This window comes from Paenibacillus pasadenensis, assembly GCF_023715725.1.
GTDB classification, from domain to species: domain Bacteria; phylum Bacillota; class Bacilli; order Paenibacillales; family Paenibacillaceae; genus Paenibacillus_O; species Paenibacillus_O pasadenensis_A.
Map to the genome: position 1 here is coordinate 288,357 of NZ_JAMBOT010000001.1, position 885,482 is coordinate 1,173,838.

General features: G+C 53.8%; 805 protein-coding genes, 5 tRNA genes, 1 other RNA gene, 7 pseudogenes, 2 riboswitches and 2 other annotated features (1 of these 822 only partly in view). Of the genes and pseudogenes, 132 read left to right on the plus strand and 686 right to left on the minus strand.

The genetic code is table 11. The annotated features are described in order from the left end of the window. The 35 genes from M3223_RS01335 to sucC form a co-directional block, all read right to left on the minus strand. Positions 1 to 1,599: the 5' portion of a chemotaxis protein CheA gene (locus M3223_RS01335; protein WP_251558182.1), read on the minus strand. The gene continues 453 nt to the left of window position 1, outside the view; 1,599 of the gene's 2,052 nt are visible here — the first part of the coding sequence; the start codon lies at positions 1,597 to 1,599; its stop codon lies off the left edge, out of view. A 28-nt stretch (positions 1,600 to 1,627) separates the two neighbouring features. Next, complete coding sequence (gene cheB / locus M3223_RS01340) at positions 1,628 to 3,049, minus strand: chemotaxis-specific protein-glutamate methyltransferase CheB (protein WP_251558184.1); 1,422 nt, start codon at positions 3,047 to 3,049, stop codon at positions 1,628 to 1,630. 25 nt (positions 3,050 to 3,074) lie between these two features. Further along, a complete protein-coding gene (locus M3223_RS01345) occupies positions 3,075 to 3,959 on the minus strand; it encodes a MinD/ParA family protein (RefSeq protein ID WP_251558186.1) in 885 nt (294 codons plus the stop codon). Next, positions 3,952 to 5,277 carry a flagellar biosynthesis protein FlhF gene (gene flhF, locus M3223_RS01350; RefSeq protein ID WP_251558188.1) on the minus strand — a complete coding sequence of 442 codons (1,326 nt, stop codon included), beginning with the start codon at positions 5,275 to 5,277 and terminating at the stop codon, positions 3,952 to 3,954. Before flhF ends, M3223_RS01345 begins: the two co-directional genes overlap by 8 nt. Next, positions 5,274 to 7,307, minus strand: coding sequence for a flagellar biosynthesis protein FlhA (gene flhA, locus M3223_RS01355; RefSeq protein ID WP_251558190.1), 2,034 nt, complete (start codon positions 7,305 to 7,307; stop codon positions 5,274 to 5,276). Before flhA ends, flhF begins: the two co-directional genes overlap by 4 nt. 35 nt (positions 7,308 to 7,342) lie before the next feature. Next, positions 7,343 to 8,464 carry a flagellar biosynthesis protein FlhB gene (gene flhB / locus M3223_RS01360; protein WP_251558191.1) on the minus strand — a complete coding sequence of 374 codons (1,122 nt, stop codon included), beginning with the start codon at positions 8,462 to 8,464 and terminating at the stop codon, positions 7,343 to 7,345. Next, a complete protein-coding gene (fliR, locus tag M3223_RS01365; RefSeq protein ID WP_251558193.1) occupies positions 8,461 to 9,249 on the minus strand; it encodes a flagellar biosynthetic protein FliR in 789 nt (262 codons plus the stop codon). The genes flhB and fliR overlap by 4 nt, the downstream gene beginning before the upstream one ends. 9 nt (positions 9,250 to 9,258) lie before the next feature. Continuing rightward, positions 9,259 to 9,528, minus strand: a complete 270-nt coding sequence (gene fliQ / locus M3223_RS01370) for a flagellar biosynthesis protein FliQ (RefSeq protein WP_251558195.1) — start codon at positions 9,526 to 9,528, stop codon at positions 9,259 to 9,261. Between the two features lie 22 nt (positions 9,529 to 9,550). Further along, positions 9,551 to 10,288, minus strand: coding sequence for a flagellar type III secretion system pore protein FliP (gene fliP, locus M3223_RS01375; protein ID WP_435367990.1), 738 nt, complete (start codon positions 10,286 to 10,288; stop codon positions 9,551 to 9,553). 11 nt (positions 10,289 to 10,299) lie between these two features. Next, the gene (locus M3223_RS01380) at positions 10,300 to 10,947 is read right to left on the minus strand and encodes a flagellar biosynthetic protein FliO (protein WP_251558197.1); all 648 of its coding nucleotides are present in this window, start codon (positions 10,945 to 10,947) and stop codon (positions 10,300 to 10,302) included. A gap of 3 nt (positions 10,948 to 10,950) precedes the next feature. Then, positions 10,951 to 11,313, minus strand: a complete 363-nt coding sequence (locus M3223_RS01385; protein ID WP_251558199.1) for a response regulator — start codon at positions 11,311 to 11,313, stop codon at positions 10,951 to 10,953. Between the two features lie 24 nt (positions 11,314 to 11,337). Continuing rightward, on the minus strand, positions 11,338 to 12,555 hold the full coding sequence (fliY, locus tag M3223_RS01390) for a flagellar motor switch phosphatase FliY (RefSeq protein ID WP_251558201.1): 1,218 nt from the start codon (positions 12,553 to 12,555) through the stop codon (positions 11,338 to 11,340). Next, complete coding sequence (gene fliM / locus M3223_RS01395; protein ID WP_251558203.1) at positions 12,545 to 13,546, minus strand: flagellar motor switch protein FliM; 1,002 nt, start codon at positions 13,544 to 13,546, stop codon at positions 12,545 to 12,547. The genes fliY and fliM overlap by 11 nt, the downstream gene beginning before the upstream one ends. Before the next feature lie 32 nt (positions 13,547 to 13,578). Continuing rightward, the gene (locus M3223_RS01400; RefSeq protein ID WP_251558206.1) at positions 13,579 to 14,049 is read right to left on the minus strand and encodes a flagellar basal body-associated FliL family protein; all 471 of its coding nucleotides are present in this window, start codon (positions 14,047 to 14,049) and stop codon (positions 13,579 to 13,581) included. A 4-nt stretch (positions 14,050 to 14,053) separates the two neighbouring features. After that, positions 14,054 to 14,272 (minus strand): flagellar FlbD family protein, encoded by a 219-nt coding sequence (locus M3223_RS01405; RefSeq protein ID WP_251558207.1) that lies wholly within the window; start codon positions 14,270 to 14,272, stop codon positions 14,054 to 14,056. A gap of 79 nt (positions 14,273 to 14,351) precedes the next feature. After that, positions 14,352 to 15,167 (minus strand): flagellar basal body rod protein FlgG, encoded by an 816-nt coding sequence (gene flgG / locus M3223_RS01410; RefSeq protein WP_251558209.1) that lies wholly within the window; start codon positions 15,165 to 15,167, stop codon positions 14,352 to 14,354. A 32-nt stretch (positions 15,168 to 15,199) separates the two neighbouring features. Continuing rightward, complete coding sequence (locus tag M3223_RS01415; RefSeq protein WP_251558211.1) at positions 15,200 to 15,706, minus strand: flagellar hook capping FlgD N-terminal domain-containing protein; 507 nt, start codon at positions 15,704 to 15,706, stop codon at positions 15,200 to 15,202. A gap of 21 nt (positions 15,707 to 15,727) precedes the next feature. Next, positions 15,728 to 17,239 (minus strand): flagellar hook-length control protein FliK, encoded by a 1,512-nt coding sequence (locus M3223_RS01420; RefSeq protein ID WP_251558213.1) that lies wholly within the window; start codon positions 17,237 to 17,239, stop codon positions 15,728 to 15,730. 14 nt (positions 17,240 to 17,253) lie between these two features. Next, positions 17,254 to 18,150: a MotE family protein gene (locus tag M3223_RS01425; RefSeq protein ID WP_251558214.1), complete on the minus strand. Its 897-nt coding sequence runs from the start codon at positions 18,148 to 18,150 to the stop codon at positions 17,254 to 17,256. A 72-nt stretch (positions 18,151 to 18,222) separates the two neighbouring features. Continuing rightward, entirely contained in the window at positions 18,223 to 18,672 is a 450-nt protein-coding gene (fliJ, locus tag M3223_RS01430; RefSeq protein WP_251558216.1) for a flagellar export protein FliJ, read from the minus strand. An 8-nt stretch (positions 18,673 to 18,680) separates the two neighbouring features. Beyond that, positions 18,681 to 20,000 carry a flagellar protein export ATPase FliI gene (gene fliI / locus M3223_RS01435; RefSeq protein ID WP_251558218.1) on the minus strand — a complete coding sequence of 440 codons (1,320 nt, stop codon included), beginning with the start codon at positions 19,998 to 20,000 and terminating at the stop codon, positions 18,681 to 18,683. Further along, positions 19,997 to 20,839 carry a FliH/SctL family protein gene (locus M3223_RS01440; RefSeq protein WP_251558220.1) on the minus strand — a complete coding sequence of 281 codons (843 nt, stop codon included), beginning with the start codon at positions 20,837 to 20,839 and terminating at the stop codon, positions 19,997 to 19,999. The genes fliI and M3223_RS01440 overlap by 4 nt, the downstream gene beginning before the upstream one ends. Beyond that, complete coding sequence (gene fliG, locus M3223_RS01445) at positions 20,832 to 21,833, minus strand: flagellar motor switch protein FliG (RefSeq protein WP_285891117.1); 1,002 nt, start codon at positions 21,831 to 21,833, stop codon at positions 20,832 to 20,834. Before fliG ends, M3223_RS01440 begins: the two co-directional genes overlap by 8 nt. A gap of 22 nt (positions 21,834 to 21,855) precedes the next feature. Continuing rightward, positions 21,856 to 23,421, minus strand: coding sequence for a flagellar basal-body MS-ring/collar protein FliF (gene fliF / locus M3223_RS01450; RefSeq protein ID WP_251558224.1), 1,566 nt, complete (start codon positions 23,419 to 23,421; stop codon positions 21,856 to 21,858). Positions 23,422 to 23,460: 39 nt separating this feature from the next. Next, complete coding sequence (gene fliE / locus M3223_RS01455) at positions 23,461 to 23,769, minus strand: flagellar hook-basal body complex protein FliE (protein WP_251558226.1); 309 nt, start codon at positions 23,767 to 23,769, stop codon at positions 23,461 to 23,463. Between the two features lie 16 nt (positions 23,770 to 23,785). Next, positions 23,786 to 24,232 carry a flagellar basal body rod protein FlgC gene (gene flgC / locus M3223_RS01460; RefSeq protein ID WP_251558229.1) on the minus strand — a complete coding sequence of 149 codons (447 nt, stop codon included), beginning with the start codon at positions 24,230 to 24,232 and terminating at the stop codon, positions 23,786 to 23,788. Between the two features lie 3 nt (positions 24,233 to 24,235). Next, entirely contained in the window at positions 24,236 to 24,649 is a 414-nt protein-coding gene (gene flgB / locus M3223_RS01465) for a flagellar basal body rod protein FlgB (RefSeq protein WP_251558231.1), read from the minus strand. A 217-nt stretch (positions 24,650 to 24,866) separates the two neighbouring features. Beyond that, the gene (codY, locus tag M3223_RS01470) at positions 24,867 to 25,637 is read right to left on the minus strand and encodes a GTP-sensing pleiotropic transcriptional regulator CodY (RefSeq protein WP_251558233.1); all 771 of its coding nucleotides are present in this window, start codon (positions 25,635 to 25,637) and stop codon (positions 24,867 to 24,869) included. Between the two features lie 34 nt (positions 25,638 to 25,671). Then, the gene (gene hslU, locus M3223_RS01475; RefSeq protein ID WP_251558236.1) at positions 25,672 to 27,066 is read right to left on the minus strand and encodes an ATP-dependent protease ATPase subunit HslU; all 1,395 of its coding nucleotides are present in this window, start codon (positions 27,064 to 27,066) and stop codon (positions 25,672 to 25,674) included. Between the two features lie 45 nt (positions 27,067 to 27,111). Beyond that, on the minus strand, positions 27,112 to 27,654 hold the full coding sequence (gene hslV / locus M3223_RS01480) for an ATP-dependent protease subunit HslV (protein WP_353057659.1): 543 nt from the start codon (positions 27,652 to 27,654) through the stop codon (positions 27,112 to 27,114). Between the two features lie 33 nt (positions 27,655 to 27,687). Further along, complete coding sequence (trmFO, locus tag M3223_RS01485; protein ID WP_251558238.1) at positions 27,688 to 29,013, minus strand: FADH(2)-oxidizing methylenetetrahydrofolate--tRNA-(uracil(54)-C(5))-methyltransferase TrmFO; 1,326 nt, start codon at positions 29,011 to 29,013, stop codon at positions 27,688 to 27,690. A gap of 97 nt (positions 29,014 to 29,110) precedes the next feature. After that, positions 29,111 to 31,204, minus strand: coding sequence for a type I DNA topoisomerase (gene topA / locus M3223_RS01490; RefSeq protein ID WP_251558240.1), 2,094 nt, complete (start codon positions 31,202 to 31,204; stop codon positions 29,111 to 29,113). A 24-nt stretch (positions 31,205 to 31,228) separates the two neighbouring features. After that, positions 31,229 to 32,356, minus strand: coding sequence for a DNA-processing protein DprA (gene dprA / locus M3223_RS01495; RefSeq protein ID WP_251558242.1), 1,128 nt, complete (start codon positions 32,354 to 32,356; stop codon positions 31,229 to 31,231). A 181-nt stretch (positions 32,357 to 32,537) separates the two neighbouring features. Beyond that, on the minus strand, positions 32,538 to 33,467 hold the full coding sequence (gene sucD / locus M3223_RS01500; protein ID WP_251558244.1) for a succinate--CoA ligase subunit alpha: 930 nt from the start codon (positions 33,465 to 33,467) through the stop codon (positions 32,538 to 32,540). A 49-nt stretch (positions 33,468 to 33,516) separates the two neighbouring features. Beyond that, complete coding sequence (gene sucC, locus M3223_RS01505) at positions 33,517 to 34,677, minus strand: ADP-forming succinate--CoA ligase subunit beta (protein ID WP_251558246.1); 1,161 nt, start codon at positions 34,675 to 34,677, stop codon at positions 33,517 to 33,519. A 298-nt stretch (positions 34,678 to 34,975) separates the two neighbouring features. Between sucC and M3223_RS01510 the strand changes: the two genes are divergently transcribed. After that, entirely contained in the window at positions 34,976 to 36,568 is a 1,593-nt protein-coding gene (locus M3223_RS01510) for a YifB family Mg chelatase-like AAA ATPase (protein WP_251558248.1), read from the plus strand. Between the two features lie 106 nt (positions 36,569 to 36,674). On the opposite strand, the gene M3223_RS01515 is transcribed toward M3223_RS01510, so the two are convergent. From M3223_RS01515 to M3223_RS01630, 24 genes are all read right to left on the minus strand, one after another. After that, positions 36,675 to 37,127 (minus strand): YraN family protein, encoded by a 453-nt coding sequence (locus M3223_RS01515; protein ID WP_251558250.1) that lies wholly within the window; start codon positions 37,125 to 37,127, stop codon positions 36,675 to 36,677. After that, positions 37,124 to 37,501 carry an EscU/YscU/HrcU family type III secretion system export apparatus switch protein gene (locus M3223_RS01520; protein ID WP_251558251.1) on the minus strand — a complete coding sequence of 126 codons (378 nt, stop codon included), beginning with the start codon at positions 37,499 to 37,501 and terminating at the stop codon, positions 37,124 to 37,126. The genes M3223_RS01515 and M3223_RS01520 overlap by 4 nt, the downstream gene beginning before the upstream one ends. Continuing rightward, the gene (locus M3223_RS01525; RefSeq protein WP_251558252.1) at positions 37,498 to 39,648 is read right to left on the minus strand and encodes a flagellar hook-length control protein FliK; all 2,151 of its coding nucleotides are present in this window, start codon (positions 39,646 to 39,648) and stop codon (positions 37,498 to 37,500) included. The genes M3223_RS01520 and M3223_RS01525 overlap by 4 nt, the downstream gene beginning before the upstream one ends. Positions 39,649 to 39,803: 155 nt before the next feature. Continuing rightward, on the minus strand, positions 39,804 to 40,538 hold the full coding sequence (locus M3223_RS01530; RefSeq protein WP_251558253.1) for a ribonuclease HII: 735 nt from the start codon (positions 40,536 to 40,538) through the stop codon (positions 39,804 to 39,806). Then, positions 40,535 to 41,413, minus strand: a complete 879-nt coding sequence (gene ylqF / locus M3223_RS01535; protein ID WP_251558255.1) for a ribosome biogenesis GTPase YlqF — start codon at positions 41,411 to 41,413, stop codon at positions 40,535 to 40,537. Before ylqF ends, M3223_RS01530 begins: the two co-directional genes overlap by 4 nt. Positions 41,414 to 41,453: 40 nt before the next feature. Continuing rightward, complete coding sequence (gene lepB / locus M3223_RS01540; protein WP_251558258.1) at positions 41,454 to 42,071, minus strand: signal peptidase I; 618 nt, start codon at positions 42,069 to 42,071, stop codon at positions 41,454 to 41,456. Positions 42,072 to 42,243: 172 nt separating this feature from the next. Beyond that, a complete protein-coding gene (gene rplS / locus M3223_RS01545) occupies positions 42,244 to 42,588 on the minus strand; it encodes a 50S ribosomal protein L19 (protein WP_028597453.1) in 345 nt (114 codons plus the stop codon). Positions 42,589 to 42,833: 245 nt separating this feature from the next. Next, positions 42,834 to 43,766: a tRNA (guanosine(37)-N1)-methyltransferase TrmD gene (trmD, locus tag M3223_RS01550; protein WP_251558260.1), complete on the minus strand. Its 933-nt coding sequence runs from the start codon at positions 43,764 to 43,766 to the stop codon at positions 42,834 to 42,836. A gap of 3 nt (positions 43,767 to 43,769) precedes the next feature. Further along, positions 43,770 to 44,288 (minus strand): ribosome maturation factor RimM, encoded by a 519-nt coding sequence (gene rimM, locus M3223_RS01555; protein ID WP_251558262.1) that lies wholly within the window; start codon positions 44,286 to 44,288, stop codon positions 43,770 to 43,772. Between the two features lie 95 nt (positions 44,289 to 44,383). Next, positions 44,384 to 44,656 carry a 30S ribosomal protein S16 gene (gene rpsP / locus M3223_RS01560; RefSeq protein WP_251558264.1) on the minus strand — a complete coding sequence of 91 codons (273 nt, stop codon included), beginning with the start codon at positions 44,654 to 44,656 and terminating at the stop codon, positions 44,384 to 44,386. 65 nt (positions 44,657 to 44,721) lie between these two features. Next, positions 44,722 to 46,125 (minus strand): signal recognition particle protein, encoded by a 1,404-nt coding sequence (gene ffh / locus M3223_RS01565; protein ID WP_251558265.1) that lies wholly within the window; start codon positions 46,123 to 46,125, stop codon positions 44,722 to 44,724. Positions 46,126 to 46,229: 104 nt separating this feature from the next. After that, a complete protein-coding gene (gene ylxM / locus M3223_RS01570; RefSeq protein ID WP_251558267.1) occupies positions 46,230 to 46,604 on the minus strand; it encodes a YlxM family DNA-binding protein in 375 nt (124 codons plus the stop codon). Between the two features lie 98 nt (positions 46,605 to 46,702). Next, positions 46,703 to 47,692 carry a signal recognition particle-docking protein FtsY gene (gene ftsY, locus M3223_RS01575; protein ID WP_251558269.1) on the minus strand — a complete coding sequence of 330 codons (990 nt, stop codon included), beginning with the start codon at positions 47,690 to 47,692 and terminating at the stop codon, positions 46,703 to 46,705. Positions 47,693 to 47,750: 58 nt separating this feature from the next. Then, positions 47,751 to 51,341 (minus strand): chromosome segregation protein SMC, encoded by a 3,591-nt coding sequence (smc, locus tag M3223_RS01580; RefSeq protein ID WP_251558271.1) that lies wholly within the window; start codon positions 51,339 to 51,341, stop codon positions 47,751 to 47,753. Between the two features lie 172 nt (positions 51,342 to 51,513). Next, the gene (rnc, locus tag M3223_RS01585; protein WP_251558273.1) at positions 51,514 to 52,212 is read right to left on the minus strand and encodes a ribonuclease III; all 699 of its coding nucleotides are present in this window, start codon (positions 52,210 to 52,212) and stop codon (positions 51,514 to 51,516) included. Continuing rightward, complete coding sequence (gene fabF / locus M3223_RS01590; protein ID WP_251558275.1) at positions 52,202 to 53,443, minus strand: beta-ketoacyl-ACP synthase II; 1,242 nt, start codon at positions 53,441 to 53,443, stop codon at positions 52,202 to 52,204. The genes rnc and fabF overlap by 11 nt, the downstream gene beginning before the upstream one ends. A 254-nt stretch (positions 53,444 to 53,697) precedes the next feature. Then, positions 53,698 to 53,931: an acyl carrier protein gene (acpP, locus tag M3223_RS01595; protein ID WP_021880976.1), complete on the minus strand. Its 234-nt coding sequence runs from the start codon at positions 53,929 to 53,931 to the stop codon at positions 53,698 to 53,700. A 116-nt stretch (positions 53,932 to 54,047) separates the two neighbouring features. Next, positions 54,048 to 54,797 (minus strand): 3-oxoacyl-[acyl-carrier-protein] reductase, encoded by a 750-nt coding sequence (gene fabG / locus M3223_RS01600; protein ID WP_251558277.1) that lies wholly within the window; start codon positions 54,795 to 54,797, stop codon positions 54,048 to 54,050. Positions 54,798 to 54,811: 14 nt separating this feature from the next. Continuing rightward, positions 54,812 to 55,756, minus strand: a complete 945-nt coding sequence (gene fabD, locus M3223_RS01605) for an ACP S-malonyltransferase (RefSeq protein WP_251558279.1) — start codon at positions 55,754 to 55,756, stop codon at positions 54,812 to 54,814. Between the two features lie 50 nt (positions 55,757 to 55,806). Then, positions 55,807 to 56,793, minus strand: a complete 987-nt coding sequence (locus M3223_RS01610; protein ID WP_285891086.1) for a beta-ketoacyl-ACP synthase III — start codon at positions 56,791 to 56,793, stop codon at positions 55,807 to 55,809. Beyond that, complete coding sequence (gene plsX / locus M3223_RS01615) at positions 56,790 to 57,791, minus strand: phosphate acyltransferase PlsX (RefSeq protein WP_251558281.1); 1,002 nt, start codon at positions 57,789 to 57,791, stop codon at positions 56,790 to 56,792. Before plsX ends, M3223_RS01610 begins: the two co-directional genes overlap by 4 nt. Then, complete coding sequence (gene fapR, locus M3223_RS01620; RefSeq protein ID WP_251559777.1) at positions 57,788 to 58,390, minus strand: transcription factor FapR; 603 nt, start codon at positions 58,388 to 58,390, stop codon at positions 57,788 to 57,790. Before fapR ends, plsX begins: the two co-directional genes overlap by 4 nt. Before the next feature lie 242 nt (positions 58,391 to 58,632). Continuing rightward, a complete protein-coding gene (gene rpmF, locus M3223_RS01625; RefSeq protein WP_028597468.1) occupies positions 58,633 to 58,806 on the minus strand; it encodes a 50S ribosomal protein L32 in 174 nt (57 codons plus the stop codon). Between the two features lie 52 nt (positions 58,807 to 58,858). Beyond that, complete coding sequence (locus M3223_RS01630) at positions 58,859 to 59,362, minus strand: YceD family protein (RefSeq protein ID WP_251558283.1); 504 nt, start codon at positions 59,360 to 59,362, stop codon at positions 58,859 to 58,861. 138 nt (positions 59,363 to 59,500) lie between these two features. Here M3223_RS01630 and M3223_RS01635 point away from each other — a divergent pair, with 138 nt between their 5' ends. Further along, positions 59,501 to 60,793 carry a nucleotidyltransferase gene (locus M3223_RS01635; RefSeq protein WP_251558285.1) on the plus strand — a complete coding sequence of 431 codons (1,293 nt, stop codon included), beginning with the start codon at positions 59,501 to 59,503 and terminating at the stop codon, positions 60,791 to 60,793. Between the two features lie 34 nt (positions 60,794 to 60,827). Here the strand turns inward: M3223_RS01635 and M3223_RS01640 are convergent, their stop codons facing one another. Continuing rightward, on the minus strand, positions 60,828 to 62,000 hold the full coding sequence (locus M3223_RS01640) for a S16 family serine protease (RefSeq protein WP_251558287.1): 1,173 nt from the start codon (positions 61,998 to 62,000) through the stop codon (positions 60,828 to 60,830). Between the two features lie 233 nt (positions 62,001 to 62,233). Here M3223_RS01640 and M3223_RS01645 point away from each other — a divergent pair, with 233 nt between their 5' ends. Beyond that, positions 62,234 to 63,586, plus strand: coding sequence for a nucleoside recognition domain-containing protein (locus M3223_RS01645; RefSeq protein WP_251558289.1), 1,353 nt, complete (start codon positions 62,234 to 62,236; stop codon positions 63,584 to 63,586). Positions 63,587 to 64,038: 452 nt separating this feature from the next. Here the strand turns inward: M3223_RS01645 and coaD are convergent, their stop codons facing one another. The 10 genes from coaD to nikR all read right to left on the minus strand — a co-directional run bounded on the left by coaD (position 64,039) and on the right by nikR (position 72,734). Then, the gene (coaD, locus tag M3223_RS01650; RefSeq protein WP_251558291.1) at positions 64,039 to 64,614 is read right to left on the minus strand and encodes a pantetheine-phosphate adenylyltransferase; all 576 of its coding nucleotides are present in this window, start codon (positions 64,612 to 64,614) and stop codon (positions 64,039 to 64,041) included. Next, complete coding sequence (gene rsmD, locus M3223_RS01655) at positions 64,598 to 65,194, minus strand: 16S rRNA (guanine(966)-N(2))-methyltransferase RsmD (protein ID WP_251558293.1); 597 nt, start codon at positions 65,192 to 65,194, stop codon at positions 64,598 to 64,600. Before rsmD ends, coaD begins: the two co-directional genes overlap by 17 nt. 634 nt (positions 65,195 to 65,828) lie before the next feature. Next, on the minus strand, positions 65,829 to 66,458 hold the full coding sequence (locus M3223_RS01660; RefSeq protein ID WP_251558295.1) for an ABC transporter ATP-binding protein: 630 nt from the start codon (positions 66,456 to 66,458) through the stop codon (positions 65,829 to 65,831). Between the two features lie 36 nt (positions 66,459 to 66,494). Continuing rightward, positions 66,495 to 67,451: an ABC transporter ATP-binding protein gene (locus M3223_RS01665; RefSeq protein ID WP_251558297.1), complete on the minus strand. Its 957-nt coding sequence runs from the start codon at positions 67,449 to 67,451 to the stop codon at positions 66,495 to 66,497. Between the two features lie 73 nt (positions 67,452 to 67,524). Next, entirely contained in the window at positions 67,525 to 68,358 is an 834-nt protein-coding gene (locus M3223_RS01670; protein WP_435367991.1) for an ABC transporter permease, read from the minus strand. Positions 68,359 to 68,396: 38 nt separating this feature from the next. Further along, positions 68,397 to 69,401 carry an ABC transporter permease gene (locus M3223_RS01675; RefSeq protein ID WP_251558299.1) on the minus strand — a complete coding sequence of 335 codons (1,005 nt, stop codon included), beginning with the start codon at positions 69,399 to 69,401 and terminating at the stop codon, positions 68,397 to 68,399. Next, positions 69,389 to 71,023, minus strand: coding sequence for an ABC transporter substrate-binding protein (locus M3223_RS01680; RefSeq protein ID WP_435367992.1), 1,635 nt, complete (start codon positions 71,021 to 71,023; stop codon positions 69,389 to 69,391). The genes M3223_RS01675 and M3223_RS01680 overlap by 13 nt, the downstream gene beginning before the upstream one ends. Before the next feature lie 212 nt (positions 71,024 to 71,235). Continuing rightward, on the minus strand, positions 71,236 to 71,679 hold the full coding sequence (locus M3223_RS01685; protein WP_251558303.1) for a hypothetical protein: 444 nt from the start codon (positions 71,677 to 71,679) through the stop codon (positions 71,236 to 71,238). Positions 71,680 to 71,762: 83 nt separating this feature from the next. Further along, positions 71,763 to 72,140: a hypothetical protein gene (locus M3223_RS01690; RefSeq protein WP_251558305.1), complete on the minus strand. Its 378-nt coding sequence runs from the start codon at positions 72,138 to 72,140 to the stop codon at positions 71,763 to 71,765. Positions 72,141 to 72,308: 168 nt separating this feature from the next. Then, the gene (nikR, locus tag M3223_RS01695) at positions 72,309 to 72,734 is read right to left on the minus strand and encodes a nickel-responsive transcriptional regulator NikR (RefSeq protein WP_251558307.1); all 426 of its coding nucleotides are present in this window, start codon (positions 72,732 to 72,734) and stop codon (positions 72,309 to 72,311) included. 541 nt (positions 72,735 to 73,275) lie between these two features. Here nikR and M3223_RS01700 point away from each other — a divergent pair. From M3223_RS01700 to M3223_RS01720, 5 genes are all read left to right on the plus strand, one after another. Then, positions 73,276 to 73,722, plus strand: coding sequence for a hypothetical protein (locus M3223_RS01700; RefSeq protein ID WP_251558309.1), 447 nt, complete (start codon positions 73,276 to 73,278; stop codon positions 73,720 to 73,722). A gap of 316 nt (positions 73,723 to 74,038) precedes the next feature. Next, the gene (locus M3223_RS01705) at positions 74,039 to 74,470 is read left to right on the plus strand and encodes a hypothetical protein (RefSeq protein ID WP_251558311.1); all 432 of its coding nucleotides are present in this window, start codon (positions 74,039 to 74,041) and stop codon (positions 74,468 to 74,470) included. A 153-nt stretch (positions 74,471 to 74,623) separates the two neighbouring features. Further along, a complete protein-coding gene (locus M3223_RS01710; RefSeq protein WP_251558312.1) occupies positions 74,624 to 75,055 on the plus strand; it encodes a hypothetical protein in 432 nt (143 codons plus the stop codon). A 152-nt stretch (positions 75,056 to 75,207) separates the two neighbouring features. Beyond that, positions 75,208 to 75,642 (plus strand): hypothetical protein, encoded by a 435-nt coding sequence (locus M3223_RS01715; RefSeq protein WP_251558314.1) that lies wholly within the window; start codon positions 75,208 to 75,210, stop codon positions 75,640 to 75,642. Between the two features lie 108 nt (positions 75,643 to 75,750). After that, entirely contained in the window at positions 75,751 to 76,176 is a 426-nt protein-coding gene (locus M3223_RS01720) for a hypothetical protein (RefSeq protein WP_251558316.1), read from the plus strand. A 236-nt stretch (positions 76,177 to 76,412) separates the two neighbouring features. Here the strand turns inward: M3223_RS01720 and M3223_RS01725 are convergent, their stop codons facing one another. Together M3223_RS01725 and M3223_RS01730 are read right to left on the minus strand one after the other, a co-directional pair. Further along, complete coding sequence (locus M3223_RS01725; protein ID WP_251558318.1) at positions 76,413 to 76,835, minus strand: hypothetical protein; 423 nt, start codon at positions 76,833 to 76,835, stop codon at positions 76,413 to 76,415. Between the two features lie 339 nt (positions 76,836 to 77,174). Continuing rightward, positions 77,175 to 77,930 (minus strand): hypothetical protein, encoded by a 756-nt coding sequence (locus tag M3223_RS01730; RefSeq protein ID WP_251558320.1) that lies wholly within the window; start codon positions 77,928 to 77,930, stop codon positions 77,175 to 77,177. A 113-nt stretch (positions 77,931 to 78,043) separates the two neighbouring features. Here M3223_RS01730 and M3223_RS24175 point away from each other — a divergent pair, with 113 nt between their 5' ends. Both M3223_RS24175 and M3223_RS01735 read left to right on the plus strand, forming a co-directional pair. Then, positions 78,044 to 78,172, plus strand: coding sequence for a hypothetical protein (locus M3223_RS24175; RefSeq protein ID WP_285891087.1), 129 nt, complete (start codon positions 78,044 to 78,046; stop codon positions 78,170 to 78,172). 109 nt (positions 78,173 to 78,281) lie between these two features. Beyond that, complete coding sequence (locus tag M3223_RS01735; RefSeq protein ID WP_251558322.1) at positions 78,282 to 78,734, plus strand: NucA/NucB deoxyribonuclease domain-containing protein; 453 nt, start codon at positions 78,282 to 78,284, stop codon at positions 78,732 to 78,734. 127 nt (positions 78,735 to 78,861) lie between these two features. On the opposite strand, the gene M3223_RS01740 is transcribed toward M3223_RS01735, so the two are convergent. The 17 genes from M3223_RS01740 to M3223_RS01820 form a co-directional block, all read right to left on the minus strand. Then, positions 78,862 to 79,590, minus strand: coding sequence for an amino acid ABC transporter ATP-binding protein (locus M3223_RS01740; protein WP_251558324.1), 729 nt, complete (start codon positions 79,588 to 79,590; stop codon positions 78,862 to 78,864). Then, complete coding sequence (locus M3223_RS01745; RefSeq protein WP_251558326.1) at positions 79,583 to 81,031, minus strand: amino acid ABC transporter substrate-binding protein/permease; 1,449 nt, start codon at positions 81,029 to 81,031, stop codon at positions 79,583 to 79,585. The genes M3223_RS01740 and M3223_RS01745 overlap by 8 nt, the downstream gene beginning before the upstream one ends. A 279-nt stretch (positions 81,032 to 81,310) precedes the next feature. Then, complete coding sequence (locus M3223_RS01750) at positions 81,311 to 82,474, minus strand: phosphodiester glycosidase family protein (RefSeq protein WP_251558328.1); 1,164 nt, start codon at positions 82,472 to 82,474, stop codon at positions 81,311 to 81,313. Between the two features lie 199 nt (positions 82,475 to 82,673). Next, a complete protein-coding gene (miaB, locus tag M3223_RS01755) occupies positions 82,674 to 84,257 on the minus strand; it encodes a tRNA (N6-isopentenyl adenosine(37)-C2)-methylthiotransferase MiaB (protein ID WP_251558330.1) in 1,584 nt (527 codons plus the stop codon). A 140-nt stretch (positions 84,258 to 84,397) separates the two neighbouring features. Next, positions 84,398 to 84,913 carry a peptide deformylase gene (gene def, locus M3223_RS01760; protein ID WP_251558332.1) on the minus strand — a complete coding sequence of 172 codons (516 nt, stop codon included), beginning with the start codon at positions 84,911 to 84,913 and terminating at the stop codon, positions 84,398 to 84,400. A 199-nt stretch (positions 84,914 to 85,112) separates the two neighbouring features. Continuing rightward, positions 85,113 to 86,636 (minus strand): gluconokinase, encoded by a 1,524-nt coding sequence (gene gntK / locus M3223_RS01765; RefSeq protein ID WP_251559781.1) that lies wholly within the window; start codon positions 86,634 to 86,636, stop codon positions 85,113 to 85,115. Positions 86,637 to 86,828: 192 nt separating this feature from the next. Further along, positions 86,829 to 87,635, minus strand: a complete 807-nt coding sequence (locus M3223_RS01770; RefSeq protein ID WP_251558334.1) for a TatD family hydrolase — start codon at positions 87,633 to 87,635, stop codon at positions 86,829 to 86,831. A gap of 87 nt (positions 87,636 to 87,722) precedes the next feature. Then, complete coding sequence (locus M3223_RS01775) at positions 87,723 to 88,490, minus strand: ABC transporter ATP-binding protein (RefSeq protein ID WP_251558336.1); 768 nt, start codon at positions 88,488 to 88,490, stop codon at positions 87,723 to 87,725. Beyond that, positions 88,487 to 89,296, minus strand: a complete 810-nt coding sequence (locus M3223_RS01780; protein WP_251558339.1) for an ABC transporter permease — start codon at positions 89,294 to 89,296, stop codon at positions 88,487 to 88,489. The genes M3223_RS01775 and M3223_RS01780 overlap by 4 nt, the downstream gene beginning before the upstream one ends. Continuing rightward, a complete protein-coding gene (locus tag M3223_RS01785; RefSeq protein ID WP_251558341.1) occupies positions 89,286 to 89,588 on the minus strand; it encodes a thiamine-binding protein in 303 nt (100 codons plus the stop codon). Before M3223_RS01785 ends, M3223_RS01780 begins: the two co-directional genes overlap by 11 nt. Positions 89,589 to 89,615: 27 nt before the next feature. Further along, a complete protein-coding gene (locus M3223_RS01790) occupies positions 89,616 to 90,668 on the minus strand; it encodes an ABC transporter substrate-binding protein (protein ID WP_251558343.1) in 1,053 nt (350 codons plus the stop codon). A 146-nt stretch (positions 90,669 to 90,814) separates the two neighbouring features. Beyond that, a riboswitch (TPP riboswitch) is annotated at positions 90,815 to 90,922 on the minus strand. Between the two features lie 80 nt (positions 90,923 to 91,002). Further along, positions 91,003 to 92,229: a GerAB/ArcD/ProY family transporter gene (locus M3223_RS01795; RefSeq protein ID WP_251558346.1), complete on the minus strand. Its 1,227-nt coding sequence runs from the start codon at positions 92,227 to 92,229 to the stop codon at positions 91,003 to 91,005. Between the two features lie 6 nt (positions 92,230 to 92,235). Next, a complete protein-coding gene (locus tag M3223_RS01800) occupies positions 92,236 to 93,501 on the minus strand; it encodes a Ger(x)C family spore germination protein (RefSeq protein WP_251558348.1) in 1,266 nt (421 codons plus the stop codon). After that, the gene (locus tag M3223_RS01805; RefSeq protein ID WP_251558350.1) at positions 93,498 to 95,441 is read right to left on the minus strand and encodes a spore germination protein; all 1,944 of its coding nucleotides are present in this window, start codon (positions 95,439 to 95,441) and stop codon (positions 93,498 to 93,500) included. Before M3223_RS01805 ends, M3223_RS01800 begins: the two co-directional genes overlap by 4 nt. Positions 95,442 to 95,623: 182 nt before the next feature. Further along, positions 95,624 to 96,496 carry a phosphotransferase family protein gene (locus M3223_RS01810; RefSeq protein ID WP_251558353.1) on the minus strand — a complete coding sequence of 291 codons (873 nt, stop codon included), beginning with the start codon at positions 96,494 to 96,496 and terminating at the stop codon, positions 95,624 to 95,626. Beyond that, the gene (locus M3223_RS01815; protein ID WP_251558355.1) at positions 96,493 to 96,972 is read right to left on the minus strand and encodes a GNAT family N-acetyltransferase; all 480 of its coding nucleotides are present in this window, start codon (positions 96,970 to 96,972) and stop codon (positions 96,493 to 96,495) included. The genes M3223_RS01810 and M3223_RS01815 overlap by 4 nt, the downstream gene beginning before the upstream one ends. Beyond that, positions 96,969 to 97,955: a phosphotransferase enzyme family protein gene (locus M3223_RS01820; protein WP_251558357.1), complete on the minus strand. Its 987-nt coding sequence runs from the start codon at positions 97,953 to 97,955 to the stop codon at positions 96,969 to 96,971. The genes M3223_RS01815 and M3223_RS01820 overlap by 4 nt, the downstream gene beginning before the upstream one ends. A gap of 288 nt (positions 97,956 to 98,243) precedes the next feature. On the opposite strand from M3223_RS01820, the gene M3223_RS01825 reads away from it, so the two are divergent. Continuing rightward, the gene (locus tag M3223_RS01825) at positions 98,244 to 99,182 is read left to right on the plus strand and encodes a serine hydrolase domain-containing protein (RefSeq protein ID WP_251558359.1); all 939 of its coding nucleotides are present in this window, start codon (positions 98,244 to 98,246) and stop codon (positions 99,180 to 99,182) included. 140 nt (positions 99,183 to 99,322) lie between these two features. On the opposite strand, the gene M3223_RS01830 is transcribed toward M3223_RS01825, so the two are convergent. Together M3223_RS01830 and M3223_RS01835 are read right to left on the minus strand one after the other, a co-directional pair. Next, positions 99,323 to 101,137, minus strand: coding sequence for a right-handed parallel beta-helix repeat-containing protein (locus tag M3223_RS01830; protein ID WP_251558361.1), 1,815 nt, complete (start codon positions 101,135 to 101,137; stop codon positions 99,323 to 99,325). A 165-nt stretch (positions 101,138 to 101,302) separates the two neighbouring features. Then, complete coding sequence (locus tag M3223_RS01835) at positions 101,303 to 102,886, minus strand: extracellular solute-binding protein (RefSeq protein ID WP_251558363.1); 1,584 nt, start codon at positions 102,884 to 102,886, stop codon at positions 101,303 to 101,305. A gap of 278 nt (positions 102,887 to 103,164) precedes the next feature. Here M3223_RS01835 and M3223_RS01840 point away from each other — a divergent pair, with 278 nt between their 5' ends. From M3223_RS01840 to M3223_RS01855, 4 genes are all read left to right on the plus strand, one after another. After that, positions 103,165 to 104,265 carry a GerAB/ArcD/ProY family transporter gene (locus tag M3223_RS01840; RefSeq protein WP_251558365.1) on the plus strand — a complete coding sequence of 367 codons (1,101 nt, stop codon included), beginning with the start codon at positions 103,165 to 103,167 and terminating at the stop codon, positions 104,263 to 104,265. Then, positions 104,252 to 105,703 (plus strand): spore germination protein, encoded by a 1,452-nt coding sequence (locus M3223_RS01845; protein WP_251558367.1) that lies wholly within the window; start codon positions 104,252 to 104,254, stop codon positions 105,701 to 105,703. The genes M3223_RS01840 and M3223_RS01845 overlap by 14 nt, the downstream gene beginning before the upstream one ends. Further along, a complete protein-coding gene (locus M3223_RS01850; RefSeq protein ID WP_251558369.1) occupies positions 105,700 to 106,851 on the plus strand; it encodes a Ger(x)C family spore germination protein in 1,152 nt (383 codons plus the stop codon). Before M3223_RS01845 ends, M3223_RS01850 begins: the two co-directional genes overlap by 4 nt. Before the next feature lie 157 nt (positions 106,852 to 107,008). Next, positions 107,009 to 107,245, plus strand: coding sequence for a translation initiation factor 2 (locus M3223_RS01855; RefSeq protein WP_251558371.1), 237 nt, complete (start codon positions 107,009 to 107,011; stop codon positions 107,243 to 107,245). Positions 107,246 to 107,259: 14 nt separating this feature from the next. Here the strand turns inward: M3223_RS01855 and M3223_RS01860 are convergent, their stop codons facing one another. After that, on the minus strand, positions 107,260 to 107,847 hold the full coding sequence (locus M3223_RS01860; protein WP_251558373.1) for a TetR/AcrR family transcriptional regulator: 588 nt from the start codon (positions 107,845 to 107,847) through the stop codon (positions 107,260 to 107,262). Between the two features lie 121 nt (positions 107,848 to 107,968). On the opposite strand from M3223_RS01860, the gene M3223_RS01865 reads away from it, so the two are divergent. Then, complete coding sequence (locus M3223_RS01865; protein ID WP_251558375.1) at positions 107,969 to 108,541, plus strand: HXXEE domain-containing protein; 573 nt, start codon at positions 107,969 to 107,971, stop codon at positions 108,539 to 108,541. Between the two features lie 159 nt (positions 108,542 to 108,700). Here M3223_RS01865 and M3223_RS01870 read toward each other — a convergent pair whose 3' ends face one another. Together M3223_RS01870 and M3223_RS01875 are read right to left on the minus strand one after the other, a co-directional pair. Continuing rightward, complete coding sequence (locus M3223_RS01870) at positions 108,701 to 109,225, minus strand: hypothetical protein (protein WP_251558378.1); 525 nt, start codon at positions 109,223 to 109,225, stop codon at positions 108,701 to 108,703. Next, positions 109,222 to 110,475, minus strand: a complete 1,254-nt coding sequence (locus M3223_RS01875) for a DNA polymerase IV (RefSeq protein WP_251558380.1) — start codon at positions 110,473 to 110,475, stop codon at positions 109,222 to 109,224. The genes M3223_RS01870 and M3223_RS01875 overlap by 4 nt, the downstream gene beginning before the upstream one ends. A 331-nt stretch (positions 110,476 to 110,806) precedes the next feature. Between M3223_RS01875 and M3223_RS01880 the strand changes: the two genes are divergently transcribed. Together M3223_RS01880 and M3223_RS01885 are read left to right on the plus strand one after the other, a co-directional pair. Continuing rightward, entirely contained in the window at positions 110,807 to 111,361 is a 555-nt protein-coding gene (locus M3223_RS01880; RefSeq protein WP_251558382.1) for a hypothetical protein, read from the plus strand. Positions 111,362 to 111,950: 589 nt separating this feature from the next. Next, complete coding sequence (locus tag M3223_RS01885; protein WP_251558384.1) at positions 111,951 to 114,074, plus strand: RICIN domain-containing protein; 2,124 nt, start codon at positions 111,951 to 111,953, stop codon at positions 114,072 to 114,074. Here the strand turns inward: M3223_RS01885 and M3223_RS01890 are convergent. Continuing rightward, the gene (locus tag M3223_RS01890; protein ID WP_251558386.1) at positions 114,071 to 115,354 is read right to left on the minus strand and encodes an adenylosuccinate synthase; all 1,284 of its coding nucleotides are present in this window, start codon (positions 115,352 to 115,354) and stop codon (positions 114,071 to 114,073) included. The two genes, M3223_RS01885 and M3223_RS01890, sit on opposite strands and share 4 nt — an antisense overlap. Before the next feature lie 585 nt (positions 115,355 to 115,939). Beyond that, positions 115,940 to 116,959: a DUF2332 domain-containing protein gene (locus tag M3223_RS01895; protein WP_251558388.1), complete on the minus strand. Its 1,020-nt coding sequence runs from the start codon at positions 116,957 to 116,959 to the stop codon at positions 115,940 to 115,942. Between the two features lie 140 nt (positions 116,960 to 117,099). Here M3223_RS01895 and M3223_RS01900 point away from each other — a divergent pair, with 140 nt between their 5' ends. Beyond that, positions 117,100 to 117,978 carry a LysR family transcriptional regulator gene (locus M3223_RS01900; RefSeq protein WP_251558390.1) on the plus strand — a complete coding sequence of 293 codons (879 nt, stop codon included), beginning with the start codon at positions 117,100 to 117,102 and terminating at the stop codon, positions 117,976 to 117,978. Between the two features lie 186 nt (positions 117,979 to 118,164). On the opposite strand, the gene M3223_RS01905 is transcribed toward M3223_RS01900, so the two are convergent. Next, on the minus strand, positions 118,165 to 119,544 hold the full coding sequence (locus tag M3223_RS01905) for an FAD-binding oxidoreductase (RefSeq protein ID WP_251558392.1): 1,380 nt from the start codon (positions 119,542 to 119,544) through the stop codon (positions 118,165 to 118,167). Positions 119,545 to 119,823: 279 nt separating this feature from the next. Between M3223_RS01905 and M3223_RS01910 the strand changes: the two genes are divergently transcribed. After that, positions 119,824 to 120,675 carry an AraC family transcriptional regulator gene (locus M3223_RS01910; RefSeq protein ID WP_251558394.1) on the plus strand — a complete coding sequence of 284 codons (852 nt, stop codon included), beginning with the start codon at positions 119,824 to 119,826 and terminating at the stop codon, positions 120,673 to 120,675. A gap of 207 nt (positions 120,676 to 120,882) precedes the next feature. Here the strand turns inward: M3223_RS01910 and M3223_RS01915 are convergent, their stop codons facing one another. The 6 genes from M3223_RS01915 to M3223_RS01940 form a co-directional block, all read right to left on the minus strand. Next, positions 120,883 to 121,728 carry a sugar ABC transporter permease gene (locus tag M3223_RS01915; RefSeq protein ID WP_251558396.1) on the minus strand — a complete coding sequence of 282 codons (846 nt, stop codon included), beginning with the start codon at positions 121,726 to 121,728 and terminating at the stop codon, positions 120,883 to 120,885. Further along, positions 121,725 to 123,035, minus strand: coding sequence for a carbohydrate ABC transporter permease (locus tag M3223_RS01920; RefSeq protein ID WP_251558397.1), 1,311 nt, complete (start codon positions 123,033 to 123,035; stop codon positions 121,725 to 121,727). The genes M3223_RS01915 and M3223_RS01920 overlap by 4 nt, the downstream gene beginning before the upstream one ends. A gap of 103 nt (positions 123,036 to 123,138) precedes the next feature. Further along, positions 123,139 to 124,452 carry a sugar ABC transporter substrate-binding protein gene (locus tag M3223_RS01925; protein WP_251558400.1) on the minus strand — a complete coding sequence of 438 codons (1,314 nt, stop codon included), beginning with the start codon at positions 124,450 to 124,452 and terminating at the stop codon, positions 123,139 to 123,141. Between the two features lie 338 nt (positions 124,453 to 124,790). Beyond that, positions 124,791 to 127,067 (minus strand): alpha-amylase family glycosyl hydrolase, encoded by a 2,277-nt coding sequence (locus M3223_RS01930; protein WP_251559783.1) that lies wholly within the window; start codon positions 127,065 to 127,067, stop codon positions 124,791 to 124,793. A 619-nt stretch (positions 127,068 to 127,686) separates the two neighbouring features. Next, entirely contained in the window at positions 127,687 to 128,709 is a 1,023-nt protein-coding gene (locus tag M3223_RS01935; protein WP_251558402.1) for a LacI family DNA-binding transcriptional regulator, read from the minus strand. A 344-nt stretch (positions 128,710 to 129,053) separates the two neighbouring features. Continuing rightward, entirely contained in the window at positions 129,054 to 130,355 is a 1,302-nt protein-coding gene (locus tag M3223_RS01940) for a serpin family protein (protein ID WP_251558404.1), read from the minus strand. Between the two features lie 245 nt (positions 130,356 to 130,600). Between M3223_RS01940 and M3223_RS01945 the strand changes: the two genes are divergently transcribed. Then, entirely contained in the window at positions 130,601 to 131,107 is a 507-nt protein-coding gene (locus M3223_RS01945) for a hypothetical protein (RefSeq protein WP_251558406.1), read from the plus strand. Positions 131,108 to 131,126: 19 nt separating this feature from the next. Here M3223_RS01945 and M3223_RS01950 read toward each other — a convergent pair whose 3' ends face one another. The 6 genes from M3223_RS01950 to M3223_RS01975 form a co-directional block, all read right to left on the minus strand. Further along, positions 131,127 to 132,146: a DUF2515 family protein gene (locus M3223_RS01950; protein WP_251558409.1), complete on the minus strand. Its 1,020-nt coding sequence runs from the start codon at positions 132,144 to 132,146 to the stop codon at positions 131,127 to 131,129. Continuing rightward, a complete protein-coding gene (locus tag M3223_RS01955) occupies positions 132,113 to 132,829 on the minus strand; it encodes a hypothetical protein (RefSeq protein WP_251558411.1) in 717 nt (238 codons plus the stop codon). Before M3223_RS01955 ends, M3223_RS01950 begins: the two co-directional genes overlap by 34 nt. 390 nt (positions 132,830 to 133,219) lie before the next feature. Beyond that, complete coding sequence (gene rhaS, locus M3223_RS01960) at positions 133,220 to 134,302, minus strand: rhamnose ABC transporter substrate-binding protein (RefSeq protein ID WP_251558413.1); 1,083 nt, start codon at positions 134,300 to 134,302, stop codon at positions 133,220 to 133,222. Between the two features lie 69 nt (positions 134,303 to 134,371). Next, on the minus strand, positions 134,372 to 135,361 hold the full coding sequence (locus M3223_RS01965; RefSeq protein ID WP_251558415.1) for an ABC transporter permease: 990 nt from the start codon (positions 135,359 to 135,361) through the stop codon (positions 134,372 to 134,374). Positions 135,362 to 135,365: 4 nt separating this feature from the next. Further along, a complete protein-coding gene (locus M3223_RS01970) occupies positions 135,366 to 136,415 on the minus strand; it encodes an ABC transporter permease (protein ID WP_251558417.1) in 1,050 nt (349 codons plus the stop codon). A gap of 15 nt (positions 136,416 to 136,430) precedes the next feature. Further along, positions 136,431 to 137,936 carry a sugar ABC transporter ATP-binding protein gene (locus tag M3223_RS01975; RefSeq protein WP_251558419.1) on the minus strand — a complete coding sequence of 502 codons (1,506 nt, stop codon included), beginning with the start codon at positions 137,934 to 137,936 and terminating at the stop codon, positions 136,431 to 136,433. A gap of 476 nt (positions 137,937 to 138,412) precedes the next feature. Between M3223_RS01975 and M3223_RS01980 the strand changes: the two genes are divergently transcribed. Beyond that, positions 138,413 to 138,850 carry a hypothetical protein gene (locus M3223_RS01980; RefSeq protein WP_251558421.1) on the plus strand — a complete coding sequence of 146 codons (438 nt, stop codon included), beginning with the start codon at positions 138,413 to 138,415 and terminating at the stop codon, positions 138,848 to 138,850. An 85-nt stretch (positions 138,851 to 138,935) separates the two neighbouring features. Next, a pseudogene (locus M3223_RS01985) lies at positions 138,936 to 139,100 on the plus strand (NUDIX hydrolase); the annotation flags it as partial. Positions 139,101 to 139,211: 111 nt separating this feature from the next. On the opposite strand, the gene lepB (M3223_RS01990) reads toward M3223_RS01985, so the two are convergent. The 6 genes from lepB (M3223_RS01990) to M3223_RS02015 all read right to left on the minus strand — a co-directional run bounded on the left by lepB (M3223_RS01990) (position 139,212) and on the right by M3223_RS02015 (position 145,774). Then, entirely contained in the window at positions 139,212 to 139,853 is a 642-nt protein-coding gene (gene lepB, locus M3223_RS01990) for a signal peptidase I (protein ID WP_251558423.1), read from the minus strand. Between the two features lie 55 nt (positions 139,854 to 139,908). Beyond that, positions 139,909 to 140,547 carry a hypothetical protein gene (locus M3223_RS01995; RefSeq protein ID WP_251558425.1) on the minus strand — a complete coding sequence of 213 codons (639 nt, stop codon included), beginning with the start codon at positions 140,545 to 140,547 and terminating at the stop codon, positions 139,909 to 139,911. Positions 140,548 to 140,565: 18 nt separating this feature from the next. Continuing rightward, on the minus strand, positions 140,566 to 141,114 hold the full coding sequence (locus M3223_RS02000; protein WP_251558427.1) for a hypothetical protein: 549 nt from the start codon (positions 141,112 to 141,114) through the stop codon (positions 140,566 to 140,568). A 188-nt stretch (positions 141,115 to 141,302) separates the two neighbouring features. Further along, complete coding sequence (locus M3223_RS02005; protein ID WP_251558430.1) at positions 141,303 to 142,934, minus strand: helix-turn-helix domain-containing protein; 1,632 nt, start codon at positions 142,932 to 142,934, stop codon at positions 141,303 to 141,305. Next, entirely contained in the window at positions 142,921 to 144,732 is a 1,812-nt protein-coding gene (locus M3223_RS02010; protein ID WP_251558432.1) for a cache domain-containing sensor histidine kinase, read from the minus strand. The genes M3223_RS02005 and M3223_RS02010 overlap by 14 nt, the downstream gene beginning before the upstream one ends. After that, the gene (locus M3223_RS02015; protein WP_251558434.1) at positions 144,722 to 145,774 is read right to left on the minus strand and encodes an autoinducer 2 ABC transporter substrate-binding protein; all 1,053 of its coding nucleotides are present in this window, start codon (positions 145,772 to 145,774) and stop codon (positions 144,722 to 144,724) included. The genes M3223_RS02010 and M3223_RS02015 overlap by 11 nt, the downstream gene beginning before the upstream one ends. 247 nt (positions 145,775 to 146,021) lie before the next feature. Between M3223_RS02015 and M3223_RS02020 the strand changes: the two genes are divergently transcribed. Further along, positions 146,022 to 146,714, plus strand: coding sequence for an SOS response-associated peptidase (locus M3223_RS02020; protein ID WP_251558436.1), 693 nt, complete (start codon positions 146,022 to 146,024; stop codon positions 146,712 to 146,714). Positions 146,715 to 146,941: 227 nt separating this feature from the next. Here the strand turns inward: M3223_RS02020 and M3223_RS02025 are convergent, their stop codons facing one another. The 9 genes from M3223_RS02025 to M3223_RS02065 form a co-directional block, all read right to left on the minus strand. Further along, positions 146,942 to 147,883 carry a TauD/TfdA dioxygenase family protein gene (locus tag M3223_RS02025; protein WP_251558438.1) on the minus strand — a complete coding sequence of 314 codons (942 nt, stop codon included), beginning with the start codon at positions 147,881 to 147,883 and terminating at the stop codon, positions 146,942 to 146,944. A gap of 234 nt (positions 147,884 to 148,117) precedes the next feature. Next, complete coding sequence (locus tag M3223_RS02030) at positions 148,118 to 148,927, minus strand: class I SAM-dependent methyltransferase (RefSeq protein WP_251558441.1); 810 nt, start codon at positions 148,925 to 148,927, stop codon at positions 148,118 to 148,120. Positions 148,928 to 148,990: 63 nt separating this feature from the next. Beyond that, on the minus strand, positions 148,991 to 149,947 hold the full coding sequence (locus M3223_RS02035; protein WP_251558442.1) for a GNAT family N-acetyltransferase: 957 nt from the start codon (positions 149,945 to 149,947) through the stop codon (positions 148,991 to 148,993). Between the two features lie 142 nt (positions 149,948 to 150,089). Beyond that, on the minus strand, positions 150,090 to 151,163 hold the full coding sequence (locus tag M3223_RS02040; protein ID WP_251559785.1) for a YeiH family protein: 1,074 nt from the start codon (positions 151,161 to 151,163) through the stop codon (positions 150,090 to 150,092). A 410-nt stretch (positions 151,164 to 151,573) separates the two neighbouring features. Next, complete coding sequence (locus M3223_RS02045) at positions 151,574 to 151,861, minus strand: stage VI sporulation protein F (RefSeq protein WP_251558444.1); 288 nt, start codon at positions 151,859 to 151,861, stop codon at positions 151,574 to 151,576. Positions 151,862 to 152,079: 218 nt separating this feature from the next. Further along, on the minus strand, positions 152,080 to 154,143 hold the full coding sequence (gene recG, locus M3223_RS02050) for an ATP-dependent DNA helicase RecG (protein WP_251558446.1): 2,064 nt from the start codon (positions 154,141 to 154,143) through the stop codon (positions 152,080 to 152,082). Further along, complete coding sequence (locus M3223_RS02055; RefSeq protein WP_251558448.1) at positions 154,140 to 154,997, minus strand: DegV family protein; 858 nt, start codon at positions 154,995 to 154,997, stop codon at positions 154,140 to 154,142. The genes recG and M3223_RS02055 overlap by 4 nt, the downstream gene beginning before the upstream one ends. 80 nt (positions 154,998 to 155,077) lie before the next feature. Then, positions 155,078 to 156,880 carry a DAK2 domain-containing protein gene (locus M3223_RS02060; RefSeq protein WP_251558449.1) on the minus strand — a complete coding sequence of 601 codons (1,803 nt, stop codon included), beginning with the start codon at positions 156,878 to 156,880 and terminating at the stop codon, positions 155,078 to 155,080. 18 nt (positions 156,881 to 156,898) lie between these two features. Beyond that, positions 156,899 to 157,258: an Asp23/Gls24 family envelope stress response protein gene (locus tag M3223_RS02065; protein WP_251558451.1), complete on the minus strand. Its 360-nt coding sequence runs from the start codon at positions 157,256 to 157,258 to the stop codon at positions 156,899 to 156,901. A gap of 296 nt (positions 157,259 to 157,554) precedes the next feature. Between M3223_RS02065 and rpmB the strand changes: the two genes are divergently transcribed. Next, complete coding sequence (gene rpmB / locus M3223_RS02070; RefSeq protein ID WP_048748286.1) at positions 157,555 to 157,743, plus strand: 50S ribosomal protein L28; 189 nt, start codon at positions 157,555 to 157,557, stop codon at positions 157,741 to 157,743. Positions 157,744 to 157,878: 135 nt separating this feature from the next. Here rpmB and spoVM read toward each other — a convergent pair whose 3' ends face one another. From spoVM to M3223_RS02160, 18 genes are all read right to left on the minus strand, one after another. Next, complete coding sequence (spoVM, locus tag M3223_RS02075) at positions 157,879 to 157,959, minus strand: stage V sporulation protein SpoVM (protein ID WP_040711006.1); 81 nt, start codon at positions 157,957 to 157,959, stop codon at positions 157,879 to 157,881. A 204-nt stretch (positions 157,960 to 158,163) separates the two neighbouring features. After that, complete coding sequence (locus tag M3223_RS02080) at positions 158,164 to 158,433, minus strand: hypothetical protein (RefSeq protein WP_251558453.1); 270 nt, start codon at positions 158,431 to 158,433, stop codon at positions 158,164 to 158,166. Between the two features lie 6 nt (positions 158,434 to 158,439). Next, entirely contained in the window at positions 158,440 to 159,084 is a 645-nt protein-coding gene (gene rpe / locus M3223_RS02085; protein WP_251558455.1) for a ribulose-phosphate 3-epimerase, read from the minus strand. Positions 159,085 to 159,086: 2 nt separating this feature from the next. Then, positions 159,087 to 160,028, minus strand: coding sequence for a ribosome small subunit-dependent GTPase A (rsgA, locus tag M3223_RS02090; protein WP_251558458.1), 942 nt, complete (start codon positions 160,026 to 160,028; stop codon positions 159,087 to 159,089). Further along, positions 160,021 to 162,192, minus strand: coding sequence for a Stk1 family PASTA domain-containing Ser/Thr kinase (gene pknB / locus M3223_RS02095; RefSeq protein WP_251558460.1), 2,172 nt, complete (start codon positions 162,190 to 162,192; stop codon positions 160,021 to 160,023). Before pknB ends, rsgA begins: the two co-directional genes overlap by 8 nt. 10 nt (positions 162,193 to 162,202) lie before the next feature. Continuing rightward, positions 162,203 to 162,961, minus strand: coding sequence for a Stp1/IreP family PP2C-type Ser/Thr phosphatase (locus M3223_RS02100; protein ID WP_251558461.1), 759 nt, complete (start codon positions 162,959 to 162,961; stop codon positions 162,203 to 162,205). A 12-nt stretch (positions 162,962 to 162,973) separates the two neighbouring features. Then, entirely contained in the window at positions 162,974 to 164,044 is a 1,071-nt protein-coding gene (gene rlmN / locus M3223_RS02105; protein WP_251558463.1) for a 23S rRNA (adenine(2503)-C(2))-methyltransferase RlmN, read from the minus strand. 196 nt (positions 164,045 to 164,240) lie between these two features. Next, the gene (locus M3223_RS02110) at positions 164,241 to 164,786 is read right to left on the minus strand and encodes a hypothetical protein (protein ID WP_251558465.1); all 546 of its coding nucleotides are present in this window, start codon (positions 164,784 to 164,786) and stop codon (positions 164,241 to 164,243) included. A 136-nt stretch (positions 164,787 to 164,922) separates the two neighbouring features. After that, positions 164,923 to 166,752 carry an LTA synthase family protein gene (locus M3223_RS02115; protein ID WP_251558467.1) on the minus strand — a complete coding sequence of 610 codons (1,830 nt, stop codon included), beginning with the start codon at positions 166,750 to 166,752 and terminating at the stop codon, positions 164,923 to 164,925. A gap of 179 nt (positions 166,753 to 166,931) precedes the next feature. Then, complete coding sequence (gene rsmB, locus M3223_RS02120; protein ID WP_251558468.1) at positions 166,932 to 168,476, minus strand: 16S rRNA (cytosine(967)-C(5))-methyltransferase RsmB; 1,545 nt, start codon at positions 168,474 to 168,476, stop codon at positions 166,932 to 166,934. Continuing rightward, positions 168,473 to 169,480: a methionyl-tRNA formyltransferase gene (gene fmt / locus M3223_RS02125; protein WP_251558470.1), complete on the minus strand. Its 1,008-nt coding sequence runs from the start codon at positions 169,478 to 169,480 to the stop codon at positions 168,473 to 168,475. Before fmt ends, rsmB begins: the two co-directional genes overlap by 4 nt. A 5-nt stretch (positions 169,481 to 169,485) precedes the next feature. Next, positions 169,486 to 169,977, minus strand: a complete 492-nt coding sequence (gene def / locus M3223_RS02130; protein WP_251558472.1) for a peptide deformylase — start codon at positions 169,975 to 169,977, stop codon at positions 169,486 to 169,488. A 125-nt stretch (positions 169,978 to 170,102) separates the two neighbouring features. Continuing rightward, positions 170,103 to 172,634 (minus strand): primosomal protein N', encoded by a 2,532-nt coding sequence (gene priA, locus M3223_RS02135; protein ID WP_251558474.1) that lies wholly within the window; start codon positions 172,632 to 172,634, stop codon positions 170,103 to 170,105. After that, positions 172,631 to 173,851, minus strand: a complete 1,221-nt coding sequence (gene coaBC, locus M3223_RS02140) for a bifunctional phosphopantothenoylcysteine decarboxylase/phosphopantothenate--cysteine ligase CoaBC (RefSeq protein ID WP_251558477.1) — start codon at positions 173,849 to 173,851, stop codon at positions 172,631 to 172,633. The genes priA and coaBC overlap by 4 nt, the downstream gene beginning before the upstream one ends. Before the next feature lie 159 nt (positions 173,852 to 174,010). Further along, a complete protein-coding gene (gene rpoZ, locus M3223_RS02145; RefSeq protein ID WP_251558479.1) occupies positions 174,011 to 174,214 on the minus strand; it encodes a DNA-directed RNA polymerase subunit omega in 204 nt (67 codons plus the stop codon). A gap of 16 nt (positions 174,215 to 174,230) precedes the next feature. Further along, positions 174,231 to 174,851, minus strand: coding sequence for a guanylate kinase (gene gmk / locus M3223_RS02150; protein ID WP_251558481.1), 621 nt, complete (start codon positions 174,849 to 174,851; stop codon positions 174,231 to 174,233). A gap of 14 nt (positions 174,852 to 174,865) precedes the next feature. Further along, entirely contained in the window at positions 174,866 to 175,126 is a 261-nt protein-coding gene (remA, locus tag M3223_RS02155) for an extracellular matrix/biofilm regulator RemA (RefSeq protein WP_006036475.1), read from the minus strand. A gap of 1,120 nt (positions 175,127 to 176,246) precedes the next feature. Then, entirely contained in the window at positions 176,247 to 177,317 is a 1,071-nt protein-coding gene (locus M3223_RS02160) for an ABC transporter substrate-binding protein (protein WP_251558483.1), read from the minus strand. A gap of 336 nt (positions 177,318 to 177,653) precedes the next feature. Between M3223_RS02160 and M3223_RS02165 the strand changes: the two genes are divergently transcribed. Continuing rightward, positions 177,654 to 178,763 carry a FecCD family ABC transporter permease gene (locus tag M3223_RS02165; protein WP_251558485.1) on the plus strand — a complete coding sequence of 370 codons (1,110 nt, stop codon included), beginning with the start codon at positions 177,654 to 177,656 and terminating at the stop codon, positions 178,761 to 178,763. Positions 178,764 to 178,765: 2 nt separating this feature from the next. Continuing rightward, the gene (locus tag M3223_RS02170; protein WP_251558487.1) at positions 178,766 to 179,548 is read left to right on the plus strand and encodes an ABC transporter ATP-binding protein; all 783 of its coding nucleotides are present in this window, start codon (positions 178,766 to 178,768) and stop codon (positions 179,546 to 179,548) included. Between the two features lie 79 nt (positions 179,549 to 179,627). On the opposite strand, the gene dapF is transcribed toward M3223_RS02170, so the two are convergent. Together dapF and M3223_RS02180 are read right to left on the minus strand one after the other, a co-directional pair. Further along, complete coding sequence (gene dapF, locus M3223_RS02175; protein WP_251558489.1) at positions 179,628 to 180,461, minus strand: diaminopimelate epimerase; 834 nt, start codon at positions 180,459 to 180,461, stop codon at positions 179,628 to 179,630. Positions 180,462 to 180,649: 188 nt separating this feature from the next. Beyond that, positions 180,650 to 183,454, minus strand: a complete 2,805-nt coding sequence (locus M3223_RS02180) for a calcium-translocating P-type ATPase, SERCA-type (protein WP_251558492.1) — start codon at positions 183,452 to 183,454, stop codon at positions 180,650 to 180,652. 253 nt (positions 183,455 to 183,707) lie between these two features. Here M3223_RS02180 and M3223_RS02185 point away from each other — a divergent pair, with 253 nt between their 5' ends. Further along, positions 183,708 to 185,546, plus strand: coding sequence for an Rqc2 family fibronectin-binding protein (locus tag M3223_RS02185; protein ID WP_251558493.1), 1,839 nt, complete (start codon positions 183,708 to 183,710; stop codon positions 185,544 to 185,546). Between the two features lie 78 nt (positions 185,547 to 185,624). Here the strand turns inward: M3223_RS02185 and M3223_RS02190 are convergent, their stop codons facing one another. The 9 genes from M3223_RS02190 to M3223_RS02230 all read right to left on the minus strand — a co-directional run bounded on the left by M3223_RS02190 (position 185,625) and on the right by M3223_RS02230 (position 194,704). Then, positions 185,625 to 186,485, minus strand: a complete 861-nt coding sequence (locus M3223_RS02190; protein ID WP_251558494.1) for a PHP domain-containing protein — start codon at positions 186,483 to 186,485, stop codon at positions 185,625 to 185,627. Further along, complete coding sequence (locus tag M3223_RS02195) at positions 186,476 to 187,387, minus strand: selenium metabolism-associated LysR family transcriptional regulator (RefSeq protein ID WP_251559787.1); 912 nt, start codon at positions 187,385 to 187,387, stop codon at positions 186,476 to 186,478. Before M3223_RS02195 ends, M3223_RS02190 begins: the two co-directional genes overlap by 10 nt. A 255-nt stretch (positions 187,388 to 187,642) precedes the next feature. Then, entirely contained in the window at positions 187,643 to 188,080 is a 438-nt protein-coding gene (locus tag M3223_RS02200; RefSeq protein ID WP_251558495.1) for a hypothetical protein, read from the minus strand. A 199-nt stretch (positions 188,081 to 188,279) separates the two neighbouring features. Further along, complete coding sequence (locus M3223_RS02205; RefSeq protein ID WP_251558496.1) at positions 188,280 to 188,546, minus strand: YlbG family protein; 267 nt, start codon at positions 188,544 to 188,546, stop codon at positions 188,280 to 188,282. Positions 188,547 to 188,601: 55 nt separating this feature from the next. Next, positions 188,602 to 189,066 carry a YlbF family regulator gene (locus tag M3223_RS02210; RefSeq protein ID WP_251558498.1) on the minus strand — a complete coding sequence of 155 codons (465 nt, stop codon included), beginning with the start codon at positions 189,064 to 189,066 and terminating at the stop codon, positions 188,602 to 188,604. A 114-nt stretch (positions 189,067 to 189,180) separates the two neighbouring features. After that, the gene (locus tag M3223_RS02215; protein ID WP_251558500.1) at positions 189,181 to 191,121 is read right to left on the minus strand and encodes a hypothetical protein; all 1,941 of its coding nucleotides are present in this window, start codon (positions 191,119 to 191,121) and stop codon (positions 189,181 to 189,183) included. After that, on the minus strand, positions 191,118 to 192,818 hold the full coding sequence (locus M3223_RS02220) for a DNA repair helicase XPB (RefSeq protein ID WP_251558502.1): 1,701 nt from the start codon (positions 192,816 to 192,818) through the stop codon (positions 191,118 to 191,120). The genes M3223_RS02215 and M3223_RS02220 overlap by 4 nt, the downstream gene beginning before the upstream one ends. Positions 192,819 to 192,964: 146 nt before the next feature. After that, positions 192,965 to 193,411 (minus strand): CBS domain-containing protein, encoded by a 447-nt coding sequence (locus M3223_RS02225; protein WP_251558504.1) that lies wholly within the window; start codon positions 193,409 to 193,411, stop codon positions 192,965 to 192,967. Between the two features lie 93 nt (positions 193,412 to 193,504). Beyond that, complete coding sequence (locus tag M3223_RS02230; protein WP_251558507.1) at positions 193,505 to 194,704, minus strand: amidohydrolase; 1,200 nt, start codon at positions 194,702 to 194,704, stop codon at positions 193,505 to 193,507. Between the two features lie 214 nt (positions 194,705 to 194,918). Here M3223_RS02230 and M3223_RS02235 point away from each other — a divergent pair, with 214 nt between their 5' ends. Next, positions 194,919 to 195,266, plus strand: a complete 348-nt coding sequence (locus tag M3223_RS02235; protein ID WP_251558508.1) for a YugN family protein — start codon at positions 194,919 to 194,921, stop codon at positions 195,264 to 195,266. Positions 195,267 to 195,281: 15 nt separating this feature from the next. Beyond that, on the plus strand, positions 195,282 to 196,484 hold the full coding sequence (ftsW, locus tag M3223_RS02240; RefSeq protein WP_251558511.1) for a putative lipid II flippase FtsW: 1,203 nt from the start codon (positions 195,282 to 195,284) through the stop codon (positions 196,482 to 196,484). Positions 196,485 to 196,584: 100 nt separating this feature from the next. On the opposite strand, the gene M3223_RS02245 is transcribed toward ftsW, so the two are convergent. Further along, positions 196,585 to 196,977, minus strand: coding sequence for an Asp23/Gls24 family envelope stress response protein (locus M3223_RS02245; protein WP_251558513.1), 393 nt, complete (start codon positions 196,975 to 196,977; stop codon positions 196,585 to 196,587). Positions 196,978 to 197,168: 191 nt separating this feature from the next. Between M3223_RS02245 and cax the strand changes: the two genes are divergently transcribed. Beyond that, positions 197,169 to 198,245, plus strand: a complete 1,077-nt coding sequence (cax, locus tag M3223_RS02250; RefSeq protein WP_251558515.1) for a calcium/proton exchanger — start codon at positions 197,169 to 197,171, stop codon at positions 198,243 to 198,245. A gap of 64 nt (positions 198,246 to 198,309) precedes the next feature. Here cax and M3223_RS02255 read toward each other — a convergent pair whose 3' ends face one another. The 4 genes from M3223_RS02255 to M3223_RS02270 all read right to left on the minus strand — a co-directional run bounded on the left by M3223_RS02255 (position 198,310) and on the right by M3223_RS02270 (position 201,041). Then, the gene (locus M3223_RS02255; protein ID WP_251558517.1) at positions 198,310 to 198,606 is read right to left on the minus strand and encodes a YlaN family protein; all 297 of its coding nucleotides are present in this window, start codon (positions 198,604 to 198,606) and stop codon (positions 198,310 to 198,312) included. A 162-nt stretch (positions 198,607 to 198,768) separates the two neighbouring features. After that, positions 198,769 to 199,011 carry an HPr family phosphocarrier protein gene (locus M3223_RS02260; protein WP_251558519.1) on the minus strand — a complete coding sequence of 81 codons (243 nt, stop codon included), beginning with the start codon at positions 199,009 to 199,011 and terminating at the stop codon, positions 198,769 to 198,771. Between the two features lie 131 nt (positions 199,012 to 199,142). Further along, positions 199,143 to 200,258, minus strand: coding sequence for an aminopeptidase (locus M3223_RS02265; protein ID WP_251558521.1), 1,116 nt, complete (start codon positions 200,256 to 200,258; stop codon positions 199,143 to 199,145). A 99-nt stretch (positions 200,259 to 200,357) separates the two neighbouring features. Continuing rightward, positions 200,358 to 201,041, minus strand: a complete 684-nt coding sequence (locus M3223_RS02270) for a hypothetical protein (protein ID WP_251558522.1) — start codon at positions 201,039 to 201,041, stop codon at positions 200,358 to 200,360. A 287-nt stretch (positions 201,042 to 201,328) separates the two neighbouring features. Between M3223_RS02270 and rpsD the strand changes: the two genes are divergently transcribed. From rpsD to M3223_RS02295, 5 genes and pseudogenes are all read left to right on the plus strand, one after another. Then, positions 201,329 to 201,934, plus strand: a complete 606-nt coding sequence (gene rpsD, locus M3223_RS02275) for a 30S ribosomal protein S4 (RefSeq protein WP_251558524.1) — start codon at positions 201,329 to 201,331, stop codon at positions 201,932 to 201,934. Positions 201,935 to 202,203: 269 nt separating this feature from the next. Then, a complete protein-coding gene (locus tag M3223_RS02280; protein WP_251558526.1) occupies positions 202,204 to 202,431 on the plus strand; it encodes a type II toxin-antitoxin system HicA family toxin in 228 nt (75 codons plus the stop codon). Positions 202,432 to 202,498: 67 nt separating this feature from the next. Next, on the plus strand, positions 202,499 to 202,843 hold the full coding sequence (locus M3223_RS02285; RefSeq protein ID WP_353057660.1) for a type II toxin-antitoxin system HicB family antitoxin: 345 nt from the start codon (positions 202,499 to 202,501) through the stop codon (positions 202,841 to 202,843). Between the two features lie 210 nt (positions 202,844 to 203,053). Beyond that, positions 203,054 to 203,302, plus strand: coding sequence for a hypothetical protein (locus tag M3223_RS02290; RefSeq protein ID WP_251558530.1), 249 nt, complete (start codon positions 203,054 to 203,056; stop codon positions 203,300 to 203,302). Beyond that, positions 203,302 to 204,249: pseudogene (locus M3223_RS02295) on the plus strand (Ger(x)C family spore germination protein); the annotation flags it as partial. The gene M3223_RS02290 and the pseudogene M3223_RS02295, both read left to right, overlap by 1 nt. A gap of 50 nt (positions 204,250 to 204,299) precedes the next feature. Here M3223_RS02295 and M3223_RS02300 read toward each other — a convergent pair. Further along, complete coding sequence (locus tag M3223_RS02300; RefSeq protein WP_251558531.1) at positions 204,300 to 204,548, minus strand: helix-turn-helix domain-containing protein; 249 nt, start codon at positions 204,546 to 204,548, stop codon at positions 204,300 to 204,302. 163 nt (positions 204,549 to 204,711) lie between these two features. Between M3223_RS02300 and M3223_RS02305 the strand changes: the two genes are divergently transcribed. After that, complete coding sequence (locus tag M3223_RS02305; RefSeq protein ID WP_251558533.1) at positions 204,712 to 205,200, plus strand: hypothetical protein; 489 nt, start codon at positions 204,712 to 204,714, stop codon at positions 205,198 to 205,200. A 152-nt stretch (positions 205,201 to 205,352) separates the two neighbouring features. Here the strand turns inward: M3223_RS02305 and M3223_RS02310 are convergent, their stop codons facing one another. The 3 genes from M3223_RS02310 to tyrS all read right to left on the minus strand — a co-directional run bounded on the left by M3223_RS02310 (position 205,353) and on the right by tyrS (position 208,829). Continuing rightward, positions 205,353 to 206,915, minus strand: a complete 1,563-nt coding sequence (locus M3223_RS02310) for a flotillin family protein (protein ID WP_251558535.1) — start codon at positions 206,913 to 206,915, stop codon at positions 205,353 to 205,355. Continuing rightward, positions 206,915 to 207,454, minus strand: coding sequence for an NfeD family protein (locus M3223_RS02315; RefSeq protein WP_251558537.1), 540 nt, complete (start codon positions 207,452 to 207,454; stop codon positions 206,915 to 206,917). Before M3223_RS02315 ends, M3223_RS02310 begins: the two co-directional genes overlap by 1 nt. 106 nt (positions 207,455 to 207,560) lie before the next feature. Next, on the minus strand, positions 207,561 to 208,829 hold the full coding sequence (gene tyrS, locus M3223_RS02320; RefSeq protein WP_251558539.1) for a tyrosine--tRNA ligase: 1,269 nt from the start codon (positions 208,827 to 208,829) through the stop codon (positions 207,561 to 207,563). Between the two features lie 47 nt (positions 208,830 to 208,876). Continuing rightward, positions 208,877 to 209,136, minus strand: a binding site (T-box leader). A 202-nt stretch (positions 209,137 to 209,338) separates the two neighbouring features. Between tyrS and M3223_RS02325 the strand changes: the two genes are divergently transcribed. Then, positions 209,339 to 212,386: a penicillin-binding protein 1A gene (locus M3223_RS02325; RefSeq protein WP_251558540.1), complete on the plus strand. Its 3,048-nt coding sequence runs from the start codon at positions 209,339 to 209,341 to the stop codon at positions 212,384 to 212,386. A gap of 81 nt (positions 212,387 to 212,467) precedes the next feature. Here M3223_RS02325 and acsA read toward each other — a convergent pair whose 3' ends face one another. After that, a complete protein-coding gene (gene acsA / locus M3223_RS02330) occupies positions 212,468 to 214,189 on the minus strand; it encodes an acetate--CoA ligase (protein WP_251558542.1) in 1,722 nt (573 codons plus the stop codon). Between the two features lie 286 nt (positions 214,190 to 214,475). On the opposite strand from acsA, the gene M3223_RS02335 reads away from it, so the two are divergent. Both M3223_RS02335 and M3223_RS02340 read left to right on the plus strand, forming a co-directional pair. Continuing rightward, positions 214,476 to 215,108 (plus strand): GNAT family N-acetyltransferase, encoded by a 633-nt coding sequence (locus M3223_RS02335; RefSeq protein WP_251558544.1) that lies wholly within the window; start codon positions 214,476 to 214,478, stop codon positions 215,106 to 215,108. 23 nt (positions 215,109 to 215,131) lie between these two features. Next, on the plus strand, positions 215,132 to 216,319 hold the full coding sequence (locus M3223_RS02340) for an acetoin utilization protein AcuC (RefSeq protein WP_251558546.1): 1,188 nt from the start codon (positions 215,132 to 215,134) through the stop codon (positions 216,317 to 216,319). Positions 216,320 to 216,429: 110 nt separating this feature from the next. Here M3223_RS02340 and M3223_RS02345 read toward each other — a convergent pair whose 3' ends face one another. From M3223_RS02345 to M3223_RS02360, 4 genes are all read right to left on the minus strand, one after another. Beyond that, positions 216,430 to 217,134: a 5'-methylthioadenosine/adenosylhomocysteine nucleosidase gene (locus M3223_RS02345; RefSeq protein ID WP_251558548.1), complete on the minus strand. Its 705-nt coding sequence runs from the start codon at positions 217,132 to 217,134 to the stop codon at positions 216,430 to 216,432. Then, positions 217,131 to 218,141, minus strand: coding sequence for a catabolite control protein A (ccpA, locus tag M3223_RS02350; RefSeq protein WP_251558550.1), 1,011 nt, complete (start codon positions 218,139 to 218,141; stop codon positions 217,131 to 217,133). Before ccpA ends, M3223_RS02345 begins: the two co-directional genes overlap by 4 nt. Before the next feature lie 93 nt (positions 218,142 to 218,234). Further along, a complete protein-coding gene (ytxJ, locus tag M3223_RS02355) occupies positions 218,235 to 218,573 on the minus strand; it encodes a bacillithiol system redox-active protein YtxJ (RefSeq protein ID WP_251558552.1) in 339 nt (112 codons plus the stop codon). Positions 218,574 to 218,628: 55 nt separating this feature from the next. Beyond that, the gene (locus M3223_RS02360; RefSeq protein ID WP_251558554.1) at positions 218,629 to 219,042 is read right to left on the minus strand and encodes a hypothetical protein; all 414 of its coding nucleotides are present in this window, start codon (positions 219,040 to 219,042) and stop codon (positions 218,629 to 218,631) included. Between the two features lie 243 nt (positions 219,043 to 219,285). On the opposite strand from M3223_RS02360, the gene M3223_RS02365 reads away from it, so the two are divergent. Further along, positions 219,286 to 219,807 (plus strand): type 1 glutamine amidotransferase domain-containing protein, encoded by a 522-nt coding sequence (locus M3223_RS02365; RefSeq protein ID WP_251558556.1) that lies wholly within the window; start codon positions 219,286 to 219,288, stop codon positions 219,805 to 219,807. An 80-nt stretch (positions 219,808 to 219,887) separates the two neighbouring features. Here M3223_RS02365 and ptsP read toward each other — a convergent pair whose 3' ends face one another. The 5 genes from ptsP to M3223_RS02390 all read right to left on the minus strand — a co-directional run bounded on the left by ptsP (position 219,888) and on the right by M3223_RS02390 (position 226,121). After that, on the minus strand, positions 219,888 to 221,681 hold the full coding sequence (gene ptsP / locus M3223_RS02370) for a phosphoenolpyruvate--protein phosphotransferase (protein ID WP_251558558.1): 1,794 nt from the start codon (positions 221,679 to 221,681) through the stop codon (positions 219,888 to 219,890). After that, positions 221,678 to 223,573: a glucose PTS transporter subunit IIA gene (locus M3223_RS02375; RefSeq protein WP_251558560.1), complete on the minus strand. Its 1,896-nt coding sequence runs from the start codon at positions 223,571 to 223,573 to the stop codon at positions 221,678 to 221,680. Before M3223_RS02375 ends, ptsP begins: the two co-directional genes overlap by 4 nt. 150 nt (positions 223,574 to 223,723) lie before the next feature. Next, positions 223,724 to 224,158, minus strand: coding sequence for a CoA-binding protein (locus M3223_RS02380; protein WP_251558562.1), 435 nt, complete (start codon positions 224,156 to 224,158; stop codon positions 223,724 to 223,726). Positions 224,159 to 224,225: 67 nt separating this feature from the next. Then, positions 224,226 to 225,518 carry a 3-phosphoshikimate 1-carboxyvinyltransferase gene (aroA, locus tag M3223_RS02385; protein WP_251559789.1) on the minus strand — a complete coding sequence of 431 codons (1,293 nt, stop codon included), beginning with the start codon at positions 225,516 to 225,518 and terminating at the stop codon, positions 224,226 to 224,228. Positions 225,519 to 225,578: 60 nt separating this feature from the next. Beyond that, positions 225,579 to 226,121, minus strand: a complete 543-nt coding sequence (locus M3223_RS02390) for a shikimate kinase (RefSeq protein ID WP_251558565.1) — start codon at positions 226,119 to 226,121, stop codon at positions 225,579 to 225,581. Positions 226,122 to 226,295: 174 nt separating this feature from the next. Here M3223_RS02390 and M3223_RS02395 point away from each other — a divergent pair, with 174 nt between their 5' ends. After that, entirely contained in the window at positions 226,296 to 226,598 is a 303-nt protein-coding gene (locus M3223_RS02395; RefSeq protein ID WP_251558567.1) for a hypothetical protein, read from the plus strand. On the opposite strand, the gene gndA is transcribed toward M3223_RS02395, so the two are convergent. After that, on the minus strand, positions 226,595 to 228,016 hold the full coding sequence (gene gndA / locus M3223_RS02400; RefSeq protein WP_251558569.1) for an NADP-dependent phosphogluconate dehydrogenase: 1,422 nt from the start codon (positions 228,014 to 228,016) through the stop codon (positions 226,595 to 226,597). The two genes, M3223_RS02395 and gndA, sit on opposite strands and share 4 nt — an antisense overlap. Positions 228,017 to 228,377: 361 nt before the next feature. Next, positions 228,378 to 228,974, minus strand: coding sequence for a hypothetical protein (locus M3223_RS02405; protein WP_251558571.1), 597 nt, complete (start codon positions 228,972 to 228,974; stop codon positions 228,378 to 228,380). 329 nt (positions 228,975 to 229,303) lie between these two features. On the opposite strand from M3223_RS02405, the gene M3223_RS02410 reads away from it, so the two are divergent. From M3223_RS02410 to M3223_RS02420, 3 genes are all read left to right on the plus strand, one after another. Continuing rightward, complete coding sequence (locus M3223_RS02410; protein ID WP_251558573.1) at positions 229,304 to 229,978, plus strand: YktB family protein; 675 nt, start codon at positions 229,304 to 229,306, stop codon at positions 229,976 to 229,978. Between the two features lie 221 nt (positions 229,979 to 230,199). Continuing rightward, positions 230,200 to 231,669, plus strand: coding sequence for an aminotransferase class I/II-fold pyridoxal phosphate-dependent enzyme (locus tag M3223_RS02415; protein WP_353057661.1), 1,470 nt, complete (start codon positions 230,200 to 230,202; stop codon positions 231,667 to 231,669). A gap of 177 nt (positions 231,670 to 231,846) precedes the next feature. Beyond that, positions 231,847 to 232,329, plus strand: a complete 483-nt coding sequence (locus M3223_RS02420; protein WP_251558578.1) for a hypothetical protein — start codon at positions 231,847 to 231,849, stop codon at positions 232,327 to 232,329. Between the two features lie 67 nt (positions 232,330 to 232,396). Here the strand turns inward: M3223_RS02420 and M3223_RS02425 are convergent, their stop codons facing one another. Next, on the minus strand, positions 232,397 to 233,932 hold the full coding sequence (locus M3223_RS02425) for a sulfatase family protein (protein ID WP_251558580.1): 1,536 nt from the start codon (positions 233,930 to 233,932) through the stop codon (positions 232,397 to 232,399). A 115-nt stretch (positions 233,933 to 234,047) separates the two neighbouring features. On the opposite strand from M3223_RS02425, the gene M3223_RS02430 reads away from it, so the two are divergent. The 5 genes from M3223_RS02430 (at position 234,048) to M3223_RS02450 (ending at position 238,510) form a co-directional block, all read left to right on the plus strand. Beyond that, positions 234,048 to 234,920 carry an AraC family transcriptional regulator gene (locus M3223_RS02430; RefSeq protein ID WP_251558582.1) on the plus strand — a complete coding sequence of 291 codons (873 nt, stop codon included), beginning with the start codon at positions 234,048 to 234,050 and terminating at the stop codon, positions 234,918 to 234,920. Positions 234,921 to 235,102: 182 nt separating this feature from the next. After that, a complete protein-coding gene (locus tag M3223_RS02435; RefSeq protein WP_251558583.1) occupies positions 235,103 to 235,714 on the plus strand; it encodes a chromate transporter in 612 nt (203 codons plus the stop codon). A gap of 24 nt (positions 235,715 to 235,738) precedes the next feature. After that, complete coding sequence (locus tag M3223_RS02440) at positions 235,739 to 236,275, plus strand: chromate transporter (protein ID WP_251558585.1); 537 nt, start codon at positions 235,739 to 235,741, stop codon at positions 236,273 to 236,275. Then, the gene (locus tag M3223_RS02445; protein WP_251558587.1) at positions 236,268 to 237,494 is read left to right on the plus strand and encodes an ROK family protein; all 1,227 of its coding nucleotides are present in this window, start codon (positions 236,268 to 236,270) and stop codon (positions 237,492 to 237,494) included. The genes M3223_RS02440 and M3223_RS02445 overlap by 8 nt, the downstream gene beginning before the upstream one ends. 14 nt (positions 237,495 to 237,508) lie before the next feature. Further along, complete coding sequence (locus M3223_RS02450) at positions 237,509 to 238,510, plus strand: formylglycine-generating enzyme family protein (protein ID WP_251558589.1); 1,002 nt, start codon at positions 237,509 to 237,511, stop codon at positions 238,508 to 238,510. Between the two features lie 148 nt (positions 238,511 to 238,658). Here the strand turns inward: M3223_RS02450 and M3223_RS02455 are convergent, their stop codons facing one another. From M3223_RS02455 to M3223_RS02495, 8 genes are all read right to left on the minus strand, one after another. After that, a complete protein-coding gene (locus M3223_RS02455) occupies positions 238,659 to 238,955 on the minus strand; it encodes a hypothetical protein (RefSeq protein WP_251558591.1) in 297 nt (98 codons plus the stop codon). A 119-nt stretch (positions 238,956 to 239,074) separates the two neighbouring features. After that, positions 239,075 to 239,386, minus strand: coding sequence for a DUF1292 domain-containing protein (locus M3223_RS02460; protein WP_251558593.1), 312 nt, complete (start codon positions 239,384 to 239,386; stop codon positions 239,075 to 239,077). A gap of 74 nt (positions 239,387 to 239,460) precedes the next feature. Next, the gene (locus tag M3223_RS02465; protein ID WP_251558595.1) at positions 239,461 to 240,027 is read right to left on the minus strand and encodes a stalk domain-containing protein; all 567 of its coding nucleotides are present in this window, start codon (positions 240,025 to 240,027) and stop codon (positions 239,461 to 239,463) included. Positions 240,028 to 240,672: 645 nt separating this feature from the next. Beyond that, positions 240,673 to 240,924: a DUF3892 domain-containing protein gene (locus M3223_RS02475; protein ID WP_251558599.1), complete on the minus strand. Its 252-nt coding sequence runs from the start codon at positions 240,922 to 240,924 to the stop codon at positions 240,673 to 240,675. A gap of 396 nt (positions 240,925 to 241,320) precedes the next feature. Further along, entirely contained in the window at positions 241,321 to 241,563 is a 243-nt protein-coding gene (locus tag M3223_RS02480) for a hypothetical protein (RefSeq protein WP_251558600.1), read from the minus strand. Between the two features lie 68 nt (positions 241,564 to 241,631). Then, complete coding sequence (locus tag M3223_RS02485) at positions 241,632 to 241,811, minus strand: hypothetical protein (protein ID WP_251558602.1); 180 nt, start codon at positions 241,809 to 241,811, stop codon at positions 241,632 to 241,634. Beyond that, entirely contained in the window at positions 241,812 to 242,099 is a 288-nt protein-coding gene (locus M3223_RS02490) for a phage holin family protein (protein WP_251558604.1), read from the minus strand. A 179-nt stretch (positions 242,100 to 242,278) separates the two neighbouring features. Next, positions 242,279 to 242,539: a hypothetical protein gene (locus tag M3223_RS02495; protein ID WP_251558606.1), complete on the minus strand. Its 261-nt coding sequence runs from the start codon at positions 242,537 to 242,539 to the stop codon at positions 242,279 to 242,281. A gap of 158 nt (positions 242,540 to 242,697) precedes the next feature. On the opposite strand from M3223_RS02495, the gene M3223_RS02500 reads away from it, so the two are divergent. Then, positions 242,698 to 243,162, plus strand: a complete 465-nt coding sequence (locus M3223_RS02500; protein ID WP_251558608.1) for a hypothetical protein — start codon at positions 242,698 to 242,700, stop codon at positions 243,160 to 243,162. 613 nt (positions 243,163 to 243,775) lie between these two features. Here the strand turns inward: M3223_RS02500 and M3223_RS02505 are convergent. After that, complete coding sequence (locus tag M3223_RS02505; RefSeq protein WP_251559792.1) at positions 243,776 to 245,479, minus strand: methyl-accepting chemotaxis protein; 1,704 nt, start codon at positions 245,477 to 245,479, stop codon at positions 243,776 to 243,778. Between the two features lie 967 nt (positions 245,480 to 246,446). Between M3223_RS02505 and M3223_RS02510 the strand changes: the two genes are divergently transcribed. Continuing rightward, positions 246,447 to 246,890: a hypothetical protein gene (locus M3223_RS02510; protein WP_251558610.1), complete on the plus strand. Its 444-nt coding sequence runs from the start codon at positions 246,447 to 246,449 to the stop codon at positions 246,888 to 246,890. 355 nt (positions 246,891 to 247,245) lie between these two features. Here M3223_RS02510 and M3223_RS02515 read toward each other — a convergent pair whose 3' ends face one another. After that, entirely contained in the window at positions 247,246 to 247,797 is a 552-nt protein-coding gene (locus M3223_RS02515; RefSeq protein ID WP_251558612.1) for a GNAT family N-acetyltransferase, read from the minus strand. Positions 247,798 to 248,150: 353 nt separating this feature from the next. On the opposite strand from M3223_RS02515, the gene M3223_RS02520 reads away from it, so the two are divergent. The 3 genes from M3223_RS02520 to M3223_RS02530 all read left to right on the plus strand — a co-directional run bounded on the left by M3223_RS02520 (position 248,151) and on the right by M3223_RS02530 (position 251,953). Beyond that, a complete protein-coding gene (locus tag M3223_RS02520) occupies positions 248,151 to 248,399 on the plus strand; it encodes a hypothetical protein (protein WP_251558615.1) in 249 nt (82 codons plus the stop codon). A 1,475-nt stretch (positions 248,400 to 249,874) separates the two neighbouring features. Beyond that, positions 249,875 to 250,324 carry a hypothetical protein gene (locus M3223_RS02525; RefSeq protein ID WP_251558617.1) on the plus strand — a complete coding sequence of 150 codons (450 nt, stop codon included), beginning with the start codon at positions 249,875 to 249,877 and terminating at the stop codon, positions 250,322 to 250,324. A 1,188-nt stretch (positions 250,325 to 251,512) separates the two neighbouring features. Beyond that, a complete protein-coding gene (locus M3223_RS02530) occupies positions 251,513 to 251,953 on the plus strand; it encodes a hypothetical protein (RefSeq protein ID WP_251558619.1) in 441 nt (146 codons plus the stop codon). A gap of 139 nt (positions 251,954 to 252,092) precedes the next feature. On the opposite strand, the gene M3223_RS02535 is transcribed toward M3223_RS02530, so the two are convergent. Together M3223_RS02535 and M3223_RS02540 are read right to left on the minus strand one after the other, a co-directional pair. Further along, positions 252,093 to 252,266 (minus strand): hypothetical protein, encoded by a 174-nt coding sequence (locus M3223_RS02535; RefSeq protein WP_251558621.1) that lies wholly within the window; start codon positions 252,264 to 252,266, stop codon positions 252,093 to 252,095. A 546-nt stretch (positions 252,267 to 252,812) separates the two neighbouring features. Beyond that, positions 252,813 to 252,885: transfer RNA gene (locus M3223_RS02540), tRNA-Val, on the minus strand. A 265-nt stretch (positions 252,886 to 253,150) separates the two neighbouring features. Here M3223_RS02540 and M3223_RS02545 point away from each other — a divergent pair. The 8 genes from M3223_RS02545 (at position 253,151) to M3223_RS02580 (ending at position 257,962) form a co-directional block, all read left to right on the plus strand. Beyond that, on the plus strand, positions 253,151 to 253,294 hold the full coding sequence (locus tag M3223_RS02545) for an aspartyl-phosphate phosphatase Spo0E family protein (protein WP_251558623.1): 144 nt from the start codon (positions 253,151 to 253,153) through the stop codon (positions 253,292 to 253,294). An 84-nt stretch (positions 253,295 to 253,378) separates the two neighbouring features. Continuing rightward, a complete protein-coding gene (locus tag M3223_RS02550) occupies positions 253,379 to 253,651 on the plus strand; it encodes a hypothetical protein (RefSeq protein ID WP_251558625.1) in 273 nt (90 codons plus the stop codon). A gap of 203 nt (positions 253,652 to 253,854) precedes the next feature. Continuing rightward, entirely contained in the window at positions 253,855 to 254,349 is a 495-nt protein-coding gene (locus tag M3223_RS02555; RefSeq protein WP_251558628.1) for a hypothetical protein, read from the plus strand. Between the two features lie 690 nt (positions 254,350 to 255,039). Then, positions 255,040 to 255,546, plus strand: a complete 507-nt coding sequence (locus M3223_RS02560) for a hypothetical protein (protein ID WP_251558630.1) — start codon at positions 255,040 to 255,042, stop codon at positions 255,544 to 255,546. Between the two features lie 185 nt (positions 255,547 to 255,731). Further along, positions 255,732 to 256,250, plus strand: a complete 519-nt coding sequence (locus tag M3223_RS02565) for a hypothetical protein (RefSeq protein WP_251558632.1) — start codon at positions 255,732 to 255,734, stop codon at positions 256,248 to 256,250. Then, positions 256,247 to 256,735 carry a hypothetical protein gene (locus tag M3223_RS02570; protein ID WP_251558634.1) on the plus strand — a complete coding sequence of 163 codons (489 nt, stop codon included), beginning with the start codon at positions 256,247 to 256,249 and terminating at the stop codon, positions 256,733 to 256,735. Before M3223_RS02565 ends, M3223_RS02570 begins: the two co-directional genes overlap by 4 nt. A 236-nt stretch (positions 256,736 to 256,971) precedes the next feature. Next, entirely contained in the window at positions 256,972 to 257,493 is a 522-nt protein-coding gene (locus tag M3223_RS02575; protein ID WP_251558636.1) for a hypothetical protein, read from the plus strand. Next, entirely contained in the window at positions 257,474 to 257,962 is a 489-nt protein-coding gene (locus M3223_RS02580; protein WP_251558638.1) for a hypothetical protein, read from the plus strand. Before M3223_RS02575 ends, M3223_RS02580 begins: the two co-directional genes overlap by 20 nt. Positions 257,963 to 258,091: 129 nt before the next feature. Here M3223_RS02580 and pstA read toward each other — a convergent pair whose 3' ends face one another. From pstA to M3223_RS02595, 3 genes and pseudogenes are all read right to left on the minus strand, one after another. After that, on the minus strand, positions 258,092 to 258,988 hold the full coding sequence (gene pstA / locus M3223_RS02585; RefSeq protein WP_251558640.1) for a phosphate ABC transporter permease PstA: 897 nt from the start codon (positions 258,986 to 258,988) through the stop codon (positions 258,092 to 258,094). Further along, positions 258,985 to 259,920, minus strand: a complete 936-nt coding sequence (gene pstC, locus M3223_RS02590) for a phosphate ABC transporter permease subunit PstC (RefSeq protein ID WP_435367987.1) — start codon at positions 259,918 to 259,920, stop codon at positions 258,985 to 258,987. The genes pstA and pstC overlap by 4 nt, the downstream gene beginning before the upstream one ends. A gap of 74 nt (positions 259,921 to 259,994) precedes the next feature. Further along, positions 259,995 to 260,730: pseudogene (locus M3223_RS02595) on the minus strand (phosphate ABC transporter substrate-binding protein); the annotation flags it as partial. Between the two features lie 66 nt (positions 260,731 to 260,796). Here M3223_RS02595 and M3223_RS02600 point away from each other — a divergent pair. Continuing rightward, positions 260,797 to 261,135 carry a L,D-transpeptidase gene (locus tag M3223_RS02600; protein WP_251558642.1) on the plus strand — a complete coding sequence of 113 codons (339 nt, stop codon included), beginning with the start codon at positions 260,797 to 260,799 and terminating at the stop codon, positions 261,133 to 261,135. A 101-nt stretch (positions 261,136 to 261,236) separates the two neighbouring features. Beyond that, positions 261,237 to 262,214, plus strand: coding sequence for an S-layer homology domain-containing protein (locus M3223_RS02605; RefSeq protein ID WP_251558644.1), 978 nt, complete (start codon positions 261,237 to 261,239; stop codon positions 262,212 to 262,214). Here M3223_RS02605 and M3223_RS02610 read toward each other — a convergent pair. Both M3223_RS02610 and M3223_RS02615 read right to left on the minus strand, forming a co-directional pair. Then, the gene (locus M3223_RS02610; RefSeq protein WP_251558646.1) at positions 262,177 to 262,983 is read right to left on the minus strand and encodes an SPL family radical SAM protein; all 807 of its coding nucleotides are present in this window, start codon (positions 262,981 to 262,983) and stop codon (positions 262,177 to 262,179) included. The two genes, M3223_RS02605 and M3223_RS02610, sit on opposite strands and share 38 nt — an antisense overlap. A gap of 20 nt (positions 262,984 to 263,003) precedes the next feature. Then, a complete protein-coding gene (locus M3223_RS02615) occupies positions 263,004 to 263,753 on the minus strand; it encodes a uracil-DNA glycosylase (protein WP_251558648.1) in 750 nt (249 codons plus the stop codon). 139 nt (positions 263,754 to 263,892) lie between these two features. Between M3223_RS02615 and M3223_RS02620 the strand changes: the two genes are divergently transcribed. Together M3223_RS02620 and M3223_RS02625 are read left to right on the plus strand one after the other, a co-directional pair. Next, positions 263,893 to 264,162, plus strand: coding sequence for a hypothetical protein (locus tag M3223_RS02620; RefSeq protein WP_251558650.1), 270 nt, complete (start codon positions 263,893 to 263,895; stop codon positions 264,160 to 264,162). 171 nt (positions 264,163 to 264,333) lie between these two features. After that, positions 264,334 to 264,579, plus strand: a complete 246-nt coding sequence (locus M3223_RS02625) for a hypothetical protein (RefSeq protein ID WP_251558651.1) — start codon at positions 264,334 to 264,336, stop codon at positions 264,577 to 264,579. Between the two features lie 73 nt (positions 264,580 to 264,652). On the opposite strand, the gene M3223_RS02630 is transcribed toward M3223_RS02625, so the two are convergent. From M3223_RS02630 to M3223_RS02640, 3 genes are all read right to left on the minus strand, one after another. Continuing rightward, positions 264,653 to 264,737: transfer RNA gene (locus tag M3223_RS02630), tRNA-Leu, on the minus strand. A 152-nt stretch (positions 264,738 to 264,889) separates the two neighbouring features. Continuing rightward, positions 264,890 to 264,966 (minus strand) — tRNA-Ile (locus M3223_RS02635). Between the two features lie 41 nt (positions 264,967 to 265,007). Then, positions 265,008 to 265,081, minus strand: a tRNA-Met gene (locus tag M3223_RS02640). A 442-nt stretch (positions 265,082 to 265,523) separates the two neighbouring features. Here M3223_RS02640 and M3223_RS02645 point away from each other — a divergent pair. Beyond that, complete coding sequence (locus M3223_RS02645; protein ID WP_251558653.1) at positions 265,524 to 266,267, plus strand: sulfite exporter TauE/SafE family protein; 744 nt, start codon at positions 265,524 to 265,526, stop codon at positions 266,265 to 266,267. A 59-nt stretch (positions 266,268 to 266,326) separates the two neighbouring features. Here the strand turns inward: M3223_RS02645 and M3223_RS02650 are convergent, their stop codons facing one another. From M3223_RS02650 to M3223_RS02690, 9 genes are all read right to left on the minus strand, one after another. Further along, the gene (locus tag M3223_RS02650; RefSeq protein WP_251558655.1) at positions 266,327 to 267,859 is read right to left on the minus strand and encodes an extracellular solute-binding protein; all 1,533 of its coding nucleotides are present in this window, start codon (positions 267,857 to 267,859) and stop codon (positions 266,327 to 266,329) included. Further along, a complete protein-coding gene (locus tag M3223_RS02655) occupies positions 267,856 to 268,740 on the minus strand; it encodes an ATP-binding cassette domain-containing protein (protein WP_251558658.1) in 885 nt (294 codons plus the stop codon). Before M3223_RS02655 ends, M3223_RS02650 begins: the two co-directional genes overlap by 4 nt. Before the next feature lie 6 nt (positions 268,741 to 268,746). Then, complete coding sequence (locus M3223_RS02660; RefSeq protein ID WP_251559796.1) at positions 268,747 to 271,644, minus strand: ABC transporter permease; 2,898 nt, start codon at positions 271,642 to 271,644, stop codon at positions 268,747 to 268,749. 31 nt (positions 271,645 to 271,675) lie between these two features. Then, positions 271,676 to 272,749, minus strand: a complete 1,074-nt coding sequence (locus tag M3223_RS02665; RefSeq protein ID WP_251558661.1) for an efflux RND transporter periplasmic adaptor subunit — start codon at positions 272,747 to 272,749, stop codon at positions 271,676 to 271,678. After that, the gene (locus tag M3223_RS02670) at positions 272,715 to 273,548 is read right to left on the minus strand and encodes an ABC transporter ATP-binding protein (protein ID WP_251558663.1); all 834 of its coding nucleotides are present in this window, start codon (positions 273,546 to 273,548) and stop codon (positions 272,715 to 272,717) included. Before M3223_RS02670 ends, M3223_RS02665 begins: the two co-directional genes overlap by 35 nt. 350 nt (positions 273,549 to 273,898) lie before the next feature. Further along, a complete protein-coding gene (locus M3223_RS02675; RefSeq protein ID WP_251558665.1) occupies positions 273,899 to 274,888 on the minus strand; it encodes a Gfo/Idh/MocA family protein in 990 nt (329 codons plus the stop codon). Between the two features lie 106 nt (positions 274,889 to 274,994). Beyond that, positions 274,995 to 275,480, minus strand: a complete 486-nt coding sequence (locus M3223_RS02680) for a glutathione peroxidase (RefSeq protein ID WP_251558667.1) — start codon at positions 275,478 to 275,480, stop codon at positions 274,995 to 274,997. A 24-nt stretch (positions 275,481 to 275,504) separates the two neighbouring features. Further along, positions 275,505 to 276,317, minus strand: a complete 813-nt coding sequence (locus tag M3223_RS02685) for an alpha/beta hydrolase (protein WP_251558669.1) — start codon at positions 276,315 to 276,317, stop codon at positions 275,505 to 275,507. A 675-nt stretch (positions 276,318 to 276,992) separates the two neighbouring features. Then, positions 276,993 to 277,820, minus strand: coding sequence for a phytanoyl-CoA dioxygenase family protein (locus tag M3223_RS02690; protein ID WP_251558671.1), 828 nt, complete (start codon positions 277,818 to 277,820; stop codon positions 276,993 to 276,995). 132 nt (positions 277,821 to 277,952) lie between these two features. Here M3223_RS02690 and M3223_RS02695 point away from each other — a divergent pair, with 132 nt between their 5' ends. Then, a complete protein-coding gene (locus tag M3223_RS02695; RefSeq protein WP_251558673.1) occupies positions 277,953 to 278,840 on the plus strand; it encodes an AraC family transcriptional regulator in 888 nt (295 codons plus the stop codon). 111 nt (positions 278,841 to 278,951) lie between these two features. Here the strand turns inward: M3223_RS02695 and M3223_RS02700 are convergent, their stop codons facing one another. The 7 genes from M3223_RS02700 to M3223_RS02730 form a co-directional block, all read right to left on the minus strand. Further along, positions 278,952 to 279,392: an alpha/beta fold hydrolase gene (locus M3223_RS02700; RefSeq protein WP_251558675.1), complete on the minus strand. Its 441-nt coding sequence runs from the start codon at positions 279,390 to 279,392 to the stop codon at positions 278,952 to 278,954. Between the two features lie 290 nt (positions 279,393 to 279,682). Next, positions 279,683 to 280,495 (minus strand): imm11 family protein, encoded by an 813-nt coding sequence (locus tag M3223_RS02705; protein ID WP_251558677.1) that lies wholly within the window; start codon positions 280,493 to 280,495, stop codon positions 279,683 to 279,685. A 173-nt stretch (positions 280,496 to 280,668) separates the two neighbouring features. After that, positions 280,669 to 280,854, minus strand: coding sequence for a hypothetical protein (locus M3223_RS02710; RefSeq protein ID WP_251558679.1), 186 nt, complete (start codon positions 280,852 to 280,854; stop codon positions 280,669 to 280,671). An 80-nt stretch (positions 280,855 to 280,934) separates the two neighbouring features. Continuing rightward, the gene (locus tag M3223_RS02715; RefSeq protein ID WP_251558681.1) at positions 280,935 to 281,756 is read right to left on the minus strand and encodes an ABC-2 family transporter protein; all 822 of its coding nucleotides are present in this window, start codon (positions 281,754 to 281,756) and stop codon (positions 280,935 to 280,937) included. Further along, entirely contained in the window at positions 281,746 to 282,570 is an 825-nt protein-coding gene (locus M3223_RS02720; protein WP_251558683.1) for an ABC transporter permease, read from the minus strand. Before M3223_RS02720 ends, M3223_RS02715 begins: the two co-directional genes overlap by 11 nt. Then, the gene (locus M3223_RS02725; protein WP_251558685.1) at positions 282,567 to 283,628 is read right to left on the minus strand and encodes an ABC transporter ATP-binding protein; all 1,062 of its coding nucleotides are present in this window, start codon (positions 283,626 to 283,628) and stop codon (positions 282,567 to 282,569) included. Before M3223_RS02725 ends, M3223_RS02720 begins: the two co-directional genes overlap by 4 nt. 328 nt (positions 283,629 to 283,956) lie before the next feature. Beyond that, entirely contained in the window at positions 283,957 to 285,084 is a 1,128-nt protein-coding gene (locus M3223_RS02730) for an NADH:flavin oxidoreductase (protein WP_251558687.1), read from the minus strand. Between the two features lie 161 nt (positions 285,085 to 285,245). Between M3223_RS02730 and M3223_RS02735 the strand changes: the two genes are divergently transcribed. Then, positions 285,246 to 286,103, plus strand: coding sequence for a LysR family transcriptional regulator (locus M3223_RS02735; RefSeq protein ID WP_251558688.1), 858 nt, complete (start codon positions 285,246 to 285,248; stop codon positions 286,101 to 286,103). Between the two features lie 116 nt (positions 286,104 to 286,219). Here the strand turns inward: M3223_RS02735 and M3223_RS02740 are convergent, their stop codons facing one another. The 14 genes from M3223_RS02740 to lspA all read right to left on the minus strand — a co-directional run bounded on the left by M3223_RS02740 (position 286,220) and on the right by lspA (position 301,736). Next, a complete protein-coding gene (locus tag M3223_RS02740; protein WP_251558690.1) occupies positions 286,220 to 287,554 on the minus strand; it encodes a stalk domain-containing protein in 1,335 nt (444 codons plus the stop codon). A gap of 127 nt (positions 287,555 to 287,681) precedes the next feature. Then, positions 287,682 to 288,164: a GNAT family N-acetyltransferase gene (locus M3223_RS02745; protein ID WP_251558692.1), complete on the minus strand. Its 483-nt coding sequence runs from the start codon at positions 288,162 to 288,164 to the stop codon at positions 287,682 to 287,684. Next, positions 288,151 to 288,744 (minus strand): hypothetical protein, encoded by a 594-nt coding sequence (locus tag M3223_RS02750; protein ID WP_251558694.1) that lies wholly within the window; start codon positions 288,742 to 288,744, stop codon positions 288,151 to 288,153. The genes M3223_RS02745 and M3223_RS02750 overlap by 14 nt, the downstream gene beginning before the upstream one ends. Beyond that, positions 288,741 to 289,556, minus strand: coding sequence for a hypothetical protein (locus M3223_RS02755; protein WP_251558696.1), 816 nt, complete (start codon positions 289,554 to 289,556; stop codon positions 288,741 to 288,743). The genes M3223_RS02750 and M3223_RS02755 overlap by 4 nt, the downstream gene beginning before the upstream one ends. Before the next feature lie 119 nt (positions 289,557 to 289,675). Continuing rightward, on the minus strand, positions 289,676 to 290,323 hold the full coding sequence (pyrE, locus tag M3223_RS02760) for an orotate phosphoribosyltransferase (RefSeq protein WP_251558697.1): 648 nt from the start codon (positions 290,321 to 290,323) through the stop codon (positions 289,676 to 289,678). Beyond that, positions 290,320 to 291,066 (minus strand): orotidine-5'-phosphate decarboxylase, encoded by a 747-nt coding sequence (gene pyrF, locus M3223_RS02765; protein ID WP_251558699.1) that lies wholly within the window; start codon positions 291,064 to 291,066, stop codon positions 290,320 to 290,322. The genes pyrE and pyrF overlap by 4 nt, the downstream gene beginning before the upstream one ends. Before the next feature lie 141 nt (positions 291,067 to 291,207). Continuing rightward, a complete protein-coding gene (carB, locus tag M3223_RS02770; protein WP_251558701.1) occupies positions 291,208 to 294,420 on the minus strand; it encodes a carbamoyl-phosphate synthase large subunit in 3,213 nt (1,070 codons plus the stop codon). Then, complete coding sequence (locus M3223_RS02775) at positions 294,407 to 295,552, minus strand: carbamoyl phosphate synthase small subunit (protein ID WP_251558703.1); 1,146 nt, start codon at positions 295,550 to 295,552, stop codon at positions 294,407 to 294,409. Before M3223_RS02775 ends, carB begins: the two co-directional genes overlap by 14 nt. 18 nt (positions 295,553 to 295,570) lie before the next feature. After that, positions 295,571 to 296,860, minus strand: coding sequence for a dihydroorotase (locus tag M3223_RS02780; protein WP_251558705.1), 1,290 nt, complete (start codon positions 296,858 to 296,860; stop codon positions 295,571 to 295,573). Between the two features lie 48 nt (positions 296,861 to 296,908). After that, positions 296,909 to 297,814 carry an aspartate carbamoyltransferase catalytic subunit gene (locus M3223_RS02785; protein ID WP_251558707.1) on the minus strand — a complete coding sequence of 302 codons (906 nt, stop codon included), beginning with the start codon at positions 297,812 to 297,814 and terminating at the stop codon, positions 296,909 to 296,911. Positions 297,815 to 297,819: 5 nt separating this feature from the next. After that, complete coding sequence (pyrR, locus tag M3223_RS02790) at positions 297,820 to 298,380, minus strand: bifunctional pyr operon transcriptional regulator/uracil phosphoribosyltransferase PyrR (RefSeq protein ID WP_251558709.1); 561 nt, start codon at positions 298,378 to 298,380, stop codon at positions 297,820 to 297,822. Between the two features lie 452 nt (positions 298,381 to 298,832). Continuing rightward, entirely contained in the window at positions 298,833 to 300,068 is a 1,236-nt protein-coding gene (locus tag M3223_RS02795) for an LL-diaminopimelate aminotransferase (protein ID WP_251558711.1), read from the minus strand. A 171-nt stretch (positions 300,069 to 300,239) separates the two neighbouring features. Further along, positions 300,240 to 301,214: an RluA family pseudouridine synthase gene (locus tag M3223_RS02800; protein ID WP_251558712.1), complete on the minus strand. Its 975-nt coding sequence runs from the start codon at positions 301,212 to 301,214 to the stop codon at positions 300,240 to 300,242. A gap of 3 nt (positions 301,215 to 301,217) precedes the next feature. After that, positions 301,218 to 301,736, minus strand: coding sequence for a signal peptidase II (gene lspA / locus M3223_RS02805; protein WP_251559798.1), 519 nt, complete (start codon positions 301,734 to 301,736; stop codon positions 301,218 to 301,220). A 301-nt stretch (positions 301,737 to 302,037) separates the two neighbouring features. On the opposite strand from lspA, the gene M3223_RS02810 reads away from it, so the two are divergent. Further along, on the plus strand, positions 302,038 to 302,739 hold the full coding sequence (locus M3223_RS02810; RefSeq protein ID WP_251558714.1) for a TraR/DksA C4-type zinc finger protein: 702 nt from the start codon (positions 302,038 to 302,040) through the stop codon (positions 302,737 to 302,739). A gap of 14 nt (positions 302,740 to 302,753) precedes the next feature. On the opposite strand, the gene M3223_RS02815 is transcribed toward M3223_RS02810, so the two are convergent. The 18 genes from M3223_RS02815 to M3223_RS02900 all read right to left on the minus strand — a co-directional run bounded on the left by M3223_RS02815 (position 302,754) and on the right by M3223_RS02900 (position 321,625). Further along, on the minus strand, positions 302,754 to 303,083 hold the full coding sequence (locus tag M3223_RS02815; RefSeq protein ID WP_251558716.1) for a DUF5665 domain-containing protein: 330 nt from the start codon (positions 303,081 to 303,083) through the stop codon (positions 302,754 to 302,756). Between the two features lie 159 nt (positions 303,084 to 303,242). Beyond that, entirely contained in the window at positions 303,243 to 303,713 is a 471-nt protein-coding gene (locus M3223_RS02820; protein WP_251558718.1) for a hypothetical protein, read from the minus strand. Positions 303,714 to 303,954: 241 nt separating this feature from the next. Then, on the minus strand, positions 303,955 to 307,056 hold the full coding sequence (gene ileS / locus M3223_RS02825; protein ID WP_251558719.1) for an isoleucine--tRNA ligase: 3,102 nt from the start codon (positions 307,054 to 307,056) through the stop codon (positions 303,955 to 303,957). Between the two features lie 423 nt (positions 307,057 to 307,479). Further along, the gene (locus M3223_RS02830; protein WP_251558722.1) at positions 307,480 to 310,215 is read right to left on the minus strand and encodes an FG-GAP-like repeat-containing protein; all 2,736 of its coding nucleotides are present in this window, start codon (positions 310,213 to 310,215) and stop codon (positions 307,480 to 307,482) included. A 75-nt stretch (positions 310,216 to 310,290) separates the two neighbouring features. Then, a complete protein-coding gene (locus M3223_RS02835) occupies positions 310,291 to 310,788 on the minus strand; it encodes a DivIVA domain-containing protein (protein WP_251558724.1) in 498 nt (165 codons plus the stop codon). A gap of 207 nt (positions 310,789 to 310,995) precedes the next feature. Then, on the minus strand, positions 310,996 to 311,775 hold the full coding sequence (locus M3223_RS02840) for an RNA-binding protein (RefSeq protein WP_251558726.1): 780 nt from the start codon (positions 311,773 to 311,775) through the stop codon (positions 310,996 to 310,998). 4 nt (positions 311,776 to 311,779) lie between these two features. Continuing rightward, complete coding sequence (locus tag M3223_RS02845; RefSeq protein ID WP_251558728.1) at positions 311,780 to 312,052, minus strand: YggT family protein; 273 nt, start codon at positions 312,050 to 312,052, stop codon at positions 311,780 to 311,782. Positions 312,053 to 312,065: 13 nt separating this feature from the next. Further along, positions 312,066 to 312,512, minus strand: coding sequence for a cell division protein SepF (locus M3223_RS02850; protein WP_251558730.1), 447 nt, complete (start codon positions 312,510 to 312,512; stop codon positions 312,066 to 312,068). After that, a complete protein-coding gene (locus M3223_RS02855) occupies positions 312,509 to 313,231 on the minus strand; it encodes a YggS family pyridoxal phosphate-dependent enzyme (RefSeq protein WP_251559800.1) in 723 nt (240 codons plus the stop codon). The genes M3223_RS02850 and M3223_RS02855 overlap by 4 nt, the downstream gene beginning before the upstream one ends. A gap of 5 nt (positions 313,232 to 313,236) precedes the next feature. Then, the gene (pgeF, locus tag M3223_RS02860; protein ID WP_251558732.1) at positions 313,237 to 314,100 is read right to left on the minus strand and encodes a peptidoglycan editing factor PgeF; all 864 of its coding nucleotides are present in this window, start codon (positions 314,098 to 314,100) and stop codon (positions 313,237 to 313,239) included. A 75-nt stretch (positions 314,101 to 314,175) separates the two neighbouring features. Beyond that, positions 314,176 to 314,472: a YlmC/YmxH family sporulation protein gene (locus M3223_RS02865; protein WP_251559802.1), complete on the minus strand. Its 297-nt coding sequence runs from the start codon at positions 314,470 to 314,472 to the stop codon at positions 314,176 to 314,178. Positions 314,473 to 314,636: 164 nt separating this feature from the next. Beyond that, positions 314,637 to 315,419: an RNA polymerase sporulation sigma factor SigG gene (sigG, locus tag M3223_RS02870; protein WP_251558734.1), complete on the minus strand. Its 783-nt coding sequence runs from the start codon at positions 315,417 to 315,419 to the stop codon at positions 314,637 to 314,639. 225 nt (positions 315,420 to 315,644) lie between these two features. Beyond that, the gene (locus M3223_RS02875; RefSeq protein ID WP_251558736.1) at positions 315,645 to 316,868 is read right to left on the minus strand and encodes a hypothetical protein; all 1,224 of its coding nucleotides are present in this window, start codon (positions 316,866 to 316,868) and stop codon (positions 315,645 to 315,647) included. A 9-nt stretch (positions 316,869 to 316,877) separates the two neighbouring features. Beyond that, a complete protein-coding gene (locus tag M3223_RS02880) occupies positions 316,878 to 317,711 on the minus strand; it encodes a hypothetical protein (protein WP_251558738.1) in 834 nt (277 codons plus the stop codon). Beyond that, entirely contained in the window at positions 317,708 to 318,397 is a 690-nt protein-coding gene (locus M3223_RS02885; protein ID WP_251558739.1) for an ABC transporter ATP-binding protein, read from the minus strand. Before M3223_RS02885 ends, M3223_RS02880 begins: the two co-directional genes overlap by 4 nt. Next, complete coding sequence (locus M3223_RS02890) at positions 318,394 to 318,810, minus strand: GntR family transcriptional regulator (RefSeq protein ID WP_251558741.1); 417 nt, start codon at positions 318,808 to 318,810, stop codon at positions 318,394 to 318,396. Before M3223_RS02890 ends, M3223_RS02885 begins: the two co-directional genes overlap by 4 nt. 221 nt (positions 318,811 to 319,031) lie before the next feature. Continuing rightward, positions 319,032 to 320,750, minus strand: a complete 1,719-nt coding sequence (locus M3223_RS02895) for an ABC transporter ATP-binding protein (protein WP_251559804.1) — start codon at positions 320,748 to 320,750, stop codon at positions 319,032 to 319,034. A gap of 167 nt (positions 320,751 to 320,917) precedes the next feature. Continuing rightward, positions 320,918 to 321,625, minus strand: a complete 708-nt coding sequence (locus tag M3223_RS02900) for an ankyrin repeat domain-containing protein (protein WP_251558743.1) — start codon at positions 321,623 to 321,625, stop codon at positions 320,918 to 320,920. 156 nt (positions 321,626 to 321,781) lie between these two features. On the opposite strand from M3223_RS02900, the gene M3223_RS02905 reads away from it, so the two are divergent. Further along, positions 321,782 to 323,131 (plus strand): NAD(P)/FAD-dependent oxidoreductase, encoded by a 1,350-nt coding sequence (locus M3223_RS02905; protein ID WP_251558745.1) that lies wholly within the window; start codon positions 321,782 to 321,784, stop codon positions 323,129 to 323,131. A 94-nt stretch (positions 323,132 to 323,225) separates the two neighbouring features. Here the strand turns inward: M3223_RS02905 and sigE are convergent, their stop codons facing one another. The 19 genes from sigE to M3223_RS03000 all read right to left on the minus strand — a co-directional run bounded on the left by sigE (position 323,226) and on the right by M3223_RS03000 (position 347,535). Further along, the gene (gene sigE / locus M3223_RS02910; protein WP_251558748.1) at positions 323,226 to 323,948 is read right to left on the minus strand and encodes an RNA polymerase sporulation sigma factor SigE; all 723 of its coding nucleotides are present in this window, start codon (positions 323,946 to 323,948) and stop codon (positions 323,226 to 323,228) included. 28 nt (positions 323,949 to 323,976) lie between these two features. After that, on the minus strand, positions 323,977 to 324,903 hold the full coding sequence (gene spoIIGA / locus M3223_RS02915; RefSeq protein WP_285891132.1) for a sigma-E processing peptidase SpoIIGA: 927 nt from the start codon (positions 324,901 to 324,903) through the stop codon (positions 323,977 to 323,979). A gap of 281 nt (positions 324,904 to 325,184) precedes the next feature. Next, positions 325,185 to 326,300, minus strand: coding sequence for a cell division protein FtsZ (ftsZ, locus tag M3223_RS02920; protein WP_251558750.1), 1,116 nt, complete (start codon positions 326,298 to 326,300; stop codon positions 325,185 to 325,187). Positions 326,301 to 326,314: 14 nt separating this feature from the next. Continuing rightward, complete coding sequence (gene ftsA / locus M3223_RS02925; RefSeq protein ID WP_251558752.1) at positions 326,315 to 327,556, minus strand: cell division protein FtsA; 1,242 nt, start codon at positions 327,554 to 327,556, stop codon at positions 326,315 to 326,317. A gap of 295 nt (positions 327,557 to 327,851) precedes the next feature. Next, a complete protein-coding gene (locus M3223_RS02930; RefSeq protein ID WP_251558754.1) occupies positions 327,852 to 328,610 on the minus strand; it encodes a cell division protein FtsQ/DivIB in 759 nt (252 codons plus the stop codon). Between the two features lie 96 nt (positions 328,611 to 328,706). Further along, positions 328,707 to 329,990 carry a UDP-N-acetylglucosamine 1-carboxyvinyltransferase gene (murA, locus tag M3223_RS02935; protein ID WP_251558756.1) on the minus strand — a complete coding sequence of 428 codons (1,284 nt, stop codon included), beginning with the start codon at positions 329,988 to 329,990 and terminating at the stop codon, positions 328,707 to 328,709. Between the two features lie 15 nt (positions 329,991 to 330,005). Then, a complete protein-coding gene (gene murB / locus M3223_RS02940; RefSeq protein ID WP_251558758.1) occupies positions 330,006 to 330,917 on the minus strand; it encodes a UDP-N-acetylmuramate dehydrogenase in 912 nt (303 codons plus the stop codon). A gap of 200 nt (positions 330,918 to 331,117) precedes the next feature. Beyond that, positions 331,118 to 332,224, minus strand: coding sequence for an undecaprenyldiphospho-muramoylpentapeptide beta-N-acetylglucosaminyltransferase (gene murG, locus M3223_RS02945; protein WP_251558760.1), 1,107 nt, complete (start codon positions 332,222 to 332,224; stop codon positions 331,118 to 331,120). Between the two features lie 5 nt (positions 332,225 to 332,229). Further along, positions 332,230 to 333,327, minus strand: a complete 1,098-nt coding sequence (gene spoVE / locus M3223_RS02950) for a stage V sporulation protein E (RefSeq protein ID WP_251558763.1) — start codon at positions 333,325 to 333,327, stop codon at positions 332,230 to 332,232. A gap of 43 nt (positions 333,328 to 333,370) precedes the next feature. Continuing rightward, positions 333,371 to 334,819 carry a UDP-N-acetylmuramoyl-L-alanine--D-glutamate ligase gene (murD, locus tag M3223_RS02955; RefSeq protein ID WP_251558765.1) on the minus strand — a complete coding sequence of 483 codons (1,449 nt, stop codon included), beginning with the start codon at positions 334,817 to 334,819 and terminating at the stop codon, positions 333,371 to 333,373. 76 nt (positions 334,820 to 334,895) lie between these two features. After that, positions 334,896 to 335,864 carry a phospho-N-acetylmuramoyl-pentapeptide-transferase gene (mraY, locus tag M3223_RS02960; protein ID WP_251558767.1) on the minus strand — a complete coding sequence of 323 codons (969 nt, stop codon included), beginning with the start codon at positions 335,862 to 335,864 and terminating at the stop codon, positions 334,896 to 334,898. Between the two features lie 19 nt (positions 335,865 to 335,883). Beyond that, positions 335,884 to 337,428 carry a UDP-N-acetylmuramoyl-tripeptide--D-alanyl-D-alanine ligase gene (locus M3223_RS02965; RefSeq protein ID WP_251558771.1) on the minus strand — a complete coding sequence of 515 codons (1,545 nt, stop codon included), beginning with the start codon at positions 337,426 to 337,428 and terminating at the stop codon, positions 335,884 to 335,886. Further along, entirely contained in the window at positions 337,425 to 338,903 is a 1,479-nt protein-coding gene (locus M3223_RS02970; RefSeq protein ID WP_251558773.1) for a UDP-N-acetylmuramoyl-L-alanyl-D-glutamate--2,6-diaminopimelate ligase, read from the minus strand. The genes M3223_RS02965 and M3223_RS02970 overlap by 4 nt, the downstream gene beginning before the upstream one ends. Positions 338,904 to 338,982: 79 nt before the next feature. Continuing rightward, a complete protein-coding gene (locus tag M3223_RS02975) occupies positions 338,983 to 340,938 on the minus strand; it encodes a stage V sporulation protein D (RefSeq protein ID WP_251558775.1) in 1,956 nt (651 codons plus the stop codon). A gap of 643 nt (positions 340,939 to 341,581) precedes the next feature. Further along, on the minus strand, positions 341,582 to 343,879 hold the full coding sequence (locus M3223_RS02980; RefSeq protein WP_251558777.1) for a penicillin-binding transpeptidase domain-containing protein: 2,298 nt from the start codon (positions 343,877 to 343,879) through the stop codon (positions 341,582 to 341,584). Between the two features lie 3 nt (positions 343,880 to 343,882). Then, positions 343,883 to 344,269, minus strand: a complete 387-nt coding sequence (locus M3223_RS02985) for a septum formation initiator family protein (protein WP_251558780.1) — start codon at positions 344,267 to 344,269, stop codon at positions 343,883 to 343,885. A gap of 39 nt (positions 344,270 to 344,308) precedes the next feature. Next, complete coding sequence (gene rsmH, locus M3223_RS02990; RefSeq protein WP_251558782.1) at positions 344,309 to 345,271, minus strand: 16S rRNA (cytosine(1402)-N(4))-methyltransferase RsmH; 963 nt, start codon at positions 345,269 to 345,271, stop codon at positions 344,309 to 344,311. A 113-nt stretch (positions 345,272 to 345,384) separates the two neighbouring features. After that, complete coding sequence (gene mraZ / locus M3223_RS02995) at positions 345,385 to 345,822, minus strand: division/cell wall cluster transcriptional repressor MraZ (protein ID WP_251558785.1); 438 nt, start codon at positions 345,820 to 345,822, stop codon at positions 345,385 to 345,387. Between the two features lie 324 nt (positions 345,823 to 346,146). Beyond that, positions 346,147 to 347,535, minus strand: coding sequence for a hypothetical protein (locus tag M3223_RS03000; RefSeq protein WP_251558787.1), 1,389 nt, complete (start codon positions 347,533 to 347,535; stop codon positions 346,147 to 346,149). Between the two features lie 112 nt (positions 347,536 to 347,647). On the opposite strand from M3223_RS03000, the gene M3223_RS03005 reads away from it, so the two are divergent. Next, positions 347,648 to 348,448, plus strand: a complete 801-nt coding sequence (locus M3223_RS03005) for an AraC family transcriptional regulator (RefSeq protein ID WP_251558789.1) — start codon at positions 347,648 to 347,650, stop codon at positions 348,446 to 348,448. Here the strand turns inward: M3223_RS03005 and M3223_RS03010 are convergent. The 12 genes from M3223_RS03010 to M3223_RS03065 all read right to left on the minus strand — a co-directional run bounded on the left by M3223_RS03010 (position 348,445) and on the right by M3223_RS03065 (position 363,327). After that, the gene (locus M3223_RS03010; protein ID WP_251558791.1) at positions 348,445 to 348,873 is read right to left on the minus strand and encodes an SRPBCC family protein; all 429 of its coding nucleotides are present in this window, start codon (positions 348,871 to 348,873) and stop codon (positions 348,445 to 348,447) included. The genes M3223_RS03005 and M3223_RS03010 overlap by 4 nt on opposite strands. A gap of 177 nt (positions 348,874 to 349,050) precedes the next feature. Beyond that, positions 349,051 to 350,694 (minus strand): right-handed parallel beta-helix repeat-containing protein, encoded by a 1,644-nt coding sequence (locus M3223_RS03015; RefSeq protein ID WP_251558793.1) that lies wholly within the window; start codon positions 350,692 to 350,694, stop codon positions 349,051 to 349,053. An 84-nt stretch (positions 350,695 to 350,778) separates the two neighbouring features. After that, positions 350,779 to 352,368, minus strand: a complete 1,590-nt coding sequence (locus tag M3223_RS03020) for a DUF3502 domain-containing protein (protein WP_251558795.1) — start codon at positions 352,366 to 352,368, stop codon at positions 350,779 to 350,781. Between the two features lie 66 nt (positions 352,369 to 352,434). Next, entirely contained in the window at positions 352,435 to 353,337 is a 903-nt protein-coding gene (locus M3223_RS03025) for a carbohydrate ABC transporter permease (protein WP_251558797.1), read from the minus strand. 18 nt (positions 353,338 to 353,355) lie between these two features. After that, positions 353,356 to 354,282 (minus strand): ABC transporter permease, encoded by a 927-nt coding sequence (locus tag M3223_RS03030; protein ID WP_251558799.1) that lies wholly within the window; start codon positions 354,280 to 354,282, stop codon positions 353,356 to 353,358. Between the two features lie 100 nt (positions 354,283 to 354,382). Next, positions 354,383 to 355,963 carry a response regulator gene (locus M3223_RS03035; RefSeq protein ID WP_251558801.1) on the minus strand — a complete coding sequence of 527 codons (1,581 nt, stop codon included), beginning with the start codon at positions 355,961 to 355,963 and terminating at the stop codon, positions 354,383 to 354,385. A gap of 13 nt (positions 355,964 to 355,976) precedes the next feature. Beyond that, entirely contained in the window at positions 355,977 to 357,728 is a 1,752-nt protein-coding gene (locus tag M3223_RS03040; RefSeq protein WP_251558803.1) for a sensor histidine kinase, read from the minus strand. A gap of 288 nt (positions 357,729 to 358,016) precedes the next feature. Continuing rightward, complete coding sequence (locus tag M3223_RS03045) at positions 358,017 to 359,282, minus strand: adenosylhomocysteinase (protein ID WP_251558806.1); 1,266 nt, start codon at positions 359,280 to 359,282, stop codon at positions 358,017 to 358,019. An 87-nt stretch (positions 359,283 to 359,369) separates the two neighbouring features. Beyond that, positions 359,370 to 361,049, minus strand: coding sequence for a bacillithiol biosynthesis cysteine-adding enzyme BshC (gene bshC / locus M3223_RS03050; RefSeq protein ID WP_353057662.1), 1,680 nt, complete (start codon positions 361,047 to 361,049; stop codon positions 359,370 to 359,372). A 120-nt stretch (positions 361,050 to 361,169) separates the two neighbouring features. Then, complete coding sequence (locus M3223_RS03055; protein ID WP_251558807.1) at positions 361,170 to 361,562, minus strand: DUF3397 domain-containing protein; 393 nt, start codon at positions 361,560 to 361,562, stop codon at positions 361,170 to 361,172. 17 nt (positions 361,563 to 361,579) lie between these two features. Then, on the minus strand, positions 361,580 to 362,572 hold the full coding sequence (locus tag M3223_RS03060; protein WP_251558809.1) for a ketopantoate reductase family protein: 993 nt from the start codon (positions 362,570 to 362,572) through the stop codon (positions 361,580 to 361,582). Positions 362,573 to 362,682: 110 nt separating this feature from the next. Beyond that, complete coding sequence (locus M3223_RS03065) at positions 362,683 to 363,327, minus strand: RsfA family transcriptional regulator (protein WP_251558811.1); 645 nt, start codon at positions 363,325 to 363,327, stop codon at positions 362,683 to 362,685. Between the two features lie 324 nt (positions 363,328 to 363,651). On the opposite strand from M3223_RS03065, the gene M3223_RS03070 reads away from it, so the two are divergent. Together M3223_RS03070 and M3223_RS03075 are read left to right on the plus strand one after the other, a co-directional pair. Continuing rightward, positions 363,652 to 363,888 (plus strand): DUF2626 family protein, encoded by a 237-nt coding sequence (locus M3223_RS03070; protein WP_251558812.1) that lies wholly within the window; start codon positions 363,652 to 363,654, stop codon positions 363,886 to 363,888. Between the two features lie 138 nt (positions 363,889 to 364,026). Further along, positions 364,027 to 365,157: a coiled-coil domain-containing protein gene (locus M3223_RS03075; protein WP_251558814.1), complete on the plus strand. Its 1,131-nt coding sequence runs from the start codon at positions 364,027 to 364,029 to the stop codon at positions 365,155 to 365,157. A 279-nt stretch (positions 365,158 to 365,436) separates the two neighbouring features. On the opposite strand, the gene M3223_RS03080 is transcribed toward M3223_RS03075, so the two are convergent. After that, the gene (locus tag M3223_RS03080) at positions 365,437 to 366,654 is read right to left on the minus strand and encodes an extracellular solute-binding protein (RefSeq protein ID WP_251558816.1); all 1,218 of its coding nucleotides are present in this window, start codon (positions 366,652 to 366,654) and stop codon (positions 365,437 to 365,439) included. A 193-nt stretch (positions 366,655 to 366,847) separates the two neighbouring features. Further along, entirely contained in the window at positions 366,848 to 368,179 is a 1,332-nt protein-coding gene (locus M3223_RS03085) for a PhoH family protein (RefSeq protein WP_251558819.1), read from the minus strand. Positions 368,180 to 368,297: 118 nt separating this feature from the next. Between M3223_RS03085 and M3223_RS03090 the strand changes: the two genes are divergently transcribed. Beyond that, complete coding sequence (locus M3223_RS03090; protein WP_251558823.1) at positions 368,298 to 368,717, plus strand: YhcN/YlaJ family sporulation lipoprotein; 420 nt, start codon at positions 368,298 to 368,300, stop codon at positions 368,715 to 368,717. A gap of 299 nt (positions 368,718 to 369,016) precedes the next feature. On the opposite strand, the gene M3223_RS03095 is transcribed toward M3223_RS03090, so the two are convergent. The 5 genes from M3223_RS03095 to M3223_RS03115 form a co-directional block, all read right to left on the minus strand. Continuing rightward, the gene (locus M3223_RS03095; protein ID WP_251558825.1) at positions 369,017 to 370,099 is read right to left on the minus strand and encodes an LCP family protein; all 1,083 of its coding nucleotides are present in this window, start codon (positions 370,097 to 370,099) and stop codon (positions 369,017 to 369,019) included. Between the two features lie 74 nt (positions 370,100 to 370,173). Beyond that, positions 370,174 to 370,473, minus strand: a complete 300-nt coding sequence (locus M3223_RS03100; RefSeq protein ID WP_251558827.1) for a YlaH-like family protein — start codon at positions 370,471 to 370,473, stop codon at positions 370,174 to 370,176. Between the two features lie 133 nt (positions 370,474 to 370,606). Beyond that, positions 370,607 to 372,448 carry a translational GTPase TypA gene (gene typA, locus M3223_RS03105; RefSeq protein WP_251558828.1) on the minus strand — a complete coding sequence of 614 codons (1,842 nt, stop codon included), beginning with the start codon at positions 372,446 to 372,448 and terminating at the stop codon, positions 370,607 to 370,609. A gap of 64 nt (positions 372,449 to 372,512) precedes the next feature. After that, positions 372,513 to 372,995, minus strand: a complete 483-nt coding sequence (locus M3223_RS03110; RefSeq protein ID WP_251558829.1) for a hypothetical protein — start codon at positions 372,993 to 372,995, stop codon at positions 372,513 to 372,515. A 212-nt stretch (positions 372,996 to 373,207) separates the two neighbouring features. Further along, entirely contained in the window at positions 373,208 to 373,894 is a 687-nt protein-coding gene (locus tag M3223_RS03115) for a TerC family protein (protein ID WP_251558832.1), read from the minus strand. 159 nt (positions 373,895 to 374,053) lie between these two features. Between M3223_RS03115 and M3223_RS03120 the strand changes: the two genes are divergently transcribed. Then, entirely contained in the window at positions 374,054 to 374,746 is a 693-nt protein-coding gene (locus M3223_RS03120; RefSeq protein WP_251558835.1) for a TerC family protein, read from the plus strand. 98 nt (positions 374,747 to 374,844) lie between these two features. On the opposite strand, the gene thiI is transcribed toward M3223_RS03120, so the two are convergent. From thiI to M3223_RS03145, 5 genes are all read right to left on the minus strand, one after another. Further along, positions 374,845 to 376,083, minus strand: coding sequence for a tRNA uracil 4-sulfurtransferase ThiI (gene thiI, locus M3223_RS03125; RefSeq protein ID WP_251558837.1), 1,239 nt, complete (start codon positions 376,081 to 376,083; stop codon positions 374,845 to 374,847). Then, the gene (locus M3223_RS03130) at positions 376,080 to 377,270 is read right to left on the minus strand and encodes a cysteine desulfurase family protein (protein WP_251558839.1); all 1,191 of its coding nucleotides are present in this window, start codon (positions 377,268 to 377,270) and stop codon (positions 376,080 to 376,082) included. Before M3223_RS03130 ends, thiI begins: the two co-directional genes overlap by 4 nt. 146 nt (positions 377,271 to 377,416) lie before the next feature. After that, positions 377,417 to 378,166: a lytic transglycosylase domain-containing protein gene (locus tag M3223_RS03135; protein WP_251558842.1), complete on the minus strand. Its 750-nt coding sequence runs from the start codon at positions 378,164 to 378,166 to the stop codon at positions 377,417 to 377,419. 131 nt (positions 378,167 to 378,297) lie between these two features. Next, on the minus strand, positions 378,298 to 378,510 hold the full coding sequence (locus M3223_RS03140) for a DUF1540 domain-containing protein (protein WP_251558844.1): 213 nt from the start codon (positions 378,508 to 378,510) through the stop codon (positions 378,298 to 378,300). A 54-nt stretch (positions 378,511 to 378,564) separates the two neighbouring features. Then, positions 378,565 to 379,065 (minus strand): YpuI family protein, encoded by a 501-nt coding sequence (locus M3223_RS03145; protein ID WP_251558847.1) that lies wholly within the window; start codon positions 379,063 to 379,065, stop codon positions 378,565 to 378,567. Between the two features lie 208 nt (positions 379,066 to 379,273). Here M3223_RS03145 and M3223_RS03150 point away from each other — a divergent pair, with 208 nt between their 5' ends. After that, positions 379,274 to 381,244: a S8 family peptidase gene (locus tag M3223_RS03150; RefSeq protein WP_251558849.1), complete on the plus strand. Its 1,971-nt coding sequence runs from the start codon at positions 379,274 to 379,276 to the stop codon at positions 381,242 to 381,244. An 81-nt stretch (positions 381,245 to 381,325) separates the two neighbouring features. Here the strand turns inward: M3223_RS03150 and rnpB are convergent. From rnpB to M3223_RS03285, 27 genes are all read right to left on the minus strand, one after another. After that, positions 381,326 to 381,736: RNase P RNA component class A (gene rnpB, locus M3223_RS03155), an RNA gene on the minus strand. 35 nt (positions 381,737 to 381,771) lie between these two features. Next, positions 381,772 to 382,893: a Nif3-like dinuclear metal center hexameric protein gene (locus M3223_RS03160; protein ID WP_251558852.1), complete on the minus strand. Its 1,122-nt coding sequence runs from the start codon at positions 382,891 to 382,893 to the stop codon at positions 381,772 to 381,774. Next, positions 382,869 to 383,639 carry a tRNA (adenine(22)-N(1))-methyltransferase gene (locus tag M3223_RS03165; RefSeq protein ID WP_251558854.1) on the minus strand — a complete coding sequence of 257 codons (771 nt, stop codon included), beginning with the start codon at positions 383,637 to 383,639 and terminating at the stop codon, positions 382,869 to 382,871. Before M3223_RS03165 ends, M3223_RS03160 begins: the two co-directional genes overlap by 25 nt. 1 nt (position 383,640) lies before the next feature. Next, positions 383,641 to 384,486 (minus strand): hypothetical protein, encoded by an 846-nt coding sequence (locus M3223_RS03170; RefSeq protein WP_251558857.1) that lies wholly within the window; start codon positions 384,484 to 384,486, stop codon positions 383,641 to 383,643. Positions 384,487 to 384,666: 180 nt separating this feature from the next. Beyond that, positions 384,667 to 385,791, minus strand: a complete 1,125-nt coding sequence (gene rpoD, locus M3223_RS03175) for an RNA polymerase sigma factor RpoD (RefSeq protein ID WP_251558859.1) — start codon at positions 385,789 to 385,791, stop codon at positions 384,667 to 384,669. A 19-nt stretch (positions 385,792 to 385,810) separates the two neighbouring features. Next, positions 385,811 to 387,658, minus strand: coding sequence for a DNA primase (dnaG, locus tag M3223_RS03180; protein ID WP_251558861.1), 1,848 nt, complete (start codon positions 387,656 to 387,658; stop codon positions 385,811 to 385,813). Positions 387,659 to 387,705: 47 nt separating this feature from the next. Continuing rightward, positions 387,706 to 388,164, minus strand: coding sequence for a YaiI/YqxD family protein (locus M3223_RS03185; protein ID WP_251558862.1), 459 nt, complete (start codon positions 388,162 to 388,164; stop codon positions 387,706 to 387,708). 58 nt (positions 388,165 to 388,222) lie between these two features. Beyond that, complete coding sequence (locus M3223_RS03190) at positions 388,223 to 389,044, minus strand: pyruvate, water dikinase regulatory protein (RefSeq protein WP_251558864.1); 822 nt, start codon at positions 389,042 to 389,044, stop codon at positions 388,223 to 388,225. Between the two features lie 18 nt (positions 389,045 to 389,062). After that, positions 389,063 to 391,150, minus strand: a complete 2,088-nt coding sequence (glyS, locus tag M3223_RS03195) for a glycine--tRNA ligase subunit beta (RefSeq protein ID WP_251558866.1) — start codon at positions 391,148 to 391,150, stop codon at positions 389,063 to 389,065. Further along, positions 391,143 to 392,030 (minus strand): glycine--tRNA ligase subunit alpha, encoded by an 888-nt coding sequence (gene glyQ, locus M3223_RS03200; RefSeq protein WP_251558868.1) that lies wholly within the window; start codon positions 392,028 to 392,030, stop codon positions 391,143 to 391,145. The genes glyS and glyQ overlap by 8 nt, the downstream gene beginning before the upstream one ends. 403 nt (positions 392,031 to 392,433) lie before the next feature. Next, a complete protein-coding gene (gene recO, locus M3223_RS03205; RefSeq protein ID WP_251558870.1) occupies positions 392,434 to 393,273 on the minus strand; it encodes a DNA repair protein RecO in 840 nt (279 codons plus the stop codon). 159 nt (positions 393,274 to 393,432) lie between these two features. After that, positions 393,433 to 393,603, minus strand: a complete 171-nt coding sequence (locus M3223_RS03210; RefSeq protein ID WP_251558873.1) for a YqzL family protein — start codon at positions 393,601 to 393,603, stop codon at positions 393,433 to 393,435. 150 nt (positions 393,604 to 393,753) lie between these two features. Next, the gene (era, locus tag M3223_RS03215; protein ID WP_251558875.1) at positions 393,754 to 394,686 is read right to left on the minus strand and encodes a GTPase Era; all 933 of its coding nucleotides are present in this window, start codon (positions 394,684 to 394,686) and stop codon (positions 393,754 to 393,756) included. Beyond that, positions 394,686 to 395,126, minus strand: a complete 441-nt coding sequence (cdd, locus tag M3223_RS03220; protein WP_251558877.1) for a cytidine deaminase — start codon at positions 395,124 to 395,126, stop codon at positions 394,686 to 394,688. The genes era and cdd overlap by 1 nt, the downstream gene beginning before the upstream one ends. A 25-nt stretch (positions 395,127 to 395,151) precedes the next feature. Further along, complete coding sequence (locus M3223_RS03225) at positions 395,152 to 395,514, minus strand: diacylglycerol kinase family protein (RefSeq protein WP_251558879.1); 363 nt, start codon at positions 395,512 to 395,514, stop codon at positions 395,152 to 395,154. Between the two features lie 7 nt (positions 395,515 to 395,521). Next, on the minus strand, positions 395,522 to 396,019 hold the full coding sequence (gene ybeY, locus M3223_RS03230; protein WP_251558881.1) for an rRNA maturation RNase YbeY: 498 nt from the start codon (positions 396,017 to 396,019) through the stop codon (positions 395,522 to 395,524). After that, positions 396,016 to 398,265 carry an HD family phosphohydrolase gene (locus M3223_RS03235; protein WP_251558883.1) on the minus strand — a complete coding sequence of 750 codons (2,250 nt, stop codon included), beginning with the start codon at positions 398,263 to 398,265 and terminating at the stop codon, positions 396,016 to 396,018. The genes ybeY and M3223_RS03235 overlap by 4 nt, the downstream gene beginning before the upstream one ends. A gap of 17 nt (positions 398,266 to 398,282) precedes the next feature. After that, a complete protein-coding gene (locus M3223_RS03240) occupies positions 398,283 to 399,254 on the minus strand; it encodes a PhoH family protein (RefSeq protein ID WP_251558885.1) in 972 nt (323 codons plus the stop codon). 7 nt (positions 399,255 to 399,261) lie between these two features. Then, positions 399,262 to 400,455: a sporulation protein YqfD gene (yqfD, locus tag M3223_RS03245; protein ID WP_251558887.1), complete on the minus strand. Its 1,194-nt coding sequence runs from the start codon at positions 400,453 to 400,455 to the stop codon at positions 399,262 to 399,264. Next, complete coding sequence (gene yqfC / locus M3223_RS03250) at positions 400,452 to 400,745, minus strand: sporulation protein YqfC (protein ID WP_251558889.1); 294 nt, start codon at positions 400,743 to 400,745, stop codon at positions 400,452 to 400,454. Before yqfC ends, yqfD begins: the two co-directional genes overlap by 4 nt. Positions 400,746 to 400,949: 204 nt before the next feature. Continuing rightward, positions 400,950 to 401,672 carry a hypothetical protein gene (locus M3223_RS03255; RefSeq protein ID WP_251558891.1) on the minus strand — a complete coding sequence of 241 codons (723 nt, stop codon included), beginning with the start codon at positions 401,670 to 401,672 and terminating at the stop codon, positions 400,950 to 400,952. A 57-nt stretch (positions 401,673 to 401,729) separates the two neighbouring features. After that, positions 401,730 to 402,725 (minus strand): flotillin-like protein FloA, encoded by a 996-nt coding sequence (gene floA / locus M3223_RS03260; protein WP_251558893.1) that lies wholly within the window; start codon positions 402,723 to 402,725, stop codon positions 401,730 to 401,732. A 45-nt stretch (positions 402,726 to 402,770) separates the two neighbouring features. Further along, positions 402,771 to 403,502 carry an NfeD family protein gene (locus M3223_RS03265; protein ID WP_251558895.1) on the minus strand — a complete coding sequence of 244 codons (732 nt, stop codon included), beginning with the start codon at positions 403,500 to 403,502 and terminating at the stop codon, positions 402,771 to 402,773. Between the two features lie 226 nt (positions 403,503 to 403,728). Further along, positions 403,729 to 404,172 (minus strand): GatB/YqeY domain-containing protein, encoded by a 444-nt coding sequence (locus M3223_RS03270; protein WP_251558898.1) that lies wholly within the window; start codon positions 404,170 to 404,172, stop codon positions 403,729 to 403,731. A 15-nt stretch (positions 404,173 to 404,187) separates the two neighbouring features. Beyond that, on the minus strand, positions 404,188 to 404,361 hold the full coding sequence (gene rpsU, locus M3223_RS03275; RefSeq protein WP_005547957.1) for a 30S ribosomal protein S21: 174 nt from the start codon (positions 404,359 to 404,361) through the stop codon (positions 404,188 to 404,190). A gap of 85 nt (positions 404,362 to 404,446) precedes the next feature. Next, the gene (locus tag M3223_RS03280; protein ID WP_251558900.1) at positions 404,447 to 404,803 is read right to left on the minus strand and encodes a histidine triad nucleotide-binding protein; all 357 of its coding nucleotides are present in this window, start codon (positions 404,801 to 404,803) and stop codon (positions 404,447 to 404,449) included. A 205-nt stretch (positions 404,804 to 405,008) separates the two neighbouring features. Beyond that, the gene (locus M3223_RS03285) at positions 405,009 to 405,320 is read right to left on the minus strand and encodes a hypothetical protein (protein WP_251558902.1); all 312 of its coding nucleotides are present in this window, start codon (positions 405,318 to 405,320) and stop codon (positions 405,009 to 405,011) included. 13 nt (positions 405,321 to 405,333) lie between these two features. On the opposite strand from M3223_RS03285, the gene M3223_RS03290 reads away from it, so the two are divergent. Continuing rightward, positions 405,334 to 405,711 carry a hypothetical protein gene (locus tag M3223_RS03290; RefSeq protein WP_251558904.1) on the plus strand — a complete coding sequence of 126 codons (378 nt, stop codon included), beginning with the start codon at positions 405,334 to 405,336 and terminating at the stop codon, positions 405,709 to 405,711. A 1-nt stretch (position 405,712) separates the two neighbouring features. Here M3223_RS03290 and M3223_RS03295 read toward each other — a convergent pair whose 3' ends face one another. From M3223_RS03295 to M3223_RS03325, 7 genes are all read right to left on the minus strand, one after another. Then, a complete protein-coding gene (locus tag M3223_RS03295) occupies positions 405,713 to 406,351 on the minus strand; it encodes a hypothetical protein (RefSeq protein WP_251558906.1) in 639 nt (212 codons plus the stop codon). Between the two features lie 15 nt (positions 406,352 to 406,366). Further along, positions 406,367 to 410,401: a helicase-exonuclease AddAB subunit AddA gene (addA, locus tag M3223_RS03300; protein WP_251558908.1), complete on the minus strand. Its 4,035-nt coding sequence runs from the start codon at positions 410,399 to 410,401 to the stop codon at positions 406,367 to 406,369. Beyond that, complete coding sequence (addB, locus tag M3223_RS03305) at positions 410,382 to 413,990, minus strand: helicase-exonuclease AddAB subunit AddB (protein WP_251558910.1); 3,609 nt, start codon at positions 413,988 to 413,990, stop codon at positions 410,382 to 410,384. Before addB ends, addA begins: the two co-directional genes overlap by 20 nt. A 228-nt stretch (positions 413,991 to 414,218) precedes the next feature. Then, complete coding sequence (locus tag M3223_RS03310; RefSeq protein ID WP_251558911.1) at positions 414,219 to 417,311, minus strand: AAA family ATPase; 3,093 nt, start codon at positions 417,309 to 417,311, stop codon at positions 414,219 to 414,221. Next, positions 417,308 to 418,486: an exonuclease SbcCD subunit D gene (locus tag M3223_RS03315; RefSeq protein WP_251558913.1), complete on the minus strand. Its 1,179-nt coding sequence runs from the start codon at positions 418,484 to 418,486 to the stop codon at positions 417,308 to 417,310. Before M3223_RS03315 ends, M3223_RS03310 begins: the two co-directional genes overlap by 4 nt. Positions 418,487 to 418,847: 361 nt before the next feature. Beyond that, on the minus strand, positions 418,848 to 419,360 hold the full coding sequence (locus tag M3223_RS03320; protein WP_251558915.1) for a GNAT family N-acetyltransferase: 513 nt from the start codon (positions 419,358 to 419,360) through the stop codon (positions 418,848 to 418,850). Positions 419,361 to 419,441: 81 nt separating this feature from the next. Then, the gene (locus M3223_RS03325; protein WP_251558917.1) at positions 419,442 to 420,920 is read right to left on the minus strand and encodes a class I SAM-dependent rRNA methyltransferase; all 1,479 of its coding nucleotides are present in this window, start codon (positions 420,918 to 420,920) and stop codon (positions 419,442 to 419,444) included. 128 nt (positions 420,921 to 421,048) lie between these two features. Here M3223_RS03325 and M3223_RS03330 point away from each other — a divergent pair, with 128 nt between their 5' ends. After that, positions 421,049 to 422,044, plus strand: a complete 996-nt coding sequence (locus M3223_RS03330) for a Na/Pi cotransporter family protein (RefSeq protein ID WP_251558919.1) — start codon at positions 421,049 to 421,051, stop codon at positions 422,042 to 422,044. A 29-nt stretch (positions 422,045 to 422,073) separates the two neighbouring features. On the opposite strand, the gene M3223_RS03335 is transcribed toward M3223_RS03330, so the two are convergent. The 5 genes from M3223_RS03335 to prmA all read right to left on the minus strand — a co-directional run bounded on the left by M3223_RS03335 (position 422,074) and on the right by prmA (position 426,911). Beyond that, a complete protein-coding gene (locus tag M3223_RS03335) occupies positions 422,074 to 422,511 on the minus strand; it encodes an NUDIX hydrolase (RefSeq protein ID WP_251558921.1) in 438 nt (145 codons plus the stop codon). Between the two features lie 119 nt (positions 422,512 to 422,630). Continuing rightward, positions 422,631 to 423,989 (minus strand): tRNA (N(6)-L-threonylcarbamoyladenosine(37)-C(2))-methylthiotransferase MtaB, encoded by a 1,359-nt coding sequence (gene mtaB / locus M3223_RS03340; RefSeq protein ID WP_251558924.1) that lies wholly within the window; start codon positions 423,987 to 423,989, stop codon positions 422,631 to 422,633. 5 nt (positions 423,990 to 423,994) lie between these two features. Further along, positions 423,995 to 424,780 carry a 16S rRNA (uracil(1498)-N(3))-methyltransferase gene (locus M3223_RS03345; RefSeq protein WP_251559810.1) on the minus strand — a complete coding sequence of 262 codons (786 nt, stop codon included), beginning with the start codon at positions 424,778 to 424,780 and terminating at the stop codon, positions 423,995 to 423,997. Positions 424,781 to 425,170: 390 nt separating this feature from the next. Continuing rightward, the gene (locus tag M3223_RS03350) at positions 425,171 to 425,845 is read right to left on the minus strand and encodes a site-2 protease family protein (protein WP_251558926.1); all 675 of its coding nucleotides are present in this window, start codon (positions 425,843 to 425,845) and stop codon (positions 425,171 to 425,173) included. Positions 425,846 to 425,855: 10 nt separating this feature from the next. After that, on the minus strand, positions 425,856 to 426,911 hold the full coding sequence (gene prmA, locus M3223_RS03355; protein WP_251558928.1) for a 50S ribosomal protein L11 methyltransferase: 1,056 nt from the start codon (positions 426,909 to 426,911) through the stop codon (positions 425,856 to 425,858). 191 nt (positions 426,912 to 427,102) lie between these two features. On the opposite strand from prmA, the gene M3223_RS03360 reads away from it, so the two are divergent. After that, the gene (locus M3223_RS03360) at positions 427,103 to 428,272 is read left to right on the plus strand and encodes a cytochrome P450 (RefSeq protein ID WP_251558930.1); all 1,170 of its coding nucleotides are present in this window, start codon (positions 427,103 to 427,105) and stop codon (positions 428,270 to 428,272) included. 111 nt (positions 428,273 to 428,383) lie between these two features. Here the strand turns inward: M3223_RS03360 and M3223_RS03365 are convergent, their stop codons facing one another. The 54 genes from M3223_RS03365 to gpr form a co-directional block, all read right to left on the minus strand. After that, complete coding sequence (locus tag M3223_RS03365; protein ID WP_251558932.1) at positions 428,384 to 428,665, minus strand: hypothetical protein; 282 nt, start codon at positions 428,663 to 428,665, stop codon at positions 428,384 to 428,386. Positions 428,666 to 429,132: 467 nt separating this feature from the next. Continuing rightward, a complete protein-coding gene (locus M3223_RS03370) occupies positions 429,133 to 429,456 on the minus strand; it encodes a YxiJ family protein (protein ID WP_285891090.1) in 324 nt (107 codons plus the stop codon). 73 nt (positions 429,457 to 429,529) lie between these two features. After that, on the minus strand, positions 429,530 to 431,344 hold the full coding sequence (locus M3223_RS24415) for a polymorphic toxin-type HINT domain-containing protein (RefSeq protein WP_353057663.1): 1,815 nt from the start codon (positions 431,342 to 431,344) through the stop codon (positions 429,530 to 429,532). Further along, on the minus strand, positions 431,272 to 432,249 hold the full coding sequence (locus M3223_RS03385; RefSeq protein WP_251558935.1) for an RHS repeat domain-containing protein: 978 nt from the start codon (positions 432,247 to 432,249) through the stop codon (positions 431,272 to 431,274). Before M3223_RS03385 ends, M3223_RS24415 begins: the two co-directional genes overlap by 73 nt. A 101-nt stretch (positions 432,250 to 432,350) precedes the next feature. Further along, positions 432,351 to 433,112 carry an enoyl-ACP reductase FabI gene (locus tag M3223_RS03390; RefSeq protein ID WP_285891091.1) on the minus strand — a complete coding sequence of 254 codons (762 nt, stop codon included), beginning with the start codon at positions 433,110 to 433,112 and terminating at the stop codon, positions 432,351 to 432,353. A gap of 36 nt (positions 433,113 to 433,148) precedes the next feature. Continuing rightward, the gene (locus tag M3223_RS03395; protein ID WP_251558937.1) at positions 433,149 to 433,868 is read right to left on the minus strand and encodes a 4'-phosphopantetheinyl transferase family protein; all 720 of its coding nucleotides are present in this window, start codon (positions 433,866 to 433,868) and stop codon (positions 433,149 to 433,151) included. Next, complete coding sequence (gene fabD / locus M3223_RS03400; RefSeq protein ID WP_251558939.1) at positions 433,865 to 435,148, minus strand: ACP S-malonyltransferase; 1,284 nt, start codon at positions 435,146 to 435,148, stop codon at positions 433,865 to 433,867. Before fabD (M3223_RS03400) ends, M3223_RS03395 begins: the two co-directional genes overlap by 4 nt. A 34-nt stretch (positions 435,149 to 435,182) precedes the next feature. Continuing rightward, positions 435,183 to 436,244: an HAD-IIIC family phosphatase gene (locus M3223_RS03405; protein ID WP_251558941.1), complete on the minus strand. Its 1,062-nt coding sequence runs from the start codon at positions 436,242 to 436,244 to the stop codon at positions 435,183 to 435,185. A 13-nt stretch (positions 436,245 to 436,257) separates the two neighbouring features. Next, positions 436,258 to 437,430 (minus strand): acyl-CoA dehydrogenase family protein, encoded by a 1,173-nt coding sequence (locus M3223_RS03410; protein WP_251558943.1) that lies wholly within the window; start codon positions 437,428 to 437,430, stop codon positions 436,258 to 436,260. 22 nt (positions 437,431 to 437,452) lie between these two features. Continuing rightward, a complete protein-coding gene (locus tag M3223_RS03415) occupies positions 437,453 to 437,701 on the minus strand; it encodes an acyl carrier protein (RefSeq protein WP_251558946.1) in 249 nt (82 codons plus the stop codon). Positions 437,702 to 437,916: 215 nt separating this feature from the next. Next, on the minus strand, positions 437,917 to 438,759 hold the full coding sequence (locus M3223_RS03420) for a 3-hydroxyacyl-CoA dehydrogenase family protein (protein WP_353057664.1): 843 nt from the start codon (positions 438,757 to 438,759) through the stop codon (positions 437,917 to 437,919). Between the two features lie 50 nt (positions 438,760 to 438,809). Continuing rightward, complete coding sequence (locus M3223_RS03425; protein ID WP_251558947.1) at positions 438,810 to 442,430, minus strand: non-ribosomal peptide synthetase; 3,621 nt, start codon at positions 442,428 to 442,430, stop codon at positions 438,810 to 438,812. A gap of 41 nt (positions 442,431 to 442,471) precedes the next feature. After that, positions 442,472 to 447,706, minus strand: a complete 5,235-nt coding sequence (locus M3223_RS03430; RefSeq protein ID WP_251558949.1) for an SDR family NAD(P)-dependent oxidoreductase — start codon at positions 447,704 to 447,706, stop codon at positions 442,472 to 442,474. A gap of 56 nt (positions 447,707 to 447,762) precedes the next feature. Beyond that, positions 447,763 to 455,556 (minus strand): SDR family NAD(P)-dependent oxidoreductase, encoded by a 7,794-nt coding sequence (locus tag M3223_RS03435; protein WP_251558951.1) that lies wholly within the window; start codon positions 455,554 to 455,556, stop codon positions 447,763 to 447,765. A gap of 17 nt (positions 455,557 to 455,573) precedes the next feature. Beyond that, a complete protein-coding gene (locus M3223_RS03440; protein WP_251558953.1) occupies positions 455,574 to 459,560 on the minus strand; it encodes an SDR family NAD(P)-dependent oxidoreductase in 3,987 nt (1,328 codons plus the stop codon). Between the two features lie 4 nt (positions 459,561 to 459,564). Then, entirely contained in the window at positions 459,565 to 467,241 is a 7,677-nt protein-coding gene (locus tag M3223_RS03445) for an SDR family NAD(P)-dependent oxidoreductase (RefSeq protein ID WP_251558955.1), read from the minus strand. Positions 467,242 to 467,269: 28 nt separating this feature from the next. Continuing rightward, positions 467,270 to 469,828, minus strand: coding sequence for a non-ribosomal peptide synthetase (locus M3223_RS03450; RefSeq protein WP_251559816.1), 2,559 nt, complete (start codon positions 469,826 to 469,828; stop codon positions 467,270 to 467,272). A gap of 68 nt (positions 469,829 to 469,896) precedes the next feature. Next, a complete protein-coding gene (locus M3223_RS03455) occupies positions 469,897 to 470,610 on the minus strand; it encodes a thioesterase II family protein (RefSeq protein ID WP_251558957.1) in 714 nt (237 codons plus the stop codon). Positions 470,611 to 470,619: 9 nt separating this feature from the next. Beyond that, a complete protein-coding gene (locus M3223_RS03460) occupies positions 470,620 to 472,644 on the minus strand; it encodes a carbamoyltransferase family protein (protein WP_251558959.1) in 2,025 nt (674 codons plus the stop codon). A gap of 55 nt (positions 472,645 to 472,699) precedes the next feature. Continuing rightward, complete coding sequence (locus tag M3223_RS03465; RefSeq protein ID WP_251558960.1) at positions 472,700 to 474,724, minus strand: carbamoyltransferase family protein; 2,025 nt, start codon at positions 474,722 to 474,724, stop codon at positions 472,700 to 472,702. Positions 474,725 to 474,819: 95 nt separating this feature from the next. Further along, positions 474,820 to 476,559, minus strand: coding sequence for an ABC transporter ATP-binding protein (locus M3223_RS03470; protein ID WP_251558961.1), 1,740 nt, complete (start codon positions 476,557 to 476,559; stop codon positions 474,820 to 474,822). A 3-nt stretch (positions 476,560 to 476,562) separates the two neighbouring features. Continuing rightward, positions 476,563 to 478,347 carry an ABC transporter ATP-binding protein gene (locus M3223_RS03475; protein WP_251558962.1) on the minus strand — a complete coding sequence of 595 codons (1,785 nt, stop codon included), beginning with the start codon at positions 478,345 to 478,347 and terminating at the stop codon, positions 476,563 to 476,565. Between the two features lie 56 nt (positions 478,348 to 478,403). Continuing rightward, positions 478,404 to 478,670 carry an acyl carrier protein gene (locus M3223_RS03480; RefSeq protein ID WP_251558964.1) on the minus strand — a complete coding sequence of 89 codons (267 nt, stop codon included), beginning with the start codon at positions 478,668 to 478,670 and terminating at the stop codon, positions 478,404 to 478,406. A gap of 28 nt (positions 478,671 to 478,698) precedes the next feature. Continuing rightward, complete coding sequence (gene fabG / locus M3223_RS03485) at positions 478,699 to 479,439, minus strand: 3-oxoacyl-[acyl-carrier-protein] reductase (protein ID WP_251558966.1); 741 nt, start codon at positions 479,437 to 479,439, stop codon at positions 478,699 to 478,701. Then, on the minus strand, positions 479,436 to 480,623 hold the full coding sequence (locus tag M3223_RS03490; RefSeq protein WP_251558968.1) for a beta-ketoacyl-[acyl-carrier-protein] synthase family protein: 1,188 nt from the start codon (positions 480,621 to 480,623) through the stop codon (positions 479,436 to 479,438). The genes fabG (M3223_RS03485) and M3223_RS03490 overlap by 4 nt, the downstream gene beginning before the upstream one ends. Positions 480,624 to 480,689: 66 nt before the next feature. Then, positions 480,690 to 481,115 carry a 3-hydroxyacyl-ACP dehydratase FabZ gene (gene fabZ / locus M3223_RS03495; protein ID WP_251558971.1) on the minus strand — a complete coding sequence of 142 codons (426 nt, stop codon included), beginning with the start codon at positions 481,113 to 481,115 and terminating at the stop codon, positions 480,690 to 480,692. 38 nt (positions 481,116 to 481,153) lie between these two features. Continuing rightward, the gene (locus M3223_RS03500; protein WP_251558973.1) at positions 481,154 to 482,353 is read right to left on the minus strand and encodes a beta-ketoacyl-[acyl-carrier-protein] synthase family protein; all 1,200 of its coding nucleotides are present in this window, start codon (positions 482,351 to 482,353) and stop codon (positions 481,154 to 481,156) included. Positions 482,354 to 482,356: 3 nt separating this feature from the next. Beyond that, positions 482,357 to 482,632 carry an acyl carrier protein gene (locus tag M3223_RS03505; protein ID WP_251558975.1) on the minus strand — a complete coding sequence of 92 codons (276 nt, stop codon included), beginning with the start codon at positions 482,630 to 482,632 and terminating at the stop codon, positions 482,357 to 482,359. Positions 482,633 to 483,395: 763 nt separating this feature from the next. Continuing rightward, positions 483,396 to 484,445 carry a peptidylprolyl isomerase gene (locus M3223_RS03510; protein ID WP_251558977.1) on the minus strand — a complete coding sequence of 350 codons (1,050 nt, stop codon included), beginning with the start codon at positions 484,443 to 484,445 and terminating at the stop codon, positions 483,396 to 483,398. An 83-nt stretch (positions 484,446 to 484,528) separates the two neighbouring features. Continuing rightward, positions 484,529 to 487,858, minus strand: a complete 3,330-nt coding sequence (locus tag M3223_RS03515) for a carbohydrate binding domain-containing protein (RefSeq protein WP_251558979.1) — start codon at positions 487,856 to 487,858, stop codon at positions 484,529 to 484,531. A gap of 60 nt (positions 487,859 to 487,918) precedes the next feature. Further along, a complete protein-coding gene (locus M3223_RS03520) occupies positions 487,919 to 489,580 on the minus strand; it encodes a hypothetical protein (RefSeq protein WP_251558981.1) in 1,662 nt (553 codons plus the stop codon). 53 nt (positions 489,581 to 489,633) lie between these two features. Further along, complete coding sequence (locus M3223_RS03525; RefSeq protein ID WP_251558983.1) at positions 489,634 to 490,527, minus strand: carbohydrate ABC transporter permease; 894 nt, start codon at positions 490,525 to 490,527, stop codon at positions 489,634 to 489,636. A gap of 17 nt (positions 490,528 to 490,544) precedes the next feature. Next, on the minus strand, positions 490,545 to 491,495 hold the full coding sequence (locus M3223_RS03530; protein WP_251558985.1) for an ABC transporter permease: 951 nt from the start codon (positions 491,493 to 491,495) through the stop codon (positions 490,545 to 490,547). Positions 491,496 to 491,585: 90 nt separating this feature from the next. After that, positions 491,586 to 493,136, minus strand: coding sequence for a response regulator transcription factor (locus M3223_RS03535; protein WP_251558987.1), 1,551 nt, complete (start codon positions 493,134 to 493,136; stop codon positions 491,586 to 491,588). Positions 493,137 to 493,140: 4 nt separating this feature from the next. After that, the gene (locus M3223_RS03540) at positions 493,141 to 494,877 is read right to left on the minus strand and encodes a sensor histidine kinase (RefSeq protein WP_251558990.1); all 1,737 of its coding nucleotides are present in this window, start codon (positions 494,875 to 494,877) and stop codon (positions 493,141 to 493,143) included. Positions 494,878 to 495,198: 321 nt separating this feature from the next. Then, positions 495,199 to 495,987, minus strand: a complete 789-nt coding sequence (locus tag M3223_RS03545) for an IucA/IucC family C-terminal-domain containing protein (protein WP_251558992.1) — start codon at positions 495,985 to 495,987, stop codon at positions 495,199 to 495,201. Positions 495,988 to 496,149: 162 nt separating this feature from the next. After that, positions 496,150 to 496,749: a nitroreductase family protein gene (locus M3223_RS03550; RefSeq protein ID WP_251558994.1), complete on the minus strand. Its 600-nt coding sequence runs from the start codon at positions 496,747 to 496,749 to the stop codon at positions 496,150 to 496,152. A gap of 226 nt (positions 496,750 to 496,975) precedes the next feature. Further along, positions 496,976 to 497,635 carry a DUF998 domain-containing protein gene (locus M3223_RS03555; RefSeq protein ID WP_251558996.1) on the minus strand — a complete coding sequence of 220 codons (660 nt, stop codon included), beginning with the start codon at positions 497,633 to 497,635 and terminating at the stop codon, positions 496,976 to 496,978. Between the two features lie 13 nt (positions 497,636 to 497,648). After that, positions 497,649 to 498,464: an alpha/beta fold hydrolase gene (locus tag M3223_RS03560; RefSeq protein WP_251558998.1), complete on the minus strand. Its 816-nt coding sequence runs from the start codon at positions 498,462 to 498,464 to the stop codon at positions 497,649 to 497,651. Between the two features lie 158 nt (positions 498,465 to 498,622). Beyond that, a complete protein-coding gene (locus M3223_RS03565) occupies positions 498,623 to 499,879 on the minus strand; it encodes an RNA polymerase sigma factor (protein ID WP_251559000.1) in 1,257 nt (418 codons plus the stop codon). Further along, entirely contained in the window at positions 499,876 to 500,310 is a 435-nt protein-coding gene (locus M3223_RS03570) for a YciI family protein (RefSeq protein ID WP_251559002.1), read from the minus strand. The genes M3223_RS03565 and M3223_RS03570 overlap by 4 nt, the downstream gene beginning before the upstream one ends. A gap of 167 nt (positions 500,311 to 500,477) precedes the next feature. Beyond that, a complete protein-coding gene (locus M3223_RS03575; protein ID WP_251559004.1) occupies positions 500,478 to 500,927 on the minus strand; it encodes a MarR family winged helix-turn-helix transcriptional regulator in 450 nt (149 codons plus the stop codon). 206 nt (positions 500,928 to 501,133) lie between these two features. Then, on the minus strand, positions 501,134 to 502,264 hold the full coding sequence (gene dnaJ, locus M3223_RS03580) for a molecular chaperone DnaJ (protein WP_251559007.1): 1,131 nt from the start codon (positions 502,262 to 502,264) through the stop codon (positions 501,134 to 501,136). A 138-nt stretch (positions 502,265 to 502,402) separates the two neighbouring features. After that, on the minus strand, positions 502,403 to 504,244 hold the full coding sequence (dnaK, locus tag M3223_RS03585) for a molecular chaperone DnaK (protein WP_251559009.1): 1,842 nt from the start codon (positions 504,242 to 504,244) through the stop codon (positions 502,403 to 502,405). A 75-nt stretch (positions 504,245 to 504,319) separates the two neighbouring features. Beyond that, positions 504,320 to 504,931 (minus strand): nucleotide exchange factor GrpE, encoded by a 612-nt coding sequence (gene grpE / locus M3223_RS03590; RefSeq protein WP_251559010.1) that lies wholly within the window; start codon positions 504,929 to 504,931, stop codon positions 504,320 to 504,322. 108 nt (positions 504,932 to 505,039) lie between these two features. Beyond that, positions 505,040 to 506,059 (minus strand): heat-inducible transcriptional repressor HrcA, encoded by a 1,020-nt coding sequence (gene hrcA / locus M3223_RS03595; protein WP_251559012.1) that lies wholly within the window; start codon positions 506,057 to 506,059, stop codon positions 505,040 to 505,042. A gap of 178 nt (positions 506,060 to 506,237) precedes the next feature. Then, entirely contained in the window at positions 506,238 to 506,705 is a 468-nt protein-coding gene (locus M3223_RS03600; protein WP_251559015.1) for an N-acetyltransferase, read from the minus strand. Positions 506,706 to 507,220: 515 nt separating this feature from the next. Then, positions 507,221 to 507,835, minus strand: coding sequence for a DUF4352 domain-containing protein (locus M3223_RS03605; RefSeq protein WP_251559017.1), 615 nt, complete (start codon positions 507,833 to 507,835; stop codon positions 507,221 to 507,223). A 210-nt stretch (positions 507,836 to 508,045) separates the two neighbouring features. Further along, positions 508,046 to 508,501, minus strand: coding sequence for a HEAT repeat domain-containing protein (locus M3223_RS03610; RefSeq protein ID WP_285891092.1), 456 nt, complete (start codon positions 508,499 to 508,501; stop codon positions 508,046 to 508,048). 31 nt (positions 508,502 to 508,532) lie between these two features. Further along, entirely contained in the window at positions 508,533 to 509,759 is a 1,227-nt protein-coding gene (gene hemW, locus M3223_RS03615; RefSeq protein ID WP_251559019.1) for a radical SAM family heme chaperone HemW, read from the minus strand. A 129-nt stretch (positions 509,760 to 509,888) separates the two neighbouring features. Continuing rightward, on the minus strand, positions 509,889 to 511,706 hold the full coding sequence (lepA, locus tag M3223_RS03620) for a translation elongation factor 4 (RefSeq protein ID WP_251559021.1): 1,818 nt from the start codon (positions 511,704 to 511,706) through the stop codon (positions 509,889 to 509,891). An 82-nt stretch (positions 511,707 to 511,788) separates the two neighbouring features. Further along, positions 511,789 to 512,289: a hypothetical protein gene (locus M3223_RS03625; protein ID WP_251559024.1), complete on the minus strand. Its 501-nt coding sequence runs from the start codon at positions 512,287 to 512,289 to the stop codon at positions 511,789 to 511,791. A 15-nt stretch (positions 512,290 to 512,304) separates the two neighbouring features. After that, complete coding sequence (locus M3223_RS03630) at positions 512,305 to 513,531, minus strand: stage II sporulation protein P (protein WP_251559026.1); 1,227 nt, start codon at positions 513,529 to 513,531, stop codon at positions 512,305 to 512,307. A gap of 187 nt (positions 513,532 to 513,718) precedes the next feature. Beyond that, positions 513,719 to 514,726: a GPR endopeptidase gene (gene gpr / locus M3223_RS03635; RefSeq protein ID WP_251559028.1), complete on the minus strand. Its 1,008-nt coding sequence runs from the start codon at positions 514,724 to 514,726 to the stop codon at positions 513,719 to 513,721. 172 nt (positions 514,727 to 514,898) lie between these two features. On the opposite strand from gpr, the gene rpsT reads away from it, so the two are divergent. Both rpsT and M3223_RS03645 read left to right on the plus strand, forming a co-directional pair. Continuing rightward, a complete protein-coding gene (rpsT, locus tag M3223_RS03640) occupies positions 514,899 to 515,171 on the plus strand; it encodes a 30S ribosomal protein S20 (protein ID WP_251559030.1) in 273 nt (90 codons plus the stop codon). A gap of 183 nt (positions 515,172 to 515,354) precedes the next feature. Continuing rightward, positions 515,355 to 516,923 carry an S-layer protein gene (locus M3223_RS03645; RefSeq protein ID WP_251559032.1) on the plus strand — a complete coding sequence of 523 codons (1,569 nt, stop codon included), beginning with the start codon at positions 515,355 to 515,357 and terminating at the stop codon, positions 516,921 to 516,923. Positions 516,924 to 517,025: 102 nt separating this feature from the next. On the opposite strand, the gene holA is transcribed toward M3223_RS03645, so the two are convergent. The 3 genes from holA to M3223_RS03660 form a co-directional block, all read right to left on the minus strand. Further along, positions 517,026 to 518,069: a DNA polymerase III subunit delta gene (gene holA, locus M3223_RS03650; RefSeq protein WP_251559034.1), complete on the minus strand. Its 1,044-nt coding sequence runs from the start codon at positions 518,067 to 518,069 to the stop codon at positions 517,026 to 517,028. Positions 518,070 to 518,324: 255 nt separating this feature from the next. Next, the gene (locus M3223_RS03655; RefSeq protein WP_285891093.1) at positions 518,325 to 519,368 is read right to left on the minus strand and encodes an anti-sigma factor family protein; all 1,044 of its coding nucleotides are present in this window, start codon (positions 519,366 to 519,368) and stop codon (positions 518,325 to 518,327) included. Beyond that, a complete protein-coding gene (locus M3223_RS03660) occupies positions 519,365 to 519,913 on the minus strand; it encodes an RNA polymerase sigma factor (protein ID WP_251559038.1) in 549 nt (182 codons plus the stop codon). The genes M3223_RS03655 and M3223_RS03660 overlap by 4 nt, the downstream gene beginning before the upstream one ends. 454 nt (positions 519,914 to 520,367) lie before the next feature. Here M3223_RS03660 and M3223_RS03665 point away from each other — a divergent pair. After that, positions 520,368 to 521,269, plus strand: a pseudogene (locus tag M3223_RS03665) (Rpn family recombination-promoting nuclease/putative transposase). Positions 521,270 to 521,315: 46 nt separating this feature from the next. Here M3223_RS03665 and M3223_RS03670 read toward each other — a convergent pair. From M3223_RS03670 to M3223_RS03720, 11 genes are all read right to left on the minus strand, one after another. After that, positions 521,316 to 521,939 carry a VanZ family protein gene (locus M3223_RS03670; RefSeq protein WP_251559040.1) on the minus strand — a complete coding sequence of 208 codons (624 nt, stop codon included), beginning with the start codon at positions 521,937 to 521,939 and terminating at the stop codon, positions 521,316 to 521,318. Next, complete coding sequence (locus M3223_RS03675; protein WP_251559043.1) at positions 521,936 to 522,799, minus strand: M15 family metallopeptidase; 864 nt, start codon at positions 522,797 to 522,799, stop codon at positions 521,936 to 521,938. The genes M3223_RS03670 and M3223_RS03675 overlap by 4 nt, the downstream gene beginning before the upstream one ends. Before the next feature lie 76 nt (positions 522,800 to 522,875). Continuing rightward, positions 522,876 to 524,024 (minus strand): sensor histidine kinase, encoded by a 1,149-nt coding sequence (locus tag M3223_RS03680; RefSeq protein WP_353057665.1) that lies wholly within the window; start codon positions 524,022 to 524,024, stop codon positions 522,876 to 522,878. After that, positions 524,017 to 524,706 carry a response regulator transcription factor gene (locus M3223_RS03685; protein ID WP_251559820.1) on the minus strand — a complete coding sequence of 230 codons (690 nt, stop codon included), beginning with the start codon at positions 524,704 to 524,706 and terminating at the stop codon, positions 524,017 to 524,019. Before M3223_RS03685 ends, M3223_RS03680 begins: the two co-directional genes overlap by 8 nt. Before the next feature lie 292 nt (positions 524,707 to 524,998). Further along, positions 524,999 to 525,325 (minus strand): L-rhamnose mutarotase, encoded by a 327-nt coding sequence (locus tag M3223_RS03690; RefSeq protein ID WP_251559047.1) that lies wholly within the window; start codon positions 525,323 to 525,325, stop codon positions 524,999 to 525,001. Positions 525,326 to 525,531: 206 nt separating this feature from the next. Further along, entirely contained in the window at positions 525,532 to 526,689 is a 1,158-nt protein-coding gene (locus M3223_RS03695; protein ID WP_251559049.1) for a hypothetical protein, read from the minus strand. Positions 526,690 to 526,706: 17 nt separating this feature from the next. Next, positions 526,707 to 527,297 carry a hypothetical protein gene (locus M3223_RS03700; protein ID WP_251559051.1) on the minus strand — a complete coding sequence of 197 codons (591 nt, stop codon included), beginning with the start codon at positions 527,295 to 527,297 and terminating at the stop codon, positions 526,707 to 526,709. Further along, entirely contained in the window at positions 527,294 to 527,848 is a 555-nt protein-coding gene (locus M3223_RS03705; RefSeq protein ID WP_251559053.1) for an RNA polymerase sigma factor, read from the minus strand. Before M3223_RS03705 ends, M3223_RS03700 begins: the two co-directional genes overlap by 4 nt. Positions 527,849 to 528,075: 227 nt before the next feature. Next, on the minus strand, positions 528,076 to 528,456 hold the full coding sequence (locus M3223_RS03710) for a VOC family protein (protein ID WP_251559055.1): 381 nt from the start codon (positions 528,454 to 528,456) through the stop codon (positions 528,076 to 528,078). A 231-nt stretch (positions 528,457 to 528,687) separates the two neighbouring features. Then, positions 528,688 to 529,005, minus strand: coding sequence for a nuclear transport factor 2 family protein (locus M3223_RS03715; RefSeq protein ID WP_251559057.1), 318 nt, complete (start codon positions 529,003 to 529,005; stop codon positions 528,688 to 528,690). Between the two features lie 21 nt (positions 529,006 to 529,026). Beyond that, positions 529,027 to 529,500, minus strand: coding sequence for a DinB family protein (locus M3223_RS03720; RefSeq protein ID WP_251559059.1), 474 nt, complete (start codon positions 529,498 to 529,500; stop codon positions 529,027 to 529,029). Between the two features lie 204 nt (positions 529,501 to 529,704). Between M3223_RS03720 and M3223_RS03725 the strand changes: the two genes are divergently transcribed. Next, positions 529,705 to 530,616 carry a LysR family transcriptional regulator gene (locus M3223_RS03725; protein ID WP_251559061.1) on the plus strand — a complete coding sequence of 304 codons (912 nt, stop codon included), beginning with the start codon at positions 529,705 to 529,707 and terminating at the stop codon, positions 530,614 to 530,616. Positions 530,617 to 530,812: 196 nt separating this feature from the next. Here M3223_RS03725 and M3223_RS03730 read toward each other — a convergent pair whose 3' ends face one another. From M3223_RS03730 to M3223_RS03765, 8 genes are all read right to left on the minus strand, one after another. Beyond that, positions 530,813 to 533,065 carry an ABC transporter permease gene (locus tag M3223_RS03730; RefSeq protein WP_251559063.1) on the minus strand — a complete coding sequence of 751 codons (2,253 nt, stop codon included), beginning with the start codon at positions 533,063 to 533,065 and terminating at the stop codon, positions 530,813 to 530,815. Beyond that, positions 533,065 to 533,763, minus strand: a complete 699-nt coding sequence (locus M3223_RS03735; protein WP_251559064.1) for an ABC transporter ATP-binding protein — start codon at positions 533,761 to 533,763, stop codon at positions 533,065 to 533,067. The genes M3223_RS03730 and M3223_RS03735 overlap by 1 nt, the downstream gene beginning before the upstream one ends. Further along, positions 533,764 to 534,408 (minus strand): TetR/AcrR family transcriptional regulator, encoded by a 645-nt coding sequence (locus tag M3223_RS03740; protein WP_251559066.1) that lies wholly within the window; start codon positions 534,406 to 534,408, stop codon positions 533,764 to 533,766. It lies immediately after the preceding gene. A 234-nt stretch (positions 534,409 to 534,642) separates the two neighbouring features. Beyond that, a complete protein-coding gene (locus M3223_RS03745) occupies positions 534,643 to 537,372 on the minus strand; it encodes a ComEC/Rec2 family competence protein (RefSeq protein ID WP_251559069.1) in 2,730 nt (909 codons plus the stop codon). Positions 537,373 to 537,423: 51 nt separating this feature from the next. After that, positions 537,424 to 537,582, minus strand: a complete 159-nt coding sequence (locus tag M3223_RS03750; RefSeq protein WP_251559071.1) for a hypothetical protein — start codon at positions 537,580 to 537,582, stop codon at positions 537,424 to 537,426. Positions 537,583 to 538,277: 695 nt separating this feature from the next. Then, positions 538,278 to 538,817 (minus strand): deoxycytidylate deaminase, encoded by a 540-nt coding sequence (locus M3223_RS03755; RefSeq protein WP_251559073.1) that lies wholly within the window; start codon positions 538,815 to 538,817, stop codon positions 538,278 to 538,280. A gap of 219 nt (positions 538,818 to 539,036) precedes the next feature. After that, entirely contained in the window at positions 539,037 to 540,332 is a 1,296-nt protein-coding gene (locus M3223_RS03760; protein WP_251559075.1) for a homocysteine synthase, read from the minus strand. A 63-nt stretch (positions 540,333 to 540,395) separates the two neighbouring features. Then, positions 540,396 to 541,136, minus strand: coding sequence for a ComEA family DNA-binding protein (locus tag M3223_RS03765; protein WP_251559076.1), 741 nt, complete (start codon positions 541,134 to 541,136; stop codon positions 540,396 to 540,398). Positions 541,137 to 541,459: 323 nt separating this feature from the next. Between M3223_RS03765 and comER the strand changes: the two genes are divergently transcribed. After that, positions 541,460 to 542,299, plus strand: coding sequence for a late competence protein ComER (comER, locus tag M3223_RS03770; RefSeq protein ID WP_251559078.1), 840 nt, complete (start codon positions 541,460 to 541,462; stop codon positions 542,297 to 542,299). A 117-nt stretch (positions 542,300 to 542,416) separates the two neighbouring features. Here comER and leuS read toward each other — a convergent pair whose 3' ends face one another. Next, positions 542,417 to 544,858, minus strand: coding sequence for a leucine--tRNA ligase (gene leuS / locus M3223_RS03775; RefSeq protein WP_251559081.1), 2,442 nt, complete (start codon positions 544,856 to 544,858; stop codon positions 542,417 to 542,419). Between the two features lie 70 nt (positions 544,859 to 544,928). Then, positions 544,929 to 545,166: a binding site (T-box leader), on the minus strand. A gap of 57 nt (positions 545,167 to 545,223) precedes the next feature. Further along, on the minus strand, positions 545,224 to 545,931 hold the full coding sequence (locus M3223_RS03780; protein ID WP_251559083.1) for an NAD(P)H-dependent oxidoreductase: 708 nt from the start codon (positions 545,929 to 545,931) through the stop codon (positions 545,224 to 545,226). Between the two features lie 136 nt (positions 545,932 to 546,067). On the opposite strand from M3223_RS03780, the gene M3223_RS03785 reads away from it, so the two are divergent. Then, the gene (locus M3223_RS03785; protein ID WP_251559085.1) at positions 546,068 to 546,454 is read left to right on the plus strand and encodes a winged helix-turn-helix transcriptional regulator; all 387 of its coding nucleotides are present in this window, start codon (positions 546,068 to 546,070) and stop codon (positions 546,452 to 546,454) included. A 92-nt stretch (positions 546,455 to 546,546) separates the two neighbouring features. Here M3223_RS03785 and M3223_RS03790 read toward each other — a convergent pair whose 3' ends face one another. The 16 genes from M3223_RS03790 to spoVAC form a co-directional block, all read right to left on the minus strand. Next, positions 546,547 to 548,304, minus strand: coding sequence for a glycoside hydrolase family 55 protein (locus M3223_RS03790; RefSeq protein ID WP_251559086.1), 1,758 nt, complete (start codon positions 548,302 to 548,304; stop codon positions 546,547 to 546,549). A gap of 182 nt (positions 548,305 to 548,486) precedes the next feature. Further along, positions 548,487 to 549,260: a class I SAM-dependent DNA methyltransferase gene (locus M3223_RS03795; protein ID WP_251559089.1), complete on the minus strand. Its 774-nt coding sequence runs from the start codon at positions 549,258 to 549,260 to the stop codon at positions 548,487 to 548,489. 20 nt (positions 549,261 to 549,280) lie between these two features. Next, positions 549,281 to 550,210: a CvfB family protein gene (locus M3223_RS03800; RefSeq protein ID WP_251559091.1), complete on the minus strand. Its 930-nt coding sequence runs from the start codon at positions 550,208 to 550,210 to the stop codon at positions 549,281 to 549,283. After that, entirely contained in the window at positions 550,207 to 550,554 is a 348-nt protein-coding gene (rsfS, locus tag M3223_RS03805) for a ribosome silencing factor (RefSeq protein ID WP_251559093.1), read from the minus strand. The genes M3223_RS03800 and rsfS overlap by 4 nt, the downstream gene beginning before the upstream one ends. Positions 550,555 to 550,590: 36 nt before the next feature. After that, positions 550,591 to 551,157, minus strand: coding sequence for a bis(5'-nucleosyl)-tetraphosphatase (symmetrical) YqeK (gene yqeK / locus M3223_RS03810; protein WP_251559822.1), 567 nt, complete (start codon positions 551,155 to 551,157; stop codon positions 550,591 to 550,593). Beyond that, positions 551,150 to 551,764: a nicotinate-nucleotide adenylyltransferase gene (nadD, locus tag M3223_RS03815; protein ID WP_251559095.1), complete on the minus strand. Its 615-nt coding sequence runs from the start codon at positions 551,762 to 551,764 to the stop codon at positions 551,150 to 551,152. Before nadD ends, yqeK begins: the two co-directional genes overlap by 8 nt. Positions 551,765 to 552,007: 243 nt before the next feature. Further along, positions 552,008 to 552,304, minus strand: coding sequence for a ribosome assembly RNA-binding protein YhbY (gene yhbY, locus M3223_RS03820; protein WP_251559097.1), 297 nt, complete (start codon positions 552,302 to 552,304; stop codon positions 552,008 to 552,010). Positions 552,305 to 552,350: 46 nt separating this feature from the next. Continuing rightward, positions 552,351 to 553,247 carry a shikimate dehydrogenase gene (gene aroE, locus M3223_RS03825; RefSeq protein WP_251559099.1) on the minus strand — a complete coding sequence of 299 codons (897 nt, stop codon included), beginning with the start codon at positions 553,245 to 553,247 and terminating at the stop codon, positions 552,351 to 552,353. A 40-nt stretch (positions 553,248 to 553,287) separates the two neighbouring features. Continuing rightward, complete coding sequence (gene yqeH / locus M3223_RS03830; protein ID WP_251559823.1) at positions 553,288 to 554,406, minus strand: ribosome biogenesis GTPase YqeH; 1,119 nt, start codon at positions 554,404 to 554,406, stop codon at positions 553,288 to 553,290. A gap of 14 nt (positions 554,407 to 554,420) precedes the next feature. Continuing rightward, positions 554,421 to 554,948, minus strand: coding sequence for a YqeG family HAD IIIA-type phosphatase (locus M3223_RS03835; protein WP_251559101.1), 528 nt, complete (start codon positions 554,946 to 554,948; stop codon positions 554,421 to 554,423). A gap of 187 nt (positions 554,949 to 555,135) precedes the next feature. Next, positions 555,136 to 557,409, minus strand: a complete 2,274-nt coding sequence (locus M3223_RS03840) for a transglutaminase TgpA family protein (RefSeq protein ID WP_251559103.1) — start codon at positions 557,407 to 557,409, stop codon at positions 555,136 to 555,138. Continuing rightward, complete coding sequence (locus M3223_RS03845) at positions 557,396 to 558,676, minus strand: DUF58 domain-containing protein (protein ID WP_251559106.1); 1,281 nt, start codon at positions 558,674 to 558,676, stop codon at positions 557,396 to 557,398. The genes M3223_RS03840 and M3223_RS03845 overlap by 14 nt, the downstream gene beginning before the upstream one ends. A 1-nt stretch (position 558,677) precedes the next feature. After that, positions 558,678 to 559,634 carry an AAA family ATPase gene (locus M3223_RS03850; RefSeq protein ID WP_251559108.1) on the minus strand — a complete coding sequence of 319 codons (957 nt, stop codon included), beginning with the start codon at positions 559,632 to 559,634 and terminating at the stop codon, positions 558,678 to 558,680. Between the two features lie 251 nt (positions 559,635 to 559,885). Next, positions 559,886 to 560,236, minus strand: coding sequence for a stage V sporulation protein AE (spoVAE, locus tag M3223_RS03855; RefSeq protein WP_251559109.1), 351 nt, complete (start codon positions 560,234 to 560,236; stop codon positions 559,886 to 559,888). Continuing rightward, positions 560,233 to 561,252 carry a stage V sporulation protein AD gene (spoVAD, locus tag M3223_RS03860; protein WP_251559111.1) on the minus strand — a complete coding sequence of 340 codons (1,020 nt, stop codon included), beginning with the start codon at positions 561,250 to 561,252 and terminating at the stop codon, positions 560,233 to 560,235. Before spoVAD ends, spoVAE begins: the two co-directional genes overlap by 4 nt. Before the next feature lies 1 nt (position 561,253). Further along, a complete protein-coding gene (gene spoVAC / locus M3223_RS03865) occupies positions 561,254 to 561,745 on the minus strand; it encodes a stage V sporulation protein AC (RefSeq protein ID WP_251559113.1) in 492 nt (163 codons plus the stop codon). A 310-nt stretch (positions 561,746 to 562,055) separates the two neighbouring features. Between spoVAC and M3223_RS03870 the strand changes: the two genes are divergently transcribed. Then, positions 562,056 to 563,291, plus strand: coding sequence for a CynX/NimT family MFS transporter (locus M3223_RS03870; protein WP_251559115.1), 1,236 nt, complete (start codon positions 562,056 to 562,058; stop codon positions 563,289 to 563,291). Positions 563,292 to 563,502: 211 nt separating this feature from the next. Here the strand turns inward: M3223_RS03870 and M3223_RS03875 are convergent, their stop codons facing one another. The 3 genes from M3223_RS03875 to M3223_RS03885 all read right to left on the minus strand — a co-directional run bounded on the left by M3223_RS03875 (position 563,503) and on the right by M3223_RS03885 (position 566,123). Next, a complete protein-coding gene (locus M3223_RS03875) occupies positions 563,503 to 564,351 on the minus strand; it encodes a MetQ/NlpA family ABC transporter substrate-binding protein (RefSeq protein ID WP_251559117.1) in 849 nt (282 codons plus the stop codon). 57 nt (positions 564,352 to 564,408) lie between these two features. Then, positions 564,409 to 565,008, minus strand: a complete 600-nt coding sequence (locus tag M3223_RS03880; RefSeq protein ID WP_251559825.1) for a methionine ABC transporter permease — start codon at positions 565,006 to 565,008, stop codon at positions 564,409 to 564,411. 110 nt (positions 565,009 to 565,118) lie between these two features. Next, positions 565,119 to 566,123 (minus strand): methionine ABC transporter ATP-binding protein, encoded by a 1,005-nt coding sequence (locus M3223_RS03885; protein WP_251559827.1) that lies wholly within the window; start codon positions 566,121 to 566,123, stop codon positions 565,119 to 565,121. Positions 566,124 to 566,411: 288 nt separating this feature from the next. Between M3223_RS03885 and M3223_RS03890 the strand changes: the two genes are divergently transcribed. The 3 genes from M3223_RS03890 (at position 566,412) to M3223_RS03900 (ending at position 570,007) form a co-directional block, all read left to right on the plus strand. Then, positions 566,412 to 567,170 carry a YdcF family protein gene (locus M3223_RS03890; protein WP_251559119.1) on the plus strand — a complete coding sequence of 253 codons (759 nt, stop codon included), beginning with the start codon at positions 566,412 to 566,414 and terminating at the stop codon, positions 567,168 to 567,170. Positions 567,171 to 567,286: 116 nt separating this feature from the next. Next, positions 567,287 to 569,242, plus strand: a complete 1,956-nt coding sequence (locus M3223_RS03895) for a stalk domain-containing protein (RefSeq protein WP_251559121.1) — start codon at positions 567,287 to 567,289, stop codon at positions 569,240 to 569,242. A 30-nt stretch (positions 569,243 to 569,272) separates the two neighbouring features. Next, a complete protein-coding gene (locus M3223_RS03900; RefSeq protein ID WP_251559123.1) occupies positions 569,273 to 570,007 on the plus strand; it encodes a hypothetical protein in 735 nt (244 codons plus the stop codon). A 56-nt stretch (positions 570,008 to 570,063) separates the two neighbouring features. Here M3223_RS03900 and M3223_RS03905 read toward each other — a convergent pair whose 3' ends face one another. The 3 genes from M3223_RS03905 to M3223_RS03915 all read right to left on the minus strand — a co-directional run bounded on the left by M3223_RS03905 (position 570,064) and on the right by M3223_RS03915 (position 572,929). Next, positions 570,064 to 571,155, minus strand: a complete 1,092-nt coding sequence (locus tag M3223_RS03905) for a Gfo/Idh/MocA family protein (RefSeq protein WP_251559125.1) — start codon at positions 571,153 to 571,155, stop codon at positions 570,064 to 570,066. 118 nt (positions 571,156 to 571,273) lie between these two features. After that, positions 571,274 to 572,563, minus strand: coding sequence for a cell wall-binding repeat-containing protein (locus M3223_RS03910; protein WP_251559127.1), 1,290 nt, complete (start codon positions 572,561 to 572,563; stop codon positions 571,274 to 571,276). Positions 572,564 to 572,728: 165 nt separating this feature from the next. Next, positions 572,729 to 572,929 (minus strand): copper ion binding protein, encoded by a 201-nt coding sequence (locus M3223_RS03915; protein WP_251559129.1) that lies wholly within the window; start codon positions 572,927 to 572,929, stop codon positions 572,729 to 572,731. A 198-nt stretch (positions 572,930 to 573,127) separates the two neighbouring features. Between M3223_RS03915 and M3223_RS03920 the strand changes: the two genes are divergently transcribed. Continuing rightward, on the plus strand, positions 573,128 to 573,595 hold the full coding sequence (locus M3223_RS03920; protein ID WP_251559131.1) for a hypothetical protein: 468 nt from the start codon (positions 573,128 to 573,130) through the stop codon (positions 573,593 to 573,595). Here the strand turns inward: M3223_RS03920 and tnpB are convergent. Then, entirely contained in the window at positions 573,567 to 574,814 is a 1,248-nt protein-coding gene (gene tnpB / locus M3223_RS03925) for an IS200/IS605 family element RNA-guided endonuclease TnpB (protein ID WP_251559132.1), read from the minus strand. The genes M3223_RS03920 and tnpB overlap by 29 nt on opposite strands. A 194-nt stretch (positions 574,815 to 575,008) precedes the next feature. Here tnpB and M3223_RS03930 point away from each other — a divergent pair, with 194 nt between their 5' ends. Both M3223_RS03930 and M3223_RS03935 read left to right on the plus strand, forming a co-directional pair. Next, on the plus strand, positions 575,009 to 575,488 hold the full coding sequence (locus tag M3223_RS03930; RefSeq protein ID WP_251559134.1) for a hypothetical protein: 480 nt from the start codon (positions 575,009 to 575,011) through the stop codon (positions 575,486 to 575,488). Between the two features lie 56 nt (positions 575,489 to 575,544). Further along, positions 575,545 to 576,024, plus strand: coding sequence for a hypothetical protein (locus tag M3223_RS03935; protein ID WP_251559136.1), 480 nt, complete (start codon positions 575,545 to 575,547; stop codon positions 576,022 to 576,024). A 93-nt stretch (positions 576,025 to 576,117) separates the two neighbouring features. Here M3223_RS03935 and M3223_RS03940 read toward each other — a convergent pair whose 3' ends face one another. The 6 genes from M3223_RS03940 to M3223_RS03965 are packed head-to-tail and all read right to left on the minus strand — an operon-like array spanning position 576,118 to position 580,954. Beyond that, a complete protein-coding gene (locus M3223_RS03940) occupies positions 576,118 to 577,044 on the minus strand; it encodes a fumarylacetoacetate hydrolase family protein (RefSeq protein WP_251559138.1) in 927 nt (308 codons plus the stop codon). Between the two features lie 29 nt (positions 577,045 to 577,073). Next, positions 577,074 to 577,847 carry an SDR family NAD(P)-dependent oxidoreductase gene (locus tag M3223_RS03945; RefSeq protein ID WP_251559141.1) on the minus strand — a complete coding sequence of 258 codons (774 nt, stop codon included), beginning with the start codon at positions 577,845 to 577,847 and terminating at the stop codon, positions 577,074 to 577,076. A gap of 24 nt (positions 577,848 to 577,871) precedes the next feature. Beyond that, entirely contained in the window at positions 577,872 to 578,309 is a 438-nt protein-coding gene (locus tag M3223_RS03950; RefSeq protein ID WP_251559143.1) for an RbsD/FucU family protein, read from the minus strand. Then, complete coding sequence (locus M3223_RS03955) at positions 578,303 to 579,424, minus strand: Gfo/Idh/MocA family protein (protein ID WP_251559145.1); 1,122 nt, start codon at positions 579,422 to 579,424, stop codon at positions 578,303 to 578,305. The genes M3223_RS03950 and M3223_RS03955 overlap by 7 nt, the downstream gene beginning before the upstream one ends. A gap of 19 nt (positions 579,425 to 579,443) precedes the next feature. Further along, positions 579,444 to 580,622, minus strand: a complete 1,179-nt coding sequence (locus M3223_RS03960) for a UxaA family hydrolase (protein ID WP_251559147.1) — start codon at positions 580,620 to 580,622, stop codon at positions 579,444 to 579,446. After that, positions 580,619 to 580,954 (minus strand): UxaA family hydrolase, encoded by a 336-nt coding sequence (locus M3223_RS03965; protein ID WP_251559149.1) that lies wholly within the window; start codon positions 580,952 to 580,954, stop codon positions 580,619 to 580,621. The genes M3223_RS03960 and M3223_RS03965 overlap by 4 nt, the downstream gene beginning before the upstream one ends. Positions 580,955 to 581,088: 134 nt before the next feature. On the opposite strand from M3223_RS03965, the gene M3223_RS03970 reads away from it, so the two are divergent. Continuing rightward, a complete protein-coding gene (locus M3223_RS03970; protein ID WP_251559151.1) occupies positions 581,089 to 582,099 on the plus strand; it encodes a LacI family DNA-binding transcriptional regulator in 1,011 nt (336 codons plus the stop codon). Positions 582,100 to 582,222: 123 nt separating this feature from the next. Here M3223_RS03970 and M3223_RS24420 read toward each other — a convergent pair whose 3' ends face one another. From M3223_RS24420 to M3223_RS03985, 3 genes are all read right to left on the minus strand, one after another. Continuing rightward, positions 582,223 to 582,900, minus strand: a complete 678-nt coding sequence (locus M3223_RS24420) for a carbonate dehydratase (protein WP_251559154.1) — start codon at positions 582,898 to 582,900, stop codon at positions 582,223 to 582,225. A gap of 127 nt (positions 582,901 to 583,027) precedes the next feature. Further along, the gene (locus M3223_RS03980; protein WP_251559156.1) at positions 583,028 to 583,171 is read right to left on the minus strand and encodes a hypothetical protein; all 144 of its coding nucleotides are present in this window, start codon (positions 583,169 to 583,171) and stop codon (positions 583,028 to 583,030) included. 160 nt (positions 583,172 to 583,331) lie between these two features. Further along, positions 583,332 to 583,823, minus strand: a complete 492-nt coding sequence (locus M3223_RS03985; RefSeq protein WP_251559158.1) for a C40 family peptidase — start codon at positions 583,821 to 583,823, stop codon at positions 583,332 to 583,334. A gap of 5 nt (positions 583,824 to 583,828) precedes the next feature. After that, positions 583,829 to 583,962, minus strand: a riboswitch (cyclic di-AMP (ydaO/yuaA leader). Between the two features lie 94 nt (positions 583,963 to 584,056). On the opposite strand from M3223_RS03985, the gene M3223_RS03990 reads away from it, so the two are divergent. Further along, positions 584,057 to 584,275 carry a hypothetical protein gene (locus tag M3223_RS03990; RefSeq protein ID WP_251559159.1) on the plus strand — a complete coding sequence of 73 codons (219 nt, stop codon included), beginning with the start codon at positions 584,057 to 584,059 and terminating at the stop codon, positions 584,273 to 584,275. A 21-nt stretch (positions 584,276 to 584,296) separates the two neighbouring features. Here the strand turns inward: M3223_RS03990 and M3223_RS03995 are convergent, their stop codons facing one another. The 58 genes from M3223_RS03995 to M3223_RS04280 form a co-directional block, all read right to left on the minus strand. Beyond that, a complete protein-coding gene (locus tag M3223_RS03995; protein ID WP_251559161.1) occupies positions 584,297 to 584,965 on the minus strand; it encodes an N-acetylmuramoyl-L-alanine amidase in 669 nt (222 codons plus the stop codon). Continuing rightward, entirely contained in the window at positions 584,962 to 585,246 is a 285-nt protein-coding gene (locus M3223_RS04000) for a phage holin family protein (protein WP_353057666.1), read from the minus strand. The genes M3223_RS03995 and M3223_RS04000 overlap by 4 nt, the downstream gene beginning before the upstream one ends. A 15-nt stretch (positions 585,247 to 585,261) precedes the next feature. After that, complete coding sequence (locus M3223_RS04005) at positions 585,262 to 585,603, minus strand: hypothetical protein (RefSeq protein ID WP_251559162.1); 342 nt, start codon at positions 585,601 to 585,603, stop codon at positions 585,262 to 585,264. Positions 585,604 to 585,620: 17 nt separating this feature from the next. Next, complete coding sequence (locus tag M3223_RS04010) at positions 585,621 to 589,202, minus strand: hypothetical protein (RefSeq protein WP_251559164.1); 3,582 nt, start codon at positions 589,200 to 589,202, stop codon at positions 585,621 to 585,623. Between the two features lie 15 nt (positions 589,203 to 589,217). Continuing rightward, positions 589,218 to 589,475, minus strand: coding sequence for a transglycosylase SLT domain-containing protein (locus tag M3223_RS04015; protein ID WP_251559165.1), 258 nt, complete (start codon positions 589,473 to 589,475; stop codon positions 589,218 to 589,220). 125 nt (positions 589,476 to 589,600) lie between these two features. After that, positions 589,601 to 591,112, minus strand: coding sequence for a hypothetical protein (locus M3223_RS04020; RefSeq protein ID WP_251559168.1), 1,512 nt, complete (start codon positions 591,110 to 591,112; stop codon positions 589,601 to 589,603). 56 nt (positions 591,113 to 591,168) lie between these two features. Then, positions 591,169 to 591,777, minus strand: coding sequence for a hypothetical protein (locus M3223_RS04025; protein ID WP_251559170.1), 609 nt, complete (start codon positions 591,775 to 591,777; stop codon positions 591,169 to 591,171). Positions 591,778 to 591,811: 34 nt separating this feature from the next. Further along, positions 591,812 to 592,588 (minus strand): hypothetical protein, encoded by a 777-nt coding sequence (locus M3223_RS04030; protein WP_251559171.1) that lies wholly within the window; start codon positions 592,586 to 592,588, stop codon positions 591,812 to 591,814. Beyond that, positions 592,575 to 592,793, minus strand: a complete 219-nt coding sequence (locus tag M3223_RS04035) for a hypothetical protein (protein WP_251559172.1) — start codon at positions 592,791 to 592,793, stop codon at positions 592,575 to 592,577. Before M3223_RS04035 ends, M3223_RS04030 begins: the two co-directional genes overlap by 14 nt. Positions 592,794 to 592,805: 12 nt before the next feature. Further along, the gene (locus M3223_RS04040) at positions 592,806 to 594,197 is read right to left on the minus strand and encodes a hypothetical protein (protein ID WP_251559174.1); all 1,392 of its coding nucleotides are present in this window, start codon (positions 594,195 to 594,197) and stop codon (positions 592,806 to 592,808) included. A gap of 13 nt (positions 594,198 to 594,210) precedes the next feature. Then, positions 594,211 to 594,924 (minus strand): hypothetical protein, encoded by a 714-nt coding sequence (locus M3223_RS04045; RefSeq protein WP_251559176.1) that lies wholly within the window; start codon positions 594,922 to 594,924, stop codon positions 594,211 to 594,213. A gap of 31 nt (positions 594,925 to 594,955) precedes the next feature. Beyond that, positions 594,956 to 595,132 carry a hypothetical protein gene (locus M3223_RS04050; RefSeq protein ID WP_251559178.1) on the minus strand — a complete coding sequence of 59 codons (177 nt, stop codon included), beginning with the start codon at positions 595,130 to 595,132 and terminating at the stop codon, positions 594,956 to 594,958. Continuing rightward, a complete protein-coding gene (locus tag M3223_RS24425) occupies positions 595,129 to 596,586 on the minus strand; it encodes an O-antigen ligase family protein (RefSeq protein WP_251559180.1) in 1,458 nt (485 codons plus the stop codon). The genes M3223_RS04050 and M3223_RS24425 overlap by 4 nt, the downstream gene beginning before the upstream one ends. Then, positions 596,564 to 596,740: a hypothetical protein gene (locus M3223_RS04060; RefSeq protein WP_251559181.1), complete on the minus strand. Its 177-nt coding sequence runs from the start codon at positions 596,738 to 596,740 to the stop codon at positions 596,564 to 596,566. The genes M3223_RS24425 and M3223_RS04060 overlap by 23 nt, the downstream gene beginning before the upstream one ends. 72 nt (positions 596,741 to 596,812) lie before the next feature. After that, positions 596,813 to 598,231, minus strand: coding sequence for a glycoside hydrolase family 55 protein (locus M3223_RS04065; protein WP_251559183.1), 1,419 nt, complete (start codon positions 598,229 to 598,231; stop codon positions 596,813 to 596,815). Between the two features lie 19 nt (positions 598,232 to 598,250). After that, a complete protein-coding gene (locus M3223_RS04070; protein WP_251559185.1) occupies positions 598,251 to 598,778 on the minus strand; it encodes a hypothetical protein in 528 nt (175 codons plus the stop codon). A gap of 56 nt (positions 598,779 to 598,834) precedes the next feature. Continuing rightward, a complete protein-coding gene (locus tag M3223_RS04075; protein ID WP_251559187.1) occupies positions 598,835 to 599,230 on the minus strand; it encodes a hypothetical protein in 396 nt (131 codons plus the stop codon). Between the two features lie 51 nt (positions 599,231 to 599,281). After that, entirely contained in the window at positions 599,282 to 600,172 is an 891-nt protein-coding gene (locus M3223_RS04080; RefSeq protein ID WP_251559189.1) for a Mu-like prophage major head subunit gpT family protein, read from the minus strand. A gap of 25 nt (positions 600,173 to 600,197) precedes the next feature. Continuing rightward, the gene (locus M3223_RS04085) at positions 600,198 to 600,668 is read right to left on the minus strand and encodes a hypothetical protein (RefSeq protein WP_251559191.1); all 471 of its coding nucleotides are present in this window, start codon (positions 600,666 to 600,668) and stop codon (positions 600,198 to 600,200) included. A 12-nt stretch (positions 600,669 to 600,680) separates the two neighbouring features. Next, positions 600,681 to 601,568, minus strand: a complete 888-nt coding sequence (locus M3223_RS04090) for a hypothetical protein (RefSeq protein WP_251559193.1) — start codon at positions 601,566 to 601,568, stop codon at positions 600,681 to 600,683. A gap of 112 nt (positions 601,569 to 601,680) precedes the next feature. Then, a complete protein-coding gene (locus M3223_RS04095) occupies positions 601,681 to 602,025 on the minus strand; it encodes a hypothetical protein (protein WP_251559195.1) in 345 nt (114 codons plus the stop codon). A gap of 13 nt (positions 602,026 to 602,038) precedes the next feature. Further along, positions 602,039 to 602,290 carry a hypothetical protein gene (locus M3223_RS04100; protein WP_251559197.1) on the minus strand — a complete coding sequence of 84 codons (252 nt, stop codon included), beginning with the start codon at positions 602,288 to 602,290 and terminating at the stop codon, positions 602,039 to 602,041. Positions 602,291 to 602,535: 245 nt separating this feature from the next. Beyond that, a complete protein-coding gene (locus M3223_RS04105) occupies positions 602,536 to 604,515 on the minus strand; it encodes a hypothetical protein (RefSeq protein WP_251559199.1) in 1,980 nt (659 codons plus the stop codon). 53 nt (positions 604,516 to 604,568) lie between these two features. Beyond that, positions 604,569 to 604,943 (minus strand): hypothetical protein, encoded by a 375-nt coding sequence (locus M3223_RS04110; protein WP_251559201.1) that lies wholly within the window; start codon positions 604,941 to 604,943, stop codon positions 604,569 to 604,571. Between the two features lie 431 nt (positions 604,944 to 605,374). Then, positions 605,375 to 605,656, minus strand: a complete 282-nt coding sequence (locus tag M3223_RS04115; RefSeq protein WP_251559203.1) for a hypothetical protein — start codon at positions 605,654 to 605,656, stop codon at positions 605,375 to 605,377. A gap of 200 nt (positions 605,657 to 605,856) precedes the next feature. After that, on the minus strand, positions 605,857 to 606,075 hold the full coding sequence (locus M3223_RS04120) for a hypothetical protein (RefSeq protein WP_251559205.1): 219 nt from the start codon (positions 606,073 to 606,075) through the stop codon (positions 605,857 to 605,859). Continuing rightward, positions 606,075 to 607,571 (minus strand): phage terminase large subunit, encoded by a 1,497-nt coding sequence (gene terL, locus M3223_RS04125; RefSeq protein ID WP_251559207.1) that lies wholly within the window; start codon positions 607,569 to 607,571, stop codon positions 606,075 to 606,077. Before terL ends, M3223_RS04120 begins: the two co-directional genes overlap by 1 nt. Further along, positions 607,519 to 607,965 (minus strand): hypothetical protein, encoded by a 447-nt coding sequence (locus M3223_RS04130; RefSeq protein WP_251559209.1) that lies wholly within the window; start codon positions 607,963 to 607,965, stop codon positions 607,519 to 607,521. Before M3223_RS04130 ends, terL begins: the two co-directional genes overlap by 53 nt. A gap of 210 nt (positions 607,966 to 608,175) precedes the next feature. After that, positions 608,176 to 608,565 (minus strand): hypothetical protein, encoded by a 390-nt coding sequence (locus M3223_RS04135; RefSeq protein WP_251559211.1) that lies wholly within the window; start codon positions 608,563 to 608,565, stop codon positions 608,176 to 608,178. 12 nt (positions 608,566 to 608,577) lie between these two features. Next, complete coding sequence (locus M3223_RS04140) at positions 608,578 to 608,865, minus strand: hypothetical protein (protein WP_251559213.1); 288 nt, start codon at positions 608,863 to 608,865, stop codon at positions 608,578 to 608,580. Positions 608,866 to 608,880: 15 nt separating this feature from the next. Beyond that, on the minus strand, positions 608,881 to 609,108 hold the full coding sequence (locus M3223_RS04145; protein WP_251559215.1) for a hypothetical protein: 228 nt from the start codon (positions 609,106 to 609,108) through the stop codon (positions 608,881 to 608,883). Further along, positions 609,101 to 609,475, minus strand: coding sequence for a hypothetical protein (locus M3223_RS04150; protein WP_251559217.1), 375 nt, complete (start codon positions 609,473 to 609,475; stop codon positions 609,101 to 609,103). The genes M3223_RS04145 and M3223_RS04150 overlap by 8 nt, the downstream gene beginning before the upstream one ends. 10 nt (positions 609,476 to 609,485) lie before the next feature. Continuing rightward, positions 609,486 to 609,785 (minus strand): hypothetical protein, encoded by a 300-nt coding sequence (locus M3223_RS04155; protein ID WP_251559219.1) that lies wholly within the window; start codon positions 609,783 to 609,785, stop codon positions 609,486 to 609,488. Further along, a complete protein-coding gene (locus M3223_RS04160; RefSeq protein ID WP_251559221.1) occupies positions 609,773 to 610,165 on the minus strand; it encodes a YopX family protein in 393 nt (130 codons plus the stop codon). The genes M3223_RS04155 and M3223_RS04160 overlap by 13 nt, the downstream gene beginning before the upstream one ends. Beyond that, complete coding sequence (locus M3223_RS04165; RefSeq protein WP_251559223.1) at positions 610,158 to 610,427, minus strand: hypothetical protein; 270 nt, start codon at positions 610,425 to 610,427, stop codon at positions 610,158 to 610,160. Before M3223_RS04165 ends, M3223_RS04160 begins: the two co-directional genes overlap by 8 nt. Next, on the minus strand, positions 610,420 to 611,259 hold the full coding sequence (locus M3223_RS04170; protein ID WP_251559226.1) for a hypothetical protein: 840 nt from the start codon (positions 611,257 to 611,259) through the stop codon (positions 610,420 to 610,422). The genes M3223_RS04165 and M3223_RS04170 overlap by 8 nt, the downstream gene beginning before the upstream one ends. Next, the gene (locus M3223_RS04175; protein WP_251559228.1) at positions 611,256 to 611,474 is read right to left on the minus strand and encodes a hypothetical protein; all 219 of its coding nucleotides are present in this window, start codon (positions 611,472 to 611,474) and stop codon (positions 611,256 to 611,258) included. Before M3223_RS04175 ends, M3223_RS04170 begins: the two co-directional genes overlap by 4 nt. Next, a complete protein-coding gene (locus tag M3223_RS04180; protein WP_251559230.1) occupies positions 611,467 to 611,739 on the minus strand; it encodes a hypothetical protein in 273 nt (90 codons plus the stop codon). The genes M3223_RS04175 and M3223_RS04180 overlap by 8 nt, the downstream gene beginning before the upstream one ends. Positions 611,740 to 611,765: 26 nt before the next feature. Beyond that, positions 611,766 to 612,041, minus strand: a complete 276-nt coding sequence (locus M3223_RS04185) for a hypothetical protein (RefSeq protein ID WP_251559232.1) — start codon at positions 612,039 to 612,041, stop codon at positions 611,766 to 611,768. A 352-nt stretch (positions 612,042 to 612,393) separates the two neighbouring features. Further along, positions 612,394 to 612,690, minus strand: coding sequence for a hypothetical protein (locus M3223_RS04190; protein ID WP_251559234.1), 297 nt, complete (start codon positions 612,688 to 612,690; stop codon positions 612,394 to 612,396). Between the two features lie 121 nt (positions 612,691 to 612,811). Next, positions 612,812 to 614,494, minus strand: a complete 1,683-nt coding sequence (locus tag M3223_RS04195; protein WP_251559236.1) for a DNA cytosine methyltransferase — start codon at positions 614,492 to 614,494, stop codon at positions 612,812 to 612,814. A gap of 88 nt (positions 614,495 to 614,582) precedes the next feature. Continuing rightward, a complete protein-coding gene (locus tag M3223_RS04200) occupies positions 614,583 to 614,747 on the minus strand; it encodes a hypothetical protein (protein ID WP_251559238.1) in 165 nt (54 codons plus the stop codon). Positions 614,748 to 614,860: 113 nt separating this feature from the next. Further along, entirely contained in the window at positions 614,861 to 615,451 is a 591-nt protein-coding gene (locus M3223_RS04205) for a hypothetical protein (RefSeq protein WP_251559241.1), read from the minus strand. Positions 615,452 to 615,492: 41 nt separating this feature from the next. Beyond that, positions 615,493 to 616,047: a DUF3310 domain-containing protein gene (locus tag M3223_RS04210; RefSeq protein WP_251559243.1), complete on the minus strand. Its 555-nt coding sequence runs from the start codon at positions 616,045 to 616,047 to the stop codon at positions 615,493 to 615,495. Beyond that, complete coding sequence (locus tag M3223_RS04215) at positions 616,044 to 616,196, minus strand: DUF6906 family protein (protein WP_251559245.1); 153 nt, start codon at positions 616,194 to 616,196, stop codon at positions 616,044 to 616,046. The genes M3223_RS04210 and M3223_RS04215 overlap by 4 nt, the downstream gene beginning before the upstream one ends. Next, positions 616,183 to 616,983 (minus strand): hypothetical protein, encoded by an 801-nt coding sequence (locus M3223_RS04220; protein ID WP_251559247.1) that lies wholly within the window; start codon positions 616,981 to 616,983, stop codon positions 616,183 to 616,185. The genes M3223_RS04215 and M3223_RS04220 overlap by 14 nt, the downstream gene beginning before the upstream one ends. After that, positions 616,970 to 617,290 carry a VRR-NUC domain-containing protein gene (locus M3223_RS04225; RefSeq protein WP_251559249.1) on the minus strand — a complete coding sequence of 107 codons (321 nt, stop codon included), beginning with the start codon at positions 617,288 to 617,290 and terminating at the stop codon, positions 616,970 to 616,972. Before M3223_RS04225 ends, M3223_RS04220 begins: the two co-directional genes overlap by 14 nt. After that, positions 617,277 to 617,477, minus strand: a complete 201-nt coding sequence (locus M3223_RS04230; RefSeq protein WP_251559251.1) for a helix-turn-helix transcriptional regulator — start codon at positions 617,475 to 617,477, stop codon at positions 617,277 to 617,279. The genes M3223_RS04225 and M3223_RS04230 overlap by 14 nt, the downstream gene beginning before the upstream one ends. Positions 617,478 to 617,536: 59 nt before the next feature. Next, on the minus strand, positions 617,537 to 617,977 hold the full coding sequence (locus M3223_RS04235; protein ID WP_251559253.1) for a hypothetical protein: 441 nt from the start codon (positions 617,975 to 617,977) through the stop codon (positions 617,537 to 617,539). A gap of 368 nt (positions 617,978 to 618,345) precedes the next feature. Continuing rightward, positions 618,346 to 621,255, minus strand: coding sequence for a DUF927 domain-containing protein (locus tag M3223_RS04240; RefSeq protein WP_251559256.1), 2,910 nt, complete (start codon positions 621,253 to 621,255; stop codon positions 618,346 to 618,348). A gap of 69 nt (positions 621,256 to 621,324) precedes the next feature. After that, the gene (locus M3223_RS04245; RefSeq protein WP_251559258.1) at positions 621,325 to 621,882 is read right to left on the minus strand and encodes a bifunctional DNA primase/polymerase; all 558 of its coding nucleotides are present in this window, start codon (positions 621,880 to 621,882) and stop codon (positions 621,325 to 621,327) included. 18 nt (positions 621,883 to 621,900) lie between these two features. Next, a complete protein-coding gene (locus M3223_RS04250; protein WP_251559260.1) occupies positions 621,901 to 622,698 on the minus strand; it encodes a hypothetical protein in 798 nt (265 codons plus the stop codon). Then, on the minus strand, positions 622,695 to 622,883 hold the full coding sequence (locus tag M3223_RS04255) for a hypothetical protein (protein WP_251559262.1): 189 nt from the start codon (positions 622,881 to 622,883) through the stop codon (positions 622,695 to 622,697). The genes M3223_RS04250 and M3223_RS04255 overlap by 4 nt, the downstream gene beginning before the upstream one ends. Continuing rightward, on the minus strand, positions 622,880 to 623,296 hold the full coding sequence (locus tag M3223_RS04260; RefSeq protein WP_251559264.1) for a gp33 family protein: 417 nt from the start codon (positions 623,294 to 623,296) through the stop codon (positions 622,880 to 622,882). Before M3223_RS04260 ends, M3223_RS04255 begins: the two co-directional genes overlap by 4 nt. Continuing rightward, a complete protein-coding gene (locus M3223_RS04265; protein ID WP_251559266.1) occupies positions 623,293 to 624,999 on the minus strand; it encodes an SNF2-related protein in 1,707 nt (568 codons plus the stop codon). Before M3223_RS04265 ends, M3223_RS04260 begins: the two co-directional genes overlap by 4 nt. Positions 625,000 to 625,123: 124 nt before the next feature. Beyond that, positions 625,124 to 625,423 carry a hypothetical protein gene (locus M3223_RS04270; protein ID WP_251559268.1) on the minus strand — a complete coding sequence of 100 codons (300 nt, stop codon included), beginning with the start codon at positions 625,421 to 625,423 and terminating at the stop codon, positions 625,124 to 625,126. A 1-nt stretch (position 625,424) separates the two neighbouring features. After that, complete coding sequence (locus tag M3223_RS04275) at positions 625,425 to 625,934, minus strand: helix-turn-helix domain-containing protein (RefSeq protein WP_353057667.1); 510 nt, start codon at positions 625,932 to 625,934, stop codon at positions 625,425 to 625,427. A 117-nt stretch (positions 625,935 to 626,051) separates the two neighbouring features. After that, positions 626,052 to 626,255: a helix-turn-helix domain-containing protein gene (locus M3223_RS04280; RefSeq protein ID WP_251559273.1), complete on the minus strand. Its 204-nt coding sequence runs from the start codon at positions 626,253 to 626,255 to the stop codon at positions 626,052 to 626,054. 496 nt (positions 626,256 to 626,751) lie between these two features. Here M3223_RS04280 and M3223_RS04285 point away from each other — a divergent pair, with 496 nt between their 5' ends. Together M3223_RS04285 and M3223_RS04290 are read left to right on the plus strand one after the other, a co-directional pair. Beyond that, the gene (locus tag M3223_RS04285) at positions 626,752 to 627,249 is read left to right on the plus strand and encodes a helix-turn-helix transcriptional regulator (RefSeq protein WP_251559275.1); all 498 of its coding nucleotides are present in this window, start codon (positions 626,752 to 626,754) and stop codon (positions 627,247 to 627,249) included. A gap of 417 nt (positions 627,250 to 627,666) precedes the next feature. Further along, positions 627,667 to 628,845: a site-specific integrase gene (locus tag M3223_RS04290; RefSeq protein WP_251559277.1), complete on the plus strand. Its 1,179-nt coding sequence runs from the start codon at positions 627,667 to 627,669 to the stop codon at positions 628,843 to 628,845. Here M3223_RS04290 and M3223_RS04295 read toward each other — a convergent pair. The 3 genes from M3223_RS04295 to M3223_RS04305 all read right to left on the minus strand — a co-directional run bounded on the left by M3223_RS04295 (position 628,842) and on the right by M3223_RS04305 (position 630,089). Next, positions 628,842 to 629,102: a DUF7667 family protein gene (locus tag M3223_RS04295; RefSeq protein ID WP_251559279.1), complete on the minus strand. Its 261-nt coding sequence runs from the start codon at positions 629,100 to 629,102 to the stop codon at positions 628,842 to 628,844. The two genes, M3223_RS04290 and M3223_RS04295, sit on opposite strands and share 4 nt — an antisense overlap. Next, complete coding sequence (locus M3223_RS04300) at positions 629,099 to 629,257, minus strand: hypothetical protein (protein WP_251559282.1); 159 nt, start codon at positions 629,255 to 629,257, stop codon at positions 629,099 to 629,101. The genes M3223_RS04295 and M3223_RS04300 overlap by 4 nt, the downstream gene beginning before the upstream one ends. Positions 629,258 to 629,630: 373 nt before the next feature. After that, on the minus strand, positions 629,631 to 630,089 hold the full coding sequence (locus tag M3223_RS04305) for a CBS domain-containing protein (protein WP_251559284.1): 459 nt from the start codon (positions 630,087 to 630,089) through the stop codon (positions 629,631 to 629,633). A gap of 171 nt (positions 630,090 to 630,260) precedes the next feature. Between M3223_RS04305 and M3223_RS04310 the strand changes: the two genes are divergently transcribed. Further along, complete coding sequence (locus tag M3223_RS04310; protein ID WP_251559286.1) at positions 630,261 to 630,692, plus strand: MarR family winged helix-turn-helix transcriptional regulator; 432 nt, start codon at positions 630,261 to 630,263, stop codon at positions 630,690 to 630,692. Positions 630,693 to 630,826: 134 nt separating this feature from the next. Here the strand turns inward: M3223_RS04310 and M3223_RS04315 are convergent, their stop codons facing one another. Continuing rightward, a complete protein-coding gene (locus tag M3223_RS04315; protein ID WP_251559289.1) occupies positions 630,827 to 633,292 on the minus strand; it encodes a heavy metal translocating P-type ATPase in 2,466 nt (821 codons plus the stop codon). A gap of 143 nt (positions 633,293 to 633,435) precedes the next feature. Between M3223_RS04315 and M3223_RS04320 the strand changes: the two genes are divergently transcribed. The 6 genes and pseudogenes from M3223_RS04320 to M3223_RS04340 all read left to right on the plus strand — a co-directional run bounded on the left by M3223_RS04320 (position 633,436) and on the right by M3223_RS04340 (position 638,098). After that, positions 633,436 to 633,825, plus strand: a complete 390-nt coding sequence (locus M3223_RS04320) for an SET domain-containing protein (RefSeq protein ID WP_251559291.1) — start codon at positions 633,436 to 633,438, stop codon at positions 633,823 to 633,825. Between the two features lie 146 nt (positions 633,826 to 633,971). After that, positions 633,972 to 634,262: an ArsR/SmtB family transcription factor gene (locus M3223_RS04325; protein ID WP_251559831.1), complete on the plus strand. Its 291-nt coding sequence runs from the start codon at positions 633,972 to 633,974 to the stop codon at positions 634,260 to 634,262. Further along, complete coding sequence (locus M3223_RS04330) at positions 634,262 to 636,886, plus strand: DsrE/DsrF/DrsH-like family protein (RefSeq protein ID WP_251559293.1); 2,625 nt, start codon at positions 634,262 to 634,264, stop codon at positions 636,884 to 636,886. Before M3223_RS04325 ends, M3223_RS04330 begins: the two co-directional genes overlap by 1 nt. A 71-nt stretch (positions 636,887 to 636,957) precedes the next feature. After that, positions 636,958 to 637,149, plus strand: a pseudogene (locus tag M3223_RS24430) (Ada metal-binding domain-containing protein); the annotation flags it as partial. A gap of 47 nt (positions 637,150 to 637,196) precedes the next feature. Then, the gene (locus M3223_RS04335) at positions 637,197 to 637,574 is read left to right on the plus strand and encodes a helix-turn-helix domain-containing protein (RefSeq protein WP_251559296.1); all 378 of its coding nucleotides are present in this window, start codon (positions 637,197 to 637,199) and stop codon (positions 637,572 to 637,574) included. A gap of 5 nt (positions 637,575 to 637,579) precedes the next feature. Beyond that, positions 637,580 to 638,098 carry a methylated-DNA--[protein]-cysteine S-methyltransferase gene (locus M3223_RS04340; protein ID WP_251559298.1) on the plus strand — a complete coding sequence of 173 codons (519 nt, stop codon included), beginning with the start codon at positions 637,580 to 637,582 and terminating at the stop codon, positions 638,096 to 638,098. Positions 638,099 to 638,612: 514 nt separating this feature from the next. Here the strand turns inward: M3223_RS04340 and M3223_RS04345 are convergent. The 21 genes from M3223_RS04345 to M3223_RS04445 all read right to left on the minus strand — a co-directional run bounded on the left by M3223_RS04345 (position 638,613) and on the right by M3223_RS04445 (position 672,023). Beyond that, on the minus strand, positions 638,613 to 640,430 hold the full coding sequence (locus tag M3223_RS04345; RefSeq protein WP_251559300.1) for a DUF2339 domain-containing protein: 1,818 nt from the start codon (positions 640,428 to 640,430) through the stop codon (positions 638,613 to 638,615). A gap of 62 nt (positions 640,431 to 640,492) precedes the next feature. After that, complete coding sequence (gene mscL / locus M3223_RS04350) at positions 640,493 to 640,894, minus strand: large conductance mechanosensitive channel protein MscL (protein ID WP_251559302.1); 402 nt, start codon at positions 640,892 to 640,894, stop codon at positions 640,493 to 640,495. Positions 640,895 to 640,956: 62 nt separating this feature from the next. Continuing rightward, entirely contained in the window at positions 640,957 to 642,201 is a 1,245-nt protein-coding gene (locus M3223_RS04355; RefSeq protein ID WP_251559304.1) for an MFS transporter, read from the minus strand. A 327-nt stretch (positions 642,202 to 642,528) separates the two neighbouring features. Then, complete coding sequence (locus M3223_RS04360) at positions 642,529 to 644,400, minus strand: beta/gamma crystallin-related protein (RefSeq protein ID WP_251559306.1); 1,872 nt, start codon at positions 644,398 to 644,400, stop codon at positions 642,529 to 642,531. 159 nt (positions 644,401 to 644,559) lie between these two features. After that, positions 644,560 to 645,447 carry a CehA/McbA family metallohydrolase gene (locus M3223_RS04365; protein ID WP_251559308.1) on the minus strand — a complete coding sequence of 296 codons (888 nt, stop codon included), beginning with the start codon at positions 645,445 to 645,447 and terminating at the stop codon, positions 644,560 to 644,562. A 26-nt stretch (positions 645,448 to 645,473) separates the two neighbouring features. After that, entirely contained in the window at positions 645,474 to 646,382 is a 909-nt protein-coding gene (locus tag M3223_RS04370) for a carbohydrate ABC transporter permease (RefSeq protein ID WP_251559310.1), read from the minus strand. 71 nt (positions 646,383 to 646,453) lie between these two features. After that, positions 646,454 to 648,178 (minus strand): extracellular solute-binding protein, encoded by a 1,725-nt coding sequence (locus tag M3223_RS04375; protein ID WP_251559312.1) that lies wholly within the window; start codon positions 648,176 to 648,178, stop codon positions 646,454 to 646,456. Positions 648,179 to 648,322: 144 nt separating this feature from the next. Next, on the minus strand, positions 648,323 to 649,273 hold the full coding sequence (locus M3223_RS04380; protein WP_251559313.1) for an ABC transporter permease: 951 nt from the start codon (positions 649,271 to 649,273) through the stop codon (positions 648,323 to 648,325). A gap of 169 nt (positions 649,274 to 649,442) precedes the next feature. Then, on the minus strand, positions 649,443 to 650,156 hold the full coding sequence (locus tag M3223_RS04385; RefSeq protein WP_251559314.1) for a glycerophosphodiester phosphodiesterase: 714 nt from the start codon (positions 650,154 to 650,156) through the stop codon (positions 649,443 to 649,445). 128 nt (positions 650,157 to 650,284) lie between these two features. Continuing rightward, positions 650,285 to 653,311, minus strand: coding sequence for a glycoside hydrolase family 2 TIM barrel-domain containing protein (locus M3223_RS04390; protein ID WP_353057668.1), 3,027 nt, complete (start codon positions 653,309 to 653,311; stop codon positions 650,285 to 650,287). Positions 653,312 to 653,321: 10 nt separating this feature from the next. Next, entirely contained in the window at positions 653,322 to 654,287 is a 966-nt protein-coding gene (locus M3223_RS04395; RefSeq protein WP_251559318.1) for a carbohydrate kinase family protein, read from the minus strand. A gap of 286 nt (positions 654,288 to 654,573) precedes the next feature. Then, on the minus strand, positions 654,574 to 655,332 hold the full coding sequence (locus tag M3223_RS04400; protein WP_251559320.1) for an alpha/beta hydrolase: 759 nt from the start codon (positions 655,330 to 655,332) through the stop codon (positions 654,574 to 654,576). Positions 655,333 to 655,344: 12 nt separating this feature from the next. Then, positions 655,345 to 657,312, minus strand: coding sequence for an AraC family transcriptional regulator (locus M3223_RS04405; protein WP_251559322.1), 1,968 nt, complete (start codon positions 657,310 to 657,312; stop codon positions 655,345 to 655,347). Between the two features lie 396 nt (positions 657,313 to 657,708). Further along, complete coding sequence (locus tag M3223_RS04410) at positions 657,709 to 658,515, minus strand: polysaccharide deacetylase family protein (RefSeq protein WP_251559324.1); 807 nt, start codon at positions 658,513 to 658,515, stop codon at positions 657,709 to 657,711. A gap of 136 nt (positions 658,516 to 658,651) precedes the next feature. Next, the gene (locus M3223_RS04415; protein WP_251559327.1) at positions 658,652 to 663,580 is read right to left on the minus strand and encodes a sugar-binding protein; all 4,929 of its coding nucleotides are present in this window, start codon (positions 663,578 to 663,580) and stop codon (positions 658,652 to 658,654) included. Positions 663,581 to 663,674: 94 nt separating this feature from the next. Continuing rightward, on the minus strand, positions 663,675 to 665,312 hold the full coding sequence (locus M3223_RS04420) for a response regulator (protein WP_251559329.1): 1,638 nt from the start codon (positions 665,310 to 665,312) through the stop codon (positions 663,675 to 663,677). A 39-nt stretch (positions 665,313 to 665,351) separates the two neighbouring features. Next, complete coding sequence (locus M3223_RS04425) at positions 665,352 to 667,067, minus strand: histidine kinase (RefSeq protein ID WP_251559331.1); 1,716 nt, start codon at positions 667,065 to 667,067, stop codon at positions 665,352 to 665,354. A 39-nt stretch (positions 667,068 to 667,106) separates the two neighbouring features. Beyond that, positions 667,107 to 667,985: a carbohydrate ABC transporter permease gene (locus M3223_RS04430; RefSeq protein ID WP_251559334.1), complete on the minus strand. Its 879-nt coding sequence runs from the start codon at positions 667,983 to 667,985 to the stop codon at positions 667,107 to 667,109. A 14-nt stretch (positions 667,986 to 667,999) separates the two neighbouring features. Further along, positions 668,000 to 668,914: an ABC transporter permease gene (locus tag M3223_RS04435; RefSeq protein WP_251559336.1), complete on the minus strand. Its 915-nt coding sequence runs from the start codon at positions 668,912 to 668,914 to the stop codon at positions 668,000 to 668,002. Positions 668,915 to 668,991: 77 nt separating this feature from the next. Then, positions 668,992 to 670,764 (minus strand): extracellular solute-binding protein, encoded by a 1,773-nt coding sequence (locus M3223_RS04440; protein WP_251559338.1) that lies wholly within the window; start codon positions 670,762 to 670,764, stop codon positions 668,992 to 668,994. Between the two features lie 221 nt (positions 670,765 to 670,985). Then, positions 670,986 to 672,023, minus strand: coding sequence for a LacI family DNA-binding transcriptional regulator (locus M3223_RS04445; RefSeq protein ID WP_251559339.1), 1,038 nt, complete (start codon positions 672,021 to 672,023; stop codon positions 670,986 to 670,988). 145 nt (positions 672,024 to 672,168) lie between these two features. On the opposite strand from M3223_RS04445, the gene M3223_RS04450 reads away from it, so the two are divergent. Next, positions 672,169 to 673,578 (plus strand): FAD-dependent oxidoreductase, encoded by a 1,410-nt coding sequence (locus M3223_RS04450; protein ID WP_251559342.1) that lies wholly within the window; start codon positions 672,169 to 672,171, stop codon positions 673,576 to 673,578. After that, the gene (locus M3223_RS04455) at positions 673,562 to 674,635 is read left to right on the plus strand and encodes an SGNH/GDSL hydrolase family protein (RefSeq protein ID WP_251559344.1); all 1,074 of its coding nucleotides are present in this window, start codon (positions 673,562 to 673,564) and stop codon (positions 674,633 to 674,635) included. Before M3223_RS04450 ends, M3223_RS04455 begins: the two co-directional genes overlap by 17 nt. Before the next feature lie 9 nt (positions 674,636 to 674,644). On the opposite strand, the pseudogene M3223_RS04460 reads toward M3223_RS04455, so the two are convergent. From M3223_RS04460 to sigK, 4 genes and pseudogenes are all read right to left on the minus strand, one after another. Continuing rightward, positions 674,645 to 675,137 (minus strand): annotated as a pseudogene (locus M3223_RS04460) (sigma factor); the annotation flags it as partial. A 45-nt stretch (positions 675,138 to 675,182) separates the two neighbouring features. Next, positions 675,183 to 675,627: pseudogene (locus M3223_RS04465) on the minus strand (hypothetical protein). Continuing rightward, positions 675,620 to 675,796 carry a hypothetical protein gene (locus tag M3223_RS04470; RefSeq protein WP_251559346.1) on the minus strand — a complete coding sequence of 59 codons (177 nt, stop codon included), beginning with the start codon at positions 675,794 to 675,796 and terminating at the stop codon, positions 675,620 to 675,622. The pseudogene M3223_RS04465 and the gene M3223_RS04470 overlap by 8 nt, the downstream one beginning before the upstream one ends. A 142-nt stretch (positions 675,797 to 675,938) precedes the next feature. Then, positions 675,939 to 676,640, minus strand: coding sequence for an RNA polymerase sporulation sigma factor SigK (gene sigK, locus M3223_RS04475; protein ID WP_251559348.1), 702 nt, complete (start codon positions 676,638 to 676,640; stop codon positions 675,939 to 675,941). A gap of 271 nt (positions 676,641 to 676,911) precedes the next feature. Here sigK and M3223_RS04480 point away from each other — a divergent pair, with 271 nt between their 5' ends. From M3223_RS04480 to M3223_RS04490, 3 genes are all read left to right on the plus strand, one after another. Next, positions 676,912 to 677,214 (plus strand): hypothetical protein, encoded by a 303-nt coding sequence (locus tag M3223_RS04480; protein WP_251559350.1) that lies wholly within the window; start codon positions 676,912 to 676,914, stop codon positions 677,212 to 677,214. A gap of 16 nt (positions 677,215 to 677,230) precedes the next feature. Beyond that, positions 677,231 to 677,518: a hypothetical protein gene (locus M3223_RS04485; RefSeq protein ID WP_251559352.1), complete on the plus strand. Its 288-nt coding sequence runs from the start codon at positions 677,231 to 677,233 to the stop codon at positions 677,516 to 677,518. Positions 677,519 to 677,667: 149 nt separating this feature from the next. Next, positions 677,668 to 679,308 (plus strand): helix-turn-helix domain-containing protein, encoded by a 1,641-nt coding sequence (locus tag M3223_RS04490; RefSeq protein WP_251559354.1) that lies wholly within the window; start codon positions 677,668 to 677,670, stop codon positions 679,306 to 679,308. A gap of 144 nt (positions 679,309 to 679,452) precedes the next feature. Here M3223_RS04490 and M3223_RS04495 read toward each other — a convergent pair whose 3' ends face one another. The 5 genes from M3223_RS04495 to M3223_RS04515 all read right to left on the minus strand — a co-directional run bounded on the left by M3223_RS04495 (position 679,453) and on the right by M3223_RS04515 (position 685,023). Then, positions 679,453 to 680,010, minus strand: coding sequence for a nitroreductase family protein (locus M3223_RS04495; protein ID WP_251559356.1), 558 nt, complete (start codon positions 680,008 to 680,010; stop codon positions 679,453 to 679,455). Between the two features lie 110 nt (positions 680,011 to 680,120). Beyond that, positions 680,121 to 681,701 carry a hypothetical protein gene (locus M3223_RS04500; RefSeq protein ID WP_251559357.1) on the minus strand — a complete coding sequence of 527 codons (1,581 nt, stop codon included), beginning with the start codon at positions 681,699 to 681,701 and terminating at the stop codon, positions 680,121 to 680,123. A gap of 22 nt (positions 681,702 to 681,723) precedes the next feature. After that, on the minus strand, positions 681,724 to 683,097 hold the full coding sequence (locus M3223_RS04505) for an extracellular solute-binding protein (protein WP_251559359.1): 1,374 nt from the start codon (positions 683,095 to 683,097) through the stop codon (positions 681,724 to 681,726). A gap of 221 nt (positions 683,098 to 683,318) precedes the next feature. After that, complete coding sequence (locus M3223_RS04510) at positions 683,319 to 684,041, minus strand: NAD-dependent protein deacylase (RefSeq protein ID WP_251559361.1); 723 nt, start codon at positions 684,039 to 684,041, stop codon at positions 683,319 to 683,321. A 25-nt stretch (positions 684,042 to 684,066) separates the two neighbouring features. Further along, positions 684,067 to 685,023 carry a 3'-5' exoribonuclease YhaM family protein gene (locus M3223_RS04515; RefSeq protein WP_251559363.1) on the minus strand — a complete coding sequence of 319 codons (957 nt, stop codon included), beginning with the start codon at positions 685,021 to 685,023 and terminating at the stop codon, positions 684,067 to 684,069. Between the two features lie 187 nt (positions 685,024 to 685,210). On the opposite strand from M3223_RS04515, the gene M3223_RS04520 reads away from it, so the two are divergent. After that, positions 685,211 to 685,669: a hypothetical protein gene (locus M3223_RS04520; protein WP_251559364.1), complete on the plus strand. Its 459-nt coding sequence runs from the start codon at positions 685,211 to 685,213 to the stop codon at positions 685,667 to 685,669. 132 nt (positions 685,670 to 685,801) lie between these two features. On the opposite strand, the gene nfsA is transcribed toward M3223_RS04520, so the two are convergent. From nfsA to M3223_RS04585, 13 genes are all read right to left on the minus strand, one after another. Further along, the gene (gene nfsA, locus M3223_RS04525; protein WP_251559365.1) at positions 685,802 to 686,572 is read right to left on the minus strand and encodes an oxygen-insensitive NADPH nitroreductase; all 771 of its coding nucleotides are present in this window, start codon (positions 686,570 to 686,572) and stop codon (positions 685,802 to 685,804) included. Positions 686,573 to 686,746: 174 nt separating this feature from the next. Then, complete coding sequence (locus M3223_RS04530; RefSeq protein ID WP_251559367.1) at positions 686,747 to 687,355, minus strand: hypothetical protein; 609 nt, start codon at positions 687,353 to 687,355, stop codon at positions 686,747 to 686,749. Positions 687,356 to 687,420: 65 nt separating this feature from the next. Then, positions 687,421 to 687,864 carry a MarR family winged helix-turn-helix transcriptional regulator gene (locus tag M3223_RS04535; protein WP_251559370.1) on the minus strand — a complete coding sequence of 148 codons (444 nt, stop codon included), beginning with the start codon at positions 687,862 to 687,864 and terminating at the stop codon, positions 687,421 to 687,423. Between the two features lie 254 nt (positions 687,865 to 688,118). After that, complete coding sequence (locus tag M3223_RS04540) at positions 688,119 to 688,964, minus strand: urease accessory protein UreD (protein WP_251559372.1); 846 nt, start codon at positions 688,962 to 688,964, stop codon at positions 688,119 to 688,121. Next, entirely contained in the window at positions 688,961 to 689,743 is a 783-nt protein-coding gene (ureG, locus tag M3223_RS04545) for an urease accessory protein UreG (protein WP_251559374.1), read from the minus strand. Before ureG ends, M3223_RS04540 begins: the two co-directional genes overlap by 4 nt. A gap of 36 nt (positions 689,744 to 689,779) precedes the next feature. Beyond that, a complete protein-coding gene (locus M3223_RS04550) occupies positions 689,780 to 690,487 on the minus strand; it encodes an urease accessory protein UreF (protein ID WP_251559376.1) in 708 nt (235 codons plus the stop codon). Next, the gene (gene ureC, locus M3223_RS04555) at positions 690,484 to 692,199 is read right to left on the minus strand and encodes an urease subunit alpha (protein ID WP_251559377.1); all 1,716 of its coding nucleotides are present in this window, start codon (positions 692,197 to 692,199) and stop codon (positions 690,484 to 690,486) included. Before ureC ends, M3223_RS04550 begins: the two co-directional genes overlap by 4 nt. Beyond that, positions 692,196 to 692,564: an urease subunit beta gene (gene ureB / locus M3223_RS04560; protein ID WP_251559379.1), complete on the minus strand. Its 369-nt coding sequence runs from the start codon at positions 692,562 to 692,564 to the stop codon at positions 692,196 to 692,198. The genes ureC and ureB overlap by 4 nt, the downstream gene beginning before the upstream one ends. A gap of 20 nt (positions 692,565 to 692,584) precedes the next feature. Continuing rightward, a complete protein-coding gene (locus M3223_RS04565) occupies positions 692,585 to 692,890 on the minus strand; it encodes an urease subunit gamma (protein ID WP_251559381.1) in 306 nt (101 codons plus the stop codon). Positions 692,891 to 693,342: 452 nt separating this feature from the next. Further along, complete coding sequence (locus M3223_RS04570; RefSeq protein WP_251559383.1) at positions 693,343 to 694,476, minus strand: sensor histidine kinase; 1,134 nt, start codon at positions 694,474 to 694,476, stop codon at positions 693,343 to 693,345. Continuing rightward, positions 694,466 to 695,173, minus strand: a complete 708-nt coding sequence (locus M3223_RS04575; RefSeq protein WP_251559385.1) for a response regulator transcription factor — start codon at positions 695,171 to 695,173, stop codon at positions 694,466 to 694,468. The genes M3223_RS04570 and M3223_RS04575 overlap by 11 nt, the downstream gene beginning before the upstream one ends. 168 nt (positions 695,174 to 695,341) lie before the next feature. Then, entirely contained in the window at positions 695,342 to 695,821 is a 480-nt protein-coding gene (locus M3223_RS04580) for a stalk domain-containing protein (RefSeq protein WP_251559387.1), read from the minus strand. A 109-nt stretch (positions 695,822 to 695,930) separates the two neighbouring features. Then, on the minus strand, positions 695,931 to 696,404 hold the full coding sequence (locus M3223_RS04585; RefSeq protein ID WP_251559389.1) for a copper amine oxidase N-terminal domain-containing protein: 474 nt from the start codon (positions 696,402 to 696,404) through the stop codon (positions 695,931 to 695,933). Between the two features lie 186 nt (positions 696,405 to 696,590). Between M3223_RS04585 and ilvD the strand changes: the two genes are divergently transcribed. Beyond that, positions 696,591 to 698,276, plus strand: a complete 1,686-nt coding sequence (gene ilvD, locus M3223_RS04590) for a dihydroxy-acid dehydratase (protein WP_251559391.1) — start codon at positions 696,591 to 696,593, stop codon at positions 698,274 to 698,276. A 102-nt stretch (positions 698,277 to 698,378) separates the two neighbouring features. On the opposite strand, the gene M3223_RS04595 is transcribed toward ilvD, so the two are convergent. From M3223_RS04595 to M3223_RS04605, 3 genes are all read right to left on the minus strand, one after another. Beyond that, positions 698,379 to 699,389: an anti-sigma factor gene (locus M3223_RS04595; RefSeq protein WP_251559393.1), complete on the minus strand. Its 1,011-nt coding sequence runs from the start codon at positions 699,387 to 699,389 to the stop codon at positions 698,379 to 698,381. After that, positions 699,386 to 699,961, minus strand: coding sequence for an RNA polymerase sigma factor (locus tag M3223_RS04600; protein WP_251559395.1), 576 nt, complete (start codon positions 699,959 to 699,961; stop codon positions 699,386 to 699,388). Before M3223_RS04600 ends, M3223_RS04595 begins: the two co-directional genes overlap by 4 nt. 120 nt (positions 699,962 to 700,081) lie before the next feature. Continuing rightward, positions 700,082 to 701,494, minus strand: coding sequence for a polysaccharide deacetylase family protein (locus tag M3223_RS04605; RefSeq protein ID WP_251559398.1), 1,413 nt, complete (start codon positions 701,492 to 701,494; stop codon positions 700,082 to 700,084). Positions 701,495 to 701,643: 149 nt separating this feature from the next. On the opposite strand from M3223_RS04605, the gene M3223_RS04610 reads away from it, so the two are divergent. Further along, positions 701,644 to 702,750, plus strand: a complete 1,107-nt coding sequence (locus M3223_RS04610; protein WP_251559401.1) for an AI-2E family transporter — start codon at positions 701,644 to 701,646, stop codon at positions 702,748 to 702,750. A 328-nt stretch (positions 702,751 to 703,078) separates the two neighbouring features. Here the strand turns inward: M3223_RS04610 and M3223_RS04615 are convergent, their stop codons facing one another. From M3223_RS04615 to M3223_RS04675, 13 genes are all read right to left on the minus strand, one after another. Then, positions 703,079 to 704,914: a peptidoglycan D,D-transpeptidase FtsI family protein gene (locus tag M3223_RS04615; RefSeq protein WP_251559403.1), complete on the minus strand. Its 1,836-nt coding sequence runs from the start codon at positions 704,912 to 704,914 to the stop codon at positions 703,079 to 703,081. Positions 704,915 to 705,059: 145 nt separating this feature from the next. Next, positions 705,060 to 707,195 carry a methyl-accepting chemotaxis protein gene (locus M3223_RS04620; protein WP_251559405.1) on the minus strand — a complete coding sequence of 712 codons (2,136 nt, stop codon included), beginning with the start codon at positions 707,193 to 707,195 and terminating at the stop codon, positions 705,060 to 705,062. Between the two features lie 233 nt (positions 707,196 to 707,428). Further along, positions 707,429 to 709,513: a methyl-accepting chemotaxis protein gene (locus M3223_RS04625; protein WP_251559408.1), complete on the minus strand. Its 2,085-nt coding sequence runs from the start codon at positions 709,511 to 709,513 to the stop codon at positions 707,429 to 707,431. Between the two features lie 305 nt (positions 709,514 to 709,818). Further along, complete coding sequence (locus M3223_RS04630) at positions 709,819 to 711,072, minus strand: peptidase U32 family protein (protein WP_251559409.1); 1,254 nt, start codon at positions 711,070 to 711,072, stop codon at positions 709,819 to 709,821. Positions 711,073 to 711,101: 29 nt separating this feature from the next. Beyond that, positions 711,102 to 712,040, minus strand: a complete 939-nt coding sequence (locus M3223_RS04635) for a peptidase U32 family protein (protein WP_251559411.1) — start codon at positions 712,038 to 712,040, stop codon at positions 711,102 to 711,104. 16 nt (positions 712,041 to 712,056) lie between these two features. Continuing rightward, positions 712,057 to 713,154, minus strand: a complete 1,098-nt coding sequence (gene mltG, locus M3223_RS04640; RefSeq protein WP_251559413.1) for an endolytic transglycosylase MltG — start codon at positions 713,152 to 713,154, stop codon at positions 712,057 to 712,059. A gap of 106 nt (positions 713,155 to 713,260) precedes the next feature. Continuing rightward, the gene (locus M3223_RS04645; protein WP_251559415.1) at positions 713,261 to 713,566 is read right to left on the minus strand and encodes a DUF1292 domain-containing protein; all 306 of its coding nucleotides are present in this window, start codon (positions 713,564 to 713,566) and stop codon (positions 713,261 to 713,263) included. Continuing rightward, a complete protein-coding gene (locus M3223_RS04650) occupies positions 713,566 to 713,871 on the minus strand; it encodes a DUF1292 domain-containing protein (RefSeq protein ID WP_251559417.1) in 306 nt (101 codons plus the stop codon). The genes M3223_RS04645 and M3223_RS04650 overlap by 1 nt, the downstream gene beginning before the upstream one ends. 9 nt (positions 713,872 to 713,880) lie before the next feature. Further along, entirely contained in the window at positions 713,881 to 714,285 is a 405-nt protein-coding gene (ruvX, locus tag M3223_RS04655) for a Holliday junction resolvase RuvX (protein ID WP_251559419.1), read from the minus strand. A gap of 37 nt (positions 714,286 to 714,322) precedes the next feature. After that, complete coding sequence (locus M3223_RS04660) at positions 714,323 to 714,583, minus strand: IreB family regulatory phosphoprotein (protein ID WP_251559421.1); 261 nt, start codon at positions 714,581 to 714,583, stop codon at positions 714,323 to 714,325. Between the two features lie 60 nt (positions 714,584 to 714,643). Next, on the minus strand, positions 714,644 to 717,280 hold the full coding sequence (gene alaS, locus M3223_RS04665) for an alanine--tRNA ligase (RefSeq protein ID WP_251559423.1): 2,637 nt from the start codon (positions 717,278 to 717,280) through the stop codon (positions 714,644 to 714,646). A gap of 365 nt (positions 717,281 to 717,645) precedes the next feature. Beyond that, positions 717,646 to 719,343 (minus strand): AraC family transcriptional regulator, encoded by a 1,698-nt coding sequence (locus M3223_RS04670; RefSeq protein ID WP_251559425.1) that lies wholly within the window; start codon positions 719,341 to 719,343, stop codon positions 717,646 to 717,648. A gap of 13 nt (positions 719,344 to 719,356) precedes the next feature. After that, entirely contained in the window at positions 719,357 to 720,343 is a 987-nt protein-coding gene (locus tag M3223_RS04675; protein ID WP_251559427.1) for an ABC transporter substrate-binding protein, read from the minus strand. A gap of 237 nt (positions 720,344 to 720,580) precedes the next feature. Between M3223_RS04675 and M3223_RS04680 the strand changes: the two genes are divergently transcribed. Then, complete coding sequence (locus tag M3223_RS04680; protein ID WP_251559429.1) at positions 720,581 to 721,333, plus strand: DeoR/GlpR family DNA-binding transcription regulator; 753 nt, start codon at positions 720,581 to 720,583, stop codon at positions 721,331 to 721,333. A gap of 59 nt (positions 721,334 to 721,392) precedes the next feature. Here the strand turns inward: M3223_RS04680 and iolD are convergent, their stop codons facing one another. The 4 genes from iolD to M3223_RS04700 all read right to left on the minus strand — a co-directional run bounded on the left by iolD (position 721,393) and on the right by M3223_RS04700 (position 726,743). After that, entirely contained in the window at positions 721,393 to 723,306 is a 1,914-nt protein-coding gene (gene iolD, locus M3223_RS04685) for a 3D-(3,5/4)-trihydroxycyclohexane-1,2-dione acylhydrolase (decyclizing) (protein ID WP_251559431.1), read from the minus strand. A 3-nt stretch (positions 723,307 to 723,309) separates the two neighbouring features. Continuing rightward, a complete protein-coding gene (iolC, locus tag M3223_RS04690) occupies positions 723,310 to 724,302 on the minus strand; it encodes a 5-dehydro-2-deoxygluconokinase (RefSeq protein ID WP_251559433.1) in 993 nt (330 codons plus the stop codon). Positions 724,303 to 724,437: 135 nt separating this feature from the next. Next, positions 724,438 to 725,259: a 5-deoxy-glucuronate isomerase gene (gene iolB, locus M3223_RS04695; RefSeq protein ID WP_251559436.1), complete on the minus strand. Its 822-nt coding sequence runs from the start codon at positions 725,257 to 725,259 to the stop codon at positions 724,438 to 724,440. Continuing rightward, positions 725,259 to 726,743, minus strand: coding sequence for a CoA-acylating methylmalonate-semialdehyde dehydrogenase (locus tag M3223_RS04700; protein ID WP_251559438.1), 1,485 nt, complete (start codon positions 726,741 to 726,743; stop codon positions 725,259 to 725,261). Before M3223_RS04700 ends, iolB begins: the two co-directional genes overlap by 1 nt. A gap of 198 nt (positions 726,744 to 726,941) precedes the next feature. On the opposite strand from M3223_RS04700, the gene M3223_RS04705 reads away from it, so the two are divergent. Continuing rightward, entirely contained in the window at positions 726,942 to 727,727 is a 786-nt protein-coding gene (locus tag M3223_RS04705) for a DeoR/GlpR family DNA-binding transcription regulator (RefSeq protein WP_251559440.1), read from the plus strand. A gap of 279 nt (positions 727,728 to 728,006) precedes the next feature. Here the strand turns inward: M3223_RS04705 and M3223_RS04710 are convergent, their stop codons facing one another. The 7 genes from M3223_RS04710 to cymR form a co-directional block, all read right to left on the minus strand. Beyond that, positions 728,007 to 729,047 (minus strand): Gfo/Idh/MocA family protein, encoded by a 1,041-nt coding sequence (locus M3223_RS04710; protein ID WP_251559442.1) that lies wholly within the window; start codon positions 729,045 to 729,047, stop codon positions 728,007 to 728,009. Positions 729,048 to 729,116: 69 nt separating this feature from the next. Further along, the gene (gene iolE / locus M3223_RS04715; protein WP_251559444.1) at positions 729,117 to 730,028 is read right to left on the minus strand and encodes a myo-inosose-2 dehydratase; all 912 of its coding nucleotides are present in this window, start codon (positions 730,026 to 730,028) and stop codon (positions 729,117 to 729,119) included. 218 nt (positions 730,029 to 730,246) lie between these two features. Further along, positions 730,247 to 731,317 carry an AI-2E family transporter gene (locus tag M3223_RS04720; protein WP_251559446.1) on the minus strand — a complete coding sequence of 357 codons (1,071 nt, stop codon included), beginning with the start codon at positions 731,315 to 731,317 and terminating at the stop codon, positions 730,247 to 730,249. Positions 731,318 to 731,516: 199 nt separating this feature from the next. Further along, positions 731,517 to 731,720: a hypothetical protein gene (locus M3223_RS04725; protein ID WP_251559448.1), complete on the minus strand. Its 204-nt coding sequence runs from the start codon at positions 731,718 to 731,720 to the stop codon at positions 731,517 to 731,519. Between the two features lie 18 nt (positions 731,721 to 731,738). Continuing rightward, entirely contained in the window at positions 731,739 to 732,290 is a 552-nt protein-coding gene (locus tag M3223_RS04730) for a PRC-barrel domain-containing protein (RefSeq protein ID WP_251559450.1), read from the minus strand. Positions 732,291 to 732,303: 13 nt separating this feature from the next. Continuing rightward, positions 732,304 to 733,476, minus strand: coding sequence for a cysteine desulfurase family protein (locus tag M3223_RS04735; protein WP_251559452.1), 1,173 nt, complete (start codon positions 733,474 to 733,476; stop codon positions 732,304 to 732,306). 20 nt (positions 733,477 to 733,496) lie between these two features. Continuing rightward, complete coding sequence (gene cymR, locus M3223_RS04740; RefSeq protein WP_251559454.1) at positions 733,497 to 733,916, minus strand: cysteine metabolism transcriptional regulator CymR; 420 nt, start codon at positions 733,914 to 733,916, stop codon at positions 733,497 to 733,499. 330 nt (positions 733,917 to 734,246) lie between these two features. Between cymR and mnmA the strand changes: the two genes are divergently transcribed. Next, complete coding sequence (gene mnmA / locus M3223_RS04745; protein ID WP_251559455.1) at positions 734,247 to 735,389, plus strand: tRNA 2-thiouridine(34) synthase MnmA; 1,143 nt, start codon at positions 734,247 to 734,249, stop codon at positions 735,387 to 735,389. A 106-nt stretch (positions 735,390 to 735,495) separates the two neighbouring features. On the opposite strand, the gene M3223_RS04750 is transcribed toward mnmA, so the two are convergent. From M3223_RS04750 to M3223_RS04775, 6 genes are all read right to left on the minus strand, one after another. Then, entirely contained in the window at positions 735,496 to 736,311 is an 816-nt protein-coding gene (locus M3223_RS04750; protein WP_251559457.1) for an ABC transporter permease, read from the minus strand. Beyond that, positions 736,308 to 737,288 (minus strand): ATP-binding cassette domain-containing protein, encoded by a 981-nt coding sequence (locus M3223_RS04755; RefSeq protein WP_251559459.1) that lies wholly within the window; start codon positions 737,286 to 737,288, stop codon positions 736,308 to 736,310. The genes M3223_RS04750 and M3223_RS04755 overlap by 4 nt, the downstream gene beginning before the upstream one ends. Positions 737,289 to 737,569: 281 nt before the next feature. Further along, positions 737,570 to 738,961, minus strand: coding sequence for a hemolysin family protein (locus M3223_RS04760; RefSeq protein WP_251559461.1), 1,392 nt, complete (start codon positions 738,959 to 738,961; stop codon positions 737,570 to 737,572). Between the two features lie 34 nt (positions 738,962 to 738,995). Next, positions 738,996 to 740,387: an Nramp family divalent metal transporter gene (locus tag M3223_RS04765; RefSeq protein ID WP_251559462.1), complete on the minus strand. Its 1,392-nt coding sequence runs from the start codon at positions 740,385 to 740,387 to the stop codon at positions 738,996 to 738,998. A 219-nt stretch (positions 740,388 to 740,606) separates the two neighbouring features. Next, a complete protein-coding gene (locus M3223_RS04770) occupies positions 740,607 to 741,032 on the minus strand; it encodes a hypothetical protein (protein WP_251559463.1) in 426 nt (141 codons plus the stop codon). Positions 741,033 to 741,139: 107 nt separating this feature from the next. Next, positions 741,140 to 742,480, minus strand: a complete 1,341-nt coding sequence (locus M3223_RS04775; RefSeq protein ID WP_251559465.1) for a replication-associated recombination protein A — start codon at positions 742,478 to 742,480, stop codon at positions 741,140 to 741,142. 233 nt (positions 742,481 to 742,713) lie between these two features. On the opposite strand from M3223_RS04775, the gene M3223_RS04780 reads away from it, so the two are divergent. Further along, positions 742,714 to 743,337 carry an acetate uptake transporter gene (locus M3223_RS04780; protein ID WP_251559467.1) on the plus strand — a complete coding sequence of 208 codons (624 nt, stop codon included), beginning with the start codon at positions 742,714 to 742,716 and terminating at the stop codon, positions 743,335 to 743,337. A 493-nt stretch (positions 743,338 to 743,830) separates the two neighbouring features. On the opposite strand, the gene add is transcribed toward M3223_RS04780, so the two are convergent. The 13 genes from add to M3223_RS04845 form a co-directional block, all read right to left on the minus strand. Further along, positions 743,831 to 744,889, minus strand: coding sequence for an adenosine deaminase (gene add, locus M3223_RS04785; protein ID WP_251559469.1), 1,059 nt, complete (start codon positions 744,887 to 744,889; stop codon positions 743,831 to 743,833). 186 nt (positions 744,890 to 745,075) lie between these two features. After that, entirely contained in the window at positions 745,076 to 745,831 is a 756-nt protein-coding gene (locus tag M3223_RS04790; RefSeq protein WP_251559471.1) for a tRNA threonylcarbamoyladenosine dehydratase, read from the minus strand. A 153-nt stretch (positions 745,832 to 745,984) separates the two neighbouring features. Beyond that, positions 745,985 to 747,817: an aspartate--tRNA ligase gene (gene aspS / locus M3223_RS04795; protein WP_251559473.1), complete on the minus strand. Its 1,833-nt coding sequence runs from the start codon at positions 747,815 to 747,817 to the stop codon at positions 745,985 to 745,987. A 28-nt stretch (positions 747,818 to 747,845) separates the two neighbouring features. Next, positions 747,846 to 749,099, minus strand: coding sequence for a histidine--tRNA ligase (gene hisS, locus M3223_RS04800; RefSeq protein ID WP_251559475.1), 1,254 nt, complete (start codon positions 749,097 to 749,099; stop codon positions 747,846 to 747,848). Between the two features lie 533 nt (positions 749,100 to 749,632). Continuing rightward, complete coding sequence (locus tag M3223_RS04805; protein WP_251559477.1) at positions 749,633 to 749,815, minus strand: hypothetical protein; 183 nt, start codon at positions 749,813 to 749,815, stop codon at positions 749,633 to 749,635. 85 nt (positions 749,816 to 749,900) lie between these two features. Continuing rightward, the gene (gene dtd, locus M3223_RS04810) at positions 749,901 to 750,344 is read right to left on the minus strand and encodes a D-aminoacyl-tRNA deacylase (RefSeq protein WP_251559479.1); all 444 of its coding nucleotides are present in this window, start codon (positions 750,342 to 750,344) and stop codon (positions 749,901 to 749,903) included. Positions 750,345 to 750,360: 16 nt separating this feature from the next. Next, on the minus strand, positions 750,361 to 752,547 hold the full coding sequence (locus M3223_RS04815) for a RelA/SpoT family protein (RefSeq protein WP_251559481.1): 2,187 nt from the start codon (positions 752,545 to 752,547) through the stop codon (positions 750,361 to 750,363). A gap of 416 nt (positions 752,548 to 752,963) precedes the next feature. Further along, complete coding sequence (locus tag M3223_RS04820) at positions 752,964 to 753,476, minus strand: adenine phosphoribosyltransferase (RefSeq protein ID WP_251559484.1); 513 nt, start codon at positions 753,474 to 753,476, stop codon at positions 752,964 to 752,966. Positions 753,477 to 753,568: 92 nt separating this feature from the next. Beyond that, the gene (gene recJ, locus M3223_RS04825) at positions 753,569 to 755,989 is read right to left on the minus strand and encodes a single-stranded-DNA-specific exonuclease RecJ (RefSeq protein ID WP_353057669.1); all 2,421 of its coding nucleotides are present in this window, start codon (positions 755,987 to 755,989) and stop codon (positions 753,569 to 753,571) included. 61 nt (positions 755,990 to 756,050) lie between these two features. Beyond that, entirely contained in the window at positions 756,051 to 756,938 is an 888-nt protein-coding gene (locus M3223_RS04830) for a cation transporter (protein ID WP_251559488.1), read from the minus strand. A gap of 15 nt (positions 756,939 to 756,953) precedes the next feature. Next, entirely contained in the window at positions 756,954 to 757,874 is a 921-nt protein-coding gene (secF, locus tag M3223_RS04835; protein ID WP_251559490.1) for a protein translocase subunit SecF, read from the minus strand. Beyond that, positions 757,864 to 759,135, minus strand: a complete 1,272-nt coding sequence (gene secD, locus M3223_RS04840) for a protein translocase subunit SecD (RefSeq protein WP_251559493.1) — start codon at positions 759,133 to 759,135, stop codon at positions 757,864 to 757,866. The genes secF and secD overlap by 11 nt, the downstream gene beginning before the upstream one ends. 84 nt (positions 759,136 to 759,219) lie before the next feature. Further along, positions 759,220 to 759,492, minus strand: a complete 273-nt coding sequence (locus tag M3223_RS04845) for a post-transcriptional regulator (RefSeq protein ID WP_251559495.1) — start codon at positions 759,490 to 759,492, stop codon at positions 759,220 to 759,222. Positions 759,493 to 759,726: 234 nt separating this feature from the next. Between M3223_RS04845 and M3223_RS04850 the strand changes: the two genes are divergently transcribed. After that, complete coding sequence (locus M3223_RS04850; protein WP_251559498.1) at positions 759,727 to 761,394, plus strand: putative polysaccharide biosynthesis protein; 1,668 nt, start codon at positions 759,727 to 759,729, stop codon at positions 761,392 to 761,394. A 35-nt stretch (positions 761,395 to 761,429) separates the two neighbouring features. Here M3223_RS04850 and M3223_RS04855 read toward each other — a convergent pair whose 3' ends face one another. After that, entirely contained in the window at positions 761,430 to 762,167 is a 738-nt protein-coding gene (locus tag M3223_RS04855; RefSeq protein WP_251559500.1) for a DUF421 domain-containing protein, read from the minus strand. A gap of 171 nt (positions 762,168 to 762,338) precedes the next feature. On the opposite strand from M3223_RS04855, the gene M3223_RS04860 reads away from it, so the two are divergent. Then, positions 762,339 to 762,731 carry a TIGR04086 family membrane protein gene (locus M3223_RS04860; protein ID WP_251559502.1) on the plus strand — a complete coding sequence of 131 codons (393 nt, stop codon included), beginning with the start codon at positions 762,339 to 762,341 and terminating at the stop codon, positions 762,729 to 762,731. Positions 762,732 to 762,842: 111 nt separating this feature from the next. After that, positions 762,843 to 763,664 (plus strand): phosphatase PAP2 family protein, encoded by an 822-nt coding sequence (locus M3223_RS04865; RefSeq protein WP_251559505.1) that lies wholly within the window; start codon positions 762,843 to 762,845, stop codon positions 763,662 to 763,664. Between the two features lie 52 nt (positions 763,665 to 763,716). Here M3223_RS04865 and M3223_RS04870 read toward each other — a convergent pair whose 3' ends face one another. Beyond that, positions 763,717 to 764,598: an SDR family oxidoreductase gene (locus M3223_RS04870; protein WP_251559507.1), complete on the minus strand. Its 882-nt coding sequence runs from the start codon at positions 764,596 to 764,598 to the stop codon at positions 763,717 to 763,719. 123 nt (positions 764,599 to 764,721) lie between these two features. Between M3223_RS04870 and M3223_RS04875 the strand changes: the two genes are divergently transcribed. After that, positions 764,722 to 765,849 carry a helix-turn-helix transcriptional regulator gene (locus M3223_RS04875; protein WP_251559509.1) on the plus strand — a complete coding sequence of 376 codons (1,128 nt, stop codon included), beginning with the start codon at positions 764,722 to 764,724 and terminating at the stop codon, positions 765,847 to 765,849. A gap of 116 nt (positions 765,850 to 765,965) precedes the next feature. On the opposite strand, the gene yajC is transcribed toward M3223_RS04875, so the two are convergent. The 60 genes from yajC to M3223_RS05175 form a co-directional block, all read right to left on the minus strand. Continuing rightward, positions 765,966 to 766,334, minus strand: coding sequence for a preprotein translocase subunit YajC (gene yajC, locus M3223_RS04880; protein WP_251559511.1), 369 nt, complete (start codon positions 766,332 to 766,334; stop codon positions 765,966 to 765,968). 39 nt (positions 766,335 to 766,373) lie between these two features. Continuing rightward, positions 766,374 to 767,507, minus strand: a complete 1,134-nt coding sequence (gene tgt / locus M3223_RS04885; RefSeq protein WP_251559514.1) for a tRNA guanosine(34) transglycosylase Tgt — start codon at positions 767,505 to 767,507, stop codon at positions 766,374 to 766,376. A 30-nt stretch (positions 767,508 to 767,537) separates the two neighbouring features. Next, entirely contained in the window at positions 767,538 to 768,581 is a 1,044-nt protein-coding gene (gene queA / locus M3223_RS04890) for a tRNA preQ1(34) S-adenosylmethionine ribosyltransferase-isomerase QueA (RefSeq protein WP_251559516.1), read from the minus strand. A 4-nt stretch (positions 768,582 to 768,585) separates the two neighbouring features. Continuing rightward, positions 768,586 to 770,694 carry a SpoIID/LytB domain-containing protein gene (locus tag M3223_RS04895; RefSeq protein WP_251559518.1) on the minus strand — a complete coding sequence of 703 codons (2,109 nt, stop codon included), beginning with the start codon at positions 770,692 to 770,694 and terminating at the stop codon, positions 768,586 to 768,588. Positions 770,695 to 770,916: 222 nt separating this feature from the next. Next, positions 770,917 to 771,918: a Holliday junction branch migration DNA helicase RuvB gene (ruvB, locus tag M3223_RS04900; RefSeq protein ID WP_251559520.1), complete on the minus strand. Its 1,002-nt coding sequence runs from the start codon at positions 771,916 to 771,918 to the stop codon at positions 770,917 to 770,919. A gap of 21 nt (positions 771,919 to 771,939) precedes the next feature. Continuing rightward, on the minus strand, positions 771,940 to 772,563 hold the full coding sequence (gene ruvA, locus M3223_RS04905; protein WP_251559522.1) for a Holliday junction branch migration protein RuvA: 624 nt from the start codon (positions 772,561 to 772,563) through the stop codon (positions 771,940 to 771,942). Beyond that, the gene (gene ruvC, locus M3223_RS04910; protein WP_251559524.1) at positions 772,560 to 773,063 is read right to left on the minus strand and encodes a crossover junction endodeoxyribonuclease RuvC; all 504 of its coding nucleotides are present in this window, start codon (positions 773,061 to 773,063) and stop codon (positions 772,560 to 772,562) included. Before ruvC ends, ruvA begins: the two co-directional genes overlap by 4 nt. A 330-nt stretch (positions 773,064 to 773,393) precedes the next feature. Beyond that, on the minus strand, positions 773,394 to 774,044 hold the full coding sequence (locus M3223_RS04915; RefSeq protein ID WP_251559526.1) for a BofC C-terminal domain-containing protein: 651 nt from the start codon (positions 774,042 to 774,044) through the stop codon (positions 773,394 to 773,396). A 146-nt stretch (positions 774,045 to 774,190) separates the two neighbouring features. After that, a complete protein-coding gene (locus M3223_RS04920; protein ID WP_251559528.1) occupies positions 774,191 to 776,002 on the minus strand; it encodes a LysM peptidoglycan-binding domain-containing protein in 1,812 nt (603 codons plus the stop codon). Positions 776,003 to 776,263: 261 nt separating this feature from the next. Continuing rightward, the gene (locus M3223_RS04925; protein ID WP_251559530.1) at positions 776,264 to 776,557 is read right to left on the minus strand and encodes a hypothetical protein; all 294 of its coding nucleotides are present in this window, start codon (positions 776,555 to 776,557) and stop codon (positions 776,264 to 776,266) included. A gap of 92 nt (positions 776,558 to 776,649) precedes the next feature. Continuing rightward, entirely contained in the window at positions 776,650 to 777,537 is an 888-nt protein-coding gene (gene pheA / locus M3223_RS04930) for a prephenate dehydratase (RefSeq protein ID WP_251559532.1), read from the minus strand. Next, on the minus strand, positions 777,534 to 778,505 hold the full coding sequence (gene thrB, locus M3223_RS04935; RefSeq protein ID WP_251559534.1) for a homoserine kinase: 972 nt from the start codon (positions 778,503 to 778,505) through the stop codon (positions 777,534 to 777,536). Before thrB ends, pheA begins: the two co-directional genes overlap by 4 nt. Continuing rightward, complete coding sequence (locus tag M3223_RS04940; protein WP_251559537.1) at positions 778,505 to 779,791, minus strand: homoserine dehydrogenase; 1,287 nt, start codon at positions 779,789 to 779,791, stop codon at positions 778,505 to 778,507. The genes thrB and M3223_RS04940 overlap by 1 nt, the downstream gene beginning before the upstream one ends. 34 nt (positions 779,792 to 779,825) lie before the next feature. Next, on the minus strand, positions 779,826 to 780,263 hold the full coding sequence (locus M3223_RS04945; protein WP_251559539.1) for an ACT domain-containing protein: 438 nt from the start codon (positions 780,261 to 780,263) through the stop codon (positions 779,826 to 779,828). Between the two features lie 193 nt (positions 780,264 to 780,456). Further along, positions 780,457 to 781,128: a class I SAM-dependent methyltransferase gene (locus tag M3223_RS04950; protein WP_251559541.1), complete on the minus strand. Its 672-nt coding sequence runs from the start codon at positions 781,126 to 781,128 to the stop codon at positions 780,457 to 780,459. 193 nt (positions 781,129 to 781,321) lie between these two features. Continuing rightward, positions 781,322 to 782,644 carry a GTPase ObgE gene (gene obgE, locus M3223_RS04955; protein ID WP_251559543.1) on the minus strand — a complete coding sequence of 441 codons (1,323 nt, stop codon included), beginning with the start codon at positions 782,642 to 782,644 and terminating at the stop codon, positions 781,322 to 781,324. Between the two features lie 16 nt (positions 782,645 to 782,660). Further along, the gene (locus tag M3223_RS04960) at positions 782,661 to 783,395 is read right to left on the minus strand and encodes a Spo0B domain-containing protein (protein WP_251559545.1); all 735 of its coding nucleotides are present in this window, start codon (positions 783,393 to 783,395) and stop codon (positions 782,661 to 782,663) included. A gap of 146 nt (positions 783,396 to 783,541) precedes the next feature. Next, positions 783,542 to 783,853, minus strand: a complete 312-nt coding sequence (rpmA, locus tag M3223_RS04965) for a 50S ribosomal protein L27 (RefSeq protein WP_251559547.1) — start codon at positions 783,851 to 783,853, stop codon at positions 783,542 to 783,544. A gap of 17 nt (positions 783,854 to 783,870) precedes the next feature. Next, on the minus strand, positions 783,871 to 784,206 hold the full coding sequence (locus tag M3223_RS04970) for a ribosomal-processing cysteine protease Prp (RefSeq protein WP_251559549.1): 336 nt from the start codon (positions 784,204 to 784,206) through the stop codon (positions 783,871 to 783,873). Positions 784,207 to 784,220: 14 nt separating this feature from the next. Continuing rightward, positions 784,221 to 784,532 carry a 50S ribosomal protein L21 gene (gene rplU / locus M3223_RS04975; RefSeq protein ID WP_251559551.1) on the minus strand — a complete coding sequence of 104 codons (312 nt, stop codon included), beginning with the start codon at positions 784,530 to 784,532 and terminating at the stop codon, positions 784,221 to 784,223. Between the two features lie 163 nt (positions 784,533 to 784,695). After that, entirely contained in the window at positions 784,696 to 785,967 is a 1,272-nt protein-coding gene (locus M3223_RS04980; protein ID WP_251559553.1) for an Rne/Rng family ribonuclease, read from the minus strand. A gap of 236 nt (positions 785,968 to 786,203) precedes the next feature. Next, the gene (locus tag M3223_RS04985; protein WP_251559555.1) at positions 786,204 to 787,073 is read right to left on the minus strand and encodes a M50 family metallopeptidase; all 870 of its coding nucleotides are present in this window, start codon (positions 787,071 to 787,073) and stop codon (positions 786,204 to 786,206) included. Beyond that, complete coding sequence (locus tag M3223_RS04990; protein WP_251559557.1) at positions 787,066 to 788,268, minus strand: M23 family metallopeptidase; 1,203 nt, start codon at positions 788,266 to 788,268, stop codon at positions 787,066 to 787,068. The genes M3223_RS04985 and M3223_RS04990 overlap by 8 nt, the downstream gene beginning before the upstream one ends. Positions 788,269 to 788,620: 352 nt before the next feature. Beyond that, positions 788,621 to 789,769: an FtsW/RodA/SpoVE family cell cycle protein gene (locus M3223_RS04995; RefSeq protein ID WP_251559560.1), complete on the minus strand. Its 1,149-nt coding sequence runs from the start codon at positions 789,767 to 789,769 to the stop codon at positions 788,621 to 788,623. Between the two features lie 10 nt (positions 789,770 to 789,779). Beyond that, entirely contained in the window at positions 789,780 to 790,571 is a 792-nt protein-coding gene (minD, locus tag M3223_RS05000; protein ID WP_251559562.1) for a septum site-determining protein MinD, read from the minus strand. 3 nt (positions 790,572 to 790,574) lie between these two features. Further along, positions 790,575 to 791,237 carry a septum site-determining protein MinC gene (locus M3223_RS05005; protein WP_251559565.1) on the minus strand — a complete coding sequence of 221 codons (663 nt, stop codon included), beginning with the start codon at positions 791,235 to 791,237 and terminating at the stop codon, positions 790,575 to 790,577. A 58-nt stretch (positions 791,238 to 791,295) separates the two neighbouring features. Further along, positions 791,296 to 791,820 (minus strand): rod shape-determining protein MreD, encoded by a 525-nt coding sequence (mreD, locus tag M3223_RS05010; protein ID WP_251559567.1) that lies wholly within the window; start codon positions 791,818 to 791,820, stop codon positions 791,296 to 791,298. Beyond that, entirely contained in the window at positions 791,817 to 792,632 is an 816-nt protein-coding gene (gene mreC / locus M3223_RS05015; RefSeq protein WP_251559569.1) for a rod shape-determining protein MreC, read from the minus strand. Before mreC ends, mreD begins: the two co-directional genes overlap by 4 nt. A 76-nt stretch (positions 792,633 to 792,708) precedes the next feature. Continuing rightward, positions 792,709 to 793,734, minus strand: a complete 1,026-nt coding sequence (locus M3223_RS05020; protein WP_251559571.1) for a rod shape-determining protein — start codon at positions 793,732 to 793,734, stop codon at positions 792,709 to 792,711. Positions 793,735 to 793,776: 42 nt separating this feature from the next. Next, entirely contained in the window at positions 793,777 to 794,463 is a 687-nt protein-coding gene (radC, locus tag M3223_RS05025; RefSeq protein ID WP_251559574.1) for a RadC family protein, read from the minus strand. A gap of 159 nt (positions 794,464 to 794,622) precedes the next feature. Continuing rightward, a complete protein-coding gene (locus tag M3223_RS05030) occupies positions 794,623 to 795,441 on the minus strand; it encodes a Maf family protein (RefSeq protein WP_251559576.1) in 819 nt (272 codons plus the stop codon). 129 nt (positions 795,442 to 795,570) lie between these two features. Then, complete coding sequence (locus tag M3223_RS05035) at positions 795,571 to 795,813, minus strand: DUF4321 domain-containing protein (protein WP_251559578.1); 243 nt, start codon at positions 795,811 to 795,813, stop codon at positions 795,571 to 795,573. A gap of 175 nt (positions 795,814 to 795,988) precedes the next feature. Further along, positions 795,989 to 797,584, minus strand: coding sequence for an SPOR domain-containing protein (locus M3223_RS05040; protein ID WP_251559580.1), 1,596 nt, complete (start codon positions 797,582 to 797,584; stop codon positions 795,989 to 795,991). Positions 797,585 to 797,725: 141 nt separating this feature from the next. Further along, complete coding sequence (gene murC, locus M3223_RS05045; protein WP_251559582.1) at positions 797,726 to 799,141, minus strand: UDP-N-acetylmuramate--L-alanine ligase; 1,416 nt, start codon at positions 799,139 to 799,141, stop codon at positions 797,726 to 797,728. A 5-nt stretch (positions 799,142 to 799,146) separates the two neighbouring features. Beyond that, positions 799,147 to 800,532, minus strand: a complete 1,386-nt coding sequence (locus M3223_RS05050) for a bifunctional folylpolyglutamate synthase/dihydrofolate synthase (protein ID WP_251559584.1) — start codon at positions 800,530 to 800,532, stop codon at positions 799,147 to 799,149. Further along, positions 800,532 to 803,192 (minus strand): valine--tRNA ligase, encoded by a 2,661-nt coding sequence (locus M3223_RS05055; protein WP_251559586.1) that lies wholly within the window; start codon positions 803,190 to 803,192, stop codon positions 800,532 to 800,534. The genes M3223_RS05050 and M3223_RS05055 overlap by 1 nt, the downstream gene beginning before the upstream one ends. Before the next feature lie 474 nt (positions 803,193 to 803,666). Continuing rightward, positions 803,667 to 803,984 (minus strand): hypothetical protein, encoded by a 318-nt coding sequence (locus M3223_RS05060; protein WP_251559589.1) that lies wholly within the window; start codon positions 803,982 to 803,984, stop codon positions 803,667 to 803,669. Beyond that, a complete protein-coding gene (locus M3223_RS05065) occupies positions 803,981 to 804,994 on the minus strand; it encodes a TIR domain-containing protein (protein WP_251559591.1) in 1,014 nt (337 codons plus the stop codon). Before M3223_RS05065 ends, M3223_RS05060 begins: the two co-directional genes overlap by 4 nt. A gap of 240 nt (positions 804,995 to 805,234) precedes the next feature. Further along, the gene (locus tag M3223_RS24435) at positions 805,235 to 806,965 is read right to left on the minus strand and encodes a LysM peptidoglycan-binding domain-containing protein (protein ID WP_251559593.1); all 1,731 of its coding nucleotides are present in this window, start codon (positions 806,963 to 806,965) and stop codon (positions 805,235 to 805,237) included. A gap of 230 nt (positions 806,966 to 807,195) precedes the next feature. Then, positions 807,196 to 808,314, minus strand: a complete 1,119-nt coding sequence (locus M3223_RS05075) for an RluA family pseudouridine synthase (protein WP_251559595.1) — start codon at positions 808,312 to 808,314, stop codon at positions 807,196 to 807,198. A 14-nt stretch (positions 808,315 to 808,328) separates the two neighbouring features. Further along, the gene (hemL, locus tag M3223_RS05080; RefSeq protein ID WP_251559597.1) at positions 808,329 to 809,654 is read right to left on the minus strand and encodes a glutamate-1-semialdehyde 2,1-aminomutase; all 1,326 of its coding nucleotides are present in this window, start codon (positions 809,652 to 809,654) and stop codon (positions 808,329 to 808,331) included. Positions 809,655 to 809,659: 5 nt separating this feature from the next. Further along, positions 809,660 to 810,655 (minus strand): porphobilinogen synthase, encoded by a 996-nt coding sequence (hemB, locus tag M3223_RS05085; protein ID WP_251559599.1) that lies wholly within the window; start codon positions 810,653 to 810,655, stop codon positions 809,660 to 809,662. Positions 810,656 to 810,806: 151 nt separating this feature from the next. Continuing rightward, positions 810,807 to 812,369 carry a uroporphyrinogen-III C-methyltransferase gene (gene cobA, locus M3223_RS05090; RefSeq protein WP_251559600.1) on the minus strand — a complete coding sequence of 521 codons (1,563 nt, stop codon included), beginning with the start codon at positions 812,367 to 812,369 and terminating at the stop codon, positions 810,807 to 810,809. A gap of 1 nt (position 812,370) precedes the next feature. Beyond that, positions 812,371 to 813,333, minus strand: coding sequence for a hydroxymethylbilane synthase (gene hemC, locus M3223_RS05095; RefSeq protein ID WP_251559602.1), 963 nt, complete (start codon positions 813,331 to 813,333; stop codon positions 812,371 to 812,373). Between the two features lie 122 nt (positions 813,334 to 813,455). Further along, positions 813,456 to 814,076 (minus strand): precorrin-2 dehydrogenase/sirohydrochlorin ferrochelatase family protein, encoded by a 621-nt coding sequence (locus M3223_RS05100; protein WP_251559604.1) that lies wholly within the window; start codon positions 814,074 to 814,076, stop codon positions 813,456 to 813,458. A gap of 26 nt (positions 814,077 to 814,102) precedes the next feature. Further along, positions 814,103 to 814,924 carry a cytochrome C assembly family protein gene (locus M3223_RS05105; protein WP_251559606.1) on the minus strand — a complete coding sequence of 274 codons (822 nt, stop codon included), beginning with the start codon at positions 814,922 to 814,924 and terminating at the stop codon, positions 814,103 to 814,105. Positions 814,925 to 814,981: 57 nt separating this feature from the next. Then, on the minus strand, positions 814,982 to 816,334 hold the full coding sequence (hemA, locus tag M3223_RS05110) for a glutamyl-tRNA reductase (protein ID WP_251559608.1): 1,353 nt from the start codon (positions 816,332 to 816,334) through the stop codon (positions 814,982 to 814,984). Between the two features lie 294 nt (positions 816,335 to 816,628). Continuing rightward, positions 816,629 to 817,027, minus strand: coding sequence for an adenosylmethionine decarboxylase (gene speD / locus M3223_RS05115; RefSeq protein ID WP_251559610.1), 399 nt, complete (start codon positions 817,025 to 817,027; stop codon positions 816,629 to 816,631). Between the two features lie 302 nt (positions 817,028 to 817,329). Beyond that, complete coding sequence (locus tag M3223_RS05120; RefSeq protein WP_251559612.1) at positions 817,330 to 817,920, minus strand: non-ribosomal peptide synthetase module; 591 nt, start codon at positions 817,918 to 817,920, stop codon at positions 817,330 to 817,332. 184 nt (positions 817,921 to 818,104) lie between these two features. Then, positions 818,105 to 818,725: a ribosome biogenesis GTP-binding protein YihA/YsxC gene (gene yihA, locus M3223_RS05125; protein WP_251559615.1), complete on the minus strand. Its 621-nt coding sequence runs from the start codon at positions 818,723 to 818,725 to the stop codon at positions 818,105 to 818,107. Then, positions 818,722 to 821,112: an endopeptidase La gene (lon, locus tag M3223_RS05130; RefSeq protein WP_251559617.1), complete on the minus strand. Its 2,391-nt coding sequence runs from the start codon at positions 821,110 to 821,112 to the stop codon at positions 818,722 to 818,724. The genes yihA and lon overlap by 4 nt, the downstream gene beginning before the upstream one ends. A 38-nt stretch (positions 821,113 to 821,150) precedes the next feature. After that, positions 821,151 to 822,854, minus strand: coding sequence for an ATP-dependent protease LonB (gene lonB, locus M3223_RS05135; RefSeq protein ID WP_251559619.1), 1,704 nt, complete (start codon positions 822,852 to 822,854; stop codon positions 821,151 to 821,153). 113 nt (positions 822,855 to 822,967) lie between these two features. After that, positions 822,968 to 823,540 carry a beta-lactamase family protein gene (locus tag M3223_RS05140; protein ID WP_251559621.1) on the minus strand — a complete coding sequence of 191 codons (573 nt, stop codon included), beginning with the start codon at positions 823,538 to 823,540 and terminating at the stop codon, positions 822,968 to 822,970. A 22-nt stretch (positions 823,541 to 823,562) separates the two neighbouring features. Further along, complete coding sequence (locus tag M3223_RS05145; protein WP_251559623.1) at positions 823,563 to 823,709, minus strand: hypothetical protein; 147 nt, start codon at positions 823,707 to 823,709, stop codon at positions 823,563 to 823,565. Positions 823,710 to 823,842: 133 nt separating this feature from the next. After that, positions 823,843 to 824,952: a flavodoxin-dependent (E)-4-hydroxy-3-methylbut-2-enyl-diphosphate synthase gene (gene ispG, locus M3223_RS05150; RefSeq protein WP_251559625.1), complete on the minus strand. Its 1,110-nt coding sequence runs from the start codon at positions 824,950 to 824,952 to the stop codon at positions 823,843 to 823,845. 125 nt (positions 824,953 to 825,077) lie between these two features. Beyond that, entirely contained in the window at positions 825,078 to 826,334 is a 1,257-nt protein-coding gene (gene clpX / locus M3223_RS05155) for an ATP-dependent protease ATP-binding subunit ClpX (protein ID WP_251559627.1), read from the minus strand. 24 nt (positions 826,335 to 826,358) lie between these two features. After that, positions 826,359 to 826,955, minus strand: coding sequence for an ATP-dependent Clp endopeptidase proteolytic subunit ClpP (clpP, locus tag M3223_RS05160; protein ID WP_251559629.1), 597 nt, complete (start codon positions 826,953 to 826,955; stop codon positions 826,359 to 826,361). 229 nt (positions 826,956 to 827,184) lie between these two features. Then, on the minus strand, positions 827,185 to 828,486 hold the full coding sequence (gene tig, locus M3223_RS05165) for a trigger factor (RefSeq protein WP_251559631.1): 1,302 nt from the start codon (positions 828,484 to 828,486) through the stop codon (positions 827,185 to 827,187). 99 nt (positions 828,487 to 828,585) lie between these two features. Then, entirely contained in the window at positions 828,586 to 829,416 is an 831-nt protein-coding gene (locus M3223_RS05170) for a hypothetical protein (RefSeq protein WP_251559633.1), read from the minus strand. An 884-nt stretch (positions 829,417 to 830,300) separates the two neighbouring features. Continuing rightward, positions 830,301 to 830,377 (minus strand) — tRNA-Arg (locus M3223_RS05175). Between the two features lie 221 nt (positions 830,378 to 830,598). On the opposite strand from M3223_RS05175, the gene M3223_RS05180 reads away from it, so the two are divergent. Further along, complete coding sequence (locus M3223_RS05180) at positions 830,599 to 831,021, plus strand: EamA family transporter (RefSeq protein WP_251559635.1); 423 nt, start codon at positions 830,599 to 830,601, stop codon at positions 831,019 to 831,021. A gap of 455 nt (positions 831,022 to 831,476) precedes the next feature. Here M3223_RS05180 and M3223_RS05185 read toward each other — a convergent pair whose 3' ends face one another. The 3 genes from M3223_RS05185 to M3223_RS05195 all read right to left on the minus strand — a co-directional run bounded on the left by M3223_RS05185 (position 831,477) and on the right by M3223_RS05195 (position 834,705). Then, positions 831,477 to 832,511, minus strand: coding sequence for a FecCD family ABC transporter permease (locus M3223_RS05185; RefSeq protein ID WP_251559637.1), 1,035 nt, complete (start codon positions 832,509 to 832,511; stop codon positions 831,477 to 831,479). Beyond that, positions 832,511 to 833,572: a FecCD family ABC transporter permease gene (locus tag M3223_RS05190; protein ID WP_251559639.1), complete on the minus strand. Its 1,062-nt coding sequence runs from the start codon at positions 833,570 to 833,572 to the stop codon at positions 832,511 to 832,513. Before M3223_RS05190 ends, M3223_RS05185 begins: the two co-directional genes overlap by 1 nt. A 176-nt stretch (positions 833,573 to 833,748) precedes the next feature. Next, positions 833,749 to 834,705 (minus strand): sugar-binding transcriptional regulator, encoded by a 957-nt coding sequence (locus M3223_RS05195; protein ID WP_251559833.1) that lies wholly within the window; start codon positions 834,703 to 834,705, stop codon positions 833,749 to 833,751. A 174-nt stretch (positions 834,706 to 834,879) separates the two neighbouring features. Between M3223_RS05195 and M3223_RS05200 the strand changes: the two genes are divergently transcribed. Then, the gene (locus M3223_RS05200) at positions 834,880 to 835,812 is read left to right on the plus strand and encodes a YihY/virulence factor BrkB family protein (protein ID WP_251559641.1); all 933 of its coding nucleotides are present in this window, start codon (positions 834,880 to 834,882) and stop codon (positions 835,810 to 835,812) included. Positions 835,813 to 835,946: 134 nt separating this feature from the next. Here M3223_RS05200 and M3223_RS05205 read toward each other — a convergent pair whose 3' ends face one another. Both M3223_RS05205 and M3223_RS05210 read right to left on the minus strand, forming a co-directional pair. Further along, entirely contained in the window at positions 835,947 to 836,288 is a 342-nt protein-coding gene (locus M3223_RS05205; protein ID WP_251559643.1) for a hypothetical protein, read from the minus strand. After that, positions 836,285 to 836,632 (minus strand): hypothetical protein, encoded by a 348-nt coding sequence (locus tag M3223_RS05210; protein ID WP_251559645.1) that lies wholly within the window; start codon positions 836,630 to 836,632, stop codon positions 836,285 to 836,287. Before M3223_RS05210 ends, M3223_RS05205 begins: the two co-directional genes overlap by 4 nt. A gap of 156 nt (positions 836,633 to 836,788) precedes the next feature. On the opposite strand from M3223_RS05210, the gene asnB reads away from it, so the two are divergent. Continuing rightward, entirely contained in the window at positions 836,789 to 838,633 is a 1,845-nt protein-coding gene (gene asnB, locus M3223_RS05215; RefSeq protein WP_251559647.1) for an asparagine synthase (glutamine-hydrolyzing), read from the plus strand. 203 nt (positions 838,634 to 838,836) lie between these two features. Here asnB and rdgB read toward each other — a convergent pair whose 3' ends face one another. The 3 genes from rdgB to M3223_RS05230 all read right to left on the minus strand — a co-directional run bounded on the left by rdgB (position 838,837) and on the right by M3223_RS05230 (position 841,502). Beyond that, positions 838,837 to 839,490, minus strand: coding sequence for an RdgB/HAM1 family non-canonical purine NTP pyrophosphatase (gene rdgB / locus M3223_RS05220; RefSeq protein ID WP_251559649.1), 654 nt, complete (start codon positions 839,488 to 839,490; stop codon positions 838,837 to 838,839). Next, positions 839,487 to 840,233 carry a ribonuclease PH gene (gene rph / locus M3223_RS05225; RefSeq protein WP_251559651.1) on the minus strand — a complete coding sequence of 249 codons (747 nt, stop codon included), beginning with the start codon at positions 840,231 to 840,233 and terminating at the stop codon, positions 839,487 to 839,489. Before rph ends, rdgB begins: the two co-directional genes overlap by 4 nt. A 192-nt stretch (positions 840,234 to 840,425) precedes the next feature. After that, a complete protein-coding gene (locus M3223_RS05230; protein WP_251559653.1) occupies positions 840,426 to 841,502 on the minus strand; it encodes a GerMN domain-containing protein in 1,077 nt (358 codons plus the stop codon). A gap of 137 nt (positions 841,503 to 841,639) precedes the next feature. Here M3223_RS05230 and M3223_RS05235 point away from each other — a divergent pair, with 137 nt between their 5' ends. Beyond that, positions 841,640 to 842,194, plus strand: a complete 555-nt coding sequence (locus M3223_RS05235; RefSeq protein WP_251559655.1) for a phosphatidylglycerophosphatase A family protein — start codon at positions 841,640 to 841,642, stop codon at positions 842,192 to 842,194. Between the two features lie 318 nt (positions 842,195 to 842,512). Here the strand turns inward: M3223_RS05235 and M3223_RS05240 are convergent, their stop codons facing one another. The 3 genes from M3223_RS05240 to M3223_RS05250 form a co-directional block, all read right to left on the minus strand. Further along, entirely contained in the window at positions 842,513 to 842,869 is a 357-nt protein-coding gene (locus M3223_RS05240; RefSeq protein ID WP_251559657.1) for a cupin domain-containing protein, read from the minus strand. A 472-nt stretch (positions 842,870 to 843,341) separates the two neighbouring features. Further along, positions 843,342 to 844,484 (minus strand): MBL fold metallo-hydrolase, encoded by a 1,143-nt coding sequence (locus M3223_RS05245; RefSeq protein ID WP_251559659.1) that lies wholly within the window; start codon positions 844,482 to 844,484, stop codon positions 843,342 to 843,344. Continuing rightward, entirely contained in the window at positions 844,481 to 845,224 is a 744-nt protein-coding gene (locus M3223_RS05250) for a class I SAM-dependent methyltransferase (protein WP_251559661.1), read from the minus strand. Before M3223_RS05250 ends, M3223_RS05245 begins: the two co-directional genes overlap by 4 nt. A gap of 162 nt (positions 845,225 to 845,386) precedes the next feature. On the opposite strand from M3223_RS05250, the gene M3223_RS05255 reads away from it, so the two are divergent. The 3 genes from M3223_RS05255 to M3223_RS05265 are packed head-to-tail and all read left to right on the plus strand — an operon-like array spanning position 845,387 to position 848,930. Next, on the plus strand, positions 845,387 to 846,718 hold the full coding sequence (locus tag M3223_RS05255) for a spore germination protein (RefSeq protein ID WP_251559662.1): 1,332 nt from the start codon (positions 845,387 to 845,389) through the stop codon (positions 846,716 to 846,718). Then, on the plus strand, positions 846,715 to 847,833 hold the full coding sequence (locus M3223_RS05260) for a hypothetical protein (RefSeq protein WP_251559665.1): 1,119 nt from the start codon (positions 846,715 to 846,717) through the stop codon (positions 847,831 to 847,833). Before M3223_RS05255 ends, M3223_RS05260 begins: the two co-directional genes overlap by 4 nt. Continuing rightward, positions 847,830 to 848,930, plus strand: coding sequence for a Ger(x)C family spore germination protein (locus M3223_RS05265; RefSeq protein ID WP_251559667.1), 1,101 nt, complete (start codon positions 847,830 to 847,832; stop codon positions 848,928 to 848,930). Before M3223_RS05260 ends, M3223_RS05265 begins: the two co-directional genes overlap by 4 nt. A gap of 17 nt (positions 848,931 to 848,947) precedes the next feature. Here M3223_RS05265 and fni read toward each other — a convergent pair whose 3' ends face one another. Continuing rightward, positions 848,948 to 850,021, minus strand: a complete 1,074-nt coding sequence (gene fni / locus M3223_RS05270; protein WP_251559669.1) for a type 2 isopentenyl-diphosphate Delta-isomerase — start codon at positions 850,019 to 850,021, stop codon at positions 848,948 to 848,950. Between the two features lie 229 nt (positions 850,022 to 850,250). Here fni and nagB point away from each other — a divergent pair, with 229 nt between their 5' ends. Beyond that, on the plus strand, positions 850,251 to 851,018 hold the full coding sequence (gene nagB, locus M3223_RS05275) for a glucosamine-6-phosphate deaminase (protein WP_251559671.1): 768 nt from the start codon (positions 850,251 to 850,253) through the stop codon (positions 851,016 to 851,018). Next, positions 850,991 to 852,148, plus strand: a complete 1,158-nt coding sequence (nagA, locus tag M3223_RS05280; protein ID WP_251559672.1) for an N-acetylglucosamine-6-phosphate deacetylase — start codon at positions 850,991 to 850,993, stop codon at positions 852,146 to 852,148. Before nagB ends, nagA begins: the two co-directional genes overlap by 28 nt. 64 nt (positions 852,149 to 852,212) lie before the next feature. On the opposite strand, the gene M3223_RS05285 is transcribed toward nagA, so the two are convergent. From M3223_RS05285 to M3223_RS05350, 14 genes are all read right to left on the minus strand, one after another. Further along, entirely contained in the window at positions 852,213 to 852,980 is a 768-nt protein-coding gene (locus M3223_RS05285) for an ArsR/SmtB family transcription factor (protein WP_251559674.1), read from the minus strand. A 131-nt stretch (positions 852,981 to 853,111) separates the two neighbouring features. After that, entirely contained in the window at positions 853,112 to 853,516 is a 405-nt protein-coding gene (locus M3223_RS05290; protein ID WP_251559676.1) for an ester cyclase, read from the minus strand. 41 nt (positions 853,517 to 853,557) lie between these two features. Further along, entirely contained in the window at positions 853,558 to 853,908 is a 351-nt protein-coding gene (locus M3223_RS05295; protein WP_251559678.1) for an ester cyclase, read from the minus strand. Between the two features lie 50 nt (positions 853,909 to 853,958). Further along, on the minus strand, positions 853,959 to 854,510 hold the full coding sequence (locus tag M3223_RS05300) for an NADPH-dependent FMN reductase (protein WP_251559681.1): 552 nt from the start codon (positions 854,508 to 854,510) through the stop codon (positions 853,959 to 853,961). 146 nt (positions 854,511 to 854,656) lie between these two features. Next, entirely contained in the window at positions 854,657 to 855,901 is a 1,245-nt protein-coding gene (locus M3223_RS05305; RefSeq protein ID WP_251559682.1) for a VWA domain-containing protein, read from the minus strand. A gap of 3 nt (positions 855,902 to 855,904) precedes the next feature. Beyond that, complete coding sequence (locus M3223_RS05310; RefSeq protein ID WP_251559684.1) at positions 855,905 to 858,346, minus strand: DUF5682 family protein; 2,442 nt, start codon at positions 858,344 to 858,346, stop codon at positions 855,905 to 855,907. After that, positions 858,343 to 859,422, minus strand: a complete 1,080-nt coding sequence (locus M3223_RS05315; RefSeq protein WP_251559700.1) for an ATP-binding protein — start codon at positions 859,420 to 859,422, stop codon at positions 858,343 to 858,345. The genes M3223_RS05310 and M3223_RS05315 overlap by 4 nt, the downstream gene beginning before the upstream one ends. Positions 859,423 to 859,506: 84 nt before the next feature. After that, complete coding sequence (locus tag M3223_RS05320) at positions 859,507 to 860,955, minus strand: SWIM zinc finger family protein (protein ID WP_251559702.1); 1,449 nt, start codon at positions 860,953 to 860,955, stop codon at positions 859,507 to 859,509. A gap of 82 nt (positions 860,956 to 861,037) precedes the next feature. Next, entirely contained in the window at positions 861,038 to 862,801 is a 1,764-nt protein-coding gene (locus tag M3223_RS05325; RefSeq protein WP_251559704.1) for a HEAT repeat domain-containing protein, read from the minus strand. Positions 862,802 to 863,225: 424 nt separating this feature from the next. Continuing rightward, positions 863,226 to 864,038, minus strand: coding sequence for a DeoR/GlpR family DNA-binding transcription regulator (locus M3223_RS05330; protein ID WP_251559705.1), 813 nt, complete (start codon positions 864,036 to 864,038; stop codon positions 863,226 to 863,228). A gap of 4 nt (positions 864,039 to 864,042) precedes the next feature. After that, a complete protein-coding gene (locus M3223_RS05335) occupies positions 864,043 to 864,999 on the minus strand; it encodes a sugar kinase (protein ID WP_251559708.1) in 957 nt (318 codons plus the stop codon). A 105-nt stretch (positions 865,000 to 865,104) separates the two neighbouring features. After that, positions 865,105 to 865,530 (minus strand): hypothetical protein, encoded by a 426-nt coding sequence (locus tag M3223_RS05340; RefSeq protein ID WP_251559710.1) that lies wholly within the window; start codon positions 865,528 to 865,530, stop codon positions 865,105 to 865,107. A gap of 847 nt (positions 865,531 to 866,377) precedes the next feature. Beyond that, the gene (gene recQ, locus M3223_RS05345; RefSeq protein WP_251559712.1) at positions 866,378 to 868,555 is read right to left on the minus strand and encodes a DNA helicase RecQ; all 2,178 of its coding nucleotides are present in this window, start codon (positions 868,553 to 868,555) and stop codon (positions 866,378 to 866,380) included. Between the two features lie 43 nt (positions 868,556 to 868,598). Further along, the gene (locus M3223_RS05350) at positions 868,599 to 869,144 is read right to left on the minus strand and encodes a hypothetical protein (protein WP_251559713.1); all 546 of its coding nucleotides are present in this window, start codon (positions 869,142 to 869,144) and stop codon (positions 868,599 to 868,601) included. A gap of 99 nt (positions 869,145 to 869,243) precedes the next feature. Between M3223_RS05350 and M3223_RS05355 the strand changes: the two genes are divergently transcribed. Further along, positions 869,244 to 869,996, plus strand: a complete 753-nt coding sequence (locus M3223_RS05355; RefSeq protein WP_251559715.1) for an AAA family ATPase — start codon at positions 869,244 to 869,246, stop codon at positions 869,994 to 869,996. A gap of 427 nt (positions 869,997 to 870,423) precedes the next feature. On the opposite strand, the gene mdh is transcribed toward M3223_RS05355, so the two are convergent. The 3 genes from mdh to citZ form a co-directional block, all read right to left on the minus strand. Beyond that, complete coding sequence (gene mdh, locus M3223_RS05360; RefSeq protein WP_251559717.1) at positions 870,424 to 871,374, minus strand: malate dehydrogenase; 951 nt, start codon at positions 871,372 to 871,374, stop codon at positions 870,424 to 870,426. Between the two features lie 114 nt (positions 871,375 to 871,488). Continuing rightward, positions 871,489 to 872,784 (minus strand): NADP-dependent isocitrate dehydrogenase, encoded by a 1,296-nt coding sequence (gene icd / locus M3223_RS05365; RefSeq protein ID WP_251559719.1) that lies wholly within the window; start codon positions 872,782 to 872,784, stop codon positions 871,489 to 871,491. Between the two features lie 143 nt (positions 872,785 to 872,927). Continuing rightward, complete coding sequence (gene citZ, locus M3223_RS05370; RefSeq protein ID WP_251559721.1) at positions 872,928 to 874,040, minus strand: citrate synthase; 1,113 nt, start codon at positions 874,038 to 874,040, stop codon at positions 872,928 to 872,930. A 563-nt stretch (positions 874,041 to 874,603) separates the two neighbouring features. On the opposite strand from citZ, the gene M3223_RS05375 reads away from it, so the two are divergent. Further along, on the plus strand, positions 874,604 to 876,148 hold the full coding sequence (locus tag M3223_RS05375; RefSeq protein ID WP_251559723.1) for a Ppx/GppA phosphatase family protein: 1,545 nt from the start codon (positions 874,604 to 874,606) through the stop codon (positions 876,146 to 876,148). Positions 876,149 to 876,312: 164 nt separating this feature from the next. Here M3223_RS05375 and ppk1 read toward each other — a convergent pair whose 3' ends face one another. The 9 genes from ppk1 to M3223_RS05420 all read right to left on the minus strand — a co-directional run bounded on the left by ppk1 (position 876,313) and on the right by M3223_RS05420 (position 885,338). Beyond that, positions 876,313 to 878,406, minus strand: coding sequence for a polyphosphate kinase 1 (ppk1, locus tag M3223_RS05380; protein ID WP_251559725.1), 2,094 nt, complete (start codon positions 878,404 to 878,406; stop codon positions 876,313 to 876,315). Positions 878,407 to 878,495: 89 nt separating this feature from the next. After that, positions 878,496 to 878,942, minus strand: a complete 447-nt coding sequence (locus M3223_RS05385; protein WP_251559727.1) for an FxsA family protein — start codon at positions 878,940 to 878,942, stop codon at positions 878,496 to 878,498. Beyond that, positions 878,939 to 879,451 carry an acyl-CoA thioesterase gene (locus tag M3223_RS05390; RefSeq protein WP_251559729.1) on the minus strand — a complete coding sequence of 171 codons (513 nt, stop codon included), beginning with the start codon at positions 879,449 to 879,451 and terminating at the stop codon, positions 878,939 to 878,941. The genes M3223_RS05385 and M3223_RS05390 overlap by 4 nt, the downstream gene beginning before the upstream one ends. Before the next feature lie 152 nt (positions 879,452 to 879,603). Then, on the minus strand, positions 879,604 to 881,358 hold the full coding sequence (pyk, locus tag M3223_RS05395; RefSeq protein ID WP_251559732.1) for a pyruvate kinase: 1,755 nt from the start codon (positions 881,356 to 881,358) through the stop codon (positions 879,604 to 879,606). Positions 881,359 to 881,643: 285 nt separating this feature from the next. Continuing rightward, positions 881,644 to 882,747: an acetyl-CoA carboxylase carboxyltransferase subunit alpha gene (locus M3223_RS05400; RefSeq protein WP_251559735.1), complete on the minus strand. Its 1,104-nt coding sequence runs from the start codon at positions 882,745 to 882,747 to the stop codon at positions 881,644 to 881,646. Further along, on the minus strand, positions 882,737 to 883,627 hold the full coding sequence (gene accD / locus M3223_RS05405; protein ID WP_251559737.1) for an acetyl-CoA carboxylase, carboxyltransferase subunit beta: 891 nt from the start codon (positions 883,625 to 883,627) through the stop codon (positions 882,737 to 882,739). Before accD ends, M3223_RS05400 begins: the two co-directional genes overlap by 11 nt. Positions 883,628 to 883,669: 42 nt before the next feature. Beyond that, positions 883,670 to 883,858 carry a glutamate decarboxylase gene (locus tag M3223_RS05410; protein WP_251559739.1) on the minus strand — a complete coding sequence of 63 codons (189 nt, stop codon included), beginning with the start codon at positions 883,856 to 883,858 and terminating at the stop codon, positions 883,670 to 883,672. Between the two features lie 186 nt (positions 883,859 to 884,044). Next, positions 884,045 to 884,545, minus strand: a complete 501-nt coding sequence (locus M3223_RS05415) for a phosphatidylglycerophosphatase A family protein (RefSeq protein WP_251559741.1) — start codon at positions 884,543 to 884,545, stop codon at positions 884,045 to 884,047. Between the two features lie 574 nt (positions 884,546 to 885,119). Further along, positions 885,120 to 885,338 carry a hypothetical protein gene (locus M3223_RS05420; protein WP_251559743.1) on the minus strand — a complete coding sequence of 73 codons (219 nt, stop codon included), beginning with the start codon at positions 885,336 to 885,338 and terminating at the stop codon, positions 885,120 to 885,122. Positions 885,339 to 885,482 lie beyond the last annotated feature (144 nt).

The window sequence follows — 885,482 nt, forward strand, 5'->3', positions numbered from 1 at the left end:
TTCAACCGATACGTTGCCGCCAAGCGATACGATTTTGGTCCGAACGACGTCCAGCCCGACGCCGCGCCCGGAAAGATCGGAAATTTGATCTGCGGTGCTGAAGCCCGGGGCGAAGATCAGATTGCTGATTTCATCCGGAGTCAGCTTGGCTGCCTCTTGCTCGGAAAGCACGCCTTTCTCAATCGCCTTCGCTTTTACCTTCTCGCCGTTGATGCCCCTGCCATCCTCTTCCACTTCGATGAAAACATGGTTGCCGCTGTGGTAAGCCCGGAGCCAAATCGTGCCCGTCTCCGGTTTGCCGGCTTCAAGCCTGCCTTCCGTCGTCTCCAGCCCATGATCGAGCGAGTTGCGCAGCAGATGGACAAGCGGATCGCCGATTTCGTCGATGACGGTGCGGTCAAGCTCCGTATCCGCGCCAGTAATGACCAGCTCGACTTTTTTGTCCAGCGATTTGGCGATGTCGCGAATCATGCGCGGGAAACGGTTAAACACCGAATCGACCGGCACCATGCGCAGCTTCAGTACGATATCCTGCAGATCGGCGCTAATGCGCGACAGATGTTCAACCGTCTCGGTCAGCTCCGTTCGGCCGATTTCGCTGGACAGCTGCTCCAGGCGGGAACGGTCGATCAGCAGCTCGCTGAACAGATTGATAAGGGCGTCTAGCCTGTCAATATCAACGCGAATAGTGCGGTTCGCCACCGGCGCTGCCGGTTGTTTCCCTTCGGTGCGGGCCGGCTTGGCGGAGCGTGCCTGCTGCGCCTCAGCACCTGCTGATGCAGCCGTTCCAGCGCTTGCTGCAGCCGCCGGCTCAGGGCGGGCAAGCCGTTCCAGCGTCGCGGCGTCGAGCAGCTCGGCTCTTGCGGCTTCAACTTCCGATATGCCGCTAATCGCAGCCGTCAGCTGTTCTTCGCTGCCCGAAGTAACAAATATTACGGTGAAGGAGCGGTCAAATTTCTCCTGTTCCAAATCCGTGACGGAAGGAATAGATTTAACGACCTCTCCCTGTTCCTCCAGCACATTGAATACCATGTAGGCGCGAGCCGCTTTCAGCACACAGGACTCGACGAGCGATACGTCAATGCGCAGCGCCTTTAAACCGCTGTCCATCGATTGTTTGAGCACAGACAGCTGGAATTCGTCGATAGCCGCTTCTCCGGACGGCATGGACGCTACGGCGACAGCCGAAGCCGCGGCCGTTTCCGCACGGCTTTTGTAGCTGCCGTCAACGATGGATTTGAGCGAAGCGACGATGGAGCGGACATCCGCTTTGCCTTCGCCGCCGCCCTTGATATCCTCCACCATCGTCTCCAGCGCATCCAGCCCTTTGAACAGAACGTCAAAGATAAACTCGTCCATTGACAGCTTGCTGTTGCGCACCAGATCCAGCACATTTTCCATCTCATGGGTCAACGATGCCATATCTTCAAAGCCCATTGTCGCCGACATGCCCTTAAGCGTATGTGCAGAACGGAAGATGACTTGCACAAAGCTCAAATCGGCGGGATCGCCTTCCAGCTTCAGCAAATTCTCGTTGAGCGCCTGTAGGTGATCCTGCGATTCATCAATAAACATGGAGAGATATGCGTTCATATCCATAACGTGATCCACCTCCTGTAAAATGAAATCAGCGTGCGGAGCCGCCCGAGCAGCGGCTGTAAAGCTCACCGGCAATTAGCGGCAGCGGCAGCACGGTCTGGCAGCTGCCGTTCTCCACCGCGCTGCGCGGCATGCCGTAGACGACGCAGCTGTCCTCCGCCTCGGCAATCGTACTGGCAGCGCCGCTTTCCTTCAGCTCCAGCATGCCTCTGGAGCCGTCGCTGCCCATACCGGTCAAAATGACTGCATGCCGCTTCAGCTCCGTGAAAGGAACCAGCGAGCGGAAAAGCACGTCGACCGACGGCCTGTGACCGCTAACCGGATCGTTTTGCGTCAGGCGTATGAAGTAGCCGAGCTCGTCCCGCGCAAGCTCCATATGTCTGCCGCCCGGCGCCAAGTACGCCTCGCCGCTTCGTACCCGCTGCCCGTCTGCAGCCTCAAACACTCGCAACGGACCTGCTGCATCCAGCCGCTTCGCCAGCGACGCCGTGAAACGGGGCGGCATATGCTGCACCATCAGCACCGGCTCTTGTAGCTCCGCCGGAATTCCGGCCAGCAGCTCATGCAAAGCTCTTGGTCCGCCAGTGGAGGTGCCTACCGCAATCAGATGATTAAAAGCTGTCGTGCCGGCAGCCGGCTTAACCGCCGGAGTCTGCGCAAAAGCGGCATCATGCCGCTCCAGCCCATCCTTTCGGCCGGGCTGCCGGGCTGCAGCCGTTTCCCGACGCGCCTGCTCTGCGGCGCCGGCTGCTTCTTTGCCGGCTTGAGCCAGGCGTTCAGGACGGCTTCCCGTTTGATCCGCGCTAACCTTGGCGCCTCCGGCCGCCGGTTTCTTCCGGGGATCCGCTTCCTCTGTAATCTTAGAGGCATGCGCAGCAGCGTTGTCCGGCTGCGCCGCTTTGCTGCCAGCTTTGCCTGCCGTTCGAGCAGAGCCGGGAGCCGGGCCTGCATCCGGCTTTGCTTTGGATAAGGCGCTCTTCGGTAATAGTGCATCCGCCCCGCCAGGCGGCTGCCGAAGCGCCGAATGCTGGCGCTGCAGCCGCTCCCGGATCAGTACGGCAGTATGCAGCTTTTCGCGCAATAACCTTCCGATCGTCCCGATTTCACCGGGCGGCGACGATGCGGCCGGCTTGCGGATGAAGTCAAAAGCTCCTTGCTGCAGCGCTGCGATCGTTTGGGACGTATGCTCTTCGCTAATGCCGGAGAACATGATGACCGGCAGCGGATAAGCTGCCATAATTGGCCCCAGCGCTTCCAGTCCGTTCATTTCCGGCATTTCCAGATCGAGCGTCATCACATCCGGCTTTAGCCTTAAGACCGCCTCAATCGCTTCCTTGCCCGTACTGGCCATCCCCGCGATTTCAAAAGCAGGGTCCGCCTCAATCAGATCCTTGATGACGGCTCGCATAAAAGCCGAATCGTCCACAATCAGCACTCGAAATTGGGGCATGGCCAATCTCTCCTTCTATTGAAAGTCAAAGGCTGCGCTTGCGACCCAGCCATTGTTGAAAAAAGCCTTTGACCGTACGTGTGGAATCGCCGGTATGCGGAAGCTCCATATATGCTCTTGCTGCGGTCAGAATGTCACGGGACGCCTGGCATTCGGGAAACACGATTGAAAATGGCGACTGCCGCCTCACTGCCTTGCCGACATGAGGATCATCTGCGATCGCTCCGGCAAAGGGCAGGCTGACATTGAGAAACCGCTGCGCCGCCAGGTCCATCTTTTCAGCGGTCTGACGCCCTTCGCGCGAATCCGACGTCCGGTTGACGATCAGCTTGAACTTTGCTGCAGGATTGGAATGAGACACCATTTTAACCAGCGCATAAGCATCCGTAACGGAGGTTGGCTCCGGCGTTGTAACGATGATGCACTCGTGTGAAGCGTGGATAAATCGTTCCGCCTCCCGGCTCAGCCCTGCTCCCGTATCGAACAATATAAGATCGTACTCGCCCTGCAGCCGTCCGATCTCGCGGTCGGCTTGCTGCAGCTGCTCCTCCGTCAGGTGAAGCAGCTCCCGAAATCCTGATCCTCCGGCAATAAAATGCAGGCCGCCCGGTCCAAGCTGGATAATATCCCGAATGGAACGCTCCCCCTGGAAAAGATGGTAGAGAGAGTATGGCGCGGGAACGCCCATAAGCACATCCAGGTTCGCCATGCCTATGTCAGCGTCAAATACCAGCACTTTTTGTCCCAGCTTTTGCAGCGCCAAGGCAAAATTCAAGCTAAAATTCGACTTGCCCACCCCGCCCTTGCCGCTCGCCACCGTGATGATCCGGGTTTGTTTGGGAGCTTGATCCGGCTTGGCCCCGTTTCTTTGCAAAATCAAATTGCGCAGCGCCTGAGCCTGATCAGCCATGATCGTATTCCCCGAGCAATAGAGCGCTGTACTTGCGGCTGCCAAACGGCTCGATATCATCCGGCACCGTCTGGCCAAACGCCAGATACAGCGGCTGCAGCCGGTGCTCCAGCACCAGATTGAGCAGCGAGCCGTAGATCCGGGTTTCATCCAGCTTCGTGAAAATCGCCTTGTTTACTCCATGACGGATAAAGGGCAGAGCAACCGCCTCCATATCCGACGTTCTCGCCGTCAGACTTAACACCAGACAGGTTTCGGTGTCTTCGCCAGACTTGAGCAAGCTGTTCACCTCGTTGATTTGCAGCTCGCTCCGGTAGTTTCTGCCGGCCGTATCCATCAGGATCAGTTCCTTCTCCTCCAGCTGCTGGAAGGCGCGAGCCGACTCAGCCGGGGAAAATACAACCTCCAGCGGCACGCCGAGAATGTCGGCGTACGTGCGCAGCTGATCCACCGCCGCGATCCGGTACGTGTCGGCTGTTATCAGCCCGACGGAGCGTTTGTTTTTGAGCGTCTCCATTGCGGCCAGCTTGGCGATCGTTGTCGTTTTGCCAACTCCAGTCGGCCCGACAAAATGAACGGCCCGGAGGTTCGCCGCATCCGCAGCTCCCTCGAAAGGCTGCAGCCAATTCGTTATAAGCTCCTTGGCTTTTGTCCATAACGCCTCTCCGTTGTCGGCCAGCTGCTCGTAATCCGCTGCCTCTTGAAGCTCTTGAAGAAGTTTTTCACGCCAAACGGAAGCCACTTCCTGCTGCTCCATTCTTTCCAGCAGCTTTTTCACGGGAGCGGTTAATGCGTCCTGCGCCTGCTGGGCGGACAGCTGGCGCATCCAGGTTTTGATCCCGCGCATCTCCTGCAGCAGCTCCTCCTGCAAAACGCCGTTTACCTGCGGAGGAGCGGGAACGGAAGCCTGTACGGCAGGAGCTGCGGAATAGGCAGCCGCAGCTTGAGGCTGAGGCACAGCCGCTTGCGGCGGCGGCTCGGCAGCCGCTAAGCGCTCCTGCACCGCTGCAGCGGCCAGTCTTTGCGCAGTGAATGCTTCCTCGCGCGCCGCAACGGCGTCAGCCGCCGTCTCGGCTGGCCTAGCTGGTTGAGCCGGCGGCATCGGCTTGCTCCTGCCCGCAGCCGGTGTGCGGACAGCTCCCGCGCCGTCAGACTCCGCGGCCGCAATAACCTCGATGCGTTTTTTGCCGAACATGCCCAGAAACCCGCCTGTTCTGATTTCTTTTGTGCTGAGAATGACGGCATTGCTGCCTAAGTCTCCCCGGATCAGCGGAAGAGCCTCTGGGACAGCGCCGACTACGTATCGTTTTACCTTCACAAGTTCACCGTCCCTACGCTTTGGACTTCAACGGAGGGCTCCAGCTCGCTGTAGGAAAGCACCGGCACATCCCCCATCACCCGCTCAATAATTTGGCGGAGATACATGCGAATTGTTGGTGAAGCCAGTACGACCGGCGGATGCCCGGATTGAATCTGGCGGGACACTTGCTCGCTGATCCGGCTGCAAATCTGCTGTGAAGCGACCGGATCAATCGCCAGATAACTGCCCTGATCCGTCTGCTGTACGGACTCGGCAATCTTTTTCTCCAGTGCCGGACTGACGGTGATGACCTTCATCGAGCTGCCGTTGCCGCTAAACTGCTGCGTAATCTGCCTGGATAGCGCTTGACGCGCATACTCGGTCAGAATATCGGGGTCTTTCGTATAAAGGCCGTGATCCGCAAGCGTTTCGAAAATCGTGACGAGATCCCGGATCGAAATTTTTTCCTTGAGCAGCTTGGCAAGCACTTTCTGCACATCGCCGATGGTCATAACGGATGGGATAAGATCGTCCACTAGCGCCGGATAGGCTTCTCTGACGTTGTCCACAAGCGCCTTCGTTTCTTGGCGGCCAAGCAGCTCATGGGCATGACGTTTAATAATTTCGGTCAAATGTGTTGCAACGACGGACGGAGGATCCACAACGGTGTAACCCGACATTTCTGCGCGTTCCTTCGTTGCTTCATCGATCCAGAGCGCCGGCAGTCCAAAAGCCGGCTCTGTCGTTTCAATGCCGACGATCGATTCATCCTCAAACCCGGGACTCATCGCCAAGTAATGGTTGAGCAGCAAATCTCCCCTGGCGACTTGATTGCCCTTGAGCTTAATGACGTATTCGTTCGGCCGCAGCTGGATGTTGTCTCGAATCCGGATAACCGGAACGACCAGCCCGAGCTCAAGCGCGCACTGCCGCCGGATCATAATGATCCGGTCCAGCAAGTCCCCGCCCTGCTGCGTATCAGCGAGCGGTATAAGCCCATAGCCAAATTCGAATTCGATCGGATCGACCTGCAGCAGGCTGACGACGCTTTCCGGGCTGCGGACCTCCTCGATCTGCTGCTCCTCCACAAGCTGTTCCTGCTCCTGCTGCTGCCGGCTCTGCGCCCCCTGCATCTTCCAGCCGAGATAAGCCAGCAATCCGGCAATTGGGAACGTGCGGATAATGCCGATTGGCGTAAACAGTCCCAGCAGTGCAATCGTGCCCGCTACGACATAAAGCAGCTGCGGATAACGCATGATTTGCGAGCTGAGATCATGCGCCAGATTTCCTTCCGATGCGGCACGGGTTACGATAAGGCCTGCTGCAGTGGAAATGAGCAGCGCCGGAATCTGGCTGACCAGACCGTCGCCGATCGTCAGAATAGAATAGGTTTGAAGCGCTTCGCCAAAACCCATGCCCTTGACGGTCATGCCGATAATAAAACCGCCCAGCAGGTTGATAATCAGAATGATGATGGATGCGATCGCATCGCCCTTAACGAATTTGCTGGCGCCGTCCATCGAACCGTAAAAGTCGGCCTCACGCTCGATTTTGGAGCGGCGCGACCGCGCCTGCTGCTCGTTAATCAGGCCGGCGTTGAGGTCGGCGTCGATGCTCATTTGTTTGCCCGGCATAGCGTCCAGCGTAAACCTTGCGGCGACCTCAGCGACACGTTCCGAACCTTTCGTAATGACGATGAACTGAACGACGACCAGAATGAGGAACACGACAAAGCCGATGGCGACCTGGCCCCCGGCAACCCAGTTGCCGAAGGTCATAACCACCTCACCCGCATGCGCATGAACGAGAATGTTGCGCGTGGTCGATACGTTGAGGGCGAGCCTGAACAGCGTCGTAATCAGCAGCAGCGCCGGGAAGATGGAAAAATCCAGCGCTTCTTTCGTATTCATCGCTATTAAGAGAATGATAAGCGCGACCGATATGTTGATTACGAGCAGGACGTCCATCAGGAAAGTAGGAACAGGGATAACCATCATCATAACGATGCCGATAATCCCCACCAAAATTGCCAGGTCCCTCAGTTTCATGACGAATGCCTCCGCTTAACTCGTTTATTTACTCGTTATCTTGCTTTGCTGCGGCCCTTCAGCTTGTACACATAGGCCAGAACTTCCGCGACGGCCTGGAACAGATCGGCCGGAATCGTATCGCCGATATCCGCACGATCGTAAAGCGCTCTTGCGAGCGGCCGGTTTTCCATCGTCGTAACGCCGTTTTCCTTGGCGATTTCCCGAATCCGCAGCGCAACGTAATCAACGCCTTTAGCCAGAATTACGGGAGCTTCCATTTTGGAGCCGTCATACTTGATAGCAATGGCGTAGTGAGTCGGGTTGGTGATGACAACATCTGCTTTCGGAACTTCCTGCATCATGCGCTGCAAGGCCATTTTGCGCTGGCGTTCCTTGATTTTGCCTTTAATGAGCGGGTTGCCCTCGGTTTTCACGTATTCGTCCTTGATATCCTGCTTGGACATGCGCAGACCTTTTTCGTGTTCGTAGCGTTGATAGAAATAGTCCAGCACAGCGATGACGACTAACAGCATGGCGAACTGCATGCCCAGCTTAAGCGTCAAGCCCGAGGTGAAGGCGAATATCGACTCGATCGGCACATGTCCGAGCAGGAGAATCCGGTCCCACTCTCCCCAAATCGCCATAAACACAACAATTCCGACGACGACCAGCTTCAGAATGCTTTTTAGAAACTCCACGACCGACCGCATCGAGAAAATGTTTTTGAAGCCTTTAATCGGATCAAGCTTTTTGAAATCCGGCTTCAGCGGTTCGCCTGTAAGCAGAAATCCGACCTGCGCGTAGTTGACGAGCAGCGCCGCTATAAAAGCCAGCAGCAGGATCGGCGACAGCAGAATAAGGATTTGAACCATAATGTTGTAAAAAAGAGACATCACATTGCCGTCGGTCAGCTCCAGCGTAAGCCAGTCGTTGAACAGGCTGCCGAACAGACGATAAACTCTTTCTTTGTAAAAGCCGCCAAGCATATAGAAGCTGCCGAAAACAAACAGGATGATAAAAGCGCCGGGAAGCTCATGGGTTTTGGCGACCTGGCCTTTGTCTCTGGCCTCTTGTTTTTTCTTCGGCGTTGCATCCTCGGTCTTTTCTCCGTTAAACAGTTGAAGGTTAACCCGGTAGCGCAGCTTGGACATCCCGATCGCCTCCTTCCCGTTCATTCGGCCGCTCCTTGCAGCGCACCGAAAAACTTGCCCATAAAATCGAACATGAAGGAAAATAAATGTTCGAACAAGGTGCCAAGCGATGGCATCAGCAGCACGAGCAGCAGGAAGCCGATCAAAATTTTAAGCGGAACGCCGATAACAAATACATTGTATTGAGGAGCCGTCCGGGCCAAAAAGCCAAGTCCGACATCCGTCAGGAACATCGCCACGATGATCGGAGCGCCGATCTGCAGCGCCAGCAGGAACGACTGGGAGAACGCCTGAACGAGAAATTCGGTTACGGTTCCGTTGGCGATATAACCAAACAGATTGGGTTCCAGCGGGATCCACCGATAGCTGTTCATCAATGCCTGCAGCAGATAGAGATGGCCGTTCATCGTCAGAAACAGCAGCGTCAGCACCATGTATTTGAAATTGCCTGTTATCGGGGCCGATACGCCGGTCATCGGATCAACAACGTTGGCCATTGCAAAACCGACCTGAAGGTCGATAAAAGCTCCAGCCGTCTGCACGGTCGTAAAAAAGAGATATACGATAAAACCTAACAGCAGGCCAACCATTATCTCTTGCACTAGCGTCAGCATATAAAGCGCATTTGGTGTAATCTGTTTTGTTGTCCCGTAGGTTAGATAGACTAAAAAAGAGACAAAAAAGCCGATTCCGACTTTGAACTTTGCCGGAACGGTCCGGGCTGCAAAAACAGGCGCTACGACAAAAAAGGAAGTAATTCGACAAAAAATCAGCAGAAAAACAGGAAAACCTTGTACAAATAGCTCCATAACGCCCGCCTACCCGATGTAATTGTGCAGGTTGTTCAGCAGGTTGTACGTAAAGTCGACCAAGGTGCTTAATATCCAAGGCCCGAATATGAGCACCGCAGCGAACACCGCTACAATTTTGGGCACAAAGGCCAGAGTCTGCTCCTGAATCTGCGTAGTTGCCTGAAAAATACTGATGATCAATCCAACGACAAGTCCCAGAATGAGCATGGGAGCGCTGGCTTTAAGGACAACCATAATCGCCTGCCCGGCCAGCCCGATAACAAAATCCGAATTCATGCCGTATTTCCTCCCGCTTGAATCACGAAGAACTGAAGCTGAGCAGCAGCGATTTGACGATCAAGTACCAGCCGTCAACGAGTACGAACAGCAAAATCTTGAACGGCAGCGATATCATGACCGGCGGAAGCATCATCATCCCCATCGCCATCAGCGTACTGGATACGACCATATCGATGATGAGGAATGGGATAAAGATCATGAAGCCCATCTGAAACGCCGTTTTCAGCTCGCTGATCGCATAAGCCGGCACAAGCACCGTGAGGGAAATATCCTCGTACGTTTTCGGCTTTTCCGCTTTGGAGTAGTTTAGAAAGAGCAGCAAATCCTTCTCCCGCGTATGCTGAAACATAAACTTTTTCATCGGCTTGGCCGCTTCTTCCAACGCTTGCGTCTGCGTCAGCTCGCCTTTGAGATAGGGCTGGACCGCGACCTGGTTCACCTGTGACAACGTAGGCGACATGATGAACAGCGTTAGAAACAGCGCGAGTCCGATCAGCACCTGATTCGGCGGCATCTGCTGTGTTCCGAGCGAAGTCCGCACAAACCCCAGCACAATGACTATGCGTGTAAAGCTGGTCATTAAGATCAGAATCGACGGCGCAAGGGTAAGGACCGTTATGAGCAAAACGAGCGATATCGCACTCGTGCCGCCCGACTCTTCCCCGCCAATGCTGATGTCGATTCCCGGAAGCGGCTCCGCGAAGGCGGTATGCTGCAATGCAAGCGATAGCGCGCCGGCAGCCAGCAGCGACATCATCCATTTCCTTTTCATTCTTCTCTCAACCGTTCCCTGTCTCTGGTTTCCTGCAACAGCTGCTCCAGCTCCTCTTGCTGCCGGGACTGCTGCTCCAGCTTTTGTTGAAGCATCGTTTCAAACCGTTTGGCATCAGTTCCTTCACCGCTGCTCGCTTCGGGCGCTTTGCTGCCGGTAAGCTTGTCTTGCAGCAGCTTCATCCATTCGGCTGCCGGCCTTGCGGCTGCTGCAGCTTCCTGTGCGGCGAGCTGTTTGCGAACCGCCTCAACTGCTTCCGGGTCCGAAATGACGTCCAGTGCGGCTACGTCGTCCCCGACGCCGAGTACATAAATTCTGCCCGCAGCCTCTACCAGCTGGATCGATTTCCCCTGCGCAAGCGTAAGTCCGCCGAGCGATTTCATTGCTCTGGGTCCACTCCACAGCTGGCTGCGCTTTGACATAAAGCGAATCAGCAGTACAATCAGCCCGACGACAAGCGCCAGAGCCGCGATCATCCAGATCATGCTTCCCATCATGCTGCCTGAGCTGAACTGCGGTGCTTCCTCCAGGCCCGGCACCGGGGAAGAGAACAAGGACGTTCCTTCCCCTGGCGCGGAGCTTGCAGCTGGAGTATTGGCCGCAGACCCGCTTAATGCGAGTGCTTGGATGTTGATAATGCTCACAGATTAACCCAGCGTTTTCTTGATGGCCTCGATAACACGGTCCGCTTGGAACGGCTTGACGATAAAGTCTTTGGCGCCTGCCTGAATGGCGTCAATAACCATCGCCTGCTGTCCCATTGCGGAGCACATAATCACCTTAACGTTGCTGTCCATTTTTTTAATTTCCTTAAGCGCGGCGATTCCGTCCATCTCAGGCATCGTGATGTCCATTGTAATCAGATCCGGCTTAAGTTCCTTGTATTTTTCAATGGCCTGAGAGCCGTCCTGTGCTTCGCCTACGACCTCATAGCCGTTTTTAGTGAGAATATCGCGAATCATCATTCGCATAAAGGCAGCATCATCAACGATAAGAATACGGTTTGCCATTGTCATTTCCTCCCAGGATGTAAGTTACTGAATTTTTGCGATGCGGTCCCATTGGCTGACAATATCGGTCACCCGGACACCAAAATTCTCGTCTATGACGACAACTTCGCCTTTTGCAATTAACTTGTTGTTAACTAAAATATCAACCGGCTCGCCTGCAAGTTTATCCAGCTCGATAATCGAGCCTTGGGATAACTCCAAAATGTCTTTGATCTGCTTTTGCGTTCTGCCCAGCTCAACAGTTACTTTAAGCGGAATATCAAGCAGCAGTCCGAGATTTGTCTCGTCCGGACGGTCAAATCCGGTGTTTTGGAAGCCTCCAAATTGAACCGGCTGTACGCTGACGTTGCGGCCGACAGGCGTTCCAAACGTTTGCGGGCCTGCCGCTGCGGCTGGCGCCATTGGATCTGGATACGGCTGCTGATACTGAGGGGCCATTTGCGTCGGTGCCGGCTCATGGGCTGCAGGCGCCGTATAGGCCGGTTCGGCAGCAGGTGCTGCCGGTGCTGCTGGTGCCGGTGCGGAAGGAGCTGCCGCTGCCGCCTCTTCGGAACCGGAGCCTCCCATAAGCGAATCTACCATCTGTTTTGCAAATGCAACCGGAAGCAGCTGCATAATCGTGGAATCGATCAAATCGCCAATCATGAGACGGAAGCTGATTTTGATAAACACATCTTCCGGCGGAAGCTGCTGAAGGCCGCCCCCTTGCTCAACATCGAGAATGTCGATTCCCGGCGGCGAAATGTTCACCATCCGGTTGAAAATCGTTGACATGGACGTCGCGGACGAGCCCATCATCTGGTTCATCGCTTCCTGAACCGCGCTGATATGAATATCCGTCAGCTCCGGATTATTAGCGATTCCTTCTCCGCCAAGCATCAGGTCCGCAATGACTCCGGCATCTCTCGTTTTGATTACGAGCGAGTTGATGCCTTCGAATCCTTCCACATAACTGACCGATACAGCTACATGCGGTTTAGGAAACTCGTCACCGAGCTCCGAGCGGCGAATCAGCGACACCTGAGGAGTCGTGATATCCACTTTGCGGCCCAGCAGCGTCGAAAGCGCCGTAGCTGCGCTGCCAAACGTAATGTTGCCGATCTCGCCAAGCGCATCCTGCTCAATGCCGGTTAAAAAATGTTCAATTTTGTCCTCGCCCGCCGACGGCGGTTCGGATTCGCCCGAGCTCTGCCGAAGCAGCGCATCGATTTCCTCCTGGGACAAATAATCCTTACTCGTCATAGTCTTCATCCGCTCCTTCACTTACGATCTCGTCGACCTGGACCGCAAGCCGGTCACGGACCGACCCCGGGCTGCCGATAAACTTCAGCTTTTCTCCAACCTTGATGTGGAGTCCCTCGCCCACGGGCTTTTTCAGGGAAATGACATCGCCTGCCGCAAGACTCATAAACTCGCGGACAGTGATGGAAGATTCGCCAAGCTCAGCGATAATGGGAAGCTTCGCCTTATGTACCCGCTGCTCCAGCATTTCCACTTCTTCGGGAACTCTGGATTTTTTCTGGGACACGAACCAGTGATGCACGGAAAGCCTCGGCATGATCGGCTCGATGACGACATGCGGGATACATAAGTTGATCATGCCCGTCGTGTCGCCGATTTTAGTGCTTAGCGAGATGAGAGCGATTGTTTCGTTTGGCGATACAATTTGCATGAACTGCGGATTCGTTTCCAGCGAATCCATCCTTGGAGAAATGTCGATGACCGTTTTCCAGGCTTCCTGCAAACTCTCAAACGCGCGGCTGAAAATTTTCTCCATAATCATCGTTTCGATTTCCGTCAGAGCGCCGATTTTGGACGGGGCCGTTCCAGAACCTCCCAACACGCGGTCCACCATCGCATACGCAACGTTAGGGTGAACCTCCAGCACCATTCGGCCTTCCAGCGGCTCGGCTTCAAAAATGTTCAAAATCGTCATTTTTGGGATGGAACGAATAAATTCGTCATATGGAAGCTGCTCTACCTGTACGACGCTTATTTGCACGAACGTCCGCAGCTGAGCGGAAAAATAAGTGGTCAGGAAGCGGGCAAAATTCTCGTGTATACGGGTCAAGCTGCGAATATGATCCTTGGAGAACCGTACAGCGCGCTTAAAATCGTAGGAACGGATTTTTTTCTGGCTTTCTTCCTTTTTCAGCTCTTCTGCATCCATCTCGCCCGAAGAAAGCGCGGCCAGCAGCGCGTCAATTTCATTTTGGGACAGTACATCTACCACTCTCTCTCACCTCCTTGCCTGATGCCGTGGGATTAAATGTCGGTCAGAAGATAGTCGGTTATCGACACTTTGACCAGTTTACCTTCCGGCAAAATCTTGTTGACCTCGTTGAGCAGCTTTGCTTCTAGCGCGTCCTGTCCTTTTGAGCCTTGCAGCTCCTCGGCGGTCGTGTCCGCAAGAATGCGGTTAATAATCGGTTTGACGGCGATATCCTTGATCTGGTCAAGCTCTTCCTTCGCCTTTTTCTTGTCCAGCTGAAAAGCGAAATTAATCATGACGAGCTTTTCATCGCCCTTTAAGTTGCGTTTGATGTCCTTAAGCTCCAGCGTTACGGCCAGCCGTTCCTCGGCGCTCATCTGTTTAACCGAAGCTGCGGCTGTTTTGCCCTCTGCCGTTTTTTCCTCCGGGCTTCCTAGAATGGAGTTGTATAGAAAAACAGCCACTACGGCAATCAAAGATATTGCCAGCAAGGTCGTAATCAACCAGGGAAGCATTTTTTTCATGCGGTTATTCCTCCGTCGCTGCGCCCTTCACGAAAGCGGCCGTTAGTCCAATGGCGCGCTGATAGTCGACGATGCGGCCTACCAGCACCTCGGCTGATTCCTGAATGACCATTTTTTTGCCGGTGGTCATCGTAATGAGCGTATCCGGCGTCTCTTCGATCAGCTCGATCAGCAAAGCGTTGATAACAAGCTTGCTGCCGTTCAATCGTGTAACTTGGATCATCGTTATCCCTCCTGACCGTTAACCGCCGCGCAACCGCCAAACGGCAATTACGCGGGGACCGGAGCGTTAGCCGCTATGATTAACGCTTCAGGTTGACAAGCTCCTGCAAAATTTCGTCGGAAGTAGTGATAATGCGGGAATTCGATTGGAAACCGCGCTGAGCGACAATCATTTCCGTGAATTCGCTCGTCAGATCGACATTGGACATTTCCAGCTGGCCGGCAACAATTGTGCCGCTTCCCGTCTCCGGATCTCCCGGAATTCCGATTGCCAGTTCCTCCAGACCGGAGTTGACCGTTGCACGGTACAGATTTGAGCCCATTTTTTCCAGACCGTTCGGGTTCTGCACCTGAACAACGCCGATTGTAGCAATCGCATCTCCGGTAGTACCGTCAGCATTGATGCCCGTTATGACGCCATCTTTACCGATGGAGTAGGCGCTGACTTCAGCCAGCGAGATCGGCTCGCCGTCGGAGCTGAGCACCAGTCCTCCGTCTGCGGTAACGAGCTGGCCAGCGGCGTCAACGGTGAAGTTGCCGGCGCGGGTCAGATAAAACCCGTCTTCCATCCCTGCAGGACGAACCGCGAAAAATCCATCGCCGTCGATGCGCAGATCGGTTGGAACGTTTGTTGTCATTGCGCTGCCCGCCGTATGAACCGCATCCACCGAAGAGACGGTAACGCCAAGACCAACTTGCTGAGCATTTTTGCCGCCGCGCACACCTTCCTCCGCTTGGCTTGCTCCCGCTACGGTCTGGCTGAGGATGTCTTGGAACATGACACGGCCGGACTTGAAGCCTACCGTATTCACGTTGGCGATATTGTTGCCGATTACGTCCAGTTTCGTTTGGAAACCGCGCATGCCGGATACTCCCGAATACATCGATCTAAGCATTGTTGTTTGCCTCCATTAGATAGATTTAGTAGTTAAACCAGCGCTTCATCGGGTGCCGGCGCTTCTTCTTCCCCGCCGGACTCGTTTCCATTCCCGGTTTCGTCACCGACCTGCTTCAGCGCGTCGATCGGTACGTTTTTGCCGCCAGACACGATGTATTGCCGTCCGTCTTTCAAAATAATCGATTCTACAATTCCGCTTTCCGACGTGAGCTTGCCGGCCGCATCGTATACATCCCATTGGACCGTCTTGCCGATCAGATCGGAAGTAAGTCCCAGATTCTGGCCTTGCACGTTCAACTGGCCGGAAATGTTCGTCAGCTGCTCAACAGAGGAGAATTGCGCCAGCTGGGCGATGTAAGTTGTATTGTCGGCCGGTTTGAGCGGGTCCTGATATTTAAGCTGGGCCACAAGCAGCTGCAGAAACGCGTCTTTGCCCAGCGTGGAGTTGTCCATCGTGGTTGATCCCGCGCTGGCGTTTTTTTGACTGATGTAAGGGTAAATGGAGTTGTTGTTGTTGTTTACTCCGCCAGAAGCCATAAGCTCATCTCCCGTTTTCGATTAGGCCGTAGCGTTAACCGCCCGTCCAAAGCCAAGCTCGCGGATCGCCGTTTGCACAGCAGCGTCGGCCTCTCTGACAGCCGATTCCTCCGATGCCGCTCTATCTCCGGCAGAGCCCTGGCGCTGCTGGCCTCCGCTCTGTCCCTGCTGTCCGAAGGACAGGCTCGCCTGAAGCTGGCTGCTAACCTCCATCCGCTCTACCTGAATGCCCTGCAGCTGCAGCGTTTGCCTTAACTGAGCCAGCTGGTTTTCAATCGCTTCTCTTGCTGCAGGCGTATCGGCGAGGAATGTTGCCGTTAGATGTCCATTCTGCATATAAAGCTTAATGTCAACCTGACCCAGATGCTCCGGGTTAAGCACGATTCTAGCTTCAGCCGCCTGATCTGACGATGTAATGCTCAGCTTTTGCAGCATGAGCCCGCCCATTTCCTCGGCAAACTTGTGCACATTCACTACTGGAACAGCTGCCGCAGGAGCCGCCGCGTTAGAAACGGTTCCCGGCGCTGAGCTGCCGTTTACGGCAACAAAGCTCTGAATCTGCTCTTGCGGCGCAGCCGCCGGTGCATTTGCGCCAGCGGCTGCTCCAGCTTCAACGCCTCCTGCTGCTGGTGCAGATGGAGTGCTTTGCTGAGCTTCAACCGCTGCCCGGACATGCACCGAGGATGCGTTCATCCGAGCAAGAAGAGCTGCTGCCGCAGGTGCGTTAGCCGCAGTGCCTTTGCCTAGAGCGCCCTGCCCTTCAATTGGCGAAAGTTTATCGCCGTCAACGGCATTTGGACCGCCTTTTAGCAGCGATTCCAGCTTGCCAAGCTGCTGCTGAATGGTGCCTGCTGCAGCCTGATTGCCGATTTTGAGCTCCTTGCCGGCCTCAAGCGCCTGGCTCAGCATGAGCAGCGACTCTACAACGGCCCCTTTGGCCCCGCTGCCTGCGGCGCCGGCTCCGCTGATGTCCAGCCCATCGGCTGACTCTCCGCCTTGTGCAACAAGCAGCTGTTGGACTGGAAGCCCAAGCAGTGCGAGCAAAGCGCTCAGCTCGGACGCTGCGGACTGCCACTCTTGCTGCGACAGCTCCAGCTGCTCTTCGCCATCTGCAAACAGCTGGTCCAGAAGCTCTCCAAGCTGTTGGAGCAAATCATCCGAATCAATAACCGGTGCCTGCTCCGCCGCAGCGGCTTCACCTGTTGCGGCCGGAGCATTTACTACGGCTTCACCTGCTGCGGGAGCGGTTGCACCGTTTTCCTGCACGCCGGCTAACAGACTTTGCGCCGCTTGGAGCAGCGCCGCCGCTGCAGCCTGTGCAGAGCCGTCGCCGGCTGCTGCTGAATTTTGCGCCGCCGCAGCGTCCAGGCCTTGCGCCCCCCCGGCAGTTGAAGTCTGAACGCTGCCCATCACCTGCTGAAACGATTGCCCAGATGCGCCTGTGGTTGCACCTGCCTGTCTTGCGGCAGCCGATCCGGAGACGGCCCCTGAGCTTGCCGGTTGTGCAACCGGCTGTGATACTGCCATATCCATGCGCTGAGCCCCCTTTATTTGCCTGCCATCAGCTTGGCAACAAGCTGAGAGGTCGTATCCTCGTCCAGGTTCGACATCTCGCCTACAATAGTAGAGCGAGCCCCGTCGCTAACCGCACCAAGAATGCGCAGAACCTTGCTCGGGCTGACATCCGCCATTTTGAGCAGCAGCGGAGCCGCCTGGGCAGCGCTCATGCTTTCAAACGTTTTGGTCAGCTGCTCCTGGCTCAAAATGGTCGATGTGTTTGTGGATGAGGTGCCTTCCAGCTGAAGCCTCGATTGCAGTGCAGCGAGCTGCTGGTCTTTAACAGGCTCGTCGTCTTTCATGCGTGCTGCCGTTTCAGCCGCTCGCTTCGGATCCATTTTGGCCAAAATTGCGCCTTGCGCTCTAGAGTCCATCGAACCCAGAATCAGGACCGATTCCTCAAGCGTCATGTTCTGAAGAATCGGCGCGGCTTTGCTCGCGGTCATGGAAGCGAACATCCCCGCCAGCTCTTCGATTTTGCTCTGATACTGCTCTGCGCTCAGCTTTTCTTCCTCGCCGCTCTTAATAAGAGTGTCAATCTGGTCTTGCAGCGATTTTATCTGTGCTTCCAGCTGAGTTTTTTCATCCGTCGCCGTCGTCAGCTTGCCTTTGGCATCCTGCAGCTCTGCCTGCAGGCTCGCCAACTGTTTGCGGTCAAGCTCTCTCGTATTGGCCGGAGGCGTATTCTCGCTGCCCTTTGCCTGCGGCAGCAATGCTCCTACCACGGGAATATCGCGTCCTGCATCGATCATCCGCTCCCTTAAAGATGGATTGAATACGATAAACAGAACCATGACGAGAACGATTGTGAACAGCAGCGGAGTCACAAAAAAGAGAAATTTCTCCATGCCGCTGTAGCCTTGCTTTTCCAAATCATCTTTTGCCACTTGTCATCCCTCCCGGGGGCACCGCACTTGCGCGCTTTCCCGTATGCCTGCTTCCGAATTCCGATGCCCTGACTACAGCTGAGCCGCTCGCGCATGCCGCTGGACAGCAATCTCATCCAATTCGGCTTGCTCCACCGCCAGCATGGCGGATCTGAACTTATGCCAAGCCTTGTCCTTGGATTTCAGCCAAATGTTTTCCTGCACTTTACGTTCAGAAAGCTTATGGCGCGAGTTAAGCACCTCATGCTCGGCCGCACGCACCATTTTCTCTTTGGCGCCGATGCACTTATCCAGATGCCGGATAAAATACTGAATTTGCTGCAGCTCCACAAGCGTGCTGCCCTGTTCGCCAAGGCCGATCAGCCTTTCCTCCCATTGCTTGCGCTGGCTGCGGAGCTCTTCAAGCGACATTTCCTCCGCTTTGAGCTGGCTGACCGCTGCGGTCAGCACCCACTCCGCTTGCGTCGTCTCGCTTTTTTTGAGATTGACGATGCTCTGGTAGGTGTATCGGAATGCCATCATCTGCTCTGTCAGCCCCCGTTAAATTGATTCATAAGCAGCTCCAGCGTCTCCTTGTAATCGGCCTTTTCGTTCGTCTTTTGCCTTGTAAAGGCGTGAATAACGCCGATTTGCGAGATCGCTTCGTCAATTTCCGGATTTGATCCGCTCTGGTACGCCCCTATATTGATCAGGTCTTCCGAATCTCTATATACAGCAAGCAGCTTTTTGAGCTCCGATGCTGCGCTGCGGTGTTCTTCGTCCACAATCTCGTTCATGACACGGCTGACGGAGCTAAGGACGTCGATCGCCGGAAAATGTCCCTTATGGGCAAGATCGCGGCTGAGCACGATATGTCCGTCCAGAATGCCGCGCACGGCGTCTGCTACCGGCTCGTTCATATCGTCGCCGTCAACGAGAACGGTGTAAAATGCCGTAATGGAACCCGTCGGCCCCGTGCCTGCTCTCTCGAGCAGCTTCGGCAGCCCGGCGAACACCGATGGGGTATATCCCCTCGTTGCCGGCGGTTCCCCGACGGCAAGCCCAACTTCGCGCTGCGCCATCGCGTACCGTGTGACTGAGTCCATCATTAGCATGACATTCAGGCCCCGGTCCCGGAAATACTCTGCGATCGTCGTAGCGATGACGGCTCCTTTAATGCGGATAAGCGCCGGCTGGTCCGAGGTAGCAACGATAACGACCGAACGGGCCAAGCCTTCGGGTCCGAGATCCTTCTCAATGAATTCGAGAACCTCTCTGCCCCGCTCGCCGATAAGCGCGATGACGTTAACATCAGCCGCCGTATTTCGGGCGATCATGCCGAGAAGAGTGCTCTTGCCAACTCCTGAGCCGGCAAAAATGCCGACGCGCTGTCCCTGTCCGACAGTCAGAAGGCCGTCAATGGCCCGCACTCCGATGCCTAGCGGCTCTTTGACACGCGGACGGAACAGCGGATTGCTCGGAGGCGCTGTCGTTGGATATCTCACCATCCGGCTCGGAATGAAACTGCCGTCCAGCGGCCTTCCCAGGCCGTCCAGCACTTTGCCAAGCAGCTCGGAGCCAACCTGCACGGTGAGCGGTTTGCCCGTTCCGACGACATCACAGCCCGGACCGATCGCATCCAGATCGCCAAGCGGCATGAGCACGAGCCGATTGTCACGGAAGCCGACTACTTCGGCCATGAGCGGCGGAGCGCCTTTACCGGGATAGATGTGGCAAATATCGCCGATTCCGGCATCCGGGCCTTCGCTTTCCACGGTTAAGCCGATGACCTGCGTCACCTTTCCGTTCACGCGGACCGGATCGATGCCGGCAAGATGCTCGATGTATTTGGCGGCGGACAGCCCGTTCATGATTGAGCCTCCTGCACGTCGCGCTGCTGGGCCAGCTGGACAAGCTCCCGTTTAATTTCAGCGAGCTGAGTATCGATGCGGGCATCGATGCTGCCGAAGGCGGAGCGGATGACGCAGCCGTGATCTTTAACCGATGCGTCAGGCAATATCTGAAGCTCGGCCTGCGAGTCAATCGACAGCTCCAGCTCATCTCTGGCAGCCTGCACCGCTGCCAGCTGTGAAGGAGCTACGCAGAGCACGATAACGCCATGTTCCTTGCGCCGGGATAACGCTCGTCTTACAAGGTCGGCTGCCATCGAAGGCTCAAGCGTAAGCTGAGCTCCGACAAGCTTTTCGGCAATGCTGCAGCTCAATTCAATAAGGAAAGGCTCCGCTTCCTGGATTATCTGCTCCCTCATCCGATAGGCGGATTCCAGCATTGCAGCTGATTCCTGAATGCGCTGCTCCCATTGCCGTTTCAGCTCATCCTCCGCTTCCTGGCGGCCAAGCTGAAACCCTTCGTCGTAACCTGTGCTGCGGAGCTCCTGAATCAGATGTTCATCGTCCGCGCGGCGCGCATGCCACCATTGGTCCGCTTCTTCCCGGGACTGCTCCAGCAGCTCCTCCGACCGTTTCGCCGCATCGGCGATCGTTTCGTCGGCGACGCTTTGGGCATCAGCCAGAATCTGCTTGCGCAGCGCTTCCGCGGCTGCATCGATGCGAGGCTGGAAAAACTCCGGATCCAGCTCGGAATGTGCAACCCGTTCCTGCTGGCCCGCCGCCGGGCGGCTGTAGAACCGCTCCAGTCGCTGATGCTCTTGGTTGGGGACAACATAGGAGGACTTGATCAGATTAGACAATAATGTCATCTCCTCCGCCGCGGGCGATGATGATGTCTCCGGATTCCTCCAGCCTGCGAATCGTCGCTACGATGCGGGTTTGAGCCTCTTCGACATCACGCAGCCGCACTGGGCCCATGAACTCCATCTCTTCCTTGAAGGTTTCGGCCATACGCTTGGACATGTTGCGGAATATCGCTTCCCGCACTTCCTCGCTTGCCACCTTGAGGGCGAGCTGCAAATCTGAGTTTTCGATATCGCGGATAATTCGTTGAATCGAACGGTTGTCGATGTTGACGATATCCTCGAAGACGAACATGCGTTTTTTGATTTCTTCGGCCAGCTCGGGATCCTGAATTTCCAGCGAGTCCAAAATCGTACGCTCCGTGCCGCGGTCGACGCCGTTGAGGATCTGAACGATGGAATCGATTCCCCCCGCATTGGTGTAATCCTGGGTAACGGTTGCCGACAGCTTTTGCTCCAGCACCCGCTCCACCTGCGAGATAACCTCGGGTGAGGTGCTGTCCATCAGCGCAACACGGCGGGCAACTTCTGCCTGTTTGTCCTGTGGCAGCGAAGACAGAATGTGAGAGGCTTGCTCCGGCTGCAAGTACGAAAGAACGAGAGCGATCGTTTGCGGATTTTCGTTCTGAATGAAGTTAAGAATTTGGGTCGGCTCCGCCTTACGGGCGAAATCAAACGGCCTGACCTGAAGCGTTGCGGTGAGCCGTCCGAGCACCTCTTGGGCTTTTTGCGCGCCGAGCGCTTTTTCAAGAATATCTTTCGCATAAGCGATACCGCCCTGCGAGATATACTCCTGCGCGAGACAGATTTGATAGAACTCGCTCATGATGGAATCTCTCTCAGAGCTGTCCACCTTGCGGACATTGGCGATTTCGAGCGTCAACTGCTCGATTTCTTCCTCCCGCAGGTTTTTGAATATTTGTGCAGAAACTTCCGGCCCCAGCGTAATGAGCAGTATGGCGGCCTTTTGTCGGCCAGTTAAAGTTTGCATCGCTTTAGCCACGAAAGCCCTCCTATTCTTCTACCAGCCAGGTGCGAAGAAGGTTGACGAACTCATCCGGCTTGCGCTTGGCGAGAGTTTCAAGATTTTTGCGGACCTGACTGTCGTTGTTCATGCTGTCCAGGTTAATCGATGGATACTCGACCCTTGGCGGGAGCTCTTCTACGAACTCTTCCTCCGCGTTGCGGCGGCGCCTGCGGATAGCGAGGATAATTCCGCCAATCAAAGCTGCGGCTGCAACTGCGATTGCGGCAATCCATCCGGCGGACAAACCTGCAGCCCCAAGGCTTCCGCCCGATCCGGCAAAGTTTTGTCCAATTACCGAAACTTTTTTGGAGATCAGCGCGTCATTACTTACGTCTTGTCCGGAATCAATTAATTGCGAACGTACAAAGGAAGTTAAATATTGAGTGATTTGATTTTGAGTTTCCGGGTTTAATAGATTAGTAGGCAAGCCTACGCTAATGCTCAAATCTTTGACGGAGTATGGACCTCCGACAACGGTGTTTTTGATCCGGTTTACATCGTAGTTAGTCGTGCGGGAATTTTTCTCGGTTGTGCTGTTAGCTCCGTCCGTGGAAGAATAACCTGGAACATCGGTTTCTCCCGTTCCGGCTACACCGCCGACGCTGCCGTTTGAGCCTTCCGAGCTTTCGCTTTCTTCCTGCTGGCTGACCACGATGCCGTTGTTGTTATTGTCATCGAGAGGCTTGACAAGATCTTCAACTCGGTTCGTCTGATCAAAGTTGAGGCTGCTCGTAACACTTACAACGAGATTTTCGCTTCCAAGCATTGGACCGAGGAACTGTTCAATGTTGCGTTTTAGCTCCGCCTCGTACTTCTTTTTAATCTGGAACTGGGAATCTGCGCTGCCCGTACCGGCCAAAGCGCCGCCAGCCTTAGAGGAAGGCGTTAATTCTCCTTGAGGACTTGTAATGGTAATATCTTCAACCTTGAGGTTAGGGACAGAGGTTTTCACCAGATTAAAATATCCGTCGATTTCATCTTGGCTCGGTCTGAAGCCGGGCTTAAATTTCATGACTACGGATACCGAGGCGCCTGAGCCCTCATCCGGCTGGGCAAATACGCTTTCCTTCGGAAGATTGACAACAACCTTGCTAGAGGAGACGCCCTGCATCGCATTTAACAGCTGTTGAATTTCGCCGTTTAATGCATTTTTGTACCGGACGTTGAATTCATTGTCGGTCATACCGAATTGCGATGAGCTTGCGCTGAATGCTTCAAAGCCCATAGAACCGTTTTGCACTAAACCTTGCGAACCCGCCCCGACTCTTACCCGGTCAGCGTCGCTGCTTGGAACCGCTATGGAAGAACCGGCATTTTCAAGCTTGTAGGCAATATTGCTGCTGTCCAGATAAGTCATAATGGCTTGGGCATCCGTTGTGTCCAGCTCGTTAAATACGGTTTCGTATTGTGTTTTGGAAAGGATTGCTGTTAGCAGGATGATCGTCAGCAGCAGCACTCCAAGCGTGGCTCCGAGCCAAATCTTCTGTTTTTTCCCCATCGCGCCCCAGTAATTTTTCATCGAGGCACGGTAACGGGCTACTGTTTCGTTCACTATTCCACCCCGCAGATTGCTGTTGCTTGATGCTCAGCCCTAGAATTGCATGCGCATGATTTCCTGATAAGCTTCCACAGCTTTGTTCCGGACCTGCGTCACGAGCTGGAGATTTAATTGCGCCTGCTGCGCGGCTATCATCACTTCCGAGATATCCGCATTGCCTATCAGAAACTGATTATTGACCTTATGTACGTTCTGCTCCTGTGCGCTTACGCTGTCCAGCGCGCTCTTCAGCATGCTCGAAAAGCTTTCCGTAAGCTCACTTGGTGTCGCTTGCATCGGCTTAGGTGCATTCGTGAGCGGAAGCGACTGTCCGACTTGAGTTAGCGATAACGGTTGAATCATTTAAGGCCGCTCCTCTCTATTTGCCGATTTCGAGCGCTTTAACGAACATGGCCTTCGTCGCATTTAACGCGGTGACGTTTGCCTCATACGAACGCGACGCCGAGATCATGTCGACCATTTCTTTTGTTACATCGACGTTCGGCATCCGCACATATCCGCTCGCATCCGCGTCAGGATGGGTTGGATTGTAGACGAGCTTTTCTGGCGTCTTGTCCTCGATAATTCCTGCAACCTTGACTCCCTGGTTTTTGCCGCCCATTTCGTCCTGAAGCATCGATGCAAAGCTGCCCTGTTTCATCGGCTCCATCACAACCATCTTGCGTTTGTAAGGCTGAAATTCTCCATTTACAAATGATCCGCGCGTTGTTTCGGCGTTTGCGATATTCGATGAAATTACATCCATGCGCAATCTTTGCGCTGTCAGCGCGGACGCGCTAATGTCGAAGCCGTTTGTCAGTTTCATCGATTATCCTCTCCCGTCCATCGCCATGCGCAGCATCGAGATTTCATGATTGATCTGCTGAATGTAAGAATTGTAGCGGAGCTGATTTTTGGCCTGCAGCGCCATTTCACGATCAATATCAACGTTGCTGCCGTTGTTGTTTATGACCGAGGTCTCATCCGTTACTAGTCTCGCTTGAGGTAATTGGTTCGAAAGTCCTATTTGGAAATGCCTTTCATTTGTCCTTTTACCCACCAAAGACCTACTACCAGACTCATCCATCTGCTCGGCAAGCAGCTCCTCGAATACGAGCTCGGAACGCTTAAAATTCGGAGTATCCGAATTGGAAATATTATCCGATATAATTTGCTGCCTCGATTCGGCAGCCTTCATCGCCCCGACAAGCCTGTTAAAATCCGCGCCTCCCAAGACATTCAACCCAATTTCACCACTTTCCGACGAATTTCTCGTATCTCTTATTCAACAAACCTTTCTCCATTCCTGCTTTCTTCGACAGAGAAAATTAAAAAAATGAGAAACTAATGTCGAGATTTGCCGACACGCTTATCTTCCTAAATTTCCATATTTATTACAATGAGAAAAAAGCCCTATCTTTATATAAAGATAGGGCTAATATGGGACTATTGTCCCCCAATCAACTCTTTAATTTTCTTAATTCTTCCAAAAGTTGTGGATTTAGGATACGGATGTAGGTCCCTTTCATCCCAAGTGATCGCGTTTCGATGACTCCAGCACTTTCAAGTTTGCGTAGCGCGTTAACTATCACGGATCTAGTAATTCCGACCCGGTCTGCAATTTTGGAGGCGACCAGAAGACCCTCTTTGCCCTCCAGCTCTTCAAAAATATGCTCCACCGCCTCCATCTCGCTGAACGAAAGCGAGCCCATGGCAACAGCGACTACCGCGCGGCTTCTTGCCTCCAGAGCGATTTCCTCTGCACGCTCGCGCAAAATCTCCATCCCTACAATCGTCGATCCATATTCGGCGAGAATCAGATCGTCGTCGTCAAAAGCTCCGTTAGGACGGGATAGCACAACCGTTCCGAGCCGGTCCCCTCCGCCTGTCACAGGAACGACACACATGATCTCCTGCGTTCCCATAAACGGAAATACAGACGCGATGCCCGGATCGGGCTCTACATTGGTAGCCGGTTCGTTCGTTGCCAGAAACCGGTCGTTGCTGTCATTCGGAAAACGCAGCTCCTCCGACGCGAGATTTCGGAACTGATCATGGTCGAAACGGTCCACCGCCGCGCAGCCGAGAATTTTGCCTCTGCGGCTGACAACAAATATGTTCGCCTGTATAACCGAGCTGAGCACCTCGGCCATTTCCCTGAAGCTCAAGGCTTTGCCTGCGGCCCTTTGCAGCAGTCTGTTCATCGTTCTTGTTTTCGTCAATAAAGTCATGATTAATAGTTGCCCCCCGAAACCTCTTGCGTTGCTATAAAATGTACTGGCTCAGATCGCGGTTCTGAGCGATTGAACCAAGCTTCTCCCTAACATACTCCGGTGTAATAAGCAGGCTCTCCAGCGTCAAATCTGGCGCCTCAAACGAAAGATCTTCCAGCAGCTTTTCCAAAATCGTATGCAGCCTGCGCGCCCCGATGTTTTCCGTATTGCGGTTTACCTCCGCAGCAATGGACGCAAGCTCTGCAATCGCTTCATCCGAAAACGATATATCGATTCCCTCGGTTGCAAGCAGCGCGGTATATTGCTTGGTTAAAGCGTTTTTAGGCTCCTTCAAAATCTGGATGAAATCATCCAGACTAAGCGAGGTAAGCTCCACCCGGATTGGAAAACGCCCCTGCAGCTCGGGTATCAGATCCGCCGGTTTGGATACATGGAATGCGCCTGCCGCGATAAACAGCATATAATCCGTTTTGACTGCGCCGTATTTGGTCATAATCGTCGAGCCCTCGACGATGGGCAAAATGTCCCGCTGTACGCCTTCGCGGGATACATCCGGCCCGGAGCCTTTGGACGGGCTGGCGATTTTATCGATTTCATCAAGGAATATGATGCCGGACTGCTCGGCACGGTTAACCGACTCCGCAATGACATCATCCATATCGATCAGCTTTCCGGCTTCCTCCTGCGTCAGCACCTTGCGGGCTTCCTTCACGCTGAGCTTGCGGCGCTTGGTCCGCTTCGGCATGAACTGCCCCATCAGCTCCTGCATATTCATGCCCATCATCTCGTTGCCTTGGCCGCCGAGCATATCCATCATCGTCGGCGAAGTATCCTCAACATCGAGCTCCAGCATATCTTTCTCCAGCTCTCCGGCTAACAGCTTGGCGCGGACTGCCTGGCGTTTGGCTGCAAGCTCCGGCTCCGACGATTTATCTTCGGCTTCCTCTTCCCGCCCGCCGCCGCCAAACAGCATTTCGAGCGGGTTTTTGCCGCTTTTTGCTTTTACAGGCGAAGGAACGAGCAGCTCAACGAGACGTTCGTTGGCAAGCTCCTCCGCTTTATCCTTCACCTTTTCCATACGCTCGGATTTAACCATGCGAATAGCGACTTCCACCAAATCGCGGACCATTGCTTCCACATCGCGGCCGACATAACCGACCTCGGTAAATTTGGTTGCCTCCACCTTGACAAAAGGAGCGCCGACCAGCTTGGCCAGCCTGCGGGCAATTTCGGTTTTGCCGACTCCCGTAGGGCCGATCATCAAAATATTTTTGGGCACGATCTCATCGCGCAGGCTTTCTTCAAGACGGCTGCGGCGGTAGCGGTTGCGCAGCGCAACGGCTACCGATCGTTTGGCCTGCTTTTGTCCGACGATATATTTGTCCAATTCAGCGACGATTTGACGCGGAGTCATAGCTTCCTTCATCAGGCTCACTCCTTCTCATTCGTGATTTCACCCTCGCCGGGACGGCTAGACTTCTTCCACAATGATGCTGTGATTCGTAAATACGCAAATTTCGGCAGCCGTTTCCAGCGCCGCCTGAGCCATATCTCTAGCGCTCATGTCTGGAGCGTGTTTTTTGAGCGCTCTTGCCGCCGCCAGCGCAAAGCTGCCGCCGGAGCCAATAGCCAGAATCCCGTCATCCGGCTCAATGACCTCGCCATTGCCGGAAATGAGCAGAAGACCGGAGCTGTCCATGACGAGCAGCATCGCCTCCAGCCTTCGCAGCACACGGTCGGAGCGCCATTCCTTCGCCAGCTCCACCGCCGCCCGCTGCAAATTGCCGTGATGCTCCTCCAGCTTGCTTTCGAACTTTTCGAACAGCGTAATAGCGTCCGCAACCGAGCCCGCAAAGCCTGCGGCTACCTGACCGCGGTAAAGACGCCTTACTTTTTTGGCGGAACCTTTCATGATCATGCTGTTGCCGAACGTAACCTGTCCATCCCCCGCAATCGCGCCTTTTCCGTTATGGCGGACGGCGCAGATCGTCGTTGCGTGAAACTGCATTTCCACGGAATTCTCCTCCTTCTCGGCGCTGGCCGCCAACTATTCGGCTCCGAGGCGCTCCCGTTTAAACTGCTCCAGCGCGGCAAGCGCGCGGTTAGCGATCGACTCGTTCTTTTCTTTTTTGTTGCGGATACGCTTCTCAAGCGGCGGAAAAAGACCAAAGTTGGCGTTCATCGGCTGGAAATGGCGGAAATCGGCCGTTGTAATATACTGAGCCATGCTGCCAAGAGCGGTTTCCTGCGGCAGCACAAGCGGCTCCAAACCTTTTGCCAATCGGCCTGCGTTCAAGCCGGCCAGCAGACCGGATGCCGCCGACTCCACATAACCTTCCACACCTGTCATCTGGCCCGCAAAAAATAGATTGTCGCGCCCCTTGAACTGATACGTAGCCTCAAGCAGCTTTGGCGAATTGATGAACGTATTCCGGTGCATGACGCCATAACGAACAAACTCGGCGTTTTCCAGGCCGGGAATGAGTGAAAAGACGCGCTTTTGCTCTCCCCATTTGAGATGAGTCTGAAATCCGACCAGGTTGTACAGCGTGCCGGCTGCATTGTCCTGACGCAGCTGAATGACCGCATGCGGCAGCTTGCCGGTTCGCGGGTCAATCAGACCAACCGGCTTCATCGGACCAAACAGCACCGTCTGTTTGCCGCGCTGGGCGAGAACTTCGATCGGCATGCAGCCTTCGAAGTATACTTCCTTCTCAAATTCCTTCAGCGCCGCCGTCTCCGCCGTTATAAGCGCTTCGTGGAATCGCTCGAATTCCTCCTCGCTCATCGGACAGTTCAGGTAAGCCGCCTCACCTTTATCGTAGCGGGAAGCCAAATACACCTTATCCATATCTATGGAATCTTTTTCAACAATAGGAGCGGCTGCATCATAAAAATAAAAATACTCTTCGCCCATGAGCTCTTTGATAGCGCCGGACAGCGACGGAGCTGTGAGCGGACCGGTAGCGATGATCGTAATGCCGTCTGCAGGGATGTCTGTAATCTCTTCGTTATGAACAGTAATAAGCGGATGATTGCGCAGTGTGCCGGTTACCTCTCCCGAAAATCCGTCGCGGTCCACGGCAAGCGCACCGCCTGCAGGGACGGCGTTGCGGTCGGCGGCGCCAAGAATGAGCGAATTGAGCTGCCGCATCTCTTCTTTAAGTACGCCTACGGCATTAGTTAAGCCGTTGGCTCTCAAGCTGTTGCTGCAAACAAGCTCGGCAAACTTTTCCGTATGGTGGGCAGGGGTCTGCTTGACGGGGCGCATTTCATATAGCTTAACGGGAACGCCTTGCGAAGCAATTTGCCAAGCCGCCTCGCTTCCGGCCAAGCCGGCTCCGATTACGGTTACATGGGGAGTAGAAGACAATGATGATTCCTCTCTTTCTCTAGTTCCAATTCGGGAACAACGGAACGAAAGCGGAAAGCCATGGGCTTACCCGCTCTCCGCTCCCGACCGACCGCTGTTATCCTAATTCATGATCTTCCGGCAGCTCTTCGTTAAAGTCACAGGAAGGGCATTGATACCGCGCACCGGTTTTGTTGCGCTTGATGACGAGCATTGCGTTGCATTCCGGACATGGCTTGCCGGCTGGACGGTCCCAGGATACGTAATCGCAGCCCGGATACTGATCGCAGCCATAAAAGATGCGGCCTTTTTTGCTGCGCCGCTCGATAATTTGGCCTTCCGCGCATTTCGGGCAAGGTACGCCGATATTTTTGACGATCGGCTTTGTATTGCGGCAGTCAGGGAAACCGGAGCAGGCGAGGAACTTGCCGAAACGGCCCATTTTGTAGACCATCGGCATTCCGCATTTCTCGCATACTTCATCGGAAACCTCGTCCTGCAGCTCAACTTCCTTCATCTCTTCTTCAGCAACTTCAAGCCGCTTTTCAAAGGATTCGTAAAATTGGGCTAACACCTTCACCCAATCTTCCTTGCCCTCTTCAACATGGTCGAGGTCGCCTTCCATATGCGCGGTAAACTCGGCGTCGAGAATTTCGGGGAAAAACTCTTCCATAAGCTGGATAACAAGCTCACCAAGCTCGGTCGGAATGAACTTTTTCTCCTCAATGGCGACATAACCGCGCTTCTGAATCGTTTCCAGCGTTGGCGCATACGTACTCGGACGCCCGATGCCAAGCTCCTCCAGCGTACGAACAAGACGCGCTTCCGTATAACGCGGCGGCGGCTGGGTGAAATGCTGCTTCGGCTCGATGGATTCCGCCTTGATAGTATCTCCCGGCTCCATCGCCGGAAGGAATTTATCCTCTTCGGTCGTGCCGTCGTCATTGCCCTCAACGTACACTTTCATGAACCCCGGGAACTTCACTTTGGAACCGGATGCGCGGAAAACAGCTTCTCCAACCTTCATGTCGACCGTCATCGTATCCAGTACAGCGGAGCTCATTTGGCTCGCGACATAACGTTCCCATACAAGCTTGTAAAGACGGTATTGGTCGCGGCTGAGGAACTCCTTGACCGCATCCGGCTCCCAAGCCATCGAGGTCGGGCGGATCGCTTCATGGGCGTCCTGGGCGTTGGAGTTCTTTTTTAAATAAACGCGCGGCTGCTCGGGATAATAATCCGGACCGTATTTGCCGACGATGAACTCTTTTGTTTCCTCTTGGGCGACCGGAGAAATCCTCGTGGAGTCCGTTCTCATATAGGTAATCAGACCGGCGGTTCCTTCTTTGCCCAAATCTACGCCCTCGTACAGCTGCTGAGCAACCGACATCGTTTTGGAAGCGCGGAAACCGAGCTTGCGTGCCGCTTCCTGTTGCAGGGAGCTTGTAATGAAAGGAGGCGCCGGATTACGCAGACGCTCTTTCTCCTTCACTTCCGCAATGGTAAAGCTTTCGCCTTTAATCGCATCCAGCACAATCGTTACTTCCGCTTCGCTGCGCAGCTCCGACTTATCTCCCCGGAAGGAATGGAACTTGGCTTCAAAAGCCGATTTGCCCTTTTGCAGCCCGGCCGTAATTGACCAGTACTCCTCTGGAATGAACGCCTCGATCTCGTTTTCCCGGTCGCTGATCAGCTTTACCGCTACCGATTGAACGCGTCCGGCGGACAGGCCCTTTTTGACCTTTTTCCAGAGCAGCGGACTGATTTTGTAACCGACGAGACGGTCCAGAATACGGCGTGCCTGTTGGGCGTTGACGAGATCCATGTCAATTTTACGCGGTGTTTTGAAGGCATCCTTAACGGCTTGTTTCGTAATTTCATTAAATACGACCCGGCAGCTATCCGTTTCGTTCAGATCCAGATAGTGCGCCAAATGCCAGGCAATAGCTTCCCCTTCGCGATCCGGGTCAGCCGCGAGATAAACTTTTTTAACTTTTTTGCTGGCTTCCTTCAATTCTTTCAGTACGGAGCCTTTGCCCCGAATTGTAATGTATTTGGGATTAAAATCGTTCTCGACTTCGACGCCGATTTGGCTTTTCGGCAAATCGCGGATATGGCCCATGGAGGCTTTAACGATAAATTTGCTTCCCAAATATTTGCCAATCGTCTTCGCTTTTGCCGGTGATTCGACAATGACAAGTGAATCGGCCATTTTGGCGTCCTCCTTCAAAGCTGCCTACAATGCCATATATATGGAACCGTTATGCAGTTCAATCTTACGTTTTAAACATAAATTTATCAGAACTGTCTGCAAAAGTCCAAAAGCCATGTCGGAAGCCTCATACAATCTGTCGGCGGAACGCGGTTCCTCTTGAATAAATGAGAAAATCCGCTGTTCGTCCGCTGTCAGTTCCGGCTCGACTTCCAGCTTGCTGGACTGAGCTTGCAGCGGCTTGGCAAGATGCCGGAAATCTTCGGCTATTTGCTCTCCTCCAGTAACAAGCTGCGCTCTTCCTTCACGGATCAAACCGTTGCAGCCTGCGCTTTTGGGCGAATTGACAGGACCGGGAACCGCATAAACCTCACGATTCATCTCCAGCGCCTGATCAGCCGTAATTAGCGAGCCGCTGCCTGCTGCGGCTTCAATAACAAGGGTGCCAAGCGACAATCCCGCAATGATGCGGTTACGCTGCGGGAACATGCCGGGCTTGACCGGGGTTCCAATCGGGAACTCCGACAGCAGCAGACCATCGTTTGCAATCCGGCGGTAGAGCGCCCGATGATCAGGAGGATAAACGGTATCAATCGGCGTTCCCAAAACGGCAATCGTGCCTCCGCCGGAATCCATTGCAGCGAGATGGGAAATTCCGTCGATGCCTTTGGCCATCCCGCTAACGATGACGTAGCCGATACTGGCCAGCTCCGCCGAAAATTTCGAAGCCGACTGTTTTCCATATGCGGTCGGGCCTCGCGTCCCGACAATGGACAAACAGGGTCCGCTCAGCAGCTCCAGCCTTCCGATCGCATACAACACCCAGGGCGGCTGAGGAATTTGCTTCAGCAGCTCGGGGTATTCCGCATCTAGCACGGTTATTCTCGTTCCGCCGCGCGCTTTGAACTCCGCTTCCCAACCGGGTGTATAGGAATCTGCAATGCGTTTGGCAGCTTCTCCAGCATACTGATTCCGAATCCCCGCACGCTCCAATTGCTCCGTCGTCACTTGATTCCTGAACCAGCAGCCGGCCTGTACGGCGCGGTTAACGGACTGCCAGCCGATGCCGGGCGTTTCATGCATGCGAATAAGAAACGCGCGCGCCCGCTCGCGTTGCTCGCCATTCATTTCCAATTCGGATAATTCAATCATGGGCTTCCCGTCCTTTATCTACTATTAAAAAGTACGGTACTTGCGCCCTACCCTATTGTGGGGCACAGGGAAACAGATTGCAAGCGCCGCCGTTTTGGAACAACCGGACAACAAAAAAGCAGCCTTCCTCTCCCGTAAGGGAGAAGAAGGCTGCTTGCCTTCTTCGGGTATACGCTGCGGTTTAGTGCGTTTTGCACTTCTCCAGCAGTCCTTTTTCCTCCAGAACGCCAACAAGTGTGGAGCCCATGTCGGACGGAGTCGGAGCAACCTTGATGCCGCACGCTTCGAGCGTTGCGATTTTTTCGGATGCCGTTCCTTTGCCGCCGGAAATGATTGCGCCAGCATGTCCCATGCGTTTGCCCGGAGGGGCCGTAGCGCCGCCGATGAAGCCGACAACCGGCTTAGTCATGTTCGCTTTGATCCACTCGGCTGCTTCTTCCTCAGCCGTGCCGCCGATCTCGCCGATCATGATAACCGCATAGGTGTCCGGATCTTCATTGAACAGGCTCAGAATGTCGATGAACTCGGAGCCTTTAACCGGGTCGCCGCCGATACCGACTGCGGTCGATTGGCCGATGCCGCGAGTCGTCAGCTGATGAACCGCCTCATAAGTGAGCGTTCCCGAGCGGGAAACGACGCCTACATGGCCTTTTCTGTGGATATATCCCGGCATGATGCCGATTTTGATCTCGTCCGGCGTAATAACGCCTGGGCAGTTCGGCCCGATCAGGCGGGTTTTTTTGCCTTCCATGTAACGCTTCACGCGTACCATGTCCAGCACCGGAATGCCTTCCGTAATACAGATGACAAGATCAAGCTCAGCCTCTACCGCTTCCATGATGGAGTCGGCCGCAAACGCTGGCGGAACGTAAATAACGGATACGGTAGCGCCCGTAGCGTCAACTGCCTCGCGCACCGTATTGAAAACCGGCAGGGATTTCGTATCGCCGTTTTCCAGCGTGATGTCTACGTTTGTGCCGCCTTTGCCCGGGGTCACGCCGCCGACCATTTGGGTGCCGTAGTCAAGAGCGCCCTTCGTATGGAACAAACCGGTTTGGCCGGTAATGCCCTGGGTGATCACTTTGGTATCTTTGTTGATCAAAATGCTCATCGCAAATTCACATCCCCTAACAGAATTCGTATCTGCAGCCCCAAGGGCATTATTTCACGAGCGCAACGATTTTTTGGGCGCCGTCGGACATGCTGTCCGCCGCAACCAGGTTCAGGCCGGATTCGTTCAGAATCTGTTTGCCGAGCTCCACGTTTGTGCCTTCCAGACGTACAACGAGCGGACGCTGCAGGCCAAGCTCGCGGGCAGCCGCGACAACGCCTTCCGCAATGACGTCGCAGCGCATAATTCCGCCAAAGATATTGACGAAAATGCCTTTTACGTTGTCATCGGAAAGCAGAATTTTGAACGCCTCGGTTACTTTCTCCTTCGTCGCACCGCCCCCTACGTCCAGGAAGTTAGCCGGTTCGCCGCCGAAGTGCTTGATGATGTCCATCGTAGCCATGGCCAGGCCTGCGCCGTTAACCATACAGCCGATGTTGCCGTCAAGCGCGATGTAGCTGAGATCGTACTTGGAAGCTTCGATTTCTTTTGCATCCTCTTCGTCGAGGTCGCGCAGCGCCTGAATGTCCTTGTGGCGGTACAGCGCGTTGGAATCGAAGTTCAGTTTGGCGTCAAGCGCCATGACATTGCCGTCACCCGTCACAACAAGCGGGTTGATCTCGGCAATGGAGCAATCCTTCTCTACAAACGCCGTGTAAAGAGCCGTCATGAACTGAACCGTTTTGCGGATGAGCTCTTTCGGAATATTGATAGCGTATGCAAGACGCTGAGCCTGGAACGGCAGCAGTCCTACAGCCGGATCAACCACTTCTTTAATGATTTTCTCCGGGGAATGCTCGGCCACTTCCTCGATGTCCATGCCGCCTTCTTCCGACGCCATCATAACGACGCAGCCGGTTGCGCGGTCGACAACTACGCCGACATAATATTCCTTCTTGATGTCGCAGCCCTGCTCGATCAGCAGGCGCTTCACTTCCTTGCCTTCCGGACCCGTCTGGTGAGTGACAAGCACTTTGCCCAGAATCTCGGATGCGTATGCGCGCACCTCATCCAGATTCTTTGCAACCTTGACGCCGCCTGCTTTACCGCGGCCGCCAGCGTGGATCTGCGCCTTGACCACAACTACGGAGGTTCCCAGTTCCTTGGCTGCTTCGACAGCCTCGTCCACTGTGAAGGCAACTTTGCCCTCAGGGACTACAACCCCGTATTGTTTCAAGACTTCTTTGCCTTGATACTCATGAATATTCATTCACGACATCCTCCAATCCTCTGACTCAGGTGGAACAGCTAGGAAACAAACAAACATCTGTCATTATAGCACACACTTCGACGTGATTCCTCCAAATCATATATTAAATTATTTTTTCATTTTGACAAAACGATTCAATCAGGTCCGTATTGACAAGGAGTTCCATCTGCCCTATCCTTTAGCTGACCTTAGGTTTTACCCAGGGAACTACTAGTAATAAGGCTTATTCATAACGCTTTGCGAGTTGGGAAGTGAGGAAGCACCTTCGCCCGTTTATTTGGGGAGGGTGTTTTTTGTCATGTCCACTATGTCCTACAGCAAATTGACAAGCGCCAGCGTGCAAGGCGTTGACGGCTGCGCGATCGCCGTAGAGGTTGATCTGGCCAGCGGCTTGCCGCAAATTAACGTTGTCGGACTGCCCGATCCTTCCGTCCGCGAGTCGGTGGAGCGGGTTCGGGCGGCGCTGCGCAACAGCGGCTTCCAGTTTCCGATGCAGCGCATTACGGTCAATCTAGCTCCGGCGGATATCCGCAAGGAAGGCACCGCGTACGATTTAGCGATTGCAGCGGCGATTTTAATCGCAAGCGCCCAGCTGCAGGAGCGCCACTTCAAAGATACACTCGTCATCGGCGAGCTTGCGCTAAGCGGCGAGCTTTGCCGCGTGCCAGGCGTGCTGCCAATGGCGGAAGCCGCCCGTCGTATCGGCATGAAGCGGATTTTGCTGCCTGCCGGAAATGCGGCCGAGGCAGCGCTTATTAGCGGCATGGAAGTTTACGCAGCGAGCAGTCTCAAACAGCTGGCTGAATGCTGCCGCGAGGCGGAAGGCTGGGACAGTTTATTATGGCGCGGTGATGAAAGGCCGAAGAGCAGCAGCGCAGAGTCCGTCAACGCTTCTGCAACAGATTCGGTTTGGGCAGAAAACCGCCTCGATTATTCCGATGTGTTAGGACAGCATGCAGCCAAACGGGCTCTCGCCATCGCCGCAGCCGGCCGCCACAATATATTACTGTCCGGTCCGCCTGGCACTGGAAAAACGATGCTGATCCGCAGGCTGCCCGGCATTCTTCCGCCGATGTCCGACGAGGAATCACTGGAGGTGACCAAAATATACAGCGTCGCCGGCAAGCTTGCCCGGCTGGACACGCTCATTACCGAGCGGCCGTTCCGTTCGCCGCATCATACTATTTCTGCCGGAGGCCTTGTCGGCGGCGGCTCCATCCCCCGCCCCGGCGAAGTTACGCTGGCGCATCGCGGCGTGCTGTTTCTCGACGAGCTGCCGGAATTCCCGCGCGCGGCGCTGGAGTCGCTCCGTCAGCCGCTGGAGGACCGGGAGGTCACGCTGGCGCGGGCCCGCGCCGTATATCGCTTTCCCGCTTCCTTTCAGCTTGCGGCTTCCATGAATCCTTGCCCGTGCGGCTTTCTTGGCGCTACCGCCGGCGGCGCTCAAGGCCAGCCGGAATGCAGCTGCTCGCAAACCGCCATCGACCGGTACCGTTCGCGCATTTCCGGCCCCATGCTGGATCGAATCGACCTGCTCGTTGAGGTGCAGCGCCCGGAATCGATAGACAGCGCTCAGTCCGGGATGAGCACCGCCGATATGCGTGCGCTCGTACAGCGCGCCATTCAGGCGCAGCAAAAACGCCGGCCCGGGTTCGACGTGCTGTGGAACGGCGAATTGTCTGGCGTTGCACTGCGCCGGGCGGCTTCTCTGCAGCCGGAAGCGTCGAATCTGCTGCAGCAAGCATTTGACAGGCTCGGCATCAGCCTGCGCGCCCGCGACCGGATTTTGAAGCTGTCCCGCACCATTGCCGATATGGAAGGCTGTGAAGTGATTGAGGCCTCTCATGTGGCGGAGGCGATTCAATACCGGAGGCTGCCCGGCTGGAGTTGAATGCTAGCTTCAGAGATAAGTTATACCCAATCAGTTAAATATTAAAAAAGCATCCACTTCCGCGTACGATGCGGCTTGGATGCTTTTTTAGTCTTAATGGACTGGATTAAAAAGCTTGGCGGACATAAACGATGTCCTCCACCCTCTGTCCGCTGTAATCAAGCGTTACCGCCGCTGCGTCAAAGCGAATGTTTCCGCTCCAGCCCTTTTGCTGCACATACACAGATGCGACAAGGCGCACCTTCTGCTGCTTACGGCTGTGCAGCGCCTCCAACGCCGTTCCGAAACGGCTTCCGGCACGTGCGGAGCGAACCTCAACAACGACAAGCCGCCCATTGTCCCAGGCGATCAGATCAAGCTCTCCTTGACGGCAGCGCCAATTGCGCTCGGCGATTTTATAACCTTGCTCCAGCATCCATTCCGCAACGGCGTTTTCGGCAATTTCGCCGGAACGTTTTCTCTGGTCCGGCCGTTTGCCGACCGGCTGTGAGTCAGTGATGTATTTACTAGAACTAGCGTAACTCTCTTTGCCGCTATCTCTATCCCCTGCCCTATTCATAAACGTCCTTGTTGGTGAGCATTCGTTCCCGCCTCATCCTGAAACGACCGCGCCTCACGATCCGTTCTGTAGATAAAACTCAGTACTTCCGCTACCAGCTCGTACAGCTCGGGCGGTATTTGCTGGTCGAGATCAAGCTTGGACAATACCTCCACCAAAGAGCGGTCTTCCTGCACCGGCACGCCATTTTCCCTTGCTCGCTGTACAATTTCTTCCGCCAAGTTCCCTTTGCCCTTTGCGGTAACAGTCGGAGCACCGTCAACAGGATTGTATTTGAGAGCGACCGCTTTACGCGGCGGTTCAGCCTTTTCTCCGGCTGGCTTCAAATCGCGCTGTCCCTCGATTTTGCCGTAAGTCTGCTCATTTCCGCTCATACTTTGAGATCCACCCCACGGTAAACATCCTGACTCCACTGCGACGGGACGCTGCTCTTTCCAGACTCTCCTGCTTGATTGCCTTCCATCTGCACCGCTGGTTTCGGTTCCACAGCGCGAAGGCCCAGCAGACGGTAGCCGGATTCCTGAAGCCGATTATTCAACTCAGGCCTGCCAGCCTCCAGCAGCTGAGGGATGACTGGATTAGCCCCATATACCGTCAATGACACCACTTTATCGACAACATGCACGTCAATTGCAGTTGTGCCAAGCGAGCTGAGCTCAAGCTGGAACAGCAGCCTGCAGTTAGCTGCGTCTACGGCTCCTTTGCCGCCGCGGCGCGTCTGAACTTGGATTGTAGCCGTGGACTCACCGTCCGGCGTCTTGATCGGAAGCTGCAAGCTTAACTGAGAAAAGAAAATCCCGCTTCGCTCCGGCGAAAGCAGCAGCTGCTGGCCGGTAATTTGCTGCATCAGTTGATTGCCCGCTTCTTTCACCGCTGCAGGGACGTCAGGCTGCTCAAGCAGCTGAAGCAGAGCCGCCTTCAATGTCACTTCGCTCTGCCCTTCCGCCAAAGCGCCAGCTGGCAATGCAAAGGCAGCAGCTGCTCTTGCTTCAGATGAAGTGATCCTTTCGTTTAAGGCGGGTGCGGATTTGCCCGCAGCAGCCTCTGATTCACCGTCCGTTAAGTTATCGCCGGTTCTGACGCTGCCTGGAGCGTCTGCTTTCATGGCCTGCTGCGTTCCTGTTTGGGGGGCAGAGGCGGCAGCACCAGCCGATTTACCGGCGGCAGCTGAATCAGCGGCGTTCCCAGAATATGAACCCCCGGCAGCAGCCCGCTGTGCAGTCTCTGCGGCTGGCTCAGTTGGCGACCCCACCGGTAATCGGGCTGCCGTTCGAATGATCTGGCCATCAACCGTCCTGCTGCCAGCATTGGCTGCAGTCTCATCTCCAACAGGTTGCGCAGCATGACCGTGGTTGGCAGGCTGAGAGGTCCCTGTACGCGGCTCGCCTGCTCCTTTTGGCTGCTGAGCAGGAAGCTCTAATAAAGCATGTTCATGAGAAGTACCCATCCATTGCAAAAATGCTTTAACCGATGCGGCTGTCCCTTGCGCCCCGCCGCCAGCAGGGCTGGCAGCAGCAGACAATGCCGGTTTATCTCCGCCTCGCATCAACTCTGTCCGGGGTTCGGCTGGAGCGGCTTCATTTGCAGCAGCTTCTGATGCGGTCAAACCAGAAGGCGGCAAGCTGCTAGCACTTATCTGCTTTGCACCAACAGCTTCATTTGGATCTGCTTTACCAGCAATCCCAGCTTGGTTTCCTCGCTCTGTATGAGGCGCAATCCACCCCCCGCCCTCTTTCAACAGAGTCAACAGCCTCGCGGCGACTTCTCCCCCGCTTGAAGCGGACGCCACTCCGTTTGCCGCCGGTACGTTTCCTTCAAGCTGTGAAGAACGCAGTGTCAGCTCACCCGCTCCTGCCGGCCCTCCAGCAGTGCCTGGCGCCGCAGCTGAGGCAGGTTGAGCCACGACTCCCGCCTGCCGGCTGCCTGCCCAAGCTTCCAGCTCCTGCTGGAGCTTGCCGAGCAATTCGTGAACCGGAGGTCCCGACATCGCTTGTCGCAGTGCAAGCAATGTCTCTTGAGTCACCGGCAAACCCCGCTGAATTGCAGAAGCTGCTGCCCGCAGCCATTCGGCTGCATCCGCCCCTTCCGGCTTCAGCGCTGCTGCCGTGGCGACTGCGGCAGCCGTCTCGCGAGTTAGCGGCAGCCCAGCCGCACGCAGCTCCTTAAGCAGTGCAGCAGCGCCGCTATCCTTGCCCGGCAACCCAAGCTTGGCAGCTAGCTCCTTCCACTGCTCCAATTCCGGCTCACCTGTTCCTTTAGCCGTTTTATCTGCCAGCTTCAGCAGCAGCAATCCTTCCGGCGTCTCTCCTTGCACTTGAAGCGAAGCCGTCTGGCCTGCTTTTAACGGCGTTTCCAGCTTGGCAACAAGCTGGTTGTCCCCAATTTGCAGCAAAGCCTCGTTAGCTCCAGGCCCTGCCTCAACAACCGTTGCCCGCACCGTCTGTCCCGGCCTCAGCTCCAATACCCGGTTGGCGGCAGGCTGAATGTCCCCGACCAGCTTCATAAACGATCCGATATTCATCCCGCAGCCTCCTTTTGACGCGTAATCGGATCTGCCCTCACTCCGATAACGCAGCCTATCTATGCCGTTATATCGACCAAAATCCGCCTAGTTATGAGCCGTTTTGCATGAAAAAAAACCTTGTGAACGTACGCTTCCGCGTCCCCTTCACAAGGTTAGAATAAGGTCTGCTGCTCCTGCGGTAAAATTTTGCCCAGGAAGGAACGGCGATGCAGCGGCGTCGCCCCGAACTGTGCCAGCGCCTCGCGGTGCATGGCTGTTGCATAACCTTTATGTACGGCAATGCCGTAAGCCGGATAGTGCAGATCCCAAACTTCCTTGCACAGCCGGTCGCGTGTCACTTTTGCGATGATAGACGCGGCGCCGATCGACTGGCTCAGCGCGTCGCCATGAATAATCCGGGTCTGCGGCAGCTCCAAATCCACTGTCTCGGCATCAATGAGCAGATGCTCCGGCTGCGGATTCAATGCCAACACCGCTTGTTTCATGGCGAGACGCGAAGCTTGACGAATATTAATGCGGTCGATTTCCGCCGAATCCACGCGCGCTACTGCCCAAGCAACCGCCGCATCAATGATAACGTTGTAAAGCTGCTCCCGCTTTTTCTCGGACAGTTTTTTTGAATCATGAACGCCTTCCAAAACAAGGCCAGCCGGCAAAATAACCGCAGCCGCTACAACATCGCCGAATAAACAGCCGCGTCCAACCTCATCAACGCCGCATACGAACTCCTGTCCATCCGCCCAATGCCGTTTCTCGAACGCAAGCAGATCAACGACGTCCTCATCAGAGGGCCCGCCCGCTTCCACAGTCTCATCCGATTCAAGCGGCAACAGGTTCTGCTCGTCCTTGACTTGCGCCGAATGCGGCGCCCCTTTGCGGCGGCTCATGACTTTGCTGCCGGAGGGGCCGCCTCCAGTGTCAGTCGTCCAAGCTTGCCGGCGCGCATTTCGCGCAAAATTATGCCGGATACCTTCTCCAGATCAACCCGTCCGCCGCTGATCAAGCAGCCGCGGTTGCGGCCGATTTGCTCCATGACGGCAACAATTTGCATGTTATCATCCAGATCAGTCGGCTGCTCATCCAGGCCAAAACGCTCCTGCATCTCCGGCCAGTACCGCTCAACCAGCACGCGGACCGCAAAATACGCCACGTCCTCAATGTTGAGCACCTGCTCCTTAATTGCTCCGGTCATCGCCAGCTTGTAACCAACCAACTGATCCTCAAACTTCGGCCACAAAATACCCGGCGTATCCAGCAGCTCCATCTCACTGCCAACCTTAATCCACTGCTGGCCCTTCGTCACGCCAGGACGGTCGCCGGTAGCTGCGATATGACGGCCAGCCAGCCGGTTGGTCAGCGTCGACTTGCCGACGTTCGGAATACCGACAATTAACGCCCGCATCGCACGCGGATTCATGCCCCGGTCCAGCATACGCTGGATTTTGTCGTTCAAAATTTCGCGGACCTTAACGGGAATCTCGTTTACCCGGGAACCGGTGGATGAATCGACCGCAATGCTGGGATATCCTTTGGAAGCAAAATAAGCCATCCAGCGGTCAGTTTCCCGGGAGTCAGCGAGATCCGCTTTGTTCAGCAGAATGAGTCGTGGTTTGCCCCTCAGAATGTCGTCCACCATCGGGTTGCGGCTGGACATAGGAACGCGCGCATCCAGCAGCTCGATGGCAATATCAATCAGCTTGAGCTTGTCCTCGATTTGCCTGCGAGCGCGTGTCATATGTCCGGGGAACCACTGAATCGTCATGCGAACACCTCTTTTTAAAAATTGAGGGCAGGCTCAGCGCCTACCCATGTTTTATAATTTGAATGTCGTTGAGCGGCCAGAAAATCAGATCGGCACGCCCAATCAGCTGATCGTAAGGGATAAAACCGATTCTCCGGCTGTCCTCGCTGTTGCTGCGATTGTCGCCCATAGCAAGGAATGTACCCTCTGGCACTTTTCCTTCAGGAACGAATTCGTTCGGGAAATTCGGCCCGTTTTGATTCCACAGCTCGCCTCTCGCTTGCGCGTCGGCAATGGCTTGTTTCAAATACGGCTCGTCCTGCTTTTTGTCATTCACATATACATCGTCGCCTTCTACACGAACGGTGTCGCCCGGTACGGCAATGACACGTTTAATGAAATCCCGGCCTTCTTGCGGAACATGGAATACAACAACCTCGCCCGGCTTCGGCTTGCGGAATTCGTATAAAATTTTATTGACGATCAGCCGTTCGCCAGTATGGAAGTTCGGCTGCATGGACGGTCCATCCACCGCAAATGGGGCAAAGAGGAACCAGCGGATCACCCAGACCAGTATCGCCGCAATTGCCAGCGCTTTGATCCATTCAAAAATCTCTTTCCGGGCCTTGCTTCCGCCTGACGCCGGTTGCTGCTGCTCCTGGAGCTGCTCGTCCACCATCTGTGCTCAGCCTTCTTTCCGTCTCCCGAAAGGGTGTTCTCTATGGCCATTTCCCGGTCTGCTTCCATTTATAAAAAGGAGCATGGGAACAGCTTCCATTCATACACGAAAAGGGGCTTGTTTGCGGCAAGCCCCTCTAAGCATTCCATCTTTACGGCACTTCAATCGTTGCCTAGCGGCGGATTTCTTTAATCCGCGCTGCTTTACCGCGCAGTTCACGCAGGTAGTACAGTTTCGCGCGGCGCACTTTACCGCGGCGGGTAACCTCGATGCGATCGATCTTAGGCGAGTTGATCGGGAACGTACGCTCCACGCCAACACCGTAAGAAATTTTGCGGACGGTAAACGTCTCGCTAATTCCGCCGCCGCGACGTTTAATTACAACGCCTTCGAACAGCTGAACGCGCTCGCGGGATCCCTCGATAACTTTTACGTACACTTTCAGCGTGTCGCCAGGACGGAAGCTAGGGATGTCCTTACGAAGCTGCTCTTGGGTAATCGCTTGTACAATGTTCATGAGTAGTGCCTCCTTCCACCATAGACGTTCATATAAGCTAGCCGACTCTCCAAATGAGCCGGATCGTTGCCGATAGAGGACCGCCCGAGTTTGCAAACAACATTGCCAATCATACCATAGCCCGGACGAAAATACAATGCCCGGCACGGACAAAGGTTAATTTTCTCCTTGCTGAACGTCCATTAGAAATGAGGAACATGGTTCCCTTCTATGTAAGCATTTCAACAAGTCTCACGATCCGGATTTTATTGGTTATCGCTCTGCTGCTTGGCGCGGATCCAGTCCCGCTCCTTGTCCGACAGCGGCGCGGCCTCCAGCAAATCCGGCCTGCGCTGCAAAGTCCGCTGCAGCGATTGTTCCCGCCGCCATTGCTCAATGCGACTGTGGTGCCCCGACAGCAGCACCTCCGGGACATCCCAGCCTCGAAAGCTCGCAGGACGGGTGTAGTGAGGGTACTCCAGCAATCCGGTGCTGTAGGAATCTGTAACGGCCGACGACTCGTTGCCAAGTACGCCGGGAAGCAGCCGCACAACACTATCAATCATGACCATCGCCGGCAGCTCGCCGCCGGTCAGCACATAGTCGCCTATGGACAGCTCGTCCGTGACAAGATGTTCGCGAATCCGCTCGTCATAACCTTCGTAATGTCCGCAAATAAAAATAAGCCGTTCCTCCGCCGCCAGCTCCTCCGCTTTGCGCTGGGTGAACGGTTCTCCTTGCGGGCACATTAAAATAATTCGCGGCGGGCGGCTGCCTTTAGCTGACTCACCCGGAACGCCCGCTTCAGCACTCTCGGTACCAGAGGGAGCAGAATGTGACAGGTAATCCGCTCCCTTTGAAACCGGCAGTCCAACGCTCTCCGATGCGGGTTGGGCTTCCCCGTCCTGTTCCAACACAGCGTCAAAACCTGGCGTTCCGAACGTAGAATCGGCGCCAGACTTAGGCTTCAATCCGAGCAGATCCTCTACAGCCGAAAATACAGGTTCAGCCTTGAGCACCATGCCGCCTCCGCCGCCATACGGATAGTCGTCAACCGTATTATGCTTGTTATTCGCATATAGACGGAAATTAACCGCATTCAGCGAGACGATGCCCTTATCCCGGGCTTTGCCGAGTATGCTGGCCCCGAAAACGCCGTCGAACATTTCCGGGAACAGCGTCAGCACATCAATTCTCATCGGCTACATCAACCCTTCCAGCAGCCGGACCGTAATCTTTTTGCTGTGAACATTGACCTTCAGCACGACGTCATCGATATAGGGAAGCAGCAGCTCTTTGCCATTCTCCAGCTCTACGACCCATACGTCATTGGCGCCGGGACGGAGAATCTCGGTGACGACACCAAGCCGCTCCTCTTCCTCTGTAATCACTTCGCAGCCAATAATATCTGTGTAGTAAAATTCGCCTTCATCCAGCTTCTCACGGTGTTCCCCCGTAATTTTAAGCAGGCTGCCCTTGAACTTTTCCACCTCGTTAATATTGTCAAAGCCTTTCAGCTTAACGATATAGGTGTTTTTGTGGTTACGCGAGCTAAGCACTTCCACCTGGACTGCGCCAGGCTCATCTGCCCTATGAATCCACAGCTTGCTGCCGCGCGCAAAACGCTGTTCCGCAAAATCCGTATGCGGCACGATTTTGACCTCTCCGCGAATTCCGTGCGTATTGGCGATTTCGCCGACTGTGTACCATTGTTCCGCCATCAGTATCACCTCGCATTGTATGCAAAAGGGGCTAGGATATACATCCTAACCCTCTTGCCAAGCTCTTATTCCGAAATCATCCCGAGGGCGATTTCTTATTTTTGGTGCTTCAGCTCGTGGAATTTCGTAAGCACGCCTGCTTTGGAAAGCAGGTTGCGGACGGTGTCAGAAGCTTGCGCTCCCGTTTGCAGCCACTTGAGGGCTTTCTCTTCGTCGATATTCACTTGAGCCGGTTGTGCAACCGGGTTATAAGTGCCGATTTCTTCGATGAAACGACCGTCGCGCGGGGAACGGGAATCAGATACCACGACGCGGTAGAAAGGTGCTTTGTGAGCGCCAATGCGTTTCAGACGGATACGTACTGCCATTTTACTTCACCTCCTTGAAAGAATCAGGCGCCAATGGACGCCGTTTAAAGCTCCTCCGTCGGCAATCAGCCGAACGGAAACTTTTTGTTTTTGCCGAACATGCCCTTGAGGCTGTTCATATTCATACCGCCCTTGGCTCCCTTAGGCATCTTCATGCCGCCTCCGGGTCCCATCATAGAGCTGAACTGTTTCATCATTTTGCGCATATCGTCGAACTGCTTAATCAGGCGATTGACCTCGGCAATTGAGGTGCCGCTGCCTGCGGCAATCCGTCTACGGCGGCTATGATTCAGAATCTCGGGCTTGCGCTTCTCATCGGTCGTCATCGACTTCACGATTGCTTCGATACGTCCGACCTGTTTGTCGTCCACCTTGAGATCCTTCATGCCCTTCATCTTGTTCATGCCCGGCAGCATGTCCATGATCTGATCCAGCGGCCCCATATTGCGGACCTGCTCCATCTGCTCCAGGAAATCCTCGAAGGTGAACTCGGCGTTGCGCATCTTGCGCTCCATCTCGGCCGCTTTATCTGCATCAATGCCCGCCTGAGCTTTCTCAATCAGGGAAAGCATGTCGCCCATACCGAGAATCCGGGATGCCATTCGCTCAGGATGGAAAGGCTCAAGCGGTTCGATTTTTTCGCCGCTTGCGGCAAACTTGATCGGACAGCCCGTGACAGCCTTGACCGACAGCGCCGCGCCGCCGCGGGTATCGCCGTCCAGCTTCGTCAGCACAACGCCAGTCAGCTCAAGCTGATCGTGGAAGCTTTGCGCCACGTTAACCGCTTCTTGGCCTGTCATGGCATCAACAACAAGCAGCACCTCATCGGGTTTTGTTACCTCATGAATTTGCTTCAGCTCTTCCATAAGCGCTTCATCGATGTGCAGCCGGCCGGCCGTATCGATGATGACATAATCAAGCCCGTTGTCCTTGGCATGCTGCAGACCTTGACGAGCAATCTCCACTGGAGATGTCTGGTCGCCGAGCGTGAATACCGGAACGCCGATTCCGCTGCCGACCACTTGCAGCTGCTTGATTGCGGCAGGACGGTAAATATCGCCCGCCACAAGCAGCGGCTTGTGGTTCGATTTTTTGAGCATGAGCGCAAGCTTGCCCGACGTCGTCGTTTTACCGGCGCCCTGCAGGCCCGCCATCATAATAACGGTCGGCGGCTTGTTGGCCTTCGCCAGCTTGCTCTGCGTACCGCCCATCAGCTCGGTCAGTTCCTTGTTCACGATGTCAATGATGACCATGCCCGGCGTAAAGCTCTTCTGCAGCTCTTGGCCGAGTGCCTTCTCCTTGACCTTCGCGATAAACTCCTTGACCACCTTAAAGTTAACGTCAGCTTCCAGCAGGGCAAGTCTGACCTCGCGCATGGCGTCGTTCAGGTCTTCCTCCGTTACCTTGCCCTTGCCGCGCAACTTGCCGAACACACTCTGCAGCCGGCTTGACAGTCCTTCAAAAGCCATTGTCGCCACCTCCTGTCCGCTTCTTCCTTGATTTTCATTGCGCATTTACTACTGTACATCTATAAAATCCGGCGTTATGCCCGCCGTTCATAATTGATTCAATCTCATTGCATCGTACCGGGAAGCAGCGCTTCCCGCAGCCCGTGGGCCAAACTGCTGATCCGTTTGCCCTCATCGGCCTCTAAACCAAGCGCGGCGCGCTCCAGCTCGTCCAGCAGCTGCGCCGCAGCCGCCGAGCGTTCCAGCAGCCCGATCTTTGCTTCGTATTCCTCCAGCAGCAAACCGCCACGCTTCACATGCTCGTACACGGCTTGTCTGCTAATGCCCAGCTCTGCGGCAATCTCGCCAAGCGAGAAGTCTTCCCGAAAATAAGAAGTCAGGATATCGACCTGCTTCTCGGTGAGCAGCGTACCGTATAGATCAAACAGCATGTTGATCCGGTTTGTCTTCTCCAGAGCATCGCGGCTATCCGCTCCCATCACAGCAGCTCCTTCCGCCGGATGTTTCTTCGCGAGACCTATCATAACGCAGCGGACATCAGGTGTCAAGCTTAAGACCTTGTCACCTTGTTACAATGCTATTCGTCCTGCTCCTGCTCGCGAATAATTCCGGCGAACAAGGCGTGAACAAACTGCTCGCTGTCGAATGTCTGCAGGTCGCCCATTTTTTCGCCGAGGCCGACCAGTTTGACCGGCAAGCTAAGCTCGTTGCGGATAGCGATGACGATACCGCCTTTTGCCGTGCTGTCCAGTTTTGTCAGCACGAGGCCGGTTACGCCGCTTTTCTCCCCGAACAGCTTGGCTTGGCTGAGCGCGTTCTGGCCGGTGTTGGCGTCCAGCACGAGCAGCACTTCATGCGGAGCGCCGGGAATTTCACGCTGGATGACGCGGAAAATTTTGTTCAGCTCTTCCATCAGATTGTTTTTGTTTTGCAGCCGGCCCGCCGTGTCGCAGAGCAGTACGTCGACTTTACGCTGCTTGGCGGCATGAACCGCATCGTACATAACCGCCGCCGGGTCGGAGCCCGCCTGCTGGCGGATGACGTCAACGCCGACGCGCTGTCCCCATACTTCCAGCTGCTCAATCGCACCGGCGCGGAATGTGTCTCCTGCAGCGAGCAACACGGATTTGCCTTCGCTTTTGAAACGATGCGCCAGCTTGCCGATCGTAGTCGTTTTGCCAACGCCGTTAACGCCGACGAACAGAATAACCGTAATGCCGTCTTCCGCAATACGCAAACTGTTGTCCTGATCTCCGCCAAGCAGTCCAATCAGCTTTTCAGACAGCACCGGCTGCAGCTGGGACGCTTCCTCGATCTTGCGCTTTTTAACCTCTGCGCGCAGATCTTCAATCAGCTCCATGACCGTATTGACGCCTACGTCGGCGCCGATCAAAATCTCTTCGAGCTCCTCGTAGAACTCTTCGTCGATCTTTTTGCGGCGCGTAATAAGCTCTTCAACCCTCTCAACGAGAGCGGTGCGTGTTTTGGCCAAACCTTCCTTAAACACATTTGTTACGGACTCAGCCTTGCTTGCGATGCTATCCTTCAGCTTTTTGAAAAAGCCCATTGCAATCCCTCCGGTACTAACTTGTCATAGTTAAAATTATCGGCGAACCGATCATGCATCATGCCGAGGCCGACTCGTCCCCATCCTCAAAATCGTCCTCCAGACGGACGGACACAAGCTTGGATACGCCGCCCTCTTCCATCGTGACGCCGTACAGCACATCGGCCTCTTCCATCGTGCCTTTGCGATGAGTGACGACGATGAACTGGGTCAGCTCCGAGAACTCCCGCAAATACTGGGCAAAACGGGATACATTCGCCTCGTCCAAAGCCGCTTCGACCTCGTCGAGCACGCAGAACGGCACCGGCTTCACCTGCAAAATTGCAAACAGCAGCGCAATTGCCGTCAGCGCGCGCTCTCCGCCGGAGAGCAGCTGAAGGTTTTGAAGCTTCTTACCCGGCGGCTGGGCGAGAATATCAATGCCCGTATCCAAAATCCGCTCGGGATCGGCTAGCGTCAGGTCAGCACGTCCGCCGCCGAACAGCTTGGCAAATACGACGACGAAATGCCGGCGGATCTCCTCAAATGTAAGGCGGAAACGGCGCGACATTTCATCCTCCATCTCGCGGATGACCTCATACAGCGTTGCCTTTGCCTCCATCAAATCCTGGCGCTGGCTGTCTAGAAACTCGAACCGTTCGCGAACGCGCTGATATTCTTCAATCGCTCCGAGATTGACGTCCCCGAGCGCCCCGATACGGCGCTTCAGATCGCGCACAGCGGTTTGCGCCTCGGCGGCGTCACCTTCCAGCTGGTAACGCGCTTTTGCCAGCTCGTAGCTTAAGCCATATTCCTCGCTCAGCTTGCGCAGCAGGTTGTCCAGCTCAACATCTAGACGGTTGACGGCAATTTCGGTCTGCCGCAGCTGTTCCTCGACACGTTTGAGCCCGTTGCGCTGCTCGCGCGTTTCATTTTCCATCAGCTCCAGCTCACGGCCCTTATCAGCTCTCGCCGAACGTTTGAGGTCAGTTTGCTCACTGCAATCCTGTTTGCGCAGGCGCAACCGGTTAAGCTCTTCGATCTGGCGCACAGAGTCTTCCTCAAGCTTCTCCAGCTCAGCGGTACGCTGGCGAAGCTGCGCATCCACGGCAGCGGCTTCGTTAGCCGCACGGCTTACGTCGGAGCGGACCCGGTTCAACGTATCCTGCACCGCCAGCCGCTCTTGATCGGCCTTCGCCATCTGAATTTTCAGGTCGGTGAGCTGAACCTGCAGCTCCTCCTTCTCCGATTCGCTCGCTTTGCGCCGCTCCTCGGCGATGCGAATCGCCTCCTGCAAACCGGCTTCGCGAATGCCCAGCTCGTCAAGCCTCGCCGCCGCCTCGGCAGAGGAGTTGCGAAGCGACTGCTCTTCCTCCTCGTAGCCGGAACGGTCTGAGCTGAACACAGCGCCTTGTTCCGCCAATGCCGACAGCTCGCTCTCGGCATGCTGCAGCTCAGCACGCTGCTGCTGCTCCTGCAGCTTCAGACGCTCCGCAGTCTCACGCAGCTCGTCTCGGTTCTGAGCCGCAATAGAAGCCTCCTTGCGAATATCAGACAGCTCCGCGCGCACGCGATCCAGCTGCCGCTGCAGCTCGCTGGATTCCTCGTCCAGCTGCTCGATTTGGCGCTGCCGGCCAAGCAGGCTGGCTCCTTTTTTCTGCAGGCTGCCGCCGGTCATGGAGCCGCCCGCGTTCACGATGTCTCCCTCTAACGTCACGACGCGGAAGCGATATCCGCAGCGGGCCGCAATCCGGTTCGCCGCCTCCAAATTCTCGGCAAGCAGCACGTTGCCGAGCAAATTGCCGACGATGGACTCGTACTTCGAATCGCAGGATACAAGCTCCGCGGCGATACCGATGAATCCCTCCATCGTCGAAAGCTGCCTGCGGTCCTGTTCCGGCACGGAACGCGCCTTGATAACATCTAGCGGCAGGAACGTCGCCCGTCCTAGCTGGCGCTGCTTCAGAAAAGCAATTGCCGCCCGCGCTGTACGCTCGTCCTGCATGACAACATGCTGCATCGCGCCGCCAAGCGCGGTTTCTACCGCCGTTTCAATGCGATGCGGCACGCGCACCAGCTCGGCTACCGCACCGTGCACACCTTCCAAACCACCGGAAGACCGGCGGGACGCTTTCAGCACTTCCCGCACGCCGTGCATGAAGCCGTCGAGCGCATCCTGCATTTCCTTCATCGTGTCGCGGCGGGATACCAGGGCTTCCTTGCGCTGTTCCCAGCTGCGGACAGCAGCCGACGCTTCCTCTTGACGCTTCTGAAGCTGCTGAACGCGCTGGGACTCCTCTATGTACTTGCTTCGAACGTTTTCCAGCTCCGCAGACGTGGCGGCAAGCGCCGCGCCAAGCTCCGCCTGTTTTCCTTGCAGCCGGCCGGATTGCTCCTGCCATTTGCCTTCTTCGCCGCCCAACCGTTCCTTGCGGCGCTGCAGCGTTTCCAGCTGCTGTTCCGCATAACGAATCTCGTTGCGCAGCTGAGCCATCGTGCTCAGCACCTCAAGCAGCTCGCCCTTCAGCGATTCCCCCGCTACCAGCGATGTGCCGCCGGCAACACCCTGCAGCCGGTTCTCTTCGCTGCCCGCACGGCTGCGAAGGTCGATCAGCTGCGCCTCAAGCGCTGATGCTTTGGCGCGAACCTGCTCCTCTTCGGCGGCCAGCTCTTGCTTGCGGATCGCCAATGTCTCCTGCGTCTGCTGCAGCTGCTCAAGACTGTCGCCGAGATAACGACGGCGCTCCTTGAGCACCTCGCCATGGCCTTCGCATTTCTCGAATTCCTCGCTGTACTCCAGCATGCTGGCATGCAGCTCTTCCAGCTGCTCCTCCAGACGGCGCAGCTCCTGGCGGTCCTTCTCGAGCGAAGCATCATGTTTGCTGACGACCGAAGCGAGCTCCAGCTCTTCCTTTTTGAGCGATTCCAGGCGGCTGTTGTTCTCGTTCCAGCTTTGATGCACGCCGTCAATCTGATGAACGTACAGAGCAATCTCGCTGTTTTTCAGCTCTTCCTTCAGCTCTTTATAAAGCACGGCGCGTTCGGATTGCTCGCGCAGCGGCTCCACCTGATCCTCTAGTTCAGATACGAGATCATGAATGCGGAGCAGATTGTTTTCGGTGTCGTCCAGCTTGCGCTGCGCTTCCTTTTTGCGCGCCTTGTACTTCACGATGCCTGACGCTTCCTCAAAAATACCGCGCCGGTCCTCCGAACGGGTGCTGAGAATTTCCTCAATCCGGCCTTGGCCGATAATGGAGTAGGCTTCTTTGCCAATGCCGGTATCCATGAACAGCTCGGTAATATCCTTCAAACGGCAAGGCTGGCGGTTAATCATATATTCGCTGTCACCGCTGCGGTGAACGCGCCGCGTCACCGTTACCTCGGAATTTTCCACAGCAAGAGTGCCGTCGGAGTTGTCCAGCGTCAGCGACACCTCCCCGTAATTCACCGCTTTTCGAGCATCGCTGCCGGCAAAAATAATATCTTCCATTTTACCGCCGCGCAGGCTTTTGGCGCTTTGCTCGCCTAGCACCCAGCGGATGCCGTCAGAAATATTGCTTTTGCCGCTTCCGTTCGGGCCTACTACAGCGGTAATACCGCGCACAAACTCCATTTCGGTCTTATCGGCAAACGATTTAAAGCCGGATAATTCAATTCGCTTCAACAACATAGATCGGTGTTCACCTCTTGCGGCTATTGTATCATAGGTTAGCGGCCTACAGCACGGCTTGCCGCCCTATTGGAGCATCCGTCCAGGGACTTACCGATAAAAAAATCCCGGCAACCTGATCGATCAGGTTGCCGGGATTTTTCGGGAAAACCCGCATCATGTAGACGGTTGTTTATTCCTTGTCCCGAGTCTGCTCCCAGGCTTCCTCGGCCGCTCTTTGCTCGGCCTCTTTTTTGGTACGGCCGAGGCCGGTGCCGAGTACCTGCTCGCCGACGAGCACTTCGACAACAAACTCGCGGTCGTGAGCAGGCCCGCGCTCCTCCGCTACGCGGTACTCTACCGCGCCGAGCGAAAGGTTCTGAGCTCTTTCCTGAAGCTTGGATTTGTAATCCTTGCCGGAAAGCCCTGGTGTATCCTCCAGCTTCGGAAACATTTCCCTGCGGAGAAATTCTCGGACGGCGTCTACGCCGGCGTCCAAATACAAAGCGCCGACAAAGGCTTCAAACAAATCCGCCAGCAGCGCCGGACGCTGACGGCCGCCAAGCTGCTCTTCCCCTTTGCCTAACCGGACATAGGAGCCAAAATCGAGCAGCTCGGCAAAACGAGCCAGCGACGGCTCGCAAACAATAGCTGCCCGCATCCGCGTCAGCTCGCCTTCCGGACGCTGCGGATGCGTTTCAAACAGATGCTCCGAAACGAGCAGCTGGAGAACCGCATCGCCGAGAAACTCCAGCCGCTCATTGTCCTCCGGCACGCTGCTGCGGTGTTCATTAACGTAAGATGTATGCGTGAACGCCAGCCTCAGCAGCTGGGGTTTGGTGAACGGAAGGCCCAGCTGGCGCTGGAGCTCCTGAAATCTGTCACGCTTCATGCTTCTTCATAATAATCGTAGCGTTATGCCCGCCGAAGCCGAAGGAATTCGATAGCGCAACCCGCACGTCCGCCTTGCGGGGCTCGTTCGGCACGTAATCAAGATCGCATTCCGGATCTTGATTCACGAGGTTGATCGTCGGAGCGATGATGCCATTTTCAAGCGTCATGGCTAGAATAACCGCCTCTACTCCGCCAGCAGCGCCGAGCAAATGGCCCGTCATCGACTTGGTGGAGCTTACGGCAAGCTTATAGGCATGGTCGCCAAACGTATTTTTGATCGCGGTCGTCTCGGATTTGTCGCCAACCGGCGTCGACGTTCCGTGCGCATTAATATAATCAATATCTTCCGGCTTGAGGCCGGCGTCGCGAAGCGCTATCTTCATGCAGCGGGCAGCCCCGTCCGGGTCAGGCTCGGTCATATGATGAGCGTCGCCGCTCATGCCGTAACCGATTACCTCGGCGTAGATGTGAGCTCCGCGCGCTTGCGCATGCTCCAGCGATTCCAGAATAAGCACTCCCGCTCCCTCGCCCATGACAAAACCGTCACGGTCGATGTCAAACGGGCGGCTCGCCGTTTCCGGGTCGTCGTTGCGCACAGACATAGCGCGCATGCTGCAAAAGCCAGCCATCGCCATTGGGCGAATCGTGGACTCGGCTCCGCCGCAGATCATAACGTCGGCATCGCCGCGCTGAATCATTTTGTAGGAGTCGCCAATCGTGTGGGTTCCCGTTGCGCAGGCCGTAACAACGGTCGTATTGGGACCTTTGGCGCCTGTTGCCATGGATACCTGGCCGGAGGCCATGTTTGCGATCATCATCGGGATGAAAAACGGGCTGACGCGTTTCGGCCCTTTCTCAAGCAGCACGCTGTGCTGATCTTCCCAAGTGCCCAAACCGCCAATGCCGGAGCCGACCATGACACCCGTACGCTCGGCGTCGCTATTCTCGCCGATGCGAAGCCCGGAGTCTTCAACCGCCTTAAGGCTGGCTACTACGGCAAGCTGCACAAAGCGGTCCATACGGCGCGCTTCTTTTTTGTCCAATCCGTAAGCTTCCGGACTGAAACCTTTGATCTCGGCTGCGATTTGCGTTGTATAATCCGTCGCATCAAACGACTCGATTTGGGATACGCCTGACTTTCCTTCCATCAGGTTCCCCCAAAATTGCTCTTTGTTATCTCCCAGGCTTGTCAGAACGCCAAGGCCGGTAACTACGACTCTATTATTCATCAGTTAGATTCACCTCAACGAACGGCAAGATGGACAGCGCTGCGCGCACTGTCGTAAAGCTTGTCCTTCTCTATGGAAATCCCGTAACACCGGGATAACTTGCAATTTGATTCGGATGAAGCTGGATGATTCCGGCACCTGATCGTACAGGCGCGGGCAGCGGATAGGCTGAAGCGACAGTCCTTATGATGACTTGTTACATCCCCTATATGATGAGAGAAGTCCCGTCGCAAAACGGGACTCTTGTTGGACAATTACGTATGAGATTGTATGTAATTGACTACTTCTCCCACCGTCGTGATCTTCTCTGCATCTTCATCAGAGATCTCCAGGTCGAATTCATCCTCAAGCTCCATGACCAGCTCGACAACGTCTAACGAGTCAGCGCCGAGGTCATCCTTGAAGGAAGCTTCGAGGGTCACTTCCGCTTCGTCAACGCCAAGGCGATCGACTACGATGCGTTTGACGCGATCCACTACTTCGGACATCCGGTTCACCTCCTCCATGGTATTATACGAGAATCTGTTTCAAAATGCCATACGTTAAACAGCTGTGGTGCCAGAGCCGCATGCCGCACGGCATTAGGATGGCCTGCTGCCCCGACTTACATGTACATGCCTCCGTCAACATGGACGGTTTGGCCGGTCATATAAGCAGCTGCATCGGAAGCAAGGAAACGGACGGCCGCTGCGATATCCTCCGGCTTGCCGAGGCGGGCCAGCGGAATGCCGCCAAGCAGAGACTGGCGCGATTCCTCCGGCAGCTTGTCCGTCATATCCGTCTCAATGAAGCCCGGAGCAATACAATTCACCGTGATGCCGCGCGAGCTGAGCTCGCGGGCCGAAGACTTCGTCAAGCCGATTACGCCGGCTTTGGCTGCAACGTAGTTGGCCTGACCCGGATTGCCGAGAGCGCCAACGACCGACGAAATATTGATGATGCGGCCGGAGCGCTGCTTCATCATCGGGCGGGATACAGCCTTGATGCCGTTGAATACGCCCTTGAGGTTCGTCTCGATTACCTGATCAAACTCTTCTTCTTTCATGCGCATGATCAGGTTGTCGCGTGTAATACCCGCGTTGTTGACGAGAATATCAAGCTTGCCCCACGCGTCAAGAACGCTTTTAACAAGACCCTCAAATTCGGCGGACTTGCCGACATCGCCTTTCAGGATCAGCGCTTTGCGCCCCAGCGCCTCGACGGCTGCCGCCGTTTCCGCCGCTGCCGCTTCGCTGCCGGAATAATTAACGGCGACATCCGCGCCGGCTTCGGCAAGCGCCACCGCAATCGCCCGGCCAATGCCGCGCGATGCTCCGGTTACGAGCGCTGTTTTGCCAGTCAAATCTGCAAACATATGCGCGTACCTCCTTAAGATTGCGACTGAAGCTCTGCCGCTGCCGCCTGCAGCGAATCTACGCTGTTGACGGACAGAACGCGGACGCCCCGGTCGGTTTTTTTGATCAAGCCCGCCAGAACGGCGCCTGATCCCAGCTCAACGAATGTATCCACGCCTTCCTGAATCAGCCGCTGAACGGTATCCTCCCACAGCACCGGAGAGTAAACCTGCTCTACGAGCAGCCTGCGGATATCGGCAGCCGCCGTAACCGGCTCCGCCGTCACATTGGCGATGACCGGCACGGAAGCGTCCGTGATGGCGACCCCGTCCAATACGCCGGACAGACGCTCCGCCGCCGGTTTCATCAGCGAAGAATGGAACGGCCCGCTGACTTCAAGCGAGATGGCGCGTTTGGCGCCGGCTTCCTTGATGCGTTCGCCGGCGCGGGCAACGCCTTCCGCACTGCCGGAGATGACGATCTGGCCCGGACAGTTGACGTTGGCGAGCTCAACAGGATGGCCCTCCGCCGTAATAGACGCGCAGAGCGCCGACAAAGCTTCACGTTCTGCGCCAAGCACCGCGCTCATCGCGCCCTGCCCGCCCGGAACAGCCTGCTCCATGAACTCGCCGCGGGCGCGGACCGTCCGCACCGCATCGGCAAAGCCAAGCGCTCCAGCCGCCGTAAGCGCGCTGTATTCGCCCAAGCTATGTCCGGCTACAAAATCCGGCTTGACGCCGGATTCGCGAAACGCCTCCAAAAAAGCGACGCTAACCGTCAGCAGCGCGGGCTGCGTATTGGCCGTTTGTTTCAGTGACTCGTCCGGCCCGTTGAATATCAGGTCAGAAAGCGGGAATCCTAGCGCTGTATCCGCTTCCCCGAACACTGCGCGGGCGCTCGGACTGAAATCGTACAAGTCCTTGCCCATTCCGACCGCCTGGGCACCCTGTCCCGGAAATACAAATGCGATTTTGCTCAAGACAATGTCCTCCCGCTTATGCGTTATAGATAATGATGACAGGAATTAGATTACCAAACGAGTACGCAAGCGCCCCAGGTCAGACCGCCTCCGAAGCCGACAAGCAGCAGCTTGTCGTTGTCATGAACGCGCCCCTGCTCCACAGCCTCGGCAAGCGCCAGCGGAATTGAAGCCGCGGAAACGTTGCCGTAGCGGTCCAGGTTGACCATCGCTTTTTCCTCCGGGAGTTCGAGCCGGTTTAGCGCCGACTGGATGATCCGGATGTTTGCCTGATGCGGCACAAGCAGATCGATGTCGGCTTTGGTCAAGCCCGCTTTAGCCAGCGCGTTCTCCGCCGAGGAGCCCATAACGCGGACAGCGAACTTGAATACGTCGTTGCCGGCCATTTTGAGATAATGCTGCTTCTCCTCAACGCTGCCTGCGGTGGAAGGAAGACGCGAGCCGCCTCCAGGGATTTTGAGCAGCTGGCCGCCTGAGCCGTCGGAGCCGAGCTCGAACGACTGGAAGCCGCGTCCCGCCTCAACCTCGCCAAGCACAACAGCTCCGGCGCCGTCGCCGAACAGAATGCAGGTGTTGCGGTCGTTGTAATCGGTAATGCGGGAGAGGCATTCCGCGCCGACGAGCAGCACTTTTTTGTACATGCCTGTCGCAATCATGTTCACTCCCGTTGCCAATCCGTAAATAAATCCGGAGCAGGCTGCGGACAGGTCAAACGCCGCAGCCCGGGATGCGCCAAGACGATCCTGCAGCAAGCTTGCGGTGGAAGGGAAAAACATATCCGGCGTAATCGTCGCCACGATGATCAGATCCAGATCCTCCGCCGTAATGCCGGCGCTCTCCAGCGCCTTGACGCTGGCTTCATACGCGAGATCGGATGTCGCCTCATGCTCCGCCGCGATTCTGCGCTCGCGAATGCCGGTGCGGGTAACGATCCATTCGTCGTTGGTCTCCACCATTTTCTCCAGGTCCTGATTGGTCAGGACGCGCTCCGGAACATACTTGCCCGTGCCGATGATGCCTACCGGGATTAATGTCATAAGGAGACCTCTTTTCCTTTAATTTCAGCGGCTACCGTCGGGATGAGCCGCGACTGCAGAGCAACCCGCGCCTGACGGACCGCATTTTTGACCGCCTCGGCGTCCGAGGAGCCATGGCACTTCACGACGAGGCCGTTCAGGCCGAGCAGCGGCGCGCCGCCGTACTGGGCGTAGTCCATCTTGTTTTTGAGGCCTTTGAGGCCCGGCATCATGATGGCTGCCGCCAGCTTGGTGAGCAGGCTGCTTTTGAAGGCGTCTTTAAGTTCTTTCATCACGGCGCCCGCCGTTCCTTCCATCGCCTTCAGCAAAATATTGCCGGAAAAGCCGTCGCAAACGAGCACGTCGCAATTGCGCTGCATAACATCCCTCGCTTCAACGTTGCCGACAAAATGGATCGGCGCCTGCTCCAACAGGTCGAACGCGGCTTTGGTCAGCTCGCTGCCCTTGCCGGCTTCCGTTCCGACGTTGAGCAGTCCTACCCGAGGACGCTGGATGCCGTGCACCTTTTCGCGGTAAATGCTGCCCATGACAGCGTACTGAACCAGATGCTCGGGCTTCGCGTCCATGTTGGCTCCAAGATCGAGCGCCAGCACGCCGACGTTGTCCAGCGTCGGCAGAACCGGCGCAAGCGCAGGGCGCTCAATGCCTTCCATCCGGCCGACAACGAGCAATCCTGTCGTCATCAGCGCCCCCGTGTTGCCGGCCGACAGCATCGCGTCGGCGCCGCCTTCCTTGACGAGCCTTCCGGCCACGACCATCGACGCGTCTTTTTTGCGGCGCACGGCGCGGACCGGCTCGTCATCCGCCTCAATGATGTCCATGGCGGGATGGATGGTCAGATTCGCAGGCAGCGCGCCCTCGGCATGGGCTTTAATCGCGTCCGGACTGCCCACCAGAATAAGCTCGGTATCCGGCCATTCCCGCGCCGCCGCCAACGCTCCCTTGACGATCTGGCCCGGGGCATGGTCGCCGCCCATCGCGTCAATCGCGATTTTCAATGCTCGTCTCCTCCTTCTATGCTAGCCTCGCTGCCGGAGCGGTGAATCATGAACTGGCCTTCCAGCACCAGCTCGTCCCCCACGTAGGAAAATACTTCAACCTTGGCTTTGCTGCGCTGGCCCGCGCGGCGGACGTAAGCCTTGGCGATGCATTTCTCTCCCAGCCGTACCGGACGCAAAAACCGGATATCGGCGGTTGCGGTCAGCGCGACTTCGTCGTTAATAACAGCAACCGCGAGGGAGTTCGCCTGCGCGAACAGATGATGCCCCCGGGCGATGCCGCTGCGGGAGAAGGCATGTTCTTCACCGATTTCAAAAATCGAGATGCCGCTCTTGTCGAGCTGCAAATCGACGATTTCGCCGATAACTTCATCGGCCTGCAGCGATCGGACCGGATCGTAGGAGCGCTCCGCCATCAGCTTGAGACGCTCTCTCAGCTCGGGGATGCCGAGCTCCATCCGGTCCAGGCGGATCGTTTGGATGCTTACTTTAAGCAGGCGGGTCAGCTCGCGGTCCGTCATGAAGGGATTGTCCTCCACATGCTTCAGTAGCTGTTGATGACGCTGCTTTTTCGGAAGGCGTTCGATGACCTGCACCACCTTTGACAAATACGTATGCACAATTCCGAAGTTTAACACCTGGTACCAATTCAGTATATAGAAATTATTCCCCGCCCGCAAACGGTAAAACGCCGCTTTCCGCTAAGGTTTTCGATTCCACAAACAAGCGGCGTAGTCCTGCTCGTCTCAGCGAATTCGCACGAGTGGCGTCTTTGACAAAATAAAAAAAGCGCCCGCCACGGATGGCGAACGCTTCGGGAGTCCCTGCGGGACAAACGAGATTATTGGGAAATAACCTCTTTGGTTTTGTAGTATCCGCATACTTTACACACGTGATGAGCCAGCTTCAGCTCTCCGCATTGCTCACACTTAACCATGCCCGGCACAGTCAGCTTGAAGTGCGTGCGGCGTTTGTCGCGGCGGGTTTTGGACGTTCTGCGTTGTGGTACTGCCATTGTCTAACACCTCCTTCAAAGATCGGCGTTGCATTCAATCATGCCTCTGGTTCTACTCCAGCAGCTTCTTAAGCGCCTCGAACCGGGGATCGATACGGTCCCTGGAACAGCCGCATGATTGCTCGTTCAGGTTGGTTCCGCAGTCGGGGCATAGCCCTTTGCAGTCGTCGCTGCAGAGCGGAGCCATCGGCAGGTAAATAAGTAGAGTTCCCTCGACGTAGGGTTGAAGGTCTACCTTGTCCTCTTTCACGACAATAAGATCTTCGTCAGCTTCGGGATCCTTGACCATGGACGCAAGCGCAAAACGCTCTTCGATCGAAATGGCCAGATGCTCCTCCACCGGCTCCAGACAACGCGAGCAGACCATCGTCAAATCCGCTTTCAGCTCGCCCTTCACCTGCGCCGTCTCTTCATAAGGACGAACGTCAAGCGCTACGGCCAGCGGTTTTGCGGAAATGATGTCTTTGCGCTCCTGAAGCAGCTCACTCACGTCCAGCTCCTCGCGGAAGCTGGCCTCCTGTCCTTTGGACACGACTTCCATGACACGAAATTCCATAAGATCACTCCAAACAAACAAAATTTATTATATCGAGACGCCGAACCTTTTGTCAACCGAATCCCGGAGCATTTCACCGCTCTGCCTCGCCATGATATAGTTGGAGCAATACGATTTATACATAAGCAGAGGTGCTCTATGCGCAGCGTCGGCCTTATCGTCGAGTATAACCCTTTTCATAACGGACATGCTTATCATCTCCAAAAATCAAAAGAGGCCGCCGGAGCGGACGCGGCCGTCGCCGTCATGAGCGGGCATTTCCTGCAGCGCGGCGAGCCGGCGCTCATGGACAAATGGGCGCGCGCCCGCACCGCCCTGGAGGGCGGCTGCGATCTCGTGCTGGAGCTGCCGCTCGCCTACTCCGTTCAGCCTGCGGAATGGTTCGCCTACGGCGCTGTCTCCGTGCTGGAATCAACAGGCGTCGTCGACGCCTTCTGCTTCGGTAGCGAGAGCGGAGAGCTGGACCCGCTGCGCCGGGCGGCTCGGTTGCTTGCCAATGAGCCGGATGATTTTCGCGCCTTGCTGGCGGAAAAGCTTTCGGAAGGCCTCCCGTATCCGACTGCGTATTCCTGCGCGGTCGCGGAGTATTTAAGCAGGGATAAAGCTGCCGCTCAGTCATCCGAGAATAGCTCATTTGCTCAATCAGATGATCACAGAAATGAAGCTTCGCTGACCGAGCGGCAGCTGGCGCAGCCTAACATGACGCTTGGACTGCATTATTTAATTGCGCTGGAGCGAACCGGCGGCCTCATGGAGCCGCTGACGATCCGGCGGGAAGGAGCCGGTTACCACGACGCAGCAGGGAGCGGCTCCATTGCCAGCGCAACGGCGCTGCGGCGTTTTCTGGAGGAGTCGGGCAGCTCTGAGCTGCTGGAGCCTTTCGTGCCGTCCAGTACGCTGCGCGTGCTGGACGAGCAGCTTGCAGCCGGTCTGGCGCCAAGGCGCTGGGAAGATTACTTCCAGGCCCTGCTTCACCGCCTGCTGACTGAACCGGCGGACGTTTTGGCCGGAACACTCGGGTTTTCCGAGGGGCTGGAGCACCGCATCAGCGCCAAGCTGCCTCAGCTGCCAGCGTTAAGCTTCAATAATTTGCTGAACGCGCTCAAAACAAAACGTTACACCCGCACTCGCCTGCAAAGAGCTCTGCTCGGCGTTTTGCTCAATCTCCGCCAGAATGATCTTTCGCGTGAAATTCTGGCCGCAGGTCCGGGTTATATCCGGGTGCTCGGCTTTACCGGACGCGGTCGCGAGCTGCTCGCCCGCATGCGCAAAACCGCCACCGTGCCCGTGCTTATGAGCGCAGCAAGGGCGCCAAAGCTGCCCTTGCTCGACCTGGATGTGCGGGGCACGGCGGCGTATGCCGCAGCCTGCGGCCAGCAGGACCCGCGACGGCTGCTGCGGGACTACTACGAACCTCCGGTACAGATATAACATGTCAGGAGGCAGTCCTGGCAGTTAGCTGCCATTATCCGCCCAGTTTCTGAATCGCATCCGCGAGATTTTTGACGCCGATTACTATCATCGGCTCTGCGGGTGCGTTTTTGTGTTGGTTCGCTGCAGCCTTGGCGGCCCGTTCCGCCTCGTCCGCTTCCTGCGACGGAACGAGAAACCACCCGGCGCCTGCCGCAGCGGCGGCGTTCACTTTGTCCACGACGCCGCCAACGGCTCCGACACGCCCTTGAGCGTCAATGGTGCCCGTGCCCGCAATTGTCCGGCCATCGAGCAAATCACCCGGTACAACCCGGTCATAGAGAGCCAGCGCCGCCATTAGACCTGCGGAGGGTCCTCCCGCCTCGGCTCCGCTCCATGTTAACGGTTTCGCTGCTTTTGGCAAGAATAGCTGTTTTACCTCCTGAAATTCCGGAGGATTTACAGCCTGGAATTTCCCGCTGTTTTCCAAGCTTAATTGCAATTGCTCTACTGCGGCCGTCCTGACTCCGCCTTCCAGAAGCACCTTCTGCCCGTCTCGCAGTATCTCCAGCCGAAGAGCAGAATCGTTGCGAACTGAGACTTTCATTTGGTCTAAAAGCTCCTGTAAGCTGCGGACAGTCTCCCCGCCCGCCCTCAAGATCATGTCAGCTGTCTCCAATGTAAGCCCGTCGCCAACGCTGCCCGATGAGCGTACAGCTACACCGTCTGGCACCGTTTTGTCCAGCACGTCCGCTTGCCCCAAGGAAGCCTCCGCTGCTTGCTGCAGCGACAGCTGCATGACCGTTTTCATTCGCTCCATATAAACGGGTTCCTCTAATTGTCCAAGCACCGCCCGTACAGTCGATACCTCACCGGATTTTATCCGATGCAGCACTGCTTGCAGCGCATTCACCCGATCAAGGCGAACGGCCGTATAATACCAGCCTGAATTAACCGTCTGCAGATCCCCGCTCTCTCCATCGTTGAACTCAGTGGACTTTGGGGGATTTGAGGCTTCCGCTTTGTCTGCCGGTTTGTCGGAGGTTGAATTCTGGAACCCCTCAAGGCTTGTACCAGACGGCAGACGAATCAGAGCTTCAGCGCTGCGGGCAAATCCGGGCTGCGAGATGTAATACAGCTTAGGCACCGTCACAAAATAAATCAACGCGGCCAATATGCCAAGCGCTAGTCCGATTCGAATCCGAGCAGGCCGTCCCTGGCCATTCATATCGCCTCAGCCGGCTGCATGGGCAGTATATGGAATTGATTTTTTCTGACCGAAACCATCGCTGCCTCCATTATTTTCTCCATCTGCACCCCTCCTCTCCGTCTGCTTCTAAGCCCTATTTCCGCTGCGTATAAATAAGTTGTCCTGTCTTTGGCCCGCCCGGCGTTGCGGAAGGACTAGCCGTCCCCGGGCAATTGGCGACGGCGCGGCAATTCCTATAAGGAGGACTTTAAATGCTCCGCTCTCTCTTTACCGCTTGCGCTGCCATATTGATCGTTGTAGCTATTGTCAGCGGCACTTCGGAAGCGTTCCAAGCTTCGCTGGCCGGCCTTTCATTGTGGTGGAACTTCGTTTTCCCCGCCGTGCTTCCTTTTCTCGTCCTCGCTGAGCTGACGCTCGCCTTTGGACTTGCGGACGGTATCGGCGTTTTGCTGTCGCCGCTTATGCGCCTGCTTCGCCTGCCAGGCACTGCCGGCTGGGCGCTCGTACAAGGCTGGACAAGCGGTTATCCGGCTGGAGCTGCAGCTGCGGGCAAGCTTGTGGCGAGCGGCAGGCTGAGCCGCAGCGAAGGGCAAAGACTGCTCGCCCTGTGCCATTCGCCGAATCCGCTCTTTGTAATCGTTGTGCTGGGAGCTGGTTTTCTGCATCAGCCGATGTTCGGCCTGCTGCTGCTCCCTATCATCTGGTTGGGCTCCATACTTGCCGGCCTGCTTATCTCCCGGCTTTCGGAACGTTTTGGCAAGCCGGTGCACATCCATCCCATCACGAACACTTCAACAACGCAGGAGAACGCCAATTCAGAAAAAAAAGCAGCTGTCTCCTCCGTGTCCGACCTCCCAGTCAACGTGAATCCCGGCGAAGATCAAGTGGAAAAGAATATCTGCGGCAATGACAGTAAGGCATCCTTGCTGTCCCGTACGCTTCAAGCTATAGAGGATGGACGAAACCGGGACGGACGCGCATTCGGCAAAGCGTTGGGGGATGGCGTTGCATCAGCCGTCCAGCAGCTGATGGCCGTTGGCGGGCTCATCATCCTGGCTTCCGTTCTGCTCCGCCTGTGCCAGCCGCTTCTGCCTGCCATGCTGCGCGGTCCGGGGCTGACCGCGCTTACCGAGGCGCATCTCGGCGCAGCCGCGCTGGCCAGCTGGCATGCGCCTGATCCATCTAATCTGCTGCAAGCAGCCGCACTTGCCGCCGCTCTTGGCTGGGGCGGGCTCTGCGCGCTTTTGCAGGCTGGCGGCGCCGCAAGCGGCACCGGCTTGAAGCTGCTGCCGCTTGCCTGCTCGCGGCTGCTTGCCGGAGCTCTCGCAGGCTGCTTGGCGCTGCTGCTGTGGCAGCCGCTTCAAGCGCTGAGTGCCGCTGCGGCGCCAGCTTTCACCGTGGATGGCGCAGCGCTTGAGCCGCCTTGGAGGGCAGCCGCAGCTGCATTGCTGCAGGAGCCGGGAGCATGGGCAGCCGTGCTGCACGGTTCGCTGCTGCTGCAGATTCCGCTGATGGCGGCGCTGCTGGCAGCTCTGCTGCTGCTGTCGGCTGCCGCAGCTATCGTAATCCGGATCAGGAGCCGGCGGCTAATCGCTCGGCGCTGAATCGTCGACATATGTGCTCCGCTGGAGTAGCCGCGCCGGTCGCAGGTTCAGCTGCTGATACGCCCTTTGGTTCAGCTGCACGGAGTTGATCCGTGTTCGTTTACCTGCCGCCGTATCCTTTTGCCAAAAGTCCTACTACCATCTGCCATCTAACCCCAACCAACGCTACTTTTTCACCACTCGCTGATTCTAACGCAACTCAGAAGCGTTATCCCGCCATTTTTAGCCCAATTCAAAATCTAGCGCAACTCTGAGGCGTTATTCGCAAAAAATGATGGCAGATAGCCGTAATTTCACTTAAATAAGACGGCTCAGTTGCGTTACAGCAAAAAAAGTGCAAATTACAGCTGAATAAGCCGCCTCAGTTGCGTTAGCAACACCAGAGTCCCAAAAACCTAAACCAAAACCAAACAGCCCCAGCTTAACCTGCGCCATCAACAAAAAACCGGCCCTCAAGAAGGCCGGCCGGGGAATTTTGTCGTCAGCGCCGATTGTACGACAGGCGGCACCAGATCCTTCACACTGCCCTGAAATTTGGCAATTTCCTTCACGATGCTGGAGCTGAGATAGGAATACTTCGGATTCGTCATCATAAAAATCGTCTCGATCTCCCCGTCCAGCTGATGGTTGGTGGACGCCATTTGCAGCTCGTACTCAAAGTCCGTCACAGACCGAATCCCACGCACAATCGTGCGCGCTCCTTGGGAACGCATAAAGCGGACTAGCAGATCGCGGAAGCTGTCAATGCGAACATTCGGAATATCCTTGGTTACTTCTGCGAGCAGCTCCCTTCTTTCCTCTACGGAAAAAAGGGGGTTTTTACTTGTGTTGTTGAGCACCGCAACGATAACGGTATCGAACTGGCGCGATGCGCGCTGGATAATATCCAGATGCCCGCAAGTGACCGGGTCGAAGCTGCCGGGGTAAACGGCAATTCGCCCTTGCCCGCCTGCAAATTCCAGACGCTCCGATTCCAATGTCCCAGCCCCTCGTTCGGTATGGGTTCGCTCGTTATTCCTTGTTTCCATCTCCAGCCTCCGTAATCCCGTCTTCGTCTTCACGGCAGCGATACAGCGTTACCGCCGTCTCCCCGTATACCGATCGTTTCCATTGCTCCCATCTGCCGATGAAATCGGGATAAGAGTGAGCGCTGTCATGTTCAACAACGATGACGGCTCCATCATCCAGCAAGCCTCTGTCATCCATGTCTAAAATGAGCTCGTCCATATGGGTAAGCCGATAAGGCGGATCTAGAAATATAGCTGAAAAGCATAACCCTCGCTTCTCCAGCGCCTTCACAGCCCTGCCGGCATCGTTGGTGTAGATTTCGGATCTTGCAGCCATGCCTGCCGTCGTTACGTTGGCCCGGATAACCGAAATGCTGGAACGGTCCATGTCGACGAATACCGCTTTTTCCATGCCCCGGCTCAACGCTTCAATGCCGAGTCCGCCGGTGCCGGCAAACAAGTCAAGCGCCCAGCCCCCGTCAAAATAAGGGCCGATCATGCTAAAAATGGCTTCTTTAACCTTATCGGTCGTCGGCCTTGTGTTCATTCCGGGTACGGCTTTGAGCGCGCGCCCTCTCGCTTCACCCGCAATCACTCTCATGCTAGGTCAGGTCCTCCTGTTGATGCGGCAAAACGCCGCCAAAATGGCCTTCCTATCGTAACACAACCCGTGCCTGCGATGAAAGCGCTGGCCAATCCCCGCTGTTGTTTCGCTCAAGTATATTTAAACGCTCTATTCATGTTAAATCCGGCAAATGTTGTTCTGTTCGCCGCAGCCCTGCCGCCAACTTCATTAAATATCCGAAACAGCCATCTTGGCAACATACTCCGGAGTCGGACCATAATAAGTTCGGGTGGAGATCGGAGCGGTCGTAGAAATATTTTTGAACCAATGGAAATATGCCCGTGAATTTTCAAGCGTCGCGTCTAGCACTCCCACATTCTCCAACGTTTCATCACTCACTACAGTGTACTTAACAGTCGCAGAGGTAACTCTATATGGAATATTCGGCAGTTGATAACTGGCGACTCCGCCTCCCGAGGAATAAATATGACAGTCGGCAACTCCGTCCCCGGCGTAAGATCAGTCAAAATTAACGTGAAGTTGGTCGTGTTATTAATAATATCAAATTGCTGATATTCCTCTAATAGGAACAAAAAAATGGACCTGTGCGGTCCATCCTTCAAATTACTATTTTTGAAATTGTCTATGGCCCCAATCAAGCACTTGCTCCCTATTGCGCTCTAGCACATCTAACCAGCTCATCCCACTTCAGCCTGCGCGTGCATATACGCCGCAGCAGCTGCTCGTCGTGGCTGATGACAAGCAAGCCCATCCGTCTGTGCTCGGCGTATCGGAGCACCGTCCTCCATAATCCACTCTGCGTGATGGCATCCAGCATCGCGGTCATTTCGTCCGCAATCAACACTTTGACTGCTGCAGGGCTAAGCGCTCTGGCTATACAGATGCGCTGCAGCTCGCCGCCAGACAGCTCGGACGGCCAGCGTCCCAGCCAATCCTCCGTTATGCCAAGCGCTTCAATTAAAGCCGCATCGGGCGTTCCGCCCTCCATTAGAATTCGCCGGATGCGCCAACGCGGATTGACCGCACGCTCAGGATGCTGGAGCACCAGCTGCACAGGATGAGCCCCGCGCTCCGGAATAGGCAGCCCATCCAGCTTCACTTCTCCAACAATCGGCTTATCATATCCGGCCAAAACTTTTGCCAAAGTCGATTTGCCGCTGCCGCTCGGGCCGCTGAGGCCAACAACCTCTCCCTCCTCCACTGAGAGCGAAAGTTCCCGAAACAGCCAGTCCTGACCGCCATAACAAAATCCAAGTCCCGCCGCTTCCATTAAAGCCATGTCGAATCCTCCAAAAAGTATTGATTGCGGCCTCTATTACTCCGCCACCCAGCAGCGAACCGCTCCGCCCCTTAGCTTCCGCAGCGGCGGTTTCCCCGCAGCGCACTCTTGTGCTGCAATAGGACAGCGTGCGGCGAAGCTGCAGCAGCTTGCGGTTTCCGCTGGCGATGGCTGGACGCCAGGCAGCGCACGGAATCCATTTGCCGGAAGCGCCTGCCAAAGTGCGCGGCTGTAGGGGTGGCGCAGCACTTTCCCCGTTCCCTCAAATTCCCCAGCAGCAGCGGTCTCAACAACCTCACCCGCATACAGAACGGCAACTCTGTCCGCCACCTTTAATGCTGCTTCAATATCATGGGTAATAAGCAGCACGCCGCAGCCTCCATCCGCCAGTTCACGCAAGGCTTGCAGCGCCTCCGCCGCTGATTCCGGCTCCATGCCCGGCGTAGGCTCGTCCGCAATAACAAACCTCGCTCCTCCCAAAGCCGCCGTTGACACTAATACTTTACGCGCCATACCGCCGGAAAGCTGATGCGGATACATCTCCTCCGCCTGTTCCGCTAATCCGAACCGCCGAAATACGCTGCGAACTCTTTTTTTCGCCGCCAGGCCTCGCTGTCTGCCCAGCGCCTGCTTCCCAGCCCGAAGCAGCGGATCAAGATAAGACACTCCTTGCGGCACTAAAGCCAGCTCCCGGCCGCGCAGCTTCCGGAGCAAGCTCTCGTCAAGCGTCCGGCCACCATAGCTGATCCGACCCCGCACCACCGCATTTTCCGGCAGCAAGCCCATTACGGCATGGGCCAGCAAGCTTTTGCCAGAGCCGCTGGAGCCAACGACGGCAAGCAATTCCCCTGCGTCAACGTCAAGATCGACATCGTTCAGCACCGGTATGTCCCGCCGGCGGAACCCTCCAACGTACTGGCCGAATGAAACCGACAATCCGGCAATTTCCAGCATTGCTCCACCCTCTCTTTTTCTAAGCACATCACCGTTCATTGGATAAAAGCAGCCCCTATGTCAAAGCCAAAGGCGCCAGGCCGATGGATTCACCCGTTTCTAATCGGCCCCGTCAATGGTGAGAACGCCGCGGACTCCAGACTGCCCGTGCCGCCTCGCCAAGCCGGTCGAAGCTGCGGACGAGCAGCAGCAGCGCCAGTCCCGGGAACAGCGCCAGCCACCACATGCCCGCATTCAGGTACCGCATCGACTCCGAAAGAATGATGCCGATCGCCGGCTGATCCGGCGGCAATCCGAGACCGATGAACGTAATTGCCGCCTCATGCAAAATCGCATGGGGAAACATCAGCAAGAAGCCAGTCATGAGCTGAGGCAATAAATGCGGCAGCAAATGCCGCGAAAGAATCCACCACCGGGAGCGGCCAAGCCGACGGGACGCATGAACAAAATCCGCCGAACGAAGCTGCAGAGCCTCGGCCCGGATCAGCCGCGCCAGCGAAGGCCAGTGCGTAAGCGCAACGCCGATCATAATGCCTTGCAAGCCGCCGCCGCACACAAATGCAATCAGAATCAGCGTCACCAAATGAGGCAGGCTGAGAAACAGATCCGCAAGCCAGCCGATGATCCGGTCTGCAGTGCGGCCATACAGGGCGGCCGACAATCCCGCTGCAGCCGCAATTGCCGTTCCGGCCAGCGATGCCGCCAGTCCGATGCGCAGACTGAGCCATAACCCTTCCAGCGTTCGTGCCAGCATGTCCCGCCCAAGCCAATCCGTCCCGAACGGATGCTGCCAGGAAGGCGGCAAGTGACGAGCCGGCAAATTCGTTCGCAGAGCCTCGTCGCCTATAGCCAGTGAGGCCAACCCAAGCGCTCCCAGCGCCGCCGCCAGCATAATTGCGCCAACGACCATCCGTCGCCGCCCCTGCGAATAACGTCCTGCGGCCATTCCTATTCCAAGCCCGCCAACGGCAACTGTTTCCGCCTTCATTTCGGCATTCCCCTTTCACGGACTCTGGGATCGATGAGCCGGGTCATGATATCCGCCAGCAGATTGCCGGTAAATACAAATAGCGCACTGAACAGCACTATCCCCATGAGCAGCGGCACGTCGCCGCGAACGCCCGCTTCAACGGCGGCTCGGCCCAAACCGGGATAAGAGAATACCTGCTCCGCCAGCACCGCGCCGCCGAACAGCTCGCTGAAGCCTGCAAACTGAAGCGTCAATGCGGGCAGAAGAGCAGCCTTCAGCCCGTGCCGCCGCACAAGCCTGATGCCGCTTTCCCCTCTGGAGCGAGCGAATAAAATGTAGTCGCTGTCCAAAACGTCAAGCAGTTTTTCTCTTGTATGAAGCGCGACCGGAGCGATGCCAACCGCACTTAATGTTAGTGCAGGAAGCGCCAAATGGCGGAGACGATCCAGCCAGTCCACCTCAGCCGCCAACGCCCCGGCAGGCACGGCCAAGCCGACCGGAAACCAGCCAAGCCAAACGCCGAATACCATAAGAAACAGCATAGCAAGCCAAAACGAAGGCGTTGAAGCAAGCGTGCAGCAGTACCAGCGCACGATTCGATCCACGAGGCGTCCGCGATTCATCGCCGCGACGATGCCGGCCGTAAAACCGATCACTCCCGACAACAGCCATGCCGCCGCCATTAACAACAGGGACCCCCAGAACCGCTCGCCGATGACATCCGCTACCGGCTGGCGGTAAATCAGCGAAGTGCCCATATCGCCCCCAGCGAGAGCGGACGCCCAGCGGAAAAATCTTGCCAGCGGAGGCTCGTCCAGCCCCCAATAAGCTGCAATGGCCGCTCTTTGCTCCGCTCCTACGCGCATGACATCCGCCCCGATATACGCCTGAACCGGATCAATCGGCGAATAGCTGACGAGCGCAAACGCCGCAGCGCTGACTGCGGCAAGCAGCAGACCCAACCTTGCGAGCTTGAGCAGAACAAAGCGCAGCAATGCTGAAAAACTCAGCTTTTCCATGCCCAATCCTCAATATTGTCGGTTACCGGCCAGCCGTGGCCATGCGGCTGAATGCGTTGTTTTCCGATATTCAGCTTGTCGTTGACAAGATACAGATGGTCCAGGTTGACCAGCCATGCCCAAGGCGCATCGCCAAGCGCGCTCATGCCTGTACGGCCGTCCCACTGCGCTTTTTTCCAGTAGTCAAGCGCCTCTTCCTCATTCGCAGCATCAAGCGCCTTTTCCATCCATTCGTCCACGGTCCTGTTGCTGTAATATCCGGCATTATAGTAGTCCACTCCGCGAAAAGAGCTGCTGAACAAATGATACATTTCAAGCGGATCGTGGCTGCCCCAGCCAAAAAGCACCGCATCCGCATGCATGCGCCGCTCAATCTCCTCCCAGCTTTTACCTTCCGGACGAATCACAATTCCCGCTTCTTTCACCATATCCGCCGCAGCCAGCGCCAGCGACTGCCTCGTTGCGTCACCTGCAGGATACAACAAATTAAACTCGGCTTTCAGCTTTCCTTTGTTCATCACTCCGTCTCCGTCAGAATCGCTCCACCCGGCTTGCTCCAGCATTGACTTAGCGGCTTTCGGGTCGCCGTCCGGGATAACGGTGTCCTCGTTCCACCAGGGAAGGCCGTCGCTAGGCGAGTACGCGGGAGAGCCATATCCGTATAAAATGCCGTCCACCAGCGCGGTGCGATCAATCGCTGCATTGACAGCTTTGCGGATTGCCGGGTCCGATGTCACCTCGTTGCCAACGGGATATCCTGCCGAAGTCGGTTCTCCAGACGTTATGTAAGGAAACAATATGCCGCGATTATCTACCGACCGGACCTTCTCCAGCCTCATGCCGGGCACCTGCTGCACGCCGAAAGCGGCGGGAACGTAAGCAACATCGGCCTGACCGGCCTTGGCAGCGGCAAATGCGGCATCCTCTTCCAGAAACAGAAACGTTAATCGCTGAAAATACGGCTTCGGGCCGTAATAATCCGGATTCGCCTCTACGATTGCCTGCTGGCCTTTATCCCATTGAATAAGCCGGTATGGACCTGAGCCGACAGGGTTCTCTGCATAATCGGCGCTATAAGCGTGCTCGGGAACGATGCCGGTGCTGATCAGATGGCTGACAAAAGTGGACTGGGGCTTCTTTAGGCGGAAAATAACCTTGTCCTTTCCTTCGGCATTAACTTCATCCAGATTGGTCAAATCTATGGCCGAACCGCTGTCCGCCGCTTTGCGGAATGTAAAAACAACATCCTCCGCCGTCAATGGCTGCCCGTCAGAAAAACGTGCGTCTCCGCGCAAGCTTACCGTCCAGCTAAGCCGATCTTCACTTATCTCGTATCCCGTCGCCAGGTCATTGATGATCTCAAGATTGTCGTCCCGTTTCAGCAGCGTGCTTTGAAAAAGAGGAGAGCCGTACCTCCCCCAGCCGCTAATGGGATCAAACCCCGTTTCAGGTTCGGAGCTGACGGCTAGAATCAAGCTGTCGCTTAATTCTCCGCTCTGTTTGGCCGATAACGGCTGCGTTTGACCGCTGCCGCTTGCGGCCTGCGGCTTTTCCGGTGCGCCCGCACATCCGGACATTAATAAAGAAGCTACGCTTATCGCAACCCCGTTCTTCCACAACATTGGTTTTTTAGTTAACCCTCTACCGCTCCATATCAACGTCATGTTTTCTCCCCCACTCAACCTTATTAGTCCGTTATTAAGTGTTACGAATATAGGTAATTGTAGCACAAATGACGATTCGCGGCACTAAAATTCATTTTTCATGTAATAAAACGTGACATAATATAGAGTCTTCAACAAAAAAAGGCCATCCTATGGATTGACCTCATTCTTTACGACCGGCGAACCGTCAGTATGGGCAGTTCCCCCGAGAAGCTCTGAGAGACCGTTATTGGTCCTGTTTTCGGAATGACGCTGCTGAAGAATGCATCTCCGTTATCGGTAACGATCATCGTACATGAAAAATTTGCTCCCAGGTTAACCACACTAAACGAAGCCTGAGCCCGCGTTTCTTTAAAAAGTGTTCGGTTCACACGCAGAATTGATCTTGTATATGGCTGAACGGTCTGACCCGGAACTGGAGAGCCCGTACTGCCAGTAAATGAGGTGCGATAAAGGCTATAAGTGCCCGTATCATTGTAAATCTCAAATCTTAATGCCTCAGCGATTTCAAACGATCCGTCGGCAGGAGAATCATTTTCCTCATTAACTAAAATGACGGTTAATACGATAACGAGCAATATAAACAAAATCAGAACGGTAAATGTACTAGGCATCGTTTATTTTCCTTTCAGTGACTGAAGTAATGCGTTTAATTCTTACTGCTAGATACGGAATTGACTCCGGCGGATGTCCGTAACTATCTAGGGATGGCATTTTGAAATGACATCATGACGAACGAGAGCTTGCCAATTTCTTCTCCGGTGCTGTTGTTTACAACGATGTAATCCGCACTTCGGGAAGTAGGTTTAACGGAGTTGACGATAGGAACGTTTAAGCTCGCTCTTCCTCCTTGGGCATGCACAAATACACGGTCTGGAATAGCTGCAGTTCCTCCCGCATAAATAAGCGTGTACTCTGGAGTATTGTTAACCAGGTCAAATCGCTGCTCGTGTTCTCCTTGGGAACGATATTTCGCTAGAGAACTGTCATCATATTTCAACGAAACGACTATGACCAGCAAAATAAATAATACAAACACCGCGCTTGCCGTTGAACAAACCGATTTTCTTTTCATTATTTGCTGCCCTCCCTTCCATCCGCGATTTATCGAACCTTCTCATCTAGTTCAACTTATGCCGAGACACAGCTCTTAAACGCGGCTGCTATCTTCGTATCTCGAAAAAAATCCCGCTGATACCTTTTGGAGGCATCAACGGGATTGAACGATATAATGAAATTAGCATTATTCAGTTTTCTCCAGATACGTAACCGAAAGATTAGCGTATTGCACGCCTTTTTGCGTTTGGATGGTTTCATGCAGCCGGCGAAGCGATTCGATTTTGCCGCGGACAACGATAATCTCCATGCACTGGTGATGCGTCAAATGCACATGCATCGTCGAAATAATGTCATGCTGAAAATCATGTTGAATCTCCGTCAGCAGCATGGGAAGCTCGCGCACGTGGTGGTCGTACACCATGGAGATTGTGCCCGCGACAGCTGTGTCGCTCTGCATCTCCGCCGCTTCAAGCAGCGCTTCCCGCGCCATATCCCGAATAGCTTCAGAGCGGTTGGAATAGCCTTTATTTTCAATGAAACGGTCGAATTGAGCGATCAACGGCGCCGGAAACGCCACTCCAAAACGAACTAACTCCTCCTTGTCCCCCATAACCAGCCTCCTTGTGGCAAATTGTATCAGATCATGCGGGACAGAACGAGTGTTGAAGTATTCAGCCTTGAGGAAGTGAAACGTCAAATCTGATACCATGTATAAATTAATCTGAATTGGGTCATCCTGTAACTACCGGCGTCGAGAGATGCCGTAGACACCGCGGAGAAGGCTTACGTTTCCCCATAAGCTCTTCGTCCGGTTTCTCCTCTCCCATGAAAGAGGCCCCTGCAAAGGGGCCTCGATTTTTTTGTATGGACCCCTTATAAATCAAGGGTTTTTCCAATTTATCAAAACGGTTCATCGTGACAATTTGAAGGATTGGGGACCAAATTATCAGCAGTTTGGATATGAGTGTGACGATTTAACGCTCGTCGCTTGCGCCATCGTGCCGGCCTTACCTTTTGCAGCCACAGGCTCGGAGATTAGGAATGAGCCGACAGAAGATTGTTCTAAGGACTTCACAAGATTTGCTTGATAACCCGTACCTTTCTTTGAATTTCTCATATGTTATTGATATATCACATAGGAGGAATAGAATATGAATTTAGGTGTGATTTTGATCTTATTTATTTTACTTGTGATTTTAATACCAATATTCTGCCCGTTTGAGAACAACTTAATTGCTAATCAGGCAAGGTCGATCGGGTTCAACGTTAACAACGAAATCGGAAGCTACGATTTGGCAGCTCGATCTCTTGGAGGAGACTTCGAGCCTCCTGCTCCGATATTGCATACCATACCTTCGCGTAAGAGTTATAACTTTCAGGTTCTCGCTGATGGTAACACCCCTACTTCAGCCTTCGTGAATTACAACATCGATTTTCGCGGACAGATTGCAGGAACCGTTACAATTATGATGACGGTGATTTATGTGAGCTACTGGGGGATCAGAATACCCGTTGGTAAAGCTTTTACCTCCATAAATTCTGATTTTGTAACCGCTACTGTTAACGGGACAGATATTTTGATTCACCGCATTTTGTGATCAATATATTGTTATAAAAGCCGATCTCTAGGGCGGCTGTCAGGTCAGGCGTTTTTTATTATTTTCGTGTTTATTAATGGTATAAGAAGCCGATCCCTCTCCAGTTTGCTTGTTTTCATACCAAACAATAAAGTTGTTCAACTAACACAACTTCTTATAGTAATTGTACACGCGGTCCGCCAATCCAATAGTATTTTATGCCTGAAAAAGCCCGCCGACCTAAGTGGTTGACGGGCTTTAATTCTATTATAAGAGTCCACGCTCCCCCTTCCCTTTCTTAGTATAATGCTGTAACAAACACCGAGGAGGACTCAGTATGAAATTAGGAATGCTTTGGGTTCTGTTTATTTTGCTTGTCGTTGTTGCTCAAATTTTTTGCAGTTCGTTGGGAGATAGTAATGGTTCATCACTTATACAAGGTTCTATTGGATTCAATATTTACAATGCTACATCAGCCCTAAGATTAGATGCGTATCTTTTGCTAGGGGACTTCGAATCTCCCGCTCCGTTCACACACTCCATCCAGCCCGGGGGAAGTTATAATTTTCAGGTTCATCGTCCTGTGTTAGGATCAAGCATCGCTCAAGTATATTACAGAGTAATTACTCCACCAAGTAGATTGGTTGGAGAAGCCGTCATACAAATGGAAGTAAAATCGATCTATGGTTATGCTTCACCATCAACTATAGTTTTCGCAAGTGATGCAATTACCGCACAAAACGGCAATACGTGGGTCACGATTCGATAACTCATGCCAATACCGATTACAACACAAACAGTAGCTTCTATAAAGTCAACAGCCCGCCGACCACAAAGGTTAGAGGGCTATTTTTTTGCCAACCCTCACAATTCTCCCATTTCTGAATAGGATGCTGATAGACACACTTAGGAGGAATTCGGAATGAAATTAGGAATGATCTTGGTTTTGTTTATTTTACTCGTTATTATTGCTCAAATTTTTTGTAGTTCGGCAAGGGAAAACTATGAATCGTCTAGTATTCAAGGTTCCAAGGGATTTAATGTTTACAATCGAACAACAGACCTTAGACTAGAATCGACTGAGTTGACAGGGGACTTCGAATCTCCCGTTCCTCCTCCTCACATCATTCCACCCGGAGGAAGTTATAATTTTCAGGTTGTTGGTCCTGTGTATGGAAATAGAAGCGCTGAAGCGAAGTACAATGTAATTTCGCCATCAAACCTAATAGTTGGATCTGTCACGATTACCATGAAAGTAATATCAATATACCTTCCCAGCCCAACATCAACGACAGTTACTACAGAAGGTCCAGTTAGCTCACAAAACGGCAGTACGTGGGTCACGATTCGATAAGTCATACCAACCCCAATCATAGCAAAACATCTGCTCCTTTAAAGTCAACAGCCCGCCGACCACAAAGGTTAGAGGGCTATTTTTTTGCCAACCCTCACAATTCTTCCATTTCTGAATAGGATGCTAATAGATTCGCTTAGGAGGAATTCGGAATGAAGTTAGGAATGATTTTGGTTTTGTTTATTTTACTCGTCCTTATTGCGCAAGTCTTTTGTAGTTCGGCAACAATCAACGATGAATCGTTAAGCATTCAAGATTCCGTTGGATTTAATGTTTATAATCAAACAACAAACCTTAGATTAGAAACGGTTAAGATAGCAGGGGACTTCGAATCTCCCGCTCCTCCTCCACACATCATTCAACCCGGAGGAAGTTATAATTATCAGGTTGTTAAGACTTGGCGAGCAACTAATGAAGCTAATTTGGCTTACAGAGTACTTTCTCCATCAGGCCTAACTGTTGGAAATATATTTATAAACATGTTTGTATATACAAACTTCTTTAATATTACCGAAATATATAATAACTCCACTTTCCAAGGTCCATTTACCGTAAAAAACGGAAGTACATGGGTTACTATTCGATAACTCATGCCTGAATCAATCATGGCACAAACCTTCGTTCTCATAAATCAAAAAGCCCTCTCGCCAACAAAGGCCAGCGGACTGATAGACATACTCAGGAGGGATTTTAAAATGGAGTTAGGAATTATTTTGGTTTTGTTTATTTTACTCGTCATTATTGCTCAAATTTTTTGCAGTTCGGAAAGGGATAACTATGAATCGTCAAACGCTCGAGATTTTATTGTTTTCAATCAAACAAACTTTAATTTAACAACGACTAAGTTAGATGGCGAATTCGAATCTCCCGTCCCTCGTCCACATACCATTTATCCCGGACATGGTTATAGTTTTACTGTTGTTACTAAGTATTTGCAACATAGCAACGCTTCAGCGTATTACAATATAATTTCTCTACCGGACGTATTAATAGTTGGAGCCATCCACATAACATTTAAAGAATATACAGATCCCGTGGGTCGTTCCAATCCATCAACTTCAGTTAATTTTTATGGTCCAATTAACCCGGAAAACGGAGACACGTGGGTCACTATTCGATAACTCTAGCCAACACCGGTTCTATCACATAGGAATAGCCCGCCGACCAACAAAGGTCAGCGGGCTATTCCTATGATCGATAGTAGATTGGCGGTTGCTTCACCAAGACAGGTTAATTACATTTGCATAAATGTCAGAACCGTCACCGGATTTTATTAGCTACGCTCTTACAATAAAAAACGCGGGCCCGCTTGGACCCGCGCTGACCGACAAAGATTCGCCTTAAATTCAATCAAAGCCTAGATATCAACGGAAATAAAATCTCGATCCAATACTATATTGCCTAGTTGCGGTACGTTGTCCGCAATGCCGAAATGGTTGACAATTACATTCGCAGCAGAAGATAAAATAGCAACTACCTCATAGTGTTCGAATACATCAATGAGCGAGGTGCTGAATGAACGAAGCGATCCAACGGGCACGATAACAGAAGTCTCTCCAATCATGACCGGAGAATCAGAATCCCATGAAAAAACTAATATTGTCGCCGTTATGTCCGCATCGCTGCGGTTCATTACCTCAACATGGGCCGTCTCTGTGCTAGGATTTTTTTTGAGCACGCCCGTGCTTCGCATCAAGCGGCTTGCCGCCGACTTGCTTCCCGCCAACTTTTGTTTCAATTTGACTTGTTTTTTAACTATGCTGCTCTGTTTGACTTTCATTGCGGCGCTTTTTGTTTTTCTTTTTACAGGAGCTTTAGGAGACCTACTCTTCAATACTATCCCGCTTTAATGGAATAGTATAGGATACTTAGTTTGGCTTAACTTAGGATTGTGTGTTTTAATCAGAAAATAGCCCTTTTTAGAACGCATATATTTTCAAGTATAGTATTGTTGCGGCACCGTTGGATTGGAGTACTATATTGAATTACGCTCACTTTAATTCCTTCAAACTCTATTAAATTATCCGGATAGCAACCTCTTCAAGCCGGTCCTTTTGCCCGAACCTCCTCTACCACTTCCTCATATGATGCCAATAGATTTGCCGTCAAAAGGCTTTGTTCATGATGCAGGCTGAGGCTCTTCCGTTTCCACTGCTTCCTCCCGGAAACCATCTTCGTGCAGCAGACGTTTCGCCAGTCCCAAATAGACCACAAACAATACCAGGGAAAAAACTACAACGGCAGCCGGGAAATCCGAAATGGCCATAATACCGAGCATTGGGCCCATAAGCCCGCCCATAAGTCCGGCAAAAAAACCTTCCATAGCAGGTACGGCACCATGCCGGTTACCGGCGTAATATCCCGCTGCAGCCGCTGCGGCCGCACAAGCAATGGCAGGCAATGTAAAGCTTTTAAGCAAGATGGATAATATCGCACCGCCTGACAGGCCGGCCGCCATTGCCACTCCCATGCACGCCATCATGAGCGGCATTTGCAGCGGCTCCCGCCAAAACCGGATTCGGAACATTACAATCGCTGAAGCAATTACAATCCCCGTCAGACCAACTACCGAAATGACATCTTGGACGGTTTTCCATATACCAGAGGACGCAGAACCCGGGAGCGAGGAAATATGATCATGCAGGCTGGACGGGGGTTGTTCATCCTGAAGTGCAGCGCTCATTTCGGTTGATGTTATATCGGCAGCATGACTTATTTCCATTCCGCCACCGTTAAACAGTTCGAATGCAGCCTGACTCGCCACAGCCGCTGAGCTCCGTCCAAGTGCGGCAAAGCAGAAGCTGCCAAACAGAATAAAAAATAACAGACCTATTTTGAACATGATTTCTGTCGCTGATTTCCTGCTTCGGTACATCTCCAAGCCTCCCAAGCTCCGCCTAACGGAGTCGTTGATTAAGCTTATTCACCAGGGACAGCAGGCTAGACTAGCCCTTTTGGGCCAAACCGATTCGAACAGGAGCAATCGAAATGGATCAAAAACAGGCATACCGCGATTTTAAAGGTTTCGGAATTGTTTTCGTTTTGATTTCCAGGCCATTCAGAGAAAGAGCCAACAAAGGAGTGCTTGAAATCATGGTAGACTCCCGGCAATATTGAAGGATGGTATCGCTATTCTGGGAAAAATTCGCTTTTCAACCCGAACGGCCCCGCTTATACTGTTGGCTAGACGCGAATTGACGTACTTTATTGCATCCTGGAGGACAACATGACTTGCATAACAGCTGTTCGCGCGTTTCTGGCAAGGGGACTGGCCCCTCTTCTGCTGGGCTCGGTGCTGCTCAGCGGCTGTACCGCTATTTGGGAGCTGCCCCAGCCGTCCGCCGCTCCGAAAACGCATGATGTGACGATTTATTTTCCGTCCGAGCGTTATCCCGGCACAGCCGAGCATATTAAACAGGCGATCGCCGCTGGTGAATCCAACATCTGTACGATTGACCGCGACGGTGCGGAGGATAATCGCCGCGACTCGCTGCAGGGCATCCCTACGCGCAAAAAATACGACCGCGACGAATGGCCGATGGCCATGTGCCGCGAGGGCGGAGCCGGCGCTCACGTCGATTACGTTAAATCGTCGGACAACCGGGGAGCCGGTTCCTGGGTCGGCAACCAGCTGGAGGAATATCCCGACGGCACCAAGGTGAAGTTTGTCATCCCTTAATTATACGGTCCCATGCTTACGAAAGAACTTATACCGTCGTCCAGCACATCACATGCAAAAAGGTCCCGCAGAGCAGCATGAGCTGCCTTTGCGGGACCTTTTTTTGCCGGAGTTCATCCGTCTTCTCTTAGAGCACCTTTTCCAAAAAGCTGATTGTCCGCTCATGCTTCGGACGGCCGAACAACTCCTCCGGCGGTCCTTCCTCTACGATGTAGCCGCCGTCCATGAACACAACCCGGTCCGCCACCTCGCGGGCAAAGCCCATCTCGTGAGTGACAACCATCATCATCATTCCCTCGCGAGCGAGATCCTTCATGACGCCAAGCACCTCGCCGACCATTTCCGGGTCAAGGGCAGAGGTTGGCTCATCAAACAGCATAATATCGGGATTCATCGCCAGCGCACGGGCGATCGCAACGCGCTGCTTTTGGCCGCCGGACAGCTGATGCGGGTAAGCCTCGGCTTTATCCGACAGACCAACTCTCTCCAGCAGACGCAAAGCGGTGGAGCGCGCCTGCTCTTCGTTTTGTTTGCCGAGCTCCACTGGCGTAAACATAATATTTTTTAACACGTTGAAATGAGGGAACAGATTAAAATGCTGGAACACCATGCCGATGTTTTCCCGAACCTTGTTAATATCGACACTGCGGTCGTTAATATCCTTGTCGTCAACGATGACGCGGCCCTCGGTAATGTCCTCCAGCCGGTTCATACAGCGCAGCAGCGTGCTTTTGCCGGAGCCGGACGGCCCGATGACACAGACAACCTCGCCTTGGCGCACCTGCATATCGATGCCCTTCAGAACATGATTGGAGCCGTAGCTCTTTTTCAAGCCTTCAACGCGAATTTTACCCATGGCGCACCTTCCTTTCCATACGCTCGGCCAGCTTCGTAAGCGCGATGATGACGATCAGGTACATGACCATGACAACCGACCAGATCGTGAACGATTCAAACGTGCGCGCAATGATGATTTTGCCCGATTGCGTCAGCTCGACAAGTCCGATAACCGACAGAATCGACGTATCTTTGAGCGTGATGACCATCTGATTAATAAAGGACGGAATCATGACGCGAATCGCCTGCGGCAAAATAATTTTGATCATCGCTCTGCGATACGGCAAACCTAGCGAACGCGCCGCTTCCATCTGGCCCCGGTCGATCGACTGGATGCCGCCGCGGATAATTTCCGTCACGTAAGCTCCGGCGTTAAGGCTTAGCGTCAAAATTGCCGCCAGGAACAGCGGCATCGTGAAGCCGAATGCCTGCGGAATACCAAAGTAGATGAAAAACGCCAGCACGATCAGCGGAATGCCGCGGAACAGATCCACATACACCGTTGCAATGCCGCGCATCAAGCGGCTGCGTCCAACCTTCATAAAGGCGAACAGCAGGCCGAGCAGAAACGCGAAGAACAGCGACATGATCGTGTACAGAAGCGTGTTGCCAAGACCTTTCAGCAGCGGAGGCAGCGACTCTTGAATAAGCGCCCAAGTGCCCTGGGATGCTGCGTTTTGAGCGCCTTCGCCAAGGTACTTCTCCAGAATTCGGTCGTATTCTCCGCTGTTGCGCAGATTGGTCAAACCGTCGTTAAACATTTGGAGCAGCTCTTGATTTTGCCCTTTGCTGACGGCAAAGCCGTATGTGCCGCCTTTGACCATCTCGATCTCGTCCACGACCTCAAGCCCGTTGCCTTGGGTGGCCCCGTAGGCGAGCACCGGATGATCGTCGAAGGTTGCAACGGAGTTGCCGCCCTTAACGTCGTCGTACATTTGCGCCGAGTCGTCAAAAGGCACGATAGTGAACCCGTATTTGGACGCAACGGATTCCGCGAAGCTGTATCCTTGAGTGCCGGTTTTAACCGCTACCTTTTTGCCCCGCAGATCCTCATAGGACTTGATGTCATCATTGCCGGCGCGAACCGCCATGCTGACGCCTGAATCATAATAAGCCTGCGAAAAGTCGAACTTCTGCTTGCGCTCGTCCGTAATGCTCATTCCGGCAATGACGCCGTCCACCTGATTGGACTCTAGCGCCTGCACGGCTGCATTAAAGCCGAGCGGTTTGACTTCGTACTTAAAATTCTGATCTTTGGCAATTGCGTCGAGCAAATCCATGTCGATTCCGACATATTTGCCGCTTGCGTCCTGATACTCAAATGGCGCAAACGTAATGTCTGTGCCGATCTGATACACTTTACCGGACTCAGCCGCTGCCGCTCCATTCCACCCGGCGGCGCCGGTTGCCGTCATGATCAGGAGGGCCAATGTTAACCAGACAGATCGTAAAACCTTCATATGTGTCCTCCTTGGATGTTCTTTAGCCGTTGTCTGTTTACCCGGAACGATGGTTTTTGTAACGGATTCCTTCCGGCTTCAATCCAGCAATCTATTGTATCAAAAAAAGGGACACAACTCCATTCCGCCCACGGTAACCTTTCCCCTTTCATGTAAAAAGCCCTACCCGCAGCTGCAGGCAAGGCTTTAGAACTATGGATATAGTTTGCGAAAAATGAATCTTTTTACTCGCTAAAATATTTGCATAAGCCTCCAAAGCGGCCTTCTTGCATTCTTCCCTCAGTCCACACGCACGAGCAAAGCGTTGCTGAGGAGACGGCCCGGGCGGGTTAAATAACCCCCGTTGTAGTACAAACCGCTGGAGGCTCCGCCGTCCAGATTCATCGCCTGCCAAGCACCGGCAGCTTTCATAATGCCCGCAAGCTGCGGAATGGTCGCGCCTCCAACGGTAGCGATCAGCAGCTTGTGATCGCGAGTAACGCCAAGCGCGCTGCGTGCGCCTCCGCCGGTAAGTATTTTCGGATCGCGAAATCCTTCGCCCTTAGGGTCCAGCTTAACTGCGCCATCCACAAGCAGACGCGGACCGGCCTGCAGCGCTCCGTCTATCGTTCCTTCCGGAATCCGTTCTTCAAAGGATGCGCCGCCCATCAGCTCGGTGAGCATGTTGGAATCAAAAGTGACCACCGTTTTTTTGTCGCCCGAGCTTTTGTACAGCATTTTGCCGCCGTTGAACAGATAGCCGTACGGGTTTTTCGTGGCGGATTCGGTATACGCATCAAAAAAAGTCCCGTTCACCGCAAGCAGAGCTCCGCCCCGCCTTGCAATGGAAGCAAGCTCCTCGGTACGGCCGGCTTTATCCTTTGCAGCCGCGACCTCCAGATCTACCCGCGGGTCAAGCAGCGACACCGTTGCCACCTGAATAGAGAAGCTCCGCCCGCCCGTTTGGATCGTTTTGCTTACCACCGAAACCGGCTTACGTGCGAGACTGATCGAACCGCGGGGCAGCTCCGGCACTTTTAGTTGCTCACCTGCTTTTTCCAGTACAATAGCTCCGGCAGACGGCTTCCATTTTACCGTGACTCCGAACTGGTCAAGGATAAACCTGAGCGGCACAAATACCGTTCCATTTTCAGTGAAAGGCGCTTGAGATAATGTGCGGGATTTGCCGCTTATGGAGACCGTTTTTTGACCGATGGAAAGAGTTGCTTTGACGCCGCCTTCGGTGATAACGGCCTGTTTGCTCGCGGAATTCCATTCCACGCTGAATCCGGGAAGCTGCTTCAGCGCCCGCAGCGGCACAAAGGACGAGCCTTTGTCTGTATACGCAAAGGTCTTTTCGGCAGCCTCCGCCGTTCCGGCGTCCACTGCTGCGAGCCCGGAGAATAAAGCAGCGCCAGCAGCAACAGCAGCGAGGTTTAATGCGAATCGAGATCGAAAACTCATCGTTATTGTAACCCTCTCTTTTATGTCATGAATGCGAACGAGCGGAACAAAAAAACGTGTCCGCAGAGCTGACACGCTCGCTCAGAATTTCGCCAGTTTCTACTATGTCGACAGAATCGCCTCGTGAATGAAGCCAGAATAACAAAAACAGACAGCCCAACGGGCTGCCTGCCTGTACAAAACCTGGCCAATCTGAAACCTATACGGCTTTGCTCTCGTCGCTCACGAGCTCGCCTTTGATATACCAGGTTTGAGCGTCCGTCACCTTAACCTGCACGAATTGCCCGATCAGCGACTTCGGCCCTTCCACATGGACGAGCTTGTTCGTTCTCGTCCGTCCCGAAAGCACCTCGGAGCGGTTTTTGCTCTCGCCCTCAACGAGCACCTCAACGACCTGTCCCTTCAGCGCCTCATGCGCCTCGCGGGCGATCTCGGCCAGCAGCGCATTCAGCCGGTACAAACGCTGTTTTTTGACTTCCTCCGGCACGTTGTCCTCCATATCGGCTGCAGGCGTGCCTGCACGCGGAGAGTAGAGGAACGTATACGCAAAATCGAATCGCACCTCGCGCACAAGCGACATCGTGTCCTCGAACTGCTCCTCCGTCTCACCCGGAAAACCGACGATAATATCGCTGGTCAGCACCGCGTCCGGGATGGCCGTTTTAATTTTGCGCACAAGCTCAAGGTACGTCTCGCGCGAATATTTCCGGCTCATCCGCTTGAGCACCTCTGTGCTGCCCGATTGCACCGGCAAATGGATATGCTCCACCAGATTGCCGCGCTGCGCTAGAACCTGGATCAGATGATCGTCGAAGTCGCGCGGATGGGACGTAGTGAAACGGATGCGCGGCACGTCAATCTTCGAGATATCTTGCATCAAATCGCCGAAGCGGTATTCCATATCCTCAAAATCCTTGCCATAGGCGTTAACGTTCTGCCCCAGCAGCGTAACTTCCTTGAAGCCCTTGCGCGCCAAATCACGCACCTCCGCCAGCACGTCCTCCGGCCGGCGGCTCCGCTCCTTGCCGCGGGTATAAGGCACGATGCAGTACGTGCAGAACTTGTCGCAGCCATACATGATATTGACCCAGGCGCGCATCCCTTCGCGCTTTTTGGGCATATTTTCGATAATGTCGCCTTCCTTGGACCATACCTCGATGACCAGCTCGCGGCTGAAGCTTGCCTCCTGAAGCAACTCCGGCAGACGATGGATATTATGCGTTCCGAAGATCAAATCAACAAAACCATGCTTTTGCATAATGCGGCTGACGACTGATTCCTCCTGCGACATGCAGCCGCAAACGCCGAGCATGAGGCCCGGCCGCTCCGTTTTGAGCGTTTTCAGATGGCCGAGCTCGCCGAACACTTTGTCCTCCGCATTCTCGCGGATGGCGCATGTGTTGAGCAGAATAATATCGGATTGGTTGTAATCGTCCGTCGGCGAGTAACCCATCGCTTCGAACATGCCCCGCATAACCTCTGTGTCATGCTCGTTCATCTGGCAGCCGTACGTGCGGATCGTATAAAACTTGCCGCGCCCGAACTCCGCCATATTTTCCGGGATGCCGAAGTCTCTAAGAACCTCAATTTCGGCTTTGCCGCGCTTTTTCTCGTCCCGGTAGGAAGGGGCGCTGTTCACCTGAATGTTTCGCCCGTTGATGCGGTATGTGGTCTTTCCTTCTTCTTCGCGGATAACTTTTGCATTTGAAAAATCAAAATACTTGGAGTAGTCCTTCGCCGCCGTTTCGGCCTTGCCCGGCACATTGGCGTTGTCCTTGCCCATGCTGCTGTCCCCCTTCTGCAAACTGAACCTGTCCTTTCCATTATAACCCGGGCGAAATAAAGTTTCATCCTGCAAGGAGCTCCGCCGTTGAAGCACCCGCCTGCGTCTACTCTCCGGCAATCCCGGCCAATCCGATTCCTCTATCGCAAGCCGCGGCTCATGGACAGAAACGGCGTCAGCGGCACCTTGCGTCCGCTCCGCTCTTCATACAGCCAGCCGTCCCGCACATGGTCCACATAAAGCACGCCGTCCAGATGATCCATCTCATGCTGAATACAGCGGGCCAAATACCCTTGAGCCACCAGCTCCACCGTTTCACCCGCCCGGTTCAGCGTGCGGACGCGCAGCTCGGCAGCCCGTTTTACATGTCCGAAGTAACCTGGCAGGCTGAGACAGCCCTCGCGGCCCTCTTGCTGACCGGAAGCATGCAGCAATTGGGGATTGATCAGCTCAATGAGCCCTTCGCCGCAGTCCATCACAATGAGCCGACGCAGCAGCCCGATCTGCGGTGCCGCCAGCCCCGCGCGCCCTTCTTTGGCATAAAGCGTATCCTTCAAATCATCTAAGTATTTATGCGTTCTCGGGTCGGCCGGATCAGCGTCCCGGCACCGGCTTCTGAGCGAACTGTCGCCAAACGGCAAAATTTCGCGTATCATCGCTTCACGCTCCCTCTGCTTGTTTGCCCGGCTTATGCCGCCATAGCTCTCCAGGTATGCTTCTGCTGCTTCAGCAGCGCGCTAATTTAGAAAATACTAACATATACCCGGCTTGGCTGAACATACAAAAAGACGATACAGAGCCAATGCTCCATACCGTCCCGATTACCTGACCGCTTCAGACAGCGGTTAAGCTCAACTACACCCACTTGTTTTGAAAATCAGCGATGCTCTTGTACTCCGGCTCCAGCAGCCGGGAAATCCGGATATAGATTCGGGTGATTTCTGCGTAAATTTCCGTATTTTCCGCTATTGGCTCATGGCGGTACGTACTGCCGATCATCCCGGCGGCTACGTCGAGAGAGTCGGCCTCGCCGATCGCGTTCAGGCCAAGTATTGCTGCTCCAAGGCAAGAGCTTTCCACACTTTCCGGCACATGGACCTCCTGGCTGAAAATATCCGCCATCATTTGGCGCCACAGCTCGGAACGGGCGAAGCCGCCCGTCGCCTGGATTTTGCCGGGTTGGCCGATCAGCTCCTGCAGCGCTAAAAATACCGTGTACAAATTAAGAATAACGCCTTCCATCGCGGAGCGGATCAGATGCTCCTTTTTATGATGCAGTCCCAGCCCAAAGTAAGAGCCGCGGGCATTGGAATCCCACAGCGGCGCTCTCTCACCTGCCATGTACGGATGAAAAATAAGGCCGTCCGAGCCGGGCCGCACCTGCGCCGCAATTTCCGTCAGCACATCATACGGATCGCGGCCTTCGCTGAGCGCCGTTTCCTTTTCCAGCGTGGCAATCTGATCCCGCACCCAGCGGAAAATCATGCCGCCGTTGTTAACCGGTCCGCCGATAACCCATTTGTCCTCAGTCAGCACATAACAGAAAATGCGGCCCTTCGGATCAACGCGCGGCCGGTCCGTCACGGTGCGAATCGCCCCGCTCGTCCCGATTGTCACTGCTACAACGCCCGGCTCAATGGCATTAACGCCGAGATTGGACAGGACGCCGTCGTTCGCTCCAACGACAAAAGGAACATCGTCCGGCAAGCCCAAACGCTCCGCCTGCTCCTTGTCTAGTCCGGTCATGACGTGGCGTGTAGAAACGAGCCGCGACAGCCTGTCCGCCGTAATGCCCGCTACCTGCAGGGCGCCCTCGTCCCACTCCAGCTCATGAATGTTGAACAGTCCGGTCGCCGAAGCGATGGAATGGTCCACAACATACTCCCTGAAGAGCTTATGGAACACATATTCCTTAATCGAGATAAACTTGGATGCCTGGCGGAAAATATCGTTTTGCTCCTGGCGCAGCCAGAGCAGCTTGCAAAGCGGCGACATCGGATGGATCGGCGTGCCGGTCCGCATATAAATCTCATGGCCGTTATGCTCGCGCTTGATGATTTCAGCCCAGCGGGCGCTGCGGCTGTCCGCCCAGGTGATACACGGCGTCAGCGGATGGCCGCTGCCGTCAACCGCAATCAGGCTGTGCATTGCGGCGCTAAATGAGACAAGTTTGATATCCGCTCCGTCCGCCTCACTAGCCCGAATCACTTCCCGGATCGTTTCGGTTACAGCTGCGAAAATCTCCTCCGGATTCTGTTCCGCCGTGTCCGGGGTAGGCGAGTGCAGCGGATATTCCACATGATGCATCGCCTTCACTTTGCCGTCCAGCGTAAACAGGACGGACTTGGTGCTTGTCGTTCCGATATCGGTACCGATCATGTAGCCTTGACTCACAGGCAAGCCCCCTCTTCCAAAAAACGCAGGGCAGTCGACTCCGCCCCGCCTCTATTTCATTTAAACAGATTCGGGGTCAGATTGAAACCGGCTTCGATACCGGCCACTTGCGGATTCCAACGCCAAAAAAGCGGCCCCAAGCTTGAAAGCTTGAGAGCCGCCTTTTCCGCCTAACTCCTATTCCAGCCCGTAAAACTGGCGCGCATTGTCTGCCAGCGCAGCTGCCGTCTCCTGCTCGCCAAGCCCGCGCAGCCGGGCAATTTCCTGTATCGAGCTCCGCATCATAAGCGGATGTGTAGCCTGACCGGCAAAAGGGCCTTCAAACGGCCATGGGCCGTCCGTTTCGGTCATCAGCTGCTCTAGCGGATAATGAGCCGCAAGCTCCTGAATTTCCGGCTCGTACAGCACATCCGGCGTCAACGAAATCATGTATCCCGCTTCCGCCAGCAGCCGCGTCGTTTCCGCATCGCCTTTATACCAATGGAAATGCGCCCGCTTCACTCCGAACTCCCGCAGCACGGCCGCTGCCTTCGACGCGTCCTCATATACGGCATGCAAAATGAGCGGGCGATCCAGCTCGGCGGCCAGCGATGCGAATTGGCGCAAAATCTGCACATATCCGCTCTCGTCAAAGGTTTCTCCCGCCGCCTCCAGCTCGGTCCTCGTATAGTAGGGCAGGCCGACCTCTCCGACCGCAAAAGCCTCGCCCGCCGCATGGCGCTCCCGAATCCAGCCGATCAGCGCCTCCAGCTCGTCCGGCTCAGCTAGCGGCTGCTCCGGATGCCAGCCGTAGGCGGGCAGCACAAATCCGGGGTATTCCAGCGCAAGCTCCCGCGTCCGCTCGCAGGAGGCCATATCCATCGAAACGGCTACGATAGCTTCAACGCCGCCTTGCCGCGCTTCCTCCAGCATGGCGTCTCTTTCCGACTTCGGGTATTTTTCCAGATGAATATGCGTCTCGATGAGCCCGTTATCCATGTTCATTCCCGCTTCCTGTCCAATGTTGGTTTAATGCGTTCCAGCTCCAGTCCCGGCTCCAGCCGTTGCGCCCAGGCTCGTCCATCCAGACTGCTATACCGATTTCTCCAAGCTGCGCAGCGCCGCATACAGCTCCGCCTTTAGCTCGCCAAAACGCGGCTCGCTCCACAGCTTCTCGCTGCGGGGACGCGGAAACGTCACTTGCAGCTCCCGGACGACAACCGCCGGGGAGGCCGACAGCACGACAATCCGGTCAGAGAGCATCAGCGCCTCCTCTATCGAGTGCGTAACAAACAGCACCGAGCGGCGGTCCTGCTCCCATAGCGACAGCAGCCACTGCTGCATTTCCTGACGCGTCAATGCGTCTAACGCGCCGAACGGCTCGTCCAGCAGCATAAGAGGCTGCGGTGAAAGCAGCGCCCGCAAAAATGAGATGCGCTGCTGCATGCCGCCCGACAGCACATGCGGATAGGCGCGCGCATAACGCTCCAGACCGAGCCGCTGCAGCCCTTCAACGGCAAGCTCCCGCGCCTCCGGTTTGCTCCGGCCCGAGATGCGCAAAGCCAGCTCAATGTTGCCCTGCACGGTGCGCCAAGGGAGCAGCGCCGCCTGCTGCGGCATGTAGGCAGCCGGTCCGGGCTTGCTGCCCGCCGGCTCACCGCCAATGCGGATTTCACCCGCATCCGGCTGCTCCAGACCGCCAACCAAGCCTAGCAGCGTCGATTTGCCGCTGCCGGACGGGCCAAGCAGCGAGACGAATTCGCCCTGGCCGACCGACAGATTAACGCCGCCAAGCACTTCTATGACGCCTGATCCCTGCGGGAACGACTTGCGCAAACCCGTTATTTCCAGTACGCTCATGCCGCTCCCTCCTTCCTTGGCCGCCAGCGCAGCGCCAGCCGTTCCGTGCCGCTTACTGCCGCAAACAGCAGCAGGCTGAGCAGCACAACGATTACGACGCCGGCGAATACAAGCGAGGTTTTAAACCCTTTGGACGACAGCAGGATAAAAATTCCGATGCCTTTATCCGAGCCGATCCATTCCGCCACGACAGCGCTCGTAACGCTGTACGAAGCCGCGAGCTTCAGGCCGGAAAACAGATGTGTAACTGAGCCGGGCAGCTCCAGGCTCACGAACCTCCTCCAGCGTCCCGCGCCGATCATCCGCAAATACCGGTCCAGAGCGGGATCGCTGCCGCCCAAGCCTCCCAGCATAGCGATACACACCGGAAAAAAACAGACAAGCATAACGAGCAGCAGCTTGGGCAGCAGTCCGAAGCCGAGCATGACAACAAGCAGCGGCCCCAGCGCGATGAGCGGCACATTTTGCGACAGCAGCAGCAGCGGATACACGCCGGAGCGAAGCACCGGCAGCAGATGCAGCAAAGCGGCGAGCGCAAAGCCCGCCGCCGTTCCTCCCGCAAAGCCGAGCAGCGTCAGCCGCAGCGTCGCCAGTGTATGCCCGGCCAAGCGCTCCCGCGCCTCCCAGGCGTCCAGCATGATTCGGCTTGGAGCCGGCAGCAGCCAAGGCTCCACGTTCCACAGCCTCACCGCCGCCTCCCAAATGAGCAACAGCAACGCCAAGACAAGCAGAGGGGGCCAGACGGCCCGCATGCTCGCCAACCCGGCTCCTTGGCGGAACGCCGGATTTATGCGTTTACTTTCCATCCGGGTATTTTTCCAGCAGGCGATCCATCGAAGCGCCGTGAACCGGATTGTAATAAATCTTCACTTGGGAAATAACCGAGGCGCAGCCCATTTCCGCCATGGCCTCGCTCATACGCGCCACAACAGCAAGCAGCCCTTGCAGCTCGCCCTCCATCGTCGTTTCCAGCGGCGCCACCCGATAAGGGAAGCCCGACTCTTTAATAATCTCGATTGCACGGTCCACGTACGGCAGGACGCTTTCTCCTCCCGGCGTGCTCGGCAATATTTGAATGCTTACTAGCGCGTTTGCCATAACGGTTTCTCCTCTCTCGTCCCGGTGTTACTTCTGCGGCAGATAATCGTTCGTAAACGCCTTCGCCAAATCCGGCTTGGACTCAAGCAGCTTGTGCTCGAACATCCAGTCGGCGTAATTGTTCCACACTTCCGCCTTCTGCTCGCCCCAGCGCGGCGCATCATCCTGGTATTTTGGGCTCAGCCACTTTTGGCTGGCTCTCACGAGCTCGGGGTCCAGATCCGGAACGGCCTTGATCAGCACTTCAGCTGCATCTTCGGGGTTATCAATCGCATACTGGTACCCTTCCGCAGCTCCGGCTACAAATGCCTTCACCAGCTCCGGCTTCTCCGCAATCATCGTTTCGTTCGTCTGCAGGAGCGGCGTGTAATAGTCCAGCTTGTCGCTAAAATCGGTCAAATACACCATATTCAGCTTTTCGCCGCGCAGCTCGGCTTCAACGCCTGTCCACGCGTAATAGATCCAGGCAAAATCAATATCGCGTTTCACCGCCGTGAAAAAGTCCGAGTTCCCCAAGTTAACGATTTTCACTTTGTTTACATCCGCACCCTGCTCCTGCATGAGCGAGCTGATTACTTCCTGCTCCACCGGTGCTCCCCAGCCGCCGTATGTTTTTCCCTCAAAATCCTTCGGAGATTTGATTCCCTTTGCCTCCGGCGACGCAAAACCCGACGTATTGTGCTGGATGATTGCCGCCAGCGAAACGAGCGGCAGCCCCTGCGTGCGCGCCGTCGTCAGGCTTTCCTGATAACCGACGCCGAATTCAATTTCTCCCTTAGCCACGAGCGTATCTGCGGCCGTCCCCTCCGGCGGCTGCACGATTTCTACGTCAAGGCCGTGATTTTTGAAATACCCTTTATCCCGCGCCACGTACAGACCCGTATGGTTCGTGTTTGGCGTCCAGTCCAGCACAACCTTGATTTTCTGGAGCGGAGCTTCGCTTGCGGCAGGCTGCTCATTCGCCGCATTGCCGGCTCCTCCCGTGTTGCCTGCCTCGTTGCCGCCGCAGCCCGCCAATCCAAGCGTCAGCGCCAGTGTCAGCAAACCTCCCGCTTTCATCCAGTTGTTTCTTTTCCCCATGTCTTTCCCCTGCTTTCTTCTATGTACCGCTATAGTCTGAGAAACTAGCTCACGCACGATCCCACGCAAAAAAGACGTCTCCTCGAGGAAGACGTCTTGATGAGATCACAGGTCGCTCTGCGGCCAACCCGGTACGGGCGGCGGCATGATACGGCTGCATACGGTTCCTACGCTGGCATTATCCAGATCAGGTTTACGGGTCGGGATGCTTCTCCCCTCTCAGCCGGCGTTCGCCAGCTCCCCAGCTATGCGGTTGTCAATAGTGCCATTATAACAGAGGAGGCGCTATTTGCAACGGGTTGCTGTCGATCTTTGGCGAAAGCGGCTGGTTTTGTTAGGACTGCGGCTGCGGTTGAGCCTGTGATTGCGGTTGTGATTGCGACTGGGACTGCGGCTGGGTTTGCGGCTGGAACTGTGTTTGAGTTGAAGCTTGGGGCTGAGTCGGCGCCTGCGGCCCGCTCGGCTTTTGCCGCTCCGCCTTTCGCTTAACCCATTTAAACCCGATCAGAAGCATTATTAATGGAATTGCAATGTGGTAGATAGGCGTAAACTTCACCGAGACTTCAAGTCCGGCCCATAGATGGAAGGTGTTAGTCGGCTCCATAAAGCTCATGGCATATATAATGGGCCCGTAAATCAAAGCCGCAACCTGCACGGGCACTCCGCAGGCGGAACGCAGCAGCAGCACAGCCGAGAAATACATGCCGGCGATTTTGATATACAAGCCGATGTATAACAGCAGCGTAACGAGAATATCCAGACGTTCAATAAAATTGAACAGCCGGATCAGCTCCACCGCCTCCAGCGTAGGGAACGCCTTAATCGATGCCACAGCCGGACCGAGCACCATCATAATGACCGCGTTTACAGCCACCAGAAAGATGGATACAGCGATATAGGAGCTGTAAGTTGCCACGCCGGCCTTGTTATTACCTGCCGTATACTTCCAGTACACAAGCAGCACGACGACCTGGCTGAACGGAAAAGACAGCAGGTCGGGGAAAGCGGTTTTCAGCACCGGCTCATAACCGTTTTCCAGCACGGGACGAAGCTGTTTGTAATCAATCAGCCCTGATACAAGCAGCAGAAACATCATCAGCGTGTAGCTTCCCAGCAGCATCGGAAACAAAATTTGCGTAATCCGAAAAAAAGTGAATACCCCTTTGGATACGGTGTAATAAGCGATTGCGGTAATTAAGAGCATGACGCACCACATCGGCGTTTGCGGCAGCAGCGTACTGCTTGTCAGCTCTCCAAAATCACGCACGTTCCGCATCGATTCATAGGCAAGCAGTATGCTGAGACCGAGACCAAGCACCGTGCCTGCAATTTTGCCAAAATGCAGCTTGTACAGGCCTGCGATGTCCTCTTCCGGGGCTCTGTTTTGCAAGGTCCGGTACACCCATAACATGCCGAATCCGGCAACAGCGGCGAGGCATAGCGCTATCCAGGAATCCTGGCCTGCTTTGATGCCGAGCTGGAACATAGGCGTGCTTCCGATGCTGAACATGAAGAGAAAAATGGCGAGCTGTCCCGCGCTTATATTCCCTGTTTCCTTCAAACCGGATCACTCCTTGTCATGCATTTCTTTGATCGTGTTGTTGTAGGAATTGACGCTCCGTCCCGTTTTGTTTATTTTAACTTTTACGATAACCTCGCTCTCAATCTTAGGAAACCCTTGTTCATTCCAGTTTTTATGAATTTTTTTCCATTCCCGGGTATGCTGCTTAAGCAGCAGATTGCCAAATCCGAAAATATCCGCATGAAGACTTTGGGCTCCTCTAATGCTGTCTTCAATATCGTCTTTCAGCTCCTGCTCGATCCGTTCGGCAATTGGGCGCAAATTTCCAGGTTTGCTCATATCCCCCGGACAATTGTATTCCATGAGCGCGCCTTCTCCGCTTACCTCAACTCGCATCAGCCAGCTTGAGCCTTGTTTAATAGGCGTAATTTTACCCTTCTTCTGGCGAATACGAATGCTGTTTCTTTTCAGGCGCTCCCCTTCGCATGCAAAAGACACGCTTGTTTCTTTGACCCAGCCTTTGGCCCACAGGATGCCCCGGCTCTCGTGCGACGTCATCCAGCCGATCATGCGGTTCTCCTTGAATATGGCCACCTTTTGCAGACGCACTTTAGTGCCGGTATGCGTGGCTTTGGCGGCGTCAACGCTGTCTACCGGGTCACCGTTTCCTCGCAGCCCAATGCCGGCTACGCCCCCCACGTGAACCGGTCCGAGCATGGACTGGCCAAGCTCGAACATGGTCATGGCCCTGAAATTTCCGCCGTATTTTTCTTCAAGCCCAATGAGCCGGTTAATGCCCGCGCCCGAAATTTTTTCCAGCGGAAGCAGCTGTTCTAAAACCTTTCTGGCGGTGCCCTCGGTAACAAAAATGGCAACCGTTTCCCTAGAATCCCCATTGCGCATGTAGGCCTCGATGAGCGGCGCAATGCCTTTGCGGGCGGCTTTTTCCCCGACGATGACGATCTGGTTATGGCTAAAATAGAGACGGCGGGACATCTCCTGGGTCGCTTTGTTCACTGCGCCTCGGAAGCTGTCTCCTTCCGTTGTAAAAACATTGACCGGCGAAGCGGATGAGCCGACATACGCGCCTTGCGATGAAATCGCGTTTGGTATGACGAGCTGGTAGCTGAGCTTCCACCTGCCGCTGTCCGTAATGTCAATGCCCGTGGCCGAAATAATGCCCAGCTCGTTAAGCTCCTGCCGGTCCCAACAGCCCGCAACGCCAAGCAGCAGGAGCAGCAGAAGCGCAGCCAAGCTGCGGCGGAGCAAACTCCATTCGGACATTGTACCTTTTGCATAGGACCGCTTCATTGCTGCTCACCCCGCTGCTCGTTTGGTTGGCGCTTATGATCCACAGGAGCAACTTGGGGCAGTTGGCCCTGGCCGCTTCCCGGCTGCTGGCTTTGGCCGCCTCCCGTCTGCTGGCCTTGGCCGCTGCCCGGCTGTTGGCCTTGGCCGCTTCCCGGCTGCTGGCCTTGGCCGCCTCCCGGCTGCTGGCCTTGGCCGCTTCCCGGCTGCTGGCTCTGGCCGCTTCCCGGCTGCTGGCCTTGGCCGCTTCCCGGCTGCTGGCCCTGGCCGCTGCCTTGCATACTGCTCGGCTGCTGCTGGCCCGGAAGCTCCGGCGGCAGGCTTTGCGGCGCTTCCTGCTGCTGGCTTTTTGGCTTGCCGCCCGCAACGCGCTTACGGGCTCCCCGATGCGTCATCGCAGGCCGGAGCGGCATTGCCCAGCGCGGCATCCGGAATATGGTATCTCTCCAGCTGCCCTTGACCCATGGCGCCATCGGCGCTAAATACGGAATGCCAAATGAATGCAGTCCCGCCAGATGGATGATAAAGATCAGGTCAAGCGAAATAATGCCGACAAAACCGAGCATGCCGGCGCTAATCATGAACAAGAAGCGCATCAGCCTGGCTGAGTTGGCGATATTGAGCTGGGGAGCGACAAAGCTCGACATCGCCGTGAGCGCCACGATGATAACCATTGCCGCCGACACAAGTCCAGCCTGTACCGACGCCGTGCCGATTACGAGCGCGCCTACAACGGATATCGCCGCACCGATCGCCCGCGGCATCCGCACGCCCGCTTCCCGCAGCACCTCGAATATTAGCTCCATCAGCAGCGCTTCGGCCAGCGCCGGCAGAGGGATGCCCTCTCTTTGCGCAGACAGAGTAATCAGCAAGTTGGTCGGCATCATTTCCTGATGAAACGTTGTAATGGCAATATAAAGCGCCGGCAGATGAATCGTCAGCAGGAATGCGCTCATCCGAAGCATTCTCAAAAAGCTCGCGATGTCAAAACGCTGGTAATAGTCCTCCGGCGATTGAAAAAAGCGGAAAAACGTAACCGGGGCAATCAGTCCAAACGGGCTTCCGTCCGAAATAATGGCGATATGGCCCTCCAGCAAATAAGCCGACACCTGATCAGGGCGTTCCGAGTGAATGACCGTCGGAAAAAGAGTAAAGGTTTTATCCTGAATAAACTCCTCAATATAACCGCTGTCGATGATCCCGTCGATATCGATAGCCGCCAGTCTGCTGCGCGCTTCCTCTACAAACTCCATGCGGACCGTGTTTTTCATATAGATCAGCGCAACCTGCGTGCAGGTCTGTCTGCCGATCCGCTGCGTTTCCACAATCATTTGCTCCGAGCGGATAATGCGCCGGATCTGGCCGATATTCGTTTCCAGCGACTCCGTAAAGCCTTGCTGCGGACCGCGAATAACGGTCTGCGAGGTCGGCTCGGTAACGGCCCGTACCGCACCGCCAGCCGCATCAGTCGCAAATGCTTCGCTGCTCCCATCCACGAGCACAAGACAGCAGCCGAGCAACAGCGCATCCAGCGCGCGCTCCAGCGTCGTCACCGGCTCGGTGAGAGGCGCCGTAATAATTTCCGTGCGGAGCCGGTGGACGAGAGTTTGCATTTGCCGTTCCTTTGAGCCTCGTCCATGCGTCTCTTCGTCGGCGTGGGCGAACTGCAGCTTGTCGAGAATATCCTCACGGATGCTCGTTTCGTCGACGATGCCTTGCAAATACAGGATAGCAAGCTTAATTCCCGGCGCCGCCGGAGATGCCGTAATACGCAGTCGCAGGTCGGATGACTCGCCGAACTGGGTCCGGATTGCATGGGCATTGGCCGCCAGCGACACGCTAAGCGGGGTTGACGTCACTCTTCTGCCCAAGGGAGGGGGCTTTGGCCCGCCGCTGCCCTTGTTTCCCGCCGATTTTCCTTTGCTCTGTTTAAAAGCAAACAAGAAAGACCCCTCCCTTATCCAGAATGACCTTATTCTGGGCAACAAGGAGGGGTTTTATCCAAGTTATGGGGTGCGGATGATTTGTGTCCCGTGACGTAGTGTGTTTTAACAGGCATGCCTTTTTAAACGATTCTCAAAACGATACGTTATCTCCTCGGAAGCATACCGAATTTACACCTTTCTCACCCTCTACTCAGCAAGTCTATATTTTCTTGGAGGAATGACTGGTTTTTTTCGACGCCCCGGTTTTTGCACCAGACAATAGCACTGAACGCATCATAAATATCAAAAAAGGGCAGCACCGTTTCCAGGTCCAGCATAGGGCGAACCGTTTGATATCCTGCCGTATAAGCTTCTTTTGTCCCCGGGTTCACTTGCCAAATATACCGGTTCACTTTCGTAAAATCGACCTCGGAAGATCCAGCGCGGGCGCTCTCAAAATCGATTATTCCCGCAACCTCGCTTCCATTTACTAAGATATTGCCTGGTCTAAAATCCATATGTACAACGCATGGCCCGTCGGGTTCCGGCAATGCAGCAAACAGAACTTCAAAACGGCTCAAGCATGCTTCGTACAATTCTGGTTCAAGAATCTCTTTGCAGGGCTCTTCCCACATTTCAAAATTTCTTTTGATATGCAGCCTCCAATCGTTGTGCTCCAGCAGCCTGACTCCGTCTTTTCCATAATTCCCGTAGCCCGGGGCTTTCACCTCATGCAGCATCGCATGATACATTCCGATTTTAAAAGCAAGCTGCTCATCGATTTGCTTCGGGCACGGAACACCTCGGATTTCGGCTAACAGCATAGCCCCGCTGATGTTTTCATCCCCATCCCAAACATCCAGCACCTCGGGAACAGGTAAAACTCCCTTCAATATTTCCAGCACCTTAAGCTCACGGAATAATTTATCCTTATTAAATGGAATCTTCACATACACGTTTTCCCGGTTAAAAAGCGTAAGCTTATAGACTTCGGAGCTGAACGAGTCCGGAACATCTTCAATGTTCAAGACGTCCAGCTTTAACTTTTTAATTACGGTCTGAACGGAGCTCATTCCTTCGCCTCCCTGGAATTCCACTCTTCCCGCAAAATAGCGTAATAATACTCATCCCACCACTCATCGCCATGGGGAATGCATTTCTGAAAATGGCCTTCACGTCTCATGCCGATTTTCTCCATCAACCGATGGGACGGCACGTTTTCCGGCTGGATGGCTAATGCCGCCTCCGATGCGTACCCTCGATGATAGAACCGGGGATTGAACACCCACCCGATTTCAAACGTATGCTCGCCAAAATAACGGTGAAACACAATATGGCCGATAAGTGTTCCGTCATCTTTTAAAACAACAGGGAAGTTCCCGGCTTCATCGCCGATGTTCTTCTCTACAAACCGCTTAACCGCCGCTTCATCTTGAATTCCTTCCGGAATATAGTTCATGACGGTCTGATTGGATGTGTACTCCAGCACCGCAGGCCAATCCTCGTAATTGAACCTGCGAATGATTAATCTCTCGGTCGTGACGTTCATCCGTTCACTTTCGCGTTGCCAAAATAACTTGCCTTCTTTTCCATCGACTTCGTCAGTTTTGCTCTCAGATTCACCAGCCATTCCGGTTCATGCTCCCACCTTTCGGCCATGGATCGAAGACAGCGGACGTATCCGTACAAAGCAGCGAACCTTCTGCATGCCGGAATAAGGGCTGAATAATCCTCTGAAATCGCAAACTCAGTCCGATATCCGTTTAAGAAGCACGTTCGTTTATCGTTATAATTTTCAGCAGGTACATACTCTGCCAAGCTATCCAGCGCCTGATCAATGTCCATCGCGTACCAGTGATACATGGAGTCATCAAAATCAATCACATTGCAAGAGCCCGTTTCTTCATCATAAAAAACATTGTCGTATTCAAAATCATAATGAATGAGTCCGAAGTTTTCTTTTGTCATCGGGATCGAAGAAAAATAATTCTTCAGCCGCTCCGCCTCCATTAACGCTGCCGTTTCATGGGGAAAATCGGTTAAAACCTCTTGAATCCAGGCCAGCACATCACGATAGGTCCATCTCTGACAGCCGTCCGGTGTATACTCGCTCGATAATTGATGCAGCTTCCCCAATGCTTTTCCGTAGCTAAATACGATGTCATCGCCAACCTCATTCATCTGCACGCCAGACACACGTTTAAAGACGGAAGCATAATAACGCCCCCACGGCGTTTCAGCCTCCATAAAATATTCCCCGTTTTCAGATGCAACCGCCTCTAAAGCCCCATAACCTCTTGCCCTCAAATAAGTAATAAAATCGAGCTCCGCTAAACTATTTTCTCTGCTTTTTTCCGGCGCAGGAGCGAATCTCAGAAACTGGGTATCTCCTTCAAATTTAAAAGGATAAACGGCATTAGAGGAGATTCGATAGGATCGAAACAGCTCGATTGATTCCTTGTCGTACTCCCAGTTTTCTATAAGCATTTTGGCCAAATCCTCATTGTTAAACAAATAGTTCAGCTTCAGCATCGGCATTCTCCTCATGCGCAGTAATCATCCATTATTTAACATACATTACTTTATCCCATTTGGTCTGGTAAAGGTTTAATTTAACTAAAGTTACCTAAATGTACGAATTTCCAAGAACAACCGAGGTTAAACAAGTTCTTTGTTTTGGAAAAGGAGGCGAAAGCGCGTTTAACCTGCAATCTCTCTAGCTCAAAAAAATACGAACGTCTGTTTTTGGACTTCGCCAATTATTCCATCGAGGTGATACGATTAGACTTGGTCCGTTACCATTTAATAGGAGATGAGATCATGGATATACTCAAAGCCAATCCATCCGCGACGTTCAATCCTCTGTTAGCTCTCACGCAAAAAACAAAACACGAATTGCGCTCATCCGCCGCTTCATTAGTTGTTATCCAGGGCGACAACATTGTGCTGGAATGGTACAACGGCTTTCATCATTTCAAAAAAGGAGCCCGCCCGGTTACGGCAGACTCCATGTTCAACCTCTACTCCACAAGAAAAACCTACATAGGCTTAGCGACGGCAATTGCCGTAACGGAAGGCCGCATTCCATTGGAGACGCCTGTTCACCAGGTTGTGCGGGATATTCCGAGGAGCGAGCTCGGAGAAGTAACAATCCGCGACCTAGCGACCAAATCAGGCGCAAAATATTTCGGGAAAGACAGAATGGAAAGAGAAGAACTCGCGGGTAAAGTTATCCGGGCCATTACGGGCAAAACCATTGCGCAGCTGTTAACCGAGCGTCTGTTCACCCCTCTTGAATTAAATCTAACTGAATGGGCTTCATCTCCTAAAAAAGAGCTTGTCTGCGATTTTCAAGCGGACGGGCATTATTCCTCTGTACGGATCGAGTCCGATGAAGGCCATGATCGAAATCTATATACGAGTGCGCTGGATCTCGCCTTGTGGGGATATCTGCATCTCAAAAAGGGGCTGATTCGCGGCGAGCGAATTTTGCCGGATGAGGTGTTTGCTTTATATGCCGCTCTTCAATCGTCGGAGGATGCGGGCAAACGCCTCTTTGGGTGGTATTTTCAGGAGGATTGGTACTATGCGACCGGAGCAGCCGGCTGCCATTGCGTCGTTTACCCGGAATACAACGCAGTCGGCGTGCGGATGCTCAATCGATACACGGACAATTACGCCGCAGATCAGCTGACATTTAATCGCACCCTGCTGGACTGCCTGAAGCGCAGCTCGGCTGCTGGTGGCGCAAGAGGTTAGTGCTAATCCGTTTGTGCAACGTGTTTAAGCTCATTTGCACATAAACGGGTTCAAACGCAACGACCCGCAAACGGAGCCTTTTTCAAAAAAGGTTCCGTTTACGGGTCATCTCTCAATCATAATGAACAGGCTGGCCTTACTTAAGGAATTAAGCCTGTAGTCGCCGTGTGGGCAGCGGATGCCGCGCCGTTGTTGCCGTTCCGATCTTCCGCCTCTACCTTATAGTAGTAGGTCGTGTTCGACTTAGGACGAGCGTTGTCCAGGAAAGTCGTTCCTGTCGATTCCCCTACCATGTTCACATAGGCAGGAGTGAATCCCGGCGTAGTTCCACGGTAGATGTTATAGTGCGCGATGCCGCCGGTTCCTGAATCCGTTGCCGCCGACCAGCTCAATTGCACGTAGCCGCCGCTGAGGGAGGAAGCTACGCCCGAAACGGAACCCGGCGCAGATGTGTCGAGTCCGTATACAAACGATCCCGAGTCGAAGCCGGTAGCGGCCTGCCAAGTCCAAAGGCCGTTATATGTCGTACCGTCTTTTTTGGCGGTGAACGTCGAGCCGCTGCTGTAAATCTTATTTTCCCATATTTGGTCAATTGTAGTATTGATGCCGATGTCAAAAACAGATGTGTTTGCGACGCCGGATTTCAGCACAATGTTGTTCCGGTAAATACTGTTGCCTGTCCAATGACTCGGGTCCGGCGCTGCGCCGCCGCTCCAATAACCGCTGTTAATGCCCGTAGTTCCCGCCACATCCACGATAATGGTGTTGTTTGCTACAACCATGTTATGAGTCCCCGTCGAAATACTAGGCATACCTGTGAAATTGCCAAGCGCGATTTGGCCTTTGCCGTTGCCCGTCTCTCCCTTGTTGCCCTTGGCCTTGTTGTTGAGGATTTTGCCGCCGATGTTGCTCATCGTTGTAAACCCGTTGCCTTTGTTGTCATGCGAGTAGTTATACTGGACCGTAATATTTTTGCAGTACCAATCGATGTTGATGCCCGCCCCGTCATATCCGGACATGGAGTCTCCCATCTCCGACACCTCATTGAAGCGGATGACAGAGTCGCGGGAGGAGATGTACCATAGTCCGCCAGGACCGTAACCGTTCGAATTAGCTTGGCCGGCGGCGCGAACGATGTTGCGCTCAATGGCGGAATTGAACGCATTGCCGACAACGATGCCCTGGTTGCCGATATTCGTTACTTGATTGCCGACCACATACATATTACCGTATGTTTCTTGGGACAAAAAATTTGTTGCGCCGGCTGTATTCCAGCCTCCTGTTGTAATTGCATAGTATCCCACATCATGAATGTTGTTGTTCGAAATGACGATATCGTTTGCCACGGCCCCATAGGATGATCCCGGAACGTAAGCAACAATTTGAATGCCGTACGTATTGGAGTCCGGAGTCGTGCTATAGATTTCATTGCTATCAATCTGAAGTCCGGCGTGCAGCGCTGTTGTATCGTAATCAACCAAGATGCCTGTCGTTCTATCTGTGTAAACCATGTTTAAGGAAGGCACGGCCTTCACAGCCAGTCCTTTAATCAGCCAGTGGCTCAGGTTTTTGCCATAAATGACCCCGCTCCACGGAACATTGGCTGAAATAATCGGCTTGTTCCCTGTTCCATAAGAGGTAATCGTAATCGGACTTGCCTTTGTACCGGAGCCCTTCAGCGTCAGCTTCTCGTTCCAGGTGTCTCCGGATTTAAGCAAAATGCGGTCCCCCGGCTGAAACGTAATGCCGCTCACCTTGGCCATCGTTTTCCAAGCAGTCGATTGACTCGTGCCATTATTGCTGTCATTGCCTGTGCTGTTGCTGACATAATAGGTGGTATTTGCTGCAAAAGCTGTCTGTGCGTCTAATGCCGAAATACCTGGAATTGCACTTGCCAGGAGCAGCATAAATGCTGTCATGAGTTTAAAAACCCGTACCTGCAGTGCGCTTCTCATCCTTCATATTCCTCCATTCAAAATTGAATTTGGGCGATTGCCCTCTAAGAATTTAGCATATTTGTTAATAGGACCAACATGTGGTAAGCGCTTTAATTTACATGTATTTTTTGACTAAAAACGGCCAGACTCCGCTTGCGCAGTGTCCGGCCGATTCTAGTTGTGTTAACGGCCTTCCGCCGCCGCTTGTTTGTTCGTTTCTTCAACCAGCTTTGTGCCGCCTTTTTTCAGCCATTCTTCTTTAAACTTCGCGAAGTCGGCCGGCACATCTTTGGATTTGACGATCATGTCGACAACTTGTTGGTTCACATAGTCGCCTAGTTCGCCGACCATGCCAGGATCCAGCGCGTCTTCGGGAATCGCCATGAACTCCAGCGGGTCCGGGACGGCGAAATCGCCGGTCGATTTTGCCGCAGCAATAATATCTTCGCGGTTTGCCAGGCTATCCGGCAGGAAGTCCGTATTCCAGGATACGAGCGATTTCAAGAGAAAGCCCTTATCCTTGTCTACCGCATCCTTATCTGGAACTTTTTTACCGTCCACGACTTTATAGTGCACGCCCTCAATTCCGTTCAGCATCAAATCCTGGCCCTCTTCGGACAACAGGTAGTTCATCAGCTCTAACACCTTTTGCTTCTTCTCGTCGGAAATGCCGGCATTAATCGACGTTTGCAGCCAGAAGCTGCTGGAGCCGTCCATCCGCTGCTGGCCGTTTACTCCCTTCAGCGTACCTACCCAAGTGAAGATTGACTTTGGATCCTTGTCAGGAAACGCTTTTTTGAATTTATTGGTAATATCTGTATAAAAAGTAGAGTTCAAATTATTAACAATAATGCCGACTTTTCCGGTAATGAACTTTTCGAGCTTCTGCTCATCGGTGTTCAGCATAAAGTCCGGATCAAGAATTTTCTCTTTGTACATTTTGTTCAGGAGTCCAATGCCCTGCTCCATTCCCGGCGAAATAACTTCCGGCTCAAACTTGCCGTCAGCCGTCTTTTGGAAGCGGCCTGTGCTGGCGTCGAACGCGTTAAATATCGGATATTGCCACCATACGCCGCCGGAGCTGGACGTGTAGCCATACGTATCCTTTTTGCCGTTGCCGTCCGGATCGTTTTCCGTAAACGCTTTAGCTACCTCATAGAACTCGTCGATCGTCGTCGGCACCTTCAGATTCAACTTATCCAGCCAGTCCTTGCGGATGAGGATGTTATGCCCGTTTTCGGAGTTTTTGCTGCTGCCCGGGTTGCCGATCGGAAGTCCATAGTGCTTGCCGTCGGTCGACTTGGCTAACACCTCGAAGTTGGCTAACACCTTGCCAATGTTCGGATATTGCGATGTGTAGTCGGACAGATTCAGAATAAGTCCTTCCTTGATCCATTGATGGTACTGAATCGGTTTGCCGATTCCATTGGAGATGAACACATCCGGCATTTCCCCGGAGGCAATCATGACGTTGAGCTTTTCCTCCCAATCGTTCCAGGAAGCGTTGATTGGCTTGACCTTGATGTTCAGTTTCTCCTGCAATCGTTTGTAAATAGCGGATTCAGGCGAATCTACTCCTTCAAAATCCCATCTGAATACCGACAGCTCAACCGGAGCAGCCGGTTTGTCCGACCCTCCTCCGTTGTTCTCAGCCGAAGTATTCGCCGGTCCTTCTCCGTTATTGCCGCCGGAGCAGCCGGCGATTACGCCAGCGAGCAGCGGCACAACGGCCATAGAAGCGATCCATTTCTTTTTTGTTCGATTCATATCTGTTCAGCTCTCCTTATGATTAATTTCCCGAATTAAGCCTGTTCCGTGGCGGCGCTCCCTGTTGTAGGTCTACTGTGCCACAGGTCTGAACAGGGTTATATGTAGTGAGTCCAGAAGCTTGGTTGTGGTTTTTTACGATTTTTTGAATGTAAGGAAATGGACTGTATTCGGATTGGAATTCCGGTCGAACCCTCTCATGATTCAATATCCAATCTCTGCATATTGAGGGGCGAAATCACAAATACTGAATGGACGATTGGAGGTGGACTTATCCGGTGTTTTCAAAAAAATTGACCTTTCTGCAAGTCTCGCTGCTCATCCTCTGCGTGACGGCGACCTCAGACGACTCCATCATCATTCCTCTGGTGCTTAAGACGGCTGAGAGAGATGCCTGGATCAGCGTTCTGCTGGCTACTGTTCCGGGAGCAATCGTGCTGTTTGCCTGTATGCACATTATGAAGACGACTCGCAACGAGCCGCTGCTGTCATGGACGAAGCGCCATTTCGGGAGCTTGGCCGCATTCTTAATTGCCGTTACGTTTATCGCGTATTTGGGTGCAACCTCGTTTATTGTTCTCAAGGATACAACTCATTGGGTTGATGCGACGTTTCTCCCTGAAACGCCGCCAAGCGTAATTGCCGCCGCATTGATTTTATTATGCGGATTTGCAGGTTACGCGGGCATATGGTCGATCGCGGTATGTGCGGGCATGTTGTATCCCTTCATCATCCTGCTTGACATTTTTGCCACGGCCGCCAACAGCCAATTCAAACACTATCAATATATACTCCCGGTGCTGCAGCATGGTTTTGGACCGGCCACCCATGGACTCATATACACAGCGGCAGGAATTGCGGAGCTGTTTCTCTTGCTGCTGCTCCGGCAGCATATGAGCGGAAACGGGCGTATTCTCCCGTGGATGGCGCTGCTATTCGTCTCTATTGTGACTTTGCTGAATCCGGTGCTTGACTCGATTGCCGTATTTAGCCCTATCGAAGCAGAGGAGCTTCGTTACCCTGCCTTCGAGCTCTGGGGTCTCCTAACGCTTGGCAAAGATATCGCCCATTTGGATTTCCTATCCATCTTCCAATGGCTCGGCGGCTCATTCATTCGCATTTCCGTCAGTTTTTACTTGATCGTCGAGCTTCTTCAGATCAAAAAGAATAACGTCCGAAAATACGCCTTCGCCGGGCTTACCGTTCTAATCTGGGCAATCGTATTGTGGCCGATTACCGATTCTTCGTTCGAATGGTTTCTCCGCAGGTTCTATTACCCCATATCATTGGCGTGGATTGCCGCCATCCTTGCGACGTTATGGGTATTCTCTGTGATCATCCGCGCAAAAGAAAGGAGACAAACAAATGCCTCCCGCTAACGATACATCGTCGATTGAACAGGAGTTGCGCGCGATATTTGAAGGCAGCTCCGACGTAATCTTCGACCGTACCCGCCTGCTTGACGGAGAAGACGCCTGGGGAGTGCTGTTGATTCATTGCGAAGGATTAACCGATGCCAAACAAATCGATCAGGGGATTATGCCTCAGCTAAGCCGAATGACGGCTAAACAAGTTCAAGCCGGCGAGATCGGCAACCTCTCCTTTCAGACGCTGGCGTACGATAAAGACGCCATCGTCGAGGGCGTATTTTCGGGGAGGCTGGTCCTGCTGTTTGACGGCTTCCAAGAGTTGTATGCCATCAATATTTCAAATCCGCCACAGCGGAATACGGAGGAATCTAATACCGAAGTATCCGTCAAGGGCCCGCGGGACGGCTTTACCGAATCATTAATTACCAACGTGGCGCTCGTTCGCAAACGTCTCAAAACGGCGGACTTGCGCTGCGAACCCTTCGTCATCGGGCGCAAAAGCCGGACAAAAGTTGCTCTGCTGTATTTAAACGATGTCATTAATCCTTCCATTCTTGATATTGCCCGAAAAAGAATGAGTGGAATCGACATCGACGCGCTGGTCAGCAGCGAGGAGCTCATTGAATATATCGCTGATTCTCCGTTCCGATTATTTCCGCTTGTCGATTACATCGGCCGCCCCGACTTTGCGGTGGCAGCGTTGTTGTTGGGGCGGTTCATCGTCATCGTGGACGGGACGCCGATGGTGCTGATTGCCCCCGCCACGCTGTCCTCCCTGCTTAAGACGCCCGAGGACGTTCATGCGTCTTTTGTGCTGGTCATGACTGAATCATTTCTTCGGTACGTCGGATTGATGGTCAGCATCTTCCTGCCCGGTTTTTTTATCGCGCTTACCTGCTTTCAGCTGGACCAAATTCCGTTCTCCGCACTTGCAACGGTTATCAACGAGCGAAGAGGCATCCCGCTTTCTTCCCCGCTCGAAGGCTTTTTAATGCAAGTTTTATTCGAGCTGTTCAGGGAGGCTGGCATCCGGCTGCCTAAAGGCGTAGGCCAAACCGTGACGGTCGTCGGCGGCTTGTTTATCGGCCAGGCGGCGATTGAAGCCGGCTTGACCTCGCCCGCCATGCTTGTCGTAACGGCCTTATCGATGGTGGCCTCTTACACGCTGGTCAACCAATCATTAAGCGGGCTTGTAACGGTGCTTCGCATGTTCGTGCTTCTTTGCTCGTCCTTTCTGGGCATGTACGGCTTTTTCCTCGGCATGTTCGCCATTCTGCTCTATTTGTCCACGATGGAATCCTTCGGCGTGCCGTATTTGGCCCCGCTGTCTCCTCCCGTGTTCCAGGACATGCTGCGGGCGCTGTTCACAAAGCCGCGGGTACTGACGAAAACGAGGCCCGTCACTTACGGCTCGCCAAACCGCGTGCGAAAGGGGAGCCGAAAATGAACGTTTTCGCCCGGATAGCCTGCTTTCTTCTATGCTGCTCGGTGTTGTTGACGGGCTGCTGGGACATCAAGTCGGTGTCCGACTATAATTTCGTGACCGCTCTCGGTATTGATTACAAAAAAGGCCAATACATCGTGTATACGGAGTTGGTGGATTACGAGGTTGCCGGCAAGCATAATCTAGGCTCTGAGCAGCTCCGTCCGAATGTATGGGTAGGTAAAAGCGAAGGAAAGACGGTATATGAAGCGATGACCCGGCTGTACGACAGCGTGCAGCAATATATGTACTGGGACCATATTATGGCCATTGTCCTAAGCGACAGCGTAATGAAGCAGGATATCCATCGCGTGACGGACGCGATTGGCCGCTTCTCGCAAATCCGGTTCAACTCGTGGGTGTTTGGAACCCGGGAACCGATCGACAAGCTGTTCAAACAATCCACTTTTTTTAACGTTTCTCCTATTGCAACATTGCTCCATAATCCTGATGGGACTAACAACCAGCGGACCATTATACCTCCAATTCGGCTCTTGGACGTATACTCCAATCGGATGGAGCCGGGACAATCCAATTTGATTCCCAAAGTAAACATCACTAAGAATACATGGGAGGACACAGAAAAACCGCAGCCCACCCTTATTATGAGCGGCGCCTATGCTCTGAGAAAAGGGAGGATGGCGGTACGTTTTGAACAGAATCAGCTCGGCGGCATCCGGTGGTCCGATTCCGGAATGAAAAAATCGTTTTTGCGCCTGCATCAGGGCGATCAGCAGATTGGAATGATATCGCTGTTTAATTTGAAAAAAAAGATCAGCGTTGCCTCGGAAGGCAGTAATCCTACATTTACGATGTCTTTATCGTACAAGGGAATTGTTGAGGAAGTGTTGACGGATACGACGCTTCATGAAATTTTGGAGGAAACCGTGAAGACCGTCCGAAAGGAAATCCTGCAGACCTACCAAAACGGAGCTGCGGCCGGTACGGATCTGTACGGGCTGGAACAAGTGATGTACCGCAAGCATCCGAAGCTGTGGAAGCAGGCCACGAACGGAGGCCAAGTTCCCATGCAGCTCACCGACAAGACGCTTTCAAAAGTCGACGTTCACATCGACTTTATGCATGCCGGGGCTTCGGATTTGAAGCCGTAACGATATTTTGCTGCACGGACAATTGGCCATCCTTTGTCGAACAGAGACCGAGGATGGCCGTTTGTTTAAGCGCAACCTCCGTGTTGTCCCATCCATACTCACCTTAGTAGGCCAATGCACATATAATGGCACACACTGATTTGAAGGAGTGCGCCATATGAGTGATGAGAATCTTTTACGCGATATTGAAATTGCCAGGCTGGCTTTTATCGGGGCCTCCGTTGTCACTTTAGGTGACGGAATTTCTGTATTAGCCGCTTGGCTGGCATTAAACGCATTAGAACATGATTATACAAACAGCGATAATCGCCATAATGCAGATACAGAATCAGCGAAGGTACAACTTGAACATTATATAAACGAGTTAATTCAGATTCAAAAAATACTTAAATAATGCTCGGTTTCAGCTTACACTTGCAGCTTTAGATTAAGGGAAGCCTGCCATTGGGCCGTAACAAGATCTGCCAGTTCATCAGACGGCAGATCTTTTCCGTTTTTTATCCAATGCAGGAGCACATGCAGCGCCTCTCCGCTTCGCGCGGCAATGAAATAGTCATAACGTCCCCACAGCTCATCATCCGCGTAGGCCCGCAACATCACGATACTCTCTATAGTTCGAGACAAAGCTTCATGGATAAAGTCCGTTCGTTTTGCCTGAATCAGCCGTTGGATAACTATCGAATGGGTATCCCAAAACCGCAAGAACGGTTTGATGAATACCGTTTTATTCATAACGGTTTCGTCGCCATCGTTTTGCTCATAGTATTGAATCATAAACTTTTTTAATTGCTCAAACGTTTCATCGCAGTGAAGCCGCAGAATATCTTCAAGAGTATCGAAGTTGCGATAAAATGTAGCACGTCCCACCTGGGCCTTACTAACTAATTCAATTACAGAAATATCAATAAAATCTTTATGCAGCATTAAATCCCACAAAGCTGATTTCAGCCACTCAATGGATTGAATTGATCTCTTATCCTGCTTGATACGATACATAATGCCCCTCCCTGTCCCGAATATGGCTCAGGCATTTACGCACACTAAATTGATCCTGTACAATCTAGTTATACGAGACAATTGTCTCATATAATTTTGCGAACATCAAGGAGGGTATACGATGATATCCATTTTAGCCAGAAACCAGAATTGGGCCAAAGCTGCGCCGTGGTTGGGTCTTATAACAACTGTCCTGTTATTCACTTTTTTCCAGCCGTCGCAAGCTTTATTTTGGGCACTAATTAATATTCCGTTGTATTTGTTTCACCAGACAGAGGAGCACTATTGGCCCGGCGGCTTCAAAGATTACATGAATCGAGTGATGTATAAGCTTCCTCCGGGAGAAGAAAAGCTTACAGACGAAAAGGTTTTTTGGATTAACATTCTGTTCGTATGGGTTGCTTTTTCAATCTTTGGTTTGCTCAACATCGTTAGCCTTGGATTCGGACTGCTAATTATTATTTTTAGCATGATGAATTGTGCTAGCCATATTATGGATGCCATTCGACGGAAATGCTGGAATCCGGGTTTAGTAATGGCCAGCCTGCAAATTCTCATTTCTTTTTACGCTGCCTACTTTGTTACTTCCCATGGGCTCTCGCATCCCGTCGCATGGTGGATCGGTACAATACTGTTCTCGATTCTTATCCATGCTGTATTGTTCCGTTTTGTTATGGGAGTGAAGGCGAAATGAAGCCGTTCGAGAGGGCACAGCTGTGGACAAGCGTTAAGGGGTCGTGAAGTTCTCGTTGATTTCATTGCTAAAAGCGATTTATCGCTTCGTAAGTGAAAGGGTACAAGGTGATGAGGGATAAGAATCAAAATCTGGATCTTATCCTTCATCTGCTTATCCTCAGCGCTTCCGCAGCTCTGTGCTCCCCGCTTCACCGTCCCCCTTCGCCTTCCCCAAGGGATTGCTCTTGAGATAATCGTTCAGCTCCTCCATATAACGTGTCAGCCGCCAGCTGATCTCCGAGCGCATAACCTCCCGCGTCATGCCAAAATGCTCCTCGTACCCCCGGCAGTAATAACGATGATAGACGATTGAATTTGACTGCTCCTCCGCCACGATGCGGATATTGCGGTGTTTCAGCTCCCTGCGCAGATCGAACTGCTCGCTCACGACCCGGTCGAGCACCCGCTGGCCCGCCAGCAGGTAAATCCGCCTCAGCACATTGCCGGAATTCCGGAGCTCCGACAGGCTTTTCTCAACCACCTTCTCGATATGCGGCAGCAAAATATAATCCCGGATCATGACCCGCTCCTCCGCCGTCGTTACATTGGCTCCCCGGGCCGAATGCTTCTGGTCGTACTGCTCCACATGCTCGGTCAGCAGCATTTTGGACTTCCAGCGCTCGTTGCCGTCCAGCTTGCTCATTTGTAATGCCCCCCAATTTGTTCAGCCCGCTCGCGCGCCACGCCGGCGTCCAACAGCGAGGAAGCCCGCATAATAGCGTCCGAGCCGAACCGTTCCTTGATCCGGTCGATTGTTTTTTCCTTCTCGTAGGCGCGCGCCCGGTCCTCGAACAACGTCAGCTGCATCACGCTGTCATCTGTCAGGCCCGAAAGCGTCACGCTCAGGCGGCCGACCGGCAGGCCGCTCCAATGCCGGATGAACAGCTCCCGCACCGCTGCGGCGACTTCATGCGTCAGCGAGGTCGGCTGGGACAGCGTCAGCTGGCGGTTGAATCCCGACGCGCGCTCGCCGTCGGTTTCCATCGCAGCAACCGTAACGACGGAGCCCATAAAACCATGCCTGCGCATACGCTGGCATACTTCAATGACAAGCTCCAGCAGCACAACCTCGATATCGGACAGGCACCGGTACAGCCGCCAGCGCAGCGCCTTGCCATGACCGACCGATTTCAGCTGATGGCGGATGCCGGCGACGACCGGGCTGGGATCGATGCCGCGCGCCGTCTGCCAGTAATAACCGGCCTGGATGTCGCTTTGTTTGCCCATTTCCAGACGCATGCGCCGCTTAAAATCCGCAAAGTCCAGACGGGCGATATCGCCGATCGTATTCAGCCCCATCCGGTTGAAGTGCCGGGTCATGCGCGAGGCGACCATGAACATCTGATGGACGGGCAGCGTCCACAGCGTCGATTCCAGCTTGTCGGGACTCAGCTCGTAGATGCCCTCAGCGTTCTTTTTCGCGTAATTGTCGGTCGCCATCTTGGCCAAAATCTTCGTCGGACCGATGCCGATCCGCGACCATACGCCGGTAGACATCAAAATGTGATTCTGAATATCCTCGGCGATAGACAGCGTCGATCCGTAGAAGCGGGCCGAGCGGGTCACATCAAGAAACTGCTCGTCGATGCTGTAGGGCTCCACCTGATCCGTATAACGCTCAAAAATTTGAGTAATGAATAGAGAAAGCTCGATGTATCTGCCCATCCGGGGCCGAATGACTACCAGCTCCGGGCACTTGGCCAGCGCCTCGCCGACCCGCGATGCGGTCGTGACGCCCTTTGCCTTCGCCAGCGGGCAGGCCGCAAGCACGATGCCGCTCATCCGCGACGGATCACCCACCGCAACCGGCTTGTCATGATACTCGGGATGCGCCGACTTTTCCACCGAAGCGTAGAACGACTGACAGTCCGCCAGCATAATGACTCTCTCCACCGGGCACCTCCTTTGTACGCGATCAGGATTGGCTCACAACCGGAATCCGAATGTATGTTCGCTCTTCTTCTAAGCGTATTATATACCGAATGTATGTTCCCTATGCAAGGGGAAAAATAATACAGTTGTCCCGGAACGGGAACGCCAAATAAGCCTGCCGAGATGATTCGACAAGCTTGCGCAAATTTCCCTATGAAACGCAATCTATGATCCTGTAAGGACATCTGCCAGGTTCAAGAATCTACCTTCCGCAATAATATGTTCATAGAAATAGTATTCCGGATAGCGATGACTCAACTCTCGTCGCATCCTTAATTTGGAGGAATGGACAATGAACCCGATTAAACCCGCTTCAATCAGTAATGTTAAAGGATCAAGCTTAGGCATTATTCTCGTTTTGTTTATTTTGCTGGTCATCGTTACGCGTGTTTTTGCCCCTGCTTATCCGTACTACGCAAACGGCAATGTCGGCGGGAGCATCAACGGAAACGGAAACGGCAATGGCGACGGTTCCTCCGGTGTTCAGGGCACAAAAGGTTTCACCCTTGAAAACCGGATGGCACTAGGTTATTCGCTCGTGTTTATTGAAAAATTTTATAACGCTTATGACCCTACGCCGACTTATCCGATTGGAGTCAACAGCAACGCTCGCATTGAGGTGAGCAACACAATTTTAGGCACATCCTCCGGCGGAGCGTGGTACGATATTCATTTATGGGGCGAAAAAGTAGCCGAGCTTGGATTCACCATGGTTAATCGAGCCGGGACAGCTTTAGGGAAGAGCGAATTCAGTGGCATTACGATAGATGCCGATCCCGGTTACAGTTTTAATTACCAGACATCCACCCCTTCAAGAAACGACCAGTGGCTTCGCATAACTCTTTAGATTAGTGTAAGTAGATATTAAACTAAAAACCGATCGATACGCCGCTTCCAAAGGGCTTATCAATCGGTTTTTATGTTCCTATTCCAACATATCAAGAGCGGCTGGGCGCCGTCCAAATTGTCTCGGTCAAAATAGGCAAGTCCAAAGCTTGCCCGGAACGAATCAGCACGCGGAGCTAACGCAACTGAGCGTGCTTATTTGCCTTAAAATCCAACCTTTAGAAACGTAACGAAACTGAGACGCCTTATTAGGCCCCAAAACCCCAATTTCCTCGAAAAAAAGACCAAATAACGCCTCCCAGTTGCGTTAAAATCCCGCCGCCGCTCGCCCCCCGTCAAATGAACTGCATATTGGCTTTTTCGGTCCAGCTTCGCTGTTCATTTAATGCTTCGATGGCTGTGAACAGGCTCACGCTCAAGCGGCGGCCCAGCACCACCTCTATACGCTCAAGGTTATGGTGTTGCACCCTTTTTGCACCCGGCCCGATACAAGCCCTCACTCTTCCATGCTCATTGAATATACAGGATGTATAAGTCGTTTTTTTCTGCCTTCTGCCGATTCTCTTATTCCACATTAAAGGAGACTTGTGATGGCTTCCATCGTTCAGACCCTGATTAACAATGCGCTTGCCGCTCACCAAAGCGAGGTTATCATTCCGCCCGCAGTCTATCATCTCACGGACACAACCGTCATCAACGGGGCCCATAACTTTACCGTCATAGCCGATGGCTGCCATTTTATTATGACTAATTTCAACCGTGTGTTTAATATTAACAATTGCGTGAACCTGACGATTCAAGGAGTGACCATGAACTATGATCCGCTCCCCTTCACGCAAGGCGTAGTTATATTCAGCGATCCGGTGGCGCTTACAATTAAAGTCCAAATCGACCAGGGTTATCCTGTGCATGCGTACAGCGCCAGAATTATTATTTTCGACCCGTTTGTAATGAAGCAAAAAGAAGGGGTGAATTTATTTTCCGGGCATGTGTCCTTCGATCCGGTCCTTCCGAATACGCTGGTCATTACCGATGTCAGCACAGGAATCAGCGTCGGGGATTGGGCAACGCTGTCGACCAGCCCCGCCGTTCCGCACAGCATAGCCGTGACGGGCTGCACTTCTACCACTTGGCGGAACTGCACCCTTCATACGTCCACCGGATTCGGCTATATCGAAGGCTCCGGCAAATGCGGAACGGTTATGGATAACTTTCGGATTGTGCCGGGCCCCAAGCCGGCCGGCGCCATTGTCCCGCCTCTGCTTACCACCATTATTGACGCCATTCAATTTAATAATATAGAAGTAGGACCAACATTGGAAAACTGCGTGATTCAAAGCGCATCAGATGACTCCTTCAGCATTCAGACCCCGGCTTACATGGCCGTCCTGAACGCTTCAGGCACTTCAGAGTACATCGCCTTCAGATCAGATCCTCTTCCGCTTCCGGCCGGGGACACGCTTTGTCAGTTTTTCGCAGAGCCGTCCACAATCGTCAGCGCTACGCATGTGGCATACGGGAGCTTTCCGATAGATCCTGAAATTGAGGCGAAAATTGCCAGCGCCCAACAAGGGGACCCTTATGACATTAATAAAAACGCCATTTACCTGATTGAATTCTCCGCTGTTCCTGCTTTCGGCGTAGGAGATTTTGTCTTCAACCCCCGTTACTCCGGCAGCGGATTTATTTTCCGAAATAATACGATATACAGTCAGGGCCGGGGTATGCTGCTAAAAGCCAGTAACGGTCTAATCGAGAACAATATGTTTACGGCCGCCACCCAATCGATTGTGGTTACGCCGGAGGGGAATGCCAACACCCAATCGGGATGCTCTCAAAACCTGACGATCAGAGGGAATTACTTTCTTCGATCGGGCTACCATCATGTTAATTTTGACTCCAATCAAGCCGCGACGGTCTGTTTCGTAGCAGCCAACGTAACCGGTACAAAAGCGTTCAACAACATGTTAATTGAGGACAATATTTTTGATAGCATCAACGGGCTGAACCTGCAAATTCTGAACTGCGAGGACGTGCAAGTAAACAACAACAGCTTTCTCAACACACATCCCAACGTAAACAGCTTCCAGGGCGGAAGCAGCAACATCGATCAAACAACTAACGTATTTATCCGAAATTCCGACAGCGTATCTTTTCAAGGCAACGTGACCCGTCTTATGAATTCATACGGTTCCATTCCGAGCGTCATTTCGACCTTCGCGACCAATATTACCGGACTCCCCGGCGGGCTCACCCTTTTAAACAAAATCAATATCCCCATTGATCCAGCCAAAACGTACGCTATCATTAACCGCAACTCCAACAAGGCTCTGCAAACCGTCTCGAACGGTACGGCCGATGGAACAAAAGTAGATCAAAATACGTTTAACTCGGCTGCTGCGTCCCAGCATTGGAAGTTTATTCCGAATGGCTTTAACTTCAACATCCTGCATGTTGCCAGCGGCAAATTTCTGGACATTAACGGAGCTTCAATCTCATCCGGGGCGGATGCCGTAATCTTCACGGGTAATGGGAGCTTGAGCCAGCAGTGGGCGTTCGCTAACCAGGGAGGCGGTTTTTTCAAAATTAAAAACGTCAACAGCGGCCTCAATCTGAATATGCAAGGTAATGGCACAGCCAACGGAGTACTCGTCGTTCAGCTGCCGGACGGAGTATCGTTAGTTCAAAGCTTTCGCCTTATTGAGATACCTTAACGATGGCAAAAAATCGTCTGTCCGCGCTCCGGCCCGACCGAAACATACTGCACCGGCACGCCCAGCGCTTGTTCTACCAGCTCGACATAGGAACGCGCCTCGCGGGGCAGATCGGCCAGCGTCCGCGCGCGGGATATGTCGCATCGCCATCCGGGCAGATTGGTTAAGACCGGCTTGGCGCGCTGAAGCCGCCCGGTTACAGGGAATTCGTCTGTCCGCTCTCCATCAATCTCATACTGTACGCATACTGGAATCTCGTCCAAATATCCGAGCACATCCAAATTCGTAAGCGCGATGCCGGTCGCACCCTGCACCTGACAGCCGTAACGCGCCGCGGTCACATCAAACCAGCCCATGCGCCGCGGACGTCCCGTCGTCGCACCGTATTCTCCCCCGCTGCCTCCGCGCCTGCGCAGCTCCTCTGCTTCCGCATCATGCAGCTCACTCACAAACGGACCTGCGCCAACACAGCTGGAATACACCTTCACTACGGCCAGCACCTCCGTTATTTCGCGCGCAGGCACGCCAGCACCAACAGGAGCATAACCGGCCAGCGTAGACGAGGAGGTGGAAAAAGGATAGATGCCATGATCGGGGTCGCGCAGCGCGCCGAGCTGCCCCTCCGCCAAAATCCGTTCCCCGCGCCGCAGCGCATGCTGCAGCAGCGCTGTTGTATCCGCAAGAAACGGTGCGAGCCGCCGTCCCGTTTCCAGCAATTCCGCCGCCATACCGGAAAGATCCGGTGCAGGCTGGCCGTAAAGATGCTCCAGCAGCACCCGTTTCGGCTCCATGAGCCGCTCCAGACGCTCCGCAAGCCGTGTTTCATCCAGCAGCTCCGACACTTGAAGGCCGAGTTTGGCGTATTTATCCGCATAAAACGGCGCGATGCCCTTGCGCGTCGAACCAAAGCTTCGCCCGCCTAGACGTTCCTCCTCCAGCCGGTCCAGCAGCCGATGCACTGGCAGCACGAGCTGAGCGCGGTCCGAGATATACAGCTTCGGCTTCGGCACACCTCGCCGCTCCAGCTCATCCAGCTCCGCCAGCAGGCTGTCCGCGTCCAATGCCGCCCCCGGCCCGATCACGTTGCTTTTGCCCGGATGAAATACCCCGGAAGGCAGCATGTGCAGGGCAAATTTTCCGTATTCGTTCATGATGGTATGTCCAGCATTGCTGCCGCCCTGATATCGGACGATCCAATCCGCGTTTTCCGCGAGCAGATCGGTCATTTTCCCTTTCCCCTCGTCGCCCCACTGGGCTCCTACAATCGCCTGCACTCCCATATCCATTCTCCTTCTGGTTTATAGCTGGCTGCTGCAGCCGCCGCCAGTTCAGTTTAAAGGTGGAAAAGGAATACATAAAATTGATATTATTCATATGTGATATAAACAGAAATAATAGTTTGAGCATGAGCCCAAGGAAGAGGACTTATCATACAAGTATGTCATAGAATAGGGTCTGAATTCAGGTTTCGTTTCGTGGGCAACGCGGCGACTTTGTACCATTTATCGTACAAAATCGGTTTGGATCCGCCTCTTTTCAACACTTTGTGTGATAAAACATACAAAACTAGGCTTTCGTCGTTGATGTCCAGCCAATTTGAGTGATTTATCATACAAAATACCAAAAGTTTGCACGGCCCGAATACATTTTGAGTGAAAATTCATACAAATTATGCGTGAGCACATCAAACGAGACTTACTTGGTTACGACTTGAGTCGATCTAAGCCGCAGCTCCTTGACAAAGCTGGGACAAGAGAAGGGAGCAGCTCCAGCTACTGCTTCATGATCGTCGAAACTACACGGAGTATTCGAGCGAATTGACGACCGCCTTCCGTCGTTCGAAAACTTCCGGAAAACCTTCTGTTTTATGATTCAAGCCATCTGAACCACCGGCCATGGCCTTCCGTTTCTGCAAGTGCATGCCGGAACAGTTGACCGTCTTTCCAATAGTCCAAGTGAAGCAAAACATCCTGCATGTTATTGCAGAGATGATAAACATCTCTTGTTTGCCCTAACGTGCAAATGTAGTGGATCAGCTTTTGTTTTGTGTCGGCAGAAAACTGATTGGCAACATGCGTATGAAAAACAACCAGCGCCGCTCCCTTTGGCATCGCCGCCGCAACAGTTGGCAGCAATTCAACAGCATCGCCTTCCAGGAGCTTAGGAGGCTGCTCCAGAAGCACCTTTGCCGCTTGCTCCAATTGTATCCGCCGATCCGTATGCTCCGGCCAAATTAACGCCTTCAGCCATAATAAATGATTCGCGGAGCAAAGATCGTTGACATGTAAATCGATTCCAACGGCTGCCGCTACCGGAGGACTGGCGGAATGGATCGGCGGTGCAATAACGCCTTTGGGAACAGCATGCAGGATCAGCTCGGATTGAGGATTGCCGACAATGGCTCGATCGCCGTAATCATAACCATACTTATGCCACATCAGCTGCAGCCCTGCGCTTGTGCCAAGCTCAATCAGAGCTAACGGTTTCTGCGCAATGGAATAGATGGTGCAAAATGCAGGATACAGATAGGCGCATCTTCCCGCCTCGTTTGTTTGTACAAGCCGATTTTGGAGCCGGAATTCGATCTGTGCGCGATGCTCCAAACAAAAGCTCTTGAAGGATGGAAAGGCATCCCCGGCAGGCAACGGAGCCCCTCGGCATGTACTGGCATAATAGTCCGCGAGTGTATGCTTAGAGCCGCTTAACAGCAGTTCATGCACCGCAGCAAACAAAAGATTCGGAACTGGCTGACCCTTGCGTGCAGAAGCCGCCAAAAGCAGCAGTTCCGAGTCTTTGGAGATGCTTTCGGCGAGATGTTCATACAGCGGACTGCTTTCTCGACATTCTTCAGCAAAACGGCGAAATTGAAGCGATAACTGTTCCATACCCAACCTCCATTGTTAGATTTGGGAATAAGATATCACGGACGCCATATAAAAGATATTTTACATTTTCTTTATACTTGATAAAAAATAGTAATAAATCACCAAATACTTTGACGGCGGAAGGGAGAACGAAAAATCACATGAATCCTAATTTGGAATGGTACCGGGTATTTTACTGGATCGCACGATCCGGCAGTCTGACCCGGGCGGCGGAGCGCCTGCATATTACTCAGCCTGCTGTAAGCCACTCGCTTAAGCAGCTGGAGCAGTCACTAGGCGGCCCTTTGTTCGTGCGCAATGCCCGGGGAGTGTCTCTGACGGCGGAAGGCGAGGTGCTGCTACGGCATGTCGAGGAGGCATTTCGTTTTCTGGAAAAAGGGGAAAAACAGGTCGGGGATATGAACGGGCTTTCGGCGGGCGAGATTCGCATCGGAGCGGGAGACACGTTATGCCGTCACTTTCTGCTGGGACATCTGGAGAGGTTCCGCAGGCTGTACCCTGCAGTCGGGATTCGCGTAATGAACCGCACAACACCCGAAACCGCCGCTCTGCTCAAAGAAGGTCTGATTGATCTCGGCCTGATCAGCTTGCCCCATGCCGATTCCGCGCTTGAACTTCGCCCCGGTCCGCTGCTTCATGACTGCCTCGTAGCGGGTGAAGCTTTTCGCCATTTGGCCAAACGTCCGCTGCCGCTGCAGGAGCTGGGCTCATACCCGTTGCTCATGCTGGAAAGCGGCAGCACGAGACGCCATCTGGATCAATATGCGGTGGACAACGGGGCTTTGCTGCAGCCAGAGCTTGAGCTTGGCAGTCTGGATCTGCTGTCTCAATTCGCGCAGCGCGGCTTTGGCATTGCCTTTCAAGTCCGCGAGTACATTTCCGATGAGCTTACCTCCGGTGCGCTGACCGAGCTTCCGCTCGACCCGCCGGTTCCGCCAAGACGCATCGCCATCGCGACTCGCAAGGAAGGCGCACTTTCTGCAGCTTGCAAGGCGTTTTTGGAGCTGCTGCCATTGTGAGAAAAAGCCGCGTTTCTAACCTATAGCTGCCCTCTTCATCATAAAACCCGAGCATACCAGCCGTTATGCAGGCGTGGTCATGCTCAGGTTTGGAGTTGCCCTATCTGAGGCCTCTGCTAAAAAGAGGTTCGCCTGGAGTCGCTCAAGCTCGAATAGATGGCTTCTTTGGGCTTTGGTTACCTGGCATTATTTTCTGGCCTTTTTGCCCACTGGAATACTCTGAGCAAAACGAAACACGTTATGCGGATCGTACTTCCGCTTCACCTGCTTCAATCTGCCAAAGTTCGCCCCATAATACGCTTTGGGCCAATTTTTAATCTGCAAATCGGGAAAGTTCACATAATCCCCCTTAACAAAGGGACGCATCGCTTTGCGGAACTTTTCTACCCACTGAATATTCCGCTGCTGCTCCCCGTCGTTCCTCCAGCGGGCCGAAAACTCGTAGATAATCTCTGCCTTCCGGTGAGGATAGGCCGTTGCAGTAGGCGATACCCGGCTCACCGCGCTTCCTGCGCCTCCCAAGCTTTGACTCCACACGCTGGAATGCCTGTTGGGCGCTTTGGATAAAAAGTCGCGTATGATTCGTACTCCTTCACGAGGCAGAGGCCGAAATCCGTAAGCCCCGGTTATTTTAAACTTCGGTTCCAGATTCAGATCCGATTCGGCGAAAAATTGGGTTGCTTCAATAAAAGGCACCCTTTTTACCATCACCTTCACCGGAGTGCCGGCCCGCAAGAGCGGTCCGATCAACCGACGCAGCTCCTTTGCGCCGCCAAGCAATTGTCCGGTAGACACAATCGTTCCCACCTGCTTGGCAGCCACCTCAATCGTTGAGGTTAAACGATTCGTGACAGACGGGGCCCAGCGCTGCCACACTGGCAATACCTTCTCCAAGTCCTTCCATTTCCATGTAACGCTGTATATAGAAACGGTTGATATGGGTCTGACCCGAAACGTATAGGCTGTAGCAACGCCAAAATTTCCTCCCCCGCCGCCACGCGATGCCCACAACAGATCGGAATGTTTTTTCTTGTTTGCCACAAGCGTTTTTGCCCCAAACCGCCCTGACGCTACGACCATCTTCACTTGGTTCAAATTATCGCACGTAAGCCCATATTTGCGGGACAGAAGTCCAATGCCGCCTCCCAGGGTAAGCCCCGCTACGCCTACATCAGGCGCGGTCCCAGCTGGCAGCGCCACACGTTTATCCCACAGCTTTTGGTATACGCGGGCAAGCGGATTTCCCGTCTGCACAACGGCCACCCTATTTTTACGATCAACCTTAACCTTATTCATCTCGCTCACATCGATAATAATTCCGCCGTTTACAGCCGAAAAGCCTTCATAGCTGTGCCTCCCGCTGCGCGCCCGCAGCCGTACGCCCCGCTCGCGGGCCCATTTGACTGCGTTAATCACATCCTGAGTTCGCCTGCAAAAAACAATGACCCTTGGAAATTTGGAAAAGCGCCTGTTAAACTCCATTCTGGCCGTATTATAGGAAGGATTGTCCGGAAATACGATTCTTCCGGTTAATCGTGTACCTGTTTTCTTCCGGTTTTGTGCCATTCACTTTACACCGTCCCTGTTCATGGTTGATCCCCATATTTCTATGTAGGGACACATGACCCAGCAACGGCAAACGCCTTGATTGGTGCCGTGAAAGATGAAGCTTTTTTGTGCTCTTGCAGTTAGCTTCTATACGGATGTTCTGTGAGAAATATAGTATCATTATGGGATGAAATGGAAACTTAAATGGCCATGAATGATACCTGCAAACTTAGGAAAAAATTGCAGGGTTTTCAAAAACGTTTCATCTATAATGATTGGTGAAAGGCAGGTGTGTATATGGATTGGTTGAACCGATTTAACTTCGCAATAGATTATTTAGAAAATAATCTTGACAGCGAAATCGACTATTCTTATGCTGCAAAAATTGCTTGTTGCTCTGAGTTCCATTTTTCGAGAATGTTCTCCTCTTTAGCCAATGTTTCTCTCGCTGAATATGTCCGTCGTAGAAGGCTGACTAAGGCGGCTTTTGAAGTACAGAAAACCAATACAAAGATTACGGATATTTCTATGAAATACGGATATAGTTCCCCTGATGCTTTTACTAGAGCTTTTCGCCAATTGCATGGTGTTACGCCTGTATCCGTTCGTGAAAGCGGCGTTCAATTAAAAGCATATCCACGCATGTCCTTTCAAATTACAATAAAAGGAGCTTCTGAGATGGATTATCGAATTGAAAACATCGATAGCAACCTCCGTTTTGCAGTCAAAAGGGAAAGCGTGAAAACTGTGGATGCTTTTAAGACTGTCCCACAATTGTGGGCCACCGCACAATCAAACGGATTTCTTCAACAGCTAATCGACATGTCTTGGGAAAATCCAAAGTGTAAACTTGAAGGTTTGCTTGGTATTTTTGGTAAAGAAGCAGCAATTAAAGACGAGACCTTTGATTTACTTATGGGGTGTAGATATGACGGTGAAATACCAAGCGGCATGGAAGAACTGATTCTTCCTTCATGTGTATATGCCGTTTTCCCCAACGATATTACCAATGCTTGGCAGCGCTTGTATACAGAATGGCTTCCTACATCCGGCTACGAACTTGAAAATCATCCTTGTATAGAGAATTATTTGGCGCCTGGAGCCGCAATCGAACAGGAATTATGGGTGCCTATCATTGCCAAGCAGTAAACATCTAATCTTAGTATCAAACCCACAGCCAGTTCTACCACCTTTGACAACACTATGCACTATGTCCGATACTATTAACCTCCTCTCGGGAGGTTTCTAAGACGGCACGGGAAGTCACTTATTAAACCCTCAAATAACCCAAAAACCTCCATCTCCGCCCAAAGGCGAATATAGAGGCTTTTCATGTTTGTTCTGAAAATTCGGCAATCAGCCCTTCGAGGCTCCGGACATCATGCCCTGCACGAGGAAGCGCTGCAGGAAGAAGAACAGCAGCGTGATCGGCACGGCGATCAGCACGGCGCCTGCGGCGAACAGCGTAAAGTTGCTGTTCTGGAAAGAGTTGACGAGGTCCCACATGCCAACGGCCAGCGTCCAATTTTCCTTTGAACGCAGCACGAGGCGGGCAAAGATGAAGTCGACCCATGCGCCGGTAAAACTCGTCAGCGCGACATAAGTGAGCATCGGCTTCGACAGCGGCAGCATGATTTTCACGAACACCTGCAGATGCGTCGCGCCGTCGATGCGGGCCGCCTCGTCGAGGCTGCGCGGAATGGTGTCGTAGAAACCTTTGACGACAAAACCGCCCATGACCGAACCGGCCGAGTACACAAGCACCAGCGCCGCATGAGTGTCCAGCAGGTTAAGCTGAAGCAGGAAAATAAAGATGGCGATCATGCTCATAAAACCCGGGAACATGCCGAGCACAAGCATCGACGTCAAAATGCCCTGGCGGCCGCGGAAGCGGAAGCGGGAAAGGGCGTACATGCTGAGTGTAATCAGAATCGTCGAGAAAATCATCGTCAGCGTGGCGATTTTCAGCGTGTTAATATACCACTGGCCGTACATAAAGCTTTTGTTGTTGAACAGCTCCCTGTAATGCGCCAGCGTAAACGTGTCGGGAATAAGCCGCTCGCTGAACAGCGAGGACCCTGGACGAAGGGAAGACAATACGATCCACAGCGCCGGGTAGATAGCTGAAACAGCCAAGGCGATCAACACAAAGTATTTAAGCGTAAGCCCGATAACCGAGCGTGTTTTGCTGCCAGTACTCATTGGATCATGTCCTCCTCTTTAAACGACCGCGAGCGTCTGTAGTTCCAGATGGAGAAGGACGCTACGATCAGGAAGATGATAATGCCGATCGCGGAAGCCATGTTGAACTGGCTGTTGTTGAGCGTAAGCTTATACAGCCACGTTACGAGCAGGTCCGTGCTGCCCGCATACTGGTAATCACCGTTGACCGGGTCGCCGTTGGTCATCAGGAAGATAACGTTAAAGTTGTTGATGTTGCCGGCGAACTGCGTAATCAGAATCGGCATCGTTGAGAACAGAATAAACGGCATCGTAATGATGCGGAACTTCTGAATTCCCGTCGCCCCGTCCACGTCCGCCGCCTCGTACAGATCCTTCGGAATTGCCGTCAAAATGCCGAGAATGAGCACCATAGACACCGGAATACCGATCCACATGTTAACGAGAATGACCGTTACTTTAGCCCAAAACGGATCGGTCAGCCAAGGCAGCTTTTCCAGACCGAAGTAGCCGAGATACTGGTTAATTGGGCCGAATTGTCCGTTGAACAGATTGCGCATGACGAGCAGCGAGATAAGCTGCGGGATGGCATACGGCAAAATGAAGATGGTGCGCCACATTTTTTTGAACCGAACGCCCTTGGATTCAATCAGCAGCGCCACCAGAATACCGCCGAAATAAGTTGTAACCGTGGCAATAACCGCCCATATAATCGTCCATGTGAATACGCCAATGAACGTTCCGCTCCAGGTTTTGAGCGTCAGCAGGTTGGCAAAGGTCTGAAAGCCGACCCAGTCAACGAGCGATTTGGGCGGAATATGATTTGGTGACGCATAGTTCGTGAACGCAAGCATGATCATGAACACAAGCGGCATGACGGTAAGGAACAGCACGCCGAGGGCCGGCACCGACAGCATCAGCACCGGGAATTGTTTATCCGTAATGTAAGCGATCGTCTCCCGAAAAGCCGGTGCGGCCTCTCCTTGCTCGCGGTTCCTTCCGGTCCGGTACGCATCGCGGATGTTCATAATGTAGATAACGATAAAAATCGCAAGAATAAACAAGGTAATCAACCCGCCGATGAGCAGGTAAATGGAATGATCCCCTTCTACGCGGACCGTCAGCTTGCCTACTTTCTGGAAGCCTTGCGTTTTCTCTCCGAGCGTCGTTACGCCCCACCATGCCTTGCCGATCTGCGGCATCAGCCACACCAGCGCGCACACCTCGACCGCTGCAAGCAGCAGGCCTTTTATATATTGCCGATTGTACAGCTGCCCAAGCCCCATGAAGAGCGTGGACAACACAGCTGCGATACTCCTATGACGCATACTGCGGGCTCCTCCCTATATCTGTCTATCCTGCTCCACCCCGTCAACAGAGCACCCGCCGAAAAGCCAAAGCCGTTCCGGCGGGCTGTCTCACGCTCCGGTTTTATTCCTTGGGAGCCGCTCCGTTGTTGGCGTCTTTGATTTGTTGAACTGCGTTGTCAAGCGATGCTTTTGGATCTTTGCCTTCGTTCCATACGTCGGACAGCGCAGCGCCGATCGGGCTCCATACGTTGCCCATTTCCGGAATGGACGGCATCGGCGTGGATTGGTTGAACTGCTCCAGGAAGCCTTTGACGATTTCGTTGCTTTGCACAGAAGGATCGTTGGCCGCTTCTTTGTTGGCCGGCAGAGCGCCCGTCATTTCAAAGTTTTTGAGCTGAGCTTCCTTCGTGGACGTGAAGTGAGCGAACAGACGAGCCGCGTTTGGATAGTTCGAGAACGAGTTGACATACCAGCCTTTAACGCCGGAGAAGGAAGAAGCCGGTTGTCCGTTGATGCTAGGCAGCGGCGCTACGCCGAAATCGATGCCGGCTTTGCGGTAGTCCGCAATCGTCCAAGGTCCGTTGATGTCCATCGCCAGCGTGCCGCCGGTGAACAGACCTTTTTTGATGTCGTACGTGATATCGCCGGAGTTAAGCGGCAGCAGGTCTTTTTTCAAGGAAGCAAAATAAGTCATGCCCTGTACGGCGCCTTCGTTGTTCAGGCCGATATCTTCTTTGTTCTGGCCGTTCTCGCCGTATACGTAACCGCCGGTGGACAGGAACGGGTAGTTGAAGTAAAGGTTGCCGACTTCCCACATCAGCGCAAATTTGTTCTTTTTCACATCGTTGTAGCCTTTGGCGAACTCTACAACCTCTTCAAACGTTTTTGGAGCCGTTGGAACGAGCTTTTTGTTGTAAAACAGCGCGTACGTTTCAACGGAACGCGGATAGCCGTACAAGATTCCGTCGTAGGTTACAGCGTTCAGCGCGATTTCCGAGCTTGCCGCTTTTGTTTCTTCCTCGTAGTAGTCGTTCGGCAGCACGAGGCCCGCGGATACTGCTTTGCCCAGGTTGTCGTGCGGGAACAGGACTACATCCGCGCCGAGGCCGGCAGGACCGTCGTTAACGAGCTTGTTGACCTGATCGCCTGCGCCGATTTCTTCGAACTTGATTTCTACGCCGTATTTGGCCGTGAACTCTTTCGCGATCTCCTCGACGAACGGACGCTCCTCTTTGCTCTCCCAAACGAGCAGCGACGCGCCTTCCTCCGGCTGGAGCTCTTCGGCCGTTTGGCCGCCCTCACCGGTGTTGGCTGCCGGGCTTGCTGAAGGAGGAGTGGATGCAGCCGTATTCTCGGCATTGCCGCCTCCGTTGCTGCCGCATGCGGATACAAGCGCCATCGCTGCGACCATCGTCCATACATAAGCTTTTTTCATTTGTCTGATCCCCTTCCGTGTTCTTGAGCCATGAATGAAGTGACGCCGGGACGAATTCGCCAGGATGCGCAAACGTTTGCAAGTTTTGAGAGCAATCCGTCGATTCATTTCGCTGAAACGTCCCGGCATCGTTTTTTTCTCCCGTTAGGTAAAATTTACCTAACTAAATGAAAGCGGTTTAATTTGAGCCTCAATCATCATACATCAGCGAATATCGTTTGTTAAATCGTTTGCACAGACGATTATATCGGGTTAATCGGATGTTTACTCCAAATTAAGCGGTATATCTCTTTAATCCGCAGCTATTCTCTTTTTTTAATCATTTTTAACTAAACCTTTTACTGCCAGTTAAATACCGCCGTGTCCAATGAACCTGAAGCCGGAGCAGTGAACGTGCGGTTGCTTCCGCCCTCCCAAACGACGTTGCCGTTGGCATCCTTTTTAAAGAACTTAAAGGTGAAGGTTGCGCCTTTAGGAACGCTTACGGGCAGGAACCACGTAGGATAATTCGGATTCAGCATCGATTCGGATGATTTCGCGGCATCCCAGTTGCCAAGCTCAGCCAAGCTGCCGGAAACATGGAGCGTTTGGCCCGGAGTTGTCGTTGCATTCACTTTAAAAATAACCTGCACCTGATCGTTAGTCAGAACATCGTAGGTAAACGAATTGCTGACGCTGCTGCCCTTGGTCACCGTAATCGGCTGTTGTCCTGCCGCAACGGTCGGAACGGTCGCTTCAATGAATGTATCGCTACTGCTCACTACAGTTGCAGTCGCTGTTCCGAACTTCACGACCGGCGAGCTGCCAAGTCCCGTGCCGTAAATGTACACCGTGTTGCCCGGACGGCCGGAGGTCGAAACGACGTCACCGATGCGCGGCACGGTTGTGCCGAGAGAAGGATTATGCGACCATACGCTTACTTGACCGCCGGCCAGCGTGAAGCTGCCGATTTTGTTTTGACCGGATACGTTCGTTACGCTTGCCGATCCGCCGGAGAGCAGGCCGCCCAGCACGTCGGTATATGTACCGGCAGGAAGCGTCGTATTGATTGCAGGTACGGTGAAGCTTGCATTAGGCTGGCGGTTAACCGCCACGATAACCTGTTTATCATAGAACTGGCGCTGATACACAAGCACATCGTTTGTGCTGTACAAAACGTTCGTCGTGCCAAAAGCGATCGCTTCATTGGACTGGCGCAGCGCCGACAGGCTCTTAATGACTTTGTACGCTGTCGTGTTCTGATCAAAAGAAGCGGCCTTTTCCATAAAAACGCGGCCGGCGATGTCACTGCTGTCCGCCGAGGACAAGTACTGCTCTGTGCCGTAGTAAATGTTCGGCGTTCCGCGGGACGTCATGAGCGTGGCGAGCGCAGCATGATACGGCTTGTTGTTCGGTTGAATATAACGGAAGCGGGTCACGTCATGATTGTCCAGGAAGGTGACCGCCTGATTTTCATAGCTGTAGTCGGCACTCGTCTGAAGCAGCATGTTGCCAAAGGTGCTCATCGATTCCGAGAAGTTGCCAAAAGCGTTTGTAGATGCCCGGAAATATTCAAAATCCAGGTTGTTAACGCCGGTGCGGTCCGGGAACGTCCGGTACTCATCGTACTTCGGATCGGGACGGGCAATGAAAAATTCGCCGAAGTGAGTCATCGGGCCGCCTGGAGCCGAGTCGATCGCGTCCTTCAGCCCCTTGGTGAACGCAGGGTTCATATGAAGGGTCGCATCGTGGCGGAAGCCGTCCACGCCTTTCGCCTTCCAGAACGTTGCCGCTTTTTCGAGATAGTTGATAACCGTGCTGTTCTCCTGCGAGAAGTCGGCGAGCGAGCCAAGCTCCCTGTTGCGGAAGCCGAATTTCGAGCTGTCGCTGCCGCGATCGCCGAGGCCGTGGAACCAGCCGTTGACGTCGTTATTCGGATCGGCGACCAGATTCTCCAGCTTGCCGTCTCCGTTGGAATCAATCGGCTCACCGTTCGCGTTGAACGTGTACGCACCGGAAGCGTTTTTGTCCGGCTCATACAGCTTGCCGTCCTCCGGGCTGAAATTGCTCGTCGGATTTTGCCAGCGGCTCGTATGGTTCGTCACAAAGTCGATGACAAGCTTCATGCCTTGAGCGTGGAGCGCGTCCCGCAGCTGTTCAAATTCCTTCATCATGCCAAAATGTTTGTTCGTCGCAAAATAATTGCGCACATGATAGCCGTGGAAGCTGGTCCAGCGGTTGAGGCTGCCGTTCGGCTGGTAGTCGTTAATCGCCGTATCCCGGTTCTCATACGGAGCGGAAACCCATACTGCCGTTACGCCCATGTTTTTGAGGTAAGGAATTTTGTCGATAATACCTTTCCAGTCGCCGCCCTGATACAGCTTAAGATCGTTGCCGTCCCCGCGGCCGTCGCCATTTGCATCATCGAACAGCGTCGGATCAAAACCGGCCGGTTTGTTGTTGGCCGTGCTGCCGTCGGCAAAACGGTCCGTAATGATCTGGTATACCGTATCTTTAGGCGTTACCGGACCTAACGCCGAAGACGCCGTAAGCGCTTCCACTTTAGGCGGTTGAACCGCACCTGCCGGCAATGCGAGCCCCCCTGCTATTGCCGCAATCGTAATTCGTTTCCACATTTTCACTGCTCCAACACTCCTCGCTCAAGGTGAATTCCATCTTGGGTCGGAACGGGCCTACGCCTGATCCGCGACTTCGCTTTGTCCCGAACCACCTCCCTAATGTAGTCAAATACCGGTGTGTCTGCTTGCGCAAACGATTGCATATTTGATAGTGAATCGGTACAATATGCGCCGATTTGCATGGGCTTACCGATTTTTTGAAGCAATCGTTCGCATCTAACCGGCACAGTAACGCAGCCGGGCCTTCCTGCAGGCATCCAGCTTGCCGGTTGGAAGTTTAACGACAGCCCAACAAGCTAAGCTCTTCAAACCTCTAACGCAACTGAGCCGTCTTATTTGACATCCAAATGGCAAATTTGAAATGTAACGCAACTGAGAAGCCTTATTAGGCCCTGTTCGTGCCAAATTGCCCTCATTGTTCGCGAATAACGTCTCTCAGTTGCGTTAAAACTCAAAAACTAGCATTTATTGCAAAATAGAGCGTCTCAGTTGCGTTAGCCGGATTACTCCATTACCGAATGCCTAACTTCTAGTATGTCCCCGTTCAGCTTGCCGGTGACTGCTCTAAACAAGAGACTCAGCGAGCGTAGCCGCCGCCGACAGTTCCGGCCATTCATCAGCGTGAAGGAGGAGACGTGCTTTGACGCGGCACCAGCTCGACGCCTAGCGTCACCTGCCGCTCAATGCTATCGTCCCGCTCGATCTGGGCTGTGAGCAGCCGCACCGCTTCGCGTCCCTTTTGCACGATATCTTGGCGGACTGTCGTTAGAGCCGGGATGCAGTAACGCGCTCGTTCGTCATCATCGAAGCCGACGACCGACATATCCCGGGGAACTCCGATGCCTAAATCATGCAGCCCTTTAATGAGCCCGATCGCCGCCATATCCGACAAGGCGAATACGGCTGTAATTCCGCCGGATTTGGCTCCTATTCTTGAAGCCGCCCTGTAACCGCCGAGCGAAGAAGTCGGCTCCTCGTACACAAGCTCCTCCCGGTAAGGAACGCCCGCCTCCTCCAGCGCACGGCAGTACCCCTGCCAGCGCCGGTAATTGACTCCGTCCTTGAGCAAAACGCCGGTCAGCAGCGCAATCCGCTCATGTCCGAGCGAAAGCAAATGTTTCGTGCCAATGTAGCCGCCCAGCTCGTCGTCCAGCGCAACTTGATAAAATTCAGAGCCATCGACCATGCTGTCCATGAACACGCTGGGCACATTCAGGCGCAGCACGCTCTCGACCACTTCCGTGTCCTGGAAAGCGCCCACAAAAATGAGGCCGTCCAGATGCTGCTCTCGCACGAATGAGAACGTTTCGTCCGGGCCGATGCCAATTAGAATGACATGCAGCTTCTCGTCTCTCGCGCTCTCCTCAATACCGCGCACAAGATGCCAATAAAAAGGATTATCCTGCAGGCGGCCTTTTTCCAGCAGCGGAACAACAACGGCAATTAACGAGGATTTTTTGTCCTTTAAATTTCTGGCGGAAGCGCTGGGCGCGAAATCGAGCTGCCCGATCGCCTGCTCCACCTTGCGCTGCGTATCCAGCGATACCCGTCCCGTGCCATTGATCACATTGGAAACGGTAGCAATGGATACTCCGCAAAGCTTGGCGACATCTTTGATCGTGACTCGGCTTCGGCTCATGCATAAACTCCCTTAGACTTAAAAGATTAAACGTTTCATCATATTCCATAAAATAAGATCGACTTTACAGACTGGCCGATCTTTATTTTCCACCGTTAAACCCTTAAAGCGATTCCATTTCACCGTTTGAATGAGCAAAGAGGATTATTTAGGGATTAAAAATTGATTAAACGTTTCATGTAATGACTATAGAACGGCGGATGCGGTTTGTCAATACCGATTCGCCATCTTCTTTTTTCTTTCTTGTGCAGGTTGGAGGGATCAGTTCGGTGCAAATCTGCTTTCCGTTACTGGCCGGGTATGACATCCTTAACAGTTCTATTCGGCAGGCAGACAGGAGTGCTCTATTCCAGCGCCTCGGGTTTGACAATGCTGCCGAGAAACAGCCAGCCTCCGCTAATCGTTTCTTCAATGGCCAGGAAAAACGGGCGGTCCGCGATAAACTCATGGGGTTCAGCTTGGGCGGAGCTTGGGATGCCGATTGAAGTTGCCGCCGCAGCCTCCGCCCCTTTTTCATCGACCTCCAGCACGACCTCGTGGATGACGTTGTTGATTGCCGTTCCAGAGGAGCCCAGCATACCGCTGAAATCCGCGGCCCCGGGCTGAAATGCCGCTTTAATCCCGAGCTTCTGCAAGGACTTGCTGAGCTCTCCCTTCCATCTGGCCTTGAATTTCGGCAGCTCCACCGATCCAGTGCTGAGAGCCAGTTCATCCTTCCATTCCTCATAACTCTGAAGATCGGGAAGAAGCTCTGTCAGCGTCAGACCTTCCTTCGGAAGCACAATCAGCATTGAATATCCGCCAGACTGGCCGTAAGGAAGGCGAATGGCTTCATAACGTTCCGTTATTAAGTAAAGGTAACTCCCGCTCTGGCTCATCATCGGCACATCCTGCGTTTTTCCGTCTGAGAGATGAAACGGCTTGATTTTTGTCTGCATGAGATCGAATTCGTTCATCCAACCGCCTTTGAAATAAACGGTGTTAAGCACAAGCGCGGTTAGCCCCCGAATCCTCTCGGGTTCTACCACATTTGGAAGCATGCCCTTTGTTTCCAGCTCGGCCCACTCGTTAATTTGTTTTGCAGTATCAAAAATTCCATTTTGTGTAAAATCCACCTGCTCCATTCTGCCGTTGTAGCTACTTTCCAGCAGCTTCTGGTAGGATGGCAGTGGCTTAATTCCCTCCTTAAGCCATAACGAGTTGGAAATACCGACAAAAGTCCCATCCGAAGGAAGCTCAAAAAAGGAACGCCAGCCTTTAGCAGCTTCCGCCCCCTCGATTTGATTAAGCCCGTTCCATCCTGCTCCGCCAGCAATCTCTTCGGAGGTAGCTCCTTTGCTGCCTTGCCAGACCATGCCAAGGGCTTCACGAATACTCCAAGGCGAGATAAGGAGATTATCCGCCTCGCCGGTTTGTTGGAGGATGCGATAAAGTTGTAGGCCAAAAGTATTGGAGGAATGCACATAGGTGCGATCCAGCTTGTCCGCTGCCGCTTTGCGCGCTTGCTCCTGCTGCTGTACTTTTTCCCAGGAAAGCTTCTTGCCGGGATTCGCAGTTTCCTCCGTGCCCAATCCGCAGCTTGCCGCAAACGGCAGCGCCGCAGCGAGCAATGAGACGTAAACCGCTCGTATGTTTGGCTTCAACATATGCCTCCCCCTTCTGATTGCGCATGAGAGTTGATTTGCTTACAAGGCCATCTCAAGACGCAGCTCCAATGGGAAATGTTGCAAATGCAGCCGTAGCCAACGAAAACCGCAGACGAGTTGGCGTTGCCCAGACGGATTGGAAACCGACCTATTTCGCCTTTGACCGTTATAACTGCCTGTATCAAAGTGCATTTTTTGAAAAATACTATAATTTTAAGAGATTACGAAAAAAGAGGAGGAACGATATGAGCAATCAACGCAACCTTACCGCGATCAGCAGTGTTAAAGCTTTAACTATGGGAGTCATCCTCGTTTTGTTTATACTGCTTCTTATTGTGATTCGTACGTTTGGAGGAAACTGGAATGAGGTTGGCAGCAATCTCGGCCTGAATGCAGACCTGACAGATAGACCCTACACCGTCTTTAATAATTCACTCTACTTATTGGTATTGGAGAGTTACCAGGATGAAACCGAATGGCGGCCGCTTGGCCCGCCCCCTCTGCAAACGATTCGGTCCGATTCCTCTGCCCGCATTGGCTATGTAATCCTCCCCGGCTTCCCAGCAAGAAATGTCCAATATGCAGCGTTGGATACGTTCGGGCGAGTTGTTGGCCGGATCAGTTTACGGTTTCAGTATGAGTTTAGTTACAATGTCAGCTTTGTTACAGAAGGAGTAATCAACGCAGCAACAGTCCTGTCTACCATTAATTATTCTCCCGTTCATAATCCTGTTGTTGTGAACCGGTATTAATCCTTCTGCGCTCAAGGTTCTATTTTATGCCCGCCCCTTGCGCCGCCATCACCGCAAGCTCCAGCTTGCCAAGCGCGCTCCGGTAATCGGCGGTCAGCTCAAATTTTTCCGGCTTGTCGAGAGAGAGAAAATAGGGCATGGCGCTGTCGGGACCTTTGAACCAGTCCCCCGGCTCCGGCTCGTCAACCGGACGATCCGACCACACCGCCGACAGCGGCGGGCTGAACAGTGGCTCAGCTCCGGGCCGCAGCCGCCCGCCTATTAAGCGCTCCTTATAAGAAGCGGTTGGAGCGCCGTGGCGAACCTGGGTAAACAGATCCGGCGCATAATCCGAGCGGGAGCCGGTGTGACGGGTCGCTTTTACAAATGCGAGTACGCCCTTGGATACGCCCGGCATGCCGAAAAGCAGCAGGTACAGCTGTTTGCCGAACTCGATCCGCTCGCGGATATCGGAGAAATTCTCCAAAATCAGCCCCGCTACAAGCGGGTCGCCGCCCTCGTCCTTCCCGTACGGAAACACGACCTGATTCAGCTGCAGCACCGACTGCATGCCGAAAAAGAACGTGTTCAGCACTTTACGCCGATAATATGGATTTTGGACAACTCTCTCTTCGATAAAATGCTGCTCGTTGACGATAAGGCAGACTGTGAGCGGGACGGCGTCGCCGCTGCGCAAAAATTGCTGCCAAATCGGTTTCATGAATGCGGACACGCCGAAGCGCGGCAGCAGATGCAGCAGATTGCGGCCGCTGCGGCGGCATTCCTCGTAGAGCAGCAGCTGCGGGTAGGCATCGTGAAAAATAAGCGCGTTTGCCCGTTCCAGCATGCCAAACGTGCAGCGCCGCTTCGGCATGTCGAGCAGCCGGGGCAGCCATTCGCCTTGCAGATCCGTCATATTCCAGCCGCCGTTGCGGGATACCATATGGGCGAGCAGCGCCCAATGCACCTCCGGGCGGCGCAAATAAAACGCACGGTACGCCTCCGTCCGCGTCACATTGTTGCGGTTCATCCGCGCCGTTTCCGCGCGGATGCGCTGCACAAGCAGCGCGTCGCCGGCCGCTCCCCCCGGCGACGGCTGCGGCGCTGCGCCGAAGGCGGCCGCGGCCTCCGCGCTCCATGCCGGGCTTGCCTTCGGCAGCCCGGCCCACGCGGCGGCCTTGCCCGCCGGCGGCGCGCCGACGCCCGGCTTCGCCCCGGGCGTCCCGCCAGGCGCGGCCGCTGCGCAGCGCCACCAGCTCCTGCGGCCGCCGCCTTAGCTGCGGCCCGCTCCAGTTTGCGCCACGCGGCGCGAAGCTCCGCGACGGCGGGAGCCGCCAGCCGCAGCGGCGGCGAGCCTGCCGCCAGCTTGGCGGCGGCATGGCGGCTGCGCCGTTTGCCTGCGGCGTATGCAACAATCGCTGCAGGCAGCGCAACGGGCAGCAGCAGCAGCTCCAGCAGCGGATGCCTGGAGCGGGCATCCTGCGCTGATGAATGTGCTGCTGCTGTTTTTCCAGCTTCCGCTGCAGCTTTTGCTTCGTCCCCGGCAATGTCGCTTATGCTATGCGTTTCGCGCCCCGACTCCGCATCGCTGCTGCCGGAAAAAGCGCCGCCGGACGCCCGGTTCCCGCTCGTTTCTGATCTGGAAGTTTCTTTCCCGTCTGGTGCTTTCCCGTCTGGTGCTTTTCCGGCTGGTGCTTTTCCATCTCGTCCGTCCGTTCCGCCATGCCCTTCTCCTGCCCGCATCCGCCATTTCCTCCCCAGCCGTCCAAACGCGGTAATCCGCCGCCGGCTATTCTAGTAGAAGTATAGTCGGGAACGCTCCGCCTTAACCCCATTAGCCGTTCGTTTGCTTCATACTAAGGAACGCAGCGCAAAAAAGGCCCGTTGCAGCTTCCGAACGCTGCAGCGGACCTTCTCCTGAAAAAATTTGTCATTTATGCAACACATAGCCGGATACACAGGCCGGACTCAGCTGAAGCTTAACCATCCGTCAAACTTTCTCGCCTCGTACTGCCGAGCGCCGCAGACAGAACCCCGGACGACGCTTTCGCTTCGGCCGGGGTTCTAAATTTTGGCTTTTACAGGCTGATATCCGGTTCGCAAGCTAACGACTTTGGTTTATGAAAAGTCGGTTTAATAAACATCCTTCCATTCCGCAATGTTAGAGGCATCGAATTTGAACGGATCGCCCAGCATAATTTGCGTGCCTTCCCCGTCCTGCACCACTTCTTTTTCTCCCAGCTTGCCGGCAGTCAGCTTATCTCCAACCTTGCCGCTGATCGTGCCTTTCACGAGCGCGTCGGCCGCATAGCCGGACAAGTATCCAACGTCAATCGGATTCCATAGGTACATCCACTGACAAACGCCGCTTTGAATGTATTCCGCCATTTCGCTTGGCAAGCCAAGGCCGGTCAACTGCACTTTGCCTTTCAGTCCTTTATCCGTCAGCACTTTGCCCGCTGCCGCGATGCCAACCGTTGTTGGCGCAATAATGCCTTTCAGGTTGGGATAAGATTTCAAGAGAGCTTCCGTCTCGGACACGCTTTTATCGCGCAGATCATCGCCGTAGGCCACTTTAACCAGCTTGATTTTGCTATACTTGGAGTCTTCCAGCTCCTTCTTCATCCATTCAATCCATGTGTTCTGGTTCGTCGCTTGCGAGGTCGCGCTTAAAATGGCGATTTCGCCTTCTTCGCCGATCATTTCGGATACGCCTTGGATTAAGGTGCGGCCGATTCGTTCCGGATCCGCCTGATTGACATGCACCATGCGGCTGGCGGCGTTCACTGCGGAATCCAGCGACAGCACTTTAATGCCTTGATTCATCGCTTTTTTAAGTGCCGGTTGCAGCGCGTCGGGATCATTTGCCGCAATGGCGATTACGTCTACCTTTTGCGAAATAAGCTCTTCAATCATTGCAATTTGCGCTTCGGCAGTCGGCTGGTCCGGCGCTTTCAAAATCGCCTCATAACCGAGCTCCTCCACCGCGTTTTTGAACCCTTCCATCTGTTTCTCGCCGTATGGATTGCCTGTATTTTTAAAGATGATGGCATATTTCTTCTTTGCATTCGCGGCGTCGCCGCCTTTGTTGTTTGCTTGGGACTCGCCCTGGCCGTTATTCGTGTTGGTTCCGGCGTTATTGCTCCCGCAGGCGGCCAGCATGGTAAACGCCAATATAACAGTTAAACAGACAGCTAACATTCTAAATCTTTTCATCGTTCTACCTCCCTTTGTATGTGCGCAGCATGTATATACAAAACAGTCGCTTGACTGCATTGCATCCAATCAGGTTTTCCTCGCGCCGTTCCGGCCTAGCTTGAGCCTCGGGACCGCAACCGCAAAGATAAGGAGCAAGCCTACAATAATGAGCATGATTTGCGCCTGCACATTAACAAGGCCTAATCCGTAACGCAGGAAGCCGATCAGAAAAACCGCCAGTATCGCTCCAATCATGCGCCCTTTGCCGCCAGCGGTGCTGATGCCTCCGAGAACGACCATTGCAATGACGTCCAGCTCGTACCCCATGGCAATATTGGGTCTGGTGCTTCCCATCCTTGAAGTCAGAAACAGGGCCGTCACCGCCGACATCACACCCGCCAGCGTAAAAACGATCACTTTTGCCCGATCGACCCGAATGCCGGAAAACCGGGCGGCGGTTGGATTATTGCCGATTGCGTACAAGTGCCGGCCGAACACCGTTTTGTGCAGCAGAAAGCTGAATAACAGAGCAAATATTGCAAATACGATCAAAATGAACGGAATCGGGCCTACATATCCCCATCCCAAATAGCTGAACCAATCGGGAAACGATCCCGCCGCCTGATCCTCCAAAATGATGTAAGCGATGCCGCGGTAAATAATCATCGTGGCAAGCGTGATAATGACCGAGGAAAGCTCCTTGTATTTCACGATCAACATACCGTTGATCCAGCCGCAAATTGCGCCTACCGCCAAACAAATGATCATAGCCGGAATGATAGGAACTCCCCGGTTGAACAAATCCGCCATAATGACCGAAGAAAGCGCCACTATGGATGCGACGGAAATGTCGATATCCGCCATGAGAATGACAAATACCATCGGGAGCACAATAAACGCTTTGTCAAGAAATCCCATCGTCGCGTCGCGCAAGTTCTCGTAATCCCAGTAAAACTCCGATAAATTCATATTCATCACGGTAATCGCCAGAAACAGCAGCACTAACATCCATTCCCATTGAAGGAAAAACCGCTTATAGGAAAAGGGCTGTTTATTCGTTAACAATCTCGGCTCCATAGCGCTAGATTTTCCTCCTCATCAGATGGTTGCGGTCAACGCCCCGTTTAACAATGGCATTGATCAGCACGGCGGCCAAAATAATGCTTCCTTGAATGCCGCTCTGCCAAAACGGGGAAACGTTAATGAGCGGAAGGGCGTTGTTCAAAATGCCGAGCAAAACGGAACCGAGAATAATGCCGGATATTTTGCCCGATCCGCCCGCAATGCTGACGCCGCCCAGCACGCAAGCCGCAATGACGCTCAGCTCATACCCGGATGCCGTATCGCCTTGAGCGGAGGCAAATTTTGATACCCACAGCACCCCAGCGAGGCCGGAAAGACCGCCCATCACGGAATAAACGAGCCAAATGATTTTGTCCGTATTGATGCCGCTAATAACCGCTGAATCCGGATTGCTGCCTACCGCGTAAATCTGCCTGCCGGTGCGGGTGTGATTGACGAAATACGCTGCGATCAAATAAATAACAACGGCGATTACGATCAAATTGTTGATTCCGAGCATTTTTCCAGTTGCGATCGCTTTAAAAGCCTCCGGCATCTGATGCGCGCTGACCCATTTGCCGCCGCTGGCCCAAAAGGTTAATCCCCGAAAAATGTTCATCATGCCAAGCGTAGCGATAATCGGCAAAATGCCGACTTTGGACACGAGAAGCCCAATGATCATGCCGCTCACCAGCCCCGTTGCAATGCCTAGCAATAAGACAAGAAGGGGCGATAGTCCGGGAAATGCGCTTGCTGTCTGCGCCGCAATCATGCCGGATAGCGCGAGCGTCGCTCCAATGGACAGGTCAATGCCGCGCGTCACAATAACAAGCATCATCCCGACCGCCAAAATGCTCAGAATCGCGGTGTTGGTCGCCAGATCGTTTATATTTTCCAGCGTCAAAAAGCTGGGGTTGCGAAGCTGTACGCCGATGGACAGCAAAAGGATAAATCCCAGTAAACCAAGCTCTCTGAATTTAGCGATTTTTGCGCTGAGCGTTCGCTGCGGCCTGCGGGCTGCAGCAGCTGCCCCCGCCGGATCAAAGGCGCTGATTCCTCTTTCCTGCATTCGTCATGCCCACCTTTAACGTTGTTGATTGATATCAGCCATCGACGCCTCAAGAATCGCTTCCTGCGATATGGAACGCCGGTCCATAACAGCGGTGATCCGGCCCTCCCGCATAACCGCGACACGGTCGCACATCCCGATGATTTCCGGCATTTCCGACGAGACCATCAGAATCCCGTACCCTTGGCAGGCCAAATCGCTAATCATCTCGTAAATGGCGGACTTGGCGCCGACATCTACGCCTTTGGTCGGTTCATCCAAAATAATGACGTCCACATCGGACGTAAGCAGCTTGGCAAACACAACCTTTTGCTGGTTGCCTCCCGACAAGGAGCCCGCCAGATCGAAAATGCTTTTTGCCTTCACGTTGACCTTCTCCGCCAAGCTTTTGGCCATGTCCGCTTCCTTGCCGGTGTTGAGCACGCCTTTGCTGGAAACATTGCGCAAGGACGACAACGATATGTTTCTGCCGATGCTCCACTGCAGCACAAGCCCTTGCTTTTGCCTGTCCTCCGGCAAATAACCGATGCCCCTGCGCATCGCTTCATCCGGCTTGCGAATATGTGCTTCCTTTCCTTTGAGGAACACCTTCCCTTTGTCGGCGGGTTCAATTCCGAACAGGCTTTGGCATACCTCCGTGCGTCCTGCCCCTACAAGCCCTGTCAGCCCTAGTATTTCTCCTCTATGCAGCGTAAAAGATACGTCCGCGAAGTACCCCGTTCTGCCGAGACCTTCCGCACGCAGCAGCTCTTCCCCGATCAACGCCTCCTTTTTCGGAAACAGCTGCGTTATTTCACGTCCAACCATCGCGATAATCAGGTCTTGATTCGTAATTTCATCCACATTCCAGGTGCCGATGTATCGCGAATCCCGGAACACCGTGACCTTGCTCGCCAGGCGGTACATATCCTCGAAACGGTGAGAGATGAAAATAATCGCGGTTCCTTTGTCCCGCAAACGTTCGGCGATCCGGTACAGCTCCTCGCTCTCCCGATTGGTAAGGGCGGCTGTCGGTTCGTCCATAATAATCACTTTGGCGTCAACCGAAAGCGCTTTGGCAATTTCCACGATTTGCTGCTCGGCGACGCTCAGCGACCCCATCAGCGTTCGGGGGCTGAAGCCTGCTCCAAGCTCTTGGAGCAGTTCGCCGGCTGCCGCGTGCATGTTGTTCCAAAGAATTCGTTTTGTCCCTTTTTGCACTTTTTCATGGCCCATAAATATGTTTTCCGTGACGCTCAGATCGGGATAACAGGTGACATGCTGATAAATGGCCGCTATCCCCAAACGTTTGGCGTCTGTCGGATTTTTCAGTTCAACCCGTTGTCCGTCAAAATAAAGCTCGCCTTCATCGGCGGAATGAACGCCCGTGATCACTTTGATAAAGGTTGATTTTCCGGCTCCGTTTTCGCCCATCAGGGCATGGATTTCACCGGGTTTTAATTTGAAGTAGACATTGTCCAGCGCTTTGACGCCGGGAAATGTTTTCGTGATGCCCTTCAGCTCCAATATGTATTCGGCCATGGCCGGGTCCCCTCCGTCCTGACTTCGCTATGCGGTAAAGCGAGCGATTGAAGAAAGATGGTGAACACATACCCGCTGCGCCAAAGCTCGGCCCTCCGATCGCTGTTAACCTCGGATTCCTTTGAATTTTCTCCTCTATAGAGGTAGAAATCCGACGTTAAAGGCGAACGCTGACGCTTCTCCGGGCTCGATCTTTGGCTCCGCTTTCTGCTTCACCGTCTTTAAAACGCTTTCTAAAGCAACCTTACCGAAATCGAAGGTCGCGAAGTAGGAGACATTTCTTACTTTGGGGGAAATTTATTCGCTTTATTGGGCTTTAAATGCCGTGGAAAACAAAATAAGCGATGGGATTAGCCCCATCGCTTCGTACTATTTGGATAAATTTACATGTATTAGAGCGATCGCCCCAATGATAAAGTTACAAATGAAATTAACTAAGCTTTTGCGATAGCTTGATTACAAAGGGGTTTTACAGGTTGAAAAAATGGACTATTTTCTTTATCTCGATTCTGATTCTCGGCATTATCATGATGAGTTACAAGTATGATAAAGCAAATACCGAGGCACAAAACTTGCAAAACACGATTGACGAAAAATTCAAGATAGTACTAAGCATTGTTTATTCCAGCTTTAACACGAAGATAGATGAAATGGCGTATCGTTCCGCACTATCAAGTGTATCTACTGCGGCCTCTATTTCTGAAATAACTTCATATGAGGATCAGAATGACAACCTGGATGTTTCTTTGTATAACTTCTATCACGCTTTAAGAAATGATGAGTCCAAAGTAAAGATTTTAGCTCGAGCAGATGAAGTAAGAGATATCTTTACAATGCTGTTCCTTGATCCTGCCAGCAAAAAAGCCACGGACAAACTAATGGAAATCAATGATGAAACCTTTTTTAAAGATTGAGTTGTTATTCCATATATTTGAAAAAAAATTTGGATCTGTTCCGTTCTTTTACCGTACGGATTATGCGGGGGAGGACGACAAAGTGGTTCCAATTCGAGAAACAAAGGAAGAGAACGGCATCGATATCGAGGTGACCAAGTTTTGCGGTGTTTTTCAAAATGTAGGCAGCAGCATTTGCAAAACTTTGTTTTTAGGAAAAGCGGTCGGAGGAAAATTAACAACAACTCCGGAATCTTTAGAAGTCGGATTTTCCCTAAACCTATGGTTCAACTGTTCTTCTTACCATATGAATAAACAAAAAAACACCCCTTACTACCTGTGTCGAACACAGATTGCAAGGGGTGTGTATTCTCATTCCAAATTATTTTTCTTTTTTGTATCCTACTACTTTCCCTATCACCTGATCCACAGATAACGGGCCGAGTGTTAAACTGTCATAACCACTGATCGAATTGTCAGATATAACAAATATGAATCCATTGGGAACAGTCAATTCCTTTATCGACGTATTGAAAAAATCTCTGTATGTTTTCTGACATGCTTCATCGCATGAGGGGAGATCCTTTTCAAAAAATTCTTTTCCAGTCATTCCTTCCGCTTTAAGCTGACTATAAAACGAGTCTAATTCCATATCGTTAATATAAATTCTCCCCTTTTTTACGGTCAGTTTTTCCCCCTCTAAAGCTATTACTCTAGAAATTTGTTTTTTTGTATCTTCAGTTACTTTAAAACCTGTAGGGACATTAAAATACACAATATCCCCACGATTATATAAGTTATTTTTATAATAATTCGGATCAATAAGAACATTTTTTATATAGTATTCGGTTTCTTCATTAACCATATTAGAAATTGGATAAAATACTTCTTGTAGATCTCCCTTTTGGTCAATCACATCTATTTCTTGTCTTGTTTTGGAGTCACTTATTTTTTCATTATTCGTACAACCCACTACGACTAACAGCGTCAACATAGTTGTAAGAATTAATAAACAGTTCTTCATTTATTCCTCCCAAAATAAAATATAGTGGGGATCTAAAACTGACCCCCACAAACAATTATTTTAAATAGGTTACATTAGGTGTATTGCTCAAATCGACGATGAGCTTACTGTCATCGAATGAACTAATATTTTCTACTAATTCTAGTTTTAGCTGATGAAGTGAACGTCCATTACTCTCTAAGGACGATTCAAGAGGAATTCCATCTTCCGTAAAGGAATAGGAGATTTTTCCGTTCTCTTGTTCCTGTTTAAACTCCTGTCTTGTACCTTTTGCATCCCTTTTTTCTTGTTTTATAAGTTTTCCTCTTCTTTGTTTGTCTAATGCCTTCTCATAACTGTCACCAAAGTAAGCATGCGGAATTACTGCTCCTTTTTGCTCGGATCCAGATAAATCACGTATAGTCATATCTCCAATAATTTGTGTATACTGATACAGTTTTTTACCATCCCAAACTTCAAAGTCGCCAGCAAACTTCCCTGAGGTAACTTCATAACGATAGTGCCCTTTATCGTTGAACCATACCTCATAGGTCCCCCCTTGCTCAATACCATCTTCAGATAGACCCTTTTCTGAGATTACAAAATGTTTTGAAAAATAAAATGGAGTATTTTTCTCTGCGTTAGAAACAAATACTGCACACAAACTTAAAGCAAGTATCATCATAAATGCTATATATCGTTTTTTGTTTCTCAAGTAATTACCACCCCTTTTTTAGAAATCAATATCGAAAACCGCTCTTTTAGGATATAGGCTATTCCTTGGAGATCCATTAGAAGTATACGTATTAATCTCATAATAGACTATAACACTGTTGTTCTGATCTTTAACAATTGAACTAGTTGAGTATTTAACCCAATGGCTTGAAAAAGATTCTCTTCTACGATCTTCGTCATATTGTGTGGAATTGTAAACTTGAGTATACTGACCTCCTAGTTGTGGGGGTTTGTTTGTACCTACATATACCCGCTCGACTTCCCAAGTATCGAAATTGCCTGTAGACATTGTATAAGTACCTAATATATCACCTATCCGTTTATCATTTGCCAAAGGAGGAGCGTCCGCCCAGTATACTTGAGCATTAAAGTGTGTTTCTGCATAATAATACTCACAGGTAACTTCATTACCCGGTACACAGCCTGACGTACCATAAGGATACGCCGTTGTTCCTACTGGATTTGGTGCAGCATAAGAAGTGAGAATCGATGATTGAAAAATCAGACAGGCTGCAAGCAATACAAGTAACGGTTTAAAACCCTTCATCTTAGCCCTCCTTTTTATTTGAGTATAACTTACAATTTTTCCATATTAAATCCAATACGACAAAACTCCTATCTTTAAGACAGTGAATGTCGAAATGTGTCTTTATGGGAAATAATAGAAATGCGATCCCGCAGCATACAGCAACGAGAAAACCGATCTTTGGCACATTTAACCATCCAAATGCAATCTTACTTCAAAAGCGCAAACTCCCTATACTTGCTCGGCGTCTCGCCGACCCATAACTTGAATAATTTGCTGAAATACTTCACGTCCTGATACCCGACCTGAGCGCTGATGTCGTACAGCTTTAAATGCGGGTTCGCCAGCAGCTCTTTGGCTTTGGCCATGCGCAGGCCCGTGATGTAATCCAGAATCGTTTCGCCAGTCTGCGTTTTAAAATGCCGGCAAAAATACGAGGGATTCATATGAACCTGCTCCGCGATTCGCTTTATTGCCAGATCATGCTGCAAGTTTGCCGCTATCCATGCTTTCGCTTGTTCAATCGGCTTCATGCTGCCGCTTTCCCGAATTTGCCGAATCTGGCCAATAAGCTCGCTAACTTGGTGATCCAGCTCCGATCTTAACTCCCACAGATTAATAGCCCGTTTAATAAGCCCAATGCGCTGCTCCAGCGTGTCGATTCCATACCGGTTGACCTTCAGCTCAAAACCTATTGAATGAATGAGCATAAATGCGTTCATTAAGCATCGTTGAATGAGCAGCGGCGAATCCGTTCGCTCCAGCTTTTCGAACAGCTCCCGGTTGAGCTGAACGGCCATATCGGCGTTTAACTGCTCAATCGCCTGTTTCATTCGCTGCATAATAGCCGTCAGCCCTGCATCAGTCTGACCTGTGCCGGCATCAGCCCCCCATTGCATGCCGTCCCGGCTGAATAGCTGATTTCCGCCGTACAACAACCGGTTGTACATGAGCGTTAAAGCCTGGTCCTTCGCTTCAGGAAGCAAATACAAATCCTCGATCGGGCCGCCGCAAGCTAGAGACACCGTAAACGGCGTATAAGATTGAACGGCGGACCGGATGCGCCCGGAAAGCTCATTTGCGACCTGCTCCAGGTTCTCGTCTTCGGAAGCGCATAGCAGAATCCAAAAATTCGAATTATCCCCTCGCCAGCACCAGCCTGCCGAATCCGTTTCCAACCCCCATTTTCCAACGACTTCGGTCATTATATTTTCTAAAACGTACCCGTACGCTTCCCAGTCTTTATCCGTGTAACTTCTTGTTTTGACAGGCAAAGCATCGAGACTGGCATAAAGCAAAATATATTGGCCTTTCGGGAAATCGTCTACCCAATAACCCAATCGTGAAATATCCAATCCGGCTGAGGTCACATAACTTAACAGCTGAATTTGCTCCGTCGTTTTCAGCTTTTCCGATTTGCGCTCCAGCTCGGCCAGCTTCAGATGCTGAAACCGCCCGTTTTCAATTTTTGTTTTAATTTCAGCCATGCGTTTTCGGAACTGCTCCCGGTCAATCGGCTTTAAAAAATAGTCAATTGCGCCTTCCCTAAGCGCCGATTGAATGTATTGAAACTCATCGTAACCGCTAATGACAAGCGGAAAAAACGAGTAGCGCCGCTTCCCTTCGCTAATGAGCGTCAGCCCGTCCATCACCGGCATTTTCACATCCGTAATCAGCAAATCGATCGCTCCAAACGATTGATCCAAATAATCCATCGCTTCCTGGCCGTCAGAAAGCGCAGCGACGATTTCCCATTCCTCGCCGCAAGAGCGGACAAGCCTGGCAATGCCGTTGCGAATCATTTCTTCATCATCCACAATCAGCGTTTTAATCGTTTGCAAGAGCTGTTCCCCCTCCAATGACCGGAATGCGAATCATAACCTCCGTTCCTTTCCCGTAAATGCTGTGCAGCTGCAAACCGTACTGCTCGCCTGCCATAATCCCTATTCTTGCATTTACATTGCCTAGACCAAACCCCGAATCCTTGTCGGCCAGCGTATCCGATCGAAGCGCCTTTTCCAGCTCCTCCAGCCGGTCAGGCTCAATGCCCGGCCCATTGTCCCGAATGCGAAATACGATATCTTCTTCACCTGAACGCGCGCCGAACTCCCGGCTGATGCTTAATTGAACATCCAGCGTTTTGCGTGTCTCCAATCCGTATTTAATCGCGTTTTCAATGACAGGCTGCAAAATAAACTTCGGCGTATAACAGGAATCGATATCTGTTTTTGTATCGATCTCAAATGACAGACGGTCGGTAAAACGATACTTTTGAATGGTCAAATAGTTGCTGATATGCTGCACCTCATCCGCAATCGTGACGTATTTGCTCTTGTTGCTGACCGAGAAACGAAGCATTCGTCCCAGTAAAGTTACCATGTCAACAACCATATCCGGTTTGCCGTCTTCCACCGCCATGTTGATCGTTTCCAGCGTATTGTACATAAAATGCGGATTGATTTGAGATTGCAGAGCATACAGCTCAGCTTCCTTTTGACGGATTTTAATATCAAAATTCGTTTGAATCAGCTCGTGGATCGTCGCAACCATGGAATTGAAGCTGCGTGCAAGCATGCCAACCTCATCGCTGCCGTTAACCTGAAGGTCCACCTGGAATTTGCCCATCTCTACTTCTTTCATTAAACGGGACAGCTTTTTGATCGGCCTTGTTACTTTCATGGCAAAAGCAATAAAAATGACGGAAGTAATCAGTACGAAGCAAATAAATACAAAGATGGTCACGTTCATGATAAAATCCGTGCGCTCGGTTAAATTTTTTAATGGAATGCTGTGCGCCAGAACCCAATCGTAATCCTTGGACTCGCTTAGGCTGACAATATCGCCGGAGCCCTTTCGGAAGCTGCCGTTCAGTATCGGATAACGGTTGATTTCAGCATCAAACCCGCCAATTTTTTCTTCATCGGTATGAAAAATAATTTCGCCCTTGCGATTCATCAGCCACAGATCCGCCGCGTTGTTTTGCCCGAAATCACGCAGGATGTTATCGATAAAAGCGAGCCTGACCGCAATCAGCATCGTAGCCAGGTTTTTGCGGTTATCCACATCAATGATTTGTTTCATGATCAAAATATAAGGCTCGTTATGCTCAAAGGCGAGATTGATTTGACTGGGAAGAATGATTTTGGCCTTACCCTTTAAATCCAGATCCTGCCCGTAAGGATTTAAGGCATGATCTGCGTTCAGGCCGGTAAATGAGGTGCGCGCGCTGTAAAAAAAGCGGTTTTTGGAGAACAAAAACACGCCTAAAACATCCGGATTTCCTGTGTTTAGATAGGTTCGCGCCAAATAGCTGCTTACCTCATACTGATCTTGATTCAGCTTTGACCTGCTTTCGTAAGAATCCCGCCGCAAAATAGCCATCATATTGTCGGAGTTAAACATTAATGTATCCAGCTCCGCAAAATCCTCCATATGTCTCGTAATGTTGGTATTGGCTTGCATTAAAAAACGCGGCATATATTCGCCGATCTGCTCCTCGATAGACTTGGCGTACTGCCAATAAGAAAAGATGCCGAGCAGCGACATGGGCACGACGCTGAGCAGCACATAGACTAGAATCAGCTTGGAGCTGAGCCGGTAATTTCGGAAGCGCAGCAGCTTGGAACGTTTAAAAATCATATTGATCCACATTCTCTGCGGTAAAATCGATCGGTTCTCCCATGATGACTCTGTCCCCGTTTACTCTGACATTTCCCACATTGTAGATGTTTTCGCCATCGGTCGGCCGCCTGCCTTCCAGCAGATTTTTGGCCAGCACAACCGTTAAATAGCCTAATTTTTTGGGACTCCAAAGGGTCGCCATCTGGGCCGAGCCGTCCTTTAAATAATCGCGCATTAAGTTCGGCGTCGAGAGTCCGACAACTTTGACCTCCCTCCCGGCTTCTTTTACGGCTTGCGCGGCAGCTGGAGGGCCAACGGAAGAATTCCCGATAATGCCGGAAAGATTGGGATGTTTGTCTAACAGCCCCTTGGCTGTTTCGTATGCCTTTTGCGGATCGTCATCGGTTGCAACGATATCCACCAGCTTCATTTTCGGGTAATATTCTTTCTGCTGCTGTTTCATCCATTTCATCCACTCGTTCTGATTGGAAGCGGACAAAGCGCCGGTCATGATGGCGTATTCGCCGGTTTCATCTGTATTCCAGGCAAGCGTATCGAGCAAATGGCGCCCCAGCGTCTCGGCCTCGACCATGTTGACAAAAAACTCCCTGCCTTCCGGCAGTGTATCGGCATCCCAAGTGATAACCTGGATGCCTTTGTTCCTCGCCTCCTGCATAACCGGCAGCAGTTTTTTCGGGTCGTTTGCGGAAATCGCAAGGGCATCTACCGGCATGTCAATCAGTTGTTGAATCACTTTAATCTGTTTATCCGCATCGGCGATTGGAGGCCCATCGTAAATCACCTTGACGTTCAAATCCTTCGCCGCTTCCATCGCGCCTTCTTCGGCGACGTTGAAATAGGAAATTCCCATTACTTTCGGAACAATTCCAATCGTAAATTGCTGCGAATCGGCTTGTTCTTCCGAGGTTGAACCGGCTTCAATCGTATGTATGACTTTATAGGAATTGTTGGCTGCGCCGCTTTGGCAAGCGGTTGAGATAAGCAATAAAAACAAGCCTGCAGCGAACATACCGCCGCTCTTTTTCAATGACCGTTTCACCCATGACACCCCTTTGCAAAACGAAGAGAATGGTTGAATATTAAATGAAAGCGTTTCCCAAAAATAACTTAGCCGATGTTGAGTTCCTCCGTTTCCTGATATACGTTAACTATTCCACATTTTGTTTATCGATCCTCCCAGAATATCAATCGCCTATTCCCGTTGTTATTGCCTCATCCGCTTCGCCAAAGGCCGGCTTGCCGCTATAATGGAAAAAGCAGCTTTGCAAAGGAGGAGGCGAACCGCTATGTGCGGACGATATACGTTAGTCATCTCGCTCGAGGAGCTTATGCTTCGTTTTTTCATAGGCGAAACGGCGCTTCCGTTTCACGGCCCGCAGTACAATATCGCTCCGGGGCAAATGGTTCTTGCCGTCATTTCCGATGGCAAGCAGAACCGGCTTGGCGAGCTGAAGTGGGGGCTGGTGCCGCCTTGGGCTGACGATCCCAAAATCGGCAGCCGCATGCTGAATGCACGCGCCGAAACCGCTTCGTCCAAACCCGCTTTTCGCGAGGCGCTGCGCCGCAAACGATGCCTTATTCCAGCAGACGGCTTCTACGAATGGCAAGCATCTGAGGACGGCAAACAACCGATGCGCATTACGCTGAACAACGGGGAGCCTTTTGCCATGGCCGGACTTTATGAAACCTGGATTTCTCCCACGGGAGAAAAGCTGTCCACCTGTACCGTGCTGACGACGGAACCAAACGAGCTGATGCGCTCGATCCACAACCGGATGCCGGTCATTCTCCGCCGCGAGGACGAGCCGTTATGGCTAGATCGCAGCATTCAGGACCCCGTCAAGCTGGAGCAGATGCTGATTCCTTTTCCAGCGGAGGAGATGACTGCGTACCGGGTAGGACGCGAGGTCGGCAGCGTGCGCCACGATTCTCCGGCCTGCATCGAGCCGCTTGTTCTCCCTGACTCGCTTATCGAGTAGGGCTTACTCGCAAGCCTATGCACAGCGGATCTTAGACGGACCTACTCCGGTAATGTCTAACAGCGGAGGAGCCCAAGCAGCGGCAAACTGGCCCTTTCTCGAATTGCCCGCATGCCTGCATGCGCCGGCTTATTTTTTTATGACTCAAGCCGCTCGGCCTAACGGCAAAAAGCTTCCGGTTTCGTCTGTCCACGAAATCGGAAGCTTTTTGATTTAGCCCAATCGGCTCAAGCGCTGGCAGAATCTGGCTGCGTCTGCAGCCGAGGCGCAGAAGCGCTGCGGACGCGGCTCCGCTCGCCCTGCGCGCTGACAGGAATATCTCCGGCGAGCGTCACCCGGCGCACGATGCGATGCTGGCGGCCGTAGTCGTTCACCGCCACATGCTGCGTCGCACGGTTATCCCAGATTACGACGTCGCCTTCCTCCCAGCGCCAGCGGACCGTATGGTTTAGCCGGGTAATATGCTCTTGGAAAAGCTGCAGCAGATGGTCGGACGCTGACGCCGAAACGTTCAGAATGCGCTTGGCAAAATTGCCGAGCAGCAGCGATTTTTCCCCGGAATCCGGCAGCACCCGAACAAGCGGATGCTCCGTTTCGTATACCGTCGATGCAAATACATTCCGGTAATTCCGTTCCTCCGTCACGGCAATTCCTTTGCGCTCAGCCGATACCGCATAGTCAAAATCATTACTGTGCAGCGCCCACAAACTCTCCGCCAGCACTTTTAATTCCTGAGGCAGGCTATTGTAAGCGGCCACTGTGTTGGCCCAAATTGTATCTCCGCCCGCTCCCGGCGCCACAACCGAGCGCAGAATAGAGGCTGACGGGTACTCATCCACAAACGTGACGTCCGTATGCCACTGATCCGCTCGGCCGCCATGATGCGAATCCAGCTCCAAAATATAACCTGAGCCAGCCTTTACAGGGACCGTAGGATGCGCGAACGGCTGTCCAAGCAGCGCGGCGAACGCCTCCTGCCCTTCATCGTCCAGATGGTTCTGTCCGCGAAAAAACAGCACCTTGTGCCGGGCCAAAGTCTCCCGCAGCAGACGGATTTGCTCTTCGTTCAACTTCCCGGACAGCTCTGCTCCAACGATCTCCGCCCCCGTCTCCGGTGTAATGGGATGAATTTCCCACTCTGCTTCTTTGCATGTCTTCTGCTCGCTCATCCTTTTCATCCTCCTTGGCCTGCCCGGAAGGGATTAAAACGCCAAAAGGCCCACCGCAGCTCCTGTACGCTGCAATGGACCTCCAGTTGGACCGGCGGGTCTATCCCCTGTATTCCAGGCGGAATATCTATATTTACTTTTTCAGCTTATCATAAGTGTGCTGCGTCGGCAACAGGTGATGATGGAGAACTATACTTCGGAAGGCCCTGTTTGGCCCTAAAAGTATCGTACTCTTCAACGATTCGGCTTACGCGCAGCCAGCACAAATCGATGGCAGGTTACGTCCAGCCAGCCCTCTGCCGCAAAACGGCGATGCAGCTCCGACAGCTGCGGCTTATACGTATTCACGCTGAAATTCTCAATCTGCCATTCAACAATGCTCAAATAGAAGATCATTGCCCCGAGATCATGGAACCGGGTATGCACAAATGCCTCGTCTCCCCACAGCAGCTCCAGCCCGGCCTCGCTTAATCCTTTTTGCGCCGACTCCAGCGACCAGTTATAATAAGGCGGCATCGGCGCGCCAAGCCAGTGATTAAAGTCCTCGTCGTTGCGCCCTCCAGCCTGCTGGGTAATGAATACGCCTCCTGGCTTTAACAGCCTTGCCACCTCATCCGGGCTAAACGATTCATGACGGTTAATGATCAGCTCCAGCGAGCTGTCCGGCAGCGGCAGATTTTCATCATCGTGTACCCCGATTACGGTCACACCTTCGGGCTTCAGATTTGTTTGCGCAACGGGTATATTCGGAACATACCCCTCGGTAGCCCAGGTTTGAGCCGGCAAAGGCTTTAATCGCAGCAGAAATTCCCCGCCTCCCGTCCCCATGTCCAACATGGATGACGCTTTTTTCAAATAGGGATGAAGCAAATTGCGGTAACACCATGGGAGCGGTGCTTCCGACATCCTTCCGCTCCCCGTAAGATAGTCAAAATCCCAGCCCGTAAATCCGTCCGCAATCTCGGCAAGGAACTCCTCTAAATCCGGCTGCACCCGTGGAAGCTGCCGATCCCGAGCCGGGCTGCTGTTGTTTCCGCTCTCCATAATGGACCATTCCTCCTGTAAAATAAGCTGGACATCCTCTTCATTTCCATCACACCCTGCAAGTTAAACCTTTATGAAATGACCTCTCGCTTTCAGCTCTTTTCGCATCTTGATTCCTGCCAGCGGCACTCCGTCCGGACCGTTCATCCGCTTTAAGCCGCAGGGCTCCCAGCCTAAACCGTTATACAGCAGCAGTGCGCGCGTATTGGGATTATGGCAAATTAGATACAGCTCATGAGCGCCTAGCTGTTCTTCGGCTAGCCTGCATAGCTCGAGCAAAAGACCCTGAGCCGCGCCTTTTCCGCGAAAAATGGGATTAACGATGACGTTTCCAATCCACAGCTGGCCCTCGAACTCAAATATATTGGCGTAAGCGGCTCGCAAACCTGCTGCATCTAAAAGCACCGTAGGGAACTGGCGAATTGCCGCCCGCTCCCGGAGCTCATCCGCATCCAGCGGCCAAGAACCGGACGGAAACAAATAATACGCTTCTTCTCGGCTCTGAGGCCAGAGCGCAATGGCTTCAAAATCCAAGTCCTCTGCCGTACGGCTGGCATAAGGGCGAAGCTCGCAGCGAAAACGCTCCTTGCCGGGATATTTTTCTCCAAGGTTAATGATGGTGCAGCCCGTACGGCGGTAAAAGGCAACTGCTTCTGCATCGGTTTCTGCAACCAGCACGGCTGCTCCCGACTTCTGCAAAACCTGGTGCAGCAGCACGGTACCAATACCCTGCCGCTCGAATTCCGGAGCTACCGCCAGATGCAGCAGCTCAACTTTCCCGGGCGCGGTTATCGTTTCATCGGGTTCTGCTTCTTGCATCATGCGCCAACCGGCCAGCCCGGCCAGCTTGTCTCCAAAGCAAAGCGCATCCAGCGTTAGTCCGCTCTCCGTACGGTACCGGTCAAGCAGCGCAGCAGCACGGCTCGCATCAAAAAGACAGCGCGCAAGTAAAAGCTCCAGCTCCGCCTTCCAACTTGCCTCGCTCAAAGGACGCTTCCAGCTCCAGTGCTCTATGCGCATGCACAATCCCCCGTTCCTATTATTTATTCAATAACAAATATTAACATAAAATCCTTTAATACACTTGGGTGAAAACAAGTATAAAAACAGCCCCAGTCTCTGTTGTAGAGACTTGAGGCTCCTCATGTTTTAAACCGATTTTTCAACCCGCCAGTCCAAAAGCCTTCACCAGGAACAGCCCCAGCACAGCCAACACGATCGAGCCGGCCAGTCCCGCAAGAAATACTTTGCCGCCAAGCCGGCGGAATACGCGAAAATCTACGCCTAAGCCAAGACCTGCCATAGCCATCGCAATCAGCAGGTAAGCAGCGGCCACCATGCCGTCGGCAACCGATTGCGGCACTACGCCAAGCGTATTTACGCCGCTCATCGCCAAAAATCCGAAAATAAACCAAGGTACCGGGATCGGCTCACGCTTCAAATTTCCTTGCACCGCTTCGCCATTTTCACCAGCAGCCATACGACGTCCGCGAGCCGCGCGCTGCGCCCATACGCCAAGCAGCAGCGCAACCGGCACGAGCATCGCCACTCTCGCCAGCTTGACGAGAATTGCCATATCTAGAGCCTCCCGGCCCATCGGGGCAGCCGCAGCCAGCACATGAGCTACCTCATGCAGCGTCGAGCCCGCCCATGCCCCGTAGCCAAGCGTACCCAACTGCAATACCGGATAAAGCAGCGTATATGCCACGGTGAAAATGGTGCCCAGGATCGCCACCACAGCCGCCGCCACTGCCGTTTCCTCATGCCGCGCCTTCAATTGCGGCGATATAGCCGCTACCGCAGCAGCGCCGCAAATGGCCGTGCCGCAGGCGGTGAGCATGCCGAGATTACGCCCGGCGCCAAGCTTGGTCGCGATCCAGAACACAACCGGAATCGTAACCGCGATATGAATTGCATCGATGAGCAGAACCTGCGGTCCCGCTTTGGCAATATCCATTAGGTTCAGCCGCATGCCGAGTAAAATAATGCCTAGCCGCAGCAGCTGGCGGGAGGAAAAAGCGATGCCTGCCGACGCAGCCTGCGGCACTCCGCCTCGCAGCTCGCGGTAGGCCATGCCAAGCAGAATGGCCAGTACAAGCGGGCCGAGCACGCCAAGTCCGGGCACACCGGCGAGCAGACGCGCGGTGAATGCAAGCAGCGCCGTGAGAAGGAGTCCGGGCAGCAAACCCGGCTTGCGCAGAAAGCTGGCTGCGTTTTGAAAAAGCCTCTGTCCCATGGAGCCTGCAAGATTCTTGTCTGCTTCAGGGCTGGCCGCACCGGCTGCTCTAGCCGCCGCAGCACCGTTCACCGGGCTTATTTCTGCTGCTTTGCCGCTCCGGTCCATCCATCCTTGACCTGCTGTTTTGCTGCTCCATTTGCCCGCCAGGTTAACAACCGATTTTGCCATCCGCTCTCCTCCTCCCGCCGCTTGTTTTGTTGCCTTAACTATAGAGCAGCAGCGGGAATATGTGAAATCCGGATCTTGTATGCGATTCATTAGAAAATCTTATGCGTAGTTCAAACTTCCCCACAGAAAAAAAACCGTCCCATTAAAGGGACGGCAGAAGTAAAATAAGCGCCATATTTCAAGCTAGCAGCGCTGCAGGCGGCAGCAGTCTAAGTAAGATTCCTCTCAGAAGGACAAAACTAGCGGAACATCCCCCAAAGCTTGATCAAATGGAAGGTGTTGTTTGGATCAATTTTTTGGGAAAGGACGAACTGAATAAGCTGTTCCTCCTGCGCTGGCGTGAGCTTCTCCTGCAAAATAACGGCTGCGCTTTTCACCAGCTTCTGTACCTTGCCGCGGTCTGCCAGATCGTACTTGGTCAGCCCGTTTACCAGCATCGAGATCCGTTCCTTGATGGCGGGATTTTTCATTTTCAGCTTGACGCGTTCCACGAATTCGGGCCGAATCCCATATTTGACGTAGCTCATGCAGTAAAGGCACCTCCATCGGTTTGGTCGGGCGAGCGCCCATAACCATCGATGTACTATATGCCTCAATCCGGCAAGAGTTGCCTAACGTCCGGCATCCTGGCAATCCTGTATATAGCCGCTGAACAGCACCTGTTGCATTCAAAGTGGAATTCAACGTCCGCGAGTGTGGCTGCAACAAAGGCTGATGGATCGCTTGCGGTCTCTCCAGATGAAGACTAGTCCAGCTGTTCGCCCTGAAAAATCTGATCCTTAGCCAGCATCGCCCGCAAAGAGGCGTATTCATCCGCGCTCCAGAAGTCGCCTTCAGCCGCCAGCTCCGCTGCATCCTCGCGCGCCGCCTCCAGCACGGCAAAGTCGGAGGCCATGTCAGCCAGCTTAAAATCCGGCATGCCGCTTTGTTTGGTGCCAAAAAAGTCGCCTGGGCCGCGCAGCTCCAGATCGCGCCTGGCAACCTCGAAGCCGTCGTCTGTCTCCTGCATGACGGCCATTCGCTCCTTACCCGTTTCGGTTTTGGGATCGGCGACAAGAATGCAAAAAGAAGCATGCGCGCCGCGCCCTACGCGCCCGCGCAGCTGATGCAGCTGGGACAATCCAAACCGCTCGGCGTCCATTATGATCATAAGCGTCGCATTCGGAACGTCGACACCAACCTCAACGACGGTCGTGGACACTAACACCTGGATGTCGTTTGTGCTGAACGCGCCCATCACCTCGTCCTTTTCGGACGTCGTCATACGGCCGTGAAGAAGGCCGATTTTCAAATCGGGAAAAGCCTGCTGCAGCTGCACAAACTGATCGATCGCATTTTGCACATCCAGCTTTTCCGACTCCTCAATGAGCGGGCAAATGACATAGGCCTGGCGTCCGGCTTCCGTCTCACGGCGAATAAAGCCGTACACACGTTCCATCATCGCGTGTTTGACCCAATAGGTTTGAATCGGAATCCGTCCCTTCGGGCGTTCCTTAATCGTAGAAACATCCATGTCGCCAAACGCCGTAATAGCCAGCGTACGCGGAATTGGGGTTGCGGTCATCGTCAGCACGTCAGGGCTTGGCCCTTTGCGCCGCAGCACGCTCCGCTGATTGACGCCGAAACGATGCTGCTCATCGGTGACGACAAGGCCGAGCGAGCGGAAAATGACATCGTCCTGAATAAGCGCATGCGTACCGATCAGCACGTCGATCAAGCCCATTTGCAGCCCGGCCAGCAGATCGCGGCGTTTGCGCTCGCCGACACTGCCGGTCAGCAGCCCCGTTTGTACTCCAGCCCCCTCAAATAACCGGGTCAGGGAGCGCATATGCTGCTCGGCAAGAATTTCCGTCGGCACCATAAGCGCCCCTTGATGGCCCGCCTTAACGGCAGCCAGCAGCCCGATGGCGGCTACGACCGTTTTGCCCGCGCCGACATCTCCCTGCAGCAGCCGGTTCATCGCAAAAGGCTGGCGCATATCCGCCAATATTTCGTTCACGACTTTTTTCTGTGCATCCGTCAGCTCAAATGGCAGCGAAGCGGCAAACTGCCGGATAATATCCGGGTCGACGCGATGGATAATGCCGTCCGCCTTACGGCGGTTGAGCATCCGGTAAGCCTGCAGCTTGAGCTGAAACAGAAACAGCTCTTCGTAAACGAGTCTTCTGCGCGCTCCCTGCCCATCCTTGGGATCTTCAGGGTGATGGATGTGAAACACGGCTTCCTGGCGCTCCATGAGCCGGTACTTTCGGACAAGCCTTTCCGGCAGGTTCTCACTCAGCATAGGCCCGTACTGCTGAAGCGCCTGGCGAATCGTTTTGCGCATCCAGGCTTGAGTAATTCCGCCGCCGACCGAATATACCGGCTGCAAGGTGCCGGTTTTGGCTGTTCCTTTATCCGGGAATTCGGAATCCGTCACCGTAATATGCATGCGGCGGGCATCCCATTTGCCGGTGAGCGTAATGTCGCGGCCAAGCTGCAGCTGGTCCTTGATAAACATCCGGTTGAACCACACTGCCGTTATAAGCTGGCCGTCGACTTCTGTTTTAACTGTTATTCTCGCTTTGCCTTTGCCAAACCGCGCAACCATCGGCAAACCGCGGATTACACCCTGGACCGTAATTTTTTCTCCATCCTTCACTTCCGCCAGTGAGCGCAGCCGGTAATCCTCATAACGGAACGGGAAATAATTAAGCAAATCCAGAACGGTATAGATGCCAAAGGCGTGAAGCTCCTGCTCCTTCGGAGCGCTCACGCCTTTGATCTGCCTCAGCGGGATGGCGTCCAGCGAGGCGGAGGGAATATTCATATTTTTTGCATAAAGACAGCTGCGGTTCCAGGTCCAACATGGGCGCCAACTACCGGACCGAGCGTCGTTGTAGATATTTGGGCTACGTTGAAGCTCGCCTTAACCGCTTCATACAGCTCCAGAGCGGAGCCTCTCTGGCTGGTCCAGGCAAAATGCACCGATACGGGCACATCCCCCGGAAATTTTTCTTTCAGCAGGTCAATGATGCGCTGAATCGCTTTTTTGGAGCCGCGCACCTTGTCAACCGGAACGATAACGCCTGTTTGGTCAATGGAAAGGATCGGCTTGATATTCAGAATCGAACCGATAAGAGCGGAGGCTTTGCCGATCCTTCCGCCTTTCTGCAAATACTCCAGCGTTTCCACGAGAAAATAAAGCTCAGTCGCATTGCGCATCCGTTCGATTTCGGCCACAATCTCCGCTTTGGAGCTGCCCGCCTGAGCCATCTCGGCCGCACGAACGACAAGCATGCCGATTCCGCAAGAGGCGGAGCGAGAATCAAATACGGTGACGTCAGCCTCGCGCTCCAGCATGGAATTCGCAATGACGGCGGATTGATATGTACCGCTGAATTGCGATGACAGATGGATTGAAAGGATGGCCGCATCCGGCGTTTCATCCAGAATCCGCTCATACACGCTCATGAATTCCGCGGGGGAAGGCTGTGAGGTTGTGGGCAGACCGCCAAACGCAACGAGCTTGTCGTAAAATTGCTCCGCCTTAAGCGTGATGGAATCTAGAAAGGATTCGCTGCCGAACAATACCTGCAGCGGAACCATTTCGATGCCAAGACGCTCGCGGACCTCCTCGGGCAAATCCGCGGTGCTGTCCGTTACGATACGAACCTGGGTCATAATCGTTCCCTCCACAAGCTTCGTTCCGCCGCCGCATAACACGGCGGAGCGAAGTCCAGTAATAAGCGCCTCAGCGCCGGTTATTCCAGAGCGAACAAATAAGGGTACAGCGGCTGTCCGCCTTCATGCACCTCTAGCTCCACTTCCGGATAGGTTTCAGATACCCAGGCGGCCAGCGCTTCCGTGCCTTCGGCTCCAGAGCCTTCGCCGGTCAGAATGGTGAGCAAATCTCCCCCATTCTCCAGCAGCTCCGAGATCAAGCCGCGGCAGGCCAGCTGCAAATCCGCTTCCGATACGACAATCTTTTTCTCAACGATGCCGATAAAGTCGCCTTCCTGAACTTCCACTCCGTCAATCTCGGTGTTGCGCACGGCTTGCGTCACGCTGCCGGAACGTACTGCTTCTGCGGCTCCGGCCATCAGCGCCGCGTTGCGCTCAGGCGTTTCGCCGTCTTTGAAAGCAAGCACAGACGCGAGGCCCTGCGGCACGGTTCGGGTTGGAATAACCGATACCGAACGCTCCGACAGCTCGGCTGCCTGCTCGGCGGCGAGAATAATATTGCTGTTGTTAGGCAGCAGGAAAATATGCTCGGCCGGGAGAGACTCGATGGCCTTCAGGAAATCCTCCGTGCTGGGGTTCATTGTCTGGCCGCCGGAAAGAACGACGTCAACGTTATTATCCAGGAAAATTCCCGAAATGCCCTCCCCGATCGCAACAGCAACGATGCCGTAAGGAGCCCATTCATGGGCTGCCTCCGCCCCTTCCTGGGGCATGGAGCCCGCCAGCACCTCCGCAACAGCAAGCGCATCGTCAGGCGCCAGATCGGCGGAGGCGGCGTTAAAATCAAAATCCTCGTCTCCAACCAGCTCGCGGTGCTGATCGCGCATATTGAGAATATGCAGCTCAGCCAGCTCGCCGTAAGGGAGCGCCAGGTTAAGCACGTCGCCCGGGCGGCGGGAATGAACATGGACTTTGACAATCTCCTCGTCCGCGATCACGATAATGGAATCTCCGTCCTTGGCAAGCGCTCTGCGGAACGAATCCTCATCAAACGATGGCGCGCCCGGAGGAGCCAGCTTTCGTTTAATGAAAAATTCCATATCGTAGAAAAACTCGATCTCGTTCGTGGAAAGCTGCGCCTGAGCCTTGCCGCCGGTTGAAGCTGCTGCGCGAACCGGCTCGGCTGTGCGCGCCGACATGCCAGCCAGATGCTGGAACGATTCTACCGGAGCGGCTTCCGATACGAGCTCTGCCGTGTCGGAGCTTCTGCCGGTCAGGTAATCCAGAAAACCCTCGTAAATGAGCACAAGGCCCTGGCCGCCGGAGTCGACAACGCCGACCTGCTTCAGCACCGGGAGCATATCCGGCGTGCGCTGCAAAGTCTCATTGGCCTTGTCGTACACTTCCTGCATCAGCGTCTCCATATCGCTCGTGCGGCGCGCGGCCTGCTGGGCATGCCGCGCAGCCTCGCGGGCCACCGTTAGAATCGTGCCTTCCACCGGCTTGACGACAGCCTTATAGGCCATGTCTACACCCTGCTGCAAGGCGGCTGCGAACTGGGCGGGGCCGGCCTCGTCCAAGCCGGAAAGAGCCTTGGCTGTTCCGCGGAACAGCTGGGATAGGATAACGCCGGAGTTGCCGCGCGCGCCCATCAGCAGACCTTTGGACAGCGCCTCCGCCGTACGGCCGACGGATTCCGAGCGCTTGTTTTGCAGCTCCCGGACGCCAGAGGCCATCGTTAAGTTCATGTTCGTTCCCGTATCGCCGTCCGGCACGGGAAATACATTCAGAGCGTTGACGCGTTCCGCGCCCCGCTGCAAATTCTCCGCACCGAGCAATGCCATATCGGCGAAGTCTGAACCGTTAATAAAGCGCTTTCCCAAGAAAATTCCCCTTCCTGACTAACTGATGACCCGCACGCCCTGGACAAAAATATGGACATGGTCGACCTTTAAGCCGATCACTTCATTCAGTACGTATTTGACCTTGGTCTGGATGTTATGGGCAACCTCGGAAATCCGGGTGCCGTAGCCTACAATGATGTGCAGGTCGATGTGTGTCTCCTCGTTCTCGCGTCTAACCTCGACGCCCCGTGAGAGGTTGTCCCGCTTTAAAAGTTCGGCGATGCCGTCCTTAAGCTGCTTGCGGGAAGCCATGCCGACAAGGCCGTAGCATTCTAACGCTGCCGATCCTGCGATAACGGCGATGACATCGTCTGTTACATTAATTTTACCTAGTTCGGTCGTAAGCTGCATGGGCATGGCTGGGTAACACGCTCCTTCTTATCGGGCTGCTCGTCTAAAGCCGCCTAAGCCCTAAGGCCCCAAATTAGACGGGACTACCATACATTGTACTATAAATCCGGGCAATTATGAAGTCTGGAACGGCATTCCCTTCCGTTTTCTCGTATTTGCTTCCATTTAACCGTAAGGCCATTCTGCCAAACGATGGTTGAAGAAGTGCATGTTCTATGATAAGATATCCAAGTATGTTTGCCTACGGAATGAGCTTTAGGTTTCGTACTTGCAACCTGCAAGCTGCAAAGGAGGTGTACCGCATGTCTCGCAAATGCTTCGTAACGGGTAAAGCACCCGGCACAGGAAACCACGTTTCCCACGCGAATAACCGCAACCGCCGCACTTGGGGCGTCAACGTTCAGAAGGTCCGCATTCTGGTCGACGGCAAGCCAAAACGTGTATGGGTGAGCACCCGCGCACTGAAATCCGGCAAAGTAACTCGTGTATAATCCAAACAGCGTCTCGCCGTCCATCCGGACTGCAGACGCTGTTTTGCTTTTAGCAAGAGAAAGAGCGCTCCCGCTGCTGCGGCCGGGCGCTCTTTTGTCCTTTTCTTGGGCGGCCGGCAGCTGACGACGCTTTTCTCAGCTTTTTTGGAAGGTGTTCAAGATGGCCTTTACGAAACCGCCCAGGAATTTCGGCAGCTTAATCGTATAAAATTTCATAATTTATCCCTCCTCAGAATCGCTGATCGTCGACCGAAAGCACACTGCCAGGCCTGTATGTTCGTCCCTGCTTCAGGCCGTCCCGGGCGACTCCGCCTGGAAAACAAAAAAGGCTACAAGAACCTGAAGTTCATGTAACCATCCTATGCGGGTCCCGTACGTCCTATTCCGGCCGAAGAGCCCAAATCGCGAGATGCCTCTCCATTATGGAGCGGTAGCCATCCCGTCTCTGAAAAACAAAATCATCGTTACGACCAGCACGTTCAAGCAGAAAAAAACAAGCGCGAGAACGACAAATCCAATCCGCCTGGCTATCGAGTCGTTGGCGCGGAAAAAACGTATGCCGAGCCATAGCGCAAGCAAGGAAAATACAAACCGGATTGGACCCGGCACAAGCACAAACAGCGACAACAGAGCGCCGCCGAGAAATCCGTAACCGGTCAGCAGCGCCGTACTTCTAAGCTTCTCTCCCATAACCGGCTACCTTAACGAAGCGATTGCCGCAGCGGGAGATTCGTGACCAAACACGTAACTGCCCGCTACGAGCACATCGGCTCCTGCATCGCGCACTAGCGAGGCTGTAGAGGCGTTTACGCCGCCGTCTACCTGAACATGCACTCCGTTCCGTCCCCGGGCATGCAGCCGCTGCCTGAGCTCGCGCAGCTTCTCCAGCGAATACGGAATAAATGACTGGCCGCCGAAGCCTGGGTTAACCGTCATGATCAATACCAGATCCACATCATCCAGCACCGGCTCCAGCAGGCTTACCGGAGTAGCGGGATTGATGGCAACGCCGGCTGGAAGGCCGAGATCCTTAATCTGATGCAGCGTACGGTGCAAATGCGCGCATGCCTCCAAATGAACGGTAATCCGGTCCGCTCCCGCTGCAGCGTAATCCGCAATGTAGCGCTCCGGCTGCTCAATCATCAGATGGACGTCGAACGGCAGTGCGGTCGCTCCGCGAACGGCGGAGATGACCGGAGGACCGAAGGTCAGGTTAGGCACAAAATGGCCGTCCATCACGTCGACATGAATCCAGTCAGCGCCTGCAATTTCGATATCGGCGATCTCTTGTCCGAGCTTGGCAAAGTCAGCGGAAAGAATCGAGGGTGCAATGATCGTCATGTTCAGTACCTCCGCTTTTTTTCTTTCATTTCGTTCAAAAATTGCACGTAGCTGTCGTAACGGCTCTGCGCCGCTTCGCCCGCTTCAAGCGCAGCCGTTACCGCACAGCCCGGCTCGTGTGTGTGCGTGCAGCCGCGGAATTTGCAATTCGGCGAAAGCTCGCGGAATTCGCGAAAGCCAAAGCTCAGATCCTCTATGCCGAGCTCCTGAAAATCAAGCTGGCTGAAGCCCGGCGTATCGGCTACAAAGCCGCCGTCCCCCGCGTCGCCAACGTTTACGAGCTCCACATGACGCGTTGTATGTTTGCCCCGTCCAAGCCTGGAGCTGATTTCGTTTGTCTCCAGCGACAGGCCGGGAATGAGCGCGTTCAGCAGCGAGGACTTGCCAACGCCGGATTGTCCGGCGAACAAAGCCAGCCTGCCCTTCAGTACCTGACGCAGCTCCTCCAGCCCGGAAGCGCGGCGGGAGCTCGTGCCAAGAACCTGGTATCCGATGCGTCCGTAAATCCGCTCTACCGTTTCTGCAGCTTGTCTCGCCTCTTTCGTCGCTTCTCCTTCTAACGAAAGATCCTGCTTGCTCAGGCAAAGCACCGGCTCCAGCCCTGCATGCTCGATATGGACGAGGAACTTGTCCAGCAGCGTGAGGCTGAGCGACGGCTCCGTTACGGAGAACACAAGCACGGCCAGATCGGCGTTGGCGACAGGAGGGCGGATTAGCTCCGTATTGCGCGGCAAAATTTCTTCCACCGTGCCTTCTCCCGTTCCGCTTACGCTGTAAACGACGCGGTCACCGACGAGCGGAGACTCGCCGCGTTTTTTGAAAATGCCTCTGGCGCGGCACTGGACGGGAGGCGTCTGCCTTCCGTCCTCCGACACGTAGTAATAGCCGCTCAGCGCTTTGACGATCAAACCTTGCCCCTCACGTGCTTCTGCTGGATTAGTCATTATTACCGCCCTCGTTGCCTCTTCCTTGTTCATTCTCGCCGTTCAAGCGATTATTCAAAGCCGACTCCAGCTCATTCAGAATATCTGTATCGTTATTCTGCCCTTCTGTTTCATTCGGCGGCGGGCTTGCATCCGCTCCCGGCACCGTCATCGGGCCGCTGTCGCTGCCGTTTTTGACATCATCGTAGGTGCGCGAGAACGTGTCGGCCAATTGCCCGTCGCGGTATACGCTGACGAATGCTTCCGTATTCGGCGCAAGCACAACTTTGACCGGGAAGCTGCGCGTTTCTTTAATCGCACGTTTGTGCGCTTGAATTTCTTTGCCTGTCGCGTCGGTGTAAACGATGCGAATCTCGCTTGCCTTGCCTGCCTGTGCCGGCGAGATCAGCAGATCGAAGGTGTACTCAAGCGCGTCCTTCGGCAAGCCGGAGCTTACCGTAATGGATACTTGCGCTCCTTTGGTCACCTTGCTGCCTGCATCGTAAGGGAATTGCGACAGCACTTCGCCGACCGGCTTGTAGCTGCCTTCTTTCACGATATTCTCGTTCGTAATTTGCAATCCAGCCTGCAAAATCAGCTTGCGCGCCTCTTCGGTCGTTTTGCCGACAAGATCCGGCATCTCCACTGATTCGGCTCCCTTGCTTACCGTAAGCGTAACCTTGGCCGTCAGCGGGTCCAGCTCGCTTTGCGGCGCAGGATTCTGGCTCAGAACCGTTCCGGGCTCAGCCTTATCGTCAAACACCTCGGTCTGGGAGATGGATTCGGCCGGAATGCCGAGCTCCTGCAGAGCAGCAAGCACATCCTCCGCTTTTTGACCGGTGTAATCGCCCATCGCTTTCAATTCAGGGCCGTTGCTGACCGACAGCTTGACTCTTGACCCTTCCTTAACCCGCATATTGGCCTTCGATTGGGCAAATACCTGATCTTTCGGAATATCCGGCTTGAACTGGCGAATTGTAGGCTCTTCCAGAAACAGTCCTGCTTGCTCCAGCGCGGCCTTGGCTTCCGTTTCTGTCATACCGACCACGTAAGGAACGTCAACCTCATCCACATCTAGAGAACCGGATACGAGCCGGAAGCCGACATAGACGAGAGCCAGCAGCAGCAGCGTGGACAGCACGATAATAAGCGGCTTTTTCCACGCCTTGCGCCCCCGGACCTCATCTTCCTCTTCCCGGGCTGTCTGCTGGCGTCCCGTTGAATAAACATCCTCATCCTGAGCATCGTTTGCAGCCGCCGCTACAGTATCCTGCGGCTTCAGATCGCGCCCCGGTCGGATGGCAGGCATAACGCGCGTCTCGTCGAAGTCGCCGGCGCCGAACTGCAGCTTGGGTTCATTCTTCCTTTGCGGCGACAGCGCCGTTTCGAGATCCTCCAGCATTTCACCCGCTGTGCGGTAACGCTCGGAAGGATTTTTACGCATGGCTTTGATAATAATATTCTCGACGCTCTGAGGGACGAGCGGATTGACCGTACGCGGGTCCTCCAGCGGTTCCTGCAGATGCTTCAACGCTACGCTGATCGGACTTTCGCCCAGAAACGGCAGCTTGCCCGTCACCATCTGGTACAGCACAATGCCGAGCGAGTAAATATCCGACTTCTCTCCTGTGCTGACGCCCTTTGCATGCTCGGGTGAGAAATAATGCACCGATCCGATGACAGAGCCGGTTTGTGTAATCGTTGAAGACGTTACCGCCCGGGCAATGCCGAAGTCGGTCACTTTTACCCGTCCGTTTCGGCCAATCAGTATGTTATGCGGTTTAATATCCCGATGAATAATATGATTCTGATGGGCGTGGTCAAGCGCGTCCGCGATTTGCGCAGCGACGCGCACGGCTTCATCCGCCTGCAGCGGCGCGCGCTCCTGGATAACTTCATTGAGATTATAACCTTCGATATATTCCATGACGATGTAATGGATATCTTCTTCTTGCCCCACGTCATAAATGCTGACAACGTTCGGATGTGACAAAGCAGCAGCCGATTGAGCCTCGCGGCGGAAACGGCGGATGAATTCCTCATCATGCACATATTGCTGACGGAGTACTTTGACGGCCACATTGCGGCTGAGCAGCAGATCATGCGCCTTGTAAACAAGCGCCATTCCGCCGCCGCCTATGCGGGTCAGTATTTCGTAGCGTCCTCCAAGTTCTCTTCCGATCATAGTTCCGTCCTCACTCCTCCCCGCCCGTACCGGCACCGGATTGCAGCAGAACTACCGTAATGTTGTCGTCTCCTCCGGCGGCGAGAGCCATCGAAATCAGGCGGTCGGCTTTTTCGTCAAGCGAAGCTTGCGCGCTTACCGCTTGCAGAATGTCCTCGTCGCTGATCATGCCGCTCAAGCCGTCGCTGCAGAGCAGCAAAATATCGTCTCCGCTCCAGTCGAACGTCTGGACGTCCAGCTCTACTTCGTCATCGGTACCCAGTGCGCGTGTCAGCACGTTACGGCGCGGGTGGTGTGCGGCTTCCTCGGCGCTGATTTGGCCGGAGCGCACCAGCTCGTTAACGAGCGTATGATCTTCCGTGAGCTGAGTAATGGCGGAGCCGGAGGAAATCCGGTAGGCGCGGCTGTCTCCAATATGGCCGATAACTAGCAGCGACTCCTCAATAAACAGAGCCGCGACAACCGTCGTGCCCATGTTATGATACTGCTCGTTGCGGGATGCCATATCATAAACCACTTCGTTGGCCCTCGCGATCGCCTCGCGCAGGCAGCGCTGCGCTTCTTCGGCGGAAGTGCCCGCCTGCAGCGGCTCCATCGCCTCGCGGAAAGCATCCACAGCCAGCTGGCTGGCAACATCGCCAGCCTGATGGCCGCCCATGCCGTCGGCGACAATCGCCATCGTCAAGCCGCCGGAAGTAACGCCGGCCCAAGACCGGTCCTCATTGGCCATGCGGATGCGTCCGATATCACTTCGGTTTACTGTTAACATCCCGTCACCTCGTTACGTTAGTTCCATATGTTTAGCGCGAAGCTGTCCGCAGGCGGCCGCAATATCGTGGCCCTGCTCGCGGCGGATCGTCGCGTTGATGCCGTTCTTTTCAAGAATACGCTGGAACTCGAAAATATCCTCCCGGGGCGTCCGCACGTACTTCCGCTCCGGAACGTGGTTAACGGGGATCAAATTCACATGGCATAACATTCCCTGCAGCACCTCGGCCAGCTCTTGAGCGTGCTCGGGGCGGTCGTTCGTTCCGCCGATAAGGGCATACTCAAACGTGATGCGGCGGCCTGTTTTGGCAATGTAGTTGCGGCAGGCGTCGATCACTTCCTGGAACGGGTAACGGCGGTTGACCGGCATAAGCTTGGAGCGCAGCTCGTCGTTCGGAGCATGGATCGAAATCGCCAAATTGATCTGCGTGTTCTCGTCCGTAAATTTGTACATGCTCGGAACGATGCCGCTCGTCGACACCGTAATATGGCGCTGCCCGATGTTCAGTCCTTTTGGATGAATCATCATGCGCAGAAACGCCATCGTCGCTTCATAATTTTCAAACGGCTCGCCGGAGCCCATAATCACGATGCTGGACACGCGTTCGCCCGCTGGATCCAGCATCTGCTGGGCTTTGACGACCTGCGCAATGATCTCGCCGGAGGTCAAATTGCGCTTCAGCCCGCCCAGCGTTGAGGCGCAGAACGTGCAGCCGATCCGGCAGCCGACCTGCGTCGTAACACAGACGCTGTTGCCGTAGTTATGGCGCATAATAACCGTCTCAATGGCATGGTTGTCATGCAGGCCGAACAGGAACTTAACCGTTCCGTCTTTCGACTCAAAACGGGTTATCTCCGACAAGGTGATGAACTGAAACGAACCCGTCAGCTTGTCCCGCAGCGGCTTCGGCAAATTGCTCATCTCTTCGAAAGACGAAACACGCTTGACGTACAGCCAATCGAACAATTGTCCGGCGCGGAACGCCGGTTCTCCCTGCTCCTTCATCCACTCTTGGAGCTGTTCCAGAGAATAATCATATATAAAAGGTGTCTCCACAATATAAGGCTGATTAAATGCTTTCATGCTTGTCGCTTCATCTCATTTCATTAAAATCAACGGCTGCATACGGAATAATCCGGACGCCGGCCGCTCGTCGCTTTAGTTTACCACAAACGCCCATTGAAAGACACATATCAGGAGGCGTGCTGAAAAAGCGCCGCTCCATTAATCCCTTCTAACGCCGCAGCTTGAAGGCAACGGGCTGGGAATGTTCCTCCGCTCATTCCTCATCACGATCGAAAGGGCTGATAAGCTTCACCTTGCTCACATTCGGGGATTGTTTGGCGAATATGGGATCCTGATCGCGGAACACGGATTGAACGTCCAGAACGTCCAGGAAGTCCAGGAAGTCCAGATCCGACCGGGAAAGAGTGACGTCCGCCATAACGCGGTTCCCTTTAACAAAAACGAGCTTATGAAGCGAATCATCACAGACGGCACAGCTGTCACTCACTGCCTTATTAACCCGGTAACCGGCGTAGCTTTTTGCGGTTGTCCATTTGGCTCCAGCCAGCTCCTCCATTAATTTTTGGGACATATACGGTTCCATAATAATCATCCGGTCCCATTGAAATGAAGTCAGCTCGGCGAGACGCATCGGCTCGTTCCGCTTTGCTTTTTCAAGCAGCCGTTCCTCAAACTTGGCCGCGTCGCCCGTACTCACACGAATGGTATAGTAATGATAAATGTCCGGTATAAGAATTACTGTAATTACGATAGCTGTAAAAACTAACACTCGGTACAGCCGCATCAGCTTATTGATCAAGGTCCTATCTCCCTTCGAGCTTACAGAGATAGACGGGAGATTATGGAAATATGTATCATCAGCAAGACTATTTAGAAAGCAAAATAAAAAGCCGGAAGCGAACTTCCGGCCCATTCTGCAAAAAAAAGCTAATTCTCTATTTGGTAAAAAGCAGCTCCTTGGAGTAACCCTCGCCCTCCATGAGATCGTATTGAATCATCCGGTAATCGTTGAGCAGCTGCTTCTGGGCGTCCGTCAAGGAAGCCTCGTCGGTCGTACCGCTCTGATTCAGCATCACCTTTTTGCTAACGCCGGGCAGCTGATTCCTCACTGCTTCCAGCATTTTATAAAAAGGAGGCAGTGACAGCCCTGCATAATTCAGCGCGGTCGGACCGAGGAAGGAGGGGCTGATCGTGCCGAGCGGCTTGCTGCCAATGTCGTAATTGGCGAGCAGCAGCAGCGGCGTTTCATGGCGGAGCCGTTCGTCCGTCCAGCCCGCTTCAGCATAGATTTTGTTCGGCAGGCCCGGCAGATGGTCGCCCCACAGCAAAACGAGCGTCGGCCGCTCCAGCTGCTGAATCGCATCGTTCAAATAGGAGAGCGCATCATCCGTGTATTTGATTCCTTGGGCATATGTTTCCACCTGATCCTTGAATTCAGGATTGACGCCCTCCGCCGAAATGTTGTTTCCTCCGTGTATCTCTTTGTTCGTGTACGGAAAATGATTCTGCATCGTCACCAGATGCATGAATACGGGCTTGCCGGTTTCCGCTTCCTTCACCTGCTCGACCGCTTCCTTCATGGCCGACATATCGGAAAGATAACTGCGGGAGCCGAGCCAATCCCGGTTTTTCATCTCGTCTTGCCCGGTGAAATTCTCAAAACCAAGCATCGGATATACCTTATTGCGGCTGTAAAAGCTTTTATCATACGGATGCACCGCCAGCGCCTCATACCCTCTATCCTTCAAAATGCTGACGATCGACGGCATATCGGTCTGTTTGGTCAAATTCTGCTGAAAAGGAACCGAACCGTCGAATAAGAGCGACATCGACAAGCCCGTGAGCGCCTCAAATTCCACATTGGCGGTGCTGCCGCCAAATTCCGGTGAAAGCACATAACCCGAGGGCCGCTGTTTCTGGGATTCGTGCACAAACGGAAGCGGATCCTCGCTGAGCTTATAGTCCGTCAGCCGCGTCACATCAAAGAATGCCTCATTCATTACATAAATGATATTCGGCGTCTCTTCCGGCGAAGCGGCCGCTGGTCCATCCGGCAGGGAACCGTAACGTTCGGCAATTTCCTGCACCGCTTTTTTGCCGTAGCCCTCCGGCTCCTCAATCAGCTGTTTGTTCAGATTGGAGGCAAAGGCGAGCACAAAGCCGTTGTACTTATAGTTGGCCTTCTGGTCCCAAAAAATATTTTGATAGCTCAGCTTTTCCAAAAGCGCGGGATATTTGCCTTCCGCAACCTGAGCGAACAGCGCCACGGCGGAAATGGAGCATACAGCCAGAACGATGCGCAGCACCAGCGGAAAACGCAGCTTCGGCAGCTTAAACATGAGATAGCCGAGGCCTGACAGGACCAGCAGCGTCAAAATGATGACAAGCGGCGAGAACATCCCCTGCGTCATGGACAGCATTTCCGAGGCGTTTTTGAGCTGCAGCAAATCCCAAGGGAACAGAGGCAGTCCGGTCGCCTTCATCTTTTGAAACACGGCGACGCCGGTAAGCGCCGTTACAATTGATATGATAAGAGCTGCTGCGTAAATATTGCGGAATAAAGCTACCGCTCCGCAAAGCATGAAAAAAAAGAAGGTGCTTCCCCAGAAAAACATCGGCGGCTGATTAATCACCCAGCCCCAGGCAGACTGGACTTTAAAGCCGAGAGCCGACGCTTGAATATAAAAATGCAGAAGCATGCCTAACAGGTACAGGCCCAGCAACGCCGATCCATGTTTAACGCCCGGGCGCAGCTTATTGGACAAATTGCATCCACTCCTAGTTGCAAGTCGTTTTCAATAGTTTAATATATTCTGCGCGCTATCGCCAATAAAGAGAGGTTATTTCCATAAGTTTGAAGGGATGCATGGAGAAAAAGCCGCAGGCGCTGGGCCTGCGGCTTTAACGATTGTTGCGGTCAGGAGAAGGAGCAGCCACGGGACCGTTAGCGGCGCTTCAGACGCGCGATGTAAAAGCCGTCGCTGCCAAAATGATGCGGCAGCAGCTGCAGCGTGCCGCCGAAATGCCCGCTGCCGTCCGCGGCAGCTCCCGCCGCTTGCAGCGGCGCCAGCACCTCGGCAGGCCATCCTTCCGGATCCGGCGCGAACTCCGGATTGCGGGACAGGAAAGCATCAATCTGACCGGCGTTTTCTTCACCGGCTATGGTGCAGGTGCTGTACAACAGCGTACCGCCCGGCTTGACCAGCAAAGCTGCGGCGTCCAGCAGCTTTTCCTGAATAGCCGCAATCGCGACAATATCGTCCGGCGTTTTGGTCCACTTGATTTCCGGCTTGCGGCGGATAACGCCAAGTCCAGAGCAGGGAGCGTCCAGCAGCACAAGGTCAAAGGACGCATGGGCAAAATGCTCCGGCAGCTCCGCGGCGTCGCCGGAAACTGCTTTTATGACGTCAAGCCCAAGCCGGGCCGCCTGGCTCTCGATGAGCGCGCGTTTATGCGGATGCAGGTCGTTGGCGATAATTTCGCCATGTCCGTCCATAAGCTCCGCCATATGGGCCGATTTGCCGCCCGGAGCTGCGCAGCAGTCCAGCACGCGGAAGCCCGGGCGGGGATTCGCGGCCGCCGCAACGATCATCGAGCTTTCATCCTGAATCGACCACAGCCCTTCGGTGTAACCGTCGGTAGCGGTCAGATTGCCGCCGCGAGCGACAACTACGCCCGCCCAAGGCGCGGCTTCGGACAGACTGGCATGGAATCCGGCCTGCTCCAGCTGCAGAAGCGCCTGCTCAGGGCTTATCCGCAGCCGGTTGACGCGCAGGCTGCTGCGAGGCGGCTCATTGCCGGCAGCCATCATCAACTCCGCCGTCTCGACGCCATAATCAGCGACCCACCGCTCGGTGATCCACTCCGGATACGAATGGCGGAGCGACAGGCGGCGGACGTCGTTTTTCTCGCCGCCGAACGTTTCCGCTTTGAGCTGCGGCAGCTGCCGCACGGCATTGCGCAGCACGCCGTTCAGCATGCCCGAAATTCCGGCATGCCCGCGCCGCCGGCCAATCGTTACCGCTTCGTTTACCGCGGCATGCGGAGGCACGCGGTCGAGGTAAACGAGCTGGTACAGGCTCATGCGCAGCAGCGACAGCACCCATGGCTCCAGCTTGGCAAAGCCTTTGGCGATAAACTGCTGCAGCCAGTAATCCAACGTCAGCCGCCGCTGCAGCGTGCCGTATACAAGCTCGGTCGCGAGCCCGGCATCAGCGCGCGACAGGCCCGATTCCTGCAGCGCTGCGTTCAGCTGCAGGTTGCTGTAGGCGCCGTCGCGGTCAACGCGGACGAGCGCATCCAGCGCGAGCTCGCGCGCGCTGCGCGGCTGCCGCGCCTTCGGCGCGCCCGCTCCGGCGGTGCGCCCGCGCGCGGCGTCTTTGCCGCCGGCTGCGCCGCCCCGGCGGCTTTGCGTGCCGCCGGCCATGCCCGGCCGGCCGGCAGCGCCTTTGCCGGCGCCGGCTGCGCCCGGCTCGCGGCGGCCGCTCATCGGCCGCCGCCTTGCCCGGCGGCCGGGCCTTCCGCGCCGGCCTCAGCCGCCGGCGCGCCAAACACGGTGCCCGCTTGCAGCCGGGCACCCTTCAGCCATTCGGCAGCGGGCATCGCCCGCTTGCCGGCCGGCTGAATGTCCAGCAGCCGCAATACGCCGCTGCCGGTAGCCACGCGGATGCCGTCAGCTCCGGCATCCAGCACCTGCCCCGGCGCCGCGCCCGCTGGCGCTTGCCCGTCCTCGGCTGCGCACACGCGCACCTTGAACGGCTCGCCGCCGAGCAGTGTGAACCCGCCGCTCATCGGCGACAAGCCCCTCACCTGATTGAACAGCTCCCGCGCGCTGCGGGACCAGTCCAGCCGCTCGTCCTCGCGAGTCAGATTCGGCGCATAAGTCGCCTCCTCTTCCTGCTGCGGCACGCGCCGCGCGCGTCCTTCAAGCAGCTCGGGCAGCGTCTCCGCCAGCAGCTTCGCTCCGGCTTCGCTTAACTTATCGAACATCGTGCCGGAATCATCGGCATCGGTAATCGGAACCTCGACGCGGCTAATCATATCGCCGGTATCGAGACCTTCCGCCATGTACATAATCGTCACGCCGGTTACCGGCTCGCCGTTCATAATCGAGCGCTGGATCGGCGCTCCGCCCCGGTATTTCGGCAGCAGCGAGCCATGCACGTTAATGCAGCCCAGCTTCGGAATTTCCAGCACGTCGCGCGGCAAAATCTGACCGTAAGCTGCCGTAACGATCAGCTCAGGCCCGAGCAGCTTCAGCTCCTCGACCGCTTCCGGACGGCGCATCCGCTCCGGCTGCAGCACCGGCAGCCCGTATTCCAGCGCTGCCGCTTTTACCGGCGTCGGCGCCAGCTCTTTTTTGCGGCCTTTTGGACGGTCGGGCTGCGACACAACGCCGACTACTTCACAACCAAGGCTGCGCGCTTCCTCGCTCATCAGCCAATGCAGCGAAGGAACCGCAAACTCGGGCGTTCCCATAAAAACAATACGCATTACCTTCACTCCCCGTCGTCGTTCCGGCGGTCGCGGGCGGAGCCGTCGTAAAGCTCCTCGGCCAAATCGATAAACAGAATGCCGTTCAGATGATCCACCTCATGCTGAAACGCGCGGGCCAGGAACCCTTCCGCCTCAACCTCGAAAAACTCGCCGTCGCGGTTTTGGCCGCGGACACGAACTTTTTCCGCACGGCGCACGTCGCCGTTCAGATTCTGAATGCTGAGACAGCCCTCCGGCCCAAACTGCTCGCCGTCGCGCTCGATAATTTCCGGGTTGACCATTTCAATCAATCCGCGCTCATCCCCGATATCCACCACGATGACCCGTTTGGAGATGCCAACCTGCGGTGCTGCGAGACCAACGCCCTCCGCATCGTACATCGTTTCCGCCATATCCTTGAGCAGCTTGTGAAGATTAGAGTTAAACTTGGTTACTTCCTTTGCGACCTCGCGAAGCACGGGATCGGGATTTTGTACGATGATACGGATTGCCATTAAAAAAGCACCTTCCTTGAATGTAGTCGCAATCGCCGAACTCCATCGGACGGCGAATGAATAACAGAATCGTAAACGGATAAGGCCGAATCGCAATAAACGTAATTCCCCAGCCTGCAAAATTATTATAAAATCATTTGCGGATCAACGTCCACGCTGAACAGTACGCCCGATCGAGGGGCTTCGCCTTCCGTCAGCCGGATCGCCTCCGATACGAGCGCGGAAGCCGGAACCGCTCCGCGATATTTAACCATGCACTGGAAGCGGTAACGGTCCTTGATGCGCGAGATTGGCGAAGCTACCGGTCCAAGCAGCTCCAGCGCCCGCTCGCTGCTGCCGTGCAGCGGCTGCAGGACGCCTCTCTGGGAGGCCAGCTCGCGCAGCTTGCGGGCAAAACGGTCGCTTGTCGCAGACAGGCTCGCCAGCTGCTCATGAGACATCGTTACAAGAATGAGCCGGCAAAACGGGGGATAACCCATAATTCGCCGGTGCTTCATTTCTTCCTGTACAAACCCTTCATAATCATGCTGCTGCGAGGCGGTTACCGCATAGTGGTCCGGATTATAGGTCTGAATGACAACCTCGCCGGGCAAATGATGCCTTCCCGCGCGTCCGGCTACCTGCGTCAGCAATTGAAACGTGCGTTCGCCCGCCCGGAAATCCGGCAGGTTGAGCGAGGTATCCGCCGCAATGACGCCAACTAGCGTCACATAGGGAAAATCGAGCCCTTTAGCGACCATCTGCGTGCCGAGCAGCACGTCCGCCTTGCGCTCTCCGAACAGCTTCAGCCACTTTTCATGCGCGTTTTTTTCGCTCGTCGTATCCACATCCATGCGGATGACCCGAATGCCTGGAAATAGCTTCGCCAGCTCCTCCTCGACCTTCTGCGTGCCCGCTCCGAAATAACGGATCTGCTCGCTGGAGCAGGAAGGACACGTTTGCGGCGCGATTTCCGCATGCCCGCAGTAATGGCAGCGCATCGCTCTGGTCTTCTGGTGGTAGGTGAGCGAGATGTCGCAATGCGGACATTGAGCGGTATAACCGCAAGAGCGGCAAATGACAAACGTGGAGTATCCGCGGCGGTTCAGCAGCAGCACGGACTGCTCGCCGCGCTCCAGCCGTGCTTGCAGCGCTTCATGCAAAGCCCGGCTGAACATAGACCGGTTGCCGCTTTTCAGCTCGTCGCGCATGTCGGTAATCGTAACTGGCGGCAGCGCCTTCGCTCCGACCCGTTCCGCCAGCGAAAGCAGCGCTCCGCTGCCGGAGCCGCCGCGGGATGCCGCCGCGTAGGTTTCAAGGGAAGGCGTCGCCGAGCCGAGCACAACGACCGCTCCATGCTGGCGGGCCCTCTGCACCGCAACCTCACGGGCGTGGTACTTCGGCGTCTCCTCTTGCTTGTAGCTCGACTCGTGCTCCTCATCGATAATAATGAGGCCAAGCTGGGCAAAAGGGGCAAACACCGCTGATCGCGCGCCAATTGCCACCTTGGCCCCGCCGCGCCGGATGCGGCGCCATTCATCATAACGCTCGCCATTGGACAAGCGGCTGTGCAGCACGGCGACCTCATCGCCGAAACGGCCTTTAAACCGCTCTACCATCTGCGGCGTCAGCGATATTTCTGGCACGAGCACAACCGCCTCACGGCCAAGCTCAAGCGCTCGTTGAATCGATTGCATGTAAATTTCCGTTTTCCCGCTTCCGGTAACGCCATGCAGCAGAAAAGTCGCCGGAGCCCCGGCCTCCACCGCATCCCGAATGCGAACAAAAACATCCCGCTGGGCCGCCGTCAGCGGCAGCGGCTCTGACCGCTGGAAGTCACGGCCCGCATAGGGGTCGCGCTGCTGTTCGGCTTCCTCGATGAGGATATATCCCTTTTCCGCCAGAGCTTTTGCAGCGGAGGCGCTGGCTCCCGTGTCGGCCAACAGCGCCTGCAGCGTGATCGGCTCCGCCAGCTGCAGCACATACTGCAGCAGCTCCCGCTGCCTTGCAGCGCGCGCAGGCAGCGCATTCAGCGCGGCTTCAGCCGCTTGCCTGTCCTGCGGCGGGTAAACGGTAAGCAGCGTCCGAACCGACAAACGGTCGCGGATCGACGTCTCTTCAATCAGCAGTCCCGATGCGAGAGCTCGCTTGATCGCCGCCCCAGCCTCCGGATACCGCTGCTGCAGCAATTCCAGCCTCAGCGCTTCCGACCGAGCAAGCTCCTTAATCAGCCCCTCGGGAAGCTCTAAATTTTCCGCTCCCGCGTCGTCCGTTAGCCTTAACGCCGCTTGCTCCAGTCCCGTGCTTTGACCAGGTTCGTCCGCCAAACGAATATAACGCTCCGCTTTGCCTTTTATCGCGGCCGGCACCATTGCCTGCAGCGCAGCCGTCCAGGTACAGCAATACTTTTCACTAATCCACCTTGCCAGCTCCACCAAATCAGGCAGCAGCGGCGGCAGCGGGTCCAGCAGCTCTTGAATCGGCTTCAGCTTGGTCGGCCCTTCCAAGGGAGGTTCAGCTGAAAGGCTGACAACAAAGCCCTGCAGCGTTCTTCCGCCAAACGGCACGCCGACTCTGCTGCCGGGTTCGATCCACGCCTGCATATCGCGGGGAACTAAGTAGCTGAATGGACGATCTGTGCTGCGGCTCGGAACATCAACAATGACGCTCGCAATCACAGCGAAGCCTCAGTTCCGGTTCGCCGCGGAAGACGATCCGCAATCAGCCGCATGAGCCGTTCGGCCGTTTCTCGTTTGCTCAGGACGGGAAGCGCCTCGACCAGCCCGTTACGGTCGAAGATACGAACCGAGTTCGTATCGACGTTAAAGCCCGCACCTTCCATCGTAACGTCATTGGCGACAATCAAATCGCTGTTTTTACGCTGCAGCTTACCCATCGCATGCTCGTCCACGCGGTCCGTCTCCGCAGCAAAGCCGACCAGAAACTGTCCCTTTTTACGGCGGCCAAGCTCGGCTAAAATGTCCGTTGTTTTCTCCAGCTCCATCACGAGCGTGTCGCCGGTTTTTTTTAGCTTGGTCTCATGGCGCACGATCGGCCTGTAATCCGCTACGGCGGCTGCTTTCACGACAATGTCCGCCCCCTCGTACCGGGACAGCGCCTCGTCCAGCATCTGCTCCCCCGACTCCACGCGCACCAGCTCCATTCCTCCGGGAGCAGGCGCGGACGTGCGGGCAGCAATTAGCGTTACCGAAGCTCCCATGTCTCGGGCGGCTTCCGCTATGGCAAAGCCCATTTTGCCGGAGCTGTCGTTTGTCAAATAACGGACTGGATCAAAACGCTCCATCGTGCCTCCCGCCGTAACAACAACCCGTTTGCCCTGCAGCAGCGTCTGCGAAGCAAAAAAACGTCCAACCGCCTCCACGATCTCTTCCGGCTCGGCCAACCGCCCCTTAGCAACATAACCGCATGCAAGCTGCCCCGTTCCGGGATCGATGAAACGGACGCCTCTTCGTCCGAGCAGCTCCATGTTCGCCACGGTCGCAGGATGCTCGTACATATGCACATTCATAGCTGGCGCAGCAATAATCGGCGCAGTCGCAGCAAGCAGCGTTGTGCTCAGCATATCGTCCGCCAGCCCGTGTGCAAGCTTAGCAAGCGTGTTTGCCGTCGCGGGTGCAAGCAGCACAAGATCGGCACGGTCAGCCAAATTGATATGCGTGACAACGGCCGGATCTTTTTCGTCAAACGTATCCAAATGCACATGATGACGCGAAAGCGTCTGCATCGTTAGAGGTGTAATGAAGCGGGCGGCGGATTCCGTCATAATGACATGAACCTCAGCCCCTTGCTGTACCAGCTTGCTGCATAAGGACGCCGCTTTAAAAGCCGCAATGCCTCCGGTGACTCCGAGCAGAATCGTTTTGCCATGTAGCATGACCGTTTCTCCTCTCTATCTGAATACCTTAGCAGTTGAATAATAAAAAAATAACAACCGCAAGGGTTGTTACATCCAATTTGTATGAGGCTGCCCCAATCAGCCGGTTTAAAAGCCGGTCTTGCCCCGCAAGCCGGCTGAAGGTCATATGGGCAACATCTAGTCTTCGTTACGCTGCTCCACCTGCAACAGATCGTGATAAATTTCTTCCAGTGCAACCCCGACCTGCTTATGGGATTTTGCGCCGCGCAGCTCGCTTTTTTCTCCGTCGCGCAGCGAACGCGCCCGGCGGCTTGCTGCTACTACCAGAGAATACTTGCTGTCGACCTTGGTCATCATTTCATCAATAGAAGGGTACAACATAGGTCAATCACTCCGTTCAGGCTTTTTCGGATGCGGTCTGCATACTTTCTGCGAGGCTTGCCAGATATCGTTCCTTGCGACAGTGCTCCGCTGTTACAATACTTTGAATACGATGACAGGCCGCATCGATCTCATCGTTGACAACCGCATAGTCGTAGTAGCGGATCAGATTAATCTCTTCCGCTGCGACCGTCATGCGGGAATCGATAATGTCTTGGCTCTCGGTACCGCGTCCCGTTATGCGCTGTTTGAGCACATCAAGCGACGGCGGCATGAGAAAAATGAATACGCCTTGCGGAAAAGTCTCCTTGACCTTCAGTGCGCCCTGGACTTCAATCTCAAGAATGATGTCCTTGCCGCTGTTGATCGTCTGCTCGACAAAATCCCTTGGAGTGCCGTAGTAGTTGCCTACGTACTCGGCGTGTTCCAGCATCGCACCCCGCGCAATCATGTCCTGGAACTGCTCGCGGGATTTGAAGAAGTAGTTGATGCCGTCTGTCTCGCCCTGTCTGGGCAGGCGTGTCGTTGCCGATACGGAATAAACCAGCTCGGGCATTTTATGCCGAAGCATGGAACAAACCGTGCCTTTGCCGACACCCGACGGGCCGGATAAAACAATCAATAATCCCTTATTCATAATACTCCCCGCTATTATTCGTCGTGATCGTCATCTTTTGCGGACAGCCGGTGTGCTACCGTCTCCGGTTGAACAGCCGACAGGATGACATGATCGCTGTCCGTAATGATAACGGCGCGCGTGCGTCTTCCGTAAGTCGCATCAATCAGCATGTGGCGATCCCGCGCTTCCTGGATAATCCTTTTGATCGGAGCCGATTCGGGGCTTACGATCGAAATGATCCGGTTCGCCGATACGATGTTCCCGAAGCCAATATTGATAAGCTTGATAGCCATGTCAGGTTCTCCCTCCGGACGATATGGAACAGAATCGGACTCCTCTGGCCGGGTCCATCATCTGGCAATGGGCAGAACCATTGCAACTATTGTTGACACATTTCACGCGGCCCAAACGCTTGGCCGCCGCTTCGGGCTGTTGACAAGCGACTTGTTTAAGCTCGCCTCTACAACCGGTGGGCGGGCATTCGTGTACTTATTCTAATCGATAATCGTCAAACGAACAAGTAACAATGCGAAATCTCGAGCAATACGGCTTCGCCGTCGACCAGACGGTGTACGTATGCGAAGGAAATTCGAGAGCTGCATCAGCTTGCTTGCTGCTCTAGAATGAAGAGCAATACGGCTTCGCCGTCGACTAGACTGTGCACGTATGCGTAGGAAATTCGAGAGCTGCATCAGCTTGCTGCTTTTCAATGAAAAGCAATTTAACCGATTGCTTCTTTTAAATGAAGTGCTCTACAGTTCTTCGGCATCTAACGCAACTGAGACGCGCTATTCGGTCGAAAATGGCTTGTACTGACTTTTAACGCAACTGAGACGCGCTATTTACGGATAATGAAGGCTTTTTAGCACTAAAAGTGCCTAATAAGATGTCTCAGTTGCGTTACATTTTAAAAACGCGGTTTTTACATCAATTAAGCCTTCTCAGTTGCGTTAAAACTTGCAGCAGACATTTCCAAGTAACAGCTTCCACCAGCAACAGAGAAATCCAGCAGCAAAAAAACCAAATTAAGCAGCTACCGACAGCAGTGAAACTAACGCCACAAACATAAAATCAGCAACCACCAACAGTTGATAAGATCAACATTAGCAATAAAGCCAACATTAGTGGATAAACCACCATCAGGCACCGCCGCCATCTAGTACAACCAACTATTGCTACCAAACAGTTTCAGTCAAAACCAACTACAGCAACTACCTGCATCGGCCCGAGACGCCTTCTCTTCAGGCGACGGCCCTTTAGCCTAAACTGGTAAATTGTAGTGCAATACGGGCTCGCTTCAAAAGCGTTTCAAAATTCTTGACCGCACGCTACCATCTACCATATCCAGAAAACAAAAAGCCCCCGCCCATAACAGGCGGGAGCTCGCAGAGCATCCTTACTGAACACAGCAGACTAGGCGTTCAATTCTTTGCCAAGCTTCTCGATAGCATTGAAAATTTGGTCGCCATAACCCCAATACGCGTTAAAATCAATAACATACACTTTTTTGTTTTTTACGGCATTGATATCTTTCAGCGCCGGATCGGCATAGATAGCATCAATCGTTTTTTGCGGATCTGGTGCGCCTGTATAGTAGGACATCAGGAGAACATCTGGATTACGGGAAACGACTTCCTCCGTGCTTACATTAGAGCCCTCGATATCGCTGAAGCCGTTTTTCAGGCCAATCCAGCCAAGAGCCTCGTTTTGGAACGTATCATTGATGCCGCTGTAGAATTTAATGCCGCCGTCCTCGGATACAAAAGCAAACGTCTGCTCCTTGCCTTTGCCGACAAATTCGCTTTTCAGCGTCTCAACTTGGCCTTTCAGCTTTTCAATATGCGCAGCAGCTTTATCCTGCACATCGAAAATTTGTCCGATTTGCTCAATATCTTTATACAGGCTTTCCACTGTAGCCCCTTTAAGGCTTGTGCTGTTAATGAAGGTACGGATGCCGAGCTCGTTCAAGCCTTCTACGGTACCTACTCCCCAATCCGCGTCAGCAAACAGATCCGAGCGTCCCATAACCAAATCCGGATTGGCGCCTACAACCGGCTCCTTGCTCACATATTCCTTGGACAAAACAGGAATTTTTGCAAACTCGTCCTTAACTTCAGGGTCCAGCTCACCGTACAGTGCAGCTACGCCTACCATTTTGTCCGTAAGGCCCAGCTTAATGAGCATTTCAGCGATAGGCTGGGTGTTGACGACAACACGCTCCGGAGCTTTTTCGAACACCTGCTCTTTGGCCGCAAATGCTCCTTCTTCTCCATTCATCGTATAGTTTTCAATGGTAAGAGGGTAAGTCGTCGCCCCGGACGCTCCCTCAGATGGCGGAGCAGTTGCCGCTGGCGAAGCCTCCGGCTGGGAAGAATTCGTATTTCCATTGCCGTTTCCGCTGCCGGAACAGGCGGACAGCACGGCCGTCAAAAGCAAAAGAACAAAACATAAAAGTGCGGAGAAACGGATTTTTTTCGGATGCATGATTGTAAAAGACCCCTCTTTCGATAGTTTGCAACCCGATCGGCTAACCTGCCAACACTGGAATGCAGCATTCTAGTTGTTTGAGAACGATTCTCATTATCGTCGTAACTAATCAGCTTGTCAATAATTATTTCACTGCCCTATCAAATCAAATTTTTCATGTTAATCAGATAAGGAACGCCTTCCTTTATGTGTAAACTAGCGATTTATAACCTTAGATTATGAATAACAATTGAACATATTTTTGTTGACGATGAGAATCAATCTCATTTATTCTAGAGGCTGATCTTATTTTCCAACACCATGCCGCTACCAACAAAAGAAAGGTCTGATCTCATGTCTCGTCCCCAATCGTCCGGCTTAACGCCTGGCTCCGCCCTGCGTCCAAAGCTCGGAACATCGGGTTTTATCGGACTGCAGCTAGGTTTGCTTGCGATAACCATTCTTTCGATCGGAATCGCGGTTTCGCTCGGACAGGTGGAAATCCCCCTGAGCCAATCCCTCCGTATTCTGCTCTACCAGCTGACAGGAATAACGCTGGACGGGAATACCGACTTCATGCAAGGCCCTGGCGCCAATATTATTTGGACCATCCGCTTCCCGCGCGTCCTGCTCGCTCTGCTTGTCGGAGCTGGACTTACTCTCTGCGGAACCGTGATGCAGGCCGCTGTACAGAACCCGCTTGCCGATCCTTACATCCTTGGGATTTCGTCCGGCGCAACGCTCGGTGCAACCTTTTCAATATTAATCGGCTTTAGCTTCGCCGGCATTTTTGGACAGCTCGGCCTTGCTTTTTGGGCTTTTGCCGGCGCTTTTGGAGCCTCGCTGCTTGTGCTTGCCCTCGCCGGGTTAGGCGGCAAAATGTCATCCGCCAAGCTTGTGCTCGCCGGCATGGTCATTAACGCCCTGTGCAGCGCCTTCTCGAATTTTCTGATCTATTTTGCTGACAATGCGCAGGGCATCCGTTCCATTACGTTCTGGACGATGGGCAGCCTGGCTGCAGCGAGATGGGATATGCTCCCTCTTGTCATCGCGGCCGTAATTCCAGCCAGCCTGCTGTTCCTTTTTCAAGCCCGGATTTTGAACACGATGCTGCTCGGGGAAGAAACGGCCGTCACGCTTGGCGTCAACCTGAATCTGTATCGCAGAGGATATCTCATTCTGACTGCGCTGCTCACAGGCGTTCTTGTGTCCGCGTGCGGAATGATCGGGTTTGTCGGACTGATTATTCCCCATATCGTACGGGCGCTCGTCGGCTCGGACCATCGCAGACTGCTGCCGATTTCCCTTTGGGCAGGCGGACTGTTCCTCATTTGGACCGATGTGCTGGCCAGGACGATTATTCCCAAAACAGAGCTGCCAATCGGTATTTTGACTGCCTTAATTGGCGCGCCGCTGTTCATGTACATGCTGATTAAAAAAGGATACGATTTCGGAGGGAAATAACCATGGAATTGGATGTAAAAGGACTTTCCGTTTCCATCGGCCGCAGCCAGATCGTGAACCGGATTTCATTGCAGGTAAAAGAAGGGCAGTTTGTCGGTTTACTCGGCCCGAACGGCTGCGGCAAGTCCACGCTGCTTAAAAGCATTTACAAAGCGATTAGCCCCAGCGAGGGCGCGGTGACGCTCGGCGGAACCGACGTGCTGGGCTCCAGTCCCAAAAAAATCGCCAAATCAATGGCCGTAGTCGGCCAATTCAATGAGTTGAGCTTTGATTTTACGGTGCGGGAAATGGTCATGATGGGCCGGACGCCGCATAAAAAACTGCTGGATACCGACAACGACGCGGATCGCAGCATCGCGGAAGAAGCAATGAGAAAGGTCGACATGCTTTCGTATGCAGACCGCAGCTACCTTTCTCTGTCCGGGGGCGAAAAGCAGCGTGTCATTTTAGCCCGCGCACTGGCTCAAGAGCCGCGCTTTCTTGTGCTGGACGAGCCGACCAACCATTTGGACATTAAATATCAGCTGCAAATATTAAGCATTGTCCGCTCGCTCGGCATCGGAGTGTTGGCCGCTTTGCACGACTTGTCGCTTGCCGCCCAGTATTGCACTCATCTGTATGTGCTCAAAAAAGGCGAGGTTATGGCCGAAGGCCCTCCCCGCCAGGTATTAAGCAAATCGCTCATTGCCAGCGTGTATGAAGTCGATTGCGAGTTGTACGACAACCCCATCACCGGGGAACTGAGCATCGCCTATCGGACGGGGCAGGTTGCAAGTCTGTTTTAGCGTTTATCGAATCATTAGTGCGAAATGAAAAAAGGCGGCGCGAGGGATTTTCTCCCAAGCGCCGCCTTTTTTCTACATTCTAGATCAGCTTGCCCCGGAAAACTTCCGCAGCCGGTCCCGTCATGTACACATGATTGTCCTCTTCGTTCCACTCGATATGCAGATCGCCGCCTTTAAGCGAAACGGTCGCTTTGCGATCGGTGAGCCCGTTCAGCACGGAGGAAACGACCGTTGCGCAGGCTCCGGTGCCGCAGGCCAGCGTCGGGCCTGCGCCGCGCTCCCATACGCGCATATCCGCTTGCGAGCGGCTGTTCACAGTTACAAACTCTACGTTTGTTTTGCGCGGGAACATCGGATGGGTTTCCAGCTTCGGCCCCCATGCAGCCAGATCAAAGCCTGCGGCGTCATCGACATAGATGACGGCATGCGGATTGCCCATGGATACCGCCGTAAAAAGGAATTCACGGCCGTCCACCTCAATAGGGTGGGCGATGACGCGCTCAGCGTCAACGGTCGTCGGCACCTGCAGCCCTTGCAAAATCGGCTCGCCCATATCGACGCGAATGAACGCCGCCTTGCCGCCCTCAACCGTCAGCTCCACCTGCTGCACGCCTGCGCCAAGCGTTTCAATCGTCAACGATTGTTTATCCGTATGTCCGTTGTCGAACACGTACTTGGCTACGCAGCGGATTGCGTTCCCGCATTGCTCCGCCTCGGAGCCGTCGGAATTGATAATGCGCATGCGGAAATCCGCGCGCTCCGAAGGCAAAATATAAACCAGTCCGTCGGCTCCGATGCCGAAATAACGGTTGCACAAGTCTACCGCTAGCTTGTCCACGCCAGCCGGCAAGTCCTTTTCCCCGTACACGACGATAAAGTCGTTGCCAAGCCCATTCATTTTTGTAAATTCCATCTCTATGTGCACTCCTTGCTTTCATAAAATGTTCTGTCTTTCTCGCGCTACCTGATTAGCATAGCCGATGCGTTTGCCAAAGGCTATTCCCAAATCGGATGAAGATTTGCACTTATCGTCATGATTGGTTCTCTACAGCAAAAAGCCTTCCGGCGGCGGACCGGAAGGCTTGAAACAGGGATTTGATTTTAACGCAGAGTAGGCTGGCTTCCTCCGCTTGTGTAGCTGATGCGGGATTTTGTCCCGCGCTTTTTGGAAGAACCGAACACACTTCCGATGCCCATAATGAACGTTGGGATTCCAGCCGCCACAAGGACGAGGCACCATTCGCGCAGGCCGATCGACACCGTTTTGAAGATTGGCTGTAGCGCAGGCACGTACAGCACCGCAAGCATGAGAACGAGCGAAGAGAGAACGGCCAGCACTAAATATTTGTTCTGCAAAATATTTCGGTGAAAAATGGAGCGCGAGCTGCGGCAGTCGAACACATGAATCAGCTGCGCCATAACAAGGGTGACAAATGCAACCGTTTGGGCAAGCGCGAGTCCCTGCGCGCCTGCCGGGGCGCTTTTCAGCGTAATCCAGAACGCGCCGAGCGTACAGACGCCGATCAGCACGCCGCGGCTAATGATTTTCCAGCCAAGCCTCCGGGCAAAAATGCTCTCCCGAGCCGGCCGCGGCTTCTGGGTCATCAGATCATTCTCGGCCTGGTCAACGCCGAGCGCCATCGCCGGCAATCCGTCCGTGACGAGATTGACCCACAAAATCTGGATCGGCAGCAGCGGCAGCGGCAGACCGGCCATCATGGCCAGGAACATGGTCAAAATTTCACCGACGTTGGAGGCCAGCAAGTAACGGATAAACTTGCGGATATTTTCGTAAATGTTGCGTCCTTCCTCAATTGCGGACACAATGCTGGAGAAATTATCGTCGCTCAGCACGAGCGAGGACGCCTCTTTGGACACGTCGGTGCCGGTGATTCCCATGGCAATGCCGATATCGGCCGCTTTGATCGCCGGAGCGTCGTTGACGCCGTCGCCGGTCATTGCCACCACATGTCCTTGGCGCTGCAGCGATTTGACGATCCGCAGCTTGTGCTCCGGGGAAACACGTGCGTAAACATAGATGTTGTCCACAACTTTATCCAGCTCGTCATCCGACATGGCAGCAAGCTCCCGCCCGCTGATCGACAATCCGCCGCGCGGCATAATGCCGAGCTGGCCTGCGATCGCTTCCGCCGTCAGCTGATGGTCGCCCGTAATCATAACCGTTTTGATGCCCGCGCGGCGGCAGGTCATAATCGCTCCCTGCACTTCACGGCGCGGCGGATCAATCATGCCGGTTAACCCGGCGAAAACAAGCTGGCATTCCGCCTCGTCCGCCGTCGCACAGCTATCGTGCGCCTTCAAGTCGCGGTAGGCAAGCCCCAGCACACGCAGCGCCGAATGGGCCATGCCCTCCTGAGCCTGCTGTACTTTTGCGCGCAGAGTAGCCGTGAACGGGACCACTTTCCCTTCCCATAAAATATAGGCGCAGCGCTCGAGCAGCATATCCGGCGCGCCCTTCACACAGACAATCCTGCCGCCTTGATGGGAGACGACGACCGACATGCGCTTGCGCTCGGAGTCAAACGGGAACTCCTGTTCACGGCGGTACAGCCCTTCCAGCGAACCGGCAGTCAATCCCATTTTGGCGGCCAATACAACGAGCGCGCCTTCCGTCGGATCGCCTTTGAGCTGCCATGCCTCCTGCGGCTCCGCAGCGGCGCTTGGCTGCGCTCCCCCCTCGTTCCGGCCGTCAGCTGCCCGGACAAGCGCAGCGTTATTGCAAAGCGCGGCAACTTGCAGCAATCGGCGCAGCGAGGAATCGTCTTTCGCCTCAACCGCCTTACTGCCGTCGAAACAGCCGCCTTGCGGCGAATATCCTTCGCCGGTCACCTCAAGCTGGCGGCTGCCCGTCCATACTCGCGTCACGGTCATTTTATTTTGCGTCAGCGTACCGGTTTTGTCGGAGCAGATGACGGACGCGCAGCCAAGCGTCTCAACGGACGGCAGCTTGCGAATGATCGCTTTCCGCTTGATCATGCGCTGCACGCCGAGTGCCAAAGCGACCGTAACGATTGCCGGCAAGCCTTCAGGTATGGCTGCAACAGCCAAGCTCACTCCCGCCAGGAACATGCCGTAAGTCGGCTGTCCATGCAGGATGCCCGCAACGACGACCATAACCGTCAGGAACAGAGCAACGACGATTAATATTTTGCCGAGCTGCTCCAGCCGGCGCTGCAGCGGCGTTTCCATTTCCTCCGTCTGCTGGATGAGATCAGCGATTTTGCCCATTTCCGTGCCCATGCCCGTTCGTACGACAACGCCTTTGCCGGTGCCGCCGGTCAGCATCGTGCCCATAAAACCCATGTTTTTCCGGTCGCCAAGCGGAATATCCTCTTCTTCAATCACGTTTGCATGTTTGGATACCGGCACGGACTCACCGGTTAACGCCGACTCCTCCGCCTGACAGCTGTTCGCCGCCAAAAAACGGATGTCTGCCGGAATGCGGTCCCCGCTCTGCAGCTGAATAATATCTCCCGGGACAAGGTCGCTTGCCGGAACGGCCTCTGCCGTCCCGCCCCTTAACACATTGGCGAGCGGCGCGGACAGCTCCTTGAGCGCCCGCAGCGAACGCTCCGCCCGGAACTCCTGAATAAAGCCGAGCACGGCGTTGATGATAATAATGGCAATAATCGTAATCGCATCCAGAAACTCGCCGAGCAGACCGGAAATGAGCGTTGCGCCGATCAGCACCAGCACCATAAAGTCCTTGAACTGATTCAGGAAAAGCTTAACCGGCGAGAGCTTCTCGCCCTCAGTCAGCTCGTTGCGGCCATGCTCCGCCAGGCGCCTTTCCGCCTCCTCCGGAGCCAGACCGCTTTCCGGCGAGCTGCCAAGCTGCGACAGCAGCTCTTCCTCCGACAGCCGATGCCAATTCGTGTTTTCCATTCGACTCTTCTCCCTCCCGCGTCGCACGAATGCTGCCGCCAGCATCCGCCAGGCTCTAGGACACTATATGAGGACAATCCTCGAATTATCCCTTGTCCCTGGCGAGTATTATGACCGTCAGCCGAGATGCCTCCGCCCGTTCCGGTGTGGTACACTTGGAACGCAGGCCATCATTTGTCAGCTGCGGGGCTTCCGGCCTCTTGCGGCGGCCCCGCGGATTTTCGCACGCTTGCAGAAGGAGATTATTAGACCTATGGCATTGGACGGATTCGTAACGCGCGCTGTCGTCCACGAGCTTCAACAGCTCGTCGGCAACCGCATTCATAAAATTCATCAGCCTTCACCGCATGATTTAGTGCTTCAAACCCGGGGTTCTGGAGGAGGCAGACGGCTGCTGCTGTCGGCAAATCCGACCTACCCGCGCGTGCATTTTACCGAGCTGAGCTACCAGAACCCGATGGAGCCGCCGATGTTCTGCATGCTGCTCCGCAAATATTGCGAGGGCGGCCAGATCGAATCCATCCGCCAGATCGGCATGGAACGGATTATTCATATCGAGATCCGCCAGCGGGATGAGCTCGGCGACCTGTCGCTCAAAACGATTATCGTCGAGCTGATGGGACGGCATAGCAACATTATTTTGGCCGATACGGCGAACGGCACCATCCATGACGGCATTCATCATGTGACGCCGTCGATCAGCAGCTACCGGATCGTCATGCCCGGATCGCGGTATACCTCGCCCCCTGAGCAGGGCAAGAGCAACCCGCTGGAGACGGCAACCGAGGCTGATTTTTTGACAGTTATGCAGCCAAAAAGCAAACAGCAGCCTGCTGGCGACGGCTCTGACGATACACTTAATTTGGAAGAAGCCGAGACAGCAGCTGCAGCTCCGCCGGATAAACAGCTTGTCGCCGGATTCAGCGGCTTTAGCCCGCTGCTTGCTAAGGAGCTGCTTTTCCGTTCTAATAACGGCTCGGGACAGCCGGACGCTCATGCGGCTTTGCTCGAGAACGAAGCTGCTTTAGAGCGGTTATGGCCGGTATTTGATTCCTTTATAAACGCTGCCAGAGATCATGACTACGAACCGAACATCGTGGAAAAGCCGGATGGAAAAGCATTGTTTTCCGTTACTCCGCTGACACATGCTCCTGGAGAGACTCGTGTTTACAGCACGATCAGCGAATGCCTGGAGGCATTCTACGGGGATAAGGCGAGCCGCGACACCGTTAAACAGCGCGTCTCCGACATGCTGCAGTTCCTGAACAACGAGCGCGCCAAAAACGCCAAAAAGCTGGACAAACAAGCAGCCACGCTGGAGGAAGCGAAGGAAGCGGAGAAGTATCGCATTTTAGGCGAGCTGCTGACGACCTATATGCACTCTTTCCAAAAAGGGGACCGGTCCGTCGAGGTCGTCAACTATTATGATGAAAACGGGACAACCGTTGCGATTGAGCTTGACCCGCAGCTTAGCCCGTCCGAAAACGCGCAGCGTTATTTCCGCCGTTATACAAAAGCCCGCAACAGCACCGGAGCGGTGCTGGAGCAGATGGAGCTTGCCCGCGAGGAAATCCGCTATCTCGACTCCTTGCTGCAGCAGCTCGGCTCCGCCTCCATCCAGGACGTGGAGGAGATTCGCGACGAGCTTGTCGCAGGCGGATATCTGAGAGCGCGCGTGAAACGCGGAGCGAAGCGCAAAAAGCCGACTAAACCGGCGCTTCTCTGTTATACCTCCTCGGAGGGGATCCCGATCTATGTTGGCAAAAACAATACGCAAAACGAGTACCTGACCAACAGGCTCGCCGCGTCCGGCGATACTTGGCTGCATACAAAGGATATTCCGGGCTCGCATGTCGTCATCCGCTCCCAGCAGTTCGGGGATGCTACGCTGGAGGAAGCGGCGATGCTTGCCGCCCATTACAGCCAGGCCAGCGGCTCCAGCATGGTGCCTGTGGATCATACGCTGATTCGCCATGTGCATAAACCGAGCGGGGCCAAGCCGGGGTTTGTCATTTACGACCGCCAGAAGACGGTGTTTATTACGCCGGACGAGGATCGGATCAAAAGTTTGCCTTCTGAGATTAAGAGCTGATCTAGAGTCGGAGCAAAACAAAGAGGCTGTATCGCAAGGTCATCGAGGACCTTGCGATACAGCCTCTTCTTTTACAACTTATCGCACTTCCCGGCCGCTTGCAGCCAGCCGTTCCAGCAATGGAGCAGCGTCAGCCGTTCTGGCGCCGACATCGCCGTGATGCAGCTCGCTTCCCCGGCGGCCGTGATAGTCCGAGCCTCCGGTAACGAGCAGTCCATACCGCTCCGCAAGCTCAGCATAGCCGCGCTCCTGCTCTACGGTATGATCGGAATGCCGAGCTTCAATCCCTTGCAGCCTCCCGCCCGCAGCCAAACGTTCCGCGAGCTCGTCCCATCCGTACAGCCCGGGATGCGCAAGCACCGGCACTCCTCCAGCCTCGATAATCCATTCGATGCCTTCCTCCGGCGTAATTCGCGGCTGGCTTACATAAGCCGGTGCCCCTTCGCCCAAATAACGGTCGAAGGCGTCGCGAATGCTCGCAGCGGCTCCCCTTGCAACAAGCGCTGCCGCCACATGCGGCCGGCCAAGACTGGACGGCGAGCCCCCTGCCGCAAGCGCAGCAGCCTCGACCTCTTCCAGCTGAAGCGGGATGCCGAGCGACGCGAGCCGTTCCAGCATCGCCGCATTACGGCGCTCGCGGACGCTCCCCTGCAGGCGAAGCCGCTCCTGCCAGCGGTTGTCCGCTGCATCCATGCCATAACCAAGCACATGAATGTCCTTCCCGCCGCTTGCCGTGCTCAGCTCAATGCCGGGAATGACCAGCAGGCTGAGCTTTTTGCCTTCCAGCACCGCTTCCGCTACCCCGTCCATCGTATCGTGATCGGTAATCGCAATAACTGAAAGCCCTTTGGCTGCCGCGAGCCGAACGACCTCGGAGGGAGAATCCACTCCGTCGGAGGCGGTTGTATGCAGATGAAGATCAGCCGGAATTACAGCCATTGGTTCAAGTCTCTCCCCCGCAAAAAATTCAGAAACGACACGGCAGGCAGCGGCAGCAGCGCAGACTTCAAGTAGATGGAATAAAACGAACGGCTGAAATCCGCATCCGTTATGCGAACTGTCTCCAGCAGGCCGAGCGACAGCTCATGCTTGATGGAAGAAGCGGAAACAAAGGACATCCCTACTCCCGCTTCTACAGCGGATTTGACGGCGCCAGTGCTGCCCAGTTCCATCACGATGTCGAGATCGGACGGATTGATTGATTTTAATACCAGCTGATCCTCCATCACTTGACGGGTGCCGGAACCTTCCTCGCGAAGCACGAGCGGATAGCCGATCGCCTCCTCCAGCTGTACTTCTCCTCTGCCCGCCAAAGGATGTTTTCTTCCGACAATAAGCTGGAGCTCATCGCTAAGCACCGACTCCGTCTGCAGCTCCGGATGGGTGACGGGAGCCTCCACCAGTCCAAAATCAATCTGATGATTCTGGATATGGTCAATAATTTGCGTCGTGTTCATGACTTTCATCCGTATCGAAATGTCAGGATGCTCTTTGTTAAACGGTCCGAGCAATCTCGGCAAAATATATTCGCCAATCGTCAAGCTTGCCCCGAGCTGCAGCCGCCCTTTCAAACCGCTTGCATAGCGGCTCATGGCCGCATCCGCATCCTTGATCAAATCTATGCTTCGCTTCGCATATGGAATAAGAACGCTCCCGGCATCCGTCAGCTCGATACGCTTCGTGGAACGAAGCAGCAGCTTGGTGCCCAAATAATCCTCCAGCGACTGCACCTGCATCGTAACAGCCGGCTGTGTCATATGCAGCGCCTGAGCTGCAGCCGAGAAGCTGCCTTTTTCGGCAACGGTGTAAAAAATATGAAGCTGATGAAAATTAAGCGCCACCGCATTCTCCCCCTCTACCTTCTGCCAATCATTATAGCGCATCAGACAAGCGATTGGGATGCTGCCGGGCAATTCCATCCATTTCATCCGTTATAAGCGATTTGGAAACAGCACCTCAAAATACCTCACAAGGAATGATTTCCAACATTGAAAAATGTCGTTCAAAAAACAACTAAACAAGCCTTGCGACGGGGGATCGCAGACTTGTTTTCCTAATTCAACCATTAATTTTTAATCGATTTCAATACCCTGGAATTATTTTCGCTTACGGCTGTTTTTTATCAGCGTCATGCGCCTCGAATGGCGGAGCCACGAATAGTAGGACTTTAAGTCCCTGAGCTCAATCGTTTCCGACATGCGCCCTAGAAATGTAACTACGATCATTTTGTGAAGCGGCATTCCGGCCAGATCAAAATCCTTCTCTGAATCCGTAAACTCCGCAACAAATACAAGATCGTCGTCAATGAGGTAAACATCCTCTTCATTTCTGTAATAGGACTCGATTCGTCCTTGCTTCAGGCACTGCCAAACATAGTCGGCGATATCCTCGTATCCGGTTTTTTGGCTTTCCACCCGGGCCGTCCAACGCTCCTTGGCGTGGTTAGTGATAATAATATCCGCAACCCTCTTATCACCCAGTTGCACATGAAACGTCTCGTAGGTACTCCAGCGTTCTGTTGTTCGATCTTTCACCTTTTCCACTCCTCCTGGGGAAAGCAGGCCTTTATATCTATATATGAATTAGGTTTATTCTACCATGACTCTTCCTAATTTCAAATATCAAAATAATGACTCTCCATTATTGTAACAATATGGGTTATATAACAAAAACAAAAGCCCTTAGCCTCCCGAATTCGGAAAGCCAAAGGCTTGTACAAGACGACATTTCTTCTTACATACTGTAGAAGCGGGTTTTGTCTTGGGATTCCTTGGAATATTCCGTCTTGATCTCGCTGCGAAGCGATCTCTCGATTTTCTTGACGTAAGGAAGCCGCTGAATGTTTCGAAGTGTTTCTTCCTCGCGGTCCGCATCCAAATAAATAACCGCATAATGAAGGCGGCGGGATATAAAATGTACGTTCCCGTATTTCTCCAGGTTGCGTGCGGCCTTCGCATCATTCACCCATACGATATGTCCTTTTCGCTGTTCCGTAAGCATGATTCAACGTCACCGCCTGATTCGTTTAAAATAAGTCTGGAGTTCCGGCCTGCGTTTAGCCGCAGCCGCCGCTTCCGCAGCTGCAGGACCCTCCCGAGCCGCAGCTGCCGCCCTTCGGCAGTGGATCATTGCTTGGAACCTTAATCGTCTCGGATACGGATTCCGCAATCATCAGGGAGACATCGTACAGCAGCGCATCAAGCTCCGCTTCCGTCTCCTTATAACGCCGGATACTCTCCACCTCGGACATTTCGGCTTCCACCTTTTTGACCGCGTCCTTGGCTGCGTTGTAGTCGGGATGAAACCGTCCGAACCGCTCGCATTCGGCAAACAGCTCCTTCGCTTTGGCAAAGGCGGCCTTCAGCCGGAGCACCTCCGTATCCTTTTCTACGACGTCTTTCCAATATAAGTATTCGGCCACAAGCGCCGATTGATTGATCGAGTCGCCAAGCTCATAGGCGCAAAGCAGAAGCGGCGCCATATCCAGCGGGGCGGGCTCCAACGTTTGAAGCTCCTGCATTCCGCATGCTCTCCTTTCCGCGGCAGCAGCCGCTTAACGCCTATCATAGCATATCAACGGTTCGGACGATATATGGCTGTCCTGTTTTTCCCGCCTGCTGCTCTTAATGTCCGCTCAATGAGGCAGCAGCAGCCGAATCGGCTCGTCGGAGGTGGAATTTAATTGTCCGGATATTCTATTTTTTGTCTCCTCGCAGCGGTAAAATCCTGTCGCCGACCAGTCCGCTCCTTGTTCGCGGCGCAGCTCGGAAGGAACGAACTTTCGGCGCGAAGCTCCCGTTCCGAGCTCCACTGCCAGCCCCAGCTCAATTGCGGATTCAATCAGTTGCCGGGAGGTTGAGGCATGATAACTCCTTGCGGCAACCGTCCATGCAGCAGGAATTCTTCCCAGCTCGGGGGCATACTCCTCCAGCGGAGAAATGGGATTAGCGGCTGCCAAAGACTCCAATCCAAACGGATCTGCCGCTTGGCTGACCGCCAATCGGAGCGTCCCCCTTCCTGCTGGCGCACCTGCATTTTCTACCGCAAGCGGCAACAGCTTCATGCAGCCATCCCAAAAATCAATGCTGCCGTCTGCCGGTTGTGGAGCAGGCACAGCTGGGTTTGAATCATTGCTGCTAGCGGCTGCCGGAAGCCACTCTTCCAAAGCGGCGCGCACCGACGGCGGCAGCGCGCATTCGCAACCATGTTCAAGAAGCTCGGAAATAAGCTTCCCGCCATCCCCTCCCAACTGGAGTTTGCCAAGCGATTTTGGAGTCAGCTTGTAGGAGGTAAGCTCGCGAAGCTCGCCGCGGTCGGCGATCAGCTCCAGCAGCCACAGGGAACGATATGCCGTCCACGGGCCAGCCCATAATTCTCCGTCCTGTTGGATTAGCAGCGGTTCCGCTGCTTCTTCATTAACCTGCTGCGCATCGTTTTCATCAGCGCCATAGATAGTCTGCAGCTCTTGAGGCTTCAACAGCATGCGGAAATAATCTTTTCCCGAGCGATCTTCTCCTAATTCTCCCCATCCGCAGCTCACCATCAGCTCCAGCCAAGGCCGCAGCTTGGAATCCGCTCCGCTGCGCTTATCGGCTGCCGCTTGCAGGTCATCCAGACTGTACCAATAATCCGGCTCCAGCAGTGCGGTCACGGAAGCTGCCGCAGCCTCTGCCGTCCCTTTGCCTAAAGCTCGGTCGCAAACCCAGCGAAGCAGCTGCCCCTCCCTTTTTAACAGCGGCAGCTCCAGCCAGCTCTTGAGCGTGTCAAAGTCCAGCCGCCAGCCGCCGAGCGATTCGGACAATAAGCCTTCGCTCGTCATCCAGTCCAAGCCAAAAGCCGCCTGAAGCGTGTAATCAATCGTCCAGGCCGGGGTTAGACGAAGCAGCTGCATCCCTTCGACGGACAGCCCGATTGCCTCGGCAAGCTCCTGAACCGTTTTGCGGCGCAGCTGCCCTTTAACTGTCAGCTGCAGTCCGCTGCGGGACAGCAGAGCGAGAGCCCCTAACAGCACGCGCGACAGCAGTCTTGTGCTGCTGCCTCCCGGAATCGGCCGAATATCGTTCGTTTCGGGCGTCAAGCCATGCAGCGAGACGGAGAATACAGCATTTGTCCATGACTCAAAAAGTCGCGGTTCAACCCGGACGATTCTTTCTCCCCAAAAGCGCTGTCGCAGCTCCACCGCCCCAACCTCTGCCAGCTCCGGCAGCGCAAGCGCAGTTTCAAGCCTGGACCAGGAGCCCGTGTCCGCGGCCTGTTCCAGCAGCCTTCCTTCCTCCGCGCCGCATAAACCGAAATCGCGCAGCAGCGTTTGCAGCACGTGAAGCGATTGGGGAGATAAGCCGGCTTTGACTTTCTCCGACTTCAAATTTTGCCTATTTATACGGACAAACTCCGCTTCTTTCTGCCGTCCATAATCCGAATCAAGCAGGCCGGGAAGCTCCTCATTAGACGCATTATGGCTGGAGTTTGACAAGCATGTAATTGAGCTTGATGAACCTTTCGCGCTTGCCGTAATCGCAGAGCTGGCCGCGGGCTGCGCCGGACGACTGCGATCCCAGGGACGTCCTCCGCTCATGCCCCTTCCTCCTTCTTCTTTTCGTCCCAGACGGACTCAGCCCGTTCATAGCGGTAGCCCTGTTCAAGCATAAACAGCTGGCGTTTCAGAGCAAACTCCGTTTCCTTTGTGCCTGAGGTGACCACCGTATAAAAATAGGCGCTGTTATCGCCCGCTTTCGGCCGCAGCAGACGGCCGATCCGCTGAGCCTCCTCCTGCCGCGACCCGAAGGTGCCGGATACTTGCACAGCAAGCGAAGCCTCCGGCAGATCTACCGCAAAATTGGCAACCCGCGAAACGACAAGCAGAGTCAGCTCGCCGCTGTTGAAACGGCGGAACAGCTCCTCGCGCTCCGCTGCCGGCGTACTGCCGCATAACACAGGAGCATCCAGCTCCGTGCCCAGAACACGCAATTGGTCGAGATAATGCCCAATGACAAGCGTACGCCGGCCGGGATGCCGCTCCAGCACCTCTCTAACCGCCGCCGCCTTGGCCGGATTTTCGCCTGCGAGCCGAAGCTTCGTTTTTAAGTCGGCCTGTTCATACTTTTCCCCAATCGACTCGCATATAGGCACCCGGATCTCACGGCAGCTGACGCTCGCAATCCAGCCTTGGCGCTCCAGCTCTCTCCAGGGCAGCTCATACAGCTTGGGACCGATAAGGGAAAACACGTCCTCAGCGCGGCCGTCCTCCCTCACAAGCGTTGCCGTAAGCCCAAGGCGGCGCGTCGCCTGAAGCTCCGCTGTTAGACGGAATACAGGGGCCGGCAGCAGATGCACCTCGTCATAAATAATCAAGCCCCAATCGCGGCTGCCAAACAAGTTCATATGGTCGGTGGAGCCGTTTTTTCGGGCCTCGCCGCGTCCTTGAGCCAAAATCTGATACGATGCGATCGTAACCGGTCGAATCTGCTTTAGCTCTCCCGTGTATTCCCCGATTTCGCTCTCCTGGATCGTCGTTTTGTCCAGCAGCTCGCGCTTCCATTGACGGATCGAGGTCGAGCCTGACGTAAGTACAAGCGCGGCACAGCCGAGCCGGGCAAGCGCAGCTGCGCCTACGAGCGTTTTGCCCGCTCCGCAGGGCAGCACGATGACGCCGCTGCCTCCTTGGCCTCCTTGCCGGCAAAAGCGTTCCAGCGCTTCCTGCTGATAATCGCGAAGCCGGAAGGCACGTCCGCCGGACAGCTCATCCCGCAGCTTCACGTTCAGCGTTTCGCCTTCGCGATAACCGGCCTTATCCAGCACGGGCATTCCAAGCCGCACAAGCTCCCGCTTCAGCTCGCCGCGCCGGTCAGCCGGAATCTGCCAGCCGCCTTCAACCGGCTCCGCTCCCAAGGATTCGAGCCATTCCTTCGGCAGCTCCAGCAGTCTTTTGCTCTCTCCGGCAAGCAATAGCATTCCGTCTGTACCCGGCAGCAGCTCCAGACCTCCGCAGCGGTCCATCCATTGCCTCAGCCGTTCGGCCGCCTCCGCAGGCAATGAATAACGTCCGTACCGGCTTAATACTTGAAGCATATCGTCCGCCGACATTCCGAGCGCAGCCGCATTCCAGACGGACAGCGGACTGATCCGGTATTGATGCATCGTTCCCGGCCGCTTTACCAGCTCGGCGAACCGGCTCAGCTCCGCTCTGGCTTCCTCGGCCGCCGGATGCGCGTCATCCAGCAGCACAGTGCCGTCCGCCTGGGCAATCAGCGGTCCGTTTTTTCGTTTAAGCATAGGCTGCCTCCTTGCCGATGGGATTTTTTTCAGTATGGGGCAGCCCGCACCTGTTTTATCCCTAACCGCCACAATCCTGCAGCCTCCCCGCTTACATTCGTGCAAAAAAGCCCTTTTCCGCTCCATCGGAAAAGGGCTTAAACAAATTAGTGAATCATTGAGCCTTGATCTGCGGCTGCATCTGAAATTTCGCTGAGCGCGCTGCCGGCTTCCCGTCGGAAGCCGTCGGTTACAGCCAAATCGCCGATTGCGATGACGCCGGCAAGTTTACCGCTGTCGTCTACGACAGCCAAACGGCGGATTTGACGGGAAGCCATCATCTCAGCCGCCTCTTCAGCGCTTGCTTCCGGACGGATTGTAACGGGATTCGGGGTCATGACATCCTCGACTGCCGTGGAGCCGGGATGTTTAGCTGCATATCCCCTTAACACCAGATCGCGGTCGGTTACAACTCCAATCAGCTTCTCGCCTTCAACAATCGGGACAAATCCGATCCCATGCTTTTTCATCAATACCGCAAGCTCGTACACATTATCCAACAGCGTCGCGGTGTGGCAGCGGCTGGTCATAAGCTCTTTAACCGTTTTGGACAATTGCTTCGCATCCTCTCTTCATTCAGCCTCATCCTTCCCGCCGCGCAAAGCAGCATGAAGGCATCAGCTATAGAATGCGCGGATTCCAGCTTCTCATGCGGTCCAATCGGCGGCAAAGCGCTCTGCGCATCCGATCAGCAGCAGCGCCGACTGGCGCATGGAGCTTTCATCCAAATCGAATTTTGGATGATGGTGGGGATAAACGGCGTCCAGCTCCTCGTTGCCTGCGCCCACAAAGAGAAAACAGCCCGGCACCCGCTCCAGATAATAAGCAAAATCCTCGCCTGCTGTAATCAGCTCCGACTCGCTTACCGCATCTGCGCCAAAAAGCTCGATTGCTGCTGCCCGGCAGCGTTCGGCCTCTGTCGCATTGTTAATGACAGGCGGATAACCTCCCCGGTAATCGAGCCTGCCCTCCGTTCCGTAACCGGCGCAAACGCTCCGCACCAGCTCCGCAATACGGCTCTTAACACGCTCCCTGACGCGAGGGTCAAACGTCCGCACCGTTCCTTTAAGCCGGCAATGTCCGGCAATGATGTTGCTCGCTTCGCCTGCCTGGAAGGAGCCGATCGTCAGGACAGCCGTATCAAGCGGGCTGACGTTGCGGCTGACGACAGTCTGCAGCGCCTGCACCAGAGCCGAACCCGCAACAATTGCGTCTGCGGTATCCTGCGGCATTCCGCCGTGCCCGCCCTTGCCGATAATATCAATGGTGAACTCATCCACGCCTGCCATAAAGGCGCCTCCGCGCACCTTGATCTGCCCCGCTGGAACTGGCGTCCACAGATGCACGCCGTATACGGCATCCGCCCCGTCCAGCGCTCCATCCTGAATCATGGGAAGCGCTCCTCCCGGCGTCAGCTCCTCCGCAGGCTGGAACAGCAATCTGCGAGTGCCTTTAAACTTCCCTTGAAGCGACTCGTAATAAGCGGCAATGCCCAATAAAGCAGAGGTGTGGGCATCGTGGCCGCAGGCATGCATAACCCCAGGAACGGCGGATCGGTACTCCGATTCCTTCTCCTCCTGGATCGGCAGAGCATCGATATCCGCACGCAGGACAACAACAGGACCGGGCTCCATGCCATTTATCTCCGCTATAATGCCATGTCCGCCCACTCCCGTTCGGATATGTGAGCAGCCGAGCTCAGCCAGCCGGGCAGCGATCCAGCCCGCTGTTTCTTTTTCCTGAAAGCTAAGCTCGGGATGACGGTGCAGATGACGCCGGTCCGCGATCATGCGCGGCAGCAGGCGATCTATTTTTTGTTCGGTATCCAGACGGGTTTGTTTGTCCATTGCGATCTCCTCCTTGCCTCTTATGGTGTAGTGTACCAGATGTGCTAGGAAGCTAGATAGGAGCCGATCCAAAAAACGCCGTTTCTTTTTGATCCTCCCTTGACCCCTGCGCCCGGCAGCCCCTCCCGACACGGGCCAGCCCTTGCGCTGGCCTTGGAAACATACTAATATGAAAGTGTATACAGTCTTTGCCAAGCTGCTGAGGAGGATATTCATGATTATTGAAAACACCGGCCTTGACGGAATGAAGAGCGATCTGGCTCACCTGGATGAGAGCGCGGAAAGTCTCGGATTTGTCCGTTGGCAGTGGGAATATTACCGCGCTACATACGATCTGAAATTTGTTGACCGCAATACGGACCAGGAATACTTCCTGCGCTTCAACACCCGCGCTGTCGAAGGCAAGCTGGAAAACCCCGCTGCCGTGCTGGCAATCGAGCATGTGTACCTCGGCCGGGCAACGTTTCCGCATGGTTTGGATTACGAGTCTCCTGTTCCGCAACCGATCCTGAGCGCAGCTCAGCAAAAGCTCGTCGAGCTCAAACAAAAGCTCGCCGAATAAGGTGATGGTTATGAAATGAATGAACAACCGGAACGCCGCCGCGGCAGGCCGGACTTTCCGCTTCTCATTCTGACGCTGGTGCTGGTCGGCTTTGGACTTGTAATGGTCTTTAGCGCCAGCTCCAGCATCGCGGAAGTGTCCACCCGCTACGACAATGATCCGCTTTATTTTTTCAAGAAACAACTTATTTTTGCAATTATCGGCACCGGGCTGATGCTCTTTTTGATGAACTTTCGCTATCAGTTCTTCAAGAAAGGCTTCATCCTTTTTTTCATTCCTACGATATTGCTGCTGCTGCTTGTACCGTTTGTCGGAGACGAAGTGAACGGCGCCCGCAGCTGGTTCTATATCGGCCCGTTCGGCATCCAGCCAACCGAGTTTGCCAAAATCGCCCTAATTCTCTATTTGGGATCATTGATTGTCAAAAAGGGCGAGAAGTTCCGCAGCTTTAAAAAAGGCCTAATACCGGTCATCGTTATCGTGGCGGTCGTCTGCGGAATGATTATGCTTCAGCCCGATCTCGGCTCCTGTCTCGTCATTAGCGCCTGCGCCATGATGATGATTTTTGCCGGCGGCGCTAACCTGCGCCAGCTTCTAGCAACAGGTTTTTTCGGGGGAATAGCCCTGACCGTTGTAGGGGCGATAGGCTTTTTGGTGGACACGGAAGGCTGGGAGTACCGTCTGAACCGTTTTACAAGCTTTCAGGACCCTCTTGCTGACGCGCTCGGAGACGGTATGCAGGTCAGCCGTTCCTTGATGGCGCTTGGCCACGGCGGGTTTAGCGGAGCAGGGCTTGGACACAGCATTCAAAAGGTGCAGTATTTGCCGTTTGCCTACAATGATTTTATCTTTGCCATCATCGGCGAGGAGCTTGGGTTTATCGGCAGCACGCTGTTCCTGCTCGTTTTCCTGCTGTTTTTATGGCGCGGCATCATCGTTGCGCTGCGTTGTCCGGATGTATACGGAACTGTAGTCGGGGCGGGCATCATTTCCCTGTTTGCCGTGCAGACCTTTGTCAACATTGGAGGTGTCACGGGCACAATTCCGCTTACCGGCGTAACGCTTCCGTTCATCAGTTACGGCGGATCGTCGATTCTCTCCTCCATGATTGCCATGGGCGTGCTGCTCAGCATTTCCCGCGAGGCCAATCGTGAGGCTTCTGTTCAAGAGGGCCGAACGTCAAAGTCATCCTCTCAGCCCCGACGGCTGCTTTCCTGACGGCCTGTCACCCCGTAGTCTTCATAGCGAAGACTGCGGGGTTTTTTTGACTTCACACAAAAAAAGCCTGCGCAGCAAGCGCAGGCGAGGGACAATTCATTTATTTGACGTTACGGGTGCCATTAGGAGCCGGCTCTTCGACCGCTTCCTCGCGGAAAATGACGCCGTCCACTTTGACGTTAACTTCTACGACATTCAGTCCGGTCATATTTTCGACCGCTTCACGCACGTTCAGCTGCAACTGGCGGCATACTTCCTGGATCGGAATGCCATATTGAACGATGACGCGCAAATCAATCGCCGCCTCCAGCTGGCCAACCTCCACCGTTACGCCCTTCTGGGCGTTTTTGCCGCTGAGCCGCTTGGCCAGACCTTCGGAGATACCGCCCGACATGGCGGCGATTCCCGATGTTTCCAGCGCTGCAAGCCCCGCAATCGTTGCGACTACGTCGTCCGAAATCCGAATCATGCCTGTCTCAAGATCTTCCGCCACAACGCTCCACCCCTTCAACGATATACACTTTTAACCATTGTAATGGATGCGATCTCGTAATTGCAACAGAGCTTATAGGCTTCTTAAAATGATAGCCGGATTAAGGCTTCTTCGTTTACTTTAGTTATTAAATTGGTTATAGTAAGATACATATTTTACCTGAAAAATTTCAAAAAAGAGGTGCACCTGCTGTGAACCGGAGACAACTGTTTTTCGCGGGGCTCATTGCTTCGTTTGTACTGAGCGCTCTCGCGCACTACCTGCACTGGAATGAGATGTTCCAGTTCGCCATCTCGGCGGTTTCGGTTATTTTTGTAGCCGGTTTTCTCGGGCAGGCGACCGAGTCCGTTGCCCACTATGCCGGACAACGGCTGGGAGGATTCCTTAACGCCACCTTCGGCAACGCCGCTGAGCTTATTATTGCGATTTTTCTCGTAAAAGCAGGCTCGTTCGAAACGGTCAAGGCAAGCTTAACCGGCTCAATCATCGGCAATTTGCTGTTAGTGCTTGGACTCAGCATTTTGCTAGGCGGCCTTAAGTACAAAGAGCAGCGCTACAATGTGCAGCTGGCTACACATAACTCGACGCTGATGATTCTTGCCGTTGTTGCCTTATTCATCCCGGCAACCTTTGTATCCGCCGAGCATTTTACGTTCCGGAAGGATCAGATTCTGAGCATCACTGTCGCTATCATTCTGATCGTGAGTTATTTGCTCTGGCTCGTATTCTCGATGATCACGCATAAGGATATGCTGTCGGATATGGAGGATCAAGCGGGGGCGCAGGCCGACGAGCATCATGAAGAACCGCTCTGGAGTCTCAAGCGCTCGGTACTGTACCTCGTTGTCGCAACTTTAATGGTCGCATTTGTGAGCGAGTGGCTTGTTGATACGCTTCACGGGGTGTCGGAGCGGTTCGGGTTGTCGGAGCTGTTTGTCGGTGCGTTCGTCGTAGCTATTGTCGGCAATGCCGCCGAACACAGCGCCGCTATTATGCTGGCGATGAAGAACAAAATGGGCGCAGCCGTCGAAATCGCCGTCGGCTCCAGCCTGCAGATCGCGCTGTTCGTCGCGCCGGTGCTTGTGCTTATTAGCGGCTTTTTCGGGCCTACGATGGACATCGTGTTTACCCCGATTGAGCTGGCCGCAATTGCGGTGTCTGTATTCATTGCGAAGGCGGTATCGAGCGACGGGCGAACCAACTGGTATGAGGGCTTCCTGCTTATTATGGTTTATATTATTTTGGGTTTTGCGTTTTTCCTTGTTTAGAAAAATGCGACACAAAGAGGAGGCGCCGTCTGACGGCGCCTCCTCTTTGTTGTAGGCCGGCTTGCTATAGGAGCTGGGATTTTTGATCCAGCGCTTCATACAATTGAGCCAGATTGCGCTCCAGGCGGCTAATAATGGCCTTGCCCGCCGATTCCTCAATCAGTCCCGCCCGAACGGCAAAATCAACCTCTCGGGACAAGCCATACATCTGGGTATCGAGAACCTCTTCATAGAGAGGGCACTTGCGGGTTGCAAGATTTTCCATCTGCACTTCAATCAGCTTCTCAATCTTGTTCGCGTCATCCTGCAGCAGTTGAACAGCCTTCTGATGCAGATGGACCAGAACTTCCGGTGAAGACATAGTTTCCCCCCCTGTGCGGATGTCTCGCCGTATGTCATCGTATGCCGTAATATCTTTAATATTAGACGATTCGAGTCCAATACACAAGGACGAACAACCAAGTGGAGCAATAACAAAGAAGGCGCCTCCCCCCGTCCAGCAGGGAGAGACGCCCTTTGCGGCTTATTCGCCGACAATAGTAATGTTCAGGTTGTGCTTTGCGAACACTTCGGCAAGAGCCTGTTTCGCCTCATCTGCATCCGGTCCGTGGACGTGGAGCTCATAAGAATGGCCGCCGACCAACGTGGTGAACAGGCCCAGAATACTTTTGACGTCGATGTACTTGTTGTCTGCCTGAAGCACGATTGACGAACGGAACCTGCCGGCAACTTGAGAAATTTCTACGATAGCCGCATTGTTGGACATGGGTATTCCTCCCTGTTAAAAAAACATAAGAAAACGTTTCCTTTACTATACTCTGAAACATTCTCCTGTTCAAGACAAACACACGTAAATTATAACCTTTCATGGCAGATTAGAACCATGATCCGTTTATCTTATTTCAAACGATCCGGATTTAGCCCTTCCAGCTCTGGAAGGACAAAAATGCCATCCTTGCGAATCAGCACGTCGTCAAAATAAATCTCCCCGCCTCCGTATTCCGGACGCTGAATAAGCACGAGATCCCAATGCACGGCGGAACGGTTGCCGTTATCCGCTTCTTCATAAGCTTGGCCTGGCGTAAAATGCAGCGAGCCGGCGATCTTTTCGTCAAATAACGTGTCGTTCATCGGATGCAAAATGTAGGGATTAAAGCCAAGGCTGAATTCGCCGATGTAACGCGCGCCCTCATCCGTATCCAGAATTTCATTGATGCGCTTCTCGTCGCTGCTCGTCGCCTTGACGATGCGGCCGTTTTCGAACGTGAACGAAATGTTGTCAAACGTAACGCCCGAGTTCACGCTGGAGGTATTGTACGTAATCGTCCCTTGTACCGAATCCTTCACCGGAGCCGTGTAAAGCTCCCCGTCCGGGATGTTGCGCTCGCCGGCGCATTTGACGGAACCGATGCCTTTAATGGAGAAGCTGAGATCCGTTCCGGGACCGACGATGCGGACTTTGTCCGTCCGGTCCATCAGCCCCTTGAGCGGAGTCATCGCCTCCTCCATGCGGCTGTAATCGAGATTGCATACATCGAAATAGAAATCCTCGAACGCTTCGGTGCTCATTTTGGCAAGCTGGGCCATCGAGTTGCTCGGATAGCGCAGCACGACCCATTTGGTCTGTTTGACGCGAATTTCGGAATGAACCGGATGGGAATACAGCTGCTGGTACAGCTTCATTTTATCCTCGGGAACATCCGACAGCTCGTTGACGTTTTCGCCGGAGCGGATGGCTATGTATCCTTGCATTTGTTTCATGCGCGCTTGATCGAGGCTGGACCAGAGCTCAATCTGTTCTTCGCTGGCGTTAAGGAGCAGGGAGCGAAGCACGGAGCGGTCGCTCGTCTCGACGAAAGGCCGTCCGCCTGCGCGGGCCACCTCTTCCACCAGACATTTGGCAAGCTCCCGTTCAGGGCCTATCATATCAATTAAAATATTTTCACCGGGCTGGACGCGCACGGAATGGCGGACCAGATTAGCGGCTAAAATTTGCAGGCGCGGATCTCGCATGGCTGCAGCTCCTCTCGGAATGGATTTACTGGAATTTCACGTACATCCTAACACGAGCGTTCCTGCTTCTGCACGGCTTTACGTTTTTGCGTCAGCGTACTAATGAAAGCCATGGAATTGAAAGGCGATTCGCCGCTTTTCTTCTTTTGCTGAGCCTTTGGTATTGTAGGTCAGTGTGGAGTTCTCGGTTAAAGAAATGGGAACAAGCCGATGCCGGTCGACAAGCAGCACATATTCCGTCCGTGCCTGCAATGTGCTCATTCGAGCGCTCCAATCTTGTTCTCCCAAGCTTTTCAAACCGGAATTATCAGAGGCGCGAAGCGTCCGGACTCCCTTCCGTTGTTTGTCAAGCCGTTCCCTCCATAGCCGCTGCGACTGTTCTTTGCGGGGAGTCACAATGAGGCATGCCGTTCCCGAGTCGGATCGCGCTTCATCTAATTTTACCGCCGCTTTATGCCGCAGCAGTCCTTCGAGCAACGCAGAAGGGTTATAACCGTCATCGCCAAGCCGGTCGCTCCCCGAAGAAAGCAGCGTCACGCCGCCGATTTGCTTTAATTTTAAGCCGTCATGCCTTTGCACGGTTCCGCTGAATACCGTCTTTTCCTCCCCTGCCTGCAGAGTGCCGACCGATTCCCCGTTGAAGGTATATTGTTCTCGCGCGGAAAGCCCCGATACCGTCAACCGCAGCAGATCCGCAGGCGAACGCTGCCCGTCGCTTCCGCAGCCTGAAAGCAAAGATTGCAAGCCAATCAACATGATTAGGATTCGAATGAGTCCGGCCATATTCCCAGCTCCTTTCATTTAGGTATAGATTGTCCTGTTTCGCCGGACAATTATGCGGCATTATCGGCGGCGATGCCGATAGCGCCTTGACACTCCATGCTCCAATCCTTTAATATTAGTTGTTGAATATAGGCCAAAGGTTTTGTGACACCCTCATGGGTGCCGCAGCTGCGGGGACAGCGGCTGAACTCTCCCTTCAGGTCATGGCTTGTCCATGTTCATGCGGTACTCGGCGAAACGTTGGACCCTTTTCAAACATTCCATTTGAAGAAGGAGTTACACCCAATATGTCACGTTATACAGGTCCCAAGTTTAAACTTAGCCGCCGTCTCGGCATTTCCCTGAGCGGTACGGGCAAAGAGCTCGCAAAACGTCCTTTCCCTCCAGGTCAGCACGGCCAAGCGAGCCAACGTAAAAAAGTAAGCGGCTACGGCCTGCAGCTGGCTGAGAAGCAAAAGCTCCGCCACATGTACGGTGTAAACGAGAAGCAATTCCGCAACCTGTTCGACAAAGCTTCCAAGCTGAAAGGTATCTCCGGCGAGAACTTCATGTTCCTGCTTGAGAGCCGTCTGGACAACCTCGTTTACCGCCTTGGCTTCGCGAACTCCCGTGCGGGCGCTCGTCAGCTTGTTGCTCACGGCCACATTACGGTCAACGGCAAAAAAGTCGACATCGCTTCCTACCAAGTTCAAACTGGCGACGTAATCGGCCTGCGCGAGCGCAGCCGTTCCCTGAAGTCGGTTAAAGAAGCAATGGAAGGCCGTCACCACCTGCCAACCTACCTGGAGTTCAACGACCAGGCTGTTGAAGGCAAGTATATCCGTCTTCCAGAGCGCAGCGAGCTGAGCTCCGACATCGACGAAAAACAAATCGTCGAGTTCTACAGCCGTTAAGAGAGCTGGAACGCAAGTTGCTACGAAAAAAAGCCCAAAACCCCTGTACGCAGGCGGTTTCGGGCTTTTTTTATTAAATCAACAATACGCAGGATAATGGTCATGGTCATTAATGTACCAATCTGGGGCTAGGTTTGGAGCTAAAATATAACGTCGGGTAGACGCTCTATATATCTCAATTTCGTATCAAACGGATCATAAGCCGATGAGAAGTCGACCTCCTCGCGTTATAGTACCGTATACGGTACTATAACTGCGGGAGGTGAGACATGGCAAAGGTCGCGAAGATCATCGAAAAGATGAAAGCCGCCCCAAACGGAATTGATTTCAGAGAAGCTGTGAAAGTGCTCGAAGCCCATGGCTATAAACACTTAAAGCCAAACGGCGGCTGTCATCACAACTTTCGTAATGACGCTGGAGACGTCATCACGATAAAAAAATCAAATCCACTCAAGGCGGCTTACGTAAAGGATGTGCTTAGCAGAATCGGGGTTTAGCCCTCGGTTTTGTGCATATCCTCATTATAACATACGACCTTTGCTAAAAATTATGAGCGATAAAGACTTGGCGTATTACATGGCTTTGCCGTACACCTTGGTCATTAAAGAGATAACCGACGAAACCGGGCATTACTATTTCGGCTCGTACCTTGAGTTAGACGGCTGCCAATCACACGGGGATACCATGGCCGAGCTAGTGGAGAGCATCAAGGAGGCCAAAGAGGACTGGCTCTCCGTAAAACTTGAATTTGGAGATCCAATCCCTGAGCCGGTATCGGGTCCCGACGAAAGGTATAGCGGCAAGTTTAACCTTCGGCTGCCTAAAAGCCTGCATCGCCAGCTATCCGAAACGGCCGACTTGGAGGGCGTTAGCCTGAATCAGTACATCCTCTTCCGGCTTAGTCAGTAATCAAAACGCCTGCCCGCCGATTCCTAATCCTGGCGGGCTTTAAGTTTGCTCAACGTGCTATTCATGTCTATTTCCCTAAGGCACCAGGACACACAATACCGCCCAATACCTTCTCCCCCCTATCCCTTCACTAGCTGGATAAAGCCACCAATAATCGGGAACAATGTTTTTGGATACATGCATAATTATCACAAGTCAGGAGGGCGTCTTATGTTGCGCCGAGTCACACTTGTGCTGCTTTGCCTAGCAATTCTAAGCGGCTGTTGGAGCCGTCGTGAATTAAACGATCTGCTGATTGTACTTGGCATAGCTGTGGACTGGCAGGACGGGAAGTACCTTGTCTCTTATCAGGTCGTTAATCCGAATGAAATCTCCACTAAAAGAGCGGCACTTATCGAACACCTGTCGTACTTTATCAAGAGAAGGGAAATACGTTATTTGAAGCATCACGAGCCCTAACAACAAGAGCTCCGAGAATGCTTTATTACGGGCATCTACAGCTTTTTATCGTTAGTGAAGAAGTTGCTCGTAGAGGGCTTAGCGGAGTGGTTGACAGTACCTTGCGAAATAATGAAGCTCGAATGGACTATAACGTGGTTATTGCACGCGGGATAAACGCTGAGGACGTTTTAAAACTGTACACTCCATTAGAAAAGATTCCGACATACAGCATGCAGCAAGCTCTTCAACGCTCAGAAAAGGATTGGGCTCCAACTGCAGCCATTAATATGGATAAGATGCTGCATCTTATTAAAAGTGATGGGCAGCAACTAGTCCTGACCGGTATTGAGATTAAAGGGAATCGTAAAAAAGCAGATGAGAAAAAGAATCTGGAAGGATTTAAGCCTGCAGCCTTTTTCCAATATGATGGCCTCGCTGCATTTAAAGGAGACCGACTTGTCGGCTGGTTAAATGAAAAGGAAAGTAAGGGCTACTCCGATACAACCGGTCTTTTAATAAGCACTTCGCTGGAACTTCCATGCGGCAACAGTCAATATACAGGCCTGGAAATTAATGCGACAAAAACAAAGATTGTCCCAAAGAAAAAGAATGGTGAACTATCCTATACGATTCAGTTGTATTACACTGGCGATGTGGTTGAAAACTCTTGTGAATCTATAAATCTGACTGATCCATCTGTCTTTCCGGTATTGGAGAAAAAAGCTGAAGAAATTCTTTTAGGAAACGCGGAAACCGCGATGAAATGGGCTAAAACACATCGTACAGACCTGATTGGTTTAGGGCTTGCAACAAAGCGTAAATACCCTAAGTATTGGAAGACTGTAACCGAAGAATGGGACGATGTTACCTTTCCTAAAACTGAGGTGAAATATGATGTTCAGGTTAAAATCAACACAACGGGTACAATAGGAAATTCCATTTCGCCGAATCAAAAAGCGGGTTAGATTTAAATTCGCTCTCAAAAAAACCCACCGGCTCCTAATCCCGGCGGGCTTCAAAGTTTGCTCAACGTACTATTCATGTCAATTTCCCGCGGCACTAAGACACGACTAGCGCCGCGAATTTCCGGATCGAACTGGATATACCCTTCCTGCTCTAGCCCGCGCAGAGCCGCCTGCACCTTTGCCTCTGGACGGCCGCTGAACTTGGACAGCACCGCGACACTCGGGAAATACTTATATCTGCTAATGTAATTGCTTGCGATCCGCAGCAGCTTGCGCTCTGTGTCGGTTAACTGCCTCACGAGTCATCACACTCCTGTGCCGATCTTAACACAAACATTTGTTCTCATAAAGCCAAAAAGCCCGCCGACCCTCAAAGGTCCGCAGTCTCTTTTTTTATTTCGAGTCTAAACCAATCCTTCTATATTCTCATATGTTGATAGAAATGTTATAGGAGGTATAACTATGAAGCTAGGTATGATTTTGGTTTTGTTTATTTTGTTGGTAATTATAGTACAAACTTTCGGCTCTTACCATAGACGGTTTAGCGGCGACCGTAATGAAAATGGGAATGAGAATGGAAATGGCGCTTTGAATCGGGAAAGCTTTCGGATCATTAATGAGACCAGTTCAATTACTTTTACCTACATTAGCACGCCTGGGTCTATTGAGCCTTCCCCATCGAATATCTTGGCTCCTAATGGGGGCGAAAATTTCTTTGAATTACCGTTTGTATTAGGAAGTTGGATAAGTAGAACAGTATTTTATATCGGGACTTTCCCTGACGGCTCTAATGCTGGAACACTACAGTTTACACTAGATGAAAGAAATCTATTTGTCAGCGGCCGGTATTTCAGGTCAACCTCCATTACGGCGGTTAGTGTTCCAGTTGGAACAATTGAAAATACAAGTTCGTTACGTTTAATAATCCGTGATAACACAGCCCTATTTTGAGCTAAACAAAAAGGAGCTCGCCGACCACAGGGTCAGTGGGCTGGTGTGGCACAGCCAAAAAGGCAGTCCTCCCTACCGGGAAGGCTGCCTTTTTGTTTGGCCTTTTAAGAAAGAATATAAAAGAATTTAAGTATTGTTTAACGTATGCTCTTCTAAGATGCATCCGGGTCCCGCTTAACCGGTTCCTCCGCCGCCGCAGCTGCGAGCGCAGCCGGAAGGCCGATCCCTGCGGCGGCAGCCGTCACCGCTGCTGCTGGAGAGGACTCTGCCGTGCGGGAAGTTAAATTCCGCATCAGCTGATTGACATCGATGCCGGCGACGCTTTTCAGCATCTCCGGTGCGGTTGCCATCAGATCGGTTACATAGTTGGACAAACGAGCCGCTCCTGAGCCGTTGCCTGTATCCACAACGGTAAGCTTATCGATGGACTGGATTGGCTCGGCGATTTTACCCGCCAACTCAGGCAGCATTTTGACGATGATGTCGAGTACAGCCGCTTCTCCGAATTTTTCGAACGCCTGGGCGAGCTTTTCCTTCGCTTCTGCTTCGGCCAAACCGCGCAGCCGGATAACCTCCGCTTCGGCCGTACCTTTGGCACGCTCGGCATCGGCAAGCGCTTGACCTTCAAGGCGCTTCTGCTCCGCCATGGCGTGAGCTTCCGCCTCAATGCGGTATTTCAACGCATCCGCCGCGCGGTACTGCTTCTCTTTTTCTGCTTCGGCCGCCTGTACGACCGCATAACGGTCGGCGTCGGCTTTCTTTTTCACTTCGGAATCGTACTGTTTCTCGCGGCGCAAAATTTCCTTCGTCTCCAGATCAATTTCCCGTTCCTTGCGCACGAGCTCAACCTGCATCTGCTCCTCGACGACCTGCTGCTTAATTCTTGCTTCCTGAATCGTGTAGGCCTGGTCAGCCTCGGCTTTAGCCGTATCCTGTTCCTTTTTGAACGCTGCGACCTTCAGCTGATTCGCCTTGGAAGCTTCCGCGATGTTTGTATCCCGCAGCAGCTCGGCCTTCTGGCCTTCCTCTTCCGCCATCGCCTTCTGAATCCGCGAATCTCTTACCGCCTGTGCCTCAGCAATTTCAGCATCGCGCTTGACGGCTGCGATACGCGGTTTGCCAAGCGCGTCGAGATAACCGTGTTTGTCGCGCAGGTCCTTAATCGTAAAGGAAACAATCTGCAGCCCCATCTTTTTGAGATCCTTGGCTGCGACCGATTGCACCTCCTGTGCAAAACGATCCCGGTTGCGGTAAACCTCCTCCACCGTCATGGAGCCGAGAATCGCGCGCAGATGTCCCTCGAGCACCTCTTGCGCCTCGCTTTTGAGCGCCTCGACCGGCTTGCCCATGAACTGCTCGGCAGCTGTCGCCACGTCTTCAATCGAGCCGCCGATCTTAATAATGGCAACACCGTCTGCCATAACAGGAACGCCTTGTTCGGTATAAACTTCCGGGGTCGAAACGTCCAGCTTCATGGACAGCAGCGAAAGAAACTCCGCACGCTGGAAAATCGGCAAAATGAACGCGCCGCCGCCGCGCACGATTTTGATCCGGCGTCCGGTATCGTCCGCAGCGACATTACTGGACCCGAGGAACGAGCCCGTTACGATCATAGCCTCATCCGGACTGACCGTTTTGTAGCGGGCCCAAAAGGCGAGCCCCAATACGATAAAAACACCAACAACAATGGACGGAATTACGAGATACTCCGGCATTACATTTCCCCTCTCTGATCCATAGTGGCGACCGCGAGCGCATCCGGCCTGACCTCGACGACAACAACGCGGCTGCCCTCGGGAATATCCATTCCCTCATAGCTTTCTGCCGTGTGGTTCGTGACGCCGGCTCCGATTCGGATTAACACTTCGCCGCAGCCCTTCGCGGGAATGGAAGTGATGACCTCGCCAATAGCTCCTCCAAGCTCACTCATCGAATAACCGGAGGATACCTCGCTGTTTCGCATCGGCTTCACATACAAGAAAAACATCAGTACCGAAGCGGCTGCAGCGATCAGCAGAGCCAAAATAACGGTGATGTTTGCCGGGAATCCAGCGTATCTCACCAGCATAAGCCCCGCTCCGCCAAAAACCGTAATGCCTGCAGCCAGGGCGGCAGGCTGGAAAATTCCAGGTCCGTCAACCGACAGGAAATCAAGCGCCCCATCAAAGAACGAACCTAAAATATCCCCTAACACGATGCTGACGAATGCGAACAGGATGCCAAAGGCGAGACAGGATAGAAATAGCGTCTCCATTTTCACACTCCCCCAAATTTGGAAGCGATTGTAATCGCTCGCTAAGTCTATACGCAGTCAGCCGGAAAATGTTTCAGCTCAATGAAAATTTGACAACTAAGCTTTTTTACGACTGCTCCAGCCGGATTCGCATAATGCGCCTGCGGCCTACCTGAAGCACATCGCCGTCGGCAACAGTCAGCTCGGCGGACGGATCATCCAGCCTCTCTCCGCCGAGCCGGACCGCTCCTTGCTGAACGCTGCGGCGAGCCTCGCTGCCGGAGCCAGCCAGCCCAAGCACCGTCAACAGACGGACAAGCCTGATGGTTCCGTTAACGAGCTCGCTGGCCGGGAGCACCGCTTCATCGATCTGCTCCGGCAGAACCCGCTCCTGAAACACCTCGCGGAATCTTGCCTGTGCGGCATCTGCAGCTTCCGGGCCATGGTATTGGCGGACGAGCGTGCGCGCCAGCAGCTGCTTCGCTTCCATTGGATGGAGCGAGCCGTCCTCAAGCCCGCTCAGCACCGCTTTTAGCTCATCGTCCGAAAAATCGGTCGCCAGTGTAAAGTACTTAGGCATCAGCTCATCAGGAATGCTCATCGATTTCCCGAACATCTCTCCCGCTTCTTCGTCAATGCCGATGTAGTTGCCCAAGCTTTTGCTCATCTTTTGAACGCCGTCAAGCCCTTCAATAATCGGCATCGTCATCGCAATTTGCTGCTGCTTGCCGTATTCCTTCTGCAAATGGCGGCCCATTAGAACGTTAAAGGTCTGGTCCGTTCCGCCAAGCTCGATATCCGTTTCCAGAGCGACGGAATCGTAGCCCTGCATGAGCGGGTAGAAAAATTCATGAATGCTGATCGGCTGCCCCGAACGGTACCGTTTCGTAAAGTCGTCTCTTTCCATCATGCGGGCTACCGTAAGCTTTGCCGCAAGGGAAAGAATATCGTTGAACTGAAGCGGCGACAGCCACTCAGAATTGTAGTAGAGCGTTGTCCGTTCAGGATCCAGCACCTTAAAAATCTGCTCTTGGTACGTACGCGCATTGCGCTGGACGTCCTCCTCGGACAAGGGCTTTCTCGTCTCCGACTTCCCGGTTGGATCGCCAATCCGCCCCGTAAAATCACCGATAATCAGCTGCACATGGTGGCCGCAGCTTTGAAACTGCCGCAGCTTCTGCAGCACAACGGTATGGCCGATGTGAATGTCAGGCGCCGAGGGATCAAGCCCCAGCTTAACCTTCAGCGGACGGCCGCTGGCAATCGACTGCTCCAGCTTCTCGCGCAGGCCGTCGGCCGGCACAATCTCCGCCGTTCCTCGGGTCAGCAGCGCGAGCTGGCGCTGCACTTCGGCTTTTTGCTCCTCCGTAAGCTTACGGTTGATGTCATTCGTCATAATACACAGCTCCCTTTGAAAAAATAAAAAAAAAGACCCTTCTCGTCCGAAGGGACGAGAAGGATCAGCTCGCGGTACCACCCTTGTTGGAGCGCCGCTTCTCCCCTGCCGGGAAAAGCGGGACGCCCCCACTTCGTTGCAGATAACGGAAGACTTCTTCCGGGACCGGACTACATACTGCGCTGCAGCTTCATCCGGCCGGCTCAAGGCGGTAATTCACCAGACGCTGCGCGCCGGTTCGCACCACCCACCGGCTCTCTGAATCGCTCCTTGCGTCCGGCTACTGGATGCCTATCCATGCCGTTCAAGATATGCGCTCAACGCTCATTTTCATGAGGGAGCATTTTGTTGAAGCAAGTTATATCATGACGTACCATGGCGTGTCAACTGCACACTTAGGGCATAATCAGACAAATAACCTGCAATAAAGATTAGAATCCCCTAATTCGTGCCGAATATAGGCGCTTGTGGTATAATAACTCTGTTTAATTAGAGGAGGATACGTAGATATGGCTCAAGAGCAGGAACAGCCCCGCAAGCCGCGAAGCGGCTGGAGGACTTTCGGCCTTGTCGTCTGGATTACGACCAAATGGCTTTTTATTTTCGGCATTACGGGGGTTCTGCTTGCAGGCGGCGTTGCTACTGGATATGTAGCGGCTCTTGTCAAAGATGATCCCGTTCGTCCAGGCAACGAGCTGGAAACTAAAGTGAACGAAAATGCTCTTACTGGATTTGTCTATTTTAATGACGGGAAAACTCAGGTTGGCCAGTTAAGAACAAATGAAGACCGAAGGCTGGCCCAGCTAAAAGATATTCCCCAATCTGTCATCGACGCCTTGCTGGCGACGGAGGACAACAATTTTTACACGCATATCGGCGTTGATTACAATGGCCTCGGACGAGCCATTAAGCAAAAGCTCCTCAACGAGGATACTCAAACGGGCGGAAGCACGCTCACCCAGCAGGTTGCGCGTCGCGTATTCCTGAATTTGGACCGTTCAGACAGCCGTAAATTCAAAGAAATTTTGCTTGCTGTGCGCATGGAGCGTTATTTAACGAAGGATCAGATTCTTGCCGCATATTTGAACAAAATGCCGTTTGGCAACGGTTCGACCGGCTACAATTTGTTCGGCATCAAATCGGCGGCTATCGGTATCTTTAACATTTCTGATCTTAAGCAGCTCAATCTCGCGCAATCCGCCTACTTGGCGGGCTTGCCGCAGCTCCCTTCCGCCTATTCGGCCTTCAACGGCAAAGGGGAATTTAATCCAAAAGGCTTTGAACGAGCGATGGCCCGGCAAAAGAGGGTTCTGAGCTACATGCTTGAGACCGGCCGGATTACTCAGGCTGAACATGATGAAGCCGTTGCTTTTAATATTAAAAGCACGCTGGCGCCAAAAAAGGAAAAGGCATACAACACCTATCCTTACTTAATGCTGGAAACAGAACGGCAAGCGGCAGAAATTATTGCGCTTATGCAAAATCCGAAGCTCAAAAAGGCTGATTTGTACAAAAGCGAAAACTCCGAAATTCTGGAGAACGCCCGCGAGCAGCTGCTCCGCTCCGGCTACCGGATTCATACCACAATTGATAAAGTGATTTACGATGACATGCGGGAAATCGCCAGCAATCCCGACAACTTCGGACCAACGAGCAAGTCCAAAGGTCCCGAGCAAGCGGCGGCAATTATGATTAATCACCGCACAGGCGCCATTCTAGGCATGATGGAAGGCCGCGATTTCAACATTGAGCAAATGAACTATGCGACGCAGATGACCCGCCAGCCTGGCTCTGCAATGAAACCGATCGCCGCCTATTTGCCTGCGCTTGAGGCGGGGCTGGTGCAGCCGGCCAGCGTTATCGACGATTCGCCGATTATTCTTAAAGACGGCGGCAAAGGTTACCATATTCCGAAAAACTCCACGAATAAATACTACGGACTGGTAACGGCACGCGACGCTCTTAACCGCTCGCTTAACATTCCCGCGCTTAAGCTGTTTCTGGATGAAGTGACGATTAAAAAAGCATGGGATTTCACTCGCTCACTCGGCATAACCACGCTGCAGCCAAGCGACGAATCGGCGCAAACAGGCGTCATCGGCGGTTTGAGCAAAGGCGTGAGCGTTGAGGAATTGACCAATGCTTATGCTTCAATTCCGAACGGCGGCAAATACAATGATCCATTCATGATTAGCAAAATTGTTGATGCCAACGGAAGAATGGTGTATGAGCATAAAGTATCGCCGAAACAGGTATACTCCGAGCAAACAGCCTTCCTTATGGGAGACATGCTGCGTACGGTTATATCCGACGGCCGAGGTACGGCAAGGGGCATTAAAAGCAGCTTCAAATCGTATGGCGACATTTCAATTGCCGGCAAAACCGGCACAACCCAAAATTACGGCGACGTCTGGTTTGTCGGGTTTTCTCCGGATGTAACTCTTGGAGTATGGGTTGGCTACAAGGAACAGAAAAACACGCTTGTTGGCGATTCGCGCAAGCGGCCGCAGGCACTCTGGTCCAAAATTATGAACGCTTCGGTCAAAGATCGCCCAGAGCTGTTCAAAACGAAGGACTTCCCAAAACCGGACGGCTTGACAAGAGCAACCGTATCAAGCGTCAGCGGCTTGCTGCCAAGCAGTCTTAACCGCGCCCACGGCATGCTTACGACCGACTGGTTCAACAAGAAATACGTGCCGGTTAAAGTTGATGACGTGCTTGGAGCGATGAGCTTCATCAAGTACAACGGTGTTAACTACATTGCACAGGAAGGAACACCTTCCGATTTTGTTTACACGGAAACGACGATTCGCCGCGAGAAGCCGTTAGGCGAGCTGATGAAAGAGATTGAAAGGGCTCAAGCAGCGATGCCGGCTCAGTTCCGTAAACCTCTCTCCTACTTTGTTCCTCTGGATGCGGACAAAGAAGCTCCATCGCTCATCGACCCGAGAAAAGATGACGGCAACGCTCCTTCAGCACCGTCAAACGTTGCCCTTGAGGCACTTAGCGGAGCATATCGGATTTCCTTCTCCGCAAGTCCGGAGAAAGATGTTGTCGGTTATCGTCTCTATCGCTCCAGCGGCGGTGATTTCAGCAAATTCGGCGGCTCTATTCTTACCGGCGATGCGCTAAGCTTTACGGATAACTCAGGGATCAACGGGGCGTCGTATTATGTGACAGCTGTAGATGTAGCCGGTCGTGAATCGGGCCGCAGCCAGCTGGTCAGCGTCGGCGGAACATTGGATCCGGGCTTGCCCGGCGGCGACAACGGCCAAGATCAAACTCAGCCGCCTTCCAGCCCGACCGGCTTAAGCGTGACAGGCACCGGCTCCGGAGTTCAGCTTCAATGGAATGGGAATAGCGCTGCCGAAGGCGTTACACATTATCAGATCTACTTCAGCGCCGCCAACGACGGGAACTACCAGAGTCTCGGATCAATAGCAGCTACAAGCTTTGAATATGTCGCTCCGATCACAACAGGTACGTTCATTATTACCGCCGTTAATGCCGCAGGAGAATCGGGATACTCTCCCGCTGTCACCTGGAACGCCAACTAATACGAACGGCAACAAATGCAACAAAAACAGGCGCCTCCCATTGCGGGAGGGCGCCTGTTTTTGTTATTGGGATATAAATGATTAGTCCTCGATCGTAGAAAGATCACCGGTAGGCAAATTCAGCTCCCATGCTTTCAGCACGCGGCGCATGATTTTGCCGCTGCGCGTTTTGGGAAGCTTGTCCTTGAATTCAATCTCACGCGGCGATGCATGAGCGGACAGCCCTTCTTTAACAAACTTGGAAATCTCTGCTTTCAGCTCATCCGAAGGCTCGAAGCCTTCACGAAGCGAAATGAACGCTTTAATAATCTCGCCGCGCATCGGGTCCGGCTTGCCGATTACGCCGGCTTCGGCAACGGCAGGATGCTCCACGAGTTTGCTTTCAACCTCGAAAGGTCCAACCCGCTCGCCGGATGTATTAATTACATCATCGATCCGGCCTTGGAACCAGAAGTAGCCGTCTTCGTCCTGATAAGCGGAGTCCCCGGAAATGTACCAGCCTGGAATACGGAAATACTCCTCGTATTTAGCCGGGTTGTTCCAGATTTTGCGCATCATGGAAGGCCAAGGCGTACGTACGGCAAGGTTGCCCATCCGGTAAGGAGGCAGCTCGTTGCCGGCATCGTCAATGATGGCTGCTTGCACGCCCGGGATCGGACGGCCCATGGAGCCCGGCTTGATTTCCATCGCCGGATAGTTGCAGATCAGCTGGGCGCCGGTTTCCGTCATCCACCATGTATCGTGAATTCGTTGACCGTATACCTTCAACCCCCAGCGCACAACCTCCGGGTTGAGCGGCTCGCCGACGCTGAGCACATGGCGCAGACTGGACAGATCAAATTGGGATACAACATCGTCTCCGGCCCCCATCAGCATGCGGAATGCCGTTGGAGCGCTGTACCACACTGTAACGCCAAAGCGCTGCAGCGTGCGGTACCAATCCTGGGGACTGAAACGCCCGCCGCGTACAACGTTGGTTGCGCCATTGAGCCACGGAGCGAAAATTCCGTAGGACGTTCCCGTTACCCAGCCCGGATCTGCGGTGCACCAGTATACGTCGTCTTCCTTCAAATCCAGAACGACACGGCCTGTATGATAATGCTGCAGCATCGCATTTTGGACATGGAAAACGCCCTTAGGCTTGCCTGTGGAACCGGAAGTATAGTGAATGAGCAAACCGTCCTCACGGTCAAGCCATTCGATCTCCGCTTCCTCCGATGCCTCTGCCATTTCGTCTCTATAAGAAATAGTTCCCTCAGGAGCATCCTCGGTTGAAACGACAATGATATGCTTAAGCTCCGGCAGCTCGTCGCGCTTAATTCGCGGCAGCAGAGCAGGAGTCGTGACGATAGCGGAAGCGCCGCTGTCAAGCAGCCGGTCCTTCACTGCCGTCTCCATAAATGCTTCAAACAACGGACCTACAACAAGGCCCATTTTGAGAGAGCCAAGCAATGCGGCGTACAGCTCCGGCGTACGAGGCATGAAAATAAACAGGCGCTCGCCTTTGCTCAAGCCATGCTTGCGCAGTACATTGGAAAATCGATTCGACAGAAGGCTGAGCTGTTCATACGTATAGGACTCGTCCCGCTGCGGATCGCTGTAATGAAGAGCAATCTTCTGGCCTCTTCCTTCCGCGATATGGCGGTCGATCGCTTCATACGCCATGTTCACTTTGCCTGTCTCATGCCACGTAAAATGTTTCTCTACCTCGCTCCAATCAAAGGAGGCGTAGGTTTCTTCATAATTGTTCATGTTCGGAGAAGCAGCAGTTACGTTTACTCTTTCCTGGTGGTCAATCGACATGCTAATCACCTTCCATCGTCGTCATCGTGTGATTCTTCCAATCGAATACGCTTTCAAACAATAGGTGAAACGTCAGTCCATCACTTTAGTAGTATATCATATGGAAATGTATGCGCCTACTTTTCATCTATATTTACCCTATTATCCCAAACGCCTGCGTTAAGCGCCTTTCCCTGGCATACTCCTCTTATTCTTTTCATCGAGCATTTTTTCTGCTATAAGTGTAAGGAGGCTACCTGACTCCTGACTTACAAGGAAGCTATTACGCATTAAAGGAGCGATAACGTTGGAGCATATCAAGCGTTACCATTCCCTTATCGTCCCTTTTAGAGAGCATGAGCTCGTACTGGAAGGGCCGATTGAGCCCTCCCGGCTTGCCGGTTATACGATGCATCCCGGGCTTGACGCCTTCCGCAGGCCGAAGGATCAGCTGGAGGCTCTTGTTGAGATTGCCGGCCTCGAAGAAGGCCGTATTATAGCGACTCGCCATGGCGATACCATCGTCGGATATGTCACCTTCCATTATCCGGATGAGATGGAGCGCTGGTCCGAGGGCGGAATGACGGATCTTATCGAGCTGGGCGCCGTGGAGGTTGCCGCCGAATATCGTTCGATTGGACTTGGAAAACAAATGATTCAGCATGCTTTTGCGCAGGAACAGCTGGAGAACTATATCGTGTATACAACGGAATATTATTGGCACTGGGATCTTGAAGGCACCGGTCTTGGCATCTGGGAATACCGGAGCATGATGGAGAAGCTAATGAAATCGGTCGGCATGGTGTGGTTTGCAACGGACGATCCCGAAATATGTTCCCATCCTGCCAACTGCTTGATGGTGCGAATCGGGAAAAACGTTCCTCTCAGCTCGGTAGAGCAGTTTGATCGGGTGCGCTTCAGGCAAAGGTTCATGTACTGATTGATTGATTCAGGAGGGCATGCATGAAGGATAAAGCCGTTTATATGCGTTCATCTGGCGCAAACCTTTATAAATTCAACGAAGAGCATCCATTTAATCCGCTTAGGCTGGAGATGACGGAGAGTTTGCTGCAAACAGCCGGGGCTCTCCCCTCCGACGCCATCATGGAAGCGCATCCCGCCTCGGACGAGGAAATTGAGCGCATACACCGGGCTGATTATGTTAACGCCGTCAAACGGCTGAGCGAACCTGCACCGGAGCCCGAAGCGTTACGCCAGGCCGGCCGTTACGGCTTGACGACGGAGGATACTCCTTTTTTTGCTGGCATGCATGATGCCGGAGCCGCAATTGCAGGCGGCTCCGTCGCAGCCGCCGAAGCGGTCATGTCCGGCCGCGCCTTGCATGCTTACCATATGGGCGGCGGACTGCATCATGCTTTTCCCGGCCATGGCTCGGGCTTTTGCGTGTACAACGACGCTGCAATCGCTATTGCCGCCGTTCGGAAGAAGTACAATGCCCGCGTTCTCTACATCGACACGGATGTCCACCATGGGGACGGAGTTCAATACGCCTTTTATGAAGACCCCGACGTATTCACTTACTCCATTCATGAAACCGGCAAATTCCTCTTTCCCGGCACGGGTTTCACGCATGAGAAAGGACTGGACAAAGGTTTTGGCGCTTGCTGCAACATTCCTCTGCAGCCTTACACAGAGGATGAATCTTGGCTGGAATGTTTCAGGGAATCCGTCACTCGTATCGCACGCGCCTTCAAGCCGGATCTGATTGTGAGCCAGCACGGCTGCGACGCGCACGCCTTTGACCCGCTATCCCATATTCATTGCAGCATGCGAATTTATTTGGAGATGCCAAAGCTTATCCATGAGCTAGCCCACGAATTATGCGGCGGCCGCTGGGTTGCCCTCGGCGGCGGCGGCTACGACCTCTGGCGCGTCGTTCCGCGAGCCTGGTCGCTCGTTTGGCTTGTGATGTCGGAGCATCCGCTTGCTGCCCGGCTGGCTGCGGCAGAAGCAGCCGGAGGGCCTGTTGAGCTGCCTGCGGACTGGCTGGAGCGCTGGCAGGCTGAATCATCCGTGCAGCTGCCTGCGGACTGGCTGGACGATACGAACAGCTGGGACCCGATGCCGAGGCGCGAGGAGATTACCCGGCAAAATCGGCTTGTGTGGGAGACATCGGCTCAGGATTTCTAACCTGACTCGTTAGGGCGCAGCCTAAGGCTGCAGCCCACTGCCATGGGCCAGCCCATAAATAAAGCCGCCGCTCCCATAAATGGGAACGGCGGCTATTTGCATTCAATAAATTAGTTCTTCAAGCTCCGAATCATATCATCAATTACGGCAAAAGACTGATTCGCAGCAAGCACAGTGAATTCGGCAAAATTCATATGCGCGATGCCGTCAGCCTGGTCGGACATGGACCGGATGACGACGTAAGGAATCGCGTTCATATGGCATACTTGCGCCAGCGACGCGCCTTCCATTTCAGCGCAGGCTCCCTGGAATACTTCCCTCAAGCTCTGCACCTTCTCACGGCTAGCAATGAACTGGTCGCCTGAAAGCACAATGCCGCGGACCGCTTTGCCCTTCGCTGCGCGCGAGCCTGCTGCTGCAGCCAGCTCCACCAGTTCCGGATCCGCCGGGAACGTCGAAATCTCCTGGTACGGAATGACGCCAGGCTGGAAGCCTAGAGGCGTCACATCCATATCGTGTTGGACGCAAGCGGTGGATACGACGATATCGCCGATATTAAGCTCCGGGTCCACTGCTCCGGCAACGCCGGTAAACAGCACGCAATCCGCGCCGAGATCAATCAGCGCCTGCGTGCATACCGCAGCGTTAACCTTGCCCACTCCCGATTGAACAGCGATAATAGGCTGGCCGTGAAGAGTGCCGCGGCGGAAAGTCATCCCCGCCTTAACCGTTTCGGATTCCATCTGAGCGTTGCTGTACAGCAGCTCAAGCTCTTCCTTCATCGCTCCTATAATACCGATCGTGCCGTACTTCATGCTTTCGGCGCTCCTACGGATTGACGGCTTACGACTTCATGCGGAAGCACAACTTTCGCTTGCTCCACCGGCTCTTTTTTCATGAGCTTGGTCAGCAGACGCATCGATACGGCGCCGATGTCGTACATCGGCTGCGCAACTGCGCTCAGCTGCGGACGCACCATTGAAGCCATGCGGCTGTTGTCTACGCTGATAACCGAAATATCCTCAGGCACACGCAGCCCTTTGTCCTGAATGGCATGAATCGCACCAATCGCCATCTCGTCCGTGGCGGAAAAAACAGCCGTAGGATGCTTGTCCAAGCTAAGGAAATGGTTCATCGCTTCAACGCCGGATTCGTAACGGTAATTGCCAACGCGAACAAAATCTTCGCTCTCCGGAATTCCCGCTTCCTCCAAAGCCCGCTTGTATCCTTGGTAACGGGCATAACCGTTGGACGGGTCTTGAAGGGTGCCGCTAATCATAGCGATGTCCGTGTGGCCTTGAGCAAGCAGCGTTTTTACGGCATCGTAAGCCGCTTCCTCATGGTTGATATCGACCGAAGGAATTTTGTTATCCTCATCGGTCGTTGCACACAGAACAACCGGCACATTCGCCGTCTTGAACGCCTGGATATGCTCCTCGGTCACGGCTCCGCCCATGAACAGCAGACCGTCGACCTGTTTCTCCAGAAGCGTGTTGATGACGCGAATTTCTTTGTCCTTGCGCTTGTCCGCATTACAGAGAATGATATTGTAGTGGTACATGTTAGCGATATCTTCAATGCCGCGGGCAACCTCTGCAAAGTTAGAGTTGGAAATATCGGGAATAACGACGCCTACGGTCGTCGTTTTTTTGCTAGCGAGACCGCGCGCTACGGCGTTCGGGCGATAGCCGAGCCGTTCAATGGCTTCATAAACCTTTTTACGGGTTTGCGGTTTAACGTTGGGATTGTTGTTAACAACGCGGGAGACTGTAGCCATCGACACTCCCGCTTCTCTTGCAACATCGTAAATGGTTACAGTCACGGTTCCTTCTCTCCAATTTTGATGAATTTAACGGCGGGAAAATACCCCTTTATGTTACGGTAATCATACGATAAATACGGGTCTGATGCAATGTCAGCGCACATTCTCGGCCAGCGAGGCCTCAGTGATATGCCAGTGGGACGTATGCCACTCGGCCTTGCCGTTCTTAATTAGAATCGCCTGCGGAGAAGCATGCTTCACGCCAAGCTGCTCTTCAATCGCATTGGATACCGGGCGCTCTTCAACAACGCGCACCAGCGCTGTATCGACCGATTCCCCTTTGGCGCTTTCCATCCACCGCTCCCAAGCCGCATGCGCGTCCGCGCTAATATTGCAGCGCGTGCTGTGCTTGAACACAAGCACCGGCTTCTGATGGGAACGCTCAACAACCTCGTTCCAATCCTCTATATTTTGAAGGGAAGTATAACTCATCGCTTCTCACTCTCCTCTTGTGTAATTCAGTCTCGCTGTCAGAGTGTCGGCCGTCCTATGTATGCATCGTGAAGCGGCTGAGCTGGGACAGCCTTTTCTCGATTTCGCTTCTCCAAGCCTCGTCTCCTACCGAACCGGCCAGCAGCAGCAGCTCAAGCAGCGAATCGATACGTTCGTCGATAATTTGCTGGACAGCGGTCAAATCCGGCGTTCTGCGGTTCGAACAAGCCTCTACTAATAAATCTGCCCATTCATTGAGCTCATTAAACAGTAGAGTCTGTTTGGCCGGCTCCTCGCCCAACTGTCCAATCAGGCCTGTCAGGTCCGGCTTCACTTCCGGCAGCACCTCGCTGCGGCTGCAAGAGGAACAAGAATAGATCGGAACATTGTCGATTTCGACCTTGCCCGAGTAAATTACCGTGCGCAGCTTCATATTCATTGTGTGGCCGCAATTACAGATTTTATGCATGTTGGTCCACTCCTTCATCATCAGCAGGGCATCGCAGTCTTTCATCCATTATCTGCGATTCCGGGACGGCCGTACAGGTTTTTATCTACAGCCTCCTCCTTACTTCGACCTATTTCGAGAAAATTCCTGCTGACATTTTGCAAGCATTTTATGTAAACGGAACCAATTTCTCAGCGGCTTGACAAGGTTTGATTTTGTCCTCGTTCCTCCCTTACAATAGCCGAAAGAGGAGGAATGATCAGAATGACTCTGCAAGGCAAACGTGTCATCTGCCTGCTGGATGACGAATTCGAGGACTTGGAGCTCTGGTACCCTGTGTACCGGGTGCGCGAGGAAGGCGCAACCGTTGAATTCGCCGGACCGCAAAAGGGCAAAACCCATATTGGCAAATACGGCGTTCCGGCAACAGCCGATCTTTCCTATGAAGAAATCGACGCGGCGTCCGTAGACGGATTGCTCGTTCCGGGCGGCTGGGCTCCCGACAAAATTCGACGTTACCCCGAGGTGCTCCGTCTCGTCCAGGAAATGGACCGCAGCGGCAAGCCGATCGGACAGATTTGCCATGCCGGCTGGGTGCTCGTCTCGGCTAAAATTTTGCAGGGGCGTAAAGTAACTTCCACTCCCGGCATTCGCGACGATATGGAAAATGCAGGCGCTGTCTGGTACGACGAAGCGGTTGTTGTTGACGGCAACTTAATTTCCGCCCGCCGTCCGCCGGATCTTCCTCCATACGCAAAAGCTTTTGTAGACGCATTAAAAGGGTAATCGCTTCATTGCAAAATAAGAGAGCCTTGCCGCATTGGCAAGGCTCTTGTTTCTGTTCAGAAAGCAGCTTGCTTAATCCCCTAGTTGCAAATAGAATCCGAAACGCTGGCGATCCGCGCTTGCTCCTCTTGTTCCTCCTGCTCATCCCGCAGATCAATTTCAGTCCGGAATTCCCGCAGATGACGCTTGATTTCAGAGGCCGTGCTGCTTGCCATAATATGCTCCAGCACCGCCCTGCACTCCTCCTGGCCCGTGCGGAGCAATCTTTCCTTCACCTGAAGAATGGAATGGGACGACATGCTAAGTCCGTCCACGTTAAGACCGAGCCAGACCGGAAGCGCGGCGGGATCACCCGCCATTTCCCCGCATACGCCTACCGTAATCCCTTGCCGGCGCGCCGCTTCCACGGTTGTGCGAAGCATGCGCAGCACAGCGGGATGATACGGCTCGTACAGATGGGAAATCTTATCGTTCATGCGGTCAACGGCAAGCGTGAACTGGACCAGATCGTTCGTGCCGATGCTGAAAAAATCCACCTCGCGGGCAAGCAGCTCCGCTATCATCACCGCCGCAGGCAGCTCAATCATAACGCCGGTTTCCATGCTCGGATTAAACGGCTTGCCTTCCTGCCTAAGCTCCTCCATCGCTTCTTGAAGCACGCGGTTCGCTTCCCGCACCTCTTCCACCGACGAAATAAGCGGGTACATCACCTTCACATTACCGTAGTGTGACGCCCGAAGTATCGCCCGCAGCTGCGTCCGGAACAAATCCTTGCGGTCCAGGCTGATGCGAATCGCCCGATAGCCCAGAAACGGATTCTCTTCTTCCGGCAGCTCAAAATAATCCAGATGTTTGTCGCCGCCGATATCAAGCGTTCGAATGACAAGCGAGCCGCCCTCCAGCTTTTCGGCTACGCTGCGGTAAACCTCAAACTGCTCCTCTTCCTTCGGGAAGCGCGTCCGGTCCATGTACAGGAATTCCGTCCGGAACAGCCCTACGCCATGGGCTCCGCTGGACAGCGCCAATTCAAGCTCCTTCAGAGAGCTGATATTGGCCGATAGACGCAGCGTTTTGCCATCCGGCGTGGACGGATCGACATGCGCAAGGCCGCGCAGGCGGTTGCGCTCCTCTTCCTGCTCCTGCTTAAGCTTGGTGTAGGCGCGAATCTGCTCCAGGGACGGGCTTAACACAATTTCGCCAGTGGTCCCGTCCATAATAAGCATATCGCCTGTAACAACGGTTTCCTCCAGCTTGCCCTCGGCTGCGACGACAAGCGGAATGCCAAGCGCACGAGCCATAATGGCGGAATGGGAAGTCATGCTTCCCCCAAAGGTAGTTATGCCAAGCACGTTGCTTGGATTCAGATGCGCCAGCTGGGAAGGCGACAATTCCTTAGCGATTAAAATATAGGGCTGAGTATCCGACGGCAGCGTAATTTCCGGCGCGCCAAGCAGATGTTTGAGCAGCCGGTTGCCGACATCGCGGATGTCCAGCGCCCGTTCTTTCATATATTCGTCGTCCAGCAGGTCAAACATCGTAACAAAGTGGTCAATTGCTTCTTTGACCGCCACTTCTGCAGCTTTGTATTGACGCTCGATCATCCCCTGAATCTCGTTCATGAACACCGGATCGTCGAGAATCGCCAGATGGGCGTCGAAAATGCTTCTTTCCGCCGGGCCGACGACCTCGCTCAGCTCATCCTTCATCTGCTCGATTTCCACTTTAGAGGTTCGAATGCCTTCGTAAAGGCGCTCGAATTCTCTAGCGAGATCGGCGACGTCGATTTTTTGCTCGGGCAAATCCCATTCCCAGTTCGGGAGCACAAAACATTTGCCGATTGCAATCCCTGAAGAAGCTCCAATACCCTGAATCATGAGCGTTTCCCTCCAACCTGACTATCCTCTCTCTCGCGAAGCCTGACCGACATAATAGCGGATTGACCGCGCTTCACCGTCTTGAACGGCCCGTAACCCCATGAACGGACCAGCTGAGGATTTGTTATAATCATCGGCGTCGCCAGCGATTTGCCGGCCGTCCGCAGACGCTGCACATCAAACGAAATGAGCAGCTGCCCAGCGGCTACCTCGTCTCCTTCTTTAACCGCCGCGCTGAAAATTCCCTCATCCTTAAGCGCAGAAGTGTCGATGCCGATATGCATCAGCACCTCAAGCCCTTCCTCCGTGCGAAGACCAATCGCATGCATCGTAGGATAAAGCACGATTACGGTTCCTTTAACAGGAGCCACAAGCTCTCCCCGATCCGGTATAAAAGCGACTCCGTCGCCAACAAGCTTTCCGGCAAAAATTGGATCCGGCACCTCGTCAAGCGGAATCATCCGTCCCTGAACCGGCGAGCTGAAATGAACCTGGGTCTGGTCGCGCTGCATCGTTTTGATCATTTCCTCGCGGATCAGCTCGGAGAAGGTGCCGAACACTACCTGCACATTGCCTCCGCCAAGCCGGATGACGCCTGCTGCGCCAAGATCGCGCAATGCGGCATTGTCGAGCAGCCGTTCGTTACGCACCTTGATGCGCAGCCTCGTAATACAGGCTTCCAGCGTCTCCAAATTGTCTTTGCCGCCGATCGCCTGCAAAATTAACGGAGCCCGATACGGAATGTCGCCCGCCCAGTCGTCCAGCGCGGAGCCTTCTTCCCGGCCCGGCGTCGGAATCCGGAAGCGGCGGATCGCCCATCGGAAAAGTCCATAATACAGCATAAAAACGACGATGCCCAGTGGTATTAGCAGCCAGCCTTTTGTTGCCAGATGCATGTTCAGGATATAATCGATGGCTCCGGACGAGAACGAGAAGCCGTGCAAAATGCCCAGCTCGTAGGTAACCCACATAATAATGCCCGAGATAAAGGCGTGGACAACAAACAGGTACGGAGCGACAAACAGAAATGCGAACTCCACCGGCTCCGACACTCCAGTCAAAAAGGAAGCCAGCGCCGCCGACAGAAACGTCCGTTTAATCTTCGGTTTAAGATCCTCCCGCGCCTCCTGGATGATCGCCAGCGCGATGGCCGGAAGCGCAAACATCATCGTTGGATATAAGCCTGCCATAAACACGCCTGCAGTAGGGTCGCCGGCAAAAAAACGCGGCAAATCGCCGTATACCATGCTGCCGTTATCCATGCGGAACCCGCCAACCTGGAACCAAAACACATGGTTGAGCAGATGGTGTAGGCCAAATACGACCAGAATCCGGTGCAAAAATCCGTACAGAAACACGCCGAAGCCCCCAGCCGATGCGACCACGTCGCCCAGCCATACAAGCGCTTTGCTTAATGAGGGAGCGATGCCGACCATCAGCATGGAGAACAGGACGCATACAAAGCTTACAAACAGCGGGACAAAACGAGGCCCTCCAAAAAATTGTATGTATTCAGGCAGCCGAATAGATTTAAAACGTTCATAGCTGTATCCGGCCAGCATTCCGATCAGTGCGCCGATCAGCACCGTCGGCTGAATATTAAAGTGGCTGAACTGTACAATGCCCGTATAGATGAACATGCCTGCCAGCGCAGATAATGCTGCGGCCCCGCCGTTGCTAGAGGTGCCCCATGCGACCCCGGCAGCGAACAGATACGGCAAAAACACAAAAAGCGAGTTGCCCGCGACGGACAGATAATCCGCCATTGCAGGCAGACCGAGCGCATCCCAAGGCAGATTGCTTAAGCTTAAACAGATCGCCGCTGCGGGCAAAATAATCATCGGCAGCATGACGGCACGGCCGAGCTGCTGCAATTTGCCCATGAAGTTCATGCTGCTCCTCCTCTTCCGCCATTTCGGTCGGGAAATTAAAACGGGTTATGGCTACCGGAAATATCGTACGCGCTTTCCCCTTCCGTTGTCAAAAGAAAGAAGGCAGGCCGCGGAGGGCCTGCCTGACCGAATGGTAGACGTTTACGGAGCTTATGCCCGTTGGATATCGGGACGAAGGATAGAGTCCTCCACCTTGATGCAGCGGTCCATAATAACCGTCAGTCCGCCTTCTTGAGCGATTTGCGCCGCTTCCTCGTTATATACGCCAAGCTGGAGCCATAATACCTTCGCTCCTGCCGCTACGGCTTCGCGGGCAATATCCGGCGTAAATTCACTGCGCCGGAACACATTGACGATACCGATTGGCTCCGCGATATCAGCCAAGTTCGCATATACCTTTTCGCCCAAAATGTCTCCTTGAGCCGAAGGATTAACCGGGATGATCCGGTAGCCTCTCTGCTGCATCGCCTCTGATACGGAGTAGGAGGTGCGGTCTGGTTTGTCGGACAGGCCGACAACGGCAACCGTCGTGTTGGCTTCCAGCAGCCATTTGATATCATCCCGTTCAGGATTGGTAAATGCCATAGCTGTGTCCTCCTTATAAGCGTAATCGCACTACCTGCTACTTTACCCTGTTCGCCTCCGCTTTACGCTATTCCTGCCACTGAACATTGGCCCCAAGCGCCTGCAGATGATCAAAATAAATCGGGTACGATTTGGCAACATGATGAGCGTCGCGGATCAACAGCGGCTTGCGGCAGCGCAGGCCGACCACAGTCAGAGCCATAATAACGCGGTGATCGTAATGAGCGTTAATTTCCACGCCGCCCTCAAGGCCTTCCGGCTTGCCATGCACGATGATCTCGTCGCGCTTTTCTTCTACTTCAGCGCCTGCCTTGCGCAGCTCGTTGAGATAATCGGTGATGCGGTCGCATTCCTTGTAACGGAGGTTCTCGACGTTGTAAAAGCGAGACGTGCCCTCTGCAAATACCGCTGCGGCGACCATCGCCAGCACGGCGTCCGTTGCGGCGTCGCCGTCGAACTCAACCGCTTTAAGCTTGCCGTTGCCTTTAACGGTTACGTTGTCGCCATCAAATTGGAGCGGCGTTTCCATCATGCGCAGCACGTCAACGACAGCGCGTTCGCCTTGACGGCTCTGTTCCGGCAGGCCGTGAATCGTAATGTCCGACTTCGTAACAGCTGCCGCCGCCAGTACGGCTGCGGAGCCAGGATAATCTCCCTGAACACGGTACGTGCGCGCCGCATAACGCTGGCCGCCCGGCACACGGTAAGACATCAGATCTTCGGAGGCTTCGATAACGATGCCTGCCTGCTCCAGCACCTCAAGCGTCTGGCCGACGACCACTTTGGACTTCAAATCGTCGAGCACCTGAATCTCGCTGTCCTCGGGAAGCAGCGGAGTCAGGAACAGCAGTGCGCTGAGAAACTGCGAGCTCACGTTGCCCGATACGGTAATTTTGCCGCCCTTCGGCGCTCCGCCGCGGATCGTAATCGGCAGCTTGCCGCCGTTATCGTCCACCTCAACCCCAAGCTGGCGCAGCGAAACGATCAGATCGTCATGCGGCCGTTTGCCAAGGGAATCAGGATACGTATTCACAAAGGTTACATCCGGGCAAAGCGCCGTTACCGCCATCAGAAAACGCAGCACCGCGCCGGCGTTGCCGACGTTCAGCTCGCGGACATCGCGCGGATTGCTGCCAAAGCCTTTAATGATGATTTTCTCTTCGTCTTCCGTCAGCTCCGCCCCAAGATCGCGGATGCAGCGGCGCATTGCGTCGCTGTCTTCGCTGTGAGCCGGATAGTAAATCGTGCTTGTGCCCTCCGCAAGCGCGGCCACAAGCAGATAACGCGTTGTATAGTTTTTGGAGGAGAGCGCCTGAATGCTGCCCTTAAGCTCCGGTGTTGGCGTTACGAGTACGTCCATGTTCATCGATCCCCTTCTATATGTCGAATTGTTCATTGCCTTTGACATGGTCTGCAAGCCTTAAGCGCGGTAAAGCCTTGAAGCAAGACGATAGCCCTCTGCGACCGCTTCCGCCGCCTCGTCGGGGGTCAAGCTGTCGGTCATTACCTGCAATGGAGCGAAATCATACGCCCCCTGCCGCTTTAGCATCAGCTCACGCACCTTGCCTGCCGGATCGTCCGCCAGCAGAGGCCTGCCCTTGTCGTAACGAACGCGCTCCACAATTACCGCCTCGGACGCCTGCAGCGCAGCCACGTAGGAGCGCTCCAGCATGAATCGGCGATTAACCTCGCGCAGCACTGCGCCGCCTCCTGTCGCAATGACCAAAGGCTCGCCGGACTGCAGCAGCCGGGTCAAAACTCTCGTTTCCGCATCGCGGAAATACTCTTCTCCGCGGGTTTCAAAGAGCTTTGCAATCGTGCAGCCTTCTTCCGCCACAACTTCCGAATCGCTATCCGTGCACTTCCAGCCGAGCCTGTCAGCAACTTTTGCCGCCACGGTCGATTTGCCGGTGCCCATAAAACCGACCAACACAATTTTACGATGGATTTCTTCCGATATCATGCGGCCGTCACACCTCTCCTAAGTTTTGCCCGATTTGCAGCTTAAGCCTTCGGATATCATATCATTTTTTGCTAGACAGAGGGTATAAAAATCTCATTTTATCATAAGGATAGAATGAAAGATTCCGTACTTGGCTCAGGACCTTCAACAACCATCCGAAAGGAGGCAGGAGCCGTGGATAAGAGCAGCTCCGCCAGCTCTCAAGCCGAAAAGAGACTCCGGCTTATTCTGGATTCAAATGTTGGGTTATGCCGTGAAGATGCGATCTGGGCGCTTGACTACATACGAAAAAAAGTGGCTGACGGAGCCCCTGTTTTGCAGGAGCTTCCGCAGCCACGTCTTATGAAAAATTACCAGAGCTTCGCCGAAGCCGCAATGAGTCTGCTGCTGTCGCCGCGCAGCGGTCCGCTGGAGGCGGAGCGGCTTCGCAGCAGACTGCGCGAGGCTCTGCACGGATTAATTCCCGACCGGGATTAACCTTTGTTGGAATCCATCCACTCGAAGTGGAAGACGCCTTCTTTGTCCGTGCGCTCGAACGTATGCGCGCCGAAGTAGTCGCGCTGCGCCTGGAGCAGGTTCGCAGGCAGACGCTCTGTACGGTAGCTGTCGAAGTAAGCCAGTGCGCTGGAGAAGCCCGGCACCGGAATTCCGCTTGCAACAGCAGCGGTAACGACTTCGCGCCATGCGCCTTGGTACGACTCAACGACATTTTTAAAGTAGTCGTCAAGCAGCAGGTTTTTCAGTTCGGAATCGCGATCGTATGCGTCCTTGATGTTCTGCAGGAAGCGGGCGCGGATAATGCAGCCGCCGCGGAAAATCATCGCGATATCGCCGTAGCGCAGGTTCCAGCCGAACTCGTCGGATGCCGCGCGCATTTGAGCAAAGCCTTGCGCGTAGGAGCAGATTTTGCTCGCGAACAGCGCTTTGCGTACCGCTTCAACAAATGCCGCTTTGTCGCCGGTGTAAGGAGCTGGCTTAGGACCGTTCAGCACTTTGCTTGCGGCAACGCGCTCTTCCTTCATTGCGGAAAGGAAACGGGAGAAGACGGATTGAGTAATAATAGACAGCGGTACGCCGAGGTCAAGCGCGCTTTGGCTTGTCCATTTTCCGGTGCCTTTTTGGCCTGCGGAGTCAAGAATAACATCAACCATCGCTTTGCCGGTTTCCGGATCCTTTTTGGAGAAAATGTCAGCCGTAATCTCGATCAGGTAGCTGTCAAGCTCCCCTTTGTTCCATTCGGTGAAAATCTCGTGCAGCTCGTCCGTGTTCAGGCCAAGCACGGAGCTCAGCAGGTGGTAAGCTTCCGTAATGAGCTGCATGTCGCCGTACTCGATGCCGTTGTGAACCATCTTCACGTAGTGGCCTGCGCCGCCCGGTCCGATGTACGTGCAGCAAGGGTCGCCGTTAACTTTTGCGGAGATGCCCGTCAAAATCGGCTCAACGAGTTTATAAGCGGATTCAGGGCCGCCTGGCATAATAGCCGGGCCTTTCAGCGCGCCTTCCTCGCCGCCGGAAACGCCAGCGCCGACGAAACGGAAGCCTTTGGCTTCGAGGTCTTTGCTGCGGCGCTCCGTGTCAGGGAAGTAGGCGTTGCCGCCGTCGATGATGATGTCGCCCTGCTCCAGATGCGGAACGAGCTCGTCAATGACAGCGTCCGTAGGACGGCCGGCTTTGACCATGATCAGAATTTTGCGCGGCACTTCAAGGGAAGCGACGAATTCTTCGATCGTGTAGGCCGGGAACAGATTTTTGCCGGGCGACTCCGCAAGGAGCTCGTCCGTTTTTTCGCGGGAGCGGTTGTACACCGACACCGTGAAGCCTTTGCTCTCAATGTTAAGCGCCAGGTTTTTGCCCATAACGGCAAGACCGACAACGCCGATTTGTTGTTTCGACATGGTTACCATTCCTTTGCTGAGAAATATACCGATACACACTTTTCTTAGTGTACCCTTTTTGACCGGATATGCAAATAATTGTACCATGAACGATTCCAATAGCGGAATGTCGCTTACATGAATATTGCATGAACCGCTGGCGGGGACGATAAAAAGCCTCCAAGGCGCCCGAAACGGGACGAGCCTTGGAGGCTGCGAATGATAATGGCGGCAAAGCAGCACCTGAGAGCAGGTAACGGCATAAGATGGGCATAAGTCCAGGAACGCTACAGCTCTTCTACGCGTAGCTCTCTTACGTTACACCGGAAGAACGCTACGCTCTCTTACGCGTAGCTCTCGACCGATGTATCTCGGTCGAATGCTACAGCTCTAATTGAAGCATTTCCCCCCGCATAACAGCTAAACGCTCGCGGCTTTCATCCGCCGTTTTGCTGTCATTTGCCTGAAGGGCGTCGTACAAAACGCATAACTCATAATCCAGCTCGTAACGGAGGACGGCGGCGCGCTCTTCGGCACGGGTCGATTGGAAAGCCTTCGTAATTTCCTCCAGGGTGACAACCGGCTTCTTTTGATAAATAATGCGGTGTTCCATCCCCGACACCTCCACGAGTCTGATAATTTCGCCGAACATAATATTTTCAATGACGATTTGACGGTCTTTCATCCGTTTCACGACCGCATGGCCGCGCGTGTCACCGATCAGCTTCTCAATCAGCTCGGACAGCTTCTCGTCTTTAATGATATAATCGCCTACAATTTTGTAGCGGTTCTTCATTTTTTGGAATCGAAGCTTCACAAGCTTCCTGCCCGTACGGATTGAAATCAGAAATTGCGCTTCTGTCTCGCTCCAGTAGAGGGAATAGCCTTCATGGATCAAATCGCGGATGAGATTCTGGATTTGCCGGCGGTCAAATCGCAGTTCCAAATTGCAATATTCCACTTCGTAGCTCTTGTTCACGGCAATCCCTCCCCTGCTTGTTTATTGTAGACTAAATGTTCTGACAATTTGATCTTACTTGTAGTTTATACTCCATCTTATGTGATGGCAACTTGGTTTATTGACTAATTTTGAAGAAAAGGGCAGCTGCCCCTCTGAAAATAAACCGCTTTCATTAAAACAGGCCTTTGCGATGTCAATCCCTCCTATGACGGTGCTCGCATCCGCCCTTCCCGCTTGTCCAGTCGGCTTCGCTCCTGTGTTATACTATATGGACAAGTTTGGCTGCTCATGACCTTTAGCAGCGCTGCGAAGGGTTAATTTTATGGCCCGGAAAGGACGGTACATACATGACATATATAGACACGGCGGCCGCTCCGGCCGCGAATTTCCTCGCCTTCCCAGGCTTTGGACCGTCGGATTTCGACGTATTTGGCATCCCGGGGCTGGAACCTCGCATGGAGGCGCTCATTGCCGGCATCAGGCCGAAGCTGGAGCTGCTTGGCGAGCGGCTGTCTCCAGAGCTTGCCGCGCTTTCGGGAACGGAGTTTTTCCCGCATGTAGCCAAGCATGCCCGCCGCACCGTAAACCCGCCCAAGGATACTTGGGTTGCCTTCGCCGCGAACAAACGCGGCTACAAAGCGCATCCTCATTTTCAGATCGGCCTTTGGGGCACTCATGCCTTCATCCAGTTCGCCGTCATTTATGAAGCGCCAGGCAAAGCCGACTTTGCCGCACGCGCGATTGCCCGGCTTGAAGAGATTCGCTCGCTCGTGCCTTCAGGCGCAGGCTATCGCTGGTCCGGCGACCATATGCAGCCTGGAGCTGAGCTTCACGACAGCATGAGCGGCGAGCAGCTTCACGGCCTATTCGAGCGCCTGCGCTCCGTCAAATCGGCCGAGTTGCTGTGCGGTATCCATCTTGACCGCAACGACCCGCTGCTGCAGAACGGCGAAGCCTTCGTAGCCAAAGCCGAGTCCATTTTTCAAACGCTCATGCCTCTTTACCAGCTGGCCGCCCAGTAATTCCGTACCGGTGCCATTAGCCCCGTTCTACCGCGCAGATGCCTTTGCACGGAAGCGGGGCTTTCTTCCATTGCCTGTGCTGACTCAGCACGCCGCTTCAATGCCAGCGCCGCTTTTTGGAGATTGGGAAATGGACGCATTGCAGGCTTGCAATCCCCCCGGTACATGCTATACTCAACCTTGTTTGTATACCTGAAACTGAAAGGCTGTGGATGAATACGGTGGACCATAACCGCACCCCTCTCTTCAGCGCGCTCCGCCGCCACGCGGAGAATAACCCGCTGCAGTTCCATATTCCGGGACACAAAAAAGGCGTTGGCACGGATGCTGAATTCCGAAATTTTATCGGTGACAACGCGTTGTCGATCGATTTGATCAATATAGCCCCGCTGGATGATCTTCATCAGCCGACAGGCGTCATTGAGGAATCCCAGAAGCTGGCCGCCGATGCATTCGGGGCCGACTACACCTTCTTTTCCGTTCAAGGCACAAGCGGCGCCATTATGACGATGATTCTTTCCGTCTGCTCTCCCGGAGACAAAATTATCGTGCCGCGCAATATTCACAAGTCCGTCATGTCCGCCATTATATTCGCTGGGGCTCGTCCGGTGTTTATTTCTCCTGCACGGGACTCCAATCTCGGCATCGATCACGGCATTACGACACGTTCGGTGCGGCGCGCGCTGGAGCGCCATCCTGACGCAAAGGCTGTACTTGTCATTAACCCGACCTACTTCGGTATTTGCGCCAATTTAAAAGAAATTGTTGAGCTTGTGCACAGCTACGACATTCCTGTCCTGGTGGACGAAGCGCATGGCGTGCTCATTCACTTCAGCGGCGATCTGCCTATGAGCGCGATGCAGGCTGGCGCCGACATGGCTGCAACGAGCGTCCATAAGCTGGGCGGCTCCATGACGCAAAGCTCGGTGCTTAATATGAAAGCGGGACGAATCAATCCGCAGCGTGTGCAAACGATTATAAGCATGCTGACGACGACATCCACTTCCTACATTTTGCTGGCCTCGCTCGATACGTCCCGGCGCAATCTTGCTGTCAACGGACAAGCCATGGCCGACAAAGCAATCGAATTGGCCCAAAGAGCGCGGGAAGCGATCAACGCCATCCCTGGCCTGTACTGCTTCGGCAAGGAAATTCTCGGAGGCGAAGCGACTTTTGATCTTGATCCGACCAAGGTGTCAATTCATGTCCGACATCTCGGAATTACCGGATACGATGCGGAGAATTGGCTGCGCGACAATTACAACCTTGAGGTTGAGCTGTCGGATATGTACAACATTCTCTGTCTGATTACCCCGGGGGATACGGAGGATACGGTCAGCCAGCTGCTGGACGCTCTGCGCGCCATGGTGCAGCGCTATCCTCAGGTTGACGAGGTGCAGGAGCTGGTTGTCAAAATTCCAGACATCCCGCAGCTCTCGCTTACGCCGCGCGAGGCCTTTTATGGTGAGACGGAAGTTGTGCCGTTTAAAGAATCCGCCGGCCGGATTATTGCGGAATTCATCTATGTCTATCCGCCGGGCATTCCGATCCTGCTTCCTGGCGAGGTTATCTCCCAGTCCAACATCGATTACATCGTGGATCACGTTGAGGTTGGACTGCCGGTTAAAGGTCCCGAGGACCGCAGCATCCAGTTTGTTAAAGTTATCGTGGAAGAAAATGCGATTATCTAGCACATTCTTATGAAAATAAAAAGTACGGCAGTCCGTTTTCATACCGGCTGCCGTACTTTTTTTTGCATTCTTAATTCCAGCTCATATATTAAATGGTCAATGACGTTTGCCAGAATCAACTGCACGAAACTATGAATATCATACAGATATATTAAAAACTTTAAGGGAGAAATCAAGATGCCAAATACATCCGAAAAACCCCGCGGCAAATGGAGCAGCGCTGCTCAAATTCTGATTTTATTTATTCTGCTCGTCATTGTGCTTCAAACATTCGGATATTCGCCAGCCGGCCTAAGCAGCGACCCGCCTTCAGCCTTAAGAACGTACGGCTTTGAAATTAAAAATCAAACGGGCGGCCTTTACTTGTATCGGCCTGCTCCGCCGACAGGAGACATCGAACTGCCGGCTCCTTCGGATTCTATATCGCCCGGCGGAACAAGCCGCTACGAAGTCATAGCTAAATGGTTCAAAGATACTAGCGTTTCAGTCGTTTATAACGTCACAGATGCTCAAATGAGCAACTTGGGTATTCTTTCGTTTAAAATGTCCGTCTACGGCGGCATAAACACCAAATTCGATTCGGTTGAGACCGATGCCCCAATAAAATACTCCGAATCTTACGGCAATAGCGCTCACCAGCTCATTATCCGGAATAATTGATTCGGAATGCCGCAATATAAAACGCCGCAGCCTACGCTGCGGCGTTTTATATTGGATTAAGGCTTTTCTATGCCCCGCTAATACGCGGCATCGGCATCGATTCCTTGCCAAGCTCAGCCCAGGCATATTTAAGCAGCAGCTCGGACTTGAGCGCAGCCGCGGCCGGTTCGTCCCACAGATTGTTGTACTCGCCCGGATCCTCCAGCAAATCGAATATTTCACCGTAGGTCTGATTGTAATAAACGGTGATTTTGTATCGCGCATCAACGTAAGTCTTCTGATGAATGGTCGTCGGCTCATGCCGGAATTCGCAAATGGCATGGTCTCTCGCTTCCGAGGCCTCGCCGAGCCATACCTTTTTCTGATCGACGCCAGTCATCGCATACGGAACCCGAATATCGCAGAAAGACAGGAACGTCGGAGCAAGGTCAACGAGCGATTGGATCGCTTCGCTTGATTTGCCTGCCGGAATATGTCCCGGGTAACGAGCGATGAACGGAAGCTTGATCAAGTCCTCGTAGTGGAATCCGCCCTTAGCCTGCAGCCCGTGCTGACCGAAGAAATGGCCGTGATCTGTCGTAAACACAACAATCGTGTTATCCGCAATGCCCAGCTCATCCAGTTTGTCCAAAATCTTGCCGATGTATTTATCCATTAAGCTGATCATGCCGTAATAAACGGCTACCTGCTTTTTCTTGTCGTAATCGGTCAAACGCGGCCAGTTCCCGTATTCATAGTAAAGATGAGAACGATATCCGTGAATGCCTTTGCCCGTTTCCGCCAAATCGGAGAAATCCGGATTTTCCTCCTGAGTTTTAGCAAAATGAGGCGGGTTTTTGTCATGCTCGCCCGGCACCAGCTCTGGAATCGTAAGCTTGTCGGGATCGTACATCGTATCCCATGGCTCCGGAGCAAGATATTCGGGATGCGGATCAAAAAAGCTCGACCAGAGGAAAAAGCTTTCGCCATCCTCTTGATACTGCTCCATCAACGCGTTGGTCCGCTCAGCGATCCACGTGTTGTAATGGAATTCCTCCGGAATCGGCCAGCTGTACTTCTGATTCCGGTCCATCGTACCGGTGCCCGGCAAGAAATAATCCCGCCAGTTATGGCAGCCCTTCTCCTCCATCCAAATCGCATAATGCTGTCCGACATGCGCTTCGTTCACATGGTTTCTGGCGAGTTCGACATGGTCGAAGCCGTAAAACGTCTCGCTGTACTTTTTCCAGTAGTCCAGGTCCTGAAGAATCGGATAGGACTCCAGCGAAGGGAATTCCTCCGTTGAACCGAGCGGCTGGAAATGAGCCTTGCCTACCAGCGCGGTTTTGTAGCCGGCTGCATTAAAGTCTTCGCCTACCGTATGGCGGTCTTCCATTAGCTTGGTGCCGAGCGTCCAGGCTCCATGCTGGCTAGGATACATGCCGGTTATAATTGATGCGCGGGTCGGCGTACAGGTAGGGTTTGGACAATACGCTCTCGTAAAAGTTGTCCCTTCGCGCACAAGCCGATCCAGGTTCGGCGTATGGACTTCATCATTAAAGGCGCCAATCGTATTCCAGTGCTGCTGATCGCTCGTTATCAAGAGAACATTCGGTTTTTTCATCGGTCAGCCTCCTCCATTCGATTATAAAAAAAGGGGTACCCTTGGGGAATAGCTAAATGTATGATGAGTTTATCATTATGTTGGATTTTTGGAACGACGAAACGGAGTGGAACGGATGCAAATGCAGGAATATGATGTGGAATATGCGGAGTATTTGTTTTACTCTCCGACTGAACTCGACATTGAGAGCCCTTTTTGGCTGCTTCGGGCGGGAAGCAACGTTGCGAAGCCTCATTACCGGGTAGGCCCGAGAAGAATTGAGTGCTACAGTATACATTTTGTCAGGGAAGGAACTCTTATTGTTGAGAGCGGAGGCAAACAGTCCGTTCTGTCGGCTGGGGATGTATTTTGCATGTATCCGAACCGCACTTACGTGTACTATAAACCAAACGACCCTGATACGCTGCGCCTCTCCTGGTTTAGAATCGACGGTCCCGGCATGGAAAAGCTGATTGGACTTGCCGGATTTAAGCCGGAATCGCCATATCTGAAAGGAAAATGGAGCCCGGAGCTTCAAGAGCTGATCGAGCAGGTGCTGCATCGCTTAAGAGAGCCCGGGACGGACAAGCTGACCGCATGTCTGGAGCTAAAAAGCCTGATGTACCATTTTTTTGCCAAATTCATTCCTGCCGGAGATACGCAGCGCAGCGGGCCTTCCGCCAAACAAAGCTGGATTGAGCCATGCATGTCCTACATTCGGCTCCATGCAGCCGAGGGAATTACCGTGGAGCAGGTTGCGCGGTTTGCCGGGCTAAACCGGAGCTATTTCTCTACCCTATTTACGAAAACAGCCGGCATTTCGCCTGCAGAATACATCGCCAGCGTGAAGATGAGCAAAGCAAAGGAGCTGCTGCTCGGAACACCTGCCTCCGTGACGGAAATCGCCAACTCGCTCGGCTATTCCACTCTATTTGCGTTCACGCGGGCTTTCAAAACCTATCATTCCTTATCCCCGTCCGCTTACCGGAATCAGAATAATACCAAGTAAGATGGTCACATAACTTCCATTTTGATTTTAAGTTCTCTACTTTTCCGATATATCCGATTAATATGGTTAAGATTAATGGGATTAAAAATATTCTTTTCACAAACTTTATTCCAAAACGAAAAAAAGTGGAGTATACTAGGAGTATAAGAAACCCTAGTCAGGAACAGGAAGAAGGAATCTCCATGAAAACTTCACTGGCCAGCGAGCAATTCTCTCTTTGCATGCAGCTGCTAACCTCCTTCTTCAAGGTCGGCCCCACTACATTCGGCGGAGGTTATGCGATTCTGCCCGCGATTGAACGGGAAATTACGGAGCGCCGCAAGTGGCTGGACACGCCGGAAATGAGCGAAATCACAGCCATCGCCGGTGCGGCGCCGGGCGGAATCGGCGTTAATGTAGCCGCCTTTGTCGGCTACCGGATTGCCGGCGTCCCCGGCTTGGTGAGCGCTGTTATCGGCATTTGCCTCCCTACGGTGCTGTTTATGCTTTTCCTGTGCGCGGCCGCCGCAGGCTTCGGGGATAACTCCATCGTGCAAGCCGCGCTGAGCGGCATTAAGCCAACCATCGTCGCTCTTATCGTCTACGCCGCGCTGCGCATGGGCAAACAGGCGCTAACCCGCCCGCTGGCATGGAGCATTGTCACGATTTGTCTGCTGCTGCTGCTGTTCATGCCGATTCATCCTATTCTCGTATTGGCGATAGGCACCTTAATCTGGCTCGCACACGAAGTAATCTTCCCTTCCCCGCGCCGCCAGCTGCAACCCGTCATTCCTGGCGATGATTACTCTATATAAGCTAAGAAAGAAGGCTGACCGCTGATGTTAATGAATCTATTCTGGACTTTCTTCAAAATTGGATTCATGTCCTTCGGCGGCGGCTACGCGATGCTTCCCGTGGTCGGGCAAGCCGTTATGGACAACAACTGGATGAGCCCGCAGCAGTATACCGAAGCGATCGCCCTGGCCGGCATGGCTCCGGGACCGGTAGCGATGAACGCCGCCGTTTATGTCGGATACTCCACCGCAGGCTTGCCGGGAAGCCTCGTCGCTTCGCTTGGCATGGTTCTCCCATCCGCTATTATCATATTCCTGGTTGCCACCGTTTTTTATCGTATGTATGATAATCATTGGGTACAGGCTACGCTTAACGGCATGAAACCCGCTGTTATCGCCTTAATCGCTTATGCAGCCTACACCATGACGATTAATTCCAACATTAAAGCGGCTGCCACTGTAAGCACCTTTGCCAGCGTGGCCATCTTTATCGCAGCGCTCGCAGCCATGATAAAGTTCCGCGTCCATCCGCTGGCGATTATTCTGGGATCAGGAATAGTGGGGATATGGATCTATGCATGATTCAAGCGAAGAAATAGTTTCGGCAAAAGAACGAATTGCCTCGGCCAAAGCCAAAGAGATATTCGACCATATTAGACGCAAACAAGAAATATCCAAAAACGATCTGCTCGCCGTCAGCGGGTTAACGACCAGTACGCTTACCCGCGTACTGGATGAACTCGTCTCCATCGGTGTCATTGTGGAGAGCGGACTCGGCGCCTCCACCGGCGGAAGACGGCCGATTTTATATCAAGTTCGAGGCGAGTACGGTTACGCCTTTGGACTGGATATATCCCGGGTATCGTCGAGGCTAGTCCTGCTCGATCTGACCGGACGAATTGTAGAAACAGCGGAATGGGCGATGGGCGCAGACTCAACGCCTGAACGAATAATCGAACAAGTGGCAAGCCAGGCAAACGCCTGGCTTTTGGCGCATCAACTGCCGCTCTCTTCGATCATTGGCATGGGAATCGGAGCTGTCGGACCACTTGACCGGGAGACGGGCATTATTGAAGAACCCGAGTGGTTTCCCGCGCCGGGCTGGCAGCATGTCGAGATCGTTCGGCGGCTGCAAGAAAAAATGACTATTTCCATTCAGCTCGACAACGGCGCCAATACCGCCATTATTGCGGAAGCCTGGGCCAGCAGAGCGAAGGATTTCCGTCATCTTCTCTACGTTCACGGCGGTACAGGCCTGCGCTTGTCCATGATGTCGGACAGCAAACTGATTTACGGCGCAGCCGATATGGAAGGCTCGTTCGGACAGATGGTTATTCAAGCAGACGGAATCTCCTATCGTACGGCAAAAGGAAATTACGGCTGTCTGGACTCCTACGCCTCCGTTTATGCCATTGAACGGGAAGTCAACGCCCGGCTTCGGACAGGGCGAAGCAGTTATTTGCATGAGCTGCTGCAGCATGGAGAGCAAGCAAGATACAGTCATATCATGCAGGCTCTCAAGCGGCTCGATCCTATGGTTACCGAGGTTGTTACCCAAGCCGCGACTTATTTCGGAATCGGCTTAGCCAATCTGTTGAACATTTTGTATCCGGAGAAGGTGGTGCTTGGCGGACCGCTAATGACGGATTCAAACCTGTTTTTTTATACCGCCACCCAAACTGCAATCCGCAAAACATATCATTATCCAAAATATCAGGTTATTTTCAGCAAAGGCAGCTACGGAGAAGAAGCCATTGCCGTCGGCGCGGCGCTGCTGATGCTGGATCAGATGACCGGTTAGGAGCTCATACAACGATGACTAATGATATAAATGCAACACCAGCCAAACCGGCCTGCTGCTCGGCGGGCCGAACGTCTATCCCCCAGCTGAATCCCGAAGGGGCTGCCCCTCCGGCAGATGCTTCACGAAAACAAACGGCTGAATCAGCTCGCAGCTTGGATGTTTCTGCTTGGCCCGTCGTTCCAGAGGGCACGTATATACTGGGCACGGACGGCAATGAGGGATTCCCTGCCGATGCGGAAGGACCGGCCCGCCCGGTATTTATTAAGGCGTTCCGGATTTCTCCTTATGCCGTCACGAATGCGGACTTTGCCGCATTTGTAGATGCTACCGGCTATGTAAGCGAAGCGGAGCGCTTTGGGTGGTCCTACGTGTTCCACCTGCTGCTGCCGGATCCGTCCAAGGTTACAATTGCCGGCTCTCCTCCGCAAACGCCTTGGTGGCTTGGCGTTGAAGGCGCATACTGGCGGCATCCCGAAGGCCCTGGAAGCTCGATCGAGGACCGGCTCAACCACCCCGTTATCCATGTTTCATGGAATGACGCTGCTGCCTATTGCCAGTGGGCGGGCGTGCGTCTGCCAACCGAAATTGAGTGGGAAGCCGCTGCGCGGGGCGGGCTCGACCGCAAGCGTTATCCTTGGGGGGACGTGCTTCGCCCCGACGGCGAGCATTATTGCAACATTTGGCAGGGCGTTTTCCCGACCAAAAACCACGCCAGCGACGGTTATCTCGGCACCGCTCCGGTTGACGCCTTCCGTCCGAACGGATACGGCCTTTATAATGTATCGGGCAACGTATGGGAATGGTGCGCGGATTGGTTCACCGCTAATCCGGCACTTAGAGGTTCTGCCGAACAGCCGCAAGGGCCTTCGCAAGGAGCGGCTCGCGTGATGAAGGGCGGCTCGTATTTATGCCATCAATCTTACTGCAACCGCTATCGGGTCGCCGCCCGCAGCAGCAATACCCCGGATAGCTCAACCGGAAATACGGGCTTCAGAGTTGCGGCGGATGTGTAACTACGCAAAGCAAAAGCAGCCTTGACCCAGGGTCGAGGCTGCTTTTGCTTTGTTCAACGCAGGTCTTTCTTTAAACGAGGCAAACTGCGCCTTCACTTTTCGCAGGTCTTTCTTTAAACGAGGCAAACTGCGCCTCGTTTAAAGAAAGTTAATCACTCGATTTAAACTTATAATCCTTTGAGACTTTATCCAGCGGCTGCATTCTGGAAGTGCCGAGCGGCGGTTTAGCCGGACTGTGCCGAAGCTCTGCTCGCACACTGTTGTCAGCCACAATTTCGAGAAGTTCAATGATTCTGGATAGAGCGAGGAAAACAACGCAAATAATCAGCGCTCCTCCAATGCAAATAAAAAATAAAAAGGTATTATCTACAGGACCAAACATAATCCCCAAAAATAGTCCTACAGCCAATGCCGAAAAACCCAGTATTTTCAAAAGATCCGCCAAGCCCATCACCCCACCCGCTCGTTTTAAATGCGAGAAAACAAAAAACACCCTTAGAGCAGCCGATCAATCCCGAAGGTTGAATGCAGTCTGCTCTAAAGGATGTCTTTTCGAAGCTGAATTTAGCCTCTTTTTTCGTTTTCCAGACGGGCAAACTCTTCGTAGATCGCAGTAACGCGCTCCCACTCTGCATCGTCTTCGATTCCAACCAGAAATGCTTCGTCGTTCTCTTCCTCAACGCGCAGGATCAGACCGTCTTCTTCCGGGTTGTTGCGGTCCAGAAGTACGGCATACGCTTGATTCTCCGATTCGAACTGGTAAACCATAACCATTTCGCGCTCTACGCCTTCCTCGTCCGATACGAGAAAGACCGGCTCCTCGTGTTCGTGGTCATGTCCGCAGCCGCAGTTTTCGTCGTGTTGGTGCTCGCTCATCTATACCCCTACTTTCATTCGCTCTGAATTAACTCTGGTATCTTATCATGAGCCGCTTCGCGGGTCAAATCCGATTAATTCGCAATCAGATTTTTCTCGGACACGACAACCCAGTCATCCCCGGCGGACAACCGAATCGAGAAGCGAATCGAGTACGTGCCAGCGGAGTCAAAGCTGTATTTTAGGTCTTCAGATAGCAACCAGAAATTGTCTTTTTTTGATTTCATCACGTCCTGATGAATAAGCGTGTCTCTGCCCGAAGGATCCGTTATCGTGATTTTAAAGGAATGGATTTCCGTCGTGAGAGAATCCACCTGCGCAAACACCGAAAACGTCACTTTTTTGCCGGCATCAACACCGCCAAAAGTCGATTTGTCCGGTTTGAACAGGAACATATGTACATTCGGCTTTGTAATGGAAGCTTTTTTTGTATTTTCGTCCCATACAAGCACCGCCTGCAGCTGGTTCGCCAGCTGGCGTAACGGAATATAGCCCTTGCCGTCACTCATAATGCCGCCATCGGACAATTCGCTGCCATTAACCACAACCCGGATTGCTTGCGTAGCCGAGTCAGCGAATATTAATGTACCGCCCCAGAGCGTCAATGCCAGCGTGAGCAGCAAAACCTTTTTTCCTTTCATGAATTATCCCCTCTTCCAGAACCAATTGTAAGATTATACTCCTGGTCCGCGTCAAAGTTGCGCCGTTTCAAACATGGCTTCGAAAGCCTCAACTTTCTTGGCTGACAGTCGCGCTTCTTCGAATCGCAAGGCATACTCATGTCCCCTTAAAGCGCCAAGGAAATCTCTCTGCACTTCCCGGCAGGCTTTAAGGGGGCTGTTCCGGCTTGCGGGCCTGAAGATCACTGAATTTGTCGAGTTATGCAAAATTTTGCGCTTACCCGGGAAATGAATGCCCCGCTATTACCCGAAGGTTCGCGTTAAAACACATGGAACGCCCTTGCCGACCGCTCCCGGCTGACGCATGCGGTCCAAGTACTTTAAGCCGCGGCTGCAAGGCGTCTTGCAAACGGCGCAAGTATGCGATAAAACGAGCTTCATATGAACTTGCCGCCGATCGGAAACCGGCGCTTTTTTCTTGGCTGTTTTCGACTTGGATGAGCCGCCTTTGCTCATGAATGCCATTCCCCTTCCGGGCGCCCCTGCTGCGGACGCTTCCGTGTTATCCTATGCAGTAGCCCGGACGATGGCGATGAATTACAGTTAGCTTCAACAAAAAAAGATCAGAACCGTCATTCCGGCTCTGATCCCTGTTGCAGCTTGTGCTTAGAATATTGGGAGCTGATCAAGGTTGTTGGTCGGATCTCCATCCGCATCTCCGCGTAAATAATGGCCCCCGTCCTTACCTTTGAACACATTAACTCCAGCAAGCATGCCTTGCCCCGCTTCGTTAATCGCCTGATCGTAGGCTAATACACGCCCGCTTTCCGTTTTGAACGCCGTCAGATCTCCATCGCCGTTTTTTTGCACGGCAACAATACGCTCTCGCGATTGGGACTGCTGATTATTGATATCCATATTAAACTTCCCTTCAAATTAGAGTAGCGGCAGACCCGCCTCTCCCCAGTCTCCCCTTTTGCCGTTCTATTTAAAAGCTCGTGCATTGCTAGCCGCACCAGAGCCGACCTTCACCGCGCAGCAAAACAGCCTGGCTTCACTTAGCAGGATGAGTTATGATGGAGGCAGCGCTGCATGAGTGGTCCGATTCCTACGGAATGCAAGAGACAAACTTGAGGTGAAGCTCGTGGTTATGGTTTACATTTTGTCCGCTTTGATGGTCGCTCTGATGATCTGGATTTTGCTTGCCGTCACGAAAAAAGCCTATTCAAAAAAATGGGACGAGGAATCTTGATTCCTCGTCCCATTTCTTTTCCTTTCTGGCGTTTACCTTAAGCGTTCCGCTGCAACTGCCCGTTAATACGGAAGTTTCCGATCACGGCCGTGCTCATGGTTATGCTGCGGCTGCAGCACACTGCTTTCCGACGGCACACCGTAGAGGGCTGATCTAACTGATTGCTGCGGATAAAGAGCGCTTCGCACCGATTCAGCGGAATCCGCTCCTGCTTGTACTGGCGTAGCCGGTCCGATTAAAGTCGGAGCGCCTTTGCAGCCGCAAAGGAGCAGAAGTGCAGCTGCAGGCAAATAACGTATTTTCATTCGACTCTCCCTTCCTGCGCCGATGCTCATCTCGAGTTCAGTATGAGCCGGTGGAAGGGATTTTATTCCTATTTTTTATCGTTACTTTGCTCATCGGGCTCCAAGGAATACCCGACCCAGACATAGTTGCGGTCATACTCTAGCGAGTCGAATTGGAGCAATCTCGATAATGGAAATACGGCCAAAGCGATCAACCCCGAGAGACCGATCAGCCACACAAACAACTCCGCCGCCCATGCCCCTGTCATTCAGGAATCCCCCTTTTTTGCGTTTGAGCGCACCGCTTCTCTTGTCTGTTTCATAATCTGATGCCCGTAGACCGATACCGCCCCGCAAAGCAATCCCTGCAACGCCACCCTGACTGTAAAGCCAAGAAGTGCCATAGCAAGCACAATAGCGACAAAAGACACGATATACACAATCGTCCAGTTAGGAATTTGCGGCGTTCCTTTTAAAATCATACCGATAACCCAGCAAGCGGCCACAACAATGCTGAGATCGGGATTGATCAATTCCGATAACGCCTCGACCGACATTATCCGCACCCCCTTCATTGTCCGGCACACTACTATATGAACAACAGCTTGAATCTATGACATGCATACAGGGAAACAAACGGCTCCAGCAGTCATCAGGCCAGGAATAACAGAAAAGCCCCTTCGCAGCATTTTCTGCGAAAGAGGCTCTTAGGATACTGTTATTAATAGAGGCCAGGCTAATTCGGCTTGTTATCGTTCAATCGCCTTAACGCAGCCGCTAAATTGTCCCATAAGCCGACAGCGTTATGGCCAAATTCCTTAACAAACCACTCCGGCGTCGCAAGCAGCGCGGATAACTCATTCAGCTTATTCCTCTGCTCTTGGATAATCACATCCTGCTCCAAAACAATTTGGCGAAGAGCGTCGCGGCTGTATTCCAGCTCAACCACCTTCATTTGAAGCTGCTTGAACAGCTGCTTTTCTTCAAAGGTCGTCATCTCTCTCTACCTCCCGTTGAGGATTAATAACCGCGAAAGAGAGAGTAGAAGCACATGATTCGATTTGAAAATAGCGACTATCAGGATACTTGCCTGAGACATGATTAAATGCAATTTCATATCTTATATTCTAAGACAGTATCGGGGAGGAAATTACTATGGCAAAAAAGACCGATGTCATGTCGATTCACGGCATTCAAGGCTCCAGCATCGGATTCGTTTTAGTTCTGTTTATTTTGCTAGTTATCGTTACGAGCATGTTCAGCTTAAATCCATATTCATATCCAGATGAAGATGATTCATCCGGGATTCAAACAGTTCAGTCCTTCCGCGTATTTAATCAGACGACCGCCTACAAGCTTAATGTGGTCTCCCATACAAATATTCAAAATCCCGGAACAACAGTAAGATCGGGAGAATCCCAAGCTTTAGTACTCGTTTCATCACCAGGTTTCATTTATTATTCCGTACTAAATAATAGTAATAGCGCTTATGTAGGTGCTTTATCGGTAAATCTCTCCTCCACCGCCGGGTTTTCCATTAATTCATATTCCGGCCCGATCGCTCCTGTTGTCCTTCGGGAAGACCCGTACCGTCTCGTTGTGCGTTACTCGATTCCCTGAATTCAATTTAAATTGTCAATTCCTATAGAAAAAACAAAAACCCTTGCCTCGACAAGGGTTGAAAACTAAATTAGAACAAGCATAAAGGAGAAAATTACAATGAGAAATGATGCCGCGACTATTCATGGCGCCGGGAGCTCCAGCATTAGAATCGTTCTAGTTCTGTTTATTCTGCTGGTTATCGTCACAGGTATGTTTAGCTGGAACCAATACCGGAATGAATTAGATGAGGGAGGCTCATCCGGCATTGAATCCGCTCAAGGCTTTACCATTTATAACCAGACGAGTGACTACACGTTATATCTGTCTTCATTCGCGAATATTCAAAATCCAGGAATTCGAATTGTGAACTCAGGCGCTTCACAATCATTAGTTCTCCTGGGCTCGTATGGAAGCGTTAGTTACCTTGTAAGAAACAGCAGCACTAATGCACAGATAGGGTCGTTTTCAGCAGTCTTGAACTCTACCAGCGGGTTTACCGTAAATGCTTATTCCGGCCGAATTTCCGCTGACATTCCACCTTTGAATCGGTTCCAGCTAATCATTAGATCCGTACAATGATTTAAATCGACTTGCTTAAATAACGGCATGTCACTAAGAAGCGACTAGAGCGCTACTCCGTTTTAAAGCGGCCGAGGAGACCATGTAAACCCTCCGAAGTTTGTGCAAGATCGTCAATCATTCCGCTGATTTTATTTATTTCCTGACGCTGCCCGGATGCTGACAGATCGACCGATTCGGAGTAACTGTAGTCCCCTTCGATTCGCTTGGCCATACTTTCCAGGGTTGCCGAAATCTCTTCAATACTAGCCGTCATTTCCTCCGTGGATGCGGATATCTCCTGAGTCTGCTCTGCCACAGACTGGGCGTCTTGTTCAATCCGCCGGAAGGACTGTATAAGCGCAGCAATAGCCTCAACGCCTTTGCCCGCTTCCTCCACATCACGCCCAATCAGCACATACGCTTCATCCGTCCGGCTTTCAATTTCCTGAATAATGCCGGTAATAGAAGAGGCGTGAAGTCTGGACTGCTCGGCCAGCTTGCGGATCTCGTCCGACACAACGGCAAAACCTTTGCCGTGCTCGCCCGCTCTTGCCGCCTCAATGGCCGCGTTCAGAGAAAGAATATTGGTCTGCGAAGCAATATTTTGCATAATGTCCGCAATTCCCGTAATCTCTCCTGTACGTTCTTTCAACTGGCTCATAATTTGCAGCTTTTTGTCCGCAAATTCGCGGATATACTCGATTTGAGCCGATGCCGCTTGAACGGCTCCTGCTCCTTGCTCCGCTGCCTGAAGCGCCATTGCGGCGCTTGCGGCCGCTTCCTGCGTAGCATCAGCGATCCGTTCAGCACCGATAGCTGCCTCCTGTGACGCTTTGGCGGCCTCGTCGCTGGCAATGCTGTTTCGTTTCGCATTGGCCCGGACGTTGCCAATCATCTCGGATACGCTGGCTGCCGATGCGCTGACAGTGTTGCCGCTTGTCCCGATTTCCTGGGCTTTATCTGCTGTATAAGCCGCCGTCTCTTTGGAGGAAACGATAAGCGCCCGCAAATTCTCCATCATGGCATTGAAGGATCTGGCCAGCTCTTTTACCTCATGGATGCCCCGCGTCTCCATCCGAGCCGTCAAATCTCCCTCGCTGCTGGCCAATTCAGACATCCGGGCCGCCATAGTCCGGATGGGCGCAATATTGTTGCGGATAATGAAAAGGCTGATGCCAAACCAAATGATTAAAAGGACAATAAAGACATAAGCCATCACCAGGCTCGAGTTGAACGTGGCGTCTGCCGATGCTGTAGAAGCTGCAGACAATTCAGCCGTTTCCGATTGAAATTGCTCAAGAAGGGCCGTAATTCCATCCTTCTGCTTTTCGTATTCGGCACCGAACATAAGCAGTCTCGCTTTATCCATTTCACCGGCAGCAACTGCCTTCATAGAGGCTTCTTCTGTCGCGATTAAGGTATCGGAACGATCCTTTGACTGTTGAATTAACGCCAGCTCTTCCGGCGGCGCTCCCAATTCTTTAAGTCGGGTTACAACCTTGTCCCTAGTTCGGGTCTCTTTAACTTCTTTCCAGTAGCTGTCGTAATGTTCTTTCTCCCCGTCAATCGTATAATGCCGGGCCTGCTCGGTTAAAAAATCGGAAGTCTCCAACAGCTCGAGGCTAAGCTGCTTATATTCGGCTTCTTGCTCCGTAGCGGTTTTCACCTGTTCAAAGCTTGTGTGCAGCTTATTCAGACCATACCCCGTCAAAGCTGCACAAATGATCGTTCCATAAATAACAATCCGGATTAATCTCCCAATATCCAATTTCATCTTCAAGCGTACCCTCTCCCCATCTCTTATGCTGTTAAGATGCTCCTATAGCCACGCTATTTATAGCCCGTCATTTCCCGGCTTTATCTATTAAGCCCCTGATCTCCCCCCAATCTATTCCTTCTTATATCGGCTAAAACTTACCAACTTATCACTGAGTAATTTTACCAGTAAAGGTTTGCAGGTAACTTCTGAAATTAACTGGAAGTAAATTGAGATGCGCTTTGAATCTTTTTTGTAGTAGGACTATTTTTAGCATTCTAAAGATAGGAGAGCCCGCACCAGTATGTTAGTAAATCATATTATAAAACTATATCAAATTGAGGTGCTTATAAGCCGTAGGAGGAAACAGATATGCAGATAGGCATGATTTTGGTTTTGTTTATTTTATTGCTAATTACAGTGAGCGTCTGCATACCAATCCAGAAGTTACAGCATTGTTAACCCAAGGCTTTGATATTATCAATAACAGCAGCTATACTTTCTGGTTGACTGTGGTTTCTGGAGAATCTGGATTACCGCCCCCATGCTGTAACCTATTGTCTAAAGGCGGTAAACATCACTAAGAGCTAAATGTACACCTTTTCTCCGATAGCTCCGCAGATGCCGGGTATAAATCAGGTAGTGAGCGAGATTTTGGTTTACTATGAGAAATAATCCAACATTTTGGACTACGCGTATTCCCTCAATTGTCAATATTACTACTATTGGCAGCATTACTACGAAGGTGACATCTACAACGTTAACGATCCTTGATGCGTAATCAAAATATCTCCATTAAATCTCCAGCGGTACCCGTCTTTTAACTTATCCAAGTTCATAGCCCCTCTTCTGATTATCCATAATGAAAAGAGGGAATTCGACGGTAAAATATGAAGATGAATGATGACAGCGTGGCTACGGGATTGTCAGCATCTGATCTATTAATTTCCCATATGATGCTACAACCAAACATAGGAGGAGTAATATGAACATAGGTGTCGTCTTGGTTTTATTTATTATGCTGCTTATTGTGACGAGTCTTTTTTCTAATCCATCAACAGGAAGCAACAACGATCCAGCCTTCTCTGTTACAGATTCAAGAAGATTTACGCTGAATAATGAATCCTACTCAACCCTTTTACTAACTTCAAAAAGTGGAGATTTTGAGTCCCCGGGACCGCCGCGTCATTTAATAATTTTTCCAAATCGCTCCTATTCCTTTGAAGTTCGATGGGCTCCACTTACTACCTTTAAAGCTTTCGCGACATTCGAGGTTCGGCGCTTCCCCTTTAACGATATTCTGGATACAGAAATGTTCAATGGATTAGGAACCATTTCGGACCCCCAAGAATGGAGGGTGTTCAAAAGTCCTCCGCATATATCCTATGTAATAAATAACAGAACGCTTACCGTTACCAATCCAATGTGAGTCCGGAGGAGCCCTAATCTCACAATCTGCCAGTTCCCAGCCTCAATCTAAGCCACTCATTCCCAGCTATTACTTCCCAATATATAGAAAAATACGACTGTCATATATAATGGTTTTAAACTGATATTCTTCCATAGTGGAACAAAGCATGAACAAGAACGCGGTTGTAGCCTCCGGCAGAAGCGCAGCCAGCATCTGCAAGATGTCGATATACTGGATTTTGATGGCAGCAGACCGCTTGTTCACAGGTCTTGTTGATCCTTGCTGGCATGTTGTACATCTGCCCAACGTCTGCAAATTCCGGATACGTTAAGAGCCCGTGGGATCACCTCCCCGGGCTCTTTGTCATACGCTGTTAGCTTAGCTCATCGAACATTTTGTACCAGTAAAGCGCTGTATCAATGACCGATCCCGTATGCTTGAGCAAGTCCGCTCCGCCGAGAACGAAGCCGTGCTTCGCATAGAATCGGCACGCCACGAGATTGTCATCCTGGGCTTCCAAGGATAGGCCCACCAGTTGCTTGTCCTTAGCCCAAGCTTCCGCTCGTTCCAACAGCAGCTTGCTGACTCCGGTTCTTCGATACTCTCGAATTGTCGCAATGTTTTCAATATAACCGAAACGGGTCCAATCACGAACGACCCGGATTTGTCCGATACATATTGATCCGATGTAAGCCAAAAACAAAGCCTTGTTCTCCTGGTCGATATAGTCTTCCCAATCCAACTGATCGTCGGGAAAGCGAATCTCCTTCGGTTCATCAAACATTTGTTCTTCATAGGACCATTTGCCGTTCTGCAGTTGAGGCACGATCCGCCCTATGAGTGTAAACGGCTCGTTTGTTACGCGGATATCTTCAATCAACTCGGAACTTAGCGGTTTCAATACGATCGTCGGTTTAAGGCTCAAGGCTTCACCCTCTTTTGCTGTTTAGTATTATGACGCATGAAAGTATTCACGCTGAAGAATCGATTTGCAATTAATGATACGAACTTTACATTCGTAACGTCAACATTTAAAATTGTTAACTTATATTAAAAATACTTCCAAAACCGGCGAAGCAATTTAAAGACCTTAGCTTGCCACCGAAAAAGAACTCGATATAATCCTATAGGAAGGAACGATTATCAAGGTAATAAGCTACTTGCGCAAAAGGGAATTCGATGTCGGATAGAAGATTTTTGGTTCGGAATGAGCCATAGGGAGAATTTGGTCGTATATGCTATAATCGAACCAAATTTTGTAATCGGGGAGAGAATAGCATGCAAACGGAATGGGAAAAGAAAAGCGCGGAAGAAATTGCAGCTGATAATAAAAAGTCATCCTTAAATATCCTGTCGTTAATCTCAATTTGCTTGCCGATACTTGGGTTCCTGCTTATGTTTGCGGGTAACAGTTTTATTTACCTGCTCATTGGAATTGGATTTGGTGGAGTCGTATATGGACTTGAGAAGGTCGTTAAAACCATAAATGATTATCAGCATATTATAAATCGAAACAGTGAAGAATAAGGACCATCATATAACATAAAAATCCCCCACCAGCCGGTTGAACTGTGACCTGTAAGATGGACACTTTGAAAAAAGTGACCTTCTTACGGGTCATTTGTGTTTTAATCAAGATAATATAGACATAAGGGATACGAGACAAACTTTCTTAAAATTGAGGTGCTTTTTTGGAAATTATCTTTTTAGGATTAGGTCTTTACGGTAGTCCAATTCTGTCTTTCTTCTTTATGTACCTGTTCATTCATTTATTAGCTAAAGAAAATCATAGTGGCGGACTAAAGTTTTTAGCTTCGATATTATTTGCAATCATAGTTTGGACAATATCTGTACTCCTGATCCTTCAAGGTACATAAAGCTTGTTTGGGAACAGAAAAAAGCCCGCCGACCATCAAAGGTCAGCGGGCATTTGTTGTGTATGAGCGGCATAGCCCAAGCTATGCATAATATTGGTTTTATTTATCTTGTTGGTAATTACGATGAGCGCGAGTATTCCAAATCAAGAAGTTTCAACTTTATTAACCCAAGGCTTTGATCTTATCAATAATAGCAGCTATAGTTTCTGGTTGACTGTGGTTTCAGGGGAATCCGGGTTACCGTCCCCATGCTGCACCATTTCGCCTAACGGCGGTAAACATCACTACGAGCTGACTGTGCACCTTTACTCAAATAGCTCCGCAGATGCTGGATATCAATCAATTAGTGGACCGAGATTTGGATTTACAATGAGAAATAATCCAACATTCTGGACTACGCGTATTCCATCAATTGTCGATATAACTACTATTGGTCCCATTACTACAACGGTGACACCTACAACATTAACTATCCTTAATGCGTAATTGCTGATACAAGAATGATCGACAACTACGTGCATATCCTTCCCGATATCCAAGAGGACACGCCGGATACTTTCGGTAAAACATTCTATAAAGCGTGATTGTCGTATCAGGACCCTTTTCGTATCAAATTCGTATCACGTGCCAATTCGCATTGTTTTCAGAACCCTATTTTTCCTTAGAAAAAGCAAAAACCCTCGATTTCTTTAGGGTTACCCTGTCAAGATGCTAATGGCTCCAACCGGATTATCAGCAGCGGAGCCTAGATATCCGGCTAATATAACTAAGCCGAATATTAGTTCTGCATTCCTATTTTTTTCCACGATTTCTTCGACGCGCCAAACCAAATCCCCCTTTTGAAACACCTTGTTCCAAGTATAGGGGGATATTGTTGAGATTATAAGGGCTTCGCAATTAAAAACGACGTTCAGCCGATCTGCTCAGCGGCTTGGGTAAGAGTGCGACGATTTAACGCTCGTCGCTTGAGCCTGCGAGCCGTCCATACCTGTTGTAGCCACAGGCTGGAGGTAGGAATGAGGCGACAGAATGCTGCTCTGAGGACTCTACAGGATGGGTGTGATAGCCCGTACCTTTCTTTCAGTTCCGCATACTGTGTTGATATACAACTTCGGAGGGATTGTTATGAACTTAGGTATGGTTCTGGTTTTGTTTATTTTGTTAGTTATTGTAACAAGTGTTTTTTGTATGGTAAGTAATCCTGATGACACTGATCCACCTATAGGAATTACAGGCACGCAAACATTTTATATTGAAAATCAATCACAATTCAGAATACGTTTTATTTCGCGTACCGGACCATCTGATTTGCCTGAAAAAAGAAATCTTCCTCCTGGCACTAGCACAGAATACATCGTTAGAACTTCTTCATCAATTGAGCCGGTGCAAGTCCGAACTCTTTATTATATTTATGATAGTTCTGATTACAAACAGGGTGAATTCATAGTGACGATGGAGGCAACCGATTTGATTGCTATCGCTTACGTTAAAGGTGAAGAAGCCAAATATCCTGATAATTTGAATTTTGCACTATGGGCTTTGGGCAGAACAGTTAGAGCCGAGGACCGTTACTAACCCACAGCATCCAATATCCGGCATGCTCTATCCTGGTTTTAGGTTCTGCCACCCTGACTAAAGAAACATCTCGACCACGGATTTATCCCTCACATTCGCTCACGAGGCGCTGAAAAGAGAGAAACAAGAAGGCAAAAGCCTGCGTCGCTGGGTCGTGAAAGTGTTATTTTCATGGCTCAATCGCTTTCGTAAGATACTGGTTTTGAAAAGAAGGCGTTTAGCTATTTAGAGCTGCTTCACTTCGCCTGCGCTCTCATTGTCTGGAGAAAATAATCCCAGTTCATGCTCACTGATTTTATTTTGGGATAGGTTCTTATTGTAGTTATTGTAGTGTTTCCATGCGGATTGTCTGGGAGCTGCCCAGCGCTTTAATAACGTTCTATTCATCATCGCTTAAAAAATAAATTCCAAAAAACGAAACTATAGGCTCTCAGAGAGGGGTTCATGGCTCCTCCCTCTCATCCTTCCCACAGTTCGCATTCAGCCCCAGTCAAACATCCCGTTTTCAAGTGCATCTGCCACAAGCCGTTACTCTCACCGGGTAAGGCTGATACCCAGCTCCCTCGCCTTCACGGCGCTTGCTTCTTCGATTAGCACCTTGGGGGCTCCTCATAACCTTTCCATTGACCAAATCCATTTGCCCATTCAACAGGCTGGCCAGCCTTACCATGACTGCAGCAACACCCAAGTGTAACTACGCCCAAGTCATTAATCTTTTGAATTTCTTCAGCAATGCAGCTATCTAAGGAACTTCAGTTCTTCCCGATTCTCTTGGATTGTTCAACTTAACCGTTGTTAAAGTGTTATGCTTACACATCCTCTTTCGCCTCCGTTCTGCTCGCTATAGCGGCTATTTTCTTCCTAAGTGACTATGCGGTTTTCGTTCAGTCTCTCGCTTTACATATATGCCGGACAGGCCGAATTCCGTACGTACTGTCGTCTTTAAAAACAATCTCGAAAGGCAGCTTACATAGGTGACTCTTCTTGAAGCGATGCTTTATGCTTTCCTTTTAACGCTAGTCGCTTGCCCCTGCTAGCCGATCTTTACCTGTTGCAGCCACAGGCCCGGAGAGTAGGAATAAGCCGACAGCAAGCTGCTCTGAGGACTCTACAGAATCGGCGTGAATGCCCGTACCTTTCTTTCAAACCCTCATACTATGTTGGTATAAAAACATAGGAGGAATTGATATGAACTTAGGCATGATTTTAGTGTTATTTATTTTGTTGGTGATTGTCGCTCAAACGTTTTTAGGAAGTAGTATCTCCTCAGAAAATGATCAACCCATCTCCGCTTTATACACCGAAGGTTTCGATGTCGTTAATGAGACAACCAATTATAGGTTTATACTTTCATCAAAAAGCGGATCAATTGAGTACCCAGCCTCTTCCATTATTAATCCAAGAGGAGGTTCTAATCATTTCGAGTTGCAGTTAAGCCGTCCTTCAAATGAAGCCTCCGTTACTTATACTGCATACAATCTTGGGAACCAAGTAATCGGAGAAGTAAAATTCGGGTTCAAATGCGTCTATCTTTTAGGTGTTCGATTTTCTTCGACTTCGACAGTTACAAATACTGCTCCTGTAAATATTTCAAACGGAAACACTCGTATTGCAATAATAAATCAATGACAAGTGTAATTTAAACCCACCCCAACTAAACCACGTGGCACGTGACCGTTATAGCGCTGGGGCAGGCGATGTGAATAGCGAATCGGGTTTAGCGAATGAGCGTAGCGTGCTTATATGTGATGCAGGACTAGCCTGCTTGTCACCGGAGATGTGCAAGAGAGTATCGACGAATGGAGTTGTCCCGGAACTGGACCTCAATCATGTGCAGGCCGTCCAGCGTTACCTTATCGGCTTTAATGACCTTGCCAGTTTCGGTTTGAACTCGGTAATCCTGACCCCTGTAGCTGAACTGTCCTTCACTTCCAAGCTCCATTGCCATCGCTCCTTAACAAAAATCCAGACGGCCTCCTATAAGCGCGTTTAAGTGTCTGTGCTCTGACCCACTGAATGTGTCGGCAGTCTGCCCAAACGCCAAATCAGCCCTATAGCGACCGTCTGGTAAAGGTTAAACGCCCCATGCGCCTCTACATAAGGTGCAAGAGTCGAGAGGAGCTTTCACCGTAATAGAAAAGCCGACCACATTGGCCGGCTGAATGTTAAGGCGTTCACGCCTCGTCGGTGTCTCTCTCGATTCCTTTCACTAACAATTTACCATGGATATGAGCAAATCCGTTGCTCAATATTTATCCGTTTTTTTCTTCTTTTTTTCAACAGTATTTCTCCGAAATTTATACATGTCTACTTTTATCCCTTTTGATGAAACTGGGCACCAATTCGGGCACCAATATGAATCGGAATTTAGCAGGTGTGCGCTTTAGTCGACTACAGGGCACCAAATGGGCACCAGGTGAGCTTTGAGCGCTATGATAAAGGACCGTAAAAAAGGAAAAAACCCTTGATATACAAGGGTTTTTGGCTATGATCTGTAGTGGGCTCGAACCACTGACCCCTACCCTGTCAAGATAGTGCTCTCCCAGCTGAGCTAACAGATCAAATATTAAGTTTCAGTGAAGTTCTTGCTGCGAACAATTAATACTATATCAGACGTGAAAAGCAGAGTCAACTTTTTTTGAAAACATTTTTAAGTGCCCTTTTTTCTCCAAAAAGACCTGAATATTTGACTAAAAATCCTTTTAAAAGCTTGTTTCAAAATCGGAATGGGGCTGTAATAATGATCAATACAACATTCCATTTTTTATAAAATAATACAACATATTCCGACAAAATCATCAAAATTTCTAAAGGATGTGAGTTTTTATGTCGAACAAAAAAGAAATTCTGCAACGTATTGAAATGCTGCGCGAGGCGTTGAATAAAGCGCCGCTCGGTCCATCCGGATACAATTTGGAGCTTAGCCAAAAGCTGGATGAACTCATTGTTTCCTACTACAAAGCCGGATAATAAAGTGCTTCTTCAACTGTTCAATTTTAATTGAATCTTCCCGCTCACCACCTCTTCCATTTCATCTAGGATTTATGATACAATTTGTATCATAAAGAAAATGGCTTAGGGGTTGCTGTCATGTTGTTATTGAAGCTTTTGTGCGAACCGGCTCATTTCCAACAAGCTTATGAAGAAAAATGGCTTGTCGCTGTTTATAAGGACTCAAAATTAGTCGAAAACGGTTCACCAATCGATATGTTCAATAGCAACACCGTCAAAATTAACGGGGTTTATTATTTTGTCGAGGAATGCAAATTCGAAGGCCGCCGGCTTGTTCGCCGAAACGAGGCCGATGCTCAAAGAAGCTTTGGCTAAATCAACTATATTTCTCCCCCTCTGGCAATGACCTCCGGCTCATCTGGCCTCTGTCCAAATTCAAACCCAGTACAAAGTATTCGTAATCCCTATTGTAAATGAGACTCTCCGTACAACGGCAGCAGAGATTCATTATACATAGCCCGAACTATTTTTTGATTCTCTCATACGATGTTGATATACATTGCTGGGAGGAACAAGAAATGAATACGGAAAGAAACAGGATTAGTTCCGTTAACGGAAAAAGCCTGGGCATTATTTTGATCTTGTTTATTTTGCTGGTCATCGTCACACGTGTCTGCACCTCAAAAAACTTGCCTGATAACGAACAAAGCATAATAGATAACGATTCATTTGATATTGCCGGTTCGCAAGACTTTGTTATCGTTAATTACAGCAGCTATTTGTTTTACGTAAACGTGTACTCGGGAGATGTTAAAAATATTTCTAATTCAATCAATCTTGCGCCATACGGCGGTGAAAACACTTTCAGATTAACGACTAAATTTAATAGCTCTACTTCTGGAAACGTCGCTTATGCAAGTTTAAGTTCTGCAAGGCTCTTCTTTACTGTTTCACAAACACCAGGAAGCGGATCCGGCAGTTTTAGTAATATATCAATTCAAGGACCTATAACCGCATATATTTCGAGTGTGTCTAATTTTAGGTTAGTTGTTCACGACGAGGATAATCAATAAAAAGCAAACGGACAGAAACAGGATTAGTTCAGTTCCATATTAATAATCAGACCTCAAACTATTGGTTAAAAGCTATCTCGTTTACAGGCGATGGATTTGAAAACGGAGTCCCGGTTATGACAACAATTCCTCCTGAAGACAGATATCGCTTTGAAATATTAGTGAGTGCTAGAAAGGCTTACTATGCTTACGTAATCTACGAGACATTGGCCGGGACAGAAGTAATGCAGGCAGTCTTCAAGCAACCATGTATACAAACGGCCCGTTTAATGTGAGATTTCAGGATGTTACTATTACAGGACCGTTCACGCAAAATAGCTCCTATACGACTTTAAATGTGAGACTCGCATAACACTAAGGTCCGACCACCGAAACGCAGCTTTCTCTTTCGTCAATAACAACTAACAAAAAGCAAACAAACCAGCCTGTTTAAATCGGCTGGTTTGTTTTAAGCTGCAGTTCTTCTCAGAGAAGCCTTGGCTAATATATATCGTTCCACTTACATCTCTATATAACGATTCTTCATATCGCCGTCAATTCCGAGCCCGAACTATTCTAAAAATCTCTCATATGATGTTGATAAAGAAACTCTTGAGGAGAGGCAGTCCTATTATAAGTCTCTTTTCAAGAAATTCAAGAGAAACAACAAGGTTAATTAGATGAACAAAACAGCAAAAGGAGAAAGATCCTATGAACACAGGAAATACCGATAACAGTAAAAGAAAAAACGCAGGAACTATTTTGATTTTGTTCGTACTGCTCGTTATTGTATCAAGCATTTACTGCGCTTCTTTAATACAAACTCCTTCTTTCAGTCAGTCAGCGGACGGGTCGTCCTCCTCCATGGCGTCTTCGCAAACATTCACTATTAACAACCAGACTACAACTTACTATTTAAAACCAACCCAATTCGAAGGCGATGGATTTGAAAACGGACCTCCGATAATGAAAACAATTCTTCCTGAGGGCAGGGCCTCTTTTCAAATATTAAGGAGCATTAACAGAACATACGAGGCTACTGTCAGATACCAGATTAATACTCGTGACGGGAATAATGTGGGTGGGCTTGAGACAACCATGTATACGAATACCCAACTTGGTGTCCCTTACTTTAAGAATACTATTATTTCAGGGCCGTTCACAACAAGCGTCGGTACTAATGGCAGTGCTCTTGTTTTAAATGTAAAAGCTCGATAACCCGTTAGTACGTACAAAAAGTTACTACGCAACTTAACTTACTCCCACTGCAAACACATTCTCCCTTTTAAAAGCTGTGTTTGAATTGAGGACATCCGCACCGCAAATTGTCCCTATAGAAGCCCGAACTATTCTCTGATTCTTTCATAAGATGTTGGTATAAACATTGCTGGGAGGAACACAGAATGAATATGGAAAGAACCGGGATTAGTTCCGTTAACGGAAAAAACCTAGGCATTATTTTGGTGTTGTTTATTTTGCTAATAACCGTCACAAGCGTTTTCGCTCCAAAGTACTTGCTTAACAATAACTCTACCGGACAAGGCTCACCTGAAGGTTCAGTTGGTATTGCTGGAACACAAACCTTTACTATTGCCAATTACAGCAGTGTTCTCTTGGGCTTAACAGCTATCAGTGGAGATGCAAATCCGCCAGAGCCATCCGGTACGCTTTTGCCTTACACAGGAATCAACGAAATTAATCTTACTACGTATCAATTTGGATCCTCTTCTGCACATATCATTTATAGATCCAGAGAATTCAGAAGTACGGAAAGCGTATCTTTTACTCTTGAAAAAATAGTCGGACAGGGACCCGCAAGAATTGTAAACATCATTACAACAGGTGAAGTTCAAGCGTATGTTTCAAGTCTGTCGCCATTCAAATTAATCATTAATGATGTGTTAGGGGGGTCGATAATATGAACACAGAAAGTTCCGTAATTAGCAAAAGAAAAAGCGTAGGCATTATTTTAGTGTTGTTCATCCTGCTTGTAATTGTTACCCGTGTATTTTATACGCCTTTATTAAAATCTCCCCTCTCCGGACAGCCGGACGACGGTTCCTTATCCATCACCGCTTCGCAAATGTTCCTCCTTAATAATCAGACCTCAAACTATTGGTTAAAACCTATCTCGTTTACAGGCGATGGATTTGAAAACGGAGTACCGGTTATGACAACAATTCCTCCTGAAGACAGATATCGCTTTGAAATATTAGTTAGTGCTAGAAGGGCTTACTATGCTTACGTAAACTACGAGATCATTGATCGGAGCGGAAGTAATGCAGGCAGTCTTCAAGCAACCATGTATACCAACGGCCCGTTTAATGTGAAATTTCAGGATGTTACTATTACAGGACCGTTCACGCAAAATAGCTCCTATACGACTTTAAATGTGAGACCCGCATAACACTAAGGTCCGACCACCGGGACGCAGCTTTCTCTTTCGTCAATAACAACTAATAAAAAGCAAACAAACCAGCCTGTTTAAATCGGCTGGTTTGTTTTAAGCTGCAGTTCTCCTAATCGATTATGATCAAGCTCTGATATTGTGAATCTTTGGTCTCCAATTCCGAGCCCGAACGATTTACTATTCCTGTCATACATTGTTGATATAAACATCGCAGGGAGGAACACAGAAAGGATATGGAAATACCTAGAATTAGTTCCGTTAACGGAAAAAGCCTGGGCATAATTTTGGTATTGTTTATTTTGCTAGTAATCGTCACCAGCGTTTTCTCTACGAAGTACTGGATTCATAACAATTCTTCCGTACAAAGCCCCGATGACGATTCGGTTGATATTGCTGCAACACAAACCTTTGCGATCGTGAATTATAGCAGATTTCGCTTGGGCTTAGACAACATCAGTGGGGATGCTAGTCCGCCCACACCTTCCATTACGCTTTTGCCTTATGAAGGAATAAACGAGATTAATCTTACGATTTATCGACTTAGGTCAAGCAGTTCAAATGCCATTTATAGGAGCAGAGAATTTAGAAGCGAAAGCTTATCTTTTACTCTCGAAAGAATTATTGGATTTGGTCTCCCAAGAATCACAAATATCGTTACCACTGGTGAAATTGAAGCCAATGTTTCCAGTGTCTCCTCATTCAGATTGATCATTAATGACATTCAGGGGGGAATATATGAACCTAGAAAGTTCTGAAAACAATAAAAGAAATAACACAGGAATTATTTTAGCGCTGTTCATCTTGCTTGTACTTGTTACCCGCGTTTTCTATGCGCCGTCGCCGCAAGCTCCCTCCTCCGGTCAGCCGGGCGACGGCTCCTCATCCATCACAGCTTCACAAAGGTTTACCATTAATAATCAGACTTCAAACTACTGGATTAAACCCATTTGGTTTGCAGGCGAAGGATTTAAAAACGGACTGCCGGTAATGAGAACGATTTCTCCTGAGGGCAGCTACGGCTTTGAAATATTATGGAGTTTTAGCCGTGTTTACACCGCTACTGTCGCATACGAGATTAATAGACGCGATGGAAGTAACGCGGGCAGTCTGCAAACAACCATGTATACAAACAGTCCATTTGATGTAGTATTTCAGAATACTGCTATTTCAGGGCCGTTCACTCAAACCAGCTCTGGTACTACTTTAAATGTGAGTGCCGTGTAGCCAAGCCGTATCATTACACGTACAACGCAACAGTTCCAACATGCATGTTAGCCCTTCTTTTCCTAACAGGAAATCAGAAGGGCCTTAGTTAAAACACCTATGCGGTTAGCAGCACGCTGCCTGCAGCTTCTACGCCTTTCCCTTCCTTCCGTTCAAACACACCGGAATCCGCAGCGCCAAATTAATTACCAGTACGGCAATAAGCATTACAGCCGCCGCATGCGAGGCGATATCCGCCGCGTCGGGCACAATCGCTTCCGACTGCACGTACCACAGATGCACGGCCAGCGTCGCGCCGGGCGACAGCGGGTCGAAGTCCCACATAACGCCGGAGGTTGATACGCCTGATACGAGCACGATAACGGCGCTCTCGCCAAACGCCCTGCCCGCCGTCAGGCTAATCCCCGTCATGATGCCGTTCAGCGCAACCGGGAGGCAAACTTTAAAAATCGTCTGCGTATGCGTAGCGCCGAGCGCCAAGGACCATTGTTTGTATTCAGGAGGCACGGAGCGCATCGCCTCCTCCGTCACCCGGGTAAGCAGCGGCAGGTTGAGCAGCGCCAAGGTGACCGCTCCGCCAATTATGGTCAAGCCGATGCCGAACCCTTCCACAAACAACGCAATGCCGAACAAGCCGAACAACAGCGACGGCACGGATGCCAGTCCTTCGACACAGATCCGGATAAGCCCGATCAGCCGGTTATCCGGCGCAAATTCAGCCAAATAAATACCGGACGCAAGTCCAAGCGGAATCGAGATGAGGAGCGACAGCGCAAGAATATAGACCGAATTAAACAGCGCTGGTCCAACCCCGCCGCCAGCATCAATTTCGCTCGGCAAGCCAAACACAAAATTCCAGCTGAGGCCGGGCAGCCCTTGCGCAACAATCATCCCGATAAAGGAAAGCGTGAACAGCACGCAGCCAAGCCCAACCGCCCATACAAAAGCGCTGAACAGCCGGTCGTTGCGGCGGTTGCGGCGAATCGACTTTTTGCCCCGGACCATTTCATCTAATGGCAGGCTCATCCTTGCTTCTCTCCTTTTTGCTGAAGCATTCTCACGACAGCAATCATCAACAGCGAGATGGCGAGCAGCAGGAAGCCCATCATATAAAGCGCATTGTTCCAGGTGGAATCGAACGGAACATTGGGCAGCTGCATGACAATATTGCTCGTCAGCACCGAGGTAGGCGTCAGCAGGCTGTCCGCCAGCTGCGGCGTATTGCCGATAACCATCACGACAGCCATCGTTTCGCCGATGGCGCGGGCCATACCGAGAATAACCGCCTGCATGATTCCCCGTCCCGCCGCCGGAAAAAGAACACCGCTTACGGTCTGAAAGCGTGTTGCTCCAAGCGCATAGGAGCCCTGCACGTACTTGCGGGGAACGGCGCGGATCGCGTCGTCGCTTATGCGCGTAATGGTCGGCAGCACCATTACCGCGAGAACGATGGAAGCGGCAAGAATGCCGTCGCCAAGGCCGCTGCCCGTTATGGTCCGCAGCGCGGGAATAAGCAGCGTTAAGCCGATATAACCGTAAACGACGGATGGAATCCCTACGAGCAGATCAAGAATCGGACGCATGATACGGCTGAGCCGCTGTGGAGCAAGCTCCGCCAAGAACAACGCAGCGAGCACGGATACGGGCACAGCAAAAAGCAGCGTCAGCCCCGTAACAGCAAAGGTCCCGGCAATAAATACGAGAGCGCCGTATTTTTCATTTTCAGGCTCCCACTCCGCCGAAAAAAAGAACTCCTGCCACGAAACGTCGCGAAAAGTCAGCACCCCGGTACGGAACATGAAAAAAAGCATTGCCAGCAGCACCCCGCATACAAGTATGGCGGAGGCGGCGCATAACAAGCGGAAGGAGCGGTGCTCCATGCGGAGACGCAGCTTGCGTAAGGTCAGACGGCGCGGCGCGCTCGCCGAAGATGGTAAGGTAGTGATCATTTTGCTCATGCCGAACGTTCCTCTCCATGGAATCAAAAGCAATCCCGGAGCCAGAGCGTCGCTCTCGGTCTCCGGGACTTGAATTAAGCGTTTTTCATCGCGGTAATCGGAATAAACTTCAGCTTTTTAAGCGAGCCGTTTTGGAATTTCGCGCTTTGAATATACTCGATGAAAGCTTTGGTCGCTCCGGTTGGCTGCCCTTTTGTCATGTAATAGCCGTAGCTCCACACTTTATAACTGCCTTTAATGACGTTGTCCGTCGTAGGCGCGATATTGTCGATTTTAAGCGTTCATTTTGTCTGTAACGTAGACAAGGTCGATATAACCGATTGAATTCGGAGTCGTCTCTACAGCCATTTTCATATCGCCGCTGGACTTAACCTCTTTGTAGTTATCTCCCTTTGTCATAAAATCGGCGCCCTTGAGCGCCTTCATCTGGAAGTTGACCCGGGTGCCGGAGCCGAATGCGCGGTTCACCACGACGATATCGGCATCCTTACCGCCTACATCCTTCCAGTTCTTCACCTTGCCGGAGAAAATGTCCTGGAGCTGCTTCGTCGTCAAGCCGGTCACGCCGGTATTTTTGTTCACGATGGCCGCAAAAGGAATGACCGCGACTTTATTCGCTACTTGGCCGTCAAATTTTTTGAAACCCGGCACATCGACCGAGGCGTCCCAGTCGCACGCGCCGATATCGGCGATGCCTTTGCGCACCGATTGCGGACCCGTGACGGAACCGGCTGCGGAGGCGGAAATGCGCACCTTCGGGTTCAGCTTTTTGAATTCGCTGGCCGCTTGCAGCGTCAGAGGCAGCAGCGCCACGCCGAAGACCCATACGGGCAGCTGCCTGAGGTGCATATGCTGATCAAAAAGGAGCTGACGATCATGCCTCATTACCGCATTATCGTTGATATATCGGACCGCGCGCTTTATCTGCTGGACGGGAACCGGGTTGTCCGCCAGTTCCCGATTGCCGTCGGAAAAATGCTTACGCAAACACCTACAGGCGAGTTTAAAATTATCAATAAACAGGAAAATCCGGGCGGGCCGTTCGGCGTGCTTTGGATGGGTCTTTCCAAGCCGCATTACGGCATCCACGGGACGAACGATCCCGCTTCCATCGGGAGAGCGGTTTCACATGGCTGTATCCGGATGTACAATGATGATGTGCTTGACCTATCCTCGCTTGTTCCTATCGGAACCAGAGTAACGATTCGCAATTAGCTCTGCCGCAAATGCAACAATGAGCCGCCATGCTGCGTCATAATGGTAAAGGAAGATCTTTCCGACTAGATCCCCTATACCAAGAAAGGAGCTGACTGCAGATGCGTCTGAAAGGAAAAGCAATGTTAGCAGGAGGATTGGCTGGCCTGATGCTCGCTGTCTCTGCCCCGGGAGCAGTGTTCGCTTTTACGGACATAACCCAAGATCCAAACGCCGCCTCTATTCGAAGCCTGGAGAGTGCCGGCATTATTGGCGGCACAGGCAATAGCCAGTTTAAGCCGCAGGAAGCGATGACCTACGCTCAGGCCGTAACACTGCTGGTGAAAGCGTTCGATCTTAACCTGAATGCCATCAAATTTGTTCAAAAGCCCGAGGCGAGCCATTATTTCCCCGGAATGAACGACAATGCCTGGTATTCGGAAGCGTTTATCATTGCAGCCATTCACAATCTTGATCTCGATCCGAAGGTGAAACCCGCCGCTGCAATCAGCCGGGAGCAGTTTGCCCATCTGCTGCTGCAAGCAATCGGGACAACCGGAGACTATGCATTTACGGAAATTTTCATCGAGCTATCCGACGGAGACCAGGTGGACGACAAGTACGAGGTGAACGTGCAGAGACTGCTGATTAGCGGTATCGCCAAGCTTGGAGAAGACGGTTTATTCAAGCCTAAAGAGGCCGTCACGCGCAGCAGCGCGGCAGCCTGGGTAGACGGGGGGATCAGCTTCGTGGAACAGATGAAAAAAACCGAAGAACCGGAAGGCTCTTCGGCAAGTCCGCTCCAGTCTGTTGCGCTGGAAGCTTCGCCTCATGGCGAGGGAGTCAGTAAAATTACGGTGACGGCTCAGGCGCCGCATCCCGGTTATGGCATTCGGATCGCCGGCATCCGGTTCAACGGCGACAAAGCCTACATTACCGTAGAGGCGGTCAAACCAAAACCCGGTCAAATGTACCCGCAGGTTATTACGGATGTAAGCGCCACGACTTATATTGATGCAGCGTATACGGCGGTGCTTGAGAATACGGGCGGGAGCGACAGCTCTACGGGAGGAATCCTGAACGGGAAAAATGCACGTTAGTACCGGAATAGCTCCGTAACTGTTCATAAAACCGGTCCGCGGCGGCCGGCGCATAATCAGCCTCCATATCGAGCGCGCGGTATTCCTCCCGTATGCCGAGCTGGGCTGTGCGCCGGCCGCCGCTGCCGTCTCCACGGTGAAAATCGTCTACGACGATTCGCGGTGCCTCGCTGGCTAGCTTTGCGGCAAAACCGGGAGTGTGGGGCAGCAGCGGCGATACGGCGGCTTGAACCGGAATCCCGGCCTCACGAAGCTCGCGCAAAGCCCGCCAACGGGCCGCCAGCGGCGGAGCCGAGGGCGTAAAATGGCGGCGCATCGCCTCGTCATCCGTTTCCAGCGTGATGCTCGCCCGTACCTTGCCGCCAAAAGCGCGAAGCAGCTCCGTATCGCGCAAAATCAGAGCGCTGCGCGTCTGCAGCAGCAAAAACGCCGGCGGCCGTTCCAGCATAAGCTCAAGCAGCCGGCGCGTCGTTTCATGCTCTGCCTCCGCTGGCTGATAGGGATCAGTAGCAGAGCCGAAAAACAGGCTCAGCAGCCCTTTATCCGACTCGCGGGCCCATTCCTTGCGGAACGCGGCGCTGTCAAGCGGTTTAACATCGACCCAGCTCCCCCAAGGCTCGGAGCGGAACAGGCCGACCGGCATCCGCCGTACATAACAGTAGCTGCAGCCGAAGCTGCAGCCCGTATAAGGATTAAGCGTATGCGTGTATCCTTCCAGGTAACCGCCTGCCGGATTAAGCCAGCGGACAGCTTTGCGCTTGGGCGGCAAGGACAGTCCTTCCCCGCTGCTCATACGGACGGAAAGCTTTCGTCTTCTGAGCGCCCCCGCTCCCTGCCCGCCGCTACTTCGTCCGCAGCAGCGGGCTCCGCCGTACGACACCAGTCGATCGGCTGCATGCCGTGTTTTTTCAAAAAGGCATTCGCTTTCGAAAACGGCTTGCTGCCGAGAAAACCGCGGTGAGCCGAGAACGGGCTTGGATGCGGCGTAGACAGCAGCAGATGGCGGCTGCCATCCAAAAAGGAGGCTTTTTCCTGAGCGTGTTTGCCCCACAGCAAAAACACAGCGGGCTGTTCGCGCTCCCCAATCAGCCGAACGATGCTGTCGGTAAACCTTTCCCAGCCGAGCCCCTGGTGAGAGGCCGCCTGCCCTTTGCGCACCGTAAGCACATTGTTGAGCAGCAGCACGCCTTGACGGGCCCACCCGCGCAAATCGCCATTTGCCGGAACCGGGCAGCCGATATCATTGTTCAGCTCTTTGTAGATGTTCTGCAAAGAGGGCGGGATGCGGACGCCAGGCTGCACGGAGAAGCTGAGCCCATGCGCTTGGCCGGGTCCATGGTAAGGATCTTGACCGAGAATAACAACCTTTGTGCCGGCGAGTGAAGTCAGATGCAATGCGTTGAAAATATCATGCATATCCGGATATACAGCGCCGCCGAGATACTCCTCGGCCAGCCTGGATCGCAGCTCCCTGTAATACGGCTGCTCCATTTCCTTCATTAAATGCTCGTTCCAGTCATTGTGAAATTGCACGGCCATTTCAGCCAGCCTCCTTTACGATGCGGTTATCCATAGGCCTGTCCGGAAACTCCTTGCGGACAGCCGATTATTTGACATTGAACGCTGTAGAAAGTAAGATAGATCAAGCCCATATCGAAGAAAGTTGCAGGTGATTGCAATGAGTTACCGCCCGCTCGTAACGAATGGCAGACTCGCGGAACGCAACGACGCCACCCAGCTTTTCCAGGTTGTCGTGAAGCTCAAGGACGGCGGAGAATGCCGCTTGTTCTACGGTCCGGATGGCATTAAGATTAATCGTCTGCAGACGACGCCTTGCCCGGTTTGCCGCAGAGACTACTATTGCAGCTGCATGGATAAGTTCATCGAAGAAATCAGCAGCCAGGTTGACCTGGAAGAGCTGAAGGCTGCCCAAGCGGCAGCAAAGTAAGAGGCCTACCCAGGCTTCTTTTTTTTATCTTCAACTGCTTCACGCTGATTTTCATAGTGTAACGGATTCCGCATGAGCTGACAAATAGCGTAACTTTTAAGTAAATGAGATTAAGCTCATCGAAATACCTGCCGATAAATAAGGTATTATACGGGAGGAGCGTGGTACAAAATGCGTCTGACAATGGTATTTGGGTGGGCCATCGCTCCATTTGTCATGCTCCCGGTCTCATGGAAACAGCTGTCCGCACCTGCCAAAACATGGGGCGCCGTCTGGACCTTCGCCATGCTGCTCGCACTGGCGTATCTGTTTGTTCCGCTAAGTCAGGGCAATCCTGCCCAGAAGGTTCAAGCCAAAATCGTTCCCGCCGTTTCAAGTCCCTCTCCTCAAGCTTCGCCCGGCAAAAGCCGTACTTAAATTCAACAAAACAAAAAGCTCCCTGTCCGATCGGTGAGATCGTCCACAGGGAGCTTTTGTTAAACCTACGTGATGCCGAGGACCGGGCTCGAACCGGTACGGGAGTAACTCCCGACAGATTTTAAGTCTGTTGCGTCTGCCTATTCCGCCACCCCGGCATGAAGCCATACGATAAACACAACGGAGTTCATCATAACATATATCCCCAGCAAGCGTCAACGAAAAAGTTTAAGTATTCATAAGTTCCGCATGAAATAAAAAAACCTTATGAAATAAAAAAACCTTGCAGCCGCAAGGATTCGAAAGCTTATGGTGGGCCCTGCAGGACTCGAACCTGCGACCAATCGGTTATGAGCCGACCGCTCTAACCAACTGAGCTAAGGGCCCTTTTGTAGGGAATGTTGAGACCGCATAAGGGCGGAAATAAGTTGCGGGGGCAGGATTTGAACCTGCGGCCTTCGGGTTATGAGCCCGACGAGCTACCGGGCTGCTCCACCCCGCGTCATTCTAAAAGGTCCCGTTTGGAACACAAGGATAAATATACTATATTTAACACAGCAAAGTCAACCAGCTCCTCCAGCCCTTTTTAAGGCATATAGCGAACCCCGTATTTTCCCCGTTTGGACTGGAAAACCTCAATCTCCCGCGGGCACTCATATCCGTAAATCCACCAGTCGTTTTCCATTCGCTTTACCAAGCACCCAGCCTGAAACTTGCTGTCATACAACCTTCCCCAATAAATCCAGTTGGACATCGTTGTCATCCTTCACTTTCCTTTCTGCGAATGGCTTCCTGCAATAATGAGGCTTTATCGTCATCGTTCCCAGGCTGATCAAATTTATTCCATCATTGCCGGACAAGCCCAATCTACTTTACACTGGATAGGCTGCGCTACCGCAGCATTCCCATCCAAACGCCTATTTTCCGCTGATAAAGGAGATTTTATGGATATCACTCCGCTCCAGCTTTCCATTCTCACTCTTTGCGCCCTGCTGACCGGGTTTTCCAAAACGGGGATGCCTACGCTGGGTTTATTCGTCGCCGCCATAATGGCCGGCTTTTTCCCCGTTCGGGAGTCCGTCGGCCTCATTACGCCTATACTGATTACCGGCGATATTATAGCGATTATGTACTACCGCAAAGCTGTCGTGTGGAAACATCTGCTCTCGCTGCTGCCGTGGGTGCTCGTTGGACTGGTGCTGGGTTTCCTCGTGTTAGGACGCATTCATGACCGCCCCCTTTCCATTCTGCTCGGCGCGATCGTACTGTCCCTGCTGCTGCTGCATTCGTTTAAGGAACGCGTCGAAAAAGCCGCCTCCGTCTCTCTGAGCTCGTCTCCGCTGTTCAATAACGGGCTTGGCGTGCTCGCGGGATTCACAACGATGGTTGGCAACGCCGCTGGCAGCATCATGTCGATCTATCTGCTCTCCAAAGGAATGAATAAAACGTTATTTGTCGGCACAAATGCGTTTTTCTTCTTCATCGTTAATGTCGCCAAAGTGCCGTTCACCGCTTCCATCGGACTGATCACCGCCGACTCTCTGCTCCTCAATGCGTGGATGATTCCCGCTGTCGCCGCAGGCGCCTACATCGGCATTAAGCTGCTCCCGCACATTCCGCAAAAGACATTCCAGGCCCTCGTACTTATCCTTGCGGGAATCGGCGGATTAAAGCTGCTTTTGTTTTGAACGCAAAAGAGCCCCTTTTTTTTCAAAGGGGCTCTTTGTCTGACTTAAATAGGTGTTGATTAACCGCCAGAAACGGCTCCGCCTTCCATTCCGCCGCCCATGCTGCCTTTTGGATTCGTCTTCAGCTTTTGCAGCAGCGCGTTGCCCTTGACCGCCCATTCCTTGATTCCTTCATCAACGGTCTTTTTACCGCTCAGCACTTCCTGGAAGATTTGAGACCCGATGCCCTGCATCTCATAAATGCCAGGCTTTTCGCGCGCAATGCGCTCAAACGCATCCGTCTGGGCCGGAATCGGCTTTAACGTGGTGAATGCTTTCATGTTGTACTGCATGCCGTCAATCGGCTTGATGAACTCTTGACGCGCCGGAATCTCATAGGTGCTGCGGGATTTCAGCTTCGCCCAGTCGCGCCCGTTCAGGAATTTGATCAGATCCCAGGCTCCGTCCGGATTTTGCGCTTTGGCGTTAATGCCCATCGCTTGGCTAAGATTAATATTGCCGCCGACTCCCGGCTTCTCTTCAAATACGGGAACGGTCACAACATCCCAGTCGATCAGTTTAATCGACTTGTTCGTTTCGGAGGCGTTTTTGGCGTTTCTCAGTTCATTGACAAAATAGTAGTCGCCAATAACCATGCCCAATTTCCCTGAATTGAACAAATCATTCATGTAAGGATTATAACCGGCCGAGGATTTCTCCGCTGCCTTGCGCATCTCATCCATAATTTTCTGGGAGTCCTCTGGACTCGGAACGACTTTATCCTTATACAGCTTAATCATCGTTTCCCAAGCGTCTTTCCAGGCCGTTCCGCTGTCAACGAGCATTTTTTCACCTTTGTCGTCGAACACCTTCAGCCCTAGTGGAGCAATGTAGCTTTGAATATCGTTATACGCATCTCCGCCCCAGCGGTTGAATTGGAGACCAAACGTCTGATCCTTTCCGCTGCCTTTGGATATTTTGCGCGCCAAATCGAACGCTTGGTTCCAGGTCATCCCGTCTGCAGGCGGCTGGACTCCCGCGTCAGCGAATATCTTTTTGTTATAAAACAGAGCGGAGCTTGTAAACGTTGGCGTCAAAGCGTATATTTTAGAATCGCCGGCATCCTTGATTCCATCAATGACGGAAGGCACATAATCGCTAATGTCGAACTTATCCTTGGCGATAAGCGGATCGAGCTGCTGCAGCATTCCGTCCTGCGTCAGCCGCGACAGCTGCGGGTAATCGATGACAACTACGTCAACCGGATTTTTACCGGTGAGCATGTCTTTCATTTTTTCGTACGGATCGGGCTGTTTCTCGTTCGGCTGTCCGGAATAGTTCATCGCGTTATAGTCGTTGGCGTACACAATTTCAAACGTGACGTTTTTGTTCATCAATTCATACGTATCCGTGAACTGCTGACGGAACCAGGTCTCGTTGTCCGCCGAGCCGTACATCATGCCGATGCGCACAACGCTCGGCTCTTTCTGCTCCGAAGATTCTCCGCTGCATCCTGCGATAACGCCGGAAGCCATAACGAGCGACAGACCAAGCGCCGCCCCCCGGCGTGCCTTTTTACCTTTAATTGAACTCACTGCTGTTCCCCAATTCATGCTTGCTCCCCCTCCAAAAGCTTTGGTTTCGTAATAATGATGCGTTCTCCATCAAACTCCATCGATGCTTTGCCCGTAATGCCCAGCGCGGTTAAATATTCCTTTGGCACCTGCAGCCGGCCTGCACGGTCCACGACGGCGTAAGCCTCATGGACATCCTGCAGCCCTTCTTTGGCAAATCCGGCCGCATCGTCGAGATGCGTGTTCCGCCGGAGAAACTCGGTGCTCGTCAGGCCGTCGCGAATCGCCACAACCCGGTCCACCTTGCCGGCCAGCGACAAGTCATGGGTAACGATGACAATCGTCAGGCCAAGCTCGCGGTTCAGCGTGCGGAAAATACCCATAATCATGTCGCTGGTGCGGCTGTCTACAGAGCCGGTCGGCTCGTCGGCCAGCAGCATTTGCGGGCGGTTGGACAGTGAGATCGCAATGGCAACCCGCTGCTGCTCGCCCCCGGACAGCTGATGAAGCTTGTTGTGCATCCGCTCCTTCAGGCCGACCCATTCCAGCAGCTGACGGGAATAAGCGCGGTCTACTTTGCCGCGAAGCATCATGGGCATTTCGACATTTTCCAGAGCGGACAGATAAGGCAGCAGGTTGCGGGCATTGTTCTGCCAGATGAAACCGACCGTCTCGCGTTTGTATTTAACGAGCTGTTCATCGGTAATCTTGAGCAGATCCCATGGCCCGACATGTACGCTGCCGGCGGAAGGGCGGTCTAGGCCGCCCAGGATGTTAAGCAGCGTTGATTTGCCGCTGCCGCTGTTGCCGATAATCGCCATCAGCTCGCCGTCTTTGACGCTCAGGTTGAGCCCCTGCAGAGCGACGACCTCGAGATCGTCGGTTTTGTAAATTTTGACGAGACCCTCGCATTCAATCACGGCACATCACCGCTCCTCTCCCATCTTGACCGCCTGATGCACTCTCAGCCTGCGGATATGCAGCATGAGCAGCAGCGCTCCGATCAGCATCATGACGCCGACAACAGCGTACAGCTGCATCGTGTCCTGATTGTTGAACACAACGCGGAACGGCGGAACGTTGCCGGACATGTTGTCGGTCGTTTGCAGGAACGGCAGGAACAGCAGGCTGGCGATTTTGCCGATGAGCACGCCAAGCCCGATGCTGAGCCCCGCTGTGAACAGCTGCTCAAGCAGCAGCATGCCGGTCAGCTGGCGCTTCGAGAGACCCATCGCCCGCAGTACGCCAAACTGCACAACGCGGCCGGACAGGTTGAAGAACCAATACAAAATGTAGCCGGTGAGCGTAACGATAACCGATACGAGGAACCCAAGGCTCAGAATGCCGAATACTCCGCCGCGCGTCGGCAGTTTACTCTGCGTAATAAGCGCGGTTCTCACATCTTTGACGCTTGCCAGCTCGATGCCTTCTTGCTGCAGCTTTTCCATGAGCGGAGCGACCTTTGCCCCCGGCTTCATTTTGAGCCAGACATCGTACGGAATGATTGGCACCTGATCGTAAATGTAATCGAGATTGGCGATGATGAACGGTGATTTGTCCGGATACTGCGCCGGCCAGTAAGGCAGGATGCCGACAATCGCAAAATCAATCATGCCATCGCTAAGTCCAACGGAAATGGTGTCCCCCGGTTTAAGCTGGTACTTTTTCGCCATTCCGGATGGAATAAGCGCTCCAGCACCTTCGGCATAAATGCCGAGATTGTTCAGATACACGTTCGGGTGAACGGGATAGAGATCTCTGCGGAACCAGCCCACATCATCAAAATCAGTATTGTCGATGCCCATTAATGTGCCCTGGCCAATGGATCGGCCGGATACGACAATGTTGCCTTTTGTCTGCAGCACGCGGGCAGCAGCCTCTACGCCGTCCAGAGAGCGGAACAGCTGGAACGGAGGCTCGGAATAGCGAATTTTGGTCGGGACGGGATTGTTGCCGCCGCCACCGCCTCCATTTCCGCCATTACCTCCGCCGCCGTTGCCGCCACCATTGTTGCCGCCATTTCCGCCATTTCCGCCATTTCCGCCATTGCCCCCATTGCCGTTGCCGTTATTGCCTTGGTTAGGAGGTAACTCGGCTGTGCCGGGCCAGACTGTCTGCAATACTACGTCTGTGCCGTACTGATAGAGCGTGCGCTCCGTGGAGTTCAAGTCAATCGTACGCGCAGCGGAAGCGTTGTACACCCCAAGACCGAGCGTAAGAATCAGCAAAATCATCAACGGATAATAACCTTGGGAAGAGCGGGACAGCTGGGTCAGCGTTAAATACAGCGGAACCGGCAGCAGCTTGCGGCCCAGCCAGTTAAACAGCCGGAGCAGCCATGGGAACAGCCTTAGGAAAAACAGTCCCAACGAAAAGATGGCGAGCGCCGGCACAAAAAATAGAAACGGCTGCACGTTCAGCTGATCCGTTGTCATGCCCGTTTTGATCGTCAGCATCTGACGTTCGTTGAACATGTACCAGCCATAACCGCTTACCCCGAGCAGCACGATGTCCAAAAACCAGCGCTGCCAGAATGGAGCTCGGTCGGAGCGCGCCAGCTTCTGTTTGTAGCCTACAATAGAAGCTCTTGCATAGATGACCGCCGGGATAACGGTTGCCAGCACGGCGAGCAGCACGGCTGCGCTTCCGGCAATAATAGCGTCCGTCGTAAATCCGATCGGAATAGATTTGCGGTCGACAAACTCCAGAAACCCGTTTGCCGACCCGATGCTTCTGGCCATGAACCAGCCAAGCAGCGGCCCAAGCACAAATGCAGCGCCGCCAAGCAGCAGGCTTTCCACTAAATACAGCCCGATAATCTGCCTCGTTCCGGCTCCGCGGCTGCGAAGAACGGCGATGTCGCTGCGCTGTTTATCGAGCGCTTGACGGGCGTTCATCGCGATAAAATAGAACACCATCGCAATCATCGGTGCTGCCAGCGTGAACAGCATCGTTTGCAGCTGCAGGCTTGTCGTGCGGAACTCTTGCAGCATTTCAGCAAAGCTGATTTCTACCCGCGTATCAGGGAGCTTCTGAAACAGCTCGATATTGAGCCGCTCCAGCTCCCGGGTCAGCGGGGCCAGCTCGCTAGTGCGGATTTCCCGTAAATCAAACACGTAGTACCAGCTGGCGCTGTGCAGCGGAATTTTTTTGTCAGTTAGAATGCTCTCGGACAACGCGGACTCGCTCGTAAAGAAAGAGCTCATCATCCCTTCCAGCCCTTGGTACCAATACGGATCGGTATCCTTCAGCGGCTTGAAGGTGCCGACGATTTTGACGCGCAGCAGCTGTTCGGAGCCGTTGCCGTAGGCCGGATAGAGGAATACGTCACCGATATGCATATCGGCCCGGTACAGCGCCTCCTCCAGCACAACCGCCTCGATGATGTCGCCGTCACCTTTGCCGGGCACGAACCAGCGGCCTTGCGTCAGCTCGCCCTTATCCTCCAGCCCGGACAGAGACTGAAGCGCGAACTTGCGGCTGACGCTGGCGCTGACCTTGGACGGGTCCTCCGGCATAATATCCGCGCTGCGGATGGAATAACTTTTTGTCCGCGTATCAGCGGGAAACCCGATTATTGAAGGCACTTCTTTTCCTATAAAATCATTCACATTGCCAAGCGCCGCCAAATCGGTCGGCCCGGGACTGGCATTGTAGCGCATGAGCAAAGAGCCGGCTGGCAACCCTTCGCTTTTTTCTTGCAGCGATTGAGTAACCACCCGCTTCAGCGAGCCGTCCGCATACATCGGAATGCTCACCGCAAATGCCACCGCCAAAATCAGACCCGCCAGGGAGCTAAGCGTCAGCCAGCGCGTGTTCCACATTTTGCGGAACAGGAATCGGAGGAGCAACACGTTACCTGCCCACCACTTTCATTCCGGGCTCAAGACCCTTTAAAATTTCCACGACGGTGGCTGTCTGCTCCCCGACTTCCACATCCACCTCCCGCTTGGTCTCGCCCTCGACAACCTGCACATAGGTGCGGGAGCCGATGCTGCGAAGCGCGGACGGCGGAATAACGATCGCGTTAGGCTTGCTTTTAACGATAATGCTCACCGAAAGCATCGTCCCGCGCGCAACGTTGGCAGGCATTTTGTCCAGCTTAACGAGCAGGAAGTCATCGGGAGTCTCCGGTTTGTTGGCCCCGTTTCCGCCGCCGATGCCTCCATTGTCCTCTTCTTCATCGGGCTTAGGCACCGGGAGAGCCTGGACTTTGCCGTTTGCAGTGCCAGCGCCGTTAATCTCTACGGTCGCTTTCATGCCAACCGTCACCTGCTCCAGCTCATCCGCCTCCAGCTTGATCGCTGGCGTCAACTGAGAGGTATCGGCAATGACGCAAATCGGATCATACGCCTTGACGGCATCACCTTTCTGGACCGGCAGCTGTACGACCGTGCCGGAGAATGGCGCGGTAAGCGTCGCTTGGCTGATTTCCTTTTCCAGATCGGCAATCGCCTGGCGTTTCTCTTCAAACGCAATGACGGCAGCCTCAAAATCAACTGGCGGCATCTCATCCTTTTTGCGCAGCGTTTCTTTCATCGCCACCTCCTCCTTGCGGAATTGGAGCTTCTGGTCGCGCACCTGCTTCTGCAAATCCTCGACATCCAGAGAAGCGATCGGATCCCCCGCTTTCACCTTCTGCCCTCGTTCTATGTACAGCTCCTTGAGTCTTTTGCCGTCGATTGTATAATACAGCGTCTCCTCGCGCATCGAGATGAGCTTGCCCGTCGCTTCCACGCGAGTTTCAAGCGTCTGGGTCGTTACCTCGTACTCCGGCTTTTTGGAGATTTGCGGCGGAGCGATAGTCGGCAGCTGCTCCTCCACCTGCTCGGCCGGCAGCAGCGAACAGCCGGACACCGCCAGCGCGCAGCCCAGCAGCAGCGCTGCGGCTCTTTTAGATGAACGTGCCGTCCACCATTTCGTAAACATGATCAGCAACCTCCAAAATCGTGGGATCGTGAGTCGTCATGCAAATTGTGACTCCCTCGGATTGAATCATCGTGCGAAAAACATTCATAATCTGAGCGGACATTTGACTGTCCAGCTCCGCCGTCGGCTCATCCGCCAGCAGTAGCCTTGGCCGGTGGGCAATCGCTTTTGCGATGGCGACACGCTGCTGCTCGCCGCCGGACATCTCGAACGGGCGGTGTTTCATCCGGCGTTCAAGACCGACCAGCTCCAAACATTGCTCCACGCGCGTCTTCCACTCATTGCGCGGCGTTCCAGCCATACGCAAGGACAATTCAACGTTCTCGTAAGCAGAGAGCAGCGGCATTAGAGCGAACGCCTGAAAAATAAAGCCCATGCGCTCCCGCCTAATTACGGTGCGCCGTTCGTCGCCAAGCTGATGGATTGGCATGCCGTCAAACCAGATCTCACCCTCACTCGGCGTATCCAATCCGCCGATCAGGTTAAGCAGCGTCGTTTTGCCGGAGCCTGAGCGGCCCTTCAGCATAACGAGCTGATGTGGAGACACAGTCATTGTGATGCCCTTAAGCACATGAACCGGGGCACCCGAAGCGGGAAAGCTGCGATGCACCTTGTTTACGCTCAGCAGCGGCTCTGCGGCAAACGAGCCTTGCGGCTGTATGCTATGCGCCGATTCAAAAGAATCAGCAGCCGTTTCGCTGCGAATCGCATCTGAAGCTGCATGACTGCCAGTCTCCTTCGATTGCGGTTCAGGTAGAGGCTCAGCCGATAACAACGTTTGTTTCTTTTTCCAGATCATGCTGCAGCTCGACCCTCACTTTTCTCATCTTTCTCATTTTCCATTATGACGGATGAATGATCGCAAAAGTTACACTGAAATACAGCAATATGTAAATAATTCCGCAAATAAGTTCAAAGGTCCTAATTTTCATAGGGATGAGCTTTCATTCATGCATCTTTAGGCCTTGATTGAATTGCATCTATGATTTGTTCATTCGTTCAGATAGACTTATGCGCTCATAATCTGCAGAAGCAGAATGTGAGAATACGTTCATTTTCAACTGGAAATAATCGGATTGAAAAAGAGCACTCTCAGCGCTTTTGCGCTGCAGGTGCTCTTCTATCAATCCGGCGGGTTTACGTTTGCTATTAACCGCGGTCAGCCGGAAACTCCAGTCCAATTTGGCGGCGAGCCTCATCCAAAATTTCCATGACGGACAATGAAAGCTCAAACGTGTTGATGTCGGACTCCGTTTTGCCTTCCGAAACAAGCCGGACGAACTCCTGAATTTCATAGATCATCGTGTTTTCTTCCTGCGGCTGGGTCAGCTCCTCTTCGGGGCGCCCGTCGCGGTACTGCACACGAACAGCGTTAGGCTGGCTGATCCGCTCAATCAGCATTATGCCGCTCTCCCCTTGAATTTCGGAGGGCAGATAGGAGTCGGACAATTTGGAATGGGTGACCACGGCGTCCATTCCTTTGTAGCTAAGCAGCAGTCCGCCCCGCCCGTCTACGCCGGATTCCATCATAACCGCGCTGGCCTGAACTTTCTCCGGCTTGCCAAATAGCGCTACAAGCGGGTAAATGCAATAAATGCCGATGTCGACCAGAGAGCCGTTGGACAGCTCCGGCTTAAAGGCGTTTAGAATCTCTCCTTCTTTATAACGGTCGTAGCGCGAGGAATACTGGCAGTAGGACGCAAAATACTGGCGGATGTCGCCAAGTTTATGAAGATTGTCGCGTACTGCGGCAAAGTTCGGCAGAAAGGTTGATTTCATTGCTTCCATCAACAGGACGCCGTGCTCGCGCGAAGCGGCGATCATTTCCTTAAGCTCGCGGGTATTGGAAGCAATAGGCTTTTCACACAGCACATGTTTGCCATGCTGCATAAATAGAATTGCTTGCGGCGCATGGAAGGAATTCGGGCTGGCGACATACACGGCGTCGATTGCATCGCTGGCCGCCATCTCTTCAAGATTGGTAAAGCGCACCGGAATTCCGAAGCGGTCCGCAAATTCAGCGCCGCGCTCGGCGGAGCGCGAGTAATGAGCTGCAAGCTGCAGGCCGGCCACTTTGCGCGCCGCGTCGACGAACGTTTCTGTAATGAAGTTGGAGCCGATGATGCCGATTCTAAGCAAGGTATAACTCCTCCAGTCTTAATGTGTGTCCTATTAGTCTATCACAGGCTGTACCGGTTGAAGCAAACTCAGCGTGGAGCATAGCCCGCGCTCTCTCAGCTGCAAATTAATTTTCATTTAAAAGACGGGCAATCTCTCCTTCGATTTGTTCCGGCTTGTCCGTAGGCGCGAAACGTTTTACGACCCGGCCTTCCCGGTCGACTAGAAACTTTGTGAAATTCCACTTGATCGCCTTTGTGCCCAAAGCACCTTTCGCCCGGTCCTTTAAATGCCGGTACAGAGGATGGGCTTCGCCGCCGTTAACATTGACCTTTCCGTACAGCGGGAACGTAACGCCGAAATTCAGCTTGCAGGCTTGCTGAATTTGACTATTGTCTCCTGGCTCTTGATTAAGAAATTGCCCGCATGGAAACCCGAGCACGGCAAGTCCTTTGTCCTTGTAATCCTGATGCAGCTTCTCCAGTCCGTCGAACTGAGGCGCGAGACCGCATTTGGTCGCTGTATTGACGATGAGCATCACTTTTCCCTTATAAGGCGTCAGCGTTTCTTGCTCCCCTTTTGCCGTTTCAATACCAATATCATAAATAGACATGGCTTATCACCCTTCTCCATCAATCTATATCTGCTTCCCGAGCCAGCCCCGATCCTCCAGCCAGCTGACCGAAAGCTCGGCCCAGCCGACGGCCCGGCGATCATCAGGCGCGAGTCCGATGCCGTGGGGACCTTTTTCGTACACATGCAAATCAAACGGAATTCCATGCTGCGCCAGCGCCGCTGCAAAACGCAGGCTGTTGCTGACCGGAACAGCGGCGTCTTCGGCCGTATGCCAAATAAACACGGGAGGCGTATCCGGGTTCACCGCCTCGTCAGCGCTGAGCAGCGCCTCCAGCTCCTCGTCCGGACTGTCGCCAAGCAGCAGCCGGCGGGAACCGGCATGTCCAATGCCGTCCCTCATGCTTATGACCGGATAACAGAGGATAAGCGCATCCGGCCTGCAGCCGTTTCGGCTTACCGGATTGTCCGCCAGCGGATCTCCGTCGTGGAAAAGCGTCCCGGCGCTTGCAGCCAGATGTCCCCCGGCAGAAAAACCGAGCAGCGCTATTCGTTCCGGATCTACGCCCCATTCTTCCGCATGATGCCGCACGAGACGAATCGCCTGCTGCGCGTCATGCAGAGCGCTCGGATACGCATATGGCGCCACCCGGTAATGCAGAACAAACGCATGAAATCCTTTGGAGCGGTACAGCTCTGCAACAGGTTCCGCCTCATGCGCGGCCCGCATCCCGTACCCGCCTCCCGGACAAACGATAACGGCGCCGCGTTTGCCGCCGCCCTCCGCCGCCGGAAAGCGCAGCAGATGCGGACGATCCTCTTCTGTCTCGCCCAAAGCTCCCGGCGCTCCCTCCGGCCATAGCTCAATTCGCTCCATGAATTCCACTCCTTTACGCTATGAATTCACCTTGATCCTCTCATTATAAACCGGAGGCGGCACTTGTGCCTCCCTTCTGCTATTTCCTTGGAGAGTTCAGACCGCTGTATGGACACTAAATAAATACAGTTCAAGCGGCTTCGTCATCGGGAGCTGCGAGTTAATCCATATGAATCTCATATAAATAATTAAAAGTGACGATAATATCTCTTTCAACTAAATTCCATTAGGGGCGTATGCTTTTGAAAAAACTTCTTAAATTATTATCCACTTTCATCCTGATGGTCTTCTACCTGTTTGTCATTTGGATTGTAATCTACATCGCCCTGGACAAACTAAGCTCTGCACTAACATCTAACGATATCCGTTTCGCTTCAGTTGACGCCGTCTACAATATGTTCCTGCTAAGTATAGTTGTAGGTTTCTTTATTTCTGAAGTTATCGTTGGATTAAACCTATGGGTTTGGTACAAACGAATCAGAGGTTACAAATGGATTTTTGTCCTTCAAATTGTCATGGTGCCAATTTGGTTTTATGTAATTAAAAAAAGCGAATCAGTGATTCCCTTTGTTAAGAATTGGAATACATCCATTTTTTAGTGAGACTTACTTCTTCTACATTAAACAAAAAAAGCGCAAGCCCCTATTAAGGAGCTTGCGCATCATCCTTCCGCTTTTATCCTACGTTGTACACAACAGGGAAATGCTCCCCGGCCATAATCTCGCCTTCTTTAACTTCAACATACGGGATCATCGGATGGGCGCTCGTAGGCGCGTACACGGTGTGGCCCGGCATATAGTGAACCGCGAAACCTCTGCGTTTCATCTCTGAACGGTTATGCGGGCTGCCGTGCCAAGTCAGGCTGTGATGATAACCGACCTGACCTTTTTTAATCTCGAACGGCACAGCCTTCACCTCGGCGCCTTCTGGCAGAAACCCGGGCTGGCGGTGATACGGCATGAATTTATCGTCGCTGGCCATATATTTCTGCTGGTCGCCCCACTTGTGGCTGCCCGGAACCATCCACATACAGCCGTTCTCGATAACCGCATCGTCAAGGGCAATCCACGCACTGACGAGATCGGCCGGCTGGATAACAGGCCAAAGCGGATGATCCTGATGCCAAGGCGTCGGTCCGCCCGTAATAGGCGGCTTATATTGAATCTGGTCATGCCAAATGCGAAGCGTATCCGTTTTGCACAGCTGCGCAACCTCCTGGCAAATGACCGGATGCGCGCACTGCTGCATATAGGCATCACTTGCCATCCACGTATTCACGATTTGAATAACCTTTTCGGTGACGCTCATCTTCATTCCTTTGTAAAGGGCATCTGCTTCCTCTGGACGCATATTATGCTGAAGAACCGGCTTTTTGACCGTTTTGCCTTCCAAAATAAGATCCAGCTCTTCACGCAGATGATCCACCTCGGAAGCGCTCAAAATGACGTCGCCCTTTAAAAATCCATTTTGCTCAAATTCGGCCAGCTGTGCAGCGTTTAACATACTCTTGCACCTCTCCTCGGGTTTGATTATGATTTACTGATACCATCATAATGGAAGCGCATACCGATGTATTTCCTGAAACTTAAGCTGTTATTTGCGCTTTTTTAATATCGCGGGAGAGGGGCGAAGCTTATGGCCTCCATGATTCTTTTGGATAAAATCGCGCCTGCCGTTAACTTTGCCATGAGACAAATTGTGGAAGCAGATGAGAACTGGGGCGTTCGAATTATACCCGACTGTCAAATTCTGAATGTCGTTGCAGGCTGTGCCGAATTAAACATTGACGGAAAAACCTATGCGATAAAGCCGGGACAATGCGTTTACTACGGGCCGGAATGCCAAACCTTCTTAAAAACGACGGAACGAACCGAGTTTTACAGCATTCACTTTGACTGGAACCGCGAATCTCCAGAGCCTGTTCACCCTGGATTCGGCATTAAATTTTACGACAATTGGCCGCCAAGCGGAGCGCCGGACTTGCCCGTGCTGACCGCCGGAACTGCGAATCAATTGTCTATTCCAACGTTATTTGAAGTAGCGGGAATTGAAGCAATTTGGGCCAGAATCGTTAAGGAGTACAACGAGGAGCAACCCGGATACTCCACTGCTATGCGCGCTCTCATGCTGCAGGCGCTCACCGTCATTTTCCGGAATTTATATAAAGGAAGCCGCGCGGACCGCCCTAACAGCAACATTGAGCCTGCCATTCAAGCGATGCAGCTGCAGCCCGACCGCAACTGGTCCGTGGCGGAGCTGGCCGCTTTGTGCGGCTATCATCCCATTCATTTCTCCAAACTATTCAAGCAGGAAACAGGCATGACGCCAAAACCGTTTATTATTCGGGAGCGGATCAAGAGCGCCAAGCAAGCGCTGCTGCGGGGAGAAAAAATGGAGCCGCTTGCGCTGCGGCTCGGGTTCAAAAGCGTTCATTATTTTAGCCATCAATTCAAGGATGTGACGGGCCTAACCCCTTCCCAATTCCGAATGATCGGCAGCAAAGGGCCGGAGTCGGAGGGGTAGCTCCGATAGATCAGCTTAACCTCTCCGGCAGCCGCGCTTCATTTTCCGATGGGTTGGACCGGCCGGTTGTGCAGCAGCATACGTTCAAGCTCACTCACGATCAGGTCAGGCTCAGTGAACAAAATGTTGTGGCCGGGAACGCGGCGCTTCCACCAACCGACGATTCGGGAGCGCTGCTGCGGATTCCCTGTGCGCGGCGGAGATTGCGGGGCGGATACGGCGTTCTGCTGCGGTTACGACGGTTCCTGTGAGGATGCTTACATCCAATTCGCCGAGCTGCGGCGGTTCAGCGCGAAGCTTGGCCAGCTCTTCCAGAAACGCCGTGTGCTCCGCTAGCATCGCTCGTGCCGCTTTCCTTGTAAAATTTTCAGAAGCAAAATCGGCCTTTGAATCGCATCGCTCATCTGACGGATCGACCAGCACCAATCCCCTAATGCGAGAAAGGTCAGCCGCCGCGGCAGCGCGCACAATCGGGCCGCCCCAACCATGACCGACGAGCAGAAACGGACCCTGTCCGAGCTCCGTCAACAGCTCGCCCATATCGCCAGCCAAACGCTCCATCGTGGGCGAGGTCTGGGATCAGCATCGCTGCTCCCAATGCCAGCGCGGTCGTACACGACGGTTCAGGCCAGCCGAGCCGCATCTGGAACAACCTGCCCCCACACCGATCCGGACAACCCCAATCCGGATTCGAATACAACCGTCAGCTCTCCGCTATCCTTTACCCTATAATGCAGCTTCCTACCTTCTGCCGTTTGGAAGTAAAAGCTTTGTCCGAGCGAGTGCGACTGTTCAGCGTGTATGAGTCTGAAGCCTCCGTGAAAGTGTTGTTGGCATGTCAATTAACCGGATGAAGGCTGCGTGACATGCCACGGGCAACAAAGAAGTATAGGAGGGATAAAAGTAGGTTTAATCCACTGATAAGATAAATCTTTTAACAGCTCTCCGAGCAAAAATTGGCCTTTGGCATCTAGCTGCATCCTCCATTTACCGCTTTGCACAGTAAACCCCTCATTAACCATAGAGACAGCTTGATCATAGGAAAATTCAGGTCCTTTATTCTGCTCAATACTGACCAATTTCTCCTCAAATATTCGCTGCTGTTGCAGCTCCCTTTCTTCCGTCCATTCCGAATCAAATACATTGGAGAAATCTAGCCCTTTCAACTTGAACTTTTCAACGAGCTCTTTGAATAGTTCGGTTACGTATACGTAGGTAGTCGCCCTTTCTTTATATTTGAAGATGTAGGTATTCGGCGGGATTTTAGTGAAGTCAAACACAAGTTTATTAAAACCAGCAAAAGACCCATCGTTAAACTTTTGTATATCTGAGCGGTCCCAATCCACGCAATCCAATACATTTGTCACATTTATCGCATACAATTTTAGGTGTTTATGTCCTAGTGGCAGAAATTCAACTTCATTGTTTAAATATGGCTCCAAAACAAGCTTTACTTTTTCCGAGAATATTGGAACACCGCAAAGGTAGTGAGGAAAACAGTCATACTTCTTTTTGTATAATGTTTCGATCTCAATAAAAGTCCAATTTTGAAGCTTAGATTCCCCATCAAAACTAGACACAAAGGGATGGGTTCGATCTTTGACTGCCGCTAAAATCATGCATTTTTCACTAGTCACGTATTGATAAGCTTTCAAGATTCATCCTCCATTTTGAATTGCTCGGCTACGCTACCAGGTTTAGCGCAACTGAGAAGCGCTATTCCATCATTTTGACGAGTTCAAAATTTCTAACGCAACTGAGAAGCGTTATGACCCCATATTTTGAGCCTTTTGAGCCTTTCATTGGCTAATAAGGCCTCTCAGTTGCGTTACGTTTTAAAAATGTGAAATTTTGCCCGAATAAGCGTTCTCAGTTGCGTTAGCCGCGGCTCGTGCTCAAACTGCACCAGATAAGCCCGCTCCGGCTCGGACCCGGACTGCACCAAATCGGCACGCTTCGGCTCGGACCCCAGCTGCGCCAGATCCGCCTGCTCCGGCTCATCCCCGAACTGCATTCGGACAGCGTCCGACTGGTACGCTCCGGTCCCGACTGGCCCCCTCTAACCAGCGCCCCAGGCTCTCCCGCCGCCAACTGCTAGCTTCTCATCACCATCCGGTTGCCGGAGCTGTACCTCCGCAGTCCGCCATAGAACAGCAGCAGCGCCACGGAAACAAGCAGCAGAAGCGCAGCGGCGGTCGTTACCATGAAGCCGGTATCCCAGCTGCGCAGCAGTCCAATTGGCATAAAGCTGATAAAACCCGCCGGAAATACGGTGAACAGCAGCGTTTTGGCAAACCCTTTAAATATATCGGAAGGATAGGTCGTGAACATCACGTAACTGTTGAACAGCTGATAGGCAAGCCCTTCCGCATTGCCGATGAAAAAAGCGAGAGAACCGGCAGCCAACGTAAAAAAGAGAAAAAACAGCCCCGAAAGAAACAGAGCCAGCAAAAACCGGAGCAGTCCCCCCAGCGTATGTTCGCCAATATAAACATACATCGCTAACCCGAACAGGAAATCCCCAATTGCCATGAGCGACATGCGGCTTGCCAAAACATTCAGCAGCAGCGGCTTTGGCTGCGTCAAATAAACATCCAGCTCGCCTTGCGCAACTAAATAAGCAATGCGGTTAAAATTGCCGAACAGCATGCTTGCCCAGCCGTAGCCTCCGGCGCTTATAGCCCACAACATCATAATATCGCTCAGCTCCCAACCGGCAACAGAAGGAAAACGGCTGAAAAATATGCTCCAAAACAGAATCCAGATCGTATTGTTCAAAAACATCATTCCCGCCGTCAGCAGGAAGCTGAGCCGGAACTCCATGGCTCCGGCCAAATTCAGCTTCCAGCAGGTCAGCAGAAAAGGCAGCGTTCCTCGCAGCAAGGAGCTTCTCCGAGCCCTTTTTTCAACCGCCATTAACGTTCAGCCTCCTCACTCCCCGGGCATAAATCCAAGCGGCCAGTCCTCCCAGCAGCACGATCCATAGGAGCTGAAGCAGCAAATACCCTCCAAGTCCGGCTCCTCCGCTCACGGCCGCTTTTGCCGGAAAATACAGCACCGCTTGAAACGGAAGCCAGACGCAAATCTGCTGCAGCCAGTGGGGCATCAAATCAAGCGGAATCAGCATGCCCCCAGCGGTAAATTGCAGCTTTTGCAGCACGAACTCCAGCCCTCTCGTCTCCTCCACCCAGAAAGCGCAAAGGGCTACGCACAGATTAAGCAGGAAAGCGAGCGTAAAGTTGCCAAGTCCAAGCGCTGCAAATGCCGCCCAGCCTCCGCCGAACTCCGGCGGTCCGACAAACAACAGGCCAATTGCCGAACCGCAGGCAAGCAGGATCAGAAATCGCAGCAAGCCTTCACCCATATAGACGAAATACTGATAGCCGTTATAGGAGATCGGCGTCAACAATCGCACAGCAACACCGCCGTTTTTAACCTCCTCTTCTATTTGTGTGCACAGCCGGGGAAAAGCAAGCGAGAATGCCTCCGTCAAAACCAGATACCAGATAATATCCTTTAGCGAAAAACCACCCATTGTTGCCTGCAATCCGCCGCCCTGGGCGCTGTAGGCAGCCGTCCACAGCTGCATAAACACATACAGAATAAGGAGCATGAACATGGAGCGCATCAAAAAATCCATCCGGTAAGCCAGCTGCTGCTTTAATGTGATTCGGCCAACTGCGATATACTTAGCCGTCTTTTTGCCCAATCTGTTGAGAACTTGGCTCATGGCGGAGTACCCTCCTCAAAAACAGGGATTTCCTGGTTTCGTTCATAAAGCGTTTTAATTACCTCTTCCATGGGAGGGTCCTCGATGGTCACATCCAGAATGATGAGGCGGCTCATCAGCTCGGCCAACACTACGCCTACCTCTGTTACCGTCAAATCAACGGACAGTTTGAGCAGGGCCGGCTCAGACGGCAGCCTTTGCGTCCCGAATGGAAGCGATAATAAAGCTGCTGGATGCTCTTTGCCGGTTGAGTCGAACGTCAGCTCTGGCCCGGCGGCGTCAGGCGTTCGGATAGTCACCGTTTTATATCGTAAAATGTCCCGTTTCAGCCGCTCCACTGGCCCGTCAACCATGATGCCCCCATGGTGAATTACAACAGCCCTTCGGCAAAGGCGTTCAATGTCTCCGGCATCATGCGAGGTCAGAAATACCGTTGTGCCTTCCTCGCGGTTGAGCTCCGCAATCAGCTCACGGATGCGCTCCTTGATGATGGCGTCCAGTCCAATCGTCGGTTCGTCGAGAAATAGCAGTGCGGGACGGTGCAGAAACGAACAGGCGATTTCACAGCGCATCCGCTCGCCAAGCGACAGCCTCCGCACCGGAGTGCTCAGGTAAGGAGCCAGCTCAAACCGTTCGATCAAACTGTCGCGGCGCTGGCGGAACTCCGTCCGGTCCAGCTCATAAATTCGGCTCATCAGCTCAAACGTATCGATTGGCGGCAAATGGTACCAAAGCTGAGACTTTTGTCCGAATACCGTGCCGATCCGGTAGGCAAGCCGTTTCCGATCCCTCCAGGGCACGTAACCAAGCACGTTCGCTTCCCCGGAATCCGGATGCAGAATTCCTGTCAGCATCTTAATCGTTGTCGACTTTCCTGCTCCGTTGGGCCCCAGAAAAGCAACCGTTTCACCTTCTGCCACAGTCAGATCGATCCCGCCCACCGCCTGCTTGTCGATCCACTGCGGAGCCCATAACGAGCGGATGCTCGCGCCAAGTCCAGCCTCCTTGCGCTTGATGCGAAACGTTTTTGCTAAACCCTTCGTCTCCAGCACGTTCATCTTTCTGCTCCTCCCGTCTCTGTAATAGCGGTTCAGCTCGAATCTGGCTTTCCGAGGTGCGCTCTACGCTCCATATCCGTCAACGCCAAAAAGACCCCCGGAAAGCAGCCTGCATACTGCAGGCGGAACTTTCCGAAGGTCTTTTATCCCTTACGGTGTACGCGGCCTATCGCGCCGCGCCGGCCTCGCTCGGTTCGGCAAAGCCGGACGGCATTCAAAGCCGACCGCTTCCCGGATCCCTAGAAGCCCTTCCGTTTGATGTAACATATTACACTCCAAAAAACGGAAGGTAAAGCATTTTTTTCATACAGCTTGTTTAACTCCAACTTTAATTTAGATCTGTATCCATGATCTCAAATTCTTTAATTTTTGCATCCGGCTTCAAAATCTGTTCGGGATCAAATGGAGTTTGCGGAACTCCATTTTTGATTTTATTGACCCAATCATGATTTGCGAGAGCCCCTTTGCCTATCGTGACTAGATCCGCATCGCCGTTTGCAAGCATTTCATTCGCCATGGACGGCTCCTCTAAATGACCGTTTGCAAACACAGGAAGCTCAGCGTACTTTTTGGCTAGAGCCGCAAGCGATTTTCCGCTGCTGTCACCCTCATGTTCCGGAAAAGCAGGCTGCCAGGCTTGGTACTCCGTTACGTGAATATAGTTAAGGCCAGCCTGTCCTAATCGGCCAAATATGATTTTTGCATCTTCCTCTTTCCCTGCCCATTTATGAACAAAATCGTTAACTTTTCCTTGGGAAATGCGAATGCCGACCGTGAAGTCTTGTCCCACCGCCTGGCGGACCGCATGTGATACTTCCATCAAAAAACGTACCCGATTTACCGTAGAACCACCATATTCATCTGTACGCTGATTGCTATAATCCGTAAGAAACTGATCGAGCAAATACCCGTTTGCACCATGAATTTCCACTCCGTCAAATCCAATTGTTTTAGCCCGTACTGCCGAGTCGACAAAGCCTTTAATAACGTTTTGGAGATCTTCCTTTGTCGCTTCGCCTGGTGTCGGATAAGGGCCTTCACCTTTATAAAACGATAGCTGTTCGCCTTTTGGCTGTACGGAAGAAGGGGCCAGCGTTTGCGCGGCAAAGCGGTTTCCTTGAGAAATACCGCCCGCATGCATCAACTGGGCTATAATTTTTGCACCCGCATGATGAACGGCTCCGACAACCTTTTTCCAAGATTGTGCTTGCGCATCATTAGCCAGCCCGGGCTGATCAAAATAACCCTGGCTAAATAATTCATCCGTATAAACTCCCTCGGTAATAATAAGTCCAAACCCGCCCCGCGCAAATGAAGCATAGTAGGAAGCCATTTGATCGGTTGCCAGCCCTTCCGGAGTTGCGCTTATGCGTGTCATAGGAGCAACGGCTGCCCGATTTTTCAAGGTTGTAGAACCTAAGTTCAAGCTGTCGGTTAAAACATCTATATGAGTCATTATGAATCCTCCCGTTTATTAGACTTGAATCATCCTCCGTGGATAGGTACATTATAAACATGGCGTTTGTTTCAGTAAAATTGATAAATTAGATCATTTAATTCAATAATATTGAACTGAATCTGAATTCTAAAGTCTATCTTTTTGAAAGGCGTGAAGTAATGGAGCTCCGTCATCTCATCACCTTAAAAACGATTGTGGAAAAAGGCGGCTTTAAAAAAGCTGCCGAGCACTTAGGCTACGCCCAATCGTCCGTCACAACCCATATTAAAGATTTGGAAGCAGAAATCGGAAAGCCTATTTTTGACCGCTTGGGCAAAAAAGTCGTCCTTACCCATTACGGGCAGCAGTTTCTTCCCTATGCTTTAAAGATTATCGAATTATACAATCAAGCCTTAACAACGGATGACGAGCCGGCTGGTGAGCTCAGAATCGGGATATCGGAGTCGCTTATGATCTGCCGCGTTCCCGCTCTTCTTGTCGAGTACAGGAGGCTTTACCCTAAGGTCAATTTATCTATTAAATCGCTCGATTACCAAGATATTAGTTCAAGCTTTCAAACGGGAGATATTGATCTTGCATTAATACTGGAAAAGGATTCATGGGAAGCGGCCGACCTTAATTCGGAACAGCTTTTAAGAGAAAAAATGGTCATCATTAGTCCGCCTATTCATCAGAAGCTGGAACAGGGAGCGGTTCTTTATTCGGAACGGAACTGCAGCTACAAGGCCGTATTTAAGGATTACATTAATTTCAAACAAATGGAGGTTAAGGACAGTTTAGAATTTCAAAGTATGGAAGCAATTAAACAATGCGTCAGAAACGGCCTTGGAATTTCAATGGTCCCGTATTTTTCGGTAAAAGAAGAATTAGAAACCCACAAGCTGCGGGCTCAAGAGGTTGGACCAGAACGCCCTGCAATTTCAACTTACTTGGCCTACCATAAAGATAAGTGGCTTTCACCCGCAATGACTCGTATGATCTCTTTAATAAAAAGCCATGCAAGAAACTGGGCATAAGCCAGTTACGATTGCGGCACCGGCGCCCCTCCCAGGCAAAAAAACCCTCGGAAACAGCCCGCCTTTACAGGCGCAGCTTTCCGAAGGTTTTTAGTGCTTAAAGCGGAAAAAGTGACCTACGCCGTTTTGCCTTCCAGCAGCGCAATCAGCTCTTTGTTATCGATCTGACGGGCAAGACCTAGCGGAGTCTGGTCTGCAATCGGGTAATGTTTGTTCGGGTCAGCGCCTTTTTCAAGCAGCAGCTTGACGATATCCAACGATTCGGCAGCGACAGCCTCGAACAAGGAATGGTCGAGCTTAGGATCGGCGCCATATTGCAGCAGAAGCTGAACGGCACGGATATCGGGCTGGAACTCAGCGCTGTCATCCTCAGAAGCGTAAATTACGCTGCTTGCGTACTCCAGCGGCGTATACTCCTCCGACGTATCGCAGTTGCAATCGTTGGCATCCGCTCCGTTTTTGAGCAGCAGCTCCATCATGGGGATGGCGCGATTGCCGTTTTCGTCCACATAACCAGCCGCGCCGACAAGCGGAGCCTTGAACTTCTTCTGGCCATCCGACTTCACGGTTGCGCCGGCCTTAATCAGCTCTTCGGCAAGCAGCAGCCGGTTGGAGGTTACGGCCGTCCACAGCAGGCTGCCGTTTTGCTGCTCCAGCAAGGCTAGGTTAGGCTTGGCCGCCAACAAAAGGCCCAGCAGCTCCAGATCCGCCTGCTCCGTTGTATCATAATAATCGCCTTCGGCTGTCTCACGATACGGCAGCGTTGCAACCTCAAGCAGAGCTAACGAGCTTTCGTTTTCCATTTCTACCAAGAGATTGACGTTCGCCCCGTTGTCCAGGAACAGCTTCACCATCTCTTTATTTTTCGTAAATACGCTGTTCATCCAGGCCTGCTCGCTCAGCGCCGGCTTCCAGCCTAGCTTCAGCATTTGCTGGAGCTTATCCAGCTTGCCCGCCCATACAAACGCATCCGCCTTATCGGCCCAGCGGGTCTGCAGCTCAGCGCCGGTAAGAGCCGCGACGGTTACCTGCTTTTTCGCCGAATTCCAGCTTACTTTACTGTCGAGCGCCTCACCGATAAAACGCAGCGGCACGAGTGTACGGCCTTTCAAAACAAGCGAAGATTGGGAAAGCGGGACTGTTTCGCCGTCAACAACCGCCCAGTTCTGGCCGATCGTATGCTGGATCGTCGTAAAGCCTTTTGTAGCCGTAATCGTTTTGCCGTTTAATGAAATTTTGGCGCCAAGACCTTCAAATATTCCACGCAGTGGCACAAGCGTTGATCCGTTCACAATTACCGGAGGCTGGTCATAAGCCTGCTTTTTGCCGTTCAAATACACGCTGATTGCGGTTTCCTTCGCCGGAGCTGCACTCGCCGCCGCTCCGCCGATGCCTGTTGCAATAAAAGCGGCGGCGCTAATCGCCACGGCCATTTTTTTAAATCCCTGCATTTCTTCATCCCCTGCCCTTGATTATGTAATCTCTCCATCAACTGGAAACTACTATCCTATTATCAGGGGCGCGGTTAAACTTGTCTATCGGAATTTCTAAAGTGCTGCTTCGTATCTCGGCAGCCGTCTATCTGGCTTCTTCTCGATGCAAATCCATAGATAAGCGAATCATATCGACGCATGGAATGCCGTTTTCAACGATTGGCTCGTCATAATGCCGTACAAAAAAGTCCCGGTCCACGCCGGTAATGCGGAAACCGCATTTCTGATAAAGAGCAAGCTGGCCCATGCCGGAATTTCCCGTGCCGATTTCCAGCGTCAGCACCCCCAACTCGCGAGCCCGGTTGACCGCATGCTGCACGAGCCGTTTACCCAATCCTTGTCCTTGATGCCTCTCGACAACGGCGACATTGACCAGCTCCATTGTCCCGGGACGCGTCGGAATAAGCACGTACACCCCGACGGTACCCTCATGCCCTTCCGATAATGTCCAGCATTCGCCGCGTCCGATATAGGAAGCGACCATCTTCTCTGAAGGATCGGCAAGCAGCAGCAGATCCATCGGCGGCAAATCGCTAGGACTCAACCGGTAAAACTCAACCGTAGACATCCAGATTCCCTCCTTTTTTCAGCGGTTTGATACGGGACAAACGGAATGGAATTCTCAGCACGAGAAATTCCAGCAGCACGATGAGCCCCGCACCCGCTACTTTAGTTAAAAACCAGTCACTATAATCCATATTAAAAACAAAAGGATAAAACAGAAGCATAACAAAGGTAACAAAAGCATAGAAGGACCGCCTGGTACGGATAGCTTGAAGCAGCTCTAAAGCCCGCCATTTCAGGGCCAGCCCTTCAAATCCATAACATAAAAGCAAGACAAACACGGCATGCAGGGCAAAATAGATCTGGCCTACCGCGTGAATATAAGGCGGACGCATTTCTTCGGCATTGGCAAAAGTAAAGGCAAAAAACGGATCGGCAAGCGACAGCAGAACGAGCAGCCAGCTTAACCTGCCCGCCCATAAAAATGAAGGAATCCCTGGAGAAATTGCTCGCAGCCCCGAAGCAGCCAAAATATACCCGATCGCATCCGGCAGCACATCAACAGATCCGAGCCGCACATCAAACAGAATGAGGGTGAGCCCCCAGCCGATGCGGCGAAGAGGCCTAATCCAGCTTGGAGTCATTTTGTCTCCCCTCTCTCTTTGCGGACGAGCTCCGCAAGCTGCTGATTGGATAAGGTTTCATAGGAATAAAGCGGCAGCCGTTCAACGACCGCTTGACCGTCAGGCAGACGGAAGCTTAGCTTCAGCTCAGCCAGATCCATGACACGCGGATCGATTCCTTGCCCCAGGCTGTCCGACCATTGAAGCCGAATTGTCTCCCCTTTTTGATAACCATGCGGAAGCTTTGTTTCGTCAAGCGTTTTTCCATCCACCGTCAGCTCTAAACTGCTTTTCAGCTGCGGCGGCGAAACATCCACGTTTTCCAAGACGGCATCACGGGCCAAGGTGTCTGCATACATTTGTTGACCTCCGCCGCCACCTCCGGACTGACGCATTTCCAGGAGCTGGTTTTCCCCGCTCATCATCTCCAACGTCCCAAGAGTAACTTTTTCCGTACGGCCGTCATCATAAAAGAGAAGCAGATTGAGCGGCCCCGACTTCAACTCCTTAAACCAAGGCTCCTGCGGGTTTATTTCCGTCCAAGCTCTCATTTGCTGCTGATACACATTTTCATTATTTTTCATAAGATCAAACCGGATTTGCGGATGTCCCTCCAGCTGAATAGCGCCTACTTTGCTGCTGGCATAATTGTCTTCTATGAAATTAACGTTCAGCATCTGACTAACTTCTGAATTAATTCGCACGTTTTGTTCAAATACATAAGTTTTTCTCAGCTGCATGCTGTTCCAATAAAGGAGATTGCCGATCCAGCTTGCTCCAACGAGCAAAGCTGCTGCTGCAGATGCCGCTTTCCAATTAAGCTTCGCTTTCAAATTGCCCCGCCTCTTTTCCTTTAACCTAACAATAATAGCAGATGTGTGGAAAAAATAGATGTAAAAAAAACGCCAAGGCAGCTGCGCCTTGGCGGTTGTTCAACTTCATTCAACTTCGTTTACTTGCCGTAGCTGGCCGGATCTTCGCGCCATGCCTTCAGCGAAGCGAGCTGGCCGCTCGCCACGATGCCGCGTTCTGCGGCAACGTCAATCAGCGCCGAATAGCTGGACAGCGTCTGCAATGGAACGCCTGCTTCTGCGAATGCCGCTTCCGCGCTGGCAAACTGATACGTGAAAATCGCTACCACCGCCAACACTTCCGCTCCTGCCTCGCGTACAGCTTGAGCCGCTTTAATGGAGCTTCCGCCCGTGGAGATCAGATCTTCGATAACGACGACCTTTTGGCCTTCGGCGATACGTCCTTCAATCTGATTTTGCTTGCCGTGGCCCTTTGCTTTGTCGCGAATGTACGCCATCGGCAGGTTCAGCTTTTGCGCAACCCATGCCGCATGCGGAATGCCGGCCGTCGCCGTGCCCGCGATTACCTCAGCATCCGGGAATTGCTCGCGGATAACTGCTGCGAAGCCCTCTGCTACCAGCTCGCGAATGTCCGGGTAGGACATCGTCAAGCGGTTATCGCAATAAATAGGGGATTTTAAACCGGACGTCCATGTAAAAGGCTCATCCGGGCTCAGCGCAACCGCTCCGATGTCCAAAAGCTTGCCGGCGATCTCGCGCGGCAGTTGATTCAGGCTTACCGTTGTCATGCTTGGATCAGCTCCTCAATAATGGATTCCAGCGCGGCTCGCGGGTCAGCCGCCCGGGTAATCGGTCTTCCGATGACCATGAAGTCAGTACCTGCCTGCAGCGCCGCTTGCGGCGTCATAATGCGGGACTGATCTCCGATATCTGCTCCTGCAGGGCGGATTCCCGGCGTTACGGTCTGGAAAGCAGGTCCGCAGGTGTCCTTCACCAGCCCGACCTCATGCGGTGAAGCAACAACGCCGTCCAGACCGGAAGCAATGGCAAGCAGCGCGTAACGCGCCACAGATTCCGCAACCGTGCCCGGAATGCCGATTTCGTCGTTCAGCACTTCTTCGCTTGTGCTTGTAAGCTGGGTAACGGCGATTACAGTCGGCTTCGTTAGGCTGGCATCAGCGGCAAGCGCCTCTTCCACGCCTTCCATTGCCGCCTCCATCATGTCACGGCCGCCTGCTGCATGCACATTGAACATATCCACGCCAAGCCTGGTTACGCTCCCTGCGCCGCCTTTTACCGTATTGGGGATATCATGCATTTTTACATCGAGAAACACACGGTAGCCGCGCGCCTTGAGCATCCGGACAAATTCCGGGCCGGCCGCATAATACAGCTGCATGCCTACCTTCATGTAACAAGGTATGCCCTCCAGCTGTTTCAAAAGCGTCTCGGCGGAAGCTGCATCCGGGTAATCCAGAGCCACCATCACTTTTCCGGCTGCCTGCTCGCGGCTTATCGTTGTTGCGCTCATCGCTTGTTCCTCCTTTACGTTCACTTCTGTCAATCATTCGGGCATAGAGAAAGGCCATCCGCCGAGAGAAGCGGTCCGCCGTCCCGTTCATCGGGTCCGTCAGACCGCGCCCTCGGCGCTGGCCGTACTAGTAGTTGCAGATTACTGCAGAACCGGCATCGGGTTCGAGCTGAAATTAATCGTCTGCAGCATATTGAGCAGCGCGCGCACCGTATCAAGCGACGTCATGCAGACAACGCCGTTCTCAACAGCCTCGCGGCGAATGCGGAAACCGTCGCGCTCCGGCGTTTTGCCCTTCGTCAGCGTATTGAAGACGAATTGCGCTTGACCGCTGCGGATCAGATCCAGAATGTTCGGGCTGCCTTCGCTCAGCTTGTTAACGCGCTGCACGTTGATGCCCGCTGCTTCCAGCGCGGATGCCGTGCCGCCGGTAGCGATAATTTTGTAGCCGATTGCGTAGAAGCCTTTAAGCAGCTCAATTGCTTCTTCCTTATCCTTGTCGGATACGGTAGCAATAATGGAGCCCTGAAGCGGAATCTTCATGCCAGCGCCAATCAAGCCTTTGTACAGCGCCTTTGCGTATTGCTCATCGCGGCCCATAACCTCGCCGGTCGATTTCATTTCCGGCGTCAGCGTCGGGTCAACACGGCGCAGCTTGGCAAAGCTGAATACCGGAACTTTGACGGAAACGAAGCTGTCCTCCGGCCACAGGCCGTCGACATGACCCAGATCGGCCAGCTTCGTTCCCAGGATGGCGCGGGTTGCCAGGTTTGCCATCGGCAGGTTTGTTACTTTGCTGAGGAACGGAACCGTACGCGAGGAGCGCGGGTTAACCTCGATGACATAAGCTTTATCGTTGTGGATAACGAACTGGATGTTAACCAGGCCGACCACGTTGAGCGCTTTGGAAATCTTGATGGTAATATCGATAATTTGATCTTTGATATCTTGGGACAGCGATTGCGGCGGGTACACGGCGATGGAATCGCCGGAGTGTACGCCTGCGCGCTCAACATGCTCCATGATGCCCGGGATAACAACGGTCTCGCCGTCGCAGATCGCGTCGACCTCTGCTTCCTTGCCAAGCATGTAACGGTCGATCAGAACCGGATGCTCCGGATTGATTTTGACCGCTTCCTTCATGTAGCCAACCAGCTCTTCATCGGAGTAGACGATTTCCATCGCGCGTCCGCCAAGGACGTAGGACGGGCGTACCAGCACCGGATAGCTGAGCTTGTTAGCCGTAACAAGCGCTTCTTCCAGGTTCGTCACCGTGCTGCCTTCCGGCTGCGCGATGTTCAGGCTGCGAAGCAGCGCTTCGAACTTTTTGCGGTCTTCAGCCATATCGATGCTTTCCAGGCTGGAGCCCAGAATGCGGACGCCGGCTTTGGCAAGCGGGGCTGCCAGGTTAATTGCCGTTTGGCCGCCGAACTGCACGATAACGCCGATTGGCTTCTCCTGCTCGATGACGTTCAGCACATCCTCCAGGAACAGTGGCTCAAAATACAGCCGGTCCGAGGTGCTGAAGTCGGTTGATACCGTCTCCGGGTTGTTGTTGATAATAACCGCCTCGTAGCCGGCGTTTTGAATCGCCCATACCGCGTGAACGGTGGAATAGTCGAATTCGATACCTTGGCCGATACGGATCGGGCCGGAGCCGAGCACGAGCACCTTCTGCTTGTCGGACTCGATGACCTCGTTCTCAACCTCGTAAGTCGAGTAGTAGTATGGCGTGCTGGCTTCAAATTCAGCCGCGCAGGTGTCAACCATTTTGTAAACAGGACGCAGTCCTTGCTCCAGACGATAGGTGCGCACACTGTGCTCGTCCGTCAGCGTGGACTGTCCGCCCTCACGGCGCAGCTCGGCGATGGAGCGGTCAGAGAAGCCTTTGCGCTTCGCCTGGTACAGCAGCTCGCTCGTCAGGCCCGGCGCGCGGCGCAGCTCGTCCTCGAAAGCGACGATGCTTTCGATTTTGTCGAGGAACCACCAGTCAACCTTGGTCAGATCCTGAATGTCCGCCAGTGCCCAGCCGCGGCGGAACGCTTCAGCGATCAGGAACATGCGCTCGTCGTCCGGCTTGTTCAGGCGGGTGCGGAGCGTATCGTCGGACAGCTCGTTCGCTTCCTTCAGATGGAAACGGTGCGTACCGATCTCAAGCGAGCGGATCGCCTTGTGCATCGATTCTTCGAAGGTGCGGCCAATCGCCATAACCTCGCCCGTAGCTTTCATTTGCGTACCGAGCTTGCGGTTAGCGCCGGTGAACTTGTCAAACGGCCAGCGCGGGATTTTGCTCACGATATAGTCAAGCGTAGGCTCAAAGCAAGCATACGTCTGGCCCGTTACCGGGTTAACGATCTCGTCGAGCGTGTAGCCGATGGCGATTTTAGCGGCCATTTTGGCGATTGGGTAACCGGTCGCTTTGGAAGCGAGCGCCGAGGAACGGCTGACACGCGGGTTAACCTCGATCACATAATATTGGAAGCTGAACGGATCCAGCGCAAATTGCACGTTACAGCCGCCCTCAATATTCAAAGCGCGGATGATTTTGAGCGAGGCGGAGCGGAGCATCTGATACTCGCGGTCCGACAGCGTCTGGCTCGGCGCAACGACGATGGAATCGCCGGTATGTACGCCAACCGGGTCAAAGTTTTCCATGTTACAAACAACAATACAGTTGTCGTTGGCATCGCGCATAACTTCGTACTCGACTTCCTTCATGCCAGCGATCGATTTCTCGATCAGACATTGGCCGATCGGGCTGTAACGGATGCCGGAAGAAACAGTCTCGAGCAGCTCTTCTTCCGTCGCGCAGATGCCGCCGCCTGTGCCGCCGAGCGTGTAGGCCGGACGAACGATGATCGGATAGCCGATTTCATTTGCAAAATCAACCGCTTCCTGCACCGACGTTACGATTACGCTCTCCGGTACCGGCTGCTCCAGCTCGCGCATCAAATCACGGAACAGATCGCGGTCTTCGGCTTTTTCAATCGCCGACAGCTGCGTACCGAGCAGCTGTACGTTCTCGCGCTCCAGCACGCCTGCACGCGCCAGCTCGACAGCCATGTTAAGGCCGGTCTGGCCGCCCAGGGTCGGCAGCAAGCCGTCAGGACGCTCTTGGCGAATAATTTGGGAGACAAAGTCAAGCGTAATCGGCTCGATATACACTTTGTCCGCCATGTTTGTATCCGTCATGATGGTAGCCGGATTGCTGTTGATGAGCACAACCTCGTAGCCTTCTTCTTTCAGCGCTTGGCAGGCTTGCGTGCCGGCATAGTCAAACTCGGCGGCTTGACCGATCACGATTGGGCCGGAGCCGATTACGAGAATTTTTTTGAGCAGATTATTTCTGGGCATACTGCAGCTCTCCTTTGGACGCTTCCGACAGCTGTGCTTGGCGCGGCTTGGAAGGATTATTGCGGCGATTGGTGCGGATCAGCTCCAGGAATTCGTCGAACAGGTAGCTGGAATCGAACGGCCCCGGCGCAGCTTCTGGATGATATTGAACGGTAAAGGCCGGGAATTCGGTATGTTTAAGGCCTTCAACGGTTTTGTCGTTGTTGTTAATATGCGTGACCTGCAGCTTTGTGCCGGCGATGCTGGACTCTGGCACGGTGTAACCGTGGTTTTGGCTGGTGATGTAGCAGCGTCCGGTTGCAAGCTCTTTAACCGGATGGTTGCCGCCGCGGTGGCCGAATTTAAGCTTTTCGGTATCGGCTCCGCAAGCAAGAGCAAACAGCTGATGGCCAAGGCAAATGCCGAAAATCGGATACTCGCCGAGCAGCTCGCGAATCGTCGCCACAGCATGCGGCACGTCCTGCGGGTCGCCAGGGCCGTTGGACAGCTGAATGCCGTCCGGGTTCAGGCGGCGGATCGTATCGGCCGAAGTGTCATGAGGCACGACAACAACGTCGCAGCCGCGCTTTGTCAGCTCGCGCAGAATGCCGGATTTGGCGCCGTAGTCGATGAGCACGATGCGCTCGCCGAAGCCAGGGCTCGTAAATACTTGTTTCGTCGACGTGCGGGCAACTTGGTCGCGCATCAGAGCGGTTGCTTTCAGCTGCTCGACAATTCCTTCCACGCGCTCGTTGCCCGTTGTAATGATGCCTCTCATCGTACCGAAATGACGCAGCTTGCGCGTCAGCATCCGGGTGTCAATCTCGCTGATGCCAGGGATGCCATGCTCCTTCAGCAGCCAGTCGAGCGATACCTGCGCGCGCCAGTTGCTCGGAATCGGCTCGTGACGGCGTACCGCAAAGCCGTGGATGAACGGAGCGACCGTTTCAAAATCGTCGCGGGTAATGCCGTAGTTGCCTACGAGCGGATACGTCATCGTGACGATTTGTCCGCAATAAGATGGATCGGAGATAACCTCTTGATATCCTGTAATGCCTGTATTAAAAACAACTTCGCCGGATTTGGAAGTTTCCGCGCCGAATGACTGGCCCGCAAATACGGTTCCGTCTTCAAGGATCAATCTTGCTTGCATCCGTATCACTCCTTATGTCTATTGGTGGGACCAGACGACGCGGCCGCCTACGAGTGTGGCCTCAGGCCAGCCGTAGAGCTTCCATCCGCCGAAAGGCGTATTGTTGCTTCGGGATTTGAATTGGGAAGGATCGACCTCGCGCTCTTGGTGAAGCTCGATCAGGGTCAGGTCAGCCGGTGCGCCAAGCGCAAGCTTTCCGGAATCAAGGCCGAACACCTCTGCCGGCTTCTGTGTCATGCGGCTCAGCAGGAAACCGAGCGACCATTGGCCCGTACGGACAAATTTTGTGTACATGAGCGGGAAGGCCGTTTCGAAGCCGACGATGCCAAACGGCGCAAGCTGCATGCCGCGGGCTTTTTCCTCCGCGCTATGCGGCGCGTGGTCGGTTACGATCATATCAATCGTGCCATCCTCGATGCCTTCAATGACCGCCTGCACGTCGCGCGGCGTGCGCAGCGGCGGGTTCATTTTCCAGTTGGAATCCATACCCGGGATATCCTCGTCGCTCAGCACCAGATGGTGGGGACATACTTCTGCGGTGATCTTTACCCCGATGGACTTCGCCAAGCGGATCAGCCGAACCGATTGCTCCGTGCTGACGTGGCATACATGATAGTGAACGCCAGTCGCTTCCGCCAGCAGCGCGTCGCGTCCAACATGGATGGCTTCGGACTCGTTCGGAATGCCCTTAATGCCGTTGTCGCGGGCAAACTTGCCTTCGGAGACATACAACCCTTCCACCAGGCTGTCGTCCTCGCAGTGCGCAATGATCGGCATTTCAAGCGATTTCGCGAGCGCCATCGCATCTTTCATCATCTGAGCGCGCTGCACGCCGACACCGTCGTCCGTGAAGCCGATCGCTCCAGCTTCCTTCAAAGCAGCAAAATCAGTCAGCTCCCGTCCGAGCTGGTTTTTGGAGATGGCGGCGTAAGGGAGAACCTTCACTCCGTTGCCCTGCTCGCGCGCTTTGTCCAGCACATACTTCACCGTCTCCGGCGTGTCGATGGAAGGGCGCGTGTTCGGCATGCAGGCTATCGTCGTAAATCCGCCCGCCGCTGCAGAAGCAGTGCCGGTAACAATGTCTTCCTTATGCTCAAAGCCCGGGTCCCGCAGATGCACGTGCATATCGATGAATCCGGCCGACACAAGCTTGCCGCCAGCGTCGAGCGTCTCTTCTCCTGCTGCCGGTGCGTCGCCTCCGATCATTTCGGCGATAACACCGTTTTCGATGCGAATATGCCGGGTTTCCAGCTCGCCGCTCTCCTCATTCCAGACCCGTCCGTTGACAATCCATTTTACAGCTGACATTGCTTTTGCCCGTCCCCTTTCCGATCCCTGAACCTATAAAAACTGAATTTATCCTCTAAGCGCCCGTTCGATGACAGCCATGCGCACAGGCACGCCGTTTTGCATTTGCGGGAAAATCCGCGACTGCGGATGCTCCACCAGGTCTCCGTCAATCTCGACGTCCCGGTTTACCGGGGCCGGATGCATAATAATCGCATGCGGAGCGAGCTTGGCCGCACGTTCAACCGTCAAGCCGTACTGAGTGCGGTAATCTTCGGCCGAGCGTATCATACCGCTCTCATGGCGCTCTAGCTGAACGCGGAGCATCATGATTACATCTGCCTTAAGCGCCTCGTCGATGCCGATGTAAGGCGCGTCCAGCTCATCTGCGCGCATATTATCCGGGGCGCAGAAGTGAACCTTGGCTCCCATCGCTTTAAGCCCCCACAGATTGGACCGGGCCACGCGGCTGTGCTTGATGTCGCCGACGATGGCTACGTTCAAGCCGCTCAGGCTACCAAATTGCTGGCGCATCGTGTACATGTCGAGCAGCGCCTGGGTTGGATGTTCATTGTTGCCGTCACCCGCATTAATGAGCGGGACGCGGATGCGCTCCGCCAGCTCCTGCAGCACGCCGGAGGGCTTAAGCCGGATAATGCCGGCGTCAATGCCCATCGATTCCAGCGTTTTGACTGTATCGTAAATGGATTCGCCCTTTTGTACGCTGGAAACCGCTGCGCTAAAGTTAAGCACCTCGGCGCCCAGACGCTTCTCGGCCACTTCAAAGCTGAAGCGCGTACGCGTGCTGTTTTCAAAAAACATATTGGCGACAAACTTGCCCGGAAGCACCGGCTGAACCTTTTCCGTTTGCGCTTCCCAGTAAGCAGCGCGGGACAGGATGGCCTCGATCTCCTCGCGGTCCAGCTCTTTTAATCCGAGCAGGCTTTTGCGCTGCAGCTGCTGAATGGTTGACATGTGATTCATCCTCCCTGTTGCTCTGTGATGGTCACGTTGTCTTCCCCATCCACTTCCTGAAGAGAAACGCGGATGTTCTCCTGCTTGGAGGTCGGCACATTTTTACCCACATAGTCGGGACGGATCGGCAGCTCGCGATGGCCTCGGTCAAGCAGCACAGCCAGCTGAATCGATTGCGGCCTGCCCTGATCCATCAGAGCGTCCATTGCCGCGCGAATCGTTCTTCCGGTATACAGCACATCGTCGATCAAAATAATGCGTTTGTCGTGGATGGACTGCTGCTGACCGGAGGCGTCCGCCAGCGTAACGCTCGCGCTGACTCCTTCGCCCCGGCGGTCATCGCGGTAGCCGGTAATGTCCAGCTCGCCGCAAGGCACCGGAGCTCCCTCAATCTCACGGATCTGCTCCGCCAGCCGGCGGGCAAGGTACACGCCGCGCGTCCGGATTCCGATGAGCACGCAGCCGTCGATTCCTTTATTCTTTTCGACGATTTCATGGGCAATTCGAGTTAATCCTCGGCGGATCGCCGTATCGTCCATGATGATGCGTTTTTCTCCTGCAAGCATTGAGTCACTAGCTCCTTCTCCGTCCGCAAAGCGGACACATGGGTTGTATGGCTTTATCCTCCCTCAGCTGGGCAAAAAAAATCTCCCTGCTGAGTAGCTCAGCAAGGAGATAGGGGAAGGTACAAGCCGCGCGAAAACCAGGCCAGCTGGAAACGGATGCGCCAAGAGTGTTCCAGAGCGCAGTAATGCGACTTTGGAGAAAATCTTGGACCGCACTCCGTGCTGGTCAAAAAAGTTTTCGGACGACGGCTTGTCATCACGCTACCTTGCCAGCCTCTCTGGACTGAGTTAAAGGTACTGCCGTTATCGGTACTGATTATCCCATGTGAGGTTAGTGAAGTCAACCCTATCTCGCAAGAAGTCATGTTGTATATTTATTCATTATAATGAATGTTTATTTCGATGTAAAGAAAAAAAACCAGCCTTTAATAAGGCTGGTCCGTCCAATCAAGTTACAGGCTGAGCTTGCGGATGCGCTCAACTGCTTTTTCGGTATTTTCAAGGCTGCCAAACGCCGTCAGGCGGAAGTAGCCTTGGCCGCTGCGGCCGAAGCCGACGCCAGGCGTGCCGACAATGTTCGCTTCAGAAAGCAGCTTGTCGAAGAATGCCCAGGAATCAAGGCCGTTCGGCGTTTTGAGCCAAATGTAAGGCGCATTCACACCGCCGAAAACTTCGAGGCCAAGCGAGCGCAGACCGTCGCGGATAATGCCGGCGTTAGTCATGTAGTAGTCCACCAGGCTGCGAATTTGCGCTTTGCCTTCAGCAGAGTAGATCGCTTCCGCACCGCGCTGGGTTACGTAGGAAACGCCATTGAATTTCGTCGTGTGGCGGCGGTTCCACAGATCATTAATGATGACGGAGCTGCCGTCCTTGTCCAGCCCTTTCAGCTCGCGCGGCACGACCGTATACGCGCAGCGGATGCCGGTGAAGCCGGCCGTTTTGGAAAAGCTGCGGAATTCAATGGCAACTTCGCGCGCGCCTTCAACTTCATAAATGCTGTGAGGAACATCCTCTTCCGTAATAAACGCTTCATAAGCGGAGTCGAACAGGATCAGGCAGTTATTGTCACGCGCATAATCGACCCACACTTTAAGCTCGTCCTTCGTCAGCGTCATGCCGGTCGGGTTGTTCGGGTAACAAAGGTAAATCAGGTCTACCTTGCGGTCAGGCAGGGACGGCTTGAAGTTGTTCTCCGCCGTGCAGTCAAGATAAACGATATTTTCGTAACGTCCGATTTCGCTGTTGAACAGCCCGGATCTGCCGGCCATAACGTTGGTGTCAACATAAACCGGGTAAACCGGATCTTGAACGGCAACGATTGCATCCTGGCTGAAAATCTCCTGAATATTGCCAACGTCGCATTTGGAGCCGTCGCTGACAAACACTTCATTCGATTGAATATCGACGCCACGGGCCCTGTAGTCGTTTTCGATGATTGCATTCACCAGGAAGTCATAACCTTGCTCCGGGCCGTAACCGCGGAAAGTGCCCGGCACTGCCAGCTCGTCAACAGCAGCATGCATCGCTTTTGTTACTGCATCCGGCAGGCCGCGCGTTACGTCGCCAATGCCAAGGCTGATGATCTCGGCTTGCGGATTGTCTTGGATAAACTTGGTGCGGCGTTTAGCAATTTCGGAGAACAGGTAGCTTCCCTGAAGATTAAGGTAATTGGAATTAATGGAAGTCATGGGTCGATTCACCTTTCTATGTCGAAGATAAACCCGGGCGCGAAACACGCCCGGGTCATGTTACATCAAGCATAGCGCAGGCAAGCCCGCATGCTAATAGAGCATTGCGCGAAAAATTTGCATTCAGATGCAGCTTGCCCTTTCAAGCGACCCTTCCATACAATCCAGACTCTACCGGTTGCGCAGACTGGTTAGCACATGCTGCATATCCTCTGGAATAGGAGCCTCGAACTCAAGCCGCTCTCCTGTACGGGGATGCGTAAAGCCTAACAAGGCGGCATGCAGCGCCTGCCCGTTCAGCGCCACTGTTTTGTTGCGCCCGTATACCGGATCTCCGGCCAGCGGATGGCCGATGTATTTGAGATGAACGCGAATCTGATGCGTGCGTCCTGTCTCAAGCTGCAGCTCCACCAGCGTGTAATCGCCGATTCGCTCGATGACTTGAAAATGCGTTACAGCATGTTTGCTGCCCTTGGTCGTGACAGTGAACATTTTACGGTCCTTATCGTCCCGTCCGATCGGAGCATCAATCGTGCCGATATCGTGATGGAGATTATCATGCACAAGCGCGATGTACTTGCGCGTTACGCTGTGCTCTTTAAGCTGCTCCGCCAGCGAAAGATGCGCCAGGTCATTTTTGGCCGCCATTAACAGGCCGGAGGTGTCCTTATCAATCCGGTGCACAATACCCGGACGCAGCACGCCGTTAATGCCCGACAAATCCTTGCAATGATGCATCAGAGCATTCACAACGGTGCCGCTGGAATGGCCCGGCGCAGGATGAACGACCATACCGCGCGGTTTATTGATCACGATTACGTCGCTGTCCTCATAAACGATATCCAGCGGGATTGGCTCCGGCACAATTTCGGCCGCTTCCGGCTCCGGAACCGCGACAGTCAGCTTGTCTCCTGCGGACAACTTGTAGTTGGCCTTGACGGTCCTTCCGCTTACTGTTGCCGCTCCCGAAACGATCCATTCCTGCACTTGAGTGCGAGAAATCGACGGATCAGCCAGTTTATCTGTAATAAATTTGTCAAGACGCTGGCCAGCTTCTACGCTGTCAATCGCCCATTCCAACGTATTGTCGTTCTCGGATTGTTCCGTTTCTATTGCATGGTCAACCTTTTTATCGTGAATAGTCATAATTCAGTCCTCTGTATGAAGTATTTCTTTGGAGCCGCTCTGCTCTTCGCGCGCCGCTGCTTTGGCCCGGCGGTCTTCAATCAGCGTGTCCAAAATAATAAGCGCAACGCCAATTGTAATCGCCGTATCCGCCAAATTAAAAATAGCGAAGGAATACGAGCCAAAATTGAAGGAAAGGAAATCAACCACATGACCGTACATCATCCGGTCGATAAAATTGCCCAGCGCTCCTCCCAGCACAAGTCCAAGCCCTGTTAAAAGCCTTACGTTGCCGGATTTGCGCTGCTGATGGATGTACCAGATAATACCGGCAGCCACCAAAGGCGTAATGATCAGGAAAAACGTCTGTTTACCCTCCAGCATGCTGAAAGCCGCGCCTGTATTGCGGATTGATGTAATAACGAAAAAATTACCGATTACTTTAATTTGCTCAAACAGCTCCAGCTTGTTAATAATAACCAGCTTGGCCAACTGGTCGATTAAGATGGCTGCAAAGGCCACCCAATAGGAATACCCCTTGATTCTCAAGCCCTTTCCCTCCTCGTCCGTCTCATTGTAGCATAACCGTTCCGGGCTCAGCCAGCTTGCTCCGCAACGTGTTTACGGCTGAATCAGACATGGGGTTCCAGCTTTAAATTCAGCATTTTGCTGGAATAACTGCTTCGTCTAGCCGCATTTTTCCGATTGAACGCTCCAACCGTATTCTCCGCCATTTCTTCCATAGAAGTCCATCTGTAAAGGAAGCGTAATTCGTGAACACTACTTTCAGCAAAATAGAAATCTCCAGCCGCAGCAGCGGCTGCTGAAAGGTGAGTGCGACACGATGCCTCTTTCCCAATCTTTTGTCGGACGGATGAAACAGCGCCTGCTGCATGAACGGGAGGAATTAGCCCTGCTTAAGCTGCAGTCCGAGCATGACGGCCTTCAATTTTCACTTCGCGACGAAACAGGCGAGCTTAGCACCATTGACAACCACCCTGCCGATGTTGCCACCGAAATGTTTGAGCGAGGAAAAGACTTGGCGCTCCAGGAGCAGATGGATCTCCATCGAGATCGGGTCGACGCTGCACTACAAGCCATTGAACATGGAAGCTACGGCTTATGCCTGGCTTGCGGTCAGGAAATTCCCGAACAGCGGCTCGAAGCACTGCCTGATACGCTTTACTGCGTGGATCATTCTCCCCGCCAGCATACGTCCCATCGCCGTCCGGCGGAGGAAGCGGTGCTTCTGCCGCCGTTTGGAGATTCCGACCGTGACGGCAAGGATGATCCCGGCTTTGACGGCGAGGATGCTTGGCAAGTTGTGGAGAGCTGGGGAAATTCGGATTCTCCGGCGTTCCAGGAGCATCCCGGCGACAATTACGGCCGGCTTGGCATCGAAGCGGATGAAAACGACGGATATGTTGAGGATATCGAAAGCTTCCTGGCTACCGATATTACCGGCCGGCATGTAAGCGTGGTGCGCAACCGCGAATATAAGAGCTATATGGAGCGCGGGGACGGCGAGGAGCTCGGCGAAGAGTAGACGGGACGCCGACTCTAATACTGCTTGCCATCCAGCTGAATCTGCACGATTCGGACGAGATCAGCAATGTAATCGCCGATTATCGGCAAGTTTAGCTGTCCAAGCGATTGTAAAACATATAAAATTGCTGTCGCAAAAAAAGCAAATCCGATTACTGAGCCGATGCCTCTGGCAACGCCGACCATCAGATTACGCCAAATTAGCTTGAACGGACGGTTCAGCAGCTCCACATACTCCGCCATTTGCGACTTCTCCAAATCGGCAGCGATCTTCTCCAGCCGATCCTGGAGCAGGCTCATTTGCTCACGTTCGCTGACAGCCTCTCTTCGTCTGTCTTCGCCCATCCCTGCACCTCCATTCACGTTCCCCGTCAAAAAAGCCCCCCGGCCTCCGCTTCATTTAGCGGATGGCCGACGAGGCTTTTTTGCTATCTGCTCCAGCCTAATGGCTAGTATGTCCGCAAAGTTCTGGATAATTCTTGCTAATAACAGGAGGAATAGCTGTTATAGGTTTCGAATTTCCACGTATCTTTTACTCGTAACGGCTGCAACTGGTCCGCTTACGTCCGCTGTCATTTTTGCGTCAACCGAATACCAGATCGTTTCCGTGTATTCCATGGTGATAATAACGGTTCCTTCAGAAACATTTTGAGAATTTAAAATACTGAAAGTAGCAATTGCTTTGCCGACACAGCTATACAAATTAGGACAAGTAGACGTCTCAACTTGGAAGCCGGTTTCTCCTCCAGGAGAAATGATATGTTGTTCTTCACGGGGAAAGGGCGACTCGAAATCTCCAGTCAATGATGTTGCCGCCAATGTAAAATTTCTAGTCTCGTTATATATGTTGAAACCAACTGAATTTAGCCTCGAGTAATTACTGCCCGCATGACTATTCTTTTTGACCGGCTTGTAAAACAGACGCGCCACAATGATCAGCAATATAAACAAAATTAAAACCAATTCTGGTTTCATATGAATCCTCCCTATGCCTTTCTATTAACAGCATATGAGAGAATCTGTGAATGGTACGGGCATTACATTCTTTGTTACCTCCATAACCGAACCGAGATCTGTTAATGTTTTTCGTTTAGTCTTCCGGCAATAAAAAGACGCCCTCGTCCCCTCTACAAACAGAGGAGCTGAGGACGCCTTATGTCTAGCTGCTAAAAGAAGGCGAAGCAAGAGCTGTGCAGCAGCATTTTCCCCGCTATTCTCAGCGGATCAGCAGCCCGAATTCACGCTCTCCCAGAGCCACGCGCTCCATGCCAGGCTCGCTGCCGAAGCTGACGCTGCTCAGCAAAACGCTCTCCTGCAGCAGCGCATCATGCGTCTTAAGCGCTTCGGTAAGGCCGCTGTCCGTGTCCAGCACAAGATCAACGCGCTTCTCAATCGGCAGATCGAGCTTTTTGCGCGTATCCTGCACGGCGCGAATTACTTCGCGAACCCAGCCCTCCTGCTCCAGCTCCGGCGTAATATCCGTATTCAACGCTACGGTAAGACCGCCGCCGGATGCGGAAGCAAATCCGGCTTTAGCTTGTTTCTCGACGAGCAGCTCATCGAGCGCAACCGGCAGGTCTTCTCCGTCCGGCGTCGTGAATACAAAGCTGCCGGCCGTTACGATTGTACGCGCGCCTTCCGCATCGAGACCTTTCAGATAAGCTTGCACAGGTCCGACGTTTTTGCCGAATTTTTTGCCTGCAACCTTAAGATTGAGCTTCAGTGCAAAGTCGACAAATCCGCTGTCGGAATGCTCAACTACGATTGCCTTTACGTTGATCTCATCCTTGATGATCTCTTCGTAGTCGTCCAGCTTAAATTCTCCGCTGAGCGATACGATCAGCTCGGACAGGGGCTGGCGTGTCTTGATGCCCGTTTCGTTGCGCACGTTGCGTGCAAGCTCAACAATCGTGCGAGCCGTCTCCATATCGCGCTCCAGCTCGGCATCAATTGCGGATTCGTCGGCAACAGGATAATCGGCGAGATGCACGCTGCCTGCCCCGCCCAGGTTGCCGTACACGTCCTCTGCGAGCAGCGGCGCATATGGCGCAATGAGGCGGGAAAGCGTCAGCAGCACGTCGCGCAGCGTGCAGTAAGCGTCCAGCTTGTCGTCCGTCAGGCCGCTTCCCCAGAAGCGGTCGCGGGAGCGGCGGATGTACCAATTGCTGAGCTCATCGACGAACGCCTCGATCGCTTTAGCGGAGTTAAGGAAATCCCAGCTCTCCAGGCCGCCGACAACCGTGCGCACAAGCGAATTCAGGCGGGATACGATCCAGCGGTCCAGCTTGACGGAAGAGACACGGCCTTCATGAGCCGCAGGATCGAAGCCGTCAATCGTTGCATACAGCGCAAAGAAAGCATGGGTGTTGACAATGGTGTCAATCACTTTGGATTTTGCTTCACCAACGATGCCGCGCGAGAACTTTTTGCTGTTCCAAGGAGCGCTGTCAGCCAGCAACGCCCAACGGAAGGCGTCGGTGCCGTATTCGTTGATGATTTCCCACGGGTCGATAACATTACCCTTGGATTTACTCATCTTCTGGCCGCTCTCATCCAGGACGTGACCGGTAGAGATGACCGCTTTGTAAGGAGCTTTGCCGTTAAACAGCGTTGAAACCGCCAGCAGGCTGAAGAACCAGCCGCGCGTCTGGTCAATGCCCTCACAGATAATGTCGGCCGGATACTGCTCCGCAAAACGGCCTTCATTTTCAAAAGGATAATGCTGCTGGGCAAAAGGCATCGAGCCGCTGTCAAACCAGACGTCAATAACCTCCGGCGTACGCGTCATCTCCGCGCCTTCCGCAAACGGGCTGCGCAGCTTCACTTCATCCACATACGGCTTGTGCAGCTCGAAGTCCTCTGGAAGCTCCGTTACAGAGCGCTCGCGCAGATCGGCCAGGCTCGATGGAGCATATTCCTTGCCGGTCGCCTCGCACACCCATACGTTGAGCGGAGTTCCCCAGTAGCGGTTGCGGCTGATGTTCCAATCAACAAGATCCTCAAGGAATTTTCCGAAGCGGCCTTCGCGGATGTGGCCCGGATACCAGTCAACGCCGTTGTTGTTCGCAATTAGCTGATCCTTAACTGCCGTCGTTTCGATGAACCAGCTTTCGGTCGCGTAATAGATGAGCGGCGATTTGCAGCGCCAGCAGAACGGGTAGCTGTGCTCGTATTTCTCTTTGGAGAAAAGCAGCCCTTTTTCGCTCAGCATTTTCACAATTTCAACGTCCACTTCGCCGTCCTTGACGAAACGTCCCGCCAAATCCGTTACTTCATCCACGTAACGCCCTTGGTTGTTAACGACGGCCAGCAGGCTGATGCCGTTTTTGCGGGCGGTTTTGTAGTCGTCGTCGCCGTGCGCCGGAGCGATGTGAACCATTCCCGTACCGCTCGTGTCGCTGACGAAGTCCGCGCCGATAACGACATGGCCCCGCTCGACCGGCACATAATTAAACGGCGCTTTATAGGCCAGGCCAACAAGCTCCGCGCCAAGCACGGTGCCGATGATTTCCGGCTTCTCCTCGCCTTTAAATACGCTCTCGACAAGCGCTTCGGCAACAAAATACACCTCGCCGTCCCGTTTCACCTTGGCGTAAGTCAGCCCCGGATTGACTGCAATTGCTGTGTTTGCCGGGAGCGTCCAAGGAGTCGTCGTCCAAGCCAGCAGATTGCCTTCGCCGTTTTCAAGCGGAAACTTGGCTGTTGCGCTCAGATCCTTCACGTCCTCGTAGCCTTGAGCAACCTCATGGGAGCTGAGCGTTGTTTGGCAGCAAGGGCAGTAAGGGCTGACGCGGTGGCCGCGGTACAGCAAACCTTTGGAATGGATCGTGGACAGAATATGCCATACGCTCTCGATATAGCTGTTTTTGAGCGTGATGTAAGGATCATTCATGTCGGTCCAGTAGCCGATCGCTTCCGTCAGCTCACGCCATTGGCGCTCATACTCAAACACGCTGTCCTTACATTTTTTTATGAAGGCTTCCACGCCGTAATTCTCGATTTCCTGTTTGCCGGAAATGCCTAGCTGTTTTTCGACGCCAAGCTCGACCGGCAGGCCATGCGTATCCCAGCCGGCTTTGCGCACGACGCGGTAACCTGACATTGTTTTGTAACGGCCGATAAAGTCCTTAATGACGCGGCCCAAAACATGCCCGATATGCGGCGCTCCGTTTGCGGTAGGCGGACCCTCGTAAAAAACAAAATTCGGCTTACCTGCACGGTTGTCAATGGAAGCCTTGAACGTATTGTCCTCTCTCCACTTATCCAGAACACGCATCTCGCGGCTGCGCGCCTTCTCTTTCACATCGACTCTTTGCATCCTCAACAACTCCCTTGGCAAAATAAAAAGCCCGCCCCTATGGAAAGGGGCGAGCGTAAACTCGCGATACCACCCTAATCGAACGCGAATCAGCTCGTTGCACAGTCATCCATGGATGCTGCAGCATACGAAAGGAGGCGTTCCTCGGCAGCGGATCTGCAAAATCGGATCCGCGTTCCCTGTAACGGAGGACATCCGGCGCGGCTTATTATGGCTGCTTCCCGAAGGAATAAGGCCATTTCGGCGGCGCTTCTCGGAGAGGATGCATGGCTGGGTTCCGAACGCCGGCTTGCAGCACAATGGCCGGCTCTCTGGGGATCTTTCCCTCAGCTTGCTTGTTCTCGTCAATGAAGTTGCTGTTCCCATTGTTGGTCAATCGATACCATTTCTATACTTGGTTATACCCTAATCCGGCAAAAGGTGTCAACCATCCTCCGTGTTTGCCTCTTCGGCGGCTTCGTTCATGATCTCGTGAAACCTTAGCAGAACAACAGCCGCTTCGGCTCGAGTGGTCTTGGATACGGGTTCGAAACGGCCGTTCCAGCCCATCATCAATCCGCGTTCGGAGAGCGCAGCGATATAAGGTTTGGCCCAAGACGGTATAGAAGACGCGTCGCTGTAGGCAAGAGACTCCCCGTTTCCAGCCGGCCATTGCATGAGCCTAACCACAGCAGCAGCCAGCTCCGCCCGGGTCATTGCGGACCCAGGCCGGAATGTTCCGTCTTCATATCCTTCCAGCAATCCCGCTTCCCTGCTTCGGCCGACGGCGTCAGCAGCCCAATCCGGTATCGAGGACTCGTCTTTATATGCCTTGGCTGAGGCCGTGACGTTTCCGCCCCTTGTCTCGGTGCGCTTATGGAGCTCGGACAACCGGTTCAGCATAACGGCCCACTCCGCGCGTGTAACAGGCTTTTCAGGCTGGAACCGCCCTTGTTCATTTCCTTGGATAATCCCAAGCTTTTCTGCTGCAAGAAGATCCGTCTCTGCCCAATGTCCCCGAATGTCCTTCAAGCTTGACGTCCCGTTCTCCTTCGCTTCCGTCTTGCGCATGAGATTCAGCTCGTACGTTCTAGCGACTCCGTTTTCAGCGGTTACTTGAATCCGCACCGTGTTAAAGCCCGGCAGGAGTGGAAGCTTAGGCTCGAACTCAGTCTTTTGACCGTTTATCGTTATAAAAGCTTCCTTGCTCTGGGGCTCAAGCTTGAGAACAACCTCTTCCCCTTCCACATCAGACTCATAACGCAGCGTTTCAGTGTTGAATGCAGGCAGCAGCTCAATGGCCGAGTCTCCATCGATCAGCTGGAGCTGCTTCAGGCGGTTCTCACCCGATAGAGGAGGCTGGTATGCTGATCCTCCTTGCTGTGGAGGAGGCGTTCCCTCTGGCAACGGAGTCGGAGTCGTCTCCGGCTGAGGCAGCGGATTTGTCAGCCCTTCAGCTTTCAGCTCAGGACTAGTCCCATTTGCTGCATCAACAGCAACGACAGCAAGCTTATACTTCGTATCAGGAGCAAGGCCGTCCAATCGATAGCGGTGTACATCGCCCGCTACTGTAGCCGCCAGACCGCCGTCCTTGAAAATCCGGTATTCGCTGATTCCCCTGTTATCATTAGCTTCGGGCCAGCTTAATTGAAACGCCTCATGAGTAGCTTCGCTTACAGACAGCATAGATCCGCCGGGCCATGAAGGATTTTCCGTATCCGGTATGGGATCGTTTTCCACGATGGTTACCTCTGACTCCACAATTGCTCCAAGTGATGCGCCATTAGTCGGTCCGCTAATCCGGACGATAAAGGTTTTGTCGCCTTCATATCGGGCATTATCCGTAATTGGGATGTGAACCGTTTGGCTCGTTTCACCTTCCTGAAATAATATCTGCCGATCCACAGTTCCATAATCCAATCCGGCAACCGCCGAGCCGTCGTAGGACTGCAATCGAACAGCCGTCTGCCCGTACGTGCCGCCCGTTCTGTATACCGTCAATGCTACCGTCCCTGCTGCTTCGTCCACTGTTTCCTCAGGGGACGCGAGCTCCAGTACGCCGTCAGCCTTGCTGAGCAGCACGTTTATGAAATTGTACTTACTAAGTGCCAGATCCGCTTTTCCATCACGGTTAAAGTCTGCGGCACCCAGCGAATTGCCGTTCACCCCATCGTAGCGGACCGCCGCGTCAAACGTGCCGTCACCTTTGCCCGATAGCAGGTAAAATGCGTTTTCGGATTGGGATTGCGAGGCGAGATCCATATTGCCGTCACCGTCAAAGTCTCCAACAGCGACATCAAGCGAAGAGATCCCTCCCGGATAAAATACAGCAGGCGCAAAGGTGCCGTCCGAATGGCCGAGCAGGATGTCCACGCCGCTGTTCCCGTTGCTGGCGACCGCAAGATCCGGTATGCCGTCTTTATTAAAGTCGGCTGTTTCGGGGCTGACCGGACTATTACTTACCGCAAAAGCTGTTTTCTGAAAGCTTCCTCCGTTTCCATCTCCGTACAAAACCGTCACGCTGGCCGAAGCGTTGTCCGCAAGCGCCAAATCCAGGTTCCCGTCTCCATTAAAATCTTCGGCGGCAATACCTCTGTTGCTGCTTCCGGCAGCAACGGGCGCCTGAATGTCAAAGGTTCCAGAAGCATTTCCCAAAAGTACATACACGTTATTGGTTGATATTGTTGCCGAGACAAGGTCCGTTAGGCCGTCTCCATTGAGGTCTTCAGCAACAACGTCGTAAGTATCCGGTCCCCCCGGTCCAGAGGATTCGAGCGTATATACCTCACTGGCCGTAAATGCACCGGTACCGTCGCCGTGCAGGATATGCAGCTCCGCATTCTGCAAAACTACAGCAATGTCAGCGTTGCCGTCCCGGTCAAAGTCTGCGGAAACAGCCGCTCTCGGAATTCCAGGAAACGAATACTCCATCCCCTTTACAAATGTCCCGTCTCCTTTACCGTTCAAGACGCTCAGTTTATTTGTTGCAGCATGGAGCAGCAAAAGATCCGTAACTCCATCCTGCTGTACATCTGCCGTTTCAAGTTTGCTTACGAGCTCAGCTTCCTGATAAACAGCAACGTTTTGAAACTTTGGCTGCGCGGCATAAACGCCTGCTGGAGCCACGAGAAGCGCCGCGCTTGTGCCGGCCAACAGCCATTTTTTGAATAATAATTTCATGATAATCCCTTCCCTAACGAAATATGGATAATACTATAAAAAAACAAAAATCCCCCGGTGTCGGGGGACCAAACTTTAGCGGCTGGATTGTTCAAGCGTCAAGCTGCTCGCCGCATTCTCCAGCTTGTCCCATCCGTCCTGGGACAATAGCTCAAGCTGCGCCTCTACAAGCGTGCGGAAGCGGGTGCGGTAAATGGAAGCCTGCTTCTTGAGCTCCTCCACCTCCAAAGATACTTTGCGGGATTTCATCAAGGAGTCGTTCACGATCCGTTCGGCATTTTTCTCCGCTTCCTTGATGATGAGCTGCGCCTCTTTTTTGGCGTTGTGCTTCACCTCGTCGGCAGCTTCCTGAGCGACGATGATCGTTTTGCTGAGCGTCTCTTCGATATTGGAAAAATGATTCAGCTTCTCCTGCAGATTAAGAATCTGATTTTGCAGATCCTTGTTCTCACGAATCAACGACTCGTAATCCTTAATCACCTGGTCCAGGAATTCGTTAACTTCGTCCTCGTCGTAACCGCGAAGTCTTCTCCCGAACTCCTTATTATGTATGTCCAATGGCGTCAGCGGCATTGGGGCACCTCCTGCTTGAATGGATTCCTGATGTCTGGGCCGTCCATGGTGTGGCTTATTCATTTCGACAGGTACAGGCAATTTCCTGCAAAATTCACACGCCGCGAATAAAAAAGACGTCTCCCTCTTTATCGGCAGCAAAGGGGGATTCGTTCAGTGCATGAAACCTGTAAAAATAAGGATGGCCCGTGACCCGGCCATCCATGATTACACATATTTACCCGCTTTGACGCGAATCCGGCCTTTTTTGGTCACGCCATCCACCTCAAGCAGCTTAAATCTTCCCAGCCCCTTGATCGATATGACGTCTCCCTCGCGAAGCGGCTTTGAGGGGTCCTCTTCCGCCTTCCAATTGACGCGGCAGCGCCCGGCGCGGATCGGATCGACAATTTTGGCTCGGCTAATGCGGTACACATCGCTGGCGATACCGTCAAGCCGCAGCGAAGCGACAGTGAATGACATCTCTTCCATGCTCGACTGCACAGGGCGAAGCTCGGCAAGCGGCTGAATCTCAGTCAGCACGTTAACCCGATGCACCTGACGAAGATGGACATTGAGGAATTCCGCAATTTCCTCCGCCGCAAGCAGCTGGGCTCCCGCCTCTCCGACATGAATGTCGCCAATCCGGTCGCGCTTGATGCCAAGCCCGAGAATCGCACCCAAGTAATCGCCGTGATCCAGCTCCAGATGCCCGCCTGAAGGCGCCTCGATGTTCAGCACAACGATTCCGATCTCTTCCGCTTCTAAGTACCGGTACTCTGGAGCAATGAGCGCCCGTTTGCGCTCCGCTCCATCGTAGCCTCCGTCCAGCCGCAACGTAATAGCTGGTTCCCGGTTCGCGAGCGACTGCAAAATGCCCTGCTGGCGTGGATCTAAAAAATCGGTCCGCTTAAGCTCATGGAGCCCAGCGGACCTCTCGACCCATTCCAGCACACGGTCCACAAACGACCGTTCCTCCGGAAGGAAGTGATCATAAAATCCCGACATTAGGTTAAGCTCCTACCAAAAAGTCAATGACGCCGACTATGCCGTAAGCGACAAAACGGAGCGCGAGCAGAGCTACGATCGGGCTTAAATCCAGCATTCCGCCGATCGGCGGAATAAAACGGCGGAAAATACTGAGATAAGGCTCAACCAGCTTGCCAATGAACTCTCCAATAAAGCTGTCACGAGCATTGGGGAGCCAGGATAGCAAAATATAACCGATGATCAAAAATCTGTAGATCGTCTCGATGTTGTATATCAGGCCTTCGTAGTCGAACAACGGTTATGTCACCTCATCTTTTTCTATATTCTTCGTCTGCGAGCATTTCCGTTATGGTGCCCTGAACATCGACCGAATCCGGCGTACATAAGAAAATATTTGGACCCAGCTTGGAGATATGGCCATTCAGCGCATATACCGTGCCGCTCAAAAAATCTACGATGCGGACAGCAAGATCGGTGCGAACCCGCTGCAAATTCACGATAACGGAGCGGCGGTTGCGCAAATGATCCGCGATATCCTGCGCCTCGTCATAAGAACGCGGCTCGCTCAGCACGACACGCATATTTTTTTGGGAATGAATGCTGACGATGTTACTGCCTTTGGAGTGTTTACGCATATCCGCAGGCGAGGTTTCAACTTCCTGCTGCTCCTCTTGCTGCTGCACCGCCTCGCGCTCGATAATCTCTTCCTCATCCTGCAAGCCAAGGAAATTCATGAATCGGTTCATCACCTTCACATCAGCTCCTCCTCTTTGCCCACCAAGATAGTTCCGAGCCGAACCCGGGTGGCGCCTTCTTCAACGGCCACTTCAAAATCATTAGACATTCCCATCGACAGCTCGGTCAGCGGTTCCGGGAACCAGCCCTGCCGATTCGCTTCGTCACGCAGCTCCCGCAGCCTGCGGAACACCGGACGAGTGAGCTCCGGATCTCCCTCATGCGGCGCCATCGTCATCAAGCCGACCGGACGAATAGCCGGATACTGCCGCAGCCCTTCCGCCAGCTCCTGCAGCCCTTCCGGGCTCAGACCATGCTTGGACTGTTCTCCCGATACGTTGACCTGAATGAAACAAGGCACCGTAATGCCGAGGCTGGCCGCCTTGCGGTCAATTGCTTCCGCGAGAGACAGCCTGTCCAAGGAATGGATGTATGTAAACTTGCCTACGACGTCTTTGGCCTTGTTGCTCTGCAGGGAGCCGATAAAATGCCAGACCGGCTTCTCCCGCTCGTCCGCTTCAGAAGATTCCCGCTCCAAAGCTTCCCACTTGTCCCGGGCATCCTGCCAGCGGTTTTCGCCTAAGTTCAAGCAGCCTGCAGCCAAAGCTTCTCTCGCCCGCTCAAGCGAAACATACTTCGTGACGGCAATTACGCTGACCTCGGACGGATCGCGCCCCGCCCGGCGGCATGCTTCTTCGATTCTTCTGTCTACCTCCGCCTTGCGCTCTGCGAGCGTCATCAGCGTCACCTGCCCTCCATGCCGATCCAGCTGGCCATCCGTCCCGTTGCTCCCCCCTCCATCCGGTGGGAGAAGAACAGATCCCGGCGGCAGCCGGTGCACCACTCCGATAATTCGATATGCGTCGGCAAAATTCCTGCTTTTATCATAATCTGTCGGTTCAGCTCTTTCAAGTTAATGAATCCATGTCCCGGTTCAGACGGGCGGATTACCTCCGCTTCGGCTGCAACGCCGGCTGTCTGAATCTCTTGCAGCAGCGGCCTGACCCGCGAGAGAACATTGTCGTCAACCTCGTAGCAGCAGTCGCCGATGGAAGGACCGATAGCCGCGCGGATATGCTCCGGCTTGCAGCCGTAACGCTCCCCCATCGCTTCGACGGTCAAACGGGCAATTTCCAGCACCGTGCCTTTCCAGCCGGCATGTGCAAGCGCAACAGCCCGGCGGAGCGGGTCCCAGAAATATAGGGGCACGCAATCGGCATAAAACGATACGAGCAAAACACCGGGCTCATCCGTCATGAGCGCATCCGTATCCGGCACCGCCGTTGTCCGGCTGTCCCTGCCGCGCCCCGCATCGGCCGCTCCGATTGCCTGCACCGCGCAGCCGTGCACCTGCTCGCCGCAGGTGAGCGCTTCGAAGCCCCAGTCAAGCGCCTTGGCAAGCCGGCGGCGGTTTTCCACCACGGCCGCATTATCGTCTCCTACATGAAGCCCCATGTTAAGCGATGACCATGGAGCGGCGCTGACGCCGCCGGCACGTCCGGTAAAACCTGCCGTCAGCGTCTCATCCTCTTTTACCCACGGATTCAACAAAAAAAGCGAAGCCTCGTTCGCTTCGTCCCGACTCCGTCTATGAACAAACGGTTCCATCCGGTCCTCACCTCGCCTTTCAGTGTACCATGAGCCGATAAATGCTGGAAAGCCGACTGCCTTCGCCTCGACCGGTTAATCCCGGCGCTGGAGCGGTTTAACCTGAATATCGTCATCCTCCAGATACGCTTTAGGGCTGGCGTTCTCCATTCTTACGAGCACAACGTCCGCACCGATTTTGACGATATTCCGCCACGGGATAACAAGCTCGGTCCCATTTCCGAACATGCCAAAAAACTTCGTAAAATGCGGCACAACGATAGAATCGATTCTACCCTGCCGCAGATCGATTTCCATATCGCTGATCTGACCCAGCTTTTTGCCGTCTACGATATTAATGACGTCCTTCGTCTGAAAGTCGGATATTTTCATAATCATAAGCCGCACTTCCCGTCCTTAGAAGTCTGATGAAAAACCGATGCAGGCTGCTTGATTCATTATATGAGCCAAGAAGTCGAATCAGCCCAGCGGACAGGAAAAAAGGCGCCGGACGGCGCCTTTTAAGTGCTAATGCGATAGTATACGGCTGAGATTGCTCAGGTTTTCACATGTTTTTGCAGCTGCTGAATGGCCGATTTCTCCAGACGGGACACCTGCGCTTGGCTAATGCCAATTTCGTCGGCGACCTCCATTTGTGTCTTGCCCTCGAAGAAACGCATCGACAAAATCATTTTTTCGCGTTGATTCAGCTTATGCATCGCCTCGCGCAGTGCAATCTCCTCAATCCAGCCGACATCCTTGTTGCGGTCGTCGCTGATCTGGTCCATGACATAAATCGGATCGCCGCCGTCATGATAAATCGGCTCAAACAGAGAAACCGGGTCTTGAATGGCATCCAGTGCAAATACGACATCCTCTTTTGGCACGCCGAGTGCTTCGGAAATTTCAAATATCGTCGGCTCGCGCGAATTCTGGTTCGTCAACGCATCCCTCACCTGCAGCGCTTTGTAGGCGATGTCGCGCAGCGAGCGCGAAACGCGGATCGGGTTGTTGTCGCGTAAATAACGGCGGATTTCGCCGATGATCATCGGCACCGCGTACGTGGAAAACTTGACGTTCTGGCTAAGATCAAAATTATCTATGGCCTTCATAAGTCCAATGCAGCCAACCTGGAACAGATCGTCCACGAACTCCCCGCGGTTGTTAAACCGCTGGATGACGCTCAGGACCAGCCTCAGGTTGCCATTGACCAGTTTCTCTCTGGCGGACCACTCGTTTTTCGTTTGGAGAGCGGTGAACAGCTCCCGCATTTCAACATTGGTAAGTACAGGGAGTTTGGCGGTATCCACTCCACAGATCTCGACTTTATTTCGGGTCAACGTGACTACCTCCCAAGGAGAAACATTAATAAGCATTATCTCCTCGGGCTTCATTTTTATTCCTCCTCAGGAAGTGAAGATCAGGTCCTATTTCCATCCCCGGAAGCGCCTTCAACCAAGCTCCTGTAAGGGATTCACTGCATAATTTCGGCTGTAAAAAAATATGCGGCAATCCGTTGCAAAAGAAAAAAATGCCGCAGGCTCGGCCTGCGGCGGGAATGAGATTTATTTGCCGTTGTTGGTGAAGATCAATTTCCATAGACGGTCTAAATCTGCTCTAGAATCCGTCCCTTCTATTTCCCCGCGATACAAAATTGCTTGCGTCGCTGCATCGTACACCGCTACCTTAGGAACGCGCCGATCTCGCCAGCTTACGTAAATAAGTCCATCCGCCAGCATAATATTCCTCGATCCCCGGTATTCAGTTGGCTCAAGCACTAAACGGTTAGCGGTTTGTTTTCCTGATAATGGGTCGATAAAATAAACGGCAGCTTGAGGGTTCTCCGCATAGTAAGCATACAGCTTGCCGCCATGCAGCTTGGGTTCAAGCCCGGTGCCGATGAGCTCTATCCCCTGACGAGGAAGCTCCCAGGTCGATCCGGTTGCGTAATCATATCCCATTATGCGCCGTTCCTTAAGCTTCGCAACACTGTTCTCTGTTTGCGCCAGTCCTTCTTCCGAGTCCTTCTGGTCTTGACGGTAAATGGTTTTAATATGGAACATGACTAGAGAGGACGCTTTAAATTCGCTTTCTTCGCTAATGAGAGAAACAGACGTTTCTGTGTAGGGCTCCACTTGTTCGGGACTGCGGTAAACTTCTATTCTTTCGATAAGCTTACCGCTGTTGTAGTCGACAATATAATCATAATAGATTGCCTTCCTGCCTTTGTTGCCCGAATACGGCGTATGAATCTCCGATACTAAAAAATGAAGGTTGCCAGCTGCACTTTGTACATCCTCCACTCTAACTCCCGGGCCATTGGGACCGGTAACTGTAGAATCTTCAGTTTCATACGGTATTTCGATCTCTCGCACGTTTCCATTCGTCTGTTCCAAAATCCTAATTTGAATAACAAACGGTTTGGAATTTACGCTCGCAGAGATAACGTTCTTATTGTCTTTATAGAAGGAATCACTGTATAGATGTCCTCGTATAAATGAACGATGCTGAACAATGAGCTCGTTACGTTCTAAGTAATGATCGTTATTCGCAACTAAGTCCGAGTATTGATTGAATAAAGCTCCCTTGTCCTGCCACTCAGCCTGACCATCATTTGATATACGGACGATTCCTGCTTCAAGAGCAAACCCCTTTAATACTTCGGCACTGCCCTTTTTGGTAACCAACTCGTATGGCGGAACGCGGTCTGCAAAAGCAGCGATGACAAAAGCGGCCATTATAACTGCTGTGCATGTCACAAGCCCAATGCTGAACGCATATCTTTTCATAGTTCCTCCTTACACCGTAACTTTTTTGCGCAGCAGCCATCTTCCAAGCCACAGCGACAGGGCGGCATTGAAGAGCATAAAAACAATCGATGCGATAAGAAACTCGGAAGGGTAAAAAAAGTAGCCGCCTCTTTCAGCCATCATCATGATCCAGACAATTAAAATCACTGTCCCCACCGTATAGGTCAAACCCGCAATAAGTCCCTTGAACCGGTAACAGCGCTCCAACAGCACTGTTGTGAACAGCATCAATACAAATACGGTTCCTATTCCGTAAACCAGAAAAAACTCCTGCAGCCGAACGGGAACGAAAATAACAGCTTTCCACATTCCAATCGTTTGAATTAATGTGTTGTACTCTCTTAGCTCAATCGGGATACGAATACGATACATGGCCATTTGTAATGCAATCAACACGACTTGCAATGCAACCAAGCTGAAAACAAAAATCATAATGGCAGTAAATTTGGATAAATACAGAGTAAAACGCGGATGCGGTAACATCAGTAAGCGGTATACAAAACTGGATTTTCCAAACCATTCCCGATACCAGATGAAAAAAATATATAGACTGAGAACCACAATGCAGGTCATTATCGGAAAAGTCATCAGGTTCTCATTAAAAGAATGAATCGAACCAAAACTCAATTTTGAATAACTTGCAGCATATTCGCTGAGCGAAATACCTTCAGCCGACATTCTCCGGTAAACATCGTTTAAGGATTTGGTTAATGACATCTGCATCCCAAGCAGCTGAACGACAGCCGTAAGCGCCATCAAGCCGAGCAGAATGAACCTGAACCGGTAAATCTCCATATGAACGAGCTTCAAATAAGTTTTCAAGGCCGGTATACCTCCCTCATCACATCGATAACCGACTTGCCTTCCGCTTCCCGCATCTCCTCGCAGTTGAAATCTTTGATAACATGGCCTTCCATCAAAAGCACCGCGCGGTCGATCAAATGCTCAACATCACGAATCTCATGGGTGGTAATTAACACTCCCCGATCCTCGACGAGCTGGCTCGTGAACACTTCAGCGATTAATTCGCGGCTGAACATATCGATGCCCGAGAACGGCTCATCCATCAGCACGTAGTCCACATCCTGAGCCATGCCGAGCACCAGATTGAATTTTGCCGCCGTGCCTTTGGACAGCCTGCCGATCCGCTCGCTGCGCTCCAGCCTGAAAAAGCTCATCAGATCCTCGGCACGCTCCGGGTTCCAGCGCGGATAAAAATCAGCCATAAACTGCAGGCCGTCGCGCAGCTTCATCGAGCCCGGCATCGTCAGCCGGTCCGGAATAAACGCAACCGTATGATAAATGTCATGTGTTATCGGCTGCCCGGCAATGCGGATGCTGCCGCCGTCCACCGGCGTCAAACCCATGATCGCCTTGAGAATGGTCGACTTGCCTGCACCGTTCAGTCCGATCAGACTTGTAATCTGTCCTTTTTCCACTTTAAAAGAAACGCCGTTCAAAACATGTTTGCGGCGGAATTTTTTGCGGATGTCGCTTATCTCAATCATGCCCCTCCTGCCTTTCCATCCGGCTGCCCGGCTGCCCCGGTATATTTCTCACGCACCAGCTCAACCAGTTCGTCTACAGGGGCGTCGAGACGGCGCACGGACTGAACAAACGCTTCCACCGCCTCGCCGAGCAGCTCGGAGCGAATCGCTTTTAAGGTTGCGGTATCGCTAGTAATGCGGCTTGGGGAATTGCCCTCGGTCAAGATCAATTTCTGTTCCTCCATTTCCTTGTAGGCCTTCTGCGCCGTGTTCGGGTTAATCTTCACGCGGGTGGCCAGCTCGCGCCGGGAAGGGACTGTCTGTCCAGCAGTCAGTCGTCCGGTAACGATCAGCTCCTTGAAATGGCGGACCACCTGCAGGTATACCGGATCCCGGCTGTTGAACACCGCCTCCGGCCATTCTTCGTTGTTCATCTCGCACCTCGCCTTAAAGTGTGTGTACTATGTAGTTCATACACTTGATAAGTGTATTATGCGTGCCATACACCAAAATTGTCAACATCTGTTTATCAATAATTTGGAAAATAAAAAGATGGAGCAAATCGCTTTAACACGATTTGCTCCATCTTGAAGGTTATTCCGACAAAAGCCGTGCAGAACTTTCTCATGCACAACTCAGTCCTTGCACTCTGCCATTAAGCCTGGCTCGCTTGAGCGACATGCAGACGGCTGTAAATGCCCCCCGCAGCGATCAGCTCCTGATGACGCCCTTCTTCGGCGATGCCGTTGCTGTTGACGACGAGAATGCGGTCCGCATTCCGGACCGTGCTCAGCCGGTGCGCGATAACTAGCGTTGTGCGACCAACGGAAAGCTCGGCGAGCGAAGCCTGAATCGCCGCTTCCGTCTCCGTATCCAGCGCAGATGTCGCTTCGTCTAAAATAAGAATCGGCGGATTTTTGAGGAACATGCGCGCAATCGACATACGCTGTTTCTGTCCGCCGGACAGCTTCACGCCACGCTCGCCGATGACGGTGTCCATACCCGCCGGCAGCGAACGAATCAGCTCGTCAAGCGAAGCTCTGCGCGCCGCATCCCAAATCTGCTCTTCCGTCGCGTTCAGGTCGCCGTAGGCGATATTTTCGCGGATTGTGCCCGAGAACAGGAACACATCCTGCTGAACGATACCGATGTTGCGGCGCAGCGACTCCACCGTCACGTCGCGGATATCGCGGCCGTCCACCTTGATTGATCCTCCATCCACCTCGTAGAAGCGCGGAAGCAGGCTGCAGATGGTCGTTTTGCCCGCGCCGGAAGGACCGACAAAAGCAACTGTTTCACCGGGCTTGATGCTGAAGCTGATGTTTTGCAAAATCGGACGCTCCGATTCGTAGCTGAAGCTGACGCTGTTGAATTCAATCTCCCCCCGAACCGTATCCAGCTCCGTTGCATTCGGCGAATCCTTAATATCGGGATCGGTATCCAAAATCTCGCAATAACGGCCAAACCCGGCGATGCCTCTTGGGTATGTCTCGATGATCGCGTTGATTTTCTCAATCGGACGGAAAAAGACGTTCGAGAGCAGCAGAAACGCCAGAAACTCGCCGATCTCAAGACTGCCTTTAATGTAGAACCAGGCGCCAAACAGCAAAATCATAACCGAGATGAGACGCATCATCATGTAGTTAATCGTCATGCTTGCCGAAAGCGTTTTGTAGGCCATCAGCTTCGTCTTGCGGTAGTTTGCGTTTTCTACGGAAAACAGCTTGTTCTCATGCTCTTCGTTAGCGAACGATTGCACAACACGCATGCCGCCAACGTTATCTTCGATGCGGGCGTTGAAATTGCCGACATTGCCGAACATTTCGCCATACGTGCGGCCCATGCGCTGGCCGAAGAAAATAATCATCCATGCCAGTACCGGAATAATGATAAAGCTGATAATAGCCAGCTCCAGATTAATGTAAGCCATCAGGCCGAATGCGCCGATCAGCGTCATGACAGCGATAAAAGCATCCTCCGGACCGTGATGGGCCAGCTCCCCGATGTCGTTCAGATCGTTTGTCATACGCCCGATCAGATGACCTGTTTTGTTGTTGTCAAAAAAACGGAAGCTGAGCTTCTGAACATGGCCAAACAGATTGCGGCGCATATCTGTCTCGATGTTGATGCCGAGCATATGCCCCCAGTAGGTAACAATGTAGTTCAAAAGCGCTGTTAAGGCGTAAACGGCCAGCAAGCCGATTGAAGCCCAAACGATAATGGCCCAATTGCCCGAAGGCAGCAGGTCATCCACGAAACGATTCACCGCAAGCGGGAAGGCCAGCTCCAGCAGGCCGGCGATGACCGCACAGGTGAAGTCCAGAATAAACAAGCCTTTGTAAGGCCGGTAATGCGCAAAAAATCGGCGGAGCATGTCTTCACTCATTTCTGCATTTCTGCCTGAATTATTCAATAAAAACCTATACAAACCATTGTAATGATAATCCTTCTCAACGTCAAAGCTTTTTTACCTGTTCTTGGATGCATCAGCCTAAATAATTTTTCCCATCACAAAAAAGAGGCGCCGCAGCGCCCCTCCCATTATTTTGCCCCTGCTTGGAGCAAAATTTGTTCCATTTCCTTTAAGCCTTTGCCCCGCGCATGCTGCAGCGGTGTAACACCTTCAGAATCCGCAAGGTTCACGTCGGCTCCATGTTCGATCAGCAGCCGCAGCGTATCCTGCTGCTTCGTATTGCCGTTGTTCAGAATAATCGACTCCAGCAGAGCGGTCCAGCCCAGATTATTCACGTGATCCACATCAATCTCCGTTTTCGTAAGCAGCTCCTTTACAACTTCCGTATATCCGTGCTCGGAAGCCGGGATCAGCGCTGTTCCGCCATAACGATTGGTGATGGCAGGATCGGCTCCTGCTTGAATCGTAAGCCGCAAAATATCCAAATACCCTTCCGCTCCCGCATAAAGAAACGGCGTATTTCTCATGTCGTCTCTCATATTAACGTCCGCTCCAGCCTCTACCAGCACCCGGACCGATTGGACATCGTTGTTATAGGTAGCGATCATTGCAGCCGTTCTGCCTTTGGCGTCCTGCACATTGAGATCCGCACCCTCCTCAATGAGCCTTTTCAGAGCTGCAGAGTCCTTCTGCTGTGCCGCTTGCAGCAATTGCTCGTTCATGGTATCCGTTTCGCCTCCTTGATTGTTCGCGCTTCCTTCATTTCCGCCGCCCGCAGAGGAGCAGCCTTGAAGAATAAACATGCAGCCTATAACGATGATTAGCCATTTCTTCATGGAATCCCTCCTAGTTTAAGATGAAATGTGGAAAAGCGTATCCTTCCTGCATGTCTTAGTGTAGAGGATGATGCAAAACTCGCTCTAAAGAAAAGATAAACAAATCCTAAATAATGCCGGTGCATGGTAAAATGATGCGGTAAAGGAGGGGTGGCCTTGTACGACATAACAATTATCGGCGCAGGCGTGAGCGGAATTTTTGCGGCTCATACGTTAATGGAGCACAGCTCCGGCCGAGTGCTGCTGCTGGACAAGGGCAAACCTCTTGAGGAGAGGAGCTGTCCTCAGGAACGCGGCTTAAGCTGCGATTGCCGCGACTGCTCCGCCTATTGCGGCTTCGGAGGATTGGGGCGCTCGGAGGGCAAATATAATTTTACCGGCGATTTCGGCGGAGAGCTGGAAGAGATGTTTGGCCCTGAAGCGCTGGCGGAGCTTATGAACGAAGTGGATCGTGTTTTATGTCTCTATGGCGCGTCTGCTGCCGAGCCCTACCGGACCCATAGCGATAAGCTGGCTGACCGGGCTTCTGCGAGCGGGCTCAAGCTGCTGACGTCAACCGTCCGGCATTTGGGCACAAAGCTGAGCTCTCAAATGCTGGAAGGCTTCCAAACTGCTCTTCAGTCGGGAATCGATATGAGATTTGAAACAACCGTGAGTTCAATCGAGCAGCTCAAACGAGGAGAAGGCTACCGGCTTCATTTTCCCGGAGGAGATACGGTAGATACTAAGAACCTGCTGCTTGCGACGGGGCGAAGCGGCAGCGGCTGGCTGCCCGGAATTCTGCGGCCGCTCGGTCTGGAGCCCCGCGTCACTCGGCTGGATTTGGGGCTGCGGCTAGAAATGCCGGGAGGGCAACTGGATTCTATTTTGCAGGAGACGTTTGAAACGAAGCTTCGCTACACAGAGACAGAGTTTTCCGCAACAACCTACTGTATGAATCCAAACGGAGGCATCGTCCGCAAGAGGCAGGAAGGGCTTGTGATGGCAGACGGCCAAAATTTTCGTGAACGGGACAGCGGCAGCAGAAATCTTAACTTCAGCCTGTTCATTCCCCGTCATTTTGCCACGCTGGAGCTGGCCAACCAGTACGCCGCCAAAATAATCGGTGCGGTGAACCGTGGCGGCGAGCGGATTGCCGTACAGCGTCTAGCCGATCTGCTAGCCGGGCGCCGCACAACAGCTGCAGCGCTAGCAGCCAATTCAGTGCAGCCTTCTCTGGAGGCTGACCCGGCGCAGTTAACGGAAGAATTGCCAGTGCTATACATCCAGGCCACGCTGAAGTTCCTGGAGGCTTTGGAGAGGCTGCTCGGCTGTTCCATAAACGGCGATACGCTGCTGTACGCTCTCGACGGAAAATTTTATGCGCCAAAAATGGAGACAGATACTGACTTTCAGACGGCGCTGCCAGGATTATATGCAATCGGAGATTGTTCCGGACGGACGCATTCGCTGTCCCAGGCCGCTGCCAGCGGCATTCATGCGGCCCGGCGTTTACTAAGAGAGTGAGTCTAGTCCTTATTATTCAGTACGATATAAATGGCTCTTAAATCAAAAAAAGACTGCCTGTGTCACTCTCGACACGAGGCAGTCTTTTATGACGTCAAACCATTTTGTTGAATTCTTTGCGCAGCCGCTTGATAATGCGTTTTTCCAGACGAGAGATATAGGATTGCGAAATGCCGAGCTGATCGGCTACGTCCTTCTGGGTTTTTTCCTCCCCGTCGGCAAGCCCGAAGCGCAGCTCCATAATGATGCGTTCCCGCTCGGTAAGCTTGTCAAGCGCTTTATGCAGCAGCTTGCGGTCAACCTGCTCTTCGATATTGCGGTAAATCGTATCGTTTTCCGTACCGAGAACATCGGACAAGAGCAGCTCATTCCCGTCCCAATCAATGTTCAGCGGCTCGTCAAACGATACTTCGGTGCGCGTTTTGCTGTTGCGGCGCAGAAACATCAGAATTTCATTTTCGATACAGCGAGAGGCGTACGTGGCGAGCTTGATCTTTTTCTCAGGATCGAAGGTGTTGACCGCCTTGATCAGTCCAATTGCTCCGATCGATACAAGATCCTCGATATGAATGCCGGTATTCTCAAACTTGCGGGCAATGTACACAACAAGACGAAGATTACGTTCAATCAGCATGGCGCGGATGGCGCTGTCGCCTGTGGAAAGGCGCTCCAGAAGATATTCCTCTTCCTCGCGTGTCAGCGGCGGAGGCAGCGCTTCACTGCCGCCAATATAATAGATCTCCTGGCTTTTGAGCCCGAGCAGAAACAACAAGCGATAATAGTACAATTGCAGGTTCAGACGCAGCTTAACCATCATAGAATCCATCTCCTCGTATCATTGTTGTTCAGCCCGCCCGGTTCTCAACCAGAGAGGGATGTATAATGGCGCGGTAGGAACCGTCTGCCACCAGCTTTCCGCCGTCAAGTCCAATCAGCACCTTGCTGGACTCGCTCCGTATTCCGTCTCGTTCAATTACAACACCGTCCGGTTTCACCGCCAGCATGAATTGAGTGCCTTTGTTAATTCCCCGGTAAGGGACAAGGCGAATACGATCCTGCCACTTAAACTCGTCCTCTCCCAGCTCTGCCACAAGCCGGTCGACCTGGCAATCTCTAATGCCTTTCATCCATCCGGGCGGAATGTCTTCCTCCCATAACGAGGCTTCCATGACCATAACAGGCGTACGGGACAACGGATCATAGAGCTGGTTGCCCGTATCGACCAATCCCGTGCACCGATGCTCGGTGCCTCCGATAATGACCGTCACCTCCGCCAGATGCGTCAGCACAAGCTCCTTTTGCCTGCGCCCCGCTACGACGGATTTCAACAAGTAAAGCCCCATACAGACGATGCAAATGACGAACCAAGCTCCCATTTCCAACTGCGCGGATATTCCATTTTGCAAAAAACGCATCGTGCTCCATACCTCGTCCGATCCCGACAGAAGCAAATAGTGGATACCGAGCACAGCTCCCGCGGCAACAAAGTTGACGGCGTAAAAGGCTCCAATATAGCGGAGAAAGCTGCGTGTATCCTGATAGCCGAATGCGACGGCCAGCATGAGAAGCGAAATTGCCACCTTGACGATTACCGTGAACAGAAACGATAACGGCGGAAACAGCATCAGCACAACGTAAGCGGCTCCAATTGCAGCCGCAGCCAGCACGCGCAGCGGTCTGGCCCTCACTCCCCGAATCCAGGCTGTCAGCAGCAGCATGGAACCGTCTACGAGCATCTCTCTCAAAAACAGCACGTCGATATATACGGCCAGCGAGACTCACCTTCCTCTATCTGCTGCCGAAGCAGGATCGGGAGAACGAATGAACTCAGTATAGAGCAGGGTGCGATCAATGTCTGTCTAAACTTGCCGTACGAAGCCATCTATTTTTGTCGACTGCAGGCGGCTTGGAATAGATGAACTAGCTGTCGGCGTCCCTTCGGCATGGGACATTCCGGAGGAGAAGTAGAAGCATTTAAATAAAAAAACCGCCTCTTCCCGAAGGAAGAAGCGGTCGAAAAGACGGTTATAATTGCCTAGTGTCAAGCGTTGTATTAACGGTCTCCGCGCGGACGGTTGCGCAGGAAAGCCGGAATTTCCAGCTGATCGCTGGAGGCGTTATTGAACGGCTTCGGCGTTGCGGCCGGCTGGCGCTGTTGCTCCACCGCTTCCGGCGCTGACGCCGTTTGCGGACGGCGAACAGGCGTTACAACCGCCTTATGCTCAAAGCCCGTCGCAATAACGGTGACTTTGATTTCGTCTTTTAAATTCTCGTCGATCATGGCGCCGAAAATCATGTTCACTTCCGGATCGGAAGCTTCGATGACAATTTCCGCCGCTTCGTTAACTTCATAGAGCGAGAGATTCGTGCCGCCCGTAATGTTCATGATGACGCCGCGGGCGCCGTCGATGGACGTTTCCAGAAGCGGGCTTTGAATCGCCTTGCGGGCAGCCTCTGCGGCGCGGCTTTCGCCCGTTGCGATGCCAATGCCCATCAGCGCGGAGCCGCGCTCGGTCATAATCGTTTTGACGTCGGCAAAGTCAAGGTTAATCAGACCCGGAACAGCAATCAGGTCGGAAATGCCTTGAACGGCTTGACGCAGCACGTTGTCGGCTTCGCGGAACGCTTCCAGCATCGGCGTCTTTTTGTCAACAATCTCAAGCAGGCGGTCGTTCGGGATAATAATCAGCGTATCGACTTTTTCTTTCAGCGCCTCGATGCCAAGCTCCGCTTGCGTGGAGCGCTTACGTCCTTCAAAGGTGAACGGACGGGTAACGACGCCGACCGTCAGCGCTCCGCACTCGCGCGCAGTCTCGGCGATGACTGGAGCGGCTCCTGTGCCCGTACCGCCGCCCATGCCGGCTGTAACAAACACCATATCGGCGCCTTTAAGCGTGCTGGCTACAAGATCGCGGGATTCCTCTGCAGCTTTTTTGCCCACCTCAGGATTAGCTCCCGCGCCAAGACCGCGCGTCAGCTTGTCGCCAATCTGGAGCTTATGCTCCGACTTGGCAAGATGAAGCGCCTGGGCATCCGTGTTCACCGTAATGAACTCAACGCCTTTGACGCCATTGTCGATCATCCGGTTCACCGCATTGCTGCCGCCGCCCCCGACACCGATGACTTTAATTTGTGCAAGTTGTTCCAGGTCAATATCGAATTCCAACATTCTATTTCCCCCGATCAGATGAATTCACTGAACATATTCTTGATTCGTTCAATCATGCCGGGTTTAGCGGGGGCTGCGGTTCCCGTCTTGCGGCTTGCCTGCTTCTTAACCGCTCCCGAGTTGCGAATCGTCATGTGCTTGCTTACGTATTGAATCATGCCGACACCGCTGCCGAATGCCGGATCACGCACGCCGATGAAGTCAGGTACGGCAATCCGCACCGGTGACTCCAGCTCCTGCTGAGCAACGGTGAGAGTCCCCGGCAAATTCACGGAACCGCCCGTCAGCACGTAGCCTTGAACCTTGCCGCCGTATCCCAGCCTGCGCACTTCTTGACGAATGAGATAAAAAATCTCAGACATGCGCGGCTCAATAATGTTGGCCAGATCCACCTGAGAGAATTCCTTCTCTACATTAGAGCCCATTCTTGTAATTTTGAAGCGCTGATCCTCGGCGGAATCCACAACGGATGCACAACCGTATTTCAGCTTGATTTTCTCGGCTTGATCCGTCTGGGTGCGAAGCCCGTAGGATATATCGTTCGTAACGAATTCTCCGCCTACCGGCAGCGTTGAGGTAGCTGCCAGCCCGCCCTGCTCAAAAATAGCCAGAGTCGTTGAGCCTGCGCCGATGTCGATCAGTACCGTACCCATCGTCTTTTCGTCCTTGCTAAGACTCATAACGCCGGATGCCAGCGACATCAGCACGATGCCGGAAATCTGAAGTCCTGCCTTCTCCACGCAGCGGATCAGATTATGTATAGCGGTTTTTGCTCCCGTGACGATGGTCGCTTCAACTTCCAGCCGCACGCCAATCATACCGCGCGGGTCGGAGATTCCCTCCAATCCGTCTACGAGAAATTGCTTTGGAACAAGATTAATAATCTCGCGCTCCGGCGGCAGCGCAACTACCTTGGCCGCCTGCAAAACGCGTTCAATGTCCTCGTCTCCGATTTCCCGGTCCTCATTGGACACCGCGACGACGCCGTGATTGCTCTGCAGTGCGATATGATTGCCCTGCACACCTACGTAAACTTCAGAAATCTCAATGTCCACCATGCGCTCCGCATGCTCAACTGCGCTGCGGATCGACTTGACCGTCTGGTCAATATCAACGATGGCTCCCTTGCGAATTCCTTCCGAGTCGGCAGATCCAACTCCAATTATATTAATGGCTCCGTCGTTAACCTCGCCAATAATAACTCGAACTTTGGATGTACCGATGTCCAAACTGACAATGATGTCATTGCTGCTCAATTCCGCGGCACCTCCATTCCGGATCGCTAAATTCTATCGGCCTACGCGAATTAATCTGTCCTACATATTCCACACTTCTGATATATTCCCTCTTTTTTCAACATTTTTTTCACTAGGTAATTCATCCCAGCATGCTGAGAGGGACTAGTCGCCGCAGCCGCCATTCCTGCAAAAAGCATCCCTGCCGGTTAGGCACCAAAATCTGTGCGGCTAAAAAAAGCCTATCTAAAATTCTACCATTCTTTGAGAGGAAATAAAAGAGCGAAGGGTCACCAGCCTCCTTTTGTCAAGAGGCTTAGTTCTCCGTCTTTTTATCCTCTCCCTCCTCCGTCTCGGATTGAAACGGCGAATACGTATCCGCAAGCAAAAGCGTCATGCGTCCAGGGGCGCGTTCTTCAACAACGGAGTTCAGCGTCGTCATCTTATCCTTCAGCAGGGAAGCCGCTGTAATGACCTCGAAGCCGGAGCGGGTGTAGATGCGAATCCGATCCGGGTAAGCATCCGTCGGCGACGGGCTGATCTCCGACAGATGGCTCAGGTCCTCCGGCGGAATTTCCGCCAGCGCCAGGCAAAGCTTTTTTTTGACCGGATCATCCTTGCGCCAGCCCGACAGCACCGGCTTGTCCACAACAGCGCTGCCCGTATCCGCCTCAATGATCGCGCCGCTTGCCAGGATGGCGCTGAGCAGTCCCGCATCGTCCATCTCAAAAGCCACCGCCGGATACTCCTCCACAATAATTTTCACCTTGCCGGGGAAGGTTTTTTCCACCGTGGCCTGCTTAACCGAACCAAGCGCTGCAATCCGCTTTTCCACCGTCCCGGCAATCGTACCGAAAAAGGCATCTCCCGGCCGCACGCTCGCCGCATTTCGAATATCCTCTTCCTTGGTGAATTGCCCGCCTTCAACGGTGACGACGGAAACTTTGCTGATAGTGGAATTGAAAAACAAGATGGATAATAGAATAAGAAATAGAAGCAGTAAAATAAAAATCAGCTTGCGGCTGCCGCGCTTCCTGGGCGGCGGCTCCTTCAGCAGCGGAATCAGTTCGGCCAAGCTTGTCCCCCCTCATGCTGTAAAGCAGACTCACCCCGGCGCTGCTAAAACGGCGGGATGAGCCGTCGGAACTATAGATGAGTCCAGCTCTCGTATTCAGCCCGGCACGGCTCCGTTATCGGGAACCGGCGCGCTGCGCGCGATGCGCGCTCCGAGCCTGCCGAACATCGACTCGATATTGTCGTAGCCGCGGTCAATGTGATGCACCTGCTCCACAACCGTGCGCCCCTGCGCGGCCAGCCCGGCGATGACAAGCGCGGCTCCCGCTCTAAGATCGGTTGCTTCCACAGTCGCGCCGTAAAGACGCGGAACACCTTTGATAATCGCGGCATTCAAATCAACGCGAATATCGGCCCCCATACGGCAAAGCTCGTCGACATGTTTAAAGCGGCCTTCAAAAATCGTCTCCTTCATGACGCTGGCTCCTTCGGCCAATGTAAGCAGCACCATGACCTGGGACTGCATATCGGTCGGAAAGGCGGGATACGGCGACGTCACGATTCGTTCAACCGCTTTAGGGCGGGCGGAAGCCGAAATCGTCATCGTGTCACCTTCGAAGCCAACCCCGACACCGGCTCGGCGAAGCACATGAATCAGCGAGGACAGATGCGCAGGACGCGTATTGGTAAGCGTCACTTTGCCTCTGGTCGCAGCTGCCGCAATCATAATCGTACCGGCTACGATCCGGTCCGGAATGACCCGGTATTCGCACGGATGAAGCGATTCAACTCCGTCGATTGTAATCGTGTCCGTTCCCGCCCCCATAATACGAGCGCCCATCGCGTTCAAAAAGTTCTGCAGATCCTGAATTTCCGGCTCACGCGCCGCCCCGACAATCGTGGTGCGCCCTTCCGCAAGCGCTGCGGCCATCATAATATTCTCCGTCGCGCCTACACTTGGAAAGCTCAGATGGATATCGGCCCCGATCAGCTTGTCGGCCCGGCAGGAAATCCGGTCTCCGTACTCCTCCAATTCGGCGCCGAGAGCGCGAAGCCCTTCTAAATGAAGATCGATTTTGCGCTCGCCGATGGCACAGCCTCCCGGCTGATAAATATGAACCTCGCCAAAACGCGCCAGAAGCGGCCCCATAAGGAAAATCGATGAGCGCATTTGGCGCATCAGCCTTTCCGGAATGTGGGACTGATAAGCGGTCGCGGTATTAAGCGTTACCGTTTCGCCAACATGCTCCGCACGACAGCCGAGCTCCCGCAAAATCTGCAGCATAACTTCTATATCGAGCAGCTGCGGCACCGATTCAAGGGTTACTGTGCCGCAGGCGAGCACGCTCGCCGCCAAAATCGGCAGAGCTGCGTTTTTCGCCCCTTGGATAGCAATGGTTCCTGAGAGAGGTTGCCCGCCTTCAATCACCAATTTGTCCAAACCTACACCTCCAAGTTACCGCTCACCCACCACCAATACTTCTGGCATCAGTTCAATTCCCGTACGGTCCTTGACTTTGCTGCGGATATGGGCGATCAGGGTGAGGACGTCTTCAGCCGTCGCCTGTCCGGTGTTAACAATAAAATTGGCGTGTAGAGTGGAAACCTGCGCTCCGCCGATGGAAAAGCCCTTAAGCCCGCTTTCCTCCACCAGCTTGGCGGCATAATGGCCTGGAGGATTGCGGAACACACTGCCGCAGCTAGGCTGCTGCAGCGGCTGCGTCAGCCTGCGGCGCTCCTTGTGCTCGGCCAGCTCTGCCTGAATTTCCTTGCGGTCGCCAGGCTGCAGCGAGAACACTGCCTCCAGAACAACGCCCCGGCTTTCGGGCTCCTGCAGCCGGGAATGACGATAGCTGAACGCCATCTCCTCCGGCCCCCACGTCACCAATTCTCCTGTCTCCAGCACAATTTCGGCTGATTTAAAAATACGCGACACGTCAGATCCGTGGGCACCTGCATTCATATAAACGGCTCCTCCGACCGTTCCTGGAATTCCCCCGGCGAATTCCAGTCCGGCCAGTCCTTGCTTGCCCGCCATAACCGTCAGCTTGATAATCGAGTATGCGGCTCCGGCACGCACAAACGCCCCGTCGAATTCCGCATAATCCAACGCTTCGCCGGCCTTGATGACAACTCCGCGGATTCCTTTGTCCCTCACCAGCATGTTGGAGCCTTTACCGATGATTGTCCAAGGAATACCGCTTCGATGCAGAATTTCCATCGTCCGGATTAGCTCCTGCTTGCCTGTCGGAGTGACCAGCACATCCGCCGGTCCGCCGATTCTCCATGTGGTGTGCTTATGAAGAGGCACATTTTGCTGGATCTCTCCAACCGCTGCCTCTTCCAGCTCTTCCATCCATGAATTCATGGTTGTTCCTCCTTCAATTACGCGGTGCGGCAGGCAGGCATTGTCAAGCTGCGGCCCGGAGCCGAATGGCTCCGATGAATGCCGCACTCCCTTGCGGGAAACGTAACCGGCCGCCCCTTTTCTGACGGACACGATTATGCTGTATCCTATGCCTACCGGGACGCTGTGGTGACAGCTGCCCATTCCTGAACCGCCCGCTTCTACCCCCGTGCCAAACGGCGCAGCTCTGCAGCGATAATGCCCGCCGAGCCAGGCATGCCAAGCTTGCGTGAAGCTTCCTTCATCCGCAGCAGTCTGCTGCTGTCCTGCAATATGGCATCGATGCGCTCCAGCAGGAGCGCACCGCTCAATTCATGTTCCAGCACCATCTCGGCTGCGCCAGCATCAACAAGGCTGCGGGCGTTCGCTTCCTGGTGATTATTCGTTACATTGGGAGATGGAATAAGAATGGACGGCAATCCCAAAGCCGTCAGCTCCGCCAGCGACGACGCGCCGGCGCGCCCTACTACGAGAGCGGAGGCTGCGAGCACCTCCGGCATGTTGTGCACATAAGGCAGCACATGGAGATGATTGCTTACTCCAGGCACCTGATCCTTAATCAGAGCGCTGGTCCGTTCAAAGTAGCTTTCGCCGGTTACAAAAACGAAATGGATTGTTTTGGAGCGCAGTGCAAGCGGCGCCAGTTCAACCATGGCGTCATTGATTGCCTTGGCTCCCCGGCTGCCGCCTACAACCAGCACGATCCGGCTGCCTTCGGGCACTCCGAGCGAGGCATAACCTTTACCTCGATTCGCCTTTACAACTGGTGAGGCACATGGATTGCCCGCATAAATCGTCCGTTTGGCCTTGCCAAAATGCGGCATAGAAGACTCAAAGCTGACTGCAACGCAATCCGCATACCTCGCCAAAAACTTGTTCGTCAAACCCGGCACGACATTCTGCTCATGCACAAGCGTCGGAATGCCAAGCTTGGCAGCAGCGTATACAACCGGTCCGCATACATAGCCGCCGGTGCCGACGACAACATCCGGCTTAAACTCGCGAAGCAGCTCCTTGGAGCGGCGCACGCCCTGAAAAAAACGCAGCACGGTGCGCACATTATCCATGGACAGCTTGCGGCGGAAGCCGCTTATTTCTACAGCTTCAAAACGCAGGCCGGCCTCGGGCACAATGCGGCTCTCCAGCCCCTTCGAGGTTCCAATATAGAGCAGCTCCGTCCGGCTGTCTTCCTGCTGCAGCTGCCTGCCAACGGCCAGGGCAGGGTAGATGTGGCCCCCCGTCCCTCCGCCGGTAAGTACGATTCGCACGGGATTCACCTCGAATAACGGGATAGGTTAAGCAAAATGCCAAGCGCCGTCAAAAGCAGCGTCAATGAAGAGCCGCCGTAGCTGACTAGAGGCAGTGTAATTCCGGTAACCGGCATCAGCCCGATTACAACGCCGATGTTGATCAGCACCTGCACCGCTACAATGCCGGTAATGCCGGCGGCGAGCAGACTGCCAAAGGAATCCGGCGCATAAATCGCCGCCCGCATCCCCCGCCACACAAGAATGAGGAACAGCACGATTAACAGCGAACCGCCGATAAAACCCATTTCCTCGGCCAGAATGGAAAAAATAAAATCCGTCTGCGGCTCCGGCAAGTAGCTGTACTTCTGGCGGCTCATCCCAAGGCCGAGCCCGACCAGGCCGCCAGGGGCAATCGCATAAAGCGACTGGATAATCTGGTAGCCGGAGCCGAGCGGGTCTGACCACGGGTCCATAAAGGAGGTAATCCGAGCAAGCCGGTAAGGCGCCGCCAAAATCAGGCCGACAAGCCCGAGAGCTCCGATGGCAGCCAGCCCGCCGAGATGTTTGAGCTGAGCCCCGGCTACGAACAGCACGATCAGCGAAGCTCCCATCATGACCGAGCCCGTGCCGAGATCAGGCTGAAGCATGATCAGGCCAAAAGCCGTGCCCATCAGCGCCAGCGGGGGCAAAAGTCCTTTTGTAAACTGCGTAACACGCTGCTGGTTATCGGACAAAAGCTTGGACAGAAACAAGATCATGCCAAGCTTCATGAACTCCGAGGGCTGAATGCCGAAGGAGCTGATGCCGAGCCAGCTGCGCGCGCCGCCCCGCACAGCGCCGATGCCCGGAATCAATACAAGCACGAGCAGCGCAAAACAAATCAGCAGCAGCGGCTTGGCGTATTTTTTCCAAACGTGATAATCCATGTTGGCCGTGAACACCATGGCGCCGATGCCGAGCGCGGCAAACAGCGTCTGACGCTTCACATAGTAAAATTTGTCGCCAAAATCTTGAAAGGCCCGCACTGCGCTCGCACTATAAACCATGATCAGCCCGATGGTTAAAATGAGCGCGATGGAAACGATGAGCCACACGTCGGGAGCGGACCGGGCTTTGGGCATGACGCAACACCTCTAGCGTGGAAAGTAGGGACGAGCCCCCTACTTACAAGGTATGCGCCGAATCCTTAAACATGCGCCCGCGAACTTCATAGGAAGGGTACATATCCCAGCTTGCGCAGGCGGGCGACAGCAGCACGGCGTCGCCCGGCTCGGCCAGAACCGCCGCCGCGCGCACCGCTCGAGAAATTGCGGATTCGGCGTCATCTCCAGCATCGACCACGAGGCTGGCGCTCATACCCGCCAGCTCCGCAACATGCGCGAGCTTATGCCGCGTCTGTCCGACCAGCACGAGCCCCTTAATGCCACTTCTGAACAGCGGCAGCAGCTCCATATAATCGGAGCCCCGGTCCAGGCCGCCGGCGATCAGCACAATCGGCTGTTTCAAAGAGCCCACGGCCATCGCCGTTGCCGTCGGGTTCGTCGCTTTGGAGTCGTTGTAGTACCGCACTCCGTTAACCTCACGAACGAACTCCAGACGATGCTCCACTGCGTTGAATTCCCGTAGCGGCGCGGCGAGAGCAGCCGGCTCCGCGCCGACGGCCAGGCAGGCTGCAGCAGCGGCAAGCGCATTGGCTGTGTTATGGCGGCCCGGAATACCCAGCTCTGCTACAGAAAGCAGCACTGTTGCCGCCCCGGAGCCGTCCCGATACACAATGCGGCGTTCCGGCTCTTGGCCAAACGATTCCGGACGGCTTTGCTGCGCGCCAATGCGCTCATATGGCGGATCAACGAATACTCCCGTCTCCAGCCGCTGCGTCAGCGAAAATGGAAGCTTGCGGGAAAGCAGCCGCGCTGCGATTTCTGAACAAACCGGATCATCGGCGTTAAGTATCGCCGTATCCTCTTCCGTCTGATTGGCAAACAGCTTTGCCTTGGATGCCACATAGTCTTCCATGGAGCCGTGATAATCCAGATGCGTCTCCGCAACGTTCAGCAGCAGCGCAACGCGCGGCCGGAAGGACGAAGTGCCTTTAAGCTGGAAGCTGCTAAGCTCCGCTACGAGCACATTGTCCGCAGCCGCCTCCTCTGCCGCTTCGCACAGCGGCCGTCCGATGTTTCCGGCAACGATCGGCTTCAGGCCAGCAGCCTGCAGCATTTCGCCAATCCAGGTCGTCGTCGTCGTTTTACCGTTTGAGCCGGTAATACCGATAATCGGAGCGGCCGACAACTGTCCGGCCACCTCCACCTCCGTCACAATTTCAACCCCGAGCGAAAGCGCGGCTGCGACAGGCGGAGCGCTGTACGGAATCCCAGGGTTTTTCACCAATAACGCGGTCGTTGAAACAACCAAATCCTGGGGATGCCCGCCGCAAATAACTTCGATGCCGAGCTGTTCCAGCTCCGCCGCTTCCGGGCTCTCTTCTCTCGTTTTGCGGTCATTGACAACTACGTCCGCACCGAGCTTATGAAACAGCTTCGCAACTGCAACTCCGCTGCGCGCAAGTCCGAGCACAACAACTTTTCGACCGCGATATAAAGATGGATGATCCATCCAAATCCTCTCCTTATGCAGCAAAACGGCTTGGCCGTCCCGGAGGACGGCTGGCCGTTTGCGTAAAAAATGAAATTCAGCCTCCGCTAATGCGGTAAAGCGCCAGACCGGCTGCTGCAAACACAAGTCCGACAGCCCAAAACACGGTAACGACCTTCCATTCCGACCATCCCGACAGCTCAAAATGATGATGAATCGGACTCATACGGAAAATTCGCTTGCCGCGCAGCTTGAACGATCCGACCTGCAGAATAACGGAAATCATTTCGATGACAAAAACGCCGCCGATCAGAATGAGCAAAATTTCCGTTTTGGTCAGAATCGCCGCTGCCGCCAGTCCGCCGCCGATGCCGAGCGAGCCCGAATCTCCCATGAACACCTTGGCGGGATGCGCATTAAAAATAAGAAAGCCAAGTACCGCGCCGACCAGGGCGGCTGTAAAAATGGCGCTCTCATGCTCCGTCGCCTGCATGGCGATAATCGTAAATGCGCCCGCAGCGATAGCGCTCGTACCGGCCAAAAGGCCGTCCACCCCGTCGGTGAAGTTCACCGCATTGGTCGTGCCAAAAAAGATAATGATGACAAACGGATAATAGAACCATCCAAAATCCAGGCTGAAATGTGTTCCTGGAATGCCGATTGCCGTACTGTGATCCATCTGGTATAGCAGCACGCACACGATAATGCTGAACAGCAGCTGCCCGAATAGCTTCTGTTTCGCTGTCAGGCCAAGCGAGCGCTTCATCACAATTTTAATGTAATCGTCCATAAAACCGACAAGCCCGAAGCCGAGCGCGCCGATGAGGAGCACCCAGAACTCCGTCGTTTTTTCGGAAAAGCGTAAAAAAGCGACAGTCACCGCCAGCAAAATAATGATGCCGCCCATCGTCGGGGTTCCCGACTTTTTGAGATGAGTCTGCGGCCCGTCCGTGCGTACCTGCTGTCCGAATTTCAAACGGCGCAGCAGCGGGATGCAGAGCGGTCCCAGTATGACTGAGAGCAGGAATGAAACCCCGATTGTCATTAAGATGACCAACATGTCCATTGCCTTCCACCTTGCCGCATCAGCGCTGGAGCGCTTCTACGACCCTTTCCATATGCATCGAGCGGGAGCCTTTGACAAGCACCAGATCGCTGGCGTCCAGCTCCGCTTTTAACGCTTCAATTAATTGCTCCTGCGAGTCAAAATGGCGCACTGCCTGCGCGGCAAGCGGCCCAAACGACTCGGCGGCTCCCTGCGATGTAAACACCGACAGATCCCCGCAAGTATACACGGCATCCGCTTTGTCAGGCGTTATATAAGCGCCTGTGCTGCGGTGCAGCTCTTCCTCCGTATCGCCAAGCTCCCGCATATCGGAGAGCACGATCCATTTGCGGCGGTAGCCGTCCAGTCCGGCGACCAGGTCCACGGCCGCACGCACCGCCGTCGGATTGGCGTTGTAGGCGTCATTCAGAATCATTGCTCCGCCCGCAGCGGCGACCGGCTGAATTCTCATGCCGGTCAGCTTCATCGTGCGCAGCCCTGCAGCAATGGCTTCGGCGGGAACGCCGCAGGCCGTCGCGGCAGCAATCGCAGCCAGCGCATTATGCACGTTGTGGCCGCCCGGAACCGGAATATCGATGCGAACCTGAGGGAAACACTCGCCTCCTGCTTCGCAGCTCTCCGTCAGCGCCGCCGCCTGAGCCGGAGCGGAGCTCAGACGGAATCCTGCCGCAGGGCCGACCTTGATGGTGAAGCTGCTGGACAGCGCGCCGATCTCGATGCCGGCTCCGCGCCAGTCGCTGCGCGGCGAAGCGCCGAAGGTGCGCACCTGCGCGCCCTCCGGCAGCGTGGCGCGCGACAGCTCCGCCGCAATGAGCGGCTCGTCGGCGCTCACCAGCAGCAATCCGCCGGGTTGCAGCCCTTCGGCAATTTCCATTTTGGCGCGGGCGATCATCTCCCGCGAACCCAGCTGCAGCAAATGAGCGTCGCCGATATTCGTAATAATCGCAATATCCGGCTTGGCAATCTGCGTCAGCAGCGCGATTTCACGCAGGCCGCTCATGCCCATCTCCAGGACTGCGGCTTCCGTATTCTCCGAAAGCGCCAGAACGGTGAGCGGCAGGCCGATATGATTGTTAAGGTTGCCGGCCGTTTTATGCACGCGCATGACAGAGCCAAGCGCGGCTGCCGTCATGTCCTTTGTCGTCGTTTTGCCGTTGCTGCCCGTAATGCCAATAATAATGGCGCTTAGCTCGCTGCGGTAGGCGGACGCCAGATTTTGCAGCGCCTCCAGCGGATCCTCCACCAGCACGAGCGGTTTGCCCGCCAGCGAGACCGGCAGCTCATGGTCCAGGCTCCAGAATGCGGCTGCCGCACCTTGGCGGAACGCTGCCTCCACATAGTCGTGTCCGTCAAACGAATCCCCGCACAGCGGGACGAACAGAGCTCCCGCGCAATCGCTGCGCGAATCGGTCGTAACTCCCTTTATAAGCGGATCGCGCCAGCCGCCGGGAGGCAGGCCTCCGGCATGCTCTCCTTCGGCCGCTTCCTCCGGCGTATTTATGTAACCGGGCCCCATGCGGCCCGAACTCATCTCGGCGATTTCACTAAGCTTGCGTGTTATCAATTGCGGATTCCCCTTATAGCGTCTTGGGCGGCCAGCCTGTCATCAAAATCATGCGTCACCTTGCCGATAATCTGATAGGTTTCATGGCCCTTCCCCGCAATCAATACTACATCTCCGGGGCTTGCCATTTCAACCGCTTTTTCAATGGCTGCACGGCGGTCTACCTGAAGCTCATAGCGCTCCTGCGGCACATTCGCCTTCTGCAGTCCAACTTCGATATCGAGCAAAATCGTCTCCGGATTTTCCGTGCGCGGATTGTCGGAGGTAACAATGGTGTAATCGGAATACCGCGATGCGATTTCGCCCATAATCGGACGTTTTGTCCGGTCGCGGTCCCCGCCGCAGCCAAATACGGTAATGACGCGATGCTCGGCGAATTCGCGCACGGCCTTCAGCACATTTTCCAGACCGTCCGGCGTATGCGCATAATCGACGATGACGGCAAAATCCTGCCCGGCATTAACCGATTCCACCCTTCCCGGCACTCCGGGTACGGACTCCAGACTCGCTTTTACAGCCTCCAGCGAAACGCCTTCCAGCAGCCCGGCGCTAATGGCGGCGAGAGCGTTATACACATTGAACTTGCCGACCATCTGCAGCGTGATATCCGTCTCCCCGGCAAAACTGCTTACGTGGAAAGAGGTGCCGCCCGCTGTAATGCGAATATTGGATGCCTGCACATCGGCAGGCGAGTCCACGCCATAGGTGACAACTTCCGCAGCCGTCAGCTGCTTGTAACGCTCCGCTGCCGGATCGTCGGCATTCAGCACAGCAAAAGAGCTTTCGTTGCCGTAACTGTTGCCAAGACGCGAGAAGAGCAGGCCCTTGGCTTCGCGGTAAACGTCCATCGTCCCGTGATAGTCCAGGTGATCCTGCGTCAAATTCGTAAATATGGCGGTCCGGTAATGAACCCCTTTAACCCGGCCCTGCTCCAGCGCATGGGAGGATACCTCCATCGCAACATGGGTCGTGCCGGCATCCCGCATCGCTGCCAGATCCCGCTGCAAATCCAGCGCTTCCGGCGTCGTGCCGCTCATCGGATAAGACTGTCCCGCATAGCGCATCTCGATTGTTCCGATAACGCCAGGGCGGGAGCCGTTGTCGGCAAGAATGCGTTCAATGAGATAGGTTGTCGTCGTTTTGCCGTTTGTTCCCGTCACGCCGATTACGCTTAAGGAGCGGCTCGGATGTCCGTAAAAATAATCCGCCAGCACCGCCATCGCATGGCGGCTGCTGCCTGTAACAAGCTGCGGCACGTCCAGCTGCAGCGGGCGCTCCACCACAAGCGCGGACGCTCCGGCAGCGACCGCCTGAGCCGCAAAATCATGCCCGTCGACCGTATGGCCCGGCAGGCAAAGGAACAGGTCCCCGGGCTTTACCGCCCGGGAATCCCTCTCTACTCTAGTAATTTCCGTCGCTCCGTCTCCGATGAGACGGGCGGTTCTTAGCTGTGATGCCAACTGTTCCAAACGCATCTCTGCTCTCTCCTCTCTGAATGCGTTAAAAGCTCAATGAAAATACCCGCTCCGCAAAGGCTTTGTATTCACCAGCCTTTTAATGGCCGTGTCCATCTCCGGCAGACGGAGGCAGGTCGGCGTCGCTTCCCAAATAAATCCGGATGGTCGAGCCTTTGTCCACTCGCGCGCCCGCTTCCGGCGCTTGACGGATAACCGTGTTCCCGCTGCCTGCGGAAGCGAGATTAAAGTTCATATTCATATCCTCGTAAATATCCGATACCGATTTGCCGACGAGATTAGGCACGGTGACCATTGCCGTCTCGCCGTACTTGTATTTTTTGCCGATCTGCTTCGAGCTCTTGGGAACGCCCATATATTGAAGCGAATCCTCCATAATGCCCTTTACGATCGGAGCGGCTACAACGCCGCCGAACTGGATGCCCTGCGGATTGTCGACGGCCACATACACGACGATGCGCGGATTGTCAGCCGGAGCGACGCCGATGAACGAGACGATATGCTCGCTCGATGAGTAGCGGCCGTTAATAACCTTTTGCGCCGTGCCCGTTTTGCCGCCTACCCGGTAGCCGTCCAGAAAAGCGTTGCCGCCCGTACCGAGCGCCACGACGCTTTCAAGCGCTTCGCGTACCTGGGCGCTAGTCTTTTCGGAGATGACCTTGCGCACCGCTTCAGGCTTGACTTGCTCCACAACCTCGCCGGTTTCGGGATTAACCCAGGCTTTGGCTAACTGCGGCTTGTAAAGCGTGCCGCCGTTTACCGCTGCTGAAACCGCCGCAATCTGTTGAATCGGCGTTACCGATACGCCCTGACCAAAAGCGGTCGTTGCCAGCTCCACCGGGCCTACCTGGTTAAGCTTAAACAGAATTCCGTTCTCTTCGCCGCCGATGTCGATACCCGTCTTTTTCCCAAAGCCGAAGTCCTTAATATACTTGAATAGCGTCTCCTTGCCAAGCCGATTGCCAAGAGCAACAAAGCCCGGATTACAGGAATTCTGCACAACTTCAAGGAACGTCTGGCTTCCGTGCCCGCCTTTTTTCCAGCAGCGAAGCCGGGCTCCGCCGATCTCTACCGCCCCTGGGTCAAAAAAGCGCTCATTTTTCAGGTTAACCTTGCCTTCCTCAAGCGCTGCAGCCAGCGTAATGATCTTAAACGTAGATCCGGGCTCGTACGTCATCCAGATCGGCAAAATGCGGTTGTACACCTCAGCAGGGTATTCATTGTACTTGCCGGGCTCAAACGTCGGGCGGCTTGCCATGCCAAGCACCTCGCCGGTGTTCGGGTCCATCGCAATCGCGATAGCATTATTCGGCTTATACTTTGTCATCGCCTGGTCCAGCTCGCGTTCGATGATGCTCTGGATTTGCCGGTCAATCGTCAGCTGCAGGTTCAAACCGTCCGTCGGCTCCGAAAGCTTGTCGGTCGAGCCGGGCATCAGATGGCCGCTCGCATCGGAAAGATAGGAAACGCTGCCTTTAACGCCTTTTAAATAACTGTCGTATTTTTTCTCCACGCCGGTCAGACCGCCGTCAACTCCAGTAATGCCCAAAATGCTGGAGGCCAGCTCGCCGAATGGATAATAACGTTTGTTGTCCTCTGCAATGACGATGCCCGGGAGCTCAAGCTTGCGGACCTCCATCGCTTTTTCCAGCGATATTTTGCGGCCTTCCGGCTTGATGAACACGCTGCTCGCTCTTTTCTTCAGCAGGCCGAGCAGCTTCTCCTCGGAAACGCCGAGCACCGGAGCCAGCTTGCGGGCAGTGCCTTCCTTGTCTTTAATCTGGACAGGAATCGCCACGATCGTCGGCGAGCTGATGTTGTAGGCCAGCTTTTCGCCGTTACGATCCGTAATATCGCCTCTCCGGGATGCAAAATCAACCTGGCGTCGCCAGTTATCTTCCGCCTTGGCGGAAAGCTCCCCTCCCCGCACCAGCTGAACGTAGCCCAGCCGCACAATTAGCGCGCCGAACCCGATCAAAACGATTACCAGCGCCAAGAACAGGCGGCGGCGCAAGGTGACATTGGAAACTTTCATCCGCTCGTTCCCCTCTCACGTTTCTTCTAGGGTGGACAGGTACAGTCTGTCCGTACATGTTACCCTATTCGGAAACGCTCATCGGTAGAACGAGCTAGCCTAGTTCAAGAGGCGGATGCTAAAACCAACCACTGACAGTGAAAAGAAACCGCTGCGCCAAAGGCCGGCCCTCCGATCGCTGTTGAACTCAGATTTCCTTGAATGAATTGCTCCAGAACGGTGGAAATCCGACTTCAAAGGCGAACGCTGCCGCTTCTTGTTTCACTGAAGGGTCCCGCTTGATCGCAGAGCGCGCCGTTCCCAGGCGCTCTAGGCCGTACTGATTCATTCAGCCGCTTACAGCTGCGGCAACGATTTCGCCCTTAGCGCAGCGCCAAAGATGAAGCTGGCGCTGAGCTCCCCCTTTATTAATAAAGGGGGAGCAGGCGGGCCTTGGCGGGACGTCAGCGGAGCGGACGATGCCCTTCTGGAGAAGCGGCAGCGGTTCCCTTGGAGGCGCGGATTCCTTCCCCTAAGGGGAAGTGGAATCAAGGAATCCGGGGCTCCAGAGGAATCGGAAGAAGGGCTCGTCCGTGCAGCGGGCTTGTCCCGCAAACTCTTTTATCCTGCAATCCGTTTATCACTCTTCCAGCCGCGAGCCAAGTCACCCCGGCGGGTCCGCATCTTCTTTTTTGTCCTTATCGTTCGTCTGGTTTTGCTTATTGCCCTTCGACTCTTCTTTTTCGCCGTCTTTCCCGTCACTTTTTACCGTGTCGTCCGAAGCATTCTCTTCGCCTGGCGACTGCAGCGTCAGCTTAACGACCGGCTCGCCGTTCAGCTTGGCGTCGGTTTGTTTGACCACATAACCTTCACCCTCGGTCACGCAGCGCTTGCCGGTTGAGGAGCATATCTGCAGCGCATCGCGAAGCGATAAACCCGTGAGCGAAGGCAGCGTTATTTTGCTTTCTTCCTCCGTTATCAAATAGACCCTCTGCTTCTGGGCAAGCACCGCGCCAGCCGCCGGAATTTGCAGCAGCACCTTGCTTCCTTTGCCGACTACCTTGGATTCCATGCCGCGCGACTTGAGCTCTGTCTGCGCTTGTTTAGCTCCGAATCCTTTCAGGTTAGGCACAGTGACCGGATCTTGTTTGCCGTCAGCCTCTTCCGCTGTCGCATCAGGCTTAACGCCCATATAACGCAGGCTGTTGCTGACAATTTTTTTGAATACCGGCGCCGCTGCCCTGCCGCCGCTTACCAGCGAGTCGTTCGGCGAGTCAATGATGACGTAAACGACAATTTTGGGATTATCGACAGGAGCATAACCGATAAAAGACACGACATAATCCTCTGTTGAATACCCGTTGCCCTCAGCTTTTTGCGCCGTACCCGTTTTCCCCGCTACGCGGTAACCCGGAATATAGGCATTTTTGCCGCTGCCTATTTCCTGGTCGGAAACGACCTGCTCCAGATAACCGCCCACCTTGCGGGATGTTTCGGCGCTGATTACCTGACGGACCATCTCCGGCTTTGTTTCCGTTACTTTGCCCGTTGCGGGATCCGTAACCGACTTGACGATATGCGGCTTCATCAGCTTGCCGCCGTTGGCGACTGCAGCAACTGCAGCAACCTGCTGAATTGGCGTGACGGAGACGCCTTGTCCAAATGTCGCCGCAGCAACCTCAAGCGGATAAACGATGTCCAATCTGCCTTTTGCTTCATTTTTAATCTCAATGCCAGTTTGTTTGCCAAAACCGAAGTCTTGAAAATATTTGACCAGCTTTTCCTTGCCCAGCTGTTCATAGCCAAGCTTGACAAATGAAACGTTACTGGAACGTTTCAATCCTTCCAAATAAGTAATCGTGCCCCAGCCCTCGCGCTTGATATCCCGAATCCGTTTGCCAGGCACTTGGATCGACCCGGACTGATAAGTCGCATTGGGATTAAATATGCCCTCCTGCACTGCGCTGGCCAAAGTTAAAATTTTAAACGTTGAACCCGGCTCGTACAGAGAGCTAATCGCATGGTTGAACTGGCTGGCTACGTTGTACTTGGAATATTGATTCGGATTGTACGTAGGCAGATTGCCCATGCCGAGAATCTCCATCGTATTGGGGTCAGCGGCAATAGCGGTTATACTGTCCGGCTGATATTTGTCGTAAGCTTCCTTGATTGCCGCCTCCAAAAAGTTCTGAATCTCCGTGTCAATCGTCAGCTCCATATCCTTACCGTTCACAGCTGGCACAAATTCAGCATTCCCATTGTCAACCTGGACGCGGTTGCCGTCCTTCTCGTAGACAATTTTGCCGTCCGTCCCTTGGAGAAGCTCATTATAGTTCGCTTCCATGCCAGTGACCGGATTGCCCTCTTTATTGACATAACCTAATACATGGGCGGCAAGAGACCCGCTGGGATAGAAACGCTTGGAGCCTTCGATAAGCGAGATACCCGTATCGCGAATTTTTTTATCGGCTTGTTTCTCGTAGCTTTCCTTCAGGCTCGTCCGAAAGGCGATGACCTCGTCGGCTTTTGCCTTGTCGATATTCCAGCCCTCGGGCCGCAGCTCTCGGTATTGCAAAAGCACGCCTTTGCTGTTTTTAGCGGTAGTCTGCGCCAGAACCTCCTGCTCCGGCTTGCCGATAATTTTGGACAAACCTTTGGCTGCCTCTTCGGCCAAGCCTAGCTCATCCAGCAGCTTCGGGTTCACCACGACCGTATAGGCTGGAACGTTCATCGCCAGCATGTTGCCCTTACGGTCGCTGATCGTTCCCCGCTCCGCCGGTATGGTGTCCTGCGCCGCCCATATTTTTTTGGCTTCACCCAGCCAGAAATCCGCATTCACGACCTGCACCCAGAAGATGCGGCTGATCAAAATAAGAAAAAGGAGGGTTATGATCCCTCCGACAAAAACGGTCCGCAATCTGATCCGCTTAACGGTATTTGCTTGCATCATGTTATTCGCCATATGTTACCGCCCGGACTCTTGTCCGTTTTCCTCGCCCTTATCGTTGTTATCTCCCGATGGAGCCATTCCGAGCTCCTTGGCTTTCTTGGAAATAACGGCCGGGTCGGACAGCTTGGCCACTTCGCCCTGCAGCACCTTTACTTCTACAGTCGCTTGTTTGTAGCTGGCGTTGAGCTCCTTAATCTGAAGCTCCATCCGGTAATCCGAAGCGTAACGGGAAATGATGAGCACAAGCACGCCAACGACTACCAGCACGGATGCCATGTATCGAAGCATCTCCGAAGGAGGAATCATCCTCCGGACCTTCACGACTCGTTTTGTTTCTTTTACCGGCTGCTGTTCCGGTTTACGTTTGGGCTGCAAAGCCAAGTTACCATTCGTGTACGCCAATGCGGGTTCCCCTCCTGCGGTTTGAATTAGTAGGATTGTTTATTGATCGAAAAGTTTTTCCGCCACTCTCAGCTTCGCGGATCGCGAACGTGGATTGGCTTCCAGCTCTGCCTCTGACGGCAGAAGAGGCTTGCGCGTGACGAGCTTCAGCGTGCCTTTGCCGCCGCATACGCACTGCGGAAAGTCCGGCGGACAGGTGCATTTGGCCAAATATCCGGCAAACAGCTGTTTGCAAATCCGGTCTTCCAGCGAGTGGAAGGTAATGACCGATATGCGGCCGCCCGGAGCTGCGCAAGCAACCGCCTGCTCCAGCGCTTCCTCCTCCGCTCTCAGCTCGTCGTTGACGGCAATCCTCAGCGCCTGGAAGCTGCGCTTGGCGGGATGCCCTCCCGTACGGCGGGCTGCAGCGGGAATACCCGACTTGACCAGCTCCGCAAGCTCTCCGGTTGTCATAATCTCCGCGGCGGCGCGCTGTCTGACGATAGCCTTGGCGATCTGGCGGGAGAACTTTTCCTCTCCGTACACGAACAAAATTTTTGCGATTTCCTTCTCGTCCCATGTATTGATAATCTCATGGGCGGTAAGTTCCGATTCGCGGTCCATCCGCATATCAAGCGGCGCGTCGTGATTATAGCTAAACCCCCGCTCCGCCTCGTCAAGCTGCGGACTGGAAACGCCGAGATCGAACAGAATGCCGTCTACCTGCGGCACGCCTTCCGTCTTGGGCACTTCGGGAAGCAGCATAAGCTGCTCTTGAAGATAACGAAAATTGCTGCGGACAAGCGTTACGCGATCCAAATAGGGAGCCAGCCGGATGCGGGCATTGTCATGAGCCCAGTCGTCCTGGTCGAAAGCGATAAGCCTTCCGTTAGGACCGAGACGGGATGCGATAAGCTCGCTGTGTCCGGCTCCTCCAAGGGTGCAGTCGACATAAATGCCGTCCGGCTTAATATTGAGGCCATCCACAGCCTCTTCCAATAACACCGTAATGTGATGAAACAATGGGATTTCCTCCTGATTTCTTGGTGACTGACCATAGCTGCTTAAACAAAGTCCCGGGAATTGTGATCCGGGCGGCGTAAGTTGACAATGACGGCAAAATGGCAACCGGGCAATTAGAATTGAATGTCGAAATCAACCAGCTTTTCGGCAATGTCGTTGAATGCTTCTTCCGATTGCTCGTAGTAGCCTTCCCATACCGGTTTGCTCCAGATTTCTACCCGGCTGGAGACGCCGAGAACCATGCAATCTTTCTCCAGCTTCGCGTACTCCATTAAATGACTGGGTAAATTTACCCTTCCCTGTTTGTCGAGCTCCAATTCTACCGCTCCCGAAAAGAAAAAACGGCTGAACGCCCGAGCGTCCGCCTTCATCAAAGGCAGCTGGCGGATTTTTTGCTCCAACAGTTTCCACTCTTCCATCGGATAAACAAACAGGCAGTTGTCGAGTCCGCGGGTTACAATGAAGGCGGAGCCCAGATTGTCGCGGAATTTGGATGGGATCGTAAGCCGGCCTTTGTCGTCCATGCTGTGCTGGTGCTCTCCAAGAAACATCGGCCTTCCCCACCTCTCTCCCCCAAATCTCCACTTTGCCCCACTTTCCCCCACTTGGGAATTGGTATTCGCCGTTTCGCACACTTCTCCTGCTGAATGAGAGAGTTTTTAATAAACTTTTTAGCCTATTTTTTTTGCTTTAGATAAATCTTTTTCCCTATTGAACTCGTATATCGGGTTCGCGATATGCGTCTATTTGTAACATGCAGTCTCAGCCCTTAACGCTTGCAAGCAGCATCTAAACAAAAGCGGCTGCTGACAGCAAAAAAAATCCACCCCGCTCGGAGAGCGAAGGTGGATTTTTGCAGCAGCTGAAGGCGGCTTTTACGAGTAAATAAAGTGCGCGCTTGCTTTGCAGTCCGCTTTTGGCACAATACGCACCCAATGTGCGCTGAAGCCGTCAGGGAATACATGGAAGGCATAGCCGTTCGCTACGTCAATTGTGGTGTACTTTTTCCACGTTCCGTTGCCAAGGAAGTCGATCTCGATGTCAAAAGCGATCGTCTCCGAAGATTCGTGGGAAAGATGCAGCACTTTGTTGTCAAAGCCGGTCATCAGGTACGGATCGGATGCCACGCCTGCTTTAACTTCCGTCTCCCACCAAGGACCGCCCCAGCCGGCCGGTTTGCCGAACGACCACAGATCGTCGGTTTTACCGAACCACAGATTGGATTGCGGCTCGCCGGCCAGCGCATTGGAGTCCATAATCGGCGTGACCTGGTTGCCTGCCAGCACGAGCATGCCTCTCCAGGAGCAGAAGTCCGGAATCATGCGCAGATGGGTGCTGATGGGACGCACGCCCCAAATTTTGCCGCCAAAAGCGTTATGCGACATTTCGTAGAACATGCCGTGGAAATCCATCAGCAGGCGCTCGGTTTCCACCTCGCGGATGCGCGGCCACTCCGTAAACCACATATGGTCCATCGCCTGAGTCGCTTTTGGCAGGCGGTACGTCGACCACTCCCCGTTAATGAACGTTTTAAGGATCGCCGATGCTTTATCAAATCCGGTCGCAAACAGCGGCGCTTCGCCGGAGGAGGTTACTTCGCAAAACGGCTGTTCTTCCAGAACGGTCCAAGTTTGGCCGTCCCACTCGGCGAGCCGACCATCGCTCTTTTGTCCAAGGTACTCTTGCTCATCGTAGGTGTTGTTCGCGATGACAACACGACCGTCCTTTGTCCAGCCGCCCTTAAAGTGCGGGTAACATTTTTCGGATACGTTCAACTCTTTGAGCAGATCGAACAGTTGAGTTGCCTTAAGCGAATTTACATCAACCTCAAACAGCAGGCCTTCCATCGTCAGCACGTACAGCTTGTTTTTCTCATCGGTCAGATGGGGCATACAAGCGGTCAACCGATGTCCAACCAGTTCCGTAACGGTGCTTACATTACCGTGGATATCGATAAAATGCGGTCCCATCATCAGCTGGTTGGACCCTTTGTGAATCATCCGGTTTGCATAAGTTCCGACAACGCTTTCAGGACGCTTCGTCAGTTCCATACGCTCGTTTACTTCAAACAGTCCCGTGCCGCCGCCCGTGCCGTCGGTATGGGCTACATAAGTGATGAACCAGAGGCGGTTCGCCCAAGGCATAAGGGCGCCTATGCCCGTTTCGGACTTCGGTCCGTCGATCGTAGCGGAAACGCTCAGATGCGGCATAACGCCGGAAATTGCCAGTGGAGCAGCGGAATCGGTTTTGGTGAGGGTTGTCATTGAGATAAAACCTCCTTGTCATTTGTTATCATTGTATATCTGAGGTTATACTTTGATAATGTAAGGAGTAATCATAATTCTTGTATATTATTTCACTGCGGAGGTTTACTCGATGAATCCGAATTGGGAGCCCGACCTAATGTTTTACACCTTTATCGAAGAAACGCCCCAATTTGAGAAACCACATGACACATACTTCCATTGGGCTGGATTTATCGTGGATGAGGGGGGCTTTGAATACCAGCTCGGCGAAGGGGCCCCTTGGTTAAAAGCGGAGCGGAACGACTGGATCATCGTGCCCCCGGAGAAGATTTTCCGACGCGTCACGAGCGGGCTTAGCTTTCACTTTTTCGGCTTCAACTGGAACGAGGGCGGACCGCTTCGGCTGGAGGAGGTTACAGGACCCGACGGCAAGGTCAGGACCGAGCATACGCGGCGCTTTCGCTCGACCATTGCGCTGATGCGAGAGTCGATGTCCGATCACAGCCTGACCGCGCAACAATACCGCAAACATTTGCTGCGCGATCTGTGGCTGCTCCATGTTATGGAGGCCCATCAACAATCGCTTACCATCCCGGCAAGCGACAATCCGCTAGCCCGGCGGGCGCTGAAGCTGCTGAGGGAGCATCTGGACGCCGGACCGGCGGTAAATGCGGCCGCCTACGAGCTGGGCCTAAGCCCCGTGCAGCTCAACCGGCTTTTTCGCAAGGAATTCCAAATGACGCCCAGCCACTATGTGCTTCGCGTTCGGATGGACAAGGTGAAACAGCTGCTGGAAAAAACGCCGCTCCCTCTATCCGCCATTGCCGAGCGATGCGGCTTTGCCGACGAGCATCATTTGAGCAAAAGCTTCAAAAAATCGTTCGGGATGAACCCGTCCGTTTACCGTAAAACACATACGATTCATGTTTAAAACTTACGTTTATGATATGGGATGCCATCGCCATCTTCACAATAAGATTTGAGACTGTAGAGGAAAATAGCCCAGTTGTAGTTACAGGAACGGTAAAATGGCGTTACTTCTTTCCAGTTCGAATGACGCAAAGTTATATACGACTTCCCGTTCTTCTCCTGAATATCAAAGGAAATAATCGTACCAATCCATTCCGGATCCGAATCTATACACTGCCAAACGACTTTTTGATTCGTAATTAATTCATCTATTCTCATCTTCGTTATGTCATTGCTGCCGAAGCGAAATTCATTAACAAAACCAATCTGGTTATGAATAATAAGTTCATTGGTCCATATTTCTGATAGTCCTTCAGCGGTGGTTAAAGCTTCATACACCTTCGACGCAGGAACATGTACGGTTTGCAAGTGCTCGATATTTGCCATGGCTTACTCCTTTCTGCCTGCACTAATCTACGACTGCTACTGATACTGATGATAACATAGGATGAATACGATAATTTCTTTTGAATTACTATCCTGCCGGTTCGTTAAAAAAACCTGGATTCCTTGGTCAGCAAGGAGTCCAGGTTTTTTAGCATTCTTTCCCTCTTTAAATCGCTATTAAGTCCGGAGAAGCGGCATAATCCGATGGTTTCGCTCGATTACGTTTCCGTTTACGACGGGATCAACCAGCACGGGAACAGCGACGTTGTCAAAGCGGTTGTCCGCGATAACTACGTCGTCTCCGTCAATGACATGGACGCCAATTGCTGAATTCCGCATGACGTTGCCTTCAATCAGAATGTCGCGGTTATGCTTGCCCTGAAAACCTGCGGAACGGATGCCGATGCAGCCTTCCGCATCGTATCTTGGATAGAAGCCGCAGTTATCAAATTCGCAGTTTTTAATGACAATATCAGTCGCATGACCGCCTTCCGAATGAACGGGCAGCTCCGCGCCAAGCAAAATGCCGGGGTTCATCGTATTTTTGTATAAACAATTCATAATCGTCACATGGTCGTACCGCACCAAATGTCCGGCTCCGGCTATGTTGACAAACGTGGAGTCCTGGCAAAGGTACCGGTCCGGCTCCCAGCACGCCGCTGAAGCCAGCATCCCCGTAACTGCCGCTGCAGGCAGGTCACGCTCGAATTCAATACGGTAGTAATTGCCGTGGTCGCCTTTGCCAGCATGACTCCAGCCGTTGATGACGTTCCGCTCAACAAGCTCTCCGATTTGAAACTCCACTTCACTTCCCGTTTGCAGCGGAGCAAACGTATATTTACAGAAAAATACCGCCTCGCGCGGGCTCAGCAGCTCGTTCAGCACAAGCCAATTGCTGTGCATGTTCTGGCCGTCCATCCGTACGCCTTCAATGTCCATTCGGCGGATGTCGATTTCGCCGCTGCATTTGAACAGCTTCCAGGCGTCACGCGGCGCCGTAAACAGCCGGTTGCCGTCCGGGCGGAAAACGACCCTATCGGCTGTTATGCCCCGGCAGCTCTCCGCCAGCATCGCAAAACCGTTCGCATTCCGCGTACGGATATTGTCTAAAACAAGGCTGTTGCAGCGGCCGAAATAGGTCTGAAAATCCGTACGCGCTCCTTGATGCCAGGAAAGATGCTCTCCAACCCCAACTTTTGCCGCAACATCCGCGCTGTCGAGGGTGAGCTCCCGCTGGCCCGTAAGCACAAAGGGCTGGTCGGTTCCGCCGCCGTACGTGACGCTCTCGCCGATCAGACTGCCGGTAAGCGGGTCGAACCGGTTCATGCAGTAGGCTCCCATCGTGTCGAAGCACGGGTTGCCCTCAAACACTTTCACCACAATTGTGCTATCGTCCTTGCGGACTACAACGCCGGCCGAAGCGAATTCCGGCTCGCGGGTGAACGCGAGATTGCGGAGCGTAAGGCTCTCGTTATCCTCGCACCACAGAATGGAAGGCAAATAACCGTGAATTTCCCCGTCATTGAAGCCAACCAGCGTTGTAGCCGGCTCCCCACGTTCATCCACGGCTCCCTCCAGCGTCAGCTTATTAGCTCGGACTACGGTCAAATGGCAATCCTTGACGCCAACATCAGGGCTGCCGGCATCATGGGCGAACCCCTCCGTCTCAATCGTCACCGTGCTTTGCAGCAAATACCGGCGCGGCTCAAATACAACGCGTTCAGCGCCCGTTTCAATAGCTCGCCGGATCGCCGCCCGAATCCGCTCGGCATCATCACTTCCGTCAAAATCCTTTACATACACGTTTTCGCCTGTTTGCATCCGCATTTCACTCCTTTTTTCCGCAGCTAGATAAACAAAGATGCAAAGCGCCGAGGCGCTTTGCATCCTGTTCTTCTAATACAATTACTTTTGTTGAGCAAGGAAAGCGTCGATTTGAGCTTGCAGCTCGGCTTGGATTTTATCCGAGCCTGCCGCTTTCATTTGTTTGATCAGATCGGCTTTGCCTTTGTCCAGATCTTTGATGAGACCGTACTCAAGCGGCACCAGGTAACGCATCATTACGTTGCCTACGTTTGCTACTTCATTTACAACTTTAGTTTTGTCGAATACAAACGACTCCAGCTTGTAGTTGTACACTTTGCCAGCCCACAGCTTCTCAACATCTTGCGCTACTTGCGGGTAGTTGCTGTCTACGCGGTCGAGCGTAGAAGTCCATGCCCAGTTGGAGAAGCTGTTGTAGTTGCCGTATTTGTCCGTTTTCGTGAACTTGTCATCGCCTTCAGGCGTGAAGTTCACACCTGCAACGCCGTACATAGCAAGGTCATGCAGTTGTTTGTCGTTTTGGAACAGGTCAAGCGCCATCAGAGCACGCTCAGCGTTTTTCGATGTTGCGTGAACAGCCATACCGTTTTGCGTGGAAATTGCGGCAGATTTATTGCTTTCCGGAGACAGGTCGACGAGAGCGAGCTTCCAATCCGGATGTGCTTTTTGAGCGTCCGCCAAAACTCCGCCAAGCGCCGTTACGTTATGCGTCATCGAGGCAACCTTGCCAACTTTGAAGTCATCCGTTGTGCTGCCCTTCGTTGTAAGAGCGTTTCTCGACCAGCCGCCGTTGTCCGCAAGATCTTTGTAGTACGTCAGCAGCTGATCGAACTCAGGCGTTTCGTACATATTGAATACTTGCGCTTTTTCATCCGTCGTTTTAACGGAGAACGGAAGACCGGAGAACTCTTTCCAGTTGTTCTTCTGAATGAGCAGAAGCTTGTCAAGGTTATGATTGGTCGTCTCAGCAGACTCCAGGCCGTAAGGAGTCATCGCTTTTTCGTTCTTTGCCACCGCTTTCAAATAAGCTGCATACGTTTCCGGGCTGTTAACCGGCTCCAGGCCGTATTTCTCGCGCAGATCGTCGCGGATCAGAACGAGCTTGTCCGTGAACTCATTCGCTTTGTTGGAAGGAATCATGTAAACTTTGCCTTCAATGCGTGCTTGATCCCATTTCACTTTTGGCATTGCCGCCCATGTTTGCGGTGCATATTTCGAAAGCAGGTCATCCGTCAGCTCCAGGAAGCCGCCTTTTGTTGCTTGATCCGAATATTGCGCCCAGTTGGACGTGTAAATGATGTCAAAATCTTCGTTAGCCGCGAATTTCAGCGGATATTTTTGGCCCCAGTCGGACCAAGCCAGGAATTCAGCCTCAATCGTTGCATTGATTTTCTCTTTAAGAATTTTATTCATTTCGCCAAACACTTGATCATAATCAGCTGGCTTGGCTCCCAAAAGCACCATTTTCAGCTTCACTTCCTGGGAAGTGTCAACGCCGGATTGGCCTTCGCTGCCCGTATTCGCCGAATTGCTCGCCGTGTTGTTGGCTGCCGGAGTGTTTCCTCCGGTATTGTTGCCGGCGTTGTTGCCGCCGCATGCACTAAGCACCAACGCTGTTGCAAGCACGCTTGTCAGGGTAATTCCGAGTTTGCGTTTACTCCGTTGAGACATGTTGTTTCCCCCTAATGATGAATTTATATTGTGATGCTTATATTGATAAACCGGGTTTCCCCGTGGTTACCCTTTGACTGCGCCAATCGTAAGGCCCTGCACAAAATACTTTTGAATGAAGGGATAAGCGAACAGGATCGGTCCGCAGGCAACAACCGTCATGGCCATTTTTAAGCTTTCACCAGGAATATCGATCGCTACGCCGCCGCCGGAACCAAGCATCGCCCTGCGCAGCCCTTCCATATTGCCAAGCATTTTGTACAGGTAGTACTGGAGCGGCGCCAGACGGTCATCCGAGATGAACAACAGAGCCATATACCAGTCGTTCCAATACCGTAGTGCGGTAAACAGGCCAATCGTCGCCAGCGCCGGTTTGGAAAGCGGAATAATGAGCTGGAGGAAAATCCGGAAATCTCCCGCACCGTCGATTTTGGCCGATTCCGTAATGGCCTCCGGAATGCTGCTCATGAACGTCCGCATAACGAGGAGGAAAAATACGCTCATCAGCGAAGGCACGATCAGTACCGTCAGCGTGTCCTTCCATTGCAGATAGTTCGTGATCAGCAGATACCACGGCACAAGGCCGCCGCTGAACAGCGTGGTGAAGAAGAAGTAGAACGTAAAGCCGTTGCGCCATTTAAAATCTTTACGGCAAAGAACGTAAGCAGTCATTGCCGTAAGGAACAAGCCGACAAACGTTCCGATGGCGGTTACCGAGATCGTAACCGCATACGATCTCAGCATGTCCTCCGGATGCTCAAACAATAGCTTGTATGCTTCCAGGGAGAACACCGACGGAATGAATTTGTATCCGTTAACCAGAATCGCGTTTTCGTCCGTAAGCGACGAGGAAAGAATAAGGACGAATGGAATGACGCACAGAATTGCCAGTATGATCAATGTCGTGTATCCAATTATCGACAGCAGAATTTTATCTTTGCCCTGCCGTTTTATCGTTGCTACGCTCATGCAGTAGTCCCTCCTAAATCAGAATAGCGCGCGTTCTTTGTCATAGCGGCGTACAGCATAGTTAGCCAGCAAAATCGTAATGAATCCAAGCACCGACTGATATACCCCTGCTGCGGCGGACATTCCAATTTCGTTGGAGCCCATAAGCAAGCGGAATACGAAGGTGTCGATAACGTCGGTGGACGAGAACAGCAGTCCGTTGTTGCCAACCATGTTGTAGAACATGCCGAAGTCGCCTTGGAAGATGTTGCCGATGGCCAGAAGCACCAGGATGATGACCGTAGGATACAGATTCGGAATCGTTACGCTCCGGATACGCTGGAACACGTTCGCTCCGTCCATATCTGCCGCCTCATACATTTCCCTGTCGATGCTCGTAATTGCCGCCAGATACATAACCGTGCCATATCCGAGGGATTTCCAGGTGTGAACAAGCAGCAGGATAACCGGCCAATAAGATGGCGTATTGTAAATGTCGATCGGTTCCATGCCGACCCATTTCAAAATTCCGTTGATTGTACCGACATCAAAAGCGAAGAAGCTATACGCAATGGAGCCTACGACAACCCAAGAGATAAAGTAAGGCAGGAACAAAAGCGATTGCGTAATTTTCCGAAACCATTTGCCCCCTACTTCAAAAAGCAATATAGCCGTAAGCATCGGAATCAGGTTGCTCAGAACGATAAATCCGAGGTTGTAAAGCACCGTATTGCGGGTTACCCGCCAAGCATCGCCGGATTCAAAGAAAAATTTAAAGTTGTCCAAACCGGCCCATGGACTGCCGAATACTCCGCCTACATAATCGAATCTTTTGAACGCGATTACAATTCCGCTCATCGGAATGTAGCTGAACAAGAAGAAAAGCAGTACGGCGGGAGCCAGCATCAGAAGCAATGTTCTGTTTTTCACCACATCATGCCAAAACTGGTGTTTTCTTTCTCTCATGCTGATCTCTCCTCTCTCTAGGTTTCATTATAGAGAGCGAGACGATTCAACATAATTCAGCGGAGCAACGAAAACTAAACCAAATTCTACGATGGCAAGTTTATATTTTATGTTTTTTCCGGTATTCACCCGGGGTCATGCCCATAATTTGCTTAAATTGGCGATTAAAATAGATGATATTTTTGTATCCGATCCGTTCAGCAATCTCGTACACCTTCATGAGCGGATCGTCGAGCAGCGCGCAGGCCCGCTTCATCCGCATATCGTTCAGAAAGTCGCTAAACGCAACGCCGGTCTCAGCTTTAAATAATTGCCCCAAGTAATTCGGCGTAAAATCAAACTTGGCCGCCACCTCGCGCAGCGTCACCTTATGCTCCAGCCTTTCTTCCACATAGCGGGTAATATCGCCGATCAGCTTGCGCTCCTGCCTCCGCCGCTTCATGAACAGCAGCTCGGATACCTCGAAAAACCGGCGGCGCAGCCAGGATACCAAATCCTGAATCGTCTCAAATTCGAATAGTTCAAGCGGCATATGGGATTCCCAGTTAAGCAGCTCGTACAGATTTTCTCCCATGTTCTTCAGGTCGGCATGAAGCTTGGAGGTGACGCGAAAAATAAGATCATAGGATGCCGTTTTGGGCAGCGCCGCCGTATCGCTCTGGCCGAATAGCCGAATTAAACAGTCGTCTATGGTGACAAGATCATATTCCAGCATGGCGGGAACCATCTCGTCCACGATGGCATCCGCTTGTGCCGAAAGTCCCGTATTGAAGCTAAGGTCGGATCCGTGATGCAGAATCAGCTTGTTTTTGCCCAACACCCACTTCATATTCAGTGCCGATTCCGCCTCGGCAAACGAATCATGGAGCACCTCCGGCTCCGTGGCAAACCGCCCGATTCCAATCGTCATCGTGAAATCAAATTGTTCGCGAAAAGAACGGATCATATCCTCCAATGCCGTTCGATACAGCTCCTCTCCGCAGGTTGCCAGCAGTACGGCGCGATTATCCAATCCGTTCATAGCGATGCCAAGCTGTTCTGTTTCCACGTATCCGGCAATGAATTGTTCCACGTCAAAAGCAAGCTTCCGCTGCTGCTCCGGCGTATAGGACTGGGTTTTGCGCTCCAAATCGTCCACCTCAATAAGCGCCGCCGCTGCTCCGCCCTGCAGGAGAGGCTCAAGAAACCGCAGCCGCCGCTCATCGGTCTGCCACGGGGAGGGACTGCGGAACCAGCGCAGCAGCACCTCGCGCTGCATGAGCGACGTCGCTTCCGTTACCGACGTGCTGGCTTCCCGGTCCGCCAATACTTTAGCGCATAGCTTGGCAATCGTATCCTGCAGCTCGCTGTCCTCTACCGGCTTCAGCAAATAGCCGGATGCGTTCAGCTTGATCGCTTCCTTGGCATAGCTAAAATCCTCATGCCCGCTAATAAACACAATTTGCACAGACGGGTTGATTTCCTTGGCTTTATGCGCAAACTCGGTTCCGGTCATGATCGGCATGCGGATATCGGACAAAATAATATCGATCCGCTCCTGCTCCATGATTTTGAGCGCGGCGAATCCGCTCCTTGCCGTTCCCGCTATCCGAAGCGAGCTTTGGCCGCTGCCGGCAACCCTGACCTTCAGCCATTCCAGATCGATCGCTTCGTCGTCCACAAGCAGTATTGTAATTTCCATTTTTTCCGCTCCTTTACTTGCGATTGCTATAGCTAGACTCATCGTTGTTAAAGTTCTGTTCCGGTTGCAGAGGAAGCAGAATTTGCACGGTCGTTCCACCGCCGTACACGCTGCCGATCTGCACGCCGTATTCCTGCCCGTATCTCAGCTTGATACGGTCCTCAACGTTTTTCAGCCCGTAATGATTGGATTGAATTGAACTGCGCAGCACCTCATTAACGGTTTCCTTGCGCATACCGACTCCATTATCAATAACCTTCAGCTCCAGACGCCCGTCAACCCGTTTTGCCGTAATGCGGATTGCGATGGTTTCTCCGAACCATGCATGTTTAAACACATTTTCCACAAAAGGCTGCAGAAGCAGCTTAATAATTTTTAACTCGCCGATCTCCGGCTCCATCTCCACATAGACGTTAAATGCATCGGCATGTTTGACTTTTTGAATAGCCAGATAGGCTTGAACCTGCTCCAGTTCCTTCTCCATAGGAATTAGAACTTGGCCTTCATTCAGAGTCAGCCTGTAAAAGCGGGCCAGCCCCTTAACCATTTCCGTTACTTTCTGCGGCTCGCCCAGGTTAGATAAGCTGCTGATCGTAGAGAGGGCATTGTACAAAAAATGGGGATTGATCTGCGCTTGCAGCGCCTCTAGCTCCGCCTGTTTTTTCTGTAAACCCTGCTCATATACGTTTCCAATAAGCTCTTGTATGCTTGCAGCCATGCTGTTGAACGATTGAGCGATCAGCACAAACTCGTCGTTGCCGGTAAAATCGATGCGCTGCTCCAGGTCTCCCTGCCGAAAAGAGCGCACATGCGTGACGATCCGCTTCATTTTTTTGCCGGAAAAGCTCGCGACCAACAGTCCGATCATCGCCATAAGCAAAAAGCTCGCTGCGCAGATTAAAATAATGACGGTTTGCAGCTGATTGGCGTCCTTGCTCAAATAATCGCGCGAAACGAGTACCTCGATGACATAGGACGTGCCTGGAATCGGCTCCCGCAGGCTAAGATTTTGGCCCTTTGCGTTACCCGCCAGATCGGCCCCTCGTTTATAAAGCACATTGCCGGTGTTTGTGTCCAGCACCTGCAGGCCCATCTGTTCATCCTCATTTAAAATCAGATTACCCAGCAGGCTTTCCAGGTTGATCGTGATCTGGATATATCCAATCACCGTTTGATAATCGGCGTAGGAGACCATTTTGCGGAAATGGGACAGGTTGCCGAGACGGGCATCTCCTTCGATCTGCATCCACAGATTGTCCTTATTTTCTGCCTGAAGCGTCTTAAACCACTCGCTCTTCTCCAGCCGGTTCAACGGTAAAATAAAATAACTGCTTCTTGTGATCGGTTTATCCATCGGTTCGCCGAGCACTTCCCCAATCGCTTCATTGCTCGTATAAAGCGTCAGACGAGTCGGGCTGCCGATAAGCCGCAGCGGAGCCTGCAGTTGAGGGACAATGTTGTCCATCATGGTGTAATACAAAGCGAGCCGGTCCCCTTTTGTTAACAAGGCGCGCTGGAAGGTGAGACTCCCGAACAGCAGGTCAGACATCCGCATGACCTCCTCCATCCGGTAATCCACATTGTTTCTCGTCTGCTGCAGCGTAGCACGGACACCAGCCTCGGCAACCTCCGTGCGGGACTTCACCAGCATGGAATACGATATGAGTCCAATGGCAGCATCTGTTATGAGCACAAGGATTAGGTACGGAATCATCATTTTATAGGTGAATGGGATATAACCTTTAATCGTAAAAAATCGCTTCATCCTTCATCCCGCCGCTTCGTATATAGTCTGGCAGGCCGTCAATGACGGATTTGCCCATTTTAACCCGACATTTTTCGACATCAAATCAACTAGTTTAAGTTTATGGGATCGTTTTCCGACTCGAACATGCAGCGAATCAACGATTCCTAATATGTTTTCAATGATTTTACTATTTCAATCATCAGTATTTGCAGTAATGCCCCATATTTGCAAAAAACGCAAAAAAAGACAAGACGCAGCTGCGCCTTGTCTTTTTAACTAAACAAGCCTATCGGTAGCGTTTTGAGCTTACGAAGACCAGCTGTCCAGATAAACTTTCTGCTCTTCGGTCAGCGAATCGATGCCGATGCCAAGCGATTCCAGCTTCGTGCGGGCAACAGCCTCATCCAGTTCATAAGGAACGTTGATGACTCCGGCTCCCAGCTCTTTGTAATTATCGTTGACGTACTTGAGGCCAACCGCCTGCAGGGCAAACGTCATATCCATAATTTCCGCCGGATGTCCGTCACCAGCGGCCAAGTTAACAAGGCGGCCTTCCGCCAGCACGTAGATGCTGCGGCCGTCATGCAGACGATACTCCTGAATATTTTTACGTACCGTACGGATTTCTTTAGTGAGCTCTTCCAGATCCGGCTTGCTGAATTCAACGTCGAAATGTCCGGCGTTCGCCAAAATCGCGCCATTTTTCATCACTGCATAATGCTCGCCATTAATGACGTATTTGTTGCCTGTAACCGTCACGAACATTTCGCCTACCTTGGCTGCCTCAACCATCGGCATAACCTGGAAGCCGTCCATATAGGCCTCAACAGCTTTGATTGCATCCACTTCGGTTACGATTACGTTGGCTCCAAGTCCTTTTGCCCGCATCGCCACGCCTTTGCCGCACCAGCCGTAGCCGACAACAACGACCGTTTTGCCGGATACGACAAGGTTGGTCGTGCGGATCAGACCGTCCCAAGCGGACTGACCCGTTCCGTAGCGATTGTCGAACAGATGTTTGCAGTATGCGTCGTTAACGGCAACCATCGGGAACTTCAGCGTGCCTTCTTTGTGCAGCGCCTTCAGCTTGATAATTCCCGTTGTTGTTTCCTCCGCTCCGCCGCGCAGGTTCTCCATCAGATCGGGACGCTCGGAGTGCAAGATCGTGGCAAAGTCGCCGCCGTCGTCGATGATCAAATCCGGCTTGCTTTCCAGCGCGCGCACCATCAGCTCCTTGAACTCTTTTGGATCCGGGTTGTACTTCGCGAATACGGTAATTCCGTCTTCGACGAGCGCCGCGCAAACGTCGTCTTGAGTGGACAGCGGATTGCTGCCGGTAATGGTCACTTCGGCTCCTCCAGCTTGCACCACTTTGGCCAAATAAGCCGTTTTCGCCTCCAGATGAAGGCAAATGGATACTTTCAGCCCTTTGAACGGCTGCTCTTTCTCAAATTGCTCGCGGATCTGGTTCAGTACCGGCATATGCGCCTGTACCCACTCAATTTTCAAACGTCCTTCCGCAGCCAGGCTAAGATCGGCTACGATACTTTTTTCTTTTGCGTGTATGCTCATTGTTCTGCCTCTTTCTGTTATTGTTTGAAGTTCGGAAAAATACCCGCTGCGCCAAAAACCGGCCCTCCAATCGCTGTTGGACTCGGCTTACAGCCGGAGGACTCTATGTCCAGAGCAAGGTTCATAGGGCTCGTTCAGCAGAGCGTCCAGCCAGTCTCTTCCATAACGGTTAAGGAAATACACCGATGCCAGCACCCGTTCCTGCGGCTTGCGTCCCGGGGCGGCTGAAAGCTCCAGCGCCGCAATCCGGTCCAGCAATATCCGCTCCCGCGCCTCCAGCGATTGCAGCGCTTTACTTTCCATATAAGAAGCTTCACGGGCGATCCGCTCCCAGTTGGTCCGGCCAAGCTCCTCCAGCCCCCGTTCAACGCTGGCTGCAAGCTCCAGAGCCGGCCGGTAAACGTCTCTCATCGCGTCAAGCGACTTCTCAAACACTCTCCTGATTTCAGCGGCGCCCCGTTCATCCAGCAGCTCCCGCTTCAAATCATCCAATCCGCCCAGCACCTGCTGTAAGGAGAGGGAGAATTCCCGCAGCGACTTATCCGCATGGGGTTCCAGCAGCGTCGCGCTGAGACGAGGCGTTATAATCGGCATCTGCATGCCGAGAGCTGCAAATGCCGCGCCGGTCTGAGCCCAATAGGCGATTTCGCCCGGCCCCAGCACCGTCGAAAGCACCGGAAACAGAAAGTCCTGCATCAGCGGCCGCGTCAGCACGTTGTTGCTGAGACGCTCCGGGTTAGCTTCGGCGAGTGTTAACAGCTCTTCCCGGCTAAGCGATATAAGCCCTCTGCGGTCACGGAACCGGCTTCCGCTGCGCTGCAGCAGCAGCCGTTCTCCCGCTTTTGGACCGTCTGTGAACAGGAACAGATTCGCCGCATCTTCAGCGGCTTCGGCCTGCGCTTTGTAGCCAAGCTCCCCGACCTTGCGGGTAGACTCCGCATAAGCTTGCGCCAGCTGCTCCGACGATTCCACGAGTCGGCGGAACATCGGCCCTTCAGTCGCCCGCAGCCTCGAGTCATCAGCGTCTGCCAGCAGCAGGCCCGACTCGCCGAACAGTACGTTCAGCATCGCGGCGAACAGCTCCGTCAGCGTGCAGCAGCTGCCAGCCGCGGCGCGCAGCTCGCGCAGCTGCGCCGGCTTGCGCGGGCTATCCGCCAGCGCGGCCTCCAGCCCGTCAAGCGCTTGCTGCAGCTCAGTCGGCTCCAGCCGGACACGGCTTACCGACGTCGCCGGACCGGCCGGCCGCCGCAGACTCAGCGTCTTCAGCTCGGGATCGGGGCCGGCCGACGGCAGTTGTGCCATGCTTGCCTCATCCCAATCATGATCCTCGCCAGCGATCCAGAATACCGGCACGACCGGCACGCCAAGCTCGCGGGAGGCGGCGGACGCGGCCTGAATAATCGTGACCGCTTTATACAAAATCATAAGCGGCCCCGTCCACAGCACCGCCTGCTGTCCGCCCACAATAACGGGCGCGCCATTCGCCAGCAGCTCCAGATTCCGCGCTGACGCGTCTGAGAGGCCGAACGGCTCCTGAAAAGCGCGCAGCGCCGCCGCCGTTTGCTGGCTGTCAGCGCGGGAAGCAACGGAGCCGTGCAAATAGTCCAGCCGCCCGCGCCAATGCTGCGGCTCTAGGGGATGGTACCCGAATAGCTTTTCCAATTCAGGGTCTTTTCGCTCTATGTATGCATCAGCTAGAGGCTGGCCAAAAGGCAGTTTCATTTTATCCATTAACATAAGTGCAGACGGCAACCTCCCCGCATCCATTCCATCTAACGCTACGATTGTACACAATGACGGATATACCGTCAAAACCGTAACTAAAATTATAACAGATATGGGCAAAAAGTTCCGTAAAAAAAACAGGCATCCGGCAGCCCGTCCCGCTTACAGCCGGAACATATGCTGCGTAATGCCTGCCGTCATCAGCAAGATATACATGACACCCATGACAAAAAATCCGGTCCGCCATACGGCGCGGAACAGCTTGCCCGACTCGATCCTGCCGCGTTTGCGGTACTGCATATTGCCAAGCAGTCCCCCGCCAAGCAGCATCAGCAGCAATATGCCGTACAAACCAAAGGAATTCGAAAAAATCCGGTTAAACAGAACAGCCACGCATCCAATCAGCAGCACGGTTGTCACATCCATCGCCTGCCGGAACGCTTTTTTGGAATCGCCGGTTAACCATCGGCTAATTCCGTATACAAGCGCAAATGGAACAAACGGCACAACCGCCAGCAGCGCATATAACGTTTTTAAGCTCTCCAACAGGTTCAATGCTACATCCGCCCTCCCTAACCGTTCAAGGGTTCAAGCGCATTCACCATCGCCGCTGCAGCCTCGTTTAAAGGAGCGGTCATGCCGAGCCGCTTGGCTAACCGAGCCACCTCTCCATTAATGCTGCCAACTTCGGTTCTGCGGCCGGCTTTTAGATCCGCCAGCATGGACGAAGTGTTAAGCGCAGTTTTGCGGCATACATCGAGCAGCCTATCCCATTCGGTCCCAGTTGTTTGCATGCCGGCCCGCAGAAGCACCGCTTCGCTTTCGCGATGGAGGGCTTGCATAAGCAGCTTCCCTTTAGGATGGGCGGGAAGCTCGCCGTTCCGAATGCCGAATAGAGCCGTCAGCGGGTTTATGACTGCATTTAAAAGCAATTTATGGTAAATGCGATTACCCATCTCATTCGACGGCTGCGCCGGAATTCCTGCACGCTCCGCGCATTGCTTCCATTGCTCCAGCAGCGCCTGCTGACCGCTCCCGGCTGGGTCGGCGATACGCAGCACTTTTTCTTGAACATGCGAGAGCGGCGCCGGTCCGTAAAACAGCTCTCCCGAACCGGTGTGCCGAACAGCGGCAGCGCCTTCCCGCAGCGCGCCTTCGCTCGTCACCCCGGCATAAAGTCCGGCTCCCGGCAAAATGGCGGCAAGCCGCTCCAGATGGCCGATGCCGTTTTGCAGGCAAAGCAGCCCGTCTCCTGGACTCAGCAGCAGCTTTAACTGCGCAAGCAGCGGCTCGTCCAATGCGGTTTGCTTGACGGTTAGTATGTACCAGTGCGGCTCATCGCTGCGGAGCTCCATCCCATCCGCATGCGCTGCTTCTGCAAGCGTGGACGCTGCGACAAAAGCGGTTTTCTCCTGTTCCTCCATCAACAGCCTTATGCCGCCACTCGCGAGCTCTTCGGCTTGCTGCCGCGTACGGGTTAACATTCGCACTGGAGCTCCGCCAAGCGACAGCCTTGCCCCGTACAGCATGCCGATCGCGCCTCCGCCGATAACGGTAATATTCATGACCAGCACCTCCCTGTATGCAGGCATTGTATCAGAAGCTGCCCGCTTCCGCACGAGGTCAAATAAAAACAGCATGCGTCCTTGTTAAGGGCCGCATGCTGTCTGTAAAATTACTCAATTCGCTCTAGATTGCCGTTTGCATCCATCTTAAAACGCGGGCGAAGCTCTTCATCCTCATTCAGCACCGTCAGTCTGCGGGCGCGATCCATAATCTGAATCAGCATTTTGTAATCGTCGTTCACGGACTGATAATCCAGCTGAGCGTGATTTGCATCGCGGGACAGCTTTTCATTTTGCTCTCTTAACCCGGCCAGTTCATCCTCGCGCAGCCGCAGCTCTTTTTCCAAGCGGCTGATTTGACGCTGAAGCTCGCCGTAAGTGGACTTCCATTGCTTGAGATAACGGATTACACCTTCAATGGCGATTGCATCATCCCCAAAGCTCTGCTCCTGGCTGCGGAGCGAATCCGTTTCCTGCTCCGCTACAGCTGATACATGCGAAGCGACTGCTGTTTGTTTTTTCAAATAATTTCGTTTCTGCCGTTGCTGCTTTGCCAATTGAATGGCTTCTTCATACCGTTTGCGCACACAACTGTTCCAACGGAAGCCGCAAGCCGCGGGGGTGCGGGAGATTCGTTCGCCTACTTCCTCGAACGCTCCGAGCTGGGTTCCCCCTTCACGAATATGTCTTAGTGTCACCTCGGCGAGAATCAGATCGTCGTCCGGGCTCCATGCATCTTGCCTGACTGCTGTCATGCTCGCTACAACCTCCTAACGTAAACGCGCTTTCTTTCACTCTATGCCCTCCCAGGAGTTCATAGAATCTATTGATACTAAAATGTATATCCATTATTTGCTTGGCTCATACATATTACTGCCTTCAAAGGGAAAGGATATGACCGTGTTAACGGACAAGCTGCCTGAACGGCCTATTTTTAATCCAGCGGACGGGCTATTCTGTGGCGAATCCATGGACAAATTATGACAGCTTCCACCGGGAAAGCGGTTTACAGTATTTGACCAAAACGCTATAATGTTCTTTAGCATACATCTGGTCAGAGTGAGAGGGGGATTTCTTCCATGGCGCGCATGTTCCGCGTACTCGGTTTCTGGTGTCTTGTAATCGCCCTCATGGCATTTGCAGGGCATATGACCGAGTTTTCGCTTTTGTTTTTCTTCCAGGCTATCGCCTTCTTCTTCTTGGGCTACCTGAACTTTACCGAACGTACGTACATACTGATGTTCTGGGCGTATATGATCTTGTCTTTCCTGGGCTTCAGTTACTGGACCATTTTCAAAATGGACCTGCCGTTCTAAGCGACGCTTTTTCCGAGCGCCGAATAAGGACAAACCCGACAACCGTCAGGCATTCGCCCGGCGGTTGTTTGCATTCCAAGGGTCGCGGCGGCATAGGGTAAAAGACAACCGGACAAGAGGAGGGAGCCTGCACATCCGATGCAAATACGTTTATACGCCCGGCTGCTTGTCTCGCTAACTCTCCTTGCCCTGCTGACCTCATCCGTCGACGGGACCGGGCTGCTGCTCGGACCAGATGCCCGGCTGGCTTGGGCTGAGCCGGCGAATCAATCCGGAGCGGACGATACGGACCGGGAGCTTTTGGAGAAAAGCCTGACTATCGTTGAAATCAATCGGGAGCTGCAGCGGACTCAGAGCCGCCGAGCCGTAGTTCAGCAGCAGATGGACTCCAACCGCAGCCAGCTGGCAGCGGAGGAGCTTCGGCTCCAATCACGCAAAAAAAAGGCGGGCGACGCTTTAGCTGATTATTATATGGGCAAGCAAGAGCGGCTTTTAGGCGCTCTGCTGCATGTAAAAAGCCTGGCCGAGCTGCTTCGCGCGCTAGATTACATGGATGTGATGGCCCGGAGCGACAGGCGGGCTATAGACGAATACCGCAGCCGTGCGCAGAAGCTTCGCAACGGTTATGCCGAGCTGGAGAAGCGGCAATCGGAGCTGGATGAGCTGGAGCGCACCCTTCTTGCCCGCCGTCAGCGCCAGCAAACTTTGCAAAGGCAGCTTGAAGACGGAATCGACGGAAGCAGTAACCCAGACGAGCTGCGCGGGCAGATTGGAGAGCTGCAGCAGCTTTGGGAATCGGAAGGACGCGACAAGCTGAGGACTTACTTCCGGGCGCTGGCCAAGGCGATGAACAAACTGCCGGACTGGCTCCAAGATAACCCGGATTATTTAAAGCTGGATAAGTCAGGCTACACGCTTAAGCTGCCGGACAAAGCGCTTAACCAATTTATTCAGGAGCAGGACCCCACCTTAAGCTCATTCAGCTTCCGCTTTGAAAACGGAGAGGTTATCGCTTCGGGCAGCAAAGGCAATCTGCGGCTGGAAGCATCCGGCCGTTACGAGGTCGTGGAGGAGCCGAAAAACGGCATCCGCTTCCGCATTACCGAGCTGAGCTTCAACGGCTTGAAGCTGCCGCAGGAGACGGTTGACGAATTGGAGAAGTCGTTTAACCTGGGCTTTTATCCTGGCAAGTTTGTTTCCTTTTTACGGATCGATTCTGTGGCGATCGAGGAGTCGTCGCTTGTGCTTCGATTTAAGTTTTCATTTTAAGTGAAAATGAAAAGACGGGTGAAACAAGCAGGCGCTGCGCCAAAGCTCGGCCCTCCGATCGCTGTTGACCTCGGAATTCCTTGAATTCAACCTCTCATCGAGGTAGAATTCCGACGTCAAAGGCGAACGCTGACGCTTCTCCGGGCTCGAGCCTTTGGCTCCGCTGCGCGTTTCACCGTTTATAATCGCGCACCAAAAAGGCGTCCCTCCATCGGAACGCCTTTTTGGTGTTTATTTATGTAACCAGCGTAATCTCGCCGGTTACGCAACAGGCCGCCGTCATGCCTTTAAGAAGCGGCCCCAGTCCTCAGCAAGCTGATCGGCGCTGCCGGAGCCTCCCGGGGCCCAATAAGCCAGCCAAAGCGATTGGAAGACCGCAAGCTGCTCCGGGTTAAGCCGCTTCCCCTCTGCGTCAGATTCGTTCTGAAACATCAGTTTGCGCCAAGCAGCCGGCGGATAACGGCTGTCTTTCGTTAACGTGGCAGCCGTGTACAAGGCCGGGTTCGAAGGCAGCCTGCCCCCTTCCAGAAACAGCTGCTCCTGCGCCTGCTGCGACGTCATTGCCGTCACCCAGGAAGCGGCGGCGGCCGTGTATTCCGTGTCCGAGAAAAGGACAAAGCTGAAACCGTTACGGGCGTATGCTCCTCCGCCGCTGCCAATTGCGAGCTGCGTCTCAACCTGCTCCGCCAGCCCTTGCTGCTTTCGAAAATACGACCACGGTACAACTGCCGACAGGCTTCGCCCTTGCTGAAGCTGTTTCACAGCGTCTTCGGGAGTCGCCGCCGGAGCGAGCATAGCCGCACCGCCTTGTGCCGAGGAGCTCAGCGCAGCCTGAGACAGCTCCGGTTTCATCGCTGCCCCTTCGCCATGCCAATAGTCGAGCCATGCCAGTGCGCCCCTCCCATCCTTGCTGCTGACCGAGGCTGCAGCCAGATTGGGATGGAGATTTTTGAAGTGAGTCAACTCCTGCCAGTTGGCGGGCGGATGTTTTAACCCGGATTGCTGTAGAAGCTGCTTGCTCCACAGCAGCACCAGCGGGTCTTCTCCAGCCGGAACTCCCCACCAGTAGCTCCGCCACCTCAATTCGTAAGCAAAGGGATCATGCCCGGAGTCTCCCGGGGACATCTCACCGCCTGACGGAGAGACGAACCCGTCCACTGGCAGCAGCTTTCCAGCCGAGGCCAGAGAAATGACTTCATCGTTCGGAACAAGCTTAATATCTTGCCGATCGTTTTCAGGACCATTTATCGTAACCCGCCAGTTCGGATGTTTGTTCATCCACTCGTCGCTTAGACGTTGGATCAGTTCCACATAGGCTTCATCCGCGTTAACGCTTACATATAAATGGGCTGGCAGCTTGTCCTGCTCCGTGTCAGTCGCTTGCGCCGATCCATCGGGACTATTCTCAGCCGCTTGAGGCAAAAAAGCCGTAGGTGCCGGCCCTTCCTGTATAAGCAGCAGAAGCGCCCAGACAACAACCGCTCCAGGAAGAATCAACCATTTTTTGCGACCCAGGATTGCTCCCTCCTTGAGTGTCCTCCCCTTCTATATTCTTTTATCCTAACAAAAATATCGTGGCTTGTCTTGTCCAAATAGCGAAAAAGCGATTCATTTGCAGTATGGAAGTGATGAAAAACAGGCCGAAAGCTTCATTTGTCATGAAGCCTTCGGCCTAACTGTGCTTAAAGGCTTACAGCAAATCCGCTGCGAGCTGCGCCAGCCTGGAGCGTTCTCCCTTTTCCAGGTTAATATGGCCGCTTAGCCCCTCTTGTTTGAAGCTCTCCACGATATGCGAAAGTCCGTTGCTCATGGAGTCCAAATACGGATGATCGATCTGTTCAGGGTCGCCCATCAGGACGATTTTGCTCCCTTCCCCGACGCGAGAGACGATCGTTTTGACCTCATGACGGCTCAAATTCTGCGCCTCGTCAATAATGATGAACTGGCCTGGAATAGAACGGCCGCGTATATACGTGAGCGCTTCAACTTGAATGCTGCCCAAGCCCATTAGGATTTTATCAATATCCCCGGATTTTTTCGTATCGAACAAATACTCCAGGTTATCATAGATCGGCTGCATCCAAGGCCGCAGCTTTTCGTCCTTTTCGCCCGGCAAATATCCGATATCCTTGCCCATCGGCACAACCGGACGTGCAATCAGCAGTTTTTTGTATTTATGCTCATCCTCCGTTTTAAGCAGCCCTGCCGCCAGCGCGAGCAGCGTTTTACCGGTGCCGGCCTTCCCTGTCAGCGTCACGAGCGGGATATCGTCGTTCAGCAGAAGCTCCAGCGCCATTCTCTGTTGAGCGTTGCGGGCTGTAATGCCCCATACGGGATCATTGCTCAAGTAAAGAGGCTCTAACCGCGAGCCGTCCTGGCTCACCTTTAGCAGGGCGCTTTTGGAAGTTCCTAACTCGTCGCGCAAAATAATGAATTCGTTTGGATGCAGACGGGACGACATCTGCAGGCTTTTGACGTTGAGAAAACGGTAGGAGTAAAATTCATCAATTATAGACGGATGCACAAACAGCGTCGCCGTTCCGGTGTAAACATCGGAAGGCTCGACAACTCGATCCGACAGGTAATCCTCCGCTTGCAAACCAAGCACATCGGCCTTGATTCGTACGAGCACATCTTTGCTGACGAGCACTACGTCGCGAAGGGAGCCCTTCTCTGCTTCTTCGATATGATAATTCAGGGCGACGGCCAAGATGCGGTTATCGTTGGACATTTCCCCGAACATTTCTTGAACGCGGACAAAACTTCGGTGGTTCAGCTCCACGCGGAGCACACCGCCGCCGGGTGTCGGTATACCTTCGTGCAGACGGCCGTTTTCCCTCATTCCGTCTAACAGACGGGATATATGCCGGGCGTTGCGGCCGAGCTCGTCGGCAAGCCTCTTTTTGGAGTCGATTTCCTCCAGAACAACAGCAGGGATTATGACCTCGTTGTCGGTAAAGGCGAAAATCGCATGCGGATCATGAAGCAGCACATTCGTATCCAATACGAAGATTTTGGTCATGAAGTTACCCCTCCTGGCGCCGGATAATTCCGGATATCCCAAACTAACCCTTCCGGAACAGGGACAAACTACGACGGTTGTACAATCCAGAGAGCGATGGAAAGGACAATGTCCCGCAATGAAAAAACGACTTCTAGCAGCGGTATGGCTGCTTTGTTACTGTACGACAGGCTGCGGTATGGACGCAGTTCGAGAGCCTTCACCTTCCCCTGCTAAAAGTGAACGTATTCAAGCTAAAGCAGCCAAGTACGAAGCCGTTCTTCCTCAGAATCCGTCCGAGTCGGTGAAGCAAATGGAAGAGCTTGCATCCCGAGTAAAAGGAGTCAAGCAAGCTCGCGCCGTTGTGAGCGGCGATGCGGCGTTGATTGCCATTGAGCTGAGCGAAAAGCTTGATTCCAGCCGCCCCAGCGACGTTGAAAAAGCCGTCATGCTTGAGCTGCAAAAACACTTCCAGCATTTATACGCTGTCGTGGATTCCAGCACAAGCTTTATCCGTCAGCTGGATGAGATGAAAAAAAGCATTGTCCGCAGGATGTGATGAACGGATGCCCGGCAAGCGCACAAGAAGCCTGACGACCTATGGTCGCCAGGCTTCTATAACGTCAACATCACAATAAACAGAGCTAGATACAAACGCGCCTTGCCAAGCTCGCTTGGACAGGCCGGTGCCAGAGCAGAACTCCGCAGCAGCGGAAGGCTTAACATACGCGAAAATGCAATTGGCGAAGTCAATCCAACCATGCCCTCTCATCCGCTCTACCTCCCGGGAGTCAGAATCCATTCATGAAGTCGGCTTCGTAGCTGTAGTATAACATACGTATGCCAGACCCACTACGGTCATTCGTCCAGTTTGGCTTGTAAAGCTTGTTTCGCTTTTTCCAGCGCTGCATCGTCCACATATACGTACGGGCTGCGCCAGTCCCCCGTCAGCGGAATAAATTCAATATCACTGGCTCCGATACCAAAATAAGCCATCAGCATGGAGCGAAGTTCGGATTCCGGCATATCGGTTTTCATATTATTTCCGACCGCGCCGAATACTTTGCCAAGCCGGAGAACTCCTTGAACCGAGGTCAGCTTGTCCGTCATAGCCTGCAGGACAGCCTTCTGACGTTCGTTGCGCTCAAAATCGCTGCTCATATTTTTGCCGTCATTTGATTTCCGGTAGCGGACAAAGCCAAGCGCATCCTCACCAAAGAGCGTCTGAACTCCTTTGGTGAGATTTATGTCCGTGCCGCCAGGCTGTCCGGCATGATCTTGGTATTTCATATCCATATCAACGTTAACCTCAACGCCGCCTAGCGCGTCTACAACATCCGCGAAGCCGCTGAAGTTAATCGTCGCTGCATAATCAATCGGAATATCCAAATAACTACCAATTGCTTCCTTCATGCCAAGCTTGCCCTGCCGCTCCGCTTCTTCCTTGCTCATATTGCTATCCTTGGATTTGGCGTTGCGGATAAAAGCGGCGTAATAGCCGTTCACCTTGCGCTGTTTGTATCCCTCAACCGGCACTCTTGCATCCCGCGGGATGGAAACGACTACTGCGCTCTTCGTACGCGGATTGAAGGCGGCAGCCATAATTACGTCCGTGTTCAGCATTCCGCCGCTTTCCCGGGTATCGAGCCCCATAAGCAGCATTGCGGTCGGCTTGTTGCGAACCGATTGGGAGGATGGGACGCCAGGCTCTCCGCTGCTCATCTCGCCGAGCGCTTTATTGGCGTCATAGAGCAAATAAGCGCCAAAACCAACCCCGGCTACAATGACGAGAACGAGCAGCGTCATCGCGCGCCGGAACCAATAGACCGGTTTGGCCTTTCTCTTTTTGCCCTTTGGCTGAACTCCTCTTGCGTTATTGTCTCCAGAACGCATACGATCGCTACGGTTTCCGCGAGGCGGATAATCGTTTCCTCTGTTCATGCTTTCTCCTCAAATCCATAGCCTTATTTCGGACCGCGGGTCACCCGTCTAACAGCAGCTTGCAGCCGTTAAAATTAGCTCTCGGTGGCATCCCCCTGCTGCTGCCGTTTAGCCATGCGTCTGTCATTAAACTGACGAATGCGCAGCATAAGCATCATTGCAATGGCAACCGCCATACACTGTATTATCGGCAGCTTGTCAATCTGCAGCACAAGCAGTACGACCGAGCCAACCGCCATGACGATATACACCATAACCTCTTTCAGCAGCGGCAGCCGCTGCCCAGGCCGGAATACTTTGTTGAAAATGTAAATAACGCTGGCCAGAATCAGGATGTACGATACGAGCGGATGGTTGCTGAGCCAATCCTGCATCCCTATTCTCCTCCTCTAAATGTGAGCTAATTGCGCAGTCCGATATAGCTAAAACGAGCAAGCGGCGGATTTGGCTGTCGGCCGGAGGCCGCGCCAAACCGCCGCTATGAAATCTTAATATAAAACGATGTTATTAAACACCGGCTTGCGCTGTTTTACGCTGCTTCTCCGCACGCTCGCGCTCACTCTTATTGAGCAGCTTTTTACGCATACGAATCGATTTTGGCGTAATTTCGCAATATTCGTCGTCGTTGAGGTATTCCAGAGCCGCCTCCAGCGAATAGCTGCGCGGAGTTTTCAAGCGGACGGTGTCGTCCTTTGTTGCGGAACGGATGTTGGTCAGCTGTTTCTCTTTACAGATGTTGACCACGATGTCCTGATCGCGGTTATGCTCGCCGACGATCATGCCCTCGTAAATCTCGGTTCCCGGCTCCAGGAACAGAATGCCGCGGTCTTCAACGCCCATCATGCCGTAGAAGGTGGATACGCCGTTCTCCGTTGCTACAAGCACGCCTTGATGGCGGCCGCCTACGCCAGCTCCGGCAATCGGGCCGTAGCTGTCAAAGGCATGGTTCATGATGCCGTATCCGCGCGTCAGCGTCAGGAACTGGGTCCGATAGCCGATCAGGCCGCGTGCCGGAATGATGAACTCCAGACGGACTTGGCCGGTGCCGTTGTTGATCATGTTAACCATTTCGGCTTTGCGCGTTCCGAGGCTTTCCATAACTGCGCCCATGCTCTCCTCCGGCACGTCAATCAGCAGGCGCTCGTACGGCTCGCTCTTCTGGCCGTCGATTTCCTTAATGATTACTTCCGGTTTGGATACTTGCAGCTCATAGCCTTCACGGCGCATATTCTCGATCAGAATGCCGAGGTGAAGCTCGCCGCGTCCGGATACGATGAACACATCCGGGCTGTCCGTATCTTCAACGCGCAGCGCTACGTCCGTTTCCAGCTCTTTGTACAGGCGCTCGCGCAGCTTGCGGGACGTTACCCATTTGCCTTCGCGGCCCGCAAACGGGCTGTTGTTGACGAGGAACGTCATTTGCAGCGTAGGCTCGTCGATTTCGAGGACGGGCAGCGCCTCCGGCTTGGCCGGATCGGCAATCGTTTCACCGATATTGATGTCCTTGATGCCGGCGATAGCGACGATGTCGCCCGCAGCGGCCTCTTCGATCTCAATACGCTTCAGGCCTTGGAAGCCAAACAGCTTCTCGATGCGAGCCTGCTTAATTGCGCCTTCGCGGGTCATAACGGCAACCGGCTGGCCTTGGCGGATTACGCCGCGGTTAACGCGGCCGATTGCGATGCGGCCCATATATTCGTTGTAATCAAGCAGCGTAACGAGAAATTGCAGCGGCTCGTCGACGGTTTCGGTCGGATAAGGAATACGCTCCACGATCGTTTCGTAAAGTGCTTCCATGTTCTCGTCTTGTTTTTCCACATTGCGGCTGGACGTGCCCATAAGCGCAGATGCGTAAACAACCGGGAATTCAAGCTGCTGATCGTTCGCGCCAAGCTCGATGAACAGATCCAGCACCTCGTCTACGACACCTTCCGGATTCGCGTTCGGACGGTCGATTTTGTTCAAAACGACGATTGGCGTCAGATTATGCTCCAGCGCCTTGCGCAGAACGAACTTCGTTTGCGGCATGCAGCCTTCGAATGCGTCTACGACAAGAAGAACGCCGTCTACCATTTTCATGATGCGCTCCACTTCGCCGCCGAAGTCGGCGTGTCCTGGAGTATCTACGATATTAATGAGGTAGTTCTTGTAGTTGATCGCGGTGTTTTTCGCCAAGATCGTAATGCCGCGCTCCCGCTCCAGATCGTTGGAGTCCATTGCTCTCTCATGCACAACTTCGTTGTCGCGGAACGTTCCGGACTGCTGCAGCAGCTTGTCGACCAGCGTTGTTTTGCCGTGGTCAACGTGCGCGATAATGGCGATATTACGAATGTTCTCTCTTGCTTGCATAACTTCTTATCCACTCCATTTGTATAGGATCAAGCGTAATTCCAAAACCAATTGCAACCCCCCGCTACCAGCGGGCTTTTTTGCTGACCATCATCCAACCGCCCAGCGCTACAAGCGCAATAGCAATCAGATAGATGCCCCAGCTCCACAGCAGCACAAAAATCATGCAGAGCGCCCAAATGCCGGCCAAAACGGCGGCAACGGTCAGCGCGCTGCGCGGATGCGTGGAATCAAACGTGTAGTACTCGTAAAGTCCAACGGCAAGGCCGAAGATGAAAAACGGCCATAGGTATTTCATATAGCCCCAGCCAAACCAATTGCAGAACAGGAAAACCAGTGCATATACGGACAAAATACCGCCCGGAACCAGCGCTGCCGCAGGGAGAAGCCGGCCGAAATACAGCACATGCAGCAGTATGCCCGGCACGAGAATGAAAAGCGGCCAAAACACGGAGCCGATAAAGCTGAAAACACCCATGCGACCCAGCAAAATGGCGATTCCTGCAAGCAAAATGACGATCCCGGCGGAATATTGATTGCGTATCAATCCTATCCCCCGTTTCCCATAGACGACTGCCTGCGGACAAGCAGATGACGACCAGTCAGATGATCTTTCTTATTCTAAAGGAAGCGGACTGAAAATGCCAGTGATAAACCTTGTTAACAAAAAAATTAAGACCTCCGCTTAGCGGCAGGTCCCAGTATTCCTTGAAAAAATTTTATGCTTCCCAAAATGTCCCCCAATCCGCTTTCATTGGTTCAATGAGCGTTCTTTCGAGCCCGGCTCAGCAAAATTCCCGTGACGATGACAAGCGGCACCAGCAGCAAGGGCAGCGCGTCATGCAGCAGCGGCGCCCGATGCAGCCATGGCTGCACGGCGACGTCCGATACGAGCATCTCTCCCGCCGCGTATCCAAGCAAGCCGGAGCCGGCATATATGAGCGACGGAAAGCGGGTAAGAACTCGTCCGAGCATATGACTGCCCCACAAAATCATGGGTATGCTAAGGGCGATGCCAAGCAGCATCAATACCGGCTCTCCGCCCGCAACAGCAGCTACGGCGAGCACATTGTCCAAGCTCATGATAAAATCGGCGGCGACAATCGTGCCAACCGCTCCCGCCAGCGTAGCTTTGGCTCGTGTTCCGGCGCCGCGCGACAGCGGCTTCTCCGCCCCCGGGCGCTCGGCGTCAAGCAGTAATTGCACGGCGATCACAAGCAGCAAAAGAGAGCCGCTTGCCTGCAGGTAAGGCAGCTGCAGCAACGATATCGCGGCAAGCGTGAGCACGCATCTCAGGCCGATTGCGGCAAATGTTCCCCAGGCTATGGCCCGCTTGCGCTGTTTAGGAGGCAGGTTTTGGCTGGCCATCGCAATGACAAGCGCATTGTCGCCGCTGAGCAGCACATTTATCATTACAATTTGCAGAAAAATCAACAGATTGTCCAATCGACAGGCTCCCCTTTCGCATGAACCGCTTCGTTAAGGGGTATGTACAAGCCCGCCAAATTATGTTACAAAAAAAACGAATCTTTTGTCAGGCTCATCCGTATACGGGTAAGTGGAGAATATGACAGAACTGGTTTAGAAGATGGAGGAGGAGCTAGGATGGAGTGGATTGGCCCGCTGTTAACCATTATTTTCATCGACCTTATGCTGGCGGGCGACAACGCGATCGTCATCGCGCTTGCCGCGCGCAATTTGCCTAAGGAACAGCAGAGAAAGGCGGTAATTTGGGGGACGTTCGGCGCAATTGCGATTCGGATGGTCGCCACCTTGCTGGTCGTGTACTTGCTGGACGTACCTTGGCTTCACCTTGCCGGCGGCTTGCTGCTTGTCTGGATTGCTTACAAACTGCTTGTGCAGGAAGACAACAGTCACGATAACATTAAGGCCGGCAGCACACTGGGATCGGCGATTTGGACAATTGTCATCGCTGATGCAGCTATGGGCATTGATAATGTGCTTGCCGTTGCCGGTGCTTCCCACGGCAATATCTGGCTCGTCATTATCGGTCTGATCATCAGTATTCCAATTGTCGTTTGGGGCAGCACGCTGTTCATCAAGCTGATCGAGAAATTCCCTTGGATTCTTTACATCGGCGCAGGCGTGCTTGCTTTCACCGCAGGCAAAATGATTGTCGGCGAGAAAAAGATCGAGCATTTGTTCGGAACCGGCGGCATGCCGGGATGGCTGTTTGAAATCCTTCTCATTGTTCTCGTTATCGGTGCAGGCATTCTGCAAAGAACGATGCACAAGAACAAAATGGAGCAGAAACACCGCGAACGGGAATCCCATTAATCGATACTTTAATATGCACAAAAAGGACCTCGTCTTCCACGACAACGTGGAGGACAAGGTCCTTTTTTGACCTATTAGACGCAAGCAATGAGCCCGGGTTAGAACCAATCCCGCTCTTCAGCCTCGCGAAGCACCGTTTTTTCTTTTCTGCGGAATACTTTGCCCCAGTCGAGCATGACCGTCTCAACGCCGTCGGCAGCTTTTACAATGAGCTCGTCCAGCTCTGGAATGCCGTTTTCCGTCCGCTCCACCACATTAAGGTTAGGATTGGTGCTTGGGGATTTAGGGACAAACAGCGTGCAGCAGTCCTCAAACGGCAAAATTGAGGTTGTATACGTGCCGATTTTGACGGCGCGGTCGATAATTTCCTGTTTGTCCATCATAATAAGCGGCCGAAGCAGAGGAATATCGAGCGTCCGCCCGATCACGTTCATGCTTCCAAGCGTCTGGCTTGCAACCTGGCCAAGGCTGTCGCCGGATACAATTGCGCCTGCGCCACTGCGCTCCGCCAGCAGCCCTGCAATGCGAAGCATCGATCTCCGCATCAGCGTAATGGTCAGATGCTCCTGGCCCGTCTGCGTAAAGCGGGTCTGCACATCGGTGAACGGCACGAGATGCAGCTTCAGCGGCTTGCCCGAATAGAGAGAAAGCTGACGGGCAAGCTCAATGACTTTGTCCGTTGCCTGCTCGCTTGTAAACGGGTAGCTGTGATAATGAATCAGCTCCAGCTCCAACCCTTTGCGCAGGGCCGACCAGCCCGCCACAGGGCTGTCAATGCCGCCGGACAGCAGCAGCATCGCTTTGCCGTTGGAACCATGCGGAAATCCGCCGGCTCCCGGCTCGTTGCGGTTATAAATATAAGCGCCTTCCGGTTGAATATCGACATGCAGCGTCATTTCCGGATTACGCACATCAACTTTCAGCTCCGGGGCTGCGCGCAGAATATGAGAACCGACTAAGTGATTTAGCTCAAGCGTATCGTAGGTAAAACCTTTCCAGCCCCGTTTTGTCGTTACTTTAAATGTAGCCGGCTTTGTCTCCAGCGACTCCCACAGGGATAACGCCGCTGCCCGGATCGCGTCCAGATCGTTGTCAGCGCGGATAACCGGACTGAACGAATGAATGCCGAATACGCGCCGTAAACTTTCTGCCGCCTGATCATAATCCGCGCCATTCAGCTTGATATAAGCGCGCGCGTACGTTTTTTCGAATTCCAGCCCATCCAGATGCCGCAGGCTGTTTTTGATCTGGCGGAACATCTGCGCCTCAAAGCGCCCTCTGTTACGCCCTTTTAGCGTCAGCTCGCCGTAGCGAACCGTAATATAATCAACCTTCATTGACCTGTGTAACTCCTCTCAAGCGGCTTTAAGCGCCGTACAACTGCTTCTAGTGCGTCAGCAAGCCGATCGGCGGCTGATTCGTCATGCTCGTCTCCGAAGCTCACTCTAATGCCCCCCGCTGCGCGAGGCACGGCGTACCCCATCGCCAGCAGCACGTCACTTGGCCGATCGTCCTTTGAGGAGCAAGCGGACTTCGTCGACACCAGCATTCCGTGCTCCTCCAGCGCATGTACGATAACTTCAGGTTTCATGCCGGGATAAGAAAGATGCAAAATATGCGCCGCTTGGATGCCGCTCTGAGGATCAGCATCCCCGTTGACGACCAGTTCAGGCAGCTTTTGCAGCCGCGACATTAGCCTTGTTCTGATCGCTCGCATGCGCACTTCACGCATCTCCCTGGACTCAAGCGCAATCCGCAGCGCTTTGACAGAAGCCACAATGCCGGGCACGTTTGGCGTGCCTCCGCGAATGCCGCTCTCCTGCCCTCCGCCGGCCAGCAGGGGCACCAGCCGTGTTCCGCTTCGAACATACAAAAAGCCGGTGCCCTTCGGACCGCGCAGCTTATGCGCGGAACCGCTGAACAGATCGACTCCCCATTCGCGCAGCTTCACAGGCAGCTTCCCCATGCTTTGAACTCCATCTACATGAAAACAGATGCCGGGATGCTGAGCGAGCAGCCGCCCTGCTTCCGCAATCGGCTGAATCGTTCCGACCTCATTATTGACATGCATGAGGCTAACCAAAATCGTATCGGGACGGATTGCTTCTTCCAAGTGCCGGATGGAGATCCGCCCGCAGTTATCGACCGGCAGGTAGGTAGCCTGAAAGCCTTCCTCCTCCAATCGGGCAAAAGCCTCTCTGACCGAGGAATGCTCAGTCGCCGACGTGATGATATGCCGTCCTCTATGTTTCGCTGCGTAGGCAGCCCCCTTGATGGCGAGCCCATTGCTCTCCGTCCCCCCGGATGTGAACACCCACTCCTCCGGCTTCGTCTCGAACATTGCCCCCATTCGTTCCCTTGCGCCAGTTAACAATCTTCCTGCATCCAGACCGGCCCGGTGCATGGAGGACGGATTCGCATAGTGGCGCTCCATCACTTCGGCAAGCGTACGAACGACCTCGGGATGCGGCGGCGTTGAGGCGCAATGGTCAAAATACAGCAGCGTTTCTTCCTGAGTCATCATTCCAATCCTCTCATTCCAGCATGACAAAAGGACCGGCGGCTGCCTCCCTGAACGGGGCGGCAGCCGGCTGCGGTCCTTTCCTGCGCGCTTACGGCTCTCAGCCATAAGCCAAGCCATAAGAATATCCTATTATAAAACGCGGTCCGTTACAAGGACGCTCCAAGCTTGTTCATGATTTTTATGACGTACTGCTGCGTTTCGCGCGGAAGCGATTCATAGTTCGCCTTCAGCGTCGCTTCGTCGCTAATGCCCAGGCGGTCCAGCCTTCCCGGTCCCGCATTGTAGCCGGCAAGCGCCGCCGGAATGCTTCCGTCAAATTTGCGCAGCAAATAGGCGAGATACTTGGAGCCCGCGTCGATATTCTGAGCGGGATCGAACGAATCCGTTACGCCGAGCCCGCGCGCCGTCCCGTCCATGAGCTGCATCAAGCCCTTAGCTCCCGCATGTGATTCAGCAAGCGGATTAAAGGAGGATTCCGCATCAATTACGCTCCGGATCAGCGAAGGCGACAAGCCGTACTTGGCCGCAGCCGCTCCAATCAGCCCCTCAAAAGGCGAACCTCCTGTCTGGCTGCCGCTTGCTTCTGTATTCATTCCCGCCGCGATTAATGCAGCTTGCAGGTTGGCGGGGCCGATACCGGAGCCAGCACTTGTATCCAGGCTTACGCTGCCGAATACATTTGTAACGTCGCCGGTTGATAGTTCAGGCTGCAGCTGGTCCAGTGCGGTCTCATTCAGACCTCCGGTGGCCGACGCAAGCTGGTTGAGAATTTGGTCAAAGGATGAACCGGTTTCTGATACGGCGCCGCTCCCGGAGCTGCCGCCCAAAAGCGTATCGAGGCTCGGCTTTAGCTGAAGCTTCATAAGCGCAGTTAACGTTCGAGGGTCAATCGACATCTTGAACTTTCACTCCCCATTTTGCCTTGATGGAGGGATATATCGGTTTGTTGGTAGCTGAAATGAAGAGAAGCGCCAAAAAAGCCGCCCGAATATGGACGGCTTAGCCCAAAAACTCCTAAAAATTAAAATCAGTTCTTCGGCTTAAACGTGTGGCAGCAAGTTGCGGAGGATTCCTCTGCCTGATCCTGATGCTCCGCCCCAAGCTCGCCGTCTGCGAATTCAGAGGACAGATCCATGTGAGCGTGCTTGTCGATCTCAATGTTGATTGCTTCCGCTGCGCAGCGGTTGCCTTCGCCCCAGAATGCGCAGTTCGATACGCTGCATGCTACGCCTTTTGGCATAAAAAATCACCCCCGCTAAGTAGGCTGGCCTCAGCGGGGGCGGGTTATGCTTTCCTATTTTTGACCCTGCATGCGGCGCTGGGTCATGTAGTCATTTTCGTAATAGGACAGGTCATCGCGAAGCTCTTCGTAAATTTTGGATACGCCAAGCACGATATCGCGAGCCGAGCGAACCGGCTTATGGCGGAAACGAATTGCATCCTGGCCGGTATAAGCGTAACGGCCGTCTTCGGAATAACCTTCATTTTTTGGATAGAAGAACGCATTAACGCAATGATGATAAACTTCATACAGCTGACGCTCGGCCTGCTCGGTGTCAAAGTTTGGACGGCGCAGCGTGACGCCGAGCTTTTCGTAAGCAACCTCCGAATATACAAGCAGATGGCGCAGATCGGACAGAAGCCCTTTGTAGAAGGTGGACTCTTCGTCATTAGCGTCCTGGGCTGCAAGCTGCGGAAGAGCGTTCTCGTTCAGAAACGGTTCCAGCTGAGAGATCGCATCCTTGAGCTTGGAGCGTGTAGATTCGCTGAGCGGCTTAACATTGGCAGATGGCATGGTGAATAAGTTCCCCTTTCATCAATCCCGTAAGAAGTTAAAGATTACGTATATCCTATCATAGAATCGGCCTGATTTGAACTTTTTTGGAACAAGCCGCCTTCACAATTCCCGATTGGGCGTTTTCGTATAATTTCGGCCCGTCTGCCTGAATCTAAAGCGGAGCGCGTACGAATGACGTTCCATACTACCGGGAGGTTTATGCCGCATGCGAAAAAAATGGATCGGCGCTTTTACCGCGCTGGCTTTGCTTGCCTTGTTAATCCCCATTAGCCCGTCCTTTATTCCGGGAAGGCATCCGCAGGAACAGAGGACAAAAACGAGGGCTCTGTCCGTCAAACAGGAAAAACAGCTGAAAGCGGCCGACATCCGCCACGATATGGAAGCAACCGCTCAGCTATGCGCCAGCCAGTGCTCCAAGGATATTGGAGCGTTGTTCCAGCTTGCCGGCCAACCGGCGGCTAACCGAAGCGAACGGATGAAACATCTGATTGCCCATCACCCGCAAATGATGTATTTGCGCTGGACAGACGCAGCCAAGTCTCCGTTGAGCGCTGGCAAAATTCCCGCTGACGTTAAACAGCTCGCGGACAAACATGCCGCTCTGGCGCTGACGTCGATCCAATCCGGCACCCGCTATCAGGCGCAGCTTATGTCCTCTGCAGGCAAACGTTTTTTAATGCTCGGACTTCCTTCCCCTGAAGGCAACGGCGGCATCATCGGCCTGATTAACCAGGCTATCGTCGGCGACGTGCAGCAGCATCAGCTGCGCAACCTGAGACAGGTTCCTTATCCAGCAGAGGGGAATTACCGGATTGAATCGGTGAGGGCCGGCACGATTCGTGAATTCACGGTCCGGACTGGCGAAGACAATGGCGGCGCAAGCCATTACCATATTAACGAGGTTGTCATCCGCTTCCGCAGCGAGCCTAATCTTCGTCAGCTTGAGGAAATCAACCGCGACATCCAGGGCACTTCCGAAAATCATATGCGCGGCGTCTACGTATTCCGCTCCCGTTCCATGGAAACGCCAAAAATGATGGCCTATTTCCGTAAAAAATGGAATCCTGTCTATGCAGAGCCTCATTATCTGTACTTGACGAATGATGCGCCGGACAAAGGGACAACGAAAAACGAAAAGCCGATTGTGCCCAATGACCGCTTATATTCAGATTACCAATGGAATTTGCCCTCCATTGAAGCAGAGCTTGGCTGGAATTTGTCCAAGGGCAGCGATAACGTGAAAATTGCCGTGCTTGATACCGGCGTGCAAGAGGATCATCCCGATCTGGTCGGCAAGCTTGCTGAAGGCTACAATGTTGTTACACCGGATGATACGCCGAATGACGACGTGGGACACGGGACGCATGTCGCCGGCATCATTGCCGCTTCGGTTAACAACAGCGAAGGAGTTGCCGGCCTGACCTGGTATAACAAAATCATGCCGGTTAAAGTGCTCGACGGAAGCGGCGCAGGCTCGACTTACTCCGTCGCCCAAGGCCTGATTTGGGCCGTGGACAATGGCGCAAAAGTAATTAATATGAGCCTTGGCAACTATGCTCAAGCCGAATTCCTGCATGAAGCCATTAAGTATGCTTTTGACCGGGACGTTGTTTTGATCGCCGCAAGCGGCAACGACAACTCGGAGCAGCCGGGTTACCCCGCTGCCTATCCGGAAGTTTTTGCAGTTGGATCAACGGATTCACGCGGCGAAAAATCATCCTTCTCCAATTATGGCGACTACATCGACGTGGCTGCCCCAGGCGACAGCATTGCCAGCACCTATACCGGCGGCCAGTATGCAGCATTATCCGGAACTTCGATGGCCAGCCCGCATGTGGCTGCGCTTGCTGCCTTGATTCGTTCCAGGAATCCCGACCTGTCCAATGTTGAAGTGTATGACATTATGCGGAAGACGGCGAGAGATCTCGGCGCAAAAGGCAAGGATCAATACTTCGGCTACGGTCAGATCGATATCGACAAAGCGCTTCAAGCTGCAGGCAGCACTAAGGCCAAACATTCCGCCTCCGGCGGCGCAGCCGTGCCGCAGCAGCCCGCTAAAGCCGAAGAGGCTGCCGTAACCGACGCAGGTTCAGGAGAAGCCGAGTCACTGCTCTCCTTCTCCGAGCGGCTGCGCAGACGGCTTGAGGAGCTCGTCCGCAGCTTTGAGGGCCGCTGAGCGATAATGATGAAAAAAGCTTCCTTTCTGCGGCAATCGCGGAAAGGAAGCTTTTGTGTTTAGAAGCGAATTAAGGCCGTTGCGGAAAGTCTGCCGTAAGCCGGGTTCTGTACTCTTTGTGGTCCAAACGGGAACGACCCTCCCACTGTTCGAGCGACAATCATCTATCTAGGCCTGACATTGCTGTCAGGCTCAAGCGACCAACCCGAACGCGCCCCGGGCAAGGACTGCAGCCGGCAAAGGCTGCCGCGTTCTCTTAGGTCTTGCTCCAGATGGGGTTTACCAGCCGCGTTGTCACCAACGCCGCTCGTGGTCTCTTACACCACGGTTCCACCCTTGCCTGATCCGGCGCCAAGCGCCGGCCATCGGCGGTCCATTTCTGTGGCACTATCCTTCGGCTCGCGCCGACTGGACATTATCCAGCATCCTGCCCTATGGAGCCCGGACTTTCCTCTCGCGGCTCTCGCCACCAGCGATTGTCTGTCAGACTTTCCGATACCTTAGCTAGTATAGCGGCATCGGGTCCGTTAAGCAAGTCGGAACGGGTCGGTATTTATTGCCGAGACGATCGTTTCCGTCGTGTATTTGCCGGAGGAGAGCTGCTCCCCAAGCCACTGAGCTACCTTTTGCTTCATGATTTTCTCGGCATAATGTCCGGTATCAATCAGCAGCATGCCTGCAGCCAGCGCGTCTTGCGCGGAATGAAAGTCGATGTCCCCGGTAATGAGCACCTGCGCTCCGGTGAACTGCGCCGGTTTCCAATATCTCGATCCCGATCCGCCCAGCACCGCGGCTTTGCGCACCATTGACGAAGGATCGCCACTTAAACGAACAAACGGCACGTCAAACGCCGCTTTCACCCGCTCCGCCAGCTCTCCCAGCGTCACGGGCTGCTCCAGCCGGCCGCTGCGGCCGAGACCGAGCGTTTTGCCTTCACGCTCAAGCCGGGTTACATCATAGGCGGTTTCCTCATAAGGATGAGCGCCAAGCATCGCTTTCACCGTTTTGCGCAGCAAGCTTTCCGTCACTGCCATCTCGACGCGGACCTCATCCACCGTCTCCAGTCTGCCCGCAGTGCCGACAAAAGGATTTGTTTCGGCTCCGGGACGAAACGTTCCGGTTCCCGCTACGTTGAAGCTGCACTGATCATAAGCGCCGATTGTCCCGGCTCCGGCGGCCCACATGGCTTGCCGCACCTCTTCGGCTTGCGCTTCCGGCACATATACCGCCAGCTTGTACAGCTGCTCCTCGTATACCTTCTCCAGACTGGCGCGGCCATCCCGCTCCATGCCAATCGCATCCGCCAGCCAATCGTTGATGCCGCCTTCGGCAACGTCCAGATTTGTATGGGAGATATACACCGCAATATCGTTTTTAATCAGCTTCTCATAAAGCGAGCCTGCGGGCGTTGATGTATCCAGCTTAGCCAGCGGCCTGAAAATAATGGCATGATGCGCGATAATTAAGTCCGCACCCGCCGCAATTGCCTCATCAACAACCTCATGCGTCACATCAAGCGTGACCAGCACTTTGCGCACCGGCTTTTGCAGTGTTCCGAGCTGCAAGCCGATCCGGTCATTTTCCACCGCGTATTTTTTAGGAGCGAGCTGCTCCATCAATCCCGTTACGATATGTCCGTTGGCGTACATGCCAGCACCTCCTCGATGGTTGCAATTTCACGGCTGAACGCTTCCCGGCGTTCCTTCGCTTCATCCAATTCCGATTGTGCCATCTGAGCCTCGATGCGCCTCAGCTTACGGATTTCCGAGCGCCATTTGGCAGCAAACACTTCGCCTCTGCTTTGCAAAAGCCAAGGCCCCATGCTCAGCTTCAGTTTGCGGCTCGCTTCCCCGCCGAGTCCAATTAGCGGCGGCTCGCCTCCATAAAGGATCTTGTTATCCGCATCTCCACTCGGCTGCCGAATCGCATTCATAACCTCGTAATACTTCCCGTCTTCCTCCAAAATAGCTTCTTCAGCCAAGTACCAGCCATGCTCCAGCAGCCACTCGCGTACAAGCTCTTCGCCAACATTCGGCTGCAGCACCAGCTGAGATACGCCCTCCAGCTTGCCAGCGAGCCTGCCTGCCTCCAGGATAGTTACGATCAGCGCACCGCCCATACCGGCGATCGTCACCGTATCGACTTCCCCGGGCTGCAGCACTTCCAGCCCATTGCCTTTACGGGCTTCGATAACATCGTTAAAACCCGCTGCGGCAATGCCCTTCCGGGCAGCCTCCAGCGGGCCGTCGTTGACTTCACCTGCAACAGCGGACGGACTTGTCCCGCGCCTTACCAGCTCTACCGGAAGCAGGGCATGGTCTGAGCCGATATCGGCCACTCTGGCCCCCTGCGACACATAGTCCGCTATAACAGTCAATCGTTTAGAATTCAACATATCAGGCAACCCACTCTATCCAATATTTTCGCAAAAGGAACAGCAGTCCTCCGCCTGCTACCAGTTTACCAACAAACAGCCCTTGGAGCCAAACCGATCCTCCAGATTCCAGCATTATAGTCGCTTCCGGCATCAGCACAAACAAAGCGGCTACAGCAAGCAGCACCGTGCACACCCGTTTGCTCCAGCGCCTCACAAACCAGCCGCTCCAGCCAAACAGCACCGCGAGCGGCAGCCAGTACAGCTGTTTGTCCCACATAGAGCCGACGTCGCCAAGCTTGCGAAGCAAAATGCTGTATACAAGCGCAAGACAGATCCAGCCGCATAAATGCAGTAACGGAACGCGCTGCCAAATTCCATACACGATCCAAATCAAAGCGCAAAGGCTCCATGCAAATGCGTTCCAAGTCCAGCTCTCAACCTCATTCAGCTTTAATAAATAGAGCGTTGAACCCGCTAAAATTAGCATTCCTGCGGCGGTCCAAGCCATTCCAGCCGTCTCGCTGCGCGGCCTCAGCACGATGCCCGTAGTCAGAAAAGCTCCCGTTACAAGCAGGCAAACGGCTATTTGCATTGCCGGATGAAAAGCGTTAAAATGAAAAACAATCAAGAAAAACAGGGAAAATAAGGCAATGAAAAGCAGCCATTTCCAGCCGTTAGCCGAAGCTGCCGCGCGGGCTGCTCTGGCGGTCCGGTTGCGCGGCTGAGCCTTTTTCTCTTCTGTTGAAGCTTCTTCCCGATCTGCATATAAGTTAAGCAGGAAATCACAGTACTGATCCGGGAGGAGCTTGCTTTTTCTCCACTGCTGAATTTCCTGTACAATGACGCTTCTTTTGTCCGCTTCCATCTGCCGGCTCCTCGTTCACGCCGCTCCATTTTCTGGAGCATACGTTTATTGCGGAGATCACTCCTCTCTACATCATCGACAAGAGAGGGCGGCGCTTTAAGGGACTTACGCCTTGAGGGACATAAGACCTATAGAACAGCAAAGACTCTCTGCCTATAACAGAGAGCCTCCACCTCGAACCTATTCCAAGAAATCCTTCAGCCGTTTGCTGCGGCTAGGATGGCGAAGCTTGCGAAGCGCCTTTGCTTCAATCTGGCGAATCCGCTCGCGTGTTACGCCGAATACTTTGCCCACTTCCTCGAGCGTACGAGTACGCCCGTCATCCAATCCGAACCGAAGTCTAAGCACATTCTCTTCGCGCTCAGTCAACGTATCCAGCACGTCTTCCAGCTGTTCCTTAAGCAGCTCGTAAGCTGCGGCATCAGCCGGCGCCAGAGCCTCCTGGTCCTCAATGAAATCACCCAAATGCGAATCGTCTTCCTCGCCGATTGGCGTCTCTAGCGATACCGGCTCTTGAGCAATCTTCATGATTTCCCGCACTTTGTCCGTGCTAAGATCCATTTCGGCTGCAATTTCTTCCGGCGTAGGTTCGCGTCCCAGCTCTTGCAGCAGCTGACGGGAAACCCGGATAAGCTTGTTGATCGTCTCAACCATATGAACCGGAATCCGGATCGTCCGGGCTTGGTCAGCGATAGCGCGTGTAATCGCTTGACGAATCCACCACGTCGCATACGTACTGAATTTAAAGCCTTTTTGATGGTCGAACTTTTCAACGGCTTTAATCAGACCCATATTGCCTTCCTGAATAAGATCCAAGAAAAGCATGCCGCGGCCGACGTAACGTTTCGCGATGCTGACAACCAGACGAAGATTGGCTTCCGCAAGACGGCGCTTCGCTTCCTCGTCGCCCTTCTCAATCCGTTTGGCAAGCTCGATTTCGTCATCGGCCAACAGCAGCGGAACCCGTCCAATTTCCTTCAGATACATGCGGACCGGGTCGTTGATCTTAATGCCCGGCGGCAGACTCAGGTCGTCGTCGAAGTTAAAATCGTCGCTCTCGCGTTCCTGTTCTTCACCAAGTGGAGCAGGGCCTTCATCGCGCTCATTGGTTACTTCAATACCGAGGTCGTCGAGCTGTTCAAAAAATTCATCGATTTGTTCTGGCTCTTGGTCAAAAGGAGCCAATTTATCCATGATTTCTTTATAAGACAGGGAAGACCGCTTTTTCCCCTGTTCAATAAGCTGTTCCTTGACGAGCTCCATTTTTTGTTCGTTGTCCAGCTCTGTGTGTTGGTCATTCGCCATATTCCCGACTCCCTCCTCCCTAGAAAGGATCATCCTGCCGTTCCTTGAGCTGTCTTTCTAGGGCGATAATCTCAACTTGGATCTTTGCCGCTTTCAGCACATCGCCGGCTTTCTCCGCTCGCAGCGCTTCTTCCCTGCGAATCTCGATTTCCTTAAGACGAGGCACTTTTTGAATTTCATGAATGTATGCCGCAAGCAATTGCTCGTCGAAAGGAGATGCGTCCTCGTTCATCAAAATGGAAGCAGCTGCTCTTTCCAGGCGTTCATCCTGCAAGGAAGCGCAATACCGACTGGCATCCGGTTCGTGTCCCTGTGCGTAGTAAGCGTATAGATAAGCGGCAAGCGCCGCATGATCCTCTACATTAAATGCATCTCCGAGCCGGTCATATACGCTCCGCGCTATTTCCGCATCCCGCATCATCACACTAAGCAGTCGACGCTCCGCACGCTGGTAGGCGGGCAGCAGGGCTGGCGCCTTCGACGCACGCCTTGTTTCATTCCTACCATTATTCCACGAATTGTCGTTCTTATCCCTGTCCGGTTTTGATTTCTGCCGCTCGCTCCAGATGCTGTGGCAGTCCTGCTTAAGCGACTCCAGGGAAATTTCAAACTCGCGCGAAAGTTCCTTCAGATAAACTTCCTGCTCCGTGCGGGAATCCAGTTCCGCCACTATGCCGACTGCTTCCATGACATAGTTTTTGCGGCCCTCTTCTCCTATGAGTGTATGATTCCTGCGGGAATATAATAGCTTAAATTTAGTTACGGATACGGGATGCTCGATAACCTCTCTTATGAAGGTTTCCGCACCAAAACGCGTAATATGCTCGTCCGGGTCCATGCCCTTCGGAAGGATGGCAACAAGCGCCCTCAATCCCGACTTTTCGAGAATCGGAATAGATTTCATAACGGCGGCTTGTCCAGCGTCATCCCCGTCATAACAAAGGATGACTTCGTCCACCTCTCGATTAAGCAGCACGGCGTGTTCGTCAGTCAAAGCGGTTCCCATTGTGGCAACTCCATTTTTGACTCCGGCCGACCAAGCCTTAATCACATCCATATATCCTTCGAACAGGACAGCGGAACGCTTTTTACGGAAAACGGGCCGGGCCGCATGCAGCTGATACAGCAGCTTGCTCTTGGCAAACAGCTTCGTTTCCGGCGTATTTAAATACTTGGGCTTTGAGTCATCCATGACACGGCCGGCAAAACCGCATATTTTGCCGTCCTTGGCCCGGATCGGGAACATGATGCGGGCGCGAAATCGATCCACATACCCGCTTCCGTCGTTTTTGGCCGAAAGCAGACCCGCTTTTTCCAGCAGCTCGGGCTCGTAGCCCCTCGATTGCAGAAATCTGGTTAGCGTGTCCCACCCGTCGGGCGCAAATCCGATGGAAAATTCGTCGATCAGCCTGCCGCTCAATCCCCGCTTCAGCAAGTAAGCTCTGGCTTCCTGACCTTGCGCGGAATTGTTAAGCAAGTAATGATAAAACTTGGCGGCAAGCTCATGCGCCTCATAAGCGGCGTCGAGCTCAGGATCACGCGGTGAAGAGCCCTCCGAGGACGATTCCCAAGTAATGGGCATCCCTGCCTGCTCCGCCAAGTAGCGGACGGCTTCCGGGAAGCTGTATCCCTCAATCTCTTCCATAAACCGAATGACATTGCCGCCCTTGCCGCAGCCGTAACAATGAAAAATTTGCAGCTCGGGCGTCACCGTAAAGGATGGTGTACGCTCCGAGTGGAACGGGCACAATCCCTTCATATATTTGCCGTTCTTGGTCAGATGAACGTACTTTCCGACGGTGTCAACAATTTCATGATGCCGGCGCACTTCTTCAATTACGCTTTCCGGAATCTTGGCATAGGCCACTCGTTCATCACCTTCGTCTAAATAACACGTATTACTATTCGCTGGTCCTAAACGTTTTCCTGCCTTGCAAGTAAAAGTTTTGTCAGCTTTTGTTGAAAGGCTGTCTTATCCTCGGCTGTCATCGGTTTAGGCCCTTTTGTCCTGCCGCCGCTGCGCCGGATGACGCTATGCTCATGGCGCTGGGCCATAAGGGCATCCATCGTTTCGTCCCGGTACACTTTTCCGCGAAAGCCGATAGCCTGGGCGCCCTTGGCGAGCGCCACAGCCGCCAGGCCGTAATCGCCCGTAACGACAATATCCCCGCGGCCGACCCGGTTCAAAATGTACAGGTCCGCCGATTGGCTGCTCCGGTCCACATGGGCAATTTCCATTCCAGGCTCCGGCTGCAGATGATGGTCATAAGAAGCAACCATCAGCACCGGCACCGACATGGGAAAAGCGACGTCCATGATTTCCCGTTTAACCGGACAAGCGTCCGCATCCACGACTATGCGCAAATCACCCAAATGCAACGCCTCCCTTGCATAAACGGCAGAGCAGGCGCGGTATATGCCGTTTAGCTGACTAGCTGCCGCGAATCCGCTCCATAATGATGCTTGCCGTCTCTTCCACTGCACGATGGGATACATCCATCGTGAAACATCCGATTCGGTCCGTAATTTCCTTGGCGTAGGCCAGCTCCCGTTCAATGCGCTCAGCCGTTGCATAGGAGGCGCTGTCGGGAAGACCTAGCGCCTTCAAACGTTCCTTGCGGATGACGTTCAAATAATGAACGCCGATCGTCAGCCCGATTACCCGTTCCTTCGGAATGGTGAACAGCTCCTCGGGCGGCTTCAGCTCCGGTACAAGCGGCACGTTGGCCACTTTGTATTTTTTGTGCGCAAGATACATGGAAAGCGGTGTTTTGGAAGTTCGCGAAACGCCTACAAGTACAATATCGGCTTTTTTGATTCCAGTTGTATCTCTGGCGTCATCATATTTTACCGCGAATTCCACCGCTTCAACCTTGCGGAAATAATCTTCGTCAAGCACATGGTTAAGTCCTGGTTCCTGCCTGGATGGCATACCGGTCTTTAATTCAAGGCTGTGAATGAGCGGTCCCAGCAAATCGATCGTTTCAACCGAGCTGTCTTCGCCGAGTCTGACCATCGCTTCCCGCAGATGCGGAAGCACGAGCGTATAAAGAATGATGGCTCCATTGCTTTTCGCCAGCTCCACCACTTTGGCGAGCGCCGCTTCGTCCGTGACGAAGGGCACCCGGCGGATTTGAGGAACGATGGGATGAAACTGTGCGGCTGCTGCGCGAACAACCAAATCCCCGGTATCGCCTGCGGAATCCGACACGACATAAACAATGACATCCCGATTGTACGCGTTTAGGCTCAATGAACCGCCCTCCTTTTATTAGGACCAGACCAGCTTGGAAAAATCCGCGTAAGCGGCGGCATCGCGTGCAATGCCCGATAGCAGCGCCAGACGGTTGCGGCGTACCGCCTCATCCTCGGCCATAACCATAACGGAATCAAAAAACGCCGTAATTGGCTCGCGCAGCTCCGTAAGACGGTTTAATGCCGCAGCTGCGTCGCCTGCAGCGAGCGAACGGTGGAACTGCACGCTAACTTCGGCAGCCGCTGCATATAGGCGTTTTTCGGCGTCAGCTTCCAGAAGATCAGCGTTCACAGCCGCATCCGGCTCTGCCTTAGCGGCCAAGTTCGCCGTACGCGTAAGCGCGTCTACAACAGACTTAAATTCCTCGCGTTCCTGACCGGCCGCTCGAGCAAGAAGAACAGCTGCCCGTCTTACCGCCAGGTTAAGGTCATCAAAACCGGCTGCAAGAGCCGCGTCGATTACATCGTAGCGGTTGCCTTGTTCAGTCAGCACATTTTTGAGACGAAGAGCGAAGAAATCGTAAAGATCTTTACGGATATCGCTCCGGTCGCGTTTCAAGCCGCGCTCTTCATGAGAAGCAAGCGCCAGATCGAACAGCTCCGTCAGCGTAACGGGAAGCTGATGGGCCATCAGCGTCTGCACAATGCCCGCTGCCTGCCGTCTGAGCGCATAAGGGTCCTGAGAACCGGTCGGGATTATGCCTATCGAGAAACAGCCGACAATGGTGTCCAGTTTATCCGCAAGGCTAACCAAAGCGCCCGGCAGGGAAGCCGGAGCGGTATCGCCCGAGAAGCGAGGCTGGTAATGCTCGTTAATAGCCTCAGCGACTGATTCGCGTTCGCCGGCTTTGCGCGCGTAGTCTTCGCCCATAATGCCTTGCAGCTCAGGGAATTCGTACACCATCTGCGTCACGAGGTCGAACTTGCAAATTTCGGCGGTGCGAACCGCGTCGCTTGCCGTCTGCTCCTCTGCGCCCGCAGCGGCGGCAATGCCTGCCGTAAGCTTCACAATGCGGCGCACCTTGTCCGCCACCGTGCCAAGCTCTTCATGGTAAACGATCGTTTCCAGCTTTTGCAAAGCAGTGCCGATCGCCAGCTTCTGATCTTCCGCATAAAAGAACTTAGCGTCCGACAGACGAGCGCGAAGCACCTTTTCGTTGCCCTTGGCGACGTTCTCCAGCGATACGGCGTTGCCGTTGCGGACCGTCACAAAATAAGGCAGCAGCTTGCCGGAATCGTCAAGCACCGGGAAGTAGCGCTGATGCTCGCGCATCGACGTAATCAGCACCTCTTGCGGAATTTCCAGGAAGGCTGGATCAAAAGAACCGAACAGCACGGTAGGCGTTTCGACAAGGAAAAGCACCTCTTCCAGCAAATCGTCCTTAATCGTAATCGTCCATCCGCGCTGCTGAGCCAGCTCTTTGATCCCGTCGACGATCAGCTCCTCACGCTCGGCGATGTCGGCAATGACATGCTGCGAACGGAGCGCTTCAACATACTCGGAAGGCTGGCTGATAACGGCATCTCCGCCAAGGAAGCGATGGCCGCGCGTAACGTTGCCGCTGCTGACGCCGGCGATTTCCATAGGGACAATATCCGAGCCGTACAGGGCAATAAGCCATTTAATTGGACGCACAAATTTCAGCTCGTATGCGCCCCAGCGCATGTTTTTCGGGAATGTCATCGACGTTACGATTCCCGTCAGTCCTTCAGCCAGCACCGAAGCCGTATCTACGCCGAGACTGGATTTGTTGGCGTACACGTACTCCACGCCCGCAAGCTCTTTAAAAAACAATGCCTCGGGCTCTACGCCTTGGCTGCGTGCGAAGCCAAGCGCCGCTTTGCTCCAGTTGCCTTCGGCATCCTGGGCGATTTTGCGGGAAGGGCCTTTAACCTCTTCGTTTACATCCGATTGTTTCTCCTCAACCGACTCGGCCAAAATGGCAAGCCTGCGCGGAGTTGCATAAGCCCGCACTTCTCCATGGCCAATGCGCGACTCGTCGAGCCACTTGACGATGCGCTCCTGCAGCTGGTTCACGGCCGCGCGCACAAAGCGGGCTGGCACTTCTTCCAATCCGATTTCGAACAGCAGATCCTTAGCCATTCTGCTCCACCTCTTTCTTCAGCAGCGGGAAGCCGAGGCGCTCCCTCTCCTCCAGATAAGTCGCCGCGCATGCGCGGGCCAGATTCCGAACGCGCTGAATGTAGCCTGTACGCTCCGTTACGCTGATGGAGCCGCGCGCATCCAGCAAATTAAACGTGTGCGAGCATTTAAGCACATAGTCGTAAGCAGGAAAAACAAGGTTTTGCTCCATCGCGCGGCGCGCTTCCTCTTCGTACATGGAGAAGAGCTGGAACAGCATTGCGGAGTCGCTCGTTTCAAATGTGTATTTGGAATGTTCATATTCGGGCTGCAGGAATACGTCGCCGTAAGTGACGCCGTCTACCCACTCCAAGTCGAACACGTTCTCTTTTTCTTGTATATAGGAGGCAAGACGCTCCATTCCATACGTAATCTCAACCGCTACCGGGCTAGCATCGATTCCGCCAACCTGCTGGAAATAGGTAAACTGCGTAATTTCCATTCCATCCAGCCATACTTCCCAGCCAAGACCCCAAGCGCCAAGCGTCGGAGATTCCCAGTTATCTTCTACAAAACGAATATCGTGATGCAGCGGATCGATTCCGAGGCGCTGTAAACTTTCCAGGTACAGCTCCTGAATGTTGTCCGGCGACGGTTTCAGAATAACCTGAAACTGATGATGCTGATAAAGACGGTTCGGATTTTCCCCGTACCGGCCGTCAGCCGGGCGGCGGGATGGTTCAACGTAAGCAACGTTCCACGGCTCAGGCCCGATGGAGCGCAGGAAGGTCATCGGATTCATCGTACCGGCGCCCTTCTCCGTATCGTACGGCTGGACCAGAATGCAATTCTGCTCGGCCCAGAATTGCTGGAGCGTCAGAATCATGCCTTGAAAATTCATAGTTGGCCACTCTCCTTTTCGGATCTAACTGACTTGCCGGAGTTTACCGGCTGTTTGGGGATCAGATCATAGGAAGGGCCCCCAGAGACGCCAAAAAAACCCCCGTCCCTACGTCTGCGCCACAGACGTAGGGACGAGAGCTTACATCTCCCGCGGTTCCACCCTACTTGGCCTCCAAAACCACGCCAAACCGGCGCGGTCAGCAAGCCCGCTTTCCTGAAATCACGTACTCCGGAGTGCCTCTCGTCTGTTTATTCCGACCAGGCTTCCACCGTCCCTGGCTCGCTGATTCTATCTTGCGGAATGGGTAAACAGACTTTCTTCTCCATCATCGTCCGTCTAAGCATATTTTCTCATTGTAGTAGAATCTAATCTCTGTGTCAAGACAACAATTCGGAGGCAATTACTCTCCATCTTGGACTTCCTTTTCATCCGGTATAGCCTGATCCGGTTCGGACTCTTTGTGCTGCCGCCTGCGCTCTGCCGCCTGGGCCGCCGGAGCCGAGAAACGATCCAGCTGATCCAGAAACCCCCTCGTTTTGAGGCGCAAATCAAGATGAGTGTCCATCAGAGAGCGCAAAGCCGTCTTAAGCTGCTGTCTCGTATTGGGCCTGACCTGTATCGAACCAAGACGGCGAAGATCAATGGCCGAGAAGAGTCTCAGCAGCTTGTAGGTGCCTTCTTCCAGCAACATGGCTGCGGGATCACGGCTTATGCAGCGTCTGCAAAGGATGCCTCCGCTCTGGGGACTGAGGCGATAGGGTCCTTGATCCGAGCCGCAGCCGACGCATGTTTCAAGCTGAGGGGCATAGCCGGCCGCTTCGAGAATTTTCATTTCGAATAAATGAATGACAATGGCGGCATCTTTACCTTCTCGAAGAGCGTCGTAACAAGCCTTCAGCTGATGAAACAAATACGCGCCCGCTTCCTCGTCCTGAAAAGCACGGTCGCAAAGCTCCGCCGCATAAGCCGCGTAAGCCGACAGCTCGATATCTTCCCGCAAACGATGGTTGGATTCCATAATCTCGCCTGCGTTCAGCTGGCCGAGCCCGGCATTGCGGAAATAAACGAATTCTCCATAGGTAAATGGCTGTACCAGCGATGTATGACGGCTGCGGACTTTTTTTGCGCCGCGCGCCATAATGCCTACTTTACCCGCAGAATCAGTCAGCAGCGTGACAATTTTGTTGCCTTCCCCGTAGTCCGTGCTGCGGATGACGATGCCCTCCACACGGTAAATCATACGCCTCACTCTCCTCTATCGGACAGGAAGCCTCGCCCTGCGTTAAGCTCATGCGCAAGCATGTTAACAGGTGAACATGCGGACATGCCAAAACGTCCGGAGCATGCGGCTCCGGACGGGCACAGAAACATGGCAGGATCGCCGGGGCAAGCCTTGCGGCTAAACCGTCATTGCCTCCCGGCTTCCATCCGCAAGCTCCGCGGTTCCCGCGTCGACTGCAGCGGCCGCATCCCCGCTTCCCGCCTCGCGAAGCTGATCCACTTCCTTGTAAAGCAAAAACGATTCAACATCACCGGTCATCGCAAAATACGTCCACGAAAAATCCCGCATGCCTTATCTTCCTTTCGCTTTCAAAGTGGCTGGCTTAGCGCTCTGGCCTCTTTAGAATGCGATAAAAGAAGGGTAAGTATGCTGTCAAAAAAAGGGGGTTAAATGGATCGAGCGGCCGCGGCTCGTTTCACCGGCTTTCAAAACCCGCGATTACTCGTTACGGTACCCAAGATCCTTGAGCACGCGCTCGTGGTTGCGCCAATCTTTTTTCACCTTCACCCACAGCTCAAGGAACGTCTTTGAGCCAAGCAGCGATTCAATATCCCGTCTCGCTTCTTTGCCGACTTCTTTAAGCAGCGCGCCTTGTTTACCGATAATGATGCCCTTTTGGGAATCCCTCTCGACATATATAACCGCACCGATATAAACAACGCCGTTCTCCTGAACCTTCATGTCCTCGATCGTAACCGCGATTGAATGCGGAATTTCCTCGCGCGTCTTCTGCAAAATCTTCTCGCGGATCATTTCCGCGCAGACGAACTGCTCCGGGTGATCCGTCACCTGATCGGCCGGATAGTACTGAGGTCCCTCCGGCAAATAACGGTCCAGCTGATTCAGCAGCGTGTCGATGTTATTGCCCTGCAGCGCCGAGATCGGAATGATCTCCGCAAAATCGTACATGTCCTTGTACTGGATAATAGTCTGCATCAGCTTCTCGTCATCAATCTTGTCGATTTTGTTGAGAATGAGGAAAACCGGCGTTTTGACGGACTTCAGACGTTCGATGATAAAACGGTCGCCGCCGCCGAAACCTTCCGACACGTCGATGAGGAACAGTACGGCCTCAACCTCGGACAGCGCGCCCTCGGCGGCCTTAATCATATAATCGCCAAGCTTGGAATTCGGTTTATGAATGCCCGGCGTATCCAGAAAGACGATTTGTGAATTGTCGCGGGTCAGCACACCGTGAATTTTGTTGCGCGTCGTCTGCGGCTTGTCCGACATGATTGCGATCTTCTGGCCGATCATCTTGTTCATGAGCGTCGACTTGCCCACATTTGGACGTCCTACAATGCCGACAAATCCGGAGCGAAACTTAGGCTCAGCTGTGCTGGAGCCTTTTTTACCTTGGGGACCTGCCATTAAAGCGTCGCCTTCCCTTCATCCGGACGGCTCTCAAGCGAAAAGGCACCGGGCAGCAGCTCCGAAACCGTCATGACGCTGCGCGCTCCTGTCAGATTTGTCATAATAACCGGCATGTCCGGGCTGCACAGCTCGGACAGCACTTGCCGGCAAACGCCGCAAGGTGAAATAGGTCCAGCCGTATCGCCTACGACGAGAATCGCCTGGAATGAACGGGGAGCGCAGCCGTCGGCAATGGCGCGGAAAAGCGCCGTGCGCTCCGCGCAGTTGCACGGGCTGTAAGCGCCGTTTTCGACGTTGCAGCCTTGATGGATATGTCCGTGCTCATCCAGCAGCGCGGCGCCTACCCGGAAGTTGGAATAAGGCACATAAGCCTTTTTCATCGCTTCACGCGCTTGCTCTGATAGCTGCTGCGTCAATTGTTCCGTTATGTTCGTCATGCTTTATGTCTCTCCCTCAGCCATTTTAAATTGCCAGAAGCCGCCATAACGGCGGCCCCAAAACGAATAACCCGATAAAAACGGAAGCGCCTGCGCAAACAAGCACTGCTCCCGATGCAGCATCCTTAGCCAGCTTGGCCAATGGATGAAATTCTCCACCGCAAGCCAGATCCGTAACTCTTTCAACTGCTGTATTAACGAGCTCTGCCATTATGACTAGCGCAATCGCCAGAATGAGAATAGCCCAATCCAGCGATTCGAGCCGGAGTACCGCTGCCAGCGTCAGCACACCCAATCCTGCTGTTATATGAATTTTCATATGTTTTTCGGAACGGATCGCATACACGATGCCCGACCAGGCGTAAGATAAGCTCCGCATGAATCCCATCGGCGTCTCAGCCCCTCGTTAAACCTGCTTGCTGAAGGACCGCTTCTTGTTTGGCGGTCATCACAGCCTCGGACGCGTCATCCTGATGATCGTAGCCGATTAAATGCAGGAAACCGTGCACAAACAGAAACCCGATTTCCCTTTCCAGGGAATGCCCGTATTCTTCCGCCTGCCGCGCCGCCGTTTCAACCGAGATGATAATATCACCAAGCGGCTCCGCAAAAGGCAGCTCTTCATCTTCCTCCACTTCGTACACGATGTCAAGCTCCTCGTCGGATTCCTCCTGCATCGCAAAGCTCAGCACATCCGTAGGACGGTCGATGCCGCGGTACTCGCGGTTCAGCTCATGAATACGATTATCGTCAACAAAGGTGACCGCAACTTCACCTTCCGTAATTCCTTCCGCTTGTCCAGCCAGCACCAGCAGCTGCTCCAGCCTTGTTCCCCATTGTGCGGGGATGTCCATGATTTCCTGCTCGCTGCTCCAATCCATTGTCAAACTCATGCCAGCTTCTCCTTTGTTTTAACCTCTTCCGGATATTCAATCCGGGAATGGAAGATGCCGATTACAGCTTCCTTCAGCGTCTGGCCGATTTTGTCCAGTTCCTTGAGCGTTAAGTCGCACTCATTGAACTGGCCGTCGTCCAGACGGCTTTTAATAATTTTCTGAATCATCGACTCCACGTTTTCCATCGTCGGGTTCCGCAAGCTTCGCACGGCCGCTTCCACGCAGTCCGCAATGCCGACAATCGCCGCTTCCTTAGATTGCGCTTTAGGGCCGGGATAACGGAAATCATCCTCCGTGAAATCCGGCTCGATTCCGTCCTCCTCCGCTTGTTTAACCGCCTTGAAATAGAAAAACTTGAGCGAGGTGGTGCCATGATGCTGTTCGGCAATGTCGCGCAGCGGCTTCGGAATATTGTGCTGCTTAAGCATCTCCACTCCGTCCCTGGCATGGGCCACGATGATGGATTTGCTCAGCTTAGGGTCCATGCTGTCATGCGGATTTTCCATGTTGGACTGGTTCTCGATGAAATAATTCGGGCGCTTCGTTTTTCCGATATCGTGATAAAACGACCCGACGCGGCATAACAGCCCGTCCGCCCCGATCGCCTCAGCCGCCGCTTCCGACAGGTTGCCAACCATGACGCTGTGGTGATACGTTCCCGGCGTCTCCGTCAGCAGCTTGCGCAGCAGCGGATGGTTGGGACTGGACAGCTCAACAAGCTTGAGCGCGGACAGAATGCCGAAGCTGAGCTCAAAAAACGGCATCAGGCCGATAACGAGCACCGCCGTAATCAGACCGCTGGCAAACGCAAAACCAAGAGAATATAGAATTTCCGACCGGTCCGGCAGCGTGCCAAGCAGCAGTACAGCAAGCACCGTAACCGTGCCAAACAGACTCGCCATAATGCCCGCTTTGAGAATCGCGGAGCGCTGGCTGGCCCGGTGCACCGTAAAGATCGCGCTAAACGACACGACGCTGATGACAAACCCGTACTTGAAATCAAAAATCAGGCTTGCATCGTGATTAAAGATAATGCTGCCCATGATCGCAAAAATAAACGAGCTGACAATCGCTAAATGCTTGTCCAGCAGCAGCGTAATCAGCATCGTGCCGACTGCTGCAGGCGCCAGATAGCCGACATAGGGCATCGAGCTGGATTGCGCCAGCGCTGTCGCCTGCATCATGACAAAGTTAAGCACCAGGATGAGCCATAACATGAACAGATGCATGTTGTTGTACCGCGGCTTTACGCCGCCGATCCGCCCCGTCTGGTAAAGATACACGACAATAACGCTCAAAAACAGCAGGCTGGTCAGCAGCAGGCCGATCTGCGGCAAATAATTGCGCTGTCCGCCCAGCAGTCCCGCTCCTTCAAGCATGTCGTATTTCTCCTGCGTAATCAGCTCGCCCTTTTTGACGACGACTCCGCCTTCCTTGATGATAACCGGCGTTGTATTCTCGCGCGCCAGCTGACGTGCTTCCTCCGTCGCCGCCGTATCCAGGAACTTGTTCGGCATGAGCGTCATTCGCGCAAGCTCCTGTACGATTTCACGGGTCGAGCGCTGCGTCAGCGAGCTTGCGTTGACGAGCTCGGCTACTTTGGAGCGCGCAGCCTCCGCCTCGCGAATCGGCTCCGCGGACAGCTTGCGGGCGACGTTGATCGCCACCTGGCGCATCTCCGTCAGCTGTGCGGCTGTCAGCGAGGGCAGCTTGTAAAACACCTCTGCCGGAACCGAGTAGCTTTGTGCTTTGGCAACGCGGGACATTTCCGCCAGCAGCTCGTCGCTCATATCCGCCTTGCCGGTATTCGTCCGTACAAACTCGTCGATATACTCCAGGTAATACGACGGGATTTCGTTTTGATAAATCTCAATTTTATCGCTTGCGCTGACGCCCTCATCCTGGTTCAACAGCTCGACCCGGTTGAAAATCCGGTTCAGAATCGATTCCGGTTTCAGCGGCAGTGAGCTGGAGATCGGTTCCACCGATTCGGCTGCCTGCTCCTGTGCTTTAGCGGTTGCGATTCTATCCTCTACGCTTTTGGAAGCGACGATATCCCGATTGCTCTCTTCGTTCAGCGTGATGTTGTACGTCTGAGGAACCAGATGCGGCGAGAGATTGAAATAGAACAGCAGCACGAACAAAACGCAGAGCGCCAGGCGGATGCCCGTGCTCTGCTTCCAGCTGGCTGCCCATGAAGGCTGTTCGGCCGCACTCCGGCTGTCTTCCTTATTCCGGCTCATGCAGGCAACAATCCTCTCTATGCTTGATTTTCGGCATCCTCATTGTAAGCCAGAATGATTTTTTGAACGAGCGAATGGCGGACGACGTCTGCTTCCGTGAATATAATGAATCCGATTTCGGGAATGTTCGCAAGAATGCGCTGCGCTTCCATTAAGCCAGACCTTTTGCCACGCGGCAAATCGATCTGCGTAACGTCGCCGGTAATGATCATTTTGGATCCGAAGCCAAGACGGGTCAGAAACATCTTCATCTGCTCCGGCGTTGTATTCTGCGCTTCGTCAAGAATAATATAAGAATCATCCAGCGTTCTTCCCCGCATGTAGGCCAGCGGCGCGATCTCGATAATTCCTCGTTCAAAAGCTTTAGCCGTCGCCTCCGGCCCCAGCACGTCGTGCAGCGCATCGTAAAGCGGTCTCAAATAAGGATCGACCTTCTCCTGCAGATCGCCCGGCAGAAAGCCCAGATTCTCGCCGGCTTCAACGGCCGGACGGGTCAGCAGAATCTTTTTTACCGCGCCTTCTTTAAGCGCTGCGACCGCCATTACAACAGCCAAATAGGTTTTGCCCGTACCGGCCGGCCCGATGCCAAATACGATATCCTTGGCCTTGACCGTCTTTACGTAGTGGCGCTGTCCAATCGTTTTAACACGAATCGGCTTGCCGCGGAACGTCGTTGTCAGTTCCATTTTGAACAGGTCGAGCAGCTGATCCGCCTCAAGCGTGCGCGACAGCTCAAGCGCATAATGCATGTCCCGTTCGGAAGGCGTATAGCCGCCTCGAATCAGCTGGAGTAAAACATTGTAAAGCTGCTCCAGAGATTCGACTTCCTGCTGGGGTCCGGAAATGACAATCTCTGCTTCGCGGGAGCGGATCGTTGATTCCGTCTGCGCCTCGATAAGTCTCAGGTAGTGGTCGCGGGGGCCGAATAGCGCAAGCCCTTCCGCCGCGTTGTCCAGTGCAATTTTTACGGTTTTCGTCTCAGTCAGCAAACGTTCCTCATTCTCCTTGCATCTGAACTAGTGGCATTTCCTTCACGATAGACTGGTCCACTTCCAACAGAACTTTCATATAAACTTTACCATTGTCCGACTTCTCATGCAAAATTTTTTGCTCTTTGACGACAGCATCCGTACCCGCTTTCGACAGCACATCCGCCCTTGCCTGCAGCAGCCCCAGCGCCGCCGCTTCCTCCTGGGTCAATGTTCTGCTATCCGTTCTCATTTCCATAACCGTTTCTTTAAGCCTGCCGATAGGCAGCTTTTTGTCCCGCCAGCCCAGCTGCTGCAGCTGTTCGCGCGTCTGGGACGCCTGAAACGGATTTTTTCCGAAGCCGCTCACCTGCAGGGCCCGTCCGAACAAGACGAGCGACCATTTGGTCTTCGTTTCACCCGTATATACATTCGTCTTTTGCACAAGCGGCGATACGATATTGTATTCGTACCAGACAAGCCCGCGCACCTCCGCATCCGCCACGACTGTCGCTGTGTTGGCGCCTTCGCCGATGATGCCGGAAACGAGCACCTGCCCCTTTTTGACGCGCGTGTTGACGTGAACGACGGGTTTTCCTTTATCCGCGATAATCCGGGTTATGACCGCATCGGACGTAGAAACAAGATGGCGCGGATTTTGCAGGCTGGGATCGGCCGGTTTTTTGGTTTCAACAACCTGCACAATGAGCCTTGTCCCTCTTTTTTCGACACCGATCCATGCCGCATCCGGCAGCCGCTGGGCTAAACGTTTTGAGAGATCCGCCGGTTCCGGCAGCTTCCACTGCCACTGAAACGGGTATACCCCCTCCGCCTTGGCCGCAGTAAGCAGATCCTCCGTCTTAATCCTATCATTCCCTCGCACCTCAACGTTCCAAACGAGGGACGAAAGCAAATACATGCTGACAAAAAAGATCACGATGCCTACGGCAAAAAACTTGCGTTTGCCCGCCTTTTCCAGCCAAAACGGCAGGCCGCTGCGTCCGGTCACATGAATCCGGCAGCCTGTCCGCTTCAAATAAGGACGGAGCCGGAAAAAATCCGGCACAGTCAAGGAAAACTCCATTCGGTCCGGGCTTGTCCGGCGGATGGACCAGAGCGCCAGACCGTCCGCCAGGGCAGCATTGACGAGCGCTTCCTGCTCGCCCCCTCTGATCTGGACCGTTGCGATCCCCTGCACCTTTTGCAGCCATCCCTCTTTCATCGCTGCCCCCCCCCTTCCATCAGCTGAATGGATTGAATTTTGCCTTCTATAAATACTTCCTCCGTCCAAATCGTGCGAATAATCAGGTCCGTTCCGGTTACCTCCAGCACACCTTGGCTAAGCTGCAGACGCAGCTGCTCGGAGGAAAAATGCAGTACGCCACGATGGTTCTCGATATAAAGCTGCCGGTCGCCGATCATCGTCATCCGCGGCAGATCGAAAGCGACATCCTGGGGCAGGTCAAGAATATCGGCGGTTAATTTGCGCAGCTTGCGGTTCAGCTTGCCCATAGGGGTGTCCCGTCTCCCTCCATGTCGCATTCATCTTTCAATACCTATGCCGCAAAGCCGATGTTTATGAAAAAACAGCTGCTCTCTGCCGGTCGAATCTCAATGATCTTCCTCATCCCGGCATCATAAAAAACGCCTTCTTTCCGTCAAAGCGGAAAAAAGGCGTTTCTAAATTAAACCTGCATGTAATTGCGCTGACAACAGTTAGCGACGTCCGTGCTTTCGCGAGCGCGGCGGGCCTAAAATTTCCGCCCACAGCACCGCCTGCCGCAAATCTTCGCCTGTTAAACGGCGAGCTGCACCCAACCCGTTTTCGTCCGGGTGAGACATACTTGCGCCAAGCTTATCCATCGTTGATCTGCTGCCGACTGTACTCGCCGCAGCCACTGCCGGGCGAGCCGCCTCGGAATGCACGTGACCAAAGGGACTGGTGCGGCTGTCGCGGGGCTGGGAATGCCATTGGCCTTCTGCATCTTCCCCAGGCGCATTACGGCCCCCAAATCCCCTATTATCCGGCGCAGAGTCAGACCATTCGCTGCTCCGCCCTTCGGATGACGAATTCTGCTCATATCTTTCGCTGTCATCCGTATACTCCTGCCATTCGCTGGAACGTCCTTCATCTCCGCCTGTGCCTTCGGCCTCCGCATCTGAATGCATCGGCCGGACTGCAGGACGCCCAATCGGTCCCGTCTGTCCTTGCCTGGACGCCGGCTGCCGCTCAAGCGGCGAAGCAGATGGACGGCTTGGAAAAACAGGCATGCCGCCCCCGCCAAAATCCGGCATTCGCCCCGGCGGCTTCGGCTTCTGCCCTTGGCCCTGGTTTTGAAAAAGCTTGCCAATCAGCGATCCGACCGCTCCTAAAATGACAAATACAACAACAATATTGCTCAACACAAAATTAAGCAATGTTTGCAGGAGATTATCCAAAACCGATGTTCACCTCCCATGCAGCGCAGCTTGCGCTGACCGTATTGACCCATTCGGTCATTCGTTCGGTTTATTGTCGTCAGCCGATCCTTCCGGCTTGGCGATGCTGCTGCGCATTTGGGTGTCGGCTTCGAGGTTTTTCAGATTCATATAATCCATCACGCCCAGCTTGCCGGATTTCAACGCTTCCGCCATTGCCAGCGGCACTTGCGACTCGGATTCAACGACGAGCGCTCTCATTTCAACGACCCGCGCTCTCATCTCCTGCTCCTGAGCGACAGCCATTGCACGGCGTTCCTCCGCTTTTGCTTGCGCAATCCGCTTGTCGGCTTCCGCCTGCTCGGTTTGCAGGTTGGCGCCGATATTTTTGCCTACGTCCACATCCGCAATATCAATGGACAAAATCTCGAAAGCTGTTCCGGCGTCAAGACCTTTGCCGAGCACAGTGCGGGAAATCATATCCGGGTTTTCAAGCACGTCCTTATGGGAAGAGGAGGAGCCGACAGTTGTAACGATACCTTCGCCAACACGGGCAATAATCGTTTCTTCACCTGCGCCGCCGACGAGCCTTTCAATATTCGCACGAACCGTTACGCGGGCTTTTACTTTAACCTCAATTCCGTCTTTGGCCACTGCGGCCACAACCGGCGTTTCAATTACTTTCGGGTTAACGCTCATCTGAACGGCCAGCAGCACGTCGCGGCCAGCCAGATCGATCGCTGCGGCGCGGGCGAATTCAAGCTCGATGTTCGCACGCTGGGCGGCAATTAGAGCATTGACGACACGGTCGACGTTACCGCCGGCCAAATAGTGGCTTTCCAGCTGATTGATCGACAAACCAAGGCCGGCCTTGGTCGCCTTGATCATCGGATTGACGATCCGGCTTGGCGTAACCCGGCGAAGACGCATCGCAACTAGCGTAATAATGCCGATTCTGACTCCGGAAGCAAGCGCGGATATCCACAGCATAATCGGGAAAAAGCTGAGAAATACTGCGATTACAATCAGCGCCACAATTCCCGCGATTACATAACCGATTGAATTAAGTTCCATATCTTTGATTCGACTCCTTTAAAATAGATGGTAGGTTACATTTGCTTAAACTTGCCTTACGATAACTCGGGTCCCGTCAACCTTATACACCTTGACCATCGCATTTTGAGCGATAAATTCTCCCGACGTCACAACGTCGATGCGCTCTCCGCCGATGTCAACGATTCCCGCAGGCCGCAAAGGAGTTATCGTAACTCCCTCTTGATGAAGAAGAGCCGCTCTGGATTCAGCAGATACAAACCCTTCTTCCGATGTGAGCTGTTCCTTCAGCACGAAGCGGTTCCAAATTCCCCGTTCCTTGAATCGGCGCGCAATAAGCGTAACGACGATAAGCGCAGCTGCAAATGCGGACAGCATGCTAATAAGCGCCGTATCGCTGTCCTCGAAGCTGAACAGAATTGCCCGGACGAGCGCAGCCACCCCCAGTATGCCCAGTATTCCAAAACTTGGAACAAACAGCTCCAGAACGAGCAGCACGATTCCAATGACGAAAAAAAACACATCAAGCCCTTCGCTGTAACCCGCCTGATGCCCGCCGAGAAAAAATAAGCCGAAGCCGATAATGCCCGCCAGACCCGGAAGTGCAAAGCCGGACAACAGAAGCGCAAGCATCGTGCCCGTAAAACCGACAAACAGCAGCAGCGCGGCGACATATGGATTCGCCAAGGCAATCTCTGTTGGTTCACTCACTCCTGAAGCGAATGCTGGAGCCGCTTGGATCATCAGCAGCATGACTGCTGCAGCGAGGCTTGAGACCGTCTGTCTTAGCCTTTTCAATCAAACACCCCCGTTTCCATTGCTTTGTAATCGCTCCTTGAACCTTCCCGCCGCCAGTCAGGACAAGCCTGGCACCCGTTGATTCCCAGGTTGCAGCGCTCAATAATTCAGCTCTTAAGCAAATCTTACTCCTTGTTACGGTAAAATACACCTTTCGTTCCGATAAATTTCAGGCGATCACACCAAAAAACACTCCCTCGGGAGGGAGTGTTGTTGTGGTCCGAGATTATGGCAGAAATTGCTGTACCGCTTGATTTACTAGCTTACCGTCAGCGCGTCCCTTTACTTTAGGCATAAGGGCACTCATGACTTTGCCCATATCGGCCTTGGAAGAAGCACCGGTTTCCTGGATCGTCTGCTCTACAATTGCTTTGATTTCTTCTTCGGTCAGCTGTGCGGGAAGGTAGACACTAATAATATCAATTTCTGCTGCGACATCTTTTACAAGATCGTCACGGCCGGCTTTTTGAAATTCTTGGAGGGAATCTTTACGCTGTTTGATTTCGCGACTAACGATGTCAAGAATCTCACCATCCTCAAGCGGACGCTTAAGGTCGATTTCCTGATTCTTAACAGCTGCACGCACCATGCGGATAGTGGTCAAGCGGAACTTGTCCTTGTCCCTCATGGCTTGTTTCATGTCGTCGTCCAATCTTAGGCTAAGGCTCATTTCGGAAGGATCCTCCTAAAACTTTCTCTTGCGCGCAGCCTCGGATTTCTTCTTGCGCTTAACGCTCGGCTTTTCGTAATGCTTGCGTTTCTTCACCTCAGCCAGGACGCCGTCCTTAGCAATGGAGCGCTTGAAGCGGCGGAGTGCAGCATCGATGGTTTCATTTTTGCGAACTTTCGTTTCAGACACTTGTTATCCCTCCCTCCGAAACAGACGGTCCAGAAGATGAACACGGCTAATCAAATTTCATTATAGTTGATGGAAAGAGCAAGTGTCAACTCGAATGCCCTTCCAACAATGCGCCAAGCGGACGACCGCCTAAAAGATGGAAATGAAGGTGGTATGCGGTCTGTCCTCCGTCGGAATTGCAATTGTTGATCAGGCGATAGCCAGACTCCGCAATTCCTTCTTCCTTGGCAATTTTTTGCGCAGTCAGCAGCACTTCTGCCAGCAGCGCGGCATCCTCCGGAGCAACATCGTTCATTGTCGGAATATGACGCTTCGGAATAACGAGAATATGTACAGGCGCCGCCGGAACGATATCGCGGAAAGCCAGCACATGGTCGTTTTCAAACACTTTGGTCGACGGGATCGATCCTTCAACGATTTTGCAGAAAATACAGTCGCTCATCCGACAGCTCCTTTCGAATTCTCCCCTTATTGTAGCTCATTCTCCGCTTATCGTCTAACGTTTAACACAGCCGGGGGCTTGTCCTTACCTTTCTCACAATATCCGTAATACCTGACCTGCTGGTTCGTCCAAAAAACCAAGCGGCGCAGCAGCATAACGGGCCGGGGAGTCCGCTGAGCTGGTGCACCGCTGTCGGATGTTTTTGTTACAGGAAAGGAAGCAGAGTCAGTCCGGCCAAAGCCGCGAGCGGGAATACGGCACGGGCGAAACGGCGGCGCGGATAATAAGGGTAAGGATAGAGCGGCGGATAAAAACCAGGGCCAAAGCCGGGACCGAAGCCGGGACCGAAGCCAGGGCCGCCGATGAAAGCGCGCGGATCGATTTCATTCATCCCGCAAGGAACAGCCAGACAAACGTACTCATCGTCATGATGCTCGATGAAGCCATCGACGCACCAGCCGTCCTTCGTATGGGCCAGAACGTAGCGATGTTTGTGGCTGTCGCAGAAATGCTTCATTTCGGGCTTCTCCATGACGACTACAATGGTGTTGTTGATCGTCGTGGATGGCGCGGGCGCAACTGGCATCGGCATTGGCATCGGCATCGGAGTCGGCTGCGGAATTACCGCTGTCGGCGCTTTTGTCGGCATTGCTGCTGTAGGGGCTTTTGTCGTCGGCATTGCCGCCGTAGGCGCCTTTACCGGTGCCGGTGCAGCTGGTTTAGCTGCCGTCGGCGCTTTAAGCGTAGCTGTCGGGGCTTGCGTCACCGGAACAGTAGTAGCCGCCGGGCTTGCTACAGGATTGACAGGTTCCATTGAGAATATCATCTCCTCAATCATCGTTCTGCCTTATCCTATGCAGCCCATGGGCGGCTGGTTATTTGTCCCGATAAAAATATATTATGCCTGAATTATGATGCAGGCGGCGTATAGGCCGAAACGATGCGGGCCATCTCAAGCGCCGCCTCCTTCCAGGTTTTTTCGGCAAGAAGCGTTAAATAGCGTTCGCGGGACTCGATCGACGTATCAACCTTTGCGGCCTGCTCAACCAGCTTGTTTAACACATCTTGCAATTTCTGCTGTTCCTCCGGCGTTCCTTCCATCGCTGTTTTCAGCACGGACACCTGCAGCGCAAACACAGAGTTTTTATATTCCTTAGGCCAATCCGCAGAACTATCGCTCAGCTCTTGCCCTGCTTGAAGCAGCTCTGCCAGAGGCATTTCGGTCAATCCCGACTCATTAAAGCTATAAAGGGGCTCAAGCACCGTTTCGGGCTTAAGCATGCCATAATAGACCTTGAGCTGATTGTCGCGGTCAGCCGGACCGTCCTCCCGCACTTCCTTCCAGGCGGCAGCCGCTTTTGTCAGGCTGTCCTGGGTTTCCTTCCATTGCAGAAAAATCAGCTCGCCTTTCTTTGCGCGCTCCTGCTGCCCGTTCTGCAAATAATGAGCATACAAAAATACATTGCCGATCAGGCTTGCCGTCAACAGCACGAACAAAACGGCCGTCGTCATGCTGCGCCCTGATTTTGGCTGAGGCTCTTGCGTCACGCTTATCGTTCCTTTCTACGCAGGTTCCAGTCGGACCGCGATACGGCCGCTGAGAAAATAAAGGTGAATTTCGTCAACCGGGCGGCCCATAGCCTCTTCTACTGCCCGGGCATACAATCCGAGCTGGAAGCGGTGCTTTTCAGCAGCCGCCTCATAATCGCCGCCCGGCACACGGTCCGTTTTGTAATCGCAAAGCACGAGCCGTCCGTTTTCTTCAAAAAGGCAGTCGATAACGCCCTGAAGCAGCACGGGCTCGCTTGCCTCATCCGAGGCGATGGACGGAAACGCCTGCTCCGCAGGCAGCACACAGCTGAACGGAAGCTCGCGCCATACTTTGTTTGCGGCCGACATCCGCTGTCCGACTGGGCTCTCAAAAAAAGCCAGCGCCGCCTCCGCATCTGCTGCCTCGGCCTGCTCCTCCGATAAAATCCGTTTCAACACAAGCTCAGATAACGTTTGATTCACCAGATCCAGCGTCAACGGCTGCTGCAGCGGAAGATGCTGCAGCAGCGTATGGGCTGCTGTGCCCTTTTCGGCTGCCGTCATGCCGCTTTGCTCCAGAAATTTGGGGCGGCGCAGACGGAAGGACGCAGCAGCCGAACCGAGGCCAGGCCGTTCTTTGGGTCCCGCCCAGCGAGCTGCGAACTCATCTCCAGACGGATTGCCGCCCTGCTCCCGGCTCCTTGCAAATGCTGCCCCGTCAATCGGTTCAACAAACGGACCGTTTCCAAACGGCGCCGCATCCTCTCCAGCCGCCGCTTCGGCGCGCAGCCGTTTAAGCTCGGTAACGGAAGTTTTAGCGGCAATTCTAGGAGCTTCCGGATACGGATACCTCCAGGAAAGACGAATATCAACCTCGTCCTTGCAGCCTCCGTCAGGCAGCGGAACGGTATGCATCACAGCCTGGCGTTCTTCGGTCCGGTCGATTGGTTCCGCCTCAACGGCTGCTGCGGCCTCGCCGCCCAGCGTAAAAAAGGGCACAACGCCGGAACGCCAGCTGGCGAAGCCGTAACGAAGACGCTCCAGCGACGGATGGGTTTGCAATCCGGACGAGGCGTCTGCCAGCAGAGTGACGGTCAAGTCGGTAAAGACATCGGCTGCACCGCTGCCGGAAACAGCCCCTTCTCTATCACCGGGAATACCTTCATCGACATCGGATTCGGATTCGGACAAACCCGCAAGCGGGCCGAGCCAATCCAAATAACGCCTTGCTGACGCAATCCGGTAATCAGAGAGCGAGCCCTCCGCTCCGCGGGCCGAGCTCCAGCGGGCAATGTGACGCTGAGCGTCGTCGACCGTACCGACGAGAATCATTTTCTCCTTCGGCCTGGTCAGCGCTACGTAAAGCACCCTCAGCTCCTCCGCCTGCATCTCCATCCCCATTCTGCGGCGAATGGCAAGGCAGGGCAGCGACGGATAGCTGAGCCTTAGCTCGGGGTCAATGAATTTCGGCCCGAAGCCGAGCTGTTTGTGCATCAGAAAGGTTGAGCTGACGTCCTGCTGATTGAACTTTTTGCCCAGTCCAGCGACAAAAACAACCGGGAACTCCAGCCCTTTGCTTTTGTGAATAGACATGATGCGGACGACATCCTCGCCCTCGCCGAGCGCTCCAGCAGCCCCCAAATCTCCGCCGTTCTCTCTCATCCGGTCCATGAAACGAAGGAAGCGGAACAGCCCCCGCGCCGAACCCGCCTCAAACTGCCGCGCCCGGTCATGCAGCGCTCTCAGATTCGCCTGGCGCTGGCTTCCGGCGGCCAAACCGCCGACCCAATCATAATAACCCGTTTCACTATAGATGCGCCAGATGAGGTCCGCCAGACTGCCCTGACGGGCCGCCTCCCTCCAGACGTCCATTTTTCCAAGGAAATAATTCAGCTTATGCCGGAGATCAGGCGGAGCAAGCAGGCTGTCCGCGGATTGGCCCAGCGCGTCATAAAAGCTGTTCTGGCCGCCGATGATGCGAACCATAGCCAGCTCCTCCGCCGTCAGCCCGAACATCGGCGAACGGAGCACGCCAGCCAGCGGAATGTCCTGATAAGGGTTATCCGTCACCCGAAGCGCAGACAGCATCGTATCAACCTCGACCGCATCAAAATATCCGCTGCCGAGCTCGGCATAAGCCGGTATTCCCGCTGTTTGCAGCTCCTCCATAAGCACCGGCGCCCAAGACTTCGTAGCGCGAAGCAGCACGACGATGTCCCTCCAGGCCAAATGGCGGCTGCCGCCTTTGCCGTCTTGAACATGGAAAGCCTCCTCGCGCAGCTTCAAAATACGCCGGGCGATGAATCTGGCCTCCAGTTGGGCCGTCTGCAGATCGGCAGCCTCCTCACGCAGCTCCGCCTCGCGGCTGTCGGCCGCTTCCGCAGCAGCGGCAGCCCGCTCTGCGCCTCCCCGCCCGCCGCTGCCCTGGCGGTCGATGAGCGCCAGCTCGACCCGATTTGCCTCCGGCTGCTCCGCATCCGGATAAGAGGCCCCAAGCACCAGCTCCGCCGACCGGTCATAGTCCATCTCCGCGACAGACTCCCGCATCAGCGCCCGGAAGACAGCGTTAACGCCGTCTACAACTTCCTGCCGGCTGCGGAAGTTGCGGGCAAGATCGATTCTGCGGCCTTCGCCTTTTGCATCAGGGCCATACCTGCGGTACTTGTCCAGAAAAAGATCCGGCTCGGCGAGGCGGAACCGGTAGATGCTTTGTTTAACGTCTCCGACCATAAAACGCCGGCCGCCCTTTCGTTCGGAAGGCTCGGAGGCCGAGCCCGTAAGCAGCTCCACGATGGACTCCTGAACCCGGTTGGTGTCCTGGTACTCATCCAGCAGCACCTCGCGGAACTGCCGCCGGTAATCCAGCGCAGCCGTCGAAGGAAACGCCGCCTCCGGCGTGGATGTCTCAGAGCGTAGAATCGCCAGACAATAATGCTCCAGATCCCCGAAATCAAGCAGACCCTTGCGCTGTTTTTCCTTACGGTAGGACTCGTCAAATTCAATGACCAGCTCGGCAAGCGTCTCCATAAGCGGCGCGAGCTGCCTCAGCTCCTCCGTGTAGGCGCGGGCCGGCCGGCTGAAAATCTCTTTGCCAAGCTCATCGATGATGCTCTTCGCCTCGTCGCGCAGCTCCTTGGCCCGCTCCTGCAGCAGCGGATCGGCGTCACCGCCGGAGCGAACGGACTTCAGGCGGCCGAACCCGCCCGCGAGCTGCCAGGCATCCCGCCATTCATCCCAAGGCCGCGTCAGCACGGCCTCCTCGATGGAATGGACCAGCCGCAGGTCGTCCCCGAGCGTATCCGCATAGGGCAGCGGGCCTCCTGGTGACAGCGCAAGCTCCAGCGCTTCGCGCAGCGCAGCGGCCGCTCCCTGCAGGCTAAGCCGCACATCCGCTCCAAGCGCCGCCAGCCACGGGCTGTCCGCCACATCCTCAGGATCTTCCACATTAAATGCCGCCGCCATGCCGCGCAGCCATTCATCCGGCCAAGGCTGCGAACGGGAAAATTCGTACAGCTGCTGAACGAGGCGATAGAGCGGCTCATCGCTCTTTTCGCCGCCATACCGGTCGGCAAGCTCCAGAAAGCGAACGTTGCTGGCGGAAGCTTCGCTGTATTTGCGCTCGAACAGCTCGTCCAGCACCTCCAGCCGCAGCAGCTCGCTTTCGGTTTCGTTGGCAACCCGGAAGCCCGGATCAAGGCCGATCAACGGATAATAACGGCGGATGACATCGAGGCAAAACGAGTGCAGCGTCGTGATGGAGGCTCTGCCAAGCAGCGCAAGCTGGCGCTGCAGATGCTCCGAATCGGGCTGAAGCTCCAGCGCCGCCTCCAAAGCGGCGCGGATCCGCTCCTTCATTTCGGCGGCAGCGGCTTTGGTGAACGTTGCGACGAGCAGCTGATCCACATCGATGTCCTCGGAGATCATGCGGATGATCCGCTCGACAAGCACGGCTGTTTTGCCTGAACCGGCGGCGGCGGCCACAAGCACATCTCCGCCGCGGGCCGTAATGGCGGCCCACTGTTCGTCCGTCCAGCGCGAGCCCTCCGGCTTAAGAATCGGCTCGGTCATCTTCATCTCTCCTTCCGTTGATATCGGCTAATTTACTCAGCCCCGGGGAAAGCAGGCTGACGGCATCCTCTTCCCCTGCCGCCGGCTCCGACTGCGCATCCGCCAGCCCCTCCAGGGAAGTCCAAAATTCCTCCCTGCCGGGAGCGGCCAGCTTCAAATAATCATTGCCTTCATTCAGCGGGTCGAACTGGCACACCGGTTTATAGGAGCAAAATTGACAGGGCGTTTTGGAGCCCAGCCGGTAAGGGCGGATGGCGATCTCGCCCTCTTTTACCGACTGCCCGATCGTCCCGATCGTGCGGCGCACGGAACGGCGCAGCAGCTCCCACTGCCGCCCCGAGGCAACAGCGGAATCGCCAAGGAAGGTCCCGTCTTTTTTGAAGCCGGCCGGGAGCAGATCGGAACGGCCCTCCAGCCCTGCATCCATCATCCGCACCGTCTCGGCGTCGTCAAGCAGCAGGCCGCGCATTTTGAACCGCTTGAGCAGCATTGCCGCAGCTTCATCCTGGGGAAGTCCCGCAGGAACGCTCATTACCGGATTTTGCACATGAAAATATAACACGCCAGCCGGCTGAGCCGGCTCGCCAAGCCAGCCTTCGGCATGAGTAAGCAGCACGTCCAGATAGGTCAGCATTTGCAGCGAAAGCCCGCTTGCCACCTCTTCCAGCCGCAGCTGCGTAGCGCTGGACTTGTAATCCAGCACGCGCAGCAGCAGGCCTTTGTCGGAGCGCGCGGCATCAACCCGGTCGATCCGGCCGATCAGCCGGATCATGCCGCTGCCGTCCGGGAACTCGACGTCAAGCGGAGGCAGCTCTCCGCCAGGGCCGAACTGAACCTCCAGTCCGACCGGCTGAAATTCAGCCCGGCGGGCATGCTCGCCGAGAACGACGGCAGCTCTGGCCACGATGGACTTCAGCTTGCCCGCGATATAGCGGTAACGTCCGCTGCTGAGCAAAATGTGCGACTGCAGGCGCGGCGCCAGCTCGTCGACCGCTTTGCCCGCAGCCTCCTGAATGATCGCAGGGCCGGAGCGTCCCCAGCCTTCCCCAAGCTCGGAGGCAACCTTGGTCAGCGCGGCATGGAACAGCTGCCCCATGTCGGGAGCGCCCAGCCGGTACAGCCTGCGTTCCTTCAGCTTCAAGCCATGCACGGCAAAATGCTGGAACGGACAGGAAACGAAACGTTCCATACGCGTTACGCTTGCCGTCAGCTGGCCGCCGTAAAGACGGTCTGCCATGCCGCGCCCGAGCCGGACGACTTGATTTTCATAATCGATGGATTGCAGCATGGCAAGCAGCCTTGGCTGCCATTCCGGCCTTTCAGCAAACCAATTGTACACATCCTGCCAAAGCGGCTCCATCTCCCCTCCGTCCAGCCAATCGCGGAGACGCGGAATGAGGTAGGATAGAGCGCGCTCCGGCAGCTCCAAATAGTCTAACAGCCGACTGGACGCCAAATTCACTTCCGGCACGCCAGCAGCGGACGATAGAATCAACTGGGGAAACAGCTGGCGGATATGGCGGACGTATTCCGACGGATGCAGGCTTTTGCCCTCTTCGTCGGCCAGCGGCCAGCTGATCCATAACCTGTCAGAAGGGGTCAAAAAAGCGCGGTAAACGATAAATCGCTCATCCAACAGCCTGCGGCGTACGCCCGGCCCCATTTCCAGACCTGAATCGCCAAGCTGCTCGCGCTCGCGGTCCGTAAGCAGTCCGTCTTCTTGAATGCGCAGCGGCAATACGCCGTCACTCGCCCCTAAAATATAGGCAGCGCGAACTTGTCCGGTGCGCAGCCGGTCCATCGCGCCAACGACGACCTGGTCGAGCGAAGGCGGTACGGCGGACAGCTTGAGCGTCTCAAGGCCCGTCTCAATCAAACCTGCAAACAGATCAGCCGGTATGCTCTCAGCTCCCGCCATCTCCACAAGCTGGTCCAACAGGGCGATCACTCCATCCCACACCTGCCGTTGAATACGCGCCGCTCCCGGCCGTCCCGCCGCCAGCTCCTGCTCGGCCCGCTGCTCCATACGGTCCGCTGCCCCGGTGCGGTCCAGAAAATCGAACAGCGCCTCGCATTGCTCCCGCACCGAAGCTGCTTTTGCCAGACGCCGCTGCAAGCGGGAAAGCGGACGGACAAGCTCGGCTCGGGCCTTTAGCAGATCGTCCAGCTCCGCACGCTCGCGGGCGCTTGCCTCGGAAGGCTCGTCCTCGACGCCTCCCGTATGCAGAGGCCGCCAGCTTTTGGGACTGCCCCACAGGCGGCCCTCAATACCTGCTGCCAGCACGTAGTTTTCGAGCCGGTCAAAACGCTCGCGCTGCTCCCGGCTGTTTTTCGGGAAGAGCATCTCGGTTTTGACGCACCGGAATATCGCTTCATGCTTCCAGCCGTACAGCACTGTTTCCAGCGCAGAGCGGATGAATTCCACCAGCGGATGATGCAGCACATCTTTACGGCCGTCAAAGAAAAACGGGATGCCATAGTCGGCAAACACGTTCAAAATCGTATCGCTGTAATCCGCCGGCTGCCGCATAGTGACTGTCATATCCCGCCAGCGCATGCCGTGGTCGCGGACTTGACGCACCATATCACGCGCAGCGGCTTCCACCTCGGCTCGGCGGCTGGCGGCGGCCGTAAGCGCAATTTCATCATTTAGAGCGGCCCTCATCGGAATCCGCCCTCCGAAATTCCGGCCCAGGTGCTGCAGCATGCCGTCCTGCCGGTACCGGGGAGCAAGTGCTGCGGAAAGCACGCGCGGCTCTTCCACTTCTGCGCCAACTTCATCCGCAAGCGCAAGCAGCCGGGTAAATGTATCCGCCGCAGGATAAAACAAATCCAGCTCATGCGGCTTCTCGCCAATTGCGTAGGATCGGTCTAGACAGAGCGTTATCGTCACGGAGTCCGCATGGCGAAGCAGCGCTCCGACAGCGGTTAACTCGCGGGCCGTAAACCCGCTAAAGCCGTCCAGCCAGAAGCGGGCTCCCTGCATGGAGCGGCAATCGCCGAAGCCGTCCGCCAAATAGCTCAGATGGTCCTCGTCGTCCATGTAATGCCCCGCCAGCTCGCGTTCAAGCTCTCCATAAACCAGCTCCAGATCGTGGAGCTTTCGGCCCAACAAGCTGCCGGAGCCCGGAGCGTCCTCCGAATCAATGGTCAGTCCGAACCGCTCTCTCAGCGCAGTGGAGTCAATCCCGTACCGCTTCCATTCCGTAAGCAGCTCGCCCATTTTGGCGATGAAGCCCTGCTGCTCGGCTCCGCCGCGAAACAGCTTCAATTGAGGCGACAACCGGTGCATGATTTTGTGCAGAAGCATGTTTTTGCCGTTCTCGCCTACAGGAACAAGGGCGGCTCCTCCCGTTTCCTGCATGACGCGCAGCGCCAGCCGGCGAAAGCTGAGCACCTGGGCTCTAAGGCTGGAGCGGACATCTCCCGTACCGAGCAGCGCGTACTCCGTCTGGAACGTCGCTTGTTCCGGCGTCAGCAAAATAAGCGGCGGGCCTGCCGGGTCGGCGGCCAGCTCGCGGCGAATTTCCTCCATGCAAGCGGAGGTTTTGCCCGTGCCCGCTCTTCCCAATATGAACTGAAGTCCCATCGTTTCCGCGCTCCCTTCCGGCGGCGACGCCGCTCTTGTTAAGATGATTCCTCCCGGGCCAGGTTGCGCGGGAGGTTTATGTTTGTAAGTGCCATCCATTAAAAATAGCGGTATGTTCATTTATTAGTTGCGCTTCGGCGCTATGAAGACGTGTTTGCTCCTGATACCAAATCCAAGCTTCTGCGCACCGTCAAGCCGGAACAGCAGGCCAGTTGGTCCTAAGCACCCTTACTTCAACACAAGCCGGGTGCTGCTGTGGCCCTCTTTTGTTTTCCTCACTTCAAGCACGGCCGGGAAAGCATCCTTCAGCTCCTGCACATGCGAAATGACGCCAATCAACCGTCCGGCCTTTTGCAGGTCGGCGAGAGCCGATATGGCTCTGCCGAGAGACTCCTCGTCGAGCGAGCCGAAGCCTTCATCGATGAACATCATGTCGATCGACACGCCTCCCCGGCTGGATTGGATGACATCTGTCATGCCAAGCGCCAGCGCCAGGGAGGCATTAAACTTCTCGCCGCCGGAAAGGGATTTCACATCCCGGTTCTGGCCGGTATAGCTGTCGTACACATCGAGTCCCAGTCCGCTCTGCCGCCCGCGAGCTTCCAGACGGCCGCTGCGCTCAAGCACGAACTGGCCGCTTGAAAGCTCTCTCAGCCGCTCGTTGGCCGCGTGCAAAATCTGTTCCAGAAACTCGATCAAAATATATCGTTCAAAGGAAATTTTCAGCGCATTGTCGCCTTTGAGCATCTCATGCAGATCGGCGACCTCTTCAAGCTCGCGCTCGGAATCGCCATAACGGCGGGCGGCTTCCCCTACGGCAGCCGCTAGCGCGCCTGCCTGAGCGCGGCAGCGGTCGGCCTCGCGCCAGCGCGCATCGGCGCTCTCGCGCTCTGCGCCAAGGCGCTCCGCTTCCGCGGCAAGCCCGTCCAGCTCGCTGCGCTCAGAGCCTGCGAGCTCGCGCTCCAGCTCCTCGGCAAGCCGCCGCTGGGCGGCAAGTCCGCTGCGGTACGCCTCCAGCTCGCGGCGGCCTTGGCCGCGAGCCGCTTCCGCCATCCGCGCGGCAAGCCATGCCTCCGCCGAGGCAAACCCGGCGGCGGCCAGCTCCGCCGTTAAGCGCCGGCGAGCCGTCTCGGCGGCCTCCGCCGCGCCGCGAGCCTGCTCCGCCAGCTGCTCCAGCCGCGCAGCCGCTTCCGCCGCGCCGGTCCGCGCTGCGGAGAGCAGCTCCTGCGCCCGCCGCAGCGCGGCGCCAAGCTCCGCCGCCTGCCTCTCCGCGGCGGCCAGGCGGCGCTCCAGCTCCGCCGCATCCCGCAGCGGCTCAGGCACCGTCGCAAGCTCCGCTTCCAGGCGCGAGCTGCGCGCCGCTATATCAAGCGCAAGCGGCTGACGCTCCGCCTGCAGCCGCTCGCGCTCCGCCTCCAACGCCTCTATGCGGCGCTCTACGCCGCCCAGAGCTTCGCGCATCGGGCCGCGCTCCGCCTGGAGCGCCTTCAGCCGCTGGCATTCAACGCGCAGCTGGCGGCCCTCCTCCAGCGTGCGCTCAAGCTGCAGCTCCATCGGCTCGCCGCCGATCTCCAGCTCGCCGCGCCGCGCTTCCGCCTCAGCCGAGCGCTCCATCGCGGCTGCCGCTTGAGCGAATACAGCCGCCAGCTCGCGCTCCAGATGCAGCAGCCGCTCTTTAGCGGCCTGCAATTCCTCGCGGCTGACCGTCTCCCCGCCCTCAAGAGCCTTGGCGGGATGGGACTCGCTGCCGCATACCGGGCACGGCTTGCCGTCATGCAGATGCGCGGCGAGCCTGCCCGCCTGCCCTTCAATCCAGCGCTGCTCCAGCCGCTCCGTCTCCTCACGGAGCGCTGCCGCCGCCCGTTCGCGCTCAACACGGGAGCGCTCCAGCTCCGCTGCCTGCGCCGCAGCAGCCTGCAGCAGCTTGAGCAGCTCATGGCGGCGCAGCAGGAAGTCCAGCCGCCGCTCTCGGTCCGGCAGCGCCTCAAGTTCCCGCTCCAGCGCCTCCAGCCGCCCGCCCAGCTCGCGGCGCTCCGCGCGGCTGCGCTCCAGCTCCGCTCCGGCGCGCTCCTGCTCCGCCGCCAGCCGCCGCTCGCCTGCGCGCAGCCGCTCCAGCTCCGCCCGGCGCTCGCCGAGCGTGCGGACCGACGGCAGCAGCTCGCCAAGCCGCTGCTGCTCCCGCTCCGCCTCGCGGCGCTCCGGCTCGCGGGCTTCCTCGGCCGCCGCCGCTGCTCCGGCGGCCTCCAGCCGCAGCGCGGCGCGCTCCGCAGCAGCGGCGGCTTCGCCACGCCGCTGCTCCACTGCCGCCGCTTCCGCCGCCGCGCGCTGCGCCTGCTCCTCATACGGAGCAAGGCGCTCCGCCTGCTCGGCGGCAGCCAGCCGCTTCTCCAGCGCGCTCATCTCAATGCCGCGCGCTTCCAGCTGCTCCGCCGCCCGCCGGGCCGCATCAAGCTCGTCCAAACGGCCGTTCACACGCGCCGCTTCAGCAAGCTTCGCCCGCTGCATTTCCCACGCCGTCTCCGCCTCGCTTCGCACCTTAAGCAGCTGCACGGCCAGCTCCGCATAATGCCGCTCCTCCTCCGCCAGCCCGTCCAGCAGCTGGACGGCTCCGGCATGCTCCTGCGCCAGCACGGCGGACAGGGAGCCCTCCTGGCGGGGCGGCAGGCTGCTCTTGACCTGCTCGCCGATATAAAGCAGCCGCTGGCGGTTATCCTTAACCGCCTCGCGCAGCTCGCGCGCCCGCCCGGCAAAGCTTTCCTCCAGCCGCCGGTACAGCTCAGTTCCAAACAGGCGGCGCAGTATTTCTTCTTTATTTTCCGTATCGGAGGTCAGCAGCTTGCGGAACTCCCCCTGCGGCAGCATGACGATCTGGCTGAACTGATCCTTCGTCAGGCCGACAAGCTCCTCCAGGCGGGCGTCCACTTCCTTGATATGAAAACGGTCCGTCACCGGCAGCTCGCCGCTCTCCGTCAGCTCGTACAGCTCCGCCTTGCCGCCGGTTTCGCTTTTGTTGCCCGCACGGCGGTGCGGCAGCTGCCGGAACACCCGGTACGTACGGCCGCGCGCCATAAACTGAAAATCGACCGAGGTCGGCTGGCCGTCGCCCGCAAAATGGCTGCGCAGCATGCGCGTCTCCGCCCGGTCCTCTCCGCTTGCCGCCCCGTACAGCGCGTAACAAAGCGCGTCAAACACCGTTGTTTTGCCGGCACCGGTCTGTCCCGAAATAACAAACAGCCCTCTGCCGTGCAGCGGCTCGAAATCAATGGTCTCCTCGTCCCGGTACGGCCCGAAGGCGCACATCGTCAACCGGATCGGTCTCATCGCGCCGCCCCCTCTCCCTGAAGCACGTTCCGGCAAACGTCCTGGAACAGCTGTTTTTTGCTCTCGCTAAGCTCGATTTCCTTCACTTCGCGGTAAAATGCCGCAAATAGCGAAAGCGGATCGCTGTCCCGGCGGCTGCGCCCGGAACCGGCCGATTCATCTGAGGAACTCTCCGTGCGGGGAAGCGCCGCCGCAGGACGCCGCTCCACATGAAGGGCGTTCGGATAGACCGTGCGCACCTTTTCCATCGGGAAAAGCACCGGATTTTCATCCAGCAGCGTTACAAACACATAATCCTCGCTTCTATCACGGCTAGCTTCGATATCCTTTATGTATCCGCTGACGCGGCGCATATCCCGCTTCGGCGCCAAAAGCCGATGCTCCACACTGACTTTACCCTCGCCGTCCAGCTCAACCACCAGGTAACCTTTGCGGTGATGCTCCTCGGATACGGAATATTTGAGCGGCGAGCCGGAATAACGGATGTTTTCGCTGCCTACCCAGTGCGCCTGGTGCAGATGGCCCATCGCTGTATACTGGAACGCCTTAAAATAATCCGGCTTCACATATTCCGCCCCGCCAATGGACAAAGGACGCTCGGAATCGCTCGTATTGTCCTGCGGCTCCCCGCTTGGAGTTACAAAAGCATGTCCGACAAACACATGGCGCGCATTCGCATCAAGTCTTGCCGCCAAACGTTCCGTGACAGCCTTCATGGCCGCATCATGCGTACGAATGCTCTCATCCTGCAGCGCCAGCCTGACCATCGAAGGATCGCAGTACGGGACAAGATGAAAATGGACCTCGCCGAAATCATCCCGCAGCTTTACCGGTTCCGCGTCCAGCTTGAACTGGCCCGCCAAATGCAGCCCTCTGTCCGCCATCAGGCGTGTGCCGAAGCTGATCCGGTCCGGACTGTCGTGATTGCCGGATACCGCGATAACGGGCGTTTGCAGCCCGATAACAATGCGGGACAACGTCTCGTCCAGCAGCTCTACCGCCTCGGTCGGCGGGACGGCCCGGTCGTACAGATCGCCTGCGATGACAACGGCGTCGGGGCGCTCCTTTTCGATAACATCCAGAAGCTGCTCCAGCACATGCCGCTGATCCTCCGTCATATATACGCCCTGAACCAGCTTGCCGAGATGCCAGTCTGCCGTATGGATGAATTTCATGGCCGCTTTCCCCTCTCCCGATTCATTTAAATCCATTCATTGGCTTTCTCTGTTCGCTCTGAAAATTGATAAAAAAACGAGCTGCCGCTCCAAAAGCCTGCCTCCATCACGGTTAACCTCGGATTTCAGCCGGTCTAGGCTCAATTTCAGCCCATTCCTTTTTTCACCAGTTCTACTAGCTTCTATGAACATATGTTCTTATACAGTAGCATTACAAGGCGTGCCATGACAACCCCTGCCGAACGTGCAAATCGTGGCAAACGGACTAAACCGCAAAAAATCCCAAGCCCCGGCCGCGCCGAAACTTGGGATAAATTCAACTTAAAAGGTCTGCGCCGCTACTCTCGACTCCCGGCTCTTACTATACTAGCTCTTTATAATAATATACCGTCCCATGGAGCTCTCCGTTCGCGGAACGCGCATAACCCGGAATCCGTCCCGCTTCCGTATAGCCGAGCGAGCGATAGAGAAGATTGCTTGGGTCGCCCTCGCGAGTGTCCAGAACGAGCAGGCTCAACCCTTCGCTCTGAGCCAGAAGCTCCGCCGCATTCATCAGCGCTTTTGCCGCGCCAGCCCGCCTCCTATCCGGGGATACCATCAGCTTGGCGATTTCCGCACGATGCGAGCCGTTTGCCTTAAGCGCACGCTGCAGCTGCACCGTCCCCGCCAGCCTGCCGCAGATTCTGGCGGTAAACAGCGTGACGCCGTCCTCAAGAGCCCCGAGCCAGTAACGCTCCGCCGCCTCCGCTGACAAGGGAGGGAGAAAGCCGACGGAAGCTCCGTCCTCCACAACCTGCACAAGAAGATCCGCCAGCTCCCGCGCGAGGTCAAGCGTCATTTCCCGTTCCTGTACAACTTGCAGCTCCGTACCCATCGCGGGCCCACCTCCCAGCTAAAACATTCCCTTAAAGGCTGAACCCCGGTTCCAAACTTTCAGCCGACCAACCTTCCATTGTTATGCCAGGCTTCGCACCTCAAACACCGCAAATTTCAAATAATGCCCTTCAGCTACCCCAAGCAGCTGCGGATGGTCTTTGCCCGCCGCGCGCCACTCAATGAGGCGAAGCGACTTGCCTGCGTCCGCTGCCGCTTCTTGGATCGTCTCCAGGAACAGCTCCGGCTTCATATGGTAGGAGCAGCTCGCCGTGACAAGATAACCGCCCTCGTTGACCAGCTTCATACCGTGCAGATTGATGTCCTTGTAGCCGCGGCATGCGCCTTCGACAGCCCCTTTTGTTTTGGCAAATGCGGGCGGATCGAGAATGACGACATCCCAGGTGCGGCCGCTGCTCATCGGCTTGGATGTATCAATCGGTTTTCCGCCGGCCGCTCCGCTGGCACGGACTGCGCGCTCTTCAAGCCCCTTGGCCTGCTGGCGCAAATACTGGAAGGCGTCGTCAACGACAAATTCAACCCGGTCGCTGAAGCCGTTCCGCTCTACGTTGCGGCGCGCCGTCTCAATGGCATGGTCGGATACGTCGAGGCAGGTGACTTTTTTGGCGCCGTATTTACAGGCATGAAGCGTAAAACTCCCGGTATGCGCAAAACATTCCAGCACCGTCGCGCCGTCCCACAGCGGATACGTGACCACCTTGCCGCTGCGGTTAACCGGAACAAGCGCGGTTTCGCCGCTGACTGATGCATCTTTGATAGAACCCTCAGCACTTGCAGCTTGCGCCGTAACCGACTCAACGCTCCGCAAGCCTGCTGCCGCTTCCCAGCCTTCCGGCAGCTCGTCCAATGGGCGCCGCTGCAGTGCAATGCCGCTGCGCGCACCCCAGCCCTTCATGAGCGGCGCGATGGAAGCACGATTTTCCCGCTGGTCGTAGAAGTAACCGGTCTTCTGGCCCTCGACGAGGTCAACCTCCATGACGATGCCGTTTTCCACAATTTCCACGATGCGCGGGCAATCTCCGTAAAGAACGCCTGTCCGCTCCTCCAGCCCTTCCAGCTTGCGCACGCCGACGTCGCTGCGCTCATAGATGCCCTTTGGCTGAAATACGCTTACTAAGCTCCGAACCAGCTCGTCGCGGCGCAAATCCATGCCGAGCGTCAAAATCTGTACAACAAGCACGTCGGCAAAACGGTCCACGACCAGACCCGGCAAATAATCCGCTTCGCCGTACACCAGACGGCAGTCCGGCTCGTTCAGAAAACGCTCGCGGTGAGCTTTGCAATCCAGCAGACGGGCCGTCAGCAGCGCCTCGTCCAGCTCGGCTTCAGGCTGGCGCGAAATAACGCGCACCCGGATTTGCGACGCGGGATTCCAGTATCCCGAAACGAGATAACGGCCGTTTGCAGCGAGCACGTCAACCATTGCCCCCGGCTCGGCCTCTCCTTCCATCCGCTCGATTTCGCCCGCGTAAACCCAAGGCTGGCCCTGTTCCAGACGTTTCGTTTTTTTCTTATGCAAATAAAGCTTTGCTCTGCTCATATTCCCTCATCCTTCCGCTTATCGTCCGCTTGCTTGTCGTCAAGGCTCGTCATGACGTCCCGCCTGTCCTCATACATTAGGAACGAACGTATTATCCGGCCCCTCCGGTTCAAAAAGGAGTCCTTCTCATGCTTAGCAGCATCGTTATTCCCGCCGTGCTCGGCTTCGCCATCTTCATGCTCGGCATGAAGCTCATGGAAGCCGCGCTGCACCGTTCCGCCGGACACCATCTCACCGCTGCCGTTGAGCGGTTTACCCGAACTCCGCTGCACGGGCTTGCTACGGGAGCCGTCATCAGCGCCGTGCTGCAGAGCAGCACCGCCGTTACCGTCATTGCCATCGGCATGGTCAACGCGGGCGTCATGAGCTTTGCCCGGACGCTCGGCATCGTCCTTGGCACCAATATCGGCACCTGCCTGACAACGGAGCTGATCGGGCTGGAGCTGGAGCGGCTCGCAGGCCCGCTGCTGCTCGCCTCCTTCGCAGGCTGGCTGCTCACCGCCGTACTCGGCGAAATGAGCCCAACGGAGGGGCGCAATCACCAGCGCTGGCTGCGTCCGCTGCGCAGCGTTTCCTTAATTGTGTTCGGCTTTGCGCTCATACTAGCGGGTATCGCCGTCATGAAATCAATCGGAGCCGCCGTACAGAGCAGTCCGTTTTTCAGCTGGTTCATGGAGCGCTCCGGCGACAGCTTGCTCTGGGGACTGCTGGCGGGAGCGGTTCTGACTGCCGCTGTGCACAGCAGCGCTGCCGTCATCGGCATGGCGATGAGCCTTGCCGCCACTGGCTCCCTGCCGCCTGAGCTTGGCATCGCCATCATCATCGGCGCCAATGTCGGCACCTGCGTCACCGCTGTGCTCGCCTCCATTGGCGGCTCCCGCGCTGGGGCAGGCGTCGCCTGGTTCCATGTCGCGCTAAATGTCGGAGGAGCGGCGCTCTTCCTGCCGCTTACGCCGCAGCTCGCCCAGGCGGCGGCGTGGTTCGGCGGCGGAGCAGCCGCGCAGCTCGCTCACGCGCAAACGCTGTTCAACATCATTTGCTCGCTGATCGTCCTGCCGCTCTGTTATTTGCCTGGACTTACTTCACGCAAAGGCGCAAGCGAAAACCCCGTCCCCAAAGGGTAGGGACGGGGCCAAAAGCGCGCATAGTGCCGCTAAATTCCGTTTATATTCAGCCCGAGCAGCCTAAGCGCTCCAGCAAGAATACGATCGTTGTTGTCGTAGCCAGACTGCTTCTGCTTACGCCAAGCCTCTTCCGGCTCGAACCATTCCACGCCGCGAATCTCTTCGACCTGCGCCTGCAGCGTGCCTCCCGTTGCCTCGACGAGATAATAATGGACTTCTTTGTCCACCAGTCCCTTCGTCTCGTGGCGGTACTGGTACTTGATCTGGTCAATCGGCTCGATGATCCGGCCCTGCATGCCGGTTTCCTCCACGATTTCCCGGAGCGCGGTCTCTTCCACCGTCTCGCCCGGCTCCATTTTGCCCTTTGGCAAGGAAACCTTGCCGTATCGGTCTTGAATGAGCTGGATTTGCAGCCCAAGCTCTGGCGTCCGCCGGTAAACGACCCCGCCTGCTGAGATTTCCTTCATGCGCTCCTGATCCTCCCGGTCTGAATAATTCCATGACGCACCGCCATCCGCAGCCTGTATACCGAACTGCTCCTCGCATTCGGGCAGGCTGCAAGCATGCTTGCTGCTGCTTTTTTTCGTTATGCTCCAGCCCGTTCCAGCTTCGCCGGCTTTTCCTCACATACCTCAATCAGACGGCCGCGGCATTCGTTCACACCCGCTTCAACAACTTCCACGCGGCACAGCTTACCGATTAAGGACTCGTCTCCCTCAAATACAACTTGAATGTAGTTATCCGAGTAGCCCATCACGAGGCCGGAACCCGGCGCGGAGCCTTTGTGCTCCCGCTCCGGAATAACCGACAGCGTATGACCGACATACTTTTGGCCGTAGGCAAGCTGCATTTGCTCCGACAGGTCGATCAGCTTGTGGACACGCTCGTTTTTGACCGCTTCGTCCACCTGATCCTCCATACGCGCCGCCGGCGTTCCGGTCCGCTTGGAGTACGGAAATACATGCATTTCAGAAAAACCGAGTTCCTTCATATAGGCATAACCGGCATCGAATTGCTCCTCCGATTCGCCCGGGAAACCGACGATGACGTCGGTCGTAATCGCCACACCAGGCATTGCCTCGTGCAGCCGCCGGATCGTCGTTGCAAATTCTTCCGTTGTATATTTCCGTCGCATACGCTTCAGCACCGTATCGTCTCCCGCTTGGAGCGGAACATGCAGATGACGGCACATTTTTGGCGACTTGTTCAGCACCTCGATCATATCCTCGTCAATCTGGCTCGCTTCAATGGAGCTGATGCGGATGCGCTCCAATCCGTCCACCTTGTCGAGAGCCCACAGCAGATCGGATAGCTTGTAGTTGTCCAGATCGTCGCCGTAACCGCCGGTATGGATACCCGTGAGCACAATCTCCTTAAAGCCCGCTTCAACCAGCTTGCGCGCCTGGGCGACAACCGTTTGAGGATCGCGGCTGCGGGACAGTCCGCGCGACCAAGGAATGATGCAGAACGTGCAGAAGTTGTTGCAGCCTTCCTGGATTTTCAGAAAAGCACGCGTGCGGTCTGCAAAATCCGGAACGTCCAGCTCCTCGAACTCGCGTGTTTTCATAATATTCCGAACCGCGTTGACCGGTGTGCGCTCCTGCTGGACCTGCTGCACATAATGCATGAGCTTGTCGCGGTCCTGCGTGCCAATGACCAAATCAACGCCGGGAATATCCAAAATCTCCGCTGGGGACGTCTGCGCGTAACAGCCCGTTACGGCAATAACGGCATCCGGATTACGGCGAATCGCTCTGCGGATAATCTGGCGGCTTTTTTTGTCGCCCGTATTTGTCACATGACAGGTATTAATTAAGTAAACATCTGCTTTATCTGAATCGAAGTCAACCTGTTCATAGCCTTCATTTTTGAAAAGCTGCCAGATGGCTTCGGTATCGTAAAAATTGACTTTACAGCCCAAGGTGTGAAGTGCTACCGATGGCATCTCGTTCATCTTCCTCCCATTTCGCCGGACTCGTACATGAGCGCTGCCAACCCGGCCAGCCCTGCTGTTTCCGCCCGCAATATTCTCCGACCAAGCCCCGCCGCCATTGCGCCGGCCCCTTGAATCTCTTCCGCCTCACGGGCGCTGAAGCCGCCCTCCGGTCCCACAACGAGCAGCACCGAATGAGGTTCGCCTTCCTTTAATACGCCGCTTTCGCGCGCTTGGCGGATGCGGTCTCCCAAACCGGAAGCGCCTGAAGGGCCATGCCCCTCCGCCTCGTAACAAAACAATGCCAAATCATAATCCGCCACAGCAGCAATAAGCTGTTTCCAGCTATGCACCTCGTGAACGGCAGGCAAACGGCTGCGATGCGACTGCTCCGCCGCCTCTTTGACGATGCGGCTCCAGCGCTCCAGCCGTTTCGCTTCTTTGCGGGCGTCGTACTGAACGACCATCCGCTCCGATTGGAAAGGCAAAAAAGCCGCCGCGCCAAGCTCGGTCCCTTTTTGGATGACAAGCTCCATCTTGTCCCCCTTGGGCAAGCCCTGCGCCACTGTCACCTGCCAGAGCGGCTCGCGGTCCATAGGCAGCTCTTCAACTACCTCGGCCGTTACCTCCGAGGGAGTCAGCTCCTTCAGCGCAACGCGCGCTTCTCGCGACACGCCGTCCGTAACGATGACCTCGTCGCCCGATTTCATGCGCATAACCTTCACCATATGATGGGCGTCCTCGCCCCGGAGAACGACCGTTAATTCGCCGAACTGTTCCGGCGTTACAAAGTATCGCTGCATATTAAACCCCTGTACGTTAAAAGTCATCCTCCATCATACACCTTTTGGACGCTAAAATCCATGCACAGGCGCAGGGCATCGCTGGCAGGCCGATAGAGCATCAGTATGAGCTGTTTGGTGGTGTCAACGCACTCCCCTGCTTTGACCCAAAAAGGTAGCTTAATAGCGGATAGCTGGGGCTTCCGCTGTTGTTTTTCGGCTACCGCACCCGTATTTCCGTTTCTCCGTTTCTCCGTTTCTCCGTTTCTCCGTTTCTTAAGGGCATTTGACGGCCTTATTTCTGCTCTAGCACCCATTTTGGCGAATCCATTCCGCACTTAATCTAGAAAATGAATATATTTCAAACAAAAAAGCCCGGCCTGCTGCAGACCGGGAACAAAACTAAGTATTTTAGAAAAAAATCGAAAAAAACCTTAAAAGCATCAAATGCAGGTCTCCAACCAAACTTAAATACGGCTGAATCGTAGCTCTGCTCAGCGGCGGAATAAACACAAGCAGCAAGAAAATAAACATTCCCCACTGAGAGTATTGGTCCAACCGAATCCGCGTCCGTCTTGGCAGCAGCTCATACACAATCCGGTAGCCGTCAAGCGGCGGCAGCGGAATCAGGTTAAACAGAAACAGCATTCCGTTCATGTAAATGAAGTATTTAAAGAAAATATTCAACGCATCGATAACACGCTCCGGTGCTCCGTGCAAAAGCTCAGTCGAATTGAGAACAAGCACTAACAACACGCCAATCGCCATCAGCAACAGGTTGCTAAGCGGACCCACCAGCGCCACGACGATGTTCATCAATCGCGGACGTTTAAAATTCAGCGGATTGACCGGAACGGGCTTCGCCCAGCCAAATCCGGCAATCAAAATCAGCAGCGTGCCGAACAAATCCAAATGAACGGCTGGATTTAACGTAACCCTTCCTTGCTTGTAGGCCGTATCGTCGCCGAATTTGTAAGCCGCGTAAGCATGGGCGAACTCGTGCAGTGTAAAGGCAATGATAAGCACCAGAGCCAGAAATGGCAGTTCCTCCAGCGGATAACGCAGGAAGCTTTGAAGTCCATCCATCGAAGATTTCCTACCCTTCCTCTTTCGGTTTAGCCGCTACAAAGGCAATCCATTTGTCCTCGCGCACGCGGTCAACGATTTCAAAACCGGAAGCAAGCAGCGCCGAGGCGACTGTTTCTTCCTTATTCTCGTAAATGCCGCTAGCAATGTAAGTTCCGCCCGGCTTCAGCGCAGCGTACACATCGTCCAGGAACAACAGAATGATTTCCGCCAAAATATTTGCCACGATGACATCGCAAGGCACACTCACAAGCAGAGGTTCGTTGATCGCCCTTTCCGCAAGCTCCGCTCTCACTTTTGCCTCGACAGGATTGGCGTTGTCGCTCCAGCTTGAAGCTTCCCCGCTGCTTATTTTCAGCACGCCGAGCAGGTCGCTTTGCAGCACCTGGATACGGTCTTCCAGCCCGTTAAGACTGGCGTTTTCAATCGCGCTGGAGACAGCAACGGGATCAAGATCGACGGCAAGCACACGGCCTGCGCCGACCTTTACGGCCCCGATTGCGAGAATGCCGGAGCCAGTTCCAACGTCGATAACCTCGTCGCCCTCGCGGATGGTCGATTCCAGCGCCCGCAAGCATAGCGAGGTAGTCGGATGTGTGCCGGTGCCAAAAGCCATGCCCGGATCAATCTCCAAAACAACCTCACCCTCCGAAGCTTCATATTCTTCCCAGGTAGGCTTAATCGTCAGGCGTTCCGTAACACGAATCGGTTTAAAATATTGCTTCCAAGCGGTCGCCCAATCATTTTCGTCCACTGTAAATACCGAAATCTCGTATTGGCCCGGATCAATCTCGTACTCCCGCAGCTCCTCGATGCGCGGACGGACCGCCGCCACATGCGCGTCCATATCCTCTTCTTCACTGAAGTAACCTTTAATAAGAACGTTTCCTTCCGGAATATCGTTTAGCGGCAGCTCGTACCACTGGCCAAAGCTCAGATCGCGCCTGCGTTCAAGCGAGCCCGACTCCTCGATGGATACGCCGCCCGCTCCCTGCTCATGCAGGAAGTTAGAGATCATCTCCACCGCTTCTTCCGTTGTATAAATAGTAAGCTCATGATATTTCATATGTAATCTCCTTTGCCGTTCCCTATCCTTTCTATTTTACAACAGATCGGAGGCGGGACACAAAAACCTTCCCTTCAAAAAATTTAGGAATCGATTCCCATTCAAAAGCAGGATATTCCAGTTGGTTAGAGAATATAATAGTTCGAACACCAAACCATTATCATGGTAACCTTTTTAAGGAGGGGCTTAAAATGGATTGGAATGCCGCAGGCATTATTCCGCTTGATACCTATCGTGAAAAAAGGCAGCACATACCGGTGGAGCCGGTTTATTACGAGGAACATGAAGGAGTGACGGGCTGGAGGCTCTACCGTTACGAGGAGGTCAAGCTTGCGTTTACGCGCCACGACCTGTTCTCGTCGCAGGACACGCAGCCTTCCGACGATCCGATAGAATCGAGCATTCTGCGGACAGACCCGCCTAAACACCGTCAGCTGCGCATGTTAGTATCCAAAGCTTTTTCGCCTAGAGTCATTGAAGCGATGGAGAGCTCTATTCGCTCCCTTGCGGAGGAGCTGTTCGACCGCGCCGAGGCGGCGGGCCAATTTGAGTTGATGGCCGATCTGGCCAGTCCGCTGCCGGTTTCCGTCATTGCCCGTATGCTCGGAGTGCCAAACGAGGATTTTGAGCGGTTCAAGCAATGGTCGGAGGATCTTGTTGGCAATAACGGCGAGCGTTTTCAACAATGCCAGCAGGAAATGACCGTATACTTTAAGGAAATTGCCGACGAACGGCGCCGCAACCCGCAGGACGACCTGATTACGAAGCTGGCAGAAGCACAGGTTGAAGGCGAAAAGCTCTCGGAAATAGAGCTTATTGGCTTCTGTATTCTGCTGCTCGTTGCGGGCAACGAAACGACCACCAACCTGATTGCTTCCGCCTTCCTCTGCATTGACGGCTTGCCTGAAGTGCGCGCGGAGCTGCTGGCTAATCGCTCCCTTATCCCGGCAGCGCTGGAGGAAGTGTTTCGCTACTGCTCTCCCGTGCAGCTCACCTACCGGACGATAAAAGAGGACATGGAGTTATGCGGGCATCAGCTGCGCGCGGGCGATCCGGCGTTTCTCTATATCGGCTCCGCCAATCATGACGAAACCGTATTTGAACAGCCGGAGCTGTTCAATCTCCATCGGAATCCCAACCCGCATGTCGGGCTTGGCAGCGGCATTCATTATTGTCTCGGCGCACAGCTTGCCCGCCTGGAGGCGAGAGTTGTGCTGGAAACGCTGCTGGAGCGTTTCCCGAACTTCCGCGTGGACCACACTGTTCCGCTGGAACGGATCGAGAGCAATATGATGTTTGGACCGAAACGGCTCCCGGTGGTTCTGGCGGGGGATGGAGCGGGGGTAAGTCGGTACGCTTAAAGGTTATGAAAAACACCCAGACGAGTTGTTTTCGCCTGGGTGTTCTTTATTTAGAGTTTTTCAGGAGCAAACTTTAAATGAAACAATGCTCAATAAACTTAAACATTATATTCACCGTGTGTCAAAGCCTCTTTTTTTAGCAAATTCATTAATTAAAAGAATTAAATTTTGACTAAAAACAGAAGTGCAATTAGGAATCTCTCTGTGTAAATCAGGAAAAATATTTTCAGGGAAAATGATGAAATTATCTCTATCCATTTTCTTTATGACATAATAATTCCCCTCAAATTCACCATTTCGAATATGAAAGGAAGTAACGAAATCATAAATTGAGTTATAAAACTCCTGAGATGATATCTCATCATTTAAAAACTTCTCGATTAAATTTGGCAACTTATTTCTCCTTTATGTTAATAGGATATTTTGAAGGCATTGCAAAATCATCAGAAAAAACAACTTTTATGGAGCTCTCTCTCCTATTGTTGTTTTTGAATCCCCGCCAAGTTTACCCAACCTACTATGCATTGTCGTATTATCTAAACAAGAATAGGCGACTTCTCACGCTCTCTACATGTACAATATTTTGTCCCGTTAGGTTACGGCTCAAATTAAAAGACGCAAAAAAGCAAGATATCAAAAAACACGTCAACATGGGGTATCTTACCATAATGAACCTGTTGACGTATCATCAAAGCATTATTTAGGTTATAAAATTCAAGCATTTCATATGCGTACAGGAATGTTACGAGGAATATCATACAGAGGTAATGATTGTTAAGTTTTTTTGAACATTCGGAACTGGGACAGTTATATAAATTAAAACCACAAGCGAAAGATACTCGCTTGTGGTCGAATGAAATTTATTGATTTTTCAAATAATCCAATATCAAATTTCTTGCCTTCTCATGTGAAAGGTATTCGTTAAATAGAAATGGGTAGTGAATTAATTTTTCCTGAAGGAAGCTATAATGTTCAAATCGTTCAAAGAATCCTCTGTGTATTAAATTTACTTGCCTTTCAGGTATGCCCCCTGCATTATTGTTCATAATATAGTTAATCGTTCCTGCAATAACCGAACAATAATCATTAAAATCTGCACTAAAACTATCATCGGCTTGAGAGAAATCCTCTTTGAAATCCTCCCTCATCTGAGCAATATCTTCATATGGAAATGGATTACTCATTTGTGTCTTAAATAGTTCTGTGAGTATCCCCTTGTGATTCAGTAGGAACGCCTCCTTCCAAAGCTTAAATTATTTAGGTTTTGCCGAACGAAACAATTGTACCATCAGGTGCAATATCTACATATTTCCCATTCTTTTTGTAACGAATAGTTCCCTCTACTGCTCCTGAAACTGAGCTTTTAGTCGAACCTTTTTTCGCAGTTCTAGCAAACTCTTCAGCTTTTCTTACGTACTGTTCTAACGTTTCCGCTCCTACAGATGCGCCGTGTTTTTTGAAATGATATTCAGCAGAATCTTCTACTTTGTCGAAGCTTCCCTTGTTCCATTTAGTTAAATCACAATTATGAACCCAAATTCCAAGATTTGATACAAAGTAAGAATGAAAATCGGCTACCTCAAAATTATAAACCGTTGCTTCACGAGGCTCTTTCTTAATCTTATCTATCGCAAGTGTAGCCCCACCACTGGTGACAAGTAAATCGCCAACTTTTAAATCTTTTACTTCTGTCCATCCCTTGCCATCAAGCCAGAAAGGATGTTCAGCCGTAGCCTCAATGACTTCATCACCAATGTAAACCTTATAAATTTCATCAGTCTGTTTCTGGAACAACCCCACGACTTCCTTGTAAGCCACTTCTCCAGTCTCATCAGACTTGGCGAGTACCTTATCCCCTACCTCAATTTCCTCGATAGGTTTCTCCCCTTCGTCTGTCAACACTTTAGTCCCTGCTGTAAAGCAGTTACATGCTTTTAGAAGTTTGCCAGCTTTTAAGCGACCTAAAGTGGCTAATTCTGCACCCCATAACACACCATCAACGAAGTCTGGAAAACCCGCTGCAATCTGTCCACTCACATAATCTTTTTTAGCACGAGTTTTCAATATTTCTTGGGTCTCGTTACTCAAACTGTAGAAATAGTCATTATCCCCAGCAAGCCAACGAACGTAGGAATAATCCTCCTTATACCTAGTCCAGTAGTTTGAAAAACATTTTTTACCATATAATGTAACTCCATCTTCTGACTTAGACAAATACCCAATTGCCTGTTCTTTCCAAATAACTTGCCTTCCCATAAAATTAGAATCTTTGCCTAAATAGATACTGTCAGGCGAACTGCATTCTCCAGGCTGAGAATATCTCCCATCTATTGACACACAAAAATTCCCTGTAGGATCTGTTAAATTTACAGGATTATTATTTACATAGGAATATAAATTGAGTGTTAAAGGCGACTGGGCACTCCCCTCATAAGTATCCGCACTCGTAAATCTTCCCGCGTTACTATCGTACCAGCGAGCTTTGTAATCCATCAGGCCCGTTTTAGGGTCAACGGTTTGGCCGGTATATCCAATGGTGTTGTACTCCGCCGTCATCGGTGTCATCAGACCGCCGAAGGCGTCATACCGGTATTGCTCCAGCGTTTCGCCGTTGCGGTCCGTCAGATGAGTCACGCTGCCGAGATGATCGTTCAAATAATACGTAAAGTCTCCGCGCAGCATTCCCCTTACCGGAGCTTCGCTTTGTTTAATCGGCGACTCCTCGTCAAGCACGTTCCATCCGTTGTTGCGGTACGATTTGCGGGACAAAACCTGACCGTTCGCCTCGTAATATTGAGCAATCGGCTCCAAATCCGCGCCGTATTCCTTCATGATCGTTAAGCCGTCATTCAGGTAATACATCTGATCCTCAAGCAAAACCGGATCTTCCGTTAAAGCTTCTTCGGGAGAAACCGGATCTCCGTAAGTGATATCCGTTACTCTCTCCGCCTCAAGCAGCGCCGGCTGCTGACGCGGATCGGGGTAGCTTTCCTTACGGCCTATTTTTTGCTGGAAAGCGTCATACTCGTAGTCGACCTTGGAACCGTCCTCGTATAACACTTGCTCCAACATGCGTTACTGTTATATGAATATTGAATTAGCCCTTGCTTGCCTCTCTCTTGAATCAGGTTGCCGTTTGCATCATAGGTAAACGACTCTTCTCCAGCGCTGAGCATACGTCCGGCCGCATCATAGTCGTAGGCTATCGTTTTGCCGTCTGTAGACATTGTACTGCGATTGCCGTCCGCATCGTACGTATAGCTGACCTCGCTAGCCGGAGCAACCATGGAGTCACGGTAAGAGAATTCAGAACCGTTGCGGTACTGCTGCTTAAACGGCAGATCATACGTGTCCAAAATATCCGTATCTTTGGCCTTCGGATATTGAACCTGCTCAATCCGGTTCAACACGTCGTAGGCATACGTGGTAATGGCTCCGTCTTCTTCCTTTTTCTCTACGATATTGCCTGCCGCATCGTACTTGTAGTCCAATCGGCTTTGCGTCCGTTCGCCCGCATGGTCGATACGGACGAGCTGCAGATTTTCGTTGTACGCATATTCAGACTGAATTCCATTAGGACGGTCAACTTTAGTCATCAGTCCGCGCGAATCATATTCAAACGTCGTTTTAAAGCCATCCGGATCCGTAAATTCTTTAATCTGATTGAGCAGATCGTAGACGTACTCCTGCGTATTCCCCTCGGGATCGGTTACTTTGGTCCGGTTGCCCCGCTCGTCGTATTGAAATTGAACCGTTTTGTCCCAGGTCGCGTTCTGCATACTGAAGATGCGGCCCATGGAATCATAGTCAAAGATTTGTTTGTTTTTTGTTGTCGTTGCCTCTATCAACTGACCAAGCGAATCGTAACGGTAGGTGAACACCTCGCCGTCCGGCATTCTTTTTTCAGTCATGAGTCCGCGCAAATCATAGTCGTAGGTCGTGCGTTTGCCAAGGGCGTCCATATAAATAAATACCAACTCGTTAACCTGGAATTTCTTATAAAAACAAAATCACCTCCCCCAAAGGGAAGGTGATTTTCCGCTCATTCTCATAATCGCTGGACATGCCATGCCGCAACTCAACCCAAAACATTAAACCCCGCATCCACATGCAGCACTTCGCCTGTAATCCCTCTCGCCAAGCGGCTTAACAGAAACATCGTTGCGTCGCCGACTTCGTCTTGGCTGACGTTGCGGCGCAGAGGCGCCCGGCGTTCGACGTCAGCCTGCAGCTCGTGAAAGTCCGCAATAGCGGACGATGCGGAGGTCAGCACCGGCCCGCTGGAGACGGCATTTACGCGGATGCCGCGCCGTCCCAAATCCTCCGCCAAATACCGCACGTTCGCTTCCAACGCCGCCTTGGCGACACCCATGACATGATAGTTTTTGACGACGCGGGTGGAGCCCAGGTAGGTTTGGGTAACGATGCTCCCGCCCTCTGTCATTAATTCGCAAGCTTGCTTCGCCAGAGCAACGAGCGAGTAGGCGCTGGCATTTTGAGCTAGAAGATATCCATCCCGCGTCGTATCTATGAACTCCCCTTCCAGACGATCCGCAAAAGCTATCGAATGGACAAGACCATGAACCGTTCCAGCGTGCTCTTTAATCTCCCGAAACGCAGTCTCGATGCTTCTGTCATCCAAAATATCACAATGAACGACAGCTGCTGCATCCATATCGGATTCCTTGAGCAGCTTCGTTATTTTTCTTAGTGATTTGTCTCTATTATATGTAAGAACTAGCTTGGCGCCTTCTCTGTGCAGGGCTTTCACCACGCCCCAAGCTATACTTTTTTCGTTGCAGACGCCTGTGACTACGATCGTTTGATCTTTCAGCAGCATGATGGATACCTCCATACCAAATACAAAAATAATGAATTACGGCAGCAGCAGCACCTGATCCAACAAGGGAAGCATTCCTTCCAGCTCTTCCATACTCAGCTCCCTGAATACCGGCATGGTCTCGTTAAACGCACACACCGCCATAGGATGAAAGTCGTCTGCAAAGAGCTGCTGAACGTACACCTCCGGCACGTCGGCTCCCTTTACATCAACGCTCACTTTTCCATCCGCAGCGATGGTAAAAGAAAATGAATCAAGCGGAATGGACAAACCTTTGCCTACCGCCTTGATATAACTCTCTTTTAGCGTCCATAGCTGATAAAAGAATCTAAGCTGTTCCTGTTCGGGCAGGCTCGTTAACGCAGCATACTCCTCAGGCGCAAAAAAACGCTCTGCGATGGATATATCAATCGGTTTGATACGCTCGACATCGACGCCAACCGGACTGTCGCCAAAAGCGCAGACGACCCAGCTTCCGGCATGCGATACGTTAAAATGGCAGTCCGCAGCAGGAGGGCTTAGCATTGGCTTGCCATAAGCATTTTTAACAAAAACAAGCTCATCGTTCGGGATACGCAGTTGCTGGCGCACAGCAAGCCTCGCCAATATTTCGCCAGTTAAGGAACGATAGGCGTCAATCGGCTTACGGTACCGGCCGGCAGCCTCCCTTCTCTCTGCCGACACATAGTTCAGCAGAACAGGGTAAAGCGCTGCAGCCTTTCTCTCGTCCAGCTGCAGCATGTAAACCTCAATCACGAGATTTTTTCAGCTGTGCGCGAAGGCGACAGGTAGTCGCTTAACTCATAATACGTGCCTGTCTCGTCTATGATCTGATGGAACCAGCGCGACTGCTCTTCCTCGGTAACCTGTTTTGTATCAAGGATAACTTTCAGCAGATCGAGAGACTGTCTCATTTCAGCCAGACTCGGCTTGGAGCCTGTCTCTTCCAGACGGTCTTGAATCTCCTGAATCGCGCGGTACGACTTCACTACCTTCTCCTGGTACACCTCGTTGTCCCAATTGCGGTTCGGCGTTGCTACCGCTGCTGCCATCGAGCGCGTGACGATTGTCGGGATATGTTTGCGCAGACCCGGATAAGCGGAAAGGATTTGCTCGATTTTTTTGCGGTCCTCTTTGGCGCCATAGCAGAGAGCCTCGATTCCGTCCACATTCGCCTTCACCATATTGGTAAGGACGTTTTTCGGCCCCATCTCGATCGCCAGCGTAACGCCTTTATGCTTAAAATAGTTCATCGTCCGCTCCCACTGGACAGGCTGCGTCAGATGAAGCCCGAGGTTATGAGCGACTTTGTCCGGGTGTGCCGTCGGCTCGGCGTTCCGGTTGGTGATGACCGGGTATTTGAAAAAGCCGTACGGAAGCCGGTTCAGCTTATCCAGCAGCTTGTCCGCCATCGGCTGCATGTAGCTGCAATGAAACGGAGCGCTGGCAAGCAGCGGCGTCGCCAAACCGCCATGATTAGCCAGGCGGTCCTCCAGCTCCATAACGGCATCGCTGTCGCCGGATATTGCGGTCTGGTTCGGCGAGTTGTAACACGACACCCACACCTGTCTGCCGTCCTGCATCATCGCTTGGCATTCCTGCTCAACCAGCTTGCGGTCGACGCCGTCGACGATGGACATAGCGCCGACACCGCTTGCCGCAACCTCGTCAGTCAGCTGGCCCCGCTCATGGAGCAGCTGCACCGCGTCGGCAAAACGAATCGCTCCCGCGCATGTAAAAGCGGCATATTCCCCGAGGCTGTGGCCCGCGAGAAATTGCGGCACAATGCCAAGCTCCTGCATGTAAACGCGGAAGCTGGCAACGCTTGATACAAGAATGGCGGGCTGAGAGTTTTTTGCTTTGGACAGCTCGGAGAGCGGCCCGTCAAAACAAAGCTTCGCCAAATCGTACCCGAGCACGTCGCTCGCTTCCTGGAACGTTTGTTTTACGATCTCATATTGGTCGTACAGACCTTTGGACATACCTACGAAATGGGAGCCTTGACCCGGGAACAAAAACGCCATTTTCTCCATCATGAATTCCTCCTATATCGTATTAAGCCCTTTATCGTTAAACGCGGCTGATTAAAGTCAAATAATCCGGAACGTTTTGAACATAAGCGGCATCATGCTCCAAAATAATAAGTCCGTCGTTCTGCTCTATTTCCTTGAATCCGGCAAACTTGTAGGTCAGCATCATCATCCGGTTGCGGTCGGTCGGCACAAACTCGGCACAGAGCACAGCCCCCGCATCACGCGCCTTGGCGGCGACATAGTTCAGCATGATGCTGCCGACTCCTCTGGACATTACGCGGCACGACATTAACAACAGCTTCAGCGTCCAAACCTTTTCATTACAGGCGATAAGCGTTAAGCCGATTTTGCCGTAGGTGCCGTATTTGTCCTCCAATTCGGAGATAAGCAGCAGATGATCCGGCGAATGGCGGAATGCATCCAGCTCCTCGTAGGAGTAGGTGTAGCCCGTCGCATTCAGCTGATGGGTTCTCACCGTGAGCTCCTCCGCCCGTTTCAAATCATCCTCGTCCACGCGGGAAACGCTGAACACCATGTTCAGCGAGGCAAGGAATTCCTCCTGCGAGCCGTCAAAGCTTGTTTCCACCTCGTTCCGCACAATATCGCTCATGTACAGCTGTCTGCGGTTGCGGGAGTCTTCTGTTATAAAAGTCGGGTTTAAAGCCGGCATATCGAGCAGCTCATCCGTCAGCACCGCATCAATGCAGAGCACATCGGGATGATTGAAGGTGACCTCCTCCCGCTCGAAAGGCTGATCGTCGATAAAAGCGATCGTGTCCATGCCGATGTTGATGGATTCCATAATGGTCTGGATCGACGCCGATTTGCGGCTCCAGTTAATTTGCGGATAAATGAAATAATCGCGAATGCCAAGCTCCTGCAGCTTCGCCATGGCGACATCATGCTCGTTGCGGCTGGCGATGGATTGCAAAATGCCGCGCTCATCCAGCGTCTGAATGACATGTACGATATTGTCCCGCAGATGAACCGACGTATCTTCCATTAAAATGCCGTTCCATATCGTATGGTCCAAGTCCCACACGACGCATTTAATTTTGCGGCTGGAAATATCTTTTTTCTCCTCGACCTGGTACGACACGGGCTTCATCTCCTTAGGAATGGACTGTTTCTGACGTCGGGCGGACAGGCCGGCGGCTCGTCGCAAACGTCTGCTCGGCTATGAGCATCTCATGCATCTGTGTCGTTCCCTCGATAATTTCATTGATTTTGGCATCCCGGAAGTAACGCTCGACGGGATAACCGTTATGGCAGCCGTTTGCGCCATGGATTTGCACGGTGTCATTCACAATTTTAGGCAGCATCGTCGAGGCAAAATATTTGGCCGTCCAGGTTTCCATAATGCTGTCCGGATCGCCAATATCCCGCAAATAACCGGCTTTGTAACAGAGCAGCCGCGCCGCATTCACCTGCACCGTCATTTCCGTAACCATCTTCTGAACGAGCTGGTTGTCCCGCAGCGGACGGCCGAACTGAATTCTGGAGCTGCCATAGTCCGCTGCCGCTTCCAGGCATGCCTGCGCAAGACCAACGCAGCCGCATGCGATTGTATAGCGGCCGTAATCGAGACACGGCAGCGCAATATGCGTCAGTCCCATCCCGATCTGTCCCAGCAGATTGCCCTTTGGAATGCGGCAGTCGCTCATGACAACTTCCGCGATCATGGAGCCACGCGCGCCGAGCAGGCCCGACATCGGCAGCACCGTTAGCCCCGCCCGTTCGCGCTCCACAAGGAAAGCCGCAGCCTTTCCGTCGCATTTTGCAAAAATAAGAAACAGATCCGCAATTTGAGCGACAGTGATCCATTTTTTGCTGCCATTTAATATAAAGTCGTCCCCGTCAAGAACGGCCGTTGACTCAATGCTCTTGGCGTCGCTTCCCGCTCCAGGCTCCGTTAAGCCAAACGCAGCCAGCACGCTGCCGGTGGCGAGCTGGGGCAGCCAATAATTCCGCTGCAGCTCCGTTCCCCAGCGCAATATCGCCAGGGATACCATGCCGTGCACAGTCAGCAGGCTTCTGGCCGAGGAGCAGCCGCGCCCGATCTCCTCGTTCAGAATGCCGCAGGTCACATTGTCCAGTCCCATGCCGCCGTACTTTTCGGGAAGCATGGATCCAACGTAACCGGCTTTGATTATGCTTTCGAGCATATCCGGATGGATGCGCTCCTCGCGGTCATTGGCGTCAGCAAGCGGAATAATTTCGGTATCGGTAAACGCTCTGAATTGCTCCTGCCATTCCAGCTGCTCCGGCGTCAGCTCCAGCCTCATCGTCATTCCCCCGTTTCGTGGACTAAGGTTGATCGACCGCGGTTTTGCCTTCAATAAGAGCAATCATCCGGTTAATCGTGCGAAAGTTGTCCAGATCCATATCCTTGCTGTCGATGGTGAGCGCAAATTCCTTCTCCAGAAACATGACCAGCTGCATCGCAAACAGCGAATTCACAAAGCCAAGCGCGAAAATATCCTCATCATCCGCCAGCTCATGCTTGCGGAAAAACCGCGACAGAAACTTTTTGATTTTCACTTTGTTTTCTTCCATTGTTGACACGCTCCTTGTTGAGATGGGATGAGTTAAATTGTGAGTTCAAAAAGGTCGGCATTCAGCACCGAGAAGGTTGTGAGAACCTGAAGAAGGAGGAGCGGAATGTAGTCAAACCTACATGAGCACCGCATTTCGAAGGTGAACACAAGATTCGATGTCGAGTACGCATCCTGAGTTACTTCGTGATCAATGTCGGGCTTTTTGAACAACCTCTAATAAGAATAAAAACCTTGGCCGCTCTTGCGGCCATGCAGCCCCGCATCCACCATCTTTTGCAGCAGCGGGCAGCAGCGGAATTTCGGATCCTGATAGCTGTCATAGAGCACCTTCAGCGAGTGGACGACCGTATCCAGGCCGATCAGGTCAGCCGTTTCCAGCGGGCCCATTGCATGTCCGTAGCATTTTTTGAAAATATCGTCCACTTCCTCCGCCGACGCAACGCCATCCTGCACGACAAATGCCGCTTCATTCATAAACAGATGGGAAATCCGGTTGGATACAAAACCCGGATAATCATTAACGACGATCATTTCCTTGCCCATCTCGCCCATCAGCTCTCCCACTGCGCTAACACACGCGTCGGACGTATGGAAGCCGCGAATGACCTCCACTGTTTTTTTGGCAGGAACCGGATTCATGAAATGGGTCCCGATCACTTGAGCCGGACGGCCAGTAACCGCAGCCAGCTTAGTAATCGAGATGCAGGAGGTGTTAATCATAAAAATGCAATCCTCCCGGCAGATGCCATCGATCAGCTCGTAAATATCCCGCTTAACCTCCCAGCTCTCCGTCGCATTTTCAATGACAAAGCTGACGTCGCTAAGTTGTTGATGCTCGGTCGTAAATTGAATGCGCTCCATAACGGCATCCGCCGCCTCCAGCTTCTCGGAGGAGCCGAACAGCGCGCGGAAGCGCAGCGCGTTAGCAATTTCCCCCCTCGCTTGCTCAAGCTTGGCTTGATCGATATCAACCACAACGACGGACAGACCTGATTGAGCCAGCGCTTGGGCAACCCCGCTTCCCATAACTCCCGCGCCAATTACTCCGATTTGCACTACGCTCCCACTTCTTTCCGAGTGAATTTTGACCGTTCTTCCGCTTCTGCTTAATAAAGCGATGCGATGCGCTCCATTGCCCCGTTAGTCCCGGCGAGCTCAGCCAGCTTGAGCGCGTATTCACGCTCCAGGGACACGGCCTCGTCAAGCTGGGCGGACAGCTTCGCTGCCGTCTCCGGGCTTAACTTGGCGGTGAACAGCGCCTTGGCCACCTTCGCCCGGATCGGCTTCCATACTTTCAGCAGCTCGTCCACGTCGCTTTGCAGCTGGAGGTACGGACCTTGCAGCTGCACATAGCGGTACTGGTCGAGCAGCTTCGCGTTCACGATCCCGTTCAGCGCGTCGAGCAGACGCTCGCCATCCTTTTCAATAAAATGCTCCTCCCGCAGCGCCTGATGAACGATTCCGGCAAAGCTTTTCAACGCGGAGACGCTGTCGTTAAACATGTCCCGGAGACCGCTGGCTGCAGCAGCGGAATTCCCCGGACGGTCAGCCTCCGCCGAACCGGCAGCCGGAACTGCGGCAGACAGCTCGTAATACACCGGCGTTTCGCTGCCAAATGCTTCTCTATAGCCAAGATGACCGTTTAAGGTATCCTCGTAGCTGACCCACCGCTTCCGGTACGTTAAATTTTCAATGTGATCATGCTCAATTACGCCAAATGCTTGCCGGTTGTCATCATAACCGAACACGAGCCAGGAATGAGGCCAATGCTTCTTGCGGTACGTTTCCTCACGGCCGGAGGCATAGTAACAGTCGATTCGCACAATAACGAGCCGATTGCCGCGGATAGACGATTGGATCGCTTCAATTATTTTTGAGCCCACGATGCGGGTCTCCACGGCAATTCCCATGTTTGCCAGCAATCCGTGCAGCGGCGATTTCGTCTCGTAATCCACCTGAAAATGAACCGTCTCCTCGTTGTACCGGTAAACGACGGTATCGTTGGCCAGAAGCGGCAGCAGGCTTTGCCCGAAATAACGGACAGCCGGAAATAACGAGTGATAGAAACATTCTTTATAAAAAACATCGTTGAACGGAGTTATCCGTTCAGCCCGCTCAACCGCGACCCATGCGTCGCTTATTCCGGAGAACGCCCCGTCTTCGGCTGCGGGAACTGCCGTTTGAACCGTATCGTTATCCGCCGGCTGGCGTGTCATCCGGTTCAAAAAGCTGCGGATCGTTGGATAATGGTATAAATCCTCGCTCTCAACGGCGAACCCTGCCTTCTCCAGCTCTACCTCTAGCCGCAGCGCCTTTAGCGAGTGGCCTCCCGCATTAAAAAAGTCATCGGTTACGCCGATTCCTTCCACCCCGAGGACCGCTCTCCACATGTCTAACAGCTGCTCCTCCTGCTCGCTGGCAGGCGGTTCCCCGATAAATTCAGCCGCCACATACGGATCGGGCAGCTGTTTCCGGTCGATTTTGCCGTTCGGCGTATACGGAAGCTGTTCCAAAGGAATGTAAAATGAAGGCAGCATATAATCCGGCAGTTTTGCGGAAATCGCGCTCCTCAATTCATCCGCCGACAAGGAAGCTTGGGAAACGTAATAAGCGCACAGGATCAGATTCCCTTGACTATCGTCCCTGGCATGGCAGACAGCCGCCTTTATATTGGGCACGCCGAGCAGCGCCGACTCGATCTCGCCAAGCTCCACCCGATACCCTCGCATTTTCATTTGATGATCGATGCGTCCGAGAAATTCGAGCTCGCCGCCCGGCAGCCTTCTGGCCAAATCACCCGTGCGGTACATCCGTCCGCCGTTAAACGGACAAGGAACGAACCGCTCATCGGTCAGCTGCTCCCGCTGCCAGTAGCCGATTGCCACACCGTCACCGGCAATGCAGAGCTCGCCTGCGACGCCCTCCGGCATAAGCCGCATAAGCGAATCGACGATATAAATCTGCGTGTTGGCAATCGGGGCTCCGAGCGTAACGGAGGACGCGCCGGTAACATTTTTCACAGCGGACCAGACTGTCGTCTCCGTCGGACCGTACATATTGTAGATGGCCGCAGCTGCGCATTGTTCCTGAACGCTGCGCAGCAGCTTGTCCGGGAACGCCTCCCCTCCGATCATCCAAGCCGTCACATCTCTTAGGCCAACTTTTGCCTCCGAATCCTGAAGCAGCAGCTGCGCCCGCGACGGCGTCGTCTGCAGCAGCTCGATGCGATGCTCCGCCAGCCAGCGGTTCAGCAAAGCGGAGCTCTGCTGCTCGGCTTCGCCGGCGATAACAACCGTAAGGCCCTGCGTTAACGGCAGCAGCGTCTCCAGCACAAAAATATCAAAGGAGAGCGTAGTAACGGCGGCGATTCGTCTGCCCTCCGTGAAGGCAGGGACAGCTCCGGTAATGCCGGTGATGAAATTGACGACCGCCCGATGCGGAACTAACACGCCTTTAGGCAATCCGGTGGAGCCGGAAGTGTAGATTAGATAAGCCCCATCCTCAGTGTCGTTGACGTTGATTGGCGGAGGGCCTGTCCCCTCGTACAGAGAAGGGTCCTCCATGTCCAGCACCTCGCCTTGAAAAGCCAGCGAATCCGCGAGTCCTCTCCGGGTCAACAGAACGCCCGATCCGCTGTTGTCCAGCATATGTTTGATGCGGTCGAGCGGGTAGGACGGATCGACGGGAACATACGTCCCGCCCGCCTTTAATACCGCCAAAATCGCAACCAGCATCTCCGGCGAGCGCTTCGTCATTACAGCGGCGATCTTCCGGCGGCTAATTCCTTTGCTGCGGAGCAGGCCGGCTAGACGATCCGAACGTGCCTTCAGCTGCTCATAGGTGAGCATTTGCTCCGCGAAGCGCAAAGCCGGCAAGTCCGGCGTCCGCAGCGCCTGCGCATCAAATAGCTCATGAATCGTTTGATCCTTCGGATACGGGACCGCCGTGGCGTTAAACGCATTAAGCTCGGCAATTTCATCCAGAGAGAGCATCCTGATCCCGCTCAGCGGCATACTGCTGTTGAGCAGCGCCTCATCCAGAAAAGCGATCAGATGGCGGCTCAAGCGCTCTATCATTTGCCGCGAGAACATCGAACGTTGATACAGCAGCTCCAGCTGAAGCTTGTTCTCTGCCAGCAGGAAGCAGAACGTAACCGTCGCCTGTGAATCCTGAACATAGACGGGGGCATGCAGCGTGTTCAGCGCGACGACCGTTTTGAAGGCAGGCGCAATCGCCGCTGCTTCCTGCTTCATCAGCCGGACGATGGCCGAATACGGAATGTGTTTATATTTCCTCGCCTCTTGAACCGTTTGGCCGACCTGCTGCATGTAAGCTTTAAACGAATCTGTTTCGTCGACGTCAACCTGCAGCGCGGTCAGCTGATCCGGAATGCCGCTCTCTTCCGGCCGTCGTCCGCTCGGCATGCCGACGGTCAACGTCCGTTCGCCGGTATAACGGTGGAGCACATAAAACACGCTGGAGAGCAGCAGCGCATACAATCCTTGTTGCGAGCCTCTGCTTGCCGACAGCAGCCTGGCGCTCAGCTCAGCAGGAAGCTGTCCGCTGAACGTCTCCGCCGCCGCTGCGCGTCCTCCGTGTTCCTTAAGGTCTCCCTCGAATCCCGAAGGCAAGGCGTCAGCATTCAGCTTGTGAAGCCAATATTCCCGCTCCTCCTCCCACTTGCCGCTCGTCAGGAGAAGATTATCGGAATAAGAATCTATTTTCACGCACGAATCCCTCCCTTCGTTTCTACTCGTACCGCCAAGAGCTACAAATTAAAGGAAATTTCTTCATCCGCTTCATATTCCGGCGCCAGCCGGTCCAAGCTGGCCAGCTCGATATGCTGCAGCCGTGTTTGGGGCGAATCGGCTATGGCCTTCAGAATACCCGCATAATCTTCCAAAAGCCGCTCAGCGGTTTGAGGCCGGAACAGGAAGGTGTTATATTCCAGCCGGAGCTGAAGAGCGCCGTTTTTCTCCATGGCCTCCATGGTCAGGTCGTAGTCCGTCAAATTGTAAATCCCGTCTAGCGAACGTCCCATCTCCCTCTCCTCTGCGGCAGCGCTCTGGTAAATAAACACCGTATCAAACATTGGATGGCGGCTCGCGTCTCTTTTCATGTCCAGCTGATAGATGAGCTCATCAAGCGGGTAATCCTGATGATCAAATGCCTGGACCGCACCTGCCCTCACTTCATCCAAACAGTCCAGAAAGGTCATCTCCTTGCGCGGGTTCACCCGCATCGCAAGCATGTTAATAAACATGCCGACGATCCGGTCCATCTCGCGTTTGGGCCGTCCGGCTACAGGTGAGCCGATAACTAGCTCCTCCTGGGCGGCATACTTGGAAAGCAATACGGCGTAAGCGGCGAGCAGCAGCATGTACATCGTCGTCCCGGCGCTTCCCGCCAGCGTTTTCAGCCTGTTTGCCAGCTCCTGATCCGTAAGCCGCAGCATCAAGCCGCTTTCAAAGGCCAGTTTGCCTGATCGCTCAAAATCCGTCGGAAGACGCAGCAGCGGAATTCCGTCCGCGAACGTATCCAGCCAATAACGCCGCTGGCGGTCCATAGCCTCCGATTGCATGAAGGAGAGCTGCCACTCCACGGCATCCTTATATTGATAGGCTGGAGCAGGCAGCGTCTCGCCCTTGTAAAGCTGCACGAGCTCCCGCATGAAAATCTCCATCGATACGCCGTCCGTAATGATATGGTGGGCGTCATAGAGCAAATAGTATTTTTGCTCCTCCACCTTCACCAAGCCAAGCCTGAACAGCGGCGGCGCATTTAAATCAAACGGCTGCTTGAAGCTGCCGATTATCGCCTGTGCCTCTGCTTCGCCGGCTTCCCAGTAAGCGAGCTTAAAGTCCGCCCGCTCCTGAATGACCTGCACGATTTCGCCGTCCCGTGCCATTACGGCGGTGCGCAGCACCTCATGCCGGTCGATCAGGCGGCGCGCGGCCAGCTCCATTCTTTCGGGCTCGATTCGGATGTGCAGCACCGAGACGCGGAACTGGTTGCTGCTCGTCGTCTGCGGCTCCCGTTTAAAAGCGAGAAACATCCGCTGCTGAGCGTGAGAGGCCGGATAAAACGGCTTCTCCTCCGCCTTCTGCATCGGCGGATACGTATGAGTGCTCACAGCTCCCCGGCCGCTGGCCCGCCGAGCTAAATACTCAGCCAGCTGAGCAACCGTCGTGTGCTGGAACAATTCACTGACCGGAACCGCTTCAAACGTATGGGTTTCAATTTCACCCTGCAGCTTCATCAGCACGAGCGAATCTGCTCCCATTTCGAAAAAATTATCGTAGATGTCAATCTCTTCGTAGCCAAAAACCTGTTTGCAGCAGAGAGCAAGCTTCTGCTCCAGTTCGGAATAACCGCCATCCCCGCGTCCGAGCAAGGTTACGCCGTCCGCGCTGCGCACGCTTTTCTCCGCTGCTCCGCCTGTTTTGGGCTTTTTGTCCCGTTTGGCGGCAATCCGCTGGCGGATGAGATCCGAGTAAGCGACGCCGGAACGCTCAAGCAGCATCGCGCCTGCTCCATCGTAGTGAATATGTCCGACAAGCGCCCGGTCGGCTTCCTGCCGCAGCAGCAGGGACAGCCCGTCCAGCCCAAGCTCTGTAGGCAGCGTTTTGAAAATGGTGTCAAACACGTGACCGCCGTCAAAGGCCATCCCGGTTTCCTTCCATGTTGTCCAATTCACGGAAACCGTCCGCCCGCGACCGTCCCTGCGGTACGAGGCGTAAGCATCCAGGTATGCGTTTGCGGCAGCATAATCGCCTTGTCCCCGCGCCGTAAAAATAGTTGCTACCGAGGAGAACAGGATGAAAAAATCAAGCTCCTCCTCACGGGTCAAGTGATCGAGCACCCATGTGCCGTAAACCTTCGGAGCATAGATCGCTTCAAACATGCCTTCGCTTCTGTCCGCGAGCGGACCATCGCTGGAAACGCCCGCGCCATGGACAATGCCGCGAATCGAGCCGTAGCTGCTCTTTAGCCCCGCCATCACCTTTGCCATCGCCGCGTAATCGGCAATATCGACGCTGAAGCAGTCCACGTTTGCGCCGAGCGACTCCAGCTCCAGCAGCGAGCGCAGCCGCTTTTTCAGCTTGTCCGCCGAGCCGCCGTCGCCGTTGCCGAGAATAGCCTGCCACTGCGCGCGAGGCGGAAGCGGCGTTCTGTTCAGCAGCGCCAAATTCACCTTTCCCGCCGCGGCGAACCGCTTGGCGACTTCCAGTCCGATCCCGCCTAGACCGCCGGTAATCAAGTAGACGCCTTGTTTCTGCAGCGTCACCGGGCTGGCGTCTTCCGTCACGTTGGACAGCTCGGCGAACACCTCGGTGTAACGGTCGCCGCCGCGAAGCGCAACGGCATAGGTGCCGTCCGCTGCCTGCAGCTCGTTCATCAGCCCGGAAACCGGAACGTTTCCGTCCAGATCAATTATTTTGACAGAAACGCCCGGAAGCTCCTTCGGAATCGCCTTGCCCATTCCATGGAGAGGCGCATAGTCGGGAATGAGCTGTTTCTCCTCCCCGGAAGCCCGGACCGTAGTGCGGGTAACAATGTGCAGAGCAAGCTGCTCGCGATTATCCGCTGCCGCTGCCGCCAGCGCCCGCGTTAAGTACCAGAGACTGTATGCGCCGCTGCGCTGCTGCCGCTCCTTCAGCGTTTCGAGCGAGCCGCTGGCGTCCTGCGCATCCAGTGCAAACAGATGAATGATCTGGCTAACCGATACGTCCTTCAGCTGCTGCAGCAGAAGCAGATAACCTTCCTTGGAGCCGTTGATCCGGTAACGTTGGCCCAGAGCCGTACAAGCTGGAGACGCCTCATCCGCAAGCTCGATCTCAATTACCGGCCTGCCGCCAGCCCGGAATGACTCGGCAATACGCTGGCCGGTACCAGAGGAATCCATAAAGATTACGGCGGCGCCCTTCAGCGCTGACGGCTCAGGAATGCGGCTGCACTTGCGCCACTCCATCGCATACAGCAGCGGCTCCTTCACCTCACGCTTCGATACGGCCTGAGGCTGCTCCAGCCAGCAGTGCTTTTTCTCAAAGGCATACACCGGCGCATCCGTAATTTTGCACTCCTGCCCCCGGTACAACTCCTCCCAGCTCACCTCCGCGCCGCCGGTATAAAGGCAGCCGATTTCGCGAAGCAGCTCTTTGTCCGTCCCTCCCGAATCGGCAAGCTGCGCGAGCTTTCCGGCAGCCTGCCGCGTCAGCTCTCCGCGTTTGCTCTCCTTGATTTCGCCTTCACCCAGCTCCTGTTTGTTGCCGGAAACAACTTTGTGTCTGCCGTACAGGATATCGGAATGCACAAGTTCCTCCAGCGGCTGGCTCTCCAGCAGCGCTATTTTGCGCTTCAGATCAGCGGAATCCTCGCAAATAATGGCGATCCGGTGCGCATAATGGCCCCTGCCCGTATTCGCCGTGTAGCATAAATCCCGAAGCGGAAATTCCGCTTCACGGTTCAACAGCTGTCCATAACGGCTGATAATGCCATGCAGCGAGTCCAGCGACCGGGCCGATATCGTAAGCAGCTGGGGTTGAGCCGGGACATTTTTATCCGAATCGCCGTCCGTTTGCCCGGCTGGCGCAGGCGTGTACTCCTCAAGCACGATATGGCAGTTCGTTCCGCTCAAGCCGAACGCGCTGATTCCGCATCTGCGCGGATGCTCCTGAGCCTCCCAGTCCCGCGTATGCGTGTTCACATAAACCGGCGAGTCGCTGAAGTCTATGGCGGCATTGGGCCGGTTAAAGTTCAGGGAGGCTGGCAGCTTGCGGTTTTTTAACGACAGGGCGGCCTTGATTACCCCGGCGATTCCAGCGCATTCGTACAGATGGCCTACATTCGTTTTGAGCGTGCTGACCGCGCAGAACTGCTTTTTGCGCGTATGCTTTTTGAACGCTTTGTACAGCCCTTCTATTTCCAGCGGGTCGCCGAGCCTCGTCGCCGTTCCGTGCACTTCAATATAAGAGAGCGTATCCGGCTGGATGCCCGCTTCGTGCCAAGCTTTCTGCAGCACATCCGCCTGCGCATTGGAGTTCGGGGCGGTAATCCCGATTGAAGCGCCGTCCTGATTCAAGGCAGTGCCTTTAATGACGGCGTAGATCCGGTCGCCATCGGCAACCGCCTTATGGAGCGGCTTGAGCAGCACGGCAGCGCTGCCCTCTCCCCAGCCAGCTCCCTCGGCATCGGCGTCAAATGTCCGCGTCCGTCCATCGGCCGCTTCCACTCCCAGCTTCAGTCCCGAGTTGTCGACGGGCAGCAAATTGATGCGAATGCCTCCGGCGAGCGCCATGTGGCAGTCTCCGTTATGGATCGCTTTGCAGGCAAGATGAATGGCCACCGATGATGAAGAGCACGCCGTATCTAAAATGAGCGTGGGCCCTTTTAAATCAAGCATGTATGAAATTCGGGTCGGCAGCATGGCGGCTATATTGCCGGTCAGCGCCGCAGCCGCCGCTTCCGGCTCCGTATCCAAAATCATATTGTGATAGAGCGAGCTGCTGGAATAACCGACATACACGCCTGTCCGGCTGCCGGCCAGCTTTTTGCCGCCATAACCGGCATCCTCGACGGCTTCCCACGCTGTCTGCAAAAATACCCGCTGGGAAGGGTCCATCAGGTTCGCCTCATTAGGCGTAATGCGAAAAAAGCTGTAGTCGAAGGAAGCGATATCATGCAAATATGCGCCCGGCGAATATTTCACTTCCCAGCCCATATCATCCAGCATCGCGGTCAGATAGCTTTCAATATCTGCGCTGCGCTCCTTGGGGAACGCTCCCGTCAGATCAATCCCCGCTTCGATGCTCTTCCAGAATTCCGCCGGGGAGTCGGTACCTGCAATGTGGGAGGACATCCCGATAATTGCGATGTCCTCCTTGCCGTTTTCCTGAAGCTCCGCCTGCGTCTGGCGCAGCATCGTAACCATGCGCACAGCGTCTTCCTTCTCAATCTTTCCTTCGGTAGCCCGCTTGAGAATATAGTGATAGAGCTTGTCCATAGCCGTTAACCCTCCGGGCGGCCAAAGCTTGCCAAAGTTCCCTTTGCGCTCGCCGATTACTTTTTCCTAGTGCTGCTCTCCTGCGACGGTTTCATCAGCTGCTCCAGCGCGTCCTCCAGAGACAGGCTGCCGCTGTCCAGCTCTTCCATCAGACGCAGCGTATCTTCCTCCAGATCAACGCTTGCGCTTACCTGCTGCAGTACCTCCGACATTTCGCGGTCATAACCGAAGTCATCCGGCTCGTCGTCCTCCTCGGCCCGCAAGTAATCGGACAGCTTGCTGACGGAGGTGTATTCGAACAGATCCAACAGCCGGACTTTGCCCGGATAATACTTCTCTAGCGATGCATGCACCCTTCCCAGCAAAATGGAGTCGCCGCCAAGCTCGAAGAAATTATCGTCGACGTCAATTTCGTTAAAGCCGAGCACCTCGCAATAAATTTCCGCCAGTTTCGTCTCCAGGTCGGTAATTTCGCCGTCCCCGCCCGTCAGCTTGATTTCGCCCTCAACGCGCCGCTGCGACGCCTGCAGTCTCGCCTCCCAGCGCTTGCGCGATTGGGTAATGGCCGCATCGATCGGCCCGTCCGACAGCTGCGGGACAAGCCCAAGCTCCCAAAGCAGTTCCGAGCCGTAGTTAAGCTCGCCGATGAGCACATTGGAAACCTTTCTGTTTAAAGCTTCGTCGATGCCGCGCACCGCCACCGCCGTTGGCAAGGCTTTGAACGCCCCGTCGGCATTGACGCCGAATTCGACTGCCATGCCGGTTTCCTTCCAAGCGACCCAGTTAATCGCAAGCGACTTATGCTGCTTCATCATTTTGTATTTGGCGTAAACATCAAGAAACGCATTGGCTGCGCAATAATCCCCCTGCCCCGGCACGGCAAACCGCGAGCTCATGGAAGAGAACATCAGGAAGAAATCCGGCTTGTCCTGCTCGGTCAGCTTGTCGAGAATCCAGGTTCCGAACACCTTTGGATGGACGACTCCGTTGAACACCGAGTCCTCCTTCACATACAGGAAGCCGTCGCCGCCGACTCCGGCGCCGTGCACAATGCCGTTAATCCGGCCGTATTGCGACCGCAGCCGGTCTACCAGCGACTCCATCTCCTCCAAGTTGGAAACATCAATACCGTAACATTCAACGTTCGCTCCAAGCGCCTCAACCTCGCGCACCGCCTTCATCCGCTGGATCGATTTGCGGTCCATCCGGCTGTTGCGCTCCATGATGCCGTCCCAGGTCGATTTGTCCGGCAAAGGGCTGCGGTTAAGCAGCGCGATATTCACTTTGCTGCGGGCCGCCAAGTATTTGGCGGTCTCAATGCCCATGCCGCCCGTACCGCCGGTAATCAGATAAATTCCTTCCGGCTTGACCTCAATCGGCTGCGGCTCCGCCTCTTGCACCCGGTACTCCTTGAAAATCTCGGCGTACCGCTCGTTGTCGCGGAATGCGATCGCATAAAGCGACGGAACGGACGTAAGCTCCCGCATCAGCGTGTCCAGGCTGGTCGTTTCATCGATGTCAATGGCGCGGCACACAAGGCTCGAAAGCTCTTGACGGACCGATTTGCCAAGCGTCAGCAGCGGTGCGTTCCACGGATTAATCCGCGGCTCGCGGCCGCTCACCGCATCGGCATAATCGGAGATCAGCACCGTATCGGCTGCCGCGCTTAAGCCTACCTGCGCAACCGCTTTGCTCAGATAGTACAGGCTGTATACGCCGCGCCGCTGGGTTTCATTAAAGCCGTCCCAATCTGCGGCCATTCCTGCCTTCACCATGCTGAACATATGAATGATTTTGCTCCACTTTTTACCCTTGTTGTCCTTCAGCAGCCGGATATAATCGTCAACCGTACCGCTCACGTGATAGATGCCGCCTGCCTGCTTGGCGTACTGCGGGCGCAAATATACTTTGACGGTCTCTGCTCCCTGCCGCTGAAACCGTTCGGCTAGTTTTTCGCCAAGACCCAGCTCGTCCATAAACATCAGCACCGGTCCGTTCTGGCTGATATCCATAGCGGCCATCTGTTCCTGGCGCACCCATTGTCCGCCGTAATACAGCCCGCCGGATGCGGTCTCAACCGCCTCCTGCTCATACTCAGGAATCTCGATCCAGCACCGTTCCGGCTCAAACGGATAGGTCGGCAGCGGCATCCGGTACAGCTCTTCCCCTTCGTACAGCTGCTCCCAATTGACATCCGCTCCCTGCACGTAAAGCTCGCTAAGCTGCCGCAGCCTGCTGTCGTCGGCCCTGCCGCCGTTTACATAACTGCCGACCAGCTCCGATGCCTGCTTGGACAAGCCTGTGCGCTGGCCCTCGGAAATCTCGCCGTCCGCTTTTTTCGCTTTTGTCTCCGATACGATTTTGTGATAGCCGGAAAACAGCCACGGCTGCTCCAGCCCGCTAGTGCCGCTTGTTTCATTCCATTCCGCCAGCTTTCGCTGCAGGTCTTCCATATCGCTTGCCATAACGGCCAGCCTGTACGCATAATGGCCGCGTCCCGTGTTGGCAGTATAACAGGCGTTGCGGAAGTCCGAGGCCGATCCGCTGCCGAGCTTCTGCGATGCATAAGCCTTAACGAGCCGACGCAGCGCCGTTTCGGTTAAAGCGGAGAGCGTAAACAGCTGCGGATGCCCCTCCGGCGATGCCGCCGTTTGCGCTTCTCCGGCGCCTGTGTATTCTTCCATGACAACGTGGCAGTTCGTGCCGCTCATGCCAAAACCGCTGACGCCGCAGCGGCGTGGATGCCCGTCCGTCTCCCACGGTTTTCCGGTGGCATTGATATACACCGGCGAATTCACAAAATCGATTTTCCGGTTTGGACGGTTGAAATAAAGATTAGGCGGCAGCTCCTTATGCTTCAAAGCGAGCACCGCTTTAACAACCCCTGCAATGCCGGCCGCTTCTGACAGATGCGTCAGATTCGTCTTTGACGAGCCGACTGCGCAGAACTGCTTCTTGCGGGTGTAACGCCGGAAAGCGCTCTGGATGCCTTGAATCTCAACAGGGTCGCCGAGCTGCGTGCCCGTTCCATGCGTTTCGATGTACGTCACGGATTCCGGGTCGATGCCCGCATCCTCCCACGCCTGAATAATAACCTCTTCCTGCGCAGCCGGGTTCGGAGCGGTTAATCCCGCCGAGCTGCCGTCCTGATTGGACGCGCTTCCTTTAACGACCGCATAGATATGATCCCGGTCTTCAATCGCCTTTTTCAGAGGCTTCAACAAAATGGCTGCAACGCCTTCGCCGGTGCCGGTGCCTTCCGACAGCTCATCAAACGCCCGCGTTCTGCCGTCGCCCGATTCCATACCAATGCCCCTTGGCGAGCCTTTTTTGAAAATCGGCATCATGTTCAGCCTGACCCCGCCGGCGATCGCCATGTCGCAGTCGCCCATCCGAATGGATTTGCAGGCCAGATGGACCGCCGTCAAGGAGGACGAACAGGCTGTATCCACGACAACGCTTGGCCCCTTCAAATCGAACAGGTAGGATACTCGGCCCGTTGACACGGAAGCCGTGTTGCCGACAAGCGCAGCCCCTTCCGACTGCGGCTCAACCTCACTGATAAAGCGGTGGAAGTAGACCATGTTGGAGGCATAACCGAGATAAACGCCGGTGTTGGTGCCATGAATTTTTTTGCCGCCGTAACCGGCGTCTTCAATCGCATGCCACGCTGTCTGCAGGAACAAACGGTGGTTCGGATCGGCCATGCTCGCTTCCTTCGGCGACATGCGGAAAAAGCGGTAATCAAATTTGTCGATTTCATCCAGATAGCTGCCCATCTCGTAATCAACTGCGTTCAGCGGCCAGCCCTTAAATTTGACGTATTTCTCCATGTCGCTTTTTCTGCTGTCCGGGTACCCGCTGCCGAGATCTACGCCCGCCTGCAGCGCGCTCCAGAACTCCTCCGTCGTCTCGGCCTTTGGAAAGCGGAACGAGACTCCGATGATGGCAATCTCGCTATCCGCATTCAGCGTCTCTCTGGCTGCGATCGTCTCGGTAGGCGCGGCGCTCTCCGCATCCTGCTCAACGATGTATTCCGCTAGTTTGGCGATGGTTGAATACTCAAACATGTCCGCCACCGAGAGCACGCCCGGAAACCGCTTCTCCAAGTCCATATGGATGCGCATAAGCAAAATCGAGTCCGCGCCAAGCTCGAAGAAGTTATCGTAAACGTCAATCTCGCTGTATCCGAGCACATCCCGGCATACCGCAGCGATTGCCTTCTCGGTTTCGTTGTATACCGCCCCGTCCTTACCGGAAAGCTGCACATCGCCGCCTTTTTGAGATTCCTTCGGCTTCGCGGCTTTGCTCGTGCTGGCAAGCTGCTGTTTATGCCAGTCCAATCTGCGCTGCAGCGGCCCGGACAGCTTGACGGTTGCTTTTTCCAGCAGCATAATGCCGAACTTCTCATAGTTGAATGCACCGATCAGCACTCTTGGAATCCGTTTATTCAACGCCGCCATAAGTCCAGCTATGCCGTCAGCCGTAGGCAGCGTACGGAAAATTGTGTCCACGGCAACCCCGGAATTTTTGGCCATCCCGGTTTCCTTCCACGTTGTCCAGTTGACCGTCAGCGTCTTTCTGCCCTGTCGGCTCCGGGCTTGGGCGAACGAATCCATATAGGCGTTTGCCGCCACATAATCGCTTTGCGTTGAGCCAAAATAAATGGTCGCCACCGACGAAAACAGGACGAAGAAATCGAGATCGTCTTCAGCGGTCAACCGGTCCAGCAGCCAAGTGCCGTTCACCTTAGGCAGCAGCACTTCGCGTATGACGCTCTCTTGTTTATCCTTCAGCAGCTGGTCAATCGCCACGCCCGCACCGTGAATGACGCCGTCGATCCGGCCGAATTCGCCGCGAACCTCTGCCAATACCTTGGTCATATCCCCTTCGTCAGAGATGTTGGCCGCGATCAGCTTTACACAGGCTCCAGCTGCCTCAAGGCCACGGATGGACTGAATTTTGTGCAGAGCACGCTCATCCAATCCAGCAGCTGCGATCTCATCCCAGCGCTCGCGTTCGGGCAGCGCCGTCCGGTTGATCAGGATCAGATTGACGGCGGTTGCGCGGGCGGCAAGCGCTTTGGCTGTTTCCAGGCCAATTCCGCCCGTTCCGCCGGTTATGATATAAACGCCGCGATCCTTGATGAGAACGGGCTCATCTTCGGCGCGCTCCAGTGCCAGCTGCGCGAATTGCTCCGTATAACGGCCGTCTCCCCGGAAGGCAACGCCGTATGCGGCTGTCCCGTGGCCCTGCCGAATTTCGTCCACGATCCGTGCCACATCCGCTGCCGAATCGATATCAATGCTCCGGCATTCGAATTGCGCATGCTCCTTCGCCAGCACCTTGCCAAAGCCAACCGCTGTCGCTTGCTCGGGATGAAGGCCGGCCTCATTCCCGTTTACCTCTTGCGCGCGGTCCGTAACAAGGACCAGGTCTACCTTTTGCAGCCCGTTTACGTGCATCCATGCCTGATACAAATAGAAGAGACTATAGAGTCCGCGGTTTTGGCTCTCTTCCAGCATCGCCAGACTGCCAATCGGCTCCGCGCCCTCCAGATTGAGCATATGTACGATCTGCGTCAGCCCGCCGCCGATTTCGTTCAACAGCCGGATGTAGTCCTCCGGCGTGTTGCGGATCGTATAGGAACCGGCATGATGCCGGACAAATTGCCCGCCGACGGATGCGGTTACGGTATGCCGGTCCGCGCTTGCATTCGCGTCCGCGATAGAAGCGCCAAGCTGCGTGTCCAGGCCCCCAAGGAGCAGCGAAATTCCAGTCGGCGGCTCTCCTGCGGCCAGGCCGCGTTCCTCTGCCGTCCATATTGGCGCAAAATAACAACCGTCCTCTTCTTCCGCTTCCGGTGCGGCCGATTGCGGGAACTCCAGCCAGCTTCTGACGTTTTGCAGCGGATAGGTTGGCAAGCTGACACGCCGTCTCCGTTCACCGGCATAAAGCAAGCTCCAGTCTGCGTCGCCGCCGCACGCATAAGCGGAGCAAAGCGCCTGCAGGGCTCCTTGATCCGTTTTTCCCGATCCGATCCAATCGTTCAGCCGCTGCCCGGCCTCAAGGCTAAGGCGATGCTTCTCCTGCTCGTCCAATTCGCCTTCCTTGGCGGGAACATTCGTGCGGGCCGCCCGATGGAAGCCGTAAAACGACCAGGAATGCCGAAGCGATTCCAGCTCCGAGTCCAGACAGATGCGAATTTTGTCCCGCAGATCGTCCGCATCCTGCACAATCAAGGCCAGCCGGTGCGCATAAGCGCTGCGGCCTGTGTTCGCGGTGTAGCTGATATCGGCTAACGCTGGCAGCGGTCCTTCCTGCCCTAAATAGCCGTCATACAGCTGCAGCAGCTCCCTCAGCGCCTGGCTGTTTCGTGCCGACAGCGTGAACACCTCCGGCTGTGCAGCATCCGTTTCATTCCCGCTCCCGGCGGGCTCCGGCGCTTCTTCCAGCACGAGATGGCAATTCGTGCCGCTCATGCCGAAACCGCTTATGCCTCCGCGTCTTGGATGGCCATCGGTGTCCCAGTCGCGCAGCTGAGTGTTGACGTACAGCGGCGAGTCGGCAAATGTGATGGCGGAATGCGGTTTTTGAAAATAAATGGATGGCGGCAGCTTTTTATACTTAAGCGAAAGCGCCATTTTGACCAAACTGGCAATGCCCGCCGCCTCGCTGAGATGCCCGATATTCGTCTTTACCGAGCTGATTGCGCAGAACTGCTTTTTGGTGGTGTATTTTTTGAAGGCGCCTTCAATGCCCTTGATTTCGATCGGGTCGCCGAGCTTTGTGCCCGTGCCGTGCGTTTCGATATAATCCAGCGTCTCCGGATCAATGCCGGCTTCCTCCCAGGCTTGCTGGAGCACCATCGTTTGCGAGGCTGGGTTCGGCACCGTAATGCCCGCAGTCTGCCCGTCGTGGGTGACGGAATTTCCTTTGATGACCGCGTAGATGTTGTCTCCATCCTTAAGCGCCTTTTTCAGCGGCTTAAGCAGCACCGCGCCTGCGCCCTCGCCTACGCCGGAGCCGTCAGCCGCATCGTCGAACGCCCGGGTTCTCCAGTCGGTTGACTCGATGCCGATCCGAATGTTTTTATCGTCGATCGGGATGATGTTCAGCTTGATGCCCCCGGCAATCGCCTGCTCGCACTGCCCCTGCTTGATTGCCTGGCATGCGAGCTCAATGGCCACTAGCGCCGAGGAACAGGCCGTATCCACGACAAGCGCAGGCCCCTTCAGATTGAGCAAATAGGAGATGCGGGTCGCCGCCATCGCCTGCATGTTGCCGACGGTCGCAATCGGAATTAAGGACGGGTCCGTTTCAAAAATCATTTTGACGTACATGTCCTTCGGACTTTGCGTATATCCCAGATAAACGCCGGTGCGGCTGCCGACCAGCCTGTCGCCTCCATAACCGGCATCCTCGATCGCTTTCCATGCCTGCTCAAGGAAAATCCGCTGATGCGGGTCCGTCAAGCTCGCTTCCCTGGGCGACATTCGGAAAAATTCGTAGTCAAAACCGTCGATTTGCTCCAAATACCCGTACTCCGGATATATGACTTCTTCCTTGTCCATTTGTTTGAAGCTGGTGTACTGGTCGGTGTCGTCCCGCCGCTGCTTCGGAATTTGCTTCACGCTGTCGATGCCGCTCTCGATATTGCGCCAGTACTCATGGATGTCCTCGGCTCCCGGCAGTCTGGCGGACATCCCGATAATCGCGATGTCATCCTGAACCTTAGGCCCGCCCTGCTTCAGCATCCCGATCATCTCAACAGCCGTTTCCTTATCAATCTTTCCGCTTGTCGTCTGATTGACGATAAACGAGTAAATGTTATTCGGATTGTTCTGCACGATTCTCCCCCTTTCTGTTACAGGTCCTCCAGGACGTGAATGGCGTCCTCCAAACTCATCGTTCCATCCGCAAGCTTGCCGAAAATGTTCCTCGCTTCCAGACGGACGTCCATTTCCTCAACTGCCGACTCCTGCTCTTCCTTGTTAATGTGCTGGGCCAGCCTCTGCACGGAAGGAAACTCGAACATGTCGGTAATCGTGACCTTGCCCGGATATTTGGCATCGATTAATTTATGAATCCGCATGAGCAGCAGCGAATCGCCGCCAAGCTCAAACAATGTGTCGTGGATGTCGATTTCAGGATAGCCAAGGATCGTGCTGAAAATATTCGCGACCTCTTGTTCAACCGCGTTATAATCCGCTCCGCCCTTGCCCCGCAGCGCCGCTATGACAGGCTCGCCGCTCCGGCGGGCCGGCGCGCTGCCCTTCGGCAAAATAATGAGCCTGCCGTTATCCAGCATGGCGGCATCGTAATCGCCGTTAGAGACGACGCTCCCGCCCTCAAGCCCGGTGCTGCCGTTTAGAATCCGGTGAATGCGCTCATTCAAGCGAGCCGCCAAATGAAAGGGGAACGCCAGATGAAGCGATAAATACGCCGGGCTTTCGTTCATCTCGCCAACGAGCACCCGGGTCAAATTCCGTCCGAGCGCGCTATTAAGGCCCTCTATTGCTTTTGCCGTCGGCAGCGCCTTATAAATGGAATCAATATTAATTCCAAAGCGGACCGACATGCCCGCTTCCTTCCAGGACACCCAGTTGACCGTCAACGCGTGGCGTCCCTGTTTTCTTCGATAGGCGGAAAATGCGTCCAAATATGCGTTAGCTGCCACATAATCGCCCTGCCCGGCTTCGCCGACCATCGAGACGCCGGAAGATTGCATAATGAAGAAATCCAGCTGATCCTCCCTCGTGAGCGTGTCCAGAATCCAGGTTCCGGCCAGCTTTGGCCGAAGCACGCGGTCGAACATGTCCATATCCTTCTTGAACAGGTAACCTGCGCCCGCAACACCGGCTCCATGCGCAATTCCGTTAATCCGGCCGTACTGATTCCGCAGCTTCGCAATAACGGAGGTCATCACAGCGAAGTCAGCTACGTCTGCAGCATGAACCGTAACCGCAGCTCCCATCGCCTCCAGCTCTTGAAGCTTGCGCAGCTTGTCCGGCAGCTCGCCGTTGCCGCTTGCGATAAGATCCGCCCATTCCTCTTTTGGAGGAAGCGGCGAACGGCTGATGAGCGCCACATTAACGGCCGCTTTGGAAGCAAGATACTTGGCCGTTTCAAGCCCGATGCCTCCCGTGCCGCCGGTGATAAGATATACGCCGCTTGTGCGAATTTCGACCTCAGCGGGCTGCTGTTCTTCCGGATTGACAGGACCGTACTCCTCCGTATACCGGATGCCGTCCCGGTAACACGCCTGGAACTGCTTTGTATACCGCTCAAGCTCCGGCGCAACGGCCGCAGCCGGCGTCGATTCGTCTACATCAATCGCTTTGCATGCAATTCCGTCAAACTCCTGGGGAATCACCTTTCCAAGGCCGGTCAGCGTCGCCCATTCCGGCCGGAGCTGCGTTTCCACACCGGTAGCGGCGTGCAGCCCCTTCGTGAAGAGCACCATATGCAGCTTCGTTTTGGAATCATGCCGCATGACAGCACGGGTTAAACGAACCAGGCTGTACACGCCAAACTGCTGGCTGTTCTCCAGCTCCTCCAGTGACCGCGAGCCAAGCCGGTCCGATAAGCCGCACATATGCAGAATATGCGATATTTTCCGTCCATTAAGCTCGGCCATCAATTGATCGTAATCGTCTTCGCCGACGCCAATCGTGTAGCGGTCACGCTCATGACAGATGAAGCCGCCGCCAAGCTCCGCCACTATGACGGTTACGCCTCTTTCCTGCAGCATGCCAATCATCGCTTGCACAAACGGCGAACCGGATCCGTCCTTCACCATGAGCACCTCGCCTAGCGGCGCGGGGGCTGCGCTCTCCGGCAGCGGCTCTGCAACCCACTTAAAGCCGTAGAGGAAATCCGCCTCCCGCTTTTGTTGAGCTGCCTCCGGCTGCGCCAGCGGCGCATCAATCCAGCATCGGCTGCGCTCGAACGGATACGCCGGCAGCGGCACTTTATGCGGCGCATTTTCACCCGCCAGCTGATCCCAATTCACATCGGCTCCCGCAAGATACAGCTGTGCGAGCTCCTCGATCCAGCCGCCGGACGCCTCCGGCGCCTCCCAATAGGCGGCTGCCGCCTCGGCAGCTTTGGCGCTTAACCGCTCCTGCTCCTTTGCCGTCACCTCATGCGCTGCCTGCGCTTGTTTCGCCGAATCGATCACCCGATGAACCTGATAACCGGCAGTTTCGGACAGATCGCGACGAGCGCTTGCAAGCTTGCTGTGCAGATCCTCCATCGTAGCCGGAAGCAGCGCCAGACGATGCGCATAATGGCCTCGGCCGGCGTTGGCGGAATGACAAACCTCTTCAAGCTGCAGCTTGCTGTTATCCGCCAGGAATTGCTCATAAAGGCCGATTAATTCCAGCAGCGCCGGTTTTGATTTGGCGGACAGCGTGAACAAACCCGGGTATTGCTTGGCAGATGCCGCCCTCTGAGGCGCTTCCTCCAGCACGATATGACAGTTGGTGCCGCTGATCCCAAACGCGCTGACGCCGCATCGGCGCGGCTCCGCGCCGGATTCCCAAGGCCGCAGCCTCGTGTTCACGTACACCGGCGAATCCTCGAACGGAATCGACCGGTTCGGCTCGTTAAAATGAATCGTCGGCGGCAGCTGTTTCGTCTGCAGCGCCATTACGGCCTTGATGACGCTAACGATCCCCGCCGCTTCGCTTAAATGGCCGATATTCGTCTTAACCGAGCTAACCGCGCAAAACCCCTTATTGACCGAGTGTTTGCGGAATGCGCCGTGGATGCCCTGAATTTCGATGGGATCGCCCAGGTTCGTGCCGGTACCGTGAGTTTCAATATAGCGGATCGACTCCGGGTCGATGCCCGCGTTTTCCCATGCCTGCAAAATGACATCCGTCTGCGCTTGCGGGTTGGGCGCGGTCAAGCCGGCTGATCTGCCGTCTTGATTCGTCGCGCTTCCTTTAATGACCGCATAAACGTGGTCCTTGTCCCGCAGCGCGTCCTTCAGCGGCTTCAGAATGATCGCGCCGATGCCTTCGCCAACACCGGAGCCGTCGGCGTAATTGTCAAATGCGCGGGAGACGCCGTCGGTCGATTCGATTCCGGTTTGCATATAGTCCTTGTTGACCGGCACCGTATTGACGTTAATGCCGCCGGCGACGGCCACCTCGCAGGAACCGCTGCGCAGCGCCTGGCAGGCCGCATCAATCGCCACAAGAGAGGAGGAGCAGGCCGTGTCGATGACCATGCTCGTTCCCTTCAAATCCAGCAAATACGATAATCTGCCCGATATAACTGCGGTGAGGTTGCCAACTAAACCAATCGACAGCGCGGACGGATCGATATCCTCGATAATTTTGGCGTACATGTCGCGGAAATTGCTTGCGTAACCGACGAACACGCCTGTTTTGGAGCCTTCCAGCCTGCTGCCGCCGTACCCGGCATCCTCAATGGCCTGCCAGCTCGTCTCTAAGAACAGGCGCTGGCATGGGTCCATCAAGCTCGCTTCGCGGGGAGACAGCTTAAAAAACTGATAATCAAACTTATCAATTTCCGGCAAATAAGCGCTTTTGCTGTAGCGGATCTCCTCCTCCGGTATCCCCTTGAAGGCCAGATAACGCGAGATATCCCGGCTGCGGGTCTCGGGAAAGTCCGCAATGCAATTGACTCCGTTCTCCACATTGCTCCAGAACTCCCGGATCGTGTCTGCAGACGGAAGTTTAGCCGCCATGCCGATAATGGCAATTTCGCCCGCATCCGTTTTGGCTTCGGATTCCAGCAGCTTAATCAAGTCGATTGCAACTTGCCGGTCGATCGTTTTGTCCTGAACGCTCTGAACCAAATACTGGTACGTTTTCTCCATATGTTCACCTCTTTTTGGAACCGAGCTTTGAAAGCATCTGCCCGATATCCATCGCCCCGCTGTCAAGCTCGTCAAACATCCGGTTTAAATCGTCTTCCTGCAGCGCCTCGCGTTTAACAGCAGGAGCAGTATCCTGCAAGCCCGCTCCCCGCTTGTCGAGATGCCGCGCCAGCTTGTAAACGGTCGGGTATTCAAACAGATCGGTAATATACGCTTCCTCGGGATACAGCTTGGCGAGCTTCTGGTAGATTTGGCGGATCATCAGAGAGTCTGCGCCCATTTCGAAAAAATTCTCGTGGATGTCGATCTCGGCGAAACCCAGCACCTCTTTGCACGCTTGCGCCACCTGCTGCTCGGTTTCGCTGAATGCGTCCTGCTCGTTGCCAAGCAGCTTCACAGCTGCGTAGCCGGCATCCTTATCCGCTGGCGCCGGGCCAGACGTTTTTGCTAAACGCGCCCGCAGCGTTTCCAGAGCCGCCTTGACCGGTTCCGCCAGCTCGATGGCGTAATTATTCAGCCATAGGGCCATTCTGCTTTCCAGGTTCAGCTCTCCGATCAGCGCCCTATGCTGCGTCGTCGACCAAACTTTATCCAGCATCGCCATTGCGTCGGCGGCCTGGATCGTCTTGAACATCGTATCAACCTGGAATTTGTTGTCGGCTGCCATTCCTTTATCCCGCCAGGTCGACCAGTTAATCGTTATCCTTCTTCTCCCGTCGTTTGAAGGCATCGCGCTATAAGCATCGAGATAGGCGTTGGCGGCCAAATAATCGCTCTGGTCGCCTGTCTCAAACAACGTTGCCACCGAGGAGTACATGACGAAGAAATCGAGCTCATCCTGCTGTGTCAGACGATCCAGCAGCCAAGTGCCGTATATTTTGGCGCTGACGACTTGCTGGAACGTATGGAGGCTCTTCGCGGCAAGCGGTTCAGTCCGCACAATGCCCGCGCCGTGTACAATGCCTCTGATCTCGCCGAATCGCAACCGGATGTCCGCCAGCATAGAGGCGGTCTCGGCTTCGTCGGCTACATTGCATTGGTACAAAATCACGACTGATCCGCCCGCTTCAATTTCCCGGATTGCGACAATTCTCTCGCACAGCAGCCGGTCTTCTCCGCTTTCCAGCAGCTTGTCCCAATACATCCGCTCCGGCATTGCCGAGCGATTGGCAAGCACAAGATTAATCCGGCCTTTGCCGCTAAGCCAGCGAGCCGTCTCTAGTCCGATTCCGCCGGTCCCGCCGGTAATCAAATAAATGCCGCCTGTACGAACGGTCAGCTCATCCGCTGTCATTTCCTCGTTGTTAACCGGCTGGAACAGCTCCACGTAACGTCTGCCGTTCCGGTAGGCGGCCAGTCGGGCCCCGGAGCCCTCCGTAACTTCGGACAGCAGCTCCTCGATTCCGAGCGTACCGTCGATATCGATGCAGCGGCAGGTTATATGGGGATGCTCTTTCGGAAGCGCTTTGGCCAGCCCGTGCAGCGGCGCGTGCTCCGGCCGCAGCTGTTTTTCCTGTCCCGTAATGCGGTAAGCGCATTCGGTCAGCACGACTAGTTCCAGATCGTTCTCAAATTCGCATGCCGCCCACGCCTTCATGAGAAGGAACAGGCTGAACGTCCCGCGAAGCTGGCTTCGCTTCAGCTCGTCCAGTCCCGCAACCGACGTTCGGCTCTCCAGGCTGGTGCAATGAATAATCCGCGTAATAAACCGCCCCGCGCTAGCCTGCTGCAGCTGCTGCTTATAGTAATTCAGCATGTCCGCCTCTGCCGCCGGCGCTTTCTCCAACGATAGCTCAACCGCCGAGCCGGCAGACGGCGTTTCGAGCAGGAACACCCCTCTGCCCTGAGCTTCCAGCGCGCTGGCTAACCGGTCCGCGTATCCCCCCTTGTCCTTAACGATAACCGTCACGCCTGCCGCAAGAAATTGCACGGGTGCGGCAATCCGTCTCTGCGGCTTCCAGCCCATGGTGAAGGCTGCCGGGAGTTCGGCGGCACTAGCCGCAGCCTTTGTTGGCTGCTTGGCTCGTTTCGGAAATTCCACCCAGCATTTGGTTCTCTCAAACGGATATACCGGCAGCTGCACCCTGGTATGCGATTGTCCGGCATAGAGCTGCTCCCAGGACACATCCGCCCCCTCCGCATACAGCTGGCACAGCTGCTCCAAACGCCCGCGGCTTACTCCCGAATCCGCTATTTCCTGGAGCAGGCGCTCGCTGTTCTGCCTGAGCTCACTTTTCTCCGCTTCGGTAATGTCGCCGGGATTACGAATGCTGCGGCGGTCGCTAACCGTCCGGTGAACGCCGTAATAAACGCCCTCCGCCGCATGCGGCTCAAGCTGCTCCGCCGCATACTGCAGCTTGCCGAAGAGGTCTTCCGCGTCCGCCGAGATAAGCGCGAGACGATGCGTATAATGGCCCCTGCCGGTATTAGCCGTGAAGCAGATATCCGCCAGCGCTGCAGCCGCGCCGTTTTTGAATTGGCTGGCATATCGCTTCACCAGCCGCGCAAGCGAGCTTTCGCTGGCAGCGGAAAGGGTCAGCACATACGGCGGCGTGAGCGCCGGGTGCTCTTGTTCCATTTCCGGCACAGCCGCTTCCGGCCTGTATTCCTCAATAATAAGGTGGCCGTTCGTGCCGCTCAGTCCGAAGGAGCTGATGGCGCAGCGCATCGGCCCGCTGTCGTCCGCCCATTTTTGGGTTTGAGTGTTGATGTACAGCGGCGAGTCATGCAGATCGATGTTTGAATTGGGCTCCTGGAAGTACAGCGTTGGCGGAATCTCCCGGTTTTTCAACGCCATGACCGCTTTAATAATGGAAGCCATTCCGGCCCCTTCGTTCAGATGGCCGATGTTGGATTTAACCGATCCGATCGGAATGAACTGTTTCTTGTCGGTGTAGGTTTCAATGGCTTGTTTCAGTCCGCTGATCTCAATCGGATCGCCAAGCTCAGTCCCCGTGCCATGCGCTTCAAAAAATGCGATCGATTCCGGATGAATGCCGGCCTTCTCCCATGCCCGCAAAATCACATCCGTCTGAGCGGCCGGATTCGGCGCGGTAATGCCCATCGACGTACCGTCCTGATTAATGGCGCTGCCCTTAATGACCGCATGGATATGGTCGCCGTCCGCCTGTGCTTTGCGAAGCGGCTTAATGACGATGGACGCAATTCCTTCCCCGTTGCCGGAACCGTCTGCATGAGCGTCGAAAGCTCGCGTTTTGCCATCATGGGATTCAATGCCAATTTTATTGTGATCGTGGTTGAGCGGGATGAGAAACAGCTTGATTCCGCCAACCAGCGCCATATCGCAGTCGCCGCTGCGGATGGCATTGCTGGCCATATGCACCGCCACAAGGGAGGAGGAGCAGGCGGTGTCCACCACCATGGTCGGCCCCTTCAAATCTAGCAAATGCGAAATCCGTGTCGGAATCATCGCGGAGACGTTGCCAACAATCGCCTCGGACATTAAAACTGGGTCAACATCGGTCAGCATCCTCTGGTAGGAGTCGCGAATCACGTTGGCATATCCAACATAGATGCCCGTTCTGCTGCCGCGCAGCTTGTCTCCGCCATAACCGGCATCCTCCATCGCCTGCCAGGCGGTCTGCATGAACAGCCGTTGTCCCGGATCGGTCAGACTGGCTTCCTTCGGCGAAATCCGGAAAAACCGGTAATCAAATTCGTCGACGCCGTCCAAATAATTCAGCTCCATATAACCCGGGTGTTCGCTGGAATACTGCCCGGCAGCAGCGAGATAATCATCCACATAGGCGCGCCGCTCCGGCGGAATCGGGCCCGTGCAGTCAACGGCATTGCTGACGTTTTTCCAGTATTGCTCGACCGAGCCCGCTCCCGGGAACAGCGCCGCCATGCCGATAATCGCCATATCCTCGTCATGCCCGGGTTGGGCTGCAGGTTTAGAGACCGCGGCCGGACGTTTGGCTTTTTCTTCCCGGGTCAGGAAGGAAGCCAGCCTGGAGATAGAAGCATAGGCAAACAAATCGGCAATCGAAGTGCGCCCCGGGTAGTGCCGCTCTACGAGCTTATGCAGCCCATGCAGCTGCACGGAATCGCCGCCAAGCTCAAAAAAAGTGTCGTGAATGCTGAGCTCCTCGTAGCCGAGCACCTCCCGGTACAGGCTTGCCAGCCGCTCTTCAACGTCGGTGTAGGCGCCAAGATCGCTGCCCAGCAGCTTCACCTTTGGCGCTTCAGCAGATGGTGAAACCGCCATTGCCGGTTGAGCAGCTCCATGACTTCCGCCGTTGAAAACAGCGCGCAGCTTTGCGGGAAGATGGAACACATCCTTGCTGAACAGCTCCAGCCCGCTCGGATTAGCCGTATTCACTTCGCCAACCAGGACGCGGACAACGTTTTTGTTCAGCACTTGATCTAAAGCATGCAGAGCCACCGACGGGGACAGCGCTTTAAAAATGCCGTCAATCGTCTCGCTTTTCCCTTCCCCCATGCGCGCTCCGTCCCAAACGACCCAGTTGATGGCGTGCACGGGCTTGCCCAGACTGCGTCTGTAATCCGCGAAGGCGTCCAGATAGCTGTTCGCCGCCGTATAATCGCCCTGTCCCATCTCGCCAACTAGCGAAACGCCGGATGAGAACAGCACGAAGAAATCCAGCTCATCCTGCTCTGTCGCTTGATCTAACGCCCAAGTGCCAAAAACCTTCGGACTCAGCACCTCTTGAAAAACCGCTGTGTCCTTACGAATCAGAAATCCGCGTCCAGCCACGCCGGCAGCATGTATAACGCCGTTTATTTTCCCGTATGTCTGTCGCAGCCGCTCCATCGTTCCGCGCAATTCCTCCACGGAAGCGACGTCAACCGCAATGCAATCCACTTTTGCGCCAGCCGCTGTAAGCTCCAGCAGCTTCTCAACGGTCTTATGCAGACGTGAGCCGTCGTGCTGCTGCATCATTGCCGCCCATTCCGCTTGCTCCGGCAGCGGAGTCCGGTTCAGCAGCGCCAGATTAACTCTGCCTTTAGAGGCCAAATACTTTGCCGTATGCAGACCCAGATTGCCTGCGCCGCCCGTGATGACGTAAACCCCGTCTTCCTTCACATTAACGGGGAGATCAGGCGCCTGCTCAACATCGGTCTCAACCATCATCTCCGCATACCGTTTCCCGTTTCGGTAGGCAATTTGATAGGTGGTTCGATCCGTGCGCAGCTCCTCAACGACTACCCGGGCAGACGCTGTCGCATCCACATCGATTGCTCTGCAGGTGAGATGCGGATACTCGATGCCGATCACTTTGCCGAGGCCGACCAATGGCGCGTTTTCCGGCTTTAATACCGCTTCCTCCCCGGTAACCCGGCTCGCATAATCGGAAACGATCATCAATTCCTGTTTATGTCCGACCCCTTTGCGCAAGAGCTCCCTCACCAAAAAGAATAAGCTGTATACGCCTAACGACTGGCTTTCATTCAGCTTTTCCGGCGAAGTAATCGCAGCAGGCCGGTTATAGGAGAGCAGATGCACAATTTTAGTAAATCCCGCATGTTTAATCGCTTCCGCCAGCTGAACGTAATCGTCTTCATTTCCGCTCACGGTAAAGGACCTTGGGCTTAACGCCTGATAACGTTCTCCCCATTTCACATGAAGGCAAGTAACACCTTCCTGCTCAAGCTGATGAGTAAGCTCATCCCATTCTCCCACTATGAGAACGGTTTCACCTTGCAGGCTTTGCAGCCGTTGATCTCTCGCTTCCTCTATCCATGTCATGGAGTAAAAAAGCGAGCTTGGGGCTGCAGCAGGCGCGAGCTCGGGAATTTGCAGCCAGCTCCGCTTTGTCTCAAACGGATACACGGGAAGGGAAATCTTCCGGGCGTTGCTCCCTTGGAAAATCAGCTCCCATTTTAGCGATGCCCCCGAGGTGTATAACTCAGCGATCAGCTGCAGCAGTTCAGCCCCTTGTTGTTCTCCGGCTGTTTTCAATTGCCGCAGCAAAGCAGTTGATTGCTGAGTCATCGCCGCAGCGTCATTGCCGGACGGCTCCGCTCCGTAAGACCACCAAGGGGCGCTAAAACCGCTCAAGTCTAACCCGTGACGGATGGCCTGCTGCAGCTTATTTTTCAAGTCCCGCATATCCCCCGCTCTTATCGCAACGCGATGCGGATGATGGTCGCGCCCCGTCGAGAGCGTATAAGCGACATCTTGAATAACAGCTGTGTTTTCCCCTGCCGCATAATCCCTCATCCGGCTCAGCAATGCGTTTAGCGATGTTTCGCTTTTGGCCGACAAAGGAATGACAAATTGCTGGTTCAGCCCGGCCGTATTGCGCTCAGACCGGACAGGCTGCGGGATATATTCCTCCAGCACGACATGACAGTTCGTACCGGAAAGACCGAACGAGCTGACACCGCAGCGCCGCGGCGTATCCCCTGACGGCCACGGCTGCTGGGATGTATTTACATATACCGGCGAATCAATAAACGGAATCCGTTTATTCGGTGTATGAAAATGAATGCTTGGAGGAATGAGCTGATGCTTCAGCGATAAAGCCGCCTTAATCAGTCCTGCTATTCCCGCGCAATCATAGAGATGGCCAATATTGGTCTTCACGGATCCGATGGCGCAAAACTGCTTTTTATCCGTAAATTTGGCGAACGCCTTGCTGATTCCCTCAATTTCAATCGGGTCGCCAAGCTTAGTTCCTGTTCCATGGGTTTCGATATAACCGAGCGTTGCCGGGTCAATGCCTGCGTTCTGCCAAGCTTTGGTCAATACCGCTGTCTGAGCTGCGGGGTTGGGTGCCGTAATACCCATCGACGCGCCGTCCTGATTCGAAGCGCTGCCCTTGATGACGCAATAAATAGGATCGCCGTCCCGTCTGGCCTTGCTCAGCGGCTTCAACAGCACAGCCGCGCTTCCTTCCCCCATGCCCGAACCGTCAGCCCCGTCGTCGAAAGCGCGCGTCTCGTCATCCGTCGATTCAATGCCAAGCTTTGCATGATCCTTGTTCTGCGGCAGCAGATTGAGCCGCACCGCGCCGGCCATCGCCATGTCGCAATCGCCCCGGCGCAGCGCATGGCAGGCCAAATCAACTGCAATCAGCGAGGAGGAGCAAGCCGTATCCACCGTCAGGCTCGGCCCTTTCAGGTTCAGCAAATAAGAGATTCGGCTCGGAATAATAGAAGACAGGTTGCCTGGCATCGCCGCGGACAACAACGCGGGATCAACGGTTTCAACCATCTCTTTGTACACATAGCTCTCTACATCTCCAATATTGCCGACATAAATGCCGACGCTGCTGCCTGCCAGCTGCTGCGGCCCGTAGCCCGCATCCTCCAGCACATTCCATGCCGTCTCCAGAAACAGGCGCTGGCGGGGATTCATCAGCTGCGCTTCTTTAGGAGGAATGTTAAAAAAGGAATAATCAAATGCGTCAATATCCTCAAGATAAGCGCCGTCGGCATAGGGCATATCCGGTTTGTCCGCGAACTTGATGAACCGGTCCGCATCTTCCTCGCGCTGCTTCGGAAGCTTGGACACGCAGCTTACGCCATTTTTGATGTTTTGCCAGAATGCGTCCGTATTTCGGGCCATCGGGAAACGGGTAAACACGCCGATTACGGCGATATCTTGATGGTCGACCTCCCTGATTGCGGCCGTCGATGGTTCGTCCACACTTCTAAGACGCAATTGAGCCAAATCCGGCAAATTCGTCTTCAACTTCATCCCCCTGTTCTTCCGCGCATCATTAAACCGACACCTTATCGCTGCTCCCCACAATGTCAGCCAGCAGCAGCATATATTGCATAAGCAGCTCCTTGGCTTTGACCTCCCTCAGCCTATGGCCGTTAAAGCCGCACAGCACCTCGATTTGACCGCTATATGCTACCGGCTCAATAACAAAATCGAATACGTCATGCCACTGCATATGGGCAGGCTTTGCCTCCGCCGCCATAACAAAGAGCGGTACAACCTGCTGCTCTTCCGGCTGCTGAATGCGGTCCAGCTCCTCCGCCGAATAAACGCCAACACCGCGTTTAGCCACCGCAGCAGCAAGCCCGTCACCAACAAGCTCAAGCAGCGTGTCCATCGTCTCCACCGCATTAAAATCGATGGTCAGCGTCACGAATTCGAGCTCCTCCGCAACGACCTGAACATGAATCATCCGCTCGCCTGAAGCGAGCTTCAGCAGATAGAAAAATCCGGCCAGCAGCACAAGCTTGACATCAGCCTCCGCACCGCCTGCAATCACGCGGAGCCCTTCGCATGTTTCCTGCTCCAGCGTCGCCTCCAGCTCAGACATATACCCGGCGCCGTCCCCATTAAAATAAGACGGTTCCAATGGAACACCGGGCAGGCTGAGACTGCCTCCCCGGTCAATAAACGCGGTCAGCTTTGCAATCGTTGGATATTTATATAAATCCGGCACGGATACCGATATGCCATGCCATTTGGCCAGCTGATCCGACAATTGGGTCAAAATGAGCGAGCTGCCTCCGCTTTCCTGGAAAGGCTCATCGGCGCCCAGCTCACGCCCAAGCAGATCCCGGCAAAGCCGGTGCAGCAGCTGCTCTGTCGGTTCACCGGCTGACTGCTGGTTTCTGATGCGCTCCAAATTCTGCATTATTCCGTCAAACAGTCCGCCTGAATACTGCTCGCTCAGCTTAAACCGCTGAATTTTGCCGCTCGTCGTTTTAGGAATCGATCTTACCGGGATGACATGAGTGATAAAAAGCCCCATCTTCCGGTGAATATGCTGCTTGACCCGCTCGGCGATTTCAGAGAACGACTCCAAATCTCTGCTTCTGTATAAGAGAAAGAGCAGAATTTCTTCCGCGGCCTCAGATGATGCCGCCGAGGCTGCAGCTCCGCAGGCCGCGACATTCCACAATTCAACCCCGTCCACTTCCTCAGCGACACGCTCGATGTCATGAGCAAATACGTTTTGCCCGTTCACGAACAAGATGTCCTTCGCCCGGCCGACAACGGACAAACGGCCGTTCTGGACAAAACCGATATCCGCCGTATTGAGCCAGCCGTCCGCTGTCCGCATGCCGGCGTTTGGATCGTTATAATACCCTTGTGTGACGCTGGGTCCCTTAATTTGTATGTATCCGACGGTACTCTCCGGGAAAGATTGGCCCGCTTCATCCGCAATTCGAATCTCGCAGCTGTCGATAGGCGGGCCTACATCTATGTACAATAGGCTGTTCGCTTCTCCGCGCTGCAGCAGGCGGACGGGTTGTCCCGCCTGCATAAACCGTCTGTCTGCGGCAGCATACTTCAACGGCTCGCCAATGGGAGTAAAACATACCCCGACGGTCCCCTCCGCTAATCCGTATGCCGGCCTCATCGCCGTGCGCGGCAGTCCGTATTTGGCCAGCTGCTCGACGAAACGCTCGCTGATCTCCGTTGAGATGGGCTCCGCGCCGTTGCACAGGCAGGTCAGACGGGATAAATCCCAGCCGTAGTCATGCTCCTGATCATAAAAAGCCAAAAAATAGTTGTAGCCGAAATTCGGGCTGTACAGCCGGTTGATCCGGTGCTGATGCGTCTTTTCAATCCACAGCAGCGGGTTCAAAATAAACAGCTTCGTCCGCATAATATACTGCGAGGACTGAGTGAAGGCATGCAGCAAATGCATCGCAATCAATCCCATATCATGCGTCAGCGGCATCCAGCTTAAAACATGCTCGCTGGCTTCAATCCCCCATATTTTCTGCATAGCGGCCACGTTGGACATGACGTTTTGATGGGTTAAAATGACGCCTTTGGGATCGCCGGTTGACCCCGAGGAAAATTGGATGAACGCAATATCGTCCGGCTGCGCCGGTTTCACTTCCCCGGCATGCAAACCTTTCAAAGAAGCGGCATCGATAAAACTTTCCTTCATCACCTTCACACGCGGCTGCCATACCGGCTGCTCCGCTGCAAATTCCTCAAGGCCGGAAACGATTGAATCAGGGCCGATGAGATGCGGACGGTTCAGCTTGCCCCATACTTTGCACACCTTCAGCCTCGTTTCCTCATTCGTGCCGACAGTGACAGGAACCGCGATAATCCGTCCTAACACGCAAGCCCAAAATACTTCCAGAAACAGCCGATTGTCCTGAATCTGGATCAACAGCTCGTGACCTGCTTCCACTCCGCAAGCCTGCAAATCATGCAGCAAACCTCGTGAGCGCTCATAGAGCTGCCGGTAGGACACAAGCTCCTCCTGATCCGCTTCGTCGATAAACGTAATTCCCCGCTCCGTAATCCCGCGGTTTGCCTCGGCAATATCGTGCATGAGCAGGTATTTGTTCATCACCGATTACTCAACCCCAAATCGTAAAATGATTCCTGCGCGTTATTATGAAGCATTCCCCCTTACTCTTACTGCACCGTGCTGAGCAAGGAACGGTTAATATGCTGAATGACCGCCTCAAAGCTGTCATTGATATAAAAATGTCCGCCTTTAAACTTGTGGAGCGAGAATGGTCCTGTCGTATGCTGTCCCCACTCCGCAAGATCCCGTTTGTTCACGTCCCAATCCTGAACGCCGGTCATCACGTTAAAGGCTGCTGTCAGAAGCTCTCGGCCGCCTTGATAAACATAGGATTCCATCGCATAAAAATCGGCTTTCAAAATTGGGATAAACGTATTCGCCAGCGCCGGATTCTCAAACAGCTCCGGCGGCGTTCCGCCAAGCTCCATGAGCCGCTCGATCAGCTGTTCATGCGGTGTGCTGGGGTTCACCAAATCCGGACGCAAGATATGGGGAGCCCAGCGGCCGGACAAAAACATAACACTGGGCTCAGGGCGGCCATGAGCTCTCAGCATGTAGGCCAATTCAAAGGACAGCTGACTGCCCATACTGTGGCCGAAGAAGGCATAAGGCCCGTCGTCGATCAGACCTTCCACTTGCTCATAAACGTCATGCACCGCTTCATCAAAGGTCCGGTACAGGGAATCCCGTGAACGGAATCCCCTTCCGGCAAGCTCAATCGGCTTAAAATCGATTTCATCCGACAGATGCTTCTTCCACTTGTAATAGGCGGTGGCGGAGGCGCCAGCATACGGGAAAGCGAACAGTTTCAGCTTGTTCATCCGCTTCCGTCAAGCCTCGCCCGTTAACACGGCCACACGTTGGGCAGGCCGCAAATTAACGAGCCGGAGCGACCACAGCTCAATAAAGCTGTCGGCAATATCGGCTTTAATTGCCTCGGAGAAGCCCAGCTCATCGGCAAGCTCGCCAAGCGACTTTTCGCCGTCCGCATGCTCCAGCACAAGGAATACCTCCTCTGAAACCGCCTTTTTGTACTTGTCGCCAAAATGCAGCCGGACCTCATGGACCGTGCGTTTTGTCCCGTCGGCCGAATAGCCGATCGACTTTTTCAGCTCGGCGTTCATCAGCCGGGTCGGCGCCAGATTCAGGTAATCGTCCGTATCAACCTGCTTCTTCTCGACCAAATAGTCCCCGATTGCCAAATAATGAATGTTCGTCGTCAGAAAGCTTACGATGCCGTCCTCTTCCGAATCGACAATCGGTTCAACGTTATTGTTGAACGACGTATTCAGCAGAATCGGCACCCCGGTCAGCTTCCGGAATTCATCAATTAACCTCCAGTATTTTTCATTTGTTGCTTTTGAAACGGTTTGAATGCGTGCGGTTCCGTCTACATGCGTAACGGCGCCGAGCAGCGGTTGTTTGTCCTCCTTCGTTTTCAGTACAAAATTCATGTAGGAGTACGGCGCTTTTGTAACCGGCATCTCGTAATACTCGCCAACGTATTCCTCCAGCACCGACGGCGCAAACGGCCGGTACCCTTCGCGTTTTTTCACCATGCTGTTAATGACGCTTTTGTTCTCCGCAGGCCGCGGGTCGGCCAGAATGCTGCGGTTGCCGAGCGCGCGCGGGCCGAATTCCGCCCGGCCCTGCACCCAGCCGAATACCGAGCCCTCGGCGATCCGCTTGGCGGTTTCCTCGGCGATGTTATCCGTTTTGCGGAAGCCTACAAACCGCTCCCAACGCTTCAATATGTCCTCTAAGCCGTCATTGTGCTGAATATCGCTGCCCCAATACAGATGCTCCAGCTGCTGCGGCGCAGCGTCCGGATTAAATTTATTGGAAACGAACAACGCCCCGCCGAGCGCGTTGCCCGCATCATGTGCCGCCGGCTGCACAAATACTTCATCGAATAAACCGGAGTAGAGCACTTTGCCGTTCATGGAGCAGTTATGCGCCACTCCGCCGGCCATCGCCAGCTTTGTATGCCCCGTAACCTGCCGGTAGTGGGTCAGCATATGCAATACAATCGTCTCCAGCGCTTCCTGCAGTGATGCAGCCAAGTCTTTATGCTCCTGCGTAATCGGACCGCCCTTTTTGCGCGGCGTCATAAAATCGAACAGAGCCGTCGACCAGGCCATATTCAGCTTAAATTTCCCCTCCGGAAGAAGCATGTACGCCTTTTTGAGCATACGTCTAAATTTGCTTGGATCTCCGTACGGAGCCAGCCCCATCACTTTATACTCATCATGCTGCTGGTAGCCAAGCATGCGAATTACGGAGATATAAAAGGAGCCAAGGCTGTTTTCGTTGTCAATGCGGTCCAGCACCTGGAAGTCCGTTCCTTCGGCGCTAATTACGTAACCGGCATAACCTTCCTGCGACTGCCCGTCGATCGTAACGGTGAGGCTTCGGTCAAAGCCGGACATCATATGCGCGCTGGCCGCATGGCAAATGTGATGGTCGACGAACACGATATTGTCCGGGTCGAAGCTCGTTCCGTCCACCTTGTAGAAGAAGTCGACGAGCATCTCCCGCGCGTTTTTACAAAGCGATTCCCGGTAGTAAAAATCATCCCGCACGTACAGGTCGGACTCTTGTTCTCTCGTCGTTATGACAACCTTATCGATATCCGCAAGCGTCAGATTCCTCTTTCTCAAACAGAGTAAAATCGCCTGTATCGGAGCTTTGCCGGTATGTTTGACCCGGTTCAATCTTTCTTCCTCCGCACCCGCAATGACGACGCCGTCCTGAACGAGCACAGCAGCCGAGTCATGCAAAATTCTGCCGTAATCAAACACCTTCAAATCCTCATGCGGCAAGTCAAAACCGCCCGTAAGACCTAGCACTAGCATAGTCTTCCTCCCGCCGACCCGTATTTGATTATGCCTTGTCCGCCCTGGGGCGCTGTTAAATCGCAGCCAATGGAACCGATTCCAAAGGCCTCAAGCTGACTAGACGCAGCGACCATAAATCGATCATTTCATCTACAATTTCCTCTGTTTTCCTGCCGCCGCCCGTTGCCGTCAGCAGCTCCGCAATCGTTTGCCGACCGTCGGATTGCTCTAAAATCCGGAATACCTCTTCGGAGAGGCCCGTTTTGTATTTATCTCTAAAATGAAGCCGAATCTCGTAATTCGTCTGTTTTTCCCCTGCGGCTGAATAACCGACCGACATTTTCAGCTCGGAATTGTCCGGCCTTCTCGGCACAAAGGTTAAAAATAGCTCTTTAGCGACCGGCTGTTTGTCGATAATGTAGTCCCCGATAATCAATGTATTGATATTGGTAGTCAGGAAGCTGACAATTGCATCTTCGATAGAATCGACAATCGGTTCGGCATTGTTGTTAAAGGATGTATTGAGCAGCACCGGGACCCCCGTCAGCTTGCGGAAAGCCTCGATTAAAAGCCAATATTTCTCGTTCGTTTCCCGCGAAACGGTCTGAATGCGCGCAGTGCCGTCAACATGAGTGACCGCGCCAAGCAGAGCCTGTTTGTCCTCCTGCGTCTTCAACACAAAGTTCATATAAGAATAAGGCGCCTTCGTTTGCGGCATGACGTAATAGTCGGCGACATGCTCCTCTTGAATCGAGGGAGCAAACGGGCGGTAGCCCTCCCGCTTTTTCACCATTGCATTAATAATGCGTTTGTTCTCCTCTGGACGGGGATCCGCCAAAATGCTCCGGTTGCCAAGCGCACGCGGACCGAATTCCGACCGGCCCTGCACCCATCCGATAACTGCGCCGTCCGCAAGCAGCTGGGCCGTCTCTTCAACGAGATGTTCGGTTTTACGGAAGGAAACAAAAGCTTCCCACTGCTTCAAAGCTTGATAAACACCGTCGTTAGGCTCAATCCCAGATCCCCAATACAGATGGCGCAGCGTCTCGGTCCCCTTATGCGGCTCAAGCTTGCGCGACGCCAGCAACGCGCCTCCCAGCGCATTGCCCGCATCATGGGCAGCAGGCTGAATAAATACCTCATCAAAAAGACCGGAATACAATATTTTGCCGTTCATGGTGCAGTTGTGAGCAACGCCGCCGGCCATGCAGAGCCTTTTATGCCCGGTCACCTGCTGATAATGCTGGAGCATATGCATAACGACGAGCTCAAGCGTTTCCTGCAGCGCGGCCGCAATGTCCATATGCTCCTGAGTGAATTCTCCGCCCTTCAGCCTTGGTTCAAAGGAATCCATCAGTACGTAGTACCAGCTTCGGTTGAGACGGTACTTCCCTTCCGGGAGCAGAGTAAACGCTTTTTTGAACAGCCTCCGGAAAGTGGCGGGATTTCCATACGGCGCGAGGCCCATTACCTTGTACTCGTCATGTACGGTATACCCTAAAAACTCGATGACGACATTGTAGAAGGAGCCAAGGCTGTCGTCGTTTAAAATAGTGCCCAGCAGCTTAAGCGAATCCCCTTCCGCGCTGAGGATGACGCCCGCATTTCCTTCCGGCGAAGCGCCGTCAATGGTGACGACAAGGGCATCGTCAAAACCGGACATATAATAAGCGCTTGCCGCATGGCAGTAATGATGGTTTTCCAGCATTACTTTTTCCATGTTTACCTTCACTTTGAAGTGGCGGCCAAGCAGCTCGGCCAGCCATGCCTTGGGATCGGCGTACGGATAGTCACGGTACCGCTGACGATGGCCGATCGTTTCGAATTTAAGGTGGCTTTCCGCGCAGTAATACACAATTCGATCCACTTCATCCAGCTGGATTCCGCCGATCTCCAGGCATTTTTGTATTGCCTGCACCGGCAGCTTGCCCGAATGTTTGACCCGATTGAGCCGCTCTTCCTCATAGGCTGCGACTACCTGTCCGTCCACAATTAATACTGCTGCCGAATCGTGAATTGTATCAGTTTTCAGGTTGATAGAGCTGAAGCCTTCCTCATGCGGCAAATCCGCGCCTCCGCTGATTCCAAGAATCTTCATCGTTACACCCGTCCCTTTGTAGTTTAATCGTCCTATTACGTTGAATCTGGCATCGTTACCAGACTACCTGCAATGAGCTCAAGCAGTTCCTTGAATTAGCTCGTCAACTGGGTTTGGTGCAAATGGTTATAGATTCCGCCGGATGCCAGCAGCTCTTCATGACTGCCCTGCTCCGCCACCGTTCCTCCTTCAATCACAACGATGGAGTCCGCCTTCTCGATTGTGGAAAGCCGATGCGCGATTGCAATCGTCGTTTTCCCTTCCATCAGACGCTCGATTCCGCGCTGAACGGCCAGCTCCGAATCCGTATCCAGCGCTGACGTTGCCTCATCGAGCAGTAAAATCGGCGCATTTTTCAATATTGCCCGGGCAATTGCGATGCGCTGTTTCTGTCCGCCTGACAATCTCGCCCCCCGCTCACCGACGAGTGTGTTATAACCTTCAGGCTGTTCCATAATAAAGTCATGGGCAAAAGCCGCACGCGCCGCGTCCATCACTTCATCATCCGTTGCGTCCATTTTTCCATAGCGGATATTGCTCGCAATCGTCCCTTCGAACAAATAGGGCTCCTGCTGCACATAAGCCATTTTGTCGCGAAGCTCCTGCAGCGTATAGTCCGCAAAGCTTCTGCCGTCCACCGTAATCTCTCCGGAATCAGACCGATAGAAACCTAACAGTATTTTCATAATCGTGCTTTTCCCGCCTCCGCTTGGACCGACAAGCGCAACCATCTGCCCGCGTTCCACACGAAGATTCAGCCGGTCAAGCGTTTTTTTGGCTTGAAGATAGGCAAATGACACGTCATTAAACTCGATCATGCCTCCGCTGTTTGCGCTTTCGCTGCGCTTTTCTGGTAAGGGCACATCATATCTGTCCGGCTCCGCATCCGCGTCGAGCAGTTCAAAAACGCGGTCGGCGCCCGCCAGCGAAGTTTGCAAATCCGACCAAAACATCCCCAGGTTGCGGAATAAGCTCGTGACGTTCTCAAGCAGCAAAATAACCCCAAGCAGATTACCGATAGAGATTTGTCCATTAAGCATCATAAAGGCTCCGATAATAAAAGCGCCGCCGTTGTTGATCCACAGCAGTAAAAAGTTCGTGCCTGACAAATAGGCGCTCTTTTTTGACCGCAGCATGGATAGCAGGGCAAGCTTGCCTGTCGTCTCCTTATACTTGCCGTTCACTCCCTCTACCATCTGGAACGTTCGGCTAACCTGCGTGCCAGCGACAAGATTGGACAGCTGCTCCAGCTGCACGCTGGTTTGCTCCTGAATATCAGCGCTAATTTTGCGAAGCGGCTTGGCGTATCGGGTATTTACATAAGTGGATACAAATCCAAGCGCGATCATCGCGATTGCGAATCTCCAGTCCATGTAGAACATAACGGCAGCCGAAATGCCTCCGCTCGCGATTAAGGAGACTAGCATCAGCGCTTGTCCGGAAAAAGCTTTCTCCATCGTTTGCAGATCGTTCGTAATCCGGGACAAGCTGTCTCCGCTATGGTTGTTTTCATGGTAGCTGACGGGTAGCAGCTCCATATGGCGGAACACGCGCAGCCGCATGCTGTTCATCGCCGTTTTCACCGATTTGCCGAACCAATACTGCGCAAGCGGCGTCAGCGTACATAGAGCAACGATGACGAGCAGGAACTGCAGGCAAAGCACAACCACCGCATTCATGTCCTTTTCGTTCAATGCGTCGAGAATGGTAGAGACCAAAAGAGACGTAACGATGGATACGCTGGAGCTCAGAACGCCGAAGATTACGAGGCTGAAAAAGTACGATTTTTTATTCCGCTCCAGCATGCGGGCAAGCTTGGCAATTTGTTGGATCACCGGTTACGCCCCCTCTTGAGCCATCTGATCGGAATGTCCGGTTTGTGAATCTGCCTGATTGTGATACAGACGCTGATAGATTCCGTTCTGCGCAAGCAGCTCCGCATGGGTGCCGCTCTCCGCAATGCGGCCCTCATGCAAGACTAGTATGCAATCCGCATTCATGACCGTTGATAGCCTGTGCGCGACGACAAGCACCGTTCTGTTGCGCATCATGCGGTTAATCGCTTCCTGCACGAACTTTTCCGATTCCGTATCCAGCGCCGAGGTGGCCTCATCCAACAGCAAAATAGGAGCGTCCTTCATAATCGCCCGGGCAATGGCAATCCGCTGCCGCTGGCCTCCTGACAACTTTACGCCGCGCTCGCCGACAAGCGTCCGGTACCCTTCCGGCAGCGCACGGATGAACTCGTGGATGTTCGCCTGTTTTGCTGCCCGTTCCACATCTTCCAGCTTGTAGCCGTCATCCGTGCAGGCAATATTTTCGGCGATAGAGCCCGGAAACAGGAAGGTATCCTGCGACACCTGCGAAATTAACGTTCGCGCAGCCGAAAGCTGCAAATCCGTCAACGGTTCGCCACATAGCCTGATACAGCCGCCCTGATAATCATAAAAACCGGTGATGAGCTTAAAAACGGTCGATTTGCCCGAGCCGCTTGCTCCAACCAAGGCGATTGTTTTCCCCTGCTCCAGCTTGAAGCTGATTCCATCCAGAACCTTTGATTTACCGTCGTAGGAGAAGCTGACATCCTGAAATTCAATTGCGGCAGCTTCAGGCACAAGCTTTTGCGGCTGTTTGCCCTCCATTCGCTCCGTCTTTTGATCCAGCAATTCATAGAGATGATCCGCAACGCCTGCGGTCATTTTGAACCGGCCGATCTGGCTCGGAATGTCCCCCATGCCCTGCACGAGGTAATTAATGAACTGGACAAACGCCAGCAATGCGCCAATCGTCAACAGATCTTGTTTGACCAGGTAGCCGCCGAACAGGAAAAAGCCTACCAGAGGAGCCGTCTGAACAAATATGCTCACGGAGCCAATTGCCGCGATCCGTTTCTCTATCCGCAGGAAGCTGCCCATCAGCTTATCGAGCAGCTGCCGGCATTTCTTGTACATGACCTCGGTCAGATTATAGGCTTTGATCATATGAATGCCGCCGATCGTATCCTGAACGACCGTATTCATCCGCGCCATTTCCTGCTGCACCTCTGCCGAATATTTGCCCAGCGGTCTGCTGATCGTTCCGCTCAAAAAAGCCATGAGCAGCACCATGCCAAAGCAGAACAGGGTAAGCTGCCAGTTCATGTAGAACATAATTGCAATACAGATCGTTACACGGAAAACATGGAAAACGAGAGAGGCAAGATCGGTGTTAATAAACCGTTCAATATCGTTCATTCCGCTGGTCATTCTGGAGCTGAAATCACCGGAATGGCGAGAATCGATATAGGAGATGGGAAGCCTGTTAATATGCTCGCCGACCGTATTTTTGAGATCCCGGGCTACAGCGGCGCTGTACCGTCCCGATGCGTAGACGTTAAAAAAATTGACGACGGCGCCGATCAGAATGAACGCGATGAGCCAATAAACCGACTCTACCAAACCCGATTTATCCTCGGACAACGTGGATGAAAATAACAGGTTAATAATATAGACAAGCAGGATATCGTTAGCCGCCATAATGATTGTGCTCAGCAGCTTAACCGCAAGCCAGAACCGGTAGGGTCTAAGAAATGCAAACAGTCTGCGGATCGGAGAGTACGTAGACTGACGGTTTGCGATCTGCATAGATGTCCCCCATTTTTTATAAGTTAGCCTTATGAATCGGGTATGAGTTGGGAGCCTTAGCTGCGCTCCTCAACAAATTGCTGAACGCTCGCTCTGAATTCTTCTACGGTGGAGAAATTGTCGGGGATTAGAACTGCATCCTCCAGCTCGAGGTCAAATTCATTTTCCAGCGCTACAATCAATTTTACAAAGGCAATCGAGTGCAGCCCTACAGATACAAAATCCAATTTCAGCACATTTTCGTCGACGGCTTGACCGATGTTTTTTTCCAGCACGCTGTTAAATCTTCCGTTAAAGCTTACCGTTTGCACTTGCTCGCTCATCATTAAACCTCCCTAAATGGATTGTCCTCTAAATCATGCCGCCATCCACAACAATCGTCTGGCCATAAATGTAGCTGGCCTCGCTGGAAGCGAGGAAGAGCGCTACCTTGGCCACTTCATCCGCTTCACCAAAACGTCCGCATGAAATTTTCTCTATAAACTGACGCCGGATTCGCTCCGGCACCTTCTCCAGCATGTCCGTCGCAATATAACCAGGGGCGATCGCGTTTACACGAATTCCTTTGCCGCCCACTTCTTTGGAAAGCGCACGGGTCAAGCCAATAAGTCCCGCCTTGGAGGCGCTGTAATTCGTTTGGCTCGCGGCGCCGGCCATACCAATTACCGAGGCGATATTCACGATAACGCCGCTTCGCTTGCCGATCATTGCAGGCAGCACCGCCTTGCAGCAGTTATAGGCGCCTTTTAAATTCGTGTCGATGACGTTGTCCCAAGAGGACTCCTCCATCAGCATCAAAAAGCCGTCTTCCGTTACGCCGGCATTGTTGACCAGCACGTTGATTGGTCCCCGTTCCTGAACCGCCGCTTCTACGACTGCAAGCGCTGCATCATGGCTGGATACATCCAGCGCAACCGCTTTTGCCTGCTTCCCTTGGGCTGTCAGATCGGCTTCCAGCTGTAAAGCTGCGGACTCACTGCTCCGGTAGGTAAAAATAACGCTGGCCCCTTCGTCCGCAAACCGTTTTACAATTGCCTGCCCGATTCCTCGTGCTCCTCCGGTCACAAAAACAAGCTGGCCGTCAAACCTCAAGGACTCACCTCCGTGAACCTGGAGAGCACGACGCAGTGCAAGCCTCCATTGACATCGTATCCGTTTACCAGAATAGAACGGTAACGTCCAGGGCGCGGCTGCTGATGCACGATCCCAAGCTCCAGCGATGGATCCGGTGTCACGCAGCCCGCTGTTAAAGGCATGCAGCCTTTGGCAATAGCTAACGCCCCGGCGACCGTATTCATGGAGAACGATGCGCCCAGCGTTTCCCCTACCGCTCCTTTAATGGAGGCTGCGGGAATGGAAGCTGACCGCTCACCGAACAGCTCGCGAATCGCTTCCGCTTCTGCCCTGTCGGCAGCAGGCCTTCCGCCGGCCGCCATTAAAATTCCGTCCATATCGTCCGGGCCGAGAGCGGCGTTCGCAAGCGCCAGCTCCATTACCTGACGTATCGCTGCTGAACCAACAAACCCCTCCAGCTTCTGGTCAGGACGGCTTGCACCGGCTAAGCTGGCACATCCGGCTACCTCGCATAAAATGCGTTCCGGGCTGCTCCTGGTTACACTCTCCGGCTCGAGCAGCAATGCAGCAGCCCCCTCGGTAAGCCGCGTACCGCTTCGATTTTCATCCAGCGGTCTGCAGAGGTAATGCTCATCCTCGGTGACGTGATGATGCAGCTTGAATGCATTGAACAGCTCGGGACAATATTCTTCCACCCCGCCGCACAGGACGGCATCCGCCTTGCCGCTTTGGAGCAGATCAGCGGCATACGCAACGGCGTTGCTGCCCATCAGGACGGTGCTCGCCCCTTGCAGCTTCAAATTCATGCAGGTATGCCCGATGCCGGAGTTATAGAGCGTGCTGGCAAAAACCGTCGGACTGACCGCATCAACGCCGCCGGACACAATTTGCTGGCTCAAAGCAAGATTGGAAACGACCGGTCCGTAACCTGTCGTAAACACGGTTCCGATTCGCGTGCGGTCCATCCCTTCTCTCTCCAGCCATTCCTCGTCCAGCACCTGTTTTGAAGCGCTCAAGGTCAGCCGCGAGAAGCGGTCCATCCGTCTGGCAGCCTTATTATCGATGCGCTGCGGAAAATCAAGCGGCAGATCAAGTTGGGCGGGATCGAGGCCTGCTGAATTGTTGATCCCATTCCAATATTCATCCGCACCGGACCCTGCACAGCTGATCGCTCCTACGGCCGTAACAAATATTTTCTGCATATGCCACTCCCGAAGTCAGTGTAAAATAACTGGCCGTGCTAGTTCAGCGCCGCATTATATACGCAATTAAATGGACTGGCACAGCGTCAGCATGCCGGTTGCGACAGTCAGACCGCCAACTGCAGCCTTACATTTAATCTGATGGAACTTATGAAAGGATTCGATTAATTCCGCCTCTACCATGAACGTATCGCCTGGCACAACGGGATGAAGAAACTTGATGTTGTTGACGGCGCTCAAATAAAATTTAGTTGCCGGTTGACTGTCCGCCTTGCAAAACATCAAACCGCCCACCTGAGCCATCGTTTCAATCATCAGCACCCCCGGAAACAGCGGTTCATCAGGAAAATGTCCTGCGGTCCAATGTTCGTTCATGCTGATGTGTTTGTAGCCTTTAGAACGTTTCATATATTCAACTTCTACCATGCGGTCCACCATGAGGAACGGATACCGGTGCGGCAAAGCTTTTGTTATTTCAATAACGGACTCCATGCCAGGCAACTCCCACTCCTGAGTATTCATGACGCTTCCTATTCAACACGCCCAACAACAATAGTTGCCGAGTTGCCGAAAAACGCGTACGAGTTGGAAAGCGCGTAGTTAATTGGCCGGTTGACTGCCCGGTCTTTCAAAATTTGAAAATCTTGAAATTGTTCCTGTGTTTCCTTCAATGAGGCGGTTGGAGGCACAATTCCACGGTCAACGGCGAGCAGCGTTGCCGCCAATTCGACGCTCCCTGCAGCTCCCAAGCAATGTCCTGTGACCGCCTTTGTGGAGGAGACCATCACGCTGGACCGTTCCTCCTCTGTATGAAACACTTTGGAAATGGCCCGCATTTCCATAATGTCGTTCAATATGGTAGCGGTTCCATGTGCATTGATGTAGTCAATATCGCATGGCTGCAAGCCGGAATCCTCCAGCGCCATCCGCATCGTCCTGGCCGCCCCTTCTCCTTCGGGATCCGGACTTGTAATATGGTGCGCGTCATTGCCCAGCCCGTAACCCAGCAGCTCTCCATAGATGTGAGCCCCGCGCTGCTTCGCTCTATCCAAGGTCTCTACGATAAAAACAGCAATTCCCTCGCCAAGCGACAAACCGTCACGATCTTTATCAAACGGCACGCAGCCGTTTAAGCTCATCGATTGCAGACTGTGAAAACCCGCAATATAGTTGTCCGATAATGCCTCCGCCCCAACAACGATCATGACATCCGCTCTTCCGTACCGAATTGAATCGAGTGCAATGCCCGCACCGGCCGTTCCCGCTGCACAGGCCGACATCGTGGTGAACGTCTGGCCCCTAATACCTATGTAAGACACAATACTGGAAAGCAAAGATGGAATTTCAATTAATCGGTTCGAATCCAGCTTACCGTTCTGGAGTTGCTTCATATACGCCAGCGTTCTGATATGGCCTGGAGCAGACTCCGATAAAGACAAACCGGCCCGTACGCCGAGCTCTTCAATATCCGTTTTGGTTAGGCCGCTGTCTTGCAACGCTTCTTCCAGCGCAGCGTAAGCCAATTGTACGACCCGCTGCTCCTCTTCCAGCTCAGGAAACGGTTCACTGATACAGCCTGCCACATCGCTTTTTACGCCAAGCTGCCTTAGCTTCTCCTGAGGCCGCAGCCCGCTTTTTCCGTTCATAATGGACTGGAAAAACGTTTCCCGATCCGAACTTCCTGACGTAAGAATGCCGATTCCGGTAACTACGGCTTGACGTTTTACCATCGGTTATTCGCCGTTAATACTGCGGATCGTGTCCGCTATGGAACGAACATTTTTGAACACCGACATATCGCTGCTTTGAGGCTTGACGCCGAACAGCTCCTTCAAACCAACCGCCAGCTCCAATGCGTCAACGGAATCAAGATCCAAGCCTTCTCCGTTTTCATTTACATCAAAAAGCGGTGCGGTATCGTTAATGTCTTCCGGTAAAATATCAAGTCCCAGCTTTTCAACGATCATGCTCTTAATCTGACTTTCAATCGATACTTGCACTTGTCCCATAAATGTCAGCCCCTTTTCACCTAAAAATAGAATTTATTACATTGGAAGCACTTACATTTAAGGTTTGATAATTTTTCGGCAATAGCGAGAGCGAACTACAAGCGCATCAGCCCCCCTCCTAATGGCGTTTTCAATTGATGAGGGAATTCAAATCTATTAAACGCTGGATTATGCTTAATTAGAATTGAGAGCAGTTCATAGAGGTTTAAGATGAATCAAGAGCAGATCACATGGGGTCATCGTCGATGGAGTAGAGACAGCCACTTACAACATTACCGTTCATCTCAACCGCCATCCGAAATGTGGTGGAAAGGAAGCTGGAGTCTCAACTAGGAGGGAAAATTTCAAATCGTTGCCTGTTCTTCAGTATATTTGCAGTATATATTCGTTCAGACGCTAAATCAACAATATATTCCAAGTTTCCTCCTAAAGCGTGAGCCAGGAAAAATACTGTTATATTTTGTCTTAATCGTTCGGAGTGGATTTCAACCGAACATAAATATTAATATAAAATAACCTTACCTATTCTGAATCAATTTAGATCTCCTCGGAATAGTTATATTAGATCTTTTCTAATCAATTCGAATCATTTTGATTCATAAGCGATTTCAGTAAGGGAAATATTTCAATTCTATCACTCTACTTAAAAATCTGAAATCGATTCCCTATTTGGAGAAAAAATCCCTGGTGAGCCTCGCCGGACGACCCCCTTGACCGCATTTCGCCCGGCGCTGTCCTTATTAATGAATCAAAATTTCTCCCGCTATGCAAACATGCGCCGGTACACACTTTCATTCAGTTGCACCTCCGCGCTTTTTACCTGTTCATCCAGCCGCTTTTTCAGCTGCTCCTCGACATAAGCTGACTTTAGGCTGTCCTGTACCTCCGTCAACGGTTTGTACCGGTTCGTCTCTCTTTCCGAGCAGCGCAAAATAACATAGGAACCTACGGTCTCAATAACCTCGCTCATCTGCCCCTGTTGAAGCTGCTCCGCGATCGCTTTCATCCCGGAATAAATGACATCGTCGTTGCGCTGTGTCGTTTCGTCGAACAGCTGAACGAGCATTTGACCATTTTTGTTGTACTTCTTTTGCACGCTCTCAAAGCTGGCGCCGCCCGTCAACTGCAGTTGAGCCTCGCCGATGATCCGTTTGGCCGCTTCGCGCCCGGCGCTGCTCTCAGGATCAAAGCGAATTTCAATTTTGTCCAGCTTAATGGAATCCGGCAGCCGGAACTGGGGCTTGGCCGCTTTATATCTGGCGCGCAGTTCCTCCTCCGTAAGCTTGAATTCGCCCTGCTCCAGCCTGTCCTTCAATGCTACCTCGTCATTCGTCAGAACGTAACGGAAATATTCGCTTTCCGAATATTCGACCGGCCCGTATATCGGCTCGCCTTTAGCGACCGCCGCTTTTCTTCGTGCGTTTTCCTTCTGCCAGCCAGCAATAAATGTGCGGTAGCTCAAATCCGGCTTCACTCCGTTTTGCTTCATCAATAATTGATTCAGTTTAATCCGCACGAGCGCCTCCACCGTTTTGCCGCGTGCGTAATCGATCGGGATCTCTCCTCCGAAATTGGATTCCCAGAAATTTTTGCCGGGCGCAGCCCCATGCTTCTTCTGAAAATAAGCGTAAGTCTCGGCAACCGGCCCGGAATTCATAATCATTCTGAACTCCCTGGCCGTCACTGGCTCATTATTGACGGTCAGAACCTCCGCGCTGTCTGCCAGATCGCCAAATCCTCGTGCTGACGCCAGTAATACAGCAGCAATGAACACCAGTGCGACACCCGTCCAGATAAAGTGCACTTTTCTCATCGTCTCCCACCTCAAGGGGAAAAGAGACGCGAAGGCTTCCGCCCTGCAAACGTCTCTTTCCGATTCAAATATACAACTGACTATTATTGCTTGAGCAGGCTAATATCGTCGCCCCAGGCCGCGCTTGCTCCGGATGGCTTATAAAAAAAGATCGTCGCCGTTGTGCTGGAGGCTCCCGTCGTAAACATAAATTCGCCCTTGGTGTAGTTCACGGATGCAATTTCCGTCGTTTTTTGATTGCCGCCGTAATGTTTAACGCCGAGCTGCACCGGCTCGCTCGCGCTGGCCGTTTTGCCGTATCCGCTTAATACATAAGTCGTGTTCGGTTCAACGGCAACAACCTGCTCCGCTGAGCCCGGTCCTCCGTTCAGCTTCAGCGCATAACTTCCGCTTCTCGCTCCGCTGCTCGCAACGCTTGCCGTCTGCCAGTTCGTCCACGGACTCAGAACGCCGCTCTCAAATCCGCCGTTTACGGCCATCTGCCGGGGCTTGACGACAAAGTCATCGCCCCAGGCCGCGCTTGCTCCGGATGGCTTATAAAAGAAGATCGTCGCCGTTGTGCTGGAGGCTCCCGTCGTAAACGACAGCTCTCCCTTTGTGTACGTTGTAGAAGAAAACTGCACGAGCGTTTGATTGCCCCCGTAGTTTTTGACGCCCATCTGGACCGGCTCGTTGGCAGAGCCTGTTTTGCCGTATCCGCTCAATACATAAGCGGTATTGGGCTCAACCGTTATAACCTGCTCCGCTGAGCCCGGTCCTCCGTCCAGCTTCAGCGCGTAACTGCCGCTTCTCGCCCCGCTGTTGACTACGCCGGCCGTTTGCCAGCTGGTCCACGGGCTTAAGCTGCCCGTCTCAAAGTCCTCGTTAACGACGAGCTGCTTCAGGTTAACGCTGAAATCATCCCCGAACGCGGCGCTTGCGCCTGCTGGTTTATAAAAGAAAATGGTCGCGGCCGTGTTGGAAGGCCCTGTCGTAAACTCAACCTCGCCCTTCACATAGGAGGCGGATGTTATCTGCACGCTCTGCTGGCTGCCGCCGTAATTTTTGACGCCGATCTGCACCGGCTCGCTGGCGGAGCCGGTTTTTCCGTACCCTTTTAATACATAGGTGGTGTTCGGCTGAACGGTTACGACCTGCTCCGCTGAGCCCGGACCTCCGTTCAGCTTCAGCGCATAACTCCCGCTCCTCGCCCCGCTGTTCACGACACTGGCTGTCTGCCAGTTCGTCCACGGACTCAGGCCGCCGCTTTCCAGACCGCCATTGCCCACTACGGGAAGCTCAGCCGGTGGTGTCGGAGTCGGTGAAGGAGTAGGCGTCGGGGTTGGCGTTGGAACCGGACTGCTCGGCGCCGTCACGCCGGAGCCCCCGTAAGCGCCGATATTAAAGCTGCTTTGAGCGCTGCCGCCAACCGGATTGCCCCAGTAATCCTTACCGCCGTTGTTCGCAATGAACAGGCCGGAGCCGATGGCAGGCGAGCCGTTAACCAGCTTGTAGCCATCCACCGTGTTGATGCCCAGTCCGCCTGTGCCAGGCGAAGCCAGCTGCGGATCCGCCGTTGCGACGGCACCTCTTGCCTTATCCGCTTCAAGCGCAACCTGATTCGGCTCTGGATTTGTGTCGCCGGGCGTACGGTAAGCGATCCGATAATTGCCGTAATAAATGTTATTTTCAAAAACAGTGTTAATTGGATTTCCCGCAATCTGCGAATCGTTAAACTTGTAACCGCCGGAGCCCAGATTGTAAAAGATATTGTTCGTAAACGTCGTGTTTGTAGGCCAGCCGTTGTTCCACGGCCAGGAAGCAATGATATTTGAGTTCAGGCCTTCCCGGACATAAATGGTATTGTTGTAAATATGCGTGTTGTTTGGATTGCCGTTCAGCTGAATGACGCTGTTGCGGTCGTTCTGGCTGATGTTGTAACGAATGATCGTGTTGTTCGTGAATTTGCCGGACTGAGACGGCGCGCAAATCAGCACAAATCCGCCTTCGTTGTCATGGCTGTAGTTGTACTGGATAATAGTGCCGTTGCTCTGGTAATCGCTGTCGAAGCCTTGACCGTCCCACGTCGTGCGAGTCAGATAAGCCTCGTTGTACTGAATGACCGTGTTGTCCGCTGCCCAAGGCCAAATGGCAACGTTGGCCGATCCAGCCCTTGCGTTTGTGTTGGAAGCGGTATTGTATTCCACCAGCGCGCCGTCCGTCCCCTTTGGCACGATGCCGTCGCCGCCAATATCGTCAACCGTGTTGTTGCGGATGACTACGCCCTGATGCGGATACCACTGGTCCCCGCTTTTCCGGTCGGGATGGGTCCACCAGCTTACGCCTGTGCTGATGGCTGTCCGGTCCACATGCCGGATCACGTTGTTTTCAATTCTGGCATCGGAAAAACGGGTGGGAACCATATTGCCGCTTACGTCAAAATGGATGCCTCCCGTATCCTTGCTCGTCAAGCTTCCGGCAATGTCCCGGACGTAGGTGTTACGGATGTAGACATGCTTCAGCTCCCCGATATCCTGCGCGTTAACCGCAATGCCTCTGGACACGCTCGGGTTGTTCATGCCGGTTATTTCAAGATTGTTGACCTCGATATACGCATTGTTATGAAAAAGCACAAACTGGCGTGACAGGTACAGATCATCCGCAAACGCCTTGCCTGTTCCGCTGTTCGTCTTTTCCAAATAGATTACGGCTGTCGTGGAATTGCCTGTCGTAAAGGGAATGCTATGATATTCGTAGCCGCCCCAGAGTCCGGTTGATAACTTATTCGCCGTGTACACATCGTCGCCCACTGAATTGAACTGTTTTGCGCCCAGCCGAACCTCTTCGCCGTAATTTTCCAGCCGGTAGGCAACGCCGATTTTATACGTCGTGTACGGCTGCAGATCGGTAATTGTCTGCTCCAGACGGGTTCCGTTGGTCAGGAAAGCGCGTTTTCCTCCGTTGACGGACTCAATTCCCGCATTGGCCGCTCCGCTGCTGCCGTCGGATTTTTTGGCTGTCCACGCCGTATTGACGGCATCGTCAAACTTAAAGTTGGCATAATACGGTTCAGCAATCGTGTCGTTGTAAGCGATGATCGGCTTTGCGCCTTCGCCGTACTTGTCGATTACGATGGGATTGCCTTCGGCGCCGGAGCCTTTCGGCGTCAGCTGCCCGGTGAAGTAACTTCCCGCCTTCAGCAGCACCTTGTCGCCTGGCCCTAATGTAACCGCATTCAATTTTTCAAGCGACTTCCAAGGCGCCCCGATTGCCGTGCCGCTGTTGCTGTCGCTGCCCGCCGCGGAATCGAAATAATACGTTATGCCCCCGCTGGAGCTGGCATTTGCGACGCTCTTCTGGCCCGGGCTCGGCGGATTGCCGAATACAAGCGTTAGGGCCATCGCCAGGCTCAACCATTTTACCGTTTTTTTCATTAATAATCCCTCCTTATGTGAGATGCCGGGAGCGCTTGGCTGCGCCCCCGGCGTAAGGTTTTAAGATTGCAGCGGCGGGTAGGCAAATTTTAACCCGAGCTTCTCCTTGTTCGCTTTGAATTTGGCATTCATAATGTCATACCACTTCTGCCAGTCATGCTGGTCCATGTACTGGATCGCTTCTTTATACAGCGACTCCAGCTCGGCGTCGTCCTTGGCCAACACCATTTTCGACTCCATCTTCTTCCAGTATTCATCCAGCTTAACGCCGGTTGCGACCTCAGGCGTTCCCGCATCCGGAATCAGCCCGTCAAATGTCCGGTCATCCATTACGCGAGGGCCGTACACTTTGCTCTCGTACTCGCCGTTGGAGCGCTGCAGCTCGTTCGCAGGCAGCGGGAAGCTGCGCTGTACCGGCACCCAGTTGGTGAACCATTCCATGCCGTTCAAATATTTCTGGCTCGCGGCGGCCCAGTCTTTATCCAGCTCCGCTTGAACTTCCGGCTTTTTCACTACATGTCCGTCCACCATGTCCCATGTGACGCCTTCAATGCCGTGCACATTGTTCAGCACTATTTCCGGCTGCGTCATATATTCAAAAAAGCGCACAAGCCGGTCGGGATGTTTGGAGTCTTTTGTAATCATTGTCATCGTCCAGCCGTTGAGCCCGGAGCTGGACAGATAAGCTTCCTTCGCGGAATCGCCTTTAACCGGTCCGGCAATCCAGTAGCCGATCTTCTCGCTGGCGCCTTCCATTTTTGACGCGTACTGGTCCATTTTTTGTCCCTGATAGGCAAATACCGTTCCGTTGGCTACCTTGCTTCCGAGCTGTTCCTCCTTGAGGAGCATGGAATCCAGCGGCATCAGATTTTCGCGGTACAGCTGATTCATGAACTTGACCGCCTCCAGCGCCTCCGGCTGTTTTCTCCAGTCAAGCCAGTTGCCCTGCGGGTCTTCCCACGCCATTCCGAACTGCTGCGCAAAGTATTGAGCGCCTTTTTCCTCCAGAGGATAAAACGGGATAACCTTTTGCCCGTTGTACTCCAGCTTGGCGTCGCGAACTTTGCGCAGCGCGTCCAGCATGCCTGCTTTTGTATCCAATCCCTCGCGCGGAATTCCGAGCTGCTCCGCAAGATCCTTTCTCATCGAAAGTTTGTTATGGGTGACATAATAGTTCTCTTCCGTCATTTCTTCCGGAGCATAGAAGTAGTTCACGTACCCGTAGAAATTGCCGTCCTTGTTGCGGAACCAATCCTGCATGCTTTGCGGAACTTTAAAATCAGGCGCGTATTTCTCGATCAGCTCGTTCAGCGGCAGCACCCGTTTTCCTTTTTCAAGCAGCTCTCTCTGCGGCGAGCCATGATAGGTCGTCACTAGATCGGGAAGCTGGCCGCTGGCGATCAGCGCGTTGAATTTATCCGAGTTGCCGGTAATGAACTCAACTGAAATGCCCGTTTCTTCGGTTATCTTTTTGTCCAGCGTGTTAATACCGGTGTCCCAATTCTTTTTATACCAATCCGCATCGACGAACCATTTGATTTTGAGCGGTGTTTTATCCCAGGTCCAGCTCGGCCCTTCCTGTTTAACCGGCGCAGCCGAAGGAGCCGTCGAAGCGGCCGGCGTATTTTCCTGTGCGCTGCTGGAGCAGCCTGCCAGCGCCGTGGCCAGCAGAACCGAAATGGATAATAGAGAGAATGTGCCTTTTCTGCGCAATTTGTTCATTCATTGTTCCCCCTGCGTTTGTTTTATAGGAAAACACCGGTGAAGGTGCTCTGCTAACCTTTGACGGAGCCAATCATGACGCCTTTGACAAAATACTTTTGAAGAAACGGATAGCTGATTAGAATCGGGAACGTGGTAACCATCATTGTCGCCATCTTAATCGTTTCCGGGTTGACCTTTCTCGCTCCGACCGGCACCGCATCCGCGGCTGCCTTGGCCATGCCTGCCGCTTCGGAGGAATTGCTGATGATCCGGTAAAGGAACAGCTGAATGGTCTCCAGCGACTGGGACGAGGTAAAAATCATCGAGTCGTAAAAGGCGTTCCAGTGTCCCACGACGCTGAACAAAGCGATTGCAGCCAGCACCGGCTTCGACAGAGGCAAAATGAGCTGGAAAAAAATGCGGTACTCCCCTGCCCCGTCAATGCGGGCGGACTCAATGACTACCGAAGGAATTTCTCTGAAATAGGATTGGAAAATTAGCATATTCCAGACGCTGAACAAGGCAGGGATGATATACACGAAAAAGCTGTCGATCAGCCCCAGCTGCTTAAGAACGAGATAATACGGAATCAAGCCGCCGCTAAAAAACATCGAGATCAGCAGAAACACGGAGTAGATGTTCCGGCCCTTTAGATTGCTGCGAGAGAGGCCGTAGGACACAAGAGCTGTGAACAACACGCTCAAAGCCGTGCCGATCAGCGTTCGCATAATCGTAACGAGGAACGCGCTGTAGATCGTTTTGTCCATAAACACAACCTTGTAATTATAAAAGTTGAACCCTTCCGGCCAGAGCGAGATAGCGCCCCGCAAATATTCGTTGCCGTCGCTGAAGGAGCCGACCAGACACATCCAGAACGGAAGCAGAGTCACCACAATGAGACCAATCATAAAGAGACTGTTCGCAAATTCGAACACGCGGTCTCCGATCGTTTTGCCAATTACCATCTTGAAGCACCCTCTCTCTACATAATTCCTTTGCCGCTGATTCGCTTCGCCAAGTAGTTGGCCAGGAATACGAGAATCAAGGCAATGACGGATTTGGCAAGGCCGACCGCGGCCGAGTACGAATATCTCATCTGTCCGACCCCAAGCTTGTACACATAGGTGTCGATCGTTTCGCTCATCTCTACGTTTAGCGAATTTTGCAGCACGATAATTTGATCAAAGCCGGTATCCAGTATGCCGCTCACCGAGAAAATGAGCATAATGACGACTGTGCCCATGATGGAAGGCAGCGTTACGTCAATAATTTTCCGGAATCTGCCGCAGCCGTCGATCGAAGCAGCTTCATAAAGGTCCTGGTCTACTCCCGCTATGGCCGCAATATACAGCACGGCTCCAAAGCCGAAGCTTTTAATAATGCCCGAAACGACGGCTACCGTCCAAAAGTAATCCGGATTCGCCATAAACTCCACCGGTGAATCGAATAGTCCGAGTCCGACCAGAATCGCATTAACGACGCCTCTGTCAGCCGACAGGCTCGTCAGCACCATCCCGCCAAAGATGACCCAGGAAACAAAGTGCGGCAGATAGGATACCGTCTGCACCGTTTTTTTGAATTTGGCCGAGGTGATCTCGTTTAACAGGAGGGCAAAAATAATCGGAATCGGAAAGCCGAAGATAAGGCCCAAAATGTTGATTCCCAGCGTATTCCGCAGCACCGGCCAGAAGCTGTCGTCATGGATGAATTCCTTGAAATTTTGCAGCCCGACAAATTCAGAGGATGCGAAAATTTTAAAAATGTTAGCGTTCGCATTTTCAATCAAGGTGAAAAAATCGAACTGCTGGAAGGCAATCATGACCCCGTACATCGGCAGATAGGCAAAGATGAATACGAAGAGAAGCCCCGGCCAAACCATGGACTGGAGCTCAAATTGAGCTTTGAAGCGGTAGCTGATTTTGAATGGCTTCATGCGAGACATCTCCCTCTTTGGAATGCGCTTACATTAGGGAGTATAAAAGATTCGAGCCGGCGATCGAATCTCTTTATTTTGGTTTATGTATCATGTTTTGCGGTACTCGCTCGGAGAAACGCCAAAGTAATTTTTGAACGCCCGCGAAAAGTTATGGATGTTATCGTAACAAAGGCTGACGGATACCTCTTGAATTCTCACGGAAGGATCGGTCAGCATTTTGCGCGCCTCCTCCATCCGCAGCTTCGTTATATAGGCGGTAAAGGTCATGCCGGTGCCTTCCTTGAACAGCTTGCTGAGATAGGAATAGTTGACACACACATGAGCCGATACGTCCGCCAGCGTAATCGGCTCGCGCATTCTGGCATTGATGTAACCAAGCGCCTTGTCGATAATCGTGCGTTCTATTCCGCCATTCACCGGCAGGCTTTGAACGATCAGATCGCCTACATACTGCTTCAATTCGGACAGGCTGGCAAAGCTGCTGAAGGCACGGAACGGCTGTCCGCCCAGCGCAAGCCGCTCCGCGTCGGACAAACAGCTTGCGGCAATTCCAGTGGCGAGCGTATACCGCTGGCGGACATGCTCGATGGTGCGGTGTTTAAGCGCCGATACGCTGAACCACTCGTCAAGCGCGGCCCGGATACGCTGCGGCGATTGGGATTTCAACTGCTGCTCCAGCTCAAGCAGCTCCGCCTTCGTGGCGGCAGGCTGATCGGGATCGGCATGCAGCAGCAGGCTTCGCGACGACAGCAGCTGTATTTGACTCAGCAGCCGATAGGACAGCAAATGCTCCGCCTGCTGGAATTTTTCGGGAAGCTCCCCCATTTGTGCAAACCAGTCGCTCTGCGAGGCTGTCATTCCGGCTGCGTGCTCATCCGTCATGGCCAATGCCTTCAGCTCCTGCTTGAGAGCCGAATGAATCTCATCCCACTGCTGCAGCTCCGCATAATTGCATACAAGCACAATCCGGTTTGCTATATTCCGCGCTTCCCGGACGACAATTTCGCTGATCTGCCTGGACAATGCCCCGCTGACACGCTCACGGACCGATTTTGCCCAACCGTCCGTGAAGCTCTTAGCCGATGCAGGCTCAATCAGCAAGACACAGCAAAAAGAGAACGGAAAATAAACGGACCATTCATTGTCCGGCTCCTGGAGCTCTGACCCTCGCTCGAAAAGCAGCTGTTGAAGGGAGGACTCAAAGCGCAGACGGTCGTAGTCCTGTTTCACGGAGAACAGCGTTTGCCGGGCAGCGCTGTCGTCCATCAGCTTCTGAATCGCGGATTGGAGCCGCGTTTGCAGCTCATCCATGCTGACCGGCTTTAGGAGATAATCGATTGCTCCATGTTTAAACGCGTTTCTGACGTAGCTGTAATCGTCGAAGCCGCTGAGCGCAATTCTTTTAACGTCGCTATGCTCCTCCTCCATGCAGCGAAACAATTCAATTCCTCCCATCTCCGGCATCATCATGTCGCTAATGACGATATGCGGCTGCTCCCGCCGGATGATCTCAAGCGCTTCAAGCCCGTTGGAGCCGACCAAAATCTCTCCGACATGCTCAAGCTGCAGCGCCTTGATCCGATGCCTCAAGCCCTCACGAATAACCTGCTCATCGTCAACGACCAAAATTTTATACATGATGTCACCCCTGGTAGGCAATATTCGGCAGGACCATGACCGTTCTCGTAAACTCGTTCTCCACGCTCTCCATATACAAACAATAGCTGCTGCCATAAAACAGCTTGATGCGGAAATTGATATTTTGCAGGCCGATTCCGCTTCCGTCGCTGAAATCCGTCTCCTCGTTCGTCTGTTCGCGGAATTGCCGGTTCATCCGCTCAAGCTTGCCGCTAGGCAGCCCTTTTCCGTTATCCTCCATTTCGATGTAGATTAAGCCGTTCTCCTCGCGGACGCCGATTCGCAGCTGAAGATCTCCGCTGTTGGAGCTAAAGCCGTGCATGATGCTGTTTTCAATGATCGGCTGCATAATAAATCGGATGATTTTGATCTCGCGCAGCTCATCCGGCAAATCCACCTGGAGCCTCAAGCGGTCTAGCCGCAGGTTTTGCAGCCCGATATAACTTTTCATATGTAAAATTTCCGTCTCAACCGTCGTGTACATGGAATTATCGTCAATGACATATCGAATCATTTTGCCAAAATGAGCGATGGCGTCCGCTACTTCAAAGTCCCCTGCCAAGGCGCAGCGGTTGACGAAAATATCCAGCGTGTTGTAGAAAAAATGCGGCTTAATTTGCAGCTGCAGCGCTTTGAGCTGGGTGTCCTTATGGGCGGTTTCCCGCTTGATTCCTTCCTCTATCAACACCTGAATTTTGTCCAGCAGCTGGTTGTAACGCAGCGCGATCTGGCCGATCTCATCCTTTCGTTCAATCGGGATTCGGGTGCTGAAATTATTTTCAATGATCCTGTCCATCATGCGGACGTTTTTAATCATCTTCATCAGCATTGTGCGCAGCAAAATATAAAAAGCGACGATCATCGCAATCATGAGGAAAATCGGTATTCCGACCGTCAAGCTTAAAAATCCCATCCGCGGCAGAGCTGTAACGACTCCAACCGTTGATTTTAGATCCGGTATAGGCTCGGTCAAAATTAACTTCCCGCCCCGTTCGATGTCCGCGCGTTCCTTAACCGTTCCTTGCAGCAGATCCCCGTCCGCCTTATCCATATGTCCGTTCAAATATAAAATCGGCCCTTGAGGCGGAACTGCGAAGATGACATCTGAGTTATCGGGAAGCTCCGCCTGCCTGCCGAACAGCTCCTCTTTGGAAATGCTGATCGCAGATAAGCCGACATAGGTGCCGGCTTCGGTATAAATTTTATGAACATAAGCGTATTCGTCCGGATTGCTTCCAAACAAATCGTCCATGCCGGGCACAAGCCAGAGGGAAACAGCATCGGATAACATGAAGTCGCGGTACCAAGCCTTGTCCTTCACCCGGTCGATATGAAAAAAGTCGCCAAAACCTTCTGGAATCTCCGTGTTAACCATATAAATCGAAATATCTTTGATCGTAATTTTATGGTAAAACACCGCATAGGAAACGAGCGGCGTAATTTTGTCGCGGTAATATTCAATGTCTTCGGAGGTTGGGGCGAGCGGGGTCGCCAAAAATTCAGTTAATCTTGTGTTAAAGCTTATGTTCATGCTCACACTTTCTACCAGCTCTTTTTTCTGGCTGATGCTGCCTGCGATTTGCTGAAGAGTCATCCTCCAATTTTGGCGGAGATCGTCATGATATCTCTGTTTAATCTGGTCGTAGCTGATCAAGCAAAGAATAAGTGAAGGGATCATAATAAAGAGAAGAAAGGAATACGTGAATTTATGCATCAGCCTTAAATCTTTGAAATAGTTCATCCGAGCCTTTCCTCCTTCTGCCGGCAAGTGGTGCATGAAACGGGTTTCTCAAAGCCAGCGCTGTACATGATGGCGGCGCATGAAAGCCCTACCACCAATTCTCTGTATACACTGTTTCTCCTCCCTCTTAAGTCGGTAAAAGAAAAAAAATAGCGAGCATCCGCCAGGATGCCCGCTATTTGCCCTGCCTGCTATCGTTGCCGCAGCAGCTGAAACGGGGTTAGCTCCCGCTCCCGAGCCCAGCGACTGCACATAAAAAATCAATTTTGCAGCATCTCTCGTTGTACAAGCAAAACGCTCTTCAGGCTGCGAGATATTGGATCAGCTTGTACTGACCGGGAGAAGCTCATGTTTAATTTTGGGACAAGAAGAACAGTAATCTTCCGGCTCATCAGAGGCTTGATAGTAGTAACAGCAGGTTTTGCGAATACGAATCGGCTGTTCGCAAGCGACTGTTTCCACCTTAGGACCATAGTATCGGGCCAGCGGATTCTTTTTCTCTCCGAACAGATGCGCGGGGGCTTGAATCAAATAGGCAAAATCCTCGCGGACCCGCGCCTGCATTTCTTCCCCGATTCCTTGCAGCATCCGGCTTTCATAGAGCCAGAACACATAAATGGAAGTATTTTCCCAAAGTACGGCCTTAGAGACAGGGGCATTGCGGGAAATGGCGTCCCACGCCCGGCTGAGATTCTCGGCAAATAAATTAGAGATGACCCGGTCGCGCCATTCCGCCCTTCCGCCAGCTTCCGGCCGGCTAACCTGCCAGTCATTTAGCCTGATTTTAGGCAGCCAGAGGTCTTCCTTCCATATGGATTCGATATGGGCGTTCTCAATCGAATAGTCGAGTCCCTTATCGAACACACTCATCGCGTAAAGACAGGAGGCTGCAGCGAGAAAGCTGTATCTTTTCCCGAACAAAGAAGCATTGGCCATGAGCGTTTCCGCCTTGAAAACTTCTGCTGTCCGCGTAAAATATGCTAGGCTTTTGTCGCGGTCTAATAAGTCAATTGCCGGCACCGAAAGTCCTCTATCCTCCGACGGTTGTATAGCTAGACGAAATTCTTCGACCAACAGGTCGATTTCATGCTGTTCGTAAACGAAGGCCATTGGCGCCCTCCACCCCAACTCCTATATTTACCATACACTTTAAGCCAGCGCCTCCCGATTTGTCAATGATAATGAGAATTGTTATCAAAAAATGCCGAAATACGACTGTGCTGATGCAAAAAATCGCCTCTTCCAAAACAGAAGGGGCGATTTTATTTCCCGTTAACCGAAGAACTTTACACGAACGTCTAACGGCTGGTAGGTTTTTTCGAACGGCTCCATGCTCGGTTTGCCAAACGGCATTTGCGCAAGCAGCTTCCATGCGGCCGGAACCACCCATGTATCAGCCACTTCGGCGTCGATGAGCGGATTATAATGCTGCAGAGAAGCGCCAAGCCCTTCTTGCGACAGCGCCGTCCACACGACATGCTGCAGCATGCCTGAGGACTGGTTGGACCACACCGGGAAATTGTCCGCATAGGACGGGAATTGCTGCTGCAGGCCTTCCACAACGGCTTGATCCTCGAAGAACAGAATCGTGCCGTAGCCGCTGGAGAAGCCGTCCAGCTTCTGCTCGGTTGCGGCGAAGCTGTCCGCTGGCACGAGCTTTTTCAGCGTCTCCTTGGCAATGCTCCACAGCTTGTCGGATTGCTCGTGAAACAGCACAACTACTCGTGCGCTTTGGGAGTTGAATGCAGATGGCGTATGGGACACCGCTTCCAGCACGATTTCCTGAACGCGCTCCGGGGATACAACCTGCTCTTTGCTCAAGCCATATATGGTACGGCGTTCTTTAACTGCTTCCATATAAGTTTTGTTCATGTTAGAACCCTCGCTTTAGGTTTAATTTCCTTTAAACATTAGAGCTGGAACATCCATCGATAAATGTCCTCTCCGTTCAGCCAGCTCATCTCTTTATTTCATAACTCTTGATATTAAGATATATTATATAAAGATATGTGTCAATACCATTTATTAAAAAGAGGCAACCACCGGCCCAAACTGCTAGGGCCAGATGATTGCCGCTGTTCTGATTGTTTTGCATCATTTAGTTCGACAGTTTGGGCATCAACCGCAGGGATAACGCCGATACCCAGCCGAATGCGAGCATTCCGGCAATCGCCATGACAACACCGATCCCATTCGACATGCTCGCACCCGCTGCAATCAAAGCAGGGGATAGAGTCCCCGTAGCTATGCAATAACTCATCCAGGCGCGATTTCTCCGTACCGCAAAACTCCGGGCGTACATCAAACATGCCGCTACCAAACAGATAAATGACGTGAAGAAGGCAGCAGAATGGATTAAGGCTGTGCTGCTCATCCTTGCCGGCATTTCCACTGAAGCGCCAGGGGGAAAGCTCAAACCCGCATCTGGAGGGTAAATGCCGGCAACAATCATTCCTACTCCATATAATCCGATGAGAATCGCTCCCCATACGCCCATCCGATCTCCTCGCAGCTGCCTGCTGATTCCAATGGCCGCCACGATTCCTAGACATCCTGTGAGCATGAAATTAGCACTCTGAATCCAGCCGGCATCCCCTAGCGACAACATGCTGATAGCGTGCCGCCGAATATCAAAGCCACTGCGCATCATTACCTGAACTATGGACACTACGAAAAATAATGGCGCGGAAATAGCTCCGCCAATCAAAAGCATCCTGTTTACATCTGCACGGTCCGTTTTCATCATTGTTTGTTGCATCGAGCTCATCCTCTCATTTTATGCTGGCTGAAAAAAAGCGGATCAGCTCTGCCGAAATTGCCCCCGCATCCAGCTGTTTGGTATGTCCTAGCCTTTTTTTGCTCACCAGCTTTGAACCAGGAAGGGAATCCGCCAGCGCTTGCGCCGCACGGCGCAGCGAGACCGGGCTTTCCGGACCTGCCAGCACAAGCACCGGCATGCTGACTCTGTTCCATGAATCCGCGGGAAGCGGTTTGCCAGCCATGTATCCATCCAGCAAAATGGCATCATAGGGCAGAGTGTGCGCTACAGCCATCAGATTGGACCAAACGCCTGGCATTAAACGCATCATGCCCACTACAAACGATGGCGCGCCCATGCCTTTGGTCATGAAGTATTTAATCGCTTCGGCGCGGCGGTTATCCGCAATCAGCTCCAGCAATTGGTCTGAGAAATCAAGAGGCGGCTTGGAATCTGCCTCACTTACGACAAACGGCGGCTCATGCAGTGCTAGCTTTGTTATATTCAGCCCTTTCGCCGCCGATTGGAGAGCAAGCGCAGCGCCGGACGACAGTCCCCAGACATAAGCTTCTCCCCCTGCTGCATCAATCAGCGCTTCAAGATCCTCCATCTCACGCTCCACGGAGTATACCTTCTGATCTCCGCTTTCGCCGCGGCCGCGCCGGTCATAATTAAGGACAGTGAAATTTGCGGATAGTAATGCAGCTAGTTTCACCATTTGCGGAAATTTCCGATAACTGAACGCTCCGCCCACAAGTATAAGCGGCGGGCCTTGGCCTGTTTGGTCATAAGCGATCTTGGTGCCGTCTTTAGAGGTTACGGTGTACATATAAAATCTCCTTTACGGTTGAGTTATCGATGCCTTTACTAAGACGACGAACGGTTGAACGGATAATCGACACATCTTTCAAAATAAATTTGTTTGAGATAAAAAAGCACCGCCTCATTCGAGGCGATGCCTGGTTCTTCATCATCAAGGGGAATGGTTTAATCCGCAGCGCAATCGGCAGCACGTTTCAAAAGCAATTCACGTTCCTTCTCATTACCTGCCAGAGCAGCCGCTCGTTTGAACTCTTCGCATGCTTCTTCCTTGCGTCCCAGCTTCATCAAAAAATCCCCCCGCACACTCGGCAGCAGATGGTAGTTTTTCAATGTAGGCTCTAACAGCAAAGGCTGCAGCACTTCCAGAGCTACCTCCGGCCCAAAAGCCATCGACAGCGCGACGGCCCGGTTTAATTCAACAACCGGAGACGGCGCAATTTGAGAAAGCGCGTCATATAACGCCGATATTCGGACCCAGTCTGTTTCTGTGGCTGTATGGGCCAGGCCGTGACATGCCGCAATGGAAGCTTGAATGAGATAAGGACCAAATGCTTTTCCGAGCCGCTCCGCCCGCTCAATTGCTGCCAATCCCCGGCGGATAAGCAGATGGTCCCATAAAGCGCGGTTCTGATCCATCAGAAGCAGCGGCTCCCCGCTTTTGCTGACACGAGCCTTGAAGCGGGAGGATTGTATTTCCATCAGTGCGACAAGTCCATACACCTCCGGTTCGCCAGGCGCTATTTCAGCCAATATTCTTCCAAGCCGCAGCGCCTCTTGACAGAGCATGGGACGAATCCAGCTCGCCCCGGACGATGCAGCATAACCTTCATTAAACATGAGGTAAATGACCTCCAGAACCGAAGACAGCCGCCCTTCCAGCTCAGATTTTGATGGAAGCTCAAATGGAATTCGAGCAGCGGCTAGCGTGCGTTTTGCCCGGACAATCCGCTGGGCGATGGTCGGCTCCGGAACGAGAAAAGCGCTGGCGATTTCTCCTGTTGTCAAGCCTCCTAACAGCCGCAGCGTGAGCGCTACCCGCGCCTCAGTGGACAGGACAGGATGACAGGTCGTAAAAATAAGCCGGAGCATATCGTCACCAACGGAATCATCAATTGCCTCATCCCAATCCGGCTCCTGCTGCCGGGTCAGCTCCCTCCCCAGCTCTTCATATTTGCGGTCCTGCAGCTTATTCCTGCGAAGATAGTCCAGCGCGCGGCGCTTCGCCGTTGTTGTCAGCCAAGCTCCCGGTTTATCAGGTATACCTGTGTCCGGCCACCTTTCCAGCGCAGCGATAAACGCTTCTTGCGCCAAATCTTCAGCAAGCCCCACGTCTCGAACGATCCGGGTTAAACATGCAATAATTTTCGCCGATTCAATTCTCCATATCCCATCAAGCGAGCGGTGGACATCCGACTCGTTCACGATCTGGGTTTCCTCGTGACCTGTTCTCTCATTTCCTCTAATTTAGTCCGCTCCTCTGCATCCTCCGTCAGCTCCGGCGCCTCGAATACTTGACGCAGCTCAATCTCGCCCTCCCCGAAGCCATGCGGATCCGGCATCCTCATCGCCCACTGAACGGCTTCTTCCCTTGATTTTACTTCGATTAAAGTGAAACCTGCTATCAATTCCTTTGCTTCCGTAAAGGGTCCGTCGATTACTTTCGGCTTTCCGCCCGGCTCAGGGTACGAAATGCGAATTGAGCTGCTGCTAGGGTGAAGCCCTTCCGCTGCAACCAATACTCCGGCCCTTGCAAGCTCTTCATTATATCTGGCCATAGCTTCAAACAGCTCCGGATTCGGCATAGTGCCAGCCTCGGAATCTGTAGTTGCTTTTACGATCATCATGAACCTCATTGAAATCTCCTCCGTTTAATGGTTTATTTGCCTCTATACATACAACGAATGAAATAATCCGGAATCGACATTCAACCTATTTATTTTAAATTGTAAAAAACGGCTGCCAAATCAGTAGATTCCCGAAATGCAGCCGCCGGCTTGTACCTCGGCCGTATGATTTTAGGTTATTTACACTTAGCCTGAGCTGCATGGCCCAGCTTTTTCAACAGCATCGCAGCCTGTTTCTTTTCCTCTTCATTCAGACCGTCTACCGAGCTGCGGATAACATCTCTATGCTTTGGGAAATTCTCATCCAGAAGCCGCTCGCCCTCCTCGGTGAGCTCCGCATAAATAACACGGCGGTCCGTCGAAGAGGATTTGCGCACGAGCAGCCCCTTCTTTTCCAGCTTATCGACGATATAGGTCAGATTGCCGCTCGACACGAGCACTTTTTCTCCGATCTGCTGCAGCGGCATGGACCCTTTATGATAAAGCGCCTCCAAAATTCCGAACTCGGTCGGGATCAGACCATAGTTTTTAATGTTGTCGTTAACGATTTTTGTGACCCAATTGTAGGAGCGCATCAGAGCAATGAGCAGATCCGTCGATTCGTCTGGGACATGTTCTTTAGGCATTTTGTTCAACATCCTTTTATTTGTATCATCTTGATATAGAAATATAAGGATTAAAAAGAAAATTGTCAATGCCGGAAAAGGCGGTGGCTTACGGGTCTATGCAGATTGGCATACAAAAAAACGCGTTCTTCAACGAGGAAGAACGCGTTTAGGAATTCTGTTAAAGTCAGATCAAGCAAGCTTCCAAAGTGCTGACAGCTGACCCGTCAGTCGCCCCGGAAAGCCTTTTTCATCCGGTCGAAAATGCTTTCGTGATGCTCGGATTCTCCGCCTCCGCCGCTGCCGCCCAATCCGCCGAGCTGACGCAGAAGCTCCTTTTGCTCGTCAGTCAGAGCAGTAGGCGTGACAACGGTCACTTTAACATGCTGATCGCCGGTACCGTAACCGCGCAGCTTGGGAACACCTTTTCCTTTAAGGCGGAAATAAGTACCCGTTTGCGTGCCAGCTGGAATTTTGAGCTTAACCTTCTCCGTCAGCGTCGGAATTTCGATCTCGTCTCCGAGTGCTGCCTGTGCAAACGTAAGCGGCACCTCACAGTAAATATCGTCATTCTCACGATCGAAGAAATCATGCGGCTTAACACGAATGACGATGTACAGATCGCCATTCGCACCTCCGCGCGTGCCGCCTTCGCCTTCGCCGTTCAGGCGGATTTGCGCGCCTTCATCAACGCCGGCCGGAATGCGCACCGAAATCCGGCGCTGCTTTTTAACTTTGCCCGCGCCGTGACAAGTGCCGCATTTATCCTTGATGATTTTGCCTGTTCCGCTGCAGTTCGTACAAGCGCGGCGGTTGACCATTCGGCCAAACGGCGTATTCTGTACCACTTCCTGCTGTCCGCTTCCCCGGCAGACGGAGCAGGTTTCCGGTTTGGTGCCTGCTTTAGCGCCAGACCCGTGGCAAGTATCGCAGCCTTCGGTACGCGGAATCGTAATTTCCGTTTCCTTACCGAATACTGCTTCCTTGAACTCAATCGTCATCGTATACTGCAGATCGTTGCCGCGCTGCGGCGCGTTCGGATCACGACGGCCTCCGCCGCCCCCGAAGAACATATCAAAGATATCGCCAAAGCCGCCTCCGCCAAAGTCCTGGCCCATTCCGCCGCCGAACTGATTCGGGTCAACATGGCCGTACTGGTCGTACACGCCGCGTTTTTGATCATCGCTTAAGGTGTCGTAGGCTTCCTTGACCTCCTTGAACTTGCTCTCCGCATCGGCTCCCTTGTTCACGTCGGGATGATATTGGCGGGCAAGCTTGCGGTATGCCTTCTTAATATCTTCTGCTGAAGCGCCCTTGTCTACTCCAAGCACCTCATAAAAATCGCGTTTATCTGCCAACCACTCTCACCCCCATGAAAATACCGGTCTACATGCAACAACCGCCCTCTCCCTCCTGACGCCCCGGCGTAAAGCCGGAGCGCTGCTCGGAAAAAGGCGGAGCCGCTAAAGTAACGTTATATAGCTATCGTACCTTTTTTATTTCTTATCGTCTACGACTTCATAATCAGCGTCAACAACGTTGTCGCGTCCGCCGGCATTGCCTCCGGCTTCGCCAGCGCCGCCAGCAGCACCTTGCTCTGCTTGAGCCGCTTGCTCATACAGCTTGACGGACAGCTGCTGTACGATTTCAGTCAGCTCTTCAGTCGCTTTTTGGATGGCTTCCAAATCTTCGCCCGCTACTGCAGCTTGCAGAGCTTCCTTGGCCGTGTTCGCTTTTTCGATTTCGCCGGCGTCAACTTTGTCGCCCAGATCCTTCACCGTTTTATCAACGGAGTAGATCAGCTGGTCGGCATTGTTTTTCGCTTCAACGAGCTCTTTGCGCTTGCGGTCATCCTCGGCATGCAGCTCGGCGTCCTTCATCATGCGCTCAACTTCGTCGTCGCTCAGGCCGCTGGACGAGGTGATCGTGATTTTTTGGCTTTTGCCGGTGCCTTTGTCGAGCGCGCTAACATTAACGATACCGTTAGCATCGATGTCAAACGTAACTTCGATTTGCGGAATTCCGCGCGGAGCCGGCGGAATGTCTCCCAGCATAAAGCGTCCCAGCGTTTTGTTGCCGGAAGCCATGGAGCGCTCGCCCTGCAGAACGTGGATCTCAACGCTTGTTTGGTTGTCCGCGTACGTGGAGTAAACCTGCGATTTGCTCGTCGGAATCGTCGTGTTGCGGTCAATCATTTTTGTAAATACGCCGCCAGCGGTCTCAATGCCGAGGGACAGCGGAGTTACGTCAAGCAGAACGACGTCTTTTACGTCGCCCGTCAGAACGCCGGCTTGCACGGCTGCGCCGAGAGCAACAACTTCGTCCGGGTTAACGCCTTTATGAGGCTCTTTGCCAGTCAGCTTTTTGATTGCTTCCTGTACGGCAGGAATACGGGTGGAACCGCCGACAAGGACAACCTTCGTGATTTCGCTAGTGGACAATCCGGAATCGCTAAGCGCCTGGCGCGTTGGTCCCAGCGTACGCTCTACGAGCGGAGCGGCCAGCTCTTCGAACTTGGCGCGGGTCAGGTTGAGCTCCAAGTGCTGTGGAACTCCGTCTACCATCGTAATGAACGGCAGGCTGATCGTCGTTGTCAGAACGCCGGAAAGCTCTTTTTTCGCTTTTTCCGCAGCGTCTTTCAGACGTTGAACAGCTGCTTTGTCTTTGGACAGGTCGCTGCCATGCTCTTTTTTGAATTCAGCTACGATGTGGTCAATGATCACTTGGTCGAAGTCATCGCCGCCCAGGCTGTTGTCGCCGCTTGTTGCTTTAACTTCGAAGAAGCCGTCGCCGAGTTCCAGAATGGAAACGTCGAACGTGCCGCCGCCAAGGTCGTATACGAGAATTGTTTGGTCCTCGGACTTCTCCAGGCCGTATGCAAGCGCAGCAGCCGTAGGCTCGTTGACGATACGCAGCACTTCCAGGCCGGCGATTTTGCCTGCGTCCTTCGTCGCTTGGCGCTGGGAGTCGTTGAAATAAGCAGGAACGGTAATAACCGCTTGAGTTACCGTTTGGCCAAGATAAGCCTCGGCGTCGGATTTAAGTTTTTGCAGGATGATAGCGGAAATCTCTTGTGGTGTGTAGTCTTTGCCATCAATCGTTTCCTTGTGGTTCGTGCCCATATGGCGCTTGATCGACATGATCGTGCGGTCCGGGTTCGTGATAGCTTGGCGCTTCGCCGTTTCGCCGACGATACGCTCTCCGTCCTTTTTGAAGCCTACAACGGAAGGAGTGGTGCGGTTGCCCTCCGGATTCGGAATAACGACAGCCTCGCCGCCTTCCATAACTGCTACGCAGGAGTTGGTTGTTCCAAGGTCAATCCCAATTACTTTACTCATCGTATAGTCCTCCTCAATAAATATCCTTCTCGTTTAAATAAGTATAACCTGTTTATCTTAAAGGCAGCTTAAGCCTCAACCGCTCACCTTTACCATGGCTGGACGAAGCACCTTGTCCTTAAGCGTGTAGCCTTTTTGCAGCTCCTCAACGACGGTGCCTTCCTCATGCTCATCGGACTCCACCTGCATTACCGCCTGATGGAATTCCGGATTGAACGGCTGGCCGACAGTATCCATCGACTTGAGGCCTTCCTGCTCCAACACGCCTTGCAGCTGGCGGAAAATCATATCAACGCCTTTGGCGAGCGACTCGGAATCTCCGCTGCCTGAAGCGGCTGTCAAGGCGCGCTCAAAGTTATCGACAATCGGAAGCAGCTGGGTCAGCAGCTTCGAGGAAGCGTATTGAGCCAGCTCTTCCTTTTCCTTTTGCGTACGGCGGCGGAAGTTGTCAAAGTCGGCTTGTGCGCGCAAAAAGCGCTGCTGAGAATCTTCCGCTTGGCGGGCAAGCTCGGCATAACGAGGGTCATCTCCGTTTGCTTCAGCTGCCTCGCCTTCTGCTCCAGCGGATTGTGCAGGCTCGCCTCCCGCTGCTGCCGCAGCCTGATCGGCCGTTTCCGGATCGGGCGACAAAATATCTTCCGCATCCGTATGGTTCTGCTCATCTATCGTATTCTTCTTGGAATTCAAGCATGCTCACCTCCCATAAATGGTTGCCTGACACATGAGATCGTATGGAGGAACGCGAGGCTTCAAGCATGCCCCTGCGTCCGCAATTTGCCCATGCCGGGTCCTTGGTTACTGTCCGGGACGAAGCAGCTGCAAGCTGCTGCCGAACACGCCAAGCAGGCTGATGACCCGTCCGTAATCCATCCTAGTCGGTCCTAAAATGCCAATCGTGCCAAGCGGTTGTCCGTCAATCGCATACGTTGCCGTAATCAGACTGCAATTGGCAATCGCCTCATGGTCGTTTTCCGTACCAATTCGCACCTGCAGCCCTTGAGGCAGCGAACTGAACAAGCGCAGCAGCGCTGGCGTTTCCTCCAGCAAACTGAACAATGTTTTTACCTTATCGACATCTTTGAACTCCGGTTGAGTCAGGATGTTCGTCGTGCCCGATAAAAACAGCCTGCCGTCATGCTCAGGTGTCAGCGCCTGATCAAGCAGCCTCAGCAAACCTTCGCACTGATCCGCATAACGTCCCATCTCCTCGCCGGCTTCGGAGAATAGACGCGACTTTAGACGTGTCAGCGGTACGCCGCTCAGCTTGTCGTTAAAGAAACGGACAGCCTGCTCAATCTCGTTCATCTCCAGATCCGGCGGAATCGTCACGGTGCGATTTTCGACATGACCGGTATTGGTCACGACGATTGCAACCGCCTTGTCGCCGCCAAGCGGCACAAGCTGAAAATGCTTCAGCGCCTGATTTACAGAGTCCGGCCCCAGCACAATAGACGTATAATTGGTCATATTGGACATAATCATTGCCGCATGCTGAATGACCTGTTCCATTTCCATCATCCGTCCGGTAAAAAAGGAGCGAATAGCATTCAGCTCGTTATCCGTTACCGCCTCACGCTTCATGAGATGATCGACATAATAACGATAACCTCTAATGGAAGGAATACGTCCAGCAGACGTATGCGGCTGCTCCAGGAAGCCGAGCTCCTCCAGATCAGCCATCTCGTTACGGATCGTGGCGGGACTAAAGGAAACATCTCCCCGCTTCGAAATGCTCCGGGAACCTACAGGCTCAGCAGAACGGATATAATCATCTATGATTGAGCTAAGAATCAGCTGCTGTCTTTCTGTCAACATCCGTGCCCATCCTCCTCTGTCAGCCGCCGGCGCCGTTCCGAGCCGGGTTGCCATAGTCATTAGCACTCCACTCCAACGAGTGCTAACATTCAATACAAAAATACCAAACCTGCTCGACGATTGTCAAGTCAGGTTTGGCTATTTGGGCGCTTATATAGACGTTTGCACGATGAGCGTATTAGATGTAGCGAAGAACAGCAATTTCATCGCAGGCATGCTGCTTCGGGCAGTTGACGCAGTCGGTCCAGACCTTTTCCGGAAAGATCTCTTTGTCCACAACCGAGAAGCCGTTCCGTTCAAAAAACCGCACCTCGTAAGTAAGAGCCATAATCTTCGGAATGCGCTGCGCTTTCGCCTGAATGATTAGCTGATCAACAATTTTACTGCCGATGCCGTAGCCCTTGTAGCCCTCGCTGATGCCCAGCGAGCGGACCTCCACGAGATCCTGGCCGAGGCGGGTTAACGAACCGCAGCCAACCACCTCGCCGTCAATTTCGGCGATGACAAACGTTTCGATCTGCCGGTGGAGAACCTCCTTGGACCTGGGCAGCATAATTCCTTTCTCCGCATAACCTTTGATCAGCTCATATAGCTTCTCGACGTCACCGCTATGCGCCTGTCGGCACAACGCTTCTTTAACCAGCATCCGCTTCTCCTCCTCCCGGCAGCCTTAAGCAATATGAATAAATATACATCAAAGCGAATTAATGCTCAAGAGCAATTATGGATAATTTTTTAACGGCTCGGACATTTTCCATAATATAATATTGGAAAGATCAGCAAGGGAGATGACGCTCATCAAACGCAAGCGCCAAACTGCAATTGTGGCTCATCTGGTCATCAGTCTAGTAGCGCTAGTCCTTTTTATTATATCAATGTTAGACTTTTGGTGGGGGCGTCTTACGCCGCAAACTGGCCCCATCGGGAACGGCCCTCGCCCAGTCCCTACACTTGCTTGGATAATAATGATTCTGTTTGGAGTTTCTTTTCTCGGAAACGTCGCTGTCGGAATTTTTCGATATGTGAAGCTGCAGAAGATGGGGAAGGAAGACGAGCAAAGCGAGCCGCCAGCAAATCATTGAAAGGGTCAACTTATACTAAATTATGAATAAAAGAGATGCCCTATTGATTTGGGCATCTCTTTTATTCCGGGCAAGAATATTACTTCAGATTAATTTGACCTTGTTCTGTTCCCCAGAAGCCAGTTTGAACATTCAGCACGTAATCTTTAAGCGTTTCTGGAATCTCAAATGCTACATTACCAGATTGAGCAAGACCCGGATTAATGGCTTCAAACAAGAAAAAGCCATCTGCCCCAATTAAAGTGGAAGGAGAGTATTCAATGTCATCCTTAATCAGCTTAAAAAATGAAGAGTCGGTATTTATCGTATCTTTACCTTTGTTCGTTACAGTTACGTTCACAATAAGAAACACCGCGCCTTCGGAATCAGGACTGAATGAAAAATAATCGCTGGAAACTTCTTTTGTCGTTTTGACTTTATTCACTTTAAATACGACATCTCCAACCTGTAGCTCTTCCCCTATTTTGGCAAGTTTCGGCTCTTCACTCGGAGCTTCCTCTTTAGCGTCTTTCGCCGTTTCGGAATCCGTAGTTGCCTTATCTTTTTGAGGCGATGGAGAAGCAGATGATTTATTTGCCTCCGAGCTTTCATTAGCAGCGGTAGGCTGCTCGTCCTCGGACATTGAGCCAATAATAAACAGAACAACCAGCAATCCCACTAACCCAAAGAAAAACATTTTCAAACCTTTCTTCATTTCCAGTTCCCCTCTCTAATTCGAAAAATAGGCTTATCGGCACAGGACTATAGAACCTATTCCCATCTTTTTTACTATCGGTAACTGAATATGAAAATTTTAGATAATTCCATCTTAATTTTTAAAAATCTTCCATACACTTGCACTCTAAACGAAAATAAAAAAACCAGCCCTTAAATTTCCAAAGGGCTGGTCATTAACATTTTCCAATTAAAACGAAGCTTTCCACTGCTCTTCCAGCCAAGCGTCAAATTGCTCGCCTTTATCGCCTTCAAGCACGTCATATACGTCAAGCCTCATTTTTTTCAGCTTTTCTTTAAAGTCGGAGAAGCTGTGCCCGTTCGGCAGGCTTTTACGGATACGGACGACAATTTTGTCCAGGCCTTTAACCGGGACGGACGCCTTGCGTACCGGAGCTTGCGCCTGCTCGCCGAGCGCGACGAGACCGCGGTAAGCTTCCTCGCGCACCGGAAGTACCGGATCTTCGGCTAACAGCCGGCGCAGGATGGCAGCTGACTGAGGCGCTTTAAGCGCTGCAAGCTCTTTGGCTGCTCCAAGGCGCGCGCGCCAGTCTGACATACGGCTTGCCGCGCGTTTTAGCTCGGTTACCGGATCGATTGCAGCAGGCTCTGCCGCTTCAGGAGTAGAATTCGGATTTTTTTTCAAGGACATGATCTCCCTTACCTTCAATTAACATCTATAGTTGGATCTGTTCGGCAGGCTCATCCAGCACACCGATGAACGCGCCGAACACTTCATTGCCTAGCAGTACACCTTGCGGCGTTAACCGGTAACCCCGGCCAGGACGAAGCGGTGTTCCTCCAGGCAGCAGCCCGTGTTCGCCGTCTTCCAGCTGCAGCAGCAGCCCTTCGCGCAGCAGCTTCTTCAGCTGCGGGCCGAACACATTCTCGACGGTTCGTCCCGGGAACTGGCGTTCAAAATCCGCGCAGCGCACCCCATCCAGCAAACGCAGGCCGACCATCATAAAATCTTCCATCGCTTCGGCTTCGCTGATTGTCTCGCCCGACAAACGCGGCAGCCGCTGCAGCGCAGCGTCAATATAAGCCTGCACGCCTTTGATATTCACATGGCGATGGCGATCCAAGTAGCCGTGCGCACCGGCGCCGAGCCCATAATAAGGCTCGTTTCGCCAATAAGTCGAATTATGCTTGCTCTCATAACCCGGCTTGGCAAAATTGCTGATTTCATAATGCTCGTATCCCGCTCCCTGCAGGCGGCCAATCAGATGGAGATACATCTCCAAATCTTCTTCCTCCGTAGGAAGAGGCAGCTCATTCCGCTCATACAGATGGTGGAACAGCGTGTTCTCCTCCACCTTAAGGCTGTAGAGAGAGTAATGCGGCAGGTTCAGCGCCAGCGCTTTGTCCACACTGTCGGACAGATGCGCGATTGTCTGTTTAGGCAACCCGAACATCAAATCGATGGACAGATTGCTGAAGCCCGCCGCGCGGGCATTCTCCAGGCTCCGGTAAACGTCATCGACGTTATGGATACGGCCGATCCGCTCCAGCAGGCCGTTGTCGAACGACTGAACGCCGAAGCTGAGGCGGTTCACCCCACCGGCAAACATGACCGCAAGTTTGTCGGGATCGGTCGTGCCGGGATTGGCCTCCATCGTAAACTCCGTTCCCTCATGAAGCGGCCAGAGCTTCCGGACTGACGCCAGGAAACGTTCCATCTGCGGCGGCGTCAGCACAGTCGGCGTTCCGCCGCCAACAAATACGGTATCGATTCGTTCTGCAGGAGTTTGCGCCAGTGTCAGTTCCATCTCCTTCTCTAGAGCGGTCAAATATTCATCAACCGGCTGCCCTTTGAGAATGTAGGAATTGAAATCACAGTAATGGCACTTGTTCGTGCAAAACGGGATATGAATGTAAAGCGCTCTAGGCGCATGCTGCACCATGAGGCAGTCCTCCTCGCAAGAAGCTGCGGGCCGGGTTCAGATACGCGCAATAACCGCGCCGAGTTTCCGGCCGGAAGCTCCTCAAATGCCGCTGGAGGAGAGCCGCAGCCCTCCCCCAGCATCGTAACTTTAGTCCTCGTCGATTTTCAGGACGGCCATAAACGCCTCCTGCGGCACCTCAACGTTGCCGACTTGTTTCATCCGCTTTTTGCCTTCCTTCTGCTTTTCAAGCAGCTTGCGCTTCCGGCTGATATCGCCGCCGTAACATTTGGCAAGGACGTTTTTGCGCATTGCCTTAACCGTTTCGCGGGCGATAACCTTTTGGCCGATGGACGCCTGGACCGGCACCTCGAACATCTGGCGCGGGATAAGCTCCTTAAGCTTTTCGCAAATGATCCGTCCCCGCTGGTACGCGCGATCACGATGCACGATAACGGACAAGGCGTCGACCGTCTCGCCGTTCAGCATGATGTCCATCTTAACAAGCTTGGATTGGCGGTAGCCGCTCAGCTCATAGTCGAAGGAAGCATACCCTTTTGTGCTGGACTTTAGCTGATCGAAGAAATCATAAACGATCTCGGACAGCGGAATATGGTACGTAATCGTGACACGATTCGTATCCAAATATTCCATGTTGACGAATTCGCCGCGTTTGTTCTGGCAAAGCTCCATTACGGTACCGACATAATCGTTTGGAACGATAACGCCAGCCTTCACATACGGCTCCTCAACATGCTCGATTTTGCCGACCTCCGGGTAGTTGGACGGGTTGTCGATGTTCAGCATCTCGCCGTTTGTAAGCGTGACCTTATAGATAACGCTTGGGGCCGTCGTAATAAGCGGGATATTGAATTCGCGCTCAATACGTTCCTGGATGACATCCATATGAAGCAGGCCCAGGAATCCGCAGCGGAAGCCAAAACCAAGCGCCGTGGACGACTCCGGCTCAAACGTCAAGGAAGCATCGTTCAGCTGCAGCTTCTCCAGCGCCTCGCGAAGATCGTTGTAATCGGTGTTCTCGATCGGATACAGGCCGCAGTACACCATCGGGTTGATTTTGCGGTAGCCCGGCAGCGGTTCCGGCGCCTGGCGCTTCGCCTCGGTGACAGTATCGCCGACACGCGTATCCTTTACGTTTTTGATGCCTGCTACGACGAAGCCGACATCGCCGACCTGCAGCTCGTCCACAATCGTCATGCGCGGCTTGAACGCGCCGACCTCGATGACCTCGAACTCGGCCCCGGTTGCCATAAAATGAATTTTTTTGCCGGCTTTGATGCTGCCGTCAACAACGCGAACGTATACGATAACCCCTTTGTAAGGATCGTAGTGCGAGTCGAAAATAAGCGCCTTAAGCGGCTCGTCCGGATCTCCGGTCGGAGCGGGGACCTTTTGGACAACCTGCTCCAAAATTTCCTTGATGCCGATGCCTGCCTTGGCGGATGCGAGCACCGCTTCGCTGGCGTCAAGCCCGATGACATCTTCTACCTCCTGCTTCACGCGCTCCGGCTCCGCGCTCGGCAGGTCGATCTTGTTAATAACGGGTAAAATCTCCAGATTGTTATCCAGAGCCAAATAAACGTTGGCCAATGTCTGAGCCTCAATGCCCTGCGCCGCGTCAACGACTAACAATGCGCCTTCACAGGCGGCAAGACTGCGGGATACCTCGTACGTAAAGTCGACGTGTCCCGGCGTATCAATCAGGTTCAGAATATATTCTTCTCCATCATCGGCCTTGTAGCCCAGGCGTACAGCCTGCAGCTTGATCGTAATGCCGCGCTCCCGTTCCAGATCCATCTGATCGAGAACCTGGGACTGCATTTCACGGGAAGTAAGCGCGCCGGTATACTCCAGAATCCGGTCAGCCAGCGTGGACTTTCCGTGGTCGATATGCGCGATAATGGAAAAATTCCGTATCTTCTTTTGGCGGTCGCGTACGTCTGCCATGCTTTGTGATCCACACCCCTCAATATGACTAACCTTCATTATACCTTTTTGCCGGGAGGGGGGCAACGACTACCGGAGACGATTACTGCGTCATGGAGTCAAACAGAGTCACAAGGAAGCGAATGCCGGAGCTGGATACGGTTTGCAGCATGCCGGCCGTTCCGTCGGCCAGACGATTAACGCCTGTTTCCCCGTCAACGTCCTCAATACCGGGAAGCCTTGATTCGGCAGACGGCCGCTCCTGTTTCGGGTCCAAATCGCCGTCAGAGCCGCTAGCAGCGGCGCTGACATAAGCCGCTTCCTCATCACCTGCAAAATCGCCCCCGCCGCCAGTCGTTTTCTCGCCGGCAACGCCGTATTTTTTCTGCAGCTGCTCCAGCTCCTTCTCGTACTTCAGCTGCTGCAGCCGCTCTTGCTCCTGTGCTCTGGCGGCCTCCGCGTACCGTCCGATTTCCTCCGGGGCCGTATTGCCCAGCGGTCCATAAACCCGGTTGATGCCGCCCGCCGTCATTTCCATGCCGAACAGCAGCACCGCCGCCAGCGCGGCCCCGATTATAGTCCATTTCAGCGGGCTTCTTCTCATTTCAATCGTTCCTCCTTATGCCTTCTGGTCTTTAAAATAAATATCCGCGATCACTTCCGCCAGCGCTTGCGCCGTCCGGTAGCATTCCTCCAGCGTGTTGTCTACGCCGCCAACCTCAATCAAAATGCTGTTAGCCGATAAGGACTGGTTGTATTCGCCGTTATTGCGGCCGCCATTGGAGGACTTGCCAAGAATGCCGCGCGACAGGCCGGGATAGCTTTTTTCCAGCCCATCGTGGATTGCTTGCGCAAACGCCTCGTTCTGCTTCCAGTTGGGATTGCCCTTTCCGATTACAAAAAACACCTTTGCGTACACGACGCCGTTAATGGTTTTGGTGGTCAGCTTGCGTTTTTGCGAGTCCCGGTGAATATCGATAAAATATTTCAGCCCTTGGTCCGTGCTCATCGCTTCCTGAACGGTTTTTCTGGAGTATTTATAGCTTAAAGGCCATGAGTAGCCTTTCACCTCGGTCGGATAGTCGGCGTCGGAATGAATCGTTCCAACCCCTTTTTTCTCCAGCTGCTCCGCAAGCCGCGCTCCTACCTGGCCGACATTCAGCTTATCGGACTGGGGATCGTCTTTGCCGTCGTTAAGCTCTGGCGCAAATGATTCTCTGGAGTGCGTTTGATAAATAAATACTGCTTTTTCCCCCTGTGAAGGCTTGTCCGGCGAGTTCTCTCCCGCATTATTGCCCGCTGGCTCCTCCGGCAGCTCCCCGACCGGTCCAACGCCGGTACCCTCGCCGCTTCCGTCATCGGCTCCGGCATCATGTCCATCCGGCTGATCATCTGGACCGGGCTCCTCCACATTGGATGTCCCGCCTTGTGCCGGATCGGAGTTTTGTCCGTCGTTACCGCCAGCCTGACTATCCGTACCTGCCGCGCCCGGCATGCCGGGAATTCCTGCAGCCAGCAGACTGCGCGGACTGGACGGGTTGACCTCCGTCAGCTTTTCCATCATATAACCTCCGAGCTGGCGATTAGAGAAGCTGCTGTCGGCCGGATTGCGGAATGAAGGAAGCTCCATTCCAAGCATATCCGCAAAAAACGCGGTTGAAACCGCGGAGGCTAGTCCTTTTAACGAGCTGGCTCCCTGATGCTCCCGAATCATTGAAAAAGCGCCCGCCAGCAAAAACAACAGTGTCGAGCAGAGGCTTATGACAACAAACGTTTTTCCCGCCGTTAAAAAACGCCGGATGCGAAGGCTGCCGCCTCCTGTTGAAATGATAGAGGTCCGTTTCATTCGTTATCCTCCTGAAGCCGCACGGATTTTCGCCGATGACGATTCACGGTCTGCTACTAAACTATGAAGGGAGGATAATTGATAGAACAAAACTCATAGAATTTGATTTGATTCATAGAAAAACAGGCCGGCAATCCGGCCTGTTAGAAATTTGTATGAGCGGTCAAACGGCATTTTCACCGAAGCCTCAGTGGGTATAAGCGGCTACATTGCTGGAGTCTACGGCATCATGCAGCGCCGCATTCAAACCGCTGGCGATAACATTAGCGATGTCCTCGATAAACTGGTCAATTTCCTTTGGAGTGACCAGCAGATCATGCTTAAGCGGCGATAAAACCTCTTTTACTAGAGCGAGCCTCTCCTGCTCCGCCAGCTGATCGACCAGCCCCATAATTTGACTGGTGTCCCCCTGCTCCTTGCGGAAATGCTCCTTCATCATATCAATGACGCTGTTTACTAGAGTGGAGGCATAAACAACGGTCGGAACTCCGATTGCAATTACCGGCACGCCGAGAATCTCCTTGGTCAGCCCCTTGCGTTTATTGCCGATGCCGGAGCCGGGATGGATGCCGGTGTCAGCAATCTGGATCGTTGTGTTTACTCGTTCCAAGTTGCGCGAGGCTAGGGCGTCGATGGCAATGACCAGCTCGGGCTTGGTTTTTTCAATTATCCCCTGTACGATTTCGCTGGATTCAATGCCGGTAATGCCGAGTACGCCTGGCGCGACGGCACTTACGGCACGATAACCGGGCGCAACTTGATCTGGCATCAGTTCAAAAAACTGCCGGGTCACCATCGTATTCTCCACAACGAGCGGACCGAGCGCATCCGGCGTGACGTTCCAATTGCCCAAGCCAACGATTAATACCCCGGCATTCACCGGAACGCCAAGCTGCTGCAGAAAACGTTCAAATTCCTGAGCAAACCGGGTGGCCACCTTATCGCCCAGCTCGGAATCATGCGTCCTCAGCTCCGGCACCTCAAACGTAACGTAATTGCCGATAATTTTGCCGATTGCCCGCGAGCCGGCCTCGTTCTGGACTTGAAGCCGGGTCACAGTAATACCGTCCGCTTCCTCCGTTTCGGAGACGACGCCAGGAATGGGCCCGCCGGCATTTTGCTCCGCCATTTCCTTCGCTTCCAGCGCCAGGTCGGTATGTACGGCGTACTGGCTTAAATCTACATCATGGGTCATGCGCACAGCTCCTCTGCCCGGTTTTTTCTTAGTGTGCGAAAAGGGGCGTTTTCTTATTCGGCAAAGGTTCCTCATCCTTCCTGAATGGTTGCATTTTGGGCAGGCGCATGATAAGATACTTTAAGTTGTGTTGCAGTTAGGGGGTTGCCCCTTTGTAGGAGGTGAATCACAAGTGCCAAACATCAAATCCGCTATTAAACGCGTGAAAACGAGCGAGAAACGTCGCGCTCTGAACGCTTCCCAAAAATCCGCACTCCGCACGGCTGTTAAGTCTGCTGATGTTGCTATCGCCGGTACCGATGCAGAAGCAGCTAAAGCTGCCCTGATCGTGGCTACGAAGAAGCTGGATAAAGCCGTTACTAAAGGCCTGATCCATAAAAACGCAGCAGCCCGTAAAAAATCCCGCCTGGCCAAAAAGCTGAACGCTCTGGCGTCCCAAGCTTAATAACCTTTAACGGTGGACAACCCCTCTCCCCTGGAGCGGGGTTTTTTGATGTCTCTAGTTTCTCTTTTCTATTTTTACAATAGCTTAAATTGTAATTGTCTCCTTTGGAATTTACACTTGGGTGGACACCAAGACGAAGAAATATGGTATCGATACCATATCCATAGGAGGTTCGATTCAATCATGAAAAAGAAACATCTTGCTCTTTTGCTCAGCCTGCCGTTGTCCGCTATCAGTTTTATGAATGGAGCTTCGGCTGCCCCGCTCGCCAAACATCAACCCGGCAAATGGATGACCGGTGAATATCATGTCCACACCTTCCAATCCGACGACGCCCAGTATTCCCTCAGCGGCGTGATGGATCTCGGTTTTAACAAGTACGGTCTGGACTGGATGGCAACCTCCGATCATCTGCGGATGGAGAAACGCGATGACGAAGGAAGAGATATTTCTGGCGGCCCGGTTCCGCTTTCCAAAGGCATGGCCGATTATCAGGTGCCCAAAATCAACTCCCTGATGAAAGCCGGACAATTTCCAGGGAAAATCATGTTCACCAGCTTCGAATGGGATATCCCCAACTATGAGCATGCAGGCGTTGGACTGGTTACGAATAAACCAAACTCTTCTGAGCTGTTGAAGGCCGTCAGCCAATTCGAATATTTATTTACCAATCGGGAAGCAAAATACTTCGATTCGGCCGACATCGCCCGCTGGGAAAGCAATACGAGCCGGGCCTATTCTACGGCAGAGGATGCGCGCATAGCGTTCCAATGGCTGGAGCAAAACATGCGCAAAAACAGCTTCCTTATTTTTAACCATCCTTCGCGTAAAACAGTTTACACCATTGCCGATTTCCGCGACTTCAACAACCTCGCTCCAACCGTCGCTTTTGGCTTTGAAGGCATGGTCGGCAACCAGATGGAGCCAGACCGCGGCGGCCTCAATTTGGAGACACCGGCAAACCGCACCTACGGAGGCGCGGACTATATGCTGGCCAAGCTTGGCGGAGCCTGGGACGCTTTGCTCGGAGAAGGACGGCACTTCTGGAACTTCTCCAATTCGGACGCTCACTTCCATATTAGCGAAAACAGGCTGTATTCCAGCGGTTACGCTCCGGGCGAGTATTCAAAAAATTACACCTATGTCAAAGGCAACGATATGCAGGCCGTTCTGGAAGGCATGCGCTCCGGCAAATCGTATTCCGTATTCGGCGATTTAATCAACGCGCTTGACTTTAAAGCAGGCAAAGGCAGTCGCAAAGCTGAAATGGGCGAAACGCTGACCGCCAAAAAAGGCGATGTCATTACGCTGAAAATCCGCTTTAAAAGCCCTCAAAAGAACAACAACGGAGATCCTGTTAAAGTTGATCATATCGACCTCATCTCCGGCGTAGTAAGCGGAAAAGCGAAGCCTGGCACAGATGCTTACGACAAAGAAACGAACACTTCAACTAAGGTGTTAAAGCGGTTTACAAGCAAGGACTGGAAGATGAGCAAGGACGGTTATTATGAAATGAGCTATCCGGTTAAAGTAACGGACAAAGATATGTACTTCCGGCTGCGCGGAACGAACCTTGGCGTTAATGTATCAGGCGAAACGCTGAACGGCGAGCCGCTTGTTGATGCCAAATCGACGACAGAGGACAACGAAGCCCGCTTCAAGGAAATCAATGAGCGCAACTATAACGATCTCTGGTTTTATTCCAACCCGATTTTTGTTGATTCCGTCTCCAAAACCAACCGCAAGTGGTAGTACGACAAAAAATTAACCAGCTAATCTGCCCACAAAAATTTAATTGGGCATAAAAAAAGCAGCTTCGGCCCCGCCGAAGCTGCTTTTTGTTATTGGCCTGAATTATACTTTGCCTGCGGCTGCATCGGCGCCCATGGACAGAAAAAACAGCTGCAAACCAAGCTCCTTGTCCACCCGTCCGGTTTTCATCCGGTAGTCCAGATCGGCAAGTGCCGCCAAATGTTTGCCGAGCACCGCCGTATCAAAGCGGCGGGCCTTCTCGGCAGCCAGCTTGACCGCATAGGGATGCAATCCTAGCTGCCCGGCCATCTGCTGGGGAGAATAACGGTGCCGCTCCAGCTCTTTGATCTGGAGCATTATGCGCAGCTGCCGGGCGACAAGCGCCGCGATGCGGATCGGCTCTTCTTTGCGCAGCAGCAGCTCCCGATACATAGCTAACGTACGGTCCATGCGCAGCTCGGCAATTGCATCGATCAGCCCGAATACATCCTCCTCCACCGTGGCCGCTGTCAGGCGGGATACATCTTCTCTGCCGATTACGCCGCCTTCTCCTGCAAAAAGGCAGAGCTTATCTACTTCCTGGGCCAGCGCCTGCATGCCTGTTCCTAGCCGGGCGACGAGCAGCTCCGCCGCTTCCTGATTCAGCGTACGCTTTTGGTCAAGCGCTCTTTTAACCGCCCATGTTGCAAGCTCGCTCTCGGTCAGCTCCGGAAAAGCCACGATCAGGTTCCGGTCTTTAAGCATTTTTACGATTTTGCGGCGCTCATCCAGCTTCTCGGCTTGGACTAGAAATAAAATGACGCTCGTTTCGGAAGGCTGCTCCATGTACGCCAGAAATTTTTCCGCTTTATGCTCCAGCTTGCCATTTTCTTTGGCTGCGGCGCATAATACGGCGCTGTCACGCACAACGATCAGCTTGCGAGGCACAAAAAAAGGCAGCGTCTCCGCTTCCGCCACAATTTCCTCCAATGCCGTCTCCGATGTATCAAAGCGCACCATGCCCAGCTCCCGCTCATCCGGAGCGAGCAGCTTGTCAGCCAGCATGCTGGAAAACTGTCCCATACGATAACGATCTTTACCGAAGGCCGCATACACGGGCGCAATCCGGCCGGCTCGTATTTCCTTCATGGCATCTCTAGCCTGCAACTTGCACCAACCTCCTGCCTGTTGTCCCATCATAGGACAGAATTCTCCGCCGGGCAAGCTTGGAGCAAAACAAAGGATGCCTCCGTCCATTGGACGAAGACACCCTTTGCCGCGAAGATGGGAACATCTATATAAACATCGCCCTGAAGGGCTCCTAGGCACCCTCCACCGATGGTCATACGATGCCTGGGGCCGCGCGTCCGCCCCGGTGCATAACGCTTAACTCATCATACGCAATTGCCCGCTAATCTGTGCTTATCGAGTCTTACTTTGTTCAAAGGATCCTTTGGCTGCATCAATTTTATAATGGATCTCGCTGCCGTCGCCTGCCAGAACCGTTACCGTCAGCTCACGGCTGTCGCTGCTCCAGACAGGATTGGATACGGATCCTTCAAACGTATGGTCAAACTGTTTGCTGCCGTCTTTTTTCTGAATGACAACCCAGGCATTGTTAATCGAGTAGCTGTATTCGTCATTCGGAGAAGAAGCGATCAAAGGCAAGAGCCCGCTGCTCTCTCCCCTTTGGTCTGATTTGTCCGGGGACGGTCCGGAGAAACCAGGCATTACGCCGTTCTTCTGAATGGGATTGCCATCTGGATCAGGGTACGTAGTGGACCCTTCCCCTCCCCCAGTAGGATAAGAGGACGGGTTCCTTCTCATTTCAATGTCAGATTCGTCGTTGGTTTCATCCGATTCAGTAGAAGTTTGAATTTTATTTCCATCGAGCGCGTCAAAATTATCATTCATCGAGTTGAGCTCCTGCTGGTTTTCCATCATTTCAGATGTAGCAGCACCTCTGTTTTGCGCTGTTTTGGTGCTCGCCCCGCCATCCAGCGCCAGCTGTTGGTTAATGTTCGTCCCCCACGGCGCCAGCACCAAAATAACGGCAGCGGCTGCGACTGCAGCAAGGGAGCCCGTCCAGATGCGGAAACGCTTATTAAAGCGTGTATTGGGCACAGTACCGCTTCCGCGGGATCGGGCCGGAAGCTCCTGATCTTCAAGATCTGCAGCGGCCGCCTCTTCTTCGTCAATCGCTTCAAGCGATGCGAGGGCAGCGGCTTTAGCTTCCCGGTGTTCGTCGATCTCAGCAAGCTGCGGCAAAATAGAATCCACCAGACTGAAAGGAGGACTTATTTTGGGAAGCTCCTCCAATTCACCTGACAGTTGTTTCAGCCGTTCAAACAGTTCCTGGTCATCCGGGCATTGTTTGAGATGCTCCATGAGCAACATGCGCTCATGCTCGTCAAGATCGCCGTCGAGATATCGGTTCATATAATCTACCACCTCTTGACAAGTCATCCTCGGACACCACCTTTCTGATAATCATGGAGCAGAGTCTGCAGCTGCTGTCTAGCCCGAAATAAGTAGGATTTTACAGTATTCAGCGGAAGATCGAGCGAATCCGCAATTTCGTTGTATGAAAAATCCTGCAGGTATCGGAGCACAACAACGGCTCTGTGATGATCCGGCAGCTTGTCGATTGCTTCACGAATATCCTTGGCGGCATAGGCGGACAACACTTCTTCCTCCACGTCCTGCTTTTCCCGAAAGACCATGTCATGCTCTTCAATGGAAACAGCCGGTTTCGTGCGACGGAATTTATCAATGCAAATATTCGTGACAATCCGCTGGATCCAGGTTTTGAACTGCGCTTTTTCTTCGTAGGAGTTGATTTTGGTATAAATTCGAATAAGTGCTTCCTGCGAAGCGTCCAACGCGTCCTGCTCATTGCCCAGAATGTAATAGGCGGTCCGGTAAACGTGATTCTCAATGTCTCGCAATAGGGACACGAGAGCGTCGCGATCGCCCTGTTGAGCGGCTCTTATGAGACCAGGCTCTACCACGAAGGTTCCCCCTCTCTTGCACCGTCACTGACGCAGCTTGGCTGCGGAAGGTTGCAGGCGCTTTTAAATAAATATAAAAAAGTTAGTAAATAGAATATTTTACCGAAAGGCGGAACAGTAGTGGCAGAATTCTTCGTTATTACACTCCAGCCATCCACTTACATTAACAAAAAAAGCTTTCGGCGTATAGACGCAGGGAGCGGAGGTTGTTGGAAGGTTCTTATATTACATTCAAGTTCAACGCAACAATGCCGCATGGTACAATAAAAAGAAAAGGCTGGCGCGCTGATTGTCGGATGGCGGATTTGCTCGACCCGAAAAACGACTTTTGAACTAACGCAATTTTTTGTATGAAATATCGTACAAAAATCGGTTTGGAGTCGGCTTTTCTTAACACTCTGTGTGATAAATCATACAAAACTCAGTGTTCACCGTATACACCTAGCCAATTTGTATGATTTATCGTACAAAACCTAAAAAACCGGCACTACCCAAACATATTTTGAGTGAAAAATCATACAAATTGCACAACAACACATCTATACTAAGTCTAACTTGTTTGAATCGAACGTTTGCAGAATCGGGTGAGGCACCGTTAACAGAAATTGTGCTCCTGAACCCTTACACTGACAAAGATGCCCCGCTGGATAAACAGTCTATTTTTGACATCTGGGCCAAAACAACCGAAGGAAAGCTCATTAATATTGAAATGCAGCTATTCAATAAATATGATATTGAAAAACGGACATTGTATTACTGGAGCAAGCGGTATTCGAGTCAGCTTCAAGAAGGACAGCCTTACACGGAGCTTAAAAAATGCGTCACAATTAATATCTTGAACTATTCCTTCCTTGCAAACGATCGTTATCATAATACATTCCATCTTCGTGAAGATCATTCCGGCATTGAACTGACCGACGATATTGAAGTTCACTTTATGGAGCTGACCAAGCTGAATAATCAATCAATCTCGCTGGAGGGTGGACTGATTAACTGGCTGCTGTTTTTAAAAAGCTCCGACAAAGCCAATTGGGAGGTGCTGAAAATGAATGAGCCCGGTTTGAAAAAAGCGATGGATACACTGGAATTTCTCAGTCAAGACCGCGAGGCGCGTCAACGGTATGAAGACCGGCAAAAGTTTTTACATGATGAAGCGTCTATGATTGAATGGGCTACGACAAAAGGCATGCAAAAAGGCATGGAACAGGGCATCGAGCTAGGAATAGCCGAAGGGGAAAAAAGAAGGCACTTCAAATTGCTTCAACGATGCTTTCAATGGGATTAGAACTATCCATAATTGCGGCCGCCAGCGGCTTAACGGAAGACGAGATTATCCAGCTGCGCAGCAAGCATTAAAAAAGGCTGCTCCGAACCGCTTGCGCGGATGCCGGAGCAGCCTTTTTCACACTTTTTTCGTCGAGGTAACGAACCAGCGAATCGTCAGCAGCATAATAAGCCCCGCCAATCCGCCTGAAGTATTCAAAATCATATCGTCCACATCAAATTGTCCGATCGAGAATATGAGCTGAGCGCTCTCCAGAGCAAAGCTGGTCAAAAAGCAGAGCAGCGCCCCCGCAAGCAGAGGAAGATTGCGCTTAAACGTCAGCATTCCCATCAAAAAACCGAACGGAATAAAAATCAGGATATTACCGAACAGATTGGCGTAACCCAATGAAGTTCCGTCTCTGAGGTCACTTTTCATCTGACGGAACGGCTCCAGATTGCCTGAAAACATGCGGTCCTGGACGAGCCCGGGGTGACTGAGGCTGTATTGAAGCTGATTCCAAAGAAAACCGGCATCGCCTGAGCCAAATTTGAACAAAATAACTTTTATCAGAAAGTAACCGTACAGGAGGAAGATGCATCTCGCCGCATAAGCTGTCCACCGGCTGCGTACGAAGCTGGAGCCGCTTATTTTCCCGGAATTTTGCGCGTTCCTGTAACGTTCCGCACGGCTTAATTCCTCATGAGCCAATAAACCGGACGATTGCGCTGGATGCATGGTTACATAGCTTTTGGACTTCATTGAGCTCCTCCTCCTTTCATGATACTGGTTACGATTACTCCGTCCGTATTGTTGCCTGACACTTCATAGACGGCATTTGCCGGAAGCGTAATTTCGGTGTTTTCCGACACCGGGTAATACTCCACCATGTACACCTTTCCATCAACTGTAGTCTGGTATGACTTTACTTCCTTGAGGTAATCCAGATATTCCTCCAGCACCATATTCTGCTTTTGCATAACGACGCTGTGGGGAAGCCCTACATAGCGGAAATGCCATGGCTCATGCTTGATGCCGGTAATGTCTGTTTTATTCGGCGGATAACGGAGAACAAACCCGTACTTCCAGGCGTTTTCCTCCATCCAGCGCCCTTCCTCAGTTATGTCCATTTTTCCTTGAACGGAACCAATGTCGACGGACAAACCAAGGTTATGCTCGCTGTATCCGGGCGGAAGGGCACTTTCAGCTCCCTCTTCTTCATACAGCCGCTCTTGCTGGGCCAATGTCCGGTAACCGCTGTTGATGACAAGCCCGTCAATGCCATCCTTGCGTGCGGCAGCCGCGAGTTCAGCCAGCCTTTCCGCCACTTGGCCGGACAAACGGATCTGATTGTTAGCGAGCGCAATATCGGTCATCCCCGGCTGGGAAGCCAGTTCCACAATATCAGACAGCACCCCGATGTCCGGAACAGCAGTAGCTGCGTTGACCAAAAGCAGGTTTCCCGTATGCACCTGTTTCAGCTGCAGCTTTACGGTTTTTGTTTCAGAAGCCGCTCCCATCGCATGAGACAGTGGCTGGCCGTTCGTTTCCCACGGTTTGCCCATCAGAATTCCATATGTCAACAGTGCGGCGAGAGAAATCCATATCAGGCGCTTTTCCATCGCGTTCATCCTCCTGCATCTCTTCATCGATAATGCAAGGATAGAGGATAAAGCTAAAAACAATATAGGGCTAAACTTAAAGTTTTTTTAAAGTTTGGGGGGGCAGAACCTCCACAGTTTCCGATTTCGCGAGCACACGCGGCAGCCGCACCTCGAAACAGGTTCGAATTACATCGCTATAGGCCGTAATCGTGCCCTGATGCCGCTCAACGATGTTTTTAGCGATAAAGAGGCCGATTCCCGTGCCCCCGGTCTCGCTCTGCCGCGCTTTATCCCCCGTATAAAACATTTCGAAAAGATGCGGCAAATCCTCCGGCGGAATGCTGCTGCCGTAATTGATAAACTGCACAACAGCCTCGGTCTCTTCCTGCAAACAGCGGATTTCCACGTATCGGCCATCCTTGCCATAACGGGCGGCATTTGTCGCCAGATTTTCGAATACCCGCGCGAGCAGCTCTCCGTCAGCCTTCACGAAGAGCGGCTGGAACAGGTCGAGCCTCGCCTTCAGTCCGCTTTTTTCAAATACCGGGTACATTTCCTCGCTAAGCTGGGCCAGCAGCTCCGCCAAATCCAGCACCTCCGCCTGAACCGGCAGCAGTCCGTAGTTCAGCTGCGTCACTTCAAACAGCTCGTCAATTAACTTTTCGAGCCGGTTCGCTTTGGAATAAGCAATTGAAGTATAATGCCTGGACTGCTCGGGAGAGAGCTCTTTATCATTCAGCACAAAACCTAAATACCCGATAACCGAGGTGAGCGGCGTCCGCAAATCATGGGCCAGATTGAGCACCAGCTGATCCTTGCTGCTTTCAGCAAAGTCGCCCCGCTCCACGGCCTGCTGCAGCTTTTCGCCAGCCAGATTGATGTCCTCGGCTACGGATTGGAACTCGTCCCTGGATTGGATATCAACACGCCCGGAAAAATCGCCTTCAGCAAGCCTGCGGATGGAGGCGGATATCTTTTTGAAATAGGATACATACGGAGCCATAAGCCAGTAATAACAACCAATCGTTAAAGGCACATAGATGATCAGAAAAAAATTCAAGTCGCCGATATTTCTGATGAATCTCCGCATATTGGCAAGCGGATCGTCTTGCATGCGAATTTCCGACAAATAAAAAATCTGCAGCGCCTTGTACAAAATAAACGTGACGACACCGGCGAGCAGCATGCTGAGCACAAGCAGCATAATCATGCGGGAGCGGAAGCTCCTCGTTCCACTAAGCATTAAAGCGATACCCCACTCCCCATACGGTTTTGATCCATTTGTCCTTGTCGTCCCCCAGCTTTCGGCGCAGCGTCCGAATATGCACCATCACCGTGTTGCCGCCTTCATAGTAGTCTTCCTTCCATACCTGCTGGAACAAGTTTTCCGCGCTGAATACCTTTTTGGGATTGCTCGCCAGCAAATAAAGAATATCGAACTCCTTTGGGGTCAAATCAAGCGGATTGCCGTAAAGCGCAGCCGTATGCTGCTCGGGATCAAGCGCCAGTCCCGCCGTCTCCAATGCAGCTCCTTCCGGCTTGGGAGGCTGCGACAGCAGCAAGGACCTGCGGAGCTGGGCGTTAACCCTTGCTACGAGCTCCATGGGATTGAACGGTTTGGTCATGTAATCGTCGGCGCCGATGACAAGGCCGGAGATTTTGTCAAAATCGGAAGTTTTGGCGCTCAGCATAATAATCGGAATCGGATACTCGCTGCGAATGCGCCGGGTGACCTCCATGCCGTCCAATCCAGGCATCATAATATCAAGAATGGCTAAATCGATGGAATGGCGCTGCACCGCGCGCATTGCTTCTTCACCGTTAGCCGCCTTCACGACCTGAAAGCCCTCTTTATTCAGATGCAGCTCAATCAAGTCTGCAATTTCGGTCTCGTCGTCCGCAACGAGAATGGTCGTTGTTTTCATCAAGAGTTCACCACCTAGTTCTGTTCTACCAGAATTACCGGCAAAAAGAAAATCAGGAAGGTAACAAACGCAAAAAAGCCTCCTGCACCTAAGTACAGGAGGAGAAGAAAAGGTTATGGTTGCAGCCCGTTTCCTGTTCCGCGCCCACTCTCACATAAGCGCTCTGGGAAAAGGGCGACGGACTGCAACGCCGCGGACTTACGCCCTTGGTAGCGATTAGTATACCTCACAATTCGCCCCAGCGCTTTATGAAGTTGCAGGCAGGGAAGGTAAATGTTTCTGGTGGTTTACACTATTTCAAATAAAAAACTTCCCGCATCGGAACTATCGGCTGGGGTTCATTAAAATCGAATGAACCCTCAACCATCGTCGAGGTAATTGCGTTCCAGCGCTGGCAAGGCTCACTCTCGGCAATGATGCGAAATGCCTGTTCGACATCGTCGCATTCAAAACAATAAAAAAACTGGTTGCCCTGCTGAAAAATCGAATAGTTGCGAATTCCCGCACGTGAATGCTCTTCCATAATTTCCGGCCAAGGATTCAAATGCATTTCTACATACTGCTCCAGCCTTTCCGGCTTTACGCTCCAGGTCCAGGCATACTTGTTGCTCATCGACATCGTTAGTCTCCTCTCGCTTTCCGCTTTATGGAATCGCTTACGAAGGTAGCATGTTCCTCTTAAAGTGTGAAGAGGCAATCGGGACAATGGGACGTAATCGGTTGGATTGGGTCAGAAAAAGCGCCTTTAAACACAAAAAACCGCCTGTAAAAACAGGCGGCAGCAATCAGCTGGTGAAAATGATACATTCAAAACGTTAGCTTACCCTATTCGCCGTGGCGGCGCTCAAACTCAGGCCCTTCGTGCAGAGGCTGCGGATGCGGAGCGCTCGACCTGCCCAAGAACAGCCGCAATCCGGCGGCAATGAGCAGAAATGCAGTCAAAGCTGCGGGAAGATTGTAGCGTATATCCGAATAGGCCCGGTACATCAGCGGAAAATGCTCCGCTGCAAACTGGACAAAAAAGCGGTCCGTCAAATAGAAGGCGCCAAGCGCAATCAGTCCCATTCCGATCCAGCGGTGATACCGGGCTAGCTCGCTTAACACCGGCGTATCCGCCATTTCGCCGCGCAAGTAGCGGCCATGCTGCTGTAGTGCATCAAAAAACGAGTAACACCAGATTAGCGGCAGCAGGAACAGGAAAAGCGTCATGCGCATACTGTCCATCAGGTAAATGGAGACGAAGAATACAGCCATAAGCTGGAGGCCGCGCTTCTGCATCCCAAGGTACATATGTCCGGCTCCCGGCAGGAAGGACAGCGCTGCGGCAGCCGTTTTATTTTTGCGGCCGGAGGCAAAATGGCCCTCAATCTCTTCAAAAAGCGAACGGTCGGTCAGCTGCTCTCCGAGTTGCTTGCGCTGGACCAGAGTGACGGCGTCAAACATCGAATAGATCCAGAGCACCGGGAGAATCAGCAGAAAAATAAGAAATACCGGCGTTTCCAGCACAATGCAAACGAAGAAAATAAAGGTGCCGAGACCAGCAAACGTGACCAAAAAAGCGATGCCCCGCTGCAGCAGCCCCAGGTGCATATGCCCCAGCCCCGGGATGAAGGACAGCAGAATCGTAATTGACTTCTCCCGCTGATGCTCCGCCGATTGGCTCGGCACAAGACGAGCGGTTGGAATGCCGCTTCTGTCCATTGGGCCAGGCTCGTAATCATGTACCGGGGCCGGCCGCCGGAGCAGCGTAACTAATAAATCAATCATGCTTACGCCCCAGACAAACATAGGAAACAATATAAGCGGAGCTACTTCATCACCCAGCCCCTCTGATACTACGAACAGAAACATAACGGCGAGCGGAAGCCAGATCAAGCCTCCATAAATAACCATGCGGACATATCTTCTTAAATAAGCGTGTCCAGCCCCTGGAATGAATCCAAGCAGCAAAGCCACGATCGGGTTCGACGGGTTATACATCATTCTCTTCCTCTCTCCTATTATTTAAAACGGGCGGACTGCCACTCGTTCAGCCAGTCGGACGTACGATTTACAACATGGCTGGACCAGCTTTCCCTCGCAGGGTGATTCTCCGATTGCTCTTGAGAAGGAGACGCCACGTTTGGGGAACGGCTGCCCTCCAGCTCACGGGTCAATTCCCCGAGCGTTCCGCTGAGCAAAAGCAGCAGCGTGAGCGCAGCCGCAAGGCCATAATGAAACGCCGGATGCCGGGTCCATGTCCGGCGGCGCGGCCGCGCGGCGAGCTGTTGAAGGACAGCTTGCCGCACTCGTTCCAGGCTGTCACCGGGGGCAAAGCCGGCAGAGGAAGATGGGGCGTTTAGACTGGGACGATGAACGACCGGCTCTGCCGATGGGGATAATTCTCCGGATTTTTCTACACAATGGCCTATATTCGTCGATGGGATGGCGCTTTGCGGAGCTGGCACCAACTCAATCGATTCCATAAACAGCTCTAAGCATAGCCCGCAGCCAGCCAAGTGCTGCTCCATCGCCGTACGTTCCGGCTCAAAAACAGCGCCTGCCGCGTAAGCGCTCCATTCCTCCCTGGAAGGATGGTGAATAAGCTTCATTCAAAGTCCTCCTTTTGCCAATGCCGCTTCATCCAGCTTCGCGCCCGGTACAGCTTGGACTCGACGCTTTTGGGCTGCATTCCTCTCTCGCGTGATATTTCTTCCTGCGTTCGGCGGCGAAAATAAAAATCCCGTACCACTTCCCCATAATCCGAAGGAAGCTCAGCAAGCTTCTCCCGAATCGTCCGCCGCCGTTCCTTGGCGATAAGCTGCTCCACAATCGGCGTCTGCTCCTGGCGTTCCGGCTCTCGGCCGAGTTCCGCGCTGTCATCCAGCGGCTCCGCGCACATCTCCTCCCGGCGGCGCTTCATGCGCTTCCAGTCGATGGCGCGGTTGACGGCAATGCGGGTAATCCAGGTTTTAAACCCTTCCAGCCGGCAATCGGGCAGGGAGCGGCAGATCGCCAGCAGCACCTCTTGAAGCACATCCTCCGTATCATGGGGAGAGCGCAGGACGGCATAAATTGTGCGGTATAAATAATCTCCATACTCATCGATAATTTCTCCAAACCGGTCCGTACCGCTGTCGCGAACCGCCCGAAGCCACTCCACATCGTTCCTGATCTCCTGCGCCTCCCTTCCCCATGCCTTAATAGACGGATGAGCCGCCCCCAACCCCTGCACTTGCCAAAAAAAAAGAAGAGCTCGCGCTCTTCAAAAAATGAGACAGATATGAAGCCGATTGTGAGCCAGTAAACATCAGCTCGGCTTATTCTCCTCTACGCTTTCTTCATCGTAACCCGAATGAGACTTAGCGGCTAGTAGGTTAGCTTTGGAAATCAGTGTTCCGTCCACACCAAAAACTCCAGCCGGTTCCCGAAGGGATCGGCGGCGTAAAAACGTCTGGCTCCCTCTTCCGCCCGAGCCCCATCTTCAATGACGTCAACATCGTGCGAGCGCAGCCGGTCGCAAAGTTCATCCAGCCCCTTCACTTCAAACGCCGGATGGGCTTTGGCAGCCGGCACAAAATCCTGTTGAACTCCGATATGTACTTGGTGAGATCCGCACTGAAACCACACGCCCCCGCGCTTACGCAAAGCTTTGGGTTTCGGAATCTCCGGCCATCCGAGCAGGTCATGAAAAAATTCTCTCGCCTGCTTCTCGCAGCCATCCGGTGCGGCCAGTTGAATATGGTCGAGACCGAGGAATGAAATCGACATCTGCATCGCCCCTCAAGTTTCATTTAATGAAACTAAGTTTTAATATAACCAAGAAAAGTGTACCCCACTTTTTACTAAATTGGAATACAAAAGGTCATCTGCGTTACCGTTTTTATACAGAAAGGGCTGCCCTGCGGCAGCCCTGAATGATCAATCTTTTTTAAATGCGGCTTCCAAGGCTCCCGTATCTTCAAAACCGCGAAAATACTTTATTTTTCCATCTTCTACTTCTCATACGACCGCCCAATAGCTTTCAAAGCTTTTTCCGGTCGGCCGAACCCGGTGCCGGAACATTCCCCAAGCAAAAACCGTCGTTTCATCGGCCAGCATTTTATGCATTTCGAACTCTTGAGGCTCCAGATCCCGCTGGAACTTTGCCAATAACGTTCGGACGCCATCAATCCCGTTATAGGTCCCGTAAAAATGATGACGGTCCGATTCCGTTTCGGACGCTGCGATAAAAGTCGCCGCCGGATGAACATACTCCAGCGCTTTCTCCGGGTCAGCCATGTTTTGAAAATATTGCTGCAGCACCTGTTCTGCTTTCATAGACAAACCGCCTCCTTGATTTCAATTGGATAACAAAGCTTTAAGCTGGCTCATTACGATACCGAGGTGAAGGCCCTCGTGAATAAGGGCAAAGTTGAACAGCTCTCCAGCGGTATCAAATTGAAACGGCCCTATGGTGAACGGAGAGTCTAATCTCGCTTCAAGCATCTCTGGCGTCAGCTCTGATAACCGGGCCAGCTGTTCGCTCAAACATTGCAGCAGTTCGTCCTTGCTTGGAGGGACTATCGTCCATTGGGACGGTCTCGTTCCCGTGTTGAACAACGTCTCATAACCTTTGGGAATTGCAGAAGGGACGTTAAAGGACAGCATGGAATACCGGTCGGTCCAATAAATCATATGCCCGGCGTTCCAACGAATCGTGTTGTTATAGCCTCTCGGCTGCTGATCGAAATGTTCTTCTGGAATGGCCTGAATTTGACCTATCACGATCTGGTGAAGCACCTTTGCATTATGAATAATTGCCTGATAGCACATCGGGGATTCCTCCTTGGGTTTGGGGCTGCTTTCCATATTCCCAGTTTAGACCTCCCCTGAAATAGCAGCAATCACATGATTCCGATGCAATCGATCGGTCTTACTAATGAATCATTATTAGTGAAAATTAGCCGTTTGTTCGTTATACTGGTTGCTGACCTGACTCCGCCATTGTACAAAAAACCAACAAAGGAGCATCCTGATATGGAACTTAGACAGCTCCAGTATTTCGCTGCCATTTGTAAGGAAATGCATTTTTCCAAAGCGGCAGAAAACCTTTGTACGACCCAATCGAATCTCAGTCAGCAGATTAAATTTTTGGAAAATGAGCTGGGAGTCCCATTGTTCGACAGAATCGGAAGACGGATTGCCCTAACAGATGCTGGACGAATCCTTTTAGAGCAGAGTCAGCTTATTTTTGAGCGCGTCGACTATATTCAGTCGGCACTAGCGGACCTCAAAGAGGTAGAGGGAGGGAAGCTGGACATTGGCATCCTTCCCGGCGACGGGGATCTTTTATTCGATGCGCTGCTGATCGATTTTCACCGGACCTACCCGAGGCTGTCCATTAAAGTAACCGAAACAACAGCTGTGTACGAACAGGTATTAGAAGGCGTCAGAGATATCGGCGTGACAACAACGCCCGAAGAGCCGGATGAACGTATCGCGGTTATACCGCTATTTCATGAAGAATTTGTGTTGGCGGTCAGGTCGGATCATCCCGCCGCGAGGCTTAAGGCGATTCCTTTTGAACAGATGCAGCAGCTGAAGCTGGTCATGTTCGGGCCGGAGCACCAAATTTCGAAGTACATTAACGACTGCTGCCGGAAAAAGGGCATCTCTATCGATAGCCCTATCGTCACTTCTACCCTGTCGACATTGCTTTCCTTAGTTGAGCAAGGCATTGGAGCCTGCATCCTCCCTCGACTATTGGTGGATAATCTTAATCGGGATAACATTAGGCCCGTCACTCTTCTGAACCCCACGCCAAGCCAAGACATCTGCGTCATCTATCGCAAAGACCGTTTCATGGGTAAAGCAGCCAAAATATTCATCGAGGAATTGCAGTCCTACATTAAAAATGCAATTGATCACAGCAGCAGGGCATCGGGATAACGAAAATTGGAAACTTAAAAAATCGGCATCCCTTATCAGCAAAATGCTGCATAGAGATGCCGAAAACCGTTACTGAAAGATATGCGCCCGAGAAGCCTTTAACGCGGCGGCGTCCATTTTTACTAAAACCTGTTTCCAAGCTGGTGAACGAATGAAAGACTCCTGTGATGACGGATCGACGGATTGCATTTGCCTCCTACTCCGCGCGCGACTTTAGCGCCTCGGCCATCGGAATGGCAGCGATTTTCTTTTTGCTCATCGCTTTGGAAAGCTCAAAAATTAAATAAATGATGACGAATCCGACTCCAACGTAGACAACGCTCATTTTGACCGGCATGACGATGCCGGCGGAGTCGGCCAAGGAACGGTACATCGCTTTCAGCGAGAAAACAAGCAGCGGCACGCCCAGTAGAAAGCCCAGTACGACGGTAACCGCAGAGCTGTTCAATATAAGTGAGTACACTTCTTTTTTCCGGTAACCAAGCACTTTCATTAGCGAAATATTGTCCTTGTTTTCTTCAATGATGAGCGAGGTAACCACATAAATGACTATCAGCCCAATCATAAAAGAAAGCAGCGAGATTACGCCAAGCATCGCCTGCATCGGCTGCGTCAAGGAATCAAACGCCTGGCGCATTTCCGCAGCGGTCGAGGAACTCAGCAGCTCATGATCGGGGATGTTTAAAGGCTGCTGGCTCCATACGCCCAGATAGCTCTCAGCCGGAAAACCGAGCAGCTCATTAAACGATTCCAACGGCATGAACAGCAGCTCCCCGACGTAACTGTCGGCAACTTCATCCACCTTAATGCTGTATAGGCGGGAGTCCAGCTTGCTCACCATTTTAATCGTATCATCCGGCTTGACGTTTAAACGCTCCGCCAGCGGTTTTGTGATGACAACCCGGTCAAAGGCGATAGGTTTCCCGTTCCTATTATTAAGGCTAATTGAATGCGTATCCGAGATCACGCCATAAGCGGTAAAGTTAATTGGGCTGCCTGGACCGGAGGCAAACGGCGCTGCGGAGAATGTCTCCCCGCCATTGGGCGGCGCGCCCTGCCGCATGGAATTAAACATATATTCATACCGGTACTTATACGTACTCTCGTAGCTGTCCTTCAGCATATAGTCGATCGAGCTTTTCATTGTAAATCCGAGCAGCAGAAGCATCGTTGCGAGCGCAACGCCAAGCAGCAGGAACAAACTTCGCGGCACACTTCTCAGCTGCTCGCGAATTTTAAATTTGGCGGCAAATTTGAGCCGGTCCAGCTTCGCGCGCCGCTCCAAAAAACCGGTTTTTCGCTGCTCCCCTCCCCCTCGCAGCAGCTCGATCGGAGTGTGGACAAGCTTCCTGCGAATGGCGGCATAAACGCTAACCAGCAGCAACCCAAGCGGCAGCAGCAGGCTGACGGCAAGATGAGTGATGCTGAGCGACACCGAAGCAATCGGGATATTAAAATAACCGGTCATATAGTCCAGCATGGGCCTAAGAGCTGCCAAGCCGAGCACGGTTCCCGCAACGGCACCGCCAAGAGCGACGAACAGAGGATAACAAAGATAATGCCGCGTAATTTCGCCGCGCCGATATCCCTGGGCGTATAGCGTTCCAATAATAACGGATTCCCGCGCCAGCATCCTCTGCATGACAACGGCCGTTAAAACACAGGTGAGCAGCAGAATCGCAACCGGCATGATGGAGCCAATCGTTTTCATACTATCCATTTTGGACGTAGACAGCGTCACCCGGGGATTTTCATCCGTATTCATCCATTTTAAAATGACGGTCCCCTGTTGTTTGAGATGCTTTTTCAGCTCCTCCAGCTTGGCATCCGCATTCGTTCCGGCATTTCCCATAACCTTTACGCTGTAAAAATGGCTTTCCGTCTCGAAGCTTTTGTACTTATCTTTGCCGATAACCGCGATGCCGAAGGAGCCGGGAGCGTTCAGCAGATCGGATTCTTTTTTCAAAGGGTAGATGTAGTGGGGAAGCGACATGAATCCTGCAACGGTGAAGGAGGAGCCGCGGATTGTTATCGTGTCGCCGATAGAAATGCCGTTTGTTTTGGCGTATGCCGGATCAAGCAGCAGATCGTTCTCGGCAGACAAAGGCCGCCCCTTAATAACCGCATACTTGTTCACTTTGCTCATCTCGGCAAAAACACGCAGCGTACGGCCTTCCGAAACGGTGTCGTCGAACGACTCGCCCTGCTCGATTAAAAGGCCGAACCGGGCTTCCAACCCGGAAATTCCGCTAAGCGGAGCGGCCGTGACAAAGCTGGCATCCTCCTGCGCGTAGTCTGTTACAAACGCGGCTGTGCCCGCATCAGTGTTGAAGCTGAGCTGATTGAACAGCGTATACAGCAGGCAGCTTAGAGCGATAAGCGCCGCCGTGCCGAAATACTGGGCTTTGCGCTCGAGAATTGTCCTTCTCGTTTTGCGGCCGAGTCCCATCACCACTCCATCCTTTCCGCCGGCAAAATACTCGCGTTCGCAAGCGTCTCCACAATCTCTCCGTCCCGTACTTTGTATACCCGATGAGCCATTGCGCTGATCGCCGTGTTGTGTGTAATCATCAAAATCGTCGTGCCGTAATCGCCGTTTATACTCTGCAGCAGCTTCAAAATATCCCGCGAGGTGTTGAAGTCGAGCGCGCCGGTCGGTTCATCGCAAAGCAGCAGCTGCGGATTTTTCACCACCGCTCTGGCAATTGCCACTCTCTGCTGTTCCCCGCCGCTAAGCTCCCTCGGAAAACGCGACTTTTTATCCAGCATGCCGACCGCTTCCAATACCTGGTCAATCGGCAGGGGAGCTTTGCTTATATGGGACACAACCTCCACGTTTTCCCCAACCGTCAGATTCGGAATAAGATTGTAAAATTGAAAAATAAATCCGACATGCTCGCGCCGGTATTCGACCAGCCCGTTATCGTTTAATCCCGTTACGTCCGAGCCGCCTACCGTCACGGTTCCGGAATCCGCATGGTCAATACCGCCAATCAAGTTAAGCAGAGTAGACTTGCCGGAGCCGGATGGGCCCAGAATAACGCCGACCTCTCCCTTGCCAAGTTCAAGATCCACTCCTTTGAGCACGACCGCAGCCGTTTCGCCGGTTCCGTAGCTTTTTTTGACCCGATGCAGATGAACAAACATTTACCTCGCCCCCATGCCGTTCAGGATCAGTTCGTACAGCTGGCCCGCTTCGCGTTTGTACTCCTCAGCAAGAACATCCGAAAGCTCGCTGCCGCTTGCCTTCACCTTCTGGAGAAATTTTTCTTTAAAGCGCATCGAGGCTCCCGTCAAAAATTGCACCAATAGCTCTTCGTCAAGATCCGTGCGAAACTGCCCGCTTTCCTGCCCCTCTTGGATGAGCGCATGAATGAAGCTGTCCGAAGCTTTAAGCATCGCTTCCCGCGATTCTGCGGCCACAGGATTAAACGTTCCGAGCAGCACCTCCTGCAGAAACAGCGTTATTTCCTTCTCTTCTTTCAGCTGTATCCACGCATGGTCAAGTGAATGGAGGAACACCTCGACAAACGACGCCTTTTTGAGGGTGCCGGATGCGGCAGCACTGTACTTCAGCAGCAAATATTCCGACGACCAATGCACCGAGTGGAGAAACAGCTCTTTTTTATCCTCGAAATATTGATAAAGGCTCCCTTTGGCAATACCGGCAAGGCTGGCGATGTCGCCGATTTTACCGTTCTCAAACCCCCGGGCCAAAAACTCCGTAATCGCCGCCCGCATCACCTTCTCCTGTTTATCGCTGCTCAGGTTGTAAAATGTGTCTTTTGGCATGTAAATGTAAAACCTCCTCTCCACAAAACTTGATTCGTTAAGCCGCAAGTTTTGTGGACTAACCATGACTCACTGGTCATATGACTTTATGGTCATAGTATAGGAGCGGATGCTTTACCTGTCAAACTTTATTTTTCCATGAGTTGGAAATATGGAAGGGCCCAGATTCAATCCAACAGCAAATCTTTGATAGGCTTTCAGAGAAACCTTAGTCAATTTTATTTGCGTCAACATCTACTGCTGCTCGCGATTGGTCGGCTCTCGAAGAAGCCTCATCTCCAAGCGTTTCCGGGTAACTCGAAACTCGATTTCCCCATTCCAGTCTGTACGGACCGCACGCGAGCCGGATTGCCGGAGCCTCAGCAGCGTATCGTTCGAAGGATGGCCGTAACGATTGTTAATGCCTGCGGATAACACGCTAATAGACGGCTTCCAGTAGGCAAGCCACGCGTTCGAGGTGGAATAGCGGCTCCCGTGATGGCCGGCCTTCAAAACATCGATTGGACGCCCGTGTACAGGCAGGCCGCGCTGCGCTGCCGCAGTCAAAACAGCTGGCTCTGAAACGCTGCCCAAATCGCCCGGAAACAGAAAAGTCCGGTTAAACAGCGTAAGCAACAGAACGACGCTTTGTTCGTTTTGCTCCTCCTCAACCCCCAGCTGCAGCGAATCATGCGGCCAAAGCAGATCAAGCCGGGTAAAACGGTCCGGCTGCAAGCTCATCCCGCTGTTTGCCCCATATAAAGGAATCCCTTTGGACAGTGCTTTCTGGATGAAAACCGGCGTTTTGCCTGACTCCTTGAGACTGCCGTTCCATAACAGCTTTTTGACCGGAATTGAATCGACGACCGCCTCCAGCCCGCCAATATGATCCTGGTCCAAATGTGTCGCTATGAGCAGATCAATGCGGTTGACGCCCCTTTTCATGAGCAGGGGAGCGAGCATTTTGCGGCCAATTTCATAGGGATCGCGGCGCACTCTCCAAGGCTCGCGTTTGAACTCCACCGTGCCTCCACCGTCGATTAAAATGTTTTGCCCGGACGGGGTTCGAATCAAAACGGCGTCGCCCTGGCCGACATTCAAAACCTGTACGATAGCAGCGGAGCGGTTATACCAGCCCGGATGGGCGGCGTGCAAAATTAGCAGCGATAACGCCAAGGCCGCAAAAATGGCTCCTGCAAGCGGATGGTTTGGTTTGAATAACAAAATCCATGTGCTGTTTTGAAAAATCCCGGTTAGCTTTGGCCGAAGGGGCCATTTGTTATAGATGGATGGAGTTCTATTACCAGGCACTTTTAATTCGGGAGCAGGCTTGAAAAAGGACCGTGACGGTACGAGCGGCTGCGTATCCTCATCTCCTGCTTCACGGGCTTCATCCGCTGCCGCCCTCCTGCGGCTGCTCCAGCTGCCCAGTCGGTGAAGTAAACCGAATAACAGCGCATAATACGCTCCGATCCACCACAAAGCGGGTGTTGCCCAAATAGTCGCCCCCTCGTCCCACTCGCCCATCCATTGAATCAGCCGAAATGTCCAATCATTGCCGTAAGCCGATCCGTCTGCAATGAATCGCGCCGCGCCGGGCCATATCGGCTCCAGCAGCATAACCGCCGCTCCCGCAGGCATGATGATGAAACTGATCAAGGGGACGAGAAACAGATTTGCCGGCAGCGAAAGCAGATGGAGCTGGTTAAAATAAAAAATCGTAACGGGAAATGACACCGCCTGGGCAATGACGGTGACGACGAGAGCGTCCCGCGCAAAACGAAACCGGCTGCGCGAGCGCGGCAAAATCCGGCTCACAGCCGGAACCCCTAGCATAAGACCGGCCGTAACGATATAACTCAGCTGGAATCCAACGCTTTCAATTAAGCGCGGATTCCATATTAGAAGAAGGACGACTGATGCCGCTATAAGATGCAAACCGTCCTTTAGTTTGCCCGTGCGGGCGGCGGCAAGGCCAAGCAGCGCCATTAGCCCGGCGCGCAAAATGGATGGCGAAGCTCCGGTGAGCAGCACATAGGGCGGCACCGCCAGCATGAGCAGGAGCAAAATCCGCTCCCGGGTCAGCCGCAGCAGGCGCAGCGAGAATCCGAGCAAGCCGAGCACGATGGCCACATGCATGCCGGATACGGCCATAATGTGGGTCAGTCCCAGCCGGGCGAAGCGGCGGTACAGCTCGGGATCTGTCTCGTCCTGGCTGCCGAGGACGAGAGCCTGCATGTACCCGGCCTGCTCCGCCGGGTACATGCGGGTTAAAGCGGAGCCGAGCTGCGAGCGGGCCGCGTCCATGCGGCCCAGCAGCGCGGCTGCGCTGCGGGGGCTGCCGGGCGCGGCTTGCAGCGCGTCCGCGCCCTGAACCTGCAGCAGCCAGGTGATACCCTGGCTGCGCAGGTAGCGGCGGTAGTCGAAGCCGCCGCGGTTGGCCGGCGGAGCCGGCAGCTCCAGCGTGCCGCGTATGCGCACGCTGTCCCCCCGCCGCCAGCCTTTGGCGGCGGCGAGCTCTTGCTCGTGCGCAAGCTTGACGCGCACGAGCAGCTCCTCGCGCAGCGGCTTCGCCGGCTGCGCGGTTCCCGCTTGGAGGCGCATAGCCTCCAAGCGCAGCTGGACCAGGTCGCCGTCGATTTCGACCGGCGACACAATGGTCCCCGCCGCCTCAGCGCGCAGCTCCGGCGGCTCCAGCTGCGCCGCAGCGGCGGCGTACTGCGCGCTCAGCGCGGTCTCCGACCGCGCATCCGCCCACAGCCGCTCGCCAGCGGCGAGGGCATAGGCCGCCAAACACGCGGCGGCCAGCCCAGGCCGGGCCTGCCCGGCGAGCGCAAGCGCCGCCAGGAGCAGGCCGAGCCCCAGCCCGGCGGCGAATACTCCGCCGGGACTCCAATACGCGGCCGCCGAGCTGCCCGCGACAAAACATACGGCCGCCCATACTAGCGGCCGCGAATCCATCCAGCCTATATGAGCCAGCTTCACCTCGGCGCCTCCCTTCTCCGCATTTTCCATTCCCCCTTCTCGACCTCTCGCTTACAGTCCCGGCTTTCGCTCGCTTCCTCTTCCGCCCTCTTTTGCTCTTTCCCCCGCTGCCTCTTTTACCGCCTCTTTATTGAGCTCTTTCTTTTGCTCTTTCTTTTGCTCTTTCTTGAGCTCTTTCTTTTGCTCTTTATCCTCCTCCACCGCTTTCACCGCCTTCACTCCCTGCTTCACTTCCGCCTTTCTTTGCTTTTTCCGCCGCTTACTCCCCCGCTTACTCCCGCCAAACCTCCTGTCTTTCCTCTCCCTTCCGCCTCACCCTCCAGCTAACGCAACTGAGAAAGCTTATTCCACCAAAAAATAGGCTTTTCAAATTCTAACGCAACTCACACGGCTTATTTGGAACATTTCCCTGCCTAAACGGCCTATAACTGCCAAATAACGCGTCTCAGTTGCGCTAGAATTCCTAAACCCGCTTTTAAGTGCCAATAACACATCTCAGTTTCGTTAGAATTCGAATCCCCCTATCGCCCCTCTTCCGCAGTCCTCCTTTTCGCCAGCAAACAAAAAAGCACCGCCCGAAATCCCGCTTCATGCGGGATAATCGGGAGGTGCTTCCTCCTTGCCAATAGCAAGCTCTTGGCTATTCTTCTATTTACTGAAACAATTTGGGTAAGACGCTACGGACTCGCCAATGCACGTTGGCATGCCAGACCAGCTCATGTCCCTCGGCACCTTCAACCGCTCCGCTTGATCGCGCCTTTAAGCTCCTTCGCACATCGCTCAGTCCGTCACCGTCAAATCTCGCCTGAGGCGGCGCTCGTAGCCTTTCAGCCTACAGAGGCGATGCCCTCCCGCCTCTTCAAGCGCTCCGCTTGATCGCGCCTTCAAGCTCCTTCGCACATCGCTCAGTCCGTCACCGCTAGTCCCGCCTGAGGAGGCGGTTCATAGCCATCCAGCCTGCGGAAAACGATGCCCTTTTGCTCCATTAGACGTCCAACCTTGTCAGAGTCCTTGGGATAGCCGCGGTGGAACACGATCTCGGCGACGCCGCTGTTAGCAAGCATATTGGCGCAGGTCCAGCAGGGCTGGTCGGTCACGTAGACGGTCGAGCCTTCGCGGTCATTCCGGTCCGTGAACAGAAGCAAATTCTGCTCGGCATGGATCGTGCGGATGCAGCGCTGCTTTTTCACCATTTCGGGTCCGCCCTCGGCGGCGCGCTGCTCCCATTCCTCCACGATCATGCAGCCTTCCTCGGAGCAGTCGGCAACGCCCATCGGCGCGCCGTTGTAGGCGGTGCCCAGCAGCTTTTTGCCCTGGACGAGCAGCGCGCCCACATGGCGGCGCGGACAGCGCGAACGGGTCGAAACCATATAAGCGATGTCCATAAAATACGTATCCCAGTCTTTGCGGGCCGCTTCCTGCTGCGCAGGAGTTGCGTTAGGCATGATGCCGCCTCCTTCTATGTCGAACCTTGTCTAGTCCTATTATAACGGAAGAACAAGGAAAGCAACACGGGATTGAAAGCGGCCCCCCTGAAGTTATCGTAAAACGCAGCGATTCGCATTCAGCTGCCAGCCTCGCTCACAGCCCACAAAAAAGGCTTTGAATGTGCACGCCTGCCTTACCGCAGCGGCTCTATTCCTCTGGCCCTGCCTATTCGCTGCTTAGCCGTTCTGGCTGGCGGCGATTGCCTGCTCCAGATCGTAAATGATGTCGCCGATATTTTCCGTTCCGATCGACAGACGGATCAGGCCCGGCGTTACGCCGGAGCTAAGCTGCTCATCCGGGGACAGCTGCTGATGGGTCGTGCTTGCCGGATGGATGATTAGCGACTTCGAGTCGCCCACGTTGGCAAGATGGGAGAACAGCTGCACGGCGTTGATTACTTTTTTGCCGGCCTCTACGCCGCCTTTGATCTCGAATGTAAGAATAGCGCCTTGACCGCGCGACAAATACTTTTTCGCCAGTTCATGGGAAGGATGGCTCTCCAGGCCGGAGTAGCTGACCGAAGCCACGGCGTCATTCGTTTCCAGCCAGCGCGCAACAGCAAGCGCGTTGGAGCTATGGCGCTCCATGCGCAAATGCAGCGTCTCCAAGCCTTGCAGCAGCATGAACGAGTTGAACGGGGAGATAGCCGCCCCGAGATCGCGCAGAAGCTGTACGCGGGCTTTAATAATATAAGCGAGCGGGCCAACCGCGTCCGTGTAAACGAGTCCGTGGTAGCTTGGATCCGGCTCCGTCAGACCCGGGAAGCGGCCGCTGGCTTTCCAGTCGAACTTGCCGCCGTCCACAATAATACCGCCGATCGATGTGCCATGGCCGCCGATGAACTTGGTTGCGGAATGGACAACGATATCAGCGCCAAAATCGATCGGGCGAAGCAGGTATGGGCTCGGGAAGGTGTTGTCGACGATAAGCGGCAGGCCGTTCTCATGAGCAATTGCCGCCACTGACTCGATATCCAGCACATCGCCGCGCGGATTGCCGATTGTTTCGGCGAAAATCGCCTTTGTTTTGTCCGTAATGGCAGCGCGGAAGTTGTCCGGGTTGGTAGAATCGACGAACTTCACCTTAATGCCAAGCTTAGGCAGCGTATGAGCAAACAGATTGTAGGTTCCGCCGTAAAGGCTGGAGGAGCTGACGATTTCATCTCCAGCGGAAGCGATATTCAAGATCGCAAAGGAAATTGCGGACATTCCCGAAGCGACGGAGAGCGCTGCTGCGCCGCCTTCCATAGCGGCAACTCGCTTTTCAAACACATCGCTCGTCGGGTTCATAATACGCGTGTAGATGTTGCCAAACTGCTTCAGACCAAACAGATCAGCCGCATGCTCCGTGTTTTCAAAGCCATAGGACGTTGTTTGGTAAATCGGCACCGCGCGCGAAAAGGTAGTCGGATCAATTTCTTGGCCTCCGTGAACGGCCAACGTTTCAGGTGCAGGCTTGCGTGGTTCTGTCATGATATTTTTCCTCCTATGTCGATAAGAATGATATGATTTTCATTAATCTTCTCACATTCCATGTCAGATCACAACAAGATTTTTCCATTTGGCGATTAGTTTGGGGCCGATGCCTTTTACCCGCTCCACCGCATCTACACTGGGAAAAAGACCGTTTCGCTCCCTGTCCTCCACTATCGCCTTTGCCTTGGCGGGGCCGATCCCAGGCAAATCCTCCAGCTGGGCCGCTGTCGCCCGGTTTAAGTCCAGTTTTCCTTCCGCCGTATAACCTCCGCTCGTTGAGCCGCCAACCCCATCTATACTGCCGCCGCCTGTTCGCTCATCGACTGCAGCCCCTTGCACCGTAAGGCCTTCCGCCGCGTTTCCTGCCTGCTCCTCCGCAGCTGCGCCGTTTGAGCTATCGCCGTCCGCTCCTGAACTCTCATCTCCGTCCGGCTGCCCGCCGTCTGCATCTGCCCCAGAGGTTCCGGTTTTATCCTTTCCTACTGCATCGGCTTGCTGAGTGCCATCCGTAACAGCGCTGGTTCCTTTTTCTTCGAGTCCGCTCTTATGAAGTCCTGCTTTCCCTGTTTCACCATTGGCCGATGCACCGTCTGTTTCCGGCTGCCTTTTCCCTTCTCCAGAAACGCCGCTCCCCAGCGCCTCCGCAAGCGCCCCATCCAGCCTGATCCAACCGGCAGGCTCTGCATCGCGCGGCTGCTGAAACCCAAACACAATGAACAAACAACCTGCCGCCGCCAGCAAAGCTGCCGTCATTTTCCCATTGCCAATCCGCCGTCCATTCGCCTGCCGTCTCTTATCCATGCTTCAATCCCCTTCTTTTTCATTTTTTCGCCATCTGGCTTGCTGACTCGACATGTTAGCCGAGCCTAGCCGCATACAGTAGTACCAATCCGCTATCCGTCTATCGTTTGCAAGCCTGATTATGATTGGCCGCTTTGCGATACAGGCTCTTGCAATGGCTATGCCTCCGGTTATTCCGGGCATGTTCCGGCGGAATTCGGATAGCCTGAGGAAAAAGCGGAATTCTGTCCGCTGCGCGGAACAAGAGCTCTTTTTCCATGCGGGGCGCCCTGTCGAAACAGCCGGTACAGAGAGCGCCTCAGCCCGCTAGGAGGGATTTATTCATGAAGGTGGGTTTTATCGGTACCGGCAGCATGGGAAGCCTGCTCGTCGACGCCTTTGTCCGATCCGGCGCCATCGATGCGGCGGATATCGTTGTTGCCAACAGAACGTTTCACAAAGCGGAGCGGCTTGCCGCACGGCATCCGGGCGTCACTGCCGTATCCAGCAACAGAGAGCTGCTTCAGCGGTGCGACTGCTTCTTTTTGTGCATCAAGCCGTCCGAGTTCAAAAACGTGCTTAAAGAGCTTCAGCCCTATGCGCGGGAAGATCAGATCGCCGTTTCCATTACAAGCCCTATTCTGATCAGCCATCTGGAGGACCAGCTGCCCTGCCGGATCGCCAAAGTCATTCCCAGCATTACAAACGGCGTGCTGAGCGGCGTGTCGCTCTGCATGTTCGGCAGCCGCATGAGCGTGCCGGACTGCTGTTTACTGGAGGGTCTTCTGTCGCGCATCAGCGAGCCGCTGCTTATCGATGAGCAATACACCCGCGTTGTTTCCGACCTGTCCAGCTGCGGACCAGCCTTTATGGCGTTCCTTGCCCAAAAGCTGATTGACGCCGCTGTTGAAGTAACCGGCATCGATCCTGACGAGGCTGTTGCTATTACAAGCGCTATGCTGCTCGGAACCGGAAAGCTGCTCACCGAGGGCGGCATGACGCCCACTGATCTGATCCGGCGCGTATCGGTTCCCGGCGGAATTACCCAGCAGGGACTGCAGGTGCTGCAAAAGGAAACGGACGGCATGTTCCAAAAGCTGATTCGCACTACGCATGAGAAATACCGCGAGGATGTGGAGAAGGTGCAGGCCGACCTATACGGCGAAGAGGTGAACGGTCCCTGACCGCTTGCGAACAAGCGGACTCTCAGGGTCCATTCACCTCTTCCGGGATTCTTTCCTCAGAAAGAGCTTATAAACGCCGGAAGTCCATCCCCGCAGGATTGGATTTCCGGCTTCATTTTAGTTGGCTACGATGTTGACCAGCTTGCCTTTAACGGCAATCACCTTACGGACCGTCTTGCCTGCCGTAAGCTCCTGCACACGCGGCAGCTCCTTGGCGATGCGCTCCATTTCGTCCGTTTCCGTATCGGCGGCAATAGAAACGCGGTCGGCAATTTTGCCGTTTACCTGCACAACGATCTCAACCTCTTGATCGACCGTCCAGGCTTCCACAAACTCCGGCCATGGCACATAGCTGATGGAGCCGCTGTGTCCCAGCTTCTCCCACAGCTCTTCCGCCAAATGCGGCGCAAGCGGCGACAGCAGCTGCACGAAGTTTTCCATCGACTGCTTCGGCAAAGATTCCGTTTTGTACGCTTCGTTAACCCAGATCATCAGCTGGCTGATCGCCGTGTTGAAGCGCAGGTTTTCCAAGTCGTCGGATACTTTTTTGATGGAACGGTGCCAAATGCGGTTGTAAGCGTCGCTGCCTTCCTCGCCGGCAATTTTCGGATTCAGCTCGCCATTTTCGCCGATAAACAAGCGCCAAATACGGCTCAGGAAGCGGTGCATTCCTTCTACGCCGCTAGCGTTCCACGGTTTGGTCGCTTCCAGCGGCCCCATAAACATTTCGTACAGACGCAGCGTGTCCGCGCCGAAATCGCCCACGATATCGTCCGGATTGATGACGTTGCCGCGGGATTTGGACATTTTTTCGTTGTTTGTGCCCAGTATCATCCCTTGGTTGACCAGCTTCTGGAACGGCTCCTTCGTGTTTACAACGCCAAGATCGTACAGCACCTTATGCCAGAAGCGCGCATACAGCAGGTGAAGCACCGCATGCTCCGCTCCGCCGATGTACAGATCAACCGGCAGCCATTGCTGCAGCTTCTCCTGCGAGCACAGCTCCTTGTCGTTGCGCGGATCAATGAAGCGCAGGTAGTACCAGCAGCTGCCCGCCCATTGCGGCATCGTGTTCGTTTCGCGGCGCGCAGGCAGGCCTGTTTCCGGATCGGTTGTGTTCACCCATTCGGTGACGTTGGCCAGCGGCGATTCGCCCGTGCCGGAAGGTTTGATGGCATCAACATCCGGCAGCAGCAGCGGCAGCTGATCCTCCGGCACCGGCTTCATTGAACCGTCCTCCAGATGGAGAATCGGAATCGGCTCGCCCCAGTAGCGCTGGCGGCTGAACAGCCAGTCGCGCAGACGGTAGGTCGTTTTGCCGCGTCCTTTGCCCGTCTCTTCCAGGCGGCTGATCATCGCTGCAATCGCTTCTGCGTTGGACAGGCCGTTCAGGAAGTCGGAGTTCACATGCGCACCGTCGCCGACAAAAGCTTCCTTCTCCACATCTCCGCCCTGAACCACTTCCACAATCGCGAGGCCAAACTGCTTGGCAAATTCCCAGTCGCGCGGATCATGCCCAGGGACGGCCATAATAGCGCCTGTGCCGTAACCGGCAAGCACGTAATCGGCGATCCATACCGGAACCTTTGCTCCGTTAACCGGATTGATGGCATACGCGCCAGTGAATACGCCGGACTTCTCCTTGGCCAGATCAGTACGCTCCAGATCGCTTTTGCGGGCAGCCGCTTCACGATACTCGCTTACTGCCGCCTGCTGCTCCGCCGAAGTAATGCGGTCGACCAGCTCATGCTCGGGAGCCAGCACGCAGTACGTTGCGCCAAACAGCGTGTCGGGACGCGTCGTAAATACTTGAATCTCGGCATCCGTGCCTTCTACGGCAAACGCCACCTCAGCGCCGACGGATTTGCCGATCCAGTTGCGCTGCATATCCTTAATGCTCTCCGACCAGTCCAGCTCCTCCAGGTCTTCCAGCAGGCGCTCGGCGTATTCCGTAATTCTCAAAATCCACTGGCGCATCGGCTTGCGAATGACCGGATGGTTGCCGCGCTCGCTGAGGCCGTTGATCACTTCCTCGTTCGCCAGAACCGTGCCGAGCGCCGGACACCAGTTAACGGGAACCTCGGCTACGTAAGCGAGGCCTTTTTTGTACAGCTGAATAAAAATCCACTGCGTCCATTTGTAATATTCCGGGTCCGTCGTGCTGATTTCCCGGTCCCAATCGTAGGAGAAACCGAGCGATTTAATTTGGCGGCGGAAGTTATTGATGTTTTTGACCGTAATGTCGCGCGGATGCTCGCCCGTATCGAGAGCATGCTGCTCCGCAGGCAGGCCGAATGCGTCCCAGCCCATCGGGTGCAGCACGTTGTACCCCTTCATCCGTTTATAGCGGGATACGATATCCGTTGCCGTGTAGCCTTCGGGATGGCCGACATGCAGACCCGCTCCCGACGGATACGGGAACATATCCAACGCGTAAAATTTCGGTTTGTCCGCGTCCTCGGTCGTGCGGAACGTTTTATTTTCATCCCAGAACTGCTGCCATTTCGGCTCCAGCTGCTGGTGATTATAACTTTGAAAATCGGTTTTCTCTTGACTCATGGCTTGTGCCTCCTGTTCAAAGTGAGGGGGACGGGCAGACGCAAAAAACCTCCCGCCCCCAGCGATAATCGCTAGGGACGAGAGGTTTGAATTCCCGTGGTACCACCCTAGTTGATGTCTGGCTTCAGCAAGCCTGAGACACCCACTCATAAACCCTTAACGCGGGCCGATACGGCAAAGCTCCCCCGATCCGGGCTGACTTTGCGGCTCCGAGGCGAGATTCGGCGCGCTGCGGGTCCGGCTTGCACCAAAGTGCCGGCTCTCTACATCCTCGCATGCGGCTTACTGCTCCTCTTCAACGCCAATATGGCTAATTTAACAACGATTATAGCCATTTTCGACCGTTAAGTCAAGGAACTAGCCGATTATACCCACTTTACAACCTCATCCGCGCAGCGTCTGATTTTTTCGCGTGGCTCTTGAACGCGGTAACCGAAGGCGGCCATAACGGACAGGCTGAATTCGTCTCCTAGAATGCCATGCTCGCGCAGCAGCGCTTCCGCCTTTTCCTTATGGAAGCCCTCGATCGGACAGGAGTCGATGCCGATTTGAGCCGCTGACGTCATCATGTTGCCCAGCGCAATATAGGTTTGTTTAGCAGCCCAATCCTCCAGCTGGCGCGGATGCTCCATCAATCCGAAGTCTCTTACCTGGAAGTCGCGGAACATCGCTTTGCGTCCCTCTTCCGCTTTCTCTGGAAGCTTCAGCACCTCACGATTCATATAATCCAAATAGGCGGAGCCGTGACGCACCTGCTCCGAGCTTCTCGCCAGAATGAGCAGAAAATGGCTTGCCGTCGGCAGCGTGCCTTGCGCGCCCCAGGTTACGGCTTTCAGCTCCTCGCGGATGGCGGGATTTTGCAGCACAACAAATTTCCAAGGCTCATAACCGAAGGAGCTAGGGGAAAGGCGGCCCGTTTCCAAAATAAAGTCAAAATCCTCCGCCGGAATTTTGCGGTCCGCATCAAAAACCTTTGTGGCGTGCCGGAAGCGGAAAGCCTCCAAAATCTGCTCCTTGCGTGTATGTTTCTCCTGCTCGTTTAACGCTATTGTTGTCATTCCATGATTTGTCATAATTCTTCGCTCCTTTTCCCGATTTATTTCGGGGAATAATTTATACTTCACATCTTAGCGGTTTTACTATATTTTTAATAGTAGGCACATTTTTGTTGTATAGGATCATTTTTGAACCTATTGGAGGTAACGATGGATGGACAAACAACTCTGCTCTTACCCCGCGCTGGAAAAGCACGGTTTTACTTGCCCGGTGGAAATGACCATGGACGTCATCGGCGGCAAATGGAAATGCATCGTCATTCACCATCTGCTGGACGGCTCCAAACGCTACAACGAGCTTCGGCGGCTGATGCCCAAGGTTACGCAGCGCATGCTGACGCTTCAGCTGAGAGAGCTGGAGCGCGACGGCCTTGTCGTGCGGCGTGTTTATAACGAGGTCCCTCCCAAGGTGGAATATTCGTTGACCGAGTTCGGACGGGAGCTTGCGCCGCTCGTGCGCTCCATGATGAACTGGGCGCTTAAACATGCGGATACAGTAATGGAAAACCGCGCAAAATTATTGGTGGAGACGGAAGTCTAAGCTTTGGCGCCGCCGCGTCAACCATAATTAGGGCCGTCTCAAGGTCATCTCAGGATGACGGTTGAAACGGCCCTTTTGCTCACGCGGCGAAATCACTTAGGTCCATGAGCTTTATGATTAACTACGATTGAATCGACGCAAGCTTTCAAGCTAACAAAATCTTCGATTGACGGCTCTGTGAGACTGTCGCCGCTATCTCTGTTCTGAGCGACGCTTGGAGGAAGCTGAAGCTCGTTGCCCCGGAAAATGAGCGAGCCGATGCTGAGCGCGTGAAGCGCCAGCCCTTCACTCAGCTCAAAGAAATTGCTCTCGATCACGATCCCGCTGTGTACCGGCCGCTGTTCATTAACCTCCTCGATCTCGGGTAAAAGTAAAATAACGGGCTGATCTGCTGCCCCGCACGCTTCAAAGCGGTTGCCACGGATCGTTAGGTCGTTAACCCGGCCGGATTCGTACCAGCTCCCGGCGTCGCAGCTGACGAGAACCGCGCTCGCTACCGTCCCCTCGAAAACATTGTTTTCGATCAGCGTCCTGCGCCGTGTCGTCGTCAAAATGCCCCGTGTCGGGATACGCGCAAAAATGTTTCCCGCAATGGTAACCTCCGGCGTCCAGGTCACATTTTCCACGGCCATTCCTGCCTCGATGCGGTCAGGCACGTCCTCACGCAGCGTAAGCAGCATTTCGCGAGGACTTACAAGCTCAGCCCGCTCGACGATGCCAGTGCCGCAAGCGGCCAGTGAACGGCTTTGCACAAATTCCAGCTCGTCGCCGGCAGCAAATGCTTCAAAGCCGTATGTCTGGGGATGCATGAAACGTACGAGCAGCTCGCGGGAACCAGGCTGCTCGACGACCTGCAAATACGTGCCGTGCACGTTGATGCCATCGTCATGGAGCCCCTCCAGCCTGCTGTTCGTAATGCGGATGATTCCCCGGCAGCCGGAAAGATGAATGCCGTCTGCAAATGCTGCGGCAGTCCGTCCTGTCCCGGGACGAGGGGAAATTGCCACCTCGTCGAAGCTCAGGTGCTCGCAGAATTGCCCCGTCACGCCAAGGCCGTGCATGAAGTGCAGGTTGACACGCTCGAACGACACATTACGGCTCCGGTTCAGGAACACGCCAACCTGATCGCGAATGCCGTCCCGCGTCTGCAGCACCCAGCCCTCCTGCAGCTCCAGCTCGGGGCTGCCCTCGTAGCGCAGCCGCACCAGAGACGCCTCCAGCTCTTCGGCGAAAGCTGCTTCCTCCACCCAATTGGTTTCGATCCGCCAGGTCCGGTTTCTTGACGGATCGTAAGCCTGCATCGGCCCGCTGCGGAATCGCCAGCCCGGACCCATCCATGTTAATCGTCCGGCAGCGATTTCATAACGGCTGGATGGATGTGTCCTTATATCCATGAAACCATCCCCGATACGCTCGATCGTCATCTCAGCGACCGTCGGCCGCTCGTAATCGAAGCTGATATCGCGAATTGTGATGCCGTCGCAGTGATCAACGGCCAGCATCGTCATTTTGCTATGGAAAACAAATAACGCTCCGCAACCGTCCAGCGTCACATTCGACAACCCGCGTAGATGGATGCCAATCTTCTTCGTAATGTCCGAATTTTCCTGCTCGCTTGTCGTGTTCGTAATCCAATAGCGTTTCCGGACGGCATGCTCCTCATAAAACTCGTAACGTCCCGGCTCGCAGACCAGCCGCACAGGGCCTTCAACACGTGCTGCGGCATCAATCGCCCGGCTTAGCGCTGGTGTGGAATCGTTACCAGAATCCGGCACAGCACCAAAATCCGCAAGGCGCAGCACGGATAGGTCCGCCGCAGGCGTGTTTTCCTGCCTCATCGTATCATCCATCTTTGCCAGTTATCCTCCTGTCATCCATAGAATTACCCTTTTGCGGCGATTCAGCGACTGCTGACTTGCCAAAATAAAACAAATCGTGGCTTAAATATATCATGTTGAGCCGTTATTGAAATCAGAAAAAAAAGACCGCTCCCGATTCATCGTTTGATGATTTCGAGAACAGTCCTGCTCATTTATTTGATCGCTGCAAAAAACAGCCGTTCCGACTGCTCCGTAGGCTCCTTCAGCGTAAAATCGGCATACCGGTCCACCCGGCTGAAGCCGGCGGCGCGAAGCTCGGATACAATCCAGTCAGGATCGTAAGCCCGCTGATGATGGACCTCTTCAAATCGGACAAAACGCCCCTCGCGATCGGAATCGTCCTGAGCAAAAATCGTAAGATGATGGCGGATTTCGATGCGTTCCTCATCCAGCTCGGAAGTCCAGATGTAACCGACGTCCCGTTCATCCAGAGTGAACGGCTGCTCTTCGGCATACCGGCGCAGCGTCAGCGGCGCATGTACGTCAAACAGAAACACGCCGCCGGACTTAAGGCCGCCGTAAGCGGCGCGGAATGCGGCCGTCACATCCTCTTCCTCCGTTAAATAATTCAAACAGTCGCAAAAGCTGATCGCCGCGTCAACCGGGCCCGGCAGCTCCCAATCCCGCATATCCTGCTGCAGCCAGCGGACTGAGCCGGACCTTGGACGGACTGCCTGCTGCGGCGTCTCGTCCCATTTGCTGCGGGCGATGGACAGCATGTCCGCCGACAGGTCTATTCCGTACACAGTAAAACCCGACTTGGCTAGCGGAATGGCCAGGCTGCCAGTGCCGCAGCCCAGATCGGCGACCGACTCCGGCACGCCGTAGCGTTCCCAGCATTCTCTCATGAACCGGATCCAATCCGGATACGGCATCTCTTCCATCAACCGGTCATATACGCCGGCGAACTGGCGGTAAGCCCGCATGGGCAGTCCCTCCTTGCCTGCTACTTGGCGTCGTCTCCCTCTGAGACGGCTTCCTCTGCCGGCTGCTGGATCAATCTTGTCCAGTTGCCGTCCTGTTTCACAATTCCCTCGCGCATCAGCTTGCCAACCGCACGTTTAAACGCGGATTTGCTGATGCCAAACTTGTTTTTGATGATGTCGGCAGGCGTTTCGTCGGAATAAGGCATCGCCTGGCCTGGACGCTCCTTAATAAAAGCGAGAATCCGGTCCGCATCCTCGACACGGCCAACCTCTTTGCGCAGGTTCATGGACAGGTTTGCCCGGCCGTCCTCGCGGATATACGTCACGCGCGCTTTGACGCGCTGTCCAAGCCGCAGCGGCTCCGGACGCTCCGTTGACGGAATAAGGCCGTACGCGCCAAAGCCGACAACTCCGCCGTCAAGGACAACAAACGAGCCCATCTGCAGCGTGCGGCTAACCCAGCCTTCCTTCCATTCGTTGCGCCACGATGCGGGAGCCGGAAAAACAAGACTGGCCAGGTCTTCCTCGCGGGCCAGCTTGGCGAGCAGCCGTCCGCTTTTGTCATGCGACAGCTTGACGAACACCTCATCACCCGGCAGCGGACGAAGATCAATAAGCTCCGGCAGCTCCGAGAGCGGCAGCAGCAGCTGACGGCCAAGGCCGATTTCCAGGAAACAGCCAAGGCGCGGATGAATGTCCGCAACGACGAGCCTTTTCAGCTCGCCAAGCTGAATGAGCGGCTTTTTCATCGTTGCCGACAGGCGGTCGTCCGTGTCGTGGAACACAAACACTTCAACCTCCTGGCCTTCCTTTACTTTCGCTCCGGCCGTTTCGGAATAGTGCAGCAGCACCTCCGTGTCATCCTCGTCTCCCAGAGACAAAAAATAGCCGAAGGGCGACACTTCGCGCGCCACCCTCAGCTTTAACGTCAAACCGGCGTAAGTCGTCATGCGAACTCCACAACTTTAGCGTCGGACCAGAGCCTCTCCAGGCTGTAGTAGTCGCGCTCGTCACGGTGGAAGACATGGATAACGACGTCGCCAAGATCAATGAGCACCCAGCGTGCCGTATCCATGCCCTCGATGCCGCGCACTGTGACGCCGCCTTCTTGAGCGCGCTTGCGGATTTCGGTGGCGATTGCCTGGACTTGGGTGTCGGAATTACCGTGGCAGATGACAAAATAGTCTGCGACGAGAGAGATATCCTTCAGGTTAAGAGCGACGACGTTGTTTGCTTTTTTATCATCAGCCGCCTCTACGACGGCTTGCAGCAATTGTTCTGGATTAAGGGCCATTCAGTTGCCTCCTTGGGCATGTTAGTTTAGTAAGATTTATGCGGTATTGCTTCGAAGCAAATCGTTGCGGGCCGCAACGGTAAGCGGATAAATACGTTTGCCCTTTTCCAGCAAAAAGCGGATCGTAGAGTCAAATCCGGCGGCCAGCGCCGCATCGAGATCGCTTAAGGCCAGCTCTCGAATCCGGTCCACGCCGGGAAAATCCCGGCTTGGCTCCATATAATCCGCCAGGCATACAACGCGGTCAAGCAGCGTCATGCCTTCCCTTCCGGACGTATGATAACGGACCGCTGCCAAAATCTCCGGATCATCGATTCCGTAATCCTTCACCGCCGACCAGGCGCCTGCTGCGGCATGCCAGAGCTCTTTGTCGTAGTCCAGCACGGCCAGATCAACGCCTTCCTCGCGGATGTAGGCTTCCATCCGGTCCACGGGCCAAAACTTAGCCAGATCATGCAGGATGGCAGCCAGCTCCGCCTTGCGCGAATCGGCTCCGAATCGTTCAGCAAGCACGATGGAGGTGTCGATCACTCCTTGCACATGCAGCCATCTCCGTTCCGGCATGCCGGAACGGACCGATTCAATGAGCGCCTGTTTATCCATCATGGCGGTACAGCTCCTTTTCCGTCAGATAATCTCTTACGGCATCAGGAACGAGATAACGGACTGATAATCCGGTCGCGAGGCGGGTGCGGATTGCCGTAGATGAGATGTCAAGCTGCGGCATCGGAACCCGAATGACCCGTTCTCTTAACTCCTCCGGCAAATCAGGCATTGAACCAGGCTCGGCTGGACGCCCCGCCTCATCCGGCCGGTCAACTCCGATAAAACGGATCTGCGCCGCCAGCTCGCCAATCCGATGCCAGAGCGGCAGGTCGCGCACACGGTCCGTGCCGATAATCAGATGAAATTCCGCCTCCGGCTCAAGAGACCGCAGCTCCTGTACCGTATCGTACGTGTAGCTGATTCCGCCGCGTCTCAATTCCGTATCCAGCACGCGGAATCCCGGATGCTCTCCTGCGGCAAGCTCCGTCATGCGCAGCCTGTCACTGGCCGGAGCGCCAGGCGCCCTGTCCTTGAGCGGAGGGCCGGCGTTCGGGATAAACCAAACTTCCTCCAGACCGCATGCTTCCATGGAACGCTCTGCGGCGACAAGATGCCCGATATGGATCGGGTCGAACGTTCCGCCCATCAGTCCTATTTTGCGCATCTTGTCTCCTCCTAATTAAGAAGCTTGGTGAAAAGTAACCGCTGCGCCAAATGCCCGGCCCTCCGATCGCTGTTGATCTCGGATTTTTTTGAATTATACCGCCATAGCGGTTAAAATCCGACATCAAAGGCGAACGCTGACGCTTCTACCGGCTCGAGCTTTGGCTCCGCTTTGTTCAATGACCGATTAGAAGTTCGGTAAATTCGGTAAAAAAGCTGTAAGAACTTGGGCTCCACTTAATGTTTAACGAGGAAGCTCAATCGTTTTATGGTCCTTGGACTCTTTGTAGAGCACAATCGTTTTGCCGATAACCTGAACCAGATGAGAGCCTGAGCCCTCTGCCAGCTGAGCGCCCACTTCGCGCGGGTCTTCATCGCAGTTGTTGAGCAGGTTCACCTTGAGCAGCTCGCGCTTCTCAATCGCCTCTTCAATATGTTTCACCAGATTCTCGTTCATGCCGCCTTTGCCGATTTGAAAAATCGGGGTCAGGTGATGAGCGAGCGCGCGCAGATGGCGCTTTTGCTTCCCGGTCAATGTCATGTCAATCACAATTCCTCTCTGTGCAGCCCGTCCTGCGGACGGGCGGTTAGGTCGCAGACGGCGCTTGCAGCGCCTGCAGCACGGTTTCCCGCATCGCCTGCACCGGCGCGGGCAAGCCCGTCCAATATTCAAAGGCGTAAGCGCCTTGATAAATAAACATGCCAAGCCCGCCGTGCGTACGGCAGCCGAGCTCGCGGGCGCGTGCCAGCCATGCCGTTTCCAGCGGATTATAGATCAGATCGCTCGCAACCGCATCCGGCCGCAGCAGCGATACATCCAGCGGCATATCATCCACATACGGGTACATTCCGATGGAGGTCGTATTAACGACGAGATCGGCGGAGCGGATGACGGCGTCAGCCGCATCGCCTGCAGAAGACAGCGCCTGCACGTTGCCGCAGCCGGAAAAAGCTTCCGCAAGCTCCTGCGCCCGCTCCTCCGTGCGGTTGAGCACCGTGACGAGCTCGGGCTCCTCGCCAAGCAGCGCATAGAGGATGCCGCGCGCCGCGCCGCCTGCGCCAATGACCGCAATGCGTTTGCCCTTCAGCACCGGCATAACCTCTTCCTTCAAAGAGCGCACATAACCGATGCCGTCCGTATTGTAGCCCGTCAGCATGCCGCCGTTGTTAACGACAGTATTAACCGCACCGATCAGGCGCGCCGCATCGTCCACATAGTCCAGATGTTTCATGACATCCAGCTTATGCGGGATCGTTACGTTGACACCGCGAATGCCCATCGCCCGCACGCCGAGCCAAAAATCTCCCAGCCGTTCCGGGCTCACATGGAAAGCGGCATAAACGCCGTTTACCCCCGTCTCGCGGAAAGCCCGATTCATCATAATCGGGGACTTGGATTGGCGGATAGGATCGCCGATTACGCCAAATACCGTCGTCGAGCTGTCGAGCGCCAGCCTTGGAATTGCTTTTTGACTCGTCTCCATAAGCCGTATCTCCTGTCCGAATGTTCTCGATGCCGATCGCTTAAATCAGCGCTTCGCGGACAAGCACTTTAACGCCTTTAGGCGCGTACACCTCAACCTGCGCCCCGCTCGTGCCGTTGACGCGAATCCAGCCAAGTCCGGAAATGAACACATCCGATTCGCTGCCCCGCGGAATGCGCAGAGAGTGGCGTGTCCATGCCGGAATGGTTTCCAGCTCTTCCAAGGACGGAGGAGCAAGCATTACGCCCTTATGCTGCGCATACAGCTCGTCCGCGCGCTCCAGCTTCGTGCGGTGCACCTTCAAGGCATTGGCCGTATAAAGCGTAAAGCTCAAATTAGAACCATGCGTGTAGTCAAAACGCACCAGACTGCCGAAAAACAGCGACTGTCCCGCGTCCAGCTGATATACGAGCGACTTGATCGGCTTGTCCGGCAGCAGCGCGCCAAGCACGCCGCGCGGCACCAGCTCCGTCAGCCTGGACGTATATACGATGCCTGGCGTATCGATGATAAAATGGCCGTCGTCAAGCGGAATACGAATCTCGTCCAGCGTTGTGCCCGGGAAGCGGGATACAGTCAGCTCGCGCTCCAGATCGCTGTAATCGGAGATGAGCCGGTTGATTAGCGTAGACTTGCCCACGTTGGTCGCGCCGACGACATAAACGTCGCGGCGGCCTCTCAGCATCTCTACCGCTTCAACAACGCGGTCAAAGCCCATGCCTTTTTTGGCGCTGCAGAGCACTACGTCTACGGTACGCAGACCTTGAGCTTTGGCTTGGCGCTGCACCCAATTGCGAATCCGGTTGTAGTTGGTGCCCTTCGGCAGCAGATCGATTTTGTTGACGACGAGCAGCACCGGATTGTTCCCGACAAAACGCTGCAGGCCGGAAATCATGCTCCCCTCAAAATCAAACAGGTCCACGATATGCACGACCAGGCTGTCTGTGGACGCGATTCCGCCCAGCAGCCTGAGAAACTCGTCGTGATCCATGGACACCTGAACCGCGTCGTTATAGTTGCGGATGCGGAAGCACCGCTGGCAAATCGCGCCTTCCGTGTTTAAAGAGGATGCGGGCACAAATCCCGGCAGCTCTTTATTAACCGACTGCAGCGCGGCGCCGCAGCCTCCGCAGCCTTTGGCGCTTTGTTGTTCCTTCATCTCGTTGTTATTGCTCACTTCCTAGCTTCCTCCTCCTGCCACAGGCCCTTCCGGCGAAGACGGGACAAGGCGATCCGCTCCAGCACCCGGTTGATCCGGGTGCCGAATCCCTCGTCTAACGGCGCAATCGGAGCGACCAAAATCGTATACAGCCCCATCCGTTTGCCCCCCAGCACGTCGGTCATCATCTGGTCGCCAATAACGACCGTCTGCTCGGCTCGAAGGTCCAGCACCTGGAGCGCCTTGCGAAAGGCGCGCGTGGACGGCTTGCGGGCCGCATGAATGAACGGAATAGCTAGAGGTTCGGCGAAGCGGGATACCCGCGTCTGGTGGTTGTTGGATACAACGACCACCTGAAACCCGAGCTCCCGGAGCCTGTCCAGCCAAACGATGAGCTCTGGAGTCGCGAGTGCGATTTTGGAGCCGACAAGGGTATTGTCCAGATCGGTAATAATACCCTTGACGCCTTTCTCCGCCAGCAGATTCAGATCGATATCATATATAGATTTCACGCGCATGTGCGGCACTAGCCGTTCGAACATCGCTAAGTCTCCCTTGCTAAAAAGCCTGCTTTCTTACGAAACTATACCATATTACAGGATATTGGCGCAAAAAGGAACCGCTCCTATTCCTGGATGTTAACAGAAAAAAGAACCGCCCCTTTCAAACGGGACGGCTCCAATCATGGATTATTAGGCTTTGCCGGATTAATCCGCCTATTGTGCAGCTTCAGCGAGGAGGCTTTAACCTACCGCGCAGCTCGCGGACCTTTACGGAGTAGGCCTCAGCCTCTTCCGCCGTAACCGGCCGGCCGCCGTACTTCGTTCGCTCAAAAAAGCCTAACAGCTCGGCGAATTCCTGCTTCAGGAAGCGGCGTTCGCCAGACCAGCGGACGACCGCCTCCCGGAACGTTTCATGCTCTTCTTTTGGCAAGCCGTTCTTGCGGGCGGAACGGATGAGACGCTCCGTTTCCCAGACGACCTGCTGCTCGGCAGTGAGCGAACGGGTACGGAACGAATGCCATAACCCTGCAAGCTGTCTCCGGCGCATAAAGGCTGTACATGCAGCCGCAGCAGCGATAATCGCGGCTCCGGTCCAGCCTGCCCATGCCGGCATGGAGAAGCCCTGCCCTTCCGTAACGCTTTCCTGAGCTGGCTCCGGCGCTGCGGACGGCGTTGGCTCCGCGCTTGGCTCAGGAGCGGCCGTGCTTTCACCCGTTGCATAGGGGAAAGTGAACCCAGGCGTAGGCTCAAACGGAATCCAGCCGTAACCTTCAAAATAAATTTCAACCCAAGAGTGGGCGTCGGAGTTTTTGACCGTATACGTTTCCGTGCCGGTCGTGCCAAGCTGCTCCATTGCTTCCGCGCCGCGTCTCATAACATCTTCTTCGGGAATCGAGCCGCTTCCCGGCGCGTAACCTTTCACCCAGCGCGACGGCAAGCCGATATGCCGGGCCATAACCGCCATGGCGGTGGAGAAGTAATCGCAATAGCCCTCTTGAATTTCAAATAGAAAGGAATCAACAAAGTCCTTGCTCTTTTTTCTGGAAAGGTCAGGCTGGTTCGTGTACCTGAAATTTGAGCGCAAATAATTCTGGATCGCTAATGCTTTATCAAAATCTTTCTCCGAATCCGCCGTAATCTGCTGCGCCAGCTCCGCCACACGGCTTTGGGAGTTCTCCGGAAGCTGCCCAAAGTTAACAAGCGGTGCACTGTTTACATTGCCGGCCGGAACATGCTGAACCGCTTCATTCAGCACAACCTGCTCCGATACAATCTTGTATTGGGCGGGATACGGAGCTCTATCTCCAATATCCAGGCTCATTTTGTCCGTGCCCACATCGTACTCGACCTCTTTGTACGAAGTCCGGCCGTTGTCCGGAATTTCAATTGAACGCGGATCAGGCGCTCCGAATATAACCGGAAACTTGTCCTTGCGCAGCATTTTGAACGACTGCTCAATTTTCACCGTCTGGACTGTTCCGTTCAATGCAATATCTCCAACATCAGTGCCGTCCGCAGGTACCGTCACGATATCCTCAAGCTCCTCGCTGCTTTTCCAGCCGGAGCCCGTATAATAATCCTTCGTCTCCCCGCGCCAGTAGCTTTTCTGCGAGGACGTAACCTCCATGACCGGCGAATGGTCAAAATTGAAGCCGCCTCCGAGCTTATTGTCGTCGCCGCTGTATCCCGATTTGGCGGAGCGTTTGCCCGTGCTGGCCGGCTCGCCTTTGTCGCCGACAAAAGATTGCACCTGCTCGCCTTGCGACTCCTGCCACGCGGTATACGGGTCCTTAATAACCGGCGGAATTTCCGGAGCAACCAGCCCGGTAGCCATGACCAGCGACAGCACAAGCACAACCGGCAGCAGCAGCTGCAGCGGATAACGAAGCAGCCGCTTCCAGCTGTGCGGATGCCGCTGCTGGAACCCGGCGTAATGCTCGGCAATCAGCCAGACCAGTCCCGAAAACACGACAATTGCCACGCTGTCCCACAAATAAATAGGGGTAAATGAATCCGTCACGGCCAGCACAAGCAGATTGACGGCGGTAAAACCGACGATGCGCATGCGCGTATTCGTCCAGGCCGCGAACAACGCGAAAATTAGCCATACCGCTAAAGCAATTTCCAGAAACGGGCTTAACAGCCGTCCCCCGGCAAGCAGAGTCTGCATCGCGCCGGCATCCGCTGGACGCGGCAGCACGCTCCAATCTACGGGAGCGAACTGAATCAGAACGAAGACTACAGCAATCAGCTGCAGAGACCATCTCAGCACACGGCGGATAGGCAGCAAATCGAGCACAACGCTTGTTGCTATAACCGTATACACGACGATATAGGTTTCTTCCCACCAGAGCTGCTCAAGCACCGATACGGAGCTGGAAATCATTGCTGCTGTCAGCAGGCTGGACAAAATAGCAAACCATCCGGCCCGGGGGAGTCGCGGCGGTGCAATGCTGCTCTGCAGCCGCGTTCCAGCCTGCCTCGGTTTAACTTCCAGCATCAACCGCCGCCTCCCTTCCTTCGAGCGCCGCCGGCAGCTCCTCCAGATTGCGGATGGAATAGACCGGCCCTGCGGCAAAATAATCGTTATCCATCGATGACGGCTGGTCAGCGGTCATGATCCGAATGCAGACCGGATTCAGGCTGCGCCGGGAAAGCCAGCCCATCGCCTGGCGGATTTCCTCTAAAGGTGCATCCGTGACGAGCAGAGCCATGGAGCCAGTTTCCAGAATAGGGTCTGCTCGCATGACCGCTTGCGCAAGCTTGTCCGTGCCGTCACTGTCTACTTCTGTCAGCATTTCGATGGCGCGGTGAAGCTGATCTCCGCCGCTGCGGGCTTTTAGCGCCAGAGGCACGGACGATGTGCACCACAGGCCCATCGATGTGCCGCGCTTCATGCCGTGCTCAAACAGCGAGGCTGCTGCGGATACGGCCGTTTCAAAACGCTCCTCAGCCCCAGCGTCGCCGCGCCGGTAAGCGTCAAGCAGCACAATGGTGCGCGGGAGCGCTTCTCTTTCGAACTCCTTGGATTTCCATTGGCCGGTTTTAGCCGTGGCCCCCCAGTGAACCCGGGACAAGCGGTCGCCGGGCAAAAACTCGCGTATTCCGTTAATCTGCGTCGTTTCGCGCGAGGAACGCGGTGCAGCGGCGTGCGAGAAATGTCCCTTTGCTCCCTTTCGGATCCGATCCCAGCCTTGCAGCGAAATGGTTTGCGGACGCACGGAAAATTCGCCAGGTTCGTGAAACGACCCTGTGTGCTCAAAAAACCCGAAAATATCCCGCGTCATGCACATTGTCGGCAGGAACCGGTACACTCCGCGCTGCAACGGCGGCGTTGCATACTCCGCTGAGCCCTCCCGCTTCAGGTTCGGAACAAAGCTCGCCTCAAACGGAAGCCATTCCGCTCCATTGCGCTCCAGCCTTTCCTGCACGAGCACGTACGGGACGGGATAATATCCCGGCAGCCTGAGCTCCAGCTGAGCCTGCAGCGTAGCGCCAGCCGCAATGACCCGGCTGTCGGTTCCGGACGCTGCCGTCAGCCCGGGAACATGGATTCCGATTTTGCGCGTTCCTGTAATACGCCGGATCCCGCTCCAATAACCAAGAGTAAGATAAACGATAAGACCGTTGAAAATACAGAAAAGCATGACGGAGGTTTTGCCTCCCTGAAACAACATATACAGCAGGCTGGAGACGTACAGAACAGCCATAAGCAACAGCCTGCGCCGGACATCCGACATCATTCGTCCAGCAGCTCGGCGCTTCATCTTAGCGCTCCAGACGAACAGGGGCTTTAATCCGTTCGATAACTTCCTGAACGACCGTTTCCGCGCGCACGCCTTTCAGTCTTGCCGAAGGCTGCAGCAGCAAACGATGCGCCAGCACATGGGGCGCCAGCTGTTTTACGTCGTCAGGTATAATGTATTCCCGCTGCTCTACGAGCGCCCTTGCTTTAGCCGCCCGCATAAGCGATACCGCCGCCCGGGGGCTGGCCCCGAGCTGCACGCCTTCATGCTCCCTCGTGCCGCGCACGATTCGAACGAGGTAGTCTCCTACCGCTTCATCGGCATGAATGCGTTCAGCCTGGCGCTGCAGAGAAATAATATCTTCAATACTAGCCACCTGAGACAGCGCATCGGACGGATGTCCGGTGTCGCGCATCATCACCATCCGCCGCTCATCCGCCTCATCGGGATAACCGAGCGAAAGCTTCATCATAAAACGGTCCATCTGCGCCTCCGGCAGCAAATAGGTTCCTTCGAACTCAATCGGATTTTGCGTAGCAATTAAAATAAACGGGGAAGGCAGAGCATAGGTATCGCCGTCGACGGTTACGCTTCCTTCCTCCATCGCTTCCAGCAGCGCCGATTGCGTTTTGGTCGTAGCGCGGTTAATTTCGTCGGCCAGCACGAGATGAGACATAATCGGTCCGGCACGGAAGATAAACTGCTCCTCCCGGGGATGATAGATCGTAAGACCGGTTATATCGGTAGGTAAAAGGTCGGGGTTGCACTGAATGCGGCGGAAATCACCGCCGATAGAACGGGCAAGCGCTTTGACAAGCTGCGTTTTGCCGGTACCGGGAACGTCTTCAAGCAGCAGATGGCCTCCGGCCAGCAAGGCGATTAGAACAAGCTCAATTTCTTTTTCCTTGCCGAGAATTACGGATTCCAAATTACTGCGGATCGCCGAGCTTAGCTGGATATTAGGCACATATAATTCCACGATCGACAACTCCTCCCGAATTCAACCTTTAGCAACCGGTTTCCATAGGACGCCGGTCTTATTATTTTACAGTAACCGCATAACTTGAACAATCAATCGACAACTGCAGCACCATCCCGTTTAGACGAGTCAGACAGATAAGTAGTTGCGATTCGAGAATAAAAAACCAAAATTCCCAAAATTAGATAAATAAAAAAAGAGAATCCCCGAAAATGGGAATTCTCTTTATACGCTTCTCTACTCCAAACGATTCAGCCTTTTGGCCGAACGACCAGAGCCGCCAGGAACGAGAAGATAATCGCGGCGCTTACGCCCGCGCTGGTCACTTTGAATATGCCGGATATAACGCCAATCCAGCCGGTATCGTGAAGCTCCGTCAACGCTCCGTGAACGAGCGAATTACCGAAGCTTGTAATCGGCACCGTCACGCCTGCCCCGGCAAAATCAATCAGCGGCTCGTACCAGCCCAGCCCATCAACTACAGCTCCCAGGACGACAAGCAGCGACATCGTATGCGCAGGAGTCAGCTTAACGACATCAAACAGCAGTTGACCAAACACGCAAATCGCGCCGCCGACGACAAAAGCCCAAAAATAAATCATCCCTGCACCTCGTTTCTTTCAATAGACACCGCATGAGCGACACAAGGAATGCTCTCTCCCTGCTGATAAGACAAGGGCGACAGCAGCGCTCCCGTTGCAACGACCAAAATCCGTTTCAACTCGCCCTTCTGTACCCGCTTAAGCAGATGCCCGTAGGTGACAACAGCGGAACAAGCGCAGCCGCTGCCTCCGGCTTGAACCTTTTGGCGATCTACATCATAAATCATTAAGCCGCAATCATTAAATTCCGTTTGCTCCATCGGCACACCGTTGCGCTTCAGCAGATCGGTTGCGATGCGATGTCCAACCGTGGCAAGATCGCCGGTTACAATCATGTCGTAATCGCCGGGAGAACGGCCCGTATCGTTCAGATGCGCTTGAATGGTGTCAACCGCCGCCGGGGCCATGGCCGCCCCCATATTAAATGGATCCTTGATGCCCAGATCGACGATCCGGCCGATTGTGGCACATTCCACGACAGGTCCGCTGCCTGTCGGAGCGACAATGGCCGCGCCTGCGCCGGTAATCGTAAACTGGCCCGTTGGAGGTTTTTGAGAGCCGTATTCCGTAGGGTACCGGAACTGCTTTTCAACGGTGCAGTTGTGGCTGCACGTACCGGCAAGCACATGTGTGCCGTTTCCGGAATTGACAATCATGGAAGCGATAGCCAGCGACTCCATCGACGTTGAGCATGCGCCAAATACGCCAAGATAAGGCACGCCTAAAGAACGAGCCGCAAACGTGTTGCTAATAATCTGGTTCAGAAGATCGCCGCCGACGTAAAATTCCAGCTGGTCTCCGCTGATCCCGGCGTTTTTGAGAGCCATATCGGAAGCCTGCTCCATGAGCAGCCGCTCCGCCTTTTCCCATGTTTTCTGCTGCAAATCGAGCTCCGGATGCACGAGATCAAAGTCAGCGGCGAGCGGGCCGTCGCCTTCGTCCGGGCCTACCACTGTCGCAGTTCCGATTATGACCGGCCTGTTTTCAAACCACCAGGTTTGCTTCCCCTTTTGCATCTCATTGCCCCCCTGTGCCGAGAATCAAATGAGCGATGCCGACGAAAAAAGCAGCCACTACGCCAAAAACGATAACTGGCCCCGCAACCTTAAACATATTAACGCCAATGCCAAGCACAATACCTTCGCTCCGATGCTCCATTGCCGCCGAGCTCATGGAGTTGGCAAATCCGGTAACAGGAACCGCTGTACCCGCGCCGGCCCATTGAGCGATTTTGTCATATACGCCCAGGCAGGTAAGAATAACTGAAAGAAAAATCATTACAGCTACTGTCGGGTTTGCCGCTTTTTCAGCACTCATTTGGAAAGCATACATGAAAAACTCCTGAACTCCCTGACCGATCAGACAGATGAAACCGCCGACGAGAAAAGCCCGGATACAGTTGCTAAGCACCGATCTGGCCGGCTCCCGGTTTTTGGCAAAAGCCTGATATTCCTTGGCGGACATCGTCATTTTTTTGTATTCGGCTTTGCTGCCGCTTTTGCTGGACATTGCAAATCCCCCTTGCCGGCCTCATTGGGCTCAAATTTCAACCGATACCCGGCCTATTGTGGAATTATTATTTGCCGCGAAACACCGCATTATCCAGTGAGTTAATCATATGCTGTTTTCCAGGGGAGAAAAGAAGCTTAAACGGAGATACTTAAGGAGAACAAATTACTAGTGATTATTTTATTAAAATGGTAACGAAGTAAAGCAGCAATATTTACTTAATAGTTGAAATAAGCTATAGTAGCTTGAACTGCGTCTGCATCACTTCTGTAATAATTCTATTTTTTTCCAGAAAGAAGGCTTGTCTGTTATGAATTCTTTACCTGATCCGTCGCGAAATCAGAGGAGCATCTGGCTCGTAGCGATCGGCTTTTTGCTGATTGCAGCCAATATGCGTGCAGCCATTACTTCGGTTGGTCCGCTGATCGATAAAATTTCCGGGGTCTACAATTTGAGCAGTGAATTGTCCGGCTTGCTGACCTCTCTTCCGCTTCTGGCTTTTGCCGTTATGTCGCTGCTCGCCCCAAAAATCGCGGAGCGATTCGGTCCCGAGCGCTCCATCTTGTACAGCCTCATTCTTCTGCTGATCGGGATGTTTGTCCGGGCCGTACCAGGCACGGCGGCATTGTTTACCGGCACTGCGCTGATTGGCTTGGCGATCGCCATAAGCAACGTTCTGCTGCCGAGCTTGATCAAAAGAGACTTTCCGAATCAAATCGGCCTGTTAACCGGCTCTTATTCCGTAACGATGAGCGTATTTGCCGCAATTGCGTCCGGAGTAGCGGTTCCGATGGCTTCTTTGCCTGGCTGGGACTGGAGCCGGTCGCTGCTCGTATGGTCGGCGCTAGGTTTTATCGCATTAGCGGTATGGCTGCCGCATAGCCTGCGGGCCAAACCTGCCGCCGCTTCAGGCTCGCGCGGCTCCTTCGCGGCTATGTTCCGCTCGCCGCTCGCCTGGAGCATCACCTTTTATATGGGACTGCAGTCGATGACGTTTTACGTCACAGTCGCTTGGCTTCCCTCCATGTTTCATGAACGTGGCTTCAGCCCGGAGTCAGGCGGACTTATGCTGTCCATTATGCAGCTTGTCAGCTTGCCGACATCATTTTTCATCCCGCTGTTGGCAAGTCGCATGCGTTCCCAGGTTCCGCTTGTTATCGCAGCCGGTGCGACGGCTATCGCCGGTTATTGCGGCATGATCTGGGGGCCAAATTCCCTGTCGCTGCTCTGGATTGCGCTCATTGGACTTAGCCAAGGTGCAACGATTTCTCTTGCGCTTACGCTTTTTGGACTCCGGACCCGCAACTCGCAGGAAGCGGCCCGGTTATCCGGCATGGCGCAATCCATCGGCTACCTGCTGGCTGCGCTCGGTCCCGTTCTGCTCGGCTCGCTGCATGATGCGGCTCAATCCTGGTCTCCTGTGCTGGCTGTCCTGCTTGCGGTATCGGTCATTGTGTTAAGCCTCGGGCTCAAAGCCGGAAGAGACAGCTATGTATCCGAAGACAATTCCGATCAAACAGCAAAAACGACCGCGCCGGTTCGCTAAACATTTCAAAAGGGATTGTCCCAAAAGTCACACAAGGTGACTCGGGACAATCCCTTTTTTGATTTGGCGATTTTCGGCTTTGCTTGTCCCGTAAGGGCGTTTGACGCCCTTACTTTACTAAGCGCGGATCTGCAAGTCGTCCACGCTATAAACAAAAGCGGGAGGAAACTGAGCTGAGCTCAGTCTCCTCCCGCTTGTAATTCAGGAAACATTAGAACGCCGGTACGATAGCGCCTTTGTACTTTTCTTCGATGAACTTTTTCACTTCATCGCTGTTAAGCGCCTTAGCCAGCTTCTGGATCGCTTCGGAATCCTTATTGTCCGGACGGGCTACGAGAATGTTGGCGTACGGGGAATCCTTGCTCTCGATGAACAGTGCGTCAGCCGTTGGATTCAGATCCGCTTCCAGGGCGTAGTTCGTGTTGATGACAGCCAGGTCAACCTCTCCAAGCACACGCGGCAGCGTAGCAGCTTCAAGCTCTTTGAACTTCAGGTTTTTGGTATTTTCCGTGATGTCCTTCACGGTTGCAGCAACGCCAACGCCGTCTTTCAGCTTGATCAGGCCGTTGTCAGCCAGCAGCAGCAGCGCACGGCCGCCATTGGTTGCATCGTTCGGGATTGCGACCGTAGCGCCGTCCTTCAGCTCGTCAACCGATTTGATGGAGCTGGAATAAGCGCCCATCGGCTCAACGTGAACGTTATTCACTTTAACGAGATCATATCCCGCTTGTTTGTTTTGATCATCGAGGTAAGGAACATGCTGGAAGAAGTTAGCGTCAAGCTGTTTTTCATACAGCTGAACGTTCGGTTGAACATAATCCGTAAACTCCTTAACAACGAGATTAACGCCTTCTTTAGCAAGCTGGTCTTTAATGTGATTCAAAATTTCAGCATGAGGAACCGGGGATGCGCCAACCGTCAGCGTTACCGGCTCGGAGCCGGAACCGCCCGTATTGGAAGCGGCGTTGTCCGCCGGAGTATTGGATTCATTTTTGGCGCCGCAAGCGGCGAGCGACAGCGAAAGTGCAGTAATAGCAATACCTTTAACCCATTTGTTCATAGTAATAGACCCTCCTGTTGTATATAACGATGTTATTTTTGGATTTGAGAAAGACCGCTATTTGCGGCTGATGCGCCCGACAAGCCAGTCGCCGATCATCTGCAAAATTTGAACCAGTATAATTAGCATCACGACGGTGACAAACATAACCTCCGTCTGGAAGCGCTGATAGCCATAACGGATTGCCAAGTCGCCGAGTCCTCCGCCGCCAACTACTCCAGCCATTGCCGTATAAGACACGAGTGTAATCGCCGTTACAACGATTGCTGCCAGCAAGCCTGGACGGGATTCCCGCAGGAGCACGCGCCTTACGATATCCCATTTGGAAGCGCCCATCGCCTGAGCAGCCTCGATAATGCCGCGGTCAACCTCGCGCAGCGCCGTCTCGACCAGCCGGCCAAAGAATGGAGCGGCTCCGATAACAAGCGGCGGTATCGTGCCCGCAACGCCGATTGTCGTGCCTGCAATTTCCTTTGTAAGCGGCATGACAGCGATCATCAGAATGATAAACGGTACAGAACGGAGAATGTTCACGACGATGGACAAAACGGAATACACAATCGGCATGTGCAGCAGTTGGCGGCTCGATGTCAAATACAGCAGCACGCCAATGACCAAACCTAAAATAACGGTAAACAGCAGCGAAATCGCAAGCATCGACAGCGTATCCTGCGTCGCCTGCCAAATTTCAGCCAGGTCGATTCTGCTCCAGTCCCATTCCAGTCCGCCCGCTGAACGAAGCTGGCTTGCATTACTATGAATCTGCATCATGAGAGCACCTCCGCATCCAGGCCGCTGCTGCGCAGCGAAGCGATTACGGCTTCAATGGCAGGCTGCTCCCCGCTCAGCTCAACAAGCAGTTGTCCATAGGGCGTATGTTTCATGCGGGATACCGTGCCCTGCAAAATCGCGCATTGAACCGTGCTTCCTTTAACGGCCTCAAAAAGCACCGGTTCATACGTTTCCTCACCGACAAAGTGCAGCCGGACCAGCTTGGAGCCCGTGCGGCGCGGCAGCGGCGTACCGCTTTCCAGCTCCGAAAGCTCATCGGCAAACTGCCGGGTGACGGCGTTTTTCGGACGCAGGAATACATCCAGCACCGGGCCCATTTCGACGATACGTCCCGCATCCATGACGGCTACACGATCACAAATGGAGCGGATAACCTGCATTTCATGCGTAATCAAAATAATCGTCAGGCCAAGCTTTTCATTGATGCTCATCAGCAGCGACAAAATGGAGCTGGTCGTCTGAGGATCAAGCGCCGATGTGGCCTCGTCGCAAAGCAGCACCTGCGGATTAGCGGCAAGCGCTCTGGCGATGCCTACCCGCTGTTTCTGTCCACCGGACAGCTGAGACGGATACTTGTCGCCATGCGCCTCCAACCCTACCAGCGTCAGCAGCTCGTCCACGCGTGCCGCATAATCACGCTTGCTTTTTCCGGCAAGCACGAGGGGAAAAGCGATATTGTCTCGCACCGTTGCGCTGGACAGCAGATTGAAGTGCTGGAATATCATACCGATCTTCCGGCGTTCCGCCTGCAGCTGCCGCTCGCTTAACGCGGTCAGCACCTTGCCTCCAAACAGCACTTTGCCCGAAGTCGGCCGCTCAAGCAAATTCATACAGCGGATGAGCGTGCTTTTGCCTGCGCCAGAGTGCCCGATAATGCCGAAGATTTCTCCAGGCTTTACCTGCAAGGAGATATCGCGCACAGCGTCGACGCTGCCTCCCCGGCCCTTATAGGACTTGGTCACATTATGCAGATCAATCAGGGTAATCCCTCCTGAACAACACCGCCCCATTTTAATTCCTACAAATCCAAGTAGTTTAAATGGTATTATATAGAATGACCATTGGTTTGTCTATAGCGGTTATTGCATGTATTTAGATTGCGAATTAGAACAAAAAAAGATACTTCAGTGTCCCAAATATCATATTTTATCGGCCTTTTTGCGCTATGTCAATTTACTCTATCACCGTATTGATGCATTATCTATTAAAGCAATGATAATATAATAGAATGTACATATTCCTGGAAAAATTATACGGGGTGAACGCCAATGATATATATCGTAAAAGGCTTGTACAGCTTCATACTCCCTCCCGGCCTGTTTCTGCTGCTGCTGGCAGCAATAGGCTGGAGAATGTGGCGCAAGGACAGGAAATGGGTCCTTCTGCCGTTTGGCAGTTTGCTTCTGCTTTATTTGCTCTCGTCCGGCTGGTTTTCGGATGTGCTTATGAGGGGTCTGGAGCAGCGTTACAGTCCGCCGGCCGCAGCCGATGTAAAAGGCGACGTCATCGTTGTGCTCGGCGCGGGAGCCGTGCCGGACTCGCCGGATATCGGCGGCATCGGCAACATGTCCGGAACGGCCGAAGCAAGGCTGTTAGCCGCTGCGCGCCTGTCGCGCGTGACCGGACTGCCGGTGCTGTTCAGCGGGGGGCAGGTTTTTGCCGATAGCGGCAACGAAGCCGACATCGCTGGACGGCAGCTCCGGGAGCTCGGTTTTGCCTCCGACTTTATTTTGCTGGAAAATAAATCGCTTAATACCGAACAGAATGCAGCCTTTACAGCACAATTAATGAAAGAAAAAAATTTAACCCGTCCGGTGCTGCTCACCTCGGCCATCCATATGCCGCGCGCTCTGGAGCAATTCCGCCAAGCCGGATTGGAGCCGCTGCCCTTTCCCGTCGATTACGCCGTTTCGCGCCAAGCCAACTGGTATTGGAGCAAGCTGCTCCCGACCGGAACCGCTCTTTCGAACAGCCTGGCGGCGTTGAAGGAATATCTCGGATTGGCCGCTATTAAGATGAAGCTTTAATTCCGGTTGAGAACAATTTCCTCTAAATCGCAACTTTTCCATATAAGCTGCGTTTCTAACTAACGTGAAGAGCGAGCCAAACAAACGCTCTATGTTTAAAGCCAAAGGAGACGCATATGAAACTGATTAAAGGCTTAACGCTGCTCAGTCTGGCGGCCGCGCCGCTGTACGGCATGAGCGGAACCGCAAGCGCCGAGGGCGGCGCAAAATTGCTGACGCTCACAAAAGGCAGTAGCCAAATGATGCTGGACGGGACGTCCGTAACGGCTGTGCAGCCGATGACGATTAAAAACAATTTCAGTTATGTCGCATTCAGCACTTTGGCGCAGCTGTACGGCTACAAAACCTCTTATGACGCCAAGTCAAAGGAATCCATCGCCAAAACGCCTTCCGGAGAGATCCGCTTCCGCATGAACACTAAGGATATCTGGGTTGACGGCGTCAAATGGACGGGCGAGGCGCCGAGCTTCTCTCAAAAGGGCTCCCTGATGATTCCGGTTCGCACCTGGGCAAAAGTAAGCCGCAGCTCAATCAGTTTTGCCGGCAAAAACATCATGCTCAGCTGGGCCGATCAGCCGTCAGCCGCCTTCCAAATTCAACCGTCCGTAATTCATGCCGGTGAGGCTGTCCAATATATCGATCAATATAGTTCCCCTGCCGGACTGCCTCTACTGTCAGAGGAATGGACCGGTAAACAGGACGTATTTACAGAGCCGGGAACCTATACCGTTACTCGGCGTGTGCAGGATGCTTCCGGCATCTGGAGTGAGCCCTACAGCGCAGATGTGCAGGTGCTGGCGGTTAACCAGCCGCCGGTTGCGGACTTTTCTACCGACAAAGAGGTATACCGCCAGGGCGAGCAGATTCAGTACTCCGATTTGAGCACGGACGACAACAACGCGATCGACACGGCCAAAACAAAGTGGACGGGCCGCCAGAACGCCTTTTTTGAGCCGGGAGAAAAAACGGTTACGTTGACCGTGACCGACAATGAAGGGCTGACTTCAACGATTAGCAAAACGATTCAGGTTACGGACGAGATTCTCTATACCCAGGAGGAATACGGCCTGCTGTTCACGCCTGCGGGCGAGAAAATCAGCGTAGACGGCGCTCATATTAAGGACATTCCAAAGATAAAGTACGGAATTGAATCCGAGCCTTCTAAAATGATGCGCAGCAACAGCCCGGAACTGTGGACCTCCGAGGGCATCGCCTTCGACGATCAGTTCGACGGCAAGGTCCGCATGCTGTTTCATAACAAAAATACGCTCGGCTACAATGTGAAGATGTATCTTGCGGTTACAAACGAAGGGTTCCAAACGTCGCGTTTTGGCGTAAAAGCGACCGGCATGGGCGGCCCGGACCCGTCGGAAATCCGTACGGGCAAACTCTCCACCATCCGATATTTAACGGCGCTTAACAACAATGTGCCGGAAACGTTTATCGATGTGAAACCGGGCCAAACGGAGCTGGTGCTGCAGGAAATTTCGGCGGTGCCGATCAAGCCGGGCATGGTTTATTCCGCTTATGCCGACGTATCCGCAAGCTCGACGCTGCGCTTCCGCGTCATCGTTGTAGCTGACGGCAAGGATCCGCTGGCGGAGATGGACTCCATGGAGCTTATGCCAGCCGACGGCAAGCATACACGCGGCTCGTTTAACAATACGGACCGCGACCTGATCGTGGACGGGGTCATTGGCGAGCAGCCGCAGCAAATTTTGCTTGGAGACAACAATTACGATCCTTATCTTGACGGCTACGACAATACGGACGGCTCCTTGCAGCTGAACCGGGGAAATTTCGGCGTACTGTACAAAATGAGCATCACGCTGGCGCCTCGTACCGTCGTATATTTGAACCCGCGCGGCGGCCTGTTTGCCGGGGCGTTCATCATTAACGGACAGCTCGTTCCCGTTACGAACAATGAACAGCTGAAAGATCAGAACGAAGGCGCTGTGCTTTATCGCTCGGGGGATTCAGTCGAAACAGTCGAGTTTAAATACATGACCCCGTCAGGCAGCAATCTTCCGGTAACGATGGTGTTTCAGCCGATGCCGGGTCTTAAAAACTAGTTTCTAATTTAATGGCGGTGAAACGTAACCATGATAATGAACTCGCCGCGTTTCAAATCGATTATGTGGGGAACGGCGGCTGTATTGGTGCTCCTCGCTCTTTGCATTAAGGCCGTTTCATTCTACTCCCAGCAAGTTTTCTATTATAACGAAAACACGTACAGGCTCGCTGCCGAAAACGGCGATCAGCGCCGCTATGAATCGCATCACGGTCCCGCTTTTGTTGCAGCCGGCTCCGGCCTTGAGCGCACCGTTACAGTAGACGGCATCAAAGCAGCTATAACCGCACTGCCGAAAAATACGAATACGCCGCCGAAACTTCTCGACGGCAGCTACCGAGTCGTTTATCCCGGCGGCAAGAGCCTCAGCCTCGAAATAAGCAATGGCATTCCGCTCGCTTATCATGCAGACGGCACCCTTGAATCGCCCGTTAGGGTTACGTTTAATGACGGGCAAATGCCGCCGGGCACCCCGGTTTGGGAGAGATATCCTCCCGTAACGCTTGTCATCGCAGCTTTCCCCGAGTTCCATGAACGCCCCGGCCAGCCGGTTTATTTTGTGCTTGGGTTGCTTGCCCTAGCCGTCGGCTGGGGGCTGTTCCGTTATGAGCGCATCCAGCGATTAAGCTACTGGATATCTTTGCAATGGATCGGTACGGATGATCCCGAACCGAGCTACTTCCATTTTTTCATGTCTAAAGTTACAGGCATTTTCCTGATGCTTTCTTCCCTCTATTTATTTTTCAAAGCATTTGATCTCATCTAAAAAAGGCTGGTGAAACGCAGGCTTAACGCCTGCTTTCACCAGCCTTTTATTCATCATCAGTCCTGCTGATTCATGTAAACCGTTTTGCCCGTTTTTGCTGATTCGTACATGGCCTCCAGAATTTCGGTGACAACCAGAGCCTGCTCCGGCAGTACGACTGGATCCTTGTCCTGCAAAATGGCGTCAATCCACATTCCGCACTCGACATCAATGTCACGGGAGCTGTTGCCGCTGTAGAACGCTACTCCTCCGGCGCTAAGGTCTACTTCCTTGACGAACAGGCGGCTATGCTCCTCGCCGTTAATGCGCAGTCCGCCCTTCATATCAGCGCCGCCCTCTGTGCCGCTAAGCGAGCATTTGGCTTCATCGATATCCAGCGTATTCAACGCCCAGCTGGCTTCCAGGACGATTGTAGCCCCGTTTTCCATCTTAATAAAACCCATCGCCGAGTCTTCAACCGTAAATTTGGCCGGGTCCCACGGGCCCCATGCATTGGCGCCGTTTTCCTTCGAACCGAGCTTGTGGTAAACGGAACCAGTCACCGAAACCGGCTTGTAGTTGTCCATCATCCACAGCGTCAAATCAAGCGCATGTGTGCCGATATCGATCAGCGGACCGCCGCCTTGTTTTTCTTCGTCCAAAAACACGCCCCAGGTCGGGACAGCACGGCGGCGGATTGCATGAGCGCGGGCATAGTAGATTTCGCCAAGGTCGCCAGCTTCACATACTTTTTTTAGATGCTGGCTATCGGTGCGGTAGCGATTGTTGTAGCCGATGGTCAGCTTTTTGCCGGTGCGGCGGGAAGCTTCCAGCATCGCGCGCGCTTCTGCAGCCGTTTTGGCCATCGGTTTTTCGCACATGACATGGTTGCCGGCTTCAAGCGCAGCAATTGAAATCTCCGCATGAGAGTCATTCGGCGTACATACATGAACAACATCAAGGCTGGAATCCTTCAGCAGCTCTGTATAATCGGCATAAACGCCAGCGTTTTCCGCGCCGTATTTAGCCGCTGCTTCACGAGCCTTTTCAAGATCAATATCGCAAAATGCCACTATTTCTACATTTTTGTTTCCGCTGAGCGCCGGAAAATGTTTGCCGTTCGCAATTCCGCCGCAGCCAATAATACCTACACGTAACTTGTGGCTCATCTTGTTCCCTCCACCTGTTCCTCGTATCGGACTTTGCGTCCCAAGCTCTACTGTATCATACAGGAAGCGGCGCGGCGACTAGCGGAATCGGACAATATACCTGCAAAATCACGACAGCTCAGTGCCCCTCATGCCCTCCGCCCGCAGGTGAGGCAATTTCCAGCATCGCATCCAGCTCCGCCTGCGCAGCTCCCGTCAGCCGAGTATCGCCGCCAATGAGCCAAGCATGGTTGAAAGGTCCGTCTGCTGGAGATTGATCATAACGCGGCTGGAGGCTCATGACGTAGTTCATAACCGCATCCGGCATTGCTTCCTTGTCCGTCCAAATGAGCGGAGCGTGTTTCCCAAGATGCGCAAATGGAGCGCCTGCAAGCGCTAGCGCCGGCTCATCCGCGTTGGCAAAGGTGAGATTGCGGCCAGGGGCGTTAATTCCCCAGCCGAAGCCGGTTGACTCATCCTTAAATTCGGCAAAAGCAATGGCATTCTCGAATGGGTCCCCTCCGGCAATGCGAGTCACCTTCCCGTACGCCTGCAGCTGCTTTTCAATTTGAGCCGATACCGCCTTTTCCGGCCCGATGATGTAAATGGATGCTTTTCCGCCGCGCTTCTGAAGCGCTTGCGCTGTTGCATCCGGGATGCTGTTCCCCGATATGTATAACAAAGGCTCCGGCATATGCGCGCTCCAATACGCCGCTGGAATCGTGAAGCTCTGCTCGTCCGAGGAGCCGACGATAACGCCGGGCGGAGTTTCCCCTGCCGAGCTGATATAGTAGGCATCCGCCGCGGCCGCCAGCTCAGCTGCCGACCGGCCTTCCACACGCGCGGTTTTGAACCCTCGTTGTTGAACTGCTTTTTCCAAGTCCTTATCGATCTTTCCTACCAAAATAACCTGTACTCCGCTGCCGGAAATGCCCGTCGGATTTAGGCGGAGCAGCTCCTGAAGCGTAACATCCGGCATTTTTCCGGCATCCGTATACAATACGGGGCCGTTATGCGGATGATGGATCAGGTGCGCCGCTGCCGCCGCCCCGGCCCAGTCCGTAGGATCGGTCAGAATGACCGCGCCGGGTCTCCCGGTTTCAAGCTGCGCCGGCCATAACGTACGTGATACGAGCACCGCCGCCTGCACCGGATTTGAAGCGTTGATCCGGGTGGTGTTTTTGGTGGCAACCCACGGTGCAGCCTCAGCCGCGCCGGATGCCGAGTATTCCGCCGGAACGGAGGCAGTGACAGCCTGCTTGTCCGTGTCCGGGGCAGAAGAGCTTCCGTGTCCTTTATGCGTATTCCCGCCGCTCGAGGAGCAGCCTGCAAGCAAAACTGCAGCGGCAATGAGCAGCGCCCCGTTTCGCACCGCGCCTAACCTCTTCTTTTCCAACGAACGATTGTTATGCAGCAAACTTATCAACATCATGCACCTCCGCCAAAATGACCATTATCCAGCCTGCCCATTGTCCCGGCCGCGCATAACCCCCTTCCTCCAGGCTAACTTCACAATAAAAAAAAGGCTTTCGGAGCTCCGAAAGCCTTGCCTCCCAAGCCGGCCGAATGAGATCGAAGCCGCCTTGTACTGCCTTTATACGATATCGTAGCCTTGCTCTTCGATGGCGTCCTTAATTGTTTGCAACGATTGTTTGGCTTCATCGAAATCAACGGTTACTTTGCCGGTGGCAAGATCGACTTTCGCGGAGCCGCCCGCTTGTTTTACGGCCGTTTCTACGGAGTTCACACAATGTCCGCAAGACATCCCTTTTACTTGCAGCACTTCTGTTTTCATCTGTTCTTATCCCCTTTCAAGGCTTGCTGTGAATAATCCTTCCCTCTCTGAAATATACCCCCATGGGGTATATTAGTCAATTAAAACCTTTCAACTACGGCAACAAAATCAACTCTCGCAGTCTATCACTCGGACTCACCTTTCTTTTTATCTAGCATATAGTACTATCAAGCGCTATTCAGAAGGAGGTGATATCAAATGGCACAACAATTTTTGGACCTCCGCTTATCTCAAGCGCTTAATTCTCCAACGGCCAGCGTTCCGCTCGGCACTGAGCTTCTTCTTGTGGGAGATATAGGACTTCAGACAGTTGCTGCGGCAAACACCCCTATGGCCGCCACTGTTAAAATTATGCTGACCGGAACGATGGCATATATGACTGAGGAACAAAGAGATGCAAATGTATCTGTAGCAATAGAGAAAAATGGAGGCGAAACATTTGGCTCCGGCATACTGGTTTATTCCAATCTCCTAATGCCTGGAACTCTAGGAAGTGTCACTATATTTCCGATATCCGTCAGCTGCGCCGACTTTCCGACCGTTGCTGAGGTTAATGCCGGACAGATTCGATACACTCTCTTTATCTCTTCACCTGTCCCTGATGGGGAAGATACATCTCTTATTGGTCCTGTCGCATTCAATGGGATAGCAGTAGCGGACAGCTAATATCGGATAGCCATTGAACACTCCCACCACCTGGAGAGGTGGAGGATTCTTGCGAACAGAGAAGCAACCTTCTCTTTAGGAGCAAGCGATTCCCTGCGGTTCCCGCAGTTCCGTTGGGAGTTCCCAACAAACGTAATCCTTCTTTCCGGATGTTCATGCTCGCGTTATGATCGCGGTCGTGATGTGTGCCGCATTGGGAGCAACTCCATTCCCGTAGGCCCAACTGTTTCACGTCGCGATTTCGGCTTCCGCACACATGGCAAAGCTGGCTCGATGGATAGGTTTTTGCCACGGTTTGAATTTGACGTCCATACCAATCCGCTTTATAGCTCAGCATGGTGCGAAGCGTGGCCCAACTGGCATCCCCAATGGACTTGGCCAGCTTGGGATGTTGCATCATATGATTTACCTGCAGCTCTTCCAGGCAGATCGTTTGGTTTTCACGAATCCATTTGGTGGAGAGCTTGTGCAAAAAGTCCTGTCGGCAGTTGGCGATTTCCTCATGAATCCGAGCAATCTTCTGCTTCGCCTTGGCATAATTTGAACCGCCTTTTGTACGCCGCGATAAGCGACGTTGCCAGAACGCCAATTTCTTTTCGTACGTGCGGAGATGCTTCGGATTGGACACAACCTCCCCGTTGCTGCACACCGCAAACGATTTGAGACCCAAGTCAACGCCCATGACGGTGTCCAATTCCGGGAGCGGCTGAATCTCCACTTCGCAGAGAATCGAGACAAAGTATTTGCTTGATGAATTCTTCCGAATCGTGGCTGAAAGAATTCGACCTTCCACTTCTCTGGATCTGGCAAAGCGAACCCACCCCAGCTTGGGCAGCTTCAGACGACCGCCTTCAATCGCAATGTTATCGTTGGTATATTTCGTGGTGTAGCTTTGCACAGGATTCCGCTTCGATTTAAAACAAGGGGCCTTATTCTGCTTCTGGTGAAACCGTGCAAAGGCATCCGCTAGGTTCCGTACACTAGATTGCAGAGCAATGCTGTCCACTTCTTTGAGCCAGGAAAAGAGACGCTTGAGGGGAGGCAGTCCGATTGCACAGGTGTTGTAGGTCAGCCCTTTTCCTGATTCTTGGTAGGTTTGATTCCACTTTTCAAGGAAGTGATTAAAGACATAGCGGGCGCAGCCGATGGTTTTATGGATGAGCGTCCGTTGTTCTTCGGTGGGATAGAGGCGAAAGCGAAACGCCTTGTGATGCACCATTCAACCATCACCTCCGGTTTTGCGGTCTCCCCCAATTATAGCACATACGTTCGGTTTATACAGCCAAAAAATGCCGATTCATCCCCTCCTTGTAGAAGGTGGAGTATTCTCGGCAATTTTAAATAAATAGGCTCACTTTTAAAGCTACTCTAGCATATAGTACTAGCATATTTCGATTAGAGAGGAGGCAAATCATGTCTCAATTTGTAGATATGCGTTTATCGCAAAATTCTAACAGACCTAGCTTAAGCCTGGAAATAAACAACACGGTGAAGCTGCTCGTTGGCGACCTCGGCATTCAAACGGTCTCCGTCGCAAATACGCCCTTAGCCGCTAGCGTTAAAGTCATGCTGAGCGGGACGGTAACTTTTTTCCAAGAACTCGAAGAGCCCAATACCGACGCCTTTGTTACTCTGCTGATTGAAAAAAACGGAGGCGACACGTTTGGCTCCGGCATCCTGATCTATGAAGAAATCGTTCAACCGGGCACGATCGATGTTCAGACGATCTTCCCCGCATCCGTTAGCTGCGCCGACTTCCCAACGGTTGATGAAGTAAACGCCGGACAAATCCGCTATACGCTATTTGTCACCTCGACCGCCACCCAGTTTTCCGCCGATATTCTGCTGAATGGACCTACTACCTTTAACGGCATCGCATCCGCAGACAGCTGATTTTGCATGTTCTTGAACAGCTTTACCATTCCATGATGAGGAAAGGAGATGAAAGAGTGGCCGAGCAATTTGTCGATCTTCGTTTATCACAAGCCACAAATTTGAGCAGCGGTGGCCCTGAAATATACGACGGACAGTTTCTGCTGGTCGGCGATATCGGACTGCAAACCGTGAGCGTCGCCAACACCCCGCTTGCAAGCAGCGTTAAAGTTATGCTTAACGGGACGGTTACCTTTTTTCAAAATCTTGACGAGTCGAATTCAACTGCCAGGGTGACGCTAGTCATTGAGAAAAACGGCGGAGATACGTTCGGCTCCGGCATATTCGTGTATGAAGAGCTGGTTCAGCCCGGAATAGTCGGCGAGGATGTGCTTTTCCCTGCTGTCATAAACTGCGCTGATTTTCCTACAACCGACGAAGCGAACGCCGGACAGATCCGTTATACGCTGTTCATTACTTCCGACACTCCGCAATACTCCTACAATGTTGAGCTTAGCGGTCCGGCAACGTTTAACGGCGTCGCCGCTGCGGGCTGACCGCGATAACACCGATTTGGTTAAAATCATACGCTTTAAAACGTGAAGAAGACAGCCTTTTGGCTGCCTTCTTTTTTGATTATTACAGGCAAATTAAGCGCGCCAGTCGTAGCTGCCCGGAGCCGCTTCCGGCTCCGCTACCATCCGATTGCGCAGCGTACCGAGCTTGTCAATGCTGATCTCGACAATGTCTCCCGGCTGCAGGTACACCCGCTGCTCCGGCGGCAAGCCCAGCACAACGCCCTCCGGCGTACCGGTAAGGATAATATCACCCGGCGATAAGGTCATATGCTGGGAAACATAGCTGACGATCTCGTCGCAGCGGAAAATCATATCCGCCGTGTTCGACGATTGTCTGACCTCGCCGTTCACTGTCGCGGAAATAGCAAGCTCGTTTGGATTGCCGACCTCATCGGAGGTGACAAGATACGGCCCAAGCGGGCTGAACTTGTCGCAGGATTTGCCGAGCAGCCATTGCGGCGTCCGCAGCTGCAGGTCGCGGGCGGACAGGTCGTTGACGCAGCAATAGCCGTACACATGCTCCAACGCCTGCTCGCGTCCGACATATTTGGCCTCGCGGCCGATGACGATAACCAGCTCGGCCTCGTAATCCACCTCCGAGCTGACGCGCGGAAGCGGAATATCGTCGCCTTGCGCAGCAACCGTGTTCGCAAATTTATTGAACAGAATCGGGTAATTCGGAATCGGCGCATTCGTTTCCTCGGCATGTTTGCGGTAGTTCAGTCCGACGCAAATAATTTTGCCCGGATTTGTCACGCAAGGTCCGAGCTGCAGCGAATCCTCCGCTTTCCACAGCTCCGGCGATTCCTCTGCGCCTGCTGCGAGCGTTTGGAGCGCGGAAAGCGCCGCTGCTCCGCCCTGAATCGCTGCATGGATGTCCAGAGGGACTGCCGCCCCCTTCCCTTGTGCCGCGGCAGCAGCCGCAACGTCCAGGACGCCCTGCTCCGTGCGAATGCCAAGCGCCAATTCACCGTTTTTGCGGAATGTTAACAGCTTCATCGTTTAAAAGTCTCCCTTCCGGTCAAATGTTAAGCGTTTTTCCCAAACACGACGCCGCCGTCGATATAAAGCGGCGAGCCCATCATAAACTTCGACTCGTCGGAGGCCAGGAACAACGCTCCGTCCGCCACATCCTCCGGGCGGCCAAGATCGCCGCTCAGCTGGCGCTTGCGGATGCCGGCAAGACCCTCTTCCGGGTCGCTGTACGATTCCTGCAAGTATTTTTCTACAAACGGGGTCAAAATCGTGCCCGGCAGCAGAGCGTTCACGCGAATGCCGTATTCCGCATAATCCACCTGCATGGACTTCGTGAGCGCCAGCACCGCTCCCTTGGTCGCGGCATAGGATGCGCGGCGGGCAAGCCCGATTTCGGCAATACAGGAGGACATATTGATAATAACGCCGCTGCGGCGCTCCATCATGGACGGCAGCACGTACTTGCTCGGCAAAAACGTGCCGCGAATGTTGACGTTCATGACGCGGTCCCAGGCGTCAGGCTCCAGCTCATGAAGCGCGCCAACGCCGCTGATGCCCGCATTGTTAAACAGCACATCGATCCTTCCGAACTTGTCCAGCGCTTCAGTCGCCATAGCCTGCGCCGATCCGGGATCGGTAACGTCGCAGCGAATCGCATAACCTTGCCCGCCCGCTTCCGTCAGAAGCGTTACCGTTTCGTCGGCAGCCTCCTTGTTCAGATCGGCTACAACAACGATGGCCCCCTCCGCCGCGAAGCGCAGCGCCGTGCTGCGTCCGATGCCGGAGCCCGCTCCGGTAATCAGGGTAATTTTATCCTTCAGTCTCATGCTCGTCTCTCCCTCGCTCTTGAGCTAGTTTTGCGGCCGGACGACACCTTTGGACAGGATCAAATTGGCGTATTGGGCCGATTCGCCCGTTGCGACCACGGCATACGCTTTGCGCGCCCGGTCGTAAAACGCAAACCGTTCCAGCTCTGAAATCGGCACCTCGCGTCCTTCATGGCGGTTCAACAGCTCGCGGTATTTGTCCCAAATGACCGGCACAACCGGATCGCCAGGCACAACGCTCATCACCGCCGCAGGCGATTCAATATAATCGTCGACGGGAAGCAGTTCCAGTATGGCGTCCAGCAGCTCAGGAATAGAATGACCGTCGGCGCGAATGAGCCGGGCTGCGGTGGAATCGGCCGGGAAATTGCCGTCGGCCAGTACCAGCTCGTCTCCATGCCCCATCGAACGGAGCACGGCCAGCAGCTCTGGCGACAGTATTGCGGGAATGCCTTTTAACATAATGAATCAGTCTCCTCTTGGGCGATTTCCTGAAGCGTAACAGGACGGTTCTCTTGCATGGAACGATACGCGGCAAACACGAGCTGCATCGTTTCCAAATTGTCAGCCACACTATTCTCAGGCTCACGCTCTTCCTCGATCGCTCGCAGCAGTTCGCCCATCGTGCCAAGGAACGCATCCGGGAACCATTTGCCATGCAGCTGAGGCGTGAACCAGTAATCCCGGTGAATCAGCTTGGAGTGAAACTGCAGCGTATCCTCCCGGCCGATCGGATAGTTGTACAACGAGCCGTTTGTGCCCTTAATGATTCCTTGCGTGCCTTCAAAGCGGAAGGTTGCATGCCAATCTTCTTCCCCGGCGATATGGTTATGGTTGTCGTGAATGAGCGCGCGCGCTTCTCCGGGGAACTTCAAATGCAGCATCGTACGGGTCTCGCCAACGGTCTGTTGACCCGGGAAGCGGGCTCCGTCCGCATAAATGTATTCCGGCGTGCCAAACAGAAACCGAATACTATCGAGATAATGAATGCTATGATACATCACTTCCAGCGTCGGCATTTCTCTCAGCCAGCCCCAGTTGGCAAACTCCTGTTTAACGTTGACGGAAATCGTCGCCTGCAGCGGCTCGCCAAGCCACCCCCGCTGCATAATCGTATGGCTGGCGCGAATGCCGGGGGACCAGCGCATCTGCTGATTGACCGCTCCCTTGACGCCATGCTCGCGGCAAGCCCGCTCGATAGCTGCAGCCTCCGCATAAGTTTCGGCAAGCGGCTTTTGGCAGAGGATATGTTTGCCTGCTCGTGCGGCCAGCCGTGCGATGTCCGGCTGCGCTTTGGCCGGAATCGCAATGTCCACAACCTTGACGTCCGGATCCTCCAGCAGCTCCTCCAGAGTCCCGTATGCTCGCGACAGCCCAAATGCGGTCGCTAAGCTCTGTGCGCGCTGCTTATCCAAGTCAAAAATGCCGACAACGTTTAATCCGCCCATCCGGTAAGCAGGCAAATGGCAGGATGCCACTATTTCGCCCGCTCCAATAATGGCGATGCCCATGCTGCGGTTTTTCGGCAGCTTCGGTTTATAGTCCAAGTCGAGCCAGGCTCGGTCTGCTTCCTTCATCGTTCAGCTATCCTCCTCATTACAGGCTTGGCCCGATGCGATTAATAGAAAACTCCTGATGGCCGAGAATTTCCGCCTTTGTCAGCTTGCCGTCCGCAACTTCAATTATTTCCTGCCACACCCGCTCGCCGGCTTCTTCCAGCGGCAGCGATCCGTCCAGCATTGGACTTACGTCGACGTCCATATTGTCTTCCATCAGCTTGAACGTACGCCCGTTTCCGGTAATTTTGATGACGGGAATAACCGCTGCTCCAGTCGGCGTGCCGCGCCCTGTCGTGAAGCAGACGATGTGGGCTCCAGCCGCCGCCATGCCGGAGACGCATTCAATATCGTTTCCTGGGGAATCCATAAAATAAAGCCCGCCCTCAGGCAGCTGCTCCGCATATTCAATTACGCCGAGAATCGGAGAAGTGCCGCATTTGCTAATGCAGCCGAGCGACTTTTCTTCAATGGTGGATAATCCGCCGGCGATATTGCCAGGGCTCGGATTGCCGCCGCGCATGTCAGCGCCCATACGCTCCACCTCGCGTTCAAAACGGTCCACGATATGGTACAGCTGCTCTTTGATTACCGGCTCGGCGCAGCGTTCGGCAAGAACATGCTCGGCGCCGATAATTTCCGTCGTTTCGCCAATTACGATCGTACCGCCCTCGCGTACGAGCGAATCAGCAGCAGCGCCAAGAGCCGGATTGGAGGCCAGGCCTGACGTGGCGTCGGAGCCGCCGCATTTGACACCAACCTTTAGGCGGGACAGCGGAATCGGCACCTTGGGTTGCATGTGCAGCTTCGCCTGCAGCTCGCGCGCAAGCTTCGCTCCATGCTCAATTGCTTTAATGGAGCCGCCGACACTTTGAATGTCGAACCATTCGACAGGTTTACCGGTAACTCTGATTTTGTCAGCCAGCGCTTGAGGATCAACGACTTCGCAGCCAAGGCTGATGATCAGCACGGCTCCTACGTTCGGATTCATGCCTGTTCCAGCCAGCACGTCGAACGTCCGGTCCTTGTCCGCACCAATCTGGCTGCAGCCATGCTGATGGGGTACGGCAATGGCGCCTGGCACAAGCTGGGAAACGCGGCTGCTGACCTGATTGGAGCAAATGACCGTCGGGATAATAAGCAGATGATTGCGAATGCCGACGTCTCCATTTTCCCGTTCATAACCCATAAAAGTTGCTTGTTTGCTGCCCGCTGTCATAACGCGCCGCCTCCTTCTTTTGCTTCGGCCTGGTCGCCCCTGCCCCGAATGCCTTCGATATTGTGAACATGCACATGGCGGCCAGCTTCAATAAACGCCACCGACCTGCCGATGACCTCTCCGTATTTGCGAACTTCCGTGCCTTCAGAAATATCCGAAACGGCCAGCTTATGCCCAAAAGAAACCGCTTCCAGCAACGTAACTGAGCCCGCCTTGCCCCCTGCCTGATAACGGACGACTTCGCCCGCCTGCAAATCCCGCAGCGCCGTCGCGACATGATCTCGTGCGTCCATCACGATCGCATCCGCGCCGGCTGGTAAGGAATGATCCATGCTTTTGCCTCCTTGAAGATACTTCGCACAATTTGTGTTATCGATAACTCTAATTTAACGTCGGAATTCCTTGCTGTCAATGGGGTCGTTTCGATACAATAAGAACAATGTATTGTCCCGACGGAGGAGCATCCATGATTACTATTTACGATATCGCCCGCGAGGCCGGAGTGTCTGCCATGACCGTATCTCGCGTTATCAATAACACAGGAAGAGTTAGCGATAAAACCCGCCGCCGCGTGAAACAGGTCATGGAGGATCTCCATTATGTGCCCAACTCTAACGCGCGCAGCCTCGTCCTGCAAAAAACGAACATCCTCTCCCTGCTCATTACCGATATTGCCAATCCCTTTTATACAACGCTTGCCCGGGGAGCGGAGGATACGGCCAAACGGCTCGGCTACCGGCTGCTGTTCGGCAATAGCGATGAGAATTACGCCAAGGAGAAGGACTATGTAGACATGATTTTGTCCACGCGCGTGGATGGCGTTCTTTTTGCTCCGGCCGGAGACGGCTCGGCGGCCCATCTGCAGCAGCTGGAAAAACACCGGATTCCTTTTGTGCTGCTGGACCGCGACGTGCCAGGCATAACAGCCGACCGGATTATCGGGGAAAGCCGCGACGGGGCGCGCAAGCTCGTTGAGCATCTGTTCCAGCTCGGCCACACGCGCATTGCGCTCATCAATGGCTCGGAGGATGTATCCACTGCGCGCGAACGCCATGCCGGCTACCGGGAAGCGCTAAAGCTGAACGATCTGCCTTATGACGAGAAGCTTGTTCTGCATCTTGGTTACCGGGAAGAGGCGGAACGAGATTTTCTGGAGCAATTGCTGGCGCAGAACAAGCCGCCTACCGCCATTTTTGCCGCCAACAACTTTATCGCCCTTAGCGTTATTCAGTCCCTGCGCGGTATCGGCTTGTCCGTCCCGGAGGATCTTTCCGTTGTCTGCTTCGACGACTTGGGCTTTGCCTCCGTATTGAACCCTTTCCTTACGGTAGCGGCGCAGCCGGCTTACCAATTCGGGGCGCTCGGCATGGAACGGCTTGTGGACCTGATTGAAAACGGCAGCAGTTCAGGCCCCCGCACCATTATTTTGCCATCCGAGCTGATTGTCCGCTCCTCGAGCCGCAGGCTGGAGGTTTAATTGGGACATGAAAAAGAGGCTGCGCCTTCCATAAAGGCAGCGGCCTCTTGCTGCTGAATGAGGAAGAGCGCTGAAAATAAAAATAACAAGAAATACTGAACATACAATTAACCAAACGAGGCTCTATTTATTTGATCTTGTTTTTTTGGCATACATAGCGGCGTATCCCTTATACAACTGTCTGAACGTGGAGTACAAAACGCGGTATCTATCGACATATTCCTGAGTTACCTCTTCAAGCGCATCCGCTTCTGCTTGCGTGCTGACGGTAGCGCCATGCGGGATGAATCGGTTAGGGGCAATCGTGACGTTCCGGATTGTCGCGCCCGCGGAGATGAAACAGCCGTCTCCGATCGTGGAATAAAAAATGGTCGTTTGCGATCCAACAACGACGCGGCTCCCAATGTAGCTCGTTCCGTTAATAATCGCTCCGTGAGAGAGGACTGATTTTTTGCCGATATAAATCGTATACGGTTCAGGTCCGTCCATATTTTTTTCTTCACCGAACAAAACGACTCCGATGGAAAGACTGACATCCGAGTCGACCAAAACAGGACCGCCTAAATCCCCGCTAATCGATACATTTTGGGCCAAAAACACATTGTCGCGGATGCTTACATTTCCCGTCACGCTGGAACTCGGACCAATAAACGCGCTCTTGCAGATTTTTGGATAATACTGAGTCGGGGATAACTTCGTTTTAGGATTTTGACTAATAATTCTAGTGAATGCATTTACCGGTCCAATCGGATTTTTACGGCGGGTTTTCGCTTGCTTGGAAGACTTTACCGCTTTTTTCACCTACCAAAACTCCTTTGACTGAATATTTTCTATCCGTCATTACTATATGTAAGTTTTGGTAGATGGACCGATTCAAACGCCTATTCCATAGATATAAAATACAAGATAAGCGGGGTCAAACCGCCTCCTAACCCGGTTTATCCGATTTTCTGAGCTCATCCGTAAATTCTTTAAGCAGCTTCCGGCTCTCTCGCAGCTCTTTAATGATGGAGTACTGGTTCGAAATGATATACAAAAAGCCTACGGCTAACAAAATCAATATAAATAGCAAGCTGAGCCCTCCTCGTTATGATATGCAGTCTCTGTCTTATTTCAATGTTATTTCCAGCATTTCCTTTCAACCATGTAATCCATTCAACAAAAAACAAAAGGAGCCGCCCCTATCAACCGGGACCAGCTCCTTTGTATGTATGGACAGTGCAGCGGTGCGTTTATTCTCCCGCTACGTCTTCTCCGTCGTCATCCTCGCCGATCATCGTCATGTAGTCTTCGCCAGTTACAACGCGGCGAGCTGTTACATAACGCTTGGCATAGTAGGAATCGGACAGCGCCGTGTAACGGACGCCTTTGCTGGACGAGTGAGCGAACTTGCCGTCGCCGACATAAATTCCGGCATGAGAAATGCCTTTGCCGCTTGTGTTAAAAAACACCAGATCTCCTGGACGCAGGTCGGACTTGTCCACCTTTGTGCCGGTCTTCGCTTGCGACTTCGATGTGCGAGGCAGCTTTACGTCAAACTGATTAAAAATGTGACGGACAAAACCAGAGCAATCAAAACCGGCCGTAGTCGTGCCGCCGTATTTGTACGGCGTTCCAATAACCTTTTTGATGGCGCTGTCGAGATCGGGCGTGCTTGCAAATGCGCTAGTGCTAAACGTAAGAAGTAAAATCAGACCTAATACGGACAAGACGGCTTTCTTCACAAAAATTGTTCTCCCTTCAGATGCCTACGAAGTTAGCTGTGGGTTCGGTAGAAGGTTCCCTAGAATCCTCTCTTGCAAGATTCATTCACCCGGAGTGGTTCCCCCGTTTTTCTTCTCGAAAATTCGGCATGTTGTTTCATGATTTTTTGTTAAGGTTAATATTCGTAGTTTCTTGTCGAATCCCTCCTCATTTTTTATTAGAACTCTTTCATAATTCATATGATTGAAGAACTATGCAGGTACTTGCAGATCATTGCAGTTCGTTCCGCCTTATCGCCATAGCGACGCGGTATGAGTGCAAAGTCCTGCAAATCGCTGCAAAGGTGGATATCTTGTTCGGCACCATCTTTGGCACCAAAAATAAAAAGCTGGCACCAAGAATGGCACCAAGCGGCACCTTCTCATTTTATGTCGAAACGGTGACAAATCAGAAAAAAGCCCACTTCCAATGAAGGAAGCAGGCAGGACTTACGTTATACATACATCTTCTTTGTCTCATTATCCCAATCCACCGGCAGCCCCAACCCCCGTACAATATCCGCCACCGGCGCGACAAGCTTGCCGTCCTCGATCTTACCGATGGCCAGCAGCTTACCGTCCGACTTGCGGACAACCTTTGGCACCATTTCAATCACCGACTTCACCTCCGGCTTAATCTTTGAATGCACCATCGCCTTGAACGCCTCCCAACCAGTCCATTTTCCACCGTCATACATGAGCCGCGGGCAAATCTTGCCGCTCCAGTCAAAGTGCCGCCGTAACCGATCCACGCCCCAACCGCGCTCCTGAAGCATCTTGGCGACAAGCTCAGCCGCATTAACGAGTGTCTTCGCGTAATTACCGCTCTCGCAAATCTCTATGCCTATGCTTGTCCGATTCCCACTCCGCGCGCCGCTGCCATCTCCAGCGTGCCAGGCATGCTCTGTTAGCGGAATGCACTCCACCGCCTCGCGCTCGTCAATGACAATATGATAGCTAGCCTGCCGAGTATTGCCCGGATTGGTCAGCCAGCTCCGCTCATTGGCTGCCGTACTCTTGGCGTTACCGGTGTTATGGATGGTAATCGTCTCGGCCTGCATTGGCACGCCAGGACGCCGCTTGCACGTCGTCGTCAACGGGATATGGTCGATACGGTAATTCATCGGGCACCATCTCCTTCCGCTGCCTTGGTTGTTTGCTTGACAATCTGATACCCAAACACAGCAACCGCTGCACAAAGGACACCTTGAATAATACTCATGACTGTCCAATCAAGCAGCATACAAGTCATCAACAGGCTGACCAGCGTCACAATGTAAATGATTGACCAATTCGGTATTTTTGGCGTCTGCTTCAGCACGTAACCTAGAATCCAACAAACAGCTAACACTCCGGCCAATTCCGGTTTAATAAGCGCATTGATAATAGTCCAGTCCATCGTCATTATCGCCATTCTCCTCTATTGTACAAATTTGAATGCAAAGCTCAGGAAAGCAACTCCTAAGCTAATGAGTGTGCATGCCGTTGTGATGATATACTTCTGATTTTGTTTCATTTTATCCATTTCATCCTTCAATTCTTCTTTATCGTCTTTCAATTCAGCTTCCATCTTGTCGAGCCGTTTATGAGCAGAGCGTGTGCTTTGGGCCGCTTCTTTTGCTGTATCGTCAGAGGATTCAAGACGATCTACCAACCGCCCTACACTTGTAGCCATTTCACTTAATGCTCGGGTGTTGGCTTCCTGCAATGTCTCCAATTTAGCTACCTGAATTACTAAAGTACTCACTTGTGCATCATGCATCTCGCCACCCCTATTCTTTATCTCTGAATTTCTCTAACATCCCGTATTTCTACGTCATTGGCTTTCAGGTACTGGATATACTCCTGCAGCTTTTTCAGTTCATCAAGCTGGTTGTAAAACTGGAACTTCTCGTAGTCATAAGGCTTGATCGGCAACGCTAGGCCCAACGATGGATTCAGATATTGCCGCTCCATATCGCTGCTGTCCGGCACCTTCGTTAAGCTGGACACCGCCCGAACCGGTTGGCCTCCGAGTGACTCCATGGCGTATGCGAGCTTTGGATCGAGTCCAATCTCGCCTAAGCCTGGAATTCCGTAATTCGTCGTTTGCCCGGCGAACTTCTCAATGTCCTTGTTCCGGAAGAAATCACGGTTCGTCGCCAGCTCGATCGGCAGCGTGATCGGCTCCGCGAAGCTATCCGTAATCATCTTGATTGGGTTGGACAGCTTCGTTAGGTCACCAATTGGTAGGTTGAGGCCGAGCATATACCCCTTTCCGCCGTCGCCGCTAATCGGCACTGCGAAAGATTCCTTCATATAATCAGGTGTATTGCTGTCGTCCATCCCCTGCATTTCAATGGCGTTGTCACGCGCCTTTTCCAGCGCCGCATATCGGGCAGGGTGCATAGCGAAGTTCGCCACCTGGAAAGGAATGTTATTCCGCATCCACCGATAAAACGGAATGACCCGTGCGAAAATCTGCCGCTCCGCCGGAGTGATGTCCTGATAATCGAAGTGTGCCTGCCGGACCTTCGCCGCCGCCTGCTCTGGTGACAAGCCTTTTGTCCGCGCCCATTTGTACAGAGCGTATTTGTTTGTCGCATCACTAAATTCAGCGGCATTCCTTATTGGGTTTCCAACGATTGGCGTGTACCGTTTCAAACGGCTGGAGCTAGCCTTCTCCACTTCTTTGTTCAGTGCCTTTGCTGGATCTGCGCTGTTTAAAAATTCCGCACTGGTCTGGCCGCCACCAAGTCCCTGACGGTAAAATTCGTCCAGCATCTCGCTTCGTTTACCACCCTCACGGCCGGCCTTCTCCACCTCACTCATTGCCTGCTTGGTGTACTTGACCAGCGAAGCCGGGTTCGTCATTCCTGCCAAATAGTTCTGCGCAAGCGCGCCGGCCGCGTTCCGGATGACGTAGTTCGGACTGGCGAGAGCAAGCTTCTTCCATCCATTCATCATGGCGTCGTAACCTTTCAGGAAGGCGTTCATTCCCTCGTCGGTTGTAAGCTGCTGGTAGCGGTCCAGCAAACCCTTAGCCGCTTTGGTCACCAGGTACTGTCCGCCAACTTCATAGGTGAGCGGGAGCCCGTCTGCATCCGCCAGCGCATTTTCACCCTGCCGCAAAAACGTGTAGTTGTTGGAATCGATGATGATCTCTCCACGACCTGGCGTGACCTTCTCACCTTTCTCGATTTTGCGTGCGTAGTTCGGATTATTCAGGACTTCCCGCCGCAGTTTGACAGCATGGATGTAATCGATAAGCTGCCGCTGCCCCTGAGCCGACGCAAAAAAAGCGTTAGGCTCGAAAAACTCCCGGCCCAGCCGCTCATTGATATCCTCGACACTGCCAGTGAGTTCCCGCTGAGCCAGTACCTTCTTACTCGGCTGAGCAGCTCCGAAGCGGCCCTGATCCACCTTGACGGCCTGACCAATCCCCTTCGCCCGTGCCTCCCGCTCCGCTTGGCTGAGAGTATGTTTCATGTAACCTTCGAGCTCGCTGATTTCGATTCCAGCTTCACGCGCATAGTCACGGATGGTTTGATTGAATTCTATGAGGCTGCGAGCGGCGGATTGGATTCCAGCGTCTTGCGACAACTCCCGCGCCGCCCGCTCAGCCGGCTGCGTCTGTACGACCTGGTTATCCGCCGCGGCTCGCAACTGGTCGATAGAATCTTGAAGACTACGGACGCCCTCTCTGCCAGCAGACAAAGTCGCATCTCGCTCCGTTCGCAAGCTCCCAAGTTGCTCTTCCAACGTCCGGCGCTGATCTGTCAAACCGGCATAGTTCGGATGCCTAGCCACTGCGGATACGATGCCCTCCTCAGCCATCGCCGCCATATCTTTGTCCGCGAGGCCCTGAAGGGATTGCTGCAGCGTTTCCCGTGCCGCAGCCAGCGCCGCCCGCTGTTCATCGAAGTGTTCGAACGCACCTTCCCGCTCAGCCCGGCGCGCCGCCATATCTCCAAGCGTGGCGTCATCCATCTTTTTCGGCTGCCGTGCGACGTGTTCTAATTCCTGCAGCAGTTCGTCTCCACTGGTGTATCCCATCTCATCCGCGAGCTCGTCGATATTCCGACCACCGTCACGAACAATACCTTGTAAACTCTTTGGCAGAGCCGACACGTCATAGTCTGTTAAACGGATTCCAGCCGGAGCGAATTGCCGGACCTGCTTCAACAGATCAAATTGAGCGCCGTGATTGTCACGGAACTCCTTCTTGTACCGCTTAAGCAGAGCGTCTTGGGCCTTGTCCAATCCCGTGAGCTGCGAGTCAATGCGGCTTATTTCTTTGGTCGCCTCCACCACATTCCTCGCGTGGTTCCTCTCGACTTCGCTTCCGGCCGTTCTCGCCACCCGCTCGTATAAACTGCGGAGCTTGTCATTCGTCTGGTTGAGTCCGCCTGCTAGTTCAAGTTCCGCTCGCTTGTAGTCCTTGGTCTTTTTACCCAAGTCCGCGCCCGCATCGCGCAGGGCTGACTTCTGGCCTTGAAGTTGGTCCAGCACAGCGCGGCGGTCCTTGACGAACTCACCGCTTGGTAGCTCGAAGCCCGGCACATCCTCAAACTGCTTCAGCGGAGCCTCCATAATCCGGCCGACGTCTGTTCCCGCATCCACACCACCTGCTTTTTGCACCGCGTCCACCACACCACGGAAAGACTGGTCCTGCATGTAGCGTCTGGCGTTCTCCGTCTGTTGGTACAGCGATCCAAGTGTGTCGTCAGTGCCGCCGCCGAGCGTCCGGTCGATCCCGTAGCGCGGGACGAACATATTTCCCAGCGCATCCTTGGCGTTCTCCGCTGCCGGCTTCAATACGTTCTCACTCAGCCGACCAAACGCCGGAATCTTCTCAGCTGCTTTGTATCCGAGCTTGGCACCGGCCACCGCCGGGGCTGCTGCAGCCTTCGCCCCTTTGAGCAGCACGCCGCCCGGGACATACGTAAGAGGGTCTGCCACCATATCAATTCCGAACCCAAGCAACCCTTTGGCGTATTTGTTCTGAACCCCCATGTTCTCCACGATGTCCTGACCGCTGTACTTTTCCTTGCCGCTGAATCCCTTCCAGGCGTTGGAGAGTGAGTTTTCACCAGTCTGCGCGCCGATAATTGCTCCTTCAACGGCCTGCATGGGTCGGCCGAGAACGTCAAGTACGTCAAATAGAACATTCTGTTTCTGCGGCAAATTAAGGCTTTTCTCCAACCAATTTCGTTGATCGCTGTCTTCCACTTTTTTGCCGGAATCCTCAATGCGAAGTTTCGCATTATTAATTTGATTCTGGAGCTTTTCGAAGTCGAGCTCGTCTTCGGCCTTCTTTTTCTGTGCGGCATTAAAGCGGGCGAATCCTCGCCCGCCGCCGCCACTCGATGCGAATGGCACACGATCCCCTCCTCGTTAGTACCATTTGTTTTTATCCCAAAATTGCAGTGCTTTGGTAGGATTTCCATACCTATCCGTCACGTACTGAATGCCTGCCAACGTCTGCTGGTATGGATCGCTCCAATCCACTTTGTTGCCTCCGTAGTTTTTACGCGTTCCATCCAAAAACTGAAATAACCCCGCAGCCGATGACTTGGGATTGTCAGCGTTAGGGTTATAACTGGATTCTCGTCCAACTAATTCAAGCAATGGATCAAGCCACTCTTGAGACATTCCTTTTTCTTCAAGCGCTCGGCTGATTAACTGCCTGGATTGTTGATATCCTTTGTGGTCTGTGCCGAACTGAGCGGTCTTCCAATAATTCGTATAGCCTCCGCTGCCGCTTTTGGCGGAGGATGTTACTTTCCCCCGCTACCTCCGCCAATTTGTGGGCCATAGAGTGTTTTCCAATCTTGGTAGCTGACGCCGGCCGACTTACCCTGTGGGCTCCGATACCAAGACTTCCAGTCCATCTCCGGGTAGCCCTTACCCTCAGTTTTGTATGCTGTATCAGCCTGCTTCTTCGTTGGCAATTTCGCCAGCTCCTCTTTGCTCAATTTAGATACATCAATCGGAGCCATATTCTTGCTGGCCTGTCCAACAAGCGCTTTAAGTGACGCTGCTTCATCGCCTGAGTAGAATCCATACTGCATATCCTCATCAATCTGTTTCAGCGCCTGAGCTGGAGTCATGCCGCCGCTGCGTAGTGCCTCGATGAGTCCCTGCTGTTCTTCTTGTAACTTTTGATTTCCCGATTGCGATTGCGTGATTAAATCTTGTTGCTGCTGGTAGGCAAGTTGGTCACGCCGGTATGCTTCGTCTAGCCACATATTTTGTTGCTGCACGCTGAGCTGATCATAATTCAACCCCATTTGTTCAGCGAATTGGCGTGCATCCTCCTGCATTTTTTGCTGGAATTGAGAATCATTGACACGATCCCGACCTGCTTGATACTGGCGATTGTAAGCAGTGTTCGCTTGTTCCTGTTCAAACTGCTTTTGCTGCACCGTCTTTTGGCCGTTTCCAAATTGACCAATTGCATTCCCGTATTGGAAACGCTGATTCCATGCCGCCTGTTCGTCAGCTTTCGCATCACGGCCAGCCTGATAGTTTCGGTCATAGGTCGTGTCGGCGCGGCCTGTTGAGTACTCCAGCAAACTGGCGAGATTAGCAAGCTCTGCTTGTTGTCGGGAATCCGTTAGTCCTTGTTGCCCAGTGAGAGCAGAGAGGTAACTTCCCAGGTTCGCCAGTTTCTGCTGCTGAGTTGCCTGATTCGCCGCAGTAAGTTGTGGCACGACTTGCATCTGCATGTATTCGTTTTGGTCATTCTGTATACGCTGCGCCCGTTCCGCCAAGTTGGTGGAGCGGCCAAATCCAGCTGCACCCATTGCTTCTTGCGCTGCACGAGTGCTTGCCTGGGATGCACGCGCTGCCTGAGCCTCGTACGCAGCATAGGAAGGATCGGCATAAACGTTGTAAGGTGTTGGGTTCTGAATCAGCCCGAGGTACTGTGCCAGCGTGTCTTGTACCTGCTGATCGTAGGGGTTAGCATTCGGAGTCTGAACCGCGTTACGATAAGCGGACGCATCTTTATTCACTTGTGCTTGAGAAGAGTAATTCCCCCAAGCTGGAGCCCAAGAATCGCCGTTTGCATACGACACACCGCCGACAATCTTATCAGGCTTGAGAAAATTCTGGCCGTTTACTGTAACGTATCCGGTCGCCTTGTTCCAACCGATCTGGCTCGGGTCGACGCCTGACTTAATGAGTTGGTCGCGCACACCGAGCATATTCGCTGGAGCAGCACCGGCTGCTGCCGTTTGATTGGCTGTAGCCGTCGTTTTGAGAACTGGTTGGGTATTAACAGCCATTTTCATCCTCCTTTCTAATGAAAAAGAGCCTGCGCGTTGGCAGACTCTTTGGGTTATTAAGGATTTATTTTTGTGATGAATTCTTTGAACTCAGGATGTCCGATGACAAAGTCGTCAAGTGCAGCTGCGGCTACAGCAAGATCCGCCTTGGTAGCCTCAAGATTTTGTTTCTCCGTTTCAAGGTTTACAAGTAAAATGTCCAGGTACCGCTGCTCGCGCGCCTTTGCCTCTGGCGTTGGCGCCGTATCGACTTTAGCCTGCTGCCGGACAACGAGCGTCCCTTGCATGTTCGTCACGATCTTCGCTTGGGACGCCTCGCTCCGAAGAAGCAAATAGTGAGCCTGATTTAACCGGTTGAATTCGGCCGTATTGGCGTCGAGTTCTGACTGCTCCTGCTTGGCGATGCTGGCGAGGTCCTGCGCGTTACTCGACAAGATGATTCCTCCCTTACTTACTTCCGCTTCGAGATCAAGCGCATCCGCCACCGCACGTACCGGGAGATAACTTACACCACCAGTGACCACAGCGGTACCAACCGATTTCCCATCCAAGGACACGGACATGACTTTCTCAATCTTTGCTCCGATAAGTCCGGCTGCTCCGAAAGCTGTGGTGGTAAGTGAGATTAGCAGCCCAACAACGATGCCGGCGACGAATTTTTTCATCTCAATCTCCTGCCTCTTCCATGTTTTCCTTTATCTACGACTGAACATGCGTATGCGTTCCAGCCGGTACCCATGTCACTGATCCTCCACCAACAACCATAAGCTGCGTCCCGAACGGAATGCCGTGATTATGCGCCCCGTCTGGACCTGTCGGCATGCCAACACTAGCTTTACCAGCAAGAGCAGTTTGCAGCGTCTCTCCATCCATCACTGACAGAACCGAACTCCAACCTGGAACTTGAATGTAACCTGAAGAGGTGTCGAACAGGTCTAAAATGATATTGTCGCCTTGTAGCGTGAGATCCCGCCCGGCGTTAATATAAAGCGAATCACTGCCGAGGTATACAGCTGCAACGGTCGGCATATCAACGAATAATAAAGCTGGAGTGCTAGATAGTGGATCAAGCACACTCATCTGGACATATTCGGTTGCAGACGCGTATGCACTGAACAGATTGCTGTCCGGATCCAACTCAAGTTTCGGATACCCAAGCCGAGACTGCACAAGCACCTCAGTCAGTGTGAGTTTCCCGTGAATGTCCGCTGTCAGCGTGTCAAACACTCCGTTGTTAATTACCATACCCGTTCCGTCTATTTTGACATAGGCACCGCCGGTCAGATCGCTTCGGATCGTTACCACACTGGCGTCGATTGTGCCGGCATAGATGGAATCAGCCCGGATACGCTTCACGTTTAAGTCATCGAGATTCTGGAGCAGCCAGTCCAGGTCCCGCTGCAACTTCACCACGTAGTCCGTGATTTGCTTCGAACTCGGGTTATCTCCGAGTTCCGGTAGGCTAGGCGTCGGCATTAGCACCCCCGCCTCTCAGCGCCTCAATCGCGGTTGCCGCATCATCCAAGCCCTTAATGCGCTTCAGACGTTCGTCCACCGCTGCGTCATCGCCAGCTGCTCGCAGTGCAACCACATCGAGGTAGTAACTGAACCGCTTGGCGGCATACTCCTGCAGCCGTTGATCGAGCATTTTATCCTGCTGCTCTTTGCTCAAGATGTACATGCCATTCCCTCCTCACCGCTGGACGCGGCAGACTTTGAAATACCGCTGCATTTGCAATATTGTCACCCGTCCGGATCCGTAGATGCGGAACTGTGCGTAGTTGGTGAGTGGTAGCGTATCAAGCGGGATGATAAAATTCCGGTTCGCTGCAGCCGTCGAAGCTGGCGGTCCAGAATAGGAGATCGTCCGCCATGTCGCCCCCTGGTCTGTGCTGTACTCGACGGACACGCTGCTGCCGGTTGGGAAGACGCCCTGCAAATGCAGCTCCTTGTATTGCTTTTCCGCCTCTGGGTACCCCTCATCAAAAACGCCCGTAGTTAGCCCCCAGGTGATTGAACCACCGTTATCCGTTTCGCCGTTGTTCACGGTCCAAACTTGCCCGGCCGCGTCACCGGCGTATACCTTGCCAGCGAACTGCCAGCCGCGTCGGTAGTTTTCATTCGTATTGGCCTCTCTCCAAATATTAACACGAGGATCGTAGACCAGGCGCACGTCCGGTTCACTACTCCCGCCAGTTGGGATGCAAAGATAATATTTCAAACCGTCCGTGAATGCGCATGCTTTGTCGATGGCGTTCCAGTTAATTTTATTCAGCCAACCGCGAACCTTCTCACCCACTGGCGACGGCTTGCCGCCCTGGTGTGCGTAGACATCATGCTCACCGAGCCAGAACAGCGTGTCGCCGACTTCGACGACCGTCTTGCCGCTGACGCAACCGATATCGTTGCTGACGGAAACCAAGGCGAAATTGAAATAGCTTGTGCCTTTTATTACGGCCATGCTGTCCCGCTTCCAAACCCACTTGTCTCCATAGAATTCTCGCAGCGCCGTAATGTAGCCGCCGTTCGGTGTGTAGTATTGCACGGACCCGCTGTCCTCGGCAGCTGTCCAGTTGTCACCGTCTTGAAATTTGGAAAAGTAGATTGTATCCCCTTCAGCCAGCCAGAGTCGGACATTGTCGTTTGTGATGAACTTGGCGCCTGCGGGAGGGCTGCCACCGATTGCTGAAGCAGTTGAGCCATCCCATTTTATTTTGTCCGTTCCGTTCACCAAGTACAGTTTGTCATTAAAATTCGTGGCGTCCCACTCCGCCGCAGTGTAGGAGCCGATGTTTGTCCAACTCCCGGCCCCTGCATCGTACTGCAGCGTGCCGCCGACCGCCCGGACCATCTGCTGCCGGGCAAAGTTGGTAAGGAGCAGCGTCGCCGCACCGCCGGAGCTGCCATATGATGTACGCCCTTTCCGAACTGTGAGCGCTGGTAATTGGTCCGTGTCGAAACCGTATTCCTCGGCCGATTCGTTGTCGCCAATCTCAAACGGCGCGGTCCCATTGTTGAGTCCGCCTCCAAATTGGGACTCTGCGCGCTGCGTGCGGTTGGCTTGTCCTTGATATAATGCACCCATTCCTCCACGCTCCTCACAGATTTTTCGGGATCAGGTCTGACACGCGAGAACCACTACTGCCAAGAATACGATCTCCACGGTACCCTCTTCCCCAGCGGCTGCGATTTTGCGGCATAACATCCTTGGGACTGTAATATTCCGGTTGCCGCAGCTTATATGTCCTGACATACTCCTGCAACAACATGTTGTAATCAGAAGCGAAGTTATTCTTGTCCTCGATTTCACCGCGTGCACGGGCGATGCGCTCCAAGCAACCAAGAACGAGTAGTTCGTGGAAATCTTCTTCAAGTTCAGGAACAGCACCAGGGCTCGCTCCGGTTAGTGCGGTCGGACGTCCGTTGTAGAGAATGAACACGCGACGTCCTGCTGTTTGAGTTTCTGGCACAGGATTGAGAAAAACCATGTTTTCCAAAAGACTATAGAATCTGCTACCCTGACCAACGGGTATATTACTTTCTGTGGAGAGGAACGGGAGAGTTTCGTATCGATCCGATGCCAGTCCCGTCTCGATTGTGACCTCCTTGATTCCGAAACGGTCGCAATCCGCAGGCAAAGGGTAAAGTGCCGTTCCATCCACGGTTGAAAAGCTATAGGGCGTTCGTTCCTTGGGGACTTTCTGGAAAATCTGTCGCTGAGTAAAATCCATCCACTCTACCTTCTGTGCAGACGTAAAACTGTTCCGATACGTCAAATCTACGGAATCAAGCAATTGTTGGATCGTTGGCATGTCTTCACCTCCTAGAAAATAAAAGAACCGCTCATTTGAGCGGTACTTTGCTGTGTGTCCACATGCCCGGTTTATTGGACCATGTGGTTTGTTCTACTTTCTTCGACCATTCCATATGTTCGAGCTGTGCATCGCCGATATAGTCCACCAGCAGGTAAGCTGCGATCACGAATGTCAATGCATACCCAAGTAGGTTTAAAGCTTTCATACTTTTTTCCTCCTCATGTCAATCGTAACCTTAGCTGCAAGCCCAGCCACAAGCCAAAGATAAAATGAATTCGAACGAATCTCGAAATTGGGTCCAAGGAATCCAGCGACCACAAAGCAGCTAATCAAAGCCACAGCTGCAATCAAGATGGTTCGTTCATCCTCTGTGGCATTTTTGGATTTGGAAAGGCTTTGAAAGGCAATCGACAAGAAGAAAGACAAGAACAGCAATACACCGATGATGCCAAGTTGACCGAGCAGGCTGATCCAATTGACATCCGCGACGAACTTCAAGAAGTATTTGTCCGTGATGCCGTACTTGTAATAGAGCGTTGCGTTATCATCGACCGTTTGCGCCGAACCAAAGGTATTCAGCCCAAGGCCCAGCGGATCACGCTTAAGCAACTGCTCTCCAATGTGTGTGATGTAATAGAGACGAAAATTGTTCTCCTTCGTTGCGCTGTATGTCCCAGCGTCGAATAGAGTTGTGATTTGCTCCAATGGATTCCGCTCTGTTGTTGCGAAACTCCGGTTATCACCTGATGGCGTAAGAAGAAGGAAAATCGGAGCAGCGACGAAAAGAACTGCCATAACCAACGAGACGAGTCTGCCCTTCTTTTGCAAAGCCTGGCGTCCACGTGCCGCGATGAAAATAACGATAGCCCCGACGACAAGGACGATCAAAGCTTGCCGCGATGTGGAAAGCATGATGCCTGTTACCGCGGCGACGAACGGAAGGAACTTTACCCCATCTTGAATGAAGTACCGCGTCAGTGCGAGCAGCGCAATGATTGCGAGAAACATGCCGTACTGATCATAGCGACCAAGCGTGCCTTGAACGCCGAACACGCTTCCAGCCATGACCATGTTGTCGCCAAAGGTGTTCCACGGAGCCGGACCTAATGCTGCTTTGCTCAGGAACTGAAGTACACCAAGCCCTACTTCGAAGTAAAGAAGCTTCGTCAGGAGGTCCAATAATCGTCCATATAGCCCGGTCGTATCCGGCAGCAGCCGAACAATGAAGTAGACCAGCGCGAAGCGGAAGAACAGGCGCCCACCCATCACCATATCCACGAAGCCGACACTGTTGTAAAGGCTGACGGCGACGGCTAGCATAATGACGGAGATAAGGAGCACGTCGGGTAGTCCACTCACGCCACCTTCCTTCCGTTTGCTAAGGATCGCCCCCATGAGTACCGCAGCAAGCAGCAGCTCCGGGGCTATCCGCATCGCGTCCGAGAGTGACGGCGGGATCCACGAGACGATAAACGGTTCGATCGGAACGTACAACACCGTGAGGATGAGCGCCTTGCGTGGGTTGGCGACCGCTGCCATTGCCACAAGCGCAGCTATAACAGCTCCGACACTTAGCATAGGCTGAAACGAAACCATAGCTGCAGCAATCAGTGCCACTAGGACTACGATGGAAGTTCTACTCAGCGTTTTTAGAGTCACGCTCAGCACCCCCAAACAGCCTTGTATACCAGAATTTCTTTGTTTCCTCTGTAAATTCCCCGTGATCGAGCCGCTTCAATTCTTTAAAGAGCTTCTGATCTCGTTCATTATTTGGGTCGAAGCTTACAGATTTATTTGCATATTTTTTCGCCATTGCTACACCTCTCACTCAATAATGATACGAATAGTATCACAGAAAGATGATTTACGCAATTGCTTAAATTAATTAGGGTGCGCTTCCGTCTGATCGCCTCCAAAGAGAACCATTCGTCCAAAGAGGGACATTCAGGTCTGTATCATAAATCATTGATCCAACGGGGAGTGTAGTGGGGCCTGGACGGCTACCCGAAGCATAACTCGCTGTCGGTTGTGTAATTGCAATCCATCCCGTGTTCCCACTCCCGGAGTATTTGATATAGAGGCTATTTGCTGCCCCTCCGTCACTCCTCATAAATATGCTACCCTGCGGTGCCGTCAAGACACCTTCTGGAAAGCCACTACCGCAATAGATACCCGGACCAACATTCTGCGGCCGTACGACACCGGTACTCGTCACTCGAAGCGCATTCAAAAATGCATGGTTCACGCCGTTCTCGATAATCGTTGTCGCATAGCCAGTGAACTTCTGCGGGCCGACCAGCCAACCGACGTCACCGCTGCCCATGCTGATAGCCACGTTCCCCGGCAGGCTCCGTCCATCGAACTCGCAGCCAATAATCGTAACACGCTTCGCATTATTGGAGAGTATCCCATTCTGGTTATTGATGAAGAATGTGTTGTAAAACCCAATGCCTTCGCACTCAAGTCCGCTGCCAAGCTGCATGTCAACGGCCTTTGTACCGCTGTATAATTCGCCATCGTGGTTTTCAAAATGATAGTTGTAGAAGCTGGCATTGTAGACGTTCTTGCCAATTCGCAGGCCAGTGTTGTAATTGTTCCCGAACGCGCCGCCGAAGCAGCTCACGCCGTCAATCAGGTTGCTTGTGCCGATGACATCCATGCCGTATTGGCAGCGCTGCACGATAGTGTTGTAGAGATTGAGCTGCCCGGCATTCCCCGTCACGGCGTTGACATAAACACCTGTTCCATTACTGATGGCGTTCACCTGAACCGTCTTCAGGTTAATCTGGAAGAAGTCTTCGATGTAAATAGACCGTGCAGCCATGTTTGGGTACGATCGGACTTTTACATGCTCAAGATCAATGATATACGTGTTGACTAGCTTGATTGCCCCGAATGTATTCGGACCGCCAACAAAGTCTAGATTACGAATCGTAACATGAGTTTTAGCCTCTACAGCGAAGGCTGGACCTCCCACGATCTTGAAACACCAGTCATTTGAGACGCGATCATAAATGATCGTCATGCCGCCGCCCTCTATGGTCTGCCCCGTTTTGAGAATGATGGGTGTCCCAATTTTGTATCCCTTTCCCGGGCCGGGATCAGGAAAACGAATCACTCCACCTGGGCCAGCTGCTTCGACCGCCGCCTGAATAGCCCATGCATCATCAGTACCGTCAGATCCATTCGTGGAATTTCCGCGCGCTCCAAACGCTTTAACATTGGCGACGATGCTACCCCATGTTTGAATGTTTATCAGGGTATTGGGGATGCTTTGCGCCATTAATTCACTCACATTGGACATCCCACATCACTCCTCTTCTTTATGATCCTTTGCCGCTGATCGTCGCAGTAATCGTCGCCGCCCCGGAACTGATGAGCCGCACATACCGTGCGCCTGTGTCAAACGTAAAATGGAAATCTCCAGCGCCGGAAAGCGTCTGTTGAAAGGTGGTATTGTAATAGTTCGTTCCATTTGCGCTGACTTGGGCTGTGATCGTCGTAGCGGCACTGGCATTGCCGAAGCAGCTTATTGTCTTCTGCGATTGGAAGTCAATCGCATTCGATACGCCACTAGCTGCCACTGCTGAAGCATTCCATGCATTCGCATGTCCGCCGCTGAACAAAGAACGAATCCAGATTTGGTTTGTACTCGTTCCAATTTCATTCCCTGCACTGTTTCGAAGTGTAACGTTAGAAGGATTCGCTGCCGTTCCAACCTCCGCACCACTACTGTTCACGAGCGTCACATTCCCACCTGTCGTTCCTCCGCCCGATGCGAGCACAACGGGGAGTGGGTTGTTCTGTGAAATCGCCTTTCCATCGGGTGTCATCAAAATATCGTAACTCATCTGCATTACCTCCCTGAATACAAAAATAAGGGGCGGCCGAAGCCACCCCTTGTGTCTTACAGAAAATATTCGACGCGCAATGTGCCTGCGCCGGTCGTATTGCTGCCACCGCCTGCAAAGGTCCCAATGAGTATGCCGCTGGTTACACCATTCCACTGCGCAGCCGTGGCTGTAGGCGCATTGAACGTCGTAGAACCGGCTGCAGCTGGCAATGTGCCGCTTGCGACTAAAGCGTCATTGTCCGCAGCGTATCCGACGTGATAGGTCGGCGTCGTCCCATTGAACCCGGTTGTCGTGATTAGCGAAATGCTACGGATTTTTGCACCATTGGGGATTGTGAGCAGCGCTTTTCCATTATCATTGAACGCGATGGCAGCCTGCTGCACCATGACCGCAGCGCCTTTAATCCCTGCTTTATGTTCGTAGGTGATTTTGTCTTTGAAGTTTGGCATGCTTAGTTTCCTCCTTTTCAAGAAAATCAGGCGGCCGAAGCCGCCCGTTCATCAGCCTTGTGAGCCGACCAAGCCTGCCCAGTGGACGTAGCCCACCGCGTACCGAGAGTATCCGTAATAGAACCAGTCCACCGTCTTCGGCATCTGGTACGAGTCGAAAATAGGCTTGTCCCTCCAGCCCATCATGACGTTGTCAAAGCGCGGATCACGCAGGAACCACTTGGAGCCGTTGATGTAATCGAACACCTTTGGCGTGATGCCTTCGATGACGTTCTTGGTGTTCGACTGCTCGTAGGCTTGTTTGTCAGACTGAGTAATCTCTAGTGCCGTGAACTCCAGGTCTGGTCCGACAATAAGGTCTTTTGCGCGGGCCTGAATTTTCAGCCCTGCTTGGTTGACCTGCGCACGCATGAGTGACTTACCGGCTTTAAGGTTCTCCGGGTTCAGCGCTCCCGTAAGTAGGTTGTCCCCAAAGCTAGAAGAATCCGCCAATGGGTGTGTGTCACTGAAGAGTGCAACACCGTCGTATCCCGTGTTTGTGAAGCCGTTGTTGTAGACGTTCGCCACGTCGACTTCAACGCGAGTATTGAGTCCGTATCCAAGACCGGCAGCATTACCGTTTTTGCCCAGACCTTTCATCACGTTGTACAGATCGTCGCGGACAAGCTCCCACGTCACGGAATAGCCTTGGTCAAAGCGCTTCGCGGTCAGCGTAGCCGTCGGACCTTGGTTGAATTCCGTTTCGTTGATCGTGTTGCCCTCAGTATTTTCGTCCCACATACCCAGCGCGCCCATGTGTGGGAACGTGTCGTCCTTCTTCGTCATGTCGTACACTTTGGCGAGCTCTGGATACTGTTTCTCCAAGCCGTCGTACTCATTGAAGAAGACTTTCTTATGGACCGGCGTCAGCAGCTCGCCAAAATTAGAACGTGTCAGTTTCATAGATTATTCACTCCCCCGAGTATGATTAGGCGTTTTCAACGCGCTGTTTGATTTGAACAAAGACGGCGTTACGTGGCGTACCACCAATGCCCGGCGACGGTAGCCCTGTTACCTCAAGGAACGCGCCGGTCGTGTCGTCCGGGTTAAGCGTGTAGTTGTTCGATGCGGACAGATCATACATCGTGCCAATGTCCGACGCTGTGAACGACGTCTTCGTCCCGCCAGTTTGAAATGGAATCTCGTAAATGCTGTCCGGGTTAACGTCAATTTTGACCGTGTCGGCCGCCGTCACCGTGCCTCCGGTTGTTTTATCCTCTGCCGCAATGCCCCAGATGATATTTCCAGACGGACCAGCTGCCGCCACCGAAGCTTTACCGCTCGACTTGATGACGATGGAGCCCTTCTGAATTGTCTGGTTGATGTTGACCGGCACGTCACGGTAAATCGGCTGTGTGCCGTTGTTCGTTCCATGAAAAACCATTTTGCGTCCTGCCATGTTTTTCTCCTCCTAGCGCTTTCTGAATTTGGCGTACTCTTCCGGCGTCATACCCGCAGCCTTCGCCACAGCCTTTTCCGCAGCGGATAATTGAATGCGAGACTTCGCCGCGGGCGAAGCAGACTTGCCCGTCGGAGATGTGCTGACGGACTTCTGCGCTTTGCGCTCTTTGCTTGCCTTCACCTTTGCCTCAATCTCGGCCTCGCGCTCTTTCATGCGTTGCCTGCCGCGCTGTGCCATGTACACGGATTCCAGCGTCTGCCCGGTGCGCTCGGCAATACCTTCGAACTCTTCGCGGTACTGCTCGATGTCCGCAAAAAACGGATCAGCCTTGAGGCGTTGCGCCTCTCCGTCGTACTTGTAGCCCTTGAGCTGCTGCTGCATCTCGGCAATCTGGCGCTGACCAAGAGCCATGCTGTGCGCGATGTGCTCCGGCACACCTTGTTGGATGAGGTTCTGCGCATGCAAGGCATCCATGCGCTTATTCATCTCCTCAAAATCTTTGACGCCTGTCTGTTCCATGAGCCTGCGGGCAATGCCGGCTTCTTTCTCCAACTCTTTCATGCGGGCTTGCCATTTGCGGCGCTCAGCGATTACGGCGCGCCCCGTAGTGTCCGGGCCCTTCTTGCCCCCTGTGGTGTCGGCTTCTTCACCCTCATCCTCGACTTCATCGGAGGATTCATCCGCTTCGCCCTCGGAATCGTCTTGTTCCTCTTCATCCTCCGTTTCTTCCTGCTCGTCCGATTCCTCGCCGTCGCTGTCATCTTCACCGTCTTCGAGCAAATCAGCGTAAGGGTCTTCGACTTCTCCCTCATCCTCGCTGTCGTCAATCTCAAATTCCGGGTCTGTATCGTCGGCAAAGAGCTGCAGGTTCATTGGGTAAGCCAAACGTTTTGTCATCATTGGTCCTCCGCGCTTTACGCCCGCATGGCGATGAGTTAGCGCACGTCCCGGTGTGCGGCGCCGGTTATTTGGGCGGCGTTGTCTCGCCGAGCAAAGAAAAAGGAGCCCGTTAGGACTCCGCAGGATCTTTCTTACCGCCGGAAGCTTTGACTTCACGGCGACTTTGTTTTTTCGGCTGACTTTCAAGTGCAGTCAAGTCCGACTCGGTGAAATCGACTTCATCACGTGAACTAATCGTCATGACCTTGTGCTGCTGCTGGCGCGTGTTAATCCATAAGTAGTAAGGCTTCCCACAATCAGGGCAATCGGCGGCGCTGAACCACTGGACGTTTCCGCCATAAAGGTTCACGTCGTGCATGCCAAAAACTTGCTGTTGGTTGAGCAGCGGCGCTTTGATGTCGTTCACGCCGAATACGTGATCGCAGCAAACGCGGGTGTTGAAATGCTTGGGCATGGGGATGCTCCTTTCAAACGTATTCAATAAGTTTGTCGATATTGGCTTCAACCATGGCGTACATAACATCAGCTTGAGCATGGCCGATAAGCTCACAACGCTGTCCGAAGTCGGCATTTGCCCAAGAGGTTGCCACAGTTCCATCAGGACAATGGGATGCAAAAATAAAATCGGTCACTTCCCCGTCTTTCGCTCTTTCAAGTAAAAACTCAATCGCCTCAATCACGCTGTCCTGTGGCGTTTTAATTCGAACAATTCTAGCCATCGCTTTTCACCCCTATCGATAGAGCCCTTGTTGCACATATTCTTTCATTAAATGCGTTGCTCGGCCGCTCCAACCACAAGCTGGGCAGCGAGCCTTTCGATTCTCCGTCCATCCGATGTCACGAAGCGCAATCCGCTCACAACGCGGACAGACCGGATGCTCTGTATACGGCTTCTTCCCGCCAATCCAAGGATGCGAAGTGGCGTGTTGCTGCCATCGCTTCGGGTCCATCTGGCTGAATAGCATTATGCTCCACCTCCCGGCATTGGTTGTCCGCCTGCGGAGAGTCCTTGCACTAGCGGGTTCTGCGGCGGCCCGCCCGGTCCTGGCATGCCAGGCATCTGCGGCGGCATCGGCGGAGCTGGCGGCTCCTCGTTAACTGGAAGCCCAAGGTACTCCTTCGCCAGTTTTCGGCCCTCTGGCTGCGTGATGAGACCATTTGCCATGGCGTCCTTAATCAAAGACCACATGAATGCTTTGTTGCTCGGCAGCCCTGCTCCCATCGTTACCTTGATATCCAGCGCGATACGCTGCGTAAGTCCTTCTGGATGTGGGAGAAATTCCGGCATTGACTCCGCTGTAGGAAATTGTTCCATGAAGCCCATCTGCCGCTCCGGCGTCGTCGGCACAAGCGTCGGAATCTGCTTCATTGCACTTGGATTAATGGCCCGGAACGTATCCTCGCCATTCTCCGTAATGCGGAAAATCTCCGTCTCGGTGTAATTCTCCATCATTAAGATGAGGCAGTATTCCATGACCTCGCCTAGCGTTTCCTCCAGCAGAGACTTGTCATGGCTGATATTCTGGGTTCCAGCCTGCTGCAGCCCAAGACTTTCGGTCGCCGTATCGACGCCACTTTGCTTCACACCGTTCATCTGATCGGACCACCGGCTAACGACGGTCCGCTCATACTGAAGCTTCTGTGTCCGGTAGTTAATGATATAAGTAGGCATGCCTGGCGGCTGAATCCATTCCAAACCACCTGTACCCTGGTCGCTCGGAATAACCAAGCCCGGCTCGTTGGTCAGTTTGTCAGGATCAATGCCGGAATTGGTGTCCAAGACGCGCTGCGGATTACCGGTTAAGCGGGCATTAATGCGGATAGCGTCCTCCACATCATTGATAGCGTCCTGCTCCGGGATAAGCAGCTCCGCTGTCGCCTTGCCCCAAACGGTTCCTTCCCGGTACATATCCGGCGTCATAAAGTAAGGGAAGCGGTTATCGTCCTCACAAATCGGAACACCGTCGGAGAGCGTATCGCGGAAGATTAGGCCGCATGCGCTCATCTCAATGAGGCGAAGCACTTTCTTTTTGTTGCGATACTGCGTCGGCCTATCCGGTTGTGGGTCGTCGGACGCTTCGTCCTCATCGATCCCGCCATCCTGCATAGCAGCTGCGGTGTCGAAGTCTTCCTCCGTCGCCTGTTCCTCCATGGCGTCATCATCATCCACCCAGGCATGCGTCCAGACCAGCCAGTGCATGTATTGTCCGTCCTCGTCCGCAGCAGCGAAGGGCTCCGCCGTGTCGTCGCCAAATCCGCCATCGTCCACTTCGTTTGGATAGTAGCCTGGCTTGATGGCGTCAGCAAAGTCATCGCCGTACAGTTCGCGGGCAGACTCCACGCTGCGCGGAATGCGCTCGATGATATACCGGCCCTCTTGGATTTTGTAGATGTCCTTGACCGTCGGATCAACGAATACGTCTCCGGGATTAACCGGTTCGATGCGCGGCAGGCCAAACCCGTCGAGCGCCTCGTAATCAAAGAGAACGCGGAATACACCGGTACCAAACTTCTTGCGGCGCCGTTCGTGGACGTCGATCTTGCGGCGCATCCGGTTCTGGTCAATGCACCACTCCATGAGCGCGACAGCCTTGCCTCTGAACGCTAAGTCGCTCGGCCCGCGCGGCTTTGCCTCGACGGCAAGGTTCTGCTCAACGAGATACGCGACCATTCCCTCAACGGTTGAGTTTACAATGTTTGTGTTCGAAGCGGGATCAAAGTCGCTATCCGGTGGATGCTGGTCTCCTTCCCAGTACAACTCCGCTGCCTCCATCTTGTCGTAGATGCCGCGGTCATCCTTATCCTCGTATGCGTCCCGATACCATTCCTGAATCTTGCCGGCCAGCTGCACGGCGTCGTCGGTCATCAGGTCGGCGCGGTCCACGAAGTCGTCTCGTTCCTTTGCAAACGTGGTGTCAATCTTCAGCTTGCTTTGTTTCGCCACAGGGTCACCTCCTTCTTTGGGAATAGAAAAAGAGCCGGATTTCTCCGACTCTTTCAACCGTGCTGTTTAAAATGTGAGCCAAGCTCGGCGGACAACCGCCTGATATGGTCCGCTACCTCTCCCCGCATGACATCTTTGGATATGCCGAACGTCTTTTCAATGCCATTCCTATATGCTTTGAAATGAGGCACGCCATCAACTTCGGCTATTCTCGTCACTCGGATACGAAGCTGGCTAAGCCCTCGACGCGAATCATAGAGCTCCTGTTTAGCTTGCTGCAGTAAGGTCCATCCCATCATGGCGTACATGCGTCTAAGCACATTCTTGCCATTTTGTAATTCTGCCACATTGCTGTCGATTAACTCAACTACATAGGGCAAGGTAATGCTTGCGCGGATAATCGCCATTTCATCGGTCGTAAATGACATCATAACCCCTCCGAACAGATCGTATGTTCTTATAATAACCGAACATGCGTTCTTTATCCAGAAGAAAGAAATGTAATTTTCAAATCACCATCACACTCTACAAAATGCGACATTTTTTTCATCGTTAAAATTGTATCCTGTAAAGGTCTTTAGTTTTTAATTAAAAAGGGGGCGATATTATTGGGAAAAATTAAGTCTATCCAAGTAAGGTGCCAGCATTGTAAAGGGTGGACCTTCCCAGGGATTGTGGCAGATACCACAGAAGAACTACTGTCTCAACTTTTAATGATAAAAGGAAACAAAGTAAATTGCATAGTATGTCGTAGATTGACATTATGCGATCGGGAACAGATGCGTATTCAAGATGAAGATGGTGGATTTAGAGGAGTTAACACTTTATAGATAAAAAACCCGCCTTATTGGTGGGTTTTTTATCTATTCCTTCCTCCTCCGATTTCAATACCGTCTGGATCGTCCTTGACTCCAGGTCTGCGCGGTGCATATAGTCCTTGCTTGGTCCGGTACTCGTGGTATTCAACGCGCGGCTTCTGCGTCACGGACCTGAAATTAGGCCTTGCCCGCTTAACCAGCACTGTTTTCTCCGGCTCTTCGCGGGATGGTGGACGCGGCAGCTTGGCCCTTCCGCCGCTCAGCAGCAAGGTCAGCGTCGCCACGTTGCAGGCAAGGGTGCAGAGTACCAAGAAAAATATCATCAATCCCCCACCGCCTCACCGTTCACGCGCTTAATGTCGCTGCCCAAGTCGGCCACGCCCGTCGATACAAGGCCGCATGACTGGCAGAACCATTGATACATCCGAAGTGGCTTGACACCATCGGCCTTGAAGAATCCAATGTCGTTCCGGCTGCGGACCGGCGCTGGGGCTTTGCATGCTGGGCATTCCTTCATCGTTGTTCACTCCGATCTATAGCCGTCTATCTTGCCACGGCAGGCTTCTTGAATAAGGTTGATAAGGATTCCGTTGAATACGTGCATGGGCAGGGTCGTCGGCAGTCCGTTCTCCTCCAAGAGAAAGTTGTATGCCCCGGTGTTTGTGTCGTAGCGGATGGCGATATCCACCACTCCTGCGGTTGCTTCGATCTCATGAAACTCTACGTTTAGCGCCTTGCCCATTACCGTATCCTCCTCAGCTCATTTTTCTTAGTCAATCCCAAGTCCTCCAATTCATTCGGCCCATAGAACCCGCCATCACTCGGCTGCTCGCCAGGCTCGTCCACCCAGCGGTACTGCATTCTATTGATGGCCTGACTCATGGCGTCCACTTGGTCGTCATTGGCACCGCGCGGGAAAGCTGCCGCTTCCTCGACGAAATCCTGCACCCAAGGCTTATTAGACGGAAGGAACACATTGCCCGCTTCGATCTCTGGGGCCACCGCGCTTACCCGAGCAATCTTGCCACCCTCAGGGTTAACAGCAATGATGCCGCCAATGCGGGCCTTGAGCAGCTGAATGATTGCCGGTCCGTTTGCTTTGTCCTCGATGTACTTGGCGCGGGCCTTGGGCCACTTGGCTGTCATATTAATGATCGCCTGCATGGTCGCTCCGATGTCCGCGCGGGCTCGCCACTGGTCAAGCAAGTATTTGTTGGCGCCGATCCGGCCCCACACCTGGCCCACGACGTAGTCACTGCCGTCGCTGTCCTTGAATGTACAGTCCCAGCTCTGCGCCATCTCGTCCCACTGTTTCAGACGCGGATCGAAGTCGTAATATTGCCACCAGTCCCGCTTGAGCATGGCGCCCTCTGCCGCACTAGGCCGCTGCTGGTACAGAGCATTCCATACATAGGAGCCGACATTACTCTTCGTCACCTTGGCCCATGCCTCGTCAAATCCGCGCTGTGGCCAAAGTGCTTCGCCCACCTCGCGGCCCAAGCGGTCACCGGGTTCCGCGAGTGCTGGGTAATCAATGACTGTCCAGCGCTCACCGACATGGCTGCCATCTTTGACCTCGGCAGCTTCTTTAGCGAGCAGCCTGCCCACCAAGTCGTCCTCGTGCCAACGCGTCATTACGACGATAATTGCGCCGTCCGGTGTGAGCCTCGTATACAAGGTGGACTGGTACCACTCCCAGACCTTGTCCCGCATGGTTTGAGAGTTCGCTTCCTCTGCATTTTTCAGCGGATCGTCGATAATGGCGATTCTTGCGCCCTTGCCGGTGATGGGGCCGCCGACGCCAGCTGCATGCAGCCCGCCTCGTGTGCCAAGGATACCCCAACTCTCCGCGCCGGAATTGTTTGGATCGAGTTCCACGCCGGGGAAGACGTCTTTGCTGTCCACCACCGCTTGCCGGGCTAAACGAGAAAAGCCCCTGCTCAGATCCACTGAGTAGGAGCTTACAATGATTTCATCGTTTGGATGCCGGCCAAGATGCCAGGCGGGGAAGGTCTTCGATACCCGCTCACTCTTCCCGTGCCTGGGCGGCATGGTCACAATGACCCGTTTCAACTCGCCATCACTGACCCGTTGCAGCACAGCGTCCAACTCTTCCAGGTGCTTGCCGCTGACGTAGCGGAAGCCATTCACAAAGTCAACGTAGTACCCGAAGCTGCGCTGCGCCCTAGCTGCTTGGACCTGTTGGAGGCTCGGCAGCTTTGCTGAGGAGAGTTTCAAGGTCGTTCAACTCCTTGTCACTCAGGGCCGCTAAGTTTATGTCGTGTTTCATGGAACCTGAGACTTCCTGCTTAATAGATGGCGTATACTTGCCCGCCATTTCCAAGATCATCTTGCGGTCCTGATGACACTTGGGTTCATTAAGGGCAAAGTCCATCGTTGCAGAGAGTACCTTCTCCACTGCGTCGCGCAGGAATTCAGTCTGCTTGGCTCGCCGGTACGCTTGGAAGTCAGGTTTCGCCATGAGTTCATAATAGTAATCGCGGCTAATATTCGCCACCTTGCAAAGCTTGGTGATGTTTAAATGCCGGTTTGCCGGATCGGCCATGGCTTCAAGCAACGCCAGCGCTTTCGGCGGTAATGTGTATTCGTCGGGAATCGCAACGTTTTCCACGGCTTTCACCTCTCTCAAATAAAAATAAAAAGAGCCCCGGCGTATGACCGAAGCTCTTCAAAATACGATTCTAGCGAATATAGGGTATAACTACCCCAATATGATAATATCATGGCGTTCGAGGACACGTCAAGTTCACTAATTGCCATAAAATCCTTATCTTACGCGGATTTCAGGCGAAGTTATGGTAATTAGTCATTTGGGCACCAATCACACCACAGCCAGCCTCGGCAGCTTCGCACTCTTCTTCTTCACGTAACTCAGGCTCATGCCAACCGCGCTAGCGATCTGTTCCATACTCATGCCCTCCACGTCCCGAAGCCGGATAATCTGGGCATTGATGCCGCCGTAACCTTCGATCACTTCGTCCATCCGCGCCAGCACCGCCGCCTTGCGTGCTGCAGCTGCTTCGACCTGCGCAATCCGATCCTCCACATTGTTCAGCAGCCGAACAGCCTCGTCCAGAGAGTATCGCGGGATCCGGCCCAGCGAGAATGTCGCTGCATACATCGCCGCGTGCTCTTCGCGCAGCTCCTCCGCTCGGAGCTCCAGCAGATCATGCTCCGCTCGGAGCTCATTGTACGCCAGCATGCCTTCCATCGCATCAGCCTCCTAAGGAATGAGTGCATCCATAACCGAACGTTTATAGTCACCGACGCCTGCCGGATCGAATCGCATCTCCATTAACCGGCGGCTTGCGCTGGCATAATCCTGCTGGAAACCGGTGTACGCGACGATATGCTCCGCAATCTCCTGCGGCGTCTCGATCACCCAAAAACGCTGGCCCGCAATGCCTAATGCAGTTGCTGTGCCTCCGTCACACTCCCCAGAGTGCATATATGAAACATCGCTTGGCTGAATGTATAAGACTTCCCCATGAATCGTTTTCACTTTAATCAATCTGCATCCCCCTTATCAATTTTCACCTTGCTCAATTATTTCTCCCCATGCTTTCAGGAGGTTGGTTAAAATTGCAACCTTTAGCGAATCGTCCCCACTACTATTTTCAATGATTGCACTTGTGAAGCCCACAAAAACCGCATGCCGACGATTTTGCTCATTCTCCTTCAAAATACCATCCTTGAAATAATCGACCGAAAATGCCCCCGTATCTACAGGCTTTGGCTTCGAGCGCCTAGGCATGCCCTGCCTCCTCCCGAAGTGCCAGGATGAACGCCCTCGTTGCCGCCAGGGGGATCGTCTCGCCGTCAGCTTTGGAAATTGTGACAAGAAACTCCTCAACCGCACGGTAAACCTCGACGGTGGTCAAGCGGTCCGGATCAATGGTGATGTGGATGGTGTAGCCGCGCTCTGTAACTTTCTTGGCTGCCCAATTCGTAATCCTAGCGTCAGTCGAGGGCGTAAACACTCCTGTTGACCAGTGCCTGTTGCGACCATCTTCCACCCAGTGCACTCCGTTGGCATCTATTTCGTATCCAAGCGCCCGCGCCAGCTCCGCATCCAACTCCGCATCCAACTCCGGCCCAGCAGGCATCGTCCTAATGTCCATTGGGGGCCTCCTATTCAATGATTTGTCCATGCGTCGATAGATTTTCTGCCCTTAAACCACCAATGCGTTCGGCAATCCGCATCATTTGGTTTGGTCGGTCACGCTTATACAGCCAGAGCATGGCACCTACGCAATGCTGTTCTTCCTTGTTAGTGGTTGAGTCATAGTTAACCGTCTTATGGCATGAAAATGTTCGACCTTGGAGCAAATCCATCTTTATCCCTTTGATCCTTTCCGGCCGCAATGTTTGATTGGTCGAGCTGCCCTCTATAAACGGGCAGTCGGGGCAGGTCCTTTTTAGATCGAACATCCCTCTCCCTCCTTGAGCAGATGGGGGTGGGTATACTTGGAGCCGATGACTTCACACTCGTCCGCGACATATTCGGCGTAATCACACAACAGCTGGTTACCCAAGCGAAAAGCGCAATTGGAAAACCTGATTATCTCGTTGTGGTACGTCATGCTCGTGTTTTCAGGCGTTTCATATAAATCCGGCACTTTGAGGATATCCCCCTCGTAAATCCCCGTCCCCATCTTGTCCTTGAGTCCCGTGTACTGCATGAGATTATCGTGCGGAGCGTCGTTCCCGTCCTCGAAGTCTCTACCGCAGCGATAAATTTTGCCGTCGGCTAGAATTGGCGTGTACATCTCTGTTCCGTCCCAGGCTCTGAACTTGTACTCCCTACTCATTGGCTTCATTCCTTTCGTAGAGGAACTTCGTGCCGTCATGTCCCGTTGCCCCAAGTTTAAAGGCGAGGCTTGAGAGGCACATTTCAGGGCCGTTCTCGCCGGGAACGCTGTGAAACTCGATCCATCCATCATGCTGGCCTACAGTATTGAGGACGGCACGCGCCTGTTCGTTTACCTCGATGTAGTGATAAGGTGGATTTCCCTTTTCGTGATAGATGCACGGCAGTGTATTGAGCAGATCGATCTTTTCCTGATTACTCATTGGTTCTATCTCCTTTCAGAAGCTCACGTAATTGGTTGTCAGCTTCTCTATGAGCTTTCGTAAGGAAACTCTCACGTTTCAAAGCCTGCTGATACTCCTTCTCCCAATCCTTATTTTCAAGCTTTAGCGTGGTCACATCTGCTTCCAAGCGTTCCAGTTCTGCTTTATATCCCTGTCGAGTCTGTTCATGGCAAGCTCGCTCTTCGTTGTATTCCTCCGTTATCTGCTCAATCTTCCGGCGCTGCTGGTCGTTCTCGGCCTGTAGGCGTTTCAGCTTGTCATAGTCCGGCGCGAAATGCTTTCCGATATCCTCAAATAAATCGGCTTGTTTCTGCTCCAATTCTGTCTGGAGTCGCGCTATCTCTCCCTGCTGGCGCTGTACCTCTGCGGTCAGTTGGTTGCGCTCATCCGACATTCGCCATTCGATCATTTCGCGCAGATCGTCTGGCGTGGCACGACCTTGGTATCCGCCGTTATCTTCGCAATTTTCACCGGGGATCAAAGCGGCATCTTCCCATTCTCTTAGCCGCTGTACCTCGGCTAGGAGGGAGTTTATCCATTTAGGGGCGTTGACGATGAGGTGGGCGTCATCCGAATCAAGTTCAGTCCTTGGTTCTTCGTTGTGGCTTGCACGATATTGAGCGCCAAATGCGACTGCAATCGTTCGCCTTCCCGGAGAGAAGATTGACTGCTTGCAATTCCTGCCTGCGCATCCCTTGTGCCAATGTACGGGAGACAACCTCCACGGCCCCGGCGTTGCTGCATCCACCGCCTGCCTTATTGCGTCAATCTGCTCCGCTGTCATCGCTGTCATGGGCTGCTGTTCGCTCATGCCTGCACCTCCGGTAGGTTGATATGGGCGTAGTGGGTGATTTGCTTGTCTGGAGGTGCCATTGCTCCGATGAACCACGGACCATTGCTTAGCACAAGGAGCTGTGCTTCCGAAACATCGCTCCCGGCTGTGACAAGGTAGTCTCCTTCCTCCGGCGGATTCTCGCGGTCGTACTTGATCCACGTAATGCTTCCCTGCTGCTGTTCGTTACTCATGGGCGGCCTCCTCTACTTTGACCACCGCCACACACTCGCGGAACTGGCGCTTAATGAATTCGTCATGCCGGGCATTCGCCACGTTTGGATGGCGGTGCCGCTGTTTAAGGTATTCCGGGCCTACGTGGTCGATAGAAGCTGGCGGGCTGCACCACCACGAGTCGGTGAAGCGGCCTTTTCCGTCGGTAAAGCGACTCATGTATCCATTGACTTCGCCGCCAGGCTTATCCCTGTGCGGCCACATCTCGAATTTTAAACGTGCCATGCTATCCCTCCTTGGGAGACCCCTAGCTAGGAGCGCCCACCCAAAATGATTTCAATATCGCTCGGCTCGCCCATGGCTTTGGCCGTCACCTGCAAGCCCGTTCCCATCGCTGCCGTAAGATGCATTAATATTTGCGATCTTTCGTCAGCATCGAAGTGACAGACCATGCCGCCAATCGTGTGAGCAGCCGTTGCCATCAACGCATAGAGGCTTTCGTGCGTATTGCATTTGGTTGACTCCGTGAGTAAATAGTTCATGACATGATCAAATTCTGTTTTCGCTCGGTTTACTTTTGACTTCAACCGTTTCCCCTCCTTGTGGTAAGGCCGTAGCCTCCCTGATCTAATATCTACCTTTGATCCACGCGAACCAATTGACTCGGACGCGGGCAATAATAATCAACTAATGTGCTACGTCCCCGGCGCTGGACAGCGACGATATACCGGGTTTGATCCGATCCCGTTGAACGCAGCGCGTCGTCAAACTTAACTCGCCCCTTGGGGGTGTCGATAGGGAGCAATTTTGAGGCGTTACATTGTGGTGGCACAACTGCGATCACTGCCCCCTCTTTAACCTTGTGACTGCCCTGAGATTGGCTGGTCCAACTTACTATGTCTCCAACGTTTAACAACTTGCGCATCCCCTTTCGCTTGTCTAAGCGACAACTTCTTTCAAAATGAACTCTTTCACCCGGTCCACTTCACTCTGTTCGACGATAATTGTTTCGTATGAATCTACTGCATGAAAACTAATGATTTCATGGACGAATTCAGGGACCAACCGCTCCATGTCTTCAGGGTACTCTGCGATATCTTTCCAATCTGCCCACGACAAAGCATCATTTTTACCGATGTTGAACACTCTTTCCTTGCTCATTTTTGGAGCAGGAAGCTTTTGGTCGCAGCAGGAACAATAGTTCCTTTTTGTTTTGTATTTGACGGTGACGCTCAATAGCCGCACTCTCCTTCTGTTGAACTAAAATAGCCGCTGCTGTCCGGCTGTTGCTGCTATAGGGTTGATCCAGAGGTACGCTCAATGGCTTACCTCCTCCCTGTTGTGCTGCCCCTGGGGGCTATATGCTGAGCTGCAGCTGACCTTCCGAAGCTGCTGCGTATCGTTCAAATGCAAGCAACTTGCCAGAGCCAATACAAAGCTCGGGGAGGTTAGCCCGGACCAGAGCTGTTGCCAGCGGCGGGCAAACGCTGTTGCCGCAACGGGCGACCTGCGCCGCCTTGCTTACCGGCTTGCCGTCGGCATACTTGTCGATGATGTAGCTGTCTGGAAAGCCCTGCGCCGCGAACAGCTCGTGAGGCTCCAGCATCCTCATGCCGATATCGACGATTTCATAATCAACGCCCTCTATCGTCACCAGCCCGAACCGGTCCTTGGTTGTCACCGTGTGCAGCGGGTCCGTTAGCTGCTGGCCGTTGTCGGCGCTGCCGTAGTATTTGAGCAAAAATGCACGTACCTCTCCGACATGCAGCCCGCCAGCCGTAATAGTCGGCATAGGCTCCGTAACAAGCTGGCCGTCCTGGCATGTGCCACGCAGCTTAACGAGATGGCTGGTTACGAGTGAGGACTTGCCACCACCGCCAGCTGTGACCGTGCCAATTGGCTCCGCTGCATCGCTGCCAACGGATTGCCCGAAGTGGCGAGCGATAAAAGCAGATACAAGCGCATGCTTCCGGCCCCCGGCAACGACCGTTCCGAGCGGCTTATGCAGTCCGGGTACCCTGGGCGCTTGCCCCGGCCCCTCACCATAGCCAATTTCAATTAGCGTAGGACTCACAAGCAGGTGCTCGCCCTTTGTCGTGATGGTTGTCAGTGGGTCTATTACTTCGTACTGCAAGCGGTCGGAACCGAAACCTGTTTGCCCGATCCGGGCGATGTATGGAGTGACCACGCCCCAGCCGTTTTTAGCCGTGACGGTCTGCAGCGGCTCGTCGATCTCTTGCCCGCGAAACGCATCTCCATGATGATTGACCTTGATGACAAATGGATCAGGACTGTCGATGACAAAGCGCTGGATGCCACGGGCGATGCGCCGCAGCGTGTTCTCGGCCAGCGGCTTCCGGCGTTCGAAGATACTCGGGCACGGGATCGACCAATCGATAATTTCCGCTGCCGTGCGCCACGGCTGCAGCCGCCCGGACTTAACCGCCTCGCTTTCCGGGTCGCCATGCGTTGGCTCCGGCCAGACGATCGGCCTGCCATCCCGCCGGGCGACCAGAAACAGTCGTTTACGGATCGTCGGCGCGCCGTAGTCGCAGGCCCGCAGCTCCCGCCAGTCGACTTTGTAGCCGAGTCGCTTGAGAGCATTAACAAAGCAGTTAAACGTCCGGCCCTTATGTTTCGGGTCAGGCATGCCGTCCAGTAACGGGCCCCATGTTTTAAACTCCTCGACATTCTCAAGCATGATCACTCTCGGTTTGACCGTCGCCGCCCAACGCACCGCTACCCAAGCGAGCCCGCGGATGCTTTTTTCGACCGGTTTGCCGCCTTTTGCTTTGGAAAAATGCTTGCAGTCCGGGCTGAGCCAAACCAATCCAACCGGCCTGCCAGCAGCCACCTCCCGGGGATCAACCTCCCAAACCGATTCGCAGTAATGTCGCGTTTCCGGGTGGTTGGCCTCGTGCATGGCTATAGCATCGGGATCATGGTTAATCGCCACATCCACGCTGCGACCGATAGCTATTTCAATGCCGGTACTGGCTCCGCCTCCGCCGGCAAAGTTATCTATGACCATCTCCTGCATGGCTCTCTCCTTTCTGCCCCTGGGGGCTAGGAGGCCTGTGTCGGCCCCCGCTTTGCTGGGTGATTCGGTCGCCCCGATGCCCTTCGGCCTAAGCATTATCGTAGGCGTTATCCTCGGACTCTTCGTTATCATCTGGCTCAAAGTGGCCGAATTCGATCTTGATCATGAGGTCCTTGATAAACCGGCGTACTTCCGGCGTTTGTTCGTCGCATGTTTCAGTGAGGTACTCTTCCAATTTGGTGCGGCTAAGCATATCCGTTTCTCCTATATTGACGCCTCGCGGCGAAATTGGTACAATCTGGACATAATCCGAAAGCATCGGTCATGGAGAGCCTGGGGCGCACACCCTGGGCTCTTTTTGTGTTCTCAGCACGTTCCGTTAAGGACGCAGACATTTGCCGAAAGTTTGACTACCGCTGGGAGGTTCGTGCTGCCGGAATTATATTCGGAGAGGTCTACTCCAAGGTCTTGAAGTTGCTTAAATGCTTTGTCGCCATTGGTGCTAGCACTGATAATCGTGGACAGTTCGTCTTTAAGTTTCTGCAATTCCTGATACGCTGCGATCTTAGCTTGAAGTTCAGACTTGAGATCGGCCTGGAGAATGTCAAGGTCTTTAATCAGACCATTGGTACTCCTATCCAAAATGTTTTCCAATGCGTTCCTCGCTTGTTCCTGAACAATATCTTCTCGTAACGTTACAATGCGATTATTGACATCAAAGACAATTTCTTTGAAAAACCATCGATCAAACCGTGTATGAGAATGTATAAGGTTTTCCAAGTTATTATTAAAAATCTGAGCTTGCCGTTCGAGTGATTCTGCTTCTTTAAAAAGATCGAAGATAACGGGCCGGAACCGATCTGCTACGTATGTGAGAGTTTCCTGTCTAATTGCTAAAAGTTTGATGTTTGATTTATTAACAATGAAATCCTTAAGGTCATTTTTACGAATTGCCATGTTTATTACCTCCCAAGTGTTTGTTTTTAATGTTTACAGGTTCATTTCCCTTGTAAGGAACTCGGCACCATTGGACCACCGCATTTTATGCACCTGTCAACCTCAACGTTTGACGACCATCCGCAGCCCGGCCCCATTACCTTTCCTATAAGAGTCTTGTGCAGCCTATTGCAGACGAAGCGCTTTTTCTCATTTACGCCCTCGCCCGTCGAACCTTCACTTGGTTCGTCTGCCAAGCCGGCCGCCGGCGCCTGTGCAGTTCCGCCGCCGCGGACAGCTTGTCGGCTAGGCTCGCTCCACTGTCCTGATAAACGATCTCCTCGAGCTGCTGCCGGGTCGCTAGGTGCCACGAAAGACGCTTCATGCTCGGATCGCTCCCTTTTCACGGCAGCCTCAACTGCCCACGCCAGATATGTGGCTGCCTTTTTCAAGTCTTCACTGCCATTCTTTTCCTTGTATCTGCAGGTGTATTTGATGACATTTCCGATGAGGTAAGCTTCAAAAGGTGGGAGATTCGCGGTGAAGGCCTGAATGACTTCGATTGTCTCCAGGCCACCGCGCTTGTAATGATTGGGGTTAACGGGACTATTACTCACTTAAACACCGTCCTTTCGCGGTCGGTGTAGCGGTGCTTGATTACCATTTCGGAGTTGAGGTCTTTCAAAATCAGCCAATGCGCCCAGTCAAGCCCATTGGATTTGAGGATAGTTCGCTGCTTAACGGTCGGACGCTTACCTGCTGCCATTAGGCCGCACCTCCTTTTTGGAGGACCACAGAATGCCTCGTACTCTCTGGCGGCTCAGTCCGTACCTTTCCGCCAGTTGTTCGAGCGTCTCACCTTTTTCGGCAGCGGTGATGATTTCAATGTTCCGCCGCGCGCAGCCTGCCTTGCTCATCCGGGGCTTGTAGGGCCGACGCTTGATTTTCGTTACATCAATTAATCCAGCCTGTTCCAATGCCTGATAAATTCGGTCATATCCGACGTGCAGCGTAGTGGCGATTTTCACGATTGGCGCTTTTTCTTTGCGCATTTTCACGATCTTTTCCGCCAATGCCGAATCCTTCTTTTGTTTGACTTCGATCCAGTTGGCATCCTGCTCCACACAACCAAGCAGATTTGCCACGGTACGCTCAGTGAGGCCATATTTTACGGCGATTTCCTCATTCGTCCTGCCCTGCTGCCGTAAATCAGCCATTTCCTTGTTCCGTTTATACAACAGCTCTGCTTTTACAATATGACCGTTTAAATCAGCCCCTTGCTTCCGGCAGATAGCCCGCACGTGGTGGACCGTAGTATCAAACTCCTCTGCCACTAGGCGTACCGCGTTTGGCAATTTATCTTCAAACATGATTTTCTTAACCCGCGCCGCGATTTCGGGGTATAGGTCTTTATCTAATCCCGTTTTATCGAATCCCTCCAAGAGTTCACGCACATCATCAATGGAGATTCCTTGCATTTCCGCGATTTCGTCCACCGTGAAGCCGCTACGCCTTTTCTGTAGCACATCTTTTTTTAATTCAACTCTGCTCACCAATACCGTCTCCTTTCGTTAGTCCTGCATCCGCCAGAGCCTGCTGCACCTCTGCCACACTCCGTGCGACAATGGCGAGACCGCCAGCTTTTTTAATTCGGAGGAGGTGCTGCTCCTGCAGCACACTCAGCTCCCCTCCATCACGTTTCACTTCAATATAGACAGCACGGCCATTTACACATGCCAGAATGTCCGGCACACCAGCTGCGCTGTACAATCCGCCATGATGGTTCACCACGTAGGCGCCTAAACCTCGCAAAAATCGAATGATCGATGTTTGAATGGATGATTCCTTACGAGCTGGCATCGTTTTTCTCCATGGATTGCTGCACCGATATCAGCCAAGCCCGGCAATCCTCTTCAATGAAACGAAAGTTTCCCTTCCCGACCTGAATCTTTGGCATTCCTTGCGAAGCGAGACGGTAAATCCATGATCTCGGACAATTCAGTCGCGCAGCCAGCTCTTCCGTTTTGAGGAATTGTCGATTCCCCATATGCTCACCTCCGAAACACCCTATGCAACTATAATAAACAATTTCAATGACAAAATCAACTATTTGTTGCCTAATGGTTGCAAAAAAGTCAGCTCCGAAAGAGCGTGAGGAATCCAGTCTTTATAAGGATTCAGGCATGTTTTGGCGTTGTCATACTCTTCTTGACTCTGCCACCCTTTGTTGCAATCGATCTCCGGACGCAATACCCAAATTTTGTTGCCAGCCACCAGTCTCGTTCCACCGCCGCGCAAATAGTTCAGTGTCGCGGCAAACGCCATACACTTCTCCCGATCCACCAATTGATATCCCGCCGCGATCCGAAGTAGCTCTCCCCACAACTTGGAGTCCTCCGCCAGATCCGGGCGCGGGTCCTCCGTCACACTACGAGCAAAGCCATAGCGTTCTTCCGGGGCCTTAATCAGAGCGTCCACCGTCGGCCCTTTTTTCCTAATGGCCTTCCGCTCGGCTAATTTGCGCTGAAAATCGGCTTCAATACTCATTGGGACACCTCCCAAACGCCGTATGTCCACTTTTGTGGACATAAAATCAACAAATATGTCCACTAATTTTAAAAGTCATGTCAGGTTTAAACCGCGCCAATACTGGGTTTTTCAAAAAATATGTCCACTATGTCCACAATGTCCACAAAAAAACGGATGAAACACTATATAGGGTTTTATATGGCGCACACGGCATTATAGATTTACGTATTTTTGTGCGTGTGAAATTTCGCCCCATATATAGAGGTAAACCTTAAATTAGTGGACATAGTGGACATAAAAGGCTCCAAACCCGCGCCCCGCCTGGTTTTTTCGTATGTCCACTACTCATTTTTTTGTGGACATATATGTCCACTCTTGTGGACATATTAGGCCTCTTCATCAAAATTTCGCCGTTTGACGCCAACGAAATATTTGTAATCCTTGGACGCATCCTCGCCATACGAGACGTACACACGGCGCCGAACCTTGTGCCGAACCTTTGCCTCGCCCTTCCGCTGATCGGTGAGCACCATGCCATTTTGCGCCCAATCCTTTAAGATGCGAGTCGGATTGAAGTTCCCCTCCCGCAAAACCTCATCAAACACCGTCGGAAAGTAAAACGTATATCCCTTCACATCAAAAGGCGCGCCGGACACCCGATCCCCAATGAATCCACTCCACACCGGGCGTGGACGGTCCGCAAATGTATCCTCGTGCGCTTCGGTCCAATCCATTAAATAGTCGTACGCCCGCGTGGCGTCGTCGACTTCCGCCTGCTTAACCAGCTGCGGGAACATCGTCTCCGCGAGCAGCAGAGCCTCGTCCCAGGCGTCGATCTCTTCCATCCCAAAGATGTACCGGCTCGCGTAGAAATCGCCCAGACAGGCCGCAGCGACGCTGGATAAGTGGCTGGTCAGATTGTCCGGAAAGCCTTCCTGCAGCGTTGCCACCATGCGCTCAAAGTCGTCCATGATCGCCCTGGGGTTCTCCTTACTGAGCGCCAGCAGCGCCTGAATGTACGTAGGCCCGGCGACGCCGTACGCACCATTGATACCACGGTGCACCGCCTGCGCCTTGAGCTCGTCGGGGATCGGCCGTCCGTACACTTCAAGCGTCCGTGTCTTAACGCCGGCCGTGGAGTTGTCCGCGCTGATCGGGTCCTCCCCTGTGGTGAGAATAATATTTTTCCAGGACTGGTACTCCCTGATGCCGCCGCCCTTGGAACCGCGGGTCTTGCCTTTCCCCATCGAGAGTGCGTAGACGAGCTTATCAATGAAGTCCTGCTTCCGTCCGGCGACCTGCTGCTCGTCGAGCCCGACCGGTAAGTCGTTGTAAAAGCCGCAGAGCTGCTCGATGCCGACGGCGGTCGTGTTGAAATTCGCCATGATGTCCTCCGGTCGGCCCCACACACTCAAAGCCGCACTGAGCGCAGCTGTTTTGCCGCCGCGTGATCCGCCATAAGCGTGAAAGATGAATATCCGCCCGTTCACGATCCGCAGCAGCGGAGAAGCGAAGCTGCACGCCAGCATGAACCGGGCAATCGGAAACGCACGCAGCGGCTCAATAAATGACACCCAGTCTATGAGCTCACCGTGCCCGTGAAAGCCCTCCTGCTGATTCTTCATGTCAGGGTTATCAATCTCCATGTCGCCCTGTACGCCGGGAAAAAAGTGATTCGAGCCATACCAGCCGAGCCGGGAAACGGTCTTAACGAGAGGAATTTCGCCGCCGTATACCTTTTCAAACTCGGACATGTAGCCAACAAAGGTCCTGGCCATTTCACTGTTCACGGGTATATCGAGGTTTGAGAGCATGGGAACCTTGCTCGCCATAGATACCATGTCCTTGTCGAGCGCAACCTTTTGCCATTCGTTGTCCCGCCACCAAGTGAGTTCAACCCTGGCGTCAGCGGTGCCGTCGACGCGCTTCATTCGGCGTGAAATAAATATCGGCGCATCGCAGGCCGTCGCTTCCTGCGGACCCTGGTCTGTGAAGATGACACGAGTTATGCCGCGTTCACTGATGTTCCAGTCTCCGAATTTACGGACCGCGAACTCGAAGGGCTTCTTCTCCAGCCAGGTGCCCTCCATCGGCGGCGCATCGTCGAGTTTTTCGACTACCTTGAGCTTGCTGTCCCGTTTCGCCCGCTCCGTGATGGCGCTGTTCAGGTCCCGCATGCTGATGTCGCGTCCGGCGAGATCCTTAATCTGCCCTTTCACAATGGCGAGCTCAGCCGGCTCTTTACGCTTCAGTACCGCGAGAGCGCCGATAACGTCCTCCGCAAACACTTCCTCCCGGATCACTGCATCCTTCATACGGTCGATCAACGACGCGACAACCCCACGCGCTCCAGCTACCGCATCCGTTGCAAAACCAATTGGCGCCGTCACGCCGCAGCCGCCGTTCGGACAATCAAAACCGACGTTGTTCTGGATGTACTGGCAAGTGTGCGGCTTATCGCTCTGTAGCGCGTGTTCAATCTTCCGTTCCGTCTCCCGCTCGCTATAACCCGAGTAAGGCTTGCTCAACTCATGCACGGCAGCCGGACCATCATCCAGCGGCGCCAGGTTAGTCACCATGGCGTACCATTCATTCTCCGGCAGCATAGCAGCGTCGTCCTTGCAATGGCGGCAAAACGCGCAGCCCGCAAGCACAGCAGCGGCACCTTTCGCCTTTCCCGCTTCATAATTACCTCGGATCGCACGCAGCCGCTCTGTTTTCACTGCTGCAGCTGCTTTCTTGGGAGTGAACAACTTCAGGTACCAGTCCGGCTCCGGTCCGCCTGACGCCAGCTCCGCGAGCCATTCCGGGCAATCTGCTGGTTCCAGATCATTATTCCATTCGTATACCCCGCCCGAAGGATGCAACGACGGCGCCACAACAATGAAACCACCATCGCCACGAAAATCAATCCCGATCTTCTTCCTGCTAAAATTGGTGAGCGTGCCGCCGGGATGTTTGAACACGTAGTGCCGACCGCCGCTGCCCGTCGTCGCCGTCAGCGTATCCGGCAGCGCGCCGCGATCAGCTTCAATCAGGGCGAGGGACGCGAAGCCATCCGCGTCCCCTTCTTTCTTTGCTTTATCGATATCAAGTACAATAATGCCGCTCACTGCGCCAGTTGGTATGCCTATATTTCGTTCGTTCCCCTTGAACCACGCTGTTACCAAGTCCCGCGAGGGATGCTTGGTACTGAAGCTCTGCCAAGATATAGCCGGCTTCTTATCGCGTGGATGCAGGGGGATGACGCTCCATCCCCGCTGCAAGTATTTCAGAGCTATTTCGAGTTGTGTCATGTAAGCGCCAGCACTCCCTTCACACCCTGCTCTCTTCCGCGCCTCCCCCAAGGCGTCGCCCTCAGGCGATTAAAGAGCAACCCGAGCCTTTTCGAGCAAGAAATCCTCAAATGCATCGGGCAAATCTACAATTTCATTTTCATCTCCGTACCATTCATATGATCCGCCCCCGACCACACTGGGAGGAAGCATCGTGTACCAGCCATCCCCTTTGACAGCAAGGTTTCCGCTGATTCGCAGCGAACTGAGCTTCTGCTCAAACCGGAACAGATGCGTCACGTTGTAGTCGCCGTAGTCATAGCCGCGTTCCGGGCCCCAACTCGGCGGATACCGCCGGATCATGAGTGTTGGAGGCAGCGGACGGATTGCTTTTTCAATCCGCCGCAGCGTTCCTGCTCCGTCCCGACCGGAAAATTCAAACGCTATGATACCGCTGTTTACTCCGGTGCAGAGGGCGATATTATTTTCTGCGACACTGAACCAGCGGCGCAGCGTGCTGTTATCAGGATGATTTTCATTGTAATATTGCCATCCCGATTCAAGAGCGGACTTGGAATCAGGATACGTCGGAATAATAGGATAACCACGATCAACCAGGTACCGCGCCCATGGAAGCTGACTTTTCATTGTTGACTCCTCCTCAATTTAGAACAATTGATCTTCAGCTTCCGGCGGTGCCATCTCATCACTTGGCGGCGGGGCACTGGCTCCGTATCCTTCTTCAACAACCGTGACAACCTGTTCCGGCTCGCGGCGCAGGATCGGACGCAGCTGTTCGCCGTACGCTTTGATTGCTTTGGCTTCATCCTTGGTCAGGTCCTTGACCTTCGTGAAAACACCGCTGGAGTACTTAATGCCGCCGTTCGAGACTTCTTTCTTCAACTTGATGCTCGTAACCACCGCGTGCGCCGGCTTCAGTTTGTTCATCAAACCGGAGAGGTAACTGTTCAGCGGCTTACGACTTGTTGGCGGCACGGTAATAATGACAGGGAAGATGTCTCCCTCGCGCAGCAGGTACAGGCGTTCCTGATTCTTACATGGCTTCGGCTCGTTGTTAGGTCCGAATTGGTTGAACGGGCATGTTGCGCATTCCTGGCAGCCGCCAGCCCATGGCACCGGGGCACCTTCTGCAGCCCGGCCAATCTTTCCATCCGCAGCCGTGCAGTCCGGCGCTTCATTGCCTCCCGTGAATGCACTTTTATAGTAGACATTCACAGCATGGCGGTCGATGATGACACCCTGCAGGTCCGATATTGCGACGTCCTCGCCGCTCTCGTCCTTGAGATCGAATGCCAGTGCGCCGCCAGCCGGGAATTTGACACGCTGAAATTCCGGCGTCACTCCTTCCATGTCTTGCATGAGCTCCATCATTTCATCACGGTCGGCTAGGATCGGAAGGTTGTAGGACGGTTGATAAATTTGTACCGCGTTAGATTGATTCATGGATTAATCCCTCCATTAGTTTGATTTTCAACGTAACCAATTGCCCCGTGCAGCTTCGGCATATCAAGCAGCCATAACTCTCCCGTCGCGCTGCGAACGTCCTCGCGCTCCAGATGCTCCGCCAGATAATTCAGGTAGCGGGCATGGTCGCGTAGCGTCTTTGCCGCTTCCCCTGCCGCAGTCATCGTCCGGACTTCCTTACATTGATTTGTTGCTTGTTGTGGACGTTAAGCAGCGCCAAAAATTCCTCCGGGGCTTCGTCGGCGCCGAGTTCCTTGTACAGGCTGGTCAGCGAATTGGCATTAACCGCTTCCTTAATCAGATCGCCATAACCGTTCTCCCGCAGCCAGTCAAAGGCTTCTTCCTTCGTTTCAGCAGACAGGCTGGCAAACGGTCGAACCGATGGACTGAAGCTGAACCCGCCGTGCTTAATGCCATCGATGCCTTCCTCCACCATCATGGCGAACATGCCCTGCTCAATCTCCGCCTTCTTTTCCCCGAGTCCTTTCAACACGGACTCGGCCGTCTCGATCTCCTCGCGCACTTTCACTAACTGCTCCGCATAGCCAGTCACCGCATTCTGCATGTTTGTCGTCATTTCTTTTTTCCTCCTAATAGAGTTTTGTAATTGTCCACGACCAAATCAGCCATGCTTTTTTTCTTTTGCAGCGCCTCGGCGATGTCTTCGTCGATCGTATCCTCGCAGACCAGCAGGTAGTGCGTTACACTTCGGGTCTGCCCTGTCCGGTGGATCCTTGCGCAAGCTTGGGCATAGTCCTCCAGGCTATACCCCGTAGAGTAAAAGATCGATGTGTCCGCCGCCGTCAGCGTGAGACCGAGCCCCGCCGTCCGAATCTGAGCCACAAACACCCGCACCGCCGGGTCATCCTGGAACTCATCCACAAAACGCCCGCGGTCGTCCTGGCTCACATCGCCGTAGATGCTGCGGTACCCAAGCTTCCGAGCCTCCAGCAGCTTCTCGATGGCGTGCAGCTCGTCGAGGTAGCGGACGAACACCACCGTCTTCTTACCTGCGTCCATGATCTCATCGAGCAGTTCCTCGAAGACACCAAGCTTGTCGTCGTGCAACTTGTAGGTGATGCCGGTCGGCAGGCCGTCCTCCTCCAAACTCACGAAGCCGCCCGTCATGCGCTGCAGCTTACCAATCTTGGTGAGCACGTTCTGCGCCGTGATTTGTCCGCCGGACTCAAGCTCCAGAAACGCATCTTTCCGCATAGCGTCGTACATCTTTCGAGCCTGCTTGCCGAGCTCCACCACGCGGGTGACGTACATCTCCGGTGGTAGGTCAAGCGCTTCGGCCTTGCTGACGCGGTACGCGATGCTATGAGCCTTGGCAACGAGCTCTGGTAGATTTTGATAGCCGACGACGACTTTCCCCTGAAAGCCACCCATGCGGGCGTAGCGGGATCTAAATGCGGTGAAGCTGGTGCCGAACACGCTGGGATCGAGGAACTTATATTGAGAGAAAAATTCCAGAGGTGAGTTATTGACCGGGGTTCCGGAGAGAATCATGCGCCGCACGGCGTCTTTGCCGAGCCTGTGGACCGCCTTGCTTTGCTCCGCGCCGGGCGTTTTGATGCGCTGCGACTCGTCGGCTACCACACCATACCCGTCTGCCTTGCGCAGCCAGGCAAGCAGTTGGGCTTCGATACGCCATGCACTTTCGTAATTGATGACGATGACCTGCAAGGCATCCCCTGTTGGAGGGAAAGCGGAGAGTTGCTTTTGTTTTTGCAGTGAAGACCCGCGCAGCGCCGCTACTAGGAAAGGGAAGTCTGCGAAACGATTAAACTCCTTCGGCCAAACCGGGACGACCGATTTCGGCGCCAGGATCAGCATTCGCTGCAGCCGACCTTCTATAAAGTCACTGCCGGCGATTGCAATTGCCTCCAACGTCTTACCGCAACCTTGCTCGAACAGCAGCGCAATATTTGGCGTAGTGAGCGCCATTTGAAACGCTTTGCGTTGATGCACGAATGGGACAGCCTTTATTGGAAGATTCACTTCAGCATCGTCCGCTTCTTTGATCGCTTCGATGGCTTCGTTCCGCTGCTGCACCGCCTGCACATCCGCCAAAACTGCCGGATCGACGATGACGTGCGGGAATACTATTTTCAGGTCGCGCAGGCTGTACGGCGTTGCGGGGTACGTCCAGCGACGGAGCTTCGTGTCCCACTTTGCGCCTGGAATGCTTTTGGCTGCGTCCTTGTCGCCGAAGCCGCAGGTCAGAATGAATTTCTTTTTATCGGTGGTGAGTTCGGGAAAATGCGAGATGGACATGCAGAGGGCCTCCGTTTCTTCTTACGTTCAAGAGCAATCCATTCGTAAGGATTTATAAGGAAGGGTTGATGATGCGGATATCCGGTCAACTCAGTGCGCCGAATTATTGGAGCATCACCGACATTCACGAGCTTAAGCGCCTTTCCTTGCGAATAATCTGTTGTTGCAGTAAACTATCCTTGAAATCTTCCGCTTCTCCCAAGTGGTTAAAGGATTTCTCATGGCTGCTCTCTTTGTGCAAAAAGAGGGCGGCCATATCTTTTTTCATTTGATCGATAGCAAACTCAATTTCACGAATCTCATCGCGAAGCCAGTTCAATCCTCCATGATTTGCATCCGAACGTTTCAATTGGCGATACATCCTCACCAAATCGTTACTACGTTGACGTAACCCCCGAATGCTCTGGACCACAATCCATGCCATACTACCGTCTCCCTTCGCGGACTTCATTTTCGTATTGCTGAATCAGCTTGTTACGATCAAGTTGGAACTGCTCCTCCAGCACCCCCATGAATACAAACACGTTGTCGCAGACATCCTTTGCCTCACTCCAAAGCCGCGTTGCTTCTTCTGGAGTTGCTTTGTTCAGCAGGATGATTTTGCCCAATTGTTCCATCAACTCCCGTAATTCCTTGGTGACCAACTCCTTGAGGGCAGCTGGATGCAAATCAAAATCCGGCATGATGGCGAGCAGATCCGTAATCCACCCGCCAGTGCGATGGTTTGCCACACGCAATGCAAACCTCCAACTGCTGCGTGAAAGTTTCGATTCAATGTCCTCTGGAATCGGGCGGTCACCCGATTCAATTCGGCTGAGAGCGCTGCGTGTGTAACCCATACGAGATGCAAAATCTTCTTGAGATAATGATAACTTTTCCCTAACATCCTTCATTGCGACTCCCAAGTGTCCCATTTTCATCCCTTTCTGTGACATCGTGTCACGATTAGTTACTAGATTCGTTGCATTGTTGCTAGGATAATAGAGACAAGGACAAGCGCCACAGTCCCTACATACTCTGCGCCGGGGAGCCCCCCAGCAATCCGGCCGGCTTTACGCCATCTGCTTCGTTTCTTGATCTGCAAGCCATCTGCGCAGCGATTCTGGACGAAACAGGTACTTATTGCGGAATTTCACGAATGGAATCTGACGCTTCGCGAGCATGTCATACATGGTGCGTTTCGAGATTCCAATAAAAACGGCGGCCTCATCAATATTCATCGTTGCCCTATCTTGCGTTTCAAGTGTTGCATCCATTTGCTTTTCACCCCATTTCGTTGAATTTTGTTGCAAATCGTTGCACCGTTTCCGGCTTGGTTCTAATTTACATCAACAGATTGTGGAATGTCAACAAGAATATTTCCACAATTTAAAACATTGTTAACCTTAATTACTTTTAAATCAACTATGAGTTGTATGTCCTTTTAATTTCACAAAAAATATAGTATATCGTTGCCTTGAGTGTTAAAATGTTTGTGTAATACACAACTATTATTTAGATCGATGTATTTAAACTTCACTTTCAACTTAATAAAATTGAGGAAGGTGATAAAATTTAATAATTTATACAAGTATTTTTATATATATTTTTCATGTACATGAAGACCCCTCGTCAAAATGCCAAAGAAAGTAGAGGAAAAACCCTCAGATATCTATGAAATTATATATTTTGGTTTTAAGCGTGGATTGAAACCATGAGTTTTTGGAGATAAAAAGTAAAAAATACATTTTCACAAAAAAGGCATCTACATCTATGTCGAACATCTACGAGCGTTGGGTAGAATTGAACGAGGCGTTTAGTGTTAATGAGAATGCTGAGTTAAAGAGGATGGCGAATATGTCGATAGCGGATAATCTACCAAGTGTGTTGAAGGAACTTAGGCGGAAAAAGGGCTGGAATCAGGGGCAAGTAGCAGATTCTATAGGCGTTTCAAGGCAAGCATATTCGTACTATGAACGCGGTGAAAGAAACCCTCCACTAGATACATTGAAGAAAATTGCAGAATTACATGGCGTGACAGTGAACCGATTGATTGATGAAGAAAATTATAGTGAAGATGAAAAAAAGCGACCACCTAGCACGGCGACCGCAGCTGTAATTTTAAATGCCATAGAAATAAATAATGAAGAATCCATAGGAGTTTTACAACGTTTACTAGTGCATGATGGAGAGCAGCTGTCAGAAGATCAGGTTAGGGAGATTCTTGCGATCGCGCGTTATCAACTGGCGAGGAAACAGTCTTCAAATTAAGGCCAGGAAAAACACGCTTGAGCGGCGTTGGATCTAAACCTTGACTAATAAAAAATTGAACCACTTCCATTGGTTGGAGCTTACACTGCTTTTCATCATCCATATCGAATCCCCCGAGAGTGTGATATGTTCCCATTCTAACGAACAAGCGTTCGTATTACAATAGCGCTGTTCAGAATTGGTGCTTATGTAATATCCTGCTGCATTACCTATTATACAATAAATCGTCGGTTTTTGTTGCATAATCAACACAAATAGTGGAGTGTTTTGTGGAATGAGTAAAAACAAATTGTTGCTTTTGTTGCTTTTTGTCGGATATGCTGTTATTGGGTCGATTTATTACTATCTATTGTATGAGAAGGAAAATGCCGACAGGGAACGCTTTGAACAAAATCGCTACACCAAGGGGGATCGACTATGGCTCGCGTCGAAAAGCGAGGAAAAGGAACGTATCGGCTACTGGTTGAAGGCGGACGGGATGCAACCGGAAAACGTATCCGCCACACCAAAACTATAAAGGCTCGTAACGGCCGTGACGCCGAAGTTGAACTAGCAAAATTCGTAACCGAAATAGAAGCTGGAACTTATATATCTCCGGAGAAAATGACGTTTTTTGATTTTATTAAACAGGAATGGACAGTTAAGTATGCTGTAAACTTAGCTGCTTCAACACAACATATTTATAACACTTACCTTGATGCCTATATCCTCCCGAAAGTTGGTCATCTCAGGTTATGTGATATATCAACCATACAACTGGTCAATGTCATGCATGAGTTCACTCTGCCGAGGCTTAAACGTAACGGAAAAACAGAGCCATTATCGCAGCGAACCCAAAGTTATATTTATAACCTTTTGTTTAGTGTACTGGAAATAGCGAAAAAATGGCGCCTCATTCCTATTAATCCGATGGAAGGCGTCATACGCCCTAAAGTGGATCGTAAAAAGATGGAAGTTTACCACTCCCAGGAGGCTGCTGCGGTAATTGAAGCGTTACTGACTGAGCCGAGACGTTGGAGACTCCTAATAATAGGAGCTTTAGTTGGAGGATGTCGGCGCGGCGAAAAGATCGCTGTAGAATGGTCAGACGTTAGTTTCAGTACACATGAAATTTCAATAAATCGATCCATCACACTCAGGAAAAAAGGAATCATATATGAAACGGCTCCTAAAACTGAATCATCTATACGGATTGTAAAAATGCCAGAGTGGTACATGGCTGAATTAGCGGATTTTCGAAAAGAATGGTTAGAAGAAAAACTTCTGGCAGGAAAGGACTGGAAAGGCGGAAACCGTCAATATATTTTCCATCGTGGCTACGGGGTGCCCTATCATCCAGGTAGTGCAACTAAATGGTGGAACAGATTTGTCAAAAGACATGGTTTTAAAAAGATACGTTTCCACGATTTACGCCACTCTTCTGCATCCATCCTCTTTGAACAAGGGGCAAGGATGAAAGAAATACAATTACGCCTGGGACACAAAAATGAAAGCACAACGTCAAAAACTTATGTGCATTTGACCCAAGAAATGGTTGGTGCCTCTGCGGATAGACTTGAATTCCTGGCTCCAAAGAAGAAAAGCGGAGAGCTTTAAAGCTTCCGCTTTTTCGTCTGGATTGGGTCTCGTGCGAGTTCTTCGATGTCCAGACAGATTTCGTACTGCCAGTCAACATCATGCACGAGACTGGCGACAAGGGACATGTTCTCCAAGTAAGCCATGGAGAGCGCATACTCAGCGTTCAGGTGGAGGCAGATTGCCATCTCTTGCATTTCATCAGCCGTAAGCTCGCGGCCCTTACCAAGGAGATGCAGCTCTGCTAGGCGCTGGTGAAACGTCTTGAGGCCGGTCATAATAGAATCACCACGATGGCGATGATTCCGGCAGCAATAATTATCCAAGCAAACCTATCGCTACTGCAGCTGTCCTCCGCATCTGCCTCCACCTGATGGATGCTTTTAATTCGGTTATCGACCGTGTAACGCACTTCGTATCGTTTCTCTTTCATGGTTCCCATCCCCTTCTCCCTTGGATGGTATAGCATATGCGTAATGTTCGTTTTTGTTGCCAAAAAATAAACTATTTTTAACAAAAATATATTCAGGCACCAAAATGGCACCATTTCAAAAATACGAAGAGATTGAGTGGTTCAAATGCATCTGGAAAACCTAGTATTGGCGCGGTTTTTTGGAGATTCCAAATGAGAAAATGCGGCTTAGGGAATTAGAACTCTTTCATAATTCCCTTACTTTTCTCATAATTCGTCACGGGACCATCGTCCCATACCTCCGTTATGTGTAAAAGGTCTTTGGAATCACTCTGTTTTAACAGCCAAAAAAACGGCCCCCCGCGCTGGCGGGCAGACCGTTTAAGACGAGTATTTAGTTAAGATAAGAGCCGAAGGAATGGCGGATTACGTCGCCTCTGCTAATGATGCCTACTAGCACACCGTTTCGATGCACCGGCAGCTTTTTAATTCTTTTTTTGCCCAGAATAGCAGCGATTTGTTCCACATCTTCGTCCTGGCTGACGGTAACGACCTTTTTGCGGGACAGCTCCATCACGTTGAGGCGCAGCAAACGTTCAATCCGCTCGTCATACTTGCCGTCATTCATCCGCATCACGATCGAATAATAAAAGGAATCCACAACGACATCCTCCCGGTGGCCGATGTACCGCATAATATCTCCGTCACTAATATATCCTACAATTTCGTTGCGCTCATTCACCACCGGCAGGCCGCTGATGTTATATTTAATAAATTTCTCAATTACATCTCTCAGCGTATCCTGCTGTTTCACTTTATGAACCTGACGAATCATGATCTCATGAGCTTTCATCCCTGATTCCCCCGCTCGTGGAATGACCTCTCTACTGCTATCAATTGCATCAAATGTAATTGTATTATACAACTATAATGAATGCTGTCAATGTATGTTATGCGCCAGCTTGCTTCCCGAAGCGGCGCATGGTACATGTAAGATACATAATCGTGAGAAATGGGGTGCATCATGAGCAGCCTTCCCGTGGAAGCGATCGAAATGGAACTTTCCCATATTATCCGCAAGCTTATTTCGGAAACGACCTATCGTAAAAGCGACAGCAGCCTGGATCGGGCCGCCTATTTGTTATTGGATCATATTGCCTCCGGCGGCTGGTCCTCCGTCAAGTCGCTAGCCGAGGAGTTTAAGCTCGACAGCTCAACAATCAGCAGGCAGACCTCCTCCTTGGAAAAGAAAGGTTACGTCCGCCGCGTTCCGAGCGAGCTTGACCGCCGCGCCTATACCCTGGACATTACGAAATCGGGCGCGGAGGAGCTGGAAAAAAACAAACAGCAGCGCGCCGAGCGGATCGGCGAGCTGCTGGCCGGCTGGCCGGCTGAGGAAGTGGAGCAGTTCAGCCAGCTGCTGCAAAAGTTCGGACGCGCCATCGACGAAGCATGACTGCAATTTCGGCTTCCTTTGGGCGTCAAACGCCTTTAGCACGCACCTTCTTGTCACACATAAATGGGGAGCTTATGTCATCGCAAGATGACACAGGCTCCCCCTTTATGCTCCCGTTGCAGCTCTCGCCGCAGTCAGACCGTATCGGAGCTTTTAACGCGCTGCAGACGAAGCGCGTTGACCACGACCGATACGGAGCTCAGCGCCATTGCCGCTCCCGCCAGCCAGGGCTCTAGCAGGCCTGCGGCAGCGACCGGCACGCCAAGCGAGTTGTAACCGAGCGCCCAGAACAGATTTTGGCGGATGTTGGACATCGTCAGCCGGCTCATGCGGATTGCCTCGGCAATGCCGTTCAAATCCCCGCGCATCAGCGTAACATCGGCTGCCTCAAGCGCCACATCCGTTCCCGTGCCAACGGCCATGCCAATATCCGCTCCGGCTAATGCCGGCGCATCGTTGATGCCATCCCCAACCATCGCGACGATACGGCCCTGCTGCTGCAGCTTCCGCACTTCCTCCGCCTTGCCTTCCGGGAGCACCTCCGCCAGCACCTCGCCGATACCGGCTTGGGCGGCAATCGCCTCAGCCGTACGCCGGTTATCTCCCGTTATCATGAGGACGCGCAGCCCAAGCGCCTTTAATCTGCTTACGGCAGCTGCAGAGCCCGGCTTAATCGTATCCGCAACGGCAAGCATGCCGGCATAACGGCCGTCTAGAGCGACGAGCATCGCCGTTTTGCCCTCGATCTCCAGCCTCTCCATCTCCTCCGCTCCAGCAGAAGCGTCTACGCCTTCCTGCTCCATCAAGCGGCGGGTGCCGATCAGCACGCTCCGTCCCTCTACCTCCGCGCGGATGCCATACCCGGGCAGCGCCTGGAATGCGGAAGGCTCGGGCAGCTCCGGCATTTCCCGCCGGATGCCCTCCACTACGGCCTCGGCAAGCGGATGCTCCGACGGCTTCTCCGCCGCGCCAGCCATGCGCAGCAGCTCGCTGCGGGCGGTTATTGCAACCACGTCCGTCAGCTCCGGTTTCCCCGCCGTCACCGTGCCTGTTTTGTCCAAAATAACCGTATCAACGGTATGGGTTCGCTCCAGATGCTCGCCGCCCTTGAACAAAATGCCCAGCTCGGCGGCACGTCCGGAACCGGCCATAATGGATGTTGGCGTCGCTAGCCCGAGCGCGCAGGGGCAAGCGATAACAAGCACGGATATGGCTATTTCCAGCGCCTGGGCAAAATTACCTGGAGCCGCAAATAAATACCAGATTAGCGCTGCGACGATTGCTGCCGCCACAACGATTGGCACAAACACGCCGGAAATTCGGTCCGCTACACGCTGAATCGGAGCTTTGGATCCCTGCGCCTCCTCTACGACCCGGATAATGTGCGCCAGCACCGAATCCTTGCCAACACGGGTAGCGCGCACCAGCAGCATGCCGTTTTTGTTCAAGGTCGCTCCGGTCACGCTATCCCCGGGACCTTTTGTGACAGGCAGGCTCTCTCCAGTCAGCATCGATTCGTCTACAGAGGAGCTCCCCTCCTCCACGACACCGTCCACCGCCACTTTTTCACCTGGACGCACCCGCACCAGGTCGCCGGGAACGACTTCCTCCAGCGGCACCGTCAGCTCGACGCCGCCGCGCTGCACAACCGCTGACTTCGCCTGCAAGCCCATGAGCGATTCCATCGCCGCCGTCGTGCGGCCTTTGGCCAGCATCTCAAGCAGCTTGCCTGCCACGACAAGCGTAATCAGCACGGCGCTCGTTTCGTAATAGAGCGACGGTCCAGGACCGGCATGGTTCATGTTATCGCTTTGAAGGGACCACATAATCGTCAAATACAGACTATAGAAATAGGCTGCCGACGTGCCGAGCGCAATAAGCACATCCATATTGGCCCCGCCGCCCCGCAGAGCATTAAACGCTCCCCGGTAAAAGGGGGCGCCGACGATAAATTGTACGGGCGTCGCCAGCGCCAGCTGCACCCATGGATTCATCAGCAGCTCCGGCAGAGGCAGCCACGAAAGAAAACTGAAGTGGGCCGCCATCGTATACAGCAGCGGCAGAGAAAGCAGAGCTGACAACACGAGCCGCAGCCGTTGGCGCTGCAGCTCCTCCTGCTTGCGCTGCTGATCGCCGCCGCTGGAATTTTGCAGGGAGGCTTTATACCCTAGCTTAGCGACTTTCTGTTGAAGCTCGGCCAAGTCCGTTTCACCAGGCCTGTATTGAACTGCTGCCGTCTCCATTGCAAAATTAACCGAGGCCGAAACGACGCCGGGCATACGGCTAAGCCCTTTCTCAATCCGCGTGGCGCAAGCCGCGCAGGTCATGCCTGCAATTTGCAGCTGCAGCGTTTCTCGCACGGTGCCGTAACCGAGCTTTTGCACCTTCTCATCCAGCTGTTCACGGGTTACCGTGTCGGGATGATAAATGACGTTAGCCTGCTCAGCGGCAAAATTAACGTTGGCGGAAGCGACCCCTTCCATCCGGCCAAGACCTTTCTCAATTCGAGAGGCACAGGCCGCGCAGGTCATGCCAGTCAGCTTCAGCACAGCCTTGTGCTCACCCGCCGCCGCATGGTTTGTAGTGTCTGGCTCGTTCATACGTTAACCTCCAAGTGTAATGCTTCTCCCTTTAATATACCCCCACCCCCTATATAGGTCAAGGGAAACAGCGCTGATTTGCCGTTTCGATAGCTGCGGGTTAAACTGAATTATTACGTTCAAGAAGAGGTGGACCGATTATTATGCTGGAAGTCCGTACCTCCCCTCATACGACCGGGGAGTTTACACGAGGCGTTTTTGCGACAGAGAACATTGCTAAAGGAGAGATTTTCCACAAAGCCCCTGTCGTCACTTATCCAAATGAAGATCATGTCCATATCGAGCAGACGATTATCGAGGATTATGTATTTAACTTCGGGGCGAATCATGGCGCGCTCGTGTTGGGATACGGAAGTTTGTTCAATCACTCCTACACGCCAAATGCGGTTTATGAGCTGAACTTTGAAGAATTAACCGTCGATTTCTACGCCTATACCGATATCGTTCCCGGTGAAGAGATTCTCATTAATTATAACGGCGAGCCGGATTGCGACGATCCGCTTTGGTTCACAGAGGAGCCGGAACAAAGCTGAGCCAGCGTAACCGCTGAATAACGATCGTTTAACCGCCACATAGGCAGCAGGTATTCCTTTTGGAAAATGCTGCTGTCTTGCCCTTTGAATCGCTATATCGTAATATTACGTTATAATGATTCACAGCAGAAAGGAAGTATCCCATGATGAAAATGGACAGCCAATCGTTTGAACAATCGGCTGAACTGTTGAAGGCGCTGGCGCATCCCGTGCGGCTTTGCATCGTCAACGGTTTGCTCAACAAAGGCTCCTGCAACGTCAGCTTTATGCAGGATTGCCTTGGCCTGCCGCAATCCACCGTATCTCAGCACTTGCAAAAGCTGCGCTCTGCCGGCATCGTGCAGGCCAACCGGATTGGCCTGGAAGTTAATTATACGGTCGCCGACGAACGCGTGCGGCAGCTGGCCGGTATTTTATTCAAGGAGGATTCAGAGTGATGAACGCCAAAAAAATCATTATTGTCGGAGGCGTTGCGGGAGGAGCCTCCGCGGCTGCCCGGCTGCGCCGTCTGGACGAACATGCCGAAATGGTTATGTTTGAGCGGGATGAGCATATCTCCTTCGCTAACTGCGGCTTGCCGTATTACATTGGCGGTTCCATCCAGGACCGCTCCCGTTTGCTCGTACAGACACCGGAAGCGATGACCGCCCGGTACCGGCTTGATATACGTACCCGGAGCGAGGTCATTGCCGTTAATGGCTCCGCCAAAACAGTCACAGTTCGCACAAGCGGCGGGACCGAGTACGAAGAAAGCTACGATTATTTGTTATTGTCTCCCGGCGCCAAGCCGATTCGGCCGGATATACCCGGTATTGATCTTCCGGCAGTCGCCGTGCTGCGCAACCTTGCCGATACAGACCGGATAAAAGCTATGGTAGACCGGGAAGGAACCCGTTCCGCTCTGATTGTCGGCGGCGGCTTTATCGGCGTGGAAATGGCTGAAAACCTGCGCCAAGCCGGTCTTGAGGTAACGCTGGTTCAATCGGCTGGACAGCTGCTCGGCAGCTTTGATCCCGAAGTTGCCTCCCTGCTTCAAAATGAGCTTTTACAAAACGGCGTTAACCTTTGCTTGAACGATCAAGTGCAGGCAATTCGTCAGCTGGAGGACGGTTCTCTGCAGGCGGAGCTTGCCTCCGGCCGGATTGTGCGCTCCGAACTGGCTGTGCTGGCGATCGGCGTAGAGCCGGATACGGGGTTTTTGCGGAGCAGCGGCATTGAGCTGGGAGAACGCGGTCATATTCGGGTCAATGAGCAAATGGAGACTTCAATGGACGGCGTATATGCGGTTGGCGACGCTGTGCTTGTTGCCGCGTACGGCTCTAGCCGAAGAGCTGCCTTCCCGCTTGCGGGACCGGCGAATAAACAGGGGCGTATTGCCGCCGACAACATCTGCGGCATCTCCTCCATCTACAAAGGCGCTCAAGGCACCTCCATTATCCAGGTATTCAATCTTACCGGCGCCATGACCGGCAGCAGCGAAAAAACGCTGCGCCAGCTCGGCATCCCGTATCACGCTACCTATGTTCACCCCGCATCGCATGCCGGTTATTATCCTGGCGCTGCGCCGATGGCGCTTAAGCTGCTTTTTGGTCCCGATGGGCTGATTCTCGGAGCGCAGGCTGTCGGCGCGGACGGCGTAGACAAACGGATCGATTCCATCGCTGCTCTGATGAGGCTGAAGGGCACTGTGCAGGACCTCGCTGAGCTGGAGCTTGCCTACGCTCCGCCCTATTCCTCAGCAAAAGATCCCGTCAATATGTCGGGACTAACGGCAGAGAATATACTAACGGGCCGCATGCATGTATTCCACGCCCCTGAGCTTGAGCGCAGAAACCCGAACGGCACGCTGCTCATCGACGTCCGCTCGGTCATCGAGCATGAGTCGGGGCATATCCCGGGCTCGCTCCATCTGCCCGTTGATGAGCTGCGGGAGCGGCTCCATGAATTGGACCCGTCCAAGGAGCTTTGGGTCTACTGCCAAGTCGGGATGCGCGGGTATACGGCGGCCCGTCTTCTTAGCCAGCATGGATTCACTGTCCGCAATCTGAGCGGCGGCTTTAAAACGTACCGGATGTTCGGATTGGAGGTGGAATCCGGTCCTTCCTCCATCCTTGAGGCGAAGCATGCTTCACCGGCATTGCGCCCACCGGGCAGCGATACACACGCGGGAGCACTTAACGTTCATTGCGTCCCGCTGGCGGCAGCGCTGGAAGCAACAGAAGCCCTTTTAAAGGAAAAAGAGAATTCCCATGCGGATAACCCCCGTAATGGGAGGGAGGCCGATTCATTGGCTATCCATACGGAAAGCAATCCTGAGATCATTCATGCAACGCTGGATGCCTGCGGCCTTTCCTGCCCCGGCCCGCTCATTGAGGTGAAAAAGAGCATGGACCGGCTGGAGCCCGGACAGCTGCTGCAGGTTAGCGCTACGGACCCGGGATTCTATGAGGACGTACAAGCCTGGGCCCGGATGTACGGTGCCGAGCTGATCCGCGCAGGGCGCGAAGGCAGCAGGTTTGAAGCGCTGCTGCGCAAACTGCCGGCGGCTTCAACCGGCGTCGCGGAAACAGCGGCGGCGGTTCCGGCAACTCCAGAGGGCAGTACGCTGATCGTATTCAGCGGGGATCTGGATAAAGCGATCGCCTCCTTCATTATTGCCAACGGCGCGGCGTCCAGCGGCAAAAAAGTAACGTTATTTTTCACCTTCTGGGGCCTTAACATCATTCGCAAGCCTGAAAAAATCACCGCAGACAAAAGCCTGATCGGCAAAATGTTCGGCTTGATGATGCCGCGGGGCAGCAGCCGGCTGGGCATGTCGCGTATGAATATGGGCGGCCTTGGAGCCAAAATGATTCGAGGCGTCATGAAGGGCAGCGGAATTTCCTCGTTGGAGGAGCTGATCCGCGCGGCCCAGGAGCAAGGCGTCGAGATCGTCGCCTGTTCGATGTCGATGGATGTCATGGGGCTGAAACGAGAAGAGCTGATCGATGGCGTTAAAGTTGGCGGCGTCGGATATTATTTGGGCAAGGCGGATCAGTCCGGCATTAATTTGTTTATCTAATCTTGCGCTCATTCCAGAATCGCCTTCTTCCCCGGCAAAAAAGATATACTGGTCGTATGGAGGTGTCAGCGATGAACCGAACTCGCATAGTCGATCAAACAAAGCGGTTGTTAACAGCACCAACGGAAGCTCAATGGGCGGCTATTACAACCTGCGATGCCGGCGCTGACAGCAGCTTTTGGTACGCCGTTCGGACAACGGGCATCTTTTGCCGTCACTCCTGCCGCTCCAGAACGCCAAAAAGAGATCACGCTCTCGTGTTCTCTTCGCCGGGGGAAGCGCTTGATGCCGGATTCCGCTCCTGTAAAAGATGCCGGCCCGAAGCCGCCGCCCTTCCCGGATTCCCGGAGAGGCTTGGATCGATGAAGTCATTCAGTATATTCGTACCAATCTGCAAGGGGATTTGTCGCTGGCCGCTTTGGCCCAAGCCGGCTGCAGCTCGCCTTGGCATTTGCATCGAAACTTCAAACAGCAGACAGGGTTAACGCCGCAGCAGTTCGTCCGACAGCAGCGTATTCGGCTGGCTGAGCAACTGCTTCTGGAAACCACCTCATCCGTTGCCACGGTTGGCGGGCAGGCTGGCTTTCACGGCACGGCTCATTTTATGAACTGTTTTCGCAAGGAAGCCGGCTGCACGCCTGTGCAGTTCCGCAAACAGAAGCTGGCTGAGGCAGCTCAAAGGAGGTAATACCCATGGATAATCGGCAGCAGTTATACTGGAGCCTGCTTGAAACCGGCGATTGGCGGTTTTATATAGCGGCGGATGAAAACGGGCTCGTTTTTTGCGGTTCGTTGAACGGAGAATTTACGGAGCTGGCGGACTGGGCCGCACAGCGCAGGCCCGAGCTGCAGCTTGAGCCATCCAAGGAGCAGCTGCAGCCGTATGCGGACCAGCTCACGCAGTTTCTGGAAGGTAAACGAACCTCCTTTAATCTGCCGCTGGCGCTTAAGGGGACTTCCTTCCAAATGAAAGTATGGGAGGCTTTGCAGAACATTCCATTTGGCGAAACAAGATCGTACGCCGAGCTGGCAACAGCAATCGGGCGCCCGTCGGCCGCTCGCGCGGTTGGTGCGGCGGTTGGCGCCAACCCGGTGCTCATACCGGTGCCCTGCCATCGTGTCATCGGCGCAAGCGGCGCTCTCACCGGTTACCGCGGCGGGATGGACATGAAAACAAGACTGCTGGCTCTGGAGCAGAGCCAGGCCGAATAACCTGCGCAGCCGAAGCTGCTGTTTGCAGCCATCGCCGCCGTAAGGGCTTCAAACGACCTTACCGCGAACCTTTCGCCGAACTTCGGCTCCCGTAAGGACCTCAAACGACCTTACGACGCTCCTTTCGCCGAACTTTGGCCCCGTAAGGGCTTCAAACGACCTTACCGCGCTCCTTTCGCCGAACTTTGGCTCCCGTAAGGGCTTCAAACGACCTTACCGCGAACCTTTCGCCGAACTTTGGCTCCCGTAAGGACTTCAAACGACCTTACCGCGAACCTTTCGCCGAACTTTGGCTCCCGTAAGGGCTTCAAACGACCTTACGACGCTCGTTTCGCCAAACTTTGGCCCCGTAAGGACCTCAAACGACCTTACCGCGAACCTTTCGCCGAACTTTGGCCCCGTAAGGGCTTCAAACGACCTTACCGCGAACCTTTCACCGAGCTTCGGCGTTAAAAAGGGCTGTCCCTAGCCACGTAGTGGCATTAATGGGACAGCCTTTTTCCTTTTCAAACGTTCATTCCTTTTGTTTGCGGTAAACAAACCGGGAAACGAGGATGCCAACAGCTCCAAGGCCGATGAACAGCACCGCCCTGACTGCTACAGATACGCCCGGCAAATCGACAAAAATTACCTTGAGCAGTGTCAGGAACAAAAGTACGATGCCGGCCATCCGCACTTTGGACTGAGTCAGCCATAAGCCCAGAACAATCAAGCTGAGCGCATAGGCGACCCACACCGCCGAAAGCACAAGCGAACGGTTGTCAGGAGCAAGCTCATCTGCCAACGCCAGCGTAAGCTGCGTCAGGAAAATCAGCAGCAGCACGCCGCCGCTCCATAACAAAAGCGGGCCCGGCCCGGCTGGCATCTGTTTCGGCCGCAGCGGCCGCAGCAGAAAATATAATGCCGTCCACACTGCGAGCAATATGACCCATGACGCCGTAGCAGCCGACCCGGCAGCTTCGATTGGTTTTTCCAGCACAACCAGAGCGCCGATTAGCAGCACCAGCCCTCCAGCCGCTTGCTGCATATGCGAGTGCAGCTTGATGCCGAGATATAGCGATAAGATTCCCTGCACCAATAACGTTGCTCCCAAATAATCGGACGAAGCGATGGCAAACACGAGCAGCGCCACGCCAAACGTTGCGATTATTGCATACAACGAGACTATTTTCCCGCCAGCCGAGCGCCTCATAAATGCGGATCCCAAATATACTAGCGCAAGTATGGCAACCGTCCAGCGGAATTCGATTGGACCGAGCAGCAGCCGCAGTAAACCGGCATTAATCGCGAACGATGCAAACAAGAGCCCGAACCGTTCCGGCCGCGAGGCAAAAGCAGCGTCCTTCAACGACAAGCCGTACTGCAGCAGATGATGCAGCAGCAGCGCGCCGACGATAACCCAGCGGTTCACCTCGGAATCCGACATCATACTTGCAATCAATACCGCAGGCAAAAGCAGCGCATAAGAAATGACGTAAGACATCCGATACTCATTGCGCCAGCTAATGAGCAGTATGGCCGAGGCGAATAATGACTCGTATCCAAGAAGCAGCGCTAGATTAGGCTCATCCGAACTGACCAGAAACGGCACAAGCGCGCCTGCTGCCGCTGCCGCCGCCAGCAGAGCCTGCGACCGGTATCTCAGCGCGGTCGCCACAAACAACGCCACAGCCGCCGTATATAACAGGACAGCTGTTCCAGCTCCAATAAATCCGTACAGCATGTGGGCCGCAAAAAGCGTCAGCACCAACACGCCGTTGCCTCCGCCAAGCAGCACTTTGCCAAGAGCGTCGCTTCCCTGGCGCATCCAGCGTGCTCCTGCGATTAACATTGCGGCAGAAGCGGCAATTCCGAGCAGACAACGCACTCCAGGTGTAATATACCCGGCGCTAACTGCAGCAAGAAAGCCCCATAACACGCCGAGCAGCAGCACAATCATAAAGATGCGCGGCAGCCAAACGCGAGCAATTACATGCTCCCAGTCTGTCTGCTGCTGTGGCGGCTTTACTGGCGCCGCAGGCCGTTCCGATCCATGCATGCCAGGAGCAGCCGATAGAGCCTCTCTGTCCGCTTGTTGAGGCATCCGTAGGCCTGCCTGCTGCATGCTGCTCGAATGTTCAGCTCCCTGCAAGCCTGCCTTCTGTTCCCGGCCTGTTAACTCGCTTTCTGGAGCGGAAGGTCCGGCGGACTGCTGCACGTTAACTTCGTGACCAGCCTTGCCCTGCTCATTGTTCAATAACAGCTGGCCAAACCGATGCACCTGGCGGCGCAGCTCCCGAACCTCCTGCTCCAGCTGCTCCACCCGCTGCGCTAACTGATCCGATTCTCTCACCTGCATGCCCCCAGTTGAATCTGGAACGGCCTGCGTCAGCCAGCCGTTCCGAATTCTCTTTTCTAGCTTCTTTCCCGGTTCGTCTGCTCCCGGAGCAGATCTCGAATCTCAATCAGCAGCTTCTCTTCACCGGTGAGCACAATTTCTTTTTGACCCTGATCCTCTTCTACCTTCTCCTTGCGTTTAACCTTGCTCAGCAGCCGGATAAACATAAAAATCGAAAACGAGATAATGAAAAAGTCGATAATCGTCTGCAGAAACAGCCCATACTTCAATACCGTTTCTCCGAACGTAACTTTAAGGCCGGAGACGTTGATCCCCCCGAGCAGCATGCCGACTAGCGGAGTAATGATGTCATTGACAAGCGAGGTGACCATTTTGCCAAACGCCGCACCGATAATAACCGCAATCGCCAGCTCCATAATGTTGCCTTTCATTGCAAAAGCTTTAAAGTTCTTCCACACCTGCTCTTTCACTCCTTATTCCAGAACTTCATCTATTATACAAAAATTTCATATTCCGTTCATTATGACTGTGCTTCAGGCTGTTCCTCTCGGACCAGCTTGAGCAGCAGAAACTGCAGGAGCGCCAGGACGACCAGAACGACGGCAATGCCAACCGGCTGCAAGTTTCCGGCAAACAGCAGCAAAATCGAGATGGATACAATTCTGCCGCCGTTCAAAAACAGCTCCCGCATAATAACCGACTCCACCCGCAGCTCTCCTTTAAGCGGCAGCGTGCCAATCAGCCGGTAATAATAAGAAGTGAGCGTATTCATCGCAAGCGGGTTGAACACCGAGAACAGCATCATGAACAGTACGACCGACCATAAGCTCACCTCAATTAGCAGCAGCGACGAACCTAACGTTATTCCGATTGAAGATACGAGAAAATATTTGCGGGCGTTCTCCTTTTTGGCCATGCGAGAGAGCACGTATCCCGTCGCCACAATCAAGGAGGAGAAAAACACCCCGAAGTAGCCGACCCAATCCTCGCGGCCGAGCGTCAGGAAAAGCAGAATATTGGGCAAAAACAGCATAACGCCCTGGAAAAGCCCAAAAATGAATAAACAGTAAAGCCCGTGAAGCCAGCGGCGGTTTTTGCTCATGAGCAGCCCCATCAGCTTTAAGTAAAAGGTCCTGTGGCGGGCGGGCTGCAGCGGAATGCGGAAGCTGACTATGGCAGCGATAAGAAACGTAATAAACGCCAAGGAGAAAATCAGAATATATCCGCTCAACCCGTCGCTGCGCTGGATCACAAAACCGGCGAGCGCCGGTCCTGCCAATCCGGCTGCGTTATATGAGATCATATTCAATGCCAGGTAACGAATTCGGTTTTTGTCGGTTGAAACATCGTATTGGAGCACCAAAAAGCCGACCCAGTAAAAGCCCGAGGCAATCCCGTTCAACAGGGCAAATAACACGTAAAATTCGGCTACGTTTTCCTGAGCGATAACAACGAGTAAATAAAACAACGCGTTCATCAAAATTCCAAGCCGGTAAGTAACCATGCGGTCCTTGCGTTTGGCTAGCCAGCCCCCCGCCGCAAAGGCGGCTGGAGCAATAGCAAATACCAGGATGTTGTACAATCCGTTAATGATCAGGTCCTGGGTCAACCGCCACAGGTAAAGGTTCAGGAACAGGCCCGACATCGAAGATCCGAATTGAAAACAAGCGTGGATACTTAACGAAATAATCGCGTTTTTCCCCAATCTTCGATCCGGCGGAAGCATTTCTCTCTCTTGCCTTCTCCACCATTGTCTCGCTCCCATTTATTCCTCTCTTCCTTCCATGTATCCCCCAGGCTGCCAGATTCGCACCCGCCCGCATTTGCGGCAGGGAAGTTAGTCAAAGCGGATTATAGCACCATTCCTTTAAAGCGGCATCCCGCTTAATGCCGGAAAAAGCCGGTAAATAAGGCAAAGAAGCCTCATTCGCCCAAGAAGCGGACGCCAGCCCATTGATTCGGCGGCAATCATAGTTTTACGAGGTTTAACAAGTTAAAAAAGACCTGGCGGCACTCAGCCTCCAGGTCTCTACTGCTTATTATTCGCCTCCAACTTATCTTTATCTAGTAAACCGTCATTTTTAATACGTTATTAAGCCGGCAGAACCTTGATTGAGCTGGCTTTGTCGTTCCACCCCCCTAAGCTTGAATTGCTGGAAGTATAAGTAATGGAATTGCCTGTATAGTTCCCGTGTTCGTACACAACTGCTTTGTAAGGACCAACAATGCGGATTGATGAAGCCTGATCATGACCAAGAGCGGTTGCTCCCATGTCGGACACATCGGACGTCAACTGAATAAACGATCCTTCATAGTTGGAATGCTGATAGAGATATACGCCGTTGGCGTTAGTGGTCGGGAAGACCTTAATGGAGCTGATTTTATCGCCCCAGCCGCCAAGACTGGCGCTGCCGCCCACATTGTATTGATATGAATTACCTTGATAGTTGGGATGCTCGAACACTTGAACCGTATAGTTGCCGACGATTTGAATGGACGAAATCGAGTCGTTGCCGACATAAGTTAAAGCCATGCTGGGCTCATCTGCAACCAGCCGAGTCCTTTTGCCGACATAGTTGGTATGTTCATACAAGAATACGCCGTTATCGGTGCCGGTTTTATCCACGCGGAGCGAGGTTACCACGTTGTCTACCCCAAGAGTGCTCAGATCGGCAACGCTGGAAGTTAACACCGTTTTTGTGCCGGAATAATTCGGATCGTTGAACAACTCGACTTTGTAAGGACCTACGATTTTAACGGAGCTGGCCGTGTCGTCGCCGACGCGGAATCCTGTAATAATTTCGGCATCTCCGAAGAAACGGTTATAGTTGCCCTGGAAGTTCGGATGTTCGTACACATACACGCCGTATTCCGTATTGCTGGAATCTTTCTCTTTCATATTGAGCCTTTTGATAACGTTTACAATATCATTATAATTGAAGAAGTCGAGCATGACGACGTTAACGCCTTTGCTCTGCCAGTCGCTTTGCAGGCCGTTCAGCGCGAGTAAGTTTGCGGCTCCGGCGACGCTTGACACGGAGGTTCCCACAGATGGCGTAACGACATTTTGCAGCACATGCAGTTGATTCGGGTAAGAAGCAGCCGCATTCATTTCTGTATCAAGCTTCGGTTTCAGGCTGCCGGCACTGCTCTCGTTCATCCAGGCCGAACGCATCGCCGTGCTGCGGTCCCATACCCAAGACTCGTTCATGAACTGGCTTGGAACCGGGCCGGAAGACTTTGACGTTGCGCCGGACCAGTAGTTATGTGTGCCGTAATAAACAATGACTCGTTTGTTCTCATTCCAAAGCGTGCTGAGCGTCGTATTGACGCCATAGGACTTTGGAACAAGCTTGTCGCCGAGATAATACTCGATGCGGTTCTTCAGATGCGTGTAACTTGTGTTGGACATAGCATGGAAATGCTGAAAATCGAGCACGACGATTTCTTTTGGATTCGCATCCAGGAAGTTTTTCGTGGACTGCAGCACGCTTTCCATGTATTCGCCATACAGACCGTGCATCGTTCTCAGCGTCGTTTCTTGATTTTGGAAGCTGGTCCCGGAAAAATACTGATTCGGACCAACCCTTAGGTCTAAATAACGGATACCCGCATTGAGCTGCTCGGCTACGTTGTAATCCTGGGTTCTGGACTGGCTTTTAACCGTGCCTGTAGGAATGACGTATTGGTAGATTTGAGACGTGTTAATCAGATCGGGGGCCAGCGACTCGTCGAAACCAGCATCATCAAAGACGCCGGTTCCGGAGTCGTGGGTTCCTGGAAGAATAACATTGCGGAGCGTCGTGCTTGCAAAATTAGGATTTACGGCATTTACTTGTTCCATCCAGTTTCTGTTCGTGGAACCGATAAAATCCGCACTTGCCGGAGAAGGAGGGACAATCGCTAGGCTTGATACTGTCATCAACATCGTTAAACCTAACATCCAACCTTTTTTCTTACGCATTCATACACGGCTCCTTTGGGTGATTCCGTTTTTTTATGGATGAGTCCGGATGAAACGTCTGGCCGGCAGAACGCATTAACATCGTTTGGTCATCGTACGGAAAACAGGGCTCGAGCGTATGGTACAGCTTGCGTGAAATTGATTATCCCTCGTTATGTGTTAGGCCTCGATAAATAAAGGCTGTGAAAACGCCGCATATCCTCCTTCCAAATAAGCTGCAACCCGCACATACCCTTCATCGCCCTTGCACTCGTACTTGACCTGCGTCAGCCTGCCAGACGTCTCATACAAGACGTGGCCATCTTTGCCAAAAAAGCTTATATATTTATACATGTTGTCCAGCAGCTTGTTGGAGCGCAGGTTGACCGTAATGGTGCCTTCGTTCGTCTCGATGGAGTCAAACCCGTATCCGCTGGATACATAGAAGCTTCCGTTTTTAATGGCATCCAAAATGGATTCGCGTGTATTTTCTGTTGCCAGAACCATGTTCCAAGCGCGTTTATCCTGACCGTATACATGTGAATCATCATTGCCGAAGCCCCAAACTTTCCGGCCTGCCGAGAGCAATTGATCCCATTTATCAAAGGCGATGTCGTATTCCGGGTTTCCGTCTCCGTTGTAAACCTCGATGCCAAGGTAACGCTCCATTTTAAACATATCCTCTTCTCTCCAATAATGAGAGAAAAAGCGGTTTGGATGGGCAAGCACGGCAAAACCGCCGTTTTCATTGGTCATATCGACGTAACGCTGATAGTTCGGAATTGAAAATTCGTTTGTGTACCCTTCCATCATGGTGCGGGTAGGATGAACGAGCAGCATATGAGTTTGGCTGCTGCTGACTTCAATAGCTTCAAACAGCGTCTCAATCTCGCATTCGCCGGCATGCTCCGTTATTTTGTCATGATCGGAGATGCCCAAGAAATCATATGCGCTGTACATTTTGTACACGGTCTCCAAATCAAACCAGCCGTCGCTGTTTGTTGTATGGTTATGAAAGCTGCCTCTAAGCCACGTGCCTTCTTTCGCATATGGATTGTGTACGTTCATCTTAATCCCGCCCTTTTTGTATATGACTATTCTTTAATCGAACCAATCATTGCGCCTTTGGCAAAGTGACGCTGTACAAACGGATACACCAAAATAATCGGCGTAACAACAACAACGATCGTTGCCATCTTCAAGGAGTTGGCCGTTACCTGGATTTTCGCCAGTCTTTCGTAGTTTACACCCGCCGCTTCAGTCAGCGTATCACGCATGGCTTCGGCGCTAAGCAGCATTTCCTGCAGAAGCGTTGACAAAGGACGAAGATCCTCCGAACGAACATAAAAAGCTCCGGTGAACCAGTCGTTCCAATGGCCGACAGCAGTAAACAACGCGATAACGGCAATTACAGGACGGCTAAGCGGAAGAATGATTTTCCAGAAAATAGACATGTCATTATATCCGTCAATGCGAGCCGACTCCTCCAAACTCACATGAATTTGCTGAAAAAAGGTCCGGAAAATAATCAGGTTCCAAGCGCTGTATAGACCTGGCAGAACGTAAATCCAAATATTATCCAGTAGATGCAGCGATTTGTACAACATGTAGGTCGGAATAATTCCGCCGCTGAACAACATCGTGAAAAAGATAAACATCATGAAAAATCTGCCGCCCGGGATCGTTTTGCTTTTCAGGGCGTATGCAGCCATTGCTGTCAGGAGCACCCCTGCAACAGTACCTACAACCGTACGAAAAATGGAAACGAGAAATGCAGAAACGATATTCGTCGAATCAAATACCTTTTCAAAGTTTTCAAGAGACCAGACCCTCGGCCAGAAATAAATGCCGCCGCTTTCCGCGTCTTTGCCCGCGTTAAACGCCAGTGCCAGGATGTTCAAGAAAGGAAGAACAATCGATAAGCACAGCGCAATGATGAGCAAGTAATTAATGAGTTTTAGTGCCTTTTCCCCGACGCTTAGCTTATAAAATTCATTCCCCATATCTTGCTCCTCCTTATTAAAAAGCAGGCGGCGGAGCGTTAGCCGCCGCCTGTTAGCCTCTAGAGGCTGTCTTAACGAGATGGCTTAAACTTGATTTTGGTCAATTCGTTGCTGTTCTTTTCTTCCAGAAGCTTGAGGTAGCCGTCCAGGTTGGCTGCTTGCAGCTGTTTCAAAGCTTCGTCCAGAATTTTTTGAGCAGCTTCTTTGCTGTCGCTGTAGTAAGCCTTAACGAGGCTGTCCTTGTAGTTGCCGAATGCCGCGTTGAGGTCGGTACCCGTTGCAAATTCGCCCAGGAAAGATTTTGGCGTATAAGCGTCAACTACATTTGCATTAGCGATTTTTTCGTCCAATTTATAGAACTCCGCTGCTTTCAGGCCAAGCTCAGATGCTCCGCTTACTTTGTCGCCGTAGCTCTCTTCGCCAAAGTCTGCCATATAGTCGGTGTCGGTTTGGCCAAGAATCTCGCCCCAGTAGTTTCCTGCTCCTGCAAAGCCAAGCTTTTTCGCTTCAGCAGCGTTGGATTCTTTCAGATCGAGCACTTCTTGTTTCGGAACTGGATTGCCTTTGTCGTCCAACGTGTAATCGCGGCCTTCCAGACCGTATCTCCACAGCATCTTGCCTTCGCGGCTTGCCATGAAGTCAGCGAATTTAACGATTTCTTCCGGCTTTTTCGTCGTGGAAGGAATTGCCCACGCGCTGTATCCGCTCTTGAAGTCAATTTGCATTTGATAAGGATTGCCATCAACATCGTTGAAAGGTCCGAGCGGCAGGTAATGCAGATCTTGGTTAAACTGCAGGTAGCTGTGCATATCGCCGGCGATACCCCATGAACCGTTCAGGGCGCCTTCTTCGGCACGGCTTTGGTCAATCGTGAAGAACTCAGGATGCATCAGCTTTTCTTTCAGCAGCTTTTGCATGAATTCTACTTTTTGCATTGCTATAGGCGTTTGGCTTTCATGCAGAATTTTGCCGTCTTTGCCTTGGTAAATCCATTGATCGGTGTCGCCCCATTGCAGATCAGCGAAGATCTGGCCGAGCTCTTTGCCGCCCCAGTAGCCAGGTCCGATTGGCGTAATCGGGTTGCCGTTGTTGTCTTTAAAGTTGCCGGCTTGAATTTTCTTTGCCAGATCGTACAGCTGCTCATGCGTTTTGATGGAAGCCGGGTCAACCTTAAGAGCTTCAGCGATATCCTTACGGATGTAAGGGCCGCCAATCAGCTTGCTTGGTTTGCCGCCTTCGCGGTTAACGTTCATATGAACGAAATAAGTGGAGCCGTTAAATTCCGGACGGAACATAACGCCGTAATTTGTGTCGTTAGGCAGGTAACCTTTTTCAAGGTATTTGCTGTACACTTTTGTATCTTTCATGAGCGGGGTCAGGTCGGTGAACATGCCTTCGCGAGCGGCTTTCAGCACAACCGGCATTTCCGGACGGCCGCTGTTGTTCAGGTAGAAAGCAACGAAGTCCGGCAAGTCGCCTGATGCAAGACCGGCGGTCAATCCCTCGATGGCCTTGTTTGCTTTCATGATTTCAACTTCGTACTCGATACCGGTACGTTTCTTGATTTCTGCCAGAATTTCAGGGTTAATCTCGGAGGTTTGATCGTCGGATCCCATAAAGATAAGACCTTTGATTTTGCGGTCCGCAATCCATGTAGCTGGTTTGTCGGAAGGTGCATTTGACGCTGTCGGCTCATTGCTTGCCGCCGGCTCATTGTTGCCTGCGTTGGAGCATCCTGCCAGCAGCGAGGCTACCAACAACGGAACTGCAACCAGTTTTCCCCATTTCTTACTCATATGACTACCCCTTTTCCCCAAATTAATCTATGAAGACGCTTGTCGCGCTTTCACCAAGGCTCAAAACTTGCAATTGTCTGGAATCGCTTTCACATCTCAGGCGTTACCCTGCTGGGTAACCCCTGAGTGCGTGGATTGGTACCGTTACCACAGCGAGGTATCCGATACTTTTTTAGAAATCCGGTTAGCGAGAATAACAAGGACTAATCCGATAATGCCTTGCATCATACCGACAGCTGTTGCATATCCATACTGGCCTTGCTGCAAACCGACTTTAATTATATAAGTATCCAAAATATCGGCCAGATGCATGTTGCCCGGTGTCCGAAGCATGTAAATCTGGTCAAAACCTGCGGACAGGATGCTTCCAAGCGATAGAATGAACAGAATAACTACGGTTGGGGCGATGGACGGAAGCGTAATATGCCACACCTCGCGAAGCTTGGTCGCTCCGTCGATTTTGGCCGCCTCGTACAATTCCTGACTGACTCCGGCAATAGCCGCCATGTAAATAATAGAGTCCCATCCGATTGACTTCCAGACGAAGCTGCCAAACATAATCTGATAGAAGTAGTTGGCTTCCATTAGATAAAAGATGCTGCCATCGCCGCCCAGCTTGGCGATAATCTGGTTCAGCAATCCGGTATCCGGAGCGAGAATCCGCTGCGTAAGACCCATGACGACGACCCAGGACAGGAAATGCGGCAAATACATGATGCTTTGGGAAAGATTTTTGAACCATTTATTGCGGAGCTCATTGAACATAAGCGCCAAAATAATTGGGAACGGAAGGTAAACAAAAAGCTTGATGCTGCTAATAACCAACGTATTGCGGATAAGCTGTTTGGCTTCATAGGATTCGAAAAACGCATGGAAATACTTTAGGCCAACCCAGGGGCTTCCGAGTATGCCCGCGTTGAATTTGTAATCTTTGAATGCCATCAACAAACCTACAAGAGGAATGTAAGAAAAGATAAAGAAGAATACGAGACAGGGCACTAACATCAGGTACAAATAACGGTGGGACAAAATGTTTTTCCAAAGTCTATTCTTTCGCGGTGTCGCAGTGGACAAGGACGTCGCTACAGGCTGCATAGTGCGGGATCACCTTCTTTTTAGTAAGTTTTGCAATCAATGAAGCGGCCCTTAAACATGTTTCTGATAACGATACCATATAGCGGTAAAATGTTGCGCTTTCCCAATGAAATAGCCATGGAAAGCGCTTACCTATAGTATAACACAGTCTATGTCAGAAAGGAACAAATTAACATACTTTTAACAACTGAATTAACTTCTCCGGTCTGCGCGTTGTAATAGCATCCACGCCTAGATCGACGAACCTTTGCATGTCCTCCGATTCGTTAACCGTGAACACCCAAACCTTTAAGCCAAGCGCATGAGCGGCATCAATAATCTCCTTGCGGCAAGTCACAAAGTGCATATTCAAACCTGCATAACCGCCGTCAACCGCCTTTTGGCATACTTGCTTCATGAACTCCTCATAGTTGCTCTCTTGTTCAGCAGTCAACAGATAGGGAGTGTTCATAATAACCTGGGCTCCAGGGTATTGCTTCGGAATTCCGACAGAGCTGCCCGTAATATACACCCGGTCCATAGCGCCCAGCTCTACTACCGTCCGCATCGTTGCTTCAATGCTTTTCGGGCTTTTGATGTCAAGATTCAGCTTGACCGGATAAGCTTTGGACACATGCAGCACATCTTCCAGCCTGACGACGGGATGATTGCCAAGCTCAGGGTTCCACTGCGTCAGCAGCTCCGGCTGGCTCAGCTCTGCAAAGGTGTGAGTATGCAATAGCGGTGAATCGTCATGCAGCAAAACCCCGACTCCATCCTTCGTAACTCTTACGTCTACTTCTACGATGTCCGCTCCGGAATCAATGCCTTCCATGAACGAGGCCATCGTATTGTCGGGGGCAATGCCCGAGCCGGTATGTGCTCCAATCTCCGGTTTTCCCATATACTGCGTTTTCCTCCCCATTTCTTGAAAAGGGGGTTCTGTCCGAGCTTGCCGGAACCCCCTACATCAAGATTATAGCTTAAGCTGCATAATGAATATGCCGACTAAAGAACCATTTTGCGCTTCGTTTATTCGTCTTCTTTGAAAATCGGCTGAAGGCTAAGCTCGTAACGGAATTGCTTGTCGTCCATACGATACGGCTCCAGCAGATCCGGACCGCAGGAATTGGAGCCTACACCGCTCATTTTGTAGTCGAGATGAACGATCGTTTCTTTTCTCGGCTGCAGCTTGTAATCGTGGCCGGCCTCTTCCAGATCCTTCGGTGTGAAATGAGAGGCGTTGAACGAGATCGGCTCCTTGCCGGAGAACTTAATTCCCATGCCCAACTCGTTGGATACAACAACCCATTCCGTTCCGAACCTTGATCCATGCTCCTGCGGATGAATGTAAGGGACATACATCTCATCCACCGTTGTTAAGTAATGCCCCCATTTTGCGTTCATGCGCATATCGATGTAGCTTTCATGCGGACCGTAACCGAGGTACTCCACTTCCTCCATGCCTTCCGGCATAACGAGACTCAGGCCGAATCTCGGGAAGAATACAAGGTCTTTGGCCACGTCGGCTTCAACTTGCAGATGGATCAAGCCGGACGGGTCGACGGTCCAGACCGCTTCGCCTCGGAGAATGACAAACCGGGCAACAGCTCCGATGGAGAAAGAAGACTTGATGACTACCGATGCGCCGTCTTGCTCCCAGCTGCAGGAGTAGATTTTGGTTACTGCGCGGTCGTAGCCGACCTTTTTCCAATCTTCTTGAATCTTTGAATCGTTATCTGTAGGCGCGCGCCAGATCGAGAACTGCGGAACACCCTGCAGCATCTCGACTCCGTTTTTGGTAATGCTGGACGGCATGCCGCTATTCAGATTAAAGGTATAGCTGAAATCATGACCTTCCAGCTGAAGCGCATCGCCTTGCTGAACGGCCGTCATCGGCATCACTCTGCCCAGCACTGCAGCAGATTCATCCTTACGCTGTACCGGCAATTCGATTTGAGCAATGGCAATTTCGTAGCCCGCCTCAGCCCAAACGGTTTTGTCCTTCAGCCAGCAGGAAAGGTTGAGCACATACGTTCCAGTGGAAGCTTCCGGCAGCTCGTACGGCAGCTTAATCGTCGTTGACTTGCGCGGCAACACTTGTCCGAGTTCCGCTTGGCCTTGCGATACAACCGCTCCATCCCGCTCGATTGTCCAGTGCAGACCGAGATGGCCCAGCGAGACAAAATCGTACCGGTTTGTTACGTTTACTTCTCCCTTAGCCAGGTCGCCCGCTGTAAACAGCACTGGCGCCATGACCTGCTTCAGCTCCAGCAATCCCGTGTGAGGATTCCGTTCGGGAGAGACAAGACCGTCGAGGCAGAATATGCCGTCATTTGGCGTATCTCCAAAGTCGCCGCCGTAAGCATAATAAGGCTTGCCATCCGCTGTTTTGGTCAGAATGCCGTGATCGCACCATTCCCACACGCATCCGCCCATCAGCTTCGGATAGTTGTAAATGACGTCCCAGTAGTCCTTCAAATCCCCTGGGCCGGTACCCATAGCATGGCTGTACTCGCAAAGGAACATCGGCTTCGTCGAATTTTCGTCCTTGGCGTACGCTTCAACTTCTTGCGAAGAGGTGTACATACGGCTCTCTACGTCCAGGCATTCCGTATTCGTGCTGCCATGATTGACTGGAGATGCGCCTTCATAATGGATCGGGATGGAACCGTCGCGCTGTTTCGTCCATTCCGCCATGGCAATGTGGTTTTCGCCGTAGCCGGATTCGTTGCCAAGCGACCACATCACGATGCAAGGGTGATTTTTATCCCGTTCGACCATGCGGACTTGGCGGTCCAGGAATGCCTCGCGCCATTCCGGCAAATTAGCCAGCAGGTTAACGTTCGGATAAGTCCATTTCGGCCCCGCTACGCCCATGCCGTGAGCTTCCAGATCGGCTTCGTCCACAACGTAGAAGCCATACTCGTTGCAAAGCTCCAGGAAACGCGAATCGTTCGGGTAGTGGGAGCTGCGGATCGTATTGACGTTATGGCGCTTCATCAAATTGAGATCCTTGAGCATATGGCGAATCGGAACCGTTTGACCAAGCTTCGGATGGGAATCATGGCGATTGACCCCTTTAAGCTTAATCGCCTCGCCGTTTACCATGAAGACGCCATCGAGCACTTCGATTTTGCGGAAACCGACAGGGAACAGGATCGTCTCGCCGCCTGCTTTGACCATAAGCCGGTAAAGGTATGGATTCTCGGCGTTCCAAAGCACAGGGTTTGATACCTGAAGCTCAACCGCTCCTTTACCGTCGACTGCTGCAGATGCGCCGTCCACCTTGTTGCCCGCAGAATCCTGCAGCTCTACGTTTACGTCCAATTGTGCCGTTGTATCGAGCTCAACACGCAGTGCAGCATGAGCAAAACCGTCCGTGAACGTTTGCCGGTTGAATACGTCGCGCACATGCGCCTGCTCGCGGGCGAGCAGATAAACATCCCGGAAAATGCCGGAGTAACGCCATACGTCCTGGTCCTCCAAATACGTGCCGTCGCACCATTTCAGCACCATAACCGCAATACGGTTTTTGCCGGTATGAAGATGAGCGGAAATTTCGAATTCAGCCGGAACGCGGCTTCCTTGGCTGTAACCGACAAATTCACCGTTCACCCATACGTAGAAACAGGAATTGACCCCTTCAAATACGATGTATTTGCGCTTTGCTTCCCAATCCCCGGATACCTGAAAGTCCCGGACATACAGCCCCGCCGGGTTGGCGTCAGGCACAAAAGGAGGATCAACCGGTATCGCATAATTAAGGTTCGTGTACTGCATTTGATCGTAGCCGCTCGTCTGCCAGCAGGAAGGAACCATTAAATCATCCCAGCCAGACGTGTCGGCGTCTTTTTCATTAAAATCGGATTGCACGTCTTGAACGGAGGAATGATAAGAAAACTTCCAGCTGCCGTTCAGCGTTTGATAGGCCTCCGAACGGCTGCGTTTGCCGGTTTTGGCCGCTTCCGTATTTGTATATGGAATGTAGTAAGCTCTCGCAGGCTCACGATTTACTTGTAAAGTTGTTGTATCTTCCCAGTATTTCTGAAATTTCATCATCTTCCTCCTACTCCTGGGTGACTGTCTGCAAATCACTGTCCGAGGAATCGTCAAACCGCTGCAGAAAGCCGTGAAGCCCTTCAAGATTCGGTGTACCCGTGCTGCCCCCGTATGCCGATACGGAAAGCGCGCCGCAGGCATTGCCGTATCGAAGGCAGGCCTCAATACTCTGCTTGGTTAAAAATCCGTATAAAAAACCTGCATTAAAGGAATCGCCGGCTCCAGTCGTGTCTACAACATCTACTTTAAACACCGGTTGGTGTATTTGCTTTCCGTTCTGAATGGCTACCGCTCCGTCGGCTCCAAGGCGGACAACAACCTGATCCCCCCGCTCGGCCAAATAAGCCAGGCTCGCCTCAATCGTCTCACAGCCCGTATAGTGAATCGCTTCCGTTTCGTTCATGAAAAAAACATCGGCGTAACCCATCAGCTCAAATATTCCTTTGTACCATTCGCCGGTGTCGTCCCAGCCGACGTCGCAGGAAAGCGTAACGCCTCTTTCCTTAAGCGCTTTTGCAGCAGCGACATAAGCGTCATGGTTCGCTTTGCCACGGTATCCCGTCAAATGTACATGCCGGCCTGAAGCCGCATCGTCCACATTCAACAAATCCAGCGACAGCTCGCTGTTCGAGCCTGCGTAAGTAATGAACGAACGGTCCCTTTCGGGATTAATGGCGATCGTTATGCCGGTTTGGTTTTTTTGGCTTGTTTTAATCCATCTGGTATCGATACCATACTGAGTAAATTGCTCTCGCACATATCTGCCGTAGATGTCCTCTCCAAGAACCCCGTTAAAAGCAACTTGAAATCCCAGCTTAGCAAGCGATATGGCAAACAATGCCGCTCCTCCGCCTACGTGCATCGTAATATTGTCCACAAATACTTCCTGGCCCGGCTCCGGCACCTGGCTGCAGCCCGCTACGACAAGATCAATATTCACGTCGCCGATGACAAACGCGTCGATTTTTTTCATCGCAATCTCTCCCTTCCTCAAACTGACTAGCGCCTGCGATGAACTCGCACCTCCATCATTGGCCTTGAATCGAGAGCAGTTCTGTTACGGTTAAGGTATTGATCAAGAAGTGCAATTCCATTGCACCACGAATGATAACGCTACCAATACAATGTATGTTTGTCTGGTATCGATTCCATAATGACCTGGTATCAGTATACGATCATGTGACTAATCTTAGCAAGACCTAATTGTTTGATTATTCGTAAAGAAGCGGAGGTTTCCCTCCGCTTCTTTACATCTCGTTTTATTTTGCTTGGAACAACCATGTTAGCGCTTCCGGAACATACCCGACTCCTTTATCGAAGGAGTGAAAATCGCTGTCATACACATCAAGCTTGATCCGGCCGTTATCCAAGCGTTTTCCCGCCAAAAGCCCGTAGATTTCTTTCGTATTCGGAACCATCCATTGCTGCCCGTTTGTCCGCCCGGCGCCCTCGGCATGTCCAACATTCATATACAGCCGCTGCTGCCCGCTGGAATGCATTTGCTGCGATTCGCGAATCCACTCTACAATTCCAGGGAACCAATAGGAGCCGGAGAAGCTGCCGATTCGGCCGAACTGAGCTGGATAAAGCAGCGCTGTATAAAGCGATACGAGCCCTCCGAGAGAAAACCCCATAATTCCGGTATTCTCCGCTTTATCCAGCGTTCTAAACTTGCCGTCTATATACGGCTTCAGCTCTTCGGCCAGGAAAGAAGCGTATGCCCCGGCCCCGCCGCCAAATAGAGTGCCCGGCTCAAATACATTGAGGGATACAAAGGGCGTATATTCGTCATTCCGGTCTATCGGTTCAATTCCGACGAATATTAGCTCGGCGAGCATTCCTTCAGCCGCGAGTTCCCCTACCCGCTTCAGCGACTCGGAGTGGACCGGATCGATCAGGTCGCCTCCGTCCTGCACATATACGACCGGATAACGCGCATTGCCCTTTTCGTAACCTTCCGGCAAATAAATGTTCAACCAATGATCCCCATACTTCTCCTTCATGGCCTTGTGCCGCATTCACCCTGCCTCCTATTCCGCCAGATGGACGAGCATTTGCTCGATGACATGGCGGATTGCAAGCGGACCGCCTGCATCAATGGATACGTCCAGCGAATAAACGTTTCCGTCCTTCACGGCCTGCAGCGAGTTCCACACTTTGCTTTTGCTTAGCTCGGAGTTAATCGCATCCATACTGTCCAAATAATCGACGATGAAAATCATCTCCGGATTCATCTGTACAACACCTTCCATGGAGATAATGCCATCCTCCATCTTCTGCGCTGCCGGGAGCTTAAACCCAAGGCCTTCTTCACCGTAGGCGTACTCGACCGAGCTCTCATCCAGCACATAGAAGGTTTGTCCGTCCCCTGTCGGGCGCAGGAACGTAACCGATTTATCCTTGTACGCCGCGAGCTTCCCCCGAGCTTCGTCCATCAGCGCCTCCAGCTCGGTAATAAACGTTTCCGCTTTCTCTTCCTCGCCGGCAAGACCCGCGTATTCCCGCAGCATTTCCTTCCAGCCCAGATCGGAAGTATCCACCATAACGACGGGAGCTATTTTGCTCAAGTCTTCATACACGTCGTTATGAACTCCCGACAAGCCAACAATCAAGTCAGGCTCCAGCTTCATCATCAGCTCCAAGTCAGGCGTTGCCACCTGACCGATGTCTGTCACCCCAGAAGACTCGTAAGGCTTAAGCGTCTCGAAGGACGATAGAATCCGTTCGGCCAAAGTCGAAGCGATCGGAGGACGGTCCAGCGCAAAAAAATACTCCATCATCGCAAAATGCGTCACAATGATCTTTTCCGGCTTTTGCTGGATGACAACTTCCCTGCCCAATGCATCTGTGTATGTTCTTGGCCAGCCTTTTTGCCCCCCCTGCTCCGCCTGTGGAGCAGCTGACGCTATATTTTGCGCTGCGGACGCAGAATTCGTCGCGGCGTTGTTCGTCGTATTTGCCGTATTGGCAGCCCCCGAACAAGCGCTGAGCAGCATGGCCAAACCAAGCATAATCATGGCCAATTTCCCTTTTGTCTCGTACCTGAACATCGTTGAATCCTCTCCCTTGCCGCCCTCAATGTATTGATAATCGTTCTCAATAAAATTGTAGGCTGGCAGGCTTTTTGAAACAAGGGAGGATATGAGCCAGTTGATGGGACGATCTGCTTCTTCCTGATGCAGGAAGACCGGCCGCTCCTTGAACTGGGCAGGCGTTTGTCCAAAATGTTTTTTGAACGTTTTGGCAAAATACGCGCTATCGGAATAACCCACCCCTTCCGCGACCGCTTGCACGGAGGCATCGGTGCTCAGCAGCAGCTCCTTGGCTTTGTTCATGCGGATGCCAATCAAAAAGTCGATCGGGCTTTTGCCCATAACTTGTTTAAAATGTTTCGTAATATACGGAATGCTGTAGTTGAATGCGCCGGCAATCGACTCCAGCGTAATCGGCTCCATGTAGCGCATTCGCAAAAACTCGGCTATACGCTCGGCAAGGAGCTGCCTGTCGTCCGAGTCGAGCCCGGCCTGCTGGATAAGCTCGTACACCCACTGCTGAAGGAGCATACGGGTCCGAAACTGTTTCATTTCAAGCGGACCTTGGCTTTCCCATTGCTCCAAAAGCAACTCGGTAAGCTGCAAAAGCTTCACTGGGTGATGGATGTGGATTCGCCTTGGTTCGTTAAACCAGCTCAGCTGCTCCTGCTTCTCCGTCGCAGCGCTGGAGCGGTCCGCCTTATAGTAGATGGCATATAGGCGCTCTTGCGGCTGATGCATGTCTAACATCGTTCCCTTGCTTCCGTGCAGAACCGTGTATCGGCTAGACGCAGCGCCGGTTTCTTTGAAACCGGCAGCCGCACCATTGCTGAGCTCAATCACAAATGCATGCGCGGGCAACGGCTGCAATACCCGCAGGCCGTCCGCTGGCAGCAGGCGGCGTCTCACATCGATAACTTTGATTTGAAGCTCGTTCCATGCTGCAATCAGCTCATGAACGGACATAAGCAGGCCCTCCTCTCCAGCGCTTCCCGGCTGGCGCCGCCGTTTGATAAAAAGGAGGGAGCATAGCCAGGATCGTTTTTAATTGATAATCGTTATCAATTATAAAGCGGAACATGGCCGGACGCAATGAAAGCATGCGCAGAGGCGCGAATGCGGTTGATTTTATTGAAGATGTCGATATTACTGGAAGCATAGTACTACATTGACTACTATGGCATGGAAGTTGTTAACAGCAAAAAAAGACTGCTGGCCCTTCCTACAGTTGAAGCCCTCAAGGAGATGCTTAATTTTATAGATCGCCATAAGATAAGATGACTTCTGAATTCACAGAAGTCATCTTTTTTATCTCCGGTTCATCGAAAAATCCGGCATAATCGTTTCTCAATTTCATGCCGCCTACAGCCTCACCGTCTCCCCGTGCCTAATCATCACCAGTTCATCGTCCGCGCTGAACCACACGTCGGTCGCCGACGGATTATGCACCATACTGCGGTCGACAGAGAAACGAAGCGCCTCAAGCGCTTTCCTGTACGCGTGGATTTCGCCCATGGTGGCATGCCAGACGGAATCCTGTCCTTGAAGCAGCCGGCCGATCCGGTCTATGATGCTCCAATTGCCGTCGCTTTCGAATTCGTAGCTATGTCCCCATATGAACAACAGCTCCATCCGGTTGCGGTAAGGCTGCGATTGCAGAAAACGTTCCGCCGCTTCGCACATTCCCTTATGGTGGCAGGTTGGATGCCATCTAAGCGAATCGGCGGGCATATCGAATCCGCCATGGCTTTTGATGGTGCGGGCATACTCGATGCCGAGCGCGGGCAGCATCGCCACCACCCGGTCGTCGTACGTGCCGAACGGATAACTCATTCCGCGAACCGGATAGCCGACAAGCCCTTCCAGCGCCTCTCGGTCCTTCATTATTTCAGAGACGATCTGCTCACCCGGAGACTGCTCAAGAAAAGGATGAGTGACGGTATGGGCCGATACCTCATGCCCCTTATATAGCTCGGCGACCTCATCAGCTCGGATGTAACCGTCATGTCCGATAAGGCCTGAATTTAAATGGAAGGTTCCTTTTAATTCATATTGGTTCATCAGCTCTATAAGCCTTCGGTCATGCTCCCGTCCATCGTCAAAGCTGAACGTCGCCGCCTTGTGCAATCCGTCCGGAAACCGGTCAAACTTGATTTTTACTGCTGCCATAACGTATTGCCCCTTTCCTTGTAGTGTATCAAAATGGATCTGTTTCGCTATGCAGAGCCATTGTTTCAGCATGTCAGCCCCTCGTCCGCGTCAAAAGAAGCTCCGCCGTCAGGACGGAGCTTCCAGCAGAGAGATGTTACGGCGCTTGCAGGTAAAGCTCCCCAAAGGAGAAGGTATTCGTCCAATTATCGGCTGTTCCCGCCCACACCGTCTGGCTTTGCCGCCCGTTGCCGTCATCCTCGTCGTTGTTCGCCACGTCAAAACCGATCGTCATCCCGGCGGACGGCGTAATGCCGAGCGAGCTCCAAGGAATGGCCAGCTCCACGCTGTATCCGGCCGTAGTCGCGGACCAGGCGTGCAGCACGCCGCTCGTCAGACTTCTCGCCTCAAACAGCGAGCTGTCGTTCCAGCCCTTAATAAATTGCCGGTCAAAGCTGTCATAGACGGTTCCCCGGTTATAATTGCCGTCCACGTAAATTTCGACGGAATCGTCGGCATAGGGCTCCGCCGAGTTGTTCGCTAAATTCCCGTCGATGACGCTCGCCGCAACATATAAATAATTGTCGTCCCACAACACTCCAAACGTCGTCGTATTGTTGGCAGTGCCGCTCACGGCTTTGTTCGCCTGTTTGGACAAGGACCAGACCTGTTCGTTCAACGATCCGTCGACCGTAATTGCGGCATTCGTTTTGACCGCATGGATCAGCGTATACGATTCATCCGTTGTGACACTGACCGTATTGCTGGCCGCGGACACGTTATGCTCCGCATCTTTTGCTTTTACGCTAAACGTATAGCTGGCGTTCGGGGTTAGACCCGTAACTGTATAGGTCGTCGAGGTAACCGTCGCTACCAGATTTTCGCCGCTGTAAATCTCATATCCGGCAACGCCAACATTGTCCGTCGAGGCGGTCCAGGACAGATTCACCGTTCGGTCGGTATGCGACGGCGATGCCAGATTTAGCGGCGCTGTCGGCGCCTGCGCATCCCCAACGGTGAGGGAGGAAAGCACCAGACTGCCAAATGCGGACGTATTGGTCCAGTTGTCGTTCGTGCCGGCCCACATCAACTGGCTTTGCCGGCCGCTTCCGTTATCCGTATCATTTCCCGCCACATCGAAGCCAATGGTCATGCCGGCGGACGGAGTAACGCCGAGCTCGCTCCACGGAATAGCCAGCTCCACGCTGTATCCTCCGGATTTTGCCGCCCATCCGTGCAGCACGCCGGTTGTCTTCCCTTTCTGCTCCCAGAGCGCGCTGTCGTTCCAGCCTTTAACGTATTGCCGGTCATGGCTGTCATATGCAGAGCCTTTATTGTGATTGCCGTCAATATAGATTTCGACGGAATCATCGTAATAGGGCAGCACGGAGGTATTGTATAAATTGCCGTCGGCGACTTCGACCCCTACATACAAATAATTGTTATCCCACAACACGCCGAATTGGGCCGTATTGTCCGGCGATCCGATAATCGCTTTATTCGCCTGCTTCACCATGGACCACATCGATTCATTTAACGCTCCATCCACCGTAACGGCAGCCAGCGTCTTTTTCGCTCCTACCAGATACGGGTCCGTCGTTACGGCAAGCGGAGCGCTTGCTGCGGAAACGTTGCCGGCGGCATCCTTGGCCCTGACCGTAAAGGAGTACGCGGAATCAGCTGCGAGTCCGGTTACTGTATATGTCGTTGATGTCACAGTGCCGGCAAGAGTTGAACCGTTATACACCTCGTACCCGGTTACGCCAACATTGTCCGTTGAGGCGCTCCAGGATAATCGAGCCGTAGTCTCGCCCTTGGATTCCAGAGTCAAATTCCCTGGCGCAGCCGGCGGCGCAAAATCGCGATTTTGAATGACCTTGACATTGTCGAACTCTACTCCCGTTTTAAAGGCGTAAAGTCCAATTTTGCCCGAGGTATGACTGGTATCGGAAACCGACAGCTCCTTAAACCCGTTCACGTAGAAATCTAGCGTGCTGTTATTTAAGACAGCAGTGAAGGTGTACACGACGTTTGTCGTCATCGGATAATTTTTTTGAGCGAGAATCGTTACGGTGCCGTTCACCGATTTGCCGATTTGCAGCTTTCCTGCCTTGATTCGGAAATAGTAGAAATTGTTCGGGTCCTGGTAACGGGCCGTAATGCCGGCTGCCAGATCGATATCGTTCTGGGTCAGTTTGATGCTGGTGTCCACGCTATAATTCGTGAATGTGCTGGCGTCCACCGTGCTGAACGCGTTCACTGTCATCCATGCCGATTGTTTGTAAACCTTGGAGCCCCCCGAAGAAACAACCGACCAGGTCCCGTTTGTTACGCTCCAGCCGTCAGCCGTGCCGTCCTGGAAATCGTCGGTGAAGGAAAGCGTCCCCGGCCCCGCCGCAGTCGTCACAGAGAGCGTGCCGCTAGGCGATGACAAAGCACCCGCGCTGTCAAAGGAACGAACCGTTAGCGCGTATGTCCTGTCCGGCAGCAGTCCGCTCAGCGTATACGCTGTGCCTGTCGTAGATCCAGCCAAAGCTGAACCGCTGTAAATTTTGTATCCGGCTACGCCGGAAAGGTTGGAAGGCGCATTCCAGCTCAGACCGATACTCGTCATCGTTGTTGACGTCGACGCAACATTCGTCGGCGCAGCCGGCGGCGGCGACGTTGTCACGCTAAGCGCGCTGCTTGCAGCTGAGAGGTTGCCTGCTCCGTCTTTCGCTTTAACGGTAAATGAATAGGCAGTGCTCGGCGCCAGCCCGTTTACGACAAAGGAAGTGCTCGACAGCGATGTGGTAGAACCCGCAAACACGCCTCCGTTGTAGATGTTATAACCCGCTACGCCCGTGTTATCGGTGGAAGCCGTCCAGGCAAGCTTTATCGTCGTGGCCGTCTGTGACAAAGAGGTCACCCCCGTTGGCGTCGAAGGCGGATCGGTATCGCTCCCTTCACTTGTCAAGCTGTCGCCGTAAAATACGCCGGTGCCGTTCGTGCCGATATAGACGCGGCCCCACACCTGACGGTCGCCTTCCATCGTATTGGCTTCATCCCCGATTGCCGGATCCAGCACATCGATTTTTACCCAAGTGGCGCCAAAATCATCGGAGCGGAAAATGCCCACCGCATTGTCTACCTTGCCGTATACAAATACAGTCGGATACGGGGACCCGAGCCGATTTTTGCCAAAAGCGAATAATTTCGCCTGCTGCACGCCCGGCACTGGCGTCCAAGTGTCGCCGGAATTGCTCGAACGCATAAGACCGCCCGAATCCAGGCCGACCCACACTTCGCCAGCCATGCCAGGGGCTGCCTTGACGCTGAAAAAGGCAAGGCTCGCCGTCGACGAAGGCATCGTAGACGCATACGAAAAGGATTCTCCGCCATCAGTGCTGCGGTAAAACTTCGATGTCGCGCGTTCCAGCAAATAAAACGTATTGTTGTTCACCCTGTCGGAAGCAAGCGGCTGATACCAGACCCAGAAATCGTGAACCGTGCCGGACGGCGCGCCTGAACTCGGCGTCCAAGATTGTCCCCGATCAGTCGAAAATAATGGGCTTCCGTACTGCGGAATCCAGACCATCGTCTCGCTGGCCGCCGATACGGCGATTCGTCCCGCAATGCCAGGCGGGTTCGGAAATGCCGTCCAGGTTGCGCCGTTATCGGTGCTATAGCCGCCGCCTCCCGAGTTCTGGTAACGGGTGGAGCCTACCCGGGCGACAAAATTCGGATTGCTCTCCTGAAAATCGATAGATACGGTGTCGCCCAAGGTCGGACCGCCAAATTTGGAGCTTGGGAAAGTGGAAAGCGACGTATGGCGCATCCCGTCCACATCCGCATGCCCGCTCAGCAGCGGAGCTCCGATCGGCGTGCTGCGAAGGGCGAAATTCACCACTTCCTCGTGGCCATTTTCATACGAATACCAGTGGGACGGACTCGCTGTAATACTATCCGTGCGCCATATGCCGAAAAAGTCAGTTAGCCAGACCCGGTCAGGGGACAATGGGTCAATGGTCAAACTCGCCGTATTAGCCGCGAACCAGTTCGACGTCCACCATGGAACGTCCGGATGTTTCACAAACGAAACTTGCGTCCAATCGGCGCCTCCGTTCGTGGAACGGTAAATGGGCGCCGGGAAGTTTGTACCCGTCGCGACGGCCGTCATGATGACGTTTGAATTTGCAGGGTCAACCGTCATGCCGCTGTATTTCCCTGCTGCCGGCGGCGAAATATCCGTCCACGCGCCCCCGGCGAATTTGGCAACGCCCGTCTCATGGCTGACGTATAACGTGCCGTTTGCGGCTACGGCTGCCCTGTTCGGCTTAAGCGGGCTTCCGCTCAGCTGCGCCCATGACGTCCCTCCGTCCGTGCTCCGGTAAACGCCGCCGTCCTCGACGCCGACATAAATCGTTTGCGTCGCGTTGCCCGAAGTCCCCGTATTTTTGTCAAACACGACAAAATTAAGGCCAAACGGAGAGGTGCCGACGACAGGGAAAGCGCTGACCTGCTGCCAGGAGCCGTTGCTTGCTCCGGATGTGCTCAGCCACAGGCCCTGCGTACGGGTTCCCATATAAACAATCTGTCCGTTGTTCGGGTCTACCGCAAGCCGCTCGCCAGCATCGCGTCCGGTTCCGTTGCCGAAATTTTGGGGAATGAATCCGGTAGGCTCCCAGGTGGCGCCTCGATCGGTCGATTTCAGAATATCCGACGCTGCCCCCGGCCAGTTGAATTTGCCCGCCGCGACGTAGACGACATCAGGGTCCGACGGGTCGATCGCAATGCTGTCGATGCCGTACAAATTGAATTTTTCTCTTGGAAGCGCATTCAATAGTTGAATCCACTTCTTGTTCGTTTCATCCCAGCGGTACGCGCCGCCGACGTCCGTACGAATGTAGACGAGATCCGGCTCAGTCGGGTGGATGGCCATGCCCGTTACAAATCCGCCGCCGCCGATGCTTACATTTTGCCAATTGTACCCTTCCTGCTGAGCGCCATGGGCGGAAGGAGCCATACATGCATACATGATGACCAGGAAAAAAAACATAAAGTAACGGCTCGGCTTCCGCCTCAATGAACCGCCTTGATCCCTCATCTTTCATCCTCCTATACATGGTAGATTCTCAAGTAATCTCAGAGCTGTCCGGTCCTGCCTCCCTCTTCCCGCCGTTTTGGCAGAAGGGAGCCGATCACCCCCCTCGATCTGCCGATTTTTCCCTGAACTCAAGCGGCGTCATGCCGTAATAGCTTTTGAACACCTTGCTGAAATAATGGGTCGTCAAATAACCGGTCGATTGGGCAATCTCGTAAATTTTATCGCTGCTGTCCTGTAGAAGCTTTGCAGCCAGCCCCATTCGTTTTTTCAATACGTAATCGCCTACGTTCATGCCGGTTTCCGTTTTGTACATCTTGGAAATATAAGCCGGATGCAGCTTCACCTGATCAGCAATCGCCTGCAGCGACAGATCCCTCGAGATGTCCGCATCTATGAATTGATGGATTTTTTTGATCATGTACTTCCGGGAATCTTTCGTGTTGCGGTCCGCATCTTCCGTCAGTCTGGAGAAGGCGAAATAAACCTTGTCTTTAAGCTGTTTATAGGCGGGAGCCGTATTGCCGGCATCCATCATGGCGTGATGTCCGCCCCCCATGATCTGTCCTAGCTGTTTCCCGTTTTTATGAGCGACATAATGGAACGAGCTCATGACGGAGAACCAGACCTCCTGGGCATATTCAGGCGATTCCGCCCACTTCTCCGCCAGCTCCGCAAATATATCGTCCAGCTTGCGGGCCGCCTTCTCCCAGCTGCCGGTTTCCAGCAAATGAATAAGCAGCGGCGGCTGATAGGGCGTCCGCAATCCGCCTTCAATTGACTGCTCCGGCTCATCACGCGCCGTAACAAAAAAATTGGATTCGTCCCCGATCTGCCGCCGCATGGCGGACAGACAGATCCGGTGCATGCGTGAGAGCCGTTCGGGGAACGCCTCGAACTGTTCCGCCACCGCAATGGATACGTTTCGTTTCAAATAAACGCTAACGCTTCTATGTAAATTAGCCGCCAGCTTTTCAATCTGCCTCCAGTCGTCCTCTCCGTCCTCCGCCGTCTTCTTCGCTTTCAGCAGAAAGACCAGATTGTCGTAGGAATCCTTGCAATGCCAGAGATGAAATGGCTCTCCGAATATTTCTCCGGCGATGTTGGCAACGGCAAATTCCATTAAGGACAGGTCGTAATCGTCGAACTCGTGGAATCCGTCCTCCAAACGCATAATGAACATTCCGGTACGATCTCCGATGTGAAAAGGAAGCTCCAGCATGTTCATGCGGCCGGCGATTACCCCTTTCGGGTACCGTCTGTCCTGCAGCAGGTGATTCAGCAGCTCTCCGCTCAGCAGGGAGAAGTGCTCGCGCAGCGTATAAACGGCCCGCTGATAGGAAGCGACTTCCTTCCATTCCTCATGAAGGTCGGAAACGACGTTTTTCAGCGTCGCGATCAGAGCCTCCGTCTCTACGGGCTTCAACAAATAATGGGAGGATTGCAGCTCGATGGCTTGTTTCGCATATTCAAAATCCGCGTGACCGGAGATGAAAATACATTTAGTTTTGCTAGAGCCTTCCCGAATTCGCCGCAGCAGCTCCAAACCGCTCATGCCGGGCATTCGAATATCGGTTATGACGATATCGACGGTGCATGATTTGACGATTTCCAGCGCCTCCATGCCCGAGTATGCTTGATAAACCTCACCGATGCCCAGCTCTTCGAACGGAATCGTGGATACCAGGCTCTCCACCTGATCCGGGTAATCGTCTACGATCAGCACGTGAAACATGTTGATTGACCTCCCTAACGGCGCCCCGCGATATGCCGCTTACATAATGCGAATCGCAACTCGAAGTCCGCCGAGCGGCGACACCTCCACATGCAGATCGGACCCCGGTCCGAACTGATGCACAAGCCTTTGCCGAATGTTCCACAGGCCGCAGCCTATTTCGTCATCCATCGGCTTCTGCAGCTTCGCTTTCAGCTGCATGAGTTGTTCGGTGGTTAGACCGGGTCCGTTGTCCTCTACGACGATTTCCGTAATTCCATCTTTCTTCGATCCCGTAATCCGAATCATGCCCGGGCCTGGTTTCTCTCCGATGCCATGAAGGATGGCATTCTCCACGATGGGCTGCAGCAGCAATCTGGGAAGCGTGAGCGCCAGCAATTCGTCCGGTATGTCGATCTCATACTTCAGCCGGTGCATTTTCATCGTATGAATGTCGAGGTAATTGCGAATGAGTTCGATTTCTTCGCTCATGCTGCCCGTTTGATTTTCCACTCTCGTCGTGTACCGGTAATACTTGCTCAGGCGCTGCGTGACGGCAATAATGGCTTCCTTGTTTTCGAGCTGGGCCATGCTTTGAATAAAAGCGAAGCTGTTATATAAAAAATGAGGATTGATCTGCGATTGCAGCTGCTTCAGCGTCGCTTCCCGAACCCGCAGCTTCTCCGCAAATACGCTTTCGATCAGCAATTGAATCTCTTCTGTCATATGGTTGAATTGATCGAACAGATATTGAAATTCATTGTTCGTTTTCGCCGAAACTCTTGCGGAGTAATCGCCTTTTTTCAGCTTTTTGACGCTAAGAATCATTTCGCGGATCGGCATCTGCACATTCCGGTATAACAGAGCGGCGGCCAGCAAGCTGAGCGCAAGCAGCAGTCCGGTGGAGATGTAAAATATGTTCCGGCTGTCCGTTATCGGCTGCAGCAGCTCTCCAAGCGGAGTAAAATCGACAAGATACCAATCTAGAGCCTTGGACTTTTCATAAGTCAAAATGTAAGGTTTTCCGTTAATTTCCACCTCTCTATAGCCGGAAGCCTCAAGACGCAGCCCATGCAGCTTCTCCACGGCCTGCTCCAGCAGCTCTGCATCGTACGTTGTGCCGGTAATCGGCTCATAGTCCGGATGATAGAAAAAAGGAGCACCTCTGCTGCCTTGCTGCAGCTGGTCCAGCATATTGGAAATATTAGAAGCCGGGAAGGCAACCTCTACGATCAAATTTGCTTTGTTTAGATCCATCTTTTTCATGTACGGTTCGGTCAAATAGCGGATAAAATGATTGTCTTCGCCGTGGTCGGTAACCATTTTCCGATAGGCCCACGATTCCGTCTGTTCCGCTTGCAGATGATGAACATCGTAGTTCAACGAGGAATTGGTCGTAATCGTCTGCCCGGTGCCCGGCGCAAATATCGTAAACTCGTTGTCCCAGCCGAACGTGTTGCTTTGCAGAGCGGCTTTGGCTGTTATCAATTCCTTCGTAATCAGAACGTCATAGGAAGCGTTCCGTATTGATTTGAACATCAGCTTCGCCGCGTCCGGGTCGCCGCTCAGGTTGAACGCCGCTTTCCACAGCTGGTCTGCCGTCGAGTTCACCTGGCCGATGAAAAACGAGAGCCGGCTGGCGTTCGACTTTTTGATTTCCCGTTCGATAACGTCGGTGCCCACTTGATTGGAGTAGCTGTAGAGAAATACGATTGGAACGAGCAGCAAACAGAGAAGAATCAATATTTTATTAAAAATGCTAAGCTTAAACGGCATGGCTGCAGCCCCTCGTTTTATCCGTCTTGTTCCTCCATGCTAGCCTTTGACGGAACCAAGGACAATGCCTTTTACGAAGTACTTCTGAAGGAACGGATATACGGCCAAAATGGGGAGCGCGCCGATAAAAATTTGCGAGGCTTTGACGGTGCGGCTGGAAATATTCGCAATGTCTTCCGCCTGAATGCCGGCTTCCTGAAAGTTTTCCTTGCCGATAATCGACTGCAGAAACGTGGCGAGCGGATAGTCCTTCGGATTGGTTAAATAAATCATGCCGTCAAACCAGGAATTCCAGTGCGCCACCATTTCAAACAGGCTGATCGTCGCAATGCCCGCCATCGATACCGGCAAGTAGACCCGGAACAAGGTGGTGAAATGGCCCGCCCCGTCGATTAAAGCCGCTTCCTCCAGCTCGATTGGAACGGTGCGAAAAAAATTCAGCATCAGAATGAGCAAATACGCGCTCGCCGCTCCCGGGATAACAAGAGCCCAGATCGTATTGAGCAGTCCGGTTTCCTTCACGATCAGATACGAAGGAATCATGCCTCCGCTAAACAGCATCGGAACGACGAAATACCAGGCATAGGCGCTGCGCCCGCCGAATTTGCGGTCCGGTTTGGACAATGAATAAGCAGCCAGCAGCAATACCGCAATCGAAATTCCCGTCCCCAAAACGGTTCGCATGACGCCGATAGACAGGGCGCGGAGAAAATGGCTGTTTGCCAGCGTCTGCTCGTAGGCGTCCAACGTAAAGCCGATCGGCCAAAAATTAACGATATTGGCAGTAGCCGCCGCTCTGGAGCTAAGAGAAACGGCAAACACATGCACCACCGGAAAAATGCACAGAAGGCCCAGAATGCCGAGCGCGATATAGTTGCAAATCGCAAACAGCTTATAAGAAGGGGAGCGGTACCGCATGTCGACAGACCTCCTTAGAAGATTCGATAGTCGGCCACCTTGTATAAAATCCGGTAGCAGGTAATGATCAACACAAAACCGATGGCGGATTTGAATAAACCGACAGCCGTGCCAAAGCTGAACTGTCCGCCCTCTAGTCCGATCCGATAAACAAATGTATCGATAATATCGCCTGTTTCGTATACGAGCGGGTTGTACAGGTTGAAGATTTGATCAAAGCCCGCATTCATAATCCGGCCCAAAGCCAGAGTGGCAACAACAACGACGATAGGCATAATGGCCGGAATCGTAATATAAATGGTCTGTCTCCACCGATTGGCTCCATCCATTTCCGCCGCCTCATACAAATTCGGATTGACGGCAGCGAGAGCGGACAAAAACACGATTGCGGCAAACCCGAATTCCTTCCACACGTCGGTGAGAACCACCGTCGCCCTGAACCAGTCGTTGCTCCCCAAAAAAAAGATCGGCTCCGCTCCGAACAGTCCAAGCAAACGATTCACAATGCCTCCTTGAACGGCTAGCACATCCACAAAAATTCCGCCCAAGATGACCCAAGATAGAAAATGCGGCATGTAAACCAGCGTTTGAATCGTTTTTTTGAATGCCGTCTTGGCTACCTCGTTAAGCAGCAGCGCGAATAAAACAGGAACGAGAACGCCTAGAATTTGCTTAAAAAAAGCGATGATCAGCGTATTCTGGATCACCTGTTTGCTGTCGGGAAACGTAAACAGGTATTTGAAATGCTCCAGCCCGATCCAGGGCGAATCCAATATGCCCACCCACGGCTTGTAATCCTTGAAGGCGATCACCGCGCCGAGCATGGGAATATATTGATAGATCAACGTAATCAGGAATGCGGGAAGCAATAAAAGGTGGAGCGGCCATGTTCTCTTGCAGTAGGAAGCGAATTTGCTTGTCTCTCTCATTCTCCTCACTCTTCTCCTGTTAGTAGGAGGGCGTTGGGAAGACGGCTTACCGCTTCTTTAGCCCCCCTGGTCTCTCGCTATTTCTTCTTCGTGCTTTCGTACCACGCGTTTGCGTCAGAGATGACCTGATCTCCGCCGCTTGCTCTCCACTCCTTCACAAATTCATCGAAGTAGTCTACAGGCTTTTCCCCATAAATGATTTTCAGATACGCTTCCGATTCCAGCTTGTTCAGCAGCGCCCCCTTCGACTGCATCGTTTCGCTCGGCGCTCCCTGGAAGGAGTTGAATTTGTCGGCGCTTGACTGGGTCTGGCGCACATTGCCCGCTTCCAGCTGGGACTTGGTCAGGCTTTTCACTCTTTCTTCCGCCGAGTTGGCGGCAAGCGCATTCGGGTCGTCAGCGAATTTTTTATAACCCGGGTCGCCCAAATAAGGGACCGTCGGCGCGAAGGCGCCGTGCAGAGCATACAGCGCGTATTTCATATCCATCGTTTTGCCGCTGGCAAGCGGCCATTTGTCTTGCGGCACTCCGCTCTCCTTGAAGCCGTTTTTGATGGTTTTACCGTTGTGATTCACGTAGTCGTAGCCTTCAAAGAATCCGGCTTCAAACGTTGGATCGTAATACGGATCCGTGTTGCCGAATTGGCGGGCGTACATTTTGTTGAGATAGGCGAACCAGGCGTCAATATGTTTAAAATCCTTGCTGAAAACAAGAGATCCGCCTGTCAGATTCACGACGCGGCCGATTTTGCCCTCCGGACCTGCCGGAATCGGATAAGCCTTCCATACCGCATCCGGATTCGACTTCGCCGTATCCTCAAGCGGCCATTGGCCCATCCAGTTCGGTCCGAACAGGACGCCGGCATTGCCCTGCACCGCCGGCTCTACAGCCTTCATAGCGTCCTTGACCCCGGCTTCGGGATCGATGTAGCCGCTATTTTTCCATCTCGCCATCGTTTCCAGGAACGGCTTCGCGGAAGGATCAACAGCGCCGTAAACCAGCTTTCCGTTTGCATCCGGATTCCAGAATTGCGTAATCGACCGGAATTCGGGAGCCATATAGTCGCTAAACGCTCCAAAAATCGGGTCGGCGCTGGCCATCCAGGTGTACATGCCGTCTTTAAGCGATACGGCGAGTCCGAACGTATCCGGTTTGCCGTTGCCGTCGGGGTCCTGATTCGTGAACGCTTCAAGCAGCTTTTCAAACTCCACGATCGTTGTTGGCGCCGTCAGATTGAGCCGTTTCAGCCAATCCTCGCGAATCCACATCACTCCGCCCTCGTCGGCCGACAGAAAACGCGGAATGCCGTAGATGATTCCGTCGCGGGTTACCGACTCGAAAGCCTGCGGATACTGGGCGAACAGCTGCTTCAAATTAGGCGAAGCATATTGCTCAATGGCGTCGTTCAAGGGCAGCAGCTTGCCGGCGTCGATCAGATCGGCCGCAAACGATCCCGTAAAAACATCGGGAAGCTTTTCGTCGCTCGCCAGTAGCAGCCGAAGCTTCGTATCAAAGTCCGTCTGTTTGCCGACGATGAAATCGAATTTGACCTGGATTCCCATGTTATCTTTCATCCACCGGGTAAATACGTTGTCCTCAATCGTTTCACCTGTTTTAAACGCATTGTCCAGCTGTTCTTGCACCAGCGCCGTCGTGATCGTCACCGGCGGATCGAATTTTATTTTTGCCTGCTGCGCATGATCGACCGCTTTGACCGCTTCTGTTGTTGGTTTAGGCGTTTCATTCGAAGCGTCTGTATTTTCTTTATCAGACGAACATGCAGCCATACATGCGGTGAAGGCCAGAATGAACGCCGTGGAGCCTAGCAGACGCCTTTTTTTCGGTTTCACTTGTAATCCCCCTTGAATGGTTAATAGGATTTCTGACGTTATTCTACATCCGCGGATGAGAGATTGAACACACAACACTTTTAAGGTTTACATCAAAATACGAGTCTGCTTGTGCTTTTCGGAAGCTGGAGAGCTGATTCGGAATGAAAACCCGTTGTGGAAATGAAAAAAAGCCGCAGCATATGCGGCTTTTCCTAAAACGGGTTACACTTATGCCGATTTCAACAATGCGCCGGACCGCATGAATTCCGCTCCAAGAGAGAGACGGAGATGAGGATGTGTTTGCCCTCCTCCTCCGGGTCCGCGATCAGTTCAATCAACCGCTGGAAGGCAAGCCGCCCGAGCGATCTCATATCCTGCTTCAAGACGGTAAGAGGCGGACGCTGCAGGGAAGCGGACGGGAAGTCGTCATAAACGAGCAAGGAGACGTCGTCCGGGACGCGGAAACCCTTCTGCTGCAAGGCTTGCAGCAAGGACAGACCGAGATATGGCGCAATGGCAAAATACGCGGTGTAACCTTGCGTCACCATGCGGGAAAACACTGCGGTCTGCTCCTCCGGTATGTAAAACACGCGGTCGCCCATCTCCTGCAGAAGCTTGCGGTCAGCGGAAAAGAACCCGTGAATGCGCTCCTCCATCCATTCGGAAGCCGACTCCGGCGCCACGACGGCAAGCTCCGAATGACCAAGACCGCGTAAATAATCGGCGGCAGCCCGCCCCGCGCCAAAGTGATCGGACGACACCTCGTTTACCTTTAGCGCTGGCGCACCCGCTACTTTGCGTTTGCCGATAAACACGATGGGAAAGCGCATGGCGAGCAGCTTCTCAAACCCGTAAAGCGGGGAGCTCATGCTGATGACGATCAAGCCGTCGACCCCCGAGCGGATCACTTGGTCGGTCCAATCCGTATGCTCTCCGTTTGTATGCCGCGAGAAACCGAGCATCACGACGTTGTAGCCGAGCTGCAGCGCTTCGTGGCCGATGCCCATCAGCGTATCGCTGAAAAAATCCTCCAGAGGATTGCCCAGCCCGCCGTAGAAGAGAACGCCGAGCGACTGGCTTCGTGCACGGCTCAGCCCCCGTGCCATCCTGTTCGGAATGTAGCCGAGCTGCTCGGCGATACCAGCTATTTTGTCGCGCGTTTCGGCGGAAACACGCGAATCCCCGGCGAGGGCGAGCGATACGGTGGATTTTGATACCTGCGCGAGTTTGGCAATATCTTTTAACGTTGGCACTGCGGTCACCTGTCTTCCGGTCATTATGTTACATCCATTGTATTCAATATGAAAGTCGTAAAGCAATGCCCGCAAACAGTCGTTGACTTCTGCGAAACGTTGCATTAGCATTTTATCGAACCGGTTTAAATTATGTTTAAAATATCATTTCGAAGGGACGAGATGGTTTATGACGACTGAATCACCGCAATCCGAATTCCTCATTCCCGCTCAATCGCTGCCTCTATCGTATACCCCCGACGTCGTCGTCGCAGGAGGCGGAGCTTCCGGCATCGCGGCCGCGATTGCCGCTGCCCGGAACGGCGCGCGGACGCTTCTGATCGAACAACGCGGCTACCTGGGAGGTATGGCCACGGCGGCACTCGTTCCCTCTTTCTGCCCCTTTACGGACGGAGAGAAACCGGTCATTCGCGGCATCGGACTCGATTTGATGGAGAAGATGAAGCAGGCTTCCGGCGAGGCGTTCCTTAGCGCCTACAAGGAGCAGCTCGATTGGGTGCCAATTGACGTGGAAGCGCTGAAGCGGGTATATGACGAAGAGGTTCTATTGAGCGGTGCGGAGCTGCTGTTCCACACGTTTGTGGATCAGGTGCTGACCGAAGGCGACCGGATCGCCGGCATCGTCGTCAGCAGTAAAAGCGGTCGGTCGGTCGTACAGGCTAAAGCGTATATCGACGCAACGGGTGATGCGGACTTGGCCGCGCTGGCCGGCGTGCCGTTCCAGATTGGCGGAGACGCCGGGGAGCTGCAGCCTGGCACGATGTGTTATCTCGTCTGCAATGCCGATAGGGCCCAATTTCTGCGTTTCCTGGAGGAGACCGGTCAGAACGCCGGGCTGGAAAAAACGCTTGCGGAAGCGCAGCGAAACGGCGAACTGCCGGAGGGCCGCAAGCGGATTTCGGGCATATCGTGGATATCCGATTCCGTGGCCGGGTTTAATTTTGGCCATATTTTCGGCATTGACGGCTCAAAGGCGGAGGACCTTACCCGCGCGGCTGTGGAAGGGCGCAAGCTGATCGAACGGCAGTTAACATTCCTGAGAAAGTATGTACGAGGCTTCGAGCAGGCGCATCTCGTTCATTCCGGGGATCAAGTCGGCATTCGCGAGACGCGGCGCATCCAAGGCGACTATACGCTCGTGATTGAGGATTTCCTGTCGATGCGTTCCTTCGAGGACGACATTGCCCGCAATGCTTATTATATCGATCTCCATTTGGCCAACGCCTCCAGCACGATGGCAATCAAATATTTGCCCCAGGGCAAGTCGCACGGCGTCCCCTTCCGCTGCATGCTGCCGCAGGGCAAGTCGAACTTAATCGTCGCCGGCCGCTCCGTTTCCTCCGACCGGCCGGTCCAAGGTTCGCTGCGCGTCATGCCCAACTGCTTCGCCATGGGGCAAGCGGCGGGCACAGCGGCGGCAATGGCAGCCAAGGCGGACGCCGGCTTTCGCGGAATAAGCGTGCCCGGACTGCAGCGCAGGCTGATGGAGCAAGGGGCATGGCTAGGCGAGCGCCCCGGGCAGGCCGGTATGGAGCTTCCCATCACTGAAGGTGCCGTCGAATATGACGAAGAAGCCTGAGAACTTGGGAGAGAGGAATGAAGACGGTATGACGCTGGAGTGGCATTCACCGCTGGAGCAGCCTTTTCATATCGCCGGATTCGCATGGTTTGATAAGGAAAGGCTGTACCGAAGGCTTCCACTAACGCGCAAGCTTCCGCCAATGGTCGACATGCTGGCGGGAAATACGGCGGGGGGACAGATTAGATTCCAGACGAACTCGCCATGCCTGTCCGTGAAGGTCCGTCTAAGCGGAGCCGCCAATATGGGCCATATGCCGGCAACGGGGCAATGCGGATTTGACTGCTACATCGGAAACCTTGGGGAGCAAAAGTATTTTGGCTCCACCTTATACGACCACACCAGGCAGGAATACGAGATTTCATTGTACAAAAAGCACAATGGCAGTCCTCGGAACATTACGCTGTATTTCCCTCTCTACATGGGAGTCGAAGAAGTGCTGATCGGGCTGGACTCCGGCTCGGACGTGTCGCCTCCCCCGGCCTACTCCAGCGACCGGAAGATTGTCCTATACGGCACGTCCATCACGCAAGGGGCTTGCGCGTCGCGTCCGGGAATGGCCTACCCGAACATTTTGAGCCGCAGCATAAACGCAGAGTTTTACAACCTGGGCTTTTCCGGAAGCGGAAAAGGCGAAGCCGAGGTCGCCGAGGTAATCGGCGAAATTGGCAACCCCGGACTTCTCGTGCTCGACTACGAGGCCAACTGCGTCTCCCCTGAGCTGCTCCGCGACACACTGCCGGAGTTCATTCGAATTTACCGTAGACGGCATCCGAAAATCCCCATTCTAGTTCTCTCGCAAATTCGTTCCGGGCTGGAGCATTTTGTGCCGGAGCAGCTTGAGCTCCGTATGAAGCGCAAACAAATTCAGCGGACCGTCGTAGAAACTTACCGCGCGACAGGGGACCGGCATATTCACTTTTGCGACGGCGGGGAGCTGCTAGGCGAGGACTATCATGACTGTACCGTTGATGGCATCCATCCAACCGATCTTGGCTTTCAGAGAATGGCGGAACGGCTTGCTCCTGTCATTGATCAGCTATACCCGTGGAAATGAGCGCAAATACTAAGATAGAATAAAACGCCGCCTCCAGTAGGGCGGCGTTCTGCAATCACTACTTAACCTTGTAAACTCATGATACAGCTTCATGAGCGTCCGCTCCTGGCCGAAACGGGCCATGACAACTTCCTTCTCCCGGTCGTCAAGAATATCCAGATTTTTATAAATCTTGGACTTCTCAATTTTCAGCTGCACCTTTTCCACTACATCATCATGCTCCGAGCCAAGAATATCGATTAACGTAATTTCGTTTCCTTCCTTGTCCGTACCGATCGGATCATGCATCGAAACGTCCTTGTGCGTTTTTTTGAGCGAGCGCAAATGCATCAGGTATTCATTCTCGATTCAACGGGCGGTGAAGGTCGCGAGCTTCGTGCTTTGCCCTGCTGGAAATTCTCAATCGTTTTGAACAGACCGATAGTGCCGATGAAAATTAAACCCTTAAATCCTCTCCCGTATTGTCGAATTTTTGACAATGTGAACACGACTCGATGTAATGTAGAGTAAAAATAAACCGATCTCCATCTTTCGGACGGAAATCGGTTTATACCCATACTTTATTTCTCTTTACTAACTGTTGATCAATCATCTCTACCCAGTTCGGCAGGTGTGTTCCATGATGCTTAATGGTGGTTTGATTCGCTTCTAGTACAATCTCACCTGCAGATTTGCTATCGTCAATGACAATGAGATGGTCTATCAAATTCAGATGTTCGAGCAGATTGGTTAATGAAGTTTGATGACGCCTAAGGATATCCTCGGTAGCGATATGATGACCGCCATTCCGAACTCGTGCGGTGACGCGTTCAATATTAAGGCGAACATCCCCCAGTCCTACATAAAACATGATGACTTCAAATCCATTCTTCCTCATCTGGATCGATATTCACACTTACCCCGAGCCGATCAACAATTAGGTTGCGAATCGTACTTTTACCGCTACCGTTATTACCGGCGAATACAAACATGGTAGCCAGAGGTTCATTCAAGGTGAAGGTCCTGTTCATTCATTCGCTCGACCTCTCCATTGCTGTATTCTTTCACAAACTCGCCTTCGCTGGATTTATATACGATATAGGTTCCATTGGCTTTTGCATCCAGTTTTGCTCGATCCCCGGTCAATTTAATGAACTTCCCCAGATCTTGTGTGCGATTCACGCTAACCCCGTCTCCTCATTTTGGCAGATAACAAAAGTATATCACATCTTCATGGTTAACATTAGTTCCACCCAAGCACGCAACATGACAAACAGACGTATCTTTTTGATACGCCTGTCTTTACCGGAGTATGGCAGTAATATCACTTCTTCGCCTTATAAAACTCATGATAAAGCTTCATCAGCGCCCGCTTCTCGATTCTCGACACATAACTTCGGCTTATGCCGAGATCCTTCGCAATTTCCCGCTGCGTGCGCTCCTCGCCGCCATGCTCCAGGCCAAAACGGGCCATGACAACTTCCTTCTCGCGGTCGTCAAGAATATCCAGATTTTTATAAATCTTAGACTTCTCGATTTTCAGCTGCACCTTTTCCACCACATCATCATGCTCCGAGCCAAGAATATCTATTAACGTAATTTCGTTTCCTTCCTTGTCCGTGCCGATCGGGTCATGCAGCGAAACGTCCTTGCGCGTTTTTTTGAGCGATCTTAAATGCATGAGGATTTCGTTCTCTATACAACGGGCTGCAAAGGTCGCCAGCTTTGTTCCTTTGCCGGTTTGAAAGCTTTCAATCGCCTTGATCAGTCCGATCGTGCCGATGGAAATCAGGTCCTCGGAGTCCTCGCCGGTATTGTCGAATTTTTTGACGATATGCGCCACGAGCCGTAAATTGTGCTCAATCAAAAGATTGCGGGAATGCTGGTTGCCCTCCGCCATCTGCTTCAGATGTTTGAGCTCCTCCTCCTCCTGCAGCGGTTGCGGAAAGGCATTGTTTTTCACATACGAGACAAGCAGGCTGAGCTGCTTGATGAACAAGGCAATTGCGGTAAAAAGTCCTGGCATAACGGAGGCCACCCCCATGCAGTACTACCGTTCCTGCCATGGGCAGGCGGTGCGAATGTATGGTTAGTTTATGTGGGCTCGCGCCTAGAAGTGCCTGTACGGGCGGAACAGACTGCAAAATATGTCGGCTGGTGAGAGGTTTCGAACGAGGCTGATCGGGGTAACGGCACTTCCCGCATAAATGTTCTATTTTTTATTTTCTAATCTAAAAATTTCCTTTTTACCATCCGATAAACCGTTTGTTTATATACGCATATAGGAGGCAATTCGCTTGGAACAAACGTTTTCATCTCCGGCGCAAAACCCGGGACCGCAGCATATGTACGGACCTTCCGTCGACGAAGAGGTCATGAGCGTCAAGGCGTGGCTCGTTACGCTGGTCATTCTGATGATTCCTATCGTGAATCTGATCATGCCGCTTGTGTGGGCGTTCAGCTCGGACGGCAATTATAACCGCAAATATTTTTCGCGAGCCTATCTGATCTGGGGGGTGGCTTGGACCGCAGTAGTGGTCATTGCCATGATTCTCATCGCCGGTTCATTATTAAGCGCTATGGAAATTTTATCTCAGTAGAAGGAGTTTAATTCCAATGAATACAGCTTCCCATCTTCAGCCCGATTACACGGTTAACGATCCCTATTACGGCGGAGGCTCGTCTGCTGTCATGCGCACCGGCAGCTGGCTAGTGACAATCCTGCTGCTTATGATTCCAATCGTAAATATTATCCTGCTTTTTGTCTGGGCATTCGGAGAAAAAGCAAACGCTAATAAGCGCAACCTCAGCCGCGCTTACTTGCTGTTATTTGTAATTTTGTTTGGAGCCATGTTTGTGCTGAATGTTATTGCCCGCATCACGACCGGGCTTGCCAGCATGTAAGTGGGGCCGTATTCACAGGCTGCCTGAGCATTCAGGCAGCCTGTTTTGCGTGTTGCCGCTTAAGCAAATAGCTGTTGCCAGATACAGGAACCCCATTCTATAATAATGATAATCATTCTCGGTATTTCCATTGGCAAAAGGAGCCGTCCATGTCAAGCTTGCTCAAGCATTCTCTCTACTCTATTGCTTCTTTGAAGCGACACTACATAAACGGCGGCGAGGAAATTCAACCCTTTCGTCTAAAACACCCTCTCATGATGTTTGTACTGTCTGGAGAAGGCAAGCTGGAGCTGCACGGACAAGAGCATTCCATAAAACCGGAAACTTGCTGGATCGTGGAGCCGCATACATGGATAAAAGCCTCCGTGTCCGCTTCCCAGCCGCTTGACTGTTATTTGCTGGAATTCAACGGTTCTACTTTGCCGGCCGAGCCTTCTCCTGATGATATAACTCCGGATACAGCTAATCTGCGCGTTTCGAATGAAACGGTCTGCATCAAGCTATCCGGAGCTTCATCCGTTATTCCGCTGCTGGATCAGATGAGCGCTCTTGAAGGCGGCGGATTTTCATCGGTTTATTTCAGAAGGATGGCCCTCTTTTATGAACTGCTGCATCTGCTGAGCCAGATGCCGGGCGATCAAAACGAAAGCTCGCAGGACGCCATCCAGCGTACCATCCATTATATGAACAGCCACTTTATGGAGCAGCTGCAGGTCGGACGATTGCCGCAAATGGCCAATCTTACACCAAGCGCTTTTTGCCGCGCTTTCAAAAAAATAACGGGAATGTCACCAAGCGGATATCTCACCGAGCTGCGCATTCGCAAGGCCAAGGAACTGCTTTTGCAGGCGGAGCGGGGTACTCTGCGCGAAATTGCCTCTAGCGTCGGCTTTAATGACGAGCTGTACTTCAGCCGCATTTTCAAAAAATCCGAAGGCATGTCGCCGACTGCCTACACCGGCAAAAACACAAAACGCATTGCCATCGTGAGCCATCTGTTTCTGCAGGACCATCTGCTTGCTCTCGGCGTGAAACCCGTGGCGGCTCCAGCTTTTCCAAGCGTGTATCGCACACCGTCCGGATTTCCTTCATACTTGCAGAATTCGCTGCACGGCACAAAGCCTCTCAACGCCGAAGGCCCCATTTCCGTAGCCGATGTGCAGAGCACTTCGCCGGATTTAATCATTAAGATGGACTTCGCCGGCAATCCGACAGACGGAGCCTGGCTAAGCGCCTCAAATACCGTATTTCTGGAAGGCTTAGACGGATGGAAAGACTATGTAAACCTGCTTAGCGGCGTTCTCGGGCGCGAAAACAGGGCTGACGCGGTAATCGGCAGAGTGCTGGACATTGAGCAAAATTTCCGGTCTTTGCTGGAGCCCGCCGCCCATAAAGCCGGCCAATTAGCGATTATCCGGGTGCTGCCCGGAGAATTCCGCCTGTTTGGCTCTAAAGGCCATGCGCTTAGCGAGCTGATTTACGAATCGCTCGGTTTTCATGCGCATCCCGGCATCCGCCATTCCTTCTACAAAAGCGGTGCCCTGGAAGATTTGCTTCAATTGGACCCCGATAGCATTCTTGTGCTCTGGAGCCAGCCGAAAGAGCTGCTGAAGCTGCGCAGCCAGCCCTTCTGGCAGGAGCTCCGCGCCGTCCGCGCAGGAAAGGTTTACGTGCCTAACAGCCACGAATGGGATCCATGGGGACCTTTAGGAAGGGAATTTACCATTTATGACTGCGCCAGATATTTTACCGGCACGCAGCGCGGCTCCATGCTGCTGCCGACTCGATAACCGCCGCTGCCGCTCGGGCAGATATCCGCCGGACAGCTCACTGCATCTGCCGTCTTTCGTTAAATCGCCGTTGTCTGCGGGCTGCGTCCCTGCTTGTTCAAGCCGAGCGTTTCCTTACGGAAGCTGCGCGGTTTTCTCTGTTTCTTACAGCCAGGTAATACGCTCGGAAGCCGGTATGCGCGGCTCAGCCGCTGGAACTGCCTTCGGATAACCGATATGCAGATTTCCGACCGCTTTTTCGCCGGGTTGAATGCCGACCGCTTCGCGGAATACAGCCTCGTTCAGCCATTCGTAGGTTTCCCATACCATGCCGATGCCTTGCTCCCAAGCCAGCAAGCTGAAGTTATGGATAACCGCAGCCGTCGCGGCATAGTCTTCCTCGCGCACCTGCAAATACGGATTTTCCTTCATTACAACCGTGACAATCATCGGATTTTTCATAATTTTTCCGTAGTATTTCATGCCCGTTTCCTGCTTTTTGGCTGGATCGCGTTCCCAACGCTCGTTCACATTCCGGCAGGCGTCAGCAATTTTCTTGCGCCCGTCGCCTGCAGCGATAATAAAACGCCACGGTTGTGTCATACGGTGATTCGGCGCCCACACCGCCGTATCCAGAAGTTCTACGACCAGAGCCGGATCGACCTCGCGGTCTTCAAATACATGGACGCTGCGCCGTTCACGAATTAGTTGTTTGAGTTCCATTGCAACCTCCAAAAAAAATATTGGGCATTTTCTGCCCAATATTTATGATAATTGCAAGCTTTCTTTATCGCTATGAATAGGGTTGTCCCGTTTGCATGGACAAAAATGCCTTATAGGTTTTCCAGACTAAACACAATCTCCCCGTTCTGCGGCAAAATGACAATCTCCTTGGAATTCTGCTCATTCTCCTGAATCGTGCCCGCTAAACACGTTAAAGCATAGGAAAAACCATGATATTCATATTGAATGGATTGAGAACCCGCTGTTATGGAAGGCAATCCTTCCCGGTCGCTCCATACCATGCTGAGGGCCCAATCTGGAGTGTCGGACTGGACCGTGATCGTATTTGGAGCCAAAACGAAGTTAACCGGGCTTCCGCCCTCAACATCCGCTGAAGCGCGTAAAGTATCTTCCGACTCTTCCTCTACCGTTACTGTATCTGCGCTCACCTTGAGAGGAACCGTTTTGCCTTGTTTGTCAATGATTACGGGACGCACGCCCGCTTTTGACTGCTTAGCGCTCCAGCGCGCTCCGTCCATGATCGGCAGCGTATCGTAATAACAAACCGGCTCTAGACAGGCTTGATCCAAATACCGCTCCGCATAGGTTTCATCAAACAGATGGATGTCGCGAATACGGAAATCCCCGGCTTCTGCAAACAGATTCATCCGATAGTGGCGGCTATTGTACCAGACCGATTTCCGCCCTTCCTTTTTCCAATCGCTCAAAGCCGTAATTGCCGTGGCCGGAGTAACGGGGTGCCTGTCGCGGAACCACGCCGATGATTCAGCTAACGTTTCTACCGTAAGGTTGCCTTTTGCCGTTTCTTCCACAAGCAGCTGCACCTGATCAATCAGCCCGTCCTTCATGCTTTTCCACCCAAAAGAGTTCTCCTGCCCCACTTGCGTATAACCGAACGCTAAGGATGGAGCGCGGAAATTCACGTCAAAAAACCAGCGCACCCATTGCGGATCACCGCCCCCGCCATTATTGGCGTAAACGGGTTCGAGCGTCACAACGCCTTGCCTAGCATGCTCGTCCAGCATGTCGAGGTCGTATTGATAGATCGGATCGCTGCCAAGCATGCGGAATACGGGAACTGGTATTTGATTGGCTTCGGTCTGAGCCGGCATGAAGCTGTTGAAGCGACTCGGGTAATAGGCCTGGTTATAATAACCGCCCCATAACGTATAGCCATCAGTCCCCCACTGATCCTTGCAGTTGCAAGCGCCAATAATGCCATAACGATCCGACAAATAAGCGAGCAGATGCGCATCGAATAACCATGAGCCTACTGTTTTTGGATACGCTCCGAAAGTATGGTGAAAGTCCTCCATGAACACATCAGCCAATTTTTCCCGTTCACCTGGGGTATAGCCGACGGAAAAACCGACATCCGTATGCCAATCCCATGGATAACGGCCCCTCCACTGCAACCCGGCCTTCTCCACTAAAGGCTGCACGACTTCAAACCATATCCCGATTTCCTGGCTGTCATCCAGCTCTTTAAGGAGCAAATCCCGGTAAGCGGGCTCGATCATCGCATCATACTGCAGCAGCCACGACGCTTTTAAACCGTTGGACTGCACCAGCTTGATTTGCTCGCGCAGCGGTTCGACTAAATCCATTTCCAGCCTTGGTTCGACCGCGCGGATAAAGTTAATGATGTTCACACAATTACGGCTTGGCATAACAGCGTCTCATCCTTTCAGGCTACTTCTGTTGTTCATCCAGCAGCGCTTGCGTGTAGGTTGTCATGTGATCCAAAAATGCTTTAGGTTCAAGCTTGCCTGCGGTAACCTCTGCAAACTTCCCGTCAAATTCAGCCTCATACGGCACCGGGAAAAAGGGCGGGACCTTTTTGGCCTGCTGCAGCACATCGTAGGCAACTTTCATAGCCGGATCCGTCTTGGTCTGCTCCACAAAATACGGGTTATCCTTTACTCCCGAAAGATTTCCGTTAAACTTTAGATTTGCTTCCGCTCCTTCTTTGCTAGAGCTAAGCCATTTGAGCAGCGTCCAAGCGGCTTCCTTGTTCTCTTGTTTGCCCAGAGTCGTCAGCGAGATTCCGTGACCGCCAAGCCATAACGATTCCGCTGGCATCGCCGCTACTTGCAAATCCGGATTTATTTTGCGATATTCCTGCGCCTGATAAATTCCGCCCAGTTCAAACAGCGACTTTCCGGCCATAAAACGCGATGTGTTTTCAGGGAGAGTCTCTCCCAGCTGTTTCATCCGCTCATCGTCAATATTTTCACGCTTGAACTGCATCATCCATTCCAACGCTTCAACAATTTTAGGATCGTTAAATGTTGCTTTGTTTGCCGCTGGATCGTAGAAATGGGTTGAGTCGGCTCCGTTTAAATAAGCAAAAGTGACGAGGCTATTGAAATTTCCAAACGTCTCAAGGGGAGAGAACGTGGTCATCACCTGCTCCCCGTTTTCAACCACCCAATACTTTTTCAGAAAATCTCCATAGTCCTGCAAGGAGTTCATTGCCGGAAGCTCAGTGTTTCCGTACTGCTCCAGAATGTCGGGGTTATAAATAAGCGGGAAATTCGGACCGACCTGAAACGGCAGCTGCCACACCTTTCCGTCTGCGTCTACTCCCCTATTGTAAGCGGGTTCATAAAAGATGTCGGGACTGACTTCCGGATCTTTTTCGACCCATGAGGCCATATCCTCGATCAAGCCGTCTCTGACCCAATCGCGCGGAAATCTTCCGCCGTCGGCAATAATGACGTCCGGCGGGGTTCCTGCTGACACAAGCGCCGCGAGATCGTCGATGCCTTGTTCCATATAGTTTACTTTAATATCGGGATAAGCTTTGTTGAATTCTTCCTTTATTTTTTGAAAGGTTTCTCCCCAGCCGCTTCCCCAAATGGAAAGCAAATTCACCTCTCCCTGCATAGCCCCAGGGTCCGCTGAAGCAGGGGGCTGTTCAATATTGGACACTGTATTCTCCTTGTTTCCGTTTGTTGTGTTAACCTCTCCGCTGCTGCTGCAAGCCGCCATTGCCCAAATCATAATCATGATTATACTGACAGCAAAGTACCTGTTCCGTCGGCCCTGATTGAACTTAACCACTCTCATCCCTCCATTGAAAGATTCTATGATGCGTGGACATGATGATTTTTGGCCCCTTCATCATATGATGGTTCAACACCGGTAACATTGGTCATCGGGACAAAATTACGACGGATTAGGACAAAATGGTAAAAACATAAAAAAAGCCATAACGGCTCAGGATAAACATCCTAAGCACCGTTATGGCTTGTATTTTGTACGATGAAATTCAAGCGCACCGCTTAAAGTGACCCAAGCACCTCACCGATGCTGCCCCGCACCAGATGTGTCGCGTAATGATCCATCGGCGTTGGCGCCCGGTTGACCAGCACCAGATTCTCGCCGCCAAACAAGCCGACAAGACCGGCGGCAGGCTGGACGGTGAGCGACGTCCCGGCTACGATAAGCGTATCAGCCTCCTGAATGTGCGCGGCCGCGCGCTCCAGCAGCGCCACATTGAGATTTTCCTGATAAAGCACAACATCCGGTTTAATGACGCCGCCGCATTCCTTGCAGAGCGGCACCGGCCTCGGATCGCTCAGCACATCGGTTAACGGATGGGACAGGCCGCAGTCTAAGCAGCGGTTGCGGTGCACCGAGCCATGCAGCTCAAGCACATTAACGCTGCCCGCTTTCTGATGCAAACCGTCGATATTTTGCGTAATAACGGCCTTTAGACGTCCCTGCGCTTCCCATTCGGCCAGCTTAAGATGCGCCGGGTTCGGCTTAGCCTGAGGATATACCATATGCATCCGGTAGAACGAGTAAAAGTCAGCGGGATGCTCAAAGAAAAAATCGCGGCTTAATATTTCTTCCGGCTGATAAACCTTGCTCGTCCGCTGCTCGTACAGACCGTCTGCCGAGCGAAAATCCGGAATGCCGCTCTCGGTCGAAGTGCCCGCACCGCCAAAAAATACGATGCTGCCTCCGCCGTTCACCAGCTTGCGCAGTTGCTCCAGCTCCATGAGACATCCCCCTTCATTTGCGGCGCTAGTAGCGCGTACGGTATATCGCCTTATTCTCCAATCCGCGAATCATTGGCGTCCAATTATCCTGCTCGGCGGTAGAGCCGAGCGCGTCCTCGACCATTTGCAGCTTCGCGTCGAGTGAATCGATATAATGAAGAGCGACCGCTTCAGCCAGCTGCGGCTGCACGGGACTGCCCCATTCACCAAGATTATGGTGGGAGAGAACGAGATGCTGCAGCACGGTCACCTTCGGCGAATCCGAAGGAAGTCCCAGCTTAAGAGCCGCCTCTACGATCCAACCGGAAATGAGCGCAAGATGGCCGATCAGCCGTCCCCGGTCGCTGTACTCGGACACGATGCCGAGCTGCGCGTTCATTTCCTCCGGCTTAGCCAGATCATGCAAAATAATGCCCGCTATAAGCGCATCACGGTTCAGGAAAGGCCGCTGCGCGCAGAGGAATTCCCCAATCTCCAGCATTCGGACCGTATGATAGGCTAGCCCGGCGTAATAGGCATGATGATGGCTTTTGGCAGCCGGGTAATGCTCAAGACGGTCGCCAGCCTTGACGACGCAATAGGCAGTGATATTACGGATATCCTCGTCCGCAATGCTGTCCACTTTGCTGCGGATCGCGTTTACGAGCTCAGCCGCCGCAATTGGCGCGGCGCGGATGTAATCGGTCAGCTGCACCCCGTCCTCCGGCAGAGCCGGGCGGATGCGAATCACCTTCAGCTGCAGCCTGTCACGGTACAGCTGCACGATGCCGTGCACCTTTGCGACCTGCAGCGATTGAAGCGTTTCCTTTTCGGCTGGCTTCAGATCCCAATATTTGGCCGTAATTTGGCCGCTTGAATCCGACAGCACCAGATCCCAATAATCTTTAGGCGGAGTTGAGTTGGTTTGTTTGACGTCGAGTTCCTTTACCAGAAAGAAGCCGGTCACTTCTTCTTTGTCACTCAAGGTACTGATTAAAGGCATAAATGAGAGCTCCTTCCGGTTATGCAATCATGCAAACCATTATACTACGTTTGGAAGTTCGGTGAAAAACAAGCGGAGGCGATCCCTGGCCGGCGTATGCAAAACCAGCCGATTGGAAACCATTGCAAAAGGGTATGTACACTGTATCAAACTATTTTGCAGAGGACATTTTGGAGGAGGAAACAATATGAACGGCAATGTGTCGGATAAGCGCAATGGACTGGCAACCGAAAAGGATATCGATCCCCGTCACGGCCTGTTCGAGGACCAGGACAGCAGCTCCTCCGCACCAACGGCGGAGGACGAGCTTCTTCGCACCTACCCGGCCGAGGCTGGCAATTACGGGGGCGTCGAGGTAGACAGCTACACCGTTGCATCTGCGGCGGCCAATGAGCAGCTCGCCGATGATATCGCATACGCCGAAGGGCCGACTCCAGGCGATTACGCCCGCCAGCGCGAAGGCGGCGATTATGCCGTAGAAACGCCGCGCGGCGAGGAGCGCGTGCCCGGTACCGTCAATTCTAAAGCCGAGCTGGACATAACCGACGGAACGCCGGTTGATCCCGCCGCTCCGCCGGATGAATTCCACGGCACTGATTTGCTGAACGGGGCAGGAGGTTCGCCGCTGGAAGAAGAAAGCCGCTAACTTTAGCTTTATAGATATAAACGCAAACAGGGGGATCCGGCATGTCATGATGACATGCCGGATCCCCCTGTTTTTAGCGCCGGTAAATGCGGTTAAAACCGTCTGCCTGGCGATTAATTCTCGCCGCTCCCGTCAATCATCAAAACGAAACCCCTGCTCACGCAGCAGACCGGTGAGCTTCCGTGGCGGATACGCGTTTCTTCCCTGCATTTCCTGCGTCCAGGCGGAATCGCGGCCCCCGCCGGAGCGGTCGCGAATGTACGAGCGGTACTGCTCGTCATACGCCTCAAGCCGCTCCTCCCGCTTTTCCGGCGAATAGCGATTTTCGTAGTACATCTCTTCGAGCGGCAATCTTGGCCTCTGATCCGGACTTTCTGCGGGAACACCAATACACATGCCAAACACCGGATACACAAGCGGAGGCAGCTGGAGAAGCTCTGTTACGGCCCGCATATCGTTGCGGATTCCGCCGATATAAACGATGCCGAGGCCCATCGCTTCGGCGGCGACCGCCGCATTTTGAGCCGCAAGCGCGGCATCCACCGTAGCGACGATAAAATATTCCGTAGACGGCTCCAGCTCGCCCCCGCGGCTGCTTACCGCATCGCTGAACCGGCTCAGATCGGCGCACCAGACGAGAAATACCGGCGCTAAAGCAACATGGCGCTGGCCTCCCGCCAGCTCAGCAAGCTTGTCCCTCAGCTCCGGGTCGGTAATGCCGATGATGCTGTACGCCTGCATATGACTGGAGGAAGAAGCCATTTGCGCGCAAGCGATAATGCGCTCCAGCTGCTCCGGCGGCACCGGGGCGTCGGTGTATCGCCGGATGGAGCGATGTCCCTCCAGCATTCCAAGCAATCTGTCCATGTCCGGGGTTTTCAATTTTTGCTCGTTTGCAGTCATGTATTGTCCTCTCCTTACGCTCGTTTAACAGCTAATGGAAACCAAGCGGCCGTGATATTTTCATCATAATCGAAAAAAGATACAGTCTCCTCCATTTTCTTGAGTGACTGTACCTTTTTTTGTCCTAAGGACTTTTACGGTAGCCTCCAAATTATCGGGAGGCGGTTTACCAAGTTACTTTTCCGCTTTCACTTCCTTCACTTTTTCGGAAAAAGCGTTAAGCGAAGCGGAGGATAAATCATCGAATTTATTAAAATAAGGTTTAATTTTATTGTTATCGTCAACATCAAAGTATGTTCCCGTAGGATGCATAACTTTATAAGAGTTTTCCGCCCCTTCAATTTTTTTTAAGACAAAGATCATTTTTTTACCCTTTATTAACACTGGCTCATAAGGTTCAGACAATTCGCTGCGCCGCAAAATAATCGTAGAAGGAGCATCCCCGCTTATAACCTGCTTGACGTCAATTTCCACTGGTGTAACTTGAACGTTCAGTGTGGCTCCTTTTTTTTCAATTTTTTCTTTAATGGCATCCTCAGCAGGTCCATTAATTACAGCTTCTTCTTTATCTTTGAAATTCTTTACCTGACCGTAAACCACCAAGTCAGCATTTGCTACAAGCTGCTCAAAGGTAGGATCGTAAAAGTCCATAAATTCTGGTTTTGCCTGCGCTTGGCGACTTGTCTGATCTGCCTTACTATTTTGTTTAGCGTAGAAAAAAACGCCGATGGAAAGGATAGCTGCAAGAGCCGGAATCATGATTTGAAGTACTTTTCTATTCAAATTCGCCCCTCCTTTCTAATGCAAAAAAACAGCCAGCGGACAATCCGTCCGCCGGCTGTTTTCAGTTACGATTCTTGCAAATTTTGAATCATGCGGTCAAACGACATTAACATCGTTTGCATTTCTTGCTCCGACATGCCTCTGTAAAGCTTATGCATAAGCGCTTGTCTCGTCTCGGCAATTTTGTCCAGCAACCGCAAGCCTTCCTCCTCGATGCTTAACAAAACGACGCGGCGATCCTGCTCCCCGCGCTCCCTGGAAATATAGCCGAGCTCTACGAGCCGGTCGGCCAGCCCCGTTACCGCCCCCGATGTAATTAAAAGCTTGTCCGCCAGAATGGATGCCTTCTGCGGTCCCTCAGACGCCAGCAAGGAAAGAATGCGGGCATGCGTAAGGCCGAGCCCATGCTCATTGTCCCGGTTCCACTCTGAGGTGATAAGCTTGCGTACGAGCCGGAACCGGTCGTCCAGCTGTTTGGTCAGCTCTTCCGATACCGCTTCATTGACCATGCTATCGCCTCCTGCTTCCCAATTGCTCCTGGATGTTGTGTAAACTAGTATGCCCTTGCTCTATCCATTCCTTCCGCTTAAAGCAAAAAAAAGGAAACCCGACCTGTCAGCCTGAGGAACAGAAGCAATTCGGCTGCGCCCTCTTGCAAACAGCGCACGTAGTTGCCGTACTGCGAGATTCTCGTAGTAGGACAAAAACGACCTTAATAGCTTCTTTACGCAGACTTTTTGGTCAGGTTTCGCTTTTTTGCGAATTATTTTGAGAGCAATTGTGGAGGTTCCTTAAATACGGCCCGCCTGGCCTCGGCATGCGCAGCTTCCAGCACGCGTTGAACCGTCCATGCGGAGAAGCCAGCGGCCTGCACAACGAGACCGCTTTTCCAGGTGAGCGATACGCCGCTGCGGACATCCATGTCTGTTACAGCTTCCAGCGCCGCCCGGATGCGTTCCTCCAGCTCTCGTCCTGCCGGATTGCCAAACAGGCAAAACGTTCCCCAATGGGTGAACGCGTGCCAGCTGCCTGGCGCGGCTATCTGTTGAGATGCAGGCTCGATCAGCTGCCGCTGCCGGTAAATCAGCTCTCCGTTATCATACACGGCAAGCCGGTTATCCAGCCGGCGGAAGCGGAACACTTCGCCGCGCAGCGTCCGGCCCGGACAGATTACCTCAGCCTGCATCCAGACGGAGCCATCGGCCAAATGCACCTCCGAGGAAGCGGTCAAAGACGCTTCCGCAAACAGCATCATCGGCTCCGGCATATGCTCCGCTACCGCATTTTGGCCCAGCTGGAACCGCTGTACGAGCGACGCTCCGCCGTCAGCCCGGCATGGATGCACCTTGAGAAAGCTCTGATTGGATATTTGCACGGAGCAGCCGCTGCCGAGAATCCAGTCCAGCTCATACCTGTCGCCGTCCAGCATGCCGGGAGAAACATCCATAACGAGCACGCCGCTGCCGGCTCCGAGCTGAAACGCTTTGGCGATTTTAATCGGCGATGTGTGATAACGGGAGGCAAGCCTCGTCATTCCGTCACGTGACTCGAAATGCGCCCGCAGCACAGAGACCCGGCGGCCCTCAGGAGCAGCGGAGACGGCTGTCAATTCGATGAACCGCTGTCTCCAGCTGCATGGCGCGCTGGCGCGACGGCCATTTTCAGCGGAACCATACTGCCGCTTCCAGCCGAAATCTCGCTATCTGCATGATGAGAATGCGTCAAACCTTTGGCATGGGCAAGCTCATGCTCAATCCAGGCGACCATCTCGGCCACGCCGTCTCCGCCGAACAGGTTGGAGAATACAAACGGCCGGTCTCCGCGCATGCGGCGGGAATCCGCGTCCATAACCTCGAGGCTGGCCCCGACATGCGGAGCCAGGTCAATTTTGTTGATGACGAGCAGATCCGATCGCATAATGCCCGGACCGCCCTTGCGCGGAATTTTCTCGCCTTGGGCAACGTCGATAATATAGATGAAGCGGTCTACCAGCTCCGGGCTGAACGCCGCCGCCAAATTGTCGCCGCCGCTTTCAATAAAGATCAGATCAAGCGGTGAAAAGCGGCGCTCCAGCTCCTCCACCGCCTCGAAATTCATCGATGCGTCCTCGCGGATGGCCGTATGCGGGCAGCCGCCCGTTTCCACCCCGATAATACGTTCCTCCGGCAGCACGCCGGTGGCCGCAAGAATACGCGCATCCTCCTTTGTGTAGATGTCGTTCGTGATGACGGCGAGGCTGTAACGATGCTTCAGCTCCCGCGACAGCCGCTCCACAAGCGCTGTTTTGCCGGAGCCGACCGGCCCGCCGATGCCAATGCGCACCGGACGCCCGGCAGGAATTGGATTGGTGTTCCACTCGATATGGGTATGGCCTTGACCTTGACACATAGAAATTCCTCCTATCGATTCACAGTTAAACAACGATCAGGACATAAACAGCCGCGAGTAAAGCGTCTCATGCCGGATCATGCCAAGCTCGGAACCCGGCATGTTGCTCCATGCCTCCTCCGGCTCCATAACAAGTACGGCGCGCGCCGCGGCGTCCGTTTCGGCGGACAACAGCGCCAACAGCCGCTGCGCCTCCGTCTGGCCGATCGCCATGAGACGCAGCGCGCTGTTCACCGCATTGCTCAGGCTGCCGTAAAGCCAGCCCTGCACCGCCTGCTCCCGGCCGATGCCAGCCTGCCAGCATATCCAGCCGAACACAAGCGGATGCGTCAGCAGGCAGCTTCCGCTGCGGTAAGCCTCCTCCAGCTCCGCCAGCCGCAGGCCAGGATAGCTGGTGCGGGCCAGCGCCAGCAAGCGGCGGCCCATCTTTTCGAGCCCGGAGCGGGTTTCAGAGGAGATTCTTCCGACATGCACCAGCTTTTCCGCCGCCCATAGCCGCTGCAGCTCTCCGGCTGGAGCGTCGCGGTACACCGCCGAGACGATCAGGGCGTCCGTCACCGCCCAGCTCTGATACAGCATCGCGCGCAAATACTGCTCCAGCTCCGCCCCATTGGTGATGCTTCCTTCCTGCACTAGCGTTTCCAGCCCGAAGGAATGGGAGAAACCGCCGATTGGCAGCGCGGAGTCCAGCAGCTGCTGCAGCACGAGCCAAGGCACAGCGTGTGCTTCAGGACGGTCCGTCAAAACAGGAAATACCGTTGCGCCATCGGCAGCACTTCCGCCGGTTCGCAGGTGATCGGCTCCCCGTCGACCGCTACCCGGTACGTCTCGGGATCAACGTCAATCGACGGAGTTTTGTCGTTATGAATCATATCTTTTTTGGTGACGGAGCGGCAGCCTTTCACCGGTTCGATGCGCTTCTGCAGGCCAAGCCGCTCAGCTACGCCTCCGTCGTAAGCGGCCTGCGAGACGAAGGTGATGCTTGTGCCGTGCAGCGCTTTGCCAAAGGCGGCAAACATCGGGCGGCCGAATACCGGCTGCGGCGTTGGAATTGAGGCGTTGGGATCTCCCATCTGGGCGTAGGCGATCATGCCTCCCTTGAGCACAAGATCCGGCTTCACGCCGAAAAACATCGGGCTCCAGACGGCAAGATCGGCAAATTTGCCGGGCTCAATGGAGCCTACCAGATGCGAAACGCCATGTGTTATCGCAGGGTTGATTGTGTATTTGGCTATGTAGCGCTTGATGCGGAAGTTGTCTCCTTCCTCCGTATCGGGAAGGAGCGGCCCGCGTTGGCGCTTCATTTTATCCGCAGTCTGCCAAGTTCGGATGATCACCTCTCCGACGCGCCCCATTGCCTGGGAATCGGAGCTAATCATGCTGAACACGCCCATGTCATGCAAAATATCCTCCGCCGCAATCGTCTCCGGCCGGATTCGCGAATCGGCAAAAGCAACATCCTCAGGAATGCGCGAGTCCAGATGATGGCAAACCATCAGCATATCGACATGCTCCTCAATCGTATTCACCGTAAAAGGGCGCGTCGGATTGGTTGAGCTTGGCAGCACGTTTGACTCGGCAGCTGCGCGGATAATGTCCGGCGCATGCCCGCCTCCCGCGCCTTCCGTATGATAAGTATGAATGGTCCGCCCGCCAATTGCGCTCAGCGTATCCTCCAGAAATCCCGACTCGTTGAGCGTATCGGTATGAATTGCAACTTGAATGTCGTATTGATCCGCCGCCTTCAGGCAGGCGTCAATCGCTGCCGGCGTTGTGCCCCAGTCCTCGTGAAGCTTCAGCCCGATTGCTCCGGCTTCAATTTGCTCGATTAAAGGGCCGGTGAAGCTGGCATTGCCCTTGCCCGTAAAACCAAGGTTCATCGGGAACGCCTCCGCGGCTTCAAGCATCCGGCTCATATGCCATGCGCCAGGCGTGCAGGTCGTCGCTTTTGTTCCCGTTGCCGGCCCTGTGCCGCCGCCAATCATCGTGGTAACGCCGGACGACAGCGCAGTCTCAATCTGCTGCGGGCATATGTAGTGGATATGGGCGTCGATGCCGCCGGCCGTTACGATTTTGCCCTCTCCAGCAATTACCTCCGTGCTTGCACCGGCAATCATGCCCGGCGTTACGCCGTCCATAATATCGGGATTTCCGGCTTTGCCGATGGCAACAATGACTCCGTCACGGATGCCGATATCCGCCTTCACGATGCCCCAATGATCGATAAGGACGGCATTTGTAATAAGCGTATCCAGCACGCCTTCGCTGCGCAGCGCCGAGCTGGACTGGCCCATGCCGTCGCGGATTACTTTGCCGCCTCCGAACTTGCACTCATCGCCGTACACCGTATAGTCCTTCTCGATAACGGCCCATAACTCCGTATCCGCCAGCCGCACCGCGTCCCCTGTCGTCGGCCCGAACATATCCGCATAACTTCTGCGGTCCATTGATTTCATGATGAGCTACCCTCCCAGTCGGCGAGCCGCTCCCGCACCTTATCCGGCATTGCTCCCGCCTGCGCCGGACCATTCGTAATTCCGCTCAGTCCGTAGCCAAGCTTGCTGCCGCCAAGCTCAACAAGCTCGACCGGCTTCTCCTCACCCGGCTCAAAACGAACGGCCGTGCCGGCAGGGATATTGAGCCGCATGCCAAAAGCCTGCTCACGGTTGAAGCGCAGCCCCCGATTCACTTCAAAAAAATGAAAATGAGATCCTACCTGAATCGGCCGGTCTCCGATGTTGGCGACGAGCAGCTCCTGCGTCCGCCTGCCCTCGTTAAGCGTCAAACTGCCTTTGACCGTGCGGAATTCCCCCGGTATCATCGCGCTTCTCCTCTCCGCTGTTAGCCGCCTATCGGATGATGAACCGTAACGAGCTTGGTGCCGTCAGGGAAAGTAGCCTCTACCTGCACCTCGTGAATCATTTCCGGCACCCCCTCCATCACCTGGTCGCGTCGCAGTATTTGCGTGCCATATTCCATCAGCTTTGCAACCGTTAGCCCGTCGCGCGCTCCCTCCATAATCTCCGAAGTAATCAGGGCAACGCTTTCGGGATAATTGAGCTTTACGCCGCGGTTAAGCCTGCGTCTAGCTACATCCGCCGCCAAAGTAATAAGCAGCTTTTCCTTCTCTCGCTCGGTCAACTGCATGTTTTCACCTCTTTTACCACAGCTCTTGGCAAGAATAGTTCCATTATAGACAGCGATCAGAAGGAAGTAAATCACTTTATGTTAGATTACCTAACACAAAAGACCCTTTTGGCGGTGCTTCAGTAATATTTTTAGTAAGATTCTCTTTTATTTCCAAAATTATCCCAACTATAAAAAGACCCCTGCTGTCCTTTGAAGGGACAACAGGGGCATCCATGAATCGTTCTACATAGGCTTTACCAGATCCGCAGCAATAATTCAACAAGCCCCGCCGGCTCATCCTGCCCCGTACCGATCAGCATGACGGCCATCAGCATCACTGCGCATGCCATAACCATCATCCACAGGTATCTCATGGACGTCCCTCCCGAATGCACAAATTAGTTCCTTTTATTGTAGCGCAACGGTGCGGGCTAAGCCCTAACTCAATCCTAAAAAAACCTTAAAAAAATCTAAAGACTTGACTCTTTGGTCTGCTTGCCGGGAAGTGCTTCCTGAGAAAGCAGCGGCAGCCGCACCTGAAAAGAAGTGAGGAAAGGATCGCTGGCGGCAGCTATTTTGCCTCCGTGCTGCTCTACGATGCTTTTGGCAATCGCCAGGCCGAGGCCGGAGCCGCCGCTGCCCAGCCCCCTAGCCTTATCCACGCGGTAAAACCGGTCGAACAGATGCGGCAAATCGACGGAGGGAATCATTTCTCCATAGTTCACAACTTCGACAACGGCTTCGCCCTCTTCAGCGGAAGCGTGAAGATCTACCTTGCCGCCGTCTTTGCCGTAATGAATCGCATTCGCCAGCAGGTTTTCGAATACACGGACAATTTTGTCGGAATCTCCTGTAATCGGCAGCTTCCCGGACGGGGCGTGCAGCGCGCCGGTCAACCCAGCCTGCTCCAGCGGGACCCGGTACTGAACTAACAGCTGTCCCAGCAGCTCCGTTAAATTGAACGTATGGATCCGTTGGGGCGACGTTTCGTATCTCATCTTGGTGTAATCAAACAAATCGTTGATCAGGACGTTCAGCCGTTTTGATTTTTCGTACGCGATGTGAACATACTGGCGCAGCTCCACCTCGTCCCGGCAGCGGTCCTGCTCGATCAACCCCAAATACCCGATAATGGACGTAAGCGGCGTACGCAGATCATGGGATACGTTCGTAATCAGATCGCTTTTTGTCTGCTCCGCCAGGCGCTCCTCATCCAACGAGATTTGCAGCTTATGAACAAGGTAATTAATGTAGGAGGCCAGATCGCCAAGCTCGTTTTTCTGGCGCACCGGCACCTGGTAGTTGAAGTTGCCGTCCGCAATGTAGCGGACGCTGCGGCTGACGTCGCGAAAATATCGAAACTGCCGCATCTGAAGCAGCAGCAAATATAACAAAAACAATATAATCGCCATAATAACCAGCGTAAAATCGCCAAATTGGTCAATCAATAAATGAGCCATCTGACGCAGCGCAGGAAACTGCCGGGCCAGCCGTTCAATGACCATAACCAGCAGCACCGATGTGATGACCGACAACGCCGCACTTAATGCGACATGCAGCAGCAGCCTCAGCGTCATGTCCTTGACGACATTGTCATCCTTCAATTTTGTAGCCAACCCCCCACACCGTAACGATGAACTTGTCTCCGGTTTCCTGCTCCAGCTTCTCCCGCAGCTTGCTGATATGCACCATTACCGTGTTATTGGACTCATAAAATTTTTCCTTCCATACTGCCTGGAAAATATCCTCCGCACTGAATACTTTGCCTGGATGCGAGGCAAGCAAATGCAAAATGCCAAACTCCGTGCTCGTCAGATGCAGCTGGCGCCCTTCCGGACGGCAGGATACCGAATGGGTCGATTTGTCGATCACCAAAGGTCCGAGCTCAACCGCCCCTTCATGTTCACCGCCGTTGTCACCGGGCTTCGGAAATTGATAGGCGCGTCGAAGCAGAGATTTCACACGGGCGACCAGCTCGAGCGGGTTAAAGGGTTTGACCATATAGTCGTCGGCCCCGGTCATCAGCCCCATAATTTTGTCCATATCCTCCGCGCGCGCGCTCAGCATGAGAATCGGGATCGGCACGCTTCCCTCGCGCCGGAGCTGACGGCACACTTCGAGGCCGTCCGTTTTGGGCATCATAATATCAAGCACGATCAAATGAAACGTATCAGAAGCGATGCGCTCCAACGCTTCCTCACCGTCATGCGCAAGCTCAGTTGCATAACCTTCATTGACCAAATAAATCTGAATCAATTCCGCGATTTCGCGGTCATCGTCGACGATCAGCAGCTTTTTCAATCCGTACCACTCCTTACTGCCATAATACCGCATGGGCAAAGGCCATTGGAAGCCGGACGAAACAAAGCACAGGGAAGCTTAAGATTCTTTAGGTTTTTTTTAAAACTCCAGACGGACCGACGCAAAAAAAACCTGTTCCGGATTACTCCGAAACAGGCGGTTATCGAATTATTGCGGGTCTTTTTCGGTAATCAGAATCAGATTCTGGTCCGGATAATAAACACAGTACGCGCCAAGCGCCTCGGCGATGAACCGCAGCGGAACCATCGTCGTGCCGCTTAAGTTCCGGGCTGGTTCGGAAAGCTCAATTTCCATTTCGTTAACCTTCGCTTTTTTCTTGTTCACCTGCAGCTCGATTACGTTTGTGCCTTTAGTCGCTTTAATCGTTTGTGCGTATTGATCCCATTCCACGTTGGCATCCATCGCTTCAAAAATGCCCCGCAGCGGCACAAGCGTGCGCCCGTTCGTAACAATCGGCTCCTGCGGCAGCGTCTGCTTGATTCCATTTACAATCACGCCCGGCGCTGCCTTTTTCTTTGCTGCAGCCGCATCGGCCTGTGCCGGCAGTCCTGCAGCAGCTCCTGTTAAAAGCAGCCCTGCGAGCAAAGCGGATGTCATTTTTTTCTGTTTAATTGAATTAGTTTTCATTATTATAGCCCTCCTTTGAATATGGGGAATCCGTTTCTCATTAAACCGCTTTTCGCTTCATTTAAACGCTTCCGATAACAAGAAGTTGCGATGTCGATAATTTTGAATCTTAATGAATATCTCCGGACCTGCTGAACGTGGCGACATTGTCGGGGTAATTGTATTTGGCCCAAACATTCAGCGTGCACGAAACAAAAAAGAGCGGCACCATGACGTTGCCCTTTACAACGGTTACGGGATCCTTCATCCATAAATCCTTGCCGTTCATCGTGGCCTTGTTTTTGTTTGGGTATACTACAACCGTATTTCCGTCATAGTACGCTTTAATCGCCCCCGTCTCCGGGTTCCAGTGCAGTTTGACTCCATATGCCGCAAATATGCCGCGCATCGGTACTCTGAAGACCGACTTTTTATCCACATAAGGCGCAGGGGTTAGCTTCACCACTTCTCCTTCAGCGTAAACCGTTGTCGCTCCTGCGGATTTTGCTTCGACAGCCGCAGGGGCAACTACCGATCCGGTCAAGAGCAATCCTGAAAGCAGCGCCGTTGCCGCCCTTCTGGATTTAATCCATGCAAATGACATTTTAGTCGTCCTCCTCGTCCAGCTGATCTCGGATGTAATTTAAAATCCATTACTTAATCACTAAAGCAATTAACAACAATTGCTATAGCATTATCTGCTTTAATGCAGGAATACGTCAATCGGTAGTCAAGAAATTCGACATATGGTAAACTGTTTTGAATGATGTTATTCCTGGGAGGGACAAGCATGGCACCGAAAAAAATGCGTTCTGACATGATCAAAAAAGGCTTCGACCGTGCTCCGCACCGCAGTCTCCTGCGCGCTGCCGGAGTAAAGGAAGAGGATTTCGACAAACCGTTCATCGCGGTATGTAACTCTTATATCGATATTATTCCCGGCCATGTGCATCTGCAGGAGTTCGGCAAGATTGTTAAGGAAGCGATTCGCGAAGCAGGCGGCGTGCCGTTTGAGTTTAACACGATTGGCGTAGACGACGGCATCGCCATGGGACACATCGGCATGCGCTACTCTCTCGCCAGCCGCGAAATCATCGCTGACTCCGTGGAAACGGTCGTTAACGCTCACTGGTTCGACGGCATGGTATGTATTCCGAACTGCGACAAAATTACCCCAGGCATGATGATGGGTATGCTGCGCGTTAACATCCCGTCCATCATGGTCAGCGGCGGCCCGATGAAAGCCGGCCGCACGAGCGACGGCCGCGCCATCTCGCTTACAAGCGTATTTGAAGGCGTAGGCCAATTCATGGCCGGCAAAATCGACGAGGTCGGCCTGACCGAGCTGGAGCAATTCGGCTGTCCGACTTGCGGTTCCTGCTCCGGCATGTTTACGGCGAATTCCATGAACTGTCTCGCCGAAGCTCTCGGCCTTGCTATGCCGGGCAACGGTTCGATCCTGGCTGTATCTCCGGAACGTAAGGAGTTCGTCAAAGCGTCCGCTCGCCAGCTGATGAAGCTGATTGAGATGAACCTTCGTCCGCGCGATATCGTGACGGCGGAAGCGATCGACAACGCTTTTGCGCTCGACATGGCAATGGGCGGTTCCACCAATACCGTCCTTCACACGCTCGCGATTGCGCATGAAGCGGGTATTGATTATCCGATCTCCCGTATCAACGAAGTTGCAAACCGCGTGCCGCATCTGTCCAAGCTGGCTCCGGCATCCGACATTCATATGGAGGATGTGGATGAGGCCGGCGGCGTAAGCGCCGTGCTGAACGAGCTGCTGAAAAAAGAAGGCGCGCTGCATGCCGAAAACATTACCGTTACCGGCAAAACGATCCGCGAAAACGTGGAGCATGTCGTACCGAAACGCCGCGACGTTATTCGTCCAATCGACGATCCGCATTCCGAGCGCGGCGGCCTCGCCGTTTTGTTCGGCAATCTGGCTCCTGACGGCGCAATCATTAAAGTCGGCGCAGTTGATAAATCCGTCGGCGGTTACCACCGCGGTCCGGCGATCTGCTTCGACTCTCAGGACGCAGTTCTGGAAGGTCTCACGAAAGGCCTCGTTAAGGAAGGACATGTCGTAGTTATCCGTTACGAAGGTCCAAAGGGCGGTCCTGGCATGCCTGAAATGCTCGCGCCTACGTCGCAAATCGTCGGCATGGGCCTTGGCGCTAAAGTCGGCCTCATTACCGACGGCCGTTTCTCCGGCGCATCGCGCGGCATCAGTATCGGCCACATCTCGCCGGAAGCGGCCGAAGGCGGCCCGCTCGCATTTGTGCATGATGGCGACATTATTGAGCTCGATATGAACAACCGTACGATTCAGCTGGAAATCAGCGACGAGGAAATGGCTAAACGCCGTGCCGAATGGACCGGCTTTGAGCCAAAAATCAAGCGCGGATACCTGGCGCGTTACTCTCACCTGGTCACCTCCGCCAGCACTGGCGGCGTAATGAAGATTTAATCTGCAATGAACAAAAGCTCCGCAAGCCCAGGCTGTGCCTGTTATGCTTGCGGAGCTTTTTTGGCTTTCTTTTTCAATGATGCCTTATCAGGTTAATATGCGTTATGCCTTTAAAGCGCCTGCGAGCACCATTTCACCGCGCGGCGCCGAGCCGAATGCATCCGGCTCCAGCGTAATCGCCACCTGATCAAATGATTCTCCCGAAAAAGTAAACGTAACAGCCCCGGAATTGCCGGAGGACTTGAACGTGCCGGCATTGACCGGTTTATCCCCCTTGATTAGCCACACCTGGAAAGCTTGCTCATCCTTCAGCTCCGGAAGCCGGCTAGCCTGTACAATCAGATGAGTTCCTCTTTCATCAACAAGGATGTAGGCCTGTCCCCGGGCAACCAGCTTATTCACCGGCTTCAGCGACACAATTTGATTAACCGCCGCTCCAGCAAAGGGCTGCATCGCTTTCTCCAGCTCCGAGCGCGTATTATCCAGGCTTAGCTTGGCTGCGTCAAGCTCTGCTGCCAGCCGGTCATTTTCACGGTTCAGCCCATCCATCCGTTGGGCAAGAATTCCCGACAGCAGAAGCATAGCGGCCGCCGCTCCGGCTAGTATAGCCGTCAAAAGTGCTCTTCGCCTACCTGTCGCCCCCGCTGATGCAGGTGCCGTCTGTTTTGGCGTATCCGCCGTTTGGGCAGCCTCGGCGTTTTCACCTCTTGCTTGCGGCGCTTCGACAGCCAATTCCGGTGCCGGAGCCTCCATGAGATGGCTTTTATTCTGTTCTTCAACATTTTCTCCAGCGTTTTCTTCCCGCTTGAGCATGGATGAAGCTCCTGCAGCTTCCCCTTCTGGCTGTGAATCCAATTCAAGATCAGCGGCTGGACGTCCCAGCACAGCGCCGAGCACCCGCCCCTTCATGCCCTGCGGAGGCTCCGCGGGTTCTGCGGCAAGCGGCAGCAAGCCAAGCAGCTCCTGCAGCCTGGCCAGCTCAGTTTTGCAGTATTCGCATCCGAGCACATGCTGATCCATCTCGCGGTTCTCTTCTTCATTCATTAACCCTAACGCGTATAGCTCTACTTCAGAGCAAGGATGCCGTTCCGGCTCCGAATGATGTTCCTTCATGAACGAACCCCCTCCCTCCATGAATCGCCAAGCCGCTTGCGCAGCTGACGCAGTCCGAGGCGGATCCGGCTTTTCACCGTGCCGAGCGGTATGTCATGCCGGTCAGATATTTCCTGCTGCGTAAAACCCCCGTAATAGACCCATTCCAGAACTTGCTTTTGCTCCTCGTTCAGCTCGGACAAAGCCTCTCTCATCTGCTCTGCCATCAACCGGCTTTCAACGGCCAGCTCCGTCGTGACTGGATCGCTTAGCCGATCGAGCACTTCGGCTCCACCCGAGGCCGGACGGCTGTCCCGTCTGCGAAGCCAATCAATGGAGCGGTTGCGGGCCATCGTAAAAATCCAGCTGCTCACCTTGCCGGAGCGTTCATTGGTGATGAATGCTTCAGCGTGATTCCATATTTTCATAAAAAGTTCTTGAACGATCTCTTCCGCGGCCATTGCATCCCCGACAATTCTGAAGATGAATGAAAACAGCGGCCGCTCATAACGATCGTAAAGCTTCTCCAGCGCATCGCTGCTCTGAGAGGCGATCTGCAGCATCAAATGCCGCTCCCAGTCTGCCTCGCTCATGAATCCCTCTCCTTCCCTATACCATCATATCCCCTTCCAGACAAAAGTCCAATCCATACCCAACCCGTCTTACGCAAATAAAAATACCGGCTGCGCCAAGCGGCGGGCCGGTATTGCCAATCAGGATATAACAGTCGGCGAAACAGGCGTTTCTCCTGCAACGACGGAAAGCGGCATTTCATTCCGTTCTTCAGCATTTTGGGATGCGGGCGCCGCCGTGCTCCGGTAGCTTTCCATGTCCCGGCGGGACATAAAGAGCATGCGCGGATACATCGCACTCGGGCCTCCGCGCTCTTTTTTGCTGCTGGAGCGGGTTGGTTTCTTCTTTGGCTTAGCGGACAATACTCGGAATAAAAGCTTTAGATAAAGGCGGGAAACTTTGGCAAACCAATTATCCGGTAAATCAAACAACTGAAACCCCAGCTTGTCTGTTCCGCTGTGAATCATCGTGACGCCATATAACGCTTTAACCGTCGACATCTCCGGATCGTTCAGCACCGCCTTGGATACGGCAGGAAGCGCATGGTCCATCTGCCGCAATAGGCGAATCATGACCGCGACGGGAGAAGAGGAGCGTAAAGCCGCTTGGCGCAGCATGCTGTTATCCAAATGAATTTCAGCCACCTTGTCGCCTTTGACGATTCGTACGCCTTCCCTTAACTCGATAGGAGGACCGCTGTAGCTGACTTTGCGGTAATGGAAAACTGGTTTGCCGCCGTCCCCGGCCTTAACCGCCTTAAGCCGAAATACCAGATGAAACAGATTTTCGTACTGCAGCCAAAGTGCAGCCAGCGCCCGGTTCCACCAGGAAGGCCGGTTCGCTTTGTTTTTCTCGGTCAGTTCAATGAGCTGCGGAATGGTCACAAAGCGGTAATTCCGCGCAGTTCCCTCTTCGAGGTAAATCTGGAGCGCCTCCAGCATTTGGGCCGGCGCATCCTTGTCCGCACCAAGCGTTAAACCGCAGTCGTGAAGCAAGAGCACTTCTCCCGGTTTAAGCTTTTTGACCAGCCTGTTTTTCAGCTTTTTTGAATTCTCATGAGATTTCCAGTCGCCGAAAATACCGGACCAAAGTACAATTTTGTACTGCCCTTTTTTGGAAAAGTCAAACAGATTGACGATTCCCCAGGGCGGCCGATACAGCGAAGGGGCTTGGCCCGTCGCTCGTTTTATGACATCGGCTGTAAGCGCAATCTGCCTTTTAACCGTTTTGGGCCGCATGATCCAGTTGGTTTTGTGCACATAGTTGTGAATGCCGATCGTATGCCCTTCATCCCTCATTCGCTGCAGCAGCTCGGGGTGGCGTTCCGCATGAGCTCCAACGACAAAAAAAGTCGCCCTGGCATCGTGCCTGGCGAGCAAATCCAGCAGCCTTGGCGTATACACCGGATCAGGCCCGTCATCGAAGGTGAGGGCGATTTCCTTGTCTGCCAAGCCTTTCTTAAAGACGCGGAAACCGAACAGGCGGCTCACCAGCCCCGGGATAAAAGCATAGAGCGAGAGGAAATAGAATCCCCAGACAAGCAAGTTCTCCATCTTTCTTTTCCCCACCATATTCTCTTGAAGTCTACCACCCATTGTAACATAAACGAATCAAAATACGCTGTTTATCTAAAATCTATAGTACAATCAGTTCAGAAATATGAATGATTTCCAATTGCCGTCTTAAAGGAGTCTGGTTATTCATGCTGATGTTTTACCGTAAGTATTGGCGCACCGCATTTGATATTGGGCTTATTGTGCTCACCGTGTACCTGATTATGCTTGCCTTCACTTACCTGTATTCCATTGCCGCGCCGATTTTCCTGTCTTTCCTGATCTTCGCGGTCATCGAGCCTTTAGCAAAGCTGCTGAACCGGGTTGGCATCAAAAAATCGATCGCCTCGGCCATCTCCATCATGATTTTTTCCGCTCTGATTTTAGGCGTATTTTTTGGAGCGGGGTATATTATGGTCCGGGAAGCGACGACGCTTGCCGACAAGCTGCCAGAATACCAAATTATTTTGCAGGAACAGGTCGATGAGGGCTCATCCTGGCTGAAGGAGCAAATTGGCGCGCTGCCGCCGGGAACGGTGGACAAGCTCCAGGAATACATCGACTCCCTGACCCGCTGGGGCCAAAAGGTAGCCGAGGGCTTTCTGCTCAAGGCCGCAGGTTATTTAAGCTCCGTCTCCACCTTTATGTTTAACTTCGTAATCGGCATCATTCTGGCCTACTTCCTCAGCATTGAGATCGGCAGCTGGAAGCGGATCGCGACGAACAAAACGCCAAAAACATTTAAAAAAGCCTTTTTCTTTCTGCGTGAAAATGTTTTCTCCGGCATTCTGGCTTATCTGAAAGCCCAGCTTAAGCTGATCTCCATTACGTTTGCCGTTGTATTTGTCTCCTTGCTGGTGCTCGGCGTTGAAAATGCATTGACGATATCCGTTATTGCGGCTGTGTTTGACGTCCTTCCGCTGCTCGGAGTCGGCACTGTGTTTGTGCCTTGGATATTGTACCTTGTCGCCGTAGGCGATTTCCAGCTTGCGATCTGGCTCGGCATCCTATTCCTTGTTATTGTCGCCGCTCGGCAAATTCTCGAACCGCTTATTACCGGCGACACGCTGGGAGTGTCCGCATTCACCATGCTTGCTTTTATGGTCCTTTCCCTGTCGCTGTTCGGCATTGCCGGAGTCATATTGTCTCCGATATTGCTCATTCTTGTCAAAGCGCTTTACGACCAAGGTTATTTCCGGCGCTGGATTACGCCGCCGCAGGGCGAGTACGATGTGGAGCTTGCGGAAAAAGGGTAGTTCAGTGTTTGTTGAAAAGAGTTCGCTGCGCCAAAGACCGGCCCTCCGATCGCTGTTGACCTCCGATTTTTTTTGAACTTATCCGCCTGTAGCGGTCAAAAATCGGACGTCAAAGGCGAACGCTGCCGCTTCTCCAGGCTCGGCCTGTGGCTCCACTCCCGTTTTCACTGCGTTTAACTCCACTGCCTTTTTCGCAGTGGATTATGATGGAATAAGCCGCCCGTGAATCTTCGGGCGGCTTATTTTTGGTCGAGTTATGGCGCTAATTTGCCCTATAGCGCCACTTGTGCATCGCATTCCCATCAGCGCTTTTATGGAGCCAATCCGGCTACCTGCCTCCGCCGGAGGCTTCCCAAGCGGCGATTGTGTTCATCACGTCCCCGAACACTTTGGCGGCCAGATTGGAGCTGCCTACCGGGCGGCTTTCCGCCAGCACGGCTACCGCGTAACGAGCATTCGGCACCGGACCATAGCCGATAAACCATTGATGATTGCCCGCTCCAGGCAATCCGGTTTCTGCTGTGCCGGATTTCCCGGCAACCTTCCAGGCCGCGCTTCGCAGTCTTTGCCCGGTTCCGGCCGAGACGACCTGCTCCATACCGCGGCGAAGAGCTGCGGCAGACGATGCGGAAATGCTTCCATAAGGCGACGGAGAAAAATGGCGGCTGAACGAAGCAAGCCTTTGTCCATTTGCATATCGGATGGAGGAAACAAGCCGCGGCTCCATAACTTTGCCGTTATGCAGCAAGGTGACGATAAGATTGGCGGCCTGCAGGGGAGTGATCTGCACATCCTGCTGGCCTATGCCGGTTCTCGCCAGCGCACCGTTTAACCTCAGCTCCTCTGGTGAGGCTCCTCCTGCAAATACGGTGCCCGACTCCTCTTCCCACAGCAGCCGCAGCGGCCCTTTCAGCGGCCCTTCGTGGCTCCCTTTAGGCAAGCTCCAGCCGATACGCCGTCCTAACCCCAGCTTATCCGCCGTCCGCAGCAGCTGCTGCGGCTGAAGCCTTTCCGCAAGAGCGGCAAATACAATATTGCAGGACTGGGCCAGCCCCTCTCTCAGCGTAACGGTGCCATGCCCGCCTTCCTTCCAGCAGGAAAGCCCGTAATGCCCATACTCCCCGTCGCAATGGAAGCGCTCGTTCTCCTGCGCCGCTCCCGCGTCCAAGGCTGCCGCTTCCGTAACGAGCTTAAAAATCGACCCCGGCGTATACGCACGCACCGCCCGATTCGCCGCACCGTCATAAAACTCCGTCCGGTCAGCCGACGGTTTCATAAGCGGCAAAGATACCATCGCGCGTATATCCGCTGTTTTAACGTCCAGGACAACAACCGCTCCTTTGCCAAGCCCGGAGGCGGCTGCCGTACGTTCAAGCTCGGCCTGAAGCGGCAAATCGAGCGTTGTTTCCACCTGTAAAGGATACATCGGGTTAGCGGGCCGGTTCATCGTCACGTTCAGCCCCTTGAGCGGGTAACCCGCCGCATCGGACCAATAACTTGCATATACGGGCCCGGTCCCACGCAGCAGCGCGTCAAGCGACAGCTCCAATCCGCCGCCGCCCGTTTGTTCACGGAGCGAAGCTTTACCGCTATTGAGCTGACTGCTGTACTCACTAATCATCCGCTCCGGGTTCTCGCTGACATAACCAAGTGCCTGCACATGCGAACCTTTGGCATCCGTACGGGAACGGTAAGGCAGGAGCGCCACTCCCTCCACCCGCAGGCTGGACAGCTCCTGCAGTTGAGCAGGCGTCAGCCTTTTGGGCAGGCCAGTATGCTCGTCCATCCAGAACTCCGGCGACTTGATTCCGTCAAGCTTCTGAAGCAGCTCACGGCTGTTCAAGCCCATGATATGCGCTAGCGCGTTTATATCTCTGCCCGTCACGCCTCTTGGCCGTTTATCCTGATGAGGGTATGGAAAAAAAGCCAGCGCTTCGTAAGAAAATCCCGTCAGCGCCAACCCGTTCCGATCTGTAAAATCACCCCGGCCCGCATCAAGCAGCAGACGATGGCTGCGCTGCTGGACGACAGGGCGGCTCGAAACATGCCGGCTGGTATGAGCCGTGTCCCATGGCATTAACATAAGCCAGGCAAGCCGAATGACGGCAACCGCCAGCATAAAAGCAGCTCCCGCTGCAACAATTCGGATTCGTTTTGATCTCATCCGGTCTTCGCTCCTTGCCCGCCGTTTCCGTTTTTATCTAGTTATTTCCTATAAGAGACAGCATCAATCATTTCCTTGCCGAGAACAAACCGCTGCTTAAACAAAAAAACGGCCCGCATAAAGCGGACCGTTAAAGCTGCAAAATCTATTCTTGTTTGACCTGGAACCTGTCCAGCGATTTCTGCAATGACTTGGATACATCCTCCAGCTTGCCGGAAAGGGAAACGAGGCTTTCGCTGACGCCCAGCTGTTCACTGCTAAGTGATGCTACCTCCTCGGATGTTGCGGAGGCCTCTTCAGCAACGGCGCTAACACTGCCCATTGCCTCGCTAAGCTGCTGCTGGGATTCATCGAGAATGCGCACCGACTCCGATACATTTTCCAGACTGAGCGTCAAAGCGCCCATACGTGCCTGAACCTCAAGGAAAATACCGTTTGCTTCCTTGACTGAACCGATCTGCTCTTGGAAAATAGGCTGCGCTTTGCCCAGCGCCTCGACCGTTTCCTCGATCTCGGTTTGAATCGTATTCGTAATGCCCTCCACCATGTGGATGGATTGTCTGGATTGCTCGGCAAGCTCGCGGATTTCTCCGGCTACGACCATAAAGCCTTTTCCGGCCGCCCCTGCCCGCGCCGCTTCAATAGAAGCATTCAACGAAAGAATATTCGTTTGTTTTGCAACACTGCCGAGCACGTCCAAAATTTTGCGAATGGAACGGGTGCTTTCCTTGAGGCGTTCGACCTTTTCGGTCATTGAACGTACCATCTGCTCGGTTTCGCCGGTTTTTTGAATCATTGCCGCCATATGTTCCGTACCTTCGCGGCTTGCTGTCTCTACCTGCTCCGCAGAGGAACGCATATCGTCGTTGGACGCTTTTACCTTCCGCATGCCCAGATCCATGCTGCCGGTCAGATCGCTGCCGCGCTCCGCCTCCATCGCCAGACTGGTCGCGCCCCCGGCAATTTCCTCCGTAGCAACCGCAATCTCACGGGCCGCTCCAGCAGTACGGCGCGAAGCATCTCCAACCTCTTCAGCAGTGACCAGCACCAGCTTGGCATTGCCCCTTGTTTGAAGAATCAGCTCGGTAATCCGCTCCATCATTTCATTAAAGCTGCCGGCCAGCTGACCGATCTCGCTTTTGGAGCGCATATCGGAACGTACCGTCAGGTTGCCGTTCATCGCTTCGCCCATCAGCTGTTTCATCTGACGCAGCGGGCGTCCGATGCTGTATATAACGTAGATTCCTACCAAAATGGCAAGCAGAGCAGCTCCAAACGCTACAATCCATGTTGTGCGCTCAATTTTTTTGGCATCCTTAACGAGCTCGGCCGTAGGAATCATCGCGATGATGTCCCAGCCGCCATGCTGCAGGCTTTCAAATACGGCGAGAACTTGGCCTACGCTGCTGTCCGTAATTTTGTTTCCTTCCGTTACATCTCCAAAATCCAGAGAACTTGTTTGGGAAACCAGTGTTTCGTCCAGACTGTCGATCATAATTTTATTGTCATTGTCGACGAGCTGCACCCGGCTGTTATCTCCTAGCGTCATATCCTGGAATTGTTCCAGCAGGACCGATTCCTTGATTTCAATCAGCAGTACATAAGCGTTGCCGGAAGAGGTCAGATTAATCGCTCTGGCAAGACCGAATGCGGGATCTCCGACTTTTTGAAAGCCGTTTTTCTGCATCGGAATCCAGAGCGGCTTTCCGTTCAGCTCTTTGGCCTGCTTTAGCCAAGGGGCGTCCTTGAACGTGTCGTAAATCAGACTTCCCGTTCCGAGTACGTGCTTGGGAGCCTTTTCTCCAACAGGAATCAAATTGACATTGATTACATTGGAATTCGAGAGCGCCAGACCGGCTAATCTGTCGTTAATCGCTTGCTGATTCTCAAACCAGGCGTATTCCTCCGTGCTGACAACCGCCAAATTGTTCAAATTCGTCTGCAGCGCTTTATCCGTGAAAAACTGCATCGAATAATTTTCGAGACTCTCCAGGATAAGATCGACCTTGCCGCGAAGCTGATTCACCGTTTCAACTGTTGAGTCCGTTACTTTTTCCTCAATTACATCTTTGGATATCCGATAGGACAAAACACCTACTAGCGACACACAAGCGATAATACTGATAAATACGATAAGAAACAGTCTGACGCTCATGAGATTAAGCGGGTTGCCGCCTTGGCGGCCAAACCCCTTGGACATAACGGGTTGCTGCGTTGACGCCGATTCCTTTTGCACTGCGCCGTCCTGCTTCCGCAGCCGGCCTTGGAACGGATTCCGCATCTGAATGACACCATCCTCTGCTCTTTTAACTCCTTGTATCTATCCATATCGGAATATGTCCCTCCGTTTTTAACCGTCATGGAAAATAAACTGAGAGGGTCGATCAGACTAGTTTGCCTTTCGCGCAAAATAGGCCGTTTTTCCTTCATAAAGCCTTTTTTCTCGTCAAAAAGTATCACAATTGGGTATAAAAATAACCCCCCGGACCAAACGGACCGGAGGGCTATATTTTGTTAGGTTCTGAATTTGGAAAGCGCCTGCTGCAACGACTGAGACACGCCTTCCAGCTTGGCCGAAAGGCTGACCAGTCCCTCACTCACACCTTGTTGCTCCTGCGTCAGCGATGCAACCTGCTCCGATGTAGCCGACGATTGCTCCGATACCGCGCTTACGCTTGTCATAGCAACCGTCAATTGGTTATGAACTTCATTTAACATCTGAACCGCACTGTCCACGCTTTGCAGACTCTCTCCAAATTCAGCCATATTACCTTGAACCTCCAAGAAAATCCGGTTCGTTTCCTTAACCGAATCAATCTGCTCCTGGAAAATCGGGCGTCCCTTCGCAATCGCTTCTACCGTGTCATTCATCTGGCGCTGGATTCGGCCGGTTATTTCTTCAACCATTCCGATGGATTGCCGCGATTGCTCCGCAAGCTGGCGGATTTCAGAGGCGACGACCATAAACCCTTTGCCGGCCGAACCGGCGCGCGCAGCCTCAATGGATGCGTTCAGCGACAAAATGTTTGTCTGTTTTGCAATGCCGCCCAGCACGTCCAAAATTTTGCGGATCGAGCGTGTGCTTTCCTGCAGCGAATCGATCTGCTCCGCCATGTTGCGGGTCAACGACTCGGTTAGCGCTGTTTTGTCTACAAGCTGCGCCATATATTCGCTGCCCAGCCTGCTTGATGCTTCGACCTCCGCAGCCGTTCCGCTCATGCGAACGTTGCTCTGCTTCAGCTGCTCCATGCTGCGGCTCATGTCAGAGGTCAGATCGCTGCCACGTTCCGCCTCCATCGCCAAACTGGTCGCGCCGCCGGCAATTTCCTCGGAGGCTGCTGCAATTTCCCGCGCGGCATCTGCGGTGCGTCTCGATACGCCGCCCAGCTGCGCAGCCGTATCCAGCGCCTGTTCCGATCCGGATCTTGCTTCGGTGACCAAGCCGGTGATCTGCTCCATCATATCGTTGAAGCTTTGCCCGGTTTGACCAAGCACGTCGTTGCTTCTGATCTCCGCACGCACGGTCAAGTCGCCTTCCTTGCCAAGCTGCATTAATGCGCGCAGACGGTTAAGCGGTCCTCCGACTAGCCTCATGACGAGAAATCCGACCAGAATAGCCAACACAGCTGCCCCGCCGGCAATTAAAAAGATAAGGCGGAAAATCGCATCCGCTTCTTTCACCAGCACAGCGACAGGCTGCAATCCCGAAATGACCCAGCCATTGGAGGGCAGCCTTTCGTAGGTAACGAGCACCTCTTCACCGTCGGGCTTAACCTTCAAAAAGCCTGTGTCCTGGCCATTAATTAACGGAACGAGCGGAACTCTTGCCAATTGGCCGATTCCGCGTCCCGAATTGTCTAACAACACGCGGTCGCGTCCGTCAAGCACGGAAATGCTGCTGCCGTTCCCCAAATCCGCTCCTTTCAGCAGATTTTGCAGCGCGCTTTCTTGAACTTCCAAAAGCAGCAGGTATACCGCATCCCGGCCTCCCGGCTCCCGCAGCGCACGGGTTAAGCCCAGCGTCGCTTTGCCGCCGTTCTGAAAACCTTTCGGCTGCGTCGGAATCCACATGGATTGATTATCCGATTTGCGCGCTGTTTCGAACCAATCCTGCTTTTCCAACTCAGCTTTATTGAGCTTTCCTGTCCCTAGCACCTTGTCGCCTAAATCATCCCGCAGCGGGATCAGATTAATGTTTTCGATCCCGTCCAGGCTGATTAACATGCTCTGCATTTTATTGTTTAAATCCTGTTGAGCCCTTACCAAATTCGAAGCATCGGTGGAATAAAGCGTAGAAGAGATCATATTCTGCAGCGTCATATCGGAGACGAACTGCATCGTAATCAAATCGAATTGATTGAATACCAGCTCCAGCTTTGCCGACAGTTGCTTTAACGTCCGGCTGGAGGATTCCGTTGCTTGTTTCTCAATAATTGATTTAGAAATGTGATAAGAAAGCAGACCCATTGCGACCACGCAGATAAGAATACTAGTAAACACCGTTAGAAACAGCTTCATGCTCAGCGGCATTGCCTTGCCCTTGCGAATTGATTTCATAGGTTTATCCGAATTCGAGCCGGATTTGAATTTATTCAGCATCAAGTCGCCCCCGTCATTTACATCAAGTTTATTTTGTCTATTACTTTTTTATCGGAATCAGCATGTTCGTCGTGAATGGTTTTACTGAATTTTATAATTCATCTATAAGGCATTTATTTACAGTTTAAATGTTATACTTTTGTACTGTCTCACACTAAAGCATTCAATTTCATATGGATTTTCATTTTGATAAATAAAATCAAGTTTAATCCCTTTAAACGCTTAATATCATCAAAGTTATGCCAAAACGTACTCAGAACATAAAAAAAACCGACCCGGACTCTTCCGAGTCGGATCGGCATTCCTTAGCGGATGCGTTTGCGCATCATATCCATCGGCTTGACCGGCTGCTCGGTGCGCAGTACGATCTGCTGGAGCGGATGGCGCGCCGCATCGAGAACATTGCCCTCAACATCACGGATTTCGCCTACCTGCTGTTTAAAAAACGTGCCGCCAGGGCCGAAAAATTCGATCTCTTGGCCCGGCTTGAAATGGTTGCGCTGCTGAATGACAGCAAGCCCTGTCGTTTCGTCATAGCTCTGCACCACACCGGCAAAATCATAAGGGGCCGCTTTGTCTTCCGCCTCATAAATATGATCCTCCGTACCTGGGGTATCGAAGAAAAAGCCGGTATTGAGCGGACGATTGGCCGCTTTGTTCACCTCATCCAGCCATTCCGGCTTCAGCTCGTAAGCCGCCGGATCGTTGAAGTAGGAATCGATCGCCTGCCTGTACGCGTTAACGACGGTAGCTACGTAGTGAAGGCTTTTCATCCGGCCCTCTATCTTGAAGCTGTCGACGCCTACCTCGATCAGCTCAGGGATGTGGCGAATCATGCACAAATCCTTGGAGCCCATCGTGAACTGGTTTTCGTCTTCGCCGGTAACCGTATCGCCGTCCACGTAAAGATCGTATTTCCAGCGGCAAGACTGGCAGCAGCCGCCGCGGTTGGAATCCCGGTCGGTAAAATGGTTGGAGAGCACGCAGCGCCCCGAGAAGGAGGAACACATCGCTCCATGGATAAACGCCTCAATCTCAATATCGACATGAGCTTTAATTTCGGCGATTTCCTCCAGGCTTGTCTCGCGGGCCAGCACGACGCGCGGAAGCCCTTCGTCCTTCCAAAACTTCACGGTCCGCCAATTGAGCACGGATTGCTGTGTGCTTAGATGCACCTCAAGCCCGGGAGCAACGCGCTGAGCCGTTTCGACAATTGCCGGATCGGCGGCGATAATCGCAGCGATGCCCACTTCCTCCAGCTTGCGAAGATAGGCCTCCAGCCCGGCAATGTCTTCGTTATGCGCGTATATATTCGTCGCTACGAATACCTTGGCGCCGTAACGAGCGGCGAATTCAACGCCCTCGCGCATTTCCTCAAAGCTGAAGTTGTCCGCGCCGGAGCGAAGGCCGTACTTCTGCCCGCCGATATACACGGCGTCGGCGCCGTAATGGACGGCAAACTTCAGCTTCTCCAGATTGCCTGCAGGAGCAAGCAGCTCCGGGCGATCCAGCCGATGCCTTTTTCCAGTGGGCCCCGGCGTGTTCATAGTCATAGCCATCTTGTTTGTTTCACCTCCGTATTGCACTGTCAATAAACCTGTTCTTTATAGAAAAAGCCGTAGCTCAGCTCACGTTCCGGGTCCTGCACACGGCGAATCGCGTTCAGCCATTCCGGATTGAAGCGGTAACCCGACGGGTTATCCGCATAAGCGTCCATAGCGGCGCGATAGGCGCGAACGACCGTTTCGTTGTACTCCGGCGTTTTCATCAAGCCTTCAATGCGCAGGCTGTCGATGTCCGCTTCCAGCAGCTCATGCAAATTCTCGAGCATGCAGATGTCGTCGGAGCTCATCATATAGGTGCCATGGGCGTCCTGATAGATTGGGTAGCGCTCGCCCTGCCGCTCTTCCTCTGTCAAATAAAGCCCTTTGCCAAGGCTGCTGTCCAGGCCGCCCGGCTCCTTGCCCAGATGCCCCAAATAACTGTCAACCAGCGAGCGCTTGGAATGGTAAATGTTCGTCATGCCGTGCACTTGAACCTGTACCTCCAGCGTCGTCCGCTGTTTGACTTCGATTATCTGCTCCATGTTGAGCTCGCGGGCAAGCACAATCCGGGTCGCGCCCCGGCGTCCCCAGTAATCGGCCTGAGCATAACTCGTTGACGTCATTTCGGCGTTCCAATGCAGCGGAACACCCGGCGAAGCCTCGCGTGCAGCCATAAGCACCGATGGGTCGCCGAATACAATCGCATCAACGCCGATGGCAGCAAGCTTGCTCAAATACTCGGGCAGCGTGTCCGACGTTGCGTTGTCCATTAAATTGTTTACAGCCGCATAAATGCGGACTTGCCGCTCCGAGCTGCGCGCATATTGGACTGCCTGCTCCAGCTGCTCCAGACCGAATTCGCCCGGCAGCCTGGCTCCATAACGGGATTCCCCGATAACAAAGGCATCCGCCCCGGCTTCGGCCAGCCGGCGCAGCTCCTCCAGGGAAGCTGCCGTTACCAGCAGTTCCGGTTTCCTAGCCACTGTTGTTTCCTCCCTGCTACTGCTTTTCGCTTTCGCGAATATTTTTCAAATGCTGGTCATATGTCACGGCAAAAAGATGCTCGTTAGAGCCGTCCTTTTTGGTTACGTAATAAAAGAATCCGTTCGTTTCGGGATACAGCGCCGCCTCAATCGACTTGAGACTTGGACTGCTGATCGGACCTGGCGGAAGCCCGTCGCTGCGGTACGAGTTGTAAGGACTCTCCACTTCGAGATCCTTTTCGTACAGCCGTTCCTTCGGTTTGTCCAGCAAATACTGCACCGTAGCGTCAATCTGCAGACGCATCGGCTTCGCCAGCCGGTTGTAAATAACTCCCGCAACTGCCGGACGCTCCTTGTCGGCGACAACCTCCCGCTCCACGAGCGAGGCGACCGTCATCAGCCCATGCAAGGTCAGCTTACGCTCCGCAAGCGCCTCTTCCAATTCGGAAAACTCGGCCAGCTTGCGGTCGGTCTCGACCAGCATTCTCTCCAAGATTTCTTCTTCGCTGCTGCCCTTTTTTAGCTCGTAGGTGTCGGGGAACAGATAACCTTCCAGACGGTGGCGCAGCCGGTCGTCATCGGGAATCGATTTAACCGCATCGGCGTCCCAGTCGCGAGGCTGATCCGCAAGCTCAAGAAACCGCTCGCGGTCCACTAAACCTTCTGCCGAGAGCTTGTCTGCAATCTGCAGCACAGTAAAACCTTCCGGAATCGTAAAACGGATGGTTTCTTCCTTGACCGTATCGCCGCTATTCAGCTTGGCGACAATATCGTCATGCTCCATGCCGGGGGACAACTGATAGGTGCCCGCCTTGAACGCTCCGCCCTGTTCCTTGAATTTTAAATAGTATTTAAAAATAAAGGAATTGCGGATAATGCCGTCCTGCTCGAGCTGGTTCGCCACTTGAAACGGAGACATTCCCCGTTCAATAACGACCTGTTTGGCTTCCCCCGCCGCCGCCGGCCTTAAACCATTCCAAATATAAACGCCGATGCCCGCCGCCGTAAGGAGCAGCAGACTGACTAGCACCAGCAATACCCATAACGTAATCCGACTTCTGGCCGGCCCGGAGGGCTCTTGCCCGTCCAATCCGCTTTGATTGTACCCATCCATCTGTTCTCTGTCCCCCGCTTCCGACTATGCGTCAACAACCGCCCGCGCTCCCGTATGTTTCAGAGCAGTAGAAAAGGGGCGGTGTGGGCCCGCCCCGTACTTCCAACTATTGCTCGCCTGCGCCGTCGAACAGCAATGCGTCATATCCTTCGGCTGCAAGCTCCCATTCCTCGTCGTCCTCAATCGTCTCCAGCGACGGCGAGCCGTCCGGATCGGTAACGATCCGGAACATCTCCACTTCGCCTTCCTTGCGTCCAGCCGGAGACTGAAGCGCTGCGTAAGCATGACCGTCCAGGCTGAATTCCGCTTGAATAACAAACGGAATTTCCTGGCCCTGCTCATCTATCAGCAGCACCTCGCGGCCGTAGGTTTCTTTGAGAATCGTCGTTCGCTGCGGAATTCCTGTGCTCATTAGTCCTTCTCTTCCTCCAGCTCGCCGAGCAAAGTGTTGAACGTCTCTTCGACCATTCCCCACTCTTCCTCGTCGTCGATCGTATACAGCTTCAGGTCGTCGCCGTCTTCCTCGTAACGGAAGGCGTATACTTCGTCCTCTTCGTCTTCGGAATCCTCAACGCTGAGCGGTACGACCATCATATATTTCTGGTCCGAGCCGTCGACCTCGAACTTCATAATAACCTCGAATTCTTCCTCGTTGCCGTCCTCATCCGGAATATAAATGATTTCCGGCTCTTCAAACTGCATGTCGTCATTTGCCATCGTTTACCCTCACCTTTTCATCTTAGAGTCGAGATAATTTTGCAAAATGAGCGCAGCGGCCATCTTGTCGACGACCTGCTTGCGTTTCTTGCGGCTGACATCTGCTTCAAGCAGTGTCCGTTCAGCAGATACCGTCGAAAGTCTTTCGTCCCATAGGTGTACAGGTAAGTTGAATACTTGCCCCAGTTCCTCGGCAAATGCGATGCAAATTTCGCCACGCGGACCGATGGTGCCGTTCATATTCTTCGGCAGTCCAACAACGAACTCGGTCACCTCGTACTCGGCTGCAAGCTGAGCGATACGCTGCAGCTCGCTGCCGTCTCTGCGCTGCAGCACTTCCAACCCTTGGGCCGTCCAGCCCATTGGATCGCTAAGGGCAACGCCGATGCGGCGGTCACCGTAATCCAAGCCCATAATTCTACTCAGCGGTCATTCTCCTGTTCGTGCCCGATCAGCGGTGATTGGCCAGATAGGAGCGCACCAGTTCCTCAATGAGCTCGTCTCGTTCCTTCTTGCGGATCAGGCTTCTTGCGTTGTTGTGCCTCGGGATGTATGCGGGGTCCCCGGATAATAAATATCCGACGATCTGGTTGATCGGATTGTAGTCCTTGTCAGCCAGCGCATCATACACCGTAAGCAGGATCTCCTTGGAGGAAGCCTCAGGACCGTCTGCAACCACGTCAAACTTCATTGTCTTGTCCATGGAGCTCACCGCCAGCACCTCGCTTTCCTCTGGCCCGACTGAGCGGGCGCAGTTAAAGATACGTCTTTACTATATCACATTTGCCCCGTTAAGAACCAGTTCTTCGACAAGTTTGAGCGCATCTCCGAGCTTGGAAGCATCTTTGCCGCCCGCTTGGGCCATATCCGGGCGCCCGCCTCCGCCGCCGCCGCATACAGCAGCCGCTTCTTTAATCATCTTGCCGGCATGAACACCTTTCTTGACAAGCTCCTGAGGAACGGAGATGACGAGATTAACTTTTCCGTCAGCCGGAGCGCCTAGCGCGATGACCGCAGCCGGCAGCTTCAAGCGCAGCTCGTCGGCGATTCCGCGCAGAGCATCCATCGTCGGTGCCGCGACCTGAGCGGCTAGAACGCTGAATTCTCCAGCGGATTTGACGCCGCTCTCCAGATTGCCTGCCTCGACGCGGGCCAGCTTGCCCTGCAGCGATTCGTTCTCGCGCTGCAGCTCCTTCACCTGGCCGAGCAGCCCCTCCAGACGGCGCGGCACATCGGCGACGCCAGACTTCAGCAGGCCGGCAGCCTGCTCAAGCAGCTCCAGACGCTCTTCCGCAAAAGCGTAAGCATGCTGGCCGGTAACCGCCTCGATGCGGCGCACGCCGGAGCCGATGCCGGTTTCGCCGGTAATTTTGAACAGGCCGATCTGGGCCGTATTCTCAACATGGCAGCCGCCGCACAGCTCGATGCTGTAGTCTCCCACCTGCACGACGCGCACGATATCGCCGTATTTTTCGCCAAATAGCGCCATCGCGCCCATCGCCTTTGCCTCAGCTATCGGCTTGCTTTCGATGACAACAGATGTGCCCTGCCAAATCTGCTCGTTGACGCGGCGCTCAATCTCCTTCAGCTCCTCGGCTGCAATAGCGCCGATATGCGAGAAGTCGAAGCGCAGCCGCTCCGGCTCAACAAGCGAGCCAGCCTGATTAACGTGGGCGCCAAGCACTTCCTTAAGCGCTTTGTGCAGCAAGTGCGTCGCGGTATGGTTCTTAATCGTTTCGCCGCGCGAGGAACGGGAAACCTCGGCCGTTACTTTGCCGCCCTTATGCAAGGTGCCCTCTACGACGAGCGCATGATGCACAGGCTGTCCGTGCGGAGCTTTGGTCACATCTTCAACCTGCAGCTTCAGGCCGGGAGCGCTAATAACCCCTTTGTCTCCGACTTGTCCGCCGCTTTCCGCATAAAACGGAGTACGGTCAAGCATCACAAGCACGCGCGTGCCTTCACCGGCGATATCAGCCAATTCGCCTTCAACCACAATTCCGGTTACGACAGCTTCGCCTGCAAGGTTCGTGTAACCCGTGAACTCGCTCGGCTCCGTGAAGCCGGCCAGCGCGCCGCCCTGAACGCCCATCCCGCCTGTTTCCTGGCGAGCCGCCCGGGCGCGGGTGCGCTGAGCCTCCATTGCGTTGTCAAAGCCGCCGCGATCGACGCCAAGGCCGTTTTCGCCGGCATAATCTTCCGTCAGATCAAACGGGAAACCGAACGTATCGTACAGCTTGAACGCGTCTTCGCCGCGAATTTCGCTGCGGCCTTCCGCTTTAGCCGTGCGGGCCAGCTGCTCCAGCAGGCCGAGGCCGCCTTCCAGCGTGCGGTGGAACTGCTCTTCTTCGCCGCGGATAACTTTTTCAATGAATTCGCGTTTCTCCACAACCTCCGGATAGTACACGCCCATGATGTCGCCCACGGTTCCGGTCAGCTGGTACAGGAACGGACGGTCAACTCCGAGCGTTTTGCCGTAACGAACCGCACGGCGCAGCAGGCGGCGGATTACATACCCGCGGCCCTCGTTGGACGGAAGCACGCCGTCGCCGGCTGCAAACACGACCGTGCGCACATGGTCGGCAATGACTTTAAGCGCGACATCCGTTTCCGTATTCGCATTGTATTTCACTCCGGCAATTTCGCAGGTTTTCTCGATGATAGGCACGAACAGATCCGTGTCAAAGTTGGAATCCACGTCCTGCAAAATGGAAGCGAAACGCTCCAGTCCGGCGCCGGTATCGATGTTTTTGTTCGGAAGCGGCGTGTAGCTGCCGTCCTTGTTGAGGTTATATTGAGTGAAAACAAGGTTCCACACTTCGAGGTAACGCTCGTTTTCGCCGCCCGGATACAGCTCTGGATCGGAAGGATCGTTGCCGTATTTTTCGCCCCGGTCGTAGAAAATTTCGGTACAAGGTCCGCATGGGCCTTCGCCGATCTCCCAGAAGTTGCCCTCCAGCTTAATAATGCGTTCTGCCGGAATGCCGACCGTTTCGTTCCACAGCTTGTACGCTTCCTCATCCTCCGGATGAACGGTCACGCTCAGTCTCTCCGGGTCAAAGCCGATGTAGTCCTTGGAAGTCAGGAACTCCCATGCCCAGACGACAACTTCATTTTTGAAATAGTCGCCGATAGAGAAGTTGCCCAGCATCTCGAAAAACGTGTGGTGGCGGCGCGTCTTGCCGACATTTTCGATGTCGTTGGTGCGGATGCACTTCTGGGCGTTCGTAATCCGCGGATTGTCCGGAATTTGGCGTCCGTCGAGATAAGGCTTCAGCGGCGCGATGCCGGCGTTAATCCAGAGCAGGGACGGATCGTTATGCGGAACGAGCGAGGCGCTCGGCTCCACCTTATGTCCTTTACCTTCAAAAAATTGGAGCCATTTGGAGCGGATTTCTGCTGCTTTCATGAAAAACCCCAGCCTTCCTTGAGCTTAATATGAGTTGGATTTCAAAAAAACAAAAAACGCCCCTGTCTGCTGACAGGGACGATTGATATCGCGGTACCACCCTGGTTACTGCCCGGCATTCCATGCGGAATTTGTTAAGGCAATCTCCTCTTCGCAGACGATAACGGTTCTGCAGCCGGTGGAGTTGGTCCACACTCTGAGATCAGCTTCAGTACGCTCTTCGGCATGAGGATTCTTGCAGCCCACCGCCCGCGGAATACCGCTCGGAAGGAATCCTCTCTCTGCTTGCCGGGCTGCGCCCCTACTTGCATCTCATCAACGCTGTTCATATATGCTCAAAATTATAGGTGAACGGCGTGTTATTGTCAATTTGCGGCCGCTCCGTCCCATTCATTTTGTCCCGAGCCCGCCAGCAGCTCCGGCAGCCAGTCCAGCAGCCGCTGACGGGTGAGCGCATCGCCGAAATTCCATCTGTCGCTCGCCAAGCGGAAAAATCGGCCGGAAGCCTGCCGGCTCTGCCACTCCTCCGATTGGAACAGCCGGTCAGCTGCCTGGCGGCAGCGCGAATCGTCGGCCACGACAAAAAATGTCCAGCTACCGGCATATCGCCGAATATCGCCAGGCTTGATTTCTACATAGGGAACCTTTTCCTGGAGCAGCGGCTGCAGGGCAGCCGGAGGACAAAAACCATCCGGATGATAGAGCGCACATGGGAGTCCGATGGACGCCATGACAAACAGTCTGCCTCCGCGGTCAATGCTGAATACGGCGGCTTCGTTCCAGCCGTCCAGCTGCGGAGCGATCTTTTTCCACATTTCCTTCGTACGCAGCTCATGCTCCTGCAGCCAATTCTCCGCCTGGCCGCGCTTCCCTAACAGATCGCCAAGCCGCAGCAAACGGTCCTCCAGCCGGGCGAAGGTGTCAAAGCTGAGCGCAGGGGCGACGCTTTGCGCCCGCTCTACCTTGGAACGGCTGCTGCTCCCTACAATAATGAGATCGGGATGCAGCGGCTGGAGCTTTTCGGGCTGCAAAGAGAACCCGACGTCCTCCACATGGCTCGTATACTCCCGCAGCATATGCCGCTGCTCCCAAAAGGCGCTTCCGCCAACGATCGGCACACCAAGCGCCGACAGGTCGCCGACCATCTCGCCATGATAAATAATGCGCTCCGGCGACAAAGGAACCTCGACCTTTCTGCCCAGCCAGTCTTTGACAAGCGATCTGCTCTTGCGCTGTCTTGTAAGCGCATATTGTCTTGGACTTTCGCCAGTGGCATCCCGAAAACGCCGGCTGAAATAATACTCATCCCGGAAGCCCGACAGACGGGCAATCTCGCGCAGCGGAGCTTTGCTGTCCAGCAGGCGGCGCTTTGCGTCCTCAACACGCAGCTGGTTCACATACTCCAGCGGGCGCAAGCCGGTCCACTGCCTGAACATAGCGGTGAACTGCTGCTGGGGCAAGCCTGACTGTGCCGCAAGCTCCGCTACCGTAAGCGTGTCCGCAAAGCTGTTATGGATAAACGCCAGCGCTCTGGAACGCAGCTGCTCCGCTCCAAGGGCAAGATCATCCCGCCTCAGCTGCAGCAGCAGCTGATGAAAAGCCAGCCGAAGCCCTTCCTGCTCCAGCTCATCCTCCGCGTTATTCAATTCCGTTAGGCTGTGACATAACCGCAGAGCACGAGCCGATACCGGCTTTGGCGAATCTCCTGACGGGATAATCTCATTTTTCCATATTCCTGGCATCCCATTGCGCATCTCGACAGCAGTGAAGGCAATCCGGACCGTTCGTAACCCCCCGTCAGGTCCGCTGCAAATTCGCGCCGACCGGTACGGGCTCAGCAGAAGCCAAACGGGGCCGGCGAGCTTCTGGCTCTCCCCCTCCGGGCCGATGGTTCCGCTGCCTGACAGTACAACAACGAGTAGATGGCTCTCGCCGGAGACGATTTCCCTCTCCTCCGCAGGCTCCAGCCCGAATTCCGTCACATCCTCAACATCATACAGCAAAGCGGGCTTGTCCCCCGAGGGACAGCCCGCATATGTGTTTTGAGCCGGTTTCAAGCTCAAACCGAGTCCTCCTTTATTGTTTTGCCTCCAGCATGCGAGGCAGCTCTTCAATCATGTTCAGCCGGGATGCGGCGTCAGAATCTGCGCTTTGAATGTAAACCCGGTAAACATGTCCTTTCTGAACGGCAGGAATATGCTTGAACACGGGATTGCCAAGCAGCTCCTCTGTCGAGCGTTTTGCTTCTTCCGCCACAGGGTCTAGAATAAAAATCCGGTCCGCCGCGAAATCATGGATAGATTCCAGCGAAATCTCCCTGAACCCTTCCCCTGCCGCAAGGATATCCTTCACCGGCTGAAGCGGAGCAAATCCGTCTTTTCCGTATAACAGCTGAGGCAGGCCTGCTCTTGCCATAATGAACAGACGGTCGCCCGGATAATAGGTCAGAACCGAAGCCGTTTCGCCTTTTGCGATGACGCCTTTATCATACAGCCCTTTCCACATCTCGGCTTCCTTCGCGTCATAAGTTTCAAGCCAGGCAGCTGCTTCCTTTTCCTTGCCGAAAATTTTCCCCAGCTCGTTCATGCGGTCATGAAGCGAAGCAAACGTATCGAATACGATAACGGGAGCGATCTTGGAAAGCCCCTGATAAACCTTGTCATCCGTGTCCGCGATAATAATAAGATCCGGCTCCAGCTCCGTGATTTTCTCCAGATTGATCGGGAAGCCGATGTTAACAAGCTTCTCCGCTTCCTTTTGATAAATCCGGCCTTCAAGATCGTCACCGAAAATGCCAATGACCGGAAGATCCAGCTCCAGCAGATCGCCGGTCGTTTCGCCTGCAAAAACAACCTTTTGCGGATTGGCAGGATACTCTACCTTATGCCCGATGTAATCCGTATAGGTTTTCAAGGCGTCGGCCTGTTCGGATGGCGCTGCTGTCTGCGTTGGCTGAGGCGACGATTCCGCTTGTTTATTGTCAGCTGCGTTTCCGCAAGCTCCTAAAATCGACAATAGTGCCGCCATCCCTGTCATTGCTGTCCATACTTTTAAACGTTTCATTACTCTTCCCCCGTTACAATAGATAATGATAATCATTCTCTCTCAATAAATCTACCTATTTCGTCTTTTAGAAACAATGGATAAAATCAACTTCGGTAAAATTGAAAAAGTGCAATACCCGCTCCTTAGCCGCAAACATCCTTAACTGCCGCTATCCATCTTAGCCGATAGGGACTGTCTTATTTACAGAATTATGTTTAAAATAGAGAGAGATATTGGTGAAACAGGAGAAGCGAAATGATCAAATCCAAACGAATTCAACAGATGAAGGAATATGTATACGAGCATGAGTCCGTGTCCCTCGACGAGCTGATGGAGTATTTTGAAGTGTCCAAAAACACCGTGCGGCGCGACGTGCAAGAGCTCGTTGATTCCGGCGTGCTCAAAAAGGTATACGGCGGCGTCTCGGTCAATCATTCCACGCTGATCAAGTTCAACGAGCGGAAGGACATGAATTTGAGCAAAAAACAGCTGATCGGACAGCTGGCCGCAGCCTGTACGGAGGACGGAGACGTGTTGTTTGTCGACTCCGGCACAACCACGCTGGAGATGCTGCCCCATCTTTCGGAGAAACAATTGACCATCGTCACGAATAACTTCGACTTTATTCACGATGCCAGAGCCTACCCCGGCCTGACGATTTTTTCGACCGGCGGCATGCTGGAGCGCAACACCAACTCCTTTGTCGGATATCAGAGCATCGAGCTGCTGCAGAAATACAACATTAGCAAGGCGTTTCTCGCTTCCACCGGCGTATCCATCGCAAATGGCGTTACGAACTCCTCGCCCCTGGAGACCGAGATTAAAAGCATGGTCGTCCGCAAAAGCCTGGCCTCCTATTTGCTTATTGACGAAAGCAAATTCGACCAGTATTCGCTTACGACCTACTGCCGCTTGAACGACATCACCTGCATCGTGACAAACGCAAAGCCTCCCGCGGCTTACGTAAACTATGCTGCCGAGCACGGGATTACACTGCTCTGCCCATAATCCAAATGATCAAAGCCCTCCCGAAACCATCGTCGGAAGGGCTTTTTCCATTTATAGAATCAATAGGTTTTGGCTTCACTCAGCTTCTGCATTCTGCTTTCGTGAGCTTGCCGGATGCTTTCTCTCTCGGACACCTCGGCAACGCCAACGTTCCACCAGCCGCCGTAACCGTCGGTCATCGTTTTGGGAAGCACCTTAATTTCAATCAGCGTGGATACGTTCTGCCGTTTGGCATCCGCCAGCGCTTCGCGCAACCCGTCCAGCGTGTTGACGCGGTAGGCCTTTGCGCCGTAGCCCTCGGCTATCCGGGCGTAGTCGATGTTCATGATGCGGCCGCCGGAATCGCGGAACTCACAGCCGTAGCTGCCGCCGCCGTTGCCCATCTGCAGGTTGTTGATGCAGCCAAAGCCGGAGTTGTCGAACAGCAGCACATTAATTTTATGGCCGTACTGGATCGCTGTCACCAGCTCGGAATGAAGCATTAGGAAGCTGCCGTCGCCTGCGGCGGCGTACACCTCGCGGTCCGGCTGAGCCAGCTTGACGCCAAGCGCTCCGGAAATCTCGTACCCCATGCACGAGTAGCCGTACTCCACATGATAAGTGTCCGGTACGCTTGTTTCCCATGCCCTTTGGAGATCCCCTGGCAGCGATCCCGCTGCTCCGACGATAATGCTTTCCGGATCTAAAGCCTCGTTGGCGGCGAGCAGCGCCGCTGTTTGCGTCAGCTCTGTGCCGAGCGCATCCGCATATTCATTCAGCTGCTCCTGCGAGAAATGCCCCTTCACCTCCGGCTCAAAGCCGGTCCGCTCAAATCGGATGCCTGCCAGACGCTCCCGTTCGGCGCTCCACTCCTGTTTAAGCTCGCTGATCCGCGTCCCGAACTCGCTGCGGTACCCGTCTAACAGGGCATGTAGGGCTGATAATGCAGCTCTGGCGTCGGCTACGACCTGCAGAGCGTCCAGCTTATAGGCGTGCAAACGGCTGACGTTAATGTTGAGGAACGGCGTCCGCTCAAAATCAAACGCCGTTTTGGACGACGTCGTGAAGTCGGTGTAACGCGTGCCGATACCGATAATCAGGTCCGCTTCCCGTGCGGCTTTGTTTGCCGCCAGCGTTCCCGTAAGTCCCATGCCCCCCAAGTTGTTAGAGAACGTGGACTCTACGGCCGATTTTCCGGCCTGAGTTTCCGCGATCGGGATGCCAAAAGCGCTCGAAAACGCCATCAGCTCCTCCCGGGCAGCGGAATAACGCACGCCTCCACCGGCGATGATGAGCGGACGGCGGCTGTTTTTGATTAGTTCCGCCGCAGCCTGCAGCTCGCGCTCGCTCGGCTGAAGACGATCCACATAATGGACCCGTTTGCGGAAAAACTCCTCGTCGTAATCGTACGCTTCCCCTTCGGTATCCTGGCAGATGCAGATCGTTGCCGGACCGCAGCGGGCCGGGTCAGTCATGACCTCGAAAGCCCGCAGCAGGCTGCTCATCAGCTGCTCCGGCCTGGTTATCCGGTCCCAATAGCGTGACACCGGCTTGAGCGCGTCATTGGTCGTAACCGCGATGCTGTACTCCTGCTCAATCTGCTGCAGCACAGGGTCCGGCTGGCGCGTTGCATACGTATCTCCCGGCAGGAAAAGCACCGGCAGCTGGTTCGCAAGAGCGGTAGCCGCAGCAGTTACGACGTTAGCCGATCCCGGACCGGAAGAGGAGGTGACGGCGAAAATTTTGCGGCGGCGCTTTTCTTTGCTGAAGGCGATTGCCGCATGCGCCATGCCCTGTTCGTTTTTCCCCTGAATGACCTTCAGATGTCCTGCGTCCTGCTCCAGTGCCTGCCCGATGCCAAGCACGTTGCCGTGACCAAATACGGCGAATATGCCTTCGACAAATGGAGTTTCTTCACCGTCGGCATAAATGTACTGCTGGTTTAGAAATTTGACGAGCGCTTGAGCAGTCGTCAGACGAATTTTGCGTCCCATATTCTACTCCTTTCCTGACCCGGGGGCGGCGTCGGCCGCTGCGGCTTCCTGCAGGGCGATGAGAGCTTCAATATCGGAAACACGCGGCATAGCGTCGGAAGAACTATGCTTGCTCACTACGATGGCTGCCGCCGCACTGCCAAACTTAAGCGCCTCGTCCAGCCCTTTTTCCTGCAGCAGGGCGTACAAAAACGCCGCCGCGTAGGAATCGCCTGCCCCGAATGTTTTCAGCACTTGAGATTTATAGGCGCGGCCGCGATGCACGCTGCCGCTGCGGGTGTAGGCATAGGAGCCGTCAACGCCGTGTTTGATTACAATCAGCTTAGGGCTGTGCCGGAACAGCTCGCGGACTGTATCGTCGTTGGAGCCTCCGGTATGGTTTTCTAGCTTGTCGAACTCGTCTCTCGTCCCGATGACGATATCCGAAAGCCCGGCAACGAGCGAGTAATAAACCGCCGTCTCCTCCGCGCTTGCCCACGTATAAGGGCGATAATCCAGCTCGAATACAACCTTCACGCTATTGCGGCGCGCCAGCTGCACCGCTTTGAGCACCGCTTCGCGTGACGGGCTGCGCGAGAGGCCGGTGCCGGATACGAGCAGCATGCCGGCGCTCCGGATATAAGCCTCGTCCACTTCCTCCGGGCGAAGATGCAGGTCGGCGGCCTCGTCCCGATACATCAGAATGCTGCATTCCTCAGGGCTCTTGATTTCCGTAAACGCAAGTCCGGTCGTCCGGCCCTCGGTGTCCACCGTCATCCCGGCGGTGTCTACGCCTGCCTCTTCCATGTAACGGCGAATAAATCGGCCATGCTGGTCATCGGCGATTTTGCCGATGAATCCAGCCTTCACGCCAAGCCGTGCCAGCCCGATGGCGATATTCGCCGGCGAGCCGCCAACATATTTGGAAAAGGTCATCGTCTCTTCCATCGGACGGTTATATTCCACCGCATTCAGATCGATGCAGGCTCTGCCAATGGCAATCAAGTCTAGGCTCATGCTGGCCTCCTCCGTTTCTCTCTATCCTTATGGTGCTGCTTCGGTTCGTGCTGACGCTACGGCAAAGGTCGGTCCTCCGATCATTGGCGCAGCGCCTACCTTTCAACGTCCAGCCTTACATAAGCTTCACATCATCTATTCACGCCGAGCAATCCACTCGAATGCAGGATCGTTATGGAACTTCCAAATGCGGCGCGGTCCGGCCATAACGTTCAAATAATAGGAGGAGAAACCGTCCGGAACGCCGACCGGATGATAACCGGCCGGAACGAGCACAAAATCGCCGTTGCCCGCGCTCATCGTTTGGTCGATGGAACGGTCGTCCGTGTACACCCGCTGAAAAACAAACGCTTGCGGAGGGTCCACCTCGTGGTAATAGATCTCTTCCAGCAGAGATTCCTGCGGCAGCAAATCGCGGTCATGCTTGTGAGGCGGATAACTGGAGAAGTTGCCTCCCTCCGTATACACCTCAACAACAAGCAGGCTGCTTGCCGAATCGTCGTTGTCCGGCAAAATATTGTGCACCATGCGCTGGTTCTGATATTTGCCGCGATGCTCCGCACTGATCTCTTCCGCTTTAATCCAGCGGGTCGGACGCGGCTCAACCGCCGGGGCGTAACAAAGCGCTACTCTCGCTTTGCCAACCGCCGTCACCAGCAGCTCCTTGCCCCCGCTCATAAATACGCTGTCGGTTGGCTTGCGCTCAAACACGCTCTCCCTTGCGCCAATCCCGCTAAACCGCTGCTCTCCGTCGCTGACGTCAATACGTCCCGCAAGCGCAACCACGCAGCATTCGTTAAGCTCCAGCCGCTCCGTATAACGGGCGCCGGGCTCCAGCTCGATGATGCGCATGCCGGTATACTGCATGAGCGCTCCCTCGCCGTGCATGGATTCCTGCAGCAAGGTGCAGCCTTCTCCGAGCTGCTGCGGCCGAGGCTTCTGATGAAGGTTCTGCATTATTCGCCCCCTCCTTCGCCGTCTTCAAATACAGGCTCTGCATAACGGGCGGTAACAACTTTTTTACGCGTGAAGAAATCAACGCTGTCCTTGCCGTTGGCATGCAATGTTCCGAAGAAAGATGCTTTCCAGCCGGAAAACGGGAAAAACGCCATTGGCGCCGGGACGCCCAAATTGATGCCAAGCATGCCTGCGTCGATATTTTCGCGGAAATAGCGGATCGAAGCGGCGTTATTCGAAAACAGGCAGGCGCCGTTTGCAAATTCGGAGCGGTTCGCAATCGCGATCGCTTCCTTGAGATTTTTCACCCGGATAACCGACAGCACCGGCGCAAACATCTCATCCTTCCAGATCGTCATCTCCGGCGTTACATCCTCAAAAATAGTCGGTCCGATAAAATAGCCGTCCCCGTCCATCCGCTCACGCCCGTCAATGAGCAGCTTTGCGCCTTCCTCAATGCCCTTCTCGATGTAGCGGATCGTGCGCTGTTTGTTTTCCTCACGGATCACCGGTCCAAGCAGCACTCCGTCATCCAGGCCGTTGCCCATCGCAACACCAGCCGTTCTCTCCTTCAAACGGGCGAGGAACTCATCGGCGATGCCTTCCTCCACCGTAACGACGGCGCAGGCCATGCAGCGCTCTCCGGCGGAGCCGAACGCAGCGGACACAACATTGGTTACCGTCTCGTCGAGGTTAGCGTCGTTCAGTACGATCGTATGGTTTTTAGCGCCCGTAAGCGCCTGCACACGTTTGAGGTTTTCGCTGCCTTTTTTGTACACGTACTCGCCGACCGGCTTGGAGCCGACAAAGGAAACCGCCTTGATCTCCGCATGCTCCAGCAGTCCGTTCACGACATCATGCGCGCCGTACAGCACATTAAACACACCTGCCGGAAGTCCGGCTTCCTGCAGCAGATCGGCCAGCTTCGCAATGAGCAGCGGCGTCCGCTCGGAAGGCTTAAGAATGAACGAGTTGCCGAGCGCAATCGCCATTGGGAACATCCAGCACGGCACCATCATCGGGAAGTTAAAAGGAGCGATACCGGCCACTACGCCGAGCGGATAACGATAGTTGACCGCTTCGACATCCGTTGCGATCGACGCCAGCGAGTCGCCCATCATGAGCGAAGGCGCGCCTGCCGCAAACTCCACGTTTTCCATGCCGCGCTGCACTTCGCCGGTTGCTTCCGTCAGGCTTTTGCCGTTTTCCAGCGTAATCAGCCTTGCCAGCTCATCCATGTCCCGCTGCAGCAGCTGATGAAAGCGGAACAGCACCCGCGCCCGGCGCGGCACCGGCACTCGTCTCCATTTTTCAAACGCCGCCGCCGCGATGCGCACCGTCTCCTCTACATCCTCGCGCGTAGACAGCGGCACCTGACAAAGCAGCTCTCCCGTAGCCGGATTGTATACATCCTCGAATTTGTCCGCACGGCTGTCCACCCACGCGCCGCCAATATAGTTGCCCAGCTTTTTCACCGTTTCCATGATAGGCTCCTCTCTATGTGACCGAAAACTCGCCGAGTAAATTGAGTAAGTTTTGATTATATTCACTATCTTATCCCTTCCAAAAAAGACCGTCAATAGACAATTCGGGTTCATATTAACCATGTGTTAAGAAACTATTGATTAACTTTTGATTATACGTTATAGTACCCTCAACAATTCCCATTCAGGAGATGCGCTATGAAAACCCGACGTTTGCAGGACGTGGAAGACTATATCCATGACCGAAAAAAAGTGTCGCTGGATGAGCTGTGCGAACAATTCTGCGTCTCCAAAAATACGATTCGCCGCGATATCGGCCTGCTGCTGCAAAAGGGAACGATCGGCAAAGTATACGGAGGCGTCGTGTCGCAAACCCAGGTGTCCGCGTTTGAAAACCGCGACGCCAGCCGCCAGCCTGACAAAGCGGGAATCGCCAGGGCGGGAGCCGCTCTTGTGATGCCGCATGATATTATTTTCATCGATTCCGGCACGACGACGCGATATTTGACCGAATGTCTGGACCCCGCCATGCCGCTTACGATTTTGACAAACAGCCTGGACATTATTAATGGAGCGGCGGCGCTGCCTCAGGCTGAGCTGGTTGTCATCGGCAGCAGATTTCGCAGAAGAACCCGCTCGTTCGTCGGCATCCTTCCCGAGGAGCTGGACCGCTACAACATCAATAAAGCCTTTATGGCTACAACAGGAGTCAGCATCGCCCACGGCTTGACCAATCTGGATCTGATGGAGCATGAGATCAAAAAACAAGTCGCGGCCAAAGCGGAATCTCTGCTCCTGCTCGCCGATCCCAGCAAATTCGGCCGTTCTACGCTGCTCACCTACGCTTCGCTCGCCGAGATCGACACTCTTGTTACCTCGCAGCTTCCGCCCGAGGAATATGTCCGATTTTGCAGACAGCACGGAGTCCGGCTAATCGTAACCGGCGAAGAAGAAAAAAGGAGCGCGGCGGAGGTCACCTCATGACTTCCGAACACACTCCTGCCTGCCATAAGCCGAATATGTTATACATTGATGCCGAGGAGCTGCTATAGCTCATCGGCTTATTTTTGATGCGGGCGATTTTGCGTAACCCGGCGCTGCGCTGTTTCCGAACTCCCGCATGGAGGAGAGAATCGGCAATTTTAGATAAAAACGGTCGCCCGCGCAATGCCGATTAACCATGGCGCTTGTCAGCCCAAAAAGGCCTTCTCTGTTCGTTTCCGAACGGAGAAAGGCCCAATCAACTACACTTTAACCCTCAACCTACACCTGTTTCTGCACGACCCCGCCGCTGTACAGCTCCGGTTTTACGCCCAGCTCGACCGCCTCGCGCTCGCCGGACTGCTGGGAGCGCACGCAGGCGTCCGCCGTAACCTGCGCCACGTAACCATCCCAGGCTGTCGGTCCTTGCGGCACGCCGCTGCGGCGCACATTGTCGATAAAATCTTGAATTTCCACATCATAGGCGTCGATGAAACGGTCCTTCCAGTCCATCAGCAGCGCGCTTCCTGCAACGCCGCCTTTGCGGAACGCCGGTGCGGATACGTCGGGCAGACGGAGCAGCCCTTCCTCTCCGACAACTTCGCATTGAATGTCATAGCCGAACTTACAATTAACAAAAATCTCAGCGGTAATCACGACGCCGCCCGCCGTTTCCAGCATGACGATTTGCGGATCGCCCAGATGGCTTAAGGCGTTGCGGGATTTTTTCGGAAACGATACCTGAACCGAACTGTACTCATCGCCAATAAGCCACTGCAGCACGTCGATTTCGTGAATGAGCGTGTCCGTAATAGCCATATCCGTCGTGTACGTGTCCGCTACGCTTGCATTACGGTGAGCGCAGTGAATCATAAGCGGCTCGCCGATGAATCCTCCGTCAATCGCTTCCTTCAGCTGTTTGTAGCCTTTGTCATAACGGCGCATAAATCCGACCTGCACAAACCGTTTGCCGCGTTCCACTTCGGCTTCGACAATGCTTTTGCAGCCTTCCGCCGTTGTTGCCAGCGGTTTTTCGCAGAACACGGGAAGTCCCGCCTCGATGGCGGCGAGCACGCTCTTCTGATGGGCCGGCCCCCAGCTTGTGACGAGCACGGCATCAACTTCGCCCGACTGAATGAGCGTTACGTCATCGGGATAGATTGTTGCTTTAATGCCAAGAGCCTCTATCGCTCCGCGCGCCGCTTCCGCATTCACATCCGTTACCGCCGTGATGATGCCGCCCGACAAATTGTTCGTAATGCGGCGCATATGATCCCGGCCGATCGCTCCCGTGCCGATGACTCCAAGTTTAAGCAATTCCATCGTATATCCTCCCGTGTCGTATGCCTGTACGTTATCTATGCGTGGTCAAAAAGAATGCTGTTCAGCAAATTAACCTTTGCTGGCTGCCGGGGCAAGCGGCAGCAGATTGCGCTCGATGTACCCCCGCGCCATGAGAGCGTATTCAAGCGGGTGCGCTTCTGCAGGATCCTGCTCCGCCTCAACGATAATCCAGCCTTTATATCCATGCGAAATCAGCAGCTGATACACTTCTTCAAACGGCACGCAGCCGTCTCCCGGCACCGTAAACATGCCATTCATGAACGATTGCTGGAACGAGAGCCCTGCGGCGCGCGCCTGCTTCAGCACATTCGGACGGATGTCTTTAAAATGAACATGGCGAATCCGGCTGATCTGCTTCTTAAGCACCTCCAGCACTTCTCCATCGGAGGCGTAACAATGCCCGGTATCATACAGCAAATGCACATAACGGGCGTCCGTACCGTCCATCAGACGCGTAATTTCTTGAGCGGTCTGAACGGCAGTTCCCATATGATGATGATAAACGAGCTGCAGTCCGTATAACTGCGCATCCTGCCCCAGCACATTTAATCCAGCGCACAGCTGCTCCCAGTGTTCGTCGCCGAATACCGGCTTTTCGCCGAACACATTAAGCGCCTGCCCCTGAATGCTGCCCGTCTGCTCGGACACAACGATGACATCGGCGTTCACCTTGCGCAAATATTGGCACTGAGCGGCAAAGGCCTCTCTGACCGCTGCGAGCCCGTCCCGCACAATATAACTGCTGAACCATTGTCCCGCGATGCGCAGGCCGCGCAGCTCAAGCTCCTTGTTAAGCTCATCCGGTCCCGGGAAAAATCCCCCTACCTCCGTACCTGCAAAACCCGCTACAACAATGTCTCCCAGCAGATGGCCCAGCGTATTCTCCGCTCCGATTTCCGGGATGTCGTCGTTTCTCCAGCCGATCGGCGATATTCCCCATGTAATTCCCGCTGCCTTCATCGATAGCACCCCGCTCGTTCTGTTCTGCCAAGCTATAATGATCAATTTATGATTAACTTTTGATAGTATGATACTTCCAGTTTCTGCTTTCGTCAATGAAACATTTTAATTTTTGATTAACTTTTGGTAAATGTGATCAACATGCCAAAAAGAAGCTCCACCGGCCTGAAGGCCGATGAGCTCCTCGTTTGTTTGACGCAAGTTCCGCCGCTCCGCAGCTAAACCGTTCTTCTTCTCACATAGTAGGCGAATACATGCTGCAGAATTACTTTCAGCGCGGCAAATACCGGAACGGCGAGGATCATGCCGGGAATGCCGGCCAGCTCTCCTCCAATCAGCAGCGCAAAAATAATCATAAGCGGATGAATATGCAGCGTCCTTCCGACCACCTGAGGGGAGATGACGTTGCCCTCAAGAATTTGACAGATCGTATTGACGATCACGACAAACAGCATCATTTTAAACGAGACCGTGGAGGCGACAAGCAGCGCCGGGGCAGCGCCGATGAACGGGCCCAAATAAGGAATTACGTTTGTCACGGCTACGACGGAAGCGAGCAGCAGCGCGTAAGGCAGACCGATTATGGCATAACCTGCATAAGCCAGCACGCCGACAATGACGCAGACGAGAAATTGACCGCGGATATAACTGCCCAGCGCATCGTCAATATCTTTAAACATGCGGACGATGCCCTTGCGGTGGCTCTTGGGCACATAGGCGATGACCGCTCTTTCCATCACTTCAAAATCCTTTAAGATGTAAAAGACAAGGAACGGGATGATGAAAAGCAGAAATACCGCATTCAGCATCGATCCGATATTGTTGATAAAGGCCGTCGTTGATTCGGCGAGCCGCCTTTCCATAGACACAAGCGCGCGGGAAAGGGCGTCGCGGAAGCTGTCCGGCAGAAAAGACGTATTATTGAAATCGTGGACGAGGCTTTGCGCCCGCATCGTCAGCTCCGGGGCATGCTCGCCGAGCTCCTGCACCTGGCCGGCCACCATCGGAATGAGATTCATCAGAATGACCGAAAGTGCCGAGAGAAATACGGTGTAAATGAGCAGTACCGCCATGGAGCGGGGCATTTTCCGAGAGCTCAGCAGGCTGACGATCGGATGAAGCACATAAGAAATGACCAGCGCGATCAAGAACGGCGTTAATACGGCGCTGGCAAAACGGTACAGGTTCATCAGCAGCGGCTTTAGCAGCAGCAGCAAAAACAGCGCCAGCAATCCGAGAATGGTATAGATAAAGGCCATGAGCAGCCGGTTTTGCGACCATTTTTCCACGATGCTGCTCCCTCCCCGTTTCCATTTCCCGGCACGGCGACAACCAGCCCTCCGGGGCCTGTCTGCCCGGCAGGTCGGTTACAGTATATGTGCTTTCCTGCGCTCCCATACCTTGCATGTCCATGTCCGGCGTGTTCCGGCTGCGGCTAAACACGAAAAAAAACCCTGACGCAAGCATCAGGGGGCGTTTATTCCAAATTCAGTTGGCGTGAATTTCCGGCGAGGCGATATCGTCCTCAAAAAACAGATCGTCGAGGGAACTTAACGTTCCGTCTTCCTCAACCTGATAAACCGACATTTTATCGCCATTCACAGTCAGCTCAATGTAACATCCCCAGCAATAAAACTGGTGCGAGCCGATTTTGCCAATATCTCTGGAATTGCAGTTGGGGCATCTCATCATTAATCAATTCTCCCTACATTACGGATCGGAAGCTGCGACACGCTCCAAGGCATTCTCGTCCAACGGCGGGACGACAATCGCATCTTCCCCTAATAAGAAGACATCAGGATCCCGGGGCGCCTTCAGCCATCTCCGACCGTCCATAAGGTCCGAGACAAATCCGTCCGTCAGTTCATAACCTACTACCTGTGTACCCATATTCGGGTTAATATAAACATCGCATATTCGGCCCAGCTGATTTCCTTCGGCCGTAACGACCGGAAGCTCCTTCAGCCGGATGCAGCCGGAGTAAAAAGAACGCTGCAGAGATGCGATACGGCGAATGCCAACCGACTCGCGCGAACGGATGAACAGACAGTCCGCTCCGCATACGAGCACATCGTCCCACAGCACCGTCCGGACGGTGCGGGGCTTCCAGCACCAGCCGTCAAGCACAAAACCAAGCAGCGACCAATGTTCGTCGAACCAGGCGTCGCGCACCTTGCCAGCCCGTTCTCCAGAATTGGCGATGTACACGGGAAGTCCGACTATTTGCTGCAGCTTGAGCATCCCAGCTGTGGTGTTCGGCACGGCAAAGCGCCTCCTAAGAAGATTTACGGTTGCGGCCCAAAAAAGTTTCAATCCTTAGAGCCGCAAGCTCCATTTCTTCCGTAGTATTGCCCAAACCGAAGCTGAATCTAACCGCCGTATTCGCAAGTTCCTCCGGCACGCCCATGGCGCTCAGCACATGGGAAGGCTCCAGGGCGCCCGCCGTGCAGGCGGAGCCGCCGGATGCCGCGATGCCGGCAAGGTCAAGATTCATCAGCATCGACTCGCGGTCGATGCCGGGAAACATCAGGCTGACAATGCCCGGCAGGCGCAGGTCGGGATGACCTGCAACAACAGCGGTTCCGCCGGATGCCTTCCGCATCAGACGGATCCAAAGGCTTCCCAGCTCCTCCATCCGCACGGCCCGGGCTTCCAGCTCCTCCGCAGCGATCGCTGCGGCGCGGGCAAACCCGGCCAGCGCGGGCAGATTTTCCGTGCCGCCACGGCGTTTGCGCTCCTGGGAGCCGCCGACGAGCAGCGGCTGCAGCGGAGTTCCCTGCCGCACATACAGCGCTCCGATCCCTTGCGGCCCGTTGATTTTATGCGAGGATAGCGTCATCAGCGAAACCGGCAGCTCCCGCACTGTAATCGGCAGCTCCCGCACTGTAATCGGCAGCTTGCCGTATGCCTGAGCGGCGTCCGTGTGAAACGGAACCCCTCGCTCCTGGGCTGCAGCAGCCAGCTCCGCAATCGGCTGCAGCGTGCCGGTCTCGTTGTTGGCATACATGATGCTGACTAGCCCCGTGTCGTCCCGGAGCGCTTCACGCAGGCTGTTGACGGAGACGATTCCGTTGCCGTCGACAGGCAAATACGTAACCTCGTAGCCGCCGCGCTCCAGCCGCTCGCACTCTTTAAGCACCGCATGATGCTCCACTGCGCTCGTAATCAAGTGGCGCTTGCCGGAAGCTGCCTGAGCTTCCATAACGCCTCGCAGCGCCATATTGTCCGCCTCCGTCCCGCCGGAGGTAAATACAAGCTCGTCCGGCCGGCAGCCAATCGTTGCAGCAATAAGGTCGCGGGCGCCGCTGGCCAGCTTCCGGGCGTCGCGCCCGAAGCTGTGCAGGCTGGAGGCGTTGCCGGGCGGGCCCTGCAGCACGGTCAGCATCGCTTGCGCCGCTTCGGGATGCAGCGGCGTTGTCGCGGCGTGATCGTAATATATCCGTTCCATGCCGTTCACCCGCTCGTCGTTTAAATGTAAAACATGTAGTTATCGGCTTCGTTTTTGTCCTTGTACTCAATCAGATCCTGCAGCGTGGTGGAATCAAGCACCTCCGCGATGCTGTCGCGGATGCGCAGCCACAGGTGGCGCTTAGCCGGGTCGTCTTCCTCCGTAAAATCGACAGGAGAAATCGGGCCTTCCAGAATGCGGATTACGTCGCCGGCCGTAATCGTTTCGGGTTCTTTGGATAAAATGTAGCCGCCGTATGCGCCGCGGATGCTTTTGACAAGTCCCGCGTTGCGCAATGGCGCGATCAGCTGCTCCAAATAATGCTCGGAAAGCTGGTTTTTTTCGGCGATGCTTTTGAGCGAGATTGGACCTTCGCCGAATTTGGCCGCGAGCTCCATCATAATAGTTAGGCCGTAGCGGCCTTTTGTTGAAATTTTCATATGGCTGCACCTCTTTCCCTGAATGGCAGATCGGTAAGGCTCTGGTCCTGCAGGTTCGCGGTTTGGCTTGTTGAACGATCATTTCGTTAAGCGAACAAGTACTGGATAAAACAAGGTATTCCCATAACACTGCTATGTTAGCACATTTATACTATGCTCGTCCGCAATTTTGGCTTCTATAAGACGAAGATGAAAAAGCGCCGTTTCCTGTGCTACAATGGTAGGGCTCTTCCTGTGTTAGCAGGCTTCATAAAGACGGATCCGCATCATGCGAACACAAGATGTCAGAGTAACAGGGAAAGCTCAAGATTGTCAAGGTGGTGGATTAGTATGTCAGCGCATGAAAGCAAACGCTTGGGGCGCGTTGTTATAGGCATGTCCGGGGGCGTCGACTCCTCCGTAGCCGCTTTGCTGCTGAAGCAGCAGGGCTATGATGTGATCGGCATCTTCATGAAGAACTGGGACGAAACCGACGAAAACGGCGTCTGCAGCGCCGACGAGGATGCGGAAGACGTCCGCCGCGTCTGCGAGCAGATCGGAATTCCGTATTATACGGTTAATTTCGAGCGGCAGTATTACGACAAGGTGTTCAGCTACTTCCTCGACGAATATCGCAGAGGACGCACGCCGAACCCCGATGTCATGTGCAACCGCGAGATTAAATTCGGGGAATTCCTCGCTAAGGCAAAATCGCTAGGCGCGGATTATTTGGCAACGGGCCATTATGCGCGCGTCAGCCGGGACGAGAATGGCGTAACGACGCTGGAACGCGGCGTGGACAGCAACAAGGATCAGACCTATTTCCTGCATCAGCTGAGCCAGGAGCAGCTTGCTTCCGCCATGTTCCCGATCGGCCATCTGCCGAAGCCGGAGGTGCGCCGCATCGCCGAGGAGAACGGACTGGCGACCGCCCGCAAAAAGGACAGCACAGGGGTCTGTTTTATCGGGGAACGCAACTTTAAGCAATTTCTGAGCGGTTATTTGCCTGCACAGCCGGGCAGCATGGTCGACCTGCGCAGCGGCGAAGTTAAAGGCCGCCACGACGGCCTGATGTATTACACGTTTGGCCAGCGCCAGGGGCTCGGCATTGGCGGCTCCGGCACGGGCGAGCCATGGTTTGTCGCCGACAAGGATCTGGAGCGCAACATTCTTTATGTGGTGCAGGGCGACGCGCATCCGCGTCTCTACTCCTCTTCGCTTAAGGCGAGCGGGGTCAACTGGATTGCGCCGGAGCTGCCGCAGGGTGAGCTCCGCTGCACGGCGAAATTCCGCTACCGCCAGCCTGATCAGGGCGTAACGCTGCGGCTTGCGGCGGACGGCACAGCCGACGTTCTATTCGATGAGCCGCAAAAGGCAATTACGCCGGGACAAGCGGTCGTATTCTATGCTGGAGACGTCTGCCTCGGCGGAGGCACAATCGACAGCATTGCGCTCGTTGACGAGAAGACCTTCGCCGCATCGGGCCAGGCCTAACGGCATTAACTTAACATTTGTCTGCAAGAGTACACAAAGAGGGAGGAGACTGGTCCAGTCTCCTCCCTCTTTCCTTTATGCGACCATGCATCAGACGCCACTCCTGTTAGGTGCGGCGCATATATGCCTTTACGGTCAGCGGCGCAAAAATGGCCACGATGACGGCCGCGGCAAGCAGCGCCCAGCCGACCTCCGCCCCTATCGTCCCAGTGTTCGCCAAATCGCGCACAGCGCTCACCAGGTGAGATACCGGATTGATTTTCGTAAACCATTGCAGCCAGTCCGGCATCGTGTCGACCGGCACAAACGCGTTGGACAGAAACGTCAGCGGGAACAGCACAATCATGGAGATGCCCTGCACGCTGGAGGCGCTCCGGGCGATAACTCCAAAAAAGGCGAAGATCCAGCTTACTGCCCACGAGCAGGCGATGACAAGCACAGCAGCGATAGCCACGTATCCGAGGCCGCCTTCAGGCCGGTAGCCCATCAGGTAGCCCATGACAAAGGTCAGCACGGTTGCGATCGTATAACGGACTGTGTCGGCCAGCAGGGCGCCGGCAAGCGGCGCAATACGGGCAATCGGCAGCGACTTGAAGCGGTCAAACACGCCTTTATCCATATCCTCCCGCAGCTGCACGCCGGTTACAATTGAGGTTCCGATCACCGTCTGCACTAAAATGCCGGGAATAATAACCGGCAGGTAGCTATGCACATCACCAGATATGGCTCCGCCAAAAATGTACGAAAACATCAGCGTAAACAAAATCGGCTGAAGCGTTACGTCGAACAGCTGCTCGGGAGTGCGCTTGATTTTGAGCAGTCCCCGGTACGCCATCGTCAGCGCGTTGCGAATCGTTTGCCCGGGACTGGTCCGATGGACAAGCCGCCGGGAGGCGCCTGCAGGCGCGATGTTGGTTTTCATGCGTGTGATGCCTCCATTCCTTCCGGCTTGCCGGTAATCGTCAAAAACACTTCGTCCAGAGTAGGCTTTTGCACGCTAATTTCCACAAGCTCAACGCCTGCGGACCGCAGAGCAATCAGCAGGTCGGTAACCTGACCGGCCTCCGCCATTGGAGCGGTGATGCGCCCGGCCTCCGCCGTCACGCTGGAGCGCGCCTGCAGCACCCGCTCAACCGCTTCGCGGGCGGCTGCGGTTTGCGCCGGATCGGATACGCGGAGATGGAGCGAGGAATTCCCAACCGATGCTTTCAGCTCGTCTCCGGTTCCCTCCGCGACGACGCGCCCGCGGTCGATAACCGCAATGCGGTCGGCCAGCTGGTCGGCTTCATCGAGGTATTGCGTTGTGAGCAGCACGGTCGAGCCGCTGTTCACGAGTCTGCGGATCGTCTCCCACATTTGGGATCGCGTCCGCGGGTCGAGTCCAGTCGTCGGCTCGTCGAGGAAAATGAGCGGCGGCTGAGAGATCAGGCTGGCAGCCAGATCAAGGCGCCTGCGCATGCCGCCGGAGAAATTTTTCAGCGGGCGCTTGGCCGCTTCGGTCAATCCGAATTCCTCCAGCAGATCCGACGCCTTTTTCCGCGCCTCGGCGCGTCCGAGACCGAGCAGCCGGGAAAAAATGATGAGGTTTTCGGTCGCGCTAAGCGATTCGTCAACCGACGCGTACTGTCCCGTCACCCCGATCAGCTGCCGCACGATCTGCGGTTTTTGCGCCACGTCCCAGCCAAAAATTTTGGCCTCGCCCGCATCGGGGCGCAGCAGCGTCGCGAGCATGCGGATCGTCGTCGTTTTTCCCGCTCCGTTCGGGCCAAGCACGCCGTATATCGAGCCGGCGCGCACCTTCAGATCGACGCCGTCAACAGCCCGATTGTCGCCGAACTGCTTCACTAGGCCGCGCGCCTCAACCGCCCACTCGGCTCCTCCTGCGAGGTTTATTGTCATTGTAAATCGTCCTCCTTGAACTCGTCTGGTGTCAGTATAAACCCCGAATGTGAACTGGATTTGAATTCACTTGATTCATTCGAATTGTACGGCTTTAACTGGATTCAATGAAGGGTCCGGAGAATGGCGGATAGATCGGTCCCAAGGAGGAGAAGGTTCGGTTCGGTAAGATCGGCGGCGTGCCGCAAGGCGGCATAACTCACTCATTTCAATCCAGCTTAAACAAAACGAAGGCAACTGAGCTGGGCTCAGTTGCCTCCGTTTTTTATTCTACTCCCGATTCATTCCGCCTCAGCCCGAAGCCGCAGCAGAACCCGCGTAATCCGCAGATGTTCGTTTTCCTCCAAAATAAGCTCCGTTCCGTTGTCCAGCATGACCGATTGCCCGATGTGCAGCGGAATATCGATGCAGGAGCCAAGCCAACCGCCGAGCGTGCCGTATGTGTCCGTATCAAGCTGCAGCCCGAAACGCTCATTGACCTCATCCAGCTGCATCAGTCCGCTTAGCGAATAGGTGCGGCTATCGATCCGTTCTTGCTCCGGCCGTTCCTCAATGTCGAATTCATCGCGTATATCCCCGACAATCTCTTCCATAATATCCTTCAGCGTCACCAGCCCTGCCGTGCCGCCATACTCGTCAATCAGCACGGCTATGCCCGTTTTGCTTCGCTGCATCAGCTTCAGCAGCGGGCTGATCCGCATCGATTCAGGCACGGCGGTAATCGGGCGCAACAGCTCTCTCAACCCGCCCGACTCCGGCTCGCCGCGCAGCAAATCCTTTATATGGATAAAACCGATTATGTTATCCTTATCCCCTTCGTAGACGGGGTAACGGGTGCGGTTCTGCGTCAATGCTGCCGTTCTGGCCTGCTGGAACGGCAGCCTTACGGACAAACAGACCATATCGGTCCGGGGAATCATAATATCGCGCGCCTGCGTATCCGAAAAATCAAAGATGTTGTCCACAAGCGCCAGCTCCGTACCGCCGATTAGGCCGCTTTCATGGCTTTGCTGCATCAGGATGCGAATTTCGTCCTCGTTGTGAGCCGAATCATGCCCGGCCGCCGGCTCTAAGCCGATCCATTTTAGCAGCCGCCTCGCCAAGCCGTTTAACACCCAGATGAATGGAAACATTGCCGCGTGAAAATAAACGAGGGGAATCGACGTCCACAGGGTCACTTTTTCCGCCTTGCGGATGGCGATTGTTTTGGGGGCAAGCTCGCCGAGTACGATATGCAGCAGCGTAATGAGACCAAACGCCAGCAGAAAAGAGACGGTAACTGCCGGGAGCCCTACAATCCCGAAGCCGTGAAAAAAAGGCTCCAGCAAACGAGCAAGCGCCGGCCCTCCAATCCAGCCGAGAGCAAGCGAAGCGAGCGTAATGCCAAGCTGGCAGGCGGACAGAAAGGCATCCAGATTGCCGGTGAGCCGCGAGGCGAAACGGGCTTTGCCGTTCCCCTCCGACACCAGCGTTGTGATGCGGCTTCCTCTAACCTTCACCATTGCGAATTCGGCCGCCACAAAAAATCCGTTTAAAAACACAAGACAGATAACAAGAAACAGGCTGAGTCCAAGCGGAAAAGGGTCGTCGGACACGGGATTCCCTGCTCCCTGCCGCGTGCGGCGGGAAGTCAGGCGCACCTCCTTGAGGTCATATAGGGGTATTGTAAACATATGGCCCGCGCCGTCTACTTATGCGGACGAAACGTTATAGCCAGCCCCAAACGGTCATCCCGAGCAAATACAAATTAAGCGCTGCGATCAGAAACGCGCAGAACCAGGCCAGCGCCTGAGTAAAGGTTTTGTTCGCGAATTCCCCCATTTTGCGGCGGTCGCCGGTGAACTTGACGAGCGGGAACACCGCGAAGCTGAGCTGCAGCGATAAAATAACCTGGCTGAATATAAGCAGCTGCGTTGTGCCCTTTTCCCCATACAAAGCGGTTACGATAACCGCCGGTACAAGCGCAATCAGCCTTGTAATAAGCCGGCGAAGCCAAGGCTTCATTTTCAGGCCGAGAAATCCTTCCATTACGATCTGCCCGGCGAGAGTGCCGGTCAGCGTAGAATTTTGCCCGGCAGCAAGCAGTGCGACTCCGAATAAAACGCTGGCGGCCGCTCCGCCCATCAGCGGCGCCATCAGATGATAGGCATCGCCAATTTCGGCGATTTCCGTATGTCCGCTCGTATGGAATACGGCGCCAGCCACAATCAATATCGCCGCGTTGATGAACAGCGCCAGGCCTAGTGCCAGCGTAGAATCCACCGTTGCAAAACGGATTGCTTCTCTTTTGCCGGAGGGGGTGCGCTCGAAATCTCGGGTTTGCACGATGGAAGAATGCAAATATAGATTATGCGGCATAACCGTCGCACCCAAAATGCCGATCGCGATGTACAGCATAGCCGGATTCGTCACGATTTGGCCCGATGGAACAAAACCCTTCAGCACTTCTGAAACGACCGGCTGCGCCCAAATGAGCTCGATGAGAAAACAGCCGCCAATCGTGCCGATCAGCGTAATAACGAGCGCCTCCATATACCGGAACCCTTTGTTCTGCAGCAGCAGCACAATCATGACGTCTAATGAGGTAAGAATGACGCCCCATAAAAGCGGTACGCCAAACAACAGGTTAAGCGCAATGGCTGTACCGATTAGCTCCGCAAGGTCGCAGGCGGCGATAGCCAGCTCGCATAACACCCAAAGAAGAAGGGAGACCGGCTTGCTGTAATGATCGCGGCATGCCTGCGCCAAATCCCGTCCCGTAACGATGCCGAGCTTGCCTGCGAGCGCCTGCAGCAGCATGGCAACCAGATTGGACAGCAGAATAACCGACAGCAGCGTATAGCCGAACAATGAGCCCCCTGCCAGGTCGGTCGCCCAGTTGCCGGGATCCATATACCCGACAGCCACCAAATAACCTGGCCCCATGAAAGCAAGCAGCTTGCGGAACCATCCGGCTTGACGCGGTACTTTTAAGCTGCCGTGCGCCTCCGCTAGCGAAGGCTCTCCTCCGCTGCGTTTCCAGCCCTCAGAAATTACTGGCGCGGCTGCGGCTGCGATTCCTGCCCCTGTTCCTGTTCCTGCGATCGTATTTTTTTCCATAACGGCCCCTCCTTTTGTATCCGTCCATCTATGTTGAGTTAGGGAAACTTTTTGGGTAAATGAAGCTCCCTTTAATCTATGTCAAAGGGATGTTTTTGTTACTACTGTATATCTTATAACTAAATGTTCAGTTTGTTAACTCTTTTTATTTGGAAGCGACAACGCATGGCAAAAAGCCCGGACAACAGCATACGGCTGTAACGGGCTTGGTATGAAACCTTAGTCACTGATATATAGCGTGGGGCCTCCATAATAAACTTTGCGAATAGTTAGCGGCAAATCGGAGACGGTAGAGATAAAAGCACCCCAAAAACCAAATTCTAATTTTACTACAAAATTGCCATAAGTAATTCCTGATATATAGAGACTGTAAAAAATTGTGGCGCTCGTTGTATAAGGCAAATTTGTTCTTAACTCATAATGCGATCTTCCCCCTGGCAATATACTAAAATAAGGGCCAGGAGTCGGGTCATAAGCATCACCTGTACGATATAGATATCGTAATGTAAAACGAGATGTTTCATTGACGATATCAAATCCTTGTGTCCCAGTTATACCTATCTCAGGAGACTCATTCCGGCAGTATTGGAGTTTGGTCACAATCACCAATAAAATAAACAATGTAAGGATCAATTCCGTATTCATACCAATCCCCCTTTGCTTTTAATCACAATTTATGAGGAATTGGAAGAATCGTACGGGCTATTTGACAAGAGTATCTCCTGAAAATAGTAAATGACGGTGTTGCTTGCTTAGCGCCCCGGCGGTTTACTCCCTTTGGAGCCCGCTCTGTTTTGGCGCTGCTGCTGATTGAGCCGAATTTTATCCTCCATCCCCTGACGGGTCGCCTCGTAAACGGATGAACCTGCAAGCCGTTCGGGATAATAAAGCTGATCAACGTAATGACCGGGAAAATCATGCGGATACTGGTAACCGATATGTCCGAGCTGCTGCGCCCCTTTGTAATGAGCGTCTCGCAGATGAAGCGGCACCTCAGGCGTGCCAACGGCTTCAATTTTGCCCATTGCCCTGCCGATCGCCAGCGCCGTCGCATTGGATTTCGGGCTTTCCACCGCAAACAAAATGGCTTGGGCAATGTTGTACTTTGCCTCCGGCCAGCCGATTTTATGATAGGCGTCCATACTTGTAACGGCTTGAACCATTGCCTGCGGGTTCGCCAAGCCAATATCCTCGCTGCAGGCGACGATCAGCCGCCGGATGAACACCATCGGGTCCATGCCAAGCTTCTCCACCGCATACAGAAACCAGAACAGCGCGGCGTCGCTGGAGCCCCGGATGCTTTTATGAAAAGCGGAAAGCACGTCGTATTGAGTTGACTCGTCCGCCTGCACGGCGCGGCTGCGGATTGACTCCTGCGCTACCTCCATAGTGACAATAACCGTTCCGTCCGGCTCCGAGGGCGTTGTGACGGCGGACAATTCAAGCGCATTAAGCGCGCGGCGTATATCGCCTCCTGCCATGCCCGCAATATGATCCAGCGCCTCCGGACGCACATCCAGCTTCATGAAGCCAAGGCCGCGCTCTTTGTCGGCAATAGCACGCCGCATCGCCTCCAGCGCATGGCGGCTCTCCAGCGCATGCAGCCGGAACAGAGTTGAGCGGGACAGCAAAGCTCCGTTCACGGAATGGAACGGGTTCTCGGTCGTCGCCCCGATGAAAATAATAATGCCCTGCTCGACGGCTGGCAAAAGCGCATCCTGGCGGGACGAATTGAAGCGATGCACCTCGTCCAGAAACAGAATCGTTTTACGCCCGTAAAGCGTCTTTGAGCTTTTGGCCCGCTCGATGACGTCGCGCACATCTTTTACCGTTGCATCTACGGCGTTGAGCTTGACGAACTCTCCCTCCGTACGAAGGGAAATGATATTTGCCAGAGTCGTTTTGCCGCTTCCAGGGGGGCCGAACAGAAGCAGCGAGCTGACCTGGTCGTTCTCGATGGCGCGGCGCAGCAGCGTGCCCGGTCCCACCACATCGTCTTGGCCGATGTATTCCTCCAGTGTCCGAGGGCGCATCCGGTCCGCCAGCAGCCGCGCGCGGGGCGCTTCCTCTTCCCGGTAATCGAACAAGTCCATCCTCTCATCCCCTGTCCTGTAAACAGAATCCATAAGGGTTAGTTTAACACATCCCATTTTACCGCACAAACGTTCGGGAATTCCGATTGATAACGCTTTAGTTCTAAAATGTGCGGATTTCGACACATGAATGTCTCCCGCTCCTCTCCCGAATCGCGCAAAATGGAAAGGCTGCATTTAACGAAGCGGCCAAACATCTAGAGAGAACAAAATAGAAGGAGAGAATCTGCTTCATGCTTCAAAGTAATCTGCATCATGTCAAACATCACAATGCCGACCCTTCGGCAATCGGCCTGTTCGGCCTCGCTATGGTCACCCTCGTCGCATCAACGCAAAAGCTAGGCTGGACCGACGGTTACGCGCTTGTCATTCCGTGGGCCATCTTCCTGGGATCGCTGGCGCAGCTGTTCGCTGCTGTAGAGGATTCCAAACGCGGCAATCACTTCGGCACGACGGCTTTTGCCGCTTATGGCCTGTTCTGGCTCGGTGTCGCCAGCTCCTGGCTAATCAAGCTGGGCGTTTTTGGCTCTGAGCTTGCGGAAACGGCCGATGGCCATCAGCTAGGCGCAGCGTTTGCCGGTTATCTTATTTTCACCTTATTTATGACGCTTGGAGCAGCCGAAACGAACAAAGCTCTGTTTCTCATCTTTGTGCTGATCGACTTTCTGTTCCTCGGCCTTTCGCTGAGCGCCTTCGGCATCGCCGAAACGTTCATGCACAATGTGGCTGCTTGGTCCGAGCTGCTTATCGCACTTGTGTCCTTTTATGCGATGGGCGCAAACGTGCTGAACAATCACTTTGGCTACGCATTCCTGCCAATCGGCAAGCCGATGGGCTGGTTTAAAAAGCCGAATTAAGCGACACCCGCTTCCTGGCGTGGATGGAGCGTTTATGCAAAAGGAGCAAGCCTTTATGGCTCGCTCCTTTTTTTTGTATACCGTGGTGTGCGGAGCCCTTGCGGGCTTTTCACTACCGCGTAAGGTCGTTTGACGACCTTACCGGCGTGCTTTTCGCGGTTTTCCCGCTCGGTAAGGTCGTTTGACGACCTTATCGGCGTGCTTTTCGCGGTTTTCCGGCTCGGTAAGGTCGTTTGACGACCTTACCGGCGTGCTTTTCGCGGTTTTCCGGCTCGGTAAGGTCGTTTGGCGACCTTACCGGCGTGCCTTTCACGGTTTTCCCGTTCCGTAAGGTCGTTTGACGACCTTACCGGCGTGCTTTTCGCGGTTTTCCGGCTCGGTAAGGTCGTTTGACGACCTTACCGGCGTGCTTTTCACGGTGTTCCCGTTCCGTAAGGTCGTTTGACGACCTTACGCGGTTCCCCCGCCTCCCGCTGCCGGCTAAGCTCCAGCTTTAAGCGCGGCTTTCCCCGGCCTCGCCTGAGCCGACCAAGCCTAACTCCCGCCACTCCTGGCGGAACTGGGCCCGCAGCCGCCCCTTAAGTTCCCCGTCAGCAAACGCAGCCTCAATGCCGTTCTCGGCCACTTTCATGAAATCCCGTTCTGTGAAGCGGAAACGGCGAGCCAAGTTTTCATACTCGCGGGTCTGGTTAGTTGCGCTGACGGTCGGATTATCCGTGTTTACCGTCACAGCCAGCCCGCCGTCCAGATACTCACGGATTGGATGACTCTCCATAGACGGCACCGCCTTCGTCTGCACGTTGCTAATCACGCACATTTCTAACGGTATACGCTGCTCACTCATCAGCTGCAGCAGCTCGGCATCCTCCCGCAGCCGCACTCCATGACCAATACGTCTCGCATGCAGCTTCTCCACAGCGCAGCGGATGCTGCACGCTCCGGCCGCTTCTCCAGCATGAATCGTTATGGGCAGGCCGAGCTGATTCGCGAGTCCAAATACTTCCTCGTGCAGCTCGTTGGGATAACCCGCTTCGTCTCCCGCCAAATCTACGCCAACGACACCGAGTCCGGCCAACCGGCTGGCTGCCCGGACAACCTCCTCGTTATCCGCCTGCGCATGATGCCTCATACAAACAAGAATGATGCGCACGGTATGTCCGTATTTGGCTTCAGCCGCTGACAGCCCCTCGGCAACGGCGCCAACGATCTCGTCGATGCTCAGTCCTCGCCCCGTATGCAGCTGTGGAGCGAAGCGCACCTCCAAATAACGGACATTTTCAAGCGCCGCGTCTTCCGCCGTTTCGTAAGCGATCCGCTTGAGCGCCGCGCGGCTCTGCATCAGCAGAAGCGGCAGCTCAAACCGCTCCAAATACTCCACAAGGCTTGTACAGGAAGGAGGAGCCGTCATTCGTTCCGTGAGCTCGCGCAGATCGGAGCAGTTCAGCTCAATGCCCTCCTCCTCTGCAATTTCCGCCGCCGTCGACGGCCTCACGCTTCCGTCAAGATGAGAGTGCAGCTCGATTTTTGGCAATTGCCGCTTAAGGCTTATCATGATGTTCACCGTCCCAATTGTAATTAGAACGATGGTACTGCTTTCGAACTCCAATGTCAATATTGCTAACGCTAAATAGGCATGCATCACATTAAAGTGACACATGCCTAACGCAGAGTCGCAACAGCGTCTTCAATTCAGTTTAATTGAATGAATAGACGCGTTGCATTTATATGGATTCGGTTGTTAAATCTCGATGCCGTTCGTTTTCAGCAGATCCTGCACCGCTGCGCTGACCATAATCAGACCGGCTACAGGCGGAACAAAAGCGTTGCTCGCCGGAGGCTGCTGCGCTTTGCGGATTTCAGGAGCATTTTCCGGTACGATACGCTGTGTTACATCAACACGCGGCTTTTTAGGCTCCTCAGCCGAAAAGACGACCTTAACGCCTTTGCGGACGCCTTCACGCCGCAGCTTCTGGCGCACCACCCGGGCAACAGGGTCCGTATGAGTTTTGGAAATATCCGTCACAATGAACTGGGTCGGATCGATTTTATTTGCTGCTCCCATGCTGGAAATAATCGGAATGTTCCGTTCCAGACATTGCTTGATCAGATGCACCTTATAGGAAATCGTATCGGAAGCGTCCAGCACATAATCGAGCGGATATTCAAACAGCTTCTCGTAAGTTTCCTCGGTATAAAACATGCGCAGGCTGATCGCGTCGCACTCCGGATTAATCAGCTTGATGCGGTCGCGCATCAGATCGGCCTTCGGCTGGCCGACCGTTGTCGTCAATGCGTGAATTTGCCGGTTTATATTGGTAATGTCGACGACATCTTTATCAATCAGGATGATGCGGCCTACACCCGTGCGGGCGAGAGCCTCAGCTGCGATGGAGCCGACGCCGCCGATACCGAGCACGGCGACCGTGCTGCGCTTCATCGCCTCGATGCCTTCCGGCCCAAAAGCCAGCTCGGTGCGGGAAAATTGGTTCAACATAGAGTTTACGCCTCCTCTTTCTTTTATACCCAGCGGTTAACCGCCAATTCAAAGCCGCACCGAAACCGGTGCGGCCGAGTTAAAGCTATGGTTATATCAAGCGAGCATCCGGGCTAAAAAACGGCCAAAGCTGCTTTTCTAAACAAGTGGCGATTAGTTTTGCGCCGGTGCGCCTGCAGCCGCTTCTTCCGGCTGTCCGCCTTGCGGCTGGGCCGGCTTGGAGCCCGGCTTCGGTACCGTGCGGATATGCAGCTGCTGCAGCTGAGCCAGATCGACGCGGGAAGGAGCGTCGCTGAGCAGGTCGGTTGCGCTTGCCGTTTTCGGGAAGGCAATCGTCTCGCGCAGATTGGTGCGGCCCGTAAGCAGCATGACAAGACGGTCGAAGCCAAAGGCGATGCCGCCATGCGGAGGCGTGCCGTACTCAAAAGCATCCAGCAGGAAGCCGAATTTCTCATGCGCTTCTTCCATGGAGAAGCCGAGCGCGCTGAACATCTGCTCCTGCACATCACGTTTGTAAATCCGCATGGAGCCGCCGCCAACCTCGTAGCCGTTCAGCACAAGATCGTACGCTTGAGCGCGAATTGCACCCGGATCAGTCTCGAACAGATGTACATCCTCGTCTTTTGGACGGGTGAACGGATGATGCTCCGCAACATAACGTTTTGCTTCCTCGTCCCAGCCAAGCAGAGGGAAATCGACAACCCAAGCAAACTTAAACGCGGAGTCGTCGATCAGTCCGAGCTGGCGGCCTACCTTCAGGCGCAGGTTGCCAAGCACGTCGGCAACAACTTTTTTCTTGTCCGCGGAGAAGGTGAGCAGGTCGCCCTCTTCAACGCCAAGACGTTCCGTCAGCGCCTGGATTTCCTCCGGCTTAAGGAATTTGACGATCGGCCCGCGCCATTCGCCGTCCTTCACCGTGATCCATGCCAGACCTTTGCCGCCGTAACGCGCCGCGAACGGCTGCAGGTCGTCCAGCTCCTTGCGGCTCCAGCCTGCGCAGCCTTTAGCGTTAAGCGCGCGCACAACGCCGCCGGAAGCAGCTACGCTGGCGAATACTTTGGCATCGCTGTTTTTCACGATATCGGTAATATCCTGGATCTCCAGACCAAAGCGCAGATCCGGCTTGTCGGAACCGTACTTGTCGATTGCGTCGGCATAAGTGATGCGCTGGAACGGAGTCGGGATGTCCGCGCCTACCGTTTCTTTAAACAGGCGGGCCGCCAAACGCTCCATCATTTCCAGCAACTGATCCTGGTTCAGGAAGGACGTCTCGATGTCGACCTGGGTGAACTCAGGCTGGCGGTCGGCGCGCAGATCCTCGTCGCGGAAACAGCGGGCGATCTGGTAGTAGCGCTCTAGGCCGCCTACCATAAGCAGCTGTTTGAAAATTTGCGGCGACTGAGGAAGCGCGAAAAACTCCTCTGGATGCACACGGCTCGGCACGAGATAGTCGCGCGCGCCTTCCGGCGTGCTTTTGGTCAAAATCGGCGTTTCTACCTCAACGAACTGCTCGCCGTCCAGGAAGTCGCGGAAAATTTTCGCCGCTTTGGAACGGAGCAGCAGCGTGCGCTGCATCTCCGGACGGCGCAGGTCGAGGTAACGGTATTTCAGACGAAGAGACTCGTCCACCTCAATGCCGTCCTCAATTGGGAAAGGAGGCGTTTTGGCTGCATTTAGAACCTCGATTTCGGTGACGCGGATTTCAATTTCGCCGGTCTCCAGATTCGGGTTGCGGGTTTCTTCGTCGCGTTCAACAACCGTTCCTTTTACTGCCAGCACATACTCGCTGCGCGCGCGGTCGGCTACGGCCAGAGCTTCACCGGAGAAGTCCGGGTTAAATACGATCTGTACGATGCCCGTGCGGTCGCGCAGATCGATGAACAGCACGCCCCCCAGGTCGCGGCGGCGCTGCACCCAGCCCTTTAATTCAACCGTTCTGCCAACGTCCGCCTTAGTCAGGCGTCCGCAATGAATGATTTCGCTCATCGGTTACACTCCTTATCGATAGTAAAAATTAATTTTCGCCTTTAATCGCCGCTGCAAGCTCTGCCAGAGGCACCATTCGCTGCTCGCCCGTATCCATCTGTTTCAGGGCGATTTGCCCCGAAGCCAGCTCGTCGTCGCCGAGTATAGCCGTAAAACGTGCGGAATACCGGTCAGCCGACTTCATTTGGGCTTTCATCTTGCGTCCTTGATAGTCTCTGTCCGCAGTCAGTCCTGCGCGCCGCAGCCCGTGCAGCAGCCGGGATACTTCCCGCTCCGCAGCCTCGCCAAGCGCCACAAGGTAAACGTCGAGCGGCTGCGCCGCAGCTTCCCCGCTCTGCTGATGCTCCAGAATAAGCACCGTGCGCTCCAGTCCAAGTCCAAAACCGACGCCAGGCTGATCCGGTCCGCCGATTTCCCCGACGAGCCCGTTGTAACGTCCGCCGCCGCCAATCGTATCGATGGCCCCGATGCCTTCCGCTTTGAATTCAAATGCGGTATGCGTGTAATAATCGAGTCCGCGCACAAGCCGGGAATTAATCTCAAACGGAATGTCCATATCCGTCAGATAAGCCTTCACCTTCTCAAAGTGAGCGGCGCATTCCTCATCCAGACTATCCAAAATGGACGGTGCGTCTTCGAAATGTTTCTGATCCGTTTTGCAATCCAGCACGCGCAGCGGGTTGCGGTCGATACGCGACTGGCAATCCTTGCACAGTATGGAGCGCTTCGGCTCCAAAAATTCCAGAAGCTTGGCGCGGAACGCCGCTCTGACAGCCGGAGTGCCGACCGAATTGATTTCTACCCGTACGCCTCGCAGTCCAACTTCGGTGTAGAACGTGTAGCCAAGCGCGATCACTTCAGCGTCCAGCGCCGGCTCCGTCGAGCCGATTGCTTCAACGCCAAATTGATGAAACTGCCGGTAGCGTCCCGCCTGCTGGCGCTCGTAGCGGAACATCGGGCCAATGTAGTACAGCTTGGACAGATCCGGCTCGCCATACAGCTTGTTCTCCACATAAGAGCGGACCACGCCAGCCGTTCCTTCCGGACGAAGCGTCAGGCTGCGGCCGCCGCGGTCCTCAAACGTATACATTTCCTTCTCGACGATATCGGTCGTTTCGCCGACTCCGCGCCGGAACAGATCCGTCGACTCAAACATCGGCGTGCGGATTTCACGAAAATTAAACCGCCGGCAAATATCTCTTGCCTTGTTCTCTACAAATTGCCAAGTATCTGTCGCGCCGGGCAGGAAATCCTGCGTTCCCGGCATTTTTTGAAATGCCATAACTGTCCCTCCTATCTTTAAAAGTACGGTGAAATGCAGCGGAGCCGCAGCGGGTAGGATCACTGTACTTTAACTGCAAGATGCAAAAAAGCTCCCGTCCGCCGGCGATATCGTATCGCCAGGGACGAGAGCATTGATCTCCCGTGGTGCCACCCTAATTCCGGTCCGGACGAGGATTAATTCCCGCCGATCCGCTTCATGCGGTTAACGCCCGCTCTACGCACGCGGCTACTGCTAACGGTTCGCCGAATGTTCTCCGGGATGTCATTCCTTCCGCCATCATAAGGACGCTTCCAGCCAAACGCCGTCCCTCTCTGCATATGCAAGCGTGAAGTACTTGTTCCCATCATCAAAGCCATATTGTGAATTCTCATCATTCTACCGCGCTGAAGGACTCAAGTCAAGATTCATCCTCTTTTGCACAAAAAAATAACCCGGACATCGTCCGGGTTCCAGATGAAACTTTATTAAAAGGGGGTCGAATACAAGTATAGCCCAGTTATGTTAAGAGAGCATTCCGGCCACATTACAATTCAATGACAAACATTCTCTTCGTCCCCGCGATCCTTGCGCGCCGCCGGGCCTGAGCATGACCAGTCCTCCGCGAACTCGATGTCATCCTCCAGCTCCTCCAGCAGCAGCGCCTCGCGCCGCTCCGCATGAAGCAGACTGCGGGAAGCCCCGCCCAGCTTAAGCTCTTTGCGTCCCACTCGCATGACATGCACTTCCTTTCGAGAACTAATTCATTCCGATAAGTTAGTGTTGCCACACCGGGCCGGACTTAATCCCGGATGAAGCTGATTATTCTTTGCTATCGAGTATCAGCGTGACAGGTCCGTCATTAACGAGAGCCACGTTCATCATCGCTCCGAACCGGCCCGTTTCGACACGCAGACCGGCCTCCCGAAGCGTATTGTTAAACGACTCGTACATTGGCTCCGCTTGCTCCGGCCGGGCGGCTGCCATAAAGTTTGGACGCCGTCCTTTGCGAGCATCTCCGTACAGGGTGAATTGAGATACGGACAAAATGTCTCCGCCCGCTTCCCGTACCGACAGATTCATTTTGCCGGCTTCATCCTCAAAAATACGCAGCCCCGCAATTTTATCGGCCATCCAGCGGATATCGGCCTCGCTGTCCTCATGAGTCAAGCCCACAAGCAGCATAAGACCGTGCCCGATGCGGCCGACAGACTCGCCGTCAACCGTCACTTCCGCCGAGGAGCAGCGCTGCACCACTACCTTCACTTGCCCTTTCCCCTTCCTACTGCATGATGCGCTGAACGGAATAGATATCCTTGACGCGCTTGATCTTTTCGACGACAGACTGCAGATGCTCGATGTTGCGGATCAGAATCGTCATGTGGATAATGACTACTTTGTTGCGGCCGGTGCGACCCGTTACCGCAGAAATATTCGTTTTGGATTCCGATACCGCCTGCAGCACCTCGTTAAGCAGTCCCCGGTGATCGTAACCGGTAATCTCGATATCAACGCTGTAGTTGGATTCCGCAGACTCCTCCCACTCCACCTCTATGACGCGCTCCGCGTCCTCGCCATCGCCTTCATAAGGTATGTTCGCGCAATCGCGGCGATGCACGCTGACTCCCCGTCCGCGCGTAATATAGCCGACAATGTCGTCGCCAGGTACCGGGTTGCAGCAGCGGGCAAAACGCACGAGCAAATTGTCGATGCCTTTAACGGTTACGCCGCCGGCAGCCGCTTTTTTGGCTGTTCCGGGAGACTTGACCTCAACCGGTTCGTTGGTCAGCTCAATTTGCTGGGCCGCCTCCGCTTCCCGGCGCATCTTCTCGGTCATCTTTGTGCAAATCTGCGCGGCGGTAATGCCGCCGAAGCCGATTGCCGACATCATGTCCTCAGGATCGTGGAACGTAAACTTGGCGGCAGCCTCTCTCAGCTTCTCCTCCGTCATCCACGCCGACGGCTCCAGGCCCAGCCGCTTCAGCTCGCGCTCCAGCGCTTCACGGCCTTTAATCACATTTTCTTCACGGCGCTCTTTTTTGAACCACTGCTTGATTTTCGTGCGCGCGTGAGAGGACTTGGTGATCTTCACCCAGTCCTGGCTTGGTCCATAGGAATGCTTGGACGTCAAAATTTCCACGATGTCGCCCGTCTTCAGCTTGTGGTCCAGCGGCACGATCCGTCCGTTCACCTTCGCGCCGATCGTGCGGTTGCCGACCTCCGTATGAATACGGTAGGCAAAATCAAGCGGAACTGATCCCGCAGGCAGCTCGATTACTTCACCCTTCGGCGTAAAGACAAATACGAGATCGGAGAAAAAGTCCATTTTGAGCGACTCCATGAACTCCGACGCGTCCTCAGCCTCGTTTTGCAGCTCCAGAATCTCGCGGAACCAGCTCATCTTGTCTTCTATATTGCCGCTTGGAGCCGTGCCTTCCTTGCCTTCCTTGTAAGCCCAATGCGCAGCAACGCCGTATTCACTCGTCCGATGCATCTCCCATGTGCGAATCTGCACCTCGGTCGGCTCGCCGTTCGGTCCAATCACGGTTGTATGCAGCGACTGGTACATGTTCGCCTTTGGCATCGCCACATAGTCCTTGAAGCGGCCCGGCATCGGCTTCCACAACGTATGGATAATGCCCAGCGTAGCGTAACAATCCTTAATATTGTCTACGATGATGCGAATCGCCATCAGATCATAAATCTCATTGAACTGTTTGTTGCGCATCGTCATTTTGCGGTAGATGCTGTATATATGCTTAGGACGGCCCGAAATGTCGCCTTCAATGCCCATTTCATCCAGCTTTTCGCTGATTCTTCCGATGACAACCCCGATGAAATCCTCACGCTCGGCGCGTTTTTTCTTCATCAGATTGGCAATTCGGTAATACTGCTGCGGATTGAGATAACGGAGAGCGATGTCCTCCATCTCCCACTTGATCGCGGAAATGCCGAGCCGGTGAGCAATCGGACAGAAGATTTCCAGCGTCTCATAAGCGATGCGCCGCTGCGCTTCTTCCGACTGAAACTTGAGCGTGCGCATATTGTGCAGCCTGTCCGCCAGCTTGATCAAAATAACCCGGATATCCTGCGCCATAGCGACGAACATCTTGCGGTAGTTCTCGTTCTGATGCTCTTCCTTGGAACGGAATTTGATCTTCTCCAGCTTAGTAAGACCATCGACCAGCATGGCGCAGGTGTCTCCGAAACGCGCACGCACCTGCTCGACCTCAACCGTCGTATCTTCTACGACGTCATGCAGCAGCGCCGCAATGATGGAGGTCACGTCCATCTGCATATTCACGAGAATCTCGGCCACGGCCACCGGATGGAGGATGTAGGGCTCCCCGGACTTGCGCACCTGGCCGTAGTGAGCCTGGTCGGCAAACTCATAGGCCTCACGGATCTTTGTCAGATCCTGATCCTTCATATAAGTCGACGCCTTAGAGAGTAGTTGGTCAATGCCCATGAAACGTCCCTTTCCATCCTTAAGTGTCAGGATTCGACCCCAGCCGTGTCCCAGTACCTATGAAAATTGGTTTAACTCCTATTATGCCCCTATCCTACATCCTCCGTCAACTTTCCGGGCATATGCAATTATTGAGGTTACGGTACTTTCAAAACAAGGAAACTTATGGGTGTTTTTTTGTCGAAAATTATATTTACAAAAGGATAATATGGGGATCAAATCCAAAAAGTTAACTGGCGGATGAAGGAATTCATTAACATCGTTAAACATTTGAATTTTTCCAACGCAGCTCCAAGGCTGCTTTATGACCGGCCGAAGGATTAGGATTAGGAAGCCAACCACGAATGCAGCAAAAAAGAAAAGGCAGGAAAAGGCGCGCCGCCCTTTCCTGCCTTCCATTATTTCCTGAGAAATAATTAATATTGGATCAACGAGAACACGTCGATGCCTTCAAGCTTGTCGCGGCCGTTCAAATAAGAAAGCTCAATCAGGAAGGACGCGCCGACAACGTCTCCGCCTACCTGGCGAATCAGATTCATCGTTGTTGCGATCGTTCCGCCTGTTGCCAGAAGGTCGTCCGCGATGAGTACGCGCTGGCCCGGAGCGATTGCATCCTTGTGAATAGCCAGCTTGTCTTTGCCATATTCCAGATCATAAGACGCTTCCACCGTTTCACCCGGCAGCTTGCCGCTTTTACGGATTGGCACAAAGCCGACGCCAAGAGCGAGCGCCAGCGGAGCGCCCACAACAAAGCCGCGTGCTTCAGGACCGGCGATAAGATCGATTTGTTTGTCTTTAAGCGCAGCTTTCATTTCCTCGATAGCCGAACGGTATACATCGCCATTGCCCAGCAGAGTTGTAATATCCTTAAAGCGGATGCCCGGCTGCGGGAAATCTTCAATGACGCGGATGTAATCTTTGTAGTTCATGGATAGTTGTCTCCTTTAATCGTTCCATCTTATATTCCTTGTATTTCCATTGGGCGGTTCCGCCATCCCACTGAGAAGATGACCTCCGCCTGTCAAACGGTTTGAGCTCCTCGTGCAAGCTGGCCCAGCCAGCTGCGGATCGCTTCACATTCGCCTTGCAGCAAATCGGATAAACGCCGTTCCTCTACCGCTCTCTGATAGGAAATGGAATCGGATAAGTCCCGTTTAGCGGGAGCGGCGTTCATTGACCAGCAATCGGCCTCATAGCGGATAAAATCAAGCTCGGCAAATGCGTCCAGAGCAGCTGCCGCCGCTTCCGGCGGACAGCCGGACTGCGCGGCAAGCCGCCTGGCGGCGGCTTCTCGCGAGCCCTCGAGCGGGCTCAGCCGCTTAAGCCATGCATACAGCTCGCCCATCTTTTTTCGTTCCGTCCAATCTTCGCGGAGCGGTTCACGGCGGAACAACAGATGCAGAGCAGCAACATCCGGGGAAAGCTGAAGGCAGCGCTCCAGCTCCGTCCACGAAGCCGGCCGCTCCAGCAGCACCACTTCGCAGCTGCGGAAGCCGCCGGGAGGCAGCTGATCGGGGCGGCAAACTTGTATGCATGCTTGTGCCTGTCCCTGTCCGGCAGAACCGGCTGCCGATTCCTGATGCAGCTGCGGCGGCAGCGCACGCTCCGAGGCGATCACGACAGCCGATGACTGCTCCTGCAGAAGCCGGTCGCGCAGCTGCAGCAATATGGCGGCAGGATCGCGATTACCGCGCCAGTCGTACACACGAGGCTCGCTGACGCGCAGATCGCGAATCATGAGCTGCGCGCGCCGGCGGCCGTTCCATTCATTGACGCTTAACTCGCCGACAATATCCGCCTCGCTGCTGCCGGACAACAGCTCGGCCATGCCTCCAAGTCCAAAGCCAACTGCATCCAGCAGAGGCTGTCCGCCGGCTTCAGCCAAAGACAGCTTCAAATGAGCGCTGCTTTTGCCCATCGTCCGCAGCTCTGCAAGCCGGGATGACTGCACGAGCACCTTCGGCACAGGATTTCCGCTGCCGAACGGCTCCAGCCTCGCCAGCTGCTCAATCGTCGCAAGCGTAGCTTCTGACGGACTGCAGACCAGATCGATCTCGCTTACCGGAACATAATCGTCAGGCGTAAGCTGCCGTTCCGCTTCTACACATAATCCTCGTTCAAGCTCATCCAAATGCTCCCGCTTCAGCGTCATCCCGGCTGCAGCCGCATGACCGCCAAAATGCTCCATAAGATGTTTGCAGGTGCTGAGCGCCTCATAGAGATCAAAACCGGATATTGAACGCGCGGAGCCTTTGCAAAGCCCCGTGCTCTCATCCAGACCAAGCAGCACAGCAGGACGGTAATGCCGCTCCAGCAGCTTGGAGGCGACAATGCCGATAACGCCGGGATTCCAGCCCGCTCCGGCCAAAACGATGACGCCAGGATGGGGCATCCCTTCCGCCTCCGCGCGGCGGCAGCGCTCCTGCCAGGCAGCCTCGGCTTCCTTCGTAATCTGCTCGACCACCGAACGCCGGCGGATGTTGAGCTCATCCAGCTCGGCGGCAATCTGCTGCGCCTCATCCATATTGTCGGATACGAGCAGCCGAACTGCTGGAGCTGCATGCTCCAATCTCCCTGCCGCATTAATTCTCGGCCCCATCTGAAATCCGAGATCTGAAGCGGCCAGCGCCGCAGTTGATACGCCGCTCACCTCGGCAAGAGCCCGAAAACCGGCGCGCGGGCTGCGTCGTACGCACTGGAGGCCGGAGCGGACGAGAATGCGATTTTCGTCCGTAAGCGGCATGAGGTCCGCCACCGTGCCAAGCGCCGCGATGTCGCTCCATTCAAGCGGAGCCCGCCCAAGCAAAGCCTGGGCAAGCTTAAAGGCGACGCCAGCACCCGCCAAACCTTTAAACGGATACGGACAGCCCGGCTGTTTCGGATTGACGATGGCATCCGCCTCCGGCAGCACTTCAGGCGGCTCGTGATGATCCGTCACTACAACCGATATCCCGAGCGAACGGGCATGCGCAATCGGCTCCACGGCGCTGATGCCGTTGTCGACCGTAACGATTAACGAATATCCCTCGGATGCTGCTTTGTCAACGGCGGCAACGTTCATCCCGTAGCCTTCCTTTGTCCGATGCGGAATATAGTAATCATGGCGCAGGCCAAGCTCACGGAACAAAAGAACCATCAGCGAGGTTGAGGAGACGCCGTCAGCGTCATAATCGCCGTAAACGAGCACCTTTTCATCCTGCTCAACCGCCTGTCTGATGCGCGCAGCCGCCGCAGCCATGCCCAGCATGAGAAACGGATCATGCAGCGCCTCCGCCCCGGCTCCCAAAAACCGTTCCGCCGTTTCCGGCGTGTTTTGCCCCCGAAGCACAAGCAGGCGCGCAGCCAGCGGCGAAAGACCAAGCGCGGCCGCGAGTGCCGACGCCTGTTCTTCCCCTTTGCTGTCCAGCGCCCCTATGCTCCAGCGGGTTTTTGACGGTATGATAGCCCGTCACCTTCCTTCCGCAACAAACGCTGCCGCTAAGCGGCAGCGTCCACTAACTTCGTTATTGCAGCAATGTCGGCATATGATCCTGATTGGGATCATGGTTGGACTTATACGGATAGCCGGGGTTGTAGGGCTCGACGCTTACCTTCACCTCGACGATTTGCAAAAACCGCTTTTGTACAAGCAGCTTGACGCGGCGGGCGATGTCGCCGCCCTCCAGTACGGTTATACGCGGATTAACGCTTATAACTATGCTCGCGGTCAGCTTCCCGCCGTCATTTGCCTGCTGGACCGATTCAACCGTTACGACTCCGTCAACTCGTTGAACCAGCTCCATTACATCCCCGGTAAGCTCAGCGTCAACCGGACGCTCCGCGTTTCTGACCTTGCTGTTTTGCATAATAAGCCCATAACCTTTACAAACAATGATAATTCCGATTATCGCAGAAGCGAGCGGATCTAAGTACAGCATCCACTCTACTCCCTGCTCCCCTCCTGCCCAGGCGGCTCCCGATCCGGACGCTGCGATAAGCGAGGACAGCCATTCCGTGCCCGGCACTTGGCTGCGAACGAGCCACAGCCGTAGCGCCAAACATACCGGAACGGCGAACGCCGCCGGCCATTTGGGGAACTCGTCAAGCGGAGAAAGCATGTTCTGCACGGCAAGCATTGCGATCTCCAGGCCAATCAGCATCAGCAGGATGGAAAACAGATAGGCCGCCGCATGTTCGCCGCCGCTAAGCTTGAAGCGGCGGGACATTTTTTCGGCTGAGCCTCTGCGGGACAAGTAGCTGCCGCAGGCGTCGCCTGCAGAGCGAAACGCATCGGATAGCACCGCTGCGCTGCCAAGCAAGGCTCCGGACACTCCTTTAAGAAGCGCGAGCCCCGCATGAATCATCGGCTCTTTCATATCGCCGTCGGCGGCAGGCTGATGGTTGATAGCCATTGGCGCGCCTCCTGACTAAGAAGCAGCCGGATTGCCCGCTGGCGTCTGCTTCTCCTTGGACTTCTTTTTCAAAAGCAGCCACAGCGGGCTGGCAATAAAGATAGACGAGTATGCACCGCAGAACAGGCCGATCAGCATCGCCAGCGAGAACAAACGAATCGATTCGCTGCCAAAGACGAACAGTGCCGCTGCTGCGAACAATACGGTAAGCGCCGTATTGATGGAACGGGTCATCGTCTGCCATACGCTGTCATTGACCAGCTTGATCAGATCCTTGTGAGACTTGATTTTGGCAAAACGCAGATTCTCGCGAATCCGGTCAAAAATAACGATTGTATCGTTAATGGAATATCCGATGATCGTTAACACTGCAACGATAAACGGAAGATTCACCTCGAGCCGGAACACCGAGAAAATGCTGATGACGAGAAAAGCGTCATGGACAAGCGAGACGATGGCGGCAAAACCGAAGCGCCACTCGAAACGGATTGCCATGTAGATAACGATAGCGATACTGGCGACGATCATTGCCTTAAGTGCATTCCACTGCAGCTCGCGGGCAATTTCCACATCGACAGTGTTGACCTCGACGGATGCGCCTGTGTCAAACTTCGCTTTCAAATCGGTTTTGAGCTTGTTCTCCTGATCTTGGCTCAGCACCTCGTCGAAACGGATCGTCATGCGGTCCTGTCCGAACGTTGGCGCATTGTGCTTGCCGTAGCCGCCTTCAGTCAAAAAAGTTTCGATTTGAGCCTTCTGGCTCTCCAAATTCTTCGTCGATTGCACGTCGACGCTGGAGCCGGATTTAAAATCAACGCCGTAGTTCAGCCCCAGCGTAGCAAGCGAGATAATACCCGCCAGCGTTACAACAATAGCAAAAATATAAAAATACTTGCTGTAGCGGACAAAGTCAATCCGGGATTCCTTAGAGTGCACGGATCTCACTCTCCTTTACGCCATAGTAGCCCGGTTTGACGAACATGCCGCTTTTAATCATGAGCCAAAGCAGGTAACGGGAAACGACTACGTTGGAAATAAGGCTAATCAGCGCGCTGAGCAGCAGCGTAATCGCAAACCCCTTAACGGAGCCGACCCCGATGAAAAACAGCACGAGCGAGGCAATGATCGTCGTGACATGCGAGTCCAAAATCGTGCGCAGCGACGTTTTAGAGCCGGCGCGGAAGGAGCTGTACAGGCTTTTGCCCGAGCGCATCTCTTCCTTGATCCGCTCGGCGGTAATAATGTTGGCGTCCACCGCGATGCCGATCCCGAGAATAAATGCCGCAATGCCCGGCAGCGTCAGCGTAGCGTCAAGCGCGATATGCGCCGCTAGCAGCAGCCACGTGTAAATGATTAGCGACACGCTGGCCGCCAAACCCGGCACGCGATAGAACATAATCATGAAAAGGACAACAAACACGGTGCCGATAATACCGGCCAGAACGGTATCATCCAGTGATTTTTGGCCCAGCGTCGCGCCTACGGACTGAGTGTATTTAACTTCAAGCTTGAGCGGAAGCGCGCCAAGATTGATCGTATCGCGCAGCTCGGATGCTTCTTCGCGGGTAAAACTGCCTGTAATTGAGGCATCACTGCTAGGAATTTCCCCGCTTACCGCAGGCGCCGAAATTTCTCTGTCATCCAAATAGATGGCAAGGATATTTTTTCCGCTTGGAAGCTTGGACACCTCGCGGGTAACCTCGGCAAACTTGGAAGCGTCCTTCAGCTTGATGGCAATCATGTACTGGTTCAGCGAATCCTGTTGAATGGATGCGCCGTTTTCCTTGAAGTCCAGCCCGGTCAGCTCGACCTTGCAGTACCCCTTGTCATCGGCACAGCCGCGCATGCTGCGGAATGTCAGATTGGCCGGTTTAACGAGCGTCTCGCGCAGCTCGGCTTCCTTGTCCTCCGCCATGCCGGCAATACGGATGCGAATCCGGTCCGCGCCTTCCGTGGTGACCTCCGGCTCGGAGACGCCGGTTGCGTTCACCCGCTTCTCAAGGCTTTTGGCCGTCTCGTTCAGAGATTCCTTCGTCACTTTGCCGCCTTCATTAAGTGGCGTTGCCTGGTACAGAATCTCGAATCCGCCCTTCAGGTCGAGACCTAGTCTAGTTCTGTCAAGCAGGGCGGGGCTTGTTGCACCAATGACGCCTAAGCTTACGACGACAATGAGCAGGAATGCCAGCATCCGTTTCATATGCCCGATGTTCCTCCTTAAGTTCACAATCGTATCTATTATACCGATGCGTAAAAATGGAGTCAAAAAAAAGAAACCCCTGCATCAGGGGCTCTGCCAAGCGTTCATCGTAAGATGATTCATGAGCTGCTGCACCTTGAGCGACAATATGTCATTAACGATCCGGTGCAGCGGCGGCTCTCCGCTCTTGACATACTTTGATTTTACACATTCCCAGACATCCGTACCGGATATGGACTCGTAGCCGATCCAGCGGAACTCCTCCGCCTTGCTTTCGCATAGCGTGAACAGCTCCTCGGCAATTTCGTCCGCCGACAGATTTATTGTCTCGTCCATTTCAGGATAAACCTCCGTCATTCGGCCTGCCGCCTCCCTATGCTGCCTCTATCCACCAGCCGCCAACTCTTCCCCGTTTCCTTCGACGCCAGCGCGCTATTTCCTGCCTGCCGCTGCCGCTTTCACCGAAAAAGAGAGACATGCCCCGCCCCCTTCGCCGCATAAACTGCTTGTACGGACGTGCTCCTAACCTCTCTTGCAGCGTCAAGACAGCTCGCGGAGCGCCGATATCGGATGCGGAAAAGGAAGGTTGCCATGACGAAACAGACATTCATTAAAGGAGCCATGATCCTGCTGGCGGCTGGGGTCATTAACCGGATTCTCGGTTTCGTTCCCCGGATTGCGCTGCCCCGCGTCATTGGCGCGGAAGGGGTCGGGCTGTATCAGCTTTGTTATCCATTTCTCGGCGTTTTAATTACATTGATTACGGGCGGCATACCGATTGCGGTCGCCAAATGGGTAGCGGAAGCGGAGTCTCAAGGCGACAACGGCAAGGTCCGCCACATATTCCGGACCGCGATGGGGCTTACGGTTGCACTCGCTCTTGTCATGACCGGAATCATGCTGCTGGGAGCCGAGTGGATTACGACCAAGGTGCTGACGGACCCAAGGGTATACGAGGCGTTTCTCGTTATGTCGCCGATGCTGCTCCTGATCGGCGTCTCGTCGGTTTACCGGGGTTATTTCCAGGGCCGGCAAAATATGATTCCGACGGCGCAGTCCCAGGTCGTCGAAACGGTGCTGCGTATCGCCGCACAGCTGACGCTTGCCGCGCTGCTGCTGCCAAAAGGGCTGCAATGGGCCGCTGCAGGCGCGATGATGGGCACCGTGCTCGGCGAAGTAGCAGCGCTGGCTGTTATGCTCTTTCATGCGAGGAAGGACCGCCGCCGCAATCAGCAGCTGGACGAATCAAACCTAAACACGGACCCGTCGCTTCCCGCAGCGTACCCGGAAATCAGCAGCGATAATGGAGCCGATGCCCCGTTTGCTTATTCCGGCAATGCGCCGAAGGCAGAACCTTCACCTCACCACACTAAAACGGGCCGGCGTTTCCCGATTATGCGGCGGCTGCTCCGGCTGTCGATGCCAATAACAGGAAGCAGGCTTGTAGGCTCTCTGTCCTATTTGCTGGAATCGATTCTGACCGCCCGCAGCCTCGCGGTCGCCGGTATCGCAACCGGTGCGGCCACCGCCCAATACGGCGCGTTGCAGGGAATGATTATCCCGCTGCTGCTGCTGCCAACGGCGCTCACCTATTCGCTGTCCGTTTCGCTTATCCCATCATTATCTGCGGCAGCCGCCAAGGGCGACCGGGCCGCGATCCATAAACGGCTGCATCAGTCGCTGCGCCTTGCGCTTGTCACCGGAGCGCCGTTTGTCGTCATTATGGGGCTGCTCGCCGAGCCGATCTGCCGCGTCCTCTACCGTCACGCCGAAATTGCCCCCTTGCTGGCGCTGCTCGCTCCAGCCGGCATCTTTATTTATTTGCAGGGGCCGCTGCAAGCTACGCTGCAGGCGCTCGATAAGCCGGGCACAGCGCTAATTAATACAACGATTGGGGCGGCGGTAAAGCTTTTCCTTATCTACGAGCTGGCCTCGCGTCCGGAGCTCGGCATCTACGGAGCCGTTATCGCCATCACCGTCAATATCATTCTGGTTACGCTGCTGCACGGAATCAGCGTGCTGCGCTGCTCCGGCTACCGGATGAAACTTCCCGACTTTGTCAAAGTCGGCGCCGCCATGATTATTATGGGCGCGGCATGCCGCTGGATCATGTCCCATCATCCATTAACGCTGGAATGGCTTGGCCTGCTGGCCGCCTGCGGCACAAGCATCGTTTTGTACTTGCTGCTCATGGCCGCAATGGGCATTATCGACCGGCATGATCTCCAGCGGCTGCCCGGCATCGGGCGATGGCTTTAATACTTCATAAAAAATAAGCAGCCGGAATCGGCTGCTTATTTTTTATTTTTTACGTCGACAAACAGCTCTCCCTTATGGTCCACGGAACAGAAAAAAACTTCGCTGTAATTTGTTGCGTTGAATTTCCGCAGCTGCTGCTTCAGCCAAAAGCGGTTTTTTTCCAGCTTCTCCAAGTTGTGGTCCAGCACTTTACCGTCCATAATAAGCGGAATTGGCAGCGTTTCGAAGCGGTAGCTGACCGGCAGCTCCATTTTAGGCGGGGTTACATTTGAAAATTTGCCTGCCGAATCCGAAGCGGAGCTCCTATTCCCCTGCTCTTGCTCCTTCTCCTTTTCAATCACCGAGAGCTTCCCGCTCGTTTCCAAAATGGCAAATTCCACATCGGCGACACGGGCGACCTGGTTTTCCCTGAGCTGCTGCAGCAGATCGTCGAGATTGTACCGCTGCTTTTTCATTTCAGCCTGATTAAGCTTGCCGTTTTCGATAATGACGCTAGGCTTTCCGTCAAACAACAGCCGGACCCGCCTGTTTTTCATGCTAATAAACGCGATGACCACTTGTACGACCATAAGTACAACCATTGGCACGATGCCTTCAAGCATCGCCCGGTCCGTATCCTCTATGACGAGCACGGCAATTTCAGCAATCATAAAGGAGATGACCAGATCAAATACGCTCATTTTGCCGATCTCCCTTTTGCCCATCATACGCATAATCAGGAACACGACAAAGTAGATCAGAACGGTGCGCAGCATCAGCATTCCGATATCCATCAAGATCCGCCTCCCTCTTATCAAGGGGTATTGTCGCCTTTCTCCATCAGGTCCATGCACCTCCGCCACCGTTGAAATGTTGGCAATTCCTCCTCATCCCGGGAACGCCTGTACTAATTCAACCAGCCTGACCATATGGTGAAGTAAACAACCTGTGGAGGGTGATCCGTCATGAATCCGATGAAAAATGTGCCCAAGGTGCGCCTCGGCTCTCCGATGCTTGCCGGAATTGTAATTGCGGCGTTATGGCTGGCTCTTGGCGCTCTGCTTATGTCAGTAATGATGTATGCCGGCAACTTAAAGGAGGACTCTTTACCTGCATGGGCGCTCGGCATTCATGGAGCTGCCGCTCTATGCGGCGGTTTTACTTCCGGCAAACGCAGCGCATCGAGAGGCTGGTATCACGGCGCAGTGCTCGGTTTGGCGTACGGACTGCTTGTGCTTATCATTAGCTTTCTAGCCGCAGATGCGGGAATAAGCGGACGGACGGGCATTTTGTTCCTGATCGTTGCACTGGCCGGCGCTGCGGGCGGCATGGTCGGAGTCAATTTGAAAAAGTCCTGACAGCAAATCAAATTTGTGTAAAAAATCAGCCGTTATGCTATACTTGTTCCGTTCGTCCGAACCGCCCTTTGTCTGGATGGCGTATCAGGTAAACCTTTAGGGGGAAGCATAATGGCTGTATTTTACTCCATGAATCAAGTGACCTTGCTTACAATTCTGACTTCGATTCTGCTGATCAGCTTTGGCATCGGGCGCAACCCGCTAGCCGCCTGTATGGGACTTGCCCGCAATTTAATGGCAAACAAGCGCTCCATGGTGCTTTTTGGCTCTCTAATTGCCATTCTGTTTCTGAACAAATACGAACTGAAGCTGGAGCAAATGATGCAGCCTCCGCCGGATTTCACGCATATCGTCCAGCGTCTTGAAGGCGGTTTTGTCGAAAGCTTTCAACAGCTGTTTTATGCGCCGTGGCTGACCCCGTTTCTGGCTTATTTTTATATCGTTGTATTCCAGTCCGTGTTAATTGCTTCCCTTGGAATTTATTTGTTTCAAGAACGGAACGGAAGACAGTTTAACGCCACCTGTTACGCCATTATTTTGAACTATCTCATTGCTGTTCCCTTTTATCTGTTTCTGCCGGTTAAAGAAGTATGGGCGTTTAATCCAAACGTTCATTTTTATATGCTGGAAGCTTTTCCGAACTTCGAGACTGTGTACCGGGGTCTGTCCGGCCTCGACAACTGCCTGCCGAGCCTGCACACATCCGTATCGGTGACGCTCGCCCTGCTGGCAGCCCGCTCCTCTAACAAACGTTGGGCCTGGTTCGCCGGCATTAACGCCGCCATCATTATTTTTACGATTTTTTACATGGGTATTCATTGGCTGACGGATATGCTCGGCGGTCTTGCGCTTGCCGGATTTTCCGTTGCTGTTGCATACAAGCTTGCCGACTTCAGCTCTGTTCGCGAGCAAGTGCCCTCCGTCCGGATCTAATAAAAATCTCCGTCCCAAGCGCATGTTGCGCTTGGGACGGAGATTTTTTGGTTTACGTTACAGTTGGCGGCGTTTCAAGCGTTTCAAAGTATCGTCCCCAATGCGGCCGTCTTCCGTCATCGTCCACAAAGCCGTACCTGTCCGACAGCTCCCAGGAGCTGAGCGCGCGTCCGCTAAGCTCCAGCTTGCCGGGGTCGGCAGCAAGACAAGCTAGCGCCCTGCCTACAAAGAGAGGTGTTTCCGACTGCAAAAAATGAACTTCCCGCTCTCCCGCATCCCGCCAATTCGCCTCCGTGACGCCGAAATAATCCAGCATTTCTTCCGACCTTAGAAACCCGGGAGTCAGAGAAACAGCCGTTACACCTTTTGCTTTCCATTCTTCGGCCAACCCATGTCCCATGTGGATGCCCCAAGCTTTGGCCAAGCTGTACGGCAGATTGCCGCGATAACGATAATCGGTGCCGTCCGTAATTTCCGCAATGAGCGCGTCTTCACTGTTCAAAAGCAGAGGAGCAGCAAAATAAGCGGTCATATAATGCGTCTCCAATACGGTTTGCTGCAGCTTCAGCGCATCCTCCAAGGGCGTTTCCCAAAACGGCTTGTTCCAATGGGTAAGCTTTTCACCGCCCCATATATCATTCACCAGGATGTCAATGCGGCCATGGTCCCTCTGAATCTGCTCCATCAGCGACTTGATCTGCTCACGGTCCCGATGATCGGTCCGTACCGCTATCGCTACTCCGCCCCGCTTCACGACACGTTCCGCCGTTTCCTCAATCGTTTCCGGCCTCCCCATCTCCGATTGCCCGCTGCGTGTCGATCTGCCGCTTATATACACCGTTGCTCCTTTCTCTCCTAACGCCTCGGCTATCCCGCGCCCGGCCCCTCGAGTCGCTCCGGCTACAAGCGCCACTTTCCCTGTCAATTCAGCCATTCACGCTCACTCCTTTATCAACTTTCTTATACTTAGTGTAACCTGCCTTCATGACAACCTTTGTCATATATGTAGGATATAATAATGGATAACTACGCCTGGATAAAAAAAGGAGGGGTCGCCTTGAAGGGAGAACGTTTGCTGGAGCTGCTGCTTCTGCTGCAGGCGGAAGGCAAGCTAAGCGCCAAAGAGCTGTCCGAGCGGCTTGAAGTATCCGAGCGCACGATTCATCGGGATATGGAGTCGCTGAGCGCAGCCGGAATTCCCGTCCTAGCAGAGCGCGGCAGCAGCGGCGGCTGGCGGCTCATGGACGGTTATCGCACCCGACTGACCGGCTTGGATGCCGAGGAGTGGAAAGCGCTGCTGATCGCCTCCCAAAGCCGGGCCGCACACGACCTGGGCTGGTCCTCTACATTGGACAGCGCTTTGCTCAAGCTGCGGGCTGCCCATCCTCAGGCGGTGCTGCCACATGCATCCGCCCTTCAATCCAGACTGCTCATAGATGGAGAGGATTGGCATACGGCGGGTTTGAACCAGCCCCATCTTAATGCGCTTATGGAAGCGGTGCTGCAGAATCGTCTGCTCCGCTTCCATTATGTTAAAAACGGAGTCATCAACGGACCTCCTCCGAACCTTCGACTGGCAGCGCCGCTAGCGCTGGTGCTGAAGGGAAGCTCCTGGTATCTGATCGCAGACGAACTGCAGAACGCGACAGACGACGATGAGGCCCCGCCTTCAGCTGCGGGGATGCGTAAAACGTTTCGCGTCTCACGTATTGCCGATGCGGAGCTGGACAGCCGCAGCTTTAAGCGCCCTGAATCATTTGATCTGGCCTCATGGTGGGCCGGCTCGCTGGCACGTTTTCGCCAATCGCTGCCTCAGCCGATTCCCGCCAAGCTGCTGCTAAAGCCGGATGCACTGGAGCGGTTAAGCCGAATGCGCTATGTACGCGTGTTGAATGTCTGGTGTAATGACGCCAGCTTGTATCCGGCTGCTGTCTCTGAGGGGGGCGGTAAATACGGCGATGGAGCGGTTAACCGCAGTGAAGCAAAAGCCTGTACAGCATCCGGACATGAAGAATGGCTGCAAGCGGATGCGGAGTTTGATACAGAGGATTATGCCGCCAGTATTATTCTCTCGCTGGCTCCCGGCGCAGTAGCGCTGGAACCGGCCAGCCTTACAGGGCGCATCCGTCAGCTTGCGTTGAAAGCAGCCGGACTGCACTCCTCCGCAGATTCAACAAATGAATAGCCGCAGCTTTTTATCTTTAATACAAAAAGCCTGTGCTCCGAATCGGAGCACAGGCTTTTGGCACATATAACCGGCTGCCCTGGGAACTCCCGTTCAGCCGGACAATCCGCGGACGATTAAACCGTGCCTTCCGGATCGACTTTGTCGCTTTTTTCTTCTTTCACGGCTGCGGCTTTAATCTCGCCTTTGGCCGGAGCGCTGTGCAGCACCGTGTTGATTGCGCTGCGCTCAAACGTAATGCGGGTTGTGTCGTTCACACGCAAAACGACCGTATCGTCAGTAAGCTCGGCAATCGTGCCGTGCATGCCGCCAATCGTAGAAATTTTGTCACCCTTTTTCAAGGAGCTTAACAAGGCGTTACGCGTTTTTTGCTTCTTCTGCTGCGGACGGATCAGCAGGAAATAAAACACCGCGAACATAAGGACGAATGGCAGCAGGGCACCAACCCAGCCGCCGCTACCTCCTCCGGCTGTAGCAAGAAACATAACCATTACCCCTTTCATATATCTCCAAAGGTCTGAAGCTTAAAACCCTTTGTCGTTGTCATGCAGGCCGTACATCGTGAAGAACTCATCCCGGAAATCAAGCAGCCTGTCCTCCATAATCGCCTGGCGCACGCCGCGCATCATCTCCAACAGGAAATGCAGGTTATGGTAGGTCGTCAGGCGGATGCCAAACGTCTCGTCGGCCTTGATCAGATGGCGCAAATAAGCCCGGGAGTAGTTGCGGCACGTATAACAAGAGCATTTCGGATCAAGCGGCCCGAAATCCTCCGCAAACTTGGCGTTGCGGATATTGACGCGGCCTTCGCTCGTCATTGTGGTGCCGTTGCGCGCAATTCGCGTAGGAAGCACGCAATCGAACATGTCAACGCCGCGAATGGCGCCTTCCAATAGCGCATCCGGCGAGCCAACTCCCATTAAATAACGCGGTTTGTTGCCCGGCAGCAGCGGAATGGTTTCTTCCAGCACCTCATACATGAGATGTTTGGGTTCTCCTACGCTGAGACCTCCAATAGCATACCCCGGAAAATCCAGGGAAGTCAAATCCGCCGCGCTTTGACGGCGCAGATCGGCATGCATGCCGCCTTGAATGATGGCGAACAGCCCTTGGTCACTTGGACGGGCATGAGCTTTCAGGCAGCGCTCCGCCCAGCGGGACGTCCGCTCCAGCGACTTTTTAATGTATTCGTATTCCGCCGGGTACGGCGGACATTCGTCGAATGCCATCATAATATCGGAGCCAAGCGCATTCTGAATCTCCATCGCCTTTTCCGGGGAAAGGAACAGCTTGTCTCCGTTCAAATGGGAACGGAATTCAACTCCCTCCTCCTGGATTTTGCGCATGTTGCTCAGCGAGAACACCTGGAAGCCGCCACTGTCAGTCAGAATTGGACGATCCCAGTTCATGAACTTATGCAGTCCGCCTGCTTTTTTGATCAGTTCATGGCCGGGGCGCAGCCAAAGATGATACGTATTGCTCAAAATAATATGGGCGTCCATTTCCTTGAGCTCTTCCGGACTCATCGTTTTGACGGTCGCCTGGGTGCCAACGGGCATAAACGCCGGCGTCTCGATCACGCCATGCGGCGTGTGGACGCGGCCAAGCCGCGCGCCGGATTGTTTGCATACTTTTATCAGTTCATAGGTTACAGCCACTGTTCACTCTTCCATTCCTTAAAGATAGTTCTAGTAAATAAACATCGCATCGCCGAAGCTGAAAAACCGGTACTCCTCCCGGACTGCCGTTTCATAGGCGTTCAAAACGGCTTCGCGGCCGGCCAGCGCGCTGACCAGCATGACCAGCGTCGACTTCGGCAGATGAAAATTGGTCAATAAAGCATCCACGGCGCGGAACTTGTAGCCGGGATAGATAAAAATGTCGGTCCAGCCGCTGCAAGCCTGCAACCCGTCCGGGAAACGCGCGGCAGCTGTCTCCAGCGTGCGCGCCGACGTTGTGCCAACGGCAATGATCCGTCCTCCGCGTTCCTTCGTCCGCCGGAGCTTGTCCGCCGTTTCCCCGCTCAGCTCGTAATACTCCGAGTGCATCACATGCTCCTCAATCGTATCCGCCGATATGGGGCGGAACGTGCCAAGCCCGACATGCAGCGTCAGCGGAGCCAGCTCAACGCCCATCTCCTGCAGCTCCCGCAAAAATGGCTCGGTAAAATGCAGCCCGGCCGTCGGCGCGGCCGCGGAGCCAGCCTGTCGGGAATAAACCGTCTGATATCGCTCACGGTCATCCAGCCGCTCCTTGATATAAGGAGGCAGCGGCATTTCGCCAAGCCGGTCAAGCAGCTCCTGAAAGATGCCTTCGTATTCGAAACGTACGATCCGGCCTCCCATGTCGCCTTCGTCTTCCACAACGGCGCGCAGCAGCGGCTGCCCGTCCTCTCCGCTGCCAAAAACGATAACGGAGCCGGTTTTCAGCTTTTTGCCCGGCTTCGCCAATGTTTCCCAGGTGTCGCCTTGCAGCTGTTTAAGCAGCAGCAGCTCCGCTTTGGCTCCGGTATCCTCCTTGACGCCAAGCAGACGCGCGGGAAGGACACGCGTATCGTTAACGACAAGCGTATCTCCCGCTTTTAAATATTGCTTAAGATCCCGAAAAACGTGGTGACGGATCTCTCCTGTCTCCTTATTCAAGGATAGCAGCCGGGATGCAGTCCGCTCAAGGAGCGGCGTCTGGGCTATCAGACTTTCCGGCAAATGAAAATCGTAGTCTTCTACATTCATGAAATCAGTATCCGTCCTTAACGAGTTCAATTTCTTTGTAGTAGTATTTCAGAATCGCCTGGTAATCATACCCTTGCTCCGCCAGTCCTTTGGCTCCGTACTGGGACAAGCCGAGCCCATGGCCGTAGCCCTTTCCGCGAATAAACCAGGACGAGGAAGCAGCGACGGGCCGAATTACGCCGCCCGCGCCGATTGTATTAAGAGAAGCTCCGCCGGCCGAGGAAGTTTTCACACCATTTGCTCCCAATAGCTGCACCTGCGAGCCCGATCCTTTGGTGCCGGTGCGTCCCGAGGCTCCGATCAGGGACAATTCCCCGGCCGGTTCAATCCAGAAGCGGGTGCTGGGCAGTCCCCCCAGCGCTCCGCGCAGATTGTCCGGTGTTTTGACGGGAAGCTCCTTGCCGTTTACAAGCAGCTTTTGCACACGGTCGGAAGGCCCGCGCTGCGAAACTTCCAAGCTGATAATCGGTCCTGATACGGCATTTGTCGTTTTGCCTTTCATCAAGTCAAGCAGCTGCTGGGATGTATAAGGCCCGCGAATCCAATTCATCTCGTTCGATTGAACAACCGTCTCCAGCACCGTTACTTTGGCGCCGGCACTGAGCTTTTCGACTGGGCTCACATCCGATTGCACAAGCGGAATCGGCCGCACATTGGTATCGTTCGATTTCACCGACGCAATTGCGGCTCCAGCCGCATTTTTGCTCTCGCTAAGCGTGACCGTATCCGAACGGACATATCCGGTTTTGCCGGACGGGGTAAGAACTCGGTGCCAGTCCATCAAACCGTTCTCGGACGTGTGATCCGGACTGCTTACGCTTTTCAAGTACGGAATCGAGCCGCCCCATACTTCCGACGGATCCGCCGTCTGTCCGCCTGAGCTGGAGGAGAACACCGCCTCAACCGGTTTGCCTTTGTACATCATGACCGTTCCGGCGGTGGCGTCCACAGCCTGAATCGTCGTTGATTTTTCCGAGCCTGTCCCATTATAGACTTGGCTGAGCGTTGTATCAACTACTTGAGCCGTGCCAAACGCAGTTCCTTTGGAGAGCGCGTAGGAGCGCGCTGCGACAGCCTGCGCCTTCAGCGCTTCAGAATGCCATGAACCCGGCATTTCTCCGCCGACGACGGAGTACAGATACTTCTCGAAATCAACCTCATTAATAACAGCTAAAGCGCCGTTATAACTGCCAATCTCAAACTGCCCCCGATAGCTGCGGCCATATCTCTCGGCAAGCTTGATCGGCTCATTGCCGCCCGGCTGAATGACAGCAAAGGAACCAACTGGCGCCTGGTACAGCGTGGTCGGAGAACCGGCCTTCTGGCTTACCGAAAACTCCTGGCGCTTCAGTAAATATCCGCCAGGGGCAGCCTGCTTCAAAACAGCGGCTTCCGCAACTCCAGACAGCTTGATGCGCAGCGCCTCAAGCGCGGCGCTGTCCGCTGCCGCTCCCACCATTACGGAATATTCCGTTCCGCTGCCGCCAGGCCGCAGGGCAAGAAACGTATCCGCTCCCGCCTTGCTGAACTGGGCTGCGGCGGCAATCGCCTCAGCTTCCGACGTAAAGGAGCCGGTTTCCAGATGCAGCGGTCCTCTCAGTCCGGAATCGCCGCCGATCAGCTTCACCGTAGCGTTTTGGCTCCACTTGGCCATAGCCGCAGACGCGGCCGCAGACGTTGCATATGTACCTTCAGATACTTGATATGTTTTCCCTGCGGAGCGCTCTACAGCTTCCAGCACCGGATTGCCGCCCGCCGATTTAACCGCTTTGAATGCAGCCAGCGCAGCAGCAAAGTCGGAGCTTTCGCCCAGCAGAGCAGAGTATGCCTCCGCCATCGCACGGATATCGGAGCCGCTAGAGATCCGGTCCAGCAAAGCGCTTTCCCCGTTCTGTTTAACGCCAATCCGCAAGCCGCCTGCCGAGCTCAGCGTTGCGGCCGGAGTTGTCAGCGTATATTTGTTCGGTACCGTTATAAAAATGCCGACGCGAATCTGTTTCTCCTCCATGGCGTCGTCTGCCGAAGCGCCAAGCGGCGCAAACAGGCAGCCTGCCAGCACAGCCGCTCCGATTCCCGCCGCCATTACAGCCTTTATGCCTTTCGTTCTAGACATTCTTCTCTCCTTCCGTTCCCCGAAGAGTCCTTACAACCTCGCACGAATATAACCCGTCGAGATAAAGCGACAGGGAATCTATAACATGGTTAGACCTCTAAAGCCCGTCATGACCGGGCACATCATCACCGGATGACAAAGCGGCTTTGGCAAGTCCTTCCTTTGTTATACTCCGGTTCTGCTGTCGAAGTTGTTCTATGTCAACAATTCCGTAAAAATCGCCTACTCCGGTACCGGAATTCCTAGATGCCGATAGGCAAGCGGCGTCGCCACCCGGCCGCGCGGCGTCCGTTGTAAAAAGCCGATTTGCATTAAATACGGCTCGTAGACATCTTCAATCGTCTGGCTTTCTTCCCCGATCGTCGCCGCAATCGTATCCAGTCCGACCGGACCGCCCCGGTAATTCGTAATCATCGCCTGCAGCATCTTATGGTCAATCCGGTCAAGTCCGAGCGGATCAACCGCGATGAGCGACAGCGCCAGCTCAGACAGCTCGCTGGTAATAATGCCGTCTCCGCGCACCTGCGCAAAATCCCGCACCCGTTTGAGCAGGCGGTTCGCGATACGCGGAGTCCCGCGCGAGCGAAGCGCAATTTCGTGCGCAGCCTCGCCAACCATATGTACGTCCAGAATCTCTGCGGAACGCGAGATAATAAACGCAAGCTCATCCGTGCCGTAATATTCAAGCCGGCTTACGACACCGAACCGGTCGCGAAGCGGAGCACTGAGCAAACCGGCCCGCGTCGTCGCCCCGATTAGCGTGAACGGAGGCAAATCCAGCCGCACCGAGCGGGCGCTTGGCCCTTTGCCGATCATAATATCAAGACAGAAATCCTCCATTGCGGGATACAGAACTTCCTCAACGGACCGGTTCAATCGATGAATCTCATCGATAAACAGCACGTCGCCTTCCTGCAGATTCGTCAGCAGCGCCGCCAAATCGCCTGGACGCTCGATTGCCGGACCAGAAGTCGTGCGCAAACTAACGCCAAGCTCATTGGCGATAATGTTTGAAAGCGTCGTTTTGCCAAGGCCCGGGGGGCCGTAGAGCAGCACATGGTCCAGCGCTTCCTTGCGCAGCTTGGCCGCCTCGATGAACACCTTCAAGTTGTCCTTGACCTGCGACTGTCCGATATATTCCGAAAGATAACGCGGGCGCAGACTGAATTCCGCCGTCTGGTCCTCCATCATCAAATTGGCGGATATGATGCGTTCATCCTCCATCAATCAAATCCCCCTTTTCAATCAGCCCTTGAACAGCTGCTGCAGCGCGCGCTTCATCAGCGCATCCACGGACTCGCCCGGCTGCTGAGCGCCGCCCATACCGGCCCAGGCGCGGTCAAGCTCCGCCGCCGTATAACCAAGTGCTGCGAGGGCCTCGCGCGCCTCGCTCCAAAGCTCAGCCCCGGCTGCTGAAACGCCGGCTCCGCCAGCCGCTTCGGCTTCCCATTGCAGCTCCACCGTCTCAGCCGACAGCTGGAGCTTGTCTTTCAGATCCAGTATCATGCGCTGAGCCGTCTTTTTGCCGATTCCCGGCAGCCGCGTCAGAAAGCTCAAGTCCTCGCGGTGAATCGCAGCAATGACGGCCTCCGGGCGGCCGCCTGCAAGAATGCCGACCGCTACGCGCGGCCCGATGCCGGACACGTCCAGCAGCTTGCGGAATAAAGCCTGCTCCTCGCGCGTCTGAAAGCCGAACAGCTGAACCGCGTCCTCGCGCACATGATAGTGGCAGTACACGGTCACTGCATCCTCGCTTCTTCCGAATGCATAAGGATTCGGCGTAAAAATCTGATAGCCGATATCGCGCACGTCAACAACGACGGAATCGGCTTCAATATGGGCGACTCGGCCCCTCATGTAATCGATCATTTTCGGCGCACCTCGTTCAATTTGGTCTGCATAACGGAAAAATGCGCATGGCAGACCGCCACGGCCAGCGCATCCGCCACGTCATCGGGCTTTGGAATTTTGGCCAGCTTGAGAAACATGCGGACCATCTCCTGCACCTGGCGTTTTTCCGCCTTGCCGTATCCGACAACAGCCTGTTTGACCTGCATCGGCGTATATTCGCTAATCGGCAGCCCGCGCTGGGCAGCAGCCAAAATAATAACGCCCCGCGCTTCGCCAACCGTAAAAGCCGTTGTTACGTTGCGGTTAAAAAACAGCTTTTCAACTGCAACGCAGTCCGGCTTGTACTTGTCCATAAGCGCCGAGGCGGAATCGTATACTTGCTTAAGCCGCTTCTCATGCGGAGTGCCCGCCTCCGTCTCAATCGATCCGTACTGCACAGGCGTCAGCTTGCTGCCATCCTTATCAATAAATCCGAACCCGACGATGGCGATGCCCGGGTCTATTCCCAAAATACGCACCCGCGCCACTCCTTGCCGCTAATAGAATCCTAATTGCGTATCTTCCGAAAAAAACTAAAAAAACCCCTTCTGCCCGGGGTACAGACTCTATTATTATAGCAGGATCAGCCCGGCATGAGAACAAGCGTTTCGGAGAAGCGTTTGCCAACCAGCCAAATACGGTCCGCCATATCGGCTCCGTAAGGTCGTTTGACGTCCTTAAGCTATGCCACTGTCGCGAAACCCAATTTCGGACGCAAAAAAGAGCCGCCCCGGACGATTTCTCGTCAAGGACAGCTCTTTCGCTCCCTGCTCTTTAAACTTCAGGGAAATGCAAACGTTAAGCCTTTTTCAATAAGTATGCTGCATCGTTCCGCGGCTGGCACCAACCGCATAATCTCCAAAGCTCGACAGCACGCTGTTGAACTCATCCTTGTCCTGCACACGAATGCCGCTGATAAGCCGCTGCAGCTCTTCTTTAGGCAGCGCGCTCTCCATATGCTGCAGATCAAGCTGGTAGAAAGTCTTCATGACCTTCTCTTCCTTCGGCGGACCTTCAAACAGCGTTAGGCTGCCCCCGCTATCTACACCGAACGTTGCGCTGCGGCGGCAGTTGTCCGACAGATCGTTGATTTGCTCCGTAAGCACGACCGCTGCACCTTCAACCGTAGCCGTCAGACGAGGCTGCTCCAGCAGCATGCGGTGAACTTCCTCCGGGGGAAGCTGTCCGAGCGGCTGCGTCTCTTCTCCACACAGATAGACGCGTCGAAGCGTAACCGGCGCCGCTTTTCCGTCGTTTAAAAATGAGGCTGCCCCTCCGTCTGTCTCCTGCCGCTGCGCTGAGCTTTTACCTGGGGCATCCCCGCCGTACAAAGCTGCTGCGTCCGCCTGCAGGCCCGGAAGCAGCAGCGCGGCCGCTGCGGCTAGTGAACAAGCAAGCCGAAGCGGCCGGCGTAGAAATTTCCGTTTCAACTGGTTCCACAGGCTGAACAACAAGAACATTCGGAATTCACCCTTTCTGTCGCTTTTTGCCCTAGTATTTGATGAAGCTGGATGAATTATGCACGCATAACCAGATGAAAGAAAAAGCTCCTGTTCCGCCAATAAAGAGCGGGCAAGGAGCCTATCCATCCATGCTTTATTTGCCGTTAGTTCTGATTAATCCAGGGGCGGCTTGTTTTATACTGTCTGACGGTCGGTCGGGCCTCAGTACGGATGACCGCCTTTTTAGAAGGCTTCCGCTGCTGCGAAGCCGTTCCGGTTTTGGCCGGCTTTTTCGGGCCGCTCACCGTAAATCCGGCAGCTGGGGCGGCTTCTTCGCTATCCGGGCCAACATCCGCCCCTGGCTCCGTTCGCTCACCACAGCCGCAAGGCTGGGCTTTAACCGGGCTCAGCTGTCCGCTATAACTCCCGGCAGCGGCAGGCTGAGCTCCGCCGTATCCGTCTGCAGCGGATAGTCCGGCATGCTGCGCCGGCCAGGCAGGTTGACCATAAGGCTGAGCTCCGGCGACCATTCCCGGGCCCCACTGAGCATAACCTGGCATCGGGGAGGCTGCGGCAGGCAGTGTCGCCTGCGGCTGCCACGTTCCGCCGCCGCCATAGCTGTACGCTCCGCTATAATCCGGCGCCATTTCGGCTGCCTGCATGGCGCCGTAGCCAGGCTGCGCAGCAACACCTTGAACCTGCGGAGCGCCGTAAGCCCCATACCCGGCCATACCTGCTGCGGCTCCCGCCATATATCCAGCCCCGCCGTAACCCATGCCAGGCATTGTTGCAGCAGGAGCTGTTGCGGAATCCCAACCGTAACCGCCCCCAGCAGGCATCGCATTTGCAGGCCATACTGCAGGCATTCCGTAGGAATCAGCCGCTCCCGCCGTTTGCGCAGGATAGAATACGGACGGCTGCATGCCATATGAACCGTAACCGCCATACCCTCCTCCGCTGACGCCGCCAACAGGCGCGTCGTAACCAGCTCCATATCCGCCCATTCCGGCGGCTTCTGTCATCCCGCCATAACCTCCCATGTTAACCGGCATCGTTTGCATAGGAGCCATGCCGTAGGATGGCATTTGCGCTGCTCCGGCAACGGTCGGCTGAGCACCGTAACCGCCGGACATCGGGGCTGCGCCCCATCCTGGCATCGCATTTCCTGCGTTCATACCGGCAATTCCGGGAATTTCCGGCGAATAGCCGCTGCTATAGCCATGATGGGCAGGCCAGGCTGTTGACGCCATCATCTCAGGCATCTGGGGCAATTGAAACAATGGAGCAAGCGCCTCCGTAGCCGGAATTTTCTCCTGCTTAAACGGATGTACAGCCTCTCCGGCCATTTTGCCGTGATGATGGCCATGCTGCGCTGGCGCCATATATCCGCTGCCATAGGATGGTTTTTTCTCAACCGGCTTTGCTGCAGGCTGCTCTGGAAGAACTGGCGGCGGCGGCTGCACCGGCTGTGCGACAATTTCCTTTTCAATCTCAACCTCAACTGTGGTTTCCGGCTTTGCTTCTACCATCGTTTCCGGCTTCGCCACCGGCGCCGTTTCCGCCTTCGGAATAACAGCGGTATTTTTTTTGCCGGCATGGCCCGTATGCGATTCCGCTTTATGCTCAGCTGTCAGCGGAGCAGGCGTGGAAGGCTTTGGAATATGGACGGTATCCCCTTCCTTCAGCTTTGCCGGATCGGTAATTTGCGGATTTGCCTTGATCAGCTCTTGAAGCGATACGCCCCAAGCTTTGGACAGCTTCCAAAGCGTATCCCCGAGTTTCACCTTGTACTTGTGGATCAGCTCCGGCGCGCTCGGCTTTCCAGCCGGAGACGGAACCTTGACCTTAGTCCCGATCAGCAAATTATGGGGATTAGTCAGATTGGGATTAAGCTTCTGAATTTCCTCCACGGATACTCCATATTTCTGGCCGATCAGGTAAAGAGTATCTCCCTTTTTGACGATATGAATCTTCACTTGCCGACTCCTCCTCTTCGCATGCTGCGATAGCGGTGGCATCCCGCCTTCTGCCCGTCGTTAAATCGTATGCAGCGAATAGGCATCTGTCTCCATTTTCCGTAAAATAAACCAAGCCGCCGGCTTGACCCGCTGCAGCTTATCCGGCGCAAGGCGGTCCTTTAAGCCTAAGATGCAAACGTCAAAAAAGCCGGAACATCGGGTGTCCCAGCCACTTTTGACGGCGTATTACGACTTATCGTCCTCCGAATCTTCTTCTGGCTAATCATCGGAATCTTCAATCCATCCAAATCGGACATAGCTGGACAGATTTTCATCATTTTTATAATCCGTAATCATGTCCGGCACATAGTTAACCGTAAACATATAGCCGCTCATAATCGCCTCTAGCTGTTTCAAATTCTTTTCCGTCCAGCCAAACCAATTTCCTGTCTTAAGCTCATCCAAGCTGCCAAAATGCGGGGTGAACCGCTCGTGAAGCCGTTCCTTGTCCTCTTCCTTCAAAGAATTGTACAGCCTCCCGATGCTCTCCATTCGAGTCTGCTTCTCCTTCAACCAGCGCATCCCCCTTTGCAAATAGAAAAAGAGACCGCCCGGCGTTTGCGCTCTCCGGTGCAGTCTCTTCGATGTCCGTCTATAAAATGGCCTTAATTCTGCTCCGGCAGCTCCGGCGCCGTGCTGCCGAAGCTAGGATAAGAGCCAAGCACTCTTACCTGACAGCCAATTGCCTCAATCTCCTGCAGCGCAGCAGGCAGCAGCACCGTGTCCAGCGCCATCTCGATATCAATGACAAAATGGTACGTGCCGAGCCGTTTTTTGGTCGGCCGCGATTCGATGCGCGCCAGGTTGATCCGCCTCCAGGAAAAAGCCGAAAGCACCTGATGCAGCGCGCCCGGGTAGTCCTCCGGCAGCGTTACAAGGATGGACGTTTTGCGGACCGGCGACTCCCGCAGCTGGAAAGGCTCCTTCCCGACAAGCAGGAAACGTGTGTAATTGTTGTCATGATCCGTTACGCCGGTTCGCAGCACATCCATGCCGTAATGCTCAGCCGCCAGCGTCAAGCCGATAGCGGCCCAGCCGCGGCCGGGGTTCTCACTGACGATTTTAACCGCCTCCGCCGTGCTGCTCACATGCTCCCATTCGGCATGCTGCAGATGGGCGCGCAGGAAGGTGTGGCACTGCGCCATCGCGACCGGATGGCTCAACACCCGGACGATCCGGCTGTAGTCCAGCTCTCCGTCCTCGCCGGCAATTTCGGAGCGGCGGCCGATCAGCTGCTGGCGGGAAGGATAAATCCATTCCGCTTGGATCGGCAGATCCACCTCATGCAGCAGCCAATCCATATGCAGGTTAACGGAGCCTTCAATCGTGTTCTCGATTGGAATAACACTGTAATCCGTTTTCCCTTCCACCGTGGACAGGAAAACGTCGGATATCATCGGGTAATAAACCCGTTCCGCGCCGTTTTCGCCGCATAGGCTGCGCGCGGCTTCGTCGGAAGTAGACACGACGGGGAGCACTGCTACCTTAATCATGCTTGCCGATCTCCTTTACGATTGCCTTGCGGCGCCAGCCAAGGCGCCTCGTTCTCATCCAGCACAACTGGACCGTCTAAATCCGGCTGCAAGCGCAGCAGATCGGCGCCAATTCCGGCTGCCTCAAGCGTCTCCGTCAAAAACGACTCCAGCTCCGCAAGGCGTGAGCTGTCGCGCTCCACCAGCGCCAGCAGCGTTGGACCGGCGCCGCTCAGCGCCGCGCCGAGCGCGCCATGTTCGGCCGCTCCTTCCAGCACCTCAGCCATTCCGGGAATAAGCGGAGCGCGGTACGGCTGATGAAGCCTATCCCGCATCGCGCTGGCGATGAGCTCCAGACGTCCCGTCGCAAATGCCGCAACAAGCAGCGAGCTTCTGCCGACGTTGAACACGGCGTCCTTCATCGGCAGCTCGGACGGCAGCGCATGGCGGGCTTTTTCCGTAGCGAGCTGGAAACGCGGAATGGCTACAACCGTGCCCATCTGCGCCGGTGGTTCCAGACGAATCAAATCCGCACGGATGCCGTCCCATGCGGCAACAATTAAACCGCCGTAAAGAGAAGCGCCCACGTTGTCGGGATGCCCTTCCAAGCGGGTCGCCAGCTGCAGAAGACCGTCCTTGTCCAGCGGACGGCCCGCCAGCTCATTGGCCGCGGCAAGCGCTCCAACGATAGCGCTGGCACTGCTGCCAAGCCCCCGCGTGAGCGGGATCTCGCTGTACATATCAATCTCAAGCTCCGGCACGGAGAGACCCGCTTCCTCGTAGAGGAGCTGCGCCACCTTGTAGATCAGATTGCTTTTATCGGTCGGAATGCCTTCCAGTCCTTCACCATGAAGCCGGATAACCGTGGCGTCGGACTCGCGCATTCCGACCCAAGCATAAAGAGACAAAGCCATGCCCAGGCTGTCGAAGCCCGGACCCAGATTCGCCGTGCTGGCCGGAACCCGAACCAGCACGCTTCTCATGCCCATCAGCCTTCCACCCGGTAGACGCTTTTTACGTTCTGGATGACATCCAGCGTTTGGAACGCGTCTACAACTTTATTCATGGCCGCTTTGCTGGCATTATGCGTAATGACGATGATTTCGGCCTCAGGCAGCTCCGAGTTCGGCTGTTGAATAACGGACTCCAGGCTCACGTCGTACTCAGCAAACACTTGAGTAATGCGCGCCAGTACGCCAGCGCGGTCGGCCACATGCAGTCTCAGGAAGTATTTAGAGCTGATCTGCTCGTCGCTTTTCAGCACCCGCTCTTTATAGGAACCGGCTCCTTGCAGGCCGTTTACGCCGATTTTGAGATTTTTAACGACGGCCACAAGATCCGCGACGATTGAGGTCGCCGTAGGCAGCTCGCCCGCTCCCGCACCGTAAAACATCGTCTCGCCGACCGCTTCGCCATGCACGTAAACCGCGTTAAACACGCCGTTTACCGAGGCAATAGGATGGCTCGCCTTCACCATCGTCGGCTGTACGCTGACGCTGATGAACTCATCCTGCCGCTCTGCAATTCCGAGCAGCTTCACCTCATAACCGAGACGCTTCGCGTAGCCGATATCCTCCTTGCTTACGCTGGAAATGCCTTTAACAGATACATCCTCCAAGCCAACCTCCGAGCGGAAGCCAAGGCGGGAGAGAATCGTCATTTTGCGCGCGGCGTCTAGGCCCTCTACGTCCGAGGTCGGGTCGGCCTCGGCATAACCGAGCTGCTGCGCTTCCTTGAGCACATCTCCGTAGGAGGCGCCTTCCTGGCTCATTTTTGTCAAAATATAGTTCGTCGTGCCGTTCACGATACCCATAATTTTCGTAATGCGGTCCGAGGAGAATCCCTCGATGAGCGTGCGAATGATGGGAATGCCGCCCGCCACGCTCGCTTCGTAAAATACGTCGCAGCGGTTTTCGCTCGCCTTGGCGAGAATTTCGCGGCCGTGCAGCGCCATCAAATCCTTGTTGGCCGTGACCACATGTTTGCCGAGGGACAGCGCCTCCAGCAAATATTCCTTCGTCGTTTGAATACCGCCCATGACTTCAACGATAACGTCAATCTCCGGGTGGCGGATGATTTCCCATGCGTCGGTCGTAAGCTTGGAAGCATCAATTTCGATATTCCGCGCTTTGTCCATATTTTGCACAAGCACCTTTTCAATCACGATCGGCGAACCGACCTGACCGATCAGATCCTCCTGATGACGCTCCACGATACGCACAACGCCCGTTCCTACCGTTCCAAGGCCAAGCAGGCCGACTTTTACTGGTTTCATTCTGTTCTCATCCCCTATGTTCAACTGTATCCCATCAGCCCTGCCCGACAACCGACGCTCGCTTTACCCCCTGCTGCAGGCGAAGTTCATCAAGAAAAGCAAAACGATTTTCCTTCATTGAAGCGGTATCCATTGAAATGACGACATTGGCAAAACCTTGGAGAGGTATGCTCTGGTGAATCGTAAGCACATTTCCGCCCTTCGCGGCCACCAATCCCAGCACATGGGATAAAATGCCCGAGCGATGCTCCAGATCCATCGACACCGTAATAATTGTGCCCCGCTCCATTTCGCCCATCGTCATGACGCCGTCTCTATATTTGTAAAAAGCGCTGCGGGAAAGCCCGGCGCGTTCCACCGCTTCATGAATTGTAACCGCTTCGCCGCGGCTTAGCATTTCCTTCACCGCAATCGTCTTGACGATCGCCTCAGGCAGCAGATCCTCGCGAACGACAAAGTATCGCTCCGTCAAGGTTACGTCCTCCTACGATAGACAGTTGTATTTATATAGTGGACATTATACCGGAAGGCGCGGCCGGCCAGCAAGCCTTTTTCTTTGCCTGGACAGCCTGATTTATCGGAGTGATAAAAACATTGCGCAAAGTGCCGGGCTGATTCATTCAGATTCTATAGAACATAGGCGTTTTTTACAGAAGGATATATCGTTACATTGCGCAAAAAACCGTGAACTCACGAAATTTATATACACAATCGGCATGCTCAAAGCCTGCTTCACGCAGCCAACCCAGCTGCTCCGACGTTTTGGCGTTAATATCTTCCGCTCTCCGCCTGACGGACGCGTCGGCTGCCTCCTTGCTCACCCGGCCGTCGTAAATCTCCTTCAGCCACTGCTCCCGGTACAGCTCGTCGAACAGAGGCGATTCGGCAGCGGTTTGATCGGCATTGACGAACCTTCCGCCTGCTGCCAGCCTTTCCCGGATATGGCGGAACACCAGCCTTTTGTGTTCATGGGTTAAATGATGGATGGCCAGAGAGGATACGATCAGATCAAACTTGCCAACCGGCAGCCCCTGCGTCATATTTCCCTCTATCAGCTGCACGTTATCGTCATCCAAAAAGCGTTGTTTCGCTTTTGCCAGCATGCTGCCGCTAAAGTCCATCAAGGTCAAATTTCCCTGAGGATACTTTCGTCTAAGCATTCCGGAAAAAAGCCCCGTACCGGCTCCAAGCTCCAAAATTGTTGGCTGAGGAGCATCCGTCCAGGCCGCATTCAGGGCGCTTCCGTAAAAATCGTCATAACAGGGAATCAGCCCTCTCCGCTGTTCATCGTAACCTGCTGCCGCAAGCTCAAACTGCTTTTTGACGCTGCCGCTCATTTCCAAACCCCCTCTCCTTGATCATCTGCACTTATCATACTGCCAACTCTTATAGATGTTAAATATAGAGTTTCAATACTTATATAATTATCGCCTATAAAAGTTTGAAATTAACAGGACTAAAAACAAACAAAAACGGCCGTCGCCGGCCGTTTCTCTTAAAAAGCTATACGAATGACAGGCGCATACCGCCCTATTCGTGAATATAGTCGCTTCCTTCAAAAAATTCGAAGGCAAAGTCGCCTATGCGTACAGTGTCGCCGTCTTTTGCTCCGAGTTTGCGCAGTGCGCTATCGACGCCCATACGGCGCATCATGCGCGCAAAACGCATAACGGCGTCGTAGGAGTTGAGATGAATCCGTTTGATCTGCCGCTCGAACGATTCGCTCTCCACCACAAAATAATCGTTTTCCTTGTACACGCGGAATGGAATTTCTTCCTTCTCCTCATGTTTATATATTTTGCGTTCCTCAACCTCTTTGACCTCTTCAAGCTCTGGCGCATCCGGAACGGTGTCAAGCACTGCAGCCGCTTTGTACAGCAGCTCTTGAATACCTTCCTTCGTCAGCGAGGAAATGGGCACAATTTCGTATTCGCGGTCGCTCTCATGCTCCGCCAGCTGCTGGCGGAACAGCTCCAGATTGTCCGCGGACTCCGTTATGTCCATCTTATTGGCGGCAATAATTTGCGGGCGCTCGGCCAGCTTGGCGTTGTACAGCACAAGCTCTTCGTTGATTTTGAGCCAGTCCTCGAACGGATCCCGGCCTTCCGAGCCGGACATGTCCACAACATGAACAATGACTCGAGTGCGCTCAACGTGGCGAAGGAACTCGTGACCTAGACCTACGCCTTCATGCGCGCCTTCGATCAGACCCGGCAGATCGGCCATAACAAAGCTGAGGCCCTCTTCGACATCAACAACGCCAAGATTAGGCGTAATCGTCGTGAAGTGATAGGCTCCGATCTTTGGCTTTGCGGCCGAAACGATGGATAGCAGCGTCGACTTGCCGACGCTTGGGAAGCCGACCAATCCGACATCAGCCATTACCTTCAGCTCCATTACGAGCCAGCGTTCTTGTCCTTCTTCACCTTTTTCGGCGATTTCAGGCGCGGGGTTGCTGATCGTCGCGAAACGCGGATTGCCACGGCCGCCGCGGCCGCCTTTAGCTACGATAACTTCCTGGCCATGGCGGGTCATGTCGCCGACAATTTCACCAGTGTCGTCATCAACGATAACCGTGCCTGGCGGAATACGGACGATCATATCTTCCGCTCTTGCGCCGTGCATCGTTTTGGGTCTTCCTTTTTCGCCGCGGTCACCTTTGAAGTGTTTCTGGTAGCGGAAGTCCATCAGCGTACGCAAACCTTCGTCAACGCGGAAAATAACGTTCGCTCCGCGACCGCCGTCTCCTCCGGCAGGGCCGCCTTCCGGAACGTACTTCTCTCTCCGGAAAGAAACGATGCCGTCCCCGCCGTCTCCGCCTTTTACAAATATCTTGGCTTTATCGACAAACATAATTCAGTTCCTCCATCTATGCGCAGAGCGGAGCCTTCAGCAGAACATGGCGATGCTGCTGGAGGCTGTCGGCCTGCAACGGTGTTCCGTGCAGGCGCTGCTCCAATTTGTCTATGAGTTCAGCCTCGTCAGTCAGCTCGCCATCAAATTCAAGCTCCACCATAAGCGCTCCGCTGCCGCGGTAAAGCCGCAGCTTCAGCAAAGCGGGATCGCCCACTCCGGGCTTCGTACTGAAGCGGTAGGCATTAATGACTTCAATTAGAGCTTCGGCCGCGCCATCGCGATCGCCGTCCAGCTCCTCCATGGATACGTTGTCCTCGATCTCAACATCAAGCACAATGGAAGGAGAAAACGTGCGAAAAGACTGCAGATAAGCGGTAAGCGCCGGACTGCCTAGCTTGGAAATTTTGCTTTCCATAAGCATCTTATCGCGAATCCGCTCAACGCTGGCTAGCGCCCGGTCGGGCTTGTTCATCCGAATGTAACCGTATAACACCTGCAGATCGTTCATCCAGTCATGACGATGATGATTTAAAGTCTGGATTGAAGCCTGCTGAATTGTGGCCAGACTCCTCTTCAGCTGCTGCCGGTGCTGCCGCCGGTCCGCATGGACCCACAAAACGGCTGCTGCTGCTGTCCAAACGAGAAACAGCAGATTTGCCCACAGCAGGGAAGGCCGGATGATCACGACTGCCGCAGGCAGCAAAATAGAGCCCGCTGCATACAGCTTGGCCGATTGAATGCGATTCATACGTCAATCCCACTTTCTACCTTAAGGATGCCTGACGGCCTTTCGCACAACATTCCATCACCAGCTAAAATCCAAATCCATTGACACGTTACATCGAAAAAAAACCCGGCCTGCTCAAATCAGGCCGGGTCGCGAGTCTCTTGGTCTTAAGCTTCTACTGCTGCAGCTACCGGAGCCAGATCAACCGGGTATACGCTGACTTTTTTACGGTCGCGTCCCCAACGTTCAAACTTAACAACGCCGTCGATCTTTGCAAACAGCGTATCATCTTTACCGATGCCTACGTTGTTGCCCGGGTGGATTTTCGTGCCGCGTTGGCGGTAAAGAATGTTACCAGCCGTTACGGTTTGTCCATCCGCACGTTTCGCGCCAAGACGCTTCGATTGGCTGTCGCGTCCGTTCTTCGTGGAGCCTACACCCTTTTTGGATGCGAACAATTGAAGATTCAGTTTCAACATGTCGGAATCCTCCCTTCTTACTTGAATTGTTCCTTGAGGGTCACATGAGCGCTGTAGGATTCCGCAATCCCTTCCAGCATGACCTTCATGGATTCCAGCAGCAGCTGCACCTTGAGATTCGTCTCAGGATCAGACTGCTCCGGAATATCCGACTGGAGCCATCCATTTTTCATGCTTGCCGGAAGCTCGACTCCCGTCAGCACTTCAATAGCATTAACGGTGCCCACCGTGACGGCGGAAACACCAGCGCATACGATGTCTTTGCCTGCTTTGGCATATCGCGCGTGCCCCTCGATGGAGAAGCCGACGATGTGCCGGTCACTGGCCCGCCGAATGAATGTAGCGACAATCATAGGCTATCCTGAACTTACGCCTGGATGCTTTCGATCGTTACTTTCGTGTACGGCTGACGGTGGCCTTGCTTGCGGCGGTAGTTCTTTTTCGGCTTGTACTTGTAAACGATGATCTTTTGGCCGCGGCCGTGTTTCTCGACCTTAGCGGAAACCGTTGCTCCGGCAACAACCGGGGAACCGGTAACCAGACCTCCGTCTTTGGATACAGCCAGAACGCGGTCAAACGTTACGTTCTCGCCTTCGCCGGCGTTCAGCTTCTCAATGTAAAGAACATCGCCTTGCTGAACTTTGTATTGCTTGCCGCCTGTTTCAAAAATTGCGAACATGGATGGTGCACCTCCTTATAGTCGAAGACTCGCCTGGGTGGGGTGTCGGACGCCGCTGAGGGTGCCCGAAGCTTGGTTATGAACCCGTCCTGCGCGGTACCTGAGTATGTCCATGCCGGACATACACTAAGGCATTGTATCATACGCAACCAGCCCAATCAAGCTATTTCGGCTGCTGCTTGACTTCTCGCGCCGCCCCTGAATAACGGTGCCCGCTGCCGCCGCAGCATTCGCAAACGGAATGAAGCTGCGGTCCAACGCTCCGTCTCGTTTTTTTACGGGTAATCTCCAGAAGCCCCAGCCTTGTCCAGCCGTGAATCTGGCATTTGCTGCGGTCTTCGCGAGAGGCGTGCTCAAGCTCCTGGCGCACCTTTTCCCGATTGCCGCTATCTTCCATATCGATAAAATCAGCGATAATAATGCCGCCGACGTCCCTGAGCCGCAGCAAGCGTGAAATCTCGCGAGCCGCCTCCATATTGGTGCGGAATACCGTATCCTCAAGCCCGCTGGTTCCGGTGAACTTGCCGGTATTGACGTCAATGACCGTCAAAGCCTCCGTCTGCTCCCAAACAAGATAACCGCCGCTTGGCAGCCACACTCTTGTCTGGAAAGCGGCGTTCAGCTGCTCGGTGACTCCATACCGGTCGAACAGCGATTTGCGCTCGGCAGCAGAATCATACAGCTTCAGCTGCTTCTCGCTGCCCGGAGAAAGCTCGCCTAACAGCTGGCGCGCCTCCGCAAAACGGGTCTTGTCGTCGATCAGCACTTCCATACCCGACGTATACGTGTCCCGGAAAATGCGCCTCATCAGCGCCGCTTCCAGCAGCACCGGCTCCGGAGGTTTGGCCGCGCGCCCTCTGCGAAGCACCTCTTCCCACAGATCGCGCAGCTGCATTAAATCGCCGCGCAGCGAATGCACGCTCTCCCCTGCCGCCACCGTCCGCATAATGACGCCCTCGCCGTTACGGCGAAGCTCCTCGCCAACGGAACGAAGCCGGTTGCGTTCGCTTTCCGAGGCGATTTTTTTGGATACGCCTACATAATCCGCCCCAGGCATATAAACAAGCCAGCGGCCGGGCAGCGAAAAATGAGTAGATACCCTCGCGCCCTTGCCCCCGATCGGCTCCTTGATAATCTGTACGAGCAGCTCCTGCCCAGGCTTGACCAGCTCCGTAATGGACGGTTTTTCCTCGGGGCGAGCCCCAGCCGGGTGAATCAGCTCATCAATATAAAGAAAAGCATTTTTGTTCAGTCCAATATCGACAAACGCAGCCTGCATTCCAGGCAGCACATTGACAATCCGCCCTTTGTACATATTACCGACAAGCCCTCCCTGCTGGGCGGACTCCATGAAAAAGTCAACGGCGCGGCCATCCTGCAGAACAGCTGTCTGCAGCAAGGCTCCGTCGCCGTGAACAAGCATCGTTTTTTTCATTTGTACCGGCACACCGCCTTTTAGAGGTTGTTCAAAAAGCCCCCCATTGATCGATGTAAACCAGGAAGCGAGTTCGACTTCGAATCTTGTGTTCACCTTCGAAGTCCGGTGCTCATGTAGGTTTGGCTACACTCTGCTCCTCCTTCTTCTGGTTCACACAACCTTCTCGGTGCTGAATGGCGATCTTTTTGAACTCGCCCTTTAAGGTCCCATGCCGAACCGAGATGACTATTATTTTACCTCAAAAGGTCTGAAACTGCACGGTCTCCCGATAAATATCCTTCGACAATTCTCTGCTCCGGCAGCACGCCGACAATCTGTCCGCGGTCTTCCATCACATATACGAGATGATATTGATCACGGAGAAAAAGGCGCGCGGTCGTCCAAATCGGGTGCAGCCTCGTTACGACGATCGGTTTTGCCCTGGAGCCGTCCCGGATTTTGCGCCGGGAACCTCGCTCGCGACTCATAAGAAAGCGCATGAACAGATAAGGCACCTGTTTCCGGTAGGTCCAATTGGCGGCCAGAAGAAAAATACCAACGGCCAGCAAATTGGCTTGTATGCCTTCACGGCCTTCCGCCGGCAGCAGCGCATAAACGATCATGAGCACGCTGAACGCCATGCCGGCCCATGCGCTAAAACGAAGCGTCGTGTAATAATTGAAGCGGAGCCCGCACACATAACGAAGCAGCCGGCCTCCGTCGAGAGGATAAATGGGCAGCAAATTGAATACAAGCAGCAGAAGATTTGCTTTCAGCAAATAATCCGCCCATTGGGGGTCCATAAACCCAAGAGCGCCGAGCGACCACGCTGCGACGCCCATCCATACGTTTTGCAGCGGTCCGGCCAAAGCGATGACCGCTTCCTCATAAGCGGGAGCACCTGGCCGCTCTTCCAGCTCCGCTACTCCGCCAAAAGGAAGCAGCTTGATCTCTAGCACCTTCCAGCCGAAGCCGTAAGCTGCAGCGGCATGTCCAAGCTCGTGGACAAATACGAGCAGGAATAGCGTCAGCAGCTCGCCAATATAACCGGTCATAACCGATAGCAGCATCAACACTGCCAGCAGCGGATGCAGGCTCCAGCGAATGCCGCCGATATTAATCAAACGGAATCACATCCGCAGGATCGATGTACCGGTCCTTATCCTTTACCGCAAAGTACAGCAAGGCCGCTTCGCTGCCCTCAGCCGCTTGTCCGAGCGTTCCGATCGCATCTCCCGCTTCCACCCAATCGTTTGCAGCTACATTGGCCTCGCCAAGCTGCGCGTAGTACGTCGTTCTTCCTCCGGCATGCTGCAGCACAACGGTCGGCCCCTTGGCATCCGACGCCGACACGAGCAGCACCCGTCCTTCCTCCGCCGCGCGCACCTCAGCACCCGGCTGGCCGGAAATTTCCACGCCGCCTAACAGCTCCGCAAAGCTCCGCACGATGCTTCCTCCCTCCACGGGAGTCTCCGCAGCCCGCTCCGGCTTTGCCGAGGCCTGCTGAGAATTGTCGCCGAATCCCGGAATAAAAGAAGGCGGAGCTCCAAACAGCCCTTCATACCAGCCTGCTACGGCCGCCATATTCATCGGCTTTGTTAATGCTTCGCGCACGAGCGCCTGTCCATGCCGCGCTGCGGCTCCGTCCAGCTGAAACAGCCCCCATACGGCTGCAAACAGCGCCGCGGACACAAGCAGCCTCCTTGAAAAGCCTTTGGCAATCCGGGAACCAAGGTTACCGGGTTGTCCGCCGTTTCCGCCGCCTGAGCCGCCGGGGACGCCTCCCGATCTGCCGGATATGCTCCTTCTTTCCCCAAGCCCGCCCTTGACCCCTGAGGCTTCCTCCAGACGCCGCCAAGGATTTGCGCTGTTTTTCCACTCTATCTCCGGGTCTCTGTCCGTCGGCTGCGGCCATGCCTCCAGCCATGCTCCATCAAGCGGCGGCTGCTCCCAATCCGCTGGCGCATTTGGATGGTAAACTCTCGTTCCATATGGTCCCGCAGCGGGTTGTTTTCCAAGCGAATCGCCCGTTTTTTCTCCCGGACGTCTGCTTGGCTTGCCGCCTTCAGACCTTTTTTTTCCAGCCGATCCAGGAGCACCAGCCGGCGTCAGCTGGCGGCCGATTCTGGCATCATTGGCAATCGGTCTGTTTCCCTCTATCGGCTGCACCTCCGGCTCTTCCGAACCGAGACGCTCCGTCAACTCCCTGATCCGCTCTTGTCTGCGCTCTCGATTACCGATGCCACGCTCACGTGTAGCTTTATCCTGCTTTTTGCCCCAGCCTGACGGCGAGGGCCAACGCCCATATTGTCCGCTCATTCCGTTACCCTCCTTCTTTCCCCCGCTCCTCTGGCAGCGGAAAGGCTTGTTTTATCTGTATGAGAGGGCTTATCCAAGTATGCGGGAATTCACGGCTGAAAGCAGAATGACTCTCCAGGTAAAACAAAAAGAGAGCCTCAGTTAACAAGGCTCTCTATTAGCTCTATTCAAATACTTTTGAACGTTCATTGAAAATAAACAGCGAAGCCAAAGTCCGAGCCCATAGAAGCGGCAGCGTTCGCATTTGATGTCGGATTTCTACCGTGAAACATACCCCATTCAAAGAAATTCGAGATCAAGAGCGATCGGAGGGCCGGGCATTTGGCACAGCGGGCACTTTTCACACGAACGTTCAATTCTCCAGCTGGTACCGCTCCTGATGCGCCTTGATGCTGAAGACAAGCCCGATGCACATCATATTAAGCAGCAATGACGTGCCCCCGTAGCTGACAAAAGGAAGCGTGATGCCGGTGATCGGCATTATTCCAATCATCATGCCGACGTTCTGGAACACCTGGAACACATACATGGACACAACGCCGATGATAATAAACGAGCCTCGCAAATCGAAACATTGGAAGGCTATCATAATCATCCGGTATATGAGCAAGAAGTACAATAACAGGAGCACAGCCGAGCCTTGAAAGCCGAACTCCTCACCAATAACGGTAAAGATGGAGTCCGAGTACGTATACGGTACAACGCCGCGGTTTTTGGAATCTCCCTCCAAAAAGCCGTCACCGGTCAAACCGCCGCTGCCAACCGCAATGCGGGCGTTCTGCGACTGGTATCGGGCGTTTTTATCCGCGCTTTCAGGATCAATGTACGTATTGATACGCTGGTACCAGTGACTGACATCATGCTGCTTGGCGTATTCCTTGATTTCAACGTTATAGGTCTTGAACAACGTCACGAACAGCGTCAGGCTGCCGACTACGACCACAAGCCCGATCAGCACATGTGTGTACTTGACGTTGCCGATCCAGAGCATGCCGAGCACGATGACAAGATAGATAATGGCGTTGCCAAGGTCCGGCTGGGTTACAACAAGCAGAAACGGCAGGCCCGCCACAGCGGCAATCGGAATCAGATCTTTTAGGACCTGCAGCTTTTCGCCTTGGCGCCGGCCCATCATAAAGGCAACTGAAATAATAACGACCATCTTGACGGCCTCGGCCGGCTGAAACGACAGCGATTCCGTTATTTTGAACCAGCCGGTAGCGCCGTTGACTGTTGAGCCAAAAAACTGCACCGCAACAAGCAGAATAACGCCGACCGCATAAATATAAATCCAGAATTTAAGAATAATTCTATAGTCAATCAGCGTCATGACAATAAGCACACCGAACCCAAGCGCATAAAATACGAGCGTTTTTTTGTAGGCGCTGGCATAATCCGGGTCGGCATCACCAACGCTGTACAGCAAAACCGCACTGATTGCCATGAAACAGACAAGCAAGGTCAGAATGCCGACATCCATTTTTTTGAGCTTATTGATCACTGCGTTTCTCCTACCCTATTCCAAGAAATTTCCGCAGCATGCGGAAACGCCCCGGCTTATCCTCCAGCGGCATGAGCGGAACCATATCTCCCAAAATGCGGCGCGCGATATTGCGGTAAGCAATCGCCGCCTTCGACGTCGGGTCCATAACGGTTGGTTCTCCGGTATTGGCCGCTTTGATGACGCACTCGTCATCCGGCACGATGCCGAGCAGATCGATCGCCAGCACCTGGCAAATATCATCGATATCCAGCATCTCTCCGTTTTTCACCATCGAATGGCGGATACGGTTAATAATGAGCTTGGCGGGAATTTGCGAGCCCTCCAGCAGACCGATGACACGGTCCGCGTCGCGCACCGCCGCATTTTCCGGCGTCGTCACGACGATCGCCCGATCCGCTCCCGCTATCGCATTGCGGAAGCCCTGCTCAATACCGGCCGGACAGTCGATGATCACGTAGTCGTAATCTTTTTTGAGCTCCAGCACGATATCACGGACCTGCTCCGGCGTAACAGCGGACTTGTCCTTTGTCTGAGCGGCGGGCAGCATGCTCAGATCATCAAAACGTTTGTCCTTAACGAGCGCCTGCTGCAGCCGCACCCGTCCTTCCGCCACGTCGACCAGATCGTAAATAATCCGGTTTTCCAGCCCCATGACCACATCCAGATTGCGCAAGCCGATATCGGTATCGACCATTGCGACCTTTTTGCCGAGCAGGGCCAGAGCGGTGCCCAAATTCGCGGAGGTGGTCGTCTTGCCGACGCCGCCTTTGCCCGATGTGATGACAATTGCTTCTCCCATGCTCTACACCCCTTTGAACAGCATCGGCTCCTTGCGCATGCGCACGAGCTGGTTCATCTTGTCAATCTGCATACGGCCGTTCTCCAGGTAAGCGTACTCCATAGATGCGTCTCCGCTCATCCACTCCTCTGGAGGCCGGCTGATTACATCCGCGATCCTCAGCTGCGTCGGACGCAGTTGAGATGCGGCTATAATCGCGTCGAGCCGCCCTTCCGTTCCGGCATGAGCCATGCCGCGAAGCGCTCCAAGCACATAAATATCTCCCGAGCAGCGCAGCGTGCCGCCGGGATTTAAATCGCCAAGCAGCAGCAGGCTGCCCTCATGTTCAACCGTCTGGCCCGACCGGATCGTGCCCGTCATCAGCTTGAACGCCTCGGAGGCGCCACCCTCATCGGACTGCGGCGCCTCGGATTCAATCGTTTGGACGAGCAGATTGCCCCTTTGGCGGATGACGCTGCGGATGTGCTCCTTGTCCTCTTCCGACGTTTGGCGCAATCCCAGCTTGACGTGAACGTGAACCAGAGGTCCGGACAGCAGCTGCTGATGGGACTTCTCCAGCTTGTATTGAAGCTCGTCCATGAGCTCGGCGAATTCGCAAGTATCGTCAAAGAGGAAGATGAGACCGTCCTTGACTCCCTTAATCGTGATCTTCTGTTTGTCGGTCACACCTGTCCCTCCCTAACGATAAAGTTCGTCTCCGAACCGTCTGATTCCTGCTCCCGCCCTATTCCTTGCCCGGCTTCGGCTTCAGCCGCACCATACCCTCGAACCAACGGCGCATCGGAATGTAAATGGCAAGAGCAAAAGCCAGCTGGAGGAACAGGCTGGGGAATATCCGGTCCTGAAGCGCCCACGCCAGCGGCTCCGACGTAAAGCGGAATACTTCATACACATAGTACACCGCCAAATCGTAGAGCAGGGAGGCCATCGTAACGACGGCAAGCGCAGACAGCATCGTCAGCCTGCGTCCGCCCAGCATAAGACCGATAAAGTAGGCAATCAATCCCATCGTATACGCATGCAGCCCTAACAAGTGTCCGCGAAAGACGATATCCTGCAGCATCCCGAAGCCTACGCCGAGAAGCAGCGCGGAATGGCGGCTGTGATAGAGCGCAGCGTACATGACGATGACAAATGTAAAGTGAGGGATGATACGGTCCGAGAATTCGGCTGGAACAAGCCAGGGAAATAGGCTCGTCTGCAAAATAAAGGCAAGATAAGTCAGCAGGACCATCCCTTGCATCTTCATTTGGACGCCTCCGCTGTTTTGACGACGAATACTTCACTAAGTTGATCTAACTTAGCCGCCAGCTTGATGTTGGCTGTGCGCGTCAAGCCGATGTCGCTGTCCTGGGTGCTTTCGACGGTGCCAATAATCATTCCCCTTGGAAACACGTTGCCGAGTCCCGACGTAATGACCGTATCTCCTTTTTTAATCGGATCTTCCGCCGAAATTTTGGTCATGAGCAGATGCTCGGTCTCCGAGTTGTAACCGGACAAAATGCCGAACGACTGCTTCTGCTTGCCAAGCACCGTAGCGGAAATGCCGGATTCCTCCGCATTCAGGCTAGTAATCGGCATCACCGTTGAGGTGAGCTCCGACACTTTGCTGATGAAACCGATCATTCCGTCAACCGTAACTACCGCCATTCGCTCACGAATGCCCTCACGCGCGCCGAGATTAATGGTAAGGGTGCGGTTGTAAGCATCCGGGCTGACTGCCACGACCTGTGCAATCAGGTATTTGTAGTCGTAAATTTTCTTCTGTTCTTCGGTAAATTTAAGCGCTGCGCTCAGCCGGTCATTCTCCTGCTGAATAGCATTGTATTCCACTTTATCGCGCGCGTATGCGGCTGCCGTCATGCGCAGCTGCTCATTCTCCTCATATACGGAGCGCAGATTGCCGATATCCTGGAACAAGCCCGCTATGTAGCCAGCGGGCTTGTAGAACCATTGCTGCACGTATCCGGTCGTATCCCGCAGGAACTTTTCCGGCATCGTCAGTCCCGCCCGGGAAATCGAATAACCGATGACCGCGATGAAGAGAATGAAGCTGATCATGAGGACGAAGAGCCGCCTGTTCCGCAGATGCTTAAACAAAGGGTTCACCCGCCCGTCTTATTCAGCTCATGCGCCGTTATCTTCTCGACCTGGAGCTGCCTTTAGTTTTAAAAAGATGGATGTTTTCGAGAGCGCGGCCCGTGCCGATGGCAACACAATCAAGCGGGTTCTCGGCAACGATGACCGGCATGCCGGTTTCGCGTGAGAGCAGCTTGTCCAGATTGCGCAGCAGCGCTCCGCCGCCGGTCAGGACGATACCGCGGTCCATAATGTCAGCAGACAGCTCCGGCGGGCATTTTTCGAGCGTAATTTTCACTGCGTCTACAATCGCGGCGATCGTGTCGGTCAGCGCTTCGGTAATTTCCTCCGAAGTAATGGACAGCGTTTTGGGCAGGCCCGTGACGAGATCGCGGCCGCGGATTTCCATCGTGACCGGCTGCTCAAGCGCCATGGCCGATCCGATCTCCATCTTCAGCTGCTCGGACGTGCGCTCGCCGATCATCAGATTGTAGAGGCGTTTGATGTATTGAATAATCGCCTCATCCATCTCATCGCCGGCAATCCGCACCGAACGGCTCGTTACGATGCCGCCAAGCGAGATGACAGCTACCTCGGTCGTGCCGCCGCCGATGTCAACAACCATGCTTCCGGTCGGCTCCCATACGGGCAGATCCGCGCCGATAGCGGCTGCAAACGGCTCTTCAATCGTGTAAGCGTCGCGAGCTCCGGCTTGTTTAGTTGCATCCTCGACTGCCCGCTTCTCCACGGACGTAATGCCGGAAGGAACACATACCATAACGTTAGGATGGCGCGGAAAAAGAGAGCGCTGCTTCTGCGCTTGACGGATAAAATATTTGATCATTGTTGCCGTCGTCTCAAAATCGGCAATAACGCCGTCCTTCATCGGACGAACGGCGCGGATGTTGCCCGGCGTGCGGCCGATCATCTTTTTCGCCTGTTCGCCGACGGCTTCAATCGTTTTTGTATCGGTACGGAGGGCAACCACAGACGGCTCCCTGACGGCAATTCCTTTACCTCTTACATACACCAGCGTATTAGCTGTGCCAAGGTCAATCCCCAAATCCTTTGAAACTCCGAACATCGTTATACTCCCTTCTAAAATGCGGCAATCCTATTTATTATATTACATTGTTCCATGTTCCTTCAAACTGATAAAGCGTTTATCGCCAATGACAATATGATCCAGCACCTCGATGCCGATCAATTCGCCCGCCTCCTGCAGCCTGCGAGTGAGCAATATATCCTCGTTGCTCGGCGTCGGATCTCCGCTAGGATGGTTATGAGCGCAAATGATGGATGCGCATCCATGGCGGATCGCTGCCCGAAAAACCTCCCGGGGATGAACGAGCGAGGCGTTCAGCGTGCCAATGGAGAGCGTTTCACGCGCGACGATATGGTTTTTCGTATTCAGAAAAAGGCAGACGAAGTGCTCCACCTTCAAATATCGCAAATCCTCCATAAGATAGTTAGCGGCATCCTGCGGCCGGCGGACGATGACGGTGTCGGACTGCTTGGTGCGGGCAAGCCGCCTTCCCAGCTCGATGCCGGCGCGAATCTGCAGCGCCTTGGCGGGGCCGATTCCCTTGATGCGGGTCAGCTCGTTATGGCCCATGTCGATCAGCCCGCGCAGGCTTCCGGAGTGGTGAAGCAGCCTGGAGGCCAGGTGAACCGCCGTTTCCTTTGAAGTGCCGGTACGCAGCAAAATAGCAAGCAGCTCGGCATGGCTGAGCGCCTCGGCGCCATGCTGCAGCATTCTTTCCCGGGGACGCTCGTCCTCCGGCCATTCTTTAAGCGAAATGGACTCCGACATCGATTGACAACCGCCTTTGGCTTCATATTCATTTAAAGTTTACCACCATTTGCCGCTATAATCTCCTCCAATTTTCGACTTTTGCTTTGTTAACCTCTTATGTGACGATTCATCTACGCAAAAAGTCCACTCCTAAAGGAATGGACTTAAAATTTTGTTCTACGAGCGCAGCGGGCTTACGCCAAACGGCAGAAGCATCTGATATACGAGAGCTAGCGGAAGCCCCATGACACTGTAAAAATCGCCCGCGATTTCTTCAATCAGCACAGAGCCTAGCCCTTGCACGCCATAACTTCCAGCCTTGTCCAGCGGATCGCCGGAGGCAACGTAAGCTTCAATCTCGGCCTCGCTCAGCTCGCGGAAAATGACCTCGCTGCGCGTATACCCTACTGCGCATACAGGCTCGTCCGGACTCGCTTCGGCAATGCGCCAGCGTCCGATCCGGCCCAGCCGGGCTTCGCTGCTCCAACGGAGCCCGCCGCTAGAGCGACCGCTTGCGGAGCTTGCGTCAACGGCTTCGCCGAAGGCCGGTACTGCAAGCTCGGACGCAGGGAAAGGCTGCTCCGAATCCGCGGCGCCTCTAAATTCGCGCATGCCTGTCCGCAGCAGACTGACGCCGCTGTACACCTCATGGGCGCGTCCGCTCAGCCGCCGCAGCGTGCGGCATGCATCCGCGGCATCTGCCGGCTTGCCAAGCACTTCTCCGTCGAGAACAACGATTGTATCTCCGCCAAGCACCAAAGCAGACCGGCCCTCCTGCAAATCGGCCGCAGAAAGCCGCTGAGCGGCAGCCGCAGCTTTGCGCAGACTGAGCTCCGTTACAATTTCATGGGGCTCTAGCCCCGGTTCAACCGTCTCATCCGTATCTGTTGCCAGCACTTCGACCGGCAGCGGCAGCCGCAGCGCTGCGACGAGCTCCCTGCGCCTCGGGGATGAAGAGGCAAGCACAAGCCGGTCCAGTGCATATCGTTCGTTCATCGTTAAGTCTCCTTCAAGTTCGCTTCCTACGTCGCAACCGGTGTCCGGTTCAGCAGCAGGCGCTGCGCGAATGACGAACGCCGATGCTCCCCAACACGCACGATGTTTTCTAAATAATCCGCTGCCTTATTAAAGCTTGCGGTAAAGCCAAAAGGCCAGCACAAGGCAGGCCAGGCTGACAACGCTAAAATTCAGCGTCAGCTCAAGCTTGTAGCTGAGCAGCCCCAAATCGGCCGATGGCTTCCAATCCAGCTTCGCTGAACGAGTCAGCGCGGCTAAGGAAGGAACCTCCTTCAGCCAACGGTCTGCCAGCGCTCCGGCAAGCAAGCCGAGCACCGCGAACAGGAGCAGCGTCCATCCGTTCTTTTTCATCTGCCGTCCCTCCGCCCTGGGTCCAAATCTTGTCCCATTATAAGGGAAGAAGCCGCTCTCAAGCAATGTGAAGCAGCCGGGTCCCGACCTGACAGGCGGCTTTCCCGGCTTGGCCATGACGCCCTTCAGATAAAAACTTCCGTTCCATACGTCGTAAAGGCGTGCAAGAGCTTCCTTACTTTTTCCCGGCCGAAGCAGCCGCTGCTTCACGCAGCTCGCGCTGGGCAAACACCGCTTCAAGCAGCTTGCTCTGAACCGTCCAGAGCAGCTTCATAGAAGGCGCTTTATTGTATGCAGCCAGCGCATTCGAAGCCCCCTCCATCGCCGTAACAAGCGAGCCGGCTGCCGCCTGTTCTTTTTTACCGGACAAGCTCTCCTTAAAGGCTGCTGCCTCCTTGAGCCAATCATCCCGCTTGGTGTTCCAGGAGCTCATTGCCTCCGCTCCGACTGCGGACGGTTTGTTCACGGACAGCTGGGCGGCGGCAAGCCCTGCAAGCGAACGGATCAGCTCGCTGCTATTGGCATCAAAACTCTCTGCTTTCTCCGCGCTTCCCCCAAACAAAATTTCCGCTACTGCAGGAAGCTTGGCTTCCTTAATGTAAACCTCTGTCCCGTCAAGCTTGCTCCGGAGCGTCTCAGCGCCTTTGCGGTCCAGTGCCATGCCCGCGTAAACGCGGTAATCCGTGCCGCTATAGGCCAGCGCGGAGGCAAGTCCCGCCTTTTTCAAATCGGATGCCGCGGCCTCCGCGCTTACTTTAGAGGAAAACACTCCGTACTGCAAAAGCTGGTACGTCTGCGCAGGCCACGCTGCAGCGACCGGCTTAGCCGGTCCGGGAGCAGCCGTTTCCGTTTTTGAATCCGTGTTAGGTGCAGGATCATTCGAAACACCTTGCCCCGGCTCCACAGCCTGAATGCCGCCGACGGTTTCTTCTGCAACCCCTCCGTCGGAGAACATACCGCCTCCTGCAAACAGAGTCAGCGTAATATATCCAAATACCGCTCCCGTCAAAATCGCACCAACAACCGATAACAGCACGATCGTCCACGAGGGCCCGCCGGCACGGTCGCCTGTTTTGCCAACTCCAGGCGCGACCGCCAGTATGCCTCTTTTACGGGAAGGCCGGGCTGCATCCAGCTCAATCAGCGGCCCGTTATGCCTAAGCTCGGCGTCGAACACATCCGCCGGAAGGAGACTCTGCGGTGTTTGCAGCTTTTTAGCGCTCTTTACTGAAGCCGCAGGAGGAACGGGAGGAGGATAGATAGCCTCGCTGTCGCTCCATGGCCAATCCACAACAGCTTGAACGCCCCAATCCTTGTCATCGGACTGTCCGCGAAACGGCTCACGATCTTGAGTATGCTCCTGCCCGGCAACCCGCTCGACGTTGAGTTCCCAGACCGCATCAAGCTCTTCATCAGCCTCAGCCCAGTCCGCATCTTCATGAAGCGAATTTCTGCGCGGCGCATCGAAACCCGGCTCGCCGTCTTCCTCAGCCTCTACGTTCCCGCCGCTTAAAATATTTTCAGCCGGCTGCGGCTGCGGCTCAAGCTCCTCTATCGAACCCTGGAACGGACTGCTCCATGGTTTGTACTCCTCGGTAAACCGCATCGCCGACAGCTCCGTTTCCGCCTCCATAGCCCCGCTCTCTGCGGCGCGGCCGGACAAAACCTGCGGCTGGACGGCAGCGTGAGCGGACAGCATCGACACAGCGCTTTTTTCCTGCACCAGCTTGCCGCTCCCATTGGGACGGTATGTTACACGGGCCTTTGTCATCGTTTTCCTCTCCTTGCATACTGAGTTCATACTCTACTCTATGAGACTAGCAGCAAAGATATGACCTGTTGCATAAATGAGAGGATCAAAAAAACCGGTTTGAAGGGTTTCCCCGTCAAACCGGCATAAAATCAAACTAGATTAAGAGGACTTTTCACCCTCGTGGCGCTCGCGCAGCAGCTGCGCCAAGCCTTCGCCTGCTTTCCAAATGTCTCCCGCACCCATCGTTACGACGAGATCGCCTGGAGCGATACGGGCGGCAAGCTCCGCCTGAACCTCTTCCTTGGTCGGAATATAGGCGGTGTTTGCGTTGCTGTTTTTGACGATCAGCTCCACAAGCTTGCGCGAGTTGACGCCTTCAATTTCTTTTTCGCCCGCAGGGGAGTAGATATCGGTAATAATAACCTCGTCCGCCTCGCCAAACGCGCGGCTGAATTGCTCCAGCAGGAAGAACGTACGCGTATAACGCTGCGGCTGGAATACGGCTACAATGCGCTTTCCGGTCGCTTTGGCGGCGCTGATCGTCGCCTGAATCTCGGTCGGATGATGCGCATAATCGTCGATGACGAGAATATCGTTCACGTCGCCAAGCACCTGGAAGCGGCGCTTCGCTCCGATAAATTCCTTGATTGCGGCTGCAGCGGCGCCAAACGGAATGCCTGCTTCCATGCACGTAATCAGCGTTGCCATCGCATTGTAGACGTTATGGCGGCCAGGCACGGACAGCTGCACGATGCCCAGCTCCTGTCCCGCGCGGGACAAGGTGAACGTCACTTTGCGGTCGCCAAGCACAAGGTTCGAAGCGACGAATTCCGCATCGGCATGGTCAATCCCGTAGGTGATGATCCGGTCTGCGGGCAAAGCGTCCGCCGCGCGCGGCAGCAGCTCGCGGACGATCGGGTCGTCGATGCAGACGACGGCACGGCCGTCCTCCTTCACCTGGGAGAGGAACTGCACGTACGCGGACTTCAAATTCTCGAAGTTGCCGTCGTAGTTCTCCAGATGGTCCGGCTCGATGTTCGTCACAACGGCAATGGCCGGGTGATAATGCAGGAACGAACCGTCGCTCTCGTCGGCTTCGGCAACGACGTATTCCCCTTTGCCGGCTTTGGCGTTTGTGCCGACATTGACGATTTCTCCGCCAATAATATAGGTCGGGTCCGCGCCGCAGCTCTCCATCACAAGCGCAATCATCGAGGAAGTTGTTGTTTTGCCGTGCGCGCCTGCAACTGCGACGCCTTTGCCGGCGTTCATCAGCCGGGCCAGCATCTGGGAGCGGTGCAGCACCGGAATTTTCAATTCCTCGGCTGCGCGGCGCTCCACGTTATCTCTCGGCAGCGCTGTGCTGTATACAACCAGATCAGCGCCGCTCACATATTTGGCATCGTGGCCGATATGGATTTCTGCTCCCTTTTTGGCGAGTTTGTCCGTAAGCTCAGCCCGGGCAACGTCAGACCCCGTCACCTTATAACCGAGCTCCAGCATGACACGCGCGATTGCGCTCATGCCGTATCCGCCTATCCCGATAAAATGAACGTGTTCTGCTGTCGTCGTCATGACGGTCACCAACCTTTTTCAGAATCCGGCAGCCCAAGCACATTTGCGCGGACATCGGCTATAAGATAAAGTGTGCCGGTAACGACCGGCAGATCACCCGGGGCCGCAGCCTGCTCCAAACGGCGCAGAGCTTGCGTCCAATCGGGTTCTACGATAATTTCAGGCGAAACGCCGAGCGCATTCGCTTCTTCCCGCGCCAGCTCCGCAAGCGCGGCGGCTGGCATGGCCTTGCGGAAAGCAGGCTGCGTAACGACAAATGTATCCACTATAGGGAGTATATGCCGGAGAACGTCCCGGTGATTCTTGTTATCCAGCATTCCCATCATGAGATGAAGCCTATCATAGGAATACGTGTCCCGCAGAGCGGCGGCCAACGATGCCGCGCCTTCCGGATTATGCGCTCCGTCCAGCAGCAGCCGCGGCTCCGTCCGCACCATCTCCAGACGGCCCGGCCACTGGGCAAGCCGCAACCCGGCCCGCAGCTGCTCGTCCTCGACGAGCAGCGCATTGTACTGGCGCAGCACCTCCAGCGCCATGACGGCAGCGGCGGCGTTTTTGCGCTGATGCGCGCCGCCGAGGCCGAGCGCGAGCGAATCTATCGCCCGGAAAGGTCCCTGGAAGCGGAAGCTTTGCTCCGTTTCCGTCGCTTCAATCCGCGTTTCGCTGAATTGCTCGCCGAGCTGATAAAGCGTCGACTTCGAGGCGCGGGCCGTTTCGCGAATGATTTCCAGCGCCTCCGCATTTTCCACTGTGCTGACGACCGGCACGCCAGGCTTGATAATGCCGGCTTTTTCGCGGGCGACCGCTGCAATCGAATCGCCAAGCACGTCCATGTGGTCGTGGCCTACGTTCGTAATAATCGACATGACAGGAGTAACGATATTCGTCACATCCAAACGGCCGCCTAGCCCCGTCTCCCAAACGACGTAATCCGGGTACGTAACCTTGGCAAAAAACAAAATGGCCAGTGCCGTCGACACCTCAAACATCGTTGGCGATCCGTGCTCTGTTGCAGCGATTTCTTCGACATGCGGCTTAAGCTCATTGGCAAGACGCAGCAGCGTCTCTTCTTCTATATCTTGTCCATTATAGCGGAAGCGGTTCGTAAACTTCGTGATATAAGGGGACGTAAATGTCCCCGTATCGTATCCGCCGCGAATTAGCGTCTCTGTCAAATAGGCGCAAACCGAGCCTTTGCCGTTGGTGCCGGCAACGTGAATGAAACGCAGACGGCGCTCCGGATTGCCAAGGCGCTCCATCAGCAGCCGGATGCGGTCGAGCCCCGGACGAATGCCGAAATTGATCAGCCCTTCGATCCAGTCTCTCGCTTCTCCATAGGTGGAGAGAACGGCTGCGGAGCCGGACTCTCCTTTAACATTGTCGTCATTCATTAGCCGCGCAGCTCCTCAATCCGGGCCAATACTTTATCAAGCTTCGCCTGATAATCGGCCCGTTTCGCTTTTTCCTCGTCGATGACTTTGGCTGGTGCTTTGGCGACAAACCCTTCGTTGGACAGCTTTTTGTCCACGCGCTCCACCTCGGAGCGAAGCACGCCGGCCTCCTTGTTCAGACGGGCGATCTCCTGCTCGATATCGATAAGGCCAGCCAGCGGCAGGTACAGCTCGGCGCCGGTGACAATTGCCGTCATCGCTTTATCAGGCGCGGACAGCTCAGAATCAATAACGAGGGAAGACGTGCCGGCAAAGCGGCGGAGCAGCTCTTCGTTCGCCTGCAAAATCGCCTGCTGATCTGCTCCGGATGGCTTAATTTGCAGCTCGATTTTTTTGCTCATCGGCACGTTGACCTCTGCCCGGATGTTGCGGACGGAACGGATTGAGCTCATAAGCAGCTCCATCTCGCGCACCGCCTCAGGAGCCTCCAGAGCAGCGTCGTATTGCGGCCATTCCGCAATCGAGATGCTGTCGCCGGAATGCGGCAGATGCTGCCAAATCTCCTCGCTGATAAACGGCATGAACGGATGAATCAGGCGCTGCGTGCGGTCAAGCACGTATGCGAGCACGGATTGCGTCGCTTTTTTCGCCTCGGGATTGCTGCCGTAAAGGTTCAGCTTGGCAACCTCGATGTACCAGTCGCACAGATCGTCCCAGATGAAGTTGTACAGCAGTCGTCCGGTTTCGCCAAAATCATACGTGTCGATCAGACGCGTCACGTCGCGGGACGTCTCGTTCATGCGGTGCAAAATCCAGCGGTCCGCTGTGCCAAGCTTCACGCTAATGTCGATATCCTCGTAGCGGAAGCCTTCCAGATTCATCAGCGCAAAGCGGGAGGCGTTCCAGATTTTATTGGCGAAGTTGCGGGCCTGCTCCACTTTTTCGATGCGGAAACGCAAATCCTGCCCCGGCGTGCTGCCAGTGGAAAGCATAAAGCGCATCGCGTCTGCGCCGTACTGCTCGATAATATCCAGCGGATCCACGCCGTTGCCGAGTGATTTGGACATCTTTTGACCTTCGGCATCACGCACCAGACCGTGCATGAGCACGTCCTTGAACGGAATCTTATCCGTGAATTCAAGGGCGGTGAAAATCATGCGCGCTACCCAGAAGTAAATGATGTCATATCCTGTGACGAGCAAGTCGTTCGGATAGTAGCGCTTGAAGTCTTCGCTGTCCGTATCCGGCCAGCCCATCGTGGAGAACGGCCATAGAGCCGAGCTGAACCACGTATCCAGCACGTCGTTGTCCTGGCGCAGCGTGCCGCCGCAGCCCGGACATGTGTCCAAATCTTCACGCGCCACATGAATCGTGCCGCATGCATCGCAATGCCAAGCCGGAATGCGGTGGCCCCACCACAGCTGGCGGGAAATACACCAGTCACGCACATTTTCGATCCAGTTCAGGTAAATTTTTTCGAAGCGGTCCGGCACAAAGTTTACGCCGTTGCCGGATTTTTGCGCCTCAATGGCGCGGTCGGCTAGCGGCTTCATGGCCACAAACCACTGCGTGGACAGGTAAGGCTCAACAACGGCGCCGCTGCGCTCGCTGTGGCCGACCTGATGCACATGCTCCTCGATTCGAACGAGCACGCCGCTCTCCTTCAAGTCGGCGACGAGCTTTTTACGCGCATCGGCGCGGTCCAGTCCTTGATAAGGTCCCGCCTCGGCGTTCATAACGCCGCTTTCGTCCATCACGATAATTTGCGGCAGGTTATGGCGCTGGCCAACCTCAAAGTCGTTCGGGTCATGAGCCGGCGTAATTTTGACAGCTCCGGAACCGAAGTCCTTTTCCACATATTCGTCCGCGATAACCGGAATTTCACGGCCGATAACCGGCAGCACGAGGTTTTTGCCGATCAGGGCGCTGTAACGCTCGTCTTCGGGATGAACCGCTACGGCCGTATCGCCGAGCATCGTCTCCGGGCGGGTCGTAGCGACCGTCACATGGCCGCTGCCGTCAGCGAGCGGATACTGCAGATGATACAGATTTCCGTTAACTTCTTTGTATTCAACCTCGATATCCGACAGCGCCGTGCGAGCCGCAGGATCCCAGTTAATAATTTTGGCTCCGCGATAGATCAGGCCTTTTTCATAGAGCCGGACGAATACTTCCCGCACCGCTTTGGACAGCCCTTCGTCCAGCGTGAAGCGCTCGCGGGAGTAGTCGAGCGAAAGGCCCATTTTGCCCCATTGGCTGCGGATCGTATTGGCGTAGGTATCCTTCCATTCCCACACCTGCTCCAGGAATTTCTCGCGGCCCAGATCGTGGCGGCTTACGCCGCTCTCGCGCAGCTTCTGCTCCACGCGCGTTTGTGTTGCGATGCCGGCATGGTCGGTGCCTGGCAGCCACAGAGCGTCAAACCCCTGCATGCGCTTTGTGCGGATCATAATGTCCTGCAGCGTGAAGTCCAGCGCATGGCCGATGTGAAGCATGCCCGTTACGTTTGGCGGCGGAATTACGATTGTGTACGGTTTTGCTTCCGGTACGCGGCCGGCTTTGAAAAAACCTCCGCTGTTCCAAAGCTCCGTGCTTTTTTGCTCGGCGCTGCGGGGGTCGTACGTAGTTGGCATTTCAATAGTAGGCTGATGCTCTGACATGTCATATTCACCCTCGTTCATATAATTAGGCTATAGTTGGTCTCAAGTAGAAGGATTAGGCCCAGACCGACAAAAAAAGCCTTCCGCCCCTTGTATAGCAAAGGACGAAAGGCATTGGCTTCCGCGGTACCACCTTTGTTCCGCTCGCGGTCAATTGACCCGGACGGCACTTTGGCGCTGGATAACGGCTGCGGCCGGCAACGGCTGGCCGGATCGAGCTGAGCTCGCGGCATGACCATTGCAACTCCGGGGCGACCTGTACGACTTTGCAACCTGCGGACCTTCCAGCACTTTCAGTCCGCTCTCTGTAGGCGCCCGGCGCACTCTTCCCCATCCTCGTTGTTCACTAAGAATACTGGTAAATAATCAGTTCTAGTTTAACGTTGTTGGTTGCCGTAGTCAACTCGCCTTCTGTTTGAAGGAAAGATAAACAAAATCCCCTACTTCTAAATTAAGAAGCGGGGATTAATAAAGTTATCGTGCGAACGATGGCCTTCTTTTAGAAACTTTGCCGCTAACGATTTCAATATATTCTACGTCTTCTCCATCCAAAGAAGGGCCAGTAAAAAACTTAATTTCAGAATGGTTCTGCTGAACCCATCCATTACTTTTCAATGCAGCAGTTACATCTGAAACGACAATTCCCTTGTTTAACCTTTCGTCAGGCCCATAGCGAGGGACGACTTTTCCACTTAAACTTGCTTTAATTCCGGATCCTTCCTGGTGGATGTAGCTATTGCCACTGGCGGATCCTGCTGCACGAATGACGCGTTTTAATGGACGTTTATTCATTTCGAATCGCCTCCAACCAAGCTTTGAATTGTCACTAGCAGATCATCATTCTCCTCAACAATTCCTTTCAGTTGCTCTGCAGTAAGCTCAATTTTGCCGGAAAAGTGGACAGACAAAACATGTTCTGTTCCTAAAGGATAGCATAGAACATGTACAGCAGCAATCTCACGCCGGCCAAAAAACGTCCATTCTCCTGTGTTGTATACTCGTAGAACGATGATATGCTCTTCATCCGATTTCTTCTCATTATTAGCTAGTATGTGAAAGCTTCTACCTCTTCCCACATTTCCGCCCACTTGTACAAGATCATCGTTTATCCGTTTCCATAGTGCAGCGCCTAATGTTCTGTAACCGCTAGGAGGTAAAATGGAATTCCGAATAGCTTCGGCATAAGCCGAGTAACGTTGGGTAGAATCTGAAGTGTTAATGTTTCTAATATATTCCCAGAAAAACTGGAGCACACTTTCCTTGCGCTGAATGAGTGTTTCACTCTGTGCAATAATTTCATGTCTTTGCTTGAAGAGCCCTTCTTTTGAAACCGATTCCAAAATTTTACCACACGATACATCTACAGCTGCGGCTAGCCTCTCATGATCAGTATATCTCAGCAATGTTAGACCTTGAAGGTCTGAAGGGAGATGGAAGGATGCTGGTTCAGCCCCTGTTACTTCGGGAAGAGATTTCTGAGTCGGAATCAGACAAAATACCCTATTTCTTCCTAGTCTTCCCCAAAACAACCCCATTTCAAATAAGGTATTATCTCGAGTAACAAAAAATAATTCGTTCCGAATTGATGCAATATCCTCTGCAGCAAAAATGAAAACACCAAAATCATTTCCATCAAGTTCTCTTTCCAATGATTCCATAGAATAATCATTTGCCCTAAAAGATCCTGCATACCATGGATTAACTTCCATAAACATTTCTAGTTGTTCGCAAACAGCGCGAGCATAAGGAATAGCTTCACGAGAGCTCCCGATGAATACCCTAGACTTGCGAATTAATTTCATAAGCCTATCCCCTTTGAAAAAATCCATCACTGTAATTACCAGTATACAGTTACCCTGCTTTTTAAGGAAAGTTTTAACATATAAATTGTATATGAGCAAAACAGAAAAAAACGCCCCTCCGGCTTAGCCGGGGGACGCGTATGAATTCAGCCGGGCCTGGGACAGCAGGCGCCTGGGTATTGCCGTATGGCGTTGCCTCAGAGGTCCGAGGCCGCCCTCTCAACCTGGGAATCCCTCTAATCAAGGGATATAGAGCACCTGGCCTTCGGAGACACTTCCGTCGGCTAAGCGGTTGTGAAGAGCGATTTCTCTCGCTTGAAGCTGATAGCGGTCCGCTATGAGCTCAAGTGTTTCTTCCCGCTGTACGATGCACATTTTCACTTTGCGGAAAGCACTCTCATCGCTGGCTCTGGACAGAAAGAGAGACTGCCATTCAACCTCTTCCGCAGGAACCGCAGCGGACGCCTCCTGCTGCTGCTGGCGGTTTCGCTCAGCTGCCTGGCGCTGCTCCTGCTCGCGGCGGCTTCTGCCGATCAGCGATGTTATTCCGTCGCCTGCTTCCTGCTGAGGCGGGGCCGGGCTGCGCTTGGCGCCGACGGCGATGCGAAGCTCCTGGCGCTCCGGCTCCTGAGGCTGCTCCGCCGCAAATGCCGAGGCGTAGGCGGATTGGCCGGAAGATTCCGGCTGATCAGCGGAACCGGTCGCATTCGCCGCAGCCTCGGCTGAAGCCTCTCTTGCGCCGCTGGCGGCCGGCTCATCAGCCGACGGACGGTCGTTAGCCGCAGGCTCCTCGGAAGCCGGCTCGGCTGCTTCAGCCGCAGGCTCCGGTTCCTGCGTGCCCTGCGGCCTTCCGTACAGCACCGCCGCCGGCTCGGCTTCCTCTTGCCCGGCATTTGAGCTGCTGGCTGAGGAAGAGAGACTGCTATAAGCGCTGAATGACGCCCAGGATACCGGCTTTTCGCTGTACGCTTCCGGCTGGTTATCCGGCGGCTGCTCAAAAGATTGGCGCTGCTGCTCAAATTCAGCAGCCGGCTCGGCTTCCTCCTGCTGCGTGAATTCATCCTGTTCCTCTTCCTCTTCCTGACGCTGAAGAGCAATCCAGTCCGGCTGATCCGTTTGCTGGCGCTGATATTCCGGTTCCGGCGGCTGTTCATCCTGACGCGGCAGCCCAGGCCACTGATCAAAGGAGGGCTGCTGATACTGCTGCGCGTCCGCCGACTGAAGCGGCGCCAAATAGGTTGGCGGTCCGGCCGGGAAATCGTCTTGGGCGCGCGGCGTGCCAAGCTGCGTCCAGCCTGCAGCATACTGATACGGCTCGTTTAGCGCAGCCTCCATCGGATCAACGTTATCTTCATACTCTGATGAAGAGGCTGGCCGGTAGTCTTGCTCTGCCGCCGTTTCTTCCTCATCCTCGCTGCCGGAGACATTCGGATAAGCCGCTTCAGTCCCCGCGTAAGCTGCTTGCTGCGGCTGCTCCTCTTCTTCCTGCTCTAGCTCCAAGTAGCGGAACGAGGATATGTCTCCCGTAGGCTGCGGCTGAGCTTCCGGGCGGTGAACGGCCGTAAACGGCTCCTCCTGCCACCCGGCCTGCTCCTCGGCGGCAGGCTCAACGCGAAATCCTGTTAACGATAATACCCCGGTAATATTAAGCGTTCGGGAGGAAAGCAGGTCGACATCAAAGTTGTCGATCTCCACCGAAATATCCTCCAGACTTTCGATGCGGTTCATCGGAAGCGTAATTTCTACCGGAATCCCATGCTCCATCGTCTGCACGTTATCCGCACGATCCGCCGTCCGATATACGCCGCTCAGCTGCAGCTGGCCCCGCAAAATCGCCTGTTCTCCCTGCTGAATGACCTGGATGCGGGGAACGAGCTCGATTTCTTCCAGCTCTTCAATTGCCGCGACTTCCTCCGGCAAATGCACGCGCTCGTAGACGTCAAAGCGCAGCCCTTGCGATTGTCCGCTCACGCTAAAGCCTCCCTTCCCTTGCTGATGCTTGGGCAAATACGATTACTCCCTACCATCTATATGGCAGGGAGTCCGGCAGCATGACTACTTTGCGGGAAGAGCTTTCTTTAGCGGCGGGCGGCAGCGCTCTAACACCCCATCCCGAAAAAGCAAAAAAGAGCAGAACCGCCAGGCAAATGTTCGCCTGTCGGATCTGCTCTGCAAAATACTTGTCCCAGTACTGATTTATATTAAATCGGGCTGCCGCCGAGACGCTCCAGCAATCGGCTGAAGTCGGGCGGAAGCGGGCAATCGACGCTCATCATCGTTCCGGTCCACGGATGACAGAACTCCAGCTTCCGGCCATGCAGCGCCTGCCGCTGCAGCAGCTGCACCGAGCCGCCGTACAGCGCGTCTCCAATGAGCGGATGGCCGGCATGGCTCATATGAACCCGGATCTGGTGGGTACGCCCGGTCTCAAGCGTGAGCTCGACCAGCGCAGACTGCGGCCATGCTTCCATCACCTTATAACGGGTGACGGCATGGTCTCCGCCGGGCGATACGCGCCGCCTTGCCGCATGATGCCGGTCGCGGCCGATCGGAGCATCTATGACGCCGGAGCTCGGTCGCGGTACGCCGTGCACGGCCGCCCAGTAAATACGGCCGATGTTTTTATCACGCATCGCTGCGTCCAGCAGCTGCTGGGCCAGATCGTTTTTGGCATATAACACAGGTCCCGACGTCTCATCGTCCAGCCGGTGAATATGCCGCACAGGCAGCGGATCGTCCGCCGCAACACAGCGGCATGCCGCCGCCTCGTCGAGCGTCGCCGGCGCGGCAAGCTGCGCGCTGCCTGCAGCCTGGGCTGCAGCTGCTGGGCCTCGCCGTTCCTGCGCAGATTCGCGCCGCTTTCCTGCCTCGGCTCCGCTCCTGGCAGGGCCGGCCGGAGCCCCGCTGCCGTGCACCGCCATTCCGGCCGGTTTATTCAATACGAGGCACCAGTCGTCCTCGTACAGCGTCTCCGGCCACTCCGCGGCATAACCGCCGCCGCTTGCCGCCAACAGCGTCCGCGCGCGGCGAAGCAGCGGATCGGCGGCTGAATCCGCCGCCGGAAAAGCCCTCAGCTGCAGTGCGGGCTGCTCTTCCTGCCCGTCGCTCCAGCGAATGCCTCCGGTGGATAACAGCGCGCCAAGCCATTTTGCCGGCCATAATCCAAGCTCCATCAGCTCCAGCCGCACCCCATGCGGATGCAGGCCATGCTTCAGGCGGCTGCTCTCGCGGGCGGCTCCTTTGTCATCCAGAAGGAGCGGCACAACGAGCCATTCCCCGCGCCGAAACGCCGTTTTAAGGTCAAGTCCGCTGCCTTCCATACGCTTCTCCAACGTTATAAACGGCGCAGCGCTTCACGATTCGCTTCAATCGTGCGGTCGATCAGCTCCGGCGTATGCGAAGTGGAGACGAACATGCCCTCGTACTGCGAAGGAGCAATGCTCACCCCAAGTTCAAGCATGGAGCTGAAGTAACTGCGGAAGCGGCCTAAATCGCTGGCTTGAGCCGTTTCAAAGTTAATGACATGCTGCTCGTTGAAAAACGGGCATACCATGGAGCCGACACGGTTGATCGTAACCGGAACGCCTGTTTCGCGCGCATTGTCCTCAAAGCCAGCCTGCAGCCGCACCGACAGCCGCTCCAGCAGCTCGTACGCCTCCGGCGTCATCAGGCTGAGCGTTGTATATCCCGCAGCCATCGCCAGCGGATTGCCCGACAGCGTGCCCGCCTGATAGATTGGTCCGGCAGGAGCCATGCGCTCCATAATGTCGCGGCGTCCGCCGTAAGCGCCAACCGGCAGGCCTCCGCCGATGACTTTGCCAAGACAGGTCAGATCCGGCGTAATGCCGTACAGCCCTTGCGCACAGTTATAGTGAACGCGGAAGCCGGTCATAACCTCGTCGAAAATAAGCAGGCTGCCGAACTGCGTCGTTACGTCGCGCAGCCCTTGCAGGAAACCCGGCAGCGGCGGCACAACGCCCATATTGCCCGCAACCGGTTCAACAATGATACAAGCAATCTGCTCTCCGAATTTCTCAAACGCCAGCTTGACCGATTCCAAGTCGTTGTACGGGACCGTAATAGTATGCGAAGCGACCGTTTCCGGCACGCCGGGACTGTCCGGAAGGCCCAGCGTTGCAACGCCGGAGCCGGCTTTGATGAGCAGGCTGTCGGCATGTCCATGGTAAGAGCCTTCGAATTTTAAAATCTTGCTTCTGCCCGTGTATCCGCGCGCAAGACGCAGTGCGCTCATCGTCGCTTCCGTGCCGCTATTGACCATTCGCACGATATCGCAGGATGGCACGCGCTCGCATACAAGCTTGGCCATTTCCGTTTCCAGCAGCGTCGGAGCGCCGAAGCTGGTGCCTTTTTCAGCCGTACGTTTGATGGCTTCGACAACCTTGGGATGGGCATGGCCCACAATGAGCGGCCCCCATGAGCCGATGTAATCGATGTATTGATTTCCATCAATGTCATGTACAATCGGTCCCTCGCCGCGCTCCATGTACGCCGGAGTCAGTCCGACGGATTTGAAGGCGCGAACAGGGCTGTTGACGCCGCCGGGAATATACTGCTTGGCCTCTTCAAAGGCGGAGCTGGACTTAGTATCGTCCTTCCGTCCAAAAGCCCCCATGTTTGTCTTTTCCGTAAACTCGCTCATCAGCCTTAAACCTCCCTTAGCCACCGCGCCGCATCCTTGGCGTGGTACGTAATGATCAGATCCGCTCCAGCGCGTTTCATGCCAAGCAGCGTTTCCAGCACGATTTTTTGCTCGTCGACCCAACCGTTGGCAGCCGCCGCCTTAACCATCGCATACTCGCCGCTGACGTTGTAAGCGACCAGCGGCAGATCGAAGTTTTCCTTCAATGCGCGCACAACATCCAGGTAAGCTAGAGCCGGCTTGACCATGAGCATGTCCGCGCCTTCGGCTACGTCCGTATCCGCCTCGCGCAGTGCTTCGCGGAAGTTGGCCGGGTCCATCTGATACGATTTGCGGTCACCGTACTGCGGCGCGGAATGAGCAGCCTCGCGGAACGGTCCGTAGTAAGCGGAGGCGTATTTGACGGAGTAGGACAGAATCGGAATATCATGAAAGCCGGCTTCATCCAGTCCGGCTCGGATGGCTCCAACAAAGCCGTCCATCATATTGGACGGAGCGATAACATCGGCACCAGCTTCCGCTTGGGACACGGCTGTACGGATGAGCAGCTCCAACGAAGGGTCATTGTCGACCTCAGCATCGCCGGTCTGTTCGTTTTGGCGCACGATGCCGCAGTGTCCGTGATCGGTGAATTGGCACAGGCAAGTATCGGCCATAACGATCAGCTCCGGCGCCCACTCCTTTATTTTGCGGGTAGCTTGCTGCACAATACCGCTGCTGTCATAGGCTGAGGTGCCTGTTTCATCCTTATGCTCGGGAATGCCAAACAGCATGATCGATGGAATTCCGAGTGACACGATATCGCGAATTTCCGCCTCCAGACGGTCCAGCGAGTAACGGAAAACGCCCGGCATGGAGGAAATTTCCTCCTCTTTATTTGCTCCGTGAATGACATATACCGGATAGATGAAGTCGTTGGCCGACAAAACCGTTTCGCGCACCATGGAACGCAGCACCGAAGTACGGCGCAGACGGCGGTGCCTTACGAGTGGGAAAGTCATACATACAGCCTCCTTAAAATAAATCGCGTTAGCATTCATACATAAGCTTACGGCGGCATTTATTCAGCAAAATGCGCACTCAGGCCGCAAAACCGCAGTGCTCAAAAAAGGCGGCGGCAGCATGCCGCCGCCTTTCCCGCGGACTCAATCGTTAATGATCCTGCTGCTCCAAACGGCGCCCAGCCATCCGCAGCGCAAGCGAAGCGGCCAGCGACTCCATCGTCGCCTCTTCCGGCTGCACGGTCGGTTCTAACCCCGCCTCGCGGGCGGTTTGCGCCGTTATCGGGCCGATTACGGCAATTTCACAGCCGGCCAGCAGCTTTTGCGGATCGGTTTCACCAGCGCGGCGAAGCATTTCCAGCAGATTGGTTACCGTCGAGGAGCTCGTAAACGTAACCGCCTGCACCCGGCCTTCGCGCAGGCACTCTAGAGCATAATCGTCCTGCTCTTCAGGCAGCAGCGTGTCATATAACGTCAGCGCGTCCGTTTGCAGTCCGCGCCGCTCCAAATCCCGCTGCAGCGTGCCGCGGGCGAGCGCGCCTTTTACGAACAGAGCCTTCTGTCCGGGCTGCAGCAGATGATCCAGATGATCCAGCATTCCTTCCGCTTGAAAAGATCCCGGCAGCGCCTCGACCTGCAGCCCCTTCTCTTGCAGCGCTTGACGCGTCTTGGGGCCAACGGCTGCAATACGGGCTTGATGGAATTTGCGGATATCGCCGCCGGCTTCCGTCAGACGCCGGAAAAAATGCTCTACGCCGTTGACGCTCGTGAAAAACATCCACTGATATCCGCCAGCCTGCTCGAGAGCCGCTTGAAAAGACTCATCGACTTCCGCTCCAGACAAAACAACCGTCTCGATGACCGGAAATTCGCAGGGCTCTCCGCCCATCTCTTCTATGAGATCGGACAGCGTACCGGCCTGATCGCGGGAACGGGTGACGAGCACACGGCAGCCGAACAGCGGCTTGCGCTCATACCACTGCAGCGTTTCACGCTGTTTAACAACCTCACCGACAACGATAACGGCCGGCGGCTTAAAACCAGCAGCCTCCACTTTGTCCGCAATATCCCCGAGCGTGCCGGTCAGCGTCCGCTGCTCCGGCCTCGTTCCCCAGCGGACGAGCGCTACAGGAGTTCCTGGGTCGCGGCCGTGTTTAATCAATTGTTCGCTGATATAACTGATTTTGGCAACGCCCATCAAAAACACAAGAGTTCCCGTAGCATTCGTAACCTTGTCCCAGTAAATGCTCTGATCCAGCTTATCCGGGCTCTCATGACCGGTTATAACGGAAAAGGATGAGGCATGATCGCGGTGTGTTACCGGCATGCCGGCATAGGCAGGCACGGCAATGGCCGATGTAATTCCCGGCACAATTTCGAATGGAATGCCATGCTCGGCAAGCAGCCCGGCCTCCTCTCCGACACGGCCAAAAATCGTCGGATCGCCGCCCTTTAGACGGGTGACAATTTTGCCCTGCAAAGCAAGATCAACCAGCAGCTGGTTGATCTCCTCCTGCTTCATCGTATGGCGGTCAGGCAGTTTGCCGACGTAGATCTTTTCGGCGCCCGGCTTCAGCTTGCGCAGCAGCCTTGGACTTGCCAGACGGTCATATACAACAACGTCGCTGCGGGAAAGCAGTTCCATTCCCCGCACCGTAATAAGCTTGGGGTCTCCCGGCCCCGCGCCGACCAAATAAACGATCCCCTTTGACATGTCAGCCCCCGATGTCCGCTAAAATGCGGTCCGCTCCTTGATCGCGAAGCGCTTCCGCCACTTCCAGACCAAGCTGCTCCGGATTTCGTCCGCTGCGAATTTCTTTTAGAATAGTCGATCCATCCGGGGTTCCTACCATTCCCGTCAGCATAAACAGAGGACCTTGCTCGTCCCGTTCGGTAATAACGGCAAACGCGCCGATTGGAATCTGGCAGCCGCCATTAAGAGCCCCGAGAAACGTCCGCTCCGCCCTTACGGTCTGCTCCGTGTCCGCGTCATTCAGAAGAGCAAGCAGCTCACAAACCTCGGCGTCGTTGCCGCGGCATTCAATGCCGAGCGCACCTTGTCCAACTGCAGGCAAGCAAATGTCCACGCCGATTGGCGCGCTCATGCGGTCTTCCCAGCCCATCCGCTGTAAACCGGCAGCAGCCAGTACGATGGCATCAAGCCCTTCCGTCTCCAGCTTGCGAATGCGGGAATCAATGTTGCCGCGAATAGAGCGAATGTCCAGATCCGGCCGAAAAGCTTTCAGCTGGCTTGCGCGCCGCAGGCTGCTCGTGCCAACTGCCGCACCGCGCGGCAGCTCCTCAATACCGCCTCCGCTGCGCGTAATGAGGCAGTCCCTTGGATCAACCCGCTTCGGCACCGCGCCGTTAATCAAGCCCTCGGGGAGCTCGGACGGCATGTCCTTCATACTGTGCACGGCCAGATCGATTTCCCCGTCAAGCAAAGCCTGTTCAATTTCTTTAACGAACAGCCCTTTGCCTCCTACCTTGGACAAGGTGACGTCGAGAATCCGGTCGCCCTTTGTCACAATTTTGCGGATTTCGAATTGATAATTCAGCCCGTGTTTTTCGCTGAGCTGCTTAAGCGCATCTATGACCTGGCCCGTCTGGGTTAACGCCAGCGCGCTTTGCCGCGTACCGACGACAATGGTGCGGTATTCCGCAGATTCATGCAACATGCTGCTGACCCTCCTGTATGAGAACTCTACTCTACCGATTTATTGCTCACAGACTTCTTAGAGGCTCGGTGAAAACGGGCCGCTCCGCCAATGATCAGCCCTCCGATTCGTGGTACAGCACTCTACTGACGCTTATCTTCGGCGTCCCGACTCCTGCCGTCCGCGGCCCAATCCGCTAGCCGCCTTGCTTCCGCTCGAAGCCGCTCCCGGCGTTCGGCAGCAGGCATTCCCTCATCGTGCAGCCTGCGGCGCAGCTCTCCCATTCGCTTCACTGCTTCTTCATAACGCGAATGCCCGTAAAGAAGCTCCAGCTCCTCGCGCACAACAGCAGCCAGCGCTGGAGCCTCTCCTCCCGTATGTGCCGTAAGCAGCAAACCGCCGCTTCGCACCGCCGCAGAGGAGGTGAAGCTTCCCTGCTGACCGCTAGATGCATCGCTGAACAGCGACCCTGCCGCTTCGGCCTGGAAACCGACCATCCGGTTCACGCTGTCCTTATCGGTTGCGGCAATAACGAGAAACCGGCCTTCGGCGTCCCCGTCTTCATAGTCTCGGTGCAGGAGCGACAGCCTTCCTTCCGCCCCAAGTGTTAACAGCGCCGTCGTGAATGTTGGACTGACCGCCGTAAGCCTGTCCGCTCCGCCCTCCAGCAGTGCAAGCGCCTTGCGTTCAGCGACCCCGCCTCCCCCGACAATGAGGCAATCTCTGCCCTGCAGCCTAAGCACGACAGGATAACCTTCCATCATGAAGCGCCTCCTCATTAAGAATGGGGTCAGGACCAGCGGTGAAAATCCGATATCGGATTAATCATCGTATTCAGCACAAGCAGAGCAAAACAGATCAGATTCCAGCGTGCAGCTTCCATGCCGGGTTTATGCTGAACCGCTCTTTTAAACAGATAAAAACCGTAAAAGATCAGCGCCACAAAGGAGGTAATGACTTTCCAGTCAAACAGATAATTCAGCCTGTCCTCCACAATGACCGAAGAAACGGCTACCGACAACGAAAGCGCCAGCAAAGGCACGCCGATTAGCACCAGCCTGTACGAGAAACGGTCAAGCTGGTCAAGACTGGGCAGCCTTGCCAGGGAGCGGCTCCATTTGCGCGATTTCAGCCTTCCATGCAGGAACAGGTACATGCCTGAGAACACGGCGGCAATCGCCAGAGCGGCGAAGGAACAGAGCACAAGGCTGATATGTAAAATGAGCAGCTCCTGCGCCAGCTTCCACGGCTCAAGCGGAATTTCGGAATTCTGATTGCTGAACAAATTCAGCGCCAAAACGCTGAAGCCAATCAAATTAACGAGAAAAACGATGAATTCAATCCGGAAAAACCGGCTTATCACAAGAGATGCGGTAAGCAGCAGCCAGGAGACGCCCAGCCAATATTCAAACCGCGAGAACAACGTCATGTCCATATGCTCCCAAATCCGCTCAAGCACAAACGCAGTTTGCAGTACCCATACGAACACAAGCAGCCCTGCGCCCATCCGCTTCGCTCTCCGGTTCGCATCGACGAAGTCCGAGAAGTAAAACAGAAGGCTCAGGGCGTATATATACAAAATCGTATCATATAACCAGTATGTGGTGGCCATTGCGCCCTCCTGTCCTAATAAAGATGCAGGGCTAGACCGCGGTGCGGCCGGCGAAGCTTAAGGCGTCACGACCGCGAGTGTGGATTTGACTCCGCCCGTGCGGGCGGCGGAGGGGTCGCCTTTTGCAGCTTCCGGCTCCGATGCAGGCTCCTCCAGGGCAAACAGCTTGGCGAACAGCTCCATGGCCTCGTCCGCCTTTCTCTCGCCCGCCAGCTCTTTAATTCCGTGAATCGGATCTTGAACCATCTGATTCAGCATGCTTTTGGTCAGCTTCTGAATGACCTTGAGCTCCCGATCATCCAGTCCGGGGAGCTTTTTGGAAAGGCTGTCCATCGTCTGGCGATGAATGTCATCCGCTTTTTCCTGAAGGGAACGAATGAGCGGAACGACCCCAAGCGTGCGGTACCATTGATGGAACTCGTCCAGCGTGGAAGCGATCATCAATTCGATTTTTTCGGCTTCCTGACGGCGGTGCTCCAGATTCGTTTCCACAATGCCCTCCAGATCGTCAATATCATAAAGGAATACGTTATCGACCGAAGCAATGCCCGGGTCCAAATCGCGCGGCACAGCGATATCGATCATAAACATCGGACGCGAACGCCGGCGCTGCATAGCCGCTGCAACCTGTTCACGGCGAAGCACGTAACCGGAAGCGCCAGTAGAGCTGATAATAATATCCGCTTCATGAAGCCTCCGCTGCGCCTCTTCCATCGAACACGGAATGCCGTTAAATTTCTCTGCCAGCTCTGCCGCCCGGTCAAAGGTACGGTTGACGACAAACACACGATCCGCTCCGTTGGAGTAGAGATGTTTGGCCGTAAGCTCGCTCATTTTGCCCGCGCCGATAATCATGACCGTTTTGCGGTTGAACTGGCCGAAAATACGCTTGCCGAGTTCAACGGCCGCATAACTGACCGACACAGCCGACTCGCCGATCGACGTCTCGGAATGAGCGTTTTTCGCCAGCGTAACCGCCTGTTTGAACAGCATATTAAAAATCGTGCCGGTCGCCCGCTTTTGCTGGGAAAGCAGCCACGCATTGCGCACCTGCCCCAGAATTTGCGTTTCGCCGATGACCATGGAATCCAGACCGCTCGTAACACGGAATAAGTGCTCGATCGCCCGGTCATCCTCGTACATATATAAATGATTGGTGAAGTCCTGACGCGGCAGGCGAAACCACTGCTCCATGAAGGAGCGGATATGGTGCGCGCAGAGCTGATGGCGATCCACGATCGCATACAGCTCCGTCCGGTTACAGGTCGCGACGATGACACATTCAAGAATGCTAGGGGTCGCTTTCAGCGCCTCGACGGCGCGCGGAAGCTCCTTGTCCGAAATCGCGAATTGCTCGCGCACCTCAACCGGAGCTGTCCGGTAATTAAGACCGACCACAACAATGTGCATGTGACATCACCGCCTTCCCATAAAGGTTCGTTCACTAGTATAGCATAGTTCGACAAGCACATTTGACACGATTTATGACGGAATTTTGAAGGCCGCCCTCATCCGGACAGCACTCTGTTACGATTCCACCATTAGTGTTGACCCGTTGCTGGCTTTCTATTCCACGGTTGGAATAGGACAGCATTTATCCCATATTCGACACCGGTCAACCTGCTTCGCCACAAGCGCTTGCGGTTCGTTCAAAAAAAATAACCATGGGAGACCCCATGGTTATTTGTACAGAGTTCCGGTCTATTAAACCAGTTCGGTTGCTTTCATTTCCGGCTCTACGACTTGAAGCTCGCCCATTCCGCGGATCAGCTTCTTGGCGTGAGTTGTTTTAGGCTTCAGAACAGCCAGCATATAATCGATCGCAAGCTGCGGATCCACCGTCTCGCCGCAGGTGTAACAATCAAGCGCGGCAAAGCCTTTTTCTGGATACGTGTGAATCGAGAGATGGCTCTCTGATAAGAGTACCAGTACCGTTGCGCCTTGAGGTTCAAATTGCTGAGCTTGAACCGAGAGCACAGATGCGCCGCATGCTTCCGCCGCCTCTACCATGTGGGCTTGCAGAAACTCTGCCTTGTTAATGAGTTCAAAATCTACTCCCCAAGCATCAACCGCAACATGTCTTCCGAAAGTTGAGTATTCCATCTTCCGGTTCCCCCTTCCTAGGAATAAAATGATTAAAAATTTCATCCGCTAGGACCTACGTCATTCACTTCCCGAGGGATAACTCTCTCTCGCAACATATCCATGTCCTGAGTGAATCCTGGTTCCTATATTGGGTTTTTTCAACGAAATTAAAAATAACATCTATCCCATTGAATTGCAACCTTTTTTTCGGTAAAGGATTGATTGAGCGCACCCGTTTTTCTTATGAGCATTAAAATGAAAAGGACCGCCTTCTGAAAAGGCGGTCCAAAGCGGGTCTAGATGTTTCGAAATCCGAAAAACTAAGCCTCTAAAGCAAACAGCCGGCTGGACATCTCGGACAACTGCAAATCAATCTTTTGTTTGTCCTCATCTGTACCCGCAGCAATCCGCTGATCAAGCAGCCGGTTAACCGCCCGCTTCAGCCAGTCAATCTCGTTCTCGACCGTATTCATGCGGAACGTGCGCTCCATCTCGCCCAGCGTATCCTTGAACTGGTACACGACACGGGAGCCCGCATCATTCTGTTCCGTAATGCGCTGAACCGCACCGGCCTGATAATGGTAAGTCATCGTATAATGGCTGTAAATCCGATTGACGACCGCGTCGCCCTTGAATGCCGACACAACCTTGCGCATAACATTGGTCAGCGCTGGCTGCGTAATCCGGCAGGACCACTCGCAAATAAACTGGCCGTCTTCCTGCTGAAAAACAAAGCGGACCTTTTCCCTCCCTGCGTTGTCTTCGAGAACCGCCTCTTGGCTGCCGTTTTCAAGAACCATGACGCTAAAGCGCACTTGCTGCTCCTTGATAAAACGGAAAAAACGGGTCATCTCATCACGGGTCAGTTGCAGTTTGGCATGAACATATTCGGTGGCTATCCGCTGAGCCATATGAATCTCCTCAATTCTTTGTTTTGAAAAAGGGACGCTGCAGCTTGCAGGCTAAAATTTACTTTCTTACTACCATTATACGTGATTTAGCGCGCCGTTTCCTGCCAGCCGCCTCTGATAATCAGCCGAATTTTAGAATTATCCGCTGCCAGCCGCGATTGGACCGAATCAGAATACAGTTTCCTTACGATTCCGTCATTCCTTGCTGCTCTTCGCTCGCAAATCCGGCCGAATCCTTAATTACATCCCATAGTTCTTCTCTTCCCATACCCGTTTCGGAGGAGAATAAAACGAGACGGTCGCGGGCATCTGCGCCAAGCGTCGTTTTAACGGCTTTTTTGTGCTTCTCCCATTGGCTTTTCGGAATTTTGTCCGCTTTTGTGCACACAATGCACATCGGAATCCCATAATGCTTAAGCCAGTTGAACATCAGCACATCGTCCTTGGACGGATCATGCCTAATATCGATGACATGCAGAACCAGCTTCAGCTCTTCCCGGTTTTGCAAATAACGTTCGATCATTTTCCCCCACGCTTCGCGCTCCGTTTTGGACACTTTGGCATAACCGTATCCCGGAAAATCGACGAAATACACCGCTTCATTCACGCGGTAATAGTTGAGCTGCTGGGTTTTTCCCGGCTGGGAGCTTGTCCTCGCCAAATTTTTGCGGAGAATCAGCTTATTGATGAGCGAGGACTTGCCAACGTTGGAACGCCCTGCCAGAGCAATCTCCGGCAAGGCGTCACTAGGATATTGATGCGGTTGAACCGCACTGATAATAAATTCGGCATTCGTTATTTTCATAAAATCGGCGTACCTGCTTTCTCTTCGTTCACATCGCCGCTTGCGTCTTCCGCCGGAGCGCCTTTCGGCAGCAGCGCGTGCTTCAGCACTTCATCCATATGAGCCACGGGCACAAATTCCATATCGCCCCGCACGCTGTCCGGAATATCGCGCAGATCCCGCTCATTATCGGCCGGAAGCAGCACCTTGCGTATGCCGGCGCGATGCGCGGCCAGCGACTTTTCTTTCAGTCCGCCAATCGGCAGCACTCTGCCGCGCAGCGTAATCTCTCCCGTCATCGCAACGGTTTTGCTAACCTTGCGGCCCGTAAGAGCAGAAATAAGCGCCGTTGCCATCGTAATGCCGGCAGATGGGCCGTCCTTAGGGATTGCTCCCTCCGGTATGTGGATGTGGATGTCATTTTTCTCGTGGAACTGCGGGTCAAGCTCCAGCTCCTCCGCCCGGGAGCGGGTGTAGCTGAACGCCGCCTGCGCAGACTCCTTCATCACGTCGCCAAGCTTGCCGGTAAGCGTCAGCTTGCCAGTGCCCGGAAGCACCGTCACCTCAATAACCAAGGTGTCTCCGCCGACCTCGGTCCAGGCCAGGCCCGTCACCGCGCCGATCTGATCTTCAGCCTCGGCAAGCCCGTAGCGGAACTTAGCCGGTCCCAGCCATTCCTTGAGCAGCGGCACATCGACGTTAAGCGATCCGCTGTCCGGCTCCGAAACAAACCGTTTGGCGGCTTTCCGGCAAATAGAAGCGACCTGCTGCTCCAGATTACGTACGCCGGACTCGCGGGTATACTCGCGAATCAGCGCCATCAGCGCCTCTGGCTCCAGCTCCAGCTGCTCCTCCTGCAGCCCGTGCTCCCGCTTCTGCTTTGGCAGCAGGTAGCGGCGGGCGATCTGCTGCTTTTCCAGCTCCGTATAACCCGGAATATACAGCACTTCCATCCGGTCCAGCAGCGGACGCGGAATGTTATGCAGCGCATTCGCCGTCGTTACGAACATAACGGAGCTCAGATCAAACGGCGTTTCAATAAAATGGTCGCTGAACGTGCTGTTCTGCTCAGGATCCAATACCTCAAGCATGGCGGATGCGGGATCGCCCCGGAAATCCGATGCCATCTTGTCGATCTCATCAAGCAAAAACACAGGGTTCATCGAACCGGCCGTTTTCATGCCCTGAATAATTCTTCCCGGCATAGCGCCGACATAGGTGCGGCGATGGCCGCGAATTTCCGCCTCGTCGCGCACGCCGCCAAGCGAGATCCTTACGAACTCGCGGCCCAGCGACTTCGCAATCGAACGAGCCAGCGACGTTTTGCCGACGCCAGGAGGGCCGACGAGACATAGAATCGGACCTTTCAGCTTGCGGACCAGCTGCTGGACAGCCAAATACTCCAGCACCCGTTCCTTTGGCTTCTCCAGTCCGTAATGATCCTCTTCCAGCACTTCCTCGGCCTTTGCCAAGTCCAGATGATCTTCGGTCTTTTTGCTCCATGGAAGCGATAACAACCAATCGATATAATTGCGGATGACGCCGCCCTCAGCGGAGGACGCCGGCATTTTTTCGAGACGGTCGATTTCCTTGACAACCTTCTCTTTTACTTTTTCGGGCAGCTCCGCACTTTCCATCTGAGCCCGCAGCTCTTCCACCTCGCCGGCGCGGCCTTCGCGGTCGCCAAGCTCCTTCTGGATCGCCTTCATCTGCTCGCGGAGGTAATACTCCTTCTGGGTTTTCTCCATCTGTTTTTTGACGCGCTGGCTGATTTTACGCTCCAGCTCCAGCACCTCGCGCTCGTTGCCGAGCAGATCCAGCAGCTTCTCGAGACGGGCTTTCACATCGACCGTCTCCAGAATCTCCTGTTTGTCCTTGATTTTGAGCGACAGATGGCTGGTAATCACATCGGCGAGCCGCCCTGGCTCGTCGATGTCGGAAACAGCGGCATGCGTCTCCGGGGTCACCTTTTTGGACAAGGTGATGTAATGCTCGAATTGACTCAATACCGTACGCATCAGCGCATCGATCTCGGGATCGGTGGATTCCTCCTCCGGAAGCTCGATGATTGAAACCTCATAAAATTCCTCTTCCGGTAAATAATCCTGAATCTCCGCCCGGGTTACGCCCTCGACGAGAACGCGGATCGTACCGTTAGGCAGCTTGAGCATCTGCCGCACCTTGGCAATGGTGCCAATCCGGTAAATATCCTCCTCTGTCGGCTCTTCAATGTTGACCTCCGACTGGGAACACAGCAAAATCATATGATCATCGAGCATAGCCCGATCGAGCGCCTTGACGGACTTATCTCTTCCTACGTCGAGATGTAGCACCATGCTGGGGTAAACAAGAAGGCCCCGCAGAGGGAGCAGCGGCAGTCGACGGCCTCTTCCTTTGGAAGGTCCCATGCCAATTCCTCCCACCTTAAGATAGTCTTCCTATTGTATCATTCTCGGGAATCCGCCTGCAAATAAGGAACTTGCGGCGTCATGAACAAATCTGCGATTTGCGGCAGCTCCTGCGCCTCATCGAGCTTGCTCTCTCCAGGAAACAGATCGCTGAAAATTTCCTCGACACGATCGACGGCGATGACCTTAAGGCCGTTCAGGTCGGCAAAAATAGCCTGCCAGTTATCCTTCGGAATGTAGACGGTAAGCGCTCCGGCTTGAAAAGCGGCTTCTACCTTCGCCAGCACTCCGCCGACCGGCTTAACGTTGCCGTGAATGCCGACCTCACCCGTCATGGCAATCGTGTGATCAACCGGAATACCGCGAATAGCCGAGGTAATCGCCGTCGCCATCGCCACGCCGGCGGACGGCCCGTCAATCGGCGTGCCTCCAGGGAAATTGATGTGCAGATCGTAGTCCTGCGGACGAAGCCCTGTACGGCGGAGCATCGTGATGACGTTTTCCACCGAGCCTTTAGCCATGCTTTTGCGGCGCAGCGTGCGCTGTCCGCCGCCCAGCTCCTCTTCGTCCACAACGCCGGTAATCGTGAAGCTTCCTTTGCCCGCTGCGGTCGGGATAGCGCTGACCTCAATTTCCAGCAGCGTGCCCATGTTCGGTCCGTATACGGCAAGGCCGTTTACGAAGCCAACCTGCGGAGCGGACGGAACTTTGCGGTCCGGGCGCGGCGGAATCTGGCTGCTGTTGACGACCCACTCAATATCGGCCGCGCTAATCGTTTCACGCTTCTCGGAAAGAGCGAGTCCAGCCGCCAGTTGTATAATATTAACCGCTTCGCGTCCATTTGTAGCATAACGTTTCACGACGCCAACTGCTTCCGGGCACGGAGCAAAGCCGATTTTTTTGACGGCATTGTCGGCGATTTCGGCGATTTCCTCCGGCAGCAGCGGCCGGAAATAGATTTCCATACACCTCGATCTAAGCGCGGGAGGCAGCTCCTGCGGCGAACGGGTCGTTGCCCCGACAAGCCGGAAATCGGCGGGCAGGCCATTTTGAAAAATATCATGGATGTACATCGGAATGTTGGGGTCCTCGGAGTGATAGTAGGCGCTCTCCAAATAAACTTTGCGGTCCTCTAACACCTTTAACAATTTATTCATCTGAATCGGGTGTAATTCACCGATCTCGTCAATAAAAAGCATGCCGCCATGTGCTTTGGTCACTGCGCCTGGTTTAGGCTGCGGAATCCCGGCAACACCCATTGCACCCGCTCCCTGATAGATCGGATCATGAACGGAGCCGATTAACGGATCGGCAATGCCCCGCTCGTCAAAGCGGGCTGTCGTAGCGTCAATTTCCGTAAATTTGGCCTCGGCCAAAAACGGTGAAGTCGGATTTTTCTTCGCCTCTTCAAGCACAACGCGCGCCGCAGCCGTTTTCCCTACCCCCGGCGGACCATAAACGATAACATGCTGAGGGTTGGCGCTGCACAAAGCCGCCTTCATCGCCCTTAATCCGTCGCGCTGCCCGACGATGTCGTTCATCGTTTGCGGGCGCGTTTTCTCAGCCAGCGGCTTGGTCAAGGAAATCGAACGAAGCTTGCGCAGCTTATCCATTTCCTTGCGCGACTCCTTGTCTACAGCCGTTTTGTTCGTGCGCTGGCTGCGCAGCATATTCCAAAAGTACACCCCGATTACGACTGCGAAAAATACCTGCACCAGCATCAAAAATAAACTTAATGTCATGCTCATCCGCTCCTCTCAAGCTACCGGAATAAAAGACCCATACCGGATAGTATTGCCTGTACCGGCAGGAGTTAGTCGTTTCGGAAGCAATTCGGGGAAACGTTGAGCAAAATTTAATTCCGGTACAACATCCGCCCGAGCTCCGCCCCAAGCAGATCGGCGGACATCGGCTTCAGGCCGATTAACGGGGCAAGCTGGCTGATAACGGACGGCCCGCGATTCGACAGCACCACAAGTCCGGCTTCATGCTGCGGATTAAAGGAAATGAAGCTGCTGGAGCCGTAGGTACCGCCGTTATGCCAATACGTCCGGCTGCCGTCCGCTTCGGAACGGATAATCCAGGCATAGGCAAGCGCGGTTCCTTTGCCGAAGTTCTCCAGCTCCTGCTGCGAAGCCTTTAGCGCGCGTAAAACAGTTTCACCAGCGTCTGCGGATTGACCTGCCATTGACGGCTGTTCCGTTTCCGACGGCTCCGCTGAAGAAGGCTGCGCATGCGGCCCGGCCGCTGCCGCTTCAAGCTGGGCTTCGACATACCGAAGCATATCGGCGGCTGATGAACATACCGCCCCTGCGCCGTCCATCGCTTCCGTGAACGTCCAATGTTTGGCTGGAGCGCCGGAGCTGCGATAGACCGGCAGCACTTCCCCGGCGGCTCCTTCCGGAGCCCCGACTGTTGTGAGGTTCATTCCTAACGGCCCAAAGAGCCGCTTATGCAGCAGCTGCTGCAGCGGCACCAGCGACCCGGGTCAGCAGCAAGCCGAGCAAGCCAAACCCGTAATTGGAATAAGACATCGGCGCTTTCGTTTTCAGCGTCTTTTCGGCCTTCTGTTTCAGCAGCTGCATGATTCCGTCCATACGGGAACCCTCCTGTCAAAGATTCTTATTTAAATGCAGCCTCTGTTCCACCATTCTCCGAATCATCCGCAAGCTAAATCCAGACCTATGCAAAAAAACCGTTCAGCCCAAATGGCGGAACGGTTCCTAAGTGTTATGCCGGCAAATGCTCTTTACGACCCGGAATTTCTCCCGTTTCCTCAAACACCCGGACGATCTCGTCGATTTCTTTTTTGAGCTCGGACAGCAGCTCTGCCTCAGGCACTTTGCGAATCATCTCTCCGTAGCGGAAAAGCATACCTTCGCCGCGTGCGCCGGCGATGCCGATGTCGGCCTCGCGCGCTTCACCAGGGCCGTTGACTGCGCAGCCGAGCACCGAAACTTTAATCGGCACTTTGATCTTCGAAATGTACTCCTCCACTTCGTTCGCGATGGAGAACAGGTCGATGTCAAGACGTCCGCAGGTCGGACAGGAAATGAGCGTCGCCGCATTCGTGATCAGGCCGAACGTTTTGAGCAGCTCCCGCGCAACCTTTACTTCCTCGACCGGATCTGCGCTAAGCGAGATGCGCACCGTGTTGCCGATGCCCATTGCCAGCAGCGCGCCGATACCGGCGGAGCTTTTAATCGTGCCGGAATGCAGAGTGCCCGCCTCGGTAATGCCAAGGTGAAGCGGATACTTGATTTTCTCCGCTGCCATGCTGTACGCAGCAATTGCCATTGGCACATCAGAAGCTTTTAAGGAAACGATAATATCGTGGAAATCCAGCTCTTCCAAAATGCCAATGTGGAACAAGGCGCTCTCTACCATGGCCTCCGGCGTCGGATAGCCGTATTTCTCCAGCAGATGGTTCTCCAGCGAGCCGGCATTAACGCCAATTCGAATCGGAATGCCCTTCTCTTTACATGCCTTAACGACGGCTTCTACCTTCTCGCGCCGTCCGATATTGCCGGGATTAATGCGGACCTTGTCGACGCCGTTCTCAATTGAAAGAAGCGCTAGACGATAATCGAAATGAATGTCTGCAACAAGCGGAATATGAATGCGGCTTTTAATTTCCTTGATTGCTTCAGCCGCTTCCTTATTGTTGACCGTCACACGCACGACCTGGCAGCCAGCTTCCTCAAGACGGAGAATTTCGGCAACGGTCGCTTCCACATCTGCGGTTTTGGTCGTACACATACTCTGGATGATTACTTCGTTGCTGCCGCCGATGGTCAGATTTCCGACGCGGACGGGGACAGTATCCTTGCGAGAATACATAAACGTCATCTCTCCCTATGAAATGCCAAAGTCCACCCCATCCCGGCTGGTCAAAAGCCGGGTAAGGTGGAACGATGACGGGTTTGACGGTGCAGCCGTCATCCTATGCCGTTAAAGCGTTAAGATCAGGCGCTCTCTTCTTTTTTCTTGCCTTTTTTGGCGGTAAGCTCAGGAATTACTTTATCCTGCACAACCTTTTCGGTAATGACGCAGGTGCTGAGCTCCTCGCGGGAAGGCGCCTCGTACATAATCTCCAGCATAATGCCTTCGATAATGGCGCGCAGGCCGCGGGCGCCGGTGTTGCGCTTAATCGCTTCCTTCGCAATTGCATCAAGAGCCTCGGCTTCAAACTCCAGCTTGACGTTGTCCATCTCAAGCATCTTCTGGTACTGCTTTACCAGAGCGTTTTTCGGCTCGGACAGAATGCGGACAAGCGCAGCTTCGTCAAGCGGCTCCAACGTCGAGATGACTGGAAGACGTCCGACGAACTCCGGAATGAGACCGAATTTGAGCAAGTCCTCCGGCAGTACCAGAGACAGGTACTCGCCCGCCTTCATATCTTTTGTGCCATCGCCGCCGGTGTTGAAACCGATGACTTTTTTGCCGATACGCCGTTTGATGATCTGCTCAAGGCCGTCGAATGCACCGCCGCAGATGAACAGAATATTCGTCGTATCGATTTGAATGAACTCTTGGTGAGGATGCTTACGTCCGCCTTGCGGTGGAACGGAAGCGACCGTGCCCTCGAGAATTTTGAGCAATGCCTGCTGCACGCCCTCGCCCGATACGTCGCGCGTAATGGACGGGTTCTCGGATTTACGGGCTACTTTATCGATTTCGTCGATGTAGATGATGCCGCGTTCAGCCTTCTCCACATCGTAATCGGCAGCTTGAATCAGCTTCAGCAAAATGTTCTCGACGTCTTCGCCCACGTAACCGGCTTCCGTCAAGGAAGTTGCGTCGGCAATCGCAAACGGAACATTGAGGATTTTGGCCATCGTCTGCGCGAGCAGCGTTTTGCCGGAGCCCGTAGGGCCGACCAGCATAATGTTACTCTTCTGCAGCTCAACGTCCTCAAGCTTGTTCTGCGAATTGACCCGCTTGTAGTGGTTGTAAACCGCTACGCTCAGGGATTTCTTCGCCGCCTCTTGGCCGATAACGTAGGAGTCCAAAATCGCCCGGATATCTTTTGGCTTTGGAATGTCCTTGAGGTCAAGCTCTTCCTCATGTCCAAGCTCCTCTTCCACGATTTCCGTGCAGAGCTCGATGCATTCATCGCATATATAAACGCCAGGACCTGCTACGAGCTTGCGGACCTGGTCCTGAGACTTACCGCAAAAAGAGCACTTCAATTGGCCCTTCTCTTCGTTGAATTTAAACACTGGATCACCCCTTCAAGGAAGATGTTACAAAATACCCGCTTCCGGAACGCTGACAACCTTATCAATCAGCCCGTAAGCGAGAGCTTCGTCGGCGCTGAGGAAATTGTCGCGGTCGGTATCGCGTTCAATCTTCTCATACGGCTGGCCGGTGCGTTCGACGTAAATCTGGTTGAGCTTCTGCTTCGTCTTGATAATCCAATCCGCATGGATCTTGATGTCCGAGGCTTGGCCGCGGACGCCGCCGAGCGGCTGATGAATCATCACTTCGCTGTTAGGAAGCGAGAAACGTTTGCCCTTGGCGCCTGCCGTGAGCAGCAGGGAGCCCATGCTCGCCGCCATGCCGACACAGATCGTCGACACATCCGGTTTAATAAATTGCATTGTATCAAAGATACCCATACCCGCAGTTACCGAACCGCCGGGAGAGTTGATATACAGGTGAATATCTTTCTCCGGATCGTCGGCCGCCAGGAATAGCAGCTGGGCAATGATGGAATTCGCAACATCATCGTCGATTGCGCTGCCCAAGAAAATAATCCTGTCTTTGAGAAGACGGGAATAGATATCGTAAGAACGCTCACCGCGATTTGTTTGTTCGACTACGATCGGTACCAAATTCATGCGACCAACCTACTTTCCGCTTTGGAGTTCAGATACAACTTCATTCTAGCACGCCTGAGCGCCTCTGTCATTTTTGCCGGCTCGAGGCAGTCCGCGCTGTGTTCCATTCTTATGTAAGGGGACTCGTCCCCATTCCTGCAGAGCGCAGGTGCCGTTCATTATGTCGTTCCCAGTGGTAAAAATAAGGCACGTGCGAAGACGTGCCTTACGGAATTGCATAGAAGGCGACTTAAGCGACTTCCGATGCCACTTTGCTGTTGTCGGAAAGGAATTTGATCGTTTTGCGGAGCTTCAGATCTTCCTTCATGTTGTCCAGGTTGCCGTTGCGCTCAAAAATGTCGCGCAGCTCGGAAGCAGGACGGTTGTACATCTTGGAAAGGTTCTCCAGCTCTTCGTTTACTTCGTCCTCGGATACTTCGATGGACTCTTGTTTAGCGATCGCGTCAAGCACGAGGTTATTCAGAACACGCTTCTCAGCGTCGGAACGCATTTGGCCGCGCAGAGCAGCCTCGTCCTGGCCGGAGAACTGGAAGTACAGCTCCATGTTCAGACCTTGCTGTTTGATGCGGTTTTCGAAGTCGCGCAGCAGGAAATCTACCTCGGTGTTGATCATCGCTTCAGGAATTTCAACTTCAGCTTTAGCTGCAGCTGCGTCGACGAGAGCCGTTTCGCGGGCTTGCTCGTTTTCTTTATCCTTACGCTCTTTCAGCTTGGCGGACAGGTCTTGTTTGTACTCGTCCAGCGTGTCGAACTCGCTAACGTCTTTGGCGAACTCGTCGTCAAGAGCCGGCAGGTTTTTGCGCTTGATTTCATGCAGCTTCACTTTGAATACCGCTGGTTTGCCGGCAAGGTTTTCCGCATGGTACTCTTCCGGGAACGTAACTTCAACATCCTTGAAATCGCCTGTAGCCAGACCGATCAGCTGGTCTTCGAAGCCAGGGATGAAAGAGTTCGAACCAAGCTCCAGGGAATAACGCTCAGCTTGTCCGCCTTCAAAAGCTTCTCCGTCTACGAAGCCTTCAAAATCGATGACAACCGTGTCGCCTTTGTCCGCTGCGCCTTCTTCAACAACGACGAGCTCAGCATGACGCTGCTGCAGACGCTCCAGCTCAGCCGCCAGTTCCTCTTCGGAAACCTCGCTGTTTGCTGCTGGAATTTCAATGCCTTTGTACTCGCCGAGCTTTACTTCAGGCTTAACCGTTACTTTTGCTTTGAACTTGAACGATTGGCCTTTGCTGAATTGCTCTACGTCGATTTCAGGGCGGTCAACTGGCTCTACGCCCGTTTCCTTCAGTGCATCGGAGTAAGCCGTTGGCAGAAGGATGTCGATCGCATCTTGGTACAGGCTTTCCACGCCGAAGCGGGATTCAAAAATGGAGCGAGGCACTTTGCCTTTGCGGAAGCCAGGTACATTTACGCGGCCTACCACTTTTTTGAACGCTTGATCAATCGCGTCCTTAACTTGCTCTGCACTAACCTCAACGTCGATGGAAACGACGTTCGTTTCTATTTTCTCCCAAGTAGCTGTCATTTATGCTTTCCCCTCCAAAAAATAGGCGCCAAGCGCCGATTATCCACGTTGTAATAAACCATTCCATTATAATCAACTAGCCGCATGATTACAAGCCGCCTAGTGTTCTCCGTAACCTTCCTGCAAATCCGTAATTTGCCTCATGGAGCGGCTTGCCTGCTCGTAGCGGAAGCGGAGCTCATCGGTAATGCCGTATGTATGCCTAATTTCGTCCTCGTCGGCCGATCCGTACACGGCAAGCAGAAGAGTCTGATGCAGCGCCGCAGCATAACTGTCGACGACCGCTTCTTCCTCGCTCAGCATCCGGGTGTAAGCGGAGCTTCCGTACAAATACTGCAGACATTCCTTCCAGAGCTCGCGGGCAAAATGAGGCAGCGTCGGATCCATCGTCTCCGTCACGCTTTCCACCCGTTCAAGAATCCGGCGCACCGGCTCCGGGTAATCGTCCAGCTCAAGCGGAACCCGGTCAATCTCAAGCTCAGCCGTTTCGCCAAGCCTCTCAAGCCGCAGCGGGCCTGAATCGCCTCTCCGGCGCAGACATTGCAGCGCTTTGAACTGCACGACGGGATGCAGCGACTCTTGCTCCAGCCATTCCCGGATCGCCGTATCCACCTCGGGGCTCCGCAAATGGGCCGCCCTTTCCAGCGCAAGCAGCTGCTGATCCAGCATCGGATGGTTTTTCATTATGTACAATACCTGCTGCACGTAGGATTCATCCTGATTCGAGGGTGTCAATGCCGATTGGCGCAAATCGTCCTCGTCGGGATCATCCTCCTCTTCATCACCCTGGCTTCCGCTTTCGGGAAAGGCCATCTCCAGCCAGGCGAGCAGATTGCCCCACTCTTCATAATGCCGCTGATCCTCTCCCCGGCATTGAAGCAGAAACTGGAGCATGCGCTTGGCTTCTCCGTACTGCTCCGCTTCCAGCATTCGGGTCAGCTGCTCCTGATAAAGATCCAGCGTATTCGGAAACAGGTAAAGGTTGTCTTTTTCCCCGCGGGGAGAATCATTGGATGTCGTAATGCTACCACCGCCTCATCTTCTGTGACGACCTTATTTCACCAAAGTTGGCTACATTATAACACGAGCAAGTTAAAAGGAAAAATTACGGTTCCGGCCTGCGGCGCTGAAAAAAAGATTGTAGCTGCCGCTAATTGACTAATATACCTGATACGCGCTGAAGCCCGTACCAATCTATTGCTCTCACATATGTTGGTATAAATGCATCAGGAGGTGTTGGGATGGACTCAGCCATAATTCTTGTTTTATTCATTTTGCTAATCATTGTCGTGAGCCTCTTTTGTAGTCCGTTACTGAACAGGAACGGCGATTCATCAGAAATACAAGCTACTCGCGGCTTTAATATTTATAACGAAACAACATCGCTTATATTAATCTCCACGAGTCTCAAGGGAGACTTTGAACGGCCTGTCCCAGTAACGATTTACCCCAGTCAAAAACACTCGTTTGAAGTATTGTTACGAGTTACTCCATTTCCAACGACCAGTACTGCAATCGTGACCTTCGACGTAGTATCGGGCCCGTTGCCGGGAGATACCATTGGAACTCTAAGAGTTACAATGAAGGTCGAATTTACCTTGGACCCAACGCAAACAATCCAGGTTGAATCTTTCGGGAGCAAACCTTATAGGATTGATTCCGGCAGAACCTTTGTTACCGTCCATAACCTAAGAGCCGCCATTTAAATCGCTTAAACTGAGTGAAAAAAAGATTCAAAAAAGCCCGTAATTCCTTGATTAACAAGGGATTACAGGCTTTTTGGCATTTATTAAAATGGACATAATTATACGAACTGGCGTCCCGGAAGGGATTCGAACCCCCGACCGTGCGCTTAGAAGGCGCATGCTCTATCCGACTGAGCTACCGGGACATACATGCCGAACTGCGTCTAGAAAGTCCGCAGGCTCAAAAATGATACTTCCTGATACTACAGGAAAAACATTCATAAATCAAGTCTTTTCTTTGACGTTGACTAGCCTAATTAGACAGTCGTTTGACGAAGCAGAGTTATCGGAATCATCTCCGTCAATTAAGGTTAAACCATACTCAAATACCAAGCCCTTACTTCAGGGCTGAGGAGGTTCGTATAAAATGTGGCTTCCCTATGCGCTGCTTTCCGCTGTTTTTGCCGCACTGGTATCGATCTTCGGCAAAATCGGCCTCAAGGATCTTGACGCCAATTCCGCTACCGCCCTGCGGTCCGTCATTATGGCCCTGTTTCTTCTGGCTGTCATCGCCGTACAGGGAAAATTCGGCCAAATGGGTGACATTTTAGCCCAGCGCAAAGCTCTAGCCTTTATCGCAATGAGCGGAACGGCCGGCGCGTTATCGTGGCTGTTTTATTTTCTTGCGCTTAAGGTCGGTACCGTCTCTCAGGTTGGTCCCATCGACAAGCTGAGCGTTGTGTTCGCTATTGCGCTGGCCTTCCTGTTTCTTGGCGAAAAGATTACGCTTTGGAACGGCATCGGCGTTGTCATGATTGCCGCAGGAGCGATTCTTACTTCGCTAAAATAACAAATAGGCCTTCTGAGGTGTTGTGACCCAGAAGGCCTAAACTTTAGCCGCTGCTGATGCAGCGGAAAAGTTCAATTAAAGTTACGGTTTCACTTGCGGCTAGCATCTCGGAATTTTGGGCCCTCCCCGAGATCTAACGAAACTGAGAGGCGTTATTGCCACAGATTAGGACGATTCTAAGATCTAACGCAACTATGAAGCGTTATTTGCAGAATATGCGGGTCTTTTCGCCTAGAAAGGACCGGATAAGGCATCTCAATTGCGTTAAATTCTACATACGACGATATTTAGCCCAATAAGCCTGCTCAGTTGCGTTAGGCATACTGTTGATCGACCGCCAGCGTGCAGCGAAACACCGCGTGTTTGGAACTGTAAGCCGCATCCGGCGCGCAAAAGCTCCCGTAATATCATCCCATGCTCAAATTCAGATCAGCCGAGAGTCGGTTTAAGTATCGTTAGGCGCGTGAGCGAGCCATCAGGTACAGGAAATACGGCGCGCCAATAACGGCGACCACGATGCCGGTCGGAATTTCCGACGCCGTTGGCATCGCCCGGCTTATCGTGTCGGCAATGAGCAGGAGCAAAGCGCCGCACAGCGCCGATGTCGGCAGCAGCGCGCTATGGCGCGGCCCGACAAGGCGGCGGGCGATATGCGGCCCGATCAGCCCGACAAAGCCGATCCCGCCGCTGACTGCGACGCAAGCGCCGGCGAGCCCGGCTGCAACGAGCAGCAAACGGGTACGGTCCTTGCTGACCGGCGCTCCGAGACCGCTCGCAGTCTGCTCGCCAAGGCCGAACACGTCCAGCGTGCGCGCCTTCAGCATGATGTAAGCGCCGAACGCAATTAGCCAAGGCAGCAGCGCAAGCACAAACGTCCAGGTGCTGCCCCAGATGCTGCCCGCCATCCAGGTGGCGACGAACTGGTACTTCTCCGGGCTGATGCGCAGCATGAGCACGATAGTTGCAGAGCTGATTGCAGCCGCGATAGCGATACCCGTCAAAATAAGCCGCGACGGCAAAATGCCCTCGCCGCGTTTATAAGCCATACCAAATATAACAAGCGCGGTCAGACAGGCGCCGAGCAGCGCCAAAACCGGCAGCGCAAACACCGGAGCCGCGTCCGTGGACGGATAAAAGGCGACAAACATCAGGACGACAAGACCCGACCCCGCATTAATGCCGAGGATGCCCGGATCTGCCAGCCCGTTCCGGGAAATACCCTGCAGCACACAGCCGGACAAAGCAAGCCCCGCCCCGACAAGCAGCGCGATTGAGATTCGCGGAAGGCGGAATTCAAACAGCACAAGCTTCTCTTTATCGGTGCCGTTTCCAAACAGCGTGTTGAGTACTGTGCCCGGAGACATGCGGAAAGAACCCGCGTTCATGCTAAGCAGGAATGCGGCAACGATAAGCACGCCGAGAATTCCCAGCATGAAAAAAACTTTGCTTCTGCGGCGGCGTTCCGCCTGAAGAACCGTATCAGCGTTCATTACAGCTCCCTCCTTTCACGGCGCGCCAAATAGAGGAAAAACGGCACGCCGATGAGAGCGATCAAAGCGCCGATTGGAGATTCATATGGCGGATCGATCATTCTCGCGCCTATATCCGCCAGAACAATCAGCAGAGCGCCGAGCACCGCTGAGCAAGGAATAATAAACCGGTAATCAACGCCGACCAGATAACGGGTTACATGCGGAATGAGCAAGCCGACAAACGCGACTGCTCCTACCGCTGAAACAGCCGTTCCGGCCAGCACCAGCACGAGCAGCAGCGCAAACATCCGGGTCCGGCCGATGTTCAGGCCGAGTCCCGACGCCACTTCTTCCCCAAGGCTCAGCAGCGTAATCGAACGGGATAACATCATCGATAAGACGAGCGCAACGGCTGTCCATGGAAGTATGGCATCGAGCTGCGTCCATTTGGTGCCGGCCAGTCCGCCCGCATACCAGAAGGCCAGGTCTTGTCCGATCCGGAAATACAGCGCAACCCCTTCGCTGAGCGCCGTGAACAGAGCGGACACCGCCGCTCCGGCCAGCACGAGCCGAACCGGCGTTAAGCCGCCTTTCGACAAAGAACCGATGCCGTATACGATTCCGGCCGCGACGCCGGCGCCGACAAAACACCATACGATAATGACGAGATAAGGCGTTCCCGGAGCGAAGGCAAAACAAAGAGCCAACGCCAGCGCAGCCCCCGAGTTCAAGCCTAACAGCCCGGAATCGGCCAGAGGATTGCGAGTCATGCCCTGCATCAACGCGCCTGCTACGGCAAAACATGCTCCTGTAAGCGCACCTGCCAATGCTCTTGGCATGCGCAGCTCATGGATGATCAAATGCTCCTGCAAATCCGCGTTGTAGTGGAATACAGCATTCCATACTGTAGCCAGCGAAATATCCGCCGCGCCAAATGCAATGGACAGCGCCAAGGCAAAAGCTAGCGCCGCCAAACCTGCTACGAGGACGACAGCTGCCGCCGCAGGTCTGGATTTGACCGCTGGCGCGCTCTTACGAGCGGGACCGGCTTGTAAATCTGAAGATGAAGTTGCACTCATAAGATCAAATCCCCGTTTCAATTGAAAAAGATTCTCATTATCAAGCAATTATAATGGATTCATCTCAAAAAGAATATCCCTTTGCAAACTTAAGCTCTAAAATAGTTAACGAAAAACGCCAATCCGCTGGGCAAACTCGCGAATTGGCGCTGGCAGTAAAATGAGAATTCATTTCTCTAACAGACAACAGCCTTCTCTTGCTCAAGCAAGTATCGGGCGGTAAACGTATCGGTGACGATCGTTTTGGGATAACCGCCGCGCACAGCAGCATGAACCGCTTCTGCTTTGCCGATGCCGCCAGCCACAAGCACCGCGTACTCCTTGCTGCGAAGCTCCTCCAGCTCGATGCCGATAGTGCGAGCATCCAGCTCCTTGGCGCAAACGTCGCCGTTGATATCAATAAAACGAGAGCATATATCGCCTTTTCCCACCTGGTTGACCACTTCCAGCTCCGCCTGGGTTAAATAGTTGGCCCGGACAAGTACGGAATCCGCGGTTGGCACGCCTACGGTAAACATCGCAATGTTCGCTTTACGGCCAATCTCAAGTATTTTGGAAATGTGCCGATCGGCTTCGATAGCTTGTTTCACAAGCGGCTGATCCACAATGGCAGGGAGCGGCAGCAAATACGGCGTTGTGTTGAAGGCTCCGCCAATCATATGCATAATTTCCGAGGCATGCGTGTTCGTTTCGGAATAGCTGAGTCCCCCGTTCAGCTGCACTACTTTTACATCGCGCACATTCTTGATTTGCAGCCGCTGGGCAATTTCGAACAGCGTTGTTCCCCAGGTCACGGCAATCGTATCTCCGTCGCGGACAATATCGTACAAGTATTGAGCGGCCGCTTCCCCAATATACTTTTTAACAACGTTGTCGTCATTGGACGGCGTGCTAACAACGATCGCCTTGTCCAGCCCGAATTGACGCTCCAGCTGCCTGCACACAAGATCATTGTTTTCAAGCGGGTCATTAATGGTAATTTGCACGATGCCGTCCGCTTTGGCCTGCTGCAGAAATCTTGAAACGGTGGGCCGCGATACTCCAAGCTTTTTGGCAATATCTTGCTGACTGTAATCCATTTGATAGTAAAGTCTAGCCGCTTCTACAATTTTCTCCAGCTTTTCTGACATGATCCCACTCCATATCCGTCCGCTTCTGGATTTATGGATAAATTATAAAATCCTTTAGTGCCGAAAAGCAATGAAAATTCCAAACTGCGTCCGAAAACCTGCCACGAATGACGTTTTTAGACGATGGCTCCAGGGTAATGCAGTTCATACAAACGATTTCGCAAGGAGGGATCTCCGATGCCATCCAAATCTTCATTTGTTAGCAGAGCATTTACGTTTGGCAAAAATATGTTTGCTCGTTTCCGGGACGACGATGTCCCCGCTTTGGGAGCGCAGCTTACTTATTATTTGCTGCTGTCGTTTTTTCCATTTTTAATCTTTCTCGTCAGCCTGCTCGGCTATTTGAACTTAAACGGGGACGATCTAATCAGCGAGTTCATGCGTTTGCTGCCTGAGGACGGCGGCACAACGGTACGCACCATTTTGAGCGAGGTTACGGTAAGCAGCAGCGGCGCCCTGCTGTCCATCGGTATGATCGGTACCATCTGGGCTGCCTCCAACGGCATCAACGCCATTATTAAAGGAATCAATAAAGCCTACGGCGAAGAAGAGAGCCGTCCTTTCTGGAAGGTTCGCGGAATAGCGCTAATTGCCACTCTTGTGCTGGCCGTTGTCATTATTCTCGTAGTGGCGCTGCTTGTTTTTGGCCGAGTCATCGGCGAATATCTGTTCCAAACGTTAGACTATCCTGCCGGGTTTGAGCCCGTCTGGGCGATTGTCAGTTATTTGCTGCCTTTCGTGGCGATGATTCTGGTGTTCACGCTGCTTTACTGGATTACGCCAAATTGCAGGTTGAACTTTCGCGAGGTGCTTCCCGGCGCATGTTTTGCAACGGTAGGCTGGATCGCTACCTCGATTCTGTTCTCGATGTACGTCAGCCAGTTCGGCAACTACACAAAAACGTACGGCAGCCTTGGCGGCGTTATCGTTTTATTGATATGGCTGTACTTAAGCTCAATCATTATCGTGCTTGGCGGCGAGATTAACGCAGCGCTTCGTTTCGGAGCGGCAGGCTTCCATAACGGCCCTCCTGCACAAAAGATCAGCTTCAGTTCGCTTCGCAAGCCAGACGGCCGCAGCGCCGGCAAAGACAAACGTGTTCCGCTATAAAAATAGTGAAAAACGTCCGCTGCTTAAAGCTGACGCTCAAGCATCCGCTTCTAGCGCTGCGCCAGCAACCCGCCGGTTCCGACCGGCGGGTTGTTTTGGGTCTGCCGCAGACTGCACCGGCGATGCCAAGCTGTTCAGCCGAGCAGTCTTTTCAAATCGTCGCGGACATGACCGCTTGAGAGCACCTGCTGCTTGAACGTTTCGCGGCGGCTCCAATCGGTTTTGAGCGCTTCATTTTCAAACCACTGCATGGTAATGTCCTCGTACGCCGTGTGCATGCTGTTGTCGAACCAGTCCGTCAGCAAATCCGCATCGCTCCGTACGACCGAAACCATATCATACTCCTCGTCTTCCGCCAGCCTGAAGTAGACCAGCACCTGCTCACACTGCGGATCGTCAGTCTGCACCTGTACCTCTCCGCACGGCATCCCTTCCTTATCCACTGTTCCGCTGACATGGGCCTCAATTACGTTCATCCCTGCAGCCCTCCGAGGTCCAGCTTCATGCTTGTAATATGCTGTTTCGTCTCTTCCGTGCCCAGCCGGTTGATCAAGGCATAAATTTGTTTAAGAATGCCTTCATAACCGCGGTTAATCTCTTCCAGGCTGGCGGAGCCGTACGGGCTGCTGTGAAAATGAGCCATTTGCGCCTCGTCCATGCTGGACAGCTCGGCAAACAATGCCTTGAGCCCGTCCTTTTCCTCCTCGGTTGCCTCGATGACGAGCTCGTACGCCGCCGCTTCGGAGTCTTCCAGCACCTGTCCGGCGCCAACTGCTACGTAATAACGCTTACGCTGTCCTTCCTGATCATGGTGATTCATTACTTGTCCAGCTCCTTTCCTGTTTTTGCCGCCTTCATTCGTCAATTCCCCCGTAGTTTCTCCCCGTGGACAGACATGTTATGCCCTTATTTCGCATATTCATGGTCATATGTCGCATTGCGCCGCAAGCTTACGAACAAGAGAGGAATGAACCCCATGTGCGGATTCACCGGATGGATCGATTGGACACGCGACCTTACCTTGCACAGCGAGGATCTTGAAAAAATGACCGCCACCCTTGCGCTCCGGGGACCCGACGCTTCAGGAACATGGATCTCGGGCTCCTGCGCCCTCGGCCACCGGCGTCTGTCGGTCATGGACCCCGAAAACGGCGCCCAGCCGATGATACGGAGCCAGGACGGCCATAAATTTGTCATTGTCTACAACGGGGAACTTTATAACGCGCCGGAGCTGAAGCGGGAATTGGAGAGCAGAGGGCGCATGTTTACGACGACTTGCGACACCGAGGTGCTGTTAACCGCCTATATGGAATGGGGACCTGCCGCCGTCGAAAAATTCAACGGCATCTTTGCTTTTGCTATCTGGGACGATCAAGAGCAAAAGCTTTTTCTCGCGCGCGACCGCGTCGGCGTTAAACCGCTGTTCGTCAGCCATGCGGGCGGTCAATTTATTTTCGGCTCGGAACCAAAAGCGCTGCTGGCCCATCCGGCGGTCACGACAGATGTCGGTGCGGAAGGAATTGCGGAGATTTTCATCGTCGGTCCCGCCCGTACTCCGGGAGTCGGCGTTTACAAGGACCTGACCGAGCTGCTGCCCGGCAAATGCATGACGATCGACCGTAGCGGCGCACGCACGCATACGTACTGGGAGCTGCGCAGCTGGGAGCATGAGCATGATATCCCCCAAACGGCGGCGCGTGTCGGCGAACTGCTGCGCGATACGGTTGAGCGCCAGCTCGCCTCCGATGTGCCGATTGGCACGCTTCTGTCAGGCGGCCTTGATTCCAGCGCGCTTACCGCGCTGGCTGTCGATTTTTACAACCGCTACGGAGCGAGCTCGCTGGATACGTTCTCCGTCGATTATGTTGATAACGATATCCACTTCAAGTCCCATGCGTTTCAGCCGAATGCCGACGCCCCTTGGATTCGCAAAATGGTCGACTACCTCGGAACCGTCCAGCACGATGTGAAGTTTGATACGCCCGAGCTCGTTGCCGCACTGGACGACGCTCTGACCGCTCGCGATTTGCCCGGCATGGCTGACGTCGACGCCTCGCTGCTGTTATTTTGCCGGGAAATCAAAAAAAGCGTCACTGTCGCCATATCCGGCGAAGCGGCGGATGAAGTGTTCGGCGGATATCCTTGGTTTCACCGTGAAGAGTCGCTCAATGCCAGCACCTTTCCGTGGGCGCTCGCTTCCGGGATGCGGTCGGAGCTGCTGTCGCCGGAAATGCGGGAATGGACCAAACCGCTCGATTACATCGGAGACCGATACAGCGAAGCGGTCGCTGCTGTGCCTCACTTAAGCGGGGAAAATGAAGCTCAGCGCAAGATGCGCACAATGTCTTATTTGAACATTACCCGTTTCATGCCAACGCTGCTCGACCGCAAGGACCGGATGAGCATGGGCGCAGGGCTGGAGGTCCGCGTGCCGTTCTGCGATCATCGGCTAATTGAATATGTGTTCAATATTCCGTGGGAGATCAAAACTTCGGGCGACCGCGAGAAAGGCATTCTTCGCCAGTCGCTGCGGGGCTCTTTGCCCGACGAGGTGCTTTTCCGCAAAAAAAGCCCGTATCCCAAAACGCATAATCCGAACTATTTAAACGCAGTGCGCTCCAAGCTGCTGGATGTGCTGAACGACTCCAGCTCGCCGATCCTGCCGCTGATCGATGCCGGTAAAGTCCGTGAAATTGCGGAATCCGACGCCGCCAGCTCCAACATTCCATGGTTCGGCCAGCTGATGAGCGGACCGCAGCTGTTCGCTTATCTGTATCAGGTGAACCGCTGGCTGGTGCAGTACAACGTTTCGGTTAAATAGAGGATTTTAAATACAGAATAAAAAGCCATAGCGCCGCCGCTATGGCTTTTCGTGTTCTGTTGCGCTCAACACATGAAGCATGATGGACAAAAGAAAAGGCCGCCCCTCGTCGTCTGACGACGGCTTTTACAGGACGGCCATAGGATTAACTCGGCTTGAGACATGTTTAATGCAGCATGCCCGGCGCGCGTTCGAGCCGCGTCCTACAAGCGCACGCCGGATTGCTCCAGCTTGCCTAGCAGCTGCCGCAGCGCCTCGCCGCGATGGCTGATTTGCTGTTTTTCCTCCACGCTCAGCTCAGCCGCGCTGCGCCTTTTTCCGGGAATCCACAGCAGCGGATCATAACCGAAGCCGTGTTCGCCGCGCGGATGCTCCAGAATATAACCTTCCAGCGCTCCCTCGCTCTCGATAAAATCGTCCTGCTCCGGCATGTAGAGCGCAAGCGCACACCAGAACCGGGCCGAGCTCAGCAGCCGTTCGCCGTCCGGGCGCTCTGCGGCTCCGCTTGCAGCCTCCGCGCCGGCAGCGGCCAGCTCCTGCAGCAGCTTGGCGTTGTTGGCGGCATCCGTAGCTCCGGGACCGGAATAACGGGCGGAATAGATGCCTGGCTCACCGCCTAGCGCATCCACGATGAGGCCGGAATCGTCGGCCAGAACCGGGGCGTTCAGCAGCCGTCCGAGCGTACCCGCCTTGATGCGGGCGTTGGCAGCGAAGCTGTCTCCGTCCTCCACGATGTCCGGCACGTCGGGATAATCCTTCAGGCTGCGCACCTGGAGGCCGAGCTTGGCGAAGGCATGGGTGAACTCTTTTACTTTTCCAGCATTGCCGGTAGCGACGACGACATAACCCCCGCTCATGCCCGTACCGTTCCGATGCGCGTTCCGGCAGCGCCGAGCGCTTCTTGTTGAATGGCGATCAGATCACGGATGCCCTTTTCTCCAAGCTCAAGCAAAGCGTTGAGCTCCTCGCGGGAGAATGGCTCGTCCTCTCCGGTTCCCTGCAGTTCAACAAACTTGCCGTTCCCGGTCATGACCAGGTTCATATCCACTTTTGCGCGCGAATCCTCTTCGTAATGCAGATCGAGACGCGGCTCACCGTCAATGACGCCAACGCTCGTCGAGGCGAGGTAGTCGGTCAGCGGGTAGACCGGGAAGTTGACGGTTTTGGCCAGCTTGTCAATCGCTAAAGCCAGTGCGACGAAGCTGCCGGTAATCGCCGTTGTGCGGGTGCCGCCGTCGGCTTGAAGCACGTCGCAATCAAGCGTGAGCGTGCGCTCGCCGAGCGCCTGCAGATTCACAACCGAACGGAGCGCGCGTCCGATTAACCGCTGAATTTCCATCGTGCGGCCGTTTATTTTGCCCCGATGCGATTCGCGCTGATTGCGAGTATGCGTCGCACGCGGCAGCATGGAATACTCCGCCGTAACCCAGCCCTTGCCCTGTCCCTTCATGAAAGGCGGAACCCGCTCCTCCAGCGTTGCGGTGCAAAGCACCCGGGTATCTCCGGCCTCAATCAGCACCGAACCCTCTGCATATTTGTTCACATTTACCGTGATATGTACCGGCCTTAGCTGGCCCGGCTCCCGTCCATCCGATCTCATTCTGGTCGTACTCCTCCTTCAATACATGACTGCAATAGCCCTCATTGTAGCAGACCGCAGCTGGAAAATCACGCTGGCGGCGGTCCCGGCAAAAGGCTCAGGCACTCCAAACAAAAACCGCCCTCTTCGGCGGTTAACGCTCGAAGAGGACGGTCTTGGTTAAACATTTTCCTGGGAAGCGAATTGGAGATGTTAGGATTTAAATGCGTTCAGCTGCTCTGGGCGGGTCACCGGGTTCGCGTAGGAGAAATCCAGCTCATCCTTGAAGTCGGATTGTCCGTTCAGCTTAATCTGTACCTGTTCGACGCCAGCATTTTCGGTCAATGAAAGCACGACGGCGCGCATCATTTCGGATGGAGCGATGTCGCCCTTTTTGTATCCCTCGTCCACCAGATCCAGCGTGAGGCTGCTTTTTTCTGTGTCCGCCGTCACTTTGCTGACGTCGAAATTATCTAGCCAGACCGGAACAAGGTTGCTCTCTTCCAGCGGCCCTTTTGCCAGCTGGTCCAGTACGGCAGTCAGCTTGTCGCTTGTGCGCGGCACGAGACGAGTGACCGGCACGAAGTACGGATCGCCTACTTCCGTTTTACTGGAGAAATAGAGCGTTACCGGAGTAGAAAGGCTGTAGTCGACTCCTGCTTCCGCCTCCACGTTAATGCCCATGGAACGGGTCAAAGCACGGTCAAGCGGATATTGCCCCTGCGGCATTTCAGGCAGCTTTTGCCCTTCCTCCCACAGCTCGACGCTTTGAATGCCCTCCATTCCCGTCAACGTATAGGTAATCGCCTCCAGCATGCCGCGCTCGTCCTGCTCGTTATAATCGTTTAAATGACTGGAGAAGTCCACCTTTGCCAGCTTTGTTTCGGTATTAACCTCTACATTCAGAATTTCGGTGCCTTTTGGCAGCACTGCGGAAAATCCGGCAGGCAGCAGCTTGGCATAGGCGCCGCCATCAACGAGCAGCTCCAGTGCTTGAGCTTCCGGGCGCAGCTTGCTGTCAAGCTTCGCCTGGATTGTAACAGGAGCCAGATATCCCTCCGCATCCTTTAAATACACGGTAAGGCCTGTGCCTTGTCCCGCTTCCACACCGGTTCCCGCCGTTGCCGAGCCGTCTTGGCCGGTTTCCAGCGAGCCGTTCACGCCCTGCGGCGGATCGATCTCTTTGCTTTCGGATGGAGAGAACCAGCCGCAGCCGGCGATGACGACCGGCAATGTAAGGGCGCCAGTCAAAGCTGCCCTGCGAATCCATTTGTAGCGCTGCTTTTTCATTTCCTATATCCTCCCTTGGTTACCGGCCGCGTTTGTGCCGCCTGGTGGTACTAGCTCTTTTGTTGTACTATGTGTATGGGTTGTACCAACCTTTTAGACCAGCTTGTTCAACAATTCCTAGCAAGGGGGATAACCGCATGTCCGATCCAGGAAAATACGCGCTCAACAGTCAGGCTGTCGCCCAAGCTACCGCTGAATGGCTTTCCAAACGAGGAATTACAAAGAGCCAGATTGCCGAGCTCACTTTATTTTTGCAAAAGGATTACTACCCGGATCTGTCGCTCGATGAATGTGAACGCAACGTAGAGGCCGTGCTCTCCAAGCGCGAGGTGCAAAACGCCATTCTGACCGGAATCCAGCTCGATGTGCTCGCCGAAGAAGGCAAGCTCATCCCTCCGCTGCAGGAAATGATTCATAACGACGAGGGCCTTTACGGCTGCGACGAAATACTTGCCTTATCCATTGTCAATGTATATGGAAGCATCGGGCTGACAAACTTCGGTTACGTGGACAAGCTGAAGCCGGGCATTCTTGTCCGTCTCAACGATAAAAACGATGGTGAAATCCATACGTTCCTCGACGATATCGTCGGCGCGATCGCGGCTGCGGCTGCAAGCCGCATTGCGCACCGCAAACAGGCGGAACGTGAAGAAGCCCGCGGCGAGCGGGGCGAGGACGTTCCACTTCCATAAGAACAAACGCCGCCCGGTCCCTGAATGGGAGCCGGGCGGCGTTTGTTGATTTTTGAGCTACTTAAGGGCGTTTGACGCCCTTACGAGCGGCGGTTTTGCGCTTTTGAGCTAGCTTAAGGGCGTTTGACGCCCTTACGAGCGACGGTTCTGCGCTTTTGAGCTAGCTTAAGGGCGTTTGACGCCCTTATGGGCGGGGTTTTGCGCTTTTGAGCTAGCTTAAGGGCGTTTGACGCCCTTACGAGCGACGGTTTTGCGTTTTTGAGCTAGCTTAAGGACGTTTGACGCCCTTACGAGCGGCTGCTCAAACAATTGCTTCGTTTAAAATGAAGCCAACTCCTCCATCTCAACGATCAGCTCGTCTCCCTCGACGAGCAGCAGAGTCATGCCTGTTTTTGTGCCAAACTCATGCTCTTCGTCGGCGTCCCAATAAGCGGCCTGTCCGGCGCGCACCGTGATGCGCTGATGATCCGTGCCGCTCACCCAGCCCTCTCCGTCTATCAATAAACATAACTGGCTCGTTGCAGCCGCTTGCCGCCCGATGACTGCGTTGGGCTCTACCCGCAAACTGCTCAGCTGTATTCTTCCTTCTTGCCGGGTAATACCGGAGAACATCACGCCGCTGCTCCCATAATTATGGACCGGCTGCTCTTTGTCCGGCAGACGATAGATTTTCATCGTTATCTCCCTCTGTCCCGCGTCGTTGAGCCTAAGCTATTCGCCGCCGTCATCCGAATTTCCTTGGCGTTGGCGTTCTAATGTTAATTTTCCTAGCGATGATACTATTGGGGCTCGCCCCTCAAATCAATAAACTTGAAATAAGACCAGAGAAGGGATCTATTTCAAGCCACACGCACCACCATTTGCAAAATAAGACCATAAATGGGCCTATTCAATGGCTAAACTGGAAAATAGGCAGAAAAAAGACCAAAATCGGTCTTATCCTAACTAAATACGCAAAAGTGCGCTTCATGAAGACCAAAAACGGCCTTAATATCCGCTTCGTAAACAGAAATGGGAGTGCAGCTAGCTACCTGCTACAGTCCCCATAAATGACGAGCACCATAGCAGAAAAAGAGTAGCTTCCTCCCGCTCAGTAACAGCCAGGGTTGAGAAGCATGCCCGTGAGCTGAACATTAAAACACAACCACTACTCCTTCACGCTGAACAACAGCGCTCCAGCCGCCGTCTCCCGCTCCTCCGCCTTGCCCTCGGCCGCAAGATAAGCCAGATGAGCCAGCGTTTCCGACATCGCAAACCTCATATTGTGGATGTTGCGGCGCAAATGAGAGCCGAATTCCAGCTCGCACAGCTGGAACGCGCTGGCCGGGCCGCTTTCCCGCAGCAGGCCGAGCAGATGCTCCAGCCGCCGCTCATGATGAGCCGCAATCTCCGCCGCGCGTCCCGCCAAATCGCGGAAGGGCTCCCTATGCCCGGGATAAACGGCCTCTACCTCGTATTCGGAAAGCTGCTGCAGGCTAGTTAAATAAGAGCGCAGCGGGTTCGGGTCTTCATCGGGACCCGGGATAAGACTGATGTTAGGCGTAATGCGAAGTAATACCTGGTCACCCGCAATCATCGTCCGGCTGCTCTCGCTATACAAACAAAGCGCTCCGCCCGCATGCCCCGGAGCGTCAATTAACAGCCACTGCTCGCCGCCCATTTCCAATTGCCGGCCTGCTGCAACATAGGTTACCTCCGGCTGCGGCTCCACCCGCTCCGTGAAGGAGGCAAAATGAGGCCCTAACTGCTCCAGCAGTTCCTCCGGCATGCCATGCCGGCCGAACCAGCCGGACAGCTCCGCCGCAAACCGGCTGCTGTCCGCTCCCCACATTCGCTGCGCATACCGGTGCGACAGCTCCGTCATCACAACCGGACAGCCGTACCGCTGCTGAAACCAGCCCGCCAGCCCGTAATGGTCCGGGTGCTGATGCGTCAGCAGCACGCGCCGCAGCTTGCCTTGCCCAATGCCAAGCCGCTCCAGCGCAGCCAACCATAACCCCCGCGCTTCATCCGTATTTAGCCCGGGATCAATTACCGTCCAGTCCCCTTCCGGCTCCGGGACGAGGTAACTGTTCACATAGCGCAAGGAATAAGGCAAAGGCACCAATATCCGCAGCCAACCGCCGGATAGTTGTTCCATTGACAGCTCCAGCCCCCCGCTAATCCCCCGAACAGAATGTGCTGCTTCGTCCGGTTTCGGTCGCACGCCTTGCTGTTCCCTCATAACCTTCTCCCGAACAGAGTCTGCCGTTTCATCCGGTTGCGTTCCCCTGTCTCGCTGCTCGTTCATGGTCTTCTCCCAAACAAGATAAGCCTTTTGGAAGCAGACCGGTCGTATGCCTCGCCGCCGTAACCGCCGCTAACTGCATCCAATACTAATCCCGCCTCTAACAAAGCCGAACGGAACCAGTCCTCGTCCAGCAGACGTACGCTTTCGGTGTACTCGCGGACGCGGCCTCCCTCCCCATCGGAGAGACGGATGCATTTGACTACTCTGCCGTCCTGAATCCAACGCCGCTCCATAATTAACGTGCCGCTGGAGTCATCCGTCCGTTTGGACTCCGGCACGAGTGATGTCCGGACCTGATCGGGATTAAGAAAATCAATCAAAAATCTTCCGCCCGGCTTCAGAATGCGCCTAATCTCGCGCAGCACTTCAATATGTTCCTCATCCCGCTCAAAATAACCGAAGGAGGTGAACAGGTTTACGACCGCGTCGAATCCTTCGTCTTCTAACGGAATCTTCCGCATATCCCCCTGCACAAATTCCACCTCGCCGCCGCTGTTCTGCCGGTTGGCTTCCTCCAGCAACGCTTCGGATAAATCCATGCCGACAACGATGTATCCCAACCGGCTGAGCGCAAGAGAGTGGCGTCCCATGCCGCAGCCGATATCGGCGATGCGGGCGCCAGGCTGAATATCCAGACGAGCGGCCAGCTGCGCCACCTCCTGCTCCGCCTGTTTCCAGTTTCTATGGCGATAAACAATTAAATAATCGTCTCCAAAGCTTTTTTCAAACCATTCCGACATATGCATTCCACTCCTTAGGCCGGGTCTTGCTCTCCGCTCCGGCTCTCTAATCTATCGCTTGTGTTATTGTACTGCATGTTCCGCTTTTCCGGCAAAATGAGGAACATACTTTTTTGGAAGGGACGGCATACTACTCCTGAACTGGAAGGAGGAGGAAGGGCGATGATTCAGGCAATCCATGAACGGTTCGCTAATGCGAAGGACGTCAAAACCCACCGGATGACCAACAGCCGCTTCATTGCGGAGGTAGCCTATATCGCCACTCTTGTGGACGAGAGTAAGGTCAGCGAATTTATACTGGTTCCTTTTGCCAAAGAGGAAGTGCCGTTCAATGATCTGCTTGACCGCAATCCCAACTTCACGGAGCTGGACGATTCTGCGCGCTGGACCGATGTAATGCTGCGCGGTTTTGTGCTGATTAAGCTTGAGTCGAAAATTTACACGATGGACGCCGCCCGCGTCATCCGTAACGCCAATCCGCTGACGAGTGTGGAAAGCACGATCGAGGGACCGCAAATCGCGCTCAGCGAGGATTTGCTGGATTCGGTCAACATCATTCGCAGCCGCTACGCAAGCCCTAATCTTCAAAGCGAGGAATTTACGGTCGGCTCTATTTCCAAAACAAGAGTGGTGATGGTCTACGATCATATCCGCGTTGACCCCACCGTGCTCGATATGGTGCGCCTGAAGCTCCGCAGCATTCAGACGGATGTGCTGAGCGCGACGGGAGAGCTGGCCAAATTCATGAACGACAACCGCAAACGGCTGTTTCCGGTGGAAATGATAACCGAGCGGGTGGACCGGCTGACGCGCGGTCTGTCCAAAGGCAAAATTATCGTCATGATGCAGGGCAGCATGTTTGCGATTATGCTCCCAATCATGTTTACCGAGCTGATGACGGCAACCGAGGACAGGTACGAGTCGTTCTGGACGTCGGTTATGCTGCTGTCGCTGCGTTTTGTCGCGCTGCTGATGACAACAACTCTTCCCGCTCTATATATCGCCGTTATTTCCTACAACCCGGAGCTGTTCCGCGTCCAGCTTGCCTTTTCGATAGCCGGCAGCCGTGCCTCCGTGCCTTATCCATCCTTCATTGAAGTGTTCATCATGCTGTTCATGATCGAAATGCTCGTGGAGGCAAGCGTCCGTTTGCCCAAATATATCGGCTCCACGGCAACAACCGTAGGCGGCCTCATTCTCGGCCAGGCGGCGCAGCAAGCCGGTCTCGTCAGCAGCATTATGATTATCGTCACCTCGGTCATGGCGATCTCCAACTTTGTTATCCCGATCTATTCCTTGTCGCTGGCGGTCCGGTTTATTAAATATCCGCTCATCGTACTTGCTATCTTTTTTGGCCTTCCGGGAGTGGCCTGCGGCATTTTCGCTGGAGTCATCTACCTATGCAGCCAGCGAAGCTTCGGCAAGCCGTATTTCAGATTAATGCTGCCCATCGATTGGAAGCACACGGATATCGGCGAGGTGAAATCCAAATGAACCGCTATTTCTACTATAGCTTTGTCATGGTGGCCATGCTTAACCTGATGCTGTTTGTGCCGGCCGTGCTCATTGAGCAGCGCATGACCGGAGCGGTATCCTCGATGCTCGTTGCCATCGTGCTGGGCACGCTGACGGGATATGCGGCAACCGCAGCGCTCGGGCGTTACCCGGGCATGGGAATTCCGGAAATTTTTCGGCTGCATATGCCAGAATGGTTCGTTAAGCCGGTCCTGGCGCTGTACGCCTTTATGTTTTTTTTCGCTTCCAGCTTTGCTCTGATTGCCTTTACGCTGCTGATGAACCGGGTATTGACGCCGGATTTGCCAGCCTGGAATCTGCTGTTAGTGCTTGGAGCGGTTTGCATCTACGGATCGACCCGTTCCTCCATGACGCTGATGTTCATGCTGGAAGTGACGATTTTGCTCATTACTCCGGTCGTGCTGTTCATTTTGTTTAAAGGCATCCGCAGTCCCGATGTCGCCTGGAACGCCATTTTCACCGTAGCCCAATATGTCCGGGTGCCCCCAACGCTTAAGAGCGTAGCGGCGGGAACGTTTATTTTTACCGGGTACATCAATTTAGCCATCTTCAACCGACTCAATCCGCCTAACTTCCGTCTGAAGGGCAGATGGCTCATCCCGCTGTTCGGCAGCGGCATTCTGTTTACGACTTTTTTTCTGCCGATCGGCTTCCACGGCACGGTGGCGGTGCAGCGTTATATGTTCGTCTGGACGCAGACGGCGGACTCCATGACGATGAATTTTGGTTTTATCGAACGGGTCATGTTCCTGTTTCTGATGATCTATCTCGGCCTGACGGTGCTCTACACCTGCGTCGGCTGGCATCAGTCGATCGAATTTGTGCGAAGCATCAGCAAAAAGTATCAGTACGAGGTTGATTTCAACAAAACGCCAAAAGCCAACTGGTGGATCAGCTGCATCTATTTTGTCATATGTATCGGGGCAATGTTTATTTGGGATGAAGGGCTCAATATGCTCGTAGCTGAAATTTGGCTCGTCACCAGGATGTTCGTTGAACAAGTCTCCATCGTCTTTTTGTTCCTCGTGTGCCGGAAACGGCCGCCGGCGGTGAAAGGGGCTGTCAGCTCATGAATAGGTGGAGAGCAGCACTTAGTCTCATGCTAACGCTGCTCCTGATTTTCCCGGCCAGCGGCTGCGGATTTATCGATATTGACAAGCGTTTTTTTGTCGTTGCCATTGGGATTGATAAATCCGGCAATGAAAATAAGCCTTACCGCGTCACAATCCGCCTGTCGATTCCAAACTCCAAAACCGAGCCCGGCATGGAAAAATCCCAAATTGAGACGATTGATGCAAAGGAAATTTCGGAGGGGCTGCGTATTCTCAAATCCCGCGTGGACAAGGAGCTCGACCTCGGCCATTGTAAAATTTTTGTGCTTGGCAAAGCGCTTGCCCGCGACAATATTACGAATGCCACGGAATGGATGATCCGCCGCCGGGATATCCAGTCTTCAGCTTTTGTAGCGATTGGCTATCCGGATGCGAAGAGTATTCTACAACAAATGCCGTTATCCGAGAGGTACTCAGGCAATACGCTGTTCCTTACGTTTGGAGGTGACGGCACCAAATCATCATTCATCCGTCCGCAAAAACTGTTCGATCTGTTCCGGCGAATAAATGAACAAGGAATGGATCCCTATCTGCCGGTAATCGAGGTGACCAAAAACGGCTATGAGGTAGACCGCCTCGCCCTGTTGGACAAACAGCAGGTCAAGCTTGTGCTGGGCCCGGATCAGACGCAGCTGTTCAACCAGCTCGATCAGCAGTTCATCAACTCAACGATCAAAACCAACTTTCACGATCGTCCGGTTATGATTGCAGTGACCGACCTGCGCGTCCATTACAAAATTAAACGGCTCGGCAGCGGTGAGGGCAGGCTGAGCATGCACATTCATATGGGAGGCTCGATCGAGGAAGGGGCCGACAACATTCTGACGATGCATTCCGCAGAAGTGGAAAAGAGGCTGGAGCAAGAGGTGCAGAAAGATACGGCAGCATTTCTGAAGCGAATTCAGCGAGCCAATATCGATCCGCTGCAATTCGGCCTGAAGTACCGGGCGACCCACGGCAGCCGCAATGCATTCCAGGAATGGTTGGAAATTTATCCAAATTTGCAGTTCGACATCAAAGCAACCGTAGATATTCAAGGCGCTGGCCGCATCAAATAAAAAAAGCCTGGCCGCCTTTACAGGCGGGCAGGCTTCAATTTGTCTCCTGCGGCAAGCTCCCGCAGCGTTCCCGCTCCGCTCGCAAACATCGCTGTCCGCAGCTCGAACTCAATCCGCTCCATCTGCATCGCCACCGCTTTGGCTGAATCCCGGCCTGCCGAAGCCTGCGGCAGCAGCACCCTGCCGAAGCCGGCCAGATCGGCGCCAAGCGCAATCGCTTTGGCCGCATCTACGCCGGTATTTAATCCGCCGGACGCAACCAGCGTCATATGCGGCAGCTGCAGCCGGATCGACTGTACGCATTGCGCCGTCGGAATGCCCCAATCGGCAAAAGCCTCCGCCGCCGCTGCATGTAGCGGGCTGCGGGCGCGGTATTTCTCAACCTGGCTCCAGGATGTTCCGCCAGCTCCCGCGCAATCAATGAACGCCGCTCCAGCATCGGCCAGACGGGCCGCCGTAGCGGGCGAGATGCCCCAGCCAACTTCCTTTACGCCAACCGGCACGCCGCTTCGGCGGCACACCTCTTCAATAAGCCGGAGCAGATGGCGGAAGTTCGTATCGCCTTCAGGCTGAAATACTTCCTGCAGAGCGTTGAGATGGAGCACCAGCGCGTCCGCTTCGGCCATCTCCACCAGCCTGCGGCATGCGTCGGCATCAAGACCGTAGTTCAACTGGACCGCTCCGACATTGGCGATAATCGGCACATCCGGCGCTTCCCGGCGAATTTGGAACGAATCGGCAAGCTCCGGCTTCTCCCATGCCGCGCGCATGGAGCCAAGTCCGATGGCCCAGCCTCTCTGCTGCGCCGCTTCGGCCAGGTAGCGGTTAATTCGTCCCGCCTCATCGGTTCCGCCGGTCATCGAGCTGACGAGCAGAGGAGCTTTAAGCCGTCTGCCAAACCAGCTTGCGGAAGTGTCAACCTCCTTCCAGTCCAGCTCAGGGAGCGCTTCATGTTCGAATCGGTATTTATCAAATCCGGCGCCGCCGATCGAGCTGCCGACCTGCTCTTCCAGGCAAATGCGGATATGCTCGGCTTTGCGCGCTTCCGTGCCTGCGGCGTTTTGGTCCGGATGATCTTGGTATTCGCTCATCATGGGCTCCTTTCCAACGTAAATCGGCTACTCTTTCCCATCATACCCGCTCTGCTCCTAACGGGGCAAATTCAGGGTGACGATTCAACGAAATGATTGTTAAAATCATTTTTATGTTTATAACGATCATTTTTATTGTCATGAAAACGAAATAGTCGTACACTAGAAGCATACGATATCGTAATAGCGCTCAAGCCTGAATAACGGCTGGACCGAGGAGGACATTGGAATGGATATTCGCGTATTTGAAGACAATGCAGAGCTGGACGTTGCAGCTGCCCGCCTGATGGCGGATCTGGTTAAATCGAAGCCTAACGCCGTGCTTGGCCTGGCTACCGGCTCAACTCCAATCGGCGTTTACCGCAGCCTTATTGATGCCGCAGCCAAGGATGGAATCAGCTTCAGCAGCGTAACGACATTTAATCTGGACGAATATGTCGGTTTGACTCCGGACAACGATCAGAGCTACGCTTATTATATGAACCAGCACCTCTTCTCCAAAATCGATATCCCGCTGAACCAGACTCATCTGCCGGACGGTATGACATCGGATCTAGAAGCATTTTGCCAGAAGTACGATGCCATGCTTGAAGACGCTAAGGTTGATCTGCAGCTGCTCGGCCTCGGCCACAACGGTCATATCGGCTTCAATGAACCCGCAGCCGAGCTGAGCGCCGGTACTCATGTTATCACCCTTGACGAGGCGACGCGCGAGGCTAACGCCCGCTTCTTCTCCTCTATCGATGAAGTGCCGACCAAAGCCGTAACGATGGGCGTCGGTTCGATTCTGAAGGCGGAGCGGATTCTGCTTGTCGTACGCGGAGCCGATAAAGCTTCCATCGTACGCCGCGCGCTGACCGGCCCCGTCACGACAGACTGCCCGGCGTCGCTGCTGCAGCTGCATGCACGAGTAACGGTTCTGCTGGATAAAGATGCGGCGAGCCTGCTGGCAACAGGAGGGAAAGAAGGATGCAGCAATTTCGCGTCAGCAATGTAAATATTGCAGTGAACGGCCAATCGGTCAAAGGCTCCGTTACAGTCAAGGACGGAGTCATCGCTTCTGTCGATGCCGGTGAAGCAGCGGAATCCGGGCTTCCCGTCATAGACGGACATGGCGGCTGGCTGCTCCCGGGCTTTATTGATGTCCATGTGCATGGCGGTTATGGAGCAGACTTTATGGATGCCAGCCGTGAAGCTTATGACACGATTACGAAATTCCATGCTGAGCACGGCACAACGACGATGCTCGCCACAACGATGACGGAATCGCAGGAGCGTATCCGTCAAGCTTTGGCTGCTGCCGACGATTACCGCCAATCGCCCATGCCCCATGCTCGGCTTGGCGGCGTTCATCTGGAAGGTCCGTTCATCAGCCCGGACTGGATGGGTGCTCAAAACCCGGAATTCCGCGCCGATCCGCAATTGGATTGGCTGAAGCAGTGGCATGCCGATCACCCGGGCCTGATCAAGCAGCTAACGCTGGCTCCTGAGCGCGAGGGCGCGCTGGAGATGATCGCTTGGCTCGCGGAGCAGGGAATCGCCGTGGCAGCAGGGCATACGGACGCTAAGTACGATGTGATGGAAGCGGCGGCCGATGCTGGCTTGAACAGCGCTGTGCATACGTTCAACGCTTGCCGCGGCCTGCATCACCGCGAGCCCGGCACCGTCGGCGCTGTGCTGACGGACGACCGGATTCATGCCGAGGTAATTGCCGATGGCCATCATGTGCATGATGCGATCATGCGTCTCCTTGGACGCGTGAAGCCGGACGGCAAGCTGCTGCTTATAACCGACGCCATGTCTGCCGCAGGTTTGCAGGACGGCCAGTACGAGCTGGGCGGACAAGCCGTTACGATGAAGGACGGCGTTTGCCGCCTGACCGTCGGCGGCAATCTTGCCGGAAGCACGCTAACGATGGAAAACGCGCTTAAACGGTTCATCGCGGCTACAGGCTGGACTGTGCCGCAAGCAAGCGTGCTTGCCAGCGCGAACCCGGCAGCGCTGATCGGCCTCGGCGATCAGACCGGCAGCATTGCCGCCGGTAAATGGGCGGATCTTGTTCTGCTCACCGAAGAGCTTGAAGTTCAACGCACTTGGGTCGGCGGACTCAGCGTGTTTGAAGCTTAACTATCTGCAAAAAGGCCGGCTCCGGGTTACCCGGGAGTCGGCCTTTTTGTCATCTAACATTTAATTAAACACCCGACAAAGAGGAGCCGGTTTCAAGAAACGTTTTCATGCCCGACAATACGATTGGAATTCCATTCAGAAGCACCTTTTCCGCTGCAGGAGCCTGCTCGAAATCGTCATGCACGACAGTGACTAACGTAACGCCTTGCATTTCCGCATGAGGCGTAATTTCCCATGTGACCCGCGACAGCTGGTCGCCAGCAGTATCCGGCATAAGAAACTTCCAGCTCATCACCAGTCTGCCGGGAGGATCGATTTCCAGCAGCGTGCCCTCTACCTTTTTCACCCCTTGCTGATCCGTAAGCTCAAAGGGCGAGTTTTTCTCCCAGCTGGAAAGAATGGAGCAATTGAACCAAAACTTTGACGTCTTCGCAGGATCGGTCAGAGCTGCCCATACCTGCTCCGGCGCTGCCTTTATCGCAATCCGGTTCACGTTTTTCGGCTTATTTTCCATCACATCCGCACTCTCCAATTCTTGTTTAAGCGAAGTCAGTCCTATCGCCCAAGGCTCGGCATATTGGCTGACCCAGCGCTCATAGATTTGCCGGATCGGCACGGCGTTTAAATAATGCAGCTTCTCCCGCCCGGCCTTCCTCGTCGTAATCAGTCCGGCCTCTTCCAGCACGTTCAGATGTTTCATCACGCCAAACCGGGTCATCTGCAAATGCGCGCAAAGCTCGTTCAGCGTACGTCCGTCGGAACGGTTAAGCAGATCAAGCAGCAAACGCCGGCTTGGATCGGCCAAAGCTTTAAACACTTCATTGTCGTCCATCTCGGCTTCTCCCTTCTCGCTGCTCTATTTCCCGGCTGCAAGGTTACCATATAGTCACAAGTTATCATAGATTTAGGCCAATGTCATGTAACGCCAAAGACTGCCCCTGAACGAAGGGACAGTCTGTAGGCTTAATCCGTTTTATTAAGCTGATGCCACATCGTCGCCATGTCGATCCAGCCGCGGTGCTCCGTAATTTTACCGTCTGCGACCCGGTAACGGCGGTACAATGTCACGTCGATCTCATTGCCCGTCGCCGCCCGGCCGAAAAACATTCCCCCATGTTTGCCCTTCACGTTCATTCTTACAAGCACGATGTCTCCTTCGCCGATTATATGTTCTACCGTATAGAGCTTGTCGGGAAAAGCCTCCAACAGCTTGGCGGCAAACTGCTTTAAGCCTTCCTTGGATTGATAGGATAATTCCGTATAGTCCTCCGCCAGAAACTGATCAGCGCAGTCCAGATCCCCTTCGTTCCAAAATCGCTCGATGAAGGCGCGAACCGTATCAAGATTGGTTTGTACCGTTGTGCTCATGAGACATTCTCCTTTAAATTCAATTTTTGTTGTAAAACGATTTATCCGTTTGGTTGCAGCTGGGGCAGCAGCGACGAGGTATCGAACCAGCCCCGATGAGTCTCAATCACGCCAGCTTTCAGTTGGAATTCGCGGAACTGCACCGCTTTAATCGCCCGTTCCGTCGCTTTGTTTCCGAGAAAAGCTCCCGCGTGCTGCGCCGTCATGGAGATCCAGGCGGTTACCCGCTCTCCTTGAACGAGCAGCTCTTCCACCACGTAGCGCCTGTTCATAAAAGCGGTCCCGATTTGTCCGGCAAAAAACTGGTCCGTTGTATCCATAATCCGTACGTTTGCCAAATCCTCAATAAATTCCGTCACGATTACGGCGTAGTTCTGTTCCGCTGTTTTCATCTCAATCTCTCCTCATACGTTACTATTTAGTCACATTTTGAACAAAAAAATCAGCTTGCCGATACCGCTTTGCCGCTTAGCTTTTCCGCCAGCTCCATAAAATGGTTTACCGCGCCGTGAATTCTTTGCCGTGTGCCGGCATCAACAGGCGAACCGTCCGCTCCAAAAGCATTGGAACCGTACCCTATCGAAATCCATTCCGCGCAGTTGATGCCGTGCAGATTGCGGATAATGGTTTGCAGATGCTGCAGCGAGCTTATGCCGACCGGCCCCCCGGCAGAGCTTACGGACAATACCGCTTTGCCTGTTACATGGGCGGGCTGCAAATAGTCCAGCGCATTTTTGAGCGCGCCTGAGATGGAGCCATGGTATTCCGGCGTTGCCAGCACAAGTCCGTCCGCCTTGACGGCAGCCTCCGCGAGCTTCCTTGCATTAGGATGTAAGTCCGGTTGATCCAGTGTAAAAATCGGCAGTGTCAGCTCCGCCAGATCAATTACTTCAATGGCCGCGCCTTGCTCCTGCAGCTTTTGACCAATGTAGCGAGTAAGAATGGTGCTCGTTGCGGCGGAACGGCTGCTGCCTGCGATTAAAAGAATGTTCATGCGATGTCTCACCTTTCCGGTTATGAATTTTAATTGTTACCATTTGGTCACATTTCATATCCTTAATATACGTTACTAATAAGTCACATGTCAAGCGGATTAACAAAATAAAAACCGGCCGCTTTAACCGCAGCCGGTTGTAACCTTTAATAGCTCCTGTTTCCCCCTGTAATCCGGTCGGCCAGTTGTTTCATGTCCATCCCTTTTAGCGCGCCCTCAATTAGCTCGGGCAGTCTGTCCGGCGTGCAGCCGAAGCAGGGAATGCCGTACCCCGACAGCTTTCCGGCAACCAGGGCGTCATAAGCGGGAGTTCCATCATCGGATAATGCCAGCAGACAAACCGTTTTTACGCCGGCGTCATGCATCGTTTTGAGCCTGCGAAGCATCTGCGCCTGATTTCCGCCTTCCAGTAGATCGGATATGAGCAGAAAAATCGTTTTTTTCGGTTCCGTTATAAACGATTCGCAATAGGCGATAGACTTGTTAATATTCGTACCGCCCCCCAGTTGGATACCGAACAGCATATCGATGGGATCGTGAGCGGATTGCTCCGTCAGATCGACCACCTCCGTATCAAAAGCGACAACCCGCGTCTCCAATGAAGGCATGGTAGCAAATATCGCTCCGATAATGGAGGCATAGATGACAGAGCTAGCCATAGATCCGCTCTGGTCAATATCCAGAATGATCGTCCAGTCCTTACTCTTCTGCGCCCGGTCAAAAAAGTATACCTTCTCCGGAAGCAGCAGCTTGCGTTCGGAATCGTAATGCTTCAGGTTTTTGCGAATCGTTTTGTTCCAATCCAGCCCGCTGAGGGATGGGAGCGGCGAATGCCGCCTCCGGTTGAGGGCGCCAATGACCGCTCTCCGTATATCCTGCTCCAGCCGTTTCATAATTTCATCCACGACCTGCCGGACAAGCTCTCGCGCCGTCTCCTTCGTCCGCTCCGGAATCTGGCCGCGCAGGGACATCAGCGTTGCGACCATGCCGATATCCGGCTTCACCTGAGACAGCAGCTCCGGCTCAAATAACAGCCTGGTCAGCCCTTTGCGCTCCACCGCATCGGTTTGGATGACGCTTACGATATCCGGCGGGAAAAAGGTGCGCACATCTCCCAGCCATTTGGCCAGATTCGGAGAGGATTTGCCATGTCCGGCGGAGCGTCCGCCAGGAGCGGAGCCGGCAGCCCCGCTGCTGCTCCCGCCGCCGGAGCTTCCGGCTTCACCGCCTGCTCCTCCATAAATGAATGCAAGCGCATCGTCCAGCAAAGCAGCTTCCTTATCCAGCAGGCTGGAGCCGCTGGCGCCAGCAAGTCCCGACAGCTTCTCCTCCGCAGCCTCTCCCAAAATAAGCCGCCATCGTTTTACATGCTCCTGATCCGGCGTTGTCATCGGCTACAGATCCCCGAAATCAAAGTCGTTAAGCTCATCCAGCTGCTCCTTTTCTGTCTCGTTCAGCGGCTGCTGCAGCAGCTCGCTCGACTCCTCCGCGCCGTCTCCCCAAATATCACCCAGCATATCTGCAACTGCCGCTCTTTCCCTTACCTCAAAAACACTGAACGCGCGCCGCAGAAACAGGAGCGATCTTCGGAACGATTTCTCATCAAGCTCTTGAATGTACACATCCAGCTGCCGCCACAAATGTTCCCGGGACAGCAGCGCGTACCGGTTCCTCAGCGCAAGGCCTTCGAACCAGCCCGCTCCCAAATCGGCGGATATGCCCGGCGACAGGCGGCGCGCGACCTCGCGCTCAATTTCCAGCTCTCCGGCCTCGTCACGCTCCAGTAAAATTCCGAACGCATAGCCCGAAAGCTTGGCATTCAGATCGTCGCGCATTGCCAGCTCCTTCAGCTTGGAAACCCATAGTGCTTCGTCCACTTCCTGGCGCTGCTCGCCGGCTACGGCGTTCATCGCATGAATAGCCGGTACGAGCTCTTTGGCGGCCTCGTCATCACAGCTCGCGCTGTCCATCAGCAGCAGCGCGCCTCTCAAAAACAGCTGTTTCAAGATCGGAACAAGCCCGGAGGGATCGTAGCGGCGGACCGAGCCGTAACTCAGCAGCGCGGACAGCTCCTGCACCGTTTCGGCGATCTGCCCGTAATGGCCCGCGTCAACGGCCAGACGCTGGAGCGCACCGGTTGCTTCACCCATAATCCGCTGAAGCCCGCACTCGCTCGCCTTGCGGATTAGCCTGGCGGCTGAGGCAACATTGTCGCAACCGAGCAGCTTCTCATGGAGAACATAGGCTGCGGCAATTTCTACGGTCTCCCCTTTAAGGGTCGCTTCTACCGTTTCTATTTCCGCCTCCGGCGACCATTGAAGCACCCATAACTCCGCCCAGGTGGCATTGTCCTGGTTAACGTGGAGCGGACGGACAAAACGGATGCCGAGCGCTGCCAGACGATGCAGCAGCACAGAACGGTTCAAATCGAGAAAAGCGGCTTCCTCCGACTTGGCTCTCCGGTTTTCACGCAAATCAAGCTTCAGCTCCGCGGCAACCGGCGACTTGTATTTCTCCAGCTTCAGCCGCTTGAGCTGGCGGTTCAAATCCGCTTGCACCGGCGTCTGGCTGACACCTTCCGGCAGATAGCCTATAGCCGTTCCGATGTCGATCTGCGCCAGCGCTTCCGCAACGACCGAAAATTCGCCGTTGCCGAGCAGCACTGCAGCCGCATCCCGCAAATCACGCAGCGTCGGCAGGCCGCCGTGCATACCGGCAAGCGCGGCAGCAAGCCGCACTCCCTCGATGACAGATGCGGTGGAGCGCCATGTTCCTTTTTCCCGCATATAGCCGGCAACAAGGGACAGGTATAAAGAAGGCAAGCTGTCGAGCGTTCCGTCCTGCCGCATGCAGCGCCACATCAGCTCGAAGTATGCCGGCGCTTCATTGCCCGCTCCGTACCCGGAGCGGGAGGACAGCTTGTAATAGGTGTAAGGCATCAAAGTCATGCGGGTTGAAACTTCCGGAAGTTCAGCCCGCTCCTTATCCGTCATGCCCGGCAGCTCCATGGACAATCCCGACAGATGATAGGCGCCGCATATAACGACGATTTTATCCGGGGGGTGGCCTTCAGCGATGGTCTCGATGATTTTGCGCCGCATATACGCCTCACGGATCTCATTGAGAGCCGCTTCCTCCGGGGCGAGCCGGCGCTCTCGCTCTTCCATCAGCCCGCGCAGCCCGGAAGAATAATCGGCTATTGCGCTGCGATAAACGCCTGGCCGCGCGGCGTGCTCAAAGTTCCGTTCCCAATAGGTTTCATAGTCCGGCTCTCCGGCAAGCTCCGCTATCCGCTCATTCAACCGATGCTGCAGCAAAGGCAGCGCCGTTTCCTCATAAGGCGTAACAGCTGTTTTGTCCGGTATCTCTCCGGCTGGAACTTGTTGCGGGGATTCGGCGGGCAGACCGGCTGGCGTAATCGAATCTGCCCCTGCATCACCATCTGCATCTTCATCCTGTTCGCAAGATTCAGCTTCAAGCCGCTCCGCTTCCAGGTTTCTGCAGCGCTCCTTCAGCGCCAGCGCCGCCGATGTTGGCAAATCGATCAGCCGCGCGAGCCGTCCGTTCTGCGCAGCCCACCTAAGCGCTTGATATTCAGGCGAATAGTCGGCAAAAGGATACAGCAGCGTGCGGATCGGGAGCTCATCCGTGTAAGCAAGCAAAGCGACAGGCGGCACAACGCCATTCCCGGCGAGCTGGGCCGCAGCTTCGCCAGCATCGCTTGGGCCTTCAATCAGTACAGCTGTAGGCTGGACCTCTTCCAGCAGGGCAAGCAGATGGAGCGAGCCGGCAGGCGACAGATGACGAATGCCGAAATAATGCGGCTGCCCGCTCACCCGTTTATCTCCGAGCAGGCGTTATACAAGTCGCGCCATACGCCGCCGCGCTTTTTCATGACATTTTCGAGGTACTCCTTCCAGACGTGCTTATCCTTTTCGTCATCCTTAACGATCGCTCCCTGCAAGCCGGCCGCAACATCCTCATCGCTTACAAAACCGCCGCCGAAGCTGCCCGCCAAAGCCATGCTGCCGGTGAGCAAGGAGATCGCCTCCGCCGTGGAAATGACGCCGCTTGGCGACTTCACCTTTGCTTTTCCGTCCAGCGTCGCCCCCTTGCGGAGCTCGCGGAAAATCGTGACCACTTTGCGAATCGCATCGTCCGAAGGAGCTGCCGCAGTCAGCTCATAAGCGGCCGACAGCTCTCCGACCCGCCTGCGTACAATGTCAACCTCCGTCTCGATATCCTCTGGAGCGGGAAGCACGATAATGTTGAAACGCCGCTTCAAGGCGGCGGACATTTCATTCACGCCGCGGTCCCGCGTATTCGCAGTGGCGATGATGGAAAAGCCGCGTTCGGCGGATACGTCGCGGCCCAGCTCCGGAATTGAGATCGTTTTCTCCGACAAAATGGAAATGAGCGCGTCCTGCACCTCTGAGACGCAGCGGGAAATTTCCTCAAATCTGGCAATGCCGCCGGATTCCATCGCACGGAGAATCGGGCTGCGGATTAGCGCCGCGTCCGACGGACCCTGGGCAAGCAGCAGCGCATAGTTCCAGGAGTAGCGAACATGCTCCTCGCTCGTCCCCGCAGTACCTTGAATGACTTTTGTTGAATCGCCGTGAATAGCGGCGGTCAAATTCTCGGACAGCCACGACTTGGCTGTACCGGGCTCCCCAATTAGCAAAAGCGCCCGGTCGGTAAGCAGCGTCGCAATCGCCATCTCAATCAGCCGTTTATGGCCGATGTATTTAGGCGTTATGACGGTGTCGCCGGCTTTTCCTCCTAAAATAAATGTGAGCACCGCTTTGGGCGACAGCCTCCAACCAGCGGGTTTGGCCTCCTTGGCATCCAGCTCGGCAAGCGCCTCTAGCTCGTGCGCGTACAGCTTTTCGGCCGGCAATCGAATCGGCATCGTTATCGTTCTCTCCTTATCGTCAGCTTCTTTTGCTGCAAAAGCCAGTTAAATACCCTCCGCGCCAAGGTCGCCCCTCCGGTATTAATACAATAAGCGTATGATTTTGCTGTCCGTCACAATACTCATCGGCTGCACAGCCAGCACTCCGCTTTCCGCATCGTACCGGAACATGACCAGCGCAGCCTGATCGTTTAAATCATTCTCGCGCAGCAGCCGAAGCAGCCCCGACGTTGCCCTTTCCGTCTTCGGAATATCCGTAATCGGCAGCTGACGGCCTTCGCTATCAAGAAAAATAGTTGTAGCTCCGATTTGTTTTACCGATTGGAACGATACCAGCTTGACGGGATTTTTGTCAGCGAGCGGATTTTTGATTTCATTTTTCACCTGCTTGATGACGTCAGGGAACGAGAGGGCCGCCAGCGCTTTAACGCGGGTATAATCCGCTTCAACCGCTTCCCGCTCCTTCGCTTTTTCCCATCTGATGCGGGCGCTTCCGTCTGCCGGATAAACAAACAGCTCCTCCGGCTGGAACACGCCGTATGACGTATCGTCCTCCTGCATCAACTTGGCTGCTTTGTAGGGCCGGTAATTCCGGGTTACGCGCAGCGTCCCGTCGTTCAGATCGATCCACCAGCCCTCATCCACAAACTGTTTGCGGGCCTCGTCCGAATAGGAAAGAAAAGACAGCTGCACCAGCTCCGCGCCCGCCTGAACGCAGCCATGCTCCCGCAGCTCCGACAGCTGCCACGCATGGCCGAGAAGCTCCTCAATCGGCGAATCGATTGCCATCGGCTGCTCCGGCTGCTCCTCGCGCCCCTGCAAATAAACTCTTCCTTTGTTGATCAGTGACTGCAGTTCAACCAGCTGCTCAATCGCCGCGCCATAGGCCGATTGGCGGGTTTTATCCGGCTTCATCAACGCCGCCAGCTCCCGCAGCCGCGCCTGCGCCCCCGGAATATAGTAGTTGCCGAGCTGCTTCGCCTGGTCCTCAATCAGCTTCAGCGTCCCTTTGTCAAAGCTGCCGAGGCCGGACTGTACGAGCTGATGCACCAGCTTCTCCAGCATGTCGAGGCCTTCGAGCTGCGCCCCGATTTTTTTCTTGAGCGCAGCGAGGCTTGTTTTGCTCTTCGGCTTTTTGCCGCCCTCCTGCTCCGTTTTGGCTGCGGATTCCTTTTTCTTTTCCTCGCGCTGCTCCGCCTTGCTTCGTTTATCGGCAATGTCGTCCGGCACGTCAGCCTCTTCAAACGGCAAACCCTGCGCTTTTGCATACAACAGACCAAGCGTATGTTTGCACGGGAACTGCCGGCTCGGGCAGCTGCAGCGGGACACCGGGTCATCCTCCTGGATAAAATCGACCGAGCAGCGGTACGGCTGTTTTCCGCTTCCTTTGCATTCTCCGAACAGCAGCGTTCCGTCTTTGCTCATATTCAGCACGGTAAAACTGTTCTTTTTGACGAGATCCTTGCCATTTTTAATCGCTCCGGCATTAGGAGCCAGCCGGTCTACATTTGCTTCGGTTATCGTTGTCATGGTCCCATCTCCCGTGTCAGTAAAATGATAAAATGTAAATCCTCAATTGACGCTGCTTCGATCCGGGCCGAGCATGATCTTTCTATTCGTTTGCCTCAAGCTTATCCAGCGCTGCGGTAAAACGGTCTTGTCTTCCTTCAAAAGCAAGTTTCTCTCTTAACGAGCGCAGCTTTTCAACGAAAGACTCAGGCAGCATAGAAATCATCAGCGGCAAGCGTTCATCCCAATTGATATGTCCGAAGCCGTCCTCCGGTTGGAGAAGTTCCATAAACAGCTTTGGAGCCTCAAGATCGTTCGTTCTAAATAACGCCATGAGCAGGAGCCAATCCTGATGCCATACAAAACGACTGCCAAAATGGTAATGCCCGCCGTTTTTCACTTGCTCCCTTATGTATTCAGCCGCCTTTTCGTCAGCTCGATGGGTGAAGCGGCTTACAAGCACCGGATCCTCCAGCTCCACAAAAAGGTGCAACCAGCGGGAATCCCATAATTCCTCCGGTACGACAAGATGTTTGGAATAATCGCGGTGAGGGAGCTGCCCGTTTGAAACTCGCTCGATCGTGTTGAGCAGCACCGACGCAGCTTCCGTAGAATCGCTCAGCACGCCGGCAAAACGGTCATAAATTTCGGTTGGATTGAGCAGCCTCGTCGCAGCTCGGAAGCTAAACCCTATGTATTTTTCTTTATGCTCGTGTTCAAGCTCTAGTGCAAAGCGGTTTGCCTCCGGCGTATTCAGCTCCAGCAGCAGCTCTGCCGCAACGACGTGAGCGTCATCCTTGGGCAGCTCGTTGAAGGCTTCTGCAGTTAGAAGACGCTGCAGAAACAGCTGCACCTCGTCCACAACCTTGCTTCCTGAATCTTTCAGGCAGCGCACAATAATCTGGATGATTTTCAGCGAGTCGGATCTTTTTGGCGCTGGGCTGTTTTGCAAGCGGAGCAGCTCTTCCTCGGCATGCGCAATCAGGCGTAAAAGCAGCTCTCTTGAAGGGCTGATTCTAAAGGGTTCAATTGCCAGCTCTCCACCTTTCGCCGTGACAGCCTCAATGAGGCGGTCTTGAGCCCGTTCCGTACCAAGCCGCTGCAAGGCGAACAGAGCCGTCAAACGGACATCCTTGCTTTTTTCATAGCTCATGTCCAGCAGAAGCGCTTCATGCTCGGCTGAAGTTCCCAGCAGCTCTATTGCGGCCGCCTTCATATCCGCAGACCCGGTTTTTGCCGCTTCCAAGACCAGATCGAGCGCATCATCGCCGAGAAAACCGCGAATAAGCTTGAGCCGCCGGACATCTGCCGTGCCGCCCTTTAAATTTAGCGATTGCTGGAGCAGCGGAACGACCTGTTTTCCGTATTCCGGTATCATTTTGTTTTGCACAAAATCAGGTATTTCGCTGTATTTATCAGCTAACGCGGAGAGCACATCCTCCACTACCCGCACATCCACAAAAACTTTCTCGGACAAACTTTCCTGCAGCTGCTCCAGCCGGCCGGAGCCGGTCGTCGTCAAAGCTTTTACAACCGGATTCAGCTTGCGGAAGCTTGCCGCCGTTTCTAGGTCAAGTGCAACCCGATTCAAGTCGGAAATATCTCCGGCCATTTCCGTTTTGCCTTGCGTGGCGGACACCGCGCTTATCAGCATGCTCAGCTCCAGCAGCTTCACCGAGACATCCGATTGTGAAGCGCCAAGCACCTCCTCGACGGAGTCTGCCAGCCGTTTAAACACCGGCACCTTTTCCCCCAGCTGTCTCAGCTGCGGGAGCAGCTTTGCAAGCCTGGAGTCTCCCGCCGCTATTCCGCTGCCTGCAATAAACAACCGGTGGAGCTCTTTTTGAAGATCGATTAGTATCTGCATGATGTTGCCCTCCATTGTTTGTAAAATGTTCTTTCTGAGTTAAAAGCAGGCGGTTATTTCACCTAATGATGTAAGTGCTAGTTCCCTTGCTATTCTCACAAGCAGCTTCAACGCGTCAGTGCCACAAAATCTATGGATAAGCCTCAGCGACTGCAATGAACAATCGGCGGACCTCCAGACACAAAATCAGGTTATGATTTTAAAACGAACCGCTCCGGTACTGCCTTTCCAATCGGAGATGAAACCGGGAAATCCGTTTTTGACACATCTTGTTGCACAATATTACGAAAGTGATAGAAAAAAGTTTTAATTATCGGCCAAAATGAGAAATTTTTTATAATCCAATCGATTGGACGACAAAAAGGACAAAACAGAATGAATCTGTTTCGTCCTTATTAAATGACATTATCGCAACGAGCAAGCCCTATCCCTGCTCGTCCGTTTCCTCGAATTCCTCATCTCCCGCCAAATAAACCGTGACGCCGCAGCGACGGGCATATTCAGACAGCGATCCCTCTAGCCGGCGGTCGGTAATAACCGCATCGAGATCCTTGAGCTGGGCGATGGAAAACAGCGAGGTTCGTCCAACCTTGCTCTGATCGAACACGGCATACGTAATTTGCGAGCGGCTAATCAGCGCCTTGGCAATTTGCGCCTCTTGCTCAGAGTAGGTCGTAATGCCGCCATTTTCGGAAATTCCGTCTACACCGATGAACATTTTGCCGATGTTCAGATGAGACACCATGCCTTCGCCGAGCGGTCCGCACAGCTCAAAGCTGTTATGACGCATCATGCCGCCCGTAACGACAACTTGAATTTCGCTCCCGGCCAGCTCCATGGCGATATTGACGGCATTGGTCACTACGGTAATCCCCCGGCGCGTTTTAATGAGCTTGGCGATCAAATAATTCGTCGTTCCTCCGGAGAGGCCGATCACATCGCCTTCGACGATATGACGGGCGGCTACAGCGGCAATATGCTCTTTTTCCAGCAAGGAAATGCCCTGCCGTTCAGCAAAGGAGCTGTCGCGCACCGGATTCATCCCGTCATACATCGCTCCGCCAATCGTCCGTACGAGCGGTCCGGTCCGCTCAAGCAGCTCCAGATCGCGTCTGGCCGTAGCTTCGGAGCAGCTGAACCGTTCGACGATTTCGGCGATGGTAACACGTCCCTGCTGCTTGAGCATGTTCAAAATGCCCTCGCGCCGGCGCTCGCCTTTGTTCGGTAGTTCCGTCATTGAATCAGCGCTCCACCCATCCAGAATTGTTAAGCCGCTGCTGCGCCGCTCTCCAATCAGGGAGCGCCTCCCAGTCGCCGCGGCTCTGTACGGCTAACGATCCGCAGATGCTGCCCAGGCGCACCGCCTCCGCCGCATCCATTCCTTTGAGAATTCCGGCCAGAAAACCGGCGCAGAAGCCGTCGCCCGCACCAACCGTATCCACGATTTTTTCCGCCGGATAAAAAGGGATAAACGCGCTGGTGCCGTCGTTCATAAGCAGAGAGCCGTCGCCTTTGCTCTTAATGACCGTTACCGCTTGAAGCGAGCGCACACGATCCAGAATTTTTTGTTCGTCCTCCGTATCGTACAGCAGCTTCAATTCATCCCAGCCCGGCAAAAAATAATCCGCCAGCTCCGCAGCCGGAAGCAGCGCCTCGCGCGCTTCCTCGATGCTCCACAGCTTGAGCCTCAGATTGGGATCAAAGCTGATTTTCACGCCGGCCTCCTTGGCCGTTTTCATGGCATGAAGAGCCGTGCTGCGCGCGCTGTCCGACAGCGCCATCGTAATTCCGGTCACATGCAGAATCCGCGCTCCTTGCACATAAGCGGCGTCGATATCATCCGGTTCGATGCGGCTCGCAGCCGAGCCTTTGCGGTTATAGTGAACGGCCAGGCGTCCGGCGATTTCCTCCCGGAACATCAGACCCGTGGGAGCAGCGCTGCTCAAAATAGCGCGCGATACGTCCACTCCCTCGCCGCGAATTGCTTTAAATATCCGGCGTCCCAGCGGATCGTCGCCAAGCGCGCCGCACCAGCCGACTGAACATCCCAGGCGGGCGAGCCCGATCGCCAGATTGCTTTCCGCGCCTCCAAATGCCGACTGAAGCGAATCCGCGTGCTCCAGCGTCCGGTTCTCCTGCGGCATAAGCAGCGCCATACTTTCTCCGAACGTAACGAGGTCAGGCGATGAAGCAGTCATAATTAAAGCTTCCCCTCTCTCCACAAACAGGCTGTTAACAAAACAGCCTATCAAAAATGGTCCGCCTGTCCGATGGACAGGCGGATTCAATGAAACGATTAAGTATTACTGGAAAAACGGATTAACCATGATATAGAGGATAACAACGTATAACGCGAGCAGAATGAAGCTGAACATGCGCACCTTGGCGATGTTGCCCGTTGCGCTCTCCCCTGCTTGAATCTGGGCAACGATGCGTTTGAGCGGCTTCGTCTGGATTCCGCCGAGCGCCGCGATGGCCAGGAACAGCACGATGGAAAGTACCATCCACACTACCGTATAATCCGCTTTTGAAATCATGTAGCCGCCGGTAATGAATTGCACAATGAGGAAATACTGGGCGATCCGGTTGCCGGTAATAAGGCCTTCCGCGAGCCCTTGCTGTCCTGCGCCGGCAAGCCGGGACGCGCGGCCGACCAGAAATGGAAGCACCAGGTAAAAGCCTAGCCCTCCCGCGCCGAGCACGTGCAGGAATAACATTACATCAGTCATCATTCAACCTCCTACGCTTGTCTACGTCAAGTATACTAAATCAGGGTTGGCTTTACAAAAGAAACTCCCGTTTAGCGTGGATATGCTTCCGCTACCTCTAGTTTTCACCTGCAGGCTTGTTCATGAAAAAGCAGTCCGGGATTCGATCACCTGGACTGCTTGATTTGCGCTAAGTAGCTGGTATGGAAGATGACACCTATGCACCGCGCCAAAAGTGGCCTTTCAGGCCTGACTGTTCACTCGCCTTGTCGGCAATTAATGCTACCGTATTAATGAGGTTGGCGCTTGAATGGTGCTGGGACGGAGCTGGACTCGCTCCAGATTGAAGCTAATCGCAACTAGCAGCTTCATTGGGCCCGGATTCGCTCTAGTTTGAAGCTAATCGCAACCAAGCAGCTTCATTGGACCTGGACTCGCTCTAGCTATATGTCTAACGCAACTGAGCAGCCTTATTTGGCCTAAATTCACCCGTTTTATTGTGTAACGCAACTGAGACGCCTTATTCGCCCAAAAGGCATTAAAAAGCCCCCAATTCCAGCAAATAACGCTTCTCAGTTGCGTTAAAGTTTAGAACATGACTTTTTCGCTGGAATAACGCTTCTCAGTTGCGTTACAGCTCCAGAACACGCCTTAACACCAAAATTGGCACTTCTCTATTGCGCTAACCTTAGAGCAAGCCACCGTTCAGCAAATCTACGTCACTATCTATCAAAGCAACCCTTCACACTGAACTAATGCTTCTCCGTTGCGTCACACCTTAAACCCAGCCACCGTTCAGCAAATTTAATCGCGGCACTATCAGAGCAAGCCTATTACTTCGGAATAGCTCTATTCAATAAACTCCACTCTAACCCTGGCGAATACCGTGCTTGCGAAGCACGCCATGAATGGCAAAATAATCGACCTCCGGCGGCAGCGCGTCCTTGAGCGGACGGAGCTTGTCGCTGCCAAGCCGCTCCACTGCCTCCAAAATAAGCGGCTCCTGCTCATCCGGAATGATGCGGCTCCAATCGAGCTCCATGCCTTCATCGGCGCAGCGCATCAGATGATTTTCCGCGGTGACGCGGCTGATGCCGCGCTCGGCAGCTATGTCCGCGACTTCGCCGCCCGCCTGAAACATCTCGTACGTGGCCAAATGGCTGCCGCTCTCGCCCCGCCCGGAGCCGCTGCCGTCTGCACGGCCCGACGATTTTGCCGCAGAAGCTGAATCCAACGAACTAAAAAGATTCGGCTCTGCGGAATCGCCCGAAGCCTCCTGCCCCCCCGTAATGGCAAGCAGCGCGTCGCCGTACTTATCCGCCTTGGCCGCGCCGATTCCCTTCACGCGCAGCAGCTCGTCCCGCGTCGATGGCGCGGCTGCCGCAAGCTCGCGCAGCGTCGCATCGAAAAACAGCATAAACGGCGGTACGCCCTCGCGGGCCGCCGTTTCCTTGCGCCACTGGCGCAGCGCCTCGAACAGCGGGGAAGCTTCTCCGCCCGCCGCTGCCGCCCGCCGGACCGAGGTCGACTTGCGGCGGACAACCGTTTTGCTGCCTTCCAGCACGGGCAGCGCCTCCGCCGTCAGCGAGACGGTCGGATACTGCCCCTCGCTCATTCTCAAATACCCTTCCGCAACGAGCCAGTACAGCCAGTCGGAAATTTCCCGCTCCGGCCACTCTTTCATCAGCCCGTAGGTAGACAAACGGTCGAGTCCGAACTGAAGAATCTTTTTGTCGCGGGAGCCCTTAAGCACCTTAGCCGCCATCGTAACGCCAAAGCGCCCCTTCATGCGGCCAACGCAGCTGAGCGCTTTCTGCGCCTCGCTCGTCATATCCAGCCGTTCGCTTTTATCGAGGCAGTTGCCGCATTTGCCGCATGGCTGAACACCCTTTTCACCGAAATAATCGACGATGAACTGCTGCAAACACCGCTCCGTGCGCGCAAAGTTCATCATCGAGTACAGCTTGGACAGCTGTACGGATTTGCGGCCTTCGTCGCCAGCTCCCTGCTCGATCAGGAACCGCTGAATTTGCACATCCTGCGGCTCGAACAACAGCAGACATTCCGATTCCTCGCCGTCGCGCCCGGCACGTCCCGCCTCTTGATAATACGATTCCAGGTCGCCCGGCATTTGCCAGTGCAGCACAAAGCGCACATTCGGTTTGTCGATGCCCATGCCGAATGCGTTTGTCGCCACCATCACACGCGTCTCGTCAAAACGGAATTTCTCCTGCGCATCGGCCCGCTCGGCATCTCCTAGCCCGCCGTGATATTTGCCCGCCGGTATGCCCTGGCGCAGCAGTTCCTCATGCACCGCTTCCGTCTCTTTGCGCGTAGCCGCGTAAATAATTCCGGACTGGTCCGGACGCTCCTGCAAAAAGCGGGTCAAAAACCGTTTTTTGTCCGTGCCGGTCACGACCGACAGCGACAGATTCTCTCTCGCGAAACCGTTGATGAACACGCTTGGCTGGCGCAGTCCGAGCATGCCGGATATATCCTCCGCCACCTCTGGCGTCGCCGTTGCCGTAAACGCGGCCACAAGCGGCCTGTCGTCCATGCGGCCGATCCAGTTCGCAAGCTGCCGGTAGCTTGGACGAAAATCATGTCCCCATTGCGATACGCAGTGCGCCTCGTCAATCGCGATAAGCGGAATGCGCATCCGCTCCGATAGCTCCCCAAACATAGAGCCGTCCAAACGTTCCGGCGCGACGTACAACAGCTTGTATTCCCCGTTCAACGCAGCTCGAAGCACCTCTCGATACTCGCCAGCGCCAAGCGAGCTGTTAAGAAAAGCAGCCGGAACACCGACCCGGCGCAGCGCGTCAACCTGATCCTTCATCAGCGAGATCAGCGGCGAAACAACAATTGTCGTTCCCGCAAGCATCATGGCCGGAATCTGGTAACAAACCGACTTGCCGCCGCCTGTAGGCAAAATCGCCAGCGTATCGCTGCCGCCCGTTATTGCCGCAATAATATCCTCCTGCCCTTGGCGGAAGGAATCGAATCCGTAGACGCGCTTTAGCAGCTTGCGCGCTTCTTGCAGCATAGGTTCACTCTCCCCGAATTGCCGGGCGAACGCTGCCCGGCGGTCATTCTTTTATTGTGACATGATCAGAAGAGAGTGTCCACCGCTCGGCAGGCTGTGCTTCATCCTCATCCAAGCTTTCTGAAGCCAAAGCTGCAGCCGCCGCCATGCCGCTGGCGGCAGCCTTCAGCCGGGTTAGCTCCCGGTACATTTCCAGGAGCTCCGCCTCGCGGATGCGGATTGCCGATTCCACCTCGGCAAGGCGGGCAAGCAGACCCGGATCGGAAGGTGCCGACTCGGCCGGGCCTGTTAACAATAGACCGGCTCCAAAGGTTGCTTCCACCCAGCGGTCAGCCGCCTCGCGCCCTTCGCCCCGGTACAGCTCCACATACACGTCAAAAATCGCCAGCACCGTGCGGCGGCTGTCCCAGCCTAAAATCTCAATGCTGTCCGCCGCTTTTGTAACGGCCCGGCTCAGCTGAAACTCGTTCAGCTTGCCTCGCAGCGCCTCCACCCGGGCCATCTCGGCCGCAAAGGCCGGGAACGCCGAGCGGAAAAGCTCCGCAGCTGCCAAGTATTCTTCATGCGTAATCCAGGATTCTTCTTCCATCCCGAGCTCCCCCTTTGCCATCTTTGATGATCGTTTTAGAAACCGTTTATCGAGTATACTTGTTTCATAGCAACGTTTTCAAGGAAGGAGAGATTAGAATTGCAATCAGGTCCAGGCTATTTGCGCAGCGTGGAGCTGCGCAGAGACGGCATTTCCGACCCGGAGAGCTACCCGTTTATGCTGCCTGCAGTCCGATCGCTGGAGCGGCTCAGCTTCCATCCCAAAGTGACCTACATCGTCGGTGAAAACGGTACTGGAAAATCAACGCTCATGGAGGCTATCGCCGTTGCTTGGGGGTTTAACCCAGAGGGCGGGACGATCAATTTTAATTTTTCGACGACGGAATCCCACTCCGAACTGCACCGCCATCTTCGCTTGGCGCGCGGCATCCATAAACCTCGCGACGGCTTCTTTTTCCGTGCGGAAAGTTACTATAATCTCGCCAGCGAAATCGACCGGATGGATAGCGAGGACAGTACTAGTCCGCCAATTATTTCCTCCTACGGCGGCAAGTCGCTGCATCAGCAGTCGCATGGCGAATCGTTTTTCGCCACCTTCCAGCACCGCTTTGGCGGCCGGGGCCTTTATATACTCGACGAGCCGGAAGCCGCGTTGTCGCCGCTGCGGCAGCTGTCGATGCTGTCGCGCATGCACGATCTGGTCGGCAAGCATTCCCAGTTCATCATCGCCACGCATTCCCCCATTCTAATGGCTTACCCGGAAAGCATCATTTACGAACTGAACCAGGATGGCATGCGGGAAGCTGAGCTGGAGGAAACGTCCCATTTTACGCTGATGAAACAGTTCGTCAATCACAAAAAAGCGATGCTGGAGGAGCTGTTCGCGGAGTAGAGGGCAGATTTCTTCTGTTCGCCCAGAGCGCTTGTTGACTTGCAGCGAGATGTGCATGAGGAACGGCTCGATCGGCTAACGCAACTGAGACGCGCTATTTCAGCTAAAAAGCTTTGTTTTGAGATGTAACGCAACTGAGAAGCGTTATATGCTGTTAAAAAGAGTTTTTTGGCACGCTCAGAGCTTAATAAGGCCGCTCAGTTGCGTTACAATTCGAATTGGCCGAATTAATTCCAAATAAGACTTCTGAGTTGCGTTAACCAACCAGTTGGAAGATTGGTGCTATAAGCTTTCTCATATACCTTCTAACAGCTGCGGAACAATTAGACGAGTGAATCGGTCGCAGCATTTCCCTTATTTCAACACACAAAAAAAAGCTGCACCTCTGTCTAAAAGACAGGGGAGCAGCTTTTGAACTATAACCAGCTTACGCCTCAGCGCCTGCAACAACTTTAACGACGTTGCGCACGGAGTCAGCGGACTTGTCGAGAGCCGCTTTCTCTTCAGCCGTCAGCTCCAGCTCGAATACTTTCTCGATGCCGTCGCCGCCGAGGATTGCAGGTACGCCCATGAACAGGTTGTCATAGCCGTATTCACCTTCCAGCAGAGCGATAATCGGAATGATGCGTTTTTTGTCCTTCAGAATCGCCTCGGTCATTTGAACGAGGGAAGCTGCAGGAGCGTAGTACGCGCTGCCATTGCCGAGCAGGTTAACGATTTCGCCGCCGCCAACGCGTGTGCGTTGTACGATTGCTTCGATACGGTCAGCAGAAATCAGCTTCTCGATCGGGATACCGCCAACGTTGGAGTAACGTACGAGCGGAACCATGTCGTCGCCGTGGCCGCCAAGCACGAAGCCGCGAACGTCTTCAACGGATACGTTCAGCTCTTGCGCGATAAACGTGCAGTAGCGGGCGGTGTCGAGAACGCCGGATTGGCCGATAACGCGGTTTTTCGGGAAGCCGAGCGTTTCGAAAGCAGCATAGGTCATCGCGTCAACCGGGTTGGAAAGGATGATGACATAAGCGTTCGGGCTCGTTGCTTTGATGTTTTCGCAAACGGAACGCACGATGCCGGCGTTGGTGTTCACGAGATCGTCGCGGCTCATGCCTGGTTTACGGGCAATGCCAGCCGTGATGATAACGATATCGGAATCCTTCGTGTCCTCATAGTTGGACGTGCCGGTGATGTTGGAGTCAAAGCCTTGAACAGGAGAAGCCTCCAGCATGTCAAGCGCTTTACCCTTAGTCGGGTTTTCCAGCTGCGGGATGTCGACAAGCACAACGTCCCCAAGTTCCTTTTGAGCAAGCATAAGAGCTGTTGTTGCGCCCGTGAAGCCGGCGCCTACAACCGTGATTTTTTTGCGCTGAATCGCCATGATCAAAAACCTCCGCTTATGTTGGTGTGATGAATCGGATGCCTGTGCCTGCTTCCCCGGCAAAACATCTGCCGGACAGACGGAAGAGCCCGCCGAAGCGGGCCCCGGTATGTCCTACATGTTGGCGATAACTTGATCTGCGAACTCGGAGCACTTCACTTCTTTGGCGCCTTCCATCAGGCGGGCAAAGTCGTAAGTAACCGTTTTGTTGTTGATCGAAGTTTCCATGCCTTTGTAGATGAGGTCGGCCGCTTCTTGCCAGCCCAGGTGCTCCAGCATCATGACGCCGGACAGGATAACGGAGCCAGGGTTGACAACGTCTTTGTCGGCATACTTCGGAGCCGTGCCGTGCGTAGCTTCGAAAATAGCATGTCCCGTCAGGTAGTTGATGTTGGCGCCAGGTGCGATACCGATGCCGCCTACTTGAGCAGCAAGAGCGTCGGACAGGTAGTCGCCGTTCAGGTTCAGCGTCGCGATGACGTCGAAGTCGGTCGGACGAGTCAGTACCTGCTGCAGAGCGATGTCGGCAATAGCGTCCTTGATAAGGATTTTGCCAGCTGCAAGAGCTTCGTCTTGGGCTTTGTTAGCCGCATCCGTGCCTTGCTCGTCCTTAATGCGGTCGTACTGGCCCCACGTGAACACTTTGTCGCCAAACTCGGCTTCAGCCACTTCGTAGCCCCAGTTTTTGAAGGCGCCCTCGGTGAATTTCATGATGTTGCCTTTGTGAACGAGCGTTACGGACTTGCGGCCGTGCTCGATTGCATATTCGATAGCAGCGCGCACAAGGCGTTTGGAGCCTTCTGCGGATACTGGCTTGATGCCGATGCCGGAAGTTTCCGGGAAGCGGATTTTGTTCACGCCCATCTCGGTTTGCAGGAAAGACAGAACTTTTTTCACGGCGTCGGAGCCTTCTTGGTACTCAATGCCTGCATAGATGTCTTCCGTGTTCTCGCGGAAAATAACCATGTTGACCAGCTCAGGACGCTTCACTGGGGAAGGCACGCCGTCGAAGTAACGGACTGGACGCAGGCAAACGTACAGGTCAAGCTCTTGACGCAGCGCAACGTTCAGGGAACGGATGCCGCCGCCGATTGGCGTCGTCAGAGGGCCTTTGATTGCTACGATGTACTCGCGGATCGCCGTCAGCGTGTCGGCAGGCAGCCACTCGCCGTATTGGTTGAACGCTTTTTCGCCGGCAAACACTTCGTACCAAGCGATTTGTTTCTCGCCTTTGTAGGCTTTTTCTACAGCTGCGTCAAGCACGCGCTTGGAAGCGCGCCAGATGTCGCGGCCGGTGCCGTCGCCTTCAATGAAAGGAACGATCGGGTTGTTCGGGACTTGCAGCTTACCGTCTTGAATCGTAATTTGCTCGCCTTCAGTAGGGAGCGCGAATTTTTCGAGTTGCGGCATGGGGTAATTCCTCCTCTTGGAATGATGGGATTAATGCTAACCAACATAGGACAGCGGATGACGCTGAGTACAATTCTCATCGAGATACAGCGAAACAGACGCGCGCAGCCGACCCCCCGGCTATTAGCCGAGGGGGGACCTTATTAGCGCTGCTCGATTGGAATGAACTTGGCGTTCACCGGTCCCGTATACTCCGCGCGCGGGCGGATCAGACGGTTATTATCGTACTGCTCAAGGATATGCGCTGTCCAGCCCGACAGGCGGCTGATGGCAAAAATCGGCGTAAACAGGTCGCGCTTAATGCCGAGAGTCGTGTATACAGATGCGGAGTAGAAGTCTACGTTAGGCTTCAGACCCTTTTGTCCGGTTACGATATCTTCGATATTCACGCTCATGTTGTACAGGTCGAGGTTGCCCTTCAGCTTGCCGAGCTCTTGGGACATTTTTTGAAGATGTTTGGCGCGCGGGTCGCCGTTTTTATAAACACGGTGGCCGAAGCCCATGATTTTTTCTTTGTTATTCAGCTTCTCGTTGATAACCGATTCTACGCGGTCCGGAGATCCGATTTCCTCCAGCATAACCATTACCGCTTCGTTAGCTCCGCCGTGCAGCGGGCCTTTCAGCGCGCCGATTGCGGATACAACGCCGGAGTAAATGTCCGACAGCGTTGCGACCGTAACGCGGCCTGCGAATGTAGAAGCATTCAGCTCATGGTCGGCATGCAGGACAAGCGCCTGGTCAAGCGCCTTCACGGCTACGTCGTCCGGAGTCTCGCCGGACAGCATGTAGAGGAAGTTAGCGGCTACGGACAGTCCGGCCTTCGGTGCAATCGGCTCCTGGCCTTCGCGGATGCGCGAAAACGCGGCAATGATCGTCGGCAGCTGTGCCTGCAGGCGGATTGCTTTATCCACGTTGGCTTCATGGGACATATCTTGAGCAGCCGGGTCATACAGAGCCAGAGCGGATACCGCCGTACGGAGCGCCGCCATAGAGTTCGCGTCTTTCGGATAAAGCTTGATCGCTTCGATTACTTCGGACGGTACCGCAGCAAAAGCGTCAAGCTTGGATTTAAGCTGTTCCAGCTCGGAGGAAGTTGGAAGCTTGCCATACCAGAGCAGGTATGCCACTTCTTCAAACGTCGCGTTTTCGGCCAGATCGTCAATATTGATGCCGCGGTAAGTCAACACTCCGTCGATAATGGAGCTGATGGACGAGGTTGTAGCGACAATGCCTTCGAGACCTTTGGTAGCTGTCATTGAACTCTCTCCTTTGTCTTCGGCCTGAAGACCTTGCCTTGGATTGCAGGCCGGGTGTATAGGGGACAAGCGAACATGGTACTGCGGCTGAGCGATCCGCCCCGCCCACCTTGACAGCGCATTCAGCTAGTGTAAATCTGAACACGGAGAACGCTACAAAAAAACACAAGGCAGACGAATATCCGCAGTGATCCTTATTATCATAAAGTATTTTTCACTTTAATCCAACTCATGGCCGCATAAAAATGCTTTATCGCCATCATAGAATTTAGTTGTCGCCAAATAAAGCGCGTTGTAGCGCGGTTTTTATGAATTCTGGAAATAAAGCCCTGGATCTAGCATTTTTGTAAATCCGGCCTGTCCATGAAGACAAACGCCGACATTTTGCACTAAATTTCTATTAATGAATATTTATGCTCCATTACCGCATGGGCCGCTGACGGCTTCCCGGTTGCAAAACTTTGATGCAGCTGCAGCGGTTACCGCCTCGTTTGGAACTGCAAGTCTGAAAATGGTACACTAATTGGAACCAAATTTTTAATGGCTTAAAAAGGAGAACTCCGATGAATGAACAACGGATCGGAATCATTGACATAGGCTCCAACTCTATTCGTCTCGTCGTCTACGAGCAAACTGCTGCAGGCGCTCACCGGGTCATCGACGGCAGCAAACGCCCCGCCCGGCTCAGCCAGAAAATTACCGCCGATAACCGCATCGACGAAGAAACGGTTCGCGAGCTTGCCGAAACGCTTGGGCATTTCCGCTTGTTATGCGCCCACCATCGGACAAATACGATTCGCGCTGTTGCCACGGCAGCCGTGCGCAATGCCGTTAATGGAGCCGAGGTGCTGCAAGCGCTCGGTGCGGAAACCGGCCTTGAAATCGAGCTGCTTCCCGGCGAAGAAGAGGCCGGCTTTGGTTTTCTCGGAATGGTCAACACAATGGAAGTGCGCGACGGCTTTCTGATCGACATCGGCGGCGGCAGCACCGAAATTTCTTTGTTTAAAGAGCGTACGCTCGTCCAAAGCGTTTCCTTCCCGTTCGGCTGCGTCAGCCTTGCCCGCAAATTCGCCGAGCAGGGCGCGCTGGATGAGGTTGGCTTGCTCGCCCTCGAAGAGATGGTGCTAGAGGCCGCGGAACGGGAAAACTGGCTGGGCTGGTCCCCGGGCCTGCCCCTGATCGGCGTCGGCGGCACCATCCGCTCGCTAGCCAAAATCCATCAGGCAGTACGCAAATATCCTTTCCCGCAAACTCATAACTATGCGATTCCGACGCAAGATGCGGATCGTTTATTTGAGACGCTGATTCGCATGCCGCTGGACAAACGCCGTAAATTTCCCGGGTTGTCGAAGGACCGCGTCGATCTGATCGTTCCGGGGCTTGCCGTGCTCAGGCTGTTTCAGCGCCTGACGGGAGCGACGGAGTACAGGGTATGCGCCGCCGGCCTGCGTGACGGTCTCTTCTTCTCGGTCCAATGGCCGGAACGGCCAAGGCTCGACAATGTGCTGGATTACAGTGTCCGCAACACCTGCGCGCTCTATCCTGAGGCGCCGCTCCCCCATCTTAACCAGGTAAACCGGCTGTCTCTGCAGCTGCTGGAGCAGCTCAAACCCGCCGTTCAGAACGGCGTGCTGGCGGACTTTGGCGTTAGAGCCGCCACGCTGCTGGACGCCGCCTCAATGCTGTACCGGATCGGCGCTTCCATCGAGTATGCCGCATATCCTAAGCATACGTTTTATTTGCTGGCTAACTGCAGCTTGAACGGCATGTCACACCGCGAAAACGTGCTGACCGCTGCCATTGCCGCCTTCCGCAGCCGCAACCGCTGCAAGGCCCAGCTAGAGCCGTTTGAAGCGCTGCTTCAGCCCGGGGACATCGAGGCAGCCGCAATGCTGGGAAGCCTGCTGCTGCTTGCCGTTTCGCTCGACCGCAGCGAGACGCAGTCAATCAGTCGATTGGAAACGGAGATCTCTGCAGAGGCTCGTATTCTGAAGCTTACCGCCGTACATCCGGCCGATTCGCTGGCGCTGGAAATGCAGGAAGTCGAGGAAGCCGGCAAAGAATTTCAAAAGCTGTGGGGCCTTCTGCCGGAGCTAGTCGTCCGCTGAACGGAATGGGCCATTAGGCATTGATTCTTACATCACTTAAAAAGCCAACGGCTCCACCGCGCACAAGGCGGTGGAGCCGTTGGCTTTTTAAGCGGCATGCCGCTTGATTAGCTGCCGCGTTTGTTACGCATCCTGCTATTATAAGCCGCCTAGCCCGCGGGCTGTTAGCTCCGCGAAGGAGCCGCTTCCGCTCTCATATGCTTCCACGACGGAATGTTTTCCGCCATAAACTGGCTTCGCCGGCTTTTCTCGCCTTCTGCCGGGAGAACGCGCTCATAACTGCCCGAGGATTTCAGCTCGCGGGCTTTAGCGTTATCGCTAAGCTGAAGCTGAATAATTGAGATGAGACTATCCCGCAGACCGGGATCGAATACCGGACACATTAATTCAATGCGGCGGGTCAGATTGCGTGTCATCCAGTCCGCGCTGGACAGATAAACTTCTTGTTCCCCAGCATTGTGCACATACAGCAGCCGGGAATGCTCCAGAAAACGGTCGACGATGCTGAGGACCCGGATGTTTTCGCTAAGGCCGGGCACGCCGGGACGCAAACAGCAAACGCCGCGCACGATCAAATCGATGCGCACCCCGGAGCGCGAAGCCTCGTAAAGCTTGTCGATCATCTCCTGGTTCGAAAGCGAGTTCATCTTGGCCGCAATATAACCGCCTCTTCCATTTTCGGCATGCTCCCGCTCGCGGTCAATCAGACGGAACAGCTTTTCCATCAAATCGCTTGGCGCGACGCCAAAGGCCTGCCACTCGTACGGGGACGAATAACCGGTCACCTCGTTGAACAAAGCGGACGCGTCCGCCCCGATAACGGGATGTGAAGTAAACAAGCCGATATCCGTATAAGCCTTGGCGGTGCTGTCGTTATAATTACCGGTGCCGACATGGACGTAACGACGAAGCTGGTCCTGCTCGCGGCGAACGACAAGCAGTATTTTAGCGTGGGTTTTGAGACCGACAAGTCCGTACACAACATGGCAGCCGGCCTTTTCCAGCTGACGGGCCCAGGCAATATTGCGCTCCTCATCAAAACGGGCTTTCAGCTCCACAACAACCGTCACCTGTTTGCCCGCCTCGGCCGCTGCCGCAAGCGCCTGCACCAGCTCGCTCTGGCCGCTGACCCGGTAAAGCGTCATTTTGATCGCAAGCACCTCGGAATCCTCCGCCGCCTGCTGTACAAATTCCGTCAGCGGTTCAAACGATTCATAAGGATGATGCATCAGCACATCCCGTTCGCGGATCGTATCAAACAGCAGTTCATGCTCTTCCAGCTCCGGCGGATACACCGGCTCCAGCCTTGGATAACGCAAATTATCCCTTCCCTGAAGGGTGCTCGCAAAACGCATCAGAAAGCTGAGATCAAGCGGTCCGGAAATCTCGATGACATGATCCTCAATTTCCAGTTCCTCCCGCAGCAAATCCAGCGCATAAGGATGGAATCCTTCCTCGATCTCCAGCCGGACCGGTATGCCCCAACGGCGGCGCCGAAGCTCCTTCTCAATTTCCTCCAGAAGGTCCTCGGCCCCCTCTTCGTTAAGCGTCAGGTCGGCATTGCGGGTAAGCCGGAACGGATGAACAGCAATAAGCGCATAACCGCTGAATAACGTTTGGATGAATGCTTGAATCAAATCCTCCAGCAGCACAAATTCCTGCTTTTTGCTGTTGCCATGCATAGGCACCGGCACGCAGCGCGGAAGAATGGAAGGCACCTGCACAATAGCAAAGTAAGGATCCGACTCCTCTTTTTCCTCGGGATCCTGCAGCACAATGGCCAAATACAGCTCCTTTGTATGCAGCAGCGGAAACGGACGGCTCTGATCGACCGCCATCGGCGTCAGCACCGGAAACACGATTGTACGGAAATAATGATCCATCGCCGCCATCTGGCTCGTGTTCAGATCGTCCATATCGCGGATATGTAAACCCTCTTTGGAGAGTCCTCTCATTACTTCGCGGTAAGTCCGGTATTGCTCGGATACCATCTGTCCCGTCCGCTTGATCAGCCTTTTCCACAAGCCTTGAGGCGTATAACCGGTAAAATCAATTTTGGTATAGCCCGCCTTGAGCTGATCCTGAATTCCCGCCATTCGCACACTCATGAACTCGTCCAGATTGCTTGATACAATCGCGAGGAACTTTGCCCTCTCCAGCAACGGAGTTGATATATCCTGCGCTTCCTCAAGCACTCTCCGGTTGAATTCGATCCAGCTCAAATCGCGGTTCACATAGGGGGACATAACTTTACTCATAGGTGAGGAGCCTCCTTGTCATTGTCCCAATTATGCCTTGTAACTGTTACTATAATATTAAGATGCTGTAAAAAGAGCGTAAATGCCAGTTATCGTCGTCCTAGAAAAATAAACGGCCCGCCTCCCGGTCCTCCGAAGCCGCCCCCGCCGCCGCGGCGGAACAGCTTTTCCATCCAGCGGTACAGGCTCATGCGATAAAAGCGGTTCGTCACCGGAATAACAAGCGTCAGTCCGATAATATCGCCGATGAATCCAGGAAAAATGAGCAGCAGGCTGCCTGCAAAAATGCAGAGCCCGCTCAAAAGCGCATGGCCCGGCGGCTCCCCAGCGTTCATTTTGACCCGCATTTCCTCCCAAGCTTTACGTCCGCGTGTTCGAATCAATACAGCCCCAAGCACCGCGGTTCCGGCAAGCAGCAAAAACACTCCGCCCAAACCGATGCGGCCGCCCAGCCAGGCCATCGCAAACACCTCAAGCAGCAAATAAACCGCCGCTCCGGCTAAAATCTTTTGCAGCGTCCCCCATCGACGATTCATAAATGCTCCTCCTTCGGCGGCTCGGCGCCGTACGTTTGAATGATCTCGTACAGCTCCGGCAAACGGCGGTCCAGCCGAACCGGCCGAAAGCTCCGGTCCACCCACACATGCCGCGTACCGCCTGTCGCAAGCAACTCCCCGGGAAGCCCTTCTCCATCCCTGGATGCCTCAATTCCAACAGATGGCGCGGGCAGCGGCATGTCCGGTTCAGACGCCAAACGACGGATCTCATACCGAAATGCAAGCCGCATCGGCGTATAGCTTTCCACACAGGTGCAAATTACAACCGCGTCATCGTAACGGGCAGGCATCCGAAAGCTGCTGTCCAGATCCGTCAGCGGAAGCATCAGCCCTTCTGCCTCCACTCGTCCATATGGATAACCCAAAGAACGGATCAGCTCGGTCCGTCCGATTTCGAACCAGGTCAAATAATTGGCATGATAGACGACGCCCATAGCGTCGGTTTCCTGGTAACGAACACGCAGCGGTTGAATATGCCATTTTCCCATCGCTCAGATGCCTCCTTTCTCTTACCCCCATTATCCGCACATTGAGCCAAGGATGCAAAAAAAGGCCGCTCAGCGGCGGCGTCCAAATTCATTTCTTTTAGAAAAGAAATGTTGGATACCGCCGGCTGAGCGGCCATTCATATCGCGGTAGCTTACAGGACTTTGGATTGGCCCGTGTAAATTACGCCCATTTCACCATATACGGTTACTTCCATGCCGTCCTGCAGAAGCTCAAACGCATCCTGAATGCCGATAACGGCCGGGATGCCAAGGTTCAGGCCGACTACTGCCGCATGGCTCGTGATGCCTCCGGCAACGGTAATGATTGCGGAAGCTTTCTCGATAGCAGGCATATATTCCTTGTCGGTGGATACCGTCACGAGGATGGAGCCTTGTTTTGTTTTTGCAATTGCTTCTTCCGGCGTACGGGCTACGACAATTTTGCCGGTAGCCGTTTGGCTGCCGATGCCTTGACCTTTGGCAACCAGCTCGCCGATGTGGTGAACCTTGATCAGGTTCGTTGTGCCTGCGCGGCCTACCGGTACGCCTGCAGTGATGACAATCGTGTCGCCAAGGCCAACCAGGCCTGTGCTCAGCGCGCCTTCAACAGCGAAGTTGAACATTTCGTCCGTCGTATCAGCAGGAACGCCCTTTGTAGGGATAACGCCCCAAGTCAGGTTCAGGCGGCGCATAATGCGCTCATCCGTCGTTACCGCGATAATTGGAGCTTTTGGACGGTATTTGGATACCATACGCGCCGTATAACCGCTCTCTGTAGACGTCACGATAGCTTTGGCCTGCAGATCCAGGGCGGAATTAGCAACAGCCTGGCTGATTGCTTCCGTTACCGTCGTCTGTTGGGCGCTGGCTTGTTTCGTCAAAATTTCACGGTAGTCAAGCGCGGACTCAGCACGCTCTGCAATGCGGGACATCGTCAGCACGGATTCCATCGGGTATTTGCCAGCAGCCGTTTCGCCGGACAGCATGATTGCGTCAGTGCCGTCGAAAATTGCGTTGGCAACGTCGCTCGCTTCGGCGCGAGTTGGACGCGGATTGCGCTGCATGGAATCCAGCATTTGCGTTGCCGTAATGACTGGCTTGCCGGCAAGGTTCGCTTTTTGAATCATGTTTTTCTGAACGAGCGGAACTTCTTCAGCTGGAATCTCAACGCCGAGGTCGCCGCGGGCAACCATCAGGCCGTCGGATACTTCCAGAATTTCGTCGAGGTTGTCCACGCCTTGCTGGTTCTCGATTTTGGAGATGATCTGGATATGGCTAGCGCCATGCTGCTCCAGCAGCTCGCGGATTTCCAGCACGTCGGAAGCTTTACGCACGAAGGAAGCCGCGATGAAGTCAACGCCTTGCTCAACGCCGAACACGATGTCGTTAGCGTCCTTCTCCGTAATGCCTGGCAAAGAGATGTCCACGCCTGGAACGTTCACGCCTTTTTTGCTTTTGATCGGGCCGCTGTTGACGATTTTGCAGTTGATTTCCGTGCCTTGAATGTCAACAACCGTCAGGCCGATCAGGCCGTCGTCGATCAGAACCGTGGAGCCGACTTTAAGGTCAGCCGGGAGGTTTTTGTACGTTACCGGGAGACGGTGGCGGTCGCCAAGAATCTCTTCGGTCGTCAGCGTGATGTAGTCATCCTGCTGAAGCTCGATTGGCTCTTCCTTCAGCTTGCCGAGACGGATTTCAGGGCCTTTTGTGTCAAGCAGAATGGCAACGGTTTTGCCGAGCTCGGAGCAGGCTTGACGAATGTTTTTGATCCGGTTGCCGTGCTCTTCGAAGTCGCCGTGCGAGAAGTTAAGACGGGCTACGTTCATGCCAGCCAGAATAAGTTTTTTCGTATTTTCCAGCGACTCGCTGGATGGGCCGATTGTACAGACGATTTTTGTTTTGCGCATGGGTATATAATTCCTCCATCAGTTAGCTTGCTTATACACACTATCAACCATTCTACCACAATTCAATACTTCATAGACATGACTTTACTCACTTTACAACACTTTTGCGAGAGAGCAGCGAGACTTTGGAAGCTAGTTCCAGAGACTCCCGAACACAGGAAAAAGCGGCCGATAAACGGCCGCCCTTGCAACCTATGAACAACGACGGCCCGATGAACGGGACGTACATGCGGTTCCTTGATGGTTCTGTTCCTAATAATTGCCGGACCGAAACGAAGCTGCGGTTTAATGCACTCTCGCAGACTCCGTGGACGAGGCAGAGACGTCTTCCTTAGCTGCAGCTTCTGCGGCAGGCCCAGCGCTTGCTTCAAGCGTAGAAGCAGCTGGCGTTTCCGAAGGCTGGCGGCCTTCTTCTTCCGAACCGTTCGGCTGCGGATCAAAGGTAAACTGTCCGATTTTGCGGAACTTCATGTAGCGGTCTTCGATCAGCTCTTCCGCCGTCATGGAGCCAAGCTCCTGCAAATGGCGCCAGAGCGCTTCCTTGATCGTCTCGGCCTGCTGCGCGTAGTCGCGATGGGCTCCGCCCTGCGGCTCCGGCACGATCTCTTCGATAATTCCGAACGAGAGCAGATCTTTAGCGGTTATTTTCATCGCTTCGGCTGCCTGATCCGCCTTGGAAGCATCCTTCCACAAAATAGAAGCAGCGCCGTTTGGCGAAATAACGGAATAGATCGCATTTTCCAGCATCAGCACGCGGTTGCCTACGCCAAGAGCCAGTGCGCCGCCGCTGCCGCCCTCTCCGATTACAACGCAGACGACCGGAACGCCCAGCAGCGCCATCTCGCGCAGATTGCGGGCAATCGCCTCCGATTGGCCGCGCTCCTCCGCCGTGTTGCCAGGATAAGCGCCCTTCGTATCGATGAAAGTAATAATCGGACGGCGGAATTTGTCCGCCTGCTGCATGAGACGCAGCGCTTTGCGGAACCCTTCCGGATGCGGGCTGCCAAAGAAACGGGCGATATTATCCTTCGTATCTTTGCCGCGCTGATGGCCGACAACCGTTACCGGCATTCCGTTCAGCTTGGCCAGGCCGCCGACAATGGCGAGGTCGTCCGCGAACAGACGGTCGCCGTGCAGCTCCAGAAAGTCCGTGAAAATAGCCTGAATAAAATCAAGCGAAGTCGGCCGCTGATGATGGCGGGCCAAATGCATTTTCTCCGCAGCGCCAAGCTCGCTGTACAGCTCTTCCTCTAAATGCCGGCAGCGGGCTTCAAGCCGCGCGATCTCGTCGCTGAAGTCGATGCCCTTGCCTTGGCTGAGGCCCTTCAGCTCTTCAATCTTGCGGCGCAGGTCGCCAAGCGGCTTTTCAAAAGGCAGTTCACCCGCCATATCCCAAGTCCTCCTTCACTGCGTGCATATCCAGCAGGCGCGTCAGCGTGGACTTCATGTCCTTGCGGTGCACGACGCGGTCCAGCTGGCCGTGCTGCATATTGAACTCTGCCGTTTGGAAATTGTCCGGCAGCTTCTGACGGATCGTCTGCTCGATAACGATGCGCCCGGCAAAACCGATCAGCGCCCCGGGCTCGGCCAAATTATAATCGCCAAGCGAGGCAAAGCTTGCGGTAACGCCTCCGGTTGTCGGATCCGTCATAACGGAAATGTACAGTCCGCCCTCGCTCTGGAATTTCGCCAAAGCCGCGCTCGTTTTTGCCATTTGCATGAGGCTCAGAATGCTCTCCTGCATGCGCGCGCCGCCGGAAGTGGAAAAGATAAGCAGCGGCAGCTTGCGCAGGCTGGCCTGCTCAATCGCCCGCGTGATTTTTTCCCCGACGACAGATCCCATGCTTCCAGTGAAAAAGTCGAAGCTCATCACGGCAACAACAACAGGAAATCCTCCGATCGTTCCTTCGCCAGTAACAACAGCGTCTTTAAGACCGGAATTTTTCTTCTGGGTTTCCAGCTTGGCTGCGTAACCCGGGAATTCAAGCGGGTCCTCCGAGATCATGTCCCGGTCGAATTCAGACAAACGTCCGTCGTCAAGCGTCATTCCGATGCGCTCCCAGGCACTCAGACGGAAATGATGCCCGCAGGACGGACATACTTTGTTGTTCTTCTCCAGTTCTTTTGAAAACTGAATCGTGCCGCACTTAGGGCACTTATTCATTAAGCCTTCCGGAATATCCCGCTTTGGCCGGTCCTGCTTATCGCTGCGTTCCCTCTCCGAAGGAACCGTTGCGTATTTACGTTTATGAAATAAGTCCTTAAACACAAGTGACACCTCTCAAGACGCTAAGTATAGTCGGGCCGGCAATCAGGAATGAAGAATGGAGCTCAGCACTTCCTGCACTTCCTCCAATTCTCCAGACGGCACGAGGATCTCGTACTGCTGCTTGGACATACTGATCGGCCTGGTCTGAACGAGAAATCCTTCTTCCGTAAGCCTCTTCTTAATACTTTCCGCGATTTTTGCCGTTGGCGCGATGTAGATGACCGTCCACATGAAAGGTACCCCCTGATAATCCCGGAAACAGGTCACATGATCTCACAATCATAGCATAGGAGAACTTTTGCTAGCAAGAAAGGCCCGGCGCGCGCCAAGCGCGGAGCTTGTCCATACGTCTGCCGGATCATTCCGGGAGGGGCTGCAGGAACGATTCGCTCCCGCAGCCCCGGAATCCTGCTTGCTCTAGTTTTTTGTGCCGTCCTCGCTATAATTGACCGCTTTCGGGTCCTGATGAGCGATGCGCGCCGACGCCGCGGCTGCCAGTCCCGCCACCAGATCGTCCAAAAACACGTGGATTGCGCCAGCCGATTTGTCATTCAAGCGGCTTATAATGCCCGGCTTCACTTTATCGAGATAACCGAAGCTCGTCAACCCGATCATGCCGTAGACATGCGTTATGCCCATCGCCAGCGTTTCGTCGACGCCGTATAACGACTCGTCTTTTTCCATAATTCTTTGCAGCGGAGTCGGCAGCAGCTTTTTCTCCGCCAGCTCATCCAGCGCTATCCCCGTATACAAGACGTACTGCACCTCGCGCTTGCCAAGCACCGTGCGCACGCTTTCCAAACATTCCTCCATCGTCAAACTAGGATTATAGGGAAGCTGCAGGGCGTGTACAATATCCGCTACATCTGCTACCGTGACGCCGCGCCTTTCCAACCAGCGCTCCAATTCGGAACTCATCCGCATTCCCTCCCGCTCTGCCATATGCCGTCCAGCCTGCGGGTGCAGGCTGATTCCCGGCGCGCAGCCGTGGATGTCCATCGGCAGAGACAGCAGTAGAGGGCTGCACCCGCGCCCCCTCATCCGCCGCCATCCGCCTTCGCAGGCCCGGCCGCCCAGCAGCTTTGCCGCTGCTGTGTCTCCTACTCTATGCACCTGTCCCGCAAAATGTTCCGGGAATTTGAGGCGATTCGAGAGATTTGAGGAGGGGGCGGGGCGACGGGCTGAGAGTAATATGCTTGAGTGGGGTTAGTGGCATGGGTACCAGGAACGGCGGCGTTAGGGTGATGCGGAGGGAGCATAAAAAGAAGGGGTTTAAGGGCGTTTGACACCCTTATTGCGGGTCGTCTGAGCCTGACTGAGCGTGGAAGGTACGTTTGAAGCGCCCTGATTGGTCGCTGAGCTTGAACCTATTTCTTGATACTGGTCGCAGCAACTCAAACAGCGGTCAAGCTATGTGCATCAATGATTGCATGAAAAAGACCAGCTCTCGCTCGGAAGCGAAAGCTGGTCTTTGAAAGCCGATAAGACCCATTTATTTGACTACGGCCGCGCCTTTGCCAAACAGCTGCTCAATGCGCTCGATCAGCTCCGGGGAAGGCTTGACCCGGTAGCGCTCGCTCAGCTCGAGCGTCCGCCCCTCGCGCTCGTAAAAAAGCACGGTGCCGAGCGGCCCTGCATGCTCGGCGAGGAGCGCCTTCAGGCGCTCCAGGGCGGCGGGAGTTCCGCGATCCGCCGCGATTTTGATGTACACCCGCTGAGCGGAACGCGCAGCGGGTGGGCTGCGCCGCGCAGCGGCGCCTGCGGGCGGAGCCTCGCCGCCGCCCGCGCGCCCCGGCGCGGAAGCGGCCGGGCGCTCCGCCGGAGCGCCCGCGGGCCGCGCCCCGCCGGGGCGCCT

Bases quoted from the DNA above. Each gene is read 5' to 3' on its own strand.
- carB (WP_251558701.1), bottom strand. From the start codon at position 294,420: ATGCCCAGAAATAATCTGCTCAAAAAAATTCTCGTAATCGGCTCCGGC.
- M3223_RS02970 (WP_251558773.1), bottom strand. From the start codon at position 338,903: ATGCGTTTGGAACAGTTGGCATCACAGCTAAGAACCGCCCGTCTCATC.
- M3223_RS04080 (WP_251559189.1), bottom strand. From the start codon at position 600,172: ATGAAACTGACACGTTCTAATTTTGGCGAGCTGCTGACGCCGGTCCAT.
- icd (WP_251559719.1), bottom strand. From the start codon at position 872,784: ATGCCGCAACTCGAAAAATTCGCGCTCCCTACTGAAGGCGAGCAAATT.
- M3223_RS03570 (WP_251559002.1), bottom strand. From the start codon at position 500,310: ATGAGGTTCATGATGATCGTAAAAGCAACTACAGATTCCGAGGCTGGC.
- secD (WP_251559493.1), bottom strand. From the start codon at position 759,135: ATGAAACGGATGCTGGCATTCCTGCTCATTGTCGTCGTAAGCTTAGGC.
- M3223_RS02855 (WP_251559800.1), bottom strand. From the start codon at position 313,231: ATGACGCTCGCAGAGCGCAAGGCGGAGGTAGACAGAAGAATCGAAGAA.
- M3223_RS04700 (WP_251559438.1), bottom strand. From the start codon at position 726,743: ATGGAAACGGTGAAAAAGCTGGGCAACTATATTGGCGGCGCGTGGGTG.
- mraZ (WP_251558785.1), bottom strand. From the start codon at position 345,822: ATGTTTCTTGGAGAGCACCAGCACAGCATGGACGACAAAGGCCGGCTT.
- M3223_RS04620 (WP_251559405.1), bottom strand. From the start codon at position 707,195: ATGCGGAATCCGTTCCAAGGCCGGCTGCGGAAGCAGGACGGCGCAGTG.
- M3223_RS02475 (WP_251558599.1), bottom strand. From the start codon at position 240,924: ATGGATATCAATAATCAGCAGTCCCAATCGCGAGAGCGTATTGTTGCC.
- M3223_RS04305 (WP_251559284.1), bottom strand. From the start codon at position 630,089: ATGAAAGCTCATGAGATCATGATTCGTCAGGTTCATAAAGTGAAACAG.
- miaB (WP_251558330.1), bottom strand. From the start codon at position 84,257: ATGGGCAAGGACAACGCCAATGTGCCGGGCAAGGCCGAAACGGCGGCG.
- glyS (WP_251558866.1), bottom strand. From the start codon at position 391,150: ATGGCTAAGGATCTGCTGTTCGAAATCGGATTGGAAGAAGTGCCAGCC.
- M3223_RS03740 (WP_251559066.1), bottom strand. From the start codon at position 534,408: ATGCCAAAAGACACATTTTACAACCTGAGCAGCGATAAACAGGAGAAG.
- M3223_RS04255 (WP_251559262.1), bottom strand. From the start codon at position 622,883: ATGACTGCGGCAGGGGAAGCGGCAAAGACGCTACGCGACCATGCCCGC.
- M3223_RS04115 (WP_251559203.1), bottom strand. From the start codon at position 605,656: ATGATATTTTTCTTGGTACTCTGCACCCTTGCCTGCAACGTGGCGACG.
- M3223_RS03525 (WP_251558983.1), bottom strand. From the start codon at position 490,527: ATGGTAATTGGCAAAACGATCGGAGACCGCGTGTTCGAATTTGCGAAC.
- M3223_RS04050 (WP_251559178.1), bottom strand. From the start codon at position 595,132: ATGAAAGCTTTAAACCTACTTGGGTATGCATTGACATTCGTGATCGCA.
- M3223_RS02190 (WP_251558494.1), bottom strand. From the start codon at position 186,485: ATGGCTGTAATTCCGGCTGATCTTCATCTGCATACAACCGCCTCCGAC.
- M3223_RS04360 (WP_251559306.1), bottom strand. From the start codon at position 644,400: ATGCGTAAGAAAAAAGGTTGGATGTTAGGTTTAACGATGTTGATGACA.
- obgE (WP_251559543.1), bottom strand. From the start codon at position 782,644: ATGTTTGTCGATAAAGCCAAGATATTTGTAAAAGGCGGAGACGGCGGG.
- M3223_RS04090 (WP_251559193.1), bottom strand. From the start codon at position 601,568: ATGACAAAACGTTTGGCTTACCCAATGAACCTGCAGCTCTTTGCCGAC.
- M3223_RS05230 (WP_251559653.1), bottom strand. From the start codon at position 841,502: ATGAAAAAGCAGCGCTACAAATGGATTCGCAGGGCAGCTTTGACTGGC.
- M3223_RS05035 (WP_251559578.1), bottom strand. From the start codon at position 795,813: ATGAAAAAGAACGGATGGACGCTGCTCCTGTTCGCGGTGCTCGGCTTG.
- M3223_RS05140 (WP_251559621.1), bottom strand. From the start codon at position 823,540: ATGAACCTCACAACAGTCGGGGCTCCGGAAGGAGCCGCCGGGGAAGTG.
- M3223_RS02345 (WP_251558548.1), bottom strand. From the start codon at position 217,134: ATGAAGTACGGCACGATCGGTATTATAGGAGCGATGAAGGAAGAGCTT.
- M3223_RS04290 (WP_251559277.1), top strand. From the start codon at position 627,667: ATGGCTCGCGTCGAAAAGCGAGGAAAAGGAACGTATCGGCTACTGGTT.
- M3223_RS24415 (WP_353057663.1), bottom strand. From the start codon at position 431,344: ATGTTGGAGCAAGTGTTATACGAGGACGGTTCCAAGGTCGACTACGAG.
- M3223_RS01520 (WP_251558251.1), bottom strand. From the start codon at position 37,501: ATGAGCGGAAATGAGCAGACTTACGGCAAAATCGAGGGACAGCGCGAT.
- spoVAE (WP_251559109.1), bottom strand. From the start codon at position 560,236: ATGATTTATTTTTGGGCTTTTGTCGTCGGCGGCGCGATTTGCGTGTTT.
- spoVM (WP_040711006.1), bottom strand. From the start codon at position 157,959: ATGAAATTTTATACGATTAAGCTGCCGAAATTCCTGGGCGGTTTCGTA.
- M3223_RS03535 (WP_251558987.1), bottom strand. From the start codon at position 493,136: ATGTATAAAATTTTGGTCGTTGACGATGAGCAGGTTATTCGTGAGGGC.
- M3223_RS03600 (WP_251559015.1), bottom strand. From the start codon at position 506,705: ATGCTGGTTAAAGAAGCGTTGTGCCGACAGGCGCATAGCGGTGACGTC.
- M3223_RS02020 (WP_251558436.1), top strand. From the start codon at position 146,022: ATGTGCGGACGATATACGTTAGTCATCTCGCTCGAGGAGCTTATGCTT.
- M3223_RS04915 (WP_251559526.1), bottom strand. From the start codon at position 774,044: ATGTTCTTGTTGTTCAGCCTGTGGAACCAGTTGAAACGGAAATTTCTA.
- M3223_RS02450 (WP_251558589.1), top strand. From the start codon at position 237,509: ATGACTAATGATATAAATGCAACACCAGCCAAACCGGCCTGCTGCTCG.
- M3223_RS02820 (WP_251558718.1), bottom strand. From the start codon at position 303,713: ATGAAACCAGAATTGGTTTTAATTTTGTTTATATTGCTGATCATTGTG.
- hemW (WP_251559019.1), bottom strand. From the start codon at position 509,759: ATGGTGCAGCATGCGCCTAGAGCGCTTTACATTCATATCCCGTTTTGC.
- M3223_RS03680 (WP_353057665.1), bottom strand. From the start codon at position 524,024: ATGCTTAGTGGAACGAGGAGCTTCCGCTCCCGCATGATTATGCTGCTT.
- M3223_RS02730 (WP_251558687.1), bottom strand. From the start codon at position 285,084: ATGACTCATATAGATGTTTTAACCGACAGCTTGAACTTAGGTTCTACA.
- acpP (WP_021880976.1), bottom strand. From the start codon at position 53,931: ATGTCCGAAGTAGTGGATCGCGTCAAACGCATCGTAGTCGATCGCCTT.
- M3223_RS01385 (WP_251558199.1), bottom strand. From the start codon at position 11,313: ATGGCAAACCGTATTCTTATCGTTGATGATGCTGCCTTTATGCGAATG.
- M3223_RS03725 (WP_251559061.1), top strand. From the start codon at position 529,705: ATGGAACTTAGACAGCTCCAGTATTTCGCTGCCATTTGTAAGGAAATG.
- era (WP_251558875.1), bottom strand. From the start codon at position 394,686: ATGGCAGGTCCCCAAGGTAAAAAAGGCTCCAGCACAGCTGAGCCTAAG.
- rpsD (WP_251558524.1), top strand. From the start codon at position 201,329: ATGTCACGTTATACAGGTCCCAAGTTTAAACTTAGCCGCCGTCTCGGC.
- M3223_RS05335 (WP_251559708.1), bottom strand. From the start codon at position 864,999: ATGACTGCTTCATCGCCTGACCTCGTTACGTTCGGAGAAAGTATGGCG.
- M3223_RS01530 (WP_251558253.1), bottom strand. From the start codon at position 40,538: ATGAGCCGCCGCAAAGGGGCGCCGCATTCGGCGCAAGTCAAGGACGAG.
- M3223_RS05350 (WP_251559713.1), bottom strand. From the start codon at position 869,144: ATGGAAGAAGAATCCTGGATTACGCATGAAGAATACTTGGCAGCTGCG.
- M3223_RS05315 (WP_251559700.1), bottom strand. From the start codon at position 859,422: ATGCCGATTCGATTGCCGGCCGAAAAGCTGTACGCGCACGAGCTAGAG.
- M3223_RS01670 (WP_435367991.1), bottom strand. From the start codon at position 68,358: ATGGCCGCAGGACGTTATTCGCAGGGGCGGCGACGGATGGTCGTTGGC.
- M3223_RS01830 (WP_251558361.1), bottom strand. From the start codon at position 101,137: ATGAGAAGCGCACTGCAGGTACGGGTTTTTAAACTCATGACAGCATTT.
- M3223_RS04395 (WP_251559318.1), bottom strand. From the start codon at position 654,287: ATGAAAAAAATCGACGCGTTTGTCATCGGCGACGTGAATATTGATCTT.
- M3223_RS04765 (WP_251559462.1), bottom strand. From the start codon at position 740,387: ATGGAAAAAAATACGATCGCAGGAACAGGAACAGGGGCAGGAATCGCA.
- M3223_RS02720 (WP_251558683.1), bottom strand. From the start codon at position 282,570: ATGAGCCAAGTTCTCAACAGATTGGGCAAAAAGACGGCTAAGTATATC.
- M3223_RS03995 (WP_251559161.1), bottom strand. From the start codon at position 584,965: ATGAATTACCGTATCGACCATATCCCGTTGACGACGACGTGCAAGCGG.
- rpsP (WP_251558264.1), bottom strand. From the start codon at position 44,656: ATGGCAGTACGTATCCGTCTGAAACGCATTGGCGCTCACAAAGCACCT.
- M3223_RS03755 (WP_251559073.1), bottom strand. From the start codon at position 538,817: ATGCCTAACGCAACTCCTGCGCAGCAGGAAGCGGCCCGCAAAGACTGG.
- M3223_RS02715 (WP_251558681.1), bottom strand. From the start codon at position 281,756: ATGGCGGTTGAAAAAAGGGCTCGGAGAAGCTCCTTGCTGCGAGGAACG.
- M3223_RS03685 (WP_251559820.1), bottom strand. From the start codon at position 524,706: ATGAAAACAACGACCATTCTCGTTGCGGACGACGAGACCGAAATTGCA.
- ileS (WP_251558719.1), bottom strand. From the start codon at position 307,056: ATGCAAAGAGTCGATGTGAAAGAGAAGGCGCGCAGCCGCGAGATGCGT.
- M3223_RS01685 (WP_251558303.1), bottom strand. From the start codon at position 71,679: ATGCCTAGTACATTTACCGTTCTGATTTTGTTTATATTGCTCGTTATC.
- M3223_RS01345 (WP_251558186.1), bottom strand. From the start codon at position 3,959: ATGGCTGATCAGGCTCAGGCGCTGCGCAATTTGATTTTGCAAAGAAAC.
- lepB (WP_251558423.1), bottom strand. From the start codon at position 139,853: ATGAAGAACTGTTTATTAATTCTTACAACTATGTTGACGCTGTTAGTC.
- M3223_RS04025 (WP_251559170.1), bottom strand. From the start codon at position 591,777: ATGAAAAAATTCGTCGCCGGCATCGTTGTTGGGCTGCTAATCTCACTT.
- M3223_RS02185 (WP_251558493.1), top strand. From the start codon at position 183,708: ATGGCATTGGACGGATTCGTAACGCGCGCTGTCGTCCACGAGCTTCAA.
- M3223_RS03530 (WP_251558985.1), bottom strand. From the start codon at position 491,495: ATGAAGCCATTCAAAATCAGCTACCGCTTCAAAGCTCAATTTGAGCTC.
- topA (WP_251558240.1), bottom strand. From the start codon at position 31,204: ATGGCCGATTCACTTGTCATTGTCGAATCACCGGCAAAAGCGAAGACG.
- M3223_RS05210 (WP_251559645.1), bottom strand. From the start codon at position 836,632: ATGAATCACCATGATCAGGAAGGACAGCGTAAGCGTTATTACGTAGCA.
- M3223_RS04135 (WP_251559211.1), bottom strand. From the start codon at position 608,565: ATGGAAGGCATGCTGGCGTACAATGAGCTCCGAGCGGAGCATGATCTG.
- M3223_RS03550 (WP_251558994.1), bottom strand. From the start codon at position 496,749: ATGAACAAAACTTATATGGAAGCAGTTAAAGAACGCCGTACCATATAT.
- M3223_RS01405 (WP_251558207.1), bottom strand. From the start codon at position 14,272: ATGATCCAAGTTACACGATTGAACGGCAGCAAGCTTGTTATCAACGCT.
- M3223_RS01705 (WP_251558311.1), top strand. From the start codon at position 74,039: ATGAAATTAGGAATGCTTTGGGTTCTGTTTATTTTGCTTGTCGTTGTT.
- M3223_RS04860 (WP_251559502.1), top strand. From the start codon at position 762,339: ATGAATCCGATGAAAAATGTGCCCAAGGTGCGCCTCGGCTCTCCGATG.
- M3223_RS05050 (WP_251559584.1), bottom strand. From the start codon at position 800,532: ATGAATGACGACAATGTTAAAGGAGAGTCCGGCTCCGCAGCCGTTCTC.
- M3223_RS01420 (WP_251558213.1), bottom strand. From the start codon at position 17,239: ATGGATATGGCAGTATCACAGCCGGTTGCACAACCGGCAAGCTCAGGG.
- hslU (WP_251558236.1), bottom strand. From the start codon at position 27,066: ATGAAGGAAGCTATGACTCCGCGTCAAATCGTCGCTGAATTGGACAAA.
- rhaS (WP_251558413.1), bottom strand. From the start codon at position 134,302: ATGAAAAGATTTAGAATGTTAGCTGTCTGTTTAACTGTTATATTGGCG.
- cdd (WP_251558877.1), bottom strand. From the start codon at position 395,126: ATGACGAACATAACGGAACAATTGACGCAGCAGCTATCAGAGCAAGCG.
- M3223_RS05145 (WP_251559623.1), bottom strand. From the start codon at position 823,709: ATGGACGGAATCATGCAGCTGCTGAAACAGAAGGCCGAAAAGACGCTG.
- M3223_RS04735 (WP_251559452.1), bottom strand. From the start codon at position 733,476: ATGGAACGGATATATTACGATCACGCCGCGACAACGCCGCTGCATCCC.
- M3223_RS04450 (WP_251559342.1), top strand. From the start codon at position 672,169: ATGACGACTGAATCACCGCAATCCGAATTCCTCATTCCCGCTCAATCG.
- M3223_RS02605 (WP_251558644.1), top strand. From the start codon at position 261,237: ATGCGTCTGAAAGGAAAAGCAATGTTAGCAGGAGGATTGGCTGGCCTG.
- iolE (WP_251559444.1), bottom strand. From the start codon at position 730,028: ATGAAGGCAGCGGGAATTACATGGGGAATATCGCCGATCGGCTGGAGA.
- pyrF (WP_251558699.1), bottom strand. From the start codon at position 291,066: ATGAGCGCAACAACGATAAGCCGCGAGCAGGCAGCCGGAAAAGTGATG.
- M3223_RS04385 (WP_251559314.1), bottom strand. From the start codon at position 650,156: ATGGGAAAACCGGAGATTGGAGCACATACCGGCTCGGGCATTGCCCCC.
- M3223_RS04625 (WP_251559408.1), bottom strand. From the start codon at position 709,513: ATGCTGAATAAATTCAAATCCGGCTCGAATTCGGATAAACCTATGAAA.
- M3223_RS03145 (WP_251558847.1), bottom strand. From the start codon at position 379,065: ATGCCATCTGCCAATGTTAAGCCGCTCAGCGAATCTACACGCTCCAAG.
- tig (WP_251559631.1), bottom strand. From the start codon at position 828,486: ATGACAGCTACTTGGGAGAAAATAGAAACGAACGTCGTTTCCATCGAC.
- rsgA (WP_251558458.1), bottom strand. From the start codon at position 160,028: ATGACTAATCCAGCAGAAGCACGTGAGGGGCAAGGTTTGATCGTCAAA.
- M3223_RS01965 (WP_251558415.1), bottom strand. From the start codon at position 135,361: ATGGAGCCGAGATTGTTAACGAATAAACAGCCCTTTTCCTATAAGCGG.
- M3223_RS03150 (WP_251558849.1), top strand. From the start codon at position 379,274: ATGCGAAAAAAATGGATCGGCGCTTTTACCGCGCTGGCTTTGCTTGCC.
- M3223_RS05100 (WP_251559604.1), bottom strand. From the start codon at position 814,076: ATGATGGAAGGTTATCCTGTCGTGCTTAGGCTGCAGGGCAGAGATTGC.
- M3223_RS01945 (WP_251558406.1), top strand. From the start codon at position 130,601: ATGAGCAATCAACGCAACCTTACCGCGATCAGCAGTGTTAAAGCTTTA.
- M3223_RS24175 (WP_285891087.1), top strand. From the start codon at position 78,044: ATGGATCAAAAACAGGCATACCGCGATTTTAAAGGTTTCGGAATTGTT.
- M3223_RS02315 (WP_251558537.1), bottom strand. From the start codon at position 207,454: ATGGAGACGCTATTTCTATCCTGTCTCGCCTTTGGCATCCTGTTCGCA.
- ruvA (WP_251559522.1), bottom strand. From the start codon at position 772,563: ATGATCGATTACATGAGGGGCCGAGTCGCCCATATTGAAGCCGATTCC.
- M3223_RS01750 (WP_251558328.1), bottom strand. From the start codon at position 82,474: ATGAGTTTTCGATCTCGATTCGCATTAAACCTCGCTGCTGTTGCTGCT.
- bshC (WP_353057662.1), bottom strand. From the start codon at position 361,049: ATGGATGCGGGGAGGTTGCCGTCTGCACTTATGTTAATGGATAAAATG.
- fabD (WP_251558939.1), bottom strand. From the start codon at position 435,148: ATGATGGAGAAAATGGCGTTTTTGTTCCCGGGTCAAGGCTCCCATTTC.
- sigK (WP_251559348.1), bottom strand. From the start codon at position 676,640: ATGCCAGGACTTTTTACCGCAATTGCCTTGTTCATCAAGCAGCTCAGC.
- pyrE (WP_251558697.1), bottom strand. From the start codon at position 290,323: ATGACAACGGTAAGCCTGAATCAACTGCCGCGCGAGATCGCCGGCAAG.
- M3223_RS01720 (WP_251558316.1), top strand. From the start codon at position 75,751: ATGGAGTTAGGAATTATTTTGGTTTTGTTTATTTTACTCGTCATTATT.
- M3223_RS01690 (WP_251558305.1), bottom strand. From the start codon at position 72,140: ATGAAAAGAAAATCGGTTTGTTCAACGGCAAGCGCGGTGTTTGTATTA.
- M3223_RS03475 (WP_251558962.1), bottom strand. From the start codon at position 478,347: ATGCAGATCGCAAACCGTCAGTCTACGTACTCTCCGATCCGCAGACTG.
- M3223_RS02375 (WP_251558560.1), bottom strand. From the start codon at position 223,573: ATGAACTTCATGGGCAAATTGCAGCAGCTCGGCCGTGCCGTCATGCTG.
- M3223_RS03950 (WP_251559143.1), bottom strand. From the start codon at position 578,309: ATGTTAAAAGGCATTCCCGCAATACTGTCGCCAGAGCTGCTGGCCGTG.
- M3223_RS02735 (WP_251558688.1), top strand. From the start codon at position 285,246: ATGGAGCTCCGTCATCTCATCACCTTAAAAACGATTGTGGAAAAAGGC.
- coaD (WP_251558291.1), bottom strand. From the start codon at position 64,614: ATGGAAACAAGGAATAACGAGCGAACCCATACCGAACGAGGGGCTGGG.
- M3223_RS02685 (WP_251558669.1), bottom strand. From the start codon at position 276,317: ATGGAGCGAATTGAGCTATGGCCGGAGGGAGCGCCGGGAGCTTTGGGC.
- M3223_RS04095 (WP_251559195.1), bottom strand. From the start codon at position 602,025: ATGCCCAAGCATTTCAACACCCGCGTTTGCTGCGATCACGTATTCGGC.
- M3223_RS02530 (WP_251558619.1), top strand. From the start codon at position 251,513: ATGAACTTAGGCATGATTTTAGTGTTATTTATTTTGTTGGTGATTGTC.
- M3223_RS02035 (WP_251558442.1), bottom strand. From the start codon at position 149,947: ATGCGCATAGAGCACTGGAGCTGGAAGCGTCCTTTGAGCGAGGCAAGT.
- pgeF (WP_251558732.1), bottom strand. From the start codon at position 314,100: ATGGAACCGTTTGTTCATAGACGGAGTCGGGACGAAGCGAACGAGGCT.
- M3223_RS03715 (WP_251559057.1), bottom strand. From the start codon at position 529,005: ATGAAAGCAGAACAGGTGCTGCAGCAATATTTTCAAAACATGGCTGAC.
- M3223_RS02310 (WP_251558535.1), bottom strand. From the start codon at position 206,915: ATGCCGGAGTATCTCGTAATTCCGTCCATTGTTGTTGGTGTTTTTATC.
- murD (WP_251558765.1), bottom strand. From the start codon at position 334,819: ATGGATCATCCATCTTTATATCGCGGTCGAAAAGTTGTTGTGCTCGGA.
- M3223_RS03895 (WP_251559121.1), top strand. From the start codon at position 567,287: ATGAAACTGATTAAAGGCTTAACGCTGCTCAGTCTGGCGGCCGCGCCG.
- M3223_RS02565 (WP_251558632.1), top strand. From the start codon at position 255,732: ATGAATATGGAAAGAACCGGGATTAGTTCCGTTAACGGAAAAAACCTA.
- M3223_RS02800 (WP_251558712.1), bottom strand. From the start codon at position 301,214: ATGACTATTCACGATAAAAAGGTTGACCATGCAATAGAAACGGAACAA.
- dapF (WP_251558489.1), bottom strand. From the start codon at position 180,461: ATGGAATTTACAAAAATGAATGGGCTTGGCAACGACTTTATCGTCGTG.
- fliE (WP_251558226.1), bottom strand. From the start codon at position 23,769: ATGATTCAACCGTTATCGCTAACTCAAGTCGGACAGTCGCTTCCGCTC.
- M3223_RS02875 (WP_251558736.1), bottom strand. From the start codon at position 316,868: ATGAAAAGATATGCGTTCAGCATTGGGCTTGTGACATGCACAGCAGTT.
- M3223_RS02885 (WP_251558739.1), bottom strand. From the start codon at position 318,397: ATGATTGAGATAAGCGACATCCGCAAAAAATTCCGCCGCAAACATGTT.
- M3223_RS04645 (WP_251559415.1), bottom strand. From the start codon at position 713,566: ATGAGCACAGGAATTCCGCAGCGAACGACGATTCTCAAAGAAACCTAC.
- M3223_RS02440 (WP_251558585.1), top strand. From the start codon at position 235,739: ATGTTAATGAATCTATTCTGGACTTTCTTCAAAATTGGATTCATGTCC.
- M3223_RS03455 (WP_251558957.1), bottom strand. From the start codon at position 470,610: ATGAACAAGCTGAAACTGTTCGCTTTCCCGTATGCTGGCGCCTCCGCC.
- M3223_RS03795 (WP_251559089.1), bottom strand. From the start codon at position 549,260: ATGCGGGCTTACCGCCAGTTCGCCGGCGTATATGACCGGTTGATGGAA.
- M3223_RS02645 (WP_251558653.1), top strand. From the start codon at position 265,524: ATGGATATCACTCCGCTCCAGCTTTCCATTCTCACTCTTTGCGCCCTG.
- ylxM (WP_251558267.1), bottom strand. From the start codon at position 46,604: ATGGGAGCGGATAGCCGCGATGCTCTGGAGAAGACAAACCGGATCAAC.
- cymR (WP_251559454.1), bottom strand. From the start codon at position 733,916: ATGAAAATTTCAACAAAAGGCCGCTACGGCCTAACTATTATGATGGAG.
- murC (WP_251559582.1), bottom strand. From the start codon at position 799,141: ATGACGACGACAGCAGAACACGTTCATTTTATCGGGATAGGCGGATAC.
- M3223_RS04455 (WP_251559344.1), top strand. From the start codon at position 673,562: ATGACGAAGAAGCCTGAGAACTTGGGAGAGAGGAATGAAGACGGTATG.
- M3223_RS02815 (WP_251558716.1), bottom strand. From the start codon at position 303,083: ATGGGCGAAGACAGACGAAGAGAGGCTGTCAGCGAACGTGAGCAAATG.
- M3223_RS03170 (WP_251558857.1), bottom strand. From the start codon at position 384,486: ATGGAAGCGGACAAAAGAAGCGTCATTGTACAGGAAATTCAGCAGTGG.
- M3223_RS01770 (WP_251558334.1), bottom strand. From the start codon at position 87,635: ATGAACATGGATAACGGGCTCATCGAGACGCATATTCATCTGGAAAAA.
- ftsY (WP_251558269.1), bottom strand. From the start codon at position 47,692: ATGGGCTTTTTCAAAAAGCTGAAGGATAGCATCGCAAGCAAGGCTGAG.
- M3223_RS04175 (WP_251559228.1), bottom strand. From the start codon at position 611,474: ATGAGTAACGAACAGCAGCAGGGAAGCATTACGTGGATCAAGTACGAC.
- M3223_RS04950 (WP_251559541.1), bottom strand. From the start codon at position 781,128: ATGAGCGGCAGCGTCAAAAAGCAGTTTGAGCTTGCGGCAGCAGGTTAC.
- M3223_RS03670 (WP_251559040.1), bottom strand. From the start codon at position 521,939: ATGAAGTCCAAAAGCTATGTAACCATGCATCCAGCGCAATCGTCCGGT.
- M3223_RS03225 (WP_251558879.1), bottom strand. From the start codon at position 395,514: ATGGGATTCATGCGGAGCTTATCTTACGCCTGGTCGGGCATCGTGTAT.
- M3223_RS01780 (WP_251558339.1), bottom strand. From the start codon at position 89,296: ATGGAAAGTAAACGCATAAATCCGGCGTTCCGCCAAGGAGCCGGGTTG.
- M3223_RS02900 (WP_251558743.1), bottom strand. From the start codon at position 321,625: ATGAAGAAATGGCTAATCATCGTTATAGGCTGCATGTTTATTCTTCAA.
- M3223_RS03940 (WP_251559138.1), bottom strand. From the start codon at position 577,044: ATGAAGCTGTTAACATTCCGCAAAAACGGTGAATTGGCGCTTGGCATT.
- M3223_RS03655 (WP_285891093.1), bottom strand. From the start codon at position 519,368: ATGACTTGTCAAGAGGTGGTAGATTATATGAACCGATATCTCGACGGC.
- M3223_RS03785 (WP_251559085.1), top strand. From the start codon at position 546,068: ATGGACAAACAACTCTGCTCTTACCCCGCGCTGGAAAAGCACGGTTTT.
- M3223_RS01610 (WP_285891086.1), bottom strand. From the start codon at position 56,793: ATGACATTAATCCCGGTAGGCATCATCGGCACGGGCAAGTATGTTCCG.
- M3223_RS03800 (WP_251559091.1), bottom strand. From the start codon at position 550,210: ATGACGACTTACGCCGGTTTGACGTTAAAGCTGAGGGTGGCGCGCGAA.
- M3223_RS01925 (WP_251558400.1), bottom strand. From the start codon at position 124,452: ATGAAAAAAGCTTATGTATGGACGATGGTCGCAGCGATGGCGCTTGTA.
- M3223_RS03520 (WP_251558981.1), bottom strand. From the start codon at position 489,580: ATGAACAAATTGCGCAGAAAAGGCACATTCTCTCTATTATCCATTTCG.
- M3223_RS02580 (WP_251558638.1), top strand. From the start codon at position 257,474: ATGAACCTAGAAAGTTCTGAAAACAATAAAAGAAATAACACAGGAATT.
- M3223_RS04650 (WP_251559417.1), bottom strand. From the start codon at position 713,871: ATGGCAAATGACGACATGCAGTTTGAAGAGCCGGAAATCATTTATATT.
- M3223_RS02980 (WP_251558777.1), bottom strand. From the start codon at position 343,879: ATGGCGAATAACATGATGCAAGCAAATACCGTTAAGCGGATCAGATTG.
- M3223_RS02485 (WP_251558602.1), bottom strand. From the start codon at position 241,811: ATGACAGGGGCATGGGCGGCGGAGTTGTTTGTGTGGCTGATCGGTCTC.
- M3223_RS04490 (WP_251559354.1), top strand. From the start codon at position 677,668: ATGTCAAGCTTGCTCAAGCATTCTCTCTACTCTATTGCTTCTTTGAAG.
- M3223_RS03480 (WP_251558964.1), bottom strand. From the start codon at position 478,670: ATGAGCGAGCAAGTGCAAACGGTAAGCTTTAACGGAAGATTTAACAGC.
- M3223_RS02235 (WP_251558508.1), top strand. From the start codon at position 194,919: ATGATTATTGAAAACACCGGCCTTGACGGAATGAAGAGCGATCTGGCT.
- M3223_RS03210 (WP_251558873.1), bottom strand. From the start codon at position 393,603: ATGCGGGATTTTTCGTGGACGTATTTTGCGATGACCGGTGATGTTGAA.
- M3223_RS03465 (WP_251558960.1), bottom strand. From the start codon at position 474,724: ATGAAGATTCTTGGAATCAGCGGAGGCGCGGATTTGCCGCATGAGGAA.
- M3223_RS04240 (WP_251559256.1), bottom strand. From the start codon at position 621,255: ATGACACAACTCGAAATAGCTCTGAAATACTTGCAGCGGGGATGGAGC.
- M3223_RS03335 (WP_251558921.1), bottom strand. From the start codon at position 422,511: ATGAAGGAAATCTCAGCAGGCGGGGTCGTTTACCGGCGGACGCCAGAG.
- M3223_RS04320 (WP_251559291.1), top strand. From the start codon at position 633,436: ATGCTGGAAGTCCGTACCTCCCCTCATACGACCGGGGAGTTTACACGA.
- M3223_RS01930 (WP_251559783.1), bottom strand. From the start codon at position 127,067: ATGTGGAAACGAATTACGATTGCGGCAATAGCAGGGGGGCTCGCATTG.
- M3223_RS03880 (WP_251559825.1), bottom strand. From the start codon at position 565,008: ATGCTTGCGATTTCGCTGCTGTTTACCGTTATTTTAGGTTTGGTCATT.
- ilvD (WP_251559391.1), top strand. From the start codon at position 696,591: ATGGCACCGAAAAAAATGCGTTCTGACATGATCAAAAAAGGCTTCGAC.
- M3223_RS03870 (WP_251559115.1), top strand. From the start codon at position 562,056: ATGAATTCTTTACCTGATCCGTCGCGAAATCAGAGGAGCATCTGGCTC.
- recQ (WP_251559712.1), bottom strand. From the start codon at position 868,555: ATGCTGCAAGAAGCGCGCAAGCTGCTAAAGCGCGTCTACGGATTCGAT.
- M3223_RS04615 (WP_251559403.1), bottom strand. From the start codon at position 704,914: ATGAGATCAAAACGAATCCGAATTGTTGCAGCGGGAGCTGCTTTTATG.
- M3223_RS02660 (WP_251559796.1), bottom strand. From the start codon at position 271,644: ATGTGGAACACGCGCTGGCTGACGCTTAGCTCCCTGGCGGGTCTGATT.
- pstC (WP_435367987.1), bottom strand. From the start codon at position 259,920: ATGAGCAAAATGATCACTACCTTACCATCTTCGGCGAGCGCGCCGCGC.
- ureC (WP_251559377.1), bottom strand. From the start codon at position 692,199: ATGAAATCAATGGACCGCAGAAGTTATGCGGATATGTTCGGGCCGACG.
- M3223_RS02160 (WP_251558483.1), bottom strand. From the start codon at position 177,317: ATGCATCCGAAAAAAATCCGTTTCTCCGCACTTTTATGTTTTGTTCTT.
- M3223_RS02600 (WP_251558642.1), top strand. From the start codon at position 260,797: ATGCCTCATTACCGCATTATCGTTGATATATCGGACCGCGCGCTTTAT.
- M3223_RS02570 (WP_251558634.1), top strand. From the start codon at position 256,247: ATGAACACAGAAAGTTCCGTAATTAGCAAAAGAAAAAGCGTAGGCATT.
- M3223_RS05065 (WP_251559591.1), bottom strand. From the start codon at position 804,994: ATGAAATTAATTCGCAAGTCTAGGGTATTCATCGGGAGCTCTCGTGAA.
- M3223_RS04520 (WP_251559364.1), top strand. From the start codon at position 685,211: ATGAACGGCAATGTGTCGGATAAGCGCAATGGACTGGCAACCGAAAAG.
- M3223_RS02025 (WP_251558438.1), bottom strand. From the start codon at position 147,883: ATGAGCGAGCAGAAGACATGCAAAGAAGCAGAGTGGGAAATTCATCCC.
- pyk (WP_251559732.1), bottom strand. From the start codon at position 881,358: ATGCGCAAAACAAAAATCGTCTGTACAATCGGCCCATCCAGCGAGTCG.
- M3223_RS04680 (WP_251559429.1), top strand. From the start codon at position 720,581: ATGATCAAATCCAAACGAATTCAACAGATGAAGGAATATGTATACGAG.
- sucC (WP_251558246.1), bottom strand. From the start codon at position 34,677: ATGAATATTCATGAGTATCAAGGCAAAGAAGTCTTGAAACAATACGGG.
- remA (WP_006036475.1), bottom strand. From the start codon at position 175,126: ATGGCTATCAAGCTTATCAATATTGGCTTCGGGAACATCGTATCGGCG.
- M3223_RS01860 (WP_251558373.1), bottom strand. From the start codon at position 107,847: ATGTATCGTATCAAGCAGGATAAGAGATCAATTCAATCCATTGAGTGG.
- M3223_RS04500 (WP_251559357.1), bottom strand. From the start codon at position 681,701: ATGCCAAGCCGTAATTGTGTGAACATCATTAACTTTATCCGCGCGGTC.
- M3223_RS04705 (WP_251559440.1), top strand. From the start codon at position 726,942: ATGAAAACCCGACGTTTGCAGGACGTGGAAGACTATATCCATGACCGA.
- M3223_RS04285 (WP_251559275.1), top strand. From the start codon at position 626,752: ATGTCGAACATCTACGAGCGTTGGGTAGAATTGAACGAGGCGTTTAGT.
- M3223_RS02975 (WP_251558775.1), bottom strand. From the start codon at position 340,938: ATGAAAGTTTCCAATGTCACCTTGCGCCGCCGCCTGTTCTTGGCGCTG.
- M3223_RS04040 (WP_251559174.1), bottom strand. From the start codon at position 594,197: ATGGGTGCATTATATCAAGGACAAGCCAACCGCACGCAGCGCGCAGAG.
- thiI (WP_251558837.1), bottom strand. From the start codon at position 376,083: ATGAAGGTTGATTATATTACGGTTCGCTACGGCGAGCTGACGCTAAAA.
- M3223_RS02525 (WP_251558617.1), top strand. From the start codon at position 249,875: ATGAACTTAGGTATGGTTCTGGTTTTGTTTATTTTGTTAGTTATTGTA.
- M3223_RS03235 (WP_251558883.1), bottom strand. From the start codon at position 398,265: ATGAGCCGGAATAAGGAAGACAGCCGGAGTGCGGCCGAACAGCCTTCA.
- mtaB (WP_251558924.1), bottom strand. From the start codon at position 423,989: ATGCCATCGGTAGCACTTCACACCTTGGGCTGTAAAGTCAATTTTTAC.
- ruvX (WP_251559419.1), bottom strand. From the start codon at position 714,285: ATGGGCTTGGATTACGGTGACCGCCGCATCGGCGTTGCCCTTAGCGAT.
- M3223_RS01865 (WP_251558375.1), top strand. From the start codon at position 107,969: ATGATATCCATTTTAGCCAGAAACCAGAATTGGGCCAAAGCTGCGCCG.
- trmD (WP_251558260.1), bottom strand. From the start codon at position 43,766: ATGAGAATTGATGTGCTGACGCTGTTCCCGGAAATGTTCGACGGCGTT.
- M3223_RS03070 (WP_251558812.1), top strand. From the start codon at position 363,652: ATGGCGCGCATGTTCCGCGTACTCGGTTTCTGGTGTCTTGTAATCGCC.
- rpoD (WP_251558859.1), bottom strand. From the start codon at position 385,791: ATGGCGAATGACCAACACACAGAGCTGGACAACGAACAAAAAATGGAG.
- M3223_RS02810 (WP_251558714.1), top strand. From the start codon at position 302,038: ATGCCTCTTTCCCAATCTTTTGTCGGACGGATGAAACAGCGCCTGCTG.
- M3223_RS03450 (WP_251559816.1), bottom strand. From the start codon at position 469,828: ATGAACAAATACCTGCTCATGCACGATATTGCCGAGGCAAACCGCGGG.
- yqeH (WP_251559823.1), bottom strand. From the start codon at position 554,406: ATGAAGGAACAACAAAGCGCCAAAGGCTGCGGAGGCTGCGGCGCCGCG.
- M3223_RS02490 (WP_251558604.1), bottom strand. From the start codon at position 242,099: ATGTCGGTCGAGGCGTTATCGGAATTGATCAATCCCGATCTCAGCATT.
- acsA (WP_251558542.1), bottom strand. From the start codon at position 214,189: ATGTCGATTGACCACCAGGAAAGAGTAAACGTAACTGCTGCTTCTCCG.
- aroA (WP_251559789.1), bottom strand. From the start codon at position 225,518: ATGGACGTACTCGTAACGCCAACACCGGAGCTTAAGGGCAGCATTCAG.
- murB (WP_251558758.1), bottom strand. From the start codon at position 330,917: ATGAATTCATGGATGGAAGAGCTGGAAGAGGCAGCGGTTGGAGAGATC.
- M3223_RS02480 (WP_251558600.1), bottom strand. From the start codon at position 241,563: ATGAAAATACGTTATTTGCCTGCAGCTGCACTTCTGCTCCTTTGCGGC.
- gpr (WP_251559028.1), bottom strand. From the start codon at position 514,726: ATGACCCATGATGTAGATTTAAGCCAGTACGCCGTACATACCGACCTG.
- M3223_RS03490 (WP_251558968.1), bottom strand. From the start codon at position 480,623: ATGCAGAAAATATTTGTTACGGCCGTAGGAGCGATCAGCTGTGCAGGG.
- fabF (WP_251558275.1), bottom strand. From the start codon at position 53,443: ATGAATAATAGAGTCGTAGTTACCGGCCTTGGCGTTCTGACAAGCCTG.
- def (WP_251558472.1), bottom strand. From the start codon at position 169,977: ATGGCAATCCGTATCATCGTACAAAATCCCGATCCCGTGCTTCGCGAG.
- M3223_RS04980 (WP_251559553.1), bottom strand. From the start codon at position 785,967: ATGAAAAAAACGATGCTTGTTCACGGCGACGGAGCCTTGCTGCAGACA.
- M3223_RS02710 (WP_251558679.1), bottom strand. From the start codon at position 280,854: ATGCAGTTCGGGGATGAGCCGGAGCAGGCGGATCTGGCGCAGCTGGGG.
- M3223_RS01680 (WP_435367992.1), bottom strand. From the start codon at position 71,023: ATGTTGTGGAAGAACGGGGTTGCGATAAGCGTAGCTTCTTTATTAATG.
- M3223_RS04820 (WP_251559484.1), bottom strand. From the start codon at position 753,476: ATGAACTACAAAGATTACATCCGCGTCATTGAAGATTTCCCGCAGCCG.
- M3223_RS03515 (WP_251558979.1), bottom strand. From the start codon at position 487,858: ATGAAAAAAACGGTAAAATGGTTGAGCCTGGCGATGGCCCTAACGCTT.
- ureB (WP_251559379.1), bottom strand. From the start codon at position 692,564: ATGATACCGGGGGAATTCCGCACGGTCAAAGGCAGTTTGACGCTTAAC.
- M3223_RS03510 (WP_251558977.1), bottom strand. From the start codon at position 484,445: ATGAGAAAAGTGCACTTTATCTGGACGGGTGTCGCACTGGTGTTCATT.
- flhA (WP_251558190.1), bottom strand. From the start codon at position 7,307: ATGAAACTGAGGGACCTGGCAATTTTGGTGGGGATTATCGGCATCGTT.
- M3223_RS04045 (WP_251559176.1), bottom strand. From the start codon at position 594,924: ATGCCAACGATCCAACAATTGCTTGATTCCGTAGATTTGACGTATCGG.
- rlmN (WP_251558463.1), bottom strand. From the start codon at position 164,044: ATGAAAGCATTTAATCAGCCTTATATTGTGGAGACACCTTTTATATAT.
- M3223_RS03360 (WP_251558930.1), top strand. From the start codon at position 427,103: ATGGATTGGAATGCCGCAGGCATTATTCCGCTTGATACCTATCGTGAA.
- M3223_RS03645 (WP_251559032.1), top strand. From the start codon at position 515,355: ATGAAAAAGAAACATCTTGCTCTTTTGCTCAGCCTGCCGTTGTCCGCT.
- fliP (WP_435367990.1), bottom strand. From the start codon at position 10,288: ATGATGTCGCTGCTGGCTGCCGGCGCGCTATCGCTTGCATTGCAGCAT.
- M3223_RS02080 (WP_251558453.1), bottom strand. From the start codon at position 158,433: ATGGGAGAGAAGCTTAGAAGTACGGCGCTGCTGACCGGTTACGGATTT.
- M3223_RS03460 (WP_251558959.1), bottom strand. From the start codon at position 472,644: ATGCTAGTGCTAGGTCTTACGGGCGGTTTTGACTTGCCGCATGAGGAT.
- M3223_RS02325 (WP_251558540.1), top strand. From the start codon at position 209,339: ATGGCTCAAGAGCAGGAACAGCCCCGCAAGCCGCGAAGCGGCTGGAGG.
- M3223_RS02260 (WP_251558519.1), bottom strand. From the start codon at position 199,011: ATGTCCAACAATGCGGCTATCGTAGAAATTTCTCAAGTTGCCGGCAGG.
- mnmA (WP_251559455.1), top strand. From the start codon at position 734,247: ATGTCAGCGCATGAAAGCAAACGCTTGGGGCGCGTTGTTATAGGCATG.
- M3223_RS04495 (WP_251559356.1), bottom strand. From the start codon at position 680,010: ATGGAACTCAAACAACTAATTCGTGAACGGCGCAGCGTCCATGTATTT.
- M3223_RS01915 (WP_251558396.1), bottom strand. From the start codon at position 121,728: ATGAGTACTGGCAGCAAAACACGCTCGGTTATCGGGCTTACGCTTAAA.
- M3223_RS02695 (WP_251558673.1), top strand. From the start codon at position 277,953: ATGGCCTCCATGATTCTTTTGGATAAAATCGCGCCTGCCGTTAACTTT.
- M3223_RS01955 (WP_251558411.1), bottom strand. From the start codon at position 132,829: ATGCGGGCAGGAGAAGGGCATGGCGGAACGGACGGACGAGATGGAAAA.
- flhB (WP_251558191.1), bottom strand. From the start codon at position 8,464: ATGAACGGGAAGGAGGCGATCGGGATGTCCAAGCTGCGCTACCGGGTT.
- M3223_RS05180 (WP_251559635.1), top strand. From the start codon at position 830,599: ATGTGGCTTCCCTATGCGCTGCTTTCCGCTGTTTTTGCCGCACTGGTA.
- M3223_RS01825 (WP_251558359.1), top strand. From the start codon at position 98,244: ATGGATATACTCAAAGCCAATCCATCCGCGACGTTCAATCCTCTGTTA.
- M3223_RS04430 (WP_251559334.1), bottom strand. From the start codon at position 667,985: ATGCGGTACCGCTCCCCTTCTTATAAGCTGTTTGCGATTTGCAACTAT.
- M3223_RS02420 (WP_251558578.1), top strand. From the start codon at position 231,847: ATGCCAAATACATCCGAAAAACCCCGCGGCAAATGGAGCAGCGCTGCT.
- M3223_RS04230 (WP_251559251.1), bottom strand. From the start codon at position 617,477: ATGGGGAATCGACAATTCCTCAAAACGGAAGAGCTGGCTGCGCGACTG.
- M3223_RS04850 (WP_251559498.1), top strand. From the start codon at position 759,727: ATGACGAAACAGACATTCATTAAAGGAGCCATGATCCTGCTGGCGGCT.
- M3223_RS02390 (WP_251558565.1), bottom strand. From the start codon at position 226,121: ATGATATCGGAAGAAATCCATCGTAAAATTGTGTTGGTCGGTTTTATG.
- ytxJ (WP_251558552.1), bottom strand. From the start codon at position 218,573: ATGAGTTATACTTCCCTTCAAAATATAGAGGATTGGAACGAGGTTGTT.
- M3223_RS01400 (WP_251558206.1), bottom strand. From the start codon at position 14,049: ATGAAAAAAATGCTTCCCTGGTTGATTACGACCTTGCTGGCAATATCT.
- rplS (WP_028597453.1), bottom strand. From the start codon at position 42,588: ATGAACATTGTACAAGCGATTACCCAAGAGCAGCTTCGTAAGGACATC.
- M3223_RS03085 (WP_251558819.1), bottom strand. From the start codon at position 368,179: ATGACCAAAATCTTCGTATTGGATACGAATGTGCTGCTTCATGATCCG.
- ylqF (WP_251558255.1), bottom strand. From the start codon at position 41,413: ATGACGATTCAGTGGTTCCCCGGACATATGACACGCGCTCGCAGGCAA.
- M3223_RS02270 (WP_251558522.1), bottom strand. From the start codon at position 201,041: ATGGCCGGACTCATTCGAATCCTAATCATGTTGATTGGCTTGCAATCT.
- M3223_RS02555 (WP_251558628.1), top strand. From the start codon at position 253,855: ATGAATACGGAAAGAAACAGGATTAGTTCCGTTAACGGAAAAAGCCTG.
- M3223_RS01715 (WP_251558314.1), top strand. From the start codon at position 75,208: ATGAAGTTAGGAATGATTTTGGTTTTGTTTATTTTACTCGTCCTTATT.
- M3223_RS03130 (WP_251558839.1), bottom strand. From the start codon at position 377,270: ATGATGACTCAGGAAGAAACGCTGCTGTATTTTGACCATTGCGCCTCA.
- M3223_RS01910 (WP_251558394.1), top strand. From the start codon at position 119,824: ATGGATTGGTTGAACCGATTTAACTTCGCAATAGATTATTTAGAAAAT.
- M3223_RS02615 (WP_251558648.1), bottom strand. From the start codon at position 263,753: ATGGCCGTGCAATTTCACAATGACTGGAACGAGCATTTAATGAAGGAA.
- M3223_RS02045 (WP_251558444.1), bottom strand. From the start codon at position 151,861: ATGAGCTACGTCAAATATGGGATTCGGCCCGAATTCGTGGAACGCGTC.
- M3223_RS03605 (WP_251559017.1), bottom strand. From the start codon at position 507,835: ATGAAGAAAGGTTTGAAAATGTTTTTCTTTGGGTTAGTGGGATTGCTG.
- M3223_RS02840 (WP_251558726.1), bottom strand. From the start codon at position 311,775: ATGTCGGGATTTTATGATCACTTCCTTCCGGAGGAACGGTCGTTTGTG.
- M3223_RS04260 (WP_251559264.1), bottom strand. From the start codon at position 623,296: ATGACGACAAACATGCAGAATGCGGTGACTGGCTATGCGGAGCAGTTA.
- M3223_RS03315 (WP_251558913.1), bottom strand. From the start codon at position 418,486: ATGAAATTCATCCATACGGCAGACTGGCATCTCGGCAAGCTGGTTCAG.
- M3223_RS04630 (WP_251559409.1), bottom strand. From the start codon at position 711,072: ATGGCTATGACTATGAACACGCCGGGGCCCACTGGAAAAAGGCATCGG.
- M3223_RS03345 (WP_251559810.1), bottom strand. From the start codon at position 424,780: ATGCAGCGATACTTTGTAACGCCGGAACAGTTCGGCGAATTAACGGTC.
- M3223_RS02255 (WP_251558517.1), bottom strand. From the start codon at position 198,606: ATGTCTTCACCGGAAGTTCTGGTCCATCTGCATCAGAAGGCTGTTCAA.
- spoVAD (WP_251559111.1), bottom strand. From the start codon at position 561,252: ATGCAAAAGGGGAAGCAAACCTGGTGGTTTGAAAACAGGCCGGTCATA.
- rnc (WP_251558273.1), bottom strand. From the start codon at position 52,212: ATGAAGCGTGACAGATTTCAGGAGCTCCAGCGCCAGCTGGGCCTTCCG.
- M3223_RS04515 (WP_251559363.1), bottom strand. From the start codon at position 685,023: ATGCCTTTAATCAGTACCTTGAGTGACAAAGAAGAAGTGACCGGCTTC.
- M3223_RS02795 (WP_251558711.1), bottom strand. From the start codon at position 300,068: ATGACTTCCATTAATTCCAATTACCTTAATCTTCAGGGAAGCTACCTG.
- M3223_RS04070 (WP_251559185.1), bottom strand. From the start codon at position 598,778: ATGAGTTACGATATTTTGATGACACCCGATGGAAAGGCGATTTCACAG.
- iolB (WP_251559436.1), bottom strand. From the start codon at position 725,259: ATGCAGAACCTTCATCAGAAGCCTCGGCCGCAGCAGCTCGGAGAAGGC.
- yqeK (WP_251559822.1), bottom strand. From the start codon at position 551,157: ATGGATAAACAGGCGCTCATTGAATCGGTCCGTTCCGGCATGCCGGAA.
- M3223_RS04030 (WP_251559171.1), bottom strand. From the start codon at position 592,588: ATGCCGACGCCTAGCCTACCGGAACTCGGAGATAACCCGAGTTCGAAG.
- M3223_RS03060 (WP_251558809.1), bottom strand. From the start codon at position 362,572: ATGAATATTACCGTTATCGGCGGAGGCGCGATCGGCATGCTGTACGGG.
- M3223_RS03890 (WP_251559119.1), top strand. From the start codon at position 566,412: ATGATATATATCGTAAAAGGCTTGTACAGCTTCATACTCCCTCCCGGC.
- hemA (WP_251559608.1), bottom strand. From the start codon at position 816,334: ATGCACATTGTTGTGGTCGGTCTTAATTACCGGACAGCTCCGGTTGAG.
- rph (WP_251559651.1), bottom strand. From the start codon at position 840,233: ATGAGATCGGATGGACGGGAGCCGGGCCAGCTAAGGCCGGTACATATC.
- M3223_RS03845 (WP_251559106.1), bottom strand. From the start codon at position 558,676: ATGAAGCGCCGAGCTGCTGGACGAATGATGTCGGATGTCCGGCGCAGG.
- M3223_RS04725 (WP_251559448.1), bottom strand. From the start codon at position 731,720: ATGATGAGATGCCCCAACTGCAATTCCAGAGATATTGGCAAAATCGGC.
- M3223_RS04895 (WP_251559518.1), bottom strand. From the start codon at position 770,694: ATGTCTAGAACGAAAGGCATAAAGGCTGTAATGGCGGCGGGAATCGGA.
- hemL (WP_251559597.1), bottom strand. From the start codon at position 809,654: ATGAGCGAGTTTACGGAAAAGACAAACATGGGGGCTTTTGGACGGAAG.
- M3223_RS03325 (WP_251558917.1), bottom strand. From the start codon at position 420,920: ATGAGCAGAGCAAAGCTTTATTTGCATAAGAAAAAAACGAAACGTCTG.
- fliR (WP_251558193.1), bottom strand. From the start codon at position 9,249: ATGGAGCTATTTGTACAAGGTTTTCCTGTTTTTCTGCTGATTTTTTGT.
- M3223_RS05185 (WP_251559637.1), bottom strand. From the start codon at position 832,511: ATGAACGCTGATACGGTTCTTCAGGCGGAACGCCGCCGCAGAAGCAAA.
- M3223_RS02535 (WP_251558621.1), bottom strand. From the start codon at position 252,266: ATGGAGCTTGGAAGTGAAGGACAGTTCAGCTACAGGGGTCAGGATTAC.
- M3223_RS01725 (WP_251558318.1), bottom strand. From the start codon at position 76,835: ATGAAAGTCAAACAGAGCAGCATAGTTAAAAAACAAGTCAAATTGAAA.
- ptsP (WP_251558558.1), bottom strand. From the start codon at position 221,681: ATGATTCAGGGTATTGGAGCTTCTTCAGGGATTGCAATCGGCAAATGT.
- M3223_RS03095 (WP_251558825.1), bottom strand. From the start codon at position 370,099: ATGAACAGAGGAAACGATTATCCGCCTCGCGGAAACCGTAGCGATCGT.
- M3223_RS04370 (WP_251559310.1), bottom strand. From the start codon at position 646,382: ATGGGGAATGAATTTTATAAGCTAAGCGTCGGGGAAAAGGCACTAAAA.
- M3223_RS03045 (WP_251558806.1), bottom strand. From the start codon at position 359,282: ATGAGCATACACGCAAAAGAAAAAAGTATCGTAGCCGATCTTAGCCTG.
- M3223_RS04160 (WP_251559221.1), bottom strand. From the start codon at position 610,165: ATGAGTAGGGAGTACAAGTTCAGAGCCTGGGACGGAACAGAGATGTAC.
- M3223_RS01630 (WP_251558283.1), bottom strand. From the start codon at position 59,362: ATGGAATTTCGTGTCATGGAAGTCGTGTCCAAAGGACAGGAGGCCAGC.
- M3223_RS05235 (WP_251559655.1), top strand. From the start codon at position 841,640: ATGTCCGATCCAGGAAAATACGCGCTCAACAGTCAGGCTGTCGCCCAA.
- M3223_RS03915 (WP_251559129.1), bottom strand. From the start codon at position 572,929: ATGAAAACAGAAGTGCTGCAAGTAAAAGGGATGTCTTGCGGACATTGT.
- rsmB (WP_251558468.1), bottom strand. From the start codon at position 168,476: ATGAGCGGCCGCCGCGAGCCGGGCGCAGCCGGCGCCGGCAAAGGCGCT.
- M3223_RS04410 (WP_251559324.1), bottom strand. From the start codon at position 658,515: ATGGCAGCAGTAAAAATCAAGTTTGACCGGTTTCCGGACGGATTGCAC.
- M3223_RS02410 (WP_251558573.1), top strand. From the start codon at position 229,304: ATGACATATATAGACACGGCGGCCGCTCCGGCCGCGAATTTCCTCGCC.
- M3223_RS05255 (WP_251559662.1), top strand. From the start codon at position 845,387: ATGATTCAGGCAATCCATGAACGGTTCGCTAATGCGAAGGACGTCAAA.
- M3223_RS04380 (WP_251559313.1), bottom strand. From the start codon at position 649,273: ATGCAGCCTGTAGCGACGTCCTTGTCCACTGCGACACCGCGAAAGAAT.
- M3223_RS04435 (WP_251559336.1), bottom strand. From the start codon at position 668,914: ATGAGAGAGACAAGCAAATTCGCTTCCTACTGCAAGAGAACATGGCCG.
- glyQ (WP_251558868.1), bottom strand. From the start codon at position 392,030: ATGAATTTTCAAGGCATGATTCTGACGCTCCAGCAATTCTGGGCCGAG.
- M3223_RS03675 (WP_251559043.1), bottom strand. From the start codon at position 522,799: ATGGAAAAGCGCCTGATATGGATTTCTCTCGCCGCACTGTTGACATAT.
- M3223_RS03555 (WP_251558996.1), bottom strand. From the start codon at position 497,635: ATGCAACAAACAATGATGAAAACGGACCGTGCAGATGTAAACAGGATG.
- M3223_RS05040 (WP_251559580.1), bottom strand. From the start codon at position 797,584: ATGACAAAGGCCCGTGTAACATACCGTCCCAATGGGAGCGGCAAGCTG.
- M3223_RS02665 (WP_251558661.1), bottom strand. From the start codon at position 272,749: ATGTTTACGAAATGGTGGACGGCACGTTCATCTAAAAGAGCCGCAGCG.
- M3223_RS02425 (WP_251558580.1), bottom strand. From the start codon at position 233,932: ATGAAAAAACCGAATGTTCTCTTGATAACGAGCGATCAGCAGCACTGG.
- M3223_RS01835 (WP_251558363.1), bottom strand. From the start codon at position 102,886: ATGAATCGAACAAAAAAGAAATGGATCGCTTCTATGGCCGTTGTGCCG.
- M3223_RS04485 (WP_251559352.1), top strand. From the start codon at position 677,231: ATGAATACAGCTTCCCATCTTCAGCCCGATTACACGGTTAACGATCCC.
- M3223_RS02290 (WP_251558530.1), top strand. From the start codon at position 203,054: ATGTTGCGCCGAGTCACACTTGTGCTGCTTTGCCTAGCAATTCTAAGC.
- mreD (WP_251559567.1), bottom strand. From the start codon at position 791,820: ATGAAGATGCAAGGGATGGTCCTGCTGACTTATCTTGCCTTTATTTTG.
- smc (WP_251558271.1), bottom strand. From the start codon at position 51,341: ATGTTGTTGAAGCGAATTGAATTATCCGGCTTTAAATCGTTTGCCGAT.
- M3223_RS03930 (WP_251559134.1), top strand. From the start codon at position 575,009: ATGTCTCAATTTGTAGATATGCGTTTATCGCAAAATTCTAACAGACCT.
- M3223_RS04755 (WP_251559459.1), bottom strand. From the start codon at position 737,288: ATGACAATAAACCTCGCAGGAGGAGCCGAGTGGGCGGTTGAGGCGCGC.
- ftsZ (WP_251558750.1), bottom strand. From the start codon at position 326,300: ATGTTGGAATTCGATATTGACCTGGAACAACTTGCACAAATTAAAGTC.
- M3223_RS03285 (WP_251558902.1), bottom strand. From the start codon at position 405,320: ATGAAGCATTTCTGCGACAGCCACAAACATCGCTACGTTCTGGCCCAT.
- M3223_RS04310 (WP_251559286.1), top strand. From the start codon at position 630,261: ATGAGCAGCCTTCCCGTGGAAGCGATCGAAATGGAACTTTCCCATATT.
- M3223_RS03955 (WP_251559145.1), bottom strand. From the start codon at position 579,424: ATGAAGGAAGCAGACCGAGCCTGGCTCGACTTGGACTATAAACCGAAG.
- M3223_RS05265 (WP_251559667.1), top strand. From the start codon at position 847,830: ATGAATAGGTGGAGAGCAGCACTTAGTCTCATGCTAACGCTGCTCCTG.
- M3223_RS04315 (WP_251559289.1), bottom strand. From the start codon at position 633,292: ATGAACGAGCCAGACACTACAAACCATGCGGCGGCGGGTGAGCACAAG.
- M3223_RS01800 (WP_251558348.1), bottom strand. From the start codon at position 93,501: ATGAAGCGGTCCTATGCAAAAGGTACAATGTCCGAATGGAGTTTGCTC.
- M3223_RS02725 (WP_251558685.1), bottom strand. From the start codon at position 283,628: ATGAACGTGCTGGAGACGAAGGGTTTAGCAAAAACGTTTCGCATCAAG.
- ybeY (WP_251558881.1), bottom strand. From the start codon at position 396,019: ATGAGTTTGACAATGGATTGGAGCAGCGAGCAGGAAATCATGGACATC.
- M3223_RS03025 (WP_251558797.1), bottom strand. From the start codon at position 353,337: ATGAGCGTAGCAACGATAAAACGGCAGGGCAAAGATAAAATTCTGCTG.
- M3223_RS03100 (WP_251558827.1), bottom strand. From the start codon at position 370,473: ATGCAGGATTGGCTCAGCAACCATCCGCTCGTATCGTACATCCTGATT.
- M3223_RS04365 (WP_251559308.1), bottom strand. From the start codon at position 645,447: ATGAACGTACACAATCCATATGCGAAAGAAGGCACGTGGCTTAGAGGC.
- M3223_RS05290 (WP_251559676.1), bottom strand. From the start codon at position 853,516: ATGAGCACAACGGTACAAACCAATCTTGATACGGTTCGCGCCTTCATC.
- dnaK (WP_251559009.1), bottom strand. From the start codon at position 504,244: ATGAGTAAAGTAATTGGGATTGACCTTGGAACAACCAACTCCTGCGTA.
- tnpB (WP_251559132.1), bottom strand. From the start codon at position 574,814: ATGGTGCATCACAAGGCGTTTCGCTTTCGCCTCTATCCCACCGAAGAA.
- M3223_RS03790 (WP_251559086.1), bottom strand. From the start codon at position 548,304: ATGGATGATACGATGAGGCAGGAAAACACGCCTGCGGCGGACCTATCC.
- ftsW (WP_251558511.1), top strand. From the start codon at position 195,282: ATGAATGAACAACCGGAACGCCGCCGCGGCAGGCCGGACTTTCCGCTT.
- M3223_RS05340 (WP_251559710.1), bottom strand. From the start codon at position 865,530: ATGACTGATGTAATGTTATTCCTGCACGTGCTCGGCGCGGGAGGGCTA.
- M3223_RS05325 (WP_251559704.1), bottom strand. From the start codon at position 862,801: ATGCAGATACTAATCGATCTTCAAAAAGAGCTCCACCGGTTGTTTATT.
- M3223_RS02500 (WP_251558608.1), top strand. From the start codon at position 242,698: ATGGCAAAAAAGACCGATGTCATGTCGATTCACGGCATTCAAGGCTCC.
- M3223_RS04710 (WP_251559442.1), bottom strand. From the start codon at position 729,047: ATGGAATTGCTTAAACTTGGAGTCATCGGCACGGGAGCGATCGGCCGG.
- M3223_RS05260 (WP_251559665.1), top strand. From the start codon at position 846,715: ATGAACCGCTATTTCTACTATAGCTTTGTCATGGTGGCCATGCTTAAC.
- gntK (WP_251559781.1), bottom strand. From the start codon at position 86,636: ATGATCGGTACCGATATCGGAACGACAAGCACCAAGTCCGTCCTGTTT.
- fliY (WP_251558201.1), bottom strand. From the start codon at position 12,555: ATGACGAGTAAGGATTATTTGTCCCAGGAGGAAATCGATGCGCTGCTT.
- M3223_RS01885 (WP_251558384.1), top strand. From the start codon at position 111,951: ATGGCTTCCATCGTTCAGACCCTGATTAACAATGCGCTTGCCGCTCAC.
- M3223_RS04180 (WP_251559230.1), bottom strand. From the start codon at position 611,739: ATGGCACGTTTAAAATTCGAGATGTGGCCGCACAGGGATAAGCCTGGC.
- M3223_RS02465 (WP_251558595.1), bottom strand. From the start codon at position 240,027: ATGAAAGGAAAAAAGGTTTTGCTGCTCACGCTGGCATTGACGCTCTGG.
- M3223_RS02510 (WP_251558610.1), top strand. From the start codon at position 246,447: ATGAACATAGGTGTCGTCTTGGTTTTATTTATTATGCTGCTTATTGTG.
- M3223_RS04605 (WP_251559398.1), bottom strand. From the start codon at position 701,494: ATGGAGAACTTGCTTGTCTGGGGATTCTATTTCCTCTCGCTCTATGCT.
- M3223_RS04275 (WP_353057667.1), bottom strand. From the start codon at position 625,934: ATGTCACAGAAAGGGATGAAAATGGGACACTTGGGAGTCGCAATGAAG.
- M3223_RS04200 (WP_251559238.1), bottom strand. From the start codon at position 614,747: ATGCTTAGCCGCACCAAATTGGAAGAGTACCTCACTGAAACATGCGAC.
- M3223_RS04065 (WP_251559183.1), bottom strand. From the start codon at position 598,231: ATGTCCAATGTGAGTGAATTAATGGCGCAAAGCATCCCCAATACCCTG.
- M3223_RS04280 (WP_251559273.1), bottom strand. From the start codon at position 626,255: ATGGATGCAACACTTGAAACGCAAGATAGGGCAACGATGAATATTGAT.
- M3223_RS04600 (WP_251559395.1), bottom strand. From the start codon at position 699,961: ATGAGCGAGGCAGACTGGGAGCGGCATTTGATGCTGCAGATCGCCTCT.
- M3223_RS05385 (WP_251559727.1), bottom strand. From the start codon at position 878,942: ATGAATCGTCGATGGGGGACGCTGCAAAAGATTTTAGCCGGAGCGGCG.
- fliQ (WP_251558195.1), bottom strand. From the start codon at position 9,528: ATGAATTCGGATTTTGTTATCGGGCTGGCCGGGCAGGCGATTATGGTT.
- M3223_RS04760 (WP_251559461.1), bottom strand. From the start codon at position 738,961: ATGTTTACAATACCCCTATATGACCTCAAGGAGGTGCGCCTGACTTCC.
- M3223_RS01730 (WP_251558320.1), bottom strand. From the start codon at position 77,930: ATGTACCGAAGCAGGAAATCAGCGACAGAAATCATGTTCAAAATAGGT.
- M3223_RS03710 (WP_251559055.1), bottom strand. From the start codon at position 528,456: ATGTCGATTTCATTCCTCGGTCTCGACCATATTCAACTGGCCGCACCG.
- M3223_RS03910 (WP_251559127.1), bottom strand. From the start codon at position 572,563: ATGTTGATAAGTTTGCTGCATAACAATCGTTCGTTGGAAAAGAAGAGG.
- M3223_RS01845 (WP_251558367.1), top strand. From the start codon at position 104,252: ATGCCTCCCGCTAACGATACATCGTCGATTGAACAGGAGTTGCGCGCG.
- M3223_RS04775 (WP_251559465.1), bottom strand. From the start codon at position 742,480: ATGGACTTGTTCGATTACCGGGAAGAGGAAGCGCCCCGCGCGCGGCTG.
- M3223_RS02495 (WP_251558606.1), bottom strand. From the start codon at position 242,539: ATGACGACCTTTGAAGAAAAGCAGCTGTTCAAGCAGCTTCAAATGAAG.
- M3223_RS05170 (WP_251559633.1), bottom strand. From the start codon at position 829,416: ATGCTGGAAGCGGAGCAGTACGGAGAAGCCAAGCGCATGCTCCAGTTT.
- gmk (WP_251558481.1), bottom strand. From the start codon at position 174,851: ATGAATAAGGGATTATTGATTGTTTTATCCGGCCCGTCGGGTGTCGGC.
- def (WP_251558332.1), bottom strand. From the start codon at position 84,913: ATGATACGCGAAATTTTGCCGTTTGGCGACAGTTCGCTCAGAAGCCGG.
- M3223_RS05240 (WP_251559657.1), bottom strand. From the start codon at position 842,869: ATGAAAATCTATCGTCTGCCGGACAAAGAGCAGCCGGTCCATAATTAT.
- dprA (WP_251558242.1), bottom strand. From the start codon at position 32,356: ATGATTGAATTATCCGAATTGGAAATGAATGGCGAGCAACGCGAGCGG.
- rpoZ (WP_251558479.1), bottom strand. From the start codon at position 174,214: ATGTTGTACCCTTCTATTGATGAAATGATGACCAAGGTCGACAGCAAG.
- M3223_RS04425 (WP_251559331.1), bottom strand. From the start codon at position 667,067: ATGCCGTTTAAGCTTAGCATTTTTAATAAAATATTGATTCTTCTCTGT.
- minD (WP_251559562.1), bottom strand. From the start codon at position 790,571: ATGGGAGAAGCAATTGTCATCACATCGGGCAAAGGCGGCGTCGGCAAG.
- M3223_RS02835 (WP_251558724.1), bottom strand. From the start codon at position 310,788: ATGCCGCTGACGCCATTGGACATACATAATAAGGAGTTCGGGAGAAGA.
- M3223_RS05030 (WP_251559576.1), bottom strand. From the start codon at position 795,441: ATGAACGAACGATATGCACTGGACCGGCTTGTGCTTGCCTCTTCATCC.
- M3223_RS03720 (WP_251559059.1), bottom strand. From the start codon at position 529,500: ATGTGCTATCAGGCAATTATTCATAATGCAAAGGTGCTTCACCAGATC.
- ppk1 (WP_251559725.1), bottom strand. From the start codon at position 878,406: ATGAGTAAAGTTATGTCCCCCTATGTGAACCGCGATTTGAGCTGGATC.
- M3223_RS02340 (WP_251558546.1), top strand. From the start codon at position 215,132: ATGAAGGATAAAGCCGTTTATATGCGTTCATCTGGCGCAAACCTTTAT.
- M3223_RS05305 (WP_251559682.1), bottom strand. From the start codon at position 855,901: ATGACAACGCCGGATCAGGAGCATGTAAAACGATGGCGGCTTATTTTG.
- M3223_RS03760 (WP_251559075.1), bottom strand. From the start codon at position 540,332: ATGACAGAACCACGCAAGCCTGCACCTGAAACGTTGGCCGTTCACGGA.
- M3223_RS02220 (WP_251558502.1), bottom strand. From the start codon at position 192,818: ATGCTTAAACGAAAAAACGGACCGCTGATTGCCCAGGCGGACGGCACT.
- pheA (WP_251559532.1), bottom strand. From the start codon at position 777,537: ATGATTAAGGTAGCAGTGCTCCCCGTCGTGTCTACTTCCGACGAAGCC.
- M3223_RS02215 (WP_251558500.1), bottom strand. From the start codon at position 191,121: ATGAGCGGAGGACGTCCCTGGGATCGCAGTCGTCCGGCGCAGCCCGCG.
- hemC (WP_251559602.1), bottom strand. From the start codon at position 813,333: ATGTTGCATGAATCTGCGGAATACCGCACCATTGTCGTCGGTACGCGG.
- M3223_RS03990 (WP_251559159.1), top strand. From the start codon at position 584,057: ATGCAGGTACTTGCAGATCATTGCAGTTCGTTCCGCCTTATCGCCATA.
- M3223_RS05245 (WP_251559659.1), bottom strand. From the start codon at position 844,484: ATGAACGAGCAGCGAGACAGGGGAACGCAACCGGATGAAACGGCAGAC.
- cheB (WP_251558184.1), bottom strand. From the start codon at position 3,049: ATGCCCCAATTTCGAGTGCTGATTGTGGACGATTCGGCTTTTATGCGA.
- M3223_RS01940 (WP_251558404.1), bottom strand. From the start codon at position 130,355: ATGTTGAAGCCAAACATACGAGCGGTTTACGTCTCATTGCTCGCTGCG.
- M3223_RS01635 (WP_251558285.1), top strand. From the start codon at position 59,501: ATGCGCAGCGTCGGCCTTATCGTCGAGTATAACCCTTTTCATAACGGA.
- M3223_RS02100 (WP_251558461.1), bottom strand. From the start codon at position 162,961: ATGTTAACAGTAAACCGAAGTGATATCGGACGCATCCGCATGGCCAAT.
- pknB (WP_251558460.1), bottom strand. From the start codon at position 162,192: ATGATCGGAAGAGAACTTGGAGGACGCTACGAAATACTGACCCGCATA.
- M3223_RS03945 (WP_251559141.1), bottom strand. From the start codon at position 577,847: ATGAGACTGAAGGATAAAATTACCCTGATTACCGGAGCGGGCTCCGGC.
- M3223_RS04225 (WP_251559249.1), bottom strand. From the start codon at position 617,290: ATGCCAGCTCGTAAGGAATCATCCATTCAAACATCGATCATTCGATTT.
- nikR (WP_251558307.1), bottom strand. From the start codon at position 72,734: ATGGGGGACAAGGAGGAGTTAGTTCGTTTTGGAGTGGCGTTTCCGGCG.
- M3223_RS03730 (WP_251559063.1), bottom strand. From the start codon at position 533,065: ATGGGACTCGGCCGCAAAACGAGAAGGACAATTCTCGAGCGCAAAGCC.
- M3223_RS03695 (WP_251559049.1), bottom strand. From the start codon at position 526,689: ATGATGTATAACCCGTCGAACCCGATCGTGGCTTTGCTGCTTGGATTC.
- cobA (WP_251559600.1), bottom strand. From the start codon at position 812,369: ATGTCAAAGGGGATCGTTTATTTGGTCGGCGCGGGGCCGGGAGACCCC.
- leuS (WP_251559081.1), bottom strand. From the start codon at position 544,858: ATGAGTCAAGAGAAAACCGATTTTCAAAGTTATAATCACCAGCAGCTG.
- M3223_RS01775 (WP_251558336.1), bottom strand. From the start codon at position 88,490: ATGAGCGTACTGGAAATAACGGGTTTGCGCAAGTCGTTCCCGCAGGGA.
- pstA (WP_251558640.1), bottom strand. From the start codon at position 258,988: ATGAGCCTGCCATTAGATGAAATGGTCCGGGGCAAAAAGTCGATTCGC.
- M3223_RS02520 (WP_251558615.1), top strand. From the start codon at position 248,151: ATGCAAACGGAATGGGAAAAGAAAAGCGCGGAAGAAATTGCAGCTGAT.
- M3223_RS02785 (WP_251558707.1), bottom strand. From the start codon at position 297,814: ATGTCAACCATTCAGCAGCTGCAGCGCAAAAGCCTGCTCGGATTAAAA.
- M3223_RS02180 (WP_251558492.1), bottom strand. From the start codon at position 183,454: ATGGAAAACACGAATTGGCATCGGCTGTCGGAGGAAGAGCTGCTGTCG.
- M3223_RS04020 (WP_251559168.1), bottom strand. From the start codon at position 591,112: ATGGCTGTTAATACCCAACCAGTTCTCAAAACGACGGCTACAGCCAAT.
- M3223_RS04235 (WP_251559253.1), bottom strand. From the start codon at position 617,977: ATGAGTATTGAAGCCGATTTTCAGCGCAAATTAGCCGAGCGGAAGGCC.
- M3223_RS05410 (WP_251559739.1), bottom strand. From the start codon at position 883,858: ATGTGGACGGTCATCTACATCGCGCCAACGGCAAAAATCGCGGAAAGT.
- M3223_RS01525 (WP_251558252.1), bottom strand. From the start codon at position 39,648: ATGAATATCGGATCGTTTATGAAGCTGGTCGGGGACATTCAGCCTGCC.
- M3223_RS03320 (WP_251558915.1), bottom strand. From the start codon at position 419,360: ATGGGTACGGAGCTGCAAGTTGTACAGGAACGGGAAATGACGCTTGAC.
- yqfC (WP_251558889.1), bottom strand. From the start codon at position 400,745: ATGGGCAAGCTGAACCGCAAGCTGCGCAAATTAACCGCCGATATTCTT.
- M3223_RS03075 (WP_251558814.1), top strand. From the start codon at position 364,027: ATGCAAATACGTTTATACGCCCGGCTGCTTGTCTCGCTAACTCTCCTT.
- citZ (WP_251559721.1), bottom strand. From the start codon at position 874,040: ATGACAGCTACCAAAGGTCTCGAAGGCATTGTCGCTACAACCTCGTCC.
- M3223_RS03430 (WP_251558949.1), bottom strand. From the start codon at position 447,706: ATGGACAAGCTCTATCACTATATTCTCAAGCGGGCTACCGAAGGAAAG.
- M3223_RS03160 (WP_251558852.1), bottom strand. From the start codon at position 382,893: ATGTACGCCAACGGACATATCGTAACGGGATTGATGGAGCAGCTCGCT.
- M3223_RS05415 (WP_251559741.1), bottom strand. From the start codon at position 884,545: ATGAGTTCCGAATTGGAGCGCTGGTTGGAAAGGCGCGGCGTCACGGTA.
- M3223_RS02265 (WP_251558521.1), bottom strand. From the start codon at position 200,258: ATGCGAGATCCGCGCCTGCAAATTTTAGCCGCTAATCTGGTCCGCCAT.
- M3223_RS04405 (WP_251559322.1), bottom strand. From the start codon at position 657,312: ATGTCCGTTCATGAGCTGATTGCAGCATGGAACGAGCTTCAAATCAAA.
- M3223_RS04675 (WP_251559427.1), bottom strand. From the start codon at position 720,343: ATGAAACGTTTAAAAGTATGGACAGCAATGACAGGGATGGCGGCACTA.
- M3223_RS05190 (WP_251559639.1), bottom strand. From the start codon at position 833,572: ATGAGTGCAACTTCATCTTCAGATTTACAAGCCGGTCCCGCTCGTAAG.
- M3223_RS04355 (WP_251559304.1), bottom strand. From the start codon at position 642,201: ATGGGAGCGAGACAATGGTGGAGAAGGCAAGAGAGAGAAATGCTTCCG.
- M3223_RS03560 (WP_251558998.1), bottom strand. From the start codon at position 498,464: ATGTACACCGTAACCTCTAAAGACGGCACCAAGATCGCTTATGACCAA.
- M3223_RS04960 (WP_251559545.1), bottom strand. From the start codon at position 783,395: ATGAATCGCATTCAATCGGCCAAGCTGTATGCAGCGGGCTCTATTTTG.
- M3223_RS03540 (WP_251558990.1), bottom strand. From the start codon at position 494,877: ATGAACTATTTCAAAGATTTAAGGCTGATGCATAAATTCACGTATTCC.
- M3223_RS03575 (WP_251559004.1), bottom strand. From the start codon at position 500,927: ATGCCTAAAGAACATGTCCCAGACGAATCGACGGATCTGCTCATTGCT.
- M3223_RS04060 (WP_251559181.1), bottom strand. From the start codon at position 596,740: ATGGCGAAAAAATATGCAAATAAATCTGTAAGCTTCGACCCAAATAAT.
- M3223_RS04390 (WP_353057668.1), bottom strand. From the start codon at position 653,311: ATGAAATTTCAGAAATACTGGGAAGATACAACAACTTTACAAGTAAAT.
- M3223_RS01515 (WP_251558250.1), bottom strand. From the start codon at position 37,127: ATGAATAGGGCAGGGGATAGAGATAGCGGCAAAGAGAGTTACGCTAGT.
- speD (WP_251559610.1), bottom strand. From the start codon at position 817,027: ATGGAATACTCAACTTTCGGAAGACATGTTGCGGTTGATGCTTGGGGA.
- M3223_RS02740 (WP_251558690.1), bottom strand. From the start codon at position 287,554: ATGCAGGGATTTAAAAAAATGGCCGTGGCGATTAGCGCCGCCGCTTTT.
- M3223_RS02380 (WP_251558562.1), bottom strand. From the start codon at position 224,158: ATGGCATTTACCAATCCTGAACGGGATGATATCAAATGGCTGCTGGAA.
- M3223_RS04970 (WP_251559549.1), bottom strand. From the start codon at position 784,206: ATGATTGTCGCTACATTCATTCGGCGGGCCAGTGACCGGCACATCGTC.
- fliI (WP_251558218.1), bottom strand. From the start codon at position 20,000: ATGAACGGGCTGTCCGCCGCCAAATACATCGAGCATCTTGCCGGCATC.
- M3223_RS03920 (WP_251559131.1), top strand. From the start codon at position 573,128: ATGGCACAACAATTTTTGGACCTCCGCTTATCTCAAGCGCTTAATTCT.
- rimM (WP_251558262.1), bottom strand. From the start codon at position 44,288: ATGGCGGAACAATGGTACACAGTCGGCGAAATCGCCAATACGCACGGA.
- M3223_RS01935 (WP_251558402.1), bottom strand. From the start codon at position 128,709: ATGAGCCGAAGCCGAGTCACGATCAAAGATGTCGCCAAGCTTTGCGGA.
- aspS (WP_251559473.1), bottom strand. From the start codon at position 747,817: ATGAGCGAAATCATTCATTGCGGACGCCTGACTAAGGCGGACGTTGGC.
- M3223_RS03330 (WP_251558919.1), top strand. From the start codon at position 421,049: ATGCTTAGCAGCATCGTTATTCCCGCCGTGCTCGGCTTCGCCATCTTC.
- M3223_RS03005 (WP_251558789.1), top strand. From the start codon at position 347,648: ATGAATCCGAATTGGGAGCCCGACCTAATGTTTTACACCTTTATCGAA.
- recO (WP_251558870.1), bottom strand. From the start codon at position 393,273: ATGATTTACCGTGTGGAGGGCATCGTCATCCGCAGCACGGACTACGGG.
- M3223_RS01920 (WP_251558397.1), bottom strand. From the start codon at position 123,035: ATGCGTCATAGGAGTATCGCAGCTGTGTTGTCCACGCTCTTCATGGGG.
- fmt (WP_251558470.1), bottom strand. From the start codon at position 169,480: ATGCGTATTGTTTTTATGGGAACGCCCGAGTTTGCGGTTCCTTCGCTG.
- rpmA (WP_251559547.1), bottom strand. From the start codon at position 783,853: ATGTTGAAACTGAATCTTCAATTGTTCGCATCCAAAAAGGGTGTAGGC.
- M3223_RS02445 (WP_251558587.1), top strand. From the start codon at position 236,268: ATGCATGATTCAAGCGAAGAAATAGTTTCGGCAAAAGAACGAATTGCC.
- M3223_RS04610 (WP_251559401.1), top strand. From the start codon at position 701,644: ATGCTGATGTTTTACCGTAAGTATTGGCGCACCGCATTTGATATTGGG.
- M3223_RS03765 (WP_251559076.1), bottom strand. From the start codon at position 541,136: ATGGATAAGAGACGGCAGGCGAATGGACGGCGGATTGGCAATGGGAAA.
- M3223_RS04270 (WP_251559268.1), bottom strand. From the start codon at position 625,423: ATGGCATGGATTGTGGTCCAGAGCATTCGGGGGTTACGTCAACGTAGT.
- M3223_RS04855 (WP_251559500.1), bottom strand. From the start codon at position 762,167: ATGGATATCGGAATGCTGATGCTGCGCACCGTTCTGATCTACTTTGTC.
- M3223_RS04750 (WP_251559457.1), bottom strand. From the start codon at position 736,311: ATGAAAACCAACATCGCGCCTGCAGGCGCCTCCCGGCGGCTTGTCCAT.
- M3223_RS02460 (WP_251558593.1), bottom strand. From the start codon at position 239,386: ATGAGCGAGCACCAACACGACGAAAACTGCGGCTGCGGACATGACCAC.
- ruvB (WP_251559520.1), bottom strand. From the start codon at position 771,918: ATGGAGGATGAACGCATCATATCCGCCAATTTGATGATGGAGGACCAG.
- M3223_RS01510 (WP_251558248.1), top strand. From the start codon at position 34,976: ATGTCCACTATGTCCTACAGCAAATTGACAAGCGCCAGCGTGCAAGGC.
- hemB (WP_251559599.1), bottom strand. From the start codon at position 810,655: ATGACTTTCCCACTCGTAAGGCACCGCCGTCTGCGCCGTACTTCGGTG.
- yqfD (WP_251558887.1), bottom strand. From the start codon at position 400,455: ATGAAAGAGGGATGGCTGCAAAAGGTGCAGGGGATCGCAACGGTCCAG.
- M3223_RS04120 (WP_251559205.1), bottom strand. From the start codon at position 606,075: ATGGGCAAGGCGCTAAACGTAGAGTTTCATGAGATCGAAGCAACCGCA.
- M3223_RS04145 (WP_251559215.1), bottom strand. From the start codon at position 609,108: ATGCCTAGGCGCTCGAAGCCAAAGCCTGTAGATACGGGGGCATTTTCG.
- M3223_RS03875 (WP_251559117.1), bottom strand. From the start codon at position 564,351: ATGAACAAATGGGTTAAAGGTATTGCTATTACTGCACTTTCGCTGTCG.
- M3223_RS03735 (WP_251559064.1), bottom strand. From the start codon at position 533,763: ATGTTTGTTCATCTGCATCGGGTCAAAAAAAGCTACGGAACCGGCGAA.
- M3223_RS02895 (WP_251559804.1), bottom strand. From the start codon at position 320,750: ATGCTCCGCCGATTTTTTGCGCATTACCGGCCTTACAAAGGCTTGTTT.
- M3223_RS04805 (WP_251559477.1), bottom strand. From the start codon at position 749,815: ATGCGAGTGGGACGCAAAGAGCTTAAGCTGGGCGGGGCTTCCCGCAGT.
- M3223_RS02065 (WP_251558451.1), bottom strand. From the start codon at position 157,258: ATGCCCATGCAGCTTACGACCGAACTAGGTAAAATTAATGTAACAGAC.
- M3223_RS04940 (WP_251559537.1), bottom strand. From the start codon at position 779,791: ATGAAACCAGTAAAAGTCGGCCTGCTTGGCCTTGGAACGGTAGGAACG.
- M3223_RS03625 (WP_251559024.1), bottom strand. From the start codon at position 512,289: ATGAGAAGAAGCCCGCTGAAATGGACTATAATCGGGGCCGCGCTGGCG.
- M3223_RS03090 (WP_251558823.1), top strand. From the start codon at position 368,298: ATGAAAAAACGACTTCTAGCAGCGGTATGGCTGCTTTGTTACTGTACG.
- M3223_RS01855 (WP_251558371.1), top strand. From the start codon at position 107,009: ATGAGTGATGAGAATCTTTTACGCGATATTGAAATTGCCAGGCTGGCT.
- mltG (WP_251559413.1), bottom strand. From the start codon at position 713,154: ATGGATGGGTACAATCAAAGCGGATTGGACGGGCAAGAGCCCTCCGGG.
- M3223_RS04000 (WP_353057666.1), bottom strand. From the start codon at position 585,246: ATGACGATGGACTGGACTATTATCAATGCGCTTATTAAACCGGAATTG.
- clpP (WP_251559629.1), bottom strand. From the start codon at position 826,955: ATGAATTTGGTACCGATCGTAGTCGAACAAACAAATCGCGGTGAGCGT.
- M3223_RS03120 (WP_251558835.1), top strand. From the start codon at position 374,054: ATGGAGTGGATTGGCCCGCTGTTAACCATTATTTTCATCGACCTTATG.
- M3223_RS02680 (WP_251558667.1), bottom strand. From the start codon at position 275,480: ATGTCTATTTATGATATTGGTATTGAAACGGCAAAAGGGGAGCAAGAA.
- M3223_RS04035 (WP_251559172.1), bottom strand. From the start codon at position 592,793: ATGTACATCTTGAGCAAAGAGCAGCAGGATAAAATGCTCGATCAACGG.
- M3223_RS04015 (WP_251559165.1), bottom strand. From the start codon at position 589,475: ATGTCTCAAGAGTGGCTTGATCCATTGCTTGAATTAGTTGGACGAGAA.
- M3223_RS03165 (WP_251558854.1), bottom strand. From the start codon at position 383,639: ATGTTGAATTCTAAACGATTGACTGTTATAGCGGACTATGTGTCGCAG.
- M3223_RS01900 (WP_251558390.1), top strand. From the start codon at position 117,100: ATGAATCCTAATTTGGAATGGTACCGGGTATTTTACTGGATCGCACGA.
- M3223_RS03505 (WP_251558975.1), bottom strand. From the start codon at position 482,632: ATGGGACAAGTGCAAGTATCGATTGAAAGTCAGATTAAGAGCATGATC.
- M3223_RS02055 (WP_251558448.1), bottom strand. From the start codon at position 154,997: ATGACCCAGGTTCGTATCGTAACGGACAGCACCGCGGATTTGCCCGAG.
- M3223_RS05055 (WP_251559586.1), bottom strand. From the start codon at position 803,192: ATGTCAGAGCATCAGCCTACTATTGAAATGCCAACTACGTACGACCCC.
- M3223_RS02545 (WP_251558623.1), top strand. From the start codon at position 253,151: ATGTCGAACAAAAAAGAAATTCTGCAACGTATTGAAATGCTGCGCGAG.
- typA (WP_251558828.1), bottom strand. From the start codon at position 372,448: ATGCAAGCAAGAGAGAACATTCGTAATATCGCCATTATCGCGCACGTT.
- M3223_RS02170 (WP_251558487.1), top strand. From the start codon at position 178,766: ATGGAATTGGATGTAAAAGGACTTTCCGTTTCCATCGGCCGCAGCCAG.
- M3223_RS04085 (WP_251559191.1), bottom strand. From the start codon at position 600,668: ATGGCAGGACGCAAAATGGTTTTTCATGGAACGAACAACGGCACACAG.
- M3223_RS03440 (WP_251558953.1), bottom strand. From the start codon at position 459,560: ATGGAGAAAACGTACCAGTATTTGGTTCAGAGCGTTCAGGACAAAACG.
- M3223_RS04325 (WP_251559831.1), top strand. From the start codon at position 633,972: ATGAAAATGGACAGCCAATCGTTTGAACAATCGGCTGAACTGTTGAAG.
- mreC (WP_251559569.1), bottom strand. From the start codon at position 792,632: ATGATCAGCTTCATTCTCTTCATCGCGGTCATCGGTTATTCGATTTCC.
- M3223_RS03835 (WP_251559101.1), bottom strand. From the start codon at position 554,948: ATGTTCGAACGGCTAGTGCCGCACATGCGCGTGAAATCTATATATGAT.
- M3223_RS05105 (WP_251559606.1), bottom strand. From the start codon at position 814,924: ATGGCCACCACATACTGGTTATATGATACGATTTTGTATATATACGCC.
- M3223_RS02210 (WP_251558498.1), bottom strand. From the start codon at position 189,066: ATGCAGGAGCTTCAAACGTTGGAGCCCGCCCCGCTGGATATGGCGCCG.
- asnB (WP_251559647.1), top strand. From the start codon at position 836,789: ATGTGCGGATTCACCGGATGGATCGATTGGACACGCGACCTTACCTTG.
- lon (WP_251559617.1), bottom strand. From the start codon at position 821,112: ATGGGACCTTCCAAAGGAAGAGGCCGTCGACTGCCGCTGCTCCCTCTG.
- M3223_RS03905 (WP_251559125.1), bottom strand. From the start codon at position 571,155: ATGAGCCACAAGTTACGTGTAGGTATTATTGGCTGCGGCGGAATTGCG.
- fliJ (WP_251558216.1), bottom strand. From the start codon at position 18,672: ATGATGGCATTCCGATACACCTACCAGAGCATCGTCAATCTCAAAAAA.
- rsmD (WP_251558293.1), bottom strand. From the start codon at position 65,194: ATGAGAGTGATTGCGGGTGAAGCGAGAGGGCGCGCGCTCAAAGCCGTA.
- M3223_RS03960 (WP_251559147.1), bottom strand. From the start codon at position 580,622: ATGACAGCGGGCAGCAAACAAGCAACTTTTATGGGTTATGAACGGGAA.
- M3223_RS04595 (WP_251559393.1), bottom strand. From the start codon at position 699,389: ATGAAGGAACATCATTCGGAGCCGGAACGGCATCCTTGCTCTGAAGTA.
- M3223_RS04770 (WP_251559463.1), bottom strand. From the start codon at position 741,032: ATGAATACGGAATTGATCCTTACATTGTTTATTTTATTGGTGATTGTG.
- M3223_RS04295 (WP_251559279.1), bottom strand. From the start codon at position 629,102: ATGACCGGCCTCAAGACGTTTCACCAGCGCCTAGCAGAGCTGCATCTC.
- M3223_RS05120 (WP_251559612.1), bottom strand. From the start codon at position 817,920: ATGGCTCAGCGGATAGCCACCGAATATGTTCATGCCAAACTGCAACTG.
- M3223_RS02030 (WP_251558441.1), bottom strand. From the start codon at position 148,927: ATGGAGAGCGGAAACAACAGCAGCCCGGCTCGGGATCGGCAGCTTCCA.
- M3223_RS04330 (WP_251559293.1), top strand. From the start codon at position 634,262: ATGAACGCCAAAAAAATCATTATTGTCGGAGGCGTTGCGGGAGGAGCC.
- M3223_RS04415 (WP_251559327.1), bottom strand. From the start codon at position 663,580: ATGAGGGATCAAGGCGGTTCATTGAGGCGGAAGCCGAGCCGTTACTTT.
- M3223_RS03280 (WP_251558900.1), bottom strand. From the start codon at position 404,803: ATGAGCGACTGTATTTTCTGCAAAATCGTTGAAGGATCGATCCCGTCG.
- mraY (WP_251558767.1), bottom strand. From the start codon at position 335,864: ATGGACATGTTGGTCATCTTAATGACAATCGGGGTTTCATTCCTGCTC.
- M3223_RS01815 (WP_251558355.1), bottom strand. From the start codon at position 96,972: ATGAACGTCACGACCGAGAGATTAATCATTCGCAGGTTCAATTACGAG.
- M3223_RS02430 (WP_251558582.1), top strand. From the start codon at position 234,048: ATGCAAATGCAGGAATATGATGTGGAATATGCGGAGTATTTGTTTTAC.
- M3223_RS05320 (WP_251559702.1), bottom strand. From the start codon at position 860,955: ATGACAACGATAACCGAAGCAAATGTAGACCGGCTGGCTCCTAATGCC.
- M3223_RS04205 (WP_251559241.1), bottom strand. From the start codon at position 615,451: ATGGCAATTCGTAAAAATGACCTTAAGGATTTCATTGTTAATAAATCA.
- M3223_RS04110 (WP_251559201.1), bottom strand. From the start codon at position 604,943: ATGTCATTTACGACCGATGAAATGGCGATTATCCGCGCAAGCATTACC.
- nadD (WP_251559095.1), bottom strand. From the start codon at position 551,764: ATGCGCAAAATAGGACTGATGGGCGGAACGTTCGACCCGATCCATATC.
- flgG (WP_251558209.1), bottom strand. From the start codon at position 15,167: ATGCTTAGATCGATGTATTCGGGAGTATCCGGCATGCGCGGTTTCCAA.
- M3223_RS02000 (WP_251558427.1), bottom strand. From the start codon at position 141,114: ATGAAGGGTTTTAAACCGTTACTTGTATTGCTTGCAGCCTGTCTGATT.
- M3223_RS02305 (WP_251558533.1), top strand. From the start codon at position 204,712: ATGAAGCTAGGTATGATTTTGGTTTTGTTTATTTTGTTGGTAATTATA.
- hisS (WP_251559475.1), bottom strand. From the start codon at position 749,099: ATGGCATTTCAAAAAATGCCGGGAACGCAGGATTTCCTGCCCGGCGCG.
- M3223_RS04585 (WP_251559389.1), bottom strand. From the start codon at position 696,404: ATGTCATTTGCATGGATTAAATCCAGAAGGGCGGCAACGGCGCTGCTT.
- M3223_RS02280 (WP_251558526.1), top strand. From the start codon at position 202,204: ATGGCAAAGGTCGCGAAGATCATCGAAAAGATGAAAGCCGCCCCAAAC.
- coaBC (WP_251558477.1), bottom strand. From the start codon at position 173,851: ATGCTACATGGCAAAACGATTCTGCTCGGAGTCACCGGAGGCATTGCG.
- M3223_RS01870 (WP_251558378.1), bottom strand. From the start codon at position 109,225: ATGAGCAAGCTGGACGGCAACGAGCGCTGGAAGTCCAAAATGCTGCTG.
- tyrS (WP_251558539.1), bottom strand. From the start codon at position 208,829: ATGACGAATGACATCAACCGTAAGCTTACGGAGGAGCAAAAAGCCGAA.
- M3223_RS01975 (WP_251558419.1), bottom strand. From the start codon at position 137,936: ATGGCCGAATACATATTGGAGCTGAAGGGCATCACGAAAACATTTCCC.
- iolD (WP_251559431.1), bottom strand. From the start codon at position 723,306: ATGGGACGCAAAATTCGTCTGACGACTGCTCAAGCGCTCGTCAAATTT.
- flgC (WP_251558229.1), bottom strand. From the start codon at position 24,232: ATGAAACTGACAAACGGCTTCGACATTAGCGCGTCCGCGCTGACAGCG.
- M3223_RS03030 (WP_251558799.1), bottom strand. From the start codon at position 354,282: ATGAGAGAAAGAAAACACCAGTTTTGGCATGATGTGGTGAAAAACAGA.
- M3223_RS04870 (WP_251559507.1), bottom strand. From the start codon at position 764,598: ATGGCTGAATTGACAGGGAAAGTGGCGCTTGTAGCCGGAGCGACTCGA.
- M3223_RS03840 (WP_251559103.1), bottom strand. From the start codon at position 557,409: ATGCTGGAAGTTAAACCGAGGCAGGCTGGAACGCGGCTGCAGAGCAGC.
- lepA (WP_251559021.1), bottom strand. From the start codon at position 511,706: ATGGCAGACGTACGCGACCGCCAAAAGAAGATACGGAATTTTTCCATT.
- M3223_RS02360 (WP_251558554.1), bottom strand. From the start codon at position 219,042: ATGCATAAAATCTGTAATTGCGGCCACACAATGAATATGAAGCTGCGC.
- M3223_RS03965 (WP_251559149.1), bottom strand. From the start codon at position 580,954: ATGGATCATTCCTTACCAGCCGGCGCGGATGCGATCGTGATGGACGCA.
- M3223_RS02690 (WP_251558671.1), bottom strand. From the start codon at position 277,820: ATGTTAAACGCTGCACAGCTGGCCGAATTTGAGCAAAATGGATTTTTA.
- M3223_RS02010 (WP_251558432.1), bottom strand. From the start codon at position 144,732: ATGATTTTTAAACGTTCCAAGCTGCTGCGCTTCCGAAATTACCGGCTC.
- queA (WP_251559516.1), bottom strand. From the start codon at position 768,581: ATGAATGTAGAAGACTACGATTTTCATTTGCCGGAAAGTCTGATAGCC.
- M3223_RS04445 (WP_251559339.1), bottom strand. From the start codon at position 672,023: ATGACCGGAAGACAGGTGACCGCAGTGCCAACGTTAAAAGATATTGCC.
- M3223_RS04155 (WP_251559219.1), bottom strand. From the start codon at position 609,785: ATGTTCGATCTAAAAAGGACCTGCCCCGACTGCCCGTTTATAGAGGGC.
- M3223_RS02365 (WP_251558556.1), top strand. From the start codon at position 219,286: ATGACTCTGCAAGGCAAACGTGTCATCTGCCTGCTGGATGACGAATTC.
- M3223_RS05375 (WP_251559723.1), top strand. From the start codon at position 874,604: ATGAATGAACAACGGATCGGAATCATTGACATAGGCTCCAACTCTATT.
- M3223_RS02750 (WP_251558694.1), bottom strand. From the start codon at position 288,744: ATGACTCCAAGCTGGATTAGGCCTCTTCGCCGCATCGGCTGGGGGCTC.
- M3223_RS04400 (WP_251559320.1), bottom strand. From the start codon at position 655,332: ATGCGGCACAAGGCCATGAAGGAGAAGTATGGGGATCATTGGTTGAAC.
- spoVAC (WP_251559113.1), bottom strand. From the start codon at position 561,745: ATGTCCAGCAAAAGCGGCAGCAAAGCCGAATACAAAAAAATGACGATG.
- rdgB (WP_251559649.1), bottom strand. From the start codon at position 839,490: ATGAGCGGGGGTTATGTCGTCGTCGCTACCGGCAATGCTGGAAAAGTA.
- M3223_RS04580 (WP_251559387.1), bottom strand. From the start codon at position 695,821: ATGAAAACTAATTCAATTAAACAGAAAAAAATGACATCCGCTTTGCTC.
- M3223_RS03270 (WP_251558898.1), bottom strand. From the start codon at position 404,172: ATGAGCCTTAGCCTAAGATTGGACGACGACATGAAACAAGCCATGAGG.
- ffh (WP_251558265.1), bottom strand. From the start codon at position 46,125: ATGGCTTTTGAAGGACTGTCAAGCCGGCTGCAGAGTGTGTTCGGCAAG.
- M3223_RS02040 (WP_251559785.1), bottom strand. From the start codon at position 151,163: ATGGGACAGAGGCTTTTTCAAAACGCAGCCAGCTTTCTGCGCAAGCCG.
- M3223_RS02890 (WP_251558741.1), bottom strand. From the start codon at position 318,810: ATGAACAACGAAGAATGGCCGGAGGCGGTGTTCAACAGCCGGGATCCG.
- M3223_RS05205 (WP_251559643.1), bottom strand. From the start codon at position 836,288: ATGAACGTAATTGAGGCCCATGTCAGCGGAACAGTGGATAAGGAAGGG.
- M3223_RS02625 (WP_251558651.1), top strand. From the start codon at position 264,334: ATGCGTCTGACAATGGTATTTGGGTGGGCCATCGCTCCATTTGTCATG.
- M3223_RS03010 (WP_251558791.1), bottom strand. From the start codon at position 348,873: ATGGCAAATATCGAGCACTTGCAAACCGTACATGTTCCTGCGTCGAAG.
- M3223_RS05330 (WP_251559705.1), bottom strand. From the start codon at position 864,038: ATGACGGAACTACCGAACAAAGGCGAGCGCCGGCGCGAGGGCATTTTG.
- M3223_RS01675 (WP_251558299.1), bottom strand. From the start codon at position 69,401: ATGGAAAAGCTGAGTTTTTCAGCATTGCTGCGCTTTGTTCTGCTCAAG.
- addA (WP_251558908.1), bottom strand. From the start codon at position 410,401: ATGACCGAGCCGATTCTTAAGCCGGAGGGCTCGCGCTGGACGGACGAA.
- M3223_RS03690 (WP_251559047.1), bottom strand. From the start codon at position 525,325: ATGTCGATGAGCAACAAGTATGCCTGGACCTGGAGCGTAAAGCCGGAA.
- fliG (WP_285891117.1), bottom strand. From the start codon at position 21,833: ATGCAAACTTTAACTGGCCGACAAAAGGCCGCCATACTGCTCATTACG.
- M3223_RS03310 (WP_251558911.1), bottom strand. From the start codon at position 417,311: ATGAGACCGATCCGGTTGACGATGTGCGCCTTCGGGCCGTACCGGGAC.
- ispG (WP_251559625.1), bottom strand. From the start codon at position 824,952: ATGTATTCTCGCAAGGATACTGTCCCCGTCCGCGTCGGAAATCTGACC.
- M3223_RS01790 (WP_251558343.1), bottom strand. From the start codon at position 90,668: ATGGGGAAAAGAAACAACTGGATGAAAGCGGGAGGTTTGCTGACACTG.
- M3223_RS04510 (WP_251559361.1), bottom strand. From the start codon at position 684,041: ATGGAGCTGGAGCAACTGCGCAAGCTGGTGAACGGCGGAGGCAGCATC.
- M3223_RS01970 (WP_251558417.1), bottom strand. From the start codon at position 136,415: ATGCAGGAAAGAGGAATCAGCGCCTTTGATCCGGCGGGGGCAGCTGCT.
- alaS (WP_251559423.1), bottom strand. From the start codon at position 717,280: ATGAAAGCAGCAGAAATCCGCTCCAAATGGCTCCAATTTTTTGAAGGT.
- recG (WP_251558446.1), bottom strand. From the start codon at position 154,143: ATGAATATTCCCTCCGCCTCGCTGGACGCCATCCCGCTGAGGCAGATC.
- radC (WP_251559574.1), bottom strand. From the start codon at position 794,463: ATGTCGGAGTCCATTTCGCTTAAAGAATGGCCGGAGGACGAGCGTCCC.
- nagA (WP_251559672.1), top strand. From the start codon at position 850,991: ATGCAGCAATTTCGCGTCAGCAATGTAAATATTGCAGTGAACGGCCAA.
- M3223_RS04815 (WP_251559481.1), bottom strand. From the start codon at position 752,547: ATGGGCATTGACCAACTACTCTCTAAGGCGTCGACTTATATGAAGGAT.
- M3223_RS05060 (WP_251559589.1), bottom strand. From the start codon at position 803,984: ATGAATAAACGTCCATTAAAACGCGTCATTCGTGCAGCAGGATCCGCC.
- M3223_RS04195 (WP_251559236.1), bottom strand. From the start codon at position 614,494: ATGCAGGAGATGGTCATAGATAACTTTGCCGGCGGAGGCGGAGCCAGT.
- M3223_RS01810 (WP_251558353.1), bottom strand. From the start codon at position 96,496: ATGAGCTCCGTTCAGACCGTAATTAAAAAGTTAAAGCTGGACGTCTTG.
- M3223_RS02865 (WP_251559802.1), bottom strand. From the start codon at position 314,472: ATGAAAATATCCGACTTTCAGACGAAGGACGTCATTAATATCGTAGAC.
- M3223_RS01820 (WP_251558357.1), bottom strand. From the start codon at position 97,955: ATGCTGAAGCTGAACTATTTGTTTAACAATGAGGATTTGGCCAAAATG.
- rpmB (WP_048748286.1), top strand. From the start codon at position 157,555: ATGTCTCGCAAATGCTTCGTAACGGGTAAAGCACCCGGCACAGGAAAC.
- M3223_RS01895 (WP_251558388.1), bottom strand. From the start codon at position 116,959: ATGGAACAGTTATCGCTTCAATTTCGCCGTTTTGCTGAAGAATGTCGA.
- M3223_RS04250 (WP_251559260.1), bottom strand. From the start codon at position 622,698: ATGAATCAATCTAACGCGGTACAAATTTATCAACCGTCCTACAACCTT.
- spoVE (WP_251558763.1), bottom strand. From the start codon at position 333,327: ATGCCCAAAGCCCGGTCCGCTCCCGACGTGTGGCTCATCGTTTCCATC.
- M3223_RS02165 (WP_251558485.1), top strand. From the start codon at position 177,654: ATGTCTCGTCCCCAATCGTCCGGCTTAACGCCTGGCTCCGCCCTGCGT.
- M3223_RS02205 (WP_251558496.1), bottom strand. From the start codon at position 188,546: ATGCTTACGGAACAGCGAAAAGGACATATCGTATGGGTGAATGATGCG.
- M3223_RS05400 (WP_251559735.1), bottom strand. From the start codon at position 882,747: ATGGCGGGTGAACTGCCTTTTGAAAAGCCGCTTGGCGACCTGCGCCGC.
- M3223_RS04790 (WP_251559471.1), bottom strand. From the start codon at position 745,831: ATGTTGAACCAATTTTCCCGCACCGAGCTGGCTTTTGGGCCGGAAGGC.
- M3223_RS01700 (WP_251558309.1), top strand. From the start codon at position 73,276: ATGAATTTAGGTGTGATTTTGATCTTATTTATTTTACTTGTGATTTTA.
- M3223_RS04335 (WP_251559296.1), top strand. From the start codon at position 637,197: ATGCCGGCCCGAAGCCGCCGCCCTTCCCGGATTCCCGGAGAGGCTTGG.
- M3223_RS03290 (WP_251558904.1), top strand. From the start codon at position 405,334: ATGACGACTACAATGGTGTTGTTGATCGTCGTGGATGGCGCGGGCGCA.
- M3223_RS01735 (WP_251558322.1), top strand. From the start codon at position 78,282: ATGACTTGCATAACAGCTGTTCGCGCGTTTCTGGCAAGGGGACTGGCC.
- M3223_RS05020 (WP_251559571.1), bottom strand. From the start codon at position 793,734: ATGTTCGGAGTTTCAAAGGATTTGGGGATTGACCTTGGCACAGCTAAT.
- ureG (WP_251559374.1), bottom strand. From the start codon at position 689,743: ATGTGTCAAGGTCAAGGCCATACCCATATCGAGTGGAACACCAATCCA.
- gndA (WP_251558569.1), bottom strand. From the start codon at position 228,016: ATGTCGAAACAACAAATCGGCGTTGTCGGTCTTGCCGTTATGGGCAAA.
- M3223_RS04215 (WP_251559245.1), bottom strand. From the start codon at position 616,196: ATGGCAGCAGGTAAGCGTCCGACCGTTAAGCAGCGAACTATCCTCAAA.
- prmA (WP_251558928.1), bottom strand. From the start codon at position 426,911: ATGAAATATCATGAGCTTACTATTTATACAACGGAAGAAGCGGTGGAG.
- M3223_RS04245 (WP_251559258.1), bottom strand. From the start codon at position 621,882: ATGAAAAGTCAGCTTCCATGGGCGCGGTACCTGGTTGATCGTGGTTAT.
- hrcA (WP_251559012.1), bottom strand. From the start codon at position 506,059: ATGTTGACAGAAAGACAGCAGCTGATTCTTAGCTCAATCATAGATGAT.
- M3223_RS04165 (WP_251559223.1), bottom strand. From the start codon at position 610,427: ATGAGTAATCAGGAAAAGATCGATCTGCTCAATACACTGCCGTGCATC.
- M3223_RS05285 (WP_251559674.1), bottom strand. From the start codon at position 852,980: ATGGACGACAATGAAGTGTTTAAAGCTTTGGCCGATCCAAGCCGGCGT.
- M3223_RS01890 (WP_251558386.1), bottom strand. From the start codon at position 115,354: ATGGGAGTGCAGGCGATTGTAGGAGCCCAGTGGGGCGACGAGGGGAAA.
- M3223_RS05075 (WP_251559595.1), bottom strand. From the start codon at position 808,314: ATGGAAGGCAGCGGACTTGACCTTAAAACGGCGTTTCGGCGCGGGGAA.
- M3223_RS05200 (WP_251559641.1), top strand. From the start codon at position 834,880: ATGCCATCCAAATCTTCATTTGTTAGCAGAGCATTTACGTTTGGCAAA.
- aroE (WP_251559099.1), bottom strand. From the start codon at position 553,247: ATGGAGACGAGTCAAAAAGCAATTCCAAGGCTGGCGCTCGACAGCTCG.
- M3223_RS01640 (WP_251558287.1), bottom strand. From the start codon at position 62,000: ATGAATGGCCAGGGACGGCCTGCTCGGATTCGAATCGGACTAGCGCTT.
- M3223_RS03500 (WP_251558973.1), bottom strand. From the start codon at position 482,353: ATGGTAAAACGTCAAGCCGTAGTTACCGGAATCGGCATTCTTACGTCA.
- yajC (WP_251559511.1), bottom strand. From the start codon at position 766,334: ATGTTTCTTGCTACAGCCGGAGGAGGTAGCGGCGGCTGGGTTGGTGCC.
- fabZ (WP_251558971.1), bottom strand. From the start codon at position 481,115: ATGGAGTCCGTTATTGAAATAACAAAAGCTTTGCCGCACCGGTATCCG.
- add (WP_251559469.1), bottom strand. From the start codon at position 744,889: ATGATAAGCCTTAAGCGGCAATTGCCAAAAATCGAGCTGCACTCTCAT.
- M3223_RS02650 (WP_251558655.1), bottom strand. From the start codon at position 267,859: ATGAATTGGGGAACAGCAGTGAGTTCAATTAAAGGTAAAAAGGCACGC.
- M3223_RS03000 (WP_251558787.1), bottom strand. From the start codon at position 347,535: ATGACAACCCTCACCAAAACCGATTCCGCTGCTCCACTGGCAATTTCC.
- M3223_RS02560 (WP_251558630.1), top strand. From the start codon at position 255,040: ATGAACACAGGAAATACCGATAACAGTAAAAGAAAAAACGCAGGAACT.
- comER (WP_251559078.1), top strand. From the start codon at position 541,460: ATGAAGGTGGGTTTTATCGGTACCGGCAGCATGGGAAGCCTGCTCGTC.
- M3223_RS01665 (WP_251558297.1), bottom strand. From the start codon at position 67,451: ATGAACGGTGATGTGCTTAGAAAAAGAGAGGGTGGAGCAATGCTGGAA.
- addB (WP_251558910.1), bottom strand. From the start codon at position 413,990: ATGGGACTTCAGTTCATATTGGGAAGAGCGGGCACGGGCAAAACCTCC.
- M3223_RS01745 (WP_251558326.1), bottom strand. From the start codon at position 81,031: ATGAAGGTTTTACGATCTGTCTGGTTAACATTGGCCCTCCTGATCATG.
- M3223_RS04845 (WP_251559495.1), bottom strand. From the start codon at position 759,492: ATGACGGAGGTTTATCCTGAAATGGACGAGACAATAAATCTGTCGGCG.
- M3223_RS05250 (WP_251559661.1), bottom strand. From the start codon at position 845,224: ATGTCGGAATGGTTTGAAAAAAGCTTTGGAGACGATTATTTAATTGTT.
- M3223_RS05295 (WP_251559678.1), bottom strand. From the start codon at position 853,908: ATGAAAACAGCGGAACAGAACTACGCCGTAATCGTGACGGAATTTATT.
- M3223_RS02435 (WP_251558583.1), top strand. From the start codon at position 235,103: ATGAAAACTTCACTGGCCAGCGAGCAATTCTCTCTTTGCATGCAGCTG.
- codY (WP_251558233.1), bottom strand. From the start codon at position 25,637: ATGACTTTATTGACGAAAACAAGAACGATGAACAGACTGCTGCAAAGG.
- iolC (WP_251559433.1), bottom strand. From the start codon at position 724,302: ATGAGCCTAGACTTGATTGCCATTGGCAGAGCCTGCATCGATCTGAAT.
- M3223_RS03020 (WP_251558795.1), bottom strand. From the start codon at position 352,368: ATGTCTCAACGGAGTAAACGCAAACTCGGAATTACCCTGACAAGCGTG.
- M3223_RS01880 (WP_251558382.1), top strand. From the start codon at position 110,807: ATGAACCCGATTAAACCCGCTTCAATCAGTAATGTTAAAGGATCAAGC.
- M3223_RS03415 (WP_251558946.1), bottom strand. From the start codon at position 437,701: ATGGAAGAAAACAAAGTGAAAATCAAAAAGTTTCTGTCGCGGTTTTTC.
- M3223_RS02230 (WP_251558507.1), bottom strand. From the start codon at position 194,704: ATGGACAAACAAACCCGTCTGGATACCGAACAAAAAATAGATCGCCTG.
- mdh (WP_251559717.1), bottom strand. From the start codon at position 871,374: ATGGCGATTCAGCGCAAAAAAATCACGGTTGTAGGCGCCGGCTTCACG.
- M3223_RS02505 (WP_251559792.1), bottom strand. From the start codon at position 245,479: ATGAAATTGGATATTGGGAGATTAATCCGGATTGTTATTTATGGAACG.
- yhbY (WP_251559097.1), bottom strand. From the start codon at position 552,304: ATGACATTGACCGGGAAGCAAAAGCGCCATCTGCGCGCGCTCGCTCAT.
- M3223_RS05300 (WP_251559681.1), bottom strand. From the start codon at position 854,510: ATGAACATTCTTTTAATCGCAGGCAGCAGCCGTTCCGCCGCAACGAGC.
- M3223_RS03410 (WP_251558943.1), bottom strand. From the start codon at position 437,430: ATGAGGCTGGAGCTGACGCCGGAGCAGCTGGAATGGCAGGAGCAATTC.
- M3223_RS03140 (WP_251558844.1), bottom strand. From the start codon at position 378,510: ATGCCAAAAGGCGTAGCATGCAGCGTATCGAACTGCGCATTCTGGGGC.
- M3223_RS04005 (WP_251559162.1), bottom strand. From the start codon at position 585,603: ATGCATGATGCACAAGTGAGTACTTTAGTAATTCAGGTAGCTAAATTG.
- fabG (WP_251558277.1), bottom strand. From the start codon at position 54,797: ATGTTTGCAGATTTGACTGGCAAAACAGCGCTCGTAACCGGAGCATCG.
- lonB (WP_251559619.1), bottom strand. From the start codon at position 822,854: ATGACATTAAGTTTATTTTTGATGCTGGTGCAGGTATTTTTCGCAGTC.
- M3223_RS04565 (WP_251559381.1), bottom strand. From the start codon at position 692,890: ATGCAGTTGACCGAGCGAGAGAAGGAAAAGCTGCTTATTACTTTGGCG.
- fni (WP_251559669.1), bottom strand. From the start codon at position 850,021: ATGAGCGAATACCAAGATCATCCGGACCAAAACGCCGCAGGCACGGAA.
- M3223_RS01785 (WP_251558341.1), bottom strand. From the start codon at position 89,588: ATGGCAAACGCGCTAGTAAGCATTCAAATATTGCCGAGCACGCCGGGA.
- M3223_RS03630 (WP_251559026.1), bottom strand. From the start codon at position 513,531: ATGAAACGGACCTCTATCATTTCAACAGGAGGCGGCAGCCTTCGCATC.
- M3223_RS01740 (WP_251558324.1), bottom strand. From the start codon at position 79,590: ATGGGTAAAATTCGCGTTGAAGGCTTGAAAAAGAGCTACGGCTCCAAT.
- M3223_RS01415 (WP_251558211.1), bottom strand. From the start codon at position 15,706: ATGGCTTCTGGCGGAGTAAACAACAACAACAACTCCATTTACCCTTAC.
- M3223_RS02745 (WP_251558692.1), bottom strand. From the start codon at position 288,164: ATGTCTACGGTTGAGTTTTACCGGTTGAGTCCTAGCGATTTGCCGCCG.
- M3223_RS03780 (WP_251559083.1), bottom strand. From the start codon at position 545,931: ATGACAAATCATGGAATGACAACAATAGCGTTAAACGAGCAGGAGAAA.
- M3223_RS03015 (WP_251558793.1), bottom strand. From the start codon at position 350,694: ATGCAAACAGGCGAAAACGTGTATGTAAAGGATTTTGACGGAAGTGAT.
- M3223_RS05390 (WP_251559729.1), bottom strand. From the start codon at position 879,451: ATGGGAAAATGGCATATTCAACCGCTGCGTGTTCGTTACCAGGAAACC.
- rpe (WP_251558455.1), bottom strand. From the start codon at position 159,084: ATGACGATCATTGCACCCTCGATTCTTTCCGCTGACTTTGCCAAGCTC.
- M3223_RS04340 (WP_251559298.1), top strand. From the start codon at position 637,580: ATGGATAATCGGCAGCAGTTATACTGGAGCCTGCTTGAAACCGGCGAT.
- yihA (WP_251559615.1), bottom strand. From the start codon at position 818,725: ATGAAAATAACGAATGCCGAATTTATTATCAGTGCGGTTCAACCGCAT.
- M3223_RS03135 (WP_251558842.1), bottom strand. From the start codon at position 378,166: ATGTCGATTGACCCTCGAACGTTAACTGCGCTTATGAAGCTTCAGCTA.
- rplU (WP_251559551.1), bottom strand. From the start codon at position 784,532: ATGTTCGCAATTTTTGAAACAGGCGGCAAGCAATACAAAGTTCAGCAA.
- pyrR (WP_251558709.1), bottom strand. From the start codon at position 298,380: ATGCTTGCAGGAGAAAAACGCATCATCATGGACGATACGGCGATCCGC.
- floA (WP_251558893.1), bottom strand. From the start codon at position 402,725: ATGGAACTTAATTCAATCGGTTATGTAATCGCGGGAATTGTGGCGCTG.
- M3223_RS04780 (WP_251559467.1), top strand. From the start codon at position 742,714: ATGCTTCAAAGTAATCTGCATCATGTCAAACATCACAATGCCGACCCT.
- M3223_RS03970 (WP_251559151.1), top strand. From the start codon at position 581,089: ATGATTACTATTTACGATATCGCCCGCGAGGCCGGAGTGTCTGCCATG.
- nfsA (WP_251559365.1), bottom strand. From the start codon at position 686,572: ATGACTGCAAACGAGCAAAAATTGAAAACCCCGGACATGGACAGATTG.
- M3223_RS03700 (WP_251559051.1), bottom strand. From the start codon at position 527,297: ATGAAGCTTATTCACCATCCTTCCAGGGAGGAATGGAGCGCTTACGCG.
- M3223_RS04830 (WP_251559488.1), bottom strand. From the start codon at position 756,938: ATGGCTATCAACCATCAGCCTGCCGCCGACGGCGATATGAAAGAGCCG.
- M3223_RS04265 (WP_251559266.1), bottom strand. From the start codon at position 624,999: ATGTCCATCTCGCATTTTCCCGAACTCACCACCGATAAAAAGAAATTC.
- M3223_RS04865 (WP_251559505.1), top strand. From the start codon at position 762,843: ATGGCTGTATTTTACTCCATGAATCAAGTGACCTTGCTTACAATTCTG.
- M3223_RS01850 (WP_251558369.1), top strand. From the start codon at position 105,700: ATGAACGTTTTCGCCCGGATAGCCTGCTTTCTTCTATGCTGCTCGGTG.
- M3223_RS01905 (WP_251558392.1), bottom strand. From the start codon at position 119,544: ATGGCACAAAACCGGAAGAAAACAGGTACACGATTAACCGGAAGAATC.
- M3223_RS02670 (WP_251558663.1), bottom strand. From the start codon at position 273,548: ATGATCTGGAAAAAGAAACAAACGTTGTTATCGGCTGAGCCTCTACCT.
- M3223_RS03370 (WP_285891090.1), bottom strand. From the start codon at position 429,456: ATGAGTAATCCATTTCCATATGAAGATATTGCTCAGATGAGGGAGGAT.
- M3223_RS01645 (WP_251558289.1), top strand. From the start codon at position 62,234: ATGCTCCGCTCTCTCTTTACCGCTTGCGCTGCCATATTGATCGTTGTA.
- M3223_RS03035 (WP_251558801.1), bottom strand. From the start codon at position 355,963: ATGGAAATTACAATACTGCTTGTGGACGACGAAGCGATCGATCTGGAA.
- M3223_RS03065 (WP_251558811.1), bottom strand. From the start codon at position 363,327: ATGACAGCAGTCAGGCAAGATGCATGGAGCCCGGACGACGATCTGATT.
- M3223_RS03350 (WP_251558926.1), bottom strand. From the start codon at position 425,845: ATGGATGGACTTCAAAGCTTCCTGCGTTATCCGCTGGAGGAACTGCCA.
- M3223_RS04075 (WP_251559187.1), bottom strand. From the start codon at position 599,230: ATGCCAAACTTCAAAGACAAAATCACCTACGAACATAAAGCAGGGATT.
- M3223_RS03390 (WP_285891091.1), bottom strand. From the start codon at position 433,112: ATGCTGCTGAAAGATCAAACGATCGTAGTCACAGGCGTCTGCAACGAA.
- M3223_RS03545 (WP_251558992.1), bottom strand. From the start codon at position 495,987: ATGGCCTTCGTTTACGAACAGCATGAAATCGACCTGTTGGTCGAAGAA.
- sigE (WP_251558748.1), bottom strand. From the start codon at position 323,948: ATGATGGTTAAGCTGCGTCTGAACCTGCAATTGTACTATTATCGCTTG.
- M3223_RS02775 (WP_251558703.1), bottom strand. From the start codon at position 295,552: ATGCAAGCAAGATTGATCCTTGAAGACGGAACCGTATTTGCGGGCCAG.
- M3223_RS02830 (WP_251558722.1), bottom strand. From the start codon at position 310,215: ATGAAATTATTATTCAAAAAATGGCTGTTGGCCGGCACAAGCGCGGCG.
- M3223_RS04375 (WP_251559312.1), bottom strand. From the start codon at position 648,178: ATGAGTAAGAAATGGGGAAAACTGGTTGCAGTTCCGTTGTTGGTAGCC.
- thrB (WP_251559534.1), bottom strand. From the start codon at position 778,505: ATGGGCATGAGAAGCGTGCTGGTTCGGGTTCCGGCCAGCACGGCGAAT.
- M3223_RS04170 (WP_251559226.1), bottom strand. From the start codon at position 611,259: ATGAGCGAACAGCAGCCCATGACAGCGATGACAGCGGAGCAGATTGAC.
- M3223_RS03040 (WP_251558803.1), bottom strand. From the start codon at position 357,728: ATGAAGCGATTTTTTACGATTAAAGGTTATATCCCATTCACCTATAAA.
- M3223_RS04420 (WP_251559329.1), bottom strand. From the start codon at position 665,312: ATGTTTCACGTGCTGATCGTAGACGATTACCCGGATCAGGTGGAGAGC.
- M3223_RS02575 (WP_251558636.1), top strand. From the start codon at position 256,972: ATGGAAATACCTAGAATTAGTTCCGTTAACGGAAAAAGCCTGGGCATA.
- M3223_RS01660 (WP_251558295.1), bottom strand. From the start codon at position 66,458: ATGGCTTTAATGGAAGCGGCGGGACTTGGATTTTGTTATGGCGGTCAG.
- M3223_RS03900 (WP_251559123.1), top strand. From the start codon at position 569,273: ATGATAATGAACTCGCCGCGTTTCAAATCGATTATGTGGGGAACGGCG.
- M3223_RS02780 (WP_251558705.1), bottom strand. From the start codon at position 296,860: ATGTCAGCTGTAAAATGGATTGTCAACGGACGGGTCTGGAATGAGGAG.
- M3223_RS04300 (WP_251559282.1), bottom strand. From the start codon at position 629,257: ATGAAAGAGAAACGATACGAAGTGCGTTACACGGTCGATAACCGAATT.
- sucD (WP_251558244.1), bottom strand. From the start codon at position 33,467: ATGAGCATTTTGATCAACAAAGATACCAAAGTGATCACCCAGGGCATT.
- M3223_RS04535 (WP_251559370.1), bottom strand. From the start codon at position 687,864: ATGGTCAATGAAGCGGTATCGGAAGAGCTGACCAAACAGCTGGACGAC.
- nagB (WP_251559671.1), top strand. From the start codon at position 850,251: ATGGATATTCGCGTATTTGAAGACAATGCAGAGCTGGACGTTGCAGCT.
- M3223_RS04100 (WP_251559197.1), bottom strand. From the start codon at position 602,290: ATGGCTAGAATTGTTCGAATTAAAACGCCACAGGACAGCGTGATTGAG.
- M3223_RS04990 (WP_251559557.1), bottom strand. From the start codon at position 788,268: ATGAGCGGACAATATGGGCGTTGGCCCTCGCCGTCAGGCTGGGGCAAA.
- lepB (WP_251558258.1), bottom strand. From the start codon at position 42,071: ATGGTGGACGAGCAGCTCCAGGAGCAGCAGCAACCGGCGTCAGGCGGA.
- rsfS (WP_251559093.1), bottom strand. From the start codon at position 550,554: ATGGCCCTTAATCCAGAACAATTGCTGCAAGCCGTCGTAGAGGCGGCT.
- M3223_RS04150 (WP_251559217.1), bottom strand. From the start codon at position 609,475: ATGGACATTAGGACGATGCCTGCTGGGCCGGAGTTGGATGCGGAGTTG.
- M3223_RS02620 (WP_251558650.1), top strand. From the start codon at position 263,893: ATGAGTTACCGCCCGCTCGTAACGAATGGCAGACTCGCGGAACGCAAC.
- M3223_RS01710 (WP_251558312.1), top strand. From the start codon at position 74,624: ATGAAATTAGGAATGATCTTGGTTTTGTTTATTTTACTCGTTATTATT.
- rpmF (WP_028597468.1), bottom strand. From the start codon at position 58,806: ATGGCAGTACCACAACGCAGAACGTCCAAAACCCGCCGCGACAAACGC.